The organism is Enterococcus sp. AMC1251, assembly GCF_058216535.1.
Genome location: NZ_CM177098.1, coordinates 1,613,387 through 2,536,132, shown reverse-complemented (window position 1 = coordinate 2,536,132; position 922,746 = coordinate 1,613,387). Strand labels below are relative to the sequence as shown.

Here is a 922,746-nt window from a genome sequence, read left to right as displayed (position 1 = left end):
TAGTAATAAGTTTTGGCGTTATTTTCTTTGATATTAATTTTCCTGTGGTGGTTAATGCTCAGGAGTATCCAATAACAAAAGAAACAAAACTAGTAACAGACTATGACTCTATTAAAGAGAATTTTAATCTTGTTGGGAATGCTCAGTGGGCACCAAAGATTAAAGGCGTACAGCTTACTCCCGATTTGGAGAGTCAGGTCGGAAGTATTTACCTTAAAAGTAAAGTACAACTTAATACTAATTTTGATATTTCTGGAAAAATAGGTATAGAATTACATGATGCTTATTCAGAGTATGCACCGGTTAATGCTGATGGTGTGGGTATTGTATTTCATACTGGTGAGGCTAATGCTTTGGGGACAGCTGGAGAATCCTTAGGTATCGGAGGATTGCCTAATGCGATAGCTAGTTTTATTGACACATTTGAAAATACTAGTGATAAAGCTGCTTTTTTTCCGAATGCAGGAGTTATAACGACAGATCAGAAAGGAACAATGACGAGAACATTTCAAAGTTCACTTAAGCCTTTTCCAAATTATAAGCCTAGGAACCCTTCCTATCAACAGGTAGAGTATCAATTTTCATATGATCAAAGTACTAGGATAGTAACGTTACAAATGTATCCAATACCACAAGGTACAGATACTGCAGATAAGAGTAAGCCTTTATTTGGTAGTCAAGGAAAACAAATAAAGGTTTTAGATAATGCAAAAGAGCTTTCCTTTTCAATAACAGGATCAACAGGTTTAATTCATAATATCCAAAATGTAACTGTAACAGCCGCAAAAATCCCTAGAATAATCACTAATACTCCAAAAGTGACAAATGAAATCACCAAAGAAACGGAAACAATACTTGAACTTAAAGATGAGAAAGGATTAGTGTATCCTGAAGGGTCTATCGCCTATGTAAACGGAAAAGAATATACTATAGGGAAAGATTCTAGGATAACAATTTCTAGAGGTACTAACCAAAATGATATCCCCGTAAAGATATCCATAAAATCTTATAGTATAGAAAATGCATATAAATATGATGCAGGAGAATCTGACAAGATAGATTATACGTTAAAAGGACTAATGAGAAAAACACAAGTCGTCTTCACTGATGAGGCTGGAGGAGACTTAGGTGTTGCACCGATAAGCTTTCTAGGGGTTGAAGGGAAAATAGTCGATTTACGTAACGTAACAGAAGTCAAAGAGAAGTTAACAGGGGCATTAAAAGAGTATGATGTTTTAAGAGCGAAAGATCTTCTATCAAGTACAGCACTAGATCTGGGAAACTTTAAAATAGGAAGTGCTACGATAATAAACATAATACTGAAAAAGAAAATAGTTACACTGAGTACAAAAGTCATGTTTACTGACGAGGTTAATGGAGATCTAGGGGTTGCGGCTATAAATTTTTCAGAGGTTGAAGGGAAAATAGTCGATTTACGTAATGTAGCAGAAATCAAAGCGAAATTAACAGGTGAATTAAAGCAGTATGAGGTTTTAAAAGCGAAAGATCCTCTAGCGGGTGGTATACCAATAGATCTGGCAAATTTTAAAGTAGGGAGTGCTAAAATAGTAAGCTTAGTCCTGAAAAAGAAAAAAGATATGCTGAAAACCCAAATTGTATTCACTAATGAGGCTGGAGGAGATCTAGGAGTCACGCAAGTAAGCTTTACAGAGATTGAAGGGAAAATAGTTGATTTACGTAATATAACAGAAGTCAAAGAGAAATTAACAGGAGACTTAAAGGATTACGACATTGTGGGAGCTAAGAATTCTTTAACGGGTACGCCAATAGATATAGGAAATTTTAAAATAGGAAGTACAATCTCAGTAAAAATGATCCTGAAAAAGAAAACAAAAGTAACCACAGTACAATTTGTAGAAAAAGGAAAAGAAAATATATCTCTGGCAACAGCGAGATTTTCTGGAGAAGTGAATTCAGAAATAACCGACTTGAAAAATATACCAGAAATCAAGACAGAATTAGAAAAATTCGGAAAAAAATATAATGTGATTGGCGCAACAGAGACGAGTGGTCAAGCGATAACAAGTTATCCTAAGTATACTATCGGTAGTGCCGAGGGTGATACAATACGATTGATTCTTGAAAAGGCTGAGGTTACAACAGAGATTACATTTATAGATAGGAGTGGGGCAATAATACCGGGTACAGAAAAAGATACAGTGACAATTAAGGGAGTATACGGTTCAACTATTAATTTACTTGATAATGCGGATGTTAAGGCTGTATTAGCAAAGTTAAAAGAGTATAACCCTTATGCAGTATGGATGGACCATAATACGCTAATAGAAACCTATCCAGAGTATACAATTGGAACGGCAAAGACTAATTCTGTTCAAGTGCTTCTTAAAAAGGAGATTATTACGACTGGAATTTTATTTGTTGATGAAAAAGGAAGCACAATTCCAGGAGCAGAAGCAGATTCAGTTGAAATTAAGGAAGAAGTCGGAACAAAAGTAAATTTACTTAACGATGCGAAAATTAAAAGAGTATAAACCTATTGGAGCAAAAGAATATGGTCCGACAGGTAAGCCAATAGATACCTATCCAGAGTATATAGTGGGGACAGCAAACTTTAATATCATTCAATTAATTCTAAAAAAAGAAACAATCACGACGACAGTACAATTGGTAGAAGAAGGAAAAGAAGGGACCGCGTTGGCAACAACTACTTTCGCTGGAAAAAATGGTTCAAAAGTAACTGATTTGAGAGAAGTAAACGAAATTAAGACAGCATTAGCCAAGCTAAAAGAGTATGAACCCGTTGGCGCATGGATGGACCATAGTACGCCAATAAAAACCTATCCAGAGTATACAATTGGAACGGCATTAACTGATTCTGTTCAAGTGCTTCTTAAAAAGAAAAAACAAAAACTAACAGTTCAGTTTAAAACAACGGATAATGAAGACCTTGATCCAGTAGTGAAGCCAATCGTGATTGAAGGCATTGTTGGGACGGAAATAGAACTCTCTAAAAACAAACAAGTAATGGAGGCACTTGAAGCGATAAGTAAGGAACATTACCAACCTGTGGAAGAGCAGCCAGAGGATAAACAAACAATCGGTGAAAGTCCAACTACCGTTACGTATAGATTTGATGGGAAACTCTTTATTGAATCAGCACCGTCTACCATGTCTTTTGGGACACAAAAGATTCAAAAAGGAATTCATTTTATTAAAGTAAATAACGCTGAATTTGATAATCCACTAATTATTTGGGATAGTCGAAAGAAAAGTAAAAACTGGAAGGTTACAGCGACACTTCAAACGCCGTTCACGAATGTTCGAGATTCAACAAAAACTCTTCCTGACGATGTGCTAGGCTACAAAAAAGCTGATAATAACATAGTTAAGTTTAGTCAAGGAGAAGCAGAGATACTAGCAGAACGAACAAGTGATGGAGTAAAAAATGAATACACACTAAGTGAGGATTGGAAAACAGGCAAAACTGGATTTAGAGTAGAGATCCCTACAAACGAGATTGTAACAGCAGGTGGGTATCAAGCAAAAATCCTATGGCAAGTAGGAAATACACCATAAGAGAGTTTATAAAGTAATGAATGAAAAGTGATTTTTCTTTGAAGAAGAGCCAACACCAAAAGTATTAAAAAAATCAAACTGTCAAACGGAGAGAAACACAGTCTCTCATTGGTGTATATAAGGTGTAAAATAATAAGACGTTTAATCAACAAATTTTGGAGAAAAAAGTTGAAAAGAATAAGATAAACAGTGTGTATCCCGAAGATAATTTCTTCAGGATACATATTTATAGTAATGCATAAATTATTTTAAAGAGGGAATGATAATTATGAAAAGAAAATTTATTTTGGCTATTACTTTTTTAACAATCGCATTTTTCAATATCAGTATTTCTGAAAAAGTAGAAGCAACAGCTAACGATACAAGTAAAATTAATTTGGTAGAAAGTGTTTTTGATCCTATATCCTGTAGCTCTTCTTGGAAGAACGGCGGTAATATTCAATTGAATTATACAGATATGGGAGCTGTTCATTGGAGTGTTAGTTTAGATAGAACTACTGTTAAGAGTTTCCAGGGAATTATGGTAGTTCGGCCATTAAGAGGGGGACGTGTGATAATAGTTAGAATGTCTGGAAAAACTGGTGAAACCAAATTAAATCTTAATCTGATGGGGAGAGTAAGCGTTAGTGTAGAGGGTAGAGTAATAAGCGAAGATGGTATAAACTATTCTACTATTTTTAACTCTCTTTCTATTTAAGATTTAATTAAAATAAACGTGTGTAAAATAATTCATATATCCGTTAATTAACAGTGTAATTTCTTAAACAGAAGGCACTTACTTCTTTTTTGATTGAGTTTTGTCAGTATAATCATATAGGATTAAGTGCTTTTTGTGTGCTATAAAAGCAAAAAAGAATAATAGTGAGCTATTTGTTGGATGATTGTTTTATATAAGAGTTATATGAATAGTTAGAATCAGAGTTTTGTACAACTTCCAATTTATTTTATTTATTGAACTGAGCTTCTTAAATGAAAATGGTTCGTTTTTTATTTGTTAGTTTCAGATTATCATACTAAAAGTCTCTTCAAGCAAAATAACCTAAAAATCCTCGGCTAACCTGTATAATAAAATCATCGGAATATAAGGGGGATGATCATGAAAGACGGCTTGTACTACGCAGCACAATTTAGAGACAAAAAACGAAGCGTGACAGAATGGATCGATGAGCGAACGCAACAAGTAAAAAAGTTGAATCCTGAACTCAATGCCTTTGTTGATTGGGATGCAGAAGCAGCAAAAGAACAATACGAAGCTAGAGGAGCAGAAACTGGTCCTTTTTTTGGCTTGCCAATTCCGTTAAAAATGCTAGGACAAGATAAGGCAGGAATGAAATCAACATCAGGTTCTCGTTTATTTACAGAAAATCGTGCCACTTCTACGGATAATTTTGTCAAAGGCTTGGAACGATTAGGTTTCATACCTTTAGGGAAAACGAACGCACCAGAGTTCGGGTTCAAAAATATTTCTGATCCGACGATTTACGGACCTGCGAGAAATCCGTGGAATCTTGATTATTCACCTGGAGGTTCTAGTGGTGGCGCTGCGGCAGCTGTTGCTAGTGGCTTATTTCCAATTGCGGGAGCAAGTGACGGTGGCGGTTCCATTCGAATTCCTGCTTCTTTTAGTGGATTGATTGGACTAAAACCAACTCGTGGTAGTATGCCAGTTGGACCTGATGGCTGGCGAGGCTGGCAAGGAGCCTCGATTGATTTTGCGTTAACCGTTTCGATGAGAGATACAGAAACACTATTTTATCATTTACGCGGAACCGAAAAAGCTGCGCCCTATCAAGCGCCAAAAGCGGAATGGGAACATCAATCAGCGGCAAAGAAACAAGTCTTGAAAATCGCCTTTTTAACGGAATCACCTGTCGGAACACCCGTTTCAGCGGAAGCGATAAAAGCAACACACAATGCAGCAACATTTTTAGAACAACAAGGTCATGAAGTAACCGAAATTCCGTATCCAGTTAATGGTCGTCAATTGATCGATAGCTATTATCTGATGAATGGCGCAGAAACGGCTGCGATGTTTGAAGGAATTCAAGCGGCAATCAAGCGGCCGGTTACAAAAAACGATATGGAATTAATGACTTGGGGTATCTACCAATATGGGTTACAGATACCAGCAAGTCAGTATACGAGATCGCTTCAACTATGGGATCAAGCGGCAGATAAAATGGAGCAATTATTCGAGGAATATGACTTATTATTAACGCCGACCGCCGCTGATAGTGCGCCTAAAATCGATGCAGAACTGCAGAGTGATCGGATTCGTAAAGACTTAGCTCAAGCGGAGGCACTTTCCATTTTACAACTAAAAGACTTAATTTATGACATGTTTGAAAAAAGTCTGACAATCACGCCGTATACTCAATTGGCTAATTTAACGGGACAACCAGCAATCAGTTTACCTACTCATGTAGCAGCATCAGGTTTACCGCTAGGCATTCAATTTATGGCATCAAAAGGTCGAGAAGATATATTATTTCAAGTTGGAAAGTTATTTGAACAAGAGCAGAAATTCTTATTACCAAACTATTATCGTGAATCATAGGAGGATCAAATGAAGAAAGTATTTGTTAGTTTTAGTATTGTTGCGTTGAGTTTAGTGTTCGTTGCATGTGGTGGGACAAAAGACAAGTCAGAAGGACAAGATAACAGTTGGAAAAAAGTAGAGGATACGAAAAAGCTAACAGTTGCCACATCAGGAACGCTATTCCCGTCATCTTATTATAATGATGAAAACAAATTGACAGGCTATGATGTAGATGTCATTACAGAAGTTGCTAAGCGTTTAGATGTTGATGTTGAATTTAAAGAATACAATGTAGATGGCCAAATCACGTCAGTGGATAAAGGTGAATCTGATTTAGCTGCCAATGATTTCGGTTTATCAGGGGATAGAGGGAAAAAATTTATTTTGTCTTCGCCGATCAAGTATTCATTTGACAGCATGATCGTTCGAAAAAGTGATGATTCTGGGATTGCGTCTCTTGAAGATTTAAAAGGCAAAAAAGCGGCTGGCGAACCAAATACAAACTATATGAAAATCGCTGAAAAATATGGGGCAAAATTGGTAACCTATGATAATGCAACAAACGATCAATATTTGACAGATGTTGCCAATGGTCGGACCGATGTGATTTTGAATGATTATTATTTACAAAAAATGTCAGTGGGTGCTTTGCCAGATATTCCAGTAAAAATTTTAGAGGATGTCTACTTTAACGCCAACTTTACTGGATTTTTAATGAAAAAAGACAGTGTTGCGTTAAGTAAAAAAATAGATGGCATATTAAAAGAGATGCAAGAAGATGGAACCATGAAAAAAATCTCTGAGACGTATTTCCAAACAGATGTTTCTGTTGAACCAAAGGAAAAAGTTGAAGAAAGTGTTTCAGTAGACTAGATGTATATACCAAAAATTGATTTTCAGTTAATGATTGATTCAATTCCATTCTTGTTGACAGGATTGCCTTATACACTTGGCATTAGTATAGTGACGTTTTTAATGGGAAATGTTCTGGGCATTCTGTTGACGGTATTAGGGATGTTGCCTTCAAAATTGATCAAAGGATTTGTACGGTTTTATATTTCATTTCTAAGAGGTGTTCCAGGGTTAGTCTTGTTGTTTCTTTTATATTTTGGACTACCGTATCAATTAAGTGCGCTAACAGCAGCCTGTATTTGTTTTAGTTTGACAAGTAGCGCGTTTATTGCCGAAATATATCGCGGGTCGATTGCTGGAGTGGAAGCAGGGCACTGGGATGCGGCGTATGCATTAGGATTGCCGTTTGGAAAAGTGATGCGGAGAATTATTTTACCGCAAGCCTTTCGTATTTCGATTCCAGCTTTAGGGAATGTGGCAATGGATTTGTTAAAAAGCACGTCTTTAGCTGCAATGATCACGATTCCTGATATTTTTCAAAAAGCCAAAATTGTCGGGGGAAGAACCTTTGATTATATGACGATGTATATTTTAGTGGCGGTGATTTATTGGCTGCTTTGTGTGGCGATTGGCTGGGGACAGGGCTGGTTAGAGAGGTATTATATCAATCGTTACAAAGGGAAAACGGATGTAAGAGTATAAAAAGAGAGGCCGAGACAAAAGCGTTTAGCTCCGAGAAATAAGAGGGAGCTGCTTTTTTCTCGCCGTTTATTCGGGTTTAGAGCGCGAAACAAAACTGATCTTTCGTTTTATCCCACGCTCTTTATTATTGGTAGAGTATGCAATGATAATGAGAGTTATCATTCTTTTATCCTCAAAAAGCGAGTATAATAAAAATAAATAATTAAGAATAGAAAGTTGGAAAAAACATGGACATGAAAGAAATAAAAGAGAGAAGCCAATTTTTAGTTACAGAATATAAAGACAGTCTTATGAATGGATTTATTGAAACACCTAGTCAATTTATGATGCGTATAAACGTAGAACCAAAGGTGGAAGATTATCTACGTCCATTGCTAAATCAGGCAGAATTGGAATATAAAGATAGGCATAAATAATGGTTTAGTAGGAAAGAACATACTTGTTTATATTTGCTGTTCTGGAGGTATGACTTCTAGTATATTTTGTCAAAAAAACCGCAAAATAGGCAGAGCCTACAGAAGTTCACTTTGGACGACTTCATGATAATATTGGCGACTTTCCAAACTTATCCGCTACAATGCAGTGTCGACTATTTAATACCCAATAAAATGGAAGAGTTGGCATTGCAAGCATAAACCACTGCCTGCTTACACTAGTTTTTGGTGAAAATACCTTGGAGGTTTACTTCATCATGTCGTTCAGACCATTATCCGCCAGAATTTCGAAAAAAACTTTTACAAATCGTTTCCAAGATACTGACTCTAATTCAGTAAAATACGCGTCAATAGATACCACTTTTTGAAAGAAGCTCTAAAATAGTTAAAGGAATGATTCGTTTGTTTTAGGGCTAGTTTCTTTCTGTGTATTCAGTTATTTTTATTAATGACTACTCAAAATAAGGGATCGATAGGAGTCTATATGATTAAAAAATTTAAAACTATTAATACTATTGATACTGATATAAAAGAATTATTAGCCTATGCAACTGCAAGAAGCAATGTTGAAAACGAACTAAACAACTATGTCTCATCTACAAATAGAGTGCTGTATTTAAATGATTATAAGAAGGAGCTAATAGGCTGTATTGGCATTAAACTATTCGAAGAGAATAAGGTAGAAATCACTCACATTGCAACAAAAGAAACCTACAGACAAAAACGAGTTGCAAGCGACATGATAGATTATATAATAAAAAAGTATCAACCGACTAAATTAGTTGCTGAAACAGATCATGAAGCGGTTGGTTTTTACAGAACATATGGTTTTGACATTCTTAGTTTAGGTGAAAAATATCCTGGTGTAGAGCGGTTTAATTGTGTGCTGTTCAATTAACATAGAAAGAATGGGGGAACTTTTATTACACTACACGATAAATCAACATAATCAATTATTTTTTTTATACTGTCTATCTTTTGAATGAAGCTTACTGTAAAATGAATGTATTGGCAAAGGAGTTGTTTTATGAATCATTTGAGAGAGGAACTTGCTATTGTCATGCCGTTTAAAATAACGCCCACATCAGGATATACTTGGTTAAATGGTGGTTCCTTTGGAATAGAAGGAAGTCTTCTGCTAAATAGGTACAAAAAAAGAAATGGATAATAAAAAGGAGTCATAGCTAATGTTAATGTTTCTTTGTATTGTGCTAGTGATTATTTCTTTACTAATTAGATTCGTTATTCACAATACTGCCGTTGCACTTATAGAGAATATGGTTTCGGATTCTTTTTACAGTGAATCTGAGCAAACATTGGACAATTTTGTAGCTACAAAACCTGATATAAAGAAAGCTAGCCTAATATTTTTAACTGAAAACTGCTTGAATCAATCAATAGATGCCGGATTGGTGTCAGATAAACAACAATATAAAGAAATGAAGTTTCAAGAATTAGTGTCTAATATGACCTATTTTGATATTCATGCTATTACAATTTGCTACGAAAAAAAATTAGGTATAAAGAAATTCTCTTTAAAAAGAGATACTTTTTTTGAAATGGCTCAAAAGTATCAAAATTGAAGGGAAAAACGAGCTTGTGTAAGAAGTCCATGTAGAAAAATGTCCAACTAGGAGAATAACAGCAATGGAAACAAACCGATTGATCATAAGAAAAATCGATCAGACTGAAAATGACCTGCTATCTTTATATTTTCTACTGTCCGATGAAAGTGTGAATAAGTATCTTCCTGGGTTTCCCATAAAAGATCTAGAAGAAACTAAAGCTTTTTATCAAGCTAATACCATGCAATCAATGGTGAAAAAAATAATATAGGAAAAACGTATACTACTTTGGCAATGATTCAAAGTGGATGTGTTGCTGCGATGGTTGCGATTCTTGTGGTTTTGATTCTTAAAGGCAGAACGTTAGGGTAGTACTATTCAAATTGTCAACAACCTAAGAGGTGCATTAGATACCTCTTTTTTGTGATTGTTTATGGCTTGTCGTTGCGTAGACTAGTATGATTAATAATTTTTTAATAACGATTAGTAAAGCCACGATTACTTATTTTGTGGTATCTGTTAAAGCAGATGCTTTAGTAATAAAGAAACATTTCCTCACTAGACTCCGAACGATCTAAGGCACGACTTACATCACCAAAACCCGATTTTTCGTTACTATTTATTTTATCCTCAAGGTTGATTTCTCCATTATGATAAACTATGCCCCCACTTTCTAATTAAATGCTTTCCCCTTGCTTTAGATCGAATTCTACGTAATAGAAAAATAGCACTTTCTATCATTCTGTACCCTATTTAACAAATCTCCTTTGTTCGTTCAATTACTAGTATCTCTTAAATTTAGTAGACGTTGTTCTGAATCTTTTGATTTTTCTGAATAAGCGTAACAAAACGAGTGATTTCAGATGTTTAATGGTTGAAATAAGCGGAATAAAGGGAAGAAATAGTAAAATAATAATTGACTTGTTGGAAGGATGTTTTATAATAGAATAAAAGTTATGGCTGAAAAATATTTTTTAGTAATTACTTTTTTTGAGTTTTTGGTGATTTTTTCTCTGTTATTTAGACTCGTTCATCGAAAAAAAATCACTGTTGAGCGAGTGTTTTTAGCTTTTAGTTTGAGAGGTGAGTAACATGAATCTGATAAAAAATTGCACAGCTGCAATCTTATGTGGTGGGAAAAGTTCACGTATGGGGTTTGATAAGGCTTTGTTGGAGATGGATGGAGAGTTTGTGCTTTTGAGAACAATGAAGCAACTAAAGAAAATCTTTCCAAACACTTTATTAGTAACCAATGAAAAGAAAAAATTTCCTACCATTTTCTCCCAGAATGAAATAGTGGAAGATCATTATCCAGGAAAGGGGCCTCTTGGCGCGTTAGTTACTGCACTAGAAAGTATCGAAACAGAGTATGTATTTTTACTTGCATGTGATATTCCCAACTTGACCATCGATTTGATTCAAAAAATGGCAGAATTTATTGAGTCTTATGATGTGGTTATTTGCAAACAAAAAAATCGTTTAGAACCTCTATTTGCCTTTTATCATATTTCTTGTTTAAGTATCTTGCAGCAGCAGCTTCAGGCAAATGATTGGCAGATAAAAAAATATTTTAGTCGATTCTCAATAAAAATAGTGACGTTAGAACCGTCAAATGCATTAGAAAATGTGAACTCACCCAAACAATTAATATTTTGGAAATAGTATGATTAATGGAGATGAAGGGAGTTTGAGATGGATTTTGAAAGTAGTCAAGATGTTGTAGCAAGTATAGGTGATAAAGCCGCTGTCAAAAGTCAGCTACCTTTCTTTAGATTGAGTATGTTAGGGATCATGGCAGGATTTTTTATCGCATTAGGGTATTTAGCTTTTATCAGAATTTCAGGAACTGTGCCTAAAAGTTGGGGAAGCTTTTCTACATTTTTAGGTGGGTGTTTATTTCCAATTGGATTGGTAGCGCTTACTTTCGTTGGTGGAGAACTTGCAACGGGAAATATGATGGTAATGACCTTAGGTGTTTTACAAAAAAAAGTTAGTTGCAAAAACCTGTTATACAATTGGTTGATTGTTTTGATTACGAATTGTATCGGTGGGTTTCTCGTCGCTTACTTCTTTGGTCATATTGTTGGTCTGACGGAAGGAGTATTTTTAGAAAAGACGATTTCAATTGCTCAAACAAAAGTTGCTGACAAGCCCTTAGTGGCATTTATTTCAGGAATCGGTTGCAATATGTTTGTTTGTTTGGCGGTTTATTTGGGGGCAATGGGAAAAACGTATCTTGGAAAAATGTTTGGTTTGTGGTTTCCAGTCATGGTTTTTGTAGTTTGCGGTTTTCAACACGTTGTAGCTAACGCTTTTATTATACCAGCAGCAATTTTTTCTAATGCTAGTACTATTTTATGGTCAGATTATTTGAGCAATACATTGTTTGTGTTCTTAGGAAATGCTGTTGGTGGCAGCTTATTTTTAGCCGTACCATTGATGTTTGTAACATCGGAGCAAAAGGAGCAGGTGAACTAAATGACATTTATGAAGAGAATTGAGATCCAGCAAATGATTCAAATCGGTTCAACAGGTCGAAATAGTGGCAAAACAACGATTGCCAAAGAACTAATTTCCGAGTATCATCAACATTTTTCTATTTATGCACTAAAAGTTATCACGATCACCGGCAATCGTGGTCAATGTCAACGGGGGGAAAGGGGGTGTGGTATTTGTACAAGTATTGATGAGGGATATGAACTAATAGAAGAAAGAAACCAAGAGGGATTAAAAGATACAATGCAATTGTTAAGAGCCGGTTGTAAGAAAGTTTACCTACTAAAAGTATTTCATGATCGCATGTTAGAGGGGTTTCTAGAATTTCTACAAATTGTACCAAAAGATACAGTAATTATTTGCGAGTCAAATTCAATTCGTCAATTCGTCAAACCTGGTTTGTTTCTCATGATGAATAACCAAAAAGGAATCAAAAAGTCAGCCGCTAAAGTAGTCGATTATGCAGATATCATTTTGAATACACCAACGTTACCTAAATCATTTTGTCTTGTAAAAACAAAAGATGGGGTTCGATTCTCTAAAAAGAAAATTGGATAGGAGAGGGAAAATATGAGTTTATTAAGTTTGTCAGAAAAAGAGGCAATTATTTTAGAAAATGATTCAGATCCACAGCGTATATTAAACATGTTGATTGCGATTCAATTTGCTTCAGAAGAAGGCTATATCGACGAAGAAACAGCAAAGTTGGTAGCTGAGCGGTTACATATGTCTCAGGCACGAGTCTATGAAATTTTAAGTTTTTATGCGATTTTAAAAACGGAGCCACAAGCAAAGTATGTGTTGAAAGTATGCAATAGTACACCTTGTATGTTTACAGGGGGTGACATGTTATCTGAAGTATTAGAAACAATATTGGAAGTACCGGCTAATCAACCGACGTCAGATGGATTATTTATGTTTCATAGTATTCCTTGCGTAGGTGCATGTAATCAAGGTCCCGTGATTAAAATCAAAGATACAGTATTTGGTGATTTGACAAAAGCGAAGGTATATCAGTTGATCGATGACCTCCAGCGTGGATGTTATCAAGAGCTATAGGAGGAAGGATAATGATCAAAAGAAACCAACCAGTTTTATTAACACGTGTAAACAAAATGAAACGAGCGACAGATGTTGCAGAATATCAAAAATACAGTGGGTTTTCTGGGCTATTGAAAGCTATTAAAATGGACAAAGAAGATATCTTAAATGAATTAGATTTAGCTCATTTACGTGGAAGAGGAGGTGCTGCATTTCCATTGGGAAAAAAATGGCGGCATCTATATGGAGCCAAAGGGAATACAAAATACATTGTTTGTAATGCGGATGAAGGAGAACCTGGAACCTTTAAGGATAAGGCGTTGCTAGAACACGACCCATTAAGTGTGATTGAAGGTATGGTGATTGCGGGGTATCTTTTCTCAGCTACAGCAGGCTATATCTATATGCGTGGAGAATATCGGCGGATTCAAAAAATATTTCAAGAAGCGTTGGATAATGCCGAGAAATTAGGTTTTTTAGGAGAAAACATTTTAGGAATTCAAGGGTTTAACTACAAAATAACCATCATTTCTGGTGCTGGGGCTTATGTTTGTGGCGAGAATTCAGCCCTCTTAAATTCAATTGAAGGGAAAACAGGTAGACCTAGAGTAAAACCACCTCATTTAGCCGATGTTGGTTTATATTTGCAACCCACATTGGTAAACAATGTGGAATCATTCGCTGGGATTCCTATTATTTTACGCGAGGGTGGACAAGCTTATCGGGATTTAGGAACAGAAGATGGTGGGGGGACGAAGTTGATTTGTTTGTCTGGTCATATCAAAAATCGTGGATTGTATGAAGTGAATCTAGGCACTCCTTTGAACGAAATTCTTTATTCTGAAGCGTATGGTGGCGGTACATCAACTGGACGACCATTAAAATTTATTCATTTCGGTGGGCAATCAGGACCCATAGGAGCTGTCAAAAACCTTACAGACTGTCTTTATTCTTATGAAGGATTATGGGATCAAGGATTGTCGATTGGCTCTGGAGCAATCGTTGTCATGGATGATCAAGTGAGTATCATCGATTATTTGGTGAATGTTGCTGCTTTTTTTGCTCATGAATCATGTGGCAAGTGTACACCTTGTCGTTTAGGAACGACAAGGATCTTAGAATTATTGGAAACATTCAATACTGGTACCGCCGTGATAGGTGATCTTGAGCGGCTTGAAAAAATATTGATGCATGTGACAAATCTTTCTGCTTGTGGATTAGGCCAATCGGTTGCTAATCCAATGAAAAGTGCTTTAGCTGATTTTCCAGAAGAATTTAAAGCAGGAATCCGTGAGACAGCTGCACCAGCAAAAGGGGGGCTTTGGTAAGATGAAAACGAAAACAAAAACAGCAACAGTTACCATGTCAATAGATGACCAACGAGTTACTGTTCTAAAAGGAACGACTATATTAGAAGCTGCAACGAAATTAAACATCGAAATACCTACGCTTTGTCATCTGAAAGAGTTAGCACCTGATGGTTCCTGTCGTATGTGTACGATTGAAGTTGAAGGAGGTCGCAAAGGTGGCTTGACAACGGCATGTACAGCGCATTGCCAAGATGGAATGGTGGTTCACACAGCTTCTACTAGAGTCAGTGATGCCCGTCGCTTTGTGCTGGATTTATTGCTTAGTAATCACAAGTTAGAGTGTTTTTCATGTGGTAGAAATGGTGAGTGCAAGCTGCAAGATTATTGCTTAGATTATGGCATCGAGGCTACTAGTTTTACTGATGGTAAGAGAATGCCTTGTCATCAAGAAGATAAAAGCAACCCCTTTTTTGAATACGATCCTGAGAAATGTATTATGTGTAGACGCTGCTCCAAAGTTTGTCAGCTTCGTCAAGGACGTGATGTAATCAGTGTGGCTAATCGGGGATTCGATACGAAAATGACTCCTAGTTATGGTGTAGCTTTCGATCAGTCGCTTTGCGAATCTTGCGGAAATTGTGTATCAACATGTCCGACGGGGGCGCTAGTTAGTAAAGACCATAAAAACTATCGAGAATGGGAAACAAAAAAAATTCCTACAACTTGTCCTCACTGTGGTACCGGCTGCCAAATGAATTTGGTCGTGAAAGGAAATAAATTGGTTGGTGTTGAACCACTCAATGGGGCTGCGAACAAAAACCTTCTTTGTGTCAAAGGAAAATTTGCTTCTTATAAGTTTGTTGGTTCCGGGGATCGCTTGACCGAACCGTTGATTAAACGAAATGGTACGTTTGAACCTGCAACTTGGGAAGAGGCATTGACCTTGGTTGCAAATAAATTTGGTCAGTTGAAAGCAGATCATGGTCCAGATTCCTTGGCTGGTTTTTCGTGTTCACGCTCGATCAATGAGGACAACTATGTCTTTCAAAAAATGATGCGTGCTGCTTTTGGTACGAACAATGTGGATAACTGTGCCCGAGTTTGTCACTCTGCTTCCGTACATGGATTAGCCCACACACTGGGTTCTGGAGCAATGACTAATCCGATCGCTGATATTACCTCGGATGTAGACGTGATTTTATTAGTCGGATCAAATCCAGAAGAAGCCCATCCGGTAATTGGCTCACAAATTCGTCAAGCAATGCAACGTGGAGCCAAGGTGATTGTGGTCGATCCACGTAAAATCGATTTAGTAAAAAACTGTGCACTGCATTTGCAAATACAAGCGGGAACAAACGTGGCTTTTGCCAATGGAATGATGCATGTGATTTTGAAAGAAGGTTTAGCTGATCGGACTTTTATTGAGGAGAAAACAGAAGGCTTTGACGAGCTGGAACGAATGGTCGCAGAATATACGCCTAAAAAAGTCGCTGAAATTTGCCATATTGAGGCAGAAGATTTGATCAAAGCGGCTAGAATGTATGCGAAAGCAGATAAAGCGCCAATCATTTATTGTTTGGGCGTGACTGAGCATTCCACCGGTACCCAAGGTGTTATGAGTATGTCAAATATGGCGATGTTAGTAGGTAAGATCGGCAAACCAGGTTGTGGTGTCAATCCGTTACGTGGCCAAAACAATGTACAAGGAGCCTGTGATATGGGCTGTATGCCTTATGATTTCCCTGGTTATCAAAAAGTTGCTAATCCAGAGGCAATGGAGAAGTTTGAAAAAGCGTGGGGAGTTCAGTTAAATAAAAATGTTGGGATGACCTCTACACAAGTACTACCTGCGGCAATCCAAGGAGGGATCAAAGGGTTGTACATTTTTGGAGAAGATCCGATCGTAACCGATCCCGATACCAATCATGTACGAAAAGCATTGGAAAACTTAGACTTTTTGGTTGTACAAGAATTATTCATGACAGAAACAGCGGCTTATGCAGATGTGGTACTTCCAGGAATTAGTTATGCTGAAAAAGATGGAACATTTACGAATACTGAAAGACGCGTTCAAAGAGTGAGGAAAGCAGTTGAGCCCAAAGGAGTTGCAAGAGAAGATTACGCTATTTTCTGTGATGTTATGACGCGCTTAGGCTATCCATGTCATTATGATTCAGCGAAAGAAATTATGGAAGAAATTGCAAGTGTAACACCAACCTTTGGTGGAATTAATTATGATCGATTAGAGGAAACGGGAGGATTGCAATGGCCTTGTCGCAATCAAGAAGATCCCGGTACACCAATTATGCATGTTGGTGAGTTTACTCGGGGCAAAGGGTTATTTATGGCGATTCCATATAAAAAATCAAAAGAATTGCCAGATAAACACTATCCATATTTAATGTCTACGGGTAGAATGCTTTATCATTATAATACTCGGGCGATGACTGGTAGAACAGAGGGCATCAATCAAATTGCTGATCGTTCTTACATTGAAATCAATGCAATCGACGCAGCTCACTTAGGAATCAAAGAAGGTGACAAAGTTAAAGTTAGTTCCAGAAGGGGAACGATTGAAACGTATGCAGCTGTTGGTAACCGAGTTTTCCCACAAGAAGTTTTTATGACGTTCCATTTTCCAGATGGAAATGTCAATGAGTTAACCAATGCCGAATTTGATGATATCGCGATTATTCCTGAATATAAGGTGTGTGCAGTTACTATTGCACCAGTTAAGTAAGATGGAGTTGATTCAATGATTGAACTTGAAGAAGCTAGAGCAAAAATACAAAGCGTATTAAAAAAACAAAAAGAAGTAGAAACAGTCTCTATTTTAGAAGCAACTGGTAGGGTCTGCGCTGCCGATATTTTAGCCGAAATAGCTGTTCCGCATTTTCCACGAGCAGGAATGGATGGATACGCAGTGCTTGCTAAAGAGACTCAAGGCGCTAGTTTGGAACAGCCAATTAGTTTAAAGGTAATCGATACAATTTTTGCTGGGGATTTAAAAAAAAAGATTGAAAAAAACGAGGGTACTGCAGTTAGAATCATGACTGGCGCACCGATACCAGAGAATTATGATGCGGTAATCAAGCAAGAATGGACAGATTATGGCGAAAGAACAGTCAAGATTTATCAAGAAATCGAAGCAGGACGTAATTTTGGTGTAATAGGCGAAGATGTTTGTTTTAACCAAAAAATCATTTCAAAATATCAACTGATCAACAGTCGAGCAATTGGTATTTTAGCTGCACAAGGAATCGATGAAATCAATGTGCTAGCACCGATGAAAATAGGGGTTTTAGCGACAGGTAGTGAATTAGTTTCTTTAAGGATGCCGCTAACTTATGGAAAAATTTATGACAGTAATTTATATACCTTAGCTTCATTTATTAAATCTAGTGGGAGTAGAATTCTTTTCATGGAACATTGTTCAGATAATAGTGAGGAAATTGCCAAAGTAATGCAGGAACGAGCATCAGAGGTCGATCTATTGATTACAACAGGAGGTGTTTCTGTTGGAATAAAAGATTACGTTCCACAAGTGATCAAAAAAATCGGAGGAGAGCGATTGTTTCACTTTGTAAATATCAAACCTGGGACACCTGTGATGGCAAGTGTATACAACGACCAAGTTATTTTAAGTTTATCTGGGAATCCATTTGCTTCGGTGGTCAATCTTCATTTGTTTTATTGGTCATTATTGGCTCATTTTATGAGTTGCAGTGAATTAAATTTGCACCAGCGAAACGTGCAATTATCAGAGGATCTAAAGCCCACTAATATACGTCGATTTATTCGAGCCTATGAAAAAGATGGTATTGTTTCTTTAATATCAAAACAGCACTATTCCTCGGTTTTTCACAATACTCTTGAAACAAACTGTTTGATTGATCAACCTGCTAAAAGAGGATTAAAAAAAGGGGACTATGTGACCGTTTATTACTGGAAATTTTGATTATAAAGATACGAATTCGAGCAAAGACGTAATTGTTTTTGCTCTTGTTTCTTTTTAAATAGACTAAAAAAAATTATTTTTGTCAGATTGTTTTTTTTTAGGTAGAGTGATAAACTTGAATTAAGAACATAATGAAAGCGTTTTAAGGGAGGCTGGAATGGATAAAACGAGGCAATTTACTCATATTAATGAACGGGGACAAGCCCATATGGTCGATGTTTCTAAGAAAGAAGCCACTGAACGAATGGCGGTATCTTATGGAGAAATTCACATGAATAAAGCCGTCGCAAATGGTATCAAAAACCAAACAATGAAAAAAGGCGAAGTATTACAAGTTGCAAGAATTGCTGGAATCATGGCGGCTAAAAAGACTTTTGAATTGATTCCATTATGTCATGTTTTAGCGTTAACGAAATGTACGATCGATTTTCACTGGAAAACAACGCAAACTTTAATAGTGCAATGTGTAACAAAAACAGTTGGGCCGACAGGTGTAGAAATGGAAGCTTTGATGGGGGCAAATATCGCGTTACTCACAATTTATGATATGTGTAAGGCGATAGATCGTGAAATGACTATTACGAATGTCTGTTTAGTTGAAAAATCTGGTGGTAAAAGTGGTCATTTTATTGTCAAAAACCAAGAAATAGACGAGTAATCTTGTAGGAAGGACGCGATTGAAAATGAAGGATTCCTTTAATCGAGAAATTGATTATGTACGAATATCTGTGACAGATCGTTGTGATCTTCGATGTACATACTGTATGCCAGCCACAGGAATGTGTTTTTTGAAGAAAGATGAAATTTTAAGCTTTAATGAGATTTTATTTTTAGTGAAGAGTTTCGCTGGGCAAGGGATCAAAAAAGTGAAAATAACTGGTGGCGAGCCTTTGACCAGGAAGGACACGGTAACTCTGGTCAAGACGATAAAAGATATCAATGGGATTGAAAAAGTTACTCTAACAACGAATGGGATTCAACTAGCAAAATACGCTAGTGCGTTAAAATGGGCAACACTGGATGGAATCAACATAAGTATTGACACAATCGATTCAGAGGAATTTCATCAAATCACTAGAGTAGGTGAATTAACTAGAGTCTTGGCTGGTCTGGATAAAGCAATTGAGGTTGGATTACCTAATATTAAGGTCAATTCTGTAGCTTGAGGAGAACTGACAGATGATGCCATTTGTGCTATTGCCTCTCTTGCTAAATCAAATCCAATTCATGTTCGTTTTATCGAGCTGATGCCAATTGGATTAGGAAAAGGTTGTCCAGGGAAAACCCAAGAAGACATTATTTCCGTATTGCAAGCAAGATATAGTCAGCTACGTCCTTTTGAACAGCGCTTAGGTAATGGTCCAGCAAGTTATTTCTCATTACCAAAATTTAAAGGGAAAATCGGTTTTATCAGTGCCTTAAGTCATTGTTTTTGTGCAGAATGTGATCGCATTCGTATCACGGCTGACGGGTATTTGAAAACGTGTCTACATATGGATGATGGATGTGAGCTAAAAGAAGCCTTACAAAAAGAAGACGAACAACAACTATTAAAAAAGATTTTTTCAGCAATTCAACAAAAACCAGAGCAACATCATTTTCTAGAGAGTCAAGGGGACTCTCGATTAATGTCACAAATTGGAGGATAATCATCATGGCAGTTGGCGAGATTATAGGGATCAATATTAGTGAACGACGAGGAACTCAAAAAAAAGAAATTCCTGAAGTTGATTTAGTGAAAGGATTTGGCTTAGAAAATGATGCCCATGGCGGAAATTGGCACCGGCAAGTTAGTTTATTATCCTTTGAAAAAATTACTGAGTTTAATGAGCGGGGAGCTCGTGTGGGAAATGGTGCTTTTGGCGAAAATATTATTGTTTCAGGAATCGATTTACGGGTATTACCTGTAGGTAGTCAGATTAGTATCGGTCAGGCAGAATTAGTGGTAACTCAAATCGGAAAAGAGTGCCATGAACATTGCCAGATATATGCCCGTGTGTGGGATTGCATTATGCCTAGAGAAGGGATTTTTGCGGTTGTTGTTCAAGAAGGTCATATCAAAAAAGGAGACAAACTTGAAGTTGTATAAAGTGGGCATCATTACATTAAGCGACAAGGGCTATCGAGGTCTACGTGAAGATGAATCAGGCAAGGTCATAAAAGAATTGGTCCAAGATCAATTTGAGATAGTGAACCAAACGATCGTACCCGATGAAAAAAGGGGACTAAGCACTTTATTGATTAACTGGTGTGCGACTTGCGATTTGATTTTGACAACTGGAGGTACTGGGTTAGGTGTCCGCGATATTACACCAGAAGTGACAGTAAGTATAGGCGAAAAAGAGATTCCTGGAATTAGTGAAGGAATGCGCATGCTAAGCATTAAAAAAACCCCCTTTGCCATGTTAAGTCGAGGGGTTGCCGTTCAACGTGGCAAGACATTGATCATTAATTTGCCCGGCAGTCCCAAAGGTGCAGCTGAAAATTTAACTTACTTACTACCAATCCTCCCTCACGCCTTAAATATTTTGACAGACCGAAAAACAGAGCATTAAGCGGAAGAAATAATAATGAAAATTGTCAAGACAAGAGATGCCGAAGGGGTGGTTTTATATCAGGAGGTTACTAAAATTGTAAAAGGAGAATTTAAAAATGACTTTTTTCAAAAGGGCATCGAGTGAAAGCAGAAGAGATTCCTGTATTACTTTCGTTAGAAAAAGAGCACGTATTCTTAAAATCGGAAGAAGCAAATTTAATTCATGAAAATGACACAACAGACTTGTTGTATCATTTAATTGCTGGAGAGTTTATGTAGCTAACTTCTGTTTCAGAAGGTAAAATAGAAGTCGTAGCAAAAGTAACAGGCTTACTGAAAGTAAATCAAGAACTGCTATTTGACTTGAATTTGATTGAAAATATTGCTGTTGCAACATTAAAAAGTAAGCGTTGGGAAAAAAATTAGCAGGGATACGAATCATGCCTTTGGGAATTGAAGCTGAGAAGGTAGTTAGAAGCAGAACAGCTCATTAGTTGTCTAAACCTGTCATTGTAGGCAATGTTACAACAAGCAGTGACATTTTTAAAGAATTAATCGAAGATTCATTTACGCCAGTTGTTAAAGAAAAATTGTGATTTTATCCCAATGTATCAATTGGCATAAAATCACTAACGATGAACCTGACGATCGAACGCCCTTAGCAATCAAGCAGACAGGGGAAGAAATCATTTCCCAAGGTACACCAGTCTTACCGAGGATTATCGCTCAAGCTAAAATAACAAAAAAGTAAATTACTGTTTTAGGATATGATGGCTATTTATAAGAGAATCGTATAGGTGGCGTAACAATGAACCCCACTCAGCAAGTAAAAATCTTTAGTTTCCTAATATTTTGCAAAAGAAGCTGGTTCGATATTTAATAGGGGCTTATGTGGAAGAGCAACTTAGAAAGATGGCGTAATACCGTTTGCTCAAGAAGGAAAATAGCTGCCAAACAATGGATGAGAACGATTGAAAAGGAAAATATCAAATCCTTGAATGAATAGATAAAACTTAATGTATAAAAAAGATGATCCGATAAGATGACAGATTGTTTTTTTGAAATCAGTTGTAAATAATCAAAATTTTGATAAAGTAAAGAGTAAGAGAGTTACTTGGAGGCAAAAGATGAGCGTATATTTAGAACGGCCAGAATTTGAAGAAAATCTTCTTTTTAGAGCGTTTATCAATGATGGGATGACGATCGTTTATCCTCATTGGCATAAAGAAGTTGAAATTATTTACTCAATACGAGGGACAGTCAATATCGGTGTAGGTGATGACATTGTCTGTGTAGCAGAAGGGGAAATCTATTTCTTTGCCAGTGGAGAACCTCATTATTTTTTAGCTTCTCCAGATAGCGAACGAATCGTTTATCAGTTTGATTTGAGTTTATTTGACGAGATAAACTTGAAATCAATAAATGATTGTTCATTGATTGATTTATTTGAAACAGGGGAAAAACACAGTTCAAACTGGTCGAAGTCTTTAGCAATAGACATGAAGAAGTTATTACAGCAATTATTTGAGGAATACAGGAATCAAAAATCGGGGAAAAACTATGCCCTTTTTAGCTTATTGTTTGAACTGATTACAACTTTCTATAGAAGGCTTCCGCAAACACAAGCGAAAGTCAAAAAAGGGGCTAAAGCTTCTACTACAAAATATAAAGAAAACTTAGAACAGCTAGATCGTATCTTTACCTATGTGGAAAATCATTACGAGGAATCGATTACGTTGGAAGAAATAGCAAAATATAGTGGATTTAGCTCTTATTATTTTACCCGTTTTTTCAAAGCCAATACAGGAACGACTTTTATGAGTTTTTTAACGGAATACCGTATCAATCAAGCCAAGTTTGTTTTAGCGAATGAAAAAGTTCCGATGATCGAAGTCGCTGAAAAATCTGGGTTTGCTAGTGTGAAGACCTTTCATCATGTGTTTAAAGAACAAGTTGGGATTTCACCTTTAAAGTATCAGAAGAGGATTATAGAATAAAATAGCATAAAAAGAAGAGCTCAAAATAGTGTCGTGTCACTAAGTAGTCACTATTCTAAGGGGAAGTGAGTAGCCATAACAACGCTACTCACTTTTTATTTGTCTAAAATACCAATAAAATTGTAATGACTTTCAACTTTTAAAATTCGATTTCGTGTTATATCTACAGGTCTATTGATCATGATTTTGTCAATTAGCACATTTACAATATGTTGTATACAAAAATAGAAAATACGAGGTGAATCCTGTAAAATTGAGGTTTAATGATAGCGTTCTAACATTAATAAAATATATTTTCTCATAGTCAAGAGATGATTAGCAAAACGAGTCGTCAAGTTAGCTAATTCATTGTAATTTTTCTTTCGTTTGTCACTATTAGTTATAGTCTGTTATATAGTTTAGTATTTTGATTTAATTCATCATAGCCGAATAGCCGAATTTTTGGCAATCTGGTTTTCACGGTCATGAATGACGACACTATATATAGTCTCAATTTAAACAACTAGATCAGGCTGAGCACTACTTTTAGATGGAAATGTTAATTGGCGAGCACATGAATTATTCTAAACTAAAATAGCAGAAAATATCAAGATTTGAATGATGCATTGATTTATAATCATCAGAAAAGAAAGGATGATTACAGTGCGAAAGACAAAACAATATTTAAAAAACTTTATTGGTACGAATTACGAAATAGGACAAAAAATTGGAGAATGGATAAAATCAAATCCTACACTACTAAGCAGGATGTTACTACCACCTGACACTTATCCAGAAACTAAATATAAGGAAATAAGCGCTCTTCTTGACACTTTTTGCCCAGGAGTTACTGAGGAAATTAGAGGATTTTCAGATAAACTAAATATTCAGCCAAGACAAGCTATTTTCTATGCTATGACATATCTTGAAAAAGGGTGTAGTTTGATGGGGATACTCCCATCTAAGTCAGAAAACGGGCACACTTTAATGGCTAGAAATTATGATTTCAACGATGAGATGGAAGAGATGTGTTTTGCCTATACGGAAATCGAAGGAAAATATAAATATATTGGCTCTACACTGAATCTGTTTGGCCGAAGTGATGGTATGAATGAACATGGTTTAGCGGTTTGCAAGGCTAGCAATGGCTTACCTGTTGGAAATTTTGAGGGTGCACAAAATCCAAATATAACTGGCTTTAGTTTTTGGATTGTCGTACGCAGCATTCTTGAAAACTGTAAAGATATTAGAGAAGCTATAGATCTAGCAATTGAGATGCCCATAGCGTATAATCTAAATTTAATGCTAGCCGATAAAAGTGGTAAAATAGCTATAATACAATGTATAGATGGACATAAGGATTATAAAATAATTGATGCGAATTCTGATGGAGATTTTCTCAGTTGCACAAATCATACGCTACTTGAAAAAATTAAACCATACGAAAAAATAGTAATTGAAAGTTCGGTTGTTCGTAATAATAGTATTGTTGACACATTATCTAAAGAAAAAGTGATTTCAGAGATTAAAATGAAAGAACTTTTGTCAGAACCGTACCCAGTCGGACTATGTTGTCATTTTTATAAAGAGTTTTTTGGGACCTTAAGATCAGCAATTTTTGATGCAACAGAAGGGTCTGTTCAAGTGGTTTTTGGAGCACCAGATGTAAATAAATGGCGCAGCTTTAGGGTGGAGCTGCTGGAAGAACGAGATATCATCATAAAATTACCGGATGAAAAAGCGCCAAAAGAATTTTATAAAATAACTTAAATATGGAAAGGAGAATGAGTTTTGCAAAATCTAAAGAAGATAAATCAAGCCATTGAATTCATAGAAAATAATCTTTATGAACGGATTACTGTTTTAGATGTTGCAAAATCGTCCTCCTATTCTTATTTTCATTTTCATCGCTTTTTTTATTCAATAATGAACGAGACTATTGGAAGCTATATTAGAGGTAGGCGGTTAACGCAAGCAGCACATGATTTAAACCATACCAAGAAAAGTATAACTACTATATGTCTTTCACTTGGATTTGAAACGCCAGAGAGTTTTACCCGAGCTTTTAAGAAAAGATTTGGAATGACTCCTTCTAGGTACCGAAAGCAAGGTTTAGATATTCTGATTGGAAATAGATCGTCCTTAAAGAATCTTGAGCTATCTACGAAAGATAAATTAGAACCACAAATCATTGATTTACAACCAACAAATATAGTTGGTATAGAATTCACTGCAACTCAAATTAAAGACGGTTACGCAGAAGCATGGCGATCATTTAAAAAACAATTTCAACAAGATTTCACCGAGAGCGATCTTTATGGCATATTTGAATCAGATGAATTATGTAATCCAACCACCTTTAATTTAGAATATGAAGCTAGAATTTTTATAGGAACAAATCCTATAAATAGTTACTGTCCAGAAAAATATAAGACAAAAATAATCAAAGGTGGAAGATATGCTAAATTCATTTATGTTGGTGCGATAAAAGATATACTACACTTCTACCGATACATCTGGGGAGTCTGGACTATAAATAGTGAGCATGAATTAGATGATCGTGATGATTTTGAAGTCTATACTAATAAATTCATGGGAGAATACAATAATAAATCAGAGATTTATATTTATATTCCGATAAAATAATTTTAAATGAGCGCTTCTATGCCAAGATTTCAGAAAAAAGAGAACAAATTGAAAACCTTATAGTTATGTGTTGGTAAAAATCATTATATTTACACCTCTAATATAAAATTAAAACAAGGTGGTGAAAGTTAGTTATTATCTTGTTTTAATTTTTGGACTGCTGACACCCTCTAATCCTAGCAGAGTTTTTTATGATAAAAACGTGCATTTTTTTAGTTGATATTAATCTAATTATTTTTGTAAAGTAATTATCATTATTTGTTAGAGGGAAAAGGAAATATGGCTAAAAATCCCAAATTACCAAAAGATTCTAATCCCAATCGCTTGAAAAACCGGGATTTGATCGATGGGCGACCAAGAGGATTTGTACGTAAATTTGGTATGTCATGAATTAATTTTAGAACTTTAGCATATCAAGGGCAAATCCCAGGCATACACAAAGCAAGCTGGTAAAGAAAACAATAAATAGATGCAAAGACATCGAGTGATGACTTCTGGAAATGTTGATTGAGTGGGCATTTTAGAGTAGTGAATGAAGTTCTTCCTTTTTATAAAGGGAAGGGCTTTTTTTGTTATTAGGACTGCAATGTTTTTTATTTTATTTATGCTGTAGCTAATTGTTAGTGATTTTCAAGTAAGGAAGTTTCTCTCCAATTGTCAGTTATGAGAGAGGCAACATCAGTTTAGTGTAAGACGTTTGGTGATTCACAAGTAATGAAACTTCTCTCCCGTTGGTCGCCAAGTACTGTTCATCATCTGCTCTGGCAAAGCCAGTTGCAGTGATTCACAGCAATATCCAGGAATTTTCTACCCATAATCTAGGAAGAAAGCTCTCACAAAATTTTGTATAGTAAGAGTGTAGAAGTGGAACCGCTTTATTTTTCTATAAAATAATATGAGTAGATTACTGGAGGTTTTTTGATGATATTGAAAGTAGGAATTATCGGTTGTGGCGGAATTGCCAATGGCAAGCATTTACCAGCACTTGCACAGGTTAAGGAAGTGGAGCTCGTTGCATTTTGTGACTTAATTAGTGAACGAGCAGAAGAAGCAAAAATGCATCATGGTACATTGACTGCTAAAACATTTACTAATTATCAAAAGATGCTTGAAGAAATGGACTTAGATGTGGTTCATGTTTGTACACCGAATAGCACGCACGCAGAACTATCGATCACAGCGATGGAAGCTGATTGTCACGTGATGTGCGAAAAGCCAATGGCAAAAACATCTGCTGAAGCGCGCAGAATGATTGATGCAGCAGAAAAAACAGGAAAAAAATTAACAATTGGGTATCAAAATCGTTTCCGAAAAGATTCGATCTATTTACAAGAAATCTGTGATGAAGGCGAATTAGGCGAAATTTACTTTGCTAAAGCCCATGCTATTCGTCGCCGTGCAGTCCCAACTTGGGGCGTCTTTCTAGATGAAGAAGCTCAAGGAGGCGGACCTTTGATCGATATTGGGACTCATGCATTGGATTTAACGTTATGGATGATGGACAATTACAAACCAAAATATGTAGTAGGAAAAGCTTATCATAAATTAGCTGAGACTGAAAATGCAGCTAATGCTTGGGGTTCTTGGAATCCTGAAAAATTTACCGTTGAAGATTCAGCATTTGGCTTTATCATGATGGAAAATGGAGCAACGATCTTTTTAGAATCAAGCTGGGCATTGAACAGCTTAGATGTAAAAGAAGCAAAAACAACGCTTCACGGTACGAAGGGTGGAGCAGATATGAACAATGGGTTGACAATCAATGGAGAAGACCACAGCATGCTTTTCGAGAAAAAAATCGAATTAGAACCAGGCGGCGTTGATTTTTATGATGGAGCTGGCGACAAGCCAGAAGTGTTGGAAGCACAGTCATGGATCGATGCAATTATCAATGATACAGAACCTGTTGTTAAACCAGAACAAGCCTTGATTGTGACAGAAATTCTTGAAGCAATCTACAAAGCATCCGAAACGAATCAACCTGTATTTTTCGATTAAAGAATGGGAGGGAAAATGATGATCCAAGTCACAGTATGGAATGAATTTCGTCATGAGAAAACAGATGAAGCTGTAAAAAAAGTTTACCCAGATGGGATTCATCAACAAATTGCTCGTTTTTTAAAGGAAGATGATTTTTCTGTACAAACTGCTACATTAGACGAACCAGAACATGGATTAACGGAAGATGTTCTGGCAAATACGGATGTTTTGATTTGGTGGGGACATGTTGCCCATCAAGAAGTTTCTGATGAAATCATTCAACGCGTCTATCAATCTGTGTTGGAAGGTATGGGGTTAGTCGTCCTTCATTCAGGTCATATGTCAAAAATCTTTATGAAACTAATGGGGACATCTTGTGATTTAAAATGGCGAGAGGCGCAAGAACATTGTCGCATATGGACTGTAGCACCAAGCCACCCCATTGTTGAAGGAATTGGCGAGTATATTGAGCTTGAAAAAGAAGAAATGTACGGCGAACATTTTGATATCCCAACACCTGATGACTTGATTTTTATCAGTTGGTATCCTGGGGGAGAAGTTTTTCGCAGTGGTTGCACGTATCATCGTGGAAATGGGAAAATCTTTTATTTCCAACCAGGTCATGAAACGTATCCATCTTACTACAATAAAGAGGTTCAAAAAGTAATCAAAAACGGTGTTCGATGGTGTCAACCAACACAAAATACTTATCCGAAATATGGTCACCATGAATCTTTGGAAACGATTACGAACAAGAAAGGAACTGAACAATGAAACTAGGTGTATTTACTCCCTTATTTAATAATTTAAGCGTTGAAGAAATGATCGATACAGTTTCAAAAGCAGGATTAGAAGCGGTCGAGATAGGAACGGGTGGTTCTCCAGGAAAGGCTCATTTAGATATCGATAAATTATTAGCGAGTTCGGAAGCTAGAAAAGAGTATTTAGCCAAACTTGCTGACAAAGGCTTAACGATCAGTGCATTAAGTTGTCATAACAATCCTATTTCTCCATTAAAAGAAACAGCACAAGAAGCAGATGGATTGGTACAAAAAACGATTAAACTAGCGTCGTTAATGAATGTGTCAGTCGTCAATGGTTTTTCAGGTGTATCTGGTGGCAACCCAACCGATACTCAAGTCAACTGGCCCGTGTTACCTTGGCCAACAGAATATGATGATAATTACAATTATCAATGGGAGAAAAAGTTGATTCCCTATTGGAAAAACATCAACACGATCGCAGAATCTGCTGGCGTGAAAATTGGAATCGAACTGCATGGCGGTTTCCTCTGCCACACACCTTATACAATGCTGAAACTCCGTGAAGCAACGGGGAAAGCAATCGGCTGTAATTTAGATCCTAGTCATTTATGGTGGCAAGGGATCGATCCAGTGGCAGCAGTGAAAATTTTAGGTGAAGCTGACGCAATCCATCATTTCCATGCAAAAGATACGTATTTAGATCAAGACAATATCAATATGCACGGGTTAACAGATATGCAGCCATATGGGCATGTCAAAACCCGTGCGTGGACTTTCCGCTCAGTAGGATGCGGTCATGATTTAAACGTGTGGTCAGATATTATTAGTGCACTCAGAATTTACGGGTACGATTATGTTTTAAGCATTGAACATGAGGACCCGATCATGTCCACAGAAGAAGGATTAAACCGAGCAATCACGAACTTAAAAAGTATCATAATCAAAGAACAACCATCAGAAATGTGGTGGACATAGTCAATGAAACAAAGCCCTTTATAGTCGCTTTGTACGGTTCACCTTCGATTCACTGTGTTCCTCGTGGTTCACAGCAAAGCTGAACGAACTCGTCCAGCTCTTGCGCAAATTAGAAAATTTTTTCAAAGATTCTATCTTATCCCCAAAATCATTCATATTCTACTATTAGGAAGGACTAAAAAAATGACAGCAATCAATTTTGCCATAATCGGTTATGGCGGTATGGGTTCTTACCATGTCCACAACATTATGCCAAATGAAAACGAACGAATCCATGTCGTTGGAACCTATGATATTTCCGGAGAGCGCCAAAAAATTTCTAGCCAACACAACCATAAAATTTACAATACACTTGAAGACGTATTAACAGATGAAATCATTGAAGCAGTACTGATCGCTACACCAAATGACTCACACAAAGATTTAGCGATCCAAGCGTTAAAAGCTGAAAAACATGTCGTCTGCGAAAAACCAGTCGCAATGAATGTAGAGGAATTGGATGAGATCCTAAAAGTTGCTATAGAAACAGGCAAAATCTTCATGGTTCATCAAAATCGCCGCTGGGACCCCGATTTTCTAATTACACGGGAGCTATATAAAAATCACCAAATCGGGGACTTATTCCAAATTGAAACACGTGTCCAAGGAGCGAATGGAATCCCCGGCGATTGGCGCCACGAATTACAACATGGAGGAGGTATGGTTTTAGATTGGGGTGTCCATTTGTTAGATCAACTCTTATTTTTAGTAGATAGTCGCATCGAAAAAGTATCTGCCGATTTAAGTTATATTCTTGGAGATGAAGTAGACGATGGGTTTATTGCCTATGTCATTTTTGAAAATGGCATCCGAGCAATTGTTGAAGTTGGAACGACCAATTATACAAAATTGCCACGCTGGTATTTAAAAGGAACTAAAGGAACAGCGATCATTCACGATTGGACTCTCTCAGGTGAGATGGTTGTTGAATCTGGGAAGGAAAATATCCAAGCTCCAAAGCCGATTCAAGCAGGTGTGGGGTTGACGAAAACAATGGCACCACCTTCAGAAGATGCAACCGAGACCTTATCATTACCTGATGTTTCTGCCGAATACGATCCTTTCTATAAAAATTTTTATAAAGTTGTGAGAGATCAAGCTGAACCTGTAGTCAAAAATGAAGAAGTCCGCAAAGTAATGGTTCTGATCGAAGAAATTTTTAAAGCTGCAAAACGATAAATCTAAATAGAAGTGTTTCAATTTCATTTAAAGTAAAGCTTCTCAATATAGAAGCTTTACTTTTTTTTCATCTAAGCATAAAATACTAAGAGATGTATTCTGGAAAGAGAAAAGGGAGAACAGTGTGAAGAAAAACTTACAAATATTCAAGAAAAAACCAGTCAAATATTCAATAACTGTGATTGGATTGCTGGTATTAGTTTTGATCAGCAATCTATATTTACAGTGGTGTCAAAATGAGCTATCAATGGATCTAATGTTCAAATTTGCTTTTTCATGGCATACAGAAAAATTCATTTTAGGTAGTTTAGTCTTACTGATATTTTTACTATTTTTATGTAGCTTGGCTGGCTCGCTGGTCTTAGGCAGCATACTTTATGCAATCACAATTAGTATTTTAGGATTTGCTGATTATCAAAAAATGTTTTACCGAACAGAACCGATTTACCCTGATGATTTAAAAATGGTTACCGAATTTGATTTGTTAAAAGAAATGATCGGAACGATTCCGTTCACATTTATTCTACTAGTTGCTGCTATCGGTTTTATCTTCTTTGCAAGGGCGATTTATAAAAGTCGGTTGTTGCCGAAAAAAAAACAAATCGTGCGTCTCTCAGGTTTAGTAGTGACACTCGCTTTATTAATCTATATCAGTAATTTTAATAGTCAAAATAATCTACTAAGAAAAGCTTACGATCGAACTGCGCTGTGGATTCCGTACAGTCAAAAAATGAATTATTATAATACAGGTTTTATGGGTGGTTTTTTATATAATTTAAAGGTAGAAGCAATGGATGAACCAGAGAATTATTCTAAAAAAACGATTGAAGAAATTACCAATAAATACACTGAAAAAATTCAAGAAGTAAATGCGGATTCAAAAGAAGAACAACCAAACATTATTTTTGTAATGAGTGAAAGTTTTTCTGATCCGCAGAATTTAAAGGGTGTAACAGCGAATAAAGATCCTTTAAAAGACTATTATAATATTGCTGAAACGACGTATAGTGGCCGGATGTTATCACAAAACTATGGTGGTGGAACAGCGAATATTGAATTTGAAGCACTCACTAGTTTTTCAATGGAGTTGTTGAATCCTCAAATGACAACGCCGTATACTATGCTGATTCCAAAAATGACAGAAATTCCATCGATTGTCTCACTTTTAAAAAACCAAAAGTATCAAACAACCGCTATTCATCCCTACAATACTTCGATGTATAAGCGAAAAGATGTCTATAAAACATTAGGTTTTGATCAATTTATCAGTGAAGACACAATGAACTACAAAGAAAAAATTGAAAAAAATCCTTATATTTCGGATGAATCTGCGTATAAAGAAGTGCTAGATTTACTGGAAAATGAAAGTGATCCACAATTTGTTCATCTAGTAACAATGCAGACACATATGCCCTATAGTGATAAATACACGACGTCGGATTATTCTTCTCAAAGTCAAGGAAATAAAAATGCTATCGATAGTTACATGCAAGACGTTGCGTATAGTAGTGAAGCATTGAAACAATTTACAACGGCTCTGAATGATGTAAAAAGACGGACGTTAGTAGTTTTCTGGGGAGACCATCTACCAAGTATTTATTCAGATGAGATCAAAGCAGACAATGATGAAGTCCAGATGCATGAAACCGAATTTTTGATGTATGACAATCAAGAAAAATTGAGTGAAAAAAAAATTCACGATGCAATTATCAGTCCTTTTTACTTTGCACCAACACTTTTTGACCAGAGCGGTATGCAGATGACAGGATTCTACCAATTATTGAGTGAATTAGAAAAAGAAGTGCCAGCATTTGAAAAAGGATTCTATTATAAGGACAAACAATGGAGTAAAACATTATCATTGAATAAATCACAAGAAGAAGTATACGAAGATTATCGCTTGATCCAATATGATATCGTTTCAGGAGAAAGTTACAGCTTAAAAACCGATTTTTTCAAATGAATCCAGCGATCAAAAGGAGAAAACAATGAGTTTTAAAAAGAAAGATAATCAGGTCTACTATAATCCCATACGCCACGCAGTATTGAATCATCAAATGATCCAACCAGGTGATAAAGTAGCGATTGGTATGAGTGGTGGTAAAGATAGTACAAGCTTGTTGTATTTTCTAGATATGATTAGTAAACAAAAGCGTTTAGGTTTTGAATTTGAAATTGTTCCTATCACTTTAGCAATGGGATTTGATATGGATATTGCCCCGTTAAAAGAATTTGTGGAAAGTTTGGGGTATGAATTAGAGATTGTTCCAACAAATATCGCTCAAGTAGTGTTTGATATTCGAGAAGAACGCTCACCATGTTCATTATGTGCTAAGCTACGCCGGGGGATTTTATATAAACGCGCGAAAGAAGCTGGTTGCAATAAAGTTGCCTTAGGTCATCATTTAGATGATGCGATCGAAACCTATTTTATGAATTTTTTATTTCACGGTCAAATGGCTAGCTTTGAGCCAATCAGTTATTTATCAAAAACAGACATCACGCTGATTCGTCCGTTACTTTATATTGAAGAAAAACAGATTATTCAGTTTGTAAAAAGAGAAGAATTGCCTGTTATTTTTAACCCATGTCCTGTGGATAAGAAAACCAAAAGGGAAGAAATTAAACAGCTCATAAGTGACTTGTCTCAAGCTTACCCTGATATTAGAGAGAAATTTATTATGGGAATGGAACAAGGTCAATCTGAGAATTTCTGGATGAAATCGTTGAAACCAGTTGATGAGTAACTTAATTACTAAAATGAAGAGTAAGGAGTGTGAAACAAAAATAAAATCTACTTTTGTTTCATATCATAAATGTGAATAGATGGTGGAAGCAATCACTATCACATCAAATTCTAAGTGCTTTAGCACTTAGAATTTGATGGTTTGGAAATAAGCTTATGTTGTTACACTACTTACTAACTCACAAAAATTTGAAGAGAATCAGTTAGGAATCATTCAATATCGAAATTGAAAATTCCGTATTTCTGGTCATTTTCGTGAATTCCTTTTTATTTTTCGGAACTAACTGCTATTGTCTTAACCACGACCTTCTTTTATAATCAATTATTCAATACATTTTTTCAATGTTTCCTTAATAGAAGCAATCACATCATAGTGTTTTACATTCAAAACAGGAAAGGTTTCATTAGGATCTAAGTACAAATCATATTCCTGCATCATCGCAGATTTTGTTGAATGAATACCATGTTCCAAACCAGCTTGTAAAGCTCCAGCATCTATACCTTCGTAAATTCCTTTGACATCGTCATAAGGAACCACAGGTACTTTTGTATCTTGTCCTAAAGCGTCCACCATCATTTGATAAAATTCTTGATATTTCATATTAGTATCACCAATTGCATACGTACTGCGATGTATCCCGTTTTCCATAGCACCCACAGCGGCTTCTGCTACTTGTTCTACAGTGACCATTGCAGTACCGCCTTTTAGGGCAGGGAAAACATCTTGTCCTTTGATTTGATCAGTAAACATTTTCCATAACGGTTCACGACCTGGCATTGTACCAAAAATATAAGGTAAACGTAATGAAGTCACATTCATATGACCGTCTCCTTCAGCAAAAGCAACTTGTTCTTGCAGTAAACGCATCATCGGATACCCTTCAAGTTTTAAATTAGTCTCAGGTAAACGCTCAGCAAATTCCGCAAAGTAGGAACCGAAGACAACAAAATCTTTCACGCCAGCTTCTTTTGCTAAATAAGCTAAACGTTGCGTTGGCAAGACATTTGCTTCATAGAAAAATTTAGAGGCAGGCTTTTCTGGAACCACTCGTTCGTCAGCACCAGCTGCATAAATAAAGCCCTCACACCCATCAAGCATGTCCAAAATGGCTTCATCAGTCATATCATTGATATTCCCTAAAGTTACTGAAATATCACCAGAAAATAAATCTTCTGCTGGCATTGGCGGTAAAGAAATCGTAGCTACTTCATACCCTTTTCTCAATAATTCCTCTGTTGTATGATACCCTAAAAAACCAGTTCCACCTAATACAAAAATTTTTTTACTCATGATAAATCCTCCTAATTTTCATTTGTGATATGTATCACATGATTAGTTATAGTATAATTGTAATGAAGAAGAAATGTTGGTCATGAGAAATATATTTCTTATCCTAAATGAATAAAGAGGGAAAGATATGAAAAACGAGCTTCCTTATACAGGCGTTAGTTACTATGGTTTTGAATTAACAAAAGCTGATTTTATTGTAAAAAATGAACACTACCAAACGAGAACTGCTAAAACTAGTCGTATGGCTGTCCAATTTCTTTTTATAAAAAGTGGTTCTGGAAAGATTCAAATTAATAACCAAGAATATTTAGTAGGAAAAGGGAGTGTACTCTGGCTATTTTCATACCATGTTTATCATTTTTGCGAAATTTATGAAGAAATCAAAGTAATCACTTTCGAACTTTCTTTAAATGTTCTAATGTTGTCCTCCTTGACCACCCGATCAGTAGAACAACATATGAATTTTTTTGAGTATTGGGATACACCTATTCTTGATTGTGAAGAAAAAGATTTTACTTATTTACGAATGATTTTTACCCATGCCCTTAAGGAGTATGAACAACAAGAGCGACTCTATGATCTATCGTTGCTTGCAGATTTGTATCAAGTGATCGTTTGGTTTGAGCGAACGGCAAGGCATCAATGGAATCGTGAAAAACCAATACGTGAGATCAGTTCAAAAATTTTATTGTATCTGCATTTTCATTATAGAGAAGGGTTATCACTCAATGAAATAGCCAATAAATTTAAAAGCACGCCTCAAACGATTAATCGAGGGTTAAAGAAATTAACGGGTAAAACATTTGTAGAAAATCTAATTGATGTTCGCATCAACAACGCTTTAGCGATGTTAAAATTTGAGGAGCTAGATGTCGCATTTATTGCTGATTTTATCGGATATCGATCTGTTCCTAGTTTTAATAAACAATTTAAAACAGCGACAGGTTATTCACCAACAGAAGTCAAAAAAATCCGGTCATCTGACAAAAAAATGAATTCGTTTCGTTTTCAAAACAGTCTACCATTCGAGATTTATACGTACATCAATCAACACTATAGTGAACCGATTTCGATTCAAACAGCGGCTAAATATTTTTATTCTAGTCCAACTAAAATTGATCAAATCACCGTGGATGAATTTTCAATGACCTTTAATGCGTTGGTAGAATACAATCGAATGTTGTTTGCGCGCTCTCTTTTATTGAGTTCTTCTAAAAAAATCACTGAGATTGCAGAAGCTTGTGGCTACCAATCGATCCGGACATTTAACCGAAATTTTTTGAGCTTTTGGGGAAATACCCCAAGCAAATACAAAGAGCTATTAACTACAAAAAAGAAGCAAGTGTAAGCCAAAAATTCAAGAAGAGATTGGCCAAAGAAAAAGTGAAAGCGATGCTAATCAGTCTCCTTGAATTATTCGAAACTATTTAGTATTTTTGGCGGAGGTGTCCTATTTGCTTCTCTCCTCGTTTTTCTATTTATACTATCCGTTGTATTAGAAGTTGTCACAGATTGTGGTAAGGGGAACATATCAATCTAATTATAAATCACTACACTTACGCTTTTTGAGTAATAGAAGAACTATTAGGGTGTTTTCTTATTTTAAATGGAAAAATATAACGTATTTTACTCAAACTAATTTAAGACTCTTTTAAACCTAATCAGAAATTTTTCTGAAAATCAATATGATTTTATTTGAAAAACACTAAAAAAACAGGTATAATTAATTTAGCAATAATAACTGGTGAAGGATTTGTCCGTCGCCAATCTATTATTTCATGAGGGAGTAACTGGCGGCGCTAGCTGCGACAACATCACCAACTCCGAAAGAAATTTCTGGTGTTGTCTTAAACGGTGAGACTTATGTATGTTCTATTTAGCATACAGAGGTCTATTTTTTTTCGTTTTGCTGCGAACGGATAAGTCCAAAAACGTGTTCGTTTCGCTATTATGAAGTAAAATAGATTTAAGTAGCTGCAAATTATAAGGAGGATGAACATGTCAGAAGAAAAAAAGGTTCAATTATCTGAAGCATTTTACACTCAGCCAGATGAAGAGGTCTTACAAAAGTTTGATACGACTGTCGAAGGACTAACGGATCAAGAAGCTAAAAAAAGGTTAGAAAGTTACGGCGCCAATGCTCTAGATGAAGGAAAAAAGAAATCAATCATTGTGAAATTCTTTGAGCAATTTAAAGATTTTATGATCATTGTATTGCTATTTGCAGCAGTAATTTCTGCAGTATTTTCAGGAGATATGGTTGATTCATTTATTATCTTGCTTGTAGTTGTGTTAAACGCAATCTTCGGCGTGATTCAAGAAGCAAAGGCAGAACAAGCGATCGAAGCGCTAAAAGAAATGTCTTCACCAAATGCGAATATTCGTCGTGATGGCCACGTAATCACTGTTAAAAGTGACGAATTAGTACCTGGTGATATCGTTTTATTAGAAGCAGGCGACGTTGTTCCAGCTGATCTACGCTTATTAGAAGCTGCCAGCTTGAAAATTGAAGAAGCAGCTCTGACTGGTGAATCGGTGCCAGTAGAAAAAGAAGCGACAATTTTAGAAGGAACTGCATCTGATATTGGGATCGGTGACCGAATCAATATGGCTTATTCCAGCAGTAACGTAACTTACGGTCGTGGAATTGGTGTGGTTGTCGGAACAGGGATGAACACCGAAGTCGGTAAAATCGCTGGTATGTTAGCCAATGAAAAAGAAACAGAAACACCGTTAAAACAAAACCTAAACCAATTAGGCAAAATGCTGACGATTGCTATCTTAGTAATTGCAGCGATTATGTTCGTTGTCGGTATGATGAATGGTCGTACATGGATTGACATGCTATTAACATCTATCTCATTAGCCGTAGCAGCGATCCCAGAAGGATTACCAGCCATCGTTACGATTATTTTAGCTTTAGGAACACAAAAAATGGCGAAGAAAAATGCCATTGTCCGCAAATTACCAGCGGTTGAAACATTAGGTAGCACAGATATTATCTGTTCAGATAAAACTGGAACATTGACGTTAAACCAAATGACGGTGGAAGCTCTTTACACAGATAATGAAGTAAAACCTGCAACAGATGCTGTTGCGATGGACAATATGGCTTTAAAGATCATGAACTATACAAATGATACAAAAATTGCACAAGATGGTTCATTGATCGGTGATCCAACTGAAACAGCACTTGTTCAATACGGTTTAGATCACGATTTCAACGTAACCGAAAAAGTTGCCGCTGAACCTCGTGTTGCTGAAATTCCATTTGATTCAGATCGCAAATTAATGACAACTGTTCACCAATTAGTAGACGGTAAATTCCTAGTTGCTGTCAAAGGTGCGCCAGACGAATTACTAAAACGTTGTAACCAAGTCTTATTAAATGGTCAAACACCAGTAATGGATGACAAACAACGTCAAGAGATTTTAACAACCAACACAAAATTAGCCAAACAAGCCTTACGTGTTTTAGGAATGGCCTACAAAATCGTAGATGCAGTTCCAGCGGAAATGGATTCTGATCTAGTTGAAAAAGACTTAGTATTTGCAGGCCTTGTTGGTATGATCGATCCAGAACGTAAAGAAGCTGCTGAAGCGGTAAAAGTAGCAAAAGAAGCCGGTATTCGCCCAATCATGATCACAGGCGACCACAGAGATACAGCAGAAGCAATCGCAGCACGTCTTGGTATCATCAAAGAAGGTGACGATGATGCAGTAATCACAGGTGCTGAACTAAATGAATTATCTGACGAAGCCTTTGCGAAAGTTGTTGACCATTATTCAGTTTATGCTCGCGTATCACCTGAACATAAAGTTCGTATCGTGAAAGCGTGGCAGCAAGAAGGGAAAGTCGTTGCTATGACAGGCGATGGTGTGAATGATGCACCAGCCTTAAAAGCTGCAGACATTGGTATTGGCATGGGAATCACTGGTACAGAAGTATCAAAAGGTGCCTCTGATATGGTCTTAGCAGATGATAACTTCTCAACAATTATTGTAGCGGTTGAAGAAGGACGTAAAGTTTTCTCAAATATTCAAAAAACGATTCAATATCTACTTTCTGCCAACTTAGGGGAAGTATTAACACTCTTTATCGCAACAATGTTAGCTTGGGATACCTTGCTACCTGTTCATTTATTGTGGATCAACTTAGTAACCGATACATTCCCAGCAATTGCTCTAGGTGTAGAACCTGCTGAGCGTGACGTGATGAGCCATGCACCTCGCGGAAAGAAATCAAACTTCTTTTCTGGCGGTGTTTTAAGCAGCGTGATCTATCAAGGGATTACACAAGGTGCGTTAACTTTGATTGTATATAAAATGGCGATCGAATTTCCAGCACATACAGCGGCAAATATGCCGAACTTATCAGCAACAGCCTTGTATGATTTACAACATGGTGATGCTTTGACAATGGCCTTTGCTACATTGGGCTTGATCCAATTGTTCCATGCATTTAACGTGAAATCTATTTACCAATCAATCTTTAAAGTTGGCTTATTTAGAAATAAATCATTCAACTGGGCAATCTTAGTATCGTTCCTATTACTAGCAGCAACGATATTAATTCCAGGATTTAACGATTTATTTAGTGTAACTTCTCTAGATGCTTACCAATGGGCAATCGTTGCTGGAACATCATTTGCGATTATTCCAATTGTTGAGATTGTAAAATTTGTTCAACGCCGAATGGGTAAGAGCTAAGTTAAGCAAGATTAAAATGAAGGTATTTCCAAAGGAGCTGCTTTTGCTCCCGTTGTTTATTCGGTTCCTTGAGGCTGGGATGTGACTCGAAGAGTTATGTCTCAGTCTCGTTCTTTTTAATGGGAAAATACTGTAAAAAAAATCATTTTTTAAGGTCAAAACAAGTCAAAAAAGTGGACAAATTTTCAGATTGCGGTATTATTAATATAGATATTTAGCTTTAAAATATGGAGGTTATTAGATATGAACTATTTAGATGAAAATGAAGAAACAGAAGAAAAACAACAATCCAATGCATTTATGAAAAAATTATTTGAAGAACGAACCATTTTGATTTACGGTGAAATCAACCAAGACCTTGCTCGGGAAGTAACTTCTCAACTGCTTTTACTTGCTGCCATGGGGGATGAGCCAATCAAAATTTTCATTAATAGCCAAGGTGGACACGTTGAAGCTGGAGATACGATCCATGATATGATCAAATTTGTGAAGCCAGAAGTGATTGTGATCGGAACAGGTTGGGTCGCAAGTGCCGGGATTACAATTTATTTAGCTGCTGAAGCACAGAACAGATATAGCTTGCCAAACACTCGCTACATGATTCATCAACCAGCAGGTGGCGTCCAAGGACAAAGCACAGAGATTCAAATCGAAGCAAAAGAAATTATTCGTATGCGTGAACGTGTAAACCGTTTGATTGCAGAAGCAACAGGTCAAACATACGAAAAAATCGCAAAAGATACAGATCGTAATTTCTGGATGTCTGCTGATGAAGCCAAGGATTATGGCATGATCTCTAAAATTATCAAAACAAGTGATGAAATCAAATAAAGAAAAAACTGCAAGCTAAAATGTTTGCAGTTTTTTTGCTCTAAAAATATTCTTTTGCAAATTCCACTTGTCATACACCTATAAAAAAGTGTAAAATTGAGTGATTACTAAAAGAAAGTAGGAAGAAATATGAAACCAAATTTAGGCTATTATGTGCAAAATATCAATGATATCGTCAAGGAAACAGAAGAAGTTGGCGAAAAGATGAACGACTATTATGAAGAAGTTCGCAAAGCAATTGACGAAGAAAAGGTATCTGAACTCTCATCAGAAAGAATCGCTGAAATAAAGCGTGTTTTCCAAGATGGAACTAAAGAATATACAATTATGTTGGAAAAAGTGACGCAATTACGTCCACCTGCACGTGTGATGGGAATTCATAAAAAATTTGAACGTTCATACATCGAATACTTAGCTGGATGTAACGAGATGATCTTATCTTTAGACCCTGAAAAGGGTATTGATGTTGATTTATTCAATAACTCAGAAGAGAAGCAAGATAAAGCAACAGATGATATTTCATTTGCAATTACACGAATGAGTAATCTTTTGTTGAAAAAATAAAAATATAGACGAAAAAATGACAAAAATAAGTAATGATTAATTTCATTTTAATATTATTTTTAGTAGACAAATAAAAAAATGTGTTGTATTATTAATTCATACCAACAACAACCTTTTTATTTTTCATTTTACTCTTATTGAGTAATACTCCTTTTCCATCGGCCTTTTCAGCCGATGGTTTTTTATTTTTTAATTAATTATTATATGGATATTATATGTTTATTATTTGTGTTTTTATGTGATTTGAGTTGTTATTTTTTATTCAGAAGTAGAGGGTGAAATCCGAATAAAAGGTGAGAGCAAAAGTAACTACTACACTTCGTTTCGATCTCATTAACTTCTACGAATGAAACAAGTTAGAGTTAAATCCTCCACTTCAATCACATCAAATTCTAAGAACTAAACTACTAAGATTTGAAGGCTTCAGAAATAGGCTCTTATGTCTCAACCTCACTTATAAGAATATAAAAAAGAGTCTAAAACAAAACATTTATGTTCTGATTTAGACTTAAAAAAAATTCTAGTACAATTATTCGTATCAATTTTCTACATTACGAACATAATCATCAAAATACTGAACAAGATCAGCTTTGATCTTTTGATATTCGGCTTCTGTGTATTCACGTTCTTCGATCGTTCCATTAAAAAATGGAATTTCCAACTCTTCGCGCAAGCGATCTACAACTTCGCTTTGATCCATTTGTGCACCTTCTTTACCTGTTATCCACTCTATTATAAAACATTAAAATCATTCGTCAACTGTTCAAAAGAATCTTTCATTGCAGTTAACTTATTATAAAGTAGAATGCTATCATCTTCTTCAAGAAAAAATACTTGTTTCAATTCAAAATAAAAATCTTCAAAAATCTTTAAAAAGGGCTGTACTTCTGAAGTGGCTAGTTCACTATTACTGTAGTAAAAAATGCGCACACTATGATAGTAAGTGAAAACCTCATTGATATTCAAAAGAATACGAGTATCTTCAGGACGTGGACGGCTAGTTACTAAATCGTATAAGGATAAACTTTTGGTATGGATCTCCGAGAGATAAGATAAGAGTAGTTCTACTTTTTCATTACTTGCTGACATTAAATCGACCTCCAATTTCCCTAATTATAATAAAAAATGGAAAGAAAGAGAAATAGGACACTCAAGTAAAAAGAAATAATTAGAAAAAATGGTAATAGAAGAAAAAAGTTGACAAACAAATGAGAATAATCTACTATTATTTTTAATAATAAAACTCATTGAAAAGAAGAGTACGCAAGAAGACATTTATATCCAGTGAGCTAATTTGCTGATTCACTGGTCGAGAGAGCTTTTGTTTGGTGAAAGAAAGCAATGATCCCTTGTTGAAAATGATCTTGGAGAGGAAAAATCAGTTTGGTTTTTACGGATGGCTACCGTTAACAAGGCACCAAATTAAGAAGAAATTATTCGTTTGGGTTGAGATGGGAATAATTCCCAATAAAGGTGGTACCGCGACAGTCGCCCTTTACTAGTTTGATGCTAGTAGAGGGCGACTTTTTTTAATGAGAATAATAGAAAGAGGTGGTCATTATGCAAGAGAGTGACATGTGCATCGGAAACATAAAAAAAAATAAATAAAATAGAAAACAGAAAAGGAATGAAGCATAATGACAAACACTAACTATCAATTCGAAACGATCCAAATCCACGGTGGACATACACCAGACAGAGAGACAAATTCAAGAGCTGTTCCAATTTATCAAACAACTTCTTATACATTTGACGATACGCAAGATGCAGCTGAAAAATTTTCTTTATCTAAAGCAGGAAATATTTATACACGTATCACAAATCCTACAACAGCAGTATTAGAAGATCGTTTGAACGAATTAGAAGGAGGGATAGGCGCGGTTGCAGTAGCTTCTGGGACGGCGGCTGTCACTTATGCGATCCAAAATCTTGCAAGTAGTGGTGATCATATTGTTTCAGCTTCCACATTATATGGTGGAACCTTTAATTTATTTGCGCACACATTACCAGAATTTGGTATCACAACGACGTTTGTCAATCCGGACCAATTAACAAATTTTGAAGAAGCAATCAAAGAAAACACCAAAGCAATTTTTATAGAGACGATTGGGAATCCGATCACAAACGTGGCAGATTTAGAAGCGATTGCAGAAATAGCACATAAACATGAGCTGCCTTTGATTGTCGATAATACTTTTGCAACAGCTTATTTAAATCGTCCTTTTGATTTTGGAGCTGACATTGTCGTTTATTCCGCAACAAAGTTTATCGGAGGACATGGCGTTGCTTTAGGCGGAATCATTATTGATTCAGGAACGTTTAACTGGGCAAATGGAAAGTTCTCTAAATTAGTTGAGCCAGATCCAAGTTATCACGGACTTTCCTATACAAAAGATGTGGGGGCAGCGGCCTATATCACTCGTTTAAGAGTGTCATTACTAAGAGATACAGGAGCAGCAATTTCACCATTCAATAGTTTTTTATTGATTCTAGGATTGGAAACATTATCGTTGCGGGTAGAACGTCATGTTGAAAATGCTCAAACTGTTGCGGAATTTTTAAACAAACATCCGAAAGTCGCATGGGTTAACTATCCAGGTTTAGCTGATAATCAATACCATCAACTTGCTGAAAAATATTTACCAAAAGGAGCAGGTTCAGTCTTTACTTTTGGTGTAAAAGGCGGAGCCGAGGCAGGAAAAAACTTGATCAATCATGTAAATCTGTTTTCTCTTTTAGCTAATGTTGGTGATGCAAAATCTTTGATTATTCATCCTGCTTCAACAACACATTCTCAACTAAGCGAAGACGAATTAAAAGCTTCAGGAACCTCACCAGAATTAATTCGCTTATCGATTGGGATTGAGAATGTCAATGATATTTTAGCTGATTTAGAACAAGCATTAGATAAAATATAATAAGAAGATTGAAGCGGAGAAGATATTTTTTCTCAGCTTTTCTTAAAAAATCCTCATAAAACTATTGACTTTAATTTGAAAGTTCGGTATCTTTAACACTATAGTTCGAATTATTAAAAAATTCTGACAATAAAGGATGTTGAATAGAATGAACAAGCAGACAGCAACAGTTACATTCTTATTATTAATGAAGGACTCATCACACTGATTTCTAGAAACCAGCTGTAGCTCAGCTTTTTCTTATCAGACGTTGAGAGTCCTGTTTTCGCATTGCATGAACGGGATGGCAAAGCATCCCCAGACATGGGGTGTTTTTTTTATAGAAAAATTTAAATGTAATTAAAAAATGAAGAGTTTGAAGGGACGTATGAAAAATGAAACATATCCAATTTTTTGACACCACTCTAAGAGATGGCGAACAAACACCAGGTGTAAATTTCAACACCAAAGAAAAAGTCCAAATCGCCAAACAACTTGAGAAATGGGGCATTGATACGATCGAAGCGGGATTTCCGATCGCATCTGTTGGAGATTTTGAAGCAGTCAAAGCAATCGCAGAAAATGCTGAGAAAATGACTGTCGCAGCTCTCGCACGTTGCCAAAAAGCTGACATCGATCGTGCTCACGAAGCCTTGCAAAATGCCAAATACTCGCAAATCCATGTATTTCTAGCAACTAGCTCAGTTCATATGGAATTTAAACTAAAAATGACACCAGATGAAGTAATTACATCTATTAAAGAACATGTCAGCTATGCTAAAACAAAATTTGATAAAGTCCAGTTTTCACCAGAAGACGCAACCAGAACTGACAAACAATTTCTACTAAAAGCGGTTCAAACGGCAATCAATGCGGGAGCGACAATCATCAACGTTCCTGATACGGTTGGTTATTCCAACCCAACGGAATACGGCGCACTATTCAAATTTTTAATCGAAAATATCCAAAGCGACAAAGAAATTATTTTCTCTTCTCACTGCCACGATGATCTAGGGATGGCGACGGCCAATGCTTTAGCAGCGATTGAAAATGGCGCTCGCCGTGTAGAAGGAACCATCAATGGCATTGGTGAACGAGCAGGAAATACTGCACTCGAAGAAGTAGCCTTGGCGCTATATATCAGAAAAGATTTTTACCAAGCCAAAAGCAACATCACATTGAATGAAACCAAACGAACCAGCGATCTCGTCAGCCGTCTATCAGGTGTGGCAGTACCAAGAAATAAAGCCATCATCGGAGCGAATGCCTACGCGCACGAATCAGGTATCCATCAAGATGGCGTGTTGAAAAATCCAGATACGTACGAAATCATCACACCATCACTTGTTGGGGTAAATGAAAACTCATTGCCACTAGGAAAACTTTCAGGACGCCATGCATTTGCGACTAAAATGGATGCTTTAGGCTACCAACTAACAGAAGACGAATTAAAAGACGCCTTCAAACGGTTCAAATCATTAGCGGATAAAAAGAAACAAGTCACAGAAGACGATCTGATCGCACTAATGGTCGGGCAATCTCAAGAATGCAGTGAAGATTATCGCTTGGAACGTGTCCAATTACAATACGTTTCTGACGGTAGCCAAGGAGCGATCGTTTCCATCAATACAGGTGAAAACGAAAGCAAAACAGAATCAGCGATCGGCTCTGGTAGTATTCAAGCAATCTATAACTCGATCGACAAAATATTTGTTCAAAAACCAGAATTACAAGAGTATTACATCAAAGCCATCACAGGTGGTGAAGATGCTCAAGCAGAAGTTCATGTAACCTTAGCAGATACAGAGAATAATAAAAAATTCAACGGCATTGGCATCGATTTTGATGTCTTACAAGCGTCAGCGAAAGCTTACGTCAAAGCCAGTGAACAATTTCAAAAAGAAGTGGGGAAAGCTTAATGAGCAAACGAATCGCAGCATTACCAGGAGATGGCATCGGGACAGAAATAATGGATAGTGCACTAAAAATTTTAGCCGAAATTATGGTGCAAGATAATCTCGATTTTGATATTGAACGTTTTGCCTTTGGTGGCGCAGGTATCGATGAACAAGGGGATCCTTTACCAGATTCAACCTTAACAGCCTGCGAAAAAGCTGATGCAATTTTACTAGGTGCGATCGGCGGCCCAAAATGGGACAATGCACCAAAACGTCCTGAACAAGGCTTACTTGATTTAAGAAAAGCCTTGGGTCTTTTTGCAAATATCCGTCCGATTTCTGTACCGGATGCAGTCGCTCATTTATCTCCATTAAAACAAGAAAACGTTCGAGGTGTTGATTTTGTAGTCGTTCGTGAACTAACAGGTGGTATCTACTTTGGCGAAAAACAACTAGGAGAAACAGAAGCATCAGACCTATGCACCTATTCAAAAGCTGAAATCCAACGCATCATCAGAAAAGCCTTTGAAATTGCGCAAACTAGAAACAAAAAAGTCACCTCTGTCGATAAAGCCAATGTACTAGCAACCAGTAAATTATGGCGTCAAACAGCCGAAGAAGTCGCGCAGGAATTTCCAGATTGTACCTTAGAACATCAACTAGTTGATTCAGCGGCAATGGTCATGATTCAAAAACCCAAAGCCTTTGATGTGATTGTCACGGAAAATCTATTTGGTGATATCCTAAGTGATGAAGCATCAGTGATTCCAGGCTCACTCGGCATGATGCCAAGCGCTAGTCACAGCGAATTTGGTCCGTCGTTATATGAACCAATCCACGGTTCAGCACCAGACATCGCTAATCAAAATATTGCTAATCCAATGTCAATGATCTTGTCAGTAGCGATGATGTTACGCCAATCATTCAACTTAGAAAGGTCAGCAAAGAAAATTGAAGAGGCTTGCGATCGTGTCATGAACAAAGGAATCCTAACAACAGATTTAGGTGGAACAGCTACAACAACCGATTTCACAGAAGCCGTGATCAAAGAATTGAATTAACTCAAAATAATGAAGGAAGAGCAGGTGAAGAAACAATGAAACGCAATGAACAAATCCAATCCCATTTTGACCAAGAAGCACAAGAATTTGATGGTATCATTCAAAAAATCATTCCCTATTACGATCAACTAATCGAAGCTATAGTAGCAAGTATCCCTTTTGGACGAGACCAATCGATTTCCGTAATTGATTTAGGCTGTGGTACAGGAACATTAGCACATGCTATTCAAGAAGTATATCCAAATGCTGTGATCACTTGTGTGGATATGAGTGAAAAAATGCTGACAATCGCCAAACAAAAATTAAATAATCAAGCAACTTGTATTGCTAGCTCTTTTGAAAATTTAACGTTTGAGAAAAATTATGACGTGGTAGTTTCTTCACTAGCCCTTCATCATTTAGAAGACCAAGCAGAGCATCAACAATTTTATCACCAAATCTATGAGGCGCTAAATCATAACGGACTATTTATTAACGCTGATGTGATCCAAGCGTCTAGCTCAGAACTGCAAACAGCATTTATGCAAAAATGGATTGCTTTTATGAATCAGCAGATTACTTTAAAAGAAATTCAAGAACGCTGGTTGAAAAGTCATTTTGAAGAAGATCGCCCCCAACCTTTGATGACCGAATTAAAAACATTGGAAACAGTGGGATTTCAAAATGTGGATGTTGTATATAAATACTATAACTACGCGGTTTACCTTGGGAAAAAAATTTAAAATAGGAATGAAAATAAAAAATGGATGTGACTAAACATGGGAAAAACACTATTTGATAAACTTTGGGAACAACATGTGGTATCAGGCGTTGCAGGCGAACCACAACTATTATACGTCAATCTTCATCTAATCCATGAAGTGACCTCACCACAGGCTTTTGAAGGACTAAGAGAAGCAGGGAGAAAAGTCCGCCGACCAGAAAGAACTTTTGGCACAATGGATCATAATGTGCCAACACAAGATATCTTTAATATCACAGACTTAGTGGCAAAAAAACAAATCGAAGCTTTGCAGAAAAACTGTGAAGAATTTGGCGTAACCCTTTGCGATAACGGCAGTGATCGCCAAGGAATCGTGCATATGGTCGGACCTGAAACAGGTCTGACACAACCAGGAAAAATCATCGTTTGTGGTGATTCTCATACAGCAACTCACGGCGCATTCGGAGCTTTGGCATTTGGTATCGGTACAAGTGAAGTAGAACATGTTTTTGCCACACAGTGTATTTGGCAAAATAAACCAAAATCAATGGGGGTTAAAATCACTGGGAAACTAGCCAAAGGTGTGTATGCCAAAGATATTATTCTAGCTTTGATCGCAAAATATGGGGTTGATTTTGGCGTTGGACATGCGGTTGAATTTTACGGTGAAACGATTGAGAACCTAACGATGGAAGAACGGATGACCATTTGTAACATGGCGATCGAAGGCGGCGCAAAAATGGGGATGATGGCGCCAGATGAAAAAACATTTGAATACGTGCGCGGCAGAGAATATGCGCCAGAAGATATGGATGCGGCAATCGCTGAATGGGAAAAACTACCAAGCGATCCAGACGCAACCTACGATGTGGATCTAGAATTGAACGCCGATGAATTGGTTCCCTTCATTACATGGGGCACGAACCCAGAAATGGGCATCCCAATCACAGGAACATTCCCACAAATCAAAGACATGAACGATGAACGTGCCTATAACTATATGGACCTAAAACCAGGTCAACGACCATCAGATATCGAAATCGGCTACGTTTTTATCGGCTCATGTACAAATGGTCGACTATCCGATTTGGAAGAAGCGGCTCGTATCGTAAAAGGCCAAAAAGTTAAAGAAGGCATTACGGCAATCGTAGTACCAGGCTCAAGACCCGTTCGTAAAGCAGCAGAGAAAATCGGTTTGGATAAAATTTTCACCGAAGCAGGCTTTGAGTGGCGTGAACCAGGTTGCTCCATGTGTTTGGGCATGAATCCAGACCAAGTACCAGCAGGCGTTCATTGTGCCTCAACCTCTAATCGAAACTTTGAAGGACGCCAAGGCAAAGGCGCAAGAACCCATCTTTGCAGCCCAGCGATGGCGGCAACCGCCGCAATCGAAGGAACATTTAGAGACATTAGAGAGGAGCTTGGTGCATAATGGAGGCATTTACACAACATACAGGAACCACGGTGCCACTAATGAACGACAATATCGATACCGATCAAATCATTCCAAAATCATTCCTAAAACGAATTGAAAAAACAGGTTTTGGTGAGTTCTTATTTGATGAATGGCGTTACTTGTCAGACCGCACGCTAAATCCAGAATTTACGTTGAATGAACTACAATACAAAGATGCGACGATTTTGATTTCTGGTGATAATTTTGGTTCAGGCTCATCAAGAGAGCATGCTGCTTGGGCGTTGGATGATTATGGATTTAGAGCAGTTATTGCAGGAAGTTTCAGTGATATTTTTTATATGAATGCCACGAAAAATGGTCTATTGCCGATTGTGTTGAAACATGCAGAGTTGAATGCTTTGGCAGAACTTGGAGCAGATGAAACGATTACGATCGATTTGCCTGCCCAACAAGTAATCACACCAAATGGGACCTATTCTTTTGAAATCGACGGCACTTGGAAACATAAATTGGTGAATGGATTGGATGAGATTGCGATTAGCTTGACGCATGATGAAGAGATTGCGGCCTATGAAGCGAAGATTCCGGCTTATTGGCAATAAGAAATCGTAAGAGTGCTACATCGATGAATGATTTCGGTGTAGCTTCTTTTTATTATATCGCTAGGAGAGTGAAATCTATGGAATGGAATGCGAAAAAATATAATACAACACATGATTTTATTTTTAAATACGGTGCTGGTTTGTTGGAATTACTGCCGAAAGAATCAAGTAAAGTGTTGGATATTGGGTGTGGAACGGGAGAATTGACGAACCAAATTGCAGGACTTGGGCATGAAGTGATAGGGATCGATCAATCAGGAAATATGATCAATCAAGCAAAAGAGAGCTATCTTGATTTGATTTTTTTACAGGAGGATATCTTAAATCCCTCGGATCAAATTGGACTGTATGATGTTGCTTTTTCAAACGCAGTTTTTCATTGGATTCCTGATCAAGATTTATTATTGAAGAATATCGGTGAACATCTAAATGTAAATGGGCAGCTGATTTGTGAGTTTGGTGCAGTTGGGAACGTTCAGATGATTAGAGAAGCTTTTGGGCGTGAGTTAAATGCGTTAGACATAAAGTTTGAAGAGCCATTTTGTTTTACGCCGGTTGAAGACTATCGAGTGTTGCTTGAAAAGAATCATTTTGAGATTGTGGAGATTTTGGAATATGAACGGCCGACACCGCTTAAAGGTGGGGGAGCTGGTTTGAGAGGGTGGATGGAACAGTTTTATGCTGCTGAGTTGGAGGAATTGACGGATGGGCTGAAAGAGAAGGTTCTTGAGAATATGGAGCGAGAGTTGAAGCCGAAATTGTGGAATGGGGATCATTGGGAAGCGGATTATCGGAGATTGAGGATAAAGGCAGTGAAACGATAGGATGAAAGTATAAAAAATACGGAGAAACAATCTTTAATTATATGAAAACAGAAACCTATTTTAATTCTGAAACATTAGAAGCTAGTCCAGAGGTCAAAAAAATTAGATTGGTCTTAGATTTTTTATGGACAAGTATCTCAATCAAACAGTTTTAGGACTTGATGAATCTGGACAAAATATCTATGGTTCAAATTTCCCTGTGGTCTATACACTTGAAAAACAAAAGGAGGTCTACAAAGTCGTTCATTAGGAAGAACCAAGAGACGGTTTGTTTTATGAAGAGGATATAAAGAGAATGCTTCCAGAAAAAAATTTGGTTCATTGAATAAGTTAAAGAGTGGTAATATTGCTTTTGAAGAAGAAATACAATGAAATTTAAGCAATAAGCAATGCAGTTTATATTAAAGTAAGAGTTATCATCCATGGATCTTCATTCTAGAAAAATAATCGGCTACCATTTTGAACAACAGATGACAACAGAAATTGTAGAAAAAGCCCTTGATGAAGCTATTTTAAACCGAAATATCGACAATGGATTAATTTTGCATACCGATTTAGGCTCACAGTATACCAGTAATGAGTATGAAGAAAAGTTGAAAGCATTAAACCATTCCTACAGCCGTAAAGGCTGTCCCTATGATAATGCAGGAATTGAGTCTTTCCATGCGTTACTGAAAAAAAAACCTGTTTATCAACGGCCTATTTATCAAAATTTTGAGGAAGCTAAAGTTGAAATTTTTAGCTATGTGCAAGGTTTTTACAATAAGCGTAGAATTCATAGTGCGCTGGCTTATTTGTCTCCAAGGCAATTTGAACTAAAAATTCTAGTTGCCTAAAAAATCTCTCGCAAAAAGTGTCTCATCTATTGACTCTGATCCAAACTGGGAAAATAACGAAACTGGTACAATGTATGGTTATCGAATCAAATATAATACCTGTCCAATTTTTGTGAATTACCACAAAGATGATACAATCTCAAACGATGTAAAATATGAAGACGAATTAATCGATCAACATACATTAGTATGGTATACACGTCCTAAATTAAATTTCTCCAGTAAAGAAGTTGTGGAAATCATGAATTACAAAGAAACAAATTTAGCAATTCATGTTTTCGTTCAAAAAGAATCTGGTGGAGATCCTGAGTTTATTTATCTAGGAAGAGCTTTTCCCAAACTAGAAACAGCAAAAGAATTAATCAAAAAAGATAAAAATGGAAAAGACACTAATATCGTAAGCATGGAAATGACGTTAGAAAATACTGTTCCATTAGAAACCTATGATTTTATCAAACAAAAATAAACTTTAGAGGGGGGGGGGGACATTTTTCTCAACCTCTTAATAATATACGCAATTTAACTATAAAATAACGACATATTTAAATTATTTTAACTGAAAGGAAGGAACTATAATGCTAAACAACCTCATAGAAATAATGACAAAGAACGACTCCATTTTCGCCAAAAAAGAAGACGGAACAAACGTAAATTACTACATCTTTCCAGAATTCGAAATCCATCTAAACTCAGTCCCGGGAAATACCACCCAAGGATGGCATACCCACCAAAGCATTGAAGAAATACTAGTAATAACCGATGGACAAATCAGAGTTGAAACAATAGCAGACGGTAAAAAATCCCATAAAGATTGTCAAAAAGGCGATGTAATTCGCATGAATAGCAGTCTACACAGAATCCTAAATCTTCAAAATACCGAAACTACGTTTGCTGTATTCAGATTTGTTTCTCAAGGAATGGATAACCGAGAAATAATAAAAAATGACAAAAAAGAATATAGCGACAGCGAAGTAGCAACTATTTTAAATAGGGAATAAGCAACATTCAGAGGATGGATCATCTCCATCCTCTTTTATAACATACGCACGCTACTCTAAATCCATTTTCCTAACCTCAAACCCAGTCCCAACCTTCTCAGCCCTAACCATCTCCATCACCAATTCATCCCCCAACTCAATCAATCGATTATAATCCTCATAAAAAGCATGAAACATCTGCGCCCGAGCATAATACTCCTTCACAATTCGTTTCTTATTAATCGGCCCATACCGAAACTGAAAAAAATGATCCAAAATCGCCAAAGGATCCTGCCAAGAAGCCATCTTCTCCATAAAATCCCGCAATTCAACAATATCCTGATACGTAACCGCCTTTAAATTCTGTCCTTGTTTCTCCATTCTCCTGATCTCCTTCAAATAAGACGGAGAAAAGCTGATAAGCGCCAAATGAAACCCAAGCCCAAACCCAACTTCTCCCACCAGTTTTTTCACTGAATTTCTGGATTCAGTGACCTTTCTATCTGCACATTGACGAGGCAAACCCATAACCCAGCGCTACAAACGACTTTCAAAGCTTTGCGATATTCATAACGCCTTGTCCCAGAGTAAAACAAAAAACGATACCGAACCTGTCAATACCGTCATCAATCAGCCAAACCAACCCCACAATTCACTCCTAAACCATCCCTAATCCCAAGAAATTCCCAAAACCAACTAGAATTTCAAAAGAAAATTAGGTACAATAAAGAAGCTAGTGCTTCGGTGCTAGCAAATTGGCAACTTGTGTAGACATGCTTTGGGTGTCTATTCAAGGCTTCATCATTCGGTTGCCGCCAAATGGTGAAGTGCCTTTTTGTTTTATCCAGTTTTTCATCGATTCTTAAAACGTTCCTCCTTTCAAACGTACTCGTAGGACAGAAAAAACGGCATTGAGCAGATGCCCAATACCGTCGACAATAGTCTAATCCCATATACACAACAACCAATCATCACCAAAAAAAGCAAAGATTTCCTAGAAATCTCAAACCATTTTAGGTACAATAAAGAAGCTAGTACAAGTTGCTAGCACTATTGGCAACTTGTTTGGACAGCTTTGGGCGTCTTAACAAGGCTTCGATCGTAAGGTTGTCGCCGAACGATTGAAGTGCCAATTTTTATTTATATGTCTTGAACAGAGGTTGGGGAGAAAACGTCTAGCTCCGAGAAATAAGAGGGAATTCACGAAAAATGTTCTTCAATTTTTTGTGAATTTCAGCTTATTTCCGAAGGAGCTGTTTTTGTACCACCGTTTATCCCAATCTCGATCCGAATTTCTATCCTACACATTTTATTATACCGAAAGACAACACCCGCCACAACGAAATTCGACATTTCCATCCATTAAATAACACTAAAAATATTTACCTTATATATAAGATAAAATAACAAAAAAAACTTTTTTATCCCCACCCGAAATTCACCCAAATTCCCATGAAAAAAGTCAAAACTCCAGCTATGAGAAAAAACTAATTTTCCAACCCGATATCTTTGAGTCATTCAGCCGTTTTGATATTTGTGATCACCAACTTTTTACCTGCCGCTAGTGAATTTGCAGAGGGCGTGAAGAAACAAGAAGAGAATATATTCGACTCAGAAATCTTATGCATCAAAGTCTACACCAAGAAAAATGAAACAGACGAATCAATCGATCCCTTTGTTGTTGAAATAAATCAGTCAGACGGAAAAATAAAGGATACTTCCCTGACATTGCCTAAGAAAGAACAAGAAGCGCAAAGAAGTACATTATTACAAGAAAAAGAATCTGATACAGAACTAGCTGAAGCTCAATCTGAAGAGCTAACAACTGCTGCTATAGAAAAATCCTCAGCAACGGCCACAGAAGAAAAAAAACAAGCTACATCGAGAGCATAAGCAATCAAACCAAGAATTACGCCAACGCTAAACCGTAGCTTTGATGTTTACTGAGTTATTTCTATAGTCTTCAAAGATAGTGATAAGAGTAGAATTCTACTTTGTTAGTTTTACCAACATATTCTTACAAAGATAGGTCTGGAATACTGGATTGCCTGTGCGTTCTTATATAAATGTATCAGAGGTTTTTGAGTGTGCATTTACTCGAATGGAGGAACGTTTTTTATCAGAAGGTGATAGTTCAATATATATATAATTAAAACGGATATTTGCTGATAATAATTTGTTTCTAGTTGAGCCAAATGAATTGAATGTTCATCTAGAAAATATTGAACCAGAAGATGTTTCTTACAGAAAATAGATATTCGAAACGTTACTTATTTTCAGTTAGCATGTATTTTGAGGTGCTTGAGAAGAAATAAAAACTACTTATATTAGCTAGGGTTCCATAAAACACTATTTACCAGAAAATAAATTAATAGAAGAAATTGAGAACTCTACGGCAAAAAATAAAGGGCTTGAATCGCATCAAGTCCTTTTTAATATCAATAATAAATCTCCACACTATAATTCTTCTAAGTATGGAAACTTGCTTCTAGTCCACAGCCATAGGGGGGTATGAATATCGATAGGCTCATAGTTACTTCCAGAAAATATTTCTTCCCAGCGCTCAGCAACAATCTGTTGTACGTTACTGCTTTCAAACTCCTGTTCATTGATTACACCCAATTTTAAGCTTGCCTGTACAACATGTCTATCTGGAGCTACAGAAATATTCCACCTATCCTGCACATTTAAATCAGTGTATTGAATCATAACGTATAACCAATAATTCATAATTTTATTTCCAGATAAATAAGGAAATTCTTTCTTATGACTAAGCATATATTCCTTTACTTCAGCTATACTGTAATTATTTTGCTTAAAGAACTCTCTCACATCCCCATTAAAAGAATCATTAAACGTTTGACACAATCGTTTCCAAATAATCGGCTGTTTATTCATCTGTAAGGCAACTTTATGTTTTACAAGCTTATCTCTAAGCTCTTCTTCACTCATAGAAATAACTTTTTCTGGACTAAAAATATCCGATGTTAACGGGTCGTTTGCTGACACATTAGCACTTTCCCATAATTTATATGAATTTCTTTGATAGTTTAATGCCATTGGTAAAGTAAAATATAAATAGTTTTCATTACTATTAATAGGATAATTAGGGTTTTTATCTTCTGGCATAAACTCCCCACCGAGTTTACCAGCTTTCCAATAGCTTATAAGTTTTATTGCTTTATCTAGGATTTGCTTTTTATTTTCCATTTCATTTCTCCATAATTTAAGATTGAGTTTGGCTCTAAATTAATAATACACGATATTTCATTAATATTATAGACTATAAGTAATTTAATTAAGTTAGCAACAATTTAGTGAGAAATAAACACCTAGTATTAAAAAGGTGTCTATTTTTTTAATACTTCATGAAGTCTATTAAATATGCACGAATATATCATTTCCATTAATTAAATGATTTTTTTATTTTTTTATTTTATCATATTTTATATTAAAAACATTATTGTTTTAGACAAAAGCGATAATTTGTCCTATAATTAAAAATAAATAGTAATTCTTTTCTGTTTAATATTAATTTTTGGGAGAATACTTTATTAATTATTTTTTAATTACTAAAAAACATTTGAGTATTTTTACAGTATTAATTGAATTTTTTATATTGATTAAATTATCAAAAAAAGTATTTACTATTTGTATTCTTTATTAAAGCTAGAAAGGTTGGGAAGTGAATGTAGAACGGGTTGGAACGAATAATTAGTGAGAGGGAGGTAGATGGATAGAATTGAAAGCGTTCTATTTTTTTGATTTTACAGATCATCTATTGAAAGAATGATGGACGCATACAACAAATGTTAGTCATAAGTAATGCAAACTAGGGGGATGGATATGGGAAAAAAAATAAAATTTGCTTTTGCATCGTTATTAATTATGTGTAATCTATTTTCTTTTTCGAACGAATTTGCTCAAGAACAGACAAGTGAATTGATTGGAAGTAGGGCTTCTACTTATTTTGAATGGAGTAATTGGCAGAACGATCCTATAATCAATGCATATACGAGTTCAGGAGAAGCAACGACGTTTGTTGGGAATACTTTTTATAAAGATACGACATATACAGTAGAAGTTACGCCTGGAGATACAATAGGCGAACAACGAATTGGTCGTATAAGTAATCACTTTTTAAAAACGGCAGAAGATGGTAGTGCTATGCCAAGGGTAAATATATTAGAGGCAAAAAACACTAAATTTACAATTAGCGGTCCTCAAATTAACTGGAAAAATAATCCAGCTGCTAGTAGTTGGGAAAATAGTAGTGAGGCGTATGGACCAGATTTTGTAACCATTGTGCCACCCATTACTCCGTATTGGTCTGGTTTAGAAAGTTATACTACCATCGGTGATGGAGGAGAATTGTCTCCTGTGAGTCGTGTAAAAGTTATGACGAATACTGCAGGAACTAATAGTTTAACGGCCAATACTTCAGGTACTGTAGACAATGTACCAGCAAGATACGCATTGAAATCGTTTATTATGCAAGGTAAGATTATTCCTCAAGTAGTGAAAGTAAAATACATTGACAGCAACTCTGGGGAAGAAATCTCAACTATGGAAATTTTAGGAAATGGACAAGCTATTGATGGTCAAGTAACGGCAACAGCAGTTCCAATCCCAGGTTATACATTTTCAAACAACTATTCCTTGTTCACTGATGATGGTTCTGAAGAAACTGGTGAAGGAGCAACCTGGACAGATACAATGTCTCAAGATAAAAGAGGTCTGGTTTTCTTCTACACTAAATTTGACGCAGAAACACATAAACCAACGATAGACCCTGCAAAAGAAGGCGAGCAAATCGTGACAGGGACGGGCGTACCAGGAGATACAATTACACTCACAGATAAAGATGGGACAACTATAGGAAGTGGAGTAGTAGGAGAAGACGGCAAGTGGACGATAGAAACAACACGTCCATTAGTTGGTAAAGAACCCATTACAGCAACACCAACAGATTCGAATGGAAATTCGGGGATACCAACAACAGAAACTGTAAAAGAATTACACAAAGCAACGATAGATCCTGCAAAAGACGGGGATAAAACAGTGACAGGAACCGGCGTACCAGGAGACACAATTACACTCACAGATAAAGATGGGACAACTATAGGAAGTGGAGTAGTAGGAGAAGATGGCAAGTGGACGATAGAAACAACACGTCCATTAGTCGGTAAAGAACCAATTACAGCAACACCAACAGATTTAGATGGTGACATCGGAATACCAACAACAGAAACTGTAAAAGAATTACACAAAGCAACGATAGATCCTGCAAAAGACGGGGATAAAACAGTGACAGGAACCGGCGTACTAGGAGATACAATTACACTCACAGATAAAGATGGAACAACTATAGGAAGTGGAGTAGTAGGAGAAGATGGCAAGTGGACGATAGAAACAACACGTCCATTAGTCGGTAAAGAACCAATTACAGCAACACCAACAGATTTAGATGGTGACATCGGAATACCAACAACAGAAACTGTAAAAGAATTACACAAAGCAACGATAGATCCTGCAAAAGACGGGGATAAAACAGTGACAGGAACCGGCGTACCAGGAGACACAATTACACTCACAGATAAAGATGGAAATGTCTTAGGAAGTGGAGTAGTAGGAGAAGATGGTAAGTGGACGATAGAAACAACACGTCCATTAGTCGGTAAAGAACCAATCACAGCAACACCAACAGATTTAGATGGTGACGTCGGAATACCAACAACAGAAACTGTAAAAGAATTACACAAGGCAACGATAGATCCTGCAAAAGACGGGGATAAAACAGTGACAGGAACCGGCATGCCAGGAGACACAATTACACTCACAGATAAAGATGGAACAACTATAGGAAGTGGAGTAGTAGGAGAAGATGGCAAGTGGACGATAGAAACAACACGTCCATTAGTTGGTAAAGAACCAATTACAGCAACACCAACAGATTTAGATGGTGACATCGGAATACCAACAACAGAAACTGTAAAAGAATTACACAAGGCAACGATAGATCCTGCAAAAGACGGGGATAAAACAGTGACAGGAACCGGCGTACCAGGAGACACAATTACACTCACAGATAAAGATGGAAATGTCTTAGGAAGTGGAGTAGTAGGAGAAGATGGTAAGTGGACGATAGAAACAACACGTCCATTAGTCGGTAAAGAACCAATCACAGCAATACCAACAGATTTAGATGGTGATAAAGGGATACCTGTAATGACTATCGTAAAAGAAGCGACATTTTATCCTGAAGAACATAAACCAACGATAGATCCTGCAAAAGACGGGGATAAAACAGTGACAGGAACCGGCGTACCAGGAGACACAATTACACTCACAGATAAAGATGGAAATGTCTTAGGAAGTGGAGTAGTAGGAGAAGATGGTAAGTGGACGATAGAAACAACACGTCCATTAGTTGGTAAAGAACCAATTACAGCAACACCAACAGATCCGAATGGGAATACAGGGACATCTGCAACGACCATCGTAAAAGAAATTGAGGATGGTAAACCAATAGCTGGAAATCAATCACCAGCAAATACTAATTCGAACAATTCCTCGAAAGAAAATAAAAACTATCCTAAAACAAATGAAGCTCAGTCATTTATCAGCCAAGCAATTGGCTTACTTGTAATCTTTTTTGTTTTCATGAATGTAAAACTAAAAAAGAAACAAGATGAGTATTCACTATAATGATTTACTAATGATGAATATAATACCATAAAAAAAGACCAAAACCGACATTGATTTGATTATCAACGTCAGTTTTGGCTTTTTTATTTAACGTTACTGTAAGCATTTCTTTTTTTATTTATTTGTACGATAGTGTAAGAGTAGGTATCGTACAGTGAAAATTAAAAGTAACATCCCGATTATACTAAAAGAATAAGCCGCTAATTCACCTGTTGAAGGCAATGTACTTTTCCCAACAGGTTTTCCTATTGCTTCATTTGAGTTAGCATGTTCTGTTTTATAATTGGATTCCGATAAGCTATTATCCTCGGAAAAAGAACTATTATCTTCTTTCTGGTTAGTACTCATAGAGGTAGTTGATTCGTAGAAATAAATCACGGACTGAGATTTATCTGTAAATACGCCAGTACTATTTATAGGTTGTTCGATTAATTGGAACCCTTCAAATGTCCTTTCTTCCGTTGCGTATGCTTCTCCGATATATCCTTCAATTTTAACGTTTTCGCTTAGTTGTTGCTTGTCTTTAGTTTGGTAAATAACAGTAATGGGTTTTCCTTTCACCTTAAGGTCAAAATCATTTACTTGAGTAGCTTCTGATTCCATTCCAGCGGCATCAACAGCTGTTACGAGATAAGCCCTCTCCGAAGGTTCCTTTTCTACGGTCTGTTTATCAGTGTATGAAAAAGTTGTTTTACTCTGGTTTTTCCAGATTCGTTTGACAATATTATTCGGATTAGCTATGATTTCTTCTTTTTTACCCTGTCCTTTGTAAACGACGAAATAGCGAGTGCTATTTTCAGAAGTATCTTGCCAAGAAAGAGTGGTACCAGAATCTTCAGAAACTTGACTTAAGGACATAGGAGGATCAATTTGCTGATGGCTTAGCCATGGTTTTTCAGGAACCAATGCTATAGTATTGAAGTAATCAGACTTTAGTATTCTAATGGCATCATTTTTCGCTTGATAGCGTTCCTGTAGGGAAGGATCTAAACTATTAATTTTTGAGGAAAGAATATCATTATAGCTAAACAACGTACTACCTTTGATGTTAGGATAATGTTGATTAAATTTCATTTGGTTAGGAATTTCTTCTGGATTTAACCAAGAAGCATCCCAACCGCCATTAGTCACATGTTTGTAATTCGCATGACCGATATAGATTTGCGTGTTTGATCCTTCTGCTACATTGTTCCACCAACGTGCCAATTCACCATAAGGAGCAGCGTCTTGATCAAAACTCCAGTAGACTTGAGGTGTAACGTAATCAATTAAGTCTTCTTTGATCCATTTGTAGGTGTCGGCAAAAATACTGTTGGAATAAGACTTAGAAGAACCTAAGGGCGTGTTAGAACCACGAGGGTCAAGCTCTCTATGTTCCCAAATACCAAATGGACTGATTCCAAATTGAACGGCTTTGTGATGCTTTTGATTGTATTCATCGAGCATTGTTTTTATATTCTTAACTAGGTTAGTTATATTATCTCGACGCCATTCCTCAATATCCGTATACTGTGAACCGTATGTTTTAAACGTTGCTTCATCTTCATTATTCATACCAAAATAATTAGTCTCAGATATGCGGTAAGGATAAAAATAATCATCAAAATGAATCGCATCAATATCATAATTTTCGACAACTTCTTTCATAGAAGCGACAACATAGTCTTGAACCTCGGGAATACCCGGATTTAGAAAAAATTTTTCTTCAAACATCAAAACATGTGCAGGATGCTTCACAGCATAATTATTTGAATCTAGAATCCCAGCATTAGACAAAGCATTCATCTGTTCTGGAATGGATAAGTTTAATAGTTGTTCTTTGGAAAGATTTGTTTTTTCTAGAATTGTTTGAGAAGATAATTTTACATTTGTTACACGATAAGGATTGAACCAGGCGTGGTATTCCATTCCAGCTTCATGGGTGGTGTCTATCATCCAAGCTAAAGGATCATATCCTGGATCTTTTCCTTGAGTGCCACTTAAAAATTCTGACCAAGGATTTAATTCAGATGGATACCAAGCATCTAATAATGGACGAACTTGGAATATCATTGCATTCATATGCCATTGCTCAAACGTCTCTACTATTTTCAAGTAATTTTCTTTGAATTCAGATTCTGAAGCTGGTTTTTTCATATTCATATTATCAATAGTTGCTACCCAAGAACTTTGAAATTGTTCTTTTTGAGGCCGGAATTCTGCTGGAAGGCTAACCATTTCATCCGAACCGCTATAAAATGGAATAGGTTTATCGAAGTTATAGTCGAGAGTACCATCGGGTTTTCGTTCAAATTTAAAAAGTGGTTGGTTTTGAGCAAAACTAGTGGATGGAAGTAAAATAAAAGCAAAAAAACATACCCCTAATACAAGTATAAACAAACAGTTCTTTTTCATAATCATAATTTCCTCCTTGGAAAATAAAGCGTTATCATTTGTTAGGTATTAATATATCATTAAAGAAATAATATTTCAAATTTTAACATATGCATTAGTAATTTAATTTCTTTTTGTGTTTTACGTTGAAGGAAATTTTATTTCTTTTGTATATCAAAAATGTTGAAAAAAAAGTTCTTTAATTGTATGATTAAGAATGTCAAAGAGAGAGTTCTTTTCTCAATGATATTTTGATGTATGACTAAAGGGAAGAGATTGATATTCTAAGCTAGAAGGAGGTAGTACAAGTTAACGCTGAAGATTTTTGAGTGTCTAGTTTTGAGGAAATAAAGAGCTACATCAAAAGGTGCATTTATTTTTTATTATTGAAAGCGGTTAAAAATATAGACGTAAAATTAGGAGATGAGAAACATTGAAAAAGTTTACCGAATTTATTGAAGAACATTTAGCTGGGCCAATGGCGAAACTAGCGAATCAACGTCATTTAAGAGCAATTAGAGATGGGATTATAGCTACATTACCATTGATTATTATTGGATCATTTTTCTTGATTATTGCATTTCCACCATTACCCTCTACTTGGGGAGTGACAGAGTTTTTAACATCAAATGCTACAACTATTTTGATGCCGTATCGGATGACGATGTTTATCATGACACTTTATGCTACATTTGGAATCGGCGCAAGTTTATCTAAAACATATAATTTAGATGTTGTTTCAGGAGGAATATTGTCAACGATTGCATTTCTGTTAACTTTTGTTCCTGTTAACATTCCAGTGGAAGCGCTTGATGCTGCAGGAACTGCAGGATTTGTATTGCCGATGGCCAATCTAGGTGGTGGTGGCATGTTTGTCGGAATTATTACGTCGATTATAGCAGTCGAAATATATCGAGTTACCGATAGATCAAGATTCAAAATTACTATGCCAGATCAAGTTCCGCCAGCGGTAGCTAGATCTTTTGAAACATTAACGCCTACATTAATTGTTATTTTAGGAATATCTACGCTAACTTATTTTATTGGTTTCGATTGGCATTCAACGGTTTCTACAATTGTAAGCCCTTTGGTTAGCGCGGCAGATAGTTTGCCAAGTATGCTATTGTTAATCTTTTTAGTAACATTCTTCTGGTCATTTGGGATTCATGGTGTTTCGATTGTTGGTTCATTAGCCCGTCCACTATGGCTACAATTATTAGATGGAAATACAGCTGCAATGGCGTCAGGTAAAGAACTGCCAAATATTGCAGCGGAGCCGTTTTACCAATGGTTTATTTGGATTGGTGGATCAGGTTGTACAATTGGTTTAGCTATTTTATTAGCTTTTAGTACAAAATCTCAATTTGCTTCAAAGTTAGGAAAAGCTACATTGGTACCAGCAATATTTAATATTAATGAACCATTGATTTTTGGTACACCCATTGTGTTAAATCCAATCTTAATTATTCCGTTTATTTTAACGCCAATGGTTGGAGGAACAATCGCTTGGTTTGCGACACAATTTGGTCTCATTAATCGAGTTATATTTACGGCACCATGGACACTACCTGGTCCAATTGGCGCTTATCTGGCAACTGGGGGAGATTGGAGAGCTGCTGTTTTAAATATTCTTTTGATTATTCTTTCAGTAGCTATTTATTATCCATTTGTAAAAATTTATGACAATAATGAACTGGAAAAAGAGAGCTTAGTCACAGAATAAAAGAAAGGTGATGACGATGATAAAAGTACAATTTTTATTGATTAGTCTTCTGTTTCTTCTGACGGGTATCGGATTGACACATTATTTGAAAAAGAAGGGCTTACTACCAAATCGTTGGATTATTGGGGTATTAGTATTTTTAGTCATTTTGATTCCGTTATTATTGATACCCAATCTTTCGTCTATTATTAAACAAGGTCTCTATTTAATTAGTGGTATCTTATCAGTCATATTTTTTGAGAGTAGTCGTCTTCAATTAGAGCAAAGAAATCAACAAAATTAGCGATTTGATAGTCATGAACCATTGAAATGACAAAATAAATTTAACGTTTATTATGAAAAAATAATTGAATGATTTTAAAATTTAGAGGATGAGACAAAACAAAAGAACTGTTTTGATTCATCCTCTAAAATAAACTATGAAGTGACAACTTCGGAATGCTTGAATCTTTCGGAAGACGAAACTTAATTGAATTGTTGGGACAAAAAAACAAAAGAAAGTAGCGAATTAAATCATGAAATATATTATCGGGATTGACAGCGGGGGAACAAAAACAGAAACCATTGTCTATGATTTGGCTGGAAATGAACAACAACAAAATAGTACAGGTTTTGGCAACATGCTGATTGATTACGATAAGGGACTTTATAACATAAAATCAGCAATTCAATCAGTATTTGATATACGTAACGTGCAAGACTGTGAACTATTAGTACTAGGTTTAGCAGGCATTGACAGTGGTGGATTGCGAGAAAGTCTAAAATTAGAATTAGCAGAATTTAATGTTCCTATCGTGTTATTGAATGACGGTCAACTGGCTCATTACGCAATGCTTGAAGGGGAGTCAGGTGTCTTGGTTATAGCTGGGACAGGTTCTGTTTGTTTAGGGATGAAAAAAGCTGAATGGTATCGAGTTGGTGGCTGGGGTCACTTGTTTGGAGATGAAGGAAGCGCATATTATATTGGGAAATGTGCAATTCAACAAGCGCTTGCTGAATATGATTTAGGAAGTCAACCTAGCTTGTTAACACAAACGTTATTTGAAAATTTTAAAGTTTCTACTGTTTTACAGTTAGTTAGAGAAGCATACCAAGCCAAAAAAGACCAAATTGCTGGGCTGGCTCAGATTGTAGCTGAACTAGCAGAAAAAGACTGCGTTGCTGCGACTATATTGACGGAATCAGGCACCCTGCTTGCAAAAGAAGTAGAAAAAGTTGTTGTTAAAATGCAAGCAAGTAATCAGCAGATTAACATAGCATTGAATGGTAGCGTTATAGAAAAAAATGACTTTGTGCGTAAAGCCTTTTTTGCTTATTTGAAGCGTTGCTCGTTCAAGACTCAAATTATAGAAAAAAAATATTCGAGTGCAAAAGGTGCATATTATTTTTATCAAAAGAATGGAGAATCAGACAAATGAGAAGATTAGGTATTTCAGTATATCCAAACCATAGCAGCGTAAACGAAATTAAAGAGTATATGACATTAGCAGCCAAGTATAATTTTAAACGAGTATTTACGTGCTTGTTATCGGTTGAAGAAGGCAAAGAAAAGATTGTAAAAGATTTTACCGAAACCATTACATTTGCTAAGTCATTAGGAATGGAGGTCATTGCAGACGTTAGCCCTAAAGTCTTTGGAGATTTAGAAATCAGTTATAACGATTTATCTTTTTTTAAAGAAATTGGTGCAGATGGGATTCGTTTAGATTTGGGTTTCACTGGAAATGAAGAATCAATCATGACATTTAATCCGCAAGATTTAGCAATAGAATTGAATATTAGCTCTGGTACACGTTATTTAGAAAATATTTTAAGTTATCAGGCAAATCCAGATAAATTATTAGGCTGTCACAATTTTTATCCTCATCGTTATACAGGATTAAGTTACGACCACTTTATTGAAACGACAAAAGTATATAAAGAGAATGGTATTCATACAGCAGCATTTGTCAGTTCACCATCAGCTTCTATAGGTCCTTGGCCAGTTGAAGAAGGGTTGTGTACGTTAGAAATGCACCGTGAGTGGCCGATAACAACACAAGCTAAACACTTATGGGCAACAGATTTGATTGATGATGTGATTATTGCCAATTCTTTTGCAACAGAAGAAGAGTTGGAAGCATTGAGCAAAATTGATCCTTACAAATTAACCTTTGATTGCACGATTGAACAAGCAACACCAGAATTGGAGCGAACAATAATTTTAGATGAGTTTCATTTTAACCGTGGGGATATTTCAGATTATGTTGTTCGTTCAACACAAAGTCGAGTGAAATACAAAGGGCACCAGTTTGATCCGTTTAATACGCCTGATATGATAACTGGTGATATTATCGTGGAGACGTCATTGTACGCTCATTATGCTGGAGAATTACAAATCGCACTATTACCAATGGAAAATTCTGGGAAATCTAACGTTGCGGGTCAAATCACTAAAGCTGACCGCATCTTACTTCCTTATCTACGACCATGGCAAAAATTTGCTTTTAATGAAGTAAAATAGATTTAAGCATTTTGTTCATCATTAAACATAAAAGTGAGGGGAAAATATGGTTTATGCAGTAGGATTAATGTCTGGAACATCTTTAGATGGTATAGACGCAGCATTAGTTGAAATCTCTGGCAAAAATGAACAAACATCTGTAACTTTGATTGACTTTTTAACAATACCTTTAGCAGAAAAAACATTACGTAACATTCGAGAATCTCTTTCACTTGAATCGTCAGATGTGGCAAAAATTTGTTCTTTGAATGTAGAATTAGGTGAAGCATTTGCTCAAGCTGTTCTAAAAATATGTGAGAAAGCAAGCATCTCATTAAACGAATTAGCATTTATTGGTAGTCATGGTCAAACGCTTTTTCATATTCCGTTTGCTAGAGAAAATTTTTTACCATCAACGTTACAATTAGGGGATCCTGCAATCATTTGTGAACGGACACAAACAACAGTTGTTTCAAATTTTAGAGAACGAGATATGGCGGTTGGTGGACAAGGAGCACCGATAGTTCCATATTCAGAATACGTTATTTATAGAAGTGAAGAGACAACAAGGATTTTACAAAATATTGGCGGTATTGGTAATTTGACAGTTATTCCAAAAGCAGGGAAACTAGAAGAAATGATTGCTTTTGATACTGGACCTGGGAATGTTATAATGAACGAACTGTGCTTACATTTCTTTAATAAAGAATATGACAAAAATGGAGCATATGCGAAACAAGGAACAATTAATTCATTATTATTAGATGAGTTAATGACTCATCCTTACATCCAAAAAACATATCCTAAAACGACTGGTCGTGAAGAGTTTGGCAAACAATTTACTCGAAATTTAATTGAAAATTGGCCTTTAGCACCAGAAGATTTCTTAGCAACTACGACCATGTTTACGGCTAAATCGATTGCAACAGCTGTAAGGCCGTTTATCCAAGGGAAAACAGAATTAATTATCGGGGGAGGAGGCAGCTACAATCAAACGCTAATCTCGATGATTAAAACAGAACTACCGGAAGTTCAAGTGAAGATTCAAGAGGATATTGGTTATTCTTCAGAAGCGAAAGAAGCTATTGCAATGGCTGTTTTGGCTAATCAGACATTGCAACATGGTATAGGAAACGTACCAAGCGCTACAGGTGCCAAAAAAATGGTACCTCTAGGAAGCATTATTTATTACTAATATCGTACTATCTATCACATGTTAAAAGGAAGTTATTAAATTTTTTATGTGAAGGTTGAATAGCAACGACCATTTTAAATGTAAAAAAAGGTTCTTATTCTAGCTTATTTACGATTCAAAAAGTCTTTGATATTTTAGTGGATAATGTTATTATGATTATAGAAACAATCATTATATTGTTTGAAATTACTACTTTTGATGCCTTATGTTTGCTTGTTAGTTATTATGATGTATTTAAGAACCGTGAAAAATAAAAAGGAGCTGTAGCAATGAGCGGAGAAAATATTCAAGGAAGAATCATTAGTATATTGGATTTATTGCCAAATTCTGAGCAAAAAATCGGCAAAGTTATTTTGGATAATCCTTCCATGGTGGTCGACATGACGGCATCTGAGTTGTCATCCTATGCTGGCACGAGTCCTGCCACTGTGATTCGCTTTTGTAAAAAAATCGATGTTCAAAGTTTTACACAATTGAAAATCCGCTTATCTGCTGAAATCAAAGTCCCGCTCCACGAAGGATACTCAGATATTACAGCCAATGAATCGGTAGATGAAATCAAGAAAAAATTATTAGGTAATGCCTACCAATCGATGCAAGAAACGGTTTCTTTACTCAACAAGGAGCGAGTTGAAACAATTGTAGATGTGTTAGTTACCGCACCTATTATTTATGTTTTTGGTATAGGAGCCTCCTATCTAGTCGCTGAAAATATTGCACAAAAATGGAATCGAATTGGGAAAACTGTCGTTTGCGTACAAGATCCACATGTTTTAGTGACAATTTTAGTATCTGCACCGAAAGAATCTGTATTCTTCTGTATTTCTCATTCTGGTGAAACGAAAGAAGTCTTGCGGTTACTCGATGTAGCTAAAAAACATCAATTAAAAACAATTGGGCTAACTCAATTTGGTAATAACACACTTACAGCGAAAGCTAAATATGCGTTACAAACAGTTCGATCTAATGAGGCTGTATTAAGAAGTGCTGCGACGACATCTCTACATGATCAGTTTATTATCGTGGATGTCCTATTTTATGCCTATGCTTCAAGAAATTTTGAGCAAACAATTGAAAAAATACAGGAATCAAAAACAGAAGTTAAGAAATATGAAAATTAAAGAAGTTGCGAAAAAAATCATTTAGTTTTTAGTGATTAATTAAAACCCCCCCCAATGTATTGATAAGCATTGGGGGGGGGTTAGAAAATTATCAAAGAGTCTGGTTTGTTCATACCATCTTTTTGCATTTTCGGTAACGTGAATAAAACTTAGAAATTCACACGTTACTTGGTTCATTCTCTATTTAAAATAAACGCAGACACATTCAGGAGCATAAACATCCTTTTGGATCATCTCCAAAAGACCTGTTTCTTCATCGCGACGATAAAGAGTTAAATTATCTGTATTTTGATTTGCCGCAACTACGAATTTTCCTGTAGGATCCAAATCAAAATCTCTTGGTATTTCGCCTTCTGTAGAAATCAATTGTACCCGTTCCACGTTCCGGCCATCTTCAGTTGTCGCAAAAACAGCAATTGAATCATGTCCACGATTGGATGCATACACAAAACGTCCGTCTTCGGAAATACGGATTGCCGCACCGCCATTGAATTCATTAAACCCATCAGGTAAAGTCGATACCTTTTGAACTTGTTCAAATGAACCATCGGCTGCATTATAAGCCAAAACCGTCACAGTACTATCTAGCTCACCAAAAAGATAAGCGATTTGATTATTTGGATGAAAAACTAAATGACGAGGACCAGTTCCAGGTTCTGCAACATATTGGGCAACCTCAGATAATTTACCTTCTGCGCTAACATCATACGTATACACACGATCTGTACCAAGATCGCAAACCGCTAAACGGCGATCAGGCGTTAAATCAGTATAATGAACATGAGCATTGTCTTGATTTTGATGAGGACCAGTTGCTTCGTCATGCACGAGTTTATCTGTATCTTCTAAACGTCCATCAGCTAAAATGCGATAAACATGAACAATTCCTTGATGATAATTCGCACCAAAAACCAGTTGTTTTTCGTCGTCAATCGCTACATAACATGGAGGAGCGCCAGCTTCAGTTATTTTATTGATCAAATCAAACTGACCATCATTGTGTTTATAAGCTGCCATACCGCCTTCACTATCAACAGAAGTAACGTTAAATAAGTCTCCTTTTTGATCGGTTGCTAAGTATGTCGGGCTAGTCTCTTCTACTAATAAAGTTGTATCCGAAAGTGTTTCTTTCTCAGTATCTAGTTTGATCTGATAAATTCCTTTACTTTCTCTACGTGTATAAGTCCCTAATAAAATTTGTTCCAGCATGAAATTCCCTCCATTTTTTATTGCTGAATTAAAAGCAGCAGCAATTGATTTATCTCTTTTAGTATACCATAAGAATTCATTTAATTATCAAATCTTTGCAATTCCAATGTTCGCATTTTCACTTGATCTATGCTATTATATTTTAAGACTGTAACGACAGTCATTTTTTAATTTTAGAGAGGTGACACGCATGTACGATAATACAAATAGCAATAATGGAGCAGTTCGCTGTTCATTTTGTGGTAAAACGCAAGAAGAAGTGAAAAAAATTGTTGCAGGACCAGGTGTCTATATTTGTAATGAATGTATCGACTTATGTAAAGAGATTATTGATGAAGAATTTTACGACGAAGCCGTACGTGAACTAACGGATGTCCCAAAACCTCAAGAAATATTGGAAGCCTTAAACGAATATGTAATTGGACAAGATCAGGCAAAGCGCTCACTAGCAGTGGCTGTCTATAATCACTATAAACGTGTAAACCAATCAGAAAATACAAGCTCTGAAGATGTAGAACTACAAAAGAGCAATATTTGTTTAATTGGATCAACAGGTTCGGGGAAAACATTTTTAGCTCAAACATTAGCTAAAACATTAAATGTACCATTTGCGATTGCGGATGCTACTAGCTTAACAGAAGCAGGATATGTGGGAGAAGACGTAGAGAATATTCTATTGAAGCTATTACAATCTGCTGATTTTAATGTGGAACGCGCTGAAAAAGGTATTATCTATATTGATGAAATTGATAAAATTGCCCGTAAGAGCGAAAATGTATCAATTACAAGAGATGTATCAGGTGAAGGAGTTCAGCAAGCCTTACTTAAAATCCTGGAAGGAACGGTTGCCAGTGTGCCACCTCAAGGCGGACGAAAGCATCCTCATCAAGAATTTATCCAAATCGATACCACAAATGTTTTGTTTATTGTCGGTGGGGCCTTTGACGGCATCGAAAACATCGTCAAAAACCGCTTAGGCGAAAAAACGATTGGTTTCGGCACGCAAAACAGTAAGCTGAATGAAGAGGAAAGCGTGATGCAACAAATCATTCCAGAAGATCTATTGAAATTTGGTCTGATTCCTGAGTTTATCGGACGTTTACCAGTGACGGCTGCTTTAGAAAAATTGACGACCGACGACTTAGTTCGTATTTTGACTGAACCTAAAAATGCTTTAGTGAAACAATATCAAAAATTATTGTCCTTAGATGATACAGAATTAGAGTTTGAATCAGATGCTTTACGTGCGATTGCGAACAAAGCAATTGAACGTAATACAGGCGCTCGTGGTTTACGTTCAATCATTGAAGAGATTATGATGGATGTTATGTTTGATGTACCGTCAGACGATACAATCAAAAAAGTCATTATTACAGAAATGGCTGTTGAAGGTACAGGCAAACCTGCGATTGTTTATAATAAAAAAGACAAAAAAGCTGGTTAATTTTGAATGACTAAAAAGTAGAGATGCGTCTCTACTTTTTTACTGATTTTATGCAATAAACATATCTAGCTTCGCGAGCCAGTTAATCTCTGCTTCGACCTCGCCAAAACCTAAGAAGGATTGCTGCGAAACACTATGAAATGAATGAATAGATGTAGCGTAGTACCTATGGCGTTGATCTCGGGGGAAAGCTAGAACATGATTGAGATATAGAGTATCTCAGTCATGTTTTCCTATTTTCCTGTCGAGGCTGAAAGAGCTCGTTTAGCTTTTAAACTTAGGAGGTTAGTAAAATGAATGTTCACAACGCAGAAATCATCATTAGTGCAGTTTCACCGAAACAATATCCTGAGACAGACCTTCCCGAAATCGCTTTAGCAGGTCGATCAAATGTCGGCAAATCTTCATTTATCAACACATTGATTAATCGTAAAAATCTTGCTAGAACTTCTGGGAAACCTGGAAAAACTCAAACGCTAAATTTTTACTTGATTGAAAATGCTTTACATTTTGTCGATGTTCCTGGATACGGATATGCCAAAGTTTCTAAGACTGAACGGGCTAAATGGGGCGAGATGATTGAAACGTATATGACAACTAGAGAACAATTAAAGGCAGTTGTTTCCTTAGTTGATTTACGCCATGCACCAACACAAGAAGATATTCAAATGTACGAGTTCTTAAAATATTACGAAATTCCTGTAATTGTTGTTGCAACAAAAAAAGATAAAATTCCTCGTGGGAAATGGAATAAACATGAAAGTGTCATCAAAAAAGCACTAAACTTTGATAAATCTGATGACTTTATCCTTTTTTCTTCACAAACAAAAGAAGGCAAGGATGAAGCTTGGCAAGCGATTGAAACGTATCTATAATAAAAAATTAGCTTTGACTTCTCCTGAGAGTCATCAAAGCTAATTTTTTATTGTTCTTTTTTCTTCTCTTCTTTTTGTTTTGCTTCTTTTGCCTGTTTTTCTAATTCTTCTTTCGGTACTTCTACCTTTTTAGGATCTAATGCAAAAGAATCGAATAATTTATCTAAGTCATTTGTACTTTCGAATTTTAAGCCCATCGTTTATTTGCTCCATTTCATTTTAAATTGATTAGAAGTTGTTTTGACAACCACTTTTCTCTAGTTTAGCATCCTTTTCGAAATTTGAATAGTTTTCTTTTTTAATTGTTGTTAATTTTCATAAAAATATATTTACGTATAATTTGTAAGCTTGCATTCGTTTATAAAACAAGGTATAGTTTTTTCGAATAGAGAAAAGAGGGACGAAATGGCAGGGAATATTTTTATAGGAATGGTTCGTGGGTATCAGCGTTTCATTTCCCCAGGACTTCCAGCTAGTTGCCGCTATCACCCAACGTGTTCACAATATATGATCGATGCCATTCAGACACATGGTAGCATTAAAGGAATCACAATGGGAACGGCGCGTTTTTTAAGGTGTCATCCGCTGACAAAAGGCGGAATTGACTATGTACCGTTGAAGTTTAGCTTAAAGAGAAATCCAGATCAAGAGTATCATGGTCCTTATAATTATAGAAGAAACAAGAGCAATAAATAAATGAAAGTAGGAATAGAAAATGGCAATTTTATCAGTTGATTTTGGCGGTTCCGCAGTAAAACATGGGATTTGGAATGGTCAAGAAATGATCGACAAAGGAAAATTTGCAACACCGAAAACATGGGATGAAATGAAAACGTCATTATTAGTTGTATTTGAAGGTATCTCTCAAGAAATAGAAGGTGTGGCGCTAAGTGCTCCCGGAGTAGTAGACGTCCAAAAACAAATGATCAACGGAATTTCGGCAATCCCCTATATTCATGGTTTCAATATATTTAAAGAATTAGAAGATTTATTTAAATGTCCCGTATCGATTGGAAATGATGCCAATTGTGCTGGGATGGCAGAAATTTATGAAGGCGTTGCCAAAGGTAAAGAAGAAGTAGCTTTCGTTGTTATAGGAACTGGGATCGGCGGTGCAATTTTCCATAAAGGAGAAATTAACAAAGGTGCTCATCTTTATGGTGGTGAATTTGGTCTAATGTATTTAAATGATGGTAAAACGTTCAGTGAACTAGGAACTGCAGTTCAAATGGCAGGACGTTATTGCGAGCGAAAAAGTGTAGAGAAAGGAACTTTTTCTGGGGAAGATGTGTTTGACTTTGCAGAGTCTGGTGATGAAGTGGCTATAGAAGAAGTTAATAATTTTTACGAAAGTTTAACACAAGGTTTGTTTAATATTCAATTTTCACTTGATCCGGAAATGATTGTTTTAGGTGGTGGCGTTTCTGCTAAAGAAGGATTAATTGATGAAATCGACAAACGTATGAAAGTAAAATTGGATCATTTTGAATTACATGATTTTATTCCTAAAATTGTTACGTGTAAATTCAAAAATGATGCCAATTTAATTGGAGCCGCGGCAAATTTTATAGCAACTCAAAATCGAAAATAATCAACAAAAAACAAGGTTTGGACAGAAACTTATGTCAAAATCTTTGACTTTGCTTTTGACGTATAATCGTATTATAGAGTGTGAAATAGAAGCGTTTCTCTCTTTTTTTCACACTCTTTTTTTTAAAATATTTGTAAAAATATGAAGATAGTAAGTAAAGAACGCTCTTTAATAATTTGAATTATAGAAATTTTCTGAAAATTAATTGACATTTCTTTCGTTATTGATTATATTTGTATACATACTCTTTAATAATTATATTAACGAAGAGAATTATCTAGCTTTTCGTACTAACTTATCTAGGTAAAAATGAAGTGAATCAAAGTGAAAAACACTAAATTCTGTTTTCTTATTTTTCTGTCAGAGACAGTTAAAACGATCAGCTTTTAAACTAATGGGGGTTATACTATGAAAAAATTTAGTTTTTTATTTGCTAGTCTATTTTTATTGGCAGCATGCGGTCCAGCAGCTGGTGGAGGCGCAAGCGGTGATGGAAATAAGGTTGAAGGTGATACGATCAAAATTGGAATGAACATGGAACTTTCCGGGGATGTTTCAGCGTATGGGAATGCCGAAAAAGAAGGAATTAAACTGGCTGTTGAAGAGATCAACGAAGCAGGTGGTGTTCTTGGGAAGAAATTGGAATTAGTCGGAAAAGATAATAAATCAGAAAATGGGGAAGCGACCTCTGTTGCTGCCAATCTAACTTCGAAAGATAAAGTTGTCGCAGTCGTTGGTCCAGCAACATCTGGTGCGACAAAAGCGACCATTCCTAATATGACAAAAGCAGCGGTTCCAGCAATTACACCTTCTGGTACAGATGATAGTATCACTGTCGTAAACGATACAGTACAAGAGTATATTTTCAGAGCTTGCTTCCAAGACACTTTTCAAGGGGTTATTTTAGCGAATTTTGCACAAGATCATTTGAAAGCGAAAGATGTTGTTATTATTGGCGATAATTCAAGTGATTATGCAATCGGGTTAACAAAATCATTCAAAGATACCTTTAAAGGCAAAATCGCCAAAGAAGAAACATTCACAGCTGGCGATAAAGATTTCCAAGCAATCCTGACAAAAATTAAGGACCTAGATTACGACGCAATCTATATCCCAGGTTACTATGCTGAAGCAGGCTTGATTATCAAACAAGCACGTGAAATGGGTATCGACAAGCCAATTCTTGGTGCTGATGGATTCGGCGATGAAAAATTAGTCGAAATTGCAGGAGCAAAAAATGTTTCTGATGTTTATTACACAGGGCACTTTTCAGATAAAGCCCCTGCTACAGATAAGGTAAAACCATTTGTAGAAGCTTTTAAGAAAAAATATAATAAACAACCATCTGCCTTTAACGCGTTGGGGTATGATTCTGTTTACATGTTAAAACAAGCAATGGAAGACAAAGATTCAGCTGATTCAAAAGATATCACAGAAGGATTAGCCTCGTTAAAAGACTTTGTTGGTGTAACAGGAAAAATGACTATGGATAAAGACCATAATCCTGAAAAATCGGCTGTAGTATTAGGGTTAACTGAAGGAAAAGAAACATCTGCGGATGCGGTAAATCCTTAGAAACTATTTATATACAACGTAAAGAGGGTGAGACAAGGATCCACATTTTGTTCATCCTCTTTTTTTAATCAAAGAACAATTATTCTAAAATATTGGAAGTGATAAACATGGAAATAGTTATCCAACAACTAGTAAATGGACTTTTTCTAGGTAGTATTTATGCGTTATTAGCTTTAGGGTATACCATGGTTTACGGCATTATTAAATTGATTAACTTTGCCCATGGAGAAATCTATATGTTGGGTGGATTTATGGGGTATTTCTTTATCAATAAATTAAGCTTAGGTTTTTTTTCAGCATTGATTTTATCGATGGTTGGAGCTGCTGTGATCGGTGTAGTAATTGAATTTTTAGCGTACCGACCATTAAGAAAATCAACAAGAATCTCTGCGTTGATCACAGCGATTGGTGTGTCGTTTTTGCTACAAAACGGAATGATTTACTGGTTAGGACCTGAAAAAAAATCATTTCCTCAAGCAATCGCTTTTAAGAATTATCAACTAGGTTTTATCCAAATTTCAAATATTCAAGTTCTTATTTTAGTTATTTCATTAGTATTGATGATAGCATTGCAATTGATCGTTAAAAAGACAAAGATGGGAAAGGCGATGCGTGCCGTTTCTGTTGACGCAGATGCAGCACAGTTGATGGGTATCAATGTCAATCGTACGATTTCATTTACATTTGCTTTGGGCTCTGCCTTGGCAGCTGCGGCAGGTATGCTAATAGGACTTTATTATAATTCTATCGATCCAATGATGGGCGTTGTTCCTGGGCTTAAATCATTCGTTGCGGCTGTTTTAGGTGGAATTGGAATCATACCAGGAGCTGCTCTTGGCGGTTTTGTGATTGGATTATTAGAAACGATTACGATTGCACTTGGTTTTTCAGATTATAAAGATGCGGTGGTTTACGCATTATTAATTATTATTTTATTGATTCGTCCAGCAGGTATTCTTGGCAAGAACATCAAAGAGAAAGTGTAGGTGGTAAGCATGAAAAAGAATTTGAAATATAATGTAGTTTGGCTTTTAATTGCCGCTCTTGCTTATGCTTTTATTTATGTACTATACGTAACAGGTGTAATTACACCGTTTACGGAATATACCTTGATTACCATAGGGATTAATATTATGTTGGCATTGGGATTAAATTTGATCATTGGTTTTTCAGGTCAGTTTTCTTTAGGACATGCTGGATTTATGGCGATCGGTGCATATAGTGCGGCAATCATGTCAGTAAAATATCCAACGATGGGCGGTTTTTTCAGCGGAATTTTACTAGGAATCGTTTTATCTGGAGTAGTAGCGTTGATTGTTGGTATTCCAACCTTGAGATTAAAAGGGGATTACTTAGCGATTGCAACTCTCGGAATTTCTGAGATTATCCGAATTATTATTATTAATATGAAAGATATAACAAACGGTCCTGCGGGAATATTTGGTATTCCGCCTATGGTAAGCTGGCCTATGGTCTTTGGCTTCGTAGTGATTGTGACATTAATTATTGTTAATTTTATTCACAGCGGTCCGGGACGTGCGACAATGGCGATTAGAGAAGATGAGATTGCCGCTGAATCAATGGGCGTAAATACGACAAAATATAAAGTCGCTGCCTTTGTTATAGGTGCTATCACTGCAAGTGTTGCGGGTGCAATTTATTCAAGTTATGTTCAAACCATTGCACCGAAAGATTTTGGTTTTATGAAATCAATCGATATTTTGATCATTGTCGTTTTCGGTGGAATTGGTAGTGTCACAGGAACATTCATCTCAGCAATCGTATTAGGTATTTTGAACATGTTTTTACAAGATGCAGGTGCTCTTAGAATGATTATCTATGCATTAGCGCTAATCATCATCATGATTTTTAAACCAGGCGGATTGCTTGGAACATGGGAATTTTCCGTAAAAAAATTATTCAATAAAAAGGAGGATAAATCAAATGCCTCTATTGAACGTTAGCAATTTAACTAAAAACTTCGGCGGACTTGCTGCTGTTTCAAACGTCAATCTTACTTTAGAAACAAATGAACTGATTGGATTGATTGGTCCAAACGGTGCGGGTAAAACGACATTATTTAACCTTCTAACAGGTGTTTATGAACCAAGTGAAGGAACAGTAACATTAGATATTCTAGATGAAAAACATGTGTTAAATGGTATGAAACCTTATAAAATTGCTGATATGGGATTAAGTAGAACCTTTCAAAATATTCGTTTATTCAAAGACCTAACAGTGATGGATAATGTGCTAATCGCAATGAATAGTAAAAATAAAGAAGGCATTCTTTCTAGTATTTTACGTTTACCTACTTTTTATAAAAAAGAAGAGGAGATGGAAAAGAAAGTACTAGAACTTTTGGCAATCTTTGGTTTAGAAAAGAAAGTTCAGACATTAGCGAAAAATCTTCCCTATGGGGAACAACGACGCTTAGAAATTGTACGTGCTCTAGCGACACAGCCGAAAGTTTTATTTTTAGATGAACCGGCAGCAGGGATGAATCCACAGGAAACTGTCGATTTAACAGAACTAATTAGAAAAATCCAAAAAGAATTTCAAATTACAATCGTTTTGATTGAACATGATATGAGTTTAGTCATGGATGTTTGTCAAAGAATTTATGTTTTAGAATATGGCAGAATTATTGCTGAAGGCAATCCAGAAGCGATTAAGAACGATCCGCGCGTGATCGAAGCATATCTTGGAGGTGAACTATAATGTTAACAATTGAAAATTTATCCGTTCATTATGGTGTGATCCAAGCGGTTCGTGAGGTAAATTTTAATGTAGAACAAGGAGAAATCGTTTCATTAATCGGTGCCAACGGTGCGGGAAAAACAACGATTTTAAGAACGATTTCTGGATTAAATCGTCCATCAAATGGGACAATCACATTTGATGGACAACCAATCCACAAAATGGTTCCGCAAAAAATTGTCGCAGCAGGGCTATGCCAAGTACCAGAAGGTCGTCATGTTTTTTCTGGCTTAACTGTTCAGGAAAACTTAGAAATGGGTGCATTTTTACGTAAAGATAGCGAACTAAAAAAAGACTACGATATGATTTTTGAACGGTTTCCTATTCTAAAAGAACGTAAAAATCAAGATGCTTCAACTTTATCTGGCGGAGAACAACAGATGCTAGCAATGGGTAGAGCACTTATGTCTAAACCAAAATTGCTATTGTTAGATGAACCGTCAATGGGATTAGCACCGATTTTTATTCAAGAAATTTTTAATATCATCCAAGAAATTAACAATCAAGGCACAACAATTTTATTGATTGAACAGAATGCAAAAATGGCTTTGTCAATAGCTGACCGAGGCTATGTTTTAGAAACAGGAAAAGTTGTTTTAAGCGGCCCAGGTAAGGATTTGTTAGAAAGTGAAGAAGTGAAAAAGGCATATCTAGGAGGTTAATAGCATGAGCGTAAGTGATTTTATGACAAAAAGTTTAGTCGTTGCTCAACCAGAAATGAAAATTTTTGACGCAGTAGACTTGATGAAAAAAAACAATATCCATCGTTTACCAGTTGTCAAAGGAGATCAAGTTATTGGTTTGATTACAGAAGGAACGATTCAATCAGCAATGCCATCGAAAGCGACAAGTTTAAGTGTTTATGAAGTGAATTACCTATTAAACAAGACAACAGTAGCAGACATAATGGTAAAAGATGTTCGGACAATCAAGCCAGAAGCCTCTTTGGAAGATGGGATTTTCCAAATGCGCCAAAATAACATTGGAGTGTTGCCTGTTGTTAATTCAAATCAGAACTTGGTTGGAATTATAACCAATAATGATATTTTCGATGCATTTTTAAAAATCACTGGCTACAATGATGGCGGTACTAGAGTTCAATTACGTATTCCAGAAGATCATAAAGGGATTTTAGCAGATATTACTAAATTATTAGCGGATAATGATTTTAGCATTTTAACTGTTGTCGTAAACCGTAAAGAGCTAGAAACGATTATTGAGTTACAGATAGAAAGTCGAGAAACCCAACAAATTGAGAAAATCTTGAAACAAGCTGAATATGATGTTTTTGAAGCAATATTTATCTCGAAAAAAATATAAATAGTTGATAATGACAAGAATATGAAGAGATATTTTTCTGAAAACAGTTTGACTATTATAGAAGCATATGATAATTTTATATAGTAAAGCATAAGTCTTTTGTGTCAGGAAAGAATATTAAAGTGTCCAAACTCCTTTAATATTCTTTCAGTATGTCCTCTAAACAATAGGGGTTGTTGTAGGTATAATTTTTACAGACATTCTGTAATTGATTATAAATATTTAAGATAGGAGGAATGAAAATGAAAAAAGTTATCGGATTTATTATTGCTGTTGTAGCAGTGTTGAGTTTTGCAACGCCAGTTTCAGCTGATGGAGCTATTTCAGCGACTGAGCAGTCTGTACTTAACGAATTGAATGCTGGTGTTACTATCGGTGGTAAAAAATTCAATTTTGCTGCTGCTGAGACAAATGCAGCTTCTAATCACTTAAAGCGTGTTGATTTAACACAAGCTCAAGCGGATGAAGCAGTTAAAAACATTCAAGCAGCTCGCACTTTAGTTGAAGGTGTATCTGTTAATGCATCAGGCGCTAATTCACTTGGAGATGCGCTTAGACTATTGCCAGCTAACGTAATTTCTCAATTACAAAATTATGTTATTGCTGCTGGAAATGCTGTAGGTGTGAAAATTACTTTTGGAGCTGGTGGAACCTACTCTGCAGTGACAATCACTGATACTACAGGTGCACCTGTATACAAAACTGGAACACCAGTTAAAAATACAGGATCAAATTACGCGTTAAGCGGTATTACTTTTGGCTCATTGATCGTAGCTGCAGCAGGTGCAGTATTTATGAGCAGAAAGAATAAATTAGCATAATATGAAACAATTAAAAAGAGTAGGGGCATTTATTTACGTGCCTCTTCTCTTTATGTTTTTTGGTTATCTCATTATTTACATAATTGGTGCACCTGTCATTAACTTCGCTTCTTCAGCAGTTGAATTGATCTCACTAAATGATGCTCCTTCGTTTGATCAAAAAGGAACGAATCTTTTTGAAAAAAGAAATGAAAAAAAGGAGCAAACATTATCAGGCAAAAAGTCAACTGAAGCAGTTGCAACTGGGATGGAAGTGTCTGAAAAAGGAGAGTTATCTTCTTCAAATATGGTCTATCCAGTAGGAGGAGATCAGTTTGGTGAGGTAATAATCGATAAAGTCGGAATTAATGAACCATTATATTACGGAGATAGCGAAGACATTTTGCGTTTAGGCGCAGGACAATACATCGGTAGTATGATTCCAGGAGATCTTGGAACAACGTTGATCGGCGGGCATAATTTGCCCTCATTTGGGAAAATATATTACTTAGAACCTGGAGACGAAGTAAATATTCAGACGCATTACGGTGATTATACGTATCGAGTAACAGAAGTGAAAGTTGCTGATTATAAAGATCCAGAGGTCAATACAAAATTAGGCGACCAATCAAAAAGGTCACTGATCCTTTATACTTGTTATCCATTAGATGCGATTGGTTTAACACCAGAACGTGTTTTTGTTTCAGCAGACTATGTATCTGGACCAATCATCGATGAAAAGTCATAAAGGAGGAAAAACAGTCAGATGAAAAATCACGGTCATTTAATGAAAGTCATCTCTCGATTTTTTATTGCTTTTTTATCTTCTGTATTTTTATTCGCATTTTTGATTTTATTGACATTCAGACTTACTCTATTCAGTGAAAATTATATTGCAAAACAAGCAGCCAAAGCAGATTATTATTCAGAGTTAACGGATGAAATCAATCGTCAAATCGAAAATAGCGCTTTGGGAAGTAATATTCCAGAAGGTGTTTTGAATCAATCAATTAAGAAAGAATTAGTAAAGACGGATGTAAATGCATATTTTAAAGCAATGTACAATACAGGGACAAAATATTCGATTTCTGATGAAAAAAAGATCCACGATACTGTCTCTAAAGCAATTACAGCTTATATGACGGAAAAGAACATTCCGATAACGCCAGAATCTGAGCAAGCTGTAGTAGGACTTTCGGATAAGGCTGTAACAATCTACAAAGGTTATACTGAATTGCCGTTTTTAGTTTCCTATGGAAGAAAAGTTATGAATTATCAATCAAAATTAGTCATTTTTATGGTTATTTGTGGAGTTTTATGGGCGCTATTAAGCTTCTCTCTCTATTCTTCATTAAGAGGCTATTTCCATCGTTTATTAAGATACTGGTCTTATATTTGGGTGGGCAGTGGATTGATGATGGTTGTTGTTCCTACAATAATTTTAATACAAGGTTTTTTAAAAAGATTAAGTATTCAATCGAAAGCAATGTATGATTTTATTCAAACCTATCTATCGAGTTTTTTGTGGTTGTTTATTATTATTGGGTTGGTTTCTATTGCAGCAGGAATTATTTGCGGCGTATATAGCGAGATCAAGAGAAAACAACTATTTAGTGCTTAAATGATAAAAAATCTAAGGATTCAAAATAGAAATATATTAATTCTTGTTAAAATAAACGAAAGTGGCACAAAGCATATCAAGTTTTGTCCACTTTCTTTTTTTTACGTAACGTGATACCATAGATGTTTGGAGGGATGACGATGTCAAAGAAAAATAAAGATATAGAAGTAAAAATAGAAGAAGCAGAAAAAAAAGTAAATGGTGAAACAATCACTGTAAGTACCTTAACGATCGGCAAAAAAGAAATCGGTCAAGTCTTAGCACAAGATACAAAAAAATTTGCTATAGTGATCGATGGACGCAATGAAGCCACTGTGAAAACGCTGGATGAAGCAATTGAATACATCATTCGTCAGTGGAATTTAAACGATTAAAATAAATAACAATTTTTTTCCGGAAAAGACTTGCATTTTAGTCGAAAGTTTTGTATTATAACTAAGTCAGGTTTTTTACTAAAACCTTTTGGAGGAATAGCGAAGTGGCTAAACGCGACGGACTGTAAATCCGTTCCTTAGGGTTCAGTGGTTCGAATCCACTTTCCTCCATTTTAACCTATTGGGGTATAGCCAAGCGGTAAGGCAACAGGTTTTGATCCTGTCATGCGTTGGTTCGAATCCAGCTACCCCAGTTTTTTTGATTAGAACAACTCTGATGGAGTTGTTTTTTTTTGACTAAAAAATGGATAGTAACTTTTGTTCTCTTTTTTGGAAATATGTGATAAAGTGAATGAAAAAGCATGAGGAGTGAATCGAATGAATATCAAAGAGAAAATAACTGAAACAGCTGAAAAAGTTTACGACATAGCACGTGAAGGGAAGTATGATGTTAAAGTAAATCTTTTTTCAAAAAAGAAAAATGGGGCCAAAGCCAAAGGAATTCAAGTAGTATCTGCTAGAGATACAGCTCATACAAAAAAATGGCGTGCGAAAAACCATTAAATTTTTTAATGAATAAAGTATAGTCTGAAAGAACATCGTTTTTTAGAGACCCCCAAAAGTTAGGTTCATCTAACTTTTGGGGGTCGGCTCATTTTTTTGGTTTCAGATTATTTCATTTTAAAAAAGTATTACTTGTCTATTTCAAGCCCTAAAACAGTTAAGTGACCATTTCCAACTAGTTTAATAACAAGTCTGGCTAAATGGTTAGGAGACATGTCAGTGTCACTTGTGATCCACCAATGAAGGGTACCGATAAATATGGAGGTCATATATTCGATGATAAAATCAATTGGCACTTCAATATCATTTTCTGTGATTTTTAGCTTGGAAAAGATATCAGCGTACTTTTCATAAATAATATCTGCTAACTTCTTTCTTAATAACTCATTTGAACTGCCATCCATAATTGTCATGAAGAAATTTCTGTTTTTTTGGATATTAATGTAGATGTTTGTCAGTAGGAATTCAATTTGTTTGACTTTGATCCGATTGCTGACAATAATCTGCTCTGCATCAATAACGGATGTAAAGGCATTGATTGCAAAATCAAAAATTTGTTCATAAAGATCTTGCTTGTCTTTGAAATGAGCATAAAAGGTTGCTCGATTAATCATTGCCTCATCCGCAATATCTTGAATCGTTATATCATCATACCCTTTTTCCTCCACTAAATGAAAAAATGCTTCGATAATCATCTTGCGTGTTCTCATTACCCGAAGATCTGTTTTCTTTGACATAAAAAATTCCTTTCGAAATAATCAACAGTTCTTGAAAGTTTGTTGCTTATCTCACAAAATTGGGTGTTTTGCCTGTTGCAATTAAATTAGAATCTTTCTAAAATATACATAAGTATTATATCAGACACCCTGTAGGATAATCAACAAAGTGTTGTGAAATAAAAGGATATGAAAATTAAGGAGATCAAACTTATGACATTAAGAGCAGGAATAGACGTTGGTTCGACAACTGTGAAATTAGTAATTATTGACGAAAAAAATTGTACAAAATTTGCCAAATACGAAAGACATTATTCGGATGTGAAAGCAGCAACCGAAAAAATTTTAAATGAAGCGATGGTTGAATTAGGGGAAGAAACGCCCATTACAATGACGATCACAGGTTCAGGTGGTATGGGACTGGCAGATGTTCTGAATATTTCTTTTGTTCAAGAAGTGATCGCCTGTACAAAAACAGTAGAAGAAATTATTCCCGAGACAGATGTAGCTATTGAACTTGGTGGTGAAGATGCAAAGATTACCTTTTTTGAAGGTGCGTTAGAACAACGAATGAATGGCAGTTGTGCGGGAGGAACAGGTGCATTTATCGATCAAATGGCGGTTTTGTTAAAAACAGATGCGAATGGTGTTAATGAACTAGCTAAAAACTATCAAACAATTTATCCGATAGCATCTAGATGTGGTGTTTTCGCTAAGACGGATGTTCAGCCTCTAATTAACGAAGGGGCAGCTAAAGAGGATATTTCAGCAAGTATTTTTCAAGCGGTAGTAAACCAAACAATCGCAGGACTTGCCGCAGGACGGAAAATTAAAGGAAAAATTGCTTTTTTAGGTGGACCGCTTTTCTTCATGTCTGAACTTAGAAAACGGTTCATTGAAACTTTAGATGTGAAACCAGAAGACGTAATTTTTCCAGAAAACCCACAACTTTTTGTAGCAATGGGTGCTGCGATTTATTCTGAAGGCGCAAATCTAACGACGTTAACTGAATTGATTCACCGCTTGACCAAAGGAGATCAAGAACAATTAAAACCAACGGATACGTTAGAGCCGTTGTTTCAAAATGAATCAGAACTAAAAGAATTTAGAGAACGTCATAATCAAGCAAAGGCGCAAGAAAAACCGTTATCTGAACATCGAGGTGTAGCTTTCTTAGGAATCGATGCTGGTTCCACGACAACGAAAGTTACTTTGATTGACGAAGAAGGAAATCTACTATTTTCATTTTACGGAAACAATCAAGGGCAACCTTTAGAGACAACCATGAGCGTCTTAAAAGATTTATATCATCAATTACCCAAAGAGGTATTTATTGGGAAAGCTGCTGTTACAGGATATGGAGAGCACTTGATCAAAAATGCGCTGAAAGTTGATATCGGTGAAGTTGAAACTATGGCTCATTACAAAGCGGCGAATCATTTTCAGCCAGGGGTTGATTTCATTTTAGATATCGGCGGGCAAGATATGAAGGCAATGACGATTAAAGATGGCGTATTATCTTCCATTCAATTGAATGAAGCTTGTTCTTCTGGTTGCGGTTCGTTTATTGAAACGTTTGCAAAATCATTGAACTTTGATGTTAAAAACTTTGCTCTAGAAGCGTTAAATTCTAAAGCACCCGTTGATCTAGGTTCGCGTTGTACAGTATTTATGAATTCAAAAGTAAAACAAGTCCAAAAAGAAGGTGCTTCAGTTGGGGATATTTCAGCTGGATTGTCGTACTCGGTAATTAAAAATGCAATTTATAAAGTAATCAAAGTTCGTCGTCCAGAAGAATTAGGTGAAAAAATTGTTTGCCAAGGTGGAACGTTTTATAATGAAGCTGTTTTAAGAGCTTTTGAAACTATTAGTGAAAGAGAAGTTGTTCGTCCGTCTATCGCCGGTTTGATGGGGGCTTATGGAGCTGCCTTGATTGCGCTAGAAAATTATGAATTAGGGGAAGAAACAACAACACTTGGACTCGAAGAATTGGATACTTTTACAGCAGATAAAGAATTCACTCACTGTGGTCTTTGCGAAAACAATTGTATGATGACAGTGACGATTTTTTCTGATGGTCGTCAATTTGTTACAGGAAATCGTTGTGAACGTGGTGCTAGAATCAAAGTGAAAAAAGAAGATCGCAAAGTTAATTTAGTCGATTATAAATACCGAAAACTATTTAAATATCGTCCATTGAAAGAAAAAGATGCTATATATGGCAGAATTGGAATTCCACGTGTTTTAAACATGTACGAAAATTATCCGCTGTGGCATACATTTTTCACTGATTTAGGTTTTAGAGTAGAATTATCACCTCGCTCGAATAAAGAACTATATGAAAAAGGTATGGAGACGATACCGAGTGATACAGCGTGTTACCCAGCGAAAATTTCGCATGGTCATATTCAAGCATTAATTGATTCAAAAGTACCGATGATTTTTTATCCTGGAGTCGTTTTTGAGCGACAAGAATCGGCTGAGGCGGATAATCATTTTAATTGTCCAATTGTACAAAGTTATCCAGATGTTATTCGCAATAATGTAGATGATATCCGTGATGGAAATGTGGATTATCGCAATCCTTATATCAATTTAGCCAATGAAGCATCTGTAGCGAAAGTATTAAGTGAAACATTTGCGGATCTCGGTATCTCAGCAGGACAGGTTACTCAAGCTTTGCGTCATGGCTATGAAGAATTGGATGCCTTTAAAGAAGATGTTCGCAATAAAGGGGAAGAAACCTTGGTGATGTTGAATCAAAAAGGCGAAAAAGGCATTGTCTTATCTGGACGACCTTACCATTTAGATCCTGAAATTAATCATGGTATCGCTGATGTAATTACGCAAGAAGGCTTCCATGTATTGACAGAAGATTGTATTTCTCATTTAAGTGATGTTGGCAACTTACGTGTGGTCAATCAATGGGTGTATCATTCACGTTTATATGCGGCAGCACGTGTTGTAGCAAAATCTAAAAATCTTGAGCTCGTTCAACTAAATTCATTTGGTTGTGGCTTAGATGCAGTCACGACCGATCAAGTAGAAGAAATCATGGATCAGTATGGAAAAATTTATACAGTCTTGAAAATCGATGAAGGATCAAATTTAGGGGCAATTCGCATTCGTTTACGTTCCTTGAAAGCAGCAGTCGGTGAGCGAGAAAAAATGAATTTTGAGCCAAAACTGCAACACGAAGAGCCAGAAAAAATTGTTTTTACTAAGGAAATGAAAAAGACGCATACGCTACTATTACCAATGCTTAGTCCAATCCATCAATCCGGATTAGTTGATGTCGCTTTAAAAGCTTCTGGCTATAACGTGGTTTGTTTACCAGCAGATGATCGTGAAGCGGTAAATGTTGGCTTGAAGTACGTGAACAATGATTCCTGTTATCCAGCAATTATCTCCATCGGACAATTAGTTGAAGCACTTGAAAGTGGAGAATATGATTTAGATCACGTGAGTGTCATGATGACGCAAACAGGTGGTGGTTGTCGTGCAACGAACTACATTCCTTTACTTAGAAAGGCTTTGAACGATGCAGGATTTCCACAAGTTCCAGTGGTTTCGGTTTCGATGGGAAATAAAGGGGTAGAGTCTAATCCTGGTTTCAAGTTTACATTACCGATGTTGAAACGAGTTGCTGTAGCCTTTTTATATGGAGATTTGTTCGAACGGGTTGTCTATCGAACACGACCGTATGAAACCGAAGTTGGTATGATTGATGCACTACATGCAAAATGGTTGAAACAAATTGAAAAAAATGTTCGCAATGGCTCACTGAGCTTATTTAATCGAAATATGAAAAAAATTATCAAAGAATTTGATGGAATTCCACTAAATGAAGTGAAGAAACCAAAAGTTGGTATCGTTGGCGAAATATTGGTGAAATACTCTCCAACTGCGAATAACGATATCGTTCGATTGTTAGAAGCTGAAGGAGCGGAAGCAGTTGTGCCAGATATTATCGGCTTTATGAATTATTCTCTCTATAATCAAATTTGGAAATATGACAATATGGGTATGTCTAAAAAAAGTAAAAATTTAGCTCAATTTGCTATTCGGATTATTGAATATGTTGAAAAACCAATGGATAAGGCATTAAGAAACTCTAAACGTTTTGAAGGTCTGAGCTCTATTCATGAATTGGCAGAGGACGCTGGGAAAATTCTTTCAATCGGTAACCATACGGGTGAAGGATGGTTCTTAACAGGAGAAATGATTGAGTTACTAAAAGCAGATGTAAATAATATTGTGTGTATGCAACCATTTGGCTGTTTACCAAACCATGTTGTGGGTAAAGGTGTAACGAAAGAGTTGCGTCGCCAATATCCTAAAGCTAACATTGCGCCAATTGATTATGATCCAGGTGTATCACTAGTGAATCAGTTGAATCGTATTCGCTTGATGATGGCAACAGCTAATAAAATGTTGGACGAAGAAAAAATTCGCTCTTAAAGATAAGAGGTTGAAGTAAAAGCCCTAGTTTCGAAAAATAAGAGAGATGATTTTACTATTTATTTGGATTTAGAGTGAGGTTGTGAGAGAAGAGTTATGTTTCAGCCTCACTCATTTTTTGCAAATAGCTTTGAATTTTACCTGAAGTGTACCAAAGTGAATGTATAAACGTTTCCTTTCTTATATTTTGGAACTTTTGGTTGTTTATGAGGTATATACCAGTTATAATGGAGGGGAATAAAAAGGAGGAAATAAGATGGTGTCAAGTTTGCCAGTTTATATTCAAATTCACGATAAAATAAAAGAAGACATTGAGCATGGTGTTTGGAAGATTGGAGACAGGCTTCCATCAGAACGTGAGCTTTCAACCCAGTTTAATGTTAGTCGAATGACGCTAAGACAAGCGATTCAAACACTTGCTGATGAGGGGATTTTGGAACGGAAAATTGGTTCTGGAACTTACGTTGCTCGTAAAAAAGTCCAAGAAAAAATGACGGGAACAACTAGTTTTACGGATATTATGCTTTCTCAAAATCGAGTTCCGTCTAGTCGTACCGTGTCTTATTATGTAGCTAAACCAAGTTCTAGCGAGATGGAAAAGCTAAATTTGAAAGAAAATGAACAAATCGTACGAATGGAGCGAATCCGGTTTGCCGATGATGTCCCAATATGTTTTGAAATTGCGAGTATCCCTTACTCATTAGTGGATCAATATAGCAAAATGGAAATTACAAACTCTTTTTATAAAACCTTGGAAGAAAAAGGTGGCAACAAAATTGGTCATGCGAATCAAACGATCTCAGCTATGCTAGCCTCAGAACAAATTGCAGAGTATTTAAAAATAAAACGTGGAGACGCTATTTTGCGTTTACGCCAAATTTCTTATTTTGAAAATGGGGAACCGTTTGAATATGTAAGAACACAATATGTAGGAAACCGTTTTGAATTTTATTTAGAAAAATAAATGAAAAAAATGAACGTGACAGGAACATAACTCGTGTGCCTATCATGTTCATTTTCTTTTTTATTTTGTTAAATCGATTTTTTTATTAATCCAATAAATTAAGATACCACCAACTGACATAGATAACAGTTCACCAATGGCAACTGTCAGCCAGGTATAGAAAAACGGCAGATCGTAAAAATAAGTCAATTGTCCTGCTACAGTAAACATAGATAATGAACAAAGAATCGCTGTTAAACTCATTTTGCTGATCGGATTTCTCACCCTTTTTGTTACATGGTAAGATAATAGTAAAACGACAAACGTCGATAAACTACCTACAACGATATCTACTAAGCCTAATGGTGAAGCAACATTCGAAATGGCTACACCTAAGGTTACGGCTATGATGTAACGTTTGTTGAAGAGTGGCAAGTAGTTAAACAACTCTGAAAATCTGAGTTGAACAGCGCCAAAACTAAAAGGTGTCAAAAATATAGTGATGACAACATAGAGTGCCGTAATCAAAGCCATTTTTGTCAAAGCAATGACAGACCAAGCGTTAGTCTGCGAATTTAGATTATTCATGTGTATTCTCCTTTATAAAACAGATGCTCTGTTTTAGTAATAACTATGACCAAAGGAAGTGACAGAGAAAATACCGCCAGCTGAAGTGTCATAGTGTTGAAGCTAGATAAAGTGTATTGCTTCACTGAGTTTGATAGTATCGAAAATATACTCGCTTGTAAAGTAGATTTTCACCAGCGAAGCTTTTATTTTTCCAACCAACCGCCATCGATTGTCATAACTGTTCCATGAATGTAGTCTGCTTGTTCACTTGCTAAAAAAAGACTTAGAGAAGCAACTTCCTCAGGTTTTGCCCAGCGTCCAGCGGGAGTTTCATTGGCGACCCACTCAGCCATTTTTCCATCACCAACAAAATCTGCAGCATTCATAGGCGTTTGAATCGCACCAGGTGCAATTGCATTTGCTCGGATACCGTGTTTTATATAGTCATAATCTAATTGTTTAGTATAACCTATGATTGCATGTTTTGAAGCCGTATAAGCAGCTCCACCGCCTCCAGCAACCATGCCGGCAATAGAAGCCATGTTGACGATCACGCCATGCTTTTGCGCTAACATTTGTGGTAAAATTTGATTAGTTACTAAAAAAGTTCCTTTCAAATTTACAGATAAAACACGATCCCACATGGCTTCGGTTGTTTCCAAAGCGGGTGTATAATTATCTAAAATACCAGCAGTATTTAATAAAATTTGGATCGGACCGAACGATTGGGTTGCTTTTTCAACAGCTGTGGCAATATGATCTGTTTTTGTGATATCACCCGTAAAAGTCATAAATTTTCCGGTAGACTTTTTTGTTTTTTCCCACGTTCGACTCAAACCTCTTTCATCTAAATCCATTCCCAATACATTGGCGCCTTGTTTTGTAAAAGCAATTGCTTGAGACTGTCCTATACCAGAAGCGGCTCCAGTTACAAAAATCGTTTTTCCTTGATATTCATCGAAATGCATAGTTGTCCTCTTTTCTTTATATATGAAAAGAAAGGCTAGCCCGACTTATTTAAGTGTTCTAGCTTCTTATCGATTTTTTAATCAACATCGACGATTTTCCAGTCTTTCGCCAAAACATCACAAGGTGTGGGGGAAAACATACTATATCCTTCGTCAGATGTTTTAATTAAAAAATAAGGGGTCACTTGGAGAAAAGTTCCATCTGAGGTGCCGATTTCATCTCTAAGCTCAATATATAATTCAAAACCACCCCAGCCCTTTCTTACAGCTTTAGCACCATTTTTTATATGAGGTAATACTTCTTCAAATGTCATCTTTTTGCTCCTTTTTTGTGATAGGTAGTTCATGATAAGAACAGCTGCCTTTTTCAAATGTCACTTGTCCACTTAATAACTCAATGATTTCTGCTATAAATTGCTCAGATTTTCCTTCATCGACAAGGCAAACAACGTCAACATGTTCTCCGTAAATCGTGTCTTTCAAGGTATAAGGATTGTTGACCATAAAATTTTGAACACTCCCTAAATTGGGGTAATTGATAGTTAAACGAATTTCTCGCTGTAATTTCCCTTCTACTAAGCCAATAGTGGTCAATGCCTGAGAAACTGCGTGGCTGTAAGCTCGAATCAAGCCGCCAGCACCTAATTTAGTCCCGCCGAAATAGCGTGTGACAATAGCTGCAACATTAATTAATTCTTGTTTTTTCAGGACTTCCAGCATAGGAATACCAGCTGTTCCACTCGGTTCACCATCGTCACTACTACGCTGAATATCACTTTTTTCACCGATCACAAAGGCACTGCAATTATGACTGGCTTTCCAATGCTCTTTTTTCTTTTCCGCAATAAATTCTTTTGCTTCATCCTCCGAGTAAACTCGTTTAAGAGAACAGATAAAACGCGATTTTTTTATTTCGATTTCATGTTCTCCATCCAAACGAATGGTAAAATAATTATCAAGCATCTGCTCAGTCCTTTACTACGTAATACTTTAAGTATAAAAAAAATAAGAGGGATAAGCAACTGTTCTATTAAAATAGATAAGAGACCTTCATTTGCTTCTTTAAAATTATATGAGATAATAGCTTAAATGAGGAAAAAATTATAAAAAGTTCGTTCATTTTAAATGAGGATATACTAGAGATGAAGGAGTGAATGATTTGGTAAAAGAGCGTCAAAAGAAATACGAGAGCGTTACTCATTATTTAACAACCAATGGCGGTTCACAAGTAACTTTAACGTTTACTCAATTTGACGAGTTACTTTTTCCACACTCAGGACTTCCAAAAACGGCACGCACAGATATTGATTGGTGGGCCAATGATCATAAGTATCCTGAAAAAGGAGCCTATGGTTGGCTTAATGCTGGGTACCAAGTTGCACAAGTCAACATAAAAAAAGAGTATGTTGTTTTTAATAAACTACTTAAATCGAATTGGCTTTTCTAAATAATTAACGCCAGATCACTCAAAAGTGGGAAGCGTTGACAAACGTTAGTTTTTTACTATACTATGGATAAAGAGAATATAAAATATGTTATGTTATCATCGAAAAAGGGAGATGGCTATTATGGCTAAAAAAACAATTATGCTTGTATGTTCTGCTGGGATGAGTACAAGCTTATTAGTAACAAAAATGCAAAAAGCAGCTGATGCAAAAGGTTTGGATACAGATATTTTTGCAGTCTCTGCTTCAGATGCAGATAACAATTTAGAAAGTAAATCTGTAGATGTGTTATTATTAGGTCCTCAAGTTCGTTTTATGAAAAGTGATTTTGAGAAACGTCTAGAACCTAAAGGAATTCCTCTAGAAGTAATTAACATGGCAGATTACGGCATGATGAATGGAGAAAAAGTGTTACAGCAAGCATTGAATTTGATTGGAAATGACTAAAAGAGAAGAGCCCGAAACAAAAACTAATTTTTAGTTTTTGTTTCGGGCTCTAAATTCGAATAAATAGCGAGCAAAAAGCAGCTATTACGGGGGACGAAAATTTGAAGAACTTTTTTCGTGACCCCCTTTTTAAGTTCTCGAGGCTAAACGCTTTGTCTCAGCTTTTTTGGTTTCGTAAAAAGAAAAAAATTCAGAAAATATTGAAAAATCTTTTTGGTTTGGTAAAATTTAAGAAAAAGGGAAACATTAGGGAGAAAGATAGAATGAAAAAAAGAATGTTGTTTGTAGCACTAATTTTTGGAATGTGTGTCATTTCAGGATTTATAGCTGGGTATATCAAGCGAAATTATGCTGGAACAGTATATCAAGCGCTAAAATTCGCTGGCATTGACACTGAACAAATCATTTATCAGCGTGAAGAAAAAGAGCATATCGATTTATTCTTTGTTGAGGATGACGAACTTACACTTAGGGTTGTCAAAGTAAGAGAGAAAAATGGTCGTAAGAATTATAACATTACGCAAACAAGGAAGATTGAACATTTATTTTCTGATGAAGAATCACTGATAAGTGATAGCGAATCAATAAAAAATCAGTTGGAGATGCTGTCCTCGATGGAAGATATCCCTTTTTCAGAAGAAAAAGAGAGTCACAAATCTTTTGGGAAACGTCTTTTTTTTATTGGTACTACGCAAAATGAAGATAGTAAGAATTTAAGCATTAATGGCCAAAAACCCACTGATGTATTTACGTATAATTATAAGGGTGTTGTAAATTATGTATATTACTATGAGGAATTAGAACTAGATCATAAAGAAATCAAAGTAAGGATGTGAGAGAAAAATGCTAGAAAATCAGAAAACGGTTGAAGATTATGTCAAAGAAGTCAAACGATTAAGACGCTACTTACTTCTAGTGAGTGGTATTGGTCTTGTGTTGTTTATTCCATTGATGACAGCAACTATGTTAAATTACAATTCCGGATTCCTATGCTTATTTATGTTATTTTTATTATTATTGATTATTGCAGTAAAGATAAGAAAAAAATTTTTACATATACGTACTATTTTAACGATGGACTGTGATTATCAAAAATATGTTGAAATAAATCTACAATTACTAAATAGACCGTTTCACAATAAAACGAGTATTAATAACTATCGAAAGTATTTCCAGTCACTAGCAGATTATTATGCTGGAAACTTAGTAGAAATGAAAGAAAACTTAGAGGCAATTAATTTTGAGAATGGAACACTGGATATAAAACTTCAATACTATAATTTACTGGGAAATTACTATAAAGAAAGTAACAATCTAGAAGGGCTAAAAACTACGATCGATGACATTCGAACCTTAAAAAATCAAAAGAGGTTTCCGCGCCGCTATCTGATGTTTTATGATTCTGTTGATACTATTTTTAATCGTCATTATTTTATTTTAACAAATGATAAAAATGCTCTAACGAAATTATTTGACTTTCTTGCCACTGAAAAAGAGACGCTGAAGAAAGTCGGACTTCATTTTGAAATAGGAAAACTTTACTTGAAATCAGGGACTTTCGATCAGGCAACTACTCATTTTAATTATGTTATAGAACACGGTGGGAAAACGTATTATACAGTTTATGCTCAGAAAATGATCCAGCAAATGAACGAAGAGGAATGGACGAATTTCTAATTCAATATGAACTCAACTGCTCTGCTAGAAAGTAGATCAGTTGAGTTTTTTAGGCTCTCCAATTAACTGCATAATTTTTAACAAAAATAAAAAATGCTGACCAGAAAATGCGTAGTTTAATAAATGGAGGGGAAAAATGCAAGAATTATGGGGAAGAAAAGTTTTAAAAAGAGAAGTTATGGATATTGAAAAAATCGAGAAACATAGTCAACAATTATCGACGATGCAAGATGTGAATGAAAAAGCAATCCAATGTTTACGCTGTGGTCAAATTCAAAATAAGCAGGCAGTTCAATTAGTCAATGGGCATTATTTTTGTCCAGAGTGTATTCAATTAGGTAGAGTAGACACTAGTCAGAAATTTTATCATTTACCTGAACCAAAGCCAGTAAAAAGAACGATTTATTTTGCTTGGGAAGGGGAACTGACTGAAGGACAGCAAATAGTATCAAATGAGTTGTTATCATCAGTGAAGAACGGTGAATCTAGAATGATTTGGGCGGTTACTGGTGCTGGAAAGACAGAGATGCTCTTTAAAACGATTCATTACGCTTTAGAACATGGGTATCGAGTAGGCGTTGCTTCACCTAGGGTAGATGTTTGTTTAGAGCTTTTTCCTAGAATACAAGCAGTTTTTCCAGATGAGCCAGCGATCCTTCTTCATGGAACGATGGAAGAACGTTATCGTTATACTAAACTGCTAGTATGCACAACACATCAGTTATTACGTTTTTTTCAAGCTTTTGATGTGTTGATTATCGATGAAGTAGATGCTTTCCCTTTTGTAGATAATCCTATCCTGCAATACGGTGTAAACCAGGCAATTAAGAAAAATGGTTCCCTTGTTTACCTTACTGCCACACCAACCAAAGAGTTAGCCAAAAAAACAGCTCAAAATGAATTGAAAACAAGTATTTTACCAGCTCGCTATCATCGAAGAGTCTTGCCCGTACCTAAAATGAAATGGTGTCATCGATGGCATGAGAAGATCAAGAAAGGAGATAGTCCTAAAGTATTAGTAACTAAAATTCGAACCCTCGTGATAAAAAATGATGTATTAATTTTTTGCCCCAGTATTTCTTTGATGGAGCAATTGCAAGAAGCTATTGAAAAAAAATTTCCAGAAGTACCCTTAGCTTGCGTTCATTCACAAGATCCAGAACGATTAGAAAAGGTATTGAAAATGAGGAATAAGGCATATCGAATTCTTATAACTTCTACTATATTAGAAAGAGGTGTAACGTTTGATGGTATTTCGGTCATTGTTTTAGGTGCAAATCATAACGTTTTTGCAACATCTGCTCTTGTTCAAATTGCTGGTAGAGTTGATCGAAGAATGGAATATACTGCAGGAGAAGTCTGGTTTTTGCATGACGGGTGCACAAAAGCTATGAAAGAAGCGATTCAGCAGATTAAAAAAATGAATAGCTTAGGTTTAGAGAGGGGACTCATAGATGAAATGTAACTATTGTAGTCAAATGATTATTAGAAATTTAACGATAAAAGAAATTTTTATACCTAAAAAAATAGTATCCGAACAATTGTGCTCACAGTGTGCCGAGGAATTCCGATTACTCGAAAAAAAAGACAGCTGTCATGGATGCCAACGTCAGTCAACCAGTGATTATTGCAACGATTGCATGAAATGGCGACGACGATACCCAAAGTATAATTTTCATCATGAAGCCCTTTTTTCCTATAATAAAGCAATGCAAGAATGGTTTGAAGAATATAAATTTAAAGGGAACTATAGACTTAGATATAGTTTTGCAGCATTTTTACAGACATACTTTAAACAAAAAAAGAATTTCTTAGTGATTCCGATGCCGATTTCGATTGAACGAATGAAGGTCAGAGGTTTCAATCAAGTAGAAGAATTATTGAAGGCGGCGAATATTCCATATCAGCCTTATCTAGTTCGTTTTGAAGATGGAATATCCCAAGTGCAAAAAAGAAGAGCAGACCGAATGCATTTAAAGCAACCCTTCAAATTGACGGAAGAAGGGCACGAAAATATCTCGAATAAAGATATTCTTCTAGTTGATGATATCTACACGACAGGGCGGACGATGTTTCATGCAGCGCAAATTATTTTAGAAAATCACCCAGCAAAGCTGTATACGTTTTCTATCGCAAGGTAGCAGAATAATTAAAATAGAAAAACGACCGCAATTTTGTTGGCAAAAGCAGTATAATTCGTTATAATAGAATTAAGAAGAAGGATAACAGAGTGGTCCTTTTATTCCTTCTTTAGTGACAGATGAAAGGGGTAATCGTTATGTTTAGATATAATGTGCGTGGAGAAAATATCGAAGTTACTGAAGCTATTCGAGACTATGTAGAGAAAAAAGTTGGTAAGCTAGAACGTTATTTCAGTGATTCACCTGAAGCAACAGTTCATGTAAACTTAAAAGTTTATACTGAAAAAACAGCAAAAGTCGAGGTTACCATTCCTTTACCTTATTTAGTATTACGTGCTGAAGAAACATCACCTGATTTATATGCAAGTGTTGATTTAGTTGTAGATAAATTAGAACGACAAATTCGTAAATTTAAAACAAAAATTAATCGTAAATCTCGTGAAACAGGGATGAATACTGCTAAAGCAGCTATTTTCTTAAACGGTGAAGAAACACCAGATGAAACGCCAGAATTAGACATTGTTCGTACAAAACGTCTTTCATTAAAACCAATGGATAGTGAAGAAGCTGTTTTACAAATGAATATGTTAGGACATAACTTTTTTATCTTTGAAGATTCTGAAACAAATGGAACTAGTATTGTTTACCGTCGTAAAGATGGTAAATATGGTTTGATCGAAACAGATTAATTGAATGGGTTTGATAATGTACCTTGATTTTAACAAGAAAAAAGCTAGAAATATCTAGTTGCTTCATGCTTAATAGATATTTTTAGAAAAATTGTTTTCAGGGACAGTTACTTTCGGATATTCGATTTTTAAGAGACTGAAGCAGGACGGCACACGTTTTGCCGAAGTCTCTTTTCCTTGTTTTAAGCATATATACATAAAAAATGGCATAATATATTGTTAATATTAAGAGAAGTTATTTCTTTTCTTGCCAAGTAGTGATAAAATGGAAAGGATGATTGTGCATTTAGTGCAAAAATAAATAGAGTTTATTGAAAGGAACACTTAAAAACATGGCTAATTTTTTAAAAAAGATAATTGAGAATGATAAAAAGGAACTAAAACGCTTGGATGGCATTGCCAACCAAGTAGAATCTCATGCTTCAGCGATTGCTGAATTAAGCGATGAAGAATTAAAAGCAAAGACAGACGAGTTTAAAGCTCGTTACCAAAAAGGTGAAACACTAGATCAATTATTACCAGAAGCATTTGCGGTTGTCCGTGAAGCGGCTAAACGAGTTTTAGGACTATTTCCGTATCACGTTCAGTTAATGGGGGGAATTGTCTTACATGATGGGAACATCCCTGAAATGAGAACGGGTGAAGGGAAAACATTGACTGCTACAATGCCAGTTTATTTAAATGCATTAACTGGTGAAGGGGTTCACGTAGTAACGGTCAACGAATATTTAGCAACTCGAGATTCAGATGAGATGGGTGAATTGTATAATTTCTTAGGATTAACAGTAGGTCTGAATATTAACTCAAAAACATCAGAAGAAAAACGTGATGCATATAATTGCGATATTACTTACAGTACAAATAACGAATTAGGATTTGATTATTTACGTGATAATATGGTTGTTTACCGTAACCAAATGGTACAGCGTCCATTAAATTATGCGATTGTGGATGAGGTTGACTCAATTCTTATTGATGAAGCTCGTACACCGTTGATTATTTCTGGACAAGCTGAGAAATCAACAGCGCTTTATACACGTACAGATAATTTTGTTAAACGCCTAAAAGAAGAAGAAGATTACAAAATCGATGTTCAATCTAAAACAATTAGTTTAACAGAAGCAGGTATCGAAAAAGCAGAAGAAAATTTTGGATTAGAAAATCTTTATGACATTGAAAATACAGCGTTAACGCATCACATGGATCAAGCTTTGCGTGCGAACTTTATCATGCTTCGTGATATTGACTACGTTGTTCAAGATGGCAAAGTCTTGATCGTTGACCAATTTACTGGTCGTATCATGGATGGGCGCCGTTACTCAGATGGTTTACACCAAGCAATCGAAGCCAAAGAAGGCGTAGAGATCGAAGACGAAACAAAAACAATGGCTACAATCACATTCCAGAATTATTTCCGTATGTACAAAAAATTATCTGGGATGACTGGTACTGCTAAAACAGAAGAAGAAGAATTCCGTGAAATCTATAATATTCAAGTCTTCCAAATTCCTACAAACCGTCCAATCATTCGTGATGACCGTGCTGATTTACTTTATCCAACACTACAAAGTAAATTTAAAGCAGTGGTTCAAGATATTAAAGAGCGTTACCATAACGGTCAACCAGTCTTAGTTGGTACAGTTGCTGTTGAAACTTCTGAGTTATTATCAGAGTTATTAAATAATGAAAAAGTACCGCATGAAGTATTGAATGCAAAAAATCACTTTAAAGAAGCCGAAATTATCATGAATGCTGGTCAAAAAGGTGCGGTTACGATTGCGACCAATATGGCTGGTCGTGGTACAGATATCAAGCTTGGTCTTGGTGTTATTGAACTAGGTGGTTTAGCAGTGATTGGTACTGAACGTCATGAGTCTCGTCGTATTGATAATCAATTACGTGGGCGTGCTGGTCGTCAAGGAGATCCTGGGGTTTCTCAATTCTATCTATCACTTGAAGATGACTTAATGAAACGTTTTGGTTCAGAACGAATCAAAGCATTCTTAGATCGTATGAACATTGAAGAATCAGATGCTGTGATCCAAAGTAAAATGTTAAGTAAACAAGTAGAATCAGCTCAGAAACGTGTTGAGGGGAATAACTATGACACACGTAAAAATGTCCTACAATATGATGATGTAATGCGTGAGCAACGAGAAGTTATTTACGCCCAACGTCAAGAAGTCATTATGGAAGATGCAGAGCTAACAGACACTTTACTAAATATGGTGAAACGTACGATCAGTCGTATTGTAGATAGCCATACACAACTAGAAAAAGAAAATTGGAACCTTGATGGTATCGTCGATTTTGCATCTTCAACATTAGTGCATGAAGATTCTATTTCTAAAGCAGATCTAGAAGGCAAATCGCCAGAAAAAATCAAAGAATATTTAGTAAATCGTGCTAAAGAAGTCTATGATGTCAAAGTAGAACATTTAAACGGTCCAGAACAAATCTTGGAATTTCAAAAAGTTGTTATTTTGCGTGTTGTTGATACAAAATGGACAGATCATATTGATGCAATGGATCAACTACGCCAATCAGTTGGCTTACGTGCTTACGGACAAAATAATCCATTAGTTGAATATCAAACAGAAGGCTACAATATGTTTGAAGAAATGGTTGGAGCAATCGAATACGAAGTCACTCGTCTATTTATGAAATCAGAAATTCGTCAAAATGTTCAACGTGAACAAGTAGCACAAGGGGAAGCAGTTCATCCAACAGATGAAGAAGAGCCTCAAAGTAACACAAGTGCTAAAAAGAAACCGATCCAGGTTGATGAAAAAATAGGCCGTAATGATCCTTGTCCATGTGGCAGTGGTAAGAAATACAAAAATTGTCACGGTAAAGGTCTTTAAAAATTAATGAAGGTGAGGCATTCGCCTCGCCTTCATTTGTTGTGTAAGAAAGTTTTGAAAATGGAAGGAAGAGAATATCATGGAAAATGCTGAAATCCGAACTAGTTTAGATGAAATGAATCAATCAATCACAAGTTTCAGGGGGTCTCTTTGACTTAGATCAATTAGAAGAAGACATTGCTGAAGCTGAAAATAGAATGGCCGAACCTGGTTTTTGGGATAATTCAGAAGCTGCACAGCAATTAATTAATGAAACCAATACTCATAAAGAAACGTATCAGCAATTCCATCAATTTGCTGATGAATTAGAAGAATTAGAAATAATGAGTGAAATGCAACAAGAAGAATATGATTCCGATACGCAAGCAGAACTAGAAGAACGATTACTGACTTTAAAAGAAAAGTTAAGTATTTATGAGCTTTCTTTATTATTAAACGAACCTTACGACAAAAATAATGTTATTATGGAGCTTCATCCAGGAGCTGGCGGTACAGAATCACAAGATTGGGGTAGCATGTTACTCCGAATGTATACACGTTGGGCGGAAAGTCATGGGTTTCAAGTAGAGACATTAGATTACCAGTCAGGAGATGAGGCAGGCATTAAAAGTGTGACGCTTCTAATTAAAGGATATAATGCATATGGTTATTTAAAATCTGAAAAAGGTGTTCATCGTTTAGTACGAATTTCACCATTTGATTCAGCCAAACGTCGTCATACTTCTTTTTGTTCAGTTGATATTATGCCTGAATTGGATGAAAATGTTGAGATCGATATTAATACCGACGATTTAAAAGTCGATACCTATCGTGCTAGTGGAGCTGGTGGACAGCACATTAATAAGACAGAATCTGCTGTTCGAATTACACACATTCCTACTGGAACTGTCGTAGCAAGCCAAGCCCAACGCTCACAATTAAAAAACAGAGAACAAGCAATGGGGATGTTGAAAGCGAAACTTTATCAATTAGAAATGGATAAAAAAGCGCAGGAAGCAGCCTCACTACGTGGTGAGCAACTGGAGATCGGCTGGGGTTCACAGATTCGTTCTTATGTTTTCCACCCTTATTCAATGGTCAAAGATCATCGTACTAATTATGAAACAGGGAATGTACAGGCGGTAATGGATGGAGATTTGGATGGTTTTATTGATGCTTACTTGAAACAAAAGTTAAATTGATCAATTCACAGAAATGAAACAAAATTGTAAACTGTTGAAAGAGCCTTGAAACAAATTCATGCTATAATGATTGATAGTCTAGAAAACAGAGATGGAGAGAATACGCCATGATTGAAATGAAAGATGTAATGAAGAAATATTCCAATGGTACAACTGCTATTCGAAATATTTCAATAGAAATAAAGCAAGGTGAATTCGTTTATGTTGTAGGACCTTCTGGTGCCGGCAAATCAACATTTATCAAATTAATGTACCGTGAAGAAAAAGCAACTAAAGGACGTTTAAAAGTTGCGAGTCATGATTTAATGAAAATAAAAAATTCAGAAGTTCCTTACCTTAGAAGAGAAATCGGTATTGTCTTTCAGGATTATAAATTATTGACGAAAAAGACTGTCTATGAAAATGTTGCTTACGCTATGCAAGTTGTTGGACGCAAGCCAAGAGATATCAAAAAAAGAGTAATGGAAGTTCTTGATCTTGTTGGCTTAAAACATAAAGTGCGGGTATTTCCAAGTGAACTATCTGGTGGGGAGCAACAACGTGTTTCAATTGCTCGTGCAATTGTAAATACACCTAAAGTTTTAATTGCTGATGAACCAACAGGAAACCTTGACCCGGAAAATTCTTGGGAAATAATGAAACTTTTAGACCGGATCAATGCACAAGGAACAACTGTTGTAATGGCAACACACAACAGCACGATTGTAAACACGATCCGTCATCGCGTAATCGCCATCGAAAATGGTCGAATTATTCGAGACCAAGCGGAAGGAGACTATGGCTACGATGATTAGAACGTTCTTTTCTCATGTGCTAGAAAGTATCAAAAGTTTAAAACGTAATGGGTGGATGACAATTGCTTCAGCCAGTGCTGTTACGATTACTTTAGTCCTTGTTGGGCTTTTTATGGCAGTAATATTTAATGCAACGAAATTAGCAAAAGATATTGAGGAAAACGTAACAGTATCTGTTTTCGTTGATATTGGTACAACCCCCGATGAAATGCAAAAACTAGAAAAAGAGTTAAATAAAATCGATAATGTTGAAACAATTTCTTACTCGAATAAAGACAAACAATTAAAGAAAATCCAAAAACAAATGGGTGAAGCGTGGAACTTATTTGAAGGTGATAGTAATCCATTGTATGATGTATATTACGTAAGTGCGAAAGAGCCATCAGATACGAAGGGGATTTCAGAAAAAGCTGCAAAACTGCCAAATGTTTTTAAAGCGGATTATGGTGGCGTTTCTTCAGATAAAATTTTTAGTATTGCTGGTAAAGTTAGAACCTGGGGACTGGGAGCTGCGATTTTACTATTGTTCGTCGCAGTATTCTTGATTTCTAATACGATTCGTATTACAATTATTTCTCGTCAAAGAGAAATTCAAATCATGCGTTTGGTTGGTGCGAAAAATGGTTATATTCGTTGGCCATTCTTTATAGAAGGGGCTTGGATTGGCTTAATTGGCGCAATCATCCCAATTTTGGTATTAACGTTTGGTTATCAAAAATTCTATACGATGTTTAATCCGCAGCTGTTAAGTTCAAATTATTCATTATTAAGACCAGAATCATTTGTTTGGCAGATTGATTTATTAATGATAATTATTGGAATGAGCATAGGATCTCTTGGATCAATCATCTCAATGCGTCGTTTCTTAAAAATTTAGTAAGGCTAAGCAGACATTTTTGTCTGCTTTTTCTTTACTTATTTTGATAAGTTCGTTATGCTTTACTCTATGAGTGAAGTGATTGGGGTGCATAAATGAAATTTTTGTATGATAATTTCTTTGTTATTATTTTTATTGCGAATATGCTATTATCGTTAGTTATTGTTTTTCGAGAACGGAAACAAACAGCTCAGACGTGGTCATGGCTACTTGTGTTAATGTTTATTCCAGTGGTAGGTTTTATTCTTTATATTTTCTTAGGTCGCGGCATTTCAAAAGACAAAATATTTGATATGAAGATGCAGGCTAAAATTGGGATGAATGCTGAAATAGAATCAGAGAAACAATCTTTATTAAGAGGTTTGTTTCCCCATCCGCCAACTGGAGAAGTGGATTCAAAGCAACTGATTTATATGTTAACTGTATTTGAGAGCTCTTTGTATACGACAAATAATGAGGTCCTTTTATATACGGATGGGAGACAAAAGTTTGACAGATTAATCGAAGACATTCGGCAAGCCACAGACCACATACATATGGAATATTACATTTATCGTGGCGATACTCTAGGGAAAGAAATTCGTCAAGAACTGATCGATGCTGTGAAAAGAGGTGTAAAAGTCCGTTTGCTCTTAGATGCCTGGGGCTCAACACAAGTAAATATGAAATTTTTTGAAGAACTAAAAAAAATCGGTGGAGAGATTGCTTTTTTCTTTCCATTGTTTGTCCCTTATTTAAATCCAAGAATCAATTATCGAAATCATCGGAAAATTGTGGTGATTGATGGTAAAATTGGCTATACAGGTGGATTCAATGTCGGAAATGAATACCTTGGTGAAGTTAAAAAATTTGGTTATTGGCGAGATAATCATCTACGGATCCTTGGTGAAGCTGTATATAGCTTGCAAAATCGCTTTTTAATGGACTGGAATTCACAACATCGAAAAGAGTTAAGTTACGATTCTGCTTATTTTCCACCCATTTATTCTGATGGAAAAAGAGCAGTTCAAGTGGTGACTAGTGGTCCAGATTCGGAACATGAACAAATTAAGATGACTTATTTGAAAATGATTTCAATAGCAAAAAAAGAAATCTTGATCCAAACACCATATTATATACCAGATGCCTCGATCCATGAAGCATTAAAATTGGCTTTATTATCTGGTGTCAAAGTACGAATGCAAATACCCAATAAACCAGATCATATGCTGGTTTACTGGGCGACATATTCATTTTCAGCTGAATTATTGGAATATGGCGCAATTATCGAAACTTATGAACATGGGTTTATTCACGCGAAAACAATGATTATTGATGGTGGAATCGTTTCTGTCGGGTCTGCGAATATTGATGTTCGTTCATTCCGACTTGATTTTGAAGTTAACACACTTATTTATGATCAAGAATTTTCAAAAGAAGTAAGAGATGCTTTTTACGAAGATTCTAAAGTATCAGAGCTTTTGACAGAAGAAAAATATCACAATCGCGGTGTGCTCATCAAATTGAAAGAGGGTTTAGCTCGTCTAATTTCACCGTTGTTATAATTAGTGCTGAAGAGCGTGGGACAAAACGAAAGATCAGTTTTGTTTTGCGCTCTAAATCTGAATAAACGGCGAGAAAAAAGCAGCGACTACGCTTCGCTCCGATTACATCAAATTCTAAGTGCTAAAGCACTAAGTTTTGAAGGCTTCGGAAATAAACTGAAATTGCTGTGAAACACAGCGAGGTACGAGCTGATGTAGAATAGTACCTACTTGGTCACAAAAATTTGGAGAGCAATTTTCGTGAGTTCTCTCTTATTTCTCAGAGCTAAACGTTTTTGTTTCGGCCTCTTTCATTTTAACTTTTTCCTATTTTTATGACTTCTTTTCTTGTTATTTTATTCTAAAAAATATCAATTTAGACAACTTATAATTTTCAACGGAAACAGTTAATGTTAAAATGAATTGATTGAATTGAGTTTGGAGGATTATGACATAAATGAAAAAGAAAATGCTATTATTTTTTAGTCTAATTGGAATATTAACTTTATCGGGCTGTGCTAAATGGATCGATCGAGGTGAATCGATTACAGCGGTTGGTTCATCAGCATTACAACCTTTAGTTGAAACTGCAGCAGAAGAGTTCCAAAATCAAAATCCAGGGCGTTTTGTCAACGTTCAAGGAGGCGGAAGTGGCACTGGATTGAGCCAAGTTCAGTCTGGTGCAGTAGATATTGGAAATTCTGATTTATTTGCTGAAGAAAAAAAAGGAATCGATGCGTCTAAACTGACAGATCACAAGGTTGCTGTAGTAGGTATTACTCCGATTGTTAACAAGAATGTTGGTGTATCAGATATTTCATTAGAAAACCTTAGAAAAATTTTTTTAGGTGAAATAACTAATTGGAAAGAAATCGGTGGAAAAGATATTCCAATTGTTATGCTGAATCGTGCTGCCGGAAGTGGTACACGTGTGACTTTTGAGCGTTGGGTATTAGACGGTAAAACGGCGATCCAAGCCCAAGAACAAGATTCAAGCGGAATGGTTCGTTCTATTGTTGCTGATACACCAGGAGCAATCAGTTATACTGCTTTTTCTTATGTGAATGAGGAAGTTAATACGTTAAGCATTGATGGTGTAAAACCAACTGATGATAATGTTGTAACGAATAAATGGACAATTTGGTCCTATGAACATATGTATACATTAGGAAAGCCAAAGCAATTAACGGATGAATTTTTAGACTTTATGCTATCTGATGATGTACAAGAAAAAATTATTGCTCAATTAGGATATATTCCTGTTTCTAAGATGGAAATAGAGCGGGATTGGCAAGGAAATCTTATTAAATAATTGACCTTTACACAAAATTTACAAACTTAACACAAGATTTACATGTTATTAAACGCAAATTTATGTTGGAAAGTTACACTGATTTTATTATAAAAAGTGTTGAGCATTTTGGGGATTTTCTTGGAAAGATAAAATAGGAATGAGATAAAAGGCCTCTCAGTCCTATTTTCCAGTCAGAGCTGAACGAGCCTGCTACGCTTTTAAAATAAGGAGGAATTTTCTTGGAAGATGTGCAGAAGAAATTGTTAACAAAATCAAAGCGCGCTAGAATGGAACAGCGAGGGAAATTTATTAGTTTTCTTTGTATCGCTTTGATTGTTTTGGTTGTTTTATCGATCTTTTATTTCGTAGCAAGTAAGGGTCTAGCGACTTTTTTTACAGATAAAATAAAAGTATCCGACTTTTTATTCGGTACAAACTGGAATCCAAGTGAAACAGGAACAGATGGTCAGCCTATGGTAGGAGCTTTGCCGATGATTGCAGGTTCTTTTATTGTAACATTTTTGTCAGCGATCATTGCAACACCGTTTGCGATTGGCGCGGCAGTGTTTATGACAGAAATCTCACCTAAAAAAGGCTCCAAAATCTTACAACCAGTTATTGAACTATTAGTTGGGATTCCTTCTGTTGTTTACGGTTTTATTGGATTATCGGTGATCGTTCCTTCTATTCGCTCGATTTTTGGCGGGACAGGATTTGGTATTCTAGCCGGGACATTTGTTCTGTTTGTTATGATTTTACCAACTGTTACAACTATGACTGTTGATGCATTAAAATCAGTTCCTCGTCATTATCGTGAAGCTTCGTTAGCCTTAGGTGCGACTCGCTGGCAGACAATTTACAAAGTGGTTTTACGCGCTGCAGTTCCCGGAATTTTAACTGCTGTCGTTTTTGGAATGGCACGTGCCTTCGGTGAAGCTTTAGCGATTCAAATGGTTATCGGAAACGCAGCGATTATGCCATCTAGTTTGACAACACCTGCATCGACTTTAACTAGTATTTTGACTATGGGTATTGGAAATACAATTATGGGAACAGTAGAAAACAATGTACTCTGGTCACTCGCGTTGATCCTATTATTGATGTCCTTATTTTTCAATATTATTATTCGAATCATTGGTAGGAAAGGGGCCTTGAAATAATGAATGCAAAAAAAGCAGATAAATTTGCAACAGGTGTCTTATACGCCATTTCTAGTGTTATTGTTTTGATTTTGGCTGCATTACTCCTTTATATTTTAATTCGAGGTATCCCGCATATTTCTTGGGATTTTTTAACAAAACCATCTAAAGCTTATCAAGCAGGTGGTGGTATCGGTATTCAATTATTCAACTCATTATACTTATTGTTGATCACAATGCTGATTAGTTTTCCTATTTCATTGGGTGCAGGTATTTATTTATCTGAATATGCAAAGAAAAACTGGGTTACTGATGTGATTCGTACGTCTATCGAAATTTTAAGCTCACTTCCTTCAGTCGTTGTTGGTTTGTTTGGTTTTTTGATCTTTGTTGTGCAACTTGGCTATGGCTTTTCAATTATTTCAGGAGCATTGGCGTTAACATTTTTCAACTTACCTTTGTTGACAAGAAATGTTGAAGAGTCGTTAAAAGCTGTTCATTATACACAACGAGAAGCTGGTCTATCATTAGGCTTATCACGATGGGAAACGGTACTGAAAGTTGTTGTTCCAGAAGCTTTGCCAGGTATTTTAACTGGGGTAATTTTGAGCTCTGGAAGAATTTTCGGTGAAGCTGCTGCATTGATTTATACTGCGGGACAAAGTGCGCCAGCATTAGATTTCAGTAATTGGAATCCATTAAGCGTTTCAAGCCCAATCAGTATTTTCCGTCAAGCTGAAACCTTAGCCGTTCATATTTGGAAAATCAATACAGAAGGCACAATGCCAGATGGTGCTGCTGTTTCCGCGGGCGCTTCTGCTGTTCTGATTTTAGTCGTGTTACTCTTCAATTTCGGCGCACGTTTTATCGGAAACAGATTATATAAAAGAATGACATCAGCCTAATGTTAGGGGAATCAGAATGAAAGAATACAATTTAAATGAGACCAATATTATTAAATTACCTGAACCGATCGCTTTGCATACCGATGATTTACATGTTTGGTACGGAGATAACGAGGCAATTAAAGGGGTCGATCTAGAGTTTGAAAAAAATAAAATCACGGCGTTAATTGGACCATCTGGTTGTGGTAAATCGACTTATTTACGTTCATTAAATCGCATGAATGACGGAATTGCTAATACAAAAGTAACCGGGAATATTATGTATAAAGGGGTAAACGTCAATACTAAAGAAGTCGATGTTTATGAAATGCGTAAACGAATCGGCATGGTATTTCAACGGCCAAATCCATTTAGTAAATCAATTTATGAAAATATAACATTTGCTTTAAAACAACATGGTGAAAAAGATAAGAAAAAACTAGATGAAATTGTTGAAACAAGTTTAAAACAAGCCGCACTTTGGGAGCAAGTCAAAGATAATTTAGATAAAAGTGCGTTAGCCTTATCAGGTGGGCAACAGCAACGTTTATGTATAGCTAGAGCTATCGCCATGAAGCCAGATATTTTACTTTTAGATGAACCAGCCAGTGCGTTAGATCCGATTTCAACAGGTAAAGTGGAAGAAACATTGGTGAATCTAAAAGATGATTATACGATCATTATTGTAACCCATAATATGCAGCAAGCGGCTCGTATTAGTGATTATACTGCTTTTTTCTACTTGGGGAAAGTGATCGAATACGATGAAACAAGAAAAATCTTTACACGACCAAAAATTCAAGCGACAGAAGACTACGTTTCTGGACATTTTGGTTAGGAGGAGCAAGATGACAAAAGAAATTATTTCATCAAAAGATTTGCATTTATATTACGGTAAAAAAGAAGCCTTAAAAGGAATCGATTTAAATATTAATCAAGGGGAAATTACTGCAATGATCGGACCGTCTGGTTGTGGTAAATCGACTTATCTACGTTCATTGAATCGAATGAATGATTTGATTCCCGGGGTAACAATTACTGGTAGTGTGGTATACAAAGGCAAAGATATTTATGGTCCAAAAACAGATATCGTAGACTTACGTAAAGAAATTGGCATGGTATTCCAACAACCAAACCCTTTCCCTTTTTCTATCTATGAAAATGTGATTTATGGGTTACGTTTAAAAGGTGAGAAAGACAAACAAGTACTAGATGAAGCGGTAGAAAATAGTTTAAAAGCAGCATCTGTTTGGGATGATGTGAAAGATAAACTGCATAAAAGTGCCTTGTCTTTATCTGGTGGACAGCAACAACGGGTTTGTATTGCTCGTGTTTTAGCTGTTGATCCTGAAATTATTTTATTAGATGAACCTACAAGTGCGCTGGATCCTGTTTCAAGTGGTAAGATTGAGAATATGCTTTTAACACTGAAAGAAAAGTATACGATGATCATGGTGACCCACAACATGTCCCAAGCTTCACGGATTTCTGATAAAACGGCTTTCTTTTTACAAGGAGAGTTGATAGAATTCAATGATACGAAAAAAATATTCTTAAATCCTAAACAAAAACAAACAGAAGATTATATTTCTGGAAAATTTGGTTAAACAAAAGGAGGAACACGCATGTTGCGTAGCCAATTTGAAGAAGAACTATTAAATCTCCATAATCAATTTTATGAAATGGGGATGATGGTGAGTAATGCTGTACATAAATCTGTACGTGCTTATATCAACCATGATAAAAAGATTGCTAATGAAGTCATTGACTATGATGTAGAAATTAATGATATGGAAGTTAAACTAGAAAAAAAAAGTTTTGAAATGATTGCTTTACAGCAGCCAGTAACGACAGATCTGAGAATGATCATTACAGTCATGAAAGCTAGCTCTGACTTAGAGAGGATGGCTGATCACGCTGTATCGATTGCAAAATCAACAATTCGTTTAAAAGGTGAGACAAGAATTCCCGAAATCGAAAAAGAAATTTCTGATATGTCAGATTACGTAAAGAAAATGGTTGATAATGTATTGATTGCTTACGTAAAGACGGATCAAAAAGATGCTCGTATGATTGCTAAAATGGACACCAGAGTCAATGAATATTTTGACAGCATCTATAGCCATTCCATTAAAGCGATGCAGGCAAATCCAGAAACGGTTGTCAGTGGAACTGACTATCTACATGTAGCGACTTATTTAGAGCGTATTGGAGATTATGTGACGAATATCTGTGAGTGGATTGTGTATTTAGCAACAGGTAAAATCACAGAGTTAAATAGCAATCACGATGAGTAATAGTATAAATTGAAGGTAGAGTAGAGACAGAAAGGGCTGCTTCTGAGTTCGCTGTTTACTCGCATTTAGAGTGTGAAATAAAAGTGATTTTTACTTTTGTTTCACACTCTATTTTTTATCTTGGCTATAGCTGAGTAAACAAATGTAAATAATGTTTTGAACATAATTTCAATATATTGTTTACATTTGTTCTGGGCTCGTGTATTATACAATTATATTGGAAAGCGCTAACCATTATAATTAAAATTTTGGGGTGAGGAAATTTGGAAGATATGAATGCAGTTGTTGATAATATGAAGCAACCAACCTTAGCTGAACAAAGAAAACAATGGTTCAAAGAATTTATGAAACCGTTTTTAGTCGTTGTAGTGATTTATATCACGATGTACATGATTCGTAATAACTTCAAGGCAGCACAGCCACTATTAAAAAGCCAACTAGGTCTTACAACGACAGATCTTGGGTATATAGGTTTTGTCTTTTCTATTGTTTATGGGTTTGGCAAATTTGTTGTTGGATATATTGTAGATGGGAAAAACACAAAGAAGATTTTATCTATTTTGTTATTATTGTCTTCAATTACAGTTTTATGTATGGGGATTCTCTTTACGATGAATAATGTGCCAATGGGCTGGATTGTTGTTTTATGGTCATTAAATGGCTTGTTCCAATGTGTTGGAGGCCCGAGTTGTGCTTCTGTGATCACACAATGGACAACCAGAAGCAATCGTGGTAGATACATTGGTTTATGGAACGCATCACATAATATCGGCGGTGGCTTTGCAGGAATTTTTGCTGTTTGGTGTGCAACAACTTTCTTCAAGGGACAAGTTGCAGGGATGTTTATTATTCCAGCTATCGTCGCAGCTGTTGTTGCTGTGGGAACATTTTTCATTGGGAAAAATAAACCAGAAGATTTAGGTTGGAATTCTAGTGAAGAAATCTTTGGTGAACCAATTGAAAAAGCCAATGTGGATGCCGAGAATTTAACGAAATGGGAAATTTTCAAAAAATATTTATTAACGAATCCGTACATTTGGGTCTTATGTGTGGCGAATGTATTTGTTTATATAGTTCGAATCGGCATCGATAACTGGGCGCCGTTATACGTGACAGAACATTTGCATTTTTCACAAGAAGCAGCAGCTCAAACGATTTTTTACTTTGAAATGGGTGCACTGATTGGTTGCTTAGCTTGGGGATATCTTTCGGATTTATTAAAAGGTCGTCCTGCTTTAGTAGCAACTGTTAGTACGATTTTATTACCAATCGGAATTATTGGATATCAACTTGGCACGACGGAACTCGTAATCAATGCTTCATTATTTATGTTAGGGATGATGGTTTTTGGTCCACAATTGTTGATTAATTTATCAATGTTAGGATTTGTCCCCAAAAAAGCAACAGTTGTTTCTGGTGGACTATTAGGTGCATTCGCTTATCTTTTTGGTGATTCAATGGCAAAAATTCTTTTAGCTAAAATCTCTGATCCAGCGAAAGATGGAGTGAATTTCTTTGGTCATATACTGCATGGTTGGAATGATACATTTATCATTTTTTACATTTCAATTGTGATTATTGCTGTTCTTTTAGGAATTGTAGCGTTAGCAGAAGAAAGAAGACGAAAAAAAGTAAGTGCATAAAAGGAGTAGACAGATGAACGTACAAATTACGAATTTCAGAGATTTAGGCGGTATTAAAAATAAAGAAGGAAAAATTGTCAAAGCAAAAAAATTATTACGCTCGGGTCATTTGGTAAATTTAGATCAAGAAACACAGACTACTTTGGTTGATGAGTTTAATCTAAAAAGAATTATTGATTTTAGAAGAGAATTTGAGATCAGTGAATCTCCAGATACACTAATCAAAGATGTGGAGTATGTTAATTTAGATTTGCTTGGAAAAATGAATGCTAAAAACTCAAGTTTGGCTGATTTTGCCAAATTGAAATCAATCGAAGCCGTCGATAAACACATGCTAGGCGTATATGAGGATCTGATACTGAATTCAGGTGCACAAGAAGGTTTTACTGAATTTATGGAGTATATTTTAGCAAATAAAAAGGGATCAACGATTTTTCATTGTTTTGCGGGCAAAGACCGAACAGGTTATGCTTCAGCATTATTGTTGTTATTATTAGACGTAGAAAAAGAAGAGATATACAAAGATTTTCTGATTACAAATAATGAAAGAAAGAAAGCGAATGACGAATTAGTACAACAATTCAGAGAGCAAGGATTTAATGAAGAACAACTTGAATCCTTAGCGACAGCATTGTACGTAAAAGAAGAGTATTTAGATCATGCCTTCAATTTAATTGAAAAAAACTTTGAGACAGCCGAAAAATATGCAGCTGAATGTTTGGATTTCGATCAACAAAAACTGACTGAATTAAGAAGTATCTATTTAACAGACTAAAGAGCCTATTTGTCATACTTGTTTGTTCTTGTTATAATGAGCTTAAATAATAAGGAACGGACAAAATACTTATGGATAAAGAAAAACAACAACTTAGTATTGAAGTCGCAAGGCTCTACTATCAATCTTCACTTAGTCAGCAGGAAATAGCTGAAAAATTAAATGTCTCACGTCCAACGATTTCACGATTGCTAAACTATGCAAAAGAAAAAGGCTATGTTCAAATTACCATTTTTGATCCTTTTTCAGATTTATTTGAAATCGAAAAAAAGTTAAAAGAAAAATATAATTTGGTTGATGTACATGTCGCTTTTTCACCTGACCCAAACTACAATTCTATATCAGAATATTTGACTTCTTATGCTGCTGAATATCTTGAAGATACTATCAAAAGTGGTGACATCGTTGGGGTTAGTTGGGGGACGACGATGCATAAGACTGTTTCTAAGATGAGTCAGATGGATGTCAAGGGAGTAGAAGTTGTCCAATTAAAAGGCGGTATTGCTTACTTTGATGTTAATAATTATGCATTTGAGACGATTACATTACTTGCAGAAATTCTAAATACTAAAGCAAGAACATTTCCTCTACCAGTCATTTTAGATAGTAAGGAAGCCAAAGATTTAGTTGTAGAAGATCGTCATATCCGTAAGGTTATTGAATTAGGGAGACAAGCGAACATTGCTGTTTTTACTGTCGGAACGGTTCAAAGTGAATCACTCCATTTCCGTTTAGGCTATTTTACTGAAAAAGAAGAAAAATCGCTCAAAGCAAATGCAGTTGGTGATATTTGTTCTAGATTTTTCAATGAAGATGGCAAGATCAGCGATGAAGAAATCAATAATCGTACGATCGGTATTGAACTTGATGAGTTGAAGACAAAAGAAAAATCAATTCTAATTGCTGGTGGAGATCGTAAAATCAAGGCAATTCATGGCGCCTTAGTTGGTGGATATGCTAATGTACTGTTGATAGATAAATTTACAGCAATGAAACTTTTAAATTACTAATTTATAGTTGGAAATCGGAGTAGAGTAAATTTCTACTCTTTTATAAATGCTTATTATGAACGGAATTTCTTCTGTGTAGAACGGAATTTCCGGAAGGGGAGAACACAATGAACATAAATAAAATGATTGACCATACATTATTAAAACCAGAAGCAGATGAGAAAGCAATTTTAACTTTGATCGACGAAGCAAAAAAATATGAATTTGCTTCAGTTTGCGTGAATCCTTACTGGGTAAATCAAGCCAGCAAAGAATTAGCGGGCACTTCCGTAGAAATTTGTACAGTTATTGGATTTCCTTTAGGTGCAAATACCACAGCAACAAAAGTGTTTGAAACAGAGGAAGTTATCAAAAACGGTGCAACTGAAGTAGATATGGTGATTAATGTTGGTGCATTAAAATCAGGAGATCAAGAGACTGTTTTAAAAGATATCGAGGCAGTTGTTAAGGCAGCTAAAGGCAAAGCATTAGTTAAAGTGATTCTTGAAAATTGTCTATTAACTGACAGAGAAATTGCAATAGCATCAAAATTATCTGTTCAAGCAGGTGCAGATTTTGTTAAAACATCAACTGGATTTTCTACAGGTGGAGCTACGATCAAAGATGTTGCCTTAATGCGTAAAACAGTCGGTTCAGATATTGGTGTAAAAGCCTCAGGTGGTATTCGTACAGCAGATGATACGAAAGCCATGATTCATGCGGGTGCTTCAAGAGTAGGTGCAAGCTCAAGTGTTGCTATTGTTGATGAAGCAATCAAAGATACAACGGGTGGCTATTAAAATTTAAACAATTAAGAGCGCGAGGTGCAAAATATGAGAATGGTTGACATTATTGAAAAAAAGAGAAATGGTAATGAATTAAGTAAAGAAGAAATCCAATTTTTTATTGAAGGGTTAACAAATGATACGATTCCAGATTATCAGGTAAGTGCCTTTTTGATGGCCGTTTACTTCCAAGATATGTCGGATGAAGAAAGAGCCAACTTAACATTGGCAATGGTTCATTCTGGTGATGTGATTGATTTATCGAATATCGAAGGTATAAAGGTCGATAAACACTCAACAGGCGGTGTTGGTGATACGACGACTTTAGTTTTAGCACCCTTAGTTGCAGCGCTTGACATTCCATTTGCAAAAATGTCAGGACGTGGCTTAGGTCACACAGGTGGTACAATCGATAAATTGGAAGCTTTTGAAGGGTTTCATGTAGAATTAACAGATGATGAATTTACTGAGATGGTCAATCGCGACAAAATCTCTGTCATCGGTCAATCTGGGAATTTAACACCCGCCGATAAAAAGCTGTATGCACTGAGAGATGTAACAGCGACAGTTAGCTCGATTCCACTAATAGCAAGTTCGATCATGAGTAAGAAAATTGCAGCAGGTGCTGATGCGATTGTTTTAGATGTTAAGACAGGGGCAGGTGCTTTTATGAAGACGGAAGAAGATGCAGCAGAACTTGCTTCCGCGATGGTTAGAATCGGTAATCTAGTTGGTAGGAACACGATGGCTATCATCTCTGATATGTCACAACCACTAGGAAATGCAATTGGAAATTCATTAGAAGTGCAAGAAGCGATCGATACTTTACATGGCAATGGACCAGAAGACTTAACTGAGCTTGTTCTAACACTCGGTAGCCAAATGGTTGTGTTAGCTGATAAAGCAGATTCTTTAGCAGATGCTAGGAAAATGTTAACAGGTGTGATCAAAGATGGTTCTGCTTTAGTTAAATTCAAACAATTTATCAAAAATCAAGGTGGTAATCCTGAATGGGTCGATGATCCTAGCTTATTACCACAAGCTAAGTTTGAATTTGAAGTTATTTCAGATTCAGATGGTTTTATTTCAGAAATTGTTGCTGATAATATTGGTGTAGCTGCAATGAAACTAGGCGCAGGTCGAGAAACAAAAGAAGACGATATCGATTTAGCAGTTGGGCTAGTTTTAAGGAAAAAAGTGGGCGATCCTGTTAAAAAAGGTGACAGCTTAGTCACGATTTTTGCAAATCAAGAAGACGTTGCTGATGTTGTGGCGATGATCAAAGAGAATATCCGCATTGGATCAGACATGTCAGAAAATAAATTAATTTATCGTGAGATTCACAAATAATCTAAGCAATTGATAACCTAAAAGTGTCTATTTCACATATACTAAAAGAAATGAAACAGATCTTGTTTTATTTCTTTTTTTATTAGATTTGAACACTCTCTTCTTATTATATAGCCCAAAAATCGAAATAAATTACTTGTTACCCTTGAGGACTACCAAAAATTCATTCTTAAGTCCTATGACAAATAAATAAAAAGAAGGCATAATAGGTACATAAGGAAAACACCCTCGGGTGAAAAATTTGCTAAGGAGGCAATTTCCATGAAAGAAAGAGAAAGAGTATTAGACTTAGTTAAAAAAGGTATCCTATCTTCGGAGGAAGCTTTAGTCTTATTAGAAAACATGGCGACAGAAAAAGATGAAAAACAAATCAAAAAAGCTGCCGACCAAGTAAATGTAACAAATCCAACTGTTGACACAAAAGAGAATGATAAAGTCGTAGATTTATTAAATAAGTTAGAAAATCAAAAGGAAGAAGACGTAGTCGAACCTGAAATTTCTGATGAAGATGTTAAAGCAAAAGAAGCACAAGATCATGAACGCTTAGAAAAAATTCTAGACAATCTAGCAACCGAAGCAAACCGTGCTTCTGTTGAGCTGGATGAAATTAACGCTGAAATTGCTGGAGTCAAAGAAGAAATCAAAGAAGCACAAGAAAAATTAATGGAATTAAACACTAAAGAAGAATTAAGTGAATTAACAAACGAAGATCTAGCGTTAAGAACGTCACTAGAAGCTGAAATCAAATCATTAGAAGATTCTTTAGATGACCGCATTCAAGAAAAAATCGCTCTCGAAGCTGAATTGAAAAACATTCGTAAAGAACAATGGTCGGGTACGAAAGATCGTGTGGCCTCAAAATTTGATATTCCTGATGACTGGAAAGATCAAGCAACAGATACCATCAATCAAGTCGGAGAAAAAATGAGTGAAGCAGGCTCTCAATTAGGTTCATTCCTTAAAAAAACATTTAGCACATTCTCAGAAACTATGAATGATAACATGGAATGGAAAGATGTTAGTTTTAAAGTTCCAGGTGTTGCTACAACAAAATTTGAACATGAATTTAATTATCCAGCACCACTTGCGAGTTTAATTGATGTTAAAGTTGCAAACGGAAATATCGTGTTTAAAACATGGGATCAGCCTGATGTGAAAGTAGAAGGAAAAATCAAACTTTATGGTAAAATGGATGCGGAAACACCACTAGAAGCCTTTTTGGAAAGAAGTCAGATCGATGTGGATGATGAAGTGATTTCCTTCCAAATTCCAAATAAACGCGTTCGTGCAGACTTGATTTTTTACTTGCCAGAACGGACATTTGATCACGTGTCAGTTAAATTATTAAACGGAAATGTCACAGTTGAATCTTTGAAGGCAAAAGATGTTTATACTAAATCAACAAATGGCTCTATTACATTTAATAAAATTGATGCAACAATGCTTGAAATAGAAGGCGTGAATGGTGACATTAAGGTCTTGGATGGTGAAATCCTTGATAATATCATCGAAACCGTTAATGGGACAATAACAATCGCTGCAACACCCCAAACAATCGGCGTTTCATTGATCAATGGTGATGTTCGTATCACAGCAAAAGAAAAAACACTACGTAAAATAGAAGCAAGTTCAGTCAATGGCAATGTAAAAATTGCATTACCAACTGAACTAGGGATTGAAGGGACAGTAAAAACAAGCTTAGGTAGTATCAATAGTCGTTTAAGTGATTACGAAATTACTCGTGAAAAGAAAGAAAGAACCAATCAATTACTACAGTTTAGACGATTAAATGATGATGATATGGCGCAAATCAATGCTTCTACAACAACAGGAAACATTTATTTAAAAGACACAGATAAATAAATGTGTAGAACTTGATCATTTAGAAAATATCACCTCTTCTTAGATAGTTAAGAGTAGTGCTCTTAACTATCTTATGGAAGAGAAAAGATGATTTTTTAGCTATATTAGTATAAAATTTAAGAGATGAGAGGTGAAAAAAATGAGAAAACGATTGACAAAATCTCCCAATAATGTGGTACTAACAGGAACCTTAGCGGGAATTGCAGAATGGTTAGGTATAGATCCTACGATTATACGTGTGATTTATGTGGTAGCTAGCTTTGTCTTTATTGGCAGTCCGATTTTTCTATACATTGTTTTAGCTGTCTTGATTCCTTCAGGTAGACATAAAAATTACAACAGCTATGGTCATAAAAACCCGTACAATAGAAATACACGTAATCCCAATCCGTATGCTAAGGAACAAAAACAAAGAAAACAAGCAGAAAAAGTGAACGATGATGACTGGAGTGACTTCTAATGACATACTTTCAACGTTTGATCGTTAATACGTTGACATTTGTTTCACTCTCAGTGATTTTTCCGAATATGATTTATGTGAGAAGTATTTGGATGGCGGTTATTGCAGCATTTGTGCTCTCTATATTAAATATGTTAGTAAAACCAGTGTTGACGATTTTATCGCTTCCATTTACGTTGCTTACATTAGGTTTGTTTAGCTTCATTGTGAATGCGGTGATTTTAAAAATGACCTCTTCCTTTGTTGGAGAAATGAATTTTGGTTTTTCTAGTTTTGGAGCGGCCATCTTAATGGCAGTAATTATGTCTTTAGTAAATATGATCGTTAGTGAACGTAATATAGATAAATATAGTGAAAAAGGATAAAACCCAAACGATAAATGGGGTTTTATCCTTTTTTATAGAAACGGATCAGTAAGTTCGATGAGTTGACATTCTTTGTGCTGGTTAATGTAATTATACAAAATATTGATAAAATCGACTTGTTCTTTGGAAAACTGCTGGATGTTTTCAGGCTTATTCTTAGGAAGAGCTTTTTTTGCGACTTCATTAGGTGTATATTTAGAAAAAGTTTGTTTCGTAAGGATTCGGCTATTTAGAATAAGACCTTGATAGATCAGATAATATTTTATTTTTGAATCAATCGGAATAGACAAAAGTTGCCAATTGGTTTGAGATGCTAGGATCAATTTTTTATTTTGATTGAAAAAGCGCGTGAGAAATTGCCAATCTTCACGTAATTTCAGTGCCTTTTCAAATGACTGATTTTTTGCGGCTAAAATCATTTTTTCTTCTAAACGATTTTGAGGTAGTTGATTGTTCTGAGTGAATGCACCAAACAATCCTGTAGCAACAGTCTTTGAGTCTAATTGAGGCATGGCGTTTTCAGAGAAAGTTTGTTGCCAATAATTTTTCTGATTTAATCCATATAGGTTTTCTAAAATTTGTTTTAGTTCTGAAAGTTTCCTATTGATGGAAAAAGGACCAAAGCAATTTTTTTTCGTTGGGACAGTGCATATATTGAGTGAAATGTCTTCTTTTTCCATATTGATTTCAATATATTTATATTTTTCAAAAGAGTTCATCTGCCGATTATATATTGGACGGTATTCTTGAATCAATTCGCATTCTAGCAAGAGAGCGTCAAGTTCGGAGTCTACTTCAATCACATCGAAACTATGTAGTTGTTGGATCATCCGAATTGTTTTACTTGAATGTTGTTTGTTCTGAACAAAATAGCTACCGACACGTTCCCGTATTTTTTTTGACTTACCTACATAGATGATTGCTCCATGTTTATCTTTCATTAAATAGACACCGGGGGCTAAAGGTAGATTTCTCGCTTGTTCTTTTAAATTATTTTTTATGAGAAACACATCCAATACATGTTTTTATCACTGGAAACAGTACAAACTAAGTATACGAATTAAATAGAGATAGTCAATAAGTAAGTATGCTTGAATCTAGTCAATATAGTAACACTAAATATTTAATGATAATAAGTTATGTAAGTGTAACATTCATGGTATGTTCTTATTTATATTAATAAATAAACAAATGTTTTTTAGGGCGAGTAAATATAATTAGAATAGTTTCTTTTAGATGAATAGAATCGCGAATAGAGCTAATGGATAGTTCCAAAAAGAAAGTGAGGGTTGATGATTATCGAAATGAACTATTTTTTATAAAATAAGATAGGAGGGATAAAAAATGAAAAAAAATTGTGCTGTTTTTTAGCAACGGTTATGTGTTTGTTGTTAGTAGGGTCAATTGCAAGTGCTGCCGAAGCCGTAGATAGGAAAGGAACTGTTACTCCAGTACAAAATAGTCCTTTGCTGAACCAAGAAATACCAGAAGGAGATACTGAAGCATGGAAAGATTTATTGAACATGGGTTATTTCTATGGTGAATATCAAATAAAAAAAGGTGAAATAGATAAGGATTCAACCCCGTTTGATATTGATGTAAGGTAGGATGCTATTCTATATGACGGAGGATTCGGTCATGTTGAAGCGGTGTACGGTACTGATTATAATGTTCGGACGATTGATATAACAAATGGAAAAGAGAACGCTGTAATTGTCAACGAACAAAAGTTAGAACTAGTTAGACAATAAGTCATAAGTGTTGATAATTTAAATAGTAGAATAGTTGGCTTATTTTAGGCTTGATGACTGATGAGAGTGGTACGTCAGTCCCTTTTTTTATTTTTTTGAATGAAAAAAATAACATAGAATCATTGAGTGAAGCATATTACTATCGAAAAATTGAAAGAACAGATAATTACATTTAGACTTTAACAAAGCTGTATTTTTATAATGTTTCTTTAGTCAAAATAAATAATCAGATATAAAGAAAATCAAATAAAACCCCTGACATCTTCCTAATAGCTAGAAACTTCCCACCTGAAATGATAAAATGGAACGAGTAGAGAACTGGAAAGGAATGAATGATAAAGATGGAAGAAGTTGTAAAAATTCATCAACTGGTAGAAAAGCTTTCTTTAGAAGTCGTTTATGGCGATGAAGAAAGTTTAAATAGAGAAATCACAACAGGAGATATTTCCCGTCCTGGACTGGAATTGACAGGTTACTTTAATTATTATCCTCATAATCGCTTGCAGTTATTCGGTAGTAAGGAGATTACATTTTCTGAACGAATGATACCGGAAGAACGTTTGATGGTGATGCGTCGTTTATGTGAGAAGGATACGCCGGCTTTTATTATCTCTAGAGGATTAGAAGCACCTGAGGAAATGGTGCAGGCAGCGAAAGAAAAAGGCTTAGCCGTTTTACGCTCGCCGATTTCTACATCTAGATTGTTAGGAGAGTTATCGAGCTATCTTGACAGTCGTTTAGCAGCAAGAACGAGCGTACATGGTGTTTTAGTCGACGTTTATGGACTGGGTGTCTTGATTCAAGGCGATAGTGGTATCGGTAAAAGTGAGACAGCGTTAGAGTTAATCAAGCGAGGTCATCGATTGATCGCAGATGACAGAGTAGATGTTTATCAGCAAGATGAATTAACAGTTGTTGGTGAACCGCCTAAAATTTTACAGCATCTGATCGAGATTCGTGGGATTGGGATTATCGACGTAATGAATTTATTCGGCGCAAGTGCTGTACGCGGTTTTATGCAGGTCCAACTTGTTGTTTACTTAGAAGCATGGGAAAAAGATAAAAAATATGACCGTTTAGGATCAGATGATGCAATGGTAGAAATTGCGAATGTTGATGTGCCGCAAATTCGTATTCCTGTGAAAACTGGGCGGAATGTAGCGATCATTATTGAAGTAGCTGCGATGAATTTCCGTGCAAAAACGATGGGGTATGATGCTACGAAATCATTTGAAGAACGATTGACTCGTTTGATTGAGGAAAATTCTGGTAATATCTAACTGTGCGGGGCTAGTTCTTCGGAAAAAAGATAAAAATGAAATGAGCCAAAGAACGTTTTAATCAATTTTTCTGTCAGAGCTAAACGAGCCCGCTATATTTTAAATTTAGGAGGAAGCCAAATGTTAGGACAAGTAAATCCAGTTGCGTTTAATCTTTTTGGAATATCTGTTTACTGGTATGCAGTTATTATTGTTTCAGGGATCGTTTTAGCTGTTTGGCTTAGTAGTAGGGAAGCTGTACGCGTCGGTTTGAAAGAAGATGACGTAATTGACTTTATGTTGTGGGGATTACCGAGTGCAATTATTGGTGCCCGTTTGTACTATGTCATTTTTCAGTGGCAAGATTATGTCGATAATCCAATTGAGATTATTTTGACTAGAAACGGTGGTCTGGCAATTTATGGTGGTTTGATTGGTGGAGGACTTGCATTGTTTTTCTTTACAAGACATCGTTTTATTTCGACTTGGACATTTTTAGATATCGCAGCGCCAAGTGTTATTTTGGCACAAGCAATTGGACGCTGGGGCAATTTTATGAATCATGAAGCATATGGTCCAGCCACAACACGGACTTTTTTAGAAGGTTTACATTTACCAAAATTTATTATCGATAATATGAATATTGAGGGAACGTATCACCAGCCAACATTTTTATATGAATCTCTCTGGAATGTTTTAGGGTTTGTTGTATTGATTATTTTAAGGAAAAAGAAAAATTTCCTAAAAGAAGGCGAAGTCTTTTTAGGCTATATTATTTGGTATTCTTTCGGACGCTTCTTTATTGAAGGAATGCGAACAGATAGTTTATATGCATTTGGAAGTATTCGAGTTTCGCAACTCGTTTCTCTTGTGTTATTTTTCGGAGCAATCGTGCTCGTGATCATTCGTCGTAAAACAGGAACAGTAAAATTTTATGACCGCGACAAAGGAACTGTAAAAAAGGTCGTTTAGAACTGCCTATTCCAGCTAAGCTATGGTAAAATGTTAGATGGGTATGAAAGTTATAAAATTAGTCGTTTAATTTAGTTATTTAAAGAAATAAGAAGTTGAATAGTGAATAGGGTTTCGGAAAAAAGATAAAAACTAAATGAGTCAAAAAGCGACTCAGTTAGTTTTTCCTATTTTCTGTGAGAGCTAAACGATTCGTTCAGCTTTTCTATGATCTAGCCTCACAAACTAGCTTTTCTTAAAGAAGATAAAACTTGAAGGAGCCAAAGAGCGACTCAGTTAGTTTTCCTATCTTTCTGCCAAAGCTGGTCGAGTTCGTTCAGCTTTTCTTATTTTGAAAGGAGATTTTCACCAATGAAACAAAAAGTTGCTGTTTTAGGTCCAGGTTCATGGGGAACTGCATTGGCACAGGTTTTAGCAGAAAATGGTCATGAGGTTCGTCTGTGGGGACATAATAAAGCACAAATTGATGAAATCAACATGCACCATACGAATCATCATTATTTGCCTGATCTGGTTATCCCAGAATCGATTCAAGGGAAGAGGTCATTAGAAGAATGTATTCAAGATGCCGATGCAGTCTTGTTTGTTGTTCCGACGAAAGCAATTCGAGCGGTGGCACAAGAATTTACAGAAAAATGTACAAATCAACCATTGATTATTCATGCTAGCAAAGGATTGGAGCAAGGCAGTCATAAACGAATATCTGAAATTTTGATGGAGGAAATTCCAGTTGAAAAAAGAAGTGGTGTGGTTGTTTTATCTGGTCCGAGTCATGCAGAAGAAGTGGCTGTTCATGATATTACAACGATTACTGCGGCAAGTGAAGATTTAGCACTGGCAACTTATGTCCAAGTTTTGTTTATGAATGATTATTTTAGAATTTATACAAATGATGATGTAATTGGTGTTGAAACGGGCGCTGCGTTGAAAAACATCATTGCTTTAGGAGCAGGGGCAATCCATGGATTAGGTTTTGGCGATGATGCGAAAGCTGCGATTATGACACGTGGTTTAGCTGAAATCAGTCGATTAGGTGTGGCAATGGGGGCAAACCCTTTAACCTTTATCGGTTTGAGTGGAGTGGGTGATTTGATCGTTACATGTACGAGTGTTCACTCACGCAATTGGCGAGCTGGAAATCTCCTAGGAAAAGGTCATAGTTTAGATGAAGTTCTTGAAAATATGGGCATGATCGTAGAAGGTGTCTCAACAACGAAAGCGGCATATGAACTATCTCAGCAGTTAGGTGTTGACATGCCAATCACAGAAGCAATATATAAGGTATTATATGAAGGTCAAGATGTAAAAAAAGCGGCAAAAGAGATTATGCTACGTGATGGTAAAACAGAGAATGAATTCTCTATATAACTTTAGGAGGCCAATTGGCATGAAAGTAAAAAAAGCAGTTATTCCAGCAGCTGGACTGGGCACAAGATTTTTACCAGCAACAAAAGCAATGGCAAAAGAAATGTTGCCGATTGTAGATAAACCAACGATTCAATTTATCGTGGAAGAAGCATTAGCATCAGGAATCGAAGATATTTTGATTGTTACAGGGAAAGCAAAACGTCCAATCGAAGACCATTTTGATGCAAACTTTGAATTAGAAAGTAATCTTCGTGAGAAACACAAAACTGATTTATTAAAATTAGTAGAAGAAACAACGGATGTTAATCTTCACTTTATTCGTCAGTCTCATCCAAAAGGATTGGGGCATGCTGTGTTACAAGCAAAAGCATTTGTTGGTAATGAACCTTTTGTTGTCATGCTCGGTGATGATATCATGGAAGACAGAATTCCGTTGTCAAAACAATTGATGAATGATTATGATGAAACACATGCATCAACGATCGCTGTAATGAAGGTTCCTCATGAAGAAACATCAAAATACGGAATTATTAATCCAGAGGCTGAAGTTTCTAAAGGATTGTATAACGTAAATAATTTTGTTGAAAAACCAACACCAGAAGAAGCACCCAGTGACTTAGCGATTATCGGTCGTTATTTGTTAACACCAGAAATTTTCCACGTATTGGAATCACAAAAACCAGGAGCTGGTGGTGAAATCCAATTAACAGATGCCATCGATACATTGAATAAAACGCAACGCGTATTTGCCAGAGAATTCAAGGGCAAACGTTATGATGTAGGTGATAAGTTTGGTTTTATGAAAACGAGTATTGAATACGGCTTAATTCATCCAGAAGTGAAAGATAATCTACGTGAATATATTATTGAATTAGGTGCTGAACTTACTAAAGAAGATACACTTAAAAAGAAATAAATTGAATATTTTATAGGATCTTCTCATTTTAAGTAGCCCGAAACAAAATTGAAAATCAGTTTTGTTTCGGGCACTAAATTTGAATAAATGGTGAGAAAAAACTACTCCTTCGGAAATAAACGTATTTGTCTTGACTTTCTTTCTATAAAGTTAATCTAGAGACGTAGGCTATAAATTGTTATAATTAGGATAACAAAGTTAACTGAATAATTTGTGAAAAAAACCAGTTGGTGTTATTCTAAGAATATGGAATAATTGATGAGAGGAGCAAGAAGATGACAGGTGGAGAGGTTGCAGCGATTATTGCTGCAGTGGCGTTTGCTGTGTTAGTAGTATTTATTGTTTTAGTATTGATGAAAATTAGTAAAACCGTAGATAAAGTTACTACCACGGTTGATGAAGCCAATAAAACGATTGAGGTCGTGACACAAGATGTAGATATTTTATCTAGACAAGTAGAGGGACTTTTAGTAAAAAGTAACGAATTGTTAGATGATGTCAATAAAAAAGTAGCAACGATCGATCCGTTGTTTGCGGCAGTTGCAGAGTTGAGTGAAAGTGTATCCGAGTTGAATTATTCTAGCAGAAATTTACTTGGAAAAGTTGGAGCAGTTGGAAAGACGACTGCTAAGGCAGGCGTTGTCAGTAAAGTAGGTGGAGCGGCTTTTAGAGCTTTTCGCTCAAAAAAATCATCAAAAACTAGTGAAACAATTAAATAAAATAATGGAGGAATAAACATGGCGAAAAAAGGTGGATTTTTTTTAGGAGCAATTATTGGTGGAACAGCTGCGGCAGTTGCGGCACTTTTATTAGCACCAAAATCTGGTAAAGAATTACGTGAAGATTTAGCGGATCAAGCAGATGATTTTAAAGATAAAGCAACGGATTATACAGATTACGCTTTACAAAAAGGTTCTGAATTATCATCGATTGCTAAAGAGAAAGCGAGTGTGCTAGGAGAACAAGCAGGTGATTTAGCTGGAAACGTTAAAGATAAGACGAAAGATTCACTAGGTAAAGCACATGGCGTTTCAGATACAGTTTTAGAGTCATTTAAAAAGCAAACGGATGACTTATCAGATCGTTTTAAAAAGACTTCTTACGATGTAAATGAGCAAATCGATGAATTAGGCGATATTGTAGAAGATACTTCAGATGATATCTATATAGATGTTAAAGAATCAGCGAAAAAGGCGAAAGAAACAGTTTCTGAAGGTATTGTAGAAGCAAAAGAAGTGACGAAGGATGTTCCAGAAAAAGCAGCTGAAGCAAAAAATGATACAAAGAAAGCTGTTAAAGAAACAGTAGAAGATAGTAGAGGGAAATAGAAAAACAAAGCCCACATTCTAAGCAGGATGCAGGCTTTGTTTTTTTATAGTTCTAGTCGATGATCATTAATTCTTTTGGTGTTTTCGTAAAAGCTTCACAACCAGCTTTAGTTACATGTAAACAATCTTCAATGCGCACACCGACTTGTTCTGGGATATAAATCCCCGGTTCAATGGAGAAGCACATACCTTCTTCAATAATCAGATCATTTCCGGTGACTAGAGAAGGATATTCGTGAACGGTAGTGCCTATACCGTGACCTAAACGATGATTGAAATAATCTCCATAGCCATAACTGCTGATAACGCCACGCGCAATATCATCTAATTCGCCAGCAGTAATTCCTGGTTTGACCGCATCCATCGCTTTTAATTGTGCTTCTAATACGATTGAATAGATCTCTTTTTGAAAATCATTCGGTTCTTTATAAGCAACTGTTCGCGTAACATCACTGCAATAGCCATTATAAACAACGCCTAAGTCGAATAACACAAAGTCTTGTTTAGCGATAGCAGTATTGCCAGGATTACCATGTGGACTCGCAGCATTTTTTCCAGTCAGAACTAAAGTATCGAAGCTCATTGAACGAATGCCTTGACGTTTTAGTTGGTACTCAATTTCAGCCAGTATTTCTTGTTCTTTGGCACGTTCTTTAATCGCTTTGAAACCAATCTCTAAAGCAACATCTGCCCAATTTCCAGCTTCCATAAGTTTTGAAACTTCTGATGGTGTTTTTAAGAGTTGTAACTTTTCAATAACTGGTGTGACGCTGAACGAAAAATCACTACTTGGGAAATAATTAGTTAAAATATCAAAACGAGCAACTGTTAGGGAGTCTTTTTCAGTAGCAATCTTACTCGGGTTCCCATTTTTTTTGATTAACTTGGCGATGATTTCCCAAGGGTTTTCACTATCGAGATAGCCATAAACTGGATATGCCCAAGAACTTTTTTCAGCATCTTCAACTTCTAACGCAGGAGTAAATAAAAAAGGGTCATGATTTAAGGAGATAAATAAAGCTAAAACTCGTTCGTGAGGATCGCTTTTGTAGCCAGAAAAATAGGCAATATGACCAGGATCACTAATATAAGTAAGTTCAATATTTTGGCTAGCCATCCATTTTTTTAGATCATTCATTTTTTCTTGATTCATAGATATCCTTCTTTCTCTTAGAGCTGGTTACTGTAAAACTTATCATTATCATACCACGAAATCAGCCAGAGTGCTTTTTGAAATGTTGTGAAGTAAATTTTCATGAAAATGTGATAAAACGGTTGCAATAATAAAAGAACTCTGCTATTCTTAGTGAGAAATGTAAACAGCGTTTTCAGAAAATGGAAAAAACTATAAATATTTAGGAGAATTAACATGGAAAAACAAACAATTACGATTTATGATGTTGCACGTGAAGCAAATGTATCCATGGCGACTGTATCTCGTGTAGTTAACGGCAATCCCAATGTGAAGCCTGCTACACGGAAAAAAGTGTTAGAAGTAATTGACCGCTTAGACTATCGTCCTAATGCTGTAGCCCGTGGTTTAGCAAGTAAAAAAACAACAACAGTAGGTGTTATTATCCCTGACGTTAGTAATATATTTTTTGCTTCTCTAGCCCGAGGAATTGATGATGTTGCAACAATGTATAAATACAACATTATTTTGGCAAACTCTGATAGTAATGATCAAAAAGAAGTGAATGTATTAAACAATCTTTTGGCGAAACAAGTTGATGGAATCATTTTTATGGGGCATCATATTACTGATGAGATTCGTGGCGAGTTTTCTCGTTCTAAAACACCAGTTGTTTTAGCTGGTTCGATTGATCCTGATGAGCAAGTAGGTAGTGTAAACATCGATTATACAGAGGCAACAAAAGATGCAACAAATTTATTAGCTAAAAATGGCAATAAAAAGATTGCTTTTGTCAGTGGTGCATTGATTGATCCTATTAACGGCCAAAATCGTATCAAAGGTTATAAAGAAGCTCTAGTTGAAAATGGTTTATCTTATAATGAAGGGCTAATTTTTGAAGCTGAATATAAGTTTAAAGCAGGTATCTCATTAGCTGAAAGAATCCGCAATAGCGGTGCAACAGCTGCTTACGTGACAGACGATGAATTAGCAATTGGTTTATTGGATGGGATGATTGATGCCGGTGTGAAAGTGCCGGAAGAGTTCGAAATCATTACAAGTAATAACTCACTACTAACAGAAGTTTCTCGCCCACGTCTGTCAAGCGTGACACAACCGTTATATGATATTGGTGCTGTGGCAATGCGTCTTTTGACAAAATTAATGAATAAAGAAGAAATTGAAGATAAGACTGTTATTTTACCATATGGTATGGATCAAAAAGGTTCAACTAAATAAGAAAAAAGAAGACGGATGATTTTTGTCATCCGTCTTCTTTTTTCTTATTTAGTTATTATTTCCACTTGATGTTGGTGTATTCGTTTCTTTCTTGTCATCCTCTTTTTTCTTTTCTTCTTTTTTCTCCGAAGAAGAGGGAGGGGTATAGGTAGTAGATGTAGCATAACGTCCCCAATAAGCACTGTAATTTGCATCTGATCCACCATAACCAAATTTATATTGGCTTTTTGGAGCGCCATCTTTTGCATAGAAAGATTCAACATTTGGTCCAGGGGTTGTATAAGTTCCACCATTATAGGCGAAAGTACCAGGTTTTTCCCCTGTAAAGCTTGATACTTTTGATTTGATAACATCTTTTGAGAGAGTGAATTTTTCACCAGCGCCGAATAGATCGGGTCTAACAGAATAGATTGCGTTTGCTAGATTTGCTAAGTAGGCACTATTTTGATCCCCACTATTAGGACTCATTGCCGTAGGGTTATCGTAACCTGTCCAAGAACCTAAGGTAATCGTTGGAGTTGAAACAACTAACCAAGCATCTTTATAAGCATCCGTTGTTCCTGTTTTACCTACCCAATCGACATTTCCAAAGGCTGGATTGAGTCCATTTATCATATTTTTGAATGGAGTGGTTATTTTGGAATCTAAGACAGAACGCATCATGTCATTCATGATCGAAGCCGTAGCTTCAGAGTATACTTGAACCGGATCATCTTTATGTTCATAAATAACTTTTCCGCTATTGTCTGTAATCTTATCAATCATATAGCCTTTTTGATATTGTCCTTTATTCGCCAAAGTTTGAAAGCCATTCGTTTGAGTTAGAACAGTTGCTTCTACAGAACCTAGAGGAGCAGATTGATAAGCCCAAGCATCACTAGCAGGGTAATTCATCTTATTTAGATAGTTATTGTAAGAGAAATTATCATCGCCCATCTGCGCTTTCATGGCTTCATTTAGATGATACACTGGAATATTATACGACCATTCTAATGAATGACGGACAGTGTCAAATGTATTTGTTCCAGAATTGGTTGCATTCGTTAGTTCCTCGCCGTTAAGACTGTATGAGGTAGGATAATTGGCTAAGCGACTTTCTGATCCGATCATTCCTTGATCGATAGCAGGTCCATAAACCGAAATAGGCTTGATTGTAGAACCTACTTGTCTCACTGTATCTAATGCATGGTTGCTTTGACTGACATTAAAATCACGACCAGCTACAAAACCAATGATTCTGCCTGTTTTGTTGTCCATCAAAACATTCCCAGTCTCAACCAATCCGGCGCCATAACCGTCATCCAGCATGTAACCAAAGTTTGCTACGGCATTTTGCATCGTGTCATAGACTGTTTGATCGATGGTTGATTGGATTGTGTATCCACGATTTTGGATTTCTTTTCGTGCTTGATCTTTGTATTGAGAAAGTCCTAGTTCGTCTAGGTTTTCCTTTTTTATTCCAGCCTTCTCTATGTTAACATCCATCACAGTATTGGCGGCTTGCTCCAATACCGCATTGTACAGATAGCCTTCAGTGTTTTGATTTGATTCTTGTTGTGGCTGGAAATCTTGTTTTAAATCATAATTTTTTGCCGCTTCGTATTCTTCTTTGCTGATAGCTTTTTCACGATACATGCTGAATAAAACAAAATCTTTTCGTTTCATTCCATAAGCTAGATTTTCGTCATCTTTCAAGGCGCCTGTATTGCTATAAGGTGTATAAATGATCGGACTTTGCGGAAGACCAGCAATAAAAGCTGCTTGAGGAAGGGTCAAATCATTGGCATTTTTACCAAAAAGACCTTTGGCTGCTTCTTCAACACCGGCGATGTTTTCGCCTTTGTTATTACGTCCAAATGGTGAAACATTTAAATAAGTAGTCACAATTTCATCTTTTGAAAAATACTTTTCGATGCGAAAAGCCAATAATATCTCAGTGGCTTTTCGTTTAAATGTTGTTTCATCTGTTAGTATTTGTTGCTTTACTAGTTGCTGTGTTAATGTTGAACCTCCAGAAGATCCGCCCAAACCTGTTGCATCAGAAACAAAAGCACGAATTACAGCTTTTGGTACTACACCTTTGTGTTCTTCAAAGTATTCATCCTCAGTAGAAATAATCGCTTTTTTCAAAAGAGGAGAAATGTGTTCTCCGTCAACTCTTGTTCTAACTAAATCAGATTTAATCATAGCGATATTGGTACCGTCAGCATACGTCATTTTAGAAACTTCAGTGATATCACTAATTTCTGTTTGGAGTTCTTCTTTAGTTGGTGGTTGTGTGTCTTCAACTAGAAAAGCAAAGTAACCCATACCGATCCCAAGACCTAAAGCACCGCCTAACAGTAAAATGATAACTACAAAAACAAATAATGATTGTAGTACACGGATCACTACATTTATAATTAAAAAAATTTTTTTCTTTTCTGGTACTTTATTAGAATGTTGTTCCGTTTGACGGGAATTATTCTGATTGTCCAAAAGCTTCACCTCAATATAATGATACATTCCGTGATATTATAGCAAAAAAAATCTATAATGAACAGTTGTTAAGGTATTTATAGGTACTTAATCAATAAAGCTTAACATAAATCGATAATAAAGATAGATGTAATGTAAGTTGATTTGTATAAAATTGTGGCAACTTTTTTCCAGTTTCTACTTTTTTTTATTTTCTTCTAATCTAAATAGTACGATTTTTTTAATCAATTCTAGTGGCAATTCGCGATCTAAAGGGAATTGGATAGCTCCTTTACTTGTTTTAAATGCACTCAATTCTTCTTTGAACATTTGGATGGCACTTGGGGCGGGATAGAATCCAATATGATTTTTAGCATTAGCAAAATGAACTAAGTTACCATTTTCGTAGAAGGTTGGCATTCCATAAGACATTTTTTCTGTTGCTTCAGGGATAAGTTGTTTGATTGTAGTATACAGTTGCTGTAGTTTAGTTTGGCGATCTTCTGGAGTATTTGCGATATAATCTTCAATGATAGTCATAATAAATCCTTACTTTCTTATTTAATTAATATATTTAGTATACCATGATGTAATGAGGGATAGATTTTTTAATTTGGAAAAAAATATGGAGAGTAATAGAAGGAGCTGTTTTGTGGTAAAATAGCAGTATATCCTGAAACAGGCTGGAAGGCTGAAAACCATAAAAAGTAAGAGACATAGTTGATAAATTAGCATCTGACTATAAGTTAAGCTAGGCAAGATATGGAGGGTTTTTGTGGAAGAAATACAAAAATATGTAGAGAATATCGATGGGAAATGGCAAGATTCTTATCAGCGGTTAGCAAAAGGTATTGCTGAAAATATACCTGAAGGCTTCATTTTGCGAATGCAATATGGGATGCCTACCTATGTTGTTCCTTTGAGTTTCTTTAAGCAGGGCTATCTAGGTAGAAAAAATGAACCATTGCCGTTTATCAGTTTAGCTGCTCAGAAAAAGCACTTATCCTTATATCATATGGGCATTATGGGAAATAAAGAATTGTTAGCATGGTTTCAAGAAGAATATCAAAAAGGAGTTCCAACAAAGTTGAATATGGGGAAAAGTTGTATTCGGTTCAGTAATCCGAAAAATATTCCTTATGAACTAATTGGGGAATTAGTTGGTAAAATTTCGATGGAAGAATGGATTGGTAGTTATACTCGTTTTGCAGAGAACAACAAGAAGTAGACACAGCTTTTTTATAAGCAAAAAGATTGTTTTTTCTGATAGTTTCACGTACTCTTTTAAAGGATATAGAATTTAGCAGAAGTTTTGTGAATATATAGGTAGGTAATTCAAAAGTGAGCTAGTTTTTCAGTTGAGACTAAACCAGCTTGTTCAGCTTTTAAAATTAGGAGGATCATTATGTTATTAGGTTCACATGTTAGTATGAGTGGTAAAAAAATGTTACTAGGTTCAGCGGAAGAGGCTGCGAGTTATGAAGCAACGACGTTTATGATTTATACTGGGGCGCCTCAAAACACAAGACGTAAACCAATTGAAGAGATGAATATTGAAGCAGGTCAAACATTTATGGCTGAGCATCATTTAAGCAATATCGTTGTGCATGCACCTTATATTATTAATTTAGGTAATACGATCAAATTAGAAAATTTTGGTTTTGCTACTTCCTTTTTACGTCAGGAAATTGAGCGTGCTCATGCACTAGGTGCAACGCAAATCACTCTTCATCCAGGTGCTCATGTAGGTGCTGGTGTGGAGGCAGGATTAAAACAAATCATAAAAGGTCTTGATGAAGTTTTATGGAAAGAGCAAGTGCCGCAAATTGCGCTTGAAACAATGGCAGGTAAAGGCACGGAATTAGGTCGTACGTTTGAAGAGTTAGCAACGATTATTGAAGGTGTTAAGCTAAATGAAAAGCTATCTGTCACAATGGATACTTGCCATATTAATGATGCTGGTTATAACGTAAAAGACGATTTTGACGGTGTACTGGAAGAATTTGATAAAATCATTGGATTAGATCGTTTGAAGGTAGTCCATGTTAATGATTCTAAAAATCCGATGGGCTCTCATAAAGACCGCCATGCCAATATTGGTTTTGGTACGATTGGTTTTGATGCATTAAATAAAGTGGTTCATCATAAAAAATTGAAAGAACTACCTAAAATTTTAGAAACACCTTATGTAGGTGCTGATAAGAAGACGAGCAAAGCACCTTATGGCTATGAAATTGCCATGTTAAAATCACAAAAGTTCGACCCAGATTTATTGGAAAAAATAGAAGCGCAACAATAAGAACAGAAACGAAAGGATCTTTCGTAAATTTCTTGTGAAGAATATGACAAAAGACCTTTTCTTTTTGGTCTGTTTCTAGTAAAATGATTTCTTGAGAGCAATTTATTGAAATAGGGCTAAATACCCCATTAAAAATGAGAAATAGTAAGTTTGATAAGAATAGTGACTGCATCACAAACTCGCAGAAGTTCTTGTCTAGCTTTTCTAAATAGAAAGGAGAGATTTATATGTCAACAGGTTTAGTAGTATTGATCGCGATTATCGCTTTATTAGCAGGTGCAGCAGGTGGATTTTTCCTTGCGCGCAAATATATGCAAGATTATTTTAAAAAGAATCCTCCCGTTAATGAGGAAATGTTACGAATGATGATGATGTCTATGGGACAAAAGCCTTCTGAGAAGAAGATTCGTCAAATGATGCAACAAATGAAGAATCAAGGAGACAAATAAGGTTTTTCATTGTTAAACAGATTTCAAGCGCACAACGGGCCGATTTTTTGGTCCGTTTTTTTGCACTTATTTTTAGTAAATGAAAGGAGTTGTGTGGAGATGGACAAACAACAAATGAAAGATGTGAGCGCAGAGTAGTCAATTTTGAAAAGGAGAATGTACATGTCTATATTTAAAAAATTAGGGTGGTTTTTCAAGAAAGAGAAAAAGAGCTATTTTATTGGGGTATTTTCATTGGTTATGGTGGCGCTTGTGCAGTTAGTTCCACCAAAAGTTATTGGGATTGTTGTTGATAAAATTGCGGATAAAAATCTGGCAATTAAACCTATTTTGTTTTGGGTCAGTATTCTATTAGTGGCAGCTTTAGCACAATATATTTTTCGTTATATTTGGCGGACACATATTTGGGGAAGTGCAGCGAAGCTGGAAAAAGATTTAAGACGTCAGTTATTCCATCATTTCACAAGAATGGATAGTGTGTTTTATCAAAAGTATCGAACGGGTGATTTGATGGCGCATGCAACGAATGATTTAAACGCCATTCAAAATGTTGCTGGATCAGGAATTCTAACTTTTGCGGATTCATTGATCACAGGGGGCGCGACGATTATTGCCATGGTTTTATTCGTGGATTGGCGTTTAACATTGATTGCGTTGATTCCGTTACCGTTATTAGCTGTAACATCGAGAGTTCTAGGGTCCAAATTACACGATGCTTTCCGTGATTCACAAGCAGCATTTTCTACGATCAATGATAAAACCCAAGAGAGTATCACCGGTATAAAAGTCATCAAAACCTTTGGACAAGAAAAAGAAGATATTCAAGATTTTACAGAGAAAATTGAGGATGCCATCGTCAAAAACAAACGAGTAAACTTTCTGGACGCGTTATTTGATCCATTTATTACGTTGATTATTGGGATTTCCTATGTTCTGACAATCATTATGGGTGGACGTTTTATTATGGAAGGCACAATCACGATCGGGCAGTTGATCTCATTTATAAGCTATATTGGGATGCTTGTTTGGCCGATGTTTGCGATTGGCCGTTTGTTTAATGTATTGGAGCGGGGCAATGCAAGTTATGATCGGGTGAATGAGTTACTCCATGAAAAAACACATATTATTGAGAAAAAAGATGCGATCCAATCCCCCGCTAAAGGTCGGTTATCGATGGAAATTGCTCAGTTTACCTATCCAAAAGATGACAACGCAACCTTGGAACAAATCAAATTTACCGTTGGTGTAGGAGAAACAGTAGGAATCGTTGGGAAAACGGGAGCTGGGAAAACGACGATTTTAAAATTATTGATGCGTGAATATGATCGTTATCAAGGTTGTGTGACATTTGGTGGTCAAGATATCAAAGAATATTCATTGGATGCTTTAATGAATTCAATGGGCTATGTTCCTCAAGATCATTTTCTATTTTCAATGACAGTACGGGATAATATTCGTTTTGCTAATCCTGATTTTACCGAAGCGGAAGTAGAACAAGCAGCTGAGATGGCGTTTATTAATAATGAGATCAAAGCGTTTCCTAAAGGCTATGATACGTTGGTGGGAGAACGTGGTGTTTCTTTATCCGGTGGTCAAAAACAACGGATTTCAATTGCTAGAGCATTGATCGTTGATCCTGAATTATTGATTTTAGATGATGCTTTATCAGCTGTTGATGCTAAAACGGAAGAAGCAATTCTTTCTAATTTAAAAGAAGCAAGAAAAGAAAAAACAACGATCATTGCGGCACATCGACTAAGTAGTGTGATGCATGCAAAAGAAATCATTGTATTAGATGAAGGAAAAATTGTTGAACGTGGAACACACCAAGAGCTATTAAGGTTTGCTGGATGGTATAAGCGTATGTGGGATAAACAACAATTAGAAGCGAAGATCGAAGGGAGTGAAGCATAATGGAAGAAAAATACGAATCAGAATGGACAAAATCGGTTCCCTTAAAAGAACAAGTCTTAATCGTCAAACGCTTGTTAAAATTTGCGCGGCCGTTTCGCCGTACGTTTATAATAGCGATTTTGTTTGCATTGGTCCTGTCAATTATCAATATTATTTTACCAAGGATCATTCAAACGTTTATGGATGATTATCTAACACCGAAAACAGCTTCTAACCAAGTGATTCTCTTTTTTGCTGGTTTATATCTATTTGGTGTTATCGTTAAAAGTATCGTCTGGTTTTTCCAGTGGTTCTTATATTCAACGGCTTCACTGAAAACCTATCAGTATATTCGTGTGAAATTGTTTGAAAAACTACAAACATTAGGTATGCGTTATTTTGATCAAACACCAGCAGGTTCCATCGTTTCTCGTGTAACCAACGACACGGAAACATTATTTGAATTCTGGTATGTCTTTTTAATGGTTTTAACAGGAATTTTCGCCGTACTATCTTCATTTATTGCGATGTTTCAAATAAATGGGAAAATTGCGTTGTATAACTTGATTTTCTTACCTATTTTATTTATCGTGATTTGGTATTATCAGAAATTCAGTTCGAGAGTTTATAGAAGTATGCGTGAAAAACTTAGTCAGTTGAATACGAAGTTAAACGAATATATATCTGGCATGCAGATTATTCAACAATTCAGACAAGAGCATCGTTTAGAAAAAGAATTTGAAGAAACGAATAACGATTATTTACAGACACGTTTTTCAATGATCAAGACCAATTCATTGCTTTTAGGACCGATCATTAATTTTCTTTATACACTAGCGATTGGATTGACTTTAACCTTGTTTGGTTATGATGCTTTAGATTCTCCGGTAGAAGTTGGGTTGATTTATGCTTTTGTTACCTATGTCCAAGCGTTCTTTAATCCAATGACGCAAATGATGGACTTTTTAAGTGTCTTCACAGATGGCATGGTTGCAGGTAGCCGTATTTTGAAAATCTTTGAGAACGAAGAATTGACACCACAGCAAAATGTTGGGGCTAACGCAGAAATTATTCGTGGGAAAATTGAATTTCGTAATGTTAGTTTTTCTTATGATGGTGAGAATAATGTCTTGAATCATATCAGTTTTATAGCCAATCCAGGTGAAACTGTGGCTTTGATTGGTCATACAGGTAGTGGGAAGAGCTCGATCATTAATGTTTTGATGCGTTTTTACGAGTTTTATGAAGGCGAAATTTTGATCGATGACCGTGATATTCGGGATTATCCATTACCAGAATTAAGAAAAAAATTAGGGTTGGTTTTACAAGATGCGTTTATGTTTTATGGCGATATCGCTGGGAATATTCGGATGTTGAATCCAGAAATCACGGATGAACAAATCAAATCCGCAGCCGAATTTGTTCAAGCAGATAAATTTATTGAAACCTTACCCCAAAAATACCATGCCAAAGTGATCGAACGAGGTGCAAGTTATTCAAGCGGTCAGCGTCAGTTGATTTCATTTGCTAGAACAATTGTGGCAGATCCGAAAATTCTTGTGCTGGATGAAGCAACCGCAAATATCGATACTGAGACAGAAGGGCTGATCCAAGAAGGTTTAGCGAATATGCGTCAAGGTAGAACAACGATTGCGATCGCTCACCGTCTGTCTACTATTCGTGATGCTAATCTGATTTTAGTATTGGATAAAGGGCGGATCGTTGAACGTGGTAATCATGAACATTTATTAGCGCAAAATGGTTTGTATGCTGATATGTATAAATTACAAAATAGTGAAGGATAAAAAATTTGAGACAGAAGCGTAGTAGATGCTTTTTTCTCCCTATTTATTCAGATGTAAAGTGTGGAGTAAAACTGATTTTTGGTTTTACATCGCACTTTTTTTCTTATTAAAAGTAAGTATAAAACAGATGCTATCTAGAAAAAAGCATGCTATAATGAAAAACGGAAATAAATGACTCAAAATAAATTTGTTTTGAACAATTACTACCATTGGGCAGAAAGATAGACAATCAACTCGTTAAGTTGTAAAGTAAACGTACTTGAAAAATTCGGAGGGTGAAAAACTTATGTATGATGTAATTATAATCGGAGCAGGGCCTGCTGGAATGACTGCAGCGCTATATGCGTCACGTTCTAATCTTTCAGTATTGATGATCGAACGCGGTGCACCAGGCGGTCAAATGAATAATACAGCTGAAGTAGAAAACTATCCAGGTTTTGATTCGATCATGGGACCTGAGTTAGCTTATAAAATGTACGAAAACGTTGAGAAATTTGGGACTGAAAATGCATATGGCATTGTGCTAGATATCAAAGATCAGGGAGCTTATAAAGAAGTCATTTGCGATGACAAAACTTATCAAGCGAAAACAGTGATTATTGCTACAGGTTGTGAACACCGTAAACTAGGCGTTAAAGGGGAAGAAGAATTTGCAGGTCGTGGTGTCTCTTACTGTGCGGTTTGTGATGGTGCATTCTTCCGCAATAAAAAACTTTTAGTGATCGGTGGCGGCGACTCAGCAGTGGAAGAAGCGATTTATTTAACACAATTTGCTTCAGAAGTTGTGATTGTGCATCGTCGTGACAAACTACGTGCGCAAAGAATCATTCAAGATCGTGCATTTGCCAATGAAAAAATTTCTTTTGAATGGAATACTGTTTTGGAAGAAATCGTTGGGAATGATATGGTCGTAACAGGTGGACAATTAAGAAATATTTTGACGGATGAAGTGAAAGGAATCGATGCGGATGGTGTCTTTATCTATGTTGGACTTGATCCGTTGACTGAACCATTCATAAAAGCTGGATTAACAAATGCTGAAGGTTGGATCGAAACAGATCAAGAGATGAGAACAAGTATACCAGGTGTTTTTGCTATTGGGGATGTTCGTGAAAAAACGTTACGTCAAATCACAACGGCCGTTGGCGAAGGCGGAATTGCTGGACAACAAGTCTATAAATATATTGAAGATATGGCAGAAGTGGAAGAAGTTAAATAATCAATCCTTTTGTTGAAGCATGATTATTCTGTTGACTGACCAAGATCTAAGTCAAAGCTTGATAAGTTTTGACTTAGATCTATTTTTACACGATTAAATAGGGGTGAATAAGATGAGTCTTAATGTAAAAGCAATCGAAGGAATCGTCAATAGTGAAAAAAACGCAGGTGAATTTTCCGAGTTGATCCGCGATTTTAAAAAGATCGGCGTTGAAAGATATGATTATTTGGTAGAAGCGGGCGTCTATCGCTACTATGATGAGGCGTCATATATTGAAATCCAACTGAATGGTAAACCTAAAACGGTTGCTGTGACAGAGTCTTCTGCAGAAATAAAAAAAGCAGTTTTAAAAGCACAAGCAGGTGACATTATCTTTGAAGAATTCACTGAGCTTGCTGGAGCAGCAGGGGTAGCTTATTGGCGGACAGATTTATTGGCTATGAAGGTGGATTATTTTGGTCAAAGTGACGAAATTCTTCTAAGTGAACCAATCCCAAATATTTGATTTTCAAGTGTTACAATTTTTAAAATCTCATAAAAAAGCAAGATTTTTTGTTCTTAATTAGTAAAACTATAATTAGTTACTTGATCATATATAATTTTCGGTAGGGTGAAAAATAGAAGAGGTATATGAGCGTATTTGATTTCAATTTTTTTCTATTGAGATAACTGAACGTTTGCTGGATCATTGTATCTCTCTTTAGGTTGATAGAATGATTTATATTTCTTTTTTATCTGAGCGAATCACGTGGGTTGATTTCTTTATGAATTCTGTGTTGCGACAGATATTTTTGTATCTAAATTTCCAAGGACATAACTATAATTTACGTAACCAGTTGAATTTATATATGTAATTATACTTAATCTTTTGTAAAAAATGATTGTAATATTTTCTATCTAAATTTGTTTCAATTTTCGCTGTTAGAATGACGAACAGCTATCTTTTGACAATCTTAGCTTTATGGACTATGATGATTACGGATAAAAAATTGAATAATTGTTAGGTGAGGCTCCTATATGGACACATGCTGCTGCCGCGAAAGAATCGAGAGACTCTTAGTTGGTTTAACAGGAATGATCGTGAAGGTTATTCATAACGTAGCTGATAAGAAATTATCTACGCCCTATAGTGCTAAAGCTCAACGATAGAGAAACTTTATTTAAGTTGCTAATTAACGCACACTCTATTGTTGAGTGTGCGTTTTGCTTTGAATCACTACGACTGGCTGTGGAGCAGACAGAGTAGATGATGAAAAGTACTTGGCGATCGTAGAGAGCGAAGTTCCGCAAAAAAGAAATCAAAAGTCGGAAGGGAAACAGAAGTTGACTACTTAAAGCTGACTAAAAAAAATTGTAGCCTTGAAACAAATCACTACGACTGGCTGTGGAGCAGACAGAGTAGATGATGAAAAGTACTTGGCGATCGTAGAGAGCGAAATTCCGCAAAAAAGAAATCAAAAGTCGGAAAGAAATGAAATAAAGTGTGTGTGTCCTAAAAGATTTGCCTAACACTTATCAAAAAAATCTATTTTCTAAAAATACATAAAAGAGAGGAAGAGTCGCATGGAAGACCCCGGTCAGTCAAAAAACAAAATTAATGTAGCCTTCGTCTTAGAAATGATGAAATCGAAATGATTTTTCCTTTCTTCTCCTAGATAAGATGAAGCACAAGGAGGAAAAGAAAATGATGAACAAAAAATCTGCAGACATAAAGAAAACAACAAAAGACCAAGAACTGAGAAAATTAGCATTACTTTCTGAACGCGAATTGATGATGGAACTTCGTACGTCAGAAAAAGGATTATCGGAAGAAGATGCTAAAGATCGTTTAGAAGAGTATGGACCAAATGAAGTGTCCGCTCAAAAACCAACACCAGCAATTATTATGTTTTTAGAAGCTTTTAAAGATCCGTTTGTTTATGTATTAGCCTTGCTAATGGTCGTATCTGCTGCAACAAAAGATTTTGAAGCAGCACTTGTCATGGGAATTATGATTTTAGCTAGTGTTATTATTGCATTTATTCAAGAATATCGTTCTCAAAAAGCAAGTTTAAATCTAAAAGAGTTAATCGAAAATACAACAGCTGTCACGCGTGCAGGGCAAACGAAAGAAATTCCGATGGATGAAGTTGTACCAGGAGACATCGTAACACTTGCGACAGGTGATATGATTCCGGCGGATGCTGTATTAATTTGGACAAAGGATTTATTTATCAATCAATCTTCTTTGACAGGTGAGTCAATGCCGGTAGAAAAATTTGTTGATGCAGGGATTGATAAAAATTCAGATTCGGTTTCTGCTTTAGATATACAAGACTTGATCTTTATGGGAACTGACGTATTAAGTGGACAAGGAAAAGCAATTATTTTAAAAACAGGACAAAATACATTTTTTGGTGATATTGCCAAAAATGCGACAACACAACGTGGGAAAACTTCTTTTGATATCGGCTTAACTAAAGTTAGTAAATTTTTACTAAGAATGGTTATGATTCTATTTCCAATTGTATTTTTGATCAATGGGCTCACTAAAGGAGAATGGGGCGAGGCATTTTTCTTTGCAATTGCTGTAGCTGTTGGTTTGACGCCTGAAATGCTTCCGATGATTGTAACAAGTAATTTAGCCAAAGGTGCGTTAAGTTTGTCCAAACATAAAGTAATTGTAAAAGAATTACCTTCTATTCAAAATTTAGGCAGTATGGATATTTTATGTACGGATAAAACAGGAACGATTACAGAAGACAGAGTTGTGTTAGTACAACATTTAGATCCATTAGGTGAAGTCAATGACCAAGTATTGGACATGGCTTTTCTAAACGCTCATTATCAAACGGGATGGAAAAACTTAATGGATATTGCTGTGATTAATTTCTATGAAGAAAATAACAATCAAAGTCCCTACCACTCAGTAACAAAATTAGACGAAATCCCGTTTGACTTTTCACGTCGTCGTTTAACAGTCGTTGTAAATGCAGACGGTCATCAGTTTATGATTACAAAAGGAGCCGTCGAAGAAATGGAAGCCGTTTGTACACATGCTGAGATCAATGGGGAGATTGTGCCATTAACACCAGAATTACAAAAAAGAATGCGTGAAGTTAACATTCGTATGAATGAACAAGGAATGCGTGCGCTAGCCGTAGCTGTCAAAAAAGATGTTCACAGTGAGGCGATCTATAGCGCGAATGATGAACAAGGAATGACTCTGATTGGTTTTATGGGCTTTTTAGATCCTGCGAAAAAATCAGCAATTACTGCAATTAAATCGTTACATCAACATGGAGTGAACGTAAAAGTTCTAACAGGAGATAATGATATTGTCGCTAAAAAAGTCTGTAAGGATGTTGGAATAGAAGTTTCGCATGTCGTACTTGGTTCTGATATTGACAACATGTCTGATGAAGAAATGAAAGAAGAAGTAGAAAAGACGAATCTATTTGCGAAATTGAATCCTATGCAAAAATCTCGGATTATTGAGACGCTACAAGCAAATGGTCATACAGTCGGATTCATGGGAGACGGGATCAATGATGCTCCAGCCCTTCGTAAAGCAGATGTTGGAATCTCAGTAGATACAGCTGCAGATATTACAAAAGATGCTAGTTCAATCATTTTATTAGAGAAAAGTTTGAATGTTTTGGAAGACGGTGTGATCGAAGGTCGAAAAGTTTTTAGTAATATGATGAAATATATTAAAATCACAATTAGTTCAAACTTTGGGAATGTTTTCTCAATATTGATTGCAAGTGCCTTTCTACCATTTTTACCAATGCTTTCTATTCAATTATTGATTCAAAACTTGATCTATGATATTGCGCAATTAGCGATTCCTTGGGACAATGTTGATGAAGAGGATCTATTAAAACCTGTTCGTTGGGAAACGAATGGCTTGATGAAATTTACCCTATGTATCGGACCTGTAAGTAGTATTTTTGATATTATGACATACGTAGTCATGTGGTTTGTCTTCAGTGCCAATACGATTGGCAGTCAACATCTGTTCCAAACAGGTTGGTTTGTCGTGGGGTTAGTTAGTCAAACGTTAGTTGTTCAAATGGTTAGAACTAGAAAAATGCCATTTGTTCAAAGTATTGCATCGCCAGCTGTGATCCTTTCCAGCTTAGGAGCGGTCATGTTAGGTATATTGATTGTCTTGACACCAATACGGGAAGTTTTTGACTTTGTGAAACTTCCAGCTAATTACTGGGGTTGGTTCATTTTGATCATTGTACTATATTTAATTACGGTAGAAGTTGCGAAACGACTCTATATTCATATTACCAAAGAGTGGATTTGATTTAGAAAAAGAGAATTTCAATTTCTATTAGGTTGTCGATTTGATGAAATTCAGTTTTTGACGCATTTTTTCAATCGACTTTTTTATGAAAAATAACGAAAATTTTCTTTGTACTTAATTTTTTTGTTCGTAAAGAGTGCAGGAAATTTATTATTTGATTAATAATATTCGTTTTTAAAAGAACAAAGACAAAATACTTAAAATTTTGTCTTTGTTCTTTTTCTTATATTCGGAAAAAGGTTATTCAGTTTTTGGTAAATAATTTCTGACCTTGAAATCTTCTGTAGCATAACAATAGATATGATGACTATAACAGTTGGATGTCAAAAGATACGTTTGGCAAGCCTTTTTGTAAAACGGTTTCTTGTTTGTGATTTTAATCACTAACCTTTGATACGAAAGGTTTAGGTATTTTAATGAAATTTGAAGAAATGCTAACTTTTTACTTGCTCTTTTAGCAAATTAGTGATAATTTGTAAGTGTAGTCGATAAAAAGTGATACAGTTTTTAACACTGTTTTATTTTTTTCGAAAAATAGAAACGTAATAGAGAGGATTGTGTGACAACATGGCAAAGGCAAAGAAAAAAAAACCTATTGACTTTAACGCACTTATGGAAAAAGTCGACGATAATTTTCCAACATTTCAAATTTTAGATAAAGATGGGAAAATCGTAAACAAAGATGCAGTACCAGATTTATCAGATGATGAGTTAGTAGAATTGATGACTCGTATGGTTTGGTCACGTGTATTAGATCAACGCTCAACTGCTTTGAACCGTCAAGGTCGTCTAGGCTTTTTCGCACCAACAGCTGGACAAGAAGCAAGCCAATTAGCAAGTCAATTTGCTATGGAAAAAGAAGATTACTTATTACCAGGTTACCGTGATGTCCCTCAATTAGTTCAACACGGCTTACCATTAACAGAAGCATTTTTATGGTCTCGTGGACACGTAGCAGGTAACCATTACGCACCAGAATTAAATGCTCTACCACCGCAAATCATCATTGGCGCGCAGTACATTCAAGCAGCAGGAGTTGCTTTAGGAATGAAAAAACGTGGCAAGAAGAATGTTGTCTTCACTTATACAGGTGATGGTGGTTCTTCACAAGGCGACTTTTATGAAGCAATTAACTTTGCAGGAGCATATCAAGCAAATGGTGTGTTTATCATTCAAAATAATGGTTTTGCGATTTCAACACCTCGTGAAAAACAAACAGCCGCTAAAACATTAGCACAAAAAGCAGTAGCAGCTGGAATTCCTGGGATTGTTGTTGACGGAATGGACCCATTAGCAGTTTATGCAATTGCTAAAGAAGCTCGTGAATGGTCTGCAAATGGCAATGGTCCTGTTTTAATTGAAACATTAACTTACCGTTATGGTCCACATACATTATCAGGTGACGATCCAACTCGTTACCGTTCAAAAGACATGGATGACGAATGGGTACAAAAAGACCCGTTGACTCGTTTCCGTAAATATCTAGAAGACAAAGGGTTATGGTCTGAAGAAAAAGAAAATGAAGTCATCGAAAAAACAAAAGAAGAAATTAAAGTAGCAATTGCAGAAGCTGACAAAGTTCCAAAACAAAAAGTTTCTGATTTCTTGAAAAATATGTTTGAAGTTCAACCTCAAAATATCAAAGAACAAATTGCATTCTACGAAGCGAAGGAGTCGAAATAATCATGGCACAAAAAACAATGATCCAAGCAATTACAGATGCCTTAGCTCTTGAATTAGAGAAAGACGAAAACGTACTGATCTTCGGTGAAGACGTGGGTAAAAATGGCGGGGTTTTCCGTGCAACTGAAGGCTTACAAGAAAAATTTGGCGAAGACCGTGTTTTTGATACGCCATTAGCCGAATCTGGAATCGGTGGCTTAGCTTTCGGTTTAGCTTTAGAAGGTTACCGTCCGGTTCCTGAAATCCAATTCTTTGGATTCGTATTTGAAGTATTTGATGAAATCGTCGGTCAAATGGCTCGTACTCGTTACCGTATGGGTGGTACTCGTAATATGCCTATTACTGTCCGTGCCCCATTTGGTGGTGGTGTGCATACACCAGAACTTCACTCAGATAACTTGGAAGGGTTAATCGCTCAATCTCCTGGTATCCGCGTGGTTATCCCATCAAATCCATATGATGCAAAAGGACTATTGATTTCTGCAATCAGAAGCAATGACCCTGTTGTTTACCTAGAGCACATGAAATTATACCGTTCATTCCGTGAGGAAGTGCCGGATGAAGCGTACGAAGTACCATTAGATAAAGCAGCTGTTACTCGTGAGGGTACTGATATTTCTATCATTACTTACGGTGCAATGGTTCGTGAAGCAATCAAAGCCGCTGACAACTTAGCAAAAGACAATATTTCTGTTGAAATCATTGACTTACGCACTGTCGCTCCTTTAGATGTGGAAACAATTATTCAATCAGTTGAAAAAACTGGTCGCGTAGTCGTAGTTCAGGAAGCACAAAAACAAGCTGGCGTTGGCGCTATGGTTGTTTCTGAAATTTCTGAACGTGCAGTATTATCATTAGAAGCGCCAATTGGTCGTGTATCTGCTCCAGATACAATCTTCCCTTTTGGACAAGCAGAAAACATTTGGTTGCCAAATGCTAAAGATATCGAAGCGAAAGCTAGAGAAATCGCAGAATTTTAATTAGGAACTGAATAAATTTGCTTTAAACAGCAAATCTGAATTTTCACATGGATGTATTGTGTGAAAATTCAGTGCTGTTGTTTTCCGCAGTTTTCCAGTGAAACAGATACGATCAAAGGAAGGGAAGGCTTAAAAATGGCTTATCAATTTAAATTACCAGATATTGGTGAAGGTATTGCAGAAGGCGAAATCGTAAAATGGTTCGTTAAAGCAGGAGACACCATTAATGAAGACGATACACTATTAGAAGTTCAAAACGATAAATCTGTAGAAGAGATACCGTCTCCAGTTACAGGAACAGTTAAATCAATCGTAGTACCAGAAGGCACAGTAGCAAATGTTGGAGATGTATTGATTGAAATCGATGCACCTGGACATCCTGAAAATGATACAGCACCAGCAGCTCCCGCTCAAGAACAAACACCTGCACAACCAGCAGCTGTTCCAGAAGCACCAGCAGCGGACAGCAGCGGTGGCGTTTTCCAGTTTAAATTACCAGATATCGGTGAAGGTATTGCAGAAGGCGAAATCGTAAAATGGTTCGTTAAAGCAGGCGATACAATCAACGAAGATGATACTTTATTGGAAGTTCAAAACGATAAATCTGTTGAAGAAATTCCTTCACCAGTGACAGGAACAGTTAAAAACATCGTTGTTCCAGAAGGTACAGTAGCAAACGTTGGGGATGTATTGATCGAAATCGATGCACCAGGACATAATTCTGCATCAAGTTCAGCAGCTCCTGCAGCAAGTGCACCTGCTCAAACAGAACAAACAGAACAAGCAGCACCAGCTCCAGCAGCATCAACTGGTGTCGTAGCAGCGGCTGATCCAAACAAACGTGTGTTGGCTATGCCATCAGTACGTCAATTTGCTCGTGAAAAAGATGTAGATATCACACAAGTTGCACCAACTGGAAAAGGTGGACGTGTTACAAAAGCGGATATTGAAAGCTTTATTTCAGGTGGCGGACAAGCAGCATCAGCACAAGCTGAACAAACTGCTTCAACAACTGCAGCTTCAGCAACAACTGAAACAGCAGCACCAAAAGCTCCTGCTAAACCATTTGTTTCTGATTTAGGCGAAGCTGAAACACGCGAAAAAATGACGCCAACGCGTAAAGCAATTGCTAAAGCAATGGTTAACAGTAAACATACTGCACCACATGTTACTTTACACGATGAAGTTGAAGTATCTAAACTATGGGATCACCGTAAGAAATTTAAAGATGTTGCAGCAGCAAACGGTACAAAATTAACATTCTTACCATACGTTGTAAAAGCATTGACTGCAACGGTTCAAAAATTCCCAATCTTGAATGCATCCATTGATGACGCAGCACAAGAAATCGTTTATAAAAACTATTATAACATTGGTATCGCAACAGATACTGATCATGGTTTATATGTACCAAACGTTAAAAATGCGAACACTAAGAGCATGTTTGCGATCGCTGATGAAATCAACGAAAAAGCAGCTCTTGCAATTGAAGGCAAATTGACTGGTCCAGATATGCGTGATGGCTCTATCACAATCAGTAATATTGGTTCAGTTGGCGGCGGCTGGTTTACACCAGTTATTAACTACCCTGAAGTTGCAATTTTAGGTGTTGGTACAATCGCTACACAACCAGTTGTAAATGCAGACGGTGAAATCGTTGTTGGACGTGTTATGAAACTTTCAATGAGTTTTGACCACCGTATCGTTGATGGCGCAACTGCTCAAAAAGCAATGAACAACATCAAGCGTTTATTAGCTGATCCAGAATTATTATTAATGGAAGGATGATTATCACATGGTAGTAGGAGATTTCGCCATTGAATTAGATACAGTCGTAATTGGTTCAGGCCCTGGAGGATACGTTGCAGCGATTCGTGCTGCTGAAATGGGTCAAAAAGTTGCGATTATTGAACGTGAGTTTATCGGCGGTGTATGTTTAAACGTTGGATGTATTCCTTCAAAAGCATTGATCGCAGCTGGACACCACTATCAAGAATCACTAGATTCAACTATGTTTGGTGTAACAGCTAAAGATGTTGAGTTAGACTTTACAAAAACACAGGAATGGAAAGACAATAAAGTTGTTAATACATTGACAAGCGGTGTTGGTTTCCTTCTTAAAAAACATAAAATCGAAATTATTGAAGGAGAAGCGTTCTTCGTTGATGAAAATACATTGCGTGTTATTCATCCAGATTCAGCTCAAACTTACTCATTCAATAATGCGATCGTAGCAACTGGTTCTCGCCCAATCGAAATCCCAGGCTTTAAATTTGGCGGACGTGTCTTAGATTCTACTGGTGGTTTGAACTTGAAAGAAGTACCTAAGAAATTTGTGATCATCGGTGGCGGTGTTATCGGTGCAGAATTAGGTGGCGCTTATGCTAACCTTGGTTCTGAAGTAACAATTTTAGAAGGTAGTCCTTCAATCTTACCAACTTATGAAAAAGACATGGTTAAACTCGTTACAGATGACTTCAAGAAGAAAAATGTAACAGTTGTAACCAAAGCGATGGCTAAAGAAGCAATCGACAACGGCGACAGCGTAACTGTTAAATATGAAGTAGACGGCAAAGAAGAATCAGTAACGGCTGACTATGTAATGGTAACAGTTGGACGTCGTCCAAACACGGATGATCTTGGTTTAGAACAAGCAGGTGTTGAGGTTGGCGAACGTGGTTTAGTTAAAGTAGACAAACAAGGTAGAACTAATGTATCAAACATCTTCGCTATTGGGGATATCGTACCAGGTGCTGCTCTGGCTCATAAAGCCAGCTACGAAGCAAAAATTGCAGCAGAAGCAATTTCTGGTAAAAAAGTAGAAGTAGACTACAAAGCAATGCCTGCTGTAGCCTTTACTGATCCAGAATTAGCAAGTGTTGGTATGACAATCGCTGAAGCCAAAGAAGCGGGCTTAGAAGCAACAGCTTATAAATTCCCATTCGCTGGTAACGGCCGTGCTATTTCTTTAGGTAAAACTGAAGGATTCGTACGTTTGGTAACAACAAATGAAGACAATGTCATTATCGGAGCACAAATCGGCGGAGTTGGCGCAAGTGATATGATTTCTGAATTATCATTAGCTGTTGAATCTGGCATGAATGCAGAAGATATTGCATTAACGATCCATCCACACCCATCTTTAGGGGAAATTACTATGGATGCTTCTGAGTTGGCTTTAGGTTTGCCAATTCATATTTAAATAGCATATTTGTCACACAAAGAAAGGCCGGGCTAGCCAAGCTCGGTCTTTTGTTATTTTATTTAAGCTTGATCTCAAAAGGAATTTAATATGTGACCATCTATAATTAGAAAAAAGCTCAGAAAATACTTAATTTATTAATCCATATGTGTGGAGAGGATAAGCGAGCGAAAAGCTCATTCTATACATAAATTGATAAGTTATTGTAATGTTAAACTTATTTGAATGATATATGATTATGTTATGATTTAGGTATTCTGTTTTGCTAGATGCAAAAAGGTAGCTAAATTATTTTTCGAAAGGAATTTTATCAATGATGTTTTCTTTTATTCTTTTTTTGGAAGGGGTACTTACATTTATTTCACCATGTATTCTACCGTTGCTTCCAGTGTACATCACTTATTTTCTAGGTTCAAATAACGAGAGAAATAAAATCGATTCGTTAATGAGAATTTTTGCATTTATTGGTGGTTTTTCATTTATATTTATCATTATGGGAATGCTTGCTAGTTATATTAACCAATACTTAATTTTATATCGTACAGAAATACAGTTTATTACTGGTATTTTAGTGATACTTGCTGGGCTTAAAATGACAGAGTTGATTCGATTTCCTAGTATGCCGCGTTTGCTTCCTAATGTTCAATATTCTGGAAAATTTGGCTCGTATTTTTCATTATTCTTATTCGGCATTATTTTTGCAATTGGTTGGTCGCCTTGTTTAGGTACTTTTTTAGGAACAGCTTTACTGATTGCGTCACAACATGGAACTGTTTTTATGGGAGGATGGCTTTTGTTTATTTATTCTATGGGATTAGCACTTCCGTTTATTCTATGTACTCTTTTTATCGATTCGTTTAAAGGTGTGTTTGCTTCGATAAAGAAAAATTATAAAGTAATAAATCTGATTTCTGGTTTATTATTGGTAATTGTTGGAATTTTTATGATGACGGGTTGGATTAATTATTTACAATTATTTGTGCCACGGTAGGAGGAAACCAAGTTGAAAAAGAAACCAATTATTTTATTTATTAGTTTGATCGTATTGCTAAGTATTAGTTTTTTTATGTATTCAAAATTGAAAGCAACTACGGATATCAACATGAGCGTTGAACCTGATTCACAAGAGGTTCCAGTTAATAGCATTACGGAAGATGCGTTTAATGTATCTTTTCAAGATGCTGAAGGGAATGAACGGACACTTTCTGAATTTAAAGGAAAACCAATTGTGCTTAATTTTTGGGCGAGTTGGTGTCCACCTTGTAGACAAGAGATGCCAGTATTTCAAAAGGCATATGATGCTGATTCTGATGTACAATTTCTATTAATTAATCAGACAGATGGTCATAGAGAAACAAAGGAAAAAGCGCAAGAATTTATGACAAATGAGCAGCTTACTATGCCACTTTATTTTGATGAAACAGGTGATAGTATGGTGAAATATGGACTTAATGCATTGCCAATGACAGTATTTATTGATAGCGATGGCATAATAAGAGGGAAATCATTAGGTGCTTTAAATGAGTCTAGTTTTAAAAGTTATTTAGATAGGATCAGGTAGAAGGATACATGTGGCAACCGTTCAGTCTATGAACTGTACTCAAGCTCAATAAAAAGAGGTGTAATGTTTTGAAAAAGATTACTCGAAATCTTATCTTATTAAACATTTGTATTTGGCTATCTGCGACTTGTGTGTATTTAGTTACTATAAAGAGCGAACAATCTTTTCTAAGAGAGAATGAGCGATTGGTTACTGAAATGGTTTCTCTGCGAAACTACGATGAATATAAAAAGAGGGAAGCCAGTCTAGCAACTAAAATGACTGACTCAGTTTTATCTCAGGTTTGTCCGATTGTTCAAGTGAGTGAAGAAGCTTCAGAAGTTATTATTAATAATATGAAAACAACCTATTCTAATTTCCAAAAAAATGAAATTGAAACGATTATTTCATTTAATATGAGTGTTAATCAGTCGGCTAGTAGAATCGTTAAACTTAGAGCGGTATATACAAAAAACAAAGATCAGTGGTTAATGAGTCATTATAATTACATCTAAAGAAAAGAGGTATGGAATGAAGAAAAAATATTTGCTTATATTGGGGATTGTTTTAATACTGTTTGGAATTAGTTTTTGGCAATATTCTTCTTATGCGGAGAATAAAAAGAAGGAAGCAATACAAGAATTTAAAGAATACAATGAAACGCTTGTCTACGATATATTTTACTATTCACCTAATATTTCTAATGAAGAAAAACGAGCTAGCTTGAAAAAAAGGATGGAGACAAAGTTAGTAGATTCAATGTGTCCACCAATTCCAGAGATAAGTAAACCAGCTACTGAACCTGTAAATGAATTCTTAGATATGAAGACGAAAGAAATAGAAAGTATTTCTGATGGGAAAAGAAAAGTGACAACTACATTCACGATTAAGACACCACAAGGAAGGGAATTCCCACAAAAAGTGGAAGCAGAGTATAAAGAGAAAAATGATAAATGGATTATGCAAACAATCCAACCGATAGGTGAATGATAAAAAGATATCAAAAAAGCTGACAAGCGATTTTTATCATATGTCGTGATAACACTTGGTAATAAATTGAGCTCTAGGTTCTTTCTACATGTAGTCTGTAGAAAGAATCTAGAGTTCGATTTTTTTATATTACTAAGAGTGAGTCACTATGACTATTTACCACTTATTTAGAAAGTAATTTAACTAAAGTGTATTGTTTTTTACCTTTTCTAACAATAATGAATTTTCCATCAAAGCTATTTTCTGCTGTAACTACAAAGTCTAATTCTTTGATACGATCACCATTGATTGAAATGGCACCATTTGAAATATCTTCTCTAGCTTGGCGTTTAGAAGGTTCGATTCCAAGTTCAATCAACCAATCGACAAGATTTTGATTTAGTGTTTCTGTTTCTATTGTCGGCATATTTTTAAAGCCTTCTTCAATTTGTTTTGACGTTAGCGTTTTGACGTTACCAGAAAATAATGCAGATGAAATCGCTAAAGCATCGTTAAGATCCGCTTCACTATGAACAAACTTCGTCATTTCTGCAGCTAATACACGTTGGGCTTCACGTAAATGTGGTTCTGTTTGGACTTTAACTTCTAAGGCCTCAATTTCTTCTTTTGTTAAGAAGGTAAAGAATTTTAAGTATTTGATTACGTCACGGTCGTCTTGGTTTACCCAGAATTGGTAGAATTCGTAAGGCGTTGTTTTTTCTGGATCTAACCAAACCGCGCCACCAGCTGTCTTACCAAATTTTGTTCCGTCTGCTTTTAGCATCAATGGAATCGTTAAACCAAAGGCCTTTGCATCTGCTCCTTCTTTTTTACGGATTAAGTCTAATCCTGCTGTGATATTGCCCCATTGATCGGCACCACCAATCTGCAAGCGAACGTTATTATTTTGGAATAAATGTAAAAAGTCCATTGATTGTAAGATTTGGTAAGTAAATTCTGTAAACGAAATCCCTGTTTCTAAACGGCTTGCTACAATATCTTTACCAAGCATTGTGTTGATATTGAAGAACTTTCCATAATCTCTTAAGAAATCTAAAAGAGTCAGATTGTGTGTCCAGTCGTAATTGTTTACTAAGGTTAATGTATTATCTGTATCCACTGCAAATAATTTTTCCATTTGCTTTGTTAAAGCATCAACGTTGTATTGTATTGTTTCCATTGTTTGTAGTTGACGTTCTGTTGTACGTCCACTGGGATCTCCGATGGATCCTGTTGCGCCACCGATTAAAATAAATGGATGATGTCCAAAAGCTTGGAATCTTTTTAGCATCATAAAAGGAATCAAGTGTCCAATATGCATACTATCTCCTGTAGGATCGACACCGCAATATAGTGAAATGCTCTCGGTTTCAACGTATTCACGTAAACCTTCGCTGTCTGTTTGTTGGTTAATGGCGTCGCGCCATTCTAATTCATCAATAATGTTTTTCAAGTTTCTTCTCCCTTTCTTAAGTAAAATAAAAAATCCCATAGACTAATAGTCTATGGGACGAATTTCGCCGTGTTACCACCCAAATTGTATACGAAAAAACATATACCTCTCAAATCTGTATCGTAGATAGACGCCTACTTACGGTAGGAAACTAAAAGTGTAATTCACAAAAATGTGTATGGCAGCTCTCACTAGACGCTGACTCTCTGAGATAGGGACATGTTTGCTACTTCGCTTTATCAATGTTTGATATTCTATATTGTAATTGTAGCAATTCTACAATAAATACGAAGAGTTGTCAATTTTTTATTCCTGTTCATTTGGTGGATTAGAGGATTTTTCATTGGCAGAATGGATCGGTTTGACTTTTAGGATATCCAAAAAGAAAGTAAAAATAGGAATACCGACAATCAATCCCCAAACACCAAATAATCGTTCACTGATTAGTAAAATAACGAATGTATAAAAAATTGGTAATTCTGTTTTGCTAGACATAAGTTTAGGGTTTAATACATAAGACTCAAATAAATGAACAATGATGATCACCGCTAAAATATACAGTACATCGTTGATTCCCCCCTCAGAATAAGCAATAAAACTTAGTGGGATACAAGAAATAATTACACCTGCGACAGGGATTAAACTCAAAATGAAAACCATAAGAGCCAAACTTGGCAATTGATGAAATCCAATCAAAGCTAAACAAATTGTTGTAATACTAGTATTAACAACAGCAATAAAAAATTGAGCTTCCATAACAACACCAAAGGTATTGACAAACTTATCAGCAAAATAATAAATATCTTGAAAGAACCAGTCAAAATCACTTTTCAAAAACAGTTTAGAAAACTCTGTCATTTGTTTTTTCTCAATCATAAAAAAGAAGCTCAAGATGAAAGAAAGAACAAAAGAAAGACCAATAGAACCTATGTCTTGAATATAACGCAAGATCATACTTGCACCATTTTGAATTTGCGTCATTAGATTAGATTTCTCTAAATAATCATCAATAACTGCGAGCAGCTGATTATGATTATCGCCTGGATTTTGGTAAAAATGAACAACTGAATTGTACATTTGAACCGTTTGATGGATGAGGACGGGTACATATTTTGTAATTGCTAAGTAGGTCACAAAAATAATTAAAGAGTACGTTAATAAAACAAGTACAAGCGAAGGGACTTTTAAAAAGCGCTGAACAAATTTCACGAAATGGAGCGCTAAAAATGTGAAAATAAAGGTTAATAAAATCATTGTGATCATACTTCTAGCCAAAAATAAAATAAAAATAACAACAATTAAAACAAAAAAACGTCTTAACCGTATATTTTGAACAAATTTTTCATAAACTGACACGGACTTCACTCCTTCTAATTAATAATACATATAAGATAACTATAATGCTTTTTCCTATTTTAAGATAGTAGTTTCATCTATTTAAAAAAATTTATATATATATATAATTTTAAAAAGATGTTCCCCTTTACAAAAAGAACGCATGTTCGTATAATTGTTTATGAAATACAACAAGGAGAGGAATGCTATGTTTTTTGATTATGAAAAAGAACCCAGAAGAGTGATTCTTTGTATAGATGTAAAATCTTTTTATGCTTCAGTCGAATGTGTCGCAAGAGATTTTGATCCACTTGAAAAAATGCTAATCGTGATGAGTCATGCAGAAAATAGTGGTGGTCTCGTTCTAGCTTCTTCTCCGAAAGCGAAAGAAGTTCTTGGTATCACCAACGTAACACGCAAGTATGATGTACCGAATCATCCTGAATTGGTCATTGTTCCGCCACGAATGAATGAGTACATCAAGGAGAATATGAAAATCAATGAGATTTATAAAGAATATGTAGCGGATGAAGATTTACATATTTATTCGATCGATGAATCGTTTTTAGATGTGACAGCTAGTTGGAAATTATTTGGACAAACACCCATAGAATTAGCTCAGATCATCCAGCAAAGAATTAAAAAAGAGACAGGATTAGCGATTACAGTCGGTATTGGGGACAATCCTTTATTGGCAAAAGTAGCGATGGATATCGAAGCCAAGCATAGTGAGAAACGCTTAGCACAATGGCATTATGAGGATGTACCTGAAAAAATCTGGACAATTGAATCGATGACAGATATGTGGGGGATCGGTCATCAATTAGAGAAACGACTAAATAATTTAGGGATTCGTTCAGTGTATGATTTGGCGCACGCAGATTTGAATAATCTAAAAAGAAATTTAGGCATCATTGGGGAACAGCTGTATGCTCATTCGCATGGCATCGATCGCAGCCGTTTATCCGAAAAATACATACCAAAAGAACGGTCTTATAATAATTCTCAGATTTTGATGCGGGATTACTTAAGACAAGACGAAATCGAGGTGGTGATCCGAGAAATGGCGGAACAAGTAGCAGCCAGACTTAGAAAAGCTCATTGTCAGACTGAATGTGTTCATCTATCCATCGGTTGTTCAAGAGCTGGTAGGTCAGGTGGATCAGGTTTTTCAAGGCAAATGAAGGTGCCTCTAACGAATAGTAGTAAGACCTTGATTGATCATTGTCTAATGATTTTCAGACAGCATTGGCATGGAGAAGAAGTACGACATATTGGAATTACCTATTCCAAGCTGAATTATAATACTTATGTACAACTAGATTTATTTCATGAACCAGATGAACAGATGAAAGAACAAAAACTAGATCAGTTGATTGATGAGATCCGTCAGCGTTTTGGCTATGTTTCTTTGGTTCATGCAAGTTCAGTATCGTCTGGTGGTACAGCAATTTCAAGAGCATCATTAGTCGGTGGGCATGCAGGGGGAATGGAGGGCTTACAATGAGTAAAGAACGGGATTATTATTTTGAACAATATGAAGATCGAAAGATGAAAAAATGGGCAGGGTTTTATTTATCTGAACATACTGCAATCATTGAACAAGAGAAAAAAAGACAGCCAACTGAAAAGAAAATTCAAATGAGTTGGATGGAAATCGACGAAGTTTTAGCGCAAGCTTTTCAAAATCAAATTGAAGTGAGGATTCAAAAAGAAGAATTAGATTGTGAAGGGGATTATGGCGCGGATATTATCGGCATGATTCAAGGACATGATGCGTTAGGAATTTATGTGGAGGGGCATAAGATTGGCTATGATGAGATCCGTCATGTCCAGTTGCATAAAAAAACTAACATCTAACGTTAAATACTGTATTAAAGTTAGATGTTAGTTTTAGTTTTTAGTAGCGAGAAATTAGAAAGAATTGCACGAAAGCCAGGAAGATCATTATTAAAGCAATTAGCCCACAGATGATTGAATGAAGACGCTTATGCATCATTACAATTGCAACGAACTCTCTTAAAAAAGCATTCGGTAAAAAGTAAAAGGCTGTTTTTGCACCAATTCCATCTACTTTCAGATTAGCTATTTTCGCAAAAAGACCTGCACGAAATAGGTGGAAATTATTAGTAGTGAAGAGTGCATGATAGTCTGTTCCGCCAAAAGACGTTTCCATAATTTCTTTCGAAAATTTCATGTTTTCTAAGGTGTTTTTTGAATTTGTTTCAACTAAAATATCTTCTTCCGGAATTCCTTTTTCAATGGCATAACGTTTCATCGCAAGACTTTCAGCGATATGTTCATCGTCACCCTTACCGCCTGACATAAGGATTTTAGGCGGACTTAAGGTAGCTTGAGATTGAGCGTTGTAAAATTGAATTGCTTTTTCAATTCGTTTGCCTAAAAGTGGTGGCACTGTTTTTCCGTCGATCAAACCTGCACCTAAAACGATGATAAAATCTTGTTTATACTTAGGCTGATTAAATTGATAAATGATTGAAATAGTTAAAAAATTATAGAAAACGATAGAAAAATAGACCATAGAAATCGGCAAGATCCCAAATAATAAAGAAGCCCATTGAGGTAAAATTCGACTTGAGTAGTGGTTAAAAATTAGAAAGGCTGTAAGCCCAACTGCTAAAAGTAATGTTAATAAATTTGCTAAAGAATGACCTTCTTTACGCAAAACTACAATCGCATTCCAGTACAAGAAGACAATTAAAGCATATAGTCCGATCAAGAGAAGCAGTATAAGGACAACTATCGCTATTCCTGCTAAAGCAATCAACAATGGGTTGAGTGTTTTGAAAAGTAAATAACTTAAATAAATCATACCAACGATTAGAAATAAGTTGAATACTAGTCCGTTTATTAATCTGCGCTTTTCTTTTAAATAACTAAAAAGAAAAAGTAATAGAAGACTTGAAGGAATCAAAAAATAATAGGTGTGAAGCTGAATTTCTAGGTAAATGACATAAAGGATAAAACAAATTGAAAACCAAAGTAATTCATAAAATTTCCAATCTTGAGTCACCTTATTTTTGCGCCATTTTGGAATAATGAATACGCCGATAAGATAAATGATACCCATGATAAGACTAAAATAAATTCCCATAACCAAACTCCTTCAATAAATGATTTCCATTTTAGTATAACGAAAATAAAGAGAAAAAAATACTATAACGTCCGTTTTATAAGAATGAGAAACACTTGCATAAAAATAAACATTCTTCAAATGAATAAAATAGAAGAATGCTTATGATTGAATTATTCACAAGAACGGACTGGAAACGTGATAAAAAAGCTGGTTCCTGAATTTTCTTTTGAATCTAATGAAAGGTGCCACTCGTATTTTTCGATAATTGAAGTTACTGCAAACAAACCAAGACCAGTACCTTCATCGGCAGATTTTGTTGTGAAGAAGGGTTCGAATATTTTCTCTTTTAGCGCAACCGGGATCCCAGAACCATTGTCAGAAATTTCTAGAGTAACAAAGCGATCAATGTGACTCATTCGGTGATTGTTTGTTTTTAGTAGAGTAGTTATTTCTTTTGGGGCTGGTTTTACAGTTACTTGTATCTTTTGTGGTTTGTTTACGTTATTTTTTGTTGCCTGGTAGGCATTGGTGATCAAGTTATAGATTAAATTCTGTAGATCGATTTCTTCTAATTTAGTTGTCCCTAAATTTTCTTGAATGGATAAGGTCAGTTGAACTTTTTTAGGAATGATTTCGCCAATTAAATGAGTAGCTACGCCAATAGCAGCAGAGATATCCATCCATTCCTGAACACTTTTTTGAGGTTTAGAAAAGCGCAGTACATTTGTAGAGAGTTGCTTGCCTTTTTGAGCAGAATGCAAAATTTCTTCTAGATCTGCTTTCAATACGGGATCTTCTCCATGCTCCTCTAATAACAATTGTGTGTTGCCGATGATTGGTGTTAAAAAATTGTTCATATCATGGACGATTGAAGTTGTTAATAAACCGACCGTTTCCATTTTATTTCGTTGGTATAGCTCTAATTCAAGTTGATGCTGTGTTTTTTGTTGTTTTTGTTTTTCGATTAATTGGCGATTTTCAGCTTCAATCGCTTCCTTTTTTCTAAAATTATGAATAAAGAGTGAGCAGATGATGATCAACAGCAATAGTAAGACCAAAAGGAAAGATAAGATGATTACAAAATTAATAATATCATCATTTCGCTCATTATAATCTGCATTGATCGCAACGACCCAATGAGCAAGACCGACATCAATCCACTGAAAAGCGCTGATTTTTAAGACCTCTGTTGGCGTGTCTTCATCCCACCAATAAGATTTATAGGTTAATTTTCCAGAAAGATGGTTTAACTGATATTTTTCCAAGCGTTTTAAATCAGAATAATCAAAGTTAGGATAAATTTTTTCTCGGTCGTTGATAATATCTAAACCGACTTGCTGCTTTACAGGATGCATGACAACCGTCATCGATTGATCTTTAATCATTGGATAGCCTTTATAGTCTACTTCAAAATCTTGTAGAAAATTCTTATAAAAAGCTTCTAAATTTAACGGTAAAATCAAGTAACCATCGATAGCACCAGAGGAAGTTTTGATTTCTTGGTAAAAGTTAATATAGGCCTTTTTATCGATAAAATAGGAATCACCATTTTGAGCAGTTGGTTTAGTCAACAGCTGTTTCAAGGATAAATCATGACTAATAAATGGATGGATGGTTTGAATATCCACAATCGATACTTGTTTTTTCTTGGAATCCCAGTGAAAAGCGTATAAAGGTGTTCCATCTGGCTCCATATAAAAAAGTGCATCTGCTTCATCATTTAATGATTCAAAAAATGTATTCAGAGAAGAAGAACTGTTTTTTAGATAAGTTGCTGGATCCTTACTATTCTTTAAATGCCCATCGATAGCCAGATAATTAAGTGCTTGGTGCCGATTTTTCATAGAAAGCTGGATTACTTTTCCAACATATTCTGTCGACTGCAATAAAAAATCTTGTCCGCTAGCAGTGGTTGTTTTGCGAATAACGGAAAAGCCGCGAATTGCAAAAAAAACGGATACAACAATAAAGGCAATGATCGCTGCAATCATAATGTTCACAATTCTAGTTTTTCGTTCCATTGGTCTATCTCCTTTTAAAAGTTTGTTCATATCATACCAAGTTCATGTTGAAATTTAAAGACAATTCCGCTATTGTATAGATAGAGTGATAAGAGTAATGAGGTGTACATGTTGCGGAACGAAAAAATTTTAGTGGTAGATGATGATCCTGCAATTCGCCGATTGATTTGGAAATCGCTTCAGTCAACGGGATTGTTGGTGTACCAAAGTGATACGATTGAAAAAACATTAGATATCATGGATAGAGTAGCGTTTCAATTGTTTCTATTAGATGTTAGTTTAGAACATGAAAATGATGGGTACCATTTGGCTCAATTGATTCGGGAACGTCAGCCTTTGACACCGATCATATTTGTCAGTGGGAAAAAAAGCGAGAACGATATTATCAGTGGTCTAGAATCTGGTGGCGATGTTTACCTTCCTAAACCGTTTGCGCCAAATGTATTACGAGCGCAAGTCGTCAGTACATTAAATCGAACAGAGCAGTTATTGACACTAAGTCACCAACGTGAGGAGACAGTTTTGCGAGATGGAATTTTTTCTTTTGATAAAAACCAATTTCAGTTTAGTAAAAACGGTGTGATTGTCAATATGACCTCTAAAGAAATTATGATGATCTTATTTTTCATGGAAAATCCGTACCAAGTGTTTAGTAAAGAACAGATTTATGCTAGTGTTTGGAGTGATGGAGACATGGATAAAAATCTGATTATGGTATATATTAATTACCTAAGAAATAAAATTGAAGATGATCCTAAAAAGCCAAAATACTTACAAACTGTTTGGGGGATTGGTTACCTTTTTAATCCAGAAGGCAAAGATGCCGGAGCCGATGTTTAACCTTGGGATATTCTATTTGTAAAACAGCTGATGATCAACAATGGTCATCAGCTGTTTGCGCATTGTTAGCTGTATGTAAAAACTTATAATAGACCTTCTAATCGACCAAAAAAGAAGCTCAACGCTAATAAATCAGCTGATCCACCAGGGCTAAGATTTTCTTTGATAAGCTGTTGATCAAAAAGAATCAACGCATCTTCTAGCTCTTTTTCTGAACTGTTTATGGAAAAAATTTGTACCAATTCAGAGGCTTGCTTTTTGACGTTTTGCCAAGCTGTGAATCCACCGCGATTAATCACATTAGAATCTTCGATCGTGGCCATTAAGTGTAGGAGCAATAGTAGAAATAGGATTCGCTGCTCACTTTTTTGATGCTGTCTTAAAAACGGCAGTGCAATCGTTCTAAGTGCTGGATAGCCTAATTCTGCTTCACCACGAATTCCAACGATACCATGTTCTAAATAAAGTTTTTCTCCGTAACTCAATTGTTGTTTTTGCGCTAAACCAGAAAAATCTTTTGAAAGTAATCCTTGTGTCATCTGCTTTACATAGCTGAAAATAGCTGCTGTATTTTGCTCTGAAAAGGGAATTTCGAGTTGTTGCTCATTCATTATTTTTCCTACGGCACTTAAAAGCAAGGCAAAAGAAAAATTTGCTCCTTTATGGGTATTGATCCCTTCTGTTTGGCTCAACATTGCAGTTTCTGCTTGTTGTCCGAGTGTCCGAACTTTTTCAAATAAGTCTAAAGGGGTTCCGTCATGAGTAAAACCCAAATGAACATACTCAACGAAAAATGGCGCAAGGGCTGCACTACTATCTATAAACGTAAAATAATTCATGTCTGCATGTGCGCCGCAACTTTTAGGATCAACTAGACCTGGTTTAGGATAAAGAGCGGCTTCATAGAGTAATGCTTGTAAAGCGAATTCACCAATCAACTGAGGCGTCGCTTTTTTAGGTTGTTGTTTCATTTAAATGTTTTTCCATTTCCTTTAGAATAAATGTTTGAGAATAGTCTAAATGCTCAGTAATCAATAATTCCAATTGTTCTTCTTCCTGATTCATCATACATTTGTATATCAGCCAATGTTCATTCAATGCTTTATCTCGTCGCTCTTTAGAACGAATCGAGATATCTCTAAAATAGACAAGGTATTCACGTAATTTCATGACGATTGATTTTAATCGCAACATTTTGCTTTTTTCATAAATCAATTCATTAAAATCCGAAAATTTTTGTAGCACTTGATCGATTTCATTAGCTTCATTCAAACGCTCTGTTTCTTCCAACAGTGTTTTCAATTCATCAAAATCTTCAGATGACATTTCCTTCATTGCCGTGAGCGTAGCTAAAACGTCTAACGATTTTCTAATTGCATAAATTTCGTTAGCATCATTGAGTGAAATTCCTCGAACCATAATCCCCACACCACGAACATGATCAACCAATCCTTCTTCAACTAATTTTTGCAACGCATAGCGAATTGGCGTCCGGCTGATATTCATCAATTCAGAAAACTCTTTTTCATTGATCCGTTGTCCAGCCGGAATCTCACCTAAAATGATTGTTTTTCTGAAGGCTTTATAAACAAGTTCTTTCAGCGGTTCATTGAGACTTAAATCTAAATTTTTTCCAACTGCTTCTGATATTCTGCTCATCTGATTACTCCTTTACAGATTAATAGTAGAAAAAGTAAATGAATATTTTGATTCTATCTTGCTAAGAAAAAGATAAGAAAATCGCACAGCTCTTTTTATGAAATGTACGATTTTCAATGAACAAAAATAGTTATTGCGGAATATAAAGTGGCATATGACCAGTCAAGATAATCGTTACAACAAAGATAACGAAAATTCCCAACGCCCATTTAGCTGATTCTTTTTGCCATTGCCCCATATCCAAACCAGTTAAGCGAAGTAATAGATAGATGAAGGCAACTAACGGACTTAATAAGTGGAATGCTTGCCCCATCAATGAAGCCAACGCCATTTGCATATCTGTAAATCCGTAAGCACGACCAGCTTCGGCTAAAACAGGTAAAACACCAAAGTAAAACCCGTCATTTGAAATAAAGAAAGTACCTGGAGCGGAAATCAACGCAATCACTAAGCCCAAGAAACCAGCCAATTGATTTGGAATAATTTTTGTGAAACTTTGAGCTAATGCATCTGCCATACCAGTCCCTTGGAAAAGTCCCATGAAAACGCCTGCTGCAAAAACCAAGATAACTACTTGAACAGCATCGCCGCCATTTGCCCCAATACGAGAGGATTGATCTTTTAAAACAGGATAGTTGACCATTAAGGCAATGACAGTACCAGTTAAGAATAAGAACAACGGTGGTAAACCAAGTCCAACGAACGAATCCGTTACTAACAATGCAATCAATGAAATTGTCAGGATGGCATTGAATAACCAAATCTTAGGTCTGCGGATCGCCAATGTTTCTTCGTCTGTAACAGTTGTCATTGCATCGATCTCTTCATCTGTTAATTGTTTAATTCCAAGACGAGCACGCTCTTTGCGACCCATAGAAGGCGCCACAATGAAAATCACATACAGTAATGCAATGATCATACCAGGAATCAGATACGCTAAAATTTCAGCACCAACATTTAAAACACTCATCGCACGAGCAGTCGGTCCGCCCCAAGGTAGTAAGTTCATGATCGTATTTTGTAAAATAACAATGACGGCTAAGTTCATCAATTTCATATCAAGTTTCTTATAGATAGGAATAAAAGCAGAACAGCAAATCAAGGTAGTTGTCGTTCCATCTCCATTAAGAGAAACAGCTGCAGCAACAACGGCTGTAGCGATCAAGACTTTCATGGGATCACCTTTTGCAATGTGGATCATTTTTTTTGTAATTGGGTCAAATAATCCTGCATCCAACATAATGGAAAAATAAAGAATGGCAAACAATAACATGATACCTGTAGTGGATGTTGTTTTGATTCCTTCCATAACAAAGTCTCCGATAGAGCCTTTCTTAGAAACACCCGCAAACATTGCGATTAGAGCAAAAATCAGCGGAATTAAAACTAGAGCTGTAAACGGTGACATTTTCTTTTTCATGATCACAAACATAAAGACAATGATCATCACATAAGACAAAACAGTTAATAACATTTTTTTCTCTCCTTCAACACTAAATTCGTTTTCCGAAACAATCGGGCGTCTCCTTGTGGTGTTGGGTCTATAGAAAAATAACAGTAAGATAAAATTAGAAAGCCCTTTCTTGTTTCGTTAACAAGGCTAAGTTTAATCCAAGAAACTTCAGATAAATAGACGACAAGTGGAAAAAGAACACCAAAAAAACACGAATGATAGCGGTTTCTTAAAGAGATGTTAATAAGATATTAATAAAACCTTAAATGCTCTAAAACGTTGATATAACAACGTTTTTTTGAGTTTTGGAATATTTTGTGCAAAGAGGAACAGCGAAAGAACAATTTGAGGTTGATGATTTCATTTTATTGTAATCGTTTTTACCTATAATGAATTCATAAATAGAAAGGATGTGAGTTCATGGGTCTATTTGAACGGCTGTTTAATAAAGAAAAAACAGAAATAAAAACGGATAAGCAACTGTTTTCCTCTACAATAGAGGAAAAAGAGGAGTGGCAAGAAATTGCTGGATATATCCCAGTAGAAACTACAGAATATCGATTTGTTTCATTGATCGCAACAGCAATTGCTGCAGGAGATCGTCCTGAAAGTGAGTTCATTATTAAACGCATTTTAAAAAGAACTCCAGAAGCGCAGTTGGTCTCTGTGATTGCAACTAGCATTGCATCGGCTGATAACGCAGAGAGTCAGTTTGTTATTCAGTCTATCAAGGAAAAAAAGACTGATTCGTTTTTCATTATTTAACGAAATGTTGTTATCAATGTGTTATCTAATTCCATGGGCTAACGCTACACTCTGCTCCGATCTCAACAATTCCTAAGAGCTAAAGCTCTAAGGATTGAAGGTCTTCGGAAAAAAGATAAAAATTGAATGTGACAAAAAGCATCACAGTCGATTTTTCCTATTTTTCAGTCAGAGTTGAACGAGCCCATTACACTTTTAATTTTAGGAGGAAAAGAAATGTTACGTAAGTTCAAAATCTCAATTGATGGAAAAGAGTATTTAGTAGAAATGGAAGAAATTGGCGGTGTGCCGCAAGCACCAATCGCAGCACCAGTAGCACCTGTGGCAGAAGCGACACCAGCGCCTGTCCCAGCGGATACACCAGCTCCTGTAGCAAGTACACCAGCTGGAAATGATGCAATGCCATCACCGATGCCTGGAACAATCTTGAAAATTTTGGTAAATGTTGGCGATACGGTGCAGGAAAATCAGCCATTAATGATTCTTGAAGCCATGAAAATGGAAAATGAAATCGTAGCTGGTAAAACGGGCACGGTCACAGGAATACATGTTAAGCAAGGTGATATGGTCAATCCTGGAGAACCATTAATTACAATCGGCTAAAAAAGAAAAAAGTAGTTTAATTAAAAAAGAGGAAGTGACGTTTGTGGAGACATTAATTGAAGGCGTAGTGGGCATGGGTCAGGAGCCTGGACGTATTGTAATGATGATCATCGGAGGCATCCTGATGTACTTGGGGATCAAAAAAGAGTATGAACCTACCTTACTTGTACCGATGGGATTAGGAACAATTTTAGTCAATTTTCCTAATTCTGGTGTATTAAGCGCTGGCGGAGAAGCTGGCCCGTTTCAAGTGTTGTTTGATATAGGAATTTCGACAGAGTTATTTCCATTGTTACTATTTATCGGTATTGGCGCTATGATCGATTTCGGGCCATTATTACAAAATCCATTTTTATTATTATTTGGAGCAGCCGCGCAATTTGGAATTTTCTTTACGATTATTGCGGCCGTTTTATTAGGCTTTGATTTAAATGATGCAGCTTCTATCGGAATTATCGGAGCAGCGGATGGACCAACGTCTATCTTCGTTGCGAACACGTTGAATTCGAAATACATGGGTGCGATTATGGTGGCAGCTTATTCTTATATGGCCTTGGTTCCTATTATCCAACCAGTAGCAATCAAAGCAGTTACAACAAAAAAAGAACGCAAAATCCGTATGACGTATCGTGCTGGCGAAGTATCACAAACAGCGAAGATTTTGTTCCCAGTCGTCATTACGGTTGTTGCTGGATTGGTAGCACCTGTATCTCTTCCATTAGTAGGATTTTTAATGTTTGGGAACTTGCTACGTGAGTGCGGGGTCTTAGATCGTTTATCTGTAACAGCGCAAAATGAGCTGGTAAACATAATCAGTATTGTGCTTGGCTTGGCGATTTCAGTAAAAATGCAGTATGAAGAATTTTTGCAGGTTGATACTTTAATGGTTATTGGTCTTGGATTAGTTGCCTTTGTAATGGACTCAGTTGGTGGCGTCTTGTTTGCCAAATTATTGAATCTATTTAGAAAAGAAAAAATCAATCCGATGATTGGTGCGGCAGGGATTTCTGCGTTTCCAATGTCTAGTCGAGTGATCCAAAAAATGGCAACAGACGAAGATCCGCAGAACTTTATTTTAATGCATGCTGCAGGTGCAAATGTATCTGGACAGATCGCGTCTGTTATTGCAGGTGGGTTATTATTGGCATTGCTTGCGTAGGCGTTTGATAGAAGAATAGGAAAGGAGTTTGGCTTATGTCAGCTGATTTACTAAAATCATTTGAGCTATTGATCTTTGGGTGGGGAGGCGTATTTGTTGTCATTTTTGTGATTTACTTTGCGTCTTTTATGTTAAACAAATTATTTCCACCGAAGAAGTAGGAAGTGTTAGACCATGAATGTCAGAAGAATTTGGCTTGATCGAGATCAGGTGAAAAAACAACAGTGGTCAGATTTTCTGATTACAGCTGATCTAATACCTGATGATCAGTTAGACTATACAATCGGTATCTACGATGAGGAGAAACTTGTCGGAACAGGATCGATTTTTCGAAATATTTTAAAATGTGTTGCAATTGACCCCGCTTATCAAAATGAAAACCTGCTTTCTCTCATTATTCAAGCACTACGAGAAAGGCTGCAGGAAATAGATGATCAGCATTATTTTTTGTATACCAAACCAAAAACCAGTAAGTTGTTTCATTCTTTAGGTTTTACTAAAATTGCAGCAACAACTGAACTGGTTTTTATGGAACAGGGCTTTCCTGATTTTGAAGATTATCTAGGAGAACTTAAAAAGCATCAGCGAATGACAAAGCGCAATGCAGCAATTGTAATGAATGCAAACCCATTTACAAATGGCCATTTATATTTAGTGACAGAAGCAGCTAAACGTGCGGAAACGGTTTATCTTTTTGTTTTGTCTGAGGAGCGTTCACGCTTTGATACAAAGACACGTTTTGAACTGGTAAAAGAAGGAACAAGTCATTTAGCAAATGTGGTCGTTTTGCCAACAAGAGAATATATGGTATCCAGTGCAACTTTTCCATCTTATTTTTTGAAGGATCAGGCGAAAGCTAGTGTTGCTAAAGTCCAGGCTGTTTTGGATGCCACTTTATTTAAAGAAAAGATTGCCTCTGCTCTGTCAATTTCAACCAGATTTGTTGGAGAAGAACCATTTTCACAAGTAACTGAAATTTACAATCAGGCGATGAAAAAGACTTTTGGTTCTGAATTAAAGCTGATTATTTTGCCAAGAAAAAAGATTGGTGAAGAAACTATCAGTGCTACCAGAGTGCGAGCTTTAATGGATCAGGAAAATTATGCAGCGATTAAGCCTCTTGTTCCGCCCAAAACTTTTGAAGAAATACTCAAACAAAAAAATAAGTAATGAGGTGTATATTTTGGAAATCAAACAAAACGCATCTGCTGGTACAACCGAATCAAGCGATATTATGATTACAATTGGAAAAAACAGCGGACAAGGAATTCTCATTGAACTAGACAGCAGTGTTGAAAAGCAATTTGGACGTCAAATTCGTGAAAAAATACAAGAGACCTTAACTAATTTGTCGGTTACTGACGCAAAGGTTCAGGCGATTGATAAGGGCGCATTGGATTGTACCATTCAAGCTCGAACAGTGGCGGCAGTTTTCCGCGCTGCTGGTGAAGAAAATGTAGACTGGCAGGTGTTAAATACATGGAACGCTTAAGAAGAACGATGATGTTTGTACCTGGAGCGAATGCTTCAATGCTAAGAGATGCTACCTTGTATGGGGCTGATTCGCTGATGTTTGATCTTGAAGATGCTGTTTCTTTAAAAGAAAAAGATAGTGCGCGTTTACTTGTCTATAATGCTTTACGAACATTTGATTACTCGACTGTAGAAACGGTCGTTCGAATCAATGGCTTAGATACAGTGGGGCGTCAAGATGTTGAAGCGATGGTTTTAGCAGGCGTTGATGTAATCCGCTTGCCAAAAACAGAAACAGCTCAAGATATTGTGGATGTGGCAGCTGTGATCACTGAAATGGAAACAAAATATGGCGTAAGCGTTGGGACAACAAAAATGATGGCCGCAATCGAATCGGCTGAAGGTGTTTTAAATGCGCGAGAAATTGCACAAGCAAGTGATCGCTTGATTGGTATCGCACTTGGAGCAGAAGATTATGTAACAAATATGAAAACACACCGCTATCCAGATGGACAAGAATTATTTTTTGCCCGTAGCTTTATCCTTCATTCAGCAAGAGCAGCAGGAATTGCCGCAATTGATACGGTCTATTCAGATGTTGATAATACGGAAGGCTTCTTAGCAGAAGTTAAGTTGATCAAGCAATTAGGATTTGATGGTAAGTCTGTGATTAATCCACGTCAAATACCATTAGTAAACAGTGTCTATGAACCAACAGAAAAAGAAATCCAAAATGCGAAAGAAGTTATCTGGGGCATCCGTGAAGCAGAAGCGAAAGGTTCAGGTGTCATTTCAGTGAATGGAAAAATGGTGGATAAACCAATTGTTGAACGAGCAGAGCGAGTCATTGCTTTAGCCATTGCAGCAAAATTAATTTCTGAGGAGGAAGTCTAAAATGAAAAATAATGTAGGCAAAGAAATTCCAGATAATTATGCTGAACAATATGGTTTATTTAAAGGGGAACTAGCCAATATTCATGAATACAAAGAAGCTAGCCGTAAAATCCATCCTGTTAGACCAAGAGATACGAAGCTGTTAGGTAGTTTAAAGGAGGCAATTGAAAAAACAGGATTAAAAGATGGGATGACAATCTCTTTCCATCATCATTTTAGAGAAGGCGATTTTGTTATGAACATGGTTCTAAAAGAAATCGCTGCTCTAGGAATCAAAAATTTATCGATAGCACCGAGTTCGATCGCCAATGTTCATGAACCATTGATCGATCACATCAAAAATGGTGTCGTAACCAATATCACCTCCAGTGGTTTACGTGATAAAGTTGGAGCGGCTATTTCAGAAGGAATCATGGAAAATCCAGTTGTAATCCGTTCACATGGAGGTCGTGCCAGAGCGATAGCTACGGGAGATGTCCATATCAATGTAGCATTTCTTGGGGCACCTAGTTCTGATGCTTATGGCAACGTAAATGGTACCAAAGGCAAGGCAACATGTGGTTCTCTAGGCTATGCGATGATCGATGCAAAGTATGCAGATCAAGTAGTAGTTATTACCGATAGCTTAATGCCCTATCCAAATACACCAATCAGTATTCCGCAAACCGATGTAGATTTTGTCGTAGAAGTTGATGCGATCGGTGATCCAAATGGGATAGCCAAAGGAGCAACCCGCTTTACTAAAAATCCCAAAGAACTATTGATTGCAGAATACGCCGCTAAAGTGATTACCCATTCGCCTTATTATAAAAATGGTTTTTCTTTCCAAACAGGAACAGGAGGAGCCGCCTTGGCCGTTTCTAGATTTTTAAAAGAAGCAATGATCAAAGACGGTATCACAGCAAGTTTTGCTTTAGGTGGTATCACCAATGCAATGGTTGAATTATTGGAAGAAGGGCTAGTCGAAAAAATCATTGATGTCCAAGATTTTGATCATCCCTCTGCCGTTTCTCTGGGAAAGAATGAAAATCACTACGAAATTGACGCAAATATGTATGCTTCACCATTGAGTAAAGGGTCTGTCATCAATCAATTAGATACTGCAATTCTTTCAGCATTAGAAATCGATACGAATTTTAATGTGAACGTTATTACGGGATCAGACGGGGTGATTCGTGGTGCATCTGGCGGACATTCAGATACAAGTGCTGCTTGCAAGATGAGCTTAGTGATTGCGCCTTTGATCCGAGGTCGAATTCCAACGATTGTTGAAGAAGTGAATACAGTCGTAACACCTGGCAGCAGTATTGACGTGGTGGTGACAGAAGTCGGTATAGCCATTAACCCTGAACGCCAAGATTTAATCGAGCATTTTAAAGCACTCGATGTTCCACAATTCACGATGAAAGAACTACAGGAAAAAGCTTATAACATCGTGGGTGAACCGGATGCAATCAAGTATGGAGATAAAGTGGTTGCATTGATCGAATACCGTGACGGTTCAATTATCGATGTGGTCAGAAATGTCTAAAACCTATTTAAAGGGAGAAACGATTACGTTGGTAGAAATGCTAGACGCTAGAGAAAAGCGAGTAAAAATTCAGCAAGAACTTTTACAAAAGCATCCAACATGTGCTTTATTAAGCGCTACGATGAATATCCCAGGACCTGTAAAAACGAATGAGCAGCTAAAACAAACCTTTTTGACTGTCATTAAAAAGCTAAAACCTCTTTTTCCTCCTGAAAAAATAGTTGCTCATAAACATCGAGAGTTAAAAACAGGTTCTGAATATTATCTAGTCCTTGATGAAATACCTAAAGAGCTAAAAAGAAAACTAATTGAAGTTGAAGAAACACACCAATACGGTCGCTTGATGGATTTAGATGTAATCTATTTAAAAGATAATACCTTGTGTTCAATTAGCCGTACAGAACTAAATCACAAACCAAGAACTTGTTTTATCTGCGGGAAAGAAGCAAAAATCTGTGGTCGACAAAGAGGCCATAGCGTAGAAGAAATGCAAGAAAGAATTAGTCAACTTATTGAGAAAGGAAGGATGAAATGACAAAAGAAATCCTTTTTACTGAAACCGTGCTGCGGGATGGTCAACAAAGCCAGATTGCCACACGAATGCCAACGAGTGATATGCTGCCAATTATTCAAACATTGGACGAAGCAGGTTATCATGCTTTAGAAATGTGGGGCGGGGCAACATTTGATGCTTGTATTCGTTTTTTGAATGAGGATCCTTGGGAACGCCTAAGAGCGATTCGCAAAGCAGTTAAGAACACAAAACTACAAATGCTTTTACGAGGACAAAATCTGCTTGGTTATAAAAATTATGCCGATGACGTTGTAGAAGCCTTCGTTCAAAAATCAATTGAAAACGGTATTGATAGTATTCGTGTTTTCGATGCGTTAAACGATACAAGAAACCTGCAAACATCAATTGAAGCAACAAAAAAATTCGGCGGTCAGTGTCAACCGGCTATTTCATATACGACGAGCGATTTTCATACAATCGATTACTTTGTTGGTTTGACCACAGAATTAGAAAAAATGGGTGCAGATTCAATTTGCATCAAAGATATGGCAGGAATTTTAACACCAGATGATGCGTATCGTTTGGTCACAGAGATCAAAAATAAAATCCAAGTCCCTTTAGAAGTTCATACGCACGCAACCAGCGGGATTTCTGAAATGACCTATTTGAAAGCGGTCGAAGCGGGCGCTGATATTATCGATACAGCGATTTCGTCATTTTCTGGTGGCACAAGTCAACCAGCCACAGAATCAATGGCGCTTGCGTTAGAAAATTTAGGCTATAATACCCATTTAAATATGAAAAAAGTGGCCGAAGCGGCTGATTACTTTAACCCAATTCGTGATAAATTTAGAGAAGAAGGCTTATTAAATCCTAAAGTAAAAGATACAGAGCCAAAAACGTTGATTTATAAAGTACCTGGCGGAATGCTATCGAATTTATTAAGTCAATTAACTGAGCAGGGATTAGCAGATAAGTACGAAGAAGTTTTAAAAGAAGTACCAAAAGTTCGCGCTGATTTAGGCTATCCACCACTTGTAACGCCACTATCACAAATGGTAGGAACACAAGCTGTAATGAATGTTATTAGCGGTGAGCGCTATAAAATGGTGCCAAAAGAAATCAAGGATTATGTTAAAGGATTATATGGAAAACCACCCGTTTCAATTTCAGAAGAAATGACGAAATTGATTATTGGCGACGACGAGGTGATCACAGTTAGACCTGCAGATTTATTGACACCTGAACTTGCGCAATATAAAAAAGAAATCGGAGAATATGCAAAATCGACAGAAGATGTATTGATGTATGCATTGTTCCCACAACAAGGAAAAGATTTTTTAGGTAGAAGAGAAGATCGATTTTACGATATTCCGATACAAGAAGTGAACGTTACGTTAGATATTTAGAGAAAAGAGTTGTAAAGTCTGAACCGATTTTGCAACTCCTTTTTGCTTTATAAAGATTTTTCAACGGAAATAAAAAATTTTTTTGACTGACATGAAAACGGTAAAAATAGCTAGAAATAGATGAAATATGACTTAGTAAATGTTAGTCGATATGAAATGTATTTCAGTTTTTTTATGATGTAAATTTGATTAAAAAAATCTGTGAAAACTATGTATAAAAGCTAATTTCGAGGTTGGGATAAACCTTTTTATCCTTGACATAGACTTATATATAAGAGGTTTTCTATATTACATAAATATAACATAGTTAAGTTAATTAATATGACTTTTCTCATTGTTCTACATGTTTACATTTATTTATAATGCCGTTATAATAGCTGAAATCAAGTCATGTATAAGGGTTTTTGGACATAGAGATGAATTAGGTTATTTGGTTATGTAGGGTAGATCTGCGAAAAATAAATAGAACTATGATTATGGTAACGTTCTCTATTCTCGTAGTTTCCTATTTTCCAGCCAAGATTAAATCAGAACCCAGTCAGCGTTAAAATTTAGGAGGGATGTTTTTGATTACGAATAAACAATCATCAGAAACTTTTTTTGAAATGAAGGACCAGAAGTATCACTATTATTCATTGGCTTCACTAGAAACGAAGCAACATGAATTTATTTCAACATTACCATTTAGTATTCGCGTATTATTGGAATCGTTGCTACGACAAGAAAATGGAACAGGGATCACGCAAGAGCATATCAAGCATTTAACGGAGTGGTCTTCAGAGCATGTCAATAAAGGTGAAGTTCCATTTAAACCTGCTCGAGTGATTCTCCAAGATTTTACAGGTGTCCCAGCTATAGTGGATCTAGCGTCATTGCGAAAAACAATTGCAGATTTTGGCGGAGATCCTACAACGATCAATCCAGAAGTTCCAGTAGATTTGGTTGTCGATCATTCTGTTCAAGTCGATGTTGCTGGCGTAAAACAAGCGTTGCAGCTAAATATGAAAATGGAGTTTCAACGCAATCAAGAGCGATACCGCTTTTTAAGCTGGGCACAAAAAGTCTTCGATAATTATCGTGTCGTACCGCCTGCAACAGGAATCGTTCATCAAGTCAATATTGAATATTTGGCCTCAGTTGTGACACAAAAAGAACAAGAGGATGGTACGATTTTGCTTTATCCTGATACACTAGTTGGGACAGATTCTCATACGACAATGGTCAATGCATTAGGCGTTTTAGGCTGGGGTGTTGGTGGAATCGAAGCGGAAGCCAGTATGCTTGGCGAACCGTCTTACTTCCCTATCCCAGAAGTTGTCGGTGTCCGTTTTATTAACGAATTATCTCAAGGTGCAACAGCGACAGATTTAGCACTAAAAGTAACCCAAGTGTTAAGAAAGCAAAAAGTGGTAGGGAAATTTGTTGAATTCTTTGGACCAGGTTTAGCTAAATTAAGTTTAGCGGATCGAGCGACGGTAGCAAATATGGCACCGGAGTATGGTGCAACCTGCGGATTTTTCCCTGTAGATGATGAAACGATTCGTTATCTACGACTAACAGGAAGGGAAGAGCATACGGTAGCGATAGCTGAGCATTATTTAAAAGAAAATCAATTATTCTATAATCCAAAAAAAGATCAAGAACCGAATTATACAAAAATAATTGAAATCGACCTAAGTGAAATACAAGCCAACCTTGCAGGACCAAAACGACCACAAGATTTGATTCCATTATCAGAAATGAAAACTGCATTTGAACAAGCTGTGAAAGCGCCAGCTGGCTTGCAAGGTTTCGGACTTTCTAAGAAACAACAGACAGAAAGTGTGACGTTAGATTTGGAAGGGGTACAACACCTATTAAAACCAGGGGCACTAGCGATTGCAGCGATTACCTCATGTACAAATACTTCAAATCCATTTGTTATGTTAAGCGCAGGATTAGTCGCTAAAAAGGCTGCACTACTTGGTTTAAGTGTACCAAACTATGTAAAAACTTCATTAGCACCTGGCTCAAAAGTTGTAACAGCTTATTTGAAGAAAGCAGGTTTATTACCTTATTTAGAACAATTAGGTTTTCATCTAGTGGGGTATGGCTGTACGACTTGCATAGGCAATTCAGGAGCGTTAAAGCCAGAAGTTGAAGATGTAATCAATGAAAATGATTTACTAACCGCAGGTGTGCTAAGTGGAAATCGCAATTTTGAAGGACGGATTCATCCATTAGTCAAAGCAAATTATCTCGCTTCGCCACCACTTGTCGTTTTATATGCATTAGCTGGAACTGTCGATATTGATGTATTTAATGAACCAATTGGAATTGGCGAAAACGGTATTCCAATTTATTTTAATGATTTATGGCCGTCTAGGAATGAAATTCAGGCATTAATTGATAAGTGTGTTACGCCAGAACTCTACCAAGAAGAATATGCACGGGTTTTTAGTGACAATGAAGAATGGAACAGCATAGCAACAAACGATGAACCATTATATGGTTGGGAAGAAGAATCAACGTATATTGCGAATCCGCCATATTTTACAGGAATGACAAAAGAAAGAATCCCCAGAAAGCCTCTAAAACAACTAGCTGTTTTAGCTAAATTTGGTGATTCAGTTACAACTGACCATATATCTCCTGCTGGAAGTATTCAAAAAAATAGTCCTGCAGGTCAGTATTTGGTTGAGAGAGGTGTTGGGGTTCGTGAATTTAACTCTTATGGAGCCAGGCGTGGTCATCATGAAGTGATGATGAGAGGGACTTTAGCGAATATTCGGATTCGCAATCAATTAGTTCCAAATGTCGAGGGCGGCTATACGATTTTTGCACCCACGCAAGAAAAAATGGCTATCTATGATGCTGCAATGCATTATCAAAAGCAAGGAACAAAACTAGTGATTTTAGCAGGTGATGATTATGGTATGGGATCATCAAGAGACTGGGCAGCTAAAGGGGTGCAGTTACTTGGTGTGGAAGCTGTAATTGCGAAAAGTTATGAGCGGATTCATCGTTCTAATTTAGTGATGATGGGTGTTTTACCATTACAATTTAAACCAGGTGAGGATGCGGATAGCTTAGGTTTAACAGGAACTGAACTATTTGACATTGCTATCGATGAAACAAAAGGAATTTTAGACACAGTGAATGTTACAGCAAGTAAGCCAAATGGAGAAATGATTCAATTTGAAACCATTCTGCGTTTTGACTCAGCTGTTGATATTACGTACTATCAGCATGGCGGGATTTTGCCAATGGTGATTCGTAAAAAACTTTAAGTACAAATCGGGACGAGTTTGAATGTTGTTATTTATACATGAAAGAGAGGAACTTGGATGGAGATTCACAAAGGCTTAGAAGGTGTCGTTGTTTCTGAAACAAAAATCAGTGCGATCGTAGGAAATCAGCTATTGTTTGCAGGGGTTACTATCGATGATTTAGTAGCTGAAAATGTTCAATTTGAAGAAGTGATCTATCTATTATGGTACTTAAAAATACCGACAAATCAAGAGCTAAAAAAATTTAAACAAGAACTATCTGCACAAATGACGATATCAGATACAATCATTACTTGCTTAAAAATACAAACACGCCAGAACCTTCATCCAATGAGTGTTTTGCGGTCAACGATTTCACTTTTAGGGGTGTTTGATCCAAATGCTGAAGCGACAGATGAACACTCGGCGTATCAGCAAAGTATTGCACTGCAGGCCAAAATGCCGACAATCATTGCAGCTTACGCTCGACTAAGAAAAGGGTTAGACCCGATCCCGCCGAAGAATGATTTATCGATTGCAGCAAATTTTCTTTATATGCTGACGGGAAATGAAGCGGAAGAAGTGCGAATTTCGGCGATGAATCAAGCATTAGTCTTACATGCAGATCATGATCTAAATGCAAGTACTTTTACGGCAAGAGTTTGTGCCTCGACCTTGTCAGATGTTTATTCATGCATTACAGCAGCGATTGGTTCTCTAAAAGGGCCCCTTCATGGCGGTGCAAATGAAAAAGTGTTTGATATGCTAAAAGAAATTGATTCTGAAAATCTAAATGTACAAAACTATCTAAATCAAAAATTGGACCGCAAAGAAAAAGTTATGGGCTTTGGTCATCGGGTTTATAAGACAGAAGATCCAAGAAAGAAACATTTGAAAAAACTAGCAAAAGAGTTGACCGCAATTACACAAAAAGAACAATGGTATTTTTTATCGTGTCAAGTTGAGCGCTATTTAAAAGAGACAAAAGGTTTGATCCCTAATGTCGATTTTTATTCTGCTACGGTTTATCATTGTATGGATATCGATAGTGATTTGTTCACCTTGATTTTCGCTATGAGTCGTGTTTCCGGCTGGTTAGGTCATATTAATGAGCAGAAAAAAGAGGATTGTTTGATTCGACCACGATCTCATTATATTGGTCCTAAACAGTTGAAGTATCGTGAGTGGAACACCAAATTACATTCAGGAGGAATGGAAGCATGATAAATGGAGAAAAAGTTGGTTTTGAAAATAAAAAATTGATTGTTCCGAACAATCCGATTATTCCCTTTATTGAAGGGGACGGAATTGGACCAGAAATTTGGCTAGCAGCTAAAACTGTATTTGATGCGGCAGTGGACAAGGCGTATAAAGGATCACGTAAAATTATTTGGCAAGAAGTTTTAGCCGGAGAAAAAGCTTTCAATGAAACTGGAAATTGGTTGCCAGATGAAACCTTGGAAACAATCAAAACCCATCGGATAGCGATCAAAGGACCGTTAACTACGCCAATTGGTGGTGGTTTTCGTTCGCTGAATGTGGCACTGAGGCAAGAATTAGACTTATATATTTGCTATCGACCCATTCGCTATTTTGAAGGGGTGCCGTCACCGTTAAAACAGCCAGAAAAGACAGATATGATGATTTTTAGAGAGAATACCGAAGATATTTATGCTGGGATCGAATTTTCAGCTGAAAGTCCAGAAGCAGAAAAATTGATCGCGTATTTAGAAACAGCGTTTGGTGTCAATAAAATTCGTTTTCCAAAATCATCAGCAATCGGTATCAAACCTGTTTCTAAAGAAGGAACACAACGATTAGTTCGAGGAGCGATTGAACATGCGTTAAACAATAATTGTAAATCAGTAACGCTAGTTCACAAAGGAAATATCATGAAGTTTACAGAAGGCGGATTTAAAAACTGGGGTTACGCTTTAGCTGAAAGAGAATTTGGAGACAAGGTTTTTACATGGGAAAAATATTTAGAAATCAAAAATAATGAAGGAAAGTTTGCAGCGGATCAACAGTTAAAAGAGGCAGAAAAAGCAGGAAAACTAATCATAAAAGATCGGATTGCCGATATCTTCTTACAAGATATTTTGTTACACCCTGAAAATTATGATGTGATTGCAACCTTGAACTTAAATGGTGATTATATTTCAGATGCATTAGCAGCTCAAGTTGGTGGAATCGGAATTGCTCCAGGCGCCAATTTAAATTTAGAAACAGGTCATGGAATCTTTGAAGCAACTCACGGAACGGCACCAGAATTTGCAGGCTTAAATCAGTTGAATCCATCGTCGTTACTCTTATCTGGTGTATTAATGTTTGATTATTTAGGCTGGAATGAGGTTAGTCAACTGATCACGGAAAGTATCGAAACAGCGTTAATAAATAAAACAGTAACAAAAGATTTTGCAGACCAAATGGAAGGTGCGACTTTAGTAAGTTGTTCTGGTTTTGGAGAAGAGTTAGTGCGATTGATTAATCGCTAATTAAAAGTGAGCACAAGATAAAGCTAAAAATTAGTTTTATCTTGCGCTCTAAATCTGAATAAACAGCGAGAAAAAGCAAACTACACTACGTTTCGATCACATCAAATTCTAAGCGCTAAAGCTCTAAGCGTTGAAGGTTATCGGAAATAACACGATTATAATAATATATTGTAGCCAAACTACCTGTTGATTGACTTATACAATTATGAGAAAATGAAGTAAATTCGATTGGAGTAAATAATGAATAAAAAATCAACTATTGAGTATAAATTAAAGTATAATGTATCTGCTGTTTGGAAAGTCGTAACAGATAATACTAACTATTCGTGGCGTAGTGATATTGTGCGTATTGAAATTCTGAGCCCAACTAATTTTATAGAATACTATAGAGGTGGTGGGCAGACAGCGTTCAATAGTGTGAATAAAAAAGAAAAGCATCTTTATCAGTTTGAGATGAAAAATAAAATATTCTCTGGAAGATGGATTGGTGAGTTTTTTGAAATTGATGAGGATACTACGAAATTAGTTTTTACAGAAGATATTCATTTTGCAAATCCTTTATTTTATATATTGTCATTTTTTTTAATTAATCTTAAAAATATTCAAGAAACCTACATAAAAGATTTGGAAAAGGAGCTTCAAAATGAAAATGGATGAAATAATTACTTATCTGCAAAATAATGCTTCAGATAAATTTAAGAAAAACATCGTTAAATTAGGAATCCCTAAGGAAAATACTTTTGGCGTATCAACTACTGAATTACGTAAATTGGCTAAAAAAATCCCTAAAGAAAAAAGGGTTAAAATTGATTTATGGTTAACCAATTACCACGAATGTAAGATATTGGCTATTCTAGCGCTCAAACCAAATGAGTGTACCGAAAAAGATATTGATTTATTTATGGATGGTATTATTTCGTGGGACTTATGTGATTTATTCTGTAAAAGTATATTAATTAAAAGACCTGATTTTGACCAATACATAAACAAATGGATTCGCTCTGAAAGTTTATTTTATAAACGGGCATCTTTTACGTTAATTGCCAGTACTTCTACTCATGCTTCTCTATCAATAAGTGAAATTAAGACATACTTAGAACTAATAGATAAAAATGCGGACGATGAACGTTTATTGATAAAAAAAGCGGCTTCTTGGGCGCTTAGAGAACTGGGAAAGACCAATGAAGAGGCTAAAGAATTTAGTATTCTTGCCGCTAATAATATGAAAAATGATGGTTCGAAGGCTAAAGAATGGGTAGCGAAAGATGCATTAAAAGAACTACAAACTCTAGTTACTGTTAGTGGAAGGTAAAGGCTCATTTCGTCAAAATCGGAGATGGGAAAGCAGGGTATGGCTGATTAGGTATCTTGTTTTACAAAAATTTGCAGAATAATCTTCGTGAATTTCAGCTTATTTCTCGGCCTTATTTTTTAGACATAAAAAAACCTGACGAATATTCGCCAGGTTTTGAATTTACTAAGGTTAAGTTAATTAAGCTTTGTTAACGTTAGTAGCTTGAGGACCACGTTGGCCTTCTTCAACGTCGAAAGTCACTGCTTGACCTTCTTCTAAAGTTTTGAATCCGTCGCCTTGGATAGCTGAGAAATGTACGAATACATCGTTACCATTTTCTGCAGTGATAAATCCAAAACCTTTGTCTGAGTTAAACCATTTTACTGTACCTGTTTCCATAATAAAAATCCTCCTTGTGATATACACATATTTTGCAATTACTTGAAAGGTGAAAATGTGGAAGATGTTTATTTGAAACAGCTACACATATATTACCGAACAAAAACTACACTACTAATATAACATATTTAACACCGCTTGACTAGTAATATCTCCTCTAAAAATAAAAATTTGTTAAGAAATAAAGATTATTTGTCAAAAAAACTTATTTCTGTTATAGTATAGTAGTATTGAGCGTTAAATATGAAAGTAATGATAGAGTTATATCGTAGAAATCTATTCCGAAGGCGCAGCCCTGGAGCTGCATAGATTTGAAAGTAGGAAGGGTTCAGATTGTTTAGATGAGAATAAGGTTATCTTTACTAATAGATAGTTTTTGAATGGTTTTATAGCTAACAAAATATTTAATTAACTTAATTAAAGAGCCACTCAATGTATCTGTTGAGTGGCTCTTGTCCATTTTATGGATGAAAAATTAGTAGCGTAGAATAGCCAATAAGGTTTTTTCGTCAGGAGAAGCTTTTTGATCTAAAACAAACACTTTTCCACCTGTTCTAAGAACATTGTCTGTTACTTTATTTAAGATTTTTCGACGATCAAATTCTTCTGTTGACATGTCCGTTGTTTCATTAACAAAATTAGCAGTAGAAATAAAGAAATGAGAAACTTTTCCTTCATCAGATGCGGGAACGATATCAACAAGCTGGTCGACGAATTTTTTGTCTAGCAACTGATTATAGGCTTTTGTTTCTATTGCTTCTAGTTCTTGATTAATTTTATGTGCTCCTTTTTCAATAGCTTGAAAAGAAATTTGTGCAGGAGAAAAAGACACAGAAGCATCCGTTGCCAAATAAGGATTTTTGGCAATCTTTTTAAAAAGTGTTTGGTTTTCTGGTAAAGCATATAAACGAATTGGCAAGTTATCGAGGTTTACAAATGAGTCTTTTAAATAATTATCAATTGCTTGATAGTAATTTGTCCAATCGATTTTTACTTCTTCATCTTTTGTATTTACACCATGATAGGCCACACCTTCTTTTGAAGAGCCATTGTATCCGCTACCGCCATGGGTTGAATAGTTCATATTACCGCCAGTTAGTTCATCACCTAAGGCGCCAACTAGATCAGTTGGTGCGTCCGTTGGTAAATCAACTGTTGTCACCTGATTGTCTTCAACTAAATAAAGTTTCATAGAATCACGGTTTAAAGCCATTAAATAATAGCGATAATTGAATTGATTGTTTTTAATGATTCCTAAAAGATAAGGTCTATCATCAACATAATATTGATTGTCAACAGAAACATTTAGTCGATGGATAAAGATATCTTTTTCACTAATAATAATTGATACGCTTTTTGTAGCGTTCCGCCAAAATGATGCGTCAGCAAGTAACGCAGTAATCTTTTCTTGAAACGGGGTCCAAGATAAATCAATATATTTTTTTTCGAAGCGAATTTTCGCCGCTTTAGCAAAATTTTTAAATGCTAAAGAATCTTTTTCGATATCTTGGTGAGCGACATGAGTATTCAGAATAAATGTTACAAAAGGACCTTGAACTTCGTCAGAGAATAGAACAGATAAATTGTCTTTTTCTTGATCTAACATAATACATTCCTCCTAAATTTGAGAGCGGAACAAATCAGTTAATCCTGTAGAAAATTAGAGAATCGCGTTGTAACATTGACTGTTTATCTATTTTTCTAAGGATCGATTTGCACAGCTAGATATGATTAGAAGCTAAATGAGACTACCTCATAAAGCTAAATAATACACCAGTAACATTTCTTTGGTATTAACAAAAGTGTAGCACAGGCATAAAAATGTTTAAACTAATAAGGTTTGGAAGAATAGAAACAAGAGAAATGCCAAAAAGTTTTCTATGAGGAATTCCTCATAGTTTTTTTATGAAATACAAAATTGAGGTTCATTTCCATTTTAAATTGAGATGCTACAATAATTCCATGCCAATTATCCCGAATTGGTTTTTCATACTTACTCCTACCAAGAGTAAATAACAACCTTCATTTCCACCACAGACGACGGTCGTGGTGGTTTTTTTTGTTCTTAAGCTTATATCTTCTGCGATTAAAAAGGTAGTAGGATGTTGAGTTAGTTTTTGTCAAGTAGACACACTAAATAATAGAATCTAACCAAGCTGTTAAATGTGATAATGTATTGTACTAGTTGTTTTTAGGTGTTTGCATAATTTAACGGATCCACAGACTTCCTCGATTTTTTGCTAAATTTACAAAACGTTCGTGTGATCCCATTTTGTCTGTTCCAGTTACTTTAGAGAGTGTAATTTATTTAACGCTTCTTTGGGAATTGAGGATTCTTTAACGACTGTAGGCAGTTCACTCACTCTGTGTTTACTCAATTTTGCTTTTACATAAGAGTTAGGTTCCAAAGGAGTCGGTGTTTCCCCAGAAATTTCTATTTCCCGTACATCGACGGAACCATTTTTTTTAACAAAGGTTAATTTATAACTGTAGGAGTAGATTCCATTCACAGCTTTTCCACTCATATCAAGAGCAGCTTTTTTTTCTGGTATTTCTAAGGGAACTTTAGCATAGGCTTCAACACCAACATATGTTTCAGAGTAGTATTGATAACCGAAAAAAACAGCAAAGATCAGTATAATTAGTACAGGCAATGTATGTTTCATTTTGTATAACCTCCATATAATTTATTTATATGAAAGATAACAAATGACAAAGTAATGAGACAATCGAAAAACATGTGAATTGTGTAAGACAACAGAACAAATTTGTAATATGGGATGGGGAAAAATAGAAAAAGAAGATAGACTCAAAATATACTAAGATTAGAGGATAAAGTCATCAACGGATGAGTTTACCTCTCTATCTTAAATATTTGATAGGTTTTTTTCGTTTCAAAATATCCATATAATTTATAAACAAAATCATATTGAAATACACAAATGTTAATACTAACATAGTTACAATTGACTTATCTAGAAAAAATATACATGTATTAGCAAATGCTAAAAGGAGGAGTTCGGGTTTAGATTGCTCGGATTAGCAGTCTAAATTCAAGAAGAGCATAAGGGAAATCAGTACCCAAAATACCAGGTATCCTAGCAGCTCTAGGTGATTTGTGTGGCTACATAGGAAAGAGGTTAGGAGCGCACATCTTTTAAACCGACACGACCACTAAAATTCATAGTGTTCATTTATACCTACCTTTTGAAAAGGTGGGATTTTTCGTGTAGCTACTTTCTACCGATCAAACCAAAAATCAGGAATTTCTCTGGAGACAATACCACTGTTTTCGGTAACAAAAATGTAAAATGAGCAATTATTAATTGTACGTAAAATTTGTTAGAAGTTTTTTGTACCTCTGAATTTTTTTGAAAACTATCGACGGATTCCATCTATTTATCTCTTTGAACAGTGTAAACAATCTATTTTTTCATCATTTTTTAATGGCAATAAAAAATTGGTTGACGGATGAATTTTCGGAATTTTATAAGAATGATCCTATTAAATAAGTAAAATTATGTTTGTTTATTTTTAACTTCTGTTACAATAAAAGAAGATTGACTGTACTAAAATGTAGAATTTTTTGTTATACTTTTTAAATGAAGTCAATAACTGAAGAAGTTATATCTGTTTCAAAAACGACTGAAAATGAATTGAAACAGCTTACTTACTAAAAAAGAAGATTCTGATTCTTATAAAAATTACGAGTGATTAATGAAGAGTCAAAAGAAACCAAAGGAATAAATACTCAAAACTATAGATCGTTCATCTGACTGCGTAAAACTGTTTTTTTGTCTAGCTTCGCATGCTAACACTTCGGAAAACAGAGCTGAACTAGCTTAATGCGCTTTTAAATCCATCTAGCTTCACGAGCTAGTCTTTCGGGGAAAAGACTGAACCGGCTCCATTACGCTTTTAAACTACGAGGAGGATATTATGGCTACGAAACATGATCAAATATTAAAATATATTGAAGGATTGCCGATTGGTGACCGCATTTCTGTTAGAAGTATTGCCAAAAATCTTGGTGTCAGCGAAGGGACTGCTTATCGAGCAATTAAAGATGCTGAAAACATTGGATTAGTCTCAACGATTCAACGTGTGGGGACAATCCGGATTGAGCGGAAACTTAAAAAAAATATTGAAAAACTAACATTTGGCGAAGTTGTTCGAATTATCGAAGGAGATGTTCTAGGTGGTTCTGCTGGGTTAGATAAGGTCTTAAATAAGTTTGTAATCGGTGCAATGACTGAAAAAGCGATGACTCGATATATTACACCAGGATCATTGATGATCGTTGGGAATCGCCAAGGCGTTCAGAAATTAGCGTTAGAAAATGGTGCTGCGGTTTTGATTACTGGTGGATTTGATACGGAGATCGAAATTGCTGAGCTGGCAGATGAATTAGAAATGCCTGTATTAAGAACAACCTACGATACGTTTACAGTTGCCACAATGATCAATCGGGCATTGAGTGATCAGTTGATAAAAAAAGATATTATGCTGGTCAGTGATATTTATACAACATTAGAAAAAACAAATTATTTATTTTCAACGAATACCATTGCAGATTATCAAAAACTTTCTGAAAAAACCCAGCATTCGCGTTTTCCTGTAGTAAATAAAAGTCTGCGCTTGGTAGGAATTATCACAGCTAAAGATGTATTAGGTAAAACAGAAACATCGGCGATGGATAAAGTCATGACAAAAGATCCAATTGTAGCGAAAAAAATGATGAGTGTGGCTAGTGTCAGCCATCAAATGATTTGGGACGGCTTGGAAGTAATGCCAGTTGTTGAAGATGATCTATCTTTAGTAGGTTTTGTATCACGGCAAGATGTCATGAAAGCAATGCAGCTCGTTCAGCGACAACCGCAAATTGCTGATACGATTTCAGATCAAATTTCTGGAGAAGTAATGCCAGTAGAAGAGGGAAGTAAGTCAGATGAATCTCAGTTCAAATTTTCTGTTACGCCTCAAATGGTTAACAGTGTAGGGACAATTTCCTTTGGTGTATTAAGTGAAATCATCTCAAATGTGACGCAACGCACGATGATCACCAACCAAAGAAGAAATGTTTTAATCGAACAAATGAGTTTACACTATTTGCGTTTGATTCAATTAGAAAGTGAACTGGATATTCGTCCAAGAGTCTTAGAAATCGGACGTCGTTCAGCGAAATTGGATATAGAAGTTTATTTAGAGAATGCGCTTGTGGCTAAGGCAATTGTTGTTTGTCAAGTAATGGAGCGTACTTAGGAGGAAGCAAGTTATGGATGTTGCAAAAGAAATTTTAATAAAAATTAAAACATATCAAACAATTATTGTTCATCGTCATCAACGACCCGATCCAGATGCACTTGGTTCACAAGTTGGTTTAGCAGAGATTCTGAGAGAGAGCTTTCCAGATAAAAATATTTATCAAGTAGGTGGATCTGTCGAAGGGTTAGAATTTTTAGCTGAAATGGATAAAGTGTCGGATGAGACATATCAAAATGCGTTAGTGATCGTCACTGATACAGCTAATTCGCCTAGAATTAGCGATGAGCGCTATGATTTAGGTACAGAATTAATCAAAATCGATCATCATCCAAACGATGATCCATATGGTGATTTAGTTTGGGTTGATACAAAAGCGAGTAGCTGTAGTGAGATTATCGCTGATTTTTATTCTCTTAATAAAGAGGAATTGACTATGAATAACAATGCCGCTCGTTTGTTATATGCTGGAATCATTGGGGACACAGGAAGATTTTTATATCCATCAACAACATCTCATACATTAGAAGTAGCCGCTGAGTTAATGACTTACGATTTTAACGTTGCAGAATTGAATCGTGAATTAGAACAAATTCCGATGAACGTTGCTAAGTTAGCTGGATATGTGTATCAAAATATTGAAGTAGATGAGTATGGCGCCGCTAAAGTTATATTACCACAGGCATTACTTAATGAATATGGGATCGTGGATTCTGAGACGGCCTCAATCGTGTCGTTACCTGGTGTGATTGATGAAGTTTTAGCATGGGGAATTTTTGTGGAGCAGCCAGAGGGCTATTACAGAGTACGTTTACGTTCAAAAGGACCTGTGATTAATGAATTGGCTAAAAAGCATCATGGTGGTGGACATCCTCTGGCCAGTGGTGCGAATGCTAAAAATCAAGAGGAAGTTGCTGAAGTTTATAATGAGATTCAGCAGTTATGCAAAGAATATAAAAAATAGTAGATGAAAGCATTTACATATAATGTGACATCCGTTATACTAAAGCTAGTTAAATAGTGGATAGTGATTGTTTAAAACAAGCTAAACCTGATTGTGCCAAATAACTTTATTTGGTGTAGTTGGGTTTTTTCTTTTTTCAACAAATAAAAACATCTAACGACTGTTTAACTAAAATAAGAAATAGTTTTGAGGAGGAAATAGGATGAAATTGAAAAAGGTAGTTGTTGGTGTTGCATTATTGTCAATGGTTTTAGCTGGATGTAGTAAGGGAACCGCTAAAGAAGAAAAGAAAGCTGATACGAAAGAAAAAGGAAATTCTGAAGTAGTAATCTATCTTGCGCGCCATGGTAAAACAATGCTGAATACAGTGGATCGTTCTCAAGGGTGGATCGATGCACCGTTGACACCTGCTGGCGTTGAAGTAGCGGAACAATTGGGTAAAGGATTATCAGATATTACCTTTGATAAAGTAGTGACGAGTGACAGTGGACGTGCAATTGAAACGGCTGAATTAGTATTGAAAAATAACGGCCAAGAAAAATTAACAAAAGAAATGACAAAAGATAAACGTTTAAGAGAATATAATTTTGGCACGTATGAAGGCTTAATGAATGAAGAAATGCTAACAGCTGTCGCAAAAGAACAAGGGAAAACGTATGAAGAATATAATGAATGGATGAAAGAAGTCGGTTTCTATAAAGGGATCATCGAATTTGCAGATGTATTATCTAAATTAGATAAGAAAAATGTTGAAGAAGGAGCAAACTGGCCAGCAGAAGATAGTAAAACAATTGTAGCTCGTCTAACAGCTGGTTTGGATGAAATTGTAAAGGAAGCCGAAAATGAGGGTGCTGACAATGTTTTAGTTGTATCACATGGAATGAGCATTATTACGTTACTAGGTGAACTGGATGCAAATGCAGACTTACCAGATGGCGGATTAAAAAATGCTAGTATCTCAAAAGTAACGTACAGAGATGGTAAATATACCGTTGATAGTGTAAACGACCTTTCTTATGTAGAAAAAGGCAAAGAGCGTAAATAAAAATTTTACCAATAAAATTCCCTCAAAAAAATGGGTCTTTCTTTTCAAGGAGAAGTACGATAAAATGAATTGACAACATTTTGAAGGATAGCTGTTATTTTTTTGTTTTACTCATTAAGAAGAATAGCGATCAAGACCTATTAAGAAGAAGAGCCGTTACTCCAAGAATCTGATGTAGATGTAAGGGAGATCGGATCGATAAAGAAGAGGAGAATTTAAATGGAAAATTTACCAAGCTGCCCTGAATGTGGCTCAACATACACTTATGAGGATCGTGGCATGATAATTTGTCCTGAATGCGGACATGAATGGTCACCAGTAGATGCAGCAGAAGATACAGTGGCTGTCATTAAAGATTCAAATGGCAATGTGTTATCTGATGGTGATAATGTGACTGTTATCAAAGATTTAAAAGTCAAAGGGGCAAGTGGTGCAATCAAACAAGGAACGAAGGTTAAAGGCATTCGTTTAGTGGTTGATGCAGCAGATGGTCATAATATTGATTGTAAGGTTGAAGGCTTTGGGCCGATGAAATTGAAATCTGAGTTTGTGAAGAAGAATTAAAAGCTAGATTTAAACAATATAATGTATTAATTTTTTAGAGGGTGTCAGGAATTGGAATTCGGGCACCCTATTTTTTTGTCTTTAAGTAATTCTACAATCAGTTTGATCAAAGTGATGATAAACATACCAAAGCTTAAAACCAGCTGAATTGCTTTTAATGCGAGACAACAGGCATTCTTCTGTTGCTGAGAAACAAAGTGAATAATTTTATGGATGTATGACTAATTCGAATCTTCCCGAAAAGACTTCACTCTTTTCACACCTCGCCAAAGATTAAGAATAGCTAATACTCCGCCTAAAACAAGTGGAATCCATAATAATTCTGATGAGTAGTTTAACTTGTTTAGTTGCTCAGTAGAATGATTCTCTTCCAAAATCCACAAACCTTGTAACACCTGAAAACTAAACGCCATCATAAACGTTGCAATCAGCAAAAGAACAAACCCAATATAATGCAGTTTAGTTTTTTTTCTAATAATAGCAAATACAACGTATAAAAAAAGTAGAAAGATAGGAACGCCAAAAGCAAAGTATGGATTTAACATAAAAAAGCCTCCGTATGTAAAAATTGAATAATATAAATTAGATAGAGTATTATTGCTCTACAACTCAATCATACTGCAATTTTTTCAATTTGCAAAATATATTTTTTGTTAAAGCAATAGCTATTGAATATGACAAAATTTCTATTTTCTACTAAACTAAAGAAGAAGGAGTGATTCTAGATGTCAGCATATGCTGTACCCATCAAAACAGCAATGATCGTTTTTCCTTTTTTGGCGTTTGCAATTTCGTTTGTGTTTGTTATTCGTGAATACCGGAAATACGGAACCTTTTTATTCAGGAGAGCCCTTATACTTTATTCGTTTGTTTTCTATTTATTATGTGCTTATTTTTTAATTATTTTACCATTACCATCTCGTGTGGAAGTGGCGCAATATACCAGTCAATATTCAGAATTGCGGCCATTTTATTTCGTTAGTCGTTTTTTACAGGAGTCTGTATTGAATATCCATGATCCGAGTACATTTGTTCCAGCGCTTAGACAGGGAGTCGTTTTAGAACCTGTATTCAATATTCTGTTGCTAGTGCCATTTGGGGTGTATTTACGTTACTATTACAAATTTTCATTTAAAAAAGTTGTTCTTACTAGTTTTCTCTTGTCATTATTTTTTGAGCTGACGCAGTTGAGTGGTTTGTACTTTATTTATCCTAGACCTTATCGTTTAGCGGATGTAAATGATTTAATCAATAATACATTCGGTGGAATTGTCGGTTATGCGATTACCCCGATGCTGACATTTTTATTTCCAACGAGAGATGAATTGGATGAGGCGGCGTACAAAAAGGGACAGTCGGTTAGTTTGTTTAGACGTTTAGTTGCTTTTTTGATCGATTGGTTTGTGATTTCGATTATTCAACCCCTTGGGAAGTTTCTTCTGAATTTCATACCAGAGTATAAACAATGGTTTACAGGATATTCTGTACTTGAAGAGCGTTTATGGTTCTTCATTATGGTATTGTTAGTCTTTATGTTATTGCCGAAGCTTACAAATGGAGAAACGCTTGGGAAAAAAATTGTTCGTATTCAGGTTGTAGAAGAAGGTCGTGAAAAAATTCGTTTTAGAGCACTGTTCATTCGGTATGGTTATTTGTATTTTGTATATGGCTTGATCAGTTTATACATGACTAGTTCAGCTGGTTTACTAAATTCAACGAATCGCATGTTACAGCTCGTGAGTTTTATGCTGTTTCTATTTTGTTCATTTTTACTACTGCTATTTTTCATCAATGTTTTCTATGTATTGGTCAGAAAAAAACGTCGTCTGTTTTACGAAAAGGCAAGTCATACCTATACGATTAGTACGATAAAAGATCAGAAAAATAGAGAAAATGAATAAGGATTTACGGTTTTTGTGGTATAATGCATGAGGACTTACAGAACAAGTTTGAAAGAGGTGAGGTAAATGAGTTCATTTAAACAATTCCAATTCAACGATTTTATCATGGAAGCATTAGCGGATAAAGGGTTTGAACAACCAACCGAAGTACAAGAAAAGTTGATTCCTGTCATTAAAAAGGGCAAAAGTGTCATCGGGCAATCTCAAACCGGTAGCGGCAAGACCCATACATTTTTATTACCATTGATGAATAAAGTAAATCCTCAATTGGATGAAGTACAGATTTTGATCACGGCACCTAGTCGTGAGTTAGCGAATCAAATTTATCAGGAAGCGATCCAAATCGCTAAATTCAGTCAGCCTGAAATTCGTGTAACGAATTTCGTTGGTGGTACGGACAAACAACGTCAAATCGCCAAGTTGAAACATCAGCAACCTCATGTGGTTATTGGAACACCTGGTCGGATTTTAGATTTGATGAACGAGCAGGCATTAAAAGCTCATACCGCTTTTGCTTTTGTAGTCGATGAAGCGGATATGACGTTAGACATGGGATTTTTAGAAGAAGTTGATCAAATTGCAGGACGTTTACCAGATAAATTACAAATGCTAGTGTTCTCTGCGACAATTCCAGAAAAATTAAAACCTTTCTTGAAGAAATACATGGAAAATCCAGTTATAGAACATATTCAACCGAAAAATATCATCTCGGAAACCATTGATAATTGGTTGATTTCTACAAAAGGAAAAGACAAAAATCGCTTGATTTACCAATTACTGACGATAGGTCATCCTTATCTAGTGATCATATTCGCAAACACGAAACAACGTGTGGATGAAATCACTGATTATTTAAAAGATCAGGGCTTAAAAGTAGCGAAAATCCATGGCGATATTTCTCCAAGAGAACGTAAACGTGTGATGCGCCAAGTGCAAGATCTTGAATTTCAATATGTAGTGGCAACTGATTTAGCAGCACGAGGAATCGATATTGAAGGGGTTTCTCATGTCATCAATGCGGAAGTGCCTAGTGATTTGGATTTCTTTATTCACCGTGTGGGTAGAACAGGAAGAAATGGTTTGGACGGAACAGCGATCACATTGTATTCGCCAGCAGATGAAGAAGCAATTTCTGAAGTTGAACAATTAGGAATTGAGTTTCATCCTAAGGAAATCAAAAATGGTGAAATGATTGATACTTACGATCGTAACCGCCGGACAAAACGTGAGAAGTCAAAAGATGCTTTGGAAGATCCAACATTAATTGGTTTGGTGAAAAAGAAAAAGAAAAAAATCAAACCAGGTTATAAGAAAAAAATCGAATGGGCGATTTCAGCTAGTAATAAGCAAAAACGTAAAGTTGAACGTCGTCAGCAAACACGGACAGCTAAGAAGTCTAAAAAGAATAGTTATAAATAAAATAAAGCAGCGAGATGAACCAATTCATCTTAGCTGCTTTATTTTTTTGATCATTTCCACGCAAACAATGCCGTCTTCTAAGTATTCATCAGAATTTACAGAGTAGTTTAATGACTTGTAAAAAGATACAGCGATTTTTTCAGCAGATAGAATACTGAATTTATAGCCGTCGTTTATCGCTTTATCTTCTAATGATTGAAGCAATGTTCGACCAATTCCTTTACCGCGGTACTCTTTTCTTACACAAAAACGATCTGGTTGAATCGTATTATCGTCTTTTTTCTGATAACGAATTGTTGCAATCGCTAGTGACTCTTCATAAACAACGAAATAATTACGTTCTTGTGTATCCAGTTCATCAAATTCATCCTGTAATGAAATGCCTTGTTCTAAAACAAAAACATCATAACGCAACGAAAAAGCCGCCGCTTGATGCCAACGTTCACAACCAAAGTGAGTGCGCATATAAGACCTCCGGATAATTTTCTTAATGAAAGGTTTATTCAATGGTATACTTAATCATAACAGATAGTTTTGACGTCATCTAGCTTTACTAATTTAGAATACAAGGAGGGTTTAAATTGGACCTATTTGAACAAATTGAGTGGGCAAATTGGAAAAACTTAAAAGATGCTGAGAAAGTAGCGCTTTTACAACAACTATTGATGTATTTCGTTCCGCCAACGATAGAAGTTAATTCAATTGAATTAGTGAATTTTGAATTGTATGGCATTAAATGTCGCACCTTTGAATTGGAATTAGACGGTGAATTATTTGTGTTTATTCCAGGCAATAAAGAAGCGATCCTTGGTTGGGATTTAGGCGCAGAAGGCTTAAGAGCACATGAACTATTGGGATTTGATGCAGAGCATTTAGCAAAGAATACATTTAAAACCACATTGACTAATGAAGCAATTGATTTTGCTGATGATTGGAATGAAGAAGAAACGAGCTATGATTTAACTTCTTTAGAAGGAATTTCAGATTACATAAATGAGCACACGACAGAGTTAAGAAAAGTTAAAATTCCAGCAATGCTTGTTCAAAAATATGCTTTACCGGCCGGAACAGAATTTTTAGGGATTTTTGATACGGTCACAGGAACATTTGAAGGAGAAATTGAGCAATTTTTCCCTCATGAAAAACAGATTTGCGAAAAATTATTTCCGCAGTTATCCGCTGCAGAAAGTCTTAGTTGGTCATTTCCAGAAACACTTTTGGAGAAAGGGAAATTTTATTTAGAATTTTTACCTGAGTCTGACTATTATTTTGTCTATAGCCATTTAGATTGCACCCATGATGAACTCAAATTATCACTTAAACGAGAGGGATTTAGTTTATTATCCGAAGATCAATGGGAATTTGCTGTAGGTGCTGGCACAAGACGGCTATTCCGCTGGGGCAATGAACTTTTGATTCAGGAGAATGAGTCTGGCCGCCAAATAAAAAGTAAAATGGATTGCGCCAATATGTTCGGGTTAGTGATTGATACGCAAAAAGATCGCTATGAATTGACAACTGATCCAACCACAATAAAATTAACGCAAAAAGGATCGCATCGAAGTAGCTTGATTGAAGAGATGCTACCGTTATCCACTTATTTTCGTTCCGATCATGTTATTTTACCTGAACAAAAATTAAACCCAACTGATTATTTATATCGAAAAGCGATTCTAATTGAAAACTAAACAGAAAACATTGACTTTCTTTGATTCTTTCCTTATAATTTGTAGGGAATCTAAAGGATATGATTCGTTTTTTAGTGTTTACAGAAAGTTCTTCATTGCTGAAAGAAGAATAACGCAAAAATGTAATTGCTCCCTTTAGCTAAAAGTTGGTAGAAATACCAACGCTACTCAGCGTTAACGAGTTTAAGAGGTAATGAATGTATGTCAAGCGACTTCATTGCAAACAAGGTGGTACCGCGATTTGTCGTCCTTGTGTTGCAGTGAATGCCGCTTTTTTTGTTGTACAAAATCGAAGTCCCACGACTTATTTTAGAAAGTAGGAATGAAACAATGAAACAATTATCAAGTAGTCAAGTTCGTCAAATGTATTTAGATTTTTTCAAATCAAAAGGCCATGCTGTGGAACCAAGTGCTTCTTTAGTTCCTGTCAATGATCCAACATTATTATGGATCAACTCAGGTGTTGCCACATTGAAAAAATATTTTGATGGTTCTGTTGTTCCAGAAAATCCAAGAATCACGAATGCGCAAAAATCGATCCGTACCAATGATATTGAAAATGTTGGAAAAACAGCACGCCATCATACAATGTTTGAAATGCTAGGAAACTTTTCAATCGGTGATTATTTTAAAAATGAAGCGATCCATTGGGCGTGGGAATTTTTAACGTCTCCTGAATGGATGGCGTTTGATCCTGAAAAATTATATGTAACAGTTTACCCAAAAGATACGGAAGCAAAACGTATTTGGCATGAAGAAGTTGGTTTATCAATGGATCATATTATTGATATTGAAGACAACTTCTGGGATATTGGTGCGGGTCCTTGTGGTCCGGATTCAGAAATTTTCTATGATCGTGGTGAGTCGTTTAATGATGTCGCAGAAGATGATCCAGAGAATTATCCTGGTGGCGAAAATGAACGTTATTTAGAAATTTGGAACTTAGTATTTTCTGAGTTTAACCACCAAGCCGACGATACCTATGAGCCGTTACCACATAAAAATATTGATACAGGCATGGGGTTAGAGCGTATGGTTTCCATCGTTCAAAATGCGCCAACTAACTTTGAAACTGATTTATTTATGCCGATCATTCATGCGGTAGAAAAATTAAGTGGACAAGTAACATATGGTCAATCACCGCAAACGGATATTTCATTTAAAGTCATTGCAGATCACATCCGTGCGTTATCTTTTGCAATTGGTGATGGTGCTTTACCTTCAAATGAAGGCCGTGGGTACGTGTTACGTCGTTTATTGCGTCGTGCTGTTATGCATGGGAAAAAATTAGGAATCAACGAAGCTTTCTTATACAAACTAGTTCCAGTAGTTGGAGACGTGATGGTTAGCTATTATCCAGAAGTGATGCAACAAAAAGAATTTATCGAAAAAGTAGTACGTACAGAAGAAGAACGTTTCCACGAAACAATCAATGAAGGCCTAGACATTTTAAATGAATTGATTACGAAAGTGAAATCAGCAAACGAAGCGACATTGAACGGGAAAGAGATATTTAAATTATATGATACGTATGGTTTCCCTGTTGAATTAACGGAAGAAGTGGCAGAAGATTCAGGCTTAAAAGTTGATCATGCTGGATTTGAAAAAGAAATGGACGCGCAAAGAGATCGTGCTCGTTCTGCCAGAAGTAAGACAACATCAATGGGTGTTCAATCAGCTGTTTTGACGGATATTAAAGTTGAAAGTAAATTTGTCGGTTATAGCAATTTAGAAGCTACAAGCAAGCTTTTGATTATTTTAAAAGACGAAGAAATTCTTAGTGAACTTTCAGAAGGTACAGCACAATTGATTTTTGCTGAAACACCTTTTTATGCTGAAATGGGTGGTCAAGTGGCCGATCACGGAACGATCCAAGATCAAAACGGCGCAATCGTGGCTCATGTAGAAAATGTCTTAAAAGCACCAAATGGGCAATTTTTACACACAGTTCAAGTGACTGGGAAACTAGTTGAAGGTGCAACATACGAACTACATGTTGATGAACAAATGCGTAATCGCATCTTGAAAAATCATACAGCGACTCATTTATTACACCGTGCATTGAAAGATATTTTAGGCGATCATGCGAATCAAGCAGGTTCATTGGTTGCTCCAGGACACTTACGTTTTGACTTTACTCATTTTGGTCAAGTCACACAAGAAGAGTTAGTTCAAATGGAAGCAATCGTTAATGAAAAAATCTGGGAAGCCATTCCAGTTGAAACAGTCGAAACAGATATCGATACTGCAAAAAATATGGGTGCTATGGCTTTATTTGGCGAAAAATATGGAAAAGAAGTTCGTGTTGTCAATATCGGCGGCTATTCGATTGAACTTTGTGGTGGGACTCATGTAACAAACACAGAAGATATCGGTATTTTCAAAATCGTTTCGGAATCAGGAATCGGTGCTGGCGTTCGCCGGATTGAAGCTGTTACAAGTAAAGAAGCGTATGAGTTAATGAACGAAGAAGAAAAACAATTAAAAGCAATTGCAGGAATTGTTAAATCACCTCAACTGAAAGAAGTTGTGTCAAAAACAGAACAATTACAACAACAATTACGTGATTTACAAAAAGAAAATGAACAACTTGCTGGAAAATTAGCAAACCAACAAGCAGGAGATATTTTCAAAGATATCAAAGAAATCAATGGCACAACATACATTGCCGCACAAGTAAACGTAAAAGATATGAATCAGTTACGTCAGTTAGCGGATCAATGGAAACAAAAAGAATTGTCAGATGTCTTAGTCTTAGCAACAGCCCAAGAGGACAAAGTTAGCTTGTTAGCAGCAATGTCTAAAGGAGCAAATGAAAAGGGACTAAAAGCTGGTGACTTAATCAAAACGATCGCACCAAAAGTAGGCGGTGGCGGTGGTGGCCGTCCAGATATGGCGCAAGCTGGCGGTAAAAATCCAGCAGGAATTAATGATGCGTTGAATGAAGTAGGAAACTGGTTAACAAAATAATATTCAAAGCAGACAAAACCGAATGTAATGGTTTTGTCTGCTTTTTTATTTTTTAAATTCAGAGGCTATTTCTTTCATTTTTTTCATTTTGTTGTTAGATTTAAAAGAGATTAGCTCATATTTATTTAATAATAAAACATTAAAAAGTTGAAAAATGTATAAAATCCATCGATATTAGAGAGAATTTTGCTTTATGTTATCGGATGTTTCAATCGACTATTTAGAAAAAATGTGCAAATAGTGAGTTTTAAGAGAGTGAGGCTAGAAAAATGTCTAATGAAAAAAGCCAGCTGGAATTATTTCAAACAGGTGAGAATTTCTATAGTCAATGTTATTTTGGTTCTCACCAAGCAGTTCATGGGAATCAAGAAGGATTTATTTTTCGAGTATGGGCGCCAAATGCGCTGCTGGTGTGGTTAGTTGGTGATTTCAATAACTGGGATCGCTCTATACCTATGAAAAAAGAGGATAAATCTGATGTTTGGGAAATATTTACGCCAAGACCAAAGCAAGGTGATTTTTATAAATATTTGGTGAAGCAAGCAGATGGCAGAGAAATTTGCAAAATCGATCCTTTCTCAACTTTTTTCGAAAAACGTCCTAATACTGCTTCGATAGTCTATACCATACCTGAGAAAAATTGGCGTGATAAACAATGGCTACGATTGAAGCAGCAGGATCATTTCCAAAAGCCACTAAATATTTACGAAGTTCATGCTAGTTCTTGGAAATGGGAAGAGGCTGGAACACCTTATACATTCGAAAAGTTAAAAAATACATTGATTCCTTATGTTAAAGATATGGGGTTTTCTCATATTGAGTTTATGCCGTTGATGGAGCATCCTTTAGGCGAATCTTGGGGGTATCAGCTCACTGGCTATTTTGCGTTAAGTTCATATTATGGAACGCCAGTTGAGTTTCAAGACTTTGTGGAAGCCTGTCATTTAAATGATATCGGTGTTTTGGCTGATTGGGTGCCAGGTCATTTTTGTATTAATGACGATGCATTGGCTTATTATGATGGGACACCGCAGTTTGAGTACGATGATCCAGTTCGAGCGAAGAATACACGTTGGGGATCACTTAATTTTGATTTAGGAAAACCTCAAGTACAGAGCTTTTTGATTTCCAGTGCCTTATATTGGATAGAAGTATTTCATATTGATGGCATACGCGTTGATGCAGTTTCAAGTATGCTTTATCTTGATTATGATGAAGGCTCTTCACTACTGGATCAAGAAGGAAGTAATCGTAATTGGGAAGGTTTTTACTTTTTGAAGAAATTAAATGCTGTTGTAAAACAGACATATCCAAACGCAATTATGATTGCCGAAGAGAGTTCCTCAAAGACTAAAATAACTGGAACGGTTGAAAGTGGTGCATTAGGTTTTGACTATAAATGGAATTTAGGCTGGATGAATGATACGCTGCAATTTTATGAAATGGATGCTGTGTTTCGGAAATGTAATTTTCGTCTAATTACGTTTTCGTTTATGTATATGTTAAATGAAAATTATATTTTACCCCTCTCTCATGATGAGGTAGTTCATGGAAAGAAAAGCTTGATGCATAAAATGTGGGGTGATCGATATAAGCAATTCGCTCAACTTCGCAATCTATATGTCTATTTGATGACTCATCCTGGGAAAAAGCTTTTGTTTATGGGAAGTGAGTGGGGACAATTTTTAGAGTGGAAGTCAAATGCAAGTTTGGAATGGCTGGACCTTGATGATGAGATGAACTACAATATGCAGCGTTTTACTAAGAAACTTAATAGCTTATATAACAACGAAAAAGCGTTGTGGGAATTGGATCATGACTCTAAAACGATTGAAATTATCGATGCTGATAATGACGAGGAAGCGGTTTTGAGTTTTATTCGTAAAGGAAAGACTAAAAAAGATTTTTTGATTATTATCTTGAATTTCTTACCAGTAGAAAGGCAAAAATTTACGATTGGTGTGCCATTTCCAGGAACATATGAGGAAGTGCTAAATACTGAGAGGAAAGAATATGGTGGAACTTGGATTGAATCAAATCAAGTAAGCCGAACAAAAGAAAAAGCGTTTAAGCAATTTGACTATCAAATTCAGACGGTAGTTCCTTCTCTAGGAGCAATTATTTTAAAACCAAAAGAAATAAATACGCGAATAAAAAACGAAAAAAACAATGATCAATGAAAGGTAACTAGTAGAGTTCAGAGTTTATGGGAAGTAAGTAGATGCATTTTTGAAAGGGGGCAGGGTGAAAGTTCACCCGTAGTATATGAAAACAGAAATGCTTGCAATGATTTTAGCTGGAGGACAGGGAACACGTTTAGGGAAATTAACAAAGAATCTCGCAAAACCTGCAGTACCTTTTGGCGGAAGATATCGAATTATTGATTTTACGTTAAGTAATTGTATCAACTCAGGGATTAAAAAAGTTGGGGTTGTGACACAATATCAACCACTGGAATTAAATAGTCACGTTGGAAATGGTGAAAGCTGGGGATTAGATGGAATTGATTCTGGTGTAACAATTTTACAGCCATATTCTAGCTCGGATGGGGAAATATGGTTTGAAGGAACTGCTCATGCAATTTATCAAAACATTTCTTATATCGATCAGATGGATCCGCAGTATGTTTTGATTTTATCTGGTGACCATATTTATAAAATGAATTACGAAGCGATGTTGGAAGAACATATTGCTAATAATGCTTCATTGACCGTGGCGGTTATTGAAGTCCCGATTAAAGAAGCTTCACGTTTTGGTATTATGAACACAGATGAGAATGATCGAATTATCGAGTTTGATGAAAAACCAGCAGAACCAAAGAGTAACTTGGCTTCGATGGGGATCTATATATTTAATTGGGGTCGCTTGCGAAATGTTTTGTTAAGTAATTATTCAAAAGATGGTCAAATGCTCGATTTCGGAAAACATGTGATCCCTTCTTATTTAGATGCTGGCGAAAATGTATATGCCTATCGTTTTAATGGTTATTGGAAAGACGTTGGAACGATCGAATCTTTATGGGAAGCTAGTATTGAGTTTATAAACTTGGAAAATGAGTTGACTATGCGGAACAAAAGTTGGCGCATGTATTCAAAAAATAATATTTCACCGCCACATTTTATTACTGAAACAGCTTCTGTTAGTCATTCATTGGTCGTGGATGGCTGTTATGTAGCAGGAACAGTCAAAGATAGTATACTTTCAACCAATGTTCAAGTGAAGGCCGGATCAACGATAGAAAGTAGCGTGATCATGCCAGGAGCTACGATCGGTAAAAATGTTAGGATCAAAAATGCGATTATTGGCGAGAATGCGATCATTGGTGATAATACGGTAGTTTATAAAGAAAATGATATTGAAGTGATCGGATATTCAGAAGTGATAGGAGTGCTAAACGATGATGACTAAAAAAATGTGTGCTATTTTAGGAAATGTATCGAAATTTAAAGGATTATTACCGTTAACTGAAGAGCGACCACTAGATACCTTACCTTTTGATTGTAAATATCGTTTGATTGATTTTCCTCTTTCAAGCATTGCTAATGCCAATGTTAATTCAATTTTCATGGTATTTAACGAAGGAGAAACTCGTTCTGTGTTTGATCATATTGGTGGTGGTAAAGAATGGAATTTGGATTCCTTGAAAAATAGTTATTTTGTTTATTTCTATCAGGACTTTTTGAAGAAAAAAGCTCAGGGGTTACCCTATTATGCTGCAATCATCGATTATCTTGAAAAGTCTGAATCTGAATATACTGTTTTTATGGGAAGTAATATGCTTTGTGCTATAGATATACGTGCTGTTTTGAAAACTCATTTAGAACATAACAACAAAATGACTGTAGTGTATAAAAAAATGGACCCCGAAAAAATCTCCGCAGATAATCGACTCATTCAAGTTGATCAAGAAGGAAATGTATTAAACATCCAAGTGTTCGATGAATGTTTAAAAAAAGAAAATCAATTGAACCTTTCTATGGATATTTTTATTCTTCAAACAAAATGGCTGATTGAAGAATTAACTATTGGGCAAAAAAACAACAGTCCGACAAGCCTTCTTGACTTTATCGTCGAAAGAATTGTTGACACACAAACAACAGCCCATGAATATACAGGTTATTTAAGTAGTATCAACGATGTTTCTTCATACTATCAAGCGAATATGGACATGTTAGACATAAAAAAATTCAACGCATTAATGTACACAGAACAAAAAATTTATACTAAACGTAGAAACGAAGTACCAACCTATTATTCAGAGAATTCCAGTGTGAAGAATAGTCAGTGTGCAACTGGTTGTATCATTGAAGGTAGTTTGGAGAATAGTTTAATTTCAAGAAGGACAATGATTAAAAAAGGTGCTCAAGTTAAGCGAGCGATTATTATGTCAAACGCTCAAATTGAAGAAAATGCAATCATTGAATATGCTATATTGGATAAAAATGTTACAGTCAGGGCTGGTGTAACAATTTCTGGAACCGCACAAAATCCTGTCGTGATTCATAAGAATCAAGTAGTTGAAGCAGATGTTATTGGGGGAAATGAATGATGAACGTATTATTTGCGGCGGCGGAATGCGCCCCTTTTTTCAAAACAGGTGGCTTGGGTGATGTAGCGGGCGCATTACCTAAAGAATTGGTTAAAAAAGGCGCTAAAATTTCCGTTGTTCTTCCTTATTTCAGCCAAATATCTGAAACGTTTAAAACACAATTCGAAGACCTTACGAACTTTTATGTGGTTGTTGGCTGGCGTCATCAATATTGCGGTATTAAGAGATTCATTATGAATGATGTAACGTATTATTTTATTGAGAATTCACATTATTTTAATCGAGAAAATCTGTATGCTTACGAAGATGATGACGAGCGTTTTGCATTTTTTTCGTTAGCAATCATAGAAATGCTTGAGAAGATTGATTATATTCCTGATATTATCCATGTAAATGATTTTCACACAGCGATGATTCCATTTTTGTTAAAAGAAAAATACCAATTGAATGAAGTATACCAATCAATTAAAACAGTCTTAACGATTCATAATATTGAGTTTCAAGGTGCCTATAGTAAGAAAGTACTATCAGACTTATTTGGAATAAAATTAGATCGTTATAATGAGGGAACGGATTATTTTGGCGAAGGGGTTAATTATTTGAAAACGGGAATTTTGTATGCTGATTGGGTAAATACTGTGAGTCCATCATACGCAGAAGAAATTAAAACACCTGAATTTGGGTTTGGTCTAGATGGCATTTTGCGGTTAGAAGAAGAAAAATTGAGTGGTATTTTAAATGGAATCGATTATGAAATGAATGATCCAGAGACAGATAAATTAATCCTAGCAAATTATTCGGTACATGATCTGTCAGGAAAAAAGAAAAATAAAGAAGCGTTACAAATAAAAATGGAGTTACCGATTCGGGCGGATATACCGCTGATCGGTATTGTCAGTCGCTTAACATTTCAAAAAGGATTTCATCTAATTTTAGATGATTTAGCGAAACTTTTGGCAAAAGATGTTCAACTGGTACTACTTGGAACAGGTGATCCTGGAATTGAGGATTCGCTTAATTATTTTTCTGAGCATTATCCAACTAAATTTAAAGCGAATATTACGTTTGATGTTGGCTTAGCTCAATTGATTTATGCGGGCTCTGATTTATTTATGATGCCATCTGCAACTGAACCTTGTGGATTGTCGCAAATGATTGCAATGCGATATGGTACTTTGCCGATTGTCCACGAAATTGGCGGCTTGAAAGATAGCGTGGATCCTTTTAATCCAATGACAAAAGAAGGAACGGGTTTTGGGTTCTCTGATTTTAGTTCGTATTACTTATTATATAGCACAAATCTGGCAATCGATCTGTATTTGAATGATCAGAAAACATGGATACAATTGATGAAAACAGCAATGACAAAGGATTTCAGCTGGGAAAAATCAAGCCGATTATACTTGGAGCTATATCAAAAGATGGTTCGGTCCTCCTAAGTCTCAGGTGAAAAAAGACACTTCTAAATTATAGTTGACGTTGTAACCAAAGCAGGTTATACTTTTAGCGAGAAATGAATAGCCAAAGAAAACCATAGAGGTGTTTTTGTGAGTGTAAGTATCTAACTAAAGGAAATGAATAGCTGAAGAATAAACGACCATTTTTAGATGGCTTCTTTAGAATACCTATGTTGATACCTATCTTAACTCATAAAAAAAATACCTGATAGACTGCAGTATATCTATCTTTATTTATTGATTAGTGAGGGATGAAGGACACTTCGTCCCTTTTTTGTTTTCGCAACCTATACGCAGCTAGAAGGAATTTCTTTGGCCTATTCAAAAGAAGATAGGTATCTCTTAAAGAGAAGGAGATCCGAATGAATCAAGAAACATATAATAAAACCCAAGTTAATATAATCAAAGAAAAACTAATGACCTATGCCATCAGTTACTACGGAAAAGAGCGAATCAAAGCATTACAGCCAAGTAGTCGCTTGGACGTTGTCAAAAAACGTCTACAAGAAACAGCAGAAGCAAAAGCCTTACTCTTAGCAAATCTACATGTTCCATTTATGGGGTTAAACAACATTGAACATTTAACAAATCAAGTTAAAAAAGGCTTTATTTTAGAGCCAAATGAATTAGTCAACTATGCGGATTTTCTTAGAAGTAGTCGTTTGATCCAATCCTTTATGCAAAAAAATCAATATATCGCACCACTTTTAGCCAGATACAGCGAATCATTACAGCTCTTTTCTGGTATTGAGGATGCAATCTATCAAGTCATTCGAAATAATCAAGTGGATAATGATGCTAGCCGTGAACTTCGTAAAATCCGTCGAGCTATCCAAGAGTGCGAAAAAGAAAGTGAACTAAAACTAAACTCATTTCTTAGAAACGCACAAAATAAACCGAAAATTCAAGAGGCAATCGTCGTTAAGAAAAACGACCGTTACACAGTACCGATCAAAGCAACATATAAAAACCAGATATCGGGAACCGTTGTAGATGTTTCATCAAAAGGGACGACTGTCTTTATGGAACCGACAACAGTAGCAAAACTGAATGATAAATTATATCAGTTGAAAATAGAAGAAGCGACGGAAGTCTATCAAATTTTATCTTCACTAACGGGGTTGATTGCAGAGCAAATGACCTCGATTCAATCAAATTTAGAAGTAGTTGCACAATATGACATGATCTTTGCTAAAGCGAAATATAGTAGAGAAATCAACGGGATCGAACCTGCAATCAATCAAGAAGGAATCATCGAATTTGTCAATGTGAAACACACGTTGCTAGCCGATAAGGCAGTTCCTTTAAATCTGTCACTAGGTAAAGAGTACCGCGGGTTAACGATTACGGGACCGAATGCGGGAGGAAAAACGGTTGTGCTAAAAACAGTTGGACTGATCGCCTTGCAGACGATGATCGGTGTACAAATTAGGGCAGAGACAGGTACAAACATTGCCATTTTTGATCAGATTTTCGTTGATATTGGGGATCAGCAAAGTATCGAGAATGCGTTAAGTACTTTTTCAGGACACATGCATAACATTTCTGAAATGCTTGCTAAAACGAAACAAAACAGCTTGATTTTACTGGATGAAATTGGCAGTGGAACAGAACCGAATGAAGGCGCAGCATTAGCAATTGCAATCATGGAAGCTTTTTATAAAAAGGGCAGTATCATTATGACCACGACCCACTATGGAGAAATCAAACGTTTTTCCGAGCAGCATGAAGATTTTCTAACCGCTGCGATGGCGTTTGATTCAGAAAACCTAATGCCTAAATACCAATTGGTTTTAGGAGAAACGGGTGAAAGCAATGCTTTTTGGATAGCTAACAAGATGAATTTAGATAAACAAGTTGTGACACTTGCCCAAAATTATTTACATGATCGCAACTATTCAACGAAAAAAGAAAAGTCACTTCGAAAAGTCAAAAAACAAAAAGAGCAGCCGATATTTCCACCTTATGAAAAAGGAGATAGAGTCTTATGGACAGAGAAAAAGAAAATGGGTTTAATATATGAGCAGATAGAAATGACAGATGACGTGGTGATTTATGTTGAAAATGAAAAACTAACGGTTCCGAAACGTCAATTAAAATTAGAGCGTAGCGCAAAAGAATTATATCCGCCCAACTATGATTTAGACTCTTTATTTGAAAAGTATCATGACCGCAAGAAAAATCGAGATCTTGAAAGAGGTTCTAAAAAAGCCTATAAGAAATTAAAAAAAGAAATGCAGGAAAGACAAGCTAAAATTGAGGATTAAAAAGTATTATATATAATCGAATTTAAGAAAAATATGGAACAATTGTTAGAAAAAATCTGAGAATTGTTCCACAGTTTAAGAACTTACTCATTTCGTTTGCTGAAAAATAATTGCAAATAAATAATTTCTTTGAAAGTTTTCAACCCGATTTTTCAATGGTATAATAACCACGGAGGAATATGACGAATGAATGAAAATCAATTATCGAAACGTTTAGCACGCGTGGGAGAATTAGTCCCAGAAAAAAGCCGTTTAGCAGATATCGGATCTGACCATGCCTATTTACCTGTAGCATTAGTTTTACAAAAAAAACTTGATTTTGCGGTAGCAGGTGAAGTTGTACCAGGTCCTTTTGAAGCGGCCAAAAAACAAGTGAAAAAAAATGGTCTGACTGATCAAATCACAGTTCGTTTAGCGAATGGCTTAGATGCTGTAGAAGAAACAGATAAGATTACCGCTGTCACGATTTGTGGCATGGGCGGCGTTTTGATTCGGGATATTTTAGATGCTGGTTGGAATAATCAACGTCTTCAAGGAAACGAACGCCTAGTGTTGCAACCAAACATTGGTGAAAAACCGTTACGCGATTGGTTGACAATCCATGGATATACGATCATCGAAGAAGATATTTTAGAAGAAAATAATAAAATCTATGAAATCATTGTTGCATCTAGACAAGAAGTAAGAGTCGCGTATTCAGAAAAAGAACGTCTTTTCGGGCCGATTTTACTAAAAAAAAGACCACCTATTTTTCAAAAAAAATGGCAAGGCGAACTAACACAACGTGAAACAATTTTGGCTCAACTAGCCAAAGCTTCTGGTGATCAGCAAACTAGAATCCAACAAATAGAAAAAGAAATCACTGAGATCAAGGAGGTTTTATCAAATGAGTCTTGATGGAAACGTATTTATTGAACGATTTGAAACGTATTGTCCCCAGTGGCTAGCTGAAACAGATGATCCTGTTGGGCTACACATCGGTACATTAAATAAAAAGCTAAATCGAGTTTTAGTAACATTGGATGTCCGTCCAGAAGTCGTTGCTGAAGCGATTGAAAAACACGTTGACTTGATTATTGCCAAACATCCACCGATTTTTAGACCCGTGAAGCGTTTAGACACAGACGATTTACAAACAAAAATGTATGCTGATTTATTAAAACATGACATTGCTGTTTTTGCAGCTCATACCAATATGGATAGTATTGACAATGGGTTAAATGATTGGTTTTGCGAATTGCTAGGGATTCAAGATACGACCTATCTAACGAAAACACATACGATTGCTTATAAAAAATTAGCCGTCTTTGTCCCTGTAAATGATGCAGCAAACATGCGTAAAGTACTTGGACAAGCAGGCGCAGGTCAACAAGGTGATTATTCAAATACAAGTTATTCATTGATCGGAACAGGCAGATTCACGCCAAATACTGGTGCTAATCCAACGATTGGGACAATTGGCAAAGAAGAAGCTGTTCAAGAAGCAAAAATCGAAGTGATTTTTCCTGAAACAATCGAAACACAAGTCATCAAAGCAATGCTCAAGGCACATCCCTATGAAGAACCAGCTTATGATCTGTATCCAATAGAAAATATCACTAAAGAATATGGTTTGGGGCGAGTTGGACAGTTAAAAACAGCAGTTCCTTTAAAAGAGTTTGTATCTACCATCAAAGAAACATTTGATTTAGAAGGGGTACGAATCGTAGCAAAAGATGAAAATAAACTGATTCAGCGTGTGGCAATATGCGGGGGCAGTGGCGAAAAATTTTTCCGTGATGCGATTAAAAAACAAGCAGATGTTTATATCACAGGAGACGTCTATTATCACACAGGACATGATATGTTGACAGAAGGCTTACCAGTGATTGATCCAGGGCATTATATCGAACAATTATGCAAACCTAAGTTGGTTGAGCTATTCAATCAGTGGAAAAAAGATTATAATTGGGACATAGAATTTATCGAATCAGAGGTAAATACGAATCCGTTTAAATTTAGATAAAGTAGAAAGAAGGAACATAACAATGTATGAAAATTTATTGCCGCGTTTTTTACGCTATGTAAAAACAGAAACACGCTCTAATCCAAAAAGTGAAACAACCCCTTCAACCCAAACGCAAGTTGCTTTTGCGCAAACGTTGAAAAAAGAGTTGGAAGAAATCGGTATGAGCGATGTTGTATATAACCAAACAAATGGTTTTGTGATAGCGACTTTGCCAAGTAATATAGACAAAGAAGTTCGCTCAATCGGATTTATCGCTCATATGGATACAGCTGATTTTAATGCTGTTAATGTCAATCCGCAAATCATTGAAAATTACGACGGTAAATCAACAATCAAACTAGATAAAGAAGGGAAATTCACCTTAAACACAACAGATTTTCCGAATCTAAAAAACTATGCAAACCAAACCTTGATCACAACAGATGGCACAACTCTTTTAGGTGCAGATGATAAGTCTGGGATCGCTGAAATTATGACAGCTATGGAAATTTTGATTAACAATCCATCAATTAAACATGGAACAATCCGAGTAGCTTTTGGTCCTGATGAAGAAATCGGAGTTGGTGCAGATAAATTTGACGTAGAACAATTTGACGTTGACTTTGCTTATACAATGGATGGCGGTCCAGTTGGTGAATTGCAGTATGAGACATTTAACGCAGCGCAAGCAGAAGTAACGATCCAAGGGAAAAATGTCCATCCTGGAACAGCGAAAGATACGATGATCAATGCAATACAATTGGCGATCGATTTTCAGAACCAATTGCCACAAAATGAAGTGCCAGAAAAAACAGATGGCTATGAAGGGTTTTTCCATTTAGCTCAAATGAACGGTACTCCAGAAGAAGCGCAAATGACGTACATTATTCGCGACCATGATCGTGAAAAATTTGAAGCGCGTAAAGCATTGATTCTTAAAATTCAAGAAATCATCAACCAACCATTTGACCAAGAACGTGTTCAAATCGATGTATTTGATCAATATTACAACATGGGTGAAGTGATTGAAAAAGATATGAGCATTATTGAACTAGCGAAAAATGCGATGATCGAACTTGATATCGAACCTTTGATCGAACCTGTACGTGGTGGAACAGATGGTTCAAAAATTTCTTATCTAGGTATTCCAACACCTAATATTTTTGCTGGTGGGGAAAATATGCATGGGCGTTTTGAGTTTGTATCCTTACAATCAATGGAAAAAGCAACGGATGTTATTGTGAAAATTGCGGAATTGAATGCTAAGTAAATTTAGTGACTATTGATGATAATGGTAAAATTTTAAAAGAAAGAGTAACGTTGGGTGTGGGACAAAAGTAAAAATCACTTTTGTTTCACACCTTAAATGCGAATGAACGGCGGAATCAAAAAATAAATCATTCGAGAAAAACTGAAATTTATAAAGAAATGAAGAGTAATTTTCATGAATTTTTTTGTTTCTCAAAGTTAAAGACCTCTATAGGCGAGACTACTTCACTTTTAAATTGGAAGGAAACGTGATGACCATGGAAAAGGTAATGATTCTTTTTAATAAAACATCTGGTAAAGATAAAGGCAAAGACTTAGCGGAGAAATTTGTAGAGTACGCAAAAGATCATGGGCAAACAAATACGTATTTTCTATTAGAGCAAGTGGGGCCAGATTGTGATAGTAAAATAACCGTTGAAAAAGCGAAGGCTGAAATGATTGATACGCTAATTTTCATTGGTGGTGATGGTACGATCAACCATAATGTAGCCGATTTTAAAAAAGAGTTACCCCATCTGAATGTTGGTTTACTACCAGGTGGAACAGTCAACAATATGGCTAGGGTTTTAGGGATCCCTGTGAAATTTGAAGAGGCGGCTGATATTATTTTAGGCGGTGTTACCAGAAAAATCGATTATGGCACGGTTAATCAAAAAGTAATCATCAGTACAATGACAATTGGTATTTTAGCAGATACAGCTGCTCGAATCAGTCAAGAAGATAAACAGAAATATGGAAAACGTATTTTTGTAAAGAACTTTTTTAAATTGCTCGCTAAGAAAAAACGTTATCGTTTAGAAATTGAAACTGAAAAAGAGCACTGGCTGGGGAAGACTCAATTGGTTACAGTAACAATGACGAATTCAGTCGGTGGCTACACGAATTTTGATGATTCCGCTTCGCCAGATGACGGGCTGTTTCATTTAACTATTTTACCAAAATTAAATTTTTTCAAATTAGCTTTTTATTTACCGAAAATTATTGCTGGAAAAATTTATGACCTTCCTGATATCAAGTATATGACGGCAGCAGAAATAAATATCAAAAGCTTGAGTGAAAAAAAAATCGGTACACGTGTGGATGGAGATCCAAGTGAAGATTTACCTATTAAAATGAAAGTCGTTAAACATGGATTGACCGTTTTTGTACCAGAGTCGTAAGATTAATTGTTATATAATTGTCGAATTAACTTTACATGCTTTGGTCATTCAAGGTATTCTATTAGGAGAATGATTGTTGGAGGAATATAATGACAGGGTTGTTGAAACATTTACCATGGGTATACTTACTTATTGTAAATTTGGTTGAATTTTTTGTGATGTATATTGATAAACAGCGAGCTAAAAGAAAAAAATGGCGGGTTCCTGAATTTGATCTCTTGTTTATAGGATTGATTGGAGGCGGAATTGGTGGGTTATTGGCTCAGCAACTTTTTCATCATAAAACAAAAAAATTACGCTTTTATTTTTTCTTTATCTTTGGTACACTTGTGGCTATTGCAATTATTTGTTTTAGCTATGAAAGATAATCGTGAATACAAATTTAGTGGGGAGAATCTATGAAAAGCAATTCTAAAACAAAAGTTTTCCTGAATATCGGTTTGTTGGCAATTATTATCGGTGTGATTATCTATGTGATGGACAATTCCCTTAGTGATATATTTGCTCAATTAATGAAAACAAGCTGGATTGTTGTTGCACTAGTTGTTTTACTCGGTGTCGTTTATCAAATCGTCGAGGGGCGTTCTATCAAAGAGATTGTTTCTTATTTTCAGAAAGATTTCACAACAAAAGATGGCTTTTTCACATCATGTTATGTTGCTTTTTACCGTGTGATTTCATTTGGAACGGGCACACTGCTTTCCGAAATTTATTTTTATAAGAAAAAAGGACTAGCAGTTTCTCAAGGTGTGGGCGTAACAGCATTACATATGATTATGTATAAGGTTGCTGTTATTTTTCTATCGGTACTTGGATTGATTTTTCAGTTTTCTTTATTTTATGCTCATGCTCCAAAAATGATTCCTTTTATTTTAGTGGGGGTCGGCTTGACTTCTGTGATCATTTTTTCACTATTAGTTCTTTCTAGTAGTATCAATCTTCAAATAATCTTAATAAGTTGGACAAATAAATACTTTAAGCGAAAAAGATTGAGAGATTGGGTAGATAAATGTAATTTGCAAATCTATTCTTTAAGAGAAACGGTTCAAACAATCACGAAAGATCATTCAGCGATGATTCGAATTTTTAGTTGGAATGTTACTAAGTTACTTTTCTGGTATGTAATTCCTTATGTTGTATTGGTTGAGAATCATCCAGATATCGATTTTCTGTTAGTTCTCTCTTTTACTAGTTTTTCAGTTATTTTGTCGGGTGTATTTCCGACGCCAGCAGGAATTGGTCCGTTTGAATTTGTTTATTTATTACTATTTCAACCTTTAGTAGGAACGGTCGATGCAGTGTCGTCGCTACTATTGTACCGATTTGGTAGTTTTGTTTTACCATTTTTGATTGGTTTTGTTTATGTCTTGATTCAAAAAAGACGAGAGATAAAATTAGGACTTCATGCGGTCAGAGAAGAGAAAAAGAAGTGACAGATGAGTAAAATGGAAATCATGGCATCTGTTATCCTAAAATATGTAGAAATTAAAAAAAGTGTTCGGCGAAATATTTAATGTTTCGCTGGATGCTCTTTTTATTCATCTATTGATAGTATAGATTTTTAGTGAATCAAAAAAATATTGATCTTTTTCTAAAACTAGTGTACTATTTAACTAGAACACTAGTGGGTGTTGAAATAAATTGGAGGGAAAGTCATGGATTTCCAAACAGATCGACCGATTTATTTACAGATTATGGACTTTATTATCCAGCAAATCATTTCTGGAAAACTTAAGCCAGGAGATAAAGTTAACGCTGTAAGAGAGATGGCAGTCGAATTAGCTACAAATCCAAATACCATTCAACGAGCGTTGCAAGAATTGGAACGTGAGGATATTCTATTTTCTAAGCGTGGGTTAGGCCGTTTTGTAACAGAAAATACTGAAAAAATTAGTGATTTGCAAAACCAGGAGATTGAAAAGGTAATCGAAAACTTTTTAGCTGAAATGAAAAAATTTGGTTGGACGCAAGAACAAGCGAAAGATTTGCTGGAAGAATATACTGAAAGGAAGAAAATATGAATGAAGGAATTAGTGAAGGTTGAACAGTTGCGTTACCGCAAAGGAAGGAAACTGATTTTTGATGAATTGAATTTTTCTGTTTCATCTGGCAAAATCATCGCATTGATCGGCGAAAATGGTTCCGGAAAGACAACGATTATGAGGCTACTTTCCGGTTTGGCTTTAAATTGGAAAGGACAGATGTTGATTGATGGATGCGTTGTTGGGACAAAAACAAAATCATTTGTAGCTTATCTAGAAGATCAAAATAATTTTCATTTGAATCAGCAATTAGAAGAGGTTATTTCATTTTATGCGCGTTTTTATTCCGATTTTGATAAGCGAAGGGCATATGAATTATTGCGTTTTATGAATTTAAGTGAGTCTGAAAAATTAGGAAATTTATCCAAAGGAAATGCTGAAAAATTTGCTTTGAGTATGACGTTGTCTAGAAGAGCAAAATTATATTTGTTGGATGAACCGTTAAGTGGAGTAGATCTATTATCAAGAGAAAAAATTATTCAATCGTTATTACAGTGGTTTGATGAAGAAAGTACGATCATTATTACTTCGCATCAGTTAAGAGAAATTGAAAATATTATTGATGAAGTGATGTTTTTACGAGACGGACAGATTATTCTTCATGAATCCTTAGAAACAATCAAAGAAATAAAGCATAAAGATTTAGAAGAGTTGTATCGAGAGGTGTATGAAATATGATCAAGTTATTTCGGCTATTTTTTTCAAAGACACTTATTTTAGTTTATAGTGTTACTTGGATCTTGACGATCTTGCTAGGTCTTATAAATGTATACAACGTAAAACAGCAAACAGCTGATTTCAGTGCGGCATTTTTAGCTTTTTCGATCATGATTTTTTTTCTGCTCTTTTTTGTGCTAGAAACAAATCGTATTTATCAATTTTTTAAAAAAACGAATTATCGATTACTACCAATTACTACAAGAAAACTATATTTTTATAACGTGATTTTCAGTACGATCATAGGTTTTAGTTTTTTTATAGGAAATGCGATTATTGGGGTTGTGATAAATTATACGATAATTAATATACCATTTGCTCTAAATACAACTTGGATTGAAGGAGTAGCTGCAATTATTGATGTAATTGTTTCATTTTTAGTGATACAATTTTTAATTTATATTTACTCTTCGAGTAAGCAGTTTGTACAAAAAAAATTTCGGTGGATTTTAGAAGTAGCATTTTTCATGATCTTTATGATCTTGATGGATCGTTTTTCGGGATTTGACTTGGGCATATTAACCCCGTTTCTGATAAATAATTTTGGTTTGGAGAAAGAAATCTATTTTCGAGTAATTTTACAATTAGTAACAGCTTGTCTGTATTTTAACCTAAGTATTTGGCTTATTAATCGGTATGTAGAAGCGGGGGATAAATAAATGTGGCAGTTATGGAATGAATATAGGGAAGAGAGTCGCTCTATTTGGATGTTTAGTAGTTTTTCATTTCTACTTCTCTGTGGTTTTATGATTTATAAATTAGGGTTTCAACAAATGCATATCGAAGGAATTTCTCAAGTAGTTTTAGTCGTTATTTTTCTATTCTTATTTGTCCATTTCGTTTGGGAGATGTTACGTCAGATTAAAGCTTGGAAAAAGAGTCATTATCGTTTGCTGCCTCTTAGCGAAACCAAGTTTTATTTCAGTAATATCTTGTTTAGCTGGATCACCACCACAATTTTTATTTTTGGTTACTATCTATGCTTAGTTGGTTTGGTTTTTCTTTTGGACAAACAAGTTGATATGACGAACTTTCTAGCATATTGGAAGCATCTTTTAGTTGCTAGCTACCTTTTTTTTTCGACATCGGTCTATATTCAGTTTGTCTACTTATTAAGTAGCTTTATCAGTACAAAAGCACCAAGCAGATTACAAAAAATATCAAAATATTTTCTCTTTATTTTTTTATTTTTTACGGAAATAACGTTTAGCGAGCAACTGTTGAATGGTTATAGAAAGATCGCTTTTATTGATAGTGAGAGGTTTAAGATCACTATAGGGTACTTCCCTTTTTATTTGGGAGACCTAATAGTTGATTTGTTATTACTTGTGGCAAGTAGTGCCGTTAGTATTTTCATTTTGAAAAAATATATAGAAGCAGAAAGAAGGTAAATCATGGAAAATAAACGGGTATTAGAAGTAGAAACTATTTCAAAGCGTGTAGGGAAAAAAACAATCATTAAAAGCGCCTCATTTACCGTTGAAAGTGGGAAGGTTACGGGTTTGTTAGGCCCTAATGGCGCTGGTAAAACGACAATTATTCGCATGCTGGTAGGATTAATGCGTCATGATGGAGGGACAATCCAAATTGCAGGTCAATCACTTTCGGAAAATTTTAAAGAGGCGATGGCACATGTCGGTGCAATTGTTGAAAATCCTGAATTTTATAACTTTATGACTGGTATGGAGAATTTAAAACAATATACGCGAATGTCGCCTAAAACGATTACTGATAATGAATTAGATCGAGTGATTCGAAGTGTTCATCTGGAGAATAATATTAATCAAAAAGTTAAGACGTATTCTTTAGGAATGCGCCAAAGGCTGGGTGTAGCTCAAGCAATTTTACATCAACCTGATTTACTGCTTTTGGATGAGCCAATGAATGGTTTGGATCCAAAAGGCATGCGTGAATTTCGAGAGATGATCCAAGTATTGAAAAGTCAAGGTGTGGGGGTGCTGATTTCAAGTCATCAATTAAGTGATATGGAATTATTATGTGACGATTTAGTAATCGTTCAAAAAGGCGAAATCACTTACGTTGGACCAATGAATAACTCAGAAAATGAAAATAAACTAACTTTATTGTTGGAGACCGATCAGCAACAAGTTGCATTAAACTTCTTAAAAGAGCAAAAATATATGGTGAAAGCTGATGGACATTATCTGAAGATTGAACTGTCAGAAGATAGTAGAACTATTTTAGTGAAACAATTAGTTGACAGAGGTATCGGCATCAAAGAGTTAAAAGTACACGTGGATTCTCTAGAGGAGAACTTCCTGCGTTGGACAGAAGATGGAGGGTTATAATATGGATATGTTGATAAAGAATGAATGGTTAAAACTGATCAAGAAAAAATCTTCATGGATTATGTGGCTCGTGTTAGTTGGAATGACTTTTGCAATCACCTTATTAATAAAATCAACAACAAATTCTAGTAATGGTGAAGTGATGATGAAAGCAAATGATTTATTTGCTAGCTTGACTGAAATGACCTCATTTCTTAATTTGTTTGTTGTCGTCGTTACGGCTTCGATTGTTGCGGAAGAATTTAGTCGTGGTACGATCAAGTTTTTATTGATCCGTCCGTTTACGAGAAGTCAGATCTTATTCTCAAAATTTGTTGCCTGCTTGATTTATAGTGTGATTGGAACAGTGATTTTATATATTAGCAGCTTTGTTTCCGCAAACTTAATATTAGTTGCTCAGTCTCCTTTGGCCATTGTTAAAGGCTATCATGGATGGAATGCTATGACTGTGGCTGGTGCGCATGCTGGAAGCAATCTGTTGCTGATTCTTTTTTATATCACGATTACTTTATTTATCTCAGCTGCAATTCGTTCACAAAGTTTAGCTGTTGGTTTTGGACTGGGTGTTTTATTTGGTAGCAATATTGTTAATTCTTTCTTGAATGTTTTAATCTCAAAGCATCAATGGTTAAAATGGAATCCTTTTAATATGATGAATATCAAAAATACGATCATGGAAAATGGAGATGCTGCGACTAATTATTCAGGCGCTTTGAATTTTTGGCAAATGGCTACTGGGCTATTGATATATAGTTTGATTATCTATCTTGTGATGCAGGCATTTTTTAAGAAACGAGATGTATCATTGAGTTGATGGCCGTTCCATTTAATCGCTATATTTTAATGATAATGAGAAAATGGAATTAGAGAGTAGATAGAAATAACGACTGAAACTTTGAAATAGCAAGGTTTTAGTCTTTTTCTTTGAAAGAGAAAAGAGGATTTATTAGAGGCTGATGTTGTTTTCTTTTTTATCTAATAAATTGCTGATAAAACCAATATTTATGTATGTGAGATCTTGTTTATGCGTCTAAAAATGATTATGATTATAAAGATATTTTATATTTAATTATGATTAGGAGTGTTTTGATGGAAAAAAAGCAACTACGATGGTTTACTGTTGGTTTAATCGCGTTTAACATGGTTTGGGGCCTAGGGAATGTCGTGAATAACTATGCCCAACAAGGAATTTCAGTTGTGACGTCATGGATTTTGATTTTGGTCTTATATTTTATCCCCTATGCGTTGATCGTTGGACAACTTGGTTCGACATTCAAAGATAGTAGTGGTGGGGTTAGTTCTTGGGTTCAAAATACTAGTACGAAACGTTTAGCTTATTATGCTGCGTGGACGTATTGGGTTGTGCATATCCCTTACCTAGCTCAAAAGCCTCAACTCGTTTTGATAGCTTTTGGATGGGCAATTCAAGGCAATGGCGATATTGTAAATAATTTTTCTGTTGTGGGTATCACTTTAATTTCTTTAGCTATTTTTTTAATTTTCTTATTGCTATCTACCAAAGGCCTGATGACCTTAAAAGTAATAGGTGGAATGGCAGGAACCGCAATCTTTGCAATGTCTATGTTATTTATCCTGTTAGCAGTGGGTGCGCCAATGATGAATTCCACTGTTGAATTTGCAACGCCTCATATGGATAAAATCAGTACGTATATTCCTAAATTTGATTTTAGTTACTTTACGACTGTTTCCATGTTGGTATTTGCTGTAGGTGGAGCTGAAAAAATATCACCCTATGTAAACTCAATGAAAAATCCAGCTAAGGAATTTCCAAAGGGGATGATTTTCCTTGCTGCGATGGTTGGTGTTTCTGCTGTATTGGGTTCATTTGCAATGGGCATGTTGTTTGCAAGTAATAGTATCCCAGAAGATTTAATGGCTAATGGCGCGTATACTGCTTTCCAATTGTTAGGAGAGTATTATGGTGTGGGTAACTTACTGATGATCATCTACGCAATTACAAATGGTATCGGGCAAATTTCGGCTTTAGCTTTTTCAATTGATGCACCGTTACAAATTCTTTTAGCGGATGCAGATCCAGATTACGTTCCGCAAGCATTACGTAAGAGAAGTAAAAAAGGAACATTAGTGAATGGTTACTTGTTAACAGGCATTTTAGTTAGTATTATTATTGTTTTGCCAATGTTTGGTATCGATAATATCCAAGAGTTAGTGAAATGGTTGACTAATTTGAATTCTGTTGTGATGCCAATGCGCTATTTATGGGTGTTTTTTGCTTATATGATGTTGAATAAGGCGTATAAAAATTATTCGTCTGAATACAAATTTATTAAAAATCCCAAAATTGCATTTGGTTTTGGGCTATGGTGCTTCTTATTTACAGCCTTCGCTTGCATTTTAGGAATGGTACCAAAAGTTGAGTTTGCGGCAAATCCTAAAGCATGGTTCTTCCAATTAGCTTCTAATATTATTACGCCGGTTGTGTTGATATTATTGGGAATGATTTTACCAGCTTTAGCTCGGCGGGATAAAAAGAAAGCGCAAATCAATTAATAAAAGAGCGGAGGTTGGATAGGAGTATCTAGCCTTGAGAAATGAGCTATAATTCACGAAAGTTATTTTTCAAAGTTTTGTGAATTATAGCCTATTTTCGAAGGGAGTGTTTCTGTTTACACCGTTTATTCGGATTCAATGTGAATAAAAAAATGAGTCAAAAAGTATGTTCCATTCACTTTTTTTTTTTTGCTATGGTAATTATTAGTCAATTCTTGGGATTAAAAAAGGAGTTTTTCCATTTTTTTTCTATTTATTACATATATTTGTAAAAAAATGAGAACATTTTTTCCTTTTTATCGGTATAATGGAAGATGAAGTCTGTTTTTTTTTCTAAAAAGATGATACGATTTATACAGGAAAAAAATTGAGGAAGTGAGAACAATTAGTAAACGAAAACGTCAATTAGAAAAAGAAGAAAAATCAACCTATATTTGTAAAGAAATCGATCCCGATTATCTTGGTCGTGAGATTTATGCTGATAATGTAGATACTCCCTATTCATTCTATCTAGTTCGAAAGTTGAATCTAGCAAAAGATTATCAAAATTTAGCTGAAGGGGAGGCTTTTTTTGACGCAATCTGCGATAGCTGGGATGAAACAGAAGAATTTGAAGAATTAGTAGTTAAAAAGATTTACATGTATGTTGAAACTGAAATCATGTATTACACATTACTGATGGGAAGTTTTGAACCAACTAGAAGAGAACTGCGTATGAATTTGAAGCAATGGTTTGAAGAAATTGCTCTTAAAAAAAGGGATAAATCACTTGTTTATCGGGGAGAATCTATAGCAAACGCTGGCGAAATGCAGGGAATGATGAAGCAAATACTTGAAACATCTAAAGAAATTTCTCATTTACGTAAAATGATCGGTGATTTAACTGAAACGATCAATCAAGAGAGAATCGAAGCGAATACATCTAGAAGCAATCCGATCATTTCTAGAAGTATCAGCACGATCCATCTGAAAAGAGCGCAACCTTTAGTTGTGGAAGAAGAGAATATTGAAAAAGCAGCAGTAGAAATCCCAGACACGGATGAAACGGTAGATGTAGAAGTTGAATTTGTCGAAGAATCTGTGGTATCAGAAACTACAGAGCAAATGACAGAGGAAAAAGAAAATGTAGGAGAAGAAACCGAAAAAAAGTTGGAGAACGAATTGGCGGAAAAACCAATTCAAGAAGATTTCCAAGCAGAAGAAGAGCCTACAATTTCGTCAATCTCAAAAAAAGAAAGTAATGAAGCAACTAAAAAAGAACAAACTTCAATCAAATTAAAACGTAAACAAATTGAGATAGAAAAAGAGAGAGAAACTGTTGAACCTGAGACAAAAAAAGAAAAAATACCAGAAATACCGCAACCTGAACCATTTAATCTTGCGTTGCTAGTATTTAAGAAAAGAAAGACGCCAAAAGCCACACCAAGTAATTGGCCTCGTTTTTCAAAACTATTAAAAGTAAGTAAGACTATTCAAGCTCCAGCGAAGATACCGAATTTCTCCAAGAGCGAGATGGAAAATTTAGAAGATGAAATCTACTTGTGCTTTATGAACAAACGTATGCGAGTAGGGACAAAGAAAAATTATACGCAGAAAAAAAGTATTCTACGTTCAGATTTACTTGCTCAAATTAGTCAAGCTGAATATTTAAATTATTCTTGGGGGCAAGTATTAAGACAACGAAAAGAAGATGTTTTGATTTGTGGTCGCCTAAGCTGTGGTGGGTTAGTTTCTTCTTTAGACGACTTTCTGCAAGAAATGCGCGAAATTGCGTATAGCCGTTCTTTGTTTGGCAAGAAAGTCCGCTGTTCAGTCGATATATTGAGGCGCTTGGAAGGGTATATTTTAATGGATCAATATATGCAAAAATTAAGTTTGATGCCGATTGAAAAATAGTTGGTAGGATAAAAATATGAGTTTATTAAATGGGCTAGAGTAAAACTATATCAGTTTTTCACTAGTCTGTTTTTAGTGGTGGTTGTACAATAATCGTGGTTTAAAAATATGAAGAGTACAGTTGTCGATATAATAGGAAAATTGAATTGATATTATTCAAAGAAAGAATGATTAAATAAAGAAAAGGTGAAATTAGATGACTAGAAAAAGTTATACAGGTAAAAATGTATCAGTTTCAGGACCATATTCTCATGCTATAGATGCTGGGAATTATATTTTTTTCTCAGGACAAGTTGCTAAAAATAGCACCACTTATATCGAAGAAACAGGCAGTATTGAGGAACAAACAAAACAATGTTTTATTAATTTACAAGAAGTTATGAAAGCTTCAGCCGTTAGTTTAGATGATGTGGTGAAAGTAAATGTTTATCTAACGAATATGAACCACTTTAAAGGCATGAATGAGGTTTATAAAACAATGTTCAAAGAACCTTTTCCAGCGAGAACCTGTGTTGCTGTTTATGAATTACCATTGGGTGCAGACATTGAAATAGAAGTAGTGGTTTATAAGCCTCATCAATGTGAATTAAACAAATAAACAGTATAAACTAAAAAAGTTGACATAAGATTAACTCACTCAAGTTTCAGAATATATAAAATAAGTCCTTGATTTTATTCTTTCCTTTTTTATAGAATTTTTGAGCGTGAATACGTTTTATACCATCCTGTTTAGTATGATGAACATCTGCCGTTAAAAAGATAAAAAGACATTGTGGCAAAATCATAGTGTCTTTTTGATTATTCTCAAAAATAGCCGATTTTGTGTTAAAAGAATAGTAGATTTGATGCTATATATAGCATCATTTGCATTTATGGTATAATTTAATCGTACTAATGAAGAGAGTGGCTGTCAGTAATCATAATAAATTATCAAAAAAAGGATAAATGAATATGAATGATATAAAAGTAGTAACATTATGCGGTTCTGCAACATTTATAAAAGAATTTAGAAAAGTAGAAGAGTTACTTACACGTAAGGGACAAGCAGTAATATGTCCATTTCTTTTCGAGCAAGATGACAATTTGATAATGACGAAAGAAGAGATTTCCGTTATTAAAAAAATCCACTATAAAAAAATAGACATATCTGACGAAATTTTTGTGATTGATGTTAACAGTTACATTGGAGAAAGTACAAAGAAAGAAATTGCGTATGCTAAACGGAATAATAAAACGATTAAATATTATTCTAAAGAATCGCCTGTATTATAAAATACGCCGATAGTAAAATTAAGCTAGACAACTAAATAAGTCATTTGTGCTACACTCAAAATAGTTCCGACCAAAGAATTATAAGGAGTGAAGACAAATGACCTATACTCATCTTACATCAAATGAACTCGTGATGATAGAAGCTTATTTCAATATGAGCCAACCTGTTACGATGGTTTCTAAGACTTTAACTCGTTCTAGACAGACAATCTACAATGTTTACAACTTCCTGAAACAAGGAAAATCTATCTGTGACTATTACCAACAATATAAAGAAAATAAAACACGTTGTGGTCGACAACCCATTAGTTTGCCTACAAAACAGCATGATTACATTCAATCTATGGTGGCTCAAGGGTGGACACCTGATGTGATTATTGGTCGAGCTGAGTTTCCTATTTCATGCTCTGTTAGAACACTTTATCGTCAGTTTAAAGCGAATCAATTTGATTGCTCAAAACTACCAATGAAAGGGAAACGAAAGCCCAACGGGCATAAAGAACGTCGTGGAAAGCAAGCATTTAAACGCAATATTTCAGAACGATCCACTGACTACCCTAATTTCCAACAGGAATTTGGGCATTTAGAAGGTGACACAATTGTTGGCGTTCATCATAAAAGTGCCATCATCACTCTAGTTGAACGCCTTTCAAAAGTGATTATTACATTAAAACCAAATGGTCGGAAAGCATTGGATATTGAAAAAGCGACAACTGATTGGCTACAAAAGATTCCCAGAAACTTGTTCAAATCCATTACCTTTGATTGTGGAAAAGAATTTTCAAATTGGAAAAACATGAGTAATGTCAATGATATTTCTATCTATTTTGCAGACCCTGGAACCCCCTCACAACGCGGATTAAATGAGCATTCGAATGGGTTATTACGTAAAGATGGGCTGCCTAAAACAATGGATTTTAATCAAGTTGACCAAGCTTTTGTTGCGGCTGTCACCTCTAAAAGAAATCACATACCAAGGAAATCTTTAAATTATCGAACACCATTAGAAGTATTTTTGAGTTACATAAATGAAAGACATTTGTCTAGCTTAATTTGACAAATCAAAATATCTAAAAAATTATTTCGCAAAACAAAACTATTAAAAGAAAAGTGGATAAATGAATGGCGTTGTTTAATCTATTTAAAAAGAATAAACCTAAAAATTTTTTTGATCTATCGCACAATGAAGAAAGTATTCACAAAATTACTACATGGCTTAAAAATTCTTCTACGTTAATCATTGACGTAAATTCGAATAATGAAATGGATAGTTCCTTAACAAAAGAAGGAAAACAATTCGTTACAGCATATACAGATGTTTTTCAAAGGATACCATCTTATAAAAAGAATGAATATTTTATAACAATTGATTATAAGGGATTAGTAGAATTATTTGAAAAAAATGCTAGGATCGATTATCTTTGGATAAATCCTTACTCAGATGGTGTACAACTTAACCGTACAGTTTTTACCGCCCAATATATGATCAAAGAAAATACCACCGTTCAAATAGGGCAACCAGAAAATCCTCCTATAGAAATAATTGATTTTCTCGTTGACTATGCTTTAAAAGAGCCATCGATAAAGCATATTTTTCTAGCATTAATGAAAAATAAAGACGAATTTAGTTACGTTGTTTTTATTGATAGCTTGGAAAAAGAAAAGATTGTCAAAAAAATCGGACCTAAAATAGGAGATTTTTCTGCAATGAATTACATACAATTTCCTATCGATTTTGTTTATGATAACATAATTAAAGATTCAAAATGTATAATCTATTCGAAAAAATAAATGGATTGAACTCTTGAAAATGCAAAATATAGCCGCGTTTTTTTTAAAATATAAATTCATATAGGGAAATATCTATGGTAAAAATAGATAAAACTAGGAACGAAACAACCTTTCCCCTCTAACATTACAAACTAAGGCTAAAAAAAAAGTTAATTTTGTAGTATAATTTTCAAGGATAGAGGAAAGGCGGGGAAGTCCATGAAAAAAAAACAGGTATATGCAGTTGTTGATTTAGAAACGACTGGGACCGATCCAGCATTTGATCGGATTATTCAGTTCGGCTGCGTATTGATTCAAGATGGAGTTATTATTTCCCGGTTTGCGACGGATGTTAATCCTAATCAAGCTGTCTCTAAGCAGATCCAGCAGCTTACTGGTATCAGCAACTCTCGTGTGCAAAAAGCGCCTTATTTTGAAGATGTGGCACTAACAATTTATAATTTGTTAGCAGATACTGTATTTGTTGCACACAATATCTATTTTGATTATTCGTTTTTAACCCAGGAGCTACTCCGTTGTGGTACACCAAAATTAAAAATTCCTGGCATTGATACGGTCGAGTTAGCGCAGATATTTTTACCGACAGAAAAAAGTTTCCGTTTAGGTGACTTGTCTGAAAGTCTGGGTCTGATTCATGATAATCCTCATCAAGCAGATAGTGACGCACAAGTGACTGCCGAACTTCTATTGTTGATTGAAGAAAAAATGCGCTGCTTACCATTGATTACGATGGAAGCAATCAACCACTTGAGCCAACAAACAGGAATGGATACGAGTGCCTATATCCATCACATATATGAAGAAATGAAATCTGATATTCAGCCGTTAGATAGACAACAGCATGTGGTCTCTGGTATTGTTTTGAGAAAAAAAAATGTTCCGTTGTTTGAAGAAAAGTTATACGGAACACCTAGTTTCCCGGAAAAGAAAAAAAATAAAGAAAAAGTTTTTGCAAATAAAATCAATTATCGTTCAGAACAAAGTCGAATGATGAACCTAGTCTATGAGCATTTTACGAATAATGAAAATAAAAATTTATTTATTGAAGCTGCGACTGGAACGGGCAAAACACTAGGGTATCTATTTCCGCTAAGTTATCTGGCAACACCTGAAAATCCAGTTATTATCAGTACAGTTTCTATCGTTTTGCAAAATCAATTAATGGAAAAAGATATTCCATTAGCTAATCAGATTTGTCCTAAACCGATTCAAGCCGTAATTATTAAAAGTCATCGCCATTATATTGATTTACAGCGGTTTAAAGCGACGTTGAAAGACCCGATTCAGCAAAAACAATATGCATTGTATCAAATGGGTGTGTTGGTTTGGTTAGTCGAAACAGAGACGGGGGATCTTGATGAACTTCAATTAACGAATTTTAATCATGTTTTTTGGCGGGATGTTGCCCATAGAGGAATCGAGTTTCTATCCGATCAGGACTCGTTGTATCATGAAGATTTTGTGCGCTTTCTTTATAAAAAAGTCAAACAAAGCAATGTATTGATTATTAATCATGCATTTTTAGCGCAGGAAACGTTAAGAGAAGTTCCGATTTTACCTGAAAGTTCTTATCTGATCATTGACGAAGCTCATCACCTACCAGAAATTGCTGGAAAAATTGCGAATCGACAAATTAACTATATCGCATTTAAAAAGCAAGCTGCTTTTTATTTGGAAGAGAACCAACTATTCGACCAAGTTAACCAAATTTTTGAAGTGGACACCCAAGAACAACGCTTGTTGCGTATTTATTCTAAAGCGCTAAGTGATTTAATAGAAGAATTTAACGATTTATTTTATGAACTAAACCAGCTATTAAAAAATGATAAGCAGCAGAAAACAGAAGTTATTTTGCTAACTAAGGCATTATTTGACCATTTATCGCTAAATGGAGAGATGTCAATTCAAAAGATTGAGATTCTTTTAACTGAAATGCAAGAAATTCAAAGTAGATTGCAGCAGTCTATTTTGAATCAGTTGAAAAAATACACAACATCTGAACGGATTATATTTGTTAGTTTACTACAATTTTTTGAGCGGATCGAAACTATCTACGAATGTTTTGATATTTACGTCAATGAATGGCATCCACGCTGGATTAAAGAATATAGTCTAACGCCTCAAGGATACAACATACTTGCAGTTAATGATTTGGAGGCAAGTATTTTACCTGATACAAAATGGTATAACCGTTATCAGCGAATAATATATACCGGTGGAACCTTAAAATTTGGCAATGATAAGAAGTATTTGCCTAATAAACTTGGACTGACAGAGGTTTTGTTTAAAACATTACCTGATCCTTATAATTATGAACAAAATGCGCGCTTGTATATTCAGACAGAAGGAATTGCGATTAATCAGTCAAATCCAGCAGAGATTTCGGCTCATATTGCATCTGTGATCCAAAGCTTGTCAGAAGAACAAAATCATTCTATGCTTGTTTTATTTACGTCACATGAGATTTTATCCAGTGTTTATTATCGTCTACATCCACAGTTTTTAAATAAGGGCAGAGAACTTTTAGCTCAAGGAATCAGTGGCAGTCGAGAAAAAATATTAAAACGGTTTGCGCATTCTAAAAACAGTATTTTGTTAGGCGCTGACAGCTTTTGGGAAGGCGTAGATCTGCCAGGAGAAGCTCTATCTCTTTTAATCGTGACACGTTTACCATTTGAAAATCCAAAACGTCCCTTTGTCAAAGCTCGTTATGACTACCTTGAAGAAAAAGGTGTCAACCCTTTCACTCATGAAGCGTTACCGAAAGCTGCATTACGTTTGCGCCAAGCCTTAGGTCGTTTGATTCGCTCAAACGAAGACAAAGGAGCACTGATTGTTTTAGATCGACGTTTAGTGACCGCTAAGTACGGTAAGCGAATGTTAAAAGCATTGCCGAAAAATTTATCAGTGAAAGAAGCAACTTTAAAAGAAATAACAATAGAGCTAAAAGAATTTTTAAATAAATAAATTTAACAGCTATCTATTAAATTAGACTGATTTTCTGCTATAATGGTAGCCAGTAAGTTTGGAAAGGGCGAGTCGATTGCAAGAACAGGAAGATCAAAATGAGTCAAGAAAGCACAAAATCCTAGTAAGTGTAATTGCAATTTTATTAGTGATTATTGTGGTGATTAGCATTTTCTATATTCGCTCAACGCACCCAAGAACACAGGCGGAAAAAGAAGCAACGGACATTGCAAAAGAATATGCACACTTGGAAACCGTGGATAACTTTTATTGGTTTACAAGAAAAGAGACATACTTTAGCGTAACGGGTAAAGACAATAAGGGCGAGGAAGTAGTTGTGATTATTCCAAAATCGGGAGACAATGTGACTGTTTTAAATCAAAAAGACGGTGTGGTAGAAGATCAAATCCGTCAAATCATTGAAACAGATTATAACGAAAAAAATATTCAAAAAATCAATTTAGGGCTTTATAACGATAACCCAACTTGGGAGGTAGTTACAAAAAGTGAAGACGGATCATTAAGCTATTATCTGCTATCATTTGAAAAAGCTGAAGAGATTATGATCATAAAAAATGTCTGACGAGATAGTTTTATACGGATAGTTGATTAAAAACGAGCAATCATAATGGTTTATTGGACGAAGCAAGATAAACGGTGGAAGGAAATCAGTAGATGTATTGGCGCTGAATCCGTTTAATTCGGCTTTTGAAAAAATGAATGGAGCGATAATATGGATATATCAAGACGTGCACGAAAATTAGAACCCTCTGTTACGCTAGCGGCCGCTGCTAAAGCCAATGCCCTGAAAGCGGAAGGCAAAGACGTTCTAAGCTTAACAGTAGGTGAGCCAGATTTTACTACACCTAAAAATATTCAGCAGGCAGCAATTCAAGCCATCGAAAGTGGGAAAGCAAGTTATTACACGCCTTCTGCCGGGATCAAGGAATTGCGAGAAGCAGTTGTAAAATATATTGAAACACACTATCATCTGAGCTATCAGGCAAAAAATGTGATTGTTACAGATGGCGCAAAATTTGCGTTGTATCTCCTTTTTCAAGCGGTATTGAATCCAAATGACGAAGTGATTATTCCAGTACCATACTGGGTAAGTTACGGAGAACAAGTGAAATTAGCAGAGGGCGTGCCAGTCTTTATCTCATGTACTCAGGAAAAAGAATTTAAAGTAACCGTGGCGCAATTAGAAGAAGCTAGAACAGACAAAACGAAATTATTGATTTTAAATTCACCTTCTAATCCAACAGGAATGATCTATTCCGAAGCAGAATTACGTGAAATTGGTGAGTGGGCTGTTCTTAATGATATCTTGATCGTATCGGATGATATATACGGCAGATTGGTTTATAATGGGGCCACCTTTACACCAATTGCCACTTTGTCTGAAGCAATCCAGAAACAAACGATTATTATCAATGGGGTTTCTAAAAGCTATGCGATGACAGGCTGGCGTATTGGTTATGCGGTTGGAGATGAAACGATCATCTCAGCAATGAATGATATTGCGTCACAATCAACTAGCAATCCAACAGCTGTCAGCCAATACGCAGCAATCGAAGCATTGATTGGTGAACAAGATACAGTCGGAATCATGAGACAAGCGTTTCAAGCGCGTTTAAATGAGATTTATCCACTGTTCGCTGAATTACCTGGATTCAAATTGGAAAAACCGCAGGGAGCATTTTATCTTTTTCCAAATATCAAAGAAACCATGATAATGTGCGGTTATACAGATGTCACTAAGTGGGTTGACGATTTGCTAGCTGAAGCGCAAGTTGCTCTTGTTACAGGAGCTGGATTTGGAGCGCCAGAACATGTTCGAATTAGCTATGCAACGGATTTAGGTACATTAAGAGAAGCAATCAAACGCATCAAAGCATTTATTGAGCAAAAATCAACTAAATAAAATACTTAATTCGGGATAGGTAAAAGAATAAATGAATGGAGAGACGATCGTGGAACAAATTCAAATTATCGATTCAAAGAATCACGTAGGGGAAACAGTAAAGATAGGGGCTTGGATCGCTAACAAACGTTCAAGTGGAAAAATTGCGTTTCTACAATTACGTGATGGAACAGCTTATTTTCAAGGAATTGTGGTAAAAAGTGAAGTTCCAGAAGAAGTCTTTCAGTTAGCAAAAAGTCTAACACAAGAAACTTCGGTTTGGATTACTGGAGAAATCAGAGAAGATAGCCGTTCAAAATTTGGTTATGAGATTGGTGTAACAGGGATCGAAGTAATTGGTGAAAGCCACGATTATCCGATTACACCAAAAGAGCATGGCACAGATTTTTTGATGGATCATCGTCACTTGTGGTTGCGTTCTTCACGTCAACATGCAATTATGCAAATTCGTAATGAAATTATTCGTGCAACGTATGAATTCTTTAACAATAATAACTTTGTTAAAATCGATCCTCCGATTCTAACTGCAAGTACAGCTGAAGGAACAACTGATTTGTTTGAAACAAACTATTTTGATCAAAAAGCATATCTTTCTCAGAGTGGACAGTTGTATATGGAAGCAGCAGCTCTTGCATTTGGTAAAGTCTTCTCATTTGGACCGACGTTTAGAGCAGAAAAATCCAAAACGCGTCGTCACTTGATCGAGTTTTGGATGATCGAACCTGAAATGGCATTTATGCATCAAGAAGAAAGTTTAGAAGTACAAGAGCAATACGTAGCGTTTCTAGTTCAAAGCGTATTAGACAATTGCGATCATGCTTTAGATATTTTAGAACGCGACAGAGAAGTCTTGAAAAAATACACGCAATTACCATTCCCGCGTATTTCATATGATGAAGCAGTTGAGTTATTGAAGAAAAATGGGTTTGATGATATTGAGTGGGGCGATGATTTTGGTTCACCCCATGAAACATTTATTGCTAACTCATTTGACCGTCCAGTCTTTATTTTAAACTATCCAAAAGCGATCAAGGCTTTCTACATGAAACCACATCCTACTCGCGATGATGTTGTAATTTGTGCAGATATGATTGCTCCAGAAGGATATGGCGAAATTATTGGTGGTTCTGAAAGAGCGATCGACCATGATTACTTATTAGAACAAATTCGTAACCATAATCTAGACGAAAAAGAATATTCTTGGTATCTAGATTTGCGTCGTTATGGTTCTGTTCCACATTCTGGTTTTGGTTTAGGGTTAGAGCGTACGGTAACTTGGTTAGCTGGCATTGAGCATGTTCGTGAAGCAAGCCCCTTCCCACGCTTATTAAACCGGATTTACCCTTAAAAACACTATTCAGTTAGTCGTTGAAAGAGTCTTTGTACTTCTTTTCAGCGACTAGTTTTTATAGAAACTGAAATGTTCATGTAAAATGGCGTCTAGAAAAAAGAAATGTAACGTAATTTGTTTAGAATTCTACTATTTTGTGGTAGAATTGACAGAAAGTATAATAAAGGAATGACTCGAATGGAAAACCCAACTCAAATCAAAAGAAAACATTTCCGTTTTCCAGCGTATGACGATGAATTAGGCGTGAAATTAGTTTCTGAAAATAAGCGAACATTGTTTCAAGAAGAACCAATCAATAAAGCAGGAGCGGAACTGCAATCGCAGAACAGTGCTCCAGTAATAGATCCAATAAGTGTACAAAAAGCGCAACAGAAACAACCAACTCAAACTAATAATCAACATGTTTCTCATAGCCAAGAACAAGTCGCAGAATTAGCTCGTCATAAATCTAATCTGCCAAATTATACGATGACTCATAATAAAACAACTTCACCAAAGCAAAAAAGTAATCTCTTTGGCAATATGCCAAAAAGAAGTACTTACGGTTTTGGTTCGCAACAATCTTCTAAAAAAAATAACGCGGCGTTCTCAAAAGATTTTACGTATGATACCCGTTCATATTTTGTACCGAAGTATATTCCAGCTTCTGTTATTCCAGAAGAAAAGGCGCCCTCTTTGACAGAGCAAGAATTAATAGAAGCAATGAAAAAAGATCAAAATTCTTATCTGCTTTTTGACGATGAACCGACAGCGTTTCAAGTGAAAGGGGATGAAGATGCAACTGTTCAGAAATTTAATATCCCTAAAGGCTCACCTGAAATTCCTGTAACGAGACGTCAATACCAACAAATTAAACCTGATATGGAAAGATTTGGTAAAGAAGAAGACATCAGTCACACATTGCCTCGCTCTCGAAAGGAATTGAAAACAGCGAAAGAAAAAGCTAAAAGCCAAACAGCTTACGGTCAAAAAGTAGCTGAATCAGAACAAGAAAAAAAAAGAGGTATCTTAGATAAATCTTTAAGTGGTATTATCGAAGATTCAAGCATGGAACTAGAAAATAGTAAGTATTTTAAGTGAAAAAAATATCTGAGACAAAAACCAAATGGCTTTTTGTCTCAGCTTTTTACTGTAAACAAAGCGGAGAAAAATGATTTAATGATGCGAAATCCAAGGTGAATTAAATATATTTTAAGTTACATGAAGTAACAAGCTACAACAGAAAGTTTTTACAAATTTGACGTAACGAATTAGCTATTTTTTTAGTTGATTATTTCCCGATTTTATATGATAATAAGTTGCGTATATCTGAAAAATATTTAAAAAAGCTACGTTTTATATAGATTTTAAGAGAAGAGGATTAAGATGAGCAATCAAGAAAATAAATTACATCATTTTGTTGGAATCAAAGGTTCTGGAATGAGTTCGTTGGCGCTTGTATTATTTGAAAAAGGTTATCAAGTACAGGGATCTGATGTAGATGAATATTTTTTCACTCAACGTGATTTAGAAAAAGTAGGTATTACGATTTTACCGTTTAATGCGGATAATATTAATAGAGACATGATCATTATTGCAGGGAATGCATTTCCAGATACACATGAAGAATTGGTGCGCGCGAAGGAATTGGGAGCCGAAATTATTCGTTATCATGATTTTATTGGACGTTTTATCCAGCCTTACACAAGTGTTGCTGTGACTGGTTCTCATGGAAAAACAAGTACGACAGGTCTACTTTCTCACGTTTTGACAGGAATCGCTCCAACAAGTTATTTGATTGGTGATGGGACAGGTCATGGTGATCCAAATGCTGAATTTTTTGCCTTTGAGGCTTGTGAGTATCGCCGTCATTTCTTAGCTTATTCTCCAGACTATGCGATTATGACAAATATTGATTTTGATCATCCAGATTATTTTAAGAGCATTGAAGATGTATTTTCTGCTTTTCAAGTTATGGCTAATCAAGTGAAAAAAGGGATTTTTGCTTATGGTGATGATAAATATTTACGAAAGCTAAAAACAGATGTACCAATTTATTATTATGGTTTGGCGGATGACGATGATATTCAAGCGAAAAATATCAAACGGACAACACAAGGCTCTTCTTTTGACGTTTATCATAATGAAGATTTTGTTGGGCACTTTGTTTTGCCGGCGTTTGGTCAGCACAATATCATGAATGCTTTAAGTGTGATTGCAGTTGCTTATTTTGAAGAGTTGGATATGGAAAAAGTAGCTAAAGAGATGCTGACTTTTGAAGGAGTAAAACGTCGCTTTACTGAGAAAAAAGTTTCTGATATGATCATCGTCGATGACTATGCGCATCATCCAACGGAAATTATTGCAACAATTGATGGCGCACGTCAAAAATATCCTGATAAAGAAATCATTGCTGTATTTCAGCCGCATACATTCACACGTACGATTGCGTTGATGGATGATTTTGCTGAAGCATTAGATTTGGCGGATGCTGTTTATCTTTGTGATATTTTTGGTTCTGCTAGAGAACAACAGGGAGATGTGAAAATTGAAGATCTAGGAAATAAAATTCAAAAAGGCGGACAAGTCATCAAAGAAGATAATGTATCTCCGCTTTTAGATCACGAAAATGCTGTGATGGTCTTCATGGGTGCAGGGGATGTTCAAAAATTCGAACAAGCTTATGAAACATTATTAAGTAATACGACTAGAAGTGTTTTGTAGTGTAAATAATACAAAATTTAAAAGAAGGAGGTTTGAAGCATATTCCTATGATTTGTTGAAGCCTCTTCTTTTTAACTTGCCTTTTATCGTCATTTTGGTACAATTATCTTATCATTAGTGGAGGTGTACTAATTTGAATATCGGAAAACCGAGAAAATTGGGCAAAACCATCGAAGATATTGAGGAAGGCGATTCGTTGTCTTTAACCGAATCGATCGAAGATAAAGAGTTACTTCTTTATTTGGGTTTGACCAACGATGCTAATCCTTTATATATCCAACATGATTATGCTCAAAAAACAGAATATGGCAACCCTATCGTACCATCAATTATGTTGATGGGAATCATTACTAGTGCAATTTCAAAGCACTTGCCTGGACCAGGATCTCACGTGGTTAATTTTTCCGTGAACTTTGTTGAACCAGTGTATCATTATGAAACACTGACGTTTAAGTTTGAAGTGATTAAGATAGACAAAATGAAAGATGTTGTGACGATTTCGATTGAAGCTGTCAATGAAGAAGAAGACCGAGTGCTTGATGCAGTCGTAATGGTTCAACCACCTCAAGTCACACTAGCAGATTTGCAACAGAAAGAAGGAGAAATAGATGAATAACGGAGCAATAGCCAACGTTGGCTTGAATAAGTTTTATTCAAAAATTTACGCGTTTTTAGCGATGGGAATCGGCATTAGCGCAGTGGTATCTTATTTAGTTTTAAATGTATTTTTTATGGAAATCGTGCTGTTTTTGTATAAATATCCTTTTGCATTTTATGGTATTTGGATTGCTGAACTTGTTTTAGTTGTCTTTTTAGGGATCAAAGCGATGAAAAATCCAACGCTGGCAATTGGTGGTTTTATCCTTTATTCCGTTTTAAATGGAATTACATTAGCAGTTACTCTGGCAATGTACACAGAAGGTACTGTTGTAACAGCATTTATTAGTGCCGCAGCAACTTTTGGAGGGATGTCTTTGATAGGTATTTTCACTAAAAGAGATTTATCTGCGATGGGTCATGCGGCTTATAGTGCTTTGATTGGTTTAATCATTGCAATCTTCCTAAATGCTTTTATTTTGAAAAGTGGACCAGTTGATTATTTGATTTCAATTTTGATGGTCGTTATTTTTGCGGGTATTACAGCTTATGATAATCAGAAGATCCGTACCTTATATACTCAAACTGGAGGACAGCCTGGAACAGGTATTGCTGTATTTATGGCATTACAATTGTATCTTGATTTTATCAATTTATTCTTAGCTTTCTTGCGTATCTTTGGTAAAAATAATTAATTCAAATAAAAAAAAGCAGTGCCTAGAAAAATCTAGGTGCTATTTTTTTACGCTATATATACGAATGTTATACAAAAATAAGTAAATAGTGAATTAAAATTCTTTTTTATTTATATAAAAGAATAAAAATTCATTGACTGGACTGGCAGTTTGATTTATACTTTTATAAAATTAGAGAAATACAAATGATACAGGATGGTGTAAATGATGGAAGTGTATGAAGAAGTGCCAAAGGGATTCAAATTTTATGGAACACATGTAGGTATAAAGAAAAAAAGAAAAGATTTTGGTTTGATTGTGGCTGACAAAGTCTGTCACGCTGCGGCTGTATTTACACAGAATACTTTTTGTGGGGCATGTATTCCAATCGGGAAAGAGCACGTAAAAAATGCAGAATTACAAGCAGTTGTAGTGACAAGCGGTATCGCTAATGTAGCAACAGGGGAAATAGGTAGAGAAAATGAATATAAACTCTTAGAACAACTATCAAATAAGTTAACAATTGAAAAGGAAAATATCCTCCCGTCTTCAACAGGTTTGATTGGACCACAGTTGCCCATTCATATCATTCAAGAGTTCCTAGGTAGAGAAACGATTAAGTTAAAAGACAATTATGAAGAGTTCGCTCATGCAATATTAACAACGGATCAACGAATTAAAGTTCGTAGTTTAAAAGTTGGAGATGCTACAATTTTAGGGATCGTCAAAGGCTCAGGGATGATTGAGCCGAATATGGCGACGATGTTAGCTTACATTTTGACTGATGCAAAGATAGAGAAAGATGGGATTTACCCAATGTTGAAAACGTCAGTCGATCAATCGTTTAATACAATTAGTATCGATACGGATACCAGTACTAGCGACACCGTTGCGTTTTTGGCTAGCGGTTATTATAAAGTTGAAGAAACATCATTGCAAATAGCGCTAAATCAATTATGTAAAGAATTAGCGCTAGATGTTGTAAAAGACGCTGAAGGCGCTACGAAGACGATGTTTGTTACCGTTAAAAATGCTGAAAATAAAAGACAAGCAAAAAACGCTGGAAAATCGATCATTAATTCCCCCTTAGTAAAAACTGCCTTATTTGGACATGATCCTAATTGGGGACGTATTGCAATGGCTCTTGGTAAAACAGAAGGGTTGATTTTTGATCAGAATAAAGTAGAAATCTATTATGGAACGTATCCGATTTTTTCGAATAATGAAGAAAAACATACGCTTAATCAAATTAATGATTACATCGAAAAAAATGAAGATATCTATTTAACAGTCGATCTACATCAAGGACAGGAAAGTTTTGAAGTGATTGGTTGTGATTTAAGTTATGAGTATGTCAAAATAAATAGTGATTATTCGACTTGAAATACCTTGAGAAATAGATGAGCCTTAACTGAATAAGATTGCAAATTTTTATATGGAGAGGAATGTTTGTTTCACACTCTTTCTCCTCTTTTATTTTACGAATGTATGTTCTATAATAAGAATAGGATAGGTGGGATAGAACATGCAAGATATACAAAGAGTCGCAGTTCGCAGATTAGTGGAGTTTATCTTACGTAAAGGCAGTATTGATTCCAGACATATGAGCGAACACACTGCGCTAGAAGGTGCTAAGATTCATCGAATGCTCCAAAAAGCTGCTGGAGAAAGTTATCAAAAAGAAATCAAACTCGCTATAGACATAGAATTGAATCAGCAAAATTACATAATAGAAGGTCGTGCAGATGGCATTTTTATTGATGAAAAAAAACGAACTGTGATCGATGAGATCAAAACATCAGAACCCGCATTCTCGGAATTGTTAGAAGAACAAATAGACATGTATTGGTATCAAGTGATGTGCTACGGACATATTTATTGCCAGCAAGAAGATTTGAATGAAATCACGTTACAATTGACCTATTATCAAACTACAACCGAAGAAATCACCCGACAAAAAAAAGAATTTACCAAAGAACAGCTAAAACAATTCTTTGATGACTTGACACAAAAATATGAACAATGGTTGATTTTTAAAGCCAATTGGCGCAAAATTCGAAATCAATCCTTGCAAAAATTACCTTTTCCGTATGGTGACTATCGAGCGGGTCAAAGAGAATTATCTGTTGCAGTGTATAAAACGATTTTAAGTGATCAAAAATTATTTGTTGAAGCCCCGACTGGAACAGGGAAGACGATTTCAACATTGTTTCCAACACTAAAGGCAATCGGTGAAGAACAAGCAGAAAGAGCATTTTATTTAACCGCTAAAACAATTACTAGACAAGTAGCGGAAGATGCTATAGAGGCAATGAAACAAAAAGATATGCAGCTAAAAAGTGTCACCTTAACAGCTAAAGATAAAATCTGTTTTCTGATTGAACGCAACTGTATTCCAGAAGCTTGTCCTTTCGCTAGTGGTTATTATGATCGTTTAAATAAAGGCTTATGGGATTTATTGAACAATGAAAATCAGTTTACTCGCGACATTATTGAAACCTATGCTCGTAAGCATACCTTATGTCCATTTGAGCTGTCTCTCGATGTTAGTTTATGGTGTGACTTAGTGATTTGCGATTATAATTATTTATTTGACCCAGTTGTTTATTTAAGACGTTTTTTTGAAGAACAGACAGAAGTCAAAGAAGATATTTTCTTAGTTGATGAGGTTCATAATTTAGTTAATCGTTCTCGCGAAATGTATTCAGCGGTTTTATCTAAAACTAAGATATCTGCGTTGAAACAAATAATTGATAAAAAACAAACAAAATTGATTCGGGCACTCAATAAAATCGAAAAAGAATTTGATAAACTCAAAGAAATCTGCGATGAGGAAGGAAAAGAGTTTTTACACCAAAACGTTCCAATCGATTCTCTTGTGAAAGTAGCTTATTCACTAGCTGAAAAAATCAAAGAATGGCTTCCAGAAAATCAAGATCATATTGAGCTAAATCAACTCTTGTCTGTTCATTTTGAGTTGCTGAATTATACTAAAATTAGTGAAGGATACGATGATCGTTATTGCACATACGTGAATTGTCAAAATCATGATATTATCGTCAAACAATTTTGTATTGATCCGAGCTATCTTTTACAACAAAAACTGGACAAAAGTAAAGCTAGCATTTTATTTTCAGCAAGTTTAACGCCATTGGATTATTACCAGGAAATCCTAGGTGGTGGGAAGGGAAGCTTACGGTATCGAATTCCTAGTCCTTTCCCAAAAGAAAATCAATTACTGATAATCGAAAAGTATATCCAGACGACTTATAAAGAGCGTGTAAATAGCTATGAAAAAATAATAGCAAGTCTGAATAATATGATTCAGCAAAGGAAAGGAAATTATTTGGTTTTCTTTCCGTCTTATTCATACATGGATATTATTTATGAAATGTTCCGACAAAAAAATCCCCAAGTGAAAACAAAAATCCAAACTAGCATGATGAATGAAGCAGAACGAGAAGCTTTCTTAGTAGATTTTATTTTGGAACCCACAGAAACATTGATTGGTTTTTGTGTGTTAGGAGGGATTTTTTCAGAAGGAATCGATTTAAAAGGCAGCCGCTTGATTGGCACTGCAATTGTTGGTATAGGCTTGCCACAAATCACCCATGAACAAGAAGTGATTAAAGAATATTATGATCAAGAAAAAAATCAAGGATTTCAATTTGCGTATCAAATTCCTGGGATGAACAAAGTGTTGCAGGCGGCTGGCAGAGTCATCAGAGATACAAAGGATCAAGGAATTGTCTTACTTTTAGATCAACGGTTCTCAACCGCTGGTGTTCAGCGTTTTTTTCCGCCTCATTGGAACCAAGTTCAAACATCTTATTCACACGAACGAACAAAACAACTTATACAGCAATTTTGGCAACTGGATTAGATAAAAGATGATAGGAAAAAATGTCTCTTACTGGTATACTAAAATAATAATTGATTTATGAGATTAGTGTGTATTTTTAAAGGAACTCTAAAAAGCCGAAGATTTACATATCGGCTCTTTTTTGAGGTGAAAGTTGTTTGGTGTATCTAAAAACTACGCATAGGGAGACTACTAAAAATGAAAACAATCTTAGTACTACATACTGGTGGCACGATTTCGATGTCAAAAGAAGCGGATGGAAATGTAACGACAAACAGTACGAATCCTTTGCTTAATCAGGAAGAATTATTGCAAGGAAAAGTAAAGTTAATTGTAGAGCCAATCTTTAATATCCCTTCTCCTCACATGAATGTAGAACGAATGTTGGAATTAAAGCGACGCATCAAGAGGTCTCATAATGAAGCTATTGATGGTGTAGTTATTTCACATGGAACAGACACGCTTGAAGAGACGGCTTATTTTTTAGATATTACGCTAGAAAATAAAATTCCTATCGTTTTAACAGGTGCTATGCGCTCAAGTAATGAGATTGGCACAGATGGTTTGTATAATTTTATTAGTGCAGTCTGGACTGCATGCTCAGATGAATCGCGTGGTAAAGGTGTGTTGGTTGTGATGAATGATGAAATTCATACTGCTCGTTACGTAACGAAAACCCATACGACAAACGTTGCCACATTTCGGACACCTACATTTGGTCCAATTGGTATGATCGCTAAAGAACGAACTTTTTTCGCTAGTGAGGTACGTGCACAAGAAATTTGTGATATCCAAAAGGTTATGGGTGAGGTTTATGTGATTAAAGCTTATGCGGGTATGGATGGCAGTTTGTTTGATTTGGTAAATAATGACAGAACAGATGGGCTTGTGATCGAAGCGTTAGGTGCAGGCAATCTTCCGCCCGAGACTTTACCTGCATTAGAGCGACTATTAGATAGGAATATTCCGATTGTTTTAGTTTCTCGTTGCTCTAACGGAATTGCAGAAGACATTTATGATTATGAAGGTGGCGGCGTTAATTTAAAGAAAATGGGTATTATTTTTTCTAGAGGATTAAATGGTCCTAAAGCTAGAATTCGATTGATCGTAGGGTTAAATAGTGGGAAAGATCCTAGAGAATTATTTGATTTTTTGAGTGAATAGAATAAAGTAAAACGTATAACTAACTAGCTGAGAAAATAATTTTCCTAGTTAGTTATACGTTTATTTTAACGGAAATTCGTGAATTGTAATTCTACAGGTAAATCTAAATTTCTAAGCAATGTAATCACTTTTTGTAAATCATCACGGCTTTTGCCGGTGACTCTTATTTGATCTTCTTGAATCTGAGATTTGACTTTAATTCCGGAATTTTTAACTGCAACATTGATCTTTTTTGCATTTTCCTTATCGATTCCGCTGATCAAATCACCATATTGACGAGCAGAACCGCCAAGTGCTTTCTCACTTTCTGAGAAGTGGATATTTTTAATAGGTACCGCACGTTTGACTAACTTGCTGAACAAGACATCTTTTACCTGTTCGATTTTGTAATCGTCTTCAGCAACCACCACTAATCTATTATTTTCTAGCTTTATATCCGCGATAGATCCTTTGAAGTCAAAGCGATTTTTAATTTCTTTCAGTGCAATTTGGATTGCGTTTTTAACTTCTTCCATATTCAGTTCAGATGTTACATCAAAACTTGCTTCTTTTGCAGCCATTCAATTCCCTCATCTCATTATTTCTTACTTTTATAGTACCATTAAATAGTGAAGAAACAAGTATAAAAGCTTTTTTGGGAGAAAAGTAGGAGTTCAAAAACAAAATTCAATTGATAGGTCGGTGTAGAACACTAAAATAATCCTAATTTTCCTCTTTTTTTCTTTTCTTTTTCTATACGACCTGTTATTCTAATTCGAGGGAATTTATCCTAGGACGTAATAGATAAAAGTTGGAAAGGCTGTTGATGGATTTTAATGGGAGAGGGAGCTTTTGAGTGAGCAAATGGGTTATTTCATACAAGAAAAGTGAAATATTGAAGAAGTTTGCTGTTATTTTTGTTACTGGTATTTTAGTAGCGATCAGCTTGAACTTTTTTTTGATACCAGCAAAAGTTTTTTCAGCTGGTATGAATGGTGTTGCGCAAATTATTGCAACATTATTGTATACACATCTGGGCATTACGCTAGATACAGGTCTTTTTATTTTATTATTAAATATTCCGATTTTTCTTTTAGGTTTTTTGAAATTAGGAAAAGAATCAACAATTTATAGTTTTTTAAATGTGGCATGGATTTCATTGACAACTATTTTGATTCCAATCGAGGTAATCACAACTAATCCATTAATGAATGCAATTGCTGGAGGAGTATTGATTGGAATTGGAGCAGGATTATCGCTTAAAATGGGCTTTACAACGGGTGGCATGGATGTCATTTCGTTAGTTTTATCAAAGACAACAGGTAAGACAGTTGGCAATTATATGTTTATGCTAAATGGAATTATTGTGGCGATTGCGGGGGTTGTTTTTGATTGGGAAAGCGCGTTGTATACGATTATTTCAATTTATTGTATGACTCAAGTCGTAGATACAATTCATACGAGTCATCAAAAAATTACTGCGATGATTGTCACAGTTCAACCAGAAGTCGTTACACAGGCAATTTCCAAACAAATGATTCGAGGTATGACACTTTTACCATCTATGGGCGGTTATTCTGGTGTGGAAGGACGAATGATCATGATGGTGATCACGCGTTATGAATTATATGATTTAGAGCAAATCGTTTATGAAGTTGATGAGAATGCTTTTATGAATATTATTCCGACACATTCTGTGTTAGGACGATTTGCAAATGAAGACGAGCAACGGATTTTTAAAAGTACAGGGAGTTTTCCAGAAGCGAAAAAGCGTAAAACAAAAAAAAAGTAAAACGAATCTTTTAAGTTCATTAAGAATTCTGACGTTCATCAGATTTTTAATGAATTTTTTTAGTTTTATTTAGCAGATAGCCACTGTGGTAAATTTCCCAGAGGATGACACTTTTTCTCTTATCATCAATTGACTTCCCAGAAGGTTGTTAAGCTATTGATAGCGTATTCATACGATGGTATAACTAATATGCAAAGTAAATAAAAAGAAGGAGGGTGTTCTACTAGTGATGGAGAAAGTACAGCGATTTGGAGGAGCAATGTTTACCCCAGTATTGCTATTTTCATTTTCGGGAATTATGGTAGCGCTTGCTATTATTTTTAAAAATCCGATGATTGTTGGAAATATTGCAAATGAAGGAACGGTTTGGTATGGTATCTGGTCTGTTTTGGAAAGTGGGGCTTGGACTGTTTTTAATCAAATGGAACTGTTGTTTGTGATTGGTTTACCGATCGGCTTAGCTAAAAAAGCGAATGCTCGGGCGGCAATGGAAGCTTTTGTCATTTATCTAACTTGTAATTATTTTATTAGCAGTATGTTAGAATATTTCGGTTCGTTCTTTGGCGTTGATTTTCGCCAAGAAGTTGGTGGTGAGAGCGGGATGAAACTGATTGCAGGGATCAAAACATTGGATACAGGTATTGTTGGAGCTATTTTTATTTCAGCGATTGTAGTTTGGTTGCATAATCGGTATTTTGATACAAAACTGCCAGATTTTTTAGGTATTTTTCAAGGTTCTTCTTTGATTGCCATTTTAGGATTTTTTGCAATGTTACCGATTGCTTTTCTGATTTGTCTGATTTGGCCGAAAATTCAAATGGGTATCGGTTCGATGCAGACTTTCTTAGCAAGTGCTGGAACCTTCGGGGTTTGGTTATACACGTTTTTAGAAAGAATTTTGATTCCTACTGGATTGCATCATTTCATTTATACACCATTTGTCTTTGGACCAGCAGTTGTTGAAAATGGGATCACTAAATATTGGATGGCGCATTTGAATGAGTATGCTCAAACAACGACCCCAATCAAGCAGTTATTCCCACAGGGGGGATTTGCGTTGCATGGGAACTCGAAAATATTTGCTTCTCCAGGAATCGCAGCAGCATTTTACTTTACTGCAAAACCTGATAAGCGGAAAAAAGTATTGGCAATTTTGATTCCTGTAACGTTAACTGCTGTTTTAGCTGGAATTACAGAACCGTTGGAATTTACCTTCTTATTTGTTGCACCGCCGTTATTTGTTCTTCATGCGTTGCTTGCGGCAACAATGGCTGCGACAATGTATTTCTTCGGTGTTGTTGGAGATATGGGCGGTGGTTTTATCGATTTATTGGCGAAAAATTGGATTCCATTATTTGCGAATCATAAAGGAATGATTTTTACTCAATTGATTATTGGTTTATCGTTTACGTTGCTCTATTTTGTTGTCTTTCGGGCATTGATCTTGAGGTTCAATTTTTCCACACCTGGAAGAGAAGAGGAAGATCAAGAAGTCAAATTGTATAGTAAAAAAGAGTATAAAGAAGCGAAAAAAGCTGGAACTTTAGGTGATGTCGCGATTGCTGGAGCAAATCAGTATACAGAACAAGCAGCTGTTTATTTAGAAGCATTTGGTGGCAGTGACAATATCGAAAAGGTTAATAATTGTGCGACTCGTTTGAGAATTACTGTAAAAGATAAAGGCATTGTTTCGCCTGACAGTGTATTCAAAGCAGGCGGCGCACATGGTGTTGTTAGAAATGGTACAGCGTTTCAAGTGATTGTCGGCTTAGATGTTCCACAGGTAAGAGAACAATTTGAGAACTTATTAGCGTTAAGAAATGAAAATTAAGTAAATAGAAATGAAGGAGCTGGATAAGAAATGAAAAAATTTTCGATTGTAATTGCAGGTGGAGGAAGTACGTTTACCCCAGGAATTGTTTTAATGTTACTAGATAACTTAGAAAAATTTCCAATTAGACAAATCAAGTTTTATGACAACAATCCGGAAAGACAAAAACAAATTGCAGAAGCTTGCAAAATTATCATTAAAGAACAAGCACCAGATATTCAATTTTTAGCAACAACGGATCCTAAAACAGCATTCACGGATGTTGATTTTGTAATGGCTCATATTCGGGTTGGTCTTTATGCTATGCGTGAAAAGGATGAGAAAATACCTTTAAAATATGGCGTGATTGGACAAGAAACATGTGGACCAGGAGGGATCGCTTACGGCATGCGCTCCATTGGCGGTGTGTTAGAATTGATTGATTATATGGAAAAATACTCACCTGAAGCTTGGATGTTAAATTATTCAAATCCAGCAGCTATCGTAGCAGAAGCAACTCGGAAATTACGTCCACAAACGAAAATTATTAATATTTGCGATATGCCAGTTGGAATTGAAGAACGAATGGCCAAAACAGTTGGTCTAAACTCCAGAAAAGAGATGGTAGTTCGATATTACGGCTTGAATCATTTTGGCTGGTGGACGGATATTAGAGATAGAGAAGGCAATGATCTGATGCCAAAAATTAAAGAACATGTAAAAGATTATGGGTATTCTTTGAAAGAAGAAGTCGAGGAATCTCAACATACAGATGCAAGTTGGATGCATACTTTCGCTAAAGCTAAAGAGGTTTATGCAGTCGATCCAACGACATTACCTAATACGTATTTGAAATATTATTTCTACCCGCAAGATGAAGTAGCGCACGCGAATCCAGAATATACACGAGCGAATGAAGTAATGGCTGGACGCGAAAAACATGTTTTTGGCGAGTGCAACCGTATTACTAAAGCAGGAACTGCGGAAGGAACGACACTTGAAGTTGATGAACATGCTTCTTACATCGTTGATCTAGCAAGAGCAATCGCTTATAACACCCATGAAAGAATGTTGTTGATTGTTGAAAACCAAGGAGCTGTTGTTAATTTTGATGACACTGCAATGGTTGAAGTCCCGTGTATAGTAGGAAGTAATGGTCCAGAACCAATCGTTCAAGGGAAAATTCCTCGTTTCCAAAAAGGCTTGATGGAGCAACAAGTAGCTGTTGAAAAATTAGTAGTTGAAGCATGGACAGAAGGATCCTATCAAAAATTATGGCAAGCATTGATGTTGTCAAGAATAGTTCCGAATGCCCGCATTGCACAAGAGATTTTAGATGATTTAGTAGAAGCAAATAGAGAGTTTTGGCCTAAGCTTTCATAAAGATAGTTTGCTATAGTTTTTCTTAGAAGATTCCCTTAGTATCGTTTTGATTTTTCATCCTTTATACTAAGGGAAGAACACTAAGGAAATGAGGGATCTAGTATGAATTTAAAAACATTGATGCAAAAACACCAAAAACAATTAAGTGAAATGGATTGGACTATTTTAGGTTATATTTTAGAAAACGAACAAGATGTTATGCGTCTAAGCATTGTTGAATTAGGTGAAAAAGTCCATAGTTCCAAATCATCGATTTTACGTTTAACAAAAAAGTTAGGTTTTTCTGGCTATTCAGAGTTTAAGTATTTTATGCGGCAATCTAAGCAAAATAATATCGGCACGACGGGAACCGATTTAATCGCACTACAAACAAAAGATATTGAAAATACAGTTAAATTAGCACAACAAACAAATTTTACTTCGGTAAGTAAAGCAATTCAAAAAGCGAATACCGTTTATTGTTATGCGACTGGTTATTCACAAAGAAAAGTGATCGAAGAGTTTTCTAAGATGCTGATGCTTTGTGATAAACGTTCTATTATAATCCCTGTTAAAACAGAACTAGATATCAGTATGTCGATGATTACAAAAGATGATATTGTTATGTTTGCTTCATTAAGTGGAGAAACTGATGAGATCAAAGAAAATATTTTATCTTTAAATGCGCGCAATGTCCCAGTGGTTTCAATCACTGCGTTTTCTCATAACTTTTTTGCGGAGCACGCTCAATACGCATACTTTTATTATTCCACGCCATTTGCGGTCTCAGGAAAGGAACATATTGCTCAATCTTTAATCGGATTAAGTGTGCTAGTTGACCTGATTTATAGAAAATATGTTGCATATTTAAATGAAGAATTCGAGGAGGAAGCATGATGGCAATATTTTTTCACCCAGTCAAAATAAAGCGATTGTTGTTTGGTTATTGGCTAACGATTCCACTGCTATTTGGGTTGTATAGTTTGATTTTCGCCACAGTTAAAAATGTCTCATTGGTTACTATGATTACAACCCTTCCTAATTTAACTTTAACAAGTATTGTGGTTTTACTGTTAATTTTTCAGCTTTTTGGCTTGTATATTATTGGTAATTCTAGTGAATGTCGTCATTCTCTATTAGGTTTTTATTTGAAGTATAATCTGGTTCAGCAATTATTTACCTTGAATATCCCAGGATTTCTTTTGTGTTTATTCTTTTATCGCAGCTTAATAGAGGAAAAAGATGAATCAAAGCTGCCAAAACAAGTGCGATGGACTATATATGGATTAATAGGATTTATCAGTTTAATCACTAGTTTGGTTGTGTGGGTACGTTTATCATTATAATGTTACATAGAGTGGAGGCAAGGCTAATCAGCTAGTGTCTACTCTTTTTTTGGGACAAAAGGCAGTAAGTGTCTATAGTTTTGTGAAACGTTGGACAAAAGTTTTCTGAAAAAGGCAATTTTAGTAGAAAAGTACTAAAAAGTCTGCTAAAATGTAACTGTTAGTTAAGGATATCCTTAACAAATAAAGTTTGTTTAAAACTTAGGAGGAATTTTATTATGCCATTAGTATCAGGAACTGAATTTCTTAAAGCTGCTCGTAAAAGCGGCTACGGTGTCGGAGGATTCAACACAAACAACCTAGAATGGACAAAAGCGATTCTTGAAGCTGCAGAAGCTAAAAAAGCGCCAGTTTTGATCCAAACTTCTATGGGTGCTGCTAAATACATGGGCGGATACCAAGTATGTTACGATCTAGTAAAAGACTTAATCGATTCAATGGGTATTACTGTACCAGTAGCTCTTCACTTAGATCATGGTGAATATGAAGATGCACTAGAATGTATCGAAATTGGCTATACTTCAGTAATGTTTGACGGATCTCACTTACCATTCGAGGAAAATATCGAAAAAGCCAAAGATGTTGTTGCTAAAGCACACGCTAAAGGCGTTTCTGTAGAATGTGAAGTTGGTTCAATCGGCGGCGAAGAAGATGGAATCATTGGTTCTGGCGAATTAGCTGACGTACAAGAATGTGTACAAATGGTAGCGACTGGTATTGATTACCTAGCGTGCGGAATCGGTAACATCCACGGTTCATATCCAGATAACTGGACTGGTTTAGCATTTGATCACTTACAAGAAATCGCTGACGCTGTTGGTGACATTCCATTAGTATTACACGGTGGATCAGGTATTCCTTTAGAACAAGTTCAAAAAGCAATCTCAATGGGCGTTTCTAAAATCAACGTTAACACTGAGTGTCAAGAGGTATTTGCAGCAGCAACTCGTAAATACATCGAAGAAGGCAAAGATCTTGAAGGTAAAGGATTTGACCCTCGTAAATTATTAGCACCTGGAACAAAAGCTGTTACTGAATTAGTTGAACAACGTATCGAATGGTTCGGTTCTGCTAATAAAGCGTAATTAATAGAATAGACCGAGACAAAGGCATTTAGTTTTGGAAATAAGAAAGTGACGTTGTTTTTTCTCGCTGTTTAGTCGAATATAGAGCTCAAAACAGAACTGATTTTTAGTTTTTTGTTTTGGACTCTTTTTTCTTTTTTCATAGCTATTCTTGTTCGGAAACATTTGAAAACTAGTTAGAAATCAAGTAAATGTAGAAAAATAACCAAAAGCGAATAGCTGTTGGCTTTTTTATTATCCTTTAATGTGTTAGAATAGTTTGGGTATATCACAAAAAAAATAAAACTATTTGTTTTACATAGATAGGTGAGAAAATAAATGAAAAAAATCGTAATCAATGGCAATCGTCCATTAACAGGAGAAGTATCTATCAGCGGTGCAAAAAATAGTGCAGTAGCGCTGATTCCAGCAGCTATTTTAGCTGATTCACCAGTAACGTTAGATGGTGTACCTGATATTCAAGATGTTCATTCATTAATTGAAATTTTAGAAATCATGGGTGCTAAAACAACCTTCAGCGACAATACATTAGTTATCGATCCAACTGAAATTGTTTCAGTTCCAATGCCTAAAGGAAAAATCAACAGCCTTCGTGCTTCGTATTACTTTATGGGCTCATTATTAGGCAAATTTGGCGAAGGTGTTGTTGGACTTCCAGGTGGCTGTTATTTAGGTCCTCGTCCGATTGATCTTCATATTAAAGGCTTTGAAGCGCTAGGTGCCAAAGTAACCAATGAACATGGTGCGATGTATTTAAGAACGGAGGATGGACTTCGTGGAACTAGAATTTTTATGGATATGGTTTCTATTGGTGCTACAATCAATGTAATGTTAGCTGCTGTTAAAGCAAATGGCAAAACAATTATCGAAAATGCTGCTCGTGAACCAGAAATTATCGATGTTGCAACCTTATTGAACAATATGGGCGCAAATATTCGCGGGGCTGGGACTGATATTATTAGAATCGAAGGTGTCGAAAAATTACATGGTTGTCGTCATTCAATTATACCTGATCGAATCGAAGCTGGAACTTATTTGGCTTTAGCTGCAGCAATGGGTGAAGGCGTAAAAGTTCGTAACGTAATTTATGAACACCTAGAGAGTTTTATTGCTAAATTACAAGAAATGGGTGTTAAAATGACGATCGAAGAAGATATGATCGAAGTACATCCTTCTCATGATTTAAAAATGACGACAGTTAAAACCTATCCTTATCCAGGTTTTGCAACGGATTTGCAGCAACCAATCACACCTTTGATGTTAAAAGCTAAAGGAACAGGCGAGGTTATTGACAGTATATATACACAACGAACAAAACACATTCCAGAACTTGTTCGAATGGGTGCGGATGCCTCAATCGAAGGGAATATGATCATTCTCAATGGTCCTGCGCAATTACATGGTGCTGAAGTTGTAGCTTCTGATCTTCGAGCAGGTGCTTGTTTAGTAATTGCGGGATTGATGGCAACAGGAACAACAACGATTTATAACGTGGAATACATTTTACGTGGATATGATCACATCATTGAAAAATTAACAGCACTTGGTGCCGATATTCAAATGGTTGAAACTGAAGAAGAAATCGAGGTGGCTAAATGAGCGACTATTTAACAATGGCGGAACTTGAAAATAGTACATTAAAAGATATTTATTCTTATGCTAAAGAGTTCAAAATCCCTTATTATAGTCAAATGAATAAAAAAGAGCTATCGTTAGCTGTTATCAGAGCGCAAGCTGAGAAACAAGGATTTTTCTTCATGGAAGGAATTTTAGATATCGTTTCTCAAGATGGCTATGGCTTTTTACGTCCAATTAATTACGGACCTAGTGCAGAAGATATCTATATTTCTTCTTCTCAAATTCGACGATTTGGTTTACGTAACGGCGATAAAGTAGCAGGTAAAGCGCGCCCACCAAAGGAATCAGAACGTTATTATGGTTTGATGCATGTTGAAAGTGTCAACGGGAAAGATCCAGAAGAAGCAAAAGAACGCCCGCATTTCCCAGCTTTAACGCCACTTTATCCTGAAAGACAGATCAAATTGGAAACAACTCCTGGTAGATTAGCGACGCGCATGATTGATATCTTTGCTCCTGTTGGTTTTGGCCAACGGGGATTGATCGTGGCACCTCCTAAAGCAGGTAAGACAAGTGTATTAAAAGAAATTGCCAATGGTATTTCTGAAAATTTTCCGGATGTCGAATTAATTTTACTTTTGATTGATGAACGACCAGAAGAAGTTACAGATTTAGAGCGTAGTGTTAAAGGGGATGTTGTTTCTTCGACATTCGATCAGCAACCACAAAATCACACACGTGTTTCAGAGTTAGTCTTGGAACGTGCAATGCGTTTGGTTGAAGACAAACGTGATGTCGTGATTTTGATGGATAGTATTACTCGTTTAGCTCGTGCATATAATCTAGTGATTCCAGCAAGTGGTCGCACTTTGAGCGGCGGGATCGATCCTGCTGCTTTTTATAAGCCAAAGCGCTTTTTCGGTGCTGCCAGAAATATTGAAGAAGGCGGAAGCTTGACGATTCTTGCTACAGCTTTAGTGGATACTGGAAGTCGAATGGACGATGTAATATTTGAAGAATTCAAAGGAACTGGGAATATGGAATTACACTTGTCTCGTGACTTGGCTGATCGTCGGATTTTCCCTGCAATCGACATCAAAAAATCTGGTACTCGCAAGGAGGACTTGCTGATGTCAGCCGAGCAATTAGAAGAGACTTGGAAATTGCGTAATCATATGACAGGGGATTCTCTAGAATATACAGAGCAGTTTGTCAAATTTTTACGTAAAACAAAAAATAATCAGAAATTTTTTGAGGAATTCCACGATGTCTCTTTTGGTAGACAAGCGAAAAAAAATATTAAAAGATAATTGCATCGATAAACGAATCATGCTATTATAGTACTGTTGTATACCGACAAATAAACTCTGATGCAGCAAATGGATCAGGGCAAAGGAGCGAAAAGACTATGAAACAAGATATCCATCCAGAATATCACCCAGTTATCTTTATGGACTCAACAACTGGTTTTAAATTCTTGTCAGGTTCTACGAAGCACTCTGACGAAACCGTTGAATGGGAAGACGGAAACACTTACCCTGTAATCCGTGTCGAAGTTACATCTGATTCTCATCCATTTTACACTGGACGTCAAAAATTTACACAAGCAGACGGACGTGTGGATCGTTTCAACAAAAAGTATGGTATCAAAGATGCCAACGCAAATCCAGAAGCTTAAATCAAATAGCAATGGCTATAAGACCTTTCTCAGTGATGAGTTGGGTCTTATTTTTATACAATCAAACGTGCAACCTGCCAGAATTATTGTAAAATCAACCAAAAGTAAAAGAAAATGAAAAATAAAGATAAAAATTAACGAAAAAATGATAAAATAGTTTTAGTTGAACAATTAGAAAGGAATGGGATAATTGAAAGTCAGCAAAAAAAAGTTTGGACAAGAAGCAATTTTGTATTCGCTTACGAACGATTCGGGTATTACCATGAATGTAACAGACTTAGGCGCAAGAATCGTTGATCTGATTGTGTCAGTTAATGGAAAAACGCGAAGTATTGTTTTAGGATTTGATTCTGCTGAAGAATATCTAGCTAAAGATATGTATTTTGGTGCAACGATCGGGAGAGTTGCAGGTAGGATTAAGAATGGTTCGTTTTCAATCGATGATCAGAACTATCAATTGTCGGTTTCTCCTGATAATGGTCATACCTTGCATGGTGGAGTGGACAGTTTTGAGGCAAAAGTCTGGGAAGCAGAGATAGAAGAAAGAAGCGATCGAATTTCTGTGATATTTTCTTATATAAGTCCAGATGGCGAAAATGGTTTTCCAGGAGAATTAAACGCTCGTGTAATTTATTCATTAACAAATAAAAATGAATGGATCATTGATTATCGAGCTGAAACAGATCAACCAACGTTATACAACCCAACGAATCATGTCTATTTTAATTTGACAGGAGATGTGGAAAAATCCGTTGGTGAGCATGAATTAATTGTAGATGCTGACCAATTTGCGGTGGTTGACAGTGATACAACAGTTACAGGAGAATTACGCTCAGTATTTGGGACACCTTTTGATTTTAGACAACCAAAGAGGATGAATCAAGTATTTGAGACACATTATGAACAAAATGATTTAGTTGATGGATTGGATCATCCCTTTATCTTGAATCAAACAGGTTTTAATAAGCCACAAGCAATTCTTACTGCACCAAAAAAAGATCTTTCTGTTGAAATGTATACAGATTGTCCAGCAGTTGTAATTTTCACAGCGCAGTTTGGTGATGAAGGTCCAGAAGTTCGAGGTAAAAAAATCGCTAATCATGGTGCGCTTACTTTAGAGGCGCAGGTTAGTCCGGGTGCTGTAGAATTCGACGGATTTGGCAATATTGTTCTGTATCCAGAAACGCCTTATCAAAGTCGAACTATTTATAAAATCAATTGATCAAAAAACATAACTTCATTTTATTAGTTTAGAAAATATATTTAGGAGTGACAAGTATGACAGAAAAATTGTTAGGCAGTATTGAAGCAGGCGGTACTAAATTTGTATGTGGTGTTGGAAATGAGAAGCTTGAAATTATTGAAAGAGTAAGTTTTCCTACAACAACGCCCGAAGAAACAATGGCTTTGGTGATCGAGTTTTTCAAAAAATATAATTTAAAAGCAATCGGAATCGGATCATTTGGTCCAATCGATCTCCATAAAGACTCTGCTACTTATGGACAAATTACCTCAACACCCAAATTGGCTTGGCAAAACTATGATTTCGTTGGAGCCATGAAAAAGGAATTTGATTTGCCTATTGCGTTTACAACTGATGTAAATGCTGCAGCTTATGGAGAATACGTCGCTGGAAATGGAAAAGGGCTATCAAGTTGTGTTTATTATACGATTGGAACTGGTGTCGGTGCAGGAGCCATTCAAGGAGGGCGTTTTATCGAGGGTTTCAGTCATCCAGAAATGGGGCATATGCTCGTGAAGCGTCATCAAGGAGATCAATTTAAAGGGAATTGTCCATTTCATAGTGATTGTTTGGAAGGAATGGCTGCAGGTCCTGCAATAGAAAAAAGAGCAGGGAAAAAAGGGCAGGAATTAACAGAAGAAGATCCGATTTGGGATGTCGAAGCTTATTATATTGCTCAAGCAGCATACAATACAACATTGATGCTTGCACCAGATGTCATTATTTTTGGTGGGGGAGTGATGAAACAACGCCATATGCTAGCAAAAGTTCATCATGAATTCGAAAAGTTAATCAACGGTTATGTAAAAACGCCACCGTTAGAAAACTATATCGTTACACCTAGATTAAAAGATGATCCAGGAACGATTGGTTGTCTAGCTTTAGCTAAAAATGAACTAGAAGATTTCTAAAAAAATAAGCAATCAAGAGCTGGAAATAATCTTGATTGCTTATTTTTAGTATTCAAAAGAACGTGTTACAAAGATCACTGAGTCTACTACTCATTTTTGAAATCTGTCATGGCATTCTGTTAAAGTGACAAATGATCGGAAAGATGTTAAAATAAAATCACTTATAAAAAGTAAGTTTATTTTTTCTGGAAACAACTAAAAAAGGAGGATAAAAATGCATTACATAGTTGAAAAAGGTTCGCCTCATAGCAAAAAATTATTATTACTTCATGGTACAGGAGGTGACGAAACATCATTGCTTGAAATTGCTCGTTTTTTGGATAAAGAAGCTACAATTCTTTCTTTTAGGGGAACAGTTCAGGAATCTGGGATGAATCGTTTTTTTAAGCGAAATGGGTTGAATCAATTTGACTTAGTTAGTTTAGAAGAAGAAAGTGATCAACTCATTCAAGCGATGATTTCTGTCAGTGAAGAAAAAAAGATACCTCTAGAAGATTGGATCATTGTGGGGTATTCAAATGGCGCTAATATTGCTGCACATATTTTCTTAGAACGTAAGATTGCGATTAAGCGAGCGCTTTTATTTCATCCTATGTCTTTGGGAGTTGATACGCAAGCCTTTCCACTCTCTGATAAGGCAATTTGGTTGTCAGCAGGCGAAAATGATCCTATCGTTTCTATAGAAGCTTCAAACAAGCTGGTGCAACAATTGCAACAGCGCCAAGCGAATGTTACAGTCATGAGAACTAATTCTGGGCATCAAATAACTATGGACGAAATCAATCAGGCAAAAGAATGGCTGGCTAAATGCTAAATAATCCAATTGTAAAAAACAAAGCGAATCGTTTGAAGCAAGACAAAAATGGTGATATGCTAACTATGTAATATAAATTAACTAGGAGGTATTTTCATATGGCAGATTTAAATGGACGCGTAAATGATGCAAAAGACAAAGTTGAAGGAACAGCTAAAGAAGTTCAAGGTAAAGTAACAGATGATAAAGGAAAAGAATTTGAAGGCAAAGCGCAATCAGCTTTTGGTGATGCAAAAGAAAAAGCTCGTGATGCCGGTGATGATATCAAAGATGGTGCTGAAAAATTAGGAGACAAAATCAAAGAAGGTTTTGAGGACATCAAAGAAAAATTCCATAAAAATGACGACAAATAAATAAAAAATTGAATGAGGTTGGGACAAAAGGCGTTTAGCTCCGAGCGAAGCGTAGTAGCTGCTTTTGCACCACCGTTTATTCGGTTTCAGAGTGTGAGGCAAAAGTGCTTTTACTTTTGCCTCACACTCATTTTTTAGTTTGACACCTACTAAAACCATTTTTACTTTAAACGTGGTCATAAAACCATTCATATGATAAAGTTATGTTATGGACAGTAACTTGAAGGATGGGGTGTTTATAATAATTGATTGGCTGTTATCTTTAGAAGCTTGGCAACAAGCGTTGATAGGAACAGGTTTTACTTATTTAATGACAGCGTTGGGGGCTGGACTGGTTTTCTTTTTCAAGGAAATAAAAAAAGATATCCTTAATATGATGTTAGGATTTGCCTCTGGAGTGATGATTGCGGCAAGTTTTTGGTCCTTGTTAGATCCAGCAATCAAACAAGCAGAAGAAAATGGGCGCATTGCTTGGCTTGTGGTTAGTTTTGGTTTTGGGTTGGGTGGGTTATTTTTATACATTGCAGATAAAACATTGCCTCATATGCATTTTGGACCAAATCATGAAAAAGAAGGTTTGCCTAGTCATTTAAAGAGGACAATTCTATTAGTTTTTTCGATTACCTTACATAATATTCCAGAGGGCTTGGCAGTAGGTGTAGCATTTGGTGCGGCAAACTCTGCTGCTGATCCGCAAAAAGCAGTTTTAGCAGCAATTTCTGTGGCTTTAGGGATTGGAATACAGAATTTCCCGGAAGGTGCTGCAGTATCTATTCCATTACGGCAAGAAAATTTAAGCCGAAAAAAAGCGTTTCTTTATGGACAAGCTTCAGGAATCGTTGAACCAATTGCTGGGCTCATTGGAGCAGTATTAGTAACTAAAGTTACATTGCTGTTGCCGTATGCGTTGGCATTTGCAGCAGGTGCGATGATTTATGTTGTTGTGGAAGAATTGATTCCAGAGGCCCAGCAGACAGTAACCAGTAAACGACATTTTGCTGTATTTGGTGTAATGCTTGGATTTATTATCATGATGATTCTAGATGTTGCTTTAGGATAAATAAAAGACCACCCCTGCATACTACACAGGGGTGGTCTTTGTTTGAGTTCTTTTATAAAATACGTTCAAATGGATCTAAACTGATTCCTTTTTCTAAAATGATTTTCGCATATTCTTGCGCAGAAAATAAAGAATGATCTTTATAATTTCCACATTCCTTAGCGGAAACAGCAGGAACAAAATCTGTTTCAGCAATAAAGTTCAAGACGTTTACTAAAGCATCACGAATTTCTTTTGGTGAATGTTCATTCCACATGATCATGTAAAAACCAGTACGACACCCCATAGGAGAAATGTCAATAATCCCTTCTAAGTAATCACGTAAATTCACTGCTAATAAATGCTCTAATGTGTGAACTGCAGCTGTAGGTAATTCGTCTTCATTTGGTTGCAAGAAACGTAGATCGTATTTTTCAATCAAGGCCTCACCATTTTTTTCAGTACCCGCTAAACGAACATAAGGGGCTTTAACAGTATTATGATCTAATTCAAAACTTTCAACACGTGCCATATTATTCACTCCTTCAGATTAAGTAAATGTCGCTTTTAACTATAACAAAATACTTTGGAAAGTCAATAGATTCCGTCTCAACAGCAGTTTTTTTAAGAATTTTGTTTTGCAAAAATTTTTGCCAATTTTTTTAATAATTCTGGGGCATCCTCTTGATCCATCATAACCTCGATCCATTGTAATCGTGTAGTATCTTTTCTAGCTGTCTCCATCGCTTTGGCTAATTCAATTTCTGTAGTCACCTTGTAAGTTGCCACAGTTTGGCTAGTTCCGCCAAAGACTAGCGGAAGTTTTTGATAATCCCACATTGGAATATCATTGTATTGTTCTGTAGCACCATGAATTTCCCGTTCGACCGTATAGCCGTTATTATTAATCACAAAAACGATAGGTGTTAGTTGTTCTCTTATTGCAGTACCTAACTCTTGGACAGTCAATTGCAAGGAACCATCACCGATAAACAACAGATGACGACTATCCTTATTTGCAATTTGACTACCTAAAGTAGAAGGAAAAGTATAACCAATCGATCCCCATAAAGGCTGTCCGATAAAGTGCATATCTTTTTTTAGCGGAATATTTGTTAGCCCAAAGAAAGAAGTTCCTTGTTCACCAATCACAGTATCTCCTGGAAGTATAAAATTTTCTACCATTTTCCAGAAACGTTTTTGTGTTAGTTTTTCCTTATTGACTTTTAAGTTTGATATTCGTTTTACTGGAAGTATTTCACCCGTAAATTTAGAAAAAGTTAACGTGGTTAACGCGGGTACAAAACGATCTAGCTGAACACCTTCATGTTTTTCTCCGTAAAAAGAGACTTCTGTCGATCCCATCGAGATTATTTGTTTGTCGGTAAAACCGAAGCTAAAGCCAGATGTTGCTGAATCTGTCAATTTTGCCCCTAAAAGTAAAACTAAATCCGCGTTATCGACAAGGCTTTTCAAGGGTTCTTCAGTTGTAGAGCCTGTGTAAGTTCCCATATAGTGGGTGTCTTCTTCATTAAATGCGCCTTTTCCTAGTGGTAATGTAGTCATTGGCAAATTAAATTTTTGGATAAAGTCGTTTAATTGATGCTCAATATGATAACTTAAAATTTCATGGCCAGCAATGATCACTGGATTTTTTGCCTGCTTTAAAGCTTTTTCAACTTTTCCTAGCAAGTTAGTTTCAACCTTTGTTAGTACATCTGAGGTTTGTTTTAAAGCTGTATTTGGTTTAGCTATTTCTATTTCAGCAATATCGATCGGCAAATTAATATAAACTGGACGTTTTTCTGTCATAGCAATATTCAGTACGCGATCGATTTCTGAGGCAGCATTCTCCGCAGTCAAATGAGCGATCCCAGCTGTTACTTCTTTATGCATCCTTTCAAAGCGTAGAAAATCACCATCACCTAATGTATGATGAACAAGTTTTTTATTTCTTTGAATGGTTGTCGTTGGTGAACCAACAATTTCAATAACGGGTACACTTTCCGCGAAACTTCCTGCTAAACTATTGATGGCACTTAATTCCCCTACACCAAACGTTGTCACAAAAGCTGATATACCTTTAGTACGTGCATAGCCGTCAGCCATATAAGCAGCATTTAACTCATTAGCATTACCGATCCATTCAAGGTCTTTTCTAGCAGTAATATAATCTAAAAATTGTAAATTATAATCCCCTGGAACGCCGAATATTTCATCAATTCCTAATTCCTTTAAACGGTCTAGTAAATAATCCGCTACAGTATACATTTAATCATCCTTTCAAAAATATGTGGCAAAATCAGTATAAATCTGTAAAAAATATTAGTCGACTAAGTTGCATAATTCATAAGAACGTCATTAAAAAAAGATTTGAAAGGTTATTATCTCAAATTTTACTTTTCTTTTTTGACAAAAATAACGCAAAATCATTTTACTTCCTATATAGTAAAAGATAATATTATGGTAAAATAAGAAAAGCAACTTTCTTCAGTAATTTGAGAGGAGATCAATAAGTATGAAAAAAATGTATACTGTTGCTGTGGTAGGCGCAACGGGTGCTGTTGGCACAAAAATGATCGAAATGTTGGAAGAAACATCATTACCGATGAGTCAGGTAAAACTGTTGGCTTCAAAACGTTCTGCGGGAAAAGAAGTAACGTTTAAGGGGCAAACGCTTATAATCGAAGAATTAGTACCTGAATCATTTTCAGGTGTAGACATCGCGTTATTCAGTGCGGGTGGAAGTATCTCGAAAGAATATGCACCGGAAGCAGTCAAACGTGGGGCAGTTGTTATCGATAATACAAGTCATTACAGAATGGATCCAGAAGTGCCTTTAGTAGTGCCGGAAGTCAATCCTAAGGCGCTAAAACAGCATAAAGGGATCATCGCTAATCCAAATTGTTCAACTATCCAAATGATGGTGGCCCTCGAACCAATTCGCCAAGTGTATGGTTTGGATCGTTTAATTGTTTCGACGTACCAAGCAGTTAGCGGAGCTGGGATCAATGCAATGGAAGAGCTAAAATCACAAGCAACTGCATATATCAATGGTACACCTGTCAATCAATTAGAAGCGGATATTTTACCAGCTGGTGGGGATAAAAAACACTATCCGATCGCATTCAATGCATTACCCCAAATAGATGTTTTTTCTGACGCTGATTATACCTATGAAGAGTGGAAAATGATCAATGAAACGAAGAAAATCATGAACGATGATAGTATCAAAGTTGTTGCGACTTGTGTTCGCATTCCTGTATTGTCTGGTCATTCTGAGTCGATATATATAGAGGTCAAAGAAGACGGTTCTGATGTTAACAAGATCAAAGAGCTAATAGCTAAGGCACCTGGCGCAGTTTTACAAGATGATCCAAGCCAGCAAATTTATCCGCAAGCTTTAACGAGTATTGATCGTAAAGAGACTTTTGTAGGGCGGATTCGTCAAGATATCGATATTGATAAAGGGTATCATCTATGGGTGGTTTCTGATAATTTATTGAAAGGCGCTGCTTGGAATTCAGTTCAAATTGCAGAAACATTGCATGAGATGGATTTGGTGAGGGTATAACTATTATTTAGCCCTTTTTTGGAAAGTATCTCAGCTATTTATTTTTTTACTGTCGAAGTTCTGAGCGTTTGTTATCTAGCTTTGCGGGCTAGTCTCTCGGAAAAAAGATAAAATATGCTTGTGACAAAAAAACATCACAATCCTATTTTCCTATTTTTCAGTCGAGCCTGAACGAGCCCGTTACGCTTTAATGTTATCTAGCTTTGCGGGCTAGTCTCTCGGAAAAAAGATAAAATACGCTTGTGACAAAAAAACATCACAATCCTATTTTCCTATTTTTCAGTCGAGCCTGAACGAGCCCGCTACGCTTTTAAATTAGGAGGTAGTAAGTATGAATTTAGAAAATGTAACGATAATTACAGCAATGGTCACACCTTTTGATGAAAGTGGCGCAATCGATTTTGCTAAGCTGCCTCAGTTAGTAGAACATTTGCTTGATCATCATACAGAAGGGATTATTTTAGCTGGAACAACTGGAGAATCACCGACATTGACTCATGATGAAGAAATCGAGTTGTTCAATGAAGTGATCCGCTTAGTGGATGGAAGAGTGCCAATCATTTGTGGTGTGGGAACCAATGATACACGTGACTCAGTTGAGTTTGTAAAAGAATTGTCTGCTATTCGAGGAATCGATGCAGGTTTGGCAGTCGTACCTTATTACAATAAACCGAATCAAGAAGGCCTGTATCAACATTTTAAGGCAATTGCTGAGGCTAGTGATTTGCCAATTATTTTATACAATGTTCCGGGAAGAACAGTGGTAAGCCTTGACGTAGCAACAACTTTGCGTTTAGCAGAGTTGGATAATATTATCGCCATCAAAGAATGTTCTGGTTTAGATGCATTGACGGAGTTAATAGAAAAGGCGCCAAATGACTTTTTAGTGTATACTGGAGATGATCCTGAAGCTTTTTCTACTAAAGCTTTAGGCGGGCAAGGGGTAATTTCAGTTGCCAGCCATGTGTTTGGCACTGAAATGTATGACATGTTCCAAGCACTAGATAACGGAGAAATCAAAAAAGCAGCCAACATTCAACGACAGTTACTGCCTAAGATGAATGCTTTATTCTCAGTACCTTCACCAGCTCCTGTAAAAGCTGTGTTGAATCATATGAACATTTCCGTTGGAGAGTTGCGTTTACCTCTTATATCATGTACTACAGAAGAAAAGACGAAAATTTTAAGCATACTGGATCTTTGATTCGGTATGGGAATATAGAGAGGTGAAATGAGTGAGTACAATAAAAATCGTTCCCTTAGGCGGCGTTCGTGAAAATGGTAAAAATATGTACATCGCAGAAGTGGAAGATGAAATTTTTGTACTGGATTGTGGATTAAAATATCCAGAAAATGAGCTATTAGGAATTGATGTGGTAATTCCAGATTTTACGTATTTGGTGGAAAATATTGACCGTGTTGCAGGAATCTTTCTAACACATGGTCACGCCGATGCGATTGGCGCATTACCTTATCTTTTATCAAAAGTTCATGTACCAGTATTCGGCACGGAATTAACGATCGAGTTAGCAAAATTAAACGTAGGAGATCATGCAGATTCAAAAGATTTTAATGATTTTCACGTAGTCGATGCTCATACTGAGATTGATTTTGCACATGCGACAATCAATTTTTTCCGTACGACACATACGATTCCTGATTCAATCGGAATCAATTTAAAAACTAAAGAAGGTAATATTGTTTATACAGGAGATTTCAAGTTTGATCAAAGTGCGATTCCAATGTATAAAACTGATTTTGGTCGTTTAGCTAAAATCGGTAACGAAGGAGTTTTAGCGTTATTGAGTGATTCATCTAATGCTGAGAACCCAACTCAAGTGGTTTCTGAGTTGCAGATTGCAGACGAAGTCTTTGATACAATTCGTTATTGGGAAGGTCGTATTATTGTAGCTTGTGTAGCGAGTAATTTACAGCGAGTGCAACAGATTTTAGATGCTGCTCATCGATCTGACCGTAAAATTGTTTTAACAGGTCAAGATTTCCAAAGAATTATTAACACAGCTATTAAACTGGATAAACTAAAATTACCAAGTGAAGACCTCATCATTAATGTCAAAGATATGAAAAAATATCAAGCAGATCAATTAGTGATTTTAGAAACAGGATCGATGGGTGAACCAATCAAGTCATTACAGAAAATGGCAAATGGAACACATCGTGTTATCAAGATTAAAGAAGGCGATTTAGTCTATATTACAACAACGCCGACAACTGCAATGGAGACAGCTGTAGCTAAAACAGAAGATATCGTTTACCGTGCTGGCGGCGTAGTAAAACAAATCTCTGATAATATGCGTGTTTCTGGTCATGCAAGTCCCAATGATTTACAATTGATGTTGAACTTGATGAACCCCAAGTACTTTATACCTATTCAAGGTGAGTATCGTCAACTAGCAGCACATGCCGATTTAGCTCATGAGTTGGGTATTCCTTACAAAAATATTTTCATTACTGGTCGAGGAGATATTCTTGAATACAGCAAACAAAAAATGAATGTTGCTGGTAGCACGACAGCTGATAATATTATGATTGATGGAATTGGTGTGGGGGATATCGGAAATATCGTGCTTCGTGATCGTCGAATCTTGTCTGAAGATGGTATTTTCGTCGCTGTTGTGACAATTAACCGTCGTGAAAAACGTATTGTTTCACCAGCTAAAATTACATCGAGAGGCTTTGTTTATGTGAAAACAAGCAAAGACTTGATGAAAGAAAGTAGCAATATCGTCTCAGAGATTGTTGAAAAACATCTTGAGAGTAGCGATTTTGAGTGGAGCAAATTGAAACAAGATATTCGTGAGCAATTGAGCCGTTATTTGTTTGAACAAACAAAGCGTCGTCCAGTGATTCTTCCTGTTATTATGGAAGCAACACAACGAAAAGGGCGCAAAGCAGCGAATTAATAAAGGAAATCACTTAGTCAGGTATCTAGCGGCTGAGTGATTTTTTATTTTATTAACAAAGTGACTATTTTTTACAGATGATTTTTTTTTCGTTACAATAAAGATGTCAAATTAGGAGGATGAGGATGGAAAAGAAACAAGAAACTCGTTGGATTAAATTTCTTGGTGGAAAAAATTTGTTATTTACGTTGGTTGCGTTATTACTACTGGGGGCAGTGATTTTTATTTTTCATCAAGTTGGGTTCATTTTTGGGCCGATTGGTGTTGTTTTCAAAACGATCATTGGACCAACAATTTTAGCATTGATTTTGTATTATTTGTTTAATCCAATCGTCAATTGGTTGGAAAAACATAAAGTGAAGCGAGTGTATGGTGTGTCGGCAATCTTTATCGTTTTTGTTACATTAATCATTGTAGGTATTATTTTAGTTGTTCCAATACTACAAAAACAAGTAGATGGATTAATCAAAAGTTTTCCGCAGTACACGAATGATTTGAATAAGATGATTACTGATTTTTTTCATAATTCTTCATTGGAGAAACCTTTAGCTAATGCTTTAGACGGAATTCAACGATGGTTCGATAGCGTATCAGATAGAATTGGCAGTTATTTTAGTAAGGCTGTTGAAGGAGCATCCACAGTGTTCTCTACCTTAACAGGTTTCGCACTAGTGATGGTAACCGCTCCAATCATTACTTTTTTCTTATTGAAAGATGATCAGAAATTTTTCGATTTTATTTTGAAAATTCTACCGCCACGTTTTAGAAATGATGCCAAAGAAATTGGTGCAACGATGAGTAGTCAAGTCGGAGCGTATTTAAAGGGGCAAATTTTAGTATCGATTGCGATTGGTATTTTGACGTTTATCGGTTTTTGGTTGATCAAAGTCCCGTATTCAGGAACGTTATCGATTATCGTGGGAATTACAGCGGTTATTCCATATATTGGGCCTGTGATTGCTTTTATACCAGCTGCAATCGTTGCGTTGATGGTTTCCTTTGGTATGTTTATTAAGATGAGTCTAGTTTGGATGCTAGTTCAAATGTTGAATGGTCATTTGATTGCTCCGCAAGTAATGGGGAAACGACTTGTTGTACACCCGCTGACGATCATAATCGTGCTATTAGTAATGGGCGATTTGTTAGGTATGTTCGGGTTGATTTTCGGAATACCAATTTACGCAATTGTCAAAGTTTTAGTTACTTATATTTTCCGTAAATTTAAACAGCGATATAATCAATTTTATGGAGATAGCGGGAAGTATGAAGATACTGAATTTTCTAAAGAAGAGTATCTGGATGAATAAAAAGAAAAACGATTGAACTTAATATATCTGGCAGAGTATTTGCAAGTATATAGCGATTCGATCGTTTTTTTGTGGGATAAAAACAAGTATAGATCCTTCTTTCAGCAAAAAGGAAATTCATATCTTTTGTAATACTTTTTTATAGGCGTTACAATTTAGTCAACAGCAAAACAATTAATCTTAAAGGAGGGAAGCATATGAAACGATTGTTGAAAAATATTTTTGCATTAATCATATTTCTATTGTTTGTCGGAACATTAGGCATACTTAGCCAGTTGATCGACATTCCTTGGTTGTCTTACGAAGTAGATGGACTTCTTTACACCTATCCGTGGATATTCATGTTTTTTGAATGGATTTTACTTATTCTAGGAGGGCTTTTAATTCTTAGTTTTATAGTTGTTCTTTCAGTTTCCGGACAAAGAAAACGTCTGGTCGTGAAGGATGGAAAAAATCGGATCGAAATACCTAAAAGTACTGTAGAACAACTTGTGCAAGATGCTTACAGCACGATTGTTCATCCAGATAAAACCAAAATGACTGTTAAAATTAAAGGCAAAGAAAAAGTAGCGGTAAAATTGAGAGTCGATGTTCGAAGCAAAGATCGCTTTCAGGCTTTAGGAGAAGAAATCAAAGAAACGATACAAAGTACACTAAATACATCATTGGAATCCATCGATAGCCATGTAACGGTTCAATTAAGAGAAAAAGAACCAACAGAATCCACTGCTTTCAGTAAAAAACAATCACGGGTGATCTAGGAGGGAGACATTATGGGTCAAGAGAAGAAAGAACGCTGGATCAAACAGCTTAAACCTTATCGTTTCAGAATTATTTGGACAACGTTATTTTTCCTATTAGCGCTCCTTTTATTACTAATCGGTTTTGGAAAGACATTAGTCTTGCTGATTTTTGCAGCAGTAGGATATATTATCGGAAAAATGCGAGATGAAGATTTGGATATTTATTCCTTGATAGAATCTGTTAGATCTATGATAGGAATTTAAAATTATATTGAAGGAGTGAATGCAAATGACAGAAGCAGTAGAAAACAATACAGGTGGATTAAAAGCGAAATTAACATTTAGTGATGTCGTAATCAAAAAAATCGTTGGTGTAGTTATTTCAGATATTGACGGTATTTTAGGACTAAGTGGTAATCTTTTTACAGATTTTGCAGACCGTTTTAGAGATAATGAAGATGTTACCAAAGGTGTTGGAGTAGAAGTCGGTACAAAACAAGTAGCTGTTGATGTATCAGTGATCTGCAAATACGATGTCAATATTTCATCAGTTTTTGATCAAACAGTTGAAAAAGTAAAAGAAGCAATCGCTCATATGACTGATTTAGAGTTAGTTGAATTCAACATGAGTGTAGATGATGTCATGACAAAAGAACAATATTTAGAAAAATATCGTGGTAAAGATAGCGACGATAACAAAAATAAGAACTAATGCTTGGTTGCTGCACGGTTCATTTTATTTATACAAAAAAATGAAATTAAGCTATAAATTTATGGCTTAAAAAAATAGAAAGACTTAAAGAGCCATAGACAAAGCTGATTTTTAGTTTTGCCTATGGCTCGATTTTTTGGTTTACGCTATAGGACACGTCAATATTTATCGCTGGATACATTTTCCACTTGCAGCAAGAATTTCTTGATGTTAAGCCCGTCAAGTTCAGAACTACCCAAGTAACCAGTTAATTTCCCGTTTTTCCCAATTACTCGATGACAGGGGACAATGATAGGAATTGGATTTTTACTATTTGCCTGACCAATTGCTCGAACGGCTTTCGGCGAATCTACAGTTTGAGCAATATCTAAATAACTCCGAGTTTCTCCAAATGGAATCAGAGAGAGAGCATTCCAAACCCTTTTTTGAAAATCAGTACCGCTGTGAATGGATAATGGGACAGTAAAACGAGTTCGTTTACCAGCAAAATATTCTGTGAGTTCTTTAGCAGCAAGTTCTGTATAATGATTGGTTTTATGATGAGTAATCTCGAAAAAAGAAATTTCGCTTAGACCTTTATCATCAGCGTCCAGCCAAATTGAGCCGAAAGGGGCTTTGATTTTCATTTTATTCTCCTTTACTTGTGTGGTTACTTTATTATACTCTATACAAAAGTATGGTACTATATTTTATATAAGAAAATCGGGGGCGATAAAATGGAAGAAATCGTCATCTTTCACACCAATGATCTGCATTCGCATTTGGAAAATTGGCCCAAAATCAGAAGATATTTGATAAATCAAAAAAAAGAATATGAAAAGTCTGGTAAAACGGTGTTTACTGTTGACTTAGGAGATTTTATTGATCGTTGGCATCCACTTACTGAAGCGACAGATGGTCAAGCAAATATCGAACTGATGAATGAGATTGGCTATGATGTAGCAACGATTGGCAATAATGAAGGGGTTGGAAATTCAAAAGAGCAGTTGAATCACTTATATGATTATCGGAATTTTGAAGTTGTATTAGGAAATTTATTTGATTTAAATACAGGACAAGCACCTGATTGGGCAAGTTCTTATAAAATTATAGAGACAAAAGAAAAAACAAAGATCGGTTTAATCGCACTAACTGCTCCTTTTCCTTTGACCTATAATCCAAATGGTTGGGATATTCGTTCAGCAAAAGAGATGTTGCCGCAATTAGTTAAAGAAGTTCTTCCGCAATGTAATGTGTTAGTTTTAATGAGTCATTTAGGTATTGATGAAGACATTAAAATAGCGAATGAATTCCCTGAAATCAACGTATTACTAGGTTCTCACACGCATCATTTATTCAAATATGGTGAAAAAATCAACAATATACAGTTTTCTGCTGCTGGCAAATTTGGTTATTACATTGGAGAAGTTCATCTAACGATCGATAACGGTAAAATTATCCATAGCGAAGCAAAAGCAGTATCAACTGCTGAACTAATTGCTTTACCCAATGATCAAAAAGAAATCGATAACTATATGACTTTAGGGCATCAATTATTAGGAGCCCAAAAAATCGCTGAAATACCTCATCCTTTATTAGTCGATTTAACTGCTGAACAGTCTTTGATAGTGACCACATTAAAAGCGTTGAAAGAAACATGTCAAACGGATGTTGCAATTTTAAACAATGGTTTATTTTTATCAGACATACCTAAAGGAATTGTTAATGCTGATCAACTTCATGAAACATTACCCCATCCAATGCATTTAATTCGCGTGACCTTGTCTGGTAGGGAACTAATTCGCATGATTAAAGAGATGGAAAAAAATCGACAATATTTACGTAAGTTTCCGATTACAGGAATGGGATTTCGCGGTAAAGTGTTTGGTGAACTCTACTATGATGGGATAACGTATGATAAAAAGAAAAAACAAATTCTATGGCAGAATCAGCTTATCGTTTTAGAACACAAGTACACATTTACTACAGTTGATCATTTCATGTTTGTTCCTTTTTTTCCGACAATTGAACTTGCGGGTGACGTTGAATTTATCTTTCCAGAATTTATCCGAACCGTTTTAGGACACTACTTGAACGAGCACTACCCAATCTTTTAAAAACAAGGTATAATAAAATTTAGGCGGTGAAAAAATGACAGATAAAGTGAAAAAAACATACAAATCAACAAAACCAGCTAAACATAAAGAAGAACTAACAGCAACTTTAACAGAAGAAATTACAACTGTCCTTAAAGAAATAAAAGAAGAACCTGTCAAAGAAAAGAAAAAAGGTGAAGTCGTCACACTTATTGATGATATTCATGTAACGGTTGGTACGCGTGAATATCTTTTAGTGAAGAATCATCGAGAAGCTTTTGATGCTGAAAGATTAGGTGAACGTTTTAGTGATGTCCTTTCGAGATATGATTACATTGTTGGTGATTGGGGTTACGATCAACTTCGTTTGAAAGGATTTTTCAATGAATCTAATCGCAAAGCCGTACCTGAACAGAGAATTGATACACTGGAAGATTACTTATATGAGTATTGCAATTTTGGCTGTGCTTATTTTGTGATCGAACGAGTTGGCGGAAAACGTGAAAAACAGCAAACTCGCCGCAAAAAATCAAATAAAAAGACAGTAAATCATAATCAAGCACACATAGAAGAAAAGCAAACATCTATTGCGAATAAAACAAAACCAGTGATCAAAAGTCGCAAGGAAAGCGAACCGAAAAAAACAGTCATTGGGACTAAAGATAATGGCACTGACCAAGGTCGCTCATTTACTATTCGTCAACGTGAGGAGTAATTATTTGTGAAAAAACAGTATCAAGGGTATCTAATTGATTTAGACGGTACGATTTATTTAGGCAAAGAGGCTATTCCAGCAGGTAAACGATTTGTTGAACAGTTGCAAGAATTAAGGATTCCTTTTCTTTTTGTGACCAATAATACGACAAAAACGCCAGAAGCAGTTGCAGATCGATTAGCAAAAGAATTTGATATTCATGTATCGGCGAAGACTGTTTATACAGCAAGCCTTGCAACAATCGACTACATGAAGGAACAGGGAAAAGGAAACCGAGTCTACGTGATCGGAGAATCTGGTCTTGTTGATTTAATTTTGTCAGCAGGTTTTGAGTGGGATGAACAGACCCCAGATTATGTTGTTGTCGGTCTTGATACCGATATTAACTATGAGAAATTTGCAACGGCAGCACTTTGTATTAGAAATGGAGCAACGTTTATTGGCACAAATCCAGATAAAAGTATTCCAACTGAACGTGGCTTGTTACCAGGTGCGGGTTCGTTTATTAGTTTAGTTCAAACGGCAACGCAGACAGAACCGATCATGATCGGAAAACCAAATGCGGTTATTATGAATGAAGCGCTAAAAGTAATGAAAATGAATAAAGAAGATGTCATTATGGTTGGTGATAATTATGAAACGGATATCCAGTCGGGTCTTCAAAACGGTCTTGATAGTTTGCTTGTTTTATCAGGATTTACAGCGAAGTCAGCTGTTCCTAATTTACCTGAACAACCAACCTATGTAGCTGATTCTCTGGATGAGTGGATTTTTTGATATGAGAGAAAAGAGTTGGATTTGGTTTGAGCGAGTGGGGATCTTGAGTTTGATATTAACTATTGTTTCTTTAAGTATTACAATCACGCTTAATTTTCGCCCATTATATGTTTTTGATATTGACTATTTAAACATTTTAGATTATGTATCTCTGGACAAACCAACATTGTTAAAAAATTTTGATCAGTTAATGGACTACTTAAACAATCCATTTAACCATGCACTAAAATTATCTGATTTCCCTGTATCTAAAAGTGGGGCGTTCCATTTTTATGAAGTAAAGCACCTTTTTTTACTCTGCTATGGCGTACTGCTTGTGACGGTGATTCCAAGCGGATTCTTTATTTTCCGTTTGATCAAGGAAAAACGAGTATGGCGTTTGATTCGTCCGTTTCAATGGGGAATGATTATTCCAGTGTTTTTGGGAACTTTGATGGCGATTGGTTTTGATCAATTTTTTATAGCATTTCATGGTGTATTCTTCAATAATAATGACTGGTTGTTTGATCCAGCTACTGACCCAATCATCAATGTCTTGCCTGAAGAATATTTCATGCATAGTTTTCTTTTGTTTTTTATTTTGCTAGAACTGTTATTTTTTATCGGGATTATTTTAGGAAAAAAGGAATTAAAAAAGATGTAAATAGACTTTTAAGTTTCTGGAAGCAGTCTCCTCGAGTTGCTTCCGAGGCTTTTTTATTACGAGTTTACTCTGCAAGGTATTTAAGATTGAATGTTGCTATCATACCAAAAATAAGGATAAGAATCATCATGGGTAAATTATTCGAATTTTTAAAGGCAGAAATTAGTCAATTCGTCTTATTTTTTAAAGGGAAATAGCATGTGATCAAAATAAGAAGGAACTCACAAAAATTGGAAGAACAATTTTCATGAATTCCTTCTTATTTACTAGGACCCAAACGATTTTTATCATAAAATCTTTTATTAAAGTTATAATATCTTTATTTTTTAACAAATAGAAAATAGCTTATTTTTTATTCACTTTTCTAAACGCATAAGCTTTAAAATACTCAGGTTTATGTCGTTGCGTAAAACTATAGACCGTTAAAATCAATGCACCAATTGTATTAGTAAGCAAATCTCCCATTGTATCCATCAGAGCTTCACGACCAACATAAGGTTGTCCAGCTTCTGTCATATAACGCTGTAAATTCATGTTACCAAGTGAATCACAAAGAAATTCCCAGAACTCCCAAAAAACACCACACAATCCAGCGAAAGCAAAGCCCATAATAATAAACAACCAAGGACTGATTTTAGAAAAATCTGACTCACGTAGGCAATACCCAATAATCGCATACCCCACAGCCACTAATAATATAGGACTAATTGCATGAAGAATTTTATCCCAAAACGATACAATGAGGATCAATCGTAAACCCGTACCAAGAAAAACCGCGATCCAAATGAAAAACCAATAATAAAGCCGTACCATTTTTGGGAAAACCAACCCCGTAAATTTTGTAAAAACAAATGGAACAAAAATCACAGCAATTCCTGCAATCATTTCAAACGTCAATAAGACATATTGTTCTGTCGGTTGCACTATAAATGTTTTAACAATATTGACAATCAAAGTGATGACACCAAACGCAAGTAAAAAATAAAAGGCACTTTTTTCTTGTTTATCCTCAAATTTTAACTTCATATAAACGCCTCCGATATGCTTATTTATTTAACTTTTCTTTGATTAAATCTAAAAATACTTGCTCATCACTAACAACAGAGCCATTCAATTTGACCAAACCCACAGTATACAAATTTAGATAATGAAATTGATTTTCACCAGTATTGCCTAAAGCAGCTATTTTTTTTTGATTATCCGCTCCTTGTTGGCGAGTATCAGTGTATAGACCAATCATCGGAATATTTTTAGCGTAAGCTACACCGATTTCAGAAGCCACACCGGCATCGATCGTAATACCATCTAAAACGGCTACAAGCAAATCACTTTCAAGTACTTTTTCAGTATCGGCTAGTGCAATCATCTTACTATCGGCATAAGCTGTTTTATCATTTATCGCACCATTTTCTTGTGGTAAATAAACCTCAATTGAATCATCTAATGCACGAATTTCTTTCACTAAATATTCATTATAAAGTAAGTCTGCTTTGGCAAACATCGGTCCTGCAAAATATATATTCATCATTTCACCTCTAAGTTAGTTTTGTCGTTTCATTTTTTTGAGAAAAAGACGAGTTGATTCACTAAATCGATTTTATCAACTTGATAACCATAGGCAGCCCAAGCACTTGAAAAAGAATGTTCTTTTTTCGTCCACCAAGCACTGTACGTTTTGGCTAGTTCAGGTAGCTTATGACTATGAGTCATGTTTGCTTCTATTTCGGCAAATGATAATTGCATATTTGTTGTTTTGCTCAGTAAAGTTGGAATAACTAGAAAGTCATTCATAAAATCATCCTTCTTTAAGCGTTCATTTGTCATATAAATCAAAAATAATCGCTAAAGTATGCTTCTTGATCTGGAAAAATCCGTTCTAATGAATTTAAGGTTTCCTTATCTGTATCTAAACGTTCGATTCGATGTAGATAAGTCGGACGGCGATAATTCATCAATAAACAAGTCAAAGTTTGAATATCGATGTGCACAGACTGGCCTAATGGCTCATTTGTTACAGAAACTTGATCATCTTCATCCCATAATAAACTAAATACGCCATTATTCCATTCTGCAACAGGATCGCTTACTACAAAATGAAATGGTTTTGCGGTGCTAGCATATGGATAAGCCAGTAGCATTTCTTTAACATCGACGATTCTAGCCATGTAATAAGGTTCAATCGTCTCTTTAATTTGGCTATCATCTAGTAAAAAGGCGAGTGGTTCATTTTTATAAATATCTCCTTCAACCCAATCGATCATTGAAAAATGAGCTGAAATAAAATTCCACAGCGCATTGCGCGCTTCTTGGTTGATATAGAACATTTCTTTAATATGAAACACATCTTCAGCTACCCAGTAAAATAGCACACCTAAAGGTTCTTGATTTGCGCCATAATAAACAGCAGCAGTTCGTTCGTCTTCATTTTCAAAGCGCCAATATTCTTCCCAATTAAATTCACTACGAATCAAGGCGCCATGATTTTGACGGGCAAATTTTGCATACACAATAAAGACATCTTCATGATCTACACCTACACGTTCGACCATCCCAGGAACCGAAACTTGTTTAGGTAATTGGGTATCACGAATCTTGAAAGACAATTTATCTGACATAATTTCCCAACCTTTTCGGCGATAGTAAGGAATGCTATAAGGATAAAGATAGGAAATCCATTGTTGATCTTTCCGCATATTTTTTAGGGCTAGATGAATCAAATCTTGCATCAAACCATGATTGGCATATTCCGGATAAGTTCCAACACCTGTGATTCCACCCATTTTAAAGAGCTTCCCGTGAATATTTACTTCACAAGGATAAATCGCAATTTGTGAGATCAATTGATCCTCATGGAACCAGCCAAATACTTTTGATTGTTCTAAAATTGGTTGTTTTGATTTGATTAACTCTTTTTTACTTTCATAGCCGCTTTCCTCTAAATCCGCTTCCGTAAATTGGAAGACATAGCTCAATAATTCATTGAACTGATCCACGTATTTTTTATCTACTGCTTTTAATTCTAAATTATCTCTGAACTCTTTTTGGTCCATTTTTCCATCTCCAATTAATTTTTCTACCTTCAGTATATCAAAAAAAGGGGAATAAATAGAGCATTACTTACTAAGAAATGGTAAAGAGGGATTTTTAGTTGGAAAATAGTGTGATACCCTTTTTTAGGAGGTGTATAAATGAACAAAAAAATTATTTACTTAGGCACGGAGAAACCGAATTTAACCAAATGGGAATCTATCAAGGGTTTTTAGATTCGCCATTAATCATACATGGAAAACAACAAGTGAAAGAGAATGGACGGTTGCTAAGTCAAAAGCTAAGAAACGTAGACGATGAAACAATGGCATTTTTTTCTAGTCCATTAGGAAGAGCAAAATAGAGTGCCCAGATTATTTATGAGACAATTAAGCGAGAAAAGATACAGCCAATGAATAATGTGCTATTAAAAGAAGTTGACATTGTGTTTGTATAGGTTATCAATCGTTTGACAAGCGTAATAGGGAAACCTGGGAAAGTTCTTTAATTCTGATGGAAATCTTGCTATAATGGGAAGTGCTGATTGAAAATGATCTGAGCGATGAGCCAGTGCGATTTGATCCAACAAAATCACAAGCTCATTCAGCTTTTCATAAAAGAAATGAGGACTATTAATGAATATAAATGAAATGAAGCAAAGACAAGAAAAAATTCGTAACTTTTCCATTATTGCTCATATTGACCACGGGAAATCAACACTCGCTGACCGAATTCTACAAAAAACAGAAACTGTGTCAGATCGTGAAATGCAAGATCAATTACTGGATGCGATGGATTTAGAGCGTGAACGTGGGATTACGATCAAGCTGAATGCGGTTGAATTAACGTATACAGCAAAAGATGGTGAAGAGTATATTTTTCATTTGATCGACACGCCAGGACATGTCGATTTTACGTATGAAGTATCACGAAGTTTAGCAGCTTGTGAAGGAGCTATTTTAGTTGTGGACGCTGCTCAAGGAATCGAAGCGCAAACATTAGCGAATGTTTATTTAGCGTTAGATAATGATTTGGAAATTATTCCAGTGATCAATAAGATCGATTTACCAGCAGCTGATCCGGAACGCGTTCGTACAGAAATCGAAGATGTGATTGGAATCGATGCCAGTGATGCTGTCTTAGCAAGTGCTAAAGCAGGGATTGGGATTGAAGACATTTTAGAACAAATCGTCGATCTAGTCCCAGCACCAACTGGGGATCTTGATGCACCTTTGAAAGCATTGATTTTTGATTCAGTTTATGATAGCTATCGTGGGGTTATTTTAAATGTCCGAATTATGGACGGTGTTGTGAAACCTGGTGATAAGATTATGATGATGAATAACAATAAAACATTTGAAGTTACAGAAGTTGGTATTTTTTCACCGAAACCAATTAGCCGTGATTTCTTAATGGTCGGTGATGTTGGCTACATTACAGCCGCAATAAAAACAGTTCGTGATACTCAAGTTGGGGACACTGTGACTTTAGCAAATAATCCTGCCAAAGAAGCACTAGCAGGCTATCGTAAAATGAATCCGATGGTTTATTGTGGATTGTACCCAATTGATAATTCTCGCTATGTTGAATTGCGTGAAGCTTTGGAAAAATTACAATTAAATGATGCTGCTTTGCAGTTTGAAGCTGAATCTTCTCAAGCCCTTGGTTTTGGTTATCGATGTGGATTCTTAGGTTTATTGCATATGGATGTTATTCAAGAACGTTTAGAAAGAGAATTTAACCTTGATTTGATCACAACGGCGCCATCCGTAATTTATCATGTAACAAAGACAGATGGTACAAAAATCGTAGTCGATAATCCGGCAGAATTTCCAGATCAAAGCACGGTTGATTTTGTTGAAGAACCATACGTCAAAGCGACAATTATGGTACCTAATGAATATGTTGGTGCTGTTATGGAAATCTCTCAACGTAAACGTGGTGAATTTGTGACAATGGACTACTTGGATGAATATCGAGTAAATGTCATTTATGACATGCCGTTATCAGAAATTGTTTATGATTTCTTTGACCGCCTAAAATCAGGAACAAAAGGGTACGCCTCATTAGATTATGAAATGATCGGTTATCGTAAGAGCAATCTATCTAAAATGGATATTCTATTGAACTCAGAAAAAGTCGATGCTTTAAGCTTTATTGTGCATAAAGATTTTGCTTTTGAGCGTGGAAAAGTGATTGTTGAGAAACTGAAAAAACTAATTCCCAGACAACAATTCGAAGTGCCGATTCAAGCTGCAATTGGTCAAAAAATCACTGCCCGTTCAACAATCAAAGCTTTACGTAAAAACGTATTAGCTAAGTGTTATGGTGGAGATATCTCACGTAAACGTAAATTGTTAGAGAAACAAAAAGATGGTAAGAAACGGATGAAACAAGTTGGATCTGTGGAAGTGCCACAAGAAGCCTTCATGGCTGTTTTGAAAATGGACGAGGATGAAGGGAAGAAATAGGCATTTGAAAACTAAAAACATACTGTTATTAGCCGTTTTTAGTTTTTAAGAATCATCAAATTTCTTCATTAAATATTTTTTTGCATCATAGCGATTATCACAGATGAACATAAGTTACCAAAAATTTTATATTTGAAGCGTAGAAGGAAATATGTCTACGCTTTTTTTGTTTCGGTTAAATAGTCACGGAAAGAAGCGTGCCAACAACGGTTCTCAAAATTGAACTTGGCTTTATTTTTTTGAAGCTGTTTCTAGTCTTTCTTTAAGTGTCGATATTTTTTGTCTCTGTATTGCTTATCCATCATGATAAAAATCGCAGAAGAAACAATCTGCTTGACCGGTTTGAATTCATCAAAGTAGAGGACTTCAAACAAGATCAAACGATTAATTTTTTTCGGTTCATAAAACTGTTTCAACACACAATAAACAAAAGAGGCAGAGACATTCTTTTGGCGAGCTTTATCTAACCACCAATACTATTGTTTTTCATATATACTAGAAAAATTAAAATTTTTAAATGAAAAGAACACTAAATGTCCATCAAATTCCTGGATAAATGAATTTTTTTCTCCTAATAAAGAAACTGAAAAAGGCTGTAATGTTCTTAGATAGGTCAAGAGTGATTTTCAAACTATTTATAATAATGATGAGATTACCCAATCCATTGATGAAATTCATGAGCGATTTAGATCATATTTAAGCTTTATATTAATAAAAAATGATTTATTTACAAATATTCGTGCATTATATTGAACTGAATAGGTCGTGGTGCTATGATGTACTCAAGTTAAGTGAGCGCTTTCTTAATTGATAATAAGGAGGTAATGAAATGAATATCTTATCTATGATGGATTCTCGAAATGTTCTATTTGATTCTCGTATTACGACCAAAAAAGTTCTTTTTGAAACACTTGCTGAATTACTATTGGCTAGTGGTTATATTACAGATAAAATGAAATTTATTGAAGATTTAGAAAAACGTGAGCAAGAAACTGAAACTGGGATAGAAGATGGTTTTGGGATTCCACATGCAAAAAGTCAATATGTGAAAGAAGCAACAATTGCTTTTGCTCATACAGGTAGCATGGAAGATTATCATGCACTAGATGATACATTGATTGAATGTGTATTTATGCTAGCTATTCCGGAAAAAGCAAACGATATTCATTTAGATATACTTAGTTCTTTATCCAGAAAATTAATGGATAACACATTTAAAAAAAATATCAAGAATGTGACAACTAAAGCTGAGCTTCAAAGTATATTAGAAAATACAGGAGGATGAAGTAATGAAAATAGTTGGTGTAACTTCTTGCCCTACTGGTATCGCTCATACGTATATGTCTGCTGAAAAATTACAGAAAACAGCTGAAAATAAAGGATATCAAGCAAAATTTGAAACGCAAGGGGCGAAAACGGAGAATATTCTTACAGATAAGGAAATTAAAGACGCAGATGTTATTATATTGGCTATTGACCGAGAAGTAGATATGTCTCGTTTCCGTGGTAAAAAGATTAAGCAAGTTTCTACGTCAGAAGCAATAAGGAATACCGAAATGGTTATAGCAGATGCAATTGATAGTAGAGGAACTTTTATTATGGAAGGAACTTCTCAAAAAGAAGAATCTAAAAATAAAAAAAATCTATATAACCATTTTATGAGTGGTGTGAATTACATGCTGCCGTTTGTGATTGCGGGAGGAATATTAATTGCGTTAAGTTTTGCTTTTGGTATCGAAGCATCTAATCCTGACAGTGATAAATATAATGTTATCGCAGGAGCATTATCCAAAATAGGAGGAGGAACAGCTTTTGCTTTAATGGTTCCAGCTTTAGCTGCAGGGATATCTTCTTCAGTAGCTGGAAAGGCTGGTTTTGCTCCTGGATTGATTGCAGGAACACTAGCTGTTTCTGGTGGATCAGGATTTTTAGGGGGAATGATTGGCGGAATTCTTGCAGGATATGTGACTGATCTATTGGCAAATAAGATGAATGTCAAAAAATCAATTGCTGCAATTTATCAGTTAATTATTGTTCCCTTGGTTTCAGTTACAATTGTTGGATTTGCGATGATCTTTCTGATTGATACACCAATTTCTTGGCTTTTAAATAGTCTAACAGAGTTCTTAAACGGTTTAGGTGAAACTTCTGGAGTGCTGTTTGGGCTATTAATTGGCATAATGATGGCTGCGGATATGGGTGGACCTATCAATAAATCTATTTCTACTTTTTCAATCGGTTTAATGTCGGCTGGAGTCAATGCGCCAATAGCAGCATGTATGGCTGCCGGGATGACACCACCGCTTGGGTTAGCTTTGGCAACTTTATTATTTAAAAATAAGTTCTCTGAGGAAGAAAGAACATCTGGTAAGTCTTGTTGGGTTTTAGGTGCTTCTTATATCACTGAAGGTGCAATACCTTTTGCGGTAGCCGATCCTATTCGAGTAATTCCTAGCTTGATGGCAGGCTCAGCAGTTGCAGCAGCAATTTCTATGGGAGCAGGTGTAACTTCAATGGCTCCTCATGGAGGAATCTGGGTGATGTTTATCCCAAATGTTCTTAATAATTTACCAATGTATCTTTTAGCGATAGTTGCTGGAACAATTGTTACAGCAGTTACGGTTGGTGTACTAAAAAAAACAATAAAAGAAAATAATGACTAGAAGGAGATTGTTTATATGCTTTATACAATGAAAGATTTACTAACGGTTGCAAAAGAAAATAAATTTGCTGTACCGGCATTTAACATTTGTAGTTTTGATATGTTAAAAGCGATTATGGAAGAAGTAGAAGAACAGGAAGCACCAGTTATCTTAGAAATTCATCCAGATGAGATTGCGTATTTAGGCGATAATTTTGTAGCGACATTGAGAGAGTATGCGTTAAGAAGTAAAGTACCTGTTGTGATTCATTTAGATCATGGAGGAACAATTTATGATGTGATGCGGGCTATTCGAAATGGCTATACTTCAGTAATGATTGATGCTTCACTCGTTAGCTATGAAGAAAACATAGCTATTACTAAAAAAGTAGTGGAATTGGCGCATAAAGTTGGTGTATCTGTTGAGGCCGAATTAGGAACAATTGGCAACAATAACTCTGCTGAAGGGGGAGCAGAAAAGATTATCTATACGGATCCAGATCAAGCAGTTGATTTTGTTGAGAAAACAGGTATTGATACACTTGCTGTAGCAATCGGAACAGCTCACGGATTATATCCAAAAAATGTTACGCCTAAATTAAATATTAGTTTATTAAAAGAATTGAATCAGCGAATAACGATTCCTTTTGTGTTACATGGTGGATCAGGAAATCCTGATTCAGAAGTAAGTGAATCTATAAAATTCGGTGTAAGCAAAGTTAATTTATCTTCGGATTTAAAGAGTGTTTTTTTTGAAACAACTAGAGCAGTACTCTCTGAAAACAGTGAAATGTATGAGCCTAATCAAGTATATATAGAGCCAAACAAAAAAGTGAAAGAAGTCGTTCGTCATAAATTGAATGTCTTGAATACTGTCGGTAAAGCAAATTTGTATTAACTATAAATAATTCAAGTGACTGGGACATAACTCTGTGAGTACCAGTCACTTGAAATTCATATAAACGGTGGGATCAGAGGCAACCTATAAAGTGATTGAAAGGATGAATAGACATGGTCATGTCAGCCCAAGAAGAAAGACAAACGAAAATTGTCAATTACTTGAAATCTGAAAGCTTTATGAAGACGATTGATTTAGTAGATTTATTAAATTATAGTGGAGCAACGATTAAGAGAGACTTGATTGAACTAGAAAAGAAAGGCTTAATTAGGAGGACACGCGGTGGAGCAATGATTATTGATCGTCATAAAGTTGATATTCCGTACTTAATGAAAATGGATAAATTTAATGATGAGAAAGAAAAAAGTATTATGGCAGAAATTGCTAAAAACCTAATCAGTGATGATTGTGTGCTTTTTATAGATTCCAGTAGTACAGCACTACATCTTGTTCATTATTTACATAAATTTGAAGGGTTACAAGTTGTTACAAATGGGGTTGTAACAGCTAGTTTATTATCTGAATATACGACAGCTAGTGTAAATATATTGGGTGGTTCTATTGTACCTAAACGATTTACAATTAATGGTTCTAAAGCGTTTAATGATGCACTAACTTATAACGCGGATTTAGCTTTTGTTTCTTGTAGAGGCTTTGATTTCAGTGTTGGAGCAACTGAGTCAACAGAAGGTGAAGCGTTAATTAAGCAAGCTTTTCGAAAACGAGCTAAAAAAGTTGTACTGATGGTGACGAATGATAAGATTAATCATAAATTTTTGCATCAAAGCTTAGATTGTTCAGATATAGATTACTTATTAACAGATAGCTCCCTTAAGGAGGCTGAATTGAAAATACTAAAAAAATACGGGATAGAATTATTGTATTAGATATAGATTTAATGGAAAGTGATGTGTCAAAACGTTATTTTAGATGTATTATGCTTGCCCTTTTAGCATATGATCAATACCTACGAGTTAGTTTCGTAATTTTTATAATTTTAAATTCAGAATTTCTTTATGCTTCAGTAAGGAGCTTTTTCAGCTTCTTCGATTAAATTCCTTGGATTTGTTTCACTAACATGAGTTGACAAAAACATACTAAGATTAGAGAGTAAGCTCATCGACGGATAAGTTTACTCTCTATTTTCCTATTTTTAGGGTTATAGTAAGGGGTGAAAGGAAGATCGACCACACGCTCATGGACTTCGAGTCCCTACAAAAAGACGGTCTCCTTCACTGTCATTTTAAAATCTGGTTTAAGTATGTTGGGGCTTCGAGCTCGTGTAAAGGAAATTAGGAACGAAATGAAACAGTGAAGAACTTTTCAAAAAAAGAAAGAAGATGAAAATATGGCTTATGTACTTGCATTGGATGTTTCTATGGGGAAAAGTTATAAAGTGCTCTATGAGGATGAGCTTTGCCTATCCGAGGGAGAGATTGCTCATACCAGATCTGGTTTTGACTAATTGCTTCAAGAAATCCAACAGTTACCCGAAACACCCAGTATCGTCTTTGAATCCACAGGCGTTTACTCAAGAGTAATTGAAACTTTTTGCCAAAACAATCATTTACCCTATTGTCTATTGAATCCCTTAGAAGCAAAAAAACAGCTTGCTAGTGGGTTGCGTGTTCTTAAAACAGATAAGCAAGACGCTCATCGTCTGGCACAAACTCACGTTCAATATGAACGGAAGATCAAACAACACCAACCAGTTATTTATGAAGAAGCCCATGATTTAGCTCGTTTTTATCAAGAGGTAGAAGCCGAAATCAAGCGACTAAGAATGTACTTACACACGGCTCTTCAGCTTAGTTTTCCAGAACTAGAAAGCCTTTTTTCGAGCCGCTTATCAAAACTATCGCTAAACCTTATTGAACTGTTTCCTCATCCAGAATGCTTAGCTGGATTGAGTCAAACACAGATGAAAAATATCTTAAAAAAAAGCACAGACAAACGACTCTCTGATAAAAAAGCGTTAGAAAAGGCGCAACAGCTCCTTTCATTGGCTTCTGATTCCTGTCCAACGACCACAAAAACGAGCATTCAGGTACAGAAGGTTCAGGATTATGCCCGCCAGTTAAAAGAGCTTATTCAAACAAAGGAAACCTTGTCTAAGCAGCTTATTGAACAAACCAAACCATTGTCGGAGTTTGATCTTTACCAAAGTGTTCCAGGCATTGGGGAAGTGTCTGCCGCTTTACTCATTGGTGAAATTGGAGATATTCGCCGCTTCGAATCACATTGTCGATTACTATTACAAATTAAAAACGCAACCTCTACCCAAGAAGGATAAGGTTGCGACCGTAGCCTGTATGAACAAACTACTAAAGTGTCTCTATATCCGAATAAACGGCGAGAAAAAAGCAGCGACTACGCTTCGCTCCGATCACATCAAATTCTAAGTGCTAAAGCACTAAGTTTTGAAGGCTTCGGAAATAAGCTGAAATTGCTGTGAAACACAGCGAGGTACGAGCTGATGTAGAATAGTACCTACTTGGTCACAAAAATTTGAAAAGAAATTTTCGTGAATTCCCTCTTATTTCTCGGAGCTAAACATTTTTGTCTCGGCCTTTTTTTAGTGTGATAATTTTATCTAGGATGAGAAAATCAAATCTTGCACTATATAGCAGAAACGAGTTTTGGTCAGTGGCATTATTGAGAGTTTGCCATGTGTTTTTTTGATGAGTCTAGTTTTAGTAATTGCATAAAGGATGTCAGAAAAGCAAACTGTTCTAAGAAAAATGTCTACCTAGTGGTTTACTATTTGTTGTTTCTTTTTCATCAGAAGTAGTATCTGTTGTTTGTTCTTCTAATTTATTTTCGACAGAGGGTCTTGTCGTATACGCACCTAAATTAAAGCCAATAACAATCAGTCCAGCGATCGATAAAAAAGCAATTGAACGCAGTTTTTTTTTACTTTTCTGAGCGAGTAGCATCGATTCTAAGCGATTTTTGATTTCGCTAGTATTTTCATAAAGTGTGACCGATCCTATTTTTTCTTTGTAGTTTCCAGGGTGTTTGGCCATTTCAATCAGTGTAGCTCCATATTGATAATATTCTTCTTTCGTAAAATGACGAGTAGCAGCTTCGTCACAAGCATATTCGCATTCTAGATTCATGACTTTTCCGATAACATAAACGATCGGATTAAACCAATGGATACAAATAATGAGCTGCATGAACCATTTGTAATAGATGTCCATATTTTTATAATGTGTAATCTCATGGGACAAAATACTATGGAGCTGCTCTTTAGTTAAATTTTCATTAGGTAACACAATATAATTTTTTGTAATACCTAGTAGTAAAGGAGAAGAGATTAATGGTGTCGTATACATATCGATGGGCTTTTTAATATGTTTATCTTCACAAATCTCACTTAAAACGTTTAGAATTTCTGGATTATCAACTGGTCGCCAATCTGATTTGATATATTTAGTAAAACTCTGATACTTGGTGATTTTATGTATCAACAGACAAAAAGCAATAGCTAGCCAAAAATATAAAATATAAGGTGCCAAAGGTTGATCCTGACTCCCCATAATGATGTTATCCTTGAAAATGACGTTATCTCCAATTATAACCGAGGGATTCCTTCTAATGATAGATCCATAAAGTATTTCATAGAAACGTGATGATTCGATTGAAGAAAAAATCATACCAACTAGACTTTGGTTTGGAGAAAAAGGAAGAATGAAACGTAAAAGTACGATCAATAATAAATAATATTGAGAATATCTAGAAACCTTTTTCTTCAAAAACAATCTAAAAAGAATCCATAAGCCAAATAAAATTGAACCTGAAATACTGAGGGAAATAAGTGAGTTCAATAGTTTTTCAGTGATCATTCTATATTTTTTTCCCAATATTTTCTTAAATCTTCTATTTCTTTGTTTGAAATCAATTTATTTTCTACCAATGTAGCAATCAACCCTTTGACTTCTCCCTCATACACTTTCCCCACGAATTCTTTTGTTTCTTGCTCTACATAGTCTTTTTCCGTTAAAAGTGCAATATATTCATTTCGTCTGCCCTTTTTTTGAACTTTCAACACTTTTTTTTCAGTTAAACGAGCTAAAAATGTCAAAATAGTGTTATTTTTCCATTTAAAATCTTTTGCATGTAGTTCTTCAACAACCTCAGAAAACATCATGCGTCCATCGTGTGCCCAAATCACTCGTAGTATTTCTAATTCTGAGTCAGATATTTTCAGCGCCATATAGCTCCTCCTTTTTTTGTAAAACATCTTTTAAAGAAAGTTCCCCTCTTAGTAAAGGTTATTTAAGTATCTGTTACTGCTAACACCCAATTATAACATGACTATTGACAAAATAGAAAAGTGCATGATAACATAACTACATAGTGTAGGTTTGGAAAGAGCGATCAATTTATCTATGTCGAAATAAAAAGGAGGGAGAACGTGAAAAGCAAAGAGGTATTGTGGGTAATCTTTTTGATTGGGATTGGGAGTATAAGTGCATGTTCAACGATTGATAGGAAGAATTTAGAATCCAAAACTCATGTTTCGGGCAAAATTTTGGATTCAAGTTCATCCGAAGCTTCATCAAAAGAAAAGGAAGAGCTATACGATGAATTGTCAAATAATGCTAATCTACCAAAAAAGGTTAAACACTCTACTCAATTTAATCAAGATATTAGTTTTGTTGCTAAAATAGATGGTGAACCTAGGCAAATTGAATCAAAGGATGACACTTTAAATGGACAGTGGTATGTGTCCATATTTTTGATGAGAAATCGCAGTACACCTATGTATTTAAACCTATCTGATATAAAGAAAAATGCGTGGCCGAAAAATGGTGATATCCTTCGAATTACAGGAACACCGATAGGTTATCTTTATACTAGTTATAAAAATGAACGGGTAGATTTGTTGGATATCAAAGCAAAAAAATTAGAAATATTAGCGTTTGAAAATGAAAGTGTGCTTGCAAATGACAAAATTGAAACAGATCAATATAAAGTTGAAATTACTGATACAGACATCTTGCGGGATGCTTTTGATGATCTCAGCTTGGTTGTTTACTATAACTTTAAAAATAAAAAGAAATACGCTTCTACATCACCATTTAGAACTTATTTTTTCATTAAACAAAAGGACGACTATCTGAAAAATACGATTTTAGGAGATCAGGACAAACTTAATCCCAAAGCAATTAATAGAGATAGTTTAGAACCTGACGAGGAGATGTTGTATTACGAAGCTTTTAAGCTTTTGAGTGAAGAAACACCAATCATTTTGGAAGTATATGACGATGAATATAGAGTACTTAACACGCTTGAAATCGCGCTACCATCAAAGAAATAAGTAACGAAAAATAAAATGGGTTGTCAGAATAATAGACAGTTATTTTGAAAAAAGAGTGAAAAATAAAAAGGAGTTTTATTATGAAATATATCATCAAACAAAAATTAGTTGCATTAAAACCAAACTATGAAATTTTAGATGGATCGGGAAATCCAATATACAAGGTAAAAGGTAGTTTTTTAGGAAGAGAAAAATTTGAAATTACGGATTTAAATGATCAAACATTGGCGAGATGTGAGACGAATGTAAATTTTTTAAGTATTATTGGCTCGGTTTTAAGTTATAATTTTAAAAAATATCATATTTCAGTTGATGGAAATACTATAGTGTCAATGGCTCGTTCATTAAATATCTTCAGTTATAAATTTATTATTGATTCACCTATTGGAGAGATAAAATTAGGTTTCGGGATGACAGGTAGCCATCAGTTTACATTACAAGATAAAATTATTTGTGATATTGACAAAAGAAAATTGACTTTAGGCGGAGATGAATATCATATTGAGATAGATGATGCCCAAGACCAAAAAGCATTTTTGTTAACAACGATTGCATTAGACCGCATTTATTATACTAAAAGATAGGATTTGAAAAATATATTTGCATGAACCGACTTTATGTAGTAAACTAAGCAGGTCTGAAAAATCAATACCTTAACAAATAACTATCCTTAGCCCACTTCATTTGAGGTGGGCTTTTAATATTGATTTAGACGGATAGATTAGAATTTTCTCATAATTAAATATAAATGTATACTTTCAATTCATAAGATCGTATAATAATAAATGTAGTATAATTGTAATTTAAATTAATAGGTCATTTCATTCGTAAGGGTGTTTTAAATCCTCTTTTTTTATCACAAAGGTATTGCAAAATTAATCGTGCTAAAAGCACTAGGAGGAACACATTTATGAATACAGGTACAGTGAAATGGTTTAACGCAGACAAAGGTTTTGGTTTTATTACTCAAGATAACGGAACAGATTTATTCGCACACTTTTCAGCAATCCAAGGTGACGGATTCAAATCTTTAGATGAAGGTCAAAGCGTATCATTCGATATTGAAGAAGGCCAACGTGGACCACAAGCTACAAACATCGTTAAAAACTAATTAAAACTTTCGAAACGATCTAATAATTATTAGATCGTTTTTTTTATGTTGTCCTTAGACTCAGTTGAACTCGTAAAAACGTGGGAAACGAAAAAACTCCTGCTAGGCTGGAGGCTAGCAAAAAGATCTACACTAGCGCTAAAAAGTAGTTGTTTAGGTTACATGATAACAAAAGGAATAGAATAACCAATAAAGTAAATAGTTTAGTTCATACAAAGATGAGTGCTTCAAGTTTTACAGGGCATCAAAAAGGGAAAAGTACAATGGTAATCTTCGACAAACATGCAATTTTAAAGTATAAGTTTGATAATAATTTTCAGGAAGCACTTTCTTTATGTAGGAGGGATAATGCTATGGAACAAAAGAAAATGGGACGGTTAGAAATAAGAATAGAGGATGAAAAAGTTATACGACCACAAAAAGTTTGGTCTGTTAATGTCCAAAAGTTCTTAGGATATTTAAGATTTAATAATGTTAAATATGTACCTGAGCCCTTAGGTTTTGATCAGGATGGAAATGAATTGCTTTCTTATGTATCAGGAGAGGTTTATGATTATCCACTACCATCTAAACTTTTAACTAATAAATCGATCATATCTGCTGGGAGATTACTAAAAGATTTTCATGATAAAGGCGCTGGTTTTTTGAAATTCTTGAGTGGTCAAGAAGAATGGATGTTAACATATGATATGCCCCATGAGGTAATGTGTCATAGTGACTTTGCTCCTTATAATGTCCCGACAGTAGATGGTTTAGCAAATGGAATAATTGATTTTGATACTTTAATGCCTGGAACTAGACTATGGGATGTAGTTTATGGAGCATATAGGTGGGTTCCACTATATTTTGATAATACAACAGAGCTTACTGAGGATATGCATGTAAGATTGAAGCTTTTTTTGGAAGCTTATGGACTTCACAAAAGTGAGTATCCTTTGGTAGTTCCGTATTTAATCCAAAGGTTGAATTATCTAATTGAATTTATGGAAAAAGAAGCTCGAAGTGGAGAAAAGAATTTTCAAGAGGATATTACAAATGGACATACAGAAAAATACAAAAACGATATAAAAAATTTACAAGATAACGAGGAGAAAATTCTTAATAAACTAAAAAAAAGATAAGAAAATAGATTGTGGAAGCTAGTCAATTTTGAGTATAAAGAAATTTAGAATCTACTAACCTCTGATGTACGGACTGATAGCAGGGTATTTTTTATAAAAAAAGTAAAAACTTTAAGGAATTCCAAAGACTCACATTTAGAAGATTAATGTGAACTAGAACCGTTACTTCAGGGACAACGCTTGTAGTATTGGTGATTAAAAGAAGTTACCCTTGCGTTGAAATTCTGTTCAACTATGTCAGCAGTTTCAAGAGATGGAGCGACTCCAGTTATCGTTGATATAGAAACCAAATAAATATCTATATAAAATAGAGTATATTATTTGCAAAATTATTCAATGCCGAGTAATATACAATTATACCAACAACAACCCTTTTTATTTTTTCATTTTACTCTTTAGAGTAAAACTCCTTTTCCCACCTTCATTAGAGGGTGGGATTTTTTTGAAATAGGCGATAATAAATAAAAGAATAAAGTTAAAAAAAGAAAGATAATGAACTTAAGTGTTTATCTTTTTTTTTTTGATGATAATATTCTTAACTAGGCATTTCAATTTATAAACTCCGACCTGTTATCAGTTTATTGTACAGCTTTTTTTATTCAAAAAAGAAAACGCTTGTAAAAAAGAAAATAATAAAGTATTATACAAATAAAGCTAAATTGTATATACAAGTTACAGAGAGGAGCAAAGGGAAATGGGTAAATTTCAAGAGGATGCCAAGAAATTGTTAGAAGATGTGGGGGGGAAAGAGAACATCGCGGCTGTTTCACATTGTGCCACGCGGATGCGATTTGTTTTAAATGATTCAAATAAGGCGAATACTTCAGCAATTGAGAAGATTCCGTCTGTAAAAGGAACCTTTACAAATGCTGGTCAATTCCAAGTGATTATTGGCAATGAGGTGTCGCAATTTTATAATGAGTTTTCTGCTATTTCAGGGCTTGAAGGCGTTTCCAAAGAGCAAGGGAAAGCAGCTGCAAAACAGAATCTTAATCCGGTACAACGAGCAATTTCAGTTTTAGCAGAAATATTTACACCGCTGATTCCAGCTTTAGTAATTGGTGGATTAATTCTAGGTTTTCGTAATGTTTTGGAAGGGATTCCATTCAGTTTTTTGGATGGGCAGAAGATTGTTGACGTATCTCAATTTTGGAGCGGTGTGAACTCATTTTTATGGCTCATTGGTGAAGCGATTTTCCAATTCTTACCAGTAGGAATCACATGGAGTATTACGAAAAAAATGGGTACAACACAAATTCTAGGGATTGTGTTAGGGATTACATTAGTATCACCGCAATTATTAAATGCTTATTCTGTTGCAAGTACAGCAGCAGCAGACATTCCCTTTTGGGATTTCGGCTTCGCTCAGGTGGATATGATTGGGTATCAAGCTCAAGTAATTCCAGCGATGTTAGCAGGATTTTTACTAGCTTATCTAGAAATATTTTTCAGAAAAGTTATCCCGCAAGCTGTTTCGATGATTTTTGTTCCACTGTTTGCTTTAGTTCCAACTGTGATAGCTGCTAATGTGATCCTAGGTCCAATTGGTTGGGCTATCGGAAGCTGGATTTCGGATATTGTAAATGCTGGATTGACTTCTTCGTTTAATTGGTTATTTGGGTCTATTTTTGGTTTTATGTACGCACCTTTAGTTATTACAGGACTGCATCATATGACTAATGCAATTGATTTGCAATTAATCGCTGATTTTCAATCAACTAATTTATGGCCAATGATCGCATTATCTAATATCGCTCAAGGATCTGCTGTTTTGGCGGTTGTCTTTATGCATAGAGGGAATAAGGAAGAGGAGCAAGTTTCAATTCCTGCGATGATTTCTTGTTATCTAGGCGTAACAGAGCCTGCGATGTTTGGGATCAATTTAAAGTACGTGTATCCATTTATTGCAGGAATGATTGGCTCTGCATGTGCTGGATTATTTTCAACATTGTTTGATGTGAAAGCGATCAGTATTGGTGTAGGTGGGTTGCCAGGTATTTTATCTATCGTTCCGCAGTATTATCTGGCATTTTTTGGCGCAATGGTGATTGCTGTTGTTGTGCCATTCATCTTAACTTATATTTTCAGAACAAAGGGTATTTTCAACAAACTTGATCCTGTTGATGAAGCGACTGGTGAATTGTTTGTGGAAGAAAATTTATAAAGACAAGTTTTTCAAAGAGTCATAGAGATCTTTTGTTATTAAAGTGAGGCAAGAAATCATTGCCTTGCTTTTTTTGTAATAATGAAGATTTCTTATTTTTCAGTCAGAACAGCTCATTTCGCTTTTCTAATGAAAATAGTTGGCTTTTTTCATTCTTTCGGGTAGACTAAATAAGGCTTAAGAAAAGGGAGAATGACAGATGGATATCTATTTGAAAAGTGCAATTTTACACATTATTGATCGTGAAACTGGGACTCCAGTGTTTTCAGCGAAGGAATTAGATTTAACGACAGAGTATATTCGTGTTTATCTAACGAGCAAAATAACAAAACTTTCAACTGCTCAAACGAAAACAGGAATTTTGGCAGAAGAAAGTTCATTTGTTGATAAAATGCGGGGGATTCCTAGTGACTTTATTCAAAAAAGTCAGCAATTAGCTCAGCATTGGTATGATGTTTATTCTGGTAGTGAAGATGCACCAAGTGCGGATATCTTGTTTATTTTATATGAACTTGATACGGTGATGCATTTAGCGATGATCAAATTAAATTACAAAGAAAGCTATACTCATTACGTGGATTATGAAGATGAAGCAGTTTACAATAAATTAATCATTAACCGAGCAATTTTACCTTCGAAATCGCAAAAACCTGATGAAGGTATCACGGTGAATTTGGACAATTTAGCTTACGAGCTTCTAGAGAAACGCTACGAGTTTTCTGGTGAAAAAGTCTGGTATTTTTCAGAGAAAGTGATCGAGTCAGAACCGGCTCCTTCTATAGAAGAAAATATGAAAGAAATCAAAAAAGCAGTGAAACGGATTGGTAAAAAATTTAATGAAGATGAATTTGAATTGATTGCATCTGTTAAAGAAGCTGTTTATGAAAGTATTGAAGAAACTGGAACGATTGATAATGAGCAAGTTGCTGAATTAGTGTTTAAAGAAAATATTTCTGCACGGATGGCCTATCAAGATGAAGTCAATGAATCAAAATTTGTTGATAAAACGCCACCTGTTCGTGAAGCCAGAGAAATTTCAGAGAAAAAATTTGGCAAACAAAAATTGAAAATGAGTAATGGTATCGAATTGATCGTTCCAATAGAAGTTTACCGAAATGGTGATTTGATAGAATTTGTTAACAATCCTGATGGAACAGTATCAATCGTTTTAAAAAACATTGAAAAAATTAGTAATCAACTGTAATAAAAAAGAGGCCGAAATCCACATCCATGAAGGGCTATCGTCACCACCAAACAGAATGAAAATAAAAAAGTGATCGACCTACATGCTATTTCCTGTCATATCTAGAGAAGACAGAAGTGGCATGTAGGTCGATCGCTTATTGAGTCTCTTCTCCAAGTAGCCTTGAGGGACAAACCAGATCATTTTATTTATCTGTACCAATCACTAGATCACCAAATGAGTATCTTCTTCGTCTGATATATATGATACAATATGTTTGTATATTACCTTTTATCGTTAGTTTTGTTATTCTGTTAACTAATGGTATTTTTCTTTTTATGAGAATAAAAGAAATTTGGTTATTCTCAGTAAACTGGAATGTCTAATAAAAATGTTAAAAAGATATTTTTATTAGAACAAAATTTAAGTAGTGTAATTGGGTGTACGTTAGGTGTAATCTTCGGTAATTTATTGATAGAATAAGTAAAAGTCTATATGATTTATAGTGACAGCACAATGAAAATAAATCAGTCTTTTGGAATTAGTAGTTTATTTTTACTCCTTCCCATACTATTTTCAAGTTTAAGTTTAAGGGTGATGTCGCATCGTTTATTCAGAAAAAATTTTGTAGAGGATTTGAAGAATTAGAAAGTCCTTTAGGATAGAATGTACTGTAATTAATTTTTTAAGTTGAGTGATGTTCAAAATAAGGACTTGCTCAGTTTTTTGATTTCTATACATGGCATATAGAAGACAGGGTGGAAAATACTACATATTTCAAAAAAGATTTGATTTGTTCAATGACGCATAATACAATTAGAGTAATTGTCTTTAATGGCGTTCTCTTTTTTATAGGAACTAGTTTGACTTATAACGTGTTTTTATTTATCAAGGAGGGAAACTATATGGAAATAAATATCACGATAGGTATGAATGTTTTGTTTACATTACTTTTTGTTTTTATCTTATTATCCTAATAGTCATGGACAATGAGGAGATAAAGGACTTCTTTTTTTATTATCAAATGAAAAGAAAAAGAACGCCGTTTTATCTATAAACATTCCAATAGAAGTTTTGGAGTAACGAAGTGCATAGGGAGTTTGATTTTTCTAATTTCATTTACATTGTTTGATAAGCAAATGATAAATTTGAAGTATTTGCATGCTATATGTATCGCTTATTTAGCACATTGCATAATCTATATAAATGTAGTAACATCGTTCAACTGAATTTACTAAATTAGGAGAAAGAGGTTGAAAATGACATCAAGTAAACACAAAAAGTCTTTATTAGTTGAAAAACAAAAGACGTTATCACCCGAAATAAATGAAATAGGGTTACCACCAGAACTTGTAACTCGCCTTGATTTGTACCCAGAAAATAAGCGGCGACCAGTCAATAAAACCGTATTTAAAAATGATTACTTCCAATTAACCTATAATATAAAAGAGAACTCGCTGAATATATCATCAAGAGGCGAGCTTGTTTATTCGGCTATTCCGTATGACACAGCTAGAAACTACATACAACGTGCAGCAATTCAGTATTTACTCTATCCAAAAGCAGCTCGTCAATATATCGAATCCCATAAAGCAAATCTAGAAACCTATCTTAAGTTAAGCATTTTCCAGGTAACGAACAAAAAGGTGGACGAGCATTCTTCTGAAGTGATTCAAGCCTATAATGCGATATTCGAAAATCCCTTATTCGAGATTCAAATTCTAGGACGTTTACTGCAACATGATGAAACAGGCGCTCTTTCTGCTAATCTGGCAGGGAAATTTTTATTTAGCGAAAATGTAAAAACAGGGATATCAGGTTATGTTTCAGAATATCTGCATTTTGTCGTTCTGCTGACTCAAGCTTTCCCTATAATGACTGATGGGAAAAGTGTTCAACTATTAAAAATACAGAACCAAGAAGGTTTTGTATCAGATCGATACTTAACATTAGGATCGGATATTCAACCAGCCTTAACTTTACTACCTCAAGACGTCAAAGAAACGCTAGAAAAAGCGATCGTTACCACTAAACAAACTGTATCGCCAAATAATAGGTTGCTTTTACGATCAGAATTTGGCAAAGAACTGTCTGAAGTTCGGAAAAAATACGTGGCTCATAGTGTAGATCCAAGAGAACTAGAACACTATTTTGAAAATGTCCTTCCAACAGAAAATAACCATTTAATAAATGTTGTTTCCGACATTCATACAATTGATGGAGAACTTGCATTTACGAATGACAATTTTAATATCTTAGCGGGCGATATTTCCGGCTCTCATGTTGTCAACGAAGCAATTAAGGGGCTTTATGTTATAGGCAATCATGACTTAGCAAATGTATTGCCAAAAGATCAGAATATAGAAAATGAAGCATGGGAGAAATGGCAACCGTTTTTCAAAAATAGATGGTTTAAAGACCTTATACAAAATCCAGATGAGTTTTGGTCCAAGTTACCTATAGGAGATCATATTTATTATGAAACTGTAAAAGTTGAAATTGAAAAATGGTTTCCCAAAATGTATGTGTTAAATAATAATAGTGCTATTCATAACGGTATCCGCTATATCGGACTAACAATCCCGGTTGTATTAGTGAGACGAAAAAAAGCATTACAAAAATTTATCTTTAAGGCATTGAGCCAACTACTAAACAATGAATACGATATGCCGACCATAATTGTTTCCCATGCGCCATTGTTCAATGAACTAAGTATGCTTTCATCCAATAGCAAAGCTTATAATAAAAAGTATAATTGCTCAGAACCGAAAATTGAAAAGCTATTTGAGGAGTACAATATAATTGGTGCTATTCATGGCCATTATCATATACCAGCATCTTCGGGACGATATAAGATGGTAACATTTGCAGGGAAAGAACTTTTTGTCGTTTGTTCAATTTATTCTAAAATGAATACTGGATTTGAGCTGGAAAGTTTGCTCAAAATGGATGATTAGATAACAAGAATACTAATTAAACGATTCTCCTCATTGATTTCTTGTATTTGATAACTTCTGAAAAATAGGTGAAAGAGAGGAATTATTCAGGATGACATGATTTCTATCCTATGATACAATTAAAGTACATGAGATTATAAAAACTAATTATTTGTTCAAGATAATTGAGTTTTTTGTCGCTGATTATTTGCCGTGAATAAATTTTTGAGTAGTTTTATTTAGATAGTTGTTTTGCTAATACATATGACTTTTTATTTTGAGTAATGTTTTTGATGAACGCCCGTTAGGATTATAATCATAGTATTAGAAACAAAAATCGAGCAAGGTATATTTTCACAAATTTTGTCTATAGAAAATGAAGTAAGGGGTAAATAAGTGCTTATAAACTTTATTATTAGTAATCAGGTCCACTATGCTTTCCTGCAAGATATTTTTATTTTTTTAGTAATATCTATATTTGGGAATATAAAAAACAGAAATAAATATCTGATATTATCCGTTACACTATCAGTTATTTGTTCATTCCTCTATGGTTGGATTAATTTATTCGCAACTGGTTTTGTTTGGTTGAGTGCAGTTTTCCTAGTTTTTTACTTTACAAAAAAACTTAACATAGCTATTTTATTACCCTCATTGTCAATTCTTCTTTATATATTTGTTAGCTATATTATTGAAAGTTTGATATACAATTTTTTCGATATTATGGATATGGGAATATTGCTATATGTTACAATTGGATCAATAGCTTATTTTTTATCTGCAGTAGGAATTAAATATGTCTATTCCAATATCTCGATGAAGTTCAATATCACAGAAAAAATGAGATGGTCAGGAGCAATTTTTGCAATGCTAACCTTTATGACTTACTTTATCATCATTGCGATTGAACGATTTGCAGGTCATAAAACTTCGATGGATCAGGCAAATGCCTTTTTCATTATTGGATATGGTTTGATTTCCGCTTCAGTATTTTTAATACTGATGTATTCATTTCAAAAAGAGTATGAAGCTAAAGAAAAACAAAAAGAATTGTACTATTTAAAAGAATACACAGATAAATTAGAAACAAACTATACTGAGATGCGACGTTTTCGTCATGATTATCAAAATATTTTGTTATCACTAGAAGACTATATCACCGCTGAGGATCTTAAGGGACTGAACACTTATTTTTATTCTAAAATAAAAAAGGCTTCTCAGGTGATGGAAAAGAATAATTTCAAGTTATCTCAATTAAGTCGGATAAATGCCAGCGAAGTGAAAAGTTTACTGGCCAGTAAGTTGACTGTATCTCAAGAAATGGGAATCAACACAGAAATAGAAGTAAATGAAATGATAGAGGAAATTAATACAGATACCATTATGCTAATTCGTTCTTTAGGAATTATCTTAGATAATGCAATTGAGGCAGCAGCAAAGATGAAGGATGGCTTTGTTCGTGTTGCAGTATTCAAGAGTGAGGAAAAAATCATGATTGTTACCGCAAATACTTGCTCGGAAGACATTCCTAAACTGTTTAAGTTAAAACAAGAAGGCTTCTCCACTAAAGGTGATAATCGTGGTATGGGATTGAGTAATCTAGAACAAATGATTGCAAAGGAAAAGAGTATAGTATTAGAAACAAAAATCGAGCAAGGTATATTTTCACAAATTTTGTCTATAGAAAATGAAGTAAGGGGGAAATAAGTGCTTATAAACTTTATTATTAGTAATCAGCTACATTATGTTTTCCTTCAAGACATTTTTATTTTTTTGGTAATATACATATTTGGAAGCATAAAAAAAAGTAAAAGATATCTGATACTCTCAGTTATTCTAGCAGTCATTTGTTCATTAATATACTGGTGGATTAATTTAATTGCGACAGCGTTTGTTTGGCTATTTGCAGTTTTCTTAGTTTTTTATCTTACAAAAAAAGTCCATCTATCCATTTTTTTGTCTTCTATGTCCATATTGCTCTATATATTAGTGAGTTATTTTATAGGTGTTTTGATGTCAACTTTTGTGAATTTTAGTAATATAAGTATTTGGCTAGACTTTATGATTGGATCCATAGCATATATTTTGGTTGCTGTAGGAATCAAATATGTTTTTTCTAATTTGTCAAGAAAGTTTACTATTACAGAAAAAATGGAATGGTCGGGAGCAATTTTTGCAATGCTAACTTTTATGACTTACTTTATCATCATTGCGATTGAACGATTTGCGGGACATGAAACATCGATGGATCAGGCAAATGCCTTTTTCATTATTGGATATGGTTTGATTTCTGCATCAGTATTTTTAATACTGATGTATTCATTTCAAAAAGAGTATGCAGCTAAAGAAAAACAAAAAGAATTGTACTATTTGAAAGAATACACTGATAAATTAGAAACAAACTATACTGAGATGCGACGTTTTCGTCATGATTATCAAAATATTTTGTTATCACTAGAAGACTATATCACCGCTGAGGATCTTAAGGGACTGAACACTTATTTTTATTCTAAAATAAAAAAGGCTTCTCAGGTGATGGAAAAGAATAATTTCAAGTTATCTCAATTAAGTCGGATAAATGCCAGCGAAGTGAAAAGTTTACTGGCCAGCAAATTGACTGTATCTCAAGAAATGGGAATCAACACAGAAATAGAAGTAAATGAAATGATAGAGGAAATTAATACAGATACCATTATGCTAATTCGTTCTTTAGGAATTATCTTAGATAATGCAATTGAGGCAGCAGCAAAGATGAAAGATGGCTTTGTTCGTGTTGCAGTATTCAAGAGTGAGGAAAAAATCATGATTGTTACCGCAAATACTTGCTCGGAAGACATTCCTAAACTGTTTAAGTTAAAACAAGAAGGCTTCTCCACTAAAGGTGATAATCGTGGTATGGGATTGAGTAATCTAGAACAAATGATTGCAAAGGAAAAGAGTATAGTATTAGAAACAAAAATCGAGAAGGGTATATTTTCACAAATTTTGTCTATAGAAAATTAAGTAAGGGGTAAATAAGTGCTTATAAATTTTATTACTAGTAATCAGCTTCAATACATTTTTCTTCAAGATATTTTTATATTTTTAGTAATATCTATATTTGGGAATATAAAAAACAGAAATAAATATCTGATATTATCCGTTACACTATCAGTTATTTGTTCATTCCTCTATGGTTGGATTAATTTATTCGCAACTGGTTTTGTTTGGTTGAGTGCAGTTTTCCTAGTTTTTTACTTTACAAAAAAACTTAACATAGCTATTTTATTACCCTCATTGTCAATTCTTCTTTATATATTTGTTAGCTACATTATTGAAAGTTTGATATACAATTTTTTCGATATTATGGATATGGGAATATTGCTATATGTTACAACTGGATCAATAGCTTATTTTTTATCTGCAGTAGGAATTAAATATATCTATTCTAATATTTCGATGAAGTTCAATATTACAGAAAAAATGAGATGGTCAGGAGCAATTTTTGCAATGCTAACCTTTATGACCTACTTTATCATCATTGCGATTGAACGATTTGCAGGTCATAAAACTTCGATGGATCAAGCGAATTCCTTTTTCATTATAGGCTATGGTCTAATTTCCGCATTAGTATTTTTAATACTGATGTATTCTTTTCAAAAGGAAATTGCAGCAAAAGAAAAACAAAAAGAATTGTACTATTTAAAAGAATACACTGATAAGTTAGAAACAAACTATACTGAAATGCGACGTTTTCGTCATGATTATCAAAACATTTTGTTATCACTAGAAGACTATATCACCGCTGAGGATATTAAGGGACTGAACACTTATTTTTATTCTAAAATAAAAAAGGCTTCTCAGGTGATGGAAAAGAATAATTTCAAGTTATCTCAATTAAGTCGGATAAATGCCAGCGAAGTGAAAAGTTTACTGGCCAGTAAATTGACTGTATCTCAAGAAATGGGAATCAACACAGAAATAGAAGTAAATGAAATGATAGAGGAAATTAATACAGATACCATTATGCTAATTCGTTCTTTAGGAATTATTTTAGATAATGCGATTGAAGCAGCAGCAAAGATGAAAGATGGCTTTGTTCGTGTTGCAGTATTCAAGAGTGAGGAAAAAATCATGATTGTTACCGCAAATACTTGCTCGGAAGACATTCCTAAACTGTTTAAGTTAAAACAAGAAGGCTTCTCCACTAAAGGTGATAATCGTGGTATGGGATTGAGTAATCTAGAACAAATGATTGCAAAGGAAAAGAGTATAGTATTAGAAACAAAAATCGAGCAAGGAATATTTTCACAAATTTTGTCTATAGGAGAGTAAGGGATGCTAAAAGTATTTGTGTGCGAAGACGACGTAAAACAACGTGAGAATCTCGTTACAATGATCAAAAATTACATATATATGCAGGACTATGATGTTGTCTTTGGGCTGGACACTGAAGATCCGGCAAAGCTGTTGGAGTATGTTTCTACTAACGAAGAAAGTGATACAGGGCTTTATTTTTTAGATGTTGATTTGAATACCGATATGAATGGAATAACGTTAGGAGCAGAGATAAGAAAACTAGATCCCAATGCCAAAATCGTATTTATAACAACTCATGCTGAACTAGCGTACCTTACTTTCTTATATAAAGTAGAAGCAATGGAATATCTTGCTAAAGAAGATAAGATGCAGCTTCAAAATAAAGTAACGGAATGTATTGATATTGCAGTTGAACGATATTTAAATATCAAAGGTGGTTCTACTGAGTCTATTGTTATCAAAAGTGGTGATTCTCAGATTAAACTGGACGTATCGGAAGTTCAATTTATTGAATCCTCTAGCACTCCACATAGATTAATCATTCATTTAGATAATCGACAAATTGAATTTTATGGGAAAATCAAAGAAATGGCGGCTTTAAATCCAAAATTTTATCGATGTCATCAATCCTATGTTGTCAATACGATGAATATCGAAGAAGTTATTCCAAAATTTAGAGAAATTAAAATGAAGGATGGCGAGACTTGCTATGCTTCTGTAAGGTACTTGAAAGGATTAATGGAAATGTTGAATGTGCAGGAAATAGAAAAATAGTAGCTAGTTAAATGATTAAATAGAATTATGTACATTGAGCACACTTCTATAGTAAGAAGTGTGCTTTTATTACTGTTAGAGAGAGGGAATCTACACTTTTGATATCAAAAGTGTAGATCCCCTCTCTCTTTTTTGACACTTTTGTTAGGAAAGAACGGACTTATGAAGTTTTGTATTTCAGAGGAGATTCCCACCTATAATAGTATTTGTAGAGGAGGTAATAAACAAATGGAAAATAGATTATCAATGGAAGAACAGTTCTCATTAAAGCTGACGAACTATTTAAAGCAACAAGTAAAATTAACAGAGATGGAAGAAGCTAAGATTTTTTATGGACTTTCCATGGCACTGATTACTCTAGTAAAATTTATACTTATTTATCTTTCATCTTTTTTATTAGGAACTGTTTTTGAAACATTGCTTTGTCATATTTCATTTTGTATAGTTCGTAATTATAGTCGAGGTTTTCATGCTAAGTCTAGTTTTAACTGCGGATTGAGTGGAGTGATTTGTTTCAGCATATTTCCCTGGCTGATTCGAATGATAGAGTTAAAAATGGATTTTCTTCTGGTAATATCGATATGCCTTGTAGGTGTAATCATTCTTTTTTTTAGAGCTCCTGCAAATACTAAGAAGAATCAAGTAGAAAATAAAAAGCAACAATCAGATTATAAAAAAAGAGCAATAATTATTTACATAATTCTAGCTATTGCAATGCTCATTTTTTTTAAAGGAACTAATCAAATTATTGGTATAAGTGGAATAAATATTGCAGTAGTATTAGCTCTACCATTAGAAAAAATATTTTGGAGGAATCAAAAATGTTGAAGAAATTTTATATGACAAAAGGAAAATTAATGACGTTAGTTGTTACTTTATGTGTTTTATTAGGTGAAGCAGCTTTAACGAATTTCTGTGTGGGAGGCATTTACGAACCAACTAAACCAGATATTTTAAAATCGGAGGATTAGATCATAAGGAGGGAATAATATGGATAAATACCTTCAACAATGCAAACTTTTAGAAACAATTGATATTGATTTTTTAGCCGATATCAGTAAATCAGATGATTGGGATAGTTTTTTTTGTGAAATGTTTGAGCTTGTTTCTGCTGAAGAAATAGCAGAAGAGTTTTTTATTTACAACAGAGATCGACTTTTCTTTTTAAAAAGAAAAGAGAGTATGAAGATTGAAATCAGAGAAGCTGCAGATTTTATGGCCGATAGTGAGATTGAAAAACTTGTTATTGTTGTCAATCAAAAAAAAGACAATAATAAATCAACACTTATCCCAAAACTTATTGATTATTTGAAGGATAAGAACATTGGTTATCGTCTTTTAAATAAAAATCAGAAAAAAACGTTATTTCCCCAAGATATTACAGAAATAATTTCAATTAGTCGATAGCTTCAAAAAAAGAAGAAATTGACCTGAATAGTTATTGCACGAAAGACAATTAGTGAAAATACATCGTTATCTGGTGTGTTATATAAAAATAGTAAAGGAGCAACATTATGGAATTTATTATACAGAGTAATAATTTAACAAAAAGATTTGGAGACAAGGAGATTCTTAGCAATATTAATTTGAATGTTGAACCAGGAAAAATTTATGGTCTATTAGGGGCAAATGGAGCAGGTAAAACAACGTTGATGAAAATTATGCTTGGATTATTAAAACCTACCTCTGGAACAATGGAGATCATGGAAAAACCAATTGCTGCAGATGATACTAGTTACTTATCAAAAATTGGCAGTTTGATTGAAACGCCGGTATTTTATCAAAATTTAACCGTGGAACAGAACTTAAATATTCATTGTGATTATTTAGGTGGGGAGTATAAAGAGGATATTCCTAAGATACTAAAACTTGTTGGCTTAACTGGAATTGAAGAAAAATTTATTAAAGAACTTTCTCTTGGAATGAAGCAACGTTTGGCGATTGGACGTGCATTACTTTGTCAGCCAGAATTATTAATTTTAGATGAACCAATCAATGGTATTGATCCAGAAGGTATCGTGGATATTCGAAATATTTTGGTAGAAGTGAATAAAGAGAGAAATGTGACCATTATCATTAGTAGTCATATCATCAATGAAGTAGAAAAAATTGCGGATACAGTTGGTATTATCAACGATGGCAGTTTACTTGAAGAAATACCAAAAGAAGTATTTCAAAAGGATAATTTCAATTTGGAAGAGCATTTTATTAACATCCTACATTCATCAAAGGTAGCATAAAGGATCAATAAAATAGAATGAAAAATTTTGTCTGGTTAATAGAAGGCAATCAATAGGAGTGAAGCAAATATTATGAGTATAAAAGAATTGGTAAGAATTGAATTAAAAAAAGTTGATGTGAAGAAATATATTCAACATGTGTTGATTGCAAATGTGGGGATTACACTTTTAGTGTTAATGACGTCATTTTTAACTGCATTATCAGATGGAGAGGTTCCTCCAATCACAACAGTAACAATTATTGATACATTGGTCAAATCAGTTTTTATTGTTTGGGAATCAGTTTTGATTGCAAATTTGATTATTGAAGAGTTTAGAAGTAAGACAGTACTTATCTTGTTTTCATATCCACTAGATAGGAAAAAAGCGATTATTAGTAAACTTTTGATTGTTTGTTCAATGATCTTTATTTCAATGGTTGCCTCTCAAGTATTCCAAAATATATTTTTCTTTGGTTTAGATAAAGTGCTACCTTTAATTGATTATAGTATTAGCCTATCAGAAATTGGCGTTACACTTCTAACAACAGTTACTTCAATCCTGTTAGGAATGTTACCAATGTATGTAGGAATGTTGAATAAATCAACTGTAGCAACAGTTGTTAGTTCGATTTTAATCGTAAGTTTGACTATTAGTTCAGGTGGCCAAGATGGTGCAGGAATTATTACAATGATACCAGTATCAATTACTATGGGAATTATTGGTATTGTCTTAGCATTTACAGCTATTAAAAAAATGTTATCAGAAGATATTGTACTTTAACAGTAATTAATTTAGGAGGAAACGAGAATGAATGAAAAATTTTTAAGTAGTATTGAAAGTGGTATGGGTTCACAATTAGTCTTTTTTGGATCGATTGCAAGTGCAATTTTTGGCATCATTTTAGTGCTTGCCGGTATTTATTTAAAGAAAAAAAATAATCAATGGTGGATTCTTGCTGTATTACTTGGTGTAGCTGCTATTTTCACTAATGTTATGCAAATTATCTAATATTTAAGCGTAATCATAATCCGATAAGTGAGGGATAGAGAAGTGATTGGGACATAGCTCTACGAGTTACAACCCAATCACTTGGAATCCGAATAAACGGTGGGATCAGAAAGAAGTAACCCCTTTGGAAATAAGCTGAAATTGCTGTAAAACACAACGAAGTATAAGTTGATGTTGCACAGTATCTACTACGCTGTGTTCCAATCTTATCAATTTCTAAGTGTCAAAGACACTAAGAATTGAAGGACTTGGTCCTCGGGGGTAACCACTTCTGTCCCATCGTCTATACATAGAAAGCGAAATAGGCTTTTAGAATAATTGAATTGTAAAGGGAGGCATGAAAATGTTGAAATTATTCTCATTTGCATATGCAGGTGGAGATGGACACGTATTTTATCCAATGAAAGATAAGCTTGCAAAAATTGGGATCGATGTCATTCCCTACATGTATAAAGGGAGAAATAATCGCCAAACAGAAGGACATTATCAGTCCATTGGTGAGGCTGGTATGGAAGCAGCTGCTTTTATTAAGGAAAAATGTCAAGATGATCAAGAGTACATGATACTCGGACATAGTATGGGGAGTCTGGTTGCTTATGAGTGTTATCAAAGTTTAGTTGAAAATGGAGATAACTTACCAGGACATGTAATATTTTCTGGAACATTACCCCCAAATCAATTGATACAGAAAAAATATGATCTTGAAAACGATCAATGCCTAGTGGAACAATTAGCAAGTTTAGGTGGAATGTCTACTGATGTTTTGACAATTCCAGAATTTAAAGAGTACTTTTTACCGATTATAAAAAATGATATTCGTATCTTCGATCAGTATAAAATAAAAGACTATCCAAAAATAAATGTGCCAGTTACAGTTTTAAGTGGAAAGTTGGATGCAATCAATGGAGAAAACGTTTCTGGATGGAAAGATTATGTTGAATCTGATCCAATGTTTATTGAATTAAATGGAGATCATTTCTTTTTGTTTAATGAATCAATAGAATACTGTAAATTATTTCAAGAAATACATTCGTAAAGAATTTAATTGTTAAGGAGAAGTTAAGATGAAAACGTCAATTAAAAGTACTATGCAGAAATTAAATACAATTTCAGAAATATTTGAGAAAAGTGTAGAGAGAGAGCCGCTCGATATCGCATTGGAAAGTAGTAATGAATCGATAACTTATGAAGAGCTGAACGAGAAAGCAAATCAGATTGCTCATACAATTATTGAACAAGAAAAGAGTATGGTTGAAGCTGGAGTAGTTGGAATATTTATGGATAAAAGTATTGATGCTGTTGTAGCTATGTTAGGGATCATGAAAGCAGGCTTGGCATATGTACCTATTGATGTGACTTACCCTAAAGAGCGAATTGATTACATTATAGAAAATAGTCAAATCGACTTACTTATTTCCAGTGATGCACACAAGATTCACCCATCATTAGAAAAGATCCAGGTAATTGATTATTATGGGAAATTATCAAATGAGACTGAGAATGTACAGCAAACAGCTGGACAAGAGAGCTTGGCCTATATTATTTATACATCAGGAACAACAGGGAATCCTAAAGGAGTAATGGTTACTCAAGGCAACGTGATTGGATTGATGAAAAGCACTGCTGATTTGTTTTCGTTTAATAAAAAAGATAAATGGAGCTTATTTCATTCGTTTTGTTTCGATTTCTCTGTATGGGAAATATATGGGGCATTGTTATATGGTGCTTGTGGCGTTATCGTTGAAACTAACGATGTAAGAGATCCGTTGAAAACAGTTGAATTGTTGAAAAAACACGAAATAACAGTATTTAATCAAGTTCCTTCTTCCTTTTATACGGTTGATGAAGCGTTGAATGTTTTAGAAGGAAAGCTAACAAATTTGCGCTATGTTATTTTTGGTGGAGAAGGATTAAAGCCGAAAAAATTAGCTTCATTCCATGAAAAACATCCTAACGTCAAATTGATTAATATGTATGGAATTACTGAAATCACTGTACACGGCACATATAAAGAGATTACGGGGTGTGAAATCAGTACGAATGATTCAAACATTGGCAAGCCTTTGCCTGGGTTAGAATTTGATCTTATCGATAGTGAGACTAGCAGAACGGTACCAAATGGAGAGATTGGAGAAATCATTGTTAGTGGGTATGGTGTGGCACAAGGCTACATGAACAATCCTGAAATGAGTCGAGAAAAATTTATTATTGACCCAGTTACTGGTGATCGTAGGTACTGCTCAGGAGACTTAGGGAGAAAAAATAGTGCTGGAGAAATAATCTATTCTGGTAGGAAAGATAGTCAAGTCCAATTAAAAGGATTTAGAGTAGAACTTTCAGAGGTAGAAGCAGCACTAATGAAGTTAGAAGGTATTTTAGATGCAGTTGTACTCGTGGAAGAAGATCAAGAGGGTAATGATGAGTTATTGGCATTTTTTGTTTCTGAAAATCATGTAGATTTCACGGTCAGAGGATTTCGTAAAGCATTGCAGGAAGTGATTCCTGTTTATATGCTCCCTTATCATTTTATCCCAATCAACACCATTCCTCTAACTCTGAATGGGAAATATGATCGTAAAAAATTGTTAGAAAGAAAACAAAATACACTTAAAAATGATAGTGAAGAGATCAAGTTACCTGAAACGTTGCTACAGAAAAAAGTTTTGAGGGAACTATCGAAGATTCTTCATATCCATGTTACCAATCTGATGGACAACTTTTTTGAATTAGGAGGCGACTCATTAAAAGCTGCAAAATTGATAAACTGTTTAAAACAGAATGATTATAAGGCAACAATTGAAGACCTTTTTCAAAGTGAAAACTTGGACGTATTTATTTCTACAATTGACCAAGGAACAGATCGTGTTGTAGGAGCTCCAAGTAAGGACCAGTTAGAGACTCTCTCAGTATCAAATGCCGAGAAAAGGATTTTTTCAGCGAGTATGGGATCGCCTGAAGGGCTGTATAATATTACAACAACTATTCAGTTTAAGGGAAGATTAAATGTTTATAGGTTAGAACAAGCGATCAATCAAGTGTTGTCTAAGTATGAAATATTTTCGATAAAATATGAAATGACTGATCAGGGCTTAAAAAAGAAACCAGTAACGTTTAAACCAATAGCGTTGATTGAAAAAATCAAGACCAAAAAAGAGTTGATCCAAACATTTGAGCTGCAATGTCCTAAATTTAAACCGGATCAATATCCACTGCATGATTTCAAATTGTTTCGACATGAAGATGATCAGGCAACATTGTTACTAAACGTTCATCATATTATCTTTGACGGTATTTCTCAACAGATTTTCTTGAAGGAAGTATTAAAGCAATACGACCAAGGAACGACCAAAGAAAAAGTAGTAGCATCCTATCAGGAATTTATTGATGCAGAAACAGCGGCCGATTATAAAGAGATGAAGGAATATTGGAAAGAAAAAACGAGTCTGATAGAAGTACGTGAAGAAATAACTAAAGATCATCCTCGTCCTCAAAAACGCAAGTATCTCGGAAAAACAATTTACCAATTGATGGATAAAAATACAGCCGAAAAAATAAAAAATTCGTGTAAAGAACTGAAAATAACAGCATCCATGTATACTCAAGGAGTATTTCATCTGTTACTCTCAAGACTTACAGGGACAGAAAAAATAATTACGGGAACCATAGCTTCTGGGCGAACCGAACCTGAATTTGAAGAGTCTATTGGTATGTTTGTAAATACACTTCCTTTCCTTTCAAATACAGATCGAAATAAAGAAATTGCAACCTATTTTTCTGAAATCAAAACAAGTACTTTAGAGTTGTTGAAGAATCAAAACTATCCGTTAGATAAACTGATTACTGATTTGGAATTGCCACATTCAAATGATAGAAATCCATTATTTGATTACATGTTCATTTACCAAAGTTTTAAAGAGGATAATACCACGGTATTGCAGGACGGTACTCAAGTTCTATTTGACAGCATTCAAAAAGAACTGGAGTTCGCTAAATTTGATTTGACAATGGAAGTTTTGGAGTCAGGAGAAGACGTTTATCTGAAGTTGAACTACGACAAAGCGTTATTTGAAGAAAGTAAAATGACAGCATTTATTGAATTATATAAAAATACGCTAGTCTCTGTGAATGAACAGTTAGGGAAGAGAATCCAAGATATTGCTATTTTATCTACAGCAGAAATTAAACAAATCAAGGAAAATTTTAATAACACTTATAAAAATACGCTGGAGGATCAAAGGGAACTAGGCACATATATTGCAGATAAATTAAAAAAATATCCTAAGAAAAAAGCTGTTGTTTGTGCTGGTGAAAGTCTTTCGTTTGAACAGGTAGATGGTATTTCGAACTATTATGCAAAAGAAATTACTAAAAAAGGAATCGGTAACAATGATATTGTAGGGATTTTATTACCAAGATCATCGGTATTGTATACTGCAATGTTAGCTGTTGTGAAATCGGGTGCTGGACTTTTACTGATTGATCCTAGTCTTCCTGAGAACCGTAAAAAATATATTATTAACGATTCGCAGTGCTCACTGATTATTACAGAAAGTGAAACTGAAATTGTGGAAACAGATGTATTAACATTATGCTTACCGTCCAATCTAGATAAATTGAAAAGTACTGATGAATCTTATCTAGTTAGTAGAACGAGTGAAGATCTTTCGTATGTCATATACACGTCAGGGACAACAGGAAATCCTAAAGGAGTCAAACTAAAAAGTAATTCAGCCGTTAACATGAGTGATTTTTTAATGAAGCAATTTGATTTGAGTAATTCAGTCTATCTAACAGTTGCAGCTGTAACGTTTGATATGTTTGTTTTAGATTTCTTTGTTAGTTTAGCAATGGAAGCAACTTTTGTCTTACCAACTGAAGAAGAGAGAATTAATAACTATTCAATTGCAACACTAATCAGTCGTGAGAATGTTGAAGCTACAATCATTACACCGACAAGATTGGATTCTCTGATCGATGACTACCCTGAATATATGGAGCAACTGAAAGTTATTTTATGCGGAGGAGAAAATCTTCAATTTTCAACATCTAAGAAGGTACTGACGCGTACAAACGCTAGATTGTTTAATTTTTATGGGCCTTCAGAAACATCCGTTTACTGTTCTGGTAAAGAAATAGTAGATGAAAGGGACATTACGATTGGCGTACCGGCAGCATTTTCTAAAGTATATGTTGTTGATACACATAATAATCTTTTACCAATCGGTTATGAAGGAGAACTATGTATCGGTGGGCACAGCGTTGGAAAAGGCTATATTGGCAAAGAGGAACTGACGGCAGAAAAATTTATTAAAAATCCATTTCACGAAGGGATGATGTATCGAACCGGAGATCATGCAGTTTATAGAGCAGATGGTGAATTGATCTATAAGGGACGAAAGGATCATCAAATAAAATTAAATGGTTTTAGGATTGAACTTCAGGAGATAGAAAATGTTTTATTGTCTGTTGAGCAAGTTGAAGCAGCTCATGTTCATCTGGGGAAACAACTAAATGGTGTTGGGGAACTTCGTGGTTTTGTTATTGGAGCAGCTGATTTGAAAGAGATTGAAAAAGAATTGAAAAATCATTTGCCATACTACATGATGCCAAAGTTGATAAATGTTCCTGACTTTCCGATGACGAGAAATGGAAAAATCGATGTTGCTGCCTTAGATAATATATTTGAGCAAGGCTACGTGATGGATTCAAAATCTGAAGAAGCTGAAACAGTTATGGAAGAACTTCTATTGTCAGCATACAGAAAAATCTTGAGTAAACCAGATTTTGGTGTTACTGATAATTTCTTTTATAACGGAGGCGACTCAATCAAAGCGATTCAACTGGTTTCTATTCTTAGAAAAGCAAAGATTGAAGTGTCAGTTACTCAAATTATGGATCATACAGATGTTCGTTCGCTAGCACCTAACGCCAAACAGATAAAAAAAGAATTCATTAAAAAATATTATGATGAAACAAAAGCTTTTCCGCTTACACCAATACAAAAGTTCTACTTTAGCAAAAATGACTTGAATGATGAAAACTTCCATCAATCAATGATCATTGAATCGGCTGTGGCACTAAATAAACAACTAGTGGAAGAATGTTTTGCAGAAATCATTGCCCACCACCAGGAACTAAGAACGAAGTTTAGAAAAACTGAACAAGGCATAGTAGCTGAATATTTGCCAAAAAATGAAAATAATTTTGTTATTGAAGAACATAGTGTAAAAGCGAACTTACTAGAAACTAAATTGAAATATGTGGATTATCAAAACCAGCAGAAAATTTCCTTAAAGGAAAACAAGTTGCTTGCAGTTTCTTTATTAAAAGCATCTGCGAATGACTATTTGATAGTGGCAGTCCATCATTTAATTGCAGATGGATTATCACTACGAATATTATTGAGAGATTTTACAGAGTTATATTCTGCTAAATTGAACGGATCAGTTTATGAGTTGATGAATAGTGATTCTATGTTGAACTGGAGTAATCATTGGACAGATATAGACCATAAAACAGTATTAAAAGAAGATATCTCTCACTGGACTTTTGTAGAGGAAAAAGTCAAATCAATGCAGTCGAAACTAGCTTTAGCTAAATCGTTTAGTACAGCCGAAAGATCTGAGATTTTTTCAAGTGAGATTACTCAGAAATTACTTTCAGATATTCATACAAAATATAATACGAAAGTTCAAGATATTTTACTTGCAGCATTTGTGATGACCTTTAAGAAAAAGAATATTGAAGATTTAATTGTAATGATGGAAGGTCATGGAAGAGAAACAGACAAAACGGAATTAATCGTAGCAAACACTATTGGCTGGTTCACGACCCTTTTCCCAGTAGTCTTTTCGGTAAAGGATACTAAAGACGTACACTTAATGTTGAGGGAAGTGAAAGATACTTTGCTTAAAGTGCCTAATAATGGTTTCTCTTATGGCATATTAAAATATCTTTCGTCAGCAGAAATCAAGGAAGAGATCAGATTCACCTATGATGAGAAGCCAAGTCTGGCATTCAACTATATGGGAGAAATGAAAGTTGAATCGGATGGGCTATTTAAAATTAAACGTAAAAATGAAACATATGATATTTCTGATCAGGTTGATTTAAATATTGGCTTAACGTTCAATTTAACCATTATAGAAGGAAAACTCACGGTTTCTGCAATTTACAATAAAGCTTTATATGAGCAGGACGAAGTTTCAGACTCGGTAAAAGAGTATGGAGAGAATTTAGAAACAATTCTAACATTTTTGGAACAAGCAAGTGTAGATGAGGTGCGCTCTGCGGGTGAATTTGAAGAAAGCGGCTTATCAAATCAAGAATTAGATGAATTACTAGCATATTTATCTGCATAATAACGAAGAAGGAAGTATACCATGAAAAGAAAAATTAAGGATTTATATCCAGTTAATGCCATACAGAAATCAATGTTATTTCATTCTAAAAAGGATAATGAAAATTATTCTGTAAAAATCAGTCTAACGTTGGAAGGAACGATAGATGTCAATCGATTATCAGTTGCTTTTGAACAAGTTATTGCCAGACATGACAGTCTTAGAACTGTTTTCCCTCAAAAAAACTATCAGAAATTGATGCAAGTGGTCTTTTCGGAAGTTACTTCAGATTTGAGTATTATTCAGAATAAAACAAAAGATGAAGAAGTCAGCACGATATTTTGGGAAAAAGAAGAATTTGATTTGGAGAAAGGACCTTTAGTAAAAGGCTATCTATTTATTAGCGACGAAACTACTGCTCAATTAGATATTCTATTTCATCATATCATTGTGGACGGATGGTCTTTAGATATTTTCTTAAGAGATTTATTCAGTCTTTACGCTGGAAAAAAATTAGCTGAGCCGATTCAATATAAACAATATGTGAAGTGGCAATCAAGTGATTCATTAGAAAAAGGAACACAATTTTATCAAGAATATCTGTCTGAATACAGCGATCCGCTTCATTTAGAAAAGCCTACAAACGAAAAAGCCGAAGTGAAATCAAAAAGGTTTAAACTATCTAAACAGCTTATGAAGGATGTGCTGAAAAAGGCTGGGGAAATTGGCGTTACTTCTAGTACGCTATTCCAGACTGTTTGGGGACTGACAGTTGCTAAATTATATAACAGATCAGATTTTGTTTTCGGAAATGTTGTCTCAGGAAGAAACATTCCAATTGATGGAATTGAAGATACGATTGGTTTATTTATTAATACACTTCCTGTCAGAATGAGATATCAACAAGGTGATAGTGTATTAGAGTTACTAAAACGTATGCAAAAATTCGGTAACCAGGCGCTTGAACTTGAGTCATATCCTTTAGAAAATATCATTGAGAATCACCCTTTAGGTCAAAATCTTTTTAATACAATTATTGGAGTGGAAAATTATGATCTGGATCTTTCTCATGTTACTGAAGGTACTGGTCTCATAATAAAAGAACTTAACTCTAAAGAACAATCACATTTTCCATTATCAATCGCTATTTATCCAGGAGAAGAGACAGAATTATTATTTACGTGGCAATCAAACTTGTTTGACCAACAATTGATTGATATTTTTGGGCAAACGATGATTGTCTTGATGGAAGGGCTAGCGGAAGGATTTAATCAGAAAATTTCTGAGTTAAAATTAGTTAATCAAAAGGACTTTCTAACTATTACAGAAACATTTAACCATACATCTTTTCCAGAAGTTGAAGCGGATACGCTAAAAGAGTTTGTAGAAAAAATCTTCAATGAAGCTAATTCTCTGGATGTACTGACTGATGGAAATGAAACATGGACTTATCAGGAACTAGAAAATAAAGCGAGTTATATAGCTCAAGAAATTGCTAAAAATATTGTTGATCGAAATCAGATGATCGCAATTTATGAAGATAGAGGGCTAAATTTGATTGCTATGATATTTGGTACTATTCTAGCAGGTCATGCATTTCTATTACTTAATCCTGATTTACCAGCTAAAAGACTTGAATTAATGATGGAAGATTCTGAGGTAGCGGGATTGTTAGTTTTCGATTCTATTGAAGTACCATTTTCTTCAAAGAAGTGTAAAAAAGTAGGAATCCAGATAAATGAATTGGCTCAAGTAGCGACTCGTTATGACACACCAGCGAAAACAAAATCAGACGACTCGTCGTATGTCATTTATACTTCTGGAACGACCGGCAAACCTAAAGGTGTTATTTTAAAATCAAAAGCAACAGCTAATATGGCAGATTATTTAGGGAAATATGTAGGGAATGATCGACCAGTTAGTATCATTTTAAGTTCTTTGAGTTTTGATATGTTTATAGCTGAACTATTATGTACTTTTGCAGCCAAAGGTAAAGCAATCATTACTTCAGAAGAAGATAGAAAAGATAATCATAAGGTTGCCCAAGCAGCATTGAGACATCAAGTAAGTTCTATCTTGACAACACCGAGTCGACTAAATTCTCTTTTGCTCACGTATCCAGAATCATTTCAAACAATAAATAATTTTATTGTTGGTGGAGAAAAGATTGAAGAAAATTTATATAAACAAGTACAAGAACTAACCACAGCCAAATTGTTCAATGCCTATGGGCCATCTGAAACAACTATTTATAATACGTTAATGGAAGTGAAAGAAGAGAACAGCCAGTATCTAGGTAAGCCTGCAGTGGGAAGTAAACTCTATATTTTGAATGACGAAAAAAACATTGTTCCTTTTGGTGTAACGGGAGAAATTTGTATTGGCGGAACACCTGTTGGAGAAGGTTACATCAATCGACCAGATCTTACAAATATGAAATTTATAGCTAACCCAATCGATCCGTCTTCTAAGCTTTACTTGACAGGTGATTTGGGTAGCTGGTCAAAAGATGGCTATTTGGTGTTTTTGGGAAGAAAAGATGATCAGATCAAAATCAGAGGTTTAAGAATTGAAATACAAGAAATAGAAAAAATAATTGCCAATATTAAAGGCGTTACCAGCGTAACAGTTTTTCCTTATGAAAATAAAAGCAATCAAGCTGAGTTAGGCTGTGTCATTACAGGATTGAAAGATGTTGAGCAAATTAGAGATTTGATATCACAGATTTTACCAGATTATATGGTGCCTACTTCTATTATTCACCAAGAGAGTATTCAAACGACGATTTCTGGAAAATTTGATAAAAAATATTATACAGATCTCATTGCAACTCAAACTACAACGAAAAAATTCAGGAAACCAGCCACAGCTGTTCAAGAAGCCCTATTTACTATTTGGGCTGAAGTTCTGGGACATGAGGAATTTGGCACAGTAGATCATTTCTTTACAGCTGGTGGTAATTCTCTTACTGCTATGATCTTATGTTCAAAGATTCAAGCCTATTTTGATCAAGCATTTATGCTGCATGATTTCTTTAAGGCTTCAACGATTGAATCACAAGAGGCTGTATTAATAAAAGAAGTAAAACCAAATGGGTTGGCCTTACTTAAAGGAGAAAAACAAGCTACATATCCGCTAACAAAAACAGAAACTCGATTATTCTCTATTTTTGAGGCTTCTGAAAAAAATAGTAAAATGTATAACTTGGTTCAAGGCATTGAAATTAAGAATATTTCCTTGGAACATCTAACTAAAGTTTTAGAAAAAATCGTTCAGTCAAACGATAATTTGCGATCTAACTATCGTTACGATGAAAATGGAGTAGCTAGGAAATATATTCGTGAAAATGACCGAGTTTCTGTAGAACAATATAAAAACCTTTTGACTGAAGAAGATGTATCAGCTGCCACAAAAGCATTTGATCTAGAAAAAGGAGCACTATATCAGTTTATGCTTATTAGAAACGTGGATCGCCAACTATTGATTCTTAATTTTCATCATATTATTATTGATGGATTTTCCATCGAATTACTTTTAAAACAACTCAATAGCCTACTGAGTGATCAAGTACTTGAGAAGGTGGAATTTCAATACACAGATTACGCGCTGTTTGAAGAAACATTGTCAGAATCAGAAAGCTATAAAGAAAGTCAAAAATACTGGACGGAAGCTGTTTCAAATTTTGATTGTCAAGAAGCGGCAACTGGTGTTACTAAGAAAGCGAAGGGACAAAATGCATCTTTTGTAATGACAGAAGCGGCTGTAAATAAATTGAAACGAACAGCTCAATTATTAGATATGTCGCTTTATCAGCTTACTTTTTCATTATTTTCAATTTTACGCTGTCGTGCAATGAACGTGAATGATACCTTTTTCGGAACAATCAGTTCGGGGAGGTCTGTATCTAGAAGTGAAGAAATTATTGGAATGTTTGCAAATACAGTTCCAGTTAGAATGAGATTGAATGAAAAGAAAAAATTAAGAGAAGTATTATTGGAGCAACGTTCAGCAATTGCTGGAGCTGTGATGAATGATTTGGTTCCTCTTAATGAGATTATTGATAAAGCAAATGAAGTAAATGGAACTGATGTACCGCAACTGTTCAATGAATTGTTTATCTTACAAGAATTCGATAATGGCAGCAATATAGAGTCGCCTATTTTAAAGACTATATCAGATAACTTTAATGCATCAGATCCTAAATTCCCAATGATAGTTGAAGCCGAATTGAACCAAAATGAAATCCAATTTCTAGTGAACTATGATGAAACAATTTATTCATCTGAAATAATTGACCATTTAATGGAAAGCTACGTTAACTTGTTGACAACAGTTGAAGAGCAGTTAAATAACGATGTATCTGAAATGGATTATTTAACTAAGACAGAAAAAAATCAACTGTCTCAATTCAGAGGGAGCGTACCAAATAAGAGTGAAGAAACAATTCAGCAATTTTTGGAAAATGTATTTACTAAAAATAGTGCTGAAATTGCCTGCAAAATAGGTGACCAAGTGCTTACGTATCAGGAGCTGGAAGAACGCTCATCTCAATTAGCAGATAGAATTAGGCAAACAACGTTAGGAAAAAATGTACCTATTGCTATTTTAATGAACCGATCGATAGAAATTCCTGTGACTGTTGTTGCAGCTTTAAAAGCTGGCGCCGCGTTTATTCTGATTGATAAAGAACTACCAATCGATAGAATAACGTACATGCTTGAAACTGCTAAAGCGCCAATCGTTTGCACAAATGATGATCAGATCATGTTAGAGACAGATACAGAAATTTGGAATGTGAACAATATTGATTTTACTCATGTGTTTAGGCAAACGCCGGCTGCTTATCGAAGTGAAGATTCAGCCTATATTATATTCACTTCTGGAACTACTGGTAAACCCAAAGGGGTAGTAAACACAAATCAGGGATTATTGAATAGTACTAGAAATATTGTTGAATTAGCAAATGCTTGTAGTCAAATGGGAAATGTATTGTCATTAACGTCAATATCTTTTGATATGTTTATTGTTGAGATGTTTATGGCTCTTGGATCGGGTCGGACATTGGTGATATCAACTGAAGAAGAACGGTTAGATAACGACAAGATTAACGATATGATCGTTTCTAATAAAATCAGCTTATTGTGGGCTACACCATCAAGAATTAGGATGATGATGACTGAAGAGCGATACTGCAAGAGTATTACGGCTTTGAAAGGATTATTTTTAGGTGGAGAAGCATTAGATCAGGTAACGGTAGATTTACTGTTATCGTATGAAAAAGTCAAAATTTTTAATATGTATGGTCCTTCTGAGGCTGCGATATTCTGTGCGGGGAAAGAATTCACAAAGAGAAACAATACTGTGACAGTCGGTACACCTTTTACTGGAAATACAATAGATATCGTTGATAGTAATAATCATTTACTGCCTTTGGGAAGTGTTGGAGAAATCGCTATTGGTGGTATTGGAGTTGGGACAGGTTATTTAGCGGATAGAGAAAAAACAAAGGCAAGTTTTGTCGATGCTCCATATTTGAATAATCCAAAAATTTATAAAACTGGGGACCTTGGAAAATGGACAAGCGCTGGAGAAATCGTATATATAGGTAGAAAAGATAGTCAAGTGAAGATTCGAGGTTTCAGAGTTGAACTTAAGGAAATAGAGACGGCTTTAAAACAGCTGGAAGGAATTCGTGAAGCAATTGTACTTTTGAAGTCTGAATCGTTAAATCATCAAGTCTTAACGGCTTTCTTAGTTGGTGAATTTGAGGAACAAGTAATTACAGAACAATTATCGAATAGTTTACCTTATTACCTGATTCCAGATTTTTATGTAGCAGTGGCGGCCATTCCAATGACAGTTTCAGGAAAAGTAGACATGAAATTTTTAGAAAAACTTCCAATAAAAGAAGCTACTGAAGAAAATGTTCAAATGAGTAGCCAAGAAAAGAGGATTGCAAAGCATTTTACAGGGGTTCTAGGGAAAGAAATAACTAGTAAAACGGAAAGTTTCTATCGTTTAGGTGGAGATTCTATCAAAGCAATCCAACTTGTAGGGAAAATGAGAGCAGAAGGTATCAACATATCAGTGAAGGATATTATTTGCTTAAAAAACATTCAATCAATTGCGAATTATATTGATACTACGCAGCAAAGTCTGAAGCAGGAAAGGTCAGCATTTTCTGGAGTCAGCCAAATGACTTCGTTGGAAAAGCAATATCTTCGACTGAATGATTCGGATTTAGTGTTTAATCAATCTATCGTGTTAAAAACGACTAGAAAAAACCGTTTACAATATGAGCAAATCATTGAAGCCTTATTACGTCACCATGATAGCTTAAGATCTCAAATTAACAACACAGGAACAACGCCTGTGCATGTGATCCTTCCTATTACTGATATTCGCTATTCATTGAATGAGACAACGGCAAAAGAAGCCGATGTGCAGCAAAAAATCAAAGCAGTCAGTCAAAAAATTCAAGGAGAGGTCAAACCTTCTGAAGGACAAATGTTTAGTGCTTGTATTATTCACACTGAAGAACACGATTATTTCTTTATCGCAGTGAGTCATCTAGTAGTAGACGGTGTATCATGGAGGATTTTAACAGAAGATATGAATCGCTTATCTAACCTTATGGATAGGCATGAGCCTATAGAGCTGACACAAAAAAGTGAGCTGGTTAATGATTTTTACAATAACTTGGATACCATTAAAAATGGACAACTCTTTGAAGAGGAAAGAAACTATTGGAAGGCATTTTGTTCCTCACATATTGAAACTGAGAGAAGTTCGATGGTCGAAGTTAAGCATATAGAGCAGATGATTTCACAGGAGGAAACATTGAAACTGCAAACTGTATTTAACGATAAGCAGATAAAGTTTGATACCGCATTGCTTAGCAGTTACGTCGATGCTTTGATGAAATTGAACGAAACAAAAGAAACCACAGTATTTTTTGAAAGTCATGGTCGATTGGAAATGTTTGAAGAAATTGATGTTTCACAATCCGTTGGTTGGTTTACTTCCATGTATCCTCTTAAATTCACCCAAAGAACTGATATTTGGGAAACTGTCAGAGATATTAATTTGACGATGGAAAAAGTTCCTAATTTAGGAATAGGTTTTGGTTATTTAGCAGAAAAAGATGGCGAAAATCAGCTTTATGAGATGTACCACAGCTCGAATAAGCATTTCTTCAATTATCTTGGTGAAATGGGTGGAGAAAATCAATCAGAACAAGCATTTGAGATAGAAGATTTTTATACTGGTGAAGAAATAGCAGACAAAGTCGATTTGTCGATTGGTCTTTCTTTCAATGCTGTTATCATGAATGGACAATTAAAATTATCGTTATCGTATAACCAGAAGCTTTATCAAGAAAAAGCTATTGAAAAACTGCTAGCAATGATAATGAATCATCTGCAACTTATCTGTGATAAAAAAGAGCAATTGACAGAAGTTAACATAAAGCAACTAAACAGTACAGATATCGATTTAGATGAGCTTGATAGCATTTTCGATATGTTAAGTGATGTAGTTTAAAAAGAGATTTATACAAGGATTAAGAAAATAGCTCGTTCAATGTCAGAGCAAAATCATTTTTTGTTCTGGCATTGAACGAGCATACTTGAAGGGAAAAAAAATGAAAAATAATATTAGCGCAATGTATCCATTGACTCCAATTCAGCAGGGAATGCTTTTGCACTCTCAAATGAGTAAAGCAAACGATCAGTATACAGTTCAATTATATTTACCAGTTGTAGGAGAGATAAAAGAAGAAGTATTAGAAAGTGCTTTTCAACAGCTAGTTGATCGACATGATATCTTTCGAACGGTTTTCATGTATCAAAAAACCAAAGCACCTGTGCAGATTGTTCTCTCAAAAAGAAAAACGAAAATCACTGTAATTGATTTCTCAAAACGACAAAAAAATGATGAGGATATGAAAGTCTTTTGGGCTCAAGCCCAAAAATTTAATCTTGAAAAAGATTTACTTATTGAAGCGGTATTGTTTCAGTTTGAGGATCAGCAAGTCCTTTCGATTCGTTTCCATCACATTTTACTTGATGGGTGGAGTATGGGCATTGTACTTAGTGATTTTCAGAATTTATTAAACCAAAAAGAATGTGTGATTCAAGAACAAAACTTATTTTCTTTTGGTGAATACGTTGAAGCCATTCAACATTCAGAAAAAGAAACGGCATTGGCTTATTGGCGGAATTATTTAGAAAATTATGAAGCGAACTTTCAACTAATTGGTAATGTTGAAGAAGCTGAGGCATTTAAAAAGCATGCATTTACCTTGGAAAAAAATACATTTAAAAAAATGAATCATCACTTGAAAAAATATGGGATTAGCGTAAACACGGCATTACAAACTGCTTGGGGAATTGTATTGCAAAAATACACTTATAGTGATGACGTGATGTTTGGCAGTGTAGTCTCTGGAAGAAACTTAGCACTGGACAATATTGAGACAGGTGTAGGGTTGTATATCAATACAGTACCGACCAGAATTTCATGTAAGCAAAATGATTCCGTGAAGGATATTTTACTTAGAGGCCAAAAGCATGCAGATATTTCCTGCGAGTATGAATTTTGTAGTTTAGGTGATATTCAGCATGAAGCAGGTATCAAAGGAAATCTGTTTGACCATATTCTTGCTTTTGAAAACTATCCTTTTAGTGTTGAACAGGAGCAAGCTGATGCACCAATAGCATTTAAAGAGATCATTGGTGAAGAACAGAATAATTATAAATTGAACATCAAAGCAATGCTCCAAGAAGAATTATTCAGCGTTGAATTTACGTATTGTTCAGCTACATTTACGAAAATTGAAATTCAAAAGATGATGAATCATTTAACGAGAGTCTTTAACATAATGGCTAATGAAATCGATACCAAAATGGATGAACTGGATATTGTTAGTGAAGGTGAAAAGCAACAACTGCTTTATCATAATAATGGCTTAGAACATAAATTTAGTGAAGAGTCTCTAACAAGTTTTCTAGCGAACCGCTTGACATGCCAGCCTGAAAAAGTATTTTTAACGGATTCAGCTGTGTCTTATACCTATGATCAGGTTGACAAAGTGACAAATCAAGTTGCACGGATGATTTTAGATAAGGGACTAAGTGAAGGCGATATTGTTGGGATTTATATGGATAGAACTGTTGATACAGTATTGGCAATGCTAGGATTGTTAAAAGCTGGTGTAGCATTTTTACCATTGGACTTAACAGTACCAAAAGACCGTATTGAATTTATGTTGAAGGATTCTGGTGCAAAGTTATTGTTAACGGATAATGACATCACTGATTTGGCAATAGATGCAGCTATCATTTCTGACTTATCTGCTGAAATCGCTGATTATAGTGACGAGTTGCTAGTCGATAAAACTGCTAATTCAGATTTAGCGTATATTATCTATACATCAGGGACAACTGGGAATCCTAAGGGAACATTGATGGAACGAAGAGGATTGATCAATCTAATTTTAGATATGGAACTTCGGTATGAGCAAGATCATTTAGCGATCGTTTCAATTTCGTCGATTTCATTTGATATGTTTTTATATGAACTAACTTATTGTTTGGGACGACAAGGTGAGTTTGTGATGGCAAGTGAAGCACAACGGAAGGATATGGAACTACTATTTTGTCTATTAGAAGAAAAAAATATTCAAAGTATGATTACTACACCCTCTCGTATCAACTTAATGATTGAGCATCCGAAAGCAACAACAGTATTTAAGAAGTTTAAAACGCTGATTATTGGTGGAGAGAGCTTAAAACCGGAAGTGCTCGAAAAAGTGCAAAATGTCGTTGGTGGAGAAATTCAAAATGCATACGGTCCAACAGAAACAACTGTTATTTGTCTTGTGAAAGAAAATATGAAGCTCGGTGAAAGAATTACTATTGGAAAACCATTGCTGAATACTAAAGTACTTGTTTTAGATAAAAATCTGAATCTTGTTCCACCAGGTGCTGTCGGTGAACTATATGTTGTTTCCCCAGGAATCATGCGAGGATATCTAGACAATTCTCAGTTAACTAATTCTGTAAAGCGAACCTGCAAAGAAATTTCTGGACAGAAAATGTATAAAACTGGCGATTTTGTAAAATGGACAGCCGAAGGAGAAATAGAATTCATTGGACGAATTGACGGCCAACATAAGATTGGAGGCCAACGTATTGAAATTGGTGAAATTGAAAATAAAATGATAACACTAGAAGGTATCAACGATTCATTTGTTGCCATAATGGGGAATGCCCAGAACAATCTAAAACTAACCACTTTTTATACAGGTAGTGAGCAATCAAAAGAGACGTTACGAGAAAAAATGAAAGAGCTATTACCAGCTTATATGGTTCCTGATTTATTCATTTTCATGGAGGAACTTCCAACAACCTCAAACGGAAAAGTGAATAAGGCGGTTTTAGAAACAGTTTTTGAGAAAGCAAATACTGTTCAGATCAAAAGTGCTGAAAAAGAATTAACAGAAGTTCAGAAAAAAATAATGGCAATTTGGACAGATATCTTAGGAACTGAGCAGTTTTCGATCGATTCTGATTTTTATGAAAGTGGAGGAAATTCTCTATTGGCAATGTCCTTAGCTTCAAAACTGACTCTTGCATTTGATAAAGCCATTAAAGTAAGTGATGTTCTAAAAAATTTGTCGATAGTAGAACAAGAACGGCTCATTATTTGCTCATCACAAAAGATTGATATTCCAAAAAGAGAACCTGAAAGTAAGATGATACTATCTAGAGCAGAAAAAAGAATGTATGTAGTTGAACAGCAGAGTAAAGGCAGCAATGCTTATAATACATTTTTGGTTTTATCTGTAAAAGGTGGATTATCTATTGAAAAATTGAAAGTAGTTCTTGGTAAACTAGCAGCGAATCATGAATCCTTGAGCATTCAATTTGTGGAAGAGCACCAAGGGATCTTTAAACAACAAGTCAATAATAAAGAGATTTCTGTATTTCAACACAAAATGGATAATACAACATTCATAGAAAATAGTTCTAAACTAGTCAGCGGGTTTGACTTACTGGATGGACCATTATGGGAAGCTCATTTAGTGGAACTCGAAGACTGTGCTAAGGAACAGAGACTGTTATTCAGTTTCTCACATATTATTATGGATGGTTTTTCTATGGATATTTTTATTGAGGATTTCAAAAGATTAATGAGTGGAAAAGAACTTTCTAAAGATGCTCGAAGATATTCAGACTATGCATACTACGAAGAAGGGTTGGCTTACACAAAGGAACGAGACTTCTTTGTAGAGGAATTTAAAGAGTTTCCTGACACAGCACTGACAACTGATTTTTCTAGACCCAAAGAAGCACAATTCAATGGAAAAACAATTCCTAAGTTATTGGATTGTTCTTTAACTAATCAACTTGTTAAATGGTGTAAACAAGAAAAAATCACTGTAAATACATTTCTAATGGGGCTTTACCAATTAATGTTAATGAAATATGCGGACAAAACCGATTTTGTGATAGGAACTGTTACGGGCAATAGAGATATTTTAGATACAAAAGTCATGATTGGTATGTTTGCCAATACATTACCGATCAGAACGAAAATCCAAAATTCAGATAGCATCAGTAGCTATTTAAAAGCATTTCAAGATAAATATGAAGAAACCTTAAAGTATCAGCATTATCCGTTTGACTTGTTAGTAAATGAGCTCAATCAGACAGATAACGGGAAAAAAGAGTTGTTCCATCATGCTTTTATTTTTCAAGATGTTGCAAAAGACAACTGCAGCTTTAAAGCTGACAATGTTGCTTTTGAACCGTGCTTGGATTTTAAAACACCAGAAACGTCAAAATATGATCTTTCATTTGAAGTGCTGGATTATGATGGGCAAATCGAGATAATGGCAAATTATGATTCAGATCTATATGCTGAAAGTACTATTTCAACGATTCTTACTTCCTATGAAAATTTAATTGAACAAGCAATAACAGCTTCTGAGATCAAGTTGCGGGATGTCAACATTCTAACTTCTGCACAAAAACAGGAATTGTTGGATATAGGAACAGGAAACAAGCAATCATTTGGTAAAGATGATTTGCTAGTAAAAAAACTAAAACAGTTAGCTAGTGATTATCCAGAGAGAAACGCTATAAAATTCAAAAATAATAAGTTGACATTCAAGGAATTAGACGAAAGAAGTCAAGAGCTTGCTTTAAGACTAATTAATGAAGGGGTCAAACCTAATTCGGTAGTTGGAATTTATCTGGATCGAACGGAATCTTTTGTCATTGCGATGTTGGCAGTTTTAAAAGCTCGAGCTGCGTATTTACCGATTGATGTAGAATTACCAAAAGAGCGAGTAAGATATATGCTGGAAGATAGTGGTACTACGTTAGTTATTACAGATAAGGAAATTGAGTGGCCAGCTATCAATAATATGAATACTATAACGAATATTGGTATGAACGTATCAGAGCAGGAATACATGCTAACTGATAGAGCCTATATAACGTACACATCTGGCACAACAGGGAAGCCCAAAGGCGTGATTCTTACACACGAATCATTAACTAGCTTACTAGCAAATACGCACACTTATTTAAACCTGGGACTTGGGGACAGATTATTATCTATGGCTTCTGTTTCGTTTGATATGTTTTCTTCTGAACTCTGGATGGCATTATACAACGGAGCAAGTGTTGTTTTATTAGAAGATGAAAAGAGGTTCTCTACAGAGCAAACGGTTCAAACGATTGCTGATGAAAAAATAACTATGCTTATCACTACTCCATCAAGAATAGAAAATAGCTTTGATAGGATGGTTGAGCTAAATGCATTTGAAACACTGACGGATATTATTTTTGGCGGAGAAGCATTAGGCCAAGAGCTAGTTACTAAAATAAATCATATTAATGGAACAATTAACCTTTATAACGGCTATGGACCAACAGAAGCAACAATGTATTGCTCAATTGCAGCAGTTAAAAAGGGAAAAGAAGTTACCATTGGTCAGGCTATTCCAAATGCTGAAATTTATATGTTAGACTCAAACTTACAATTGGCTCCTCGTGGTTTTTCAGGAGAACTTTGTGTTGGAGGTCAAACACTTGCTGAAGGTTATATGAATTTGGAACAAGAAACTAAAGAAAAATTTGTTACATTGCCAAAGGTTGGTCGAGTGTATCGTACGGGTGATTTTGCGCGTTGGGATATTGAAGGAAATATTCAATTTCTTGGAAGAGTAGACAATCAAGTGAAAATCAATGGTTACAGAGTTGAAACATCCGAAATTGAAAAAGAATTAATCCATTTTACTAATCAAAATCCATGTAAAGTGATAGCAAATAAAATGGGTGATAAATGGGAAATTGTGGCATTTACAACAGCACCCAACAAGTTAGAACTGGTCAGAAAAGAACTATCGAATGTACTTCCGTATTATATGATACCGAAGCATATTCTTTCAGTCGCTGAACTGCCAACAACGATTAATGGAAAAGTAGATGAAAAGAAACTATTACAAATACTTGATAAGCAGAAACTTAAGATACAGGAACGCTCAGCGGAAACTCAGGCTGAGAAAGTAGTAGAATCAGTGATTCTAGCAAAAATTCCTCAGCTGAAGCAAGTAGATTTCAATAAACATTTCATGGATATTGGTGGAGACTCATTTAAAGCACTGGAAGTAATATCAGCGCTTAGAGAAAATGATTATACAATTAGTATCAATGAGTTTTTAAATCAAGCAGATATCGCTTCTATCGCAGCAAACTTGAAGACACTTGTCGAGCACGAAAAACAGGAAATTGCAGAAGAGCGGATTCTTTCTCCAATGCATCAAAAGGTCCTTGAACATAATTCGATTTCAGCAATCAATGGTTTTACTCAAACTGTTTTGTTGGAAAATGTAGAAACAATCAATAAACAAAAAATCGAAGATATTTTACAAAGCCTTCTTACTGAACATGCAATGTTGCGCAGTTACTACCCAATAAGAGAAGGAAAACGGGTCCATGCTTATGGAAATACTGAGCAAAGATTAGTTATTAATGAGCTGACTTATAAAAAAGTAACAGCAGAACAAGTTAGGTCAATCGCTGAAAAACAGGAACAGATGATTGATCTGGAAAAAAGCTTGTTCAGAGTAACATTGATTAATAGTTCAGATAATCAGACTAGTTATTGTGTTCTAACGTTGCATCACTTTTTACTAGATACTGTTTCTTGGATGATTCTTTTGGAAGAGTTGATAGGACTTTATAATGGTGAAAAAGAGTGTTTACAACCTTCGTCAAGTACTTTCCACGAATGGCTTGAAAAAAGTGTTGCTTATGCTGAAGGGAAAGAGTTCAATGAAGAAGCGGCGTACTGGGACAGCCTGCAACAACTTCCAGATACTAAGTTCACTCCAAATTATATCGGAGAGATGGCACTTTGTGAATTTACTTTATCGAATGAAGAAACAAAGCAACTACAAGAAATTATCAAACGTAGCCATATCAGTATGGATGCCTTCTTAGTTACAGGTTTTGGACACAGCTTGTTTCAGATGATACAAGAAGAAGAAGTTTTGATTGAACTGGAGTCTCACGGGAGAACTTTTGATTATGGTATTTTGGATCTGTCCCAAACAATTGGCTGGTTTACTTCACCTTATCCAGTAAAACTTAAAAAATCGGATTTGGAAAGTCAAGGAGCGATCAATGTAAATAGGGTGTTAAATGAGGTACCTAACAAAGGGCGCGGCTATTCTATAAAAAAATATCTGAATAATGAACATAACTACACAATGGAGCCGCGTTACGTATTCAATAATTTAGGTGAGGTACGTAGTTCAGTCGAAAAAACAGATGGCTTGTCTCTTTCAGCAATTGAATTTGGAAATATTCCGCCTAAAGAATTTTGTGTCAACTATGAAATATATTGTTATTCCAGAATAACAAACGGTCGAATCAATATCGGTGTTCAATATAATCAGCAAAAATATTCAGAACAAATGATTACAGAATTTTTGATTGATTTTGAACAGCAGTTGATAGCGAATATTGTGGAAAAAGGAATGAAAATGACCATTAATACTAAATCTATGAAGCAGCTTTCTATATAAAAAATGAGAGGCAGTAGGATCCATTTTAAGAGTTTTCTTAAGAAATCAGCTGCTTCTCTCAACAAGATTGTCTGCCTAAATAGAGTATATCTGGAGTGTAAGAAATGAAAAATGAAAAGAGGAGATTGTAGTGGAGAAAAAGAATAACTTGAAATTAAAAATATTGGCTACATTGTTTACAGCATTTTCAGCTGGTATGGCAGTACTTGTTGCCTTTTTGATGAAATTGATTTTGGATTGCGCAATGGATAAGGATATTCATGCATTGAAACGATCTATAGGCATTTCAATTATCTATATTTTAGCCTATTTTGTTATCAACTATCTAAAAGAAGTCGTGGTGTCTAAATATATTAAAGAATCAATTGAAAATCTGAGAAGTAAGGCTTATAGCGCAATCATGAATAAAAGCTACAAAAAATTCTATGATAAAAGTAGTGGAGAATATATTTCGATTTTGACAAATGATATGACAACGTTAGAAGAAAATTATTACAAATCCTATTTTTTGATTATTCAATCAGTTGTAACCTTTGTAATAGCTGTTGCCTCTCTTTTTATTATTAGTTGGCAATTTTCACTAGGTGTCATCATCATTTCAGCAGTTTTTCTAGGGATGTCTTCGTTTACAGGGATTGGACTAAACAAATTAAGAACAAATATTCAAACGAATATGTCAGAGTTTACAAGCAAAACGAAGGATCTAGTATCCGGCTATGAGGTGATTCGTTCATTCAACGCTCAAGAAAAAATGAAAAATGGATTCGATGAATCAAATAAAAATTTAGAATCCATAAAGTTAAAGTTCAATATTCGTCAAGGAATAACAAAAGTAGTCAATGAAAATTTAGTGATACTCATTGTATTTTCTATAATGATTTTAGGAAGCTGGTTTGTTATAAAAGGTGGATTAGTTATGGGCTCATTATTAGCTGTTATTCAGTTATTGAATAGCGTGATGAATCCAATTAATATTCTTTTGACGGCGGTTAATAATTCTAAGTCAACACAAGGGATTAGACAGCAACTGGATGAGCTGTTTGATTTAGCGCAAAGCAACGAAGAGACCCCCGTTGTAAAAACAGATTTCCAACAAGGCATTGCCTTTAAAGGTGTTGATTTCAGTTATGAAGAAGGGAATAACGTACTCAAAGATTTTGATTTTCACTTTGAAAAAGGGAAAAAATACGCGATTACTGGCAAGAGTGGCTGCGGTAAGTCTACGTTATTGAAATTGATTCAAAATTATTATGGAAACTATAACGGAAAAATTACAGTCGATAGCTTGGAGTATCAAAAAATAGAGGGCAATAGTTTCTTTGATTTAATCTCAACAACGCATCAAAATGTCTTTATATTTTCGGGAACCATTCGGGATAATATTACATTGTATAATACTTTTGACGATAAACAACTGAATTGGGCGGTCAAGAGCTCTGGGCTTTATTCTTTAATTGAGGAGCTTCCGTTGGGCTTAGATACACCGATCCAAGAAAATGGTCATTCATTATCCGGCGGAGAAAAACAAAGAATATCAATTGCTCGAGCATTGATCAGACAAGCGCCTATTCTGTTACTAGATGAATTTACCAGTGCGTTAGACAAAAATACTGCCGAATCTGTTGAAAAAGAAATCTTGGAGCTTGAAGACCAGACCTGCATTCACGTTACGCATAAACTGACAGACGCATCTACTAAATTATATGACGCAATATTGGTTATGAATGCCGGTAGACTTGAAAAAGTGATTCATCCAAATCTTGTTGTAGGGTAAACTAACAAGAGAATTTCTCTAAAAATAGAAAAAGAACGATTAGTTGAATGTTCATGAATTTTTACCACCGATTATAAGAACTAGCACTATTGATTCTGCATAAAATAGTCAGTAAAAATCATCTAATCGTTCGCATGGATAAAGGAGAACAAAAAGTATGATGGAATATGAAAAAAAACAGTCGAGCATTTCTCCTAGAAGATACTTTGCATATTACAAATTACCAATTATTTTAATGGTGATAACTGCATTGACCCAAATTATCCTTTCAGTTATTGGTTTGATTAGTTTGGGAAGCTTGTTGTTTTTTAGAGAGCGAGTAATTACAGGATTTGTACAGGAAGATTCACCAGCAAACCAAAAGATTCTAGAAGAAATTCATAGTTTAACACCACCTTTTATTATTAGTTCGATGTTTTTATTAAGTTGTGGATTAGTTTTATCTTTAATCCTTCTTAGACAAGCATGGAAATACAGACAGAAAAAAGTAGTATCAGTTCGGCCACTGTTATTTTTCATGTTGGTGCATCTGGCAGGAGTGTTTTCAGATGTCATACGAGAAAAGGAGGATCCGTTAGGGTTCTCGATTATAGGTGTGTTGTTGTTACTATGCATCATATCTGTTTATTTCATCAGTGCAGCTGTTCGTTCATTTGACGTTGAAGCTGCAAAGGAATATGAACTACAGATTGAGAGTGAAAAAGCAAACAACGGTCAATTGAAATTAATAAAAGAAGAATGAAAGCGATAAGAAAGCTTTATAAAAAAACAGTATTTAGTTTAGAAAAACAATAAGATAGCGAGGAGAGAGTATGCTATTTACAACTATAGTGGACATTCGAGAGGTTATCCATCCAGAAAAATGGACTAGCTTATTGAGCTATATCGATGAAGATAGACGAGCTAGAATCAATAGTTTACATTTCCCAATGGATAAAAAAAGATCACTCATTGGTGGACTTTTGATAAGAGCAATGTTGTTGGAACATTTTTCAATTGATGAATCAGAACTCTCGTTTAACAAAAATTTCTATGGTAAACCTTATTTAAAAGAATACGCCAATGTTTATTATAATTTATCCCATGCTGGAAACTATGTTTGTTGTTCTGTAAGCGATACTGAAGTTGGAATAGATGTTGAAAGAATGGATACTTCTATGAATTTGTCTGATTTTGCGCCTTTTTTTTCTAGCGATGAATGGACACAGATTCAAGAGCAACAGTCAAACGGACATGAAACATTTTTTTCACTATGGACATTGAAAGAAAGTTATGTAAAGAAAATAGGTGTTGGATTGAGCAAAGATTTTACTTCTTTTAGTTTTAAGTTAAAAGAACAGATAGAGTTGATAGATATGGGGAAGAAGCGTAATGATGAAAAATTCAGGTTACGAACAATCGATCAGAACTATAAGTTGGCGATTTGTTCCGAGCAGTGTCAGGAAAATGTAGAAACAGAGAAAACAATCAGTGAGCTTTTAAAAGTTTACTGATTGTTTGCTCTGTTTCTGTAAATAGATAGCTAAAATAAATCATTCAAAGCTAACATCTTCAAACTAGAGATAGCCAATTAGAAAGTCAACTAAAGAAACTTTACCAACTAGGCGTTTATTGCTATATTTTTCATATTGCTTTTTTCTTCAAACGTTGCTCGATTATATAAAATAGCATCCTTGATTAGACTTGCATAATCAGAAAAATAGTTAGTAATGATTGCCTGAGACATACTCAAGTAATCTTCAAACGTTTTTATTGATTTTATCGTTTCATCTAACACATCTCTAGGATCAAAAGCCAGTGACTCTGTTTCTAGAGAGGTGACGACTTCCTTGTTTTCCATACTGGAAGAAGAAGTAGATTCTTCAGTTGAACTTTTTTCATTTTGTGTTCCATCACAGTCGTGATTCGAATAACCGAAAAGATTTGATCACACTCTTCTTTTCTTAGGAAGCGCTTATTGTAATGCCCAGCAGTATCAAAATTGGCAACAACGAATTTTAGTTTTAGTCCGACAGAATCAAATTCATTGCTCTGGCTTCTGAATTTGATAAATTAAAGAGATTATTTTGCATTTATTAATAAAAGTTCCTATAGTATCATATTTGCTCATTGCATAAAATAAAGCGACACTACTAATAATGTCTAAAATAATTACAACAATGCAAAGAATTTTACAAACAAAATTTTTCAATTCCCATTTTCAAGATACAATTTTATCCCAAAATGATTATAGTGTGACTTTTTTTAGATAACTATGTCAATTTACGAAACGCATTCTTTAAAAAAAGTTTTAAGCTATGAATAAATAACAGGAATCACGAACGAACAAGTATTAAGGATTTCCATTTATTTAATTCATGCTCACTCAGATAATCATGAAGATCAAGATAGGTTGAAAAAAGCTAAATTAGTCGGTGCAATCGTGAATATGGTTCGTTATTCATTACACCAAGAAATCGATACAAATTCAGTACATTATATGCGTTATATCCCGAAGCGATGAAGATTGCTACAAAAGTAAAGCATTATATCGCTCAAACTTATGATACGCAAATACCAGAAAATGAAATTGTTTATTTAGGTGTTCATATTAATCGATGGATGCATCACTCTGTTTTAGATAATGATAAAAAAGATAGGTAGAATGGGTAAAAATGAAGAATTATACTTTTGCGTTAGTCAAAAAAAATGATAGCGTATCATAACATTCCGATTGTTATTTAAAATGAACTGAAATATAGATATCTTGGATATTTGCTTGACAATTGTGTAGAAATTCTCAATAATATAAGTGGCTGCGAGTAATGGAGATGTCTAATGAATAATATAAAAATATGCAAAAAGACTAATCAAATGTACTCAATTGGTGAAGTTGCGAAATTATGTAATGTTTCCCGCAAAACATTACGTTTTTATGAGCAATTAGGATTATTGAAACCAGATCATGTAAGTGTCGAAAATGGTTATCGGTATTACACCGAAGAAACAATGAACAGCATTCCTGTAATTAAATATTATAAACAGATGGGCTTTAAGTTACAGGAAATGAAAGGGGTTCAACAAACAGGAGACTACTTCTATCAAGAAAATATATTTTTAACGAAGTTAGAGGAATTAAAGCTTGAAGAAAAAAGGATCCGTAATAGTTATACTGCGGTTTCAGACTGGCTAGGTTTGATTCGAGAAGGCACATTAGCTAGTGAGAATTGCATACAAAATGTAAATGTCAAATATTTTGAGCAAGAAAATTATGTGTTTTTAGAGCAAGAGTTTCGCGACAACTATATGGATGCTGTAATCAATATTCCTTGGGTAAACTATTTAGAAGAACAGAATTGCGCAATCACTGGACCTGTCATTCTTCGATTTGAAGATTGTGAAGCAGGTGATTTCCAATGTTCAAAAATGATGATCATGCAAAAGCCGATCAGTACACCAAATCCGAAGATGCCAAAACGAATGATAGGCGGTCAAATGTTTCTGTCTAGTTACCACATAGGTGATTTGACTAACCTTGCTCAACAATATAAAAAGATGCAGTCTTGGGCAAAAGAAAACAACTATCGATGTAAAAACGAAGTTTATCAGCGTTATGTGATTGATTATTGGGCAACAATGAATGTTGATAACTTTGTTGTTGAGTTATTGATTCCAGCAGATAAAATTAGAGAATAGCAAGAAAGAGGAGCAAATGGTCATAGTTCTATTACTGACTATTTTTCCTTTTTTTGTGCATGAAATTCAAAAAGGTTCCCCTTTAGGGGAACCTTTTAGTTTGTTATTAAATTGTCTTTTTAACTCAATTTGAAAGCTTTTAATTCGTTTAGTATAGTTATTAAATAAAAAAAATCATTGAAATTCAATGTATTTAAAGAAAATCCGTAAAGGCGTTGATGATTCGCCATGTGAAAAAATGATCATGCTGTGTATCAGTTTACTGCTGTTATTAAACGAAAGAATTAGAATAAGAATAATTATCATACATGAATAAATAAATATTTTAGCACAAAGGACAAAGAGTATTCTTAATTAGGACTGCTAATTGAGAATAACCTTTGTATTAGTACAGGGAAATTCTGCGTTATACACAGAAAAGAAATTAAAAAAGTCATTGACTACGCCCTTAAGGACATCCAATATGATGGGGTTGTCAAAAAGAAAGCGTTTTTTAATTCAAAAATGAGAGGAAGAAAAAACATGAAACATGATGCATTAGGAATGGTAGAAACTAAAGGAATGATCGGCTCGATCGAAGCAGCAGATGCAATGGTAAAGGCTGCGAATGTTTCACTCATTGGTAAAGAGTTTGTTGGTGGAGGAATCGTAACCGTAATGGTCAGAGGTGATGTAGGTGCAGTAAAAGCTGCAACAGATGCAGGTGCAGCTGCGGCTGAACGTGTTGGAGAGTTATTATCTGTACACGTTATCCCACGTCCACATAGTGAAGTTGAAAATATTTTGCCAAATAGATAGTTGAAAATAACGATTGAGGAGAAATAGACATGGAAAGTGGAAAAAATATTTCTTGTACTAACGCAGACGTTAAAATGGAGCAAGCAAAAAAAGGTTTTCAGGTGAAAGGAATTAGCAATGGAGTCATTTCAGGGATTACGTACGGGATATATTCAACTCTTGTTGTAGTAGCAAGTGGATATGATCCATTGGTCAGTGCCGCAGGTTTTTTAGCAGCTCCGTTTGTTTGTTCAGGTTTAAATGATTTTTTTGCGGGTATTTTACTTTTATTCTATAACGCAAAGCAAGGAAGATTAAAAGAATTAATGAGAACGTTACACACCAAACCGGGTAAGTTGTTGGTACTTGGGTTTCTCTTAGGTGGACCGATCGCTAATGGAGCATATCTTGTTGGATTGGCGATGGCGGGTGCTTATGCGATTCCTATTTCAGCAACCTGTAGTTTGTTTGGTGCATTATTTTCTTGGATATTCTTAAAGCAAAAACCGACTACTCGCATTGTATTAGGAATGATCGTCGTTGTTGCTGGAGCAATCACGATCAATATGGTGAAGCCAGAAGGTGCCCCTAACTTTACGTTGGGCATCATCTGTGCCTTGATTGCCGCAATTGCTTGGGGCTTAGAAGGTGTATTTTCAAGTTTTGGTGGTGCAATGATCGATACAGATGTTGCTGTAAACTTACGTCAGTTAATTTCTGGTCTAGTGGTTCTTATCATTGTCGTTCCAGCTGTGGGTGCCTTTAATTTATTATTTGGTACATTGGCAGCAGTCACACCTGTTTTATGGTTAATCTTATCTGGATTAAGCGCAGCGGTTTCATTTTTAACATGGTATAAAGCCAATGCGATGGTAGGAACTGCGATTGGAATGTCTTTAAATGTAACGTATGCGTTTTGGGGTGTTTTATTTAGTGTTCTATTCTTAGGTCAAACATTAACACCAACAATGGTGATGGGATCAGTGATTATTGTGATCGGTGCGATTCTAGTTACGATGAATCCGCTAGATTTCTTCAAAAAGGGGGAAGAGTAAGATGCTTTTGCCTAGTCGAACAGCTGTGTTAAATCAAATGTATGACCAAAGAGAAATAGATGTTGCTCAAATCATGGAAGAGTTGAAACCACAATATGGGCAAGAAAAACAGTTTAATGAAAAAATGTATTTGGAACACATGATGGCGTTAGAAGCCAACGGATTAGTCGAGTTAGCGACGTATGATTTGGATAAGAACGATCATTTAGTGATTTATTACAAAATTACCGATGAAGGTAGAGCGACTGTCGATAAATATGTTGACAGAAAATATCGTTTGGCGTAAGGAGGAACTACATGAGATATCGTGGGGAAGAAGCTTTAGGGTTAGTAGAAACGACAGGATTAGTACCAGCGCTAAAGGCGGCTGATGAAATGTTGAAAGCGGCTAATGTTGAATTGATTTCTTATGAAAATATTGGGTCTACTTTAGTAACGATCATGATCAAAGGAGATATCGCAGCGGTTGAAGCATCTGTTGCAGCTGGTGCTAAAGCGGCATCTGAAATCGGCAACTTAACAGCACACAATGTAATGCCTCGGCCAATTTCATACGTTGGTGATATTGTTTCTGTTCATGACATTGATCGGTAGTGCAAGGAGGAAAATGAGTGAAAACATATGAAGCAATTGGTGCAATTGAAACATTTGGTCTGGTTTTTGTTTTAGAAGCTTGTGATGCAATGTGCAAAGCAGCCAATGTTGAGTTGGTTGGGTATGAAAATGTTGCCTCAGGCTATATTTCTGTGATCGTACAAGGAGATGTTGCTGCATGTCAATCAGCGGTTGAAGCAGGTATTACGGCAGTTGAAAATTTAGGTGCAACTGTCTATAGTTCAGTCGTAATTGCAAGTCCGCATGCGGATTTAAATAAAATGATCAATCGATATCGGTTAAGTGATCTTTTACCTGTTGAGGAGGGAGATGCATAATAGATGCAACAAGTAGATGAAGACTTATTATCTATCCAAGAGGCACGGATTCTAGTTGAAACTGCGCGAGATGCGCAGCAACTAGTGAAAGAGTATGAACAGAAGAATCTGGATGCAATAGTGGAAAAACTATTGGAAGAGATCAAACCAGAGATTAACAGATTTATCGCAACTGAAGTGGAAGAAACCAACCTAGGGTGTAGTAACGATAAAAAAGTGCTGATCGATCAGTTCTTGGAAGCGTTATCTGGAGAGCTAAATCAACAGCAATGTGTGGGCAATCTTGTAGAAGATTCAGCGGGGAATATTTTACAAGTAGGCGTTCCATTAGGCGTTATCCCAATCCTATTACCACCAGAAAACACGACGTTGAATATTCTATACAGTCTGACAATTGGCATAAAATCTGGGAATGCAATGATACTCATTCCAGATCCACAAGCAAAAAAAACAACACAGATGATTTTTCAAAAAATGAAAGAAATTTGTGAAGCAAATGGATTGCCTAAAGGATGTTTAGGATGTGTCAGTTCTCTAACAGATACAGGTGTAAAAGAGATGTTAAGTAGTCAAGATATTTCAATGATTTTAGCTATTGGTAATCAAAACTATAGCAACGCAGCCAATTACCAACGGCCGATCATATATGGCGGATCAGGCGCCACACCTGTTTTTATTGAACGATCAGCTAATATCAAACAAGCAGTGGAGGCAATCGTGACGAGTCGAGCGTATGATTGCGGATTATTACCAGCTACAGAGCAGTATTTAATCGCAGAAGGAGTGATTGCTTCTGAGGTTAGAGGACTATTGCAGACCAATGGCGCGCACTTCTTATCAAAAGAAGAAGAATCCAAATTATTAGCACTCTTACAACCAAAGAACAATCGAATCAATCCAATGTGTGTTGGAAAAGATGCCTTATGGTTAGCGCAAAAAGCGCAAATAAGTGTAGCACCAACAACAAAAGTATTGGTTTCAGAACAACATTACATGCATGACGAAGATCCTTTTGCCAATGAAATGAAGTGCCCTGTTTTAGCATTCTATTTAGAACCAGATTGGATGCATGCATGCGAAAAATCGATTCGTTTATTAAAAGAAAAAAATAACGGCCATACCTTAGCGATACATTGCAAAAATAAATCAGTCCTAAAAGAGTTTGCTTTGAAGAAACCAGTAGGACGTATGGTTGTCAATGCACCTGCAAGCACAGCGAGTTTAGGTCTAGGGTCGACATTACCAGTATCTGTAATTTTAGGTGGTTATACAACTGGAAGAGGTATCAGTGCAAAAAATATTACGGCAAAAGATTTGACGTATGTTCGTGAAATCAGCTACCCAGTAGAATCGCTAGCAAGTACAAATGTAATAGATGAAGCTCAGAGTATTGTTGATACAGAAGTTTTAGAAAAGATTTTAAAAAAAATAATGGAAAAATAAATTGGTGTAAAGTGAGGGAATAAAATGGACATTAAAGAATTTTCGGTAAAATTAGCCGAAGCAACAAAAGAGTTGAGTTCAGAAGAACGGAATGCTTTGATGAAGATGTTTGCGACTGTTGCAGATGATGTGACAAAGACTGGTTCAACGAGTGGCGGATTTTCTTCAAACAATGAAACGACTGTTCCTAATGGGATCACCAGTAGATTAGACGCCTTAAAAATAAACTATTTAAAGCAAAAACCTACAATTACAACGCATCGAGCGAGAGTGATCACAGAACTTGCAAAAGAAAATCCAGGAATGCCTAAAAATGTTTTAAGAGCAAAATCATTTAAACGTTGCTGTGAAACAGCACCATTAGTGATTCAAGAGAATGAGTTGATCGTAGGAGCGCCAAATGGGGCACCACGTGCTGGGGCTTTTTCTCCAGATATTGCTTGGCGTTGGATGGAAGAAGAGCTTGATACGATTTCAAGTCGTCCGCAAGATCCATTCTTTATTTCTGATGAAGATAAAAAAATCATGCGAGAAGAGCTATTTCCATTTTGGAAAGGCAGATCTATTGATGAATATTGTGAAGATCAATTCCGTGAAGCAGGCGTTTGGGAATTATCTGGCGAGTCTTTTGTATCAGATTGTTCTTACCATCAGTTAAATGGCGGTGGAGACTCTAATCCAGGTTATGATGTTATTTTAATGAAAAAAGGCATGTTGGATATTCAAAGTGAAGCAAAAGAACACCTGGAAAAATTAGACTATCAAAATCCAGATGATATCCAAAAAATCTACTTTTATAAATCCTTGATCGATACAACTGAAGGAGTCATGATTTATGCTCGCCGCCTGTCTGAATATGCAGCGCAGTTAGCACAACAAGAATCAAATCCGAAACGTAAAGCAGAATTACAAAAAATTTCTGAAATTAATGCAAAAGTACCAGCACACAAGCCCGATACATTCTGGGAAGCCATTCAAGCAGTATGGACAATTGAATCATTACTTGTTGTAGAAGAAAACCAAACAGGAATGTCGATTGGACGTGTGGATCAGTACATGTATCCTTTCTTCAAAAATGATTTAACTACAGGTAACATGACTGAATTTGAAGCGTTTGAATTAGCGGGTTGTATGCTGATTAAAATGTCTGAAATGATGTGGATCACTAGCGAAGGCGGCTCTAAATTCTTTGCTGGATATCAACCGTTCGTAAATATGTGTGTAGGTGGGGTGACACGTGAAGGTCACGATGCAACCAATGAATTAACGTATCTATTAATGGATGCGGTTCGTCATGTGAAAGTCTATCAACCATCATTGGCTTGTCGTATTCATAATCGCTCACCTCGTGAATATTTGAAAAAAATAGTAGAGGTTGTTCGTGCAGGAATTGGTTTCCCAGCTTGTCACTTTGATGATACACATATCAAAATGATGCTTGCTAAAGGGGTGTCGATCGAAGATGCTCGTGATTATTGTTTGATGGGTTGTGTTGAACCGCAAAAATCAGGCCGTTTATATCAATGGACATCAACAGCATATACGCAATGGCCGATTTGTATCGAACTTGTCTTAAATCGAGGAGTACCACTTTGGTATGGCAAAGAAGTTTGTCCAGATATGGGAGATATTTCTCAATTTAAAACATATGAGCAATTTGAAGAAGCAGTGAAAGAACAAATCAAATATATTACAAAATGGTCATCTGTTGCAACGGTCATTACGCAACGAGTTCATCGTGATTTAGCACCGAAGCCATTAATGTCATTAATGTACGAAGGCTGTATGGAAAGTGGTAAGGATGTGTCAAGCGGTGGCGCAATGTATAACTTTGGACCTGGGGTTGTTTGGTCAGGTTTAGCTACCTATGCAGACTCGATGGCAGCAATCAAAAAACTCGTTTTCGATGATAAAAAATATACCTTAGAAGAATTAAATCGTGCATTAAAAGCAGATTTTGTCGGTTATGAACAAGTACGTACTGATTGTTTAAATGCACCTAAGTACGGAAATGACGACGACTATGCTGATTTAATTGCAGCAGAATTGATCCATTTTACAGAGGCCGAACACCGTCAATATAAAACCCTTTATTCTGAACTTTGTCATGGAACACTATCAATTTCAAACAACACGCCACTTGGTCAAATGACAGGAGCTTCAGCAAACGGACGTAAAGCGTGGATTCCATTGTCTGACGGAATCAGTCCGTCTCAAGGAGCCGACTTTAAAGGTCCGACTGCTATTGTGAAATCAATTTCTAAGATGGCAAACGATACAATGAATATGGGAATGGTGCATAACTTTAAGATCATGTCAGGATTATTAGATACACCTGAAGGCGAAGAAAGTTTGATTACTTTATTAAAAACTGCAAGTATTTTAGGAAACGGCGAGATGCAGTTTAACTATCTAGATAATGAGACATTGTTGGAAGCACAAAGACATCCAGAACAATATCGTGATTTAATTGTTCGGGTAGCAGGTTACAGTGCCTTCTTCGTTGAATTATGTCAGGATGTTCAAGATGAAATCATCAGCCGAACAATGTTAACGAAGTTTTAATAGCAGGAGATGAAAAAATGACGACTCAAAACACAACGACGATTGAACGGCAAGCGATGATCTTTAATGTGCAGAAATATAGTTTATATGATGGTCCAGGGATTCGTACGATCGTCTTTTTCAAAGGCTGTCCCTTAAGATGTCAATGGTGTGCTAACCCTGAAGGGCTTGAACGGAAATTTCAAGTAATGTATAAAGAAAGCGTCTGTAGTGATTGTCGAGCGTGTGTGGAAGTCTGTCCGATGGGTATTCATTACATGGATGAAAATGATCATCATCAAGTACGACGCGACATTGCCTGTAACGGCTGTCGCGCTTGCGTTGATGTCTGTCCAATGGCTGCTTTAAATATCACGGGCGAAATCAAAACTATTTCTGAATTGATGGAAGTCATTCATGAAGATGATGCGTTCTATGAACAATCAGGTGGCGGTGTCACACTTAGTGGTGGCGAATGTACCGCTCAGCCTGAAGCAGCGTTAGCGTTATTACAGGCGTGTCGTGCTGATGGAATCAATACTGCTGTTGAAACGTGTGGACATTCACGAATGGATCGATTAATGAAGATGGCAGAATACATCAACTTATTTTTGTTTGATTTAAAGCATATGAACCCGATTAGACACAATGAATTGACAGGTATTAGTAATGAAAAGATTTTAGGAAATCTTCAAGAGGTTTTAAACGCTGGCTATCAAGTTCAGATTCGGATGCCAATGTTGAAAATGATCAACGATAGTCGTGATGAAATTCAACAAATCATTGATTTTTTACTTCCATACAAAGACTATCCGAATTTTCTAGGGATTGATTTGTTGCCTTATCATAAGTTAGGCGTAAATAAATATGGACAATTGGGAATGGACTACCCAGTAGCAGGTGATCCTTCACTTTCAGAAGCAGATTTAGACCGTATTGAAGGCTGGATCAAAGAATATGAGTTTCCTGTTCGGGTTGTTCGTCATTAGAAAGGATGTACCGCCGATGGAAGAAGAAGCGCCTAGACGAGTTATTGAAGAATCCGTTCCCGGAAAACAAGTGACCTTGGCTCATGTCATTGCCTCGCCAATTCCAGAGGTTTACGAATCATTAGGAATCGAGGCGACTGGAGCAATAGGAATCTTAACGATTTCACCTGTTGAAGCGGCTATTATTGCGGCAGATGTAGCGGGAAAAAGTGCCGGCGTTGAGGTCGACTTTTTAGATCGTTTTACAGGATCTGTTTTGATCAGTGGGGATGTTCAGAGTGTAGAGGTAGCGTTGAAAGCTGTCGTAACAATTTTACAAGAAAAGTTGAACTATGACATTGTTCCAGTGAGCAAAACATGAAGAAGCGTATTTTGATCATTGGACCCAATCAGCAACAGAATCAGATGATCGCACAAGCGATAGAACAGTCAAGCCAACCAATTCGTAAAGTTGCTAGTATCTTATTTACCGATGAAACGATTGTTGTTCCAAGTTCCTACTTAGAAAGTCCTTGGATGCACAAACATATTATTTCATTGCAGCAAAAAGCGAGTAAAGTTCTTTTTTTGATTCCCATTCCTAGTAGGAAAAGAAGCTATCCACCTAAGTTTGCACAAGTATTTCGAGTCCCTGTGATAGGCGTTGCACTTTACGAAACAAAAGAAAATAAGGAAATCGAAAAACAAACGATTAAAAAAATCATGGAAGAAATTGGCTGTACAAAACAACCGTTTTTCCTCCATTTTATAAAAGAAGAAATTCAATTATTTGCTGAAGAAATTAGATGAAAGGAGGAACAGGAGTGTTAAAGCAATTTAAAATGGCAACAAAAATCGTGACTGGTATTGAGGCATTATCAACGATCAACTCTCTTTCTTTAAAAAGTGCTTTGATCGTGTGTGATCCATTTATGGAGAAAAATGGAACGGCTGATAGAATCAAACAGATATTAGAAGAAAATAACGTTTGCTGTAGTATTTTTTCTGAAATTATTCCTGATCCAACGATTGATGTTGTTACAAAAGGTTTAATGGCTACAATCAAGCAAAAACCAGATGGTTTGATTGCTTTAGGTGGCGGTTCGGCAATGGATGCAGCTAAGGTTATTCGTCATATTTATACAATGGCAGAAAAGAGTAGCTCAGTTCAACTGATTTGTATACCGACAACGAGTGGAACAGGTAGTGAAGTGACTTCCTTTGCAGTAATTTCAGATCCCATAAATCAAAGTAAATATGCTTTAGTAGATGATCGAATGGTTCCGGATTTAGCAATTTTAGACCCAGAGTTGACAGTCAGTGTACCAAAAAGTGTTACAGCAGATACAGGAATCGATGTATTTACACATTGTCTGGAAGCATTAGCTTCAACAGAGGCGACTGATTTTACAGATGCCGCTAGTGAAAAAGCAATGAAGATTATTTGGAATGACTTAGTAGCGGTTGTGAACAATGGTGACGACTTGGCACTACGAGAAAGAGTTCATAATGCTTCTTGTTTGGCTGGAATTGCTTTTAGTGAAGCTTCATTGGGAATTTGTCATAGTTTGGCTCATGCTTTAGGCGGAAAATTCCATATTCCTCATGGTAGAGCAAACGCACTTTTATTGCCACATGTTATTTCTTACAATGCTGGTTTGGAGCTTGATAAAGAAATCCCAAGTTTAGCAATCTATCAACGAATCGCAAACATTTTAGGCTTTCAAGCGGGGACACCTAAAGCCACAGTCTATGCTCTGATCAATGGGCTAAACCGACATTTGAAACAACTAACGATTTCAAGTCTAATCACAGATTATGACATTGATTCAGATGGATTTTTAGCTGCAATCCCAGATATGGCAATGAAAGCGATGGAAGATAAATGTACAATAACAAATCCTAGAAAACCAACCCTTCAAGAGTTAGAACAACTATACAAGAGGTTATTAAGAGGTGGTTGTTAATGCATTTTGTGACAGAAAGTGAGCTCAGAACGGATTTTCGGAAAGAGGCATTTACACAATTTTGTCTAACGAATCAGCTGCGTTTAACGCCGGGAGCGAAACAGTTTCTTTTGGATAAAAAAATTCAAATTATATCCGAAGCAGAATTAAAAAAAAATGCAGGAACTCAACCGTTCACTTCGTTAAAGGGGTATAAAGAAATAGTATCCTCAGCACTTTTAGAATCAGCACTCTTAGCTATGAACCTGCAATTGAGTATAAGTCAGCAACTTATTGATTTAGAAAAAACACTAGTTCAAGCATTGGCGCAAGAACCATTTGAGGAAGAAACTTCTTTAGGTGAAGCAGAAGAATTCAATTTAGATGCTGTTCATATTTTTAGTGAACAAGGATTGTTACTGATCAAACTAAAAAAAGTTTATGGCGTTATCCATTTAATTCAAACTGAATATCCTCAATATAATCAGGTACTGAAGGAAGCTAGTCAGAAAATAACTGAGCTAAAAAAACAGCTAATAGGAGAAACGAATGAAAAGAAACGCAATGGAAGCGTGTAATCAATTTGTTGCAGATTTTGAAAAAGTGATAAAAAAGCCAGTAAAACATCGTTCAAAAACCTATTATACAGGCGTTGACTTAGGTACAGCTTGTGTTGTATTAGCTGTGTTAGATGAAGAGTATAAGCCAGTGGCAGGTGCATATCGCTATGCTGATGTTGTTCGTGATGGCATGATCGTTGATTATATTGGTGCAGTTGAGCTTGTAAGAGAATTAAAAGCAGAATTGGAACAAAAATTAGAGGTAGAACTAGTTTATGCTGCAGCCTCCTTGCCGCCTGGAACAGACGAATTGGACGGCGGAGCAATCAAAAATGTTGTACAAAGCGCAGGGTTTGAGTTGACAAATTTATTAGATGAACCAACAGCTGCGAATCAATTATTGAAGATAACAGATGGAGCTGTGGTAGATATTGGTGGAGGAACGACAGGTATTTCAATCGTTGAAAACGGTCAAGTCGTTAAAGTAGCCGATGAAGCAACAGGTGGTACGCATTTATCATTAGTCATTGCAGGTGCCTATAAGTTCGCCTTTGAAGCAGCTGAAAAATATAAACGAAATCAGAAAAATCATGATGAACTTTTGCATGTTTTAAAACCAGTGGTTGAAAAGATATCTTCAATTGTCGTTCAGCAAACGCTAGGTTATAACGTTGAAGGCATTTATTTAGTTGGTGGTACAGCTTGCCTGAAGAACATCGAAACGATTATTGAAAAAACAACAGGGATACCCACTTACAAGCCAACAAATCCAATGTTTGTCACACCTTTGGGGATTGCCTTGAGTTGTACCAATCAAGTTTTAACATAGCCAGCCACACAAATCAATCCTTATGAAAATAGACAAATCATCAGTGAAACAAAGACCGTTTCAATGCCAATTTTACTGATTTTCTACAGGATTAAGCGATTTGTTTTGCTTAGAAACGCAGTGAATGAAATGAACTGATGTTGAAAAGTGCAAGGTGAAGCGAAGCGGAACGTTGTTATTGTATCTAGCTTTTCGGGCTAGCACTACGCTCTGCTCCGATCTCTAAACCCGAATAAACGGCGAGAAAAAGGCAGCTCCTTCGGAAATAAGCTGAAATTCACAAAAATTTGAAAAGCAATTTTCGTTAATTTCCTCTTATTTCTCGGAGCTAAACACTTTTGTCTTGGCCTCTTGAAGGTCTTCGGGAAAAAGATAAAAATGAAATAGGGCAAAAAGCACTATAGTCAATTTTTCCTGTTTTCTTATCAGAGCTGGGCAAGCTCGCTACGCTTTTAACATAAGGAGGAAGCATAATGGATTGTCGTATTATTAAGTCGCCAAGCGAAGGAACTTTAGCAATTTTGAATCGACGAAAAGGATCAAAAGATAATATAGGGGTACCAGATGCAGTTGGACTTGTTCAAGGAAAGCTGATAGAGATGGTTTGTGCAGCTGATATTGCTGAAAAAGCAGTCGGTGTAACAGTAGAAGATATTCGTGGAAGTTGTCCTCAAAATATGATCTTATTGGCTATCTTTGGGGATACTGCATCCGTTACATCAGCAATGGAAGAGATAAAAAAGAAGGAAAATGATCGCCTATGGTAACTGCAAAACTAATGGCTACGATTTGGGCAACTCGAAAATCAGAAAAACTGAACGGATTAAAATTAATGCTTGCAGAAATTTCTGGTGGTTCTAGAGATGGAGAACGAATGATTGTTTGTGATGTAATCGGTGCAGGGATTGGCGATCGGGTAATCATTGCGACAGGATCAGCAGCTAGACGTATGTTGGCAGATGATGATATCCCCGTAGATGCTGCAGTCATCGGAATCATTGATGAGAGTTGTGAATCTGTTTAAAAAGGGGGGATAAAATGAAAAAGTTGATTTGTGCAAAAGATATCGAGACCCTTCACAGCAACGGGAATCAAGTTGTTTTTATTGATGATCAAACGATTATCACACCTTCAGCGAAAGATTTAGCGGACGAATATCATATGAAGATAAAAAAAAGCTTGTCTGAAAAACAAAATAGTTTATCTAATGTACAGGGAATGTCCAAAGAAGATTTAGTAAACCTATTAAAAAAACTGTTAAATGAAGCGGGTCTAACAGGTTTTGAAGAGTCTCCTTTTGAATACCAAACGCATACCAGCGGTTTAAAAATTATTCGAGGATCTACCGTAAAGCTTTCCCCAATAAGTGATGAAAATGACCGAGTGCGGTATCAGGAAATAGTGACATCAGAAGAAAGTAGTATGAGCCTTGGTCTTTTGGAAATTGATAATAGTTCCTTCTATGAAGAAGACACAACAGAGTCGGTAAATCATGTGGTGAGTGGTGAATTAACATTGACTATAGATAACTCACTATTTACGGCTGCTAAAGGTGATATTATAGTTGTTCCAAATCATTCTGCTGTTCATTGGTCTACTTCAAGTAAAGTGACTATTTTATGTGGAAAATCAAAACAAGGGGGGTAGAAAATGAGGGAAGCAATTGGCATGATTGAAACAAAAGGCTTGTTAGCTTTAATCGAAGCGACGGATACAATGCTGAAATCATCTGAAGTTCATTGTTTAGGCAAAAAGCAAGTTGGCGGAGGTCTAAATACCGTAGTGGTTACAGGTGATGTAGCAGCCGTAGAAACAGCTGTACAGGCAGCAGTTGCAAGTATTCAATGCCTGGGTCCAGATCTTTTGACAGCATCTCACGTAATCCCACGTCCTAACATAGATGCGATAGCTTTTGTTGATAATGCTCAAAAAATAGAAGAAAAAGAAGACGTTGTTGAAGAAATGGTTGAAATAAAAGAAAATACTGAATTGATCGAGCTAGACCCTAGAGAAAAACTGCGTCAAGAACTTGAACAAATGAAAGTAACGGAATTAAGAAAACTAGCCAAAGAACAAGTGAATTTCAGCATTCCGCAAAAAAATCTCCACCGTACCAATAAAGACAAGTTGGTACAAGCACTGATTGACATTTTAATAATAAATGAATAGAGGAAAACTAATGGAAATGTTCGATAAAGACTTGCGTTCTGTCCAAGAAGCACGTGATTTAACACGCAAAGGGAAAATTGCAGCAGATCAAATTGCGACTTTTTCTGAAGAACAAATTGATAAAATTTTACAAAATATGAAAGAAGCTGCCAGTAAGTATGCCGTTGGTTTAGCAGAACGAGCGGTAGAAGAAACGGGCTTTGGGAAAGTAATGGATAAAACGTATAAAAATCATGCGGCTTCACGATTATTATACGAAGAAATCAAAGACGAAAAAACGATTGGGATCATCTCAGAAGATAGTAAAAAAGGAACTTTTGATGTGGCGGAACCAGTAGGATTAGTGTTAGGCATCATTCCTTCTACCAATCCAACTTCAACCGTTATTTTTAAAGCGATGATCGCATTAAAATCAAGAAATGCTATTGTTTTTTCACCTCATCCAACTGCAGTCAACTGTACAAAAAAAGCAGCTGATTTGTTAAATCGTGCTGCTATTGCAGCGGGAGCACCTGAAGGAATCATCAGTTGCTTGTCGATTCCGACGATGGCTGGAACCAATGAGTTACTGCATGCTAAAGAAGTGAGCTTGATCATTGCCACTGGTGGTCCTGGAATGGTAAAAGCAGCATATAGCTCTGGAAAACCAGCATTAGGTGTAGGAGCTGGGAATTCACCTGCCTATATTGAACGAACAGCAGATGTAAAAAGTGCAGTAGCGAAAATCATGGCATCCAAAACGTTTGATAATGGAACGATTTGTGCATCCGAACAATCAATCATTTGTGAAGAACTCAATAAAAATGAAGTGATTCAAGAGTTAAACGCACAAGGTGGTTATTTTATGACAGAAGCTGAGACTGAAAAAGTTTGCAAATTACTGTTTAAAAATGGCTATGCGATGAATGCTAAATTTGTGGGACGTAGTGCAATTGTGATTGCAGAAGCTGCTGGAATCACGGTTCCTGATGGGACGAAAGTTTTGATCGGTGCACAAGGCGGTGTAGGAGCAGGCTATCCATTATCGTTTGAAAAACTTACAACTGTTTTAGCTTTTTATGTGGTGAATAATTGGGAAGAAGCTTGTGATTTAAGTATCGCATTACTACAAAATGGTATTGGTCATACGATGAGTTTGCATACCAATGATCGTGATATCGTATTAAAATTTGCAGCGAAACCAGCCTCTCGTATTTTAGTAAATACAGGCGGTAGTCAAGGGGGAACTGGTATTAGTACAGGCTTGCCAATCTCATTCACTTTAGGATGTGGAACCTTTGGCGGTAGCTCAGTTTCAGAAAATGTTGGACCAAAACACCTATTGAATATCAAGAAAGTGGCGTATGGGCTAAAAGACGTCACGACATTAGTACAAGATGATCCAACATTTACCTATGAAAAAACTGAAACACAAGGCGCTTCAACCAATACAACACCAACATTGCGACCGGCTGATACAACTGCTATCAATGATACAGATGTAGAAACACTGGCAAATGTGGTTCGCCAAGTGTTAGCTAGTATGAATAACTGAAAAAGGGAGTGATGAAGTTGGATAATTATGAAGAGTTACTGGGTAAGCTACTAGAAAAACTGGCTGAAACAAATCAAACGAAAACAGCAGTAGCATCAGGTTCTAAACGGATACCAGTTGGCATTTCAAATCGTCATATTCACTTATCTCAACAGGATGTAGAGAAATTATTTGGTTATGGGTATCAATTAACAAAATTGAAAGATCTCTCCCAACCTGGGCAATTTGCCAGTAAGGAAACAGTGATGGTTTGCGGCCCTAAAGGAGCAATTGAAAAGGTTCGTATTTTAGGTCCTGTAAGAAAACAAACCCAGGTGGAAATTTTGCAAAGTGATTCCTTTAAATTAGGTGTCAAAGCTCCTTTACGCTTATCAGGAGATTTAGTAGGTTCAGGAAATGTAACCTTGATCGGTCCGAAAGGTTCTGCAGAAATCATTGAAGGCGTTGTTGTTGCAAAACGTCACATTCATATGTTGCCATATGAAGCGAGTCAATTTGGCGTTCACGATGGTGAAGCTGTGACAATCGAATTTTCTGGAGAACGAGGCGGTAGTTTAGCGAATGTTATTATTCGAGCGGTTGAAAATTCTGGCTTAGAATGTCACATTGATACCGAAGAAGCCAATGCTCTTGGGATAACACCCAATACTGAAATTGTGATCAAAAAAAATAATATATAGAATCTTAGGAGGAAATAATAATGAAATCAGATGCACTAGGAATGGTCGAAACAAAAGGATTAATCGGTTCAATCGAGGCAGCAGACGCAATGGTCAAAGCAGCCAATGTATCATTAGTAGGAAAAGAATTAGTTGGCGGTGGCATCGTGACAGTGATGGTACGTGGAGATGTTGGCGCTGTAAAAGCAGCGACTGATGCAGGAGCAGCAGCGGCTCAACGTGTAGGTGAACTATTATCTGTTCACGTAATTCCTCGTCCACACTCAGAAGTTGAAAATATCTTGCCTATCGCGCAAGCATAATAACGAATATTCTGAAAAGCGGTTGAGACAACAGTCGATTAGGTTCGAACAATTGCGTGAAAATCGAACAATACGTTTTTTGTATTGCTTGATTTTCACGAGATTACGAAAGAACCTGACTTTGGGCTACCATTTATTCAGTTTTAAAGTGCGAGACAAACCTGATTTAAGTTTTGTCCCACACTTTTTTTATTCAATATAAGGAGGACAAAATGAAAAGAACTATAATTATTGGCTCAAACCATGCAGGAATTGCGGCTGCGAATACATTATTAGAACATTACTCAGATCAAGAAGTGACAATGATCGATCAAAATTCGAACCTTAGTTATTTAGGGTGTGGAACAGCACTTTGGGTCGGCAGACAAATTGAATCATATGAACAATTGTTTTATACGACGAAAGAACAGTTTGAAGAAAAAGGTGCTAAAGTTTATTTGGAAACCGCTGTTGAAAGAATTGATTTTTATGCGAAAAAGGTCTTTTGTAAAGCAAGCAACGGTACACATTTTTGTAAAGAATACGATCAGTTAATTTTGGCAACAGGCTCCATTCCGATCACACCACAAATACCTGGTAATACATTAGAAAATATTCATTTTTTAAAGAAATTTCAGGATGGACAAGCGGTAGACCAGCTAGTGGGCTTACCTTCAATTAAAAAAATTGCGGTGATTGGCGCAGGTTATATTGGTGTTGAAATCGCGGAAGCAATCAAACGACGTGGAAAAGAAGTGTTACTGTTTGATGGCGCCCAACGTTCATTATCAAGCTATTATGATCCAGAATTTACAGATGAGATGGATCTTAATTTATCTGATAATGGTATTGAGTTACACTTTGATGAAATTGCTACTGCTTATAAAGGATCAAAAAAAGTCGAAGCAATCGTAACAAATAAAGGTGAATACACAGTGGATTTAGTCATTAACGCTATTGGTTTTTTGCCAAACAATGGACTAGGAAAGAATCATTTAGAGTTATTTGCAAATGGAGCGTATCTTGTTGATGAATATCAGCAGACAAGTGACCCTTCCGTGTATGCAGTAGGAGATTGTGCTACTCTATACTCCAATGCATTAGGGAAAACCACCTATATCGCGTTAGCTACAAATGCTGTAAGATCTGGTATTGTTGCTGGTCATAATGTCGGTGGAACAGCACTTGCCTCTACTGGTGTTCAAGGCTCAAATGGTATTTCTATTTTTGGCTTAAATATGGTTTCTACTGGACTTTCTGTAGAGGCTGTCCAAAAGCACCACATGGAAGTTTTGTATACAGATTATACTGATTTGCAAAAGCCAGCATTTATGACAGAAAATGCTTCCGTTGCGATCCGAATTGTTTATGAAAAAAGCACTCGTCGTATTGTTGGGGCACAGATGTCCTCTCGAGCAGATATCTCAATGGCTATTCATCTGTTTTCTCTTGCGATACAAAAAAGAATGACCATTGATGAACTAAAACTTTTAGATCTATTCTTTTTACCACATTTTAATCAACCCTATAACTATATAACCATGGCTGCTTTGAATGCAGAATAAGCTTAGATAATAAAACTAATTGAGCTATCTAGAAAAATACAGACACTCAGATAATGTTTACCAAGACATTATCTGAGTGTCTGTATTTTAATAGAAAATAATCAATTTTTTTAATTTGAAATACTTTTAAAATGGGTTCGCTATAAAGTGAATTCAGTCGTTAGAAGTAGCAAAAAATTAAAAGGTAGGAATATAGTGTAGAAAGTATAGTGCAAAATCGACTCATATCAGAAGCCTTCAAAAGCTGTTGCTTTAGTACTTAGAATTTCATGTAATCAAAGCAAAGTAGTTGCTTCTTCTCCCGACGTTTATTCGCAACCGCTCTTTAAAAAAAATGCTAAATCATTTGATTTTTAGAATATTTTTTAAGATTTTTAAATAAAATCGTATTCATTTATTTTTTTAATTCAATCCTATTGACATCGAAAGCTATTTGCGTTAATATCAAACAGCATTAGTTACTAACGCTATTAGCTATTAATGGTAAAAGTAATTATTTTGAAAAAAAGGAGGAGTCGTATGTCATACGCAGAAGAGGCCGAACAAGAGCTTATACGTCTAATGGTACAAAATCGACATAGTGCATTTAGTAGGCTAGAAAAGAGCAATCAAGGTGAAAGTATTGTTATCAAATTTCTTGCGCGTTATGGTGAGCCAACTAGTCCAAAGCATCTAGCTGAATCACTGAATCTATCTAGTGCGCGTATTGCAGTAGTCCTAGGCAGTTTGGAAAAAAAAGGTCAAATAGAACGTAAGATGGACCCTGATGATCGTCGCCGTATTCACGTTACTTTAACTGAGTCCGGTAAAAAAGTAGCTAAGCTTCAAAAGAAAGAAATGCGCGATAAGATCGTTCAAATTTTTAAACTAATGGGAGAAAAAGATACAAAACAGTTCATTAAGCTGACTGCAAAATTCGTAGACTACTCCCAACAAATTTCCCAGAAAGAGGAAGGTGACCAATAGTGAAGATTTTCAAATATCTTGGCAAATACTGGTATGCGGTCATCGCAGTTCTTGTGCTTTTAGTTGTACAGGCAAATAGTGATTTAAGCTTACCAAAGTTAACATCGGGTATCGTCGATGTCGGTATTCAACAAGGAGGGCTTGAATACTCCACACCTGAAAAAATCAGGAAAACATCTCTTCAAGGAATTGAAATGTTCATGACGGATGATGAAAAAGAAACAATTGAAGACAACTATAAACGAACAACTGAAAAAATCGACGGTAAAGAAATTGAAGTCTATAAATTAGACCTTCAAGATGGAATGACAGAAGCAAAGCTTTCAGGTATTTTTAATCTCCCAATGATGATGCTAGCTTCTTCTCAATCAAAGGATTCATCTAGTGGTAATGAAGCAAAAGCAATTATAGATGAGTATAAAGCGATTGGAAAAGAGGCTGCTAAAGCCCAAAAAATTGGTGAAGAAGCGACAACCTTAGGTGAAAAAGCTAAAGCTGCAGGTGAAGCGGCAGCTTTAGCAACAGATGTTGTTACTGCAACTGAAAAAGGCGCGGAAGCCCAAGAACTAGCCACTCAAGCGCAAGCAAAAGGTGCCGAAGCAAAAAAATTAGCTGATTCAATTAAAACCAGAACTGATGCTATGCCAGACAAAGTTATAGCGGCTCGTAAAGCTACTAAAAAAGAGCTAGGCGATTTAGGCGCAGATTCAATGAAAACAGTAGGGATCCAATTAACACTTGCTGAGTATAAAGCACTTGATATGAATACAAAACAGATCCAAACAGATTATATGGTCAAAACGGGAACGAAAATGGTTATGCTAACTATGATTTCAGCTGTAGCTGCAATCATAGTTGGATTGATCGCTTCTCTTGTGGCGGCTTCTGTCGGTCGAAATTTGCGTGTCGGTCAATATGAACGGACGTTACAATTTTCAAATACTGAAATGGAAAAGTTCTCTCCAGCGTCATTAATTACACGTAATACGAATGATATCCAGCAAATGCAAATGGGGATTGTCATGATCATGCGTATCGTTTTATATGCACCAATTCTTGGTATCGGCGGGATTTACAATGTACATCAAACAGGAACCGGTATGGGATGGATTGTTGGTGTAGCTGTTGGTGCTGTTCTAATTTTAGTATCAAGCTTGCTATTAACAACAATGCCTAAGTTTAAAGCTTTGCAAAACTTAGTGGATAGAGTGAACTTGGTTTCTCGTGAAATTATTACAGGCTTACCTGTTATTCGCGCATTTTCTCGTGAAAAATTTGAAGAAAAACGTTTTGATGTTGCGAATACTAATTTGATGAAAACGCAATTATTTGTTAACCGTGCGATGTCGATTATGATGCCAATTATGATGCTATTAATGAACGGTATTTCTGTTTTAATCGTTTGGGTAGGCGGACATAATATGAACAACGGTCAATTGCAAGTTGGAGATATGATGGCATTTATCACATACACAATGCAGATAGTCATGGCATTTATGATGTTATCAATGGTTTCAATTATTTTACCTCGTGCCAACGTTGCAGCTGGTCGGGTGGAAGAAGTTCTTGAAACTGAGCCGACGATCAAAGATCCAGAACATCCTAAAGATGATCACAACTTTAAAGGGGAAGTGAAATTTGAAGCAGTAGAATTCCGTTATGGAGATGCTGATGAAGATGTATTACATCACATCAACTTTATAGCAAAACCAGGGCAAACAACCGCTCTGATCGGTTCAACTGGTTCAGGTAAATCAACGATCGTTAACTTAATTCCGCGCTTGTTTGACGTAACTGGTGGACGAATTACGATCGATGGCATCGATATTCGTGAAATGAGCTTGCACAAATTACATGAAATCATTGGATTTGTACCCCAAAAAGGGATCTTGTTCTCAGGGGATATTGCCTCAAACATTAAGTTTGGTGATGCGAATATATCAGATGAACAAATGCGAAAAGCAGCTGAAATTGCGCAAGCTGAAGAATTCATCGATTCAAATGAAAAAGGCTATAATCGTGAAATTTCTCAAGGTGGAACGAATGTTTCTGGTGGACAAAAACAACGTCTATCCATTGCACGTGCCTTAGCGAAAAATCCTAAAATCTTGATCTTTGACGATTCATTCTCAGCACTAGATAATAAAACGGATGTGGCGTTACGAAAAGCCCTATCTGAAAATATCAAAGGGGCAACACAGATCATTGTTGCTCAAAAAATCTCTACAATCCTTCATGCTGATAACATTATCGTATTAAACGAAGGTCGTGTAGTAGATCATGGAACACATGAAGAATTAATGAAATCATCCACTGTCTATCAAGAAATTGCTCAATCACAATTGAGTAATGCTGAATTAGGCATAGAGGAAGCTGAGTAGGGAGGAGCAAATATAATGGCAGAACAACAACAAAATCGCCCACGAGGCGGTCGAGGCGGCGGTCCTGGACAAATTGCTCCAGTTGAAAAACCAAAAGATTTTAAAGGCACACTAAAGAAATTACTTTCCTATATTGGTGCGTACAAAATTCCTGTATTCTTTGTAATGATCTTTGCGATTGCTTCAACCGTATTTAATATCTGGGGTCCAAAAATCTTATCACAAGCAATCACAGAGTTATTCAACGGTTTAATTAAAAAGTATCAAGGAACTGGTGGTATCGATTTTGATAAAATTGGTGGAATTTTACTATTTATGTTAGGACTATACTTAGTTGCTTCAGCTTTTGGGATTATTCAAGGCTGGATCATGTCAACAATTTCACAAAAAATCACGTACCGGATGCGTAAAGAAATTTCAGAAAAAATCAATCGCATGCCAATGAATTATTTTGAGAGTCGTACAACAGGTGAAGTTTTATCACGGATTACTAACGATGTGGATACTCTAGGCCAATCGCTAAACCAATCTATCACACAACTGATTACATCTGTTTTTACCATCATTGGGGTTATCGTAATGATGCTATCAATTTCTGTACAGATGACAGGTATTGCGATCTTGATTGTACCAATTTCTATGATCTTAATATTGATAGTTGTAAAAAACTCTCAAAAATATTTTAAAACGCAACAAGAATATCTTGGTGTGATCAATGGTAAAGTGGAAGAAACGGTCGGCGGATACAATATTGTACGTTTATTCAACGATGAAGAAAATTCACTTAAAGAATTTAAAAAACAAAATGATGTTTTGTTCAAATCTGCTTGGAAATCTCAATTTCTTTCAGGATTGATGCAGCCAATCATGAACTTTGTGGGGAATCTTGGTTATGTTGCGGTGGCAATTTTTGGTGGAATCTTAGCTTACAATGGAACGATTACAGTCGGTGATATTCAAGCGTTCATCCAATACGTTCGTAATTTAACACAACCTATTGCTCAATTGGCTCAAGTATCTAACTTACTTCAATCAATGACTGCAGCAGCTGAACGTGTTTTTGAATTTCTTGAAGAGGATGAAGAAGAACAAACTGTACAAAACCCAGTTAAAATAGATAAAGCTAAAGGAATAGTTGATTTTGAACATGTTCGTTTTGGGTATACACCAGATAAAATCATTATCAATGACTTCAGTTCTCACGTAGATCCAGGTCAAACCGTGGCAATCGTCGGACCAACCGGCGCAGGAAAAACGACTATGGTCAAATTATTAATGCGTTTTTACGATGTTACGTCTGGTGTGATTAAAATCGATGGTCATAATATCAAAGACTTTAACCGAGCAGATTTGCGTAAAAATATTGGAATGGTTCTACAAGATACTTGGTTATTTAAAGGAACTATTATGGAGAACCTCCGTTATGGTCGTTTAGATGCAACGGATGAAGAGGTATACGCTGCAGCAAAAGCTGCACATGTTCATCATTTTATCCAAACCTTACCTGGTGGTTATGACATGGAATTAAATGAAGAATCTTCAAATATCTCTCAAGGTCAAAAACAGTTATTGACGATAGCTCGTGCGATTTTAGCAGACAAACCCATTTTAATTCTTGATGAAGCAACGTCATCTGTTGACACTAGAACAGAAAGCTTGATTCAAGACGCTATGAATAATTTAATGGCGGGTCGTACGTCATTTGTTATCGCTCACCGTTTATCAACAATCAAAGATGCTGATAAGATTCTCTATATGCAAGATGGAGATATCAAAGAACAAGGAACACATGAAGAATTACTTGCTCAAGGTGGCTATTACGCTTCGCTGTATAATTCACAATTTGAAGAGTAAGACGAGTAAAGCAACAAAAAGAAGTGAGGTTGGAATAAAAGTACATTGTACTTTTATTCCAACCTCACTTCTTTTTCTTTACTCGAAAAATTAACACTCCAAATTTTTAAAAAGGTATCATTCTCTAAAAATTTCAAGATAAGTTTAGAATGAAAAACATTGAATTTAACATAAGGTATTTTATTAAATTATTTTAGTTATTGTTATTATTCTATATGTTTGGTAAAATTTTTATAGAAGTAAATAGTATATAAGGAGTAAATGCATGTTTTTAACCAGCGAATATCTAGAAAAAAAGCAAAAGTACACCACACTTAAAACAGAATTATCGACTGCAGTAACCGAACACTCTTCCTATTTAGATCAATTGGAGACAACACGATCTTCTGCCGAAGGAAAGTTTACGAGCGTCTCAACTGCAGACGGAATCCCAAATCAAGATACGTTGAATAAAGTAAGCGAGCTGCTAGAAGAACTACAGTCATTAAGTAAAAAAATAAAAAGTCGAAATGACAGTATCTCAGACGGTGTCACCACAGCAGAAACAAAAGCGCAACACTATGGAGATCTTTATATAGCAGAGAAAAAGCGTGAGGACGAGTATCATCAAGAAATAGCGAGACAAACACAAGAAAAGATACGGAAACAACAAGAAGCGCTTAAAAATAATGAAATTATCCCAAGATAGTTAGGGTGAGGAGGCAATACACGAATGAGCAATATAGAGATAAAATCAGACGGTCTTTCTGAAGTGATCCGTAGTGCATCAAAAGCAGAAAGTGCAATGCGTGCTTCTCTGGATGTAGCGAAAGCTCTTGTTTCCAGCAGCAGTGGCTATGATCAGACATGGACAGGTGAATCGAAAGATAGCTATTTGATGTATTTAGGCATCGTCAAACAATACCATGAAGACTTAGCGAAATGCGTGAAGAGTTATAAAAAAGCGGTCACAGAACTACAAAAGGATATTGCTTCGTTTGATTCGTCGAAAATGGGCGAAATACGAGGGATTTAGGAGGCAACGATGACGATTTTTTCTGAAGAAGAGCTAGTAGTATTAGCCGATATGGTGGGACAAGTGGAACTATTTGGTGTGCCGCAACTAACGACCTATCGATTCAATCACACGACAGTCGTTCCGAAAGGCATCGAGCGTTTGGAAAAGAAAGAGCTGTTAGCAGAAGGCAAACTAACCAAAAAAGGCTATTTGGTTGCTTCATTGATGGAACGCTATGGGCAATCGGAAACCTATATCTGTTTAGATAAAACGTACTATGTCGCAACAGGTGAGCAAGCGATCGTTTTGAAAAGAGAAGAAGAAGGCTATCAATTAACGATTCAAGAACCAGAAACCCTTTTAGGACAATGGCTTGTGGAGTATTCGATTTTGCGTAGAGAAGGGACAGAAGAAGAAAAAGAATTTCGTTCAAGACGAGCGCAACTAACCTTAGAAGAGTTACAGAAACAAGGCATCGATGCCGCAGTCGTTCTAGGAAGCATTCAGAAGCAAGCGAAGAACTTGGCTAAAGCTGAATATGCTTTGTTAGTGTCTCAAGGGACGTTGTATCGATTGGACAATGAACAATTAAAAAGAGTCAGTCAGTTTTGGGTCAATAAATGGCTAGTTGACCAATTAAAAATTCCTTATGAAGGACCAAAAGATAAAACGGAAGGGCTGGTGAATTGGTTTGGCAGATAAAATTACAGTAGATCCTGGTGAGTTATCCGATATTACAAGTAAGATTCAAAGCGTTGTTAGCGAATTAGAATCATCCTACAGTTCCTTACAAACTATTACAGGAAGTGAGTATTATGTGGAAGGAATGGCGCAAGGACAAGTCGCACTGTTCAATGTTGTGACAGCTCGCATGGAAGAATTGATTTCCCATTATGCTCGATTAGGAGAGTATGTGACCTATGCAGGAGAAACCTTTGTGGAGTTGGATCAATCGGTCAGTAGCGACATAAAGTCAAAGGAGAAATAATAGTCAGTAGTTTTAGGAAATGAGGGTAGGTATGAAAGATGTAAAATATAAAGAAGGTGAGTGGCAATCGTTATCTGAAGGAATCGTCCTATTAACCAGCTCAGGTCTATTCCAATGGCTCGCAGAAGCGGATCGTATCAGTGATGACGCAAAAAGCTCTTGCGACACATATGATGTGGATCACGCTATAGACATAGATACAGCTAGTAATACAAATTATGAAGAATTAGAAAACCGATTAATCTTATTACAACAAGCCATTCAGCATGTACCAGACACACTTTCTGGTAGTGTAGATCAGCCATTTTACAATGCGATGGATTCTTTGATAGAAAAATTAAGTAACATGAACATCATGGGCTACGAAACAATGGCAAGAGGGTCATTTTCTAACGGCGTAAATAGTGCCGGTGTCGCCATGCCTAAAATGAAAGTGACATTAGAAGACCTTTTAGGAAATAGTTCTCCCCTAACGGACTATCTTCGTGTAGAATATAATCAGATGAAGCAACAAATCGGTGAAGTCAGTTTTGAAGACTATAAAAGAATGGCTTTTGCGGATACCTCTTTTGATTACTATTCTAGAAAAGAAGAAATAAAGGATTTAGCTGTAACATTAGTGATAAATGGTGCATTACTAGCAATAGGCGGCGCATTACCGTGGCCAGTCATGGTGGCGTTAGGACTGACTTCTGGTGGAAAGAATATCAGTGATGCGTGGCGAGGAAAAGATCTATTTACAGGCAAAAAGCTATCTGCAGGAGACCGTATTTTACGAGGATTATCGGGCATTGCGGATGTAGCCTTGGCGGGGTATGGAACGTATAAAGGACTTAGACCACGAAAAGGAACGACGAAGGTGGTTGTTTCAGAGAAAGCCAGTGGGGCTAAAGTACCTAAAGTTGAAATTCCTGAACAAAGTTTGAAACATGCAAATGTCGGAGATTTTACTGTCAATCCTTCTACAGGTAAAGTGTCCAAAATGAAAGGTGGCGGACATGGACAATCTAACATTGATTTCTTAAAAGAAAATGGGTTTGAAATAAATATTGAAAAAACTTACCCTAATGGTGTTAGAACTGGAAATGTACCACACCATAAAACACCATCTAAACGTACTGGAACAGGGCAATCATGGTTTCCAGAAAATTGGACAAGTAAAGATATAGAGAGTGCAGGACAACATATTACTAGCCAACCAAACTTTGCAAGTGCTAAAAATGGTGAAGTTATTTTTGGAGATTATAATGGTGTACGAGTTGGTATAATAAAAACTGATGGAAAAATTGGAACCATTTTTCCAGATGGTACGAAACAACCATAAATAATTATTTAATTGGGAGAAAAATTATGAATATATCTAATCAAATTAAAGAAAATTTAGAAGAACGAAGAAGTATAAATGAAGAAGATGACTTTGGGCTTGAAAAAAGTTGGGCAAACTTGACCAATATTTTATCCATAAGTGAAGATGAAACTATCAATTATTTGAAGAACTGTTCTAAAGAAGATATATTATTAATTAGTTCGGTTTTTGATGATGTTTCCGAAAAATTACAAAGTAGAAAATTTATTTCTTGTTTGAGAGAACTTGATAAAAAGTATCCTGATTTGAAATTAGCATTTTTTATTGATGATGCTGAAAGTTACATTGAAAATTAAATACAAAAGGCACTTTACTACCTGATTAGTGTCAGTTAGTAAAGCCTTGACTAGTTAAGAAGTAACTCACTAATCAAGTTGCCAGTAGCTAAAAAAGCTAGCTGTATTTATTGTACAAAAGTTCAAGACACGACACTTTCTATTAGTTGGAAAGTGTCTTTTTTTAATTCAGTTAAGGCTATTTTCATCCCTAATAGCCGATTAATCTAAATAAATATGAACTTTTTACAAAATGTTATGTTTTTTTAGATTTATATGGCTAATGAACCGATGAAGGAAAAAGAATTTCGTTCAAGACGAGCGCGACTAACCTTAGAAGAGTTACAGAAACAAGGCGTCGATGCCGCAGTCGTTCTAGGAAGCATTCAGAAGCAAGCGAAGAACTTGGCTAAAGCTGAATATGCTTTGTTAGTGTCTCAAGGGACGTTGTATCGATTGGACAATGAACAATTAAAAAGAGTCAGTCAGTTTTGGGTCAATAACTGGCTAGTTGACCAATTAAAAATTCCTTATGAAGGACCAAAAGATAAAACGGAAGGGCTGGTGAATTGGTTTGGCAGATAAAATTACAGTGAATCCTGGTGAGTTATCCGATATTACAAGTAAGATTCAAAGCGTTGTTAGCGAATTAGAATCATCCTACAGTTCCTTACAAACTATTACAGGAAGTGAGTATTATGTGGAAGGAATGGCGCAAGGACAAGTCGCACTGTTCAATGTTGTGACAGCTCGCATGGAAGAATTGATTTCCCATTATGCTCGATTAGGAGAGTATGTGACCTATGCAGGAGAAACCTTTGTGGAGTTGGATCAATCGGTCAGTAGCGACATAAAGTCAAAGGAGAAATAATAGTCAGTAGTTTTAGGAAATGAGGGTAGGTATGAAAGATGTAAAATATAAAGAAGGTGAGTGGCAATCGCTATCTGAAGGAATCGTCCTATTAACCAGCTCAGGTCTATTCCAATGGCTCGCAGAAGCGGATCGTATCAGTGATGATGCAAAAAGCTTTTGCGACACATATGATGTGGATCACGCTATAGACATAGATACAGCTAGTAATACAAATTATGAAGAATTAGAAAACCGATTAATCTTATTACAACAAGCTATTCAACATGTACCAGACACACTTTCTGGCGGAGTAGATCAGCCATTTTACAATGCGATGGATTCCTTGATAGAGAAATTAAGTAACATGAACATCATGGGCTACGAAACAATGGCAAGAGGGTCATTTTCTAACGGCGTAAATAGCGAAGGTGTCGCTATGCCAAAAATGAAAGTGACACTAGAAGATCTTTTAGGAAATAGTTCTCCCCTAACGGACTATCTTCGTGTAGAATATAATCAGATGAAGCAACAAATCGGTGATGTTAGTTTTGAAGAGTATAAAAATATGGCTTTTGCGGATACCTCTTTTGATTACTATTCTAGAAAAGAAGAAATAAAGGATTTAGCTGTACTCTTAGCCATAAACGGCGCATTACCGTTACCAATTATGGTGGCTTTGGGGCTAAGCACAGGTGGAAAGAATATCAGTGATGCTTTATGCGGGAAAGATCTGTTTACAAGGGTTTCTGGCAAGAATAGCCGATTAATTTTTTGGGGTTCATAGAACTGTTTCAATACGCGATAAACAGAAGAAACAGAGACCTTCTTTTGACGGCAATTTTGCTCATAGACGTGGTATTTTTAGATGATCTCGAAGAAAGTGAAGCTTTCTTCGAGATCAAGTAGCACTTTTCAATAAGGTTTGTGTCTTCTTTGATGCCACGATGAGGACAAGAGTGAACTAAATAATCAATGTACCAGAAAATACTTGGCAGATTCGACCCTTAATGCGTTCTTTTTTTAAAAAAATTCATCGAAAGTAATGTTTTAGCCGACTTCATTCTAAAGAATATAAAGGTGTCTTTTCTATTATTTGACATTAAAAAAGATGCCGGTGATTTCTCACCAATATCAGAAAGTATAGAGCCATTTTTTTAATTAAGAAAAAATAAAGACTTTTAAAATTACTTGAAAAATATTCTTTTCAGCGTTATTATTTAAAAAATAAATAATTAACTAACCTTGTTAGGTGAGGCTCCTATACAAACATAAGCTATTGCGCAGCAACGTCGAAAGACGCCAATGTGTAAAATAGGAATTGTCGGATTAAGGCTTTTCATAAAATAGCTAAGAACTTTTCTTTACGTTGTATAGTGCTAAAACTCGGACGATGAGATTGATTGAACGTCAAACGTCGTAGTGAATTGTTTGGCTTTTTTGTTTTCTTACGATAGAATTGATAATCAAGTACATAATCTTTAGTTATCTACTTTCGCGCATACACGAATAATTAAGAAATACTCTGTTAGAATACGTATGTCTTTTGAAATATGATTTTAAGTGTTATTTTATTTTTTTATAAATGTAAATTCATAAAATAATCAAAATATTTATTTTATCCAAATAATTTGATAAGCAAAAATAAACTGAATGCAACAATGAAGGGATTTATCACATGTATACGTCGAAAGAAAAAAAGTTAACGCCTGCAATCTTAGGTTTACTGTTTTTTTTAGTGCTCACTTTTTTAGTAGTCAATAATAGTTCATGGTTTAATTATTTAGATTCATCTATTTATAAATTTAATTGGAAACCTAATGAGCTCGTTACGAATATCATTAATTCATTTGCTAAAACAGCTACGATTGTTCCGATATTCGCTGTAAGTTTCCTTTTTTCTTTCCTTCTATGGAGAAAAAAGCAAAGAATTTTAGCATTTTGGATGAGTAGCAATGTGTTTGTGGTTAGCGTCTTAGGATTTATTCTCAAACACTCTATTGCTCGAACAAGACCGAACGTAGAACAATTGGCTGAAAGGACTTCGTACAGTTTTCCAAGTGGTCACTCTCTTTTAGCAATGTGTCTAGTGTGTTCTGTTTTATTGATCTTACCAATAGTGTATTCAAAAGATCAAAAAAAATATCAAGTACTAAAAATAGCATTGCTAGTGTATGTCTTATTAATTGGACTGAGTCGAATCTATTTAAGAGTTCACTATCCTAGTGATGTCATAGGAGGATTTCTTCTAAGTTATACTTGGGTGAATGGTTCATACATTTGTCTTCAAAAAATATATCTAAACAAAAAATTCTCAACAACTGAGGCAAAAACAAAATTTATACAACGAATAGTATTAAGTGTATTAACGATCATTTTGGTGATTGTTACGGGAACCTCTTTTTATGCAGCTAGTGTATTTAGAAATGTTCAAAAAACCGCAGATAAAATCTATCAGCCTCTTAATAGACCTACTAAAACAGTAGAATTAGAGAGTAATGAACCTGTTAGTTTTTTACTTTTAGGGATTGCAAATGATTCAAAGCGAAAAACAGACTTTCGAGCAAATACAATTATGGTAGTCACTGTTAACGATCAGCTAAAACAAACAACAATTACTAGTATTCCAAGAGATGCTTATGTAGAAATCGTTGGTAAAGATGGCGCTTATGACAAGATTAATCATGCCCACTCTTTCGGTGGTGAAGAAATGATGGTTGACACGGTGGAACAATATTTAGATATACCAATTAATCATTATTTCGTCATTAATATGGATGGACTAGCTTCATTGGGAGACGCTGTCGGAGGTGTGACAGTTAATAATGATTTTGAGTTTGATGCTGAAGGAATTCATTATCCTCAAGGAAAACAACATTTGAACGGATGGGAAACACTTCAATATGCTAGAATGCGCTATGAAGATCCTTTAGGTGATTATGGTAGACAAAAAAGACAGCGAGAAGTGACTATTGAACTAGTAAAAGAATTGACGTCAATAAAAAACGTTTTTCGTTATCAAGAGTTATTAGATGTGATTGGTGAAAATGGACAGACGGACATGACCCTTGATCAGATGATTCTATTGATGAAAAATTATCAAAAAGCACTAGATAATATTGAAAGTTACCAATTGCAAGGTGAAGGATTTACTGGAGATGGATTTACCGGTGAGGAAGGAATTTCTTATCAAGGTATTTTGGAAGAAGAAAGACAAAAAGCCATTGCTGAATTAAGAAAACAATTGGACTTAAATTAGCTATTGATAAATAATAATGGAAAAAGTTCTGAAAGTTAGAGTGGAAATTCTACTTCTAGGACTTTTTTTATGCGGTGAAATTATTGAAATGAGAGGAACAGGCTTTAGATGGAATGAAGTTGACTGCGAAAGAGCTGGAAATGTCCAATGAAAATTAAACTCTTTTGAAGTTATATTACATAATTCACTGAGGTCATACGCTTAATGAGATTAAATCAATAGTAGGAGATAATTGGTCAGTTAAATCTTATGGTTCAAATGGTTTTGTCACTAAGTCCGAGTGGTGATCCAATAATCTATTTTTATAGTTTTTTTTATTTTTTTGTCGATTTAAATTCACTTCGGGTATATGATTAATGATTTCTCAAAAAAATATATAAATCATCTATATGTGTGGAAAAAAGAAACAATAAAATTTAGATATAATCTTAAGTGGGGTGCTTTCTCTTATATGAGATAAGAAATTTCAATAAAAATCCAAACGAATGACCTAAAGAACAAGTTCTGCTCCGCGTAAGTTTGAATTAGAGCATAGTAATAAAACAGATATAATATCATTTTCCGCTAATACGAACATAAGTTAAGTCTGTCACGATCACTTCTAAAGACTTGCGGTCTGGGAAGTGTCGATTGAGTTTGTTGGCAATTTGTACTTCACACTAACATTACTCGTTCAATTTTTCAAGCGCCTTTTTTGGAACAGCCTTTTCAGGAACTTCTTCCCAGCTGAGAACACCTTTTTTAGGATTGACTTTTAATTTTAAATAAGCATTTATTCGTAATGGTTTATCTCTAATCTCATGTGTCTGTTGAACTGTTTTTTCACCTTGCGAGTTAAATACGTTATATGTGTAACTATATTCTATATATTTTTCACCATTTGGGAATTTCCCATTTTTTATTTCATCGGGTTCACCCACACGAGTATAATAATTCTTACCGCCAAAATAATAGTTATAACCGAACCAAACACCTGATGTTAAAAGGACGAATGGTAAGATCAAAAGTAAAATTTTTTTCAAATTACTCACCTCCTAGATGTAGTATGCCTTTTTTGGAGGATAAATACCATTGAAATGCCTTAAAATAATATGACAATTTTGTTAGATTATCAATTTCAGAATTCATAAATTCGTCAAGGTAAAGGTACACTTTTTTTAGAAACTCATGATACAATATAAAAAAGAATAGGGGGAATAAAGATGATGCCTTTTTATGCAATATTTGATCCTACATATATCTTAGTAATAGTAGGATTGTTGATCTCAATGGCTGCATCAGCGTATGTAAATAGTACGTTTAAAAAATACGATAAAATCCAAAGTAAAAACAGAGTAACAGGGACAAAAGCTGCACAATTTATTTTGCAAAAAGAACAGATCAACGATGTAGGTGTTCAGCAAATTGCAGGAGATTTGACTGATAATTATAACTCCGGTAACAAGATGTTAAGTTTATCAGAAGCAACTGCTCAATCAACATCAGTCGCGGCAATCGGTGTAGCAGCTCATGAGTGTGGACATGCGGTACAAGATCATACTGGTTATAGTCCATTAAAAATTCGAGCAGCAATCGTTCCTGTAGCAAATCTAGGTTCGACACTATCATTTCCGATTATTTTAATCGGTGTGCTATTTAGTTGGAATCAAACATTGATCAACATTGGAATACTAGCTTTTTCATTAGCATTGATTTTTCAATTAGTTACTTTGCCAGTAGAATTTAATGCTTCGCGTAGAGCATTAAAAATTTTGTCAGAGGGAAATATTTTGACAGCAGAAGAAGTACCGATGGCAAGAAAAGTATTATTTGCGGCAGCATTGACTTATGTTGCAGCCGCATTAGCCACATTTTTACAATTACTTCGTCTCATTATTTTATTTGGTGGAAACAATCGCCGGAACTAATGTGATGCATAAGGTTCTGTTTTATTACCTCTATTTTTAAGAGTATGTTATCATAAGAATAGATAGTAAGAAGGAGCTGAAAAGAATGAAAACATCAACAAAAATTAGTATTGGTTTAAGTATTGCTGCGGTAGCAGGTGTGTCAGTTGCGGTGATTGCATCAGAGAAAATCGTAAAAAAAGTATACCACGTATCAAATCGTTTTAAAGCAAAAAAATTCGTGAACGATAAATTTGGCGGCAACGAAAAATTACTAGGGATTGTAGATGATTTATCTGATGATGAGCTTGACTCTATGATGAATGTTTTAGGAAAAGTCAAAGATGGCAGAAAAAAAATCTCTTCTTACGGAGAATCTTTAAAGGACAACACTGAAAACTTGAAAGATCGTTTGGTCAGTTTTGTTGAAGAAATGATGTAAAAAACATACTAAGATTAGAGGGTAAACTTATCGATGGATGAGTTTACCCTCTAATCTTAGTATGTTTTACTTTGTAATCAATAAATAGCAAAAAACAAGATCATCCATGCGTTTTAAAGAAAGGCCTGTTTGTTCGTAAAATTTTTCTAAGCGGTAATGGAGAGTATTGCGATGCATGTATAAATCCTTCGCGGCTGAACTAATATTTCCCTGATTATGCCAAAGAGCAAGGACGATCTGTTTTATTTCATTTGTCAAAACCAATTGTTTTGCAAATGTCTGAATGATCTTGCTCCGATTCATCGCCTCGCTAGTAAAATAATGTAAAGCGACATCTGATAAGGAGAAAGTTGTTTTTCCACGAAGATTTTCTACCTCTGATTTGAAAATCTGCTGTTCTTCTTTGAATAATGCGGGTAAATATTCATTTGTCTGAAAAAAAGTACCAACAAAAACTGCTGTAGAAGAATCGAAATCGGCATCTAAAGTTAGAAATATACTTTGCAATTCTTCTAAGTGATAGTGACTTTTTTCATATCTTTCGATTAAAGCCCCACTATTTTCACTAATAAAAAAGAAATCTTCGAGGTTTGGAAAAATTTCTGTAATGCTATTTTCCCATTCAGGCTGTAAAAATGCTTTTGGCTTTTTTATTTGAAATTGTATAATCCGGAAGGTTCCTTCAATATCAAGTTTTTTTTGATCGAACAGATAACCGAACCAAGGATGTTTTTTTTGATCGACAAAATATTCATTTGTAGGAAATAATGTTTCTAATAAACGAATTTCTGTTTTTCTTAGTGTTTTTTTTTCAAGGATGAAATATTTTCCATCAATTGGTAAAGAAAGAGCTTCGCTTGTAGCTTTTGTTTGCTGGATTTTTCCAGTTGGATATAATTCAACCAATTCTTCAATAGTCATAGACACACCTCACTGATTTATTGTACCATGAACTAGATAAAAGTATAAAGAACGAGAGGCGGAAATCGCTTGAATAAAAAGGCAAGTAGTTTAACAATAGAAGAAAAAGAGGCGTTTATGCTGGAAGCCATTAAAGAAGCAAAAAAAGCAGAAATTGTTAAAGAAGTACCTATTGGAGCTATTATTGTTCGGGACGGAAAAATTATAGGTCGCGGACATAATCGTAGAGAAGAAAGTCAGGATTCTACAGCTCATGCGGAAATGTACGCGATCAAGCAAGCTTGTGCAACTATTGAAAATTGGCGTTTAGAACATGCCCAGTTTTTTGTAACATTAGAGCCTTGCCCAATGTGCAGTGGCGCGATGATTCTTTCTAGAGTCGATGAGGTTTATTATGGTGCAAAGGATCCAAAAGGAGGAACGGCAGGAACTTTAATGAACTTATTAGAAGATGAACGATTCAACCATGTAGCTTATGTAGAATCCGGAATTTTAGAACAACAATGTGGTGAATTACTCTCAAATTTCTTTAGAAAACTTAGAGAAGAAAAGAAAATTTTAAAAAATAAACAGAAAGACTAGCCAAGCATCAAAAAATGCGGTATACTAAATCTTGCCGAAAGGCTAGGACAATGGTGGGCTTACGAAGCGTGTCAGATCCGGAAGGAAGCAGCACTAAGTAGGTGCCGCCATGTGTCTGATTAAATTAGTCTAACAACAGGCCTTCGAGTCTGTTTTTTTTGCTTAAAAATAGAAAGAAAGTAAGCGCAATAGTGGTACAACACACCATTATCTAGCTGGTTAATGACATTTGTTGAATGTATTTACTTCAATCTGAGAGTGGTAATTTTCTTTTTTGACTCCTTATTAATTTATTTTATTTTGCAAATAAAACTCAAAAAAACTTCATAATTTTCTTGTATATTGGAAGAGTACTAAAAAATAATTACATTGGAGTGAAGTCAATGAGTTTATTAAAATCAGCAAAAACAGTTACAAATAAAGTGATGGGTGAAGGACTATTATCAACAGTCATTGCAGCAGATGCAGTTAAGAAAAGTAATGAACGTGGTAGACGTAAAAAGAATGAGCGTAGAAGATCTGGGCGTTAAACAATGTATTTTCAGTAAAAAATAATAGTATCTTATGTACTGAATTTGGCATGAGTCAACGTAAAAAGACACCAACTGGTAAATACCTTTCAAAGGTATTTACCAGTTGGTGTCTTTTTTATTTAATCAAGTGTTTTAAAGTACATAGAAGCAGCAATTTTTTAGGAACGAACAATGTGTAATCGGGACGATGCATTAAAAACAAGCGCTCAAAAATGTCATCAAAGACAATATTTAATCTTTTTAAGAAATTTCTATTTATAGATAAATAGAGTTAGTTATTTTAAGTTGATTGTTTTTTCCCCAAGTTCTTTCCCAGCCATTCCTTGATTTGCTTTTAAAATAACTGGTGTTTCTGTGTCATCTAAATCATAAGAGATGATTGCTTTAGCTGTACCACCAGGCTTTATATCGTCTAATTGATGCTCGGTATATTCAGCAAATTTTTCATCTTGCGGAGTCATACCAACAGTCAATTTATTGATTGTATTTTCACCTTCTTGAGTTAGTCCCATGCAAGCGATCCAAACAGTAGAAGCAGAAATTGGTTCATCACTGTCATTAGTTACTTCATAAGTAATCGCGAGTTGTGGTTTTTCTCTAAATAGGTTTTCATCAGCGGGTAAAACTTCAGTAGATAATATTTTAAGTGTAGCCATATCAATTTTTAATGTGTTGTCTTTAAAGTAGGTTTCTTCTGATTTCTTTTGAGAAGTTGAAGTAGTTTCAGTTTTTATTTTATCAGTAGATTGATTGCTGCCTCCACAAGCGACCAATGTCAAGCTACACAATGTTAATGCGCCTAAACTTAGTAATTTTTTCATTAATATATCCTCACTTTATAAAATAATATTGTAAAAATCCCTGGTAAGATAAATGTTAAACTAATTTATTTAAAGGGTCATTTAATTCTATATTACCTTGTATTTTACTAAATAACAAGATGACTTTTGCTAGTAATAGGATTATTTTAAAAAAAGTAGAATCTTACTATGGTTTCTATATTTTATTAAAAATGTATTTATACAATGACATCGAATTTGTTATACTATTTATTTATATTTGATTTATTTGGAGTGTTTTCGAGGTTACGAAACGATTAAAATAAAGGTGTTTAGCTGAAAGACGTTTTGAATCAATGGATAATTGAAATGTAAAAAAACTCATTCGAAAGACCAATATCGCTCCTTTGAATGAGTTTTTTCAACATCTTTTAAAGCTAAAAGCTACGACCGCCACCACCAAATGTTCCACCACCAGTTGAGTTTGTGCTACTTCCGCCACCAGAACCGCCACCGCTAGAATTATTTCTAGGAATACGTCGAGTAGTAACGAATGAATTAATCAGAACATCATTTCGTTGTGTTAAATTAAGACTAGCTTTTTCTCTAAAAGGGTATTTGTAGGTACCGAATTTTAGTTGGTATTTTGAAATACTAGTAACAAAGAAAATACCACTTAGTACAATTGCTGTTACAAATGCGATAATGATTTCTACTGTAGTTAAGGAGTTGTAGCGAGTGATTTTCCCAGTTTTGGTATCGACATGATAATGCCCACCAGGGACACCCTGATCAAAATAATAACGGGTATTTTTTAGAAAGATTTGAGCGGATTGAAAATAATTGTTGTTTTTCATGCTGGGCTCAATATCATCCAAGGTTTGATTAATTCGTTTATCTGTCAAGTAATCAATCATATTTCCAGAAGTAGAAATAATATACTTTCTCTGATTCATATCAATATAAAAAGTGACGCCATTTTGATTTTTTCCAATTCGATCAAGTAGATAATAATCTGCGAATCTTTTAGAATCTAGATCATTATCTGTATTAGTCACGATAAAAACGCGTGCTTTAGTTTTAGCTTCGATTGGGAGAATTGCTTCTTTCAACTGAATGATTTCCTCGGATGAAAAAAGTGATGCTTGATCATCGATCGAGTCTTCTGCTGCTTGAACAGTTAGAGAACAACAAAATAGTAGAAAAATGATAGGGAGTAGGCTAAAACTGATTTTTCTCATATAAACCAACCTCCAATCAGAAAAATAATTAAGATTACAATAAAAATACCAAACGTAAACAAGCCTAATCGTTTGTAACTGACAGGTAAAATCCCGCTAACTTTACCTGTTTGTCCGTTCATAGCATAGTAATAGACTTTTTTTGCTTGATCATTACTGCGATAGGTCACAACCCAAATCGGTAGCAGCATATAGTGATTTTCTTCATTGTCTAAAGTAATAGTTGTTCGTAATTTTGTCAAAGTCGTATAACTGGAAGCCGTATCTCTTAGTAAAGATTCAGAGTAATCTTTTAGCTCGCTTTGAATTGATTGTTGGATGGCTTCATATTCAATATCTCGTTTCTCTGCTTGAAATCCTGCTAAATATTGAGTTTTGAACGAAACAGCTTTGTCTAATAAAAAGGGCTGAACTGCTTCAACCATTTTTTGCTGTACGTTTTTAGACAGAGCATTTTTGATTAATTCTTTAAATGAGATTTTTCCTTGTCGACTCACATCGAATTGTTTAGTTTCAGTATATTCAATATCACCGATACGCCAAATACGGATCGTTGTTCCCATACCGTTCATCTGACCGTCGACTTCAGCATCCACGACCCAGTAGGGAAAATAGACACCCGTCATTTTATCGATTTGTTCGTTATTGAAAAAGTCTTTTGGAATAAACCATTTTTTCTTTGTCCAAGCCAAAAATTTTTCAGCAGCTTCTTCTTTTTCAATTGTAAAAGGCAAGACTTTTTCAGGAAGAAAATTTCCACTCAATCGTCCAGCTAAAACAACTGGGTTGTGACAATAATAACAATAAGTTGCAGCAGTTGTGGCTTCGGTGACGATTTGCGCGCCGCAACTTGGGCAATTGAATAATTCCATTGCATCTTCCACGCTATTTTCCGATAAACCGTCAGTATTCGTCACTTTTTTAAAGGTAGTCTTTTCTTTGGTAGTCGTTTCATCTCTCTGTGATTCATCTGAAAAAGTTAGCTCCGGTTCAAAAGTCTGATCAGCGCTATCTTCTAAATGAGCTTCTCGTTGAGAGGATTCATAAGCTGTGACTTCTGTTTCGCTGTAGACACTTAAACAGTACTCACAGTGAAACTTTTGATCTTTAGGATCAAATAATAAAGGACCGCCGCAGTTTGGGCATTTGTGTGTAAATGTATCCGTCATGATTCTTCCTTTCTTTGAATAATGGTTTAAAATTTGTAGGGATTTATTCTTTTGTTTATTCAATCGTTTAAATTTGAAAAAAAGGGCCAGGTACGGTCGCCCAGCCCAATATTTATGACTTATAAAGGAATTCCTTGAAACGGTTTGCCACAATGTGGACAGAATTTTGGAATACCATTGGATAAATCAACGATTTCACTACATTCGTTGCACTTCATTTCTAGTTTTGGTTTTTCATTAGTTGGTTTTGACGTACCGCAATTAGAACAAAATTTACCGTTGTTTTCAGTCCCACATTGCGGACAGGTCCAAGTATCTGCAGAGCCTTGCGCATTTTGTTGGTTTTGCTTTTCTTGTATTTGTTGTTGATTGTTTTGAGAGGCTTGAGTAAAATAATTACCACTCGTATTCATTCCCATACCAACCCCCATAAACCCGTTCATTGCGCCAGCTTCATTACTTCCAGCAGCTTCCATACCGCGAGCCATCGCTCCTTGGACATAGCCTTCACGAACACCAGCATCACTAAGCATCGCCCCTTGATTTCTCATGTTGATTAATTTAGTTGAATCATCAGTATAAGAAATACTAGCTACGGCAACTGAAACGATCTCCATACCACGCAGCATGCGCCATTCATCATCTAACACTTGCCCCATATACTTACTCAATTCTAAGCTTTTTGATGGAACATAAGAAATCCGTTCACCATCAGCCGACATTTTATTGATCGCAGATTGCAGCGCTGCTAAAAATTCAGCTAAGTATTGCTCGTTAATATCATTGATGTCTACTTGAGATTTATTTCTTGGAATTGCATTCGAAAAGAATAACAAAGGATCAGTGATTTTTATCGAATAATTCCCATGCGCTCGTAAAAATAGTTCGGCATTGTAAAAATTATCAAAATAATTGATTGGTGAGGATGTACCAAACTTGATGCCTTTGATTTCTTGTAAGTTTATATAAAATACTTGTTGTTTTTGCGGTGTTACACCACCAAATTTGAAACGGTCAAATGTTTCGGAGATAGCATCTTTTAATGAACCATTGAATGCTGAAGGTGCTGAATCATTTTTAACCGTGTAGTATCCTTCTTCTGCGGTATAGTCAATTATTTTTCCGCCGTCTACTAAAATCATCATCATATTCGGATAAACATGGATAACAGAACCATCTGTTAAAACATCTTCGGTTCCTTTGCGATTTGATCCGCGTTTATCATTTTTACGAACAAAAACCCCTTTTGTCATAACTGTTGTGTCGCCCATGTTGTCAGGCTCAATAACCTCAATCCATTGATCAGCCATTCCACCGCCGATAGCACTTGTTGCCGCTTTAATAATTCCCATCCGAAATACCTCCTAATTTTAAAAGCGTAGCTAGCCTATATTAAAAATGTTCTGCACTATTTAATAGCATTAAAACAGCAAATAAAAGCTGCGACACTTTCAGTCATCTTGTACCAGTTAAGATCAACTCATAAATTCGTTTTATTTCTTGACATGTTTCAATGCAAACGCTGAAAGAGCCTATATAGCTAGATAAAAAAGTAATAAGTAAGAATAGTATACCATAAGTATACGCAAGAAAAATACCATTAAAGGCTAATTATTAAACGAGAATAAAGGATTAAAATAAAGTGGAATGAGTCAAATTTTATATATTTTTGATAAATGTTCCCTTTTTCTACCTTCGACTTTGTCTAGTAATGTATAATAGATAATAGGGAATTGAAACAAGGAATTGGGGGATTAAAAAATGGAAAGAAGAATTAAAAAAAGATCAAACAAAACAGTGGTTTTAGCAGTTAGTGGTGTAGTTTTAGTAGTAGCTATAGTGGGAGGCTGCTACGCATACAGTTCATGGCGAAAAACACAAGAACTAAATAAAGCAGAAACATCTGCTAAGACTTTTTTAAATCACCTTTCAAAACAAGAATTTGAACAATTTACGAAACTTCTAAACGAAAATTCCGTAAAGGATAGTGGCTATGACAATAATACAGTCATAGAAAAATACCAAACAATTTTTTCAGGGATTCAAGCGGAAGGGATTAAAAGTAAAGAGGTTGAGGTAACACAAAAAAAAGAAGGGCAATATACACTTACCTACAAATTGGATATGACAACTCCTTTAGGAACGTTAAATAATTTATCATACAAAACAACGATCAAAAAAGAAGGGGAAAGTTATAAAATCGATTGGGCGCCTAATTTGATTTTTCCGGAAATGTCAGGTCAGGATAAAATCTCTATCGGTATTGAAGCGGCAAACAGAGGGGAGATTGTCGATCGTAATGGGGAAGGTTTAGCTGTTAATCAAGCCTTTGATCAGGTGGGGATTGTACCAGGGAAACTTGGAGAAGGGCAAGAAAAAACAGATAATATCAAAGCGTTTAGTGATCAATTTAAGGTTTCCGTAAATGAAATCGAACAAAAGCTCAAACAAGAGTGGGTGAAACCAGATGCATTTGTTCCATTAGCAATTTCCTTTGACCCAATTTCAACATTGCCAAAGGGAGCGGCTTCTCAAGATACGATTATTCGTTATTATCCTTTAAAAGAATCAGCAGCTCAATTAGTTGGGTATGTTGGTACCATCACGGCAGAAGATATTGAAAAAGACCCAACACTAAGCAGTAATGGTGTGATCGGGAAAGTTGGACTGGAGCAAGCGTATGATAAGCAATTGCGGGGACAGGACGGCGGCAATATTACGATTACCGATCAAGAGGGTAACGCTAAAAGTATCTTGCAAAAAGTTGATAAAAAAGACGGCGAAAAAATTCAACTGACGATTGACAAAAATGTGCAATCGCAGTCATATAATATTTTTAATAACCGTCCAGGTAGTGCAGTAATCATGGATCCACAAAAAGGCGATTTGTTAGCAGCTGCTAGTTCTCCGTCATTTGATCCAAATAAGATGGCAAATGGCATTTCCCAAACAGAGTATGATGGATATGCGAACGATGATAATTTGCCTTTTACTGCAAGATTTGCGACAGGCTACGCACCAGGTTCGACGTTTAAAACAATCACAGGTGGTATTGGCATGGACGCGGGAACTTTGAAGCCTGACGAAGAAATTGCGATTAATGGTTTAAAATGGCAAAAAGATGCTTCCTGGGGGGATTACTTTGTGACACGTGTGAAAGAAGCTAGTCCTGTAAATTTAAGGACAGCTTTGGTAAATTCTGATAACATCTATTTTGCACAGCAAACATTGCGCATGGGAGAAGATACATTTAGAAAAGGATTAGAAAAATTTATCTTTGGTGAGAAATTAGATTTATCGATTCCGATGAACCCAGCCCAAATTTCCAATGAAGATACATTCAACTCAGAAATTTTACTGGCAGATACAGGTTATGGTCAAGGTCAGTTGTTGGTGACACCTATTCAGCAAGCGGCAATGTATACGGTCTTCCAAAACGAAGGCAAACTGGTGTATCCAAAAATCGAGCTGAACAAGGAAACAAAGACAAAAGAAAATGTGATCAGCTCGAATGCAGCAAATACAATCGTGACAGATTTACTTGGTAGCGTAGAAGATGAAACAGGTTATGTCCACAATATGTACAATCCGGATTTTTCATTAGCAGCAAAAACAGGAACCGCTGAAATCAAGGAAAAACAAGACACTCTTGGAAAAGAAAATAGTTTCCTTTTAGCAATGGATCGAAGTAACAATAAATTTTCAGCGATGATTATGGTGGAAGATTCTAGAAAAAATGACACAGCCACAAATATCAGTAAATCGTTGATTGATTATTTAGAGGCAAATATCAAGTAGTAATCAAAGCTAGGGCAAGCGCAACGAGCGTTTTTGTCCCTCTTTGTTTTTATGCCTCGTTTTTTTACGAATGAACAAAAATATGCTACAATTAACCAACTACAAGATGAAAGAAAGGGATTTTTTGTGCGGATTTTAGCGATTGATACTTCAAATCAGACATTGACTGTTGCTGTTTGTGAAGAGAAAAAGATAATAGGAGAATATACAATTACTGTAAAAAGAAACCATAGCTTAACCTTGATGCCGGCAATCACACAACTCGTGAAAGATCTTGGATTGACACCCAATGATTTTGACCGCATCGTGGTGGCTCAAGGTCCAGGTTCATATACAGGCTTAAGAATAGGTGTCACAACGGCAAAAACACTTGCTTATACATTAAAAAAAGAATTAGTAGGCGTGTCTAGTTTAAAAGCTTTGGCCGCAAATTGCGTTAGGATAAAAAGGACAATCGTTCCGGTTTTTGATGCAAGAAGAAATAATGTCTATACTGGGGCTTACAAGTATGTCGATGGTGTTTTGACAACAACTATTGCTGATCGTCATATTGCGATGGAGGAGTGGTTGGAGCAGTTGAAAGAATTTGATCATTTGTACTTTGTCGGAGAAGATGTTGAAAAATTTCGCTCACAGATTGAATTGATTTTGCCTAATGCCGAAATTTGTGACATTTCCAAGTGGCAAATACCAAACGGCGCAGTATTAGCAGAGCTTGGCAGAGTAGCTGAGCCCGAAGTAGATATCCATCACTTTTTACCTAACTATTTAAAACGAGTAGAAGCAGAAGAAAATTGGTTAAAAGAACATACATCTGAGGTAGAAAATTATGTTGAAAAAATTTAATCTTTTCCATAGCATTTTAGGTGTTTTTTTTAAAAACCGTCCTTATGACGAGAAAACGATAGAAATTTCAGGGCAAGAGTATTTTGTTCGTGGCATTACATTGGATGATATCAAAGATTTACTTTCAATTGAAAGAGAAGTATATGCTGGAGAACTTCCCTGGACTAAAACGGCTTTTTTGGTTGAACTTCAATCTTCTGAGCCACATTTATATTTACTTATCCAAAAGGAAGGAAAAACAATTGGTTTCATAGGTTGTCGCATTTTTGGTAAAGATGCTCATATTACAAACGTAGCTGTTTTGACTCAAAATCAAGGAAGCGGCATCGGCAGTTCTTTGATTAGAGAAGTGCAACAGTTTGCCAAAATAAATGACGCTGAGAAAATCACTTTAGAAGTGCGAATCAGTAATAAACATGCGCAAAGTGTATATCGAAAACTAGGATTTGTCTCCAATACTATAAAACCGGCTTACTATACAGAGGATAAAGAAGATGCGTTAGAAATGATTTTATATTTAAAAGAAGAGTGAAGCGATGTATTATTCAAAAGAAGAATTGCCGACACAACAACCTGCTGAAAAACTTTGGTCGATCTGCGAACAGTCCTATGACCACGGCTCGCCATGGTCAGTAGAACAATTTAACATGGACTTAGCACAAAAAACGAGTGATTATCTTGTATTGATCAAAGAAGGCTGCTGGATTGGGTTTATTAGCTATCATTTAGTTTTAGATGAGGCTGAAATTAGCCATGTTGTGATTCATAAAGAGTTTCAGCAAAAAGGTTATGGCAGTCAATTGATTGATCAATTGAATCGACGATTTGTCGAGCAAGGCGTTTGTCAGGTTTTTTTAGAAGTTCGAGAATCGAATGTAAATGCGCAAAAATTATATAAAAAAATAGGATTCAACTCAATCAATCGTCGGGAAAATTATTACAGTCGTCCTAAAGAAGACGGGATTGTTATGTGTTTAAACATTAAGGAAGTGAAGCAATGACTTTTTTTACTAAAGAAAGAAAACTAATACTGGCTATCGAAAGTAGTTGTGACGAAACAAGCGTTGCAGTGATTGAAGACGATGCTAAAATTTTATCCAATATCGTAGCTTCTCAAGTGAAGAGTCATCAACGTTTTGGTGGTGTTGTACCAGAAGTTGCAAGTCGACATCATGTGGAAGAAATCACGTTATGTATTGATGATGCTTTAGTTGAAGCAGGTGTAGAACCAAGTGATTTGAGTGGCGTTGGCGTGACATACGGACCTGGTTTGGTTGGGGCTTTGTTAATCGGTATCTCGGCTGCCAAAGCATTTGCATGGGCGCATGATTTGCCATTGATCCCAGTCAATCACATGGCGGGACATATTTATGCAGCTCATTTTGTGGAACCACTGCAATTTCCTTTGATGGCATTATTAGTCAGCGGTGGTCACACGGAATTAGTTTACATGAAAGAAACAGGTTCATTTGAAATTATCGGTGAAACGAGAGATGATGCAGCTGGTGAAGCGTATGATAAAGTCGGAAGAGTTTTAGGTTTAACCTATCCAAGCGGCAAAGAAATCGACGAACTAGCTCATCTTGGGAAAGATACGTATGATTTTCCACGAGCCATGATCAAAGAGGATAATTATGATTTTAGTTTTAGTGGATTGAAAAGTGCATTCATTAATACCGTTCATAATGCGGAACAACGTGATGAAGAATTGATAGTGAAAGATTTGGCTGCAAGTTTTCAAGCGAGTGTTATCGATGTACTAGTGGATAAAACGATTCGAGCTTGTAAAGAATATCCAGTCAAACAATTAGTGATGGCAGGCGGTGTTGCAGCTAATAAAGGGTTGCGTGAGCGTTTAGGCGGTGAAGTTGTCAAAGAACTTCCAGGAGTATCGTTTGTTGTTCCACCGCTTAGACTTTGCGGAGATAATGCGGCAATGATTGGTGCTGCGGCATTTGTTGCAGCTGAAAAAGGGCATTTGGCAGATTATCACTTAAACGCAGATCCTAGTCTGTCCTTTATGACGATTTAAACGTAAAAAATCGATAGACAAGACTAGGCATAGAGAAAAATATTTGCTATAATGAACCCAGTTTCATAATGATTCAGCGATAAAGAGAGTACTTCATTACCTATTATCTAAGCGATTTCGGGCAGGTGGAAGCCGAAAATAATTAAATGAAGGAAGCGCACTTTGGAGAATCTGCATAAGCAGACGGCTATCTACCGTTAATAGATTAAGTGGGTTTGTCTTTTAAAAGTACGAACAATTAGAGTGGTACCGCGGGAAAATCTCGTCTCTGGTGTTTTTTTAACACTAGGGACTTTTTGCTGTGAATCACTGCGACTGGCTCCGCCAGAGCAGATGATGAACAGTACTTGGCGAACGAAGAGAGAGAAGTGACCGTACTAGTGAATCACTATACAGCGTTTCGATCTCATCAAGATCTAAAAATGAAGGAATTAATAATTGAAAGACTGCGACTGGTTTTGCCAGAGCAGATGATGAACAGTACTTGGCGAACGAAGAGAAAGAAGTGACCGTACTAGTGGATCACCAATCGCCTTAGTTTAACCAATCAATAGTACCAATTCCTCAAAACCAAGAATAACTAAGCTAAAAGATATTGAACAATTATCAACGAGCAAGTTCCTATTAAACAATAAAACCCAACATTAGGAGGATATCCATGAACAACAAAGAAATCGTGGCAAAAGCTATTTACGAAGTGGTAAAAGAAGACCTATCTTTAGAAACTGTTACACAATTATTAGAAAATCCAAAATCTGTCGATCACGGAGATGTCGCCTTTCCAGCTTTCTCATTAGCTAAAGTTTACCGCAAAGCGCCGCAACAAATCGCTTCGGATTTAGCGGAAAAAATTGCTGGAATAGATTTTGAAAAAATCGAAGTGGTTGGACCTTACTTAAACTTTTTCATGAATAAAAAAATGGTCAGTCAAACAGTGATTAGTCAAATTGCCAAAGAAAAAGGTCATTACGGAGATAGCTCAATTGGTAATAAAGGCAATGTAACAATCGATATGTCTTCGCCTAATATTGCAAAACCAATTTCAATGGGGCATCTGCGTTCAACGGTAATTGGGAATTCTATTGCGTTTATCCTTGAAAAAATCGGGTACACGCCGATCCGCATCAATCATTTGGGTGATTGGGGGACACAGTTTGGTAAATTGATTGTGGGGTACAAAAAATGGGGTTCAGAACAAGCGGTCAAAACGGCCCCAATCACTGAATTATTGCGTTTGTATGTACAGTTTCATGAAGAGGCTGAAACACAACCTGAATTAGAAGAAGAAGCTCGCGCGTGGTTTAAAAAGCTAGAAGAGGGCGACGCAGAAGCCACTGAATTATGGCAATGGTTTCGTACAGAATCATTAAAAGAATTTGATAAAATTTATTCTATGCTGGAAGTTTCTTTTGATTCGTACAATGGAGAAGCTTTCTATAACGATAAAATGGACGAGATCGTAACAATGCTTGAAGAAAAACACCTGTTGCAAGAAAATCAAGGGGCTGAAATCGTTGATTTATCTGCTTATGACTTAAATCCAGCATTGATCAAAAAATCAGATGGCGCAACGCTTTATATCACTCGAGATCTAGCCGCCGCTGTTTACCGTAAACGTAATTATGATTTTGCGAAATCAGTTTATGTTGTCGGAAATGAGCAAAGCAATCATTTCAAACAATTGAAAGCTGTTTTAAATGAGCTTGGGTTTGACTGGTCTAAAGACATGCACCACATACCGTTTGGTTTAATCACACAAGGGGGTAAAAAACTATCGACACGTAAAGGGAAAATCGTTTTACTTGAAGAAGTGTTAAATGAAGCGGTCGAGTTAGCAAACAAACAAATTATGGAGAAAAATCCTGATTTACCAGATCGTGAAGAAGTAGCTAGACAAGTTGGGATTGGCTCTGTTATTTTCCACGACTTAAAAAATGACCGCTTGAATAACTTTGACTTTGTTTTAGAAGAAGTAGTCCGTTTTGAAGGTGAAACTGGTCCTTATGTACAATACACTCATGCACGCGCTATGAGCATTTTAAGAAAAGCTGATTTCACTATCGATGAGACAAAAGAGTATGCATTAGACGACAAAGAGAGCTGGGAAGTGGTTAAGTTATTGCAAAAATTCCCAGAAGTCGTAATGCAAGCGGCGGATAAATATGAACCTTCAGTGATTGCCAAACATGCGATTCAGGTTGCTCAAGCATTTAATAAATATTATGCTCATGTCAAAATTTTGGCTGAGGATGAGCAAAAAGAATCTCGTTTAGCATTAGTTTATGCGATGGCAACGATTATTAAAGAGGATTTACGTTTACTTGGTTTACATGCACCGAATGAAATGTGATCAGTAAAAAAGCTGAGACAAAAACCGCACCATGTTGTGAACCCCTTAAGTTAGACCAAAAATCTAACTTAAAGGGTTTTTACTATGGCAAAATATGATATTGGATTTAAATACCAAGTAGTTCAAGCGTACCTTTCTAATGAAGGAGGTACTTCTTTTCTAGCCAAGAAATTTGGCGTTACATCTGAGACAAATATAAGAAAATGAGTAAAACAGTATAAAGAGTTTGGATATAACGGATTAGAAAGAAGAAAAAACAAATAAGAATACTCTACACATTTCAAGTTAGATGTACTAAACTACTATTATCAGAGTGGTTTAGGCATCTTTGACGTGGCAATTAAATTTAATCTTTCAGATGCTGGATTAATCAGCCACTGGATTAAAAAATTTAATAATCATGGAATTGATGGGCTGAAACCTAAAAAAGCTCCGAGCTTTAGGGATGCCTATTCCGGAACGACTCAAGAACGAGAATCCAGAATCATCCACGCCCTCCGAAAAGAATTTAGATTAACGATTCTTTTGGAAGCTACTGGCTTTCCTAAAGCAACATACATGTACTGGCAAAAACGGTTCGATCGATAAAATCAGGAAAATATTTAAAGCGAATGAGGAACGTATTGGTTACCGTCGAATTGATATGATTCATAGAGAAGAAGGAATTATTGTTAATCATAAAAAAATTAAACGTTTGATGAAAAAGATAGGATTAAAGTGTATCAAATATACTAAAAAGTCCAGAAAATACAGTTCATACAAAGGCAAAGTAGGAACCGTCTCTAAAAATTTGATTCATCGCCGTTTTTACACATCTATTCCCCATCAAAAATTAACAACAGATACCACAGAGTTTAAATATTATGAACAGCAAACCAATGGAACCTTATCCATTAAAAAACTTTACTTAGATCCTTTTATTGAAAGAGCATCATATTTTTCAGAGCATGTCTCGAAAGGGGAACTGCTTGGATAATTCTCCTATGGAGAATTTCTTCAGTATTTTAAAACAAGAAATGTGTCATGGAGAGATTTTTTCTAGTTTTGATTCTCTAAAACAATCTATTGAAAAATATATAGAATACTATAATTTCCGGAGAATTAAATCAAAACTTAGATGTAGTCCAGTTAAATACAGAGAGAACAATCGTTTCCAAAGTGCTCAGTAAGTTAACCCTTTTTTTCATTTTATGAGAACAACGACAACGTTTGACAACGGAGTTGGTAATAGAAAAAAATTGAACAATAAAAAAGAGCGGATTTCTCCACTCCTAAAAAAGTCTAACTTTTAGGGCTCACAACACCAGCATGTTTTGTCTCAGCTTTTTTAGTTCGCCCAATTTTGTTGCATTTGATCCAAAAGGTCGATAACATCTTTTGTTAAAAAGAGCGAGCGATTTGTTTTTTCTCCATCAATCATTTTAATCATATTGCTGATTTCATAGTTCAATGCTTGATTACTATCACCGGAAACAATTGTTTCTACAGTACCATCATTAAAGAAGATTTTTGCTTTATCTGCTCGCGGATAATCATCAATCACAATGTAGGCATCTTTAAAAGCAACGATTCCTTGCTTGGGCATTTTTGCTTGAAAACTTAAGGAAATTGTAGCCAATTCTTGTGCATCATTTTGCAGAATAGTTGCTGATTGTTCATCTACGCCAGTTGAGAAGGGCTGCATGACGGATGCGATGACTCTTGGTTGAGAGGTAAGGAACCAGCGAGCAAATGATACGGCATACGTTCCAATGTCTAAAAGTGCACCACCAGCTAAGTCAGGATTAAAGAAGCGATTCGTTGGATCAGGTTCCTTGTAACTGCCAAAAGGCGCTTGAATCATCTTTAATTTGCCAAAACGCTTAGAATCAATCTGACTTCGTAGTTCTTGGTATAAAGGCATGTTGAAAATAGTCATTGCTTCCGCTAATATCAACCCTTTTTCTTCAGCCAATTTCACGGCTTGTGCTAGTTCTTCACTATTCATCGTAATCGCTTTTTCACAAAGAACATGTTTGCCAGCTGTTAGAGCATGTAAAATGTGGGCGATATGCTGGCGATTAGGGACAGCAATGTAGATAATATCGATCGTTTGATCAGTTAACATCTCTTCAAATGAACCGTATGCTTTAGGAATGTTATGATCCTTAGCAAATGATTCAGCTTTAGCCAATGTTCTAGAAGCAACTGCTGAAATTTTGCTATTTTCTTGTTGAAAACTTTCAGCAAAACTAGTTGCAATTTCTCCAAGACCGACAATGCCCCAGTTATAATAGTTCATGAATAATCCTCCTTGATATATTTTATAAATAATAGTTTTCTATTTCGCTAAATTTGTACATTCCTATTATACAAGAAAAGTTCAAAATGGTGGATTATTTTGGACAGAAGTGCTAAATTGTCCTATCATTAACTGAAATAGGCTGAAAATTTCTTAAAATTGCTGAAATAAATGATTCAAAGAGATGCATTTTTTTGCTATTTTCAGTAAAATAGATAGAGGAGGCGAGAGTCATGCACCAAATGTATATAGATATTCTTATTGATGCAATTATAGAACAATTTGAAAGTGAAGAGCACTTTTATACAGACCATCTCCAAACCACTAAAGAAAATTGGGTTAATTGGAAAAAAGGTCGAATCAATTTAACGAGCGAAGAAATGCAAAAAGTGAAAAACTTATTTTCTGATTATGAGTGGATGCTGACACAAAAAATATTACGTCAAACGATTCTATTTCCGGAAAAAAGAAATATTGCCGTTTCTGAATACAAACGATTAAAAACATTAATCGCTAAAAAATGGCTGCAATCAGGAGCTGGAATTGCTGAGCTGATACCGTCAAAAGTAAACAGTGAAGAAGAACAAGCGTTTATTGATTTAAAAGTAACAGTTTCTTACGGTGAATGGGGATTTGACGATATTGTGACTTTCCGTTTACCAGCTACAATACAAGCTCAGCTAAAAGGATCAAAAGTAGAACTACTTGATTGGGTAAACGAAAATTTGATGGGTACTTACGTTGGTGAATAAGTAGGTAAGGGAGTTTTTTTTTGAAACAAATTTTAGGTATTTTATCCGTTATTATAGTATTAGGAGCTGTGGTTTTCGTTTTTTTTGGCCATACAGCAATGAAAGAAAAAACAAAAATGAGCAGTGAAGAGACAAAAACAACAAGCGAAATTGTTCCATCGACCACGTCTGAAATACAAACGAAAACTACGACTACAACAGCTGTTGATTGATTGTCTAGAAAAAAACTGATATAATCAGTCAGCCATTGTCCCTAACTAACAAAAGTTAGCAAAGGAACGAATACAAAACAAAGTAGGGAATGTATGAATAGTCCAAGGTATAAAAAGAAAAAGAAGAGAAAAACGAATTTGCCAGCGCTTTTTGCTGGTTTGTTGATCGTGGGTGTAGCGTTTATCTTTTCAATCAATGTATTGTCAGACAGTTCGAAAACACAAGAAGAGTCTGCTCAACAAAAAGAGCAAGTTTCAAAAGAACAGTTTATTGACAGAATCAGTCCACATGCTAAAGAGTTGCAGGATTCTTATGGGGTTTTACCAAGTATTATTATTGGTCAAGGAATTTTAGAATCAAATTGGGGCCAGAGCACTCTAGCATCAAAGTATAATAATTTATTTGGAATCAAGGCTTATGGGGATCAAAAAAAGATTAATCTTGAGACCCGTGAATATATCAATGAAGAATGGATCGTTATTCAAGGTGATTTTAGAGTGTATGATACGTGGGAAGAATCGATGGATGATCATACACGTTTATTTGTTAACGGTGTAACATGGAACCCACGTTTGTACGAAAATGTTCTTCTGGCGAAAAATTATAACGAAGCCGCACGTGCCTTACAAGATGCTGGCTATGCAACAGATCCAACTTACGCGGATAAGGTGGTTCACGTGATCGAGAGTTATGATCTTAATCAGTATGATCATTAATCAATGGAGGAAAAAAGGAGTAGATAAAATGAGTGAAAAGTGGGTACCCGAAATTGTAACACCTCTAAAACAGGATATTGTTCAAGTGCCAAAAGTAATTGCACAAGCGAGTGGTATCCGAATTTTTGGGAAAAAAATCAAATCAATTATTTTTACGACAGATATTGCAATTATACGAAATACAGATGCAAATGCAGTGATTGCTGTTTATCCATTTACACCTCATCCTGCAATTACTAAAAGTATCATTGAAGCAGCTGATATTCCTGTTTTTTCAGGAGTTGGGGGAGGCTTAACTCAAGGACAACGCTCGGCCTATATGAGTTTGTTTGCAGAAGCGCAGGGCTCGATTGGAGTTGTTTTAAATGGACCAACGCCTGTTGAAACGGTCGAAATGGTTTGTGAAGTGGTTGATATTCCAGTAGTCAGTACTGTAACGTCTATTCATACACCTATTGACGAAAAAATAGCAGCTGGTGTCACGATGATTAATATCAGTGCAGGCAAAGATACAGCTAAAACAGTTAAATTTTTCCGAGAAAAATATTCAGAATTACCAATTATTGCAACAGGTGGACCAACGGATGAATCGATCACGGAAACAATTGAAGCTGGAGCGAATGCTATTACATATACACCGCCAAGTAATGGGGAACTTTTTAGTCAAAAAATGAATAAATATAGAAATATAGAAAAAGAAAATGATAGTTAAATAGAAAAATGTTGAATTTTTATTGTAACTGATAATGATCAATGGCATGATTTAAGTGTATCTAGCCATTGGTTATTTTTTTTTATAATATTGAGGCGTATTTGCTAAAAATGACTATATTGCAAAATGAGTATAAATAGAATAAACTAGTTTTACGAGCATAAAATTAATTTATTTTATGTTATGATTAAAAGAAAAAAGTGTTAGGAGTTGGAAAAACATGAAGAAATATTGTTATATGGTTGGTACGGCGCTTGTTCTTTTTGCTGCTATTGGAGCAAGTTTATCTAGTGAAGCGACCGGAACAATGAGTGAGGAAAGTTACCAGGCTGCGATTGAATCGGGTTTCACAGCTGAACAAATTCAACAGATTCAAGAAATGCCTGATTTTTCTTTAGAAGAAAACATTCAAGAAACACCAGAAGCTAGAAGTGCGGTTACATTTTCGACTTCACAAAAAAATCAAGTGGTTGCCGAAGCGAAAAGACATCTAGGAAAACCTTATGCGTGGGGGGGAAAAGGACCTAATGTATTTGATTGCTCTGGATTGACACGTTATGTATTTTTACAAGTAATAGGAAAAAACATTGGTGATTATACTGTACCTCAAGAAAAATCTGGAGAACAAATCAGTGTTGCACAAGCTGAACCAGGAGATTTATATTTTTGGGGTGCTAAAGGAAGTACGTATCATGTAGCGATTGCGATAGGTAACGGGCAATACATTCATGCACCGAATGAAAAAGAAGTTGTTAAAATTAGTTCAACCTCTTATTTTAAACCCAACTTTGCCGTAAGAGTTATAAAAAAAGACAATAGTAGCAACAATTCAAAATTAGTAAGTTATAGAACGCATCTTCAAGATTTTGGTTGGGGAAATTATGTTCAATCTGGTCAAACAAGTGGATCAGTCGGTAAATCAAAACGTCTGGAAGGAATCCAAATTAAGCTTGATCCTTCAATTAGCGGAAATATCCAATATAAGACGCATATCCAAGATATCGGTTGGCAAGGGTTTAAATCGAATAATCAGCTAAGTGGAACAACAGGTAAGAAAAAAAGGTTGGAAGCAATTCAAATTCAGCTAACCGGTGCTGCTGCTGCTAAATACGATGTTCATTATCGAGTCCATTCTCAAGATTATGGTTGGCAAGCTTGGACTAGAAACGGTCAATCTGCTGGAACACAGGGATTATCCAAACGTTTAGAAGCTACTGAAATAAAAATAGTTCCTAAAAATACTGCATTACCAACTGGTGGAAAACCTGCATTTATCAAAAAATAGCTAGATTGCAAAAAAAAGATAATTGATTTGAAGAATCGAAAAAATGAGAGACTCTGTAAAAATTCAATGAAAAAATAACTTTTTTTATTGAATTTTTCAGAGTTTTATACTACTGTATATTAATAACAATAAGCTTATATATGGTCATAATAAGGATGACCGTCTCTACCCAACACCGTAAATGTTGGTCTATAAGTGAAAGAGAGTCTCAGACCCTTTTTTGCTTACGCAAAAAAGGTCTTTTTGTTTTTATTAAGAAATGTCATGTAGAAAAATAGGTGAAGGAGTCATAAAAAATGGAAGTATTAGTACAACGAATCAAAGAAGATGGACGAATTTTGGGTGAGGGCGTCTTGAAAGTAGACAGTTTTGTTACTCATCAAGTTGATCCAGTTTTAATGGAGGCTATCGGTCATCGTTTTGCTGAAGTATTTGCAGATGCTGGTATCACAAAGGTTGTTACAATTGAAGCTTCAGGGATTGCGCCTGCTCTTTTTGCGGCTAAAAAATTAGAGGTACCAATGATTTTTGCTCGTAAAGCAAAAAGTTTAACTATGAACGAAGAATTGCTTACTTCATCTGTTTATTCGTTTACTAAACAAGTGACAAGTCAAATATCTATTTCAAGAAAATTTCTATCAAGCGAAGATAAAGTATTGATTATTGATGATTTTTTAGCGAATGGTCAAGCAGCAAAAGGATTAGTTGAATTGTGTCAACAAGCTGGAGCGCAAGTGGATGGAATTGGTATTGTCATTGAAAAGTCTTTCCAGGATGGACGAAGTTTATTAGAAGAAATGGGCATGCGTGTTGTCTCATTAGCTCGTATAACTTCTTTGAAAAATGGAGAAGTTGAATTTCTTGAGGGGGATGCTTAAACTTGAAAAGTAAAGGGAATCAGGCAGAACAGATCAATCAACCGGAAACTGAAAATGGTAAGGCAGCAGTCCTAGGTCTTCAGCATTTATTAGCGATGTATGCCGGAGCTGTTGCTGTACCATTGCTGATCGGAACGGGTTTGAATTTTAATTCAGAGCAAATGACGTATTTGATTTCGATCGATATTTTTATGTGTGGGATCGCAACGTTATTACAGTTGACGGTTAATAAATTTTTCGGAATTGGTTTACCTGTAGTACTTGGTTGTGCAATTCAAGCGGTAGCGCCATTGATTATGATTGGTAGTGATAAAGGTGTCGGCGCAATTTATGGTTCAATCATTGCTTCAGGAATTTTCGTTGTATTGGTTTCAGGTGTTTTTTCAAAGATCAAAAAGTTATTTCCACCATTGGTAACGGGGACAGTTATCACTGTGATTGGTTTAACCCTGATACCTGTTGCAGTCGAAAAAATGGGTGGTGGATTAGCAACAGATCCTGATTTTGGTAATGGAATAAATTTACTTTTAGCTTTTGTCACCATTGGATTAATTATCGTTATTCAGGTATGGGGCAGAGGATTTATAAAATCGATTGCTGTACTAATTGGTTTGGTTGGTGGTACAATTCTTGCGTATTGTTTAGGTCAAGTGAATTTAATACCGGTTGATGAAGCAACCTGGTTTCATTTTCCGCAGCCATTTTACTTCGGTACACCAACGTTCGATATTTCTTCAATCATATTGATGATCATTATTTCAATTGTTAGTATGGTTGAATCAACTGGCGTATATTTTGCTTTAGGAGATATTACAGGTAAGTCTATTGATGAAGAAGAATTAAAGAAAGGGTATCGCGCAGAAGGCTTGGCAGTTATTTTAGGTGGTATTTTCAATACATTCCCTTATACCGGTTTTTCTCAAAACGTTGGGTTAGTTCAGCTTTCTGGGATCAAAACAAGAAGGCCAATTTATTATTCTGCATTCTTCCTGATTGCATTAGGATTATTACCTAAAGTTGGAGCAGTTGCCCAAATCATTCCAGAACCAGTGTTAGGTGGGGGGATGTTAGTGATGTTTGGTATGGTAGCGGTTCAGGGCATGCGAATGTTATCAAAAGTTGATTACAATAATGATAAAAACTTATTGATTATTGCGATTTCGATTGGTTTTGGATTAGGCTTTAATATGCTTCCTAGTTTGTTTCAACAAATGCCCGAAACAGTAAAAATGTTTTCTGGGAATGGTATTGTTATGAGTAGTTTGACTGCAATTATTTTAAATCTATTGTTCAATGGTCTTAAAGGTGAAGAACAGGCTGAAGGGCTATGATATAGAAAAACCGGATATTTTTTCGGTTTTTCTTTTTCTAATAGGTTAATACGAACATTAATATTAAAAATATCTTTAATATTCGATTTTATTTTGACACCTAAGATTTCCATTGATAAAATATGAAAAGAATAGAGGAAGAAAAGGGGAATCTTATGTCTGTAGTGGTTTCAGTAGTTATGGGAAGTACATCCGATTGGACAACACTAAAACATGCTTGCGATTGTTTGGAAGAGTTTAACATTTCTTATGAAAAAAAAGTGATATCAGCACATCGGACGCCAGATTATATGTTTGAATTTGCTGAGCAGGCACGTGATCGTGGAATTAAAGTCATTATTGCTGGTGCTGGAGGTGCGGCCCACTTACCTGGAATGATTGCGGCCAAAACAACTTTGCCAGTGATTGGTGTACCTGTTCAAACCAAAACATTGAATGGACTCGATTCTTTGCTATCCATCGTTCAAATGCCTGGAGGTGTCCCAGTTGCAACGACTGCAATTGGAGAAACTGGTGCGAAGAACGCCGGACTACTTGCAGTTCAGATGCTTTCCATGTATGATGTAGAATTAGCAGGGAAATTAGACGCTAAGCGTAAATTTCTTGAAGAAACTGTGATGGAAAGTAGTGATAAACTTGAATAAACCTTTATTACCGGGACAAATGATCGGTATTATTGGTGGCGGACAATTGGGAAGAATGATGGCGCTTAGCGCACGGGAAATGGGTTTTCGTGTGGGCGTTTTAGATCCGACGGTTGATTGTCCTGCTGCTCAAGTCGCTGATTGGCACTTATTAGCTGATTACGATGATATAGAAGCTTTAGAAGAACTAGCAAAACGTTCGCAGGTCTTGACTTATGAATTTGAGAACGTTGATGTTGGCGCGTTGATGCATGTTCAAGATTTGGTGAGTATTCCTCAAGGTACGGATCTTTTAGCAATTACTCAAGATCGTCTGCTAGAAAAATCTTTTTTAGAAGCGAACAATATTGTTATTGCCCCATTTGCTACAATCGTAAGTCCAACTGATATCCAAGATGCTATTGATGGAATCGGTTATCCGTGCGTTTTAAAAACAACACGTGGTGGCTATGATGGTAAGGGTCAATTTGTTTTATACAGTACATCTGACTTAGCTCCTTCGATGAATATTCTAAGAGAAGGAACATGCGTATTAGAAGCTTGGATTCCCTATGAAAAAGAAATTTCAGTATTAGTGAGTGGAAATGGTCAGGGAGAGATCGCGATTTTTCCAGTAGTTGAAAATATTCATCGAAACAATATTTTACATGAAACGATTGCACCAGCAAGGGTGTCAGAAGAAGTCGTTGAAGAAGCGCAACGGATTGCTCGTGTGATTGCAGAATCAATTGATTTAGCAGGTACTTTAGCTGTGGAGATGTTCTTGACAAGTGATGGCGGTATATATGTAAATGAGCTTGCACCAAGACCACATAATTCAGGACATTATTCAATTGAAGCTTGTTCAACGAGCCAATTTGATGCTCATATTCGCGGGATTTGCGGTTGGCCGCTCCCAGAAATTACCCTTTTATCCGAAGCAGTGATGGTTAATATTTTAGGAAATGAAATCTATGAAACCATGGATCTGATTTCTGAAAAATCTAATTGGCATTTTCATTACTATGGTAAAGCAGAAGCCAAAAAAGATCGGAAAATGGGCCATATCACTATTTTAACTGAGGATATTTTTGAAACCTTAGAAGACATATATCAAACCAATATTTGGGATTAAAAAGGAGCAAATGAACGAATGATCGATCGTTATACAAGACCTGAAATGGGTGCAATTTGGACAGATGAAAACCGATATGCTGCGTGGTTAGAAGTAGAGATTTTAGCCGATGAAGCTTGGGCTGAATTAGGAGACATTCCGAAAGAAGATGTACAAAAAATTCGTGACAATGCATCTTTTGACGTTGCGCGTATTCTAGAAATCGAAGCGGAGACTAGACATGATGTGGTGGCGTTTACTCGTGCAGTATCAGAAACATTAGGAGAAGAGCGAAAGTGGGTGCACTACGGCTTAACTAGTACGGATGTGGTCGATACAGCCTATGGTTATTTACTGAAACAAGCAAATGATATTTTGCGAGAAGACTTAAAGAAATTTACTGAAATTATTGGTGAAAAAGCGAAGGAACATAAACATACGGTCATGATGGGACGCACGCATGGTGTTCACGCTGAACCAACGACATTTGGACTGAAACTAGCATTATGGTATTCAGAAATGAAAAGAAATGTTGATCGTTTCGAGCACGCTGCTAAAGGTGTGGAAGCTGGAAAAATCAGCGGAGCGGTAGGAACATTTGCAAATATTTCTCCTTTTGTGGAAGAATATGTTTGTGAACATTTAGGGATTCGGGCGCAAGAAATTTCGACTCAAGTGTTGCCTCGTGATCTACATGCGGAGTATCTATCCTCGATGGCTTTGATTGCGACAAGTATCGAAAAATTTGCGACTGAAATTCGTGGCTTGCAAAAATCTGAAACACGAGAAGTGGAAGAGTTTTTTGCAAAAGGTCAAAAAGGATCTTCTGCGATGCCGCATAAACGTAATCCAATTGGTTCTGAAAATATGACAGGACTTGCTCGCGTTATTCGTGGGCATATGGTAACAGCCTACGAGAATGTGACCTTGTGGCATGAACGTGATATTTCCCATTCATCAGCTGAACGGATCATTATTCCAGATACAACGATTTTATTAGATTATATGCTAAATCGTTTTTCTAACATTGTAAAAAATCTAACGGTCTTTCCTGAGAATATGAAACGAAATATGGATGCTACTTATGGCTTGATTTATAGCCAACGTGTTTTGTTGAAATTAATTGATCATGGCATGGCTCGTGAAGCGGCTTATGATATAGTACAACCAAAAACAGCATACGCCTGGGATCATCAAACAGCATTTAGGCCTTTGCTTGAAGCTGATGATAAAATTACTTCGATTTTATCAAAAGAAGAATTAGACGATGCGTTTGACTATAATTATCATTTAAAAAATGTTGATATTATTTTTGAACGTGTGGGATTAGCATAAAATAGAGCAAAAAGTAGCGGAGTCACCACGGGGGGTGAATCTGCTACTTTTTTTTGTCGATCAGAGCATTTTTACGTAACTGTCAAAATGCTGCTCTATAAAGTATGTTTGCTCGATAATCTCTTTTTCCGTAATCGTTGAGTTTTCAGGGAGTACAATCCACTTTGTCTCGTTATCATCGTTTCTATGAATGACTGCGTTCACAATGCCTATGAAATTACTCATTTTTTTTGGAGGAGTGTTTAAGATATAGGCGTCTTGTTCTTCGTCATCTCCACCAATGACACCAGCTATATAGCCGTAATTGATTGGATAGACATTTCCAAACGAGTCTTCATACCCGACTGGTCGATCGACGGTTACATGTACTTTCAATTTTTCCATAAGAAATATCCTTTCTTTAGCTATTTAAAAGACTAAACCGTTAGAAAGTTTAGTCTTGTTTGTCTTAGTATTAAATTGTAATTTCTTGGAACGTACGCATCGGTTTAGAAACGGGTGTTTTTAGCATAGAGAGTAAATGGTCTATCAAAAGGTATGAGCATTCTTGTGAATTAAAATAGACATGGATACAATAGTTATTTTTAAAAAAGTGTTGTTCATGTATTTGATGTATAACTAATTCATTGTTAAAACTATTCACATAACGAAATGTTCGTTTACGTCTTTCAGAATGTCGATGTACTGCTCGTTTTAAATTTTTAAAAGTATAATAAGAACTATTTTGATTTAGCTTGTGGACTTCCTCTAATGCCAGTAAATCATTATACAATTTTGTTTTTTCTTCAGGTACTAATCCTGTCAAAAAATCCTGAGCTAAACTGTCATAATCGTTCATAATCTTTGTCTTCCCTCCCAAAAAATCATCACTAATAATACAAATATAAAAGTGACCTTTCTAAAGAATTACTTTCGATTAGCATACCACTTTTCTTAATAGTTGTAAATGCTTACAGGAATTTCTTAATAGTTAAGATAAGTTTTTCGTTAAAAACGAACATTATGTGTGTTAGTCATATATATCGTTAATAAAAAATTGACTATTCATAGACACATTGTTAAAATGTAAACAAATAGATAGACGAATTAAAATAGTTTTTCGAAATAAAATATACGGAAATGGATGTGTCGAGCTCAATGGAAGATGGTCTATTATTATACGAAGGAAAGGCGAAAAGATTGTTTGAAACACATGACTCACAAATAGTAAGACTAGAATATTTAGATCAAGCAACTGCGTTAAATGGTGTCCGGAAAGATAGTGTGCATGGTAAGGCAATGTTGAATAATCAGATAACAGCCATTGTTTTTGAGCAATTTAAGCAAAATGGAATTCTAAACCATTTTATTGGAAAAATATCAAAACACGAACAATTGGTTGAAAAGCTTGAAATTATTCCATTAGAAGTCGTTGTAAGAAATGTTTCGGCTGGCAGTTTTGCAAAACGATTAGCTATCACAGAAGGTCAACGACTAGAATTTCCAGTTATGGAATTTTACTACAAAGATGATTCCCTTGATGATCCGATCATCAATGAAGACCATGTGAGGATTCTAAAAATCGCAACCAAACAAGAAATCATAACAATCAAAAATGAGGCGTACAAGATAAATCAAGCTCTGATTGAATTGTTTAAGAAAATCGGTATTCGTTTGATTGATTTCAAAATAGAATTTGGTCGCAGAGAAGATGGTACGATTTTATTAGCAGATGAAATCACACCAGATACTTGCCGTTTATGGGATGAAAAAACAAATGATCATTTAGACAAAGATGTTTATCGCAAAAATCTAGGCGATATCGTACCTGTATATCAAGAAGTTCTAAGTCGTTTAGAGAAAACATTCAACTAAAAAAGGAGAGTTGTCTAGTATGTATGATGTAAAAGTATATGTTACGTATAAAGATTCCGTTTTAGATCCTCAAGGTGAAGCAGTGAAAGGAGCTGTTCATCGTCTTGGGTTTAGCGAAATTGACGAAATTCGTATAGGAAAGTTTTTTGAAATCAAAGTCAGAAAAACAGACCAGCCTATTGAAATCGTAATCGAAGAGATCTGTGACAAATTGCTAGCGAACGTTAATATGGAAACCTATCGATACGAGATCAAGGAGGAAGTGTGAGATGAAGTTTGCAGTGATTGTTTTTCCAGGTTCAAATTGCGATATGGATTTGCTATGGGCGGTCAAAGATATTTTAGGTGAAGAAGCGGAATATGTGCGTCATGATGCAGACAGTTTAGCGGGATTTGATGGTGTTTTAATTCCAGGAGGATTTTCGTACGGAGATTATTTACGTTGTGGTGCAATTGCTCGTTTTTCAAAAATTATTAGTGAAGTGATTCGGTTGGCAGATGAAGGCAAACCAGTTTTTGGTACGTGTAATGGGTTTCAAATTTTAACGGAAGCAGGGCTTTTGCCAGGTGCGTTACTTCGAAATGAATCGCTGCATTTTGTTTGTAAAACAGTGTCTTTAAACGTAGTAAATAATCAGACCTCTTTTACCTCGGAATATCAAAAAGATGAAGTGATCCAGTTGCCGGTAGCGCATGGAGAAGGAAATTATTATTGCGATGCAGCAACGTTAGAACAGTTAAAAGCGAATCAGCAAATTGTCTTTACCTATGCCGATGACAATCCAAACGGCAGTCTAGAAAATATCGCAGGAATCATCAATGAAAAAGGCAATGTTCTTGGAATGATGCCGCATCCCGAACGAGCGGTGGAAAGTTTGCTAGGGTCAGAAGATGGGTTGCATTTTTTCAAATCGATTGTTAAAAACTATGGAAAGGTCAGGGTAAACGCATGATGAAAGTCAAAGAACCTACAGCACAAGAAATTAAAAGTCAGCGTATTTATTCTGAATGGGGATTAACCGATGAAGAATACCGAATGATCGAAGAAGATATCTTAGGGCGCATGCCAAACTATACGGAAACGGGACTATTTTCTGTGATGTGGAGTGAACACTGCTCCTATAAAAACTCAAAACCCGTATTAAAAAAATTTCCCACTGAAGGTCCGCACGTTTTACAAGGGCCAGGTGAAGGGGCAGGGATCGTAGATATTGGTGATGATCAGGCTGTCGTGTTCAAAGCAGAAAGCCATAACCATCCATCAGCTGTTGAACCATATGAAGGCGCAGCTACAGGTGTTGGCGGAATCATCAGAGATATTTTTAGTATGGGCGCCAGACCAATTGCAATCTTGGATTCATTACGCTTTGGTGAGTTGACGAATGAACGGACAAAATATCTTTTAGAAGAAGTCGTAGCAGGGATCAGCGGGTATGGAAACTGTATTGGCATTCCCACAGTGGGCGGTGAAGTGGCATTTGACTCATGTTATGAAGGAAATCCCTTAGTTAATGCGATGTGTGTTGGTTTGATTGATCATAAAGATATTCAAAAAGGGCAGGCTAAAGGGGTAGGTAATGCGATTATGTATGTGGGAGCGAAAACAGGACGCGACGGCATACATGGTGCAACATTTGCTTCTGAAGAATTTGTTGAAGGCGAAGAACAACAGCGTTCAGCTGTTCAAGTTGGGGATCCGTTTATGGAAAAATTATTACTTGAAGCTTGTTTGGAATTGATTATAGAGCATGCGGATATTTTAGTGGGAATTCAGGATATGGGCGCTGCAGGTTTAGTTTCATCAAGTGCGGAAATGGCTTCCAAAGCAGGAACTGGTTTGATTTTAGATTTAGATGATGTGCCTCAGCGTGAAAGTGGAATGACACCTTATGAAATGATGTTATCGGAGTCCCAGGAACGAATGCTGATTTGTGTTAAAAAAGGGCATGAGGCAGAAGTTGTTGCACTTTTTCAAAAATATGAATTAGATGCAGTAACGATTGGTAAAGTAACAGATGACGGTTTGTATCGTTTAAATCATAAAGATGTGGAGGTAGCGAATTTACCTGTTGATGCGTTAGCAGAAGATGCACCTGTTTATAATAAGGAACGAAAAGAACCAGCAAGGATCAAAAAATTTGAAGCACTAGCAGATTTTCAACCCAATATTACGGATGGAACAAAGACCATGTTAAAGTTACTGCAACAGCCAACAATTGCCTCTAAAAAGATGATCTATAAAACGTATGACTCACAAGTTCGAACAAATACAGTTGTGCTGCCAGGAAGTGATGCAGCTGTTTTGCGTGTCCGTGGAACGAAAAAAGCCTTAGCGATGACAACGGATTGTAATGCTCGTTATCTTTATCTAAATCCTGAAATCGGTGGGCAAATTGCAGTAGCAGAAGCAGCAAGGAATATTGTCGCAAGCGGTGGTCAACCACTAGCGATTACGGACTGTTTAAATTACGGATCACCAGATAAACCAGAAGGATTTTGGGAACTTTGGGCCTCAGCTGATGGAATCGCTAAAGCGTGTGAAATTTTAGAAACGCCAGTGATTTCTGGAAATGTTTCTTTATACAATGAAACGAATGGTCAGGCGATTTATCCTACACCAGTGATTGGGATGGTCGGTTTGATAGCAGATTTATCACATATTACCACGCAAGAATTTAAAACGGTTGATGATTTGATTTATGTTCTTGGTGAGACGCACGCTGATTTTAATGGCAGCGAGCTACAAAAAATGACACTGGGGTTAATCGAAGGCAAATTAATGGATTTTGACTTAACGGTTGAAAAAGAAATCCAGCAATTAGTGTTGGCAGCAATCAAGGCAGGATTGATCGAAAGTGCCCATGATTGTTCAGAGGGCGGATTAGCAATTGCTTTGGCAGAGTCGGTCTTTAAAAATGAACTAGGATTAGAAGTCGATGTCACAATGCCAGTTTCATTGCTTTTTTCAGAATCCCAATCAAGGTTTGTCGTATCGATCAAGGCAGAAAATCAGCTCCTATTTGAAGAAATGATGCAAGGGAAAGCTACGTTTATTGGAAAAGTAATGGATAACGGGATAATCAGTATTCAAACAAATGATCAAACAATCGAGGTCTCAACACAGACAGCCAAAGCATTGTGGGAGGAAGCTATTCCATGTCTTATGAAGTGAAAAGTTTAAATGAAGAATGTGGTATTTTCGGTATTTGGGGACATCCAGATGCGGCGCGTGTGACTTATTTTGGGCTCCATAGCTTGCAACATAGAGGGCAAGAAGGTGCTGGGATTGTTTCTAATAATGAAGGGGAACTAAACGGATACCGGGGATTAGGATTGCTTTCAGAAGTATTTAAAGAGGATCGTTCTTTAACTTCTTTGAGTGGAAATTCTGCGATTGGTCATGTGCGTTATGCTACTGCAGGAAATGGAAGCGTCGATAATATCCAGCCATTTTTATTCAAGTTTTATGATGGTGCGTGTGGCTTGGCTCACAATGGAAATTTAACGAATGCAAAAAGTTTACGAAAAGAACTAGAACAAGATGGAGCTATATTTCATTCCAATTCGGATACCGAAATTTTGATGCATTTAATTCGCCGCAGCAAGCAATCGACATTTATTGACCAGTTAAAAGAAAGTTTACAGACAGTCAAAGGTGGATTTGCTTATCTTTTGATGACAGAAACGGCAATGATTGCGGCACTTGATCCTAACGCTTTTCGACCATTATCCATTGGTCAAATGAAAAACGGTGCGTATGTGATCGCCAGTGAGACCTGTGCATTAGAAGTGATAGGTGCTGTATTTGTCCGTGATGTAAGACCAGGAGAAGTGATCATCATTGATGATACTGGCTATAAAATAGAACGCTATACCGAAGACACACAATATGCGATTTGTTCCATGGAATATATATATTTTGCTAGACCAGATTCAAATATAGCTGGAGTCAATGTACATACAGCTCGTAAAAATATGGGGAAACGTTTAGCAAAAGAAGCGCCGATCGAAGCGGATATGGTGGTTGGAGTCCCTAATTCTTCCCTTTCAGCTGCTAGTGGCTATGCTGAGGAGAGTGGTATTCCATATGAAATGGGCTTAGTAAAAAATCAATATATTGCTAGAACATTTATCCAGCCTACCCAAGAATTGCGGGAACAAGGAGTTCGGATGAAACTTTCAGCTGTTCGCGGAGTAGTAGAAGGCAAACGCGTGATCATGGTAGATGATTCAATTGTACGAGGAACAACAAGTCGTCGTATTGTGCAATTGCTTAAAGATGCTGGTGCCAAAGAAGTTCATGTGCGCATTGCATCACCTCCACTAAAATTTCCTTGTTTTTACGGAATCGATATCCAAACACGAAAAGAATTGATCGCTGCCAATCATTCAGTCACTGAAATCGAGCAGTTGATCAAAGCAGATTCTTTGAGCTTTTTAAGTGAGCAGGGGTTGATTGATGCAATTGGACTGAATTATGATGCACCTTATTCAGGACTTTGTATGGCCTATTTCAATGGCGATTATCCGACACCGTTATATGATTATCAAGAGAAATACCAAGCAACTTTAAAGGATAAAGTCAGTTTTGCCGCAATAAATTGAAATTGTAAAAAGAGTATCGTTCATGAATCGTTAGGAGGAAATCATAATGGCAAATGCCTATGCAAAAGCGGGCGTTGATGTTGAAGCAGGTTATGAAGTGGTAGAAAGAATCAAAAAACATGTTAAACGTACGGAACGTATCGAGGTGATGGGGGCACTCGGTGGTTTTGGCGGATGTTTTGATTTGAGTATGGTGGAAGTGAAGGAACCTGTTTTAATTTCGGGAACAGATGGAGTGGGGACAAAATTAATGATCGCAATTGAAGAAAACAAGCATGACACGATTGGGATTGATTGTGTTGCAATGTGTGTGAATGATATCGTTGCTCAAGGGGCAGAACCGCTTTATTTTCTTGATTACATTGCGACAGGCAAAAACAGGCCAGAGCACTTGGAACAAGTGGTAGCAGGTGTAGCTGAAGGTTGTCTTCAGGCAGGAGCAGCTTTGATTGGCGGTGAGACTGCGGAAATGCCAGGAATGTATAGGGACAATGACTATGATTTAGCAGGATTTGCTGTTGGAATCGCTGAAAAAAGTCAATTAGTTACAGGGAATAATATCCAAGAAGGAGACGTTCTTCTAGGGTTAGCATCGAGTGGAATTCATTCAAATGGGTATTCTCTCGTACGTAAAATTTTCTTTGAAACCCGTCAACTTACTGGGGAAAGTATGATTCCAGAATTAAATGAAAAGCGATTAAGGGATGAACTTTTGACCCCAACCAAAATTTATGTGAAGACGATATTACCGCTAATTAAACGGGAATTAGTGAACGGAATTGCTCATATTACAGGTGGTGGCTTTGTGGAGAATATTCCCCGAATGTTACCAGAAAACGTATCAGCAGAAATACAGTTAGGCAGCTGGCCGATACTGCCAATTTTTACAACGTTAGAAAAATACGGGCAAATTCCAACAATGGAAATGTATGAAATTTTTAATATGGGAATTGGAATGGTATTAGCCGTTTCACCTGAAAAAATTGACGATGTTCGCACGATTCTAAGCGAACTAAATGAACCAAGTTATATTATAGGAACCATTACTGCAAAAAATAAACAAAACCTTGTTTTTAAAGAGGTGTAAGAATGAAATTAGCGGTGTTTGCCTCAGGGAATGGCAGCAACTTTCAAGCGATTGCAAAAGCTGTAGCCGTTGGAACAATTGATGCAGAACTTACGTTATTGTTTTGTGATAAAAAAGATGCCTATGTAGTGAAACGGGCACGATCAATGTCGATTCCAGTTAGTTCATTTTCACCACAAGAATTTGAGTCAAAAGCGATGTATGAGGCTGAAATCCTTCATTTACTTGAGGAAGAGCAAATTGATTTGGTGATTTTAGCAGGATATATGAGAATCATTGGACCAACTTTATTAGAAGCATATCCAAAGCAAATGATCAATATCCATCCTTCGTTATTACCACAATTTCCTGGACTACATGCGATACGAGATGCTTTTGATGCCAATGTACCGGAAACAGGTGTAACGATCCATTATGTGGATAACGGCGTCGATACTGGACCGATCATTGCACAAGAAAAAGTAGCGATCGAAGCCATTGATACGCTTGATTCTTTAGAAGAAAAAATCCATAATGTAGAGCACAAATTGTTTCCACCCGTCATAGCAAAACTTATAAAAGAGCAGCAAGGAGAGAGTATTTCATGACAAAAAAAAGAGCATTGATCAGCGTTTCAAATAAAACCGGAGTAGTCGCTTTCGCAAAAGGCTTGGTAGAACACGGGATTGAAATTATTTCCACTGGCGGAACAAAAGCAGCACTTGAAAAAGAGGGAATTCCTACGATTTCCATAGAAGAGGTAACGAATTTTCCAGAGATGATGGATGGTCGCGTCAAAACATTGCATCCAAAAATCCATGGTGGTTTGTTAGGCCGTCGTGACTTGACTAGTCATATGGAGGCGATGGAAACTTACGGCATTCAGCCAATCGATTTTGTTTGTGTGAACCTTTATCCGTTTAAGGAAACAATCTTGAAAAAGGATGTAAAAAAAGAACAAGCAATTGAAAATATTGATATTGGTGGACCGAGTATGCTAAGAAGTGCTGCGAAAAATTATGAATTTGTGACGGTTTTAGTCGATCCTAACGATTATGATCACGTGCTGAAAGAAGTTTCAAAAACAGGAGAGACTACTTTAGCAACGAGACAAAAATTAGCAGCAAAAGTATTTCGACATACTGCCGCATATGATGCGTTGATTGCAGACTATTTAACGGATGCAGTAGGGGAAAAAGAGCCTGACACCTTGACACTAACATATGAGCTAAAACAAGTATTGCGTTATGGGGAAAATAGCCATCAACAAGCGGCATTCTACCAAAATGCATTGCCTGTTTCATTTTCAATCGCCAGTGCTAAGCAACTGCACGGGAAAGAACTATCTTACAATAATATTAAAGATGCGGATGCAGCGATTCGAATTTCTAGAGAATTTGATCAACCAGCCGTTGTTGCAGTCAAACATATGAATCCCTGTGGCATTGGTATTGGTGGCACAATCAATGAGGCGTATCAATATGCTTATGAAGCAGATCCTGTCTCGATTTTTGGTGGAATCATCGTGTTAAACCGTGAAGTTGACAGCCAAACTGCTGAAAAAATGCATCAACTATTTCTTGAAATCATCATTGCACCAAGCTTTTCACAAGAAGCTTTTAATATTTTAAGCAGTAAAAAAAATCTTCGTCTGATGACATTAGATTTCTCTAAGAAGGATCAAGCGATAGAGGACGAAAAAGTTTCAGTTTTAGGCGGATTACTTGTTCAAAATCAAGACATTGTTCAGGAAAAAGCGGAAAATTGGCAAGTCGTTACTAAAAGACAACCAACGACTGATGAATTAAAAGCGCTAGAATTTGCTTGGAAAACAGTTAAGCATGTAAAAAGCAATGCCATTGTTGTAGCAAATAATCATCAAACAGTAGGAATTGGTGCAGGTCAAATGAATCGTGTAGGATCTGTGCAAATCGCAATCGATCAAGCAGGGGCAAAGGTCAATGAAGCAGTCTTAGCCAGCGATGCCTTTTTCCCGATGGGAGATAGTGTTGAATATGCTGGGAAACACGGCATTAAGGCAATCATCCAACCAGGTGGTAGTATTAAAGACCAAGAGTCGATTGAAATGGCAGACAAGTATGGAATCGCAATGGTATTTACGGATATCAGACACTTTAGACATTAAAAGGAGAAGCTGATGGGATTAACGATTTTAGTCATTGGAAGCGGCGGCAGAGAACATGCGATTGCACAAAAGCTGCTTTACAGTTCTAACGTAAAAACGGTGTATTGTGCCAAAGGGAACGCTGGTATGAAAAAAGATGGGATACAATTAGTAGATATTCCAGAAGACGATCATGAAGCATTAATCAAATTTGCGAAAGAAAATGGAATTGATTGGACATTTGTCGGTCCAGAAATCCCATTATTAAACGGAATCGTAGATGATTTTACTGCCGCAGGTTTACTAGCTTTTGGCCCTCTAAAAGCTGCCGCATTTATCGAAGGCTCTAAAGACTTCGCAAAAAAAATCATGAAGAAATATAAAATACCGACAGCGAACCATCAAACATTTTTTGACTTTGCTAAGGCTTGTGACTATGTCATTGAAAATGGGGCACCGATCGTTATTAAAGCGGATGGTCTAGCCGCTGGAAAAGGTGTCGTTGTAGCTGAAACCGTGGAAGAAGCAATAGAAGCATTAAAAGATATGCTTGAGGATAATAAATTCGGATCAAGTGGTGCAAAAGTAGCAAAAGTAGTGATTGAAGAATTTCTTGTAGGAGAAGAATTTTCTTTACTAGCATTTGTTCGTGACCAAGAAGTTTACCCGATGGTGATTGCCCAAGACCATAAACGAGCCTATGATCTTGATCTTGGACCGAACACTGGAGGAATGGGAGCCTACAGCCCAGTACCGCAAATTTCGGATGAAATAGTCAAAGAAGCAATTGAAACGATCGTAAAACCAACAGCACAAGGCATGGCGGCGGAGGGCAGATCGTTTACTGGTATTTTGTATACTGGATTGATTGCAACAGGCACGGGACCAAAAGTGATTGAGTTTAACGCTCGTTTTGGTGATCCAGAAACACAAGTTGTCTTGCAGCGGTTAGAAAGTGATTTTGCTCAAATTATTGATGATCTTCTGAAAGGCAAACAACCAGATATTCAATGGAAACAAGAAGGTTACAGCTTGGGTGTGGTTGTTGCAGCTGCTGGTTATCCAACGATTTATGAAAAAGGCTGTCCACTTCCAGATTTTTCTAGTTTAGAGACAGAGCAAGTTTATTATGCAGGAGTGAAAGAAGAGGAAGGACAACTCGTCTCAGATGGTGGACGTGTTTATCTTGTTGAAGCAAATGGGAAAACACTAAATGAAGCGAAAGAAGTTGTTTATAAAGTATTGGAAAAAGTTGAGACAAAAGGAACTTTTTATCGTAAGGATATTGGTTTTAAAGGACTAAAAAAGGGATAAGACAAGCTATATAAATAGAGGACGATCTAAAAACTCAATTTGTTTTTAGATTGCCCTCTATTGTTACCTACCTATTTATTTTCTGGTAAGATGAACGAGTGTATTTTTTCTTTTTCATACGCGATAAAAAAGTCTGGTAAAAAGAGGTCATATGTTTCAATATCAGATGTATAAAGTGAAACAGGAATCACAAATGTTTGATTTGTTGTGCCAGCAATATAGTCACCATCAATAGTTTGAGCGACAACTAAAAATGCCTCTTTTTTCCACTCAGAAATATCCTCTAAAGAAATCGTTTCAGCAGATGAGAGGTATTCGACGTTTTGCTCAAACTGTTTTTCTATAGTTTGACTAAAAATAATTGTATTTTCTTTATCCTGTTCATTGTCTAAAACTGCAGTTAAAAAAAATTTTGGATCTGTTGTTGTAAGTTGTTTTTTGATTTTGTTGAAATCCATTGGAAACCTCCTCGTATAATTTAAAAAAGGAATAATCTACCGTTCATTTAATATTGTAACGCGAAAATCGACCGTTGAATTTTCATCTAAACCTTTTGCTTCCAAATCAATTTGCTTGCACATTAATTCTGTTCCTTCATAGAGAGGTGTCACGCGGTAGCGAATGGTTTCGCCTTTATCTAATGCTTGACGAATCTGATTTTCATATTTGGTCATGAAAGGTGTATTTACAGGATTTTGGTAAAGTGTTGTGAGATTTCTTGCATCATCACCTGAACCACCAAGCTGACGACCAATCAAATGACCTCTCGAATGATACGTTGGTTCTAAACCCGAAACAAAACCGGGTGGGCGAATATCTTTATTCGCAGATGTTCCTGTGTTGACCATTGCAGGCTTTAATAAAGCATCCGCCCCCGTTGCTCGTCCGAGTGAATCTAACGTGTGATAATCAATCCACCCTTTTTTATTATCATCCAGTTCATCAGCCGAAAATGTTGCAGGACCAAGTTCTTTCGGTCCGGGATTTGTAGAACTAACTGATTTTGTTGTACTAGTTTTTGTTTGTTCCTGATTGTGAATGCCGAATATTCCCTGGACATTATCTGGAATTTGAACGCCAAATACACCTAAAACTAAAAGAAGTAAAGCTACTAATAAGGTAATTGCAGGATTAAATGGAGGCTTTTGTTTTTTTTTTGCCATTTCTTGACTCCTAACTATTATCAAAATTGTCGTTTATCCTAATTTAGACTCATTTATCTATTATACGAAAAAAAAACAAAAAATCAAAAAGCTTTTGACCTGTCAGAGGACTTGTTTGTCTTCTTATGATAGAATTCTTTCTAGAGGGGATTGAATTGAATGGCTTATATCGATGTAATAAATGAATATAAACGATACCATATGGGAGATACGACGATTGCGGCAAATGATGGTATTACCTTTTCAGTAGAAAAGGGGGAAGTTGCTGTTATTTTAGGGCCTAGTGGTGCAGGTAAATCAACAGTACTTAATATTTTAGGTGGAATGGATTCCTGTGACGAAGGGCAAATCGTAATCGATGGAACCGATATTGCTACTTTTAATGAAAAGCAATTAACTACCTATCGTAGAAATGATGTGGGCTTTGTTTTTCAATTTTATAACTTAGTACCTAATTTAACAACAAAAGAAAATGTTGAATTAGCCTCTCAAATCGTTTCTGATGCGTTGGATCCGGAAGAGGTACTGAAATCAGTTGGATTAGGTGCTAGAATGGATAATTTTCCAGCGCAATTATCGGGGGGCGAACAACAACGTGTAACGATTGCTAGAGCAATTGCTAAGCGTCCTAAACTATTATTGTGTGATGAGCCTACAGGAGCGCTAGATTACGAAACAGGAAAACAAATTTTAACGATTTTACAAGAAACAGCTCGCAATACTGGAACAACAGTGATTATCATTACGCATAACTCTGCAATTGCGCCAATGGCAGATCGTGTCATCCGTATCAATGATGCCAAGGTTCGAGAAGTAATAATCAATGAAGAGCCAAAACCTGTATCTGAGATAGAATGGTAGGTGATGAGGTTGAAAAAGACAGCGTTACTCAAAACGAGCTTTCGTGAAATTAAACAATCAAAAGCACGATTTATATCGATTGTCGGTATTATATTTTTGGGTGTCATGGTTTTTGTAGGGCTAAAAGCAACAGGTCCGGACATGACCCAGACTGCTTCGAATTATTATCAAAAACAAAAATTGCCAGATGCTCGAATCGTCTCTACTCTTGGTTTAACAGAAGCGGATGTACAAGAAGCCAAACAGGTCAAAGATGTGGATGTAGTTTTTCCTAGATATACAAAAGATATTGCCATCAATGAGAGTAACGTAGCGGTAAAATTTATTAGTTATGATCTAAAAGAAAAGCAGCCACTGAGTGATTATCAAACGGTTAAAGGCCGCATGCCTGAAAAAAGTGGGGAAATCGTATTAGATGAGCTTGCCCAACTACAAAGTCATTATAAATTGGGAGAAACACTGACCCTTTCAGAAGAAGATAACAAAGATAATGCATTAAGAAAAGAGCAATATAAAATTGTTGGATTTGTCAAATCACCAGAGTACATTGAAAATATGTCTAGAGGAAACACGACGGTTGGAAAAGGCTCATTAGATTTTTTTGCATTGATTCCTAAAGAGGATATGGATCTTTCAACCTATACAGAAATTCTTGTATCATTTAAAGGGCTTAACACTATAGACAGCTACTCCAAAGAGTATAAAGATAAACGAGAAAAAGCAGTCGCAGCACTCAAAGAAACTATGAAAAAACGCCCGGAACAACGCGTCGCAGAAATTCGAGAAGAATCAAAAACATCTTTTGAAAAAGCTCAAAAAGAGATTACAAATGGCGAAAATGCGCTGAAAGATGCTGAAAATAAACTGCAGACAAGCGAGCTAGAACTGGCGTCAGGAAAACAAGAACTAACAAAAGCCAAAGAGACTTACCAAGGACAAATAGCAACAGCAGAAAATGAACTTGCAGCGAATCAAGCAACGATTGCAACTGGAGAAGATGAACTTGCTGCACAAAAAAATTTATTAGAAACGAAAAAAAATGAATTGGCACAAGCTCAAACTCAAGTTACACAAGGCGAAAATACTCTACCTGCTCTAAAGCAACAACGTAATGAGTTAGCTTCATCGAACGAAGTACTGAACCAATTCGTTATTGGATATCAGAGTTTAGCTGCTTCTGTTGCTCTTTTAGATCGTGTGCCAGATGATTTATTAGCTGAAAGTGTTGTGGACGCTGCTCCTCAGTTACAGTCGGCAGTCCAAGTATTAGGCACACCAACAGAAATTTCTGCAGCAATCAATCAATTAATCGCTCAACCCGAAAGAGAGAACATTGCAATCGTTATGCAGACGATCAATGGCGCTTTAGCAAACTTGTCAATGCAGCAAACTGAAATAGCTCAAGACCTCCAAACGCTTGATCAAACTATTAATACAATTAATCAATCGATTACACAATATACGGAAGGGCAACAACAACTTGTAGCCGCTGAAAATCAACTTGCTCAAGCGCAAGCTCAATTAGCTTCTGGAAAAGAGCAGTTAGTAGCTGGACAAGCTCAGTTGGAACAAGCAAAAATTGATGGTCAAGCAAAATTAAATGAAGCACAAATGAAAATTGATGAAGGGCAAAATACCTATGATCAAGGACGAGCTACATTCCAAAAAAACAAGACAGAAACAGTAGAAAAATTAAACAAGGCCAAAAAACAGTTAGAAAAAAAACAAAAAGAATTAGCAGATTTAAATGCCGCAGAATATTATTATTTTACAAGAGATGATAATCCGGGATATTCAGAATATGAGGACAACGCTGATCGAATTTCTTCTTTATCTACAGTCTTTCCATTGTTTTTCTTTTTGATTGCGGCATTGGTTAGTCTAACAACTATGACACGAATGGTTGAAGAAAAACGAATGGAAATTGGTAGTCTGAAAGCATTAGGTTATCGAAATAGCGAAATTGCATTTAAATTTCTAGTTTATGCAACGATTGCTAGTCTGTGTGGCGCTATGTTAGGATTATTCGTTGGTTATTACTTATTTCCAACAATCATCTTTGATGCATATGGACAGTTATACAATATTCCTGACTTTGTAACACCTTGGTATGTAAGCTATAGTTTTATAGGACTCATCATCGCCGTTTTATGCACGGCAGGAGCTGCGATGATTGTTTTACGAATTGATTTGTTCAGTACACCAGCGAATTTATTACGTCCTAAAACGCCTAAAGCTGGGCAACGGATTTGGTTAGAGAGAATGAAGCCACTTTGGAAACGATTAAGCTTTATTCAAAAAGTCACAGCTCGCAATTTATTCCGTTACAAACAGCGAATGTTGATGACGGTTTTAGGTATAGCAGGATGTATGGCGCTAATTATTACAGGTTTTGGATTAAAAGATTCTATATCAGATATCGCGGAAGTGCAATTTAATAAAATCTGGCATTATCAGGCAATTGTGACATTTAAAGAAGACGCTTATACAAAAGATTCTCAAAAGTATCGTTCAGGGTTGGAGAAGGCTGATGGATTAAAAGAGGCGATGCCATTATATGTGGAATCTTTAAAAACAACTGACAAATCAAATGCCAAACAGGATGTTTCAATCTATGTACCAAAAAATCCGAATGAGATGGACCAATTTATTCTGTTTAATCATCGTCAAACGGGTGAAAAGTATCAGTTGACGGATGACGGAGTAATTATCAACGAAAAATTAGCTAAGCTATTTCACTATAAAGTTGGTGATACGCTTATTTTAAACGATAGTGATAATCAGAAATATAAATTTGAAATCAGTGCAATTGCTGAAAATTATACGGGGCATTTTGCTTATATATCGCCTAAATATTATGAAAAAATAGTCGGAAAAGTACCTAGTTATAATACTGAATTCTTACTCTTTGATCATACACCAAGTAAAAAAACTGAAGTATCAATCGGTAAAGAATTGATGGAAAACCCTAATGTTTTAAATGTTTCCTTCCTATCTATTTCAAGTGATGCGCTAGACGATACGATTCATAGTTTAAATATTGTCGTTTGGGTTTTGATCACAGTTTCTGGACTATTAGCATTTATCGTATTATATAATTTGACGAATATCAATATTTCAGAACGGATTAGAGAATTATCAACGATTAAAGTGTTAGGCTTTTACGACAAGGAAGTCACCATGTATGTGTACCGTGAAAATATTATTTTAACACTGATTGGTATATTCTTTGGCTGCTTCTTTGGTAAACTTGTTCATAGTTATGTACTGACAACGGTAGAAGTGGACATCCTGATGTTCTCACCGACCATTCATTGGCTGAGTTATCTCTATTCAGCATTGATTACGCTGTTGTTTACTTTATTAGTCATGTTCTTTATGCATAGAAAATTAAAAAAAGTCGATATGATCGAAGCGTTAAAATCAAACGAATAAAAGAGAAGAACGTCAAACACAGTAACGGCTTTTTACTCACCGTTTATTTAGATTCAGAGTGCGGAACAACACTGATTTTAGTTTTGTTCTGCACTTATTATAATTTTTGTGAAAACAATTACATTTTTTAAAGATTATATAAGATTCTCTGTCATTTTACACGAAGTATTGGTAAACTATAAGTATCTTCATAACGAATGTCGGGAGAGAGTGGGAAAATTGCTTAAGTAGAGCGACAAAAAAATGTGGGGCTAGGGAGTACTCTTATCATTAAAAAGAAGTGACGTAGAAATAGCGGACTCTCTACTAGCGTTTCGATCGCAACCAAATCTAAGTGTTAAAACACTAAGAGTTGAAGGTCGGACCAAAAAGGAGAAAGGAGTGAGAACATGATACAAGGGATTCCAATCGAGACAATTTATCTATATATATTAATCGTTTGTGCTGGAGTTGCAGTTTTGTTAGTGATTTTTGGTGATGTTTTTGATTTTGATGGTCCTATTGACCCAATGTTGGCTATTCCTTGGCTGGCTTTTGTATCGTTATTCGGTTATCTAGGGGAGCGACTGATAGATTGGAATCATCTCACGTTATTTCTAATCAGTGGCGCGGTTTCTTCCATTTTGGTATTTGTCTTGAATTTCTATGTATTGATGCCTATGAAAAATGCGGAATCGACTATTTCGATTTCTGAAAAGGATATGGAGGGCAATACGGCAACAGTTGTGACTCCAATTCCAGTCGGTGGAATGGGCGAAATTCAATTAAAAAGTGTTACTGGCTCAATGAGTCGACCTGCAGCTTTTTATGCCCCACAAGATCAACCGATTGAACGAGGAGCGCAAGTGCTGATTATTGAAATCAGGGAACGTGTATGTTACGTGGTTCCATATGAAGGAAGTATACAACTATAAAACATGAGGGGTAAAAGAGAATGGAATTAGGGATTTTAGGACCAATTGCTTTGGTTGTTTTTATTTTACTAATGTTATTGATTGTGTTTATTTCAAAATATCAAACAGCCAAACCAGATGAAGCGTTGATTATTAGTGGAAGTTATTTAGGCAGTAAAAATGTTCATTCTGATGAAAGTGGTAACAAAATAAAAATTGTACGTGGTGGTGGAGCTTTCGTACTGCCAGTATTTCAACGATCAAATCGGATCAGCTTATTATCAAGTAAATTAGATGTATCTACGCCCGAAGTTTACACAGAACAAGGGGTTCCTGTGATGTGTGATGGAACATCAATCATAAAAATCGGTTCTTCTGTTGAAGAAATTGCTACAGCAGCGGAACAATTTTTAGGCAAAACACGTGAAGAACTTGAAAATGAAGCTCGTGAAGTACTAGAAGGACATCTACGTTCGATTTTAGGTTCAATGACCGTGGAAGAAATTTACCAAAACCGTGATAAATTTAGTCAAAGTGTGCAAGAAGTTGCCAGTGTTGATTTAGCAAAAATGGGTCTGATCATTGTATCATTTACGATCAAAGAAGTTCGCGATAAAAATGGCTACTTAGATTCTTTAGGGAAACCAAGAATCGCTCAAGTAAAACGTGATGCAGATATCGCAGAAGCGGAAGCTTGGAAAGAAACACGTATTAAAAAAGCCGAAGCAGAGAAAGAATCACAGCAAGCAGAATTACAGCGTCAAACAGAAATTGCAGAAGCTTCAAAAGAAAAAGAATTAAAATTAGCGACGTATAAAGAAGCACAAGATATTGCAAAAGCAAAAGCTGACCAAGCGTACAATTTGGAAACAGCTAAAGCCCAACAAGACGTTATTGCCCAAGAAATGGAAGTTAAAGTCGTTGAACGTCAAAAACAAATTGAGTTGGAAGAAAAAGAAATCATTCGTCGCGAAAAGCAATATGATTCAGAAGTGAAGAAAAAAGCAGATGCAGATCGTTATGCGAAAGAGCAAGAAGCTCTGGCACAAAAAGCACGCGAAGTTGCGGAAGCCGAAGCAGAACGTTTCCGAGTGGAATCACTAGCGGAAGCCGAAGCGAACCAAACAAGGCTTGCAGGGCAAGCTGAAGCTGAATCCATTTTAGCTCGTGGTACTGCAGAAGCCCAAGCGAAACAAAAAATTGCGGATGCCTTCAAGGAATACGGTGAAGCGGCTGTCTTAAGCATGGTAATGGAAATGTTGCCGCAATTAATGAAAGAAGCGGCTCAGCCTCTTAGCAATATTGATAAAATCTCAGTTGTTGATACAGGAGGCGGTGGAGAAAATACTGGAGCTAACCGCATCACTAATTATGCAACAAATCTGTTAGCTGGAACACAAGAAACGTTAAAAGAAACAACAGGGTTGGATGTCAAAGATTTAATCGAAAATTTTTCTAAAAAAGGAACAAATAGTAACGTAAATTTTTATGGAGAAGATGCATCCAACGATAAAGAATAACGAAGAAGCTGCCGAAATTCTATTTTGATTTTGGCAGCTTTTTATACTTATTTAGGCTCATTATTTTGATTTTGAGATTCGATTCTTTCCTGTAATTTTTTTCTCAGCTCAATCAATTCTTGTTCTTTTTTTTCCAAGGATGCGATATCTTCATCGATTTCATGTTCTTTTTCAACTAATTTAGGTCTGAAAAAGAAATTCAATCCAATACCAATAAATGTTCCAATAAAAGTATCGACGACTCGTGAAAAAGCAAATTGAAAGGATTCTCCTTGCGGAATACTCAAAGAAATCAATAATAATGTTGCAATAGCTGAAATAATTCCAGAATTATTGTTCATCCCGTCGGAAATGACGATGACAACAATTACAAAAAACGGCAGTAAAAACAATTCAACTAAAAAATCATGTGAAAAAAGATCCTGGACTAGAAAATAGACAATTGCTAGTCCACCGCCTAAAGTATTGCCGAGAATTCTTGATTTTCCAAAAGTAAGGCTAGTTGTTAAATCTTGCCGTAAGGAGAAAACTGCAGATAAAGCGGCAATTAGTGGTGCACCTCTATCGGATACTTTAAATAAAATAATACATAGCATAACGGCTAGAGCTGTTTTCAAGGTACGCATGCCTAACCTAAAAGGACCGAGTTCCATTAGCATTCTCTCCCGTAAGTAACATTTAATGATTTTTCTATTTTATGATAACCGAAAAAGAGGTAAAATTACTAGTGTTAATACCAAAGATTAATTATTTTTTTAAGGAGCAATTAAAATGAAAATTGGATTACGGACAGCCAAAACAGCTGTAAGTGCAACATTATCGATGATCGTTGCTGGAAGTTTAGAATTATTATATCCAGCTTCTGCTGGAATTATTTCTGTCTTAAGTGTAACAAACACAAAGAAAACCTCTTTATTAACAGGTTTTTATCGATTACTTTCTTTAGCATTAGCGACAGCAATTGCCTATCTTTGCTTTTCTCTCTTAGGATTTAATGCAGTTGCTTTCGGGATGTATTTACTATTATTTATCCCCGCAGCAGTCTATTTTAAATGCTCTGATGGTATTGTAGTAAGCTCAGTACTTGTGACTCAATATCTAATTGAACAAGATTTATCATGGTCAATCATCGGTAATGAGTTTTTATTGATGACGATTGGTGTTGGTTTTGCTTTACTTATGAATCTCTATATGCCTGACACTGAAAAGCACTTGAAAGAAGATCAAGAAGTTATTGAAGCAATGTTTCGTAAACTATTGAATAATATGGCTGCCTACCTAAATCAGCATGGGAAAGAAAAAAATTTATTTGAAAAATGTAATGAGTTAAAAGCGTTTATTCGAACAGGAGAAAATTGGGCAAAAAACCATGCGGAAAACCAATTGATTTCTTCAAATCATTACTATATAGAGTACTTTACGATGCGGCGCTTACAAAGCAATAGTTTAAAAGACATGCTGCGGATTTTGGAAAATATTATCGTTGAACCGGAGCAAGTAGGGAATATTCAAGAGCTATTACAGTATACCGCGGAGACCTTTGCAAAAAATAATGACGGACAAGATATCTTGGATAGAATTACTCAAGTTTATGAAGCTTATCGAAAAAAAGAATTACCTAAGACAAGGGAAGAATTTGAAAATCGGGCGCAACTATTTCAATTTTTACAGGTATTCCAATCCTTTATAGAAATTAAAGCCGAGTTTGCAAAACATCAGAATGAAGGAGAAAAGTAGCATGAATCAAGTTAAATTTAATTGGCCCAAGCTTACTGAAGAGATGTACAACGACATTAGACTATACTTAGGCAAGACACATCAATTAGTTGCAAATCATTCCATTGAAGTTGCAATATGCGCCAAGAAATTAGCCGAACGTTTTAACGAAGATCAGCGCGCAGCTGAAATTGCAGGATTACTACATGACATTAGTGCAGCTATTCCAAATGGGGAAAGAATTGAGCTTGCTGAATCATTCAAAATAGATGTATTAGATGAAGAACGAAAGCTTCCGATGATTATCCATCAAAAGCTTTCGAAGTACATGGCTAAAGAAGTATTTAGAATAACTGATGAATCAATACTCTCTGCTATAGGGTGTCATACTACATTAAAAGTAGAATTTTCTAAGTTAGATATGATTGTTTTTTTGGCAGATAAAATTAAATGGGATCGCTCAGGAGAACCTCCATATTTAAAAGAACTATTACTTGCTTTAGACATCTCTTTGGAAAAAGCTTCACTGATCTATCTAGATTATTTATCTAATTCCGAACCAATAGTTATCCATCCTTGGGCAAAACATGCGCAAGAGAAACTGAGAAAAGTCACAAGCTAAGATGCACAAAGGTATCTATTTATAAAGCAAATGTTAAAGTTTAGTTACGGAATTCAAAAATCCTAGTATTTAGAAAATCAAGATGCTATACTTTTATTAAGTTAAAAAAATAGAAACATTAAGTCTCTAAAAAGGTGGAACCCAAATTAATGACTGAAAAATGGCGTGAAGATCAAGAATATATGTCTTATGTGGAAGATTTGTTGGCAACGGAAGAAGTACAACGTTTAGGAAATTACACGCAGCATGTTCACTCAACTCGTTTAGATCATTCAATCAGTGTTTCTTACTATAGTTATAAATTAGCTAAAAAATGGAAGGGCGATGCTAGAGCTACAGCTCGTGCTGGACTACTCCATGATTTGTTCTACTACGATTGGCGTACAACAAAGTTTGACGAAGGCTCTCATGCATACGTGCATCCGAGAATTGCAGTAAAAAACGCTGAAAAACTAACAGAGCTTTCAGATTTAGAACGCGATATTATCATTAAACATATGTGGGGTGCAACAATTGCTCCACCAAAGTATAAAGAAAGTTACATTGTTACGATGGTAGATAAATATTGTGCAGTCAAAGAAGCTTCTGAGCCAATGACGAATTCAGTTAAAGCAAAGTGGCGTCACTATTTTCCTAGAAAACAATCTGCGTAATAAAAAATCGATCGATTTTCTTTTAGAGAATCGATCGGTTTTTTTCGATGTGTCAACGGAGATGAAAACTACTGTTTTTCAATTAGTTGTTCCTGTTCTAAGTTTTTTAATCGCCTAATTGCTTTGAAATATGAGGCAAGCAGTACAATTACGGAACCAGCCCAAGCAAGAGGAGAGGCTAAAGCTGCCCCTAGAAAGCCTAACGTAGCGGTTAAAAAAATTGCTGCAAATGAGCGCATAATCAACTCCATGATACCAGCTAATGTAGGAATCACACTTTGTCCAAGACCTTGAAGCGTATAACGTATAATAAATAAAATTGCTAATAACCAATACATACTTCCGTTGACGTTAAAATAAACTTGAGAAAGATTGAGTACCTCTGTTTCTTTTGCACTAACAAACAGGGTGACTAAATTTTGACCAAAAAGAATTACAATTCCACCAGCTAAAAGACTAAAACCAATACTCATTACTAAACATTGATTAACACCTTGTAAAATTCTTTTGTATTTTTTTGCTCCATAATTTTGGGCAGTGAAAGTTGCCATTGCGATACCAAAAGACATCATCGGTTGAGTGGCAAATTGTTCGATTTTCCCTGAGGCGGCTTGAGCTGCTACGACATCAGTTCCTAAACTATTTAAAGCAGCTTGTAAAATAATTGCGCCGATTGCAATTATTGAGGATTGAAAAGCCATTGGTAGAGCAATATTTAAATGAACTTGAAGCTCACGTTTATCAATGGAGAAATCTTTTTTTCGTAATTGAAGGTTAGGAATTTTCCAACGAATATAAATTATACACAAGATGCTGGATATGATTTGGGCTGTAACAGTCGCGATACCAGCACCAGCAACTCCCATATGAAAAGTAAGAATCAAAATTAAATCCAGTACAACATTAATAATACTAGCAATGATTAAAAATAGAAGGGGAGTTCGGCTATCCCCTAAAGCTCGAATTACGTTGGATAATAAGTTAAACGCCATCGCAGCAAAAATTCCTGCGAAAATAATTGATATAAACGTTTGCGCATCCTCAATGATTTCTGGCGGTGTTTGCATAAGTTGAAGCATTGGTTGAACAAAAATCAAACTTAACGCAGTTAAAACTATCGTTACGATCCCACTAATAACGATTCCCGTTGCAAAACTTTTTTTAACCCCACGATAATCCTGTCCACCAAAGCGTTGTGACGTCAAAATCGAAAGGCCAGCTGTCAATCCTTGAGCAAAACCAATAATTAAAAAGGTGATACTTCCAGTTGATCCTACAGCTGCTAACGCATCTTTTCCTAATGTTTGTCCAACAATAATCATATCCGCCATGTTATAAAACTGTTGGAAGATATTGCCAATCAATAATGGAATTGTAAAGAAAAAAATCAGTTTTGCTGGATTGCCGTGTGTCAATTCTTTCAAGGAGAACATCCTTTCATTTTTAGAGAACAATCCTTCGATAGGCTTTCTCTAAAGTTTTTTCAAAAACAAACAATGAAATTTATTGAAATCAATAAAGTAACGCTATTGAAAATTTCCTATTCATAGTAGCATAATAAGGAGGTTTTGCAAGTGCTTTAGCAAGGTCGATTGATATTTAATTTAAATCTCTTCATTTTCCGTTTGTTGTAAGATAAAAAATCCTTTTTTTCTCGTTTCTTTAAGAAAAAATTGTTATAATTGATCAATATCGATCTAAGCCATGATAATATAGAATAAGTGATGCATTTAAAAGAGGTGATCAAGTGAAAAGTGAACTAAATATGCCTATAAAAATTAGTATTTACATGATCAAGTGGCTGACGATCGCTTCGTTGATAGGCTTAATAATGGGCACCTTGTCGGCTTTTTTTTTGAAAAGTTTAGATAGCGTGACACAAATTAGGGTAGACAACCGTTGGCTTTTATTTCTACTCCCGATCAGTGGGGCTGTTTTTGCATTTCTTTATAAGAAATTTGGAGGAAATGCACTTCGAGGAAATAATCTTGTGATCGATCAAGCCAACGGTGAACAAGAAAATATTCCGTTACGACTCATTCCGCTAACCTTATTTGGTACAATCACAACGCATTTATTTGGTGGTTCAGTGGGACGTGAAGGAACGGCGGTGCAAATGGGTGGAGCAGTAGCAGATGCAGTAGGACGTCTATTTCGATTGAATAACTTCGAACGAGAAATCGTGATTATCAGCGGTATCAGTGCAGGTTTTAGTTCTGTTTTTGGGACGCCTTTAGCAGGGACGATTTTCGGATTAGAGGTTTTAATGATCGGTCGTTTAAGGTCAGATGGGCTTTTCCCAAGTTTTTTTTCAGCTTTTTTTGCAAATATGGTTACTGAATCATTTGGAGTGACGCACACACATTACAATATGGGACAAATTCCTAATTGGTCGCCTGTGTTATTCATTAAAATAATCGTTGCAGGCATTTGTTTCGGTCTAGTTGGATGGTTATTTAGCCGTTCGATTGTACGTATTAAAAAAATATATGCAAACTGGGTTGAAAATGTCATTTTGCGAAATTTCATTGGCGGAATTGTTATGGTCGCCGCAGTTTCTATATTACAAACTCAACGATATCTTGGATTAAGTTTACCACTGTTAAAAGATGCATTTAATGGAGAAAATTATTGGTTTGATTTTCTCGGAAAACTTTTTTTTACAGTATTGTCGTTAGGAGCAGGTTACCAAGGTGGAGAAGTGACGCCTTTATTTGAAATAGGTGCAACATTAGGAAGTAGTTTAGCATTAATCCTGCACTTGTCGATCCCGTTTTTAGCTGGATTAGGTTTTATCGGTGTTTTTGCTGGCGCAACGAATACGCCGATTGCATGTTTTGTTATGGGAATCGAGTTGTTCGGAGGAGAGGCGGCATTGTTTTTCTTTATGATTTGTTTGATCAGTTATATGTGTTCTGGTAACGCCGGAATTTATTCAGCTCAAAAAGTAGAAATAGAGAAAGGCGTTCTATTTTTACCCATTTTAACAAACTGGCAAAATAAAAGAAGGAAATAGTAGAATATAGAAAGAAATTCTTAGCTTATGATAAACTAGATGGTGAGGTGAAAGTATGAAAGAGTATCAATATCCTTTAGATTTAGATTGGACTACAGATGAAATGGTGATCGTTACTAATTTGTGGTCGGCAGTAGAACAGGCAAATGAAATAGGAATTGACACCAAAACGTTTTTGAATACATATAAAGAATTTAAAAACGTCGTTAAAAGTATCGGAGAAGAAAAACGCTTAGGAAATGAGTTCCAAAAGGCATCTGGCTATTCGCTATATCGAACGCTTCAACAAGCTAAAAAGCAAAATTTTGGTAGATTGAAATTAGGAGCTGATTAAATTGAGTTCAGAAAAAATGATTCTTGATATAAAAGAATGGTTGAAAGAAGCGGCGGACTATATTCGTGTAAGTATGACTAATGAGCTTTCTATTTCGCAAAAGGCTGGTAGGACGGATTTAGTCACAAATATTGACGAAGAAACGCAGTCATTCTTTATTAAGAAAATCAATCAATATTACCCAGAAGATCGAATTTTGGCTGAAGAAAAAGGATTTGATACGATTGATTCTTTCTTAGGTCGTGTGTGGATCATCGATCCGATTGATGGTACGATGAATTTTGTAATGGAACGAGAGAACTTTTGTATCATGATCGCTGTTTATGAAGAAGGTGTTGGACAGCTAGGGTTTATATACGACGTGATGAAAGATGATTTATACTGGGGTGGAAAAAATCGTGGTGTTTTTCTAAATGACCAACGATTACCCGAGCCAAAAGATATCTCTATATCAGAAGGTTTAATTGGGATGAATGCCTATATGTATAGAAAAAATCTATATTCTGCTGGGGAAATTGGTCATGCAAGCATGGGAATCAGAGTCAGTGGGTGTGCAGGCATAGAATTGATCGCTATGCTTAAAGGCAATCACATGGGGTATATTTCCAACTTAAGTCCGTGGGATTATGCTGCTGGACTAGTTTTGCTAAATGAGATTGGATTCAAATATTCTAATATAGAGGGAAAACCATTAGGCTTTGATCAACGAGAGTACTTTTTAGCTGCTACACCTACAGGGTATACTGAAATTCAAGAAAAATTTATTCACAAATAGAAAAGTATTTCCTAGCCTTTTAAAAGAAACCATTGCTTTTTTTCAGTAAATGTGTTATTTTTTTCAAAAAAAGGCAATAAAATATGAAGTTTTCACAACTTTTGAAAGCTTTAGACTATATTTCATGAAAAAAGTTTGGTATAATAAACAGTCGGATTTATATGAACAAGTGACGTAAGGCAAAAGGATAAGGAGCAATTACATTGAAATACAGAGAAGATATTAGAAACGTGGCAATTATAGCCCACGTCGATCATGGAAAAACAACATTAGTAGATGAACTTTTAAAACAATCAGATACTTTGGACGGACACACACAATTACAAGAACGTGCGATGGATTCAAATGCTATTGAAAGCGAACGAGGAATCACGATTTTAGCCAAAAATACTGCAGTTGATTATAAAGGTACTCGTATCAATATTTTGGATACGCCTGGACATGCGGACTTCGGTGGTGAAGTAGAACGTATCATGAAAATGGTCGATGGTGTCGTTTTAGTTGTTGATGCTTATGAAGGAACAATGCCTCAAACACGTTTTGTATTGAAAAAAGCATTGGAACAAAAAGTAACACCAATCGTTGTTGTAAATAAAATTGATAAACCTTCAGCGCGTCCTGAACACGTTGTGGATGAAGTCTTAGAATTATTTATCGAATTAGGTGCGGATGACGATCAATTGGACTTCCCTGTTATTTATGCATCAGCATTAAATGGAACGTCAAGTGATTCTGATAATCCAGACGATCAAGAACCAACAATGGCACCAATCTTTGATCAAATTATTGAACACGTACCAGCACCCGTTGATAATTCAGATGAACCATTACAATTCCAAGTATCATTATTAGATTACAATGATTATGTTGGACGTATCGGTATCGGCCGTGTGTTCCGTGGAACAATGAAAGTAGGCGACCAAGTTGCTTTGATGAAATTAGATGGCAGCGTGAAGAACTTCCGTGTGACTAAAATCTTTGGTTTCTTCGGACTACAACGTGTTGAAATCAATGAAGCAAAAGCAGGCGATTTAATTGCCGTTTCTGGTATGGAAGATATCTTCGTTGGTGAAACAGTTGCGGATGTAGCGCACCAAGAAGCGTTACCAATCTTACACATCGATGAACCAACATTGCAAATGACATTTTTAGTCAATAACTCTCCATTTGCTGGTCGTGAAGGTAAATACGTAACTTCTCGTAAAATTGAAGAACGCTTAATGGCAGAATTACAAACAGATGTATCATTGCTTGTAGAACCGATTGGACCAGATTCTTGGACTGTATCGGGTCGTGGTGAATTACATTTATCAATTTTGATTGAAAATATGCGTCGTGAAGGATACGAATTACAAGTGTCACGTCCAGAAGTTATCGAACGCGAAATTGAAGGTGTAAAATGCGAACCGTTTGAACGTGTTCAAATTGATACTCCTGAAGAATACATGGGTAGTGTTATTGAATCATTGAGCTTACGTAAAGGTGAAATGCAAGATATGATTCACACTGGTAATGGTCAAATTCGTTTGATTTTCTTAGCACCAGCTCGTGGTTTGATCGGTTACACAACTGAATTCTTATCAATGACTCGCGGATACGGTATCATGCATCACACATTTGACCAATATCTACCAATGATCCAAGGAACAATTGGTGGACGTCATCAAGGTGCGTTGGTTTCAATTGATACTGGGAAAGCAACGACTTACAGTATTATGAGCATTGAAGAACGTGGAACAGTCTTTGTAGAACCTACAACTGACGTTTACGAAGGTATGATCATTGGTGAAAATAACCGTGACAATGACTTGACTGTAAATATCACAAGAGCCAAACAAATGACTAATGTTCGTTCTGCTAATAAAGACCAAACCTCTGTTATTAAAAAAGCTAAAATTCTTACTTTAGAAGAATCTTTAGAATTCTTGAATGAAGACGAGTATTGTGAAGTGACGCCAGAAAGCATTCGTTTGAGAAAACAAATTCTTAACAAAAATGAACGTGAAAAAGCTAGCAAAAAGAAAAAAGTAGCGGAATAAGCGAAGGCACTGAAAGATGGAACAAGACTTAAACGTTTTGTTTCATTTTTTTTGTGGACAACTTCTTAACAAATAAAGTGAAAAACTGCGTATCTTAATATAGAATCCTTGATAAATGGCGGGTTCAATTTTAGTGAAAATAATACTATGTTTCACGTAGTGCAAATTGTTTCACAAACGAGGAGAATCCTTCCTTGAATTGCCTTATTGTGCATGCTAAAATAACAACCAGATACAAAGAATGGAGAAAATTTCATGATTGACATCAAAGGCTTATTAAAAGAGAAATTTGGATACGACGAATTTCGTCAAGGACAAGAAGAAATCATCAATCATGTTTTACATAAAGAAAATGTTTTAGGGATCATGCCGACTGGTGGCGGTAAGTCCATTTGTTACCAATTACCAGCGCTTGTACTAGAAAATCTGACATTAGTCATTTCACCTTTGATTTCATTGATGAAAGATCAGGTTGATGCTTTGAATATGATGGGGATTCCTGCAACGTTCATCAATAGTACGATTTCGCAGCAGGAAATGAATAAACGAGTTCAAATGGCCGTTAATCGTGAGGTTAAGCTTTTATATATAGCTCCTGAACGTCTGGAATCATTTGATTTTCAGCAGTTATTGTTACATGTGCCTATTGATTTATTAGCAGTAGATGAAGCACACTGTATTTCTCAATGGGGGCATGATTTTCGTCCAAGCTATTTACGACTAGCTGAAATTATTGAACAATTTCAGCAGCAGCCTTCAATTATTGCGCTTACGGCTACTGCAACACCTCAAGTAGCGGAAGATATTCTTACACAATTACATATTCCTAAAGAAAATCAGATACAGACAGGTTTTGCTCGGGAGAATCTATCTTTTCAAGTGGTTAAAGATCAAAATCGAGATGTTTTTCTTTTAGAATATTTAAAGTTGAATCAAGGACTATCGGGTATTGTTTATGCAAGCACGCGAAAAGAAGTTGAACGGATCTATCATTTACTTCAAAGTAAAAAGATACCCGTTGGCATGTATCACGGTGGTATGAACGAAAAGGAGCGAAATCATAATCAAGAAGAGTTTTTATTTGATAAACTTCAAGTAATGGTTGCGACGAATGCATTTGGTATGGGGATCAATAAAAGCAATGTGCGATTTGTGATTCATGCACAAATTCCTGGAAACATAGAGTCTTATTATCAAGAAGCTGGACGCGCTGGTCGAGATGGACTCCCTAGCGATGCTGTGTTACTTTATGCACCGCAAGATCTTCAAATTCAGCAATTCTTTATTGATCAATCCGAAATGACGATCGATTATAAACAAAAAGAATACATGAAATTAAGAGAAATGTCCCAATATGCCAATGTGCAAATGTGTCTGCAAAAATTTATTTTGCGTTATTTTGGAGAGAAAGGTTCAGATTGCGGTCGTTGTTCTAATTGTTTAGACGAGCGAGAATTAGTAGATATCACAGTGGATGCTCAAAAAGTTTTGTCTTGCGTGAAACGAATGGGTGAAAAGTTTGGTAAGGGGTTAGTTGGAAAAGTACTGACTGGTTCTAAAGATCAAAAAATCGATCAGTGGCATTTTCATCGTCTTCCTACTTATGGTTTGATGAAGGACAGAACACAAAAAGAAGTGAATCAATTGATTGATTATCTAACATCTGAAAGATATTTAAATCCTTCAGATGGCCAATATCCATTACTATCTGTTTCGAAAACAGGGGTTCAAGTTTTATTAGGCCAACAGAGCGTATTTAGAAAAGAAGACCAACGTGTCCGCAAAGTTGTTGTGAATGATGGGCTCTTTGAAACATTAAGAGAATTACGTATGGATCTAGCCCAAGATGCTGGAGTACCGCCATATCTAATTTTCTCAGACAGTACATTGAAAGAAATGTGTGAAAAACTCCCTAAAAATTCAATTCAATTACTACAAGTCAAAGGTGTAGGCCAAAATAAATTGGATAAATATGGAGAAAAATTCTTAGCAGCAATCGAAACATTTAAACAGACCGAAGAAAAAGATGTAAGTAATTAGTGCAGATTGACTAAAAAAGGTAGAGCAGAACTCTACTTTTTTTAGTATCATTCTCTATTATTTGGGATAAACAGCAAAACGTTCATCTTTCAATTGGATGATTTGGATCGGTTCGGCGTAAAAATCTGCGAACTTTTCTTCATTAAATAGTTCTGCTTGTGTTCCTTTGGCAAAGATTTCGCCATCTTTCAACAACATCAAATGCTTAAAACAAGGCAGAATTTCTTCAGTATGATGTGTGACATAAAGCAATGTAGGATGATTCTCTTGCTTAGCAATCTGCTGAATTTGAGACAATAGCTTTTCTCTAGCAAATAAATCTAAGCCATTGCAAGGTTCGTCTAGAATCAACAATTCTGGGTTGGTCATCAAAGCTCTTGAAATTAAAACCAATTGACGTTCTCCTTGAGATAAAACTTCATATTTTTTCCCGATAAGCGACTCACCGCCAGCATTTATTAAGATAGCTTTTGCTTGTTCCATTTCTTCTACAGTATAGTGCTGATAAATCCCGATACTGGCGAATTTACCAGAAAGTACAATTTTTTCGGAAGTTTCGCCATTTTTCATACGATACTGTAAAGCTGTACTAACCCAACCTATACGCCGTTGAAGTTCTGGTATTGAGGTTTGTCCAAATACTTGATCTAAGACCTTTAAATCTCCTTTTGATGGCCATAAATAGCCACAAATCAGCTGTAAAAGCAGTGTTTTTCCTGCGCCATTCAATCCAATAATAGCCCAATTTTCAGAAGTTTCTATAGACCAATTCACGTTCTTTAACAACGTTTTATTCTCCCGAATAAAAGAGACATTTTTAAATTCAAAAGCTTTCATACGAACTCCTCCTTTCTTTTATTTTACCATTAAAAATTAAGAATAGGATAGAGCTACCTGAAAAAGATGGAATAAGAAAACACTGTCAAGAAAATTTCATTGACAAAGCTTTCAAACCCTTGTATAATTGCTTTTGTTGCGTTATGAGGTGATGAATATGAAATGGTCTTTACTAGAACTAAACAAATACAAAGACGAACCCTGTGAATTTTCAGAGACACTTGATTTAAAAGCATCTTTGATGAAAAGAGATAATCTAATTCTAGATGTTAGTCCTATCAAAGCAACCGGGATGTTAACAGTAGGAAAAGAAGAGTATTTACTTCACTATAGAATCGATGTTATTGTAACAGTTCCATCTTCACGTTCTTTAACACCTGTTCCTCTTATGCTTGCGCTTGATGTGGATGAGGTTTTCATGACTTCTGAACAGTATCAGCAAAGAGATGAATGTTTGGCAGATGAAGAAATCATCTTATTGGAAAAACCAACGATCGATTTAGATGAGTCAGTCGAAGATAACATTCTTTTGTCTATTCCAATTCAAGTATTATCAGAAGAAGAACAAGAAAGTCAAGATATGCCAAAAGGCAATGACTGGGAAGTTCTATCAGAAGAAGATTATGCACAGAAAAGACAAGCTGAAGCACAACAAACAATGGATCCTCGTCTTGCTAAATTATCTGAATTGTTCAGTGAAACATCTGATGAGAACGATAAGCAGTAGGATTGGAATATATCGTGCATTTTATGCGCACATCTTTACAAGGAGGTGGAACACCAATGGCAGTACCAGCTAGAAGAACTTCAAAAGCTAAAAAGGGCAAACGCCGTACTCATTACAAATTAACGATTAAAGGTTTGAATGCATGTTCAAACTGTGGTGAAATGAGAAAAAGCCATCACGTATGTCCAGCATGTGGTCATTACGATGGAAAAGACGTAATCTCTAAAGAAGCATAAAACATTTTTTAGAAATGTTAAAATCCCCTAGGCTAACCATGGAGCCTAGGGGATTTATTTTATTTAACGAGGATTTTTCTGATCGATATTTTTCTGTAATTGTCCAAAATTAAAAAAATAAATATGAATTAATCAAATTAATCGAACTATTTTGTTTTCATATCAAGCATTCTACGTTATAATGATGTAGATTATAAGAAAACTCTAATGAATTTCTTTTCAAAGATAGTGGGAGGATACAAGATGACAAAACAACAATTTGGCGTAGTCGGAATGGCCGTAATGGGAAAAAATTTAGCCTTAAACATCGAAAGTAGAGGATACTCAGTTGCTCTATTTAATCGTACAGGTTCAAAAACCACGGATGTCGTTGAAGAGCATCCAGATAAAAGTTTTAAAGCGACTTATACAATTGAAGAGTTTGTAGACTCTATTGAAAAACCACGTCGTATTATGCTGATGGTTCAAGCGGGTTTTGCAACCGATGCAACGATTCAAGAGTTATTACCTCATTTAGATAAAGGGGATATTTTGATCGACGGTGGGAATACATTCTTTAAAGATACGATTCGTAGAAATGAAGAACTGGCTAATTCAGGAATCAACTTTATCGGAACTGGTGTTTCAGGCGGTGAAGAAGGTGCATTAAAAGGCCCATCAATCATGCCAGGCGGTCAAAAGGAAGCCTATGAATTAGTCGCTCCGATTTTAGAAAAAATTTCAGCTAAAGCAGAAGATGGCGAACCCTGTGTGACGTATATTGGCCCTAATGGTGCAGGTCATTATGTTAAAATGGTGCATAATGGAATCGAATATGGCGATATGCAATTGATTGCTGAATCTTATGATTTAATGAAAAATATTCTTGGTGTCTCTGTAGATGAGATGGCTGAAATTTTCAAAGAATGGAATCAAGGAGAGTTAGATAGTTATCTCGTAGAAATCACAGCAGATATCTTAACACGAAAAGACGATGAAGGAACAGGCAAACCAATCGTTGATGTGATCCTGGATGCTGCTGGTAATAAAGGAACAGGTAAATGGACAAGCCAAAGTGCGTTAGACTTGGGTGTTCCACTACCATTGATTACCGAATCTGTTTTTGCCCGTTTCATTTCTGCTTATAAAGATGAACGTTTGAAAGCCAGTAAAGTGTTAGCTAAGCCTGAAGCTCCTGCCTATCAAGGGGATAAAAAAGAACTGATCGAAAAAATTCGTGAAGCTCTTTATTTCAGTAAAATCATGAGTTACGCACAAGGATTTGCTCAATTACGTGTCGCTTCTGAAGATTATGGGTGGGACTTACCATTTGGTGAAATCGCTAAAATCTGGCGTGCAGGTTGTATCATCCGTGCTCAATTTTTACAAAAAATTACAGACGCTTACGATAAAAATTCTACAATTGAAAACTTGCTATTAGATGAGTACTTTATTGATATTACAAAAAAATATCAACAATCTGTTCGTGATGTTGTATCGATCGCTGTTCAAGCTGGCGTTCCAGTTCCAACATTTGCTTCAGCTATTGCTTATTATGACTCTTACCGCTCAGAACGCTTACCAGCGAATTTGATTCAAGCACAAAGAGATTACTTTGGGGCTCATACGTATCAACGTGTTGATAAAGAAGGTACTTATCACTATAGTTGGTATAACGAACAATAATCTGTTTGAAAACCATGGGATTCAAAGATTTCTCATGGTTTTCTCTCTGCTATATGGGTGAAATAGGTTGTTACTAGCTTTTTGAGTTAAAAGTGGGTATAATGGGTAGGCTTTAAGATAGCTTTTAAAGAGAAAGGACAAATAACCAATGAGTAATATTCTAATTATTGAAGATGAAAAAAACTTAGCGCGCTTTGTAGAATTGGAGCTGAAACATGAGGGTTACACTACGGAGGTTCACTACAATGGACGTACTGGTTTAGAAGCGGCTTTAAATAATGATTGGGACGCTATCCTTTTAGATTTGATGTTGCCTGAATTGAACGGGCTTGAAGTTTGTCGACGTGTACGCCAAGTGAAAAATACACCAATTATCATGATGACAGCAAGAGATTCTGTGATTGATCGTGTATCTGGTTTAGATCATGGAGCAGATGATTATATTGTAAAACCTTTTGCTATAGAAGAGTTATTAGCACGTTTACGTGCATTACTTCGCCGAATCGATATCGAAGGTGATAAAAATGTAGCAAAACAAACAACGATTACGTATCGTGATTTAACGATCGAAAAAGAAAATCGTGTTGTTCGCCGCAATTCTGAAATGATCGAATTAACGAAACGTGAATATGAATTACTATTAACTTTAATGGAAAATGTAAATGTTGTATTAGCCCGTGATGTGCTATTAAATAAAGTATGGGGGTACGAAACAGAAGTCGAAACGAATGTTGTCGATGTTTATATCCGTTATCTACGTAACAAAATTGATGTTCCAGGCGAGGAGAGCTACATTCAAACTGTTCGTGGAACAGGCTATGTGATGCGCTCGTGAGAACAATAAAAATAAAAAAAGCAGCAAAAAAAGAACTGAAGGGGCCTTCTTTGACAATCAAGTGGGCTTCCGCAAGTTCTTTCTTCATATTTGTTGTATTTACTATATTTGCAGTGATTACTTATAAGTCTTCCGTCAACCTTATTGTTGAAAAAGAACGAGAAAATGTAGAAAGAACAATTGCAGAAGTGGGCAATCGACTAGCGAATGCGAATGAGAACCTTACTGTATCAGATGTCTACGAAAAGTTAAAAACACCGAGTGTTGATAAAAATGATTTAACAAATAAAAAGCTATCTGTAGAAGGATCATTGATGGAAATGGATACCATGCTTTCTGAACTCGGACAGCCAGCGTTGTTCTTATCTATTTACGATACAAATGGAATTTTAGTATTTGAGACGCAAAAAGCACAAAATCAGCTACTAAAAAAAAAGAAACAATACGTTGAGATTAAAACATTAAATGATAAAACAGGGTTTCTGAGCATTCAACCAGTCTATTCAAAAGAAAATAGGGAACAGATCGGTTATATTCAGACGTTTTATGAGTTGTCTTCTTTTTACGATATCAGGAATCGTTTATTGCTAACCTTAATCATTTTGGAAATTGTTTCATTTATTTTAAGTAGCATATTAGGTTTTATCTTATCTTCGTATTTCTTGAAGCCATTGAAAGTTTTGCGAGATACAATGGATACAATTAGAAAAGATCCGCAATCAGATATACACATGCCGGACATTCATTCTAATGATGAGCTAGCAGACCTTGCGGAAATATTTAATGAAATGTTGGACCGCATGAGACGATACATTGAGCAGCAAGAGCAATTTGTAGAAGACGTATCTCATGAGTTACGTACGCCTGTAGCAATTATCGAAGGACATTTGAATTTATTGAATCGATGGGGAAAAGAAGATCCAGAAGTTTTGGATGAGTCGTTAGAGGCTAGTTTGCAGGAAATAGTCCGGATGAAAAGTTTAGTACAAGAAATGCTGGATTTATCTCGTGCTGAACAAGTTGATATTCAATATTCAAATCACACATCAAATGCTAAACAAGTTGTTTACCAAGTATTTAATAATTTCAAAATTTTATATCCAGATTTTGTTATTACTTTAGATGATGACTTATTGCATGAAGTGACGCTAGGGATTTATCGAAATCACTTTGAACAGCTTTTAATCATTATTTTGGATAATGCAGTAAAGTATTCAACGGCTCGTAAAGAGGTTCATATTTCTATTTCAAAAACACTAAATGAATTTGAAATTGCTATTCAAGATTTTGGTGAAGGAATTCCAGAAGATGATTTAGATAAAATTTTTAATCGTTTTTATCGAGTAGACAAAGCTCGAGCCCGTAATAAAGGGGGGAATGGATTAGGTTTATCAATTGCTAAGCAGTTGGTAGAAAATTATAAAGGAAGAATTGATGCAGAAAGTGTTGTTCATCAAGGAACCATTTTTAGAATCTATATCCCGATAATAAATAAAAGCAAAAAAAAGTAGAGTAGGGGGAGACTTCTACTCATTTTTTTATTATTTAACCGAATAATCAATTTATTATAGCGTGAAACGCTAAAGAAAAAACGAATGTTCAAATGAAATTTATTTTATTTGTTCGCTAAGAAAAAAAGAATCAGTATGTAGGTATTTTCTAGTTGCATTTTTTGATAAGTATTGTTATATTTATACATGTTCTGAGGATTACTTGTTACTTTAATAAAAAGAAAAAATCTTATTTTTTTCTTCTTGACGAAAGGAATGTAATCGTGATAGAATAACGTGGCTGTTAATTGGAAATGACTAAAAAGACTTGGGGAATAAGAAGAAAGTTGTTGACAAATAACAAACAACCTGATAAACTAATGAAGTTGTCGCAAAACATTCGATAACATCAAGCAGAAAAAAACTTTGAAACTTTTTTTGAAAAAGTGTTGACATCGAATCAGAGATTTGATATGATATAAAAGTTGCTGCGAGGTAACACAGTAGACCTTTGAAAACTGAACAAAGTAAGACGAACCAAATGTGTAGGTTGTTTTTACAACGGTAAAAACAAACAACAATTTTTAACAAAGCGAAGCAATATGCTAGCAACCAAATGAGCTTAACAATCTTCGGATTGTGTTCAACTTTTATTATGAGAGTTTGATCCTGGCTCAGGACGAACGCTGGCGGCGTGCCTAATACATGCAAGTCGAACGCTTCTTTTCTACCGAGTGCTTGCACTCATTTGAAAAGAGGAGTGGCGGACGGGTGAGTAACACGTGGGTAACCTACCCATCAGAGGGGGATAACACTTGGAAACAGGTGCTAATACCGCATAATAGTCAACACCGCATGGTGTAGATTTGAAAGACGCTTTCGGGTGTCACTGATGGATGGACCCGCGGTGCATTAGCTAGTTGGTGAGGTAACGGCTCACCAAGGCCATGATGCATAGCCGACCTGAGAGGGTGATCGGCCACACTGGGACTGAGACACGGCCCAGACTCCTACGGGAGGCAGCAGTAGGGAATCTTCGGCAATGGACGAAAGTCTGACCGAGCAACGCCGCGTGAGTGAAGAAGGTTTTCGGATCGTAAAACTCTGTTGTTAGAGAAGAACAAGTAGGAGAGTAACTGCTCTTGCCTTGACGGTATCTAACCAGAAAGCCACGGCTAACTACGTGCCAGCAGCCGCGGTAATACGTAGGTGGCAAGCGTTGTCCGGATTTATTGGGCGTAAAGCGAGCGCAGGCGGTTTCTTAAGTCTGATGTGAAAGCCCCCGGCTCAACCGGGGAGGGTCATTGGAAACTGGGAGACTTGAGTGCAGAAGAGGAGAGTGGAATTCCATGTGTAGCGGTGAAATGCGTAGATATATGGAGGAACACCAGTGGCGAAGGCGACTCTCTGGTCTGTAACTGACGCTGAGGCTCGAAAGCGTGGGGAGCAAACAGGATTAGATACCCTGGTAGTCCACGCCGTAAACGATGAGTGCTAAGTGTTGGAGGGTTTCCGCCCTTCAGTGCTGCAGCTAACGCATTAAGCACTCCGCCTGGGGAGTACGACCGCAAGGTTGAAACTCAAAGGAATTGACGGGGGCCCGCACAAGCGGTGGAGCATGTGGTTTAATTCGAAGCAACGCGAAGAACCTTACCAGGTCTTGACATCCTTTGACCACTCGAGAGATCGAGCTTTCCCTTCGGGGACAAAGTGACAGGTGGTGCATGGTTGTCGTCAGCTCGTGTCGTGAGATGTTGGGTTAAGTCCCGCAACGAGCGCAACCCTTATTGTTAGTTGCCATCATTCAGTTGGGCACTCTAGCGAGACTGCCGGTGACAAACCGGAGGAAGGTGGGGATGACGTCAAATCATCATGCCCCTTATGACCTGGGCTACACACGTGCTACAATGGGAAGTACAACGAGTCGCTAGACCGCGAGGTCATGCAAATCTCTTAAAGCTTCTCTCAGTTCGGATTGTAGGCTGCAACTCGCCTACATGAAGCCGGAATCGCTAGTAATCGCGGATCAGCACGCCGCGGTGAATACGTTCCCGGGCCTTGTACACACCGCCCGTCACACCACGAAAGTTTGTAACACCCGAAGTCGGTGAGGTAACCCTTGTGGAGCCAGCCGCCTAAGGTGGGATAGATGATTGGGGTGAAGTCGTAACAAGGTAGCCGTATCGGAAGGTGCGGCTGGATCACCTCCTTTCTAAGGAATATTACGGAAACTTACACATTCGTCGATACTTTGTTCAGTTTTGAGAGGTTTACTCTTAAATTAATAGCATTATGGGGCCTTAGCTCAGATGGGAGAGCGCCTGCTTTGCACGCAGGAGGTCAGCGGTTCGATCCCGCTAGGCTCCATTAGTAACCGTTAGGTTATTAAGATTGTTCATTGAAAACTGGATATTGAAGTAAAAAAGTAATCAAAACAAACCGAGAACACCGCGTTGAAGAGTTAATTAACTGTTCGAAGCTTATTTTATTGGTGACGCCTCTATCGCTAGAGAAACGAACCAAACAATTGATCGTAAGATCATAAGGTTAAGTGAATAAGGGCGCACGGTGGATGCCTTGGCATTAGGAGCCGATGAAGGACGGGACTAACACCGATATGCTTTGGGGAGCTGTAAGTGAGCTATGATCCAGAGATTTCCGAATGGGGAAACCCAGCATCTTTTATAGGATGTTACTTTCCAGTGAATACATAGCTGGTTAGAGGTAGACGCAGAGAACTGAAACATCTAAGTACCTGCAGGAAGAGAAAGAAAATTCGATTCCCTGAGTAGCGGCGAGCGAAACGGGAAAAGCCCAAACCAACAAGCTTGCTTGTTGGGGTTGTAGGACTCCGTTGTGGTAGTCTGTCAAGATAGTCGAAGAACTTGGAAAGGTTCGCCAAAGTGGGTAATAGCCCCGTAGACGAAATGTTGGCAACACCTAGGAGGATCCTGAGTACGGCGGAACACGAGAAATTCCGTCGGAATCCGCGGGGACCATCCCGCAAGGCTAAATACTCCCTAATGACCGATAGTGAACCAGTACCGTGAGGGAAAGGTGAAAAGCACCCCGGAAGGGGAGTGAAATAGATCCTGAAACCGTGTGCCTACAACAAGTCAAAGCCCGTTAATGGGTAATGGCGTGCCTTTTGTAGAATGAACCGGCGAGTTACGATTGCATGCGAGGTTAAGGTGAAGAGCCGGAGCCGCAGCGAAAGCGAGTCTGAATAGGGCGAATGAGTATGTAGTCGTAGACCCGAAACCATGTGATCTACCCATGGCCAGGTTGAAGGTGTGGTAAAACGCACTGGAGGACCGAACCCACGTACGTTGAAAAGTGCGGGGATGAGCTGTGGGTAGCGGAGAAATTCCAAACGAACTTGGAGATAGCTGGTTCTCTCCGAAATAGCTTTAGGGCTAGCCTCGGAATTAAGAATGATGGAGGTAGAGCACTGTTTGGACTAGGGGCCCATCTCGGGTTACCGAATTCAGATAAACTCCGAATGCCATTCATTTATATCCGGGAGTCAGACTGCGAGTGATAAGATCCGTAGTCGAAAGGGAAACAGCCCAGACCACCAGCTAAGGTCCCAAAATATATGTTAAGTGGAAAAGGATGTGGGGTTGCACAGACAACTAGGATGTTGGCTCAGAAGCAGCCACCATTTAAAGAGTGCGTAATAGCTCACTAGTCGAGTGACCCTGCGCCGAAAATGTACCGGGGCTAAACATATTACCGAAGCTGTGGATTACACCTCTGGTGTAATGGTAGGAGAGCGTTCTAAGGGCGTTGAAGGTCGATCGTGAGGACGGCTGGAGCGCTTAGAAGTGAGAATGCCGGTATGAGTAGCGAAAGACGGGTGAGAATCCCGTCCACCGTATGACTAAGGTTTCCTGGGGAAGGCTCGTCCGCCCAGGGTTAGTCGGGACCTAAGCCGAGGCCGAAAGGCGTAGGCGATGGACAACAGGTTGATATTCCTGTACCAGTTGTTTTTGTTTGAGCAATGGAGGGACGCAGGAGGCTAAGGAATGCATGCGACTGGAAGTGCATGTCCAAGCAGTAAGTCTTGAGTAGAGTCAAATGCTTTACTCTGTACGGACAAGCTGTGATGGGGAGGGAAATAATAGTACCGAAGTTCCTGATGTCACACTGTCAAGAAAAGCTTCTAGTGAGAAAACAACTGCCCGTACCGTAAACCGACACAGGTAGTCGAGGAGAGTATCCTAAGGTGAGCGAGCGAACTCTCGTTAAGGAACTCGGCAAAATGACCCCGTAACTTCGGGAGAAGGGGTGCTGACTTCGGTCAGCCGCAGTGAATAGGCCCAAGCGACTGTTTATCAAAAACACAGGTCTCTGCAAAATCGAAAGATGAAGTATAGGGGCTGACGCCTGCCCGGTGCTGGAAGGTTAAGAGGATGGGTTAGCTTCGGCGAAGCTCAGAATTGAAGCCCCAGTAAACGGCGGCCGTAACTATAACGGTCCTAAGGTAGCGAAATTCCTTGTCGGGTAAGTTCCGACCCGCACGAAAGGCGTAACGATTTGGGCACTGTCTCAACGAGAGACTCGGTGAAATTTTAGTACCTGTGAAGATGCAGGTTACCCGCGACAGGACGGAAAGACCCCATGGAGCTTTACTGTAGCTTGATATTGAGTGTTTGTACCACATGTACAGGATAGGTAGGAGCCGATGAACCCGGAACGCTAGTTTCGGTGGAGGCGCTGGTGGGATACTACCCTTGTGTTATGAACCCTCTAACCCGCACCACTTATCGTGGTGGGAGACAGTGTCAGGTGGGCAGTTTGACTGGGGCGGTCGCCTCCTAAAGAGTAACGGAGGCGCCCAAAGGTTCCCTCAGAATGGTTGGAAATCATTCGCAGAGTGTAAAGGCAGAAGGGAGCTTGACTGCGAGACTTACAAGTCGAGCAGGGACGAAAGTCGGGCTTAGTGATCCGGTGGTTCCGCATGGAAGGGCCATCGCTCAACGGATAAAAGCTACCCTGGGGATAACAGGCTTATCTCCCCCAAGAGTCCACATCGACGGGGAGGTTTGGCACCTCGATGTCGGCTCGTCGCATCCTGGGGCTGTAGTCGGTCCCAAGGGTTGGGCTGTTCGCCCATTAAAGCGGCACGCGAGCTGGGTTCAGAACGTCGTGAGACAGTTCGGTCCCTATCCGTCGCGGGCGTTGGAAATTTGAGAGGAGCTGTCCTTAGTACGAGAGGACCGGGATGGACTTACCGCTGGTGTACCAGTTGTTCTGCCAAGGGCATTGCTGGGTAGCTATGTAGGGAAGGGATAAACGCTGAAAGCATCTAAGTGTGAAGCCCACCTCAAGATGAGATTTCCCATTTCTTTAAGAAAGTAAGACCCCTGAGAGATGATCAGGTAGATAGGTTGGAAGTGGAAGTGCAGTGATGTACGGAGCGGACCAATACTAATCGGTCGAGGACTTAACCAAAGAAACGAAATAAAAAAGTATTTCGGGCTGTTTGATTACTACTTCAATCCAGTTTTGAGTGAATAAAAAGCACTCAATTAAATAGCAACAACACCCAGTGTGGTGGCGATAGCGAGAAGGATACACCTGTTCCCATGCCGAACACAGAAGTTAAGCTTCTTAGCGCCGATTGTAGTGAAGGGTTTCCCTTTGTGAGAGTAGGACGTCGCCACGCTAATTATTCCGGCATAGCTCAGTTGGTAGTAGCGCATGACTGTTAATCATGATGTCGTAGGTTCGAGTCCTACTGCCGGAGTTCCTTAATATAGGACATATGAGTAGTGTTTGCTTCTTTTAACTCTGGAGAGTTGTCCGAGTGGCCGAAGGAGCATGATTGGAAATCATGTAGACGGTGAACGCTGTCTCAAGGGTTCGAATCCCTTACTCTCCGTATTAAGTTTTATTGGCCCGTTGGTCAAGCGGTTAAGACACCGCCCTTTCACGGCGGTATCACGGGTTCGATTCCCGTACGGGTCATTTATATTTTTTGGAGGTTTAGCTCAGCTGGGAGAGCACCTGCCTTACAAGCAGGGGGTCGGCGGTTCGATCCCGTCAACCTCCATTAAATTACGGTTTGGTAGTTCAGTTGGTTAGAATGCCTGCCTGTCACGCAGGAGGTCGCGGGTTCGAGTCCCGTCCAGACCGTTTTAAGTTTTTGGCGCAGTAGCTCAGTTGGTAGAGCAACGGATTGAAGCTCCGTGTGTCGGCAGTTCGATTCTGTCTTGCGCCATTTGGAGGAATAGCGAAGTGGCTAAACGCGACGGACTGTAAATCCGTTCCTTAGGGTTCAGTGGTTCGAATCCACTTTCCTCCATTTATAGTAGGGATATAGTTAAACGGTATAACTACGGTCTCCAAAACCGTCATTGTGGGTTCGATTCCTACTATCCCTGTTAATAGTTTATGGCGATTGTGGTGAAGTGGTTAACACAGCGGATTGTGGTTCCGCCATGCGTGGGTTCGATCCCCATCAGTCGCCCTTAGCTTTAAATTTATTATATGTTTTATGGCGATTGTGGTGAAGTGGTTAACACAGCGGATTGTGGTTCCGCCACGCGTGGGTTCGATTCCCATCAGTCGCCCTTAACTCTAATTATTGGGGTATAGCCAAGCGGTAAGGCAACAGGTTTTGATCCTGTCATGCGTTGGTTCGAATCCAGCTACCCCAGTTTCTCTTTTTGAGAATGGTCAATTTGTATAATATGGCGGTATAGCCAAGTGGTAAGGCAGAGGTCTGCAAAACCTTCATCACCGGTTCAAATCCGGTTACCGCCTTGCGAATTATTTATTTTATGCCGGCGTGGCGGAATTGGCAGACGCGCTGGACTCAAAATCCTGTGATCTTACGATCGTGCCGGTTCGACCCCGGCCGCCGGTATATGCCAAGCATTAACATGTATCTTATGTTGATGCTCTTTTTTTTGTCTAGGTGATTTTTGGGAGAGTCTCTACTTTGCACACTGAAATAAATATAGAAAATCGGTGACTTTTGAGTATGAGTTATTATCTCCTAGATCATTCTTTACTAATATAGTTTACCTTCACATCTTAGTGTAGGGAGGAAAAATAATAGATGAGTAAATTAATCATTATAAGAGGGAATTCAGCTAGTGGGAAGACGACTACAGCTAAAGCAATTCAAAATCACTACCCCAGAGGAACTGTAATGAGGATTTCTCAAGATGAAATTCGGTTAGGTATCTTAAATGTCAAAGATAGGGTAGAGAATCCAACATCTGAACTAATAAAACAGATCGCTGAATTTGGCAAAGAGAGATTTGAACTAATTGTTATTGAAGGTATTTTAGGTTCTCATATTTACAAGGAGATGTTTATATCCCTATATGAGTCTTTTCAAGGAGATGTTCATGCTTATTACTATGATATCTCATTTGAAGAAACCCTTACTCGTCATAGTCAAAGAGACTTGTCTAAAGTATTTGGAGCTGAAAGAATGAAGAGTTGGTGGTTAGAAAAAGATGTATTGGGTTTCAAAAATGAGACTTTACTTACATCAAAACAAAGTCAAGATGATGTGATTGATACTATCATAAAAGATATCAGTCTAAATTAAAATAAGCCACTCAATTCGTTAGGGAATGAGTGGCTTATGTTGTGTTAAGGTTTGTATTAAAAAAGGTCATTTAGCTTGTCTGACATGCTTTTTTGATTACTTGGGAAAGATGTCCATATGTGTCGTAAGTCGTGTGAATGGAGGCATGATCGAGTCTTTCTTTGATTGGAAATTCTTTTTCATCGTTCTCAACTAACAAGGCTACATGTGAGTGCCTAAAGTCATGAATCTGAATTCGTTTTAGTTCTATGTTGCGCTCTAGAATGGTGTTGTGTTTAGGCTCATTGTCAAATCGGACTGAGTTCTTACCAACATCAGAAAGTATTGATTTTAAAGAAAAGATTCATTCATTAAGAAGGCAGTTATATAGAAGACTTCATCCTTTGGTATTGTAATGGCATAGTAGGTTTCTAAAAGCTGACTGTTTTTTTGAACACTAGCAATTTCAACCGCATATTTTTCTTGAAACGCTGATGTTTGTGGGAAGCTACTGACATTCTTTCCTTGTCTTAAACGGTCAATCATGCAAACAACATGACAAGCTAAACCTACTTTTATTTCATAAGAGATATCAGGATTGATTTCTGTAGCTATTGTTTCTACCCATTCGCGAATAGAAGAAATCAATTGTTCACCATCTTTATACTTCAGCATATTTGAGATATTGGTTCGCATACCTTCAAATGCAATTTCATAGTCGATAAGAGACTGAATTTTTTTTGTTTTCGTTTTATCTAATGCGTCAGTGATTGAAAAATGAGGCGAAGTGGATGATAACTGAAAAGTACCAATCGTACAAATGATTTTTCCAGAATGATTCAAGTTCGTTATTGTTTGTTCTAGTAAGCTTTCGTCAGTCATTTGCAACGATACGATTTCACAAGCATCACCACGTAAATTTAGTCGATTACTGAGCATTTTTTTGATTAATTGGGCAGATCCTTCACCAGTGCTACATAGGGTGAGGATATATAATTTTAGTGTTTTTTGTTTATCATTATTTTTCTTATAAGTAGACAGTCCTCTAATATTCTTCGTAGATTCATAAACCTCATTTAATCCATATCCAAGAGAAGCTTTTCTACTAGCTTCTAAAACATGGAGTGTACTGACTAACTCAATATAGCGGATTTGGATATTTAATTTTTTTTCTAGTTCATCACTAAAATTGATCAAAGAGCCCATGTCTACCAATAAAAGAACATCCTTTAAGTTATTCTTGCTGGATAGGTAGTTTTCAATATCTCTCAAAGCAACGATCGGTCTTTCTTCAAGGTTCATATCAAATCCTACCGCTATTTGTTCTCCCAGAAGTTTGTTGACAACACTTGCCATACTTGTAGCTGTTGATTCACCATGTGCGACGACTAAGACTTCTACTTTAGCTCTTCTTCTATTTTTTGTTTCATCAGATGTAAAAAATAATGCTAGAAAACCTGCTTCATCTTCTGGTAGTTGAATACTAAAATCAGATTCGATAATAGATAGACAATGTTGAGCTGTTTCAAAAAGCCGAGGATGCGCCATTTTTATTTCTGTAATTCGCGGATTAAGAATTGTCTGACCTCTTTTTACGCGCTGAATCGTATTATACAAATGAAGAGAAAGACCGTAACGGACATTATCAGAAAGAAAAACATTCAATAATCGAGAAGCTTTTTCACAGATTTTATTAGCTGTTGCTACGATTTCGGAGCCAACGATCTGTTCTAAATTATTTAAATCAACGACTGATTCGACCTTGTAAGAGCGATAATAGTTGGTGATCGTTGTATCGATGATCTCAGACGTTTGGGAAGTATCAAGACCAATACGTTCCATATCACTTATTTTTTGTTCAATAATTTGGTAAATATCGTTACTTTTCATATCTTTAGGCAAAAGGAGCGTTGTTTCATCATTATTGAAAAGGAAAAAGCGAGTATTCATATTTGGTAACAGTAGCCAGATTTTTTTGCGATGTTCCGTATTGTAAAGTCCTTCACGGATATAATGAGGTAATTCATAACTGCTAATTTTAATCGTTTCTTCTTGTCGGACAATAAATTGAGAATAAGATTTTGCGCAAAGTAATTGAATATCAGCTTTTAGTTGCCCAACATTATTTGGACAATGATACCCTAACAATGCTCGAATCGTATTTGTAGAAACTTCTATTGCTGTTCCTAATTTCTTAGTTTCTGTTTGAAAAAAAGTTGAAATTAAACTTAATCGTTCTTCTAAATCACGCTCAATTAAGCTAGGAATTTCGATTTTCATGGGAATTCTACGGATAAATGTTTGTAGCAAAGAAGAAGAAGTATCTTCAGTTGTTGCACAAATAAGTAATACTTGGGCATGTCGTTCGTTACTTGTTTCACCAAGTCTACGATAAATTCCTCGATCGATAAATGTAAATAACATCTCTTGACCTTCTGGAGGAAGTCGATGGATTTCATCTAGAAAGAGAACACCTCCATTTGCTTTTTCCAGTAAACCAATTCTGTTCTCTTCTGCTCCAGTATATGCTCCTCTAAGAATTCCAAATATAGAACCAAGCAATAATTGGGGGTTATTAGCATAGTCCGCACAATTAAATGTAACAAAAAGAGAATCCGCTTTCATTTTATTTTGAGATTTTGCGTAAGTATAAATTAATTCAGCAAACATACTTTTTCCTACGCCTGTTTCTCCTGTTAATAGAATATGCATACCATTTGGTGGATATAAGACAGCTGCTTTGGCTTGTTCACCACAATGAAAAAGACTAGGGCTTTTTTTGATGAATTCATCTAAGATATTGTATTCATTTTTTTCTTTTGGAATGGTAGAAAAGAAATAGACAGGTTTAGTGCCGCTTTTTTTTGCTTTTCCAAGTTTGACTAATTGATTTAAATCACTACTGACGTTTGCTCGCGTAATGTTGAGTTGTTCTGCAATCTCATTTGCAGTAGCTGGTTGTTTTTCAGAGTATTGTATTAGCAATTCTGCTACTTTATCGATTCTTTTCATTTTTCCCCCGATTTTTAATGAATAGTGTGTTTTTTGTTCTATAGACTAAGTATAATATTGTCAGATGAAATAGTCAAAGTTGCATATTTTATTTATTACAATGTGTTTCATTCTTTGATTGAATGTGTTTTCCTTTTTTATAATATAAAACACATTGCTTATAACGTTTGTTCTATTAACGTTCTAATTAATTGGCACGAGTATTGCGTATATAACTATGAAAACGTAATTAGTGTTAGAAGGGAGAAGATCAAATGATTTCAGAGATAGATGTAATGCAAATCATTGTTTATGCGGGGAATGCAAAATCACTTGCGATGAATGCAATCAAAGAGGCTAAAGGTGGAGAGATCGTTGGTGCAAAAATAATGCTAGAGGACAGTAAAGGTAATTTGAAAATTGCCCATCAACAGCATACAGATATTTTACAAAAATTTGCGAGTAATCCTGATGAATCTGCAAATATGTTTTTGACTCATGCGCAGGATCATATGATGGCTGCAATCACAGCAACCGATTTCACAAAAGAACTTATTGATTTACATGAAGAACTGCAAGAATTACGTATTTTAATTAAAGAGAGTGCTAAAAAATAAATGGAAAAGGTGATTAGGATGAAAATTACATTAGCATGTGCAGGTGGAATGTCTACAGGAATGTTAGTTAAAAAAATGGAGGAATACGCTAAATCTCAAGGTATCGAAGCAGATATTTCTGCTTGCGGGCTTAGTGAATTAGAAGAAAGGGTGACTGGAACAGATATTATTTTATTAGGACCGCAAGTTGGTTACCAACTAGATGATGTAAAAAAAGAATACCCTGATATTCCTGTACTTGTAATTGAAATGATGGATTATGGCATGATGAATGGTGAAAAAGTTTTTAAGAATGCTCAAGAGGTTATTGCATCTATTTAGGTTTAGTAAAAAAAGGAGGAGTTAAAAATGTCAGAAACAACAAAAAGTTCGTTTATAAATGGGTTGAATGTGTTTGTCAATAAATTTTCGAATAATACATTTGTTAAGAGTATAGCTAATGGGATGATGATGACTTTGCCAATCACTATTGTAGGAAGTCTGACAACGATTATTGGTATGATTCCAGGTTTACCTGAGATTGTCATGAAAGCTTGCTCGTTAGGAACATCGATTTCAAGTAATCTGATTACAATTTATGTAATTATAGGTATCTCTTGTGCGATGGCAAGAGAGAAAAAAGGAGATACGATTGCGTCAATTATCTTATCATTAGCTGCTTTCTTTGTTTTGACACCAATTACGGCATTTGATATTGGTCAAGAGAAACCAGCATTGGCGTTCGAATTAACTTATCTAGGATCAAAAGGAATTTTTGTAGGGATGATTGTAGCTTTAGTTGTCACTTGGGTTTTCGCTAAAATGGTTGAAAAACGTATTACGTTTAGAATGCCTGAGAGTGTACCAACAGCTATTGCTAAAACCTTTGAAGCAATTGTTCCAGCTGCAATTATTTTTATTGTTGTTATTATAATCAGTACGGCTTTTGCAGAAACTAAATTTGGAAATGTTCATGACTTTATTTATACAAATCTACAAACACCACTTGAAGCCTTAGGAGGTTCGATTTGGTCAGCACTCTTTATCATGTTTTTATCAGAATTATTATGGTTTTTCGGTATTCATGGAAGTATGGTTGTAGGTTCTGTTATTGCAGTTTTATTTACAACACAAGCATACGCAAATATGGAAGCCGTAGCAGCTGGAGAAGTCGCTACGAATATTATTAATTCGTTTTTCTTAGATGCTTTTAAAGGTCCGAGAGCATTAGCATTAGCTGTTATTTTAGTTTGGATGAGCAGAAGTGAAAAATTCAAATCAATTGGAAAGATCTCGTTAGTTCCTAGTATCTTCGGAATCACTGAACCAATGAAATTTGGGATTCCAATGATAATGAATGCTCTTGTTTTTATTCCTTTGACTCTTTCAGCTGCTATCTGTGTGGGGATTGCCTATGTGGCGACAATAATTGGTTTTTTACCTGTTATTAGTGTTAATGTACCTAAAAATCTTCCAACATTCTTGTCTGGTTTTATGGCAGCTGGTTGGCAAGGATTGGTCGTACAGTTGATTCAATTCGTTGTGGTATTATTATTGTATCTGCCATTTATGAAAAAATTGGATAGTCAAGGCGTTGTAGAAGAAACTGCAAATCTTGAAAAGCAATAGGAGAGTGACATGATGCAAACACTTCAAGTGAAAAGAGACGAAGAGCAATTAGCAATTTACATTCCAGATACAGCCACTCTTCCTGTCAAGGTTTATTATGGAACTGACAGTTCAAGAAAGACTGATATTAATTATTTAGAGTTTACAGAAAAAGGCTGGCAAAATTTTACAGATCCAAATTCTAAAGAACGTCTTTATTTTAAATTAAAAATGAATTCAGATATATTTATCGGAGCAGAACGCCGTTTACCGTTGAACAACTTATATAATTGCCGAGATATGGGTGGATATCTTACAACTGATGGTCGATTGACATGCTGGGGACAAGTTTTCCGCTCAGATGCCTTACATCAAATCGACGAGAAAGGTCAAGATTATATCGAGCGTATGGGGATAAAGCGGATCATTGACTTTCGCTCACCAGAAGAAATAACTAAAGATCCAAATAAAGCTATTTCGACAAGTGAGACATTCAATTTTAATCCTCATGCTGACGTTGCGCAGCAAGCTAGTACTCAATCTGTTTCTAAGAAAGATGAAGACAAAATAGCCCAATTAGAAATAATGGTTCAGACTGAAAAGGGTAGAGCACAACTGATGAAAAATCGTAATGTAATGGTTACTCAAATGGAGCAATTAGTATTAAGTACAAATGCCATCAAAGCGTATAAAAATTTTTTCAAGTTACTTCTGCAAGAGGATGTAACCCCATTACTATTTCATTGCCAAGGTGGAAAAGATCGAACAGGCTGGGCGGCTGCTTTATATCTAGGTGCTTTAGGTGTTGATAAAGAGCAAATCTACCAAGATTATTTACTAACAGATAAAATGAATGCTCCGAGAAATGCGAAAAGAATGGCTATCTATAAAAAGTATACAGACAATGAGGATGTATTAGCTTTTCTAGCATCACTTCAGCAAACAAGAAAAGATTATCTGGATGGGGCTTACAATGCTGTAGAAAAGAACTATAGCACGATAACGAATTACTTAAGAGAAGAATTAGAAATAGATAAAGGAACGTTGGAAATACTAAAAAATAAATACTTGTATTGATTCGAGTTATCATAAATAGCTGGACAAACGAACTAAATCTGTCTTGCTGTTTATTGATGTACATAATATTTAAGTAAATAGAAATTCTTTTTAAAAAGCGAATAGAAGCATTTTTCCTTGGTTGACAACGCTTTATTTTCATGTTTTAATAACAAGAGAAATTAAGATTGTTACTGAATTTTCAGGCTATACTTTATTTCTTTTTATTCATATTTAATTAGCTAGCTGATCTAATCTCATTGAGGAGATATTATGGAAGTAAAAAAAGTAATCAATAATAATATTGTGAAGTCTCTTGATACTGATAATCACGAAGTATTAGTGATGGGCAAAGGTATTGGCTTTAAAAAAAATGTCGGTGATATTATTGATGATGCTCTTATTGAAAAAGTATATACAAGTAATGCCGATTTAAATACAAATAAGCTCACTCAACTATTATCAAAAGTTCGCTTAGAGCATTTACAGGTTGCTAATGAAATTATTGGTTTCGCTAAAGTTTCATTAGGCAAAAAGTTGAATGAAAATATCTATCTTACATTAACTGATCATATCGACTATGCTATTGAACGACATAATAGCGGTTTACCAGTTAGAAATGCACTGCTATGGGAGATCAAGCGTTTTTACAATCACGAATATTTGATTGGAAAAGAAGCGTTGACTATTATTTCCAATCGTCTGGATATAGTGCTTCCTGAAGATGAAGCTGGTTTTATTGCATTACATATCGTGAATGCAGAACTAGATTTATCACAAGTCAGTCAAGTTTCTGAAATGACAAAGGTCATTCAAAAAATCATTAATATTGTTAAGTATCATTATAAAACTGATTTGGATGAATACACGCTAAATTATGAACGATTTATTACGCATTTGAAGTTTTTTGTTCAACGCTTATATAGTGGAATAGAATTGGATAAAGACAAAGATGAAGGTTTCTTGTTTATGTTAAAGGAAAAATACCAAGAAGAATACCTTTGTGCATTGAAAATACATGAGTATATTGGAAAAGAATTTGGTCGTGATTTACAAGAAGATGAGATGATTTATCTCACCATCCACATCAGAAGAATAACAAACAATTAAAGGATTGTTACTGCGTTAAAGCAGGCTATACCTAAGAAAAATCTCTTTGAAATAAGAGGTTTCTTAGGTATTTTTTTATGGATTTTATAGGACTTCACAATTTAACTATTAAAATAAGGGGGATGAAGAATGAATTATCAAGAATTAGCACAAACAATTATTGAAAAAATCGGTGGAAAACAAAATATCGCTGGTTTAACGCATTGCGCTACAAGATTACGTTTCAATTTGAAAGATGAAGGGAAAGCACAAACGGATGTATTGAAAAATACAGCAGGTGTGATGGGCGTTGTTTCAAAAGGGGGACAATATCAGGTAATCATCGGTAGTGATGTCGGAAGTGTTTATAAGGAAATTTTAAAAGAAGTACCTGCATTAGACGGAGAACAAGCTGAATCTAATGAAAAAGATGAACGGGGTACGGCTTCAAAAATTATCGACACAATTACTGGTATTTTCACACCAATCTTACCTGCGATTACGGCTGCTGGGATGTTAAAAGCAGTTCTGTCTCTTCTGGTTGTTTTTAATGCGATCGATAAAACTGGTCAAACTTATATTATTATTGATTTCATGGCAGATTCTGCTTTTTACTTTTTACCTATTCTATTAGCAGCGTCATCTGCACAGAAATTTAAAACAAATATGTATCTGGCTATGATGGTTGGCGGGATTTTACTACATCCGAATTTTGTCGGAATGGTTAATACAATCAAGGAAGCAGGAGAAGGCAGTATTCATCTTTTCGGATTACCGATATCTGCAGTAACATATGGATCATCAGTTATTCCGATTATTTTAGCAGTCTGGTTTATGTCTTACGTTGAACCGATTGCTGATAAAGTATCACCTAAAGCAATCAAGTTTTTCAGTAAACCATTGATTACGATTGCGATTGTTGGAACTGTTTCGCTAGTAGTAGTTGGGCCGATTGGTTATTTCATTAGTGATGCTATTTCAAATGGGATCAAAGCCTTGGAAAACTTTAGTCCATGGCTAGTTCCGACGATTATTGGTGCATTGACACCATTGTTTGTAGCAACAGGAACGCATTATGGTTTAGTACCAATTGGGATTAATAATCGTATGACAACTGGTTATGATAGTGTAATCTATCCAGGAATGTTAGCATCAAATCTTGGACAAGGAGCTGCTTCTTTAGCTGTTGGTGTTAAAAGTAAAGATTCTTCAATCAAGCAAGTGGCAGCTTCAGCTGGTTTAACAGGTTTATTTGGGATTACTGAGCCTGCGCTATATGGTGTTAACTTGAAATATAAAACGCCCTTATATGCTGCAATGATCGGTGGCGGAATCGGTGGTTTGTTTATGGGAATCACTCGAGTGAAGAACTTTACAGGTGGTTCACCAGGTTTATTAACACTTCCAAGCTACATTGGTGATGACACATTGAAACATTTATATATGGCGTGTATCGGAGCTGCAATCAGTATTGTAATTTCGTTTGTTGTATCATATATTTTATATAAAGATCCTGTCACCGAAGAAACACGGACAGTATCAAAACCAAATGAAGGAAGTGCGATTTCTGAAGCAAATACAATCACAGAGGTTGTTGTACCCATCAAAGGTGAAATTGTAGACTTGAATGCCGTAGAAGATGGTATGTTTTCAGAAGAAATTTTAGGTAAAGGATTTGCCATAAAACCTGTAGAAGGTATTGTTTATGCACCAGTTTCAGGAACTGTAACAGCAGTTTTTGATTCCAAACATGCAATTGGATTAACTAGTGATTCAGGTGTGGAATTATTAATTCATATCGGCATTGATACTGTTCAACTAAATGGTGAAGGATATAAATATTTTGTTGAAAAAGGTCAAAATATTGAAATCGGAGATAAACTAATTGAATTTGACTTAGAAAAAATTGCCGAAAAAGGCTATAATATAATTACACCCGTTGTCGTAACAAATTCAGCTGATTTTGGTGATATTATTACGTTAACCAAAGTTTTGGCTGAACCAGGTGAGCAAGTTATGAAAGTCATTCGTTAATAAGACTTTTGTTCTAATAAATTCTAGGAGGATGAATCAAATGGCATTTAGAAAAGACTTTTTATGGGGCGGCGCAACAGCGGCCAATCAATGTGAAGGTGGCTATAACGAAGGCGGACGCGGATTAGCCAACGTGGATCTAGCACCAGTTGGACCAGATCGTTTTCCAGTGATTACTGGAGAGAAGAAAATGTTCCACTTTGATGACGAACATTTTTATCCAGCGCAAAATGCGATCGACATGTATCACCACTATAAAGAAGATATCGCATTATTCGGCGAAATGGGGTTTAAAACTTATCGTCTATCAATTGCTTGGAGTCGTATTTTCCCTCTAGGAGACGAAACAGAGCCCAATGAAGAAGGCTTGAAGTTCTATGAGGATTTGTTCAAAGAATGCCGCAAACACAATATAGAGCCTCTTGTAACGATCACCCACTTCGATTGTCCGATGCACTTAGTGGAAAAATATGGCGCATGGCGCAGCCGTGAGCTGGTTGGCTTTTATGAAAATCTATGTAACGTGATCTTCAACCGTTATAAAGGCTTAGTAAAATACTGGTTAACGTTCAATGAAATCAATATGATTTTACACGCACCATTCATGGGCGCGGGTCTTTACTTTGAAGAAGGCGAAAATAAAGAACAAGTCAAATACCAAGCGGCGCATCATGAATTATTGGCCAGTGCGATTGCAACAAAAATCGCCCATGAAGTCGATCCAGAAAACCAAATAGGGTGTATGTTAGCGGCAGGTACAAACTATGCCTATACATGTAAACCAGAAGATGTCTGGGCTGCGCGCAAAGCGGATCGTGAAAACTTCTTCTTTATCGATGTTCAATCTCGTGGGGAATACCCAGCCTATGCGTTGAAACAATTAGAACGAGAAGGCATTGAATTACCAATTGAAGAGGGCGATTTAGAATTATTGAAAGAACACACAGTAGACTTTATTTCATTTTCTTACTATTCATCACGTGTGCAATCAACAGATCCTGCCATCAACGAAAAAACAGCTGGAAATATCTTTGCTTCAGTGAAAAACCCATACTTAGAAGCAAGTGAATGGGGCTGGCAAATCGATCCACTAGGATTACGTACAACAATGAATGATCTATATGACCGTTACCAAAAACCATTATTTATCGTGGAAAACGGTTTAGGCGCAGTCGATACACCAGACGAAAACGGCAATGTGATCGATGATTATCGTATCGAGTACCTAGCTGCACACATTCAAGCAATGAAAGATGCAGTAGAACTTGATGGTGTAGATTTACTAGGCTACACAACATGGGGCTGTATTGATTTAGTCTCTGCTGGAACGGGCGAAATGAAAAAACGCTATGGCTTTATCTATGTCGATCGTGATAATGACGGGAATGGGACGTTAAAACGTTCGAAGAAAAAATCATTTGACTGGTATAAAAAAGTCATTGCGACTAATGGGGAAGATTTGACGAATTAGCCTTGCTTCCAAATAAAATTAGTAAAAGGCAAGAACGAGTATACAAACTTGTTTTTGCCTTTTTTTGCTGTCTATTATTGAATGTAACCTGTTACGCAAAATGGAACAAAATACAAGCTGCTTTTTTCTTCATCAAGAGTTTAGAAACCGCTTCAAAAAGAGTAAACTTCGATGTATGCTTAATTCGTCAAAAGGAAAACTCGAGGAATCCGACAATAAAAATCAAAATGGATTGGTGGAAGAAATGATGAAAAAAAGAGACTTTGTTGATACAAATGATTTTACGAAAGCGGAAATCGATTGTATGATCCAACTGGCTTTAAAATTAAAAGAATCAATTAAGAATGGCTACTATCCACCGCTTTTAAAAGACAAAACATTAGGGATGATTTTTGAACAATCATCAACTCGTACCAGAGTATCCTTTGAAACTGCAATGACCCAATTAGGTGGGCATGCGCAATATTTAGCACCAGGACAAATTCAATTAGGTGGTCATGAATCTTTAGGAGATACTGCTCGGGTGTTATCTCGTTTGGTCGATATTTTAATGGCCCGTGTTGAACGTCATCAAACAATTGTTGAGCTGGCCAAAGATGCCACGATCCCAGTTATTAATGGTATGAGTGATTACAATCATCCTACGCAAGAATTAGGCGATATTATTACAATGACCGAACACTTGCCGGCAGGGAAAACACTGAGTGATTGTAAAATTGTCTTTGTTGGAGATGCTACTCAAGTGTGTGTATCTACAATGTTTATGGCAACAAAAATGGGGATGAATTTTGTTCAATTCGGACCAAAAGGTTTCCAAATCAAAGATGAAACGTTAGCCATCGGACAAAAAAATGCCGAACTTTCTGGCGGTAGTGTGTTGATCACTGAAAATGCTGAAGAAGCGCTGAAAGATGCTGATTTTATTTATACAGATGTTTGGTATGGCTTATATGAAGCTGAACTATCAGAGGAAGAACGGATGGCGACTTTCTATCCAAAATATCAAGTAAACCAAGCATTGGTTGATATGGCGGCCCCTCATGTTAAATTCCTACATTGCTTACCTGCGACGAGAGGTGAAGAAGTGACAGATGAAGTATTAGATGCCCCTTATTCTATTGTTTTAGATGAAGCGGAAAATCGTTTAACCGCAATGCGTTCATTATTGGTTTACTTTATGAATCCATATTTAGATGATGCAGGTGAAGCGGTAGGAGATCGTTATGATGCCGAATTTGAATTGATGTTGAGAAATACTGTAGTTGCTAAGTGATTTTAGAGAAATGAGGGGAAAGAAGTGGAGTCCATCTTAAAAATTTCTGCTTCTACTCCTATTTCTTTAATGAAAGGTGCGTACAAAACATGAAAGAAAAAAAGAAATTTCGGTTGTTTGACGCAGTTCTAATGGCAGTTGTTGTCATACTTGTTGTTGAATCTGCCGCTCCAGCTGCTGCTATTGGGTCATCACAATTTTTTTGGTGGGGAATTTTACTCATTTTATTCTTCTTACCGTATGGGTTGATTTCAGCTGAATTGGGCACGACTTATACTGGAGATGGGGGTATTTATGATTGGGTAAAAATGGCTTTTGGTCGTCGTTGGGGAGCTCGTGTGGCATGGTTTTATTGGATTAATTTTCCGATTTGGATGGCAAGTTTAGCCGTTCTTTTTACAGAAGTGATGACGCAGATTTTTGGTTTAACATTAGGAACGCCCATTTTAATTATAGTTCAGTTAGTTTTTATTTGGGGCGTTACATTGATTAGTTGTTATCCAGTTAGTGATAGTAAATGGATTTTGAATCTTGCGGCTTTTTCGAAAGTGGCGATTATGGTTTGTTTAGGTGTATTAGGTATTTACCATGCAGTGACAAAAGGCATGGCTAATGATTTTTCTGGCAAAGCATTACTACCAAGTTTTGATTTGAATAGTTTAAGTTTTATTTCAGTTATTTTGTTTAACTTTTTAGGTTTTGAAGTAGTGACAACTTTAGCTAGTGATATGGAAAATCCGAAAAAACAAATTCCTCAAGCAATTATTTACGGCGGTATTTTAATTGCCTTCTTCTATTTGTTTGCTGCATTTGGTATGGGAGCAGCAGTACCAGCAGATCAATTGTCGACTTCGGGTGGTTTGATCGATAGCTTTATCTTATTAGTTGGTGGAATCAATCCGTTTGTTATCATTATTGGTTTATTGTTTATGTATACATTAGCTGCGAATCTGATTTCTTGGGCATTAGGTGTAAACTATGTTGCCTTTTATGCTGCTAAAAATCATGATTTGCCAAAAGTGTTCGCCAAAGAAAACGCTAAAAATGAAATGCCGATCGGCGCTTCAGTTATCAATGGTATTGTGGCTTCTGTACTGGTAATTGTTGCACCATTTATTCCAAATGAAAACATTTTCTGGGCATTTTTCGCTTTAAACGTAGTGGCGTTATTAGTTTCTTATATCATGATGTTCCCAGCATTCTTGAAACTACGTAAAATCGATCCAGATAAAGAACGTCCGTTTAAAGTTCCAGGAGGGCCTGTTTTGCTAAAAATCATTGCTTATGTTCCATTTGTTTTGTTAGTTATTACTTTATTTTTCTCGATCGTTCCTTTATCAAGTACAGAATATACTGAGAAAATACCAATTTTGATTGGAACAATTGTAGCAACAATTATTGGTGAAATCTGTATTCGCTTGGGAGATAAAGAGTATACCAAAAAACAACAGGTAGAAAAAAATTCAAGATAAAGGGAGTTTTGAACATGAAAACAATTGATAGTTCACCAAAAAAAGATGGTTTTCGAATGCCAGGAGAATTTGAAGCGCATCAAGGTGTGTACATTTTATGGCCGGAGCGACCAGATAATTGGCGTAATGGTGGGAAGCCAGCGCAAAAAACATTTGTCGATGTAGCTGTTGCCATTAATGAATTTGAACCAGTGACGGTTGGGGTATCTGCTGAACAATATGATAATGCTCGCCATATGCTGCCGGAAGAGGTACGTGTCGTTGAAATTGCAAATGATGATGCTTGGGTTCGCGATTGTGGACCAACTTTTGTCAAAAATGACAAAGGGGAGATCCGTGGTGTGGATTGGACCTTTAATTCATGGGGAGGATTAGTAGATGGCTTATATTTTCCATGGGATAAAGATGATCAAGTCGCACAAAAAATTTGTGAGGTGGAGTGGCTTGATCGTTATCGTTTAAACGATTTTGTTTTAGAAGGCGGCTCGATCCACGTTGATGGTGAAGGAACCCTGATCACTACAGAAGAATGTTTATTATCAGAAGGGCGAAATGCTCAACTCTCTAAAGAACAAATCGAACAAGTTTTAAAAGAATATCTCTCATTAGAAAAGATTATTTGGCTGAAGCGTGGCATTTATTTAGACGAAACTAATGGTCATGTGGATAATATCATTAATTTTGTGAAGCCTGGGGAAGTGGTCTTGGCATGGACAGATGACAAAAATGATCCGCAATATGAAATTTCAAAAGAATGTTTAGAGATTTTAGAAAATGAAACAGACGCTCATGGCCGTAAGCTAATTGTTCATAAATTATATGTGCCAAAACCAATATTGATCACAGAAGAAGAAAGCTTCGGGGTAGATGCAGTAGCAGGAACCTTGCCAAGGGAAAAAGGCGATCGATTAGCTGCTAGCTATGCAAATTATTATACGGCAAACGGCGGAATCATTTTACCGTTATTCGATGATCCAAATGATGAAAAGGCGATCGATTTACTACAAGAACTATATCCAGATAGAAAGATTGTTGGTGTACCTGCAAGAGAAATTCTTTTAGGTGGTGGAAATATTCACTGCATTACCCAACAAGTTCCAAAGTGAGGTGGAATCCATGAAAAAACGTATCGTAGTTGCACTAGGCGGGAATGCAATTTTAACGACTGATCCTAGTGCACAAGGACAACAAAAGGCTTTAGCCCATACAGCATATTATTTAGCAGATTTCATTGAAGCAGGTCATGAACTGATCATCACCCACGGCAATGGCCCTCAAGTTGGGAACCTATTATTACAACAGCAATTAGGTGCAACAAGGAAAAATCCAGCAATGCCGATTGATACAGCAGTTGCAATGACCCAAGGCAGCATTGGTTACTGGCTTGAAAATGCCTTAGTAGACGAGCTAAAAAAAAGAAATATCTCCAAAAACGTAGCAACACTCATTACACAAGTTGTTATCAGCGAAACAGATCCAGCTTTTCAAGCACCAAGTAAACCAATCGGTCCATTTTTAAGCAAAGATCAAATGGACGTTGAGAAAAAACAAACGTCGGCAACTTACGTAGAAGATGCTGGTCGAGGATTTAGAAAAGTAGTTCCGTCACCAAGGCCAATCGATATTGTTGAATATTCGGTGATTGAACAATTAGTAGAAAATGGCGTTGTTACGATTGCAGGAGGTGGTGGTGGGATTCCAGTGGTCATAAAAGATGGAACCTACAAGGGTGTAGAAGCCGTGATAGACAAGGATTTTGCCTCTGAAAAAATTGCTGAATTGGTTCATGCGGATATGTTAGTAATTTTGACAGGTGTTGATCATGTCAGCATCAATTTCAATCAACCCACTCAATCTGATTTAACCAAAGTAACGGTAGCTGATATGGAAAAATATATTGAAGAAAAGCAATTTGCACCAGGCAGTATGCTACCTAAAGTGCAAGCAGCAATAACGTTTATTAAAGAAAATAGCAATGGCAAAGCGGTAATCACCTCCTTAGAAAATATCAAAAATTTATTAGATGAAGAAACAGGTACCATTATCACTGCTTAGTTTTAGAAAAAGAGTAGAGACAAAAACTAGTTTCTACTCTTTTTTTCTGATATATTAAAAATATATCGCTTACATATATAAAGCATATAATGGACCAATAAGTAAAAGGAGAACTGCCCATATGAAAATCAAAACAAGCAATCCTAAAGAGGACGGTTTTTTTGTACCAGGAGAATTTGATCTTCACGAAGAAACATACATGATCTGGCCAGAACGAGCGGACAATTGGCGTAACGGTGGAAAACCTGCTCAAGCAGCTTATGTAGAAGTAGCCAAATCAATCGCAATGTTTGAACCAGTCACGATGTTAGTTTCCAAAAAACAATATCGTAATGCTCGTCACTTATTACCTGAGTCAATTCGGGTAATGGAAATGAGTAATAATGATGCGTGGATCAAAGATTATGGTCCTATCTATTTAAAAAATCAAAAGGGGGAAATTCGGGGAGTAGACTGGGGTTTTAATGCATGGGGCGGCCTTTTAGACGGCTTGTACTTTCCTTGGGATCAAGATAATTTGATCGCTGAAAAATTGTGTGAATTCAATCATATCGATTATTACTCTGCAAAAGAGTTTATTTTAGAAGGGTGTTCCATTCATTTTGATGGTGATGGAACGTTATATACAACAGAAGAAGTGTTACTTTCTGAAGGTAGAAATGGTAAATGTTCTAAAGAGGAAATTGAAGATGTTCTAAAAGTATATTGCAATGTAGAAAAAATCATTTGGTTAAAGCAGGGATTTTTTTTAGATGAAACCAATGGGGACATAGACAATATGCTAAATGTTGTACGTCCAGGAGAAATCGTTTTGACTTGGACAGATGACCTAGATGATCCACAATATGAAATTTCCAGAGCAGCCTATGAACAACTAAAAAATGAAACGGATGCAAGAGGCAGAAAATTAATCATTCATAAAATGCTGATGCCTGAACCGATGTATATCACAACTGAAGAAAGTCAAGGCGTAGATTCAGTTAATGGAATGCTGCCGCGTTTTCCTGGCGATCGACTGACAGCAACCTATGTTAGTTATTATACGGCTAACGGCGGTATTATCTATCCATTATTCAATGATAAGAATGATCAAGCAGCAGGAATCTTACTAGAAAAATTATACCCTGACCGCAAGATTATTGGCGTTTATGCGCGTGAAATTTTATTAGGCGGCGGAAATATTCATTGTATTGCACAAAGTGTTCCTAAAGATAAGTAGGAGGGAAGAAAATGGACTTTTTTGAAGTGATAAACCCTCATGTTTCAGAGTTAACGAAGAATGAACATGCATTATTTGATTATGTTGTGAAAAACTTAAATGACATTAAAAATAAAAGCATCCGCGAAGTTGCGGACGACTGCTTTGTATCGACAACAACCTTTCTTCGATTTGTTAGAAAAATTGGATTTTCTGGCTATAGTGAATTTACAACGGTCATCAAATATACTCTTTTGAATCAAAAAAAAGAAGAAAAAGTCAGTCCCTTTGTGGTTTCCCAAAAAGATTACCGTGAAGAGTATCTAAAAAATATCAATGAATCTGTTCGTGTGATTGATAAAAATAGTTTGATAAAAGTAGGAGAGTATTTAAAGAATAAACCAATCATTTACTTATTTGCTAAAGGAATGAATAAGCAGCTAATGCAGTATGTAAAGTATTTATTTGTAGCAGCTGGCTTTTTGGTGGTATTTCCGGAGGATCAATCAATGCGGTCGGTTGTTCAAAAGCAGATCAAATCGGAGGATATGGTGTTTATCTTAACGTATCAAGGAAAAGACGAAGAATGGATTCAATTGATGCAGCATCTAAAAAATACAGTACATCCGCTATTAGTCTCGATTACAGGGGCAGATAATAACGTGGTTCAAAATATGAGCGATGTTAATTTTTATGTGTTTACAGATGAGCTTTTTTTAAATAAGATGGAAATTACTTCTCATATTTCAATGTTGGCGATCCTTGAATTGATTTTGTATCAATATTTAGATAGCGCAGAAGAAGGAGAATATCATTTGGTTTTTAAATAACTAATTTGTCATCAATTGTGAAATGATTATCAAAAATAAACTTAAAAAAGTTGCCTTGAACAAGAAATCGTTCAGGACAACTTTTTTTATTATAGTTTGCCATAATCATGCTGATGTTTCGATGTATGGTTTAAAAATGAATAAGCCACCACTGTAATAGCTGATAATGTTGCTCCTGTAACGAAGATTTTTTTCATAAACATCCTTCCTTTCACTTATCTTGATGAATTTATAATCAAGTGCAAAAGTTGCACGTACGTGGACGGTAGGATTCGAACCTACACCTCATCGGGTCGAGAATAAACATCCGTTAGTCCTCAAAGAGTTTTAACACCACGTTCATCCACAAATTGATTAGTTGTTTACTATGATTAAACTATAACCTTAATAGATTAAATCAAACATAAAAAAGCTTGAAAAAAGTGTGAATTCGTTTGAATTTGTTATGAAGATTATGAATAAGCTAAAAAACAGTTGATTGTAAGGACAGTAATAAGAGTATGATATAATAAGAAAATAATATAAACATTTCTTATCGTAGACGTAGAAAAGAGCGTGAATTAAAAATGTGGAAAACAAGGAAAGAAAAAATAGCGGCATACCAACTTTTAGTACAGCAACAAACAGCAATTATTGAAATTGAACATGATAAAATTGCTAACTTAGCTAACTCTTCTGCACTTTTAGCTGATACATTACCAAATACGGTTTTTGCAGGTTATTACTTATTTGATGGAGAAGAATTGGTCTTAGGTCCATTTCAAGGTAAAGTTTCATGTACTCGAATTAAAATGGGCAAAGGTGTGTGTGGAGAATCTGCTGAAATGCGTGAGACACTGATTGTGGCTGAAGTGAAAAATCATAAAAATTATATCTCTTGTGATTCAGCTGCTTTATCTGAAATCGTTGTACCAATGGTTAAAGATGGTAAATTAATGGGTGTTTTAGATTTAGATAGCTCGGTAACACATGGCTATGACGAAATAGATCAGAAGTACTTAGAGCAATTGGTTGAAGTGATTTTAAACGGTACTGATTTTTAGTTAAAAATGAGCGTGCTTTTCGCTTAATCTATTTTTGCATGAGATAATAGTTGAAATAGATTGAGGGGATGACGAACATGCTAGAAGTATACTTAAATTTTAAGAACGAAGCGGCAGATGTGATTACTTTTTATGAAACAGTATTTGACGTAAAATGTGAAGATGCGATGACGTTTGCAGATGCGCCTGAAGACCCAGAACACCCAACACCAGAAGCTTGGAAAAAATTGATTATCAATGCTTCAATGACAATCGAAGGTGTTCCTATTATGTTCTCTGATGTGCCAGATGGAATGGGATTGACGTTGGTTGAAGGAAACAATGTTTCTCTTGTGATCAATACAGAGGATGAAGCGAAACTTGATCGGATTTTCAATCGTTTAGCTGAAGGCGGAAAAGTAACAATGCCTTTAGGGAAAACGTTCTGGTCGAAAAAATATGGTATGGTTGTTGATAAATTTGGAATCAATTGGATGCTGAATTACAATGTTGAACCTTGAGTTTAAAATGAGTAGTTAATATAAATAATAAGTAAGAGATCGTCAATAGATTATAACGTATTAAATCTGTTGATGATCTTTTTTAAGTCCTTAAAAAAATCTACGTTTAATTTGATTGGAATTTTGATATAATGATTTAGGAATCATAGAAGGAGGGGAAATTTTGATTGGGTATTTGTATCTTTTTGTCGCTATAATAAGTGAAGTCGTTGCGACAAATCTATTAAAAGCCACAGATGGCTTTAGTAAGTTATTGCCATCAGTAGAATGTTTGGTTGCTTATATTGTATGTTTTTATAGTTTATCTAAAGCAATAAAATATATGCCGTTAAATGTCGCATATGCACTTTGGGGAGCAATTGGAATCATCTTGATCACGATTTTTTCAGTTGTGTATTGGAAAGAACAAATCAATACACCGACAGTTATCGGTATTGGTTTTATCGTGATTGGTACGATTTTAGTGAATACTTTTGGAACAGGTCATTGATTTTTCGTTCGAATGCTATTTCAAGAAGCGTTATCTAGAGGTATTAGAAAGCGGAAGAACCAGCACCTGATCCTTTAAAAATCAAGATGAATATGTTATACTGATGAAAGTGTATGTTATGCTATTTAATCTTAACGGGGACGTTACGGATTCGACAGGCATAGTTGAGCTTGAATCGCGTTTCGTAGGTTACGTCTACGTAAAAACGTTACAGTTAAATATAACTGCTAAAAACGAAAACAATACTTTCGCTCTAGCTGCGTAAAAACAGCGGGTGAAGATCCTCCCGGCATCGCCCATGTGCTCGGGTAAGGGTCTCAAATTAAGTGGGATACGCTAAATTTTTCCGTCTGTAAAATTTAGAAGAGATCATCAGACTAGCGAGAGTTTGGGCCTGTTATGCGGCATGAACTTCAGCGAAGCCTTAAAATAGTATGACTATGAGCGTAGAAGTTTAAGTGGCAATGTGTTTGGACGCGGGTTCGACTCCCGCCGTCTCCATTTTTAGTAATGTGAGAAGAAAAGTTGAAGCAAAAAAACAGCTATAAATACCTTCAAAATTGGTATTTATAGCTGTTTTTTAATTTTAGAAAAAAAGTAATACAAGGATCTTTGCAGGTATTTTACATTCCCATTAAGTTCAAATAGCACGTATTGTACTGATTTTTTGAAATCTAATCACTCCAAAAAATAGTAAAGTATCTATCCGACTGTTTTATAAATAGTGACAGACAGAACTAAACCAACTTCAGTAAACGTAAAAATTCTTTTGAAGCACTTGAAAAAATTTGGTCTTTCTTCCAAACAATATTGATGTTTGCGGTTAATGCTGGTGAAAAGGGAATAAACGTTAAATTGGTATTAGCCGTATTCACAAATCCCATCAATACAAAGAATACTTGCAATGCCTTCTTTTGCCAACAAGGAGGCATTATAAAGTAAATTATAGGTGCCAATAACATTTAGATGCTCTATATTGCCTCCAAACCATTCAGATAGCTGATTATCAACAAATGATTGGTTTGAAATGAGCAAAGGCGTATGTTGAATATCTTTTGGTTGGACTGTTTTTTGTTTAGCTAGAGGATGTGATGTATTGACTAAAATCCCCCAGGAATCAATTAATGGCAGGCGAATATATTCGTATTTTTGTTTTTCTACTGGGTCAATAACGAGCCCAAAGTCTAACAATCCTTTATCGATTTTTTCCAATACATCATCAGCATTGCCACTATAAAGGTGTAAGTTAATTTCTGGATAGTTATCTCTAAGCTCATGCAGAATATGACCAAGAAACTCAAACGCTTGCGTTTCTCCACCACCAATAGTTATTTGACCACTAATGACTTCATTTTGAATAAGATTTGTTGTTGTTGACTCAACCAAAGATAGAATTTCTTTTCCTCTATTCATTAAGTAGATACCATCTTCCGTTAATGTAATAAAACGATTTCCTCTAGTAAATAATGTCACACCAAGCTCTTCTTCTAGTTCTTTTAATTGTTTTGAAAGCGTTGGTTGAGATAGATGTAAGACTTCAGCAGCTTTAGTAATTGTTTTTTCTCTTGCAACAGTTAAAAAGTAAGTTAATACGCGAAGTTCCATTTAATTCCCTTTCCTATAGCTAAAAAGAATAGTTATATATGCTTTATTTGTATTAGTTAAGTATAAACGATTCAGGTATAATTTGGATAGTGAAAATTTAATGAATAGGTAAGGAGGGAAAGAAAATGTCAAACATAAGTTTACAGAAAAAAATTTTAGGAAGAGAGATTTTAAACGATTCACCCCTATTTAAAGAAATCCATTTAGTTAAACAGAATAATGAGCGATTGATAATGATGATGAACGCACAATATTATTCTAATGAAGAGGTCTTACAGTATTTAGAAGAAATTACGGATCAAAAAATTGATTTATCCGTAAAAATTTCGCAGCCCTTCTATAGTGATTTCGGTAAGCATATCACATTAGGCAAAGATATATTTATTAACAAAAATGTTACATTTGTTGATTTGGGTGGGATTACGGTTGAAGATCAAGTGTTGATTGGACCAGGAGCTAGATTAATTACAGTAAATCATTTGATCCCCCCTAACAAAAGACGCGGAATTAAAGTAGAGCCAATTTGTATCAAAAAAAATGCGTGGCTTGGTGCCAATGTGACTGTTTTACCAGGGGTTACAATTGGAGAAAATTCGATTATTGCTGCGGATTCAACAGTAACAAAGGATGTTCCTGATAATGTGATTGTAGTAGGAAGTCCAGCCAAAGTGGTTCGAAAGATTGAAGATGATAAAACGTAAAAGAATACGTGGGTTTCTATTTTTTTATTTCTAAGCGTAATGATTTGTTCTGGATGCACAGCAATTTTGTCCAAAAAAGGCACAGTATTAAAAACTTCAAAAACGGAATATAGTGATTCAGTAAAATATTCAATAGAAGTAAACGGAGAAGTAACTGTAATGAACATAACTATTGAAAATAAAACGTTTCAAGTTGAATTGGAATCTAATCAAGCAACGAAGGAATTAATAACTCGACTTCCAATAAATCTAAAAATGAATGATTTACATGGTAACGAAAAGTATACTTATTTAGTAGAATCATTACCAACACAGGTAGAACAAGTAAAAAAAATTGAAAAAGGTGACGTCATGCTTTTTGGCTCAGATTGTCTTGTCCTATTTTATCAAACGTTCTCTACTAATTATTTATATACTAAAATAGGTAAAATAAAGGAAGTCGAACAGCTAGACTTTATATCGGAAAGAGAAGCAATCAATGTCGTATTGACACCATAAAAATAGAAAAGGAGCGAGACAAATGGCGATTAAAGATAAAGTGGTGATTATTACAGGAGCATCATCAGGAATTGGAGAAGCGACAGCTCTGTTATTAGCTGAAAAAGGAGCAAAATTAGTATTAGCGGCACGAAGAGAAGAAAAACTTCAAACGATTGTTGAAAAAATCAAAGAAAATTCAGGAGAAGCAGTTTATGTAGCATCGGATGTCACCAAGCGAATCGATAATCAAAACTTGGTGGATTTTGCTATTACGACTTATGGTAGAGTAGATGTTATCTTTTTAAATGCAGGTATTATGCCGAATTCTCCATTATCTGCACTCAAAGAAGATGAGTGGGATCAAATGATTGATATCAATATTAAAGGGGTACTGAATGGTCTAGCAGCAGTCTTACCTCACTTTATTGAGCAAAAATCTGGCCATGTGATTACAACATCATCGGTTGCTGGGCTTAAAGCTTATCCAGGAGGTGCTGTTTATGGCGCAACTAAATGGGCGATTCGTGATTTAATGGAAGTTTTACGAATGGAATCTGCACAAGAGGGAACAAATATCCGTACAGCAACAATTTATCCAGCAGCAATTAATACAGAGTTACTAGATAAAATTACAGATTCAAAAACGGCTGATGGCATGACTAGTTTGTATAATAAATATGGTATTGCTCCAGATCGTGTAGCAAGCATCGTTGCTTATGCAATCGATCAACCAGAAGATGTGAATGTCAATGAATTTACCATTGGTCCAACTAGTCAGCCTTGGTGATATAAAGCCAGTTTGAATGAAGAAATGTAGCCGAATCTAAGCTTAGATTCGGTTTTTTTGTTTCATGGCGTAAGTTAATTAAATTAAAATTGCCCTTTGTTACGCCATTCAAACTTATTTTGTCTCCCTACTGAGAATATCTTAACAGAGCCTTACAATGGTTGATTTATCGTTGATTGTAGTCTTTTTTTAAGTATTTCTCTTGCACTTCACCCATCCATACTTAATGTTGTTTTAACAATAACTAATGGGGTTTACATAGTAACTATAGTTCTGTATAATTAACTTTGAGTCGATGTTGATAGATTTATCCGAAATAAAATAACAGAAGTTATACTAGTGATTTTTAGGTGCTCGAAGAAACTATTACGAATGAGCGCGATAAGATTATGAATGAAAATAAAGAAGGATGCTAACCTATGGAAAAGAAATCGAACTGCTTTATTTCGTACAATTTGATTATCTTTGACTGTACCAAAAATTAAATGAATAAATTAGTAAGTGGGGCATAGCTGGAAAATTTGAAATTATTTGACAATAATTTCTTAGAAAAAAACAAATAAAAAATATTTTATGACTAATAGCTTGAAATCTAAAACATTACATGGTAATATAAATATACCCTAACAGTATTTTCATTTTACTCAATCCGAGTAATACTCCTTATCCCACCTTGAAAAAGGTGGGATATTCTGATTTATAGGCTAAATTAAGATTCTTTTATTAAACCAACGGCATAGCTGTTTAGCATTTTTTCGCTGTCTCTTTCATGAGTTAACATCTTGACTTCTTTTTTCACTTGTTCGGCTTGCAAAGTGTCGCCAGTATTTTCTAACAAATGTATAAAATCATAAACGCGCTCCATATAGACTGGTTCCCCTTCGATAATATAGTTTAAAAGGTTTGTTAGATATTGAAGGTTCAATTTGAAACTGTAGTTTTCGTTTTGTTTATCTTGTTTCTTGGCAAGTTTTATATATTTTTCTGCACTTTCATAATCTTTTGCGTACAATCGCATTGAAATTAAATTAATAAGAATATTATGTGCAAATTTTTTCGTTGTAAAATCACGTTGTTCTTCATATTTTATTGGAAACATTCTTGCAAGTAGTATATCTGCTTGTTTAGCGTTAAAAAATCGAGTTAAATTTGCAGTAATAATATAGTCATATTGAAGATAGAAAGACTTATTCAATAAATCCTGAAAAATGTCGTTTATTTCTTCAAAAGTGACCGGCTCAACTTCTTCCCAGTGAGCGTTAAAGAAATTTTTAATAGCAATATAATTTGATAATTCTCGTAATGTCTTTTGCTCTTTATTTTTTAATGAAAAATAATAGTTAAGTAATTTCTGCTTGGTACTTTTATTTTCTAAATGCGCACCACAATAATAAAAAATATCTCTGAAATCTTGTTGTCGTTTATCGAATGCTGTGAAACTAAAAAATTCGTCAACACTAATAGATGTTTGATGTAATATTTCTTCTAATTCATTTACCTTAAGAGAGCGTTTACCACTTTCAATTTTTGAATATGTGGAGGGATCAGTATATTCAGACATCATTTCCCTTTGAGGTAACTTCAATTTAAGTCTGAAAAAACGTAAAGTTTCTATGATATTCAAGAGTTTATCTCCTTTCTTATGCGATTATAGCACAAAACAAACAGATAATTCCTATTTTTTGTAAAAAAGTAAATATTTTATTAGAATTTTATGCTAATTTCGCATTTTTTAATTTTTCTACTTTATTTTTCTGAGTCTGTTTGTTATTCTTTACCTAAGGAAAATTATTTATTTGCAAATATTGATTTCTAAAAAAATGAGTGGAGGTGTTTTGATGATTTCATTAATAACTGTTGTAGCAAGCGTTATTTCTGTATATGTAGTTACAGGAGGAGCTTAAAATTTAATTAGCTGTATACCACATAATTAAGTATCAAAACAATTTGTAAACAAATAATTTAACTAAAAAAAACTAAAATGTATTAGTAAAAAGTGCGTAACAAAAAAAGTGCAAAATAACAGCTTCTGATTTACTTTTCCTGTTGAATGAAGTAAATCAGAGGCTGTTATTTGTTTTTAACAATCTTCTCTTCAATCCTCATTGCTTACTACAGAAAATGCATATTGTTCAATAGTGTATTTAATTGCCAATGACTTTGAGAACGCTTTCTCTTGGACAGTCTTCATATAATTGAAAAATTCAATTTCACTTGCAGTTGGTTGCTCTTTAGATAAAATTTCTTTATTATACGTTAAAGCGATTGCTTCTGAAAAATAGTAAGAATCGTTTTTAAAAATGGAAAGTCTAAGTGTATCACCAAATAAAATATTATTTTGTTCAGAAAATGGGTCTTTTTTCAGATCGATCAACCATGTATTCTGGAAGGTTGTGGTTATTTTGATTAAATTTTGCTCCATTATTTATCCTCCAATTATTCAAATAGTAGGTGTACTTCTCTATTATATCAAATGGTTGTTAATTTTAAACACAAAGATTAAAGAAAAACTATTTTAAGATCTTTTTATTGATTGTTTCTGTATTGACCTTTTGATGTGGTAAAATGAATGGAGAAATCAAAGGAGCAAATAGTATGAAGAAAATCACAACAAAAAAGTTTGTTACTTTACTAGAAAACAAAGAAGATCGGTTTGCTGTCGTTATTAATTACTGGTTTTATTACATAGAAAAAGGGCGGATTTATCGTTTTCAACAACATAATAATACAAAAATGATCACTATGTTAGACTTACTTCACGAAGGTGGAATTGATAACAAAATGTTATTCAATGAGTTGAAAAAGAGTATCATCAATCAGATCCAATATGACTGGTTTACAGATGTTTGGAAAGAGACAATTGTCGAACGAGTTAATCATTCTTCTTATGACTTGGAAGCATTTTTTTTACGTTAGATAAAATTTACTTGTAAAGCAGTTGTAATTTTGACTTCAATTTGCTAATATTGATTATATATTAATATAAATGGTTGGGCGCAAGCTTCAAGGATCAGGTTCTTCAAGGGGTGAGAAGAACGGTTTCGCGAACTTACGCCCTTTTTTATTTTCTAAGTAAGAAATAAGAGAATGAAGAGGTCTGGACGAACGTTTAACCTTGAGAAATAAGGAATAAATTCACGGAAATTAATCTTCAAATTTTCTGAATAGCAGCTTGTTTCTTTTGGGAATTGTTTCTAAATCTCTTTATTTTTTTGTGTAAAACAAAAGTGATTTTTACTTTTGTCCCACATCTGTTATTTCCTTTTAGATTACAAAATATGTGATAAGTTCAATAATAAAATAGGAACGAAGTTATCGAATAATGGAGGTTAACATATGGTTTTAGAGGCATTAGATAAAATACGTGAAGCAGAAGTTCAGGTTGAAAATAAGAGACAAGCGCTTGAAGAAGAAATTCGTTTGCTTGAACAAAAAAAAGCAGCTGATCTCAAACTTAAACAGGAAGAAAGTCAAAAGAAAGTACGGGCATTCGTTCATGAAGTAGAGACGCAAAAAAATGAACAGCTTCAAAAAGAAAAAGAGCTTTTACTAAGTGAAGCGAAAGAACTAAATCAAGATTTTAGAGAAAAATATGAAAAGAATAAAGAATACATGATTGATCACATAATAGAAAGGGTGAAAAAAATCTATGGCAGTCAATAAAATGGAAAAAATGACGATTATAGCGGCAGCCGAAAAAGAAGAAGCGATTCTTCAAGCAATTCAAGGGATGCAGGCAATCGAAATCAAAGATTTTTTTCATTCAAATGTCGATGGCTCTTATATAGAAAAACATTTTGCAGAAACCTTAGTAGAAGGAAGTGAAATCCAAAAGAATCGTTATCAGACAATGCTAACGGAAATTCAGGACTCATTGACGTTTATTAACCGTTTTTCAGAAAATTCAACAAAAAAAAAGCTACTAAAAAGACAAGTCCGAACATTGAGTTCATTGGAAGAACGTTTCGATGAACAGAAAATCAGTGGCTATTTAAAAAAAATTTCCTCTTTGAAAAATGAGTTGACAAAGGTTGATGCCACTAGAAAAGAGTTATTGTCAAAAGAAAAATGGCTTGCTCGATGGCAGTATTTAGATATTATTCCAAAAAAAAATTTACTAGAGACTACAGATATTTTGCTAGGATCGATCAGTTCAGCCAATCAGACGGATTTTCTAGCTGATTTAGAAAAGATTTCATTTGTTTATGTAGAAGAAATTTATCAAAGCCAAAATCATGTCTTTTACAGCTTGATTTATTTAAAAAGTCAATCAGCTGACTTGGATGAAATTACTGCTAGATATAGTTTTAACCAATTTGAATATCCTTATGATATTTTACCGAAAAAGGCGTATCAAAAAAATAAGGAAGAATTAGCTTTACTTGTTGAGGAAGAAAAGCAGTTAAAAAGGGGGGTATCCGCTTATCGTGATCATTTAGAAGAACTATATTTAGCGGAAGAGATGATCTATGCTTATATCTATCGTGAAGAAGCAAAGAACCATCTGCTGAATACGTCCTATTTTTTCATTATGCAAGGTTGGATTCCTGTTGATGAGAAGCAGGAATTAGCTGTCGCATTACAGGACGAATTGCCAAAAGATGAAGTTTATATCACTTTTGACCAACCGACAAATAATGAGATTCAGACAGATATTCCCGTGAAACTGAAAAATAATTCTCTGGTAGCGCCATTTGAGATGTTGACTGAAATGTATAGTTTGCCAAAATATGACGAGATTGATCCAACTCCGATCATGACGCCTTTTTATATGGTATTTTTCGGGATGATGGTAGCAGATATTGGTTATGGATTGTTGATGTTATTTGGTGCATTACTTGCATTGAAGTTGATGGTTTTACCAAGAGGGATGAAACGTTTTGCAGATTTCTTTCTAATATTATCATTTCCAACGATTATTTGGGGCTTTATTTACGGATCATTCTTCGGCGCTGCGCTGCCGGAAGTGCTCTTTGGGATCCAGTTACCGTTTCCGATATTGTCAACGACTGAAGATGTAAACACAATTTTGATTTTATCTGTTGTTTTCGGTTTTATTCAAATGTTGACAGGATTGATGGTAAATGGGATCGAACTGACCAAGCGCAAGCGATACTTGGATGGTATTAGTGAGAGTTTTGCTTGGCAAGGATTGTTGGTAGGAATTTTGATTGTCGTTTTAGGCATGTTGATTTTTAGCAATGACGGTTTGGTTACAACCGGCATCGTTGTAGCGGTTATTTCAGCTTTGTCGATCGTGATTGTGCCGATCATCCAAACAAAATCAAAAGTTAAAGGGTTGGCAAAAGGTCTTTACGGATTATATGGGTTGACTGGTTATATTGGGGATTTAGTTAGTTATACGCGATTGATGGCTTTAGGAATTTCTGGCGGAAGTATTGCTGCAGCGTTTAATATGCTTGTAGAATTTATGCCACCAGTTGCTCGATTCACTGTGGGGATCCTACTAATCATCGTATTACATGCCTTGAATCTCTTTTTAAGTTTGTTAGGTGCGTATGTTCACGGAGCTCGTTTGCAATATGTTGAGTTTTTCGGGAAATTTTATACAGGCGGTGGTCGTGCATTCAAGCCGTTAAAGACAGAAGAAAAATATATGAACATCAAAAAAAAATCAAAAGTAAAAGAATAGTGGAGGAATATAAACATGGTAGATTACTTAATTAATAACAATGGTGGAATTCTATTTGCAGTATTAGGAATGGCAATGGCAACGATTTTAGCAGGGATTGGTTCCGCTAAAGGGGTAGGTTTTACAGGGGAAGCTGCTGCGGCCTTAACAACAGAACAGCCTGAGAAATTCGGGCAAGCGTTAATTTTACAATTATTACCAGGAACGCAAGGGTTATATGGTTTCGTTATTGCCTTTTTGATTTTTATCAACTTAACCAATGATATGACGATGGTTCAAGGACTGGATTATTTTGTAGCATCATTGCCGATTGCTTTTGCTGGATTATTTTCAGGGATTGCCCAAGGACGTGTTGCAGCAGCTGGGATTCAAATTTTAGCTAAAAAACCAGAACATGCAACAAAAGGGATCATTTATGCTGCCATGGTTGAAACATACGCGATTCTTGGGTTTGTTATCTCATTCTTACTTGTACTAAATGTGAAGTAATAGGAGGAAAAACATGGATGCAATCGAAAAAATCGTCGAACAAATTCTAGAAAAAGGGCAAGTTGAAGTTTCAGAACTAAAAAAAGTCGAAATTAAACGTATCGACCAAGAATATCAAAAACAAGAAGAAGCGCTTTTTCTGCAAGAAAACAAACTAATCGAAAAAAATCAAGAACTAATAAATAAAGCATTTAAACAAAAACAAAATCGTCAACAACTTGACATCAAACAAGCAACGTTGAATCAAAAGCAGGGATACCTTGAACAGCTTTTTTTAGAATCAATTGAGCGGATGAACCATTGGTCGGAAAAAGAGTTTCAAACATTTGCGAAGCAAATCATTATTCAATTACCAGTCGAAGGTGAAGCTTATTTGAAATTAGGCGAGTTTTCAAATGGTAAATTGTCAGAGCAATGGTTAGTAGAACATACTAATAGTAATCTGACATTGCTACTGGAAAAAGATGTAAGTCCAAATGATGGAGGATTTATTATATCTAAGGATGGGATTGAATATAACTTCTTATTTTCAAGTCTAGTTCAAGAAATAAAAAAAATGGAAAGCTTTAAAATAGCAGAATTGCTGTTTCGATAAAATAATTGCTCCACCTTATATGATAGGAGGTTCATAATGAAAGAGACTGCATATAATCAAATCAATCCTTTGATCCGTCTGAAAGAAACAGAACTTTTAAGTAATACCCAATATGAACAATTATTGAATGCAAAAAACATAGATGAGTTAAAAGATAGTTTAAAAAATACGATATATGGAACATATATGACAAACGATTTTGCTGAAAATTTTGAATACATCTATTCAAAAGAAAAAGGCAAACTTTATGAATGGCTCTATGAGATGGCTCCTGAACCAGAAGTGATCACTATTTATACGTCTAGAGCAACATTTCATAATTTAAAAGTCCTGACAAAAGCTGAGCTTACGGGACAAGAGTTGGATTATCTGTTTATTGATGATGGACGCTATTCCATAGAAACACTGAAAAGTGCGATTCGGACGCGTGTCTCAACTGAACTGCCAGAACCATTTATGAATGCGGTTCTTGAAGTGTTGGATTATTTTCAAGAATCTTCTACACTTCAGGCAATCGATATCATTTATGATCGGAATTTTTTAACGTTTCAACGGCAATTAGCTGAAAAATTAGGTGATAAGGATATCGTGGAGGAAGTTACAGCTTTTATTGACTTGACGAATATTTCTACAATGGCTAGAGGAATCCTTCAAGGGCAACACGAAAATTTTTTATCAACTGTGTTATCTAGCTCAGGGAGCATTCCAAAAGCAACATTTTTAGAATATGCCGAGCAGTCATTAGCTGTGTTTACTGATTTTATTTTGAGCACGATATATAGTGGTCTTTTAGCACCGATCGTCTCTGCTGAAACAAAAACATTAGATTTAGTCGCTTTTGAAAAAATCAAAGATGATTATTTGACTAGTAGGTATGACAAGGCTAAAATTATGGCTTTTGGTCCGTTGCCACTGCTTGCATTTTTAAATGCTAAGGAAGTAGAGTGGAAAAATTTACGCTTGATTCTAGTTAGTAAGCGGAGTAACTTTCCAGTAGAAGTTGTCAGAGAAAGGATGCGTATGATAGATGGTCTATAAAATTGGCGTAATTGGTGATAGAGATTCTGTTATGCCGTTCAAACTTTTTGGCTTTGAGGTTGTGTATACAATTTCATCAAAACAAGTGAGAGATACAATTGAATCAATGGCAAAAAGCAATTTTGGTGTTATTTTCATCACAGAAGATGCCTCCGAATTAGCTGTTGAAACAATTAACCGTTACAAAAGTGAAATGACACCAGCGATTATCTTGATCCCAAGTCATAGTGGTACAAAAGGGATCGGGTTGAAAGAAATTCAAGATAATGTTGAAAGAGCTGTTGGACAAAATATATTGTAGGAAATTGGAAAGTTTTGTTTGATTTTAGGTGTTATCTAGCTTTGCAGGCTAGTTCCTCGGAAAAAAGATAAACTATGAATAAGGCAAAAAGCGCCTCAGTCATAGTTTCCTATTTTTCAGTCGGAGCTAAATGAGCCTGCTCAGCTTTACATTTGATCTAGCTTTGCAGGCTAGTTCCTCGGAAAAAAGATAAACTATGAATAAGGCAAAAAGCGCCTCAGTCATAGTTTCCTATTTTTCAGTCGGAGCTAAATGAGCCTGCTCAGCTTTACATTTGATCTAGCTTTGCAGGCTAGTTCCTCGGAAAAAAGATAAACTATGAATAAGGCAAAAAGCGCCTCAGTCATAGTTTCCTATTTTTCAGTCGGAGCTAAATGAGCCTGCTCAGCTTTACATTTGATCTAGCTTTGCAGGCTAGTTCCTCGGAAAAAAGATAAACTATGAATAAGGTAAAAAGCGCCTCAGCCATAGTTTCCTATTTTTCAGTCGGAGCTAAATGAGCCTGCTCAGCTTTACATTTGATCTAGCTTTGCAGGCTAGCACTTTGGAAAAAAGATAAACTATGAATAAGGCAAAAAGCGCCTCAGTCATAGTTTCCTATTTTTCTGTCAGTGCTGAACGAGCCTGCTCAGCTTTTCTGAATAGGAGGAATGATTTTGCAAACTGGTAGAATTGTTAAAGTATCTGGTCCTTTAGTTATGGCTGAGAATATGTCTGATGCAAGTATTCAGGATATTTGTCATGTAGGGGAATTGGGTGTTATAGGAGAAATTATTGAGATGCGGGGAGATGTCGCATCCATTCAAGTATATGAGGAAACAACAGGAATAGGACCAGGTGAGCCAGTTGCAACAACAGGTGAAGCCTTGTCAGTTGAGTTAGCTCCAGGGTTGATTTCAGAGATGTTTGATGGAATTCAGCGTCCTTTAGATACGTTTGCGGAAGTAACAGAAAGCAACTTTTTAAGCAGAGGGGTTCAGATCCCAGCATTAGATAGAACGAAAAAATGGGTGTTTGAACCAACTGTTTCTATTGGAGATGAAGTTTCTACAGGAGATATCATCGGGATAGTACAGGAGACGAAAGTGATTCCTCATAAAATTATGGTTCCTTTTGGCATCAGTGGTATCGTGAAAGAAATCAAACAAGGTGAGTTCACGATCGAAGAAACGGTCTATATCATTGAAACGGCTACAGGTGAAAAAGAATTTACAATGATGCAAAAATGGCCAGTTCGTCGTAGCCGTCCAATTCTAGAAAAATTAAATCCAGATGTACCGCTTCTAACAGGACAACGTGTTATTGATACGTTCTTTCCAGTAACAAAAGGCGGAGCAGCAGCTGTTCCAGGTCCTTTTGGTGCAGGGAAAACAGTGGTGCAACATCAAATTGCTAAATGGGCAGATGTTGATTTAGTTGTTTATGTAGGGTGTGGTGAACGCGGCAATGAAATGACCGATGTATTGAATGAATTTCCAGAGCTGATCGATCCAAGTACGGGGGAATCAGTGATGCAACGAACGGTCTTGATCGCAAACACCTCTAATATGCCCGTAGCAGCTCGTGAAGCATCCATCTATACAGGAATCACAATTGCCGAATACTTCCGTGATATGGGCTATTCTGTAGCAATAATGGCAGACTCAACGTCTCGCTGGGCAGAAGCGTTACGTGAAATGAGTGGACGTTTGGAAGAAATGCCGGGGGACGAAGGATATCCGGCATACTTAGGCAGCCGTTTAGCAGAATATTATGAACGAGCTGGACAAGTTGTGGCTTTAGGGAAAGATCATCGTGAAGGCAGTATCACAGCAATCAGTGCTGTTTCACCATCTGGCGGAGATATTTCTGAACCAGTCACTCAAAATACTTTACGTGTCGTAAAAGTGTTCTGGGGATTAGATGCAACGTTAGCCCAAAAACGTCATTTCCCATCAATCAATTGGCTTCAAAGTTATTCTTTATACGATTCAGAGGTTGGTAAATACTTAGATCAGCAACTTCAAGTTGAGTGGTCTGAGATGGTTATGGAGAGCATGCGTATTTTACAAGAAGAATCGCAATTAGAAGAAATCGTTCGGTTAGTCGGAATTGATTCATTGTCTGATAAAGATCGTTTGACTTTAGAAGTTGCGAAATCGATTCGTGAAGATTACTTACAGCAAAATGCCTTTGATGATGTTGATACATTTACTTCAAGAGAAAAACAATACAAAATGCTGTACTTGATTTTAACTTTCTACAAAGAAGGACAATCTGCATTGGATTTAGGTGCCTATTTATCTGAAATCATGGCTGGAACGCTTGAACTAAGAGACCAAATTGCTAGAAGTAAATATGTACCTGAAGAACAAATCGACCGATTAGAGGGCTTAGTCGATGACATGAAACAAACATTAAAACAAATTATTGCAGATGGAGGGATGACGAATGATTAAAGAATATCGTACAATCAATGAAGTTGTCGGTCCCTTGATGATCGTTGAAAAAGTTGAAGGAGTCAAATACGAAGAGTTGATTGAAGTTCGCATGCAAAATGGTGAAATTCGTCGTGGACAAGTCCTTGAAATCAATGGTGATAAAGCAATGGTTCAGATTTTTGAAGGTACCAGCGGTATCAATCTTCGTGATTCAAAGGTTCGTTTCTTAGGTCATCCTCTGGAATTAGGTGTATCAGAAGATATGGTAGGCCGGATTTTTGATGGGTTAGGACGTCCCAAAGATAACGGACCCGAAATTTTACCGGAAAAAATGGTCGATATCAATGGTGAAGTAATCAATCCAGTCGCTAGGGATTACCCCGATGAATTTATCCAAACAGGGATTTCTGCCATCGATCATTTAAATACATTAGTTCGTGGACAAAAATTACCAGTATTTTCAGGTTCTGGTTTGCCGCATAAAGAATTAGCTGCTCAAATTGCGCGTCAGGCAAATGTCTTAAATAGTGATGAAGAATTTGCGGTTGTCTTTGCAGCGATTGGGATTACATTTGAAGAAGCGGAATTTTTTATGGAAGATTTTCGTCAAACAGGAGCTATTGATCGTTCCGTGATGTTTATGAATCTAGCCAACGATCCGGCCATCGAGCGGATCGCTACACCAAGAATGGCGCTTACAGCAGCTGAATATTTAGCGTATGAAAAAGGGATGCACGTTCTTGTGATTATGACGGATATGACCAATTATTGTGAAGCATTACGTGAAATTTCTGCCGCACGACGTGAAGTACCAGGTCGTCGTGGCTATCCAGGTTATCTTTATACAAATTTAGCCACATTGTATGAACGTGCCGGTCGTATTCGTGGGTTGAAAGGGTCTGTTACTCAGATTCCGATCTTAACAATGCCAGAAGACGACAAAACCCATCCAATTCCAGATTTAACAGGTTATATTACGGAAGGGCAACTCATTTTATCTAGAGATTTATATAAGAGCGGGATCCAGCCGCCAATTGATGTGTTGCCTTCGTTGTCTCGTCTAAAGGACAAAGGGACAGGTGAAGGAAAAACAAGAATTGATCATGCCCCAACAATGAATCAATTATTTGCAGCATATGCACAAGGAAAACAAGCAAAAGAACTAGCGGTAGTCCTTGGAGAATCAGCATTGTCTGAGGTAGATAAAATCTATGCGAAATTTGCGGATCGATTTGAAAAGGAGTATGTCAATCAAGGATTCTACACGAATCGCTCCATTGACGAGACACTTGATTTAGGCTGGGAACTATTATCGATGCTTCCAAGAACCGAATTAAAACGAATCAAAGATGATATGCTGGATGAATATTTGACTGAAGGAGAGTGATCGATTATGGCACGGTTAAATGTGAATCCTACTCGAATGGAACTCTCTCGTTTAAAGAAACAACTTGGAACGGCAAGTCGTGGTCATAAATTATTAAAAGACAAACAAGATGAACTGATGCGTCGCTTTATTTTACTTGTTAAAAAGAATAATCAACTGCGGATTGATGTAGAACAAGAAGTAACAGGGGCATTATCTAACTTTGTATTAGCGAATGCAACACTGAATGAAGCGTTTATCGAAGAATTGGTAGCTGTTCCTGCAGATAACGTCACACTGGATGTTATTGAAAAAAATATTATGAGTGTGACAGTTCCAATCATGAATTTCCATTATGATGAAACAATAACAGATGCACCGCTAAATTACGGTTATCTAAATTCAAATGCAGAATTGGATAGTGTTTTTGACAAAATTACGAGTATTTTACCAAAGCTATTGGAGTTAGCAGAAGTTGAAAAGACTTGTCAATTGATGGCAGAAGAAATCGAGAAAACACGTCGTCGTGTGAATGCCTTAGAATATATGACGATTCCTCAATTAGAAGAAACGATTTATTATATTCAGATGAAATTAGAAGAGAACGAACGAAGTGAAATCACTCGTTTAATCAAGATTAAAAATATGGGCAATAATACTTGAGAAATATAAAAATAGAGAAAAGATACCGTTCATTCGATATCTTTTCTCTATTTTTTTGGATAGTCATTGCTTTGTATAGCCCATAATTGATCGGTAATAGATGAAATAAATGAAATCCCTGCATCCGTTTGCCCATTCGTAAATACAGTCAAAATAAAAGGATGCTCCGTTTCTAAAATCCCAATATCATGCAAGAAGCCCGCATAAGAACCAATCTTATGTGCAACTTTCCCTGATGTGGTCGGCGTATCCATTCGTTCATGGAAAACGGTATTTTTCATATAATCATAAATCGTCTGATATTCTTGATTTGATGATTTTTCTTCGTATAAAATGTTAAGGATTTTTGCAGCATCCTCAGAAGTAAGCTTTGCATCGTCCCAATCTGTTTCTTTCTGTAAAAAATGAGCATAAAGAGCTTTTTTTGCTTCGACATCTCCGCCAAATGTATCATACAACATATTTTTGGCGATATTATCTGAATACGTAATGTTATATTCCTGTAGCGTTCTTAACGAGTAACTTGGTTGAATATCATTAATAATAATTCCCGTACCATCTTCATAATCCTCTTTTTCATTAAACGTAAGTTGATCATCCCATTTTAATCTGCCAGCCTGAACTTTATCTGCAATCATCATAGCTAAAGGCACCTTGATCGTGCTAGCACTATAGAATTCTTTCGTTCCATTAACTGAGATCTGTTTCCCAGTTGTCAAATCAACATATGTCATCCCGACATCACCGTTGAAGCTTTTTGCAGTATTTGTCATTGTTTGTTGGATTTTATCATAAAAAGCGGTCAATTCTGGGTGTTCTTTCTTTTTAGGTTCGGGATTTTTATCTACAGGTACGGATGCAGTTTTTAGTGGATCGGTAATTTTTTCACTTGTTTCAGTTTCGTTTGCGTAATCTACTGTATGGGTAGAAAAAAAGAACGAAACAATTAAAAAGAAACAAATAGAGAAAATCATCCCATATAGAGTCATTTTCTTTTTTTCCAAATACTTTTCGTTCCTTTCAAAAATTTAGAATTGTAGTGATTCTATTAAAATAGAATTATAGGGAATGTAAAGCCTAAAAAAATACGACCACAACTATTTAAGCATTTTTTCTATAGATTTGCAAGGTAGGTTACAGTGGAATTTTAAGACTACAGTCTCAAAAAATATGAACCACATAGAAAAGAGGAAATGCGATGTTACAAACACAAGAAGTAGGGTATTGGTATAAAAATGAACAGGAATTTCTTTATAAGAATGTTAATTTGGAATTTCAACGTGGAAAAATGTATGCTATTTTAGGAGCAAGCGGCTCTGGCAAGACGATCTTTCTTTCGTTGATTTGATTGCAGGACTAGGGTGCCTAAAGAAGGGGCTATTCTTTATAATGGTGATGCGCTCACTAAAATCGGTCTTAGAAATTACCGAAAAAACGATGTATCGATTATTTTTCAAGCGTATAATTTATTGCCTTCTATGTCAGCGTTAGATAATGTTTTAACTGCAATGACGATTTCCAACTCAAAACAAGCTGATAAACGAGCAGATGCGTTGGGAAATTTAGCAAATGTAGGGATCGATGAAACACTGGCTAAGAAGAATGTAACTCAGTTATCAGGAGGGCAACAGCAGCGTGTAGCGATCGTTAGAGCACTTTGTTGCGATCATGAACTGATTGTAGCAGATGAACCAACAGGGAATTTAGATGAAAAGACATCAAAAGATATTGTGCAATTATTTCAAAAAGTAGCACATGAGCAGCAAAAATGTATTATCATCGTAACACACGAACAGGAAGTGGCGAAAGCTTGCGATGAAGTCTACGAATTAAAAAATCAAGCATTCGAGTTGATTAAGTAAAAAAAGAACGAAGGCGCAAGAAATCAGTGCGTCTTAGTTCTCATTTTTTAATTGTTGTTTTAGCTTTCTAGTCTCACTAATCAAAGAGGCACCAATCGTTGTATCTTTTACTTTTAACCGTTTCACCTGACGATCAACGATTTTCCGTGTAGAGAAAATATCATCATTTTTTTCTATTGCCGTTTTTTTATCCGAAAAAGGTTTATGAGCAGCTAGTTGCATGCCGAAAGAATTATATAAAAGCGTATAACCACCAATTCCAGTCACATTTTGATAGGATCGAGAAAAACCGCCGTCTATAACAATCATTTTACCATCCGCTTTGATGGGTGATTCTCCTTTGATCTGTTTCACTGGGGTATGTCCATTGATAATATGTGCATCTGTCTCATTAAGAGAAAAGGCACTCAAAATGCGTTGACAGATTTCGGAGCTGTTTCTCAGTTCATAATAGGGATTTTTTTCTTCTACATGGGTTTCTTTTTCCTCGATAAAATAGCGTTCAAATGTCTTCATTGCTTTTTTTCCAAAGAGAGATGAGCATTCACCGCACCATAGATACCAAACAATATCGGTTGAAAAATCTTCGGTTTGCCGAGGTTGTGTAAATGCTTGCTTGATCATTGTTTCGAAAAAATCTAGTAAGCTTTTACCAGCATATTTTTTTCTATTAAATATTACAGATTGAAAAGAACCATCTTCATTCAGTGGAATACAGCCATGAATCAACAAATTATGATTATATGAAAGGTAAAGTGATCCTTTTTCTATAAGAAAAGCCATATGTTGGTTCAACTTTTGAGCCTGTTGAAATTGCTGTAGCAGATCATTTATGATAGTCTCTTCTTCCTGGGTCAATGGATAAGGATCTGACCAATCAATTGTTTGAAAGCATGAATTGATCAAGTTATAGGATTGACCATTGATCATAAGCTGGTTATCTTTAATTTTATCCAAAAGCAATCGGTGATCCATTTGAAATTCTGGACGGCGTTTGATCAGTTGCCCTTCAAGTTTTTCTTGGATGATGGCCATTGCTTGTTGGATCTTCATTGCATCGATTACTTCTGTTACCCCAAGTTCCCTATAGGGATTCTTCTTAGGGATAAAATGACTATTTTCCTGATACGTTTTGCGACTATATGATTTTAATAAATTTAAATTAATTCCATAAGCATCCTCCAAAAGGTCAAGATTACCGTAACGGGCACAAATTCGCAGGACGTTGGCCAAACAAGCTTTTGATCCACTCACGGCACCGAGCCAGATAATATCATGATTTCCCCATTGAATATCAAGTGAATGGTAACGGATCAAAGCATCCATAATTTTATCAGGATGAGGTCCGCGATCGTAAATGTCTCCAATTACATGAAGATGATCGATCACAAATCGCTGAATCAAATAAGCTAAATCTGCTATAAAACGCTTTGCTTCACCAAGCTCAATGATCTTTTGAATGATTTGTTTATAGTACGCTTTTTTATCGGTCGTTTCATCATATTGATAAATCAATTCCTCTAAAATATAGGCATACGTTTCAGGCAACGCTTTGCGAACTTTAGATCGAGTATATTTACTTGATGAAAAACGGACAATAACCAAGAGATGTTCGATCGTTTCAGACCACCATTTTTCAGGGAGTGACTGTTGAAATGCCAGAGATTGAATTTTTTCTTCAGGATAATAAATCAAAAAACACATTTCATCGATTTGGTGAGTAGAAAGTTCTTGATTGAAAAGTGTATAGACCTTGTCACGAATACTGCCCGAACCGTTTCTTAAAATGTGGTTGAACGCCTCAAATTCCCCATGAAGGTCACTGATAAAATGCTCCGTTCCTTTAGGTAAATTTAAAATGGCCTCTAAATTTATAATTTCGGCAATCAGTTCATTGGAATGAAACTCACTCACAATAGGACTCCTTACTGTTCGTTTTGAGCCAAATCTTCGATGATCGTTGTTGTTTCTTCGATCGATTTTTGATCAACATTAATCACTAAGGCATTGTATTTCTCAAAAACACTAGTAGCATAATCTAGTTCTTCTTGAATTCGATCAGCATTTGTGTAGGCAGAATTTTCTTTTAAGCCTAATGAATGTAAACGAGATTTACGGATGCCCATCAAGCTGTCAATACTAGTTGTTAGACCAATGATTTTTTTCGGATCAATTTGGTCTAATTCAGCGGGTAGAGGAACTTCAGGAATCAACGGCAGATTAGCAACTTTGTGATTTCGGTTAGCCATATACATACTTAACGGCGTTTTAGAAGTACGTGAAACGCCTAATAATACATAATCAGCTTCTAAGAATCCTTTTGAATCTTTTCCATCATCATATCGGACTGCAAATTCAATCGCTGAAACACGGCTAAAATATTGCTCATTCAATTTGTGGATGGCTCCAGGCTCTTGCAGCGGTTGAATGCCAAAAGTCCCTTCAACGATTTCACTTAGCGGACTCATGTAATCGACGAATTGTAATCCAGTTCGATTGGCAAAGTCTTTGACTAAATTTACGAGCTTTTTGTTGACTAATGTCATAACAATAATCGCTTTGTCATGTAAAGCATCTCTTAAAATCGGTTGTAATACTTCTTCATCTGTAATAAACGGAAAACGTTGAATATCACTCATATCAATACTTGGGTACTGAGCAGAGACTGCGGAAATGATTTTTTGTGCAGTTTCTCCAACTGAATCTGACACTAAATAAATGTTGATTTTATCTTTTTGCATGAATACACTCTCCTAATTTTTAAGGTTCGATTTTTATTATATTTAATTTTATTATCTCTACTTATCAATAGTTCTCTTTTTCAATGTCATTACCAGCATTAATAAAGTAAGACATTATTCTGGTCTTTGTCACTTTTCCAATCACTTTTTTCGGCGCATCTATTTCAACAACAGGTAAGGTATCTATATTATGCTGCATCAAAAGGCCACCCGCTTCTAAAATTGTACGGTCGCGAGTAATTGTAATGATGTTAGGCATGCGACTCATAATCATGGCAACAGGGGTCTTTTCGGTATTGGGATTACTAATAGCAGCTCGGAGTAAATCTTTGCGAGATAAGACACCATTCAATTCATCATTGTCATCTTTAACATATAAAGAGCCGACATCGTACATAAACAAATTTGTCACGGCATCATATACTGTTGTACTTTGATGGATCAATATGGGCGGCAGCATAATATCTTCCACCGTTTTTTTATATAACTTTTCATAAAGCAAAGGCTCAATTGTCTGACCTGTATAAAAATAACCAACTTTTGGTCTAGCATCAAGCAAACCAGTCATCGTCAAAATCGCTAAATCACTTCGCAAGGTCGCTCGGCTTAAACCGAGCGTTTTGGCGATATTGTCACCGCTGACCGGTTCGTTTTCCTTAACAATTTTGATGATCTCTAATTGTCTTGAGGTAAGTTTCATTCTATCGACCTACTTTCTTAATATGACACACTAATTATTATATATTTCTTATAAAAATAAAGCAACCATAAAAATAAACCATACTAATTCTTGTTGACAAGGAATGTGATACACAATATAATCGTGTTTATATTAATGTGATACACTATATAAAATGAGAAGGAGCGTTCATTTATGAAATATGTGATTGATTTTTCAGAAGGCGATAAAGAACAAAGAGATTTATTAGGAGGTAAAGGTGCCAATTTAGCTGAAATGACAAAACTGAAACTACCTGTACCAACAGGCTTTACGATCATAACGGAAGCGTGTTTAGATTATTTAGCAAAGAAAGAAAATGTTTCGGCTGAACTTAATTCAGAAATCCGCCAACATATTTTTAGTATGGAAAAAAGAACCCAGAAGAAATTTGGGGACAATATAGACCCATTATTGGTTTCGGTGAGAAGTGGGTCAAAATTTTCAATGCCAGGAATGATGGACACGATTTTAAATCTAGGCCTAAACGATGAGACTGTTCTTGGATTAACTAAAAAAACAGGAGAGGGTCGTTTTGCATTTGATTGCTACAGAAGACTCTTGCAAATGTTTGGTGATGTGGTTTGTGGTATTGATAAAAATCGATTTGAAGAACAGCTTGATTTTTACAAGTCAAAGAAAAGATATCGTTCAGATACAGATATGCAAGTAGAAGATTGGCAAGAATTGGTAGCGGTTTATAAAAATATTTTTTTAGAAGTAACGCATCAAGCATTTCCTCAAGATCCATACGAGCAATTAATGTTGGCTGTAGAAGCTGTTTTTCGTTCATGGAATAATCAGAGAGCAATTACTTATCGTCGTCTGCATGATATATCTGATTCGTTAGGAACAGCAGTTAATATTCAAGAAATGGTTTTTGGTAATTTTGGCGCTGCTAGTGGAACTGGCGTTGCTTTTACTAGAAATCCGGCAACGGGTGAGAAAGGGATTTTTGGTGAATTTTTAATGAATGCACAAGGAGAAGATGTCGTTGCAGGCATACGAACACCTCAGTCAATCAGCACACTTAAAACGTTGATGCCAGAAGTCTATCAAGAGTTTTTAACCTTAAGTCACTTGCTAGAAAGTCACTACAAAGATATGCAGGATATTGAATTTACGATCGAAAACCGCAAATTGTATCTATTGCAAACAAGAAATGGCAAACGAACAGCGAAATCAGCTTTTAAAGTCTGTATTCAGTTAGTTGAAGAGGGAATAATCTCTAAAAAAGAAGCGATTAAACGGATTAATCCAACGATGATTACTCAGTTACTTCATCCTGTTTTCGAACCAAATGAAGTAAAAAAAGCTATAGTTTTTGCTAAAGGTCTGCCAGCAAGCCCTGGAGCTGCTAGTGGAAATATCTATTTTACAGCAGAACAAGCAAAAAAAGCGAGTGAGCAAGGGGAAAAAGTTATTTTGATCCGCCAAGAAACCTCTCCTGAAGATATTGAAGGCATGGTGGTTAGTGAAGCAATCGTAACATCAAGAGGAGGGATGACCTCTCATGCCGCTGTAGTAGCTCGGGGAATGGGTGTTTGTTGTGTTGCAGGTTGTGAAGAGATACATGTGGATGAATTTTTAGAACAAGCAACAGCAGGGGAAGTTACCTTGCATCAAGGAGATACGATTTCGGTTGATGGAACCACAGGAACCATCTATCTTGGTAGTATTCCCTACGTTGCAGGGGATGAATGGCAGTTATTGGAAACCATCACAGACTGGGCAAAAGAAGAGGCCAGCATTGATGTCAAAGCCAATGCAGAAACGCTTGCAGATATTAAAACAGCATTGAAATTAGGTGCCAAAGGAATTGGTTTAGCGAGAACAGAGCATATGTTTTTCGGAGAAGAACGTATAGTTGAAATGCGCAAAATGATTCTTGCAGAGAATAAACAATCACTCTTAACCCCTTTAAATAAACTAAAGGAATTCCAAAAAAATGATTTTCGCGCAATGTTTACGTTACTAAAAGAAAAAGCATGCACTATCCGATTGCTAGATCCGCCTTTTCATGAATTTTTACCACAAACAGAAGAAGAAATAATTCACTTAGCAAATGCAACTCAACGGACAACAGCTGAAATTAGGCATCGTATTGAAGAGCTGCACGAGCAAAACCCCATGCTTGGACATCGTGGGTGTCGTTTAGCTATTACAACGCCTGAAATTTATGAAATGCAGGTAGCGGCTATTATTGAGAGCGCGATAGAAGTTGCTCAAAATGAAGCGACACTAGAAATCGTACCAGAAATCATGATTCCTTTGATTGGTAGTAAAGAAGAGATGGCGTGGTTAAGACAACGTTTAGAACAAACAATCCAAACCATCTTTTCTAAAACTAATCAAGTCATTTCATATAAAATTGGAACAATGTTAGAGATACCTAGAGCCTGCTTAACTGCAGAAAAAATAGCAGAAGTTTCTGACTTTTTCAGTTTCGGAACGAATGATTTAACCCAATTAACATATGGTTTTTCACGTGATGATTCTGGTAAATTCATCGGAGCTTATCAGGATAAGAAATTATTGAAAGAAGACCCGTTTCAACATATTGATGAAGAAGGCGTGGGTACTTTGATGAAAATTGCTATAGATAAAATCAGACACTTTGATCCATCAATTAAAATCGGTGTTTGTGGTGAAGTTGGCGGGGATCCTCAGTCGATTCGTTTTTTGAAAAAAATTGGTATAGATTATATTTCATGTTCCCCTTATAGGATTCCTGCGGCTATATTGACGATTGCACAAGAACAATAGAAATAATAGATGGACGAAAACGACGCTTATAGGGTGTTGTTTTCGTCCATTTATTATTTCTTTTTCTTAGTAGTCTGCTTTTTTTTCAGTAAATGGTATAATTTAATGGAAATGGATCGAGAAAGAAGTGAGCGATATGAATAAGCGATGGAAATGTGTTGTTGCAGGAGGAATGATTCTTTTCCTTGTGATTCTTTTAAGCAGTTGGTTTTTTAACAAAGAAAATGGTCCTTTTATAGAACATTCATCGGAAAAGCAAGAAAGTAACAAAGAGGATAGACATTCAAATTCTGAAAGCAAAAATAATATCGATCAGACGATCAAAGAAGCTCATTTTCAAGGAACTATATTACTTGTTCACCAAGATCAAATTTTTTATCAACAAAGATACGGGTATGCAGATGTACAAAATCAGCGCCCAAATGAAATAGATGGCGTATTCCCAATTGCATCGTTACAAAAAATCATCACAGGCTCGATTATTTTAGAATTAGTGAAAGAAGAAAAACTTAAATTAGAGACTACCTTAGATACTTTTTATCCAGAAATTGATTTAAGTCAGACCATCACGATTCAACAATTGCTCAATCACAATTCAGGTATTTTAATGGCAGAAGAGGAACCAGTCAAGCTTTTGACAAATCAAGAAAGTCAGATAGAGAATATTTTGAACAGCTTGTCTGTGGTAGGAGACAAAGAATTTAATTATACGAATAGTAACTACACATTGCTAGCTGGGATCATCTCTAAACTCACCGGTCAATCCTATGAAAAAGTCATTCAAAAAAGAGTGATCGATAAGTTAGGATTGCGCCAGACTTATTTTTGGGATGATTTACCTAAAGATGAAACAATTCCAAAACCTTATTTTTATCTGGAAGATGATTATCAAGCAGATCCGTTTCCCGCAAATGAAAAGTTATTTTCCAGTTTATTAGGCGCGGGTAATATGTATATGTCGACTGAGGACTTTTGGGTGTTTATTCAAAGTTTAGCTAACGGGCAGCTTTTTGATCAAGCCGAATATGAACAACTTGCAAATGCTAAAGAAGAAGGGTATCAGGCAGGGATGATCTATTTCGATGACTTGAAATACTCTGAAGGCAGCTTAGGTGGCTATGCTACAGTTATTTATGGAGATCAAGATAATCAAAATCTAGTGATTCTTTTTGCAAACCAACCCGCTACTGATGGGATGCAAGCATTAAGTGGAGAATTATATAATCAGTTGCTAAACATATAAATGATCGTTTGTGAAAATAATGAAAAAGAGATAGGAAGTTTTTCATTTTTATGCTATTATTTTTAATAAATCAATTGAAGAAGGTGAAGAGATGCCACTATTATTTGGAACAGCAAAATTTAATGAACAAGAGCATTTAACGATTGGCGGTTGTGATACAGTTCGTTTAGCTGAGAAATATGGAACACCACTATTTGTCTATGATGTTGCCCATATTCGAGAGCGTGCCAGAGGCTTCAAACAAACTTTTAACTCTTTAGGAGTAAAAAATAAGGTGATTTACGCAAGTAAAGCATTTTGCTGCTTAGCGATGTATCAACTTTTAGAAGAAGAAGAGTTAGGTTGTGATGTGGTTTCTGCTGGAGAAATCTACACGGCAATCAAAGGTGGTATGTCACCTGAAAATATCGAATTTCATGGAAATAATAAGACCAAAGAAGAGCTAGCCTACGCAGTTGAGCAAGGTGTGGGAACGATTATTATCGATAATTTTTATGAAATTGACTTATTAAGTGCTATTTTAAAAGAAACTGGGAAAAAGCAAAAGGTCATGTTCCGTATTACACCAGGCGTGGATGCTGAAACGCATGAGTATATTTTAACTGGACAAGTAGATTCTAAATTTGGTTTTGATGTAACGAGTGGGCAAGCGACACAAGCGTTAGAAAAAATTTTGGCTGATGAACGCTTAGTCTTAAAAGGAGCACATTGTCATATTGGGTCACAAATTTTCTCTGCTGAAGGCTTTTTGGCAGCTGTTGAGAAAATGCTGTTGATTTTAAATGAATGGAAAAAAATGTTTGACTATACTGTGGATATTTTGAATATGGGTGGCGGTTTTGGTGTGCAATATACAGAGGCTGATGATCCACTAGAACCTGAGGCATTTGTCAAAGCTATCGTAAACGCAGTAAAAGGACAATGTGAATTGCTAGATTATGCATTTCCAGAAATATGGATCGAACCTGGTCGCAGTATTATCGCTGAAGCTGGAACAACGATCTATACAGTTGGCTCACAAAAAATTATTCCCGATGTACGTCACTATGTATCAGTAGATGGTGGAATGGGTGATAATATCCGCCCAGCTTTGTATGATGCGGATTATGACGGATTTTTGGCAAACAGAATCAGTACAGAAATGCCTAAAGAAATGAGAATTGTCGGTAAATATTGTGAATCTGGGGATATTTTAATTAAAAATATTGAGTTACCGCCGATGGAGCCAGAGGATTTATTTGCTATGACAAGTACAGGTGCATATGGCTATTCAATGGCAAATAACTATAATCGTAATTTAAAACCTGCTGTTGTTTTTGTAGAAGACGGTCAGGATAAATTAGTGATTCGCCGCGAAACGTATGAAGATTTGATTTCATTGGATTGCGAGCAGTAGAAACGAATCAAGTGACTGGGACATAACTCTATGAGTTACAACCCAGTCACCTAAAATCCGAATAAACGGTTGGAGCAGAAGCATCCCCTTCGGAAATAAGCTGAAATTCACAAAAATTTGAAGAGCAATTTTCGTGAATTCCCTCTTGTTTAGCTAGGGTTCCGTAAAACACTATTTTGTAGAAAACATTTTAAATAGAAGAAATTGAGAATTCTACGGCAAAAAATCCTGTAGTGAGCTATGCTTCAGGATTTTTTATTTGAACCAAATAGGTTACCTTGTCTTAGTGTATCCTGTTATATAGAATAATCATCTCTCAAAGGAAGTTCTAATGGCTATTGATGGACAGCGACTTGTAGTATCTATGTCGTCAAAACCAGGAACAGATCCAATCGAACCGTGATTGCCTGGATTTCCATAGTTACCAATATTTCCATAATTTCCATGGTTTCTATATAAACACTAAGTATCTATTATGTTTCCTATACATAGATCAAAATACAAAAATACGACCAGAAAGGGCTTTCAGTTTCAATGGTAGCACCCAAGGATGTTACTAGTTTACTCTGGTAAACACTTAAAATCCTATAGATGTATAATATTCAAATTTTATCAGCAGTAATAACTCTATAAGTATGGGAATTAACAGTTACTCTAACTTTAGCTTTGGCACCCTCGATATAATAATTCTTTCCTATTTTGCTAATAAGACTCGTTTCAGATTCAATGATTTTGTAAACTAATTCTTCAATTTCGTCTTTTGACATATTAGTTTTTAGCTTTTTATTTATTCTTCCGTAGACTAAATCAGTATAACAAATTTGACTCAGTATAGTTTTTCGTAAATTATTCATTTTCGCCCTCCAGTTTCAATGCGATGTTGACATTATTCTACCATACAGCCTTTACAATATAGACAACCGTTTAAGCAATAATACATATAAATATTCACTTTAAAACGCTGATTTAATAAGGTTTCTACCTTGTTAGATTGGTGTTTTCGTTATCTTCTTATTTCGTTCGATATAAACAGTTGAATAACGGAGGTGAAAAGTGGCTTTACTCAATGGAAAAATGGTTTTAAAACACAATAAGGAGATGAAATGAAGAGTGAAACAAAACACACATATTTGCAAGACTTATCCGCAATAAAAGAGTTAAAAAACTAGCTGATTTTGCCACAGTAGCAATGTTAGTTTGCCCTTTAGCAATTGGAGCGGTCAAAGTTCTTGCGGAAAATGTAGAAGAACCACCAGTAACAGAAGAAGTTATCTCAGCGGAAATTGGGAAAGAACAAGAAGAAGATCTCAAACTAGGAGTAATATCAGAAACTAAAAAAGTAGACAGCGAGCCTGTTGCTCCTTACATTATCGATGAGGGCGCAATCAATGATTTTGATTTACCTAGCTTCTATGACCAATTCGGTCCAGTGGATAAAATGAGAATTTGGTACATATTTAAAGTTAATTGAGTTGAAAGAAAGAATAGGAAAGGAGATAATCACAGGTAGGCGAAGTATTAAAAAAGAAAGCGTAAAAAATGAGGATTAGTATTCGTATCTGTAGTGCTTCCAATCAGAAAAGTCATGTTAACCGAGAAAAAGTAATTCAAAACAATTTGTTGTTTAGGGAAGATGCAACATTACAAATATCACCGAATGTTTGTCACGCATTCAAAGAGAAATTTGATAAACAGGCAAAGGGGACATTGAAAAACTAAAGTGATAAGCCGAAATCATTTTAAGCATGTCTCTTGTCATATTTCCTGTCAAAGGGACTAAAAACTGTATAATACATTTAAGCATTTTGCCGTTTTTAGTCCCTTTGATGAAACCTGAGATTACTAATATTATTAATTAGAAAAACTTAACGAATTCCTAAAGCGATTCGTGCATAACGTGACATTTTATCTGTTGTCCAGGCTGGATACCAAACGAGTTTTACCTCTGGATTTTTTACTTCAGGAATTTCTTTTAAAGCTTCATGAATTTGATCAGTAAGAACGTCAGCCAATGGACATCCCATAGTTGTTAAGGTCATTTTGATAACAGTATCGCCATTTTGCGCAAATTCAACATCATAAATTAATCCTAAATTAACAATATCGATTCCAAGTTCAGGGTCAATCACTGTTTCTAGCGCTGTTAAAATTTGTTCTTTGATATCTTCAACCTCTTCAGCAGACCATTCTCGATTTGTTTCAGTCATTGTATCTACTCCTTATTCTTAGTCATCCACTGAGCTTAAACGAATCACATCGTATGAGCAATAATGGTACTCCTATACACATTGTTCTTCCCATATGATACCTTTTTTTAAATACTTTGTAAATGAGAATCTTTTTCAATGAAATGGTTTTGATAGCAGATCTGGTCGACATTAATAAACGATACTCTAAAATTGTAGAGTAAAAATCATCAGCTCATTTTCAGTTGCATTAATAATATTATGTTGGGTAAACGCTTCTAAAAATATCGCATCTCCTTCTTGTAATGTTAAGACCTCATCTGCTAGTTCGATGGTTGCCTCACCTTTTATAATGTAATTAATTTCACAAAGATTGTGAGCCACCTTTTTACCACTAGAAGATGATTGCGCATCAATATAAATTTTTGAGATCACCATATTGTTTGTATGTACGGGTAAATTGAACAAAGTATCATAATAAGTAGAGTTTGTTTGCCAAGGATTATAAATTGTACCGGAAGAGTTGCGAATTACTTTGTAACCATTTTCTGAAGTTTCATCATTTTGTATAACTTTGGGTGCTTCGTTTGCTAAAAGTGAAGCAACAGTAACCCCTAGTGCCTCAGCTATTTTTCTCAGCGCTTCAAGTGAAGGGCGATTTGTACCTCTTTCGATTTGAGATAAGAAGCTAGCGGAGTAGCCAGTCTTTTCACCTAATTCAGTTAAAGTAATTTTTTGTTCTTTTCTTAAATTCTTGATTTTTCTAAATTTCATCTACAGCCGTCCTTTATCTAGATTCCTTTTTTCATTCATATTATCTCGGATTCGTTACAAAATTACAAGTACTTGGCATTTGATTGAAAGAAACACATCGGATACACATTATTGTATTGACATTTACATAGAGTAAATTTAAAATTGTAACAAATAGTTCAAATTTTGTGGTAAAATTTAATTTAAATTAAAAAAATTGTTTATTATTACCACTAGATAGAATTGTTTTTAAGGAGTTAATAATAAAAATGATTGTTGATTTAAATTGAATATTGGGGGAAATGAATTGAAAATAACAAAAATAAATGTAGCATCAAAAGCAGTTAGGCTAAAAGAACCAATCACGATTTCACTTGGAACAATCAAGCATTCAATGAGTGCAATTGTTGAAATTGAAACGGACGAAGGTATCCTTGGCTACGGGGAAGGCTCTCCGGGTATATTGATTACAGGGGAAACTCTAAAAGGTACAACAGAGTGTATCAAATTATTTGAAAAGCAATTAATAGGTGTCGATCCTCTAGACACTGAAAAAATCCATAGCATTATGAATTCTTTGGCAGCGTTTGCACCTTCCGCCAAGACAGCGATTGACATTGCATGTTATGATTTATTTGGAAAAAAAGCAAATCTACCAGTTTACAAACTTTTGGGTGGGTTTGATTCATGTGTTAAAACAGATATGACGATAGGCATCGATCGTCCTGAAATTATGGCAGAAAAAGCCAAATTAGCTGTTTCACAAGGTTTTGATACGTTGAAAATTAAAGTAGGAACAGGTTTCACTTCAGATATTACTCGTATCAAAACAATCCGGGAAGCGATCGGCAGTCAAATAAATTTACGATTAGATGCCAATCAAGGCTGGAAACCTAAAGAAGCTGTAAATACAATCAATCATCTTGCACAATACGATATCGAATTAGTTGAACAGCCAGTTGCTTATCAGGATATTGAAGGATTGACTTTCGTTACAAATAACGTATCGACACTTATTATGTCAGATGAAAGCTGTTTTAATTCAAAAGATGCTCTACGTTTAATTAAAGCACGTGCGGTTGACTTTGTGAATATCAAACTAATGAAATGCGGAGGCATCCACGAAGCACTAAAAATCAATAGTATTTGTGAAGCAGCAGGTGTGGAATGCATGATTGGCTGTATGGTGGAAGAAACGAACATTGGCGTGACTGCAGCAGCACATTTAGCCGCAGCAACTAAAAATATCACTAGAGCAGATTTAGATGCAACATTTGGGCTGAATGAAGTGGCAATCCCTGGCGGTGTAGGATTAGAAGCAACTAGTTTGATTTCTTTATCCGATAAAGCTGGTTTAGGTTTGAGTAAATAAGAAAGGTGAGTGAACTATGTATTACGATTTAAAATTTATGAGTGTACCTTTGCCAGAGGATATCATTAAGTTGAAAAACTATGGGGATTTTGACGGTGCTGAAAAGTTAATTGAACATCTATTATCAAGTGAACTACCTGAATCTTTGAGAAGACGCTTAGAAATTGAACAAGATATTATTCGGATCGTGGGAATCAATGAGTACCCATTTAACTTTAACGAAGCCAATAAAATGATGAAAGAAACATTTAAAGAATATCAAGAGCAAGAATTGACTGCTTTAAAGGAAACTGGAAAAGTAGATTGGCTTTATATTGATGGGAAGATTCATTTTCAACGTCGTTTCTTAATGAATCTGATCAAGACACAAGCTGATTATGAAGCAAGACTGATTTTAAAAGAAGATAACGAAGTAGATCGTTCAAGAAAGCAAGAATTGACTCAAAATGTTCAAAAAATGAAAGAACTTGGAGGTAGGAAAGTAAGAATCCATTTAAAGACCAGTATACAAGTAAAAAAAGAACATGAACGTCCAGGTGAAACAGTCAGAGTCTATTTACCAATACCCAAAGACTGCAAGCAAGTATCAGATATTCAAATTTTAAATACCACGCCAGACGCAACCTTTATAGCACCAGAAGATGAAGCGCAACGTACAGTTTATTTTGAAACGATTTTAGAAGAGGACCAAATTTTTTCAGTGGAATACAGCTATACGAATCAAGTCGATTATATAGAGCTAGATCCAGAAAAAGCATCTGAGTTGCAGCCAGAATTTGAACTAAATGAAGAATTGCCGCACATTCGCTTTACACCTTATTTAGAACAATTACTTGATGAAATCCTATCTAGTGAAACCAATCCAATAAAAAAGGCGCGAAAAATCTATGATTTCATTACAACTAAAGTTAATTATTCCTTTATGCGGGAATATTTTACGATTGAGAATATTTCAGAGTATGCTGCGGTCAATTTAAAAGGGGACTGTGGCGTTCAAGCGATATTGTTCATTACATTATGCCGAATGGCGAACATCCCGGCAAAATGGCAGTCAGGCTTATATGTGTCACAATATTATACTGGTTGTCATGATTGGGCGCAATTCTATGTAGCGCCTTATGGTTGGGTTTTCGCTGACCTATCTTTTGGCGGTGGCGCACGTAGAAATGGCGATTTAGATCGTTGGAATTATTACTTTGGCAATCTAGATATTTTCAGAATGCCTGCAAATAGTGAAATTCAAAGGGATTTCAATCCGCCAAAACATTTTTTACGAGCAGATCCGATCGATAATCAACGTGGGGAATTTGAATATAAAAACCAAGGTCTTCCTTACGCTTATTTAGAAGTGAAACAAGAGTTGGTTTCACTGGAAGAACTTGTGTAATAAATAAAAAAAGAGAAGGAAAAGGTGGAATCTATGAAAAAAGGATTAAAACACAGCATGGCATTGATTACAACAGTGCTATTGCTTTCAGCGTGTGGGGGAAATGGCAACGGCAAATTGGCGGATAGCGCAGACCAAAAAGCAGCAACTGATCAAAAGTCAACAAAAGTATTAAATCTAATGGAAGCATCAGAAGTGGGATCGATGGATACGATTTTCACACAAGATGAGCCTAGTGTGAATGCACAATCTAACGTTTTTGAAGGGCTCTATCAATTAGATGAAAAAGACAACGTTATTCCAGCAGTAGCCAAAGAAATGCCGGAAATTTCTGAGGATGGTAAAACATACAAAATAAAATTAAGAGAAGATGCAAAGTGGTCAAACGGAGACAACGTAACCGCCAATGATTTTGTCTTCGCATGGAAAAAAATGGCAGATCCGAAAAATCAAGCTAATTACTTTTTCTTAATGGATGGCACGATTGAAAACGGGACAGAAATCGTTAATGAAGAAAAATCAGCAGATGAATTAGGGGTTAAAGCTATAGACGACTATACACTCGAAATCAAGATGGCAAAACCAGTAACATATTTCACATCTTTACTTGCATTTTCACCTTTCTTCCCACAAAATGAAAAATTTGTGACAGAAAAAGGGAAAGAATATGGAACGTCTAGTGAAAACATCGTCTCTAACGGTCCTTTTCTAATGGAAAATTGGGATCAATCATCAATGTCATGGGATTTAGTTCAAAATCCAAATTATTATGACACGGATAAAGTAAAATCTGAAAAAATCCATTTTGAAGTATTGAAAGAAACAAATACAGTATTCAACCTTTATGAATCGGGTGAACTAGATGTAGCGATTCTTACAGGGGATTTTGCAAAACAAAATAAAGACAATCCTGACTATGAAGCCATTCAACGTTCAAAAGTCTACTCACTACGAATGAATCAAAAACGAAACGACAAACCATCGATCTTTGCAAACGAAAATGTTCGTAAAGCAGTTGCATATGCGCTTGATAAGAAGAGTTTAGCCGAAAATATCTTAGCTGACGGCTCAAAAGAGATTTATGGTTATATTCCTAAAGACTTTGTTGCTAATCCTGAAACGGGTGAAGATTTCCGAAAAGAAGCCGGTGACTTAGTTAAAACAGACGAAAAATTAGCTAACGAATATTTAGAAAAAGCCAAAAAAGAATTGAACGGTGATGTAACGATTGAATTGCTTTCTAAAGATGGCGATGGCGATAAAAAGGTAGCTGAGTTCATCCAAGGTCAATTAGAAAAAACATTACCTGGTCTAAAAATTAATGTAAAAACAGTTCCTTTAAACAATTCTATTGAACTAATGAAAAAAGGCGACTATGAACTTTCTGTTAGCATGTGGGGGCCAGATTACCAAGACCCAATGACATTCTTAGAAAGTTCAGTTAGTACAAAAAATAAAACAAGCTACCGTAGTGAAAAATATGATCAATTGATCGATGATGCTTCAAACAAATACGCTAATGAACCAGAGAAACGTTGGGAAACATTGATTGCTGCTGAAAAAGTGTTAGTGGAAGAAGATGTTGCTTTGATCCCATTATACCAACAAGCAAGAGGGCAATTAGTTCGTCCTGGCGTTGAAGGAATCGAGTATCATAACTTTGGTGCAACGTGCACATATAAAAATGCTTATATCAAAGAATAAATAAGTGAAGTTTCAAAACTTTAGTAAAAAACTAAAAATCTTCTAGCAGAAACACTTGACCTTAAACAGATTTGCTTGTATTATACTACTTGGGCACCTTTGAGAAGGTCAGAAGTTTACAACGAATTCCAGCTCCCTATTCTTTTTGGATAGGGAGCTTTTGTTTTTTATGGTTAGTAAAAAATAATTTTGTTGTTCACTCATCTCTACAAATCTATTTTGAGAAAGGGTTTTTTTATATTATGACAAAATATATCTTTGTTACAGGCGGCGTAGTTTCTTCGATTGGGAAGGGAATTGTCGCAGCATCTTTAGGACGTTTATTAAAAAATCGCGGCTTGAAAGTAACGATTCAAAAATTTGATCCATATATCAACGTGGATCCAGGAACAATGAGTCCTTACCAACATGGAGAAGTTTTTGTCACAGATGATGGTGCCGAAACAGATTTAGACTTAGGTCACTATGAACGATTTATTGATATTAACTTAAATAAATATTCAAACGTAACAACTGGAAAAATTTATTCAGAAGTGTTAAGAAAAGAACGTAAAGGGGAGTACTTAGGTGCTACCGTACAAGTTATTCCTCATATCACGAATGAAATTAAAGATAAAATCATGCGGGCAGCCAGTATGACTGATGCTGATATCATTATTACAGAAGTTGGCGGAACAGTTGGAGATATCGAATCTTTACCATTTTTAGAAGCATTGCGTCAGATGAAAGCGGAAGTGGGTAGAGATAATGTCATGTATATTCATACAACACTTATTCCTTACTTAAAAGCGGCAGGCGAGATGAAAACCAAACCAACTCAACATAGCGTAAAAGAATTACGCAGTTTAGGTATTCAACCTAATATCTTAGTTGTCCGTACAGAATCACCTGTTTCTCAAGGAACAAAAAATAAATTAGCTCAATTTTGCGATGTAGCACCAGAAGCTGTTATCGAATCACGTGATGTGGAAACACTTTATTCGATTCCTTTAGCTCTACAGGCACAAAATATGGATCAGATCGTCTGTGATCATCTAAAATTAGATGCGCCAGTTGCTGATATGAGTGAGTGGCGTCTGCTCGAAGAAAAAGTATTAGGTTTGAAAAAAACAACTAGAATTGCATTAGTTGGAAAGTACGTCGAGCTTCCGGATGCCTATCTTTCAGTAGTTGAGGCGTTGAAACACGCAGGTTTTGCGTTTGATTCTGATATTGCGATTGATTGGATCGATTCACAAGAATTAACGGAAGAAAACGTTGCAGAAATCTTAAAAGAAGCTGATGGAATCTTAGTACCTGGCGGATTTGGAGATCGTGGAGTAGAAGGGAAGATTGAAGCAATTCGCTTTGCTCGTGAGAATGATGTGCCGTTTTTAGGAATTTGTCTAGGAATGCAAATGGCTTGTGTTGAATTTGCTCGTAATGTTGTAAAATTAGAAGATGCAGGCTCTGCTGAAAACAACCCTGATATTCTTAACAACATTATTGATTTGATGGCAGACCAAGAAAATGTAGAAAATCTTGGAGGAACTCTGCGTTTAGGTTTATATCCATGTAAACTTAAAAAAGGTAGTGTTACAGCTACTGCCTACGAAGGACAAGAAGTTGTTCAAGAACGGCATCGTCATCGTTATGAGTTCAATAATAAATATCGTGAATTATTTGAAGAAAACGGCTTGGTTTTTTCTGGCGTATCACCAGACAATCGCTTAGTTGAAATTGTTGAGTTGCCGGAAAAGAAATTCTTTGTTGCTTGCCAGTTCCATCCAGAATTGATTTCTAGACCAAATAGACCACAACTTTTAATCAAAGGATTTGTTGAAGCAGCGTTAAATAATCAATAAAATGAATCAGCTTAGTTATAACTTTTAAAGTTATTCCTAAGCTGATTTTACTTATTCATATATCAGCCAGAAGAGGATCGTCTTCTGGAGGCATTATTTTGTACAGGTGGCGTGGTTGGTTGGACTGGCGGTTCATTACTTGGCAAAACGTCAGTCGGAGTTGTTGATTCTACAGGCTCAGTTGGTTGAGTAGAAGAGACTGGCGGTTCACTAGGTTGAGTAGATGACACTTCTGTTCGTGAAGGAACCGTCGAGCTACTTGTCGTCCCAGTTTCAGAACTTACTGGATTTTCCCAAGATGAAGAAGGTTCATAACCAGAGTTTGAAGGCAATAATTGTTCTTCATAAGCTCCTTTGACATATAATTCACTACCGGAGCGTATGACAGTATCCGGCATGACCCAATCATCATTAGAAACGCCTTCAGATAGGTAAGTCATCATTTCTCTATAAACATCAGAAGCTGTTCCCCAATATTCATAAGGAATAGGGGTTAATCGTTGTTTATAGCCTGTCCAAACAGAAATGGCATAATGAGGCGTATAACCGACAAACGTACTGTCAGGTGCAATACTAGACGACTCAGAAGCTCCTATTTTAACTAGGTCATCTTCTGTATAGTTGGCTGTTCCAGTTTTTCCAGCTTGGATCAATCCAGGAACGCCAGCATTAAAGGCTGTACCGCCAGTGATAACATCTTTAAGCATATCTGTCATCATATAGGCAGTAGAATCTTTCATTGCGCGTTTACTTTCTGTTTCTGTCACATCTTCCGATCCATCTTGATAGACTATTTTGTCGACGTAATAAGGCTTGTTATAAACGCCCATATTTGCAAATGAGGCGTAAGCAGCAGCTAATTTTAAGGAAGAGACGCCATATTTGTTTCCTTCTAGTTCGCTAGTGTTACTAGATATTGCATTTGCAGCAACAATTTCTTTAAACTCAATCCCTAAATCCTTAAGAAAAGCAGCGGATTCATCACTTCCAACTACATCAAATGTTTGGATAGCAGTTGTATTACGAGAATACATGATTGCTTTACGCATTGTAAGTGCGCCATAATATTGCATATCTGCATTTGTAACAGGAATATTTGTTCCTTCATAATTAGTAGGTCTATCCATCAAGATACGACCAGTTGAATAATTCAACTTCTCAATGGCAGGACCATAATCAGCGATTGGCTTCATTGTTGATCCGACATCGCGGTCAGTCTCAATTGCTAAATTAGTGCCTAACTGAACATCGTCAGGAATGTGTCGACCGCCGATTTGAGCTTTGACTTTACCTGTTTTTACATCGAGCACAGTTGAAGCAACTTGGAATTCTGGATCCGGGTATTCTACATAAGTATCGCTGTTGATGATATCATAAAGTCGTTTTTGTGCATCCATGTCAAGATTAGTATAGATGTCTAAACCATCAGTATAGGGATTTTTACCCAAACTTTCTACCTCAGCGATAACCTCTCTGATGTAGTTATCAACAATCTTACGGTTTTCATTTGACTGTTGTAAAGGTTGTAAACCTTCATCAATCGGAGTTGCTTTGGCATCATCATATTCTTTTTTTGTGATCTTTTTATTTTCTTTCATTGTGTATAAAACAACGTCACGTCGTTCTTTAGCAACATCAGGTTTTACATACGGATCATAATCGTTTGGTGCTTGAGGCATTCCAGCTAATAGAGCAGTTTGCGGAAGTGTTAGTTCTGCCAAGGGTTTTCCATAATAAGACTGAGCAGCTGTCTCCATACCGTATAAACCATTAGCCATATATACCTTGTTAATATAATACGTTAAAATTTCTTCTTTTGATTTTTCTTTTTCCAATTGCATGGCAAGCCAGGCTTCTTGAGCTTTTCGTTTAAGATTTTGATCTTTTTCTTTTGTAGAGAAGTAAGATAATTTGATCAGTTGCTGTGTTAATGTACTACCACCTTGAAGTCCGCCAGTTTTAAAGTTTGAAAAAGCAGAGCCTAATATTCGTATCGGATCAACACCGCTATGTTTGTAAAAACGCTTATCCTCAACCGAGACAACTGCATCTTTAAGTAGCTGCGGTACATCAGTAGGCTTAATCATTTCACGTTTTTCAGCGCCTAATTCTTCAAAAACTTCATTATTTGCATCATATAATTTTGAAGAAACAGTTGCACTTAGTTTTTCGTCTTCCAATTTAGGCGCGTCTTTTGCATAAGACCAAAATAAACCTAAACCAGCTAGAAGACCTATGATTCCAAGCAAAACTAATCCTAAAAATATTTTTAAAAGAATTCGTTTTTTCTTTGGTTTCTTTCCGTCGCTAGACATTTTTTTTCCGGTGTTTTTAGAAGTAGGCATATGTCCATGTCTTGCAGCACGTGATCCTATTTCATCAGTTGTCATTAATCGCAACTCCTTTGTTTGATTGAATATGTTGCTTGACTGCATCCAAGTATGGAATTCTAGGTGCAATGCCAATTTGGATTTCTATTCCCTTTTTTTCAATGATAGATAAAGGCAACGATTTTTTTCCAGAGCTTTCTTGTTCTGACCAATAGGTTACTAATTCTTCTCCGCTAAAAAAGAAACATCTATTCAATGAAGAGAACCACAATAAAACAAAGCAAATTCCTTTTTGCGCCATACATTGCTGGATATGATCGATCTGGTGTTGATGAAAGTTTTTAAAAGGAAAAGAGGTTTTGTTCTTCGTTTCCTTTGCTTCGAAGTCCAGATAAAATCCATCGTAGACACCATTATAATCGGTTGTGGAAGCTTGTCTAAAGTAAGCTTCCTTAATTACGGCAGCACTGCGGCTGGGGTAATCAACTTTGACAATTTGAACGGGGGTAGGTTTTTTATGAACGACTGCTGTATTACGCGCCAAATAAAAAGCATTGGTTTTATTAATTTCTTCTTCAAAATCCATTCCTCGTTTCCCAAATTGAATTGATTTTTGGTTTTTTACTTGTTTTTTTGATTTGGGTGCTTCATGATTGTTATAGGGAGTACCATTAGGATAATGAAAAGCCATTTCTATCACACTCCTAGCCAACATTATAACAAAAAATCTTTATGAAAGAAAAGGAATGTCTATGGGAAACGTAAAAACACTTTATGTGACTGGTTATAAAAGCTTTGAAATCGGGGTTTTTCAAGATAATGATCCTAAAATTACAGTTATTAAAAATGTATTAAAAAAGGAAATCATGAGCTATTTGGACAGTGGATTGGAGTGGGTTTTGGTTTCTGGCAATCTTGGAACAGAGAGTTGGGCAGCAGAAGTTGTTGCCGAATTGAAAAATGAATACCCGGAAATAAAATTAGGGATTATCTATCCTTTTAAAGAATTTGGTAGCAATTGGAATGAAAAGAATCGTGGAAATTTAGAAAAAATTGAACTTTTAGCTGATTTTGTGGATTCAGTTAGTCATCAGCCATATAAATCACCTGCACAATTAAAAATGCATACAAAATTTTTGTTAGAACATTCTGGAGCTAGTTTATTGGTGTATGATAAAGAATATCCAGGGAAAACGTTGTATTTCCTTAAAGATGCTGAAGCTTTTTCTGAAAAATTACCCTATGAAATTCGTCTAATAACAATGGATGATTTACAAAACTCGATGGAATAGTGAGAATCTGTTTGATTTTCTGCTGATTTTCCGATACAATAATGCTGTTGAACTATGAACTTTTATCCCAATCAAAGAAAATAATGAGGTGTAAGTATGGCAAATTTAGTATACAGTCCAAAAGATATTTTACAAAAAGAATTTAAAACGAAAATGCGTGGTTATGATCCAGTTGAAGTTGATGAATTTTTAGATAATGTAATCAAAGATTATGAAGCATACAACAAAGAACTTTTGACATTGAAAGAAGAAAATAATCGTCTACTAGCTAAGCTTGATCAAGCGTCTAAAGTGCAACAAGCCATGCCTGCACGCGGTACCCAAGAAATGCCTAAGAGTGCTGCTGTCACAAACTTTGATATTCTAAAACGTTTGTCTAATTTAGAGCGTGAAGTATTCGGCAAAAAATTAGATGATACTCCAGCTTCAAATCCTATTTCAGGTATGAGCCATTCTAATCCATATGAAAGCACGCTACATAATTCATATGAACGTGAAATTGATAATTCAGAAACACGACAATTTTAATTGATTCAACTAAACATTTTGTAATTTTCGGGTGATCGCGGTTTGAATTTATTCAAGCTGAGGAAAGTCCATGCTCGCACAGACTGCGATGTCTGTAGTGTTCGTGCTTAGCGAAATCATAAGCTAAGGTACTTAATCCAGTAAATTCAGCTAGTCCTCTTTAACAAAAAGATAAGTCTCATTCAAAATGTTTCATTTTGAGTCAACTTCCTATTTTGTTCAAGGACTATGCAAGCTGATTTTCCTTTATAAAGTAACGGCAGGAAAAATGACTAAGGTTTCGGCTATGTCAAAGTACCCTTGAAAGTGCCACAGTGACGAAGCAATTTTGGAAACGGAATTGGTGGAACGCGGTAAACCCCTCGAGCGAGCAACCCAAACAATGGTAGGGGCGCTCTTCTAAAGGAAATGAACGAGTAGAAGAGGCAGATTAATTTCTGCAGATAGATGATGACCGTCGAGTGTTTTCTCCTGAGAAGCATTCGATACAGAACATGGCTTACAGAAAATTACAAGTATTCAGGAGACCTTCCAACTTTGTTGTGAAGGCTTTTTTTAAAAGTTTTATTGTAGATAGAGTAATGAGAGTTCTTAACGATAATAAGAACAAGAGGAGATATTATGACAAAAGAAAAAACATTTAAACTTGTTGCAACGGCAGCTAGTGGTTTAGAAGCCTTAGTAGGCAAAGAATTACGTGATTTAGACATTCCTTGTGAAGTAGAAAATGGGAAGGCCTTGTTTGAAGGCACTGTGGAAACGATCGCTACGGCTAATTTGTGGTTGAGAACTGCTGACCGTATCAAAATTATTGTTGGCGAATTTGATGCGTTTAGTTTTGACGAGTTATTTGAAAAAGTTAAAGCGTTGCCTTGGGAAGATTATTTACCGATGGATGCGGAATTTCCAGTTGCTGGAAAATCAATCAAATCTAAACTATACAGCACACCAGATTGTCAATCCATTACTAAAAAAGCGATCGTTAATCGCTTAAGAGAAGTCTATCATCGTCCTTCAACAGTGCCTTTAGCTGAAACTGGGGCCTTCTTCCAGCTAGAAGTTGCTCTTTTAAAAGACCATGTAACAATAACGATCGACACAACTGGACCAAGTTTATTCAAACGCGGTTATCGTATTGAAAAAGGTGGAGCGCCTTTAAAAGAAAATATGGCAGCGGCTCTAGTGATGTTGACGAATTGGCGTAAAGATCGTCCGTTTTATGATCCAGTTTGTGGATCGGGTACGATTTGTATTGAAGCGGCATTGATCGGTCATAATATTGCACCAGGATTTAACCGTGAATTTGTTTGTGAAACGTGGGATTGGTTTGATTCTGCTGTTTTTGAAAAAGTACGTAAAGAAGCAGATGAAAAAGCTGATTATGATATTAAACTAGATATTATGGGATCAGATATCAATGGCAAAATGATCGAAATTGCCAAAGCAAATGCGGAAGAAATTGGTCTAGGTGATTCTATTAAATTCAAACAATTGGCGTTACATGATTTTGCGACAGAAAAAGAATATGGCGTAATGGTTGCAAACCCACCCTATGGAGAACGATTGGGTGAAGAAGAAGCTGTTCGTAAATTATATAAAGAAATGGGCGAAGTTTTCCGTCCGCTGAAAACTTGGAGTAAATACATTTTAACGAGTGATTTAACGTTTGAACAATATTATAGTGCAAGAGCTACTAAGAAGAGAAAATTATACAACGGTGCCTTACGTACTGATTTGTTCCAATATTGGGGAGAAAGACCACCAAGAAAACCAAGAGATGAGTAGGTGAAAGGGTATGAAAGAACAAGAATTTTTAAATGAGATCAAAGAAATCGAGTTGATAAACGAATCTTTAGGTTTACTAGAATGGGATAGTCAAACGGGGATGCCAGAAGCCAGCAGTGAATTTAGAGGAGAGGTTGTCGGTTATTTATCAGGGATGTCATTTGAGCGCAGTGTAGGACCAAAAGTTCAAGAAGCTTTAGCCTATTTTGATACGCATTCTGATGAGCTATCTGAAGTCGGCTTGGCGGTTTATAAGAAGGTTAAAGAAGAGTATGAGTTAAATCATAGTATTCCCGCTGAGCGGATGCAGGCGTACAATACTGCATTAACAAATGCTCATACAGCGTGGCTAAAAGCTAGAAAAGTAAAAGATTTTTCTGAAATGAAAAACGAGATCCAAACAATCATCAATTTTTTAAAAGAATTTATCCCATATTGGAAAAAAGATGAAGCAACCAATTATGATGTTTTACTAAATCATTATGAGCCTGGGTTAAGTGTTGAAAAGTTAGATCAGATTTTTGCTCAAATAAAAACAGGAATCATGGAAATCAGAGCGAAGATTGACGAAAAAGGGACGGCTCCGCGGACTGACTTTTTATCTAGACGTGTAACGAAAGAACAACAAAGAATCTTCGTCACAGGAGTTGCAGAGCAGTTAGGTTATGATTTCTCTCGTGGTCGTTTAGATGATACAGTTCATCCTTTTATGTTGGATTTAAATCGAAATGATGCGCGAATTACGACGCGTTGGGATGAAACTGATTTCACGATGGCAACTTTTGGCGTCATTCATGAAGCAGGTCATGGAATTTATGAGCAAAGTATCGATCCAAAATATGATTATACGCCGCTGTCAACAGGGGCTTCAATGGGAATCCATGAGTCTCAATCGTTATTTAATGAAATTATTATCGGCAGTAATAAACTGTTTTGGCAAAAACAATTCCCATTTTTTAAAGAATGTACAGAAGGTACCTTTGACGATATTGAGTTTGATACTTTTTATGCTTCTTTAAAAGAGACAAAAGCCAGCTTGATTCGAATTGAGGCAGATAGTTTAACGTATCCGCTTCATATTATTATTCGCTACGAAATTGAAAAAATGATTTTTAATGAGAACGTTTCAGTCGAAGATTTACCTCAAATTTGGAATGATAAGTACGAAGAATATTTAGGGATTCGACCTGAGAATGATTTAGAAGGAATCGTGCAAGATGTTCATTGGTCTGGTGGCAGCTTCGGTTATTTCCCATCTTATGCCTTAGGTTACATGTATGCTGCTCAACTACGTCATGCACTGGGGAAAGAAATCGATGTAGATACGGTTTTAGCTAGTGACGATTACTCTTCAATCAAAAATTGGTTAACTGATCACATCCACCAATATGGCGCATCAACAAAACCTAATCAATTGATTTTGGATGCAACGGGTGAAGCATTGAATCCACAATATTTGATTGATTATATGAAATCTATTTATTATGATGTATACAAAATCAAAGAATAATTTTTTCTAGCAACAGAAATGAGGGAGCAGTTATGCTATCAATCAAAGAATATCTAAAAGCCGGTGAAACGACTGTCTCCAATTTGGTTATTGAGAATTATCAAAAAATTGGTTTAACAGATGAAGAATTTTTATTTTGGCTGCAGTTGTTCCGTTCCCAAGCAAAAGGTGATTTATTTCCAGATTTAGTTGAAATCAGTCAAATGATGGGAAAACCAATCGATGTTATTTATAAATTGATGAATCAACTCGTTTCACGCGGATTTTTGATTATTGAAACAAAACAAAATGATCAAGGGCAAATGATGGATACGTATGATTTATTACCGATTTTTGAAAAAATTGATCTACTACAGCAAAAGCAGACGGAAAAACAAAAAGAAGTGACATCAGAAGAAATAATCAAACAACTTTATCAGGGGTTTGAAAAAGAGTTTGGTCGTCAACTATCACCAATTGAACTGGAGATGATTGGTCAATGGTTAGAAACAGATCACTATCAACCTGAACTCATTCGATTGGCTTTAAGAGAAGCTGTATTGAATCAAGCGTATAGTTTAAAGTATATCGATCGCATTTTGCTGGCTTGGGAGCGTAAAAATATTACGACGAAAGAGCAAGTAGCAGAAGATCAAAAACGTCGGAAACAGGCGCTTATCCAAAAAGAAATCGAGCAACAAGGTACCCAAAATGAGGCAATACCCAAAGTTACCTTACACAATTGGCTAAATCCAGAAGATAGTGAGTAGGAGGTAGATAAATGCTTTCTAAAGAGAAAACAATGGAAGCGATAGAAATCATGTATGATATGTTTCCAGATGCAGCGTGTGAGCTCGAACATAAAAGTCCATTTCAACTATTAATCGCTGTGATTTTAAGTGCCCAGGCAACGGATATTTCTGTAAATAAAGCAACCCCAGCCTTATTTGCCGCATATCCAACACCAGAGGCACTTGCGGCAGCTCCAGTAGAGAATATCATTCAAAAAATTAAAACGATTGGTTTGTATCGAAATAAAGCAAAGAATATTAAAGCATGTGCTGTACAATTACTAGATCAGTTTGGTGGGAAAGTACCTGAAAATCGTGAAGAGTTAATTTCTTTACCTGGTGTTGGTCGTAAAACAGCTAATGTGGTGATGGGGGATGCTTTTGGCGAACCGGCTATCGCAGTTGACACACATGTTGAACGTGTGTCAAAACGTTTACGTATTTGTAAATTAGATGCCAATGTGATGGAAGTCGAACAAACATTGATGAGAAAAATTCCTAAAGAATTGTGGGTGAAAACCCATCATACAATGATTTTTTTCGGTCGTTATCATTGTTTAGCACGAAGTCCTAAATGCAATATTTGTCCACTTCTTTATATATGCCAAGAAGGTAAGACACGAATGAATGCAAAATGAATAAGAGAGAGCGTGGGACAAAACTGATCTTTAGTTTTGTCCCACGCTCTAAATCCGAATAAACGGCGAGAAAAAAGCAGCTTATTTCCGAAGGAGCTAAACGCTTTTGTCTCGGCCTCTCTCCTTGTATATACTATATTAACCAATCCCAATAACGAAATGCAGTAGCTTATCAGAATAAGTTGGTTCATCTAAATCAGTTCTAATAGTCTTATTAAGCAATTTCAGTTGATCTGTGATGATACCGTCTACACCATAAAACATCATCCGAGTCATTGTATCTTCGTCATTCACAGTCCAAGCATAAACTTTTTTTCCATCACTATGAGCTGCATTGATAAAGTTGCGATTCAACGTTGTGTATTCCATTGTAAAAAAATCTACATTCATAACAGGAGGTCCAACAATATTGAATGGAAGAATATAACCAACATAAAATTCAGATTCTTGTTCCTTTAACTGAGTTGCAGTATCAAAAGTTAATGTGTGTAGAATATGATTTTCCGATAAAATAACATTTCTATATTTTTCAGTAAATCGTTTAATCATATCAGGACTGTCTTGTGATGTTGTTTTGATTTCAATTAATAACTTCTGCTGTAATTCTTTTGCTTTTTCGAGATAGTCATCAAAGGAACAAATATTGGCTTCCATGCCATTTTCCTTGACCGTCAACTCGGTTAATTCATCCAACGTTAGCTGATTAGGCTTTTTATTCACACCTGTAAGCTTTTTTAAATTGAAATCGTGCATGACCACAAATTGCTTATCTTTGGTTTCTTGTATATCCATCTCTACATAAGTAGGGTGTTCTAAACTAGTTTTTTCTAGAGCAGATAATGAATTTTGAACACCATTTGATGCATCTACACCTCTATGAGATATGGTTAAAGGTTCTGTGACGGAGGGATTACTTAAATAATTAGTATTGTAGGTTCCTACGCCAATACCGAACAAAGTTGCAATAAAGACAAATAAACTAATTTTAAAGACTGTCCATTCTTTCCTAGTTTGTTTTGGCTGATCGGAAAACCATTGTGGTAAATCAGGTAAAAAACCTTCATCATCCATATAGTCAATTGTAATGTAAAAAATACCGACTGTAGAGAAAACAATATTAAGGAGTAAAATAAATTGTAAAAGTGTCATCGCAACTACGGCACTGACCAAAGCATAACTAGGAATAGCAGTTTCAATGATCGCCTGCGCACTTAGTATCACTGTATAACTAAGAACAAAAACAACTAAAATACTACCACCGATCACAATAAATTGTCCTAAAATCCTAAAGAAATGTTTTTTTGTCGAACGCCAACTTTCTCTAACTGCTTGACGAAATGGAACATCCCTTAAGATCATTTCGGGCAATGCAAAAATCAAACGAATAGAAAGATAGAAGAAAAGTAAATAAACTAAAACCACTAAAGCAATAATCGTAACGCGATTAGCAAATACAAAGTCCATAATAAAAGCAGGGATTTTTATTTTTGACAGTAAATCTGAATTAAAACCTAATCCGCTAAGAGGTAAAACAAACAAAAAATAAAATAGGAAAAAAAGAATTGTACTAAATCGAATTTTTTTTAGTTGAAGAAGAGTTCCTTTAAGCAAATTCGTTAGAGAAATAGGTTCATTTTTCTTAATAAAAAAAATACTTAAAAGTAAGAAAGTAAATTCAAAAAAAACAGCAATCACAATGGTTATGAGAACGATAATCAATGCAATCAAAACACCAGGATGCTTTGAAAAGATGATTGGAATTGTATCATAAGATAAATAGTCAATTTTTCCTTGTCTTAAAATGAAGCGGGTCGAACTGGCTAAAAGAGGAAGTAGTATAAAAAGCATAAAGCCATGCATCAACAAGACATCACGAAAATATGCCGATGTACTTGCAAAAAAATCAATCATATTTTTAAAACTATTTTTGATATATTTTATCATTTAATTCACTCCTATAAAAATTAACATAAAAGAAGATAGGCTACACGAGCATCCTATCTCTTTACCTATTATATATTTTTATGCTCTAAAATCCTAGTAAACCGTTTAAGAATGTACCGCCGTAAATCAATGCTAAACTATATAAGAAGATTGAAACGGGTTTTGCCAAGAGGATAATCAATGTAAATTTCTTTATGGGCATCTTGGTTAAACCAGCCATTAAGCAAAGAGCGTCATCTGGAGCAATGGGTAGAAAAATAGCTAAAGCGAAGAGACGTTCAAAGCGTTTTTCATTATCCAACCAGCCAATATACTTATTATAGGTCTTATCACTAACTAAACTTAGAATAAATGGTTTCCCATACTGGCGCCCTAAAAGGAAAATAATCACAGAACCAATCGCAATCCCAACGTAATTATAGATAAACCCTGCAAAAGGACCAAATATCAGAACACCTGCGGCACAACTGATACCGCCTGGTATGATTGGAATCACCACTTGAATGATCTGGATTAACATAAACAGAATTGGACCTAGGATAACTGAGTCACCGACTAATCCTCTCAATGCATTAACGTCTTTAAAAACACCTAATCGCATAAAGTAAATCGTCGCAGCAATCGTTGCGATAATCCCTACGATTGAAATACAGTTAATAATTTTTCTTGAAAGCGCGATGCTCATGTCGATCATCTCCTTAATTTAAAAGTATAGCAGGATTGTCCAGTCTCGTAGAACGATATTTTATCATTTTGTCCTAAAGACTAGCTAAAAAACTGGATCAAGTAACTACCTCTTAGTATAAAAGTCTTCTTATTATTTTACCATTGTTATTTATCAAATTTTACGAACAAAGTTGTAAGAATGAACTTGTTAAGATTATTATACAAAGAACTTACAGTAAAAACATCCAACTTTAGACCTAAATGAAAAAATAACGGAGTGTTTCCTATTTACAAGGAACAGTGAGAGGATTATAATTGTTTTAAGGATTATGGCGCGCCTAAAAATACAATGATATAAACCTGATAATTTATAGTTGGAAGAAGGATCAACATGAAACAAGGGAAAAACGAAGCAGAAAAGTTGTTGGAATATGCAAATGGTCCTAGTTTAGAAGAAATAAACAACACTGTTGATGTACCGAAAAATGCTAGTTTTTTGCGAACATTAATGGCTTATAGCGGACCAGGAGCGCTTGTAGCAGTTGGGTATATGGATCCGGGAAATTGGATCACCTCGATTGCGGGTGGTGCAGAATATAAGTATGCATTACTGAGTGTCATCCTATTATCAAGCTTGATCGCTATGCTTCTTCAAAGTATGGCGGCAAAACTTGGAATCGTGACAGGCAGAGATTTAGCACAGGCGACTAGAGAACATACAAGCAAAAAAACAGGCATTGTTTTATGGATCATTACGGAACTTGCAATCATGGCTACGGATATTGCTGAGGTGATTGGCGGCGCTGTGGCATTGCAATTGTTGTTTGGTTTCCCATTATTGATCGGTGTATTGATTACAACGTTTGATGTCTTATTGTTATTATTGCTAACGAAACTAGGATTCAGAAAAATAGAAGCCATTGTTGCTTGCTTGATTGCAGTGATCTTTTTTGTTTTTGCATATGAAGTGGCATTGGCTGATCCAAATATTGGTGAAGTACTTCGTGGCTTTATTCCAGATACGCGAATTGCAAGTGACAAATCGATGCTATTTTTAGCATTAGGGATTGTCGGGGCAACGGTTATGCCGCATAATTTATACTTACATTCATCCATTGCTCAAGCACGGAAATTTGATCGTAATGATGATAAAGAAAAAGCGAAAGCCATTCGTTTTACGATTTGGGATTCAAATATTCAATTGACCGTTGCTTTTATTGTTAATTGCTTGTTGCTGATTTTAGGTGGGGCGTTGTTTTATGGAACGAATAGTGATTTAGGAAAGTTTGTAGACTTGTTTGATGCCTTGAAAAATCCTGATATTGTTGGAAATATTGCGAGTCCAGTTTTAAGTATTTTATTTGCGATTGCTTTACTTGCTTCAGGTCAGAACTCTACGATAACTGGGACACTTTCAGGTCAAATTGTTATGGAAGGATTTATTCACTTGAAAATGCCACTGTGGATGCGTAGAGTCGTGACGCGTTTGATTGCGATCGTACCCGTTATTATTTGCGTAATTCTTTATGGCGGTAGAGAATCAGCGGTAGAGGATTTATTGTTGTATACACAAGTATTTTTAAGTATCGCATTACCAATTTCAATCATTCCTTTAACGATGTACACAAGTGATAAAAAAATTATGGGACGATTTGCTAATCCAATGTGGGTGAAAATTTTGGCGTGGATCATTGCGCTTGTATTGACAGCATTGAACCTATTCTTGATTTATGGAACCTTAACAGGAGTCAATGCTTAAAAGAGAAAAAGAAAGCGATTCTGAATTGAATGGCTTTCTTTTTGCGTATATATAATAGAATTCGGTCTATAGAAATGGTAGAATGAGAAAGACTAAAATTTTGAAATGAGGGTTTTAAGTGTCTGAATATTTAAATGTTGGAAAAATCGTCAATACTCAAGGCTTAAAAGGTGAAGTACGAATAATTTCTCAAACGGATTTTCCAGAACTACGCTATAAAAAAGGATCTGTTTTGACATTATTTCAAGAAAAAAAAGCGCCAATCGAACTAACGATCAAAACGCATCGCAAACATAAAAATTTTGATATTGTCACATTTGAAGATCATTTTTCCATCAATGATGTTGAAAAATACCGTGATGGAATTTTGAAAGTGTCAAAAGAAGGGTTAAAGGATTTACCAGGAGATGAATTTTATTATCATGAAATCATTGGGTTGACGGTTATTGATGGAAACAATGAAGAACTTGGGAAGATCAAAGAGATCCTTTCTCCAGGAGCAAATGATGTCTGGGTTGTTCAAATACCTAAGAAAAAAGATGCCTTGATTCCTTATATCGAATCTGTTGTTAAGTCTGTTGATTTAGAGGCAGGGATCGTTCGTGTAGAAATTCCAGAAGGTTTGATTGACGATGAAAATTGATGTATTGACGCTTTTTCCAAGAATGTTTGAAGGTCCGATGGGAGAATCCATTATTGGAAAAGCTGTAGAAAAAAATTTACTAGAAATTAATGTGTCCAATTTCCGTGATTATTCAGATAATAAGCATCAGTCGGTTGACGATTATCCTTATGGCGGTGGGGCAGGTATGCTACTAAAAGTTCAGCCGATTTATGATAACTTGCAAAGAATTGAAGAAGCATCACCGGAAACTAAAAAACGTGTGATTTTGCTAGATCCAGCGGGTAAGCGGTTTGATCAGAAAATGGCAGAAGAGTTTTCTGAAGAAGAGCATTTGGTTTTCATCTGTGGTCATTATGAAGGATACGATGAGCGTATTCGTTCTTTCGTTACGGATGAAGTTTCACTGGGAGATTACGTTTTAACAGGTGGAGAGTTAGGGGCAATGGTCATGGTTGATGCGACGGTTCGCCTGCTGCCTGATGTGTTAGGGAATAAACTATCTGCACAAACAGATTCGCATTCAACAGGATTATTAGAACATCCTCAATATACGCGTCCAGCGGAATTTAATGGGATGAGTGTACCCGAGGTTCTCACTAATGGAAATCATAAATTGATTGATGAGTGGCAGCAAATAGAGTCTCTAAGAAGAACATTCCAACGCAGACCAGATATGCTAAAAAAAATAGAACTAACAGAACAGCAAGCAAAATGGTTGGAAGAAATCCGTGCTGAAAACGAGTAAGCTAAATACACCGACTGAATAAAAAGGAGACGTTTGGATGAGTATATCAGTGGAAATTATTGATCAAACAACATGGGATAGAAAAGAACATTTTGATTTCTTTTCTGAATGTGGAGGAATTCCTCTTTATGATATTACGACTCAAATAGATGTGACTTATTTTTATCAATATGCGAAACAAAATGATATTTCTTTTTATTCTGGATTGATAGATGCAACGACCAAAATAATGAATCGTATCAAAAATTTTCGTTATAAAATTCGTGGTAAAGAGGTTGTTTTAGTTGAGCGTTTAATTCCAAGTTTTATGGATTTAAAAGCTGGTAGTGAGTTATTCCATATTCTGACTCTTTGACTATGAAGGGAGTATGAAAGCTTTCTCTGATGAGGCAAAAAGAGTGAGTGGGGCTCAGCGAGACTACTTTCCGAGCTCTAACTATCAACAAGATATGATGATCCAATTTTCTTGTTTGCCTTGGTTTTCGTAAGTAACCAGGGGTAAATTTGAAAAGAATGGCGATCGTTTGCTATTGCCTTATTCTATTCAAGTAAATCATCGTCTTGTCGATGGTATACATTTAGGTAAATTCATTAATCAGTTACAAACATATTTAGACAGTTTTGAACTATTGTAGAATCGTTAAAAAATTAGGGGAATCCCTTTACAGCTTAGAATAGCTATGTTACACTGTTTCAGTGAGTGCAAAGCGCTCAACTATTACGATATTCCGCTGTGGCAGTAGTCATAAGAATGTTTGGAATGAGGAGAAAAAAGAATGAATCCATTAATTCAAGAATTAACACAAGAACAATTACGTACGGATATTCCTGCGTTTCGTCCTGGGGACACTGTTCGCGTTCATGCGAAAGTTGTCGAAGGAACACGCGAACGTATCCAATTATTTGAAGGAGTTGTTATCGGCCGCCGTGGCGCTGGTATCAGCGAAACATATACAGTACGTAAAATTTCTAACGGTGTTGGTGTGGAACGTACATTCCCATTACACACACCACGTGTTGCTCAAATCGAAGTAGTTCGTTATGGTAAAGTTCGTCGTGCGAAACTTTATTACTTACGTGCATTACATGGTAAAGCAGCTCGTATTAAAGAAATTAGAAGATAAGTGTTTCTTAGATTGCCCGAGTAAGAAAAAAGTGCGAAAGTCCTTGATATCAAGGGCTTTTTCTTTTGGCTTTGTTTAAGGAAATCGATGGTATTTTCTGCGATTATCCTTGATTATCCCATTTTGACTACCTGTGTTGTCAGAAAACAGGTGGAAATCATAGGTGAAATTGACGACAAAAAGGATTCCAAAAATACCAAAACGATGCTCCAATTTAGTAGATTAGAGGATGAGTCTACTAAATACAGAGAAGAACCTGTGCAGTTGGTGCAAGTGTAAAATGGACAAGCCAAAGTACTTTTTTACAAATGAAAGGGTGAGTGGCTGATGACAGTAAAAGATCATCGAACGATTTGGAAAGAAAAAAATGATTTAGAATTGATGGTATTAATTCAAGAATTTATTGAATTTGAAGGTATCACAAGTGTTAGAGACTATCAGAACGCAAAAAAAGAGTTTTCGAATAAAGTGCCGAGCTTATGGTTTATCAATGAGCGTTTTGGTTCGTGGGAAAATTTGCAAAATCGTTTAGGAAATAAAACATACGATCGATATAGATGGGCAAAATATTCAGATGACCAGCTGTTTGAGATTCTCCAATCTTTTATTGTGAAGAATAATGTTCGGTCACAAAGGATGTATGAAAAGAATCGTAAAGGTAAAAACCTCCCAAGCCTATCAACGGTTAATAAAAGGCAGATTGATATAAGCCAATTATTTGATAAACGAGTGGGCTCTAAAAGGTTTGTAACAGACTTTGAATTGCTAACAAGCTTAAAGAACGAAATTGTCCGATTAGATTTAGAAGAAAGCTTATCTATGACCGAATTTAGAAAAAGATATGATCGAGACGCTTTACCATCAATTGATACAATTATGAGACGAACAAATAAAAATTGGGAAGAGCTACTGACTGAAATTGGGTACGATTATCGACCAATTAAGACAAGTAGACTTTTACAAAATTTAGAAAATTAAATAGTAGAAACAAGTGAACATCAGACACTTGAATCAAGACACTAGAGCAAGATTTTGAACCTAAAAATCTTGCTCTTTTTTTTATGGAAAAAAGGAGGAATCATTTTGAAAAAAGTAAATAAATTAATCAATCGATTATTATTGTTCGTATTAATCACACTACCCCTTATTACTTCTGCATCATCCGTATACGCTGCAGAGGGGTCATTTCATAAGATTGGGGATTGGGTGTCTACATGGCACTCTAAATTACTCAATGGGACACATTGGACAGAGCAAGGCTCGAATATGATGACAGTGGATGGAGATCCAGCATTTTGTATTGAGCATGGTATTCCTGTGACGGAGCCAGGAGCAGGCTTTGAACCTAGCGAATTGAGTATACCAGAAAAGGATCGTTTAGCCCTGATTGCTTATTATGGGTATCAAACAAATCCTAATGCACTATCGTATACTATTACACAGCGTATTATTTGGGAAACACTAGGAAATGAATTGTTAACAACCCAGGTTCCAAACTATCAAGCAGAAAAGCAACGAATATTGAATCAGGTGAACGCTCATAATCGTAAGCCAAGTTTTGATAATCAAACGATTGAACTAAATGTTGGTGAGTCCATTACCCTAAGTGATTCAAATGGTGTGCTAAACAAATATAAGGTATTAGCCAGTAATTCAGCAAATTTAAACGTTGAAAAATCAGGAAATACACTAAAGCTAATGGCTAAAGCAGCTTCTAAAGAAACAGGGACATTACAGTATGATATTGCCAATAAAAACGATGTAGGAACAACTTTTGTTTATCATAAGAAAGGGCAACAAAGATTAGCTAAATTTAAACTAAATTCAGCGGGAAGCTTTGGCTTGACTATTAAAGTGAATTTAAACGGACATGTCAAACTTAAGAAAGTAGATGAAACGACAGGAAAAGCATTGGCAAATACAAAGATAAAATTTGAATATGCTGGACAAACGAAAGAGGTCACTACAAAGGAGAATGGTTTAGCTGAATTGAGGGATATTAAAGCAGGAACTAAGGTTAAAATAACAGAAATACAAGCTGCTGATGGCTTTGTCAATAAAGGTCTGTCTCAAGAAATCGTGATTGAACCGAATAAAACGATTGAAATCACATGGAATAATCAACCTCAAATGAGGCTATTGAAGCTAACGAAGCTAGGTAAACAGCCAGTGGAATTAACCTCGTTAAATTCTGAATATGGCTTTATTCAGCGCTTAGAATACGACCAAGCTCCACTAGCAAACGTTGTCTTTGATTTAAAAGCGGCAGAAGATATTTTGGTTGGTGGTACAAAACGACATGCTAAGGGAAAGGTTGTTGCGACTGTAACGACCAATAATGATGGGGTTATTGAGAATATGCCCCAGCTCTTTTTAGGGAAGTATGTTGCAGTGGAAAAAAGTGCACCTGCTGGATTTATGATCGATGAAGCAGAACTACCATTTGAATTAACCTATGGTGGGCAAACGGTTGATTTAGTTTCAACAAGTTTAGAGGTAAAAAATGATTTTCAAGAGGTTGAGCTCATGATTCATAAGGATGAGGAAAGTATAAAGGGGTGGAAAGATAATAGCCCAATGCTAGAGACTGTCCCATCCGAAGAAAAGTTCTTTGGTTTATACAATGTGGATGCGATTCATGTAAATGATCATTTATCCGTTGATCCTAATAGCTTGATGGCTGTTATTAAAACAAGTGATGGTATCGGTCGTGAGCAATTAAACTTACAAGTGGGCAATTACTATGTCAAGGAATTAAGTGCGGGTTCTCTCCATGAGTTAGATACGCGTCAATTTCCGTTTACATTTGATGGTAACAATCACGATCAAGTGGTGAAGATTAATGTGTCTGATGAAGAAGATCAACCAATTCTTAATAAGCTTCATTTTAATCAGTTTTCTTTTATCAAGGAAAACGAGAAGGCAATTCTTCATGAGAAGGAAGGTTATACGTATGACTTTTCTGGAAATGCCAAAGGAGCTGTCTTTACTTTAGAAGGTGAAGAAGAAAAGGTCATACAAACTGTAACAGCTGATGAAAAATCGGTTGTTTCCTTCAAAAATGTTCCAGTAGGCACCTTTATATTAAAAGAAAAAAAACCGTCTTCTGATGATTATCTTATCTCTGAACAATCGATAAAAATTGTCTCTACAATGGAAGGCATCACAGCATATGATGAAAAAGGAAAAGAATTGTCATTAACAGATAAGAATGCTAAAAAAGATACTTCTGCAACAAAAGAAGCAACTGATTCAGAGATCGAGCTAAATTCAACAACGTCAATCCCAATGGATGAAAAAAATGAAAATTCTGATGAACAGCTCAAGTTGGATGAATCAATAGAACCACTATTCAAAATCCAAAATATCTTGAAAAAGGGTGGAGCAGAGCTGTCTAAAATAGATGTTGCTACAGCTGATCCATTGCCTAAAACAGGGATTCAAATTGTGGATAAAGACGGGAAAATTGTGGTTGAAGGTCGAACGGATGAAAAAGGACAGTTTAAATTTAAGGGGTTACCAGCAGGGAATTATACGTTTAAAGAGTTTGATCCTCCAGAAGGGTATGAGTTAGATGAGACTCCGTTACCTTTTGAAATTGCAGAGGATAATGAGATTGTAAAATGGGAGATGACCAATAAAAAAGTTCCAGAAAAACTAGAGCCTAAAAATCCTCAACCAAAAGAAAAAGGCCGTTTACCACAAACAGGTGAACAAAAACGAAATAGGGTAGTAGCGATAATTGGCTTGTTGCTTATTGTTAGTTTTGCAGGTGGGATTGGTTACAAGTGGTATCTCAAAAACTTAAATAAAGATAATTAAGAAATAATGGGAAAGGCGATCAAACACACAGGTCGTCTTTTTTGTCTGTTAAATTATTGAGAGGGGGTGACGTATAAAATGGGAAGTAGACGAGATTATGTCTCTTTTAAAGAGAATTTATTGAGTAAGGGAGTTCTCTTTAAAACAGGTACGGTGCTGTTTCTAGGGACAGTAGCTATATTAGGCTACAAACGACTAAGAAAGTCTGACTCTAACTAGATTGAAGCTAGAGCTATTTAAATTTAAACAGAAAGAAGGAAAAAGAATGGAACTAAAACACATTATTCCAAATATGGAACAAACCTTTGGACAACTTGAATATGCAGGAGAAGGAGCGGTTGAACAACGCCGAATTAATGGCAGACCGACAGTCCTTTCTAGAAGTTATAATTTGTATTCTACCATTCAACGAGCAGATGACATTGTGGTTATTTTACCTGCTGATGCTGGTGAGAAGCATTTTGAGGTAGAAGATAAAGTCAAACTGATTCAGCCTAAAATTATAGCAGAGGGCTATAAAATCGGGACAAGAGGATTCACCAATTATGTCATGCACGCTGATGATATTGTGAAGGCGTAAGAAAGGGAGGAAAAATAATGAGATTAGCAGAAGGAATTGTCATTGAAAAAGAAGCAACATTTGGTCTATTGAAATTTTCAGCTTTACGCCGAGAAGTGCGCATTCAAAATGAAGATGGTACAGCATCAAATGACATTAAGGAGCGTACCTATGATTTAAAATCAACAGGTCAAGGACGCATGATTCAAGTGAGTATACCTGCATCTGTTCCGCTTAAGGAATTTGATTATAATGCAGAGGTCGAATTGATTAATCCGGTGGCAGATACAGTGGCAACTGCCACGTTTCAAGGGGCTGACGTGGACTGGTATGTAAAGGCAGATGATATTCGTTTAAAAGAGAAGAAAAAGCAATCAATTCCAGTGACTAAAAATGGGAAGGTGGAATCAGCATGATGCAGCAATCCATTCAAGGGACAATGATCGGTATGGATGAATTTCTCAAAGATTTTGAAGAAGTAGTGTCATCTGATGCTCCGATTAATCAAGATCAAGTGGTAACGGAGGTCATCGAGCATTGCTTAGAAAATCAAGATGCTGTGTTTGGTTTAATTCTTGACGAAGAGAAAACAAAAGAGAAAAGAGCAATGTGCTTTGATTTTGCCTGTGCAGGTGAAGAAACTTCAAAAGAGCTGATCATTTTTTATCTTGATTGTCATGAGGCAAGATAAATGGATGAACAGATTATTAACTTAATTTTAGAACAAATCAAAGAAGCTGAGTCATTAGGTCAAAAAGGAGTCCATGTTGAATCCTATCAAGCATTATTAAACTATCATGTGGCTTGTTTAGAAGTTTTGTATGATGATATTTCTCGTGCCAATCAGCAATTGAGGGATTTCACATGAAAAAATTATTAAATTATCGTGGAAAGAAAATCAAACCTAAAAATAAACTTCTTGTTTATCACGTCGCCTTAGTTTCATTGGTTCCTGTTTTTTTATTAGTGATGGCTTTATTTTATAGACAGTCACTTCTTGAAATGAATTGGTCTGATTTGAAACTATTGGATGCCAACATTCAACTGAATATTCCCTATTTGATAAGTAGTGTCCTCACTGCTTTTTTTGTTTGTTTATTGCTAGTATTTCTTTACTCTTATTATCGAATAGATCATTTAAAACAGCTACAGCATCGACAAAAACTCGCTCGAATGCTACTTGAAAATGGCTGGTATGAATCAGAGCAAGTTCAATCAGAGTCATTTTTCAAAGATTTAGGTGGAAACAAGACAAAAGAAAAAATCACGTATTTCCCAAAGGTTTATTATCGTTTAAAGGATGGCTTGATTCACATTCATGTAGAGATTACGATGGGAACTTATCAAGATCAATTATTACGGTTAGAGAAAAAGCTGGAAACAGGACTATACTGTGAATTGGTCGATAAAATTTTGAAGGATTCCTATGTGGAATATACCTTGCTTTACGATACCATCAATAGTCGAATCACCATTGATGAAGTACAGGCAATGAATGGCACACTAAAATTGATGGATTCAGTTCTTTGGGCATACGATTCTTTACCCCATATGCTGATTGCTGGCGGAACTGGTGGAGGTAAGACTTATTTTATTTTAACGATTATTGAAGCCTTGCTACAAACCAATGCGACTATTTATGTGCTTGATCCAAAGAATGCGGATTTAGCAGACTTAGAAACCGTCATGCCAAATGTTTATTATAAGAAAGACGAGATGATCACTTGTTTAAACCAGTTCTACGATGAAATGATGGAACGAAATGAAACGATGAAGCAAATGGAAGGCTATAAAACAGGAGAAAATTATGCGTATTTAGGGTTACCAGCTAACTTTTTAGTATTTGATGAATACACCTCGTTTATGGAAATGATTGGACGTGAAAGCATTGAGGTCATGAGTAAATTAAAGCAAATCGTGATGCTAGGACGCCAAAGTGGTTTCTTCCTCATTCTTGCTTGTCAACGACCTGATGCAAAATATTTAGGCGATGGTATTCGCGATCAATTTAATTTTCGTGTTGCTTTAGGAAGAATGTCTGAATTGGGGTACTCGATGATGTTTGGGGAGACAGACAAAGACTTTTTCTTAAAACCCATTAAAGGGAGAGGTTATGTAGATGTTGGAACCAGTATCATTAGTGAATTTTATACACCGCTTGTGCCTAAAGAACATGATTTTTTAAAGGCAATAGAAGAGTTGATACAAAACAAACAGGCAGACGCAGTGACTTGCGAAGCAAAGGTTGCTGCGCCTGACTAGTTTGTCATTGGTGTGGCGCTAGCCACGCCAATATATTAGTCCCCCATATCTAACAGGGGGGCACAAATACGACTAGAAATAGTCTTTTATATTGACTGAACCCTTGATTTAAAAGGAATTCATAATTTTTAAGCAGTTGTCTGATGATATGTAAAAGTGGACAACTGCTTTTTTGATTGGAGGAAGGCAAGTGACTGATACAACCCCATGGATTCAAGAGCTTAAGGAAAAACGGATGGCTTTTGGGTTATCTCAAAATAAATTGGCAACAGCAGCCAGTATTAGTCGATCGTATTTAAACAGTATTGAAAATGGCAAAGTAATTCCAACGACACAATTAAAAGAAGCACTGTTCAATGCATTAGAGCGGTTTGATCCAGATAATCCATTAGAGCTGTTATTTGACTATGTTAGGATTCGGTTTCCAACGACAAATGTTCAGCACATCATTGAAGTGATTTTACGTATCGATAGTGATTACATGCTTCATGAGGACTATGCTTTTTATGGCTATCAAGAGCATTATCGCTTTGGTGATATTGTAGTGATGATTTCCTATGATGAGACTAAGGGAGTTCTTTTAGAGCTTAAGGGAAAAGGCTGTCGACAATTTGAAAGCTTCCTGTTGGCACAGCATCGAAATTGGTTTGACTTCTTTCGAGAGTGTTTAAAAGAGCAGTGTGTCTTCAAACGAATAGATTTAGCCATTAATGATAAAGTTGGCATCTTAGACATTCCTACATTAGCACAGAAGTGTAAGCAAGAAGAATGTATTTCAGTTTTTCGTACGTTTAAAAATTACCGTTCAGGAGAATTGGTGCATCGTGATGAAAAGCAAGGAATGGGCAATACGTTGTATATTGGTTCTCTTAAAAGTGAGGTTTACTTTTGTATTTATGAAAAAGACTATGAGCAGTATGTGAAAAATGACATTGCTTTAGAAGAAGCTGAGGTCAAAAATCGCTTTGAGATTCGCCTGAAAAATGAGCGTGCAACCCATGCAATCAATGATTTACTAACCTATGGCGATGCTGAAAAGACAGCCTTCGACATTATCAATCGTTATATTCGTTTTGTCGATAAAGAGGAATCGAAGCGCCGTTCATCGTGGGAAACAAATGAGCAATGGGCATGGTTTATTGGGAAAGATCGGGGAGCTTTACGCTTAACAACGAAACCAGAACTGTATTCCTTTGATCGCACATTAAATTGGTTGAGACGACAAGTCGCCCCAACCTTGAAGGTTGCTAAGAAAATTGATGAACGAAATGGGACAGATGTGATTGATGAGATGATTCGCGAAGCGCAGTTAAGCGAGCGTCATGAAAAATTGTTAGAACAGCAAGTGACACCCGTAGAGGATGTGATTTTATGAGTCGTCTAACCGTGGAGCTAAAGCAATTTGGTTTTTTCTGTGGTATAGAGAACCAATTGTATTTGTTAGATACAGGCAAATACACAACTCTCATTATTGAAGGGTTTAAGAAGCCACAGTCAATTTACTATCAGTATGATTTTTATAAGCAGACGTTTTATCCTCACTATCATAATAAAATAACAATTTATGGCGAACGACTGGCACCTATTAATTTGTTGAAACGTGTTCAACGCTATTTTGCGAATCGTTACAATTATTTAGAAGAGAGGGGGAAGCAATTCTAATGAACTTTGGACAAAATTTGTATAATTGGTTTTTATCCAATGCTCAATCACTGGTGTTAATGGCGATTGTGGTTATTGGTATTTATTTGGGCTTTAAACGAGAATTTTCTAAGCTGATTGGATTTCTAGTTATTGCTTTAATTGCAGTAGGTTTAGTGTTTAATGCAGGCGGAGTGAAAGATGTATTACTGAACATTTTTAATAAGATTATTGGGGCATAATAGATATACAATTTTTGTAGAAATTTCAGTTATATGTATTTATTTGTGTTTGGTATTGGAATAATGATTTAGGAGGTTGTGCAGTTGGATATGAATAAAAGATTATTAAATAGTAGCTCTGCCATGCGCGTTACCAAATTGCTTACCTTACTGACAAGGGCTGGATTCGAACCAACAAAAACCGCCAAGTTGATAAAGAAGTCTAGTATTGCAACAACATTAATAATTTTATTCATGTTTATCATTCCTCCTAGATTCATATGTTTTGATTTTGTTGTCAGGAATGTAGTGACGATTAAAACTAGTAATAAGACGGGTAACCATGGCCATATGGCACAACTACTATTTTAATACATTATATCATAAATTTGTTTTTTGAACTGATATTAGCTTTAACTAGAGAACTCTAAAAAAATAGACTGCCTAGTCAATTAGCAAATATTAAAAAAACATTAAGAACGATAATTTTGGAAATTGAGATTTTTTAGAGTATACAGTGAAAAATTCTAGTAATAATTTTTGATTTCTATAAAGAAAGGAGAAAATTCAGATGGAAATGCAAGTGTATATTGCTAATTTAGGTAAATATAACGAAGGAGAACTAGTTGGTGAATGGTTTACGCCACCTATTGATTTTGATGAAGTAAAAGAACGAATTGGTTTAAACGAAGAATATGAAGAGTATGCGATTCATGATTATGAGTTGCCGTTTGAAATTGATGAATATACACCACTTGAAGATGTCAATCGACTTTGCGAAATGATAGAAGAAATAGAAGGAACACCAATTTATGATGAATTATCCGAAATTCAAGGATATTGGTTTAATAGTTTGGAAGAATTATTGGAGCATGTGGATGATATTATTTGTTATTCGGATTGTGATTCGATGGAGGATGTAGCGCGATATTACATTGAGGAAACAGGGAGTTTAGGTGAGATGCCAGATCACTTACAGCATTATATTGATTATGGAGCGTTAGGAAGAGATATGGAAATTGAAGGTAATTTTTTAGTAACATCACATGGGGTGTTTGAATATTTGGAATAGTTAATACTGAGCAACCTTGTGAAAACGGTTTAATTGTAGGATAATGTAATTATAACTACTTTATAAAGGGGATAGATACATGATAGAAAAGATAAAAATTGAAAATTTTAAATGCATTCAAGGAAGCTTCGAATTAGATTTAAAAAAAGGAATCAATATTCTTGTTGGTAATAATGAAGCTGGAAAATCTACAATATTAGAAGCTATTCATATGGCTTTGAGTGGTATCTTTAGAGGAAGAACAATAAAAGGAAATTTAACACAATACTTATTTAATAATGAAGTTGTAAACGAGTATTTACAAGATGTGAATCGTGGTAATATACCAGAAGCACCGTATATCCTTATTGAATTATATTTAAGTGATGGTTCCTTTCCAATACTCGAGGGTGATAAATTTACTGACAAGAGCAAAATAGGTAGAACAAATGGTATTGCTTTGAAAATTGCTTTAGATGAAAAATATAACGAAGAGTATGAATCTTTGTTAAATGTTGGTGAGGTAGCAAGTTTACCAATAGAATACTATGATGTTGAATGGTATGCGTTTTCTAGAAAAGCTTTAACAGCAAGAAGTATTCCAATAAAATCATCGTTTATTGATGTTGGATTTAGTAAATTTCAAAATGGCTCTGATATGTATATATCTAGAATTGTTCAGAACATACTAGAAACTGATGAAAAAACTAAAGTTGCTCAAGCTTTTCGTAAGGTAAAAGAAACATTCTCTAAAGACCCTGCAATTTCTGATATTAACACAAAAATAACTGGTATTTCAAAATTAAGTAAAAAAGAAATTGAATTAACGGTTGATTTAGGATCTCGTTCTACTTGGGATGGAAGTCTTATCACACAACTAAATAACATTCCTTTTGAATATATTGGTAAAGGTGAACAAGCGATCATAAAAACGGATTTAGCATTGTCTAACAAGCGAGCGGAGGTTTCATCAGTTATTTTGATTGAAGAACCAGAGTGTCATATCAGTCATGCTCGTTTAAATCAATTACTTGAAAGTATAAAGTCAAATTATGGCGATAAGCAAATAATTATGTCCACACATAGCAGCTTTGTGGCAAATAAGCTTGGATTAGATAATTTAATACTTCTTAACCAACAAGAAACTATTCGATTTGATGACATCGAATCGAAAGTTTTTTTTGAGAAAGTGGCGGGATATGACACTTTACGTTTAATTCTATGTGATAAAGCAATACTTGTTGAAGGAGACTCTGATGAATTGGTGATACAGAGAGCGTATATGGATACACATGGTGGAAAGTTACCGATTGAGGATAATGTAGAGGTTATATCCGTAGGAACCTCATTTTTACGCTTTTTAGAAATTGCTCAGAATTTAAAAATACCTGTTCGAGTTGTAACTGATAATGATGGTGATGTTTCGGCATTAGAAGGGAAATATGCAGATTATTTAGGTTCTAATAAGAAGGACAATATAGAGATTTGTTATGATACTAATGAATACAATGGAACATTAAAGATAGGTAAAAAGAATCCTAAGCCATTTAACTATAATACCCTAGAACCACTTTTGTTAAAAGCAAACACTTTAAAAATTTTTAATGAAATATTCGGAACAACACATTCTGAAGATGGTTTGTACACTTATATGAAAGCAAATAAAACAGATTGTGCATTTAAAATCTTTTCTTATGGTTCAAACATTAATTATCCAGAGTATATTCAGAGGGCAGTTAAATGAAAAATGAATTATTAATTGCTTCTGCTGGTGCAGGAAAAACCACTCATTTGGTAAAACAAGCTCTTGCATGTGATGGAACGGTACTCATCACTACTTTTACAGAAGAAAACGAGAAAGAAATTCGTAAAAAATTTATAAAACTAAATAATGGTGTAATTCCTCTTAATGTTACAATTCAGACATGGTTCTCTTTTTTAATTGAACATGGGGCAAAACCTTATCAAGGCAAATTGACTAATAAAAGAATAACTGGATTGCTACTTGTGAATGAGAAGTCAGGTTTAAAATATAAAGGACGATTTCCAGTATATTTTTCAGAAGAAGATGTAGATAATCATTACTTTACGAATGATTATAAGATATATTCTGACAAACTTTCAAAATTTGTAGTTAAGTGCAATGAAAAAAGTAATGGCTATATTGTAGAACGTATCTCAGAACTATTTAAGAATATTTTCATCGATGAAATACAGGATATGGCAGGATATGATTTAGACTTTATTAAGCTACTTTTAACCACTAATTCAACTATAAAAATGGCAGGTGATCCTAGACAAGTAACATATCATACTCATTTTTCTAGTAAGAATAAAAAATATACTGAGGGGAAAATACAAGATTTTATTTTAAACGAATGTAAAAAAGCAGAGTGTTCAATAGACACAAATACTCTTAAAGACAGTTGGCGCAATAATCAAAACATATGTGATTTTGCAAATCAACTATTTCCAGAACTACCTCAATGTGAATCACTACAAACAGAAACAACAGAACATGACGGTATCTTCTTTATAAAAGAAAAAGATATTGGAAAGTACATTGAGAAATACAAACCATTACAATTAAGGTATGATAGAAGAACAAAAAAAGTTTGTTCTGGTTTTGAAGTAAAAAATTTTGGTGAATCAAAAGGAGGGACTTATGATAGGATAATTATTTATCCGACTAAAAAAATGTTAGATTGGATATTAAAAGATATACCGATAAATAGTTTCGAAATAAAGTGCAAATTTTATGTTGCAATTACTAGAGCCAAATTTAGTGTTGCAATTGTATGTAAAAACAATGTTGAAACGAATGTTTTACCGGTATACCAATTTGATTAAAACTTTATTATCCCTTTGGGAGTATCTATATAAGATGCTCCCTTTTCTTATAAAGAAAGGACATAATTAGATGAAAAAAATAAAAAGCTACACAAGTATCTGGTCAGTAGAAAAAGTGATCTATGCCATTAACGATTTACAATTACCGTTTCCCATTACATTTACTCAAATGACATGGTTTGTACTCTCAGTTTTATTTGTCATGATGTTTAGCCAAATACCCCCACTATCATTCATTAATGGCGCCTTCTTAAAATATCTCGGTATTCCTGTTGCGTTCACTTGGTTTATGAGTCAAAAGACCTTTGATGGAAAGAAACCCTATGGATTTTTAAAGTCAATTATTTCCTATTTGCTTCGACCTAAATTAACGTACACTTTTAAACCTGTCAAGCTAAAAAAACAGAAATTGAACGTAGCCCTTACCATTGTTAGGAGTGAATATTATGGCGTATCCGATTAAATATATTGAAAATAATTTAGTATTCAATCAAGATGGCGAAAGCTTTGCGTATTATGAATTAATTCCCTATAATTACAGTTTTCTAAGTCCAGAGGAAAAGTTTCAGGTGCATGATAGCTTTCGACAGTTGATTGCTCAAAATAGAGATGGCAAAATACATGCGTTACAGTTAAGTACAGAAACAAGTATTCGAGCCACTCAGGAGCGCTCAAAAAAAGAAGTCACAGGAAAATTAAAAGAAGTGGCTTATCAAAAAATAAATGAACAGACAGACGCGTTAGTAGACATGATTGGAGACAATCAAGTAGACTATCGCTTTTTTATTGGCTTTAAATTATTACTGAACGAACAAGAACTAACGGTTAAAAACATCAGTCAAGAAATTATGATAGGACTAAAGGATTTTTTCTATGATGTGAGCCATAAATTAATGGGTGATTTTGTTGCGATGAGCAATGAGGAAATTGAACGATTCTCAAGAATGGAAAATCTGTTAGAGACTAAGATATCTAGGCGGTTTAAAATTCGTCAATTAGATAAGAATGATTTTGGTTACATCATTGAACATCTTTATGGTCAAACAGGGACACCCTATGAAGAGTATGAGTATCATTTGCCAACTAAGAGAAGGAATAAAGAAACCTTAGTCAAACGCTATGATATTTTAAAGCCGACTCGCTGTTTAATTGAAGAAAATCAGCGCTATCTCAAAATCGAAAATGAAGATCAGACGACTTATGTAGCTTACTTTACGATTAACTCAATTGTAGGGGAATTAGATTTTCCAAGTAGTGAAATTTTTTACTACCAGCAACAACAGTTTACTTTTCCGATTGACACCTCAATGAATGTAGAAATCGTAGCGAATAAAAAAGCTCTTTCTACCGTTCGCAATAAGAAAAAGGAGCTGAAAGATTTAGATAGCCATGCGTGGGAAAGTGACAATGAAACGAGCTCAAATGTAGTGGATGCATTGGATTCTGTCAACGAATTAGAAAGCAACTTAGATCAGAGCAAGGAATCAATGTATAAATTAAGCTATGTTGTTCGCGTTTCTGCCAACAGCTTAGAGGAATTAAAGCGTCGCTGTAATGAGGTCAAGGATTTTTACGATGATTTGAGTATTAAACTGGTTCGTCCCTTTGGCGATATGCTTGGGTTGCATAACGAATTTATTCCTGCTTCAAAACGGTATATCAATGATTATGTACAGTATGTGACCTCTGATTTTCTTGCTGGATTAGGCTTTGGTGCCACGCAAATGTTGGGTGAAAGTGACGGGATTTATGTCGGCTACAATTTGGACACTGGACGGAATGTCTATCTTAAACCAAGTTTAGCGAGTCAAGGAGTTAAAGGATCGGTTACCAATGCATTGGCTTCGGCTTTTATTGGGAGTTTAGGTGGCGGAAAATCCTTTAGTAATAACCTACTTGTCTACTATGCTGTCCTTTTTGGCGGTCAAGCAGTGATTGTTGATCCGAAAGAGGAACGGAGTAATTGGAAAGAAACCTTACCTGATATAGCTCATGAAATTAATATTGTGAATCTAACAAGTGAGGCTGCCAATAAGGGGCTACTTGATCCTTATGTTATTTTAAAACGTCCTAAAGACAGTGAAAGCCTAGCGATTGATATTCTGACCTTTTTAACAGGGATTTCTAGTCGTGATGGTGAAAAATTTCCTGTCTTACGAAAAGCGATTCGGCGTGTTACCAAAAGTAAAACGCGTGGTCTATTGCTTGTTTTGGATGAGCTGCGGAATGAAAACACCACCATAAGTAATCACATTGCCGATCATATTGAATCATTTACGGATTATGATTTTGCTCACTTATTATTTAGTGATGGAACTGTTGAGCAATCCATTAGTTTAGATAAGCAATTGAACATTATTCAGGTGGCAGATTTAGTGCTACCTGATGCTGAAACTGGTTTTGAAGAATACACGACAATGGAACTGTTAAGTGTTGCAATGCTGATTGTCATTAGTACTTTTGCTTTAGACTTTATTCACTCTGATCGCTCTATTTTTAAAATCGTTGACTTAGATGAGGCTTGGTCATTTTTACAAGTGGCTCAAGGAAAGACTCTTTCGATGAAGCTAGTCCGGGCTGGAAGAGCGATGAATGCAGGGGTCTATTTTGTGACGCAAAATGCAGATGATTTACTAGATGAAAAATTGAAAAATAATCTTGGCTTGAAATTTGCATTTCGTTCAACGGATATTAATGAAATCAAAAAGACCTTGGAATTTTTTGGTGTTGATAAAGAGGACGAGGGCAATCAAAAGAGATTACGCGACTTAGAAAATGGGCAGTGTTTAATTTCTGATTTGTATGGACGAGTAGGTGTCATGCAATTTCATCCTATCTTTGAGGAATTACTTCATGCCTTTGATACAAGACCACCCATCAGAACAGAGGTGGAAGAATGAAAAAGAAACGATCAATTTTGAAAAGAATCTTGCTTATCATAGCGTTGAGCACTATTTTCATTGTAATAAGCTTGCTTATACTGGGAACGATTGTTCAAGCAGCTGGTTTAGTAGATGATACAGTGGATGCCAAAAATATCTATTCCATGTATGCCTTAGATAATTACCAACTTGATTTTTATATAGATAATTCTTGGGGCTGGCTCCCTTGGAATTGGGGGGATGGGATAGGCAAGCAAGTCATGTATGGCTTATATGCGATTTCTAATTTTATTTGGACAATCTCTCTGTATCTTTCTAATGCGACAGGTTACCTCATTCAAGAAGCCTATAAACTAGATTTTATTTCTCAAACAGCCGATGCCATTGGGAAAAATATTCAAACCATTGCAGGCATTACAAAGCATGGCTTCTCAAGCTCTGGTTTTTATGTGGGCTTCCTATTAATTTTGGTGTTAGCGCTAGGGATTTATGTTGCTTATACTGGTTTATTGAAGCGTGAGACCAGCAAAGCGATACAAGCGGTGATTAATTTTTTACTAGTCTTTATTTTATCTGCTTCTTTTATTGCGTACGCCCCTGACTATATCAAAAAAATCAATGAATTTTCCTCTGATATCAGTAAAGCAAGCTTGGATGTGGGCACGAAAATTATTTTACCTCACTCCGATTCAAAAGGAAAAGACAGTGTCGATTTAATTCGTGATAGTTTATTTTCTATTCAAGTCGAGCAGCCTTGGTTACTACTTCAATATGATAATTCTAATCGAGAGGAGATTGGAGAAGCGCGAATCAAGAAGCTAGTCTCAACTAGTCCAGACTTAAATGATGGGAAAGATCGCGAGAAGATTGTAAAAGCTGAGATAGAAGAACAAAAAAATAATCAGTTAACCATTACCAAAACCATTAATCGTTTAGGAATGGTTTTTTTCTTGTTTCTCTTTAATATAGGGATTTCTATTTTTGTTTTTTTACTGACGGGTATCATGATTTTTTCTCAAGTGCTCTTTATTATCTATGCGATGTTTTTGCCGATTAGCTTTTTATTAAGTATGATTCCTAGCTTTAATGGGACAAGTAAAAAAGCAATAATGAAGCTGTTTAATGTCATAATGACGCGCGCAGGGATTACCTTGATTATTACGGTTGCGTTTAGTATCTCAACGATGCTGTATTCCTTATCTGCTAGTCAACCGTTCTTTATGACCGCTTTCTTGCAGATTGTGACGTTTGCTGGAATCTATTTTAAATTAGGTGATTTGATGAGTATGTTCTCACTTCAAAGCAGTGATTCCCAAGGTGTTGGTAAGCAAATTATGCGTAAACCACGTATGATGATTCATCGCCAAACTCGGAATTTACAACGAAAGTTAGGACGCTCAATGGCACTTGCAGGACTTGCAACGGCAGCTACTTCTAAAAGTCCAAAAACGAAGGTACCGAAAAAGAATACTCCTAATTCGGAACAGGCTTCTAAACGACAAAATCAAAGTTTTAGTAGATCAACTGATAGCCAGTCAACGTTAGCTAAGAAATTAGGACAGACTACAGGGAATGTTTTAGATACGAAACAAAGACTCACAGACAAAGCAGGGCTGATGAAGGAACAAGTGAAGGGGATTCCGACTCAAACAAGGTACGCTTTTCATCAAAAGAAAGAGGGAACCAAAGAAGCGATGAAGCAGTTCGCAATGACCGCTAAAACGACCCCTAAGCTAAATCATCAAGAGCGTTTGGCTCAACAACGACAACATAGAGAAACAATTGCACAAAAACGTTTAGAGCTGGATAAAACGAAGAACGCTCGGAAATCAACTGCTTCAACCATACCAACTAGAGAAATGAAACTAAAACGACCGGAACACCAACGTCCTAATGTACCGTCTAAATCAGAAAATAATCCGATTCAACCAAGTGTCTCTGCAAGAGCAACGACTCAGATTAAACGTAATAATCAACCTATACCGACAAAATTTCTAAAACCGCCGACTCAATTAAACAAGAAACGAGTGTTAGTCAAGCCTAAAAAAATAAACAACAGGAGAAGGCGTTAATCATGAGACTATTAAAATTAAAGCTTGTCATAGGTGTGATGAGCCTTTTTACTGTTCTTTTTGGTGTATTATTTTGTGTCACGCTCTTCTTTTCTGATGAGGAAGAAAGTAGCAACAGTGTAGCTTCTCTTGCAGGGTTAAATGTTTCGTCAGACGTATTGGCACATAAGCAGACGGTCGAAAAATACTGTAAAGAATATGGCATTTCTGAGTATGTTTCGTATATCTTAGCCGTTTTGCAAGTAGAATCAGGTGGGAAAGGTCAAGATGTGATGCAAAGCAGTGAATCGCTTGGGCTAGCACCGAATACATTATCGACAGAGGCTTCGATTAAACAGGGCTGTAAGTATTTTTCGGAGCTTTTAAGCTCAGCTAAAGCGAAAGGAATTGAGGATATCAATGCCACAATTCAATCCTACAACTATGGGGGAGGATTTCTTGATTATGTCTCGTCAAAAGGCAAGAAATATTCGTATGAATTGGCAGAAAGTTTTTCAAAAGAAAAGTCTGGTGGGGTTAAAGTGAACTATCCCAATCCAATCGCGATTCCAATTAATGGTGGTTGGCGTTATAACTATGGCAATCAATTTTACGTCAAATTGGTTTCGCAATATCTAACAGCTGGAGTAACAAAATTTGATGATAAAACCGTTCAAGCCATTATGGATGAAGCGCTAAAATATCAAGGGTTTCCTTATGTCTTTGGCGGTGATCGTCCAGAAACAAGTTTTGATTGTAGTGGGTTAACAAAATGGTGTTATGGAAAGGCAGGCATTGTGCTGCCTCGAATTGCCCAAGCTCAATATGATGCAACTCAGCATATTCCACTATCAGAAGCTAAAGCTGGAGATTTAGTCTTCTTTCATTCTACCTATGCTACATCTGATTATGTGACGCATGTTGGCATCGTTGTCTCACCAACCCAAATGTATAATGCTGGGGATCCGATTGGTTATGATGATTTAACGTCTTCCTATTGGCAACAACACCTCATTGGTGCAGGAAGAATCATCAATAAATAGAGAAAGGAAAACATACAATGAAAATTAAAATAGAAAGAAAAGCAAAAAAGCCAAAGCAAAAAAAAGTCCCTACTGTAAAAGTGGGGACACACAAAAAATCAGTCACACTATTATGGAGTCTTTTGATTATTAGTATTTGTTTTGGTGTCTATAAGAATTTTACAGCCATTGATAAACATACGGTTCATGAGAAAGAAATCGTTGAACAGCGCGTGATTGACACCAGCAAAGTCAAAAGTTTCACAGAAAATTTTATTCAAGAATTTTACTCGTGGGAACACAACCAAACTGCTTTAGATAAACGAAAAAAGAACTTAGAAATGTATCTAACAGAAGAGCTACAAGTGTTAAATTCTGATGTTGTAAGGACAGACATTCCAACGAATTCTAAGGTAGAAGCTATCCAATTTTGGGACATTCAGCAGATTGATGATACTAATTTTGAGGTTCTATTTTCTGTTAAGCAATTAATCTCTGAAAAAGAGAAAAAGCAAACCGTTGATTCAGTTTATACATTAACTATTTATGTTGATAAAGCGAATAACATGGTGATTACGAAGAATCCAACGATTAGTAGTAAACCAGCGAAAGCCTCTTACGAACCTAAGAGACTAGAAAACGATGGAACGGTTGATGCGAAAACAACAGAAGAAATCAACTCTTTTTTAGAGACATTTTTTAAGCTTTATCCTAAGGCTAATGAGAAGGAGTTATCTTATTATGTGAGTGAGAATGCCTTAAAACCAATTAATAAGGAGTATACATTTGTTGAGTTACTTGATCCAATTTACACAAAAAAAGAGGATCAAGTGGTTGTACATGTTTCTGTGAAATATCTAGATCAGCAAACGAAAATGATAGAACTATCTCAATTTAATTTGGTGTTACAGAAGTATGAGAATTGGATGATTATTAACTAAACCTAGTATATGCCTAATTCTATTTTAAAAACAAAAAATAACTGTGGGCATTTTGATTTTGATCAAAAATGCTCACAGTTATGGATATTTTCTATTTAGTTACTTTTCAAAGTAAAATTTGTAAGTAATTTATTTTTTTGATGTATCATTATTAAGTTTGAAATAATCTTTGATTGAGATTAACCAACCTTCAATTGCTTTTGCTAATGAAAATTGTTGTTGAAGAACCACTTTACCAGTTTCAGGTATTTCAGGTAGATTTTTTTTTGAATCAATGTTTTCTTCAATATAAGACTTTAAGATTTGAACATTATTTTCTATATTATCTAAGCAAGCTTTTTGATTTTCCAGTGAAAGACCATTTAAATTTACGATTACAGCATTAAAGTCTAGAAAGATACTGATAGGCTTTGAAGAAATATTAAGCATTAATTTTTCAAACTCAATTTCTCCTAAATCTGTTAAAGAGTAAATTGCTTTTTCTGGCATCTTTCCTTCTTTAACTATAGTCCCCTTAATAAAACCTTTTTCTTCTAGTTTAATAACTTTTTTATATATTGATGGTGTACTAATCTTTACCCATTTTGAGATATTGCGATATTCCACTAGTTTTTGAATATCGTATGCACTTAGTGGTTCTTGTTTTACCATTCCTAATACAATTAAATCTATTGTTGTCATATTATTTTGTATATTCAATTAATTAAATATACTTTTTTTCATTCCTTTCTTTGCTCATACTTTTAAAATATATCTTTAGTTGCACAAAGTATTCATTAAGTAATTGTAGAATAGCATGATAATGTTGCCATAACAACTAATTTTATTTTGCCTTTGATCTGTGATATAAAAACAGGTAATTCTCAATTCAGTTCATCTAGCTTCTGTTGTATCAAATACTTATACTTGATTACCCGATTGATTACATGTGAGTAATACTAGCGGTGATTTTATCAATCACATTATACTTGAGTGCTTTGAAAGCAGTTAGTGTAGTTATTATACATGATAAATTTATGCTAATAAATAACAAATTAAATTATCAAAACTGCGATATTTAGTGAATGTGAGCTTATATCAGCAAAGAGTACGCGAGAAAGGTTGTTAATAATCATTATATATATGAAAAGTGAATAAATAAAATTTCATATCATACAAAGTAAATGTGTTTTATTGAAAAGAGAGCTATAAATTGATCAAAAAATCGAGTTTGGAAGTTAATTTATTCCGTATAAAATTTAAAATCCAAATTAAAAGAAAATATTATTTTGTTTATACTATGTTCACTTTATTAACCTCCTCGTAAAATTCCGGTTTGACATATACTATAAATTATAGTAGTATGGTTTATCTCAGGACACTACTATAATTTATAGTATCATGAAGCAAACTAAAAATCAACGGAGGAGACTGACCATGAAAGAAAAAAATCGTCAAATGAGTATGGGAACTGATCCCATCAACCCCTTGTTATTTAAACTAGGAGTTCCTATTATGTTAGGCATGTTATTTACTGCTTTAGACAATATTGGTGATGCTTATTTTATTGGAAAGCTAGGTGTAAATCAATTATCTGCTATTCTAATATGTGCACCTATTGGGCAAGTAGTAGTTGCTTTAGGCTTGTTATTTGGAAATGGATCAGGTGCCTATATACCAAGGCTATTGGGAGCAAAAGACATAAATAAAGCGAACAGAGTGGCTTCAACCGCATTATATGGAAGCTTGTTAGTTGGTGTGATAGCGACTGTTCTCATCTTTTTAAATCTTGAAAGTATTCTTAGAATGTTAGGAGGAACAGATGACAATATTCAGTTTGCTTTGAAATATGCCAGAGTGTATGTACCATCTTTAATCCTTAACATCTTTATTGTGACAATGAACAGTTTAAATTCAAGTGAAGGTCAGGCCAAATTAGTGTTAATAGTAAACTCTGTGACGGCTGTTTTGAATTTTGTTCTTAATCCTGTTTGTATTTATACGTTCAAAATGGGAATTGTCGGAGCCGCCTATGCTACAGTCATTGCTCAAGGCTTGGCAGCAGTTGTATTAATCCTTAATATGTTATCAAAAAAAAGTGTCTTTAATTTTAAATTATCAAACTTTAGCTTCGATAAGGAAGTCCTTGCTCCAATATTTAAAATTGGTTTTTCCACATTAGCTTTTCAATTTTTAACAAGTCTTTCCATTGCTTTAGTCAATATACAATCAAAGGACTATGGAAGCTCTGTAGTTGCTGGAATGGGTGCAGTAACAAGAGTTATTTCTTTAGGAAGCTTAATGGTGTTTGGATTTATAAAAGGTTTTCAGACAGTAGCAGGTTATAACTATGGGGCAAAAAAATATGATCGTTTGCAAGAGGCAATTAAGACATCTATTACTTGGTCAAGTACATTCTGTATCATATTTGGTCTAAGTATGGTTGTATTTTCTACCGCAATCATTTCTTTGTTTAGCACAGGAAATGCTGAAATGCTTCACATAGGAAAAATTGCGTTGAGAGCAAATGGATTATCATTTATGGTATTTGGCTTCTACACGGTGTATTCCTCACTTCTTTTGGCAACGGGTAAGGTAAAGGAAGGCTTTTTATTAGGGATTTGTAGACAAGGAATTTGCTTCATACCAATTATCTTGATTCTTCCATTCATTTTCGGAACAAATGGGATTATTTACGCACAACCAATTGCTGATGTTATTTCAGCTGTTATTACCGTTTTCATAGCTATGAAACTACGTAAGGAATTAGCAACACTAGAATTGTATTCCAGTAATTCTAGTGGTGAGAATCACTCTGTTTGATAGCAAATGAAAAGAATCACTGATAGAAATATTAATTTAACCAGGTATTAATAATTGGTGGCTAACACAATATGAACCAATGGAGAGTATTAATTTCCTGTCATATTTAGTGATTAGAACATAAAGCTTATGGAGGTGGATTCTATGGGAGCAAAAATGAAGGAGGGGAGAAATTATTTGATTTAAAAAAAGTTATTTGAACTATACTAAGAGGAATGAAAATTGGAAAGGATGATATCGATATGTCTACTGAATATACTGGATTTAAATGCTTTATGGAAGAAACAGATGAACTTGGAAAAGCTTTTATAAATATGGTATTAGAACAAGAAAAATCAAGTGCTTTGGATAAAAAAACGCACGAACTTGCGTACATTGCTGTTTTATCTGCAACTAAAGTAATGGGAGGACTAGTGTATCACGTTCAATCGGCTAAAAAATTGGGAGCGAGCAGAGATGAAGTTAAAAGTGCTGTTTTGGTAGGTTTACCTGCTGTAGGATTAACAATTATTGACCCTTTGGAAGCAGCTTTACAAGCTTTTGATGAAAATGAGAATGGTTTAATGGACTAACAAAAACTATCGGAGTGTAAATATAAGCGGTAAATCTTTATAAAAGGATTTGCGGCTTATATTTTTTTGTGAATCTTCATTTTTAACAAATTAGAAACTAGAAATATCTTGATAATAAAAGACGTATTGTATAATCAAATAATTAGATAAATTTCATATCTTTTTGTCTATCGTAATTTTCTATTTGACAAAGATCACGAAGTATAGTATTGTTACCGATATCAATATAAGTTATAGTACTATAAAGTGAAAGTGTAGCAGGTAAAACAGAAATTAAGCTTTAGAAAGGGTGTGAACTGTATGGCAAAAGTTCTTTTTTTGAATATCCCTTCTCACGGTCATATTAATCCAACTTTAGGATTAGTAGATGAATTGGTAAAAATGGGTGAAGAGGTTGTTTATTTTAGTTCGAATGATTTTAAGGGGAAAATTGAAAAAGTAGGTGCTATATTTAAAAGCTATGGTGAAAAATCCAATTTTTTTGTACCAAAAAATAAGGTTCCAAGTAATTCTATTATTGATGATTTACTTAATCGAATTGATGAGGTTCTTCATTCAGAGGATATTATTCGGTATATATTAAATGAAATTAAAGGGGTAAAATTTGATTATATTATTTATGGTTCAATGTTTCCTTTTGGTAATGTGATTTCTCAAATACTAAAAATTCCTTCTGTGTCATCGTTTGCAGTATTTGCTAAACCAGATGTCTTTATGCTCAATAGTAATAAAAAAGTAATTGAAAATCATAGGGCTATAAATACTTATCGAAATTTATATAAAAAACTTGATGCACTTTATGGTGTGAAAATGCCACCGATGCTAGATTTATTTTTTAATAAGGGAGCTTTGAATATTGTATATACGTCTAAGTATTTTGTTTCTAATAAACTAGATAATTATGATGATAGTTTTGTTTTCATTGGAGCTCCAATTTATGATAGAAAAGAAAACATAGAATTTCCTTATAAAAAATTGCGAGATAAAAAAGTAGTTTATATTTCTCTAGGAACTGTTTTTAATAATACTAGTAATAAACTTTATGAGATATTTTTTGAAACGTTTGCTAATTATGATGGGGTGGTTGTCATGACTGCATATAATTTAGATGCTTCCAAATTTAATGTACCTAATAATTTTATTATCAGTAACTATGTTCCTCAGTCTGAGATACTAAAATATGCTAGTGTCGCTATTACAAATGGAGGAATGAACAGTACTAGCGACTTATTACATCACAAGGTTCCTTTTGTTGCCATTCCCATTGGGGCTGATCAAAATTATATAGCAAAAAGGGTTTCTGAATTAGGTGCAGCGATTTCGTTAGATAAAAATGAGCTTACGGCTGAGTTACTAGCAGCTTCAATTGAATCAGTTTCTAGTAATCCTAAGTATATTTGTAATATAAAAAAAATAAATGATTCATTTATTGAATCTGGTGGATATCCGAAAGCAATTGATGAAATTGTGAGATTGAAAAGAAAGTTTCAAATTTTGTGATTTGTAAAAAATACACAATGTAGGTGAGGTTATATGAAAGCTTATGATAAAGAGTTCTTAAGGGCTCATCAAGAATATGTGAATAAAGATTTTGGAAATGCATTGCTAATTTATGATAGTTTATTTAGTAAAGTATCATGTACAAATCTAAATCTAGACTTTCTTAAAGAATACGCAATTTGTCTCAGAAAAGATTTGAGGTATGAAAAAAGTAAAAAGATAGCTGAGACTATATTGTTAAAAAATCCTGAAGATACAGAAATGCTTCTAAATAATTGTATTTGTTTAGGAAAATTAGATTATCATGCTGAAGCAATTGAATTCTACGAAAAAATTCTAAAAATTGATGATACCTACAATACTGAAATTGGCTATTACGCCTATTTATTAGGAAGAATAGGGAAGTTTGATATGGCAGATTATTACTATAAAGTTGCGATGAAGCTTGAGCCTGAGAATAATTGGTATATCAGTCATTACGCCTATTTTCTTCAAAAGTTAAAAAGATATTCTGAAGCAGAAATATATTACAAAAAAGGCATTGAAAAAGATTCTAATAATAGCTGGTTATTAAAAAGGTATGGCTACTTTATTTGTGAAACTAAAGGGGGAAAATTTGCATATTGTTATTTCCGGGAATTGATAGAGAAGAATGCTTCAAATTATAATCATTATATTAATTTCGCTGAGTTAGCTATTGTTCATGATGAACAAGGCATCGTTTTTAAGCTTTTGAGTAAAGCAGACTCACTTAGTAAACCAAAAGATGTAAGAATTATAGTGCTATTTTATTGGGGAGTTTACTATATTTGCATTAAGGATTTTGAAACAGCTAATAACATGATCAAGCAAATATCTTTAGTACGTCAAATGTATTTTGGCTTTATTCATAGAGATTTTACAGATTTAAGTTTATATATCAAAAATAATTGTAATCGCATACAAAAAGATTTATACCAGGCTATTTTGGAAATAACAACTACGGGAGGTAGAAGAGATGCAATTAATTGATTTGAGTTTTAGTGTTGAAGATAATTTATCTGAACCAATGCCTATTAAGATTAAGACACGCCCCCATTCGGGTGGTTCAAAATTTGGAAGAAAGATAATTTTTATGGGCAAAAAAAATTTAAGAGATAAAGTAAAAGCTGTATATAATTATGTGTCTGGAAAAGAGAGAATAACTAAAGATAGCTTTCCCAATGGAGAATTTATAAATGAACAAACAATATCCCTATCTGTTCATACAGGGACTCATTTAGATGCACCTTCCCATTACGGCACATCGTGTGAAGGAAAAGAGCCTAAAACTATTGATCAAGTACCACTTGAATGGTGTTATGGAAATGGAGTGCTACTGAATTTCAGTACTAAAGGCGCTGGGGAAGAAATAACCAGTGAAGATCTAAAAAAAGAACTTAAAAGAATCAATTACACTCTTGAGAAAAATGACATTGTTTTATTAAAAACAGGTACTGATAAAAAGTGGGGCAAGCCCAATTATTTTTTTGAAGCACCTGGATTGTCAAGAAAAGCAACTAAGTATTTAGTAGAAAATGGTATAAAAGTGATAGGAACTGATTGTTATTCTTTGGACAGACCTTTTATGATGATGGTCAATGAATTCTACAAAACAAAGAACCAAAATTGTTTGTGGCCAGCCCATTTCTATGGAAGAGAAAAGGAGTACTGTCAAATTGAAAGGCTATCTAATCTAGATAAAATACCTACAGATTATGGTTTTAAAGTTTGTTGCTTTCCAGTGAAATTAAAAGGATTGGGTGCTGCTTGGGTAAGAGCAGTTGCAATTGTTGAATAATATTTATTTCTGTCTAAGACAGTGAAAATAAAAAATATAATAATGGAGGTTTTGTATGATGGAAGAAAAAATTTACAAGATTTTGAAGGAACAATTTGATGTGTCTGATAGCCTATCTCTTGGAACGGATTTAATTGATGAAATTGGATTCGAGTCTATCTCCTTAGTAGAATTAGCGGGGATTTTATCAAAAGAAACAGGGATTCGTGTTGAACAGAACCAAGCAATCGATTGGACAACAATTAACTCAATTGTAAATACACTTAAAGAAAATCAAAAATCAGATATAGTGTAATTTAAGTATTATTAAATAATAAATTAAGGAGTTAGATCAATATGGGGTATACAACAAATTCAATCGTTATTGATGAGGAGATAAGTGATGTATTTTTGATTATTAACAATGTTGAAAATTGGACAGAGCTACATGGTTATCAAAGTGCAGAAGTCCTTGAAGAGAAAAGATTAGTTGATGACAAACTTAAACTTGTGCTGAAAATTGTCGGTGATGAAGAAGAGCAAAATGAACAGGGAGAAAAATATTTTGAAACTTGGACGTCCCAAAGAATGATTGATTTTTCAAATTATTCAGCACGAGGTGTTAGATTAGAACCAATATATCCTTTTAAGCATTGGATATTGGATGTTATCTTATCAAAAGAAAAAAATAGTACAAAGATGACTTGGGTTCAAGATTTTACAATGGATGAAAAAACTGGACTTACGGATGAAGAGGTTGAAGCCTTAATTAATGATGGTAGCAAAATGGAATTAAAAAATTTCAAAACGAAAATTGAGACTGGTACAGTCAGTAAGAAATTAAAGTATTAAGATTTTGAAGACTTGCTAGAAATAAATGCCATATGTAATTAAATAACAAATAAAGAGAAGGGAGTTATTTTGGATGAAAAGAGTTGTAGTCACAGGTGTAGGATTAATAACCCCTATTGGTATCGGAAAAGAAGATTTTTGGGAAAATAATAAGTTAGGGAAAACAGGAACTCATTACTTACCTAAGTATGATGAATTTAATTTTAAGTCTAAATCATTTGGATATGTAGATAATTTTGAACCGGAGAAGCTAGGCTGTACATTAAGCGAAGTAAGACGAATGGATAGAATAACACAGTTTGGAGTTGTTTGCTCTGATCAAGCAACTAGGGATGCAGGCATTGATTGGAAAGCTATTGATAAAAGTCGCGTGGGCGTAAATATTGCAAATGCGGTAGCTGGAACTAAATTTATGGATGAAGAGTTTTCTGTTTTAACTAATGGAGGTAAAACAGCCATTAATCCAGAAGATATTTCTCCGTATGCTTATTCTCAATCAATGCCTAATACAACCTCAAATGAAGTAGCCTATCGCTATGGTTTAGAAGGTATCTGCTGTACAACTGCTACTGGTTGTACAGCGGGTATAGATGCAATAGGTTTTGGTTATGATCAGATACGTAGTGGAGAAGTAGACATGATGATTTGTGGTGCAACAGAAGCACCAATAACACCAGTTACAATTGCTGCGTTTGAAGTAATAGGTACTCTTTCAACAAATAATGAGCCACCAGAAAAAGCTTCAAGACCATTTGACAATACAAGAAATGGCTTTGTGTTAGCTGAAGCAGCAGGTGTACTAATATTAGAAGAGCTTGATCACGCGCTAAATAGAGATGCGCACATCTATGGTGAAATTATGGGGTACGGCTCTGTTAATAATGCGATTCACATGACTGGACTTAGGCCAGATGGAGAAGATTTAGCTAGAGCAATTAATATTGCGATAAAAGAATCTAATATTTCTATTGATGAAATTGATTATATTAATGCACATGGAAGTGGAACAAAACAAAACGATATAAATGAAGCAGGGGCATACAAGAAAGTTTTAGGAGAACTAGCATATGATATTCCAATGAGTAGTACAAAATCTATGACAGGGCATCCTTTAGGTGCTGCGAGTGCAGTAGAAGCAATTGTATGTTGCCTAGCGTTAGAAAATAATTTTATTCCACCTACTGCAAACTATTGTGAAAAAGATAATTTGTGCGATTTAGACTATGTACCGAATATCGGAAGAGAAAAAGAGTTGAATGTTGTATTAACCAATGCAAGTGGCTTTTCTGGTCTTCATTCGGCAATGGTTCTAAAAAAGTTAAATACTAAATAATGAAAAGTAAAAATGAGTTGTTATATATCTTTAAAAAATTGGAAGGAGTGATTACATAAATATGGGTAAACGAAGAGTTGTTATAACAGGATTAGGAGTAGTATCTCCAGCTGGAAATGATTTGAATAGCTTTTGGGAATCAATAACAAAAGGTGAGTCTAATATAGATGAAATTACTAAGTTTGATGTATCTAATTCTGATGTGAAAATTGCTGGAGAAGTAAAAAACTTTAATATAAAAGATTATGGATTTCCGTTTATGCTCACTAGGCAGCTAGATGTTTTTACGCATTATGCTTTAGCTGCTACAAAAATGGCTATAGAAGATTCAAAAATCAATTTAGAAAAGGTTGATAGAAATAGAATTGGTATTTTTGTTGGAAACTGTCTAGGTGGCGTTGGGCTTGGGGAAAATGAGTTGTTTCATTTATATCAAAACGGATACAAAAGTGTTAGTCCCTATCAATCTATATCATGGTTTTATACAGCGCCTCAAGGTCAAATATCTATTTATTATAAATTAAAAGGATATAGCAAAACATTTGTTGCGGACAGAATCAGTTCAGATATAGCAATTGGGAGCGCTTATCAGTCTATAAAATTGAATCGAATAGATGCTAGCTTTACTTGTGGGACTGAAGCAGGATTATTTCCTTATGGCTTATCATTATTTTCTAAGAGTGATGTTTTAACTGAACGACATGACAATCCCTCAAGTGCGTATCGCCCCTATGATTTAGGTAGAGACGGAATGGTTCTAGGCGAGGGCTCCGGAGTTTTGCTAATAGAGGAACTAGAGCATGCATTAAATCGAAATGCAAAAATTTATGGTGAAATAGTTGCATTCGGCACTAACTGTGATGGAGTTCATCATAAAAAAGCTGATAACACAGGAGAAAAATATAAAAAATTAATTGAAGATTGTATCTCCAAAGCTCAAATTACTCCAGAAGATATAGATTATATTAATTTAGATGGAGCAGGTTTATGGGCTGAGGATATTATAGAAACAAACGTCCTAAAAGATATCTTTGGTGAGGGGATTAACAATATATCGTTAAGCTGTCCTAAAACTATGTTTGGTAATACGTTTGGAGCAGCAGGGGCAATTGATATGGTTGTAAATTGTTTAACTCTTGAAAATAGTAAAATACCACCAACCATAAATTATGAGAATAAGGATAAAAATTGTGATCTGAATTACACACCAAATGAATCAATAAACAAAGAAGTAAATATTGTTTTACAGATAGCAAGAGGTAGAGGTGGAATAAATAGTGTAATGATTATTAAAAAGTTTAAGAAGTGAGTTTCGGAATAGTAGCTTTTTAATAATTAGGATTTATATTTTATGTGATGATTAAATATGAAAACATCTGTTGTTCTAGTTAAGCTTCAAACTTAAAAATTAATTTAGTAATTATTTTTGAGTGAATTTATGAAATGATTGACAATGAATCAATATTTCAATTCGAATGTGGTTTTATGTTTAACTAGTATGACAGATTAAAATATCTAAAAAAGTGATGTGAGAGTATGCCAAAAATTGAAAAAGAAATATATTTAAATCGTAAGCTAGAGGATGTTTTTGAAGAAATGTCAACGTTTGATTTTATAAATAAAATTAACGCTACTGTTGCGGTTGATACAAAAGTACTTTTTCAAAACGAAAGGATTATTAGATATATTATTAGTGTGAAAAATATTGGTAGCTGGGAGTCAGAAAGAATATTGTTCCCTGAAAAAAATCTTATTATAACAAACCGCCGAACACCACTAGCTCCATTCAAATATATGGTAGTGATTTATAATTTAAAAAAACATACTCAGGGCACTTGTCTTCAATATATAGAAGAATTTGAAATTGAAGACGAAAGCTCGTATCTTGAGGGAAAAATACTGGAGAATATTTTAGAAAAAGTTGAGCCGATTTTAGAAAAAATGAAAGACTATTTTAATCAGTAATTAGAATAAGTGTATATCATTTTTTTAGAGTTAGCTGCAGCCGTTTCAAGTATTATCGGAGTAGGTGAGGACTTTATATTGAATATATATTATGTGAATATTGATGAGGTTGATGTTAATTTACTGATTAATAATTTAAGTGAGCTTATTCCTCTTGATAGAAGAGAAAAAATTCAACAGTCAAAAAATGATAATGATAAAAAGAAAAGTGTGGTATCGGAATTATTAGTAAATTATGGATTAATAGTTGATTTCCTAATTCCAAAGAATAATATCAGAATTTATAAAACAATTTATGGCAAACCTTATTTAAAGAGCGGTGATAGCTTCTTTAATATTTCTCATTCTGGAAAATATGTGATTTGTGCAATTAGTGATAATGAAGTAGGTATAGATATTGAAAAGTATGGAAGAGAACGTGAAAGTGTAATTCAATACTTCCATCCTAAAGAGATAGATGAGCTTGGCAACATAAGGAAAGAAATAAAGAACCGATTTTTTTATCAATTATGGTGTTTCAAGGAAAGCTATATTAAATATTCAGGATTAGGACTTTCTATTAGGTTATCTTCTTTTTATATAGAATCAAGCGGAGGAGAATACGAAGTAATAAGGAATCATGAGAAAATAGCTTGTAAAATAGAATCGCTCAATATTGATTTAAAGTATGCTTGCTCAGTTTGTTATAAATGTGAAGCCATAGATAAAATAACTCAAATTCATACCAACGATCTTTTGGGATTAAAAAACTAGTATAATAATTCACACTTTTAGTTATATGTATTACAGTACTAAAACTGAAAAATTATTAGGAGGATGAGGATATGAAAAAAATAGCAATTGCATTAATTTTTATAGGAATAATCGCTCATAAAGTAAAGAAATTCAACTCAAAGTCTAATTACGATAGGTGGATAAAATTGAGTTAAAGTTCTGCAGATTTAGTCGTATATATTTTGAAAAATTTCATACTTTATTAATAAAAATTAAATAGTAAGATACCGCATGTATGACAAATTATCTAGAGAGTGTAAATTTGTCATACTTTTTAGTTTCAGTTTTTTAACATTTATTTGATTTTCAAATAATTCTTAAATTCTGTGTCTTTTCAGTCACTTGTTTTGTTGGTAATAAGTGAAAGGAGAAAATAATGGATAAATTTAATGAAAAAGAATTGATTTACCAGCAAATGAATTTATTGATGGAAGAAAGGAGGAAACTAACAAAGGTATACAATGATCTTAAAGATCGATTAAGTAATCTAGATATTGAGCAAGATGTAGATCATTCGGTAAAAAAGAATCTTTCAAAAATACCAAAGTCTGAAATTGAAAACCAAAAGTATCTACTAGCAAAAAAAGAAGGAATAAAACAAAATCAGTCCTACCAAAAAATTAGCCTCACTATTGCTTCAATATTGAAAGAAGCAGGTGTCCCACTATCAAATAAAGAGATTTATAGGATTTTAACAGAAGAACATCAGTTAACGATATCCTATCCTAATCTTACAAGTAATATCCTAACTAGAATAAAAAGAGATTCTTCCATTCACATTGAACGTGCTTACCGCGGTTATTGGCAATACCGCTTAACATAAATTTGATAGAATTATCCATTATACACATCTCCTTTTGAAAATAATGATTTCAATTTTGAATGAGCCAAAATGATGAACGAGTTAATGCACAACTAACCAAGTATTTTGAAAAAGTCATTCGTCATACAGCTATTAATTACTATAAGAAAAAGTCACTCTGTCTTGAAAATGAAATTCTTGAAGAGGATGCCACTATTATAGAATTGATGAAGGAAGATACATTAAAGGAAATTGATAATTCTAATCATCTATCGACTAACCTTCCTTTTGATATTGAAAATGAAAAGCTAAATCAAACTATAGTTAATTTAACAGCTAGAGAAAAACTCTTTTTGTTGGAAAAATTTGTGCATGAAAAAACAGATCGTCAAATTGGTGAAGTCCTGCATATTTCTAGACAAGGTGTTACAAATTTAAAGCATCGTTTGTATCAAAAATTAAGAAGGTCTCTTAAAAGCAACTAATGCTAAAATAATATATGCTGATCGTTCTCCGCCTTTCCTTTGTTTTTAGAAAATTGATAAGTTCAAACAAAGGAAGGGGTCTTTATGAAAAGCTTAAGCCAATTATTTATACTAGCAAAAAGTGGAAGTGAGCAAGCGATCGAAGAGTTAATTCTTAGATTCCAGCCACTGATGAATAAGATGGCATGGAAGAGTGGAGAATATCATGAGGATTGCTATCAGGAATGTGTGTTGGCTTTTGTGATTGCAATTGGGAAATTTAAAATTCGGTGATATGGAGAGTTGAGGTATAAATTGCCTCACTCTTTTTTTCTTTAAGTTAAAGGTTGAAATTTGTTATAATTAAAAGTGAAAATAAATAAAGTGTGGTGGAAAAAATTAAGTATGAAAAAACGCTTAAGATAGAATTACTAATTGTTAAGATAGGTTGTCAATCACCGAAGTGATAGACAACGTAAAAAATATTTGTTTTGTGTATACAAAGACTATTGTTAATTAGAAGACATAAGTGTTGTATAAATAATTCTTATATAAATTGTATGGATGTACACATCCCTTAGTACTTTTCTAAGAGTTGTTATAGTAAAAAAATATTGAATAGAATCTATTTTATTATCTACCCTATCTTTTATAAAAAATCGGATATTTAAAAGTTCAGGGCTGCAAAATACGAACAAATGTGCTACAATAACATAGCTAGAAAAAAATAAGAAAAGAGTGTGTGATGCATGACAAAATCTGTAAGTTCTTCAACTGAGAATGAGCGAACTATTGCTGCGTTTTTCTCTGGTGTAGGAGGAATTGAGCTGGGTTTTAAAAATACTGGCAAGTTCAGAGTGGTATATGCAAATGAATTTGATAAGAATGCTGGGATAACTTATCAAGAAAATCATCCAGAAATTCCACTAGATGAACGCGATATTCATCAAGTTACAAAGGATATTTCAAAAGTTCCAGATACAAATTTAGTTATAGGAGGTTTTCCTTGTCAGGCTTTTTCAATTGCTGGTTATCGTAAAGGCTTTGAAGATGAGCGGGGGGACTTGTTTTTCGAGTTATTAAAAATTGTTAATGCCAAGAAACCAGAAGTTATTTTCGTAGAGAACGTAAAAAACATGGTGACCCATGATCATGGAAATACTTTCAAAGTTATACGTGAAGCTTTGGTTATGAGTAATTATTTCATAAAATGGAAAGTACTAAATGGTAAAGATTATGGAAATGTTCCTCAAAATCGTGAACGTATTTATATTGTCGGATTTCGATCAAAAAAAGCGTATGAAGCATTCGATTTTCCAGAAAAAATTGAATTAACTAATGGATTGGAAACAGTGATTGATTTTGGTTTAATTGCAGAGGACAGATATTACTATGATGAATCAAAAACGCCATTTTGGGATAAGCTTCAACCATATATTAATTCACAAGAAACGGTCTATCAATGGAGAAGACAGTACGTTCGTGAGAATAAATCAGGTGTTGTTCCAACTTTAACTGCTAATATGGGGACTGGTGGGCACAATGTTCCTTTGATATTAACAAATGATGGACGTATACGTAAACTAACTCCTAAAGAAACATTTAATGTACAGGGGTTTCCGAGTAGTTTCAAATTACCAGAGATTTCAAATGGACAATTGTATAAACAAGCTGGTAATAGTGTTGTTGTTCCAGTAATAGAACGTATTGCTGAAAAAATAAATGAAGCTTTAGAAAAAGATTTTGATAGTGATTATGATATCCCAGAAGGTAAATATTCTATTATGCATACCACGATGGATGGACGTTTTAGCGGTCAATCTGAGCTTGTTTCAACTGTTGACAGTAAAGAAGAGCTTGAACAGTTTGAAAAAGAGCATAATATTCAGTTTATGAGTCATCCAGAGTATATTCGAAACGTACAAAAAAATAGAAAAATGGATTTTTATAATTTTGAATAATAGAAATCAAACGATAATTTAAATATATCTAAAAAGTGTATTTAAATTAGTGAGGAACTGACTTATTGACAATGAGTCAGTTTTTTTATGCTATACTAGAGGTAGAAAAAAGATTAAAGTAGGTGGAATTTTAATATGTGGAGTGAATTAGAAGTTCATAAGAAAGAAAAATATAGATCTCTTATGATAAATTTTGCTAGTTTAAGTGAAGCTTTTTCTCAAAAAGTAGAAAGTGAAAAAACTTTAGAAATTTCTGAATCTGTTGCCCCAATTGTAAACTCAAAATTTCAAGAAACTGCTTTTCAACGAGCTTTTGGAGCGATTGGCGAAGATATAGCCAACACAAGTTATGATGCATCTTTAAAAATTGATGAAACTCACAAATATTTAGTTGGAATAAAATCTTTTGGGATTCATTCAGGAGATCAAAAAATAGCTCAATTTAAAGCAAGCAGTGTTGCAGATGGTTGGAGCATTATTTTAGGGAAAGCAAGAGAAAATGCGGAGGCATCGGGAGATAAAAGTTTAGCAGATCAAAAAAATGAACCTTTATATCGAGATGTAGCAATGAGAATTGCCAAGTTGCGTAATGAGCGTATCGCTTCTTCTAAAGAGTTGATTAAAGGGTTTGATGCATCTGATACTGTTGTTGAAGCTGTTTATCATGTACTTATGCCATCAAAAAAAGGTGAAGATCCGAAAATTTATGTGGGAGAAACAGATTATCTTCCTATTGATATTGAAAATATTGAAATACTTGGATCAACAGCTTTACGAAATTCAACTAATTTTAAATTTACTGATGGGCAACATACTTATAAATATGCTGATGCTGATTCTCAGTTGTTTATGAATTTTCATAATAAAGAAATTATTGTTGACACTTGGCAAGTTGAATATGTTGCAGATGCATTTTCTTTTTTTGAAAATTTGGATACAGGAAGTTCAAAATTATCAAAAGGACTGCAAATTGCAGAATCTTTTTCTTGGATGATTGCTAACAAAAATGGTGATGTGGAAGAAAGTTCTGGATATAATGGATTTGATGGGGGAACAAAATTATCAAAAGCTGATAATAATCGTGAGAAACGAATAAGTTCGTTTAAAATGAAATACAGAAATGAAATTTCTGAGTCTGATATGAATTTTATTATTACTCATTTACAAGACATACTGTTAAAAGCATATCCTACCAAAGAAGACAAAAAGAAAATGAAGCAGATTAGATCTGAACTAAAAGATAAATTATTTGTAATTAATAATGACAAAATAAAGAAAGATATTTTTGCACTAGTATATCGTCCTGTTAGTGAAATGTATATTCCGATTCCTGAATCTAGAAAATTTCATGATAGTAATCCTAATTTCTTTGGAAAAGATGTCGGAACCTTTAAAAAAGGAACGAAAAAACTTGCTCTTGATAAAGTGGAGCGAACATTCGAACTGGAATTTTTACCAAGCGGGAATGTAATTACTGCTTATATTAATCAAGACGATGGAAAAAGTATCCAATCTATAAACAAACAAGGTATTTTGGGTGAGTGGATTTTAAGAGGGGTGTTCCAATTGGACGAATATGAACCTCTTACAGGAGAACGTTTAAATGAATTGGGAATTAATGCTGTTCGTTTAATGAAGTTCGATAATGATAGTCGAAGAATAGGGTTAGAATTTATATGGATTGATATCGACAATCCACCTGAAGATGCTATAGGTTGGGTTAGTAGCAATAAAAAGTAATACTTATGAATAGTGGGTTCTTTTTAAAGGAGTTTTTACTATGGGGGAAACAAAAGAATATAGATCAAAAATGATGTCTAAAATTAAATCAACGGGTGGAAAAGCAGAAACACTTTTAGCTAAAAAATTATGGCATGATGGCATTCGTTATTTTAGGAATTATAAGAAATTACCTGGAAAACCTGATATTGCAATTACAAAATATAAAATAGCAATATTTATTGATGGAGAGTTTTGGCATGGATATGATTGGGAAAATCAAAAAATAAAGCGTATTCATTCGAATCGAGAATATTGGATTCCAAAAATAGAAAAAAATATTGAACGAGATAAAAAAATAAATCAAGAATTAAAAGATATGGGATGGACAGTTATTAGATTTTGGGAAAAACATGATATATGGAAAAATTTGGATAAATGTGTAGAAAATATTAAAGATGAAATTGCAAAAAAATGAAAAATAGAAATTACTATTGCTTTAATCATTATTTATTCAACACTAAACTTAAATTTAACATCTGAGAGAAGTATAGAGATTGTGGTGACATTCATAGGGAAAAATAATTAGTAGATGATACTAAAATTGGTGATAGATTTAAATTTTCTTGTCAGATTACATTTTGAATACAAATTGCTATTTTTCCAACATGACAACCAACCAAAACCATGCTATAATAACCATGAAAAAGAGACATGCGCAAACATGTCTCTCGTGTAGAACCGTTCAAAAGACGGTGGCTATAATTTTTGTGGATTTAACCATCTAATTACTTGCCAAAGTGGAATTAGATGGTTATTTTTTTGGTTTGTTTTTGTCGATTATCAACACAACTAAAGTTGCAAAAGCAAGCATTAGCGTAAGTGCTTCAAACACTGACATTGCTTATTCCTTTCTAGGGATAAAGCCAAGAACCATAGGCAATCACCCCTTTTTCAAGAGATTTAGCCACCATCTTTCTCACTTCTCTACGTGATTAATATACACCATAGAAATGACATTATCTACTAAAAATTAACGGAAAGACTGAAATAAATGTAGAAAAATTCTACGAAAGTTTTAGTCTTTTTTGTGTCCTTTTCTCCATTATTTTTGTTGGTAATAGGTATAAGAATAAAACTTGTACCTTGACAACCCAATAAAATCTATCAGTAACATTCCCTTTGCATGGAGCACAACATTAAGAAGCGCCATAACCAGTAATTTCAAACTGCTGCAAGCGATCATCTTCTTAATTAAATTGAAACTAGTCCTTTCAAGCCACGATATGCAAAGTACATAATGATACTTCTGTAAAGCTCGCCATAAACTGGGGAGAGGTGAAAATCCTATGCTGTTTGGTGACTCAAACAACTGATAGATGAAACAAGGGAAGAAAAGGGAGGGAGAAGATGCAAGAAGATATTTGTTTTCCAGAAACTCCAAAGCAAAGTAAAACACTAAATACAATGATTGATAAAAAATTAGATCAAGTTCTAGATGAACTTTCTAAAATACAACATTCCTTACCACTTGTTTTAACCAATGATGACCTAAAGAGAGAATTTCAAATTAGCGACAGCACATTAAATCGATTAATCAGACTAGCAGAGTTCCCAAACTGTTGGTACGGCATTAGAGGTCATTACGCCAAAGATGAAGTGCTAAATTGGTTCAGAAATCATGATTATGAAGAGTACAGAGATCGAATGCACAATTTAAGAATGTCTTGAAAATATGTATTTTGGGGTGAATATGCTTTATAATAGAGGTACTCGAAAGCAATCTATTAACACATGTTCATCCTCCTTCTTGAAAGAGAGGGATTAAGTTTGGAGATAGTTGATAGATATAAGCAGCATGTGAATCAAGCAGGAGAAATCACTTGGTATTTTCAAGCATTCAGAACAACACGTAGAGGCTTTAAAACAAAACGCGAAGCGCAATTGGCTTATCTTGAAATGGAGAAAAAACACCAGACATATAAGAAACTGACTGGTAGTAATGAATTATTTCGAGAGGTAGCTGAAAAATGGTTTGTTTATTATCAATCATTGAAGGAACAAAAAGAAAGTACGTATGAGAAAAGACATGAATCTGTAAAAACTCTTTCTAGATGGATTGGCGATAAGAAAATGATCAGTCTTAATTCAGATTTTTTAGAAGAACTATTTTTCACTTTGAAAGAGAAGGGCATAGACGGTTTATCGAAAGGCTATTCTAAAAATTCATTAGAAAGTTTTCGTCAAACCTTAAATATGATCTTCAATTATTGTCTAAAGAATAATGTATTAAGCGACAATCCCTTGGAATCTGTTAGACGTCCAAAATATCAACAAACAGTTCAGCAATTAAAGGACTCTTTAGCAAGATTGGATCAAAAGTATTTGACGTTTGATGAGCTAAGATCATTGCTTAATTACAGTATTGTTCATGAAGACCTACCACTTTCAACTTTGTATCATGTTTTGTTTTATACAGGCTGTCGCGTAAGTGAAGCTTTAGCCTTACAACCAGAAGATATTGATTTTAACAATAATGAGCTTCTTTTTTACAAGCAGACAACTGTAAAAGGAAAGCAAGTTAATTTTAAAATCGATACAACTAAAAGTGTAAGCTCAGCACGACGAGTGGTTGTAACGCCATTAGTGATGGAAAAGTTAAAAGCTTTAATGGAAATGCTAGATGATGTTCGGAAGCAGTTTAAATTTAAAGTGGAAGAAAAGTATTTATTTGTTTATCTAGAGCCACACAAGCGAGGTGTTCCATTTAGACGAGAGTATGTCAATCATCATATCAAACAATGTGTTGAGCAATGTGGAATAAAGAAACCGTTCCACACTCACTTGGCTCGCCATACAATGGCAAGTTTAGTCGCTGGGCACTGTGATTGGGAGGTATTGAAGGCTCGCTTAGGTCATACCGATAAAACAACCTCTGAAATTTATCGACACTTAACATCAGAAGAAAGATTAAAACCACTAGAAGCTTTTCAAATTTTGGAAAGCTGACTACACGTTTTGGATAATTTCACAGTGAAAAGCTTGGAATTATCACTTACTTTTTAATGGCTGTAGTCAGAGTGGTAGTCAATTTAATAAAAAATTCAATGATATCAATAGATAGCGTACTTTTAGCACGAAGTAAAGAAATTAGACGCTAAGAGAAAATTAAGATGTAACGAATTGTCTAACGTGTGAAACCCCTTGATATCAAGGGTTTTTTTGTTGTCTTAAATGTTCTGAAATGAAAAAAAACATCTGAGATTGCCCTCAATTTTTTCGTTTTGACTACTTAGGACGTCAAAAAATCCTGTTTTCTGCCTAAACTATTGACTACAAAAGTGATTCGTAAAATACCAATTATTCAACCGAATTTTGCAAATAAAAGAATTTGCTTGCTAAAACGCTGAATATTACCAATGCACCCTTCACATTGCAAAAATGGATACATTTTACTGGTTTAATAAAAAGTTAGGAGTGGAAATAATGAAAACTAATGATAAGAGAATCGTTTGGAAGGAAAAAAACGATCTAGAATTGATGTCAATTATTAGTCGTATTCTTGATAAGGAAAATATTTTTACAAGCAGACAATACCAAGATTATAAGAAAAAGCATTCTCAAGCAGTTCCAAGTCTCTGGTTCATTCGGGAGCGATTTAGTTCTTGGGAGGGACTGCTTTATAAATTAGGAAAGCCAACTTACAATAAGGAACAATGGTATCGGTATTCTGATGAGGAATTAAAGACTCTTGTTACAACTTTTATCTCTGAAAAAAAGATAAAATCCCAACATCAATATGAAAAAATTAGTGGGAAAAATAAGATGCCTAGTCTCTATACTTTACGAATGAGGTTTGGAGAAAGAGTTAGAGCCTTTTTTAAGAATAAGGAATCTCACGTAATACAAGAAACAAACTTTGAATTATTAACGAAGCTAAAATCAGAAATCATTCGATTGAATTTAGAATCTGATTTGTCTATGACCAAGTTTAATGAGCTATATGATGACAATGCGTTACCTTCTGTTTTTACAATTATGCGTAAAACTGACAAAACATGGGAGCAGTTGATGGCTGAAATTGGATATGATTATCGAGAGATTAAAATGAGGAAGATCAAGAAAAATTTAAAAAACAATAACTAGTGATAGTATAATTGAATGTATGTTTTGACCATTATTCTAAGAGCCAGATTTTTCCATAAAAAAATCTGGCTCTTTTTTTGTTTCAAAAGGATAAAAACGTCAATGAAATAAAGTTTAGAAGAAAGAAGGTGTACAGTGAATGTTTCTTTAGAAGAACTAGATGGAAAAATAAAAAAATTTACTAAGGAATATGCCACATTAGTAGAAAAAGAAGGAGCACTATATCAAAAATGGAATCAACTACATGATAATTTTTTTAGACGAATTTTTCAACACAACCAATTAAAACAGCTTGAAGCAGAAATTAAACGAGTATTGGAAAAGCAGGAAGATAACTTTTTTGAAATTAAAATGGTTGAACAAGACATTGAAAGTTTAAAAGCAGAAGAAAAGCTTAATGCTACTATTCACCAAGCGACAGAAATACTGTTTGAGAAGGGCTTATATTTAAGTGAAGAAATTTATTCGCCTGAGAAAATAAGAAGTGTTGATTTTGTAAAACTTGAAATAGATGAACGTGCTGAAAAAACTTATAATCACATTCCAAGTGTGTTAGAGATTATTCATTTTGCCGAGGATCACGGACTAATCACTAAAATTGATAGTACAGAAAAACGGAAGCTTTGCAGGGAGCTGAACAAGATAGATTTTGGCGTAGATGAAGAACCCTATTCATATGCTAATGTAGTTTACAGTTTATTTGAGCGTAATAATGAACCATTTGTATATGTTTACGATGATAGAGATATGCCCTATGAAATTTTAACATATGATAGCTTTGAAGATAAATGGAAAGGAGAAAGCTACCCATTTGTGGTTGATAATCCTTGTGACTCAATTCTATTTAAGTATTCAGGTGATACATTAACAACAACTGACAAACTAGAAGAGATTTATTCTGAATTAGTTTTAAATGTTAAGTTAACTAAGTTTGCAAAAAAATTAGAAAAAGATCTTCTGAGATTGAGTGAAGGATTTAACAATAATGAAGCAACAAATGAAATAGTTTGGTCAATACTTGAAAAAATGAACCCGATACAAATTGATTATTTGACCAATAAATACAATGAAATGAATTTGAACTTGGAAATAGATGCCAGTGCTATGTCAATTGAAGAGAACAGGGCATTGGAGGAATACTTTGAAAGTCAGTTACAATCAACTATCTCATTTATTGAGGATACGGAAACTGCCTACACAAGGAATGAAGAATTAGGTGACATTCTTACAGATGTAGAGAATCAGTTAGTATTAAATATAAAAAAAATGAGTAAAGAAGAACGTAAAAAGGCTGACATGATTTTTATGGGATTGCCTTATGAGGAATTTTATGCAGCTATTAAGTACATGGATGGAGTGGGGAAACAAATAGAAATAACACACGAAGATGGAAAAGATATGCAGTATAATAGTCAACTCAATTTTGAACAAGACATATAGACTAAGTTATCTGAATAGCTAATAGCTATTCTTTTTTTATCAAAAAAGGAGGAAAATGTTTGAAGAAGATTAAAAAAATTATTAATGGATGTTTACTGATTGTATTATTGGTGCTTCCGCTCTTCACAAGCGTGAGTCAAGTAAAAGCTGCAGAAGGATCATTTCATAAAATTGGAGATTGGGTGTCAACGTGGCATTCTAAGTTGTTAAATGGTACTCATTGGACAGAGGAAGGAGCCAATATGATGACTATAGATGGCAAAACAGCTTTTTGTGTTGAACATGGGATTCCACTGACGACTCCAGGTCCAGGTTTTGAGCCAAGTGAATTGAGTATTCCAGAAAAAGATCGTTTAGCATTGATTGCTTATTATGGATATCAACTTAATCCAAATGCATTAAATTACACAATTACTCAACACATTATTTGGGAAACGTTTGGAAATGAATTATTGACGACACAAGTCCCTAACTATCAGGCAGAGAAGCAAAGAATACTAAGTCAAGTTGATTCTCATAATATTAAACCAAGTTTTGATGGTCAAAATATTGAGATGAATGTTGGTGATTCAATTACATTAAACGATACAAAAGGTGTGTTAGATAAATATAAAGTTCTAGCCAATAATTCAGCTAATTTAAAAGTTGAAAAATCAGGAAATACCCTAAAGTTAACTGCAACAGCAGATTCAAAAGAAACAGGGAAACTACAGTATGATATTGCTAATAAAAATGATGTTGGAACAACTTTTGTTTATCATAAACAGGGACAACAACGATTAGCAATGTTCAAATTGAACTCAGCAGGTAGTTTCGGTTTGAATATTAAGGTCAATTTGAACGGTCATATTAAAGTAAAAAAAGTCGATGAAACCACAAAGAAGCCTTTAGCGAACACGACTATTAAATTTGAATACAAGGATCAAACTAAAACGGTTATTACAAAAACTGATGGTTTAGCTGAGTTAAAAGACATCAAAGCAGGAACAAAAGTAAAAATTACAGAAGTGCAGGCAGCTGATGGTTTCATCAATAAAGGCTTGTCTCAGGAAGTCGTGATTGAGCCAAATAAAACAATTGAAATTGTGTTGAATAATAAACCCCAAATGGGACAATTAAAATTAAACAAACTCGGGAAGCAACCAACAGAGTTAACGTCTGTTAATTCTGAATATGGATTTATTCAACAAATTGAATACGGTCAAATTCCTTTAGAAAATGTCACATTTGATTTGAAAGCTGCTGAGGATATTATGGTAGGCGGTACAAAAAGGCACAGTAAGGAAGACATTGTTGCAACTGTCACGACAAACAAAGACGGTATAGTAGATAATATGCCTAAGCTCTTTTTAGGAAAATATGTTGCAGTAGAGAAGAGTGCCCCTTCTGGTTTTATCATTGATGAGACAGAATTACCATTTGAATTCACCTATGGAGGTCAGACTGTTGAATTAGTCTCTACGAGTTTAGAGGTGGAAAATGAATTTCAAGAAGTTGAGTTGCTAATTCATAAAGAGGAGCAGAAAATTGACGAATGGAAAGAAAACGAACCGATGATTGAAAATGTTCCATCCGAGGAAAAAGTGTTTGGACTCTATAATGTTGAGAATATAAAAATTAACGATAACTTGTCTGTTGATGCCAATAGCCTTATGGGCGTTATAAAAACAAGTGAAGGAGTTGGTCGGGCACAACTAAATCTGCAGGTCGGTAACTACTATGCAAAAGAATTAAATTCAGGATCACTGCATGATTTAGATGATCGTCAATTTTCATTTACTTTTGATGGTAACAATATAGACGAGGTGATAAAAATTAATCTATTCAATGAAGAAGATAAACCAATTCTTAACAAGTTACACTTTAATCATTTTTCTTTTATCAAGGAGAACGAAAAGGCAATTTTTCAAGAAAATGAAGGGTACGCTTATGATTTTTCAGGAAATGCTGAAGGAGCAGCATTTACATTAGAAGATGAAGAGGAGAAGGTGATTCAGACTGTCTCAGCTGATGAAAACTCCATTGTCTCATTTGAGAATGTTCCAGTGGGTACATTTTTATTACGAGAAAAAGAGGCATCTTCTAGTAAGTACATTGTCTCTGAACAACCGATAAAAATTGTTTCCACAATTGAGGGAATCACTGCATATGATGAAAAAGGAAAAGAATTGTCACAAAAAGAAAAAAATTCTGAGAAGGAAGGTTCTAAGGCAAAAGAAACGGATTCACCCGTTGTCAAACAGAGTTCAACTTCTCTTACTCCTGTTGAAATTGAACCTGTAGATAAGGAAGAAGAATCACCTAAACCAGAATTAGCTTCTAAACCAATGTTCATAGTAAAAAATCTCTTGAAAAAAGCCCCCGTAGAATTATCCAAAATTGATATTGCTACATCAGATCCATTGCCAAAAACAGGCATTCAGATTTTAGATGAGGAAGGTAAAGTTGTCGTGGAAGGTCGAACAGACCCAGACGGACTGTTCAAATTTGAGGCTCTGCCTGCAGGGAAATATAGCTTTAAAGAATTTGATGCTCCTGACGGATATGAACTAGATGAAACGCCAGTGACATTTGAAATTAAAGAAAATAATGAAATTGTGAAATGTGAAATGACCAATAAAAAGATACCAGAAACACCACAAATTGAAGAACCAGAACCTGAACATCCCAAACTAAAAGAAAAGGGCTTTTTACCCCAAACGGGAGAACAACAGAGGAATAAACTAATTTTAGTAACAGGTTTATTGCTAGTTGTTTTTGCTTCTGGACTAGCAGGCTATCAAATGTACAAGAAAAATAAATTAGCTAAATAAAGGGTGTTGGTTAAAATGAGACAATTACGAGAAGACGAATGGATTCGTTTATGGACAAAAAATAAGCGCAAGCAATTAAAAATTATAGCAAAAGGCGATCGAGTATTATATGATCGCCTTTTTTCTTTGGAAAAAACAGCCACTCAGCAAAAATATGAGCGTCTAAAAGAGAAACAAATTACAACAACACCATTCATTTTGAAATTTCTACTGCAATTAGAGAAGTATAACTTAACGTTAGATCAACTAAAATGTATTTTAGATCATCAGAAAGAAAAAGAAGGGAGAGGAAATAATTGAGCGTTTCAAAAAATGACCTAAAGAAGAAAAAAGATATTGTTGCGACAATATTAGAAGCAAAAAAAATGAACTATGACGATTGGTTGGATAGTCAATATCAACAAGTCATAGAAGAAAATATGAGCTTTTTACAAAATACCATTCAATTCTACTTAAAGAATGCAGGAAAGGATGAGAAAAATAGATAAAATCATAGCAGCACTAACTGCACTAACAAAATTTGCAGAGGCTTTTACATTAGGATTCGCGGTTTTTCAGCTAGTCAATGCAGCGCGTGGAATCATGGAAAAAAATCCGCAAAAACGCGAAGAAGCAAAAGATAACATCAAATATATTGCAATCGGCGTCATCCTTTGTGTTTCGGCAGAAATCATTATTAACTACTTGAAAACTTTATAGGTTTCAGAAAGGAGTGCATGAGGTGCATTTAACAATTAAAGCTGACCGTTCAATAAGAAAGATGATAAAAGAACGAGACATACCATTGTACCAAGCGGATGCAATTTTGACTGATCTAGACAATCATTTACAAGATAAAGAAAAAATTTCAACCGTGGAATTATCTCTAGTTGAAGAGGAAAAGACCATTTTTCGAGATGAACTGGAATTAGGGAATGGAACTTTCCAGTCACTTATTCTTTTTGTGACAAACACTTTGGACAATGTTTTCAGTGGTATTCCGGAACAAGACAAAAATGAATTTTTAGAGAAATTGATTATCGAAATACACAGAGTTCCTTTTCTAGACGAGGAAGACAAGAATGAAAAAGTCAACTCCTATGTAGCTGGAGATAAACAAGAAAAACTGGGAAAAGAGGAGCTAATCTCTAGTACCGAAAAACAACCAGTAAATAAACCGTCTCTTTTTTCTAAATTATTTGGACGTAAAAGAAGGATCATTTATCTTTTTTCTGGTGTAGTTGTTTTGTTCGTAAGCGTATTTTTATATTTCAGCTTTTTTCCAGAGACTCAGACATTGCAACAAGCATTTAATAATGCTGATTATACAGCAATCATTCAATCAGATAAGGAATCCCAAAAGGACTTATTACTCAAAGCGAAGGCTTATATTAAGCTATCAAAAGTGAATGAAGCTGAAAAAATAAATAAGAAGTTGAAAAATAAAGAGCTAACCTATTTGATTGATGAATTTTATATCCGCGAAACATATCGTTTTATTCAAGAAAAAAACCTAACCGCAGTTAATGAATTAGTTACAAATGTTGATAATAAACAGTTAACAAAAGATGTGGAGCGGGCTAAAGAGATATTGTCTTTATTAGGAGCAATAGATGCTCATTTAAAAGATAACAACCTAGATACTATCAATCGATTAAAGGATCATTTAAATAAAGAATATGATTTGATTCAGTTTAATGCTTACTAAATAGGAGGTATTACCTGAAAAAATTGAATGAGTTTCTTATTTTTAATAGGTAGAAAATAAGAGATGGGATCAAAGTGTCATCACGTTTTAGCTTAGCATGTTAGTTTTATGACAATAAAAAACCGCTTTAAATAAAAGCGGACTAATATAATCATTTGTGATTACGCTTCTTTTTTCTAGCAACGTCCATACCGGCACCAATAGCAAGGTCAACACCAATTCCAAGCGCCAGTTTATTGAAAATGATACCAAAGGTGACACCAAAAATAAGGCCGAAAGTAGTCCCGTTTACTTGATTCTTTTTTTCATCGTAATCCCTCTTTTTCTGTGATTAATTAGATAATTCTATCACAAAAGGAGATAAGAATATATGGTACCTAAGGTGTAGCAATTTATTAATATCAAAGAAAGTAACGAGAGTTGAAAGAATATAGTGAAAGATGAGTTAAAAAGGAGGAATGCCTATCTATCAAGAAAAAAAACAAGTAAAGAAAATATTGGCTAGTAAACAGTTTTTGGTACTCAAAGGTTGTTACATGATCTGTTTAGATTTACTTATTGTGACAGGAGCATTTTACTTAGTAGCTGTACTAGCAAAATATTTAAAAGCAATACAGGAGTTTAAGGTGACAGGTGTATTTGAAGGTTCGATGGTTACTTTTTTTACACCAACCATAGTAATGGATGTTTTCCCATTGTGGTTATTGCGAATCGTCTTTTTTTGTACACTTCTTTTTGCAGGCATTCATACTATTTTTCGTCTGTATGATACGTGGAATGCTTATAAAGACCTTAATCTAGGGACCAAGGGGACAGAAAAATTTACGACGAAAGAAGAGCTAGACCAACAATATAAAAAGATACCATTAGATGATCAGGAATATCAGGGACATGCGGGAATTCCAGTAGCAAGTGTCGTAGAAGATGGGAAACGATATGTTTATATCGATGACAATAAAACAAATTCATTAACTGTAGGCGCTACACAATCAGGAAAAACCGAGATGTTCTCGTATCCTTTTTTGGATTTGATTATGCGAGCTGAAATCAAAGAGTCTGTTATTGTCAATGATTTAAAAGGAGATATGTTAAAAAATACTAAAGCTGATTTTGAAAAATTTGGTTTTGATGTTTTCTGTTTAAATTTGGTAGAGCCTAATAATGGGATTCGTTATAATCCATTAGAATTGGTTAGGAAAGCTTATTTTAATCAAGATTTTAGTAAAGCTCAAATGTATGCCAATGCCTTTTCTTTCAGCCTCTATCATAATGCTAATGCAAAGGAACCCATTTGGCAAGAGGCGTCAATCGCGTTGCTCAATGCACTGATATTAGCTGTTTGTGAGATAGCACTGCAACAAGACAAAATCAAATACGTTAATATGTACGCGATAGTCACCATGTTAGAAGAGCTAGGAGGGAACCCAGATAAAAATGGGGTTACGGCACTGGATAAATACTTTGAAAATTTGCCTCTTTCGTCTGTAGCAAGAAAACAATATGCGACAATTAAATTTTCGCAAGGGGTAACGCGATCAGGAATTATCACCAACACGATGGCAAAACTGAAAAATTATACCTACGATGCTATCGCGAAATTGACAGCTGAAAATGATTTAGATTTAGAAGCAATCGGCTTTGGAGAGAAACCGATTGCTTTATTTATTGTATATCCTGACTGGAATGATGCAAACTACACCATTATCGCGACATTGCTTTCACAGTTAAACGAAGTATTATCAGAAAAAGCAACGTTATCTAATAAAAACGCTACTGTTAGAAGAGTTCATTATCTATTAGAAGAAGTTGCCAATATTCCTGAAATCACTGGCTTAGCTAGAGCAATGAACGTTGGCCTAGGTCGAGGATTAATCTATCATTTAGTCGTTCAATCTTATGCACAGTTAGATGATAAGTATGGCAAAGAGCTAGCCAAAGCGATTACAGGCGCTTGTGGCAATCAAATCTACATCATGAGCGATGAGTTGGATGACGCAGAATACTTTAGTAAGAAGCTTGGGCAAGCAACTGTGGTAACGGGGGATCGGCATGGTGATCCTCTAGCAATGGATAAATCTTATGGGGAGCGAGAAGAAGGAAGAGAGTTGTTTACTACAAATGAATTACGAGATTTAAGACCAGGAGAGTGGATTTTAGATCGAACGAAAAAGCGTCGGGATTTAGGGAATCAATTGATCAAACCCTATCCTATATTTGCAGGACATGATAACCAGTTGTATATGTTACACCGATATGAATACTTACTGCATCGATTCCATAACGACTTGTCTATTTCAGCACTTGACTTAACTTTGAAGCATCTGCCCATTAATTTATCTGAATTAACCATTCCATTTCATCTGAATTATGAAACAGAAGAGTCACTTGATGATATTGATGAGGTGGCGACACAACAGACTTTAATTGACAAAGATCAAGATAAATATCACTTTCTAAATAAACTGTTACAAAAAGAATTGAATGAAAAAGAGTTTGAGTATTTTCAAGAAATGGAAACATTAGAAGAAATTAGACAATTTTTGAATATTCCTGCAAGAGAAAATTTGCATCAACTATTTGAAAAATTATTTAGTTAGGAAGGAGTATGCTATGTCAAACGACGAAATTTTAAAGTATCTTATCCAGTTTGCAGACTACTTGAATATAGCAAGCTGGGTAACCTCAATATTAAGAAGTATTGGTTTATGGATTTTACGATCACTCTCTAATTTTATTGACATCCTCTCACAGAGTGTCTCAAAAATTTATGGATTGTTAGACTTTTACAATAGCTCGCAAGTTAGAAATTTTATCGAGCCCTATCTACCCTATATTTTTATGCTGGGTACGATTGCCTTGATCTATTTAGGCTATGACATCATGGTAAAAGGAAGGACAGAAGGGAAAAAATATTTACAAAATTTTATGATTGCCGTCACATTGTTTGTTGGACTACCTTATATTATGTCAACGGGAACACAACTTTTAATGGGAGGAGCGCAAGAATTTAATAACAATGAGTCTGCGAGTTTGCCTGTATTTCAACATAACATTACAGATTTGTATGCAGTTGATAAGACTGGATGGAAAAAAGCTGAACCACAAAATACGATTCAGGAAAAAGATGATTTGAAATTCTTGGACATTGGAGAAGCAGTTGATACGGGTGGTTGGCTTTTTGATAACTCACCATTATCTGGAAAAGGCAAAGATATTTTATCAAAAAAAGTAAATGTCGTAGACAATAAAAAAACGGCTGTCAATTTAAAATCTTATTTTGTAAGGGATGATGAAGCTTATTTTAGATATTCATGGCATCCATTTTTTATTCTAATGGAACTAGTTGCAAAAGCACTAGTCTATTTTTTTGTCTTATTTAAGGCCGCGAAATTAATCATGGAACTAGGATTTTTGAATATTTTTGCACGAGCAACTGCATTAACGGAATTTGCCAATGACCAACGAAACAAACAGGTCTTTTTGAAAATTAGAAACACCTATATTGTTTTATTTTTAATATTGATACTTATCAAGGTTTTTGATTTATGGACAGCCTATTTGTCTGCTCAAAATCTTGATTTTTTTGTGCGAATCATTGCGACCTTTGCGGGAGCTTGGGTAACTATAGATGGTCCTAACATCATACAAGAACTATTTGGTATTGATGCAGGTTTATCTAGCATTAGTCATGGGATTTTAGGATTTACACAAGGGACAACAGCGTTAAAAAATATAGGAAGTAGTGCTAAAAATGTTGTGAAGAATACAGCTAAAACGTCTGGAAATGTGGCACGTGGCGTGGGTAAAGGCGCTTTGTATGCTGGAAGTGCAGGTAAAGGAATTTTAGATGGATTTAAGTCTTCTCATCAAAACCCACAACAAGATATAGATAATTTTGTGGCCAACCCTAACCCATCAACGGATACAACTGGCAATACTACAACAGAAAATAAGGGGCCTAGTCAATCAGAAAATAAACCAATGGCTAGTCAATCTAATCAGAAGGATTCTCCTCAAGGGACAAAAATTCAAGCTAATACTGTATCTCCACAAAATGGAAAAACAGAAAAGAGTTCAAGTAACAACCTGAATCATGACAAGACTGGTAGTCAATCAATTAATCCAGATATGAGAAATGTGTTAAGTGATGATAAAACTAAAAAAATAAGTGAGTCAATCAATCAAGGACAAGCAAATTATGATAGAGCGTCTAAGCAGTCACAATCTGAAAAAGCGTTACAAAGTCTATTAAATCCATCTACTAAGATAGAAACAGGCCCATCATCTTTTCCTAAAATGAATCAAAACCAATTCCCTAAAAATGTGCAATCAGCTCAAACCAAATTACAGGAAGATATGCAACCACGAATACCTGATTCAGACACTTTAGGAGATAAAGCTGTAGGAGCTTATGCAAATATCGCGAATAAAGTCTATCACAGTGCGCCAGTTAGGAAAGCTTATAAAACATATGATGTCAGTAAAAATACTACACAAAGTTTACGTCAGATAAAAAAAGAATAGGAGAGAGTAAATGAGAAAATTTGTCCAGACACCACGCAAAATTGTTCTGGAAGCCCAATATGAAAAATTATCAATGAAAGATGTCTTAATTGTACTCGCGAGTGGTTTCTTTGGTTTCGCGACAAAGATGATCATTTTCAGCTATTTTCAGATTCCGTACATGTTGTTTTACCCGATTGCCACCTATTATTTTTTATCACCATCTAAGGATTTTACAAAGAAAAAGAATTATCAGGTTACATTGCAAGTGATGTTTAAACGTCGTAAAAATTATTCCACGAAAGGAGCGTAAAAGTATGGAAAGGACACAATTTGATGCCGTCAAAGAAAAACGAACACACGAGAAAAAATCAAAACAGAAAAGAAAAATTGGGTTACTTGAAATCTATCCAGTTAAAGGGATAACGATGAAAGATCACGTTATCATTGAAACAGACTATCAACGTTATTATGCGGTGTTTTTTGAAGTGAAAAAATATGATTTGAATTTATTAGATGAGGATGAAACCGCAACATTAACGAATGGCTTTTGGAATTTTTTAAAGCAATATAATAGTTCAGTTAAGGAAATTTATATGAATTTTCCAGAGAATAATTATGCGCAACAAAAATATCTCGAACATAAAATTGCAAAGGCTATGAGTAGCTATCAACTCAACCGACTACGATTAGAGTTGGATAAGTTGAAATTTATTGAAAATGGTTTTGACAAAAATACTAGCTACCTAGTAATCTATGGAAAAACTGAATCTGAGCTAAATATCAATATAAAAAAATTTCAATTTCATACCCAGTTATATCACCCAAAACAGTTAGATCAAGCAACAATAAAAAAAGTATTGAGCTTACAGAACAATAGAGGAGGAATTAAATAGGTGAGGTATACAATGAAAAAGGCGAACGAATTGAATGTTAGTGACCAATTTGTTCTCGATACCCAACCAGCTGGTGGGCTGTCTACTCGCCATGAATTTTATAATCGTTATGGAGATGGTTATGGTACATGCGTTCATATTTATGATACGCCTACTATCTTTAATGAGTTCTGGTTATTAGATTTAACGGAGTTACCTAATTCAATGATGATGGTTGATTATATGACAGACACCTCCATTGTTTATGAAAAAGAGGTAAGTGAAAGTGTGGACGAAATGAAAGCTCGTCAGCACACAGCCAAGTCACAGGCTGAAACAGATATTTTTTATAAAGAAGAACAATTGTTGAGGGAGCTCAATATGTCTATGACGAATGAGGGAGAAAAAATTAAACAAATTCATATTCGTATTTATCTCAATGAAAAAACAATTGATGCATTGGAAGAAAAAACGAATGATGTTCTTATTAAAATTAACAGCTCAGGTTATAAAGGAATTGTTCTTTTGGACGAACAATTGGAAGAGTGGCAAGCAATGTTTCTACCAGCAGAAGAACAACTGAATTTAAGAAATAAACCACAACCATTAGAGAAACCCGCTGAAGCTTTAGGGCTTGGTTTTGCTCATAACCAAACCTCATTGAGTGATCCATCTGGTCTTTATTATGGTGTGACAAGGACAGGTGGGACTGTCTATTGGGATTTGTTCCATAAAAGCGCGGCCAGACTATATTACAATTTATTTATCACAGGTGATATGGGCTCGGGTAAGTCTACAACACTAAAAAAAATTCTTTTGGACAATGCAAGTAAAGGAAATTTTATCAGAGGATTTGATAAATCGGGAGAATTTGCAACGGTGGTCAAAGAATTTGGAGGACTCTCAATTCCGCTAGATGGTAGTAAAGGCATCATTAATATGTTACAAGTTTATCCAACCGTAACGAAAGGAGAGACTGCAGAAATTGATGTCCAAGCGTCGTTTTCTCAGCATTTAAGTAATTTGAGTATGATTTACCACATCCTCAATAAAGATGCCAGAAAAACGGATTTAAAGACCTTTGAAAGCCTTCTGTGGGATTTTTACATCAATCAAGGGATATGGGGGGATGTTAGTGCAAATATTACTGACTTACCCAATGAAGCTTACCCCACTTTATCGAAGTTTATTGATTATTTAGAGACTAAAATGGATGCTCCAATCGATTCGTCCTTGTATGAAACATACAAGGATATTTTAATTACCTTTCGCGAACTTACGAAACAGTATGCCACTATTTTTGATGGAACAACGAGCATTCAAGAACTATCTGATAATCAAGTTGTTTTCTTTGATATTGCAACACTTTCATCATATAAAGAAGAAATTTTTGATTGCCAAATGTACATTGCATTAAACAATATCATGGGAAATGTTATGCGAATCGGCAAAGAAGAAAAAGAGGCGTGGGAGAATGGAGAAAAAGAATTTATTGATATTCGCCGTTTCCTGATTATCGTAGATGAATGTCACAACATTTTGAATATGAATAAAGCATATGCAACAGATTTCTTTGTGACCTTAATGTCTGAGGCAAGAAAGTTTTTTGGTGGAATTGCACTAGCAACACAAAGAATTGAGCGGATGTTTCCACGTGTGGATAATGTGTCGGATAAAGAGATGGCTCAAGCTGCAAGCAAGTTAAAAGAGATTTTTGGACTAACCCAATACAAAATTATTTTAAAACAAGATGTGACGTCTATCCCATTTATGAAGGGTATTTTTGAGGATAATTTTACAGAATTAGAATATAGTCTGATGTCACAATTTAAGACAGGGAAAGAGGTCAATGGCTCACAAGGAATATTAAGTATCTCAGGAAGTGATAATTTGCATATGACGTTCCAAGTAACGGATGAAGAACTATCACTATTCAAAGGTGGCGCATAAATAATTAAAGATAGTTTAAATAGAAGTTCAAGATATCAATGAATGCAAGGCCGCCAATTACTATAGGGATGATTGTGAAAACGATAGTTAGATAAAAAGATTTTGTCCGATTTGATTTGAAATTTTGAACCATCGCAAAATAGGAACATACTATCAATGTAGAACAACAAAGTAACATGATAGGACTTCCGTTACCTCGGTTTTTACCAGAAGAAATATAAAAACTTCCACGATAAAAACTTGACGTCATATGCATTCTTATAGCAAATAGCAGCAGTCCTAAGATGATTGCTATTACAATAAAAAACTTGTTAAGTGGCTTTTGAGCATGGAAATTTTTAAATAATTGTTGGATTTTTTTCATGACATAAACCTCCTATCCATAATAAAACTGTCTACTTTATTAGTTTATATTCAAGTTTTATGATAGAAGAGAAATGAGGAAGAGTGATAGAAAGATGATTACGAGAATATAAGCAATTACTTTTGATTTTCGAGCTAAATTAACAGCGGTATCATTAACAGAAATATTTATTAAGTATATTGAAAAAATAATACCAAGTGTGCATAAGAAAATGATCATGTGAGTTCCTCCTAGAAATTTATGCAATAATTATTTACATGGTTAGCTGTCGTTCTTAAATTTATTTGATGTAGTAGCGTAGACTACGCTTGCAATGACAATCACAATTGTTAGGCTAATGAAAAGACTAATAACGATAGGTGTTGGAAAAAAAGCTAAGATGAGCATTAGAAATGAGCAAATAATAAGGACACTCCCGACAAGCTTTCCTAACGACTTTCCATTTATTGTTTCTCTTTCTTCTTGTGTGGCAGTATTATAGCCTGCGATGAGCATTAACCATTTTCCACGCAGTAATTGTATCCCGCAAACAATAAAAATAAGGATAAAAGGGAAAAGAAAAATAATAATTGACCAGTCCATGTCAAACAACTCCTTTAAGATAATTATACTCTTGATTTATACAGAAATAAATCAAGAATTGATGGTTATTATACAAGATCAAATGTGAAATAAAAGTGGATGATTAAGTATTACGACACTATCCGCATTAAAAAATAAAACAAAAAACATTATTTTGTATGATATACTAATCAATGTAGAAAAGTTATGACGGTGGCTACTTCTGAGAGGTGGTGGTGCTTATGGAGATAGGTACTGAAATCTACGAAAGGAGAAAGCCTTTTGTCAGCATTAGATGCAATTAAACTGATTCTAAGCTTTGGTATGTTTACCATTGATTTGATTCATTTAATTGTCTCCTTGCTAAAAGACAAAGAAAAATAACCGTCGTATCTTTGGCAGGATAACGGTTATTTTCATAAATAATTAAAATCTGCTACCGTCTTAAACGGTTCTACAGGAGAGAGTTATGTTTGCACATATCTCTCTTTTCATCTACCATTATACAGTAAAAGAATGGAAAAATACAGAAAAATAGAATCAAAATTAAGTGACATGATAAATAGAAAAGTTGAGGTAGAAAAATGAAATTAGAAGAGAATGTTTTTCCAAGCTATACACGTATTTTTGAAGAGACAATTCAGCATCTAAAGGAACTCAGAAAAATTGGGGAGAAGGAGACAGGAAAATTAGATGATGAGGCAACTTTTTTGTTCTTGATAGTTGGAAATATTAATTTACGCTTAAATACTATTTTTTTTCTTTTGGAAAATGGAATTACAGATGGAGTTCTTCCTCTGCAACGAACGGTTTTTGAATTACAACTTGCCTTCCATGCATATTCAACTGCAGAAAATAAAAAGAAGTACATTGAATTTTATTTAAATAAAAAAGGCTTTGAAAGTGCCATTAAATGGGATAAGTTATTGGCTAATGAGGGCACTGGGGTATTTACAGAAGAAGAGCGGGAAATTGTAGCTACATTTAAAGACAAATACATCCAATCAATTAAAGATAATTCCAATGTATCTGTTTTTAAATTATGGTATGAACATGCTAGCAATAAAACAGCTAAAGAACTAAGCGATGAATTTTTTACAAGTATAGAATATTTTTCCAATTATGATGAACTTTCAAATTGGCTCCATCCACAAAGGTTAGAAGAAAATTTGGATAGTTCAAATTTTGATCAACAGATACCAAATGAATTCCTAGAAATGTTAATTGGTTCCTCAATTTGGAATGTAGATTTGTTGGGTAAAGATATAGCCTTCTTGGCAAAATATTTTAAAATTAAAAAAAGTCCGAGTTTGTTTAACTATGGAGAAATGATTGTCGAATTTTTAGAGAAACTACAAAAATTATCAAAATATAATGGGACACAAAAAAGCTAATATAAAGAATGCGAATTGACTAAGAATCGAATAGGGGGAATTTTAAGTGGTCACTGACTATTATTTGAAGATGAACAATATGTTTGAAGTTACTCCTATGAAAGAAGAAAAGATAATCTTTGATTTATTTTATAAAGATAAAAAAATTAGACCTCAAAAACTAGTAAATATGGTTGAGTTAGTATGGAATCAGCGACTAGAATCACAAGCCACTTTACTAAATAAATCCCCTCTTGTATTTCATCTTAATCATGTACGTGTGGATTTGGGATATCAAAAAAAAGGATTTATGACTTATTCAGTTAGTAGCTGTATTCTGTCAATTCTAAAAAAAAGTGAATTGAAAAATGAGATACTTGAAATTAATCTTGTACATTCAATTCCAAGTATTTCATCAAATACAGACAAGAATAGAGTCTATAAAAAAATGCTAAAAAATATCATTGATTCTGATAGAGCAAATGCAATTAGGTATCAGTTGTATTATCCAGATAAGAGAGAAGAAGATATAAAATACTATGAAAATCTTTTGGAAACGACAAGAAATAAGATAGATGAAAATTTAAGGCAATAAAATAGTTATCCGATAAAAAGTAACTTTGAAAAATTGAATATTTTAGATAAGTAGTCTCACGGAAGCGAATTTCATATGAGGCTATTTTTTTATGAATAGGAGAGCGATTTTATGAAACTAAAGAAGACAAAATATTTATATATGGCCATTGTCAGTGTTTTTGTTCTAGCTGTAAGCATGTATTTTTTTTCAGATAAAAAAAATAATACTGGGCAGGAGATACCAAAGGAATTGGTTAAGATGAAACCAAAGGAAGAGCAAGAAAAAGAAGAAACAAAAATAGAAGAAAACTTTTCAGCACAAGAAGAGATTGGACAGATATCACAAGGATTTATTGCTAACTTCTTTGATGATAAATCTAGTTTTCTAGAGCAGAGTTTACCATTTATGCATGAAAGTTTAGTAGAAAAAGCTAAAAAAGAACCACGCCAAAACGGGTTTTATGTTAGGAATATTTATGAGGAAACCATTGACCAAGTGAATGAGAGTTATCATGCTAGCTTTACGTTTGAATTAACAAGTGCTCAACAAGGAACAGCCTCATCAACGAATACAATAGAAGAACTAGAGCAAACAAAAGAGACTATAGGAAACGATGACACAACGAAAAAATATCGTTGTGTTTTTATTTTCCAAAAAGATAAGGAAGAAAAATGGCTCATTTATGATTATGAATTAACGGAGATAGAAAATGAAAAGCCTAGGTAAGAAACTACTGAAAAAAGGCATGAAGAAAATTATTTTTTCACTATTTATTGGTACAACCTTGCTCATCACTATTATCTTTTTTGTGACCATTATTTTAGTTGGCGCAATGATGGATGATAATAATCAAAACGCTAACGATGTAGATATTGAAATAAGTGCGTTAGGCGAGAAAGAAATACCGGCAAAATATATTCCAATATACAAAAGAGCAGGAAAAGAATATGGAATTGCATGGACGCTGATTGCAGCGTTTCATAAAGTGGAAACTAATTTTTCTACGTCATCTAGTATGGTCAGTTCAGCTGGCGCAATTGGACATTTTCAATTCTTACCAGAAACATGGTTAGGATGGTCTTATGGTGCGAATCCACCAGAAAATATTTATATAAACCCTAAAAAGATTGCTCAATATGGTGGTTATGGAGTTGATGCTAATAAAGATGGAAAAGCTGACCCATATGATATTGAAGATGCGGCTTATTCTTGTGCTAATTATGTGAAAGCAAACGGTGGAATGGAAAAATTACACGATGCTATTTATGCTTATAATCATGCTGAATGGTATGTGGATCGAGTGATGAAATACTATCAAATGTATAGCAAAGGAGACTATAAAACAGCAGGTACTAGTAGTGGCAGTGAGCAAGGTAAAGGGGGTTACCAGCTTCCTATAAGTAAACCAATTGTTTTAACAAGTGGTTATGGTTATAGGACTAACCCAACAGAGCTAGGGCCCTCAAATCAATTTCATAACGGGTTTGATATGGTCAATAGTGATCATGTTGTCATGGCTGCGAAAAGTGGCAAAGTGGTTTATGCTCAATTTGATTCAGGTGGCTTTGGAAATGTGGTATCTATTCAACATGATGATGGTTATTACACCATTTATGGGCACTTAGCAATGATAAAAACGACTGTTGAAAGACAAGTAAAAGCAGGTGAACAAATTGGTGTTATGGGAACGACTGGGAACAGTACAGGTGTGCATTTACATTTTTCTGTGACAAGAGAATTATTCTCTGACTATGTTGATCCAACTGGTTTTATACCAAGTTTACAGTAAGTGAGGGAGTGAAATGATGGTCAACTTAAGGAAAAAGCGAGGGGGAAAGTACATTAGGAATCTGATTTTTATTGTACTGACATTTCTATTTTTGATAACAAGTAAGGTGATTTTTAATGAGAAAAATGAACAAAAAGAGACCAAATTAAATAGTTCTGTTTCTTTGTTAGATAAAAGTTTTACACTTGTTAATCATGTTTATTTTTCAAAAGATCAAACAATCATGTTCGAACTTTATACAACAGAAGATAATGAACCTTTACCAGAAAAAATAGACGTTGAGGCGAAAAAAGAACGTGGGGATATGAAAAAATACTCAACAAAGTTATACAAAATAAGTGATAATTATTTGGTTTGTTTTGTGCAAAATGTTCCAGATAAGTGGACGCCCCTCCGTGTTGAAATAACTGATAATAGTAAGAAGAATGCTTTAACATTAACTAATGATTCATTATTTTTAACTCGTCAATCAATGAAAGAACAAGAGACGTTAGTTATTCAAAGTAGCACTTTTTATGAGGAAAAATCCTTAGATTATCTTGCGGAAGATGCTGAAAAATTCATAGCCAAAATAGAAAAAGATGCAAAGGGAAAAGAAAATGAGATTGAAAAAATTCAGACAGCTAATATCAATCTAAAAGGGCAATTGGATATTAAAACAGAAGAAGAAAAAAACAGTTCACTGGAACAAATTACCACAAATGAGTCTAAGATTGCTACTCTAAAAACGGAGATAGCCAAGATGATTTCTGATAAAAAAGCGTTAGAGGAAAAGTTAGAAAAAATCAAAGTAAAGAAACAAAAATTGACTGAAAAATAGATGAAATGCTACCGTTAAAAATGTCTTTTTTAACGGTTATTGAAAATTTAGAGTAGAAAAGAAACGAAGTTATGGGAAAAGAGGGACTGGTAAAACCAGCATTTTTACTGGTCTATTTAATACAAGTGATAGCATCAGAAAACAAACCGCACTGCGGTTTCTATCACTTGTGATAGCAGTTTTCCCTTATGCCCTTCAACCGAAAAAGAGGTGATTTTAGCAATGTAACAAGATTTTTGTTTGCTTTCATTAAAAAATATGAGGAGGTTGATGATGCATTGGAAGCAATTTTAATCAGACGTTTGGAAGCAAAAACAGTCGCTGCAATTGATGATTTAGCTCGCAAGAAGAGAGTCTCTCGTGAGCAGTATGTGCGTGATTTAATTCATAATCATGCCATTAGTGTGGAAGTTGAAGGCTTACACGAAGGCTATCAAGATATCGTTCAAAAGGTGCTCTTTGCCTTAGAAAAGAATACAGACATATTAACTAAATTTTTAATCGCAAATGGGGTGATAGAGGATGGTGATTAGAAAAGAAATACGCTTTAGAGATCCACACGAAACACCTTATGGTATTGCCTATTTAAATAAGTTTATTGAGCGAGAACCGACACAACCACTTCATAAAATTTTAGAGACTATTTTTGAAGAACATGACCGTTTAACTTCTATACAAGCTTATTATGAATTAGCCAATAAAAATCTGTTATCAGAGATTGAAAAACTGTTTAAACCAACTCAATTGCGGTCAGGTTACACAGAAAAAAATGTACGTATTTTATTGGAGCTATGGAATACCTATTTGTTCAATTCAGACCTACAAAAAATTCTAACAACAGACGAGTTCCTGGCCAATATTTTGAAAGAGGCAAGGGAAAAAGTGAATCATGATATAGCGAAAACTCGTGCTAAAAAATTAGAGTTTGATCGATTAAATGAGTAGAAAACCAGGGATCGTTGTAAAAAACAGCTTTGTCAATGGATGGCAAAAACAATATGTAGCTTACATCAAATATATTAGTCGTCCAGATGCGATACGAAATAAATTTATGAAGGAGTTCAATATTCATAGTTTGGATGGCTACAATGACTATATGAATAACCCTGAAAAGACAAGCGGACTGTTTACTGCAAACAAAAATCATCTAATAAAAGCTGAACGAAAAATACTGCGTCAGCAATTTCAAAAAGCTCAAGATAATCAATCTGTGATGTGGCAAGATGTTGTGAGTTTTGACAATCCTTTTCTGGTCAAACACAATTTGTACGATGAAGAAAATCATGTGTTGGATGAACAAGCAATTCGGCAATCAATCAGGGAAGGTATGGCCTTTATGCTACAAGAAGAGGGGTTAAAAAACTCCGCTCTTTGGACCGCGGCCATCCATTACAACACGAAACATATCCATGTTCATATTGCCATTGTGGAGCCGGAACCAACGCGACCTTTTAAAAACTTTATTTCAAAAAAAGGATATGAATTTGAAGCAAGGATTGGGCGTAGAAAATATAAAAGCCTAGGTCGTTTTAAAAGCGTTGTGGCTAATTCTTTAGTGAACCATGATGATCAGCTCATGGAAATTAGTAATCTGATTCGAAATAAATTAACAGGCCAGTCAATGATTTTAAAACCTAATCTTAATTTTCAATTGAATTTTTCTTTGAAAGAAGTAGAACGAAAGTTACCAAAGGACAAACGGTTGTGGCGCTATAACAATAATGCGTTGAAAGATACGCGTATTAATATAGATCATTTTATTAGTTTGTATCTGACACAACTTAAACAAAAGGAATTAAACCAATTAGAAAGGGCTTTAAGAAAAGAGGTTGATTTCCGAAAAGATTTGTATGGAGAAGGTCAGCAAGGAAAGGAAAAAAATCGAGCAGAAGATTATCGGAAAAATAAATACCATGAACTGTATACTCGCTTAGGAAATAGTTTATTAAGAGAGTTGAAGGGGCGGGATTTTGAATTAGAAAAAACAAATCATCTTAAAGGGAGGGCAACTCATTATTTTTATAATCATATGAATTTGAATCTTATTAAGAGAATGTTTAAAGGGGAGCTTGAGAAAATCAGGAGTATGAAGATCTATCGAGAATTATTGAGAGAAAATAATGAGGAGAATGATTTGACCTTGAAATGACGATAAAAATTATATTTAATTTATGATTTTTAAGTGGTAAAATGATGTTGCAGAGAAGTTTATGAGGTGGCAAGACTTCGAAAGGAGTTGTTGCCTATGAACCATTTTTTATTGGCTAGCTCCTAGAAAGGAGAGAGTGTGATGTCTGTATCAGACGCCATACAAGCGATGCTTGCATTTGGTGCTTTGATTACAACAATCATCTTTGGCATATTAAATTATGTAAAGGACAATAAAAAATAGACCTCAAATAACTTTGGCAAGTTAGGTCTATTTTTTAATCAGCTTGTCACCATCTTAAATGGCTCTGTTGGGACGTGTTGACGCACGTCCTTTTTATTTACACTTATTATAGCATATTTTAGCTAAAAAATCATAATTAGACACTAAACAATCGATCATTTGACCACTTTTTTATTGAAAAGGAGGGATTTATGAGTAGTGAATTTAATGAATTAATTCAAAAAGCAATGCAAGTGAGTATCATTTCAGTTTGTGATGATCATGGTATACCTTATAAAGAATTAAGAGACGAATATCGCTTAAAAAATCATGGTATTGCCATTTATAAAGCAGATAATAAATTCCACTGGTTCTCAAAAGAATTGAATGGTAATACGATTGATTTTTGTAGAGAATATCTAAATATGGAATTTAAAGAAGCGCTCAACTATCTTACTCAACAAGACTTCAAAATCATTCAGCCAAAAGTCAAAAAGAAGAAACCGTTTCATTATTATTTTAAGCATGATACAAATTTTGATCAGGTCTATAACTACCTCGTGTATGAACGGAAAATAGATGATGAAATTATCAAAGTACTACACAATAAAGGCTACATTCAGCAAGACATTAATAAGCAATGTATTTTTGTTTGGGCGAAAGATGGACAACCAGTTGGGGCAACCATTCAAGGAACCATGATTGATTATCAAGAAAACGGAAAACGAGGAACCCTTAAAAAAATTGCCTATAACTCTGAGAGTAATTTTGGTTTTAATGTCTCTTTAGGAGAGCCTACCAAGTTGTATATTTTTGAATCAACAGTTGACTTATTAAGTTATTGGACATTAAATAAGGATTTAAAAAATTGCATGTTGGCAAGCACCGAAGGCACGAAAGAAAAAGCTGTGTACAATTTTATGAATTACATGTATCTGTCAAAAAAACAGTTACCAGTTAACGGCGTTTATATTGGTAGTGATAACGATGCTGCAGGGCAAAAAATGTTAGAGAAATTTGTCGGTAAAAGTTTTGTTTATCAAAAGGAAAACGAGGAGCATCTCGACATTACTTTTTTTAATAATATCCCCAATGATTCTCAAATACCTCAAAGAAATATAGACATTTACCAAAAAATTTGTAGAGAAGTGACCAAATCTTTATCAGATGAACGAATAACAGATTGGCGATTTATGGCTGCCATTCACAAGGCGATTACGAATCTATCAGAAAAAAATATACTGGCGAATAATCAGAAGTATGATAAGTATTTTGGTGATGCAAAGGCCAATAGTAAAAATGCTCAAATAATTGATTTTGAAAAAGAATGTAAAAAATTAGGTCAAGCAATGCAACAATCATTATTCATGGGAAAGCTTAGTATGAATCGTTTATTAGATCAGAAAAATAATGTATCTGGAGGAATTAAAATACGAAGTAAGATCGAAAAAATTTATGAGGCGTATTGTCTTTATTATGAGCCAGTAACAGTACCTATAAAAAATGATTGGAACGATGTACTTCATGATCAATCAAAGGAATATACGTATTTTGATGGTCAAGAAAATTATGCACGGATTAAATACAATAATGGAAAATTGAATATCTTCAAAAAAAGTTCTTCTGATAAAAAGGAAGAGCTTTTTTTTGAGGCCGACTCTGCAAAAGAAATGGATTTTTTGTTAAAAAATTATGGGTTTTATGCGTTAGATAAAGAAGATTTTCATCAGTACAAACAAGAGATGAAGCAGCAAAAAATGCAACTAGAATTAACCATATAAGGAGGGATTAGTTATTAGTAAAGAAAAAATAAAGTATTACCAAGAATGGGAGACGCCACCAAAGCTATTTGAATTGTTAGACAGTATTTATCATTTTGATTTTGACTTAGCAGCAAATGAAGACAATGCTAAATGCAAAAATTATTTCACAAGAAAAGAAGATGCCTTAAGACAAAATTGGTCTGTTTTAGGAAATTTATTTTGTAATCCACCACATGCGCCTACTATGCAGACGGATTTCGTTAATAAAGCTTATTATGAATCGTTGAAACCAACGACAGGTATTATTTGTATCCTGATTCCAGCGAGAACTGATACATTGCGTTGGCATAACTTTATCCTTGGAAAAGCAAGTATTTATTTTATTCAGGGACGTATTCGGTTTTATTACAACCATAAGGAGTGGGAAGATCATTCGACCTTTCCGAGTGCGATTATTATTTTCAATGAACCAGATGATACAAATAAAAAGTTATTGGAACAACACGGAATTCGAAGTCCTAAATTTGAGGAGTATCTATGAAGTTTCTAGATTTATTTTCTGGCATTGGTGGCTTCCGTTTAGGATTGGAAAAAGCAGGCCATACTGCAATTGGATACTGTGAAAAAGATGAAAAAGCGCGTAGGAGTTACCAAGCAATTTTTAAGCCACAGAATGAATGGATGGCTACGGATATTACGAAGGTTACAGACAAAGAATGGAGGGATTTATATAAAGTTTACGGAACAATTGACCTTATCGCCGGAGGTTTTCCCTGTCAGGCATTCAGTCTTTCAGGGAGAAGAAAGGGCTTTGACGATGCTCGCGGAACGCTGTTCTTTGATCTCATGCGTGCCGCTCGGCAAATCAAACCACGCTTATTATTTTTTGAGAACGTCTCAGGGCTTCTATCTCACGAAGACGGACGTACATTCGCTACAATCTTATCCATCATGGATGAGTGCGGGTATGATGTTGAGTGGCGTGTGCTTAACTCTAAAATCTCTGGACATGTCCCTCAAAATCGAGAACGGATCTATATTATCGGACATACTAGAAAAGAAAGTTTCTACAAAGTATTTCCTCTCAGAGAAATACCTCAAACGATTTTTAGAAAACAACATTACTCTAATGTGACTAATGTAGTCGGGGTAACAAGAGAACGAAATGCACCAAGATTTGGGAATACGCAAGCAGTATATAGTGATAATGGGATTATTGGCACCTTGATGGCTTCTGATGATGGGAATGCAAAGCAAATATTAGAAGAAATTCATTCATTTGAGGAAGACGATGTGTTTATTAAAATACCTGAACAAAATGAAGGATTAAAGTTTCCACAGCAGTTAAGTTTATTTGAAAATATTCAAAAAAGTGAACCAAACTATCTTGTTACAAAAGCAGCGATGATTAAAGATCAAACACTTCCTATCATCTCGAAAAGCGATATTTCATTTGCAGATAGTCGTTTTTTTAGATTAAGACGTTTAACAGCTAAAGAATATTGGCGGCTCCAGTCTTTTCCTGATTGGGCCTATGATCGAGCTGCAGCTGTGAACCTTGAGTCTGCTTTGTATAAGCAAGCGGGCAATAGTGTGACAGTTAACGTTATTTATGAGATTGCTAAAAAATTACATTAAATGAAGGACGAGAAAATAATTCTCGTTCTTTTTTCTTTTCAAAGGAGGAAAAAGGATGATAAAAGAACCTGTATCAGTTTTAAAGAATGGACTATTTGAACATGGTATTGAACATTCAACTGAGCAAATTGCAGCGTATATAGTACGGGCTAATCCTCAAAATAAGTATGAGTTTAGAGATATAAAAGGGGGACTATTGTGCACAACAATTGGCAATTTTTTAGATCGAGTACCTAATCAAAAATGGCTAGTTGAAGAGCTACAGCCACTTCTTGTCAAAATGCAATTCAATGAAATAGAGATTCCTAAAGTACCTGTTTATACACGAGAGCAAATTAATTACGAAGGAGGTATACCAGTAAGTCCACTTGCTACAACAAAAAAATATGATTGGATGCAGCTAACATTTCACGAATGGGGATCAGAAAAATTGGCAAGTCAATTGTTAAGGCTAAGGGAGGAAGAAATTGAGCCTTATGAATTAATGGATCATTTATTTCAACTCCCAACCAAACAATTATTTAGTTCAGAAGAAGAAGTCATCCAATTTGCTTTCTTTCATCCGAAGGCTGCTAAGAGAACATTTGAAACTATTTTAGAGCAGATGGGTAAACAATTAAATCCTTTCGAAGACATTATGTATTTTGGAAAGATGATGTATCGCCAGACGTTGGAGGAAATGTATGGCGGTATAGAATACCAAAATGGATTTGATGACACAATTATTTTTGATGAAGCAACAATAGAAGAAATTTTAGAGGATGCATCTATAAAAAGCAATCAGCAATTTTTATCCTCTTATTTTACCGGTTCAGAAGAAATAGTTCCTCTAGCGGATGAAAAAATTGAAATCGATATGACGAGTAAAAAAGAGCACAAACAAAATGATGAACACGATTTAGAACTTTGAAAAGGAGGTTTCTAAAAAATGACGGATAACAAAAACTTTTTAACTAATCTTATGAAACAAAAATACGGTATGACAAAGTCTTCTCCTCTAAAATTTACAGAAAAAGATACCTTGTATACTTGTTTTCGTAAACTGGCAGACCATATTTATAAAAATGGGGAATGGACGCAAGAAGACGAAATACAGGCTGTTGATACGATGATACGGAACTGGCACGGTTTTAGCGTGGGATTAAATGAAATTATTAAAAATCATGAGTTTGGAAGTGATCGTGGTCAAAAGGCAACAATAGATATTTCAGCGATTTCAGAAGAGGATAGATTGCTTGTAGGGGCTGATGCAAATGAGAAGATAGGCTACACTGCAGTTGTTACGCAACAAACAGAAGACAAAGGTCCATTTAATAACAGAAGAACGGTTTTTGTTTTATTAGATCCAAACAATAAATCAGGAACAAAACATAATCGACTGTATTACTATAGGCATAAGAAAAACAACCAGAATGAACGACTATACGTAACATTAGGCAACATGAATCGAGCAATTGGATATGATAAACTCCAACAAGATATTTTGAAAGAATATGACAGAAAGTCGGTAAACCAGACAAACAGCATTCTTGAACGGAGGGACCTTGAAAAATATTTAGAATACCTCAGTGATTCGAGATATTCAGGAAAGAAATCACAGAATAGATTTCTAAAAAGTTCTTTTGGAGAATTTTCAGATGAATTTCTTGAGAGCTTACCACGTGATGAAAGTTCTCGCTTTATTGGTGTACCACTAACAAATGATGTTAATGATGTTAGATATTTTAATTGGCGAGATTTAACAGACAATGAGGAAAGTGCAAATAAATTGAATTTAGATAAATCACCCTATATTTTGTCTTCTATTGATGGGAAAAGAAAGCATTATCTTTATCCTGATAATATTCAAGGCTATCGTAAACAAAATGAGCTTTTTGATTTTGTAAAAGAATATATTGATACGACTTATGACATTATACTACAGCGTGAGTATGAAAAAGACATCGAGAAACAAACTCGTGCAAGTGCTTGGCAGACGAAAAAAAATATTAATAAAGAGACACAAGAGATGATGAAGCAAACCAGTTTAAAGGAGCATTTTCAATTCGTCGAACTAGATAATGACGTGGATTTACAATTATTTAAACAATTTGAAACTGAAATGAGGCGAGTTTACGATATATTGCCTCAGACTAGTGCAGAATTTATTTTACGGCTACGGAAGCTGGGAAATTATCACGCACTAGGAATGTATGTGTCCAATTTACAAACGATTGCGATTGATTTTCGTGATGATATTGGAGGGATAGGCATCCAGTCATTCATCCATGAATATGGTCATGCGCTAGATTACACCTTACAGGAAAATGGGAAAATGTTGAGTATGAAAGAAAATTTTCGCCCAATAGTTTCTCAATACCGTAGCAGGATTTCAAAAGAAGCTACCGGTACTTATGTAGCAAAGAAAGCAGGTTATTACGGGACACCAACGGAAGTGTTCGCACGAGCATTTGAAATTTATGTTTCTAATCTAGGATTGGAAAGCAGTTTTATTAAATCGGCAGACACATATAAAAACCAAATAGATTATCAACTGTTTAATGAATCAATGAGGGAAGAGCTGACTGATATTTTTGATTGTCAGTTTCCCAATTTAAGAGAAAAAATCGATTTACTTAACGATCAAAAGGTTAGTGAAGAACTAATTCTTCCAGGACAAACAGCCTTATTTAATATTATAGAGATAGACATGACAGCTAATAAAAAAAATGGACATCAAGAAAATAAGAATAATTTAGAATTTTGAAAAAAGGTTTATCTTTCAGTGAATAAGACTAATTTATTATAGAAGGAGGAATGCAGGATGAAACTAGTAAATTTAGAAATGCCAAGAACTGCAAATGAGTATGGTGTATTTAATCTAGAAGGAATGCCGAATGTGTATTACAGATTTGAGATGCAAGATGGAATAGCAATTTTAATGGAAGATTTTTTTGCGGATAATCAGCCAGTGAAAGAAAAGTACAAACTTTTACCTAAGACTAGTGAACTTTATAAAACTATTCAAGCTACACTTTCAGAGTATTTAGTAATAGCGACAAAAGAACTCAAAAATAGTATTAAAAAAGGAGAAGAGCAAATGAGTAAAGGTAAACTAATATTTTCAAATAATGCAGGAAGAATACATGTTATAGACAATGACTTTAATACAATTTGCGGATATATCGCAAGATCTAATCCTAAAGAAACGATTTTTGCAATGGCTCAGGGGGATGTTTATGAACAAATACAACTTTTGGCAAAAGAAAATAGAGTTGAAGAGATGCTAGACAAAAAATCGATCCCAATTTTTAATAAAAGAATTGCTGAAATGATGTCCCATCAAATTGAGATTCCAGTCGTCAAAATTTATACAAATGAAACCGAAAAGTATCTGTTAGATAATCCAAAACGTATAAAATTAAATGATGGCAACTATACTTGGGATAAACCGTTACTTGAATGGGCGTTGAATCATGTAGAAAAGCGCTTATCAAAAGAATTAGGAAAAGAGTTATCAGGTTACCAAATTGTTGATTGCGCGAAAATTGGTTTTTTGGAAGAGAGTAATCTATTTTATTCAAATGAAGAGGCGTTAAGCTTTACGTATTTTTATAATCAAGAAGCAACTGATTTTTTACATCAATCTGAATTCAGTCATGATGCAGTGTTTAAGAGACCTATAGATTTTGCTAATAAGTTATACAATTTTGGAGTTAAACATTTATTTCATGATACGGATATTTTGCTGATGGAGAAAATGAAATTAGATAATCATATATTGAATACAATATTAGAAAATACAAATGCAAACTACAAAGTAAATTTTTTAAAGGATTTTCATACAGGTTATTATATGCCGATCCCTAGTAAACATGAAAAAAAATTTTCAATTGAAATGGCAGATGAATCATCTGAAATAAAAGAAGAATCTCAGTTAAGAATGGATTTGTAAATAAAAAGGTATAACTAGATTTTATTCTTATGATAAAAATTTACTCCCCATTTTAGTGCTCAGCCTTCTTGCGATAGGGCAAGAAGAGTAAAATTTATTTTTAATTAGTATTGCTTCTCCCTTCTTTTTGTCGATTTCAATTACATTATCCATATTTATAACTATTGAACGATGGCATCTAAAAAATCTACTATCGAGTGTCTCAATAGTTTTTAAATTACTATAAAAATCAATGGTTTTTGATTTACACACTAACTGTATTTTATGAGAATTATAAATAGTTTGGAAAAAAAGAATTTCTTGGAAATCAATTTTAAAGTTTGAAAATTGATTTTCAAAACTAAAAATATCATTCGTTTCTTCTACTTCTGATGATTGCGCAAGTAACAAAATTTCTTTAATTTTTTGTTTGATAATAGGCTCTGAAAGATATTTACTGATAAATTCTATAGCAGCTACTTTATATTCAAAGGAAATCATTCCAAATTCCGGATGATTTGTAATAAATACAATTAAAGCATTATTACTTCTTTTTCTAATTTTTTTTGCTAATTCAAAGCCACTAAATAGGCTATTGTTAATTTCAATATCAAGGAAATAAATATTAGCTGTTTTTTCATCGATAGCTTCCCTCATTAAGATGTTTGGGTCTTCGGTTGCAATAAATTTGCTAATGCAAAAATCTAAATTTAAAGCTATATCCTGGATTAATAGAGTAAGATATTGTCTTTGTATTTGATCATCTTCATATATAAATATATTCATTTTGTATCAATCCTTACATTTAAAAGTAATTTTTTGACTAAACCAATTGTTTTCAATAGTAGTTTCTAAAGTTGTGTACTCGTATTTAATTAGTATATTTTTTAAAATAAATAACCCTATTCCTTGATGCCCTTTTTTGGAAGAGTAATCTTTCAAATAAATTTTTTTAAGATCAATATTATTTGAAAAATTATTCTGAATAGTAAGTATGTGTTTTTTATCAATTTTAAGAAAAGCAATTTTTATATGAGGATATTTGCAATTAATTTCTGCTTCCAAAGCATTTTCAATAAGAATATCAACAATTATACAGAAATCTGTCAGGTCGATGTATGTGAAATGGATATGTTCATCTACTTCTAGCGTAAAATGAATGTTGCTTTTGTAAGCTAAAATTAATTTAGAATATAATAGACATTTTAACTGGGGAATGTTTATTTTTCTAAGTGGTGCAAATGAAAAAGATTGATCAAAAATTATTTGTTCAAATGATGTTAATGATGAATTGTATATTTTTTCTATTCCTTCAATACTTTGGTTTTTCAAGGCTATATTTATTGAAGACAATAGGTTTAGATAGTCATGTTGAAACCCATTTAAGTCATTGTACAAAGTTTCAATATGGTTGACATATTGAAGCATATTATCTAATTGAACATTTTTAATCCTGTCTAGTTGCATAGTGTGGTATCTCTTAGTTAAAAAAAATATTAGTATTGTGACAGACAAAATACTAATGCTAACTGCAATCAGAATACTCCAATATAATTTTGAAGTTACTCGTGAATGGGTATCTTGGTAGTAGAGATAGAATAAAAGAGTTAACGCAACCATGATAAGTATTCCAAAAAATGACCAAAGTTTAAGTACAAATTTATCAGGAGGAATTTTAACAAAATATTTAACCTTTTTAAGTACTAAGATAATTAGAAAGACTGTTATTAGTATAGAAATACACTGGCTTAGTTCAAAATTCAAAAAGTAGTCTAAAAAAGTAGATAAAACATTTAGTAGTATAGAAGATGTCAATGTAATTAAAGCTATCAACAAAAATAGAGTTTTTGAATTAGTAACAGGAGTTAAAAACTTCATTCCTAAGAAAATTAGTAGAATAAAAATTAGGAATGATATTGCACTTAAAAAATGATAAAGAAAAATAGTTATTAAGCAGATTAAACTAAAATAAAGCATATTTTTAGTAGTCAATTTCACTTCGAAAAAGTAAACAGTAGGAATTATAACACATAATAATTGTACAAATTTAATAACGAATGTAAGTGTCATTTTCTTTTTACCAATTTTTTGCTAGGGTTTTCAGGTTCAAACCCAAAAAAGAAACAGTTGCCAAATAATTCTACTATCAAGACTAAAGATAGCATTAAAAACTTACTGATATGATTCGTATTTTTCATAATTTTTAAACTCCTTTCGAGTAATTTTGTATAAAATTGGTGTTATGTGTAGAACTGCTAATAATTGACCATACAAAATCATAAAGAATAGCGTTTTGTCTATAAAAAAGTACGAAAAATTTAATAGTATAAATGATAGTATAGTCTTTTGTTTTAGAATTTGGCGTTGTTTTTTTTGAACAAGAGGATTTTTTTCAGTGTCAGAAGGTGCATAAATCAAAATTAATATTAGCAAAATAGAAAGAATTAAGGAGATTGCAAAGGTATTCAAATAAATTTTTTTCAAGAAAACCGGAAGAATTACAAAAAATAATAAACTTAAAATTGAACAATTAACAGATTTTTCAGCATGCCATCCTAGTGCATTTTTTCTAATAATTATAAATCCAAGATGGCTAAAAAAAGTGTTAGTTATCACTCCCAAAATCAAACTAACTAAATAGACAAATAAACATTTTGTTATATTTATCACAAATATTTGTATGTGATAATAAAACTCTTCCAAAGAATGCTCTTTACTTGAGAAAGAAGGGATTTTTAAAAGATTATATATAATGTACTTTGAGATTTTTTCTTCCATTTACTCACCTTTTCTATATTTGATTGTCCTAAATTAAGTATACAATATTTCTTTTTGTTAAAGAAGGGGTTATTTGTAAACGGTTTATTTTTCGACATAAACGGTAGATTTAATTTGGAATAACTTTTTAAGCTTACTTACTAACCGTTTGCGGACAAGGGGTTTCATTTTTTTGTTAAAGTCTATAGTCTTGAGGTATACCATTTAATGGTATTTGTAGGGATTGAAGGAAAGAGTCGAAAAAATGGAGGTTTTAACACATGAAAGAAAGAGACATTAAGCTAGAAGAATTAGAAACACTATCAATTGTTGGTGGAAGTGACATGCCAAATGATGTTCAACCAGCATCTATTTTATCAGCTATTTCTTTAACACTTTTATCTTGTTCATATATTAGTATTACTGTTAGCGTATTAACGTGTGGATTCTCACAAAAATAAAAAATAAATCATGAAAATATTGACTCTTTCCTTCATCCTAATTAAAAAAATAGGAGGTTCTTTTATGAATAATTATAAAACAGAGCTAAATATTCTAGCAGAAAAGCTATATCAATCGTTTGTACCAAATTCTAAAATTGAGCTAATAAAAAATTTATGCGATATATCGGGGACAAATAATCTTTACGATAATATTAGAGAAAATATAATTGAATCAATTATTTCAATCATTATTGAACCAATTGTAGCTGAGTATCATAATCGTAACGACAATGGTCTAATCAAAGGTAGTACAATACTAGAAAAAAGTCAGTATTTCTTTAAATATTTGTTCGATAAAGAAAATTTAAGGTCTGTCATGAAAAAATATCCAGTTGCTGAAGAGAAAATATCTAAAGAAATTGTTCTAAGAGAAGAATTTTTCATTAGAATTTTTAAATCATTCAGTAATGATAAAGAACAAATAGCTGAATTTTTTCATATTAAGTGTGAAAAAATTGAAAAGATTTTGATGTCTGTTGGAGACCAACATAGTGGAGAATCCGTTAGTGTCATTGAGTTTGAAGAAGCGAAATTGATGTTTAAACCTAGAAATCTTGATAGTGATATTTTTGTTTATGATGTTGTTAAAAGAGTTGCTAGTTTAAGGGATGAAAAAATTGAATTGGTATTTCCGAAATACATAAACAAAGAGGATTATTCATGGCAAGAATACGTATCTGATAATCTGTTTCTTGATTTGGATGATGCTAGAGAATTCTACTACAAAACTGGCATTTATATGGCAGTATTTTTAATTTTGGGTACAACTGATTTACATTATGAAAACATTATTGTAAATCAAACAAATCCGATGTTTATAGATTTAGAAACTATTGGAGTAGGATCAAAGGGCGATTACTTTTCAACATATGGTTTTAACCTTCCACAGTCTGGTGTTCTGGGGAGTATGCTTTTGCCAAGAATTGATAAAACAGGCGTTTTCGATGTTAATATAAGTGGTCTGTTTTCTAAAAAAGAAAAATCAGAAAAAATGGAATCGTTCCAGTTTTTTATTGAAGAAGGAAAAGAATGGGTATTTGAAAAGGTACTCTATGAATCTAACCCAATAAGTAAAAATATAACAAAAGAGGGGATTGAGATTGATCCTAGTCAAGTTTCAGAAAGTTTAAAATCTGGTTTCTCGGATACTCTTAGGGATATTTTAAAACATAAAGAAATAATAAAGCGTTTTCTAGAAAATGAATTAAGTAGAAATATTGAAGTTAGACAACTGTTGCGACCTACCAGGGTCTATGCAAAATTTTTAGAAGCAGCATCTACAAAAAAATATTTAGAGTCTTTTGAAGAAATGGAGAAACTTTTTAATATTTTACTATTAAATTTTGATGCTAGTGATTTTGGTTATATCAGAGTAGAAAAAGAAATTGAAGAACTAAAAAAAGGGAATATACCTTCGTTTTATTTGCTATCAAACTCTAAAGATTTATTATGTAACGGAGAAATCATTTGTGAAAATTATTATTTTAAAACTTATTTAGATGATGTTATTGAACGGATAGATAAGCTGAATGATAAAGATATCAACTATCAATTGAGAATGATTGATACTTCTTTAGCATCATATTATACGGCGGACAAGCTTTATGAAGTAGAACATAATGATATTCCTAAACTCAATCCAACAGAATATGAAGATACTTTAAATCGATATGTTGACTATATTAACTCCTTTATGGTTGAAGTTGACGAAACAAAGTTGGAGTACTATACACTTCAAGTTCAACGCGACAGATTTGTATTAGATGAAAGTGGGTTTGGTCTTTATGATACTGGTGGGTTGATTTTGTTTTTAGCATTATATGGGAAAACGCATAAAAATGAAGCATTGATAACAGCTGAAAAGCTTTATAAAACTGCATTTGAAAAAAGAAATTTGATTGTTAAAGAAAATAACATACCAGAGCACTTTTCTGTATTTTCTGGCATATCTGGATTGCTTTATTTATCATATAATCTATATAAAATTACTGGAAAGGAGGATTATTACAATGATTACATCAACTTTTATGAGGAATTCTCCGGAAATTTTAATATTGAAGACCTCGAATTCAAATTAGATTTTTTAACTGGATTATCAGGAATTGTTGTTTTGTTAGTAAATATTATGCTGGATAATAGTAGTTTACGTGATGAAGCGCTAATAAATAAACTATCAAAGCTATTATTTGATAAAAGAAAAACTGTAAAATTTGATGACACTTCAATGGCTCATGGAAGAAATGGTTACTGTATGGCTCTGGCATCATTGTATAAATTTTTTGGAGATGAATTGTATCTCAATCAAATTCAAATTGAATTGAAAGAGATAGAAAGCTCGCTGGAAATAACTAGTGTTAATGGAAATATTCATACATGGTGTAGGGGACTGTTAGGATGGTATTTATTAGTTGCAACATGTTTAAAATGTAATGAACAGTTTTTTAGCCATTTTAAGCAAATTCTTTACACTATTACTCCTGAACAGATTGAAGAAATGTTAACAATTAATAATGATTCGATGTGTCATGGTGTCGCAGGAAATTATTTTTCAATACGAAGTATTTTTCCTTATCTTAATAAAGAATGTCAGCTATATTTCACCAGTTTAATCAAGCAAAGTTTGTTAAATAATCCATTTGAAAAAAAATGGATACAAGGTTCTATGCATATTCCGGATTCATTTATGTTAGGGGCAACTGGATTAATTTATATGATTTATGATTTAGTTTTAAAGGTTGAGGTGCCATCTGTATTAGAATTAGAGGTTCTCAAAGGTGATTTGTTTTGAAAAAAATAGTATTTTATAAACAATCCCAGCAGAGCGAATGTGGTTTATGTTGTATTGCAATGTTGTCATCTTACTATGGCTATGTTAAAAGTTTGAATTCTTATAGATTGCTATTTAAAACTGGAAGAGATGGTATGTCACTTTTTAATATGTGTAAGATACTAAATAATATAGGGATAAAAACAAACGTAGAAAAAATTTTGACATTAACTAAGCATGATTTTGATGAAAGACCATCAATTTTATTCATTAATGAAAATCATTATGTAGTTGCTTTAAAAAAAGGTAAGAATTTGTATATATATGACCCAGCTATTGGAAAAAAGAAAATTTCCGAAGAGGAGCTATCTTCGCTTAATTGTTTGTATTTATTAAAATCGGATATGGATAAAGATATTTTTGTGAAAAGTATTGAAAAAAATAGTGAAACAAAACATCTCACAAAACTTTTTGTTTCTGTTTCAAAACTTTTTACTTTTGTAGTTCTAATGTCTTTTTTTTCATACATCATTTCTATTTGGGTGCCACTAATAATGAGAAATATGATTGATCAACTTATAAATACAGAACAGTTTAACTTACAAGGAACGATAATAAGTATAAGTTTAGTGATTGTTGGTTATTTGATAGTGTCAGTTATGAGAAACTTTTCAGTCGTAAAGTTGCAAAAAAAGATTGTTACAAACTTATCGAATATGAAGATTGCTCATTTATTAAATATCAACTTTTCCTATTTTGATGAGCGAACTAGTGGAGGAGTCTTATATAGATTGAATTTAGTCGATCAATTACAAAACCTTATTTTAAATGATTTAATTCAATTTATTATTTCAATTACTGTTTTTTTAGTTACGTTTAGTTATATTCTTTTGATGTATCCATACTTAATTTTACCCCTTACAGTTATTCTAGCGGCAACCATTCTTTTGACTATTTTGTTTCATAAGAAGGTACTTGTTCAAAAACAAAGTGAGAATCAAAAATATAGCAATCTAAACTCTTTAACTACGGAAATAGTTCACGGAATCTATCAAATAAAATGTTTGAAGCTTGAAAATTTCTTTCTTTCAAATTACCAAAATATATTTTCGGAATATAAAAGTGATATGATTACTTCACAAAAAATGACGATGAAATATAACTTAATTTTGAATACGATTGTGACTTTCTCTCCTATCTATATGATTATTCTTGTTTTTACTAGTAATCATTTCACAATTGGAGAAGTATTTGCTCTTTATAGTTTCATAACAACGCTATTTAATAACTGTAATACACTCGCAGTTTCAATCTTTTCATTTAGTACAATTAGAGCTTCATTACTTTATGTGAATGATTTTTTTGATGAGCCGACGAAAGATACTTATGATAATCAGCTTATTGAAAAGGATTTTAAAAGATTAACTATTTCAAATTTGACTTTTCGCTATAACAATAGTTCTGAAAAAATTTTAGATGACATTTACTTGGATGTAGGTTCAAATGAAAAAGTAGCTCTAGTTGGATCATCTGGAAGTGGCAAGTCTACGCTTATTTCATTGATTGCACAAATATATGAAGGATATGATGGTTTAATAAAAGTAAACGATAAACAGATTCAAAAAGTTAACTCAGATAATCTAGCTAAATTAATTAGCATCGTTCCACAAAAAATGATTTACTTTCATCGAACATTGCGAGAAAATTTAGTTATGGGACAAACTGGTATTACAGATAAAGAAATATACAATGCTTTAAAATCTGCGAATATCTATGATGAAATATCTATTCTTCCCATGAAACTTGATACCCTTATCTCAGAAAGCGGAAATTTTTCTGGGGGACAGTTACAGAGATTATCAATTGCAAGATCTCTGTTGAAAAAGCCTAAGTTTATTATTTTTGATGAGGCTACAAGTTCTTTAGATTCATTTAATTCTGAAGCTATTTTTGCTAATCTTGCTCAACTTGATATATCACAACTGGTGGTTACACATCAACTTGAGTCAGTGAAACATTTTGATAGAATATATGTTATTGATAATGGAAAGATTGTTGGACAAGGAACACATGAGGAGTTAAAAACAAAAAATACATTCTACCAAAAGTTAATGCGTTCCAAAGAGGGGGAACTTTAATGAAAGTCTTCGTTTTTTATGGGAAAATTGAAAAAGAAAATTCTACAATGAAATTCATGATAAATGCGTTGTTAGATGAATTAGTGAGTCAAACGAATGAAAAAGTTGTTATATCTAATTTAAGTGAATCGGATTTCGATATTCAATATTGTAATGGGTGTAGCGATTGCTTTTTGAAAGGTTCGTGTCCGTTGGTTGATGATATGGAAAAAATAAAGCTCGATATTTTATCGTCAGATATCATTTTGTTTGGTTCTCCTGTATATGGACATGCAGTCTCAGGATCTGTTAAGACTTTTTTTGATCGGATTACATATTGGACTCATTTATTTAAACTGTCAGGAAAATTTGGTATTTCATTGAATGTATCAAGCGGAAACGGAAATGAACCAGTTAAACAGTACATGGAAAAAATTATGGGAAACTTAGGGTTATCATTAGTTAGCCAGATTTCTATTAAATCTTCCAGTTACTCTAAAGATATCATGTTAAATATAGCAAAGAATGAAATTAAAAAGTTGCTTATTACCTATCAAAATAATAAATATAAAGTAAGTGCTGCTCAAGAAACTTCTTTTAAAAATTTTCAGAGGCTGTATAAGGGAGAGGCTGGAACGTCATTTGAACGTGAGTATTGGTTAAGTAATGGTATGTTTGAAGTTAAAACCTTAGAAGAATATGTCAATAGGAAATCGATTAAATTGTAAGAAAGGAATGTAAAACTATGTCTATGGAAGAAGATTATCTAGTAAAACAATTAAAGATGATTGGCGAAGCGGCAGGAAATGCAATTGCAACGACTTTAAACTTGGAAAGAAGTAAGATTGATCTTGGACAAGAAGAAGATGAGAATGGCAACCTTATATCTGGTAATGAGCTTTTAGAAGAATATCTTAATAAAAGAAAAATTCATAAAGCATTCTTGTTAATTGAATCTAAAAAGTATAGTTTATCTTATTTAGACATGTCAACATTGACAACATACTTTATTAAATTTTTGCAAGAATTATCAAATGAAGAAAAATTGGAATTAGAAATTGATTCAAAAAAAATTGATTACTATAAACTGAAATTAAATGAGCTATAAGAAATTAGTAATAAAAGAAAACGGATTAGTGGTATCTGTCTTTACTATTAATTTCAAGATAATAAGTATAATAAGAAATGACAAAATTGTTAATTTAACTTTTTTGTCATTTTTTATTTCAAAAAGACTTTATTTTATCAGCAGTAAAACTAATTTATTTTAAAGAGGAGGAAACTTGGAAAGGAGAAGAAAGTGGATATTTTTGATGAAAAAACTAAAGTTTACGAATTGATGTCGAATATATTAAATGAAAAAAGTGAACTGACCAGACAGTATGACTGTCTGCAAGAAAGATTGAATGAAATTGAAAAAGTTTTAAAATCCAGTTACACGAAAACGGATGGAGAAAAGAAAAAAGCCGTTGAAATTGAATCACAGAAATATTTTGAAAGTAAAAAAAGTATGCTGAATAAATCATATTTAGATTATGCGAAAGTTTCTCGCCAAATTGCTCATATCCTGAAAAATTCAGATGTTCCTTTAACTATTCAAAACATTCATAGCGGATTGCAAAAGTTAGGGGTAGAGGTCTCTAAAGTGAATTTATCAAATAATATTTTAAGGCGTATGATCAGTGAAAAAAGTAGTAAAGTAACGCGAGCAACTAGAGGGTTTTATCAATATGGATAAGAATAAACATATTTGTTATTTGTTTACAGGATATATCAAAAAAGTACTATCATTTACTGCGAATAACTATTACATTAAAGAATACAAACATCGTTATTTATTTTTAGAAGATGTATTTCCAGAGTATAAAGATATCTCCGATCAGCAGCAGGTTTTCAACGAATTATCTTTAAATTATGAAGAAATACTGTCTCCTGAAATATATATGGAAGACTTACAACTTGCTGCGGCGATGAAAAAGCTCAATAATAAAGAAAAAATTTTTATTTATCAAAAGTTTGTGTTGTGTCAAACTGGTGTTGAAATGGCTAAATCACGTGGGATTTCAGAACAATCTATTTCTGAAATGAAGAAAAGAATTCTTAAAAAGTTAAAAAAGCATTTTTAAATAAGCCGAGTTCCTCTTCTTTAAAATGAATGGAGGCATTAAAAATGGAATTTAACTATACTACGATTTCTGATGCTAAAAATGGTGATGAACAAGCAATCACATTTTTAATGGAGCAATTTAAACCACTAATGCTTAAAGAAGCAAGCCGTAATGGAAATTTAGATGAGGATTGTCTGCAAGAATTGAGAATTGCTTTTGTTAAAGCTATTCAAGAATTTGATTTTGAAAAGTTGGTTTATTAGTATGAATTAATGAATATATTCTTTCGTTTTACAGATTAGTAAACTACCATTGAAATAACAAAAAATATGTAAATATGTTTTCTTGGAACAATATCATTAAATAACAATGAGTTCTAACGTGTAAGAGTGATACAAACTAAAAAAAAGGATATTCTGCAACTGAGAGGTATGTAAATACTAAAAAAGGGCTATGAATTGTGTGGAAAATGAATATAATTATGTATATATAGACCTATATAGTGCACACATTTATCTGGGTTCTTTTGCGCTTATTGATAAAATTGATATTAAGGATAAGATTGTATTAGAGCAATTGACATGATTGATTAGTAGCAGAGGTTATCTATTAGCTTCAATAATTAAAGTAATAAATGACTATTTATAAATGAAACTCGTGCTGTAGTTTAACCAAAAGTATTGAAAGAAGGTGTATGAATGAAAAATAAATACAGTGGATATGATGACAGAGAAGGTACGCCTCTTAATGATGGTGACTATGCGCTGATTGAATATTTTGAGAGAGGCTATTGGACAGACTACAATACTGTAAAGATAGTCGTTTCTCATGAGGATGTTCTAGTAACAGAATATGTGGACGTTATGTTTGCTCCTGCACCAGCTTCTATAACAACTTTTATGAATGATAAAAATTTTAGATTCACTAAAAAGATCAGTATCCAGGAGATGGAAACGAAAAGAAGATAGTTTATATTTTTTACTTTATAGGCTTTTTTCTATTGTACATTCTGTTTTATATTATTCTATAGGTAACATAAAAGCAACTGTCAGTAGTAATAGTCACAATCATTATTGTGGGAGCAATTTTGACAAGTAGGTTTAATAAGAAATGATAAAATTGATTTCCCTAAAGAATTGATATGCAAAATACGAACACATTTAATAAAAAACGTCAGTAATCAGTGTAAAAAAATTAATAAAGGTGAGTGTATTTAATGGAAAAAGGATATTTGTCAAGTTGGTTAAATGTTTCTGTTACTTCAGCAAAATTATACAGATTAGTTGAAATTTATGAAGAAGATTTAATAAAAGAACATAATTTATATATGATATTAGGTTTTCCAAACTACATGATTAAAGAATATTCTTATTGTACTACTATAAAAAATCAGTTAATAGTGCACTTAGTGTTACATGATACAGGTGATGAAATAAAAGTACCTGTTGTTTTTAATGAAATTGAAAATATCTGTGACTGTGAGGTTAGAATTAGTAGTAATTGTAAGGCATTAACAATAAACGAAGAAGTTTTTTCCGTAATTGATATATTACTGTTAGGTAAGACATTAACACAATTATTATATGTCGGGAAAAGTACTGGAATTAAAGAGGAACGTTGCTCTTTAGAAAGATTAAGAGAACATAAAACCTTGCAAAAGATTATGACCGATACGTTAGAAGGTAGAATAGATAAAGAAATTTGTATTTTGACATTTGGTATAGCAGAATACAAATTATTTGAAACATTTACACCATTAGAATATTCATTCAACACTATAGATGAATTTAATGATTTCCCTGAATTAAATAAATTAGTGAATATAACAGAGGCGATTCTAATAAATACTTTTAAACCGTTGTATAATGATAAGTATTCTAGAGGGGTAGTTCCTTCGCCAGAACATATTTCATATATTGAGTATTATAAAAAAAAGTATAACTACATAAGTTTAAGTTTAGACTTATTATCTCATTTTATTTTTCAAACAGAAACATTAACATTTGATCCATCAAATGAATTTACTTTTGATTTGATAAATGGTAATAAAGTTATCTTTGATATTTTACCCAATTTTTTTAATAATACGGAAGCTTAGAAATTAAAAATTCCCAAAAAGCACTAGAAAGGGCAATGATATGGAAGCTATTCTAATTAGTTCGATACTGCCAACTGTATTTTGGACAATTGTTTTATTAGTTTATTTTAGTAAAAAGAGACTAGAAAAAAATTGTACTGAATCAACAATTGGAATTGTTGTTAAGAGTAGGCTTATAACAAATATGAATGATGGAGACTTGAATTTTTATAGGATACCATTAATTGAATATCAGATCAATGGAAGAAATTATAGGGCAGAAATTCATGTAACTCAATTAAGATATTTCCATAAAATTCCTATAGGTCAAATAAATTGTCCACCAATTGGTAGTCAAATTGAATTAATGTATAATCCTAAAAATATAAATCAAATTTATTCGAAGATTGATGATCAGTTTGGTAAAAAGATGGTAATGTTTATTTTTTCATGTTTTGCAACATTTACTTCAATATTTCCTATTGGATTCTTTTTAAATAGAGTAGGAATTAGATTTTACTAATTGAATATTATTTACCAAAAATTGTTAATAACGGAAGGTGGAAAATACATGGAAGTTGAAGAAATACTTGCAGTCGTTACTGCTTTAACAACAATTATTGCAACAATTTTATCTTATAAAGCTATTAAACAAGTTGATAAATCAATTAAGCAAACAGAAAAAAATTCAGTCATAGGTTCTAATCAGTTCCTTTTTGATCGTAGGCTTGAGTTAATAACTTATTTTAGAGCCGTTATTTCGGAAGCTAATGGTTTAGGCTTACATGTTACAGAAATAACAGGAGACACTAGAAAAGATACGGAGGATGTCTTTAAGGTTGATGAGAAAATAAAACAGTTAAAAGGTATTTTAGATATGCAGTTCAGCGCTTTTATAAATAATTTATGTTTTTACGAGCTAGGTTCTATGATTATTCAAGTATCAGAAGATAGCGCAGAAAACTATGAGATAGAAAGAAAGAAATGTGTAATTTTTATAGATGAAATGCATAATAAAATTGAATCTATTGATTATTTATTTTCAGATAATAGTCTGAAATTAGAATTGAAGACTATTTTAGAAGGATATGTTGATATATTGAAACTATACAATACTCTTTTTTATGAACTACATACGGTTAAAGGAGCATATGATTTTCCAGTCTTTTTTTTAACCTATGATAATATGAAAAAGAATGCTGCTAAGTTGAAAAAAGCTGTCGAAAATATCAATATAGAGGAAACTAATGTTAAAATCAAAGATGAACTTTTTGTTTTTTAGGTCTAAAGGTTTAGTAGATAATATTCCAAAAAGGATAAAATATGACATGCATGGAATACAAGATATTCAATAGCAGCATTAGTATTAGAAAAGATTAGGAAGGTAACTAAGTGATGAATAGTAAAATGAAGATTATAGAATGGCTGACGGTTTGTCCAGATTTTGAAGTATCTAGGATAGAAGAAAATTTAATCATTGATAAATCGTTGATCTGGGGGAAGTTATCTAATAAATCATTTAATGGTGTAACATTCGCAGAACTAAAACATTTTCTTGTTGATAGCTATGACTGGAATATTTAAGGCAGCCTCAAAATGGATCAAAAATGATCTAAGAACAAGTATGTTAACACTTTGATTTTTTTAGACAAAAACATCAAGAAGCATTGTTTAAAAAAGGGAGAAGTTTTTAAATAAAAATAGGAGGAAGGCGTAGGATGAAGATACTCATTTTACGCCTTTTTTAGTTTGAACAGATTTATCAAATTTTAATTTAGATATGTTATTTTTAACGAACAATTGATTATTGCCTTTCGTTTGACAGCTATGAGTACAGAAGTAACTGGTCAATGATTTAGCAACGATTTTAGAGAACCTAAATCGTATGCGTACATTCAGTTCAAAGAAAGGAAAGATCTGACCAAAGGAGAAGGTATCCGTTCTTAGTCCTATCAAAAGGTTATGGGTAAACGTTTAGAATGAATGGAATGGAAGAGTCATTTAAAAAATATATGAGCGAGGACTATTTATATTTGGTTTTTAAATTTTTTTAAAGAGGTTATTTATTACTAATTAGTTAACTGTATGAAAAAAAGAATTGAGTTTTGATATTAATCAGATTCAATTCTTTTTTGTATCAAATTTTTTCAGCAAACCTCAGCAACTTTTTTGACCTAATTATAGGTGAATATATTACACATTTACGAATATCTAAACAAAATTGTGGTACCTTTAAATTACATCAAAGAGGTGAACGCTATGAGAAAGAAAACATTAACGCTAAAACTATGGCTGATCATAAAGATTTAAATAACTTTCGTACTCATTTTTATAGAGTGTGTGGAAGTGGCTATTTAGCTTTTCAAAAATCAATAAAGCATCTTCAACGATAGGTTTACCAGACAAATCCTTATTAAGGATGAGATTAATGCCCTGGTGATACTTCAAAATTGTTAAAGGAAAAAAATCCTTGCTGCTAATATGTTGAATGGCCAATTGAATATATTGAATGGCAATTTTTGGTTCAGCACGAACATGAAATACATTAACTAAGTTAAGTAAGAAAAAAATATAGTCTTTATTTGTCTCCTCAAATTCTTCAAACTTCAAAAATCCTTTTAGAATTTTCTTTGAAAGTGTCACTAAAACATCGGACTCAAACAGATAAGCGAAATTAGCAAATATTTTAATTTCATACAAACTACAATCTTTAATCTGTAAAAAGTATTTTGTTAAGATGTCAATATTATGATTATCTAACTGAAAATCATTTATAATTGCAGAAATTAAAATAGAGTGGTGTTGATAGAATACGTCATTCGATTGTTGAAACAATGAGTTGCATTTTTTTTGTAATGACTTAAGATCAACTAATTTGTTTTCTTGAGAATAATATAACTCTGTAATAGATGCGCTTATTGCTTTCTTTTCGTTATTTTTGTGATCGTTTGTTACATATGTAAATTCATTGAAGGTTACGTTTAGCCTTGAAATAATCGCAATAAATTTATCTAAGGAAATATTGTTTTCATTATTTTCAATCTTAAAATAGTGATTAGTTGACATGATTCCTTTCACTAATTCTTGTCGGGTGATATTTTTACCTACTCTTAATTTTTTTAAAGTTGTTCCAATTTCCATCATTGTCACTCCTTGGGTTTTTGGTAATCCCTTACTAAAACCTTAAAATATCTTATAGAAAGGGGTTGCATTCAATGTTTACATGGTTTGAAACTTTTATTCATCATATCATAACAGTTTAAAAACTGATGCCTTGCATTTGCAAGGTATTTTATTTTTTTTTGAACAAAGTATCTATATCGCATTCTAATAGTTGAGCTAAGATGGGTAAATGTACTGCTCTAAGATCTTGATCTCCGTTTTCATATTTATAGTAGGAACTAGATCTCTTATAGCCTAAACAAAATGCCATGTAAGTTTGGGTGTATTCCAACTCTAATCTTCTTTTCCTCATAAAATTACAGTCTATTTCATATTCTTGAATGTCTAAATTTTTAAAATGATAATTACCCATAACTGGTCACATCCTATTCTGTAGTATACTTTATTTTAAAACAGTAATACGTTGAGAATACAAAAACTCATCAAAAATGATGAGTTAAGATTTTATAGTTAAACTAACTGATTGCCAGTTATTTTTCAATGAAGCCTTGATACTGTCATAAAAGAAAGAGCGTTATTAATACAAGAAAGCGTTGACTATCCCCATTTTTTTCTTTACAATGGGGATGAGATAAAAACGTGAATATACAAAAAGGCACTTCATAGTTAAGGCTGGAACCGAAACTACGAAGCCCTGAGAAGTCAGCTGCACTGACCAATCAAGTTGCCCATTAGTCGATACAAAGTACCGACCTCATTTATTATAACTAATTTTCGTGGGATTTTCCACCTTTCTATTAGTTTTTTTGAATGAGTGTAGGTTTATTTTGAGATCTAACTATGCAATGGTATTGGATGAGGTACAGTCCAATACCATTTTTTTGTGCGTTTTTATCTCCTTTTTTATTCAATTAGGAGGCGAATTTGATGAGTGTGAAAACCATTTTAAGACACGCACCATAAGTGTTAAACGATTAGTTGTAAAGGTGTTGAAAAGAAAAGGAGGAAAAACATGATCAGTCCTTTTAGTTCTTGTAAGAAAAGTAAAGAGTTACTTATTGTTTCTGGGCAATTGCCAATAGAGCAGGGAGAAGATGAAGTAGTATCTAGCCTGTTTTATGATCAAGCATTAGTTTGTTTGAAAAATATTGAAAGCGCTATTTCTGAGTTTGGATTAACCAAAGATAATTTACTAAAAACAACGTTATTCTTAACTGATATCAACGAATTAAATGAAGTAAATCAAGCGTATATGGACTTTTTTGAATTAGTAGAGGAGTTACCCGCTAGAAGTGCCATTCAAGTATCTGCACTTGCTAAGGGAGCATGTGTTGAAATAGATGCAATTGCACAATTAAGTGAGGTGGCACATGTCTAAAAAGAGAACAACGATTGCCTTATTGACCTTGATGTTTGTCTCAAATATTGCTTTAGGTATTTCACCAAGTGTGGGCAAGATTGGTCTTGCCTTTCCAGAAGTTAGTCGTTCGACACTCCAAATGATTTTATCTCTTGCTGCATTTTCCAGCTTTGGTGCATCATTAATTGTTGGAAAAATTCAACAGTACGTCTCTCAAAAAACGGTTATCCTTTCAGGTTCCGTTCTCCTCTCTCTCGGCGCATTGCCACTCGTCATTTCAACTAGTTTTCCATTTCTTTTAGTTGTTTCTGTCTTACTAGGGTTAGGTGCTGGAACAATGACAGCCACAGCACCAGCCTTGATTTCTACTTATTTTACAGGGGATGAACGTTCCTCTATGCTAGGAAAAAATGCCAGCTTAAAATCTATCGGTAGTATGGTCATGACAAGTTTAGGCGGTATGTTAGCCGTTTATGGTTGGCAATTTAATTACGCTATTTTTCTCTTTGCAATTGTTGGTTTTACTGTAGGCTTACTATTGTTACCCAATGATCGAAAAATAAAAAAAGAAGAAAAGTTAGAAGAAACGAATGATCTACAAGAGCAAGTAGAAGATGAGAATCAGCTAAAATTAACCAGTCCTTCTGTTTTAATTGTGATTGCGTTAGGTGTCACGATTACCTTAATGAGTGCATGCACCCAAAATAACGTTGCTATACATGCGCAAGAATTAAAAATAGGTGACACCTCAATCTCTGGTTTAGCCTTAGCTTGTCAAAGCTTAGGAGCGATTATTGCAGGCTTTTTAATTACACCTGTATCTAAAATTCTTAAACAGCATACATTATTTGTTGGCTATATATCGATGGCAATTGGACATGGGATTATTGCAACGATTCATCTCCCAGCAGCACTCTTTGTCGGCTGTTTCTTTGTTGGTTTGAGTGCAGGATCGGTGATGACACGTATTTTATATTTGATGACGTCTGTTGTCCGACCCTCTGCGATTCCCGTCACAGCAAGTATCTTTTCAGCTGCAACAAGTTTGGGATTTGCCTTATCACCATTGCTCTTCAACCCCATTGCAGGGATGGTTTCAAATTCATTAGCCACAACATCCTTTTTTATTGCCACCTGTTTAGCGGTTTGTTTAATTATTTTGCTAGGCATTACTCAATTTGAACAACGATTATTAAAAAAAATACAATCTTAGGAGGAAAAGGAAATGTCACAATTTGATGAAGTCATAGAAAGACGCGGAACGTGTGCAGGAAAGTATGATGGCTTAGAGTTGCTTTATGGAAATGCTGATTTATTGCCTATGTGGGTGGCGGATATGGATTTTAAAGCGCCCAAAGAAGTGATTGATGCAGTAGTGAAGAGAGCAGAACATGGTATCTTTGGTTATAGCATGTTTGGTTCATTCTATACAGATGCGCCAATCAAATGGCACGAGAAAAGAAATAACATCACATATACCAAAGAAAGTATTTTCTTCACTCAATCTGTCTTACGCTCACTAAACCTTGCAATCTTAGGGTTAACGAATGAAGGTGATAGTGTGATGATTTCAGTCCCAACTTATGGTCCATTCGCAAAAGTACCAGCTGGAGCGAAGAGAAATTGGGTAGGCAGTCATTTAAGAAGAGTTGGGAATTCATATGAGCTTGATTTTCAAGATTTTGAAGAAACAATTACCAACAATAATGTGAATTTGTATATTCTCTGCAATCCACATAATCCGACTGGACGCGTTTGGACAGAAAAAGAATTAGTCACTATTTTATCTATTTGTAAGAAACACAATGTGCTAGTTATTTCTGACGAAATTCACAGCGACTTAATTATGCCAGGACAAACATTTATCCCCGCAATGAAAGTTGCACGTGAAATTGGCTATGATCAATCGTTGATGGTTCTGACTGCGACAACGAAGACTTTCAATATGGCTGGGCTACAAGTCTCTTATTACATTGTAGAAAATGAAACATTACAGAAGAAAATGGCAGATGCGAAAGCCTATACCCATGTTTCTGATTTATTGAACAACTTTTCGTATATTAGTTTAGAAGCAGCGTATGAGCATGGCGATAGCTATGTAGACGAGTTAACAAGCTATATCTATGAAAACTACCAATACATGTGTAGTGAACTAGAGAAGTATTGTCCTAAAGTTGAAGTAACGGACTTACAAGCAACGTATCTTACATGGCTCAATGTCAATTATCTCAATACAACAGAAGAGGCACTAAGAGCAGCTATGGTGGAAAGCGGTTTAGCCATCGAAACCAGTCAAGATTTCTTTGAAAAAGATGATTTATGCATTAGGGTGAATCTAGCATGTCCAAAGGAAACCTTGCAAAAAGGAATTGAAATGCTTGTAAATGGGATCAATAGTTTCGCGTAAGTAAGTTACTTAATGGCTACCCGTAAAAGAAAAAAATATGGGTAGCTCTGATTTTTAATCACATAGAAATTCACTTTATAGGGAAGGAGCGAAGCAATGAGTAAAGTAGCCATATTAGAATTTGAAAAAAGAGAGTTAAGTTATTTAGTTCAAGAAATTAATTCTGAAAATTTAGTAGAATCTGTTGAAACTATTCAAAAGCACGTGAACTTATTAATGGAGCTTGCAGAGATCACTTATACACTAAAGATGGAGAATAAAGAGCCAATTAATCAAGTAGAAGAAAAAAAAGAAAAGGCAAAGCGTCAATGGAAAGAAGAATGCACCACTAAATGGTATAGAGGACAGTTACATCGAACGCTACAAGGCGGAATTATTGGTAGCTTTAAGGATGCATATGTTCCTGAAAGCGTCATAAGAGAGCAGGAATTTGAAGAATATGATTGGATTCAAGCAGACATCCTTGGAATCGTAAACAAGAAGAAGAAATATTCATTTTCCTTATTAGAGAAACAAATGAATGGGTCAAAAAGACAGACAAATCGAATTCAGCTTAGCTTTTGTCCAGTCTTTTTGAATAAAGAAATAAACCGTTATTATATCCGGAAAAGCACTCTTGAAGAATTAGACGAGATTATCTTACTTTCTGAGGCGGATGTTCAAAAGTATAAACTTGATGATAGCAGTGTGATAGATTTTGCCTATATGAAAGGGAACCAGACTAAAGGACGTGTCATCTGGAGCTATTCTGTCAGTGAATTACAACAAGTAGAGAAAAAAAGAACGAAAAAGAAAATAACCAAAAAAGGAAATCATCATAATCGAACGGTTAAACCATTATTTAAGAATCAAATTATTTCAATGGTTGGTGGAGGAAATACAGGATTACAAACATCTATAAAGAAAGAAGTAGAACGTCGAGGTGGAACATTGCTATTTAGTTCAGGTGATGAACCACATCAAACAATCATCAGTCGTTTAAAAAAAGTAGTTGCGTCATTGTTTATACAGAAAGTATCAGCCATGAAGCAATGTACCTAACTAGGGATTTTTGTAAACAACAACAAATTCCTTTGTCATTTACGAAAAATATTGGTAGCACACTCTTTGTGGCACGTGTAAGCAAATTATTAAATCAAAGAGCGCAAAAATAATTGAATAATTAGAACGAAAAAAATCAATTAAAGTATTTATCGTTGATGGCGCGAAACATCAATGATAATGAGTATAATAATTAGTTGATTTTGAGCTTGTAGTGTCTGGTAGCTTTTCGTTCTTTTTATAAATGGTAGTGTATTAGAAAAAAACACACTCCCTAGCTAAATTTATTACTTTTATATCTAATATACTATCAAAAAAATGGATACTCATAAATTTAAGACACCCATGTTTTATTGGAACAAGCATGAGCTTCTGAGATTAACAAAAAGGTAGCCTAGTCAATGCGTAACAAGTAAATTTTTATATAGAGAAAAGAAAAAATAAAGTTAGCAGTTAATGCAGGAGAGAAATATGAGTATCTTGATAAACAAGCAGTTAGATTTTAAAGAGATTCAAAAGAAATCTTTAAATTTAGCTGTTTCTTTTTTTGAAATTTTTCAGGAAATTACACTTTATCTTTGTGATGATTCTAGTGTATCTATAGGCTTATGAATAAGTCTAAAATGAACTATATGTCTAAATGTGTGTTTTATGTTTCATTAAAATAAGGAAATCAGTCGAAAATGTCTGTTTCAATAACTGTTCCTATGATACACTAAAATAAGATACTATTTAGTACTTATTTAGAGGTAATTGCATGGATAACTTTATTAAAAGTAATATGGAAACTGCTCAGTCAATCGCTACATCAATTGCAAGCTCACTTGATGGACTATCTCGAGGAGGAGTTGTAACAAGTGACTCTCAAACAACCATTTCAGGTAATACAAATGCAGGCGAAGCCATCCAAGCTATGTCAGATGCTCAAAGTTATGTTTTACAGGCTGTTGGTCAAGCATCAAAAAATTTACAATCAGTAGCTAGTGAGTTTGAAGCTGCTGACAAAACGGCACGAGACGCAATGACAAATTTAATTCCTACCTTAAGTGGGAGGAAAAGTTAATGGTGAAAACAACTGATAGCATTAGATTAGAAGAAATTAACGTAGAAAGAAAAATAGATGAAGTTGGTGGACAACTTCGTAATATGAAACAAATAGAAGATGATTATTCAGAGTTTTTCCATTCTTTTTCATCGTATTCTTCGGAATTGATGGAGTATTACGGACAGTCTAAATTAAGCTGGGTCATTGAAGACCAAGTTGATACAATTCGTGTGCATCAAAGAAACATTTTTGACTCTTTAGAAGGTGACAGAAGAATTTTAAGTGGTCAGCAAAGGGTCTTAGAGGACGAACGAAATGAACTAGAATTCGCACGTAAAAAGATGCTATTAGAGGAGGAAGACACTCATGGTTGAAATGGTACTTTCCTCCTCTAGATATCAGTCTAGTAGCGTTACGACAAAAAGTAAAAGCACGATACAGGCCTATGAATCAGTTATAGAATCACTACAATCTTTTATTAATGAGGACAACCTTTCGTCTATGGCGTATAATAATGGAAAGAGCTATTATGGTTCTGTATTAGTTCCTTTTGTAAAAGCAAGTATTTTATTGACAGAAGCAGTATCGGAAGCGTGTCAGAAATTTGTAGATACTTATTGTGCTGAGGTGGATAGTTGTGATTTGGATTCTGATAGGCTAGAGAGACAAATTAGCGAAGCTAAAATGCGAATTGCGCATTTAGAATCTATCCGTCAAGACATCGTTTTGAAAGATATTCCAGATTATGCTAAAGAACAACAACTGATGTACAATGATAAAACGATGGAACCGATACTTAGCATGAAAAAAGATTTAGAAGATAAGCTAGAAAAGTTACTTGAATTTGAAGCTACATCACCAGAAATTTTCTCGAACATTACAGATTTGAAAGCGATCGTTGATAAAGGAAAAGCTCAAACTGATGTTTCATGGAATGGTGGCGCATTTGTCATTCCAAAAGGTTTATCATGGACAAATACAGTGACCGATAAATGGAAGATTCGTCTTGATGGAATTAAAGCAAAAGAGGAAGCTTATCATAGGGCAAAAAGAAAAGAACTTGAAGGCTATAATGTTTATGCTTGGCCGTATCAAGACCCAGTAACCAAAGAAGTAAGTATTATGTGGTTCATAGATAAAGCTGGTGTCCGAATTTTTGATGAAGAGTTGCAGGGGTATGTAGAAAAGTATGGAAAAGATCTAGAGGGGATATATGAAATTGTTGGTTGGGATAAAATCTTAGAACTAGATCTAGCAGCAAGACGCAAAGGTGATGGCAAGAATTATTTAAACGAAAATCAAATTCCAGAAGGTTGGCAAGGTTATAGTAAAGTCGGAGCGTATGTTGATTCAGCATATTGGTACGCACAAAAGACCGGATTACTTGATTTAGCTTTGTTAGCAGGTTTGTCTTATGCGGCTACTAAGTCTCAAATGAAGGGGTCTACTAGTGCTTTTGGCGAGATGAGTTCGGCTGATGCAACAAGATATAATAAATATTGGAATGATGTTGCAGCGGGAAAAACTGTCAATCAACGTTTAGGTATTGAGGATGTCATAGGGAAGTTAAAACCTGTTGGTAAACAACCCTATGAATTTCATGATTATAATGGTGATCCATCCAAACTGTATAATGGTGCTGGAAAAATAAGTCATCCAAATGAGTGGAATACTACTATTGATAATTTGAAAAATCAAGGTGTGGAAGTTGTACAAAAAGGAGATGGAACATTAGCTTATGCTCCTAAAAGTGATTTTCATTCACCACAATTAAATATTGATGGAAATGCTTCTTATAGTGCGTTAATGCATGAACAACAGCATTATTTAGACGACTTAGCAAATGGATTTCCTGGAAATGAATTTAATTTCCAAGTAACAAATAGACTTAAGTCTGAATTCAATGCGTACATGAAGGAAATAAAGATTGCAGAACAAGCTGGAAACAAAATTTTAGCAAATCAGTTATTTGAAAATTATATCCGAGAAAAAAATCAAATATTATATGGAGTTAGCAACTACTAAGGAGAGTGTTGTAAAATGGAATCGATATTTAAGATTGAAAAAAAATTAAAAGCAAAAGAATATTCAGAACAGGAAATATGCAACTATTTAAATTCTGAAAGTATCTCTTTAGTCTATATGGTCTTAAACGAAATTTGGCAAGAAAAAATAAATAGTACAACTGTAATGAATGAAGTGATTGCAATTGCAAATAATGATAGGGAAATATCATCGAAAGGATTAGGAGTGACAACTTTGAGAATAGTAGCTATATCTACATTAAAAAAGTTAGGACATAGTGAAATTTTTGATTCTTTAGAGGAAGAGGAAAAAAATTTAGTTAGAGGTGCTTTTAATTAATATTTCTAACTTCTACTAAGAATTAAAGCTACGTTAAAAGAAAAAGTATTTGTCGTAGTTACAAAAATACTGGATGTCATTAATATTAAGAAATCGGAGTGAAATAGTTATGATAAATCAAGACAAACTATTTTATGAAATAAAAAATTTAATAATAGAATGGGTTCAAAAAAATCAAAAATATTTTAAAGATAATAATATTGAAATGAATATATTGCGTAATGAAACTGATGGTCTAGTAGTTGGTTTTGAAAATAGTAGTTTTATGGCTGAGATAGTAGTTGAAAACCCCAATTTTGCTCCTTATAGATTTATCTCTTTTGAAGTAGCCGCTATTATAGAAAACCAAACTGCAATAATCTACAGTTGGTACGATAATGACAATACTTCAAAACAAGAAATTGAAGATAATCTAAAAAAAGGAATTGACTATTTCATTAATAATGATGAAAAATAAGTTTTGAAACGAAGGATGCTAAAATGGATAAATCTATGAAATTCAAAGAGCCCATTCGGAATTCTTATGTAGGTGAGGAGTTAGAAAAAATCTAAAGATATCAATAAAAAATTGACTATTAAATCGCTAAATTCTGAATCAACAATATACTTTAAATCTGAATAGAATATTTTCTTTGAGGTGATATTTAATGTGGTTACTATTATTTTTTTCAGAGTCTAAACGAGAATTATTTAGTTTGTTTTTAAGTCATGCTGTTAACAGCTTTATAGCAGTATTATCAATTATTTTTGGGATTCAATCACTGTTAAAAGGAGAAATGGCAAGTGGTCTTGTACTTGGAGGAATTGGGTTGATTGTTGGTGGCATAACTATTTATCTTATTCAAAAATCAATTAGGAATTTAATTCATGAAAAGAAGAGTAAAAAATAGAACCATTAATGGTTAAGTTGACATCTATAACTAAATAATTGTAAGTTTGTTCCCCATAAAAGTTAGAAGGAAAATAACTTTTGTGGGGGATTTTAAATAATGGAATATAGCTAAAGTTGGACTAGTTGTTGTCAGCGTAAAATAAAGTAGAGGTAAAAATATGAAGAAAGAGAAACGAGGATTTCAGAATAATCTACAAAAATATAGAAAACAAAAGGGGCTAACAATTCAAAAGTTAGCAGATGATGTACATGTTTCAAGACAAACGATTTATCAACTGGAACAAAATAGATATCAACCTTCATTGATATTAGCATTTGACCTAGCAAATATCTTCGGAGTGAGAATTGAAGAGGTTTTTCAATTAGTAGAATAAAAATTACTACCTATTTAGAATGGTAGAATCATATTATTTTAGTTGTAGAAGCGTAAAATTATTTAAGTCCAACTTTAACTATTATGCATAAAAAACAGCTATTTTTAAGAGAAATAAACAAATTTCTTTTGAAGATAGCTGTTTTTATACTTCGCCGATAGTAAAATTAAGCTAGACAACTAAATAAGTCATTTGTGCTACACTCAAAATAGTTCCGACCAAAGAATTATAAGGAGTGAAGACAAATGACCTATACTCATCTTACATCAAATGAACTCGTGATGATAGAAGCTTATTTCAATATGAGCCAACCTGTTACGATGGTTTCTAAGACTTTAACTCGTTCTAGACAGACAATCTACAATGTTTACAACTTCCTGAAACAAGGAAAATCTATCTGTGACTATTACCAACAATATAAAGAAAATAAAACACGTTGTGGTCGACAACCCATTAGTTTGCCTACAAAACAGCATGATTACATTCAATCTATGGTGGCTCAAGGGTGGACACCTGATGTGATTATTGGTCGAGCTGAGTTTCCTATTTCATGCTCTGTTAGAACACTTTATCGTCAGTTTAAAGCGAATCAATTTGATTGCTCAAAACTACCAATGAAAGGGAAACGAAAGCCCAACGGGCATAAAGAACGTCGTGGAAAGCAAGCATTTAAACGCAATATTTCAGAACGATCCACTGACTACCCTAATTTCCAACAGGAATTTGGGCATTTAGAAGGTGACACAATTGTTGGCGTTCATCATAAAAGTGCCATCATCACTCTAGTTGAACGCCTTTCAAAAGTGATTATTACATTAAAACCAAATGGTCGGAAAGCATTGGATATTGAAAAAGCGACAACTGATTGGCTACAAAAGATTCCCAGAAACTTGTTCAAATCCATTACCTTTGATTGTGGAAAAGAATTTTCAAATTGGAAAAACATGAGTAATGTCAATGATATTTCTATCTATTTTGCAGACCCTGGAACCCCCTCACAACGCGGATTAAATGAGCATTCGAATGGGTTATTACGTAAAGATGGGCTGCCTAAAACAATGGATTTTAATCAAGTTGACCAAGCTTTTGTTGCGGCTGTCACCTCTAAAAGAAATCACATACCAAGGAAATCTTTAAATTATCGAACACCATTAGAAGTATTTTTGAGTTACATAAATGAAAGACATTTGTCTAGCTTAATTTGACAAATCAAACTTCTATAAAATCACAATTCAAATAATCAACTTGAATATAGATAAATATCACAAAATGTTTGTTTCAATGTCTTGTTAATCTTGATATAATAAAATCAGCCATACTAAAATAAAGATGAGGAGGGAATACGAATGCAGAAAATCGAAGAGTACATTTTATTGAGAAAAAAGAAGGATAAGTTGAATGAGTTTGACTTTACTCACCATTCAGAGAATATGGGGAAAATTATTCAGTATGTTTCAGATTATTTTAACGACTATCTAACTCCAGAAGACTTTAGTAATGAAAAACTAAAACTTCAACAAAATCTTGAAAAGTCTAAAAAAATGTTATTGCAAAGGTATCCCAATTCTCATGAATTTATTGAAAATTATTATTTAAAAAATCAAAAAAGAATAGATAGCTTTATAGGGAAGTCCTATGAAAGTTCTCTGGATGTTAGTCTTTATTATCGTGATGAAGATTTTTTGAAGATTGCTGAGGATGTAATATTTAAGAAGTTGCTTTTAGAAAAAATTTCAGAAGATGATCTCTCTCAAGTTGTTATAGCTGTTAAAGACTACCATAACTATACTCAATCCAAACCACGCAGAGCAGAAATGAAGGAATTAGATAATAACGTTGTAAAGTGGGTAATGGATTCTTATAGAGAATATGGTGTCAATATCGCAGATTATGCCTTTAACCTAGCCTGGAAATGGGGAGACAAGTATGTAGAGAATAAATATGTAAGAGAAGAGCGTGAGATGTATTACATAAATAAATATGATTATCGCTACCAAGAAAATCCCTTTGATATTGATCATGAATTTGAGAAGCATCAAGACTTACCATTTATGGAAGGGAAGAGAGATTTTCTTGAAATGTTAGTTATGTATTTTTGGTTGTTTAGTATTTTGGAAGATCAGTCCTATTGGCCGGAGTATGAGCAGCTATGTATTAATAATCGCCAAATGCCACTAAAAACTCAAAAAAGAATTTTAATTCCAGTAATGATCAATCAAATTTCTTATTCAGAAATAATTGATAGCCAGACAGAATATCTTGAAAGTAAGAATGGTTTGATAAAGTCTAAAGCAAAAGATCGTTATATCTTATCCATTATAAATGAGAAACAAGTGGATAATATTTGGACCAATCAATCCAGTCGAAGAAAATGTGTAGACAATCTTAAATCTACTTTTAGTGAATTTGGATTACCTGAGTTTTTAGAATTACGAACACCAATAAAAACACCCTTTTTGACAATTAAAGAATTGATAGCGATTTACCAAGAAATAACAACTGAGTTAAAAGAATATAAAAAATTGACAATAGCTATTAAGACCTCTTCAATCAAAACAGGTAAAGAACCATTAATCCATAACATGAACGATATTATGAAATTACACAATGCAATCAAAGAGATGCAGTTGAAATTGAAAATAATCATTGATTTGGTGGATACTAGTGGAAGAAATGTATTGAAAAAACAAATGGATGATTTAGTCAATACATTAGCTGGAACCCCTGATTTATTTATCGGATTTCACTTAAATGCAATTGATAGTTGGGGAGGATTTCATGGATTGTATCATTCTTCTAAGCGAAGTCATCTTTACGAAAGAAATCCATATCCGCCATTTTCAGAATTTATGACAGGAATAGCTACAATTTTACAAGATTCTAAGCCTAGATTTTTTATCCCTCAAAAAATTACAAAAAGTAAAGACTTAGAGATATTAACGGACCAATTATATCGCTGCGGCTGTACGTTTAAATGAGGTGGAAATAATGAATAAAGAAATTGAAAACTTCCCTTTGAATTGCATCAAAGATAAAAAGGTTTTTAATAAATGGGTTCATTCACTAAAAAAAATTGATTCGCTAAAGTTACATGAATACTTGATAGATTATGATGAAATTATCAAAATTAGAGAAAGTAAAGAAAAATATAAGTATATAGATCAGCTTCCTTATTCTTTACAAAGAGAAGAAAAAAGTCAGATAAAAATAGAGCATAGCAGAGAGTCAGAAAGAACAATTCTTGATATTCAGGTAGGTAGTAAAAAAAGAAGAAGTGCGTATATTATTATGAACCAACTGCTGAAAGGAACAGAAAAACTAGGTGGTTCAGTTTATATTGGGCATGAAAAAGCAATGAATACTGAATTAGTACTTAATAACATTCGGTGGAAGGTCAAACTAAAAGAACTTTCCATGCGAAGAAATGCAGATAATAATAAAAGTATGCAGCCTGCGCACGGACGGATTCCTAGTGGAATATTACAGTTAGAGATTACTTGTATAGAAGGAAAAGAAACGAATGTATATTCGGATCAAGAGGAAGCGTTCTCCAAACAACTGATTAATATTTTTGAAAATATTCGGCTTCAATATATTCATTATAGAGACGTGTATATAGAAAAAGAACGAAAAAAAGAAGTAGAAGCTAAATTGAGAGCACAACAAGAGGAAACAAAACGTTTAGAAGAAGAGGCAAAAAAAATAAAAATTGAGATTTCTGAAAGAAGAGAGCAGTTGAAGGATGAAGTCTTTCAACACAAAATAGAACTTGAAAAACTTTTGGAAATTAATGAATATGTGGAGAAGTTGAAGCAAGTTTATAAAGATAGTGAAGATTTGGATGCTGTAAATGAGTATATTGAAAATGTTCAGCAAACTTATAATTTGAAGAACTTTGTAAGTAAATTGAAGAAGTGGAATGGAAGTATTATTGATAAAAATACCAGCTAATTCAATATGAATAGTGGGCTTAGATAGAAGACATATAATATAGTATTTGATTATTTAGCTTATAAAGGAGAAGAGAGAAAATGAAGATTTCGTCTATTGATATTAAAAATTTTAGAAAACTTAAAGAATGTAGTATTGACTTAAGTGGAACAGAAACAGTTTTTGTAGGTGCCAATAATAGTGGTAAAACTTCTGCAATGGATGCAATTAGGAAATTTCTTAAAGGTGACAGGCCTTTTGCGCTTAATGATTTGACTCTTTCAAATAGAAGAGCAATCAATGAAATTGGTGAAAAATGGTTGGATGAAAACTATTTAATCGAAGAAAAATTAAATGAATTAAACGACTTACTGCCAAGTTTGGATATATGGTTAAATGTAGAAGATAATGAAATCCATTATGTTTCTCACATGATCCCAACTTTAAATTGGACTGGTGGAACTTTGGGTGTTCGTTTTGCGAAAGAGCCTAAAGACAGTAATAGAATGGTTTTAGAATATATTGAGTCGTACAATAGAAGCAGAGAAGTAGAAAACTCCCAAAGTATGAGCAAGAAATCAGGAGATGTCGGGATGCATCTTTGGCCAAAGAATTTAAGTGATTTCCTAGAAAAAAAACTAAATGATGTACTAGGATTAAAGTATTATTTGCTTGATCCTTCAAAAAAAATGTTAGCTAGTGATGGCACAATACCAATTCAAGAAACGGACTATAATTCAGAATTTCTTGAGGGAAACCCACTAACCGGGCTTATTAAGATAAATACTATCGATGCTCAACGTGGCTTCTCAGATCCCGAAAGTAATGAAAATGGAGCTAATTCAACAACTGGCGATTTGTCAAATCAGTTAAGAAAATACTATGATAAGCATTTAGACCCTCAAAAAATGCCCAGTGTTGATGACATTAAGACATTAGAAGCAATGGAATCTGCGACTCAAACATTCAATGAAAATTTAGAAGTAAAATTCAAATCTTCGATTGGAGAACTTGAAGCCCTGGGTTACCCTGGTTTTAATAATCCTAAGATTAGTATCAAAACAAAAGTTAATGCAAGTGAGTCCTTAAAACACGATTCTGCTGTACAATATGCACTAACAGAAACTAGCGAATTCAGGCTACCAGAGAAGTTTAATGGATTAGGCTATCAGAATTTAGTTTCGATGGTATTTTTACTTATCGCTTATAGAGATAGTTGGCTTCGCATCGGAAAGGACAAAAAGAAGCATCTAGAAGAAGATTTTATAGGCATTGAACCAATTCATTTAGTTTTATTGGAAGAGCCGGAAGCTCATTTGCACATTCAAGCTCAACAAGTGTTTATAAGTAAAGCTTATGGAGTTTTACGAAATAACGATTTACTTGGTGAGTCACCTACTTTCACAACACAATTGGTTATCAGTTCTCATTCAAGTCATATTGCTCAGGAAGTTAAATTTTCTAATTTGAGATACTTCAAAAGGTTACCGGATGATACACAATGTGATGTGCCAACATCAAAAGTAGTTAACTTGTCTGAGGTTTTTGGAGAAGGTGTTGAGACGGATAAGTTTGTATCAAGATATTTACTATCTACTCATTGCGAATTATTTTTTGCAGATGCTGCGATATTGGTCGAAGGTGCAACAGAGAGGATGTTGCTACCTCACTTCATACGTAATAAGTATAACGAATTAAATAGAAGATATATTACGATTCTAGAAATAAATGGCAGTCACGCTCATAGACTGAAACCTTTAATTGATAAACTAAGTCTGAACACTCTAATCATAACAGATCTTGATTCAGCTAACCCAACTGGACATCACAGTGGAGCACGACCAGAGTTAGGGAAAAAATTAGTCAGCAAGAACAGTACGATAAATAAGCTACTTCTCCAAGAAAATGGTGCCAAGCTTAAGTCCATAGATGATCTTTTAAAACTAGAAGATGATAAAAAAATAATAGTAACTGACTCTCCGTTTGAATATTCTATTAGAGTTGCTTATCAAACTCCAACAAAAGTTAAGATAAAAGGGAGTGAGGAAGAAGCGATATCTAGCAGTTTTGAAGATTGTATTATTTATTCTAATATTGATATCTTTGAAGACAAACAAATAATAGCGGTTGATAATGAAGCAGAGAAACCAATAAAAAAAGAGCAAATTTATGAAAATAAATTGATTAAAAAAATCAATAATACTATTAACTCAACTACTGATTTTGATACGTTTCATAAGGAGTTATACTCTATCCTTAAAAAATCAAGTTCGTACAAAGCAGAATTTGCTTTAGACTTAATATACACGATGAACCCTGAAAATTTAGCTGTGCCCGAATATATACATGAAGGTCTTGTGTGGCTTCAAGAGAAGCTAAAACCAATAGAATAGGAGACGTTATAATGAATGATGTGTTAGATACAGGTGATAATCATATTGATGACCACGTAGACGAAGAAATTAAAACATGCTTTGATATAGATGCACCTAAAAGTTTTTTTACTTTTGCTGGAGCAGGTTCTGGAAAAACACGAAGTTTAGTCAATACATTGAAGTATATAGATGATAAATATAGAGATTACTTCATTAATCACTCACGCCGAGTAGCAGTTATGACATATACCAATGCTGCAAGTGATGAAATATCTAGAAGAGTAGAGTATAACCCTATTTTTTCTATATCTACTATTCATAGTTTCTTATGGGGACTTATCAAAAATCATCAGTCAGATATACAAGATTGGGTTATAAACGATACCAAAGAAGCTATTGCCGATTTGGAAGAAAAAGAAAAAAAAGGGCGTGCTGGTGCAGCCTCAGACAACAGAAAAAAGCAGATACTGTCGAAACAATCTAGATTAGAAAAAATGGAAAAAACTATTCGTTTTTCATATAATCCCAATGGTGAAAATATAGGATTTGATTCACTTAACCATACAGAAGTTATAAAAATTGGAACTCATCTTATTCATAATAATAGAACCATGCAAAAAATATTGATTAATAAATTTCCAATTATGTTGATTGATGAGAGCCAAGATACAAAAAAAGAGTTAATAGATGCACTATTATTTGTTGCCGAATCCAATGAGTCATTTGTTGTAGGTATGTTTGGAGACATGATGCAGCGTATTTATTCAGATGGTAAAGAGGATCTCGCTCAAATAATTCCAGAAGATTGGATTAAACCAGAAAAAGTTATGAATCATAGAAGCCGAAAAAGGATAGTTAATTTGGCTAATTCAATTAGAAAAGACGTAGATGGTATGAGTCAAAAATATCGAAGTGATAAACTTGGTGGTTTTGTCCACTTGTTTATTACTGATAATACTGCTGATAAGCAAAAATTTGAATTAAATGTATCTCAAACTATGGCTAAAATAACTGGAGATAAAAAATGGCTAATACCGTCAGAAACTAAAAGTTTAATATTAGAGCATCATATGGCTGCAAGTAGGTTTGGTTTTTTAGAGTTTTTCTCTCCGTTGTATAAGGAAGAAAAATTGAAAATTGGAAGTCTTGATGGAAGTTTACCAGAAGTTACTTTCTTTACTAATATTATCCTACCATTGAGAGAAGCATATTTATCGGGAGATAATTTTGAAATTTCTCGAATTGTCAAAAAATATTCACCTCTATTATCAAAAAAAGCATTTTTGAAAAACAAATCTAACCAACTAGATCAAATTAGAATGGTTAATGAATCAGTTAATCGCATTTTTGAATTATGGAGTAGTGATAAAGAACCAACTTGTTTAGAGATATTAGCTTGTGTAGATAATGAAAAGCTATTTGAAATACCAGAAAGACTTCAAGGGCTTCATCTTATAGAGGTAGATGATGTAGAATCAATAGAAGATTCTGTTTTAGTTGCACTACACTTAAGTATGTCAGTACCTTTTTCGCAAGTAAAGCTGTACGATTCATATGTGAGCGGAGAAAGCCCCTTTGATACTCATCAAGGTGTGAAGGGTCTAGAATTTCCTAGAGTAGCAGTAATTCTAGATGATGAAGAAGCTAAAGGATTCTTGTTTAGCTATGAGAAAGTTTTTGAAGCAGTAGAAATGACTGCTACAGATAAAAGAAATGAAATAGAAGGGAAAGATAATTCAATTTCACGAACTAAGCGATTATTTTATGTCACATGTACTAGAGCAGAAGATAGTTTAGCTTTAATAGCTTACACAAAAGATCCTCAAGCTGTTAAGCAATACGCAATGTCAAATTCTTGGCTTTCTGAAGATGAAATAACAGTTTTTGATTAAGGAACCTATAGAAAATGAATGATTCTGATAAATCAGTAATTGAAAAAACAGAAGGTTTAATGAGAAATCCTAATCAATCAATAAAGCAGATATTAAAATTATTTTTTGAAACTAAATGGATAAAAAGTTGAAAAGAAGAAACTCTCCAATTTTTGTGTAGAATAATAAGAATGAAAAATGAGGGGAATAAAATGAATAAACATGGTATTTGTATGCTATGTGGTAAGAAAAAGAAGCTAACTTTTGAACACATCCCACCTAAAGCAACTGGTAATACTCGACCAGTGAAAATGCATACGTTAGACCATATTCTTGAGCGAAAAGAAAAGTCTTTAGAAGTAAGCAAATATATTCAATCTCAAAAAGGGTTAGGAGCGTATACTCTATGTGAAGAATGCAATAATAATACCGGCAGTTGGTATGGAGCTGAATTTTCGGACTTTTCAAATACAATAGGTTATATGATTGAAAAAGAGGGATTACCTAAAGAACAAGCAAATGTCATATTTGAGATGGAGTTAAATCCACTTAAAGTTATAAAACAAATAATTTCTTTTTTTTGTTCCACAAGTTCACTTGATTTTATTGATCAGTCATTGAGAAATTTCGTATTAGATAAAAATTCTATGGAGTTTCCTGAAAACTATTTACTTAAGGGATACATTAATAATGGTGACACTACAAAAATAAGTAAAGACCTTCATTTTGTATTGAAAGAAAAATCAGGTATAGTTCTTACACCTCTATCTGAGATTTGCTTCTACCCATTGGGTTTTGTTTTGTACAAAAAACCATTTTTTAAAGGATTTGATCATCTTCACACTGATATAAGTGATTTTAGTCATTTTCATGAGAAAAAGATGTACAAAATCTCGATGAGTGTTCTACAAAGTGCGGGAGATTTACCATTTATATATAATGGTTTTGAATGGGGAATTAAAAAAAAATGTGATTTATACGATGGTTAAGAATAGACTCCTAGTCTTTATTAATGGAGGTTATCGCAATATATTGAGAAGAATGTGAAAGAAGATAGTTATCTCTTATATAATAGTCGAAAGATGTGAATTAAGTAGTCATTGTGATAAAATTGGCTGCTTATTTTTTTATCAAGTTATCATTACAATGAAATTAGTAATTCGCTTAAATATTGAAATCTAAATTAATATAAACAACTTCAGTGGTTACTTCAGCGAAAATATATGGCTAATTTTCACTGAAGTTGCTATAATTGATTGAATTCTAAATTCCTTTAAAAGTTAGGAGGGCGATTATGAAATTTAAAGAAGAAAAAAAGGAACTAAAAGAAATTATTACAGCATTTGAACGAGATTATGATGTATATAAAAATAAAAATTCTTTATTTAATGAGCAGATGACTCGACAACAATATATAGATAGATTCTTAAGGTTACTTGGATGGGATATCTCAAATCCAAGAAATTTGTCATTTAATAATCGAGAAATCGTTGCAGAAGAGTATTCAAATAGCTCTGATAGACCAGATTACACAATTAGGATGAATGGTTCAAGTCTTTTTTATGTTGAAGCAAAAAAAGTTAGCGTTAATATTGAGAGCGAAATAGATCCAGCGATGCAAGTCCGTCGTTATGGATGGAATGGTGGACATAAAATTTCAGTTTTAACAAATTTTGAATATCTAGCTATTTATACAACTTTTCATCAGCCAAAAGAGGATGATAAGGTTGCATATAATCGCTATAAAATATATTCTTACAAAGAATTTGTTGAAAAATTTGATGAAATATATGAGTTATTATCTCGTGAGAGTGTTTTAAATGGTTACTTTAATGAATGGACGAATAATATTACCCCCGTTAATGCAACGAAATTATCTCTTGATCAGGTATTTTTAGATCAATTGAATGAATGGAGATTGCTAGTAGCTAAGGATTTAGTTGCTAGTTCTGTTTCTGAATTTCAAGATAGTTCTATATTGAATGAAAGTGTTCAGTCGTTTCTAAATCAACTAATCTTTTTAAGATTTATAGAAGATAATCGTTTTGAAGGTACAGAACAATTGAAAAATAAAATAAATGAACACACAGATTATCAGTCATATTTTAAGTCATTAGATAAAAAATATAATTCAGGTATTTTTGAAAATCCAGATGTAATTATGAACATGAAGGAAAAAACTTTAAAGATAATTGTTGAAAGTTTATATTTTCCAAATGCTTCCTACGATTTTTCAGTAATTGATTTGTCGATTTTAAGTAGAATTTATGAAAATTTCTTGCAAGAAGAAATTGTTTTTGATAATAAATATATTGTGAAATTAGAAAAAACAAAGAGTGCTAAAATTAAAGCGGTAGTATCAACTCCTGATTCCATTGTTAAATTGATGGTCCAAAGGACACTCGGAGAAAAAATAGAAGGTTTATCACCTGATCAGATAATGGATTTGAAAATTGGGGATTTAGCTGTAGGATCAGGTATTTTTCTGATAGAGGTGTACAACTATCTCGAGAACTACCTAGTTGATTGGTATTCAACTAAAGAAGGAGTAGTTGCGACTCCTTATTCAGTTCCATTTAAAGTAAAGAAAACTATTGTACAGAAAGTATTTAGAGGATTTGATATTAATAATCAGGCAGTACAGCTTACTAAATTTTCTTTATTACTTAGATTATTATCCTATGAAGACAAAGAAAGAATAATGGAAATTAGTCCACTACTACCATCTTTAGAAGAAACTATTATATGTGGAAATTCTTTGGTAGATGAGAGAGATGTTGATATTACAGCAATGTCTTATGAGGAGTCAGAAGATATTGTTCCAATGGTAAATCAAGTTTTTGATACAATCAAATTTGATGTTATTATTGGAAATCCTCCTTACCTTCAAACCAAAGAGATTATTGAATCGACTTCAAATATTGAAATTAATGTTTATAAAACTAAATATAGTTCTGTTTATAAACAATATGATAAATATTTTATGTTCATTGAAAGAGCTCTAGAACTAATTAAAAAAGATGGGTTTACAATATTGCTAGTTCCCAATAAGTTTTTTACAGTCGGTGCTGCGACGAAACTACGAGAATTTATAACTCAAAAATATGGACTTACGTTCATAATTGATTTCAAGACAACCCAAGTTTTTCATGGAGTAATCAATTATGTAGCAATTGTTCAATTTGGAAATTATAGTGATAAAACCTTTCAATATTCTGTGGCAGATTCGGTGGATAGTGCGTTTGAGATTGAAAATGGTCTCATTTATGATATTACAAAACTTGAGACTAGCCATTGGTTTTTGACTCAAGATATTAAACTAAGGAATCAATATGAATTTGCAATGGAACATTTTCCTAATATAGAAACAGCAGTAGTACCTGTCAATGGAATACAAACTAGTGCTAACAATGTATTTCTAATTGAGAAGAAATACATTGTAGAAGAAACGAAAGAAAATATAATTTTTGAAGTAAATAAAAAGAAAAGAATTGAACGATTTTCTATTGAAAAATCTTTGCTAAAAGACTTTTATCAGACTCCTCCTAAGGTGCAAGGAAGATCATATATGCCTCTTATTGCTAACAAATATGTGATTTTTCCATATAAAAATGGGAAGATTATTGATTATAATACTATGGAGGATAAATATCCCAACACTTTAGAATACTTCACGAATCATAAGCAAGATCTTCTTCCTAAAGTTATGGGGGGAAAACGAGATGTCCAATATTGCGTTGAGTGGTATCAGTATGGACGTACTCAATTTTTAAAAGAATCAAATGTAGATAAAATAATAGTTGGAGTTATGACCAATCAACCTAATTTTAATATAGATAGGAAAAGAATGTTGATTGCCTCTGGGGGAACTGCTGGGTATATAGCTTTAATGAAAAAAGAAGATTCGCCATATAGTTTAGAGTACATTCAGGCTTGGTTGAGTCATTCGTTTACTGATATGATTTTTCAAACAATTGGTAGTTCTTTTGAAGGTGATTTTTACACACACGGAACTTCAATGTATGAAGATATTCCGCTATTACCAATTGATTTTTCTGATTCTTATCAAAAGGAAAAATACGATAAAATTGTTAGTTGTGTGAAAAAAATTGAAGAGATTAATCAGCAAATAGAATCAGGATTAAACTCTAAAGAATTGAAATTTAGAGAGAAACAAAAAAATGCACATATATCTAATATAAATGAAATATTTGATGAACTAATTCAATTTAAGGTGGAGAACAAAGGTGAATGATAAAAGTAAACAAACCACACAGAAACTTCGTGGTGGTTACTATACACCAATTAAGATAGCTGTTTTTTTGACTTCTTGGGTGATCTCAGATAAATCTATAAAAAATATTTTAGAACCTTCTGCTGGTGACGGTATTTTTATTGATACATTGAAATCATTTGAGCGTGATATAAAAGTGACGGCAATTGAAATTCTGGAAGAAGAAGCTGATAAAATAATAGCGAAAACAAAGGGTTTTTCTGATTTTGAAATAATACATGCAGATTTTTACGATTTTTATGAAGATTTTAGAGATAAAAAACTTAACGGTGAAATAAACGAATATGATGCTATTTTAGGAAATCCACCATATATTCGCTATCAATATCTTACCGAGGAGCAACGTGATTTTCAAAGTGATATTCTCGAAAATAATGGAATTAAACCCAATAAGTTAATAAATGCTTGGATGGCCTTTACAGTTGCTTCTATTGAAATGATAAAAAGAGGTGGAAAGATTGGTTTTGTTTTGCCTACTGATTTACTACAGGTATCGTATGCAAAGCAGCTTAGAGACTATTTATTTGATAGTTTATCTTCTCTCACTGTAATTACTTTCGATGGTCTTGTTTTTGAAAATATTCAACAAGATGTTGTTTTGATTTTAGGAGAAAAAGGACATTTCAAATCCAATGAAAATTCAACACATAATTTGAGAGTAATCAACTTAAAAGATGTAGAGGGACTTAAAGAAGATATATTAGAGGTTCCATTTGATCAATATACATCTTATAGCTCAGATAAGTGGACAAAATTTTATCTCTCACGAAGGGAAAGAAACTTTTATGAAGAAGAATTTTCAAATCATATGGAAGGTTTTAATGATTTTGCAAAAGGCGAAATTGGTGTTACAACAGGGAATAATGAATTCTTCGTGGTTAACGATCAATTGGTTAATGACTATAAATTAAAAAAATATGCTCGTCCTTTGCTGGGAAGAAGTGTGGAAGTAAAAGGTGTATTTTATAGGAATGAGGACTTAGAAACTAATATTGTTGCAGGTCAAAAGGTATGGATGTTAGATTTTAATGGTCAACGGTTATCCAACACGGCTAAGAAATATATTGATTATGGAGTACAAAATAAGGAAAATGAAGGGTATAAATTAAGCTTAAGAAAAAGATGGTACGACATTCCTTCGATTTGGGTACCAGATGCATTTCTTTTGAGAAGAATTGGTTCGTTTCCTCGTATTGTTAAAAACGAAATTCAAGCAACGAGTACTGATACATTTCATAGAATTAAATTTCATGAGAAAGTAAATGTTTCTAAATTTCTTTTTTTAATGTATTCTACTCCAACTCTTTTAAGTTTTGAATTAGAAGGTAGACTTTTTGGTGGTGGAGCTTTGGAAATTTTACCAGGCGATTTAAAAAATGTTAAACTTCCTATTGTTGATGATAAGCTTGATTATGATATATTGGTTCAGGAATTAGATGAAAAATTCAGGTCTGGTGAAGTTATTACAGAGATTTCTCAATGGGTAAATAGCAAAATTAAAGATCATAGTAGTTTATCAAATGAACAAATCGATTTGACCTTTTCAATGTGGCAAAATTTGAATAAAAGAAGAACTGAAAAGTAATCAGTATATTATTGTAAAATGAACAAAAAAACATTTAATTACTCATGTCATATTGAGTGATTAAATGTTTTTTTTATTACCAATTTTTAAGAATATTAACTAAAAGTAGTTAAGTATTTTAACAATTGTGATTTTCTGAGAGTAGATGAAAGTTTTGTTTAACAAAAAAATTCAAATACGTTGATTTTTTTCAATCAAATTACAATTTATTGCATGTAAGACTTTTGATCCTTGAAAACTGAATAGCAAACTTTACTAGATACTTTCCTTTTTATACGAGCGTAAAATTTTGAAGCGCCAAGTTCCTAATTCAGGACGCGATAAACTTCTAATTTTTTGGTTATCAGCCAATAACCCGTCATGACTGCAGAAAGGGATAATGATACTTCCGAAGAAGGCTCGCTGTGAAAGACAGGGAGGAGTGAAAATCTCATGAAATCTGTTGGCGACAGATTTGTCTAGTAAGAAAGAAAATCGTGATATACGAGATGTTGAATAGGAAAGATACAAAGAAACTATATGTATTTTATAGGAGAAAAAATATGAACCACAATAATGAAAATGAGCTGTTTGAATATTTGTCTAATATAATCGCTAAACAGATTTATCCATTAATTGAGCTTAAATTAGGTGAATTGTTCAATCAATTATCAACCGTTCAAAAAGAAGAACCCATAGTATTGACTAACGATGATTTAAAGAAAATGTTTCAAATAAGTGATAGCACACTAAATAGATTAATAAAGGCTGTAGATTTCCCAAAATGTTGGTATGGTATTCGAGGTCACTATCCCAAAGATAAAATACTCAATTGGTTTGAGCAACATGATTATGATTCGGATCAGCTTGTGACAAAGGAGACAATAAGCGCAAAAAAGAGAAAATAGATGCTGTTTTCCCTAAAAATATACTTTATAATAGAAGTATAATTCGTTACATCATTTTTTCTTTTTGTTTAAGAGAAATGGAGTAAATCAAATGGCGAGAAAAGAAGAGGATCGTTTCAAGCAGCATGTAACTAAAACAGGAGGAATCACATGGTATTTTCAAGCATTTAGAACAACTAGGCGGGGGTTTGAAACAAAAAAAGATGCACAACTGGCTTTTTTAGAGCTGGAAAAACAACATCGTCCTAAAGAGCGAAAGATTATTGGAAGTAAAGAAAAGTTTGTTGTAGTGGCGGAAGAATGGTTTCAAGATTATCGTTCGAAGAATGATTTAAAAGAGTCTACCTATGAAAAAAGGAAAGAGCAAATTAGAACGCTCTCAAGGTGGATGGGCAATAAAAAAATTTGTGAAATCACTACAGATTATTTAGAAAAATTTTTTTATAATCTTCGAGACAATGGGATCCAAAGAAATGATGGGACATTTAAGGGATATTCGTCAAAATCTATTGTGGCTTTTCGACAAGTATTAAATATGATTTTAAAATATTGTGTAAAGTATCAGATTTTAAGTGATAACCCTATGAAATGCGTTTACATGCCTAGGTTTAAAAAAACAGTAACGGAATTAAGAGAGAGCTTAAATGAAATAGATCAGAAATACTTAACAACAGATGAGTTGCAGCTTTTTCTGAACTATAGCAGTGTTCATGAGGAACTACCAATGAGTACGTTATGCTATCTTTTGTTCTATAGTGGATGTAGAGTCAGTGAGGCCCTTGCTCTTAAACCAGAGGACATCGATTTTGAAAATAATGAAATTCTTATCTATAAGCAAACGTATGTTAAGGGAAAAGCACAGGAATTTAAAATTGAAACTACTAAGACCGATAATTCTGCAAGACGTGTGCCTGTAACAGCTATGATTATACAAAAAATACAAGATTTGATTAAGATGTTAAGTGAGTTACGTAAAAGATTTCCTTTTAAAACAGATGCTGAGTATTTATTTGTCTATTTAGAACCACACAAACGTGGAGTGCCATTTAGACGTGAATATGTTAATGACCATGTAAAAGCATTGATTAGTCGGTGTGGTATTCATAAAAAATTTCATACTCATTTAACTCGCCATACAATGACAAGCTTAGTTGCTCCATATTGTAGTTGGGATGTTTTAAAAGCAAGGTTAGGTCATACTGATCCAGAGACAACAAAAATCTATCGTCATTTAACAGCGGACGAAAGATTCCGGCCATTAGCTGCGTTTGAACAGATAGAAAATTGACTACAAAAAAGATTCTTGATGGTTTGGTTTTATCACAAAAAGAAGTCAAAACAGTAGTCACAATGGAGGAGAACATTGATATATCAATACTTATCAGAGGTTTCACACGTAATAAAGAAATTAGAAGATAAGTGTTTCTTAGATTGCCCGAGTAAGAAAAAAGGGCTCTTTGTCAACTGATGTTGGTGAAGAAAATCCAAAGAATTAACTCATTTATTATGAGTCTTAGAGGTCTTTTCCTCTAGGACTTTTTATTTGGTTGAAAAAGAACAGTGCCAAAGCATAAAGTAATTCTCAATTTAAAATTATAGAAGTTACGGAAGCCATAGGCATTTCTTTTCAATACTTTTATATGATTATTCAAGCACTCTAACGGTCCGTTGGTAAATCCAACGCATTTTTAATGCTCGTTTGACCTTTTTTAAAGGTATTAATTGTCGTTTGATAATAGGCTGGAAGCTTAGAATAATCTTGTTCTAAAAGCACGTGAAATCTTGTGTAGTCTCTGGTTTGTATGGCGTAGAGAAAATCCTGATAACAGGTATAGCCAGCTTTTAATTCTTTATCATAGGCAAGTAACCGATCTACGAGTTCTGTTTCTGTTAAATAAGCACGAAAAGAAGGACGCCATTGGCATTTTTCAAAATTGAGTGTTGATTGATTCTTTTGGAGAAGTTTCCAATAGTTCTTCAAGTGACGATATTTTTTTGCCTCTTCCGTTCCCTGGTGAAGAAATGTATTCATTCGTTGAATGCGGTGTTTTAAGAATGTTCGCCCAATGTGTTGAACAATATGAAAGCGGTCAAGAATAATCTGAGCCTCGGGAAATAGTTTCTTTACTAAAGAAAAATAAGGCGCATACCTATCGCAAACAATGTATTTTACACCTTTACGAACAGCCAAAGGAAATCGTGAGAAATAGCGTTCTAAAAAAGGGAGTTGCCGATTTTCAACGACATCAATTAACTGTTTTGTTTGCTCGTCCATTAGGATAAAGCTCATAGAAGCAGCGACTTGTTTCACTGATTTGAATTCATCAAAACAAAGGACTTCCGGCAAGGTGAGCCGATTGATTTTTTTGGGTTCATAAAACTGTTTCAATACGCGATAAACAGAAGAAACAGAGACTTTCTTTTGACGGGCAATTTCACTCATAGACGTGGTTTTTCTTAAACGATCGGCAATAGAAAGCTTCACTTTCCTTGAGATCGAACAACACTTTTCAATCAGACTTGTTTCAGCGACAAAGGTTTTAGTACAAGAATGGCAGAAAAAACGGCGTTTCTTCAAGCGTAAATATGTTTGATACTCAGAGACATCATTTAGTAAAATCAGACAGGTTGTAAAGCTCCAACGAATAATCGATCCGTCTTCATTGCCACCACAATGAGGACAAGAGTGGGCTAAATAATCCAATGTACCAGAAAATACGTGGCAGATCTGTCTTTTGATGCGTTCTTTGTGTAAAGAGTTTTCATTAAAAGTAATGTTTACGTCTAGAATATCTAATGTATTTTTGATAAGATTTGTATAGGACATCTTGATTTCCCCTTTTGAATGGTTTTAGACGACTTAATTCTAAAGGATATCAGGGTGTCTTTTCTACTATTTTGCATTAAAAAAGATGCCGGTGATTTCTCACCAACATCAGAAAGTATAGAGCCATATAATATCAAGGATAGAACTGTACTACAAAAAAAAGAATATGAGATCACAGTAAATAGGTTGTTTGATTTAACCCTTCGTCCAATTGAGGTTCAATCTATGTCTGATATTCGTGAGATCCATCATTATTTATTTGAAGAGTTGTATGATTGGGCAGGTTATAATATCGAAAAGTGAGTATCAGTAAGGATGGGAATACATTTATGGCAATGCAGGCATTTGATACTGGAGAACAATATCTCAATCAATTGATTACTACTATCATATGACAGCTGTGAGTAAAGAGGTAATTGCTCATGATTTAGCTGTAATTTTAGATAATCTAAATCACATGCATCCTTTTAGAGAAGTAAACGGTCGTACTCGGCGGGAAAGTATTCGTTCTTTAGCGCTAGCAAAAGGGTATGAGCTATTGTTGATGATGGATGAGTCAAAAGAAGCATATAAAAAATATATGAGTGGAACAATCCATTCAGATGTTAAACTTTTGAAAGAAGTTATTTATGATAATCTTTGTTGAGTTAATATTCTAAAAAACTATGGAAATGGATTTAAAAGCTACTGTCTTCATAGTTTTTTAGAACAACTTAAAATCTAGGTTAACCATTTAATTTTTTATATTCATTTTCTAACATAATAAGGATATTTTTGTACAAACTCTCATCATAATCTGAAACAAGTGAATGATAAACAAGAGATTTTATATATTGTGGATTGACAATGAAATACTCATCCTTCTGCAATTTCAAAAATTCAGAGTTAATCGTTTGTTCCACGAATTCATAAGTTACGAGTTGAGAATTGGACTCAAAAAACTTGTATAAACTTTTTATTGAATCATTTATTTTTTTGCTACTTATGGCGTTGTAAATCGTATTCATTTTAAATATTTTATAGTAATTAAAAAATATTGTTTATGACTTTGTAATAATGATTTTGAAGATATAATTCCTTTAACTAGATTTTGATGAGATATTTTTTTCCAATGCGTAATGTATTTTATTGCTGTTCCAATATCCACGAATTTCACACCAATCGTCTATTTACTTGATTATTGCAATTTGCTAATCAGCCATTAAATATGCAAAAAGGTGGAAGAAAAATTAGTTCAATAGGTATTTTCTTAACTCGGTTATTGGCTTATTTATGAGAGATATAATCATATTGAATGATGTATTACAAATTTGATTGAAAGTAGGGAGTATGGGTATTTCTTTTTATTTTATGTAGATCAAAGATATTGATAAAAAATATCTTTGTTGTGAAGTATTTTTGGTATAGTTAAATTTTAAATAATCTTTTAGGTATATATTGCATACAAATAGATGGTGAATTTTGAACTGAAGTATTCAAGATTGAAAAAAATCTTTAGCATTCTTACAAATTATTTGTTAATCATGTCAGTGTTAAAATTAAAATAAAGTATCTAGAAAGGATAAAGTAGAATGTGGAAAATCGGATCGAGTATAGAGGAGACCATTAAAAATTTATCTATTTGTAAATATGTAAAAAATTCTCATAGCGTTTTTTTTAGAGAAAACAAAAATTACTATATAAATATTTTGAAAATCATTAGTGACTCTTCTATTATTTTTTTAACATAGAGACCATTTATTGTAATAAATTAAGGTAAAAAGAATAGTATTTATCTACTACCAATGAAGTATCTTATGCTACTAGACTGCCTAGTTTGGATAATATTTTTCTACTAGATCAATTATATTCTTTGGCTTCTAATTAAAACGGCTACCATATAAATAAAAGTAATATATTTTTTTATCATCTATTAGATTTTAATTTAACTTAATATTCAGAATAAAAAAATATTCAAAAATATATTGAGAGTAATTTATTTTTGTGTTATTCTAAAGTCGAGAAAATGATTCATGTCATAATGAATAGAAAAAGGAATTACATGTAACATTTATCGAATGATTAATTACTCGAAAAAAGATATATTGAGACGCAATTGGTAACGGTGGTTAATAAATAACAGTAAAGTCATCGTACCACTTATTTTCAATAGTGTTATTTCAAAATGCGATGAGATGAAAGGAATGAATAATCAAAATGAAAAAAATCGGTATTGTAGGCGGAATGGGCCCAGAGTCAACAATAGAGTACTATAAAAAAATTAATTACCTTTATCAAGATAAGATGAAAACAGCTCATGAATTCCCAACTATGGTGATTGAAAGTATTAATATTTTTAATATGCTGGCTCTTTGTCAAAAGAGAGACTATGAGTCATTGGTACAACTATTGCTGAATGCTATAGTGAATTTAGAGAATGCTGGCGCAGAATTCGCAGTGCTGGCAGCAAATACTCCTCATATTGTATTTGAGCAATTGGAAAAGCTATCACCGTTACCTTTAATCAGTATTGTTCATGAAACATTTAAACAAGTTAAAAAATCTGGGATAAAAACAATTGGTTTATTAGGAACGATGTATACAATGAATGAAGATTATTTTAAAAATATTTTTATTAAGAATGGTATTACTGTTGTTGTTCCTAATGAAAAAAATAGAATGTACCTTGGAAGAAAAATAGAATCAGAATTAGAAGTTGGTATTGTGAAAAAAAGCACAAAAATAGAGTTTTTAAGAATTATTGACGATTTAGTAGAGGGAGATGATATTGAGGGTATTGTAATGGGATGTACAGAACTTCCTTTAATTATAAATAGAGAGGATATTAATGTTTCCTATTTTGATACATTAGAGATTCATGTTGAAGCGATTGTAGAAAATATATTAAGAGATGAGTAGGGAATTAATTGCTAATTTATATTGTACTTCAAGATGAATGATCCACATGTGGTAATCTGTCAAAAACTTAGTCGACTGTTAGAATTCGTAAATTGAAACTCAAGGTACTTCAAGAGATTTGGGAGTCACGGACTCCAGAAGCATGAATGAGACGCTTCTATTATTCTTTGTGGAGTATTGATGTTTTAACATAAAAAGTTCTATTTTTCAGTGTGATACAGATTGAGAATATGTTCTCAGCGATTATGTAGAAGTTTAATGTGAAATAATGAGCAATATTTTTCAAGGTATCTAGAGTTTCCTAGATATCACTATCAAATAAAAGGAGGATAAGATATGCCAAGAAAATATAGAGAGTATAAGGTTAGAATAGATGTAAAAAATGATGAAGGTTTATTACACCATTTATCAGATATGCAGGAGGCTATTTGGTATACACAAAAGATTTATGACAGTAGTTCTTTGTATAATGTAGGAGGGTATTCAATATATCCTAAATCAATTGAGATAGAAAAAATAATAGAGTGTCTAAAACAAATTATTTGTGAGCAAGAGATGCTACGAGTTTGTTTTTTAGATATTGAAGGAGAACCTTTTCAAAAAATAAGTCATGACACAGCAAGTATTTTGTATTACGAGGAAGAATATGAGCTTGGTGATATTGATAAATACATTCAAGAAGATATGAAAGTGATGATAGATGTTTTTGCAAAAGTATTATTTTCGATTAAAATTTTTAAGACCGTAGAACAAGGTCATGTTGTTTTTTTTAAAGCGCATCATTTAATATGTGATGGTTATAGTTTTAGTATTTTAAATACTCTACTGAAGAAATACTATGAGAATCAAGAACTGGAACAAGAATTTCAAATTAAACCAGTAACTTATTTTGATAAATTAAAACAACTTGAATTGAATGATAATAACAATTATTGGAAAGAAAAACTAAGCTTAAAAAGAGGCCTTGCATTTGAGAATGCAATAAAAAGTTCAAATACAGAAAATATTGAAACTAAGAGAAAAGAAATATTGATTTCTAATGATATTAATAATGAAATAAAATCTTATTGCAAAGAAAATGGACTAACTGTGAATAGCTTCTGGGTTAGTGTTTTCTATTTTGTAAATTACATATATGGAAACAATACCTTCAAATTAGGGATTCCTTCGATTAATAGAACAAAATTAAATGAGATGATGACCATTGGCGCATTTTTGTCTGTAAATCCTCTCGTGATTGAGGAAATTGAGAGAAAAGATACTTTTGTAGATTTATCAAAGAAAATTCAAAAAGAAATTTATAATATGTATTTGAATTCAAATAGTTCGTTATTTAAAATAAGAAAAGAACTGGATTTAAATGGCACTTCATACAATATGTTATTGTCGTATCAAAAAACAAATTACACTCCAACTTTAAATAATGAAAAAATCTATTCTAAATTTATTAATCAAGGGGAGCAACAAGAAGATATTGTTGTTCATATATTGGAGGAGGAGCAATCTAATAATAAACAGATAACGTTATATGTTGACTATCAATTAAGTAAGTTTGAAGACTCTTTGATAGACTCTTTGATTAAAAGAGTTCAATCAGTTTTACCAGAAATAATTCATGAAAGAAATAAAGAGAAAAGAATGTCAGAGTTTGAAGTTAGCATAGAAACCGAAAAGAATTTTTTATTAAACATTAATAATACTGACAAAGAATTTGAAAGTGAAAAAACTATAGATAAACTTCTCTCTGAAAGTTTTATTATTCATAATAAAAAGGTTGCTCTTCGCTTTAATGGAGAAAGCTTAACGTACTCACAACTAGACAAGAGGACAAATCAATTAGCAAAATATTTGCAAAGCAATGGTGTAGTGAACAACTCTCTTGTAGGCGTTGTAATGGAACGATCTTTTGAATTACTTATTTCTATTGTTGCAATAATTAAAGCTGGCGGAACCTTTGTACCAATAGATCCACTTTATCCAAAAGATAGAATAAATTATATGTTGGATGACGCAAAACCAATATTATTATTAACGCAATCGAAATTTTCTGATTTAGTTAAAGAAAAAAATATGTTTGTAATAACTATAGATGAAGATGGGAAGATAATCTACAGCATGGATGAAAACTATCAAAAAGAGCTGAATACATCAGATAGTTGGATTTATATGATTTATACTTCTGGAAGCACAGGTAATCCTAAAGGTGTTATTAATACTCATAAGGCATTAAATAATCGTTTAAATTGGATGAAAAACCAATTGGATTTAGATCAAACGGATATTTTTTTTCAAAAAACACCATTTAGTTTTGATGTATCTGTTTGGGAACTGATTTTGCCTCTATTGATTGGAAGTACGCTAGTTATTGCTGAACCAGAAGGCCATAAAAAACCCAGTTACCTTGTAGAGACTATAATCAAAGAAAAAATATCAATTATCCACTTTGTTCCTTCAATGTTTGGTATTTTTATTGAAGAAAGACTTTTTCCTTCGTTAAAAAATCATCTGAAAAAAATAGTTTGTAGTGGTGAAGAATTATCTTCGACAAGTGTAAAAAAAGCTAAAGAAGAAATTGGATGCGAAATAATTAATCTTTATGGTCCAACGGAAGCAGCAATAGATGTCTCTTATTGGTCTACAAAGAATTCCACAGATGTGCCACGAACAATTCCTATTGGAAAGCCGATTGACAATACAACGTTACTTGTCATGACGCCTAATCAAAAAATTGCTCCAGTTGGTGTATCAGGAGAATTGTATATAGGAGGAGCAGGGTTAGCAGTTGGTTATCATAATAGAAAAGACTTAACTAAAGAGGTATTTATAGAGGATGTCTCTGTTTTAGGAGAAAAAAGGAGGATGTATAGAACAGGGGATATTTGTAAATACAATGAAGATGGCGAAATAATATATATAGGAAGAAAAGATTTCCAAGTGAAAGTTAATGGGATGCGTATTGAGCTAGAGGAAATAGAGTACGTATTGAGAAATTTAGATGAAATAAAGAATGCAAAAGTTATCGTGAATAATACCGACTCAAGCAGCAGATATTTAATTACTTATATTATATTTGAGGAATCAAAAACAATGGATACAACGGAATTAAGACAAGTATTAATAGAAAAATTGCCAGTTCATATGATTCCGTCAACTTTTGTTTCATTAGATGCATTTCCTTTATCAGCCAATGGAAAATTGGATCGTAAAGCTTTGTCTAAGATAGTTCCTAAAAGACATTCGTTTGTTGAGCCAAAGAATAAAGATGAGGCACGAATTTTAGAATTATTTAAAGAGATTTTAAATGATGAATCAATTGGTGTAGAGGATAATTTTTTTGAACACGGTGGAACATCATTAAAAGCAATTCAATTCATTAGCAAATTTGGAGCAGGTGAAATTAATGATTTATACAGTTTTCCAACTGTTAGAGGATTTAGTCACAAAATTCTGCAAGTGGAAAACAAAACTTCATTTGTTTCTCTAATACAAGAAAATAATTCTAATAAAGCGATAATTTGTATACCTTATGGTGGTGGAACTCCTTCAATTTATTATCAATTTGCGAAGTCAATTAATAAATATAATGTTTATTCTGTTAATATATCAGGACACTCTTTAAATAGAAAAGAAGAATTAATTGATGTGTATGAAATGGCAGAAAAAGTTGTAGATGAGATAAAGCAATTTGATGAGAAAGAAATTGTTTTATATGGTCATTGTGTTGGTGCAGCACTTACTCATGAAATCGCCAAGAAGTTAAGTGAATCAAATCAAAAAGTGGATCTAGTGGTAATAGGAGCAACATATCCGTATATAAAAAATCCTATTAAGAAAAGAATAGGAAAACTAATGATGAACTATTATTATTCGTCAAATGAAAGAACAATCAAATTTTTAGAAAGTCTTGACGGTAGTCTTGGAGAAGTTGAAGAAGATCAAAGAGTTCAGTTATTAAATTGGTTTAGACATGACGGAACTCAATTTCAAGAATATTATTCAAATGTAAAAGAAAAATTCATCATGTCACGAGTTCTATTACTGACAGGAGGAAGTGATCCGTTAACAAATAAAGCCAAGAAAGATCTACTAAATTGGAAGAATTTTTCAGAAAAAATTGAATATCATGAAATAGATAATGCAAACCATTACTTTATTGATCAAGAAACGGATCTTTTAATAGCGGCACTAAGAAAATATTTAGACCTATAGAAGTGTACTTAAATTTGATTTTGGAGGGAAAGTATGAAAAATAGAGAAGTAGAATTTGGTTCTAAGTTGGTATTAGTTGCGACCATATTTATGATTATTGCAAGTATATTTTATCTTTTTGTACCATATGAACAAAAACTAATTTTATTTGGAGAACAGTATTTTGAATCATTTAATCAGAATTCAATCCCATATTTTGGTTTTTGGATAGGCATGTCTCTCATGGGACTGTGCATGATTGGTGTGATAATAAATTTTCAGTTTTACTCAGAGAAATTGAAAACACCTGTTTTTAAGTGGGTTAGTACCCTAGCAATTTTTGGATATGCTTTAATGGTGTTAACGTATATTTCAAGACTTTATTATATGCCGGGTGTGACTCAAGCTTATCTTGAAAGTTCAAATGCTAATGTTAAGGAGACCATTGTTGCCCTTGGAACAATGGAGTTTGATAAATTTATACTTTCTTACGGTCTTGCTTCTGTATGGTTTTTAACTGTCGGAATAATTAGTGTTAAAAATAAACTTTTCAGTAAATTGTTTCGTATTCTTTGTTTCATTACATCTATGGGGTATACTTTTGGATTGTTGGGCTATCTAATTGAAACAAGGATTTTGACAACATTGGCTTCTTTAATGGTAGTTTTGTTTCCTTTTTGGTCAATTAATCTATATTTAAACACACAAAAAAAGAGGAGAAACAAAAATGAATATGATAGAAATTGAGACAATTGAAGACATTCTTTCGTTTTCTGTTGAACAATATGGAAATGATTTTTGTATGCAGTTTAAAGAAAAAGATAGCGATGATATTATAAAAAAGACATATGTAGATCTTTTTAGAGATGCAGAAACAGTAAAAACATACTTTATTGAAAAAAAATGTGAGAACAGAAAAATTGCACTATTTGGAGAAAAATCATATGAGTGGATAGCTACTTATTTTGGAATTGTCATTAGTGGTAACACTGCAGTGCTTTTAGATAGTAATGATTCAGAGAACAATTTTTTTGAAAAGTTAAACTATGCAAAAGTTGATTTCTTGGTTAGTTTTTCTGAACATTCATTTTTGAAACAAATCGATACAACAAAATATCATTTATTAGAATATGATAACTTTAGAGAGTCAAAGAATGGAAATGGAACAAATCAATTATCTAATCAACTTTCTTCAGATTCGCTCTGTACATTTATTTTCACTTCTGGAACTACTGGTTTATTTAAGATAGTTGAATTAAGTCATAAAAATATGCTAAGTGGAATTAAACAAGTAGCTATGGCTCTTGATTGGGATAGAAAAAACGAAGCTATATTATCTGTATTACCCATATTTCATATATATTGTTTGTGCTCAGATATATTACTTGGAATTTTGTATGGTGTACCTATAAGTTTAGGGAGCTCTATACAGTGTTTTTTAGATGAATGTAAGTTTTTTGAACCAACGATTGTTAACATAGTTCCTATGTTGTTAGATTTTACATTAAGTCAATTAGAGTTAATTAACTTAAAAAGTAGCAGATTAAGAAAAAGTGAGATTGTAAAAAATATACTTGGAGAAAAAATAAAAGTTTTGAATTGTGCTGGTGCAGCGATTAATAATGCAACTAAAAAAGAGATTGAAACATATGGCCTAACTATCAAGCAAGGATACGGCATGAGTGAAACAGCTTCAGTGATAGCGACTGATGTATTTTGTTTATCTAAGAAAGGTGCTGTAGGTAAGATTCTTGATAATTTTGAATATAAAATTGTTCAAAATGAATTATGGGTCAAAGGAAATTCTGTGTCTAATGGGTACTATAATAATAATAGTGAAACATTATCAAGTAGGGAGAACGATTGGTTTAAAACAGGTGATTTGGGATATGTGGATGAAGAAAGATATTTTTATATTACTGGTAGGAAAAAATTTTTATTAGATACAAGCAGTGGTGAAAATGTTTCTCCTGAATATCTAGAAAATCAATTATTGGAGAATAGGACTGTTAAAGAAGTAATTGTTAGTATTACAAATCAAGTGATTACAGCAACGTTCTACTGTGGAAAAATTAGTCAGAATAAATATAAAACAACTAAAAAAGAACTAAAGGAAATTGTTCAAAAGATAAACAAAAAAAACCCTAGGTACATGAATATCATGAAAGTTAATCTAACAGATCAACCGTTTGATAAATTGCCATCAGGAAAAATAAATAGGAGGTAAGAAAATTATGAAGGAAAGAAAAGTTTTAAGTATTATATCTGAAACAATTGGTGTCAAAAAACTTGATAAGGAGATCAACATTTTTGATCTAGGCGTTAATTCTTTAACTTTTTCAATGATTATTCATAAAATTAATGTAGAATTTTCAACCAATTTAGATATAGGGGATTTTGTTCTGTGTGAAACAATAGGTGACATTTATTTAATTGTTGAGGAACGAACCGCTTAATTGGTAAACTTGTCAGGTGCTATTACTTTTATAATATCATGCTCAATTACTTCTATTGCATGTGATATATTTTGCGATGTAGAACAACTGTAGGCACAATAACTAGCGTCAATATTTATAGAGTCGAAGGAAATATTTTCGTAAACATTAGAATGGGGTGAAAGTTTTAGTTTGGGCTCATTATCTAAAAAATTAAAAGATAAAGATTTTAATTTTTTAGATGATAATCCTATTCCTAAGAATTTGATATAGCTTTCTTTTAAAGTCCAAATTTTATAGAAGAAAATCAGTTTTTCCTTAGCTTTTTTTTGTTTTCATAAGCGCTTAATTCTTCAGTAGAGAAATTGGAAGATAAGTGTTTCTTAGATTGCCCGAGTAATAAAAAAGTGCGAAAGTCCTTGATATCAAGGGCTTTTTCTTTTGGTCTAGTTTAAGGAAATCGTGCGTATTTTCTGTGATTGTCCTTGATTATCCCATCTTGACTACCTGTGTTGTCAGAAATTGACTATTTTTTTGAAAATGGTTAACGGCAGAAGAGAAAGAAGCAAGAAGAGAACAATTTGAAATTGCATTTATGCCAAAAAAATTAAATTATGATGAACTAATCAATAGGTAGAAACTAATATATTAATATAAGAAATTTTGGAATCGGATAACAAATTAGAATATGATTACTGTTTAGTATACGTTGCCTTAAGTTTTTCTTTTATGCTAATTATTTCAGGGATTTATGACGTAAGAATATTACTAAAATATCATGGTATAATATATTTAATGAACGAAAAAGGACTAACTTATTACGATAATAAAGAATTAGGCACGAAAAATGGATAGAGATTATTGATGTTGAATGTTTTAAACAACAAGATAACAAGGTAAAAATTCTTTATAAATATCAGATAAAATTATCTGGTGCAACAGATCACGAGTTTAATTTACGAGGAACATATTCTATAAAAGATTTTAAAGATAAAGTTGAAGAATGTTGGCTATTTTATAATAACTAAATTTTTCTGAATCTAATTTGTTGAGAAAAAAGCTTTACGGTTAATTTTTCATACAAAAAAATGCTAATTAGAGAAATAATATATTTATTAGAAAGTCTATACTTATCATTTGAAATTAAGATCACTATAAAATTGAGAGTAGGTTGGAAAATGGAAGAGGATTGGTTGATGAGGCAAGTGAAACTGGCTAGTGAAGGAGTCGCGTATATCATGAAAAAACAGTCCAGTTTGATAGATTTTGGGGAAATTCAAAAGGACAATGGAGAAACAATCTCTACGAAAGATGCTATTATGAATTATATTCAGTCCGGTGAGTTCGATAAGGCATTTTTATTGATGAATTCGTTAAAATATAAAATGTCTATTTATGATTTTGAGTACGCATCCAGATGGTTTATTAAATTATTGAAATCCATTCACGAAGAAAATTCCAGTTTGATTGAGATGAGGATGATTGACAACTATTCTAAAAGATTAGCAGAGCTTATGTAAGTAGATATTAACCTATGAAACAGGCACTAAAGACACAACTTACTGTTTATATTAATGTCGCAATTTAATAAGCAAGTAAAACATTTTGGCATCGGAAAAATAGGTTTCCACTTTGTGAAGTTGCTTTTAAAATTAAGGTTTGATAAATACTGTGCATTTCAGATACACTTTCTTTCTATACCTTATATAATAAAAGAAAAGTAACATAAAGATTGGGGAAATCTAGATGGCAATCAAGCGAGCATGGTGGAAAGAAGCAGTGGGTTACCAAATTTATCCAGCTAGTTTTATGGATACAAATAATGATGGCATTGGTGATTTAAATGGTATCCGGTCAAAATTAGATTATCTTAAAGACTTAGGAATTGGATTTATCTGGATTACACCTATTTATGAATCACCCAATGTTGATAATGGCTATGATATTAGCGATTATCAACAAATTTTAAAGACTTTTGGTACGATGGAGGAATTTGACTTATTACTAGAAGAAGCTCATGAACTTGGGATTAGAGTTATCATGGACTTAGTCATCAACCACACGTCAAATCAACATCCTTGGTTTATAGAGTCAAGATCTTCTGTAAAAGATGATTATCGTGACTACTACATTTGGGCGGACGGGTCAATAGATGGACCGCCGAATGATTGGGTTTCGATTTTTGGCGGTTCTGCGTGGGAATATGATGAAACAACACATCAGTATTACCTGCATGTTTTCGCTAAGGAACAACCTGATCTGAATTGGGAAAATCCTCGAGTAAAAAGAGACTTGTTTTCTATGATTGATTGGTGGCTAGATAAAGGAATTGATGGCTTTCGTGTAGATGCAATTTCGCATATAAAAAAAGCCCCTATACAGACGTCTTCGACAAATGATCCTTTTGAATCATTTAAAAATGTTCCTGGAATTGATGCTCACTTAAAAGAATTGCGTGATGTTTTAAAAAAACGCGATATTTTGACAGTTGGAGAGGCCAATGGTGTTAGTGCTGAGGAAGCACATCAATGGGTAGGAGAAACAGAAGGATATTTCAATATGTTGTTTGAATTTGATCACATATCTTTGTGGAATAAAGAAGAACAAGAAATGCTGGATGTAATTCATTTCAAAAAGGCACTCACGACTTGGCAAGAGGCGTTGGCTGACGGTAGGGGTTGGAATGCTCTTTATATGGAAAATCATGACATTCCTCGTTCTGTTTCGAGTTTTGGTAGTGAAGAAACGGTATTTTGGCAATCTTCTGCAAAAGCATTGGCTCTAACATTTTTCTTACTGCAAGGAACGCCTTTTATTTACCAAGGTCAAGAAATCGGGATGACTAACATGCCATTTGTTTCGATTAATGATATTGATGCAGTCGATACTAAACATTTTTATTTTGAAATGATCCACGCAGGAATAGATCCTTCGAAGGCAATGGATATGATTCGTAGAACTGCACGAGACAATTCAAGAACGCCAATGCAATGGACAGCAGAAGAATACGCTGGTTTTTCAAAAAGAAAACCTTGGATGGTGATTAATCCAAATAAGCAAGAGATCAACGTGTTAGATGAACTAGCTGATCCAAATTCGGTCTTAAACTTTTACAAAGAACTAATCCAGTTAAGAAATCAAAATGAAACATTGATTTACGGTAGCTACAAACTATACTTACCCGAACATCCTCAGCTATTTATCTATGGACGTCGTTTAGGTGATGAGCGATTTGTAATTATCATTAATTTATCCAAAGAGTTTGCATCAGCTGATTTACCAGAAAATGTTCAGATAGAAGATTGGGACTTACAATTGTGTAATTTGAACAATCATACCATTCATCAACATACAATTTTTGCCCCGTATGAAGCAAGGGTCTACAGACACAAATAAAAAATCGAGCAATTTTCGTTAGCTTAAAGAAAATTGCTCGATTTTTTTATTCATTTGATTCAAGAAAGGCGAGCATTCGCTCGATTAATTCCTCTAAGGAAATATGTTTTGCATTTTGCATCGTTATATTTATTTCATAGGAGCCTAATTTTAAGTTTGCTTCAGTCGCTTTACGCGTGATCGTGCTTAATGAAGCTAAAAACCCCTCTCTGTCTTTAAGCGCAACTGAAATGAAGTCTTGCCCCGCAATCGTAAAAATACCAATATTGGTGACATCCTTCCAAGGAATCAAGCGATCTTTTGTAGCCATTACACTAGAATAGTCATAAAAACCTTTTTTTGTCAAAATAACGATTGGTTTTCCTCTAATAAATTGCTTGATAGAGTAGAAAACAGCGAAGCCAAAGAAAATAATACCAGTAATTCCAACTAAAGGAATAACAAAAGGTGCAATGAAACCTAAAAAAATGACTTCAAGATCTCTAGACAAAATTAAAAAAACGGATGCAACACTCATAATAGTCGCTAAAATGATCATTAAAAATTGTTTGCTTTTACTTTGGTATACAACAAATTCCTCTTTCATGTTACTCTCCTCTTATTAGTAATACTATCTGTATCATAACATAAAATAGATGTAGATATAGAGTCACAGTTAAATCCAAAGAAATTTTTTTGAAAATTGCTAAATTTTCATTGCTTTTTTTTTCTAGGTGGCGTAACTTTAAAGATATAAATTTTGAAAATGAGGGATACAGTATGAGAAATTTTGAAAAATCTAATAAACTTGATGGTGTGAGTTATGATGTACGTGGTCCAGTTTTAGAAGAAGCTGATAGAATGCTTGAAGAGGGCATTCGTATTTTGAAACTTAATACTGGTAATCCTGCCCCATTTGGTTTCGATGCACCAAATGAAGTTGTACGTGATATGATTATGAACGTTCGTAATTCAGAAGGCTATTCTGATTCTAAAGGAATTTTTTCAGCACGCAAAGCAATTGAACAATATTGCCAAGTCAAAGGATTTCCTAATGTGACAATTAATGATATTTATACTGGTAATGGTGTCAGCGAACTGATTTCGATGTGTATGCAGGGGTTATTGAATAATGGGGACGAAGTTTTGGTACCAATGCCAGATTATCCGTTATGGACAGCTTCTGTTTCTTTAGCTGGCGGTAACCCGGTTCATTATATTTGTGATGAACAGGCGGAATGGTACCCAGATATTGATGATATCAAAGCCAAAGTTACAGCAAATACAAAAGCAATTGTTTTGATCAATCCTAATAATCCAACTGGAGCATTATATCCTAAGGAAATCCTAGAACAGATCGTTGAAATAGCGAGACAAAATGATTTGATTATCTTCTCTGACGAAATCTATGATCGTTTAGTAATGGATGGGCTAACTCATGTTCCAATTGCAACATTAGCGCCTGACTTGTTTGTCGTTACTTTAAACGGACTATCTAAATCACATAGAGTTGCTGGTTTCCGGTGCGGCTGGATGGTACTTAGTGGGAACAAGAAACATGTTAAAGGCTATATAGAAGGATTAAATATGTTGGCTTCGATGCGATTGTGCTCAAATGTATTATCCCAACAAATTATTCAAACAGCGTTGGGCGGTTATCAAAGTGTGGATGATTTGTTATTGCCTGGGGGAAGAATTTATGAACAGAGAGAATATATCTATAATGCAATCAATGATATTCCTGGACTTTCTGCTGTAAAACCTAAAGCTGCTTTTTATATATTTCCTAAAATTGATACAGCTCGTTTTAATATTTATGATGATGAGAAATTTGTACTTGATTTTTTACATGAGCATCATATTTTACTTGTACATGGTGGCGGATTCAACTGGACTCAACCTGACCATTTTAGAATCGTGTACTTACCGAAGATGGAAGACTTGAAATTTACGACTGGAAAAATGCGTGAATTTTTAAGTACCTATAAGCAAAAATAGCAGTTTGATTTTGAAACTAAAAAAGTGACTCAAAACTGAAAAAAGTTTTGAGTCACTCTCATTTTAAAAGCTTATCATACAAAGGTATGCTTAAAAAGCACATACTTACTCTGTAGGTTGACAATCTTTTTTACTAATTACCATACGATTTGTATATTTTTCTTCCATATCCGGACTTGGATCCGAAACAACAACCAAATAAGCATTTTCATATTCTTTTTCGACATAGCCATTATAACTACTTTTGTCCCAACTGAAGCTAATTTGTTTCTCCTGTGTCATGAGTAACACCCCTTATTTGCAATGCAAAATTATTTTAAATCGTCACTGTTTAGTGTATAGGTAATGTTCTTGCAGTATATTATGCAATAAAGTACAATAAATGCATAATGCGAATTCGCATATTTTGGTTCTTTCAAATTAACAATACATTTTTTACTGATATTAGATAATCGAAATAGGCATAGGGGTGAGGGCGTGGATTCTTTTGGAGCTGTAATTAAAGAAATTCGTAAGAATAGAAAGCTAACACAAAAAATGTTATCAGAAGATATTTGTTCGCAAAGTGTGTTGAGTCGAATAGAAAATAATGAAGAATTACCTAATGTAGTCGTAATGCAACAGATTTGCCAGCGTTTAGGTGTGACTATGGACCAAATCATGCAGTTCAAATCAGATGAAGTGCGTTTGATTACTCAAATATTTGAAAAGATAGCAGATTACTTTCGACATAAAAAATATGATAAAATAATGACATATATGAGAGATACTCAAATTGAAGAGCGACTTCATTTGGATACAGATTGGCAACGTTATTATTATTATCTAGGTAGCTGTAAATTTTACCTTTGTAGTGATTATGAACAAGCAATATTGGATTTAAAAAAAGGGTTGTCTTATACCTATCAAGCAAATAAAGTTAATTTGTCAGATTTTGAAATTCAAGTGATTAGCTGTATTGGAAGCACCTACAGTAGCATTGGTAAAATTAACGAAGCTGAAAGATATTTAAAATTAAGCATTCATTATTTTCATAAATTGCCAAATGAACGAGTGACTGCAGAATTAACAAAAATATTTTATAATTATTCCAAATTTTTGACAGACCAAAATCGTTTGGAAGAAGCGCAAATCTATATTGATCAGGGGATCGTTTGGTCAAGGCATAGAAATAGTTACTATTATTTAAGCGAGTTGTTTCAATTGAAAAGCCAATTAATGGATGTAAAAGGGGCGCAAGAGAAAGCCGATGAATATCAAGTTTTATCTGAACAAATCCGCCGAATTGAAACAATTAAAATCTAACGAAAACTAAGTAAATATTTTTTCGAAAGGTCTACACCATTCTTGACTTTAACTGATTTTAAGAGTACGTTTATAGTAGAAAATTAAAGAAAGAAGGATGAAGATGAGAACGTTTATCTTTGCTGAAAAGTTTTTTTTAAAAAGTGACGTAAAAGGACCAGGCTATTTAGAAATAACAGATGGTCTATTCGGAGATTTTTATAAAGAAATTCCTGAAAAAGATGTAAAAGTAATTAAAGAGGAAGGAAAATGGATTGCCCCTGGTTTAGTAGACACGCACATTCACGGATTTATGAATCATGATGTGATGGATAGTGATGCTGAAGGATTAAAGGTCATGTCAGAAGGGCTATTATCGTGTGGTGTTACGTCATTTTTACCCACAACTTTAACCTCAAGTAAAGAACGCTTAAAAGATGTTTCAAAAACGATTGGTGATGTCTATAAAGAAGTTCCAGGAGCAAAAATCCAAGGAATCTATTTTGAAGGTCCGTTTTTTACTGAAGAACATAAAGGCGCTCAAAATCCTAGTTATTTTAGTGACCCAGATTTAGCAACATTCAATGAATGGCAGGAAGCGTCTGGCGGTTTGATCAAAAAAATTGCATTGGCTCCAGAACGTAAAGGCGTCAAAGAATTTGTCAAAGCTGTAACTGATGAAGGAGTCGTTGTGGCTTTAGGTCATAGTGATGCAACATTAGAACAAGCAACGGATGCAGTAGAATCTGGCGCTAGTGTTTTTGTACATGCATATAATGGCATGCGTGGATTGAATCATCGGGAACCAGGAATGGTTGGTGCGTTAATGTCATTGAAACATGTCTTTTCTGAATTGATTTGTGATGGGCATCATGTTCATCCGAACGCAGCCAACATTTTAATGGAAAAAGCTGGACATGATCATGTGGCTTTGATCACTGATTGTATGATGGCTGGTGGTATGCCAGATGGTAATTATAATCTTGGTGAATTTCCAGTTGTCGTTAAAGAAGGGACAGCCCGTTTAGAGTCTGGAAACTTAGCTGGTAGTATTTTGAAATTAAAAGAAGCAATCAAAAATGTGGTTGACTGGGAAATAGCTACACCAGAACAAGCAATTATGATGGCAACTTTAGTACCAGCAGTTAGTTGTAAAATTGATGATAAATGCGGTATGATCACTAAAGGACGTGATGCTGACTTTATCGTATTGAAACCAACTATGGAATTAGAAGCAACTTATTTAGATGGGGTAGAACGTTACCGTGCTTAATTAAAGAGGTTAATATTTAAAAGAACCGCTTTTCTCTCGCCGTTTGTGTTTTGGATTTGGGCTCTTTGTCACCGAATGTTGGTGAAGAAAATCCAAAGAATTAAAGCGATTATCATGATTCCTAGAGGAACTTTCCTCTAGGTTTTTTATTTACTTGAAAAGAATAGTGCCAAAACATAAAGAAATTCTCAATTTGAAATTATAAAAATTACGAAACCCATGGACGGTGAACACAAAGGGTTTTATTTTCTTTTTGTTGTCGGTAAATAGTTATTGATAGATTTTTCTAGTTTCAGAAAGTTATAAACATTGTAGATGCCACCCTGTCGAAATTAAAAGTGACGCTAGAAAATTTTTTAGGAAGTAACGTTCCTTTAGCAGATTATCTTCAAGTAGAATATAAATAGATGAAACAACATATTGGCGATATCAGCTTTGAAGGCTATCAAAAAAATAATTTTGCAGACACAATATTTAATTACTGTCCTAGAAACGAAAAAGGTAAAGATTTAGCCACAATTTTAATGATAAATGAATAATCCTACATAAGAATTGTTTGAATATTCATTAGTTTATGGAAAAGTTGCGGAAAATAACTTAAAGAATTCTTCTTTTTACTAACGACACATGGTAAACTTTATTAAGGATCAAAGAATTTTGATAATTGAAACGAATAATTTATTTCTTTTATTGAAAAGTTGATTTAATTTAAAAATAGGAGGATGGGAAATGCTAGAAGTAAAGAATTTGGTTAAAACGTTTGGGAACTATACGGCTCTAGACGACATGTCTTTTGAAATTCCAGATGGAAAAATACTTGGGTTGATTGGTCAAAATGGTGCCGGAAAGACCACAACTTTTCGTTTGATTTTGGATTTTTTAACGCAAGATAGCGGAGTTGTACTTTGGAATGGGCATCAATTAAGTGGTAAAGATTATAACGATATCGGTTACTTGCCAGAAGAACGTGGCTTATATCCAAAAGTTTCTATTCAAGAGCAATTGATTTATTTTGCTGAGTTAAGAGGAAAGACTAAAAAAGAAATTGAACCTAAAATTGACGAATGGATGGAAAAATTCAAAGTCAAAGGTAAAAAAACAGATAAAGTAAAATCACTTTCTAAAGGAAATCAACAAAAAGTTCAACTGATTGCTACGCTAATTCATGAACCAAAATTAGTTATTTTAGATGAACCCTTTAGCGGATTAGATCCAGTCAATGCTGAACTTTTAAAAGATGGAATCATTGCATTGAAAGAAAAAGGGTCTTGTGTTATTTTCTCTAGTCACAATATGGATAATGTTGAAAAAATTTGTGATCACCTTTTAATGTTAAGAAGTGGTAAAACGGTTCTTAATGGCAAAGTTCATGAAATACGTGAAAGTTTTGGTCGCACGAAAGTGTTCTTGGAATCCCCATTAAATCCTGAAGATGTCTTAGCAATCGATGGTGTAAAATCAGCAATAAAAAGAAGTGACGGTGTCGTGGAAGTAACCCTTGATGATCCAAACGCAGGGCAAGAAATTTTTACTCGTGCAACGCAATTTGGCTATATTCCTATGTTCAATCAGCAACCACCGACTTTAGAAGAAATATTTAAGATGAAAGCAGGTGAACCAAATGAGTAAATTTTGGATTATAGCAAGTGATGTGTATAAAAAAAATGTTAAATCTATTTCTTTTCTTATTATGATTCTAGTGCCATTCATTGTTATGGGAATTATTTATATCGCGGGTTCACTAGCGGGAGGATTTTCTGAGGAGACAAAAGTTGGGCTTGTTTCAGATAATCAAGCATTAGCAGAACAATTAGCTCAGTCGAAATCAGATGACTATACATTTAAAGTAATCAAGTCACAAGAAGAGGCTGAAAAACAATTAAAAGACAAAGACTTAGATGCATTTCTTGTCTTGGAGGCTGAAACAGAACAAATTCAAGGGAAATTATATGCAGAATCTTCTTTAGGTACAACGACAGAATTAGTGATGGGTCAAATGCTTAATGGACTTCAATCGTCTGTGAATGCAAGTAAATTGAACTTAACCACAGAACAATTAGCAAGTCTAAATCAGACAGCAAATTTTGAAAAGACTAAAGTCAGTTTTGACGACAATGGAAAAATGACAACAAGTCAAGACAATACGTCGATTCAATCAGCGATATCACTTGTGATAACCATCATTCTTTGGGTTATAATCATTACGTATGCGTCAATTATTGCACAAGAAATCGCTTCTGAAAAGGGCACTCGCATTATGGAAGTTATTTTATCCAGCACCAAAGCTCAAACACATTTTTACGGAAAATTAACAGGAGTCATTTTAGTGGCTCTGACTCAAATCGTCATCTACGCTGTAACACTCGGAATTGGCTATACACAGTTAAAAAACGTAGATATGGTGAAGAGCTTTTTAGAAGGACTTTCTTCTACTAATATTTTTGGTAGTTTCTTATTTTTCACTTTAGCATTTTTTGCGCTAGGTGTGTTAGTATATTCAGTATTAGCGGCGCTTTGCGGATCTTTGGTATCAAAACCAGAAGACACTGCAAAAGCTGTTCAGCCGATTATCTATATTGCAATGATTGGATATTTTATCGGAATTTCATTGGGATCAACGGATCCACAAAATATTGTGATCAAGGTCTCTTCATATATTCCATTAATTTCATCGTTTATTATGCCGATTCGCTTAGCCAGTGAAACAGTAACAACTGCTGGAGCTACGATTTCTGTTTTAATCTTGCTTGTTTTCGGTATAGTATTGACGATGTTTTCAGCTAAACTATATAAATCAAACGTATTGGTTTATAGTGAAGGCGGCGTATTAAAATCATTGAAACAATCGATTTCTATTTTAAAAAACGAACGCAATAAAGTAGCTAAATAAAAAAGGAAAAGGGTGTGAAACAAAAGTAAAATCACTTTTGTTTCACACCCTAAATACGAATAAATGGTTGAAGCAGAAGCAACCACTACACATTGTTTCGATCTCATTAACTTCTACCTAAATTTGAAAGTTTGGGAAATAAGCTTCTATACTTAGTAGGTTTGTTACCGTAAAGGAACAGTCTGTCTTTCAATCAATCGAACACTCATTTCTTGTTCTGGAATAGTCTCTTGATTGAGCTGATTATGAATATAAATGAATGAATTTTCTGCTTGTAATTTGATTGAATAATCTACAGTTGTAATGTGCATTAACCGACTGATTTCACTATTGTCGAATCCGATAACCGCTACATCTTCTGGAACAGAGTAACCTAACATTTGAAGTTCAGAGATAAAACCTGCAGCAACTGAATCAGTATAAAACGCCATGGCATCGGTTTTATTTGCCATTTGATCCCATAAATGTGCTATGTGACGACCATTGTCCATTCTGTTTTTATCATGAAACAACCATTCATCTTTGATTAAAATATTTTTTTCTGTGTGAAAATCATCAATTGCTCTTAAACGCGCTTTTGTATTCAGATTTTCAGAATGGCCTAAAACATGACCGATTGAACGATACCCACGTTGGTAAAGATAATTCAACGATCGTAAATAACCTGAATAATGATCGATATATGAAGAATAAATCCGATCAGAATCAATACGATGCCAAGTAGCGATTGGACCATAAACACTATAGGGCACAATCGTTTCCCATTTATTGGCTCTGGTTAAAATAAACACACCATCTAGCTGCTTATATTTCATCTGGTTTAAGGCATCAATTTCCTTTTTCTTATCACCATCAGTAAAATAGAGTGTTACATAATAATTATAGGATTTCGCAATAGAAATAAAACTTTCAAGAAAAATACCTAAAGGATCAATAAAACCATGTGCAAGAAAACCAATCGTTTTAGTCTCGCCGCTCTGAAGGTTTCGAGCAATTAAATTAGGAGAGTAGGCTAAAGCGTCCATTGCTTCCAAAACTTTTTTTCGACTCTCCTGACTAACATAACCATTTCCAGAAATAACTCTAGAAACCGTAGATTTTGAGACTTGAGCTTTTTTTGCTACATCAATAATCGTTGTCATTAGAATACCTCACTTATTTTGAATAAAAGAATAATTTCACTATAAAAATACTCATGACGAAAAACTTCTTTGTTCTGTTCACTTTTAATTAGTATAACATAAATTAATTTAAAAAAGAGCTTGACATGGGAACATTCCCACATATTATGATAGGAATGTAAACGATGTCAGAATATATTCTGAACAAAAAATCAGGAGGGAAATATATGACAAGAGAAGCATTGAAAATCGCAACAATTGGTGGAGGATCGAGCTATACACCAGAATTGATCGAAGGATATATTAAAAGAAAAGATGAACTTCCAATCAAAGAAATTTGGTTAGTAGATATTGAAGAAGGAAAAGAAAAATTAGAAACAGTGGGAGCTATGGCTAAACGTATGGTCAAAGCAGCTGGATTAGATTGGGAAGTTCATTTAACACTGGATCGTCGTGCAGCCTTAAAAGATGCTGACTTTGTATCAACACAATTCCGTGTAGGACTACTTGACGCACGTATCAAAGATGAGAGAATTCCTTTATCACATGGTGTCTTAGGACAAGAAACAAATGGAGCAGGCGGTATGTTTAAAGCATTCCGTACCATTCCTGTAATTCTTGGAATCATTGAAGATATGAAAGAATTATGCCCTGATGCGTGGCTTGTTAACTTTACTAATCCTGCGGGAATGGTAACAGAAGCTGCTATCAAACATGGCGGATGGAAGAAAACAGCAGGTCTGTGTAATGTGCCAATCGGTCACAGAAAACAAGCTGCTGAAAAACTAGGTATTCCTGAAGATGATTTATTCTTCAAATTTGCTGGGATCAATCACTTCCACTGGCACCGAGTATGGGATAAACAAGGAAATGAACGAACACAAGAATTGATTAATTTGATTTATGGACCTCAAGAAGATTCTGAAAGTCACTTGAAAAACATTCATAATGCGCCATTTCATTATGAGCAAATCAAAGATTTAGGTATGCTACCTTGTGGCTACCATCGTTATTATTATATTGAAGATGAAATGTTGAAACACTCAATCGAAGAATTCGAAAAAGGTGAAACAAGAGCACAAGTGGTAAAAGAAACAGAAGCACGTTTATTTGAACTTTATAAAGATCCAAACTTAGACTACAAACCAAAAGAACTAGAACAACGTGGCGGCACACACTATAGTGATGCAGCTTGTGAGTTGATTGCGTCGATCTATAATGATAAGCGCACGGATATGGTTGTATCGACTGAAAATAATGGAACAATCACTGATTTACCGTATGATTGTGTTGTAGAAGTGTCTGGTCCAGTTACTGCCCATGGACATGAGCCCTACAATTGGGGCGCTTTCCCGCCAGCAGCACGTGGGATTATCCAAGTAATGAAAGGCATGGAAGAAACAGTTATTCGTGCGGCTATTGACGGAGATTACGGAGCAGCTTTACATGCATTTACGATTAATCCATTAGTTCCAGGTGGTGCAATGGCGAAAACATTGCTAGATGAGTTGTTAATTGCGCACAAAGATCATCTACCAAACTTTTCTGAAGCGATTACTAAGATTGAAGTAGAACAACCCGATACAGTAGCATATGTGACTGAATTAATGAAAAGTAATTAAACAGTTAAAAAGCCTGATTTTGTCAATAAGTGGCAAAAATCAGGCTTTTATCTGCAGTCAGATAAAAAATTATATAGTTTTAGTTGTTGTAGCAGTTTTAAAAAACGATCGTATTGGATGAAGTGTTTCCACATTAAATTGATAAGAACGATAACGAAACAACTGATTTAGCACAGCGAATGCTGTAATTTCAGTAATTATAAAAATCTTTAAGGAATCAATAGAAAGGCTAACCAAAGATATTGCCAAAAATAAGATAATGAATAGTGCAAATAATTGCTGAATATGATGTGTATTTGTAATCGTTATTTCTTTCGTTTCAGATGTAACGTTGATTTTTTTCGAGAATCGAAAGATCCCTTCCCTAAATTCAAGTGTATCACCAATTGTGACTTCTAGTTCCGTTGTAATATTATTAAATAATTTTCCTTGATACGTTTTATTTTTATATACAGAAAAGTGACGAACACAGCCCCATGTAGTTTGTCGTTTTAGATTGATTTTCATTACAACCACCTCCTACAACCATTCTCACATGAATTAAGAAAAAAAGAATCAAACAAAAGCCTGATTTAATTCGTTTGTTTTATCCTGCTAAGGTCGTAGTAAAAACTAGTTCTATTCATGGTCTATAGGTGGTAAATACGTATACTCTGCACTACTAGCAGCGTGTGTTCCGGCTACATGACCAGTGACAAATGCGGCAGTAACATTATATCCCCCTGTATAGCCATTAATATCAAGTAATTCGCCTGCGAAAAATAAACCGTTAACCAATTTACTTTCCATTGTTTTCGGCTGGATTTCTTTTAATGAAATACCTCCACCAGTTACAAAAGACTTTTCAATCGGCAATGTTTTATCTGCTGTAATTATAAAAGACTTTAAGTGATGGACAAGCTGATCGATCTGTTGGTCTAAAATTTGTTTAGATTGGTAATCTAAAAGATTATTTTTGGTTAAGACAAAATCAAGTAAACGTTCTGGAACGAGATTTTTTAAAGCATTTTTCAAAGATTTATCTGGTTGCTCTAAACGTTTTCTTTTTATATCATTACTCAGTTCAACTATTGTTTTTTGAGGAAAAATATCTAATTTTAAGGTAACAGTTTTTTGATCATTTTTAACTAATTCTTGATTTATAAAACTTGAACATCTTAAAGCAGCTGGACCTGAGAGACCGAAGTGTGTAAACAAAAGATCCATTTGATGTTCTACTATTATTTTCCCTTTATGATTTAAAACAGAAAGGGAAACGTCCTGTAGTGAAAGACCCTGTAATGTTTTTTCTTTAATAAAAGCGTCATTTGAAATGATCGGAGATTCTGTTGCATACAAAGGACTAATCGTGTGCCCTAATCTTTTAGCTAATTTATATCCGTCCCCCGTTGAGCCAGTAGAAGGATAGGTCCGACCACCAGTTGTTAAAATAACACAAGGAGCATAAATTTTTTGGTGTTCTAATGCAATACCAATGACTTGATCTTCTTTACGCAAGATTTTTTCGACTTTTGTCTCTGTATAGATTGTTACCCCGAGTTTTTCTAATTGGTTAAATAAAGTTTCAACAATTGTTTTTGAACGATCAGTAACAGGGAACATTCGACCATGGTCTTCTTCTTTTAGATGGGTACCGTTAGCTTCAAAGAACGCCATGATATCGTAATTGTTAAACTGTGAAAAGGCACTGTATAAAAACTTTCCATTTCCTGGGATATGTGCAATAATTTCATCTGCTGGACGATTGTTCGTGACATTGCAGCGACCGCCACCAGTTAATAGAAGCTTTTTACCTACTCGTTTATTTTTTTCTATTAATAAAGTATTACTGCCAGATTTAGCTGCAGCGATAGCAGCCATCATGCCACTAGTACCTGCTCCAACAACGATAACGTCAAATGATTTCATAAGTTTTCCTCCAATTCAATGGTAGTTTAACACAATTTTCAAAACTTTTTCTACTTTTTTTTGCAATTCACGCTAAAAAAAAGTGGAAATTTTCTGATTTTAGGTTAAAATAGGATTATAACGATGAGAGGGTGATTAAATGGAAGCAAAACAGTACGTGGAAGAAATTCAAAAGAAGATTCATGAAAACGATCGAGGGCAAGTGGAATACTTGCAGGCAGTTGACGAATTTTTACCGACGGTTGAGGTATTTTTGAAAGAAAACCCGGCATTCATTAAAGCCAATATTTTAGGGGTTTTGATTGAGCCAGAGAGAATTTTACAATTTAGAGTTCCTTGGCAAGATGATCAAGGGAATTGGCAAGTTAATCGTGGATACCGTGTACAGTACAATTCTGCGATTGGTCCTTACAAAGGCGGCTTACGTTTTCATCCTAGCGTGAATTTAAGTGTGATGAAATTTTTAGCATTTGAACAAATCTTCAAAAACAGCTTGACTGGACTGCCGATTGGCGGTGGTAAAGGCGGTAGTGACTTTGATCCAAAAGGAAAATCTGATGCTGAAGTCATGCGTTTTTGTCAAAGTTTTATGACAGAACTACAAAAACATATTGGACCAAGCACGGATGTACCGGCTGGAGATATTGGTGTGGGTGCAAGAGAAATTGGTTACTTATTTGGTATGTATAAGCGTTTGAGAAACTACGATGCAGGTGTTCTAACAGGGAAACCACTAGGATACTGGGGGAGTGAAGCGAGAACAGAAGCTACAGGATATGGCTGTGTTTATTTCGTTAAACATCTATTGAATGATTCAAATGATTCATTTAAAGGAAAGAAAGTTGTTGTTTCAGGTAGTGGAAATGTATCGATCTACGCTATGGAAAAAGCGAAAGAATTGGGTGCGACAGTTCTTACTTGTTCTGATTCAAATGGATTTATTTATGATCCAAATGGCATTGATGTTGAATTAGTTAAAGAATTAAAAGAAAAAAATCGTGAACGTATTTCTAAATATATCGAAACACACAAAGATGCGACATATTATGATGATCAATCTGTTTGGGATTTTGAAGTTGCTTACGATATCGCGTTACCTTGTGCTACTCAAAATGAAATCAACGAAAAGCAAGCTGGAATTTTAGTTAAAAATGGTGGGAAAGTCGTGGCTGAAGGTGCCAATATGCCTTGTACATTAGAAGCTGTAGCAGTATTTGAAAAAGCAGATATATTCTATTGTCCTGGTAAAGCAGCAAATGCTGGTGGTGTTGCTGTTTCTGCATTAGAAATGAGCCAAAATTCAGAGCGATTATCTTGGTCATTTGAAAAAGTGGACGGTATGCTGGATGATATTATGAAAACTATTTATGAAACATGCCGAGATACAGCAAATAAATATGATGCAGCAAATAATTTTGTTTTAGGAGCAAATGTTGCGGGCTTTGAAAAAGTGGCACGAGCTATGTTAAGTCAAGGTCTAGTTTAGTAAAAAAGGAAAGTATCTAATCATTTGATATGCTAGTTTTCAAAAATGAAGAATTATCGTGCTGGAATTTGTCATGGTTATTCTTCATTTTTTTTGAGAAATTTTCTGAAAATATAAAAAGCTTACTTAATTTTAGGTAAGATCCTCTATTTTAATTAATTAAAATAAAATTGGTACACTCAGCCATAATTTGCTTGAAAAAAGCGTCAAAAGAACGTAAAGTAGATATTGTACTAAGTTTAATTTCAAGGAGGAGACGGAATGTCGCACATTCAATTTGATTATTCCAATTTGACACCATTTGTTGCAGATCATGAATTGGAATACATGCAGACCCAAGTATCTGCAGTAGACAAAGCATTAAGAGAAGGAACAGGAGCTGGTAGTGATTTTACTGGTTGGATCGATCTGCCAGAAAATTATGATAAAGATGAATTTGCTCGTATCAAAAAAGCAGCTGAAAAGATCCAATCAGATTCAGAAGTTTTAGTTGTAATTGGTATTGGTGGTTCTTACTTAGGTGCAAGAGCAGCCATTGAATTTTTACATCATTCATTCAATAATTTATTACCAGCTGATGAAAGAAAAGCACCTCAAGTGTTCTTTGCTGGAAATAGTATCAGTTCGACGTATTTGGCTGATTTGATCAATGTTATTGGAGATCGTGACTTCTCAGTGAATGTGATTTCTAAATCTGGTACAACGACAGAACCTGCAATCGCATTTAGAGTATTCAAAGAACTATTAATCAAAAAATATGGAAAAGAAGAAGCAAACAAACGCATCTACGCAACAACTGACCGTGCAAGAGGTGCTGTTAAAGTAGAAGCAGATGCGCAAGGGTGGGAAACCTTTGTGATTCCTGATGATGTTGGTGGACGTTTCACTGTATTAACGCCAGTTGGTTTATTACCGATCGCGGTTAGCGGTGGTGATATTGATGCATTGATGACTGGTGCCAATGATGCACGTAAAGAATATGCATCGACAACTGATTTAAGCAAGAATCAAGCATATCAATATGCTGCATTAAGAAATATCTTATATCGTAAAGGAAAAACAACAGAAATGTTAATCAACTATGAGCCAGGGATGCATTATTTCTCTGAATGGTGGAAACAACTTTTCGGTGAGTCAGAAGGAAAAGATCAAAAAGGTATTTTCCCAGCAGCAGCAGATTTCTCTACAGATCTGCACTCAATGGGACAATATGTTCAAGATGGTATGCGCAACTTATTTGAAACGGTCGTTAAAGTTGATACACCGCGTCATGCTGTGTCTATTCCTGAGCTTACAGAAGATTTAGATGGACTAGGCTATTTACAAGGAAAAGACATTGATTTTGTAAATACAAAAGCCTTTGAAGGAACATTGCTTGCTCATACAGATGGTGGCGTACCAAATATGATCGTAAAAATCCCTACAATGGATGCTTATTCATTAGGCTATATTATGTATTTCTTTGAAATCGCAGTTGGAATTTCAGGCTATTTAAATGGTGTAAACCCATTTGATCAAGAAGGTGTAGAAGCTTACAAGAAAAATATGTTTGCACTACTTGGCAAACCAGGATTTGAAGATTTAGCGAAAGAGTTAAACGCACGTTTGAAGTAAGCTAAGTAAATAGAGCATACTGCCGTTAATTGGAGAAAGATCCTTTTAACGGTATTGTTGTATTCCAAGATAGAAGATGATTTCTTTTCATAGTTTCGTACTAATCGATCTCAATCTCTAACCAATGGTTAACTTCTTAGCCATGACTACAAAAAATTTGTAGAGTTGTAGTGATTAAGCAGAAGTAGCAAAATGATTTTGGGTTTTAGAGAAGCTTTAAGATAGTCATGTTAATGATTGATTTTATACTATAAAAATAGCGCAAAACTACATCGCGTTTTGCACTATTTTTAGTTATTTGAATTCATCATCTTTAGGATAAGGAAGAACATGTAATGAATAATCATCTTCAATAGTTTCTTCAGATTTTGTTTCCTGATAGTAATGATTCTCAGTATAAGATTCCTGTTTAAAATTATCATGAAGATTCGAATCAATTTGATTGAAATCGTTTGATAGATGCAATGAAGCAGCATTGTTTTGAGCTATCTTTTCTTTAGCGGCTTCTTCAGCTTGATGGATGTTATCTTGATGTGTTTTTTTATGTCCACCTGTAAAAGTTAAATAAATTATCAACATAATCATAATAATTGTTAATATAATTAAAGCAATATACATGCCAAATGAGATAAACATGATGGAGATCCTCCTTTATCAATGTTGTTCTTTTTTAGTTTATCAAAAGTTACCTCTACAGTCATCTATTTTTATTATATATTAGGAATTAAGTTTGATTTTTATTAAAATGAATTAGCTTAAAGGGAATTAGGAAAAAGTTTAAACTCATTATACGCAATGAATGACTCAAAAGAAGTGAGCGATTTAAGTTATGAATTAAAAATGATTTGAGATAAGAAGTTCTCCTTGTTTGCGAAAACAATCATTAGTACTGGTGCTTTTAATAAATTATTCTTTTACAATAAATCATTAAAAGCTAATTGAAACAGCTAAATTTGTTTATTTTTTGAAATTTTTTATTTTGTTTTTTTGTTTGAATTGTACTATACAAAGCTTACGATCCTAAAACTATTCGTAGTGAAACAGGTTCAACCGCCACATTTTCTATAATTCTTGTTGTCATTTTTAAAGGATCACCAGCAGTAAATCCGTTTCAGGTATCAATTTAGCGGTTTGAGCACTGCTATGATGAGCCATCAAGTCCCGAACATTATTATCTTCTTAACTATTTTCGACGTTAATAGTCGCTTCGTTAATTCTAAGTAAAAGTCGCTACCGACCCCAGTAATCAGCTAACTTTGTTGTGAGGCAGGTTAACTCTTGAAGTGAGTGCTAGATCAATAAGAAAGTTTGTAAGAGAGGATAAATTTGTTTTATAATGAAAATGAAATCGACTTGTTACGTAATGTGTAGAGGAGGAATAAGGCATGAATATAAAGAAAGTAAGTGAATTAAGTGGTGTTTCTGCAGATACGATCAGATATTATGAACGGATTGGTTTGATTCCACCCGTGAAACGTAATAATAATGGGATCCGTAATTTTGATGAAGAAGATCTACGTTGGATTATTTTTAGTAGACAAATGAGAAATGCAGGTTTATCTATTGAATCGTTAGTAGAATATTTAACCTTATTCCAAATAGGAAATAAAACAGTGCCTGCTCGCAAAGAAATCATTGCAGATCAAATAGTTGAGCTGAAAGAAAAGGCCACTGAATTAAATACTGCTATCGAACGGTTAGAATTTAAATTAGCTAATTATGATGAGCATATGATTCCTGCTGAAAATGCGTTAAGAGATTTTAATATGAATAGATAATAAGGAACAAGACACTTCTAAATTATGTCTTTCTTCTAATTTTTTAGAGGAAATCTAAATTTAGAAGTTTTTTTTATTTATTTTAATAAATCACTTGACTTGGAGTGAACTTTAAGAGTTAGACTGTTATTGTTAGTAAAAAAACGGTCAATTATTTGATAACATATTTGCATTATCTAACTTCATGAGTTATCTAGTGCGTTTTGCTTCGAACCCAATAATTCCAAATAGCTAAGCACTTAGGATTGAAGATCTCGATTGAATGAGCGAAATATGCCAAGAAACATAACGAAGCTGATGGTTGAGGTTGATTGCTTCTACGATTACTCGTTTTCTCGATGTGGGCTTCAACGGGTGCAGTTGAAAAAATATATTCACAACAATCAACCTGTTGGCAATGAAAAGCTACAATTGATCGAGACGAGCAGTTTTTTACGGTTATTTATTGGTATCCAAGAACATTGACCGTATTAATTTGTATCAACGAAGTCTTACCAGAAGAAAATTAAAAATATGGAAATTAGAGGAGAAAATTAAAATGAACTATGTGAAATTTGGCAATACAGGAATGGAAGTTTCAAGAATTTGTTTAGGCGCAATGGGCTTTGGGGATCCTAATAGCGGATTCCATGAATGGGTCTTAGAAGAGGAAGAAAGCAAAAAAGTAATCAAAAAAGCGTTAGATTTAGGAATTAATTTCTTTGACACAGCGAATGTCTATTCATATGGAGCTAGTGAACGAATTCTTGGAAAAGCGCTGAATGAATATGCAAATCGTGATGAAATTGTTGTTGCGACCAAATTGTTTACTACAATGAAAAAGGATGTTCCCAACAGTGGTGGACTTTCAAGAAAAGAAATTTTTCATCAAATTGACGCTAGTTTAGAACGGTTAGGGATGGATTATGTTGATTTATACATTATTCATCGTTGGGATTACAATACCCCAATTGAAGAAACGATGGAAGCACTGCACGACGTTGTGAAATCTGGAAAAGCCCGTTATATTGGCGCTTCCGCTATGTTTGCTTGGCAGTTTGCTAAAGCGCAAGCAGTAGCTGAAAAGAATGGCTGGACGAAATTCGTTTCTATGCAAGATCATTTGAATTTGTTATACCGTGAAGAAGAAAGAGAAATGTTGCCTTTGTGTGAGGATCAAAAAATTGCGGTGACACCATACAGTCCATTAGCGTCAGGTCGCTTAACACGTGATTGGAGTGCACAAACCAAACGTTTCGAAACAGACAAAATGGCGCAATCAAAATATGATAAAACGGCTGATCAAGATCGTATCATCGTTGAAAGAGTGGCTGAAATTGCTGGAAAACGTGGAGTGGAACGTGTACAAGTAGCGCTTGCTTGGTTACTTCAAAAAGGACCAGTTGTAGCACCAATTATTGGTGCTACAAAAGAAAGTCATTTGACGAATGCGATTCCAGCCTTGGATTTGATTTTGACTGAAGAAGAAATAAAGTATTTAGAAGAACCGTATGTTCCACATGTCATTGTTGGTCATCAATAAACGTCCAGTTAAAAACAGTTCTTTTAGAAATTCATTTTGTTTTATTGTAAAATAAGCTGTGCGCTTAAAAAGGAGAACCATTATGGAATTAAGAGAACTACGTTACTTTTGGACTGTTGCTGAAGAAAGAAATTTTTCAAAAGCAGCAAAAGTTCTACACATTACACAGCCGACATTAAGCCGACAAATTAAAGAATTTGAGGAAAAACTAGGTACACCGCTTTTTATTCGAGAGAATAGGCAACTGACTTTAACAGAAGAAGGGTATTTTTTAAAAGAACGAGCAGCTGAAATTTTAACGTTAGCCGAGCAAACAGAACGTGAATTTGAAGAGCAAAACAAGGGAGTTTTAAGTGGACATTTTTCAATTGGTTGTGTTGAAGCTGATAATTCAGATACGATGGCCATGATGATAGAAGAATTGGTGAGTGATTATCCTCAAGTCACCTTTAATATTGTCTCTGGTACTAGCGATGATATTAGCGATAAATTGGAGAAGGGGATTTTGGATCTAGCTATTTTATTAGAACCTGTTGCTACGCCTAACTTTGAAAAAATTATTTTACCGAGAGAAGAAAAATGGGGCTTGCTAGTTTCTAAGGATTCTTTTCTTGCGCAAAAAACAGCCATTCAACCTGATGATTTAGAAGGGATGCCACTATTAAGCTCAAATCGATCAGAAGTTCAATCGATGCTTGAAAGTTGGCTAGAGAAACCGTTGAATACTTTAAACGTGGTCGGCACTTTTAATTTGATTTTTAATGTTTTTTCTTTAGTTGAAAATCACGTGGGTGCTGCTTTAACAATTGAAGGGGCGACAACCAATGGTCAGCATGATGAACTGTCATTTGTCCCGTTGAATCCTGAGGTTAAAACAAATTGTGTTCTTGTTTGGAAGAAAAATCGGATTCAAACGTCAGCTGTAAAAGAATTTATCCGAAGGTTTAGTGATGCTTTTAAGGCATAGTAGTTGAGTGATTTAGGTATTAGACGTATAGATGAACAGGTTATATCATTTACTTGTAGGTAGATGGTACAGCTTGTTTTTTTGAATAAGTAAAAGATAATTGAAGGTGATCAGAGAATGCGAGCGGTTATTTTAATCGATTTTTTGAAAATTTGAACGAAAATCGTTACGCAAAAAAATTGGCTGAGATATTCAATGTTAAAACGTTTGAAATTATTCCAGAAATAGCTTAGCCAAAAGAATATCAAAAAATAGTTACCCAAGCAGGATAGGAAAAAAATAAAAAATAAGTGTACAAAATGTCAAACGCTTTATCTAAGATATCAAATTGGTGGAAAAGAGTATCAGCGATCAGTAGAAATTATGTCCTGATTCAACCATTCATATCGGGTTACCTATTCGTGGTTCCAAAAAAAATAAATCGGAGGAATAAAAAATGGCAAAATTTGAAGAAGTAAAAAATGGTGTGATTTTTCCTGTAGGAGAAAAGAATGAGACCTATTCACAATACTTTATCGGTCAAAGCTATTTAAAAAATTTAATTGCCGATCCCAAAATCAACATAAGTGTGGGAAATGTTACGTTTGAACCTGGTTGCCGCAATAATTGGCATATTCACCATGAGGGATTTCAACTGTTATTAGTAACTGGTGGCGAAGGATGGTATCAAGAAGAGGGCAAGCCTGCTCAATTTTTAACTGCTGGAGATGTGATTGTTACTCATGATGGTGTGAAACATTGGCATGGTGCGACAAAAGATAGCTGGTTTGAGCATTTAGCCATTACAGCTGGCACACCAGAATGGTTAGAACCAGTTTCAGATGAATTATACAATCAATTATAAAAATGAATAAAAGATGGGAGTCCTACCTAATGAAAAAACAAACAGCAGGAAGAGATCAATTAGGTGCATTTGCACCAAAATTTGCAGAATTAAATGATGATGTATTATTTGGTGAAGTTTGGTCGCGAGAAGAGCAACTTTCACCACGTGACCGTAGTTTGATTACTTGTTCAAGCTTATTAACACAAGGCGTACCGCAATTAGAAACCCATATGAAAATCGCCAAACAAAATGGTATAACGAAAGAAGAAATGGTGGACATGATCACTCATTTAGCATTTTACGCAGGATGGCCAAAAGCGTGGTCAGCTTTTACTCTAGCAAAAGAAATCTTTGGCGAATAAAAAAATAATAACAGTCTTTTGCGTATCTTAAAAAGGAGACAACGCAGTGAATAAAATAACGAAAATCTCACTACTATCTGTGTCATTACTTGTGGTTTCAGGCGGAGCAATTGCGGCGAACATTCCAGCGATTATGGCAACTTATCCAAATATCAGCCCAACCCTGATCGAATTGATTACGACAATTCCTTCTCTATTTATCATCTTAACAGTGCCGTTTAGCCATATCTTTGCTAGACGGTTTGGATACAAATTTACTGTCCAATTGGGGATTGGAACTGTATTAGGTGCAGGGATTATGCCAGTGTTTCTAGAGTCCTTTTGTCTTCTTTTTTTTAGTAGAGTATTATTTGGCATAGGAATTGGATTACTTAATCCCTTGCTCTTTTCTATAGCAGGGAAATTGTATTACGGGAAAGAACTTTCATCTGTAATTGGCTTTCAAAGTGCATTTGAAGGAATTGGCGGGATGATCATTACATTTACAGTAGGTCAATTACTGGTAATGAATTGGCGTAGTTCATTTTTGGCGTATCTATTCGCCTTACCAGTTTTACTTCTGTTTATAATGTTTGTTCCAGACGTCTCTCTTAAGGAGGGCTATAAAGAAAAATCTGAGAATCAAAAAGTCAAACCTTCAATATATGGCTACATTGTTTTATTGATAATAGTTGTAACAATTTACATGTCCGTTGCCGTGAAAATCACCTCTTTACTTCTTGAAAAAGGTTTTGGAAATGCAACAGATGGCAGTAATTTAATGGCATTGGTTGGATTAGGCGCAATGACTGCGGGGGTGTTGTTTGGGTCAATCGTTACAATAACTAAGAAATGGACAATACCGATTTCTTTTGCTATTTTAGGTATGTCGATGTTCATAATCGCTTGTGCACAAAATTTAGTGTCAATGTCATTCGCTGTCATTTTGTGTGGTTTTTCCTTTCGGACATTTATTCCGTATTTATTTAATAAGGTAAATCAAGAGACGAAAGAAAATTCAGAAAAAAAAACCTCTTTACTGTTAATAGGTTTTAATATTGGCGCAGCTCTTGCGCCCATTTCAATTTCTATCATAGCAAACATACTCCCGTCGAAAGAAATTACTGATATTTTTATTGCAGAGGGAATTAGTATGATTTTGTTGTCTTTGGCTACTTTGATTAGTATCCTAAAGAAAAAGTAACGAAACTACCAACAATCTTTACCGTAGTCAAGCGTGGTTATACGGAAGAGTGATGATGGAGAAAGTTTATTAAATGACTATTAGACCAACTACGGTCTTATTTGCGATTTCCGAGCCTGATCCAGAAGGTAATACCGAAATGATAATACTATAGATAAAACAAAATTAAGTAGAGTGTATGCTAAATTTTCATTAATTTTAATAGAGATACGAAGAATAATTAGGCTAAAGCAAGATAAAATGATAAAGTGATAACAGAAAGATCAAACGCAATTTTTGATCTTTTTGGTGTATTGTAAGAAACGATTGTTTCTGTACTAATTTTATTTGTCAAGAAAGTTGGTAGAAATGGAAAAACGAGCGGTATTGATTATTCATGGATTTGGCGGCGATGAGAAAGAAATTCTTTATTTACACGAATACTTAAAACAAAGTAATCTTGCATCATTTTGGATTCAATTAACAGGACATGATGGAAATAAACAACATTTTTCAAGAGCAACATCGGACCAATGGATAATGGATGTTAAACGAAAACTAGATGAACTTGAAGAATATTACACACATATTACATGCATAGGTTTTTCAATGGGAGGTTTATTGACGATTCAAGTATCTGAGAGAGAATCAGTGGATCAACTGATTTTATGTAGTACGCCGATCTATCTTTATAACGCTAATGTGATTATGCAAGACATCGCAAAAGGTGTATTCCTAAAAAATCAAGAAAAATTAGATTATTATTTTAGTTCCGCCAAATCAGTGTCTATTCATTCGTGCTATCAATTTTTGTTATTGCTTCAACAAACAAAGAAAAAAATGAAAAAAGAGAGTCAATCAAAAACAAAGAAAAAAATGCTCATTCTACAAAATCGACAGGATGAAACGACACACTATAAAAGTGCGTATTATCTTGCGAAAGTCAGTAATGCTCACGTTTTTTTGAAAATCTATGAAAATGGCAGACATCAGTTGTTTTTAGGAGAAAATAAAAATCTTGCAGTAGAAGATATAAAGAAATTTATTCTTCACGAACAATGTTAATCTCAGATAGAGCGTGGGACAAAACGAAAGATCAGTTTTGTTTCGCGCTCTAAATCCGAATAAACGGCGAGAAAAAAGCAGCTACTACGCTTCGCTCGGAGCTAAACGCTTTTGTCTCGGCCTCTTTTTCTATTTATTTTTTGAGTAAATTTTAGTATATTTTTTAGCTGTAGAATAAGGTTTTGGTGAAACGTTTCTACCCCGTCTGCATGAAAATAGGTGTTTATTTTTAAAACAACAGAAAGAAAACGCTTGCTTTTATTTTATTCAAGGAATATAATCGTTTTTGTAGAAACGTTTCACTAAATATTATTGAGGAGTGGAAGTATGAAATCATGGAAAAAACTTTTCCTATTAGGAACAACGTTATTTGCAACAGTAGGTGTCATAGCAGCATGTTCTTCGGGAAGTAAAGAAAGCGCTTTAGGCGAACTGACATTTTGGTATATGGGTGATGGGGATCAAGGAATCAAACCAATTGTTGATGAATTTACGAAGGAATCGGGAATCAAAGTCAAAATCCAAAGTATTCCATGGTCTACCTCACGAGATAAATTACTAACGGCAGTGGCTTCTAAAGAAGGTCCAGATGTTGTTCAAATGGGAACGACTTATATGAGTGAATTTGTTGATGCGGGTGCGTTATTAGATATAACGGATGATGTGAAGAAAAGTGAGGACATGAAATCAGGTAATTTCTTCGACGGATCTGTCGCAACCACTCAATTTGATGGACAAACCTATGCAGTACCTTGGTATACAGAAACCCGTGCGCTTTATTATAGAAAAGATTTATTGGAAAGTATAGGCTACAAAGAAGCGCCTAAAACATGGGATGAATTAGCAGATGCAGCAAAAAAACTAGCAGCTCGTGGTGATAATAAATATGGTTTTGGTGTTGAGCTAAAAGAGCCTACATTTGGCTTCATGTTCGCTCGTCAAAATGGTTCTACATTATTTGACAACGACAATAAGCCGTTATTTAATCAACCTAAAATGGTAGATGCCTTAAAATTTTTAGATAAGTTAGTCCAAGATGAGTCAGCACCTAAAACAGACTTAGGGTTAGAGATCGGCCAAAGCTTTGGTGGACAAGGCGTTGTACCGATGTTTATCAGTGGTCCATGGATGATCAATAGTATTAAAGATTCCGCTCCTGATATCGATGGAAAATGGGGTGTGGCTGAATTACCGAAAGGATCCGTGGACAATATGTCTGTGACAGGAGGAGCTAATTTAGCTGTTTTTAGTAGTTCTAAGAAAAAAGAGGATGGGATGAAATTGATTGAATATCTTTCAAAACCTGAAAATCAAACGAAATTTTTTGAAAGTACGAATTCTCTTCCAACGAATAAAGAATCGTGGAATTCTGATGTGTTTAAAAAGGATCCACTCATTTCAGTATTTGGAACACAACTGAATGAATCACAGCCGATGCCATTATTAAAACAATGGGATGAAATCTCTCAAAACTTTATGAAACAATGGGAACAAGTTGTTGTAAGTGGAAAAAATCTTCAAGAGGCAATGAATGAACTTAACGAGCAAACGGAAAGCTTGATTAAATAATCATAAGGAGAACAGGAACAAAAGCCTAGAATATGTTATCAATCACTTATCTAGTGAATGTAGATGCAAGCTTGTCTTTTGTTCCTTTTATTGATTTAGTAAGGAGGAACGAAACCATGAAAAAATCAAAATCACCTTATTTTTTTATTGCTCCAGCTATTGCATTGTTACTTGTTTTTTCAATCATACCGATTTTTATTGCTGTAACAATCAGTTTTACAGATATGAGTTTAGCTGGCTTAGCAGATTTTTCTAGAATTAATTTTGTTGGCTTGGATAATTATTTAAACATCTTTAATGATAAAGTTTTTGGACAAGCGATGTTTAATACTGTTTATTATGTTGTCATCGGTGTGCCACTTGTCATTGTTTCTTCATTAGCTTTAGCTATTATGATTAACTTTGGAGAGAATAAATTTTTTTCTTTTATGCGTTTAGTATTTTATAGTCCTTCGATCACAAATACAGTGGCGGTATCAGTCGTATGGATGTATTTATATAATCCAACGATCGGCTTATTAAACCATTTATTATCTTTTCTAAATGTTGGCCCTATTATGTGGCTGACAGATCCAAGTACATCAAAAATTTCATTAATTATCATCGCAGTATGGAAAGCAATTGGCTTGAACATGTTGATTTTTTTAGCGGCGATTCAAGGGATTCCAAAAGAATATTATGAAGCAGCAGAAATCGATGGCGCAAATAAATGGCAGCAAATTTTAAAAATCACGATCCCATTACTCAAATTTTCAATTTTCTTCGTAACTGTAACGACCTTAATCGGCTGGTTCCAATTCTTCGATGAACCATTCGTTATGACTAAAGGTGGTCCACTAGACAGTACGTTATCTGTTGCGTTATTTATTTATCAAAGAGGTTTCCAATACAATAAATTTGGGTATGCGGCGGCAGGATCTGTGATCTTATTTATTGCAATTATTATCGTGACAAGTATCCAAATGAAAATCCAAGCAAAACAAAAAGAAAATGAAGGATAAAAGGAGAGGACGATATGAATTCACATAAAAATGCGCAAATGAGTTTTAAGCTTTTTATCGGTATCCTGTTAGGCGTTCTGGGCATTATGACCTTTTTCCCATTTCTTTGGATGATTTTTTCTTCATTTAAAACTAATGCGGAAATCAATCAGATTGTGCCCAGCTTATTCCCGAAAGATGCAACATTCGACAATTTTAAAGAGCTTTTTTTTAGATTGAATTTTGGCACCTATCTTAAAAATACGCTGATTATTACAGCTTGTTCTTTTGTCGGCTTGTTGTTAAACGCTATGGCTGGTTATGGGTTTGCTAAGTTTGATTTCAAAGGAAAGAATGGACTTTTTCTAATGGTATTAGCCACAATGATGATCCCTGGACAAGTAACAATGATCCCCGTGTATCTATTGTTGAATTCAGTTGGTTTAACGAATACATTAATTGGAATCGTCTTACCAGGGCTAGCGGGTGCATTTGGAATCTTTCTATTCCGGCAATTTATGAATACTATTTCAAATGAAATGCTTGAAGCAGCAAGGCTTGATGGAGCTAGCGAGTGGTATATTTTTTTCAAAATAATTTTACCAGTTAGTCGTCCAATTTTAGCAGTTCAAGGGATTTTGACTTTTATCGGCGGCTGGAATTCCTTCTTATGGCCATTGATCATCGCAAATGATGAAAAATATTATACATTATCAGTTGGCCTGCAACTATTACAAGGACAACATGGTTCCAATTATGCCCTACAAATGGCGGGAGCGACGTTTATGGTTATTCCAATTTTGATCGTGTTCTCGATCTTCCAAAAATACATTTTACAAGGATTTAACGTTTCTGGATTAAAATGAAACTTAAATATCAAAAAGAAAAGGTGACGATAAAGATGGAACAAAGACAATTAATAGATTTATTGGAGCAAATGACTTTAGATGAAAAAGTGGGACAATTAATGCAATTAGCTGCTGAATTTTATTCTGAAAAGGCCGAAGAAAAAACTGGACCTATGACAGACCTCGGTTTGACGCAAAAAAATATTAATAATGCCGGAACAATACTGGGTATTTCAGGTGCTCAAGAGGCCATCCGTGTACAAACAGCATATATGGAAAATAATCGATTAGGAATACCAACGATTTTAATGGCAGATATCATTCATGGGTTTCGGACAATTTTCCCGATTCCACTTGGTTTGGGTAGTTCATGGGATATTGAAGCAGCTAAAAAGGTCGCCGAAGTTTCAGCAAAAGAAGCAGCAGTATCTGGTTTACACGTAACCTTCTCACCGATGGTCGATTTGGTTCGTGATCCGCGTTGGGGTCGTGTGATGGAATCAACTGGGGAAGATCCCTTTTTAAATAGTCGCTTTGCGGAAGCCTTCGTTAAAGGCTACCAAGGGGAGGATTTGAAAAATGACTTCTTCCGTATAGCGGCTTGTGTCAAACATTTTGCGGCATATGGTGCAGCGATCGGTGGTCGCGATTATAACACGGTCAATATGTCTGAAAGACAATTACGAGATACGTATCTACCTGGGTACAAAGCAGCGCTTGATGCAGGGGCAAAATTAGTGATGACTTCTTTTAACACAGTAGATGGTGTTCCAGCAACAGGAAATAAATGGTTATTTAGAGATGTATTGAGAAAAGAGTTTGGCTTTGATGGTGTTGTTATTTCAGACTGGGGAGCGATCATTGAGCTGATTGCTCATGGTGTAGCGGCAGATAAAAAACAAGCGGCTGAACTTGCAATCAAAGCAGGCGTAGATATTGAAATGATGACGACCTGTTATACCGAAAATCTAAAAGAACTGATTGAAGAAAATATCGTTTCTGAATCAACAGTAGATGAAGCCGTTCTGCGGATTCTTACACTAAAAAATGACTTAGATTTATTTGAACATCCTCATAGAGGTGCTAATGTGACGTTAGAAAAAGAAGTTGTTTTATCAAAAGAGCATCGTGCTATTGCGAAAGATAGTGCGAGAAAATCAATTGTCTTATTAAAAAATGAGAATATTTTACCCTTATCGAAGCAAGAGAAAGTTGCTATTGTGGGACCTGCTGCTAATTCTCATGATGTAATCGGCGTTTGGTCTTGGCAGGGTAAAAAAGACGAAGCGATTTCTTTAGCGCAAGGAGTAGATCAACTTGGCGCAGAGTATGTGATTGGAAAAGAAGCATTTGACTATTTTAGACCAAGTCAAGCTGCGATCAATGAAGCTGTTGCTTTAGCCAATGAAGCGGATAGCGTTGTCTTAGCCCTTGGCGAAGAAGATTGGATGAGTGGTGAGGCATCAAGCCGGAGTGATATTCGCCTGCCACAAGCGCAACTTGACTTATTCAAGGCTGTTCAAGCTGTGAATGACAATATCATTGTTACGTTGTACAATGGTCGTCCATTAGATCTTCAAGGAATCGATTCAGCAAAAGCAATCGTTGAGGCTTGGTTTCCAGGGACGGAAGGTGGCGCAGCGTTAGCTGATATTTTATACGGAGAGTATAATCCAAGTGCTCGTTTGAGTATGTCATTCCCAGAAACAGTAGGACAAGTACCTGTTTATTATAATTACGATAATACAGGTCGACCGTATAAACCAGGCGATGAAAAATATGTAAGTAAATATTTAGATGTTTCAAATTTTGCAAAATATCCTTTTGGTTTTGGTTTAAGCTATAGCGAATTTGTTTATACTGATTTTAACTTAAGCTCGAATGAAATGAGATCAGATGAAATAATTATGGTTTCTATTACTGTAGAAAACCAATCAGATATTTCGGGTCAAGAAACGGTTCAATTATATATTAGAGATCAAATTGGTGAAGTGGTTCGTCCGATGAAAGAATTAAAGGGCTTTGAAAAACTAACGTTACAAGCACATGAGAAAAAATCTGTTCAATTTATGATTACTGAAGAACTTTTGCGTTATGTCCATAGTGACCAAACTTTTACTAGTGACGCTGGAATTTTTGAGGTAATGATTGGATCAAATAGCAGGGATGTCGTAACAAAAACAGTCAAATTATTGAAATAGATAGGAAGATTGAGATGATGCATCAAAAACAAACGATTAAAAATGGTGGAACAACCGTCTTGTTTATGGAAACGGGCGACCTTTATGAATTATTCCATGGAACTATCATGATCAACCAACTGAATGGAAATACATTAGATGGAAGTTGCAATCAACTCTATTTAAGAGTTTATGATAAAAATGACATTCAGAGTACACCCATGATTGGGTCTAATTCAGCTAGCAAATTTCAGATTAACAAAGAACAAGCGACTTGGATGGGTAACTTTTTAGGTGTGTCTTACCAAGTTGATTTTAAACTAGCTGAAACAGGTATTTGGTTTTGGCAAGTGACAGTGACAGGCTCTGGACAGAAGGTAGACATCATCTATGGTCAAGACATCGGCAATGCGACAAAAGGTGCCGTTCGATCAAATGAAGCGTACATGTCACAATATGTGGATCATCATATCTCGAAAGAAGATGGAACAATTACTATTTCTTCTCGACAAAATCAACCGCAAGAGGGGAAATTTCCAGTAATCGAGCAAGGTAGTTTGAATCCGTTGGTTGCTTTTTCCACAGATGGCTATCAATTTTTTGGTCGTGAGTATAAAGAAACAAATCAAGCTTACGCTTTGAAGCAAGCATTTTTAGTAAATGAAGTATATCAATACGAGTTTGCCTATACCGCGTTACAGAGTGAATCCTATAATGTAACGGAGCAAGAGACCAAAATCATTTTTTATGGAGCACCAATAGACGATCAAAGAACAGTTATTAAAGCCCCGTTAATATCTAAAGCAGATGTCAAAAAAAGTTATGATACATTAAAATTCGCAGAAATTAACAAACAAGAAACAACCATTACTAAAAAACTAGGTAAACCAATAACAGGTGAAACATTAACCAATAAAGAACGTGAGGAATTATTTCCCAATCAAAATCTAGTCGAAACAATTGATGGTAATGTGGTTTCTTTCTTTACAGACGATTATCAGCATGTGGTTTTAAAAGAAAAGGAAGTTGCTATGGAAAGAGCACATGGACATATTTTATTAAGTGGAACAGAGCTAGATGTAGAGCATCCTTTACTAAGCACAACTGTTTATATGTACGGAATTTTTAACTCTCAAATTGTGTTAGGCAACACATCTATGAATAAATTGATGAGTAACAGCCGCAATTCACTAAACATCATAAAACAATCAGGACAAAGAATTTATATCAAAGAAGCAGAAAATTGGCGTGTATTAACAATGCCCTCTGCATTTGTAATGGGATTGAACTCTGCTACATGGTATTATAAATTAGAGAATGATATACTTACGGTGAGAACGTTTACGTTATGTGATACAAAAGAAATCCGTACAGAAGTGACAAGTCAACGAGGCTTGAACTATACGTTTGCTGTAACCAATCAATTGGTGATGAATGCTGATGAAGAAGAGCCTGCTTATGAAGTGACTAAATTAAACCAATCGGTCACTGTAAGGGCTTTGCCAGAATCAGTGATTCATGAAGAGTACCCGGATTTAACTTATTATTTTTCGCTAAATAAATCGTTTGAACTAACCGATGAACGCTTGTTTATATCGAGCAAATCTGCAGAAGTTTTGACTACTTTTGTGATTGAAGAACAATCGAAATTTTCTATGCACATCCAGGCAAACTTGACGGGCGAACCATTTCAGACGGTAACTACCACATACGAAAAAGAAAATAAGCAATTCTTAGATTTTGTAAATGAGCTACTAAATAATTTCCAGTTAACACATAAAACTGAAGAAGTTGAATCAATAAATGTGTTGTCACGCTGGTATACACACAATATGTTGGTACATTATCTTTCACCACACGGATTAGAACAGTATGGCGGTGCTGCATGGGGAACAAGAGATGTTTCCCAAGGTCCAACAGAATTTTTCTTCGCCGTTAATCGACCAGAAGTTGTCCATTCAATCATTAAAAATGTTTATTCAAATCAATTTGAAGATGATGGCAATTGGCCGCAGTGGTTTATGTTTGATCACTATGAAAAACTAAAAGCCGATGAGAGCCATGGTGATGTGATCGTTTGGCCGATGAAGATTGTGGCTGATTATTTAGCTAAAACAAAAGATTTCAGCATTTTAGACGAAAAAATTTCATATACGGATCGTACAACCTTTTCAAAAACAACTGAGACGTACACCTTGTTTGAACATATGCAAAAAGAAATTCAATTTATTGAAGATAACTTTTTAGAAGGAACGTACTTATCTTGTTATAGCGATGGGGATTGGGATGATACATTACAACCTTATGATACTAAATTGAAAAAATATATGGCAAGTAGCTGGACGGTTGCATTAACGTATCAAACCGTGCATAAATTATCCGTCTTATTAACGGAAGTAGATGTTGCATATGGCGAGCACTTACATGAATTAGCAATCAATATCAAAAAAGATTTTGAACAGTACATTTTATCGACGGACACAATTCCGGGCTTTGTTTATATGGAAGATACGGATCATGTGGAATTTATGATTCATCCAAGGGATAAAAAAACTAGAATTCAATATCGTTTACTGCCAATGACACGCAGTATGATCGCTGAATTATTAACGGCTGAACAAGCGAAGCATCATTATGATATTATTAAAGAACATTTACAATTTCCTGACGGTGTCCGTTTAATGAATCGACCAGCAACTTATCAAGGCGGTGTCAGTACCAACTTTAAACGTGCGGAACAATCAGCTAATTTTGGTCGTGAAATTGGGTTACAGTATGTTCATGCGCACATTCGTTTTACAGAAGCGATGGCTAAACTTGGCAAAACTGATGAAACGTGGCGGGCTATGAATCTTATTAACCCGATTCAAATAAAAGAGCACGTTGACAATGCCGAGTTACGCCAAGCCAATGTTTATTTTAGTAGTTCCGATGGTGATTTTAAAACCAGATACGATGCGCAAGAAAATTTTGACAAACTGAAAGACGGCAGTGTTAAAGTCAAAGGTGGTTGGCGGATTTATTCTAGCGGTCCAGGAATCTACATGAACCAACTATTAACCAATGTTTTAGGTATTCGGGAAGATAAGGAGAATGTGATCGTTGATCCAGTTTTACCGGAAGAATTAGATGGTTTAGCAATGGAGTATCAAATAGCTGGCAAAGACGTGCGAATTATATTTCATTTGGCTGCTCAAAAAGAGGCTGTGATAGCAAATGGAACAGAACTGTCTATAAAAAGAGAAAAAAATCCGTATCGTCAAGGCGGATATATAATTTTTTTAGATGAACTTATAACTTGCTTAAATAAGAAAGAAAACCAATTAGATATTTTTTGTTAGGAGATGAGCGTACATGGTAGGAATTAAAGAAATTGCCAGAAAAGCAGGAGTATCAATTTCAACTGTTTCTTATGCATTAAATGGCAGTCCAAAAGTTACTGAAGCAACTCGAGCAAGAATCCAAGCGATTGCAGAGGAATTGGACTATGTTCCGAACATGGCTGCTCGTACATTAAAAAGGCAGCAAACCAATATTATCGGTGTGTATCTTGCTGATTATGGTGGCAGTTTTTATGGCGAACTATTGGATGGTATAAAAAAAGGATTGGAAGCTCAGAACTATGAAATGATTGTTTGCAGCGGGAATAAATCACATTTGTTTATTCCAGAGCGAATGATTGATGGTGCGATTGTTTTAGATTGGACGTTCAAAAACAAAGAAATAGAGCAATATGCAGATCGAGGTCATTTTTTAGTGATTTTAGATCGCTTGATCACGCATGAAAATGTACGTAAAGTTTTATTAGATAATAAAGGCGGTGCTACGTTAGCAATAGAAAAAGTCGTTGATCGTCAAACTAAAAAATTATTTTTGGTTTCCGGACCTAAAAAAAGTTATGATAGTCAGGAACGATTACAGGCTAGTATCAAAGAATTAGAGCGGTTTGCTATTGAGTATGACATTATTTCAGGCGATTTTACAGAGCCCTCAGGATTTCGAGCAGCTAAGGAAATCATGGAAAAAGAACCAAAACTTCCTATAGATATTTTTGCATTGAATGATGAGATGGCAATTGGTATTTATAAATATATTGAAGAAACCCCTTATGAAATTGGTAAGGATATTCGTTTGATCGGTTTTGATAATACTGATATCAGTGCATTTGTTCAGCCACGATTAGCGACGATTTCATACTCTAAACATCGTTGGGGCATGTTAGCCGCTGAAAAAATCATGCAATTAATTGCTGGAGAAGAAACCGAGGATGACCATATTTACACAAGTTTTATTGATGGCCCTTCATTTTTTTGAAAGAATAAGAAAATAGAATAGTTGAAGAAGGTGTAACAAGACGGATTTTTAGACTTGTTACACCTTCTTCAATATAATAAGACTTATAAAGCTGATAATTTATTTTTAAACAGTTGTAAAATAAAGTATTTTAGTTTAAACTTTTAATGAAGAGGTGAGAATAATGATTTCCAATAGAGATAGTCTGGCAGAAAAGATATACACGCTGAGTATTTTGCAACAAAATTATGTAGTGGCAAAATTAAAAGCATTACAATTAAATAGTTTACAAGCACGTAGTCTCAGTTATATTTTTCTTCATCCAGGCACAATACAGCGAGACATAGCAGATTATTTAGGAAAAAAGCAAGCAACGGTCACCAATATTTTAAAAGGACTAGTAGGGAGACAGCTTATCTATCGTGAAATTCCCAAAAATAATGAACGACAGAAAAATATATTTCTGACTGCTGAAGGTGAGCAGTTAGTAGAGCAAGTAAATAGTCTTTTTGACCAGTTAGACGAAAAGGTTCGTAGTGCTTTAACGAAAGAAGAGCAAAAACAGTTAGAAGTCAATCTTAATAAAGCAAAAAAAAATTTAGTGAAAAACGGTAATACAGTAAGTGAAATGAGTACACAACATGACTGAAAGGATTGGTGTTACATATTAAGTTAGGAGGTTTTTTATGATAACAGAGAAAAAATTTGGCAGTGGTGAAAATGTTTGGATCAATATCAATTCTGACCAAGTTGCAACTGATTCAGATTTATATGAACAATACGGCATTGATAGTGAAATCATATCCTATGCATTAGATAAAGATGAACGTGCACGAATTGAATACGATAATGAATTAGAGGCGTTTATTCTGATCTACAATGTTCCGCAAGAAAAAAAGGGTGATCATCACTATGAAACTGTGCCAATGACATTTTTAATCAAAAACAAGCAATTATTAACGATAACAAATAGTGCAAATGTCTATATTATTCATTACATGGAAAAATATTTACAAAATAATTCAGATATCTCTAGTTTCAAATTTTTATTTTCAAGTTTGTTCTTGATCACAGATAAATTTTTCCCAGTGATAGAAGAAATGAATAAAGAACGAAATCATATTAATGATATGCTAAAAGAAAAAACGACTAAAAAGAATCTACTAGCCTTGTCAGATGTAGAAACAGGTATGGCTTACTTTATATCTGCGACAAAACAAAATACAGTGTTATTAGAGCAAATAAAAACAAATGTGATTTTCCAATCGTTAAATGAGATCGAAAAGGAACAGTGGGAGGATGCACTGATTGAAGCAAGACAATTAGTCGAAATGGCGCAGTTAACGTCACAAGTTTTACACCAATTATCTGGAACATACAATAATATCTTGAATAATAACTTGAATGATACGATGAAAATCTTAACAGTGCTGTCTATTTTATTAACGATTCCAACAATTGTAACAGGTTTCTTCGGGATGAACATGCCTTTACCGCTGGAACATAATATTTTGGGATGGGTGATTACAATTGGGATCAGTTTGATTGGATGGTTTGGTTTATCATTTATATTGCGTCTCATATTGAAATGATAGAATAGGTAGTCAATAATTTCGAACCTTAAGAAATTTTCGGTTGTCATTATTGTCTTAGCTCTAATAAACAACTTTCTCTACTAATCTAGCCTCTTGCAGTTCAATGACTTTTCATGGATAATAAGGAACTGAGTCTAAAATATGTTTTGACAACTAAGCGAATAAATCAACTTACGCGAAAGAATTTTTAACCATGTGAAAAATGTTTGGATCGATAAAATAGAAGAATGGGGAAACAATGAATAAAATAAACTTCAATACCTACCCAATAAGCGAAGTAATCTTAGAAGCCATTTCAGATTTAGGTTACGAGACACCAACACCAGTCCAACAAGCAGTGATTCCAGCTGTTTTGGATGGAAAGGATGTCTTAGTTCAGTCGCAAACTGGTAGCGGAAAAACAGCTAGTTTTGGCATCCCTCTTTGCGAAAAAGTTGACTGGGTCGAAAATAAACCACAAGTCCTTGTTTTAGAACCAACAAGAGAGTTAGCTCAGCAAGTGCAAGAGGATCTAATCAACATCGGTCGGTATAAACGGATAAAAGCAACCGCAGTTTATGGAAAAGCTTCATACGTTAAACAAAAATCAGAATTAAAACAAAAAAGTCATATCGTTGTTGGGACGCCTGGACGGGTATTGGATCATATCTTAAAAGAAACGCTCCCTCTTGAAAAAATCAACTGCTTAGTGATCGATGAAGCAGATGAAATGCTGAATATGGGTTTTATTGAGCAAGTAAAAGAGATTATATCAGCTTTACCACAAGCTAAAAATACCCTGCTTTTTTCTGCAACGATGCCAAAAACAATTGAACAAATGAGTCGCTCGTATTTACGTGAACCCATTATTATAAAAATCGAAGCGACAGAAAAAACAATACCTAAAATCCAACATGCTTTTTTAGACGTAACAGAAGAAAATAAACTTGCGGCTTTAGAGGCTGTCACGATCGTTGAAAACCCGGATACATGCATCATATTCGGCAATACACAAGAAAAAGTCAATGACACATATGATTTTTTAGTCAAAGCTGGATATCCAGTAGGGAAACTACACGGTGGCATGATGCAAGAAGACCGTTTTGAAGTGATGGATGCGTTTAGAAAAGGAAAGTTTCGTTATCTCGTGGCAACAGATGTAGCAGCTCGTGGTATTGATATTGAGAATATTACACATGTCATTAATCTAGATGTTCCTTTTGAAAAAGAAAGCTATATCCATCGTGTAGGAAGAACAGGACGAGCTGGTAAAGAAGGATTTGCTCTGACGTTTGTCACCTCGAAAGAAGAGTCTTTAAAAAGAGAAATCGAATCATTTGGTGAGCTGACAATGACACGAATCGCGTTACCAAATACCAAGCAAGTAGCAAGAAGTAAACCAGATTTTGAGAAGAAAATAACAACAAGGCAAAAACCAAAGCAGCAAAAAGCGAAACGTGTAAATGAAGAAATCACAAAAGTTTATTTTAATGGTGGTAAGAAAAAGAAACTAAGAGCGCTTGATTTTGTGGGAACCATTTCAAAAATTGAAGGCATATCATCAGAAGATATAGGAATTATTACTATTCAAGAGAATGTAACATATGTTGATATTTTAAATGGAAAAGGTCAACTAGTTATTCAAGCGATGAAAGAACGAACAATTAAAGGTAAACAATTGAAAGTACATTTGGCAAGAAAAAAATAATATAAAAAGGAACATCACTCATTGATTTTAGAGTCATGTCCCTTTTTTTAGTTTTCATATTTAGAACATCAGTAATTTGTTGTTAGCGTCAATTATTTTCAAGTTCCAATACTTGTTATAGGCACATTAAGCTTTCGAGATACATGTTGCCAGGTATCACTACCCAAAAGTAGTCTAAGGATCGGTTCTATTTATAGAAAAGAAAGAGCATCATTATGAAAATTTATTTTTAAAAGAGGGACTGGAGTATAGAAATCCTAAATTGAAAGAGGAAACGTTTTTCTACAATACTCTAATTTTTTTTAAAGAAGTGAATGATAAGAAAAAAACAATGATTAAAAGAAGTAAAATGGAAATACACGATTATGCATAAATCTAGACTTTTGAACAGCTAATGAAAATAAAAACTCAATTTGGAGATAAAATAAAATGAATAAAATAAAAGAAATAATTAATCGTCGTAATCTTTCAACAATTAAAAACCGAAAGCGAGTAGGCGTGATTATTTTGTTTTTGGTCGTCCTGATTTTCTTGTTATTTACAATCAGATTCTCATATATTTTAATTACAGGTAATGTTGCTGGGAACTCTCTTTCTGAAAAAACAAAGGAAATGTATGAGGTTCATGAGACATTAGATGCTAAACGAGGTGCGATTTTTGATAGAGATGGTAATGTATTAGTAGAGGATTCAAGTGCATTTTCGTTATACGCTATTTTAGATAGAAATTATACTGATTTAGAAGGTAAAAAATTATATGTTCAAGAAAAAGATTGGTCAACAATTGCTGAAATTTTAGAAAAGCATGTAAAAATAGATAAAGGTATGACATTAAAACAATTGAAACCAAGTGTAAATGAAGCAGGAGAGCCAGTTACAACAGTTGAATTTGGAACAAATGGTAAAAACTTGAATTTTGAAACCAAAAGAAGCATACAAGAAGATTTAGATAAGAAAAAGATTTCAGGCATCTATTTTAGAGAAGAAAAAAAACGTGCATATCAAGTTGGTAATTTTGCCTCTTATTTCATAGGTTATACTAATCAAGACGACAAAGGCAATGAATATGGTGTCATGGGGATCGAAGAAGCTTATGATGATAAGTTATCTGGTAAAAATGGTTCACGAAGTTATGAAAAAAACTCTGCTTTAGGAGATGTGAAGCCAGGCAGTGTAAAAGAAAAAAAACGTGTTGATGGAAGTGATATTTATACCACTTTAGATAGTAACCTACAATTTTATCTAGAAGAGCTATTAGATAATGTTGCACAAAAATATCAACCTGAACATATTACTGCTACCTTGCTAGAAGCAAAAACTGGTAATATTTTAGCAACTTCTCAACGCCCATCTTTTGAATTAGATACAAAAAAAGGATTAGATAATCCTGAAACTGCTCGTTGGAGTAACATTCTTATAGAAGATGTTTATGAACCTGGTTCAACAATGAAAAGCTTGATGGTAGCGAGTGCGATTGAAGAAAATAAATTCAATGACAATGAACAGTTTGCCTCTGGGAGTATTAAAGTCGATGGTACAACGATTAAGGATTGGAATAGCGGTGTAGGCAAAGGAAATATGACGTTTAGACAAGGTCTAGCTTGGTCGAGTAATGTTGGAATGGTAACTCTTCAAGAACGAATGCCAGATTTGTGGGAAGAATATCTTAAAAAATTTGGATTTGGACAAAGTACAAATTTTGGTTTAGCTGGTGAAGCAGTTGGTGAAATCCAAAATAAGACAACAGTAGATAGAGCAATGACGTCTTATGGTCAAGGAATCTCTGTCACTCACTTACAAATGCTCCAAGCATACACTGCAATCGCTAACGGCGGTAAAATGTTAAAGCCTAACATCGTTAGTAAAGTTGTTTCTTCAAATGGAGAAGAAACAACTGTTGAACCGACAATAGTAGGGATACCGATTTCAAGTGAAACGTCTAGGAAGGTTTTAGAATATATGAACGATGTTACGGTAGATCCTAAGTATGGAATGGGGAAAGAATATGTAATAGAGGGATTAAATGTATCTGCAAAAACTGGCACTGCAGAATTTTTTGAGAATGGTAGTTATCAAGAACAAGAATATCTACATTCTGTAGTTACGATTACTCCTACTGAAAATCCAGAATATATTTTCTACATGACAATCAAAAAACCTTTATTAGAAGGAATTTCAGCGAATGATATTATTTCTGAGGTAGCTAATAAATTAGTCCCACGAGCAATGGTTTCTCGTGATTAAAAAAAACGAACAGACCTCTTAATGAGGCGCGTTCGTTTTTAATGTTTCTAATAGCTGTTCATCTGGAGTAACATAGATCGTTTTTTGATTTTCATAAATAACGTAGCCAGGTTTAGCTCCATTAGGTTTATGAACGTGTTTCACTTGGACATAGTCAACAGGAACTTGGGCTGATAAACGATATTTAGAATAATAGGCAGCAAGATTTGCAGCTTCCAATAACGTTTCTTCAGAGGGCTCATTCTCTTTAATAATCACATGAGAGCCTGGAATATCTTTTGCGTGTAACCAAATGTCTGTCTTTTTAGCTGTCTTAAGAGTAAGTTGATCATTTTGCAAATTATTACGACCGACAAGAATTAGGCTACCGCTACTTGAGTAAAATTCTTCTGGCTTGCTTTTTTTAGGCTGCTTTTGTTTTTTTGCACCACGATTTTTAACATATCCTTGTTCAATCAGTTCCTCACGAATCATCTGGATATCCATTGGACCTGCGATTTCTAATTGTGACAGGACAGATTCTAAATAACCGATTTCTTGATTGGCTTGTTCGATCTGTCCGTGAACAACTTTTACCGCATTTTTTAGTTTTTGATATCTTTGAAAGTATTTTTGAGCATTTTGATTCGGTGTAAGGGCTGGATTTAATTTTATTTTTAATAACTGATCTTCTTCGTAATAATTAGGCAATTCAACGAATTCAGCCCCTTTTGGAACTTGAGTCATAAACGTTGTTAAAAGCTCGCCATCTCGACGATAATTTTCTGCATGTTCTGTGTCATCCAATGTTTGTTGGAGTTTTATAACTTTATTTTGATTTCGTTTTAACTCGTTTTCAATTTTGTGAATTAACTCGCCGCCTTGTTGCTTAACGCGATCTTTCTCTGCTTTTCCACCATAAAATGTATCTAGGAGCTCGCTCAAATTCACAAAATTTTGCTGTTTTCCTTTAATTGATGCAAAAGTAAGAGGCGTAAAGAATTCTTTCTTTTCAGTCATCGTTAATGTTGGCATAAGTTCATTTTCAATAGAAGACCAAAATAATTGCCAAACAAGCATTTTTTCGTTTGGACGTTCATTTAAACGGAAAGCCAACTCATCGCTGGTGTCTTTACCTAAACCTTGAAATTGATTTTGTAAATATTTTCCATTGATTTCATTGGTTTTTGAGAGGATTTCAAATACTTTTTCTTTACTGGCTAAGAAAGGGTTTTGCTGATCTTGTTTAGGTGGATCGATGTATTCAACACCAGGTAGTAGAGAACGATAACTATTTTGAGAACTGCCAATATGTTTGATAGCATCTAAGATCTTACCGTTTTCTTTGTTTATCAAAACGATCGTACTGTGTCTGCCCATTAATTCAACGATTAGAACAATGTTTTGTAAATCACCTAGTTCATCTCTTTTGGCAAAGGTAAAATGGATCACTCGATCATTGTCGATTTGATGAATATTTTCTAAAATGGCTCCTTCAAGAAACTTCCGCAACATCATAACAAAATTTGGTGGTGTATCTGGATTGGCATAAGCTATTTCGGTCAGTTGAACCCGAGCATAACTTGGGTGAGCTGATAAAAGCAATTTATGATTTTTCCCTTTCGTGCGGATAACTAAAATAATTTCATTTTCATAAGGCTGATGAATTTTTGAAATTCGGCCTGTGGCTAAAGTCTTTGATAATTCTGAGACCATTGCATGAGTAAATACGCCATCAAATGACATAAACATCCCTCAATTCTATATACATAATAATTCTATTATAACGGACTTCTTTTCATTTAGAAAGAAAGTGGCGAATAAAAGCTCGAGAATGTGAAATTGATGAACCTATTTAGTAAATGACTGCGCTTTCCTCTGTTTTTTAGTATAATGAGCGTAGATTTATTTATCTAGTTTCGCAGGCTAACCTCTTGAATTAAAAATCCTTGCAATCAATTTTACTTGTTTTTCAGTTGAGGCTGAACAGGACTTGTTCAGCGCCTAGCGTTTACTAGCCACAAGGGCTCTAGCTCAATTCCTAAGAACGGAATTAAATGTCTTAGAAGCTCGCTACATTTTAAATTAGGGAGGAAACAACATGGTAAAACGATTAATCAGCGCGAGTTACAGTGAAGTAGCAAAAATGACGGCAGAAGAACTGAAACAGTCGATCAAAGCAAGTGAAGGGCGGACAATTTTATCTGAAAATGTTGTCACAGCATCACCGCAAGCAGGAGATATTAGTAATGCAGAGGTTGCTGCGGCATTTGGAGCTGATTTGATTTTGTTAAATGTTTTTGATTGTTTCAATCCAGTCGTACAAGGAATTCCAGGCATGTCTTTAGAAGAGATCATGACATATTGGCAAAATCCAGATAAAAATAAAATCAATCCAATTCCAATTTTAAAAGAGTTAGTAGGACGTCCAATTGGGGTTAATTTAGAACCAGTCGATGAGTCATCAACTATGTTTAGTGAAAAATTAGCAATCAGTAATGGTCGCACAAGTTCAAAAGAAACGATTCAAAAAGCAGAAGAAATGGGGATTGATTTTATTTGTTTAACAGGAAATCCTGGAACAGGAGTGACTAATTTAGAAATCGCTAAAACGGTTAAAATCGCAAAAGAAAATTTCTCGGGACTTATTATTGCTGGGAAAATGCATAGTGCAGGATCAGATGAGCCAGTTGTTTCAACCGAAGCTGTGGAAGCTTATGCAAAAGCTGGAGCAGATATTTTACTATTACCAGCAGTTGGAACTGTTCAAGGCTTTGCAGAAGAAGATATGAAAGCGGCTGTAGCGATTGCAAAAAAATATAATTTATTAACAATGTCTGCAATCGGGACGAGTCAAGAAAGTGCGAATAAAGAAACGATTCGCCAAATTGCGTTGACCAATAAAATTTGCGGAGTAGATATCCAACATATCGGTGATGCAGGGTATGGTGGTCTTGCACCCGCTGAAAATATTTATGAAATGTCAGTTGCCATTCGTGGGATGCGACATACGATCAATCGAATGGCACGATCGGTAAATCGATAAAGCAAAAAACAAGAAACAGAGAGAGAAATTCTGCTTCTTGTTTTTTAATTTAAGCGTCTTTCCAGACAGATTTAGCTGTATTAACAACTAATCTAACTTTTGCCCATTGTTCATCCTCGGTTAAATAGTTCCCCTCTTCTGTAGAAGCAAATCCGCATTGAGGAGAGAGGCAAAGATTTTCCAGAGGAATATAGGTTGCAGCTTCATTTATTCTTTTAGTTAGACTTTCTTTTGATTCTAGTTCAGGAAACTTTGAAGTTACTAAACCAAGTACCACTTTTTTAGTAGGATCATTTTCATAAATTTGTACCAAAGGTTCAAAGCCACCTGAACGATCATCGTCATATTCTAAGAAGTAGCCATCGATATTCAATTGCGCGAGGTAAGTGGTTACATGATCATACGGACCAGCAATAGCCCAGTCAGATTTATAATTTCCGCGGCAAACATGCATTGCGATCGTTAAGTCATCGGGTAAATCATTAAGTAATTGATTTACTACGGAAACCCCTGTTTCGCATTGTTGTTGCCAATGTTTGATTTCATCTTCTGTTTTAGCATTCTCTATAAACCCCGTATACATGCCCCAGGAGGTATCATCTAATTGGATATAACGACAGCCTAAATCATAAAATTTTAGAATTGTTTGATGATAAGCATCGGCTAAATCATTGATGAAGGCGTTCTCATCTGTATAACTTGCATAGGTAAAAGTATCATTCTTACGGTTAAAAAGTAGCGTTGGAGAAGGAATTGTTGCTTTTGCGATGATTCCTTCCGGCGTATGTTCATTCAAGAATTCGAAAGCATCAAAAAATGGATGATTCGGATTGAATGAGACTTTATCTGAAATTTGATAAGAAGCAGCTCTTGTTTCTACTTCATTAAATTGATAGCCGTGTTCAGGCGTTGTTTGCTCAACGCCCTTTAAACCCCAAAGGAAATCTAAATGCCACCAACTACGACGGAATTCACCATCTGTAACTGCTTTTAAGCCTGACTGAACTTGTTTATTGATTAGTTCGATAATAGATTGATCTTCAACTTGTTTTAATTCTTTCACCGATATTCTTTGGTTTGCAAACTGTTCTCTAGCTTGTTTTAATTTTTCAGGACGTAAAAAGCTACCTACTTGATCATAACGAAACGGAATTTCTTTCATTACAGACATACTACTTCCTCCTTTTTTATACTAAGCATCTTGCCAAATATTCTTGGCAATTGTTTTTACAAGATTTATTTTTTTCCATTGATCTGCCTCGGTCAAGTGATTCCCTTCATGCGTTGATGCAAAGCCGCATTGAGGGGATAAGCAAATCTGGTTTAAAGGAACAAAGTGGCTAGCTTCATGGATGCGTTTTTCAATAACGGAAGACGCTTCAAGCAGCCCATTCTTTGTCGTGACCAATCCTAGGACTATACGTTGTCCTTTCAATTCTTTCAAAGGGTTAAATCCACCGGAACGCTCATCGTCGTATTCTAAGAAAAAACCATCAATGGCGTCAATAGAAAATAAAGATTTGGCAATCGTTTCATAAGAGCCATTATAAAGCCAATGTGATTGGAAGTTTCCTTTACAAAAATGGAAGGTAACAGAGAGATCATCAGGTTTATTTACTAAAGATTTTTCTGTTACTTCTTGAAAATCATAGAGCAGTTGGTCAGCATCTAAGCCATTTTTTTTGATTATCTCACGGAAACGATCATCGAACAATCCGCCCCAGCTAGTATCATCTAATTGCAAATACCGGCAACCAGCATTGTAGAAGGCTTGTATTGCATCTTGATATGTTGTGATTAAATCTTCTTTGAATGTTTCTAAAGAACTGTAAATAGGATTTTCGTTGTATTGCTTTGACAAAATCAGTGAATCTAAAAAAATCATATTTGGTCCAGGAATCGTTTGTTTTGCTAAAATAGGCGCTGCATGCATTTGAGTAAAACGAAAATGCTCAAGAAAAGGGTGTTTTTTTGAAAAAGACAAAGGACTGTTAACATATGTCCCTTGAGCATCGGTAGTAATGCCAAAAGCAGTTGTTTGAAAATCGTAAACAGTGATCCCATTCAATCCTGCAATAAAGTCTAAATGCCACCAGCGTCGACGAAATTCACCATCTGTCACAGCAAGAAGACCAGCTTCTTTTTGCTTCTTAATTAAATCGATAATTGCAAGGTCTTCGATTTGAGTTAATTCTTTCTTTGAAATGTCCCCAGCTTCAAATGATGCTCGTCCAATTTTTAAGGATTCGGGTCGTAGAAAGCTTCCGACAATATCGTAACGAAAGGGGATTCTTGGGTTGGGATTTGGCATAAATATTCCTCCATTTCTGTCAAATTTATTGAAAAATAAAAAAAGCCCAATACTTTTTTGCAAAAGTAAAGGACGATTGAACGTGTTACCACCTTTAGTTTAAAAATCTTTCACAAGATTTTCCTCAACAGGTACAGATGTTAGAGATCAATACCTTGACGCTGTAATGGGCGTTCCCAAAGTTTACTCAAAGACCATCTTCCTGTTTTTTCAAATTATCTCTTTTCAGCTACCGAGACTCTCTCATTAATTCTCTGAAAACAGTACTCTTCTTTTCATTGTATTCTAATTTATTCTTCATTTATAGAGAGTATATGCTAGAGGCGGTCTTTTGTCAACTAAGGATAATAGTTTAATTGTGTTTAATTTATAGAAGCGCAAATGAAAAAGCTTTTACTTTTTATTAAAATATAGATAGGGTATTATTTGTTAGACTAGGCAAAGGGAAGAAGTACTAGTATAATAGAGGTATAAGCAGTAGAGGAGCGAACGTATGAAGAAAAATTTTATTGATGTTAAAGAAGATTTTGTTACTTACTTAAATAGAAAGAAAAAGCTTACTGCGATTATATTAGCTGTGATTGTTCTGTTTATTATAAGTTTATTTATAGTAGTACCGAAAGTGCAAGCTAATATTCGAGCCTCCGAAATTAAATCTTTAGTAAATCAAGAAAAACTAGCCAAAAAAGCAAATTATTTAGATGTTAAAACAGCAGATGAAGAGATCGATAAAAAAACTGCAATGACTGTTTTGTTCTCAGTTCCAAGTGGTAAATCTTATGAAAATGTTATTGATGTATTAAAAGATTCTGGACAAATGCAAGAGTTTAATCATAGCATTTATATTTATCCGATGGTTTACAATATAGAGGACATCGAAAACAACTACAGAATCAAAAAAAATGAAGTAACAATTGTTTTCTTCGAGAATGGAAAAGAAAAAAATAGGTTTTCTGTTGATGAAAGCTTTGATACAAAAACGATGCTCATTTCAGCGTTAAATCAGTTACCGTTGTCTAGTTTAGGGGAGAGTGTTCAGCCGCCAGCCGTGTCAGTACCAGCGCAAACACCGAGTTCAACAGTGTCAACGACAGAAACTACTCAAACAGTAACTGAAAAAGTAACGGGCGAAGAGGGATTGCCACCGCAACAATCTGCGGTGTCTGATTCAGTAGCACAATAAACCAATTTATTAGAAAGAAGGGCTTGATTATGAGAGAATTTATTCTATTCATTTTCTTTGGACTTTTTATGACTAAATCAAGATTCCAGCGTGTATACGTAAAAAGTGAACGACGTGGCAAGAGTTAAATGGCGGACTTTGGCGACAGATTTAGTGAGAAAAAGGACTCAGCCTAATACTGAGTCCTTTTTCAATTGCAGTACGTCAAAAAAAGTCCGAATAACTGAAAACGTTCGTTTAATTCCTTTTGATAAACTTCGTGAAGAGTCTTTAAAATGGTATCAGGATCCAGAAAGTATGCGTAATATCGTTGGAATAGAAATCACCTACACAAAAGAACAAATTCAACAAATGTATGAATGGCAAGATGAGCATGGACTGCTTTACTATATAGAGTATAGAGACGGTGATCATCCTCAAATAATTGGTGATGTTTGGTTAGCAGAAGATGACTTTGCAATTGTAATTGATCGAGCATTCCGCAATCGTCATATTGGGCGAATGGTCACAAAGTATTTTATCTATAAATCAAGAAAATTAGGTAGAGATTTTATTACAGTCAGTGAAATATTCAACTGGAATAAAGGATCTCAAAAAATGTTTGCAAGTTTAGATTTTTCCCCTTATAAAGAAAATAAAGACAGTTGGAGTTATCGCAAACGATTAAAAAAATCTCAAAAGAAAAAGTGAAATTCAAAATAATTTTAATATGGAACATTTTTAGACTTGACGAACAAATTCCTTTTAGTGTAAACTGATTTTAACAGAAAAACTATAGGAGTGATTACATGGATCGACTATCAAAACCAATCAAAGAATTGAATAATTCATGGCAAAACTGGCGTAGATAGTTGTATGTATGATACTCTCATAGATACAGCTTTAGAAGACGAATTCTAAATTTTGTATCTATGTTGGCTTATTCAAGATGAATTTTTGACTGCATAGATGAGTGTTCTATGTGGTTTTTGTTTATAAAACAACGACCGCTCCTTTTTTTAGGATTTGTCGTTGTTTTTTGTTTGAAAATATTTATTGGTGAAAGGGAGAGGGAAAAATATGAGAAAAAACCGTTTAACAGCTGTTGTAGCAATTATCGTTATATTCTTGATTGGATCATATTTTATAGAAATGAAAGAAACTACGAAACAAAAATTACCAACAGTCGGTGTTTTGCAGTTTGTTAGTCATCCTGCATTAGATCAAATTTACAAAGGAATTCAGGCTGGTTTGAAAGAAAAGGGTTATGAAGAGGGAAAAAATATGACGATTGCTTTTCAAAATGGTCAAGCTGATCAAAGTAAGTTAGCCACGATGAGTCAGCAATTAGTGCAAGAAAAGAAATCAGATGTTTTGATTGGAATCGCAACCCCTGCGGCTCAAGCACTTGCCAACACAACATCAGAAATACCGATCATTCTTGGTGCAATTACGGATCCTGTTAGTGCTGGGTTAGTAAAAGACAATCAAAGACCTGGCGGCAACATCACTGGCGTAAGTGATAAATCACCAGTGACTGCTCAGTTTGATTTAGCCAAGGAAATCTTGCCGAAAAGTAAAAGAGTCGGAATACTTTATGCTTCTTCCGAAGAAAATTCTAAATATCAAGTCGAAGAAGCAAAAAAAGTTGCTGAAAAAAAAGGATTGACAGTAAAAACTTTCGCAGTTCCTTCCAGTAATGAAATAGCTCAGACAGTGCAAGTAATGACAAGTCAAGTGGATTTCATTTATATTCCTACAGATAATACAATTGCGAATGCAATGCAAACAGTAGTAAGTGAAGCTGATAAAACAAAAACTCCAATTATTCCATCAGTAGATACAATGGTCGAACAAGGTGGATTGGCTACGGTAGGGATCAACCAATTCGAATTAGGTGTTCAAACTGGGAAGATGGCTGCTAATGTCTTATCGGGAAAAGCAAAACCTGAATCGACACCGATTTATACATTTAAAACGGGAGATATTATGATCAATCAAAAACAAGCAGAGAAATTAGGGATTTCAATTCCTGAAAATATCGCATCAAAAGCAAAAATTATAGAATAAATGCAAGGAGAGGATCAAAATGATAGTTTCAGCAATTGGACAAGGAATGTTATGGGCAATATTAGGATTAGGTATTTTTATGACGTATCGTATTTTAAATTTTCCAGATATGACGACAGAAGGCTCATTTCCACTTGGAGGAGCAGTTTGTGTTACAGCAATTACTTCAGGAATTCATCCGATTTTTGCAACTTTATTAGGTGTTTTAGCAGGTATGTGCGCAGGGCTTGTGACAGGCTTACTATTTACGAAAGGAAAAATCCCGGTGATACTGGCGGGTATTTTAGTGATGTCAGGTTTGAATTCAGTGATCCTTTATGTGATGCAGACGCCAAATTTATCTTTGTTGAATAAACCAAAAATCCAAGATTTCTTTTTGCAACTAAATTTACCTAACTATTATGACATTATCTTTTTAGGTATAATTTTTCTAGTGATTATTATAAGTTTATTACTATTTTTCTTTAATACAAATTTAGGTCAAGCGTATATTGCAACAGGGGATAATGAGCATATGGCGCGTTCTATTGGCATTAAAACAGATTCCATGAAAATATTAGGCTTGACACTATCAAATGGCGTGATAGCTTTGTCTGGCGCATTGATTGCCCAAAACGACGGCTACGCAGATGTAAACAAAGGAACTGGTGTGATTGTTATTGGATTAGCATCGATCATTATTGGGGAAGTGTTGTTTGGAGAACTGACTTTTGCGGAGCGCTTAGTAGCAATTGTTGTCGGAAGTATTATTTACCAATTACTTATTCTCCTAGTTATCAAACTGGGATTTGATACAACCTATTTAAAAATCTTTTCTGCTGTGATCTTAGCTATGTGTCTAATGATTCCGCAACTAAAAAAAACGTTAAACTTACACTTTTTACCGCAAAAGGAGGGTGAAAAATGAGTACAGTTTTACAACTTAAAAATGCTACAAAGCTTATCGATAATGGACTGAACGAAACAAAAATGATTTTAAATCACGTGAATTTGAACATTGCTCAAGGTGAGTTTGTTACTGTATTAGGTGGTAATGGAGCTGGCAAGAGTACTTTATTTAACAGTATTGCTGGAACAGTGACATTAACTGAAGGAGATTTGTATATCAACGATCAGAATATTACAATGCATTCCGAAGAAAAACGTGCAAAATATCTATCACGTGTTTTCCAAGATCCTAAAATGGGTACTGCACCAAGAATGACAGTTGCTGAGAATTTACTATTAGCTATGCATCGAGGAAAAAGACGCGGATTCCGTTTGCGGAAATTAAACGAAGAGCGAGGTTTATTTACAAAAATCTGCAGTGAAGTCGGAAATGGATTGGAAAATCATCTGGATACACCTACGGGCAACTTATCTGGAGGTCAAAGACAAGCATTAAGCTTATTGATGGCAACGTTGACGAAACCTGAATTACTACTTTTAGATGAACATACTGCTGCATTAGATCCTAAAACATCCAAACAGTTAATGGAACTGACTGATCAACGGATCAAAGAAGGACAGTTAACTTGTTTGATGATCACTCATCGTATGGAAGATGCTTTACATTATGGTAACAGACTAATTGTGTTACAAAAAGGGGAAATCATTAAAGATTTAAATAAAGAAGAAAAAGAAAAATTGACCTTACAAGATTTATTATTATTCTTTGAAGAAGAAACAGAAGAAATTTCAATTGATTAATTGAAAAGATCATTCAAGTGGTTAGAGAATACTTGAATGATCTTTGTGTATTAAATTTATTTTATAATAGGCTCGTTTTTATCAAATAAATTTTTCAATAAACGTTCAACAATTCCAGTTACCATAAATCCAGCAGCAATAGCGCCAGCAGTCATGATGACTTTAATGATTGAATGAACTCCGCCAGTATAGTCTCCTAAAACTATACTTCTAACAGCTTGATAAGCAGGACCGCCTGGAACTAAAGGAACGAGGCTAGGGATGTTAAAAATTGTCATTGGCATTTTTTTTCTACGAGAGAAATAAATACTCAATAGACCGATACCGATCGCACCAAGAAAATTAGCAAAAATCCCTCCAGCTTCCATGTTCTTAATAGACCAATAAATCATCCAGCCGACAGCACCAGTAATACCGCAAGCATTTAAAACTTTTCTAGGGACATTTGTAACAATTCCAAATGTTACCGTACTTAAATAGCTAAATAAACAATGAATAGCAACTTCCAAAATCATGTCTCCTTACATAAATAATTTAAATACAATTGCAATGCCAATTCCGATTGATCCAGCAACAAATATTGCTTCAGTTGCGCGTGCTGTTCCACTTAATAAATGTCCAGCTAAAATATCGCGGAAAGAATTTGTAATAGCAACGCCAGGAACAAGAGGCATAACAGCGCCGATAATGATATTATCAATATTTTTAGCAAAGTGGAATCGTACAGCTAAATAAGCTAATAGCCCAACTGTAAATGCAGCTAAAAAATCATCTAAAAATTTGATATTCAGCCATTCTTTTGTAAAATATGCAACACTAAAACCAATCATTCCAACAAAGAAGGTGACCAAAAAATCTTGCCAGATTCCTCCAAAAATATACATCAATGTACAGCTGACAATTCCAGCTGCAAAAATCTGCAAAGGAACAGAATAAGCAGGAGCTTCATGATTGATATTTGTTAATTTTAAATTAAGTTCTTCCAAAGAAATTTCTTTCTCTGCAAATTTTCTCGAAAGATTATTAACAATCGCCACTTTTTCTAAGTTGATACTTCGTTCAGTTACATTTTCTAATTGGGTGTAGTTACTTGAACGAAAACCCATAAAAAGACCAGTTGCAGTTACATAACTAACACTTTCTTTTTGACCAGCATTTTCAGCAATTCGATTCATTGTATCTTCAACGCGATAAACTTCAGAACCACTTTCGGTCATGATTTTACCAGCCATTAAACAAGTATCTAAAATGAGTTGTACCGTTGTTTGTTTTTGTTTATCCATGAATCAAAAACTCCTTATAATAAAGATTGCAGTAAAACAAGTGTATCATTTTTTTTAGTCATTTGAAATGGATAGAGCATTTGCTAGAAAAATGAATAAAAAAATTGTAGTTGTTATGTTTAGAGTTTCCTTAGAATTATAAAGAAACACTAAAAAATTGTAGGAAACTTCACAGATATCCAAAAGATCCTTGCTTTTTCTAATTAAAAGTCCTATCCTTATAAGTAACAAACCAAAGGGGTCTAGATATTATGGATAAACAATGGTCACTTTATTCAGCAAGCAGCCTGATTTTACTTGTGTTGCTAAAAAGGACATTCGATCAGGGACATATAGGATTAAGCGCAATTTTGCTTTTTATCTTACTGATTCAAGTGACAGGAACAGTTATCTGTGTTCATCAAAAGAGACATAAAAAAGAAAAAGGCGGAACAAAAGTACTCAATCCCGAGAAATAAGAAGGGATTAGCTCTCTATCCGTCGTTTATTCGAATTTAGGGTGTGAAACAAAAGTGATAGTTACTTTTGTTTCACACCCTTTTTATCAGGATTATTATATCAAATCAAAGTATTTTAAAGCATGAACGATTCCGCCGTCTGTATTTTTCTTAGTGATATAGCTAGAACGTTCTTTTAACTCAGTTCGCGCATTTCCCATCGCAATTTTATTATCGCATGCTTCAAACAGAGCAAGATCATTGATTCCATCTCCAAAAGCAAAAGTAGGAACAGCGGGTAAATCCAATGTTTGGAATAGTTTTGCTACGCCAGTTCCTTTAGAAACACCTTTTCTGACAGTATCGATCGAGTAAGGGCCGTTACGATAAAAGGTCATTTCAGGGAAATGTTTTAGATAATGCTCGTCACCATTTTCTGATAAGATTAACATCATATTAACAGTCTTCTCTTTTAAGTTTGATCGATCGATTACAGGGGGATTTGAATGAATAAAGGCATATGCGTTAGTCAATATCTCGCTGTGACCAGAACACCAAATTTCTTGATCATTATAATAGGATATTTCATGCCCTAGACTTTTGACATGCTCATACATCTTTAGACATTCTTCATAAGTAAACTCATCTGAATAAACTTTCTTTCCTTCTACTTGTATAAATTGACCATTCATAACGATTGCGGAATCAATACCGCTGTCTTTCATAATATGCTCAATCTCTACAACGGTTCGACCGGTTGCGATCATTGGTAAAACATTGTTAGCTTTTAATGAATTAATAGCTGACCTTATATCCGGGGTAATTTGAGACTTGTCATCCAGTAATGTTCCATCTAAATCAAAAAAAGCTACTGCTTGTATGTTTTTCATGAATTTTCAACGTCCTTTCATCTATAATCTTATCAAAAATTGAACAAAAGACAAAGCTTTTTTGAAAATTGAGAGAAGTTATTGGAGCTGAGTGAATTTTAGAGTATAATATAAGTGACGTTAAACTTGATGGAAAGAGGCGATTAAATGATGAATGTATTGATGATAGAAGATAATGAGTCAGTTTCAGAAATGATGCAGATGTTTTTTTTAAATGAAGGCTGGGAAGCAACATTTAAATATGATGGTAAAGAAGGATTGGATACTTTTTTAGAAAATCCGGAAAAATGGGACATGATTACATTAGATTTAAACTTGCCAACAATGGATGGAATGGCCGTCTGCCGTGAAGTTCGTAAAGTTTCGAATACTGTTCCTATTGTAATGTTGACTGCAAGAGATTCCGAAAGTGATCAAGTTATCGGATTGGAAATGGGGGCGGATGATTATGTAACGAAACCATTTAGTCCATTAACATTGATTGCGAGGATAAAAGCACTGCATCGTCGTTCTGAGATTGGTGAACATACACCTGAAGGAACAGAGCGTTCAAATGATCAATTTGATGTAGAAACAGATCATTTCAAGATGAATACAAAGACAAGAGAAGCTTACCTTGATAATAAATTGATTGATGGTTTAACTCCAAAAGAATTTGATTTACTTTATACATTAGCGAAAAAACCAAGACAAGTATTTTCTCGGGAGCAGTTACTTGAAATGGTTTGGGATTATCAATATTTTGGTGATGAACGGACTGTAGATGCGCATATTAAAAAATTGCGTCAAAAAATCGAGAAAGTAGGACCGCAAGTCATCCAAACTGTTTGGGGTGTAGGGTATAAATTTGACGATTCCGGAGTAGCTTAGATGAAATATTTATATCAACAACTACTGGCTTTTTGGGGTGTGATCATTCTAATTATTTTAATTGTTGGCACTTCTTTTACTCAATTAACTAAAAAAACCCTTCAGGACAACAATTATGAGCAGCTTCGAGGGTATGCTATATCAGCATGGAAAACAAAGGATTCCATCAATAGGCTTCCTGGAATGACAGATCAGGATATTTGGAATACATCTTTTAGCTTATTTGAAGGTTTTTTAAGTAATCAAGATGTTCAATTTGTTTTTTATGACAGAGATATGCAAGTTCAATATCCTCTGAATACAGAAAAAAAAGTCGATAATTCTGTGATCAAAGAAAATTGGGCTGCAATAATGGAGGGACAGCAAAAATACACAACAATCAATAAAGATGTATATGGGAATAAACGTATGTCATCTTATGTGATAATGCCAGTTAGTAAAACTAACGCTCAAAATGAAAATATAATTATAGGTGCATTAGTCATCACGCAACCAGCCAAGAATGTTTCTGATAGTGTCGATGCAATAACAGCTAACTTGGTCAAAGGATTTATCATCTCTAGTATTGTAGGATTGATTTTGAGTTATTTCTTTGCTAGTTTTCAAGTGAAGCGAATTAATCGCATGCGAAAGGCTACGAAGGAGATTACTAGTGGTAATTTTGACGTCAAACTGGTTACACATGACAAAGACGAATTTGATGATTTAGCGGAAGATTTTAATAAAATGGCGGAATCATTGAAAGAATCCAGAGAAGAAATCGATCGGCAAGAGGACAGGAGACGTCAATTTATGGCGGATGCCTCTCATGAGATGAGAACACCATTAACTACAATTAATGGTTTACTAGAGGGATTGCAATATAATGCGATTCCAGAAGGGCAAAGAGAGAATGCCATCAAATTGATGCAAAATGAAACCTCTCGCTTGATTCGATTAGTGAATGAGAACTTGGACTATGAGAAAATCAGAACGAATCAAATCAGTATCGTTGTTAAAAAATTTGACGCAACTGAAACGTTAAAGGATATTCTCACTCAATTAGAAGGAAAAGCTGAATCGGCTAATGATAAGCTGATATTAGAGGCAGATGAAGCTATCGATGTCTATGCAGATTATGATCGTTTTGTTCAAATTATGGTGAATATTATTCAAAATGCAATTCAATTTACGCAAGATGGTGAGATTCACGTTCGCTTACAAAAAGGTTATTTGGAAACGATCATAACGATTTCTGATACAGGGATTGGTATGACAGAAGAGCAAGTTCAAAATATTTGGGATCGCTATTACAAAGTGGATCCGTCTAGGAAAAATACAAAATATGGCGAATCAGGCTTAGGTTTGTCTATTGTTCAACAGTTGGTTCGACTGCACAAAGGTAAAATCAATGTAGAAAGTCAAGAAGGTAAAGGGACTAGTTTTACTATTTCATTTCCTGATGTAGAAATAGAAGACGAAGCATAAAAAAAGATAGTGAGGTTTAGTTCTAACTCAAAACGAAAACGAGTCCGATATTGACACAATCATCAAAATCGGACTCGTTTTTTCTCCATATACTTTACTAATTTTCTCAAATTTAGCACCATGAGCGCCAAACCAATATCAATCGCTGCTCCTTATTCCCCACAAAAATGGAAATGATAGAACGCCAATTTCCAAACGCTTGTTCGATCTCGATTTTAGGTAAATAGATCCTATTTCTCATTTAAAAGTTTCTTCTTATACTCTGCTTTACAATAGCGCAATCGATCATTCTATGAATCAGAAAAAACACATCAATCAACAAAAAGCGAAGCACAAAGTAGCGAAACAAAGCCATCTTCAGTTAAAACAAATATGACCAGTGTTTCCGAAAGTATGGGAAATTCTGTCAAAGGACAATTCGGGAAAAAAGTAAAAAAGACATTTAAAAAAACAAAGTGAAAATTTAGATAAGTTTTAATAACACACTTCTCAAATGAAGATAAAAGACATCTGACGAAAAAAATGTAGCGAGACGATAATTAGAAAAAATCTGATTATTGCCTTGCTATATTTTTTATGCCGTTTTAATGATTTTATCCATATAAGGACTTTCAGCAATTTGAATATCATTGGTCAAAACGAGAATCGCTTTTTGTTTCTCTTTTGCAATTTTTTGCAGTAAGGGTAACAATTCTTGTCTTTGACCAACAGAAAGTTCTTGGAAAATATCATCAATAATGATGATGTCTTTTTCTATGAGCAGTAGTTGCACTAACTGAAGTTTAATTTGTTCAAATGTGGTTAATTGGTTTTCAGATTTATTTAAAACACTAGTAGTAAGCCCAATATAATTAAATAAATTATTTAACAGTTTCTTTTTGTCTTTTTCTTTAATGGAGGAACCAACAAATAAATTATCTCTTATAGAAAGGTAAGGCAAGAAGGTATTCTCAGATAAAATAAAACCAACGGCCATGGATTGTTTCATATCAAATGTTTTGTCAATAAGAAAGTAGAAATCCGCCTGAATACTACTTTGGTCTTCTAAAACAACTGTCATATGTTGTTGTTGGAATAATTCTTTAAAGTTTTCATCCGTCCAATTTTTTACTAAAGGAAAATTCATTTACTCACATCCTATATGCTTTTTGCGATTTTATTGAAAGAAAATAAGTTGAAAATAATGTAATTCCAGTTGTAATTGATAATAACAAGAGACAATTTTTAAAAAAAGCATTGAAAATTGTAATAGTAGGCAAACTACTTATACTCGTTGATAAAAAATATGTATCTCCAGATGTGTTGATTACTTGAGTAGGTGTGCTCTCAACAAGTACTTGTGAAGAGAAGAAAGCAACTCGTTTGATACCCATACCCTTTGCGAGCAATGGCCTGAAGTATATTAACAAGTATTCGTATGTATGCTGACATACCATAAGAAACACAGCACTGGTAATTAAGCCTATTAATAATGGAATAATACTTTCTATTATAGATTGCTTGATGATGAAACGATTTGAAAAGCCCATAATACGCCATTTCATCATGTCTTGCTTTTTCATTTTTAGTGAGATAAACACTAATGTTGTCATTGTAATCATCCAAATAAATAAGATAATTAGATACAGAGATGAGTATAATTGCATGATTCTTTGATAATTCATCTGATAGTCTTGATTGTTGACTACATCGCTCACTTGATTATAAAAAGATTCTTCTATATCTTGAAGATTTAAAATGCTTGTTAATAAAAATAGAAAAAAAACAGAGCAGACACCAATGCTAAAAGAAAGTTTTTTATGGTAGGAAACGCTAGCGAAAGCGTAACGAATATTTTTCAAATAGGTTCACCTCACTAACTTAAGTATAAAAGATGAATATGAATTAATTATGAATAAGATATAAAAAAGCTTGAGTAATTTACTCAAGCTTTCATGGTCATTGTATGCTATTTTCCAGATTTAAGATAATCTTGGTAAGATTCAGTGTGATATTTATCAACAGTTGAGATGTTATTATTTTTACTATAAACACTCGTTGATTTTTTCCCTTTCTCATCTTCGATTTTCTCCAATTGTTTTAATTGGTCTTTGTAATTATAGTTATCAGGATTTACTGGGGTTAATCCGCTGTTTGTATAGAAGCGTAAAAGATCCCCATTTGTAGTTTGATCGGATGTTTCAAGCTGCAAATTGACTTTGTCTTTCAACGCTTGAGCTTCTTGTTTTTCTTGTTCAGTTGGTTCTTCTATCAAACGACCTGTGGCAGTTTCATAGATACTAGAGCCAAGCATAGTATATTTAGGTGAAACATAATTTCCGTTTCTAAATGCAACAAGTTGCGAGTTTTCTTTAGAGAACAAATCCTGTCCCATTTGAATATAGCCTTTCGTATCTACGCCCATTAGATGTAGTAAGGTAGGCAAGGCATCAATTTGACCACCATAAGTATGATTGATCCCGCCATTTGTTTGGCCAGGAATATGGATCATATAAGGTACTCTCTGCATCGTAGAGTTATCAAAGTCATTCCACGTTGATTTGGTTTTTCCAACTAACTCCGCTAAGTTTTGATTTCTAGAAGTTGAAATTCCGTAGTGGTCGCCATAAAGGACGATCACAGAGTTTTCATACAATCCAGAAGCTTTTAAATAGTTAAAGAATTCTTCGACTGATTTATCAAGGTAATTAGCAGTAGCGAAATAACCATTGATTGTTTCATCAGATGTTTTAGCAATCGGGAACCCAGCTTCATCATTTGTAAATTGAGAATATGGATAGTGATTAGAAACAGCAATAAATTTAGAATAAAATGGTTGTTGTAAATGTTCCAAATATTGGGTAGACTGCTGGAAAAACGGTTTGTCATGCAGTCCATATTGGAATGAATTATCTTCATTGACATCATAATAATTAGCATCAAAGAAGTAATTATAGCCTAAATGTTTATACGTTTCATTACGATTCCAGAAATTACCAGCGTTGCCGTGAAAAACAGCACTAGTATATCCTTCTTCTTGCTCCAAAATAGCAGGAGCGGCTTGGAAGGTATTTTTACCACCAATGTGCGTGAAAAGTGAACCTTGATCTAAACCAAATAATGAATTTTCAAACATCGTTTCAGCATCACTTGTTTTTCCTTGGCCGACTTGATGGAAGAAGTTATCAAAGCTATAGGTACTGTTACTGTGATATAAGTTATTAATAAAAGGCGTAACAACATGTTCTGTACCTTGTTCATCTTTCAATTTGTAATCAATTAAAAATTGTTGGAAACTTTCTAAGTGAATATAGATAACATTTTTCCCTTTAGCCATACCAAACGTATCAGGATTTGGCGCTGCATAATGATCTTTAACATAATCTGAAACAGCATCCATATCATTCTCACTAGCTTCTGCTCGAACTTGGTTTGTTTGATATGTTGTAATACCATCATAAACTGTGAAGGCATTTAATCCTAAAAATTTAATGATATAATCACGAGAAAATTGGCGTCCTAATAATTGTGGACGAGCTGTTTCAGCTAAGGTTAAGTTTGCTACAAAAAATAAAGCAGACAGCATGCTGATTGAGACAGCAACACGTGCTCTAACTGGACGTTCATCCATCTTGATTTTTTTTGTAAGCAATAAGATACCGACAATAATAAAGTCAAGCCAATAAAACACATCATAAGGTCTAAATAATCGTAGAGCACTTTCACCAAGCCCACTGGCAACTTTACCAGTAGCGAGCATAGTATTGACCGTGATAAAGTCAGTAAATTCTCTGTAATAAACAACATTCGAGAATAACAATAAAGACATTAAGAAATAAATGACCATCATGGTAATGTAAGAAGCTTTTTTTCTTCTTACATATAATGCAATTGCCAATAAGAAGAAAGTTGAAGCAATTGGGTTAATAAAGAGAATAAAATATTCAAAAGCATTCTCAATTCTTAAATGAAAATCAACAGTATAAGCAAAAATGTTTTTCATCCATAGCAATACGGCAACAACCCCAAAAAGTCCTAGGCGGGTGTCTAAAAATTTAGGCATATTTATTTTTTTTATAATATTCAAAGTAAACGTATCCTTTCTATAATTCAGATCAAAAAGAAAACAAATGAAACATTTGCAAGAGCTTTTTATATACTCTTCTAATTTTACTCTCTCTGTAATTCTATGTCAATTTAAATTAGGAGTCCAGAGAGGAAAGTTAACAAAATTTTACTTTTCTTAAGATATCAGAGGATTTACTTATAAATAATAGCTGACGACAATAGAGTCTTTTTTTGATATACTAGCCAATGACAAGAAGAAACATGACCGAGTAGTTAGTTAATAAAAAATTGAATTGGAGTAAAGGGTGTAAACAAAAATGAATATAGTAGTAGCAAAAAAATCAGAAAAAAAGTTTAAAGGAAGATATCCGCTTATTCAAAAAGAAGATTTACTTGATATGCCTAAAATATTTTCGGCTGAATGGGTCAATTTCGTTGATAGTAAAGGTGAATTTATTGCGACTGGTTATCTTGGCGAACAAAATAAAGGGATTGGTTGGTTAGTAAACTGGCAAGGAAGTGTAGATTCATTTTTTTTAGAAAACTTATTCTTAAGTGCTAAAAACTATAGAACCGTATATGAACAGGAAGAATCCACAACCGCTTATCGTCTATTTAACGGAGAAGGTGATGGACTGGGTGGCATGGTTATTGATCGCTATGGTGATTTTGCCGTTTTTTCTTGGTATAACGAAACATTATATCAAAAAAAAGAAGAAATCGTCCGAGCTTTTAGGAAAAGTATTCCTGAAATCAAAGGTGCCTATGAAAAAATTCGTTTTTCTGATAGTTCATTGCCAGAGTCACAAAAATTGTTTGGTTCAGATGCTCCAGAGCCACTTTTAGTGTATGAAAATGGTATAACGTATGCTACTTATTTAAACGACGGACTGATGACAGGGATCTTTCTAGATCAAAAGGAAGTAAGAGGTCGTTTAATCGAAGGAGTGGCAGTCGGCAAAAATGTCTTGAACATGTTTAGCTATACAGGTGCATTTTCAGTTGCCAGTGCGATGGGGGGTTCGAGTGCAACAACAAGCGTTGATTTGGCCAAACGTAGTTTACCAAAGACGAAAGAGCAATTTGAAGTGAATCATTTGGCTATAGAGGATCAAAAAATTGTTGTGATGGATGTTTTTGATTACTTTAAATATGCTGTTCGTAAGCAATTAAGTTATGATGTAATCATTCTGGATCCACCAAGTTTTGCTCGAAATAAGAAAAAAGTTTTTTCAGTTGCTAAAAACTACGGTGACTTAGTGAAGGATTCTGTTGATATCTTAAAAAAAGAAGGTTTGTTGATCGCTTCAACCAATGCAGCAAATATTTCGCTAGATAAGTATAAAAAAATGATCGTTCAAGCCTTAGAAGAAAAACGAGTGCGCTATCAAATTAAAGAAACCTATCAATTGCCTAGTGATTTTAAAACCAATAAACACTTTGAAGAGGGCAACTACTTAAAAGTATTCTTTATTGAAATACAAAAATGATGCGTTATATGCACGCTACTATAAAGTTAAGAATGGAAGGCTTAATGTTATGCAGATTCAATTACACTCGCTAAGAGATTGGACTAAGAGAAATAAAGCACTTATACTAATGACAGTTATTATCTATCAAATAGCAATATTAGCGATAGGGCTGGTCAATTTTCCATATATGGATGATACCGTTCGTCAAACGGTTGGAAATACTGATTTCGGTCGCACTTATTCAAGATGGGGCAGTGAGTTCGCTTCGTGGATGGTACAAGGAAGCCGTCATCTGACCGATTTAGGACTTGTTCCACATATTCTAACAGGTCTTATTTTAGCAATATCAAGTATTATTGTCGTTTATACGCTGAATAATAAAATAATACGCTTCTTGCCTTTAGTTTTATCCACACTAATAGGGTTAAATCCCTGGTTTTTGCAAAGCATCAGTTTTAGATTTGACAGTCCTTACATGGCAATGAGTATTCTGTTTTCTGTACTGCCATTTCTTTGGTGGGGAAGGAAACGAAGTACATTTATTGCAGTCTCAATAGTAAGTATTTTTATGATGTGCAATACCTATCAAGCTTCTTCTGGAATCTATATCATTATGGTATTGGTGCTGTCTTTAAAAACACTTTTATCTGGCGAGAAAATGCTCGTTTTGTTAAAAAAGGTTCTATTAGCAGTCGCCTCATATATTTCCGCGATGGTACTGTACTTTCTAGAAACTAAGCTCAATCCAGAGTTAGCGACTCGCGGTAGCAATGTTGCGATTGCAGAAATAAAGGACATGCCTAAGACAATAATTATCAATAGTCAAATGTATTTAAGCAGAATTGCTGAGCAAAGCGCTAAAGTATGGGTCGTTCTTTTTGTTTTTTTAATGCTATTATTTATTGTGTTTAGTGTTACCAATGCCAAAATCTCTCCTTTTAAAAGCCTTTTATATGTAGTGATATATTTGGTCTTAGGTTCTATCTTAAGTTACGGTGTTTTTTTGATTTTTCCAGAGAAATTAGCACTCAATGCACCCAGATATGCATATGGATTTGGTGTTTTCACCTCGATAACATTCATTTTACTCGTTGAAAACAAAGTGTCTCTGCCAGTCATAAATATTGCAGTCAAGGGAGCGATCAGTCTGTTTTGCTATTATTTGCTTTCATTTCCGTTTATTTATGCTTCATCTCTTTACCACCAAAAAGAAGCCTTTGAACGTCAAAGTGAAATGCTAGCAATGACATTAAAAGACTTTGTTACCATTGAAACAAAAGAAGTTTATGCGACAATGCTTTTTAAAGATTCGCCTGTTTTCAATAATACAAAGCAGAATTATCTTATTCTACAAGAAATGGTACCGCCAAATTCTGCCATTTTCTTCCCTAACCAAGTATTATTTAAAACATATACTGGCATGGAAATCATGATCCAACCGTTTGATTTTGCCAGTTTCGATAAAGGGCATAGTGAGTTGAAATCCACAAATTATTATTATGATATATATGAAAAAGATAAAAAATTGTATATAATAATGAAATAGAAATATATAATAAAATAGAGGGAAAAGTCATCGAATAGATGGTTTTCTCCTCTATTTTTTACTGATAAAACATGTTTTGTGCAAAGGGCACAATAAAATCTTTAAAACGTAATGCAGCTGGTGAAAGAAAATGATCTTTTTTTGTTGCTAGATAAATATAACGAGGAATAAAATTATCTTCAAGAGCAATCGCTTTAACTTCATAAGCTGAAATCGAAGGGATCTTTGGCATTAAAGCAATCCCGTAATCATAGGCAACGAACCCCAGCATTGTATGATCTTCTTCTACTTCACATACAATGTTTGGCTTAACAGAAGCAGTCGATAGCATTTTATCAATATACGGCCGCAGACCACTTCGTTCATTAAAATAAACAAAAGGGAAATTGCTCGTTTCTTTCAATGAAATGCTATCATAAGCTGCTAAAGGATGTTTTGCAGGAACTACTAATACGATTTCTTGTTCTGTCAAAATCTCGTAATTAAGTTGTTCATCTTTTTTTAGTTTAGAAGTGATAGCGATATCAACGTCCTCGTTTAAGAGTAATTCGGTCATATCTGAAGAATTGCCCTGAAATAAATTAAAACGAATTTGTTCATTGCCTGGATAAGTAGAAAATTTTTTCATTAACATAGGGGCTAAGAAAGAGCCCGCAGTATAAATAAAGCCAAAATCAATCAATCCTTTCTCTGGACTAACTAATTCTTTTAAAGCACGCTCCCCTTTAGCCAATTCTTCTAAAGCAGTTGAAACATACGTATAGAAAAATTTTCCATATTTGGTTAGTTGGATATTTCGCCCTTTTTTTTCAAATAGTTGAGCATCTAGCTCTTTTTCTAATTCAGACATAGAATGGCTCAAATTTGGTTGTGTTGTATTTAATAATTTTGCCGCGTGGGTCATATGTTGTGTATCAGCAAGCATTCTAAAAAATTCTAGTTGTCGTAAATTCATATGTAATACCCCTTATTCATAATTGATTCCTATCCACAGTTTATCAATAATTATAAAAATATGCATCAACTAAAGAAAAAATGATTCAAGTTATATATATGAATTATATTTATCGAAAACATAAAAAACATTCATTGGAATTTATTAGTCGAATGAATTAGAATAAATTCACGGGTATTGTGAAAAGAGTAACAATCGAAATGCTTTTGTAAGTAGACTCGTTTTTTTGAAAATGGATAAATATGAATAAGGCTAACAGTACCTCAGTTATAATTTTCTGTTTTTCTGTTAGAGCTGAACGAGCTTGCTTCGCTTTTAGTCATATCTAGTTGCACAAATCAATCCTTAGAAAAATAGATAAATTGTCTATGAAACAAAGCACGTTTCAATACCAATTCCCTAATTTTCTACAGAATTAACTGATTTGTTCTGCTTTTAAATTTAGGAGGTTATCATGAATAATTATCAAGCAATTTTTGAACCGTTAACGGTAAAACGAATGACATTAAAAAATCGTGTTGTCATGCCACCAATGGGAACGAATTTCGCCAATATGGACGGAACGTTCAGTATGCAACATGTTTCATATTATGAACAACGTGCTAAAGGCGGAACTGGTTTGATCACCTTAGAAAATGTGTGTATTGATTATCCTATGGGAACAAATGGTGCCCGCCAATTAAGGATGGACAATGATCAATATATTTCAGGATTGTGGCATTTTAACGAAAAAATGCATGCATATGGCGCCTGTACGTCAGTCCAAATCAATCATGCCGGAGCTTCTGCTTATGGGTTACGTTTAGAGGGGGAGCAACCAGTTTCAGCATCAAACATTCCTTCTAAGAAGGGAAATCAAATTCCGCGTCCTTTGACTGAAGAGGAAATTTATGGAATTGTCGATCGTTATGCAGATGGTGCGCTAAGAGCACAACGTGCTGGATTTGATTGTGTAGAAATTCACGCAGGACATTCATATCTATTAAGTCAATTTTTGTCTCCTTTGTATAATAAACGAACAGATAAATTTGGAGGAAGTCCAGAGAATCGAGCTCGTTTTACAAAATTAGTTGTTGAAGCTGTCAGAAAAGCTGTAGGACCATTTTTCCCGATTTCTTTACGATTTAGTGCTGATGAACTATTAGAAGGCGGTAACACATTAGAAGATACGATTGAGATTTTAAGCTATTTTGCGGATGAAGTAGATATTTTAAATGTGTCCGCAGCATTGAATGATAGTTTGCAGTATCAAATTGACAAAATGAATTTAGAAGATGGCTGGCGTGCGTACATGTCAAAAGCAGTCAAAGAACGGTTTCCTGATAAAATAACTGTTACGTCCGGTAATATCAGAAGTCCTAAACGGGCAACAGAAATTTTAGAAGCAGGAGATGCTGATCTATTAGCGATGGGTCGAGGGTTAATTGCTGAGCCGAATTGGGTTAATAAAGTTGCGAATGGTCAAGAAGATTTGCTTCGAAAATGTATTTCTTGCAATATTGGTTGTGCGGATCATAGAATCGCTAAAGCACGTCCGATGCGTTGTACTGTCAATCCTGATCTTCACTATGAAGATGACTATAAAATGAAACCTGTTTTACATCCAACTAAAATGGTTGTGATCGGTGGAGGGACGACAGGACTTGAAGCGGCTGCAACTGCTGCAGAAGTTGGTGTGAACGTTGAACTTTTTGAACAAAAAGAGTATCTAGGTGGATTAGGACATGAAATTGCTCGTTTCCCAGATAAGAAAAGAATCGATGACTTTATTACGTACGAAATCAATCGCTGTAAAGAATTAGATAATTTAGCTATTCATTTAAACCATGCAGCATCATTAGCTGATGTTGAAGCGATTGCGCCAGATATTATTGTTAACGCTACAGGAGCAAAACCTTTGTTACCACCAATCAATGGCTTAAAAGAACAATTAGAGAATCCAAACAGAAAAATTTATTCTATTTTTGATATTTTAGATGATATGAAAAAATTTCAAGAATTTGAAGGAAAAGAAGTTGTCGTAATTGGCGGAGGCGCTGTTGGTTTAGACGTTGTGGAATATTACGCTGAACGTGGTGCGAAAAAAGTCAGTATCGTGGAAATGCAAGGGGAAATCGGGAAAGATCTTGATTTGATTACAAAGCTTTCGATGATGGAAATCGTTGGGGAATTTGGTGTAGAAGTTCATGTAGAAACAAAATTGACGGAAGTTAGAGAAAGTAGTTTCTTAGTTGAAAAAGAAGGGGGAACAATTGAGTTACCATTTGATTTAGGGTTCGTATGCCTTGGAATGCGTGCAGAAGCACCACTGATTCGTGAATTAGATCAGTACGCTAGAAGTAATGGTGCAGTGCTTTTGAATATGGGAGATAGTAAAGTAGCTAGACGAATTATGGAAGGAACGAGAGAAGCTCGCGACATTCTGAAAACGATCGAGGTTCTAGAAAATACTCGAACGAAAAAAATGATATTTGAACAAACGAAAAGTTTACAAGCAACAAAAACTATATAAAGCGAGGGAACTTAATATGACAGAAAGAATTGACGGACACACATTATTAATCAGTTTGATTGCAACACCGATTCGCCACAGTTTATCACCAACTATGCATAATGAAGCTTTTGCTAAATTAGGTTTAGATTACGCATACATGGCTTTTGAAGTCGGAAATGAAGAACTGAAAGATGCGGTTCAAGGGATCCGAGCGTTAGGGATTCGTGGATCGAATGTCTCGATGCCGAACAAACAAGCAATCATTCCTTATTTAGATGAGCTTTCACCTGCTGCAAAATTAGTTGGCGCAGTGAATACTGTAACGAATAAGGACGGAAAAGGTCATTTAGTAGGACACGTGACGGATGGCACTGGCGCAATGCGTGCATTGAAAGAAGAGGGCGTAGAAGTCAAAAATCAAATCATCACAATGACAGGTGCTGGTGGTGCTGGAACTGCAATTGCGATTCAAGCTGCTCTAGATGGTGCTAAGGAATTACGAATCTTTAACATCAACGATCAACATTACAACAATGCAGAAGAAACAGTGAAAAAAATCAACGAGAATACAGAGTGTAAAGCAACACTGACTGACTTGTCAGATCAAAAAGCGTTTAAACAGTCAATTAGTGAAAGTAGTATCTACATTGATGCAACTGGAGTGGGCATGAAACCTCTAGAAGAAGAGAGTCTAATTAATGATCCAGCAATTATTCGTCCAGATTTAGTTGTTTTCGATGTTGTTTATATTCCGAAAGAAACAAAATTACTAAAATTTGCTCGAGAACATGGCGCAAAGAAAACCATCAATGGTCTTGGCATGATGCTTTATCAAGGGGCAGAAGCATTCAAACATTTCACTGGGGAAGATATGCCCGTTGAGTATATTAAAGAGCTATTATTTAAAGACTAAAAAAGAATTTTACTTACAGGAGAGAAACGAATGAAAAATAAGTATGTACCGACAGCATTAGGGCTGTATATCAATTATATTGTTCATGGGATGGGCGTTTTAATCATCATGCAAAACAAGGATGCACTGGCAGCACAATGGCACACAAATATTGAGGGTGTGTCAGGAGTGGTTGCAATGCTTGGAATCGGGCGATTGGTTGCGATTTTGATTTCGGGCTGGTTATCAGATCAATTTGGTCGTAAACCATTTGTTTATCTAGGAATGGCGATTTATGCATTATTCTTTGTAGGAATTCTATTCAGTCCAAGTGTACCAGTTGCGATGGCATTTGGAGTGATTGCAGGAATTGCCAATTCTTGTCTAGATTCTGGCACGTACCCTGCTTTGATGGAATCTTTTCCTAAAACAGCTGGCACAGCTAGTGTATTAATTAAAGCTGCTGTACAGATTGGTCAGTTCGCGTTACCGTTTATAATTGCTTTTTTAGGTAGTAGTGGTTTGTGGTTTGGTTGGTCATTTGTTGTCTGTTTAGTTTTATTATGTGTCAATGCTCTATTTTTATTAAAATTGCCATTCCCAGATTCAGATAATAAAGTAGCTGAAAAAGAAGGGATCGAAATTGAAGAAGCCCCTGTTACAAAATTCAAAAGTAAGCCTAAAATGCATATTGAAGGTGTTGCTTTTGTGATCTATGGATTTATTTCTCAAGCAACATTCTATTTAATTAGTCAATACATCGCTGTCTATGGTCAAGAAGTTGCTTCTATGTCAGAAAATGCTGCGAAACTACTTGTTTCATATTATTCTACAGGTTCATTGGTTTGTGTAGGAGTAACAGCTGTTGTTGCTGCCAAAATTCGTCCAGTTAATTTAGTATTACCCTATACACTAGCTTCATTCTTGGCGATTGCTACAATGTGGTTATTCCCAACACCTGTAGTGCTAACCATTGGAGCAGTATTAGTAGGATTCTTTGCTGCTGGTGGGGTTATGCAGTTAGGCTTAACCGTAATGGGCGAAATGTTTCCAGCTGGTAAAGGAACCATTACAGGAATCTTTTACACCTTTGGAAGTATTGCTTCCTTTGCTATCCCAGTCGTTTCTGGTAAAATCGCTAATAGTAATCCACATGGTATCATGCTATTAGATACAGTTATTGCAGGAATTGGTTTTGTATTGGCAGTTATTATTTTTATTCGATATCGTCAAACAATTGATACATCTAAATAAGGAGGATACAAAGAATGAATACAGTTACAGTTAAAAATGTGATTCTCGGAAGTGGGAGTCCTAAAATTATTGTTCCTCTAGTAGGTAAAAATGAAGTTGAATTAATAGAAGAAGCTAAACATTTACTAACAATTGATTGTGATTTAGTTGAATGGCGTGTTGATTTTTTTGATCAAGTCACAGATTTTAAAGCTGTAGCTGAAATGTCAAATAAGATCTCAGAGGTTTTATCTGATAAACCAGTTCTATTTACATTCCGTACTAAACAAGAAGGTGGCGAAATTGCGTTTTCAGATGAACAATATTTCGACTTATACAAAACAGTCATTAAAAAAGGTACAATCGATTTATTAGATGTTGAGTTATTTATGGATGAAAAACTTGTTCAAGAAACGATCGAATCAGCGCATGAAAAAGCAATTAAAATCGTAATGTGCAATCATGATTTTGATAAAACGCCTAGTAAAGAAGAAATCATTTCAAGATTATGTAGCATGCAGGAAAAAAATGCAGATATTTGTAAAATTGCTGTGATGCCACAGTCATCTGAAGATGTATTAACTCTTTTAGAAGCAACAAATGAAATGAAAACAACGCACGCGAATCGACCACTTGTTACCATGTCAATGGGACAATTAGGCATGGTAAGCCGGATGAGCGGAGAGATTTTTGGTTCTGCAATGACATTTGGTGCAGCTAAAAAAGCTTCCGCACCAGGTCAAGTACCTGTTGGGGAATTACGTGAAATCCTTAAAATATTAGCTTTTTAAAAAATAGACGAAGTCTTCTGTCTCGGCTTCGTCTATTTTTCTTGCATCCGTCGATTTCTTTGCTAAACTTAATCATGAGGTGAAGCGAAATGGCTAAGAAAAAAAAGAGACAAAAAACAAATGCGATTCGAATTGTTGAGCAGCATAAAATTATCTATAGTGAATTTGAATGGAGCGAAGATCATTTAAGTGCGGATAGTGCTGCTGAAAAATTAGGGATAGAAGATGGAAAAATATTCAAGACGTTAGTAACTGTAGGGAATAAAACAGGACCGATTGTTGCGGTTATTCCAGGTAACAATGAACTAGACTTAAAAAAATTAGCTAGTGCAAGTGGAAATAAAAAAGTAGAAATGCTTCATTTGAAAGACTTGGAAGAAACGACAGGATACATTAGGGGTGGTTGTTCACCGATTGGAATGAAGAAACTTTTCCCAACTTACATAGCAAAAGAAGCAACTAGATTCGATACGATTATTGTATCAGCTGGAAAAAGAGGAAAGCAGATAGAATTGGCTTCAGTGTCGCTTCTACAAGTAACAAATGGCAAAGTAGTAGATTTGACATTGTAATTATAGCTTATTAAACTTCTGCAACGCTTGTCTAGCTAAGGTATCAGCACCTTTGTTTTGGCTTTCTGGCAACCATTTAACAAGCAATAAAGGAAAACTGTTTTCTAGTTGCTGAAAGGTAAGCAAGTAGGGGTGAAATATAGGATTTTTAGTATGCTGTTTTTCAATTGTTTGAACGACTATTTTACTGTCAGAATGAATCAAAATCGTTTGGTCATTTAGTTTTTTTTCAAGGATCAATTGCAATGCTTTGATAAAAACTTTAAACTCTGCTTCGTGGTTAGAACACTCTCCAAGTGGTAAATGAATTTGTTCGTGAAGGGTGTTTCCTACAATGACTATACCACCGCCACTTGGGCCAGGATTTCCTTTTGTTGCAGCATCGACATATATTCGTAACATAAAAATCTCCTTATTTTCTTTTCGTTAAAAGTTGAAGTATGTTACTATTATAACATATTGAATTTTTATTAAGGGGTCGCTACATGAAGAAAAGAGTCTATCATTGGCAACCAGAATTATCAACAGCGATAATTTATTGGTCCTGTACATTTGGTATTTTATTTTTAAGTTTGATTTTGACATTGGAGCACACTCGTCCTTATTTGATTAGTAATATTGTATTAGTTATTTTCTTTTTCTTTGCATTACTGGGGTTTAATCGTTATTTTATGATTGATAGTGAGTATTTGATCGTTCATGCATTATTACCAGTGAGACGCAAAAGAATAGCCTTATCTGCAATAGATATGATTCGAGTTGGTCCTAAATGTATTGAAGTGAAATCGTCTGAATTTAAAGATAGTACACAAATGTTTATTATGACTAAAAAAACTAAACTAGCATTTATAGAGTCACTTAAGCAACAAGCAGCTTTCGCAACAAAAATTATTGATGATCCTGAATTGACTATTAGTAAACATTATTAAAAAAAACAGCATTCTGATAAGCGGAATGCTGTTTTTTTTATATTTTCTTCACATGAGCGGCTTGCAAACCACGTGTACCTTCCATTACTTCAAATTCAACGGCTTGATTTTCTTCTAAGGACTTAAAGCCTTCTTCTTCTATTGCTGTGAAATGAACAAAGATTTCCTCATCTTCATTGTAGCCAATAAAGCCGTAACCTTTTCTATTATCGAACCATTTGACGAACCCTTTTTCCATTCAAATCACGCTCCTTTATTTTCTAAAGTCTAGCATCATTATAAAGTGAAAACAGGACTCCGTCAATCTTTTGCAAAAAAGTCATTTTTATAATGAGAAAGGTCGCGATTAAATGTTGTCATAAGGCACAACTTGACGAAAAAGAATGAATTGTTGAATATGGTTCGGGAAAGAGTTTGCTGGATGAAAGTAGCTATCAAAAGTTCTCTAAATATTGACTTATTACTTAATCAATAAAGTGACAGAAACGATTGCTTTAACTCGGGAATGTCAAAATTTATTTAGAAAATATATAACGAAACTCGATTTTTAAGTGATTTTTTGTTTATCAGAAAATGAAATAATATCTCTGTTTGACAGTTTTTTCTTGAACGGTTGTTATTTGAAGCTATAGTGTTGTCAATATAGTCGTTTGTTTATGTCCTTGCAGGAAGTGTCGCGATTTAATTCTCATAAAACCAACTTCTTTCTTCCAGTCAGAAGGTTTTTGTTATATACTTTAAACTAAAGCTCGAGGAGGAATCAGCATGAAGATTCGTTGTACTAGAAATACCGGATTTTATGGAATGGCCAGTCCAATCGAGATCAGAAAAAATAATGAAAAATGGTTTTACTTAACTCAAAATGAAACGAAACAAGTCGAAATAGATGAAACACAATGTATAATACAGGCTAAGTTTTTCTTTTTGAAAAGTTCCCCTTTTACGGTGTGTGATCAGAGGCAAACGGTTGATTTAGAGATAACAATGAACCCAACACTGATGTCCATTTATGTTATACTTTTCATTGGAATGTTGTTGATACCAGTATTACATTTGAACATAATAGGTATTTTAGTGTTATCTGTTCTCTATTTCATTTTTGTATTTTCAATGTTAAATAAAGCATATGTCATCAAGGAGAAAACGTGATGGGCGAAAGAGCGGAAGAATTTCTAAGTAGTTTTAATCGTATTGAAAAGTGGTTTCGTGAACAATTAAATAATCCGACAAATATGGGATTCAGCGAAATGGTTCGCAGACTATCTAGGAAAAAAGACAGCCAAATCCCACTTTTTCAAGATGATTTATTACAAATGGCTCAACTAAGAAATGCAATTGTCCACGAACAGATTTCCACCGATTTTGTGATAGCTGAACCCAATGAGTGGGCAGTCAATCGTTTGTTAGAAATTGAAAAAGCGTTGATCAGTCCGGAAAAAGTTCTGCCTCGTTTTTCAAAAAAGGTCACAGGGTTTGATGTGAATATTTCAATTAAAGAAATTCTATCGATTGTAGCTCGTAAGCGATATTCACAATTTCCAATCTATGATGATGGAATCTTCAAAGGGTTAATCACTGTGCGAGGTTTGGGCATTTGGCTAGCGGTCGAAAGTACTAACGGAGACATTCAACTAGACGGAAGAAACGCCTCTGAACTTTTAGTGCGTAATTATAAAGGAAGTAATTATCAATTTGTTAGCAAAGAGACAACTGTGTATCAAGTTGAAAAGCTGTTTGTAACACACGTTAGATTAGAAGCGATCTTAATTACAAAAGATGGTAATCCAAATGGCAGTTTACTTGGTATTATCCGTCCAAGAGATTTATATAATAATTTAGAGAAGGAATGAAAGCCGTTGTTAGCAATTTATCTTATTATCAGTGCCGTTCTGATTGGTTTGGATCAGTGGGTCAAATATTTAACGGTGACCAATATTTCATTGGGTGAAACCAAAGAATTTATTCCAGGAGTGTTATCCTTTACTTACCTTCGTAATACAGGGGCCGCTTGGAGCCTTTTAGAAGGGAAAATGTGGTTTTTTTACATCGTTACGGTGATTGTAGTAGCCGTGGTTTTGTATATTTTAGTTAAAAATATTAATGGAAGCAAATGGTTTACAGTCGGTTTGAGTTTAGTCTTAGCGGGAGCAGTCGGAAATTTTATCGATCGCATTCGTTTAGGATTTGTTGTTGATATGTTCCAAACAGAATTTATTAGCTTTCCTATATTCAATGTTGCTGACTCAGCGCTCGTTATTGGCGTAATATGTATTTTTATTTATTTGATTTTAGACGAAAAAGCAGCGAAGGATGGAAAAAATGGACCAAATTAATGTAAAAATAAAGCAAGAAAAAGGACGGATCGATAAAGTTTTAAGTGAGAGATTAAAAAATCATTCCCGTTCACAAATTCAACAGTGGTTAAAAGACCAAAATATAACGGTCAATGGTGAAATTACCCGCTCAAATTACAAAGTAAAAGAAAATGACGAAATCAGTATTAATGTGCCAGAACCTGAAGAACTTGATGTTTTGGCGGAAGATATCTCAATCGAAATCGTTTACGAAGATGACGATGTATTAGTCGTCAATAAACCTCAGGGAATGGTTGTCCACCCATCTGCTGGACATCAACACGGAACATTAGTAAATGCATTGTTATATCATATAAAAGACTTATCCTCAATCAACGGCATCATTCGCCCAGGGATCGTTCACCGTATTGATAAAGATACTTCTGGCTTGTTAATGGTTGCTAAAAATGATAAAGCGCATATTGCTTTAGCCGAACAATTAAAAGATAAAACCTCACTTAGAAAGTATGTTGCTTTAGTCCACGGTGAAATATCACATGATAAAGGTGAAATCAATGCCCCGATCGGTCGTTCAAAAAATGATCGAAAAATGCAAGCTGTGATAGAAGGCGGAAAACCTGCAGTGACACATTTTGAAGTTTTGGAACGCTTTGAAGGTTTTACGTTAGTTCAACTTCAGTTGGAAACAGGGCGTACCCATCAAATCCGTGTCCATATGAAATATATCGGTTATCCAGTTGCTGGTGATCCATTATACGGACCAAGAAAGACGTTAAAAGGTCAAGGACAATTTTTACACGCCGAAATACTAGGATTTAAACATCCAACAACCGATCAAATGATGGTCTTTGAAGCCCCTTTACCAGATCTTTTTGAAAAAACTTTAGACCAATTAAGAAATAATGATTGATTTATTTTAAAAGAAAAGGTACACTGTTTTAGAAAGAAAATTAAATAAGTCATCCTTTAAGAGTAGTCCCGTGAGGCTAAGAAGGAAACATGCAGAACAATATCTAGGTGCGCTTAGAAAAAATCTGTGTGAACTGAATGGTATCTTTGTATAGATCAATTCAATCCTCCTATCCGAACACGGGTGGGAGGATTTTTGTTTGCTGTAAATTGCAGAACAGATGATGAACAGTACTTGGCGAACGAAGAGAACGAAGCTACCTTAATCCTCCACTACTTAATATCAGAAAGAACTGACACTCATGAAAAAAAGCAAGTGTAACGCTTTTACACGGAAACAATTTGTTCATAAGTCAGCAATAAAATTCAAATTTTCAGGAGGAGAAAAAAATGCAAAAAAAAGAAGTTGTCGATGCAGTAACGATGAAACGAGCACTGACAAGAATCACTTATGAAATTATTGAAAGAAACAAAGGAATTCAAGATACCGTATTGGTAGGAATCAAAACCCGCGGAATCTACATTGCGCAAAGAATTGCAGAACGCTTAAAACAATTAGAACATATTGAAGTTCCAGTAGGTGAGTTGGATATTACCTTATACCGTGATGATATGGACGGACAATCAATGAAGAAACGATCATTAGAAGAACCAGAACTTCACTCGTCTGATATCCCTGTTTCATTAGAGGGAAAAGAAGTGATTCTAATTGATGATGTACTCTTTACTGGCCGAACGATCCGAGCAGCAATGGATGCAGTCATGGATCTTGGTCGACCTAGAAAGATTTCATTAGCAGTCCTGGTGGATAGAGGACACAGAGAACTTCCGATTCGAGCAGATTACGTAGGCAAAAATATTCCGACTTCAATGGCAGAAGAAATCATTGTTGAAGTAGAAGAAAAAGATGGCGCAGATCGGATTTTAATTGCAAGCACAGAAGAGTAGACAAATACAATAGCAAAGATAGGGTAGGATGAAATGACAGAAAAAGAATTTCGCAACGAAGAAGCAGTATTAGATATTCACGATAGACCAAAGGCAGCACATTGGATTGGTCTAAGTTTACAGCATTTATTCACAATGTTTGGTGCCACAGTCTTAGTTCCGATTTTAGTAGGAATCGATCCAGGAATTGCCTTAGTCAGTTCGGGACTTGGAACGATCGTTTATTTGTTCGTAACGAAAGGAAAAATTCCAGCGTATTTAGGAAGTAGTTTTGCCTTTATCGCGGCTATGCAGATGCTAATGAAAAGTGATGGCTATCCAGCAATTGCTCAAGGAGCAATAACAACAGGCTTGGTTTATCTAATCGTTTCTATCATCATTAGTAAAATAGGCTCAGCTTGGTTGGATAAAATTTTACCACCGATCGTAGTAGGACCTGTTGTTATGGTTATCGGATTAGGGCTTGCTTCTAATGCAGCCAATAACGCAATGTTCAATGATGGTGAATATGATTTCAAATTCATCGCAGTTGCTTTGATTACACTTGGATTAACAATCTTTTATAACATGTTTTTCAAAGGATTTCTAGGTTTGATTCCAATTTTACTGGGAATCGTCAGCGGTTATCTCGTTGCATTATTATTCGGTATCGTAGACATTGAACCAATTAAAGATGCAGCATGGTTTGCTATGCCGAACTTTGAAATACCTTTTGTGCAATACCAACCAAAACTACACTTAAATGCCATCACAACGATGGCACCAATTGCATTTGTAACAATGACCGAGCATATCGGGCACTTGATGGTTTTAAATAAATTAACAAAACGAAACTTCTTTCAAGACCCAGGTTTATCAAAAACATTGATGGGAGATGGTGCTGCGCAAATCGTAGCAGGTCTAGTGGGTGGTCCTCCTGTCACAAGTTATGGTGAAAACATCGGAGTTTTGGCAATCACAAGAGTGCACAGTGTCTTCGTTATTGCGGGTGCTGCGGTCTTCGCGGTCGGACTTGGTTTTGTAGGTAAATTAAGTGCAGTCATTTTAAGCATCCCTGGTCCAGTAATTTCTGGTATCAGCTTCGTCTTATTCGGAGTAATTGCAGCGAGTGGATTGAAAATTTTAATTGATAATCAAATCAATTTTGATAAGAAAAAGAATTTACTGATTGCTTCTGTGATCTTAGTTATCGGCATTGGTGGTTTAGTCTTTAAAGTAGATACCTTTGAATTATCATCAATGGCATTGGCAACAGTCTTAGGAATTATTTTAAACCTAATTTTACCTGAAACAGCTCGGAGTGAAGAAAAGTCTAACTAGGTAAAAAAGTGTGGAACGTTGTTATCATTGATATCTAGCTTCAAGAGCTAACACTACGCCTTGCTTCGATCTCATCAATTCCTAAGCGCTAAAGCGCTAAGGATTGAAGGTTTCGGGAAAAAGATAAAAAATAAATGAGGTAAAAAGCACCTCAGTTATTTTTTCCTATTTTCCTGTCAAGGCTGAACGAGCTCTTTCAGCTTTTAAAACAAGGAGGAAAACGAATGATCATCACATCTGAACGTATCAGTTTAAAACATCTTTTAACTGTGGAAGCATTAAGTGATCAAGAAGTCATGGGCTTGATTCATCGTGCGCAAGAGTTTAAACAAGGTGCGACCTGGCAACCCGAAAAAAAACAATACTTTGCGACAAACTTGTTTTTTGAAAATAGTACACGAACGCATAAGAGCTTTGATGTTGCGGAGAAAAAATTAGGGATTGAAGTAATCGAGTTTGAAGAGAGTATGAGCTCGGTAAAAAAAGGTGAGACGCTCTATGATACAGTGCTGACGATGTCAGCAATCGGAGTGGATGTGGCGGTCATTCGTCATGGAGAAGAAAACTATTACGATGAACTGATCCAAAGTAAAACAATTCAATGTGCCATCATTAATGGTGGGGACGGCAGTGGGCAACATCCTACCCAGTGTTTACTAGATTTGATGACAATATACGAAGAATTTAAGCACTTTGAAGGATTAAAAATTGCAATCGTTGGAGATATCACCCATTCTAGAGTTGCAAAATCAAACATGCAAATGTTAAAACGGCTTGGCGCCACGATCTTTTTTTCAGGACCAGAAGAGTGGTATGACAAGCAATTTGAAGCTTATGGACATTACATGCCTTTAGATGAAGTGGTCGAAACAGTAGATGTAATGATGCTGCTTAGAGTGCAACATGAACGTCATGATGGATCAGAACTGTTTTCAAAAGAAGAGTACCATCAACAATATGGTTTAACTGTCGAACGAGCGAAACAATTACAAAAACATGCGGTCATTATGCATCCAGCGCCAGTCAATCGCGATGTTGAACTGGCGGATTCTCTAGTAGAAGGAATACAATCTAGAATCATCCAGCAGATGAGCAACGGCGTTTATATGAGAATGGCAATTTTAGAAGCAGTACTACATGGAAAGGCATAGGTGAACAACATGAAAACACTTATCAAAAATGGCAAAATCATAAAAAAAGAGAATCAATTGATACCAGCAGAAATATGGATCGAAAATGGCAAGATCAAAGCAATTGGAGAATCTTTTGAAGAAAGTACATTTGAAAAAGTTTACGATGCTAAAGGACAGCTGATTACACCAGGATTGGTTGACGTGCATGTTCATCTAAGAGAACCAGGTTTTACTTACAAAGAAACAATCGAAACGGGGAGTAAATCCGCTGCAAGAGGCGGATATACAACGGTTTGCGCTATGCCAAACTTGAATCCTGTACCAGATACTGCAGAAAAATTAAAAGAAGTTTATGACATTATTGAAGAAAACGCTGTGGTAAAAGTGTTGCAATATGCGCCAATCACGGAAGAATTACGTAGTGAAATATTAACTGATCAAAAAGCCTTAAAAGAAGTTGGCGCTTTTGCGTTTACCAATGATGGAGTCGGCGTTCAAACTGCAGGGACAATGTATCTTGCAATGAAAGAAGCAGCAGCAAACGACATGGCGATCGTAGCACATACAGAAGATGAGTCACTCCTTTTTGGGGGAGTGATGCATGAAGGTGAGATCTCAAAGAAATTGGGATTACCAGGGATATTAAGTTCTACAGAAGCATCCCAGATTGCTAGAGACGTAGTTTTAGCAGGTGAAACAGGCGTTCATTATCACGTCTGTCACGTTTCAACAAAAGAAAGTGTTCGTGTGATACGTGACGCGAAACGAGCTGGGATTCATGTTACAGCAGAAGTTGCACCTCATCACTTGATTTTGATCGATGAAGATATCCCAGAAGATAATGGTTTTTGGAAAATGAATCCACCTCTTAGAGCTACCTCTGATCGTGATGCGCTGATTGAAGGGTTATTGGATGGTACAATCGATTGTATCGCAACAGATCACGCACCTCATGGATTAGAAGAAAAAAATCAAACATTCCTAAAAGCACCATTTGGAATTGTAGGGAGTGAAACAGCTTTTCAACTAATCTATACTAATTTTGTTGTAAACGGAAAATTCACCTTGGAACAAGTAATTAATTGGATGGCGACCAAACCAGCAGAAATTTTTGGTTTAGATGCCGGCACACTAACAATTGGAAGTCCTGCGGATATTGCCGTTTTCGATTTGTTGTCTGAAGAGGAAATTGAGGATAAGGATTTTGAATCATTAGGTGTCAATACACCATTTGTCGGCTGGAAAGTAAAAGGGAATACATTAATGACCTTTGTTGATGGACAATCAGCTTGGTCTAAGGGAGATGCATAAATTTGAAGCGACTGTTGATACTAGAAGACGGAACCGTTTTTGAGGGAAAAGGGTTTGGTGCAGATGTTAATGTTGTTGGAGAAATCGTATTTACAACGAGCATGACAGGCTATCAAGAAACAATCACTGATCAAAGTTTCAATGGTCAAATTATTACATTTACCTATCCAATGGTTGGAAATTATGGTGTCAATCGCGATGATTATGAATCAATCTCCCCAACTTGTAAAGGTGTGGTCGTCAAAGAACATGCCAGACTTGCTTCAAACTGGCGTGCTCAAATGACATTGGATGAATTCTTGAAAAGAAAAGGCATTCCTGGAATTTCAGGGATTGATACGCGTGCGCTAACAAGAAAATTGCGCTCAGTTGGAACAATGAAAGCAGCTTTTGTTGATGCAGATGATGATTTAACTCATGAATTCGACCAGCTAAAAGCAACTGTTTTACCTAAAAATCAAGTGGCTCAAGTTTCTACAACAAAACCATATCCAAGTCCAGGCGTTGGTCGTAATGTAGTAGTAGTAGATTTCGGCTTAAAGCATAGTATTTTACGTGAATTATCAAAACGTCATTGCAACTTAACCGTTTTACCCTATAACACGAAGGCTGAAATGATTTTAGAACTGTCACCAGATGGTGTTATGCTGACAAATGGACCAGGAGATCCTAAAGATGTACCAGAAGCAATCGAAATGATTCAAGCAATTCAAGGGAAGGTGCCAATTTTTGGCATCTGTCTAGGTCATCAATTATTTGCTTTAGCGAATGGGGCAGACACTTACAAAATGAAATTTGGTCATCGAGGATTAAACCACCCTGTCAGAGAAATCGCGACAGGAAGAATCGATTTTACTTCACAAAATCATGGATATGCAGTGGATGAAACAACCATAGATCCTGAAAGGTTATTTGTTACCCATGTGGAAGTAAATGATGGCTCTATTGAAGGGGTTAGGCATCGTCAACACCCAGCATTTACAGTGCAATATCATCCAGATGCAGCACCAGGTCCACATGATGGACTTCATTTGTTCGACGAGTTTATGGAATTAATGGATGCATGGAAGGAGCAGGACTAATGCCAAAAAGAACAGACATCAAAAAAATCATGGTTATCGGTTCTGGACCAATCATTATTGGCCAAGCTGCAGAATTTGACTATGCTGGTACACAGGCATGTCTTGCTTTAAAAGAAGAAGGATACGAAGTCGTTTTGGTCAATTCAAATCCAGCAACGATCATGACGGACAAAGAAATTGCGGATCAAGTGTATATTGAACCAATCACTTTAGAATTTGTTTCTCGAATTTTACGAAAAGAACGTCCTGATGCATTGCTGCCGACATTAGGTGGTCAAACTGGATTAAATATGGCGATGGAATTAGCAGCATCAGGTATTTTAGATGAGTTGAATGTTGAATTATTGGGCACAAAATTAGATGCAATCGACCAAGCGGAAGATCGTGATTTATTCAAACAATTAATGGAAGACTTAGATCAGCCGATTCCTGAAAGTGAAATCGTCAATACGGTAGAACAAGCGGTAGAATTTGCCAATACAATTGGCTATCCGATTATTGTACGTCCTGCATTTACCTTAGGCGGTACAGGTGGGGGAATGTGTGACAATGAAGAAGAATTGCGAATCATCGCTGAAAATGGTTTAAAACTATCTCCCGCTACTCAATGCTTAATCGAAAAAAGTATCGCTGGTTTTAAAGAAATCGAGTATGAAGTTATGCGTGATTCTGCTGATAATGCGATTGTTGTCTGCAACATGGAAAATTTTGACCCAGTTGGAATCCACACGGGGGATTCAATAGTATTCGCTCCTAGTCAAACATTATCCGATCATGAATATCAAATGCTTCGTGACGCTTCTTTAAAAATCATCCGAGCGTTAAAAATAGAAGGCGGCTGCAATGTTCAGTTAGCATTAGATCCACATAGTTTTAATTATTATGTCATAGAAGTCAATCCGCGAGTATCTCGTTCGTCAGCTTTAGCTAGTAAAGCAACAGGGTATCCTATCGCAAAATTAGCTGCAAAAATAGCAGTCGGTTTAACATTAGATGAAATGAAAAATCCTGTTACAGAAACAACCTATGCAGAGTTTGAGCCAGCATTGGATTATGTTGTTGCCAAAATCCCTCGTTGGCCATTTGATAAATTTGAAAAAGGTGAACGTCGTTTAGGAACTCAGATGAAAGCAACAGGAGAAGTCATGGCAATTGGACGCAACATCGAAGAGTCATTACTAAAAGCGGTTCGATCTCTTGAGATTGGGGCTTACCACAACGAACTGAAAGAAATTCAAGAAGTTAGCGATGAAATACTGACTGAAAAAATCGTAAAAGCCCAAGATGATCGACTGTTTTATCTTTCAGAAGCCATTAGACGAGGATTTACAATTGAAGATTTAGCTATGCTAACTAAAATCGATTTATTCTTCCTAGACAAGCTACTTCACATTTTTGAGATAGAAACGGCATTAAAAGAAAATATCAAAGATGTTGAGATTCTAAAAGAAGCTAAACAAAATGGGTTTACCGATAGAAAAATTGCTGAACTTTGGCAATTGAACGAGCAAGTTATCACAGACTATCGTCATGAACAAAACATTCTACCCGTCTACAAAATGGTCGATACTTGTGCTGCTGAATTCGAATCTCAAACCCCTTATTTTTACAGCACTTATGAATTTGAAAATGAGAGTATTCGCTCCGAGAAACCATCCGTACTAGTTCTGGGTTCAGGACCCATCAGAATCGGTCAAGGGGTGGAGTTTGATTATGCAACGGTTCACTCTGTAAAAGCGATTCAAGAAGCAGGATTTGAAGCAATCATTATGAATAGTAATCCTGAAACTGTCTCAACAGATTTCTCGATTTCAGATAAACTTTATTTTGAACCGCTAACATTAGAAGATGTTATGAATGTGATTGAATTAGAAAAACCGACAGGTGTTATCGTTCAGTTCGGCGGTCAAACAGCGATCAATCTGGCGGAACCTTTAGTAAAACAAGGGGTTAAGATTCTAGGTACATCAATTGAAGATTTAGACAGAGCAGAAAATCGCGACTTATTTGAACAGGCATTACAAGAACTAGACATTCCCCAACCACCTGGAGATACTGCAACGAGCGCAGAAGAAGCGGTTGCTGTGGCTAATAAAATAGGTTATCCCGTCTTAGTTCGTCCGAGTTATGTACTTGGCGGGCGAGCAATGGAAATCGTAGAGAATCAAAAGGATCTGGAAGATTATATGTGTAATGCAGTAAAAGCTTCACCAGAACATCCGGTATTGGTCGATCGTTATCTACTAGGCAAAGAGTGCGAAGTTGATGCAATTTGTGATGGTCAGTCAGTTCTAATTCCAGGGATCATGGAACACATTGAGCGTGCTGGAGTCCATTCTGGAGATTCAATGGCCGTTTATCCACCACAAACTCTATCAAAAGAGATTCAGCAAACAATCACTGATTATACACGAAAACTAGCGATTGGGCTTAACTGTGTCGGTATGATGAATATCCAATTCGTGATCCACGAAGAGAAAGTTTACGTGATAGAAGTCAATCCTCGAGCTAGTCGAACAGTGCCGTTTTTAAGTAAAATCACAGGAATTCCAATGGCTCAGGTGGCGACAAAAGCAATTCTTGGTGAAAAGCTAACGGATTTAGGCTACCAAGATGGACTTTATCCTGAGAGCCAACAAGTACACATCAAGGCGCCAGTTTTCTCATTTACTAAACTCCAAAAAGTAGACACATACTTAGGTCCTGAAATGAAGTCAACTGGTGAAGTAATGGGTTCTGATTACAGTTTAGAAAAAGCCTTATATAAAGCATTTGAGGCTTCCGGCCTGCATTTACCTAGCTTTGGTACGGTACTATTTACTATAGCGGATGAGACAAAAGAAGAAGCTTTAGCCTTAGCAAAACGTTTCAATGATATTGGCTACAGCCTGATTGCGACACAAGGAACGGCGACATTCCTGAAAGAAAATGACTTAGTTGTTAAAACGGTTCTTAAAATAAATCAAGGTGGCGAGACCGTTCTTGATTTGATTCGTAGCGGTCAAGCGCAAGTTGTTGTGAATACTATGGATAAAAACCGTTCTGATCTAAATCAAGATGGATTTTTGATTCGCCGTGAAGCTGTGGAACACGGCGTACCACTGTTCACTTCATTAGACACAGCAGAAGCTATTTTAAAAGTTTTAGAATCACGAGCATTTTCAACCAAATCGATTTAAAGTTAGATGAACATTGAGAAAAAAGCAGATTCCTCAAAAATATGGAATAGGCACTTTTTTCTCAACGTCATGTTGTAAAGGGGCGGAATAAATGAAACAGGAAATAATGACAATCATCTCTCAGCAACAATTAGCACCTAGAATTTTCCAAATGACGTTGACAGGTGAGTTAGTCAATGAAATGGGAAAACCTGGGCAGTTTATCCATATAAAAGTTCCTAGAGCTGACATGCTTTTAAGAAGGCCAATCAGTATCAATCAAATAGATAAAGAAGCAAAGACCTGTACGATTATTTATCGAACAGAAGGAGATGGAACAAAAGTTTTTGCTGAGCTCTCAACAGGAGACACCTTAGATGTGATGGGTCCTTTAGGAAATGGTTTTGACGTCGATTGCTTGACTGCTGGCCAAAAAGCATATGTGATTGGCGGTGGAATTGGTATTCCACCAATGTATGAGCTGTCGAAGCAATTGAACCAGAAGGGGATTGAAGTTGTTCATTTTCTCGGGTATGCGTCTAAAGAAGTTGCTTATTTCCAAGATGAATTTATCGCTCTAGGAGATACTCGTTTTGCAACCGACGACGGTTCTTTTGGAGTTGAAGGAAATGTCGGCAATCTTTTATTGGATGCAATTCAAAAGGAACAGCCAGATGCAGTTTATGCTTGTGGTGCTAATGGCATGTTAAAGATGGTCGCTCAAGTTTTTTCTGAGAACCCAAATGTTTTTCTTTCTCTAGAACAGCGAATGGCTTGCGGTATGGGAGCTTGTTATGCGTGTGTTTGTCATGTACCTGATGATGAAACTGGAACAAAAAGTGTTAAAGTTTGTGATGAAGGACCGATCTTTAGAGCTAGTGAGGTGGTTTTATGATGGAAAATCCGTTAGCAATCAGTATTCCTGGTTTAGAATTAAAAAATCCTATTATTCCAGCTAGTGGTTGTTTTGGGTTTGGTGAAGAATATGCCAAATATTATGACCTGGGAAAACTTGGTTCGATCATGATCAAAGCAACGACACCAAAAGCTCGCTTCGGTAACGCAACACCAAGAGTGGCAGAAACACCGAGTGGTATGCTAAACGCGATTGGCTTACAAAATCCTGGCTTGGATGTAGTCATGAATACAAAACTTCCAGCATTAGAAGCATACGATGTACCGATTATTGCTAATGTTGCTGGAGCCTGTGAAGAAGATTATGTTGAAGTCTGCAGCAAAATCGGCGATGCGCCGAATGTTACAGCAATTGAATTAAATATTTCATGTCCTAATGTAAAACATGGCGGTATTGCCTTCGGAACAGATCCAGATGTTGCCTTTCAATTAACACAAGCAGTGAAAAAAGTAGCAAAAGTGCCAATTTATGTGAAACTATCTCCAAATGTAACAGACATTGTGCCAGTTGCTCAAGCAATTGAAGCAGGAGGTGCGGATGGTTTTTCAATGATCAACACACTGCTAGGAATGCGGATAGATCTAAAAAACCGTCGTCCTATTTTAGCCAACCAAACAGGTGGCTTATCAGGTCCTGCCATCAAGCCTGTTGCCATTCGCTTGATCCATCAAGTTTCTCACATTTCCAGCTTACCGATCATCGGCATGGGCGGTGTCCAAACAGTAGATGATGTTTTAGAAATGTTTATGGCAGGAGCAAGTGCAGTAGCTGTTGGAACGGCTAATTTTACAGATCCATATATTTGTCCTAAGTTAATCGATGCTTTGCCTAAGAGAATGGCGGAACTTGAGATCGAATCATTGGAACAACTAATCAAAGAAGTTAGAGAGGCAAAAAATCAATGAGTGAACGACCGATCATCGCATTAGATTTTCCATCAAAAATAGAAGTAGAAGTATTTTTAGACAAATTTCCTAAAGAAGAGTCATTATTTGTTAAAGTAGGAATGGAACTTTTTTATCAAGAAGGACCAGGGATTGTCCGTTGGCTGAAGAGAGTAGGTCATTCTGTTTTTCTTGATCTGAAATTACATGATATTCCTAACACCGTGGAAAAATCAATGATTGGTTTAGCAAAACTTGGTGTGGATATCACGAATGTTCATGCTGCTGGTGGTATCAAAATGATGGAAGCTGCAAAGTCTGGACTGAAAAAAGGAACAAAAGATGGAGCGAAAGTACCTATCTTAATTGCTGTAACACAACTTACTTCAACTAGTGAAAAAGAAATGCAGCAAGATCAATTGATTGGAGTCTCTTTAGAAGAAAGTGTGCTTCATTATGCAAAATGCACTGAAAAATCTGGGCTAGATGGTGTTGTTTGTTCTGCATTAGAAGCGCAAGGCATTCACAAAGTGACAAGTGAAGCATTTGTTTGCTTAACGCCAGGAATACGTCCAAGCGGCAGTGAGGTTGGTGATCAACAACGCGTAGTGACACCAAGGGATGCTAGAGAAATTGGTTCGACTTATATTGTAGTAGGCCGACCGATTACACAGGCGAAAAATCCGTACGAAGCATACCTACAAATAAAAAATGAGTGGAATGGAGTAAACAAATGACAGTATTAGCAAAAAAAATTGCCAAAGATTTATTGGAAATTGAAGCCGTCTTTTTAAGTCCAAACGAACCGTTTACATGGGCGAGCGGCATCAAAAGTCCAATTTATTGTGATAATCGGATCACAATGAGTTATCCAGTTGTTCGTAAGGATATTGCCAATGGCCTAGCTGAAAAAATCAAACAAGCTTATCCAGATGTGCAAGTCATTGCAGGAACCGCAACAGCTGGGATTCCTCATGCAGCTTGGGTAGCAGATAGTTTAGATTTGCCAATGGTTTATATTCGTAGTAAAGCCAAAGAACATGGGAAGGGCAATCAAATCGAAGGGCGTATTTTTGAAGGCCAAAAAATGGTTGTGATTGAAGACTTGATTTCAACTGGCGGCAGCGTATTAGAAGCAGCAGATGCCGCAAAACGTGAAGGTGCTGACGTTATCGGTGTGGCAGCAATCTTCACTTATGAATTACCAAAAGGGAAAGCAAAATTTGAAGAACACAAGATGGATTTAATCACCTTGACGAATTATTCAACATTGATCGATGCAGCATTAGAATCGAATTATATAGAAGAAAAGGATGTCGCATTATTAAAAGAGTGGAAACAAGACCCAGAAAATTGGTTAAATAAATAGTTTATAGCATAAAAAGCATAATTTTTGATCATGAGTTCAAAGGTTATGCTTTTTCTAGATCGATTTCTTCATTATGGACTGTACTTTGATCGCAAAAAAGTGAAATAGATTTTGAAAATTGACTATTAATCATAATTAGTATACAGTTATTCAAATGATAAAATTAGAAGGTGGGGTTTGATGAAAAATATTCGAAATATGGACGTGGAATGGGGATACGAAGGAGAGCTTGGGCCAGAACATTGGCATACGCTTTGTGATTGGTTTTCAACTGGAGCTAAATATCCTTATCAATCGCCAGTTAATTTGTCAAAAAATTTAATCAACGGTGTATCTACGGATAGAGCGATCGATTTTTGTTATAAAACAGAAGAATTTACAGAAAAAGAATTTAAAAACACCTTTCACTTTGTTCCACCAAATACAGAAAGCTATGTGATTTTTGAAGATGAAAAGTATTATTTAACCGATATTCATTTTCACACACCAAGCGAACATACCTTTGATGGGGAACATGCGCCGCTAGAATTTCATCTTGTTCACATGAATAATTCTGGTGATAATTTGGTTGTAGGTTGCTTGTTTATGATTACGAAAGATAAAAATAGATTTTCAAAAAAACAAACAACACTAGAATGGAATTCTGAAACCCATCAACAATGGTTTGATCCTTCAATTTTTTTACCTGAACAAAAATCTCATTTTCATTATTTAGGTTCTTTAACAACACCACCAACTAAGGGACCTGTTCATTGGTTTGTTTTCGATTCTATTCAAAAAATGGATCAGGATTTTTTTGAGCGAATTGATGAAGGCATGTTGCCGTTTAACAATCGTCCAGTTCAAGCGTTAAACGGACGTAAAATCTATTTTTCTGAATAAGACGGAGGCCATCTATGAATATTCAACAAATGAAATATGTTGTAGCTGTTGCGAATAATGGTAGTTTCCGAGAAGCTGCAAAAAAACTGTTTATCACGCAACCAAGTCTTTCTAACGGGATTCGTGAATTAGAAGAAGAAATTGGTGTGACTTTGTTTATTCGTACCAATAAAGGTGCTTCTTTAACTGAAGATGGCTTGACCTTTTTAGAACATGCAGAAAAAATCTTGACCCAAATGGAAATGATTGAAAACCGCTATCAAGAAGTAACCAAGAGCGAACGTTTTTCGATTTCTTCCCAGCACTATGACTTCTTAGGAGAAGTCATGGGAAAAGTCATTCAGCAATTCAAAGACCAATATAAGAATTTTCGTGTGTTCGAGACTACGACTTTAAAAGTAATCGAAGATGTGAAAAGTTACCATAGTGAACTTGGTATTATTTATTTAAATAGTCAAAATCAATCAGGTATTGAGCGATATCTAGAGCAAGCAAATTTAACTTATGATGTTGTTGGAAGCTTTAAAACCCATATTTTTCTTGGAAAAAACCATCCATTAGCGAAACAAAAAGACATTCAGCTAGAACAATTATGTTGCTATCCTCAAGTTCGTTTTACACAAGAAGGGAGTAACTTTGCTTATTTTTCAGAAGACTTAATTGAAAATCAGGAACAAGAAACAGTGATTTACACAAACGATCGTGGAACCTTGATGAATATACTCGTAGAGACAGATGCCTATGCTTCTGGATCTGGTGTGGTAACTGGATTTACCAAAAAAGAAATTCGTTTAGTTCCATTGGCTGAAAGTACAAACAACAAAATCTGTGTTCTTTATCAAAAAAATAAAACAATCAGTACGATTGGGCAATTTTTTATGAAAGAATTAAAACAGCTGTTTTGAAATAAACATTGCCGTTAATTAAAGCGTGAAAAAAGACTAAAGATCCGTTTTGTCTCACGCTTTAAATCCAAATAAACGGCGAGAAAAAAGCAGCTACTACACTTCGCTACGATTACATCAAATTCTAAGTGCTAAAGCACTAGGGGTTGAAGGTTTCGGAGATAAGCTGAAATGAACAACTTTTTGTAATAAACTAAAATAACGAAATTTGAACGCAGCGAAAGATGTGCTTTTAAAGCTAAACTATGAATGATTATATATTTCTTTGAATAGTAAGTTTATCACTTGGTTTTCATAGTAGTTTTGTGTTTTACCATCAGCTACCTTATTTCTGATACTTAGCTTATTATCATTTAAAATTTCTCCAGACAAAGCATCGTTTTTATCACTTACTTAGATAACAAAGTTTATAACTTTACCTTTCGGTGCTAGATTATATGAATACAGAAAATCACCATTTCTAATGGAAAGTGACCTTAAGTCTCCCCCGATTCTCTCTCTTTTATAGTGAATATTGTTATCTTTATCATTCACTGTTTTTTCATCTTTAAGAAAGTCAGTTTTGTAAAGTTGGAAAAATGTAGTACCTAAATCACTAGTGCATTATGTTTGTTTTTTTAGGACATAATTATTCATTAATTGATAGACCTTTTCCATTTCTTCTTGCGTTCCAATTGAAACTCGCAAATAATTATTCAAGCGTTCTGTTTTTGGGAAAAATCGAACGAAGACATCGTGGTTTTCCAGATAATGATAAAGTTCTTCAATGATTAAATTAGGATGCGTGAGCAACACAAAGTTTGTTTTAGAATCTAGAGAACGAAAACCAGTTCTTTCAATAGTTTGCACAAACCAATCTCTCGTTTCACAAATCTCCCTAGTTATTTCTACATAATATTTCTCATCGGAAACGGCAGCTGTAGCTATATTTTCAGCTAACATATCAACTGAATAAGGATTAAAAGAAGATTTGATACTTTCTAAAATTTGGATATACTTAGGATGACCAATTGCATAGCCAATTCGTAAACCCGCCAAAGCACTTGATTTAGAAAAGGTTCTAATAATCATTAAATTTGGGTATCTATCTAAAAGTGAAACTGCAGATGGGCCTGCAAAATCAATATAGGCTTCATCAATAATTACAATAACTTCTGGATTTTCTTTCAATAAAGACTCAATTTCTGAGAGCGATTTGAATAAACCTGTCGGTGCATTTGGATTGGCAATGATTATTCCGCCATTTAACTGCTTATACTCTCCCCAATCTATTTCGAATTCACTATTCAACGGTAACTCCTTATATGGAATCTCAAAAAGATCCGCCCAAACTTTATAAAAACCATACGTGATATCTGGAAATAAAATAGGATCTGAACTATTAAAAAAAGCGAGAAAACAAAAGGCTAATACTTCATCAGAGCCATTACCAATTAAAAAATGTTCAGTAGATAACCCATGTTTAACACTTAATGCTTTTTTTAAAGAGAGATTATCAACAGAACTGTATCGTTTTAATTGCTCCGCCTCGAAATGTTTTAATACCTCAGCGACTTTTGGGGATGGTGGATAAGGATTTTCATTCGTGTTTAATTTAATCATATCAGCATAATTGGGCTGTTCTCCTGGAACATAGGGTGTGATGTTTCTGATACCTTTCACTATAGATCTCTCCCTTCATTTATTTTAACTATAATGAAGAAAAGTGAGTTTCGCAAGTCTAATCTGTGGATTTGAAAAGAAAACGTGTGGTTTTGAAATACAAATTTCATTTTACGCTAAAATATGCTATGATAATTCCATTAAGAAAATAGGAGTATACGTTGGTATTTCGACTAATGCAAATGCTAAAAGCTAGCCCATTTTGATTTGAAAATCGAACCAGTATAGTATGAGGAGATGGTTTCATGGATTTAACGAAAAGATTTAGCAAACAAGTATATAAAATCGCCGTTTCGACGATTCGCCAATTTGATGAACAAGTAAGTGACATCGAAGGCATTATCAAACTAACGTTGGGAGAGCCAGACTTTAATACCCCTGAACATGTAAAAACAGCAGCTCATGATGCGATCAAAAATAATTTTTCACATTATTCGGGTATGGCTGGGTTAACAGATGTTCGTGAAGCAGCTACCTTTTTTATGAAAGAAAAATATGGAGTCAGTTATCAGCCAGCATCTGAAGTTTTAGTAACAGTAGGAGCAACTGAGGCGATTTCAGCAAGTTTATTATCTATTTTAGAACCAGGAGATAAAGTTTTGATGCCGGCTCCAATCTATCCTGGCTATGAACCAGTTATCACTTTGGCTCAAGCGGAACCAATCTATATCGATACAACATCGAATGATTTTGTCTTGACTCCTGAAATGATCGAAGCAGCAATGTTAGAACATGGTGATCAAGTGAAAGCAATTATTTTAAATTATCCAAGCAATCCAACTGGGGTAACGTATAATCGTGAAGAAGTGAAAGCTATTGCAGAAGTTTTGAAAAACTATCCAATTTTTGTGATCAGTGATGAAATATATAGTGAATTAACCTATGAAGATCAGCACGTATCCATTGCAGAATTTATTCCAGAACAGACTATTTTGATCAATGGACTATCAAAATCACACGCTATGACTGGTTGGCGCATCGGATTTATTTTTGGACCAGAGAATTTGATTGGAGAAATCATCAAAGTTCATCAATATTTAGTCACAGCCGCTTCTACCATCTCTCAAAAAGCAGCGGTTAGAGCGTTGGTTGAAGGAATGAATGATGCAGCTGTGATGAAAGAAGAATACCGTGAACGACGAGATTTTGTGTATGAACAAATGACTTCTTTCGGGTTTGAAGTAGCTAGACCGAATGGAGCTTTCTATATTTTTGCCAAAATTCCTGCAGGATTTGAACAAGATTCAATGAAATTCTGTGTAGATTTAGCTAAGCAACAAGCAATAGCGATTATTCCAGGAGTGGCTTTTGGTGAAGAAGGGCAAGGCTATGTCAGAATCAGCTATGCAGCGAATTTAGCTACATTAAAAGAAGCCATGAAACGAATAGGTTATTATATCAAAACGAACAGTTAAGCGAGCAATCGTTTAACTGTTTTTTTCGTCTCAATAGAACCTTTACATTCCTTTACCCATTATTTACAGAACGTTGAAACAGAATTAACACATCGCTGTTAAACTAAGCTTGTAACTAATTGAAAAGGACGTGTAAAAATGAAGAAACGTTTATTATCGGCAATTGTTTTAAGTGTAGGACTTTTAATCGCAGGGTGCGGTAATCAAGGGGCAGCAACAGGTGAGAGTAGTAATAAATCTAAAGATAGCGGAAGTAATAGCAATCAGTCAGTTGAAATCGTAGCCGTTGGTTCAACTGCATTACAGCCATTAGTAGATGCGGCAAAAGATCAATTTGTTTCTGAACATCCTAAGTATACAATTTCAGTTCAGGGTGGAGGTAGCGGAACGGGACTTTCTCAAGTCGCTGATGGTGCAGTAACAATAGGGAATTCTGATGTTTTTGCAGAAGAGAAATCTGGTGTAGATGCATCAAAACTTGTTGACCATCGTGTAGCAGTTGTCGGAATGGGCCCTGTGGTCAATAAAGAAGTTGGTGTTAAAAACATTAGTAAACAGGAATTGATCGACATTTTTTCTGGAAAAACTAAAAACTGGAAAGAGTTAGGCGGTAAAGATCAAGAAATCGCAGTAATCAATCGTCCAAGTGGTAGTGGAACGCGGGCAACTTTTGAAAAATGGGGACTGGACGGTGCAAAAGCTGTTCAAGCTCAAGAACAAGACTCATCGGGAACGGTTCGTCAAATTGTCTCCCAAACACCTGGGGCAATTAGCTACCTTGCTTTTTCTTACATGGATGAATCGACAGATGCATTAAGCATTGATGATGTAAAACCAACAGAAGAGAATGTTGCAGATAATTCTTGGAAAATTTGGTCTTACGAACATATGTATACAAAAGGCCAACCAGACGAAGATATAAAAGTATTTTTAGATTTTATGCTGACAGATGACGTTCAAAACGGTGTCGTTAAAGAATTAGGTTACTTGCCGATAACAGCCATGAAAGTTGAAAGAGACGTAACAGGTACAATCACTAAAAAATAAATTCTTTCCCCCTAAAGAAGCAAAAAGAGGCAGGACGTGAAAACGTCCGCCTCTTTTGGATTTAATCAGTTTTTTGGTAATTTTATTACAAAAGTTGAACCTAAGCCTAAATGACTATCGATTGTAACGGCTCCGCCTAATAATTCAGAATAATTATGCACGATCGACAAACCTAAACCAGTTCCACCAGAATGTCGGCTTCTTGCTTTATCCACTCGGTAAAAACGTTCAAAAATTCGTTCTTGGTCTTCTAAACTAATTCCGATTCCTAAATCCTTCACTTTGAAAAAGAACGAATCGGCGAATCCAAAATCAATGGTGATCGTTCCATCAAGTTTGGAATATTGGATCGCATTTTCGATCAAATTTTTAACGATCGGATAAAAAAGTTCATATTTTGTTGTATAGGTGATCGATGCATCTCCAAGAATTTCGATCGTTAGCTGTTTTTCTTTGATTACTTTACGATATGAACGCAGAATTTCTTGTGTGAAAGGTAGAATAGTAATTTCTTGATCATCAAATGACATATTTTTTCCATCACGGGAAAGCTGTAAAATTTCCTGAATCAATTGTTGTAAGCGCAAAGCATCTTTTTGCATGATCTCCAAAAATTGTGACAACGTTTCAGGATCATCTTTGGCTCCGTCTAATAAAGTTTCGGTAAAACCCAGTAAAGACGTAACAGGTGTTTTTAACTCATGTGAAACATTACTAACAAAGTCCTTTTGAATTTTTTCTAACTGTCTAACACGTGTTAAATCGTACGCAATACCTAGAACTTGGTAATCATTTCCATCTTCTTCTATAAAACGCAAAGACATATCTAAAATCGTTTCATTCAATGAGTCAGTTAGCTTTATTTCTTGGTGTATCGAACTTTTTTCTGTAATAACTTGATGGATTAAATAAATTAGGGCAGGTTCTTTGATCACTTCAAAATAATCTTTACCTGAATCATTTTCTTCGATCATCAAAATTTCAGTCATTTTGGGATTGATCAATTGAAGCTTTCCGTCAACATCAATAATGAAGACACCAATCATCAATTCATCTAGTAGTACGTGAAATTGTTCGTCAGTTGATGTATAAGCTAAATAAGTTTGGCTCATTTGCTGACTTAAGAGATTGACCGTCTGATACAATTCATTCCATTCAGGTGAATCTTCGATGATCGAACGTGCTTCATCTGGGTATTTCAAGATTTTTTTCAATACTGGTAAAACAGTTACTAAAGGTTCGTTTTTCTGATGAAGCAATAAAAATATGAACGCAGTAATGATTGAAAATAAAAAACTTAAAGTGAAAAAAATATACCGCTTAAATGATTGTATACTATTAGAAAATAATGTCGTTTCTTCTGACATGCGAATAATCCCGATTAACTCTCCATCTTTTTCAATAGGTAGTGCCAAATAGAGTAATTCTTCCTTTAAAGTCGTACTGTTTCGTAGTGCAGAGCCAAAATCAGCACCTGAAAGAATTGCCTTTACTTCAGGCCGATTACTTCTTGATTCATGCAGTGCTGGATCAATACTGTCATAAAAAATAGCTCCTTTGGCATTCATTAATGTCAGACGCTCATTTTTATCCGCTGAATAGTGGTCAATAAGTTTCTTTTCTTGATCCGAAAAATGTTGCGTTAAAAACAAATCAGGAGAGAGCTGATCGAGAATCAATGTTCCTTTTTTTTGTAAATACTCTTCCTGTTGGGACAATAATTCCTTTTTAAAAAAATAGTTTGTTAAAAGAATACTACCTACAAATAAAGCAATCATCATGATTCCAACGACCCAATATTCAATGCGTTGGCGTTTTTTCATTTTTTCGGCTCCTGAAAACGATAGCCAAATCCTCTAACTGTGACTAAATAGGCAGGTCGCTTTGGATCGATTTCGATTTTATCCCTTAAATGACTGACATGGACATCGACAATGCGGCTTTGACCAGCAAAATCATAGTTCCAAATGCGGTCGAGTAAAGTATCGCGATCAATCACACGATCTTTCCGCTTGATAAAGTAGACGAGTAATTCAAACTCTTTTGGCGTTAACTCAATTTTTTCGCCACGAACGCTGACTTCATAATTTTGTTCATCGACACTAATTTCACCTAATACCAAAGGTGCTTTAGCAGTATCGTTAAATTCTTCTGATTTCGTTGACGTAGGTTTTAGACGTCTGAAGATTGCTTTCATTCTGGCTAAAACTTCTCTAGGGCTAAACGGTTTTGTTAAATAATCATCAGCACCAATTTCTAACCCGATAATTTTATCGACTTGATCATCTTTAGCAGTCAGTATCAAAATAGGGGTGTCAATTTTTTCACTGCGCAATGATTTTGTGATTTCTAAACCATCCATATTTGGCAGCATAACATCTAGAATGATAAAATCAAATTTATTGGATAGAGCTAACTCATAACCGACTGAACCATCTTCCGCTGAGGTTACTTCATAGCCGTCTTTTTCTAAGTTAAATGTCAACAACGTTACAATCGACGGTTCGTCGTCCACAACTAGTACTTTCTTCATCTATTTAGCTCCTTTAAATACGAAATAAACACAAAGTTATTTTATCATAGATTCCAAGCGATCAAAAACTTTATGGAATGTTTCTAAAACTACTTTCAAAGCCAAAGAAATGGTATAATGATAAAGATTGAAATGAGGGAAGCAAATGATCGGAATTAGCGCATGTCTTGGTGGAGTTTGTTGTCGCTATGATGGCCTAGCAAAAGAAATCACTGCCTTGAAACAATTAGTAGAAAATGGTCAAGCAATCCTTGTTTGCCCAGAAGTCTTAGGAGGTTTACCGATTCCTAGAGACGCTGCTGAAATTAGCGGTGGAGACGGATTTGACGTTTGGAATGGTGATGCAAAAGTCCTCACGAAAACAGGGGGAGACATGACCACTCTATTCAAACAAGGAGCAATCAAAGCCTATCAAAAATTAGTTGAACAAAATATCACAACGATTATTTTAAAAGAAAATAGCCCGTCTTGTGGAAGTAACAATATTTATGACGGTACATTTTCCGGGAATCATCGCGCTGGTTCAGGTGTTGCAGCGGCTTATTTTATTTCTAGAGGACTTGATGTCGTTTCGGAGAGCGAATGGCAAACGGTGATGGGGCGTGAAAAATAGAAATGTCAGAAAATGAAGTACTAAAAGTTTTTAATCAGGAATACCAACAAATCGGGACTGCAACTAGGCAAGAGATTCATTTGCGAGGTCTTTGGCATGAAACATTTCATTGCTGGTTTTACACTATAAAAGAAAATAAACTCATTGTTTATTTTCAAAAACGATCCTCACGAAAGAAAGACTTCCCCAACCAATTAGATATTACAGCTGCGGGTCATTTATTGGCACAAGAAACTGTAATCGATGGTTTTAGAGAAGTAAAAGAAGAATTAGACATTGAAGTTTCTATTGATAAAGCGCAGTTTCTAGGTGTTTTTCCAGTAGAAATCGATTTGGAAAGTTTTGTTGATAATGAGTTTACGAATGTTTATTTGGTGGAGCAGGAAATCTTGTTAGGTGAATTTCAACTACAAGAAGAAGAAGTGGCAAGTTTATTCCCAGTTCCTTTAGCTATCTTAAAAGAATTATTTAAAGATTCTAGAACGGAAGCTACTTTAACGGGTTATCATCAGAAAAATAATCGACAAGAGATCATCGAAGAACGCTTTTCTAAAAAGGACTTTTGTGCTAATGCGCAAAGTTATTATGATCAATTGATCGAATCTTTTGAAAAAATCTTAGAAAATCAATTAAGAACTATTGACTAATTACTCTTAAATCGGTAACCTAAAAGGGATTGAAGATAGGAGTCACAACTATGGAAATTGAAAAGACCAATCGAATGAATGCGTTGTTTGAATTCTACTCTACTTTGTTGACAGAAAAACAAATGAATTATATGGAGATGTATTATGCGGATGATTTTTCATTAGGTGAAATCGCTGAAGAATACGCTATCAGCCGCCAAGCAGTTTATGACAATATCAAACGGACTGAGAAGATTCTAGAAGAATATGAAAAAAAACTTCATCTATTTTCTGATTATATCGTCCGTGGAGAATTATTAGAAACACTAAAAAGCTACGCACAAGAAACTTATCCGAAAGATATAACAATCATACAGTATATAGAACAAATACAAGAAATAGAGGAATGAGATTATGGCTTTTGAAAGTTTAACAGACCGCCTACAGCAGGCAATGAGCAAATTACGTCGTAAAGGAAAAGTATCTGAAGCTGACGTAAAAGAAATGATGAGAGAGATTCGTTTGGCTTTATTAGAAGCCGACGTAAACTTACAAGTAGTCAAAGATTTTACAAAACGTGTTCGTGAACGTGCGATTGGTGTAGAAGTTCTTGAAAGCTTATCACCGGCACAACAAATCGTTAAAATTGTTGATGAAGAATTGACAGCAACACTAGGTACTGAGACTGTCAGCTTGAACAAATCAGAACGTATTCCGACTGTAATTATGATGGTTGGGTTACAAGGAGCTGGTAAAACAACTTTTGGCGGTAAATTAGCGAATCATTTGATCAAGACTGAAAATGCACGTCCATTAATGATTGCAGCCGATGTTTATCGTCCAGCAGCGATCGATCAATTGAAAGTCCTAGGACAACAATTAGATGTTCCTGTTTTTGATATGGGAACTGAGACGAGTCCTGTCGAAATCGTTCGTCAAGGGATGGAATTGGCGAAAGAAAAGAAAAATGATTATGTCTTAATCGATACGGCAGGTCGTCTGCATATTGATGAGACATTGATGGATGAGCTAAAACAAATCAAAGAAATCGCTCAACCCGATGATATCCTACTTGTTGTTGATGCGATGACGGGTCAAGATGCGGTTAACGTTGCGGACAGTTTCAATCAACAATTAGGCATTACAGGTGTGGTTATTACTAAACTTGATGGAGACACTCGAGGTGGTGCAGCACTCTCTATTCGTTCTGTTACGGGCGCACCGATTAAATTCATCGGTTCTGGTGAAAAGTTGACCGACTTAGAAATTTTCCATCCTGATCGTATGTCCAGCCGTATTTTAGGTATGGGGGATATGCTGACTCTGATCGAAAAAGCACAACAAGATTATGATGAGAAAAAAGCTGAAGAACTTGCAGTAAAAATGAAGGAAAATAGCTTTGATTTTAATGACTTTATTGAGCAGTTAGATCAAGTAATGGGTATGGGACCAATCGAGGACCTGCTCAAAATGATTCCTGGAATGAACAACATGCCTGGTCTAGAAAATGTCAAAGTCGATCCAAAAGATGTCGCACGTAAAAAAGCAATGGTGCTTTCTATGACACCAGCAGAACGGGAAAATCCAGACTTATTAAACCCGAGCCGTCGCCGAAGAATTGCTGCTGGTTCAGGTAATAATGTTGTTGAAGTCAACCGAATGATCAAACAATTTAAGGAATCTAAAAAAATGATGCAGCAAATGTCCAAAGGGAACATGGAGATTCCAGGTATGGACCAAATGCTTGGAGGCGGCATCAAAGGTAAATTAGGAAAAATGGCTATGAATCGTATGGTCAAGAAAAATAAGAAGAAGAAAAAGAAGAAAAAATAAAACCAAAAATAAAGCTGCTCAAAATCGAAGAATTTTGACAGCTTTATTTTTATAGAACGAGGGAGAAACTATGATTCAATGCGAACAGGTATGTTTAATTTGCTGTCTTTGACTGAACCATTCATGGAGGTCTTTTCTAAAAACCAGATACGTTCCAATCACAGCAGTAATGATTCCATAAATTAGTAAAGCAGGAATAGGTGACGAGGAGTGTTCACCGCGATACACGCCTTGACTGAATACGAGAACGACTGGAACGTAAATGATCATTGCGATAATCACGGGTAACCTAAGTTTGTCAAATAGTAAATAGTTTCCTTTCTTCTCCAACGTAAGTGAAGGAAATAAAATGGCGCCTAAAATAAATAGCAGCAATGATGAAACAATAGCTAAAATAATTGGCGTTGTAGAAATTGGATTTTTTGTGACGGTGTAAACGAAAAATTTCCCTGTTATAGATACATCCGTTGTTGCTTGGGTGAAATAATACCATGCATTTGTGATGCTCGTGATAAAGAACTCTAATGATACACAGAAACCAAAAGTCGTAAGAGGACCTAATATCGTATTACCTGTTACTAAACCAATGAACACTGAAATAAAGAAATAAAGAATATAAGTTGTCCAACTAGCTAAAACATTTGCTATTAGATCCATCATACCAATATTCACATATTCATTGGGAATTCCTGTTGTAATAATCCCAACAAATAGAATTTTCGCTAAAAGAATACTAATTAAAATTGGTAAAGAAATCAAAAAGAACTTCGAGTAATAGATTCTACGTTTGGAGACACCTAAAGAGAAAAGAAATTCATTAAAAGAAGTCTTTAAGTCTGCAAAGAATAGCAAGAATCCAGCTATCGAAATAACTGCAATTAATAGAAGTGGGTTCTCATTAAAGTACACAGGAAAGTAAAGTTGGTCTTCATCAGAAATTATTTTTCCCTGTTCATCGTAAGAATTCGCTTGGCAAAATAAACTTAATCCTTCTTTCTTATCTAAGTCCTGACGTTCTTTTATAGATAAGCCTTTATATCTAGGATTTTCTTCTTCTGGTATCTCTTTTAAATCTTTGATGTATTGTTCCGAATTATAATAACTTTCCATTCCTTCCCAGCGAGTAACTTCACTAATTCCCAGATAGCCATAAAACAACAGAATCGAAAGACTTGTAATGATTAAAGTAAGTCCATAGCGTTTTTTCAAAATAGTCATTAATTGTTTATTCATAAAGTCACTCCTCCTGAAAAATTGACATCTTTTTTATTAGTAAGGTTAGCTTCAAAGACATCTTCTAGTGTCAATGGCAGTTCCTCTAATAAGATAGGTTGTTCAGCTTGTATTAATGTTTTTAATTCCTCTGTATAGTTTTCAAAAATAGCTGTAACAACGCGTCCTTGAAAATGAAGGAGCTTGCTGTTTTCTTTAATGAGTTGCGGAACTTTTTTTGTCTTGAAAACCATTTGGACTTTACGAGCATTTTCCCTTAATACTTCTAGATGATAATCCAGTTGAATCTGCGTGTTTTTTAAAATCAATGCGCGATCGATAATATTTTCCAACTCATTCAGGTTATGAGAAGAGATAATGATAGATCGTCTATTTTCACTGACATCATCTAAAAGTATCCCTAAAATATTTTTTTTAACAATGATATCGAGCCCATCCAAAGGCTCATCCAATAAAAGATAATCCGAGTTCGAACAAATAGCCAAGATCATTTTATAGAGTCCTTGCATTCCTTTAGATATCGCTCGATATTTAAGTTGAGGATGTAGATTGTTTTTCTTAGTTAAGATTAAATATTTTTTTTTATCAAAACTTGCATAAGCATTTTGATAAAAAAACAACAGTTTGTTTAACGTATAGCTTGAAAGAAAATTGTATTGTTCATCAATATAAAATATTTTTTGTCTAAGTTTTTTGTTTTGCTGAATATCTTCTTGACCGATAAGAATCTTCCCTTGATCCAACTCATAATGACCTGCGATTGATCTAAAAAAAGTGGTTTTACCAGAACCATTTCGACCAATCAATCCGACGATTTCCCCTTGTTTGAATGCCAAGTTGATATCTGATAAGATAACTTGTCGATCAATCTTTTTGTGTAAATTTTCTATTTTCATACTTATTCTCCCTTCAGTTGCTGATCACTTTCGTCCAACCATTGATTCAATTCATCTTTAGAAACATTCAAATAATTAGCTTCAATAATTAGTTCATCAAATTTTTTTTTGATCTTTTGTATTCGATACTCATCACGAAGATTTAAATCAATCTTTTTAACATAGGTGCCTTTTCCTTTGACAGTAATGATGACCTCTTGTGCCTCTAGCAGTTTATAGGCTTTACTGACTGTATTAGGGTTCATCATAAGTTGACGAGCCATCTCTCGTACTGAAGGGAGGCGGTCACCAGACTGTAATAAACCATTGAGGATATCTTCTTTGATTCCTAACATTAGTTGCTCATAGTAAGGCTTACTACTTGATTTATTAATAGAAACCATAAAAGTCTCCTCTCTAAAAAACTGTGTATCTTGTGTACTAGTATACATAGTACAGTCAGTGTTGTAAACATTTTTTTAAAGTTTTGCTAAAAAAAAGAAGGACGATAAAAAATCAAGATTTTGTAATTGGATGGAAAATAAGTTGAAACAAAGAAGTTCTTGGACACAAGAAAATGAAAAAATGAACCATTAAAGTAGTATAAAAATAAGCTATGAATAAAAGAAGAGCGAACTCCGTCTCTATTCACAGCTTATTTTTGTTAAGCAACTGCTAATTGCCCCTGCCAAGGTAGAATAATTATACCATATATAAAATAAAAAATGCCAAAAATCAGCGGTTTAAAGCTTTTTTAAAGGTGTCAAGAAAAAACTCTTTACAGGTGTAAGGAAATCTGGTAAACTAACATTTGTGATTAAGTTAATGGAGGTGTAATATATAAAATGTCAGTTAAAATTCGCTTAAAACGCATGGGTTCTAAAAAGAGTCCTTTTTACCGTATTGTAGTTGCAGATTCTCGTTCTCCTCGTGATGGACGTTTCATCGAAACTGTTGGAACATACAATCCTTTAAAAGATCCTGCAGAAGTAGTTTTAAAAGAAGATTTAGTTTTAGACTGGTTGTCTAAAGGCGCTCAGCCTTCAGATACAGTTCGTAACATCCTTTCAAAAGAAGGCGTTATGAAAAAACACCATGAAGCTAAACTTGAAAAGAAATAAGGTGACCGATGATGACAGATGTGAAAGAGTTAGTCTTAACTATCGTTCGCCCATTAGTCAGTCAACCTGAGCTAGTCAAGTTAGAAATAGAAGAATCTGATGTTTTTCTAGAATATAATTTGACAGTATCGCCTGAAGATATTGGTCGTATTATTGGTAAACAAGGACGAGTTGCTAAAGCGATTCGTACGATTGTTTACAGCGTACGTGTAGATGGACCAAAAAAAGTTCGTTTGAATATCATAGATGGTAAATAGCACAAAGCAAAACACCCGAATTTCGGGTGTTTTTTTATGTAGCTAGAGCAGTTTAAACAATCATTATAAAAGTTGATAGTTGTGTTGTTATAACTAAAAAATGAGAGCTAACTTAGTAATCCATAGGTTATTTCCTCGTTTTTCTTTATTGAGAATTTTTTCTAAATACATTAATTTCAAAAATAGATACAACAAATCTGATTTCTGTTTCATCATTCATTAGACTAAGTAGGTATCTTCTTCGTGGTGAATGAACTACTAATCAGCGTAAGCAGACTGCCATTCAAAAAAAGCACTACTGAAAATACCAAATTTAATCGTTATTTATCAATAAACTAACTATAGCCTATAAAATCTAAATTAATCAATAATAGTTCAGAAAAATCTATCAAATTATCATTTTTTTTAGATATATTCGTAATTATTGATAAAATAAAGAGAAAAAAGAGTGTAAAATAAAAGGATAGATAGTAAATAATGATAAATCGAAAATTATCGGCTGATTTTATGGACTAGTCTCACGAAAAAAAATTACTCAATTTTTCTTACTTTTCAGTTGAGACAAAACGAGTCCGCTATGTTTTTAAATTAAGGAGGGTTTATTTTGGTTAGAAAAAAAATTTATAAAAAACAACAGATTTTGAAAGCAGCGCGAGATATATTAATAGAAAAGGGTTTTTCTTTTATAACAGCGCGAAATGTAGCAGAGCATATGGGGATTTCAACACAACCTATTTATCTTGAATTTAAAAACATGGAAGAGTTGAAGCTGACTTTGTTAAAAACAACACATGAATTTTTGGAGACTGAATTCTTTTCTAAAAAACAAACGTCACACAATCTTGCTAATTTCGGTTTAAATTATATCGATTTAGCAAAATCAAATAATAAGTTGTATATTTCTTTGTTTGTAGACCAGCATTCATACGGTCAAGAATTAAGGCAATTGTCATTTGAGTTGTTTCAAAAATCTATTCAAGATGATGAAAAATATATAGATATCTCAAAAGAACAACTTGAAAAGCTGCATATGAAAATATGGATTGTTATGAGTGGAGTGGCGTCGTTAAGTATTTCAGGAATAATAAGCCAAACCAAAGATCAATTGATCTCAGTATTCAAGGCTATCGAACAAAATAGTGAGATAAGATAAACAAGTGCATAAATAACAGAAGCACCACCGAGAAATAAACGGTTCTATATAAAGGGATCTATGCCAAAAGGACTAAGCAGATTTCGTATATTTGACTGATTTTTTTTAGTTGTTTTGTTGCTAAAATAAGTTTATCAAATGAAATTTGGAGGAATTATTGTGAAAATAATCAAAACAATCGTTGTACTAGCCTTGCTTTTAGGAGCTATTCTCTTTGGAGCGAAACTATATACGAAAAATCAATCAGATGAGCTTTCCAGCATAATCGATCAGTTAAACCCATTAGTCGGTGAAGGGGAGGTCTATATCAAAACAAAAAAGGCAGACAGTATCAATAGCTATGGGATTACAACATACAAGCAATCAACATTTGATAAAGAGGGAAATAAAAGAGAGCTTACTTTCACAGCAGATCATGAATTGATAACTGATCGTTACTTGAAAATTTATAATAAAGGTGCACACGTGGAAACATATGAAGAAGTTTCTAAAGAGGTAGTTCCTGAAAAAGCCTTACAGCAATTGGCTAAGTAAAAAAAGACTACAACAAATATAATCTGAATCATAGAGTTGGACAAAAGAGGTGGTCGTTAATTGATCTACTTTTGTTCAGCTAAGGGTTAGATTATATTTAGTTAGTCTTTTTTTGTACTCAAGTTATTCAAATAGCCTGAGGTATAAAGTCAATTGTACATAAATCATTATAATGAAAATGGATAGTTGCTTGGATTTGTCCATCCTCAATCAATTTTTGAGCAGTATCTTTCACATCTTCTTGGTCAAATTGCTGGAAATTGATCACGTTTGCTACAAAATGAGGAGATTTCCGATTGGAAGCCTCAAGTATGAGCGTTTCGATTTGTGGATTAAACGTCATTCGCTTTCACCTCTTTTGTCAACAGTAACACTTTATTTTTAAATTGGATAGTCATTCATTGATATATGAGGATATGGAAAGAGTTTCTTTCACAATTGTATTTCTGCTGAATTTACTCGTAATAAGAATAAGCTTGATAATTTTTTAATATAACTAATTTTTTGTTTGATTGTTCAGCTAATGTTTGCAATTCAAACAAATTCTTCTTTTCAAAAGGATGATTCCAGGTAAACATCCTTTTAAGTATACGAAGAGAAAGTTTATAATGAGCATTTTCTCGATTTAAGAGTTGCTTTATGTAACGACTAAGAATACGATACATGCGGATGTGATAAGCAAGTAGTAATAAAAAATAATATCTGTATCATCCATAGCTGCTTTGTAGATTCTTCTTCGGAATACCGTTGGTCCCCAGTAGGTTGTCGATTCCAGATAAGGTTACCTAATTCATAATAGGGAGTCTTTTTTTACGGCTACTCTTTTAGCAAAAGTTGTTTTCCCACTAGCGACAGGACCAGCAATCATTATTTTTTTCATACTTAACCTCCAAATCTTAAGAAAAAAGAATGGTAATAAATCACCATTCTTTTATATGTTTATTTTTTGGCTTCTTTTAAAATATTGATTTTTTCGATTTTAATCTCTTTTTTTGGTTTGTCTTGTTCATCAGTTTCAGTTTCAGCGATTTTATCTACAACGTCCATGCCCTTAATCACTTGACCGAAAACAGTATGTTTGCCATCTAAGAAAGGAGTTCCGCCTTTTTTATAAGTGTCAATGATTTTATCTGGGTAATCGTCTTTTAGCAGTCCATCTGAAACATTTTGGTCATTTTGAACAATAAAGAACTGGCTGCCATTTGTACCGTTACCTTTATCATCTGTACCAGCATTAGCCATAGATAAAGCACCACGAATGTTGTACAATTGATTAGAAATTTCATCATCAAATGGTTTATCCCAAATACTTTCGCCACCAGTACCATCACCTTTAGGATCGCCACCTTGAACCATGAAATCCTTGATAACACGGTGGAAAGTAACATTGTCATAATAACCATCTTTTGCATGGGTCATAAAGTTTTCGACCGTTTTTGGTGCTTGTTTTGGAAATAATTTGATTTCAATATTTCCTTCTGTTGTGACCATTTCAACTAGGTCTTCATCTTCGCTGACCTCATCGGATAGTTGTGGCAGCTCTAGTGAATTTAAATCAACAGATTCAGATGATTTAGTTTCAGTTGAAGAAGTAGCAGAAGAGTCCGCAGTTTTTTTCTCATTTTTAGGTCCACATGCTGCAAATAATACTAGTGATGTTAAAAGTGCAGTTGCAGCAATGAATTTTTTGGTTTTCATAAAGTTAAGTCTTCCTCTCAAATCAAAAATAGTTACACCTTATCATAACAAATCCTTTTTAGAACTGCTAGTTAAAAAAGAAAATTTTTAAGATTTTCAAAAGGTGTAGACCACTTTTTCTTATTCTGCTATAATGAAAATGGATACATTATAATCAATACAAATCTTGGGAGGCACTAAATAATGGGAAAATTAGGTATTTCTATTTATCCAGAACGTTCAACTTTTGAAAAGGACAAAGCATATTTAGATTTAGCACACAAGTACGGATTTAAACGTGTTTTTACAAGTTTACTTCAAATTACGGAAGATAAAGAAAAAGTATTAGCAGCGTTTAAAAAAGTTGTTGATTATGCCAATAGCCTTGAAATGGAAGTTATGGTCGACATTAATCCTGCCTTATTTGAACAATTAGAAATCTCTTATGATGACTTATCTTTTTTTTATGAGATGGGTGCTTATGGCGTGCGTTTAGATATTGGGTTTACTGGCGCAGAAGAAGCAAAAATGACGCGCAATCCATACGGTATCAAAATCGAAATCAATATGAGTACAGGAACAAGCTATGTAGACAATATCATGAGCTACTCACCAAATACAGATAATTTATTAGGTTCACATAATTTTTATCCGCATCGTTATTCTGGTTTAGGCTATGACCATTTTGTTTTTTGTTCTGAAAAATTCAGAAAATATAATTTAAATACAATGGCATTTGTGAATTCACACGATGCAACATTTGGACCTTGGCCGACTCAAGATGGTCTATGTTCATTGGAAGACCATCGTGATCTAGAAATCGCCACTCAAGTGAAACATCTTGTTTTAACTGGCTTGATTGATGATATCTTAGTCGGGAATGCCTATGCATCAGAAGCTGAGTTAAAAGCGATGGCAGAGGCATTCAATGCGGAATATCCGGCGATTAAAGTCGATGTTGCACAAGATATTACTGATGATGAAAGAGAAGTCTTGTTCACAAGCCTTCACAGTTATCGAGGAGACCGTTCGGAATATATTTTACGTTCAACGATGACACGAATTCACTTTAAAGATCGTGCCTTTAATGCTCATAACACAAAAGATATGACAAAAGGTGATGTTTTGATTGATAACGTTGGTTACGGTCAGTATAAAGGAGAAACACAAATTGCCTTAAAGGAAATGAAAAACGACGGACGAGTGAATGTTGTGGGGCGTATTTCTGATGATGAATTATTCTTGTTAGATTTCTTAAAACCTTGGTCTAGTTTTAAATTAATAGAAAATAATAAATAAAATTAAAAGAAGATCAAACCAAAGTGAGCTAAAATTTTGGTTTGATCTTCTTTCTTAACATTTTTCCAAAAAATAATTTAGAACGATTACTTTTTCGATAATAGAAAGAAATGAGAGGGCATTCATGGAAAAGGAACAGAGCATTTTATTAGCAAAGCTTCAAGGTATTGCACAAACAGGAAGAAAATATGGAAAAGACATTTATGATCAAGAACGCTATGAAGAACTTTCACAAATAACAAAACAACTGATGAGTATACTATATCCTAATTTATCTGATCAAGATTTAACTATTTTAGTTGACAAAGATGAAGGATATGCAACGCCGAAAGTAGATATTCGAGCAGTTGTTTTTAATCAAGAAGAAAAATTGCTGCTTGTAAAAGAAAAAAGTGATAACTGCTGGTCTTTACCTGGCGGATGGGCTGATATTGGTTATTCACCAAAAGAGATTGCGGAAAAAGAAACGCTAGAAGAAGCGGGAATACCAGTAAAAGCCCAACATTTAATTGCTGTATTGGACAAGGCAAAGCATGATTTCCCTCCTGCATTGACCTATGTTTATAAATTTTTCATTCGATGTGAACCGCAAAATGAAAAGGTAAAAACAGGTGTTGAAACGAATGATGTAGGTTGGTTTTCACTAAAAGAAATCTATTTGCTGTCCCTCTCTAAAGAACGAAATATCATTGGAAATTTCGAGATGATTTTTGCTGATAATCAGAACAAAAAAAATATCATGATCTGTGATTGATATTGCGAAAATTCCAATAAAACATTATACTATTTAAGAGTTTGAAAAAAGTGAGCATCATTTTTCTTTTTAAATAAATAATAACTTTATTAATGGTGCTTTTAAATAGGGAGTAAATTGGATGAATCGTATAGTAAAAGTTTTGATAGCTATAATAATTTTAGTTATAATCATATTAATCGGAGCAGGGATGTATTTTTATAATTATGCCGTTGTTCCTTCAAAAAAAGATTTTCTAGCTGGAGATACACCCGGAACAGATATCAAAGAAAAAACTTCCGAAGAAAAATGGTTCAAAGACAAAAATAACCGTTCATATTGGGAGTTGACCTCCAATGATGGATTAACGTTAAAAGCAATTTATTTACCTGCAAATGAAAAAACAGATAAAAATGTAATTATGGCTCATGGTTATATGGGCAATGCTGAAACAATGGCCAGTTTTGCTAAGATGTATCATGACTGGGGGTATAATGTTTTAGTCCCAGATGCTCGGGGACATGGTGAAAGTGAAGGTGATTACATTGGGTTTGGCTGGCCAGAGCGAAAAGATTACCTTCAATGGATCGATAAAATGATCACTGAAAATGGACAAGATACACAAATTACGTTATACGGTATTAGTATGGGTGGCGCTACAGTTATGATGACCAGTGGTGAAAAGTTACCGAAGAATGTCAAAGCAATTGTTGAAGATTGCGGTTATTCCAGCGTAAATGAAGAATTGGCGTATCAATTAAAAGATATGTTTAACTTACCAGCGTTCCCGTTAGTTCCAGTTACAAGTTTAATCACTAAAATTCGTGCTGGTTATTTCTTTGGGGAAGCAAGTTCAGTTGCACAATTGAAAAAAAATAAAGTACCAATGTTGTTTATCCACGGTGATGCTGATAAATTTGTGCCTTTTGAAATGTTAGATGAAGTATACAATGCAACGGATGCTCCAAAAGAAAAATTTGTTGTAAAAGGCGCAGAACATGCTCAAGCTTATAACATTGACTCTGAGACTTATAAGAAACAGGTTGAAAGCTTTTTAACAAAATATGTAGATTAACAATTATCGTCACCTAGTTTGCTCAGCTGGTGACGATTTTTTTGAAATAACAATCCATTTAAACACTACTCTTGCTAAAATCACTATACATCGGCTAGAATTCTTTGATATGATAATAAAAAGAAATGAGGTAAAATAGATGGAAGAACAGATTATTGACTATCTGCATTACTTACAAATAGAGCGGGGGCTTTCTCTTAATACAAGAAAAAGCTACGAACGGGACTTATATAAATATTCCGCTTTTCTAAAAGAGCAAAAGATAGACACTTGGCAGCTGATTGACCGTTACATAATTATGGAATATTTACAAACATTGCACAATGAGAACAACTCATCTGCTACCATTATTCGAATGATTTCAAGTCTCAGAGGTTTTCATCAGTTTTTAAGACAAGAACGCTTGACAGATCATGATCCAATGCAGCACATCGATTCACCTAAAAAGGCACAAAAACTGCCCAATACTTTGTCAGTTGAAGAAGTTACTTCTTTGATCGAAACGCCAGATACAACCAAACCTTTGGGGGTAAGAAATCGAACAATCTTAGAAGTCATGTATGCAACGGGATTGCGAGTGAGCGAGTTAGTAGACTTAAAAATAGGTGATTTACATCTTTCGATGGGGTTATTACAAACTATCGGTAAAGGAGATAAAGAACGGATTATTCCTTTAGGTGATTATGCGATTCAATGGATCGAAAAATATTTGGAAGAAGCCCGTCCCATATTGATTAAAAAAAATCAAAACGAAACACATTTATTTGTAAACCACCACGGGAATCCATTGTCACGACAGGGAGTATGGAAAAATCTAAAACAAATTGTGCAAGACGCTGGAATTAAGAAGACGATTACGCCGCATACATTGCGTCACAGCTTTGCGACACATCTATTAGAAAATGGTGCGGATTTAAGAATCGTACAAGAACTACTAGGACATGCAGATATTTCTACAACTCAAATCTATACTCATATTACAAAACAACGAATGGCAGATGTTTACAAACAGCACTTCCCAAGAGCCTAACCAATAAAGAAGAAAGAAGGTGGGATTATGTTAACTTACTATCGAAAAGAACAACGGAAAATTGCGATGGGGCTATTAAGCTTTCATCAAAAATTAACTGAAAACTATGCACTGCTAAAAGAAATAGACATGTATGAAACAGAAAATAACTTGCATCTACTGTTTTGGACGCCCGCTGGAGGACAAAATATTCAGGGAATTGTAGGAATCGAAATAGAAACGTCAGAGGCGATGATTTTACATGATATATCGATCAATCCATCTTTTAGAGGCGAGAAGCTCGGATTTGACATGTTAAATGAAGTTGCCCTACTGTATCCTGAAACTAAAATTTATGGCACACCAGCCACATCTACATATTTATCTAAGTGGAAAGAACACAACGCTTGAATTTTATGGTAAACTAAAGCGTTGAAAAAGAAAGTTGGATGATCTTGCAGGAAATTAATGTAAAATTAGATGTATTTGAAGGCCCACTGGATCTTCTATTACATTTGATTCAAAAGTTGGAAATCGACATTTATGACATTCCAATCGCTGCCGTAACGGAACAGTATATGAACTATATCCATACAATGAAAACATTGGAATTAGAGATTGCTGGAGAATATTTGGTGATGGCAGCAACATTGATGGCAATCAAAAGTAAGATGCTTTTGCCCAAACAAGAGTTGGAAATGACAGAAGACGATGAAATCCTTGATGGAGAAGATCCACGCGATGCGCTAGTTGCACAATTATTAGAATATCGTAAATTTAAATATGCAGCAGGCCTGTTGCATGAAAAAGAATCTGAAAGAAGTCTTTATTATACGAAAGAGCCTATGGACATCGATGAATACAAAGAAGACAATCCTTTATTAGAACCCAATCAATTGAATACGATTGATCTTTTTCTCGCTTTTCATGCGATGTTAGAAAAGAAAAAAAGTCGTCAGCCAGTCGAAACGACTGTTACTGGAGATGACGTATCAATCGAAGAAAAGATTGCAGCGATTAGTCAAAAAATGCGTCAGATCGATCGAAATACACCGATAAATTTTGACTCTTTTTTTACTTCATATTCTAAACCAGAAGTTGTGACGACCTTTATGGCATTGTTGGAATTGATGAAAAAAGGGGTCGTTCATGTAGAACAAGAGGATAATTATAGTACTATTTTACTCTATAATACGTCCGAAGAGATTGAATCAAGTACGGAGGAAACAGCGTGACAACAGTAAGTCAAATCGAAGCGATTCTATTTGTTGTTGGCGAAGAAGGAATTGGATTAGAAGAACTATCTTATTTATTAGAGTTATCTACCGCCAAAACATACGAAGCCGTGACCGCTTTAAAAGAACGCTATGAAGCAGATAAACAAGCAGCATTAAATATTTTAGAAGTCGGCAATCACTTTATATTGTCTACTAAAAAAGCCTTTGCCCCACTATTAAAAAAATATGCACAATCTCCTATCTCAAATGCTTTATCGCAAGCAGCACTCGAAACATTATCGATTGTTGCTTATAAACAGCCAATTTCTAGAGTTGAAGTAGATGAGATTAGAGGCGTTCAATCGGCAGGCTCCATGCAAAAACTGGTTGCCCGTCAATTGATTGAAGAAAAGGGACGGGTAGACGGTCCTGGTCGAGCAATTTTATATGGGACTACGGCTTATTTCATGGATTATTTTGGATTGAGATCCTTAGAAGAGTTGCCAGATATTCACCAAATGGAAGAAGAAATCGCTGAAGAGTTACCTTTAGACCTCTTTTTCGACCGTTACAAAGAATTAAATGAAGAAGAACTATCAACGGACACAAACGAATCGGAGGAAGAAAACTAAATGGAAAGACTTCAAAAAGTAATTGCGCATGCAGGAATTGCATCACGTAGAAAAGCAGAAGAATACATCGTCAATGGGCGTGTAAAAGTAAATGGAAAAATTATTAGAGAACTAGGAACACAAGTAGGGAAAAACGACAAAGTTGAAGTAGATGATGTGCCAATTTACAAAGAAGAATATGGCTATTATCTTTTCTACAAGCCAAAAGGCGTTATTTCAGCTGTTTCTGATGATAAAGGCAGAAAAGTTGTTACAGATTTTTTCTCTCACATCAAAGAACGAATTTACCCAGTTGGAAGATTAGATTATGACACATCTGGATTGTTGCTACTAACGAACGATGGGGAATTTTCTCAAAAATTGACGCACCCAAGTCATGAAATTGATAAAGTTTATGTAGCAAAAGTAAAAGGATTAGCTAAAAAACATGATTTACTTCCACTGACTAAGGGAATGAAAATTGAAGGCTATAAAACTGCACCAGCTGCTTTTGAAATTATCTCTGTTGACCTTAAAACAAATACAAGCATAGTTGAATTGACAATTCATGAAGGGCGTAACCACCAAGTGAAAAAAATGCTTCAGGCAGTAGGCTATCCAGTCCAAAAATTAAAAAGAGAAAAATACGGTGATTTAACCTTAAAAGGACTACGTCCAGGTGAATACCGTAACTTAAATAAAAAAGAAATTAGTGTTTTAATGAACCAATCAAAATAGTTTATTTAGAAATATGAACCATAACTAGATTTAGTTTTGGCTCATATTTTTTAGTGATAACAAGTGTTTATCAATAGTACATATGTGAGGTGTTGAACATAAATATTGCTTTTTTCTAAAAAGGTTGTATACTATAAATGTACAAAAAATTAATAAAGGTTCGTCTTCAGGGGCAGGGTGAAATTCCCGACCGGTGGTTATAGTCCACGACCTACTTCATTTGAAGTAGCTGAATTGGTGAAATTCCAATACCGACAGTAAAGTCTGGATAAAGAAGATAGGGCTTATTTGAATTGGCATTTTTCAGATAAGATAACTCTACTCTATTTTCCCTGCTGGAAAATAGAGTTTTTGCTGTGAAACACTGCGACTGGCCAAAGGACAGAGCAGATGTTGAACAGTACTTGGCGAGCAAAGCGAGAGAAGTTTCCTTCGAACTGAAACACTACACTTCATTTCAATCGCATCAATCTCTAAGAGCTAAAGTTCTAAGAATTGAAGGACTGCGACTTGCTTTTCTAGAGCAGATGTTGAACAGTACTTGGCGAGTAAAGCTAGAAATTTACTTCGTGTTGAAACACCATACTTAACCAAAACTAAATATGAGTGAATCTCTTTTAAAACGAAATAATGTAGCACGCTCGATAACTGCAAAGAAATGGTTGACAAAGCAGGAAATAACTTAGCAGTACATAGTGACACACATCTTATCGTTCGACCAAGCAACACCTCACAGCAAACCAAGAGCAATCAATGAAAAAGCCAATTTAGAAAAGTTCGTTTGAAGATGGGTCCTTAAACAGGAGGATTTCATATGCGAAACAACAAGGTACAAAAAATGGTAAGTGTAGCAATGTTAGCAGCGATAGGCGTGGTTTTACAGTTTGTGGCGTTTCCAATCATGCCTGCTTTTGGTTTCTTGAAAATTGATTTTAGCGACATACCAGTTATGATCGGCATGTTCTTATTTGGGCCGTTAGCTGGTATTAGTACAGCTTTTATACGATCCGTATTACATCTATTTATGACAGGAGCATCTCCACAAAATCTGGTAGGAGACGCAGCTAGTTTTTTTGCAACAACAGTTTTCACTTTACCGATGTATTATTTTTTCAAACGAGGAAGCGACAAGCTATCAACTAAAATTCTAGGTATTTCAACTGGAATAATCGCTTTAACTCTTTTCATGGGCATAGCAAATTACTTTGTGATTACACCACTTTATTTAAAACTATTTGGTGTATCAGCAGGACAATTTTTAGGAATGTCATTAGCAAAGTATGTGACGATTGGGATTATCCCATTTAACTTGATCAAAGGCGCAATTGTAAGTGCTGTTTTTCTAATACTTCATGCAAAGCTTTTGCCATGGCTTTCTAGAAAACAATATCAGTTGGGCAATAAAAAAACAATAATCAAGTAAAATACGTATATAAACAGAAAAACATAGAGTAGAACGTCTCGTTTTACTTTATGTTTTTTGTGGATAAGACAAAACATTCTAGCTACATCAAGATTTCTGATAAAATAGTTAAGAATGAGAGGGGAAATAAAATGAAAAAATGGCAAAAGCGACTACTATGGTTTATCGGAGTACTTGTAACACTAATTTTAGTGGCGTTGTTCTACATAAAAACAATAACCTATACACCTACGACGATGGCTTTGGAGGCTTCTCAGAAAGCAACCGACAAAAATAATGCATTATTTTTTAAAGGGGAGCAAGAAAAACCAGCACTTATTTTTTATCAAGGAGCCTTGGTTGAAAGTGCCAGTTATAGTATTTGGGCTGAAAAAGTAGCCGAAGCTGGGTTTTCAGTATATCTAGTGAAAGAACCGTTAAATCTCGCTGTGTTAGGGAAAAATAAGGCGGAGCAAATTATTCAATCTAATCACTTAACCAATTATGTAATCGGTGGACATTCATTAGGAGGTGTTATGGCTAGTCGTTTTGCCGCTGAAAACAAGCGTCAAAACGAATTGAAAGGAGTATTTTTTCTAGCAAGTTATCCTGATGAAAAAGGAAGTTTAGTAAAATTTAATGGTCAAGTTCTTTCAGTTACAGGATCTGAAGATGGTGTTTTGAACTGGCAAGCTTACGATCAATCAAAAAAATACTTACCCAAACAAACTATTTTTGATGAAATCAACGGGGGAAACCATGCTGGATTTGGTAGTTATGGTGAACAAAAAGGGGACAAATCAGCTCTAATTAATAATGAAGAACAACAAGAAGACGTTGCCAAACAGCTGATTGATTGGCTAAATACGATCAAATAAATAGTAAAAGGAGAGAATACAGTTTTATAACAAGTATTTTCTCCCTTTTTATTGAGTAAAAAAACTATCTAGTATTTTTCATTATTTATCTATGATCTCTATTGCACGAACAGGACATTTGCGGTACGCTATTAAGACATTGTCTCGTTGGTTTTCAGTAACAAATTCTTGATTGGCTTCGCTGTTATTTTTTAAAACAACGATTCCTTCATTAGTATAATCAAAAATTTCTGGCGCATAGACTTGGCATAAACCGCAAGCAATGCATTTTTCAGGAATTATTTTACATAACATGTGAGCACATCCTATTCTATCATTGAAAGAGGTGAAAATATGGAACCTTCTTTTATTTTAGCTTTATTTCAACACGGATACAAGGTGCGGACTTCAACTTTGTATCATCTTTTAAAAGGCAAACGAACAAGTTCTGTATTGATCTATGGCTTTTTATATGAAAATTTACGTTTTTTCCAGTTATATCCAGAATTAACCGAAAAACAATATGACGATATACTAGATAGTTTAGCTAAACAAAAGTTATTACGACGAACAGCAGATGGCGAGGTTCAAATAACGGATATTGGTAAACAAGCAATCACTTATAGCAGTGACCATTTTTTTTGGATCGATAATTATCGCTTTGGTAGAACGGATGACAACATTTGGCGATTGCTACAATTTACGGTGCAAGTTGTCTCAAATTTATCTTATACTAACAAAAACTATGTTCCGCTTGAGCAATCTCCATTGTATCAAAAACAAGTAAAAACATATATAAAATCAATGCCAAAAGACCAATTAGTTAAAACAGTAAAAACAGAGTGGACTAAAATTTTTTCTCATTTAACGAAAGATGAAGCAAACTTTTTCGCTCAACAATTCTCAGGCTATCAGAAAATCGGTAAGACTACTTTTCAACTGATCCAAAATCACGCTAACGCATCTGAACAATTTTTGTTCAAAAAAGAAAAACTTCATCATTTATTAGCTACGATTTGTCTGATGCCAGAAGCTAGTTTTTTGAAAAATTTGGTTGATCCTTTAGTTAAACAAAATGAAAATAAAAGTATGAGCCAAACAAATAATTATTTAAAAACACCATTTTTAATAGAAGAATTAGCCTTGCTGCGAAGAGTCAAGACAAGCACAATTAAAGATCATCTTATAGAGATAGCTTTAACGAAGGAGTTTCCTTTTGAACGATATATATCCGAAAAAACTTGTCATCAATTGCAGAATTTTTCAAGACCTTATCAAGATTGGGAATTTCGTTTAATCAAAGAAAACTATTCAGAACTTGACTATTTTGAGTTTCGTTTATACCAAATTCAAAAACTTAGAAAAGAAAGAGAATTCAGCTGATGACAATTAATTTAGAACAAATATTACATGAAAGATTTGGTTTTGACACGTTTAAACCTGGGCAAAGAGAAGTGATCGAGCAGCTACTAAAAAAACAAGATACATTAGCTATTTTACCTACAGGAACTGGAAAATCCTTATGTTATCAATTGGTCGGGCAATTAATCGAGGGTACAGTAATCATTGTTTCACCACTGCTATCATTAATGGAAGATCAAGTACTTCAACTTCAGAAGAAAGGTGAAGCAAGTGTGATTGCGTTAAATAGTAGTTTAACTTATTTAGAAAAACAATATGTATTAAATCATCTAGGTGACTACAAATTTATTTTGATTAGCCCTGAAACATTAACTCAAAAAGAAGTTCGAAAAAGATTAGCTAGGTTAACTATTGCATTATTTGTAGTAGATGAAGCTCATTGCGTTTCCCAATGGGGTGTTGATTTTAGACCGGAATATACCAAGTTAGTTAAGATTCAAGCTGAATGCAACTACCCGTTAACCTTAGCCTTGACGGCTACAGCTACCCCGGCTGTAAAAAAAGAAATTATTAACCAAGTATTTTCCCATCACAAAATGATTTCAGAAGTGATCTTTTCTGTGAATCGGCCAAATATAGGTTTAATCGTTAATCAAACAACTGAAAAAAAGAATATATTGATTTCTTATTTGACTCAACTGAAAAATAAAGGGATTATTTATTGTGCAACGAGAAAAACAACCGAAAAATTAAACCAATTGATCGTTGAACAGACTAATTTGAAGTCTGCATTTTATCATGGAGGCTTGACAGCCAATGAACGTAGTTTGCTACAACAACAGTTTGTATCGAATCAATTAGATATTTTATGTGCGACAAATGCTTTTGGTATGGGAATCGATAAACCCGATGTACGATTCGTGATTCACTATGATTGTCCAGATAGTTTAGAAAATTATGTTCAAGAAATTGGCAGAGCTGGTCGTGATGGGAAGGCTAGTGTTGCCATTTTACTCTATCAAAAAGGGGACGAATCCATTCATTATTTTTTTCAATCGGAAAGTCGAATTGCTCGAGGACTTTTAAATAAATTAGTTACACACCAATTAGAAAATCAAGAAAATATCTTACCTATGTTAAATGAAATCCAGCAAAAATGGCTGAAAGGATATTTAGAGAAAGAATATACAATTGAGGAGTTAGAGCAAAGATTATTAAGAAAAGAGAAAGAACGACAACAACAATTAAATGGTATGTTAAACTATATCAAAGTAGAAAACTGCCGTCGTGTATTCATTCAGCAATATTTTTCAGAAAAATGTACAGAAAAAATACAAGAAAATTGTTGTGATCGATGTGGCTTATCCTTTGACAATTACAAAGGGCAAATAGTACAATCACCAGAAGAAAACGAAATCTCCGAACAGTGGGAGGACATTTTGATAAGATTATTTAAAGAATGAGAATAATCTTTTTTTAGACTGCGGTTGACAAAAAGCTGTGGTATAATAGCAAACGAGAGAATTTTAGGAGGAACGATACGTGAGTAAAAAAGATAAGAAAAAAGCAACAGGTGCACGTGAACCTTGGGAGCAGTCAATCTATGACACGGATAAGAATACTGGTGGATCCCGCTCTGAGAAGCGTCAACAAAAAAAAGGTAACACGGTCTTTCTAACAATTTTAGTTGTTTTATTACTATTGATTATTTCTTTGCCAGTCGGAACTTATCTTTATGTGATGAGAGATAAATCTGATGATAAAAAAGCTAGCCAACCATCATCCTCTGTAGTTGTTCAGTCATCAACGAAGAACAGCTCGACAGCTTCAAGTGAAGTGTCATCCTCTTCTACAGTAACTGCTGAAAGTAGTGTTTCACAAGAAACTACGCCGACTAGTGCAGTTGAAGAAGGAGCTGGTTACACAGAAGTATTGAATGGAGAAGGACCAAATCAAGTTGCAGCAAGAAACGGCATAACAACTGATGAGTTATTACAATTGAATGGTTTAAGTGTAGATTCTGTTTTACAACCTGGCCAATCTTTACGAGTTAAATAATAAAAAGAGTAACGTTTGAGATAGCTATCTGCTCTATCTCAAACGTTACTCTTTAAGGGTCTGAAACAAAGCATACCATGTTTTGTACCAGACTCTTTTACTATGTGATAAACAAAGGAGTTTTATTATGAAAAAGATAAGCATTGCAATTGACGGACCAGCATCTTCTGGGAAAAGCACAGTGGCTAAAATTTTAGCCAAAAAAATGAATTATATTTATTGCGATACAGGAGCAATGTATCGAGCGTTGACCTATTTAGCGATCAAAAAGAATATCGATTTTGAGAATGAAACAGGGTTAGTCGAACTATCTCTTAACCACACAATTTCGTTCAAACAAACTGAAAAAGAACAACTGGTATTTGTTGATGACATCGAAGTAACAGAAGAGATCAGACAACCGAATGTGACGAACGCTGTTTCGATCGTCGCAAAACATGGTGCTGTTCGAAGGAAAATGGTGGAGCTTCAGCAAATAATTGGTCGTGCTGGCGGTGTAGTTATGGATGGAAGAGACATAGGAACAGCTGTGCTGCCAGATGCACAAGTTAAAATCTTCTTAGTTGCGAGTGTTGAAGAACGTGCTGAGAGGCGCTTTAAGGAAAATCAAGAAAAAGGAATTACAACTGACTTTGACACTTTGAAAAAAGAAATAGAGCATCGGGATTATCTGGATTCCACAAGAGAAGTGTCTCCTTTAAAACAAGCAGCTGATGCAGTGAAAATCGATACAACTGGAATGAACGTAGAAGAAGTTGTCAATGCGATCGAAGAGGTTATCATAGCGAAAAGATAAAATTTCATATTCTGTAACAAAATAGCTACAAAGAAAGTATGACTGCGTAAAAGTGATACTTTCTTTGTCTTAAAGAAAGAAAAGTTCTTCTTATCTCAAAGAAAAAAAAAAAATGAGCGAAATCGCTTTATTTTTTCAGCAAAATCCCGTACTATTAAAGGAGTAGGTCAGTTTTTACGAATTTTTTGGTGGCATAGGAGGATAAGTATTCATGACAGAAGAGAAAAAAGTGGAAATCAGCAATGAAACAATGGAAGATGCAATGAACAGTTTCCTTGAAGTGAATGTGGGCGACATCGTGAAAGGTGAAGTACTTGCAGTCGAGGACAAACAAGTAATTGTTGGTATTGAAGGTGCTGGGGTTGAAGGTGTAGTGCCAGCAAAAGAATTATCTACAACACAAGTAGAAGATATTAATGAGTTAGTAAGTGTTGGTGATATCTTAGATTTAGTAGTTATCACATCAATCGGCAAAGATAAAGAAAACGGTAGTTATTTACTTTCTAAACGTCGTTTGGATGCCAAAAAAGTTTGGGAAGAAATTGAACAAGATTTCCAAGCTGGAAAAATTATTGAAGCGCCAGTTACGAATGTCGTAAAAGGTGGTTTAGTAGTTGATGTTGGTGTCCGTGGATTTGTTCCAGCTTCGATGGTAGAAGATCATTTTGTTGATGATTTTTCGGAATACAAAGGTCAAACATTAACATTCAAAATCATCGAGATCGAGCCGTCAGAAAATCGTTTAATTTTATCTCATAAAGCTGTTGTTGCAGCCGAGAAAAATTCTAAGAAAAAAGATATCTTAGCAACCCTTCATGATGGCGATATCGTTGAAGGAAAAGTTGCTCGTTTAACTGATTTTGGTGCGTTTATTGATTTGGGCGGTATCGATGGATTAGTGCACGTTTCTGAAATTGCACATCAGCACGTTGGTAAACCAAGTGATGTGTTATCCGTAGGAGATGATGTAAAGGTTAAGATCCTTTCGATCAATCCAGATGAAGAACGTGTTTCTCTGTCTATAAAAGAAACATTAGCTGGACCTTGGGAAGATATTGAAAACAAAGCTGCTGTAAGCTCAGTTCTTGATGGAACTGTCAAACGTTTAACTAGTTTTGGTGCATTTGTTGAAGTATTTCCAGGTGTTGAAGGTTTAGTTCATATTTCTCAAATTTCACACAAACATATTGCAACGCCTCATGAAGTATTACAAGAAGGTGAAACAGTTCAAGTCAAAGTATTGGAAGTTAATCCAGAAGAACACCGCATTGCATTGAGTATCAAAGCTTTAGAAGCAAAACCTGAATCACAAGAAGAACCAAAAGATGTTCAAGACTATGAGTTGCCAGAAGAAAATATTGGTTTCACAATGGGTGATATTTTAGGTGAGGCGTTAAAAGCTCAAGATTCTGATTCAGAATAAGTTTAGTGGCTCTTTGTCAGCTAAATGTTGGTGAAGAAAATTCAAAGAATTAAATCGAATAGCTATGAATCGAAGCGTAGAGGGAAATTCCCTCTACGCTTTTTTTTGATTTAGTTCAAATATTCCTGTATTTCATTTTATATAAAATAAAAAAACGATATAAAGTTCTTTTTTAAATAACTTTAGTTATTGTTATTATTCTATATGTTTGGTAAAATTTTTATAGAAGCAAATAGTATATAAGGAGCAAATGCATGTTTTTAACCAGTGAATATCTAGAAAAAAAACAAAAGTACACCACACTTAAAACAGAATTATCGACTGCAGTAACCGAACACTCTTCCTATTTAGATCAATTGGAGACAACACGATCTTCTGCCGAAGGAAAGTTTACGAGCGTCTCAACTGCAGACGGAATCCCAAATCAAGATACGTTGAATAAAGTAAGCGAGCTGCTAGAAGAACTACAGTCACTTAGTAAAAAAATAAAAAGTCGAAATGACAGTATCTCAGACGGTGTCACCACAGCAGAAACAAAAGCGCAACACTATGGAGATCTTTATATAGCAGAGAAAAAGCGTGAGGACGAGTATCATCAAGAAATAGCGAGACAAACACAAGAAAAGATACGGAAACAACAAGAAGCGCTTAAAAATAATGAAATTATCCCAAGATAGTTAGGGTGAGGAGGCAATACACGAATGAGCAATATCGAGATAAAATCAGACGGTCTTTCTGAAGGAATCCGTAGTGCATCAAAAGCAAAAAGTGCAATGCGTGCTTCACTGGATGTAGCGAAAGCTCTTGTTTCCAGCAGCAGTGGCTATGATCAGACATGGACAGGTGAATCGAAAGATAGCTATTTGATGTATTTAGGCATCGTCAAACAATACCATGAAGACTTAGCGAAATGCGTGAAGAGTTATAAAAAAGCGGTCACAGAACTACAAAAGGATATTGCTTCGTTTGATTCGTCGAAAATGGGCGAAATACGAGGGATTTAGGAGGCAACGATGACGATTTTTTCTGAAGAAGAGCTAGTAGTATTAGCCGATATGGTGGGACAAGTGGAACTATTTGGTGTGCCGCAACTAACGACCTATCGATTCAATCACACGACAGTCGTTCCGAAAGGCATCGAGCGTTTGGAAAAGAAAGAGCTGTTAGCAGAAGGCAAACTAACCAAAAAAGGCTATTTGGTTGCTTCATTGATGGAACGCTATGGGCAATCGGAAACCTATATCTGTTTAGATAAAACGTACTATGTCGCAACAGGTGAGCAAGCGATCGTTTTGAAAAGAGAAGAAGAAGGCTATCAATTAACGATTCAAGAACCAGAAACCCTTTTAGGACAATGGCTTGTGGAGTATTCGATTTTGCGTAGAGAAGGGACAGAAGAAGAAAAAGAATTTCGTTCAAGACGAGCGCAACTAACCTTAGAAGAGTTACAGAAACAAGGCATCGATGCCGCAGTCGTTCTAGGAAGCATTCAGAAGCAAGTGAAGAACTTGGCTAAAGCTGAATACGCTTTGTTAGTGTCTCAAGGGACGTTGTATCGATTGGACCATGAACAATTAAAAAGAGTCAGTCAGTTTTGGGTCAATAAATGGCTAGTTGACCAATTAAAAATTCCTTATGAAGGACCAAAAGATAAAACGGAAGGGCTGGTGAATTGGTTTGGCAGATAAAATTACAGTAGATCCTGGTGAGTTATCCGATATTACAAGTAAGATTCAAAGCGTTGTTAGCGAATTAGAATCATCCTACAGTTCCTTACAAACTATTACAGGAAGTGAGTATTATGTGGAAGGAATGGCGCAAGGACAAGTCGCACTGTTCAATGTTGTAACAGCTCGCATGGAAGAATTGATTTCCCATTATGCTCGATTAGGAGAGTATGTGACCTATGCAGGAGAAACCTTTGTGGAGCTGGATCAATCAGTTAGCAGTGATATAAAGTCAAAGGAGAAATAATAGTCAGTAGTTTTAGGAAATGAGGGTAGGTATGAAAGATATAAAATATAAAGAAGGTGAGTGGCAATCGCTATCTGAAGGAATCGTCCTATTAACCAGCTCAGGTCTATTCCAATGGCTCGCAGAAGCGGATCATATCAGTGATGATGCAAAAAGCTCTTGCGACACATACGATGTGGATCACGCTATAGACATAGATACAGCAAGTAATACAAATTATGAAGAAACAGAGTATCGGTTGACCTTGTTACAACAAGCTATTCAGCATGTACCAGACACACTTTCTGGCGGAGTAGATCAGCCATTTTACAATGCGATGGATTCCTTGATAGAAAAATTAAGTAACATGAACATCATGGGCTAAGAAACAATGGCAAGGGGATCATTTTCTAACGGCGTAAATAGTGCCGGTGTCGCCATGCCTAAAATGAAAGTGACATTAGAAGACCTTTTAGGCAATAGTTCTCCCCTAACGGACTATCTTCGTGTAGAATATAATCAGATGAAGCAACAAATCGGTGAAGTCAGTTTTGAAGACTATAAAAGAATGGCTTTTGCGGATACCTCTTTTGATTACTATTCTAGAAAAGAAGAAATAAAGGATTTAGCTGTAACATTAGTGATAAATGGTGCATTACTAGCAATAGGCGGCGCATTACCGTGGCCAGTCATGGTGGCGTTAGGACTGGCTTCTGGTGGAAAGAATATCAGTGATACTTTACGTGGAAAAGACCTAGTTACAGGGAAAAAGCTATCTGCAGGAGACCGTATTTTACGAGGATTATCGGGTGTTGCAGATGTAGCCTTGGCGGGGTATGGAACGTATAAAGGGCTTAGACCACGAAAAGGAACGACAAAGGTGGTTGTTTCTGGGAAAGGTAAAGAAGTTGGTGGATTAGGTTCGGGTAAAGTTGACGATTTTAGTAATTTACAAGGTGCTAGTATTGATGACATTTTATCTAGAATTCCTAAAGATGCAAACAAACGTGTTTTAACCCCTCAACCTGGAAAAGTTACAGAAGGATTTGAATATAAGTGGACTGCAAGTGATGGATCTACAATGAAAGTAAGGGTACATGGTCCTGATCAATCTGCACCTATTGGGAGCAATGCGGCTAATGGATGGATAGCAAGAATTCAAAAAGGAAATAAATACTTAGACCCTATATCAGGAGAATTTCAACCCAAAGGAATCGTGAATCCTAGAAGTCCTAATTTCAATGAAGAGTTAGCAAATGGAACTCACATACCGATTCAGACACCAAAAAAATAGATAGGATGAATAAATATGGAAATTGCAAACACTATAACTACAATTCTAAATAATCCTGATGTTAGCAAAGAAAACAAAATAAATACATTAAGTGATATAAATGATTATTTGGAATATGGAGATATTGAAAAAAAGGAGGTAATTAAAGTTTTAAACTTACTCATAAAATATGTAGCAAAACAAACGGATGATGAGCTTAAGGAAGAAACCTTAAATGCTATTACAACGGGAGAAAATTATCAACAAGTCGATGAAGAATTGGATATAATTCCTATAATTGAAAACATAGAGAATTTTAATGACCAATGCCTCAGTTATGTTTTGTCAATATTGGGATATTCTGGAAAAGAGCAGTATAGAAACCTAATAGAAAGCTATAAAGAAAATCCAAAACTTGAAGACGATGTAGAAGATGCATTGCTGGAATTAGATTATAGAGTAAAAAAATATTAATTCTAATGTTTTTAATTTAATTAATAACTATTTAAATATGACAAATGAAATTGAAATAGTGTTTCCAGCTCAAAAACAACTATATATTATATCTAGGAAGATCAATCATCTTAAATGGTGATTGGTCTATTTTTGTGTTTTAAGGAGGGAATGAACAAGTACCAAAAGAAATTCAATTGTATTGCTGGAATTTGATCGACAAAAAAAGAAGTGAAGCTGAAACAGAATTAGACTATTTACAAATCTTTGAGTTCAATCCAGATAATCAATACCAAGCAATAGAAGTTATCTATTGAAATATCAGAAGATAAAACGGAAGGGCTGGTGAATTGGTTTGGCAGATAAAATTACAGTAGATCCTGGTGAGTTATCCGATATTACAAGTAAGATTCAAAGCGTTGTTAGCGAATTAGAATCATCCTACGGTTCCTTACAAACTATTACAGGAAGTGAGTATTATGTGGAAGGAATGGCGCAAGGACAAGTCGCACTGTTCAATGTTGTGACAGCTCGCATGGAAGAATTGATTTCCCATTATGCTCGATTAGGAGAGTATGTGACCTATGCAGGAGAAACCTTTGTGGAGTTGGATCAATCGGTCAGTAGCGACATAAAGTCAAAGGAGAAATAATAGTCAGTAGTTTTAGGAAATGAGGGTAGGTATGAAAGATGTAAAATATAAAGAAGGTGAGTGGCAATCGCTATCTGAAGGAATCGTCCTATTAACCAGCTCAGGTCTATTCCAATGGCTCGCAGAAGCGGATCGTATCAGTGATGATGCAAAAAGCTTTTGCGACACATATGATGTGGATCACGCTATAGACATAGATACAGCTAGTAATACAAATTATGAAGAATTAGAAAACCGATTAATCTTATTACAACAAGCTATTCAACATGTACCAGACACACTTTCTGGCGGAGTAGATCAGCCATTTTACAATGCGATGGATTCCTTGATAGAGAAATTAAGTAACATGAACATCATGGGCTACGAAACAATGGCAAGAGGGTCATTTTCTAACGGCGTAAATAGCGAAGGTGTCGCTATGCCAAAAATGAAAGTGACACTAGAAGATCTTTTAGGAAATAGTTCTCCCCTAACGGACTATCTTCGTGTAGAATATAATCAGATGAAGCAACAAATCGGTGATGTTAGTTTTGAAGAGTATAAAAATATGGCTTTTGCGATACCTCTTTTGATTACTATTCTAGAAAAGAAGAAATAAAGGATTTAGCCGTAACATTAGTGATAAATGGTGCATTACTAGCAATAGGCGGCGCATTACCGTGGCCAGTCATGGTGGCGTTAGGACTGACTTCTGGTGGAAAGAATATCAGTGATACTTTACGTGGGAAAGACCTATTTACAGGGAAAAAGCTGTCTGCAGGAGACCGCATTTTACAAGGCTTATCGGGCATTGCAGATGTAGCCTTAGCAGGATATGGAACGTATAAAGGACTTAGACCACGAAAAGGAACGACGAAGGTGGTTGTTTCTGGGAAAGGTAGTGGGGGGAAAGTTCCAACTTTAAATTCTTTATCAGATGAAGTAGCAAGTTCTTTAGGTGGAAAAGCTTCACCATTAAAGAACGGATTTAAAGTTGAAATTCCGAATGGAAGAAAGCCTATTGTCGTAAGAATTATGGATGAAGGAAGTGGAGGACGAGGCAAACCATATTATAGGGTTAGTATAGATGGTAAAGGTTCATTAACGCCTGAAGGTATAATTTCTAGTGATAGAGGGTTAACTCATATTGACCTTAGCGAGAACTCAATGAGTGAAATTACTAATATCATAAATAATTATTTAGGAAGGAAGGAAATTAAAGTGTCTATTCAGCAAAGAATGAATGAATTATTTGAATCAAAAATAGTATCTTATTCAATGGATATTTTAGAAAATAAGTTAAGTTTGGAATTAGAATTGTTAGAAAATGAGGTAATAACAAATTATAGTGTAGAATTCTTGAACGTTAGCACATTCTATTTTATAAACAACACTATAGATGAGCGAAAAGAGATGTATCCTCCTGAAAAAGATGATTATTTAGAGCTAACAAGTATCAATCTATCAAATGATGCAATCAATATTTCTTTAGATTGTGAAGAAGAAGTTTGGTTGAAGCAATATAACGGTTGTGGAAAAGTTATATTGGAAATTTGGAGTAAATTAGTAGTTTTGGAAGCAGATAAGTTTAAAGTAAACGATGATGTTTATGTTTTATAAGTTTAATTAACGCCGATAGTAAAATTAAGCTAGACAACTAAATAAGTCATTTGTGCTACACTCAAAATAGTTCCGACCAAAGAATTATAAGGAGTGAAGACAAATGACCTATACTCATCTTACATCAAATGAACTCGTGATGATAGAAGCTTATTTCAATATGAGCCAACCTGTTACGATGGTTTCTAAGACTTTAACTCGTTCTAGACAGACAATCTACAATGTTTACAACTTCCTGAAACAAGGAAAATCTATCTGTGACTATTACCAACAATATAAAGAAAATAAAACACGTTGTGGTCGACAACCCATTAGTTTGCCTACAAAACAGCATGATTACATTCAATCTATGGTGGCTCAAGGGTGGACACCTGATGTGATTATTGGTCGAGCTGAGTTTCCTATTTCATGCTCTGTTAGAACACTTTATCGTCAGTTTAAAGCGAATCAATTTGATTGCTCAAAACTACCAATGAAAGGGAAACGAAAGCCCAACGGGCATAAAGAACGTCGTGGAAAGCAAGCATTTAAACGCAATATTTCAGAACGATCCACTGACTACCCTAATTTCCAACAGGAATTTGGGCATTTAGAAGGTGACACAATTGTTGGCGTTCATCATAAAAGTGCCATCATCACTCTAGTTGAACGCCTTTCAAAAGTGATTATTACATTAAAACCAAATGGTCGGAAAGCATTGGATATTGAAAAAGCGACAACTGATTGGCTACAAAAGATTCCCAGAAACTTGTTCAAATCCATTACCTTTGATTGTGGAAAAGAATTTTCAAATTGGAAAAACATGAGTAATGTCAATGATATTTCTATCTATTTTGCAGACCCTGGAACCCCCTCACAACGCGGATTAAATGAGCATTCGAATGGGTTATTACGTAAAGATGGGCTGCCTAAAACAATGGATTTTAATCAAGTTGACCAAGCTTTTGTTGCGGCTGTCACCTCTAAAAGAAATCACATACCAAGGAAATCTTTAAATTATCGAACACCATTAGAAGTATTTTTGAGTTACATAAATGAAAGACATTTGTCTAGCTTAATTTGACAAATCAAATAAATAAAAAAGGCACTCTATCACAAGACTGGTAATCAAATGATAGAGCCTTGACTAGTAAGCAAGCACTCACTAATCAAGTTGCCAATAGCTAACAAAAGCTAGCTGTATTTATTATACAAAAGTTCAAGGCATTTTCCATTAGTTGGAAAGTGTCTTTTTCAATTTAGTTAAGGCAATTTTTTCCCTAATAATCAACTAATCTGAGTATAAGGAAGAAAAAGATTTTTGTTCAATTGAAGCAACAAAGATGTAACGAGTGCATGTAATCGAATAATAATAATTCTTTAATTATAAATAACCCGTACATCTGCAGGTACATAATCCCCCTGGTATTGTTTACGGAATTGGTGAGGGGATTGACCTACCTTTTTTTTGAATAATTTACTAAAGTATGTCGGATCGATATATCCAACTGTCCCAGAAATTTCAGAGATAGATTCTTCTGTTTTCATTAATAATTGTTTTGCTTTTTCAACTCTATAAGTTGTAAGGTAATCGATAAAATTCATACCAACAGTTTCTTTAAAGAAACGACTAACATAGTTGCGATTTAAATGCATAATATTTGCTAGTGTTGTTAAACTAATTTCTTCATTAAAATGCGCATGAATATAATCAAAAATAGTATTGATTTGTTCTTTTGCTAGAACAGTAGGTTTATTATTTAAAATATCCATTAAAGAAACTTGATTTAGTGATTTTACACAACGATCAATCGCAAATTTTAATTCATTAAAATCAATCGGTGTTAGTAAGTAATCGATTACACCACACCGTAAGGCATGCTGAATGCTTTCAAAATTATTGCGTTCAGTCAAAATAATTATTTTAATGTTAGGTAGTTGTTGAACTATCTTACGTTTGACGATAAAACCATCAACGTCTAGGTAATCAATGGCAATCAAGAGAATTTCTGGAAGAAATTTTTCAGCAATGATTAGAGCTTCCTGTTCTGTTTCAGCTGGAGGCAAAATATTTATATTCATAAATGTATCGTTGATAAATTGCTTCAATGTACGCTGGTCTTTTTCGTTATTACTGACAATCAATAATCGGCACATACATAACTCCTCTTTTCTTTAATAGAATAATCGTGCTCTTGTTTGTGAAATATCCTTTATAACTCTATAATACCTTTAATAAAACAACCTTTCAAGTGTAATTGTTTGTGAAAAAAATACGGAAATAAGTATATTTTTTCCATAATATTCTTAAATTATTCCCTAACAAATTATTGTAAATAGTTTAAAATTAATTTGTAAGCGTTTAACAAAAAAAGGAGTGTTCAAATATGGCAGAAGTAATAAAAGTAAATGAAATTGAAAAACTAGTCGAAAAAGCAAAGCAAGCACAAGTAAAGTATGGAAATTATACTCAAGAACAAGTGGATACTATCGTAAAAAGAGTCTATCAAAAGACGCTTGACAACGCAGAAAAATTAGCACTTTCTGCAAACGAAGAGACTGGATTTGGCAAAGTGTCTGATAAAATAATCAAAAATACCTTTGCAAGTGAGCAAGTCTACGAAAGTATCAAAGATTTACCTACCGTTGGTGTAATTAATCGTCGTAAAGAAGAAAAAATAATTGAAATTGGTATTCCCTTAGGGGTTGTAGCAGGTTTGATTCCATCAACAAATCCAACTGCTACAGTCATTTTCAAGTCATTAATTGCATTAAAAACTAGAAATGCCATTGTCTTTTCACCTCATCCCAAAGCTTTAAAATCTATTTTGATGGCAGTAGAAATTATTGAGAGTGCTGCGATTGAAGCAGGGGCACCAACAGGTTTAGTTCAAGTGATTCAAGAACCAACATTAGACGCGACGGGTGCTTTGATGAAGCATACAGACGTTTCACTGATCCTTGCTACTGGTGGTAAAGCAATGGTTCAAGCTGCTTATAGTTCTGGAAACCCAGCAATTGGAGTAGGTCCTGGAAATGTACCTGCATTGATCGATGCCACAGCAGATATTGCTCATGCGATTGATTGTGTGGTCCGTAGTAAAACCTTTGATAATGGAATCATTTGTGCCTCAGAGCAAGCGCTCGTTGTAGATAAAGCTGTGAAAAAAGCGGTTGTTACGGAATTGAAAGTTAAAAAAGCTTATTTTATGAATGAAGAAGAATCAGCAAAAGTTAGTCAATTTATTTTGAGAGAGATCGGCACATTAAATCCGGATATCGTTGGGAAAAGTGCAACAGATGTTGCGAATTTAGTGGGTATCTCTGTCCCAGAAGAAACAACTATCTTAATCTCAGAGCAAACAGAAATCGGTCAGCATAATCCCTATTCAAGAGAAAAACTAACACCAATTCTAGGATTATTCACAGTTGATTCCTTTGAAAATGGCATAGAAACATGTAAAGCACTGCTTGCTAATGAAGGAACAGGTCACACTGCAGTAATCCATACAACAAAAGCTGCTAATGCAGAAACATTTGGTTTAGAAATGAGAGCATCACGCATTTTAGTGAATACATTAGGTGCATTAGGAGCAATTGGCGCAACAACAAACTTAGCGCCTTCAATGACACTAGGTTGTGGTGCAATGGGCGGGAGTAGTACAACTGATAATGTAACGGCTCATCATTTAATGAATGTAAAACGCATCGCTTACGGTGTTGAATAAGTAGCAAACGAATGAGTTAAAATAAAATATCCTGTAATTGCGATTTAAGACAGTCGTTAATTACAGGATATTTTTTATTTCCAGTGGTTTAATTCACTTATTTCATCAGTTTTTCTTGCATCTTAGACAAGCTTTAGGTAAACTAGTAAGGATTGAAAACTTGTCAAGGAGGTAATTTGAATGGCAAATCCAACAATTGCAATTGTCGGGCGCCCGAATGTAGGGAAATCGACGATTTTTAACCGTATAGCTGGTGAGAGAATCTCTATCGTAGAAGATACACCAGGGGTAACAAGAGACCGTATTTACACCACAGGAGAGTGGTTGGGACGTGAGTTTAGTATTATTGATACAGGTGGTATCGATCTAAGTGACGAACCGTTTATGGATCAAATCAAGCATCAAGCTGAAATTGCTATTGAAGAAGCAGATGTCATTATTTTTGTCGCAAGCGGCAGAGAAGGTGTTACAGATGCAGATGAGTTAGTGGCAAGAATTTTGTATCGCAGCAATAAACCAGTAATTTTGGCTGTAAATAAAGTTGACAACCCTGAAATGAGAAATGATATTTATGAATTTTATTCTTTAGGCTTAGGTGATCCATTTCCTATTTCTGGAAGTCATGGTTTAGGTATCGGAGATGTTCTGGATGAAGCAGTTAAACATTTTTCAACTGAGATCGAAGAGGAAGACGAAGATACCATCAAATTCAGTTTGATTGGACGTCCAAATGTTGGTAAATCATCCTTGATCAATGCGATTCTTGGTGAAGACCGTGTGATTGTTTCAGAAATTGAAGGAACAACTCGTGATGCGATCGATACGCATTTTGAATCAGAAGATGGACAAAAATTCTTGATGATCGACACAGCTGGTATGCGTAAACGTGGCAAAGTGTATGAATCAACAGAAAAATACAGTGTCATGCGTGCAATGCGTGCGATTGAGCGCTCAGATATTGTTTTAATGGTTTTAAATGCGGAAGAGGGAATTCGGGAACAAGATAAGAAAGTTGCAGGATACGCTCATGAAGCAGGATGTGGCATTATCATTGTTGTCAATAAGTGGGATACTGTTGAAAAAGAAACCAATACGATGCGAGACTTTGAAGAAGAAATTAGAGAAGAGTTTCGTTATCTTGACTATGCACCAATCATCTTTGTTTCTGCATTAACGAAACAACGCTTAAACAAATTACCAGAATTAATCGAACTTGTCAGTATGAATCAAAATTTACGTATTCCTTCTGCTTTGTTGAATGATGTCGTAATGGATGCTATCGCGATCAATCCAACGCCTACAGATAAAGGTAAACGCTTGAAAGTTTTTTATGGAACACAAGTAGCAATTAAGCCCCCAACATTTGTTATTTTTGTAAATGAAGAAGAATTAATGCACTTTTCGTATGCGCGTTTCCTAGAAAATCAAATTCGTAAAGCGTTCACTTTTGAAGGAACACCAATCAAAATTATCCCAAGAAGGCGTAAATAGCGCATTTTACCACACTTTTTTCAAATGTACAAATAAATTCGTTGAGTTCTAAAAAAAAATGATATTTTTTGAAAAAACTGGTTAAAACGTATTAAAAACCTTGCTATTACAAGCTTCCTATGATATCGTGATAACAGAATATTGATCCAATTCAATATTTGTACGTCATTTTTGGACCACTCAAAAATAAGCGTAAATTAGATATCTTTTAGATATCCTATCCTTGTGGAGGAGGTGAAATAATCCATGGCAAATAAAGCAGAATTAATCGAAAACGTTGCATCTTCAACTGGTCTAACTAAAAAAGACGCAACTGCAGCAGTGGATGCTGTATTTTCAACAATCCAAGAATCTCTTGCTAAAGGTGAAAAAGTTCAATTAATCGGTTTTGGTAACTTTGAAGTACGCGAACGCGCTGCTCGTAAAGGTCGTAACCCACAAACTGGTAAAGAAATTCAAATCGCTGCAAGTAAAGTACCTGCGTTCAAACCAGGTAAAGCCTTGAAAGATGCTGTTAAATAAGACAGTTCTTAGAACCCTTGAGTTTTCAAGGGTTCTTTCTTTTGGTTCTAACAAAGAAAAATTGAAAAAACCAATCTTCTCAGATTGGCTAAACGGATAATGAATAATCAGCTATGTCTGAAAATTTATATCATACTATGAACATTGCAAAGTGCTGATTATTCAAATCCGACTGAATCACTAAGTTTCTAAAGAACAGTTACATTTAAGAAGTGCGCTATTTTCCTCAGAAGTTGACTGTTTTTTGAAACAGGTTCATTATAAACGATAATTATGAACTTTTTACATATAGAAATTAGAAAATATACACTTAAATAGTGAATCAATAATGACTGTTTTTTTAAATCGAAAAGACGAATTTCTTTGCTTGACGTTTTTCTAGTTGCCAAAAAACATCCCTCTTTCTGTTTTTTGGCAACTAATGGTAGAATGTAGGAAAGGAGTGTTATCGATGGAAGTAGTTTATAAGAAAAATCATTTACAAACAACAATTATCTATGGCGAAACTTTTGCCTCACAGATCAAATTTGCTTCAATTGAGTCGAAACATCTTTTTTTGGTTACTAATCAGCGATATTATGATTTATTTTCAGAGAAACTAATTCAGCTTTTTGATGACAAACAAGAATTAGATTGGTATATTTGTAAGAATGACACACACTGCAATAATATGAATGAGTTGGAAAGTATCTTAGATTTTTTAGCAGAGTTTGATCACCAACAGGAGTTTCTTTTTCTAGGAGTTGGAAATGAAGGGGTTGTGCAGTTAACAAATTTTCTTCATAAAACATCCGTGCTTACTTCTGATTGTTGGCTCTTGCCATTATCGATTCAATCGTTAAGTACAAGCTTGATTCCTGATGTGCATATAGAATTAAAGACTTATCCAGTTTTGCAGAGCTCAGTATTAGCAGAAAAAATAATCTATGATCGTACATTAACTACTGACCATGGAGAGGGAAAATTAATTGATTTTCTTGTTTTTATACGCTGTGGATTAGTTTGTAATCACGATTTCTTGCGAATGCTTTTTAAAAATTATGGCGATGCTACACGATTGAATCAGCAATCATTTAATGGTATGTTGGATGAAATGATCCGTTATTATGAAAAAAATGGTCAAATAATCGACCAATTCGGCAAATTATTTGAGCAAGGATTTTTAGAAACTAGCAATGGCCATATACTGTCCGGTCATATGAAACGATTTTTAGGCTGTTTATTACAGTTGCTCTGGTCTCAAGAGGTCAATCAGTTTTCGTTTCATTATAAAAATTTTATCATATGGTTAATACATTTAGGTTTCCCTGTTGATTTTCCAGAACAAATTTTAGTCAGTGATTATGTGGAAGGTATTTTAAAATGTGTAGACCGAGGTGAGAAGGCTGCTTTATTGAAGGAAGTAGGAGTGCTTGATCATATGCAGAAACCTAAAATAGAAGACCTTTTAATAACGATAGAAAAATATAAAATTATTTTAAAAGAAATTAGAGGATAAAAGATGATAACTTATAGTGAAAAAATGTTGCAAGCATTGCATGAAGAAGAGTTAGCACAAGCACAATTGATGCTGGCAGAAGCAATAAGAAAAGATGATGAGGATATACTTGCTGATCTAGGGGAGGAATTGTTATCACTTGGTTTTTTGGAAGAATCAAAAATAGTTTTTGAACATTTGTTAACAGTTTATCCTGATGCAGATGGTTTGAATATTCCTTTGGCGGAAATTGCTATAGAGAACAATAAGATTGATGATGCTTTTATCTATTTAGAAAAAGTAGGAAAAGATAGTGATAGTTATGTTCAAAGTTTACTTGTAATAGCAGATTTATATCAAGTAATTGGAATACCTGAAGTGAGTGAGGCCAAATTGAAAGAAGCACAGCAGTTGATACCAGATGAACCGTTGATTTTATTTGCTTTAGGTGAGTTGTATTTTTCTAATGGTCAATTTCAAGAAGCCTCTGTTACCTACAAGGAACTACTTGAAGTGCAAGTGACAGAACTCTCTAACGTATCAATCAATGAACGTTTAGGCAGCAGTCACAGCATGTCGGGCGATTTTGAAGGAGCGATTCCATTTTTAGAAAAAGCTTTAAAAGAGGGGCAGACAGATGATCGTTTATTCCAATTAGCATTTACTTACTTACAACTTCATGAAAATCAAAAAGCAATTGCTTTGTTACAACAATTAAGAGCATTGAATCCGCATTATCAATCTTTGTACCTGTCTTTAGGCGAAGCGTTACAAGAAGAAGAACAAGTGGAAGAAGCACAAACTGTTTTAGCAGAAGGAATCAAAGAGAACCCTTTCCAAGTAGATTTATATCAATTAGCAGCGGAGAATGCTTATCGACTGCATGATACAAAAAAAGCAGAATCATTATTAAAGCAAGCTTTAGATCTTGGTGAAAAAACCGATGAGACAAGGCTTACGCTAAGTAATTTGTATTTGAATGAACATCGGTTCGATGAAGTAATCGAAGTGGTAAAACAAATGGAAGAACAAGGTCATCCATATGGAGAGTGGAATTTAGCTCATGCATATAATGAACTGGAAGAGTTTGCTTTAGCGAAAGTACATTTCGAGCAAGCCTATCAAGAACTTTCTCATGAACCTGAATTTTTGAAAGAATATGCTGTTTTTCTTCGTGAAGAAGGACAATTAGAACAAGCGAAAGAGTTATTGCAGCACTATCTTCAACACGAGCCAGGGGATAATGAGGCACAATCCCTGTTAGATGATATTGAAGAAAGATAGGTGGTAAGATGTTTGTCAATGTTGCGGATAAAAAAGAATTTTTAGTTTGGCTAGTGAATAATATTTCATTTAGCCAAAGAGAAGTGTTGTGGATTTTAAATTATTTGATCAATCATGAAGCTATTTTAAATAATGTACATTTTATTGAGCAGGCGAATAAAACAGTGCGCGGGATAAAAGTCACTGCAAGAGAAATAGATGACGAACCGATCCGTTTATTTTTATCAGAGAAAGAATTTACAGATACAGATCAAGTTTTCCATGAAATTCGTATGAACTGGAAAGAAGCTCTTTATGTGGAATGTGTCTTTGAAGGATCTTGGCAAAACAGCTTGTATTTATCAATTCTTGAAGATAACCCATATGCTCGCTGGAATGAACAAGTAAGTGAAGAAGTGATTGAAAGCATAAATGATTTTTTTGCGCATGAAGAAAAACAAGCAAAACTAGCTTTGTTGTATAGTCAAATTGATTTAGCGTTGGAAGATAATAATTATGAAGCATTTTTAGAATTGACAGATGAATTGAATCGGTTAAAAAAATAAAAAAAGTGGGAAATAACTCTACGAGTCACATCCCAGCCTCAAAGAATCCGAATACAGGTTGGTGCAGAAGCGACTTCTCCAAAAATAAGAGGAAATTCTTCTGTTCCAACCTCTCTTTATCCTGTCTTAATTAAGTTTTTTTGGGTTTGAAGAGCATTTTTGTTGGTCTGGAATAGGTAAATCCTTCGCCAATTGCTTCATGTACATTGAGGACGGAAATAAATGCTTTTGTGTCTAATTCATGAACGATTCGTTTGATTTCCATTATTTCACTAGGACTAACAACAACATAAAGGACTTTTTTATCCACTTGAGAGTAACCGCCTTGGCCATCTAAATACGTTACACCGCGCTCCAAAAGTGCCATGATTACTTCACCAATATCCTCTGAACGATCAGAAATTATCAAAATACCTTTAGCAGCATAAGCACCATCCAAAACAGAATCAACGACTTTACTGAAAACAAATGAAACGATTAAGGTGTACATCATTCTTTTGACATCAATATAGCTTAAAGAGAGAATCAAAACCAAAATATCAAAGATCAACAAAGAACGTCCCATGCTAATGCCATAATTTTTTTCCAATATTCGAGCAATCACATCGGTTCCACCGGTCGTTCCACCTACACGATAAACCAATCCACTGCCGACTCCAGCAGCGAGTCCCGCTAACAACGAGGCAATCAATAAATCATGATCTAAATTAACTGCTATAGGAAAACGTTGCCATAGCCACAAAAAAACAGACAAAGAAACGGTTCCTAAAATCGTATAATAAAATGAATGCTTTCCTAAAACTCTTCCTCCGATCAAGATCAATGGAATATTGATGATCAAAGTTGAATAAGCTGGATCGATATAAAAAAGTGCTCGTAAAATCAAAGTAATCCCAGTTACTCCGCCTTCAGCTAAATCATTTGCAATATTAAACGTTACTAACCCAAATGCATAAAGACATGTGCCAGCTAAAATCAACAGAATGTCTTTAACGTAAAAATTTTTTTCTTCAATCATAATAATCACTCCTAAAACCTATTGAGCTAATGCTGTTTAACTTTATACTTAAGAAAAATCTATTCAGTACTCACTTTATCATTCTCCTTATAAAACAACAAGTAGAACCTTTTCAGATGGCAAAGTTTTTGATAAGATGAGTAGTAGAAAGGTTGGGGTAAAATGAAAGACGACAATCAATCGTTGCGTTCTATGCAAGAAGAAGTAGATACGTATATCCAACAATTTAAAACAGGTTATTTTTCTCCATTAAGCCAGATGGCACGATTAACAGAAGAAGTAGGTGAATTAGCGAGAGAGATTAATCATTATTATGGTGAAAAACCTAAAAAGATAGATGAACAGCCAAAAACTGTTTCAGAAGAACTAGGGGATGTATTATTCGTCACGATGATAATGGCTAATTCATTAGATATAGATTTAACAGAGGCATTTAAAAAAAATATGAAAAAATTCAATCAACGAGATAAATATAGATTTGAACGGAAGGATGGGCAAATAAATGATTAAAATTGTAGTCGCAGGTTTTAAGGGGAAAATGGGTGCAACCGCAACCAAGATGGTTTTAAATCATGAAGACTTTGAACTAGTAGGTGTACTAGATCCATTTGAAGAAAAGGACAATCTTAACGAATTAGCAGAGTACCCAATGATAAATGTACCTATTTTCAAAACAAAAGAAGATATCATATCTGTTATGCCTAATGTTTGGATAGATTTTACGATACCAGATGTAGCTTATGAAAACACCAGATTTGCTATTGAAAACAATATCTCTCCAGTGGTTGGAACAACTGGTTTGACAGAAGAGCAGTTAGGTGAATTAACTGATCAATCAGAAATATTGAATGTTGGTGGTTTAATAGCGCCCAATTTTGCTGTAGGCGCGGTTTTAATGATGCAATTCGCTCAAAAAGCTGCTGAATATTTTCCAGATGTTGAAATTATCGAGTTGCATCACGACAATAAATTAGATGCCCCAAGTGGAACTGCTATTAAAACAGCTGAAATGATGAGTAAAGTTCGTTCAATGAAAAAACAAGGACATCCAGAAGAAAAAGAATTAATTAAAGGTGCTCGTGGAGCTGATTTTGAAGGAATGAAAATCCATAGTGTTCGTTTGCCAGGCATGATTGCCCATCAGCAAGTTCAATTTGGCGGTGTTGGAGAAGGATTGACAATTAGACATGATTCTTATGACCGTAGTTCATTTATGACGGGGGTAGCTTTAGGTTGTAAAAAAGTTGTACATTTAAATAAATTAGTCTACGGATTGGAAAATCTATTATGAAACTAGATACCATACCAGATGAATTTACTAGAGCAGCAAATGTGCTAAAAGAAATACAAGCTCATGGATTTGAAGCGTATTTTGTCGGTGGAAGTGTTCGTGATGCGTTATTAAAACAACCCATACATGATGTTGATATTGCTACTAGTGCGTATCCAGAAGAAATCAAACAACTATTTCATCGTACGATTGATGTGGGAATTGATCATGGAACAGTACTTGTATTAGTTGGTGAAGAGCAATATGAAATCACAACATTTAGAACAGAATCAACATACCAAGACTTTAGACGCCCAGATACGGTAACTTTTGTTCGCTCATTAAAAGAAGATTTGAAGCGTCGTGATTTTACAATTAATGCTTTGGCAATGGACGTTGATGGAGAAATTATTGATTTATTTGATGGGATGGCTGATTTGGACCAACAGATTGTTCGTGCTGTCGGAAATCCTAAAGAACGATTTCATGAGGATGCGTTGCGAATGATGAGAGGGCTCCGTTTTGCCAGTCAATTAGATTTTACAATTGAAGCAAATACACTATCCGCCATTGTGGAATTTCATCCACTATTAAGCAAAATATCTGTAGAACGAATCGCTGTGGAGTTTATCAAACTTTTGTTAGGTAGAAATCGACGAGCAGCTTTAATGCCCTTTATTGAGACAGAGTGTTATCAGTATTGTCCAGGATTAAAAGAATTCGGTGAAGCACTTTTTACATTTACGGATCTTCCAAATAAACAAATCGAATTAGAAAATCAAGCATGGACGTTATTGATCAAGACAATGGGATTAAAAGAAAGTCAAATTCGTCGTTTTTTAAAGGCATGGAAACAGTCTAACCAAATGATTCATGAAGTACAACAATTAATTTATGGATTGAACAGGCGTCTAGTAGGAGATTGGCAATCTATGGATTTGTTTAATTTAGGACTTGATGCATCATTATCTGTAGAAAAATTATTGTTTTATTACGGACAAAAGAGTAAACTTGAAGAAGTAAAAAAACGTTACAGACATTTACCGATTCATGATAGAAAACAACTTGCAGTTACTGGAAATGATTTATTAGATTATTTCAACAAAAAACCTGGAAAATGGGTAGGAGAGATGATTGAGAAAATTGAGATTGCTGTTGTGAATAGCCAAATAGCAAATGACAAAGAAATACTTATTGCATTTGCAAAAAGTAAGATCGATGAGGAGTGATAGCCGTGAAAGAATTCTCAAAAAAGTTTGTCGTCCATTCTAAAGATACTGCTAAAGAAATCGGATCGGGTGATTTAGAAGTATTAGCTACCCCAGCACTAATTACAATGGTGGAAAATACTGCAAAAGAATACTTACACAAAGAACTAGCTTCAGAAGAAACAAGCGTAGGAACACTAATTGAAGCGAAGCATTTACGACCTTCAAAAGTTGGCGCTGAAATTATTGTTAAGGTGAAGATCGAATCACAAGAAAAAACGAAAATCAATTTTACTTTTGAGGCTTTTGATAATGGACAGTTAGTAGCCACTGGTATCCATCAAAGAGCTGTTATCTTAACCGATGTTTTTTTAGATAAACTAGCTCTTTCTAAGGAATGATGCTAATGGTGTGACCTAATTTGAAAGTTATGCTAAACTTATCTTTGTAGAAATTATTTTAGAAAAGGGGAGTTATATTATGAGTAGAGAAATGACAGGATTGAAATTTTATTTCAGAAATGGTGAAACTTGGACGATTGGTCGCCGTTTTATCGGAGATTTATGGATTAAACAAATCACAACTAGCTTTGGTCGTATTCATGGAAGTGAATTTATGGAAATCCATCCATGCGAAGGATTTAAAATCGAAATTTTTCAAGAAGGAGACCATGTTCAAACACATGATATCAACTTAGGTGGGCTCGAACTAGGCATGTTTGCTCGCGCATTGAAATATGAAGATATTGAACGTATGGAAATTTTATATAAAACTGGTACGCCTGATCTTGTTTACTTCCCATATAAAGATAAAACTGACGAAGGATTGGATAATGTTTATCAATCTACTAAAGTCAGTGAAAAATCAAAAAGCTTGTATATCGTGATCGACCCAACACAAACGGTTGATGATGTATACGGTGAAGAACTTTAATAAATAATTTGACCGTGGATTTCTTTTTTAAGATTCTGCGGTTTGTTTTTTCGTTAAAAGTCGGGGTGAGGTGTAAGAAATGAAAGCAATTGAACTATCTTTTAAAGAGAGACAAGCTGTTCTGAAGTTAAATAAAGAAGTAGATTTACCAATTAGAAACAAAGATCAATTACTAATCAAAGTTTCAGCCACTGCAATCAATCGGACGGATTTAGTTGCTAAAGAAACGGGTAACTTACCTAGAGGAAATGCGATCTTAGGTGTTGAGGTTTCGGGAACCGTTGTAGAAAGTGATTCAACACGTTTTCCAATAGGAAGTCGTATCATGGGACTTGTAAATGGCGGCGGTTACGCGGAATATGCTGTGATGAATTTAGGAAATGCCATGCTGTTGTCCGATCAGTTAACCTTTGAAGAGGGTGCGGCAATTCCCGAGGTTTTTCTCACAGCTTATCAAACACTTTTCTGGCTAGGAAATTTGGATTCGACAAAGTCAGTATTGATTCATGCGGGAGCTAGTGGTGTAGGAACAGCCGCAATTCAGTTAGCTAAACAATTAACCGATGCTAAAATAATTGTTACTGCAAGTTCGCCTGAAAAACTCAATCTATGTCAGACATTGGGCGCAGACATTCTTATCAACTATCATGAGGAAGATTTCAGTCAAAAGGTTCTTCAAGCAACTGCTGGAAAAGGCGTGGACGTTATTTTAGATTTTATTGGGGCATCTTATTGGGAGAAAAATTTAGCTAGTATTGCGGATGACGGTCACTTGATTCTTATTGGAATTTTAGGAGGTGCAATTGTCAAAGAAGTTCATTTAATGGCACTATTGCAAAAAAGAGTCACGATTAAAGCGACGTTACTTACACCGCGAAGTGATGAATACAAAGCTAGATTAACAAAAGAATTCATGACTAAGACAAATGAGTTATTTGCGTTAAGAAAATTAAAACCAATCGTTGATTGCATATTTTCACTTGAAGATGTAGAAATTGCGCACACATACATGTTGAATAATATAAATAAAGGAAAAATCATTTTAAAAGTTAGCAAATAATGTATTCATTTTCAAAAAATACTTCTTTAAATCTAAAGCTTTCCAACGATAAAAATGATGTTGATTTTCAATTTAGAAAGAAAAAATGTTGACACTTTGTTTTTGTAGGTATATACTTAGAACAATTCTTAAATAAATCAGTTACGGAGTGATTCATATGATAAGCATGAAGCATAACCAATTACAACTGAATAATTACTACTTTAGCTATTTTAGATGAGTTTGTATTCATATACATTATGGGTGCAGACTAGCAAGTTTGTATCTATGATGGCTAGGGAATTTTGAAATGACTTTCAGCCGCGTAGATGAGAAAATCTATAGTGGCTTTTATATTACCTATTTTTTGTAAGGTGTTCACTGTAGATTTTTTTAAAATTTACGTGAGTACCTTTTTTGTTTGAGAAAAATTACTCTTGGGGAGGAAATAAGATGGGAAATACGATTACTGGTCACACTAAATTAGTCGCATTATTTGCTACACCAATTCGTCACAGTGTTTCACCAATGATTCACAATACAGCTTTTCAAGCATTGCAAATAGATGCGGTTTACCTGGCTTTTGAAGTGGGGATAGAAGGATTAGCGCAAGCAATAGATTCGATAAAAAATTTGGGTATGATTGGCGCAAACTTATCTATGCCAAATAAGATTTTAGCTATTGACTATATGGATGAATTGAGTGAAGCCGCTCGTTTGATTGGTGCAGTAAACACGATTATCAATAATAATGGAAAATTAATAGGACATAACACTGATGGTATTGGGTTTATGAGAAGCTTACAAGATATCGACGTTGACATCATCGGTAAACAAATAACAATCATCGGAGCAGGTGGAGCTGCGACGGCAATCATGGTTCAAGCAGCTTTAGATGGTGTGAAAAAGATCTCGGTTTATAATAGAAAAGACGACTTTTACGATAATATTCAAGAGAAATTAGCTTACATTTCAGAAAACACAAACTGTACTATCAAATTAAATGACCTATCTGATGAAAATAGTCTAGCAAAAGATGTAGCTGAAAGCGTGTTATTATTAAACGCAACGGGCGTTGGAATGAAACCGTTAGAAGAACAAACACCGATACAAGACTTTTCTATCATTCGTTCAGATTTAGCCGTTTGTGATGTTATCTATACCCCAAGAGAAACAGAATTTCTAAAGCAAGCCCGTTTACGTGGAGCTAAAACCAATAACGGTTTGGGCATGTTGCTTTATCAAGGCGCTGCTGCATTTGAAGAATGGACAGGGCAAGAGATGCCGATAGAAATTGTAAAGCCAATTATTGAAAATAATTAAAATGAAAATAAAAGGAGAGAATAACGATGATCGTAATTATGAAATCGGAAGCAACAAAAGCTCAAATTAACTCAGTGATAGAGCGCGTAAAAAAAGAAGGCTTAGAAGTTCATTTAAGTGAAGGGGATGAACAAACAGTCATTGGTTTGATAGGCGACACGAGAAAAATGCAAGATGTCGCATTTAACAGTTATGATGGCGTTGAAAATGCTGTTAGAATCTCTTTAACCTATAAACTAACAAGTCGAGAATTTCATCCGGAGAATACAATTGTCAATGTTGATGGTGTAAAAATAGGCGATGGTAGCATGACAATGATGGCTGGTCCATGTTCTATTGAAAGTTTAGAGCAAATTCGAGAGTGTGCCAGAATTGCTAAAGCTGGTGGAGCAACTGTTTTACGCGGTGGTGCGTTTAAACCAAGAACCTCGCCATACGCATTTCAAGGGCTAGAGGAAGAAGGGTTAAAATATATCCGTCAAGCAGCAGACGAATTTGATTTGAAAGTCATCACAGAAGTTATGGATGAAGCGCATATTGATATGATTGCCGAATATAGTGATATCTTACAAATCGGTGCCAGAAATATGCAAAACTTCAAATTACTTCAAGCTGTTGGGAAAACTGGCAAACCAATTGGCTTAAAGCGCGGAATTTCTGGTACAATTGATGAATGGCTAAATGCAGCAGAATACATTGCAGCTCAAGGGAACTTCAATGTTCTTTTTATTGAACGTGGTATACGCACATACGAAACGGCTACACGTAATACACTCGATTTAAGTGCAGTTCCTTTAATAAAAAAAATGAGTCATTTTCCGATCATTGTTGATCCTAGTCATGGTGTAGGTATTTGGGACCTTGTTCCTTCAATGGCTCGTGCAGGTGTTGCAGCTGGTGCAGATGGATTGATTGTTGAGATTCACCCTGATCCAATTAATGCGTGGTCTGATGGTCCTCAATCTTTAAATGAAAAAACGTACATGCATATGATGAAAGAAGTTCACATTATTGAAAAAGCAATGAAAGAAATTAAAGCTTTAAGATAAAAAGGAGTTGAAATCAAATGGAACTCACTGTAACCTTACCCAACCATTCTTATGATTTAACGATTGAAAAAGGTTTGTTGAAAGATATCGGCTCTTGGGCTAAAAAATGCTGGTCTCCCCAAAAGGTTGTGATTATCACAGATACAAATGTTCAAGCTTTATATGGAAGACAAGTTTATAGCAGTTTGAAAGATGCAGGATTTGAGCCGTCAACATTTGTGGCCGAAGCTGGAGAACAAAGCAAAAATTTAACAGTGGCGTCTAAAATTTATGATTTTCTAGCTGAGGAAGGAATGACTCGAAGTGATGGAATCATTGCTTTAGGCGGAGGCGTTGTTGGTGATTTAGCTGGGTTTGTCGCGTCTACTTATATGCGTGGGGTACACTTTTTACAAGTTCCAACAACATTATTAGCCCAAGTCGACAGCAGTATTGGTGGTAAAACAGCTGTAAATACATCAAAGGCTAAAAATCTAGTTGGCACATTTGCTCAACCAGATGGCGTTTTAATTGATCCTGATACGTTGACAACGTTAGAAGCGAGAAGGATACAAGAAGGCATCGCTGAAATTATCAAATCTGCAGCTATTGCAGATGAAAAGTTATGGCAAATTTTGAATAACTTGTCAGATGAACAAGCGTTACTAACGCGAGCAACCGAAATCATTGCTGCTTGCTGTGAGATCAAACGGAAAGTTGTTGAAGAGGATGAACTGGATAATGGTGTTCGCTTACTTCTTAATTTCGGTCACACGATTGGACATGCATTAGAAAATACTATTGGATATGGTAATCTGACGCATGGTGAAGGAGTTGCTATCGGGATGAGCCAAATCACCAGAATCGCTGAAGAAAAGAAGTTAACACCATTCGGTACGACAGAGCAATTGAATGCCATGATTCAAAAGTTTCATTTACCAATCACATCAAGTCTTTGGGATCAAGAACTCCTTTACGAAGCATTGACTCATGATAAGAAGGCGCGAGGCGGAAAAATTAATATTATTTTATTAGAATCGATTGGTAAAGCGAAAATTGTTCGAATTCCAATTGAAGAAATGAAGAGTTATCTAGAGTAGGGGGAAATTACATGCGTTTTATTACAGCGGGAGAATCACATGGACCAGAATTAACAGCAATTATAGAAGGATTACCAGCAGGGATGCCGTTATCACCTGAAGATATTAATCTAGAGTTGGCTAGAAGACAAGGCGGATATGGGCGCGGTGGCAGAATGCTAATTGAAAAAGATCAAGTAAGAATTACTTCAGGTATTCGCCATGGCAAAACATTAGGTTCACCCGTCACACTTATTGTTGAGAATAAAGACTGGAAAAATTGGACATCCGTCATGTCAATCGAGGAAGTTTCAGAAAAAGAAAAAAAAATCCGACGCGTAAATAAACCACGCCCAGGACATGCGGATCTTGTAGGTGGAATCAAATATCAGCATGATGACCTTAGAAATGTCTTAGAACGTTCCTCAGCTCGAGAAACAACCATGCGGGTTGCAATTGGAGCCGTTGCTAAAAAATTATTAAAAGAATTAACTATTGAAGTAGCAGGTCATGTGGCAATTTTAGGTGGAATTAAAGCTAAAATCCCAGATAACTTGACCGTTAAAGAAATCCATGAACGTTCAGAAAATTCAGACGTTCGTGTCCTTGATCCGTTAGTAGAGCAAGAGATTCGTGATTTAATTGATCAAACAAAGAAAAACGGTGATACTATTGGTGGTGTTGTCGAAGTTGTGGTCGGTGGCGTACCAATAGGGTTGGGAAGTTATGTTCAATGGGATCGTAAACTAGATGCGAAAATTGCCCAAGCGGTTACAAGTATCAATGCATTTAAAGGTGTTGAATTCGGAATCGGCTTTGATATGGGCTACAAACCAGGTAGCCAAGTCATGGACGAAATTGTTTGGGATGAAAAAACAGGTTATATAAGAACTTCAAATAATCTAGGTGGTTTTGAAGGGGGAATGACCAATGGTATGCCAATCATTGTTCGCGGTGTTATGAAGCCTATTCCAACATTATATAAACCGTTGCAAAGTGTCAATATCGATACAAAAGAACCCTATAAAGCAAGTGTAGAACGGTCTGATAGCACTGCAGTTCCAGCTGCAAGTGTTGTCTGTGAAGCGGTTGTAGCCACAGAAATAGCTCAAGCGATGCTTGAAAAATTTAGTAGTGATTCGTTTGAACAAATGAAAAAAGAAGTGGCATCTTATCGGCGCTACACTCAAACGTTTTAATGAAAGCTAAAAATGGAGAGTGAAGCGGAATGAATAAAAAGATTTTAATTGTCGGTCTAGGATTAATTGGCAGTTCATTAGCACTATGCATAAAAAAAGAACATCCCTCAGTAACAATTATTGGAGTAGATGATCAAAAAGCTTCCGAAGAATTTGCATCACAAAGAAAAATCATCGATCAAAAAGCAGCGTCCATAGATGAAGCTGCTGTATTGGCGGATATCATTTTTCTATGTACTCCGGTTAAAAGTATGTTGGATCAACTGAACTTACTCGGAACATTACCCTTAAAAAAAGAGGTCATTATTTCAGATGTCGGTAGTACAAAATTAGAAATTATTCAAACAGCAAAAAAAGCTGGATTAAAAGCATTTATTGGTGGACATCCAATGGCAGGATCACATAAATCTGGTGTGACAGCTGCAGATGAAAATCTATTTGAGAATGCCTATTATATTTTAACTTCATCAGATGTAGAGAAGCAAAAACAAGTCGATGAATTGCAAAGTCTTTTACAAGGAACACGAGCAAAATTTGTTATCCTTACAGCTGAAGAGCATGATCAAATTACTGGAATGCTAAGTCACTTACCACATATTATTGCTGCTGGTTTGGTCAACCAAAGCAAAGTCTTTAATGAAGAGCATCCGCGTTCAAAGCAATTAGCCGCTGGAGGATTTCGAGATATTACACGAATTGCTTCATCCGATCCGCAAATGTGGACAGATATTCTGCTCAGTAATAAAAAAGCATTGCTACAGCTAATGAATTCATGGCAAGCTGAGATGAAGCAAGTTTCAACATGGATTCAAACGGAAAATAAAGAGGCTATTTTTCAATTTTTCTATGAAGCGAAAGAAACTAGAAATCAAATGCCTGTTCACAAAGAAGGAGCAATTCCTGCATTCTATGATTTATTCGTGGATGTACCAGATATGCCTGGTGTGATAGCAGAAATTACAGCTTTATTAGGTAGAGAGCAATTATCATTAATTAATTTAAAGATTCTTGAAACTCGCGAAGATATTTATGGTATTTTACAACTAACTTTTAAGCGACAGGAAGATTTGGAAAAAGCGAAAGTAGTTATTGAAAAAGAAACAGATTACTTGTGTTATGAAAAATGAGTTTTTGCGAGCTAGTTGTTTAGCTGTGTATTATCTAGCTAAGTGAGCTTATACGTTACTTCAATTAAGAGCTAAATCTCTGAGGAGTGAGGGGCTTAGTAAAAAAAACAAAGGAGGGATATTTTGGATTTAGTAATCAATAAAATCGGCTTAAACGGAATGATCGATATTCCAAGTGACAAATCGATTTCTCATAGAAGTATTATGTTTGGCGCAATTGCGCAAGGGAAAACAACAGTTAGAAATTTCTTGAGAGGCGACGATTGTTTAAGTACTTTGAAAGCATTTCAGGATTTAGGGGTTAAAATTGAAGATGATGGTGAGATTATTACAGTTTACGGAACGGGTTTTTCAGGTTTAAAGAAAGCAAAAAAAGCAATTAACGTTGGCAACTCAGGAACGACCATCCGATTAATCATGGGGATTTTAGCTGGAGCACCATTTTCTAGTGAACTATTAGGGGATCATTCGATTGCAAAGCGTCCAATGAATAGAGTAATGCTACCACTTAACCAAATGGGTGCTCAGTGCAGTGGATATGATGGTACGGAATTTCCACCTTTAACTGTAAAAGGGACAGAAAATTTACAACCAATCCGTTATCAAATGCTTGTAGCCAGTGCCCAAGTAAAATCAGCAATTCTTTTTGCTGCCATGCAAGCTCAAGGGGAATCAATAATTATAGAAAAAGAAAAAACAAGAGATCACACAGAAGACATGATTCGTCAATTCGGTGGAGAAATTACTGTTTCAGATAAGGAGATTCGTATTAGCGGATCTCAGAATCTAATAGGGCAAGAGGTCGTTGTACCAGGTGATATTTCTTCAGCTTCATTTTTTCTTACAGCAGGATTGATTATTCCAGGTAGCCGAATCATTCTAAATAATGTTGGTTTAAATCCAACACGAACAGGTATCATTGATGTTATTCAGCAAATGGGTGGGAATTTAACAATTCAAGAAACTGGAAGGGAAGAAAATAGAGCGGGAACTTTAACCGTTGAATCAAGTAACTTGAAAGGAATAGAAATCAGTGGAGAAATCATTCCAAGACTAATCGATGAATTGCCGATCATTGCTTTACTAGCAACTCAAGCTGAAGGAACGACAATTATTCGTGATGCTGAAGAGTTAAAAGTCAAAGAAACAAATCGAATTGATGCGGTTGCAACTGAATTAACTAAAATGGGAGCTAACATCGAACCCACAGATGACGGTTTGATTATTCATGGTAAAACCACACTACATGCTGCTCGAGTGACAAGCTATGGTGATCATCGCATTGGCATGATGCTGCAAATTGCTGCTCTTTTGGTGAAAGATGGAACAGTGGAATTAGAAAAAGCAGAGGCAATTTCTGTTTCTTATCCAAAATTTTTTGATGATTTAGCTAAATTATATTGATAAACGGAGGAACAAGGATGAAGGGGATTATTTTAATTGGTTTTATGGGAGCAGGGAAAACAACTGTTGGAAAGCTTCTTTCAAAAAAAACAGGGATGGAACATATCGACTTTGATGACAAAATCGTTGAAGAAATTGGTATGACGATCCAAGAATATTTTGATTTACATGGTGAAGAAGCGTTTAGGGCAAGAGAAACTGACGTTTTAAAACGTTATCTAGATCATAACCAAGTAGTGTCAACAGGTGGTGGGATTGTGATGAGACCAGAAAATCGAAAACTATTAAAGCGAATGGCTCCAGTTGTTTATCTACAAACCAAACCAGAAGTGTTCATTCCACGATTAAAACATGACCATACAACCGTTAGACCGCTAGTTGTATCAAAGTCTCCAGGAGAAATCAGACAAGTCTTTGAACCAAGAATTCCATTATATGAGGAAAGTGCCAGCTTAGTTGTCGACACGGATAATCAAACACCAGAGGAAATTGCGCAAGAAATTTTAGAAAATATATAAGTAGGTGAACTAATGAGAGTAGGTTTTTTAGGTCCAGAAGCTTCTTTTACTCATAGTGCAACAAAAAATGCTTTTCCAAACGAAGAACTGATTTCTTATCAATCGATTCCAGCATGCATCAAAGGTGTTGAGTTTGGTGAAGTTGATTTAAGTGTTGTGCCGATTGAAAATACGATAGAAGGGTCTGTCAATACGACTGTGGACTATCTTTTTCAGCAAATAGAAATTCCTGTAGGCGCAGAAATCGTCTTACCGATTTACCAACAATTGATGGTGGCAAAAGAGAATAAGAAGTCATGGCAAGAGATAACAAAGATTTTATCTCATCCTCAGGCGTTAGCACAATCACAAGAATTTATTCGTACTTATTTCCCGATGGCTGAGCTTGAAGCGACACCTTCTACTGCCTATGCAGCAAATGTTGTCGCCCTTAATCCAGCGCAGAAAATCGCAGCTATTGCCCCGAAACTTTCTGCTGAGAAGTATGGTCTTGAAATTGTTGGTAAGGACATTCAAGATGTCGCAATTAACCAGACTCGATTTTGGGTCATTGGGTCTGAAAAGATCGAGTTACCAATAAAATCTACCGATAAAAAGTTGACTATTGCGTTAACTATGCCAAATAACATGCCAGGTGCTTTGCATAAAGCTTTATCTGCATTTAGCTGGCGGGAAATTGATTTAAGTAAAATTGAATCTCGTCCTTTGAAAACAGCGTTGGGCGAGTATTTCTTTCTGATAGATATCAATGTTCAAAAAACGCAGCAATTACTTGATAATGCTTTAGAAGAGATACGTTTAATGGGTGGAACAGTAAAAATATTCGGAAAATATGCGATTTATCCAATCAACGGAGTATAAAGATCTGAAAAGGTCTTTTTATTTTTTGTTAAATTTTCTCTATCTAATAGGAATTTTTGGTAAAATAAGGTATGCTTATAATTGTTGTTAATTGAAGTGAGGTGGAAATGATGAGCCGTATAGATCGCTATAAACACATACATGATAAATCAAAACCAGTAGAAGAAAAGAATGGCTTTAATCCAAGAAAAGAAAAAAATTATACTGAAGAACCTAGAAATAGCTATTATCAAGAACAAGAACCACTGAATGAATCTCATCAAAATGTAGGACAAGCAGAGATTAATGCAAAAGCAAAAGGTGTTTCAAAAAGAGAAAAAAAAACAAAAAAACCTAGAAGAAAGAAACGGTTTAGCTGGCCTAAAAGAATCGCCTTGTTTTTTATCTTGCTGATTGTATTAGCAGTGGGTTTCTTTTTCAAAGGGAAATCATACGCTGAAAATGATAATTCTTTACCTAAAGAGGCCATCGAAACCTTTAATGGAGCAAAAAGTGCTAATGGTGCTAACAATATCTTAATTTTAGGTAGTGATACTAGAGGGGAAGATGCTGGTCGGGCGGACACAATTATGGTTCTTCAATTAGATGGTCCGTCAAAGAAACCTAAATTAATTTCATTTATGCGCGATACCTTTGTGGATATTCCAGGTTATGATGAGAATAAGATTAATGCGGCTTATGCGTTAGGTGGCGCAGACTTAGTCCGTCAAACTTTAGTGGAAAATTTCAATATTCAAACCAGATACTATGCGAAAGTGGACTTTCAATCATTTGAAAAGATTATTGATTCACTGTTTCCAAATGGTGTCAAAATCGACGCTGAAAAGGATTTGAATTTAGATGGTGTTGATATTGCAAAAGGGAAACAAAAAATGGATGGACATACGCTCTTGCAGTATTCGCGTTTCAGAAAAGATGAAGAAGGTGACTTTGGTCGTGTTCGCCGTCAACAACAGGTGATGACAGCTGTTATGGGACAATTAAAAAATCCTTTAGCATTGCTTCGGACTCCTGAATCTTTAGGTCGTCTAGTCGGTTATATGTCAACGGATGTACCTACATCGTTTATGTTGAAAAATGGACCTTCGTTGCTATTAAAAGGGGGCAGTGGCATCGAGCGATTAACCGTTCCAGTTGACGGATCTTGGAGTAACTTAGATGTTGATTATGCTGGTAGTGTTCTACAAATTGATTTAGATATGAACAAAGCAGCTGTTCAAAATTTTCTTGATCAATAAAAATTTAATATAATTATGAGCAGATTTATGCTATATTATTAATATTGTGTAAAATTAGTGAAACGAGGTTACAAAATGAAAATTGCTATTGTGACAGATAGTACAGCTTATTTACCTGAGAGAATCAAGAACTCTCCTAATTTGTTTGTTATTTCTATTCCTGTTATTTTAGATGGTAAGATTTATAATGAAGGAATAGATATTGAAGCCGATGAATATTATGAGTTATTGAATAATAGTAATGAGTTTCCAACAACTTCTCAACCTGCATTAGGTGAAGTTATCGAACTATATAACGAGATTGCTGCTAAAGGATATGACACTATTATCAGTATCCATCTTTCCTCTGGTATTTCGGGCTTTGTTAATACGTTGTTTTCCTTAACAGATTCAATAAATGGTATTACGCTTTATCCTTACGATTCCAAAATTACAAGTGTGCCAATGGGGCATATGGTCGAGGCAGCTTTAGATTTAATAGAAGAAAATGCTAGTTTAGAAGAAATATTTACAAAACTAGATATCATTAGAGATAATACGTACGCATATTTGATTGTTGAGGATTTAAACAATCTTGTACGCGGCGGACGTTTAACTAATGGTGCGGCTTTAATTGCTGGATTATTGAAAATCAAGCCGATTTTAACCTTTGAAGATGGTAAGATTGTTTTGTTTGAAAAAATTCGCTCGACAAAAAAGGCTTTTGCACGAGCTGAAAAAATAATTGGGAAACGAGACCAAGAAATTAATCGTCCTGTGAAATTGTATGTTATTCATGCAAATAACTTAGAAGTTGCTGAAGAAGAGAAAGAAAAACTTCAAAAGCAATATCCAAATGCCATTATTGAAATTGGTCATTTTGGTCCTGTTATTGGAACGCATTTAGGTGAGAAGGCCATTGGAATTGCTATTTCAGCACAATAGATTAAAGGATGAGACAAATGCTTTTTGTTAACTAAGATTGTAAATTGAATCAACTATTATGAAAAGATTATGAAAACCACCTATGAGGCACACTAGCCTTGCCTTCATGGGTGGTTTTCATAGTCTTATTTTGATTCATTCAGTCGATAAATAATAGCTCTCTTCCAAAAAAATTTCTACTAATCAGTCCGATTTGACAATAAGCCTAAATAATATGAGCTTCTATTATTTTATTAAAAGTATTTATTTGATTAACTGGCTATAAACTTTAATGGGTAAAGTGAAGAGATTCAATCATTTAAAATGTCTTTTTAGCATTTATTAAAATAGATGATTATAGTATTAAGATATTATGACCACCATAATTTTTTTAAACCAATATCTCCATTGCTATCAAACTCTACACCATTAATATAATTATGAATATTGTAATATTTTTGAGGATAATATAAATATATAAGTAGATTCTCTTTCTGAATATAATCTTCCATTTTTAGAAAAATTTCTTTTTTTTCTGTTAGTAATGTAGATTGTTTGTATGTATTAGCAAGACGTATTAAATTAGATAAATGCTTCTCGCTAATGAACCTTTGAAAGAGTAAGGATTTATTCAATAAAAAGTCTAAGTACCCTAATTCGATATCAGTAACGGGTATATCTGTAGCCAACGCCATATCAGCATTGGAGACAATATCTTCTTCATAATAATTGTCATTGAATGAATAAGTTTTTATCTGAATATTTATATTATACACAGACGATTTATTCTTAAACCATTCAGCTTCTCGAATTAATTTAGGATGATTGAATATTGCCAGTACAAGTGGTTCCCCAGTGTAATTCGATAACTTCAAATCCATCGTTATTTCTTCTTCTTTAACTTCAAAAACCGTAGCCTCTTTTTGAGAATAATTAGGAAAATAACTATATGCTTCTGTTACTTTATTATCATATAGATCGCGTATTAAATTACTGGTATCAAAAACTTTTTTTAAAGCATTTACTAACGCTTTATCTATTGAAGGAATTTTCTTTTGATTAAAGATCAAATAATTTACTCCTGAACGTTTAACTCCAATATCTTTTGTTTCAGAATAGTTTGAAGGAGTATTGTTAATATCTAAGGAAGGTAAAACAAGCCATTTTTTTATTTTTAAATCAATAATCCAAAATTCGATACCCTTTACTAAAGGTTGTTCGTGATAATAATGTTGAAAGGTCTTTAGAGAAAGAGAATTTTCTTTGTTTTCGAACAATATAAAAGGACCGCATCCAATGAATTTTTCATTTTGAGATAAAGTGGACCTAATCACTAGTGAATAATGAGTAATTAACTTCAAAAATAGCGGTTCAGGTGTTTTGAAAAGAAAATGAACAACAAAGTCTGAGCTACAATACATATCTTTTAAATCATTTAATATCCAGTCCCCTGTACTACTTAATTTTGCTTGATTGAAGCTGTACAAAACATCATTACCAGTGAGCTTAGTACCATCATGGAAAAATATATTTTTTCTTATATAAAATGTCCACTCGGTAAAATTATTATTGTGTTTCCAATCAATCGCTACCAAAGGAGTATATGTATCAGATTTTTCAGAATAACTTACCAAGGTGTCGCTAATTTGCTTTATAAGATATGCTTCAAAGTGAAGAGAAGAATGACATGGGTCAAGTGGAGCAATTCTTCTATTTATAACAAATCTTAGAATGTTATCTGAATTATCAGTGAAAGTATGTTTAAAAAGAGCTTGAAATTCTTCTATAAAAGGCATGAACCACTCTTGAGGGATATCTAATTGCGATAATTCAAGGGCGAATTTCATGTCTTTATTGTTAATACATTTTATCAAATTAGCCTGTATTTCAGATGGAAAACTTTCCTGAAATATCAATGTTGAAAAATTTCCTCTCCCTTTTCCTGGAATATAGTTCAATAGACCTAATTCTTCATATTTCCTCAGTTTTTTTTTAACATTTTGTTTTGTGTAATGCCATTCTTTGGCTAGATTTCCCATGCTGAAAAGCACTTTCCGATTTTTTTCTTTATAATAAACAATTGATCTTAATGTGAAATACTCAATATCCTTCATTTTAACCCCTCCTTAAATAAAAATATATGAACCTATTTTCCTGTTGTCACTTCCTATAAAATTAAAAAGGTATATTATTCTAACTTATTTTACCCTTTTTTTGCTTTTTAATCTAGGTGATACTTTAAAAGTATATTAAATATATTAGAATTCAATAAGAGTAGGGGTGGAAAATGTTTAAAGATTTGGATTCTACACTAAAAAATAGGTTTTTAGTGTCATTTATAAGTAAGTCTAGTTCGTCAATGCTACTTCCTTTTATGTCGATTTATTACACAGAAAATATTAGTGCAGGTGCTGCTTCTATTTTTGTAATCTTAGCTACAATACTGCAATTAGTAGCAACTTTGTACGGCGGGTATAAAACAGATATTCTAGGAAGAAAAAAAATTATGGTGTTCGGAGAAAGTATTAAAGTTATAAGTTTTTTCATAATGATTTTCCAATTTACTCCGTACGTGGTGTTTGCTTCTATATGTTTGATAAATATTGCTCAAGGGTTGATTAACCCCGCTGCTGAGGCAATGCTGGTCGATCTAAGCAATAACGAAAATAGACCTAGAGTTTTTTCTATCAATTATTGGATAACAAATATCTCTATAATGCTAGGAACAATAATTGGAGGATGGTTATTCACAAAATCTTTAACTGAGCTTCTGATTCTTCTTTTTTTGCTTTCTTGTGTGACCTTAGGAGTAACCTATCTAAGAATTGTAGAATCATTTCAAGTTTCTGAGAAATTAAAAGAAGCTAATTTGAAATTTGATGTTGTTCGTATTTTTAAGCAGTATTCTAATGTTCTAAAAAATAAGGTTTTTCTCTTTTATACAATTGGAAGTATCTTGGTACTAGCAGTTGAGTTACAACGTAGTAATGTAATTGCACTACATTTTGCATCCAGTACAGAAATGAATCAGACTTTTTATATTTTTGAAAGAATGATCAGTATTGACGGTGTTCGTTTACTAAGTTTGCTAACAACATTAAATACAATTCTTGTAGTAGTTTTAACGCCATTTGTAATAAGTAAGTTTAAATCTAACAAAATTAGTAGCTACTTAGTAATTGGGGTCATTGCTTACTCAATTGGTTATGCTTGTTTAGCTTACTTATCGAATGCGTGGATGATGCCGTTAATAATAGTTATCATCTCGATAGGAGAATTATTGTATATACCAGCAAAACAATCTTTGTTAGCAGAAATAATTGAAACCGGCAACAGAGGTACTTACATGGCATTTAATGGAATTAATCTACAGATTTCTAAAATTATAAGTGGATTTTTTTTGCTATTTGTAGGAGTGCTATCTGAAGCGATAATAGCTATATTAATTTTTTTGTTAGGTATTGCTGGGCTTATGATAACAATAATAAGTTATAAATTGAAAATACAGGAGGATGATTAAATGAAACTATCAGTTGCAACAAATTTTGATGAAAAATTAATCGATGGAGTGAAGTCTACTGAGGTAACAAATTTATTTGGGAAGTTAACGAATGATTTTGTTGGCGGAGGTCTTGAGACTGCCAATTTAGATTCTATAGATCGAGAAAAAGTATTAAATCACGTAAAATATGCTCACAAACATGGTTTAACATTTAATTATACATTCAACAATCCTTTTTTAAGTAATGATGAATTTACAAAAAAAGGTAAAAGTGAACTAAAAGAGCTTTTAGATTGGCTTAGTGAGATAGAAGTAGACTCCCTTACAATTTCAATTCCTATTTTTTTACAATATATTAAGAAAAACTACCCTAAAATTGACGTCAAAATATCTTCAAGTGTATGTGTTAACTCTGTTAGTAAAATTCGAAGTTGGGAAGAGATGGGCGCTGATTGTATCGTATTAGACCCCATGACCGTTAATCGAGAGTTCTCCTTATTAAAAGATTTAAGAGATTCAACTACTATGGATCTAGAACTGATTGTCAATAACAACTGTTTGTACGGATGTCCTATACTTCCGTACCACCAAGCCTTTTTAGGACAATCTTCTCGAAAAACAGGAAACGATGTCGGGAAAGATTATTGCTATTTAGGATGTTCAAAAAGAAGAGTAGCAGATCCAGTTAACTACTTAATTTCGGATATTATAAGACCAGAAGATATTCATTACTATGAAGCTTTAGGATATGATCAATTTAAAATTATAGATCGAGCAACTCCAACAGACTTGTTGATAAAGAGATGTAAAGCATATTCTGATAGAAAATATAATGGTAACCTACTCGATTTAATTCAACATTTTGGTTATCAAGATGTTTCTGATCCTATTAAATATTTGGAAAATATTTATATTGATAATACGAAGCTAAATAGGCATATTGAAAAATTTGTAAAAGGGAAGTGCAATAAATTAGAATGCGGAGGGAAATGTACTCATTGTCATAGTTTTGCGAAGAAAGCAACTAATATAGACCCGAATTTTAGAGAGCAGCATTTAGAAATGATTAAATATGAAAATAATCTAATTGAACGGTTAGTATAGGAGTAAAACAAATGAAAACTATTGAAGAGTATCGTCAAAAAATTGATCAAATTGATTTTAAAATAATAAAACTTTTGAAAGAGAGAAGTTTAATTGTTGAATCAATTGGCAAGATTAAAATCGAACAAAATATCAGTGTAATGCAAAAAAGTAGAGTTGAACAAGTATTAAACGAACGAAAAAAATTGGCTGAATCACTTCAATTAGAACAAGAGTTCATTGAGGAATTATTTAAAATGATAATCTTGTATTCGTGTAAGATAGAAAACAATATGGAATTAGAGAAAGGACATAATAAATGAAAAGAATACTAATAATAGGAAATTATGCTTTTGGAAAAAAGTATATGCAACATGCTAAACGACTAGGATACGAAGTAATTCTTGCAGCAGCAGTGTCAAAATCAAATTTAAGTGCACTGGAAACCGCATGTATGGATTACTACATTCAAATTGATTACTTTAATGAGGAAGAGACAATAAAAAAAATCGAAAGATTTTATAAGAATATACCATTTGAAGGAATATTGGCTGGGCATGTTTTTTTACCCAAACTTGTAAATCTTCTAACAGTTCATTTGAACTTACCCTCATTCGGTACAAAAGCAGTAGAATGTGTTATGTCAAAAGAAAAAACGAGAGAAAAACTAAAGGAATCAGGTTTATTTAACGAAAAATTTTTCATATTTAGTTCTAAACAAGAAATTATTCGAAAAAAAGCGAGCTTAAGCTATCCATGTATAATGAAGCCGTTGAATGGATTCGGAAGTATAAATGTGGAGAAAGTGAATTCCTTTGATGAGTTGTTAAGTGCGTTTGAAAAAAATGCTACCAATCTAGATTATGGAATTCTTGGACCAATCTTCACTAAACAAGTTTTAGTAGAACCTTTTATTAGTGGTAAAGAATTTTCTGTTGAAAGTGTAGTTGAAAAGGGCATTGTAAATTCAATTATGATTACAGAAAAAGTATTCAATGAAAAGTTTGAAAATGTTGAAAATGGACATATCATTCCTGCAGTCAGGATTACACTAGAAGAAGAAAAACAAATAGTAAATTACGTGGAAAAGATTCATGAATTATTTGAAATCTGTACTGGTATTACCCATACTGAAGTTAAAATAAATCAAAGTGGTGTTCACCTCATTGAACTAAATCCGCGAGTTGGTGGAGGATTTATTGCTGAAATGCTGAGTAGAGTGTTGAACGTTGATTTTTACAAGATTATTATTGAAAACTGCGTAGGTAAAAATTGTGAATTAAAATTCATGAAAAAAGGATTTGGATACATTAAGTTTATTCATTCTCCGAGGAAAGGAAAATTCGTGGGGTTTCAAAACTTAGAGGATTTGAAAAAAGATAAAAACTTTATTGATATGGAATATAAAATTGCACCGAAAAGCAATGTTAAAAACCTCAGTGACAATCGAGGTAGATTAGCTTTATTTGCTTACTTTAATGAGGAAAGTTTTGAATCTGTTAATTTGTCTGCTAAATTGTTACAGGAACTAGCTAAAATTGAGATAGGGGAGGAGAGCTAATGGGTAAAAAGTATTGTGTATGTCTCGGAAGAAGAGAAGCAGTGCTTAGGTCTGTTAAGAATAGAGATCTGTACACTATAGTAATTGTAGACAAGAAAATGCCTCCGCCAGAAGCATCTTTATGCGATTATTTCTATCATGTGAATGATATGACAGATTTGAAAGAAATAAGCAAGATTTTAGTTGATTTTGATATAAGCAAGATTTTGGCAGTTATTGCATCTGGCGAAAAGGGAATTCGCATTGCAGGACAATTGCGTGATAAATTCGATATACCTGGAATGGGAGCAAGTGAAATTGAGAAGTTTCGTGATAAGGCGCTAATGAAAGCAGCACTAAAAGAGAAAAAATTCTGGGTGCCAGAGTACGTTGAGATTAATGATATTGCAGATGGTTATGCTTTATTAAATAAGTTTTCAGAGGTAATTGCTAAACCAAAACAAGGAATGGGTTCAATTAGTGTAAATCGTATAAAATCAGTAAAGGAATGGGAAGAATACTACAAAACGTTTGAACAAGAAAAAGGAAAATATCATTTCGAAAAAGGAATTTTATTAGAAGAATTTATACAAGGTGAAGAATTCCATATTGACAGTATTATTCAAGAGGGTGAGATTAAATTTTCATACGCTAGTATGTACCCAACCCCTTTAGTTAATTTTATGGAGCATAATTTTGTCGGAACAATTGCATTAGATCAGAATTCTAAACTTTTTAAAGAACTCATAGACTATAACTATGAAGTAATTAAAGCATTAAATATTTGTGATGGTGTAACTCATTTAGAATGTTTTAAAAACATAGAACAGAATAGTGAAATATGTTTTTGTGAAATTGCGCTTAGACCTGCTGGAAGTGCAATTCCAGAAAATATAAAAATGCAAACAAATATAGATATTATTGATGGTTTTGTTGCAGTTGAAATTAGGGAAAGATATACTCCAACTATTAATTATAGGGATGGAATAATTGGATCCTTACAGATACCTATCAATTGTAATGGTAGAGTTACGTATATAGATCATGAACATATACTTGACATTGAAAAAAATATCGTGAAAGTTGATTATTTTGTTGAAATTGGTCAAGAGGTTCGAAAAGCTGATGCTTCACATAAACGAATAGGAGATATTTATGTACGTGCAGGTAATCTTGAAGAAATAATGGAAAATTTAAGAGTCATTCATTCTAGTGTAGATCAATATGTTAAAGTGAGAGGATTAGATATAGTATGAAAGTTAGCGGTGTAAACTTAAAAAAACTTGATAGAAACATATTTGGACTAGCTAAACATTTGGCAAGAAAAAATGAAGATATTTTTTTTCTGGATAGTTCTAGTAGAGTAGGAAAAGAAGAGAAGAGTTATTTGAGTTGGAATGTCATCGATGCGCTAGAAATAACTATAACAGGAGATAATGTAAATAGCGTTATAGATGAAATAGATTTGTTTTTAAATAAATGGTCTATTGAAATAAAAGATTGTCATAATGCCATGTTTAAACCGAATTGCTATATTTACCTTAGTTATGATTTAGGCGAAAATATTATTAGAGTAAACAATAAAAAAAATAAAGAAGATTCTTTCTTTGATGTAGCAATATATGTTTGTAGAGACAATTTGATATTTGATCACAATACTAATGAATCTATTTATATGAGTATATATGAACAAAATTTAAATGAAAAAGAATTAATTTCGAGATTTGAAAATGAGTTTGATAGTACACAAAATAAATTTGATCAAACGTATTTTAAACATAAAGTAAAAACTGAACTAGAAAGTAATTTTGAATACGATGAATATATTCAAACTCTAAAATCAATCAAAAACTATATCTATGAGGGACATATTTATCAAGTAAACATGAGTCAGAGATTTTCTTGGAAGATAAATGAACACTCTATTGAAATATATGAAAAGATTAGAAACTCGAATCCAGCTCCTTATTCAGCATACTTTAAGAAAAATCAATTGGCTATTTTATCAACTAGTCCAGAGCGTTTTCTAACAAAAAGAGGAACAACTATTGTAACTGAACCGATAAAAGGAACACGCCCAAGAGGGGAAAACGAGGTTGAAGAAAAGAAAAATTACGAACAACTTCTAAATTCTGAAAAAGAATGTTCAGAAAATACGATGATTGTCGATTTGCTAAGAAATGATCTTGGAAGACTTGCTATAGCTGGAACAGTGCAAGTTGAAAGTCTGATGTTTATAGAAAAATATGCTTCAGTTTTACAATTAGTTTCTAGAATTACTGCTGAAATTCAGGAGAATATCTCGCTTGGAAAAATAATATTGGAAACATTTCCTGGAGGATCTATAACAGGATGTCCTAAAAAAAGAGCAATGGAAGTGATTCAAGAAAGTGAACCTAAAAAAAGATCTCTCTATACAGGTTCTTTAGGAAGAGTGTCCATAGATAATTCAGAATTTGATTTAAATATTCTTATTAGAACAGTATTTATTGATGGAAATAACGCTAGTTTATCTCTAGGCGGAGGAATTGTATATGATTCAGTCGAATCAAAGGAATATCAAGAAACTCTCGACAAAGGTAAGGCTATTTTTAACGGTCTTTTAGGAAATTAAAACTAACGATAATGAGGAGAAAACAAATGATATTAGTTGTTGATCACTATGATTCTTTTACTTATAATTTAGTTCAATATGTTTTGCAATTGACATCTGACGTCCATACTATTAATTATAATAAAATTAATTCGGATGATATTCAAACAAAAAAAATAAGTAAGATCATACTTTCACCTGGACCAAAATCACCAAAAGATTATAACGAGACTATGAAAGTTATTGATAATTACAAAGGGAATATCCCTATATTAGGTGTTTGTTTAGGTCATCAAATTATTGCTGAATATTTTGGTGCAAAGGTAACCTATGCCCCTTATGTATGTCATGGGAAATCAGCACAAGTTGAACATGACAACAAGGGGGTCTTTAATGGTCTAAGTGGAACGCTTCAAGTCGGAAGATATCATTCGTTAATTGTTGATAAGGAACAGTTTCCAGAAACCGAATTAGATATCACTGCACAAACACAAGATAATCTAATCATGGGGATTAGGCATAAAAGTTATGATATTGAGGGAATTCAGTTTCATCCAGAATCTATACTCACAAATCAAGGGTTTGAAATAATAAAGAATTTTGTTTCAAAATAGATAGAGGAGGTCGAACAATGAATTTGATTCTTATAGGAAGAAATAAAGCGTTTCTTGAAGAAATAACGAATATTAAAGAAGTAAAGTCCGTTATAATAATTGAAAGTAAAAACGTGTTAAATAAGCTTGATCATTACGAAAACGACTTAATAAAAAGCGTGATTGAATTGGAATATATGAACAATTCAAGTTTCTTGGAAGAAGCGTTATCATATATCGGTAATACAAAAATAGATGGTGTTATTCCAGGATTTGAGTATAGTGTTCAAGCAGCGAATGAACTTGCAGAATATTTTGAATTACCTGCTGTTGGAAAAATTGGCGCTAAAATCTTTACTAATAAAAATAATTTAAGAGAATATAGTGAAAAAATAAATATAAATCATCCAAAATTTATGAATATTAAGTCCATTGAGGATTTATATGAATTCTTTTCTGAAAGAAAAATTATTTTAAAACCGAGTAACAGACAGGCCTCATTAGGAATAAGCATCATTTCACATCAAAATCAAATACCAGAAGCATTTAAACTAGCAACAAGTACTAAAAATGAAAAAACCATCTCAGAAGAAAGGATAGAATGGGAATATATAGCCGAGGAATATTTGACAGGCTATGAAATTAGTTCTGAATACTTGGTAAAAGATGGACAAATCATTTTTTCTAACATCACGCACAAGGAAGGCGTTAAAAATAGAGAACAAATTGAAATTGCCCACCATATTCCCGCTATCATTGAGTCAGAAATCACTAAAAAAGTTCATAATCAAATTAAAAAAATTATTAAAAGAGCTTGTATAAAAACGACTGTTCTTCACGCTGAGTGGAAAGTAGGTAGAACGGGTCCAGTATTGATTGAGTGTGCTGCAAGAATGCCTGGAGATTTTATAGCAAATGGCATAAGTGCATCATACAATTTTAATTTCAGGCAAGAATATATTAAATTAATGCTCGGTCTAGAAGTTCAAGTCAATGATTATTTTGAAAAGTATACTATCATACAATTTTTCTATTCAGAAGATACCGGAACGCTCTCCAAAATTACTAATCTAGACTTTCTCAAAAATGAAAAAGAAAATTTATTAACATTTAGCGTGACTAAACAAGTTGGCGACCAAGTGAAGTTTCCTGAATCTACCTGGGATAGATTGGGCTACTTTATACTATCAAATAGAAATTATGATTTCATTTTAAACAGAACAAATGATTTATTAAACCAAGTAAAGTTTATTGTAGAGTGATAGAGACTATTTTTGTGAATCAAATATAGCCTCATGATCATTAGCCTAATAAGTCCTAAAACAAGATGAAAGGCAACTCAAAAGCGCTCTAGATTAGGGCGCTTTTGAGTTTTCTTTCATCAATTATTATTTGTTCAAAGAAAAATATCTGTTAGATTCATGAAGAATTATTCACTTGGACTGGAAACATAAGTGAAGTAAATATTTCAAAAAAAGCAAAAAAAAATTTCTATAGATATAACGCATGAAAAAAGCAAAAAGAGTAAACACATACGTATAGTTCAATTAAAAAAAATAGTATGGTACAATAACAAACAAATCATACTTTTTTTATTGATTATCGATTAAAAATAACGATTCAATAGTCATTTTCCTTTAAAAGTAAGGTATACTTAAAGAAAAGGGAGGGCGAGTGGATGAATTTAACTGAAGAACGTTTACAAAAAGAAAAAATGAAACAAGTTCAATTACTCGCTGCATATTATCAAGTTGTCAATCGTTTGCCGCTTGGTGACAAGAGAGATCAGATGATTCGGGATATATTAGCTTGCAAAGATAAAATAAAAAAAATCAATCAGCAATTAACAGAATTAAATAAAAAAGAGTAACTATTATTCAGTTATAAAAGGAGCCCATTTTGGTTATAGATTTTTTTACAGTGCTACTCGTAATTTTTGTTGTAATCATGTATGTTTATTTGACTTTGGTAAGAAAAAGCATTCAGATCAGAAGTATTAAAAAAAACCTTATATATGTTTTAGTGATTGGATGTAGTCTACTTATTTTATTACTTACTCTAACTATTGAACAAACCGCAGATCAAAAAATTCGTGGCTTTCTCTCGACTTTGCTCGTTTTGAGTTTCTTATTGGATACAAAAGGTCTTGCAGATGATCGCCTCATTTTAGGTCCCTTTGATAAGAATGGAGTCATGTTTAAGGATGTTGAAAAAATGGCTTTGTTGGTTAAGAAAAAGGAAATTCGATTAAATTACTTTAAAAATGGGCGACGGGGTCCAATGATGAAATTTTCTATCCCATTAGAAGAATTACTTGCATTTCTTTCTGATCGATTAAATGAAGAAACTGAAATTAGTATTTTAGTAGATGAAGATAACTAAATGTTCAAAGAGACACTGCTTGCTCTTTGTTATTTTTATTGAAATTTAAGTGCTATATCTTTTAATAAAAAAAATTTCAAAAGAATAGTTAATTTTAGTAGGTATTTCTTTAACAGTTTGCTATACTATGCAAAGAAATTCTGAAAGGAAGTATTGTTGTGAACAAAGAAATAGAGCAACGAATTGCTGAATTACGTGAAAAATATGAAAAGCTACCGCCAGAAAAAAAAGCTGAGTGGGAACGTCATATAAAGAAAAGAAATTTTTTAAACTACAAAAAAATTGAATTGATCAAGTCTGAGTTACTTCGTTTAGAAGCACGTCGAGCACAATTAGAACTATGCGACAGAAAAAAAGAACTTGGACTAATAGAAAAAAAAATTACCTGTAAAAAAGAAAAATTATTACGATTTTTAGAGAAACAACTCATTCAATAATTATTAAGGGGGATACGAGATGGCGTTTGTTTATTTAATTATTGTTTTTGTTTTAGCGATCACATTCTCAAATGTCTTTAATCGAATCGTTCCAATTATTCCTTTGCCTATTGTTCAAATAATTGTTGGTGTTTTAATTGGATTAACAGATATGGGGCGTGAGATAACCTTTGAACCAGAAATATTTTTAGTGATGATTATTGCTCCTTTGTTATTCCGCGAAGGGGAACGGAACGATATTTCTGCGACCATGAAAAATTTTAGTGTCATTTTATTTTTAGCGTTTATTGGCGTTTTGATCACACTCGTAAGTGTTGGTTGGGCTTTACATATGGTTATTCCTGCTTTGCCAATCGCAGCTTGTTTTGCTTTAGGTGCAGCACTTGGACCTACAGATGCAGTAGCTGTAGGTTCTTTATCTGGAAAAATACAAATACCTTCTAAAGCGATGCATATTTTAGAAGGCGAGGGATTGATTAATGATGCTTCTGGTGTTACTGCTTTTCAATTTGCACTCGCAGCATTATTGACGGGAAGTTTTTCAGCAACAGATGCTGGAATTACCTTAATTGTTTCTAGTATCGGAGGCGCTATTGTGGGCGTTGTTTTAGTAAGCATCAAACGACAAGTCGTAATGATTTTGGAAAAAGCTTCAGCAAGAGATGTAACCGGCTATTTATTGTTAGAGCTGTTATTACCTTTTTTAGCATATATGGTTGCTGAACTTTTCCACGTTTCTGGAATTATTGCTGCAGTCGTGGCAGGAGTGATGCAAGCGGCTAGTTTCAAAAAAATATCATTATTCGAAGCCGAACTCTCAAGTGTATCAGAAAGCACTTGGGGAACGATTACGTTTACGTTGAACGCACTCGTCTTTCTTTTCTTAGGGATTGAGTTATCTCAAGTTTTTTCACCAATTTGGAATAGCGAAATGTATTCTAATAGCTTCTTAATGGTTGTTATTTTAATTTTAAGTGTTACCTTATTTGTTGCGCGTTTTTTCTCTATTGTGTTAATTTACAGTGTGAAAAATGGTTTTAAGAGTATTTGGGCATCAATGAACGAAATGCTTATACTCACATTTGGAGGGGTTAAAGGAACTGTAAGCTTGGCAACAATTTTTATTTTACCTCTAACTATAAATGGTCAAGACTTTCCAGAGCGATCATTATTGTTATTTATAACAGCTTGCGTTATATTGGTTACATTGATGGGCGGTATTCTTGTGCTACCATTTTTAACAGAATCAGATGAGGTAGAAAGTAACAATGCGCAAGGTATCATCTTACTCCAAGATGTTATTGAACGACTTAAAAAGATAAATCACGATGATCCTCATGTTGAAATGAACGTTGTGATTGAAAACTATCAGGATCGCGTCAAAGAATTGTATACAGAACAGTTGCCATCAGATCAACGGCAAGAGGTTCAGGAACTAAGAGCGCTAATTGTTTCGATTGAGCGGGATGGTCTAGAAGAAAGTTTTCGTCAAAAAGAAATTGGTATTGAAGGGTATCGACTTTATGAACGATTAATTTCTAGAATGGAACGTTCTATTGCTAGACAGCTTTTGTCTATTATCGGTTTCTGGTTGCTTTTTGTCCGCCAAATTATTGCATTCTTTATTCACCCCAAGCTACTAATCTCTAAAAAAGATGAAGAAAACAGACGGGAATATCAAAAAGAAGAATTAGAAAATGTTCGCCAAGTCTTTTTACAAAATACAGAAGTTATTTTGAAGAGTTTAGATAATCTTAAAGGAGTTTACGATGAAGAAATTATTCAGTTTTTTATCGAAGGACGTTTACAACTTGCTCACAGATTAGAAGACGGTACATTCATTGATTCATTTATCGTTCGCTCTCAATCTGATTACGTCAAGGAACTTTTAATCGGTTATCAAGAAGAACGAAGAGTGATTGATGAATATGAACTCTCTGAATTAATTTCTTCTTTTGAAGCAAATGAATATCGAAAAAATGTTAATCTTTTAGAATCTTATTCGATCAATGATATTTCAGGTACCATTCCATTAAAAAAATTGACAAGAAAATTAGAAAAAGAAGCAGATGGGGAAGACTAGCTTCTTTTTTTACTTATTTTTGTTACAATAATTAGGATGAAAAGAGTGTGAGGCTATGAATGAATTAAAAGTAAATGAATTAACTAAAACATATGGAGAGAAAACATTATTTGATCATATTTCTTTTCATATTCATGATAAAGACCGAATCGGTTTGATTGGTACAAACGGAACCGGAAAAACAAGTCTGTTGACTATCCTAGCAGGTAAGGATAGTGGTGATGGTGATATTGACGCAATTCAACAACCAAATGATTATCAAATCGGTTATCTCTCTCAGGATCAAGAGTTTGATCCTGAGTTAACGGTTGTAGAAGCAGTCTTTCAAGGCGAAACACCAATTATTCAAGCGGTGAAAAATTATGAATTAGCCTTACTTGCGTTAGCTGATGATGGTCTTAGTGAAACAGCTCAAAAACAATACGCGCAAGCAGAAGAACGTATGAACAAAGAAGATGCTTGGACTGCGGACACTGATGCCAAAATTATTTTACAAAAACTAGGTATTGAGACACTACATAAAAAAATCGGTGAATTATCAGGTGGACAAAAGAAGCGTGTCAGTCTTGCTCAAGTGTTGATTGAATCACCAGATTTATTGCTATTGGATGAGCCAACGAACCATCTAGATTATGAAGCAATCAGCTGGTTGGAGAGTTTTTTAAACGGATACCGTGGTGCAATTTTGATGGTAACCCATGATCGTTATTTTTTAGATCGGGTGACGAATCGAATATTTGAGTTATCTTTTGGAAAAGTATACGAATATAAAGGTAATTATGAAGCATATATCATTGCTAAAGCAGAACGAGAACGTGTTGGGGTTGAACAAGAAGAAAAAAGAAAACAACTTTATAAACAGGAATTGGAATGGATGCGTGCTGGTGTAAAAGCACGTGGCACAAAACAACAAGCTAGACAAGATCGCTTCCACGACCTTAAAGATAACCTCCATCAAGTTAATCAAAAGGGACATCTGGAAATTGATGTAGCCACACAAAGGCTAGGGAAAAAAGTATTAGAAATTAGAAAGGGACACTATCAAATCGAACATAAAACAATTCTTAAAGAATTTGATCTGCTTATTCAAGCAAAAGATCGGATTGGCATTACCGGGAAAAACGGTGCTGGAAAATCAACGTTATTAAATATTCTTGCCGGTCGTTTAGCTTTGGATAGTGGTTTGTACTCAATCGGTGAAACCGTAAATTTGGCTTATTATACACAACAAAATGAAACGATGGATCCAAACCAACGCATGATTTCTTACTTACAGGATGCAGCTGAGCTAGTACAGCGAACAGATGGAACAAACATTGGTGTTGCAGAACTATTGGAACGCTTTCTATTTCCCCGCTTTATGCATGGATCAGTAATCGGTAAACTTTCTGGTGGAGAAAAACGACGATTGTATTTGTTAAAACTATTAATTGGTCAACCAAATGTGTTATTATTGGATGAGCCAACAAATGATCTGGATATTGATACTCTAACGATTTTAGAAGATTATATCCAGACATTCAAAGGTGCTGTGGTTGCCGTTTCTCATGATCGTTATTTTCTTGATAAGACGATGGATAAATTGCTAGTTTTTCAAGGTGAAGGGAACATCGCGACTTACTATGGTTCAATGAGTGACTATCTAATTGTAAATAAAGAACAATCGAAAAAATCGATCAAGCCTGAATTGACAACGGCAAAAGAAATCGAAAAGAAAGAAAAAACAAAACTGACCTACATGGAGCAAAAAGAATGGGAAACCATTGAAAATGACATAGCGCATCTAGAAGAACGTGCAGCGCATCTTGCTGAAGAGATGAATCACCAAGGGAATGATTTTACAAAACTACAACAACTTCAGTCTAGCTTATCAACGATCGAACAGGAACTTGAAGAAAAAATGGAGCGTTGGGCATATTTAAGTGAGTTTGTAGAAAATTAGGAGGCAGTAACTATGGAAGAAGCATATTTAGCATTAGGTCGCAAACTTTTAAAGGAAGGTCACTTAAAAGAAGATCGTACTGGAACAGGTACAAAAAGTATCTTTGGTCACCAAATGCGTTTTGATTTATCTGAAGGCTTTCCTTTGTTAACAACTAAGCGAGTACCGTTTGGCTTAATTAAAAGTGAACTTTTATGGTTTTTAAATGGCGATACAAATATTCGTTATCTCTTACAACATAATAATCATATTTGGGATGAGTGGGCTTTTGAACGTTATATTAAAAGTGATGATTACCAAGGTCGTGATATGACTGATTTTGGACGTCGAGTTCTTGTGGATGAAATATTCAAGGGAGATTATGAAAAAGAACACAAAGCATTTTGTGATAAACTTTTATTGGATGATGAGTTTGCTGCAAAATATGGGGAATTAGGAAATATTTACGGTGCGCAGTGGCGTCATTGGGAGACCAAAAATGGCGGTTTTATCGATCAACTTAAAAATGTTATTGAAATGATCAAAAAAACACCTGATTCAAGACGCCTAATCGTGTCAGCTTGGAATCCAGAAGATATTCCTTCTATGGCTTTACCGCCGTGTCATACAATGTTTCAATTTTATGTGAATGATGGTAAATTGAGCTGTCAGTTATATCAACGAAGTGGTGACGTTTTTCTTGGCGTTCCTTTTAATATTGCTAGTTATGCATTGTTAACACATTTAATTGCTCATGAAACTGATTTAGAAGTAGGCGATTTTATTCACACTTTGGGGGATGCTCATTTATATACAAATCATATCGATCAGATGAATGAACAACTTACTCGAGAAATTCGCTCGTTTCCTAAACTAAAATTAAATCAAGAAAAAAAATCAGTATTTGATTTTGAACTGGAAGATATCCTTATCGAAGGATATGATCCGCATCCAGCAATTAAGGCACCGATTGCCGTTTAAATTGAAAGGAGTTTCCTGATGTTAGCAGCCATATGGGCTCAAGATGAGCAAGGAATAATTGGTAAAGAAAATCAATTACCATGGCATTTACCAAATGATTTGAAATTTTTTAAACAAATGACTGAAAACAATACCATTATCATGGGGAGAAAAACTTTTGAGGGGATGGGAAGCCGTCCATTACCAAATCGTCAAACGATTGTTCTAACTAAGGATAAAAAATATTCTGCTGACGGAGTTGTTGTATTTCATAGTGTGAGTGAAGTTCTTGAGTACGCAAATACGTTCTCAGGTATTACATTTATTGCGGGCGGTTCAGCAATATACGAAGATTTTTTACCGTATTGCGATGTATTGTACCGTACAGTTATCCATCATTTATTTGATGGAGATACGAAATTTCCTGCTATTGTTTGGGATGATTGGACATTGATCAATCTAAGCGAAGGTGAACAGGACGAAAAAAATAGCTATGCACATCAATTTGAGACATATCAGCGCAAAGTAGCTGTGGATTAAGTAAAGGTTGTCTAGATAACAAAAAAACATACTGTCGTTAGTATGTTTTTTTTGTTATCTAGATATGATTGCGATATAACCCAACAACTTTTCCTAATATACTTACATTATTTAAAATAATTGGGTCTAATGCATCATTCTCTGGTTGTAAACGAATATGATCTGTTTCTTTAAAGAATCGTTTACATGTTGCTTCATCTTCATCTGTCATCGCAATAACGATATCACCATTTGATGCAGCGCTTTGTTTGCGAACGATCACTTGATCACCATCTAAAATACCAGCGTTGATCATACTTTCACCTCTGATAGTCAGCATGAATAACGCATTTTCTTCTGCTACCAAATCAGGCGGAAGAGGGAAAAAGTCAGAGGCTTCTTCTACAGCTAAGATAGGCTCACCAGCTGTAACAACACCAAGCATGGGGATAACTGTCGGTTTTACACCAATTTTTTCAAGACCATCTGGGGTCAATTCAATCGCTCTTGGCTTCGTAGGATCACGTAAAATCAGCCCTTTTTTTTCTAATCGAGCTAGGTGTCCGTGAACAGTAGATGTTGAAGATAGGTCTACGGCTTTTCCAATTTCTCTTACAGTTGGTGGATAGCCTTTGAGCTCAACTTGTTCATATATATATTTTAATACTTCGATTTGTCTTGTGTCTGTACGTTTCACCAAAACCCGCACCTTCTTTCAATTTATAATTTCAGTGTACCATAGTTTTATACAGGAATCAAACAAGCGTTCGTGTTTTTTGAAAAAAGTATTTATGTTAAAATCTTTGTAAAAAATGACCGACATAAATAATGATAATTTCTATACATGAACAAAGTCATTTCATATTTTTGATAAGAATATAGTTGTATTTTTTGCGCTCTTCTTATAAGATAGACTTGGAAAGTAAACTTGTCTAGCCACTTAGGCTTGTTCTGAAAGAAAAGGTTGAATCAGCTTGTTCAACCTTTTAAAATAAGGAGGCAGAAGTATGTTATCATCTGAAAAAATGAACCGTATCAATGAACTTGCCAAAAAAGCGAAAGAAAGTGAATTAACTGAGAAAGAAAAAGCAGAACAATCAGTACTTCGCCAAGAATATTTAGCTGCTTTTAGAGGTGGCATGCGTCATCATATCGAAGGTATGAAGGTAGTAGACCCTAAAGGAAATGACGTAACACCAGAGAAGCTGAAAAATATCCAAAAAGCTAGAGGATTACATAATCGAAAATAATTTTAGTTGTTTTTACTAAAAGTAATTGCTTTCATAAACGAAATACGATAAGATATAGATAATAAAGGTAAAAAAAACCTAAATAGGAGATGATTTTTTTGTTCGACAACACTGATCAGTTAGGCGTCAATACGATTCGTACATTGAGTATCGAAGCAGTTCAAAAAGCAAATTCAGGCCATCCTGGACTACCAATGGGTGCAGCACCTATGGCATATGCACTTTGGACAAAACACTTGAAAGTAAACCCAAAAACGTCAACAAATTGGGTAGATAGAGACCGTTTCATTCTTTCTGCTGGTCACGGTTCAGCAATGCTTTATAGCTTGCTTCACTTAGCAGGTTACGGTGTAACAATGGATGATCTAAAAAGCTTCCGTCAATGGGATAGTAAAACGCCTGGACATCCAGAAGTGCATCACACAGATGGTGTTGAAGCAACGACAGGGCCTTTGGGTCAAGGAATTGCGATGGCTGTTGGTATGGCGATGGCCGAGGCTCATACTGCCGCAACCTATAATCGAGATAGTTTTTCAGTAATTGATCATTATACCTATGCATTATGCGGTGATGGTGACTTGATGGAAGGGGTTTCTCAGGAAGCAAGTTCTATGGCTGGACACATGAAATTAGGCAAATTGATCGTGTTATACGATTCAAATGATATCTCTTTAGATGGCCCAACATCAAAAGCGTTCACAGAAAACGTTGGCACTCGTTATGAAGCTTATGGTTGGCAACATATCCTAGTAAAAGATGGCAATGATTTAGAAGAGATTTCTAAAGCAATTGAATCAGCAAAAGCGGAATCAGACAAACCGACATTGATCGAAGTCAAAACCGTTATCGGCTACGGCGCACCAAAAGAAGGTACATCGTCTGTTCATGGTGCACCAATCGGAGCCGATGGTATCGCTGTAGCTAAAGCCGTTTATGGTTGGGAGTACCCTGATTTTACTGTTCCAGAAGAAGTTGCTGCACGCTTTAAAGAAACAATGGTGGAAAAAGGCGGAAAAGCAGAAGATACGTGGAATGCTATGTTTGAAAACTACAAAAAAGAACATCCTGAATTAGCGAAACAATTTAAACAAGCTTTTGCTGATGAACTTCCTGAAAATTGGGATCGTGAATTACCAACATATGAAGTAGGTTCAAGTGCAGCTAGCCGCGTTACAAGCAAAGAAACAATTCAAGCAATTTCTAAAGCTGTACCTGGTTTCTGGGGCGGTTCTGCTGACTTGTCTGCTTCAAACAATACAATGGTAGCAGCAGAAAAAGATTTTGAGCCTGGTCAATATGAAGGTCGCAATATTTGGTTTGGTGTGCGTGAATTTGCAATGGCTGCTGCTATGAATGGAATTCAGTTACACGGAGGTAGCCGTGTTTATGGTGGAACATTCTTTGTGTTTACAGATTATTTACGTCCTGCAGTACGCTTAGCAGCAATTCAAAATACACCTGTAACGTATGTATTGACACATGATTCTGTGGCTGTTGGAGAAGATGGACCAACTCATGAGCCTGTCGAACAATTAGCAAGTATCCGTTGCATGCCAGGTGTACAAGTGATTCGTCCAGCTGATGGTAACGAAACCGTTGCTGCATGGAAAATTGCAATGACAACAAAAGATGCTCCAACTGTTTTAGTTCTAAGCCGTCAAAACTTACCTGTTATTGAAGGTACGAAAGAAAACGCAGGTGAACTTGTTCAAAAAGGTGCCTATGTGATTTCTAAACAAAAAGGTGAAAAACCAGAAGGGATCTTGATTGCAACAGGTTCAGAAGTAAATTTAGCTATTGAAGCTCAAAAAGCATTAGATGAACAAGGGAAAGATGTTTCCGTTGTTTCGATGCCAAGTTTTGATTTGTTTGAAAAACAAACAGCTGATTATAAAGACTCTATTTTACCTAAAGATGTAACGAAACGAGTTGCGATCGAAGCGGCTTCACCTTTTGGTTGGGAACGTTATGTCGGAACTGCTGGCACAACTGTAACGATTGATCGCTTCGGTGCTTCCGCTCCCGGAGATTTAGTCTTAAAAGAATTTGGATTTACTGTTGATAATGTTATTTCAAAATACAATAATTTATAAAATAGAAGTGATTTAAAAATAGAAACCAGTCTAAAATAACTTTTCGAGTTATTTTAGACTGGTTTCTATTTCGCTGTAACAGGGTGCTTTCCAAAACCCTATTCATGAATTTTTGATCGACTCAAACTATTTGAGTTATTTTCCGTAATGTTCTGTAATGATTGTAATATTTTGTTATTTATTAAAAAAAAACTAATAAACTTGGAACAACGGTATTCATAGCCAGAAATGTGTTTTAATAACTTACACCACGTCAACCAGATAAAACAAATATTGAAAAGAACAATAAAACAAAGATTTCAGCTGGATTACACTTGGTTTAAAATTTTAAATCTCAAGGGTAATTAATTGTTTATAAAAAAGTATCCGGGTAAACTAACGATATGATGTTCTATTGAGGAGGAACAAATGGATGGATGAGATCAGAACAAGAAGTGGTAGGCACCAGCAAAAAAAATATAAAATCAATCGCAAACGTGTTGCGTCTGTTATGGGAACTTCATTAGTATTTCTTCCAATCGCAGGAAATCTATTGCCAGTGGGAGCTCAAGCAACAGAAGTTGAAGCGCAAGGGGAAATTTCTCAGCAAGCATTTATTGATTCTATTGGATATTCAGCTGCTTCAGTGGCTGATGCGAATGACTTATATGCATCTGTCATGATCGCTCAAGCATTATTAGAAAGTAGCTATGGCACCTCTGGTTTAGCTGCTGCACCAAATTATAATTTATTCGGTGTCAAGGGAAGTTACGGTGGACAAACTGTTTACATGCCAACTTCAGAATACCTGAATGGTGAATGGGTAACACTTACTGAACCTTTTAGGAGTTATCCTTCATACACCGACTCTTTTCAAGATCATGCTAACGTTCTTAAAACAACTTTAGCTTCTAGTGGTAATTATCATTATTCAGGAGTCTGGAAAAGCAATACAACTAGTTATATGGATGCTACGGCAGCTTTAGCTGGTCGGTATGCTACCGATCCTAATTATGCAAGCAAATTGAATTGGCTAATTTCCACCTATGGTTTAACTGCTTACGATAGCGGGAATACTGTAACGCCTGTAACATACGAAAGCCCATCTTCAGATCAATCAACGATTGGACAAAGTAGTACAGTTGCTTCACAATCGTATACCGTATCCTCTGGTGATACTCTTTGGGGAATTGCCGAAAAATTTGGCGTTTCTGTGGATCAACTTATGGCTTCAAACGGTATCACGGCAGAATTGATTACTGTAGGTCAGGTATTACAAATTGCATAAAAAACTACCAACAACTTGTCATCTGAATGACGGTTCGTTGGTAGTTTTTTTATCGTTTGCCTGATCGTAATTCTTCTAAACGTCGCTTACGGTTTTTACTCAAATCTTTAATCCTTGGTCTAGGTAGAATATCTTCTGAAGTTGTGGTGGAGTTCTTTGTATGTGTTGTAGGATCGTTTATATCAAACTGTTTTAAATATTCAATCACTTCTCTGACAATCCGAGTTGGAGTAGATGCGCCAGCAGTTACAGCTACTTGTTCGACATCAAGCAACCATTTAATATTGATTTGCGAAACATCAGAAATCCGATACGCTGGAACTCCAGCTTGTTCAATGGAAACTTGCGCTAATCGATTACTGTTATTACTTTTTGGATCACCAACAACGATCGTCAAATCACATCCTTGTGCTTGAGCAACAACAGCCTCTTGACGAACTTGAGTCGCTTTGCAAATATCTTTGTGAATATGCACATGAGGATATTTCTGCTGAATTGAATCCATCAAATCGCTAACATCCCATTGACTCATTGTTGTTTGATTCGTCACGAAAATTTTGTCAGCTTTGAGTTCTAAAGAGTTGATGTCTGTTCGGTTTGCCACTAAATGAACATGTGTTGGAGAAACTCCAAGTGCTCCTTCGGGTTCAGGATGATTTTTTTTACCTATATAAATGATTTCGTAACCTTCAGCAACTTTTTCTGAAATTAATTCATGTGTAATCATGACATCAGGGCAGGTAGCATCAATAACTGTCAATCCTTTTTCAATCGCTAATGCCTTTACTTTTGGTGAAGTTCCGTGCGCAGTTAAAATCACAGTTCCTTGATTGACTTGGGATAGAATGTCTTCACGATTATCCCCGTCCAGTGTATGTATACCAATACTTTCAAAAGCATCTGTTATATGTTTATTATGAACGATCATTCCTAAGATATAGATTGGACGTGGTAAATTTTCATCAAGAGAAGCATTCCTAGCAATGACCATTGCATCAACAACACCATAACAATAGCCACGTGGACTAATATTTTTAATTTTCATAAATAAAGTAGCTCCTATTTTTACTAATTTTTAAACTCTTCTTTACTATACAACACTTTTGTTAAATTTGTTTAAAAACTATCTATCAATTGTTTAACAATAGCAAAATGATAGCCAGATGGTTCGATATAAGCTATTATGAACAAAAGAAAGTTTTCGCTTATATGAATATACTAATGGAGGAATGACTCATGACTCAAATTTTTAATTCAGTTACCGAATTAATAGGTAAGACGCCGATTGTAAAATTAGGACATATAGTCCCAGATGGAGCTGCTGATATTTTTGTGAAACTTGAATTCTTTAATCCAGGCGGAAGCGTCAAAGATCGAATCGCATTACATATGATCGAAAACGCTGAAAAGAGTGGTCAACTTAAAGCTGGAGATACAATTGTAGAGCCAACTAGTGGAAACACTGGGATCGGTTTAGCAATGGTTGGCGCTGCAAAAGGATACAAGGTTATTATTATTATGCCTGATACAATGAGTGTTGAGCGTAGAAAACTAATGCAAGCTTACGGTGCTGAGTTAGTACTTACTCCAGGTGTCGATGGAATGAAAGGGGCAATCGCTAAAGCCACTGAACTGTCAGAAAAAGAAGGCTATTTTATGCCGATGCAATTTGATAATCCAGCTAATCCTGAAGCTCATGAAAAAACAACTGGAAAAGAAATCCAAGATGCTTTTGGACCTGCGGGTTTGGATGCTTTTATTGCAGGCATTGGCACTGGTGGAACTATAACTGGTGTTGGTAAAGAATTAAAACGAGTTTATCCAAAAATTTCAATTGTTGCAGTGGAACCAATAGAATCACCTGTTTTAGAAGGTGGCGCTCCTGGACCTCATAAAATCCAAGGAATCGGTGCTGGATTCATTCCTAAAGTTTTAGATACGAAGATCTATGGGGAAATCATTGCAATTTCTAGTGAGGATGCAATGGAAACAGCTCGACAATTGGCTTTTAAAGAGGGATTATTGGTTGGAATATCTGCTGGCGCTGCAGTAAATGCTGCTATTCACTTGGCAAAGGAATTGGGTGCTGGAAAGAAAGTATTGACTGTTATTCCTGATAACGGCGAACGATACCTTTCAACAACACTGTATAGTTTTTCTGAATAACTTATCACTAAAAAGAAGGCGTTTGTTTAGCGGCTTCTTTTTTTACCATATTTAACTAACTAAATGGCATAAAATATTTTTTTCATTCAACAAAAATGATCGCAAACATATTATTTGTGCGATTATTCTTGTCAAGATAGATTAGAAATAGTATTATTTAAGAAAGAAGAGTAGGAGGGGAACTAAATGGATAACGTATTGGTAAAGAAAGCACTTGAAGAATTGAAAGAAGCCAATATTCGTATTACTCCTCAAAGATATGCAATTTTAGAATATCTAATTGAGAATCATAACCATCCAACTGCCGATGAAATTTATCGTTCATTAGAAAATCGTTTTCCCAATATGAGTGTTGCGACTGTTTATAATAATTTACGTTTGTTTACAGATATTGGTTTTGTTCAAGAGATGAATTACGGCGACGCATCTAGTCGTTTTGATTTCAGTTCTAAAAAGCATTATCATGCAATCTGTCAGAATTGTGGTAAAATCGTCGATTTCCATTATCCTGATTTAGAAGATGTTGAGATGGCTGCAAGTAAATTGACTGGTTTTGAAATCAATGAACATAGATTAGAACTATATGGTCTATGTCCAGACTGTCAAAAAATTAAAAAAGAATGAAATGAGGGATAAAATGAAATCAATCCAAACTGATAAAGCTCCAAAAGCGATTGGTCCTTATGTACAAGGGAATATTGTGAACGGCTTATTGTTTGCTTCTGGCCAAGTTCCTTTAAGTCCTGAAACAGGGGAAGTCGTTGGTAACTCAATTGAAGAACAGGCAGAACAAGTTCTTAAAAACATTGCAGCAATTTTAGAAGAAGTAGGAAGTAATTTTGACAACGTTGTTAAAACGACATGTTTTTTAAAGAATATGGATGATTTTGTAACTTTTAATGATGTTTATGCGAAAGCATTTACGAATCAATTACCTGCTCGTTCAGCTATAGAAGTAGCTCGTTTGCCTAAAGATGTTCTTATTGAAATAGAAATAATTGCTAAAGTAAATGAATAGCAATTTATTTTCACAAGCCGAGAAATTAACATTTCCTGGCTTTTTTTATTATAAAATCAGTATTTTATATTGTTCTGTAGATTATCAAGATGAAAAAAAGGTTAAAAAAGGAAAAGTTTGTGAAAATATAAGTTTGTGATTCACAAGCAAAGAACTCGAATATGACTTTTGGCTTTGTTATATTTTTAGTATACCAATAGATTCATAAGGAATTTATTGGTGAAAAATTTAACTTGAAAGAAGGGATTTACAAAATGAAAGTCGTAGTCGTAGGATGTACGCATGCAGGAACAGCTGCAGTCAAAAGTATTTTAACAAATCACCCAAACGCGGAGGTAACCGTTTATGAACGAAATGATAATGTATCGTTTCTATCTTGCGGTATTGCTTTGTATGTTGGAGGAGTGGTAAAGGAGGCTGGCAGTTTATTTTATTCAAGTCCTGAAGAATTAGCATCTCTAGGCGCTACAGTTAAAATGGAACATGAAGTCGAAACAATCGATGTTAATCATAAAACAGTTACTGCGAAAAACTTGCACACAGGTGTAGAAGAATCCGTTTCATATGATAAATTGGTGATGACAACAGGTTCTTGGCCGATTATTCCGCCAATTAAAGGAATTGAAGCTGAAAATATTTTATTATGTAAAAACTTTAATCAAGCAAATGTAATTATTGAACGTGCAAAGAATGCTAAAAAAGTTGTTGTTGTAGGCGGCGGATATATAGGCATCGAATTAGTTGAAGCTTTTGTTGAGTCAGGTAAAGAAGTTACATTGATCGATGGTTTAGATCGCATTTTAAATAAATATTTAGATAAGCCATTCACAGACGTTTTAGAAAAAGAGCTAGTTGATCGCGGAGTAACGTTAGCATTAGGTGAAAATGTTCAAGAGTTTAAAGCCGATACAAGTGGACATGTGAATAAAGTAATTACACCTAGCCAGGAATTTGAAGCAGATATGGTAATTATGTGCGTAGGTTTCAGTCCGAATACAATTTTGCTTAAAGATAAGGTAGATATGTTACCTAATGGCGCTATTGTCGTCGATAAGTTTATGAGATCAAGCAATCCTGATATTTTCGCTGCAGGTGATAGTGCAATTGTACACTATAATCCAAGTAATACGACTAATTATATTCCATTAGCTACCAATGCTGTTCGTCAAGGCATGTTGGTAGGTTACAATTTAACAGAAGAAAAACTGGCTTATCGTGGAACGCAAGGAACTTCTGGCTTATATTTATTTGGTTGGAAAATTGGTTCAACAGGCGTTACCTTAGAAAGTGCAAAAATGAACAACTTAGATGTAGAAGCAACACTGTTTGAAGATAACTACCGCCCGGAATTTATGCCGACAACTGAAAATGTCATGATGGAACTTGTTTACGAAAAAGGAACAAATCGCATCGTAGGTGGACAGTTAATGTCTAAGTATGATATTACTCAATCAGCTAATACGCTATCATTAGCTGTTCAAAACGAAATGACTGTTGAGGATCTTGCTTTATCAGATTTCTTTTTCCAACCGCATTTTGATCGTCCTTGGAACTACTTAAACTTATTAGCGCAAGCAGCATTAAAAAATATCGCTAAAAATTAATAAATAGAAGAGCGCGAAACAAAACTAAAGATCAGTTTTGTTTCGCGCTCTAAATACGAATAAATGGCGAGAAAAAGCAGCTCCCTCTTATTTCTCGGAGCTAAACGCTTTTGTCTCGGCCTCTTTTATTCTAAACAAAGCTTACTACTTGCTCTTTTCATCACTTTTTTGAGATACTTGAATGGTAAATAGAATTGAGGGGTTAGATAATGGAAGATAATAAGAATATAAAAGAAACAGTGATTCGTTCTTTGTATGCTTTAATCGGAGTTGCAATTTTAGCTTTTGGTGCGGCAACTTTACGTATTGGTCAAGTAGGACTAGATCCATATACTGCCGCGAATATCGGTATAGGTGGTTCTCTAAGACTTTCGTTAGGTGTTTATCAACTGATTGTCAATATTATTATTCTAGGATTGGTTTTTATTTTTGGAAGAAAATATATTGGCATTGGAACTGTGATAAATATGGTTCTTACTGGATTCTTTATTGATTTTTATACGTGGATCTATACAACATTTTTTTCGATCGAAATAAATTTACTTTCTCAAGGTCTTTTTCTCGTTTTGGGCGTAGTAATTTTTACTTTTGGTGCGTCATTTTATATGTCGGCAAAATTGGGAAATGCTCCATATGATGCAATTGCTCCAATCATTGTTGATCGTACTAAATCTCAGTATCGAGTTGTGAGAGTTATACAAGATATCTTTTTTGTTATCTTAGCATTCGTTTTTGGAGGCCCCGTTGGTATTGGAACAGTAATCAATGCATTTTTCACAGGGCCCTTAATTGATTTCTGGAATAAAAAAGTCAGCGAGCCCATAATCGAAAAAAGTATAAAAGAAAAAGTGAATAGCTAGAAAACGAAGAGTAATTTTTGAATCGTTTATTCGATTGAAGAGGGTCATACAAAACTATTTTTTTAGTTTTGTATGACCCTCTATTTGCTTTTTTATGATAAAAATTATTAGCGTTTACGAAAAAAACATTTGGAATATACCTATTAAATAAATAATATATTTATTTTTATCATTATAAATATAATTAAAAATAAATTAGTATATACAAGATCAATTAATGCCTTTAAAAATAGGTTTTCCGTGTTTTTTACCATTTTTTTGAATTATTTTTTTGTTGCCTCATAAAAAAAGATAAGTAGTTTCGATTCGTTTTATTTCCAAAAATATTATAAAAGTTATAAAATTTGTAGACAGAAGCTTAATTTTTTTAATATTACTCACGTTTTAAGAAAGGAGAGTGTTTATTTAGTTCGGCAAAGCTTCTAAGTTGTTCGTTAGGTGGTATCAGTTCAGTTGAAAGAGGAGGATAATCATGAAAAATGATAAGCAAAAAAAGAAAAGTACTAATAAGTCAAAAAAGCAGAGTAAATATCGTGCGTTATCATTAGTGTTGACAAGTAGTTTAGTTATTGCGCCATTGACTGTTCCTTTGACATTTTATTTATCAGGAGGAATTACTGCTTCTGCTGCTGTATTAGATGCAGAAATATTATCTAATATAAGCAGTTCAAATGACAGCGGAACAACTACAGCAAATCGTTTTTCTGCAGATGGAGCTACAAAAAATGTCAATTTTTCAATTTCTGGAAGTGAGTTAGTTGGTGGTTCTGTTATCACAAGTGGAACAAAACAAGCAGTTTTAACTATTCCGAACGAACTAAATGGACGCGTTTCTACAAACGGAGTGGCAGAAATTGATACAAATATTACTTTAACTGTTGATGATTTAACGTTTTTGACGGGTACATTAGATGCGGTTAATCAACTATCTAATTTATTAACAAATATTGTTGATGGTGCTTTAGGAAGTTTAATTGGTGTTACCTTGGATTTAACAACAGTTAATCAAAAAATAGATGCTTTAAATAATCTTGAAAATTTTGGCAGCGCAGAATTTAATTCTACTGCTGTCCTTTCTTCAGATGGAAAATATATTCATGCCAATATTGATGATGGATTAGGTTTAGTTTTAGCACAGAATGTATCCTCTCTTTTAGAAGATTTAAAAGAAGCCGTCAATGCTTTAAACGCAACTGGAAGTGGCGTTGCCAGTGATATAGTTGCAGCAGCTATTAATGCCACGTTACTTCCAGTCAAAGGAACTGTAAACACTGCAATTGATTTGGCCTTACCTTTCGTAGAACTTGGGGGTGCTGGTGTTAATCAATTAGCTGATGCTTCAGTATTAGGGGCTACAACAATCAATATCCCAACTACTGTTGTTAGTCCAACTAGTTTAACACAAAATCTAGATGCTAGATTTGTCGGTACTGTCGTAAAATCGGATGTTATCGATGTTAGTTTGATCAATACCGCTAATGGAGTTTCTGATATCTATTATGCTGGAAATGTAGCAGTAGTAGCACCACCAATAGTAACTAATACAACTGGGACTTCCGCAACAGGTTATACGGTAACGGGTACTGCAACAGCAGGGAATACAGTTACTATTAAAAATGCAGGCGGTACAACAATCGCTTCAGGACCAGCGACAGGTGGGAACTTTTCTATCAATATTCCGCAAGGCGAAGCAACTGAAAATGAACCTTTAACAGCAACTGCCTCTGATGGAAGTAATGACAGTACACCAACAGCATTTACAACACCAGCGGATGCAGTAATTATCCCATCACCAGTCGTGACCAGTGTAACTGGTGACTCTGCAGCGGGTTATACGGTAACGGGTACTGCAACAGCAGGGAATACAGTTACTATTAAAAATGCAGGTGGTACAACAATCGCTTCAGGACCAGCGACAGGTGGGAACTTTTCTATCAATATTCCGCAAGGCGAAGCAACTGAAAATGAACCTTTAACAGCAACTGCCTCTGATGGAAGTAATGACAGTACACCAACAGCATTTACAACACCAGCGGATGCAGTAATTATCCCATCACCAGTCGTGACCAGTGTAACTGGTGACTCTGCAACGGGTTATATGGTAACGGGTATTGCGAGCCCTGGTGATATTGTTTCAGTCAAAAATTCTGGCGGAACCGTAATTGGGACAGGAGTAGCAAATGGAGATGGCGATTTTACCGTAATTCTTCTTCCAGGAGTAGCAACTCCCAATGAACCTTTAACAGCAACTGCTTCAGATAATAGCGGTAATCAGAGTGAGCCAACAGCATTTACAACGCCAGCTGATTCAGTGGTTGTACCAGCTCCGACCGTAACAAACGTAACTGGAAATTCACTTACAGGTTATACAGTGAACGGAACAGCAACACCTGGTGATAATGTAGTCATAAAAAATGCAAGTGGCACAATAATTAGCTCTGGTTTAACTAACTCTCAGGGCAACTTTACTGCGATTATTCCACTTGGCTTAGCAACGCCAAGTGAAGATTTGACAGCAGTTGCGGTAAATGGACTCAATCAAAGTTCAGCTACATCATTTACAACACCAGCGGATGCAGTAATTATTCCAGCTCCGATCATAACAGGAGTAACTGGAAATTCATCTGCAGGTTATACAGTAACCGGAACAACAACTCCCGGAAATACAGTTTCAATCAAAAATTCTGGTGGTACAGTAATTGCTGCTGGCGTAGCTAACCCACTTGGTCAATTCTCAATTATCTTGCCAATAGGATCAGCTACACCAGTTGAATTATTGAATGCAGTTGCGTCAGATGGTCTTGGTAATCAAAGTACAGCAACATCATTCCTAACACCACCAGACTTAATCTTAGTAGCACCACCCACTGTAACAAACATAACTGGAAATTCAAGTAGCGGTTATACTGTTACAGGTACTGCGACACCTGGTAATTTTGTATCCATCAAAAATACGGGTGGTACAGTAATTGCAGTAACTCCAACAGATATTTCAGGAAATTACACTGCGGTAATTCCGGTTGGTCAAGCAACACCAAATGAACAACTTAAAGCTGTAGCTTCTGATTTGTTAGGGAATCAAAGCACAGCAACAAACTTTAATACTCCTACCGATCAGGTATTGGTGGCTTCACCAGTGGTTACGGCTGTAACAGGAACTTCTTCAACAGGTTATACAGTAACCGGGTTGGCAACTCCTGGTGATTCTGTACTTGTTAAAAATACAGGCGGTACAGTCATTGGAATTGGTCTTGCTGACGTTAGTGGAAACTTTACAGTGACACTTCCAGTAGGTTCAGCAGTGCCAAGTCAACAACTATCTGCGGTAGCAGACGATGGTAATGGACATCAAAGTCTTGCAACATCATTCACAACACCAGCAGATCCAGTAGTAGTTACTGCACCTGTTGTGACTAACGTGACAGGATCTTCTAGTACTGGCTACACAGTAACTGGGACGGCAAGTCCTGGAGATACAGTAACAATTAGAAATACAGGTGGTACAGTAATTGGAACAGATGCAGCGGATTTAAATGGGGACTTTAATGTAATCATTCCTGTTGGTTCAGTAGCACCAGGACAACAATTGACTGCAACAGCACAGGATCCTGATGGTAATACAAGTCCAGGGACAAGTTTCACAACACCAGCAGATCCAGTCGTTGTACCCTCACCAATCATAGAAAATGTAACTGGAACATCTGCAACAGGTTATACGGTTACAGGTACTGCAACTGCTGGGGATATAGTTTCAATTAAAAATACTGGTGGTACAGTAATTGGTACAGGCACAGCTAATTCAGGTGGGATCTTTACAGTTACAATTCCAACTGGTTTAGCAACACCATTGGAACAATTATTTGCAATAGCAGATGATGGTGACGGACATCAAAGTACGGCTACATCATTTACAACACCAGCGGACCCAATAGTGGTTACTTCACCAGTAGTAACTGGTGTTACAGGATCTTCAAATACTGGATACACAGTAACTGGTACAGCAACAGCTGGTGATACTATCACCGTTAAAAATACGGGGGGAACAGTAATAGGTACAGCTGTTGTCGATCCAAGTGGTAACTTTACTGTGATCATTTCAAGCGGAGCAGCAACACCAAATCAACAATTAACTGCTGCAGCACAAGATCCGGCCGGCAATACAAGCCCAGGTACAAACTTTATGACACCAGCAGATCCAGTTGTTGTACCTGCACCAAATGTAACAACTGTAACAGGAACTTCTACAACAGGTTATACAGTGATGGGGACGGCAACTGCTGGAAATACTGTACTAATTAAAAATACGGGTGGCACAGTGATTGGTACAGCAACTGCTAATGCGAGTGGTGGCTTTACTATAACGATTCCAATTGGGGCTGCAACACCTCTTGAACAATTATCAGCGGTGGCTGATGATGGAGCAGGGCATCAAAGTAGTGCAACACCCTTTATAACACCAGCTAATCCAATTGAGGTGACAGCGCCAATCGTTACAAATGTAACTGGAACCTCTGCTACAGGTTATACAGTCACAGGTACAGCAACAGCTGGTGATACTGTCACAATTAAAAATACTGGTGGTATGTCTATTGGTACAGCGACAGTTAGCTCAAATGGTGAATTCAATGTGATTATTGCTCAGGGTTCTGCAATACCAAGTGAGCAACTAAAAGCAATCGCTTCAGACGAGGCTGGAAATCAAAGTCCTGCAACACCATTTATGACACCGGCTGATCCAGTGGTAATCCCAGCACCAGTTGTTACAAATGTAACTGGAACCTCTGCTACAGGATATATAATCACAGGTACAGCAGTAGCTGGTGATACAGTTTCAATAAAAAAATTAAATGGAACTGAAATTGGGTCAGCTCAAGTGAACGGAAACAGCAATTACACGGTTGTTCTACCAGTTGGAGTCGCTACACCAATTGAACAGTTGAGAGCGATTGATTCCGATGGCGATGGAAATCAAAGTCCTGCAACATCGTTTATGACGCCAGCTGATCCAGTATTTGTAGCAGCACCAATCATAACAAGTGTAGTAGGTGATTCTCAAACAGGATACACAGTTGAAGGTACAGCAACTGCGGGTGATTCAGTATCACTTAAAACACTTGACGGAGCTGATTTAGGTGACGGTGAAGTAACTGAAAATGGCACATTCTCAATTAAATTAGATTCTGAAGAGGTAAATCAATTACAACAGTTACATGCGATAGCAATTGATAATGAGCTTAACTCAAGTTTACCAACACTCTTTACAATTCCAGCCGATCCATCTTCAAATATTGAAGCACCAGTCATTGAGAATGTAACTGGAACATCCAAAACTGGCTATATTGTAACTGGTAAAGCGGAAGCGGGTAACAAAGTTAACATTCGTAACGTTTCAGGTAGAGTTATTGGTTCAGGGGTAGCTGATTTAAATGGAGATTTTCTATTTAGAGCGTTACGCGTATTAGATGGTGAATTTGCGATTGCTTTACCAGTAGGTTCAGCAACTGAAAATGAAACATTGACAGCAATTGTTGAAAACAACGTTGGAGATGTTAGCGCTGAAACTACGTTCGTAACGCCAGCCGATCCAACAGTATTTGTTGCAACACCAATAATTAACAGTGTGCTTGGAAATTCAATGACAGGTTATACGGTGAAAGGAATTGCAACACCAGGAAATAATGTAGAGCTTCATAATGCAGCAGGTGAAGTTTTAGGCGCTGCTACTACAGGAGAAAATGGTGGATTTACTATCGAAATCCCGATAGGTTTTGCCGAACCAAAAGAACTAGTTTCAGCAATTGCAAAAGATAGCGATGGTAACCAAAGCGAGCCAGCTAATTTCAAACTTCCAGCAGATCCAGGTGATGACAATGGAAATAATGGATCTGGTAATGGTAGTAACGCAAGTAATAATGGAAGCTCTAGCTTGAAAAACTTAAGCAGTTCCCAAAAAGATCTTCCTAACAATGGTGAAATTGGTAGTAACTGGGGAGTACTAGGAGCTATTCTACTAGGAGCTTTTGCTTTCTTCAATTTCAAACGTAAAACTAAAAAAGAAGATGAATAAAGGATTGAATTAACAAGATCACTTTTCAGAAGGAAAACCATGAGGTGGGGAAATGCCCTGCCTCATGGTTTTTTGAATTTATTCTTTAACCAATCAATTTTTAGAAAAATCTAATATTTTCGTTAGAAAGAATCTTTCTTTCTCTATCTTTTTGTCGTAAAATAAAATTAAACAAAAAGAAATGGAGGATATACGCATGCCGATTCGTGTTCCAAAAGAACTACCAGCTATTAAAGTGCTAGAAAAAGAAAAAATATTTGTAATGGACGAAGATCGTGCCATGCAACAAGATATTCGCCCTTTGGAAATTTTAATCTTAAATCTAATGCCAAAAAAAGATGAAACGGAAGTTCAACTTTTGAGGCTTCTAAGTAATACCCCTTTACAAATAAATGTGGAATTCTTGCATATGAGTAGCCATGAAGCAAAAAATACATCTAGCGATCATTTAAAACGTTTTTATCATCAATTTAACGAAGTTAAAGAAAAGTTCTATGATGGTCTAATTATCACTGGAGCACCAATTGAGCAGATTCCTTTTGAAGAGGTTGATTACTGGGAGGAGCTACAAGAAATTTTTAAATGGGGTAAGTCACATGTATTTTCTTCATTTCATATTTGCTGGGGTGCACAAGCAGGGCTTTATTACCATCATAAAATCGATAAGCATCTCTTAGATCAAAAGGTAACAGGTATTTATGCTCATGATGTATTAGCACCGACTTGGACTATTTTAAAAGGGTTTGATGATGTTTTTTTCGCTCCTCATTCTCGCTATACAGGAGTCAACAGACGTGATATAGATGAGACGGACAAGTTAGAGGTCTTAGTCGAATCAAAAGAAGCTGGGGTTTTTTTAGTTGGTAATACAAATAATCGAGCGTTTTATGTAATGGGCCATTTAGAATATGATCGTGACACCTTACAACAAGAATTTGAACGCGATCAACTAAAAGGAATTTCTCCGAAACTCCCTACAAACTATTATCCAAATGATAATAGTCATGAAGTCCCAAAATTACGTTGGCATATGGCCGCCTCGTTGCTATTTTCTAATTGGTTAAACTATGCAGTTTATCAAAATACACCGTACGATTTATCTGAATTACTTGATGAAGGAAAATTTTAATAAGAGTATAGCTAAAACAAAATAAACGTAAATTTCATTTTGTTTTAGCTATATATATATTCAAAAAAATACGAACGTTATTTTTTAGGCTTGTCCTTATAAATTATTGAAGCATTCTTGTTTCATTTTTTTTAAATCAAACGTATTATGAAAACAAGGAGGTTGTTTAGCAATTCGATATTACGTACGAATATAAAAGTAATTATTGCTTATCAAAAAATGAAAATACTTTAATTAGCTAGAGTTGGAGGACTAATTATGAAAATACCTAAAAAGTTTTTGAGCGGGTTGCTACTTTCAATGCTGTTTCTTTTTTCATTTGTGCCTGCTTTTGCACAAGAGATTGATGCAATTATTGCGCCTACGGGGATAAAAGCCGTGATTGTGATCATTCCATTGATTTTAGTGTTAGTTTTATTATTTATGAAAGTGGATATGATTATCGCAGGATTTGTCGGCGGTGTTTTAGCGATGATTATTGGCGGTATTGGGTTAGGACAAGCGAACAAACAGCTATTAGAAACGATTCCCACGATGCTTGGTATCACTGTACCGATCATTAATTCGGCTATTGCGATGGCTGTATTTAAATCAGGCGGGTACTCTGCAGCATTGACTCTTGCAAAACGGGGAACTAAAGGCAAAGTAGAATATGTTTCAGCATTTATCGTTATTTTACTGGCGGCTGCAACTTATATGTCAGGTATTGGTGGCGGTAGTGCAATGGTCATTGCACCATTGGCATTTGTAGCAGTTGGAGCAGTGCCCGAGTTGATTGCAGCAATGTCTCTTGCAGCAGCCGTTTCGTTCACGACATCACCTGCTTCATTAGAATCTAGTATTGTTTCTAAACTAGGAGACTTCAGTGTTGCTGAATATGTTTCAGATATGCGTCCGATTTGGCTAGTTTTTTGTACTTTAGCGATTGTTTTGGCTTTTTGGGGAACTAAACGTCGGAATATTGGTTTTAAAGAAAATAGCGATGATGGATACGCATCAATGAGCAACAAGGCATTATTTAAATTAACATTACCTGCGATTTTTTTACTGTTTGCTGTAATATTTGGTCCTGTAGTGAACGATCTCGTCGGCTTCCCATTATTGACACCTTTAGTATACATGGTTTTAACGTTGGCATTGATTTTTATTTGTTCTGATTTTACATTGAATCAGTCAGTAGAAGCGATGGTAGACGGTTCGACATACATTTTAACTCGTTTGTTCCAAGTAGGAATTTTTCTAGCGTTTATTAATATCATTGCTCAAACTGGAACATTCGCTGTTATTGCAGGGGTTGCTAGTTCTGCGCCAACCTTGATTATGGTTCCTGTTGCGATTTTAACGGGAATCTTGATCGGCGTACCTGCAGGTGCATATGTAGGTTCCGTTTTAACACTCGTCCTGCCTGTAGCTGTGTCGTTAGGCTTTTCTTCGATTGAACTTGGTTTAGTTGCAGTCGGGGTAGGCTTAGGCAGCCAAATGAGTTTTGTTAATATTACGATGCAAGCTTTATCTTCTGGCTTCCAAATTCCAATTTTAGAAGTTGTAAAAGGAAACGTCAAATGGATCAGTATTGCTTCTGTTTTATTGATCGGTCTTGGATTCTTTATATAGATTAATTTGAGAGGGTGTTAACAAATGGATATTATAATTAAACAAGCAAGATTAAGTGATGGAGAAGCGTTACAGGACATAGGGATAAAAGATGGTAAAATCGTTGCCATTTCGGAGGTTTTAACTGATACCGCGGTAAATGTAATTGAAGCGCAAGGTCGTGTGCTGATTCCAGGTCTAGTAGAAAGTCATATTCATTTGGATAAAGCGTTGATAGCTGACAGAAAACCAAATAAATCTGGGACATTACAAGAAGCAATTAGTGTTACAGCCGAGTTAAAACCAACATTCACGGAAGAGGATATTTATCAAAGAGCCAAAAGAGCTTTGGAAATGATTATTTCTCATGGTGTAACCGCGGTCAGAACCCATGCAGAATTTGATCCAGCACAAGGCTTTTCCGGGTTTAAAACAATCATGAAATTAAAAGAGGAATATCGTGATCTTATCGACATGCAGATCGTTGCATTTCCGCAAGAAGGAATTTTTAAAGCACCTGGTACAGAAAGAATGATGTATGATGCAATGGAGATGGGTGCAGATGTTGTTGGAGGCATCCCTTATAATGATGCACCGGCAGATAAACATATTGATTTAGTTTTTGAAATTGCTAAAAAATATGACAAAGATATTGATCTTCATCAAGATTTCAGTGATGAAGCAACAGATATTTCAATCGAATATTTATGTAAAAAGACAATTGCAGAAAATTATCACGGTAGAGTTTCAGTTGGACATTTAACTGCACTTCACGCATTGAAACCTGAGCGATTAAACAAAATCCTAACGTTGATGTCTGAAGCACAAATCAGCGTCATGGCTTTACCAGCGACAGATTTACATTTAGGTGCTAGAAATGATATATACAATGTTAGACGAGCAGTAACGCCAATCAGAAAACTTCGTGATGCTGGGATTAATGTTTGCCTAGCGACCAATAATATTCGTAATGCATTTACTCCTTATGGGAATGGTGATTTAATACAAATTGCAATGCTAGCAATCCCTGTTGGCCATTTAGGTGGAGCAGATGATTTGCCAACTGTTTTGCCGATGATCACAGAAAATCCAGCAAAAGCATTAGGCATACAACATCATGGTATTCAGATTGGAAATAAAGCTGATTTAATCTTGCTGGATACGAAAGTAAAAGCAGATGCAATCATTGATATACCTGAGAGAAATTATGTTATTAAGAATGGAAGAATTACTGTCGAAGTAAAAAAAGAAGTCTCAATTTTTAAATAAGCCAGTTAAAAAAGCGTTCTATGGACAATTTTTTTGTTTAAAGAACGCTTTTTGATAAGTGAAGATCTTACGTGTTACTCATAATAATGTTATGTAAACTAAAACAGAAGTATTTAAGCTTTTTATTCTCAATTGAAATATTTAATTGAGAATAAAAAGCTTAAATACTTGTTAATACATATATTTATATGATACTCTTTATTATATAATAAATAATATTGGAGGTATCTATAATGAAAGTTATTGTTTTAGGTTCATCACATGGAGGCTACGAAGCAGTGGAGGAATTATTACATTTACATCCAGAGGCAGAAATTCAATGGTATGAAAAAGGTGATTTTATTTCTTTTTTATCCTGCGGTATGCAACTTTATTTGGAAGGAAAAGTAAAAGATGTTAATTCAGTTCGATATATGACCGGCGAAAAAATGGAAAGCCGTGGAGTCAATGTCTTCTCTAATACTGAAATCACTGCAATTAGACCTGAAGATCACCAAGTTATTGTTAAAGATCTATTATACGGAGAAGAGAGAGTCGAACTGTACGACAAACTTATCATCAGCCCAGGAGCCGTTCCATTTGAGCTAAATGTACCTGGTAAAGATCTAGAAAATATTTATTTGATGCGTGGTAGAAACTGGGCGATTAAATTAAAAGCAAAAACAGTTGATCCGCAAGTGAATAATGTTGTCGTAATTGGTAGCGGATATATTGGTATAGAAGCAGCAGAATCATTTGCTAAGGCCGGTAAAAAAGTAACAGTTATCGATATTTTAGATCGACCTTTAGGTGTTTATTTAGATAAAGAATTCACTGATGTTTTGACAGAAGAAATGGAAGCGAACAATATCAACGTAGTAACAAATGAAACAGTTCAAAGCTACAAAGGAGAAGGGAAAGTTTCAAAAGTTATCACAGATAAAGCAGAATATGATGCTGACCTTGTGGTTGTAGCAGTGGGGGTTCGTCCAAATACTGATTGGTTAAAAGGTACATTAGAGTTACATCCTAATGGTTTGATAAAAACCGATGAATTCATGCAAACAAGCGCACCAGATGTTTTTGCGGTAGGAGATGCAACGATGATCAGATACAATCCGGGTGAAACTGATGTTAATATTGCATTGGCAACAAATGCTAGAAAACAAGGCCGCTTTGCTGTTAAAAATTTAACTGGTCCAATAAAACCTTTCCCAGGTATTCAAGGTTCCTCTGGTTTAGCTGTTTTTGACTACAAATTTGCTTCTACAGGAATCAATGAAGAAATGGCTAAAAAATTAAATAAGAAAACTAAATCTGCATTAGTTGTTGAAGATGATTTAATGGACTTTAATCCTGATAAACAAAAAGCTTGGTTTAAACTTGTGTATGATCCTGAAACAACTCAAGTTTTAGGTGCACAATTGATGTCAAAAGCTGATTTAACAGCAAACATCAATGCTATTTCATTAGCAATCAAAGCGAAAATGACGATTGAAGACTTAGCTTATGCAGACTTCTTCTTCCAACCATCGTTTGATAAACCTTGGAATATTATTAATACAGCTGCATTAGCCGCAATGAAAAATGAACAATAATCTTTAAGTTAAAAAGACTACAGAGAAGAAATTTTCTGTAGTCTTTTTTTAATAGGGGAAAAATGGTATCATTTATGTAAATAACTGGAATTGGTGGGAATTTTGATGACGATCATATTAAAAGAAATGACTGCAGTTGATTATGAAAAATATCTTTCATTTGCAATTAAAGACTATGCGCAAGATAAAATTACTGCTGGAACTTGGAATCAGGACGAGGCAATCAGCTTAGCAACGAAAAGTTTTAAGGAACTTTTGCCAGAGGGGAAAGAAACTAACAATGAATATCTATATTCTATTCAGGAAGATTCATTTAATAAAAATGTTGGATTTCTGTGGGTACATTTAAATGAAACTCTTTATGATTCCAAACTGTTTATTTATGATTTTATCGTGTTTAAAGAGTTTAGAAATTTAGGTTACGGTAAACAAACAATTGCTTGTTTAGATGAAAAAGCGAAAGAAATGAACGTGTCGCAAATCGATTTACATGTGTTTGCTCATAACAAAGGGGCGATTCATTTATATAAACAAACAGGTTTTATACCAACGGATATTAGCATGTCAAAACGAATACATCAGAGCCAATAGAGAATACTCAAAAGGAAGGAGATTTATGATGAGTAAGCATCCACTAGACATAAAAAATGAAAAAGCTTTTCATTAATAAGTAGTAGAATTGAATTATGTTAAGCGAAGGAGGAATAAAAGATGTACTATTTTAATAGAGAGATAAAGATTTATTACAACGTTGTTGGAGAAGGAAAGCCTCTACTTATTATTCATGGTTTCTCCATTGATCATAGAGGGGTAAAAGGAACAGTAGAAGAGTCTTTAAAGCTCCAAAAATATAAACGTATTTACATTGATTTACCTGGCATGGGGAAGTCGCCAGCACCAGATAAAATAATAAACGCGGATGAGTTACTATATCATTTATTAAAATTTATAACTACTGTTATCGGAAAAGAATCATTTTCTATTTTGGGCTATTCTTATGGCGGGTATCTAGCCTTGGGATTAGTAAAAATGATTCCCAACAGAGTAGAAAATTTGGTTTTATTGGCGCCTGTTGTCAAAGCAATTTCTGAACATAGGCAACTACCTTTAGAACCTAAAAAAAATGTACAGCATTTTGACGTTGAGAACAAGATTCTTTTCGAGCAATACAAAGCTAATGTGGTAAACGTAAATGAAAAAGGATATGAAAACTACATCGCAGAAATTCATTCAGGACTCTCAGCAGGAGACCCCGTTTTTCAAAAGACTTTTCAAAAAACGGGTTATGTATTTAAAGCCGAAAAAAGTCTTTTCGATAGAAACATCAATTGTCAATCCTTGATTATTTTAGGTCAAAAAGATGTTGTTGTAGGATTTAAGGATATGTTAGCAAAGCAAAATAAATTCTCGAAAGCGTCTTTTGTTTTACTTGAAAACGCAGGACATAATATACAGTTAGATGAACGAGAACAAGTTGTAAAAAAAATTCGCAGTTTTTTTGAAGAATATGAGGACAGTTTTTAAAAAGCGTTTTTAAAAACTACTTTGTATAATGTATATTATGTTAACTAGTAAAAAAAACTTAAAATCTGAATATAAGCGAGCTTCTCACTTCATTCGATTATTAAGTTTTTTACCACTCTATAATATCGGTGATAATAATCGAGAAAAATTTTGTTTAAATCTTAGCCAACGTGATTGATTACGAATTATTTCATCTGTTAACAAAGTGCTTTTATTCATGTCTAATTCAAATATCTGAGTCAGTTCCCACGCAATCTTAGTATCATAGATAAACGTGCTTACTTCAAAATTTAACGCATAGCTTCTGATATCCTGATTAGTTGTACCCACCATACAAATTTCATTATCGATGATCATTGTTTTAGCATGCAAAAAGCCATTCTCGTACATATAAATTTTGATGCCTCTTTTGTGTAGATAATTGGCATAATATTGGGTTGCACGATAGATAAACGGATGGTCAGGCATGCACGGAATCATGATTCGTACATCGATGCCTGAACGAACAGCAATCAGTAGCGCATTAATCATGCTATCATCAGGAATTAAATACGGCGTTTGCACCCAGACCGATTTTTCAGCAGATAAAATCATTTTTATGAAACCGCTTTTCAATATTTCTTCTTCCGAATCTGGTCCATCAGAAACAACTTGTAAAGCTAGATTCCCTAGTTCATTGTCTTTAGCAATTTGGAAATAATGTTTTAAGTAATCCATTTTATGTGAATCGTGTTCTACAGAAGCGTTCCAATCCATAATAAAAATTTCCTGCAATGAGAAAACGGATGTTCCAATCAGGCGTATATGTGTGTCTCTCCAATAGCCGAATTTTTTACTTTCACCTAGATATTGATCCCCTACGTTAAATCCACCAGTCCACCCTATCTTCCCGTCAATAACAACTATTTTACGATGCAAATGATAGTTCAAACGCGTTTTGCTGATCATATTTTTTGAGGTAATAAACGGAGCTACTTTCCCACCAAGTGCTACAAATCGTGCAAAAAACTTTTTGTTTGCTCCTGGAGATCCCCAAGGGTCATAAATCAAATGAACAGATACACCTTCTTTGACCTTCTCTCCTAACAAATCTAGAAATTGATTACCGATATGATCGTTGAAAAAGGAATAATATTCAACATGGACTGTTTCTTTAGCCTGACGGATATCTTCGAATAAGGCATCGAATTTTTCTTTTCCATCTGTATATATTTTTAGACTGTTTCGTTTGCTCAGTGGTGAAGAATCCATATTTCTAAAGTATTTATTCAATACTCTTGCGTCAGTTAACAAATTAATATCTAATTTCCCATCAGATTTTAAATTGTCTTTATCGACTATTTTTTTGATCTCAGTGATTTTTTCTTTATCATAGTCAGTTAGATTAAAGACTTTCTGCCCGTTGATGCCTCTACCGCAAAACAGATAAATAGCAAATCCAATTCCTGGCAAAAACACTAAGGTCATAATCCAAGCTAAGACACTAGAAATACTTCTTGGTTTTCTAAAAACAGTAATAAGTGCTGCAGTTGTATTTAATAACAATAAACCCAATAATATGATGACAAAAATTCTCATCTGCTTTCATTTCTCCCTTAAAGTTACGTAGTGTTTTAATTATAGCAAAAACTACTGATTCATCCAACCAATAACACCACATAAAGCACTTATGCACTCGATTGATACCTAAAAGAATTTTTTACACATATTTTGGCATTCACTACTCTAATTCTCATAATGTTGTACTATAATATGCTAATATATTTAACTGAAGAAAGGAATGAATTGGAAATGGATATCAAAATGCTTGTTATGATTTTTGTGGTCAATTTTTCTTATATCACATTGAATACGATCCGTTTCATGCTGACAATGAAGGGCTATCGTTTAATTGCTCCTTTGGTTAGCATGGCTGAGATAACGATTTATGTGTTAGGGCTTAGTATGGTGCTGAATCGTTTGGATAATCCGATAAACTTAGTTGTCTATGCTCTTGGTTATGCAGTAGGGATCAGCGTGGGGATCAAAATTGAAGATTATTTAGCTCTAGGCTATATCATGGTAACTGCCATCCTTCCTTCTTCCACTGAACAACTGAATTTACCAGAAATTTTGCGGGAGCATGGGTATGGTGTTACTCAAAGTTTTGGTGCAGGTCGTGAAGGCGAACGGATGATTTTAGAAATTCTTTCTCCGCGTAAAAATGAACGTAGTTTGTACAAACTGATTAATGAAAAAGAACCCAGAGCTTTTATCATCTCATATGAACCTAAGTTTATCTCTGGCGGTTTTTGGACGAAAAAAGTCCGAAAAAGAAATAATTAAACGAAACATCGTCCCTTCATTTTTCATAAATTAAGAGGCGATGTTTCGTTTAATTATTTTTGTTTACATAATAAAATTATAGTGGATTAAACCTTGAAATAACGAATAGATTGCTGGTCATTAGAAAAATACGTTACAAACAAGCAGCTATATAGCTGTTGTTTGTAGAATACACGTTGGTTTTTATCCTCGATATTTTCCCATAATGGAATCAATTCTGTTTTTAGTTTGTTTAAAATGAGTTGAATATCGTCAAAAGACCTATCACTTTCTATAATTGGAACTGAAAGAAAGAGTTGATTTTTTTCATTTTTTTTCAGATCTCCTGTCACCAGTAGCGCCTCTTGAAAAATATTTTTTTTTATTTCTCTCGATTTGTTTCGTTTGATAGATCGAATCACTTTTTGGATTTGGGGAATAAAATAATGAATATCTACATCTCCAATTATATTCTCTAACGACTCAAAGTGTAGAGGTAATTCCTGTCTCCTTGAAAGCAAATGGAAATAATTTGCCAAATCTAACGGAATCCGTTTATCCGGATAAACGGAAACAAAATACAATGAATCATTTCCCTCTTCCCTTCTACGGAAAATTGGTAAGCTCTCTGTAGCATTTTTAACGCCAAAAAAATAGGTATCTTGCTCTTTTTCATAAAACAAAGACCAGAGCCATTCGCCAAAGACGAAATAATCATTTACTATTGAATTTTCTTGAGAGAGGGTTTGAAATGATTTTATTACTGAATCTGCTAGTTTTAAAGATTCTCCATTAGTATAAATAGGAAATGTTAAATCATATCTTCTGTTTTTTCGTTCAAGTAGATTATATTTGATTAGTTTGTCTAAGTATAATTCTAAATTACTATCTGTTGGAATAGCTGCTTTTATTTGGCGTAAAATCACTTCTTGCTCTTTGTGATCTAAAAGGTAATTCACGACCTTTGTAAACAATGGATCAGAGACAATTTTATTTAATTCTTCTTCATTGTTATTTGATGCAAAATAATAGGTTACATTTTCCATTGTTCAGTCACTCTTTCTTTGTTTAACCTTATAATAAAAACTACAGCTGGAGTAATTAAAACGCCACCTGTAGTTTATTAAGTTGCTAAGTCAGATGTGTATAGCTTTTTTCTAACTGAATGCTTCAGTTAATTGGGGAACAACTTGCTTTTTACGAGAAACAACACCATTTAAGAATGCGCGGTTATTATCTAATTTCACGTTGAAAGCAGCTTCTACTTTTTCTAGTGAATCTCCAATAACCAATAGCTCAGAATCACTATTTAAAATATTTGTAATGATCAATACAAATAAGTCATAATTATTTGTAGCATTTGCGTTATTCATTGCGGCTTCTAGTTCCCCTTGGCGATCTAGTACTTCATTCAGATCCACTGTATTGACTTGCGCGATACGGACGTTTTTATCCCCCATTGGGAAGCTTTTAGCATCTAAATCTAATAACGTATCAGCAGATTTATCGCTTAAATTTGTACCAGCTTTTAGCATGTCTAACCCATAACCATCTAAATTGATTTCTGCAATCTCTGCTAGTTCATGTGCTGCATCAATATCTTCTTGTGTACATGTTGGCGATTTGAATAATAAGGTATCTGAAATAATTGCTGATACCATCATTCCGGCAATTTGCTTTGGAACTGTGACATTATTTTCTTTAAAGAGTTTTAAAACGATTGTACTTGTACAACCAACAGGTTCTGCACGGTAATATAGTGGATCGGTAGTTTCGAAATTAGCGATACGATGGTGATCAACGACTGCTAGGATATTTAGATCTGCAATATCCTTGATGCTTTGTTGGAATTCATTGTGATCGACTAACATTACTTGATTCGTTTCTCCAGCAGCGCTTTCAACAACTCTTGGTGTGTCTACGTTAAAGTAATCTAATGCGTATTGTGTTTCCTCACTTGGCATTCCTAAAGCAACTGGTTCTGTATCCTTCCCTAGTTCTTTTTGTAAGTAGGCAAAGCTGATTGCTGCTCCAATTGCATCTGTATCAGGATTTTGGTGTCCAAAAACAAGAATTTTTGACATAAAAACGATTCACTCCTTCTTTTTTCTTCATTATTAATAATAACAAAAAATAGAAAAGAAACAACAATAATTGTCGCTCTTTTCTATTTTTATAAACTATTTTGAGGCATAGCCTTGATAGTCATTAACATTAAGTAACTTTTTAGCATTTGCCACACGGTCTTCTTTGGGCGGTTCGATTCCATTAAGTGGGTAGTCTAAACCTAACTCATCCCATTTATATTTACCCATTGTGTGATACGGTAACACTTCCACTTTATCGACATTCTTCAATGTTTTTATGAACGTGTCTAAGCGAATCAAATAGTCATCATAATCACTGCGCTCAGGAACTAAAACGTGACGAATCCAAACAGGTTTACCGATTTCTGAAAGATATTGGGCCATTTCCAGAATATTTTCATTCCCCAACGAAGTAAGTAACTTGTGTTGCTCGTTATCGATATGTTTAATATCGAATAACAATAAGTCTGTATAGTTCATTAGTTCTTCAAATTGGCTGAAAAATGGTTCTTCCCTTGTGAAAGGCTTACCACAAGTATCGATTGTTGTATGTATTCCCTTTTCTTTTGCTTTTTTAAATAAGTCTGTTAAAAATTCTAATTGAAGTAAAGGTTCGCCTCCGCTGACTGTGATTCCACCTTTATCACCCCAATAAGAACGATATTTAATAGCTTCGTCTAAAACTTCATCAGTTGTAACTTCGCGTCCACCAGAACCGATTTTCCATGTATCTGGATTATGACAAAACTGACAGCGCATGCGGCAACCTTGTGTAAATACGATGAAACGAACACCGGGTCCGTCAACGGTCCCGAAATTTTCTGTAGAGTGGATTCTACCAATAACAGGAGTTGTCATTGTTTGTTCCCCTTTTCTTTTAAAAAAAGGGCTGACACGAGGTCAACCCTTCAGTTGTTTGTTTATTATAGTCTATCGTGAGAAGTTCTAGAGATAACGTCTGCTTGTTGTTCAGGAGTTAAGTCACGGAATTTCACAGCATATCCAGATACACGGATTGTTAAGTTAGGATATTTTTCTGGATGAGCCTGAGCGTCTAATAATAACTCGTTTGTGAATACGTTAACGTTCAAGTGGTAACCACCTTTGTCAAAGTAGCCATCCATTACGTTACGTAAGTTTTCTATTCTTGTATTATCATCTTTACCTAAGCCATTAGGGTTGATTGTTTGCGTATTAGAAATACCATCTAACGCACTTGTATAATCTAATCTAGCTGTTGAGTTAAGTGATGCTAAAAGACCATTTTTCTCACCTAAGAATTTCCCATCTTGATAACTTGGGTTAGCACCTGGTGCTAATGGTTTACCCGCACGGCGTCCGTCTGGTAAGTTCCCAGTTGCTTTACCATAAACAACGTTTGACGTGATTGTTAATAATGATGTTGTTGGTTTAGCATTACGATACGTATGTTGACGTCTGATTTGAGTCATGAAGTACTCAAGAATCCAGTTAGCCATTGCATCTGCTTCTTCATTGTCGTTACCATAAGTTGGGAACTCGTTTTGAGGAACATAGTCAATTGCTAATCCATCTTCGTCACGAATTACTTGGACGTTCCCATGTTTGATTGCCATTACTGAATCAGCTGCATGTGAAATCCCCGCAATACCAGTTGCGAATGTACGTTGTAAGTTGCTTTCCATGAAGGCTAATTGCGCTGCTTCGTAAGAATATTTATCGTGCATATAGTGGATAACGTTTAATGTATTAACATATAATTCTGCTAACCAATCCATAATGTCTTTGTAACGATCGATAAATTCGTTATAGTCCAAAGTATCACCTGTCATTGGACGGAATTTAGGAGCTACTTGCATTTTAGTCTTTTCATCTACGCCACCGTTGATTGCATAAAGAACAGCTTTTGCTAAGTTCGCACGAGCACCGAAGAATTGCATATCTTTACCCATAACTGTTGCAGATACACAACAAGCAATCGCACAGTCATCAGATCCCCAATTAGCGCGCAATAAGTCATCATTTTCAAATTGGATAGATGAACTTTGTTTTGCGATTTTAGATGCAAATGTTCTAAATCCAACTGGTAAATGTGAAGAATATAACACAGTTAAGTTTGGTTCAGGAGATGGTCCCATGTTTGTTAGTGTGTGTAAGATACGGAAATCACTCTTAGTCACTAATGAACGACCGTCTAAGCCCATTCCAGCAATTGATAATGTTGCCCAGATTGGGTAACCAGAGAACAATTGATTGTATTCTGGTGTACGAGCAAATTTAACCATACGTAATTTCATGATCAAGTGGTCAATCATTTCTTGTGCTTCAAATTCAGTGATTACACCAGCTTCTAAATCACGTTGGATATAGATATCTAAGAATGCAGAGATACGTCCGATAGACATTGCTGCACCATTTTGCGATTTGATGGCACCTAAGTAACCAAAATATAACCATTGAATTGCTTCTTTCGCATTTTCAGCTGGTTTAGAGATATCAAATCCGTAAGTTGAAGCCATTTCTTTTAGATCAGCCATTGCTCTGATTTGTTCAGAAATTTCTTCTCTTAAACGAATGACGTCATCTGTCATTACCTTATTACCAGTATTGCTTAAATCTTTTTTCTTTTCAGCAATTAAGAAGTCCATACCGTACAATGCGATACGACGGTAGTCACCGATAATACGGCCACGACCATAAGCATCTGGAAGACCTGTGATGATTTTGTTTTTACGTGCTGATCTCATTTCGGGGGTGTAAGCATCAAATACACCTTGATTGTGAGTCTTTCTCCACTCTGTAAAGATTTTAGACATCTCAGCGTCCACTTCGTATCCATTTGAAGTTAAAGAATTGTTGGCCATATTGATACCGCCAAAAGGCATGAATGCTTGTTTCAATGGTACGTCTGTTTGTAAACCAACGATTGTTTCTTCTTCTTTAATCAAATACCCTGGTTCATGTGAGGTTACTGTTGCTGGGATATTTGTATCCATATCGTATACGCCATTTTTTTCGTGTTGTACTTCAAATAATTCTTGTAATTTCGTCCATAATTTGTCTGTGCTCGGCGCGATTGGCTCTAGGAAAGAATCGTCACCTGTGTATTCAGTGTAGTTTCTTTGAATAAAGTCACGTGTATCTACTGATGTTTTCCATTTGTCGCCTTTAAAGCCTTTCCATTGCTCCATTGTGGGCCTCCTTAGTATGCTGAAATCTATTGTAACAGCTTTATGTGATTAGTATAACACATAGCTAATTTTATGCAAGCCTTTCCTTACTATTTTTTGAACGAATTACTTATAATTCAGATAAAATAATAAAGAAATACTGTTACAGCAGTATTTTAAATTTGTGATCCGTTTAACTAACTTGTTTTGCATCGCTTTTTGAAGTAAGAAATCTGTTATACAAAAAGGGCCATCTGTACTAGTACAGATGGCCCTTTTCTCTAATTCTATAGAACAGTTTAAAATATTACTTAGATTCTTCTTTTGTTTTTGGTTCTAATTCTGCCGTATACATTTCATGGACTTCCAAAATTTCTCCATCTTGCTTTTCATCAAGCATGAACGAGCCATTAGATGTTCGATCATTGATTGGATATTTTTCAGAGTCAATGGTGTATTGTTTCCCGCTTTGTGTTGTAACTAATAATTCTAACGAACTACTTTCAGACATAAACGTTACACGGTGAGGATTTTTTTTCAATTCTCTAAGAATCATCAATCCACGTTTTGCCCGCCCGAGTTGCGGTAACTCTTGAGCTAACATTCGTTTAATACTACCTCGTTGTGTTAACATTACAATTGGTGTGTCTCCATCCTCATGAACGAGTAGACCATTTACTACGTAATCTTGCTCTTTTAAGTTCATAGCTTTAACCCCAGCTGCTTTAGGACCAACAACGGGTACTTCTTCTAAAGGATAACGTAAACCAAACCCACGATGGCTAACTAAAAAGACATCTAAGATTTTTTGTTCGTTGGTTAAATAAACATTTACGATTTCATCTGTTTCAGATTTTAATTTCATACAGTTCGTCGGACGACTCTTATACGTTCTCCAAGGTTCAAAATCTGTCATTTTGCTTTGTTTGATCATCCCTTCTTTTGTCATGAAAACAAATGTTTTCGTTGGAGATAATTCTTTGTAGGCATAAACAGCAATGATCGATTCGTCAATTGAGAGATTTAAGATGGCTTGTGAAATATGCTCCCCGATTTCTTTCCATCTTAAATCAGGAAGTTCATGTACTGGACGATAAATCACATTGGCTTTATTCGTAATTAGTAGAATATGATCTAAGGTGTTCACTTCCCCAGTATAAAGCAGGAAGTCCCCTTCTTTCATGCCAACCTCTTCTGGTTTTGACGCGCTGTACGAACGTAAACTACTACGTTTAATATACCCTTCATGCGTAACAGTTACAACGACATCTTCTTGAGCAATCAGAACTTTTGTATCTATCTTAATTTCTTGGATTTCATCTTCAATTTGGGTTAAGCGCGGATTGCCATATTGTTTTTTAACTTCACGTAATTCTTTTTTCATGACGTTAAATAATTCTTTTTCATCACTTAGAATTTTGGTCAACTCAGAAACAAGTTGATTTAATTCTTCCGCCTCTTTTTCAAGCTGAGTGATATCTGTGTTCGTTAAACGATATAACTGTAACGTAACGATAGCTTCTGCTTGTTCTTCTGTAAATGCATAAGCTTTGACCAAATTCATCTTAGCATCTTTTTTGTCTTTACTACCACGAATTGTTTCGATTACTTTGTCTAAGATCGATAAGGCTTTGATCAATCCAGCCACGATGTGCTGACGCTTTTTGGCTTTATTCAACTCAAATTGGCTTCGGTTAGTAATTACTTGTTTACGGTGAGTAATATAGCTGTCTAAAATACGTTTTAGTCCAACTTGTTGTGGTGTCATGTTATCGATCGCAACCATATTAAAGTTGTAATTGATTTGTAACTCAGTATTTTTGAAAAGATAGTTTAAAATCCCTTCAGCATTTGTATCTTTTTTCAGTTCAATCGCAATTTGTAATCCTGTACGGTCACTTTCATCACGAACTTCAGCGATACCATCGATCTTTTTATTTAAGCGGACTTCATCCATTTTTTTTACTAATGTCGCTTTGTTCACCTCATAAGGAATTTCAGTAACAACGATTTGTTGTTTGCCTCCTTTTAGAGGTTCGATTCTTGTTTTTGAGCGAAGAATCACTTTTCCTCTACCTGTTTCATAGGCTTTTTTGATCTCTTCTTTACCTTGTAAAATCCCACCTGTTGGAAAATCTGGTCCTGGGATAAATTCCATTAGTTTATCTAATGTTGCATTTGGGTGATCAATCAGATAAATCGTACCATCAATAATCTCAGCTAAATTGTGTGTTGGTATCTCGGTCGCATATCCTGCGGAGATTCCTGTTGAACCATTCACGAGTAAGTTGGGATATTTAGCAGGTAAAACAGTCGGTTCTTTTTCAGTATCATCAAAATTCCATACGAAATCTACTGTTTCTTTTTCGATATCTTTTAAAAGCTCTCCACTTAGTTCAGATAAGCGAGCTTCGGTATAACGCATAGCCGCTGGCGGATCGCCATCCATGCTTCCGTTATTTCCGTGCATTTCAATCAAGACTTCACGAAGCTTCCAATCCTGACTTAAACGAACCATCGCTTCATATATACTACTGTCACCATGGGGATGGTAATTCCCCATGATATTTCCGACAGACTTTGCAGATTTTCTAAAACTTTTTTCAAAGGTATTGCCATCTTTGTTCATGGAAAATAAAATTCTACGTTGTACAGGTTTTAACCCGTCACGAATATCAGGTAGGGCCCGTTCTTGAATGATATATTTGGAATATCTTCCAAAACGATCGCCCATTACTTCTTCAAGTGTTAGTTCTTGAATATCTTGGCGTTTTTCCAAATTTGTCACTCCCTACTCTAAATCGAATAAACTGATTTCGGCAGCTTCTGCCTCTGCATTTTTACGTTCAGCTTCTTCTTTTTTTTCTTCATCTAGCACTTCATTTGAAATCGACGGAGAAATTTCTGTCTCCCCATCTTTTCTATCTAAAATACTGCCATCTTCTTCTAGTGTGAACTGAACATGACGTTCGATCCATTTTCTTCGAGGTTCTACTTTATCGCCCATAAGCGTCGTTACACGACGTTCTGCTTGTGCAGCATCATCTATTCTAACTCGGATCAAAGTACGCGTCTCAGGGTCCATGGTGGTCTCCCAAAGCTGATCTGCATTCATTTCCCCTAATCCTTTGTATCGTTGAAGCATATAGCCTTTGCCAACTTGTTCAGTGACATTAGATAGTTCTTCATCTGTCCAGGCATATTCTGTTACTGCTTTTTTACCGACTCCTTTTGATACTTTATAAAGTGGTGGTAACGCAATATAGATTTTGCCTGCTTCGATTAGGGGCTTCATGTAACGATAAAAGAACGTTAGTAGCAAGACTTGGATGTGAGCACCATCGGTATCCGCATCGGTCATGATGATAATTTTATCGTAATTACAATCTTCAATTGAAAACTCTGGACCAACACCTGCACCAATTGTATAAATCATCGTGTTGATTTCTTCATTTTTTAAGATATCCTGCATCTTCGCTTTTTCAGTATTTAACACTTTACCTCGTAAAGGTAATATCGCTTGGAATTTTCTGTCTCGACCTTGTTTAGCTGAACCGCCGGCAGAATCTCCTTCGACTAAATATAATTCATTTCTCTTTGGATTCCGTGATTGTGCTGGTGTTAGTTTCCCAGATAAAAGAGATTCTCCTTTTTTCCGTTTTTTACCATTCCGACTTTCTTCGCGCGCCTTACGAGCCGCTTCACGAGCTTCACGGGCTTTGATTGCCTTACGAATCAATTGTTGGCTCATTTCGCTATTTTCTTGAAGATAAAAGCCCATTTGCTCTCCTACAACGTTATCCACTGCATTACGTGCCATTGGCGTGCCGAGCTTTTCTTTGGTTTGCCCTTCGAATTGTAATAAGTTTTCCGGAACGCGGATGGATAGTACTGCTGCTAATCCTTCACGGAAGTCACTGCCTTCGAGGTTTTTATCTTTTTCTTTTAGCAAACCGACTTTTCTTGCGTACTCATTGTAGGCTTTCGTCATTGAAGACTTCATTCCAACTTCGTGGGTACCACCATCTTTGGTTCTTACATTGTTCACGAAAGAAAGCACATTTTCTGAATAACCATCATTGTATTGATAAGAAAGCTCAACTTCAATCCCATCTTTTTCACCTGAAAAATAGACAACGGGTGTTAATGTGTCTTTTTCTTCATTAAGATAGGCGACGAATTCTTTGATTCCCTCATCATAATGAAAGATCTCTTCTTTTGGTTCTTCTCCTCTAAGATCGGTTAGTGAAATTTTTACACCTTTTAATAAAAATGCAGACTCTCTTAGACGCTCTGCTAGTGTATCGTATGAAAAATGTATCGTAGAAAAAATAGTGTCATCCGGAAGAAAAATTACAGATGTTCCATTCTTTTTATTCGTTTTTCCAACTTTTTTTAAGGTTCCAACGGGTTTTCCACCGTTTTCAAAACGTTCCATATATTCAACACCATCACGGACGATGCGTACTTCTAACCAGCTAGATAGAGCATTCACTACACTGGCACCTACGCCATGTAATCCACCAGAAGTTTTATAACCGCCTTGACCGAATTTTCCACCTGCGTGAAGAACCGTGAAGATTACTTCTACAGTGGGAATTCCAGATGCGTGCATTCCGACTGGCATTCCACGACCTGAGTCAGTGATTTTGATGCTATTGTCTTTTTGGATCGTCACGCTGATTTCATTTCCATAACCGGACAATGCTTCATCAACTGCGTTATCGACGATCTCGTAGACTAAATGATGTAATCCGCGGCTGTCTGTGGAGCCAATATACATTCCTGGTCTTTTTCGTACAGCTTCCAATCCTTCTAAAACTTGGATGGAGGCGTCATTGTATTCATTGTTTACTTTTTTCGCCAAAGAAAAAAACTCCTTATACTTGAATTATAGGGCACAAGGCCACATCATTACAATAATACTCTAAAAGCTCTCAAAAAAAAAGAGCTTTCCTAAACGGCCACTCTTTCTTAAGATATTTTGCATCTATTTCGGCATTTCAGCTAATTCAATTTTAATGCAACGATTCATTATGATAGCATTTCTTCCTGCTTTTTTCAACATATCATAAGCTTCTTGACTTTCTAAACCTAACTGAGCCCAAAATATTTTTGCATCCGTGTCTAAGAAATCTTGCGCAACCTCAGGTAAAAACTCGCTTCGACGGAATATATCAACGATGTCAATTTGACCTGGTACATCCTGTAATTTCTCGTAGACCTTTTTACCAAGAATTTCTTGTCCAGCTAAAATTGGATTTACAGGAATGATTTCATAGCCATATTCTTGCAGTAGTTTAGCTATTTTATAGCTTGTTCGGTCTTCTTTGTCGCTGAGTCCAACAACCGCAATTCGTTTTGCTTGTTTTAAATAATCGACTATCTCTTCTTGTGAGGGGTTTTCTACTGACATTTTAATCATCCTTCCTTAAATCTCTTAATTCCATTATACAACGAATAGTTAATTATTGTTAGCTGTTTCTATTCATGATAAAATAAATGCTAGTTTGAACGGAAAGAGGTTACTTAATGAAATTTTTTGTACTATTGATTATAGCGTATCTGCTTGGTTCTATCCCTTCGGGTGTTTGGGTTGGGAATTTATTTTTTAAAAAAGATCTTCGTCAATTTGGCAGCGGCAATACAGGAACGACAAATACATTTAGAGTTTTAGGGAAGAAAGCTGGAATTGCCGTGTTGTTCATGGATATTCTAAAAGGGACATTAGCAACAAGTTTACCTCTTTTATTTTCTTTAAATGTGAATCCTTTAGTTTTTGGTGTTGCAGCGGTTCTGGGACATACATTCCCTGTTTTTGCAAATTTCAAAGGAGGAAAAGCTGTTGCAACAAGCGCAGGGATGATTTTGGCTTATAATCCAGCATTTTTTGTTTACTCTGCTTTAATTTTTATTATTATGTTATATATTACCAGCATGGTAAGTTTGACTAGCATGATTAGTGCAGTGCTAATCACGCTTTCTACGATTATTTTGCCGTTTGCCATTCCAGGTATTCTGCCGCAATTTGATTGGTTACTGACAATGATTGCAGTGGCTTTGACGATTTTTATTTTTATCCGTCATAAGGATAATATAAAACGAATCAAAGAAGGAACCGAAAGCCGAGTATCATTCGGGCTAGGAGCTAAAAAAGGAAGTTAAGTAAAGAGTTAAAAAAACTAGGACATGAAGTTTGTGATACTTCGTGCCCTAGTTTTTTATTTAGCCGTAAGTGTGTAGTGTGTTTTAAAAACATCTGATGCAGCTAATTTGTTGATACCTATTTTGTTAACGAGGTTCCCTGAGGCATTTATTTCGTCAGCAATCCCGCACCATGGTTCGATACAAACGAATGGTGCCTCTTGCGGATACGGAGACCAAATCCCTACATAAGGCATGTCAGAGTAGCTTAAGCTAATACTGTGAGATCCCTCATCCGTTTCAATGGTAAAGGTGTTTACTCCTTTAGTTTCAAAAATAATTGCATCATTTTTGAATAGCTCTCTTCGGATATCAAGACTAGTATTCGTTTGACCTAATGTTTTATGTTCAAAATCAGCGAAAGGACCTACCAATGGAATCTGAGTACGAGATTTTTTGGGTGAAAAGCTTAAATAGTAATCATTAAACATCAATCCTTGCTCTAACGGAACATTAAATGCAGGATGACCACCAATTGAAAAATACATATCACCATTGCCAGTATTTTCAATTTGGTAATTAACCACTAAGTTATCTTCTTCTAATGCGTATGAAAGAATCAATTCAAAATCAAAAGGGTATATTTTTTTCGATTCTTTACTGCTTTTTAATGATAGTGATACTAGCTCAGAACCCTGTTCAATTATCTCAAAAAGACTATCTCTTGCAAACCCATGCTGATTCATGGGATATACTTGATTTTCATATGTGTATTGATCGTCTTTTAAACGTCCAACAACTGGAAATAAAACTGGTGCATGACGCCCCCAAAAAGCTGGATCTCCTTGCCAGATGTATTCAATGTCATTTTTTTTTGATTTCAAACTGACTAATTCAGCACCATCTTCTGCAATCGTTGCAATCAGAAACTCATTTTCAATTTTTACAGTCATATTCACTGCCTCCTAGTTGTTGTCTTTTTCCAATTCTTTAATAAATTGTTTATTTAAGACTTTCAGATACGTTCCCTTCATTCCTAAGGATCTTGATTCAATGATACCAGCAGATTCTAGTTTTCTTAATGCATTTACGATCACTGAACGCGTAATCCCAATTTCATCGGCAATACTTGAAGCCGTCAATCTGCCTTCTTCACCATCTAATGCTTTAAAAATCGCTTGAACCGCTTTTAATTCGCTGTAAGATAAAGTGTTGAGCGCCATTTGCACTGCTGTTGCACTACGAACATTAGCTTCGATATTTCTTGATTGTTGATAAAGAATTTGCATACCAACAACTGTAGCGCTATATTCAGCCAAAACCAAATCTTCATCGTCAAATGATTGTTTGACTCTCGCTAAAATAATCGTTCCTAAACGTTCGCCAGCACCAAACATTGGCACGATTGTTGTTAAGCCAAAAGGATATTTTTCACGTAGCTCTACAGGAAACGCCGTTAAATCACTTGTGATTGAAATGTTCGCTTCCGTTTTGATCAAGTTGTCAGCAGCATCTGTATAGCTTTGCGGGAATCGCTTTTCTTCAAACATATGCTTTACACGTGCATTATTAACGTCTAGTTTTTCGTTATAACCTAACAAAATCCCTTCATTACTGATAATATATGCATTACTTTCTAAAACATCACCTAAAATCACCGCCATTTTGTCGTATGGTAATTCAGCTTTTTGATCAAAGGTATTTTTTTGTTGTAAAAGCTTATTAATTTGGCGAGTTTTCTCTAATAAAGTTGTCATTTTTACTCCTCCTAGTTTAAAAGTTGAAAGAGCTCGTTCAGCCTTGAAAGGAAAATAGGAAAAAATAACTGAAATGCTTTTGGTCTCATTTATTTTTTATCTTTTCCCCGAAAGGCTAGCTCTTGAAGCTAGATAATTTCAATGCTGAGTAATCTCGTGCAGCTTTGAAAGAAAGAACTGAAAGAACTCCTTCAGCTTTAACTCCAGATAATCCTAAAGAATATAACGGCTTAAATCTTCATTTTGAACAATGCTATTCAGTTTTTCATTCACATACGCTTCTGTAATGGTAATCTCACCCATTTGCATTTCTGGTGCTTCAAATAATAAATCTTCCAACAAACGTTCTAAAATCGTATGCAAGCGACGAGCTCCGATATTATCCGTGTCACGATTAACATTAAATGCAATATTTGCGATTCGTTCGATTGCTTCTTTTGTAAAGATTACAGTAACATTTTCAGTCCCGATTAAAGCAATATATTGTTTGATCAATGCATTATTTGGCTCAGTCAAAATTCGCACAAAGTCCTCAGCTGTTAAATCATCTAACTCGACACGAATTGGGAAACGACCTTGCAATTCAGGAATCAAATCACTTGGTTTAGACAAATGGAACGCACCGGATGCGATAAACAAAATATGATCTGTTTGGATCGATCCGTATTTTGTATTGACTTGTGAGCCTTCAACGATAGGTAAAATATCACGTTGTACACCTTCACGGGAAACTTCACCTGCGTTTTGCTGGCTTTTTGATGTGATTTTATCAAATTCATCAATGAAAATGATTCCGCTACTCTCAGCTAAACGAATTGCTTCACTATGGATATCCGCATCTTTAACAATTTTAGCAGATTCTTCTTTTACTAATAGTTCTTGAGCTTCTTTGACGGTGACGGTCCGTTCAATTTTTTTCTTAGGTGATAAAGCTCCTAAGGTTTCGTTTAGGTCAATCCCCATTTGCTCCATCCCATTATTCATGGCAGGCATTGTCTTTTTAGGTTCTTCTATTTCAATCGTTACTTCACGATTGTTTAGTACGCCTTTCTCCAATTGCTCAAGAATTGTTTTGCGATTTACTTTGATTTCCTCAGTTACTTCTTCTTGAGATTCTTGAGGTTGTTGCGTACTATTAAACATTTGCATCATTTGTTCGAATTGATTATTGGATGTTTGTTTTTGCTCTTTTTTGATCCCTGGTACAAGAACTTTTACTAAACGGTTGTTCGCTTTTTTTAGAGCTTGAGAGTAAACTCTACTGTATTGTTGTTTTTCTACAATTTGTATTGCTTGTTCAACTAAATCTCGAACCATTGATTCTACATCACGACCAACATAACCAACTTCTGTGAATTTAGTCGCTTCTACTTTGATAAAAGGTGCATTGACGATTTTTGCAAGGCGTCTGGCAATTTCTGTTTTTCCGACTCCTGTTGGTCCGATCATAAGCATATTTTTAGGTGTTACATCTTGCTGCATTTTCTCTTCAAGTTGCAAACGTCGGTATCTATTTCTTAATGCCACGGCAACTGATTTCTTGGCCGTTTCCTGCCCAATAATATAGTCATCTAATTCTTTGACGATTTCTTTTGGAGTTTTATTTAATTCATTCATGGTCGTTGTCCTCCATTTATAATTCTTCTACAATAATATTATGATTTGTAAAAACACAGATATCAGCTGCTATAGTCAATGCATTTTTAGCGATCTCCTTAGCAGACATATCTTTGTCTCCATAGTGTTTCATCGCACGGGCTGCAGATAATGCAAAGTTACCTCCTGAACCGATTGCTAAAATACCATCGTCTGGTGTAATCACTTCGCCTGTTCCTGAGACAAGCAACATTTCTTTATCGTTCATCACAATCAACATTGCTTCTAATTTTTGCATAGATTGCTGCGTACGCCATTCTTGTGCCAATTCAACTGCAGCACGAGTTAAGTTGCCATTGTATTCGTTTAATTTGCCTTCGAATTTTTCTTCTAGTGTAAATGCATCTGCTACACTTCCAGCAAAACCGACAACAACTTCGTCATTATAGATTCTACGGACTTTTTTAGCAGTTCCTTTCATAACAACAGATTCACCCATTGTTACTTGACCGTCACCAGCCATCGCAAACTTTCCGTCCTTTTCAACAGCGCAAATCGTTGTTGAATGAAATTGTGATTCCACCATTATAGTTCCTCCTATTTTTAAAAGATGAACGAGCTCGTTTAGACTTGACTGGAAAATAGTAAAAAATGACGGAGATGCTTTTTGTCTTATTCATATTTTATCTTTTTCCTGATAGGCTAGCTCGTGAATCTAGATATGTTTAAAAGCTCTCGTTATGCACGAGGATGAAATGTTCGATAATTTTTTTGTAAGCTTTCTTTTGTTACATGAGCATAAATCTGAGTTGTGGACAAATCAGAATGACCCAATAGTTCTTGTACAGTTCGCATGTCAGCACCGTTGTTCAATAGATGGGTCGCAAATGTATGGCGCAACATATGAGGGTGAATATCGCTATTTAACGTACTTTTTTTGATAAGCTGATTTAAAACGTATTCTATTCCTGTCGGCGTAATTTGCTCACCGTGATGATTAACAAAAACAAAGGCATGTTCTTGTTGATATTTCTCCATCAACACAGCTCGTCCATTTTCCAGATACTCCTTTAGTGCGTCTTGGGCAAAAGACCCAAACGGCACATACCGATCTTTGTTTCCTTTTCCGTGAATCAATAACACATTTGCAGAAAAATCGATTGCCTGCAAGGTTAAGTTCGTGCATTCACTTACTCGAATACCAGTCCCATAAAGAATTTCTAATAATGCTTGATTCCTTAACTCTAAAGGTTTTGATCCTTTGGCACTTTCGAATAAAATATCCATTTCTTTTTCATAGAAAAAACGAGGAAGCCGTAATTGTTTTTTCTTCATGTGTACATATGAGAAAGGATTTTCTTTGATGACTTCATTTTTAAGTAAGAATTGATAAAAAGAGCGCAAACTGGCAATTTTTCGACTAATAGAATTCCGACTATACTCTTTATCATAGAGAAAACTTAGATACGTACGAATATCTAAGTGATCGACGCTTAAATAATCAGCTTCTCCCGAATTTTTTAAAAAATCGAAAAAATTGAATATATCTTCTTCATAAGCAATTTTAGTTTTTCCAGAATAGCCACGTTCGACGATTAAATAATTTGAAAATAGCTCCGGCCAGTTTTTCTCTTGCATTTATCTTCCTCCAGTAATTCACAAAATAACTTTAGCATAACCATTTTAAAAAAACAAATGAATTGTCAGAATTTAATTAATATTTTCAAATTCGGTAACAATTTATTCATATTTGACTATAAATACTCATAAATTAACAGCATAATTTCATTTATCAAAATCAATTAAAAGACCAAAACAAACCACTAGATTTGTTTTGGTCTTTTGATTATTTAGTTTGTTCAACAAGATTTAACTCTTGTGTTACTTTTGCTAATGTGATCAATGCTCTATCTGCAATTGCTTCATAGCGTTCCTTTTTATCCCGAATTCTTTCTGGCAATTCAGGGAATAAACCAAAGTTTGCATTCATTGGTTGGAAGTGTTTACCTTCTGCATGTGTAATATAATAGGCCATACTTCCTAAAGTAGTTTCTCTTGGGAAAATGACCGGTTCTTCACCTTTAGCCAAACGTGCTGCGTTCATACCAGCTAATAAACCGCTAGCTGCACTCTCTACATAGCCTTCGACACCTGTCATTTGACCAGCGAAGAATAAGTTCTCTCTTTTTTGAGATTGATAGGTTGGTTTTAGTAGTTCTGGTGAATTCATAAAACTATTACGATGCATAACGCCATAACGGACAAATTCAGCATTTTCTAAACCAGGAATCATTTGGAAAACTCGCTTTTGTTCTCCCCATTTTAGATGGGTTTGAAAACCTACAAGGTTATACAATGAAGCAGCTGCATTGTCTTGACGTAATTGGATAACTGCATAAGGACGTTTTCCAGTCGTAGGATCTTCTAATCCAACTGGTTTTAAAGGACCAAATAACATCGTTTTTATCCCACGTTTTGCCATTACTTCAATTGGCATACATCCTTCAAAAAACTTCTCTTTTTCAAACGTCTTTAAAGGTACAACTTCAGCCGAAATTAACGCTTCATAAAACGCTTTGAATTCTTCTTCTGTCATAGGACAATTTAAGTACGCTGCTTCGCCTTTGTTATAGCGGGATTTTAAATAAACTTTATCCATATCGATCGTCGCTTTATCAACGATTGGTGCTGCTGCATCGTAGAAGTAAAAACCGTCGGAGCCGTTAAACGCCTTGATTTGTTCTGCTAATGTTTCTGACGTTAATGGTCCTGTTGCAACAATCACGATGCCATCTGGAATTACCGTGATCTCTTCATTTTTTACTGTAACCAACGGATGATTTTTTATTTTATCAGTGATCTCTTGTGAGAAAGTATCACGATCAACGGCTAAAGCTCCACCGGCAGGCACAGCCGTTTTATCTGCGCTGTTAATAATGATTGAATCCAAACGTCGCATTTCTTCTTTTAACACGCCTACAGCGTTCGTTAAGTTGTTTCCTCTTAATGAATTGGAACAAACCAATTCAGCAAAATTTTCAGTTTGATGTGCTGGAGTGTTTTTTACTGGACGCATCTCGTAAAGGGTTACCGCAACACCTGCTTGAGCAACTTGCCAAGCGGCTTCACTTCCGGCTAAACCTGCGCCGATTACTGTTACAGAAGTAGTCATCTATTTCCTCTTTTCTTCAAAAAACCAACGAACTTTTCCGCTGGTTTTTAACTTTCTTATTTCGTGGAGATTGTTTATTTTTGAACGTTCTCTTCGTAATCGCCATTGATACAAACGACTTGCTTCCCGCCTTTGACTTTTTTCTCAACAAGATATTGACCACATTTTGGACATGGACGTCCAATTGGTTTATCCCAAGAAGTAAAGTCACAATCTGGGTAGCGGCTGCACCCATAGAATAATCGGTTCTTTTTAGATTTGCGTTCAATAACTTGACCTTCATTACACACTGGACAAGTAACGCCGATTTCTTTGACGATCGCTTTAGTATTACGACATTCTGGGAAGTTGCTACAAGCATAAAACTTCCCATAGCGTCCTAGCTTAATAACCATTGGATGACCACAAAGATCACAGTCGAAGCCAGCAGGCTCATCTTTTATTTGAATTTTTTCGATTTTTTCTTCTGCATTTGTCAGTTCTTTTTCAAAGGGTTGATAGAAACGGTCAACAACCTCAATCCATTTTTCTTTACCAACTCCGATTTTATCTAGATCACCTTCCATTGAAGCTGTAAAATGAACATCAACAATTTGAGGGAAGAATTCAACGATCAATGAATTGACGATTTCACCCAATTCGGTTGGTTCGAAACGCTTATTTGTTAGTTTAACATAATAACGCCTCTGGATTGTTTCTAAAGTTGGTGCATAGGTTGATGGACGGCCTACGCCATTTTCTTCTAAAGCACGAATCAATGTTGCTTCGCTAAATCTTGCTGGTGGTTGTGTGAAATGCTGTTTTGGTTCAATATCAAGCGCATTTACTTTATCTCCTTCAGCTAGATCAGGCAAAATATTTTCTTTATCTTCTTTGCCGTCATCACGACCTTCAACATACACTTGCATGAACCCTTTGAATTTTACTTTAGCTCCATTGGCAATAAAAATCACACCATTTTGCTCTAATGTTACTTTCATAGTATCCAAAACAGCAGGCGTCATTTGACTAGCAACTAAACGTGACCAAATCAATGTGTAGAGTTTCAACTGATCTTTATCTAAATATTGTTTAATTTCATGTGGAGCGCGCATTACACTGGAAGGGCGGATGGCTTCATGGGCATCTTGAGCACCTTGAGCATTTTTGACTTTACGTCCACCATGAGCCGAAAACTCACGACCATATGTTTTTTCAATATATTCTGCTACTTCTACTTTTGCAGATTCAGCTATTCTAGTAGAATCTGTACGCATATAAGTGATCAACCCAACGGTACCTTGCTTACCTAGAGCGATTCCTTCATACAGCTGTTGTGCGACCATCATAGTTTTTCGAGTTCTAAAATTCAATTTTCTAGCAGCTTCTTGTTGTAGACTACTCGTTGTAAAAGGCAACGCAGGATTTCTCCTACGCTCTTTTTTCTCAACTTTTGTTACATCGTATTCGTTACCTTTGATACGAGTCGTGACTTCTTTGACAGATTCAGCATTTGGTAATTTTTTCTTTTTACCATCCAAACCCCAGAAATTTGCCTTAAACTTCTTCTTAGCCTTTTGGAAATTGCCATCAATACTCCAATATTCTTCAGGAATAAATTTGCGAATATCATTCTCTCGATCAATGATAATCTTAAGTGCTACTGACTGAACTCGTCCAGCACTCAATCCTTTTTTGACTTTGCGCCATAGGATCGGGCTCAGTGAATAACCAACTAGTCGATCTAAAATACGACGTGCTTGCTGGGCATCTACCAAGTCTAAGTTGATCGTACGAGGTTCTTTAAATGCAGCCTTGACTGCTTCTTTTGTGATTTCATTAAATACAACTCGATTTTTATCTTTTAAATCCAAGCCAAGAAGAAAAGACAGATGCCAAGCAATGGCCTCACCTTCTCGATCCGGATCGGCTGCGAGATAAACTTTTTCGGCTTTTTTTGCTGCTGCTTTCAAACTTTTGATAACGTCGCCTTTTCCTCGAATCGAGATATAATGTGGTTCATAATTATTTTCAGTATCAACACCCATTTTACTTTTGGGTAAATCTCGAATATGTCCAACACTGGCAACAACCTTATAGTTTTTTCCTAAATATTTTTCAATCGTTTTGGCTTTAGCTGGTGATTCTACAATAACTAGATATTTATACGCCATTCAACGTGTGGCTCCTTTCGGTTTTTGTGTTTCTTCTATTATATATATCAAAATGTAGAGAACTCACAAATCGTACTTCATCATATCTATTCATTACAGGTTTGTCAAGGATTGATGTAGCTAAATCGAAAAAAATTGAATTTCTTCTAAAATGTCTTGAGGACAGATTGTGCATTTTGCCCCCTCTTGAATGAGACCGTGACAACCATCAGATTGAGAGTTGAATAGGTTTCCTGGTACTGCAAAAACTTCACGACCATACTCTAAGGCAGCTTGTGCTGTAATCAAAGATCCACTCTTTTTTCTTGCTTCAATCACACAAGTTCCTAAACTAATTCCGGCAATAATCCGGTTTCTCAGAGGAAAATGATATTTTCTGGGCTCTGTGCCGTTAGGATATTCACTGATAACAAGCTGCTCGTCCATCATTTTACGCTGAATATGAGCAGTTTCTTTAGGGTAACATATATCAAGTCCAGTTCCAATGACACCAATCGTGTTCCCACCATGTTGCATAGCGACTTGATGGCTAACACTATCAATTCCTTTAGCTAATCCACTAACAATAGTTAAATTATTATTAATCATTTCAGGAATCAGCTGACGCACAACATTAATCCCATAAACAGAAGCAGCTCTGGCTCCAATAAAAGACAGACAGTTTTTTTCTAAAAGCTTAATATTTCCTTTATAAAATAACAGTACAGGACAATTATAAATTTGTTTTAAGTAATAAGGATAAATCGGATCTAAAATTGTAATAAATGTGTGTAGTTCTTGATATTTTTTTAGTTGTTCTGAATCATTTGTCCAGTGATCCCATGATTCAGAAAATAATTTTTGATACGTCGTGATTCCAGCGATTTGAATAATTTCTTCTTTAGAGAGGTCTGTGCTGTTGTTGTATTTCATTGAAAAATCTAATACTTTCAGGATACCTAAATTGCCAATTCCGTTACATACTGCTAATTTAAAGAGTAGATTTCGTTGTTTCTCTTCCATGAAAAAACCTTCTTTCACAAATACTTGTTGTAGTAAGTATTCGCAAAAGAAGGCATTTTTCATTTTTTTAGCACATATTTTTAATTGGGGCAAAGGTTTTTCTGTGAATTGTACAGATTCCCTGTTGTTCTAATCCTAGTAAATGTTCTTTTGTGCCATAACCGGCATTATTTTCAAATCCATAACCTGGATACATTTTAGCATAATCTTCCATCAGACGGTCACGAATAACTTTCGCAACAATACTGGCTGCAGCAATCGATATCGAACGAGCATCGCCCTTAATGATACTTTCTTGAGGGATTTTAACATCCAACTTCATGGCATCAATCAATAAATAATCTGGAATAAAACAAAGATCTTCTAAAGCTATTCCCATGGCCACTTTTGACGCTTGATAAATATTGATTTCATCGATTTTGTTATGATCTACCATACCAATCCCAATTGAAATAGCCTGATTTTGAATTTCATCATACAATTCATCTCTTTTTTTCGCAGTTAACTTTTTAGAGTCATTTACGCCAAGTAGTTGAAAATTCTCAGGAAGAATAACAGCTGCAGCAACAACGGGTCCAGCCAACGGTCCTCGCCCTACTTCATCGATTCCTACAATAAAGCGATAACCCTTAGCTCTTGCATCATTTTCAAATTGCTGCATTTCTTTAAATAACGCTAATTCTTTTTCTTGCCGTTGAATTCTTCTATTCCATTGTGTCAAAGCTTGCTGAACACCGCTACGTTCGTCTGTTTGCCACCGATGGATTCTTTTATCATTCCTATTATCAATAGTAGCTAATGCTGCTTTAATTTGTTGAATTGACTCAGTTTTCATCTTTTGTAGCTCCTAATTCTTCCCAACGATCTAAAGTGTACGGTCCCAATTTACTGCTGCGGATTTCTTGAATGATCATTTCACTTGCTCGATCATAATCATCACGAAACCCACGCTTTTGACTAATTAACATCAAAAGTTCAGCTCCTGGTAAAAAAGTTTCCTCTTGTGTTAACTTGTAGCGTTCAACCAAACGCTCTGGATAAAAACGTGAAAAAAATGTTAGGCCATATATTGCTAAATCATCTAAATGAAGCAGTTGATCCTTAATTGCTCCAGTTAGAGCTAACTTTTTACCGATTTCTTGATCATCAAATTTAGGCCACAAGATTCCTGGCGTATCCAATAGCTCTAAATCAGTTCCTGAACGAAGCCATTGTTGTCCTTTGGTTACACCAGGTTTGTTTCCAGTTTGTGCGATTTTTTTTCCAACTAAACGGTTCATTAATGTTGACTTTCCAACGTTTGGAATCCCAATACACATCGCACGAATCGCACGTGATTTTACACCTTTTGAACGTTCACGGTCAAGCTTTTCTTTTAGTGCTTTTTTCGCTTCTGGAACAATTTTATTAACGCCTTTATTTTGTTGTGCATTAATAATTAATGTGTGATAGCCTTTTGTCTGAAAATACTGTTGCCACTTCTGATTTTGCTCTTTATCAGCTAAATCACCTTTATTAAGTAAAATCAATCGAGGCTTTTGTTGAACTATTTGATCCATCATTGGATTACGTGATGACAAGGGTAATCTTGCATCGATCAATTCAAAAACGATATCGACATATTTAATTTTTTCAGATACTTCTCTTCTGGCCTTAGCCATATGTCCTGGAAACCATTGTATTGTCATGTTATCACCTATCTTGGTATAAATTTCATATGCGTTATTGGGTAGTAAACAAACTGGGCTTTTCCTATAATATACTTGCTTTCTACTGCTCCAAAAGAGCGGCTGTCTTTCGACATTCGTCGATTGTCACCCAACATAAAGTAACTATTTTGGGGTAAAACTTCTTCCGTAGTAAGATCACTTAAATTAAAATTAGTGGTGTAAGGAACTTTCTCGTGATCTTTTTTTATATTTTTTTCTAAGAACGGTTCTTCGATTGGTTTTTCATTTATATAAAGCTGGTCCTCGTCATACCGAATAGCTTCTCCTGGAAGCCCAATCACTCGTTTAATATAAATTGCACCTGTTGGTAATTGAAAGACAACTACGTCAAAACGCTTGATTGATGAGAACTTCTCCATCACAATCATATCTCCTTGACTAAGTGTTTTTTCCATTGAATTCCCATCAACTGGAACTGGAATCAAAATAAAACCTCTTAGTATAAATAACAGTGCTAGAGAAGGAACGAGTAATTTCATGAAAGAAATAAAATAGCCAATATAAGATTTTTGCTTTTCCACTCTTCTCTCTCCCTTTTTATTGCTGATTCTATTATAAAGGAAATACATTAAAAAAAGCGACTAATTTAAAGGAAAAATTGGATCCTATTTTAGCAAAAGCAGAAATTGGTGTGAAAAGACATCATTTCAAACTAAGTCATTTTTCACACCAGCTTCGTTTATTCTTTTTTATTTTCGTTGTTAAGCTCTTCTATACCTACGTCATAAGCTTGGTCGTTATCTTTGATTTTCTTCCCAATTTCTACTTCGATCTGAGTTGCCGTTTCATTGTCTATTTCTCCTGTAACGGGAAGATTGTTCTCTGTTTGTAACGCATTAACAGCAGCTTTCGTTTGTTCAGTAAAGTCACTACTATCAGCGTTGACGTCGTAGCCAAGAGCTTTCAATAAAGCATTGACATTTTTGACAACAGGTGAAGAATCGCCCATTTTTAACGTTTTATCTCTAGAAATCGGAGATAAATAAGCATAGTCGGGATAGTCAGCTTTAATACTTGGTTCTAATCCTTTTTCGTGGATCCATTTACCTTTTGGTGTCAGCCATTTCAGGACGGTTAATTTTATTTCGCTCTTATCGTTCAAATCTTTCACTGTTTGAACTGTTCCTTTACCAAAGGTTTTAGTTCCGATAATTTTTTTATTACCAGATTCTTTTAGCGCAGCAGCAAAAATTTCAGACGCACTGGCACTGCCTTCATCTACTAACACAACAGTTGGTTCTGTTACTTTAAATCCGCCATCTAAATTACTAGAAGCGACATCTTCGCTTGTATTGCCGTTTTTGTCCTCAAATTTGACGATTGTTTTTCCATCTTCAAGAAACATACTAGCCATTTGTTCGACTTGATCAAGTAACCCGCCAGGATTTTGACGTAAATCTATCACAAAAGATTTAGCGCCATCTTTTCGTAATTTTTTGATTGTTTCTTGCAATTCTTTATAGGTGTTTTCTCCAAAAGAAGTGATCTTGATCGAACCGATTGAAGGGTCTTTTTTGTCTAATTCACCTTTCACCGTCTCGAGCGGAATCGTATCTCTTATAAGTTTGAGTTCAAAGGTTTCTTCACCTCGTTTGATCGTCAAGCGTACCTCTGTTCCTTTTTTTCCACGAATTTTACTGACAACTTGAGAAAGTGTCTTTCCTTTTGTTTCTTCATCATCAACTTTTAAAATCGTATCATTGGCTTTCATACCAGCCTTAGCTGCTGGAGAGTCTTCAATTGGGGCTTGAGCTACAGTCGGAAGATCATCCGCCATTGTCATTGTTGCACCGATCCCTTCAAAACTTCCCGCGAGGCTTTGATCTAACTCGTCGGCTTCAGGCTTATCTAGGTAACTTGAATAAGGATCATCTAAGGCTTCTGTCATGCCTTTTAGTGCTCCGTCAACTAATTTTTTCTCATCAACTTTGCCTACGTAATTATTGACAATTTCGTTATATAGATTATCGACCTTTTTTAGATCACTATTTTTGGATGGACTATTAGCTATTTGTTTCCTGTATTGATAGTCAAAATAAATATAACAGCTGCCTCCTACTAAAAAAGCAACGCAAACAATTGAAATAATGTATTGATGAAATGGTACTTGTCTTTTATTATTCATTATGGTCATCTCTTTCTGTAAAATTATCATTGCATGTTTTCCAGTTTACCATGAAAAAAAAAGAAGGAAAAGCATTCTTTTCCTTTCTTCCTCTTTTATTTATTATTTTCTACGTATTTTTCCCATAAGTCATCAAAAATGTGCATACTAGATAAGTAATCAACATTTAGTTCTAAATAGGTCGACAATTCGTGATAATCTTCTGATTGTTTAGGAAACTGGATATCTTTGGCTGCATCGTTTGCAAATTGGCTTTCTTCTGTTTTCTTAGGCGCTCTTAATGTCATTAAATAGTGATAAAAACTTCTTCTCATATATTCACCAAATCTCTTCTATAAAATTTGCTCGGGTTACATGTGCATCTTTATAGCGCTCAGGATCTTTTTGATAAAAATTTTGGTGATAGTCTTCTGCAGGATAAAAAACGGCTGCAGGTTCGATCGTGGTAACAATAGGCTCTGTAAAACGACCACTTTCTTGTAACTCTTGCCGACTTTTTTTAGCAATTTTTTTCTGTTCTTCACTTGTATAAAAGATTACTGGGCGATAATTATCACCACGATCTTCAAATTGTCCCAAAGCATCTGTAGGATCTGTCTGTTGCCAGTAAATCTCTACTAATTTCTCATAAGGCATTATTACTGGATCAAATTCGATTTCAACGGCTTCAGTATGACCTGTCGTGTGACTTAACACCTGCTCATAAGTGGGATCAATAACATGTCCGCCTGTGTAGCCAGAAGTTATTGAAAATATGCCTGGTTGTTTATCAAATGGTTGTATCATACACCAAAAACAGCCGCCGGCAAAAATAGCTTTTTCGCTCAATTCGTCTCCTCCTTTTTGTTGGTAGTAGTGTCGTTACTGTCTTTCGGTAAGTAAATATTCATTCGGATGTCATCGTCAACTAAGTTAATTTTTTCCGCACGTATAAACAAACCATTTTGCATTCTAAATTGATCTAATCGTAGTAAAACAGTACTATCATCTGGATTTACTTCTACCCAACTAGGTAACTTATAATCTCTTTGGGCAAACTTTAAGATTTCTTTTATTGGTAAGCCTAATGTTCCAATGGATAAACTTTTTGCTTTTAATTGTACATTCCCGTTGTCCATTACATATGGATCAAAATAGAGGTAAAACTGAATTGGATGTCCCAAAACATTAAAAGTACCATTTAGCATAGCTTCGTTTTCTAAATAAAATTCATAGGTGATGTCTGATCCTTTTTGGAAATCACTAAGATAAAAGTCGATTAGTGTATTTATTTGTTTTTTCTTTGATTGAATTGCTACAACAGGTGTTCCTTCTTTTTCTACTAATTCAGGAACAGGTTTATAGTTCGGTTCACGAACTTGGGTGATTCTTACAAAGACAAAGATCATGCTTCCAATAAGCAACGCAACTAAAGTAATGAACGCGATCTTCCAATGATTGATTGTTTTCTTCAGCTTAGGCGTTTTTTTTCTTTGAGTATTCGCTTTTTTCACTTCTTTTTTTTCTTCAGGTTCATTAATCATTTGTATCATTCACTTCCTTTTTTAGCCATTTATCTTGCGTTTTTTTCATTTCATCTCGTACCGTACTTGCCATGATTTGATAACCTAAATTATTAGGATGAAAATGATCTTCTTCGTACAACGCATTGTTTTTGATGTCTTGTTCACTACTAGATGCACTACTTGAAGCGACATCTTCGCTACTAACAATTCCTACCTCATCACCTTTTCCTTTATAAAGCAAGTCATTAATCGGAACAAAATACGCATTTTTTTCTGCTGTGACAATTTCTTCTGTACCATTATTCCAGCTATCCACTATCTCTTGCATTTCAGTGATATCAGGAAAATAAAGATAAAACGGATTGTATATTCCTAATACGTAGATTGGTGCATCAGCATTATATTTTCGTATCTCGGCAAATAATTTTTCTACTTCTTTTTGATAATTTTTCAGTGGCTTTTCAAACGAATTTTTAGTTAGTCGGAATACATCTCCTTTAATTACTTTCATTAAATCGTTCCCGCCCACAGTCAAAGTAATAATATCTGCTGAAGCTAAGCCATCTTGAATCGTTTTGTTCTTTTTGACTCGTTTGAGAATTTGATCACTACGATCGCCATTTTTACCAAAATTGTCTGTTTGAACACCATTCAAATGATATTCCTCCTGTAAGTCCTTAGCAACTAGCGGGACGAATCCACCTGAATTGGTTAAATCACCAATTCCTTCTGTTAATGAATCACCGATTGCAACGTAGTGAATCACTTCTTTTGTTTCACTTTTAGCAGTTTGCACTGTCCCAGTACCTAAAATTGGTTTTGCTTTAGGTACCGTCACTAGTAAAATTAAAAAGCTAGCGATCATCGTGATGAAAAAAAGTGCAAAGCTCGGCCAATTTTTCTTGAAAAATAATTTCATTCTTATCACTTCCTTTGCTTATAAATCACGAAAAATACAATGATTCAATAATATACAGTATATGGTGGCTGAAAAATACTTTTTGTCCCCTTTGTTACTAATCATGAAAAACTCAATCATTCGCGCATAAAAAGTAGCTAGTTTTTTTAATTAATGTAAATTATCTCTATTTTAAGTTCATTTGTACAGTCAAATTTTTATGAAAAAAAAGCAGATCAGTTTGATCTGCTCAAAACTCAGTCTGTATAGTACATTATAGCAAATGCACCTTCACCTGTATGAGTTGCGATAACAGGATTTGTATGCAATACAGGAATTTCCATATCAGGGAAAAGTGCTTGTAGACCCTCTTTAAATCCGTTCGCTAACTCTAATCCCTCTGCATGAGAAATACCAATTTGACGCACATTAGATAACGTACCCAATTCTTTTTTTAGTTCTTCAAACCATTTATTGAATGTCTTCATCCCTCGGCCTTTAGCAACGGGTATCAGTTCTGTATGATCGAAATCCATGACTACTTTCATATTAAAAATACTAGACAAAAGCCCGGTTGCCCGGCTAATTCGACCGCCTTTAACTAAATTATCTAATGTAGATATTCCAATGAACAACTTCGTATTTTCTTTGACGTGATTGATTTCAGCTAAAATTTCAGGAACGCTTGCACCTTTTTTAGCAAGTTTAGCGGCTTGAATCACTTGAAATGATAAGCCTTGATCGGTGAAATCACTATCGATTACTGTAACATTGGCAGTACTTAGATTTCCAGCTTGTCTAGCCGCTTCTACTGTACCACTCAATCCTTTTGTCATGTGAATCGAAATAACTTCGCTTCCGTCTGCACCCAAGCGATCATATAACTCCACAAATTCGCCGATTGGCGGCTGACTTGTCTTAGGCAACGCTTTTGCTGTACGCATTAATTCCATGAAATGTTCGCCTTCTAAGTGATCGTCATCAGCGTATACTACACCGTCGATCATTACAGATAAAGGCATCATTTGAATAGCTAAATCATCGCGTACACTTTTCAGCATTGTGCAAGAAGAATCCGTCACAATTTTAACATTTGTCATAATTTTATCACTCTTTCTTTAAAAACAACCTCAATTCGTGGTAAAATACTTTTGAGGCTTAAATGTCTGATTATATTATAACAGACATATAATTTTTTTTCACCAAATTAAAATGAAGGAAGTTGATTTCTTGGAAAAAACAAAATTCTCCAGAAAATATATAATTTTAAATGAAGTTCTCAATGCCGTGACTCACGGGATTGGGGTTGGATTAAGCATTGCAGGGTTAGTAATTTTATTAGTTAAAGGTGCACGTCTTGGTTCAGCGGCTCATGTTGTTTCCTATGCTATTTATGGTTCAACCCTCGTTCTTTTATTTTTAGCTTCAACCTTATTTCATAGTTTGATTTTTACTAGAGCGAAGAAAGTTTTCCAGGTTTTTGATCATAGTTCTATTTTCTTATTGATTGCTGGAAGCTACACACCCTATTGTTTACTGAGCATTAAGGGCTGGCTCGGCTGGTTATTGTTCGTCCTTATCTGGGTGATGGCAATTAGCGGTGTCGTGTACAAATCCTTGACACTACATAAACAAGAAACAGTAAAAAATGTTTCTACTGTCATCTACATTATTATGGGGTGGCTGTGTATCACTGCGGCGAAACCTCTGTATGATTCTTTAGGAACGGCAGGTATCTCTTTACTAATTGCAGGAGGCGTTTCCTACACATTAGGAGCTGCATTTTATAGCTTAAAAAGCGTCCGCTTTATGCATGTAGTTTGGCATTTATTTGTTATGCTAGGAGCTGGCTTCATGTTCTTTTCAATTTTACTTTATACGTAACAAGATATGAACTCCCTTTATTTTAAAGAGATTAAAGTACTTCTTTTTTGTTTTATAAGAAAAGAAGTACTTTTTTTGTATTTATCTCTTTACAAACCGAACAAACATTCGTATAATAATTATACAAACGTTTGTTCGATAAAAATTATGAGGTGATTAAGAATGAAAGCAGTTCGTCGTGGCGGATTATTATTTTTTGTATTGATTATTGGTATTTTTTTAGGAACATTAGGCTTACAAGCCGCTTTACTTATTGTTAGTCCTCTATTTATTATATGGTTCATGCTATGGGATGAGAAAAGATATACCCATACTAGAAAAAAGAATGACTATCAACATTATATCTATCGTAAATATCCATAGATCAAAGTCAAAATGATTTTTTCTTAGAGTTAAATAAAAATGATCTTCACTCCAGGGATAACTGGAGAAAAGATCATTTTTTAGTATTCCATCAATGTAACGATTTCATAACCATTAATTTTATCACGACCATGTAAATCCATTAATTCGATCAAAAATGCACAGCCAACAACAATTCCTCCCAATGACTCAATCAATTCAATAGTAGCCTTGATCGTACCACCAGTGGCCAATAAATCATCGCAAATCAATACTCGTTGCCCAGGAATGATTGCATCTTTATGAAGTGTTAATGTATCAGTACCATATTCTAATTCGTAAGTTACTTCAATCGTTTCACGAGGCAATTTTCCTTTTTTGCGAACAGGAGCAAAACCGACACCTAACTCATAGGCAACAGGACATCCTACGATAAAACCACGTGCTTCTGGTCCTACAACCATGTCAATTCTTTTTTCTTTGGCATAATCAACGATTTGTTTTGTTGCTTCACGATATGCCTCACCATTTGCCATCAATGGTGAGATATCTCTAAAAATAACGCCTTTTTCTGGATAATCTGGAATACTAGCAATATAATCTTTTAAATCCATGTTTATACTTCCTCCTCATTCCACAGCCATTGTTGTAATGTTTCACAATCGCTGTATAACAAAAACTCTTCTGTTTTGATTCTTTTTAAGCGAGTTTGATAGACCGTACTTTCCGTCAACGGATGATTTTCTGGATTCTCAACTTTTCTTAAAACACCGTTCTCTATTGTAACAAATCCTAGGTCAAAAAACACCTGAATCATAAAAATTAATAACTTTTCTTGTATTTTTAAATGTTGAGCAACAGCATTCAGTTTATAACGAACATCTACTTGTTCTTGTTGTCTTACAAATTTGTACAGTTGCGCATATTGTTCTCTTGTTCCTGTTCCATTTAAATATGCTTCTTCTTGAGAAATAGCCATCATATAAACTCGCTCTATTTTTCCAGCTTGCGTAATTTGTTTTAATAAATCGATATCGTCCGGACAGTCAACAAAGACTAGTTGTTGACTAGTTGTTGTTTTGATAAACTCTACTGCTTCTGCCACAGTAGTAAACAATAGCTGGTGACTCCTTTGGTCATTGATTAATTTTTTGCTATCTTCATTAAAATAAATATATAACGTATTTGCAGCAGGTATTTCTTTTTGACGAGCATTTTTTCCTCTTAGATCGAACAATTGAACGCCATCTACTGAAAAATCATTAACCATCAACTGCGGTTTTTTATTGCCATTCCACTCATTGATTGACAATTGTCCTGTAATATTCGGTTTGCCTTGACTGATTTCATCTGCTTGATTGCCCATTTTAAAAGCAATCGCATCCAATTTAGTGCTAGCTTGACTTAACTGAAATTTAAGATGACTTTTATCTGATCCGATTTGGCGACTTTGTTCAACAGAAACAGCTTCAAATAAAAAATTAGGAACGGGATTATCAGTTCCAAAAGGAGCAAGGATTTTTAATAGCTGAATAAAAGAAATCGTTGCGTCTTCAACTTTTAATGACTCATCGATCAGCAGTTCTTGTCCTTGAGATAAATCAATTTGATTTATTTCTAGATAATGAATTAAATGTTGTTTCATTTTATCGATATTAGCCACAGGCAGGGTCATACCAGCCGCCATATGGTGACCACCAAAATGAGTAAAGTCTTCACGAATTTCACTTAGCGAAGCAAACAAATTCAAAGCAGAAACACTACGGGCAGAACCTTTAGCAGATTCGTTGTTTTCATCAATTGTAAGTACGATTGTCGGTTTTCCTGTATCTTGCATGATTCTCCCAGCAACAATCCCAAGAACACCTTCATGCCAACCTTGTTTTGCAACGATATGAATTGGATCATTCGGATCAATAAGTTCAAACGCTTCTTTAGTGATCGTAGCAACGATTTCTTTACGTTCATCATTTTGACTGTTGATGTATGTTGCAATTCTCTCCGCTTCTTCTTCATCAAAGGTTGTCAGTAATTCCACACCTGGACTCGCATCGCCTAATCTACCTAATGCATTCAAACGCGGCGCGATCATAAAGCCGATATTTTCTTCATTAATTCCCTCTTTTTTGAGTTCAGCTAAGTGAATCAAGATATCTAAGCCGATTCTTTCACCGTTTTGAATCATTTCCAGTCCCATTTTGACAAGTACTCTATTTTCATCTGTTAGCGAAACTAAATCTGCAATAGTACCAATTGCAACTAAATCAAGAAATTCAGAAGGAAATTCACCCAATAAAGCTGTTGCGACTTTGAAAGCAACCCCCACTCCAGCTAACTCGCCAAAAGGATAATGCCCTTGTGGATGTTTCGGATGGATGATCGAAAACGCATTTGGTAATTCTGATGGTAGTTCATGATGATCTGTCACGATAACGTCGATGCCTTGTTCCGTTGCATGGTTGATCGCTTCATGTCCTGCTACACCATTATCTACAGTGATGATTAGTTGAACACCATTTTCGATTTGTTCCTTAAACACAGTTAAATTCGGGCCATAACCGTGAATAAATCGGTTAGGCAAGAAGTACTCTACTTCCCCACCAATCAGTTCAATTGCTTCTTTAATAACGGCAGTACTTGTAATACCATCTGCATCGTAATCTCCGTAAACCAAGATTTTTTCACCTCGGGCTACAGCATCTTGAATTCTTGTTACAGTTTTTTCCATATCATGCATTAAAAAAGGATCATAAAGATTCTCTACTGTAGGGCGTAAAAATGTTTCTAGAGCGTCTTTAGACTGAATGCCTCGATGCCATAAAATCTGACCCAGTAAAGGGTTGATCTGTTCATTTGTTAGTATAGTTGAAAATTCTTCTGGCAATTCTGTTTTTTCCTGTAATTGCCATGTATATTTTGCTTTTTTCACGACGTCACTCCTAACCAAGTAATTATATCAAATACAATGGGAAAACTAAAGAAAGTATCCTGAAAATCAGCAAATAAAAAGGCTGGCTCATAATCTAGCCGCCTTTTTTCAACTTTACATTTCTTCTTCATTACTTCTTGGTTTAGTGAAGTGATCGACGCGACTACCAACAGGTTCTGCTTCAGAAACAGGCGAGATAGGTGCTTGAGCCACAGCAGCATCATATTTTACCTGCAATTCAGCTAACTGATTTTCATACATTCGTTTCACTTTTTCAATATCTTCTTGTGCTAACTTATCAGCATCTGTTTTGTAGACTTCAATGTCTTTCTGTAATTCTTTTACTTGTTTTTTTTGTTTCCATAAAGTCGTTGTTGAAGTCAGCAGACCAATCAACGCACCAATAATCGCCGATCCTAATATAATAAGGATCAATGGACCAGTAATTTTTGCAAAACCGAAACTTACTGGTACTGTTTGATTATTTAATACTGCAAAAATAACAACGATTAGAACTAAAATAAGACCGATAACGACACGCCACTGATTTTTCATAGTTTATTTCCTCCTCTTGTACAGATAACTGTAGCTCACTGTAACTTATATGATTCAGCCTCTGTTGTTTATTTTTTATTTAATACTCCGCCAGCTAGCAAATCTCCTAGGTGAGGAAATAGTGTATATAAACGATAAGCACCTTCCATCACTTGAGGACGATTGATCTCTCGTTTGTAAGTCCCCATCGCATTCACGATTTCTTTCGCTAATTTATTAGGCTCTAAAACAAACAAATTTACAGAGGCTAAATATTCACCTGACGGATCAGCTTTATCAAAGAACTCTGTTTGAATAGGTCCTGGGTTTACCGTTGTCACAGAAATACCTAATGGTTTTAATTCCAGACGCAACGCATTGGAAAAACCTAAAACAGCAAATTTAGTAGCAGAATAAACCGTTGATTTTGCTGTAGCCATTTTTCCAGCCATTGAAGCTATATTAATGATGTGCCCAGTACCTCTTTCAGCCATTTGGATTGCGGCTTTTTGAGTGAAGACCATCATCCCTAAAACATTTACTTCAAACATATTTCTAGCAACAGCTAAATCGATATCTACAAATTTTTCAAAAATTCCAAAGCCGGCATTATTGACCAGTACATCGATAGGACCTGCTTCTGTTTCGATTTTCTTGAAAACAGCTTCTACATTTTCTGGATCTGAAATATCTAATTGGAAAGAAAATGCTGTTTTTCCACTTAGCACTTCACAAGTTTCTTTTACTTTACCTATTAAATTGATTCGTCTAGCACAAACAACAACGATTGCACCTTTTTTGGCCGCTTCATAACAAATTTGCTCCCCTAAACCAGCCGATCCACCTGTTACAACAACTACTTTATCTGTCAAATCCTGTCCTTTATACATATTAATTCCCCTTTACTCCGCTTTAAATGGAATCTCTACAATTTCCATATCTTTTACAATTTTTGTATTTGGAAAAAGTTCTTTGGCTTCATTTTCTAACTGGATAATATCGCCAGTTAAATAACGGGCACTGATGTGTGTTAGTATCAGTTTTTCTGCTTTAGCTTCCAATGCAACTTGTGCAGCATGGTGACTCGTAGAATGATAATATGCTTTAGCCATTTTTTCTTCGTCTTTATTGAAGGTGCTCTCGTGAACTAAAATATCCGCATTCTCTGCAAGTGAAACACTATTTGATGTTTTTCTTGTATCGCCTAAAATCGTTACGATTCTACCTAGTTTTTTTTCTCCAACAAAGTCTTTTCCCTTTATTACTCGTCCATCTGGCAATTCTACGACTTCTCCTCGCTTAATTTTTCCATAAATAGGACCTGATGGAATATTTAAAGCAGTTAGTTTATCGACTTGCAATTCTCCTTCATGATCCGCTTCTACGATACGATAGCCAAAGCTAGCAATTCCATGATCTAGTGGCTTGCACGTCACAGTAAATTGATCATCGGAAAACATAATACCTTCTTTGATTTCAATAAACGTTAATTCATATGACAGTCGTGTCTGCGAAACCCTCAATGCCGTGCGAACAAACTCTGCAATACCAACTGGTCCATAAACTTCTAATTTTTCATTCCCACCTTGGAACGAGCGACTGCTTAATAAACCAGGCAAGCCAAAAATATGATCTCCATGTAAATGGGTAATGAAAATCTTCTCAATTTTTCTTGGGCGAATATTACTTTTTAAAATTTGCAGTTGTGTCCCTTCGCCACAATCAAATAACCACACTGCATTTCTTTCGTCTAATAATTTTAGAGCGACACTACTTACGTTGCGATGTTTTGCTGGAACCCCAGCTCCTGTACCTAAAAATTGTAATTCCATAGGCTACCTAACTTTCCTTAAACTTCTTCTTTATTTTAGAAGAAAGTTGTCTCTTTAGCAAATAATATTTATTTTACAGGAAAACGCAAAATAACAGTCGTTCCTTTTGGTAAAGTGTCCGCGATTTCGATTTTCCCTTGATGTTCATCTACAATCCATTTAGCAATGGCTAGACCAATACCGTAACCGCCTGTTTTACGATTTCTGGATTCTTCGCCACGATAGAAACGTTCAAATACTGCTACTTTTTTCTTTTCAACGATACCGATGCCTGTATCACTTATTTTAATGATCCAAACGTTATTTTTTACACTTGAAAAAACAGTGATTTTTTCACCTGATTCAGTATATTTTAGCGCATTATCTAACAAAATAATCATTAGTTGGTGAATTCTTTTTTTATCGAAAAAAAGTTGTTGGTCTGCCCCTAGGTCGATGATAAACTCTTTTTCTTCAGCTAACGCTAATTCTTGATAAGGTAGAAGAACCGTATTTAAAAAGACATTCATTTTCACAGGCTCTTTCTCTATGCTGAGAGAATTTGAATCAGAACGAGCGAGTAAGAGTAAATCACTCGTCAATTGGCTCAAGCGTTGAACCTCGTCTAATGATAAGGCAATCGTTTCAGATTCTTCTAAAATCGTGTGATTTGGTTTTGTAAATAGCTTTTCCAATTTTGCTTGAATGATGGTTAATGGTGTTCTAAGCTCATGTGAGGCATTTTCAACAAATTCCTGTTGTTTTTTCCATGAAATTAATATAGGTTTCATAAACCACTTAGAAAGAAAATAGCTCAAAGCGATTGATAATAAACTGGAAATAACCATACAGATGATCAGTATTTGTTTAAATTGCTCAACAGTTCTTTTGATAGGATCGGTATTCACTAATAGTTGAATATAAGCAACCTGCTCATGATTTTTAACAGGTAGTGTAATTGAGCGAAAGTGCAAAGAACGATTATTACTATCTTTTATTTGAATACTGCTAATTTTATGTAAATTTTCTGTTGATAAGTTTAAATTCTGAAAATCATAAAAACGAGAACCTAGCTCAGTTTCATTCACTATTTCTCCGTTTTTAGACCAAAGAATTACTTGTTGTTGAAAGTTATTAGGTGGCGGTGCGTCGAACTTATCCAATTGAAAAGAATTTTCGTGTAATCGCTTTGTTTGCATAAGTTGTTGTAGAAATTTTTGATCGTCAGAAAGTCGTTTTAAATCATGGTCAACGGTTTGATAAATGGAGGTTTGTACTAACTGAAAAACAATCAATCCTAAAACCAAAAAGATACTTGCAAAAGAAATCAAATTAATCACGAAATAATTGACTCTTTGTTTTTTGCTTAGTTGTTCATTCATGATCTATCTCCTCTGGCACTTCAAAAAGATAACCAACATTACGCAACGTTTTGATCCAGCAATCAAGTCCAAATGGTTTTAAATTCTTCCTAAGATTACTCATATAAACTTCGACAACTGTTAACGTCGTATCTGATTGAAAGCCCCAAATCCGATCAAACAATTGATCTTTGGTAATGATTCTTCCTTTATTTTGCATTAAATAATGTAATAAATCGAATTCTTTTCCTTGAAGCGTGAGTTCGTTTCTTTTAAAACTAGCGTGCCGATTATCCAAATCTAAACACAACTCATTAATGACTAACTCATTCTTACGATTCATCCCTAATGAACGACGAGCAAGTGCTTGAACTCGTAATAACAATTCTTCTCGGTGAAAAGGTTTAGTCAGATAATCATCACCGCCATTTTTAAAACCATTTACTTTATTTTCTAGCCCATCTTTAGCTGTTAAAATCAAAACAGGTGTGTAGATGTTTTCTTTTCTTAACGTCGTTAAGACCTGCTCACCTGACAGTGACGGTAGCATTAAATCAAGTACAATTAGGTCATAAATTCCCCGTTCTCCTTCATACAGCGCTTCTTCTCCATCATATACTTGCGTGATTTCACCTATTTCAGATAAAATTTCTAGAATACTGTCTGATAAGATTTCGTCGTCTTCTACTAATAGTATTTTCAGCATTTTTTACACATCCTTATCATAAAAAAAGACGCGTAGAAATAACTTCTGGTCACGTCTTTTAAGTCATTTATTTTATCATTCTTCATTGATCAATTTTCACTTTTTTTCTTTTGAATCTTTCTTTTTTTCATGCCAAGATTTTTTAGCTGAATCTGTTGTTTCTTTTTCTACTGCTTTGGCATCTGTGATTTCTTTTTCTACATCTTCAAAATCTAATCGAGTGATTTCTCCGCCTAGTTCGTTCATGATTAATTGGTTTAAAGGACGATTGTCGTCTTCTTCAGCAATCAATATCAAGCCTGTTTCGCCTTCACCGATTTGTTTAGTCACATGTTCAAAGACAGTTTGAGCACCTTGAATTTCTTTGGCATCTTGAGAAGCTCCAAATAAACTTCCTGCAAACCAGCCTAGTAAAATGCCTAATGGACCGCCCAAAATACCGATCAGCATTCCGATCATACTATTTTTTGCTGTGTGATCATTCCCTGTAAAATCTAAGAAATCATCGATCTTAAACTGATGTACTCCATCGTTTACATGGGTTACAACAGCCATTTGTTCTCCTTTAATTTTTTTCTCAACATACAATTTTTTTATTTCTGAAAATGCTTGGTAAGCTTGACTTTCTACTTCAAAATGCATAATAATAACTCGTTTAGACATACGACCACCTCGTTCTATTTGATACCCTTATTCTATCAATAAACTAGTCATTAAAGCAATGAATATCAACTATCTAGGTGGTTGACCACCAGGCCCTCCACCCATTTGATTATCCGTGACTTCTGAGCCAGATTGATCAACGGATGTTAGTATATCATTGATCGAAATTTTTGCTAGCTCTGTTCCATTTGAGTAACTGCTGTTGCTGTATAAACCATTTTTCGCTGTTCCAGAATCTTCACCCCCTGTAGATAAGGTTATCGTTTCCCCCACTGTTAGATCCGGTGAGCTAATCGCGATATGAGAAAAATCTTTTTCTGACGCAAATGATAGGATAGTATCTCCTTCTGCATTTTTCAAACTGACTAAAGTTCCGGCTTTTTGAGTATCGTCAAAGTAAAGACTCAATGCGGCTTGAGAAGAAGCCTCACTAGCGCTCATTGCCATTCCCGAACGACCGCTTGCCGCAAATACACCACCATCTATTGTAAAGGTTCCGTCATAATCAAGTGCAGCATTCCCATCATCAGTCGGCCCATTTACGATTAGTGTTCCTAAAGTCATTCGAACATCACCGTTGCTATCGATCCCATCTCCATCTGCATTTACATAAGTTGTTCCACCATTTATTTCTATAAATTTAGTGCTATCTGCAGCGCCACCAGGTTGTCCAGCTCCAGGTTGACCAAATGAATCTGCGCCGAATTGTCCTTCTTGCCCTTCTTCGCCAGAGCTGCCACCTGCTGCATTGATGCCGTCATCTGATGCCTTGATAGAAATATCTCCATCATTGATTGTCACTGTGGCGCCTTCTAAGCCTTCGTAAGAGTGATTAACCGTTATTTTTCCATTGTTGATCAGCAAGTCAGTATCAGCATGAATACCGTCATCGCCGCTTGCTAATAAGAAGGTTCCGTTATTGATTGTCACTGCTACATTTGAATGAATTGCATCATCAGCCGTGTTTAAGTCAAACATGCCATCATCTACAATAATGTTTCCAGATGCTTTCAATCCTTTATAGCTAGCCGTTGTATCGATTGATTTGTCTTCATAACCACCTGCTGTTTGTATCTTGATATCAGATTTTGCAATAGACAAATTGGTTTCCGCTTGAATCCCATCATTACCTGACTGAATTACAAACGATCCACCATCTATCGCAATCCAGCCTTTATCAGTTTCTGTGCTATTATTTGCTTGAATCCCATCGCCTTCCGTCGTTTTTAAGGAGAAGGTTCCAGCAGCAATCGATACAGAGTCTTTGCCTTTAATAGCGTTATTTTTAGCGGTGACATTAAGTATCCCATTAGTGATCACTAAGTCATCTTTACTGCGAATGCCATTACTATAATTGCCAGTAATCTCTAACGTGCCAGCACCATTAATCGTTAGGTCATCTTTACTAAAAAAAGTAGCATCAGGCTCAGTTTCTTCAGCAGAAGCAACGGTATAATCATTCCCGTCTGAAAGGCTGTTTTTTGAACCTTCTGCTAAAGTCGTGATTACTTTTTTGGCTTGCTCGATGTAAATTGCTGAAGACGAGTCATTGGTTATCGAGACATTGTCCAACAACAAATGGACGGTTTCTTCATTCACACTGATTTTTATTTGACCTTTGTAATTTCCTGTTACTATATAGGTTCCACCTGCCGTGATCGATAGTGTATTATTTTTTTCAGAAACACCTGACCCATCTATTTTACTTCCAGAGTCGTTTAATTCAATTTTGGTCGCTGTTTTTTCATCGTAACGTTCATCATAATCTTCTTCATCATAGTCACCATATTTAGTTTCAGATGATTTCTTTGCTTCTTGAACCGCTACAACTTGTTCTTGGCTTTTCGATGTTGCTTTAGTTGAACTAGTTGCTTCTTTTGCACATCCAGTAAATAGTATGAGTAAACTCGTTAAAACGGCGAGACCAAATTTCTTTTTTTTCATTTTATTCACCTACAATTCTTCTCTATTTGTTGAAACTTTCCCTGATATAATCGTTAAGTTGCCATTTCTTACGCGCATGGCATCCATTAGTTCTTTTTCCATCTGACTGTCTTTTAGCGTGATTCGATAACGTAGCTCGTACAAACTCCCCATATTGGTCGTTTTCACTGAATCTAAATTAGCTGAGTAGGTATATTGCTGAAATAGATCATCAAATAATCCAGGATAATCTAAATCTTCTGGAATCGTGATTTTTACTTCTCGTTCAGCTACTTTTTGCTTTTCACCAAAATGAAGAGTATTTAATAGTAGTAAAAACAGAGCGATCATCACAGAAAATAATGCAATATAGCTGACATACCCCATTCCTGTAGCGAGACCAATGCCCATTGACCAAAAGATACTCGTAATTTCTCTAGCACCACCTGCCACTGAACGGAACCTGATCAAACTGAATGCTCCTAAAACTGCAACACCTGTTCCTAAGTTGCCATTGACTAACATGATGACTAATTGAACTAAGACAGGTAAAACGGCTAAAGTAATGACAAAGTTTTTACTATAAACGTTTCTATACATATGAACATAGGCTACTAAAAGACCTAATAGAACCGAAGTAACTATACAAATTGACAGTTGTTTGAATGACAAATCCACTGAACTTTCTACTAATAAACTAGACAACATGCTGAAAATCTCCTTTGCAATATAGGTAACGTTGATACGTTTGAGCATATTTTGAAAAAGATGTTGGATAAATATCAAGTTCAGCTAAGATTTCTGAAAACCAGATTGGGTAAGCGCCCAATGCCTTTACTTCCATCAAAACATCAATTTCTGGTGCTACTCCGTCACCTTGATCATCTAACGTACGAGTTAGTTGTTCTTTTCGATAGCGTATATTAAAATCAAACGTTATTCGAAAATCTTTATTTTCTACATCAAACAATGCGCACCGATCATATGCAATCATCACTTTGGGTTCTAATCTTTTGCGTGCAACTAACCAGTCAATTTCCTGTTTGATTTGCTGGTCTTTTGATGTCTTCAACTTAAATGAATGTGGCTTTTGGATATAACATTTCGCTGATTGATAACTTAGAGCTACTCTTCTTTTATAGACAACACCGCTGACTTTCTTTTTTATTTCGAGAAAAACTGTCGACTCTTTTTTAGGAATACCGTAACTTCTGATCCTAAATTTTTCTTTATATACTGGTTTTCCTATTGAATGGCGGATCATCTCATAACTTGGTGTGTCAAAATAAACGGAAATGATTGTATGTAATCCATATTCATCTTCTTGCATATAGGGAGCTAATTTCCCCCTCAATTGTTGATACATCGTATTAGTCAGTGCATACTTTTTTTCTTTTCTTTGAAAACTATTTTTTAGCTTAACCAATTTACTGCCTCCTTTGACTGAGTTTATTATATAAAAGAAAACATAAATGAAACTTAAAGAAAAAAATCACCTCATCTCTGAACATAGCACTTGCTCAGAGATAAGACGATTTAAAAATTTAGATATTTATTTCAACAACTCGCATACAGGGGTATATTCTTTATTTTGATCTTTCGCTACAGCTTCCATTGTTAAGTGTTTTTTATACGTATTGATTCCAGTTGAAACTGTTTCATTTTCTTTTGCCGCCTGAACGATCCCTTTATTAGCAATCGTAACAGCATAAGGAATCGTTGCGTTTGTCAAAGCGAAAGTTGATGTTCTGGGAACGGCTCCTGGCATATTCGCCACAGCATAATGAACGACTCCATGTTTGACATACGTTGGGTTATCATGTGTCGTGATTTGATCCGTTGTTTCGAAAATCCCGCCTTGATCGATAGCGATATCTACGATAACAGCCCCAGGTTTCATTTGTTTAACCATGTCCTCAGTCACAAGTTTCGGTGCTTTAGCACCTGGGATCAAGACCGCTCCAATCACAACATCCGCCTCTTTCACTTTATTTTCTATGTGATACGTGTTAGAAATCAATGTTTGAACGTTGGTGCCAAAAAGATCATCCAGTTCAGCTAATCGATGGGGATTCACGTCTAAGATCGTTACTTTTGCGCCTAAACCTATAGCAATTTTTGCTGCATTAGTTCCTGCCACTCCGCCGCCGATGATCAAAACTTTCCCTCTTTCAACACCAGGAACTCCAAATAGCAAGATTCCTTCTCCACCCTTAGGTTTTTCTAAAAACTGAGCACCAACTTGTACAGACATCCTACCGGCAACTTCACTCATTGGTGTTAATAACGGTAATGTATGATTCTGGCTCATCGTTTCATAAGCTACAGCAGTTACACTATTTTCGATCAACGCATCGGTTAATTCTGGTTCCGGTGCTAAATGAAGGTAGGTGAATAAAATCAACTCATCGTGAAAATATTGAAATTCTTTTTTTAATGGTTCTTTCACTTTAATCACCATATCAGATTGCCAAACTTTCGCAACATCATTTTCTATTGCAGCTCCTACCTCTTCATATTCTTGATTCGTAAAACCAGAACCAAGACCAGCTTTATTTTCAACGATAACTTGATGACCGTTATTAATCAAACTAACTACGCCAGCTGGTGTAATAGCAACTCTGTTTTCATTGTTTTTGATTTCTTTTGGAATACCAATACGCATGATTTTCACCTCACTGATTTATTTTATACTACTAATGTCCGTTCGTTATTGAATTGTGCATATTTTTTATTGACCGCAATATCTTCTAGTGTTTCGACTAAAGTATAAACTTCCTCATACGTGTTATAAAGAGCAATTGGAGCTAAACGAATCACATTTGGCTCTCTAAAATCTGGAATGATATTGGCTTCTTTTAATGCTTTACAAATTCTGTAAGCTTCTTCATGTTCTAAACAAACATGTCCTCCTCGTTTACGATCTTCACGAGGGTTTCCTACAGCATAACCATATTTTGTAAGTTTTTCGTCGATCAAATACATTAGATAAGCGGTGATCAATAATGATTTTGTCCGAATTTTATCCATTCCTACTTCATTAAAAATCGTTAATGTTCCTTCTAACGGTGCCATCGCCAGGAAGCTTGGAGAGCCAATTTGCCAGCCACTTGCATCTCGTTGGTGTTCAAATTCATGTTTTAATTCAAATTGCGTATCGTCTTTATTGCCCCACCAGCCAGCTAAGCCTGGTATTTCTTTAAAATGTTTGCGATTCATATAAAGACCAGCGATTGCCCCTGGACCTGCTGATAAATATTTATACGTACACCAAATGGCAAAATCAGGATCTACTTCTTTAAAATCCATTGGTATTGCGCCAATTGCATGACACAAGTCCCAACCGATCAAAATTCCTCTCTTATGTGCGGCTTCTGTCACACGCTTCATATCTAGGACTTGTGAACTACGATATAAAACTGTCGGCAATAGAATGATTGCTACATCATCGGTCATCGCTTCAATAACAGCCGTTTCATCGATCAGCCGTCCATTCGTACTTTTCACTACTTTTACAGCTTCTTTTGGATCGTAACCTCTTAAACGAACTTGACTGTCAATTGCATAACGGTCTGTCGGAAAATTCAAATCATCAACTAAGATTTTATAGCGCTCTTTTGTTGGTTTATATAATGTGCTGATACATTGATGAATATTGGTTGTTGTGCTTCCTGTGATTACGACTTCTTCAGGATAAGCGTTGATCAGCGGGGCAGACATTTCACCTAATTTTCCAGCGTAATGAAACAGACCATCCCAAAGTTTGATTCCTTCCTTTTTCCAGATATCCATCATATTGAGCAATGCCTTTTCAGCATCTTTTGAAGCCAAACCTAGTGAATTACCATCCATATATATTTCTCCAGGCTGAACATAAAATCGATCTCTGATATTTTTAAGCGGATCTTTTTCATCCAATTCTTTTGCAAACGCTAAATCTTTCTTAAATTCTCTTTCCATTATTTATCACCTTCCAAGTTTTTTATTAAAAAGTACCTCTTAAAGACGAAAAGTTTCCAATTAAACAAGCGAATTATATTACTATATTTTTTTTGTTTAATCTAATGAAACCAAAAACTGCTAACAATGCGACTAAACCTACGCCACCTAGTATATAAATAGCCATTACCCAAGAGCCACTAGATTCACTTACATTTGTAGCAATCGGTGTTCCTACAACAATTCCAATATAATAAAATAAATTGATAAATGAAATACTTGCACCGATCAATTGCTCTTGTTTTACCACTTTTGGTGCTAAAATCATCACACAGGAAGAAGATAAACTAGCTCCCGCTGAAAGTGTAAATAGTTGAGCAGTAAATGTAAATCCGCTTGATAAATGGCTCATCCAAAATGTAGCTACCAACATTAGTGTAAATGAGGCAAAAATAATCATCTGCCCTTTTTTTGTTTTATCGATCAAATAACCTGCCAATGCACCAAAAGGAATGCCAAATAGCCCAAAATAGCCAGTGTAACTATTCGCTAAAGTTTCTGATAATCCATATTGTTGAGTATAAATTTGCGGATATAGATTGATAAAAGCAAATAATATAAAAGCCATGCAGCCTTGCGCAAGCGCTAATAACCAAATCGACTTGTTTTCTATCGCTTTTTTGAATGCTCCTTTATCTTCTTTTTGCTCAGCAATAGATCGACTAGTTGGTTCATCTAAGAAAAAAGCGTATAAACATAACAAAATCAAAGATAAACCTGCGATGATCAACCAAAGCGAACGCAAGCCATAAGTTTGTGATAACGGTTTAAACAAATTCATAGCCAACATCGATCCTAACGCTGAAAATGTCCCCCAAAGTCCTGTAGCAATCCCACTGCCACCTTCTTTAAACCAAAAATTAATCAAAACAATCCCTACCATGATAATCATTGAAAAAGAGATTCCTTCAATTGCTCTTGAAATCAATAATGGCCAAAAGTTGTTAGAAAAAGCACCTAAAACGTTGCCGATAGCTAAACACCCCATCAACCCCATCAATAATTTTTTAGGACCAAATCGTGTGACCAAGGCACCACCGGGAATAGCTAGAAAAATACCAGATACCGTAAAAATCGACATCAACCAAGATAACATTGATAAACTTACACCTAAATCCTGACCTAATTCATTTTGAATCGGAACCAGTTTCAATTGACTTAAAGAAACAATCACTCCACCTATATACAACAACAAAAATTTTAACCATCTGTTTCTCACCATAAAGAACGCTCCTTTTTAGATTGAGGAAACACCGTATTTACTAGTAAACAGTCAGATCATCTTAAGATAGATCAATCATAACGAATTTTCTAGTTTCATGTATATAAAAATATGAATTTAATGTAAGCGTTTTCTTTTCTTTTTAGTAAAAGTATGCCACTTTTTTTTACAATATGAAAAACTCTATTCTACAAAAAAATTTAGATTATCTCCTGTAGTTTAAATTTATCTGGAAAAATCCGTTTTTTTCCTCTATAATAAAACATACATAATGTTTTTATAAAATTTAGAGGAGGTAGACCATTGGATATAACAGACCGCAAGCTCTTACAGATTCTTCATGAAAATTCACGAATCTCGATTGTTGAATTGTCTCAAAAAGTTAATCTGAGTCGTCCTAGCGTGAAAGAGCGAATCAATAGGCTCGTTGAACAAGGTATTATTACAAACTTTACGATTCAAATTTCGTTGCAACATGTTAAACAAACAATTACTTTTTTTACCGAACTGAGCCAAGTAACGATTCCTATTGAAAAAACGTTATCACTATTAAAAAATAATCCTTATGTAAATGAAGTTCATATTGTCAGTGGTGATGTGAATTATTTAGTGAAAGCAACAGTAACCAATACAACTGAAATGAAAAATTTATTAGCAAACTGGATGCAATTTGCCTCTGTCAAAAGTTCGATTGTCTTAGAGACCCCAGTAGAAAACCAAGTGTATCTTGACATAGAAGAGTAACAATCGCTTTCTAATTAAGTACCATTTCCCTCTTTGGATGGATTAAGTACACGTAATTGTGTAGCAAATTATTAAAATGCAAAAAAGAGCCGAAGAAGTCATCAGCTCTTTTAATTATTATTGTTTTATTCTACAAATTCAAACTCATATTCACCGATTCGGACAATATCTCCATCTTTCGCTCCACGAGCACGTAAGGCTTCATCGACACCCATGCCACGTAATTGACGAGCAAATCTCATGACACTCTCATCATGTTCAAAATTGGTCATTTGGAATAATTTTTCCAACGAATCACCAGATAGAATCCATGTTGCATCAGGATCACGGTCGATCGTAAATTCTGGACCTTCTGGTTGGAAACCATAGTGAACTGTATCTTCAACGATTTCTTCTTCATATAATGGAAATTCCGGCGTTACATCGATCAAATCTGCTGTTGCATTAAGCAAAGGTTCGATTCCTTTGCGTGAAACTCCAGAAATTGGGAAGATCGGTAAATGATCTGCATACTCATCTGTCCGTTCTTTTTCGATTTTCTCTTTGAATTTCTTCAAGTTTTCTTCAGCTTCAGGCATATCCATTTTATTTGCTACAATAATTTGAGGACGTTCCATCAAACGCATATTATGAGAGGCTAACTCTTTATTGATAGCTAGATAATCTTCATAAGGATCGCGCCCTTCCATCCCACTCATATCGATTACATGCAAAATAACTCTTGTCCGTTCAATGTGGCGTAAAAACTGTGTGCCTAAGCCAACTCCTTGAGATGCCCCTTCAATCAACCCAGGTAAATCTGCAGCTGCAAAACTACGTCCATCACTCGTTGATACCATTCCAAGGTTAGGAACTAATGTTGTAAAGTGATACGCGCCGATTTTAGGTCGAGCGGATGAAATAACAGATAATAAAGTAGATTTTCCTACCGATGGGAACCCAACTAAACCAACATCAGCCAAAACTTTTAATTCTAATTCAATTTTTCTTTCTTGACCAGGTTCACCATTTTCAGCAATTTCAGGAGCTGGATTTTTAGCAGATGCAAATCGAATGTTCCCTCGTCCACCACGTCCACCTTTTGCTACAGTCAGCGTTTGACCGTTTTCAATCAAATCGCCAATCAATGTGCCTGTTTCAGCATCACGAACCGTTGTACCTGGCGGAACTTTTACAAACGTATTTTCTGATCCACGACCATGCATGCCTTTACTCATCCCATTTTCACCAGGTTGTGCTTTAAAATGACGGTTAAAACGGAAATCCATCAACGTACGTAATCCTTCTTCTACAACTAGAATTACATCTCCTCCTTGACCACCGTCACCTCCAGCAGGTCCGCCGTCTGGTACATATTTCTCTCTACGAAAGGCAACCATTCCGTCTCCGCCCTTACCGGCTTTGACATCGATTGTTACCTGATCTAAAAACATGGACATATTTTGTGTCCTCCTATCTTAAAGAAGTAAGGATAAATTGTTTTATATCCGAAAATAACAAAACTCTCTCACCATTTCTTCAGGGTTCCATTTTTTTCAAACCTAATTGTTTGTTTTACTCCGCTTTTCAACAACATTTTCTGTTTGAAAGCCTTTCTTATTGTAAAGGTTAAACCTGAATTTGTCTAGCTAAATTCATTTTTATGAACTAGAATTAGCAGAAGAAGCAACAACAACAGCTACTACTGCGCTTGCTTCTTGAGCCATCATCATTGTGGTAGTCAATGCGGATATATTCAAATCATCGGTTGACAGCCGACTTGTTTCTTCACGGATCAACAAGCCTAATGCTAAAGAATGACGAAAGTCCTTATAGAAACGTAAATTGGTTTTTTCACTCAAAAGTTCTAAATATTCTTCTAAAATATTAAAATCTATCTTTTTAAACGTAGCTAAAAATCCTAATATAATGATACTATTATAAAATTCTGGCTTAAACCGAAAATTGAAGTCTTTTAACTCTCTTATCAAATGACTAACCTCTTCGAGCAATTCACTTGAAAACTTGCCAGTTAGCATTGTGGCAGTTGCCGCAGCAAATTGAAGTTCATTTGACTTGTGAAAACCCTGACTATTTAAAGCTTGATAATACTCTTCAACTGAATCACCAATTTGTTCAGGCGTCAATGTTTCTAGTTTGTCTTGTTGAGCCAAAGCGATTGCAATCGAGCCATCTTCAGCACCAGTAAGAAGATAATGGTGTGCTCTTATTTTTTCGAAAATATTTTGTCCTCTGCGTACAATAAATTCCTTCTCAGCAGTTTCAATAAATTGAAGTAAGTATGCCGAAAAATAAGTATAAGAAGAAGATTTAAAACCAACATCACGCAATCGTTGATAGTCTGTGATCAACGTATGAATATCTAACTCTCTAGATTTATCATTTGCTAGCAACATCCCTAATAAAATACCTCTAACTGGCTGAATCAACACATTGAACATACCCAATTCACGTTGAAGCGCTCCCTCTAATTGACAATAGTCAGCATCTGAAAAACACCGTTCTCTGTCTACAAATGATCGTGCAACAATGTAGGCTATTCGTTTATCAAACCATTTGCCCTTCCCTTTTTTAATTGCTTGATAATTTATTTGAAGTAAATCAACAACCTGACCTCTATTCATTTTTACCAACTCCTTTTAAAATTTTTGGAAAATATGATTTGTATTCATATATAGTAGTATAACGAAAATAATTATTGAGTGCATCCTCTCTTTTGTTCACCAAATCAAGCATATTCTGAGAGGTATTTTACTAATTCTTCTGTCTCAGCTAAACGCAAATCTGTAACGATCTGTCTAAAGACTTTTCCAGCTGCTTCTTGAAGACCATTTTCAAGGAAGCTGTCTATTCTTAAGAAAAGAATCCCTTTTTACTAGCTCAAAATAGAGAAAAAATGCTTCTAAAAAAACAAACGGACTATTCCCCCACATCCCATTTTTTTAAAAAAAATCATTGAGCTCTATACTTTCTAAAGTTGGTGAGAAATTACCGACATCTTTTTTAGTGAAAATAATGGAGAAGACACCTTGATTCCCTTTAGAATTAAGTCGTTGAAAACTAATCAAAAGGAGAAACTCAAGATGTCCTATCATAACTATTCAATTTAATTCTTTGGATTTGTTTCACCAACATTAGTTGATAAAGAGTCATTTTTCTTCTTTTGTTGGCATTCTTGGCAAACACCATGAAAGGTCAGTCGGTGATCTTTCACGATAAAATGGTAACGCTGCTCGATGACTTGTTCCACATCGCCTAATAAATCATCTTCTACTTCTTCGATATTACCGCATTCTAAACATAATAGATGGTGGTGGAAATGTTTGGCTCCTTCTTTACGCAAATCATAACGAGCTAATCCGTCATTGAAACTTACCTTATCTACGACTTTTAAGTCAGTTAAAATTTCTAATGTACGATAAACAGTTGCCAAACCAATTTCCGGGCTTTTCTGTTTTACTAGAAAGTAAATTTCTTCTGCCGATAAATGGTCTTTCTCATTTTCAAGTAGCACCAAAACAGTTGCTTCTCGTTGAGGCGTCAGTTTAAAGCCAGATTCATGCAATTGTTGTTTTGTTTTCTTTAAAGCAGCAGTAGAATCCATAAAGCCAGCCCCTTAATTATAATCATTTTAATCTAAGAATATATTTTCTTTCACTAAATTATAATAAGTATAAAATAACTCTTAAAATTTTGCAAGTGATTCTCAATTAGAATGAAAAAACAATTATTTTTCTGGTTGCTCTTCTTTCAAAGTGGTAAATCCTGTCCCCTGAGTGATTTTTCCTTGCTTCAACAGATTACCAATTGCGCGCTTAAACTGAGATTTGCTGATGCCGAAAGTCTGCTTGATTTCTTCAGGATTTGATTTATCAGTGAACGGAATTTTATGATCAGCTGATCGTTCTAAAAAAGTTAAGATCATTGCCGCATCATCACTGATTGCTTCGTAACCACGGGGTTTTAAAGAAATATTCAAGGTCCCATCTGGACGCACACCGATCACACGACCGTTCACTCTTTCGCCCAAACGAGGTTCTTGATAGCGTTCAGAAGGATGAATAAACGCACTATAAAAATCATCCGTTAAAATAAAAGAACCAACCATTTTTAAACGATACACAATGCCACTGATATTTTCATTTTTTAACTCTTCTGTTCCAGGTTTAGCCATAGCTTTAAAGATTTTTTCATCAGCTAACTCACCCCAGATTCGTTCTTTGTTATCAACTTTTAAAGTAATCATCAGCTGATCGCCTTTTTTTGGCCATAATTCACGCATTACAGGCAGTTCATCTAAAGAAACAACCACATCCTTGTCTTTTAAACCGATGTCCACAAAGGCGCCTAAATCACGTCTTGTACCCGTCACTGTTCCAAATGCATATTGCCCGATTCGAGCGGTCGGGATGATCGTTGTCATCTCAGGTTCCTGTTTTTGATTCATATAGCCGAAGCCTTCTACTGCTTCACCAATCTCATGTGTACCTTCTTCTTTAGATAACCGCAAAGTAATACCATTTTTTTGTAAAAAGTAGTGACTATCATTTTCATCAATCACTAACGCTGTAAAAATTTGTGCTAATAATTCGTTCATAATTCTCTCCTTCTGGCACTTAGCCTAAAAAAATACGTAATAATGCAATCGTAACAATTCCTACTACAACTGTTTTCATTAAATCTTTTGTACGAATAGCAACAAGTAAGGTAGGAATACAACTTAACGCTTCTAACATTTTTACTTTAGGAAAGCCTGTTGCCTGAACTTCTAAAATACTCTGAAATAAGAGTGCCGTCAAGATACAAATCGGAATATAAGATAAAAAGCGAAGAAACCATTCTGGAAAATCCACCCGTTTTGAAATCAAAAAAGGGAAAATCCTTGGAATCCAAGTGACGACCGAACACCCTAAAATCGTTAATAAGACATAATTGCTATTCATGATGATTCACCATCCCGACCATACAGCCTAAAATTGTAGCAAATAAAACAGAAAGTTCTGGCGAAAAAAAACCCATAAATAAGTATAAAGACAAACAAACAGTGCCTAAAACGAAAAAGGTTTCTTTCGTGCGTTCTTTTATTGGTCCATCGACTTGCAAAATAAACAACCCTGCGAACATTGCAACTAATGCAAAATCTAACCCTAATAGATAAGGATCTGGAATCCACGCACCTAACAAACCGCCAACAACAGTCGAAAGAACCCAAGCTAAATAAGCTGTGATATTCAACCCATGAGTCCACGCAGAACTGACCCGATGATCATTGGTCAAAGCGGTCATAAGCACACCATATGATTCATCTGTTAAAAGAGTTCCGATTCCAATACTCGTAATCAGAGGTTCTTGCTTAAAATACGAAGCCACTGACATACTCATCAAAAAGTGGCGTAAATTGACTAAAAATGTAGTAAAAATAATGGCTGAAATCGGTGACTGAATTGCCAACATGCCACAAATAATGAACTGTGCGCCACCAGCATAAACCAAAATCGACATCAAAGCGATCTCAATTAGTGATAATCCAACATTTTTCCCAACTACTCCTGCCGCAATACCAATACCCAAATAACCTAAAATGGTTGGTACACAGGCATTAACCCCTTCTTTAAACGTTAAATATTCCTTTTTCTCCATACTATTCTCCTTGTACCGAAATCAATTGTTTCCCCTCGTCTATTAGGATTTTAAAAGGTGTGGTACAAAAGAAAAAATCACTTTTGTTTCACCACACCCCTAGATACGAATAGTAATCTCTTGAAAAATAAGCTGAAATTCACAAAAACTTAAAGAACCATTTTTGTGAATCCCCTTCTTTTTATTTCCTGAGATTAGATGTTTCTATCCCAACCTTCCCCTTCATTTTTTGAAAAATTGGCAGTTATCTTCCGGCATTTCTTGAAGCATTCCCTTTAAACCAACCAGTTTTTGCATTGATTGTTACTAGATATTGATTATCTGATCCATATAGATTATAGTAGCCTTCACCATTTACAATTCTTGCGGGTTGTAAAGAATAGCCGCCAGCTGTAATATAACCACGTTCAATACACGTTGCAATTACTTTCTCTTGAACACCTGGTGCCCAACTCCATGCAGGATCACTCATATTACTCACATCATTTTCATTGACTGAGTATACTGGATCCGTATAAACACCTTGAGCATTTGGCGCTGAAAAAGTATTAGAATCTGGCTGTGTACCATTTGTTGTTTGCGTATTATTTCCTTGATAGTTAGTTCCTTGTGTTTCATTGGTTTGACGATCTACAATCGCTTGTTGCTGAGCAGCAATTGTCGCTTCTGTATCTTTCAATGACGTATCAGCTTTTACTAAAGCTTCATTCAATGGTTTACGTAATGTTTCACTTTGTACTTTATCTACTTCTGTTTTTGCAGCTGTATAGTTTTCTCTTGTCAAAGCGTCCGTCAACTCATTATTTTTATAAAACACATCAACTGCCGCTTTAGCTTTTTGTAACTGGTCATACTGGCTCATCGCTCGATCCGTTGCTTGATTAAGTAATTTATCAAAATCATCTTTTTCGTCACGTTTGGTAACATCAACTTTTTTGTCAGCTTTGATTGCTACATCTCTTAATTTGCTACCGTCAATGATCGGTTGCGCGAATAATTCGTTTACTTTTGTAATTGCATTCTGCTTATCTGTGACTTTTTTATAAAGTGACTCTAGATTTTTATAGCTGGGATCTTCTTTAAGTGTGTCTAAGTTTTCTTTGATAGCCTTTGGACTGATACTTACCATTTCTGGTTTAAGGAATAATTGTTTATCATCTGTAAAATAACTGTTTAACTCTTTTTCAGTTTGTTCAGCTAATTTTTCCTGTTTTTGCGTCACCTGACTATCTATCGAAGATTTCTTTTGGGTCTGACTATAAGCAAACCATGACCCTCCTGCAAGTACAACAACTGCCGCTAAAATGATCGACATTTTCTTATAGTTTTTAGTTATCGACGAGTTTGATGAGTCATTTGCTATTTCTTTTGGAGCAGATTCCTCGTTTTCATTTTTTTCAAAGTGGTTCTTAACCGTTTTGGTTTCTTCTGCATCTTTAAAGAAAATAGGTGCTGCATCCATTTCGATTTCTTCAGGTTTTTTGCTTTTGGATGGGATCTCAACCGTGTTACCAGGTAAAGCTTTAGGACCAATTGGCTTTGTTTTAGTTACTTGTTCCTCTGGTTTAGCGAATTTTGTGATTTCTTCTTTCGAAACCTTTTTCTTCGCTTGCTGATCTTCTTGATCTGGTGTTTCAGTCTCTTTATTATCTGATTCGTTCAACTTCACTTCATCTTGTCCTTTTTCTAATGATTTTGAATCTTTACCGGAAACTTCCGAATGATCCTCTATTTCTGGTTTGTCATCAGTTTCTTCCATCATTTTTGATTTTGATGGTGTTTTAACGATTGGTTTGTCATGTTTATGTTCGTTAATGTATTGGTTCAAAGCAGCGGTATTTAAAAGTTCATCTGACTCTTTCTCCAACGCAGTAACTTCTTTTTCAGTTAGTTCGCCCTTTTCTTCCGTTAGTGATATTTTTTCTTCTGATTTTTCTTCATCAACATTTCCAGATGGTTCACTCTTTTTTTCTGATGGTGGTTGTTCATTAAACATCGTCATCACATGTCCAATGCTCATGTCCTTTAATTCTGACCATTCGATGTTTTCATTTTTCTCTTTATTTAAAAAATCAGAAGTATCATCTACTGTTTCCTCTTTTGATTGCTCATCTGTAAAAGAATCACCACATTTGGGACAGACTTTTTCTTCATTATCTATTTCAGTTCCGCAACTCGGACATTGTTTCGTCATTTGTTCCGCCTCACATTCTACACATTCGTAAATCTAATCTACCATAAAATCGTGTTGGTTCCAATATGTACTCTCTAACTTTTTTGTTACGATTGTTTAAAAACAGCCCTTTCCGAAAGAAATCGAAAAGAGCTGTTCAAATTTTTAAGAAAAACTTATTATTCTAAAAAATCTTTTAATTGTTTAGATCGAGAAGGATGACGTAACTTGCGTAATGCTTTCGCTTCGATTTGACGAATCCGTTCGCGCGTTACTCCAAATACTTTCCCTACTTCTTCCAAAGTTCTCGTACGTCCATCATCTAAACCAAAACGTAAACGTAAAACATTCTCTTCACGGTCAGTTAGAGTGTCAAGTACATCTTCGAGTTGTTCTTTCAACAACTCATATGCAGCATGTTCAGCAGGACTTGTTGCATCTTGGTCTTCAATGAAGTCCCCAAGGTGAGAATCATCTTCTTCACCAATTGGTGTTTCCAATGAAACTGGCTCTTGAGCAATTTTCAAGATTTCGCGCACTTTTTCAGTTGGCAAGTCCATTTCAGCACCGATTTCTTCAGGCGTTGGTTCACGACCTAAATCTTGCAATAGTTGACGTTGGATACGGATCAATTTGTTGATTGTTTCAACCATATGAACAGGAATCCGAATTGTTCTCGCTTGGTCAGCGATCGCACGAGTAATTGCTTGACGAATCCACCAAGTAGCATAAGTCGAAAACTTAAACCCTTTACGATAATCGAATTTTTCAACAGCTTTCATTAGACCCATATTTCCTTCTTGAATCAAATCAAGGAATTGCATACCACGACCTACATAACGTTTTGCTATCGAAACAACTAAACGCAAATTCGCTTCAGCTAAACGTTGTTTGGCTTCTTGATCACCTTCTTCAATTTTTAGAGCTAATTCTACTTCTTCAGCTGCTGTTAATAATTGAACACGTCCGATTTCTTTAAGATACATACGAACAGGATCATTAATTTTAACACCAGTCGGGGCAGATAAATCTTCCATTTGGGCTTTCTCAGCAACTTTTGCGTCTTTTTTAAGACTATGTTCACTTGGATCACCATTTTCATCAACGACGCTAATGCCAGCGTCCTCAACTTTTTGGATTAGTTTTTCCATTTCATCGGCATTCAATGTAAACGGCGTTGCTAGTGTGTTTGTTAGATCATCATAAAAAACATTGCCTTTAGGCTTATTTTCTTTGATAAAGGCTGCCAATGCAGCTGCATATTTTTTTTCTGTTTCTTTTTCCATGAAAGAAGGCCCCCTTCATTTTTCCATTTAGCTAAATATATAAATAATAGTCATATACATTGTTTAAAAAAATTAAGACACTGTACGACTTTTTTGCAATTGTTTTACTAAGCTTACGACCTCGATGGCTAGTTCATCTACTAACTGTTTATTCCCAAGACGTTCTGCTTCTCTTTTTTGTAGTTGCTTTTCTTTGATCTGATCTTCCAGGCTGGAATTTTCGATTACTCTTATAACATCCGCCATTTCACGATCAGAGCTTTCCTCTGAAATTGACTGCAAAGAAATGTCAATCGCCAATTTTTTTATCGTTTCTTCTTTTAGATAATCAATAAAGTCAGCAAGTAAAAACTCAGAATGAATACTCATATAACTATCTAATAACAAGTAAAGTTCTTGATATTGATCATGAGCAAAACTAAATTTGGGCATCTGAATCAGTTGATTTCTAACACTTTGCTCATTCATCAATCGATAAAGCAATGTACGTTCTGCTTTTTCTACTTGTGTCAATGGCAGTTTATTTTGAACTGAAGATACAGTAACCTCTTCGAACATTTCTGGCGGTTCCAACAGATCATCCATCTCATACGCTTGTGACGACCGTGCTGTTTGTTGCTGACGTTCCCTTCTTCTAGCAGAACGTTGTTGCGTTTCTAATTGCTTTAACTGTTCTTCCAAAGAATGAAAGGATAGCTGAAATTCTTGAGCCAATTGATTTAAATAGCGATCTCGCTCTAATGGCGACTGTACTAATATCAATTCTTGTAGTAAATCATTCACATAATCTAGCTGTTCTTTTTCATTATTCATATTTCTCGTCAAACGATGATACTGCATCTTGAAACTAAAAACCGTTTCTCGACCATGCATTGCCAATTCACGAAATGATTCGTTACCATATTTTCTTAAATACTCATCCGGATCTAATTTTTCTGGAATACTAACAACGCTTAACTGAAAACGGCTGTGCTCACTTAATAAAGAAATCGCACGGTTTGTCGCTTCTATCCCAGCGGTATCTCCATCATAGCAAATTACCAGCTCTTTAGCTGCTCGTTCAAGTTTTCTGATCTGCTCATTGGTCAAGCTAGTTCCCATTGAAGCAACACCGCTTGTGATACCTGCCTGCCAAGCAGCTATTACATCCATAAAACCTTCAAATAAAAAGACCGTATTCTCTTTGCGAATCTCTTTACGTGCTTTATCGAAGTTAAACAATGTATCTCTTTTATTAAACAAGACCGTCTCCGGACTATTTAAATATTTGGGCATATCCTCACCCGGAAAATCTTCTGTTTTAAGCAATCGTCCTGAAAAAGCAATCACATTTCCGCGATCATCACTAATTGGAAACATGACACGTTGGTAAAAACGATCCAAAAATTCACCATTATCTCTTTGAATAAACAATCCGGATTCTTTAGATAATTCTTCTACTACTTCTTCATTTTGGAATACTTGACTTAAGAAATCACGTTTTTGAGGGGCAAATCCGATTTTAAATGTCTCAATGAGTTCTTTGGTCAACCCTCGCTCTAATAAATAATTCAACGCCGGTTCACCAATTTGTGTATTCATTAACACATGATGGTATAGATCCGCTGCTTTCTTATGCAATTCCATTAGTTTTCGATTTTGCGAATTCTCCGTTGAGTCAAACTCCGCCGAATTGACCCAGTCGATATTGACGGGTATCTGTTCTAATTCAGCCACTCTTTTTACGGATTCCGGGAAATTAATCCCTTCTATTTCCTGCAGAAAATTAAAAACAGTTCCACCTTTTCCGCAGCCAAAACAATGAAAAATTTGTTTGTCTTCTGCTACTGAAAATGAAGGGGAACGTTCTTCATGAAACGGACATAAACCCATGTAATTCTTGCCGGATTTTTTCAATTGAACATATTGTCCAACCACGTCGACAATGTTCGTACGTTGCCTTACTTCCTCGATAACTTCTTGAGGAATTCTTTGTGCCACTGTTCTCACCTCCAAAAATAGCTAAAAGCTAATTTATGTGATAGTCAGTAAAAAAGCACTGAAACCTTCAGCGCGACTTTCAAAAGACACAATTACACATACTCAATTGTATCATACTAAACATAATTTTCAAGTAAATTGCACTTTTATTATCATAAAAGGATAACTTCACCAGATAAAGTTAACATAATATAATTATAGTAACTTAAAATTGTTATAAAAAATAAAAAAACAGAGCAATATCCTCCGCTTTTTCATCAAATAATAAAAAAAACTAAACTTATTTTTTAACTTAATTAAGATTATCCTGATTTTTAGTATCTTGCGCTGTCCACAACTCTTTAACCACAGGAATGTTTCCAAGTTCAGTCATGTTGCTTGGTAAAATAACTGTATTTGTTTCACTTCTTACAACTTGTTTAAATGCTTCTATGCCTAAATAAGCCAAGGCTTGTTCATTTAAATCACTTTCTTTGATTGCTTGATTCAAAGCCAAAATACGTTGTCTTTCTGCTTCTGTTGTTATACGGATTCGTTGTGCTTCAGCATCAGCATCAATTTTTGTTCGTTCTGCTCTGGCCTCTGCATCAATTTTTGTTTGTTTCGCTCTGGCTTCAGCATCAATTTGCATTTGCGAAGCATTCGCTTCAGAGTCTAAAATAATCGATTGTTTTCTACCCTCTGAAATTGTGATTGTCGATTCTTTATCTCGGCTTGCAGTAATCAATTTATTCATTGAATTTACAATTTCATCAGAGACAGAAATTTCACCAATATTGATACGGTCAATTGATAATCCGTAACCTGCTGTAATGTCTTTTACGCTTTCAAATAAACTTACGTTAATTTCTTCCGTTCCATTAAGTACTTCATTCAAATCCATTTTCCCGATGATTCCACGTAGATTTGACTGGCAATCTTGAATCATAGATGTAACAGAATCTTCGTTATCGTAAACAAATGCACGTACATCTGTCACATGATATTTGATCGCTTCATCTACTTCTACAATTACATTATCACGCGTGATAACGCTTTGAGATTCAATTTCTAAAGGGGTTTGTTTTAAAGACACGCGCCCTCTTACTTTGTATAACACAGGAATCAGAAAATGAAGACCAGGATCAATCGTTTTAACATATTTACCAAAACTTTCAACGATTTTCACTTCACCTTGCTGGACAATGATCACCATTTTTGAAATAAGAACTAAAATTAAAACTAAAACAATAATAAAAACTAGAATATTAAGGATTATCAATATAATTCACATCACTTTCGAATAAATAGTTGTTTACAGTTACAAATAATTCAGTACTAGAAAAATCAACGACTTCTAACATCGCCCCCTTTTCAGGGATACCGTTTATTACACGATACATGTATGGACTGCCGTATATTCGGACAACACCGTTAAAATTATCTGTTTGGGACCGAAAACATTTTCCGATAGCCTTGCGCATTTGATATTCTCCGCTCATAAATACCCCTCCCTATTTTTCACACTTTTTTCTCCATTTTAAAGATCTTTGATTGTTTTACCTGCCCGTTTCATTTGGAAAAGACCAATCATGATCCGAACAATAATATTAATAAGCATCATTACTGCAAAAATCGGTAATGTCTGCTGATTTAAAAAGCTTACTTCTAAAATACTATGGAACAACATTGCAGCGACATAAATACCGCCAACCGTTGTAACAGCTAGAAAAACTCTTAATGGGTTAAATGGTAAACATGCACGAACAACTGCCATACAACTGATACCAATCAATAAGTAATACATCAATGTCGTTGTCTCCATTTGAGAGAATCCTTGGTTTTGCCCCATCAAATAAACCGCAACAATATTCAACACCACTAAAATCGCATTAACAGATGCATTTCTCAATGCTGTCGGTAAGAATTTACCGCGTACTTTTCGCTTATCACTTTCAAATGATAAGAAGAATGCTGGATATCCTTCAATCGCTAGATCAATCAAGGTAATTTGAATTGGAATGAAAGGAAAGGCAATCGTCGTAAATAAACAAATCATCGATAAAATAAATGAATAAATCGTTTTGATAAAGAACACGCTCGCAACTTTTGTGACATTATTCACCACACGTCGACCTTCAAATAAAACATCCGGTAATGTCGTGAAATCAGAATCTAATAAAACTAAATTTGAAATCTGTCTAGTTGCACCATCACCTTCTGCCATCGCAATACTACAGTCGGCTTCTCGTAATGCTAAAACATCATTAACCCCATCACCTGTCATCGCAACAACATGATCATGATCTTTTAATTCGCGAACGATCGTCCGTTTTTGTTGCGGCGTTACTCGGCCAAAAACAGTATAGTTATGAACCGCTTTACGCACGTCTTCTTCTGTTTCCATCGTTGACATATCAACATAAGACTCGTAGCCGAATAGTCCAGCGCGACGGGCGATATTCGACACGGTAACTGGGTTATCTCCAGAAATGACTTTTAGATCGATCCCTTCTTCACGTAAATACGCTAACGTTTCATTGGCGTTTTGACGAATTGGATCATCGATTTCTAAAACAGCTAATGGTTCTAAATAGGGCATCTTTTCTTCATCTAATGGCGTGTTTTCCGCAATTGCCAACATCAATACACGATACCCATTTTCTTGCGCTTCAATAACTTCTTTCGGTAAACGCTCCGCTGCAACCAATTTTTCAGGTGCTCCAAGATAAACGGTTCCTAATTCATTAAACTCAATCGCTCCCCATTTTCTTTCAGATGAGAACGGTAACGTTTTAATTGCTCCAAAGCGATTGGAAAGTTCAAAGTAATCACGAATTGCTTGCATCGTAATATTGTTATCTGTACTTTCAGCTAGATAACTACCGATGATTTGCGGGAAATTTTCATGATAGTTCGCATGTGAAATTTCAACTTTTTGAACTTTCATTTTCCCTTCTGTGATTGTTCCAGTCTTATCTAGACAAAGCGTATCAACATGAGCTAATGTTTCGATTGAATACATATCTTGAACAAGAATACGTTTTTTGGCTAATTTTACAACACCTGTTGTTAACGTGATACTAATCAAAAGAACCAAACCTTTTGGTAACATTCCAAGTAAGGCCGCAGCCGATGCAACTACTGAAGCTTCTATACCAGAATCACGAATCATGAAACCTTCTAAAAATAAAATGATCCCCAACGGAATGATGACTAAACTCGTGAATTTAGAAACTTTTCTGATCGAATTGACTAACTCAGATTGGATCGGTTTATGCACTTTGGCTTCTGCAGTAATTTTGACTGCGTAATTATCTGCCCCAACATGGATCACTTTTCCGTATACTTGGCCACTTGCTAGAAAACTACCCGATAATAAAATATCTCCCTCTGTTTTCTCGATCAAATCTGATTCACCAGTCAACAAGGCTTCATTGGCTTCCGCTTGCCCATCTAACACTTCCATATCAGAAGGAACTTGTTCCCCAGCAGAAATCACAACGATATCATCTATCACTAATTCTTTTGTATCGATTTCAACCTGTTTACCATCACGAATAACATGAACGCTTTCTTTAGCTACGATCGATAATTTCTGTACTAAATTTCTAGCATGGATTTCTTGATAGATCCCCATCCCCATATTTACTAATATAATGGCTAAAAATGCTAAATTGGAATAAGCCCCAACAAAAAACAGACAAAGTGCGATTCCAAAGTTCAAAAAGTTAAACAATGTCATGACGTTATCATAAATAATGTCTTTCGTTGATTTAGCGACATTTTCCTCATAGTCATTTTGTAACCCTTGCTTTTTTCGTTCCTCTACCTCTAATTGAGTCAATCCTTGTTTTTGATCAAACTTATTTGTCATGGACTTGGTTCCCTACTTTCTCCTTGTTAAAAATACATCTTCTTTAGTTTACTTGTTAATAGAAAGAACTTCAAGAAAATCCTTAAGAATTTCTGTTTCTAAAAAACATTCTGAATAAAAGATGGTTTAGTATAAAATTCATCTTGGAATTAATTTATCTCTTATAGGATTAAATTTATATACATTTATAGAAAAAACGGTTAATCTCTTCTGTAAATATCTCGTGTATAAACTTTTCCAGAAACATCACTTAGCTTTTCTTCAAACCGATTTGCCACAATGAGTGTTGAGAGATTTTTAAATGTTGATAGTTCATTTTCGATTTGTATTCCCAAAAAAGAATCACTGTCAATGCTTGGCTCGTAAATAATGATTTTTATCCCATTTGCTTTTAGTTGTCGTATTATATCTTGGATTGAAGAACATCGAACATTATCCGAATTCATTTTCATTATTAATCTGTAGATACCTACTATTTCTGGTTTTTTTTCTAGTATTTGTTTTACAATAAACTGCTTTCGTGTTTTATTAGCTGATACTATAGCTGTTATCAAGTTATTGGGGATTTGACTATAATTGGCCGATAGTTGTTTTGTATCCTTAGGTAAGCAATAACCTCCATATCCAAACGAAGGATTATTATAGTAATTTCCAATTCTGTGATCACAAGAAATCCCCTCAATGATTTGTTGTGTATCCAACTCTTTAATTTCAGCAAATGTATCTAGCTCGTTAAAATAAGCAATACGTAGAGCGAGATATGTATTAGAGAACAGTTTGATTGCCTCGGCCTCGGTTGAACCAGTTAATAATGTTTGGACATTCTTATTTCTCGTATTTTTCAAAAACAACTCTGATATTTCTTTGCCACGTTTAGATTTTTCACCTATTACAATACGGGAAGGACTTAAGTTATCTTCTAATGCTTTTCCTTCTCGCAGAAATTCTGGAGAAAATATTATATTTTGTGTAGAAAGTTTTGCTTTCAATTTTTCAGTATAACCAACTGGAATTGTTGATTTAATAATAAATACTACATTTTTATTAATTTCCAGACCTTTTACAACAGCCTCTTCAACTGAAGAAGTATTAAAATAATTTGTTTTTTCATCATAATCTGTTGGTGTTGAAATAATGCAATAATCAGCATCTATCAAAGCATCATTGAAATTAGAAGTAAATTGAATATTCACTTGTTTGTCATTTAGAAATCGTTTGATTTCCATATCATCAATTGGAGAAATTCCTAGATTCAACTGATCAACTTTTTCTGGTAATATATCATAAGCTTTTACTTTGTCGCTTTGTCCTAATAAAAACGTATTCGCTAAGCCTACATAACCTAAACCTAAAACAGTAATATTTTTCATTTTCAATCACTCCATCTATTTTATCAAATACACTATAAACAATTCCTGTATATAGCCTAAATTGCATCTAAGGAAATACTTCGAATTAGATTCTTGATTTTCGGACGATCATAATTTATTTTTCAATTTTTTTTAGCCATGTCGATATTTTCGTTTTGTAACAAAAAAATGCTAGCTTGTTCAAAAATACTCTAACTATTTTCCATTTGTGCCATAATAATGCAACAGTTTCTTCTTTAACAGCACCTAGACGTTCTTTTTCATGATCACATCCTTGACCGATATGACAATTTGAGAATTCCGTAATATTTGAAATAATCCATTCTATTTCTTTCAAAAATATCATGTCATATAATGAGATGCGGTTACTTTTGAACGAGATTCCACCAATCAAAGTAATTTGACCGATTTTTGGGTAACTAGCTGATAATAATAACGTTTCAAAAAAAATAATTTCACCTTCTTTTATAATTTGAAGAATAATGACCCTATTAGAAGCATTTTTTTTAAGTGATTTGAAATATTTTACGATATTTCCTTCGAATGAAAATTTATGTTTTGCACAATTTATTAGGAATAATTCGCAAATACGTTCTAAATTTACATCAGATATTAGTTCCAATTCATCAGCTTTAAAAATATAGCCTTCTGAATCAAATCTATTCCTCATGGATCTGTTCTTTTTTCTTCTTTTCTTTGAAAAATTTAATTGATAATCCTCAAAATCACCTGTAGATCTCCATGTCCAGGTAGGTGCAGTGTCAATATAAAGACACTCTTTAAGATAAAATCTTTCTAACAAGTGACTTTCTCTAATCCCTTTTATCAAAATATTTTTTACTGATAACACCTCACAGATATTTTCAAATGCTACGTTCAAAGTATGAACTATCTCCTTGTTATCCGTATCTTTAAAATCAAGAGCCAGTATAAATGGCTCTTGCAAGACTAAAGGAATTCCAAATGATATAATACTTTGGGTTAAACACATAAATTTAATCTTTCTCTTTGTAAAAATCCCTCCTAAAATAGGTGAATTATTCTTAAGAATTAATAAAACAAACATTTTATCTGCTTTTCCTGTTTCTTGAATACAGTCAGTATGATATTGAGCAGATATAGGGTAGGCAAGCTTATTCCACTTTTCTTTAAAGGGTTCCTCTGTCACTCTTCCCCACTCGTAATTGAGCATTTGCTTCACATCCCGCCTTTAATTTTCTTTTTTTAAAAGTGTATTTTGGTCGTGGAATAAGAACCATTTTCCATTTTCAAAATAAAAAATAATGTATAGTAGATAGTAAATTTTATAAGGGGTTCCGTCTGATGATAAATCCGAATATGTTATCTTTGCTGAGGCTCTACCAATATTTGAAAATTCAGAAATTTCAGTTATTTCATAATGTAAAGACCACTCATCATCTGAAAACCACTTATTATGAAAATCAATTATTTTCTTATCACCCTCTATTAATTCTCCATTAGGTAAAATCAATAATATATTACCATCTCGTTTAATTATTTTTTTTAATAGTTCCAAATTTCTTTCTGTTATAGCATTAAAATATAATGATACGATATTTTTAAAATCCATTAGATTCAGCTCCTTTTTAACAATAATATCACTATTAGAAAATAAAATCAGACTTTTATTTTTTTCATCCTTTTGACATAAATATTAGTAAACACTATATATTTTAATAGTCCTCATTTTCTTTATGATTAATTTCAGAATAAATAAGTCTAGCTTTTCCACCGTTATTTTTAGGAATGAAATCAGATGCTACTATTTCCAATTCATAATAGTTTTTTACATAATCAGAAAAATATATTCTTATAAACGCCTCAATTTTATTATGATCAACTGATTCATGTAATGGGACATAATAAATTGTAATTACATGACAACTATTTTGATGAATATAAACTTCTCTTACATCAGTTAATTGAGCTGCTAAATGTAGAACTGTTGGACTATATATCTTTTCTCCAGATTGTAAAATAAGACAATCTTCTATCCTTCCATCTGTTAATTGAAGTGTTTTAAACGTTCTACCACATGAACAACTATCCGATTTTAAAATACCTCTATCTCCAATTGAATATCTTACTAATGGCATAGCTTTCTCAAAGAAAGACGTAACTATAATATTACCTTCAAAACCATCTTCTACCTTCTTACCATCGTCATCGACAATCTCAACAATAATTCGGTCTTCAACGACATGATGTTTATGTTCAGAGCATTCAAAAGTAATACTCAAAGTTTCATATGCAGAATAATCATCAAATATTTCTACTCCTAATCTTTTTTGAATAAACCCCCTATGACTCTCTGTTAGTTTTTCAGATTCCGTAAAAATAATTTTCAAATTAGTTCTTATTTGAGCAAGCTCTTCTTGGGTTGAAGCAGCAATTAGATCTCTAAAGTAAACTGGGTAACCAACTATACCATCAGGTTTTTTTAATAATAATTCTTTTTTTATTTTTCCAATTGAACTAGAGGCTGGAATTACATCTCTCCTGAATAAACCAAGTCGTTCAAATCTTCTTTTTTTTAATTCCATAGGTCTAATATGTGATAAATAGAAAAATGGATTATATATTCCAGTTGCTAAGACTCTTCTGACACCAATTGCAGTATGATAATCATAGCATTTTTTATCATGAATTATTTCTATGGGCTCTCCTGTAGAACCACTTGTTTTAAATGAAAGAAAATCATCTTTCAAATAAATATTTTGGAACTGTTTAATTCCATTTTTTCTCAATTCTGTTTTGCTTATTATCGGCAAATATTGCAATTCTTCTAATGAGTTTAATTCCTTTTTATAACTATTTTTGAAATAGAATGGAACATTGGTACTGGCATCTTTCAAAAAACGATTTATATATTTTAACTGCTTTTTTTCAATTTTTTTACGAGAGTCTTTTTGCCGATACATTCCTAAAATCACATAATAAACTTGTCTAATAAACATAGTTGTCCTCCTTTTTTTCAAATATTCTCATACATATAAAAAGATACATTGTTGTAAGATATTCTGCCGTTATCAATGAAAAAAAAGCAGCCCTTTCTTCAAAAATCGGAAGAGTGAAAAAAGCAATTAAAATACATCCCATCAACCCACATATGCTACCAATCATTGGATGAAATAAAAAATGTGTGCGTGTTGCTTCAAAGTACACAAGCATGAATTCATTGATTCCATTTATAGCTACTAAAAGTATCAGCAAAACTAATAGGCAAAAGAACTTATCTTGAGAGTAGAACAATACGCTTACCGCCACTAATAATAAAAAAGTACTACTCATAGCTAGAATCATAAACCTGTTACTATATTTTCCAATAATAGACGAGCCAGGCCGATGTCTGAATTTCGTCATCAATGGAAAAATCAACATTAAAATATAATCCCAAAAAGCTAGAAAAAATGAGTAGATTGATAATATATAGTTATAAAATCCAGCAATTTCTAATAGACCATAGAAATTAAGGGCAAGGTTGATTCCACTAAAACATGCATTTCCCAATATGCTGCTCACTCCCATTATGGTAGACTCTTTAACGATCATCTTTATAGAAATAATTGATGGTTTAAACAAATTTTTTATTTTGTATTTTCCAATAAAACGTCTAGTTACAAATAAATTGAGTAAAAAGAAAAAGATGAACTGTATGATAATGACAGTTATTGGAGATACTTTGTTATTAAAACAAATTATTGAGAGAGCAATAATGAAACTTCCTGAAACTAACGAAATCATATAATCATAATTTTCTTTCTTGAGCGACCTACCAATCGATTGTAACGTAATAACATACCCATAATTTAACGTCTGAAAAATGATACATACATCAAGTAAATCTAGTTCGATAGCGAAAATAGGTAAAATTAATATAGTGGAAATACTGGTGCCAATAATAAAAATCAAACAAACAATAAAAATAGGTGCCAATATGGAAAAAACATCCTTTTTATAAATTGTAAATAATTTTGCACTGCACTTGCTAACACCTATAGTCAAAAATGGTTGTAAAATCAACCAAATACCAATTTTTGAAGAATATTTTCCATATAGAACGATTCCCCATGAATGAATCAAAACAGCATTTAAAATAAGAAATGCTGTTCTACAATAAATTCTAGAAACAACTAGTATAAAATATGCCTTAACTTTTGAATTCCTTAATTTCATAATTTTTCCTTATTTTTTTTATAACCTTATCAAAGGGAACATAAGCAACAATAAATGCCAATATAAAGTGGATAACTATAAAACCATATGCTTCATATTTTGTTGGAAAGTGACCAATACGTACTTTTATATGAGAAGCCCATGTCCAAATATCAGGAATCGTTTTCCATTGCGGATCAGTATGATTATTTACCGTCAAGAATGCCAAGTCTTCTATACCAGAAAGCATAATCAAAAGTAAAAAAAGCGCCAATTTTATTGTACTTACCGTTGTTCCTCCGCCCATTCTGAAAGCAAAAACTAAAAATAAAATTATATAAGGAACTTCCATCAAAGTGTAATAATATACTAATTGAAAATCATCGAGGTAAAAAAATATTTTTGGAATAAATACCGCAAAATAAATAAGAAATGCTATAAGAAAAGTAGGAAACAATAATTTCGTTCTAATAAGATAGTCTTTCTCAAAAAAAGCAATTGTTACTGAAGCAAATATAAACGGTAACAATTTGAATAGAAATATCCAAAGATTCGTAACTTCTCTTTCTTGTGGTAAAAAGAAAATTGCGTATACTCCTGTTAATATGGCTAGTATTCCAGCAATAATCATTATTTTGTCCTTCTTCTTCATTATTTTCTCCAATCTTTTTCTTTATTTTTAAATACTGTAGCTATAAATTTTCTTGTTGTTCCATCTCAACTTGAATTGAATTAGTTATTAAACTCAAGAGTTCCCTAACTTTTTCAAGAGATGAATGTTCTAGAAAGTTATAGCCTAATTTCTGGTTAGATTGAGTAAAAGAATGGATATTATCGCCTACATTTTTGAAAAGTTCAACTTTAAAAAACGCAGGGTGCTCTTTTATAATGTCCAGACCACTGATTTGTTTCAATCGTCCATTACTACTAGTAGATATAACCCAAAGGGCTGCATAGTTAATTAGTTGATTACTTTCTTTTTGCCAAATGTTTTTTCCCGCAACTAGATCAAGATTCAATTTATAGGTGTCTATATTATGACTGAATTTGACTAGAGATGGCATACCGTTTCCTGCTAATCTTGCACCTAATTCAATCATGTAAATAGAATTTTCTTTCAATATAAAATCAAAGTTGACTGGTCCATCTTTAATATCAAATACCTTACATAGATTATCTAAAGTTGTTCTAATTCTAATTTCTACATCTTCATTTAGTGGTGCTGGTACCAGGTGTTGAATGGTTATGAAGTGTGGTTGTCCAGTATTCTTTTTTTCACTTATAATTCCTGATATTGTTTCACCCTTATACCTGAACCATTCTGCTGAGTAATGTTCGCCTTCAATATATTTTTCAACAATTATACTATTTGAATAAGAGTTCTCAACCGCATCTATAAAGCTCACTTTCAATTTTTCAAGAGAGTTAACAAAAGATATTCCTTTGCTCCCAGATGAGTCTACTGGTTTAATCATTATTGGATAACCTATGGTTTTAGATGCTTTTTCTAGTTCACAGAATTTTTTACTAACACAAAATTCTGGGATATCAACATTTAGCTTTTTTATATTTTCTAAGAAGTAGCCCTTATCTGATGATGCTAATATAGATTTCAAAGATGGCTTCCAATGCGTATTAAAATGTTCTGATAACGCATAGACAGAAATACTTGATGCATCCGAAGCAGGAGAAATAATACAATCAACAGCTTCATCTCCCAATGCCTCTATTATTCCCTGATAATTTCTTGTAGATAAATGAATAAATCTATCTGTTATATTTCTACAATACGCTTGCGGATTAACATCCACTCCATAAACAATATAATTCTCTCTTTTAGCTGTTTCATACATTTGTTTCTGGTCTTGTCCAGCGCCTAAAATAAGAACTTTTTTTTTCATGATTTCAGCCTCCTTCTCGATGTTATTTTCCTCCTCTTTTTTAGTTTTTAATATTTGTTTCCTTGATAAACACATTCTTTTTCCAATCGTTGTTTTGATTGGAATACTTCAAGTATTGATCTGAAATAATTTTTGAAAAGAAATGAGAGAATGATAATAAACTGACAAACAGTAGGAAAATTGTGTTATTTATTTTCTGATTGAAATAAAAATGCACCCACATTCCTATAAATACTAGTGAATTTAGAAGAAAAAGATACAATGATAGATTTAGTGATTGACTAGAATAACCAAAAAATAGTTCATTTGAATGACTTAGCATTTTTCTGAATTTCCAATTTGTTTTGCCATTCATTCTAGGGTGATGTTCTACTTCAACCATGGCGTATTTTAAAGTAACTAAAGGAACTGTTGCGATAAAATATAATGTTCTAGCAGGATAATTTATTACTTTTTTTGCTATGTCAGTTTTAACAAGTCTAAAGACAGACGCTCCTTTTGGTAGCTTGATTTTAAAAATATTTGTTGCAATTGATTGCTGTATTTTCGAGCCAATCACCCTATAGTAATGATCACTTCTTTTCGTCCTAATCCCAAAAACAATATCATTTCCTTCATCAGCTTTTTTAATAAGTTTCTCTGTCTCTTCCGGCGGAAATTGTAGATCAGCATCATATTGTATGCACCACTCATAGGATGCGGATAGAAAGCCATACCTGAATGCACATTCCAAACCAAAATTTTTAGTAAACGAGATATACTTAACATGTCTATCCTCTTTTGCTAATTGTTTCATTTCCATCAATGAGTTATCTGTACTACCATCGTCGATAAAAATAATTTCGTAATCATCGTATTTATCGAGTACTCTTGTAATCCTCTGATATGCAATAGCAATATTCTTTTCTTCATTAAGACATGGTATAATCGCTGAAATTTTCATTTTTTATCCTCTAAATTAATTTTTTTACCCAGGTATCAGGTGTTTTTTCATTCAAAATTTCTATTTGGTGTCGATAATCAAATTCTTTGACCCCCATAATTTCTATATGAGTAATCATTTTTTTTAAGCTTGCTCTTAAAGATACTTTTGTTTCATATTCTAGATATTTCTTCGCTTTATCAGACGAGCACGTCGCATATTTTACTTCTTGAGGTCTGCCTTTAGAAAAAATCGGTTCTAATTTAAACTCAAGCAATTCTGAGATTGTCTTAGCTAAGTCCAGTATAGTGGTAAACTCTTCATCCGGTCCTATATTAAATACTTCATTTTTTATATTGTCATCTAAACCCAATCTCACTAAGCAGTGGATACAATCATCAATATCGCTGAAACATCTCAACTGATCACCTTCTCCGTAGACAATAGGTTGCTGTCCTTTTAGCATCCTATTTATAAAAATACTAGCTACATTTCTATAAGGATCTGAATAATTTTGCTTTGGACCGATAATATTATGTGGAACTGCAATATTGTATTCTATGCCATGGATCTCACACAAGTTTCTTACTAGTAGTTCTGAAGCATACTTAGCTATTCCATAAGGATCTATAGGTTCTGGTAAGTAACTTTCCTTAAATGGAATCTGATTGTTTCCATAACGAGCCATTGAGGAACAAAAAATAAATCTTTTTACCCTATGTTTAATAGAAGCGCTAAGCATTCCAGTGGTAGCAGTAACAATATTTTTATTAATTAAGTGTGGAGAAAAAACACTTAGTCCCTCATATGCCAATGCTGCACAATGATACACATAATCCACATTTTCTAATAAAAAATCATACTCTTCTATATCATTACAGTCTGCTTCTTTAAAAATGACTTCTTTTGGAATGTTATATTCATAACCTGAAGAAAGATTATCAATTCCAAGTACCGTAAATCCTCTAACTAAAAATTCTTCTGCTAAGTGACTTCCAAGAAAACCTGCTACACCTGAAATAAAAACTTTTTTTTTCAATTTACTTCACTTCCTTTTTTTTGTACGATATACTTGATTAGTCAGCTCAAATGACATTTTCTGATTCAGTACCGATTATTTCCCAAATTCTAATAGAACATCTCATAGGATTTGTCCTCCTTTTAGTTTGATTTTGCGTTTCCTTAGTGAAGTATATAATAAAAAAAGTAAATGTTTTTTTATTTACACTATAGTGGAATTTGGAGGGGATATACTTGAAAGATACACACAGGAGAACGGGAGAAAATATGGAAATGTATGGGAAAACCATACATTCTATAAGAAAATCAAGAGGGTTGACTTTAAGGGAAATGGCCAGTAATAATATTTCTGTTTCATTCTTATCAAAATTTGAAAATGGTGATTCTGATATTACACTTAACAAATTTGAGAAGTTACTAAAAAAACTCAATATCAATTTTGAAGAATTTTTTCAAATACACCATGGTGAAATTGGTCATCAAAACAATTTTTTGATTTCTTTAAGAGATTGCATCTTGACATCCAATAAGCGCGGTTTAGCTCAGCTGCTATCACAAGAAAGAATGTTGTATAATGATACTAAAGTAAGTTCCACAAAAATGAATGAATGTCTAATTCGTATTCATTATGCTAAGATGAACAATCAAAATAGCGAAGTTAGTAAATATGGTGAAATGATTTGGTCTTATATAATCAAGCAAGATCATTGGTATCATTACGATGTTTTTTTATTTAATAACGCAATGTTTGCCTTTACTGAGGATCAAGTTTTCTTATTTTCAAAAAAGTTTTTGTCTAAACTTCCTCATTTTAAAAAAAATATTAAAACTCATTATGAAGGGGTTTTAATGTATTTAAATCTAATTATCTTTTTTTTGGATAAAAATGAACAAAATTTATCAAAACTATTCATTGATGAAGCTTCTAATCTTATAGTTAATTCTGAATATTTTTACGAAATGAATAAACTTAATTTTCTTAAAGGTATTTGGGAAATTAAGTTTGCTGACTATGAAAAAGGCCTTTCTGTAGCCAATAGTGCAATTGACTTGTTAAATCATTTCGAACAAACTAAAAGTGCCTTTGCACATAAGTTATTTTTGAATGAAGTATTAAATAGTTAAGGAGGAATCAAGCGTGGGATTAGAAGATTTAGTACTCAATAAGGTCTTTACTTGGAGAGAAGGCAAAGACAATAAACTTTTTATTTACTACAATAAAAAACAGGTGATGATTCTTAAAGGATTTGATGCCAGTAGTTTATTGGCAGATCTTTATGAAGCATCGAAGGAAGAAGAACAGTATTTACTTGCTCGAATTACTGGGAATTTTAAACGTGGAAATGAGCGATTAGCCAAAGAAAATCTCAAAAAATATCGATAACATACTCACAAACAGCTAATGCCAATTAGAAAAAGAAATTAATTTCTTTCTCTAATTGGCATTAGCTGTTTGTGTCTCCTATTCAAAAGAACATTATTTTAACCACTTAATAAACTGTTCGTTCATTTTTACTATATCGGCATAGAACATGTTTCCACCATTACTATACAAAAATCCACCGTTGTAGACCAATGCTTGTGGTCGATAATAACGATAAGTTTTTTGATTGTCATTTCCCAATAGTGGTGACAAAATCTCCTTGGAATACTCTTCTGCTAGGCGAATCGAATTTTTCCCGCCACGTTCTTTCACGAACTGAATATAATCTAACCCAAAGTTATACGCTTGGACAGCCGTCCAAATGTCACAGCCCGCATCATTAGTTTGGGTAATTGATTGTGCTAAAAATGCGACCCCAGTATCAATACTTTCTTTAGTAGTTCCAATCATTTGCCGCTTACCGTACGCACTTTCACTACTTTGCATCAAGTCTTCAGTACGCCCTTTTGATTCAGTATAAATAATTGCTAAAACTAGATTTTTGTATTCTGGAATATTGTTTTCTTTTACTGCCTGTTCTACTTCAGCTTCATACGTCATTACTTGCTGAACATTTTGGCGGATCTTAAACCCAAAATAACCTAAACCGATAATCAGTAATAAAAATAACAATAGTATTATTCTTTTTGTAAATTTCATCAATTTGCCCATCTTATCATCCAAACTTTTTGTGAGTAGATTTCATCATACTTTATTATCAAAAAAAAATCTAAAAAAAAGACAATTCTTTATTATTCTTTAATACAAATTTGAACTTATCTTTACCCATTTCAGTTTGAAATCTAACTAAAAACAGATATACTATGTAAGATAGGTGGTAACGATATGAAAAAACAAAAAAAAGTGCTATTAACTTCGGATAATAGTTTGATTTATTATGAAATGTCTGGGAAAGGTTTTCCTTTATTCCTTCTTCATGGAAATGGTGGAAGCGGTAAATATTTCGAGAAACAAGTGCCCGAGTTTAGTCGTTACTTTACTGTCCTTACAGTTGATAGCCGAGGACATGCCCGTTCAACAAATCAAAGTAACTCACTCACTTTTGATCAGATGGCTGACGACCTTTATTGGATCATGCAACAAGAACATATTACGCAAGCAAATATCGTCGGCTTTAGCGACGGGGCTAATCTAGCAATGGTTTTTACAAAAAAATATCCTAAAATGGTTCATCGCTTAGTGCTAAACGCTGGAAATACAATGGTTAAAGGAATCATGTTGCCTATAAGGCTTATTACAGCGATAGAATATGTTTTTTTTATGTTCTTTGGTTTGTTTAATAAAAAAGCGAAAAAACAAAAGCTCCTTGTTCGTTTAATGACCCATGATATTGGGGTTTCAAAAAAAGACTTACAGAACCTATCCGCTAAAACTTTAGTCATCGTTGGTAAATATGATATCATCAAACGATCGCATTCAATGCATTTAGCAAAAGAAATCCCAAATGCTTCATTTGTTTTGATTCCAAACCAAGGACATTCATTCGCAAAAAAAGAGCCCAAAACATTCAATCGAGAAATTTTAACATTCTTACAAGAAAAGTAGGTGCTATTAAATGAAAAAAATGCTTCAATGGATTAAAGATCATGTCGGTTATTTTAAAGCTATTTTTATTTTTTCAGTTGTAATCATTGTTTTTCGGGAATTACTTTCTATTGGCAAAACAATTTCGATTGAGCAACTTGGGGCTATTTTTAAAGATCTTACTATCTGGAAAATTGCTCTGATGTTTCTGATTGGTTTAATTGCTGTCTTTCCAATGGTTGGATATGATGTGATTCTAAACAGAATATTAAAACAAAAACCAAAAAAATCTTTTCTCATAGAAAGCAGTTGGATGATCAATACGATTAATAACATTGCTGGATTTGGCGGTTTGGTTAGTATTGGATTGCGCTCAGAATTTTATGGAAAAGAAAAAGATGGCAAAATGGTTGTTCGAGCTCTTTCGAAAATCCTGATTTTTCTAATGTCTGGTCTTTCTATTTACAGTTTAATCTCCTTTTTTCTAGTTATGTTTGGTCATACCAGTGATTACTTACAACAATATTGGATTTGGCTGATTGGCGGTGGATTGTATTTCCCTATCGTTTTGGTTGTTAGCTTGATTAGAAAAGATGAATATATCGGTAATATTGATAATAAAACACGTGCTAGTCTTATTTTAACTTCTTTCTTAGAATGGACAGGGGTTTTAGTGAGTTTTTTACTAATCGGAATGCTGATGGGGGTTAAAATAAATCCTATAGAAGTCATTCCTCTTTTCATAGCAGCTTCAGTGATTGGGATTGTCTCTATGATTCCAGGTGAATTGGGTAGTTTCGATATCATGATGATCCTTGGTTTATCCGCTTTGGGCATCAATCGAGAATTTGTGGTTGCTTGGATATTACTTTATCGTTTATTCTATTATATTATTCCATTCATTATTGGTGTAATTTTCTTTGTAAGTAATTTAAGTCAGAGTTTAAATAAACGTTATTCCGGTATTCCGAGAGAACTGTCAACAGAGCTAGCGCATAAAATAGTTGTTTTTCTCTTGTACTTTTCTGGTATTATGATCGTTCTTTCCGCAACAATTCCAGAAGCATTTCACGAATTTAAATGGCTCAAACAATTAAACCCGCTTTCGTTTCACATTATCACGCAACTTCCTGCTATTTTATTAGGCTTTTCATTGCTGATTATGGGCCGAGGAATTGCGGCTAGAGTAAAACGTGCCTATCTACCAACGATTGGCTTAATACTGATAACGTTAGTTTATACATTTATTAAAGATTTCAGCTTGGGAATCCTTGGCTTTCTTAGTCTTCTTCTGATAATAATTGTTTTCTCAAAGAGGGAACTATTTAGAGAACAGTTAGTGTATTCTTGGGAAATGATCACCATTGATGGGATTATTTTTCTAGCTCTAACTATTCTATATATAGTAATTGGCGTATATAATTTGCCGACATTTCCACATCATAAACGACATTTTATCTCGTTCTTTTTCTTTCCATCAGAAAAAATTTGGCTTTCTGGTTTTATCGGAATCTTATTAGTAACATTATTTAGCTATGTATTTATCCGTTATCTGGAAGGTAAACGGCATACTATGGGAACTGCTTTAGATGAAGAACGTGCCCTTACCCTTTTAAATACTTATGGTGGAAATACGGATAGTCAGCTGATTTTTCTTAAAGATAAAGATATGTATGTCTATACGGATCAAAAAGGTGAAGATACAGTGTTGTTGCAGTTTAAAACATTGAATAATAAGTGTATCGTCATGGGCGATCCTTCTGGGAAAAAAGAAGATTTTTCAGTTGCTATGGAACAATTTATTAATGAAGCAGATCGCTGGGGTTATCTTCCAGTTTTCTATGAAGCGTCTGAAGAAATTGTGATGTTCTTGCATGAATTTGGCTATGATTTTATTAAGATGGGCGAAGAAGCGCATGTAGACTTGCCGAATTTCACATTATCTGGGAAAAAAATGAAAAGTGAACGGGCGGTCATGAATCGTTTTACAAAAGAAAATTACCAATTTGAAGTACTACTGCCACCTTTTTCAACAAATTTGATGCAGGAGTTAAAACAAATTTCTGATGAATGGTTAGGTACTCGTAAAGAAAAAGGCTTTTCATTAGGGTTCTTTTCTGAGAATTACTTGCAACGAGGAAAAATTGCCGTTGCTAAAAATCAAGATGATCAAATCGTTGCTTTCGCAAACATCATGCCAACCTACACTAAAGAAGAAGGTACGATCGATTTAATGAGATATAGCAAAGAAGCCCCGTCTGGTGTGATGGATTATCTTTTTATTTCATTATTTAACTACATGAACGATGAAGGCCTTACTTATTTTAATCTAGGTATGGCACCATTATCGAATGTTGGGACATCTAAAAAAAGTTTTATTCAAGAACGAATTGCTTATCTGGTTTATGAATTTGGTTCACGTTTTTATTCCTTTCAAGGACTACGGGATTATAAAGAGAAATATGCAGCTAAGTGGGTCTCTAGATATACATTGTACTCCAGAGATAGTTTTATCGCTTATGTGATGATCGCCTTATTGATAATTGATAATGCGCCAATCGAAAAACAAGAGAAAATACATGGCGTTCGTCGAATTCTTAGAAATAGATATCAACGATAATCGGAGAATAACTTATTCAAAAAAGCTTTCGCTTTTCTCGCTAATTATTCCATTTGAGAGTATGATACAAAACTGTTTTTTCAGTTTTGTATCATACTCTCTTTCTTTAGATAGTTACTTCAAATGTTTCATTCAAACAAGCTGTTCCAGAAATGCTAATGCAGGTTGCTCCCTCAGTATTTTTTTTACCATGAACCATAACAATCCCTTCACTTTGGACATGTTGTCCTTGAGAAACACTAATTTCAATGCTTTCTTGATTGACATAAGTATGAGTTAATAAGTAAGCACCCATTACTCCCGAAGCTGTTCCAGTAACAGAGTCTTCTATCGTTCCAGAAAACGGTGAGGAGAAATGCCTAGCTGTAAAAAGACCAGCTCGTTCACTAAGTATTGCAAATGGATGAACCGAAGCTCGTGGCATTTCCTTTAAAATATCTGGAAAAGCATTTGAATCAGGTTTCATTTTATCCAAAACGGTGCTATTGATTGTTGGCACGAGCACTGTCCACGAACCTGTATTGCCATATTGGATTGGTAAATCGGGATGCAAATCGTGTAGTTTAATTCCTAAACTCCGACAAAGAGCTTCCTTGTCTTCTTTAAAAGTAATAAATTGGGGTTCCGCTTGTTTCATTGTTATTCTTTGTTTTTTTTCTTCATAAGTGATTGGCAAAACGCCTGCACCTGTTTCAATTTCTAGCTGACTATCTCCTTTTCCATTAAACAAAGCGAAAATAGCTCCAATTGTTGCATGTCCGCAAAGTGGGGTTTCATGACCAGGTGTAAAATACCTTAACTTAACTTTAGCGTTGTTACTTTTACAAACAAAAACAGTTTCATTAAAACCAACTTTTTCAGCGATTTCTTGCATTTCCTCCGTAGTATACTTGTCTCCATCTAATACGACACCTGCAGGATTTCCTTGTCCAGGAATTTGTGTAAATGCATCAACCCTTAAAATAATGCATCTCATTTTTTCTACCTCCTTCTGTTTGATTAAATAGTATACCATAGGTAGAAGAACTATATCATAATAAATGGCAAAAAGAATACAGCTCCGAGAAATAAGCCGAAATTCACAAAGATTTGAAGAATATTTTTCATGAATCCCTTCTTACTTCTCGGAGCTTAAAAACTTTTACCTCGAATTCCTGGTCAATCTTATGAAAGTTTTTTATTTTTCTATTCCAGTAATAATACCTGATCCAAATGTCAGTCCTTGTTCCACCACAATAGGATGAATCAATTCAACTTGGATCGTTACATTCTCTCCTTGCATAACCATTTCAATACGATCTGGTAATTCTACTACTCCAGTTACATCCATTGTCCGGAAATCGTAAGCAAATAAAAAAGAAGGTCAGATTTATACCTGCCCTTCTCCGTATTATTGTTACTTTAAAGAGTTACATTTTATACAACTGATCCATCTTATGCTCAACAACTTCGCCACAAGTATTCGTAAATTCTGCTGATAATCGTCGAAGCTCTATTGCATCATCTAATGTCAGTTCTTTGGTTTGAAACTTTTGAATTAGTCCCAATAATCGTTCAGTATTTTCGTTCATACTATCTTCACCCTTTTTCTCCATCGATTACTTGCTCATACACTCTTTCGTCATAAACAGTTAAGATGAATTTTTCTTTATAAGGCTTAGTTTTTTCCTTTATTGATTCTATCAAATGAGATTCACAATCAATGTAAAGAATGATTGCTTCAAATCGATCTTTGGTCTCTTTTAAAAAACGTGTTAAATCGTCAAGTGTATTGTGTTTTGTTATTGTTTCGTAAGCAGGCAGTTGCTTTGCTCGAATAAAATTATGAGGAATTTCTCCAGAATACCCAACAATTGCGATTTTCTTTCCTGTATGATTTCTTTTTACTAATTCCCAAATTTTTTCAACTTTTCTCGGATTGTTCCCTTTAACAATAATCATTTAAAAACTGCTCCTTCATCTTTATCATATTTATCTAATATGACACAAAGAAACCGTATGATCATCAACTGGCACTTCTTTGTGTCCAGTCTTATTCATGCAAGATAATCTCCTCCTCGTATAAATTAAATGCATAATGGATTCATTCAGTAGATTAAGGATAAAAAAATTTAACTGAATTGCTTTTTCAGACTCTTTCAATCCTTAACATTTTAGTTTTTAGGAGTTGAATCGATCGAAAAAAGCGCAGTGCTAACCCACATAGCTAGATAACATATAACTAGTATACTTTAACCATATCATAGAAAAAAAATAAAGCAAGAAAAGAAAAAAAAGCTATCCAAGATTATTCTCAGATAGCTTCTAATTGCTTATTTTACTATTACTTTACCAATAGAATCATTAGCAGAAACTGCTTGATTTGCTTTTGTTAAGTCATAGTTTGCAACAACATCTTGATTTGTAAAGACAACGATTAAGTCAGATTTTTTACCAGCAGTTTCTAGCGCTGCTAGATCAATTGTTGCAACTTTATCACCTTTTTTCAGTACCTGACCTTCTTCAATGTGTAAAGTGAAAGGTGCACCCTTTAGTTCAACTGTATCTAAGCCCATGTGTAGCAATACTTCAATACCAGAATCAGTTTGGATTCCTAATGCATGTTTTGTTGGGAAGATACTTGTGATCTTACCTGCAACAGGAGTAGATACTTCACCATCTGTTGGGAGAACTGCAAATCCGTCGCCCATCATTTTTGCTGAGAACACATCATCTTGTACTTCAGAAATTGGAATAACTTTTCCATTTGCAACAGCATATAATTCAGTTTCTTTAACAGTTGCTTTTGGTACTTCCGTTTGCACTTCATTTTTTTTTGCTGGTTCAGTTGAAACTGAAGATACACCACCATTACGGATTTTATTCATTTCATCCGCTACAAATTGAACTTCTGTTCCAACGATTACTTGAATATTTGTATCATCAATGACTTTCACACCTGGAACGCCAGTTGCTTTGATTTTTGCTTGATCTACTTTTCCAGTATCGCTAACCGTTAAACGCAAACGAGTTGTACAGTTGTCAATAGACGTAACGTTTGTATCTCCACCAAGTCCTTGATAGATTTTGCTAGCTAAAACTGCAAATTTATTGTCACCAGTTGTATCGATATCTGGTGTTTCTTCCCCTTCTCCCTCTTCACGGCCTGGCGTCATCAAGTTGAATTTTTTGATTGCAAAATCAAAGACGAAGAAGTAAAGAACAGCCATGACTAACCCTTGAACAATCAACATATATGGTTGGTTAGCGATTGGATTACGTAAACTTAAAACAAAATCGACTAAACCAGCACTGAAAGCAAAACCTGCTGTCCAGTGGAAGAATGCAGAAATAAATAATGAAATTCCGGTCAAAATAGCATGTAAAACATATAGTGGCCATGCAACAAACATGAATGAGAATTCCAATGGTTCAGTGATACCAGTAAAGAATGAAGCAAACGCTGCTGCTATCATTAATGAAGCCGTTGCTTTTTTCTTTTCAGGACGAGCATTCCGATAAATTGCATAAGCCCCTGCAGGTAACCCAAACATCATCATTGGGAAGAAACCAGCTTGATACATACCAGTGACCCCTTTTTCACCAGTACCAGATAAGAAGTTTCCAATATCGTTGATACCAGCTACGTCAAACCAGAATACTGAGTTTAAAGCGTGATGTAAACCCGTTGGAATCAATAAACGATTAAAGAAGCCGTAAAGTCCTGCTCCAACAGCACCTAATTTAGAAATAGATTCCCCGAAAGTAACTAAGCCAGAGAACACTACTGGCCATACGAAAAACAATACACCAGACGCTACTAACATTGCTAAAGCAGTCATAATTGGAACTAGTCGTTTGCCACTAAAGAAGGATAAGGCCATTGGTAATTTTACCTGACTAAATCGATTATACATTGCTGCGGCAATTAATCCTGATAAAATCCCAATAAAAGCATTGCCAATTTTAGCAAAAGAAGGATCTACTTGTTCAATTGGAATACCTTTCATTGCTCCAACTGTTGCAGTTGAAAGAAGCGTTGTTACTACTAAGAAAGCAACCAAACCACTGAGTGCTGCTGCACCATCTTTATCTTTTGACATACCTAGAGCTAAACCTACCGCAAATAAAACTGGCAGATTGTCGATAATTGCGCCACCTGCTTTAACTAAAAAAACAGATAGAAAATTTGGATCACCTAAACCTGTCATTACGTTGGGATCAATCCAGTACCCAATACCCATTAAAATCGCTGCAGCAGGTAATACCGCTACAGGAAGCATCAACGAACGTCCCATTCTTTGCATATATGCTTTCATTTGTGTCTCTCCCCTTGCTTTTTATTTGATCATCTTCAGCCGTTCAATATGAATAGCCAGATAACCTAATTCTTCATTTGGTACTTGGTAGTGAAAATTTCTCATTAACAAAACTTGAACTTTTTTCGATATTTCGTAACTTTCTGCGTATTTTTTACGCACAATATCTAAAATTTCATCGTCTAAAACGGCATACTGACTTTGCTGAAAACGGTGAATAAACAAGCGTAGATGATTGACTAATCGTGAATAGCTTAAACTCATCTTTTCATCATGAATATTGATTCCTAATTCTTGCTCGATTAAATGAATAATTTCTGAAACAATTGTGACTTCACGAATACTTTTACTATTATCCGTACGTCCACTGCGAGCACTATGAATATGGATTGCGATATAGCCTGCTTCATCATAACTAAATGGGATACCCAAAGTTTGCGTCAAATAATCCACTGCCCATTGCGCGATTGAAAACTCTTCACTGTATAAAATTTCGATTTCATTCAACAGCTTATTTCTCACAATAATATTGTTTTGGATATTTTCTGCCGCAAATGCAATGTGATCACTCAATCCAATATTAATGTGTTCATTCAATTTTTCACCTAGAATTGTTTCAGCATGTGAAATAATTTCTTCAGTTACAAAAAAATATTTTTCATCGATTTGTGATAATAACACTTGGAGCTTTTTCAAGCCTTCTGGTTCCATTACAAACATTCGTTCCACTTGTTGTGGGAATAACAAATCGTTTTTCTTTTTATTAAATCCCACGCCCTTGCCAACTGCCACTTTTTCCTGCCCATCTTCAACGACAAGTACAGCATTTTGATTAAGCACCTTTTTGATTTTCATAAACATTCCTCTTCTGCAGAAGTAGATTGTCCGTTTCCAGCTGTAAAACAACAAAAAAAGCATAGAACAATCCCGTCAAAATATGAGTATATCATATTTTTTAGAAATTCTTCCATGCCTAGTATTATCTAGTCACATGAAAACGCTATTTGATTTTGTTAACAGGGATAGTTTACAAAGATATAGACCATTTGTCAATCATTTTGCTTTATTTTTTTTTACTAAATAAAAACACCCACGCTTCGTGTTCTAATGATACAAAATAAGAGCGTTCTTTCAACAAGAACACTCATTCATACTTGAATTTTACTCTTTCTCAGCTGGTTCAGCATACTCATCTTCTTCATCAAAGTCATCATCCACATCATCTTCATCGATGATTGTAAGATCTTCTTCAATTCCAGGCAACTCTTCTTCTTCATCATCTGAATCTGCTCCAATTTCTTGAAGATCTGAGTTGTATGCTTTGATCTCTTCATCGTCATCATCGTCATCATCATAAAGAATATCGTCATCAGCGTCATCTGTTAATTCAGCATCTTCTGGATCATCATCATTATAGTCGATCACATCTTCATCGTTAGCACCACTAATAAAGGCATTAACTTTTTTACGTTTTCTACGTCGAGGTTTATCTTCTTCATCTTCATCCAAGCCATGTGTTACTTCTTCGTTGATAGAATCAAGTGGATACCATGAGCGCAAGCCCCAACGATTATCTCCTAGAGATATAAAACTGCCATCAATATTTAAGTCAGTATAAAATTGTGCTAAAGAGTCACGAATTTCGCTGTCAGATTTTCCAAGATAATTTTGAATTTGGTTTACTAAGTCAGAGAAGTCCATCACATCTTCACGTTGTTCTAAAATTGCGTGCGCAACTTCGATCATGGATAATTCATCTTTGTTCAACCCGTCAAATACATTAATTTCCAAACGGTACACGTCCTTTCACAGTCTACTCCTTATCATACAAAAACATCAAGAAAAAATCAATTGATTATTGCATAATTACGCAGTAAATTCTAATTCTAAATGATATTCCCCAATTTTTTCCGTTTGAGAATACAAATCATAATCGATCAAAATACTTCCAGCGACAGGCTGATCCTTAAGACTGAACCGTAAATTACGTGTAAATGTCGTAATTTGGAATAAACCATAAGGTGTTTTATAGCTCGTCTCTAAACGCTCTTGATAGGCAAATTTCAGACGCATTCTGAGCCCACCAGCACGAATCAACTGAATTTTCCCATCTGGTTCAACTTTGATTGTTACCGGAACAGCTTCTCCTTCTTCTTGCTCTTCTTTATAGCGAATATATAAAGTATCGCCTATTTTCACGATTTGACCTTCCAAATCAAAATAAAAATTTTTCTTCTCCCCAGCTTGATCTACTACTGTTTTCAATTGAATAGATACTGGTGTTCCTTGAGATAAATCCATTGAAAGCACTCTCCTTAATTTAAAAGCATAGCAGGGCTCCGCCCAGTCTCAACTGAAAAATAGACTGCTACGTTCTTTGTCACATGCTATTTTGATCTTTTCGACGAAAGACTAGCCCGCAAAGCTAGATAACACAAAAGTTTAATATAATCGCCAATTTTCAAACCAATGCTTCCGCAATCATTTGATCAACAACTAAAACAGTGCAACTTTTACCAAGCACTAGCGGTTTGATGCTCTCTGCTTTTTCCTCGCCACAACCAATAACCATTACTTCCGGTATGTTTGCTAAATCTTCTACTTTGACGCCTATCATCCGTTTGCTTATTTCATTGTTTACTGTTTGGCCATTTTTGTCAAATAAGGACGCTACTGCATCTCCTTTGACTCCTGTTTCTTTGATGATTTGCACTTCTTTCTTTTCTATATATCCAAGGCGTTTCCAAGTGGAACTTTTATTCGGGTTTCCTACACCGATAATCGCAAAATCAACATTTTTTGCTTGCTTCATTGCTTTTCCTACTAATTGTGATTCATTTAAAACATTTGCTAATCCTATAGTCTCTGCTAGTGCAGGAGCATAAAAATATTGGCAACGACTGTTGAGTTTTTCAGCCAATCGAAAAACTAAATGATTTGTATCAAAATAAAGGTGCTCACTAGAAACACCACCGACTAAGGGGCAAACATTAATCGATGGAAAAGACTGATATGGCATCTCATCAATCATATCAGCTAACGTCGTTCCCCATGATAATCCAACATTCATACTAGGTTTTAAATGTTCTTCAAAATAAAATGAGGCTGCTCGACTAACTTCTTTTTTTACTATCTCAGCTTGCTTTTGTTTATTCGTTGGTATGACGATTACGTCATTAAGTTGGTACTTATTCTCTAAACGCAAGCCTAGCTCAACAGCATAAGCAGATTCATCTTTGATCAAAATCGAAACAACTCCTGAATCCCTGGCTTTTTGCAAAGTTTTCGAAACTACAGGTCGAGAAATAGCCATTTTTTTTGCAATCACAGCCTGGGTCAGTCCTTGTTCATAATACATCGTAACAATTTTTAACATTTTTCTACGATCTTCGCTGATCTTCATAGCTAAACCTCATTCTCTGCCATTATATATTTCACAGCTTTAACCAAAGAGGCTACTTGAGGAATTGCATATGCTTCTAATGTTTTTTGTGCTGGCATCGGAATAAATTCTCCACCTAAGCGCATTATTGGTGCCTTTAAATCCATCGAAAATTTGGACTCTGCAATAACCGAGGTGATTTCTGCACTAAATCCACTACTTTTAACTGCTTCTGTTGCAACAATCACTCGTTTTGTTTTTTCAACAGATATCAAAATAGTTTCCAGATCTAGTGGAACCAAGGTTCTTGGATCAATGACTTCAACAGAAATACCGTTTTCTTCCGCAATTTCTGCTGCTTCCAAAGCTTTATTTACCATGATTCCTGTAGCAATAATCGTAACATCAGAACCGATTCGTTTAATATCTGCGACACCGATTGGTAGTGTATATGGTTCAACTGGCACATTTCCGATCGTTTTATACAATAGCTTATGCTCATAAAACATGACTGGATTATTATCTTTGATCGCTGCGTGGAGTAACCCTTTAGCATCATATGCATTAGTCGGCTGAATTACTTTTAAACCAGGGATATGAGCCATCCAGTTTTCCAAACTCTGCGAATGCTGTGCAGCTGCTCCAGTACCCGATCCTGCAGCTGTTCTCATTACTAGAGGAACCTTAGCTTTTCCACTATACATATAATGAATTTTCGCCGCTTGATTAACTAACTGATCCATCGCAACAGTGATAAAATCTGAAAATTGCAATTCCATCACCGGACGCATGCCTGTCATGGCAGACCCTACTGCAACACCAGCGATTGCACTTTCTGAAATAGGTGTATCGCGCACACGCTGTTTTCCATATTTTTCCTGAAGTCCTTGAGTAGCCCCAAAACCGCCACCGTATACGCCAATATCTTCTCCTAGGAGAAAAACACGGTTATCTTGAGCCAACGCCTCGTCCAATGCTTCATTAATTGCTTGTAAATAAGTAATTGTTCTCATAATTCCCCTTCCGCATACACATGCGTCCATAAATCGTCAATGGTTGGTTCACTGTCAAGTTTTGCAGAGGCAACTAACTCAGCTAGTTCTTCTCGGATTCCTCTTTCCAACTGTCGAATTTGTTTTTCTTCTACTTTCGTATCTTGAATTAATTTTTTTTCAAGACGTATAATTGGATCGTTATTTTCTTGCCAATTACGACACTCATTTTGCGAACGATATATTAGCTTATCCGATTTTGAATGTCCTTTGTGACGATAAGTCAGTGCTTCAATCAAAGTCGGACCACCACCGCTTCTAGCCTTAACTACAGCTTTTGAAACAGTTTCTGATACTGTTGATAGATCATTGCCATCGATCGTTATACCTTCAATACCATAGCTTTTGCTTCGATCTGAAAGCTTCTCAATATTGACCATCTGCTCAATAGAACTGCTCATTCCATACTGGTTATTTTCAATAAAATAAATAACGGGTAATTGCCAAATAGAAGCCAAATTCAGAGCTTCATGAAAACTTCCTTCATTGGTGGCCCCATCTCCAGCGTAGCATAATACAACTTGATCTGTCTCATGCATCTGCGCACTTAAAGCAGCACCAGCTGCAATTGGAAACCCTGCCCCAACAATCCCATTTGATCCTAAATTTCCAACTGCCATATCAGCAATATGCATGCTGCCGCCTTTGCCTTCATTAGTTCCCGTCTTCTTTCCTAACATTTCGGCAAACATACTTCCGATATCTGTTCCTTTCGCAATACAATGACCATGATTTCTGTGTGTTGAAACAATCCAGTCGCTTTGCTTTAAAATACCAGCTCCACCAACTGCTGTGGCCTCCTGTCCAGTACAAAGATGCATCGTACCATGCAATTCTCCAGCATCAAAAAGCTCTTGAATCATTTCTTCAAAAATACGAATTTCCCACATTTTTTTCAGAGCTTCTAGTTCATCAATTTCTGTAATCTGTTGGGCTTTATTGGCTTTAGCATTCATCTTTCCACCTCTTTTTTACATTTGTTTCCCTTATAATCATATGTAAACATTTTATAGTTTTCTTTGATCGATAGCAAGATTTTTTATTTATTTCTCTGATTTTAAAAAAAATTATCTATTTTTCTTGTTATTTCTACACAGATAAGCATGATTTCTCGCTCAAATCGTTTATAATAGAAAGTGGAGGTGGAAACAAATGTTATTTCATGATGAAGAAGCAATGTTATTTTGTATGCATTGTCAACAAGAAACACTCCATGATATTCAATATATGAACGAGATCATTTCCAGTATCGAATGTATGGAGTGTCATAATCAAATGAGTATCGATATCGATGCAATGAATCAATTTTATCATTATCTTTATGAGCGCTTAGTATCTAAGCCTGGTCGTTTAACTGAAGAAGCCAGACAAGACTTCAGTAAATTTTTAGCTACTATGCCAATGAGGATTATCAGTAAACCAATGCGTTTTACGAATGAATATAATCAAATGAATAAAGAAGTGAAGGACTACGTTTCCCGCGTAAAACAGGATGAAGAGTCCGATGATTAATTTTAACCAGCTCTTTACAACCGACACAGTCTTTTTATATGACCAAAATTGTTTAACTAAAAAAGACTACTTTCTGCCATTTGCTTTAACTGATACTTTGACAACTTTCTCTGGGATTAATCAGCAACCAATTATTCACTTTTGGCAACTCGACCAAACAATGATTCTTGGTATGAAAGATACACGAGTGACTGATTTAAGTAACGGTCTAGACTCTTTACAACAAGATGGCTATAATGTTGTTATCCGTAACGCTGGAGGTCTCGGCGTAATTGCTGATACTGGTATTTTAAACGTTTCATTGATTTTGCCAAATTTAGATAATAAAAAAATCAGTATTGATGACGCTTATACGCATATGTGGAACTGGATTAAGTATGCATTTGAAGATTCTACGCACATTATTAGAGCTTTTGAAATTACTGAATCTTATTGTCCAGGCACCTTCGATTTAAGTATCAATGGTAAGAAATTTGCTGGAATCGCTCAACGTCGCGTGAAAAATGGAACTGCAGTCATGGTTTACTTGAGTGTTAATGGAAATCAGCAAAAACGCGGCGAATCGGTTCGTCGTTTTTATCAAACTAGTTTACAAGAAAATTTCGGGAAAAATGGTTATCCTCCTGTTAATCCAACTGTCATGGCAAATTTAGATGATCTTCTTCAAAAAGAAATGACAGTGAATGAAGTGAAAAAACGATTAATTAACGTATTATTAGATAACACACCAATTACAATTGATCGGAAAACAGTACCTAAATTATTAACTTCAGCGTGGTTTACAACTGAAACGAATAAGCAGATAGAAAAAATGCACCAAAGAAACCAATTGTTAGATGAATATTGTTCAGAGTGAGAAAGTCTTAAATAAAATAAAGGGGCAACCGACCATTAATTGAAAGGAGTGAATCAATGTCAATCTCTTATAAATACCAAATTTTACCAATCGAGAAAGTCTTTAGAGATCCTGTCCACAATTATATCCATGTACAGCATCAAGTGATTTTAGATTTGATTAATTCAGCAGAAGTACAACGATTGCGGCGAATCAAACAATTAGGAACTTCTTCTTTCACCTTTCACGGTGCAGAACATAGCCGTTTTGCTCATTCGTTAGGAGTTTATGAAATAACACGTCGTATTTGCGATATTTTTCAACGCAATTATTCAGCAGAACATTTTGGTGAAGAAGGCTGGGATGATAACGAACGTTTAGTCACTCTTTGCGCTGCTTTACTTCATGATGTTGGCCACGGTCCGTATTCTCATACGTTTGAGCATATTTTTAATACAGATCACGAAGCAATTACAGTAGATATTATTACCTCCCCTGAAACAGAAGTTTTTCAGATATTAAATCGAGTTTCAGCAGATTTTCCTAATAAAGTAGCAAGCGTTATCACTAAAAAATATCCAAATCCTCAAGTTGTTCAGATGATTTCTAGTCAAATTGACGCTGATCGGATGGATTATTTATTACGAGATGCTTATTTTACTGGAACAGAATATGGTACTTTTGATTTAACAAGAATTTTACGTGTGATTCGTCCCTATAAAGATGGGTTAGCTTTTGCTATGAACGGAATGCATGCGGTAGAGGATTACGTCGTGAGTCGCTATCAAATGTATGTTCAGGTCTATTTCCATCCTGTTTCTCGTGGCATGGAAGTCATTTTAGATCATTTACTTAACCGGGCGAAAGAATTATATGAACAACAACCTGAGGACTATCAAGTACATTCTCAGCTTCTGGTCCCTTTCTTCAAAGGAAATTTCTCATTACAGGAATACTTGAAATTAGACGATGGCGTTTTAAACACATATTTTACCCAATGGACTTCTTTACCTGACCCGATTCTTAACGATCTAGCCAATCGCTTTTTAATACGCAGACCTCTTAAATCTGCAACATTTTCTGGCGATCGAGATTCTGTGATCATTCGTCATCTGGACGCGTTGATTGAAAAAGTCGGTTATAACCCAAAATATTATACTGCCATCAATTCAAGTTATGACTTGCCTTATGATTTTTATCGCCCAGAAAAAAATAGTCACCGAACTCAAATTGAAATTATGCAAAAAGATGGAACCTTGATTGAGTTATCTAAAATCAGCCACCTCGTTGCTGCACTTGCAGGACAAACTCAAATCGATGAACGGTTTTATTTCCCGAAAGAAATGGTTGACCCAAAAAGGCAACAGCATTATGATTTATTTGATGACACCTATCGTGAATTTGCTTCTTATATTCACAATGGCGCATTAGTTGAAAGACAGAATTGAAAAATATTTTTTCAGGAGGATATTATGACAGTCAAATTAGTCGCAATTGATATTGATGGAACCTTACTTGATTCTAACAGAAAGATCAGCCCGAGAGTGAAAGAAACTTTGCAAAAAGCTAACGAAAGTGGTATGTATATTGTTTTGTGTACTGGACGACCTTTGCCAGGCGTCAAAGAACAATTAGCTGAATTAGAGTTATACGGCGATAATGACTACGTGATTACTTATAATGGTTCTTTAGTACAGGCAACAAAATCGAATGAAATCATCTCACAGTATTCATTAAGCCATGATGACTTTTTGGAAATCGAATCAATGGCACGCAAAGTTGGCGTTCATTTACACACGATCGACGATCAAGCCATTTACACAGCTAACCGAGATATTGGTAAATACTCCGTACATGAAGCTTTTTTAGTAGATATGCCGCTTAAATATCGGACAGTTGAAGAGATGACACCTGATCTATCAATTATCAAAATGATGATGATTGACGAGCCAGAAATTCTGGACAAAGCCATTAGCAAACTTCCAGAAGAGTTTACCAGTAAATATACAACTGTTAAAAGCACCGATTTTTATTATGAGATTTTGAATAAGGAAGCTAGTAAAGGTAATGCATTAGCTAAACTTGCCAAACATTTAGGGATTTCTCAAGTTGAAACAATGGCTATCGGAGATAATGAAAATGATTTATCGATGATCGAATACGCTGGTATTGGCGTTGCTATGGGAAATGCAACTGATAGTGTCAAACAAGCTGCTGACATTCTAACCACAAGTAACGATGAAGATGGTGTAGCAGAAGTTTTACTGAAATATATATAATTTTTTTACTTATGGAGCGAGGTTGAGACAAAACTGATTTTTAGTTTTGTCTCAACCTCTCTTTTTTATCATGTAATTTGAATTGCTTGAGCTTATTCTCACTGATTAGATTCCCATTTGCGGACTGCCCATTTATGACTCCCACGTTTCAACAATTCGATTCCTTCATCAATAGACACCCAGCAAATTTTATTTGTTTTTTCTAAAGGTTCACAGATCTGTGTCCAGCTATTAGCAACAAAAAAATACCCTGGATTGTAATAATCTGTACTCCGATGTCTTGAATGGAAATATTCATCTGCTTGTCCAAGGTACTCACCAATAACTACTTCAACACCAAGTTCTTCGATCATTTCCCGATGAATAGCAACTTCTTTTGTTTCTCCTTGCTCAATTTCTCCGCCTGGTAAAAAATAAGCTCCATTCGGTGCTTGAACTAATACTATTTCTGTCTCTGTCTCATTATTTCTTGATACAATAATATAAGCACCCAGTCTTTTTTTATAGTCCAATATTTCCGATTTTTCACCGAATGACGGTGTTTTCATAAAAACAACTCCTTTTCTTTTGACCTAATTTTACATGAGAATTTTCTCATGAACAAGTAATATCATATCATTTTACTCACAATTCTATTAAAGTCTATGCTACTATGAAAATATCAGCAGTTTGTTTCATTCAATCTGCGATACTATCAACTTTTGAAAGGAAGATGAATTATATGAAAATGGCTCACACTTGTGTTCGTGTCAAAGATTTGGAAGCATCGCTAGAATTTTATCAAAAGGCATTCAATTTTGAAGAAAGTCGCCGTCGTGATTTCCCAGAACATAAATTTACTTTAGTTTATCTAACATTACCTGGTGATGGTTATGAATTAGAGTTAACGTATAATTACGATCATAATGCGTACAATTTAGGAGACGGTTATGGTCATATCGCTATCAGCGTAGACGAAATCGAAAAATTGCACACCGAACAAAAAAATGCTGGTTTCAACGTTACTGATATGAAAGGTCTGCCTGGAACACCTCCATCGTATTATTTTATTACTGATCCAGATGGGTATAAAATAGAAGTTATTCGTGCCCGTTAATACTAAAAAGACAGTTAATCACTTTTTAGGTTTTGCCTAAATTGCGACTAGCTGTTTCTTTTTCACTATTTTTCTTTATTATTTTTAGATTTATGTTTAGTTAAAAACTATTTTTAACCCTTATTTCATAAAAAAGTGATACACTATTATCCTACATATTAATTGAGGACGTGATCAAATGACAACGATTATCGGCATAGCTGGAAATCAAATTATTCAATCCGTTGATGTTTTCAACGGCAACCATGTAAGTTATACACCACAAGCTTTCGTAACTGCTGTTGAAAAAGCAGGCGGACTCCCTATTGTTATACCGATTAGCAAAGAAGAAAACGCGACAGCGTATGTTTCTCAAATCGATAAATTATTATTGGCAGGCGGACAAGATATTTCGCCAGATTTTTTTGGAGAAGAACCCCATCCAAAGCTAGAAGAAACCAATCGTAATCGTGATCTTTTTGAACTAGCTTTGATCCAAGAAGCTCTTAAACAAAAGAAACCCATTTTTGCGGTGTGTCGGGGCATGCAGCTGCTAAATGTCGCTTTAGGAGGAACTTTATATCAAGATCTTTCGTTATACCCTGAGTGGACAGTCAAACACGGTCAACAACCCACTCAACCGCAATTTGCGACTCATGGCATTCAAATAGAAAAGGATAGTGTTCTCCATCAATTACTTGGAGAAAAATATCGCGTTAATTCTTATCATCATCAAGCGCTCAATACATTAGCCCCATCATTAAAAATCACCGCAAGATCAACCGATGGTCTTGCAGAAGCAATCGAATCAGTTGATACAAACAAAAGTATCTTGGGTGTTCAATGGCATCCAGAACTTCGCTTTGATGTAGACGCAAAAGAATTTAAATTATTCGACTATTTTGTGAATCAACTATAAAAAGATGGTAGAAAATTGGTTTTATCCAGTTTTCTACCACTTTTTAAATGTACTTCGTATTAAAAATCAAAATTATCTGGATCAGGACCTAAACGCTCATTTGTATTTAATTCATCGATCCGCTTGAGATCTTCATCTGTCAATTCAAAATCAAATACGTCAAAATTTTGTTTGATACGATTTTGATGAACTGATTTTGGAATGACAATGATATCATTTTGTAAATGCCAACGAATAATCACCTGTGCTGCTGTTTTGTTATATTTCTTGCCGATTTCAATTAAAGTGAAATTTTCTAGAATTTTGCCTTGTCCTAATGGAGACCACGCTTCAATGGAAATATTGTTATCTGTTAGAAATTTACGTAATGGTTTTTGCGTCAAGGTTGGATGAAGCTCGATTTGATCAATCATTGGTACGACTTTTGCATCTTTCAGTAGTTCTTCAATATGATGTTCATGAAAATTAGATACACCTATTGCTTTAGCGCGTCCACTTAGGTAAATTGCTTCCATCGCACGCCAAGACTCTTTATATTTCCCTTCAACCGGCCAATGAATCAAATACAGATCAACATAGTCTAAACCAAGCTTGTCTAAACTTTCATCAAATGCTTTCAGAGTGGAATCATATCCTTGATCAGCATTCCATAGTTTCGTTGTAATATAAATTTCTTCTCTAGGAACACCCGACGCACGAATTCCTTCACCTACACTAGCTTCATTTTTATAAGCTGCTGCTGTATCAATTAAACGGTAACCCTCTTGTAACGCCCACTTCACTGAATCAACAGCTTCTGCTCCATCTTTCACTTGCCATACCCCTAAACCTAATCGAGGGATAAGCGAACCATTCGCTAACTCTTTTGTTCTTTCAAAATCCATATTTCTTCATTCCTTTCTTTGAAAAAATAAACACATAATTAGTATACTCTCTAAAATTCCAGATGGAAAATAACTAGATTGTAAATATTTGTTTCATTTATTATTAGATCTTAAAAGCTGAATGTTCAATTTATTATTCATTTCAAAACTTCAATAACTTTCAACGTTTGTTTTCCTACCTCTTTAGTATCTACTACTGTCCTCTCAACTTTGTTTGGTTCATCAATTTTTTATTTTAATCATAATTGGTCAACGCATAAATATTGATCAGTTGATTCAGCTTAAAAATGCATTTATTTCACTATAATCATTCGTCTTACTTTTCCAAGTACCTTTATGAAAAGGAGAGTTTCCAGTTTCCCCTCCTTTTCATACTCATTTTTTTAAATAGTAATACGCATTTATTTAAGTTTTTGATTAAAAATTATCTAAATCAATTATTTTTACTTACTCAAACCAAAGTGACTGAGACATAACTCTATGAGTTACAACCCAGTCACCTAAAATCTGAATAAACGAAGAGAGTAGAAGCTTATTTCTCGGGGTTAAACTCTTCTGTCTCTACCTCTTTTTGCTAGTATAATCAATCTTCTTTTGGTAATTCTATTTTTTCGATTGCATTGAAATTGTCATATTCTGAGCTAATGCTGATAGTGACTTTCCCTTTTTTATTCTCACCAATAATGTTGATATTCATTTCTTGTACATTAAAAGTTTTTTTGTCTACACGCATATCCATCTCAATTGTTAGATCATCATTCGTATCAAATCCCTTAAAGGAAATGTTATAATATTTTTTCAATGTTTTATATAATTTTTTATCATAGCCTTCATACAGAAAATGATATTCATCATCCGTCGTTTCAAAGTCTAAATCTTCCGAAACTAAATCAAGAACCTCTAAAGGTACATTATAATCCACCTGTCTCATAAACTCTTTTGCATCAACCTTCGCCGTCTTTTTCCACACTCCTGGTCGATCTTCTAAGTATGCTTTTCCATCTGTTATAATAACATCAAGATCTTCTCCATCAGCATTCGTCAAATCAATTTGATGTGCATTATTTTTACGATCAACCTCCGAACTCATTTCAACTGTTGAATTGTTTTTTTGCCCCAATGCACTTACCTTCACACTGAGATCCATATCTAATGAATAACTATCTACTTTACTTTCTTGTACATCCATGCGTTTGAGTACCGCCTCTTTTGTAACTGGCTTATTACAACCAGCCAATGCAAACAGTAAAACAACAACCAAAACAAATTTTTTCATTTTAACTCCCCAATTTCTTATATTATTTAATACAATATTTTCCTTATATATTATACTAAATCTACATTCAAAATACGAGAGTTTTTCTACTGTTTAGAGAGCCAAATTGTATAAAAAAGAGGATGAGACAAACATCCTTCTTTCAACAATTCTCTATATCTTTATATTCCTTATCCAGCCATCTGGTGCGGCGATATCACCAAATTGAATCCCTGTCAATTCATCATAAAGTTTCTGCGTTACGGGGCCAACTTCTGTCTCGCTATAAAACACATGGAAATCATCATAAGTCTGAATACCGCCAATAGGTGAAATCACAGCAGCCGTTCCACAAGCTCCAGCTTCTTTAAATTTATCCAAAGCATCAATATAAACCTCTTCTTCTACAGCTTCCATTCCAAGATTATGTTCAGCCAGATAAAGTAGCGAATACTTCGTTATGCTTGGCAAAATTGATGGTGATAACGGCGTAATAAAACGATTGTCTTTCGTAATTCCGAAGAAATTAGCAGAACCGACTTCTTCGATTTTTGTATGTGTTGCTGGATCTAGATAGATACAATCTGAATAGTTTTTTTCTTTCGCCTCTTCTCCAGGCAATAAGCTAGCTGCATAGTTCCCGCCAACTTTAATTGCACCAGTTCCTTGAGGTGCCGCTCGATCATAATCAGAAAAAATAAAGTTCGTTGGTGTTAATCCACCTTTGAAATACGCACCTACAGGCATACAGAAAACCGTAAAAATAAACTCTGGAGCCGAATGTACACCGATTCCTTCACCAACACCAATTAGAAGTGGGCGAATATATAACGTACCACCACTGCCGTAAGGAGGAACAAAAGCCTCATTAGCCTTCACCACCTCTTCTACTGCACGAATAAATTTATCTTCTGGCACTTCTGCCATCAATAAACGCTTGGCACTTCGACTCATTCGTTTAGAATTTTCATCGACTCTAAATAAATTGATTGAGCCATCTTTACAACGGTAAGCCTTCAAGCCTTCAAAACATTGTTGACCATAATGTATTGCTGCTGACCCTTCATGAATATGAAGCGTGTTATCTTCCGTTAATTTCCCAGCATCCCACTGACCATCTTTCCAAGTCGAAATGTAGCGAAATGGTGTTTTTATATAATCAAAACCTAAGTTGTCCCAATCTGTTACCATATAATCACTCCTCATTTTCAGAATATTGTAACATATTAATAATAAATTTGTTAAGCTTTTTATATAAATAATGACATCTTTTTTCAAATTCGAGTATAATGATAAAGTAATCATTGATAAAAAAAGAAAGTTGGAATATCCTTGTTTATTTTAGGACAATCTAAATCCAGTACCACAGTTGAAAGTACGATGGATTCTACACTTGATATAAAAAATGCTGCTGAAAAGAAAGTCAATGCTCTTGAACATTATTGGAATGGAATTGATTGGGATAAGATCATCGCTATTCTAATTGAAAAAACGATTTATCTCTTATTTCTTATTCTTTTTTTTGTGGTCCTAAATCGAATAGGTAAGCTTCTAATTGACAAAGCGTATAACAATTATAGTAAAAAGCAATCGTTCAATGAAAGTCGTTTAAAAACACTACATACCTTAGTCAATAATGCTTTTCAATACACATTATTTTTCTTTTTCACTTACTCTTTACTAACAGTTGTAGGGGTTCCAGTAGGCTCACTCCTTGCGGGGGCTGGAATAGCTGGTGTGGCGATTGGTTTAGGTGCACAAGGATTTATGAATGATATTATCACTGGATTTTTCATCATTTTAGAACAACAAATGGACGTTGGTGATTATATCCGTTTGACATCATTGAATATAGAAGGTACCGTTACTGCTGTAGGACTTAGAACTATACAAATGAAAGCTCTAGACGGAACTGTTCATTTTATTCCTAACAGAAATATCACTACGATAAGCAACCTTTCCCGCTCTAATATGCAGGTTTTAATTGATGTTCGAATCATGCCGGATGAAGGCTATGATCAGATCATAGCGATTATCGAGCAAGTCAATTTGGAGTTGAAAGACAAATATTCAGAAAGTATCCAAACAGGACCGACGATTTTCGGGATGGTTGATCTTGGAAATGGAAATTTTGCCATTCGTACAACGATGTATGTGCTAAATGGAAAACAAGCACCAATCAGAGAAGAATTTTTAGCTCAGTATGTAAAAAAATTATCTGAAGCGAACTTCACTATTCCGAATACACCGATTACAGTCAAATAGAAAAAAAGGTGTGCAACAAAAAAACTTTCGTTGCACACCCTAAATATATGAGTCAACCATGGTAAAAAAGCAACTCCTTCGGAAGCAACCTGAAATTCTGTTTCCACCTTTGATCTTAGTTGATTTTTCTATTTATCTAATGATTTCAAAAAATTGCTAATATGTTCCACAGCAAAAGGAATCGCTTCTTCTTTAGGTTCAAATTTAGCAGAATGTAGACCATACACGCTATCTACACCTAACCAAAACATCGTACCAGGTACTTTAGATAACAAATAACCGAAATCTTCCCCCGTCATAGCGACTTCTGCCTCTTCGAATAAAACTCCTGCTTCATGTTCCATAAATGACATGAAGTTCTCTGTTGTTTCTTTATTATTAATCACTGGAACATAACCTTTTTGATCTAAAAATACCTCAACTTTACAATTAAATGACTTCGCTATCCCTTTGCCAATTTCTTTGATTCTGTTTTGGGTCAATGAATTCATCTCTTCTGTCAATGTTCGAATTGTACCGGAAATTATCGCTTCTCCCGCAATCACGTTTGTTGCTGTACCAGCATTAAACGTGCCGAAAGTAACTACAGCTCCTTCTACCGGATTAACATTACGACTAACGATCGTTTGTGCCTGCTGAACGAGACTCATTCCTGCTACAATCATATCATTTGAGGCGTGAGGAAATGCGGCATGACCACCTTTACCTTTTAATGAGATTTGAACTTCACAAGTTGCTGCAAAAAGCGTACCAACTTTTGTTGTAATCTTGCCCACAGGTAGCTCTGGATTCACATGAAGACCATAAAATTCATCTGGGAGCCAAGAATCAAATGCATTATCTTCATACATTAACATGCCGCCCGCTTCGTTTTCTTCTGCTGGCTGAAAAAGAAATAAATAGTTATTTTCAGGTTGCTTCAAAGTCATTTGTTCCAATAATCCTAAGGCAATCGCCATATGGAAATCATGCCCACATGCATGCATATATCCTTTATGTATAGACTGAAAACTAGAAAAAACGTCCTCTGTTATTGGAAGACCATCAATATCAGCTCGCCAGCCAATCGTTTTTTTCGAATCACTCCCATGAACAAAAACCAAAATGCCCGTTCGCCAAGTTTTGTATTCTACAAATTCTTTATCAATTGATTGGATAATATCCAGCAAATAGTTTTGTGTTTTTTCTTCTTCTAGACCAAGTTCTGGTATTTGGTGTAGCTGTCTGCGAATTTCAATTAATTGTTCTTGAATCACTACTCATCTGCCTCTTTTCTATTCTTACTATATCTTATTGTTGAATAAAAAGAGCTTGCTGTCAATCCTTAAAAAAAGAAATTTCGAACATTGCAAAACCAAGTATTATAAAGCTCTTATCATTCCGAACGCCTACACTAATAATAATATGAACAAATTCATCTAGAGTTAATTTTTTCTGATCAATGTCAATAATTGCCACATTGCTTAATTTTTTTCCTAAAACTTCTACGCATTCTTTTGAAGCTCTAGGTTCCATTCCACAAAAGAATAAAAAAGGAGGAAATAAAAAAAAGCATACCAGCCATTAGATACTGCTATGCAAGAATTAGCACAAGAATATTCAGAAAAAAGAATGACAATTGGTTAAATAGTTTTTATCAAAAACTAGTGTCATAGTGGATAATCAATTACAGAACAAATAGTTTGCTTTTTCTGTATCAGTTACACTTCTATACTTAAATTAAAGCACTATTACGAATTACAATTTCCGCAATTCTTCCATCATATTTGTTTTACTTTTGGTTTTTGCATCGATGTTTTTTATCTTTTTAGCTGGCACTCCGGCAACCACAGTATAAGGTGCAACATCGTCAACAACAATAGCTCCTGCTGCAACAACGGCTCCTTCACCTACTCGAATACCTTCTAGTACAACAGCATTTGCACCAATCAAAACATTGTCTTCGATTACCACTGGCTCTGCACTCGGCGGCTCAATTACACCAGCTAGAACGGTTCCTGCGCCAATATGACAATTTTTACCGACTGTTGCTCGTCCGCCTAAAATTGCACCCATATCAATCATTGTTCCTTCCCCAATCACCGCACCGATATTGATCACAGCGCCCATCATAATCACGGCATTATCACCGATCTCAACTCGATCTCTGATTGTTGCTCCTGGTTCAATCCGTGCATTGACTTCTTTAATATCTAGCATTGGAATCGCAGAATTGCGTGAGTCATTTTCAATCACATAATCTATGATACTGTCTTTATTTTTTTTCAGAAATTCTTTAATTACTTTCCATTCACCAAATAAAGTACCCGTTTTACAATTCGTAAATGCTTGAATCTCATCAGGAAAGGTTACTTCTTTAAGTTTGCCTTTCAAGGTAACTTTTACTGGTGTTTTTTTCTCAGCATTCCCAATATAGTTAATAATTTCATATGCGTCCATTAAAATAACTCCTTTCAAATTAAGCAATATAACAAAGTGTTTTTTTAGAATGCTCGTTGCTTTTAAATGTCTATCTTATCAAAAAATGAATGAACGCCAATGCTTGATAAAGAATCAAATCACTTTCATTTCTATGGATTCTCCGTCAGATTTTGGTAAAATGACATTCTTTCGTTCCAGTTCATGAGCCATGTGATTGATTGCCTTTAATAATTCTTTGCGCGTAATAATCCCTTTAAAGCATTGGTTATCATCCACAACGGGTAGAAAAGCTGCATCAACGAGTAAATGAAGAACATCTTCCAATTCCCATTGTTCACCAATTATTGGAACGTTGACTTCCATAACATCCGCAACAGTAAAATCCTTCAATTTATCAAAATCAACAGATGTAATATCAAACATTTTATCCACCACGTCAGACAAACTAATTAGACCAACAAAACGATCTCCTTTGTCTAAAACAGGAATTTTTGAATATTTTACTTGAGATAAAACCAATAGGGCATGACTTAGCGGATTCAAACACATTACGTTTGCAACGTTCTCCGCTGGTATTAAAAAGGTTTCTTGTTTTTCTAATAATAATTCTTTTACAGCAGTTCCAATCATAGGAGTGCCTCCATTTCATTTTCTTTGCCACAACTATCATTGTACAGAAAACAGAAGCAAATGTCTTCAAATTCAAACTTTTTTCATAACTCTTATAAAAAATTAAGATTTGATCTTATTTTCGTCACTTTTAACTATTGATCGCAAAGAGAATAACAGCTCCCACTATTTCAAGTAAAAGTTATCTAAAGGTAATTTTTATTAAAAACAAAATGCAGTTCTTTATATGGCTTGTGATCACGACCATAATATTGAACGATCAATTGATCTTCCTTACTTTCAATGATCGCATAAGATTTATGTTGAATTGGCCCTCTAGGCAGTCTGATACTTCCTGGATTCAAATAAAGAACATTTGCTCGAACCTCACAACCAATTTCGTGCGTGTGTCCAAATAATACAATGTTCGCTTTGGAATTATTTGCTTGTAAAGCAAGAGATGTCAAGCCAGAACGGACATTCGCCAGATGACCATGTGTCATAAAAATAGTATCCAATTCATTTTTTTCTACGATTGTATCAGGAAATTCAGGATCATAATCACAATTTCCTTTAACGACGATAAAATCATGCCATAATTTATCGGTAGGTTCTAATTCTGAGTCACCACAATGAAACATTTTATCAACGTTTCCACGATAAGTATCTACTAAATCAACTAACACGTTACGATCGCCATGATTATCACTTACTACTAGATATTTCATGTAAAACCTCCTAGTTTTTTAACCAATGTTCCCATTGATCTCTTAGTTTTGCAACGGCTTTTCCTCTATGACTGATTTCATTTTTACGCTCATCTGAAAGTTCAGCTGCTGTTTTTTGTTCTTCTGGTACAAAAAACAATGGATCATAGCCGAATCCATGATCACCACGAGGAATCGTGCCGATTTCTCCTGACCAATCCCCCTCAACAACTAAACTTTCTTTATTAGGAGCAGCAAAAACAAGTGTGCAATGGAATGTTGCTGTTCGTTTTTCTTTTGGTACTCCCGTTAATTCATGGAGTAATTTAGCATTATTAGCAGCGTTATTTGTTGGTTCGCCAGCAAAACGGGCCGAAAAAATCCCTGGTCTACCGTCTAAAGCATCAACAATTAGTCCGGAATCATCCGCTAAAACAGGTTGTTTTAAAATTTCAGCAATGGTTTCGGCTTTTAAACGAGCATTTTCTTCAAAAGTCTTCCCAGTTTCCTCTACATCTGGTAGTTCTGGATAATCTAATAAAGTTTTCACACGATAGTCTTTTTCAGCAAAAATTTTAGTGAACTCTTTGGCTTTTCCTGGATTTCTTGTAGCAATAACGATTGTTTTCGCTTCGGTGGGAAAAACCTTTTCAGAAAATTGATTCAGTAATGCTTCTTTTTGGTACGCAATCAGATGCTCGATACCCGTTTTACCGTAGAATAATAATGCATTTAACTCATCACCAGAGAAAGTCGCTTCTTCTCCTGTTCCTTGAAGTTCAACAAAATTCCCAGATTCTGTCATTACCAAATTCATATCAACAGCTGCAGCCGAATCTTCCGCATAATCCAAATCAAGAACGCATTGACCATCGCTTAAAATACCTGCACTAACTGCAGCCAGATACTCTTTAATTGGGTTTTCTTGTAAAACGCCTTTTTTAAGCATTTTGTCGACTGCAATTCTCATTGCAACAAACGCGCCCGTAATACTCGCTGTTCGGGTGCCTCCATCTGCTTGAACCACATCACAGTCAACGATGATACTTCTTTCACCTAATTTTTCCAAATCAATAACTGCACGTAATGAGCGACCGATTAAACGTTGGATCTCCATTGTTCTGCCAGTTAGTTTTCCCTTTGCACTTTCGCGGATGTTTCTTGTATTTGTAGCTCTTGGAAGCATACTATATTCTGCCGTCACCCAGCCTGTTCCTTCGCCTCTTAAAAATGGTGGAACCTTTTCTTCCACGGTTGCAGAACAGATGACTTTAGTATCACCAAAAGAAATCACTACTGAACCTTCTGGATGTTTATAGACATTCGTCTCAATGGTGATTTTTCTTAATTCTTTTACTTGTCTTCCATCATGTCTAATCATGTTTCTTTCCTCCACTTAAGATATTCGATAATCGAGCTTGCTCAACGGTAATTGTTTCTAAATCTAACCACTCATTGGCAATTGCTTTAAACATTTTTGCAGAGCCAGTGGTATAAAATTCATTTGGTTCATTTTTGTACTGCGGCGTATTAGCTATATCAAAATAATCCAGCAGCATACTCACTTCACTCACTGTTTCTGCTCCTGAATCAATCAATTTCACCTGATTTCCCATTACATTTTGAATTAAAGGACGTAATAATGGATAATGAGTACAACCTAAAATCAAGGTATCTAGTTTTTTCAATTGCAAGGGATTTAACGTTTCTGACACAATTTTCTTTGCTACAGAAGAGTGAAACTCATTACTTTCAACGATTGGAACAAATTTTGGACAAGCCAAACTAGAAACAAATGTATTGGGCGCTTTGCTTTTCAATGCTTCTTCATAAGCGCTACTTTTGATAGTTCCTGCAGTGCCGATCACACCGATGCGATTATTTTTTGTTGCTTTTAATGCCGCTCTAGTTCCTGGCAGGACCACACCTACAACTGGAATATCCAATTTCGCCTTGATTTCTTCTAATGCAACAGCTGTAGCAGTATTACAGGCGATTACTAACATTTTGATGTTTTTTTCCAAAAGAAAATTTGTCATTTCCCAAGTAAATTGAATCACTTGCTCAGCAGGTCTTGGACCATATGGGCATCGTGCTGTATCGCCAAGATAAATCAAACGTTCATTTGGTAGTTGTCTTAATGCTTCTTTTACCACCGTAAGTCCGCCGACTCCAGAATCTATCAATCCTATTGCTTCATAATTATTCAAGTCAATCAAACCTTTACAGTATTTTTTCAACACTCTTATTCTCTACTTTTTACTACCTTTTTTCAAGTCATATTCATTAAATCCTATTATATCATTCTTTCTACAGTAATTTTTCATTTTGTTTCAGCTTTTCAACTCTTTTTTTCGGTAGCTATTCAAAAATACTGGTAATCTCATTTTTCATATGTTATAATTTCTAACATTAACGGATAGATAGATTTATGGCTGATAGATTAAATTTAAAAGAAAACAATTTTTATAAAGAAATTAGGTTCACTGTTTATCCTATAGTTTATCACCTATATGTTAAGCAATATCAATTTGCATATGAATCTTTCCATATTCTCAGTTTTATATATTATGAACGATTTCTTTATTTTTTATCCATCTATCCATTTGCTCACTAGTCCACGCTCGTTAAAAATGATGTAATAATTTTATACATAAAGGAGAATGTCCATGATTTCGTTGGAACATGTAAATAAGTTTTTTGGGGAACATCATGTATTGAAGGACGTTTCTTTAAACGTTAACGAAGGAGAAAAGATCGTAATCATCGGTCCTTCCGGCTCTGGTAAAAGTACATTGATCCGTTGTATCAATCATTTAGAAAAAGTTACTGATGGCCACATATTTGTTGACGGTATCGACATTACTGAACCAAAAGCACCCGTTCAAAAGATTCGTCAAAAAGTGGCGATGGTTTTTCAAAGTTTTAATCTATACGCTCATAAAACAATCATCCAAAACCTGACGTTAGCTCCAATCAAAGTCAAAGGTGTTAGTAAAGAAGAAGCTACAAAGACAGGTATGGAATACTTAGAAAGAGTTGGATTGGCGGATAAAGCCCACGCCTACCCTGCTCAACTTTCAGGCGGACAACAACAACGTGTCGCCATTGCACGAGCTTTAAATATGCATCCAGAAATTATCCTATTTGACGAACCAACCTCAGCCCTTGATCCAGAAATGATACAAGAAGTTTTGGATGTTATGGTGGATTTGTCAAAACAAAATATCACAATGATTTGTGTGACACATGAAATGGGTTTTGCTCGGCAAGTAGCCGACAAAGTTATCTTTATGGATGATGGTCAGATCATCGAAACAGGAACACCAGATCATTTCTTCACTAGTACTCAAAATGAACGTGCAAAAGAGTTTTTAAGTAAAATTATTCATAATTAAGACAACAAATCAGATACAAGGAGGAATTTTAAATGAAAAAAACGAAAAAATTACTAGCTGCATTATCCCTTACTCTATTACTTGGTTTAATTGTAGGATGCGGCAGTGGCGGAAATGATAAAAATTCTGCTGATTCTGGCAATAAAAGTACAACTGATCTTCAGAAAATCAAAGATGCAGGTGTCATTAAAGTCGGTGTTAAAGAAGATGTACCTAATTTCGGCTATATGAATCCAGATACGAATAAAAATGAAGGAATGGAACCAGACATCGCTCGCTTAATCGCAAAAGAATTGACCGGCAGTGAAGATAATGTCGAGTTTGTTGGCGTAACAGCTAAAACTCGCGGCCCTTTATTAGATAATGGTGAATTGGATATGGTGATCGCAACGTTTACGATTACAGATGAGCGAAAAGAAACATACAATTTTACAACGCCTTATTATAAAGACGAAGTTGGCTTTTTAGTAAGAAAAGCTGATAAGTTTACTGATACTGCTAGTTTAGATGGAAAAACAATTGGCGTCGTTCAATCAGCGACTACCAAAGAAGCGATTGAAAAGCAGGCTAAAGAATTAGGTGTAACCTTTAAATACCAAGAACTTGGTTCTTACCCTGAACTGAAAACAGCTTTAACATCTAAAAGAATTGATGCTTTTTCAGTTGATAAATCTATTTTAACAGGTTATGTAGACGATAGCACAGAAATCCTTAAAGATGGATTCTCACCGCAAGAATATGGAATCGCAACGAAAAAAGCAAATACTGAATTGAATGATCAATTGAATAAATCCATCGAAAAATGGGAAAAAGATGGCACTTTAGAAAAAATTTACAAAACGTGGAATCTGGACTAATTCTTCCCGATTCTATGTAAATCTATTAGAATTTAGGGGGGGAATTACATGTTCATTATAGCAAATGCAGGCCCTTTTGCACTGTATCGATGGGAAGCATTATTTAAAGATTGGAGACTTTTTGGAGATGCTTTCCTCTATACCATTTTATTAGCTTTAGGTTCACTGATTGTTGCTATGCTATTAGGTATTTTTTTCGGCAGTCTATCCGCTATGCAACATAAATTGTTGAACGTAATCAGTCGAATTTATGTTGAGTTTTTTCAAAATACACCATTATTAATTCAATTTATCGTCGTCTATTACGGTTTCCCTTTGATTAGCCCACTGTTGACCTTCTCAACAACGACCATTGCCATTCTTTGTGTGGGTCTTTATCATGGCGCTTATATCTCAGAAGTCGTTCGTTCTGGAATTGGGGCTGTTCCTAAAGGGCAATTCGAAGCCGCTTATTCCCAAGGTTTTTCTTATGGAAAAACGATGCGTTACGTGGTCTTACCTCAAGCATGGCGCATCATGTTGCCGCCGCTTACCAATCAAATCGTTAATTTAATAAAAAATACATCGACTGTTGCAATCATCTCTGGAGCTGACGTAATGTTTACAGCAAATAGTTGGTCCTCAGTCAATTTAAATTACATTCCAGCTTTCACTGTAGCAGGATTGCTTTACTTTGTTTTGTGTTTCCCTCTAGCCAACTTAGCTCGGAAATTGGAAGAAAATAATAAGAAAGCTTATACCAGATAGGAGGATGCAAACATGTCTTTTTCAGAACAAATGAGCCAACTTCTGACCGGCAATAACTTGCGATTTCTATTCGATGGTTTGAAGCTTACACTATATATCTCTTTTGTATCGATCGTGTTAAGTACGATTTTTGGCACAATTTTAGCTGTGTTGAGAAATCAAAAAACTGGCCTTTTTAAATTTTTAGCTAGTTTATATATTGAAATCGTTCGGAATATCCCAAATCTATTGTGGATTTATGTAATTTTCTTGATTTTTAAGATCAAGTCCACACCTGCTGGTATTGTCAGCTTCACCGTTTTTACAACTGCCGCTCTTGCTGAAATTATCCGTGGTGGTTTAAATGGTGTAGATAAAGGGCAAAAAGAAGCGGCACGTTCACAAGGGTTTAATCATTTCCAAATTCTTTTGTATATCGTCTTGCCTCAAGCGATTCGCAATGTTTTACCAGCTATTGTTTCACAGTTTGTGACTGTAATAAAAGATACTAGTTTTTTATACTCAGTCATTGCTCTACAAGAATTATTTGGCAAATCATATATCTTAATGGGGCGCTATGCGCAAACAGAACAAGTCTTTGCCATATACGGGCTTGTCGCTTTGATGTATTTCGTAATCAACTTCTCTATCTCTCAATTTTCAAGATGGCTTTCTAGACATTGGGTATAAAAAAATAAGAGCGTAGCACAAACTATTTTTTAGTTTTGCTACACTCTTATTTTTTATCGAATCGTTACATTAAATTCTTTTACTAAAGCTTTTTCTACTTTTTCCATTGATTGATTGATTTCTTCGTCTACCAATGTCGCTTCCGCGTTTACAAAAGTTAAGCTATACGCCATTGATTTTTTACCTTCAGCGATATTCTCTCCTTGGTAAACATCAAATAAATGAACGGATTGCAAGAATTTTCCAGCGTGTTCAGAAATGGTTCCAACCAATTCTTGGCTTGTTACTGATTCATCAACTAGTAACGCAATATCTCTAGAAACAGCTGGGAATTTTGAAATTTGTTGATAAACTAAAGCGTCATTTTCTTCTTCTATAATAGCTTGAAGATTTAATTCAGCAGCATATGTTTCAGGAATTTCATATTCTTTTGCCACAGCTGGATGAACTTGACCGACAAAACCGATAACTGTATCATTTAATTTTATCAATGCAGTTCTTCCAGGATGCAATTCTTGATTCTCTTTGGTCGCTTCATAGGATATTTTATCCGCAATACCTACAGAGTTAAATAACACTTCAAGCATTCCTTTGATTGTATAAAAATCAACTGGGGCTTCTTTTGTCTGCCAGTCTTTTGCCACTTTATTTCCTGATAATACAACACCTAAATGATTTTCTTCATGTGGTAATTGTTTTTTAGGATCGTTATCTTGATAGAATACTCGTCCGATTTCGTAAAGTGCAACATTGCTATTTTTACGAGCAACATTATAAGCTACATCATCCAGTAAGCCTGAAATCAAGTTCATTCTTAAAACAGAATGTTCTTCACTCATCGGCCATTGCAGGCTTGTTGTTAGGCTTTCTCTCATCATGAATTGACGAGATTTTTCTTCCGTTGTCAAAGCGTAGCTGATTGCTTCACTTGCGCCACAGCCCTCTAACAAACTTTTTATTTTACGAACTAATAATTGTCCACTCGTTAAACTTCCTGCCACAGTTTCACCTTTTGGCAAAGTTGATGGTAGGTTATCATAGCCATAAATACGTGCAACTTCTTCGATCAAATCGGCTTCGATCGTAATATCCCAACGTCTAGATGGAACCGTTACAGTGTATTTTTCTTGGTCTAGTTCGTAAGCAAATCCTAACGTATCAAAAATTTCACTAACCGTTTCTTGATCCATATCAGTACCTAAGTACTCATTGATTCTTGAAATCGTTACACTTACAACAACATCTTCAATTGTTAATTCAGAGCCCATTGCTTTCCCCGAAACAACTGTTCCTCCAGCTAATTTAGCAATCATTGCTGCAGCGACATCACCGGCTTCACCAATCGTTCCATGATTAATCCCTTTTTCAAATCGGCTAGAAGATTCACTACGTAAATTGAACTGTTTAGATGTTCTACGAATAGATAAAGAATCAAATAAAGCTGATTCTAAAGCAACCGTTGTTGTTCCGTCAGTAATTTCTGAATCCGCACCACCCATTACACCAGCTAAAGCTACTGGAACTTTACCATTTGTAATGACGATATTTTCATCCGATACTTTTCTTGTTTCATCATCCAAAGTGACGATTTCTTCACCAGATTTACCACGTCTTACTAAAATAGTTTTGCTCTCTAACTTATCATAATCAAATGCATGTAATGGTTGACCAAATAATAACAGAATGTAGTTTGTTACATCGACTACGTTATTGATAGGACGAATCCCTTCATTCATTAAACGGGTTTGCAACCACAACGGACTTTCAGCAATTTTTACATCTTTGATGATTCTGATTTGATAAGCCGGTGCATCTTTTTTATCTTCGACTTCAACAGAAATATAATCAGCAACAGTCTCGCTAGCATCTTCTTCCAAAAGTTCATCATTGAATTTAGGGGTTTGGCGATAAATAGCCCCTACTTCATAGGCAACGCCGCGCATACTTAAAGCATCTGCACGGTTTGGTGTGATCGATAACTCAATAATATGATCATCCATATCTAAATAAGAAAAGACATCATCGCCATTAGCAGCCTCTTCTGGCATGTAATAAATTCCGTCAGAATAAGCTTTAGGAATCACGTTATCAGAATAACCTAGTTCTTGCAAAGAACAAATCATGCCATTTGACACTTCACCGCGCATTTTCCCTTTTTTGATTTTTTGGTTGCCTGTAATACGAGAGCCAGGTAAAGCAACAATCACTTTGATGCCGACTTTAACATTCGATGCACCACAAACAATTTGCGATAATTCTTCTTCACCGATATCTACTTGGCAAATCGATAAATGATCAGAATTCGGATGAGGAATACATTCTTTAACCTCACCGACCACTATTTTTTTCAAGCCTTCTTCTGGCACTTCAACACCTTCGACTTCGATTCCAGTCAAAGACATTTGGTCAGATAATTCTTTTGCAGAAATTTTTGAAAGATCTAAATACTCACTTAACCATTTATAAGAAACTAACATCGTCGACTACTCCTTTACCTTGAACTGATTTAAGAAACGTAAATCATTTTGATAGAAATTACGGATATCATTCACACCATAACGCAACATCGCTACACGATCTGGTCCTAAACCAAAAGCAAATCCAGTATATTCATTTGGATCGATTCCTGACATTGATAAAACATCTGGATGAACCATTCCTGCACCTAAAATTTCAATCCAACCAGTTTGTTTGCAGACGTTACAGCCTGACCCACCACATTTGAAGCAACTAACGTCAACTTCAACTGAGGGTTCGGTAAACGGAAAATAACTTGGACGTAGACGAATTTTACGATCTTCTCCAAACATTTTTTTCATAACAACTTCTAGTGTTCCTTTAAGGTCGCCCATTGTGATATTTTTATCGATAACTAAGCCTTCAATTTGATGGAATTGGTGGCTGTGTGTTGCATCATCGGTATCTCTGCGGAATACTTTTCCTGGAGAAATCATGCGTAATGCACCTTTTGAAAAGTCATGTTTTTCCATTGTTCTTGCTTGCACAGGTGATGTATGTGTACGAATTAAAATATCATCTGAAATATAAAACGTATCTTGCATATCGCGAGCTGGATGATCTTTTGGTAAGTTCATGCGTTCGAAATTATAATGATCTGACTCCACTTCATATCCTTCGACGACTTGGTAGCCCATCCCAACAAAGATATCTTCGATTTCTTCCATTACTTGAGATAATACATGACGAGTTCCATGTGTCATTTGTTTGCCTGGTAAAGTTACATCGATTGTTTCTTGTTCTAAAGCGGCATTTAATGCTGCTGTTTCTAGGATTTCTTTACGTGCTTCCACGGCTTCAGTCAATAAATCTCGAATTTCGTTAGCAAAACTTCCAACGACTGGACGTTCTTGTGCCGATAAATCTTTCATTCCTCTCAAAACTTCTGTGATCGGACCTTTTTTACCTAGTGTTTCTACTCTAATTTGGTTTAATGCTTTAAGATCAGCTGCATGTTGAATCTTCGTTAATGTCTCATCTCTCAAGGCTTCTAATTGAGCTTTTAATGTCATTTCTCTATTCCTTTCTTTTATCTGATAATTGAGTTCAAAGCAGTAAATTAATTGCATAACATCTAAAATACTCATATAAAAAACGATAGCCCGCACCTACTTAAAGGAACGAGCTATCGTGTTACCATCCTACTTCATGATAAAAAATCATGCACTCAATTCTTATAACGGGTTTCACCGGTCTGCTCTCTTTGGAACAAACAAACTCCGGAAGTGAACTTCATTTTTCGATTACGCAACCTGTTTCCAGTCTATGACAGGTTTTCCCTTTCCGTATCAGCCAAACTACTTTTTTCCATCTACGTTTTTTGTTATTCAATTGATTACAGTTTACAAGAAATTAAGTCTTAGGTCAACTGCATTCTTCAGTCGTGACCCATTTTTCTGCCCAATGCTGAATTTGTTCCATTGCTTGTTGTAAGTCCTTACCTTTATTCGTGAGGAAATATTCCAGACGGCTACTCTCATCACAGCGAACTGCTTTAGAGATGATCCCTTCTCCTTCTAATTCTTTTAAGCGTTCTACTAACACTCGATCGCTTAGTTCAGGGATTTTTTGTCTTAACTCACCAAATCGTTGAGGACCATTTTCCAACAAGACATCAATAATTAAACCATTCCATTTCTTCCCTAAAATCGCAAAAGCCTTTTCGAATTTAGGACATAGTGAAAATTCAGTTGTCTTTACTTGCTCCATTTTCCTCACCTCGTGAACTGAGTATAGCACACAACTTACAATTTGTAAGTAGATTTGCTTTCATTTTATATCATTTTTTCAATAATCTCTTCTTTGTCCATGTCAATAATGATTCCAGCAGACAATAATACTAAGAATACTTGATTTACTTGTTTATTTGTTGCTTGCGTTAACGCTTTTCTATATAAATTTAATTGACCTCTATAACGCCGGATGATTTTTTTGATTTCTTGCGTATTTTCAATATCTTGGACAAAATCAGTCTTGTAATCATAGAGAATACAAGTTTCAGCTTGTTCAACGTATCCATCGATCATTCCGTGAATCAATAAATCATCTTGGGTTCCTTTTGGGTAATCTTTAATCAGTTCTTCAGCATTCAATAACATTGAAAAGGGTTGTTCACGAACAACTCTTGCTGGATTTTCTAACAAAAGTCGTCCTAAGCTTGTACGGTAGAAAGAAAGAACTTGATCTATATTAATTTGTTTCGCTACATTATCTTGTATGATTTTAGTTTGAACTAATTCTTCGATTAGTTGAATAATGCCCTCTTTTGTTGGTTCTTCGTTCAAGTCTAAAAGTTGCAATAAATAATGGGTTGCTGTTCCAATTTCTAACGCGGATGGTTTTCGTATTGTTTCAATAAATTTAGGTTTGCCTAGCTCTCCTTCACTCATTCGATGAACGATCATCGGCGTTGGCTGAATTGTATTTTTTTCATCTACTTCGATTTTTGCAATTTCTTTATTGTCTGGGTCTTCAAATACACGTTTAATTTCCGATACCGATTGATAATTCGTCGTTTTGGTTGAAAGTTGATAAGGATAATCATAATTTAAACGACGAAGACCTTTTTCTATAAATTTAGGATCACTATTTTCTGTACGCGCTTCTTTTATAGCGCTTGTATCAACAAACTGAAGTTGTGCAAACTGTTCTTGGATGGCTTTTTCTGTCATAAAAGCAATGGAAAAACCTGCAGAATGTTGTGTGATCCCTGCAATTTTCTCAGTTTCAAATTCAGTTTGAAACTCCGCCATTTTCTCATGACGAATCAAACTCATCCCTACCCAGTTCATCAAGCTACTTTTACCTTGTAAACGATTTTCACTAGGCAAGACTTTTGTCTGAACATCACCAACCCTCAGCCATTCTTTAAAAGCAGCTTCTTGGTTGTTATATGAACCTACTAAATAAAGCTTTTGCTCAGCGCGCGTCAGTGCTACATATAATTTACGCATTTCTTCTGAAAGTAATTTTTTTAATTTTGCCTGTTTGACTGCTAGAAAAGGCAATGTTTCATATAACATACGGTCTGTTTGATCAAGATAACGAATCCCTACACCTAAGCGATCATCAAAAATATAACGTTCGTTCAAGTCTCCAAGATTAAACTCTTTGGTCATATCTAGAATAAAGACTACCGGAAATTCCAAGCCTTTACTAGCATGGATCGTCATAACGCGAACCGCATTTTCTTCACTTAAGATCACTGGCTCAGCTAAATCTTTATCTTTCTCCTGCATTTTTTCAATAAAACGAACAAATTGAAATAACCCACGAAAGCTTGTTTGTTCATAACTGGCAGCTCGATCGACTAATGCAAATAGGTTTGCTTGTCTTTGTTTACCAGCAGGCATCCCTCCTACATAATCAAGGTAAGCAGTATCTTGATAAATTTGCCAAATAAGTGTCGCCAACTGATTTCTTCTAGCGATTTCTCTCCATTGTTCCAACCATTCAGCAAATTTCGTTGTTTTTCCTTTTAATGATTGCTGTTCTGAATCCCTAGCTTCATTTTGATTAAACGCTAAAAACGCTTCATAATAAGAACTTTTCTTAGCTGCTAAACGGATCGTAACCAATTCATTTTCTTTCAATCCTACAATAGGCGAACGCAGTACAGCCGCTAGGGGAATATCTTGGTACGGATTGTCTATGATTTGTAAAAGAGCAACCATTGTCTGAACCTCAGTTGCTTGAAAATAATTTTGAGCATCATTGACTTGAATCGGAATTCCAGCTAGTTTGAATATTTCTAAGATTGTTAAATTATTCTTCTTAGTTGGCGTCAACAACACTATATCCTTATAGCTCAGTGGTCGATTTTCTTTAGTCGATTTATCATAAATCAAATATTTATTATCAATTAATTCTCTGATTTTCAGCGCTGTCATATGCAATTCGCCTTCTGTTTTATCTTCTAAAATCAATTGAGAATCAGCTAATATAAGCGTTTCTTCCAGTTGCTCTGATTTTTTTTCATAAATCAGTAGTTCCGTATCATAATTTTCAGCTTCAGCAAATTGGTCAAATCCATGAACAAGTTGCGCCGCCTCATCGTAGGCAATTTGTCCAACTCGTTCATCCATCAATTGTTCAAAAACTAAATTAGTAAAATCTAAAACGTTTTTTCTAGAGCGGAAATTTTCAGCTAAAACGATTCGTTTTCCGTCTTTATTTTGACCATATTGATTATATTTTTCAATAAACAATGTTGGATCAGCTAAACGGAAAGAATAGATCGATTGTTTGACGTCCCCAACCATAAATAAATTCCCATCCTCGGCTGAGGGTCTTCTTAACCAATACAGAATCGTCTCCTGTAATCGATTGATATCTTGGTATTCATCTACTAATACTTCATCAAATTTCTCTCGATAATAGTTGGAAGCTTCAGTAGCAAACCAATCACCCGCTTCTTTTTTTGCTAAGATGGCTAAGGTGAAATGCTCCAAATCATTGAAATCGACTAACCCTTTTCTTCGTTTTTGTTTGCTGTAAGTATCTATAAATGCTTTCCCCACTTTAGCCATCTCTTGAACGAGCGGTTGGGATCGTTCTAAGATCTCCTTCATTTGTTCTGGAGATAATGTAAACAGATTACTTAAAAGATCGTTTATGGCTTTTTTATTCTGTTCTCGCAAATTTTTTGCTTGCGCAGATATTTCTTTCAATTCTTCTACACGCACGGTAGGATAACGTTCAAAAGTAACTGTTTTAGAAATTTCAAATGCAGATTCTAGATCATCATCTGCTAATTGGCTGGTAAAGGTTTCAACAAATTCTTTTTCATTTCTAGCAAGGGTTGCTATTTTTTCTAACTTTTCTTCCCCTTCTGTCATGCGAATCATCTCTTCATATCGATCCACACAGCGTAATAGGCTTTCCATTAGTTGAGGTTTTAAATACTCTTGAAATAAAACTGAGTCACCTAATTGTCCCTCTACATGATAACTATCAGCTAAGTGCGTAAGCCATTCGTCTGGATCTGGATTAGCGCGGGCAAATTCGTACAGAGAAAATATTAGTCTAGTCAGTCCATCATCACTACGGTCATTAGAAAAATTACTCGTCAGTTGATAAAAAGCTGCTTCGTTTTCAGCATAGAATTTTTCGCGGAGTTCATCCCACACATCCTCTTTTAAAAGTAACATCTCCGTTTCATCCGTCAACAAACGAAAGACAGGATCCATTTCGATCAAATAATAAAAACGTCGGATTACCGTTAAACAAAAAGCATGTAAAGTACTAATATTTGCAGTAGGAAGCAAAGTTAATTGTCTGATAAAATGTTGCTTTTTCTCTTGCTCGCTCTCATTTGTGATTGCCTTTTGCAAAGCGATTTGAATTCTTTCTTTCATTTCTTTGGCTGCAGCTTCTGTATACGTTACGATCAATAATCGATCGACATCCACGCCACTTTTAAGTTTTTCGATGACTCTACGAACAAGAACCGTAGTTTTTCCAGAACCCGCAGAGGCAGAAACTAAAATATTTTCGTCTCCATCAAAAACAGCTTGCCACTGATTATCTGTAAATTGTTCATTTTCCGGACGTAAAGGAATTGTCTTACTCATCAATTGTTCCTCCCTTCTGCTCATTTTCGATTAAACGATCCATGACTTCTTTTTTTGATAATGTTTCAATTCGATTGTAATTATTTTCTTTTAGCATAACATCAAAATTACAAACGCTTCTAAATGGACAGAAACGGCAAGCGATGCGTTCTTTCCCTTGATAAGCTGGATTCAAGTCGATTTCACCGCTAGTTACCTTGTTTCCAGCCTCAATAAATTTGCTGCGGTTATGAGTCAATAAAGCATCTAATTCAGGCTCTGTTACAAATTTATCTTCTTGACGACGGCCTGGTTTGATAATTTCTTTCGCTGATTCTTCGATTGGAAAAATCAAAGAACTTTGTTTAGCTTCTAAACTTTGATCTAGATTTTCAAGTAGAACTGGATCGTTTAATAACAATCCATCAAATTGAAATTTCTTTAAAAGCTGTTGCTCTTTTTTATCTTCCGTTTCGTATGGAAGAATCGGATTGTGAACGTGCAGATAAAATGAACCTGCAGGTTTAGCCGGCTGACCAACCAAATTGACAGCATCCATCAACGCCACATCTAAGTATGTGAGCATCTGCATTGCTAAGCCGTAATATGCTTCAGTAATATTAAATTTCTTGTGACTCGATTTATAATCGACGACGCCTAAATATAAAGATTCTGGCGTTACTAATTGATCCAAACGGTCAATTTTCCCTCTAACACTAATATTCCCGCCATTTTGCAATGGTAGTTCTAAGCCTTTTATTCCTTTTTGACTCGCAATTTGACCAAATAAAACTTCCGTTTGAACAGTCGTCATCCCGCTGCGTTCACTTTGCCGTTTTAATGCCCAACTTACTTTTTTGATTGTCTGTCCAAGTTGATAACGTATATAATTCATCCGGCTCGATGTATCAAGAATTGAAAATTTGATCTCGCCGAATACAGCATTCAATATTTGCTCAGTAAATTCGCTAACTTCTCGATCCGTCAACTCAGATAATTGTTTATTTTGCATGAACAATAACTTAAAGAACTGATCTAATGCCTCATGGAAAAAGTCCCCAGTCGCAGCTGGTGATAAACCG

General features: G+C 35.1%; 845 protein-coding genes, 16 tRNA genes, 3 rRNA genes, 3 other RNA genes, 14 pseudogenes, 4 riboswitches and 5 other annotated features (2 of these 890 only partly in view). Of the genes and pseudogenes, 678 read left to right on the top strand and 203 right to left on the bottom strand.

Translation table 11 applies throughout. The features are described from left to right. From AC4BBR_RS11955 to AC4BBR_RS11785, 35 genes and pseudogenes are all read left to right on the top strand, one after another. Positions 1–2,513: the 3' portion of a lectin-like domain-containing protein gene (locus AC4BBR_RS11955; protein ID WP_490459756.1), read on the top strand. 34 nt of this gene lie to the left of the window's left edge; only the last 2,513 of its 2,547 coding nucleotides appear in the window; its start codon lies beyond the left edge, outside the window; it ends in the stop codon at positions 2,511–2,513. Further along, positions 2,491–3,558, top strand: coding sequence for a hypothetical protein (locus tag AC4BBR_RS11950; RefSeq protein WP_490459755.1), 1,068 nt, complete (start codon positions 2,491–2,493; stop codon positions 3,556–3,558). Before AC4BBR_RS11955 ends, AC4BBR_RS11950 begins: the two co-directional genes overlap by 23 nt. A 268-nt stretch (positions 3,559–3,826) precedes the next feature. Then, positions 3,827–4,255, top strand: coding sequence for a hypothetical protein (locus AC4BBR_RS11945; protein ID WP_490459754.1), 429 nt, complete (start codon positions 3,827–3,829; stop codon positions 4,253–4,255). Positions 4,256–4,654: 399 nt separating this feature from the next. After that, complete coding sequence (locus AC4BBR_RS11940) at positions 4,655–6,115, top strand: amidase (RefSeq protein ID WP_490459753.1); 1,461 nt, start codon at positions 4,655–4,657, stop codon at positions 6,113–6,115. Positions 6,116–6,124: 9 nt separating this feature from the next. After that, entirely contained in the window at positions 6,125–6,970 is an 846-nt protein-coding gene (locus tag AC4BBR_RS11935) for a transporter substrate-binding domain-containing protein (protein ID WP_490459752.1), read from the top strand. After that, positions 6,971–7,651, top strand: coding sequence for an amino acid ABC transporter permease (locus tag AC4BBR_RS11930; protein ID WP_490459751.1), 681 nt, complete (start codon positions 6,971–6,973; stop codon positions 7,649–7,651). 233 nt (positions 7,652–7,884) lie between these two features. Next, positions 7,885–8,067 carry a hypothetical protein gene (locus AC4BBR_RS11925; protein WP_490459750.1) on the top strand — a complete coding sequence of 61 codons (183 nt, stop codon included), beginning with the start codon at positions 7,885–7,887 and terminating at the stop codon, positions 8,065–8,067. Between the two features lie 502 nt (positions 8,068–8,569). Next, on the top strand, positions 8,570–8,983 hold the full coding sequence (locus AC4BBR_RS11920; RefSeq protein WP_490459749.1) for a GNAT family N-acetyltransferase: 414 nt from the start codon (positions 8,570–8,572) through the stop codon (positions 8,981–8,983). Between the two features lie 129 nt (positions 8,984–9,112). Further along, positions 9,113–9,253 (top strand): hypothetical protein, encoded by a 141-nt coding sequence (locus AC4BBR_RS11915; RefSeq protein ID WP_490459748.1) that lies wholly within the window; start codon positions 9,113–9,115, stop codon positions 9,251–9,253. A 19-nt stretch (positions 9,254–9,272) separates the two neighbouring features. Continuing rightward, the gene (locus AC4BBR_RS11910) at positions 9,273–9,668 is read left to right on the top strand and encodes a hypothetical protein (protein ID WP_490459747.1); all 396 of its coding nucleotides are present in this window, start codon (positions 9,273–9,275) and stop codon (positions 9,666–9,668) included. Positions 9,669–9,732: 64 nt separating this feature from the next. Beyond that, the gene (locus tag AC4BBR_RS11905; protein ID WP_490459746.1) at positions 9,733–9,921 is read left to right on the top strand and encodes a hypothetical protein; all 189 of its coding nucleotides are present in this window, start codon (positions 9,733–9,735) and stop codon (positions 9,919–9,921) included. Positions 9,922–10,742: 821 nt separating this feature from the next. Continuing rightward, positions 10,743–11,312, top strand: coding sequence for a molybdenum cofactor guanylyltransferase (gene mobA, locus AC4BBR_RS11900; RefSeq protein ID WP_490459745.1), 570 nt, complete (start codon positions 10,743–10,745; stop codon positions 11,310–11,312). A 30-nt stretch (positions 11,313–11,342) separates the two neighbouring features. Continuing rightward, the gene (locus tag AC4BBR_RS11895; protein ID WP_490459744.1) at positions 11,343–12,128 is read left to right on the top strand and encodes a formate/nitrite transporter family protein; all 786 of its coding nucleotides are present in this window, start codon (positions 11,343–11,345) and stop codon (positions 12,126–12,128) included. After that, positions 12,129–12,704 (top strand): hypothetical protein, encoded by a 576-nt coding sequence (locus AC4BBR_RS11890; protein WP_490459743.1) that lies wholly within the window; start codon positions 12,129–12,131, stop codon positions 12,702–12,704. 12 nt (positions 12,705–12,716) lie between these two features. Further along, entirely contained in the window at positions 12,717–13,205 is a 489-nt protein-coding gene (locus AC4BBR_RS11885) for an NADH-quinone oxidoreductase subunit NuoE family protein (RefSeq protein WP_490459742.1), read from the top strand. Positions 13,206–13,216: 11 nt separating this feature from the next. Continuing rightward, positions 13,217–14,515 carry a complex I 51 kDa subunit family protein gene (locus tag AC4BBR_RS11880; RefSeq protein WP_490459741.1) on the top strand — a complete coding sequence of 433 codons (1,299 nt, stop codon included), beginning with the start codon at positions 13,217–13,219 and terminating at the stop codon, positions 14,513–14,515. A gap of 1 nt (position 14,516) precedes the next feature. Further along, on the top strand, positions 14,517–17,237 hold the full coding sequence (gene fdhF / locus AC4BBR_RS11875; RefSeq protein ID WP_490459740.1) for a formate dehydrogenase subunit alpha: 2,721 nt from the start codon (positions 14,517–14,519) through the stop codon (positions 17,235–17,237). Between the two features lie 15 nt (positions 17,238–17,252). Next, positions 17,253–18,455 (top strand): molybdopterin molybdotransferase MoeA, encoded by a 1,203-nt coding sequence (locus AC4BBR_RS11870; protein ID WP_490459739.1) that lies wholly within the window; start codon positions 17,253–17,255, stop codon positions 18,453–18,455. A 157-nt stretch (positions 18,456–18,612) separates the two neighbouring features. Beyond that, positions 18,613–19,113 carry a cyclic pyranopterin monophosphate synthase MoaC gene (gene moaC / locus AC4BBR_RS11865; protein WP_490459738.1) on the top strand — a complete coding sequence of 167 codons (501 nt, stop codon included), beginning with the start codon at positions 18,613–18,615 and terminating at the stop codon, positions 19,111–19,113. 25 nt (positions 19,114–19,138) lie between these two features. Further along, positions 19,139–20,104 (top strand): annotated as a pseudogene (moaA, locus tag AC4BBR_RS11860) (GTP 3',8-cyclase MoaA). Positions 20,105–20,109: 5 nt separating this feature from the next. Further along, a complete protein-coding gene (locus AC4BBR_RS11855) occupies positions 20,110–20,544 on the top strand; it encodes an MOSC domain-containing protein (protein WP_490459737.1) in 435 nt (144 codons plus the stop codon). Continuing rightward, positions 20,537–21,010, top strand: coding sequence for a MogA/MoaB family molybdenum cofactor biosynthesis protein (locus AC4BBR_RS11850; protein ID WP_490462119.1), 474 nt, complete (start codon positions 20,537–20,539; stop codon positions 21,008–21,010). The genes AC4BBR_RS11855 and AC4BBR_RS11850 overlap by 8 nt, the downstream gene beginning before the upstream one ends. 15 nt (positions 21,011–21,025) lie before the next feature. Continuing rightward, entirely contained in the window at positions 21,026–21,136 is a 111-nt protein-coding gene (locus AC4BBR_RS11845) for a DUF8806 domain-containing protein (RefSeq protein WP_490459736.1), read from the top strand. Then, a complete protein-coding gene (locus AC4BBR_RS11840; RefSeq protein WP_490459735.1) occupies positions 21,133–21,270 on the top strand; it encodes a hypothetical protein in 138 nt (45 codons plus the stop codon). The genes AC4BBR_RS11845 and AC4BBR_RS11840 overlap by 4 nt, the downstream gene beginning before the upstream one ends. A 313-nt stretch (positions 21,271–21,583) precedes the next feature. Further along, positions 21,584–21,742 (top strand): hypothetical protein, encoded by a 159-nt coding sequence (locus tag AC4BBR_RS11835; RefSeq protein WP_490459734.1) that lies wholly within the window; start codon positions 21,584–21,586, stop codon positions 21,740–21,742. A gap of 376 nt (positions 21,743–22,118) precedes the next feature. Further along, positions 22,119–22,988 carry an AraC family transcriptional regulator gene (locus tag AC4BBR_RS11830; RefSeq protein ID WP_490459733.1) on the top strand — a complete coding sequence of 290 codons (870 nt, stop codon included), beginning with the start codon at positions 22,119–22,121 and terminating at the stop codon, positions 22,986–22,988. 642 nt (positions 22,989–23,630) lie between these two features. Next, positions 23,631–24,737 carry a C45 family autoproteolytic acyltransferase/hydrolase gene (locus AC4BBR_RS11825; protein WP_490459732.1) on the top strand — a complete coding sequence of 369 codons (1,107 nt, stop codon included), beginning with the start codon at positions 23,631–23,633 and terminating at the stop codon, positions 24,735–24,737. A gap of 21 nt (positions 24,738–24,758) precedes the next feature. After that, entirely contained in the window at positions 24,759–25,613 is an 855-nt protein-coding gene (locus tag AC4BBR_RS11820; protein WP_490459731.1) for a GyrI-like domain-containing protein, read from the top strand. A gap of 291 nt (positions 25,614–25,904) precedes the next feature. Further along, positions 25,905–26,066 (top strand): annotated as a pseudogene (gene rpsN / locus AC4BBR_RS11815) (30S ribosomal protein S14); the annotation flags it as partial. 468 nt (positions 26,067–26,534) lie between these two features. Further along, on the top strand, positions 26,535–27,611 hold the full coding sequence (locus AC4BBR_RS11810; RefSeq protein WP_490459730.1) for a Gfo/Idh/MocA family protein: 1,077 nt from the start codon (positions 26,535–26,537) through the stop codon (positions 27,609–27,611). An 18-nt stretch (positions 27,612–27,629) separates the two neighbouring features. Beyond that, a complete protein-coding gene (locus AC4BBR_RS11805; RefSeq protein ID WP_490459729.1) occupies positions 27,630–28,367 on the top strand; it encodes a ThuA domain-containing protein in 738 nt (245 codons plus the stop codon). Next, a complete protein-coding gene (locus AC4BBR_RS11800) occupies positions 28,364–29,332 on the top strand; it encodes a sugar phosphate isomerase/epimerase family protein (protein ID WP_490459728.1) in 969 nt (322 codons plus the stop codon). The genes AC4BBR_RS11805 and AC4BBR_RS11800 overlap by 4 nt, the downstream gene beginning before the upstream one ends. Before the next feature lie 183 nt (positions 29,333–29,515). Continuing rightward, positions 29,516–30,550, top strand: a complete 1,035-nt coding sequence (locus tag AC4BBR_RS11795; RefSeq protein WP_490459727.1) for a Gfo/Idh/MocA family protein — start codon at positions 29,516–29,518, stop codon at positions 30,548–30,550. Between the two features lie 124 nt (positions 30,551–30,674). Continuing rightward, positions 30,675–32,513: an LTA synthase family protein gene (locus tag AC4BBR_RS11790; RefSeq protein WP_490459726.1), complete on the top strand. Its 1,839-nt coding sequence runs from the start codon at positions 30,675–30,677 to the stop codon at positions 32,511–32,513. Between the two features lie 25 nt (positions 32,514–32,538). Next, complete coding sequence (locus tag AC4BBR_RS11785) at positions 32,539–33,297, top strand: tRNA 2-thiocytidine biosynthesis TtcA family protein (protein ID WP_490459725.1); 759 nt, start codon at positions 32,539–32,541, stop codon at positions 33,295–33,297. Positions 33,298–33,618: 321 nt separating this feature from the next. Here the strand turns inward: AC4BBR_RS11785 and AC4BBR_RS11780 are convergent, their stop codons facing one another. After that, positions 33,619–34,587: an NAD-dependent epimerase/dehydratase family protein gene (locus AC4BBR_RS11780; protein WP_490459724.1), complete on the bottom strand. Its 969-nt coding sequence runs from the start codon at positions 34,585–34,587 to the stop codon at positions 33,619–33,621. 127 nt (positions 34,588–34,714) lie between these two features. Here AC4BBR_RS11780 and AC4BBR_RS11775 point away from each other — a divergent pair, with 127 nt between their 5' ends. The 4 genes from AC4BBR_RS11775 (at position 34,715) to AC4BBR_RS11760 (ending at position 40,692) form a co-directional block, all read left to right on the top strand. Beyond that, the gene (locus AC4BBR_RS11775; protein ID WP_490459723.1) at positions 34,715–35,935 is read left to right on the top strand and encodes a helix-turn-helix transcriptional regulator; all 1,221 of its coding nucleotides are present in this window, start codon (positions 34,715–34,717) and stop codon (positions 35,933–35,935) included. A gap of 650 nt (positions 35,936–36,585) precedes the next feature. Continuing rightward, positions 36,586–39,297 (top strand): cation-translocating P-type ATPase, encoded by a 2,712-nt coding sequence (locus AC4BBR_RS11770; RefSeq protein ID WP_490459722.1) that lies wholly within the window; start codon positions 36,586–36,588, stop codon positions 39,295–39,297. Between the two features lie 243 nt (positions 39,298–39,540). Further along, a complete protein-coding gene (locus AC4BBR_RS11765) occupies positions 39,541–40,128 on the top strand; it encodes an ATP-dependent Clp protease proteolytic subunit (protein ID WP_490459721.1) in 588 nt (195 codons plus the stop codon). 129 nt (positions 40,129–40,257) lie between these two features. Then, the gene (locus AC4BBR_RS11760) at positions 40,258–40,692 is read left to right on the top strand and encodes a hypothetical protein (RefSeq protein ID WP_490459720.1); all 435 of its coding nucleotides are present in this window, start codon (positions 40,258–40,260) and stop codon (positions 40,690–40,692) included. 538 nt (positions 40,693–41,230) lie between these two features. Here AC4BBR_RS11760 and AC4BBR_RS11755 read toward each other — a convergent pair. Both AC4BBR_RS11755 and AC4BBR_RS11750 read right to left on the bottom strand, forming a co-directional pair. Continuing rightward, a complete protein-coding gene (locus tag AC4BBR_RS11755; RefSeq protein ID WP_086312285.1) occupies positions 41,231–41,392 on the bottom strand; it encodes a hypothetical protein in 162 nt (53 codons plus the stop codon). Positions 41,393–41,424: 32 nt separating this feature from the next. Next, positions 41,425–41,781 (bottom strand): hypothetical protein, encoded by a 357-nt coding sequence (locus AC4BBR_RS11750; protein ID WP_490459719.1) that lies wholly within the window; start codon positions 41,779–41,781, stop codon positions 41,425–41,427. A gap of 149 nt (positions 41,782–41,930) precedes the next feature. Next, positions 41,931–42,191: a binding site (T-box leader), on the top strand. A 138-nt stretch (positions 42,192–42,329) separates the two neighbouring features. On the opposite strand from AC4BBR_RS11750, the gene AC4BBR_RS11745 reads away from it, so the two are divergent. The 10 genes from AC4BBR_RS11745 to AC4BBR_RS11700 all read left to right on the top strand — a co-directional run bounded on the left by AC4BBR_RS11745 (position 42,330) and on the right by AC4BBR_RS11700 (position 51,928). Further along, positions 42,330–43,610, top strand: a complete 1,281-nt coding sequence (locus AC4BBR_RS11745; protein WP_490459718.1) for an O-acetylhomoserine aminocarboxypropyltransferase/cysteine synthase family protein — start codon at positions 42,330–42,332, stop codon at positions 43,608–43,610. A 374-nt stretch (positions 43,611–43,984) separates the two neighbouring features. Further along, positions 43,985–45,508 carry a 2-isopropylmalate synthase gene (locus tag AC4BBR_RS11740; RefSeq protein WP_490459717.1) on the top strand — a complete coding sequence of 508 codons (1,524 nt, stop codon included), beginning with the start codon at positions 43,985–43,987 and terminating at the stop codon, positions 45,506–45,508. Next, positions 45,508–46,548: a 3-isopropylmalate dehydrogenase gene (gene leuB / locus AC4BBR_RS11735; RefSeq protein WP_490459716.1), complete on the top strand. Its 1,041-nt coding sequence runs from the start codon at positions 45,508–45,510 to the stop codon at positions 46,546–46,548. The genes AC4BBR_RS11740 and leuB overlap by 1 nt, the downstream gene beginning before the upstream one ends. A 35-nt stretch (positions 46,549–46,583) precedes the next feature. Next, a complete protein-coding gene (locus AC4BBR_RS11730) occupies positions 46,584–47,270 on the top strand; it encodes a class I SAM-dependent methyltransferase (protein WP_490459715.1) in 687 nt (228 codons plus the stop codon). Between the two features lie 36 nt (positions 47,271–47,306). Then, on the top strand, positions 47,307–48,683 hold the full coding sequence (gene leuC / locus AC4BBR_RS11725; RefSeq protein WP_490459714.1) for a 3-isopropylmalate dehydratase large subunit: 1,377 nt from the start codon (positions 47,307–47,309) through the stop codon (positions 48,681–48,683). Further along, a complete protein-coding gene (gene leuD / locus AC4BBR_RS11720; RefSeq protein WP_490459713.1) occupies positions 48,683–49,270 on the top strand; it encodes a 3-isopropylmalate dehydratase small subunit in 588 nt (195 codons plus the stop codon). Before leuC ends, leuD begins: the two co-directional genes overlap by 1 nt. 77 nt (positions 49,271–49,347) lie before the next feature. Beyond that, complete coding sequence (locus tag AC4BBR_RS11715; RefSeq protein WP_490459712.1) at positions 49,348–50,094, top strand: class I SAM-dependent methyltransferase; 747 nt, start codon at positions 49,348–49,350, stop codon at positions 50,092–50,094. Between the two features lie 422 nt (positions 50,095–50,516). Continuing rightward, complete coding sequence (locus AC4BBR_RS11710) at positions 50,517–50,930, top strand: transposase (protein WP_490459711.1); 414 nt, start codon at positions 50,517–50,519, stop codon at positions 50,928–50,930. Further along, positions 50,923–51,396, top strand: coding sequence for a DUF3427 domain-containing protein (locus AC4BBR_RS11705; protein WP_490459710.1), 474 nt, complete (start codon positions 50,923–50,925; stop codon positions 51,394–51,396). Before AC4BBR_RS11710 ends, AC4BBR_RS11705 begins: the two co-directional genes overlap by 8 nt. Before the next feature lie 109 nt (positions 51,397–51,505). Beyond that, positions 51,506–51,928 carry a cupin domain-containing protein gene (locus AC4BBR_RS11700; RefSeq protein WP_490459709.1) on the top strand — a complete coding sequence of 141 codons (423 nt, stop codon included), beginning with the start codon at positions 51,506–51,508 and terminating at the stop codon, positions 51,926–51,928. 51 nt (positions 51,929–51,979) lie between these two features. On the opposite strand, the gene AC4BBR_RS11695 is transcribed toward AC4BBR_RS11700, so the two are convergent. Continuing rightward, positions 51,980–52,288: a hypothetical protein gene (locus AC4BBR_RS11695; protein WP_490459708.1), complete on the bottom strand. Its 309-nt coding sequence runs from the start codon at positions 52,286–52,288 to the stop codon at positions 51,980–51,982. Between the two features lie 1,200 nt (positions 52,289–53,488). Between AC4BBR_RS11695 and AC4BBR_RS11690 the strand changes: the two genes are divergently transcribed. Next, the gene (locus tag AC4BBR_RS11690; protein ID WP_490459707.1) at positions 53,489–53,800 is read left to right on the top strand and encodes a hypothetical protein; all 312 of its coding nucleotides are present in this window, start codon (positions 53,489–53,491) and stop codon (positions 53,798–53,800) included. 564 nt (positions 53,801–54,364) lie between these two features. Here the strand turns inward: AC4BBR_RS11690 and AC4BBR_RS11685 are convergent. Then, entirely contained in the window at positions 54,365–55,117 is a 753-nt protein-coding gene (locus AC4BBR_RS11685) for a hypothetical protein (protein WP_490459706.1), read from the bottom strand. A 636-nt stretch (positions 55,118–55,753) separates the two neighbouring features. Between AC4BBR_RS11685 and AC4BBR_RS11680 the strand changes: the two genes are divergently transcribed. Next, the gene (locus AC4BBR_RS11680; protein ID WP_490459705.1) at positions 55,754–58,615 is read left to right on the top strand and encodes an Ig-like domain-containing protein; all 2,862 of its coding nucleotides are present in this window, start codon (positions 55,754–55,756) and stop codon (positions 58,613–58,615) included. Between the two features lie 114 nt (positions 58,616–58,729). Here the strand turns inward: AC4BBR_RS11680 and AC4BBR_RS11675 are convergent, their stop codons facing one another. Then, on the bottom strand, positions 58,730–61,015 hold the full coding sequence (locus AC4BBR_RS11675) for a family 10 glycosylhydrolase (RefSeq protein ID WP_490459704.1): 2,286 nt from the start codon (positions 61,013–61,015) through the stop codon (positions 58,730–58,732). Between the two features lie 451 nt (positions 61,016–61,466). Between AC4BBR_RS11675 and AC4BBR_RS11670 the strand changes: the two genes are divergently transcribed. From AC4BBR_RS11670 to AC4BBR_RS11645, 6 genes are all read left to right on the top strand, one after another. After that, positions 61,467–62,711 carry a PTS sugar transporter subunit IIC gene (locus AC4BBR_RS11670; protein WP_490462118.1) on the top strand — a complete coding sequence of 415 codons (1,245 nt, stop codon included), beginning with the start codon at positions 61,467–61,469 and terminating at the stop codon, positions 62,709–62,711. A 16-nt stretch (positions 62,712–62,727) separates the two neighbouring features. After that, on the top strand, positions 62,728–62,994 hold the full coding sequence (locus AC4BBR_RS11665) for a hypothetical protein (RefSeq protein WP_490459703.1): 267 nt from the start codon (positions 62,728–62,730) through the stop codon (positions 62,992–62,994). 232 nt (positions 62,995–63,226) lie between these two features. Further along, positions 63,227–64,129 (top strand): BadF/BadG/BcrA/BcrD ATPase family protein, encoded by a 903-nt coding sequence (locus AC4BBR_RS11660; RefSeq protein WP_490459702.1) that lies wholly within the window; start codon positions 63,227–63,229, stop codon positions 64,127–64,129. Further along, a complete protein-coding gene (locus tag AC4BBR_RS11655) occupies positions 64,126–65,214 on the top strand; it encodes a DUF871 domain-containing protein (protein ID WP_490459701.1) in 1,089 nt (362 codons plus the stop codon). The genes AC4BBR_RS11660 and AC4BBR_RS11655 overlap by 4 nt, the downstream gene beginning before the upstream one ends. A 46-nt stretch (positions 65,215–65,260) precedes the next feature. Then, positions 65,261–66,388: an anhydro-N-acetylmuramic acid kinase AnmK gene (anmK, locus tag AC4BBR_RS11650; protein WP_490459700.1), complete on the top strand. Its 1,128-nt coding sequence runs from the start codon at positions 65,261–65,263 to the stop codon at positions 66,386–66,388. A 269-nt stretch (positions 66,389–66,657) separates the two neighbouring features. Beyond that, on the top strand, positions 66,658–67,509 hold the full coding sequence (locus AC4BBR_RS11645) for a MurR/RpiR family transcriptional regulator (protein ID WP_490459699.1): 852 nt from the start codon (positions 66,658–66,660) through the stop codon (positions 67,507–67,509). A 180-nt stretch (positions 67,510–67,689) separates the two neighbouring features. Here the strand turns inward: AC4BBR_RS11645 and AC4BBR_RS11640 are convergent, their stop codons facing one another. After that, the gene (locus tag AC4BBR_RS11640; protein WP_490459698.1) at positions 67,690–68,718 is read right to left on the bottom strand and encodes a lactonase family protein; all 1,029 of its coding nucleotides are present in this window, start codon (positions 68,716–68,718) and stop codon (positions 67,690–67,692) included. Positions 68,719–68,908: 190 nt separating this feature from the next. Between AC4BBR_RS11640 and clpX the strand changes: the two genes are divergently transcribed. Further along, positions 68,909–70,162: an ATP-dependent Clp protease ATP-binding subunit ClpX gene (clpX, locus tag AC4BBR_RS11635; RefSeq protein WP_490459697.1), complete on the top strand. Its 1,254-nt coding sequence runs from the start codon at positions 68,909–68,911 to the stop codon at positions 70,160–70,162. A gap of 293 nt (positions 70,163–70,455) precedes the next feature. Continuing rightward, positions 70,456–71,037, top strand: coding sequence for a ribosome biogenesis GTP-binding protein YihA/YsxC (yihA, locus tag AC4BBR_RS11630; protein ID WP_490459696.1), 582 nt, complete (start codon positions 70,456–70,458; stop codon positions 71,035–71,037). A gap of 47 nt (positions 71,038–71,084) precedes the next feature. Here yihA and AC4BBR_RS11625 read toward each other — a convergent pair whose 3' ends face one another. Beyond that, positions 71,085–71,234: an SPJ_0845 family protein gene (locus AC4BBR_RS11625; protein WP_490459695.1), complete on the bottom strand. Its 150-nt coding sequence runs from the start codon at positions 71,232–71,234 to the stop codon at positions 71,085–71,087. 208 nt (positions 71,235–71,442) lie between these two features. On the opposite strand from AC4BBR_RS11625, the gene yidD reads away from it, so the two are divergent. The 15 genes from yidD to AC4BBR_RS11550 all read left to right on the top strand — a co-directional run bounded on the left by yidD (position 71,443) and on the right by AC4BBR_RS11550 (position 81,642). Next, on the top strand, positions 71,443–71,733 hold the full coding sequence (gene yidD / locus AC4BBR_RS11620; protein WP_490459694.1) for a membrane protein insertion efficiency factor YidD: 291 nt from the start codon (positions 71,443–71,445) through the stop codon (positions 71,731–71,733). 19 nt (positions 71,734–71,752) lie between these two features. Then, the gene (locus AC4BBR_RS11615; protein WP_490459693.1) at positions 71,753–72,628 is read left to right on the top strand and encodes an ROK family protein; all 876 of its coding nucleotides are present in this window, start codon (positions 71,753–71,755) and stop codon (positions 72,626–72,628) included. A gap of 408 nt (positions 72,629–73,036) precedes the next feature. After that, on the top strand, positions 73,037–74,203 hold the full coding sequence (locus tag AC4BBR_RS11610; RefSeq protein ID WP_490459692.1) for an ABC transporter substrate-binding protein: 1,167 nt from the start codon (positions 73,037–73,039) through the stop codon (positions 74,201–74,203). A gap of 107 nt (positions 74,204–74,310) precedes the next feature. Continuing rightward, positions 74,311–75,189 carry a branched-chain amino acid ABC transporter permease gene (locus AC4BBR_RS11605; protein WP_490459691.1) on the top strand — a complete coding sequence of 293 codons (879 nt, stop codon included), beginning with the start codon at positions 74,311–74,313 and terminating at the stop codon, positions 75,187–75,189. A 9-nt stretch (positions 75,190–75,198) separates the two neighbouring features. Continuing rightward, positions 75,199–76,167: a branched-chain amino acid ABC transporter permease gene (locus tag AC4BBR_RS11600; RefSeq protein WP_490459690.1), complete on the top strand. Its 969-nt coding sequence runs from the start codon at positions 75,199–75,201 to the stop codon at positions 76,165–76,167. After that, a complete protein-coding gene (locus AC4BBR_RS11595; protein ID WP_490459689.1) occupies positions 76,148–76,924 on the top strand; it encodes an ABC transporter ATP-binding protein in 777 nt (258 codons plus the stop codon). The genes AC4BBR_RS11600 and AC4BBR_RS11595 overlap by 20 nt, the downstream gene beginning before the upstream one ends. Next, positions 76,924–77,625, top strand: a complete 702-nt coding sequence (locus tag AC4BBR_RS11590; RefSeq protein ID WP_490459688.1) for an ABC transporter ATP-binding protein — start codon at positions 76,924–76,926, stop codon at positions 77,623–77,625. The genes AC4BBR_RS11595 and AC4BBR_RS11590 overlap by 1 nt, the downstream gene beginning before the upstream one ends. 4 nt (positions 77,626–77,629) lie before the next feature. After that, positions 77,630–78,283: a CBS domain-containing protein gene (locus AC4BBR_RS11585; RefSeq protein WP_490459687.1), complete on the top strand. Its 654-nt coding sequence runs from the start codon at positions 77,630–77,632 to the stop codon at positions 78,281–78,283. A 242-nt stretch (positions 78,284–78,525) separates the two neighbouring features. Beyond that, entirely contained in the window at positions 78,526–79,104 is a 579-nt protein-coding gene (locus AC4BBR_RS11580) for a hypothetical protein (RefSeq protein ID WP_490459686.1), read from the top strand. A gap of 1 nt (position 79,105) precedes the next feature. Beyond that, positions 79,106–79,831 (top strand): class D sortase, encoded by a 726-nt coding sequence (locus AC4BBR_RS11575; RefSeq protein WP_490459685.1) that lies wholly within the window; start codon positions 79,106–79,108, stop codon positions 79,829–79,831. A gap of 18 nt (positions 79,832–79,849) precedes the next feature. Further along, on the top strand, positions 79,850–80,704 hold the full coding sequence (locus AC4BBR_RS11570; RefSeq protein ID WP_490459684.1) for a hypothetical protein: 855 nt from the start codon (positions 79,850–79,852) through the stop codon (positions 80,702–80,704). Positions 80,705–80,844: 140 nt separating this feature from the next. Beyond that, positions 80,845–81,078, top strand: a complete 234-nt coding sequence (locus AC4BBR_RS11565; protein WP_490459683.1) for a DUF2969 domain-containing protein — start codon at positions 80,845–80,847, stop codon at positions 81,076–81,078. Positions 81,079–81,168: 90 nt separating this feature from the next. After that, positions 81,169–81,249, top strand: a tRNA-Tyr gene (locus tag AC4BBR_RS11560). An 11-nt stretch (positions 81,250–81,260) separates the two neighbouring features. Beyond that, positions 81,261–81,332: transfer RNA gene (locus AC4BBR_RS11555), tRNA-Gln, on the top strand. 124 nt (positions 81,333–81,456) lie between these two features. Next, positions 81,457–81,642, top strand: coding sequence for a hypothetical protein (locus AC4BBR_RS11550; RefSeq protein WP_490459682.1), 186 nt, complete (start codon positions 81,457–81,459; stop codon positions 81,640–81,642). Positions 81,643–81,770: 128 nt separating this feature from the next. On the opposite strand, the gene AC4BBR_RS11545 is transcribed toward AC4BBR_RS11550, so the two are convergent. Beyond that, a complete protein-coding gene (locus tag AC4BBR_RS11545) occupies positions 81,771–82,379 on the bottom strand; it encodes a TetR/AcrR family transcriptional regulator (RefSeq protein WP_490459681.1) in 609 nt (202 codons plus the stop codon). 192 nt (positions 82,380–82,571) lie between these two features. Between AC4BBR_RS11545 and AC4BBR_RS11540 the strand changes: the two genes are divergently transcribed. Together AC4BBR_RS11540 and AC4BBR_RS11535 are read left to right on the top strand one after the other, a co-directional pair. Continuing rightward, the gene (locus AC4BBR_RS11540; RefSeq protein WP_490459680.1) at positions 82,572–86,819 is read left to right on the top strand and encodes an acyl-CoA dehydratase activase-related protein; all 4,248 of its coding nucleotides are present in this window, start codon (positions 82,572–82,574) and stop codon (positions 86,817–86,819) included. Between the two features lie 256 nt (positions 86,820–87,075). Continuing rightward, entirely contained in the window at positions 87,076–87,783 is a 708-nt protein-coding gene (locus AC4BBR_RS11535; protein ID WP_490459679.1) for a GntR family transcriptional regulator, read from the top strand. Between the two features lie 60 nt (positions 87,784–87,843). Here AC4BBR_RS11535 and AC4BBR_RS11530 read toward each other — a convergent pair whose 3' ends face one another. The 4 genes from AC4BBR_RS11530 to AC4BBR_RS11515 all read right to left on the bottom strand — a co-directional run bounded on the left by AC4BBR_RS11530 (position 87,844) and on the right by AC4BBR_RS11515 (position 90,263). Further along, a complete protein-coding gene (locus AC4BBR_RS11530; protein WP_490459678.1) occupies positions 87,844–88,350 on the bottom strand; it encodes a QueT transporter family protein in 507 nt (168 codons plus the stop codon). A 185-nt stretch (positions 88,351–88,535) separates the two neighbouring features. Continuing rightward, positions 88,536–89,300 carry a 3-oxoacyl-ACP reductase gene (locus AC4BBR_RS11525; protein ID WP_490459677.1) on the bottom strand — a complete coding sequence of 255 codons (765 nt, stop codon included), beginning with the start codon at positions 89,298–89,300 and terminating at the stop codon, positions 88,536–88,538. A gap of 77 nt (positions 89,301–89,377) precedes the next feature. Continuing rightward, a complete protein-coding gene (locus tag AC4BBR_RS11520) occupies positions 89,378–89,614 on the bottom strand; it encodes a DUF2829 domain-containing protein (protein WP_490459676.1) in 237 nt (78 codons plus the stop codon). Next, complete coding sequence (locus tag AC4BBR_RS11515) at positions 89,604–90,263, bottom strand: YigZ family protein (protein WP_490459675.1); 660 nt, start codon at positions 90,261–90,263, stop codon at positions 89,604–89,606. Before AC4BBR_RS11515 ends, AC4BBR_RS11520 begins: the two co-directional genes overlap by 11 nt. A 196-nt stretch (positions 90,264–90,459) precedes the next feature. Here AC4BBR_RS11515 and AC4BBR_RS11510 point away from each other — a divergent pair, with 196 nt between their 5' ends. The 26 genes from AC4BBR_RS11510 to AC4BBR_RS11385 all read left to right on the top strand — a co-directional run bounded on the left by AC4BBR_RS11510 (position 90,460) and on the right by AC4BBR_RS11385 (position 116,782). Continuing rightward, complete coding sequence (locus AC4BBR_RS11510) at positions 90,460–90,747, top strand: DUF7662 domain-containing protein (RefSeq protein WP_490459674.1); 288 nt, start codon at positions 90,460–90,462, stop codon at positions 90,745–90,747. 121 nt (positions 90,748–90,868) lie between these two features. Then, positions 90,869–91,192 (top strand): PTS sugar transporter subunit IIB, encoded by a 324-nt coding sequence (locus tag AC4BBR_RS11505; protein ID WP_490459673.1) that lies wholly within the window; start codon positions 90,869–90,871, stop codon positions 91,190–91,192. Between the two features lie 263 nt (positions 91,193–91,455). Beyond that, positions 91,456–92,028, top strand: coding sequence for a hypothetical protein (locus tag AC4BBR_RS11500; RefSeq protein ID WP_490459672.1), 573 nt, complete (start codon positions 91,456–91,458; stop codon positions 92,026–92,028). Between the two features lie 7 nt (positions 92,029–92,035). Beyond that, positions 92,036–92,869, top strand: a complete 834-nt coding sequence (locus AC4BBR_RS11495) for a hypothetical protein (protein ID WP_490459671.1) — start codon at positions 92,036–92,038, stop codon at positions 92,867–92,869. Positions 92,870–93,005: 136 nt separating this feature from the next. Next, on the top strand, positions 93,006–94,334 hold the full coding sequence (locus tag AC4BBR_RS11490; RefSeq protein WP_490459670.1) for an ATP-dependent helicase ComFA: 1,329 nt from the start codon (positions 93,006–93,008) through the stop codon (positions 94,332–94,334). After that, positions 94,324–95,010 (top strand): ComF family protein, encoded by a 687-nt coding sequence (locus AC4BBR_RS11485; protein WP_490459669.1) that lies wholly within the window; start codon positions 94,324–94,326, stop codon positions 95,008–95,010. The genes AC4BBR_RS11490 and AC4BBR_RS11485 overlap by 11 nt, the downstream gene beginning before the upstream one ends. 137 nt (positions 95,011–95,147) lie before the next feature. Continuing rightward, the gene (gene hpf, locus AC4BBR_RS11480) at positions 95,148–95,699 is read left to right on the top strand and encodes a ribosome hibernation-promoting factor, HPF/YfiA family (protein ID WP_010760772.1); all 552 of its coding nucleotides are present in this window, start codon (positions 95,148–95,150) and stop codon (positions 95,697–95,699) included. A 332-nt stretch (positions 95,700–96,031) separates the two neighbouring features. Continuing rightward, positions 96,032–98,563 carry a preprotein translocase subunit SecA gene (gene secA, locus AC4BBR_RS11475; RefSeq protein ID WP_490459668.1) on the top strand — a complete coding sequence of 844 codons (2,532 nt, stop codon included), beginning with the start codon at positions 96,032–96,034 and terminating at the stop codon, positions 98,561–98,563. Between the two features lie 79 nt (positions 98,564–98,642). Next, a protein-coding gene (gene prfB, locus AC4BBR_RS11470) for a peptide chain release factor 2 (RefSeq protein WP_490459667.1) occupies positions 98,643–99,744 on the top strand; the annotation gives its coding sequence in 2 pieces (ribosomal slippage) (positions 98,643–98,714 and positions 98,716–99,744; 1,101 coding nt in all). 107 nt (positions 99,745–99,851) lie between these two features. After that, the gene (ftsE, locus tag AC4BBR_RS11465) at positions 99,852–100,538 is read left to right on the top strand and encodes a cell division ATP-binding protein FtsE (protein ID WP_010771600.1); all 687 of its coding nucleotides are present in this window, start codon (positions 99,852–99,854) and stop codon (positions 100,536–100,538) included. After that, complete coding sequence (gene ftsX, locus AC4BBR_RS11460; RefSeq protein WP_490462117.1) at positions 100,531–101,415, top strand: permease-like cell division protein FtsX; 885 nt, start codon at positions 100,531–100,533, stop codon at positions 101,413–101,415. The genes ftsE and ftsX overlap by 8 nt, the downstream gene beginning before the upstream one ends. Before the next feature lie 95 nt (positions 101,416–101,510). Then, positions 101,511–102,959, top strand: coding sequence for a cardiolipin synthase (gene cls / locus AC4BBR_RS11455; RefSeq protein WP_490459666.1), 1,449 nt, complete (start codon positions 101,511–101,513; stop codon positions 102,957–102,959). 436 nt (positions 102,960–103,395) lie between these two features. Continuing rightward, positions 103,396–104,250 carry a phosphate ABC transporter substrate-binding protein PstS gene (locus AC4BBR_RS11450; protein ID WP_490459665.1) on the top strand — a complete coding sequence of 285 codons (855 nt, stop codon included), beginning with the start codon at positions 103,396–103,398 and terminating at the stop codon, positions 104,248–104,250. Positions 104,251–104,471: 221 nt separating this feature from the next. Then, positions 104,472–105,392: a phosphate ABC transporter permease subunit PstC gene (pstC, locus tag AC4BBR_RS11445; RefSeq protein WP_490459664.1), complete on the top strand. Its 921-nt coding sequence runs from the start codon at positions 104,472–104,474 to the stop codon at positions 105,390–105,392. After that, the gene (gene pstA / locus AC4BBR_RS11440; protein ID WP_490459663.1) at positions 105,392–106,276 is read left to right on the top strand and encodes a phosphate ABC transporter permease PstA; all 885 of its coding nucleotides are present in this window, start codon (positions 105,392–105,394) and stop codon (positions 106,274–106,276) included. The genes pstC and pstA overlap by 1 nt, the downstream gene beginning before the upstream one ends. A gap of 16 nt (positions 106,277–106,292) precedes the next feature. Continuing rightward, entirely contained in the window at positions 106,293–107,093 is an 801-nt protein-coding gene (gene pstB, locus AC4BBR_RS11435) for a phosphate ABC transporter ATP-binding protein PstB (protein WP_490459662.1), read from the top strand. A 10-nt stretch (positions 107,094–107,103) separates the two neighbouring features. Beyond that, positions 107,104–107,862 (top strand): phosphate ABC transporter ATP-binding protein PstB, encoded by a 759-nt coding sequence (gene pstB, locus AC4BBR_RS11430; protein WP_490459661.1) that lies wholly within the window; start codon positions 107,104–107,106, stop codon positions 107,860–107,862. Between the two features lie 18 nt (positions 107,863–107,880). Next, positions 107,881–108,552, top strand: coding sequence for a phosphate signaling complex protein PhoU (gene phoU, locus AC4BBR_RS11425; protein ID WP_490459660.1), 672 nt, complete (start codon positions 107,881–107,883; stop codon positions 108,550–108,552). 272 nt (positions 108,553–108,824) lie between these two features. Further along, on the top strand, positions 108,825–110,195 hold the full coding sequence (gene uhpT, locus AC4BBR_RS11420) for a hexose-6-phosphate:phosphate antiporter UhpT (RefSeq protein ID WP_490462116.1): 1,371 nt from the start codon (positions 108,825–108,827) through the stop codon (positions 110,193–110,195). A gap of 13 nt (positions 110,196–110,208) precedes the next feature. After that, the gene (locus tag AC4BBR_RS11415) at positions 110,209–110,970 is read left to right on the top strand and encodes a tyrosine-protein phosphatase (protein WP_490459659.1); all 762 of its coding nucleotides are present in this window, start codon (positions 110,209–110,211) and stop codon (positions 110,968–110,970) included. Between the two features lie 71 nt (positions 110,971–111,041). Beyond that, positions 111,042–111,980 (top strand): DNA-binding transcriptional repressor DeoR, encoded by a 939-nt coding sequence (deoR, locus tag AC4BBR_RS11410; RefSeq protein ID WP_490459658.1) that lies wholly within the window; start codon positions 111,042–111,044, stop codon positions 111,978–111,980. 107 nt (positions 111,981–112,087) lie between these two features. Then, entirely contained in the window at positions 112,088–112,759 is a 672-nt protein-coding gene (gene deoC, locus AC4BBR_RS11405; RefSeq protein WP_490459657.1) for a deoxyribose-phosphate aldolase, read from the top strand. Positions 112,760–112,792: 33 nt separating this feature from the next. Then, positions 112,793–114,094 (top strand): pyrimidine-nucleoside phosphorylase, encoded by a 1,302-nt coding sequence (locus AC4BBR_RS11400; RefSeq protein WP_490459656.1) that lies wholly within the window; start codon positions 112,793–112,795, stop codon positions 114,092–114,094. A gap of 261 nt (positions 114,095–114,355) precedes the next feature. Continuing rightward, positions 114,356–115,957: a daptomycin-sensing surface protein LiaX gene (gene liaX / locus AC4BBR_RS11395; RefSeq protein WP_490459655.1), complete on the top strand. Its 1,602-nt coding sequence runs from the start codon at positions 114,356–114,358 to the stop codon at positions 115,955–115,957. 139 nt (positions 115,958–116,096) lie between these two features. After that, positions 116,097–116,417 (top strand): PspC domain-containing protein, encoded by a 321-nt coding sequence (locus AC4BBR_RS11390; protein ID WP_490459654.1) that lies wholly within the window; start codon positions 116,097–116,099, stop codon positions 116,415–116,417. Then, the gene (locus AC4BBR_RS11385; protein ID WP_490459653.1) at positions 116,417–116,782 is read left to right on the top strand and encodes a phage holin family protein; all 366 of its coding nucleotides are present in this window, start codon (positions 116,417–116,419) and stop codon (positions 116,780–116,782) included. The genes AC4BBR_RS11390 and AC4BBR_RS11385 overlap by 1 nt, the downstream gene beginning before the upstream one ends. 32 nt (positions 116,783–116,814) lie before the next feature. Here the strand turns inward: AC4BBR_RS11385 and AC4BBR_RS11380 are convergent, their stop codons facing one another. Further along, positions 116,815–117,783 (bottom strand): GIY-YIG nuclease family protein, encoded by a 969-nt coding sequence (locus tag AC4BBR_RS11380; protein WP_490462115.1) that lies wholly within the window; start codon positions 117,781–117,783, stop codon positions 116,815–116,817. 378 nt (positions 117,784–118,161) lie between these two features. On the opposite strand from AC4BBR_RS11380, the gene AC4BBR_RS11375 reads away from it, so the two are divergent. The 7 genes from AC4BBR_RS11375 (at position 118,162) to AC4BBR_RS11345 (ending at position 124,376) form a co-directional block, all read left to right on the top strand. Further along, on the top strand, positions 118,162–118,389 hold the full coding sequence (locus AC4BBR_RS11375; RefSeq protein WP_490459652.1) for a hypothetical protein: 228 nt from the start codon (positions 118,162–118,164) through the stop codon (positions 118,387–118,389). Positions 118,390–118,874: 485 nt separating this feature from the next. Further along, a complete protein-coding gene (gene hprK / locus AC4BBR_RS11370; RefSeq protein ID WP_490462114.1) occupies positions 118,875–119,813 on the top strand; it encodes an HPr(Ser) kinase/phosphatase in 939 nt (312 codons plus the stop codon). A gap of 120 nt (positions 119,814–119,933) precedes the next feature. Continuing rightward, entirely contained in the window at positions 119,934–120,764 is an 831-nt protein-coding gene (gene lgt, locus AC4BBR_RS11365; protein ID WP_490459651.1) for a prolipoprotein diacylglyceryl transferase, read from the top strand. Positions 120,765–121,115: 351 nt separating this feature from the next. Beyond that, positions 121,116–122,132, top strand: a complete 1,017-nt coding sequence (locus AC4BBR_RS11360) for an NAD(P)H-dependent glycerol-3-phosphate dehydrogenase (RefSeq protein ID WP_490459650.1) — start codon at positions 121,116–121,118, stop codon at positions 122,130–122,132. A gap of 19 nt (positions 122,133–122,151) precedes the next feature. After that, the gene (galU, locus tag AC4BBR_RS11355) at positions 122,152–123,048 is read left to right on the top strand and encodes a UTP--glucose-1-phosphate uridylyltransferase GalU (RefSeq protein ID WP_490459649.1); all 897 of its coding nucleotides are present in this window, start codon (positions 122,152–122,154) and stop codon (positions 123,046–123,048) included. Positions 123,049–123,323: 275 nt separating this feature from the next. After that, positions 123,324–123,767: a DUF948 domain-containing protein gene (locus AC4BBR_RS11350; RefSeq protein WP_490459648.1), complete on the top strand. Its 444-nt coding sequence runs from the start codon at positions 123,324–123,326 to the stop codon at positions 123,765–123,767. Between the two features lie 18 nt (positions 123,768–123,785). Then, positions 123,786–124,376 (top strand): YtxH domain-containing protein, encoded by a 591-nt coding sequence (locus AC4BBR_RS11345; protein ID WP_490459647.1) that lies wholly within the window; start codon positions 123,786–123,788, stop codon positions 124,374–124,376. 52 nt (positions 124,377–124,428) lie between these two features. Here AC4BBR_RS11345 and AC4BBR_RS11340 read toward each other — a convergent pair whose 3' ends face one another. Beyond that, complete coding sequence (locus AC4BBR_RS11340; RefSeq protein WP_490459646.1) at positions 124,429–125,529, bottom strand: aminopeptidase P family protein; 1,101 nt, start codon at positions 125,527–125,529, stop codon at positions 124,429–124,431. Between the two features lie 216 nt (positions 125,530–125,745). Here AC4BBR_RS11340 and ccpA point away from each other — a divergent pair, with 216 nt between their 5' ends. Beyond that, the gene (ccpA, locus tag AC4BBR_RS11335; protein ID WP_490459645.1) at positions 125,746–126,747 is read left to right on the top strand and encodes a catabolite control protein A; all 1,002 of its coding nucleotides are present in this window, start codon (positions 125,746–125,748) and stop codon (positions 126,745–126,747) included. A gap of 48 nt (positions 126,748–126,795) precedes the next feature. Here ccpA and AC4BBR_RS11330 read toward each other — a convergent pair whose 3' ends face one another. Together AC4BBR_RS11330 and AC4BBR_RS11325 are read right to left on the bottom strand one after the other, a co-directional pair. Next, positions 126,796–129,252: a transglycosylase domain-containing protein gene (locus AC4BBR_RS11330; RefSeq protein WP_490459644.1), complete on the bottom strand. Its 2,457-nt coding sequence runs from the start codon at positions 129,250–129,252 to the stop codon at positions 126,796–126,798. A 150-nt stretch (positions 129,253–129,402) separates the two neighbouring features. Further along, entirely contained in the window at positions 129,403–129,744 is a 342-nt protein-coding gene (locus AC4BBR_RS11325; protein WP_490459643.1) for an iron chaperone, read from the bottom strand. Positions 129,745–129,979: 235 nt separating this feature from the next. Between AC4BBR_RS11325 and AC4BBR_RS11320 the strand changes: the two genes are divergently transcribed. From AC4BBR_RS11320 to AC4BBR_RS11245, 16 genes are all read left to right on the top strand, one after another. Further along, positions 129,980–130,432: a DUF1801 domain-containing protein gene (locus tag AC4BBR_RS11320; protein ID WP_490459642.1), complete on the top strand. Its 453-nt coding sequence runs from the start codon at positions 129,980–129,982 to the stop codon at positions 130,430–130,432. A gap of 177 nt (positions 130,433–130,609) precedes the next feature. Continuing rightward, complete coding sequence (locus AC4BBR_RS11315) at positions 130,610–131,503, top strand: deoxyribonuclease IV (RefSeq protein WP_490459641.1); 894 nt, start codon at positions 130,610–130,612, stop codon at positions 131,501–131,503. Between the two features lie 227 nt (positions 131,504–131,730). Further along, positions 131,731–131,952, top strand: coding sequence for a YneF family protein (locus AC4BBR_RS11310; RefSeq protein WP_010760812.1), 222 nt, complete (start codon positions 131,731–131,733; stop codon positions 131,950–131,952). 162 nt (positions 131,953–132,114) lie between these two features. Further along, positions 132,115–133,866, top strand: a complete 1,752-nt coding sequence (locus AC4BBR_RS11305; protein WP_490459640.1) for an ABC transporter ATP-binding protein — start codon at positions 132,115–132,117, stop codon at positions 133,864–133,866. Further along, positions 133,866–135,650, top strand: coding sequence for an ABC transporter ATP-binding protein (locus AC4BBR_RS11300; protein ID WP_490459639.1), 1,785 nt, complete (start codon positions 133,866–133,868; stop codon positions 135,648–135,650). Before AC4BBR_RS11305 ends, AC4BBR_RS11300 begins: the two co-directional genes overlap by 1 nt. 286 nt (positions 135,651–135,936) lie before the next feature. Next, positions 135,937–136,869, top strand: coding sequence for a thioredoxin-disulfide reductase (trxB, locus tag AC4BBR_RS11295; protein WP_490459638.1), 933 nt, complete (start codon positions 135,937–135,939; stop codon positions 136,867–136,869). 112 nt (positions 136,870–136,981) lie between these two features. Further along, on the top strand, positions 136,982–137,374 hold the full coding sequence (locus tag AC4BBR_RS11290; RefSeq protein ID WP_490459637.1) for a DUF1398 family protein: 393 nt from the start codon (positions 136,982–136,984) through the stop codon (positions 137,372–137,374). Between the two features lie 484 nt (positions 137,375–137,858). After that, positions 137,859–138,027, top strand: a riboswitch (M-box (ykoK) riboswitch). Between the two features lie 502 nt (positions 138,028–138,529). Then, entirely contained in the window at positions 138,530–141,166 is a 2,637-nt protein-coding gene (mgtA, locus tag AC4BBR_RS11285; protein ID WP_490459636.1) for a magnesium-translocating P-type ATPase, read from the top strand. A 567-nt stretch (positions 141,167–141,733) separates the two neighbouring features. Continuing rightward, the gene (pdhA, locus tag AC4BBR_RS11280) at positions 141,734–142,849 is read left to right on the top strand and encodes a pyruvate dehydrogenase (acetyl-transferring) E1 component subunit alpha (RefSeq protein ID WP_490459635.1); all 1,116 of its coding nucleotides are present in this window, start codon (positions 141,734–141,736) and stop codon (positions 142,847–142,849) included. 2 nt (positions 142,850–142,851) lie between these two features. Continuing rightward, a complete protein-coding gene (locus AC4BBR_RS11275) occupies positions 142,852–143,829 on the top strand; it encodes an alpha-ketoacid dehydrogenase subunit beta (RefSeq protein WP_490459634.1) in 978 nt (325 codons plus the stop codon). A 135-nt stretch (positions 143,830–143,964) separates the two neighbouring features. Beyond that, positions 143,965–145,617 carry a dihydrolipoyllysine-residue acetyltransferase gene (locus AC4BBR_RS11270; protein ID WP_490459633.1) on the top strand — a complete coding sequence of 551 codons (1,653 nt, stop codon included), beginning with the start codon at positions 143,965–143,967 and terminating at the stop codon, positions 145,615–145,617. A 7-nt stretch (positions 145,618–145,624) separates the two neighbouring features. Beyond that, positions 145,625–147,031, top strand: a complete 1,407-nt coding sequence (gene lpdA, locus AC4BBR_RS11265; protein ID WP_010760823.1) for a dihydrolipoyl dehydrogenase — start codon at positions 145,625–145,627, stop codon at positions 147,029–147,031. 313 nt (positions 147,032–147,344) lie between these two features. Next, a complete protein-coding gene (locus AC4BBR_RS11260) occupies positions 147,345–148,022 on the top strand; it encodes a cytochrome c biogenesis CcdA family protein (RefSeq protein WP_490459632.1) in 678 nt (225 codons plus the stop codon). Positions 148,023–148,034: 12 nt separating this feature from the next. Then, positions 148,035–148,592, top strand: coding sequence for a TlpA family protein disulfide reductase (locus tag AC4BBR_RS11255; protein WP_490459631.1), 558 nt, complete (start codon positions 148,035–148,037; stop codon positions 148,590–148,592). A 68-nt stretch (positions 148,593–148,660) separates the two neighbouring features. After that, positions 148,661–149,086 carry a hypothetical protein gene (locus AC4BBR_RS11250; protein ID WP_490459630.1) on the top strand — a complete coding sequence of 142 codons (426 nt, stop codon included), beginning with the start codon at positions 148,661–148,663 and terminating at the stop codon, positions 149,084–149,086. A gap of 16 nt (positions 149,087–149,102) precedes the next feature. Continuing rightward, positions 149,103–149,561: a hypothetical protein gene (locus AC4BBR_RS11245; RefSeq protein WP_490459629.1), complete on the top strand. Its 459-nt coding sequence runs from the start codon at positions 149,103–149,105 to the stop codon at positions 149,559–149,561. 163 nt (positions 149,562–149,724) lie between these two features. On the opposite strand, the gene tyrS is transcribed toward AC4BBR_RS11245, so the two are convergent. Then, the gene (gene tyrS / locus AC4BBR_RS11240; RefSeq protein ID WP_490459628.1) at positions 149,725–151,032 is read right to left on the bottom strand and encodes a tyrosine--tRNA ligase; all 1,308 of its coding nucleotides are present in this window, start codon (positions 151,030–151,032) and stop codon (positions 149,725–149,727) included. 11 nt (positions 151,033–151,043) lie between these two features. Then, positions 151,044–151,245, bottom strand: a binding site (T-box leader). Between the two features lie 54 nt (positions 151,246–151,299). Continuing rightward, positions 151,300–152,349 carry an AI-2E family transporter gene (locus AC4BBR_RS11235; RefSeq protein ID WP_490459627.1) on the bottom strand — a complete coding sequence of 350 codons (1,050 nt, stop codon included), beginning with the start codon at positions 152,347–152,349 and terminating at the stop codon, positions 151,300–151,302. Positions 152,350–152,536: 187 nt separating this feature from the next. Between AC4BBR_RS11235 and AC4BBR_RS11230 the strand changes: the two genes are divergently transcribed. Together AC4BBR_RS11230 and AC4BBR_RS11225 are read left to right on the top strand one after the other, a co-directional pair. After that, positions 152,537–153,835 carry a Y-family DNA polymerase gene (locus AC4BBR_RS11230; RefSeq protein ID WP_490459626.1) on the top strand — a complete coding sequence of 433 codons (1,299 nt, stop codon included), beginning with the start codon at positions 152,537–152,539 and terminating at the stop codon, positions 153,833–153,835. Continuing rightward, positions 153,832–154,188 carry a hypothetical protein gene (locus AC4BBR_RS11225; RefSeq protein ID WP_490459625.1) on the top strand — a complete coding sequence of 119 codons (357 nt, stop codon included), beginning with the start codon at positions 153,832–153,834 and terminating at the stop codon, positions 154,186–154,188. The genes AC4BBR_RS11230 and AC4BBR_RS11225 overlap by 4 nt, the downstream gene beginning before the upstream one ends. A gap of 40 nt (positions 154,189–154,228) precedes the next feature. Here AC4BBR_RS11225 and AC4BBR_RS11220 read toward each other — a convergent pair whose 3' ends face one another. Next, positions 154,229–155,443, bottom strand: a complete 1,215-nt coding sequence (locus AC4BBR_RS11220) for a YdcF family protein (RefSeq protein WP_490459624.1) — start codon at positions 155,441–155,443, stop codon at positions 154,229–154,231. A 152-nt stretch (positions 155,444–155,595) separates the two neighbouring features. After that, on the bottom strand, positions 155,596–157,446 hold the full coding sequence (locus AC4BBR_RS11215; RefSeq protein WP_490459623.1) for a sensor histidine kinase: 1,851 nt from the start codon (positions 157,444–157,446) through the stop codon (positions 155,596–155,598). 111 nt (positions 157,447–157,557) lie between these two features. On the opposite strand from AC4BBR_RS11215, the gene AC4BBR_RS11210 reads away from it, so the two are divergent. Beyond that, the gene (locus AC4BBR_RS11210) at positions 157,558–158,286 is read left to right on the top strand and encodes a response regulator transcription factor (protein ID WP_490462113.1); all 729 of its coding nucleotides are present in this window, start codon (positions 157,558–157,560) and stop codon (positions 158,284–158,286) included. Between the two features lie 83 nt (positions 158,287–158,369). Here AC4BBR_RS11210 and citG read toward each other — a convergent pair whose 3' ends face one another. The 3 genes from citG to AC4BBR_RS11195 form a co-directional block, all read right to left on the bottom strand. Further along, a complete protein-coding gene (gene citG, locus AC4BBR_RS11205; RefSeq protein WP_490459622.1) occupies positions 158,370–159,257 on the bottom strand; it encodes a triphosphoribosyl-dephospho-CoA synthase CitG in 888 nt (295 codons plus the stop codon). Then, positions 159,241–159,945, bottom strand: coding sequence for a GntR family transcriptional regulator (locus AC4BBR_RS11200; protein WP_490459621.1), 705 nt, complete (start codon positions 159,943–159,945; stop codon positions 159,241–159,243). Before AC4BBR_RS11200 ends, citG begins: the two co-directional genes overlap by 17 nt. A gap of 130 nt (positions 159,946–160,075) precedes the next feature. After that, positions 160,076–161,419, bottom strand: coding sequence for a CitMHS family transporter (locus AC4BBR_RS11195; protein ID WP_490459620.1), 1,344 nt, complete (start codon positions 161,417–161,419; stop codon positions 160,076–160,078). A 399-nt stretch (positions 161,420–161,818) separates the two neighbouring features. On the opposite strand from AC4BBR_RS11195, the gene AC4BBR_RS11190 reads away from it, so the two are divergent. From AC4BBR_RS11190 to AC4BBR_RS11120, 15 genes are all read left to right on the top strand, one after another. Next, on the top strand, positions 161,819–162,163 hold the full coding sequence (locus AC4BBR_RS11190) for a hypothetical protein (RefSeq protein WP_490459619.1): 345 nt from the start codon (positions 161,819–161,821) through the stop codon (positions 162,161–162,163). 216 nt (positions 162,164–162,379) lie between these two features. Further along, a complete protein-coding gene (locus tag AC4BBR_RS11185) occupies positions 162,380–162,766 on the top strand; it encodes an acetyl-CoA carboxylase biotin carboxyl carrier protein subunit (RefSeq protein WP_490459618.1) in 387 nt (128 codons plus the stop codon). Between the two features lie 43 nt (positions 162,767–162,809). Continuing rightward, positions 162,810–163,925 carry a sodium ion-translocating decarboxylase subunit beta gene (locus AC4BBR_RS11180; RefSeq protein ID WP_490459617.1) on the top strand — a complete coding sequence of 372 codons (1,116 nt, stop codon included), beginning with the start codon at positions 162,810–162,812 and terminating at the stop codon, positions 163,923–163,925. A gap of 35 nt (positions 163,926–163,960) precedes the next feature. Continuing rightward, on the top strand, positions 163,961–164,086 hold the full coding sequence (locus tag AC4BBR_RS11175; RefSeq protein ID WP_490459616.1) for an OadG-related small transporter subunit: 126 nt from the start codon (positions 163,961–163,963) through the stop codon (positions 164,084–164,086). A gap of 13 nt (positions 164,087–164,099) precedes the next feature. Then, positions 164,100–165,095, top strand: a complete 996-nt coding sequence (gene citC, locus AC4BBR_RS11170) for a [citrate (pro-3S)-lyase] ligase (protein WP_490459615.1) — start codon at positions 164,100–164,102, stop codon at positions 165,093–165,095. A gap of 13 nt (positions 165,096–165,108) precedes the next feature. Next, the gene (gene citD / locus AC4BBR_RS11165) at positions 165,109–165,417 is read left to right on the top strand and encodes a citrate lyase acyl carrier protein (RefSeq protein ID WP_490459614.1); all 309 of its coding nucleotides are present in this window, start codon (positions 165,109–165,111) and stop codon (positions 165,415–165,417) included. Continuing rightward, complete coding sequence (gene citE / locus AC4BBR_RS11160) at positions 165,405–166,292, top strand: citrate (pro-3S)-lyase subunit beta (protein ID WP_490459613.1); 888 nt, start codon at positions 165,405–165,407, stop codon at positions 166,290–166,292. Before citD ends, citE begins: the two co-directional genes overlap by 13 nt. 1 nt (position 166,293) lies before the next feature. Then, the gene (citF, locus tag AC4BBR_RS11155; protein ID WP_490459612.1) at positions 166,294–167,823 is read left to right on the top strand and encodes a citrate lyase subunit alpha; all 1,530 of its coding nucleotides are present in this window, start codon (positions 166,294–166,296) and stop codon (positions 167,821–167,823) included. Beyond that, positions 167,816–168,358: a citrate lyase holo-[acyl-carrier protein] synthase gene (gene citX / locus AC4BBR_RS11150; RefSeq protein ID WP_490459611.1), complete on the top strand. Its 543-nt coding sequence runs from the start codon at positions 167,816–167,818 to the stop codon at positions 168,356–168,358. Before citF ends, citX begins: the two co-directional genes overlap by 8 nt. Further along, positions 168,355–169,746 carry an oxaloacetate decarboxylase subunit alpha gene (locus tag AC4BBR_RS11145; protein WP_490459610.1) on the top strand — a complete coding sequence of 464 codons (1,392 nt, stop codon included), beginning with the start codon at positions 168,355–168,357 and terminating at the stop codon, positions 169,744–169,746. The genes citX and AC4BBR_RS11145 overlap by 4 nt, the downstream gene beginning before the upstream one ends. Before the next feature lie 560 nt (positions 169,747–170,306). Next, positions 170,307–173,015, top strand: a complete 2,709-nt coding sequence (gene acnA / locus AC4BBR_RS11140; protein ID WP_490459609.1) for an aconitate hydratase AcnA — start codon at positions 170,307–170,309, stop codon at positions 173,013–173,015. 57 nt (positions 173,016–173,072) lie between these two features. Next, positions 173,073–174,218, top strand: a complete 1,146-nt coding sequence (locus tag AC4BBR_RS11135) for a citrate synthase (RefSeq protein ID WP_490459608.1) — start codon at positions 173,073–173,075, stop codon at positions 174,216–174,218. After that, positions 174,215–175,489, top strand: coding sequence for an NADP-dependent isocitrate dehydrogenase (gene icd, locus AC4BBR_RS11130; protein ID WP_490459607.1), 1,275 nt, complete (start codon positions 174,215–174,217; stop codon positions 175,487–175,489). The genes AC4BBR_RS11135 and icd overlap by 4 nt, the downstream gene beginning before the upstream one ends. 240 nt (positions 175,490–175,729) lie before the next feature. Next, complete coding sequence (locus AC4BBR_RS11125; RefSeq protein WP_490459606.1) at positions 175,730–176,146, top strand: SRPBCC family protein; 417 nt, start codon at positions 175,730–175,732, stop codon at positions 176,144–176,146. Next, entirely contained in the window at positions 176,133–176,801 is a 669-nt protein-coding gene (locus AC4BBR_RS11120; protein WP_490459605.1) for a DNA alkylation repair protein, read from the top strand. The genes AC4BBR_RS11125 and AC4BBR_RS11120 overlap by 14 nt, the downstream gene beginning before the upstream one ends. 180 nt (positions 176,802–176,981) lie before the next feature. Here AC4BBR_RS11120 and AC4BBR_RS11115 read toward each other — a convergent pair whose 3' ends face one another. The 3 genes from AC4BBR_RS11115 to AC4BBR_RS11105 all read right to left on the bottom strand — a co-directional run bounded on the left by AC4BBR_RS11115 (position 176,982) and on the right by AC4BBR_RS11105 (position 179,848). Beyond that, positions 176,982–177,182 (bottom strand): cold-shock protein, encoded by a 201-nt coding sequence (locus tag AC4BBR_RS11115; protein WP_010760878.1) that lies wholly within the window; start codon positions 177,180–177,182, stop codon positions 176,982–176,984. A gap of 475 nt (positions 177,183–177,657) precedes the next feature. After that, positions 177,658–178,788, bottom strand: a complete 1,131-nt coding sequence (locus AC4BBR_RS11110; RefSeq protein ID WP_490459604.1) for a baeRF6 domain-containing protein — start codon at positions 178,786–178,788, stop codon at positions 177,658–177,660. A gap of 679 nt (positions 178,789–179,467) precedes the next feature. Beyond that, the gene (locus AC4BBR_RS11105; RefSeq protein ID WP_490459603.1) at positions 179,468–179,848 is read right to left on the bottom strand and encodes a DUF1093 domain-containing protein; all 381 of its coding nucleotides are present in this window, start codon (positions 179,846–179,848) and stop codon (positions 179,468–179,470) included. A 1,273-nt stretch (positions 179,849–181,121) separates the two neighbouring features. On the opposite strand from AC4BBR_RS11105, the gene AC4BBR_RS11100 reads away from it, so the two are divergent. The 4 genes from AC4BBR_RS11100 to AC4BBR_RS11085 all read left to right on the top strand — a co-directional run bounded on the left by AC4BBR_RS11100 (position 181,122) and on the right by AC4BBR_RS11085 (position 185,017). After that, the gene (locus tag AC4BBR_RS11100; protein WP_490459602.1) at positions 181,122–182,444 is read left to right on the top strand and encodes a DRTGG domain-containing protein; all 1,323 of its coding nucleotides are present in this window, start codon (positions 181,122–181,124) and stop codon (positions 182,442–182,444) included. Positions 182,445–182,457: 13 nt separating this feature from the next. Beyond that, entirely contained in the window at positions 182,458–183,408 is a 951-nt protein-coding gene (locus tag AC4BBR_RS11095; protein ID WP_490459601.1) for a DHH family phosphoesterase, read from the top strand. Positions 183,409–183,610: 202 nt separating this feature from the next. Beyond that, on the top strand, positions 183,611–184,453 hold the full coding sequence (locus AC4BBR_RS11090; protein ID WP_490459600.1) for a histidine phosphatase family protein: 843 nt from the start codon (positions 183,611–183,613) through the stop codon (positions 184,451–184,453). Between the two features lie 219 nt (positions 184,454–184,672). Further along, a complete protein-coding gene (locus AC4BBR_RS11085; protein WP_490459599.1) occupies positions 184,673–185,017 on the top strand; it encodes a zinc ribbon domain-containing protein YjdM in 345 nt (114 codons plus the stop codon). Positions 185,018–185,061: 44 nt separating this feature from the next. Here the strand turns inward: AC4BBR_RS11085 and AC4BBR_RS11080 are convergent, their stop codons facing one another. Beyond that, positions 185,062–185,160 carry a putative holin-like toxin gene (locus tag AC4BBR_RS11080; protein ID WP_490462112.1) on the bottom strand — a complete coding sequence of 33 codons (99 nt, stop codon included), beginning with the start codon at positions 185,158–185,160 and terminating at the stop codon, positions 185,062–185,064. Between the two features lie 78 nt (positions 185,161–185,238). Then, positions 185,239–185,562, bottom strand: coding sequence for a hypothetical protein (locus AC4BBR_RS11075; protein WP_490459598.1), 324 nt, complete (start codon positions 185,560–185,562; stop codon positions 185,239–185,241). A 180-nt stretch (positions 185,563–185,742) separates the two neighbouring features. Here AC4BBR_RS11075 and AC4BBR_RS11070 point away from each other — a divergent pair, with 180 nt between their 5' ends. Continuing rightward, entirely contained in the window at positions 185,743–186,918 is a 1,176-nt protein-coding gene (locus AC4BBR_RS11070) for a VanZ family protein (protein ID WP_490459597.1), read from the top strand. Between the two features lie 66 nt (positions 186,919–186,984). Beyond that, the gene (locus AC4BBR_RS11065) at positions 186,985–188,337 is read left to right on the top strand and encodes a DEAD/DEAH box helicase (protein ID WP_490459596.1); all 1,353 of its coding nucleotides are present in this window, start codon (positions 186,985–186,987) and stop codon (positions 188,335–188,337) included. 24 nt (positions 188,338–188,361) lie between these two features. Here AC4BBR_RS11065 and AC4BBR_RS11060 read toward each other — a convergent pair whose 3' ends face one another. Next, on the bottom strand, positions 188,362–188,802 hold the full coding sequence (locus AC4BBR_RS11060) for a GNAT family N-acetyltransferase (protein WP_490459595.1): 441 nt from the start codon (positions 188,800–188,802) through the stop codon (positions 188,362–188,364). Between the two features lie 116 nt (positions 188,803–188,918). On the opposite strand from AC4BBR_RS11060, the gene AC4BBR_RS11055 reads away from it, so the two are divergent. The 36 genes from AC4BBR_RS11055 to AC4BBR_RS10880 all read left to right on the top strand — a co-directional run bounded on the left by AC4BBR_RS11055 (position 188,919) and on the right by AC4BBR_RS10880 (position 233,485). Beyond that, a complete protein-coding gene (locus AC4BBR_RS11055) occupies positions 188,919–190,025 on the top strand; it encodes a DUF7278 family profilin-like fold-containing protein (protein WP_490459594.1) in 1,107 nt (368 codons plus the stop codon). A gap of 330 nt (positions 190,026–190,355) precedes the next feature. Next, a complete protein-coding gene (gene alaS, locus AC4BBR_RS11050; protein WP_490459593.1) occupies positions 190,356–192,995 on the top strand; it encodes an alanine--tRNA ligase in 2,640 nt (879 codons plus the stop codon). Between the two features lie 269 nt (positions 192,996–193,264). After that, positions 193,265–195,175 carry a 1,4-alpha-glucan branching protein GlgB gene (gene glgB / locus AC4BBR_RS11045; RefSeq protein WP_490459592.1) on the top strand — a complete coding sequence of 637 codons (1,911 nt, stop codon included), beginning with the start codon at positions 193,265–193,267 and terminating at the stop codon, positions 195,173–195,175. 85 nt (positions 195,176–195,260) lie between these two features. Continuing rightward, positions 195,261–196,403, top strand: a complete 1,143-nt coding sequence (locus tag AC4BBR_RS11040) for a glucose-1-phosphate adenylyltransferase (protein ID WP_490459591.1) — start codon at positions 195,261–195,263, stop codon at positions 196,401–196,403. Beyond that, a complete protein-coding gene (gene glgD / locus AC4BBR_RS11035) occupies positions 196,393–197,544 on the top strand; it encodes a glucose-1-phosphate adenylyltransferase subunit GlgD (protein WP_490459590.1) in 1,152 nt (383 codons plus the stop codon). The genes AC4BBR_RS11040 and glgD overlap by 11 nt, the downstream gene beginning before the upstream one ends. Next, positions 197,544–198,983 carry a glycogen synthase GlgA gene (glgA, locus tag AC4BBR_RS11030; RefSeq protein ID WP_490462111.1) on the top strand — a complete coding sequence of 480 codons (1,440 nt, stop codon included), beginning with the start codon at positions 197,544–197,546 and terminating at the stop codon, positions 198,981–198,983. The genes glgD and glgA overlap by 1 nt, the downstream gene beginning before the upstream one ends. A 380-nt stretch (positions 198,984–199,363) precedes the next feature. Beyond that, complete coding sequence (locus AC4BBR_RS11025; protein ID WP_490459589.1) at positions 199,364–201,268, top strand: endonuclease MutS2; 1,905 nt, start codon at positions 199,364–199,366, stop codon at positions 201,266–201,268. A gap of 186 nt (positions 201,269–201,454) precedes the next feature. Next, the gene (locus AC4BBR_RS11020; RefSeq protein ID WP_490459588.1) at positions 201,455–202,165 is read left to right on the top strand and encodes a tRNA (adenine(22)-N(1))-methyltransferase; all 711 of its coding nucleotides are present in this window, start codon (positions 201,455–201,457) and stop codon (positions 202,163–202,165) included. Then, complete coding sequence (locus tag AC4BBR_RS11015; RefSeq protein WP_490459587.1) at positions 202,155–203,273, top strand: Nif3-like dinuclear metal center hexameric protein; 1,119 nt, start codon at positions 202,155–202,157, stop codon at positions 203,271–203,273. Before AC4BBR_RS11020 ends, AC4BBR_RS11015 begins: the two co-directional genes overlap by 11 nt. A 22-nt stretch (positions 203,274–203,295) precedes the next feature. Beyond that, positions 203,296–204,525 carry a peptidase T gene (gene pepT, locus AC4BBR_RS11010; protein WP_490459586.1) on the top strand — a complete coding sequence of 410 codons (1,230 nt, stop codon included), beginning with the start codon at positions 203,296–203,298 and terminating at the stop codon, positions 204,523–204,525. Positions 204,526–204,781: 256 nt separating this feature from the next. Continuing rightward, positions 204,782–205,684, top strand: coding sequence for a diacylglycerol/lipid kinase family protein (locus AC4BBR_RS11005; protein ID WP_490462110.1), 903 nt, complete (start codon positions 204,782–204,784; stop codon positions 205,682–205,684). Between the two features lie 89 nt (positions 205,685–205,773). Further along, a complete protein-coding gene (locus AC4BBR_RS11000; protein ID WP_490459585.1) occupies positions 205,774–206,052 on the top strand; it encodes a DUF1294 domain-containing protein in 279 nt (92 codons plus the stop codon). Positions 206,053–206,082: 30 nt separating this feature from the next. Beyond that, on the top strand, positions 206,083–207,117 hold the full coding sequence (locus tag AC4BBR_RS10995; RefSeq protein ID WP_490459584.1) for a lysylphosphatidylglycerol synthase transmembrane domain-containing protein: 1,035 nt from the start codon (positions 206,083–206,085) through the stop codon (positions 207,115–207,117). Positions 207,118–207,339: 222 nt separating this feature from the next. Next, positions 207,340–207,705, top strand: coding sequence for a GntR family transcriptional regulator (locus AC4BBR_RS10990; protein ID WP_490459583.1), 366 nt, complete (start codon positions 207,340–207,342; stop codon positions 207,703–207,705). Then, entirely contained in the window at positions 207,706–208,404 is a 699-nt protein-coding gene (locus AC4BBR_RS10985) for an ABC transporter ATP-binding protein (protein WP_490459582.1), read from the top strand. Then, entirely contained in the window at positions 208,401–209,102 is a 702-nt protein-coding gene (locus AC4BBR_RS10980; RefSeq protein WP_490459581.1) for a hypothetical protein, read from the top strand. Before AC4BBR_RS10985 ends, AC4BBR_RS10980 begins: the two co-directional genes overlap by 4 nt. After that, positions 209,103–209,834, top strand: coding sequence for a hypothetical protein (locus AC4BBR_RS10975; protein ID WP_490459580.1), 732 nt, complete (start codon positions 209,103–209,105; stop codon positions 209,832–209,834). A 3-nt stretch (positions 209,835–209,837) separates the two neighbouring features. Beyond that, positions 209,838–210,752, top strand: a complete 915-nt coding sequence (locus AC4BBR_RS10970; protein WP_490459579.1) for an ABC transporter ATP-binding protein — start codon at positions 209,838–209,840, stop codon at positions 210,750–210,752. A gap of 1 nt (position 210,753) precedes the next feature. Beyond that, positions 210,754–211,566 carry an ABC transporter permease gene (locus AC4BBR_RS10965; protein ID WP_490459578.1) on the top strand — a complete coding sequence of 271 codons (813 nt, stop codon included), beginning with the start codon at positions 210,754–210,756 and terminating at the stop codon, positions 211,564–211,566. A 275-nt stretch (positions 211,567–211,841) separates the two neighbouring features. Next, positions 211,842–213,284: an amino acid permease gene (locus AC4BBR_RS10960; protein WP_490459577.1), complete on the top strand. Its 1,443-nt coding sequence runs from the start codon at positions 211,842–211,844 to the stop codon at positions 213,282–213,284. 375 nt (positions 213,285–213,659) lie between these two features. Then, on the top strand, positions 213,660–215,180 hold the full coding sequence (locus AC4BBR_RS10955; RefSeq protein WP_490459576.1) for a hypothetical protein: 1,521 nt from the start codon (positions 213,660–213,662) through the stop codon (positions 215,178–215,180). Between the two features lie 196 nt (positions 215,181–215,376). Next, entirely contained in the window at positions 215,377–215,778 is a 402-nt protein-coding gene (locus AC4BBR_RS10950) for a RidA family protein (RefSeq protein WP_490459575.1), read from the top strand. Positions 215,779–216,131: 353 nt separating this feature from the next. Further along, positions 216,132–216,452: a hypothetical protein gene (locus AC4BBR_RS10945; protein WP_490459574.1), complete on the top strand. Its 321-nt coding sequence runs from the start codon at positions 216,132–216,134 to the stop codon at positions 216,450–216,452. Between the two features lie 97 nt (positions 216,453–216,549). Further along, positions 216,550–217,509 (top strand): IS30 family transposase, encoded by a 960-nt coding sequence (locus AC4BBR_RS10940; RefSeq protein ID WP_490459128.1) that lies wholly within the window; start codon positions 216,550–216,552, stop codon positions 217,507–217,509. A gap of 65 nt (positions 217,510–217,574) precedes the next feature. After that, positions 217,575–218,243 carry an enhanced serine sensitivity protein SseB C-terminal domain-containing protein gene (locus AC4BBR_RS10935; protein WP_490459573.1) on the top strand — a complete coding sequence of 223 codons (669 nt, stop codon included), beginning with the start codon at positions 217,575–217,577 and terminating at the stop codon, positions 218,241–218,243. A gap of 198 nt (positions 218,244–218,441) precedes the next feature. Then, positions 218,442–221,210, top strand: coding sequence for a helicase C-terminal domain-containing protein (locus tag AC4BBR_RS10930; RefSeq protein ID WP_490459572.1), 2,769 nt, complete (start codon positions 218,442–218,444; stop codon positions 221,208–221,210). A 76-nt stretch (positions 221,211–221,286) separates the two neighbouring features. Continuing rightward, positions 221,287–221,793 carry a cell wall elongation regulator TseB-like domain-containing protein gene (locus AC4BBR_RS10925; protein ID WP_490459571.1) on the top strand — a complete coding sequence of 169 codons (507 nt, stop codon included), beginning with the start codon at positions 221,287–221,289 and terminating at the stop codon, positions 221,791–221,793. Between the two features lie 150 nt (positions 221,794–221,943). After that, entirely contained in the window at positions 221,944–223,134 is a 1,191-nt protein-coding gene (locus AC4BBR_RS10920; protein ID WP_490459570.1) for a pyridoxal phosphate-dependent aminotransferase, read from the top strand. A gap of 49 nt (positions 223,135–223,183) precedes the next feature. Continuing rightward, positions 223,184–224,482: an asparagine--tRNA ligase gene (asnS, locus tag AC4BBR_RS10915; RefSeq protein ID WP_490459569.1), complete on the top strand. Its 1,299-nt coding sequence runs from the start codon at positions 223,184–223,186 to the stop codon at positions 224,480–224,482. Positions 224,483–224,662: 180 nt separating this feature from the next. Continuing rightward, positions 224,663–225,565, top strand: coding sequence for a hypothetical protein (locus AC4BBR_RS10910; protein ID WP_490459568.1), 903 nt, complete (start codon positions 224,663–224,665; stop codon positions 225,563–225,565). A gap of 285 nt (positions 225,566–225,850) precedes the next feature. Continuing rightward, entirely contained in the window at positions 225,851–227,188 is a 1,338-nt protein-coding gene (murC, locus tag AC4BBR_RS10905; RefSeq protein WP_490459567.1) for a UDP-N-acetylmuramate--L-alanine ligase, read from the top strand. A 133-nt stretch (positions 227,189–227,321) separates the two neighbouring features. Continuing rightward, on the top strand, positions 227,322–227,804 hold the full coding sequence (locus AC4BBR_RS10900) for a MaoC family dehydratase (RefSeq protein ID WP_490459566.1): 483 nt from the start codon (positions 227,322–227,324) through the stop codon (positions 227,802–227,804). Then, positions 227,797–228,480, top strand: coding sequence for a Bax inhibitor-1/YccA family protein (locus AC4BBR_RS10895; protein WP_490459565.1), 684 nt, complete (start codon positions 227,797–227,799; stop codon positions 228,478–228,480). The genes AC4BBR_RS10900 and AC4BBR_RS10895 overlap by 8 nt, the downstream gene beginning before the upstream one ends. Before the next feature lie 204 nt (positions 228,481–228,684). Continuing rightward, a complete protein-coding gene (gene argJ, locus AC4BBR_RS10890) occupies positions 228,685–229,842 on the top strand; it encodes a bifunctional glutamate N-acetyltransferase/amino-acid acetyltransferase ArgJ (protein WP_490459564.1) in 1,158 nt (385 codons plus the stop codon). Positions 229,843–229,984: 142 nt separating this feature from the next. Beyond that, positions 229,985–232,342 (top strand): ATP-dependent DNA helicase, encoded by a 2,358-nt coding sequence (locus AC4BBR_RS10885; protein WP_490459563.1) that lies wholly within the window; start codon positions 229,985–229,987, stop codon positions 232,340–232,342. A gap of 177 nt (positions 232,343–232,519) precedes the next feature. Next, positions 232,520–233,485: an asparaginase gene (locus AC4BBR_RS10880; RefSeq protein ID WP_490459562.1), complete on the top strand. Its 966-nt coding sequence runs from the start codon at positions 232,520–232,522 to the stop codon at positions 233,483–233,485. 65 nt (positions 233,486–233,550) lie between these two features. Here the strand turns inward: AC4BBR_RS10880 and AC4BBR_RS10875 are convergent, their stop codons facing one another. Next, positions 233,551–234,045 carry a YajQ family cyclic di-GMP-binding protein gene (locus AC4BBR_RS10875; protein WP_490459561.1) on the bottom strand — a complete coding sequence of 165 codons (495 nt, stop codon included), beginning with the start codon at positions 234,043–234,045 and terminating at the stop codon, positions 233,551–233,553. 275 nt (positions 234,046–234,320) lie between these two features. Here AC4BBR_RS10875 and AC4BBR_RS10870 point away from each other — a divergent pair, with 275 nt between their 5' ends. From AC4BBR_RS10870 to AC4BBR_RS10805, 14 genes are all read left to right on the top strand, one after another. Continuing rightward, positions 234,321–235,256 (top strand): YitT family protein, encoded by a 936-nt coding sequence (locus tag AC4BBR_RS10870; protein ID WP_490459560.1) that lies wholly within the window; start codon positions 234,321–234,323, stop codon positions 235,254–235,256. 226 nt (positions 235,257–235,482) lie between these two features. Next, positions 235,483–237,087: an alpha-glucoside-specific PTS transporter subunit IIBC gene (locus AC4BBR_RS10865; RefSeq protein WP_490459559.1), complete on the top strand. Its 1,605-nt coding sequence runs from the start codon at positions 235,483–235,485 to the stop codon at positions 237,085–237,087. Between the two features lie 30 nt (positions 237,088–237,117). Then, positions 237,118–238,449 carry a 6-phospho-alpha-glucosidase gene (locus AC4BBR_RS10860; RefSeq protein WP_490459558.1) on the top strand — a complete coding sequence of 444 codons (1,332 nt, stop codon included), beginning with the start codon at positions 237,118–237,120 and terminating at the stop codon, positions 238,447–238,449. A 102-nt stretch (positions 238,450–238,551) separates the two neighbouring features. Continuing rightward, positions 238,552–239,325: a MurR/RpiR family transcriptional regulator gene (locus tag AC4BBR_RS10855; protein WP_490459557.1), complete on the top strand. Its 774-nt coding sequence runs from the start codon at positions 238,552–238,554 to the stop codon at positions 239,323–239,325. Continuing rightward, positions 239,325–239,774, top strand: coding sequence for a hypothetical protein (locus tag AC4BBR_RS10850; protein ID WP_490459556.1), 450 nt, complete (start codon positions 239,325–239,327; stop codon positions 239,772–239,774). The genes AC4BBR_RS10855 and AC4BBR_RS10850 overlap by 1 nt, the downstream gene beginning before the upstream one ends. A gap of 218 nt (positions 239,775–239,992) precedes the next feature. Next, the gene (locus AC4BBR_RS10845) at positions 239,993–240,859 is read left to right on the top strand and encodes a class II fructose-bisphosphate aldolase (RefSeq protein WP_086346816.1); all 867 of its coding nucleotides are present in this window, start codon (positions 239,993–239,995) and stop codon (positions 240,857–240,859) included. A gap of 318 nt (positions 240,860–241,177) precedes the next feature. Next, a complete protein-coding gene (murA, locus tag AC4BBR_RS10840; RefSeq protein ID WP_490459555.1) occupies positions 241,178–242,458 on the top strand; it encodes a UDP-N-acetylglucosamine 1-carboxyvinyltransferase in 1,281 nt (426 codons plus the stop codon). Then, the gene (gene rho / locus AC4BBR_RS10835; protein WP_490459554.1) at positions 242,455–243,747 is read left to right on the top strand and encodes a transcription termination factor Rho; all 1,293 of its coding nucleotides are present in this window, start codon (positions 242,455–242,457) and stop codon (positions 243,745–243,747) included. Before murA ends, rho begins: the two co-directional genes overlap by 4 nt. A 98-nt stretch (positions 243,748–243,845) precedes the next feature. Further along, positions 243,846–244,115, top strand: a complete 270-nt coding sequence (locus AC4BBR_RS10830) for a type B 50S ribosomal protein L31 (protein ID WP_025870994.1) — start codon at positions 243,846–243,848, stop codon at positions 244,113–244,115. A gap of 190 nt (positions 244,116–244,305) precedes the next feature. Then, positions 244,306–245,337, top strand: coding sequence for an aldose epimerase family protein (locus tag AC4BBR_RS10825; protein WP_490459553.1), 1,032 nt, complete (start codon positions 244,306–244,308; stop codon positions 245,335–245,337). Between the two features lie 56 nt (positions 245,338–245,393). After that, the gene (gene scrK / locus AC4BBR_RS10820) at positions 245,394–246,269 is read left to right on the top strand and encodes a fructokinase ScrK (RefSeq protein ID WP_490459552.1); all 876 of its coding nucleotides are present in this window, start codon (positions 245,394–245,396) and stop codon (positions 246,267–246,269) included. A 214-nt stretch (positions 246,270–246,483) separates the two neighbouring features. Continuing rightward, positions 246,484–247,083, top strand: a complete 600-nt coding sequence (locus AC4BBR_RS10815; RefSeq protein ID WP_490459551.1) for an alpha/beta hydrolase — start codon at positions 246,484–246,486, stop codon at positions 247,081–247,083. Positions 247,084–247,181: 98 nt separating this feature from the next. Next, positions 247,182–247,436 (top strand): CsbD family protein, encoded by a 255-nt coding sequence (locus AC4BBR_RS10810; protein ID WP_490459550.1) that lies wholly within the window; start codon positions 247,182–247,184, stop codon positions 247,434–247,436. 241 nt (positions 247,437–247,677) lie between these two features. Then, positions 247,678–248,496, top strand: coding sequence for a ZIP family metal transporter (locus AC4BBR_RS10805; protein WP_490462109.1), 819 nt, complete (start codon positions 247,678–247,680; stop codon positions 248,494–248,496). A 52-nt stretch (positions 248,497–248,548) separates the two neighbouring features. Here the strand turns inward: AC4BBR_RS10805 and AC4BBR_RS10800 are convergent, their stop codons facing one another. Both AC4BBR_RS10800 and AC4BBR_RS10795 read right to left on the bottom strand, forming a co-directional pair. Then, positions 248,549–249,007 (bottom strand): S-ribosylhomocysteine lyase, encoded by a 459-nt coding sequence (locus tag AC4BBR_RS10800; RefSeq protein WP_490459549.1) that lies wholly within the window; start codon positions 249,005–249,007, stop codon positions 248,549–248,551. Positions 249,008–249,099: 92 nt separating this feature from the next. Then, positions 249,100–250,746, bottom strand: a complete 1,647-nt coding sequence (locus AC4BBR_RS10795; RefSeq protein WP_490459548.1) for an alpha-keto acid decarboxylase family protein — start codon at positions 250,744–250,746, stop codon at positions 249,100–249,102. Positions 250,747–250,993: 247 nt separating this feature from the next. On the opposite strand from AC4BBR_RS10795, the gene AC4BBR_RS10790 reads away from it, so the two are divergent. The 7 genes from AC4BBR_RS10790 (at position 250,994) to AC4BBR_RS10760 (ending at position 257,735) form a co-directional block, all read left to right on the top strand. After that, complete coding sequence (locus AC4BBR_RS10790; RefSeq protein WP_490459547.1) at positions 250,994–252,049, top strand: aspartate-semialdehyde dehydrogenase; 1,056 nt, start codon at positions 250,994–250,996, stop codon at positions 252,047–252,049. Between the two features lie 331 nt (positions 252,050–252,380). Then, on the top strand, positions 252,381–253,253 hold the full coding sequence (gene dapA / locus AC4BBR_RS10785) for a 4-hydroxy-tetrahydrodipicolinate synthase (protein WP_490459546.1): 873 nt from the start codon (positions 252,381–252,383) through the stop codon (positions 253,251–253,253). A 31-nt stretch (positions 253,254–253,284) separates the two neighbouring features. Further along, the gene (locus tag AC4BBR_RS10780; RefSeq protein ID WP_490459545.1) at positions 253,285–254,973 is read left to right on the top strand and encodes a ribonuclease J; all 1,689 of its coding nucleotides are present in this window, start codon (positions 253,285–253,287) and stop codon (positions 254,971–254,973) included. 125 nt (positions 254,974–255,098) lie between these two features. Next, positions 255,099–256,280 (top strand): AI-2E family transporter, encoded by a 1,182-nt coding sequence (locus AC4BBR_RS10775; protein ID WP_490459544.1) that lies wholly within the window; start codon positions 255,099–255,101, stop codon positions 256,278–256,280. Positions 256,281–256,477: 197 nt separating this feature from the next. After that, positions 256,478–257,041 (top strand): alkaline shock response membrane anchor protein AmaP, encoded by a 564-nt coding sequence (gene amaP / locus AC4BBR_RS10770; protein WP_490459543.1) that lies wholly within the window; start codon positions 256,478–256,480, stop codon positions 257,039–257,041. Positions 257,042–257,053: 12 nt separating this feature from the next. Further along, positions 257,054–257,287, top strand: a complete 234-nt coding sequence (locus AC4BBR_RS10765) for a DUF2273 domain-containing protein (RefSeq protein WP_490459542.1) — start codon at positions 257,054–257,056, stop codon at positions 257,285–257,287. 25 nt (positions 257,288–257,312) lie between these two features. After that, a complete protein-coding gene (locus AC4BBR_RS10760) occupies positions 257,313–257,735 on the top strand; it encodes an Asp23/Gls24 family envelope stress response protein (protein ID WP_490459541.1) in 423 nt (140 codons plus the stop codon). A gap of 158 nt (positions 257,736–257,893) precedes the next feature. Here AC4BBR_RS10760 and AC4BBR_RS10755 read toward each other — a convergent pair whose 3' ends face one another. Next, the gene (locus AC4BBR_RS10755) at positions 257,894–258,361 is read right to left on the bottom strand and encodes a methylated-DNA--[protein]-cysteine S-methyltransferase (RefSeq protein ID WP_490459540.1); all 468 of its coding nucleotides are present in this window, start codon (positions 258,359–258,361) and stop codon (positions 257,894–257,896) included. 90 nt (positions 258,362–258,451) lie between these two features. Here AC4BBR_RS10755 and AC4BBR_RS10750 point away from each other — a divergent pair, with 90 nt between their 5' ends. Genes AC4BBR_RS10750 through AC4BBR_RS10735 form a run of 4 tightly spaced genes read left to right on the top strand, consistent with a single transcriptional unit; the run spans position 258,452 to position 261,945 of the window. Then, positions 258,452–259,831, top strand: a complete 1,380-nt coding sequence (locus AC4BBR_RS10750; RefSeq protein ID WP_490459539.1) for a bifunctional metallophosphatase/5'-nucleotidase — start codon at positions 258,452–258,454, stop codon at positions 259,829–259,831. Positions 259,832–259,865: 34 nt separating this feature from the next. Beyond that, the gene (locus AC4BBR_RS10745) at positions 259,866–260,525 is read left to right on the top strand and encodes a YutD family protein (protein ID WP_490459538.1); all 660 of its coding nucleotides are present in this window, start codon (positions 259,866–259,868) and stop codon (positions 260,523–260,525) included. A gap of 6 nt (positions 260,526–260,531) precedes the next feature. Then, on the top strand, positions 260,532–261,302 hold the full coding sequence (locus tag AC4BBR_RS10740) for a TIGR01457 family HAD-type hydrolase (protein ID WP_490459537.1): 771 nt from the start codon (positions 260,532–260,534) through the stop codon (positions 261,300–261,302). A 1-nt stretch (position 261,303) separates the two neighbouring features. Then, entirely contained in the window at positions 261,304–261,945 is a 642-nt protein-coding gene (locus AC4BBR_RS10735; protein WP_490459536.1) for a TIGR01906 family membrane protein, read from the top strand. 345 nt (positions 261,946–262,290) lie between these two features. Here AC4BBR_RS10735 and AC4BBR_RS10730 read toward each other — a convergent pair whose 3' ends face one another. Genes AC4BBR_RS10730 through AC4BBR_RS10715 form a run of 4 tightly spaced genes read right to left on the bottom strand, consistent with a single transcriptional unit; the run spans position 262,291 to position 264,995 of the window. Further along, entirely contained in the window at positions 262,291–262,971 is a 681-nt protein-coding gene (locus AC4BBR_RS10730) for a DUF2238 domain-containing protein (RefSeq protein ID WP_490459535.1), read from the bottom strand. Between the two features lie 19 nt (positions 262,972–262,990). Beyond that, positions 262,991–263,470, bottom strand: a complete 480-nt coding sequence (locus AC4BBR_RS10725) for a nucleoside 2-deoxyribosyltransferase (RefSeq protein ID WP_490459534.1) — start codon at positions 263,468–263,470, stop codon at positions 262,991–262,993. A 29-nt stretch (positions 263,471–263,499) separates the two neighbouring features. After that, positions 263,500–263,736 carry a DUF7662 domain-containing protein gene (locus tag AC4BBR_RS10720; RefSeq protein ID WP_490459533.1) on the bottom strand — a complete coding sequence of 79 codons (237 nt, stop codon included), beginning with the start codon at positions 263,734–263,736 and terminating at the stop codon, positions 263,500–263,502. 38 nt (positions 263,737–263,774) lie between these two features. Continuing rightward, complete coding sequence (locus AC4BBR_RS10715; protein ID WP_490459532.1) at positions 263,775–264,995, bottom strand: GNAT family N-acetyltransferase; 1,221 nt, start codon at positions 264,993–264,995, stop codon at positions 263,775–263,777. 98 nt (positions 264,996–265,093) lie between these two features. On the opposite strand from AC4BBR_RS10715, the gene AC4BBR_RS10710 reads away from it, so the two are divergent. From AC4BBR_RS10710 to AC4BBR_RS10680, 7 genes and pseudogenes are all read left to right on the top strand, one after another. Further along, positions 265,094–265,336 (top strand): phosphoglycerate mutase family protein, encoded by a 243-nt coding sequence (locus AC4BBR_RS10710; protein WP_490459531.1) that lies wholly within the window; start codon positions 265,094–265,096, stop codon positions 265,334–265,336. Between the two features lie 271 nt (positions 265,337–265,607). Then, complete coding sequence (gene lepA, locus AC4BBR_RS10705; protein WP_490459530.1) at positions 265,608–267,443, top strand: translation elongation factor 4; 1,836 nt, start codon at positions 265,608–265,610, stop codon at positions 267,441–267,443. An 829-nt stretch (positions 267,444–268,272) separates the two neighbouring features. Next, complete coding sequence (locus AC4BBR_RS10700) at positions 268,273–268,728, top strand: PTS sugar transporter subunit IIA (protein ID WP_490459529.1); 456 nt, start codon at positions 268,273–268,275, stop codon at positions 268,726–268,728. A gap of 4 nt (positions 268,729–268,732) precedes the next feature. Next, the gene (locus tag AC4BBR_RS10695) at positions 268,733–270,106 is read left to right on the top strand and encodes a PTS fructose transporter subunit IIC (RefSeq protein ID WP_490459528.1); all 1,374 of its coding nucleotides are present in this window, start codon (positions 268,733–268,735) and stop codon (positions 270,104–270,106) included. Between the two features lie 15 nt (positions 270,107–270,121). After that, positions 270,122–270,982 (top strand): ketose-bisphosphate aldolase, encoded by an 861-nt coding sequence (locus tag AC4BBR_RS10690; protein WP_490459527.1) that lies wholly within the window; start codon positions 270,122–270,124, stop codon positions 270,980–270,982. A 113-nt stretch (positions 270,983–271,095) separates the two neighbouring features. Further along, a complete protein-coding gene (locus tag AC4BBR_RS10685) occupies positions 271,096–271,869 on the top strand; it encodes a DeoR/GlpR family DNA-binding transcription regulator (RefSeq protein WP_490459526.1) in 774 nt (257 codons plus the stop codon). Positions 271,870–272,330: 461 nt separating this feature from the next. Continuing rightward, a pseudogene (locus AC4BBR_RS10680) lies at positions 272,331–273,384 on the top strand (IS110 family transposase). Between the two features lie 330 nt (positions 273,385–273,714). Here the strand turns inward: AC4BBR_RS10680 and AC4BBR_RS10675 are convergent. Continuing rightward, positions 273,715–274,830 (bottom strand): M56 family metallopeptidase, encoded by a 1,116-nt coding sequence (locus AC4BBR_RS10675; protein ID WP_490459525.1) that lies wholly within the window; start codon positions 274,828–274,830, stop codon positions 273,715–273,717. Next, positions 274,827–275,201: a BlaI/MecI/CopY family transcriptional regulator gene (locus tag AC4BBR_RS10670; RefSeq protein WP_490459524.1), complete on the bottom strand. Its 375-nt coding sequence runs from the start codon at positions 275,199–275,201 to the stop codon at positions 274,827–274,829. Before AC4BBR_RS10670 ends, AC4BBR_RS10675 begins: the two co-directional genes overlap by 4 nt. Positions 275,202–275,402: 201 nt before the next feature. Between AC4BBR_RS10670 and AC4BBR_RS10665 the strand changes: the two genes are divergently transcribed. The 25 genes and pseudogenes from AC4BBR_RS10665 to AC4BBR_RS10545 all read left to right on the top strand — a co-directional run bounded on the left by AC4BBR_RS10665 (position 275,403) and on the right by AC4BBR_RS10545 (position 318,836). Beyond that, a complete protein-coding gene (locus AC4BBR_RS10665; protein WP_490459523.1) occupies positions 275,403–276,308 on the top strand; it encodes a DUF5067 domain-containing protein in 906 nt (301 codons plus the stop codon). 80 nt (positions 276,309–276,388) lie between these two features. Beyond that, positions 276,389–276,892, top strand: a complete 504-nt coding sequence (locus AC4BBR_RS10660; protein ID WP_490459522.1) for an LURP-one-related/scramblase family protein — start codon at positions 276,389–276,391, stop codon at positions 276,890–276,892. Between the two features lie 326 nt (positions 276,893–277,218). Further along, complete coding sequence (locus AC4BBR_RS10655) at positions 277,219–277,419, top strand: cold-shock protein (protein ID WP_010772775.1); 201 nt, start codon at positions 277,219–277,221, stop codon at positions 277,417–277,419. A gap of 215 nt (positions 277,420–277,634) precedes the next feature. Then, positions 277,635–277,730, top strand: a pseudogene (locus AC4BBR_RS10650) (IS200/IS605 family transposase); the annotation flags it as partial. Between the two features lie 42 nt (positions 277,731–277,772). Continuing rightward, a complete protein-coding gene (locus tag AC4BBR_RS10645) occupies positions 277,773–278,540 on the top strand; it encodes an aminoglycoside phosphotransferase family protein (protein WP_490462108.1) in 768 nt (255 codons plus the stop codon). A 694-nt stretch (positions 278,541–279,234) separates the two neighbouring features. Further along, on the top strand, positions 279,235–280,704 hold the full coding sequence (gene treP, locus AC4BBR_RS10640; RefSeq protein WP_490459521.1) for a PTS system trehalose-specific EIIBC component: 1,470 nt from the start codon (positions 279,235–279,237) through the stop codon (positions 280,702–280,704). A gap of 199 nt (positions 280,705–280,903) precedes the next feature. After that, complete coding sequence (locus AC4BBR_RS10635) at positions 280,904–281,908, top strand: nucleoid-associated protein (RefSeq protein WP_490459520.1); 1,005 nt, start codon at positions 280,904–280,906, stop codon at positions 281,906–281,908. 1,238 nt (positions 281,909–283,146) lie between these two features. Continuing rightward, entirely contained in the window at positions 283,147–284,844 is a 1,698-nt protein-coding gene (locus tag AC4BBR_RS10630) for a metallophosphoesterase (RefSeq protein ID WP_490459519.1), read from the top strand. 717 nt (positions 284,845–285,561) lie between these two features. Then, positions 285,562–286,530 (top strand): sensor histidine kinase, encoded by a 969-nt coding sequence (locus tag AC4BBR_RS10625; protein WP_490459518.1) that lies wholly within the window; start codon positions 285,562–285,564, stop codon positions 286,528–286,530. Positions 286,531–286,836: 306 nt separating this feature from the next. After that, entirely contained in the window at positions 286,837–287,826 is a 990-nt protein-coding gene (locus AC4BBR_RS10620) for a sensor histidine kinase (RefSeq protein WP_490459517.1), read from the top strand. A gap of 348 nt (positions 287,827–288,174) precedes the next feature. Beyond that, positions 288,175–289,137, top strand: a complete 963-nt coding sequence (locus AC4BBR_RS10615; RefSeq protein ID WP_490459516.1) for a sensor histidine kinase — start codon at positions 288,175–288,177, stop codon at positions 289,135–289,137. Positions 289,138–289,140: 3 nt separating this feature from the next. Next, positions 289,141–289,896, top strand: coding sequence for a LytR/AlgR family response regulator transcription factor (locus AC4BBR_RS10610; RefSeq protein WP_490459515.1), 756 nt, complete (start codon positions 289,141–289,143; stop codon positions 289,894–289,896). 228 nt (positions 289,897–290,124) lie between these two features. Then, positions 290,125–290,724, top strand: coding sequence for an accessory gene regulator B family protein (locus AC4BBR_RS10605; RefSeq protein WP_490459514.1), 600 nt, complete (start codon positions 290,125–290,127; stop codon positions 290,722–290,724). After that, positions 290,718–290,867 carry a hypothetical protein gene (locus AC4BBR_RS10600; protein ID WP_490459513.1) on the top strand — a complete coding sequence of 50 codons (150 nt, stop codon included), beginning with the start codon at positions 290,718–290,720 and terminating at the stop codon, positions 290,865–290,867. Before AC4BBR_RS10605 ends, AC4BBR_RS10600 begins: the two co-directional genes overlap by 7 nt. Before the next feature lie 19 nt (positions 290,868–290,886). Further along, positions 290,887–291,303 carry a hypothetical protein gene (locus tag AC4BBR_RS10595; protein ID WP_490459512.1) on the top strand — a complete coding sequence of 139 codons (417 nt, stop codon included), beginning with the start codon at positions 290,887–290,889 and terminating at the stop codon, positions 291,301–291,303. A gap of 107 nt (positions 291,304–291,410) precedes the next feature. After that, the gene (locus tag AC4BBR_RS10590; protein ID WP_490459511.1) at positions 291,411–292,136 is read left to right on the top strand and encodes an ABC transporter ATP-binding protein; all 726 of its coding nucleotides are present in this window, start codon (positions 291,411–291,413) and stop codon (positions 292,134–292,136) included. Positions 292,137–292,208: 72 nt separating this feature from the next. After that, positions 292,209–292,898 carry a hypothetical protein gene (locus tag AC4BBR_RS10585; RefSeq protein WP_490459510.1) on the top strand — a complete coding sequence of 230 codons (690 nt, stop codon included), beginning with the start codon at positions 292,209–292,211 and terminating at the stop codon, positions 292,896–292,898. A 27-nt stretch (positions 292,899–292,925) separates the two neighbouring features. Continuing rightward, positions 292,926–293,126: a hypothetical protein gene (locus tag AC4BBR_RS10580; protein ID WP_490459509.1), complete on the top strand. Its 201-nt coding sequence runs from the start codon at positions 292,926–292,928 to the stop codon at positions 293,124–293,126. Positions 293,127–293,469: 343 nt separating this feature from the next. Beyond that, positions 293,470–294,162, top strand: a complete 693-nt coding sequence (locus tag AC4BBR_RS10575) for a thioesterase II family protein (RefSeq protein ID WP_490459508.1) — start codon at positions 293,470–293,472, stop codon at positions 294,160–294,162. Positions 294,163–294,190: 28 nt separating this feature from the next. After that, positions 294,191–300,487, top strand: coding sequence for an amino acid adenylation domain-containing protein (locus AC4BBR_RS10570; protein WP_490459507.1), 6,297 nt, complete (start codon positions 294,191–294,193; stop codon positions 300,485–300,487). Positions 300,488–300,508: 21 nt separating this feature from the next. Continuing rightward, complete coding sequence (locus AC4BBR_RS10565; RefSeq protein ID WP_490459506.1) at positions 300,509–308,008, top strand: amino acid adenylation domain-containing protein; 7,500 nt, start codon at positions 300,509–300,511, stop codon at positions 308,006–308,008. 100 nt (positions 308,009–308,108) lie between these two features. Then, positions 308,109–315,569, top strand: coding sequence for an amino acid adenylation domain-containing protein (locus AC4BBR_RS10560; protein WP_490459505.1), 7,461 nt, complete (start codon positions 308,109–308,111; stop codon positions 315,567–315,569). A gap of 130 nt (positions 315,570–315,699) precedes the next feature. Next, entirely contained in the window at positions 315,700–317,343 is a 1,644-nt protein-coding gene (locus AC4BBR_RS10555; RefSeq protein WP_490459504.1) for an ABC transporter ATP-binding protein, read from the top strand. 157 nt (positions 317,344–317,500) lie between these two features. After that, a complete protein-coding gene (locus AC4BBR_RS10550; protein WP_490459503.1) occupies positions 317,501–318,085 on the top strand; it encodes a hypothetical protein in 585 nt (194 codons plus the stop codon). A 70-nt stretch (positions 318,086–318,155) separates the two neighbouring features. Beyond that, entirely contained in the window at positions 318,156–318,836 is a 681-nt protein-coding gene (locus AC4BBR_RS10545; protein WP_490459502.1) for a 4'-phosphopantetheinyl transferase family protein, read from the top strand. A gap of 107 nt (positions 318,837–318,943) precedes the next feature. On the opposite strand, the gene AC4BBR_RS10540 is transcribed toward AC4BBR_RS10545, so the two are convergent. Continuing rightward, positions 318,944–319,183 (bottom strand): hypothetical protein, encoded by a 240-nt coding sequence (locus tag AC4BBR_RS10540; protein WP_490459501.1) that lies wholly within the window; start codon positions 319,181–319,183, stop codon positions 318,944–318,946. Positions 319,184–319,842: 659 nt separating this feature from the next. On the opposite strand from AC4BBR_RS10540, the gene AC4BBR_RS10535 reads away from it, so the two are divergent. The 36 genes from AC4BBR_RS10535 to AC4BBR_RS10360 all read left to right on the top strand — a co-directional run bounded on the left by AC4BBR_RS10535 (position 319,843) and on the right by AC4BBR_RS10360 (position 351,237). Continuing rightward, the gene (locus AC4BBR_RS10535; protein ID WP_490459500.1) at positions 319,843–319,986 is read left to right on the top strand and encodes a PRD domain-containing protein; all 144 of its coding nucleotides are present in this window, start codon (positions 319,843–319,845) and stop codon (positions 319,984–319,986) included. A gap of 174 nt (positions 319,987–320,160) precedes the next feature. Then, positions 320,161–321,018, top strand: a complete 858-nt coding sequence (locus tag AC4BBR_RS10530) for a MerR family transcriptional regulator (RefSeq protein WP_490459499.1) — start codon at positions 320,161–320,163, stop codon at positions 321,016–321,018. 522 nt (positions 321,019–321,540) lie between these two features. Then, complete coding sequence (locus AC4BBR_RS10525) at positions 321,541–321,816, top strand: BMC domain-containing protein (RefSeq protein ID WP_069639910.1); 276 nt, start codon at positions 321,541–321,543, stop codon at positions 321,814–321,816. 29 nt (positions 321,817–321,845) lie between these two features. Then, entirely contained in the window at positions 321,846–322,850 is a 1,005-nt protein-coding gene (locus AC4BBR_RS10520; protein ID WP_490459498.1) for a DMT family transporter, read from the top strand. 1 nt (position 322,851) lies between these two features. Further along, the gene (locus AC4BBR_RS10515) at positions 322,852–323,136 is read left to right on the top strand and encodes a hypothetical protein (protein ID WP_490459497.1); all 285 of its coding nucleotides are present in this window, start codon (positions 322,852–322,854) and stop codon (positions 323,134–323,136) included. A gap of 11 nt (positions 323,137–323,147) precedes the next feature. Beyond that, positions 323,148–323,444, top strand: coding sequence for a BMC domain-containing protein (locus AC4BBR_RS10510; protein ID WP_348922604.1), 297 nt, complete (start codon positions 323,148–323,150; stop codon positions 323,442–323,444). 17 nt (positions 323,445–323,461) lie between these two features. After that, a complete protein-coding gene (locus tag AC4BBR_RS10505) occupies positions 323,462–323,782 on the top strand; it encodes a BMC domain-containing protein (RefSeq protein ID WP_490459496.1) in 321 nt (106 codons plus the stop codon). Between the two features lie 3 nt (positions 323,783–323,785). After that, a complete protein-coding gene (locus AC4BBR_RS10500) occupies positions 323,786–325,225 on the top strand; it encodes an aldehyde dehydrogenase family protein (protein ID WP_490459495.1) in 1,440 nt (479 codons plus the stop codon). Positions 325,226–325,249: 24 nt separating this feature from the next. After that, entirely contained in the window at positions 325,250–327,790 is a 2,541-nt protein-coding gene (gene cutC / locus AC4BBR_RS10495) for a choline trimethylamine-lyase (RefSeq protein ID WP_490459494.1), read from the top strand. A gap of 17 nt (positions 327,791–327,807) precedes the next feature. Next, positions 327,808–328,758 (top strand): choline TMA-lyase-activating enzyme, encoded by a 951-nt coding sequence (gene cutD / locus AC4BBR_RS10490; protein ID WP_490459493.1) that lies wholly within the window; start codon positions 327,808–327,810, stop codon positions 328,756–328,758. A gap of 16 nt (positions 328,759–328,774) precedes the next feature. Continuing rightward, positions 328,775–329,119 carry a BMC domain-containing protein gene (locus AC4BBR_RS10485; protein WP_490459492.1) on the top strand — a complete coding sequence of 115 codons (345 nt, stop codon included), beginning with the start codon at positions 328,775–328,777 and terminating at the stop codon, positions 329,117–329,119. Beyond that, entirely contained in the window at positions 329,116–329,547 is a 432-nt protein-coding gene (locus tag AC4BBR_RS10480; protein ID WP_490459491.1) for a EutP/PduV family microcompartment system protein, read from the top strand. The genes AC4BBR_RS10485 and AC4BBR_RS10480 overlap by 4 nt, the downstream gene beginning before the upstream one ends. Before the next feature lie 14 nt (positions 329,548–329,561). Continuing rightward, positions 329,562–330,704, top strand: a complete 1,143-nt coding sequence (locus AC4BBR_RS10475) for a 1-propanol dehydrogenase PduQ (RefSeq protein WP_490459490.1) — start codon at positions 329,562–329,564, stop codon at positions 330,702–330,704. Beyond that, positions 330,704–331,261 carry a hypothetical protein gene (locus AC4BBR_RS10470; protein ID WP_490459489.1) on the top strand — a complete coding sequence of 186 codons (558 nt, stop codon included), beginning with the start codon at positions 330,704–330,706 and terminating at the stop codon, positions 331,259–331,261. Before AC4BBR_RS10475 ends, AC4BBR_RS10470 begins: the two co-directional genes overlap by 1 nt. Further along, a complete protein-coding gene (gene eutJ / locus AC4BBR_RS10465) occupies positions 331,233–332,072 on the top strand; it encodes an ethanolamine utilization protein EutJ (protein ID WP_490459488.1) in 840 nt (279 codons plus the stop codon). The genes AC4BBR_RS10470 and eutJ overlap by 29 nt, the downstream gene beginning before the upstream one ends. Positions 332,073–332,545: 473 nt before the next feature. After that, on the top strand, positions 332,546–332,839 hold the full coding sequence (locus AC4BBR_RS10460; RefSeq protein ID WP_348922624.1) for a BMC domain-containing protein: 294 nt from the start codon (positions 332,546–332,548) through the stop codon (positions 332,837–332,839). Next, positions 332,833–333,096: a EutN/CcmL family microcompartment protein gene (locus tag AC4BBR_RS10455; protein ID WP_490459487.1), complete on the top strand. Its 264-nt coding sequence runs from the start codon at positions 332,833–332,835 to the stop codon at positions 333,094–333,096. Before AC4BBR_RS10460 ends, AC4BBR_RS10455 begins: the two co-directional genes overlap by 7 nt. 14 nt (positions 333,097–333,110) lie before the next feature. Then, positions 333,111–333,719 carry a hypothetical protein gene (locus AC4BBR_RS10450; RefSeq protein ID WP_490459486.1) on the top strand — a complete coding sequence of 203 codons (609 nt, stop codon included), beginning with the start codon at positions 333,111–333,113 and terminating at the stop codon, positions 333,717–333,719. A gap of 3 nt (positions 333,720–333,722) precedes the next feature. Continuing rightward, a complete protein-coding gene (locus tag AC4BBR_RS10445; RefSeq protein WP_490459485.1) occupies positions 333,723–334,241 on the top strand; it encodes a BMC domain-containing protein in 519 nt (172 codons plus the stop codon). A 10-nt stretch (positions 334,242–334,251) separates the two neighbouring features. Next, a complete protein-coding gene (locus AC4BBR_RS10440; RefSeq protein WP_490459484.1) occupies positions 334,252–335,775 on the top strand; it encodes an acetaldehyde dehydrogenase (acetylating) in 1,524 nt (507 codons plus the stop codon). A 17-nt stretch (positions 335,776–335,792) separates the two neighbouring features. Continuing rightward, positions 335,793–336,455, top strand: coding sequence for a phosphate propanoyltransferase (locus AC4BBR_RS10435; protein ID WP_490459483.1), 663 nt, complete (start codon positions 335,793–335,795; stop codon positions 336,453–336,455). A gap of 20 nt (positions 336,456–336,475) precedes the next feature. Continuing rightward, positions 336,476–336,757 carry an ethanolamine utilization microcompartment protein EutM gene (gene eutM / locus AC4BBR_RS10430; protein WP_348922635.1) on the top strand — a complete coding sequence of 94 codons (282 nt, stop codon included), beginning with the start codon at positions 336,476–336,478 and terminating at the stop codon, positions 336,755–336,757. A gap of 212 nt (positions 336,758–336,969) precedes the next feature. Beyond that, positions 336,970–338,301, top strand: coding sequence for a H2O-forming NADH oxidase (gene nox, locus AC4BBR_RS10425; RefSeq protein ID WP_490459482.1), 1,332 nt, complete (start codon positions 336,970–336,972; stop codon positions 338,299–338,301). A gap of 519 nt (positions 338,302–338,820) precedes the next feature. After that, positions 338,821–339,267, top strand: a complete 447-nt coding sequence (locus AC4BBR_RS10420; RefSeq protein ID WP_490459481.1) for a MarR family winged helix-turn-helix transcriptional regulator — start codon at positions 338,821–338,823, stop codon at positions 339,265–339,267. Further along, the gene (locus tag AC4BBR_RS10415; RefSeq protein ID WP_490459480.1) at positions 339,267–341,648 is read left to right on the top strand and encodes an ABC transporter ATP-binding protein; all 2,382 of its coding nucleotides are present in this window, start codon (positions 339,267–339,269) and stop codon (positions 341,646–341,648) included. The genes AC4BBR_RS10420 and AC4BBR_RS10415 overlap by 1 nt, the downstream gene beginning before the upstream one ends. 15 nt (positions 341,649–341,663) lie before the next feature. Then, complete coding sequence (locus AC4BBR_RS10410; protein ID WP_490459479.1) at positions 341,664–343,502, top strand: ABC transporter ATP-binding protein; 1,839 nt, start codon at positions 341,664–341,666, stop codon at positions 343,500–343,502. 265 nt (positions 343,503–343,767) lie between these two features. Further along, positions 343,768–344,190: a hypothetical protein gene (locus AC4BBR_RS10405; RefSeq protein WP_490459138.1), complete on the top strand. Its 423-nt coding sequence runs from the start codon at positions 343,768–343,770 to the stop codon at positions 344,188–344,190. Positions 344,191–344,214: 24 nt separating this feature from the next. Then, positions 344,215–344,517 (top strand): hypothetical protein, encoded by a 303-nt coding sequence (locus tag AC4BBR_RS10400; protein ID WP_490459478.1) that lies wholly within the window; start codon positions 344,215–344,217, stop codon positions 344,515–344,517. Positions 344,518–344,526: 9 nt separating this feature from the next. Beyond that, positions 344,527–345,201, top strand: a complete 675-nt coding sequence (locus AC4BBR_RS10395) for a DUF5081 family protein (RefSeq protein ID WP_490459477.1) — start codon at positions 344,527–344,529, stop codon at positions 345,199–345,201. Beyond that, positions 345,191–345,487 carry a hypothetical protein gene (locus AC4BBR_RS10390; protein ID WP_490459135.1) on the top strand — a complete coding sequence of 99 codons (297 nt, stop codon included), beginning with the start codon at positions 345,191–345,193 and terminating at the stop codon, positions 345,485–345,487. The genes AC4BBR_RS10395 and AC4BBR_RS10390 overlap by 11 nt, the downstream gene beginning before the upstream one ends. Before the next feature lie 31 nt (positions 345,488–345,518). Beyond that, entirely contained in the window at positions 345,519–346,811 is a 1,293-nt protein-coding gene (locus AC4BBR_RS10385; protein WP_490459476.1) for an EndoU domain-containing protein, read from the top strand. A 26-nt stretch (positions 346,812–346,837) separates the two neighbouring features. Beyond that, entirely contained in the window at positions 346,838–347,149 is a 312-nt protein-coding gene (locus AC4BBR_RS10380; protein WP_490459475.1) for a hypothetical protein, read from the top strand. Between the two features lie 270 nt (positions 347,150–347,419). Continuing rightward, on the top strand, positions 347,420–347,713 hold the full coding sequence (locus tag AC4BBR_RS10375; RefSeq protein WP_490459474.1) for a hypothetical protein: 294 nt from the start codon (positions 347,420–347,422) through the stop codon (positions 347,711–347,713). Further along, the gene (locus tag AC4BBR_RS10370) at positions 347,703–347,999 is read left to right on the top strand and encodes a hypothetical protein (protein ID WP_490459473.1); all 297 of its coding nucleotides are present in this window, start codon (positions 347,703–347,705) and stop codon (positions 347,997–347,999) included. Before AC4BBR_RS10375 ends, AC4BBR_RS10370 begins: the two co-directional genes overlap by 11 nt. A gap of 31 nt (positions 348,000–348,030) precedes the next feature. Beyond that, positions 348,031–348,765, top strand: a complete 735-nt coding sequence (locus AC4BBR_RS10365; protein WP_490459472.1) for a hypothetical protein — start codon at positions 348,031–348,033, stop codon at positions 348,763–348,765. A gap of 450 nt (positions 348,766–349,215) precedes the next feature. Further along, positions 349,216–349,383, top strand: a riboswitch (M-box (ykoK) riboswitch). Between the two features lie 273 nt (positions 349,384–349,656). Next, positions 349,657–351,237 (top strand): phosphatase PAP2/LCP family protein, encoded by a 1,581-nt coding sequence (locus AC4BBR_RS10360; RefSeq protein WP_490459471.1) that lies wholly within the window; start codon positions 349,657–349,659, stop codon positions 351,235–351,237. Between the two features lie 665 nt (positions 351,238–351,902). On the opposite strand, the gene AC4BBR_RS10355 is transcribed toward AC4BBR_RS10360, so the two are convergent. After that, complete coding sequence (locus AC4BBR_RS10355; protein WP_490459470.1) at positions 351,903–352,268, bottom strand: YxeA family protein; 366 nt, start codon at positions 352,266–352,268, stop codon at positions 351,903–351,905. A gap of 171 nt (positions 352,269–352,439) precedes the next feature. Between AC4BBR_RS10355 and AC4BBR_RS10350 the strand changes: the two genes are divergently transcribed. Continuing rightward, entirely contained in the window at positions 352,440–353,144 is a 705-nt protein-coding gene (locus tag AC4BBR_RS10350) for a zinc metallopeptidase (RefSeq protein ID WP_490459469.1), read from the top strand. A gap of 85 nt (positions 353,145–353,229) precedes the next feature. Further along, positions 353,230–353,565, top strand: a complete 336-nt coding sequence (locus tag AC4BBR_RS10345; RefSeq protein ID WP_010761101.1) for a hypothetical protein — start codon at positions 353,230–353,232, stop codon at positions 353,563–353,565. A 66-nt stretch (positions 353,566–353,631) separates the two neighbouring features. Here the strand turns inward: AC4BBR_RS10345 and AC4BBR_RS10340 are convergent, their stop codons facing one another. Continuing rightward, positions 353,632–354,486, bottom strand: a complete 855-nt coding sequence (locus AC4BBR_RS10340; protein WP_490459468.1) for a helix-turn-helix domain-containing protein — start codon at positions 354,484–354,486, stop codon at positions 353,632–353,634. Positions 354,487–354,555: 69 nt separating this feature from the next. On the opposite strand from AC4BBR_RS10340, the gene tadA reads away from it, so the two are divergent. The 3 genes from tadA to AC4BBR_RS10325 all read left to right on the top strand — a co-directional run bounded on the left by tadA (position 354,556) and on the right by AC4BBR_RS10325 (position 355,598). After that, positions 354,556–355,068 carry a tRNA adenosine(34) deaminase TadA gene (gene tadA, locus AC4BBR_RS10335; protein WP_490459467.1) on the top strand — a complete coding sequence of 171 codons (513 nt, stop codon included), beginning with the start codon at positions 354,556–354,558 and terminating at the stop codon, positions 355,066–355,068. 39 nt (positions 355,069–355,107) lie between these two features. Beyond that, positions 355,108–355,194, top strand: an RNA gene (gene ffs / locus AC4BBR_RS10330) — signal recognition particle sRNA small type. 257 nt (positions 355,195–355,451) lie between these two features. After that, positions 355,452–355,598 (top strand): hypothetical protein, encoded by a 147-nt coding sequence (locus tag AC4BBR_RS10325; RefSeq protein ID WP_490459466.1) that lies wholly within the window; start codon positions 355,452–355,454, stop codon positions 355,596–355,598. A 278-nt stretch (positions 355,599–355,876) separates the two neighbouring features. Here AC4BBR_RS10325 and AC4BBR_RS10320 read toward each other — a convergent pair whose 3' ends face one another. The 4 genes from AC4BBR_RS10320 to AC4BBR_RS10305 form a co-directional block, all read right to left on the bottom strand. After that, entirely contained in the window at positions 355,877–356,422 is a 546-nt protein-coding gene (locus AC4BBR_RS10320) for a DUF5067 domain-containing protein (protein WP_490459465.1), read from the bottom strand. 395 nt (positions 356,423–356,817) lie between these two features. After that, on the bottom strand, positions 356,818–357,612 hold the full coding sequence (locus AC4BBR_RS10315) for a TPM domain-containing protein (RefSeq protein WP_490462107.1): 795 nt from the start codon (positions 357,610–357,612) through the stop codon (positions 356,818–356,820). 5 nt (positions 357,613–357,617) lie between these two features. Beyond that, positions 357,618–358,790, bottom strand: coding sequence for a TFIIB-type zinc ribbon-containing protein (locus AC4BBR_RS10310; protein WP_490459464.1), 1,173 nt, complete (start codon positions 358,788–358,790; stop codon positions 357,618–357,620). Between the two features lie 119 nt (positions 358,791–358,909). Beyond that, positions 358,910–360,142 carry an SPFH domain-containing protein gene (locus AC4BBR_RS10305; RefSeq protein ID WP_490459463.1) on the bottom strand — a complete coding sequence of 411 codons (1,233 nt, stop codon included), beginning with the start codon at positions 360,140–360,142 and terminating at the stop codon, positions 358,910–358,912. 409 nt (positions 360,143–360,551) lie between these two features. Between AC4BBR_RS10305 and pbp4 the strand changes: the two genes are divergently transcribed. The 10 genes and pseudogenes from pbp4 to AC4BBR_RS10255 form a co-directional block, all read left to right on the top strand. After that, positions 360,552–362,588: a penicillin-binding protein PBP4(5) gene (gene pbp4 / locus AC4BBR_RS10300; RefSeq protein ID WP_490459462.1), complete on the top strand. Its 2,037-nt coding sequence runs from the start codon at positions 360,552–360,554 to the stop codon at positions 362,586–362,588. A gap of 126 nt (positions 362,589–362,714) precedes the next feature. Beyond that, complete coding sequence (gene tsaB, locus AC4BBR_RS10295; protein WP_490462106.1) at positions 362,715–363,434, top strand: tRNA (adenosine(37)-N6)-threonylcarbamoyltransferase complex dimerization subunit type 1 TsaB; 720 nt, start codon at positions 362,715–362,717, stop codon at positions 363,432–363,434. Then, positions 363,418–363,966: a ribosomal protein S18-alanine N-acetyltransferase gene (gene rimI / locus AC4BBR_RS10290; RefSeq protein ID WP_490459461.1), complete on the top strand. Its 549-nt coding sequence runs from the start codon at positions 363,418–363,420 to the stop codon at positions 363,964–363,966. Before tsaB ends, rimI (AC4BBR_RS10290) begins: the two co-directional genes overlap by 17 nt. Positions 363,967–363,970: 4 nt before the next feature. Next, positions 363,971–364,435, top strand: a complete 465-nt coding sequence (gene rimI / locus AC4BBR_RS10285) for a ribosomal protein S18-alanine N-acetyltransferase (protein ID WP_490459460.1) — start codon at positions 363,971–363,973, stop codon at positions 364,433–364,435. Continuing rightward, positions 364,432–365,466 carry a tRNA (adenosine(37)-N6)-threonylcarbamoyltransferase complex transferase subunit TsaD gene (tsaD, locus tag AC4BBR_RS10280; RefSeq protein WP_490459459.1) on the top strand — a complete coding sequence of 345 codons (1,035 nt, stop codon included), beginning with the start codon at positions 364,432–364,434 and terminating at the stop codon, positions 365,464–365,466. The genes rimI (AC4BBR_RS10285) and tsaD overlap by 4 nt, the downstream gene beginning before the upstream one ends. A 67-nt stretch (positions 365,467–365,533) precedes the next feature. Further along, positions 365,534–365,739, top strand: a binding site (T-box leader). Between the two features lie 385 nt (positions 365,740–366,124). After that, positions 366,125–367,816 (top strand): arginine--tRNA ligase, encoded by a 1,692-nt coding sequence (gene argS, locus AC4BBR_RS10275; protein ID WP_490459458.1) that lies wholly within the window; start codon positions 366,125–366,127, stop codon positions 367,814–367,816. Between the two features lie 84 nt (positions 367,817–367,900). Next, complete coding sequence (locus tag AC4BBR_RS10270; RefSeq protein ID WP_490459457.1) at positions 367,901–368,023, top strand: hypothetical protein; 123 nt, start codon at positions 367,901–367,903, stop codon at positions 368,021–368,023. Positions 368,024–368,149: 126 nt separating this feature from the next. Then, a complete protein-coding gene (locus tag AC4BBR_RS10265; protein ID WP_490459456.1) occupies positions 368,150–368,404 on the top strand; it encodes a helix-turn-helix domain-containing protein in 255 nt (84 codons plus the stop codon). Next, positions 368,352–368,681: pseudogene (locus tag AC4BBR_RS10260) on the top strand (IS3 family transposase); the annotation flags it as partial. The gene AC4BBR_RS10265 and the pseudogene AC4BBR_RS10260, both read left to right, overlap by 53 nt. 55 nt (positions 368,682–368,736) lie before the next feature. Beyond that, positions 368,737–368,985: pseudogene (locus AC4BBR_RS10255) on the top strand (IS3 family transposase); the annotation flags it as partial. A gap of 158 nt (positions 368,986–369,143) precedes the next feature. On the opposite strand, the gene AC4BBR_RS10250 reads toward AC4BBR_RS10255, so the two are convergent. Continuing rightward, positions 369,144–370,097, bottom strand: coding sequence for a Gfo/Idh/MocA family protein (locus tag AC4BBR_RS10250; RefSeq protein WP_490459455.1), 954 nt, complete (start codon positions 370,095–370,097; stop codon positions 369,144–369,146). Between the two features lie 233 nt (positions 370,098–370,330). Here AC4BBR_RS10250 and AC4BBR_RS10245 point away from each other — a divergent pair, with 233 nt between their 5' ends. The 10 genes from AC4BBR_RS10245 (at position 370,331) to purB (ending at position 379,056) form a co-directional block, all read left to right on the top strand. Then, positions 370,331–370,849, top strand: coding sequence for a hypothetical protein (locus AC4BBR_RS10245; protein ID WP_490459454.1), 519 nt, complete (start codon positions 370,331–370,333; stop codon positions 370,847–370,849). A gap of 20 nt (positions 370,850–370,869) precedes the next feature. Continuing rightward, on the top strand, positions 370,870–371,061 hold the full coding sequence (locus tag AC4BBR_RS10240; protein ID WP_490459453.1) for a hypothetical protein: 192 nt from the start codon (positions 370,870–370,872) through the stop codon (positions 371,059–371,061). A gap of 93 nt (positions 371,062–371,154) precedes the next feature. After that, complete coding sequence (locus tag AC4BBR_RS10235; RefSeq protein WP_490459452.1) at positions 371,155–371,778, top strand: glycoside hydrolase family 73 protein; 624 nt, start codon at positions 371,155–371,157, stop codon at positions 371,776–371,778. 28 nt (positions 371,779–371,806) lie between these two features. Beyond that, complete coding sequence (locus AC4BBR_RS10230) at positions 371,807–372,490, top strand: hydrolase (protein ID WP_490459451.1); 684 nt, start codon at positions 371,807–371,809, stop codon at positions 372,488–372,490. A gap of 220 nt (positions 372,491–372,710) precedes the next feature. Further along, positions 372,711–373,775: an NlpC/P60 family protein gene (locus AC4BBR_RS10225; protein WP_490459450.1), complete on the top strand. Its 1,065-nt coding sequence runs from the start codon at positions 372,711–372,713 to the stop codon at positions 373,773–373,775. Between the two features lie 114 nt (positions 373,776–373,889). Further along, positions 373,890–373,987, top strand: a riboswitch (purine riboswitch). 84 nt (positions 373,988–374,071) lie between these two features. Further along, the gene (locus AC4BBR_RS10220; RefSeq protein WP_490459449.1) at positions 374,072–374,653 is read left to right on the top strand and encodes a xanthine phosphoribosyltransferase; all 582 of its coding nucleotides are present in this window, start codon (positions 374,072–374,074) and stop codon (positions 374,651–374,653) included. A gap of 32 nt (positions 374,654–374,685) precedes the next feature. Continuing rightward, positions 374,686–375,984, top strand: a complete 1,299-nt coding sequence (locus AC4BBR_RS10215) for a nucleobase:cation symporter-2 family protein (protein WP_490462105.1) — start codon at positions 374,686–374,688, stop codon at positions 375,982–375,984. A 155-nt stretch (positions 375,985–376,139) separates the two neighbouring features. Then, positions 376,140–376,628: a 5-(carboxyamino)imidazole ribonucleotide mutase gene (gene purE, locus AC4BBR_RS10210; RefSeq protein WP_490459448.1), complete on the top strand. Its 489-nt coding sequence runs from the start codon at positions 376,140–376,142 to the stop codon at positions 376,626–376,628. Beyond that, on the top strand, positions 376,621–377,742 hold the full coding sequence (purK, locus tag AC4BBR_RS10205) for a 5-(carboxyamino)imidazole ribonucleotide synthase (protein WP_490459447.1): 1,122 nt from the start codon (positions 376,621–376,623) through the stop codon (positions 377,740–377,742). Before purE ends, purK begins: the two co-directional genes overlap by 8 nt. Before the next feature lie 18 nt (positions 377,743–377,760). Beyond that, positions 377,761–379,056: an adenylosuccinate lyase gene (gene purB, locus AC4BBR_RS10200; RefSeq protein ID WP_490459446.1), complete on the top strand. Its 1,296-nt coding sequence runs from the start codon at positions 377,761–377,763 to the stop codon at positions 379,054–379,056. A 60-nt stretch (positions 379,057–379,116) separates the two neighbouring features. Here the strand turns inward: purB and AC4BBR_RS10195 are convergent, their stop codons facing one another. Both AC4BBR_RS10195 and AC4BBR_RS10190 read right to left on the bottom strand, forming a co-directional pair. Continuing rightward, positions 379,117–379,440, bottom strand: a complete 324-nt coding sequence (locus AC4BBR_RS10195; RefSeq protein WP_490459445.1) for an inorganic pyrophosphatase — start codon at positions 379,438–379,440, stop codon at positions 379,117–379,119. A gap of 70 nt (positions 379,441–379,510) precedes the next feature. Further along, on the bottom strand, positions 379,511–379,894 hold the full coding sequence (locus AC4BBR_RS10190; protein WP_490459444.1) for a hypothetical protein: 384 nt from the start codon (positions 379,892–379,894) through the stop codon (positions 379,511–379,513). Positions 379,895–380,193: 299 nt separating this feature from the next. On the opposite strand from AC4BBR_RS10190, the gene purC reads away from it, so the two are divergent. Genes purC through purD form a run of 9 tightly spaced genes read left to right on the top strand, consistent with a single transcriptional unit; the run spans position 380,194 to position 390,020 of the window. After that, a complete protein-coding gene (gene purC, locus AC4BBR_RS10185; protein ID WP_490459443.1) occupies positions 380,194–380,910 on the top strand; it encodes a phosphoribosylaminoimidazolesuccinocarboxamide synthase in 717 nt (238 codons plus the stop codon). Between the two features lie 19 nt (positions 380,911–380,929). Next, complete coding sequence (purS, locus tag AC4BBR_RS10180) at positions 380,930–381,178, top strand: phosphoribosylformylglycinamidine synthase subunit PurS (RefSeq protein WP_490459442.1); 249 nt, start codon at positions 380,930–380,932, stop codon at positions 381,176–381,178. A 1-nt stretch (position 381,179) separates the two neighbouring features. Next, positions 381,180–381,863, top strand: coding sequence for a phosphoribosylformylglycinamidine synthase subunit PurQ (gene purQ, locus AC4BBR_RS10175; RefSeq protein ID WP_490459441.1), 684 nt, complete (start codon positions 381,180–381,182; stop codon positions 381,861–381,863). Further along, a complete protein-coding gene (purL, locus tag AC4BBR_RS10170) occupies positions 381,860–384,082 on the top strand; it encodes a phosphoribosylformylglycinamidine synthase subunit PurL (RefSeq protein ID WP_490459440.1) in 2,223 nt (740 codons plus the stop codon). Before purQ ends, purL begins: the two co-directional genes overlap by 4 nt. After that, positions 384,067–385,515, top strand: coding sequence for an amidophosphoribosyltransferase (gene purF, locus AC4BBR_RS10165; protein ID WP_490459439.1), 1,449 nt, complete (start codon positions 384,067–384,069; stop codon positions 385,513–385,515). The genes purL and purF overlap by 16 nt, the downstream gene beginning before the upstream one ends. A 46-nt stretch (positions 385,516–385,561) precedes the next feature. After that, complete coding sequence (gene purM, locus AC4BBR_RS10160) at positions 385,562–386,602, top strand: phosphoribosylformylglycinamidine cyclo-ligase (RefSeq protein ID WP_490459438.1); 1,041 nt, start codon at positions 385,562–385,564, stop codon at positions 386,600–386,602. A 2-nt stretch (positions 386,603–386,604) separates the two neighbouring features. Next, positions 386,605–387,189, top strand: a complete 585-nt coding sequence (gene purN / locus AC4BBR_RS10155; protein WP_490459437.1) for a phosphoribosylglycinamide formyltransferase — start codon at positions 386,605–386,607, stop codon at positions 387,187–387,189. Next, positions 387,186–388,727, top strand: coding sequence for a bifunctional phosphoribosylaminoimidazolecarboxamide formyltransferase/IMP cyclohydrolase (gene purH, locus AC4BBR_RS10150; protein ID WP_490459436.1), 1,542 nt, complete (start codon positions 387,186–387,188; stop codon positions 388,725–388,727). Before purN ends, purH begins: the two co-directional genes overlap by 4 nt. Positions 388,728–388,739: 12 nt before the next feature. After that, positions 388,740–390,020 (top strand): phosphoribosylamine--glycine ligase, encoded by a 1,281-nt coding sequence (gene purD / locus AC4BBR_RS10145; protein ID WP_490459435.1) that lies wholly within the window; start codon positions 388,740–388,742, stop codon positions 390,018–390,020. A gap of 71 nt (positions 390,021–390,091) precedes the next feature. On the opposite strand, the gene AC4BBR_RS10140 is transcribed toward purD, so the two are convergent. Further along, positions 390,092–390,478 carry a hypothetical protein gene (locus AC4BBR_RS10140; protein ID WP_490459434.1) on the bottom strand — a complete coding sequence of 129 codons (387 nt, stop codon included), beginning with the start codon at positions 390,476–390,478 and terminating at the stop codon, positions 390,092–390,094. Positions 390,479–390,514: 36 nt separating this feature from the next. Further along, positions 390,515–391,183 (bottom strand): DNA/RNA non-specific endonuclease, encoded by a 669-nt coding sequence (locus AC4BBR_RS10135; RefSeq protein ID WP_490459433.1) that lies wholly within the window; start codon positions 391,181–391,183, stop codon positions 390,515–390,517. A 159-nt stretch (positions 391,184–391,342) separates the two neighbouring features. On the opposite strand from AC4BBR_RS10135, the gene AC4BBR_RS10130 reads away from it, so the two are divergent. From AC4BBR_RS10130 to floT, 4 genes are all read left to right on the top strand, one after another. Beyond that, positions 391,343–392,044 carry an ABC transporter ATP-binding protein gene (locus AC4BBR_RS10130; RefSeq protein WP_490459432.1) on the top strand — a complete coding sequence of 234 codons (702 nt, stop codon included), beginning with the start codon at positions 391,343–391,345 and terminating at the stop codon, positions 392,042–392,044. Between the two features lie 3 nt (positions 392,045–392,047). Continuing rightward, positions 392,048–395,479, top strand: a complete 3,432-nt coding sequence (locus tag AC4BBR_RS10125) for an ABC transporter permease (RefSeq protein WP_490459431.1) — start codon at positions 392,048–392,050, stop codon at positions 395,477–395,479. 389 nt (positions 395,480–395,868) lie between these two features. Further along, entirely contained in the window at positions 395,869–396,393 is a 525-nt protein-coding gene (locus AC4BBR_RS10120) for an NfeD family membrane protein (RefSeq protein ID WP_490459430.1), read from the top strand. A 20-nt stretch (positions 396,394–396,413) separates the two neighbouring features. After that, complete coding sequence (gene floT / locus AC4BBR_RS10115; protein WP_490459429.1) at positions 396,414–397,892, top strand: flotillin lipid rafts scaffold protein FloT; 1,479 nt, start codon at positions 396,414–396,416, stop codon at positions 397,890–397,892. Positions 397,893–397,939: 47 nt separating this feature from the next. Here floT and AC4BBR_RS10110 read toward each other — a convergent pair whose 3' ends face one another. Further along, positions 397,940–398,545: an FUSC family protein gene (locus tag AC4BBR_RS10110; protein WP_490459428.1), complete on the bottom strand. Its 606-nt coding sequence runs from the start codon at positions 398,543–398,545 to the stop codon at positions 397,940–397,942. 118 nt (positions 398,546–398,663) lie between these two features. On the opposite strand from AC4BBR_RS10110, the gene AC4BBR_RS10105 reads away from it, so the two are divergent. The 3 genes from AC4BBR_RS10105 to AC4BBR_RS10095 all read left to right on the top strand — a co-directional run bounded on the left by AC4BBR_RS10105 (position 398,664) and on the right by AC4BBR_RS10095 (position 400,883). Beyond that, complete coding sequence (locus tag AC4BBR_RS10105; RefSeq protein ID WP_490459427.1) at positions 398,664–399,629, top strand: aromatic acid exporter family protein; 966 nt, start codon at positions 398,664–398,666, stop codon at positions 399,627–399,629. A gap of 1 nt (position 399,630) precedes the next feature. Then, positions 399,631–400,230: a bis(5'-nucleosyl)-tetraphosphatase (symmetrical) YqeK gene (gene yqeK, locus AC4BBR_RS10100; protein WP_490459426.1), complete on the top strand. Its 600-nt coding sequence runs from the start codon at positions 399,631–399,633 to the stop codon at positions 400,228–400,230. A gap of 149 nt (positions 400,231–400,379) precedes the next feature. After that, a complete protein-coding gene (locus AC4BBR_RS10095; protein WP_490459425.1) occupies positions 400,380–400,883 on the top strand; it encodes an HD domain-containing protein in 504 nt (167 codons plus the stop codon). Between the two features lie 68 nt (positions 400,884–400,951). Here AC4BBR_RS10095 and AC4BBR_RS10090 read toward each other — a convergent pair whose 3' ends face one another. Further along, on the bottom strand, positions 400,952–402,307 hold the full coding sequence (locus AC4BBR_RS10090; RefSeq protein WP_490459424.1) for an MATE family efflux transporter: 1,356 nt from the start codon (positions 402,305–402,307) through the stop codon (positions 400,952–400,954). Positions 402,308–402,648: 341 nt separating this feature from the next. Here AC4BBR_RS10090 and AC4BBR_RS10085 point away from each other — a divergent pair, with 341 nt between their 5' ends. The 5 genes from AC4BBR_RS10085 to recQ all read left to right on the top strand — a co-directional run bounded on the left by AC4BBR_RS10085 (position 402,649) and on the right by recQ (position 409,087). Beyond that, positions 402,649–403,899 (top strand): voltage-gated chloride channel family protein, encoded by a 1,251-nt coding sequence (locus tag AC4BBR_RS10085; RefSeq protein ID WP_490462104.1) that lies wholly within the window; start codon positions 402,649–402,651, stop codon positions 403,897–403,899. Between the two features lie 55 nt (positions 403,900–403,954). Continuing rightward, the gene (locus AC4BBR_RS10080; protein WP_490459423.1) at positions 403,955–404,233 is read left to right on the top strand and encodes a UPF0223 family protein; all 279 of its coding nucleotides are present in this window, start codon (positions 403,955–403,957) and stop codon (positions 404,231–404,233) included. Between the two features lie 16 nt (positions 404,234–404,249). Then, a complete protein-coding gene (locus AC4BBR_RS10075; RefSeq protein WP_490462103.1) occupies positions 404,250–405,008 on the top strand; it encodes an inositol monophosphatase family protein in 759 nt (252 codons plus the stop codon). Between the two features lie 203 nt (positions 405,009–405,211). Continuing rightward, positions 405,212–407,047 carry a translational GTPase TypA gene (gene typA, locus AC4BBR_RS10070; protein WP_490459422.1) on the top strand — a complete coding sequence of 612 codons (1,836 nt, stop codon included), beginning with the start codon at positions 405,212–405,214 and terminating at the stop codon, positions 407,045–407,047. Between the two features lie 255 nt (positions 407,048–407,302). Further along, the gene (recQ, locus tag AC4BBR_RS10065; RefSeq protein ID WP_490459421.1) at positions 407,303–409,087 is read left to right on the top strand and encodes a DNA helicase RecQ; all 1,785 of its coding nucleotides are present in this window, start codon (positions 407,303–407,305) and stop codon (positions 409,085–409,087) included. Positions 409,088–409,144: 57 nt separating this feature from the next. On the opposite strand, the gene AC4BBR_RS10060 is transcribed toward recQ, so the two are convergent. Continuing rightward, positions 409,145–409,924, bottom strand: a complete 780-nt coding sequence (locus AC4BBR_RS10060; RefSeq protein ID WP_490459420.1) for an ABC transporter ATP-binding protein — start codon at positions 409,922–409,924, stop codon at positions 409,145–409,147. Between the two features lie 157 nt (positions 409,925–410,081). Between AC4BBR_RS10060 and AC4BBR_RS10055 the strand changes: the two genes are divergently transcribed. The 23 genes from AC4BBR_RS10055 (at position 410,082) to AC4BBR_RS09945 (ending at position 422,447) form a co-directional block, all read left to right on the top strand. Continuing rightward, positions 410,082–410,651, top strand: a complete 570-nt coding sequence (locus AC4BBR_RS10055) for a YceD family protein (RefSeq protein ID WP_490459419.1) — start codon at positions 410,082–410,084, stop codon at positions 410,649–410,651. 56 nt (positions 410,652–410,707) lie between these two features. Then, on the top strand, positions 410,708–410,887 hold the full coding sequence (gene rpmF / locus AC4BBR_RS10050) for a 50S ribosomal protein L32 (RefSeq protein ID WP_010763436.1): 180 nt from the start codon (positions 410,708–410,710) through the stop codon (positions 410,885–410,887). Positions 410,888–411,130: 243 nt separating this feature from the next. Then, entirely contained in the window at positions 411,131–412,552 is a 1,422-nt protein-coding gene (gene gnd, locus AC4BBR_RS10045) for an NADP-dependent phosphogluconate dehydrogenase (protein WP_490459418.1), read from the top strand. Between the two features lie 148 nt (positions 412,553–412,700). Continuing rightward, complete coding sequence (locus tag AC4BBR_RS10040) at positions 412,701–413,387, top strand: response regulator transcription factor (RefSeq protein ID WP_010765234.1); 687 nt, start codon at positions 412,701–412,703, stop codon at positions 413,385–413,387. Then, on the top strand, positions 413,384–414,898 hold the full coding sequence (locus tag AC4BBR_RS10035; RefSeq protein WP_490459417.1) for a HAMP domain-containing sensor histidine kinase: 1,515 nt from the start codon (positions 413,384–413,386) through the stop codon (positions 414,896–414,898). Before AC4BBR_RS10040 ends, AC4BBR_RS10035 begins: the two co-directional genes overlap by 4 nt. 630 nt (positions 414,899–415,528) lie before the next feature. Beyond that, positions 415,529–417,089 (top strand): 16S ribosomal RNA (locus AC4BBR_RS10030). A gap of 82 nt (positions 417,090–417,171) precedes the next feature. Next, a tRNA-Ala gene (locus AC4BBR_RS10025) sits at positions 417,172–417,244 on the top strand. 178 nt (positions 417,245–417,422) lie between these two features. Continuing rightward, positions 417,423–420,334: ribosomal RNA gene (locus AC4BBR_RS10020) — 23S ribosomal RNA — on the top strand. A 98-nt stretch (positions 420,335–420,432) separates the two neighbouring features. After that, positions 420,433–420,548 (top strand): 5S ribosomal RNA (rrf, locus tag AC4BBR_RS10015). Together the 16S, 23S and 5S rRNA genes with 14 tRNA genes alongside form the textbook arrangement of a ribosomal RNA operon. Before the next feature lie 7 nt (positions 420,549–420,555). After that, positions 420,556–420,629, top strand: a tRNA-Asn gene (locus AC4BBR_RS10010). A gap of 46 nt (positions 420,630–420,675) precedes the next feature. Further along, positions 420,676–420,764 (top strand) — tRNA-Ser (locus AC4BBR_RS10005). A 14-nt stretch (positions 420,765–420,778) separates the two neighbouring features. After that, a tRNA-Glu gene (locus tag AC4BBR_RS10000) sits at positions 420,779–420,850 on the top strand. A 12-nt stretch (positions 420,851–420,862) separates the two neighbouring features. After that, positions 420,863–420,935 (top strand) — tRNA-Val (locus AC4BBR_RS09995). A 9-nt stretch (positions 420,936–420,944) separates the two neighbouring features. Then, positions 420,945–421,018 (top strand) — tRNA-Asp (locus AC4BBR_RS09990). A 12-nt stretch (positions 421,019–421,030) separates the two neighbouring features. Next, positions 421,031–421,103 (top strand) — tRNA-Phe (locus AC4BBR_RS09985). A gap of 3 nt (positions 421,104–421,106) precedes the next feature. Beyond that, positions 421,107–421,187 (top strand) — tRNA-Tyr (locus AC4BBR_RS09980). Between the two features lie 8 nt (positions 421,188–421,195). Beyond that, positions 421,196–421,266, top strand: a tRNA-Trp gene (locus AC4BBR_RS09975). Between the two features lie 13 nt (positions 421,267–421,279). Continuing rightward, positions 421,280–421,352, top strand: a tRNA-His gene (locus AC4BBR_RS09970). 30 nt (positions 421,353–421,382) lie between these two features. Next, positions 421,383–421,455: transfer RNA gene (locus AC4BBR_RS09965), tRNA-His, on the top strand. A gap of 15 nt (positions 421,456–421,470) precedes the next feature. Next, positions 421,471–421,542: transfer RNA gene (locus tag AC4BBR_RS09960), tRNA-Gln, on the top strand. 35 nt (positions 421,543–421,577) lie between these two features. Further along, positions 421,578–421,648, top strand: a tRNA-Cys gene (locus AC4BBR_RS09955). 19 nt (positions 421,649–421,667) lie between these two features. Continuing rightward, positions 421,668–421,751: transfer RNA gene (locus AC4BBR_RS09950), tRNA-Leu, on the top strand. Positions 421,752–421,946: 195 nt separating this feature from the next. Continuing rightward, the gene (locus AC4BBR_RS09945) at positions 421,947–422,447 is read left to right on the top strand and encodes a P-loop NTPase family protein (RefSeq protein ID WP_490459416.1); all 501 of its coding nucleotides are present in this window, start codon (positions 421,947–421,949) and stop codon (positions 422,445–422,447) included. Positions 422,448–422,777: 330 nt separating this feature from the next. On the opposite strand, the gene AC4BBR_RS09940 is transcribed toward AC4BBR_RS09945, so the two are convergent. Further along, entirely contained in the window at positions 422,778–425,438 is a 2,661-nt protein-coding gene (locus AC4BBR_RS09940; protein ID WP_490459415.1) for a sigma-54-dependent transcriptional regulator, read from the bottom strand. Between the two features lie 254 nt (positions 425,439–425,692). On the opposite strand from AC4BBR_RS09940, the gene AC4BBR_RS09935 reads away from it, so the two are divergent. The 17 genes from AC4BBR_RS09935 (at position 425,693) to ssrA (ending at position 442,636) form a co-directional block, all read left to right on the top strand. Continuing rightward, positions 425,693–426,034 carry a PTS lactose/cellobiose transporter subunit IIA gene (locus tag AC4BBR_RS09935; protein ID WP_490459414.1) on the top strand — a complete coding sequence of 114 codons (342 nt, stop codon included), beginning with the start codon at positions 425,693–425,695 and terminating at the stop codon, positions 426,032–426,034. An 18-nt stretch (positions 426,035–426,052) separates the two neighbouring features. After that, positions 426,053–426,355: a PTS sugar transporter subunit IIB gene (locus tag AC4BBR_RS09930; RefSeq protein ID WP_490459413.1), complete on the top strand. Its 303-nt coding sequence runs from the start codon at positions 426,053–426,055 to the stop codon at positions 426,353–426,355. A 27-nt stretch (positions 426,356–426,382) separates the two neighbouring features. Then, positions 426,383–427,642: a PTS sugar transporter subunit IIC gene (locus AC4BBR_RS09925; protein WP_490459412.1), complete on the top strand. Its 1,260-nt coding sequence runs from the start codon at positions 426,383–426,385 to the stop codon at positions 427,640–427,642. A 9-nt stretch (positions 427,643–427,651) separates the two neighbouring features. After that, positions 427,652–428,698, top strand: a complete 1,047-nt coding sequence (locus tag AC4BBR_RS09920; protein ID WP_490459411.1) for a tyrosine-protein phosphatase — start codon at positions 427,652–427,654, stop codon at positions 428,696–428,698. A 252-nt stretch (positions 428,699–428,950) separates the two neighbouring features. Next, the gene (gene licT, locus AC4BBR_RS09915; RefSeq protein WP_490459410.1) at positions 428,951–429,787 is read left to right on the top strand and encodes a BglG family transcription antiterminator LicT; all 837 of its coding nucleotides are present in this window, start codon (positions 428,951–428,953) and stop codon (positions 429,785–429,787) included. Between the two features lie 129 nt (positions 429,788–429,916). Then, complete coding sequence (locus tag AC4BBR_RS09910; protein WP_490459409.1) at positions 429,917–431,800, top strand: beta-glucoside-specific PTS transporter subunit IIABC; 1,884 nt, start codon at positions 429,917–429,919, stop codon at positions 431,798–431,800. Positions 431,801–431,840: 40 nt separating this feature from the next. Beyond that, on the top strand, positions 431,841–433,271 hold the full coding sequence (locus AC4BBR_RS09905; RefSeq protein WP_490459408.1) for a 6-phospho-beta-glucosidase: 1,431 nt from the start codon (positions 431,841–431,843) through the stop codon (positions 433,269–433,271). A 247-nt stretch (positions 433,272–433,518) separates the two neighbouring features. Beyond that, a complete protein-coding gene (gene ptcA, locus AC4BBR_RS09900; protein WP_490459407.1) occupies positions 433,519–434,544 on the top strand; it encodes a putrescine carbamoyltransferase in 1,026 nt (341 codons plus the stop codon). A gap of 89 nt (positions 434,545–434,633) precedes the next feature. After that, entirely contained in the window at positions 434,634–436,016 is a 1,383-nt protein-coding gene (locus AC4BBR_RS09895; RefSeq protein WP_490459406.1) for an APC family permease, read from the top strand. Between the two features lie 14 nt (positions 436,017–436,030). Then, positions 436,031–437,122, top strand: coding sequence for an agmatine deiminase (gene aguA / locus AC4BBR_RS09890; RefSeq protein ID WP_490459405.1), 1,092 nt, complete (start codon positions 436,031–436,033; stop codon positions 437,120–437,122). A gap of 10 nt (positions 437,123–437,132) precedes the next feature. After that, entirely contained in the window at positions 437,133–438,071 is a 939-nt protein-coding gene (arcC, locus tag AC4BBR_RS09885; protein WP_490459404.1) for a carbamate kinase, read from the top strand. A 121-nt stretch (positions 438,072–438,192) separates the two neighbouring features. Then, positions 438,193–439,290 carry an agmatine deiminase gene (gene aguA / locus AC4BBR_RS09880; protein ID WP_490459403.1) on the top strand — a complete coding sequence of 366 codons (1,098 nt, stop codon included), beginning with the start codon at positions 438,193–438,195 and terminating at the stop codon, positions 439,288–439,290. Between the two features lie 11 nt (positions 439,291–439,301). Further along, positions 439,302–440,099 carry a MurR/RpiR family transcriptional regulator gene (locus AC4BBR_RS09875; protein WP_490459402.1) on the top strand — a complete coding sequence of 266 codons (798 nt, stop codon included), beginning with the start codon at positions 439,302–439,304 and terminating at the stop codon, positions 440,097–440,099. Between the two features lie 566 nt (positions 440,100–440,665). Beyond that, positions 440,666–441,142: a GAF domain-containing protein gene (locus tag AC4BBR_RS09870; protein ID WP_490459401.1), complete on the top strand. Its 477-nt coding sequence runs from the start codon at positions 440,666–440,668 to the stop codon at positions 441,140–441,142. Between the two features lie 68 nt (positions 441,143–441,210). Then, complete coding sequence (locus AC4BBR_RS09865; protein WP_490459400.1) at positions 441,211–441,642, top strand: VOC family protein; 432 nt, start codon at positions 441,211–441,213, stop codon at positions 441,640–441,642. Positions 441,643–441,808: 166 nt separating this feature from the next. After that, on the top strand, positions 441,809–442,132 hold the full coding sequence (locus AC4BBR_RS09860) for a DMT family transporter (RefSeq protein WP_490462102.1): 324 nt from the start codon (positions 441,809–441,811) through the stop codon (positions 442,130–442,132). Positions 442,133–442,268: 136 nt separating this feature from the next. After that, positions 442,269–442,636, top strand: a transfer-messenger RNA (tmRNA) gene (gene ssrA / locus AC4BBR_RS09855). Positions 442,637–442,869: 233 nt separating this feature from the next. On the opposite strand, the pseudogene AC4BBR_RS09850 reads toward ssrA, so the two are convergent. After that, positions 442,870–443,737 (bottom strand): annotated as a pseudogene (locus AC4BBR_RS09850) (LysR family transcriptional regulator). Between the two features lie 125 nt (positions 443,738–443,862). Between AC4BBR_RS09850 and AC4BBR_RS09845 the strand changes: the two are divergent. The 3 genes from AC4BBR_RS09845 to AC4BBR_RS09835 all read left to right on the top strand — a co-directional run bounded on the left by AC4BBR_RS09845 (position 443,863) and on the right by AC4BBR_RS09835 (position 445,705). Continuing rightward, positions 443,863–444,438 (top strand): DapH/DapD/GlmU-related protein, encoded by a 576-nt coding sequence (locus tag AC4BBR_RS09845; RefSeq protein ID WP_490459399.1) that lies wholly within the window; start codon positions 443,863–443,865, stop codon positions 444,436–444,438. A 159-nt stretch (positions 444,439–444,597) separates the two neighbouring features. Continuing rightward, positions 444,598–444,936, top strand: a complete 339-nt coding sequence (locus AC4BBR_RS09840) for a cyclophilin-like fold protein (protein ID WP_490459398.1) — start codon at positions 444,598–444,600, stop codon at positions 444,934–444,936. A 22-nt stretch (positions 444,937–444,958) separates the two neighbouring features. Next, on the top strand, positions 444,959–445,705 hold the full coding sequence (locus tag AC4BBR_RS09835; protein WP_490459397.1) for an SDR family oxidoreductase: 747 nt from the start codon (positions 444,959–444,961) through the stop codon (positions 445,703–445,705). A gap of 709 nt (positions 445,706–446,414) precedes the next feature. Here the strand turns inward: AC4BBR_RS09835 and AC4BBR_RS09830 are convergent. Next, a complete protein-coding gene (locus AC4BBR_RS09830) occupies positions 446,415–447,329 on the bottom strand; it encodes a helix-turn-helix domain-containing protein (protein ID WP_490459396.1) in 915 nt (304 codons plus the stop codon). Between the two features lie 471 nt (positions 447,330–447,800). Next, positions 447,801–448,127, bottom strand: coding sequence for a hypothetical protein (locus tag AC4BBR_RS09825; RefSeq protein ID WP_490459395.1), 327 nt, complete (start codon positions 448,125–448,127; stop codon positions 447,801–447,803). 173 nt (positions 448,128–448,300) lie between these two features. Here AC4BBR_RS09825 and AC4BBR_RS09820 point away from each other — a divergent pair, with 173 nt between their 5' ends. From AC4BBR_RS09820 to AC4BBR_RS09775, 10 genes are all read left to right on the top strand, one after another. After that, positions 448,301–448,621, top strand: a complete 321-nt coding sequence (locus AC4BBR_RS09820; RefSeq protein WP_490459394.1) for a hypothetical protein — start codon at positions 448,301–448,303, stop codon at positions 448,619–448,621. Between the two features lie 72 nt (positions 448,622–448,693). Continuing rightward, positions 448,694–448,741, top strand: a sequence feature (sodium ion sensor (DUF1646 type); this cis-regulatory element may regulate processes involved in with the transportation of sodium ions). 300 nt (positions 448,742–449,041) lie between these two features. After that, positions 449,042–449,368, top strand: a complete 327-nt coding sequence (locus AC4BBR_RS09815; protein ID WP_490459393.1) for a hypothetical protein — start codon at positions 449,042–449,044, stop codon at positions 449,366–449,368. Continuing rightward, a complete protein-coding gene (locus tag AC4BBR_RS09810; RefSeq protein ID WP_490459392.1) occupies positions 449,355–451,358 on the top strand; it encodes a V-type ATP synthase subunit I in 2,004 nt (667 codons plus the stop codon). The genes AC4BBR_RS09815 and AC4BBR_RS09810 overlap by 14 nt, the downstream gene beginning before the upstream one ends. Before the next feature lie 15 nt (positions 451,359–451,373). Beyond that, the gene (locus tag AC4BBR_RS09805) at positions 451,374–451,847 is read left to right on the top strand and encodes a V-type ATP synthase subunit K (protein WP_490459391.1); all 474 of its coding nucleotides are present in this window, start codon (positions 451,374–451,376) and stop codon (positions 451,845–451,847) included. A 13-nt stretch (positions 451,848–451,860) separates the two neighbouring features. Further along, positions 451,861–452,442, top strand: coding sequence for a hypothetical protein (locus AC4BBR_RS09800; protein WP_490459390.1), 582 nt, complete (start codon positions 451,861–451,863; stop codon positions 452,440–452,442). A 36-nt stretch (positions 452,443–452,478) separates the two neighbouring features. Continuing rightward, the gene (locus AC4BBR_RS09795; protein ID WP_490459389.1) at positions 452,479–453,480 is read left to right on the top strand and encodes a V-type ATPase subunit; all 1,002 of its coding nucleotides are present in this window, start codon (positions 452,479–452,481) and stop codon (positions 453,478–453,480) included. After that, a complete protein-coding gene (locus AC4BBR_RS09790) occupies positions 453,470–453,781 on the top strand; it encodes a V-type ATP synthase subunit F (RefSeq protein ID WP_490459388.1) in 312 nt (103 codons plus the stop codon). Before AC4BBR_RS09795 ends, AC4BBR_RS09790 begins: the two co-directional genes overlap by 11 nt. 656 nt (positions 453,782–454,437) lie before the next feature. Next, the gene (locus AC4BBR_RS09785; RefSeq protein ID WP_490459387.1) at positions 454,438–456,219 is read left to right on the top strand and encodes a V-type ATP synthase subunit A; all 1,782 of its coding nucleotides are present in this window, start codon (positions 454,438–454,440) and stop codon (positions 456,217–456,219) included. Further along, positions 456,212–457,588: a V-type ATP synthase subunit B gene (locus AC4BBR_RS09780; protein WP_490459386.1), complete on the top strand. Its 1,377-nt coding sequence runs from the start codon at positions 456,212–456,214 to the stop codon at positions 457,586–457,588. The genes AC4BBR_RS09785 and AC4BBR_RS09780 overlap by 8 nt, the downstream gene beginning before the upstream one ends. A 6-nt stretch (positions 457,589–457,594) precedes the next feature. Further along, positions 457,595–458,230, top strand: coding sequence for a V-type ATP synthase subunit D (locus AC4BBR_RS09775; protein WP_490459385.1), 636 nt, complete (start codon positions 457,595–457,597; stop codon positions 458,228–458,230). A gap of 47 nt (positions 458,231–458,277) precedes the next feature. On the opposite strand, the gene AC4BBR_RS09770 is transcribed toward AC4BBR_RS09775, so the two are convergent. Beyond that, entirely contained in the window at positions 458,278–459,234 is a 957-nt protein-coding gene (locus AC4BBR_RS09770; protein ID WP_490459384.1) for a serine hydrolase, read from the bottom strand. A 194-nt stretch (positions 459,235–459,428) separates the two neighbouring features. Here AC4BBR_RS09770 and AC4BBR_RS09765 point away from each other — a divergent pair. Further along, positions 459,429–460,092 (top strand): annotated as a pseudogene (locus tag AC4BBR_RS09765) (ABC transporter ATP-binding protein). Positions 460,093–460,125: 33 nt separating this feature from the next. Here AC4BBR_RS09765 and AC4BBR_RS09760 read toward each other — a convergent pair. The 3 genes from AC4BBR_RS09760 to ccpN form a co-directional block, all read right to left on the bottom strand. Beyond that, complete coding sequence (locus AC4BBR_RS09760) at positions 460,126–462,006, bottom strand: fructose-1,6-bisphosphatase (protein ID WP_490459383.1); 1,881 nt, start codon at positions 462,004–462,006, stop codon at positions 460,126–460,128. Positions 462,007–462,017: 11 nt separating this feature from the next. Beyond that, positions 462,018–462,833: a pyruvate, water dikinase regulatory protein gene (locus AC4BBR_RS09755; RefSeq protein ID WP_490459382.1), complete on the bottom strand. Its 816-nt coding sequence runs from the start codon at positions 462,831–462,833 to the stop codon at positions 462,018–462,020. A 64-nt stretch (positions 462,834–462,897) separates the two neighbouring features. Further along, entirely contained in the window at positions 462,898–463,533 is a 636-nt protein-coding gene (ccpN, locus tag AC4BBR_RS09750; RefSeq protein WP_490459381.1) for a transcriptional regulator CcpN, read from the bottom strand. 174 nt (positions 463,534–463,707) lie between these two features. On the opposite strand from ccpN, the gene ppdK reads away from it, so the two are divergent. From ppdK to lysA, 3 genes are all read left to right on the top strand, one after another. Further along, positions 463,708–466,317, top strand: a complete 2,610-nt coding sequence (gene ppdK, locus AC4BBR_RS09745; protein WP_490459380.1) for a pyruvate, phosphate dikinase — start codon at positions 463,708–463,710, stop codon at positions 466,315–466,317. A gap of 136 nt (positions 466,318–466,453) precedes the next feature. Beyond that, positions 466,454–467,560, top strand: coding sequence for a serine hydrolase domain-containing protein (locus tag AC4BBR_RS09740; RefSeq protein ID WP_490459379.1), 1,107 nt, complete (start codon positions 466,454–466,456; stop codon positions 467,558–467,560). Positions 467,561–467,651: 91 nt separating this feature from the next. Next, positions 467,652–468,956, top strand: a complete 1,305-nt coding sequence (gene lysA / locus AC4BBR_RS09735) for a diaminopimelate decarboxylase (RefSeq protein ID WP_490459378.1) — start codon at positions 467,652–467,654, stop codon at positions 468,954–468,956. 602 nt (positions 468,957–469,558) lie between these two features. On the opposite strand, the gene AC4BBR_RS09730 is transcribed toward lysA, so the two are convergent. Next, positions 469,559–469,810, bottom strand: a complete 252-nt coding sequence (locus tag AC4BBR_RS09730; RefSeq protein WP_490459377.1) for a DUF3781 domain-containing protein — start codon at positions 469,808–469,810, stop codon at positions 469,559–469,561. A 335-nt stretch (positions 469,811–470,145) separates the two neighbouring features. Here AC4BBR_RS09730 and AC4BBR_RS09725 point away from each other — a divergent pair, with 335 nt between their 5' ends. Next, positions 470,146–470,427, top strand: a complete 282-nt coding sequence (locus tag AC4BBR_RS09725; protein ID WP_490459376.1) for a hypothetical protein — start codon at positions 470,146–470,148, stop codon at positions 470,425–470,427. A gap of 394 nt (positions 470,428–470,821) precedes the next feature. Here AC4BBR_RS09725 and AC4BBR_RS09720 read toward each other — a convergent pair whose 3' ends face one another. Beyond that, the gene (locus AC4BBR_RS09720; RefSeq protein WP_490459375.1) at positions 470,822–471,163 is read right to left on the bottom strand and encodes a metal-sulfur cluster assembly factor; all 342 of its coding nucleotides are present in this window, start codon (positions 471,161–471,163) and stop codon (positions 470,822–470,824) included. A 186-nt stretch (positions 471,164–471,349) separates the two neighbouring features. Next, the gene (locus AC4BBR_RS09715) at positions 471,350–471,916 is read right to left on the bottom strand and encodes a helix-turn-helix domain-containing protein (protein ID WP_490459374.1); all 567 of its coding nucleotides are present in this window, start codon (positions 471,914–471,916) and stop codon (positions 471,350–471,352) included. A 286-nt stretch (positions 471,917–472,202) separates the two neighbouring features. Here AC4BBR_RS09715 and AC4BBR_RS09710 point away from each other — a divergent pair, with 286 nt between their 5' ends. From AC4BBR_RS09710 to pyrG, 4 genes are all read left to right on the top strand, one after another. Then, positions 472,203–473,267 carry a dipeptide epimerase gene (locus tag AC4BBR_RS09710; protein WP_490459373.1) on the top strand — a complete coding sequence of 355 codons (1,065 nt, stop codon included), beginning with the start codon at positions 472,203–472,205 and terminating at the stop codon, positions 473,265–473,267. Between the two features lie 16 nt (positions 473,268–473,283). Continuing rightward, complete coding sequence (locus AC4BBR_RS09705) at positions 473,284–474,654, top strand: transglutaminase-like domain-containing protein (protein WP_490459372.1); 1,371 nt, start codon at positions 473,284–473,286, stop codon at positions 474,652–474,654. Positions 474,655–474,687: 33 nt separating this feature from the next. Then, positions 474,688–476,358 (top strand): peptide ABC transporter substrate-binding protein, encoded by a 1,671-nt coding sequence (locus AC4BBR_RS09700; protein WP_490459371.1) that lies wholly within the window; start codon positions 474,688–474,690, stop codon positions 476,356–476,358. Between the two features lie 242 nt (positions 476,359–476,600). After that, complete coding sequence (gene pyrG, locus AC4BBR_RS09695; protein ID WP_490459370.1) at positions 476,601–478,202, top strand: CTP synthase; 1,602 nt, start codon at positions 476,601–476,603, stop codon at positions 478,200–478,202. 62 nt (positions 478,203–478,264) lie between these two features. Here pyrG and AC4BBR_RS09690 read toward each other — a convergent pair whose 3' ends face one another. Together AC4BBR_RS09690 and recU are read right to left on the bottom strand one after the other, a co-directional pair. Beyond that, positions 478,265–480,592 carry a PBP1A family penicillin-binding protein gene (locus AC4BBR_RS09690; protein ID WP_490459369.1) on the bottom strand — a complete coding sequence of 776 codons (2,328 nt, stop codon included), beginning with the start codon at positions 480,590–480,592 and terminating at the stop codon, positions 478,265–478,267. Continuing rightward, complete coding sequence (recU, locus tag AC4BBR_RS09685) at positions 480,582–481,223, bottom strand: Holliday junction resolvase RecU (protein ID WP_490459368.1); 642 nt, start codon at positions 481,221–481,223, stop codon at positions 480,582–480,584. Before recU ends, AC4BBR_RS09690 begins: the two co-directional genes overlap by 11 nt. Positions 481,224–481,284: 61 nt before the next feature. Here recU and AC4BBR_RS09680 point away from each other — a divergent pair, with 61 nt between their 5' ends. From AC4BBR_RS09680 to nth, 7 genes are all read left to right on the top strand, one after another. Continuing rightward, complete coding sequence (locus tag AC4BBR_RS09680; RefSeq protein ID WP_490459367.1) at positions 481,285–481,824, top strand: SLOG family protein; 540 nt, start codon at positions 481,285–481,287, stop codon at positions 481,822–481,824. A gap of 96 nt (positions 481,825–481,920) precedes the next feature. Then, positions 481,921–482,352, top strand: coding sequence for a cell division regulator GpsB (gene gpsB, locus AC4BBR_RS09675; RefSeq protein ID WP_490459366.1), 432 nt, complete (start codon positions 481,921–481,923; stop codon positions 482,350–482,352). A 23-nt stretch (positions 482,353–482,375) separates the two neighbouring features. Beyond that, positions 482,376–482,859: RNase P RNA component class B (rnpB, locus tag AC4BBR_RS09670), an RNA gene on the top strand. Positions 482,860–482,973: 114 nt separating this feature from the next. Further along, positions 482,974–484,137: a THUMP domain-containing class I SAM-dependent RNA methyltransferase gene (locus AC4BBR_RS09665; protein ID WP_490459365.1), complete on the top strand. Its 1,164-nt coding sequence runs from the start codon at positions 482,974–482,976 to the stop codon at positions 484,135–484,137. Between the two features lie 10 nt (positions 484,138–484,147). Next, positions 484,148–485,647, top strand: coding sequence for a carboxypeptidase M32 (locus tag AC4BBR_RS09660; RefSeq protein ID WP_490459364.1), 1,500 nt, complete (start codon positions 484,148–484,150; stop codon positions 485,645–485,647). Positions 485,648–485,679: 32 nt separating this feature from the next. Then, the gene (locus tag AC4BBR_RS09655; RefSeq protein ID WP_490459363.1) at positions 485,680–486,396 is read left to right on the top strand and encodes a DnaD domain protein; all 717 of its coding nucleotides are present in this window, start codon (positions 485,680–485,682) and stop codon (positions 486,394–486,396) included. A gap of 11 nt (positions 486,397–486,407) precedes the next feature. Further along, entirely contained in the window at positions 486,408–487,055 is a 648-nt protein-coding gene (nth, locus tag AC4BBR_RS09650; protein WP_490459362.1) for an endonuclease III, read from the top strand. 138 nt (positions 487,056–487,193) lie between these two features. Here the strand turns inward: nth and AC4BBR_RS09645 are convergent, their stop codons facing one another. Together AC4BBR_RS09645 and AC4BBR_RS09640 are read right to left on the bottom strand one after the other, a co-directional pair. Continuing rightward, positions 487,194–488,999 (bottom strand): glycerophosphoryl diester phosphodiesterase membrane domain-containing protein, encoded by a 1,806-nt coding sequence (locus tag AC4BBR_RS09645; RefSeq protein WP_490459361.1) that lies wholly within the window; start codon positions 488,997–488,999, stop codon positions 487,194–487,196. An 85-nt stretch (positions 489,000–489,084) separates the two neighbouring features. Next, the gene (locus tag AC4BBR_RS09640) at positions 489,085–489,684 is read right to left on the bottom strand and encodes a TVP38/TMEM64 family protein (protein WP_490459360.1); all 600 of its coding nucleotides are present in this window, start codon (positions 489,682–489,684) and stop codon (positions 489,085–489,087) included. Positions 489,685–490,056: 372 nt separating this feature from the next. Between AC4BBR_RS09640 and AC4BBR_RS09635 the strand changes: the two genes are divergently transcribed. The 16 genes from AC4BBR_RS09635 to AC4BBR_RS09560 all read left to right on the top strand — a co-directional run bounded on the left by AC4BBR_RS09635 (position 490,057) and on the right by AC4BBR_RS09560 (position 502,444). After that, positions 490,057–491,424 (top strand): Nramp family divalent metal transporter, encoded by a 1,368-nt coding sequence (locus tag AC4BBR_RS09635; RefSeq protein WP_490459359.1) that lies wholly within the window; start codon positions 490,057–490,059, stop codon positions 491,422–491,424. 118 nt (positions 491,425–491,542) lie between these two features. After that, positions 491,543–492,067: a ribosome maturation factor RimM gene (gene rimM / locus AC4BBR_RS09630; RefSeq protein WP_490459358.1), complete on the top strand. Its 525-nt coding sequence runs from the start codon at positions 491,543–491,545 to the stop codon at positions 492,065–492,067. Next, positions 492,057–492,794, top strand: coding sequence for a tRNA (guanosine(37)-N1)-methyltransferase TrmD (gene trmD / locus AC4BBR_RS09625; protein ID WP_490462101.1), 738 nt, complete (start codon positions 492,057–492,059; stop codon positions 492,792–492,794). Before rimM ends, trmD begins: the two co-directional genes overlap by 11 nt. A gap of 37 nt (positions 492,795–492,831) precedes the next feature. Further along, on the top strand, positions 492,832–493,149 hold the full coding sequence (locus AC4BBR_RS09620) for a CatA-like O-acetyltransferase (protein ID WP_490459357.1): 318 nt from the start codon (positions 492,832–492,834) through the stop codon (positions 493,147–493,149). A 169-nt stretch (positions 493,150–493,318) separates the two neighbouring features. Next, positions 493,319–493,429 (top strand): CatA-like O-acetyltransferase, encoded by a 111-nt coding sequence (locus AC4BBR_RS09615; protein WP_490459356.1) that lies wholly within the window; start codon positions 493,319–493,321, stop codon positions 493,427–493,429. A gap of 141 nt (positions 493,430–493,570) precedes the next feature. Then, positions 493,571–493,918, top strand: coding sequence for a 50S ribosomal protein L19 (rplS, locus tag AC4BBR_RS09610; protein ID WP_010761540.1), 348 nt, complete (start codon positions 493,571–493,573; stop codon positions 493,916–493,918). Between the two features lie 327 nt (positions 493,919–494,245). Continuing rightward, positions 494,246–494,896 carry a hypothetical protein gene (locus AC4BBR_RS09605; RefSeq protein ID WP_490459355.1) on the top strand — a complete coding sequence of 217 codons (651 nt, stop codon included), beginning with the start codon at positions 494,246–494,248 and terminating at the stop codon, positions 494,894–494,896. A 105-nt stretch (positions 494,897–495,001) separates the two neighbouring features. Next, positions 495,002–497,740 (top strand): SpaA isopeptide-forming pilin-related protein, encoded by a 2,739-nt coding sequence (locus AC4BBR_RS09600; protein WP_490459354.1) that lies wholly within the window; start codon positions 495,002–495,004, stop codon positions 497,738–497,740. A 265-nt stretch (positions 497,741–498,005) separates the two neighbouring features. Continuing rightward, positions 498,006–498,320 carry a YdcP family protein gene (locus tag AC4BBR_RS09595; RefSeq protein WP_490459353.1) on the top strand — a complete coding sequence of 105 codons (315 nt, stop codon included), beginning with the start codon at positions 498,006–498,008 and terminating at the stop codon, positions 498,318–498,320. 14 nt (positions 498,321–498,334) lie between these two features. Beyond that, positions 498,335–498,715, top strand: coding sequence for a YdcP family protein (locus AC4BBR_RS09590; RefSeq protein ID WP_490462100.1), 381 nt, complete (start codon positions 498,335–498,337; stop codon positions 498,713–498,715). After that, positions 498,712–498,990 (top strand): hypothetical protein, encoded by a 279-nt coding sequence (locus AC4BBR_RS09585; protein ID WP_490459352.1) that lies wholly within the window; start codon positions 498,712–498,714, stop codon positions 498,988–498,990. The genes AC4BBR_RS09590 and AC4BBR_RS09585 overlap by 4 nt, the downstream gene beginning before the upstream one ends. Continuing rightward, on the top strand, positions 498,991–499,167 hold the full coding sequence (locus tag AC4BBR_RS09580) for a hypothetical protein (protein WP_490459351.1): 177 nt from the start codon (positions 498,991–498,993) through the stop codon (positions 499,165–499,167). It begins immediately after the preceding gene. Next, the gene (locus AC4BBR_RS09575) at positions 499,164–500,561 is read left to right on the top strand and encodes an FtsK/SpoIIIE domain-containing protein (protein ID WP_490459350.1); all 1,398 of its coding nucleotides are present in this window, start codon (positions 499,164–499,166) and stop codon (positions 500,559–500,561) included. Before AC4BBR_RS09580 ends, AC4BBR_RS09575 begins: the two co-directional genes overlap by 4 nt. Before the next feature lie 190 nt (positions 500,562–500,751). Beyond that, entirely contained in the window at positions 500,752–501,936 is a 1,185-nt protein-coding gene (mobT, locus tag AC4BBR_RS09570) for a MobT family relaxase (RefSeq protein ID WP_490459349.1), read from the top strand. Further along, positions 501,933–502,223 (top strand): hypothetical protein, encoded by a 291-nt coding sequence (locus tag AC4BBR_RS09565; protein ID WP_490459348.1) that lies wholly within the window; start codon positions 501,933–501,935, stop codon positions 502,221–502,223. The genes mobT and AC4BBR_RS09565 overlap by 4 nt, the downstream gene beginning before the upstream one ends. After that, on the top strand, positions 502,223–502,444 hold the full coding sequence (locus AC4BBR_RS09560; protein ID WP_009925525.1) for a hypothetical protein: 222 nt from the start codon (positions 502,223–502,225) through the stop codon (positions 502,442–502,444). The genes AC4BBR_RS09565 and AC4BBR_RS09560 overlap by 1 nt, the downstream gene beginning before the upstream one ends. A gap of 68 nt (positions 502,445–502,512) precedes the next feature. On the opposite strand, the gene AC4BBR_RS09555 is transcribed toward AC4BBR_RS09560, so the two are convergent. Further along, positions 502,513–502,680, bottom strand: coding sequence for a hypothetical protein (locus AC4BBR_RS09555; RefSeq protein WP_490459347.1), 168 nt, complete (start codon positions 502,678–502,680; stop codon positions 502,513–502,515). Positions 502,681–502,994: 314 nt separating this feature from the next. Here AC4BBR_RS09555 and AC4BBR_RS09550 point away from each other — a divergent pair, with 314 nt between their 5' ends. From AC4BBR_RS09550 to AC4BBR_RS09515, 8 genes are all read left to right on the top strand, one after another. Beyond that, complete coding sequence (locus AC4BBR_RS09550; RefSeq protein ID WP_490459346.1) at positions 502,995–503,495, top strand: antirestriction protein ArdA; 501 nt, start codon at positions 502,995–502,997, stop codon at positions 503,493–503,495. 79 nt (positions 503,496–503,574) lie between these two features. Then, positions 503,575–505,218 (top strand): ATP-dependent nuclease, encoded by a 1,644-nt coding sequence (locus AC4BBR_RS09545; RefSeq protein ID WP_490459345.1) that lies wholly within the window; start codon positions 503,575–503,577, stop codon positions 505,216–505,218. Then, positions 505,215–506,324, top strand: a complete 1,110-nt coding sequence (locus AC4BBR_RS09540) for a UvrD-helicase domain-containing protein (protein ID WP_490459344.1) — start codon at positions 505,215–505,217, stop codon at positions 506,322–506,324. The genes AC4BBR_RS09545 and AC4BBR_RS09540 overlap by 4 nt, the downstream gene beginning before the upstream one ends. Positions 506,325–506,394: 70 nt before the next feature. After that, a complete protein-coding gene (locus tag AC4BBR_RS09535; protein ID WP_490459343.1) occupies positions 506,395–506,787 on the top strand; it encodes a conjugal transfer protein in 393 nt (130 codons plus the stop codon). Continuing rightward, entirely contained in the window at positions 506,771–509,224 is a 2,454-nt protein-coding gene (tcpF, locus tag AC4BBR_RS09530) for a conjugal transfer ATPase TcpF (RefSeq protein WP_490459342.1), read from the top strand. Before AC4BBR_RS09535 ends, tcpF begins: the two co-directional genes overlap by 17 nt. Then, the gene (locus AC4BBR_RS09525; RefSeq protein WP_490459341.1) at positions 509,221–511,278 is read left to right on the top strand and encodes a CD3337/EF1877 family mobilome membrane protein; all 2,058 of its coding nucleotides are present in this window, start codon (positions 509,221–509,223) and stop codon (positions 511,276–511,278) included. The genes tcpF and AC4BBR_RS09525 overlap by 4 nt, the downstream gene beginning before the upstream one ends. Positions 511,279–511,280: 2 nt before the next feature. Then, positions 511,281–512,300 carry a bifunctional lytic transglycosylase/C40 family peptidase gene (locus AC4BBR_RS09520; protein WP_490459340.1) on the top strand — a complete coding sequence of 340 codons (1,020 nt, stop codon included), beginning with the start codon at positions 511,281–511,283 and terminating at the stop codon, positions 512,298–512,300. A gap of 17 nt (positions 512,301–512,317) precedes the next feature. After that, entirely contained in the window at positions 512,318–513,220 is a 903-nt protein-coding gene (locus AC4BBR_RS09515; protein ID WP_490459339.1) for a conjugal transfer protein, read from the top strand. A 129-nt stretch (positions 513,221–513,349) separates the two neighbouring features. Here the strand turns inward: AC4BBR_RS09515 and AC4BBR_RS09510 are convergent, their stop codons facing one another. Next, a complete protein-coding gene (locus AC4BBR_RS09510) occupies positions 513,350–513,901 on the bottom strand; it encodes a PadR family transcriptional regulator (protein ID WP_490459338.1) in 552 nt (183 codons plus the stop codon). A 735-nt stretch (positions 513,902–514,636) separates the two neighbouring features. On the opposite strand from AC4BBR_RS09510, the gene AC4BBR_RS09505 reads away from it, so the two are divergent. The 17 genes from AC4BBR_RS09505 (at position 514,637) to AC4BBR_RS09425 (ending at position 530,240) form a co-directional block, all read left to right on the top strand. Then, positions 514,637–516,022, top strand: coding sequence for an MATE family efflux transporter (locus AC4BBR_RS09505; RefSeq protein WP_490459337.1), 1,386 nt, complete (start codon positions 514,637–514,639; stop codon positions 516,020–516,022). A 215-nt stretch (positions 516,023–516,237) separates the two neighbouring features. Next, positions 516,238–516,594 (top strand): carboxymuconolactone decarboxylase family protein, encoded by a 357-nt coding sequence (locus AC4BBR_RS09500; protein ID WP_490459336.1) that lies wholly within the window; start codon positions 516,238–516,240, stop codon positions 516,592–516,594. Between the two features lie 300 nt (positions 516,595–516,894). Further along, positions 516,895–518,094: a macrolide family glycosyltransferase gene (locus AC4BBR_RS09495; RefSeq protein ID WP_490459335.1), complete on the top strand. Its 1,200-nt coding sequence runs from the start codon at positions 516,895–516,897 to the stop codon at positions 518,092–518,094. A 33-nt stretch (positions 518,095–518,127) separates the two neighbouring features. Continuing rightward, positions 518,128–519,105 (top strand): tetratricopeptide repeat protein, encoded by a 978-nt coding sequence (locus tag AC4BBR_RS09490; protein WP_490459334.1) that lies wholly within the window; start codon positions 518,128–518,130, stop codon positions 519,103–519,105. Further along, positions 519,092–519,913 (top strand): cyclase family protein, encoded by an 822-nt coding sequence (locus AC4BBR_RS09485; protein ID WP_490459333.1) that lies wholly within the window; start codon positions 519,092–519,094, stop codon positions 519,911–519,913. Before AC4BBR_RS09490 ends, AC4BBR_RS09485 begins: the two co-directional genes overlap by 14 nt. Positions 519,914–519,968: 55 nt before the next feature. Beyond that, positions 519,969–520,208 carry an acyl carrier protein gene (locus tag AC4BBR_RS09480; protein WP_490459332.1) on the top strand — a complete coding sequence of 80 codons (240 nt, stop codon included), beginning with the start codon at positions 519,969–519,971 and terminating at the stop codon, positions 520,206–520,208. 41 nt (positions 520,209–520,249) lie between these two features. Continuing rightward, positions 520,250–520,744, top strand: a complete 495-nt coding sequence (locus tag AC4BBR_RS09475; protein ID WP_490459331.1) for an SRPBCC family protein — start codon at positions 520,250–520,252, stop codon at positions 520,742–520,744. A 73-nt stretch (positions 520,745–520,817) separates the two neighbouring features. Beyond that, a complete protein-coding gene (locus AC4BBR_RS09470; RefSeq protein WP_490459330.1) occupies positions 520,818–522,077 on the top strand; it encodes a beta-ketoacyl-[acyl-carrier-protein] synthase family protein in 1,260 nt (419 codons plus the stop codon). 61 nt (positions 522,078–522,138) lie between these two features. Beyond that, positions 522,139–523,386: a beta-ketoacyl-[acyl-carrier-protein] synthase family protein gene (locus tag AC4BBR_RS09465; protein WP_490459329.1), complete on the top strand. Its 1,248-nt coding sequence runs from the start codon at positions 522,139–522,141 to the stop codon at positions 523,384–523,386. A gap of 227 nt (positions 523,387–523,613) precedes the next feature. Beyond that, the gene (locus AC4BBR_RS09460; protein ID WP_490459328.1) at positions 523,614–524,042 is read left to right on the top strand and encodes an SRPBCC family protein; all 429 of its coding nucleotides are present in this window, start codon (positions 523,614–523,616) and stop codon (positions 524,040–524,042) included. 78 nt (positions 524,043–524,120) lie between these two features. Then, positions 524,121–524,795: a 4'-phosphopantetheinyl transferase family protein gene (locus AC4BBR_RS09455; RefSeq protein ID WP_490459327.1), complete on the top strand. Its 675-nt coding sequence runs from the start codon at positions 524,121–524,123 to the stop codon at positions 524,793–524,795. Between the two features lie 397 nt (positions 524,796–525,192). After that, a complete protein-coding gene (locus tag AC4BBR_RS09450) occupies positions 525,193–525,639 on the top strand; it encodes a hypothetical protein (protein ID WP_490459326.1) in 447 nt (148 codons plus the stop codon). Between the two features lie 59 nt (positions 525,640–525,698). Then, on the top strand, positions 525,699–526,103 hold the full coding sequence (locus tag AC4BBR_RS09445) for a sigma-70 family RNA polymerase sigma factor (RefSeq protein ID WP_490459325.1): 405 nt from the start codon (positions 525,699–525,701) through the stop codon (positions 526,101–526,103). Between the two features lie 84 nt (positions 526,104–526,187). Further along, entirely contained in the window at positions 526,188–526,376 is a 189-nt protein-coding gene (locus AC4BBR_RS09440) for a helix-turn-helix domain-containing protein (RefSeq protein ID WP_490459324.1), read from the top strand. A 455-nt stretch (positions 526,377–526,831) separates the two neighbouring features. Continuing rightward, positions 526,832–528,043, top strand: coding sequence for a DNA cytosine methyltransferase (locus AC4BBR_RS09435; RefSeq protein ID WP_490459323.1), 1,212 nt, complete (start codon positions 526,832–526,834; stop codon positions 528,041–528,043). Positions 528,044–528,178: 135 nt separating this feature from the next. Continuing rightward, entirely contained in the window at positions 528,179–529,783 is a 1,605-nt protein-coding gene (locus tag AC4BBR_RS09430) for a hypothetical protein (protein ID WP_490459322.1), read from the top strand. A 40-nt stretch (positions 529,784–529,823) separates the two neighbouring features. Then, positions 529,824–530,240, top strand: coding sequence for a very short patch repair endonuclease (locus AC4BBR_RS09425; protein ID WP_490459321.1), 417 nt, complete (start codon positions 529,824–529,826; stop codon positions 530,238–530,240). 336 nt (positions 530,241–530,576) lie between these two features. Here AC4BBR_RS09425 and AC4BBR_RS09420 read toward each other — a convergent pair whose 3' ends face one another. Then, complete coding sequence (locus AC4BBR_RS09420; protein ID WP_422851509.1) at positions 530,577–530,663, bottom strand: putative holin-like toxin; 87 nt, start codon at positions 530,661–530,663, stop codon at positions 530,577–530,579. 566 nt (positions 530,664–531,229) lie between these two features. Here AC4BBR_RS09420 and AC4BBR_RS09415 point away from each other — a divergent pair. The 9 genes from AC4BBR_RS09415 to AC4BBR_RS09375 all read left to right on the top strand — a co-directional run bounded on the left by AC4BBR_RS09415 (position 531,230) and on the right by AC4BBR_RS09375 (position 539,848). Further along, positions 531,230–531,493 (top strand): DNA-binding protein, encoded by a 264-nt coding sequence (locus AC4BBR_RS09415; protein ID WP_490462099.1) that lies wholly within the window; start codon positions 531,230–531,232, stop codon positions 531,491–531,493. Between the two features lie 99 nt (positions 531,494–531,592). Further along, complete coding sequence (locus AC4BBR_RS09410) at positions 531,593–532,771, top strand: site-specific integrase (RefSeq protein WP_490459320.1); 1,179 nt, start codon at positions 531,593–531,595, stop codon at positions 532,769–532,771. 477 nt (positions 532,772–533,248) lie between these two features. After that, positions 533,249–533,908 (top strand): hypothetical protein, encoded by a 660-nt coding sequence (locus AC4BBR_RS09405; protein ID WP_490459319.1) that lies wholly within the window; start codon positions 533,249–533,251, stop codon positions 533,906–533,908. A 135-nt stretch (positions 533,909–534,043) separates the two neighbouring features. Beyond that, positions 534,044–535,348: a hypothetical protein gene (locus tag AC4BBR_RS09400; RefSeq protein WP_490459318.1), complete on the top strand. Its 1,305-nt coding sequence runs from the start codon at positions 534,044–534,046 to the stop codon at positions 535,346–535,348. A 59-nt stretch (positions 535,349–535,407) separates the two neighbouring features. After that, on the top strand, positions 535,408–538,161 hold the full coding sequence (locus AC4BBR_RS09395) for a SpaA isopeptide-forming pilin-related protein (RefSeq protein WP_490459317.1): 2,754 nt from the start codon (positions 535,408–535,410) through the stop codon (positions 538,159–538,161). A 15-nt stretch (positions 538,162–538,176) separates the two neighbouring features. Further along, positions 538,177–538,461, top strand: a complete 285-nt coding sequence (locus tag AC4BBR_RS09390; RefSeq protein WP_490459316.1) for a hypothetical protein — start codon at positions 538,177–538,179, stop codon at positions 538,459–538,461. Further along, positions 538,458–538,649 carry a hypothetical protein gene (locus AC4BBR_RS09385; protein ID WP_490459315.1) on the top strand — a complete coding sequence of 64 codons (192 nt, stop codon included), beginning with the start codon at positions 538,458–538,460 and terminating at the stop codon, positions 538,647–538,649. Before AC4BBR_RS09390 ends, AC4BBR_RS09385 begins: the two co-directional genes overlap by 4 nt. Continuing rightward, positions 538,633–538,860 carry a hypothetical protein gene (locus tag AC4BBR_RS09380; protein ID WP_490459314.1) on the top strand — a complete coding sequence of 76 codons (228 nt, stop codon included), beginning with the start codon at positions 538,633–538,635 and terminating at the stop codon, positions 538,858–538,860. Before AC4BBR_RS09385 ends, AC4BBR_RS09380 begins: the two co-directional genes overlap by 17 nt. Before the next feature lie 22 nt (positions 538,861–538,882). Then, complete coding sequence (locus AC4BBR_RS09375; protein WP_490459313.1) at positions 538,883–539,848, top strand: hypothetical protein; 966 nt, start codon at positions 538,883–538,885, stop codon at positions 539,846–539,848. A 151-nt stretch (positions 539,849–539,999) separates the two neighbouring features. Here the strand turns inward: AC4BBR_RS09375 and AC4BBR_RS09370 are convergent. Next, positions 540,000–540,122, bottom strand: a pseudogene (locus tag AC4BBR_RS09370) (glycine zipper domain-containing protein); the annotation flags it as partial. Between the two features lie 190 nt (positions 540,123–540,312). Between AC4BBR_RS09370 and AC4BBR_RS09365 the strand changes: the two are divergent. Genes AC4BBR_RS09365 through AC4BBR_RS09345 form a run of 5 tightly spaced genes read left to right on the top strand, consistent with a single transcriptional unit; the run spans position 540,313 to position 547,176 of the window. Then, positions 540,313–542,445, top strand: coding sequence for a VirD4-like conjugal transfer protein, CD1115 family (locus AC4BBR_RS09365; RefSeq protein WP_490462098.1), 2,133 nt, complete (start codon positions 540,313–540,315; stop codon positions 542,443–542,445). Between the two features lie 13 nt (positions 542,446–542,458). Continuing rightward, a complete protein-coding gene (locus tag AC4BBR_RS09360) occupies positions 542,459–544,372 on the top strand; it encodes a pLS20_p028 family conjugation system transmembrane protein (RefSeq protein WP_490459312.1) in 1,914 nt (637 codons plus the stop codon). Between the two features lie 10 nt (positions 544,373–544,382). After that, positions 544,383–544,664 (top strand): DUF5592 family protein, encoded by a 282-nt coding sequence (locus AC4BBR_RS09355; RefSeq protein ID WP_490459311.1) that lies wholly within the window; start codon positions 544,383–544,385, stop codon positions 544,662–544,664. Between the two features lie 4 nt (positions 544,665–544,668). Next, a complete protein-coding gene (locus AC4BBR_RS09350; RefSeq protein ID WP_490459310.1) occupies positions 544,669–545,247 on the top strand; it encodes a hypothetical protein in 579 nt (192 codons plus the stop codon). A 12-nt stretch (positions 545,248–545,259) separates the two neighbouring features. Further along, positions 545,260–547,176, top strand: a complete 1,917-nt coding sequence (locus AC4BBR_RS09345; RefSeq protein WP_490459309.1) for a VirB4 family type IV secretion system protein — start codon at positions 545,260–545,262, stop codon at positions 547,174–547,176. Positions 547,177–547,180: 4 nt separating this feature from the next. Here the strand turns inward: AC4BBR_RS09345 and AC4BBR_RS09340 are convergent, their stop codons facing one another. Both AC4BBR_RS09340 and AC4BBR_RS09335 read right to left on the bottom strand, forming a co-directional pair. After that, complete coding sequence (locus tag AC4BBR_RS09340) at positions 547,181–547,540, bottom strand: hypothetical protein (protein WP_490459308.1); 360 nt, start codon at positions 547,538–547,540, stop codon at positions 547,181–547,183. A 261-nt stretch (positions 547,541–547,801) separates the two neighbouring features. After that, the gene (locus AC4BBR_RS09335; RefSeq protein ID WP_490459307.1) at positions 547,802–548,122 is read right to left on the bottom strand and encodes a DUF3784 domain-containing protein; all 321 of its coding nucleotides are present in this window, start codon (positions 548,120–548,122) and stop codon (positions 547,802–547,804) included. Positions 548,123–548,383: 261 nt separating this feature from the next. Here AC4BBR_RS09335 and AC4BBR_RS09330 point away from each other — a divergent pair, with 261 nt between their 5' ends. The 16 genes from AC4BBR_RS09330 (at position 548,384) to AC4BBR_RS09255 (ending at position 562,366) form a co-directional block, all read left to right on the top strand. Then, complete coding sequence (locus AC4BBR_RS09330; protein ID WP_490459306.1) at positions 548,384–548,485, top strand: putative holin-like toxin; 102 nt, start codon at positions 548,384–548,386, stop codon at positions 548,483–548,485. 200 nt (positions 548,486–548,685) lie between these two features. After that, positions 548,686–549,495 carry a DUF5677 domain-containing protein gene (locus AC4BBR_RS09325; protein ID WP_490459305.1) on the top strand — a complete coding sequence of 270 codons (810 nt, stop codon included), beginning with the start codon at positions 548,686–548,688 and terminating at the stop codon, positions 549,493–549,495. Positions 549,496–549,541: 46 nt separating this feature from the next. Continuing rightward, positions 549,542–550,069 (top strand): hypothetical protein, encoded by a 528-nt coding sequence (locus AC4BBR_RS09320; RefSeq protein ID WP_490459304.1) that lies wholly within the window; start codon positions 549,542–549,544, stop codon positions 550,067–550,069. Between the two features lie 111 nt (positions 550,070–550,180). Next, positions 550,181–550,777: a hypothetical protein gene (locus AC4BBR_RS09315; RefSeq protein ID WP_490459303.1), complete on the top strand. Its 597-nt coding sequence runs from the start codon at positions 550,181–550,183 to the stop codon at positions 550,775–550,777. Continuing rightward, entirely contained in the window at positions 550,761–551,840 is a 1,080-nt protein-coding gene (locus tag AC4BBR_RS09310; protein WP_490459302.1) for a peptidoglycan DD-metalloendopeptidase family protein, read from the top strand. Before AC4BBR_RS09315 ends, AC4BBR_RS09310 begins: the two co-directional genes overlap by 17 nt. Before the next feature lie 13 nt (positions 551,841–551,853). Further along, positions 551,854–552,660 carry a coiled-coil domain-containing protein gene (locus AC4BBR_RS09305; RefSeq protein ID WP_490459301.1) on the top strand — a complete coding sequence of 269 codons (807 nt, stop codon included), beginning with the start codon at positions 551,854–551,856 and terminating at the stop codon, positions 552,658–552,660. Positions 552,661–552,848: 188 nt separating this feature from the next. After that, a complete protein-coding gene (locus AC4BBR_RS09300; RefSeq protein WP_490459300.1) occupies positions 552,849–553,193 on the top strand; it encodes a hypothetical protein in 345 nt (114 codons plus the stop codon). Further along, on the top strand, positions 553,183–553,605 hold the full coding sequence (locus tag AC4BBR_RS09295) for a hypothetical protein (protein ID WP_490459299.1): 423 nt from the start codon (positions 553,183–553,185) through the stop codon (positions 553,603–553,605). The genes AC4BBR_RS09300 and AC4BBR_RS09295 overlap by 11 nt, the downstream gene beginning before the upstream one ends. Then, the gene (gene mobP2 / locus AC4BBR_RS09290) at positions 553,598–554,809 is read left to right on the top strand and encodes a MobP2 family relaxase (protein WP_490459298.1); all 1,212 of its coding nucleotides are present in this window, start codon (positions 553,598–553,600) and stop codon (positions 554,807–554,809) included. Before AC4BBR_RS09295 ends, mobP2 begins: the two co-directional genes overlap by 8 nt. A gap of 141 nt (positions 554,810–554,950) precedes the next feature. Continuing rightward, complete coding sequence (locus AC4BBR_RS09285; RefSeq protein WP_490459297.1) at positions 554,951–555,052, top strand: putative holin-like toxin; 102 nt, start codon at positions 554,951–554,953, stop codon at positions 555,050–555,052. A gap of 191 nt (positions 555,053–555,243) precedes the next feature. Further along, positions 555,244–556,812 (top strand): DUF3991 domain-containing protein, encoded by a 1,569-nt coding sequence (locus tag AC4BBR_RS09280; RefSeq protein ID WP_490459296.1) that lies wholly within the window; start codon positions 555,244–555,246, stop codon positions 556,810–556,812. A gap of 13 nt (positions 556,813–556,825) precedes the next feature. Beyond that, entirely contained in the window at positions 556,826–557,335 is a 510-nt protein-coding gene (locus AC4BBR_RS09275) for a DNA N-6-adenine-methyltransferase (RefSeq protein WP_490462097.1), read from the top strand. Then, positions 557,332–558,432: a DNA cytosine methyltransferase gene (locus AC4BBR_RS09270; protein ID WP_490459295.1), complete on the top strand. Its 1,101-nt coding sequence runs from the start codon at positions 557,332–557,334 to the stop codon at positions 558,430–558,432. The genes AC4BBR_RS09275 and AC4BBR_RS09270 overlap by 4 nt, the downstream gene beginning before the upstream one ends. Before the next feature lie 55 nt (positions 558,433–558,487). Continuing rightward, positions 558,488–559,342: a hypothetical protein gene (locus AC4BBR_RS09265; protein ID WP_490459294.1), complete on the top strand. Its 855-nt coding sequence runs from the start codon at positions 558,488–558,490 to the stop codon at positions 559,340–559,342. 18 nt (positions 559,343–559,360) lie between these two features. After that, positions 559,361–561,178 (top strand): LPD1 domain-containing protein, encoded by a 1,818-nt coding sequence (locus AC4BBR_RS09260; protein WP_490459293.1) that lies wholly within the window; start codon positions 559,361–559,363, stop codon positions 561,176–561,178. Between the two features lie 57 nt (positions 561,179–561,235). After that, positions 561,236–562,366: a hypothetical protein gene (locus tag AC4BBR_RS09255; RefSeq protein ID WP_490459292.1), complete on the top strand. Its 1,131-nt coding sequence runs from the start codon at positions 561,236–561,238 to the stop codon at positions 562,364–562,366. Positions 562,367–562,393: 27 nt separating this feature from the next. On the opposite strand, the gene AC4BBR_RS09250 is transcribed toward AC4BBR_RS09255, so the two are convergent. From AC4BBR_RS09250 to AC4BBR_RS09240, 3 genes are all read right to left on the bottom strand, one after another. Beyond that, positions 562,394–563,131, bottom strand: coding sequence for a LytR/AlgR family response regulator transcription factor (locus tag AC4BBR_RS09250; RefSeq protein ID WP_490459291.1), 738 nt, complete (start codon positions 563,129–563,131; stop codon positions 562,394–562,396). Positions 563,132–563,137: 6 nt separating this feature from the next. Beyond that, a complete protein-coding gene (locus AC4BBR_RS09245; RefSeq protein WP_490459290.1) occupies positions 563,138–563,812 on the bottom strand; it encodes a sensor histidine kinase in 675 nt (224 codons plus the stop codon). A 705-nt stretch (positions 563,813–564,517) separates the two neighbouring features. Beyond that, the gene (locus tag AC4BBR_RS09240; RefSeq protein WP_490459289.1) at positions 564,518–565,123 is read right to left on the bottom strand and encodes an accessory gene regulator B family protein; all 606 of its coding nucleotides are present in this window, start codon (positions 565,121–565,123) and stop codon (positions 564,518–564,520) included. A 260-nt stretch (positions 565,124–565,383) separates the two neighbouring features. Here AC4BBR_RS09240 and AC4BBR_RS09235 point away from each other — a divergent pair, with 260 nt between their 5' ends. The 13 genes from AC4BBR_RS09235 (at position 565,384) to AC4BBR_RS09175 (ending at position 576,258) form a co-directional block, all read left to right on the top strand. Beyond that, positions 565,384–565,563, top strand: coding sequence for a hypothetical protein (locus AC4BBR_RS09235; protein WP_490459288.1), 180 nt, complete (start codon positions 565,384–565,386; stop codon positions 565,561–565,563). Positions 565,564–565,627: 64 nt separating this feature from the next. Next, complete coding sequence (gene lanM, locus AC4BBR_RS09230; protein WP_490459287.1) at positions 565,628–568,393, top strand: type 2 lanthipeptide synthetase LanM; 2,766 nt, start codon at positions 565,628–565,630, stop codon at positions 568,391–568,393. After that, complete coding sequence (locus tag AC4BBR_RS09225; protein WP_490459286.1) at positions 568,390–570,510, top strand: peptidase domain-containing ABC transporter; 2,121 nt, start codon at positions 568,390–568,392, stop codon at positions 570,508–570,510. Before lanM ends, AC4BBR_RS09225 begins: the two co-directional genes overlap by 4 nt. Continuing rightward, positions 570,510–571,217, top strand: a complete 708-nt coding sequence (locus tag AC4BBR_RS09220; protein WP_490459285.1) for a flavodoxin family protein — start codon at positions 570,510–570,512, stop codon at positions 571,215–571,217. Before AC4BBR_RS09225 ends, AC4BBR_RS09220 begins: the two co-directional genes overlap by 1 nt. A 17-nt stretch (positions 571,218–571,234) precedes the next feature. Continuing rightward, positions 571,235–571,597: a hypothetical protein gene (locus AC4BBR_RS09215; RefSeq protein WP_490459284.1), complete on the top strand. Its 363-nt coding sequence runs from the start codon at positions 571,235–571,237 to the stop codon at positions 571,595–571,597. A gap of 192 nt (positions 571,598–571,789) precedes the next feature. Next, entirely contained in the window at positions 571,790–572,227 is a 438-nt protein-coding gene (locus AC4BBR_RS09210; RefSeq protein WP_490459283.1) for a hypothetical protein, read from the top strand. Further along, the gene (locus AC4BBR_RS09205; protein ID WP_490459282.1) at positions 572,220–572,615 is read left to right on the top strand and encodes a hypothetical protein; all 396 of its coding nucleotides are present in this window, start codon (positions 572,220–572,222) and stop codon (positions 572,613–572,615) included. Before AC4BBR_RS09210 ends, AC4BBR_RS09205 begins: the two co-directional genes overlap by 8 nt. A gap of 44 nt (positions 572,616–572,659) precedes the next feature. Next, positions 572,660–572,860 carry a helix-turn-helix domain-containing protein gene (locus tag AC4BBR_RS09200; protein ID WP_490459281.1) on the top strand — a complete coding sequence of 67 codons (201 nt, stop codon included), beginning with the start codon at positions 572,660–572,662 and terminating at the stop codon, positions 572,858–572,860. 435 nt (positions 572,861–573,295) lie between these two features. Continuing rightward, positions 573,296–573,565 (top strand): hypothetical protein, encoded by a 270-nt coding sequence (locus AC4BBR_RS09195; RefSeq protein WP_490459280.1) that lies wholly within the window; start codon positions 573,296–573,298, stop codon positions 573,563–573,565. 248 nt (positions 573,566–573,813) lie between these two features. Continuing rightward, complete coding sequence (locus AC4BBR_RS09190) at positions 573,814–574,695, top strand: hypothetical protein (protein WP_490459279.1); 882 nt, start codon at positions 573,814–573,816, stop codon at positions 574,693–574,695. Between the two features lie 40 nt (positions 574,696–574,735). Next, positions 574,736–575,197, top strand: coding sequence for a hypothetical protein (locus AC4BBR_RS09185; protein WP_490459278.1), 462 nt, complete (start codon positions 574,736–574,738; stop codon positions 575,195–575,197). Positions 575,198–575,245: 48 nt separating this feature from the next. Beyond that, positions 575,246–575,956 carry a hypothetical protein gene (locus AC4BBR_RS09180; RefSeq protein ID WP_490459277.1) on the top strand — a complete coding sequence of 237 codons (711 nt, stop codon included), beginning with the start codon at positions 575,246–575,248 and terminating at the stop codon, positions 575,954–575,956. Between the two features lie 110 nt (positions 575,957–576,066). After that, positions 576,067–576,258: a hypothetical protein gene (locus AC4BBR_RS09175; RefSeq protein ID WP_490459276.1), complete on the top strand. Its 192-nt coding sequence runs from the start codon at positions 576,067–576,069 to the stop codon at positions 576,256–576,258. A gap of 702 nt (positions 576,259–576,960) precedes the next feature. On the opposite strand, the gene AC4BBR_RS09170 is transcribed toward AC4BBR_RS09175, so the two are convergent. Further along, positions 576,961–577,815: a helix-turn-helix domain-containing protein gene (locus tag AC4BBR_RS09170; protein ID WP_490459275.1), complete on the bottom strand. Its 855-nt coding sequence runs from the start codon at positions 577,813–577,815 to the stop codon at positions 576,961–576,963. A 151-nt stretch (positions 577,816–577,966) separates the two neighbouring features. Further along, a complete protein-coding gene (locus AC4BBR_RS09165; protein ID WP_490459274.1) occupies positions 577,967–578,209 on the bottom strand; it encodes a helix-turn-helix domain-containing protein in 243 nt (80 codons plus the stop codon). 600 nt (positions 578,210–578,809) lie between these two features. Between AC4BBR_RS09165 and AC4BBR_RS09160 the strand changes: the two genes are divergently transcribed. The 22 genes from AC4BBR_RS09160 (at position 578,810) to AC4BBR_RS09055 (ending at position 603,510) form a co-directional block, all read left to right on the top strand. Further along, positions 578,810–579,175 carry a RidA family protein gene (locus AC4BBR_RS09160; RefSeq protein ID WP_490459273.1) on the top strand — a complete coding sequence of 122 codons (366 nt, stop codon included), beginning with the start codon at positions 578,810–578,812 and terminating at the stop codon, positions 579,173–579,175. Next, positions 579,168–580,370, top strand: coding sequence for an MFS transporter (locus tag AC4BBR_RS09155; protein ID WP_490459272.1), 1,203 nt, complete (start codon positions 579,168–579,170; stop codon positions 580,368–580,370). The genes AC4BBR_RS09160 and AC4BBR_RS09155 overlap by 8 nt, the downstream gene beginning before the upstream one ends. Positions 580,371–580,382: 12 nt before the next feature. Continuing rightward, on the top strand, positions 580,383–581,564 hold the full coding sequence (locus AC4BBR_RS09150; RefSeq protein ID WP_490459271.1) for a MalY/PatB family protein: 1,182 nt from the start codon (positions 580,383–580,385) through the stop codon (positions 581,562–581,564). A gap of 96 nt (positions 581,565–581,660) precedes the next feature. Further along, positions 581,661–582,605, top strand: coding sequence for a hypothetical protein (locus AC4BBR_RS09145; RefSeq protein WP_490459270.1), 945 nt, complete (start codon positions 581,661–581,663; stop codon positions 582,603–582,605). Between the two features lie 471 nt (positions 582,606–583,076). Continuing rightward, positions 583,077–583,217 carry a hypothetical protein gene (locus AC4BBR_RS09140; protein ID WP_490459269.1) on the top strand — a complete coding sequence of 47 codons (141 nt, stop codon included), beginning with the start codon at positions 583,077–583,079 and terminating at the stop codon, positions 583,215–583,217. A 145-nt stretch (positions 583,218–583,362) separates the two neighbouring features. Then, a complete protein-coding gene (locus tag AC4BBR_RS09135) occupies positions 583,363–583,668 on the top strand; it encodes a TIGR04197 family type VII secretion effector (protein WP_490459268.1) in 306 nt (101 codons plus the stop codon). After that, entirely contained in the window at positions 583,668–584,024 is a 357-nt protein-coding gene (locus AC4BBR_RS09130) for a DUF3958 family protein (protein WP_490459267.1), read from the top strand. Before AC4BBR_RS09135 ends, AC4BBR_RS09130 begins: the two co-directional genes overlap by 1 nt. Then, complete coding sequence (locus AC4BBR_RS09125) at positions 584,017–585,675, top strand: hypothetical protein (protein WP_490459266.1); 1,659 nt, start codon at positions 584,017–584,019, stop codon at positions 585,673–585,675. The genes AC4BBR_RS09130 and AC4BBR_RS09125 overlap by 8 nt, the downstream gene beginning before the upstream one ends. 15 nt (positions 585,676–585,690) lie before the next feature. Continuing rightward, positions 585,691–586,014 (top strand): hypothetical protein, encoded by a 324-nt coding sequence (locus tag AC4BBR_RS09120; protein ID WP_490459265.1) that lies wholly within the window; start codon positions 585,691–585,693, stop codon positions 586,012–586,014. Positions 586,015–586,123: 109 nt separating this feature from the next. After that, positions 586,124–586,471 carry a hypothetical protein gene (locus tag AC4BBR_RS09115; RefSeq protein ID WP_490459264.1) on the top strand — a complete coding sequence of 116 codons (348 nt, stop codon included), beginning with the start codon at positions 586,124–586,126 and terminating at the stop codon, positions 586,469–586,471. Positions 586,472–586,661: 190 nt separating this feature from the next. After that, positions 586,662–586,904: a hypothetical protein gene (locus AC4BBR_RS09110; protein ID WP_490459263.1), complete on the top strand. Its 243-nt coding sequence runs from the start codon at positions 586,662–586,664 to the stop codon at positions 586,902–586,904. Positions 586,905–587,064: 160 nt separating this feature from the next. Beyond that, positions 587,065–587,280, top strand: coding sequence for a helix-turn-helix transcriptional regulator (locus AC4BBR_RS09105; RefSeq protein WP_490459262.1), 216 nt, complete (start codon positions 587,065–587,067; stop codon positions 587,278–587,280). A gap of 245 nt (positions 587,281–587,525) precedes the next feature. Continuing rightward, positions 587,526–588,485: an IS30 family transposase gene (locus AC4BBR_RS09100; protein ID WP_490459128.1), complete on the top strand. Its 960-nt coding sequence runs from the start codon at positions 587,526–587,528 to the stop codon at positions 588,483–588,485. Positions 588,486–588,626: 141 nt separating this feature from the next. After that, on the top strand, positions 588,627–590,258 hold the full coding sequence (locus AC4BBR_RS09095; RefSeq protein ID WP_490459261.1) for a hypothetical protein: 1,632 nt from the start codon (positions 588,627–588,629) through the stop codon (positions 590,256–590,258). Between the two features lie 10 nt (positions 590,259–590,268). Further along, positions 590,269–591,231 (top strand): hypothetical protein, encoded by a 963-nt coding sequence (locus tag AC4BBR_RS09090; RefSeq protein WP_490459260.1) that lies wholly within the window; start codon positions 590,269–590,271, stop codon positions 591,229–591,231. Positions 591,232–591,311: 80 nt separating this feature from the next. Then, on the top strand, positions 591,312–593,603 hold the full coding sequence (locus AC4BBR_RS09085; RefSeq protein ID WP_490459259.1) for an ATP-dependent nuclease: 2,292 nt from the start codon (positions 591,312–591,314) through the stop codon (positions 593,601–593,603). Beyond that, entirely contained in the window at positions 593,570–595,477 is a 1,908-nt protein-coding gene (locus tag AC4BBR_RS09080; protein WP_490459258.1) for a UvrD-helicase domain-containing protein, read from the top strand. The genes AC4BBR_RS09085 and AC4BBR_RS09080 overlap by 34 nt, the downstream gene beginning before the upstream one ends. Before the next feature lie 191 nt (positions 595,478–595,668). After that, positions 595,669–596,445 (top strand): hypothetical protein, encoded by a 777-nt coding sequence (locus tag AC4BBR_RS09075; protein ID WP_490459257.1) that lies wholly within the window; start codon positions 595,669–595,671, stop codon positions 596,443–596,445. Between the two features lie 305 nt (positions 596,446–596,750). Further along, a complete protein-coding gene (locus AC4BBR_RS09070) occupies positions 596,751–599,711 on the top strand; it encodes an Eco57I restriction-modification methylase domain-containing protein (RefSeq protein WP_490459256.1) in 2,961 nt (986 codons plus the stop codon). After that, on the top strand, positions 599,704–601,335 hold the full coding sequence (locus tag AC4BBR_RS09065) for an Eco57I restriction-modification methylase domain-containing protein (protein ID WP_490459255.1): 1,632 nt from the start codon (positions 599,704–599,706) through the stop codon (positions 601,333–601,335). Before AC4BBR_RS09070 ends, AC4BBR_RS09065 begins: the two co-directional genes overlap by 8 nt. Positions 601,336–601,877: 542 nt before the next feature. Further along, complete coding sequence (locus AC4BBR_RS09060) at positions 601,878–602,222, top strand: helix-turn-helix domain-containing protein (RefSeq protein WP_490459254.1); 345 nt, start codon at positions 601,878–601,880, stop codon at positions 602,220–602,222. A 91-nt stretch (positions 602,223–602,313) separates the two neighbouring features. Beyond that, positions 602,314–603,510: a tyrosine-type recombinase/integrase gene (locus AC4BBR_RS09055; protein WP_490459253.1), complete on the top strand. Its 1,197-nt coding sequence runs from the start codon at positions 602,314–602,316 to the stop codon at positions 603,508–603,510. A 241-nt stretch (positions 603,511–603,751) separates the two neighbouring features. Here the strand turns inward: AC4BBR_RS09055 and AC4BBR_RS09050 are convergent. Continuing rightward, positions 603,752–605,049: pseudogene (locus tag AC4BBR_RS09050) on the bottom strand (ISL3 family transposase). A 54-nt stretch (positions 605,050–605,103) separates the two neighbouring features. On the opposite strand from AC4BBR_RS09050, the gene AC4BBR_RS09045 reads away from it, so the two are divergent. The 7 genes from AC4BBR_RS09045 (at position 605,104) to AC4BBR_RS09015 (ending at position 614,591) form a co-directional block, all read left to right on the top strand. Further along, positions 605,104–605,352, top strand: coding sequence for a hypothetical protein (locus AC4BBR_RS09045; RefSeq protein ID WP_490459252.1), 249 nt, complete (start codon positions 605,104–605,106; stop codon positions 605,350–605,352). Between the two features lie 88 nt (positions 605,353–605,440). Continuing rightward, positions 605,441–605,695 carry a hypothetical protein gene (locus AC4BBR_RS09040; protein ID WP_490459251.1) on the top strand — a complete coding sequence of 85 codons (255 nt, stop codon included), beginning with the start codon at positions 605,441–605,443 and terminating at the stop codon, positions 605,693–605,695. Positions 605,696–607,245: 1,550 nt separating this feature from the next. Next, positions 607,246–607,947 (top strand): aspartate/glutamate racemase family protein, encoded by a 702-nt coding sequence (locus AC4BBR_RS09035; protein WP_490459250.1) that lies wholly within the window; start codon positions 607,246–607,248, stop codon positions 607,945–607,947. 336 nt (positions 607,948–608,283) lie between these two features. Continuing rightward, entirely contained in the window at positions 608,284–612,156 is a 3,873-nt protein-coding gene (locus AC4BBR_RS09030; RefSeq protein WP_490459249.1) for an amino acid adenylation domain-containing protein, read from the top strand. 33 nt (positions 612,157–612,189) lie between these two features. Then, positions 612,190–612,882, top strand: coding sequence for a hypothetical protein (locus AC4BBR_RS09025; protein ID WP_490459248.1), 693 nt, complete (start codon positions 612,190–612,192; stop codon positions 612,880–612,882). Beyond that, the gene (locus tag AC4BBR_RS09020) at positions 612,863–614,362 is read left to right on the top strand and encodes an AMP-binding protein (protein ID WP_490459247.1); all 1,500 of its coding nucleotides are present in this window, start codon (positions 612,863–612,865) and stop codon (positions 614,360–614,362) included. The genes AC4BBR_RS09025 and AC4BBR_RS09020 overlap by 20 nt, the downstream gene beginning before the upstream one ends. A 7-nt stretch (positions 614,363–614,369) precedes the next feature. Further along, positions 614,370–614,591 carry an acyl carrier protein gene (locus tag AC4BBR_RS09015; protein WP_490459246.1) on the top strand — a complete coding sequence of 74 codons (222 nt, stop codon included), beginning with the start codon at positions 614,370–614,372 and terminating at the stop codon, positions 614,589–614,591. On the opposite strand, the gene AC4BBR_RS09010 is transcribed toward AC4BBR_RS09015, so the two are convergent. Beyond that, positions 614,588–614,881 (bottom strand): 4'-phosphopantetheinyl transferase superfamily protein, encoded by a 294-nt coding sequence (locus AC4BBR_RS09010; protein ID WP_490462096.1) that lies wholly within the window; start codon positions 614,879–614,881, stop codon positions 614,588–614,590. The two genes, AC4BBR_RS09015 and AC4BBR_RS09010, sit on opposite strands and share 4 nt — an antisense overlap. A gap of 867 nt (positions 614,882–615,748) precedes the next feature. Between AC4BBR_RS09010 and AC4BBR_RS09005 the strand changes: the two genes are divergently transcribed. Together AC4BBR_RS09005 and AC4BBR_RS09000 are read left to right on the top strand one after the other, a co-directional pair. Beyond that, positions 615,749–616,090 carry a hypothetical protein gene (locus AC4BBR_RS09005; RefSeq protein ID WP_490459245.1) on the top strand — a complete coding sequence of 114 codons (342 nt, stop codon included), beginning with the start codon at positions 615,749–615,751 and terminating at the stop codon, positions 616,088–616,090. Between the two features lie 226 nt (positions 616,091–616,316). Beyond that, entirely contained in the window at positions 616,317–617,966 is a 1,650-nt protein-coding gene (locus AC4BBR_RS09000; protein WP_490459244.1) for a glycoside hydrolase family 13 protein, read from the top strand. Positions 617,967–618,012: 46 nt separating this feature from the next. Here the strand turns inward: AC4BBR_RS09000 and AC4BBR_RS08995 are convergent, their stop codons facing one another. Further along, complete coding sequence (locus AC4BBR_RS08995; RefSeq protein ID WP_490459243.1) at positions 618,013–618,552, bottom strand: STM3941 family protein; 540 nt, start codon at positions 618,550–618,552, stop codon at positions 618,013–618,015. Between the two features lie 173 nt (positions 618,553–618,725). Here AC4BBR_RS08995 and AC4BBR_RS08990 point away from each other — a divergent pair, with 173 nt between their 5' ends. Further along, positions 618,726–619,943, top strand: coding sequence for a pyridoxal phosphate-dependent aminotransferase (locus tag AC4BBR_RS08990; protein WP_490459242.1), 1,218 nt, complete (start codon positions 618,726–618,728; stop codon positions 619,941–619,943). A gap of 105 nt (positions 619,944–620,048) precedes the next feature. Here AC4BBR_RS08990 and AC4BBR_RS08985 read toward each other — a convergent pair whose 3' ends face one another. Continuing rightward, entirely contained in the window at positions 620,049–620,225 is a 177-nt protein-coding gene (locus tag AC4BBR_RS08985) for a hypothetical protein (RefSeq protein ID WP_490459241.1), read from the bottom strand. Positions 620,226–620,420: 195 nt separating this feature from the next. Between AC4BBR_RS08985 and AC4BBR_RS08980 the strand changes: the two genes are divergently transcribed. The 5 genes from AC4BBR_RS08980 (at position 620,421) to AC4BBR_RS08960 (ending at position 625,390) form a co-directional block, all read left to right on the top strand. Next, entirely contained in the window at positions 620,421–621,248 is an 828-nt protein-coding gene (locus tag AC4BBR_RS08980; protein WP_490459240.1) for a helix-turn-helix domain-containing protein, read from the top strand. 103 nt (positions 621,249–621,351) lie between these two features. Next, the gene (gene nagA / locus AC4BBR_RS08975; protein WP_490459239.1) at positions 621,352–622,500 is read left to right on the top strand and encodes an N-acetylglucosamine-6-phosphate deacetylase; all 1,149 of its coding nucleotides are present in this window, start codon (positions 621,352–621,354) and stop codon (positions 622,498–622,500) included. Positions 622,501–622,907: 407 nt separating this feature from the next. Continuing rightward, positions 622,908–623,039: a hypothetical protein gene (locus AC4BBR_RS08970; protein ID WP_490459238.1), complete on the top strand. Its 132-nt coding sequence runs from the start codon at positions 622,908–622,910 to the stop codon at positions 623,037–623,039. Positions 623,040–623,229: 190 nt separating this feature from the next. Continuing rightward, positions 623,230–624,129: an ABC transporter ATP-binding protein gene (locus tag AC4BBR_RS08965; protein ID WP_490459237.1), complete on the top strand. Its 900-nt coding sequence runs from the start codon at positions 623,230–623,232 to the stop codon at positions 624,127–624,129. Then, positions 624,122–625,390: an ABC transporter permease gene (locus AC4BBR_RS08960; protein ID WP_490459236.1), complete on the top strand. Its 1,269-nt coding sequence runs from the start codon at positions 624,122–624,124 to the stop codon at positions 625,388–625,390. The genes AC4BBR_RS08965 and AC4BBR_RS08960 overlap by 8 nt, the downstream gene beginning before the upstream one ends. Positions 625,391–625,554: 164 nt before the next feature. Here the strand turns inward: AC4BBR_RS08960 and AC4BBR_RS08955 are convergent, their stop codons facing one another. Further along, positions 625,555–626,532 (bottom strand): LacI family DNA-binding transcriptional regulator, encoded by a 978-nt coding sequence (locus AC4BBR_RS08955; RefSeq protein WP_490459235.1) that lies wholly within the window; start codon positions 626,530–626,532, stop codon positions 625,555–625,557. A 206-nt stretch (positions 626,533–626,738) separates the two neighbouring features. Here AC4BBR_RS08955 and AC4BBR_RS08950 point away from each other — a divergent pair, with 206 nt between their 5' ends. Next, a complete protein-coding gene (locus AC4BBR_RS08950; RefSeq protein WP_490459234.1) occupies positions 626,739–628,133 on the top strand; it encodes a 6-phospho-beta-glucosidase in 1,395 nt (464 codons plus the stop codon). Positions 628,134–628,202: 69 nt separating this feature from the next. Here the strand turns inward: AC4BBR_RS08950 and AC4BBR_RS08945 are convergent, their stop codons facing one another. Together AC4BBR_RS08945 and AC4BBR_RS08940 are read right to left on the bottom strand one after the other, a co-directional pair. Continuing rightward, entirely contained in the window at positions 628,203–628,640 is a 438-nt protein-coding gene (locus AC4BBR_RS08945; RefSeq protein ID WP_490459233.1) for a hypothetical protein, read from the bottom strand. Between the two features lie 111 nt (positions 628,641–628,751). Beyond that, positions 628,752–630,041, bottom strand: coding sequence for a BaiN/RdsA family NAD(P)/FAD-dependent oxidoreductase (locus AC4BBR_RS08940; RefSeq protein WP_490459232.1), 1,290 nt, complete (start codon positions 630,039–630,041; stop codon positions 628,752–628,754). A gap of 139 nt (positions 630,042–630,180) precedes the next feature. Between AC4BBR_RS08940 and gdhA the strand changes: the two genes are divergently transcribed. Next, entirely contained in the window at positions 630,181–631,527 is a 1,347-nt protein-coding gene (gene gdhA / locus AC4BBR_RS08935; protein ID WP_490459231.1) for an NADP-specific glutamate dehydrogenase, read from the top strand. Between the two features lie 261 nt (positions 631,528–631,788). After that, positions 631,789–633,141, top strand: a complete 1,353-nt coding sequence (locus AC4BBR_RS08930; protein ID WP_490459230.1) for a glucose-6-phosphate isomerase — start codon at positions 631,789–631,791, stop codon at positions 633,139–633,141. A 294-nt stretch (positions 633,142–633,435) separates the two neighbouring features. On the opposite strand, the gene AC4BBR_RS08925 is transcribed toward AC4BBR_RS08930, so the two are convergent. Then, positions 633,436–633,777: a hypothetical protein gene (locus AC4BBR_RS08925; RefSeq protein ID WP_490459229.1), complete on the bottom strand. Its 342-nt coding sequence runs from the start codon at positions 633,775–633,777 to the stop codon at positions 633,436–633,438. Between the two features lie 749 nt (positions 633,778–634,526). On the opposite strand from AC4BBR_RS08925, the gene AC4BBR_RS08920 reads away from it, so the two are divergent. The 18 genes from AC4BBR_RS08920 to AC4BBR_RS08835 all read left to right on the top strand — a co-directional run bounded on the left by AC4BBR_RS08920 (position 634,527) and on the right by AC4BBR_RS08835 (position 656,219). Next, complete coding sequence (locus tag AC4BBR_RS08920; RefSeq protein WP_490459228.1) at positions 634,527–634,919, top strand: MerR family transcriptional regulator; 393 nt, start codon at positions 634,527–634,529, stop codon at positions 634,917–634,919. A 273-nt stretch (positions 634,920–635,192) separates the two neighbouring features. Continuing rightward, the gene (locus tag AC4BBR_RS08915) at positions 635,193–635,384 is read left to right on the top strand and encodes a hypothetical protein (protein WP_490459227.1); all 192 of its coding nucleotides are present in this window, start codon (positions 635,193–635,195) and stop codon (positions 635,382–635,384) included. 73 nt (positions 635,385–635,457) lie between these two features. Then, the gene (locus AC4BBR_RS08910) at positions 635,458–636,441 is read left to right on the top strand and encodes an aldo/keto reductase (protein WP_490459226.1); all 984 of its coding nucleotides are present in this window, start codon (positions 635,458–635,460) and stop codon (positions 636,439–636,441) included. An 82-nt stretch (positions 636,442–636,523) separates the two neighbouring features. Then, positions 636,524–637,408 (top strand): LysR family transcriptional regulator, encoded by an 885-nt coding sequence (locus AC4BBR_RS08905; RefSeq protein WP_490459225.1) that lies wholly within the window; start codon positions 636,524–636,526, stop codon positions 637,406–637,408. Between the two features lie 436 nt (positions 637,409–637,844). Then, positions 637,845–638,252, top strand: coding sequence for a cupin domain-containing protein (locus AC4BBR_RS08900; RefSeq protein ID WP_490459224.1), 408 nt, complete (start codon positions 637,845–637,847; stop codon positions 638,250–638,252). Between the two features lie 29 nt (positions 638,253–638,281). After that, complete coding sequence (locus tag AC4BBR_RS08895; RefSeq protein WP_490459223.1) at positions 638,282–638,596, top strand: carboxymuconolactone decarboxylase family protein; 315 nt, start codon at positions 638,282–638,284, stop codon at positions 638,594–638,596. 46 nt (positions 638,597–638,642) lie between these two features. Next, positions 638,643–639,779 (top strand): MFS transporter, encoded by a 1,137-nt coding sequence (locus tag AC4BBR_RS08890; RefSeq protein WP_490459222.1) that lies wholly within the window; start codon positions 638,643–638,645, stop codon positions 639,777–639,779. 348 nt (positions 639,780–640,127) lie between these two features. Beyond that, the gene (locus tag AC4BBR_RS08885; RefSeq protein WP_490459221.1) at positions 640,128–640,823 is read left to right on the top strand and encodes an alpha/beta hydrolase; all 696 of its coding nucleotides are present in this window, start codon (positions 640,128–640,130) and stop codon (positions 640,821–640,823) included. Between the two features lie 327 nt (positions 640,824–641,150). Further along, positions 641,151–642,392 (top strand): sugar ABC transporter substrate-binding protein, encoded by a 1,242-nt coding sequence (locus AC4BBR_RS08880; RefSeq protein WP_490459220.1) that lies wholly within the window; start codon positions 641,151–641,153, stop codon positions 642,390–642,392. A gap of 116 nt (positions 642,393–642,508) precedes the next feature. Continuing rightward, on the top strand, positions 642,509–643,393 hold the full coding sequence (locus AC4BBR_RS08875) for a carbohydrate ABC transporter permease (RefSeq protein WP_490459219.1): 885 nt from the start codon (positions 642,509–642,511) through the stop codon (positions 643,391–643,393). Between the two features lie 14 nt (positions 643,394–643,407). Beyond that, complete coding sequence (locus tag AC4BBR_RS08870) at positions 643,408–644,238, top strand: carbohydrate ABC transporter permease (protein WP_490459218.1); 831 nt, start codon at positions 643,408–643,410, stop codon at positions 644,236–644,238. A gap of 35 nt (positions 644,239–644,273) precedes the next feature. Then, complete coding sequence (gene bglX / locus AC4BBR_RS08865; protein WP_490459217.1) at positions 644,274–646,421, top strand: beta-glucosidase BglX; 2,148 nt, start codon at positions 644,274–644,276, stop codon at positions 646,419–646,421. A 17-nt stretch (positions 646,422–646,438) separates the two neighbouring features. Continuing rightward, positions 646,439–649,741 (top strand): GH36-type glycosyl hydrolase domain-containing protein, encoded by a 3,303-nt coding sequence (locus tag AC4BBR_RS08860; RefSeq protein ID WP_490462095.1) that lies wholly within the window; start codon positions 646,439–646,441, stop codon positions 649,739–649,741. A 13-nt stretch (positions 649,742–649,754) separates the two neighbouring features. After that, positions 649,755–650,714 carry a LacI family DNA-binding transcriptional regulator gene (locus tag AC4BBR_RS08855; protein WP_490459216.1) on the top strand — a complete coding sequence of 320 codons (960 nt, stop codon included), beginning with the start codon at positions 649,755–649,757 and terminating at the stop codon, positions 650,712–650,714. 163 nt (positions 650,715–650,877) lie between these two features. Further along, a complete protein-coding gene (locus AC4BBR_RS08850; protein WP_490459215.1) occupies positions 650,878–651,342 on the top strand; it encodes a MarR family winged helix-turn-helix transcriptional regulator in 465 nt (154 codons plus the stop codon). Between the two features lie 37 nt (positions 651,343–651,379). Next, positions 651,380–652,285: a magnesium transporter CorA family protein gene (locus AC4BBR_RS08845; RefSeq protein ID WP_490459214.1), complete on the top strand. Its 906-nt coding sequence runs from the start codon at positions 651,380–651,382 to the stop codon at positions 652,283–652,285. A gap of 241 nt (positions 652,286–652,526) precedes the next feature. Next, on the top strand, positions 652,527–653,975 hold the full coding sequence (locus tag AC4BBR_RS08840; RefSeq protein ID WP_490459213.1) for a DEAD/DEAH box helicase: 1,449 nt from the start codon (positions 652,527–652,529) through the stop codon (positions 653,973–653,975). Between the two features lie 429 nt (positions 653,976–654,404). Next, entirely contained in the window at positions 654,405–656,219 is a 1,815-nt protein-coding gene (locus tag AC4BBR_RS08835; protein WP_490459212.1) for a penicillin-binding transpeptidase domain-containing protein, read from the top strand. Positions 656,220–656,237: 18 nt separating this feature from the next. Here the strand turns inward: AC4BBR_RS08835 and efbA are convergent, their stop codons facing one another. Beyond that, a complete protein-coding gene (efbA, locus tag AC4BBR_RS08830; protein WP_490459211.1) occupies positions 656,238–657,944 on the bottom strand; it encodes a fibronectin-binding protein EfbA in 1,707 nt (568 codons plus the stop codon). Between the two features lie 355 nt (positions 657,945–658,299). On the opposite strand from efbA, the gene AC4BBR_RS08825 reads away from it, so the two are divergent. Beyond that, a complete protein-coding gene (locus AC4BBR_RS08825; protein WP_490459210.1) occupies positions 658,300–659,244 on the top strand; it encodes a DUF7916 family protein in 945 nt (314 codons plus the stop codon). Positions 659,245–659,293: 49 nt separating this feature from the next. On the opposite strand, the gene AC4BBR_RS08820 is transcribed toward AC4BBR_RS08825, so the two are convergent. Next, positions 659,294–660,415, bottom strand: a complete 1,122-nt coding sequence (locus AC4BBR_RS08820) for a 5-methyltetrahydropteroyltriglutamate--homocysteine S-methyltransferase (protein ID WP_490459209.1) — start codon at positions 660,413–660,415, stop codon at positions 659,294–659,296. 21 nt (positions 660,416–660,436) lie between these two features. Next, positions 660,437–661,555: a 5-methyltetrahydropteroyltriglutamate--homocysteine S-methyltransferase gene (locus AC4BBR_RS08815; protein WP_490459208.1), complete on the bottom strand. Its 1,119-nt coding sequence runs from the start codon at positions 661,553–661,555 to the stop codon at positions 660,437–660,439. 493 nt (positions 661,556–662,048) lie between these two features. On the opposite strand from AC4BBR_RS08815, the gene AC4BBR_RS08810 reads away from it, so the two are divergent. The 5 genes from AC4BBR_RS08810 to AC4BBR_RS08790 all read left to right on the top strand — a co-directional run bounded on the left by AC4BBR_RS08810 (position 662,049) and on the right by AC4BBR_RS08790 (position 666,476). Beyond that, positions 662,049–662,738 (top strand): hypothetical protein, encoded by a 690-nt coding sequence (locus AC4BBR_RS08810; protein ID WP_490459207.1) that lies wholly within the window; start codon positions 662,049–662,051, stop codon positions 662,736–662,738. A gap of 114 nt (positions 662,739–662,852) precedes the next feature. Further along, on the top strand, positions 662,853–663,428 hold the full coding sequence (locus AC4BBR_RS08805; protein ID WP_490459206.1) for a GNAT family N-acetyltransferase: 576 nt from the start codon (positions 662,853–662,855) through the stop codon (positions 663,426–663,428). A gap of 369 nt (positions 663,429–663,797) precedes the next feature. Further along, on the top strand, positions 663,798–664,787 hold the full coding sequence (trpX, locus tag AC4BBR_RS08800; RefSeq protein WP_490459205.1) for a tryptophan ABC transporter substrate-binding protein: 990 nt from the start codon (positions 663,798–663,800) through the stop codon (positions 664,785–664,787). 19 nt (positions 664,788–664,806) lie between these two features. Further along, positions 664,807–665,694 carry an ABC transporter permease gene (locus AC4BBR_RS08795; RefSeq protein ID WP_490459204.1) on the top strand — a complete coding sequence of 296 codons (888 nt, stop codon included), beginning with the start codon at positions 664,807–664,809 and terminating at the stop codon, positions 665,692–665,694. Further along, entirely contained in the window at positions 665,691–666,476 is a 786-nt protein-coding gene (locus AC4BBR_RS08790) for an ABC transporter ATP-binding protein (protein ID WP_490459203.1), read from the top strand. Before AC4BBR_RS08795 ends, AC4BBR_RS08790 begins: the two co-directional genes overlap by 4 nt. Positions 666,477–666,532: 56 nt before the next feature. Here AC4BBR_RS08790 and AC4BBR_RS08785 read toward each other — a convergent pair whose 3' ends face one another. Further along, the gene (locus AC4BBR_RS08785; RefSeq protein ID WP_490459202.1) at positions 666,533–666,985 is read right to left on the bottom strand and encodes a threonine/serine exporter family protein; all 453 of its coding nucleotides are present in this window, start codon (positions 666,983–666,985) and stop codon (positions 666,533–666,535) included. A gap of 12 nt (positions 666,986–666,997) precedes the next feature. Continuing rightward, the gene (locus AC4BBR_RS08780) at positions 666,998–667,759 is read right to left on the bottom strand and encodes a threonine/serine exporter family protein (RefSeq protein ID WP_490459201.1); all 762 of its coding nucleotides are present in this window, start codon (positions 667,757–667,759) and stop codon (positions 666,998–667,000) included. 251 nt (positions 667,760–668,010) lie between these two features. On the opposite strand from AC4BBR_RS08780, the gene AC4BBR_RS08775 reads away from it, so the two are divergent. Then, the gene (locus tag AC4BBR_RS08775; RefSeq protein WP_490459200.1) at positions 668,011–668,217 is read left to right on the top strand and encodes a hypothetical protein; all 207 of its coding nucleotides are present in this window, start codon (positions 668,011–668,013) and stop codon (positions 668,215–668,217) included. 95 nt (positions 668,218–668,312) lie between these two features. Here AC4BBR_RS08775 and AC4BBR_RS08770 read toward each other — a convergent pair whose 3' ends face one another. Beyond that, a complete protein-coding gene (locus AC4BBR_RS08770; protein ID WP_490459199.1) occupies positions 668,313–669,086 on the bottom strand; it encodes a Cof-type HAD-IIB family hydrolase in 774 nt (257 codons plus the stop codon). Between the two features lie 150 nt (positions 669,087–669,236). Here AC4BBR_RS08770 and AC4BBR_RS08765 point away from each other — a divergent pair, with 150 nt between their 5' ends. Together AC4BBR_RS08765 and AC4BBR_RS08760 are read left to right on the top strand one after the other, a co-directional pair. Continuing rightward, entirely contained in the window at positions 669,237–669,956 is a 720-nt protein-coding gene (locus AC4BBR_RS08765; RefSeq protein WP_490462094.1) for a winged helix-turn-helix domain-containing protein, read from the top strand. After that, complete coding sequence (locus tag AC4BBR_RS08760; protein ID WP_490459198.1) at positions 669,957–671,423, top strand: ATP-binding protein; 1,467 nt, start codon at positions 669,957–669,959, stop codon at positions 671,421–671,423. Between the two features lie 77 nt (positions 671,424–671,500). Here AC4BBR_RS08760 and AC4BBR_RS08755 read toward each other — a convergent pair. The 4 genes and pseudogenes from AC4BBR_RS08755 to AC4BBR_RS08740 form a co-directional block, all read right to left on the bottom strand. Next, a pseudogene (locus AC4BBR_RS08755) lies at positions 671,501–671,713 on the bottom strand (IS5/IS1182 family transposase); the annotation flags it as partial. A gap of 284 nt (positions 671,714–671,997) precedes the next feature. Then, positions 671,998–672,549, bottom strand: a complete 552-nt coding sequence (locus AC4BBR_RS08750; protein WP_490459197.1) for a P-loop NTPase family protein — start codon at positions 672,547–672,549, stop codon at positions 671,998–672,000. Positions 672,550–672,553: 4 nt separating this feature from the next. Then, on the bottom strand, positions 672,554–673,264 hold the full coding sequence (locus AC4BBR_RS08745; RefSeq protein ID WP_490459196.1) for a hypothetical protein: 711 nt from the start codon (positions 673,262–673,264) through the stop codon (positions 672,554–672,556). A 107-nt stretch (positions 673,265–673,371) separates the two neighbouring features. Next, positions 673,372–675,480 carry an LTA synthase family protein gene (locus AC4BBR_RS08740; protein WP_490462093.1) on the bottom strand — a complete coding sequence of 703 codons (2,109 nt, stop codon included), beginning with the start codon at positions 675,478–675,480 and terminating at the stop codon, positions 673,372–673,374. Between the two features lie 307 nt (positions 675,481–675,787). Between AC4BBR_RS08740 and AC4BBR_RS08735 the strand changes: the two genes are divergently transcribed. Then, entirely contained in the window at positions 675,788–676,960 is a 1,173-nt protein-coding gene (locus AC4BBR_RS08735) for a class I SAM-dependent rRNA methyltransferase (protein WP_490459195.1), read from the top strand. 49 nt (positions 676,961–677,009) lie between these two features. Then, positions 677,010–678,488: a glucosyltransferase domain-containing protein gene (locus AC4BBR_RS08730; RefSeq protein WP_490459194.1), complete on the top strand. Its 1,479-nt coding sequence runs from the start codon at positions 677,010–677,012 to the stop codon at positions 678,486–678,488. 58 nt (positions 678,489–678,546) lie between these two features. On the opposite strand, the gene AC4BBR_RS08725 is transcribed toward AC4BBR_RS08730, so the two are convergent. Then, positions 678,547–679,443 (bottom strand): LysR family transcriptional regulator, encoded by an 897-nt coding sequence (locus tag AC4BBR_RS08725; RefSeq protein ID WP_490459193.1) that lies wholly within the window; start codon positions 679,441–679,443, stop codon positions 678,547–678,549. Between the two features lie 454 nt (positions 679,444–679,897). Between AC4BBR_RS08725 and AC4BBR_RS08720 the strand changes: the two genes are divergently transcribed. From AC4BBR_RS08720 to ybaK, 5 genes are all read left to right on the top strand, one after another. Beyond that, complete coding sequence (locus AC4BBR_RS08720) at positions 679,898–681,955, top strand: oxidoreductase (protein ID WP_490459192.1); 2,058 nt, start codon at positions 679,898–679,900, stop codon at positions 681,953–681,955. A 16-nt stretch (positions 681,956–681,971) separates the two neighbouring features. Next, complete coding sequence (locus AC4BBR_RS08715; RefSeq protein ID WP_490459191.1) at positions 681,972–682,850, top strand: shikimate dehydrogenase; 879 nt, start codon at positions 681,972–681,974, stop codon at positions 682,848–682,850. 30 nt (positions 682,851–682,880) lie between these two features. Further along, positions 682,881–684,083, top strand: coding sequence for an MFS transporter (locus tag AC4BBR_RS08710; RefSeq protein WP_490459190.1), 1,203 nt, complete (start codon positions 682,881–682,883; stop codon positions 684,081–684,083). 14 nt (positions 684,084–684,097) lie between these two features. After that, the gene (aroD, locus tag AC4BBR_RS08705) at positions 684,098–684,853 is read left to right on the top strand and encodes a type I 3-dehydroquinate dehydratase (RefSeq protein WP_490459189.1); all 756 of its coding nucleotides are present in this window, start codon (positions 684,098–684,100) and stop codon (positions 684,851–684,853) included. Between the two features lie 89 nt (positions 684,854–684,942). Further along, positions 684,943–685,425 (top strand): Cys-tRNA(Pro) deacylase, encoded by a 483-nt coding sequence (gene ybaK, locus AC4BBR_RS08700; RefSeq protein WP_490459188.1) that lies wholly within the window; start codon positions 684,943–684,945, stop codon positions 685,423–685,425. Here the strand turns inward: ybaK and AC4BBR_RS08695 are convergent, their stop codons facing one another. Further along, complete coding sequence (locus tag AC4BBR_RS08695) at positions 685,426–685,827, bottom strand: ribonuclease HI family protein (RefSeq protein ID WP_490459187.1); 402 nt, start codon at positions 685,825–685,827, stop codon at positions 685,426–685,428. It abuts the gene before it with no gap. Positions 685,828–685,910: 83 nt separating this feature from the next. Here AC4BBR_RS08695 and AC4BBR_RS08690 point away from each other — a divergent pair, with 83 nt between their 5' ends. Beyond that, positions 685,911–686,354, top strand: a complete 444-nt coding sequence (locus AC4BBR_RS08690; protein ID WP_490459186.1) for an EbsA family protein — start codon at positions 685,911–685,913, stop codon at positions 686,352–686,354. Positions 686,355–686,391: 37 nt separating this feature from the next. Here the strand turns inward: AC4BBR_RS08690 and AC4BBR_RS08685 are convergent, their stop codons facing one another. Further along, the gene (locus AC4BBR_RS08685) at positions 686,392–686,592 is read right to left on the bottom strand and encodes a cold-shock protein (RefSeq protein ID WP_490459185.1); all 201 of its coding nucleotides are present in this window, start codon (positions 686,590–686,592) and stop codon (positions 686,392–686,394) included. Positions 686,593–687,119: 527 nt separating this feature from the next. Here AC4BBR_RS08685 and AC4BBR_RS08680 point away from each other — a divergent pair. The 16 genes and pseudogenes from AC4BBR_RS08680 (at position 687,120) to AC4BBR_RS08605 (ending at position 703,486) form a co-directional block, all read left to right on the top strand. Beyond that, complete coding sequence (locus tag AC4BBR_RS08680) at positions 687,120–687,503, top strand: hypothetical protein (protein ID WP_490459184.1); 384 nt, start codon at positions 687,120–687,122, stop codon at positions 687,501–687,503. Then, positions 687,503–688,204, top strand: a complete 702-nt coding sequence (locus AC4BBR_RS08675; RefSeq protein ID WP_490459183.1) for a CBS domain-containing protein — start codon at positions 687,503–687,505, stop codon at positions 688,202–688,204. The genes AC4BBR_RS08680 and AC4BBR_RS08675 overlap by 1 nt, the downstream gene beginning before the upstream one ends. Before the next feature lie 6 nt (positions 688,205–688,210). Further along, complete coding sequence (lspA, locus tag AC4BBR_RS08670) at positions 688,211–688,687, top strand: signal peptidase II (RefSeq protein WP_490459182.1); 477 nt, start codon at positions 688,211–688,213, stop codon at positions 688,685–688,687. Next, entirely contained in the window at positions 688,674–689,579 is a 906-nt protein-coding gene (locus tag AC4BBR_RS08665; RefSeq protein WP_490459181.1) for an RluA family pseudouridine synthase, read from the top strand. The genes lspA and AC4BBR_RS08665 overlap by 14 nt, the downstream gene beginning before the upstream one ends. Positions 689,580–689,965: 386 nt before the next feature. Next, positions 689,966–690,526 (top strand): annotated as a pseudogene (gene pyrR / locus AC4BBR_RS08660) (bifunctional pyr operon transcriptional regulator/uracil phosphoribosyltransferase PyrR); the annotation flags it as partial. 33 nt (positions 690,527–690,559) lie between these two features. Continuing rightward, positions 690,560–691,846, top strand: coding sequence for a solute carrier family 23 protein (locus AC4BBR_RS08655; protein ID WP_490459180.1), 1,287 nt, complete (start codon positions 690,560–690,562; stop codon positions 691,844–691,846). Between the two features lie 224 nt (positions 691,847–692,070). Continuing rightward, positions 692,071–692,997 (top strand): aspartate carbamoyltransferase catalytic subunit, encoded by a 927-nt coding sequence (locus tag AC4BBR_RS08650; protein ID WP_490459179.1) that lies wholly within the window; start codon positions 692,071–692,073, stop codon positions 692,995–692,997. Positions 692,998–693,006: 9 nt separating this feature from the next. Then, a complete protein-coding gene (pyrC, locus tag AC4BBR_RS08645; RefSeq protein ID WP_490459178.1) occupies positions 693,007–694,290 on the top strand; it encodes a dihydroorotase in 1,284 nt (427 codons plus the stop codon). Between the two features lie 2 nt (positions 694,291–694,292). Continuing rightward, on the top strand, positions 694,293–695,372 hold the full coding sequence (locus tag AC4BBR_RS08640; RefSeq protein WP_490459177.1) for a carbamoyl phosphate synthase small subunit: 1,080 nt from the start codon (positions 694,293–694,295) through the stop codon (positions 695,370–695,372). After that, positions 695,372–698,551, top strand: a complete 3,180-nt coding sequence (carB, locus tag AC4BBR_RS08635; protein WP_490459176.1) for a carbamoyl-phosphate synthase large subunit — start codon at positions 695,372–695,374, stop codon at positions 698,549–698,551. The genes AC4BBR_RS08640 and carB overlap by 1 nt, the downstream gene beginning before the upstream one ends. 91 nt (positions 698,552–698,642) lie before the next feature. Continuing rightward, positions 698,643–699,425 (top strand): dihydroorotate dehydrogenase electron transfer subunit, encoded by a 783-nt coding sequence (locus AC4BBR_RS08630; protein WP_490459175.1) that lies wholly within the window; start codon positions 698,643–698,645, stop codon positions 699,423–699,425. Beyond that, positions 699,422–700,351, top strand: coding sequence for a dihydroorotate dehydrogenase (locus AC4BBR_RS08625; RefSeq protein ID WP_490459174.1), 930 nt, complete (start codon positions 699,422–699,424; stop codon positions 700,349–700,351). The genes AC4BBR_RS08630 and AC4BBR_RS08625 overlap by 4 nt, the downstream gene beginning before the upstream one ends. Further along, entirely contained in the window at positions 700,348–701,067 is a 720-nt protein-coding gene (gene pyrF / locus AC4BBR_RS08620) for an orotidine-5'-phosphate decarboxylase (RefSeq protein WP_490459173.1), read from the top strand. The genes AC4BBR_RS08625 and pyrF overlap by 4 nt, the downstream gene beginning before the upstream one ends. After that, positions 701,064–701,699 carry an orotate phosphoribosyltransferase gene (pyrE, locus tag AC4BBR_RS08615; RefSeq protein WP_490459172.1) on the top strand — a complete coding sequence of 212 codons (636 nt, stop codon included), beginning with the start codon at positions 701,064–701,066 and terminating at the stop codon, positions 701,697–701,699. The genes pyrF and pyrE overlap by 4 nt, the downstream gene beginning before the upstream one ends. Positions 701,700–701,879: 180 nt before the next feature. Next, a complete protein-coding gene (locus tag AC4BBR_RS08610) occupies positions 701,880–702,581 on the top strand; it encodes a carbonic anhydrase family protein (protein WP_490459171.1) in 702 nt (233 codons plus the stop codon). 14 nt (positions 702,582–702,595) lie between these two features. Further along, positions 702,596–703,486 carry a LysR family transcriptional regulator gene (locus AC4BBR_RS08605; RefSeq protein ID WP_490459170.1) on the top strand — a complete coding sequence of 297 codons (891 nt, stop codon included), beginning with the start codon at positions 702,596–702,598 and terminating at the stop codon, positions 703,484–703,486. A 603-nt stretch (positions 703,487–704,089) separates the two neighbouring features. Here AC4BBR_RS08605 and hisC read toward each other — a convergent pair. Next, positions 704,090–705,148, bottom strand: a complete 1,059-nt coding sequence (gene hisC, locus AC4BBR_RS08600) for a histidinol-phosphate transaminase (protein WP_490459169.1) — start codon at positions 705,146–705,148, stop codon at positions 704,090–704,092. A 245-nt stretch (positions 705,149–705,393) separates the two neighbouring features. Between hisC and AC4BBR_RS08595 the strand changes: the two genes are divergently transcribed. Continuing rightward, positions 705,394–706,563, top strand: a complete 1,170-nt coding sequence (locus AC4BBR_RS08595; protein WP_490459168.1) for a pyridoxal phosphate-dependent aminotransferase — start codon at positions 705,394–705,396, stop codon at positions 706,561–706,563. A gap of 138 nt (positions 706,564–706,701) precedes the next feature. Then, complete coding sequence (locus tag AC4BBR_RS08590; protein ID WP_490459167.1) at positions 706,702–707,610, top strand: phosphate ABC transporter substrate-binding protein PstS family protein; 909 nt, start codon at positions 706,702–706,704, stop codon at positions 707,608–707,610. A gap of 65 nt (positions 707,611–707,675) precedes the next feature. Here the strand turns inward: AC4BBR_RS08590 and AC4BBR_RS08585 are convergent, their stop codons facing one another. Both AC4BBR_RS08585 and AC4BBR_RS08580 read right to left on the bottom strand, forming a co-directional pair. After that, positions 707,676–709,433, bottom strand: coding sequence for a sensor histidine kinase (locus AC4BBR_RS08585; RefSeq protein ID WP_490459166.1), 1,758 nt, complete (start codon positions 709,431–709,433; stop codon positions 707,676–707,678). Next, positions 709,430–710,143, bottom strand: a complete 714-nt coding sequence (locus AC4BBR_RS08580; RefSeq protein ID WP_490459165.1) for a response regulator transcription factor — start codon at positions 710,141–710,143, stop codon at positions 709,430–709,432. Before AC4BBR_RS08580 ends, AC4BBR_RS08585 begins: the two co-directional genes overlap by 4 nt. Positions 710,144–710,288: 145 nt before the next feature. Between AC4BBR_RS08580 and AC4BBR_RS08575 the strand changes: the two genes are divergently transcribed. From AC4BBR_RS08575 to ffh, 4 genes are read left to right on the top strand one after another with little or no spacing between them, the layout of a single operon-like run. Continuing rightward, entirely contained in the window at positions 710,289–710,756 is a 468-nt protein-coding gene (locus tag AC4BBR_RS08575; protein WP_490459164.1) for a 2-thiouracil desulfurase family protein, read from the top strand. Between the two features lie 2 nt (positions 710,757–710,758). Then, complete coding sequence (locus AC4BBR_RS08570) at positions 710,759–711,403, top strand: NUDIX hydrolase (RefSeq protein ID WP_490459163.1); 645 nt, start codon at positions 710,759–710,761, stop codon at positions 711,401–711,403. Positions 711,404–711,453: 50 nt separating this feature from the next. Further along, a complete protein-coding gene (locus AC4BBR_RS08565; protein ID WP_490459162.1) occupies positions 711,454–711,792 on the top strand; it encodes a putative DNA-binding protein in 339 nt (112 codons plus the stop codon). Between the two features lie 4 nt (positions 711,793–711,796). Beyond that, positions 711,797–713,215, top strand: coding sequence for a signal recognition particle protein (gene ffh, locus AC4BBR_RS08560; protein WP_490459161.1), 1,419 nt, complete (start codon positions 711,797–711,799; stop codon positions 713,213–713,215). Between the two features lie 75 nt (positions 713,216–713,290). On the opposite strand, the gene AC4BBR_RS08555 is transcribed toward ffh, so the two are convergent. Genes AC4BBR_RS08555 through AC4BBR_RS08545 form a run of 3 tightly spaced genes read right to left on the bottom strand, consistent with a single transcriptional unit; the run spans position 713,291 to position 715,727 of the window. Further along, positions 713,291–714,448: an ABC-2 family transporter permease gene (locus AC4BBR_RS08555; RefSeq protein WP_490459160.1), complete on the bottom strand. Its 1,158-nt coding sequence runs from the start codon at positions 714,446–714,448 to the stop codon at positions 713,291–713,293. Next, complete coding sequence (locus AC4BBR_RS08550; protein ID WP_490459159.1) at positions 714,445–715,344, bottom strand: ATP-binding cassette domain-containing protein; 900 nt, start codon at positions 715,342–715,344, stop codon at positions 714,445–714,447. The genes AC4BBR_RS08555 and AC4BBR_RS08550 overlap by 4 nt, the downstream gene beginning before the upstream one ends. Before the next feature lie 2 nt (positions 715,345–715,346). After that, positions 715,347–715,727 (bottom strand): GntR family transcriptional regulator, encoded by a 381-nt coding sequence (locus AC4BBR_RS08545; protein ID WP_490459158.1) that lies wholly within the window; start codon positions 715,725–715,727, stop codon positions 715,347–715,349. A 441-nt stretch (positions 715,728–716,168) separates the two neighbouring features. Between AC4BBR_RS08545 and rpsP the strand changes: the two genes are divergently transcribed. From rpsP to AC4BBR_RS08525, 4 genes are all read left to right on the top strand, one after another. After that, entirely contained in the window at positions 716,169–716,444 is a 276-nt protein-coding gene (gene rpsP / locus AC4BBR_RS08540) for a 30S ribosomal protein S16 (RefSeq protein WP_010761445.1), read from the top strand. A gap of 11 nt (positions 716,445–716,455) precedes the next feature. Then, positions 716,456–716,701 (top strand): KH domain-containing protein, encoded by a 246-nt coding sequence (locus AC4BBR_RS08535; RefSeq protein WP_490459157.1) that lies wholly within the window; start codon positions 716,456–716,458, stop codon positions 716,699–716,701. A gap of 604 nt (positions 716,702–717,305) precedes the next feature. Beyond that, positions 717,306–717,854, top strand: coding sequence for a TetR/AcrR family transcriptional regulator (locus tag AC4BBR_RS08530; RefSeq protein ID WP_490459156.1), 549 nt, complete (start codon positions 717,306–717,308; stop codon positions 717,852–717,854). Between the two features lie 159 nt (positions 717,855–718,013). After that, complete coding sequence (locus tag AC4BBR_RS08525) at positions 718,014–718,388, top strand: YxeA family protein (RefSeq protein ID WP_490459155.1); 375 nt, start codon at positions 718,014–718,016, stop codon at positions 718,386–718,388. Between the two features lie 127 nt (positions 718,389–718,515). On the opposite strand, the gene AC4BBR_RS08520 is transcribed toward AC4BBR_RS08525, so the two are convergent. After that, entirely contained in the window at positions 718,516–718,731 is a 216-nt protein-coding gene (locus AC4BBR_RS08520) for a hypothetical protein (RefSeq protein WP_490459154.1), read from the bottom strand. Between the two features lie 596 nt (positions 718,732–719,327). Continuing rightward, positions 719,328–720,086 (bottom strand): peptidylprolyl isomerase, encoded by a 759-nt coding sequence (locus tag AC4BBR_RS08515; protein ID WP_490459153.1) that lies wholly within the window; start codon positions 720,084–720,086, stop codon positions 719,328–719,330. A gap of 183 nt (positions 720,087–720,269) precedes the next feature. Between AC4BBR_RS08515 and AC4BBR_RS08510 the strand changes: the two genes are divergently transcribed. The 10 genes from AC4BBR_RS08510 to AC4BBR_RS08465 all read left to right on the top strand — a co-directional run bounded on the left by AC4BBR_RS08510 (position 720,270) and on the right by AC4BBR_RS08465 (position 729,027). Continuing rightward, positions 720,270–721,364, top strand: a complete 1,095-nt coding sequence (locus AC4BBR_RS08510) for a DUF871 domain-containing protein (protein WP_490459152.1) — start codon at positions 720,270–720,272, stop codon at positions 721,362–721,364. A 124-nt stretch (positions 721,365–721,488) separates the two neighbouring features. After that, the gene (locus tag AC4BBR_RS08505) at positions 721,489–722,118 is read left to right on the top strand and encodes an NUDIX hydrolase N-terminal domain-containing protein (RefSeq protein ID WP_490459151.1); all 630 of its coding nucleotides are present in this window, start codon (positions 721,489–721,491) and stop codon (positions 722,116–722,118) included. A gap of 121 nt (positions 722,119–722,239) precedes the next feature. Continuing rightward, entirely contained in the window at positions 722,240–723,172 is a 933-nt protein-coding gene (locus tag AC4BBR_RS08500) for an alpha/beta hydrolase (RefSeq protein ID WP_490459150.1), read from the top strand. A 139-nt stretch (positions 723,173–723,311) separates the two neighbouring features. Continuing rightward, complete coding sequence (xerD, locus tag AC4BBR_RS08495; RefSeq protein ID WP_490459149.1) at positions 723,312–724,202, top strand: site-specific tyrosine recombinase XerD; 891 nt, start codon at positions 723,312–723,314, stop codon at positions 724,200–724,202. Between the two features lie 27 nt (positions 724,203–724,229). After that, positions 724,230–724,592 (top strand): N-acetyltransferase, encoded by a 363-nt coding sequence (locus AC4BBR_RS08490; RefSeq protein WP_490459148.1) that lies wholly within the window; start codon positions 724,230–724,232, stop codon positions 724,590–724,592. Positions 724,593–724,636: 44 nt separating this feature from the next. Continuing rightward, on the top strand, positions 724,637–725,416 hold the full coding sequence (locus AC4BBR_RS08485) for a segregation/condensation protein A (protein ID WP_490462092.1): 780 nt from the start codon (positions 724,637–724,639) through the stop codon (positions 725,414–725,416). Beyond that, positions 725,413–726,030: an SMC-Scp complex subunit ScpB gene (gene scpB, locus AC4BBR_RS08480; protein ID WP_490459147.1), complete on the top strand. Its 618-nt coding sequence runs from the start codon at positions 725,413–725,415 to the stop codon at positions 726,028–726,030. Before AC4BBR_RS08485 ends, scpB begins: the two co-directional genes overlap by 4 nt. Then, positions 726,031–726,747, top strand: coding sequence for a pseudouridine synthase (locus tag AC4BBR_RS08475; protein ID WP_010761429.1), 717 nt, complete (start codon positions 726,031–726,033; stop codon positions 726,745–726,747). It abuts the gene before it with no gap. Positions 726,748–726,905: 158 nt separating this feature from the next. Further along, a riboswitch (FMN riboswitch) is annotated at positions 726,906–727,030 on the top strand. Positions 727,031–727,561: 531 nt separating this feature from the next. Beyond that, positions 727,562–728,170, top strand: a complete 609-nt coding sequence (locus AC4BBR_RS08470; RefSeq protein WP_490459146.1) for an ECF transporter S component — start codon at positions 727,562–727,564, stop codon at positions 728,168–728,170. A 131-nt stretch (positions 728,171–728,301) separates the two neighbouring features. Continuing rightward, entirely contained in the window at positions 728,302–729,027 is a 726-nt protein-coding gene (locus AC4BBR_RS08465; RefSeq protein WP_490459145.1) for an alpha/beta hydrolase, read from the top strand. Between the two features lie 81 nt (positions 729,028–729,108). Here AC4BBR_RS08465 and AC4BBR_RS08460 read toward each other — a convergent pair whose 3' ends face one another. Then, positions 729,109–729,321 carry a ferredoxin gene (locus AC4BBR_RS08460; RefSeq protein WP_490459144.1) on the bottom strand — a complete coding sequence of 71 codons (213 nt, stop codon included), beginning with the start codon at positions 729,319–729,321 and terminating at the stop codon, positions 729,109–729,111. A gap of 39 nt (positions 729,322–729,360) precedes the next feature. On the opposite strand from AC4BBR_RS08460, the gene AC4BBR_RS08455 reads away from it, so the two are divergent. The 17 genes and pseudogenes from AC4BBR_RS08455 to AC4BBR_RS08375 all read left to right on the top strand — a co-directional run bounded on the left by AC4BBR_RS08455 (position 729,361) and on the right by AC4BBR_RS08375 (position 741,638). After that, a complete protein-coding gene (locus AC4BBR_RS08455) occupies positions 729,361–730,389 on the top strand; it encodes a YpbB family protein (RefSeq protein WP_490459143.1) in 1,029 nt (342 codons plus the stop codon). Further along, on the top strand, positions 730,389–731,831 hold the full coding sequence (locus AC4BBR_RS08450) for a RecQ family ATP-dependent DNA helicase (RefSeq protein WP_490459142.1): 1,443 nt from the start codon (positions 730,389–730,391) through the stop codon (positions 731,829–731,831). The genes AC4BBR_RS08455 and AC4BBR_RS08450 overlap by 1 nt, the downstream gene beginning before the upstream one ends. Positions 731,832–731,910: 79 nt before the next feature. Then, the gene (locus tag AC4BBR_RS08445) at positions 731,911–732,426 is read left to right on the top strand and encodes an SAG1386/EF1546 family surface-associated protein (RefSeq protein WP_490459141.1); all 516 of its coding nucleotides are present in this window, start codon (positions 731,911–731,913) and stop codon (positions 732,424–732,426) included. 127 nt (positions 732,427–732,553) lie between these two features. After that, entirely contained in the window at positions 732,554–733,222 is a 669-nt protein-coding gene (gene cmk / locus AC4BBR_RS08440) for a (d)CMP kinase (RefSeq protein WP_490459140.1), read from the top strand. 211 nt (positions 733,223–733,433) lie between these two features. Beyond that, on the top strand, positions 733,434–734,645 hold the full coding sequence (gene rpsA, locus AC4BBR_RS08435) for a 30S ribosomal protein S1 (protein WP_490459139.1): 1,212 nt from the start codon (positions 733,434–733,436) through the stop codon (positions 734,643–734,645). Between the two features lie 254 nt (positions 734,646–734,899). Beyond that, a complete protein-coding gene (locus tag AC4BBR_RS08430; protein WP_490459138.1) occupies positions 734,900–735,322 on the top strand; it encodes a hypothetical protein in 423 nt (140 codons plus the stop codon). 24 nt (positions 735,323–735,346) lie between these two features. After that, the gene (locus AC4BBR_RS08425) at positions 735,347–735,649 is read left to right on the top strand and encodes a hypothetical protein (RefSeq protein WP_490459137.1); all 303 of its coding nucleotides are present in this window, start codon (positions 735,347–735,349) and stop codon (positions 735,647–735,649) included. 9 nt (positions 735,650–735,658) lie between these two features. After that, complete coding sequence (locus tag AC4BBR_RS08420; protein WP_490459136.1) at positions 735,659–736,333, top strand: DUF5081 family protein; 675 nt, start codon at positions 735,659–735,661, stop codon at positions 736,331–736,333. After that, the gene (locus AC4BBR_RS08415) at positions 736,323–736,619 is read left to right on the top strand and encodes a hypothetical protein (protein WP_490459135.1); all 297 of its coding nucleotides are present in this window, start codon (positions 736,323–736,325) and stop codon (positions 736,617–736,619) included. Before AC4BBR_RS08420 ends, AC4BBR_RS08415 begins: the two co-directional genes overlap by 11 nt. Before the next feature lie 31 nt (positions 736,620–736,650). Continuing rightward, the gene (locus AC4BBR_RS08410; RefSeq protein WP_490459134.1) at positions 736,651–736,983 is read left to right on the top strand and encodes a hypothetical protein; all 333 of its coding nucleotides are present in this window, start codon (positions 736,651–736,653) and stop codon (positions 736,981–736,983) included. A 6-nt stretch (positions 736,984–736,989) separates the two neighbouring features. Beyond that, on the top strand, positions 736,990–737,892 hold the full coding sequence (locus AC4BBR_RS08405) for a polymorphic toxin type 30 domain-containing protein (protein WP_490459133.1): 903 nt from the start codon (positions 736,990–736,992) through the stop codon (positions 737,890–737,892). A gap of 15 nt (positions 737,893–737,907) precedes the next feature. Next, positions 737,908–738,345, top strand: coding sequence for a hypothetical protein (locus AC4BBR_RS08400; RefSeq protein ID WP_490459132.1), 438 nt, complete (start codon positions 737,908–737,910; stop codon positions 738,343–738,345). Positions 738,346–738,509: 164 nt separating this feature from the next. Further along, a pseudogene (locus AC4BBR_RS08395) lies at positions 738,510–738,641 on the top strand (DUF960 domain-containing protein); the annotation flags it as partial. Between the two features lie 38 nt (positions 738,642–738,679). After that, a complete protein-coding gene (locus AC4BBR_RS08390; protein WP_490459131.1) occupies positions 738,680–738,976 on the top strand; it encodes a hypothetical protein in 297 nt (98 codons plus the stop codon). A gap of 31 nt (positions 738,977–739,007) precedes the next feature. Continuing rightward, positions 739,008–739,574, top strand: coding sequence for a hypothetical protein (locus AC4BBR_RS08385; RefSeq protein ID WP_490459130.1), 567 nt, complete (start codon positions 739,008–739,010; stop codon positions 739,572–739,574). A gap of 20 nt (positions 739,575–739,594) precedes the next feature. After that, positions 739,595–740,575, top strand: a complete 981-nt coding sequence (locus AC4BBR_RS08380) for a YxiG family protein (protein WP_490459129.1) — start codon at positions 739,595–739,597, stop codon at positions 740,573–740,575. Between the two features lie 103 nt (positions 740,576–740,678). Then, a complete protein-coding gene (locus AC4BBR_RS08375) occupies positions 740,679–741,638 on the top strand; it encodes an IS30 family transposase (RefSeq protein WP_490459128.1) in 960 nt (319 codons plus the stop codon). A 296-nt stretch (positions 741,639–741,934) separates the two neighbouring features. Here the strand turns inward: AC4BBR_RS08375 and AC4BBR_RS08370 are convergent, their stop codons facing one another. After that, on the bottom strand, positions 741,935–742,711 hold the full coding sequence (locus AC4BBR_RS08370; RefSeq protein ID WP_490459127.1) for a helix-turn-helix domain-containing protein: 777 nt from the start codon (positions 742,709–742,711) through the stop codon (positions 741,935–741,937). A gap of 230 nt (positions 742,712–742,941) precedes the next feature. On the opposite strand from AC4BBR_RS08370, the gene AC4BBR_RS08365 reads away from it, so the two are divergent. The 6 genes from AC4BBR_RS08365 (at position 742,942) to AC4BBR_RS08340 (ending at position 749,601) form a co-directional block, all read left to right on the top strand. Next, positions 742,942–744,282 (top strand): acetaldehyde dehydrogenase (acetylating), encoded by a 1,341-nt coding sequence (locus AC4BBR_RS08365; RefSeq protein ID WP_490459126.1) that lies wholly within the window; start codon positions 742,942–742,944, stop codon positions 744,280–744,282. 180 nt (positions 744,283–744,462) lie between these two features. After that, a complete protein-coding gene (gene der / locus AC4BBR_RS08360) occupies positions 744,463–745,773 on the top strand; it encodes a ribosome biogenesis GTPase Der (RefSeq protein WP_490459125.1) in 1,311 nt (436 codons plus the stop codon). Between the two features lie 246 nt (positions 745,774–746,019). Further along, positions 746,020–746,295 carry an HU family DNA-binding protein gene (locus tag AC4BBR_RS08355; protein WP_010761417.1) on the top strand — a complete coding sequence of 92 codons (276 nt, stop codon included), beginning with the start codon at positions 746,020–746,022 and terminating at the stop codon, positions 746,293–746,295. A gap of 451 nt (positions 746,296–746,746) precedes the next feature. After that, entirely contained in the window at positions 746,747–747,793 is a 1,047-nt protein-coding gene (locus AC4BBR_RS08350) for a hypothetical protein (protein ID WP_490459124.1), read from the top strand. Between the two features lie 3 nt (positions 747,794–747,796). Continuing rightward, entirely contained in the window at positions 747,797–749,056 is a 1,260-nt protein-coding gene (locus AC4BBR_RS08345) for a tetratricopeptide repeat protein (protein ID WP_490459123.1), read from the top strand. 8 nt (positions 749,057–749,064) lie between these two features. Next, positions 749,065–749,601, top strand: a complete 537-nt coding sequence (locus tag AC4BBR_RS08340; protein ID WP_490459122.1) for a ReoY family proteolytic degradation factor — start codon at positions 749,065–749,067, stop codon at positions 749,599–749,601. Positions 749,602–749,731: 130 nt separating this feature from the next. Here AC4BBR_RS08340 and AC4BBR_RS08335 read toward each other — a convergent pair whose 3' ends face one another. After that, positions 749,732–750,619: a YitT family protein gene (locus AC4BBR_RS08335; RefSeq protein WP_490459121.1), complete on the bottom strand. Its 888-nt coding sequence runs from the start codon at positions 750,617–750,619 to the stop codon at positions 749,732–749,734. A 162-nt stretch (positions 750,620–750,781) separates the two neighbouring features. Between AC4BBR_RS08335 and AC4BBR_RS08330 the strand changes: the two genes are divergently transcribed. From AC4BBR_RS08330 to AC4BBR_RS08255, 16 genes are all read left to right on the top strand, one after another. Further along, the gene (locus AC4BBR_RS08330; protein WP_490459120.1) at positions 750,782–751,129 is read left to right on the top strand and encodes a nucleotide pyrophosphohydrolase; all 348 of its coding nucleotides are present in this window, start codon (positions 750,782–750,784) and stop codon (positions 751,127–751,129) included. Next, on the top strand, positions 751,122–751,910 hold the full coding sequence (gene dapB / locus AC4BBR_RS08325; protein WP_490459119.1) for a 4-hydroxy-tetrahydrodipicolinate reductase: 789 nt from the start codon (positions 751,122–751,124) through the stop codon (positions 751,908–751,910). The genes AC4BBR_RS08330 and dapB overlap by 8 nt, the downstream gene beginning before the upstream one ends. Next, a complete protein-coding gene (locus AC4BBR_RS08320) occupies positions 751,907–753,118 on the top strand; it encodes a CCA tRNA nucleotidyltransferase (RefSeq protein ID WP_490459118.1) in 1,212 nt (403 codons plus the stop codon). Before dapB ends, AC4BBR_RS08320 begins: the two co-directional genes overlap by 4 nt. A 5-nt stretch (positions 753,119–753,123) precedes the next feature. Beyond that, positions 753,124–753,498: a thioesterase family protein gene (locus AC4BBR_RS08315; protein ID WP_490459117.1), complete on the top strand. Its 375-nt coding sequence runs from the start codon at positions 753,124–753,126 to the stop codon at positions 753,496–753,498. A gap of 79 nt (positions 753,499–753,577) precedes the next feature. Beyond that, positions 753,578–754,030, top strand: coding sequence for a hypothetical protein (locus AC4BBR_RS08310; protein ID WP_490459116.1), 453 nt, complete (start codon positions 753,578–753,580; stop codon positions 754,028–754,030). 79 nt (positions 754,031–754,109) lie between these two features. Next, positions 754,110–755,090 carry an NAD(P)H-quinone oxidoreductase gene (locus tag AC4BBR_RS08305; protein WP_490459115.1) on the top strand — a complete coding sequence of 327 codons (981 nt, stop codon included), beginning with the start codon at positions 754,110–754,112 and terminating at the stop codon, positions 755,088–755,090. 432 nt (positions 755,091–755,522) lie between these two features. Further along, a complete protein-coding gene (gene aroE / locus AC4BBR_RS08300; RefSeq protein ID WP_490459114.1) occupies positions 755,523–756,392 on the top strand; it encodes a shikimate dehydrogenase in 870 nt (289 codons plus the stop codon). Positions 756,393–756,418: 26 nt separating this feature from the next. Then, on the top strand, positions 756,419–757,441 hold the full coding sequence (gene aroF / locus AC4BBR_RS08295; protein ID WP_490459113.1) for a 3-deoxy-7-phosphoheptulonate synthase: 1,023 nt from the start codon (positions 756,419–756,421) through the stop codon (positions 757,439–757,441). A gap of 17 nt (positions 757,442–757,458) precedes the next feature. After that, positions 757,459–758,520: a 3-dehydroquinate synthase gene (gene aroB, locus AC4BBR_RS08290; protein ID WP_490459112.1), complete on the top strand. Its 1,062-nt coding sequence runs from the start codon at positions 757,459–757,461 to the stop codon at positions 758,518–758,520. A gap of 11 nt (positions 758,521–758,531) precedes the next feature. Next, complete coding sequence (gene aroC / locus AC4BBR_RS08285) at positions 758,532–759,698, top strand: chorismate synthase (protein WP_490459111.1); 1,167 nt, start codon at positions 758,532–758,534, stop codon at positions 759,696–759,698. Between the two features lie 29 nt (positions 759,699–759,727). Continuing rightward, positions 759,728–760,825 (top strand): prephenate dehydrogenase, encoded by a 1,098-nt coding sequence (locus AC4BBR_RS08280; protein ID WP_490459110.1) that lies wholly within the window; start codon positions 759,728–759,730, stop codon positions 760,823–760,825. Positions 760,826–760,984: 159 nt separating this feature from the next. Beyond that, positions 760,985–762,229 (top strand): 3-phosphoshikimate 1-carboxyvinyltransferase, encoded by a 1,245-nt coding sequence (aroA, locus tag AC4BBR_RS08275; RefSeq protein ID WP_490462091.1) that lies wholly within the window; start codon positions 760,985–760,987, stop codon positions 762,227–762,229. A 17-nt stretch (positions 762,230–762,246) separates the two neighbouring features. Next, the gene (locus AC4BBR_RS08270) at positions 762,247–762,747 is read left to right on the top strand and encodes a shikimate kinase (protein ID WP_490459109.1); all 501 of its coding nucleotides are present in this window, start codon (positions 762,247–762,249) and stop codon (positions 762,745–762,747) included. Between the two features lie 12 nt (positions 762,748–762,759). Next, positions 762,760–763,608 (top strand): prephenate dehydratase, encoded by an 849-nt coding sequence (gene pheA / locus AC4BBR_RS08265; protein ID WP_490459108.1) that lies wholly within the window; start codon positions 762,760–762,762, stop codon positions 763,606–763,608. Positions 763,609–763,718: 110 nt separating this feature from the next. Beyond that, entirely contained in the window at positions 763,719–764,846 is a 1,128-nt protein-coding gene (locus AC4BBR_RS08260; protein WP_490459107.1) for an LCP family protein, read from the top strand. Between the two features lie 75 nt (positions 764,847–764,921). Then, positions 764,922–765,770, top strand: coding sequence for a DegV family protein (locus tag AC4BBR_RS08255; RefSeq protein ID WP_490459106.1), 849 nt, complete (start codon positions 764,922–764,924; stop codon positions 765,768–765,770). Between the two features lie 350 nt (positions 765,771–766,120). Here AC4BBR_RS08255 and AC4BBR_RS08250 read toward each other — a convergent pair whose 3' ends face one another. Further along, on the bottom strand, positions 766,121–767,863 hold the full coding sequence (locus AC4BBR_RS08250; RefSeq protein ID WP_490459105.1) for an ABC transporter substrate-binding protein: 1,743 nt from the start codon (positions 767,861–767,863) through the stop codon (positions 766,121–766,123). Between the two features lie 173 nt (positions 767,864–768,036). Between AC4BBR_RS08250 and AC4BBR_RS08245 the strand changes: the two genes are divergently transcribed. The 15 genes from AC4BBR_RS08245 (at position 768,037) to AC4BBR_RS08175 (ending at position 783,383) form a co-directional block, all read left to right on the top strand. Continuing rightward, positions 768,037–769,269 (top strand): MFS transporter, encoded by a 1,233-nt coding sequence (locus tag AC4BBR_RS08245; RefSeq protein ID WP_490459104.1) that lies wholly within the window; start codon positions 768,037–768,039, stop codon positions 769,267–769,269. Next, on the top strand, positions 769,270–770,355 hold the full coding sequence (locus AC4BBR_RS08240; RefSeq protein WP_490459103.1) for a U32 family peptidase: 1,086 nt from the start codon (positions 769,270–769,272) through the stop codon (positions 770,353–770,355). 11 nt (positions 770,356–770,366) lie between these two features. Further along, entirely contained in the window at positions 770,367–770,657 is a 291-nt protein-coding gene (locus AC4BBR_RS08235; RefSeq protein ID WP_490459102.1) for a chorismate mutase, read from the top strand. Next, positions 770,654–771,895: an ATP-grasp domain-containing protein gene (locus tag AC4BBR_RS08230; RefSeq protein WP_490459101.1), complete on the top strand. Its 1,242-nt coding sequence runs from the start codon at positions 770,654–770,656 to the stop codon at positions 771,893–771,895. Before AC4BBR_RS08235 ends, AC4BBR_RS08230 begins: the two co-directional genes overlap by 4 nt. Continuing rightward, a complete protein-coding gene (locus AC4BBR_RS08225; protein WP_490459100.1) occupies positions 771,895–773,130 on the top strand; it encodes an ATP-grasp domain-containing protein in 1,236 nt (411 codons plus the stop codon). The genes AC4BBR_RS08230 and AC4BBR_RS08225 overlap by 1 nt, the downstream gene beginning before the upstream one ends. Further along, positions 773,127–774,488, top strand: coding sequence for an anthranilate synthase component I family protein (locus tag AC4BBR_RS08220; RefSeq protein WP_490459099.1), 1,362 nt, complete (start codon positions 773,127–773,129; stop codon positions 774,486–774,488). Before AC4BBR_RS08225 ends, AC4BBR_RS08220 begins: the two co-directional genes overlap by 4 nt. 26 nt (positions 774,489–774,514) lie before the next feature. After that, positions 774,515–775,081 (top strand): anthranilate synthase component II, encoded by a 567-nt coding sequence (locus AC4BBR_RS08215; RefSeq protein WP_490459098.1) that lies wholly within the window; start codon positions 774,515–774,517, stop codon positions 775,079–775,081. Between the two features lie 17 nt (positions 775,082–775,098). Then, entirely contained in the window at positions 775,099–776,322 is a 1,224-nt protein-coding gene (locus AC4BBR_RS08210) for an ATP-grasp domain-containing protein (protein ID WP_490462047.1), read from the top strand. 416 nt (positions 776,323–776,738) lie between these two features. Beyond that, a complete protein-coding gene (locus AC4BBR_RS08205; RefSeq protein WP_069644689.1) occupies positions 776,739–776,930 on the top strand; it encodes a hypothetical protein in 192 nt (63 codons plus the stop codon). A 29-nt stretch (positions 776,931–776,959) separates the two neighbouring features. Beyond that, on the top strand, positions 776,960–777,442 hold the full coding sequence (locus AC4BBR_RS08200; protein WP_490462046.1) for a hypothetical protein: 483 nt from the start codon (positions 776,960–776,962) through the stop codon (positions 777,440–777,442). A 158-nt stretch (positions 777,443–777,600) separates the two neighbouring features. After that, entirely contained in the window at positions 777,601–777,879 is a 279-nt protein-coding gene (locus tag AC4BBR_RS08195; protein WP_490462045.1) for a hypothetical protein, read from the top strand. Positions 777,880–777,898: 19 nt separating this feature from the next. Continuing rightward, positions 777,899–779,962, top strand: a complete 2,064-nt coding sequence (locus AC4BBR_RS08190; protein ID WP_490462044.1) for a cation:proton antiporter — start codon at positions 777,899–777,901, stop codon at positions 779,960–779,962. Between the two features lie 55 nt (positions 779,963–780,017). Then, complete coding sequence (locus AC4BBR_RS08185; protein ID WP_490462043.1) at positions 780,018–781,904, top strand: ABC-F family ATP-binding cassette domain-containing protein; 1,887 nt, start codon at positions 780,018–780,020, stop codon at positions 781,902–781,904. A gap of 12 nt (positions 781,905–781,916) precedes the next feature. After that, positions 781,917–782,864, top strand: coding sequence for a thymidylate synthase (locus tag AC4BBR_RS08180; RefSeq protein WP_490462042.1), 948 nt, complete (start codon positions 781,917–781,919; stop codon positions 782,862–782,864). 18 nt (positions 782,865–782,882) lie between these two features. Continuing rightward, positions 782,883–783,383 (top strand): dihydrofolate reductase, encoded by a 501-nt coding sequence (locus AC4BBR_RS08175; RefSeq protein ID WP_490462041.1) that lies wholly within the window; start codon positions 782,883–782,885, stop codon positions 783,381–783,383. Between the two features lie 58 nt (positions 783,384–783,441). Here AC4BBR_RS08175 and lexA read toward each other — a convergent pair whose 3' ends face one another. After that, positions 783,442–784,071: a transcriptional repressor LexA gene (gene lexA, locus AC4BBR_RS08170; protein ID WP_490462040.1), complete on the bottom strand. Its 630-nt coding sequence runs from the start codon at positions 784,069–784,071 to the stop codon at positions 783,442–783,444. A gap of 298 nt (positions 784,072–784,369) precedes the next feature. On the opposite strand from lexA, the gene AC4BBR_RS08165 reads away from it, so the two are divergent. The 3 genes from AC4BBR_RS08165 to AC4BBR_RS08155 all read left to right on the top strand — a co-directional run bounded on the left by AC4BBR_RS08165 (position 784,370) and on the right by AC4BBR_RS08155 (position 787,972). Continuing rightward, the gene (locus AC4BBR_RS08165) at positions 784,370–784,612 is read left to right on the top strand and encodes a DUF896 family protein (RefSeq protein ID WP_490462039.1); all 243 of its coding nucleotides are present in this window, start codon (positions 784,370–784,372) and stop codon (positions 784,610–784,612) included. A gap of 98 nt (positions 784,613–784,710) precedes the next feature. Further along, the gene (gene tkt / locus AC4BBR_RS08160; protein ID WP_490462038.1) at positions 784,711–786,705 is read left to right on the top strand and encodes a transketolase; all 1,995 of its coding nucleotides are present in this window, start codon (positions 784,711–784,713) and stop codon (positions 786,703–786,705) included. Between the two features lie 412 nt (positions 786,706–787,117). Further along, on the top strand, positions 787,118–787,972 hold the full coding sequence (locus tag AC4BBR_RS08155) for a glucosaminidase domain-containing protein (RefSeq protein WP_490462037.1): 855 nt from the start codon (positions 787,118–787,120) through the stop codon (positions 787,970–787,972). 49 nt (positions 787,973–788,021) lie between these two features. On the opposite strand, the gene AC4BBR_RS08150 is transcribed toward AC4BBR_RS08155, so the two are convergent. Then, a complete protein-coding gene (locus AC4BBR_RS08150; protein ID WP_490462036.1) occupies positions 788,022–789,017 on the bottom strand; it encodes a 4-hydroxy-3-methylbut-2-enyl diphosphate reductase in 996 nt (331 codons plus the stop codon). Between the two features lie 191 nt (positions 789,018–789,208). On the opposite strand from AC4BBR_RS08150, the gene cysK reads away from it, so the two are divergent. The 12 genes from cysK to AC4BBR_RS08090 all read left to right on the top strand — a co-directional run bounded on the left by cysK (position 789,209) and on the right by AC4BBR_RS08090 (position 806,779). Next, complete coding sequence (gene cysK, locus AC4BBR_RS08145; RefSeq protein ID WP_490462035.1) at positions 789,209–790,138, top strand: cysteine synthase A; 930 nt, start codon at positions 789,209–789,211, stop codon at positions 790,136–790,138. A gap of 186 nt (positions 790,139–790,324) precedes the next feature. Next, positions 790,325–790,762: a peroxide-responsive transcriptional repressor PerR gene (gene perR / locus AC4BBR_RS08140; protein WP_490462034.1), complete on the top strand. Its 438-nt coding sequence runs from the start codon at positions 790,325–790,327 to the stop codon at positions 790,760–790,762. A 13-nt stretch (positions 790,763–790,775) separates the two neighbouring features. Next, positions 790,776–791,156, top strand: a complete 381-nt coding sequence (locus AC4BBR_RS08135; protein WP_490462033.1) for a RidA family protein — start codon at positions 790,776–790,778, stop codon at positions 791,154–791,156. Between the two features lie 254 nt (positions 791,157–791,410). Next, the gene (locus tag AC4BBR_RS08130; RefSeq protein ID WP_490462032.1) at positions 791,411–792,760 is read left to right on the top strand and encodes an NADH oxidase; all 1,350 of its coding nucleotides are present in this window, start codon (positions 791,411–791,413) and stop codon (positions 792,758–792,760) included. A gap of 209 nt (positions 792,761–792,969) precedes the next feature. Further along, entirely contained in the window at positions 792,970–793,620 is a 651-nt protein-coding gene (locus AC4BBR_RS08125; RefSeq protein WP_490462031.1) for a YczE/YyaS/YitT family protein, read from the top strand. 472 nt (positions 793,621–794,092) lie between these two features. Then, positions 794,093–799,687, top strand: coding sequence for an Ig-like domain-containing protein (locus AC4BBR_RS08120; RefSeq protein WP_490462030.1), 5,595 nt, complete (start codon positions 794,093–794,095; stop codon positions 799,685–799,687). Positions 799,688–799,883: 196 nt separating this feature from the next. After that, the gene (metA, locus tag AC4BBR_RS08115) at positions 799,884–800,816 is read left to right on the top strand and encodes a homoserine O-acetyltransferase MetA (protein ID WP_490462029.1); all 933 of its coding nucleotides are present in this window, start codon (positions 799,884–799,886) and stop codon (positions 800,814–800,816) included. Between the two features lie 258 nt (positions 800,817–801,074). After that, entirely contained in the window at positions 801,075–802,430 is a 1,356-nt protein-coding gene (locus tag AC4BBR_RS08110; protein WP_490462028.1) for a citrate transporter, read from the top strand. 24 nt (positions 802,431–802,454) lie between these two features. Next, positions 802,455–803,678, top strand: a complete 1,224-nt coding sequence (locus AC4BBR_RS08105; protein WP_490462027.1) for an amidohydrolase family protein — start codon at positions 802,455–802,457, stop codon at positions 803,676–803,678. 233 nt (positions 803,679–803,911) lie between these two features. Next, positions 803,912–805,255: an FAD-dependent oxidoreductase gene (locus AC4BBR_RS08100; RefSeq protein ID WP_490462026.1), complete on the top strand. Its 1,344-nt coding sequence runs from the start codon at positions 803,912–803,914 to the stop codon at positions 805,253–805,255. A 105-nt stretch (positions 805,256–805,360) separates the two neighbouring features. After that, positions 805,361–805,846, top strand: coding sequence for a GNAT family N-acetyltransferase (locus AC4BBR_RS08095; RefSeq protein WP_490462025.1), 486 nt, complete (start codon positions 805,361–805,363; stop codon positions 805,844–805,846). Between the two features lie 120 nt (positions 805,847–805,966). Beyond that, on the top strand, positions 805,967–806,779 hold the full coding sequence (locus AC4BBR_RS08090; protein WP_490462024.1) for an alpha/beta fold hydrolase: 813 nt from the start codon (positions 805,967–805,969) through the stop codon (positions 806,777–806,779). Positions 806,780–806,896: 117 nt separating this feature from the next. Here AC4BBR_RS08090 and cls (AC4BBR_RS08085) read toward each other — a convergent pair whose 3' ends face one another. After that, positions 806,897–808,357 (bottom strand): cardiolipin synthase, encoded by a 1,461-nt coding sequence (gene cls, locus AC4BBR_RS08085; protein ID WP_490462023.1) that lies wholly within the window; start codon positions 808,355–808,357, stop codon positions 806,897–806,899. Between the two features lie 207 nt (positions 808,358–808,564). Between cls (AC4BBR_RS08085) and AC4BBR_RS08080 the strand changes: the two genes are divergently transcribed. After that, entirely contained in the window at positions 808,565–809,104 is a 540-nt protein-coding gene (locus AC4BBR_RS08080; RefSeq protein WP_490462022.1) for a DUF2179 domain-containing protein, read from the top strand. 86 nt (positions 809,105–809,190) lie between these two features. On the opposite strand, the gene AC4BBR_RS08075 is transcribed toward AC4BBR_RS08080, so the two are convergent. The 7 genes from AC4BBR_RS08075 to AC4BBR_RS08045 form a co-directional block, all read right to left on the bottom strand. Continuing rightward, positions 809,191–810,129, bottom strand: a complete 939-nt coding sequence (locus tag AC4BBR_RS08075; protein WP_490462021.1) for a DUF1803 domain-containing protein — start codon at positions 810,127–810,129, stop codon at positions 809,191–809,193. Between the two features lie 111 nt (positions 810,130–810,240). Further along, positions 810,241–811,167 (bottom strand): manganese-dependent inorganic pyrophosphatase, encoded by a 927-nt coding sequence (locus tag AC4BBR_RS08070; protein WP_490462020.1) that lies wholly within the window; start codon positions 811,165–811,167, stop codon positions 810,241–810,243. 96 nt (positions 811,168–811,263) lie between these two features. Next, positions 811,264–812,028, bottom strand: coding sequence for a pyruvate formate-lyase-activating protein (gene pflA, locus AC4BBR_RS08065; protein ID WP_490462019.1), 765 nt, complete (start codon positions 812,026–812,028; stop codon positions 811,264–811,266). A gap of 65 nt (positions 812,029–812,093) precedes the next feature. Continuing rightward, entirely contained in the window at positions 812,094–814,340 is a 2,247-nt protein-coding gene (gene pflB, locus AC4BBR_RS08060; protein ID WP_490462018.1) for a formate C-acetyltransferase, read from the bottom strand. 286 nt (positions 814,341–814,626) lie between these two features. Beyond that, the gene (parC, locus tag AC4BBR_RS08055; RefSeq protein ID WP_490462017.1) at positions 814,627–817,098 is read right to left on the bottom strand and encodes a DNA topoisomerase IV subunit A; all 2,472 of its coding nucleotides are present in this window, start codon (positions 817,096–817,098) and stop codon (positions 814,627–814,629) included. Positions 817,099–817,110: 12 nt separating this feature from the next. After that, the gene (parE, locus tag AC4BBR_RS08050; RefSeq protein ID WP_490462016.1) at positions 817,111–819,186 is read right to left on the bottom strand and encodes a DNA topoisomerase IV subunit B; all 2,076 of its coding nucleotides are present in this window, start codon (positions 819,184–819,186) and stop codon (positions 817,111–817,113) included. A gap of 123 nt (positions 819,187–819,309) precedes the next feature. Then, positions 819,310–819,735, bottom strand: a complete 426-nt coding sequence (locus AC4BBR_RS08045; RefSeq protein WP_490462015.1) for a CoA-binding protein — start codon at positions 819,733–819,735, stop codon at positions 819,310–819,312. A 116-nt stretch (positions 819,736–819,851) separates the two neighbouring features. Here AC4BBR_RS08045 and plsY point away from each other — a divergent pair, with 116 nt between their 5' ends. Continuing rightward, on the top strand, positions 819,852–820,484 hold the full coding sequence (plsY, locus tag AC4BBR_RS08040; RefSeq protein WP_490462014.1) for a glycerol-3-phosphate 1-O-acyltransferase PlsY: 633 nt from the start codon (positions 819,852–819,854) through the stop codon (positions 820,482–820,484). Positions 820,485–820,540: 56 nt separating this feature from the next. Here plsY and AC4BBR_RS08035 read toward each other — a convergent pair whose 3' ends face one another. From AC4BBR_RS08035 to AC4BBR_RS07955, 17 genes are all read right to left on the bottom strand, one after another. Next, positions 820,541–821,416, bottom strand: a complete 876-nt coding sequence (locus AC4BBR_RS08035; protein WP_490462013.1) for an aldose 1-epimerase family protein — start codon at positions 821,414–821,416, stop codon at positions 820,541–820,543. A 12-nt stretch (positions 821,417–821,428) separates the two neighbouring features. Next, positions 821,429–822,220, bottom strand: a complete 792-nt coding sequence (codY, locus tag AC4BBR_RS08030) for a GTP-sensing pleiotropic transcriptional regulator CodY (RefSeq protein WP_490462012.1) — start codon at positions 822,218–822,220, stop codon at positions 821,429–821,431. A 213-nt stretch (positions 822,221–822,433) separates the two neighbouring features. Next, positions 822,434–823,837, bottom strand: a complete 1,404-nt coding sequence (gene hslU / locus AC4BBR_RS08025; RefSeq protein ID WP_490462011.1) for an ATP-dependent protease ATPase subunit HslU — start codon at positions 823,835–823,837, stop codon at positions 822,434–822,436. 16 nt (positions 823,838–823,853) lie between these two features. Next, on the bottom strand, positions 823,854–824,402 hold the full coding sequence (gene hslV / locus AC4BBR_RS08020) for an HslVU peptidase proteolytic subunit (protein ID WP_034682741.1): 549 nt from the start codon (positions 824,400–824,402) through the stop codon (positions 823,854–823,856). A 152-nt stretch (positions 824,403–824,554) separates the two neighbouring features. Beyond that, positions 824,555–825,454, bottom strand: a complete 900-nt coding sequence (gene xerC / locus AC4BBR_RS08015) for a tyrosine recombinase XerC (RefSeq protein WP_490462010.1) — start codon at positions 825,452–825,454, stop codon at positions 824,555–824,557. Positions 825,455–825,662: 208 nt separating this feature from the next. Next, positions 825,663–826,988 (bottom strand): FADH(2)-oxidizing methylenetetrahydrofolate--tRNA-(uracil(54)-C(5))-methyltransferase TrmFO, encoded by a 1,326-nt coding sequence (gene trmFO / locus AC4BBR_RS08010; protein ID WP_490462009.1) that lies wholly within the window; start codon positions 826,986–826,988, stop codon positions 825,663–825,665. Between the two features lie 74 nt (positions 826,989–827,062). Beyond that, positions 827,063–829,141 (bottom strand): type I DNA topoisomerase, encoded by a 2,079-nt coding sequence (gene topA / locus AC4BBR_RS08005; protein WP_490462008.1) that lies wholly within the window; start codon positions 829,139–829,141, stop codon positions 827,063–827,065. A 120-nt stretch (positions 829,142–829,261) separates the two neighbouring features. Then, a complete protein-coding gene (dprA, locus tag AC4BBR_RS08000) occupies positions 829,262–830,143 on the bottom strand; it encodes a DNA-processing protein DprA (RefSeq protein WP_490462007.1) in 882 nt (293 codons plus the stop codon). Positions 830,144–830,210: 67 nt separating this feature from the next. Next, positions 830,211–830,978 carry a ribonuclease HII gene (gene rnhB, locus AC4BBR_RS07995; RefSeq protein WP_490462006.1) on the bottom strand — a complete coding sequence of 256 codons (768 nt, stop codon included), beginning with the start codon at positions 830,976–830,978 and terminating at the stop codon, positions 830,211–830,213. Beyond that, positions 830,968–831,831 carry a ribosome biogenesis GTPase YlqF gene (gene ylqF, locus AC4BBR_RS07990; protein ID WP_490462005.1) on the bottom strand — a complete coding sequence of 288 codons (864 nt, stop codon included), beginning with the start codon at positions 831,829–831,831 and terminating at the stop codon, positions 830,968–830,970. Before ylqF ends, rnhB begins: the two co-directional genes overlap by 11 nt. 8 nt (positions 831,832–831,839) lie before the next feature. Continuing rightward, positions 831,840–832,394 carry a signal peptidase I gene (lepB, locus tag AC4BBR_RS07985; protein ID WP_490462004.1) on the bottom strand — a complete coding sequence of 185 codons (555 nt, stop codon included), beginning with the start codon at positions 832,392–832,394 and terminating at the stop codon, positions 831,840–831,842. Positions 832,395–832,552: 158 nt separating this feature from the next. After that, complete coding sequence (locus AC4BBR_RS07980) at positions 832,553–833,998, bottom strand: S41 family peptidase (protein ID WP_490462003.1); 1,446 nt, start codon at positions 833,996–833,998, stop codon at positions 832,553–832,555. A 95-nt stretch (positions 833,999–834,093) separates the two neighbouring features. After that, the gene (locus AC4BBR_RS07975; RefSeq protein ID WP_490462002.1) at positions 834,094–834,312 is read right to left on the bottom strand and encodes a YozE family protein; all 219 of its coding nucleotides are present in this window, start codon (positions 834,310–834,312) and stop codon (positions 834,094–834,096) included. A gap of 4 nt (positions 834,313–834,316) precedes the next feature. Further along, positions 834,317–834,826, bottom strand: coding sequence for a peptide-methionine (S)-S-oxide reductase MsrA (gene msrA, locus AC4BBR_RS07970; protein ID WP_490462001.1), 510 nt, complete (start codon positions 834,824–834,826; stop codon positions 834,317–834,319). Continuing rightward, on the bottom strand, positions 834,823–835,521 hold the full coding sequence (locus AC4BBR_RS07965; RefSeq protein ID WP_490462090.1) for a YpmS family protein: 699 nt from the start codon (positions 835,519–835,521) through the stop codon (positions 834,823–834,825). Before AC4BBR_RS07965 ends, msrA begins: the two co-directional genes overlap by 4 nt. Then, the gene (locus AC4BBR_RS07960; protein ID WP_490462089.1) at positions 835,514–836,368 is read right to left on the bottom strand and encodes an SGNH/GDSL hydrolase family protein; all 855 of its coding nucleotides are present in this window, start codon (positions 836,366–836,368) and stop codon (positions 835,514–835,516) included. The genes AC4BBR_RS07965 and AC4BBR_RS07960 overlap by 8 nt, the downstream gene beginning before the upstream one ends. Positions 836,369–836,658: 290 nt before the next feature. Next, positions 836,659–837,501, bottom strand: a complete 843-nt coding sequence (locus tag AC4BBR_RS07955; RefSeq protein WP_490462000.1) for a DegV family protein — start codon at positions 837,499–837,501, stop codon at positions 836,659–836,661. 130 nt (positions 837,502–837,631) lie between these two features. Between AC4BBR_RS07955 and trhA the strand changes: the two genes are divergently transcribed. Continuing rightward, positions 837,632–838,285: a PAQR family membrane homeostasis protein TrhA gene (gene trhA, locus AC4BBR_RS07950; protein ID WP_490461999.1), complete on the top strand. Its 654-nt coding sequence runs from the start codon at positions 837,632–837,634 to the stop codon at positions 838,283–838,285. A gap of 162 nt (positions 838,286–838,447) precedes the next feature. Next, on the top strand, positions 838,448–838,648 hold the full coding sequence (locus AC4BBR_RS07945; RefSeq protein WP_490461998.1) for a hypothetical protein: 201 nt from the start codon (positions 838,448–838,450) through the stop codon (positions 838,646–838,648). An 80-nt stretch (positions 838,649–838,728) separates the two neighbouring features. Here the strand turns inward: AC4BBR_RS07945 and AC4BBR_RS07940 are convergent, their stop codons facing one another. From AC4BBR_RS07940 to AC4BBR_RS07875, 14 genes are all read right to left on the bottom strand, one after another. Further along, positions 838,729–839,241, bottom strand: a complete 513-nt coding sequence (locus tag AC4BBR_RS07940) for an adenine phosphoribosyltransferase (RefSeq protein ID WP_490461997.1) — start codon at positions 839,239–839,241, stop codon at positions 838,729–838,731. A gap of 2 nt (positions 839,242–839,243) precedes the next feature. Beyond that, positions 839,244–841,556: a single-stranded-DNA-specific exonuclease RecJ gene (gene recJ / locus AC4BBR_RS07935; RefSeq protein WP_490461996.1), complete on the bottom strand. Its 2,313-nt coding sequence runs from the start codon at positions 841,554–841,556 to the stop codon at positions 839,244–839,246. Between the two features lie 114 nt (positions 841,557–841,670). Further along, the gene (locus tag AC4BBR_RS07930; protein WP_490461995.1) at positions 841,671–842,111 is read right to left on the bottom strand and encodes a LapA family protein; all 441 of its coding nucleotides are present in this window, start codon (positions 842,109–842,111) and stop codon (positions 841,671–841,673) included. A gap of 68 nt (positions 842,112–842,179) precedes the next feature. Continuing rightward, a complete protein-coding gene (locus AC4BBR_RS07925) occupies positions 842,180–842,980 on the bottom strand; it encodes an SDR family NAD(P)-dependent oxidoreductase (protein ID WP_490461994.1) in 801 nt (266 codons plus the stop codon). 12 nt (positions 842,981–842,992) lie between these two features. Then, the gene (rnz, locus tag AC4BBR_RS07920) at positions 842,993–843,922 is read right to left on the bottom strand and encodes a ribonuclease Z (RefSeq protein ID WP_490461993.1); all 930 of its coding nucleotides are present in this window, start codon (positions 843,920–843,922) and stop codon (positions 842,993–842,995) included. Positions 843,923–843,990: 68 nt separating this feature from the next. After that, entirely contained in the window at positions 843,991–845,283 is a 1,293-nt protein-coding gene (locus AC4BBR_RS07915; protein WP_490461992.1) for a sensor histidine kinase, read from the bottom strand. Next, entirely contained in the window at positions 845,276–845,968 is a 693-nt protein-coding gene (locus AC4BBR_RS07910) for a response regulator transcription factor (protein WP_490461991.1), read from the bottom strand. Before AC4BBR_RS07910 ends, AC4BBR_RS07915 begins: the two co-directional genes overlap by 8 nt. A gap of 96 nt (positions 845,969–846,064) precedes the next feature. Further along, positions 846,065–846,631 (bottom strand): DUF1269 domain-containing protein, encoded by a 567-nt coding sequence (locus AC4BBR_RS07905; protein WP_490461990.1) that lies wholly within the window; start codon positions 846,629–846,631, stop codon positions 846,065–846,067. Between the two features lie 69 nt (positions 846,632–846,700). After that, positions 846,701–848,575, bottom strand: a complete 1,875-nt coding sequence (locus AC4BBR_RS07900) for a carbohydrate-binding domain-containing protein (protein WP_490461989.1) — start codon at positions 848,573–848,575, stop codon at positions 846,701–846,703. A 9-nt stretch (positions 848,576–848,584) separates the two neighbouring features. Then, positions 848,585–849,262: a DUF4956 domain-containing protein gene (locus tag AC4BBR_RS07895; protein WP_490461988.1), complete on the bottom strand. Its 678-nt coding sequence runs from the start codon at positions 849,260–849,262 to the stop codon at positions 848,585–848,587. Further along, positions 849,252–849,980: a polyphosphate polymerase domain-containing protein gene (locus AC4BBR_RS07890; protein WP_490461987.1), complete on the bottom strand. Its 729-nt coding sequence runs from the start codon at positions 849,978–849,980 to the stop codon at positions 849,252–849,254. The genes AC4BBR_RS07895 and AC4BBR_RS07890 overlap by 11 nt, the downstream gene beginning before the upstream one ends. 126 nt (positions 849,981–850,106) lie before the next feature. Further along, positions 850,107–851,219 carry an alanine dehydrogenase gene (gene ald / locus AC4BBR_RS07885; RefSeq protein WP_490461986.1) on the bottom strand — a complete coding sequence of 371 codons (1,113 nt, stop codon included), beginning with the start codon at positions 851,217–851,219 and terminating at the stop codon, positions 850,107–850,109. Between the two features lie 23 nt (positions 851,220–851,242). Beyond that, the gene (gene kynU / locus AC4BBR_RS07880; protein ID WP_490461985.1) at positions 851,243–852,514 is read right to left on the bottom strand and encodes a kynureninase; all 1,272 of its coding nucleotides are present in this window, start codon (positions 852,512–852,514) and stop codon (positions 851,243–851,245) included. A 73-nt stretch (positions 852,515–852,587) separates the two neighbouring features. Continuing rightward, complete coding sequence (locus AC4BBR_RS07875; protein WP_490461984.1) at positions 852,588–853,775, bottom strand: MFS transporter; 1,188 nt, start codon at positions 853,773–853,775, stop codon at positions 852,588–852,590. A gap of 303 nt (positions 853,776–854,078) precedes the next feature. Between AC4BBR_RS07875 and AC4BBR_RS07870 the strand changes: the two genes are divergently transcribed. Then, complete coding sequence (locus tag AC4BBR_RS07870; RefSeq protein WP_490461983.1) at positions 854,079–854,519, top strand: Lrp/AsnC family transcriptional regulator; 441 nt, start codon at positions 854,079–854,081, stop codon at positions 854,517–854,519. A gap of 125 nt (positions 854,520–854,644) precedes the next feature. Here the strand turns inward: AC4BBR_RS07870 and obgE are convergent, their stop codons facing one another. From obgE to AC4BBR_RS07765, 21 genes are all read right to left on the bottom strand, one after another. Then, the gene (gene obgE, locus AC4BBR_RS07865; RefSeq protein WP_490461982.1) at positions 854,645–855,958 is read right to left on the bottom strand and encodes a GTPase ObgE; all 1,314 of its coding nucleotides are present in this window, start codon (positions 855,956–855,958) and stop codon (positions 854,645–854,647) included. Between the two features lie 201 nt (positions 855,959–856,159). After that, on the bottom strand, positions 856,160–857,143 hold the full coding sequence (locus AC4BBR_RS07860; protein WP_490461981.1) for a DUF4003 family protein: 984 nt from the start codon (positions 857,141–857,143) through the stop codon (positions 856,160–856,162). Positions 857,144–857,625: 482 nt separating this feature from the next. Beyond that, positions 857,626–858,123, bottom strand: coding sequence for a ferric iron uptake transcriptional regulator (fur, locus tag AC4BBR_RS07855; RefSeq protein ID WP_490461980.1), 498 nt, complete (start codon positions 858,121–858,123; stop codon positions 857,626–857,628). A gap of 123 nt (positions 858,124–858,246) precedes the next feature. Further along, on the bottom strand, positions 858,247–859,116 hold the full coding sequence (locus AC4BBR_RS07850; RefSeq protein ID WP_490461979.1) for a CvfB family protein: 870 nt from the start codon (positions 859,114–859,116) through the stop codon (positions 858,247–858,249). A 19-nt stretch (positions 859,117–859,135) separates the two neighbouring features. After that, positions 859,136–859,462: an AzlD domain-containing protein gene (locus tag AC4BBR_RS07845; protein ID WP_490461978.1), complete on the bottom strand. Its 327-nt coding sequence runs from the start codon at positions 859,460–859,462 to the stop codon at positions 859,136–859,138. Beyond that, positions 859,455–860,159 carry an AzlC family ABC transporter permease gene (locus AC4BBR_RS07840; RefSeq protein ID WP_490461977.1) on the bottom strand — a complete coding sequence of 235 codons (705 nt, stop codon included), beginning with the start codon at positions 860,157–860,159 and terminating at the stop codon, positions 859,455–859,457. The genes AC4BBR_RS07845 and AC4BBR_RS07840 overlap by 8 nt, the downstream gene beginning before the upstream one ends. 244 nt (positions 860,160–860,403) lie before the next feature. Next, entirely contained in the window at positions 860,404–862,353 is a 1,950-nt protein-coding gene (locus tag AC4BBR_RS07835) for a cell division site-positioning protein MapZ family protein (protein WP_490461976.1), read from the bottom strand. Positions 862,354–862,511: 158 nt separating this feature from the next. Continuing rightward, positions 862,512–863,618, bottom strand: coding sequence for an RNA polymerase sigma factor RpoD (rpoD, locus tag AC4BBR_RS07830; protein ID WP_010764887.1), 1,107 nt, complete (start codon positions 863,616–863,618; stop codon positions 862,512–862,514). A gap of 72 nt (positions 863,619–863,690) precedes the next feature. Continuing rightward, positions 863,691–865,598 carry a DNA primase gene (dnaG, locus tag AC4BBR_RS07825; protein WP_490461975.1) on the bottom strand — a complete coding sequence of 636 codons (1,908 nt, stop codon included), beginning with the start codon at positions 865,596–865,598 and terminating at the stop codon, positions 863,691–863,693. A gap of 292 nt (positions 865,599–865,890) precedes the next feature. Then, positions 865,891–866,793 carry an SPFH domain-containing protein gene (locus AC4BBR_RS07820; protein ID WP_490462088.1) on the bottom strand — a complete coding sequence of 301 codons (903 nt, stop codon included), beginning with the start codon at positions 866,791–866,793 and terminating at the stop codon, positions 865,891–865,893. A gap of 52 nt (positions 866,794–866,845) precedes the next feature. Further along, positions 866,846–867,079 (bottom strand): hypothetical protein, encoded by a 234-nt coding sequence (locus AC4BBR_RS07815; RefSeq protein WP_490461974.1) that lies wholly within the window; start codon positions 867,077–867,079, stop codon positions 866,846–866,848. A gap of 38 nt (positions 867,080–867,117) precedes the next feature. Then, the gene (locus AC4BBR_RS07810; RefSeq protein ID WP_490461973.1) at positions 867,118–869,454 is read right to left on the bottom strand and encodes a cation-translocating P-type ATPase; all 2,337 of its coding nucleotides are present in this window, start codon (positions 869,452–869,454) and stop codon (positions 867,118–867,120) included. Between the two features lie 200 nt (positions 869,455–869,654). Further along, entirely contained in the window at positions 869,655–870,824 is a 1,170-nt protein-coding gene (locus AC4BBR_RS07805) for a nucleotide sugar dehydrogenase (protein WP_490461972.1), read from the bottom strand. Between the two features lie 115 nt (positions 870,825–870,939). Further along, positions 870,940–872,016 carry a hypothetical protein gene (locus tag AC4BBR_RS07800; protein WP_490461971.1) on the bottom strand — a complete coding sequence of 359 codons (1,077 nt, stop codon included), beginning with the start codon at positions 872,014–872,016 and terminating at the stop codon, positions 870,940–870,942. A gap of 18 nt (positions 872,017–872,034) precedes the next feature. Further along, on the bottom strand, positions 872,035–872,415 hold the full coding sequence (locus tag AC4BBR_RS07795; RefSeq protein ID WP_490461970.1) for a Cif family virulence factor: 381 nt from the start codon (positions 872,413–872,415) through the stop codon (positions 872,035–872,037). 103 nt (positions 872,416–872,518) lie between these two features. Then, the gene (locus tag AC4BBR_RS07790; protein WP_490461969.1) at positions 872,519–873,802 is read right to left on the bottom strand and encodes a phenylacetate--CoA ligase family protein; all 1,284 of its coding nucleotides are present in this window, start codon (positions 873,800–873,802) and stop codon (positions 872,519–872,521) included. Next, positions 873,792–875,021 carry a hypothetical protein gene (locus tag AC4BBR_RS07785; RefSeq protein ID WP_490461968.1) on the bottom strand — a complete coding sequence of 410 codons (1,230 nt, stop codon included), beginning with the start codon at positions 875,019–875,021 and terminating at the stop codon, positions 873,792–873,794. The genes AC4BBR_RS07790 and AC4BBR_RS07785 overlap by 11 nt, the downstream gene beginning before the upstream one ends. Then, positions 874,996–875,652 carry a hypothetical protein gene (locus AC4BBR_RS07780; RefSeq protein ID WP_490461967.1) on the bottom strand — a complete coding sequence of 219 codons (657 nt, stop codon included), beginning with the start codon at positions 875,650–875,652 and terminating at the stop codon, positions 874,996–874,998. The genes AC4BBR_RS07785 and AC4BBR_RS07780 overlap by 26 nt, the downstream gene beginning before the upstream one ends. A 40-nt stretch (positions 875,653–875,692) precedes the next feature. After that, the gene (locus AC4BBR_RS07775) at positions 875,693–876,901 is read right to left on the bottom strand and encodes an ATP-grasp domain-containing protein (protein WP_490461966.1); all 1,209 of its coding nucleotides are present in this window, start codon (positions 876,899–876,901) and stop codon (positions 875,693–875,695) included. 40 nt (positions 876,902–876,941) lie between these two features. Next, positions 876,942–877,844 (bottom strand): glycosyltransferase family 2 protein, encoded by a 903-nt coding sequence (locus AC4BBR_RS07770; RefSeq protein ID WP_490461965.1) that lies wholly within the window; start codon positions 877,842–877,844, stop codon positions 876,942–876,944. Between the two features lie 10 nt (positions 877,845–877,854). Beyond that, a complete protein-coding gene (locus AC4BBR_RS07765) occupies positions 877,855–878,862 on the bottom strand; it encodes an NAD-dependent epimerase/dehydratase family protein (RefSeq protein ID WP_490461964.1) in 1,008 nt (335 codons plus the stop codon). 215 nt (positions 878,863–879,077) lie between these two features. Here AC4BBR_RS07765 and AC4BBR_RS07760 point away from each other — a divergent pair, with 215 nt between their 5' ends. Both AC4BBR_RS07760 and AC4BBR_RS07755 read left to right on the top strand, forming a co-directional pair. Beyond that, on the top strand, positions 879,078–879,968 hold the full coding sequence (locus AC4BBR_RS07760) for a helix-turn-helix domain-containing protein (protein WP_490461963.1): 891 nt from the start codon (positions 879,078–879,080) through the stop codon (positions 879,966–879,968). Positions 879,969–879,981: 13 nt separating this feature from the next. Further along, entirely contained in the window at positions 879,982–880,227 is a 246-nt protein-coding gene (locus AC4BBR_RS07755; RefSeq protein ID WP_490461962.1) for a hypothetical protein, read from the top strand. A 93-nt stretch (positions 880,228–880,320) separates the two neighbouring features. On the opposite strand, the gene AC4BBR_RS07750 is transcribed toward AC4BBR_RS07755, so the two are convergent. Next, entirely contained in the window at positions 880,321–880,938 is a 618-nt protein-coding gene (locus tag AC4BBR_RS07750; protein ID WP_490461961.1) for a lysozyme family protein, read from the bottom strand. 174 nt (positions 880,939–881,112) lie between these two features. On the opposite strand from AC4BBR_RS07750, the gene AC4BBR_RS07745 reads away from it, so the two are divergent. Further along, positions 881,113–881,832: an alpha/beta fold hydrolase gene (locus AC4BBR_RS07745; RefSeq protein WP_490461960.1), complete on the top strand. Its 720-nt coding sequence runs from the start codon at positions 881,113–881,115 to the stop codon at positions 881,830–881,832. A gap of 10 nt (positions 881,833–881,842) precedes the next feature. Then, entirely contained in the window at positions 881,843–884,431 is a 2,589-nt protein-coding gene (gene mprF / locus AC4BBR_RS07740) for a bifunctional lysylphosphatidylglycerol flippase/synthetase MprF (RefSeq protein WP_490461959.1), read from the top strand. Between the two features lie 106 nt (positions 884,432–884,537). Here mprF and AC4BBR_RS07735 read toward each other — a convergent pair whose 3' ends face one another. The 11 genes and pseudogenes from AC4BBR_RS07735 to AC4BBR_RS07685 all read right to left on the bottom strand — a co-directional run bounded on the left by AC4BBR_RS07735 (position 884,538) and on the right by AC4BBR_RS07685 (position 894,119). After that, positions 884,538–885,407, bottom strand: coding sequence for a PhzF family phenazine biosynthesis isomerase (locus AC4BBR_RS07735; protein ID WP_490461958.1), 870 nt, complete (start codon positions 885,405–885,407; stop codon positions 884,538–884,540). 201 nt (positions 885,408–885,608) lie between these two features. Continuing rightward, a pseudogene (locus AC4BBR_RS07730) lies at positions 885,609–885,770 on the bottom strand (EF-Tu C-terminal domain-related protein); the annotation flags it as partial. Positions 885,771–885,840: 70 nt separating this feature from the next. Further along, on the bottom strand, positions 885,841–886,026 hold the full coding sequence (locus AC4BBR_RS07725; protein WP_490461957.1) for a hypothetical protein: 186 nt from the start codon (positions 886,024–886,026) through the stop codon (positions 885,841–885,843). After that, entirely contained in the window at positions 886,010–886,372 is a 363-nt protein-coding gene (locus AC4BBR_RS07720) for a hypothetical protein (protein ID WP_490461956.1), read from the bottom strand. The genes AC4BBR_RS07725 and AC4BBR_RS07720 overlap by 17 nt, the downstream gene beginning before the upstream one ends. Positions 886,373–886,743: 371 nt before the next feature. After that, the gene (gene nagE, locus AC4BBR_RS07715) at positions 886,744–888,729 is read right to left on the bottom strand and encodes an N-acetylglucosamine-specific PTS transporter subunit IIBC (RefSeq protein ID WP_490461955.1); all 1,986 of its coding nucleotides are present in this window, start codon (positions 888,727–888,729) and stop codon (positions 886,744–886,746) included. Between the two features lie 21 nt (positions 888,730–888,750). Further along, the gene (locus AC4BBR_RS07710; RefSeq protein WP_490461954.1) at positions 888,751–889,584 is read right to left on the bottom strand and encodes a PRD domain-containing protein; all 834 of its coding nucleotides are present in this window, start codon (positions 889,582–889,584) and stop codon (positions 888,751–888,753) included. 306 nt (positions 889,585–889,890) lie between these two features. Continuing rightward, complete coding sequence (gene rpoE / locus AC4BBR_RS07705; RefSeq protein ID WP_490461953.1) at positions 889,891–890,520, bottom strand: DNA-directed RNA polymerase subunit delta; 630 nt, start codon at positions 890,518–890,520, stop codon at positions 889,891–889,893. Between the two features lie 75 nt (positions 890,521–890,595). Then, positions 890,596–891,030, bottom strand: coding sequence for a YwiB family protein (locus AC4BBR_RS07700; RefSeq protein ID WP_490461952.1), 435 nt, complete (start codon positions 891,028–891,030; stop codon positions 890,596–890,598). Between the two features lie 160 nt (positions 891,031–891,190). Then, on the bottom strand, positions 891,191–892,132 hold the full coding sequence (locus AC4BBR_RS07695; RefSeq protein ID WP_490461951.1) for a sugar-binding transcriptional regulator: 942 nt from the start codon (positions 892,130–892,132) through the stop codon (positions 891,191–891,193). Between the two features lie 2 nt (positions 892,133–892,134). After that, complete coding sequence (locus AC4BBR_RS07690; protein WP_490461950.1) at positions 892,135–893,124, bottom strand: alpha-ketoacid dehydrogenase subunit beta; 990 nt, start codon at positions 893,122–893,124, stop codon at positions 892,135–892,137. Next, positions 893,121–894,119 (bottom strand): thiamine pyrophosphate-dependent dehydrogenase E1 component subunit alpha, encoded by a 999-nt coding sequence (locus AC4BBR_RS07685; RefSeq protein WP_490461949.1) that lies wholly within the window; start codon positions 894,117–894,119, stop codon positions 893,121–893,123. The genes AC4BBR_RS07690 and AC4BBR_RS07685 overlap by 4 nt, the downstream gene beginning before the upstream one ends. 196 nt (positions 894,120–894,315) lie before the next feature. Between AC4BBR_RS07685 and AC4BBR_RS07680 the strand changes: the two genes are divergently transcribed. Genes AC4BBR_RS07680 through yidA form a run of 4 tightly spaced genes read left to right on the top strand, consistent with a single transcriptional unit; the run spans position 894,316 to position 897,789 of the window. After that, positions 894,316–894,675 (top strand): hypothetical protein, encoded by a 360-nt coding sequence (locus AC4BBR_RS07680; protein WP_490461948.1) that lies wholly within the window; start codon positions 894,316–894,318, stop codon positions 894,673–894,675. Then, a complete protein-coding gene (locus AC4BBR_RS07675; protein WP_490461947.1) occupies positions 894,668–895,531 on the top strand; it encodes a lipoate--protein ligase family protein in 864 nt (287 codons plus the stop codon). Before AC4BBR_RS07680 ends, AC4BBR_RS07675 begins: the two co-directional genes overlap by 8 nt. Before the next feature lie 56 nt (positions 895,532–895,587). After that, positions 895,588–896,958, top strand: coding sequence for an HD domain-containing protein (locus tag AC4BBR_RS07670; protein ID WP_490461946.1), 1,371 nt, complete (start codon positions 895,588–895,590; stop codon positions 896,956–896,958). Between the two features lie 24 nt (positions 896,959–896,982). Next, entirely contained in the window at positions 896,983–897,789 is an 807-nt protein-coding gene (gene yidA, locus AC4BBR_RS07665) for a sugar-phosphatase (protein WP_490461945.1), read from the top strand. Positions 897,790–897,887: 98 nt separating this feature from the next. Here yidA and AC4BBR_RS07660 read toward each other — a convergent pair whose 3' ends face one another. Then, positions 897,888–898,337: an NUDIX hydrolase gene (locus AC4BBR_RS07660; RefSeq protein WP_490461944.1), complete on the bottom strand. Its 450-nt coding sequence runs from the start codon at positions 898,335–898,337 to the stop codon at positions 897,888–897,890. Between the two features lie 173 nt (positions 898,338–898,510). Between AC4BBR_RS07660 and gloA the strand changes: the two genes are divergently transcribed. After that, entirely contained in the window at positions 898,511–898,885 is a 375-nt protein-coding gene (gene gloA, locus AC4BBR_RS07655) for a lactoylglutathione lyase (RefSeq protein ID WP_490461943.1), read from the top strand. 178 nt (positions 898,886–899,063) lie between these two features. After that, positions 899,064–899,783 carry a gamma-glutamyl-gamma-aminobutyrate hydrolase family protein gene (locus AC4BBR_RS07650; RefSeq protein ID WP_490461942.1) on the top strand — a complete coding sequence of 240 codons (720 nt, stop codon included), beginning with the start codon at positions 899,064–899,066 and terminating at the stop codon, positions 899,781–899,783. A gap of 59 nt (positions 899,784–899,842) precedes the next feature. Here AC4BBR_RS07650 and AC4BBR_RS07645 read toward each other — a convergent pair whose 3' ends face one another. The 3 genes from AC4BBR_RS07645 to AC4BBR_RS07635 form a co-directional block, all read right to left on the bottom strand. Further along, positions 899,843–900,667 carry an aldo/keto reductase gene (locus tag AC4BBR_RS07645; RefSeq protein WP_490461941.1) on the bottom strand — a complete coding sequence of 275 codons (825 nt, stop codon included), beginning with the start codon at positions 900,665–900,667 and terminating at the stop codon, positions 899,843–899,845. Between the two features lie 583 nt (positions 900,668–901,250). Continuing rightward, positions 901,251–901,943, bottom strand: a complete 693-nt coding sequence (locus AC4BBR_RS07640) for a DUF6612 family protein (protein ID WP_490461940.1) — start codon at positions 901,941–901,943, stop codon at positions 901,251–901,253. Between the two features lie 153 nt (positions 901,944–902,096). Continuing rightward, positions 902,097–903,113 (bottom strand): branched-chain amino acid aminotransferase, encoded by a 1,017-nt coding sequence (locus AC4BBR_RS07635; protein ID WP_490461939.1) that lies wholly within the window; start codon positions 903,111–903,113, stop codon positions 902,097–902,099. Positions 903,114–903,254: 141 nt separating this feature from the next. Here AC4BBR_RS07635 and AC4BBR_RS07630 point away from each other — a divergent pair, with 141 nt between their 5' ends. Continuing rightward, positions 903,255–904,187, top strand: coding sequence for a mechanosensitive ion channel family protein (locus AC4BBR_RS07630; RefSeq protein WP_490461938.1), 933 nt, complete (start codon positions 903,255–903,257; stop codon positions 904,185–904,187). 128 nt (positions 904,188–904,315) lie between these two features. Here the strand turns inward: AC4BBR_RS07630 and AC4BBR_RS07625 are convergent, their stop codons facing one another. The 6 genes from AC4BBR_RS07625 to racE form a co-directional block, all read right to left on the bottom strand. Beyond that, positions 904,316–905,443 (bottom strand): N-acetyldiaminopimelate deacetylase, encoded by a 1,128-nt coding sequence (locus AC4BBR_RS07625; RefSeq protein ID WP_490461937.1) that lies wholly within the window; start codon positions 905,441–905,443, stop codon positions 904,316–904,318. A 481-nt stretch (positions 905,444–905,924) separates the two neighbouring features. After that, positions 905,925–906,626, bottom strand: coding sequence for a 2,3,4,5-tetrahydropyridine-2,6-dicarboxylate N-acetyltransferase (dapD, locus tag AC4BBR_RS07620; protein ID WP_490461936.1), 702 nt, complete (start codon positions 906,624–906,626; stop codon positions 905,925–905,927). Positions 906,627–906,740: 114 nt separating this feature from the next. Beyond that, entirely contained in the window at positions 906,741–907,238 is a 498-nt protein-coding gene (cbpB, locus tag AC4BBR_RS07615) for a cyclic-di-AMP-binding protein CbpB (protein ID WP_490461935.1), read from the bottom strand. Between the two features lie 185 nt (positions 907,239–907,423). Then, positions 907,424–907,945 carry a metallophosphoesterase gene (locus AC4BBR_RS07610; protein WP_490461934.1) on the bottom strand — a complete coding sequence of 174 codons (522 nt, stop codon included), beginning with the start codon at positions 907,943–907,945 and terminating at the stop codon, positions 907,424–907,426. A gap of 10 nt (positions 907,946–907,955) precedes the next feature. Beyond that, on the bottom strand, positions 907,956–909,305 hold the full coding sequence (gene rph, locus AC4BBR_RS07605) for a ribonuclease PH (protein WP_490461933.1): 1,350 nt from the start codon (positions 909,303–909,305) through the stop codon (positions 907,956–907,958). Beyond that, positions 909,298–910,134, bottom strand: coding sequence for a glutamate racemase (racE, locus tag AC4BBR_RS07600; protein ID WP_490462087.1), 837 nt, complete (start codon positions 910,132–910,134; stop codon positions 909,298–909,300). Before racE ends, rph begins: the two co-directional genes overlap by 8 nt. Before the next feature lie 459 nt (positions 910,135–910,593). On the opposite strand from racE, the gene AC4BBR_RS07595 reads away from it, so the two are divergent. The 4 genes from AC4BBR_RS07595 to AC4BBR_RS07580 are packed head-to-tail and all read left to right on the top strand — an operon-like array spanning position 910,594 to position 913,595. Then, entirely contained in the window at positions 910,594–911,322 is a 729-nt protein-coding gene (locus AC4BBR_RS07595) for an amino acid ABC transporter ATP-binding protein (RefSeq protein WP_490461932.1), read from the top strand. Positions 911,323–911,354: 32 nt separating this feature from the next. Further along, positions 911,355–912,179: a transporter substrate-binding domain-containing protein gene (locus AC4BBR_RS07590; RefSeq protein ID WP_490461931.1), complete on the top strand. Its 825-nt coding sequence runs from the start codon at positions 911,355–911,357 to the stop codon at positions 912,177–912,179. A 48-nt stretch (positions 912,180–912,227) separates the two neighbouring features. Continuing rightward, complete coding sequence (locus AC4BBR_RS07585; RefSeq protein ID WP_490461930.1) at positions 912,228–912,926, top strand: amino acid ABC transporter permease; 699 nt, start codon at positions 912,228–912,230, stop codon at positions 912,924–912,926. 12 nt (positions 912,927–912,938) lie between these two features. Beyond that, complete coding sequence (locus AC4BBR_RS07580; RefSeq protein ID WP_490461929.1) at positions 912,939–913,595, top strand: amino acid ABC transporter permease; 657 nt, start codon at positions 912,939–912,941, stop codon at positions 913,593–913,595. Positions 913,596–913,648: 53 nt separating this feature from the next. Here the strand turns inward: AC4BBR_RS07580 and pheT are convergent, their stop codons facing one another. The 5 genes from pheT to AC4BBR_RS07555 form a co-directional block, all read right to left on the bottom strand. Continuing rightward, complete coding sequence (gene pheT, locus AC4BBR_RS07575) at positions 913,649–916,072, bottom strand: phenylalanine--tRNA ligase subunit beta (protein ID WP_490461928.1); 2,424 nt, start codon at positions 916,070–916,072, stop codon at positions 913,649–913,651. A gap of 6 nt (positions 916,073–916,078) precedes the next feature. Next, positions 916,079–917,125 (bottom strand): phenylalanine--tRNA ligase subunit alpha, encoded by a 1,047-nt coding sequence (pheS, locus tag AC4BBR_RS07570; protein WP_490461927.1) that lies wholly within the window; start codon positions 917,123–917,125, stop codon positions 916,079–916,081. Between the two features lie 101 nt (positions 917,126–917,226). Continuing rightward, positions 917,227–917,436: a binding site (T-box leader), on the bottom strand. 41 nt (positions 917,437–917,477) lie between these two features. Further along, complete coding sequence (locus AC4BBR_RS07565) at positions 917,478–917,822, bottom strand: winged helix-turn-helix transcriptional regulator (protein WP_490461926.1); 345 nt, start codon at positions 917,820–917,822, stop codon at positions 917,478–917,480. A gap of 65 nt (positions 917,823–917,887) precedes the next feature. After that, positions 917,888–921,685, bottom strand: coding sequence for a helicase-exonuclease AddAB subunit AddA (addA, locus tag AC4BBR_RS07560; RefSeq protein ID WP_490461925.1), 3,798 nt, complete (start codon positions 921,683–921,685; stop codon positions 917,888–917,890). Continuing rightward, positions 921,678–922,746, bottom strand: the end of a protein-coding gene (locus tag AC4BBR_RS07555; protein ID WP_490461924.1) for a PD-(D/E)XK nuclease family protein. The gene runs 2,510 nt beyond the window's last position; 1,069 of the gene's 3,579 nt are visible here — the last part of the coding sequence; its start codon lies beyond the right edge, outside the window; the stop codon is at positions 921,678–921,680. The genes addA and AC4BBR_RS07555 overlap by 8 nt, the downstream gene beginning before the upstream one ends.

Excerpts from the sequence above, each read along its gene's own strand:
- AC4BBR_RS11950 (WP_490459755.1), top strand. The coding sequence starts at position 2,491 with ATGCGAAAATTAAAAGAGTATAAACCTATTGGAGCAAAAGAATATGGT.
- AC4BBR_RS11945 (WP_490459754.1), top strand. The coding sequence starts at position 3,827 with ATGAAAAGAAAATTTATTTTGGCTATTACTTTTTTAACAATCGCATTT.
- AC4BBR_RS11940 (WP_490459753.1), top strand. The coding sequence starts at position 4,655 with ATGAAAGACGGCTTGTACTACGCAGCACAATTTAGAGACAAAAAACGA.
- AC4BBR_RS11935 (WP_490459752.1), top strand. The coding sequence starts at position 6,125 with ATGAAGAAAGTATTTGTTAGTTTTAGTATTGTTGCGTTGAGTTTAGTG.
- AC4BBR_RS11930 (WP_490459751.1), top strand. The coding sequence starts at position 6,971 with ATGTATATACCAAAAATTGATTTTCAGTTAATGATTGATTCAATTCCA.
- AC4BBR_RS11925 (WP_490459750.1), top strand. The coding sequence starts at position 7,885 with ATGAAAGAAATAAAAGAGAGAAGCCAATTTTTAGTTACAGAATATAAA.
- AC4BBR_RS11920 (WP_490459749.1), top strand. The coding sequence starts at position 8,570 with ATGATTAAAAAATTTAAAACTATTAATACTATTGATACTGATATAAAA.
- AC4BBR_RS11915 (WP_490459748.1), top strand. The coding sequence starts at position 9,113 with ATGAATCATTTGAGAGAGGAACTTGCTATTGTCATGCCGTTTAAAATA.
- AC4BBR_RS11910 (WP_490459747.1), top strand. The coding sequence starts at position 9,273 with ATGTTAATGTTTCTTTGTATTGTGCTAGTGATTATTTCTTTACTAATT.
- AC4BBR_RS11905 (WP_490459746.1), top strand. The coding sequence starts at position 9,733 with ATGGAAACAAACCGATTGATCATAAGAAAAATCGATCAGACTGAAAAT.
- mobA (WP_490459745.1), top strand. The coding sequence starts at position 10,743 with ATGAATCTGATAAAAAATTGCACAGCTGCAATCTTATGTGGTGGGAAA.
- AC4BBR_RS11895 (WP_490459744.1), top strand. The coding sequence starts at position 11,343 with ATGGATTTTGAAAGTAGTCAAGATGTTGTAGCAAGTATAGGTGATAAA.
- AC4BBR_RS11890 (WP_490459743.1), top strand. The coding sequence starts at position 12,129 with ATGACATTTATGAAGAGAATTGAGATCCAGCAAATGATTCAAATCGGT.
- AC4BBR_RS11885 (WP_490459742.1), top strand. The coding sequence starts at position 12,717 with ATGAGTTTATTAAGTTTGTCAGAAAAAGAGGCAATTATTTTAGAAAAT.
- AC4BBR_RS11880 (WP_490459741.1), top strand. The coding sequence starts at position 13,217 with ATGATCAAAAGAAACCAACCAGTTTTATTAACACGTGTAAACAAAATG.
- fdhF (WP_490459740.1), top strand. The coding sequence starts at position 14,517 with ATGAAAACGAAAACAAAAACAGCAACAGTTACCATGTCAATAGATGAC.
- AC4BBR_RS11870 (WP_490459739.1), top strand. The coding sequence starts at position 17,253 with ATGATTGAACTTGAAGAAGCTAGAGCAAAAATACAAAGCGTATTAAAA.
- moaC (WP_490459738.1), top strand. The coding sequence starts at position 18,613 with ATGGATAAAACGAGGCAATTTACTCATATTAATGAACGGGGACAAGCC.
- AC4BBR_RS11855 (WP_490459737.1), top strand. The coding sequence starts at position 20,110 with ATGGCAGTTGGCGAGATTATAGGGATCAATATTAGTGAACGACGAGGA.
- AC4BBR_RS11845 (WP_490459736.1), top strand. The coding sequence starts at position 21,026 with ATGAAAATTGTCAAGACAAGAGATGCCGAAGGGGTGGTTTTATATCAG.
- AC4BBR_RS11830 (WP_490459733.1), top strand. The coding sequence starts at position 22,119 with ATGAGCGTATATTTAGAACGGCCAGAATTTGAAGAAAATCTTCTTTTT.
- AC4BBR_RS11810 (WP_490459730.1), top strand. The coding sequence starts at position 26,535 with ATGATATTGAAAGTAGGAATTATCGGTTGTGGCGGAATTGCCAATGGC.
- AC4BBR_RS11805 (WP_490459729.1), top strand. The coding sequence starts at position 27,630 with ATGATCCAAGTCACAGTATGGAATGAATTTCGTCATGAGAAAACAGAT.
- AC4BBR_RS11800 (WP_490459728.1), top strand. The coding sequence starts at position 28,364 with ATGAAACTAGGTGTATTTACTCCCTTATTTAATAATTTAAGCGTTGAA.
- AC4BBR_RS11795 (WP_490459727.1), top strand. The coding sequence starts at position 29,516 with ATGACAGCAATCAATTTTGCCATAATCGGTTATGGCGGTATGGGTTCT.
- AC4BBR_RS11785 (WP_490459725.1), top strand. The coding sequence starts at position 32,539 with ATGAGTTTTAAAAAGAAAGATAATCAGGTCTACTATAATCCCATACGC.
- AC4BBR_RS11780 (WP_490459724.1), bottom strand. The coding sequence starts at position 34,587 with ATGAGTAAAAAAATTTTTGTATTAGGTGGAACTGGTTTTTTAGGGTAT.
- AC4BBR_RS11775 (WP_490459723.1), top strand. The coding sequence starts at position 34,715 with ATGAAAAACGAGCTTCCTTATACAGGCGTTAGTTACTATGGTTTTGAA.
- AC4BBR_RS11770 (WP_490459722.1), top strand. The coding sequence starts at position 36,586 with ATGTCAGAAGAAAAAAAGGTTCAATTATCTGAAGCATTTTACACTCAG.
- AC4BBR_RS11765 (WP_490459721.1), top strand. The coding sequence starts at position 39,541 with ATGAACTATTTAGATGAAAATGAAGAAACAGAAGAAAAACAACAATCC.
- AC4BBR_RS11760 (WP_490459720.1), top strand. The coding sequence starts at position 40,258 with ATGAAACCAAATTTAGGCTATTATGTGCAAAATATCAATGATATCGTC.
- AC4BBR_RS11755 (WP_086312285.1), bottom strand. The coding sequence starts at position 41,392 with ATGGATCAAAGCGAAGTTGTAGATCGCTTGCGCGAAGAGTTGGAAATT.
- AC4BBR_RS11750 (WP_490459719.1), bottom strand. The coding sequence starts at position 41,781 with ATGTCAGCAAGTAATGAAAAAGTAGAACTACTCTTATCTTATCTCTCG.
- AC4BBR_RS11745 (WP_490459718.1), top strand. The coding sequence starts at position 42,330 with ATGACAAACACTAACTATCAATTCGAAACGATCCAAATCCACGGTGGA.
- AC4BBR_RS11740 (WP_490459717.1), top strand. The coding sequence starts at position 43,985 with ATGAAACATATCCAATTTTTTGACACCACTCTAAGAGATGGCGAACAA.
- leuB (WP_490459716.1), top strand. The coding sequence starts at position 45,508 with ATGAGCAAACGAATCGCAGCATTACCAGGAGATGGCATCGGGACAGAA.
- AC4BBR_RS11730 (WP_490459715.1), top strand. The coding sequence starts at position 46,584 with ATGAAACGCAATGAACAAATCCAATCCCATTTTGACCAAGAAGCACAA.
- leuC (WP_490459714.1), top strand. The coding sequence starts at position 47,307 with ATGGGAAAAACACTATTTGATAAACTTTGGGAACAACATGTGGTATCA.
- leuD (WP_490459713.1), top strand. The coding sequence starts at position 48,683 with ATGGAGGCATTTACACAACATACAGGAACCACGGTGCCACTAATGAAC.
- AC4BBR_RS11715 (WP_490459712.1), top strand. The coding sequence starts at position 49,348 with ATGGAATGGAATGCGAAAAAATATAATACAACACATGATTTTATTTTT.
- AC4BBR_RS11710 (WP_490459711.1), top strand. The coding sequence starts at position 50,517 with ATGGATCTTCATTCTAGAAAAATAATCGGCTACCATTTTGAACAACAG.
- AC4BBR_RS11700 (WP_490459709.1), top strand. The coding sequence starts at position 51,506 with ATGCTAAACAACCTCATAGAAATAATGACAAAGAACGACTCCATTTTC.
- AC4BBR_RS11695 (WP_490459708.1), bottom strand. The coding sequence starts at position 52,288 with ATGGAGAAACAAGGACAGAATTTAAAGGCGGTTACGTATCAGGATATT.
- AC4BBR_RS11685 (WP_490459706.1), bottom strand. The coding sequence starts at position 55,117 with ATGGAAAATAAAAAGCAAATCCTAGATAAAGCAATAAAACTTATAAGC.
- AC4BBR_RS11680 (WP_490459705.1), top strand. The coding sequence starts at position 55,754 with ATGGGAAAAAAAATAAAATTTGCTTTTGCATCGTTATTAATTATGTGT.
- AC4BBR_RS11675 (WP_490459704.1), bottom strand. The coding sequence starts at position 61,015 with ATGATTATGAAAAAGAACTGTTTGTTTATACTTGTATTAGGGGTATGT.
- AC4BBR_RS11670 (WP_490462118.1), top strand. The coding sequence starts at position 61,467 with ATGGCGAAACTAGCGAATCAACGTCATTTAAGAGCAATTAGAGATGGG.
- AC4BBR_RS11665 (WP_490459703.1), top strand. The coding sequence starts at position 62,728 with ATGATAAAAGTACAATTTTTATTGATTAGTCTTCTGTTTCTTCTGACG.
- AC4BBR_RS11660 (WP_490459702.1), top strand. The coding sequence starts at position 63,227 with ATGAAATATATTATCGGGATTGACAGCGGGGGAACAAAAACAGAAACC.
- AC4BBR_RS11655 (WP_490459701.1), top strand. The coding sequence starts at position 64,126 with ATGAGAAGATTAGGTATTTCAGTATATCCAAACCATAGCAGCGTAAAC.
- anmK (WP_490459700.1), top strand. The coding sequence starts at position 65,261 with ATGGTTTATGCAGTAGGATTAATGTCTGGAACATCTTTAGATGGTATA.
- AC4BBR_RS11645 (WP_490459699.1), top strand. The coding sequence starts at position 66,658 with ATGAGCGGAGAAAATATTCAAGGAAGAATCATTAGTATATTGGATTTA.
- AC4BBR_RS11640 (WP_490459698.1), bottom strand. The coding sequence starts at position 68,718 with ATGCTGGAACAAATTTTATTAGGGACTTATACACGTAGAGAAAGTAAA.
- clpX (WP_490459697.1), top strand. The coding sequence starts at position 68,909 with ATGTACGATAATACAAATAGCAATAATGGAGCAGTTCGCTGTTCATTT.
- yihA (WP_490459696.1), top strand. The coding sequence starts at position 70,456 with ATGAATGTTCACAACGCAGAAATCATCATTAGTGCAGTTTCACCGAAA.
- AC4BBR_RS11625 (WP_490459695.1), bottom strand. The coding sequence starts at position 71,234 with ATGGGCTTAAAATTCGAAAGTACAAATGACTTAGATAAATTATTCGAT.
- yidD (WP_490459694.1), top strand. The coding sequence starts at position 71,443 with ATGGCAGGGAATATTTTTATAGGAATGGTTCGTGGGTATCAGCGTTTC.
- AC4BBR_RS11615 (WP_490459693.1), top strand. The coding sequence starts at position 71,753 with ATGGCAATTTTATCAGTTGATTTTGGCGGTTCCGCAGTAAAACATGGG.
- AC4BBR_RS11610 (WP_490459692.1), top strand. The coding sequence starts at position 73,037 with ATGAAAAAATTTAGTTTTTTATTTGCTAGTCTATTTTTATTGGCAGCA.
- AC4BBR_RS11605 (WP_490459691.1), top strand. The coding sequence starts at position 74,311 with ATGGAAATAGTTATCCAACAACTAGTAAATGGACTTTTTCTAGGTAGT.
- AC4BBR_RS11600 (WP_490459690.1), top strand. The coding sequence starts at position 75,199 with ATGAAAAAGAATTTGAAATATAATGTAGTTTGGCTTTTAATTGCCGCT.
- AC4BBR_RS11595 (WP_490459689.1), top strand. The coding sequence starts at position 76,148 with ATGCCTCTATTGAACGTTAGCAATTTAACTAAAAACTTCGGCGGACTT.
- AC4BBR_RS11590 (WP_490459688.1), top strand. The coding sequence starts at position 76,924 with ATGTTAACAATTGAAAATTTATCCGTTCATTATGGTGTGATCCAAGCG.
- AC4BBR_RS11585 (WP_490459687.1), top strand. The coding sequence starts at position 77,630 with ATGAGCGTAAGTGATTTTATGACAAAAAGTTTAGTCGTTGCTCAACCA.
- AC4BBR_RS11580 (WP_490459686.1), top strand. The coding sequence starts at position 78,526 with ATGAAAAAAGTTATCGGATTTATTATTGCTGTTGTAGCAGTGTTGAGT.
- AC4BBR_RS11575 (WP_490459685.1), top strand. The coding sequence starts at position 79,106 with ATGAAACAATTAAAAAGAGTAGGGGCATTTATTTACGTGCCTCTTCTC.
- AC4BBR_RS11570 (WP_490459684.1), top strand. The coding sequence starts at position 79,850 with ATGAAAAATCACGGTCATTTAATGAAAGTCATCTCTCGATTTTTTATT.
- AC4BBR_RS11565 (WP_490459683.1), top strand. The coding sequence starts at position 80,845 with ATGTCAAAGAAAAATAAAGATATAGAAGTAAAAATAGAAGAAGCAGAA.
- AC4BBR_RS11550 (WP_490459682.1), top strand. The coding sequence starts at position 81,457 with ATGAATATCAAAGAGAAAATAACTGAAACAGCTGAAAAAGTTTACGAC.
- AC4BBR_RS11545 (WP_490459681.1), bottom strand. The coding sequence starts at position 82,379 with ATGTCAAAGAAAACAGATCTTCGGGTAATGAGAACACGCAAGATGATT.
- AC4BBR_RS11540 (WP_490459680.1), top strand. The coding sequence starts at position 82,572 with ATGACATTAAGAGCAGGAATAGACGTTGGTTCGACAACTGTGAAATTA.
- AC4BBR_RS11535 (WP_490459679.1), top strand. The coding sequence starts at position 87,076 with ATGGTGTCAAGTTTGCCAGTTTATATTCAAATTCACGATAAAATAAAA.
- AC4BBR_RS11530 (WP_490459678.1), bottom strand. The coding sequence starts at position 88,350 with ATGAATAATCTAAATTCGCAGACTAACGCTTGGTCTGTCATTGCTTTG.
- AC4BBR_RS11525 (WP_490459677.1), bottom strand. The coding sequence starts at position 89,300 with ATGCATTTCGATGAATATCAAGGAAAAACGATTTTTGTAACTGGAGCC.
- AC4BBR_RS11520 (WP_490459676.1), bottom strand. The coding sequence starts at position 89,614 with ATGACATTTGAAGAAGTATTACCTCATATAAAAAATGGTGCTAAAGCT.
- AC4BBR_RS11515 (WP_490459675.1), bottom strand. The coding sequence starts at position 90,263 with ATGCTTGATAATTATTTTACCATTCGTTTGGATGGAGAACATGAAATC.
- AC4BBR_RS11505 (WP_490459673.1), top strand. The coding sequence starts at position 90,869 with ATGGCTAAAAAAACAATTATGCTTGTATGTTCTGCTGGGATGAGTACA.
- AC4BBR_RS11500 (WP_490459672.1), top strand. The coding sequence starts at position 91,456 with ATGAAAAAAAGAATGTTGTTTGTAGCACTAATTTTTGGAATGTGTGTC.
- AC4BBR_RS11495 (WP_490459671.1), top strand. The coding sequence starts at position 92,036 with ATGCTAGAAAATCAGAAAACGGTTGAAGATTATGTCAAAGAAGTCAAA.
- AC4BBR_RS11490 (WP_490459670.1), top strand. The coding sequence starts at position 93,006 with ATGCAAGAATTATGGGGAAGAAAAGTTTTAAAAAGAGAAGTTATGGAT.
- AC4BBR_RS11485 (WP_490459669.1), top strand. The coding sequence starts at position 94,324 with ATGAAATGTAACTATTGTAGTCAAATGATTATTAGAAATTTAACGATA.
- hpf (WP_010760772.1), top strand. The coding sequence starts at position 95,148 with ATGTTTAGATATAATGTGCGTGGAGAAAATATCGAAGTTACTGAAGCT.
- secA (WP_490459668.1), top strand. The coding sequence starts at position 96,032 with ATGGCTAATTTTTTAAAAAAGATAATTGAGAATGATAAAAAGGAACTA.
- ftsE (WP_010771600.1), top strand. The coding sequence starts at position 99,852 with ATGATTGAAATGAAAGATGTAATGAAGAAATATTCCAATGGTACAACT.
- ftsX (WP_490462117.1), top strand. The coding sequence starts at position 100,531 with ATGATTAGAACGTTCTTTTCTCATGTGCTAGAAAGTATCAAAAGTTTA.
- cls (WP_490459666.1), top strand. The coding sequence starts at position 101,511 with ATGAAATTTTTGTATGATAATTTCTTTGTTATTATTTTTATTGCGAAT.
- AC4BBR_RS11450 (WP_490459665.1), top strand. The coding sequence starts at position 103,396 with ATGAAAAAGAAAATGCTATTATTTTTTAGTCTAATTGGAATATTAACT.
- pstA (WP_490459663.1), top strand. The coding sequence starts at position 105,392 with ATGAATGCAAAAAAAGCAGATAAATTTGCAACAGGTGTCTTATACGCC.
- pstB (WP_490459662.1), top strand. The coding sequence starts at position 106,293 with ATGAAAGAATACAATTTAAATGAGACCAATATTATTAAATTACCTGAA.
- pstB (WP_490459661.1), top strand. The coding sequence starts at position 107,104 with ATGACAAAAGAAATTATTTCATCAAAAGATTTGCATTTATATTACGGT.
- phoU (WP_490459660.1), top strand. The coding sequence starts at position 107,881 with ATGTTGCGTAGCCAATTTGAAGAAGAACTATTAAATCTCCATAATCAA.
- uhpT (WP_490462116.1), top strand. The coding sequence starts at position 108,825 with ATGAATGCAGTTGTTGATAATATGAAGCAACCAACCTTAGCTGAACAA.
- AC4BBR_RS11415 (WP_490459659.1), top strand. The coding sequence starts at position 110,209 with ATGAACGTACAAATTACGAATTTCAGAGATTTAGGCGGTATTAAAAAT.
- deoR (WP_490459658.1), top strand. The coding sequence starts at position 111,042 with ATGGATAAAGAAAAACAACAACTTAGTATTGAAGTCGCAAGGCTCTAC.
- deoC (WP_490459657.1), top strand. The coding sequence starts at position 112,088 with ATGAACATAAATAAAATGATTGACCATACATTATTAAAACCAGAAGCA.
- AC4BBR_RS11400 (WP_490459656.1), top strand. The coding sequence starts at position 112,793 with ATGAGAATGGTTGACATTATTGAAAAAAAGAGAAATGGTAATGAATTA.
- liaX (WP_490459655.1), top strand. The coding sequence starts at position 114,356 with ATGAAAGAAAGAGAAAGAGTATTAGACTTAGTTAAAAAAGGTATCCTA.
- AC4BBR_RS11390 (WP_490459654.1), top strand. The coding sequence starts at position 116,097 with ATGAGAAAACGATTGACAAAATCTCCCAATAATGTGGTACTAACAGGA.
- AC4BBR_RS11385 (WP_490459653.1), top strand. The coding sequence starts at position 116,417 with ATGACATACTTTCAACGTTTGATCGTTAATACGTTGACATTTGTTTCA.
- AC4BBR_RS11375 (WP_490459652.1), top strand. The coding sequence starts at position 118,162 with ATGTGTTTGTTGTTAGTAGGGTCAATTGCAAGTGCTGCCGAAGCCGTA.
- hprK (WP_490462114.1), top strand. The coding sequence starts at position 118,875 with ATGGAAGAAGTTGTAAAAATTCATCAACTGGTAGAAAAGCTTTCTTTA.
- lgt (WP_490459651.1), top strand. The coding sequence starts at position 119,934 with ATGTTAGGACAAGTAAATCCAGTTGCGTTTAATCTTTTTGGAATATCT.
- AC4BBR_RS11360 (WP_490459650.1), top strand. The coding sequence starts at position 121,116 with ATGAAACAAAAAGTTGCTGTTTTAGGTCCAGGTTCATGGGGAACTGCA.
- galU (WP_490459649.1), top strand. The coding sequence starts at position 122,152 with ATGAAAGTAAAAAAAGCAGTTATTCCAGCAGCTGGACTGGGCACAAGA.
- AC4BBR_RS11350 (WP_490459648.1), top strand. The coding sequence starts at position 123,324 with ATGACAGGTGGAGAGGTTGCAGCGATTATTGCTGCAGTGGCGTTTGCT.
- AC4BBR_RS11345 (WP_490459647.1), top strand. The coding sequence starts at position 123,786 with ATGGCGAAAAAAGGTGGATTTTTTTTAGGAGCAATTATTGGTGGAACA.
- AC4BBR_RS11340 (WP_490459646.1), bottom strand. The coding sequence starts at position 125,529 with ATGAATCAAGAAAAAATGAATGATCTAAAAAAATGGATGGCTAGCCAA.
- ccpA (WP_490459645.1), top strand. The coding sequence starts at position 125,746 with ATGGAAAAACAAACAATTACGATTTATGATGTTGCACGTGAAGCAAAT.
- AC4BBR_RS11330 (WP_490459644.1), bottom strand. The coding sequence starts at position 129,252 with ATGTATCATTATATTGAGGTGAAGCTTTTGGACAATCAGAATAATTCC.
- AC4BBR_RS11325 (WP_490459643.1), bottom strand. The coding sequence starts at position 129,744 with ATGACTATCATTGAAGATTATATCGCAAATACTCCAGAAGATCGCCAA.
- AC4BBR_RS11315 (WP_490459641.1), top strand. The coding sequence starts at position 130,610 with ATGTTATTAGGTTCACATGTTAGTATGAGTGGTAAAAAAATGTTACTA.
- AC4BBR_RS11310 (WP_010760812.1), top strand. The coding sequence starts at position 131,731 with ATGTCAACAGGTTTAGTAGTATTGATCGCGATTATCGCTTTATTAGCA.
- AC4BBR_RS11305 (WP_490459640.1), top strand. The coding sequence starts at position 132,115 with ATGTCTATATTTAAAAAATTAGGGTGGTTTTTCAAGAAAGAGAAAAAG.
- AC4BBR_RS11300 (WP_490459639.1), top strand. The coding sequence starts at position 133,866 with ATGGAAGAAAAATACGAATCAGAATGGACAAAATCGGTTCCCTTAAAA.
- trxB (WP_490459638.1), top strand. The coding sequence starts at position 135,937 with ATGTATGATGTAATTATAATCGGAGCAGGGCCTGCTGGAATGACTGCA.
- AC4BBR_RS11290 (WP_490459637.1), top strand. The coding sequence starts at position 136,982 with ATGAGTCTTAATGTAAAAGCAATCGAAGGAATCGTCAATAGTGAAAAA.
- mgtA (WP_490459636.1), top strand. The coding sequence starts at position 138,530 with ATGAAGCACAAGGAGGAAAAGAAAATGATGAACAAAAAATCTGCAGAC.
- pdhA (WP_490459635.1), top strand. The coding sequence starts at position 141,734 with ATGGCAAAGGCAAAGAAAAAAAAACCTATTGACTTTAACGCACTTATG.
- AC4BBR_RS11275 (WP_490459634.1), top strand. The coding sequence starts at position 142,852 with ATGGCACAAAAAACAATGATCCAAGCAATTACAGATGCCTTAGCTCTT.
- AC4BBR_RS11270 (WP_490459633.1), top strand. The coding sequence starts at position 143,965 with ATGGCTTATCAATTTAAATTACCAGATATTGGTGAAGGTATTGCAGAA.
- lpdA (WP_010760823.1), top strand. The coding sequence starts at position 145,625 with ATGGTAGTAGGAGATTTCGCCATTGAATTAGATACAGTCGTAATTGGT.
- AC4BBR_RS11260 (WP_490459632.1), top strand. The coding sequence starts at position 147,345 with ATGATGTTTTCTTTTATTCTTTTTTTGGAAGGGGTACTTACATTTATT.
- AC4BBR_RS11245 (WP_490459629.1), top strand. The coding sequence starts at position 149,103 with ATGAAGAAAAAATATTTGCTTATATTGGGGATTGTTTTAATACTGTTT.
- tyrS (WP_490459628.1), bottom strand. The coding sequence starts at position 151,032 with ATGGGATTTTTTATTTTACTTAAGAAAGGGAGAAGAAACTTGAAAAAC.
- AC4BBR_RS11230 (WP_490459626.1), top strand. The coding sequence starts at position 152,537 with ATGTTTTTTGATTATGAAAAAGAACCCAGAAGAGTGATTCTTTGTATA.
- AC4BBR_RS11225 (WP_490459625.1), top strand. The coding sequence starts at position 153,832 with ATGAGTAAAGAACGGGATTATTATTTTGAACAATATGAAGATCGAAAG.
- AC4BBR_RS11220 (WP_490459624.1), bottom strand. The coding sequence starts at position 155,443 with ATGGGAATTTATTTTAGTCTTATCATGGGTATCATTTATCTTATCGGC.
- AC4BBR_RS11215 (WP_490459623.1), bottom strand. The coding sequence starts at position 157,446 with ATGGAACGAAAAACTAGAATTGTGAACATTATGATTGCAGCGATCATT.
- citG (WP_490459622.1), bottom strand. The coding sequence starts at position 159,257 with ATGAAACAACAACCTAAAAAAGCGACGCCTCAGTTGATTGGTGAATTC.
- AC4BBR_RS11200 (WP_490459621.1), bottom strand. The coding sequence starts at position 159,945 with ATGAGCAGAATATCAGAAGCAGTTGGAAAAAATTTAGATTTAAGTCTC.
- AC4BBR_RS11195 (WP_490459620.1), bottom strand. The coding sequence starts at position 161,419 with ATGTTATTAACTGTTTTGTCTTATGTGATGATCATTGTCTTTATGTTT.
- AC4BBR_RS11190 (WP_490459619.1), top strand. The coding sequence starts at position 161,819 with ATGGGTCTATTTGAACGGCTGTTTAATAAAGAAAAAACAGAAATAAAA.
- AC4BBR_RS11185 (WP_490459618.1), top strand. The coding sequence starts at position 162,380 with ATGTTACGTAAGTTCAAAATCTCAATTGATGGAAAAGAGTATTTAGTA.
- AC4BBR_RS11175 (WP_490459616.1), top strand. The coding sequence starts at position 163,961 with ATGTCAGCTGATTTACTAAAATCATTTGAGCTATTGATCTTTGGGTGG.
- citC (WP_490459615.1), top strand. The coding sequence starts at position 164,100 with ATGAATGTCAGAAGAATTTGGCTTGATCGAGATCAGGTGAAAAAACAA.
- citE (WP_490459613.1), top strand. The coding sequence starts at position 165,405 with ATGGAACGCTTAAGAAGAACGATGATGTTTGTACCTGGAGCGAATGCT.
- citF (WP_490459612.1), top strand. The coding sequence starts at position 166,294 with ATGAAAAATAATGTAGGCAAAGAAATTCCAGATAATTATGCTGAACAA.
- citX (WP_490459611.1), top strand. The coding sequence starts at position 167,816 with ATGTCTAAAACCTATTTAAAGGGAGAAACGATTACGTTGGTAGAAATG.
- AC4BBR_RS11145 (WP_490459610.1), top strand. The coding sequence starts at position 168,355 with ATGACAAAAGAAATCCTTTTTACTGAAACCGTGCTGCGGGATGGTCAA.
- acnA (WP_490459609.1), top strand. The coding sequence starts at position 170,307 with ATGTTTTTGATTACGAATAAACAATCATCAGAAACTTTTTTTGAAATG.
- AC4BBR_RS11135 (WP_490459608.1), top strand. The coding sequence starts at position 173,073 with ATGGAGATTCACAAAGGCTTAGAAGGTGTCGTTGTTTCTGAAACAAAA.
- icd (WP_490459607.1), top strand. The coding sequence starts at position 174,215 with ATGATAAATGGAGAAAAAGTTGGTTTTGAAAATAAAAAATTGATTGTT.
- AC4BBR_RS11125 (WP_490459606.1), top strand. The coding sequence starts at position 175,730 with ATGAATAAAAAATCAACTATTGAGTATAAATTAAAGTATAATGTATCT.
- AC4BBR_RS11120 (WP_490459605.1), top strand. The coding sequence starts at position 176,133 with ATGAAAATGGATGAAATAATTACTTATCTGCAAAATAATGCTTCAGAT.
- AC4BBR_RS11115 (WP_010760878.1), bottom strand. The coding sequence starts at position 177,182 with ATGGAAACAGGTACAGTAAAATGGTTTAACTCAGACAAAGGTTTTGGA.
- AC4BBR_RS11110 (WP_490459604.1), bottom strand. The coding sequence starts at position 178,788 with ATGTTAGATCAAGAAAAAGACAATTTATCTGTTCTATTCTCTGACGAA.
- AC4BBR_RS11105 (WP_490459603.1), bottom strand. The coding sequence starts at position 179,848 with ATGAAACATACATTGCCTGTACTAATTATACTGATCTTTGCTGTTTTT.
- AC4BBR_RS11100 (WP_490459602.1), top strand. The coding sequence starts at position 181,122 with ATGGCTACGAAACATGATCAAATATTAAAATATATTGAAGGATTGCCG.
- AC4BBR_RS11095 (WP_490459601.1), top strand. The coding sequence starts at position 182,458 with ATGGATGTTGCAAAAGAAATTTTAATAAAAATTAAAACATATCAAACA.
- AC4BBR_RS11090 (WP_490459600.1), top strand. The coding sequence starts at position 183,611 with ATGAAATTGAAAAAGGTAGTTGTTGGTGTTGCATTATTGTCAATGGTT.
- AC4BBR_RS11085 (WP_490459599.1), top strand. The coding sequence starts at position 184,673 with ATGGAAAATTTACCAAGCTGCCCTGAATGTGGCTCAACATACACTTAT.
- AC4BBR_RS11075 (WP_490459598.1), bottom strand. The coding sequence starts at position 185,562 with ATGTTAAATCCATACTTTGCTTTTGGCGTTCCTATCTTTCTACTTTTT.
- AC4BBR_RS11070 (WP_490459597.1), top strand. The coding sequence starts at position 185,743 with ATGTCAGCATATGCTGTACCCATCAAAACAGCAATGATCGTTTTTCCT.
- AC4BBR_RS11065 (WP_490459596.1), top strand. The coding sequence starts at position 186,985 with ATGAGTTCATTTAAACAATTCCAATTCAACGATTTTATCATGGAAGCA.
- AC4BBR_RS11060 (WP_490459595.1), bottom strand. The coding sequence starts at position 188,802 with ATGCGCACTCACTTTGGTTGTGAACGTTGGCATCAAGCGGCGGCTTTT.
- alaS (WP_490459593.1), top strand. The coding sequence starts at position 190,356 with ATGAAACAATTATCAAGTAGTCAAGTTCGTCAAATGTATTTAGATTTT.
- glgB (WP_490459592.1), top strand. The coding sequence starts at position 193,265 with ATGTCTAATGAAAAAAGCCAGCTGGAATTATTTCAAACAGGTGAGAAT.
- AC4BBR_RS11040 (WP_490459591.1), top strand. The coding sequence starts at position 195,261 with ATGAAAACAGAAATGCTTGCAATGATTTTAGCTGGAGGACAGGGAACA.
- glgD (WP_490459590.1), top strand. The coding sequence starts at position 196,393 with ATGATGACTAAAAAAATGTGTGCTATTTTAGGAAATGTATCGAAATTT.
- glgA (WP_490462111.1), top strand. The coding sequence starts at position 197,544 with ATGAACGTATTATTTGCGGCGGCGGAATGCGCCCCTTTTTTCAAAACA.
- AC4BBR_RS11025 (WP_490459589.1), top strand. The coding sequence starts at position 199,364 with ATGAATCAAGAAACATATAATAAAACCCAAGTTAATATAATCAAAGAA.
- AC4BBR_RS11020 (WP_490459588.1), top strand. The coding sequence starts at position 201,455 with ATGAATGAAAATCAATTATCGAAACGTTTAGCACGCGTGGGAGAATTA.
- AC4BBR_RS11015 (WP_490459587.1), top strand. The coding sequence starts at position 202,155 with ATGAGTCTTGATGGAAACGTATTTATTGAACGATTTGAAACGTATTGT.
- pepT (WP_490459586.1), top strand. The coding sequence starts at position 203,296 with ATGTATGAAAATTTATTGCCGCGTTTTTTACGCTATGTAAAAACAGAA.
- AC4BBR_RS11005 (WP_490462110.1), top strand. The coding sequence starts at position 204,782 with ATGGAAAAGGTAATGATTCTTTTTAATAAAACATCTGGTAAAGATAAA.
- AC4BBR_RS11000 (WP_490459585.1), top strand. The coding sequence starts at position 205,774 with ATGACAGGGTTGTTGAAACATTTACCATGGGTATACTTACTTATTGTA.
- AC4BBR_RS10995 (WP_490459584.1), top strand. The coding sequence starts at position 206,083 with ATGAAAAGCAATTCTAAAACAAAAGTTTTCCTGAATATCGGTTTGTTG.
- AC4BBR_RS10990 (WP_490459583.1), top strand. The coding sequence starts at position 207,340 with ATGGATTTCCAAACAGATCGACCGATTTATTTACAGATTATGGACTTT.
- AC4BBR_RS10985 (WP_490459582.1), top strand. The coding sequence starts at position 207,706 with ATGAAGGAATTAGTGAAGGTTGAACAGTTGCGTTACCGCAAAGGAAGG.
- AC4BBR_RS10980 (WP_490459581.1), top strand. The coding sequence starts at position 208,401 with ATGATCAAGTTATTTCGGCTATTTTTTTCAAAGACACTTATTTTAGTT.
- AC4BBR_RS10975 (WP_490459580.1), top strand. The coding sequence starts at position 209,103 with ATGTGGCAGTTATGGAATGAATATAGGGAAGAGAGTCGCTCTATTTGG.
- AC4BBR_RS10970 (WP_490459579.1), top strand. The coding sequence starts at position 209,838 with ATGGAAAATAAACGGGTATTAGAAGTAGAAACTATTTCAAAGCGTGTA.
- AC4BBR_RS10965 (WP_490459578.1), top strand. The coding sequence starts at position 210,754 with ATGGATATGTTGATAAAGAATGAATGGTTAAAACTGATCAAGAAAAAA.
- AC4BBR_RS10960 (WP_490459577.1), top strand. The coding sequence starts at position 211,842 with ATGGAAAAAAAGCAACTACGATGGTTTACTGTTGGTTTAATCGCGTTT.
- AC4BBR_RS10950 (WP_490459575.1), top strand. The coding sequence starts at position 215,377 with ATGACTAGAAAAAGTTATACAGGTAAAAATGTATCAGTTTCAGGACCA.
- AC4BBR_RS10945 (WP_490459574.1), top strand. The coding sequence starts at position 216,132 with ATGAATGATATAAAAGTAGTAACATTATGCGGTTCTGCAACATTTATA.
- AC4BBR_RS10940 (WP_490459128.1), top strand. The coding sequence starts at position 216,550 with ATGACCTATACTCATCTTACATCAAATGAACTCGTGATGATAGAAGCT.
- AC4BBR_RS10935 (WP_490459573.1), top strand. The coding sequence starts at position 217,575 with ATGGCGTTGTTTAATCTATTTAAAAAGAATAAACCTAAAAATTTTTTT.
- AC4BBR_RS10930 (WP_490459572.1), top strand. The coding sequence starts at position 218,442 with ATGAAAAAAAAACAGGTATATGCAGTTGTTGATTTAGAAACGACTGGG.
- AC4BBR_RS10920 (WP_490459570.1), top strand. The coding sequence starts at position 221,944 with ATGGATATATCAAGACGTGCACGAAAATTAGAACCCTCTGTTACGCTA.
- AC4BBR_RS10910 (WP_490459568.1), top strand. The coding sequence starts at position 224,663 with ATGGAAAACCCAACTCAAATCAAAAGAAAACATTTCCGTTTTCCAGCG.
- murC (WP_490459567.1), top strand. The coding sequence starts at position 225,851 with ATGAGCAATCAAGAAAATAAATTACATCATTTTGTTGGAATCAAAGGT.
- AC4BBR_RS10895 (WP_490459565.1), top strand. The coding sequence starts at position 227,797 with ATGAATAACGGAGCAATAGCCAACGTTGGCTTGAATAAGTTTTATTCA.
- argJ (WP_490459564.1), top strand. The coding sequence starts at position 228,685 with ATGATGGAAGTGTATGAAGAAGTGCCAAAGGGATTCAAATTTTATGGA.
- AC4BBR_RS10885 (WP_490459563.1), top strand. The coding sequence starts at position 229,985 with ATGCAAGATATACAAAGAGTCGCAGTTCGCAGATTAGTGGAGTTTATC.
- AC4BBR_RS10880 (WP_490459562.1), top strand. The coding sequence starts at position 232,520 with ATGAAAACAATCTTAGTACTACATACTGGTGGCACGATTTCGATGTCA.
- AC4BBR_RS10875 (WP_490459561.1), bottom strand. The coding sequence starts at position 234,045 with ATGGCTGCAAAAGAAGCAAGTTTTGATGTAACATCTGAACTGAATATG.
- AC4BBR_RS10860 (WP_490459558.1), top strand. The coding sequence starts at position 237,118 with ATGAAAAAATTTTCGATTGTAATTGCAGGTGGAGGAAGTACGTTTACC.
- AC4BBR_RS10855 (WP_490459557.1), top strand. The coding sequence starts at position 238,552 with ATGAATTTAAAAACATTGATGCAAAAACACCAAAAACAATTAAGTGAA.
- AC4BBR_RS10850 (WP_490459556.1), top strand. The coding sequence starts at position 239,325 with ATGGCAATATTTTTTCACCCAGTCAAAATAAAGCGATTGTTGTTTGGT.
- AC4BBR_RS10845 (WP_086346816.1), top strand. The coding sequence starts at position 239,993 with ATGCCATTAGTATCAGGAACTGAATTTCTTAAAGCTGCTCGTAAAAGC.
- murA (WP_490459555.1), top strand. The coding sequence starts at position 241,178 with ATGAAAAAAATCGTAATCAATGGCAATCGTCCATTAACAGGAGAAGTA.
- rho (WP_490459554.1), top strand. The coding sequence starts at position 242,455 with ATGAGCGACTATTTAACAATGGCGGAACTTGAAAATAGTACATTAAAA.
- AC4BBR_RS10830 (WP_025870994.1), top strand. The coding sequence starts at position 243,846 with ATGAAACAAGATATCCATCCAGAATATCACCCAGTTATCTTTATGGAC.
- scrK (WP_490459552.1), top strand. The coding sequence starts at position 245,394 with ATGACAGAAAAATTGTTAGGCAGTATTGAAGCAGGCGGTACTAAATTT.
- AC4BBR_RS10815 (WP_490459551.1), top strand. The coding sequence starts at position 246,484 with ATGCATTACATAGTTGAAAAAGGTTCGCCTCATAGCAAAAAATTATTA.
- AC4BBR_RS10810 (WP_490459550.1), top strand. The coding sequence starts at position 247,182 with ATGGCAGATTTAAATGGACGCGTAAATGATGCAAAAGACAAAGTTGAA.
- AC4BBR_RS10800 (WP_490459549.1), bottom strand. The coding sequence starts at position 249,007 with ATGGCACGTGTTGAAAGTTTTGAATTAGATCATAATACTGTTAAAGCC.
- AC4BBR_RS10795 (WP_490459548.1), bottom strand. The coding sequence starts at position 250,746 with ATGTATACTGTAGCGGATTATTTACTAGACCGTTTAAAGGAATTAGGA.
- AC4BBR_RS10790 (WP_490459547.1), top strand. The coding sequence starts at position 250,994 with ATGAAAAAAATGTATACTGTTGCTGTGGTAGGCGCAACGGGTGCTGTT.
- dapA (WP_490459546.1), top strand. The coding sequence starts at position 252,381 with ATGAATTTAGAAAATGTAACGATAATTACAGCAATGGTCACACCTTTT.
- AC4BBR_RS10775 (WP_490459544.1), top strand. The coding sequence starts at position 255,099 with ATGGAAAAGAAACAAGAAACTCGTTGGATTAAATTTCTTGGTGGAAAA.
- amaP (WP_490459543.1), top strand. The coding sequence starts at position 256,478 with ATGAAACGATTGTTGAAAAATATTTTTGCATTAATCATATTTCTATTG.
- AC4BBR_RS10765 (WP_490459542.1), top strand. The coding sequence starts at position 257,054 with ATGGGTCAAGAGAAGAAAGAACGCTGGATCAAACAGCTTAAACCTTAT.
- AC4BBR_RS10760 (WP_490459541.1), top strand. The coding sequence starts at position 257,313 with ATGACAGAAGCAGTAGAAAACAATACAGGTGGATTAAAAGCGAAATTA.
- AC4BBR_RS10755 (WP_490459540.1), bottom strand. The coding sequence starts at position 258,361 with ATGAAAATCAAAGCCCCTTTCGGCTCAATTTGGCTGGACGCTGATGAT.
- AC4BBR_RS10750 (WP_490459539.1), top strand. The coding sequence starts at position 258,452 with ATGGAAGAAATCGTCATCTTTCACACCAATGATCTGCATTCGCATTTG.
- AC4BBR_RS10745 (WP_490459538.1), top strand. The coding sequence starts at position 259,866 with ATGACAGATAAAGTGAAAAAAACATACAAATCAACAAAACCAGCTAAA.
- AC4BBR_RS10735 (WP_490459536.1), top strand. The coding sequence starts at position 261,304 with ATGAGAGAAAAGAGTTGGATTTGGTTTGAGCGAGTGGGGATCTTGAGT.
- AC4BBR_RS10730 (WP_490459535.1), bottom strand. The coding sequence starts at position 262,971 with ATGAAGTTAAAATTTGAGGATAAACAAGAAAAAAGTGCCTTTTATTTT.
- AC4BBR_RS10725 (WP_490459534.1), bottom strand. The coding sequence starts at position 263,470 with ATGAATATATATTTTGCAGGACCGATGTTTGCCAAAGCAGACTTACTT.
- AC4BBR_RS10720 (WP_490459533.1), bottom strand. The coding sequence starts at position 263,736 with ATGAATGACTTTCTAGTTATTCCAACTTTACTGAGCAAAACAACAAAT.
- AC4BBR_RS10715 (WP_490459532.1), bottom strand. The coding sequence starts at position 264,995 with ATGGACCAAAAAGAGTTCAGAGATAATTTAGAATTAAAAGCAGTAGAT.
- lepA (WP_490459530.1), top strand. The coding sequence starts at position 265,608 with ATGAATATAAATGAAATGAAGCAAAGACAAGAAAAAATTCGTAACTTT.
- AC4BBR_RS10700 (WP_490459529.1), top strand. The coding sequence starts at position 268,273 with ATGAATATCTTATCTATGATGGATTCTCGAAATGTTCTATTTGATTCT.
- AC4BBR_RS10695 (WP_490459528.1), top strand. The coding sequence starts at position 268,733 with ATGAAAATAGTTGGTGTAACTTCTTGCCCTACTGGTATCGCTCATACG.
- AC4BBR_RS10690 (WP_490459527.1), top strand. The coding sequence starts at position 270,122 with ATGCTTTATACAATGAAAGATTTACTAACGGTTGCAAAAGAAAATAAA.
- AC4BBR_RS10685 (WP_490459526.1), top strand. The coding sequence starts at position 271,096 with ATGGTCATGTCAGCCCAAGAAGAAAGACAAACGAAAATTGTCAATTAC.
- AC4BBR_RS10675 (WP_490459525.1), bottom strand. The coding sequence starts at position 274,830 with ATGATCACTGAAAAACTATTGAACTCACTTATTTCCCTCAGTATTTCA.
- AC4BBR_RS10670 (WP_490459524.1), bottom strand. The coding sequence starts at position 275,201 with ATGGCGCTGAAAATATCTGACTCAGAATTAGAAATACTACGAGTGATT.
- AC4BBR_RS10660 (WP_490459522.1), top strand. The coding sequence starts at position 276,389 with ATGAAATATATCATCAAACAAAAATTAGTTGCATTAAAACCAAACTAT.
- AC4BBR_RS10655 (WP_010772775.1), top strand. The coding sequence starts at position 277,219 with ATGAATACAGGTACAGTGAAATGGTTTAACGCAGACAAAGGTTTTGGT.
- AC4BBR_RS10645 (WP_490462108.1), top strand. The coding sequence starts at position 277,773 with ATGGAACAAAAGAAAATGGGACGGTTAGAAATAAGAATAGAGGATGAA.
- treP (WP_490459521.1), top strand. The coding sequence starts at position 279,235 with ATGGGTAAATTTCAAGAGGATGCCAAGAAATTGTTAGAAGATGTGGGG.
- AC4BBR_RS10635 (WP_490459520.1), top strand. The coding sequence starts at position 280,904 with ATGGATATCTATTTGAAAAGTGCAATTTTACACATTATTGATCGTGAA.
- AC4BBR_RS10630 (WP_490459519.1), top strand. The coding sequence starts at position 283,147 with ATGACATCAAGTAAACACAAAAAGTCTTTATTAGTTGAAAAACAAAAG.
- AC4BBR_RS10620 (WP_490459517.1), top strand. The coding sequence starts at position 286,837 with ATGTCAACTTTTGTGAATTTTAGTAATATAAGTATTTGGCTAGACTTT.
- AC4BBR_RS10615 (WP_490459516.1), top strand. The coding sequence starts at position 288,175 with ATGGGAATATTGCTATATGTTACAACTGGATCAATAGCTTATTTTTTA.
- AC4BBR_RS10610 (WP_490459515.1), top strand. The coding sequence starts at position 289,141 with ATGCTAAAAGTATTTGTGTGCGAAGACGACGTAAAACAACGTGAGAAT.
- AC4BBR_RS10605 (WP_490459514.1), top strand. The coding sequence starts at position 290,125 with ATGGAAAATAGATTATCAATGGAAGAACAGTTCTCATTAAAGCTGACG.
- AC4BBR_RS10600 (WP_490459513.1), top strand. The coding sequence starts at position 290,718 with ATGTTGAAGAAATTTTATATGACAAAAGGAAAATTAATGACGTTAGTT.
- AC4BBR_RS10595 (WP_490459512.1), top strand. The coding sequence starts at position 290,887 with ATGGATAAATACCTTCAACAATGCAAACTTTTAGAAACAATTGATATT.
- AC4BBR_RS10590 (WP_490459511.1), top strand. The coding sequence starts at position 291,411 with ATGGAATTTATTATACAGAGTAATAATTTAACAAAAAGATTTGGAGAC.
- AC4BBR_RS10585 (WP_490459510.1), top strand. The coding sequence starts at position 292,209 with ATGAGTATAAAAGAATTGGTAAGAATTGAATTAAAAAAAGTTGATGTG.
- AC4BBR_RS10580 (WP_490459509.1), top strand. The coding sequence starts at position 292,926 with ATGAATGAAAAATTTTTAAGTAGTATTGAAAGTGGTATGGGTTCACAA.
- AC4BBR_RS10575 (WP_490459508.1), top strand. The coding sequence starts at position 293,470 with ATGTTGAAATTATTCTCATTTGCATATGCAGGTGGAGATGGACACGTA.
- AC4BBR_RS10570 (WP_490459507.1), top strand. The coding sequence starts at position 294,191 with ATGAAAACGTCAATTAAAAGTACTATGCAGAAATTAAATACAATTTCA.
- AC4BBR_RS10565 (WP_490459506.1), top strand. The coding sequence starts at position 300,509 with ATGAAAAGAAAAATTAAGGATTTATATCCAGTTAATGCCATACAGAAA.
- AC4BBR_RS10560 (WP_490459505.1), top strand. The coding sequence starts at position 308,109 with ATGAAAAATAATATTAGCGCAATGTATCCATTGACTCCAATTCAGCAG.
- AC4BBR_RS10550 (WP_490459503.1), top strand. The coding sequence starts at position 317,501 with ATGATGGAATATGAAAAAAAACAGTCGAGCATTTCTCCTAGAAGATAC.
- AC4BBR_RS10545 (WP_490459502.1), top strand. The coding sequence starts at position 318,156 with ATGCTATTTACAACTATAGTGGACATTCGAGAGGTTATCCATCCAGAA.
- AC4BBR_RS10540 (WP_490459501.1), bottom strand. The coding sequence starts at position 319,183 with ATGGAAAACAAGGAAGTCGTCACCTCTCTAGAAACAGAGTCACTGGCT.
- AC4BBR_RS10535 (WP_490459500.1), top strand. The coding sequence starts at position 319,843 with ATGAAGATTGCTACAAAAGTAAAGCATTATATCGCTCAAACTTATGAT.
- AC4BBR_RS10530 (WP_490459499.1), top strand. The coding sequence starts at position 320,161 with ATGAATAATATAAAAATATGCAAAAAGACTAATCAAATGTACTCAATT.
- AC4BBR_RS10525 (WP_069639910.1), top strand. The coding sequence starts at position 321,541 with ATGAAACATGATGCATTAGGAATGGTAGAAACTAAAGGAATGATCGGC.
- AC4BBR_RS10520 (WP_490459498.1), top strand. The coding sequence starts at position 321,846 with ATGGAAAGTGGAAAAAATATTTCTTGTACTAACGCAGACGTTAAAATG.
- AC4BBR_RS10515 (WP_490459497.1), top strand. The coding sequence starts at position 322,852 with ATGCTTTTGCCTAGTCGAACAGCTGTGTTAAATCAAATGTATGACCAA.
- AC4BBR_RS10510 (WP_348922604.1), top strand. The coding sequence starts at position 323,148 with ATGAGATATCGTGGGGAAGAAGCTTTAGGGTTAGTAGAAACGACAGGA.
- AC4BBR_RS10500 (WP_490459495.1), top strand. The coding sequence starts at position 323,786 with ATGCAACAAGTAGATGAAGACTTATTATCTATCCAAGAGGCACGGATT.
- cutC (WP_490459494.1), top strand. The coding sequence starts at position 325,250 with ATGGACATTAAAGAATTTTCGGTAAAATTAGCCGAAGCAACAAAAGAG.
- cutD (WP_490459493.1), top strand. The coding sequence starts at position 327,808 with ATGACGACTCAAAACACAACGACGATTGAACGGCAAGCGATGATCTTT.
- AC4BBR_RS10485 (WP_490459492.1), top strand. The coding sequence starts at position 328,775 with ATGGAAGAAGAAGCGCCTAGACGAGTTATTGAAGAATCCGTTCCCGGA.
- AC4BBR_RS10480 (WP_490459491.1), top strand. The coding sequence starts at position 329,116 with ATGAAGAAGCGTATTTTGATCATTGGACCCAATCAGCAACAGAATCAG.
- AC4BBR_RS10470 (WP_490459489.1), top strand. The coding sequence starts at position 330,704 with ATGCATTTTGTGACAGAAAGTGAGCTCAGAACGGATTTTCGGAAAGAG.
- eutJ (WP_490459488.1), top strand. The coding sequence starts at position 331,233 with ATGAAAAGAAACGCAATGGAAGCGTGTAATCAATTTGTTGCAGATTTT.
- AC4BBR_RS10460 (WP_348922624.1), top strand. The coding sequence starts at position 332,546 with ATGGATTGTCGTATTATTAAGTCGCCAAGCGAAGGAACTTTAGCAATT.
- AC4BBR_RS10455 (WP_490459487.1), top strand. The coding sequence starts at position 332,833 with ATGGTAACTGCAAAACTAATGGCTACGATTTGGGCAACTCGAAAATCA.
- AC4BBR_RS10450 (WP_490459486.1), top strand. The coding sequence starts at position 333,111 with ATGAAAAAGTTGATTTGTGCAAAAGATATCGAGACCCTTCACAGCAAC.
- AC4BBR_RS10445 (WP_490459485.1), top strand. The coding sequence starts at position 333,723 with ATGAGGGAAGCAATTGGCATGATTGAAACAAAAGGCTTGTTAGCTTTA.
- AC4BBR_RS10440 (WP_490459484.1), top strand. The coding sequence starts at position 334,252 with ATGGAAATGTTCGATAAAGACTTGCGTTCTGTCCAAGAAGCACGTGAT.
- eutM (WP_348922635.1), top strand. The coding sequence starts at position 336,476 with ATGAAATCAGATGCACTAGGAATGGTCGAAACAAAAGGATTAATCGGT.
- nox (WP_490459482.1), top strand. The coding sequence starts at position 336,970 with ATGAAAAGAACTATAATTATTGGCTCAAACCATGCAGGAATTGCGGCT.
- AC4BBR_RS10420 (WP_490459481.1), top strand. The coding sequence starts at position 338,821 with ATGTCATACGCAGAAGAGGCCGAACAAGAGCTTATACGTCTAATGGTA.
- AC4BBR_RS10410 (WP_490459479.1), top strand. The coding sequence starts at position 341,664 with ATGGCAGAACAACAACAAAATCGCCCACGAGGCGGTCGAGGCGGCGGT.
- AC4BBR_RS10405 (WP_490459138.1), top strand. The coding sequence starts at position 343,768 with ATGTTTTTAACCAGCGAATATCTAGAAAAAAAGCAAAAGTACACCACA.
- AC4BBR_RS10400 (WP_490459478.1), top strand. The coding sequence starts at position 344,215 with ATGAGCAATATAGAGATAAAATCAGACGGTCTTTCTGAAGTGATCCGT.
- AC4BBR_RS10395 (WP_490459477.1), top strand. The coding sequence starts at position 344,527 with ATGACGATTTTTTCTGAAGAAGAGCTAGTAGTATTAGCCGATATGGTG.
- AC4BBR_RS10385 (WP_490459476.1), top strand. The coding sequence starts at position 345,519 with ATGAAAGATGTAAAATATAAAGAAGGTGAGTGGCAATCGTTATCTGAA.
- AC4BBR_RS10380 (WP_490459475.1), top strand. The coding sequence starts at position 346,838 with ATGAATATATCTAATCAAATTAAAGAAAATTTAGAAGAACGAAGAAGT.
- AC4BBR_RS10375 (WP_490459474.1), top strand. The coding sequence starts at position 347,420 with ATGAAGGAAAAAGAATTTCGTTCAAGACGAGCGCGACTAACCTTAGAA.
- AC4BBR_RS10365 (WP_490459472.1), top strand. The coding sequence starts at position 348,031 with ATGAAAGATGTAAAATATAAAGAAGGTGAGTGGCAATCGCTATCTGAA.
- AC4BBR_RS10360 (WP_490459471.1), top strand. The coding sequence starts at position 349,657 with ATGTATACGTCGAAAGAAAAAAAGTTAACGCCTGCAATCTTAGGTTTA.
- AC4BBR_RS10350 (WP_490459469.1), top strand. The coding sequence starts at position 352,440 with ATGATGCCTTTTTATGCAATATTTGATCCTACATATATCTTAGTAATA.
- AC4BBR_RS10345 (WP_010761101.1), top strand. The coding sequence starts at position 353,230 with ATGAAAACATCAACAAAAATTAGTATTGGTTTAAGTATTGCTGCGGTA.
- AC4BBR_RS10340 (WP_490459468.1), bottom strand. The coding sequence starts at position 354,486 with ATGACTATTGAAGAATTGGTTGAATTATATCCAACTGGAAAAATCCAG.
- AC4BBR_RS10325 (WP_490459466.1), top strand. The coding sequence starts at position 355,452 with ATGAGTTTATTAAAATCAGCAAAAACAGTTACAAATAAAGTGATGGGT.
- AC4BBR_RS10320 (WP_490459465.1), bottom strand. The coding sequence starts at position 356,422 with ATGAAAAAATTACTAAGTTTAGGCGCATTAACATTGTGTAGCTTGACA.
- AC4BBR_RS10310 (WP_490459464.1), bottom strand. The coding sequence starts at position 358,790 with ATGACGGATACATTTACACACAAATGCCCAAACTGCGGCGGTCCTTTA.
- AC4BBR_RS10305 (WP_490459463.1), bottom strand. The coding sequence starts at position 360,142 with ATGGGAATTATTAAAGCGGCAACAAGTGCTATCGGCGGTGGAATGGCT.
- pbp4 (WP_490459462.1), top strand. The coding sequence starts at position 360,552 with ATGGAAAGAAGAATTAAAAAAAGATCAAACAAAACAGTGGTTTTAGCA.
- rimI (WP_490459461.1), top strand. The coding sequence starts at position 363,418 with ATGTTGAAAAAATTTAATCTTTTCCATAGCATTTTAGGTGTTTTTTTT.
- rimI (WP_490459460.1), top strand. The coding sequence starts at position 363,971 with ATGTATTATTCAAAAGAAGAATTGCCGACACAACAACCTGCTGAAAAA.
- tsaD (WP_490459459.1), top strand. The coding sequence starts at position 364,432 with ATGACTTTTTTTACTAAAGAAAGAAAACTAATACTGGCTATCGAAAGT.
- argS (WP_490459458.1), top strand. The coding sequence starts at position 366,125 with ATGAACAACAAAGAAATCGTGGCAAAAGCTATTTACGAAGTGGTAAAA.
- AC4BBR_RS10270 (WP_490459457.1), top strand. The coding sequence starts at position 367,901 with ATGGCAAAATATGATATTGGATTTAAATACCAAGTAGTTCAAGCGTAC.
- AC4BBR_RS10250 (WP_490459455.1), bottom strand. The coding sequence starts at position 370,097 with ATGAACTATTATAACTGGGGCATTGTCGGTCTTGGAGAAATTGCAACT.
- AC4BBR_RS10245 (WP_490459454.1), top strand. The coding sequence starts at position 370,331 with ATGCACCAAATGTATATAGATATTCTTATTGATGCAATTATAGAACAA.
- AC4BBR_RS10235 (WP_490459452.1), top strand. The coding sequence starts at position 371,155 with ATGAATAGTCCAAGGTATAAAAAGAAAAAGAAGAGAAAAACGAATTTG.
- AC4BBR_RS10230 (WP_490459451.1), top strand. The coding sequence starts at position 371,807 with ATGAGTGAAAAGTGGGTACCCGAAATTGTAACACCTCTAAAACAGGAT.
- AC4BBR_RS10225 (WP_490459450.1), top strand. The coding sequence starts at position 372,711 with ATGAAGAAATATTGTTATATGGTTGGTACGGCGCTTGTTCTTTTTGCT.
- AC4BBR_RS10220 (WP_490459449.1), top strand. The coding sequence starts at position 374,072 with ATGGAAGTATTAGTACAACGAATCAAAGAAGATGGACGAATTTTGGGT.
- purE (WP_490459448.1), top strand. The coding sequence starts at position 376,140 with ATGTCTGTAGTGGTTTCAGTAGTTATGGGAAGTACATCCGATTGGACA.
- purB (WP_490459446.1), top strand. The coding sequence starts at position 377,761 with ATGATCGATCGTTATACAAGACCTGAAATGGGTGCAATTTGGACAGAT.
- AC4BBR_RS10195 (WP_490459445.1), bottom strand. The coding sequence starts at position 379,440 with ATGGAAAAATTGAAAGTACATGTAACCGTCGATCGACCAGTCGGGTAT.
- AC4BBR_RS10190 (WP_490459444.1), bottom strand. The coding sequence starts at position 379,894 with ATGAACGATTATGACAGTTTAGCTCAGGATTTTTTGACAGGATTAGTA.
- purC (WP_490459443.1), top strand. The coding sequence starts at position 380,194 with ATGGAAGATGGTCTATTATTATACGAAGGAAAGGCGAAAAGATTGTTT.
- purS (WP_490459442.1), top strand. The coding sequence starts at position 380,930 with ATGTATGATGTAAAAGTATATGTTACGTATAAAGATTCCGTTTTAGAT.
- purQ (WP_490459441.1), top strand. The coding sequence starts at position 381,180 with ATGAAGTTTGCAGTGATTGTTTTTCCAGGTTCAAATTGCGATATGGAT.
- purL (WP_490459440.1), top strand. The coding sequence starts at position 381,860 with ATGATGAAAGTCAAAGAACCTACAGCACAAGAAATTAAAAGTCAGCGT.
- purF (WP_490459439.1), top strand. The coding sequence starts at position 384,067 with ATGTCTTATGAAGTGAAAAGTTTAAATGAAGAATGTGGTATTTTCGGT.
- purM (WP_490459438.1), top strand. The coding sequence starts at position 385,562 with ATGGCAAATGCCTATGCAAAAGCGGGCGTTGATGTTGAAGCAGGTTAT.
- purN (WP_490459437.1), top strand. The coding sequence starts at position 386,605 with ATGAAATTAGCGGTGTTTGCCTCAGGGAATGGCAGCAACTTTCAAGCG.
- purH (WP_490459436.1), top strand. The coding sequence starts at position 387,186 with ATGACAAAAAAAAGAGCATTGATCAGCGTTTCAAATAAAACCGGAGTA.
- purD (WP_490459435.1), top strand. The coding sequence starts at position 388,740 with ATGGGATTAACGATTTTAGTCATTGGAAGCGGCGGCAGAGAACATGCG.
- AC4BBR_RS10140 (WP_490459434.1), bottom strand. The coding sequence starts at position 390,478 with ATGGATTTCAACAAAATCAAAAAACAACTTACAACAACAGATCCAAAA.
- AC4BBR_RS10135 (WP_490459433.1), bottom strand. The coding sequence starts at position 391,183 with ATGGCAAAAAAAAAACAAAAGCCTCCATTTAATCCTGCAATTACCTTA.
- AC4BBR_RS10130 (WP_490459432.1), top strand. The coding sequence starts at position 391,343 with ATGGCTTATATCGATGTAATAAATGAATATAAACGATACCATATGGGA.
- AC4BBR_RS10125 (WP_490459431.1), top strand. The coding sequence starts at position 392,048 with ATGAGGTTGAAAAAGACAGCGTTACTCAAAACGAGCTTTCGTGAAATT.
- AC4BBR_RS10120 (WP_490459430.1), top strand. The coding sequence starts at position 395,869 with ATGATACAAGGGATTCCAATCGAGACAATTTATCTATATATATTAATC.
- floT (WP_490459429.1), top strand. The coding sequence starts at position 396,414 with ATGGAATTAGGGATTTTAGGACCAATTGCTTTGGTTGTTTTTATTTTA.
- AC4BBR_RS10110 (WP_490459428.1), bottom strand. The coding sequence starts at position 398,545 with ATGGAACTCGGTCCTTTTAGGTTAGGCATGCGTACCTTGAAAACAGCT.
- AC4BBR_RS10105 (WP_490459427.1), top strand. The coding sequence starts at position 398,664 with ATGAAAATTGGATTACGGACAGCCAAAACAGCTGTAAGTGCAACATTA.
- yqeK (WP_490459426.1), top strand. The coding sequence starts at position 399,631 with ATGAATCAAGTTAAATTTAATTGGCCCAAGCTTACTGAAGAGATGTAC.
- AC4BBR_RS10095 (WP_490459425.1), top strand. The coding sequence starts at position 400,380 with ATGACTGAAAAATGGCGTGAAGATCAAGAATATATGTCTTATGTGGAA.
- AC4BBR_RS10085 (WP_490462104.1), top strand. The coding sequence starts at position 402,649 with ATGCCTATAAAAATTAGTATTTACATGATCAAGTGGCTGACGATCGCT.
- AC4BBR_RS10080 (WP_490459423.1), top strand. The coding sequence starts at position 403,955 with ATGAAAGAGTATCAATATCCTTTAGATTTAGATTGGACTACAGATGAA.
- AC4BBR_RS10075 (WP_490462103.1), top strand. The coding sequence starts at position 404,250 with ATGATTCTTGATATAAAAGAATGGTTGAAAGAAGCGGCGGACTATATT.
- recQ (WP_490459421.1), top strand. The coding sequence starts at position 407,303 with ATGATTGACATCAAAGGCTTATTAAAAGAGAAATTTGGATACGACGAA.
- AC4BBR_RS10060 (WP_490459420.1), bottom strand. The coding sequence starts at position 409,924 with ATGAAAGCTTTTGAATTTAAAAATGTCTCTTTTATTCGGGAGAATAAA.
- AC4BBR_RS10055 (WP_490459419.1), top strand. The coding sequence starts at position 410,082 with ATGAAATGGTCTTTACTAGAACTAAACAAATACAAAGACGAACCCTGT.
- rpmF (WP_010763436.1), top strand. The coding sequence starts at position 410,708 with ATGGCAGTACCAGCTAGAAGAACTTCAAAAGCTAAAAAGGGCAAACGC.
- gnd (WP_490459418.1), top strand. The coding sequence starts at position 411,131 with ATGACAAAACAACAATTTGGCGTAGTCGGAATGGCCGTAATGGGAAAA.
- AC4BBR_RS10040 (WP_010765234.1), top strand. The coding sequence starts at position 412,701 with ATGAGTAATATTCTAATTATTGAAGATGAAAAAAACTTAGCGCGCTTT.
- AC4BBR_RS09945 (WP_490459416.1), top strand. The coding sequence starts at position 421,947 with ATGAGTAAATTAATCATTATAAGAGGGAATTCAGCTAGTGGGAAGACG.
- AC4BBR_RS09940 (WP_490459415.1), bottom strand. The coding sequence starts at position 425,438 with ATGAAAAGAATCGATAAAGTAGCAGAATTGCTAATACAATACTCTGAA.
- AC4BBR_RS09935 (WP_490459414.1), top strand. The coding sequence starts at position 425,693 with ATGATTTCAGAGATAGATGTAATGCAAATCATTGTTTATGCGGGGAAT.
- AC4BBR_RS09930 (WP_490459413.1), top strand. The coding sequence starts at position 426,053 with ATGAAAATTACATTAGCATGTGCAGGTGGAATGTCTACAGGAATGTTA.
- AC4BBR_RS09925 (WP_490459412.1), top strand. The coding sequence starts at position 426,383 with ATGTCAGAAACAACAAAAAGTTCGTTTATAAATGGGTTGAATGTGTTT.
- AC4BBR_RS09920 (WP_490459411.1), top strand. The coding sequence starts at position 427,652 with ATGATGCAAACACTTCAAGTGAAAAGAGACGAAGAGCAATTAGCAATT.
- licT (WP_490459410.1), top strand. The coding sequence starts at position 428,951 with ATGGAAGTAAAAAAAGTAATCAATAATAATATTGTGAAGTCTCTTGAT.
- AC4BBR_RS09910 (WP_490459409.1), top strand. The coding sequence starts at position 429,917 with ATGAATTATCAAGAATTAGCACAAACAATTATTGAAAAAATCGGTGGA.
- AC4BBR_RS09905 (WP_490459408.1), top strand. The coding sequence starts at position 431,841 with ATGGCATTTAGAAAAGACTTTTTATGGGGCGGCGCAACAGCGGCCAAT.
- ptcA (WP_490459407.1), top strand. The coding sequence starts at position 433,519 with ATGAAAAAAAGAGACTTTGTTGATACAAATGATTTTACGAAAGCGGAA.
- AC4BBR_RS09895 (WP_490459406.1), top strand. The coding sequence starts at position 434,634 with ATGAAAGAAAAAAAGAAATTTCGGTTGTTTGACGCAGTTCTAATGGCA.
- aguA (WP_490459405.1), top strand. The coding sequence starts at position 436,031 with ATGAAAACAATTGATAGTTCACCAAAAAAAGATGGTTTTCGAATGCCA.
- arcC (WP_490459404.1), top strand. The coding sequence starts at position 437,133 with ATGAAAAAACGTATCGTAGTTGCACTAGGCGGGAATGCAATTTTAACG.
- aguA (WP_490459403.1), top strand. The coding sequence starts at position 438,193 with ATGAAAATCAAAACAAGCAATCCTAAAGAGGACGGTTTTTTTGTACCA.
- AC4BBR_RS09875 (WP_490459402.1), top strand. The coding sequence starts at position 439,302 with ATGGACTTTTTTGAAGTGATAAACCCTCATGTTTCAGAGTTAACGAAG.
- AC4BBR_RS09870 (WP_490459401.1), top strand. The coding sequence starts at position 440,666 with ATGTGGAAAACAAGGAAAGAAAAAATAGCGGCATACCAACTTTTAGTA.
- AC4BBR_RS09865 (WP_490459400.1), top strand. The coding sequence starts at position 441,211 with ATGACGAACATGCTAGAAGTATACTTAAATTTTAAGAACGAAGCGGCA.
- AC4BBR_RS09845 (WP_490459399.1), top strand. The coding sequence starts at position 443,863 with ATGTCAAACATAAGTTTACAGAAAAAAATTTTAGGAAGAGAGATTTTA.
- AC4BBR_RS09840 (WP_490459398.1), top strand. The coding sequence starts at position 444,598 with ATGAACATAACTATTGAAAATAAAACGTTTCAAGTTGAATTGGAATCT.
- AC4BBR_RS09835 (WP_490459397.1), top strand. The coding sequence starts at position 444,959 with ATGGCGATTAAAGATAAAGTGGTGATTATTACAGGAGCATCATCAGGA.
- AC4BBR_RS09825 (WP_490459395.1), bottom strand. The coding sequence starts at position 448,127 with ATGGAGCAAAATTTAATCAAAATAACCACAACCTTCCAGAATACATGG.
- AC4BBR_RS09820 (WP_490459394.1), top strand. The coding sequence starts at position 448,301 with ATGAAGAAAATCACAACAAAAAAGTTTGTTACTTTACTAGAAAACAAA.
- AC4BBR_RS09815 (WP_490459393.1), top strand. The coding sequence starts at position 449,042 with ATGGTTTTAGAGGCATTAGATAAAATACGTGAAGCAGAAGTTCAGGTT.
- AC4BBR_RS09810 (WP_490459392.1), top strand. The coding sequence starts at position 449,355 with ATGGCAGTCAATAAAATGGAAAAAATGACGATTATAGCGGCAGCCGAA.
- AC4BBR_RS09805 (WP_490459391.1), top strand. The coding sequence starts at position 451,374 with ATGGTAGATTACTTAATTAATAACAATGGTGGAATTCTATTTGCAGTA.
- AC4BBR_RS09800 (WP_490459390.1), top strand. The coding sequence starts at position 451,861 with ATGGATGCAATCGAAAAAATCGTCGAACAAATTCTAGAAAAAGGGCAA.
- AC4BBR_RS09795 (WP_490459389.1), top strand. The coding sequence starts at position 452,479 with ATGAAAGAGACTGCATATAATCAAATCAATCCTTTGATCCGTCTGAAA.
- AC4BBR_RS09790 (WP_490459388.1), top strand. The coding sequence starts at position 453,470 with ATGGTCTATAAAATTGGCGTAATTGGTGATAGAGATTCTGTTATGCCG.
- AC4BBR_RS09780 (WP_490459386.1), top strand. The coding sequence starts at position 456,212 with ATGATTAAAGAATATCGTACAATCAATGAAGTTGTCGGTCCCTTGATG.
- AC4BBR_RS09775 (WP_490459385.1), top strand. The coding sequence starts at position 457,595 with ATGGCACGGTTAAATGTGAATCCTACTCGAATGGAACTCTCTCGTTTA.
- AC4BBR_RS09755 (WP_490459382.1), bottom strand. The coding sequence starts at position 462,833 with ATGCAAAAAGATAAAATCAACATTTATTTAGTGTCAGATTCAGTTGGA.
- ccpN (WP_490459381.1), bottom strand. The coding sequence starts at position 463,533 with ATGAAACTTACCTCAAGACAATTAGAGATCATCAAAATTGTTAAGGAA.
- ppdK (WP_490459380.1), top strand. The coding sequence starts at position 463,708 with ATGAAATATGTGATTGATTTTTCAGAAGGCGATAAAGAACAAAGAGAT.
- AC4BBR_RS09740 (WP_490459379.1), top strand. The coding sequence starts at position 466,454 with ATGAATAAGCGATGGAAATGTGTTGTTGCAGGAGGAATGATTCTTTTC.
- lysA (WP_490459378.1), top strand. The coding sequence starts at position 467,652 with ATGCCACTATTATTTGGAACAGCAAAATTTAATGAACAAGAGCATTTA.
- AC4BBR_RS09730 (WP_490459377.1), bottom strand. The coding sequence starts at position 469,810 with ATGAATAATTTACGAAAAACTATACTGAGTCAAATTTGTTATACTGAT.
- AC4BBR_RS09725 (WP_490459376.1), top strand. The coding sequence starts at position 470,146 with ATGTTAGTTTGCCCTTTAGCAATTGGAGCGGTCAAAGTTCTTGCGGAA.
- AC4BBR_RS09720 (WP_490459375.1), bottom strand. The coding sequence starts at position 471,163 with ATGACTGAAACAAATCGAGAATGGTCTGCTGAAGAGGTTGAAGATATC.
- AC4BBR_RS09715 (WP_490459374.1), bottom strand. The coding sequence starts at position 471,916 with ATGAAATTTAGAAAAATCAAGAATTTAAGAAAAGAACAAAAAATTACT.
- AC4BBR_RS09705 (WP_490459372.1), top strand. The coding sequence starts at position 473,284 with ATGTATTACGATTTAAAATTTATGAGTGTACCTTTGCCAGAGGATATC.
- AC4BBR_RS09700 (WP_490459371.1), top strand. The coding sequence starts at position 474,688 with ATGAAAAAAGGATTAAAACACAGCATGGCATTGATTACAACAGTGCTA.
- pyrG (WP_490459370.1), top strand. The coding sequence starts at position 476,601 with ATGACAAAATATATCTTTGTTACAGGCGGCGTAGTTTCTTCGATTGGG.
- AC4BBR_RS09690 (WP_490459369.1), bottom strand. The coding sequence starts at position 480,592 with ATGACAACTGATGAAATAGGATCACGTGCTGCAAGACATGGACATATG.
- recU (WP_490459368.1), bottom strand. The coding sequence starts at position 481,223 with ATGGCTTTTCATTATCCTAATGGTACTCCCTATAACAATCATGAAGCA.
- AC4BBR_RS09680 (WP_490459367.1), top strand. The coding sequence starts at position 481,285 with ATGGGAAACGTAAAAACACTTTATGTGACTGGTTATAAAAGCTTTGAA.
- gpsB (WP_490459366.1), top strand. The coding sequence starts at position 481,921 with ATGGCAAATTTAGTATACAGTCCAAAAGATATTTTACAAAAAGAATTT.
- AC4BBR_RS09665 (WP_490459365.1), top strand. The coding sequence starts at position 482,974 with ATGACAAAAGAAAAAACATTTAAACTTGTTGCAACGGCAGCTAGTGGT.
- AC4BBR_RS09660 (WP_490459364.1), top strand. The coding sequence starts at position 484,148 with ATGAAAGAACAAGAATTTTTAAATGAGATCAAAGAAATCGAGTTGATA.
- AC4BBR_RS09655 (WP_490459363.1), top strand. The coding sequence starts at position 485,680 with ATGCTATCAATCAAAGAATATCTAAAAGCCGGTGAAACGACTGTCTCC.
- nth (WP_490459362.1), top strand. The coding sequence starts at position 486,408 with ATGCTTTCTAAAGAGAAAACAATGGAAGCGATAGAAATCATGTATGAT.
- AC4BBR_RS09645 (WP_490459361.1), bottom strand. The coding sequence starts at position 488,999 with ATGATAAAATATATCAAAAATAGTTTTAAAAATATGATTGATTTTTTT.
- AC4BBR_RS09640 (WP_490459360.1), bottom strand. The coding sequence starts at position 489,684 with ATGAGCATCGCGCTTTCAAGAAAAATTATTAACTGTATTTCAATCGTA.
- AC4BBR_RS09635 (WP_490459359.1), top strand. The coding sequence starts at position 490,057 with ATGAAACAAGGGAAAAACGAAGCAGAAAAGTTGTTGGAATATGCAAAT.
- trmD (WP_490462101.1), top strand. The coding sequence starts at position 492,057 with ATGAAAATTGATGTATTGACGCTTTTTCCAAGAATGTTTGAAGGTCCG.
- AC4BBR_RS09620 (WP_490459357.1), top strand. The coding sequence starts at position 492,832 with ATGAGTATATCAGTGGAAATTATTGATCAAACAACATGGGATAGAAAA.
- rplS (WP_010761540.1), top strand. The coding sequence starts at position 493,571 with ATGAATCCATTAATTCAAGAATTAACACAAGAACAATTACGTACGGAT.
- AC4BBR_RS09605 (WP_490459355.1), top strand. The coding sequence starts at position 494,246 with ATGACAGTAAAAGATCATCGAACGATTTGGAAAGAAAAAAATGATTTA.
- AC4BBR_RS09595 (WP_490459353.1), top strand. The coding sequence starts at position 498,006 with ATGGAACTAAAACACATTATTCCAAATATGGAACAAACCTTTGGACAA.
- AC4BBR_RS09585 (WP_490459352.1), top strand. The coding sequence starts at position 498,712 with ATGATGCAGCAATCCATTCAAGGGACAATGATCGGTATGGATGAATTT.
- AC4BBR_RS09580 (WP_490459351.1), top strand. The coding sequence starts at position 498,991 with ATGGATGAACAGATTATTAACTTAATTTTAGAACAAATCAAAGAAGCT.
- AC4BBR_RS09575 (WP_490459350.1), top strand. The coding sequence starts at position 499,164 with ATGAAAAAATTATTAAATTATCGTGGAAAGAAAATCAAACCTAAAAAT.
- AC4BBR_RS09565 (WP_490459348.1), top strand. The coding sequence starts at position 501,933 with ATGAGTCGTCTAACCGTGGAGCTAAAGCAATTTGGTTTTTTCTGTGGT.
- AC4BBR_RS09560 (WP_009925525.1), top strand. The coding sequence starts at position 502,223 with ATGAACTTTGGACAAAATTTGTATAATTGGTTTTTATCCAATGCTCAA.
- AC4BBR_RS09555 (WP_490459347.1), bottom strand. The coding sequence starts at position 502,680 with ATGAATAAAATTATTAATGTTGTTGCAATACTAGACTTCTTTATCAAC.
- AC4BBR_RS09550 (WP_490459346.1), top strand. The coding sequence starts at position 502,995 with ATGGAAATGCAAGTGTATATTGCTAATTTAGGTAAATATAACGAAGGA.
- AC4BBR_RS09545 (WP_490459345.1), top strand. The coding sequence starts at position 503,575 with ATGATAGAAAAGATAAAAATTGAAAATTTTAAATGCATTCAAGGAAGC.
- AC4BBR_RS09540 (WP_490459344.1), top strand. The coding sequence starts at position 505,215 with ATGAAAAATGAATTATTAATTGCTTCTGCTGGTGCAGGAAAAACCACT.
- AC4BBR_RS09535 (WP_490459343.1), top strand. The coding sequence starts at position 506,395 with ATGAAAAAAATAAAAAGCTACACAAGTATCTGGTCAGTAGAAAAAGTG.
- tcpF (WP_490459342.1), top strand. The coding sequence starts at position 506,771 with ATGGCGTATCCGATTAAATATATTGAAAATAATTTAGTATTCAATCAA.
- AC4BBR_RS09525 (WP_490459341.1), top strand. The coding sequence starts at position 509,221 with ATGAAAAAGAAACGATCAATTTTGAAAAGAATCTTGCTTATCATAGCG.
- AC4BBR_RS09520 (WP_490459340.1), top strand. The coding sequence starts at position 511,281 with ATGAGACTATTAAAATTAAAGCTTGTCATAGGTGTGATGAGCCTTTTT.
- AC4BBR_RS09515 (WP_490459339.1), top strand. The coding sequence starts at position 512,318 with ATGAAAATTAAAATAGAAAGAAAAGCAAAAAAGCCAAAGCAAAAAAAA.
- AC4BBR_RS09510 (WP_490459338.1), bottom strand. The coding sequence starts at position 513,901 with ATGACAACAATAGATTTAATTGTATTAGGAATGGTAAAACAAGAACCA.
- AC4BBR_RS09505 (WP_490459337.1), top strand. The coding sequence starts at position 514,637 with ATGAAAGAAAAAAATCGTCAAATGAGTATGGGAACTGATCCCATCAAC.
- AC4BBR_RS09500 (WP_490459336.1), top strand. The coding sequence starts at position 516,238 with ATGAAAATTGGAAAGGATGATATCGATATGTCTACTGAATATACTGGA.
- AC4BBR_RS09495 (WP_490459335.1), top strand. The coding sequence starts at position 516,895 with ATGGCAAAAGTTCTTTTTTTGAATATCCCTTCTCACGGTCATATTAAT.
- AC4BBR_RS09490 (WP_490459334.1), top strand. The coding sequence starts at position 518,128 with ATGAAAGCTTATGATAAAGAGTTCTTAAGGGCTCATCAAGAATATGTG.
- AC4BBR_RS09485 (WP_490459333.1), top strand. The coding sequence starts at position 519,092 with ATGCAATTAATTGATTTGAGTTTTAGTGTTGAAGATAATTTATCTGAA.
- AC4BBR_RS09480 (WP_490459332.1), top strand. The coding sequence starts at position 519,969 with ATGATGGAAGAAAAAATTTACAAGATTTTGAAGGAACAATTTGATGTG.
- AC4BBR_RS09475 (WP_490459331.1), top strand. The coding sequence starts at position 520,250 with ATGGGGTATACAACAAATTCAATCGTTATTGATGAGGAGATAAGTGAT.
- AC4BBR_RS09470 (WP_490459330.1), top strand. The coding sequence starts at position 520,818 with ATGAAAAGAGTTGTAGTCACAGGTGTAGGATTAATAACCCCTATTGGT.
- AC4BBR_RS09465 (WP_490459329.1), top strand. The coding sequence starts at position 522,139 with ATGGGTAAACGAAGAGTTGTTATAACAGGATTAGGAGTAGTATCTCCA.
- AC4BBR_RS09460 (WP_490459328.1), top strand. The coding sequence starts at position 523,614 with ATGCCAAAAATTGAAAAAGAAATATATTTAAATCGTAAGCTAGAGGAT.
- AC4BBR_RS09450 (WP_490459326.1), top strand. The coding sequence starts at position 525,193 with ATGGATAAATTTAATGAAAAAGAATTGATTTACCAGCAAATGAATTTA.
- AC4BBR_RS09445 (WP_490459325.1), top strand. The coding sequence starts at position 525,699 with ATGAGCCAAAATGATGAACGAGTTAATGCACAACTAACCAAGTATTTT.
- AC4BBR_RS09440 (WP_490459324.1), top strand. The coding sequence starts at position 526,188 with ATGAAAAGCTTAAGCCAATTATTTATACTAGCAAAAAGTGGAAGTGAG.
- AC4BBR_RS09435 (WP_490459323.1), top strand. The coding sequence starts at position 526,832 with ATGACAAAATCTGTAAGTTCTTCAACTGAGAATGAGCGAACTATTGCT.
- AC4BBR_RS09430 (WP_490459322.1), top strand. The coding sequence starts at position 528,179 with ATGTGGAGTGAATTAGAAGTTCATAAGAAAGAAAAATATAGATCTCTT.
- AC4BBR_RS09425 (WP_490459321.1), top strand. The coding sequence starts at position 529,824 with ATGGGGGAAACAAAAGAATATAGATCAAAAATGATGTCTAAAATTAAA.
- AC4BBR_RS09420 (WP_422851509.1), bottom strand. The coding sequence starts at position 530,663 with ATGTCAGTGTTTGAAGCACTTACGCTAATGCTTGCTTTTGCAACTTTA.
- AC4BBR_RS09415 (WP_490462099.1), top strand. The coding sequence starts at position 531,230 with ATGATTGATAAAAAATTAGATCAAGTTCTAGATGAACTTTCTAAAATA.
- AC4BBR_RS09405 (WP_490459319.1), top strand. The coding sequence starts at position 533,249 with ATGAAAACTAATGATAAGAGAATCGTTTGGAAGGAAAAAAACGATCTA.
- AC4BBR_RS09390 (WP_490459316.1), top strand. The coding sequence starts at position 538,177 with ATGAGACAATTACGAGAAGACGAATGGATTCGTTTATGGACAAAAAAT.
- AC4BBR_RS09380 (WP_490459314.1), top strand. The coding sequence starts at position 538,633 with ATGAGAAAAATAGATAAAATCATAGCAGCACTAACTGCACTAACAAAA.
- AC4BBR_RS09360 (WP_490459312.1), top strand. The coding sequence starts at position 542,459 with ATGTCAAACGACGAAATTTTAAAGTATCTTATCCAGTTTGCAGACTAC.
- AC4BBR_RS09355 (WP_490459311.1), top strand. The coding sequence starts at position 544,383 with ATGAGAAAATTTGTCCAGACACCACGCAAAATTGTTCTGGAAGCCCAA.
- AC4BBR_RS09350 (WP_490459310.1), top strand. The coding sequence starts at position 544,669 with ATGGAAAGGACACAATTTGATGCCGTCAAAGAAAAACGAACACACGAG.
- AC4BBR_RS09345 (WP_490459309.1), top strand. The coding sequence starts at position 545,260 with ATGAAAAAGGCGAACGAATTGAATGTTAGTGACCAATTTGTTCTCGAT.
- AC4BBR_RS09340 (WP_490459308.1), bottom strand. The coding sequence starts at position 547,540 with ATGAAAAAAATCCAACAATTATTTAAAAATTTCCATGCTCAAAAGCCA.
- AC4BBR_RS09335 (WP_490459307.1), bottom strand. The coding sequence starts at position 548,122 with ATGGACTGGTCAATTATTATTTTTCTTTTCCCTTTTATCCTTATTTTT.
- AC4BBR_RS09325 (WP_490459305.1), top strand. The coding sequence starts at position 548,686 with ATGAAATTAGAAGAGAATGTTTTTCCAAGCTATACACGTATTTTTGAA.
- AC4BBR_RS09315 (WP_490459303.1), top strand. The coding sequence starts at position 550,181 with ATGAAACTAAAGAAGACAAAATATTTATATATGGCCATTGTCAGTGTT.
- AC4BBR_RS09310 (WP_490459302.1), top strand. The coding sequence starts at position 550,761 with ATGAAAAGCCTAGGTAAGAAACTACTGAAAAAAGGCATGAAGAAAATT.
- AC4BBR_RS09305 (WP_490459301.1), top strand. The coding sequence starts at position 551,854 with ATGATGGTCAACTTAAGGAAAAAGCGAGGGGGAAAGTACATTAGGAAT.
- AC4BBR_RS09300 (WP_490459300.1), top strand. The coding sequence starts at position 552,849 with ATGCCCTTCAACCGAAAAAGAGGTGATTTTAGCAATGTAACAAGATTT.
- AC4BBR_RS09295 (WP_490459299.1), top strand. The coding sequence starts at position 553,183 with ATGGTGATTAGAAAAGAAATACGCTTTAGAGATCCACACGAAACACCT.
- mobP2 (WP_490459298.1), top strand. The coding sequence starts at position 553,598 with ATGAGTAGAAAACCAGGGATCGTTGTAAAAAACAGCTTTGTCAATGGA.
- AC4BBR_RS09285 (WP_490459297.1), top strand. The coding sequence starts at position 554,951 with ATGTCTGTATCAGACGCCATACAAGCGATGCTTGCATTTGGTGCTTTG.
- AC4BBR_RS09280 (WP_490459296.1), top strand. The coding sequence starts at position 555,244 with ATGAGTAGTGAATTTAATGAATTAATTCAAAAAGCAATGCAAGTGAGT.
- AC4BBR_RS09270 (WP_490459295.1), top strand. The coding sequence starts at position 557,332 with ATGAAGTTTCTAGATTTATTTTCTGGCATTGGTGGCTTCCGTTTAGGA.
- AC4BBR_RS09265 (WP_490459294.1), top strand. The coding sequence starts at position 558,488 with ATGATAAAAGAACCTGTATCAGTTTTAAAGAATGGACTATTTGAACAT.
- AC4BBR_RS09260 (WP_490459293.1), top strand. The coding sequence starts at position 559,361 with ATGACGGATAACAAAAACTTTTTAACTAATCTTATGAAACAAAAATAC.
- AC4BBR_RS09255 (WP_490459292.1), top strand. The coding sequence starts at position 561,236 with ATGAAACTAGTAAATTTAGAAATGCCAAGAACTGCAAATGAGTATGGT.
- AC4BBR_RS09250 (WP_490459291.1), bottom strand. The coding sequence starts at position 563,131 with ATGAATATATTTATATATGAAGATGATCAAATACAAAGACAATATCTT.
- AC4BBR_RS09245 (WP_490459290.1), bottom strand. The coding sequence starts at position 563,812 with ATGCAACTAGACAGGATTAAAAATGTTCAATTAGATAATATGCTTCAA.
- AC4BBR_RS09240 (WP_490459289.1), bottom strand. The coding sequence starts at position 565,123 with ATGGAAGAAAAAATCTCAAAGTACATTATATATAATCTTTTAAAAATC.
- AC4BBR_RS09235 (WP_490459288.1), top strand. The coding sequence starts at position 565,384 with ATGAAAGAAAGAGACATTAAGCTAGAAGAATTAGAAACACTATCAATT.
- lanM (WP_490459287.1), top strand. The coding sequence starts at position 565,628 with ATGAATAATTATAAAACAGAGCTAAATATTCTAGCAGAAAAGCTATAT.
- AC4BBR_RS09220 (WP_490459285.1), top strand. The coding sequence starts at position 570,510 with ATGAAAGTCTTCGTTTTTTATGGGAAAATTGAAAAAGAAAATTCTACA.
- AC4BBR_RS09215 (WP_490459284.1), top strand. The coding sequence starts at position 571,235 with ATGTCTATGGAAGAAGATTATCTAGTAAAACAATTAAAGATGATTGGC.
- AC4BBR_RS09205 (WP_490459282.1), top strand. The coding sequence starts at position 572,220 with ATGGATAAGAATAAACATATTTGTTATTTGTTTACAGGATATATCAAA.
- AC4BBR_RS09200 (WP_490459281.1), top strand. The coding sequence starts at position 572,660 with ATGGAATTTAACTATACTACGATTTCTGATGCTAAAAATGGTGATGAA.
- AC4BBR_RS09195 (WP_490459280.1), top strand. The coding sequence starts at position 573,296 with ATGAAAAATAAATACAGTGGATATGATGACAGAGAAGGTACGCCTCTT.
- AC4BBR_RS09190 (WP_490459279.1), top strand. The coding sequence starts at position 573,814 with ATGGAAAAAGGATATTTGTCAAGTTGGTTAAATGTTTCTGTTACTTCA.
- AC4BBR_RS09185 (WP_490459278.1), top strand. The coding sequence starts at position 574,736 with ATGGAAGCTATTCTAATTAGTTCGATACTGCCAACTGTATTTTGGACA.
- AC4BBR_RS09180 (WP_490459277.1), top strand. The coding sequence starts at position 575,246 with ATGGAAGTTGAAGAAATACTTGCAGTCGTTACTGCTTTAACAACAATT.
- AC4BBR_RS09170 (WP_490459275.1), bottom strand. The coding sequence starts at position 577,815 with ATGGAAATTGGAACAACTTTAAAAAAATTAAGAGTAGGTAAAAATATC.
- AC4BBR_RS09165 (WP_490459274.1), bottom strand. The coding sequence starts at position 578,209 with ATGGGTAATTATCATTTTAAAAATTTAGACATTCAAGAATATGAAATA.
- AC4BBR_RS09160 (WP_490459273.1), top strand. The coding sequence starts at position 578,810 with ATGATCAGTCCTTTTAGTTCTTGTAAGAAAAGTAAAGAGTTACTTATT.
- AC4BBR_RS09155 (WP_490459272.1), top strand. The coding sequence starts at position 579,168 with ATGTCTAAAAAGAGAACAACGATTGCCTTATTGACCTTGATGTTTGTC.
- AC4BBR_RS09150 (WP_490459271.1), top strand. The coding sequence starts at position 580,383 with ATGTCACAATTTGATGAAGTCATAGAAAGACGCGGAACGTGTGCAGGA.
- AC4BBR_RS09145 (WP_490459270.1), top strand. The coding sequence starts at position 581,661 with ATGAGTAAAGTAGCCATATTAGAATTTGAAAAAAGAGAGTTAAGTTAT.
- AC4BBR_RS09140 (WP_490459269.1), top strand. The coding sequence starts at position 583,077 with ATGAGTATCTTGATAAACAAGCAGTTAGATTTTAAAGAGATTCAAAAG.
- AC4BBR_RS09135 (WP_490459268.1), top strand. The coding sequence starts at position 583,363 with ATGGATAACTTTATTAAAAGTAATATGGAAACTGCTCAGTCAATCGCT.
- AC4BBR_RS09130 (WP_490459267.1), top strand. The coding sequence starts at position 583,668 with ATGGTGAAAACAACTGATAGCATTAGATTAGAAGAAATTAACGTAGAA.
- AC4BBR_RS09125 (WP_490459266.1), top strand. The coding sequence starts at position 584,017 with ATGGTTGAAATGGTACTTTCCTCCTCTAGATATCAGTCTAGTAGCGTT.
- AC4BBR_RS09120 (WP_490459265.1), top strand. The coding sequence starts at position 585,691 with ATGGAATCGATATTTAAGATTGAAAAAAAATTAAAAGCAAAAGAATAT.
- AC4BBR_RS09115 (WP_490459264.1), top strand. The coding sequence starts at position 586,124 with ATGATAAATCAAGACAAACTATTTTATGAAATAAAAAATTTAATAATA.
- AC4BBR_RS09110 (WP_490459263.1), top strand. The coding sequence starts at position 586,662 with ATGTGGTTACTATTATTTTTTTCAGAGTCTAAACGAGAATTATTTAGT.
- AC4BBR_RS09105 (WP_490459262.1), top strand. The coding sequence starts at position 587,065 with ATGAAGAAAGAGAAACGAGGATTTCAGAATAATCTACAAAAATATAGA.
- AC4BBR_RS09100 (WP_490459128.1), top strand. The coding sequence starts at position 587,526 with ATGACCTATACTCATCTTACATCAAATGAACTCGTGATGATAGAAGCT.
- AC4BBR_RS09095 (WP_490459261.1), top strand. The coding sequence starts at position 588,627 with ATGCAGAAAATCGAAGAGTACATTTTATTGAGAAAAAAGAAGGATAAG.
- AC4BBR_RS09090 (WP_490459260.1), top strand. The coding sequence starts at position 590,269 with ATGAATAAAGAAATTGAAAACTTCCCTTTGAATTGCATCAAAGATAAA.
- AC4BBR_RS09085 (WP_490459259.1), top strand. The coding sequence starts at position 591,312 with ATGAAGATTTCGTCTATTGATATTAAAAATTTTAGAAAACTTAAAGAA.
- AC4BBR_RS09075 (WP_490459257.1), top strand. The coding sequence starts at position 595,669 with ATGAATAAACATGGTATTTGTATGCTATGTGGTAAGAAAAAGAAGCTA.
- AC4BBR_RS09070 (WP_490459256.1), top strand. The coding sequence starts at position 596,751 with ATGAAATTTAAAGAAGAAAAAAAGGAACTAAAAGAAATTATTACAGCA.
- AC4BBR_RS09060 (WP_490459254.1), top strand. The coding sequence starts at position 601,878 with ATGAACCACAATAATGAAAATGAGCTGTTTGAATATTTGTCTAATATA.
- AC4BBR_RS09055 (WP_490459253.1), top strand. The coding sequence starts at position 602,314 with ATGGCGAGAAAAGAAGAGGATCGTTTCAAGCAGCATGTAACTAAAACA.
- AC4BBR_RS09040 (WP_490459251.1), top strand. The coding sequence starts at position 605,441 with ATGACAGCTGTGAGTAAAGAGGTAATTGCTCATGATTTAGCTGTAATT.
- AC4BBR_RS09035 (WP_490459250.1), top strand. The coding sequence starts at position 607,246 with ATGAAAAAAATCGGTATTGTAGGCGGAATGGGCCCAGAGTCAACAATA.
- AC4BBR_RS09030 (WP_490459249.1), top strand. The coding sequence starts at position 608,284 with ATGCCAAGAAAATATAGAGAGTATAAGGTTAGAATAGATGTAAAAAAT.
- AC4BBR_RS09025 (WP_490459248.1), top strand. The coding sequence starts at position 612,190 with ATGAAAAATAGAGAAGTAGAATTTGGTTCTAAGTTGGTATTAGTTGCG.
- AC4BBR_RS09020 (WP_490459247.1), top strand. The coding sequence starts at position 612,863 with ATGAATATGATAGAAATTGAGACAATTGAAGACATTCTTTCGTTTTCT.
- AC4BBR_RS09015 (WP_490459246.1), top strand. The coding sequence starts at position 614,370 with ATGAAGGAAAGAAAAGTTTTAAGTATTATATCTGAAACAATTGGTGTC.
- AC4BBR_RS09005 (WP_490459245.1), top strand. The coding sequence starts at position 615,749 with ATGGAAGAGGATTGGTTGATGAGGCAAGTGAAACTGGCTAGTGAAGGA.
- AC4BBR_RS09000 (WP_490459244.1), top strand. The coding sequence starts at position 616,317 with ATGGCAATCAAGCGAGCATGGTGGAAAGAAGCAGTGGGTTACCAAATT.
- AC4BBR_RS08995 (WP_490459243.1), bottom strand. The coding sequence starts at position 618,552 with ATGAAAGAGGAATTTGTTGTATACCAAAGTAAAAGCAAACAATTTTTA.
- AC4BBR_RS08990 (WP_490459242.1), top strand. The coding sequence starts at position 618,726 with ATGAGAAATTTTGAAAAATCTAATAAACTTGATGGTGTGAGTTATGAT.
- AC4BBR_RS08985 (WP_490459241.1), bottom strand. The coding sequence starts at position 620,225 with ATGACACAGGAGAAACAAATTAGCTTCAGTTGGGACAAAAGTAGTTAT.
- nagA (WP_490459239.1), top strand. The coding sequence starts at position 621,352 with ATGAGAACGTTTATCTTTGCTGAAAAGTTTTTTTTAAAAAGTGACGTA.
- AC4BBR_RS08970 (WP_490459238.1), top strand. The coding sequence starts at position 622,908 with ATGAAACAACATATTGGCGATATCAGCTTTGAAGGCTATCAAAAAAAT.
- AC4BBR_RS08965 (WP_490459237.1), top strand. The coding sequence starts at position 623,230 with ATGCTAGAAGTAAAGAATTTGGTTAAAACGTTTGGGAACTATACGGCT.
- AC4BBR_RS08960 (WP_490459236.1), top strand. The coding sequence starts at position 624,122 with ATGAGTAAATTTTGGATTATAGCAAGTGATGTGTATAAAAAAAATGTT.
- AC4BBR_RS08955 (WP_490459235.1), bottom strand. The coding sequence starts at position 626,532 with ATGACAACGATTATTGATGTAGCAAAAAAAGCTCAAGTCTCAAAATCT.
- AC4BBR_RS08950 (WP_490459234.1), top strand. The coding sequence starts at position 626,739 with ATGACAAGAGAAGCATTGAAAATCGCAACAATTGGTGGAGGATCGAGC.
- AC4BBR_RS08945 (WP_490459233.1), bottom strand. The coding sequence starts at position 628,640 with ATGAAAATCAATCTAAAACGACAAACTACATGGGGCTGTGTTCGTCAC.
- AC4BBR_RS08940 (WP_490459232.1), bottom strand. The coding sequence starts at position 630,041 with ATGAAATCATTTGACGTTATCGTTGTTGGAGCAGGTACTAGTGGCATG.
- gdhA (WP_490459231.1), top strand. The coding sequence starts at position 630,181 with ATGGAAGCAAAACAGTACGTGGAAGAAATTCAAAAGAAGATTCATGAA.
- AC4BBR_RS08930 (WP_490459230.1), top strand. The coding sequence starts at position 631,789 with ATGTCGCACATTCAATTTGATTATTCCAATTTGACACCATTTGTTGCA.
- AC4BBR_RS08925 (WP_490459229.1), bottom strand. The coding sequence starts at position 633,777 with ATGTTTATCTCATTTGGCATGTATATTGCTTTAATTATATTAACAATT.
- AC4BBR_RS08920 (WP_490459228.1), top strand. The coding sequence starts at position 634,527 with ATGAATATAAAGAAAGTAAGTGAATTAAGTGGTGTTTCTGCAGATACG.
- AC4BBR_RS08915 (WP_490459227.1), top strand. The coding sequence starts at position 635,193 with ATGCCAAGAAACATAACGAAGCTGATGGTTGAGGTTGATTGCTTCTAC.
- AC4BBR_RS08910 (WP_490459226.1), top strand. The coding sequence starts at position 635,458 with ATGAACTATGTGAAATTTGGCAATACAGGAATGGAAGTTTCAAGAATT.
- AC4BBR_RS08905 (WP_490459225.1), top strand. The coding sequence starts at position 636,524 with ATGGAATTAAGAGAACTACGTTACTTTTGGACTGTTGCTGAAGAAAGA.
- AC4BBR_RS08900 (WP_490459224.1), top strand. The coding sequence starts at position 637,845 with ATGGCAAAATTTGAAGAAGTAAAAAATGGTGTGATTTTTCCTGTAGGA.
- AC4BBR_RS08895 (WP_490459223.1), top strand. The coding sequence starts at position 638,282 with ATGAAAAAACAAACAGCAGGAAGAGATCAATTAGGTGCATTTGCACCA.
- AC4BBR_RS08885 (WP_490459221.1), top strand. The coding sequence starts at position 640,128 with ATGGAAAAACGAGCGGTATTGATTATTCATGGATTTGGCGGCGATGAG.
- AC4BBR_RS08880 (WP_490459220.1), top strand. The coding sequence starts at position 641,151 with ATGAAATCATGGAAAAAACTTTTCCTATTAGGAACAACGTTATTTGCA.
- AC4BBR_RS08875 (WP_490459219.1), top strand. The coding sequence starts at position 642,509 with ATGAAAAAATCAAAATCACCTTATTTTTTTATTGCTCCAGCTATTGCA.
- AC4BBR_RS08870 (WP_490459218.1), top strand. The coding sequence starts at position 643,408 with ATGAATTCACATAAAAATGCGCAAATGAGTTTTAAGCTTTTTATCGGT.
- bglX (WP_490459217.1), top strand. The coding sequence starts at position 644,274 with ATGGAACAAAGACAATTAATAGATTTATTGGAGCAAATGACTTTAGAT.
- AC4BBR_RS08860 (WP_490462095.1), top strand. The coding sequence starts at position 646,439 with ATGCATCAAAAACAAACGATTAAAAATGGTGGAACAACCGTCTTGTTT.
- AC4BBR_RS08855 (WP_490459216.1), top strand. The coding sequence starts at position 649,755 with ATGGTAGGAATTAAAGAAATTGCCAGAAAAGCAGGAGTATCAATTTCA.
- AC4BBR_RS08850 (WP_490459215.1), top strand. The coding sequence starts at position 650,878 with ATGATTTCCAATAGAGATAGTCTGGCAGAAAAGATATACACGCTGAGT.
- AC4BBR_RS08845 (WP_490459214.1), top strand. The coding sequence starts at position 651,380 with ATGATAACAGAGAAAAAATTTGGCAGTGGTGAAAATGTTTGGATCAAT.
- AC4BBR_RS08840 (WP_490459213.1), top strand. The coding sequence starts at position 652,527 with ATGAATAAAATAAACTTCAATACCTACCCAATAAGCGAAGTAATCTTA.
- AC4BBR_RS08835 (WP_490459212.1), top strand. The coding sequence starts at position 654,405 with ATGAATAAAATAAAAGAAATAATTAATCGTCGTAATCTTTCAACAATT.
- efbA (WP_490459211.1), bottom strand. The coding sequence starts at position 657,944 with ATGTCATTTGATGGCGTATTTACTCATGCAATGGTCTCAGAATTATCA.
- AC4BBR_RS08825 (WP_490459210.1), top strand. The coding sequence starts at position 658,300 with ATGGTAAAACGATTAATCAGCGCGAGTTACAGTGAAGTAGCAAAAATG.
- AC4BBR_RS08820 (WP_490459209.1), bottom strand. The coding sequence starts at position 660,415 with ATGTCTGTAATGAAAGAAATTCCGTTTCGTTATGATCAAGTAGGTAGC.
- AC4BBR_RS08815 (WP_490459208.1), bottom strand. The coding sequence starts at position 661,555 with ATGCCAAATCCCAACCCAAGAATCCCCTTTCGTTACGATATTGTCGGA.
- AC4BBR_RS08810 (WP_490459207.1), top strand. The coding sequence starts at position 662,049 with ATGAAGAAAAATTTTATTGATGTTAAAGAAGATTTTGTTACTTACTTA.
- trpX (WP_490459205.1), top strand. The coding sequence starts at position 663,798 with ATGAGAAAAAACCGTTTAACAGCTGTTGTAGCAATTATCGTTATATTC.
- AC4BBR_RS08795 (WP_490459204.1), top strand. The coding sequence starts at position 664,807 with ATGATAGTTTCAGCAATTGGACAAGGAATGTTATGGGCAATATTAGGA.
- AC4BBR_RS08790 (WP_490459203.1), top strand. The coding sequence starts at position 665,691 with ATGAGTACAGTTTTACAACTTAAAAATGCTACAAAGCTTATCGATAAT.
- AC4BBR_RS08780 (WP_490459201.1), bottom strand. The coding sequence starts at position 667,759 with ATGGATAAACAAAAACAAACAACGGTACAACTCATTTTAGATACTTGT.
- AC4BBR_RS08775 (WP_490459200.1), top strand. The coding sequence starts at position 668,011 with ATGGATAAACAATGGTCACTTTATTCAGCAAGCAGCCTGATTTTACTT.
- AC4BBR_RS08770 (WP_490459199.1), bottom strand. The coding sequence starts at position 669,086 with ATGAAAAACATACAAGCAGTAGCTTTTTTTGATTTAGATGGAACATTA.
- AC4BBR_RS08765 (WP_490462094.1), top strand. The coding sequence starts at position 669,237 with ATGAATGTATTGATGATAGAAGATAATGAGTCAGTTTCAGAAATGATG.
- AC4BBR_RS08760 (WP_490459198.1), top strand. The coding sequence starts at position 669,957 with ATGAAATATTTATATCAACAACTACTGGCTTTTTGGGGTGTGATCATT.
- AC4BBR_RS08750 (WP_490459197.1), bottom strand. The coding sequence starts at position 672,549 with ATGAATTTTCCTTTAGTAAAAAATTGGACGGATGAAAACTTTAAAGAA.
- AC4BBR_RS08735 (WP_490459195.1), top strand. The coding sequence starts at position 675,788 with ATGAATATAGTAGTAGCAAAAAAATCAGAAAAAAAGTTTAAAGGAAGA.
- AC4BBR_RS08730 (WP_490459194.1), top strand. The coding sequence starts at position 677,010 with ATGCAGATTCAATTACACTCGCTAAGAGATTGGACTAAGAGAAATAAA.
- AC4BBR_RS08725 (WP_490459193.1), bottom strand. The coding sequence starts at position 679,443 with ATGAATTTACGACAACTAGAATTTTTTAGAATGCTTGCTGATACACAA.
- AC4BBR_RS08720 (WP_490459192.1), top strand. The coding sequence starts at position 679,898 with ATGAATAATTATCAAGCAATTTTTGAACCGTTAACGGTAAAACGAATG.
- AC4BBR_RS08715 (WP_490459191.1), top strand. The coding sequence starts at position 681,972 with ATGACAGAAAGAATTGACGGACACACATTATTAATCAGTTTGATTGCA.
- AC4BBR_RS08710 (WP_490459190.1), top strand. The coding sequence starts at position 682,881 with ATGAAAAATAAGTATGTACCGACAGCATTAGGGCTGTATATCAATTAT.
- aroD (WP_490459189.1), top strand. The coding sequence starts at position 684,098 with ATGAATACAGTTACAGTTAAAAATGTGATTCTCGGAAGTGGGAGTCCT.
- ybaK (WP_490459188.1), top strand. The coding sequence starts at position 684,943 with ATGGCTAAGAAAAAAAAGAGACAAAAAACAAATGCGATTCGAATTGTT.
- AC4BBR_RS08695 (WP_490459187.1), bottom strand. The coding sequence starts at position 685,827 with ATGTTACGAATATATGTCGATGCTGCAACAAAAGGAAATCCTGGCCCA.
- AC4BBR_RS08690 (WP_490459186.1), top strand. The coding sequence starts at position 685,911 with ATGAAGAAAAGAGTCTATCATTGGCAACCAGAATTATCAACAGCGATA.
- AC4BBR_RS08685 (WP_490459185.1), bottom strand. The coding sequence starts at position 686,592 with ATGGAAAAAGGGTTCGTCAAATGGTTCGATAATAGAAAAGGTTACGGC.
- AC4BBR_RS08680 (WP_490459184.1), top strand. The coding sequence starts at position 687,120 with ATGAAGATTCGTTGTACTAGAAATACCGGATTTTATGGAATGGCCAGT.
- AC4BBR_RS08675 (WP_490459183.1), top strand. The coding sequence starts at position 687,503 with ATGGGCGAAAGAGCGGAAGAATTTCTAAGTAGTTTTAATCGTATTGAA.
- AC4BBR_RS08665 (WP_490459181.1), top strand. The coding sequence starts at position 688,674 with ATGGACCAAATTAATGTAAAAATAAAGCAAGAAAAAGGACGGATCGAT.
- AC4BBR_RS08655 (WP_490459180.1), top strand. The coding sequence starts at position 690,560 with ATGACAGAAAAAGAATTTCGCAACGAAGAAGCAGTATTAGATATTCAC.
- AC4BBR_RS08650 (WP_490459179.1), top strand. The coding sequence starts at position 692,071 with ATGATCATCACATCTGAACGTATCAGTTTAAAACATCTTTTAACTGTG.
- pyrC (WP_490459178.1), top strand. The coding sequence starts at position 693,007 with ATGAAAACACTTATCAAAAATGGCAAAATCATAAAAAAAGAGAATCAA.
- carB (WP_490459176.1), top strand. The coding sequence starts at position 695,372 with ATGCCAAAAAGAACAGACATCAAAAAAATCATGGTTATCGGTTCTGGA.
- AC4BBR_RS08630 (WP_490459175.1), top strand. The coding sequence starts at position 698,643 with ATGAAACAGGAAATAATGACAATCATCTCTCAGCAACAATTAGCACCT.
- AC4BBR_RS08625 (WP_490459174.1), top strand. The coding sequence starts at position 699,422 with ATGATGGAAAATCCGTTAGCAATCAGTATTCCTGGTTTAGAATTAAAA.
- pyrF (WP_490459173.1), top strand. The coding sequence starts at position 700,348 with ATGAGTGAACGACCGATCATCGCATTAGATTTTCCATCAAAAATAGAA.
- pyrE (WP_490459172.1), top strand. The coding sequence starts at position 701,064 with ATGACAGTATTAGCAAAAAAAATTGCCAAAGATTTATTGGAAATTGAA.
- AC4BBR_RS08610 (WP_490459171.1), top strand. The coding sequence starts at position 701,880 with ATGAAAAATATTCGAAATATGGACGTGGAATGGGGATACGAAGGAGAG.
- AC4BBR_RS08605 (WP_490459170.1), top strand. The coding sequence starts at position 702,596 with ATGAATATTCAACAAATGAAATATGTTGTAGCTGTTGCGAATAATGGT.
- AC4BBR_RS08595 (WP_490459168.1), top strand. The coding sequence starts at position 705,394 with ATGGATTTAACGAAAAGATTTAGCAAACAAGTATATAAAATCGCCGTT.
- AC4BBR_RS08590 (WP_490459167.1), top strand. The coding sequence starts at position 706,702 with ATGAAGAAACGTTTATTATCGGCAATTGTTTTAAGTGTAGGACTTTTA.
- AC4BBR_RS08585 (WP_490459166.1), bottom strand. The coding sequence starts at position 709,433 with ATGAAAAAACGCCAACGCATTGAATATTGGGTCGTTGGAATCATGATG.
- AC4BBR_RS08580 (WP_490459165.1), bottom strand. The coding sequence starts at position 710,143 with ATGAAGAAAGTACTAGTTGTGGACGACGAACCGTCGATTGTAACGTTG.
- AC4BBR_RS08575 (WP_490459164.1), top strand. The coding sequence starts at position 710,289 with ATGATCGGAATTAGCGCATGTCTTGGTGGAGTTTGTTGTCGCTATGAT.
- AC4BBR_RS08570 (WP_490459163.1), top strand. The coding sequence starts at position 710,759 with ATGTCAGAAAATGAAGTACTAAAAGTTTTTAATCAGGAATACCAACAA.
- AC4BBR_RS08565 (WP_490459162.1), top strand. The coding sequence starts at position 711,454 with ATGGAAATTGAAAAGACCAATCGAATGAATGCGTTGTTTGAATTCTAC.
- ffh (WP_490459161.1), top strand. The coding sequence starts at position 711,797 with ATGGCTTTTGAAAGTTTAACAGACCGCCTACAGCAGGCAATGAGCAAA.
- AC4BBR_RS08555 (WP_490459160.1), bottom strand. The coding sequence starts at position 714,448 with ATGAATAAACAATTAATGACTATTTTGAAAAAACGCTATGGACTTACT.
- AC4BBR_RS08550 (WP_490459159.1), bottom strand. The coding sequence starts at position 715,344 with ATGAAAATAGAAAATTTACACAAAAAGATTGATCGACAAGTTATCTTA.
- AC4BBR_RS08545 (WP_490459158.1), bottom strand. The coding sequence starts at position 715,727 with ATGGTTTCTATTAATAAATCAAGTAGTAAGCCTTACTATGAGCAACTA.
- rpsP (WP_010761445.1), top strand. The coding sequence starts at position 716,169 with ATGTCAGTTAAAATTCGCTTAAAACGCATGGGTTCTAAAAAGAGTCCT.
- AC4BBR_RS08535 (WP_490459157.1), top strand. The coding sequence starts at position 716,456 with ATGACAGATGTGAAAGAGTTAGTCTTAACTATCGTTCGCCCATTAGTC.
- AC4BBR_RS08520 (WP_490459154.1), bottom strand. The coding sequence starts at position 718,731 with ATGACGTTTAATCCACAAATCGAAACGCTCATACTTGAGGCTTCCAAT.
- AC4BBR_RS08515 (WP_490459153.1), bottom strand. The coding sequence starts at position 720,086 with ATGAAAACCAAAAAATTCATTGCTGCAACTGCACTTTTAACATCACTA.
- AC4BBR_RS08510 (WP_490459152.1), top strand. The coding sequence starts at position 720,270 with ATGGGAAAATTAGGTATTTCTATTTATCCAGAACGTTCAACTTTTGAA.
- AC4BBR_RS08505 (WP_490459151.1), top strand. The coding sequence starts at position 721,489 with ATGGAAAAGGAACAGAGCATTTTATTAGCAAAGCTTCAAGGTATTGCA.
- AC4BBR_RS08500 (WP_490459150.1), top strand. The coding sequence starts at position 722,240 with ATGAATCGTATAGTAAAAGTTTTGATAGCTATAATAATTTTAGTTATA.
- xerD (WP_490459149.1), top strand. The coding sequence starts at position 723,312 with ATGGAAGAACAGATTATTGACTATCTGCATTACTTACAAATAGAGCGG.
- AC4BBR_RS08490 (WP_490459148.1), top strand. The coding sequence starts at position 724,230 with ATGTTAACTTACTATCGAAAAGAACAACGGAAAATTGCGATGGGGCTA.
- AC4BBR_RS08475 (WP_010761429.1), top strand. The coding sequence starts at position 726,031 with ATGGAAAGACTTCAAAAAGTAATTGCGCATGCAGGAATTGCATCACGT.
- AC4BBR_RS08470 (WP_490459146.1), top strand. The coding sequence starts at position 727,562 with ATGCGAAACAACAAGGTACAAAAAATGGTAAGTGTAGCAATGTTAGCA.
- AC4BBR_RS08465 (WP_490459145.1), top strand. The coding sequence starts at position 728,302 with ATGAAAAAATGGCAAAAGCGACTACTATGGTTTATCGGAGTACTTGTA.
- AC4BBR_RS08460 (WP_490459144.1), bottom strand. The coding sequence starts at position 729,321 with ATGTTATGTAAAATAATTCCTGAAAAATGCATTGCTTGCGGTTTATGC.
- AC4BBR_RS08455 (WP_490459143.1), top strand. The coding sequence starts at position 729,361 with ATGGAACCTTCTTTTATTTTAGCTTTATTTCAACACGGATACAAGGTG.
- AC4BBR_RS08450 (WP_490459142.1), top strand. The coding sequence starts at position 730,389 with ATGACAATTAATTTAGAACAAATATTACATGAAAGATTTGGTTTTGAC.
- cmk (WP_490459140.1), top strand. The coding sequence starts at position 732,554 with ATGAAAAAGATAAGCATTGCAATTGACGGACCAGCATCTTCTGGGAAA.
- rpsA (WP_490459139.1), top strand. The coding sequence starts at position 733,434 with ATGACAGAAGAGAAAAAAGTGGAAATCAGCAATGAAACAATGGAAGAT.
- AC4BBR_RS08430 (WP_490459138.1), top strand. The coding sequence starts at position 734,900 with ATGTTTTTAACCAGTGAATATCTAGAAAAAAAACAAAAGTACACCACA.
- AC4BBR_RS08425 (WP_490459137.1), top strand. The coding sequence starts at position 735,347 with ATGAGCAATATCGAGATAAAATCAGACGGTCTTTCTGAAGGAATCCGT.
- AC4BBR_RS08420 (WP_490459136.1), top strand. The coding sequence starts at position 735,659 with ATGACGATTTTTTCTGAAGAAGAGCTAGTAGTATTAGCCGATATGGTG.
- AC4BBR_RS08410 (WP_490459134.1), top strand. The coding sequence starts at position 736,651 with ATGAAAGATATAAAATATAAAGAAGGTGAGTGGCAATCGCTATCTGAA.
- AC4BBR_RS08405 (WP_490459133.1), top strand. The coding sequence starts at position 736,990 with ATGGCAAGGGGATCATTTTCTAACGGCGTAAATAGTGCCGGTGTCGCC.
- AC4BBR_RS08400 (WP_490459132.1), top strand. The coding sequence starts at position 737,908 with ATGGAAATTGCAAACACTATAACTACAATTCTAAATAATCCTGATGTT.
- AC4BBR_RS08385 (WP_490459130.1), top strand. The coding sequence starts at position 739,008 with ATGAAAGATGTAAAATATAAAGAAGGTGAGTGGCAATCGCTATCTGAA.
- AC4BBR_RS08375 (WP_490459128.1), top strand. The coding sequence starts at position 740,679 with ATGACCTATACTCATCTTACATCAAATGAACTCGTGATGATAGAAGCT.
- AC4BBR_RS08370 (WP_490459127.1), bottom strand. The coding sequence starts at position 742,711 with ATGTGCCGATTATTGATTGTCAGTAATAACGAAAAAGACCAGCGTACA.
- AC4BBR_RS08365 (WP_490459126.1), top strand. The coding sequence starts at position 742,942 with ATGGCAGAAGTAATAAAAGTAAATGAAATTGAAAAACTAGTCGAAAAA.
- der (WP_490459125.1), top strand. The coding sequence starts at position 744,463 with ATGGCAAATCCAACAATTGCAATTGTCGGGCGCCCGAATGTAGGGAAA.
- AC4BBR_RS08355 (WP_010761417.1), top strand. The coding sequence starts at position 746,020 with ATGGCAAATAAAGCAGAATTAATCGAAAACGTTGCATCTTCAACTGGT.
- AC4BBR_RS08350 (WP_490459124.1), top strand. The coding sequence starts at position 746,747 with ATGGAAGTAGTTTATAAGAAAAATCATTTACAAACAACAATTATCTAT.
- AC4BBR_RS08345 (WP_490459123.1), top strand. The coding sequence starts at position 747,797 with ATGATAACTTATAGTGAAAAAATGTTGCAAGCATTGCATGAAGAAGAG.
- AC4BBR_RS08340 (WP_490459122.1), top strand. The coding sequence starts at position 749,065 with ATGTTTGTCAATGTTGCGGATAAAAAAGAATTTTTAGTTTGGCTAGTG.
- AC4BBR_RS08335 (WP_490459121.1), bottom strand. The coding sequence starts at position 750,619 with ATGATTGAAGAAAAAAATTTTTACGTTAAAGACATTCTGTTGATTTTA.
- AC4BBR_RS08330 (WP_490459120.1), top strand. The coding sequence starts at position 750,782 with ATGAAAGACGACAATCAATCGTTGCGTTCTATGCAAGAAGAAGTAGAT.
- dapB (WP_490459119.1), top strand. The coding sequence starts at position 751,122 with ATGATTAAAATTGTAGTCGCAGGTTTTAAGGGGAAAATGGGTGCAACC.
- AC4BBR_RS08320 (WP_490459118.1), top strand. The coding sequence starts at position 751,907 with ATGAAACTAGATACCATACCAGATGAATTTACTAGAGCAGCAAATGTG.
- AC4BBR_RS08310 (WP_490459116.1), top strand. The coding sequence starts at position 753,578 with ATGAGTAGAGAAATGACAGGATTGAAATTTTATTTCAGAAATGGTGAA.
- AC4BBR_RS08305 (WP_490459115.1), top strand. The coding sequence starts at position 754,110 with ATGAAAGCAATTGAACTATCTTTTAAAGAGAGACAAGCTGTTCTGAAG.
- aroE (WP_490459114.1), top strand. The coding sequence starts at position 755,523 with ATGGGAAATACGATTACTGGTCACACTAAATTAGTCGCATTATTTGCT.
- aroF (WP_490459113.1), top strand. The coding sequence starts at position 756,419 with ATGATCGTAATTATGAAATCGGAAGCAACAAAAGCTCAAATTAACTCA.
- aroB (WP_490459112.1), top strand. The coding sequence starts at position 757,459 with ATGGAACTCACTGTAACCTTACCCAACCATTCTTATGATTTAACGATT.
- aroC (WP_490459111.1), top strand. The coding sequence starts at position 758,532 with ATGCGTTTTATTACAGCGGGAGAATCACATGGACCAGAATTAACAGCA.
- AC4BBR_RS08280 (WP_490459110.1), top strand. The coding sequence starts at position 759,728 with ATGAATAAAAAGATTTTAATTGTCGGTCTAGGATTAATTGGCAGTTCA.
- aroA (WP_490462091.1), top strand. The coding sequence starts at position 760,985 with ATGATCGATATTCCAAGTGACAAATCGATTTCTCATAGAAGTATTATG.
- AC4BBR_RS08270 (WP_490459109.1), top strand. The coding sequence starts at position 762,247 with ATGAAGGGGATTATTTTAATTGGTTTTATGGGAGCAGGGAAAACAACT.
- pheA (WP_490459108.1), top strand. The coding sequence starts at position 762,760 with ATGAGAGTAGGTTTTTTAGGTCCAGAAGCTTCTTTTACTCATAGTGCA.
- AC4BBR_RS08260 (WP_490459107.1), top strand. The coding sequence starts at position 763,719 with ATGAGCCGTATAGATCGCTATAAACACATACATGATAAATCAAAACCA.
- AC4BBR_RS08255 (WP_490459106.1), top strand. The coding sequence starts at position 764,922 with ATGAAAATTGCTATTGTGACAGATAGTACAGCTTATTTACCTGAGAGA.
- AC4BBR_RS08250 (WP_490459105.1), bottom strand. The coding sequence starts at position 767,863 with ATGAAGGATATTGAGTATTTCACATTAAGATCAATTGTTTATTATAAA.
- AC4BBR_RS08245 (WP_490459104.1), top strand. The coding sequence starts at position 768,037 with ATGTTTAAAGATTTGGATTCTACACTAAAAAATAGGTTTTTAGTGTCA.
- AC4BBR_RS08240 (WP_490459103.1), top strand. The coding sequence starts at position 769,270 with ATGAAACTATCAGTTGCAACAAATTTTGATGAAAAATTAATCGATGGA.
- AC4BBR_RS08235 (WP_490459102.1), top strand. The coding sequence starts at position 770,367 with ATGAAAACTATTGAAGAGTATCGTCAAAAAATTGATCAAATTGATTTT.
- AC4BBR_RS08230 (WP_490459101.1), top strand. The coding sequence starts at position 770,654 with ATGAAAAGAATACTAATAATAGGAAATTATGCTTTTGGAAAAAAGTAT.
- AC4BBR_RS08225 (WP_490459100.1), top strand. The coding sequence starts at position 771,895 with ATGGGTAAAAAGTATTGTGTATGTCTCGGAAGAAGAGAAGCAGTGCTT.
- AC4BBR_RS08220 (WP_490459099.1), top strand. The coding sequence starts at position 773,127 with ATGAAAGTTAGCGGTGTAAACTTAAAAAAACTTGATAGAAACATATTT.
- AC4BBR_RS08215 (WP_490459098.1), top strand. The coding sequence starts at position 774,515 with ATGATATTAGTTGTTGATCACTATGATTCTTTTACTTATAATTTAGTT.
- AC4BBR_RS08210 (WP_490462047.1), top strand. The coding sequence starts at position 775,099 with ATGAATTTGATTCTTATAGGAAGAAATAAAGCGTTTCTTGAAGAAATA.
- AC4BBR_RS08205 (WP_069644689.1), top strand. The coding sequence starts at position 776,739 with ATGAATTTAACTGAAGAACGTTTACAAAAAGAAAAAATGAAACAAGTT.
- AC4BBR_RS08190 (WP_490462044.1), top strand. The coding sequence starts at position 777,899 with ATGGCGTTTGTTTATTTAATTATTGTTTTTGTTTTAGCGATCACATTC.
- AC4BBR_RS08185 (WP_490462043.1), top strand. The coding sequence starts at position 780,018 with ATGAATGAATTAAAAGTAAATGAATTAACTAAAACATATGGAGAGAAA.
- AC4BBR_RS08180 (WP_490462042.1), top strand. The coding sequence starts at position 781,917 with ATGGAAGAAGCATATTTAGCATTAGGTCGCAAACTTTTAAAGGAAGGT.
- AC4BBR_RS08175 (WP_490462041.1), top strand. The coding sequence starts at position 782,883 with ATGTTAGCAGCCATATGGGCTCAAGATGAGCAAGGAATAATTGGTAAA.
- AC4BBR_RS08165 (WP_490462039.1), top strand. The coding sequence starts at position 784,370 with ATGTTATCATCTGAAAAAATGAACCGTATCAATGAACTTGCCAAAAAA.
- AC4BBR_RS08155 (WP_490462037.1), top strand. The coding sequence starts at position 787,118 with ATGGATGAGATCAGAACAAGAAGTGGTAGGCACCAGCAAAAAAAATAT.
- AC4BBR_RS08150 (WP_490462036.1), bottom strand. The coding sequence starts at position 789,017 with ATGAAAATTAAAAATATTAGTCCACGTGGCTATTGTTATGGTGTTGTT.
- cysK (WP_490462035.1), top strand. The coding sequence starts at position 789,209 with ATGACTCAAATTTTTAATTCAGTTACCGAATTAATAGGTAAGACGCCG.
- perR (WP_490462034.1), top strand. The coding sequence starts at position 790,325 with ATGGATAACGTATTGGTAAAGAAAGCACTTGAAGAATTGAAAGAAGCC.
- AC4BBR_RS08135 (WP_490462033.1), top strand. The coding sequence starts at position 790,776 with ATGAAATCAATCCAAACTGATAAAGCTCCAAAAGCGATTGGTCCTTAT.
- AC4BBR_RS08130 (WP_490462032.1), top strand. The coding sequence starts at position 791,411 with ATGAAAGTCGTAGTCGTAGGATGTACGCATGCAGGAACAGCTGCAGTC.
- AC4BBR_RS08125 (WP_490462031.1), top strand. The coding sequence starts at position 792,970 with ATGGAAGATAATAAGAATATAAAAGAAACAGTGATTCGTTCTTTGTAT.
- AC4BBR_RS08120 (WP_490462030.1), top strand. The coding sequence starts at position 794,093 with ATGAAAAATGATAAGCAAAAAAAGAAAAGTACTAATAAGTCAAAAAAG.
- metA (WP_490462029.1), top strand. The coding sequence starts at position 799,884 with ATGCCGATTCGTGTTCCAAAAGAACTACCAGCTATTAAAGTGCTAGAA.
- AC4BBR_RS08110 (WP_490462028.1), top strand. The coding sequence starts at position 801,075 with ATGAAAATACCTAAAAAGTTTTTGAGCGGGTTGCTACTTTCAATGCTG.
- AC4BBR_RS08105 (WP_490462027.1), top strand. The coding sequence starts at position 802,455 with ATGGATATTATAATTAAACAAGCAAGATTAAGTGATGGAGAAGCGTTA.
- AC4BBR_RS08100 (WP_490462026.1), top strand. The coding sequence starts at position 803,912 with ATGAAAGTTATTGTTTTAGGTTCATCACATGGAGGCTACGAAGCAGTG.
- AC4BBR_RS08095 (WP_490462025.1), top strand. The coding sequence starts at position 805,361 with ATGACGATCATATTAAAAGAAATGACTGCAGTTGATTATGAAAAATAT.
- AC4BBR_RS08090 (WP_490462024.1), top strand. The coding sequence starts at position 805,967 with ATGTACTATTTTAATAGAGAGATAAAGATTTATTACAACGTTGTTGGA.
- cls (WP_490462023.1), bottom strand. The coding sequence starts at position 808,357 with ATGAGAATTTTTGTCATCATATTATTGGGTTTATTGTTATTAAATACA.
- AC4BBR_RS08075 (WP_490462021.1), bottom strand. The coding sequence starts at position 810,129 with ATGGAAAATGTAACCTATTATTTTGCATCAAATAACAATGAAGAAGAA.
- AC4BBR_RS08070 (WP_490462020.1), bottom strand. The coding sequence starts at position 811,167 with ATGTCAAAAATTCTTGTTTTTGGACACCAAAATCCTGATACAGATGCA.
- pflA (WP_490462019.1), bottom strand. The coding sequence starts at position 812,028 with ATGACAACTCCTGTTATTGGTAGAATCCACTCTACAGAAAATTTCGGG.
- pflB (WP_490462018.1), bottom strand. The coding sequence starts at position 814,340 with ATGGAGCAATGGAAAGGCTTTAAAGGCGACAAATGGAAAACATCAGTA.
- AC4BBR_RS08045 (WP_490462015.1), bottom strand. The coding sequence starts at position 819,735 with ATGTCAGTAGAAAACCCCTCACAAGAAGAGATAGTCGATTATTTAAAA.
- plsY (WP_490462014.1), top strand. The coding sequence starts at position 819,852 with ATGAAATTTTTTGTACTATTGATTATAGCGTATCTGCTTGGTTCTATC.
- AC4BBR_RS08035 (WP_490462013.1), bottom strand. The coding sequence starts at position 821,416 with ATGACTGTAAAAATTGAAAATGAGTTTCTGATTGCAACGATTGCAGAA.
- codY (WP_490462012.1), bottom strand. The coding sequence starts at position 822,220 with ATGACAACTTTATTAGAGAAAACTCGCCAAATTAATAAGCTTTTACAA.
- hslU (WP_490462011.1), bottom strand. The coding sequence starts at position 823,837 with ATGAATGAATTAAATAAAACTCCAAAAGAAATCGTCAAAGAATTAGAT.
- hslV (WP_034682741.1), bottom strand. The coding sequence starts at position 824,402 with ATGGTGGAATCACAATTTCATTCAACAACGATTTGCGCTGTTGAAAAG.
- xerC (WP_490462010.1), bottom strand. The coding sequence starts at position 825,454 with ATGCAAGAGAAAAACTGGCCGGAGCTATTTTCAAATTATTTAATCGTC.
- trmFO (WP_490462009.1), bottom strand. The coding sequence starts at position 826,988 with ATGACTACTTCTGTAACAGTAATCGGCGCAGGTTTAGCCGGAAGTGAA.
- topA (WP_490462008.1), bottom strand. The coding sequence starts at position 829,141 with ATGGCGTATAAATATCTAGTTATTGTAGAATCACCAGCTAAAGCCAAA.
- dprA (WP_490462007.1), bottom strand. The coding sequence starts at position 830,143 with ATGGAAGAGAAACAACGAAATCTACTCTTTAAATTAGCAGTATGTAAC.
- rnhB (WP_490462006.1), bottom strand. The coding sequence starts at position 830,978 with ATGAAAACTGAGTCAATTCAACAAATTAAAGCAGCATTAGCTACTATT.
- ylqF (WP_490462005.1), bottom strand. The coding sequence starts at position 831,831 with ATGACAATACAATGGTTTCCAGGACATATGGCTAAGGCCAGAAGAGAA.
- AC4BBR_RS07980 (WP_490462003.1), bottom strand. The coding sequence starts at position 833,998 with ATGAATAATAAAAGACAAGTACCATTTCATCAATACATTATTTCAATT.
- AC4BBR_RS07975 (WP_490462002.1), bottom strand. The coding sequence starts at position 834,312 with ATGAGAAGAAGTTTTTATCACTATTTAATGACATTAAGAGCGCCTAAG.
- AC4BBR_RS07965 (WP_490462090.1), bottom strand. The coding sequence starts at position 835,521 with ATGATTAATGAACCTGAAGAAAAAAAAGAAGTGAAAAAAGCGAATACT.
- AC4BBR_RS07960 (WP_490462089.1), bottom strand. The coding sequence starts at position 836,368 with ATGATCGCTAGCTTTTTAATTTTACTAGTGACGGTACCTAAAGCAAAA.
- AC4BBR_RS07955 (WP_490462000.1), bottom strand. The coding sequence starts at position 837,501 with ATGACAAATGTTAAAATTGTGACGGATTCTTCTTGCACAATGCTGAAA.
- AC4BBR_RS07945 (WP_490461998.1), top strand. The coding sequence starts at position 838,448 with ATGAAAGCAGTTCGTCGTGGCGGATTATTATTTTTTGTATTGATTATT.
- AC4BBR_RS07940 (WP_490461997.1), bottom strand. The coding sequence starts at position 839,241 with ATGGATTTAAAAGATTATATTGCTAGTATTCCAGATTATCCAGAAAAA.
- AC4BBR_RS07930 (WP_490461995.1), bottom strand. The coding sequence starts at position 842,111 with ATGAAAAATCAGTGGCGTGTCGTTATCGGTCTTATTTTAGTTCTAATC.
- AC4BBR_RS07925 (WP_490461994.1), bottom strand. The coding sequence starts at position 842,980 with ATGTATAAAGGACAGGATTTGACAGATAAAGTAGTTGTTGTAACAGGT.
- rnz (WP_490461993.1), bottom strand. The coding sequence starts at position 843,922 with ATGGAATTACAATTTTTAGGTACAGGAGCTGGGGTTCCAGCAAAACAT.
- AC4BBR_RS07915 (WP_490461992.1), bottom strand. The coding sequence starts at position 845,283 with ATGAATGAACAACTAAGCAAAAAACAAAGAGTCAATTATTTCGTGATT.
- AC4BBR_RS07910 (WP_490461991.1), bottom strand. The coding sequence starts at position 845,968 with ATGCTGAAAATACTATTAGTAGAAGACGACGAAATCTTATCAGACAGT.
- AC4BBR_RS07905 (WP_490461990.1), bottom strand. The coding sequence starts at position 846,631 with ATGTCTAAACGAGTTATTATTATGCATTTTGAAGTAGAAAGTCAAGCT.
- AC4BBR_RS07900 (WP_490461989.1), bottom strand. The coding sequence starts at position 848,575 with ATGAAAAAAAAGAAATTTGGTCTCGCCGTTTTAACGAGTTTACTCATA.
- AC4BBR_RS07895 (WP_490461988.1), bottom strand. The coding sequence starts at position 849,262 with ATGTTGTCTAGTTTATTAGTAGAAAGTTCAGTGGATTTGTCATTCAAA.
- ald (WP_490461986.1), bottom strand. The coding sequence starts at position 851,219 with ATGCGTATTGGTATTCCAAAAGAAATCAAAAACAATGAAAACAGAGTT.
- kynU (WP_490461985.1), bottom strand. The coding sequence starts at position 852,514 with ATGGAAAGAGAATTTAAGAAAGATTTAGCGTTTGCAAAAGAATTGGAT.
- AC4BBR_RS07875 (WP_490461984.1), bottom strand. The coding sequence starts at position 853,775 with ATGGTGAGAAACAGATGGTTAAAATTTTTGTTGTTGTATATAGGTGGA.
- obgE (WP_490461982.1), bottom strand. The coding sequence starts at position 855,958 with ATGTCCATGTTTTTAGATCAGGTAACAATCGATGTCAAAGCCGGTAAG.
- AC4BBR_RS07860 (WP_490461981.1), bottom strand. The coding sequence starts at position 857,143 with ATGAATAGAGGTCAGGTTGTTGATTTACTTCAAATAAATTATCAAGCA.
- fur (WP_490461980.1), bottom strand. The coding sequence starts at position 858,123 with ATGGATTCTACTGCTGCTTTAAAGAAAACAAAACAACAATTGCATGAA.
- AC4BBR_RS07850 (WP_490461979.1), bottom strand. The coding sequence starts at position 859,116 with ATGAACGAATTATTAGCACAAATTTTTACAGCGTTAGTGATTGATGAA.
- AC4BBR_RS07845 (WP_490461978.1), bottom strand. The coding sequence starts at position 859,462 with ATGAATAGCAATTATGTCTTATTAACGATTTTAGGGTGTTCGGTCGTC.
- AC4BBR_RS07840 (WP_490461977.1), bottom strand. The coding sequence starts at position 860,159 with ATGGAGAAAAAGGAATATTTAACGTTTAAAGAAGGGGTTAATGCCTGT.
- AC4BBR_RS07835 (WP_490461976.1), bottom strand. The coding sequence starts at position 862,353 with ATGACGAAACAATGTCCGAGTTGCGGAACTGAAATAGATAATGAAGAA.
- rpoD (WP_010764887.1), bottom strand. The coding sequence starts at position 863,618 with ATGGAAAAAGAAACAGAAAAAAAATATGCAGCTGCATTGGCAGCCTTT.
- AC4BBR_RS07820 (WP_490462088.1), bottom strand. The coding sequence starts at position 866,793 with ATGGTGATCATTGTCCAGCAAGGTGAAGTGAAAATCGTTGAAAGTTTT.
- AC4BBR_RS07815 (WP_490461974.1), bottom strand. The coding sequence starts at position 867,079 with ATGAGCGGAGAATATCAAATGCGCAAGGCTATCGGAAAATGTTTTCGG.
- AC4BBR_RS07810 (WP_490461973.1), bottom strand. The coding sequence starts at position 869,454 with ATGACAAATAAGTTTGATCAAAAACAAGGATTGACTCAATTAGAGGTA.
- AC4BBR_RS07805 (WP_490461972.1), bottom strand. The coding sequence starts at position 870,824 with ATGAAAAATATTACTGTTTTAGGTTTAGGTTATGTAGGCTTAGCGAAT.
- AC4BBR_RS07800 (WP_490461971.1), bottom strand. The coding sequence starts at position 872,016 with ATGCTCAATTACGAGTGGGGAAGAGTGACAGAGGAACCCTTTAAAGAA.
- AC4BBR_RS07795 (WP_490461970.1), bottom strand. The coding sequence starts at position 872,415 with ATGGATTTTAAAAATATCGTATCATTATATTTTAATGCTATAACAGAA.
- AC4BBR_RS07790 (WP_490461969.1), bottom strand. The coding sequence starts at position 873,802 with ATGTTTATTAGACAAGTTTATTATGTGATTTTAGGAATGTATCGGCAA.
- AC4BBR_RS07785 (WP_490461968.1), bottom strand. The coding sequence starts at position 875,021 with ATGAAATTAAGGAATTCAAAAGTTAAGGCATATTTTATACTAGTTGTT.
- AC4BBR_RS07780 (WP_490461967.1), bottom strand. The coding sequence starts at position 875,652 with ATGAAGAAGAAGGACAAAATAATGATTATTGCTGGAATACTAGCCATA.
- AC4BBR_RS07775 (WP_490461966.1), bottom strand. The coding sequence starts at position 876,901 with ATGAAAAAAAAAGTTCTTATTTTAGGCGCTGGACAAGACCAGAAACAA.
- AC4BBR_RS07770 (WP_490461965.1), bottom strand. The coding sequence starts at position 877,844 with ATGAAAATTTCAGCGATTATACCATGTCTTAATGAAGAAAAGAATATT.
- AC4BBR_RS07750 (WP_490461961.1), bottom strand. The coding sequence starts at position 880,938 with ATGGGCAAATTGATGAAATTTACAAAAAGAATAATACTATTGTTATTT.
- AC4BBR_RS07745 (WP_490461960.1), top strand. The coding sequence starts at position 881,113 with ATGAAAAAACAAAAAAAAGTGCTATTAACTTCGGATAATAGTTTGATT.
- mprF (WP_490461959.1), top strand. The coding sequence starts at position 881,843 with ATGAAAAAAATGCTTCAATGGATTAAAGATCATGTCGGTTATTTTAAA.
- AC4BBR_RS07735 (WP_490461958.1), bottom strand. The coding sequence starts at position 885,407 with ATGAGATGCATTATTTTAAGGGTTGATGCATTTACACAAATTCCTGGA.
- AC4BBR_RS07725 (WP_490461957.1), bottom strand. The coding sequence starts at position 886,026 with ATGGAGAAAAAGGGTGAAGATAGTATGAACGAAAATACTGAACGATTA.
- AC4BBR_RS07720 (WP_490461956.1), bottom strand. The coding sequence starts at position 886,372 with ATGATTATTGTTAAAGGGAACAATCCGAGAAAAGTTGAAAAAATTTGG.
- nagE (WP_490461955.1), bottom strand. The coding sequence starts at position 888,729 with ATGAAAGCATATATGCAAAGAATGGGACGTTCGTTGATGCTTCCTGTA.
- AC4BBR_RS07710 (WP_490461954.1), bottom strand. The coding sequence starts at position 889,584 with ATGAAAATCAAAAAGGTGCTTAATCAAAATGCTGTACTTGTCGTTGAA.
- AC4BBR_RS07700 (WP_490461952.1), bottom strand. The coding sequence starts at position 891,030 with ATGGATTTATCTCAAGGAACACCAGTATCTATTCAATTGAAAACAGTA.
- AC4BBR_RS07695 (WP_490461951.1), bottom strand. The coding sequence starts at position 892,132 with ATGAAGATCAGCGAAGATCGTAGAAAAATGTTAAAAATTGTTACGATG.
- AC4BBR_RS07690 (WP_490461950.1), bottom strand. The coding sequence starts at position 893,124 with ATGAGAACAATTACTTATTTACAAGCAATTAATGAAGCATTGGACGAG.
- AC4BBR_RS07685 (WP_490461949.1), bottom strand. The coding sequence starts at position 894,119 with ATGAATGCTAAAGCCAATAAAGCCCAACAGATTACAGAAATTGATGAA.
- AC4BBR_RS07680 (WP_490461948.1), top strand. The coding sequence starts at position 894,316 with ATGTTATTTCATGATGAAGAAGCAATGTTATTTTGTATGCATTGTCAA.
- AC4BBR_RS07675 (WP_490461947.1), top strand. The coding sequence starts at position 894,668 with ATGATTAATTTTAACCAGCTCTTTACAACCGACACAGTCTTTTTATAT.
- AC4BBR_RS07670 (WP_490461946.1), top strand. The coding sequence starts at position 895,588 with ATGTCAATCTCTTATAAATACCAAATTTTACCAATCGAGAAAGTCTTT.
- yidA (WP_490461945.1), top strand. The coding sequence starts at position 896,983 with ATGACAGTCAAATTAGTCGCAATTGATATTGATGGAACCTTACTTGAT.
- AC4BBR_RS07660 (WP_490461944.1), bottom strand. The coding sequence starts at position 898,337 with ATGAAAACACCGTCATTCGGTGAAAAATCGGAAATATTGGACTATAAA.
- gloA (WP_490461943.1), top strand. The coding sequence starts at position 898,511 with ATGAAAATGGCTCACACTTGTGTTCGTGTCAAAGATTTGGAAGCATCG.
- AC4BBR_RS07650 (WP_490461942.1), top strand. The coding sequence starts at position 899,064 with ATGACAACGATTATCGGCATAGCTGGAAATCAAATTATTCAATCCGTT.
- AC4BBR_RS07645 (WP_490461941.1), bottom strand. The coding sequence starts at position 900,667 with ATGGATTTTGAAAGAACAAAAGAGTTAGCGAATGGTTCGCTTATCCCT.
- AC4BBR_RS07640 (WP_490461940.1), bottom strand. The coding sequence starts at position 901,943 with ATGAAAAAATTTGTTTTGGTTGTTGTTTTACTGTTTGCATTGGCTGGT.
- AC4BBR_RS07635 (WP_490461939.1), bottom strand. The coding sequence starts at position 903,113 with ATGGTAACAGATTGGGACAACTTAGGTTTTGATTATATAAAAACACCA.
- dapD (WP_490461936.1), bottom strand. The coding sequence starts at position 906,626 with ATGGACGCATATGAAATTATTAACTATATTGGGAATGCTGAGAAAAAA.
- cbpB (WP_490461935.1), bottom strand. The coding sequence starts at position 907,238 with ATGATTGGAACTGCTGTAAAAGAATTATTATTAGAAAAACAAGAAACC.
- AC4BBR_RS07610 (WP_490461934.1), bottom strand. The coding sequence starts at position 907,945 with ATGAAATATCTAGTAGTAAGTGATAATCATGGCGATCGTAACGTGTTA.
- rph (WP_490461933.1), bottom strand. The coding sequence starts at position 909,305 with ATGATTAGACATGATGGAAGACAAGTAAAAGAATTAAGAAAAATCACC.
- AC4BBR_RS07595 (WP_490461932.1), top strand. The coding sequence starts at position 910,594 with ATGATTTCGTTGGAACATGTAAATAAGTTTTTTGGGGAACATCATGTA.
- AC4BBR_RS07590 (WP_490461931.1), top strand. The coding sequence starts at position 911,355 with ATGAAAAAAACGAAAAAATTACTAGCTGCATTATCCCTTACTCTATTA.
- AC4BBR_RS07585 (WP_490461930.1), top strand. The coding sequence starts at position 912,228 with ATGTTCATTATAGCAAATGCAGGCCCTTTTGCACTGTATCGATGGGAA.
- AC4BBR_RS07580 (WP_490461929.1), top strand. The coding sequence starts at position 912,939 with ATGTCTTTTTCAGAACAAATGAGCCAACTTCTGACCGGCAATAACTTG.
- pheT (WP_490461928.1), bottom strand. The coding sequence starts at position 916,072 with ATGTTAGTTTCTTATAAATGGTTAAGTGAGTATTTAGATCTTTCAAAA.
- pheS (WP_490461927.1), bottom strand. The coding sequence starts at position 917,125 with ATGACATTAAAAGCTCAATTAGAAGCCTTGAGAGATGAGACATTAACG.
- AC4BBR_RS07565 (WP_490461926.1), bottom strand. The coding sequence starts at position 917,822 with ATGGAGCAAGTAAAGACAACTGAATTTTCACTATGTCCTAAATTCGAA.
- addA (WP_490461925.1), bottom strand. The coding sequence starts at position 921,685 with ATGAGTAAGACAATTCCTTTACGTCCGGAAAATGAACAATTTACAGAT.